Below are 898,960 nucleotides of genomic sequence, written 5' to 3'. Positions count from 1 at the left end.
AGGGACTGGCGGAGGCGGATGCCCGCGTCGAGTTCTGCGCCCGCCTCGGTTTCGGCCATGCGGATGTCGTCGTCGCCGTGCCGGAAATCTGGCTCGACGTCGATACCATGGCCGATCTCGGCGACGTCGCCGCCGATTTCCGCGCCCGCCACGGTCGCCGCCTCACCATTGCAACGAAGTACTGGCGGCTGACCCAGCAGTTCTTCTCCGGCAATCACGGCATCCAGCTCTACCGCATCGTCGAAAGCCTCGGCGCCACGGAAGGCGCGCCGGCTTCGGGTTCTGCCGATATCATCGTTGACATCACCTCGACGGGATCGACGCTCACCGCCAACCACCTGAAGATCCTCTCCGACGGCGTCATTCTGAAGTCCGAGGCGTGCCTCGTGCGCGCCCGCAAGCCGGAGCATGAGGGTAATTCCGTCGCGGCCGAGATCATCGAACGGGTGCGCAAGGCGCTCTGAGATGGACGAGGCCGACCGCGTTTCCGGGCTTTACGAGCGACACGCCGCCACGTTCGATCGTATCCGCGGCCGCGGCCTCCTTGAGAAAACCTGGCTTGCCCGGTTCACGGCGCCGCTGGCTGCCGGTGCTGCCATTCTCGATCTCGGCTGTGGTTCGGGCGAGCCCATGGCCGCCAGTCTCATCGAGGGCGGTTTTGCCGTCACGGGCGTCGATAGTTCCGAAACCCTGATTGGCCTTTGCCGGACGCGTCATCCGAAAGCGGATTGGCATGTCGCCGACATGCGCCTTTTCGCCACCGAAAAGACCTTTGCCGGCGTGCTCGCCTGGCACAGCTTCTTCCATCTGACGCCTGCGGATCAGCGGGCGATGTTTCCGCGTTTTGCGGCAATGACCGAGCGGGGCGGGATGCTGATGTTCACGTCCGGCACTGCGCATGGCGTCGCCATCGGAAATTTCGTGGGCGAGCCGCTCTATCATGCGAGCCTCGATGCGGGGGAGTACCGGGCCCTTCTCGCGGAAAACGGCTTTGTCGTGCTGGCGCATCTCGCCGAGGATCCGGACTGCGGCGGCGCGACGGTCTGGCTTGCCCAAAAAGCCTGATGACGGTCGGTTGTCGGTGCCGGGTTCGGCTCCTATATGCCAGTCCTGCCACAGAAGGAGCCCGCCTTGTCCGATCTTTCCGCCTTCCCCATCACGAAGAAATGGCCCGCCCGAAATCCCGACATCATCCAGCTCTACTCGCTGCCGACGCCGAATGGCGTGAAGGTGTCGATCGCGCTGGAAGAACTCGGCCTTGCCTACGAGGCGCATCGCATCGAATTCGGGCCTGATGGCGTGAAGTCGCCGGATTTCATCTCGCTCAACCCGAACGGCCGCATTCCGGCGATCATCGACCCCGATGGTCCCGACGGCAAGCCGATCGGTCTCTTCGAATCGGGCGCGATCCTCGTCTATCTCGCGGAAAAGACCGGCAGGCTGATTCCCGCCGATGCCGCCGGGCGCTATGAGACGCTGGCCTGGGTGATGTTCCAGATGAGCGGCGTCGGCCCGATGTTTGGCCAGTTCGGCCATTTCCACAAATTCGCGGCCGACAAGGTCGCCAACAATTCCTATCCCGTCGAGCGCTACCGCGATGAATCGAAGCGCCTGCTCTCGATCCTCGAGGACCGCCTGAAGGATCGTCGGTTTATCATGGGCGACGAATATAGCATCGCCGATATCACGACCTTCCCGTGGATTCGCGGCGCCGACGTCTTCTACGGCGGTCGAGAAGCGCTGGGTTATGCCGGTTTCCCCGCCGTGATGGCATGGCTGGAGCGCTGCCTTGCCCGCCCGGCCGTCCAGAAGGGTCTCGAAATTCCGGCCAAGGCCTGACGCAAACGAAAAATCCGGCGGCGCGGCGATGAGTTGACGCCGCCGGTCCCGGCGCGCTACCTCTCGTTAAAATGAAAGACGGGATGGAAATATCGTGACGGGAAGACTGGTTGTTGTGGGCGGCGGTCAGGCCGCGTTCGCCCTCGTTGCCAAACTGCGTGCGCTGAAGGATGAGCGGCCGATCACCATCATCGCCTCTGAAGCGAGCCACCCGTATCAACGGCCGCCGCTCTCGAAGAAATACCTGCTCGGCGAGGCGGATCTCTCCCGCCTGATGTTCCGTCCGGAAAGCTGGTATCCCGACAACAATGTCGATATCCGCCTCTCCACCGAGGTGACGGCGATCGACCGCGACGCCAGGACCGTGACGCTCAGCGACGGCTCGACGCTGCACTATCAATTCCTGGCGCTGGCAACGGGTGCGACGCCGCGCCGCCTGCCGGCGGAGGTCGGTGGCGATCTCGACGGCGTCTTCACCGTGCGCGACTATCGCGACGCTGATCGCCTCGGTCTCGAAATGCAGGAAGGTCGCCGGGCGTTGGTCATCGGCGGCGGCTATATCGGGCTGGAAGCGGCGGCCGTCGCGCGGGGCAGGGGGCTCCATGTCACGGTCATCGAAATGGCCGACCGCATTCTCGCCCGCGTCGCCTCGCCGGCAACCGCCACCATCCTCAAGGCCATCCACAATGCCCGCGGCGTCGATGTGCGCGAAAAGACCGGCCTCGTGCGCCTTCTCGGCGAAAACGGACGCGTCACCGGCGCGGAGCTGACCGATGGTTTCGTGCTGCCCGTCGACGTCGTCATCGCCGGCATCGGTGTGACGGCCAACGACCAGCTTGCCCGCGATGCCGGCCTCGAGGTTGCGAACGGCATCGTCGTCGACGCCCATGCCCGTACCTCCGACCCTGCGATCTTCGCCATGGGCGACTGCGCGGTCCTGCCCTTCGAGGGCAATCGCGTGCGGCTCGAATCCGTGCAGAACGCCGTCGATCAGGGTGAGGCTGCAGCCGCCGTCATCGCCGGCGGCGATGCGCCCTATCAGCCGAAGCCGTGGTTCTGGTCGGATCAGTATGACGTCAAGCTGCAGATCGCCGGCTTCTGCATGGGCTTCGACGATACGTTCGTGCGCCCCGGCCAGCGCGAGGGCGCCGTTTCCGTCTGGTATTTTCGCGATGGTAAACTCATCGCGGTCGATGCGGTCAATGACGCCAAGGCCTATGTCGTCGGCAAGAAGCTGATCGAGATGGGACGCACGCCGGACCGGGCGGCGCTGGAGGACCCGGCGACGGATCTCAAAGCCTTGACGCTGTGAGGTTTCGTCGCTCAGGTTGCGCGCGGGAACTGTTACACAGCAAAACAGTTGCATCGTTTTGACATTCGTTAAGTATGATAAAAGGCGGTGGCGCTGCGCGCGCCCGGATACTTTCGGAATTCACTCATTTTTTAATCTTCTCCGGCTGAGTGGGGCCAGATAGCAGCTCCCACCCGGTGAACCCTTCATGCTCCGTATCCTGACCTGCCTGACCGTCGAGCACGATCTTCGTCTCGTGCTGCTCGCAGCGCTGATCTGCTTCCTCTCCTGCTATGTCGCGGTGACGCTGACGCAGCGCGCGCTTGTCGGCAAGGGAACGGCGCGCAATCTGTGGCTCGGGGCGGCCGGCACGTCGAGCGGCTTCGGCATCTGGGCGACACATTTCATCGCGATGCTGGCCTATGATCCCGGTATGGCCATGGGTTTCGACATGGAGCCGACGCTGATCTCGCTCGGCGTCGCCATCGTCGTCACGACGATCGGCCTAGCGGTAGCGACCTATGTCAGTGGCCGCAGCGCGGTGGTGGCCGGCGGATTGCTGCTCGGCGCCGGCGTTACCTCGATGCATTACATCGGCATGTCGGCGTTGGAGCTGCCGGGCGTGCTCACCTGGGATTGGCCCTATGTTTTTGCCTCGGTGATCTGCGCAGGGCTTTTCGGTGCGCTTTCGCTGACATTCTGCGTGCGTCCGCAGCATCGTGTGGGTGACCGGGTGGTGGCGACCGGCCTGATGGCGCTCGCTGTCGTCTCGCTGCATTTCATTGCCATGGCTGCCGTGCGTATCGAGCCCGGCCTGATGCCGGTGAGCGACGATACGCTGATCTCGACGAGCCTCATGGTGCCGCTGATTGCCGTCGTCGCCTTCTCGTTGCTCTTCACCGGATTGACCGCGGCGGTCTTTGCGCGTCAGGCGGAGCTTGTGGCGAATGAAAGCACGCGCCAGTTCGCCATGCTCGTGCAGGGCGTCAAGGACTATGCCATCTACATGCTCGATCCGCAGGGCCGCGTTGCCAACTGGAACGAGGGCGCCGAGCGCAACAAGGGCTACAAGGCACACGAGATCGTCGGCCGGCATTTCTCTCAGTTCTACAGCGAAGATGACCGCGCGGCCGGCCTGCCGCAGCGGGCGCTGGAAATCGCCCGCGAGGAGGGCAAGTACGAGAACGAGGGCTGGCGTTATCGCAAGGACGGCTCGCGTTTCTGGGCCCATGTCGTGCTCGACCCGATCTGCGATGCCGGCGGCACCCTCGTGGGCTATGCCAAGATCACCAAGGACGTGACGAAGGAAAAGGCCGCTGCCGACCGGCTGGCCGAAGTGACCAAGAACCTCGACCTGGCGCTCGAAAACATGTCGCAGGGTCTTTGCCTGTTCGACAAGGACGAGCGCCTGCTCATCGCCAACAAGCGCTACAGCGAAATCTTCGGTTTCCCGGAAGGCCATGTCCGGCAGGGCATGACGCTGCGCGAGATCGTCGATCAGGGCGTTGCCGCCTTGTTTACCGATCCCGATGTCCGGCAGGCCAAGGCGCGTGACGTCTATGCGCGCCGCCGCGCCGCCGTCCAGGCCAATGATGGCGGTGCCATGGTCGAAAAGCTGCCGAACGGCAGGTCGGTGCAGCTACGCTACCGCACGCTGCCGGATGGCGCATGGGTTGCGACCTACGAAGACGTGTCCGACCGCCTGCGCTCCGAAGAACAGATTTCCTTCCTCGCCCGCCATGACAGCCTGACGGGTCTTCCGAACCGCGCAAACTTCAACAACCGTCTTGAGGCGGACCTCGAGTCGGCGCCGCGCTCCGGTGGCAAGGTCGCGGTGATCGGCATCGATCTCGACAAATTCAAGGAAATCAACGACACACGCGGCCATGCGGCGGGCGACGAAGTGCTGATCACGCTGTCGAAGCGCATGGAGGCCTGCCTTGAGGCGGACGAAACGATCGCCCGTTTCGGCGGTGACGAATTCGCTGCCGCCAAGCGCTTCGGGGATATGTCCGAGCTGACGGACTTCATCCAGCGCCTCGAAACCTGCCTGAACGCAGAAATCCGCATCGATGGCTACGACATCAAGCCGGGTGCGAGCCTCGGCGTAGCGATCTATCCGCAGGACGCCGACAGTGTCGAAGCACTGCTCAACAATGCCGACCTTGCCATGTACCGCGCCAAGGATGCGCTGACCCAGACGGTGTGTTTCTACGAGGTCTCCATGGACGAGGCCGCCCGCAGCCGTCGCCTGATCGCCAATGACCTCTGGCAGGCCGTGGAGCGCAAGGAGTTGCAACTGCACTACCAGGTGCAGAAGGCGGTCAATACCGGCGAGACGCTCGGCTACGAAGTGCTGCTGCGCTGGCACCATCCGGTACGCGGCACGATCCCGCCGTCGGACTTCATACCGATTGCCGAAGAATGCGGCGCCATCCTGCCGATCGGCGAGTGGGTTTTGCGCGAAGCCTGCCGCGAGGCCGCGACCTGGGACAACGACTACAAGATCGCCGTCAACCTGTCGCCGGTCCAGCTCGGCAATGCCGATGTGGCCGACCTGGTGCAGCGCGTGCTGCTGGAGACCGGCCTCAGCCCGCGCCGGCTGGAGCTTGAAATCACGGAATCGACGATCATCGGCGACAAGGAGCGCGCGCTCAACACGCTGCGCCGCATCAAGGCCTTCGGCGTCACCATCGCCATCGACGATTTCGGCACCGGCTATTCGTCGCTCGAAACGCTGCGCGCCTTCCCCTTCGACAAGATCAAGCTCGACCGCAGCTTCATGAGCGAGGTGGAGGCAAGCCCGGAGGCGAAAGCCATCATCCGCGCCATCCTGGCGCTCGGCCAGTCGCTGCGCGTGCCGGTTCTTGCGGAAGGCGTGGAAACGCGCAGCCAGCTCGACATCCTTCTCGACGAAGGCTGCGACGAGGCGCAGGGCTATTTCCTCGGCCGTCCGGTGCCGGTGGAACGCATCCGCGTCGGTACGGAGAAGAGCGAAGCGGCGTGAAGCCGCTTACTGCCGCTTGAACCTGCGTCCGACGAGGTCGATCTGGAAGCGCGGGAAGATGAAGACGCCGATGATCGAGCCGGCGTACTTTTCCTCGAGGCCTGTCGATTCCCCGACGCAGAACACCGGCTGGCGCGGTGCGCCGTCGAGATGGATCGTCGTGGAGAAGCAGAAGGACGAGGAAGAGGCGGCGGCCTGCTCGAAGAGTTCCAGCACGCGCGTCCGGTCGAGTGGCTCGTAGCACCGGATCAGGTTCAGCAGCCCACAGGTGCGCTGCGTCAGGCCATGCGCCAGCGTTGCCTTCTCGCCGAGCGTGAAAAGGCCGTTGGACAGGTCGCCGTTCCAGCGCTCCGTCACGCAGTACTGCGTCAACAGTTCGTTGTCCGTTTCGTCGAACTCCATCGAGCCCGGTAGAAAGGGCGACGACAGATCAGTCTTGATTATCTTGAACACCTACGACCTCAGGCAGTTGCTCGAATTTGACCGACACGTCACGCCCCCATGGGCACGCAACGAGCTAAAAAGCAGTGCCGGCTGACTTCCCCGAAGTCTGCCGCTCCCACCTTCTCATGAACTGAACTGCATCCGGCTCCGTCTGTGCAGTGCGGGTCGGACGTACGCGAGAAAACCGCCGCTGCCTTTCCGTCAGGTCGTCAGCGGTTTCTATCAAAATCGTTCGGGATGTCGGGCTGCACGATAAGCGGCAAGAATGATGCCGTTCCCCAGCGCCTGAACCCCTTGTGAATCTTTAAAGTTCACTTGGCGCGACTTTATAGTTGGTTTTTTGATGCCAGCAACGGCTTTTTGATAATTATTGTACAAATGATCAAAATCTTTTCCGGAAACGATACAGGCCCTGCTGCGTCCGGCAAACAAAAAGGGCGGCCCGAAGACCGCCCTTTCCGTAACTGAACCGGATGGCCCAGATGTAGGACCCGAAGGTCTTACATCATGTCCATGCCGCCCATGCCGCCCATGCCGCCCGGCATGCCGCCAGCGGCATCCTTCTTCGGCAGTTCGGCGATCATGGCTTCCGTCGTGATCAGCAGCGAAGCAACCGAAGCAGCGTTCTGCAGAGCCGTGCGGACAACCTTGACCGGGTCGACGATGCCAAGCGCGATCAGGTCGCCGTATTCGCCGGTCTGGGCGTTGTAGCCGTAGTTGTCTTCGTTCTTGTCGAGGATCTTGCCGACAACGATCGAAGCTTCGTCGCCAGCGTTCTCGGCGATCTGGCGAACCAGCGACTGGAGCGCCTTGCGAACGATGTTGATGCCAGCTTCCTGGTCGTCGTTTTCACCCTTGACGGTGATCTTCGTGGAAGAACGCAGCAGGGCAACGCCGCCGCCCGGTACGATGCCTTCCTGAACAGCCGCGCGCGTCGCGTTGAGGGCGTCGTCGATGCGGTCCTTCTTTTCCTTCACTTCGACTTCCGTCGAGCCGCCGACGCGGATCACGGCAACGCCGCCAGCGAGCTTGGCAAGACGTTCCTGCAGCTTCTCGCGGTCGTAGTCGGAGGTGGTTTCTTCGATCTGAGCCTTGATCTGCGCGACGCGGCCTTCGATTTCAGCCTTCTGGCCGGCACCGTCGACGATCGTCGTGTTTTCCTTGGAGATCGAAACCTTCTTCGAACGGCCGAGCATGTCGAGCGTTACGTTTTCGAGCTTGATGCCGAGGTCTTCGGAGATGACAGTGCCGCCCGTCAGGATGGCGATGTCTTCCAGCATGGCCTTGCGGCGGTCGCCGAAGCCAGGAGCCTTGACGGCAGCGATCTTGAGGCCGCCACGCAGCTTGTTGACGACGAGCGTTGCGAGGGCTTCGCCTTCGACGTCTTCAGCGATGATGACCAGCGGCTTGCCGGTCTGGACGACGGCTTCGAGAACCGGCAGCATTGCCTGAAGGTTCGAGAGCTTCTTCTCGTGCAGGAGAATGAACGCGTCTTCGAGGTCGGCGATCATCTTTTCCGGGTTGGTCACGAAGTAGGGCGACAGGTAGCCGCGGTCGAACTGCATGCCTTCGACGACTTCGAGTTCGGTTTCGGCGGTCTTGGCTTCTTCAACCGTGATGACGCCTTCGTTGCCAACCTTCTGCATGGCTTCAGCAATGTCGAGACCGACCTGCTTGTCGCCGTTTGCGGAGATCGTGCCGACCTGGGCAACTTCTTCCGACGTGTTGATCTTCTTGGCCTTGGCCTGGAGATCCTTGACGACTTCAGCAACGGCGAGATCGATGCCGCGCTTCAGGTCCATCGGGTTCATGCCGGCGGCAACAGCCTTGTGGCCTTCGCGAACGATAGCCTGGGCAAGAACGGTTGCGGTCGTCGTGCCGTCGCCGGCGATGTCGTTGGTCTTGGAAGCGACTTCGCGAACGAGCTGGGCGCCCATGTTCTCGAACTTGTCTTCCAGTTCGATTTCCTTGGCGACGGAAACGCCGTCCTTGGTGATGCGCGGTGCGCCGAAGGACTTGTCGATAACGACGTTACGACCCTTCGGGCCGAGCGTTACCTTGACTGCGTCTGCGAGAACGTCGACGCCACGCAGCATCTTTTCGCGCGCGGTGCGGCCGAATTTGACTTCTTTGGCTGCCATTGTGTGAACTCCTGAAAGAGGTATCAGCGAATTTTGGGAAGGGATGACCGGCTAAATCAGCCGATGACGCCCATGATGTCGGCTTCCTTCATGATCAGAAGGTCTTCGCCGTCGAGCTTGACTTCGGTGCCCGACCACTTGCCGAACAGAACGCGGTCGCCGACCTTGACGTCGAGAGCGACGATTGCGCCCTTGTCGTCACGGGTGCCGGTGCCGACGGCGACGATTTCGCCTTCCTGCGGCTTTTCCTTGGCGGTATCGGGAATGATGATGCCGCCCTTGGTCTTGGCTTCGGACTCAACGCGACGAACGACGACGCGGTCGTGAAGCGGGCGGAAGGTGGTGCTTGCCATTGTCTAATCCCTCGATCGAATGACATTGCGGATCCCGAAATGGATCCGATGGATTGGTGTTAGCACTCTCTGCTTAGGAGTGCTAGCGGCCTTGAAGTAGGCGTCGGCGTCTTACGAGTCAAGAACGGCGTTCTCAAATTATTTCCGCCGGAATGGTTACCGCCGCCGCCAGATGGGGACGCTGTCGCATGCCATCAAGTCAACGTCGTGAATTTTCGGCTCTTTCCCTGTGCAAGCGGCAAATTTGCGGGAAGAGGCTTGTTTTCTTTGTCTCGCTTTGCAATGTCAGCCGGGTTTCGACTTCGACACGGGAATTCCTGATGGCTGAACGCATCCAATCCTTCCGCGACATCGCCTCGCACTACGACGTGGTGCTCTGCGACGTCTGGGGCGTCCTGCACAATGGCGTGGAGGCTTTCTCCTACGCCACCGAAGCGCTCGCCGAGGCGCGCAAGGCCGGGCTTACGGTCGTGCTCATTACCAATTCCCCGCGCCCGCATCCGGGCGTGAAGGTGCAGATCCGCGGCCTCGGCGTCACCGATGACGCCTATGACCGCATCGTCACTTCCGGCGACGTCACACGCGCGCTGATCGCCGAAGGACCGAAGAAGGTCTATTTCATCGGCGCGGAAAAGGATTTGCCGCTGCTCGACGGCCTTGGCGTCGAGCCTGTCGGCCTCGATGAAGCCGGTATCGTCATCTGTGCGGGCCTGCGCGAGGACGAGAAGGAGACGGTTGAGGATTACCGCGAGGAATTGACCGCGCTTGCGGAGCGAAAACTGCCCTTCATCTGCGCCAATCCTGACCTTGTCGTCGAGCGGGGCCACAAGCTCATTGCCTGCGCCGGCGCATTGGCGAAGTTCTACGAAGACCTTGGCTGCACGACACAGATCGCCGGCAAGCCGCATCGCCCGATCTATGAGAAATCGCTCTCCGAGGCGCGCGACGTGCGCGGCGCCTTCGACCTCAGCCGGGTCATCGCCGTCGGCGACGGCATGCCGACCGACGTGCGCGGGGCGGAGGCCTATGGCCTCGACGTGCTCTATATTTCGGGCGGCATTCACGCCCAGCATTATGTGGAAGCCGGCCGCACCGACGAGGCCAAGCTCGCCGCCTTCCTCGTCCAGGAAAACACCCACCCGAAATGGTGGATGCCCCGGCTTCAGTGACGGAGACGGTCGTCATGACGGTATTTCACAGGAACGAGACGAGAGAGCCGCTGCCCGAGCATCTGCGCGGCGGCGTCATCGCCATCGGCAATTTCGACGGCGTGCACCGCGGCCACCAGGCCGTGTTGCAGCGGGCGCTGGAAATCGCGACCGAGCGCGGCATTCCGGCGCTGGTGCTGACCTTCGAGCCGCATCCGCGCACCGTCTTCCGCCCGGATACGCCCGTCTTCCGGTTGACGCCCGCGCCGCTGAAGGCGCGTATCCTCGAAGGCATGGGCTTTTCGGCCGTCATCGAATATCCTTTCGATCGCTCCTTCTCCGAAATTTCCGCGCATGATTTCATCCGCACCGTCCTGATGGACTGGCTGCACGCGTCCGAAGTCGTCACGGGTTTCGATTTCCATTTCGGCAAGGGCAGGGAAGGCGGCCCGGCCTTCCTGATGGCCGCCGGCCAGGACAACGGTTTTGGCGTCACCCTCGTGGATGCTTTCCGCGACGAAAACGCCTCGGTCATCTCCTCCAGCTTCGTCCGCAGGCTGCTCGGCGAGGGCGCCGTCGTCGAAGCATCCGGCCAGCTCGGTTACCACTACACGGTCGAGGCCGAGGTGATCGGCGGCAAGCAGCTCGGCCGCACATTGGGCTATCCGACCGCCAACATGCAGCTTCCGCCGGAAGTGGAATTGCGCAACGGCATCTATGCCGTGCGGTTCCGTCGCCCGGGTGGCAGCCTGCACGACGGCGTCGCCAGCTATGGCCGCCGCCCGACGGTCACCTCGAATGGCGCGCCGCTGCTCGAAACCTTCCTCTTCGATTTCTCGGGCGACCTCTACGGCGAAGTCTCCGCCGTCTCCTTCTTCGGGCACCTGCGCGACGAGCTGAAATTCGACGGCCTCGATGCCCTTGTTGTGCAGATGAAGCGTGACGAGGAGGAGGCGCGGGCGCTGCTTTCCGGCGTCAAGCCGCTCGGGGCGATCGACCAGCGCCTCTGTTTCTGAAGGGAACGACGGCTTTCCGGTGTGCCCCGTCTTTTCAAAGCTGCGAAAAGGCCGTAATACCGCGCGCATGATGCTCAACCGGCTGACCATCGATCTGCGAATTAGTGGCCCGGCTTTCCGCGCGCTCTGAGCGAGAGCCGGAAGGTCCGGGATTTTGGGCGTTTCCAGAACGTCCCCGCCGTCAGAACAAGCATTTCCAGGAAAAGTGCCAGGCGGTTTTCCGTCCGGAAATGCGAAGTAAAATGACAATATCCCCGCATGCGCAAAATGCGCGCGAAAAAGACGATAGCCATATCCATGACCGATACGCCCGAAAAAGTCGATTATTCCGCCACTCTCTACCTGCCGCAGACGGATTTCCCGATGCGCGCCGGCCTGCCGACGAAGGAGCCGGAAACGGTGGCCCGCTGGCAGCAGATGGGTCTCTACAAGAAGCTGCGCGCCTCCGCCGCCGGCCGTGAAAAGTTCGTGCTGCACGACGGCCCGCCCTATGCCAACGGCAACATCCATATCGGCCACGCGCTGAACAAGATCTTGAAGGACGTCATCACCCGCTCGTTCCAGATGCGCGGCTATGACTCCAACTACGTGCCCGGCTGGGACTGCCACGGCCTTCCGATCGAATGGAAGATCGAGGAAAAGTACCGCGAGAAGGGCAAGAACAAGGACGAGGTTCCGGTCAACGAGTTCCGCCAGGAATGCCGCGACTTCGCCGCTGGCTGGATCAAGATCCAGTCCGACGAGTTCAAGCGCCTCGGCATCGAGGGCGACTTCGACAATCCCTACACGACGATGAACTTCCACGCGGAATCGCGCATCGCCGGCGAACTTTTGAAGATCGCCAAGAGCGGCCAGCTCTATCGTGGCTCGAAGCCGGTCATGTGGTCGGTTGTCGAGCGCACGGCGCTGGCGGAAGCCGAAGTCGAATATGCCGATGTCGAGAGCGACATGATCTGGGTGAAGTTCCCGGTGACCGAAGGTCCGGCCGATCTTCTCGGCAATTTCGTCGTCATCTGGACAACGACCCCCTGGACGATCCCCGGCAACCGCGCCATCGCCTTCTCGTCGCGTTATCCCTACGGCCTGTTCGAGGTCGAAAGTGCGCAGAACGATTTCGGCCCGCAGCCCGGCGAAAAACTGATCTTCGGGACACGCCTTGCCGATGAGGCAGCCGCCAAGGCGAAGCTCACGTTCAAGTTCGTCCGCGATATCGCGCCGGAAGAACTGGCGGCGGTCGTCTGCGCCCACCCGTTGAAGGATCTCGGCTACGACTTCAAGGTCCCGGTTCTTGACGGTGATCACGTCACCGACGACGCCGGCACGGGCTTCGTGCACACCGCGCCGAGCCACGGCCGCGAAGACTTTGACGCCTGGACGTCGAAGGCTCGCGAACTGGAAGCGCGCGGCATCTCCTCGAAGATCCCGTTCCCGGTCGACGACGCCGGCTTCTACACCGCCGACGCCCCCGGTTTCGACGGCGCGCGCGTCATGGACGACAACGGCAAGAAGGGCGACGCCAACGAGCGCGTCATCAAGGCGCTGATCGCCTCGAACACGTTGTTCGCCCGCGGTCGCCTGAAGCACTCGTATCCGCACTCCTGGCGCTCCAAGAAGCCGGTCATCTTCCGCAACACGCCGCAGTGGTTCGTCTACATGGACAAGGAACTCGGCGACGGCACGACGCTGCGCTCGCGTTCGCTGAAGGCGATCGACGACACGCGCTTCGTGCCTGCTGCCGGCCAGAACCGCCTGCGCGCCATGATCGAAGGCCGTCCGGACTGGGTGCTGTCGCGCCAGCGCGCCTGGGGCGTCCCGATCGCCGTCTTCGCCGACGAGAATGGCAACGTGCTGGTCGATGAGGCAGTCAATGCCCGCATCCTCGAAGCCTTCGAGCAGGAAGGTGCGGACGCTTGGTTCGCCGAGGGCGCCAAGGTACGTTTCCTTGGCCCCGATCACGACCAGTCCAAGTGGACGCAGGTCATGGACATCCTCGACGTCTGGTTCGACTCGGGCTCGACGCACACCTTCACGCTGGAAGACCGCCCCGACCTGAAATGGCCGGCTGACGTCTATCTGGAAGGCTCCGACCAGCACCGCGGCTGGTTCCACTCGTCGCTGCTCGAAAGCTGCGCGACGCGTGGCCGCGCGCCCTACAATGCTGTCGTCACCCATGGCTTCACCATGGACGAGAAGGGCGAGAAGCAGTCGAAGTCCAAGGGCAACGTCGTCTCACCGCAGGACGTGATGAAGGAATCGGGCGCCGATATCCTGCGCCTCTGGGTGATGACCACCGACTACTGGGAAGACCAGCGCCTCGGCAAGACGATCATCCAGACCAACATCGACGCCTATCGCAAGCTGCGCAACACGGTGCGCTGGATGCTGGGCACGCTGGCGCACGATACGGGCGAGGAGATCGCCTATGCCGACATGCCGGAGCTGGAAAAGCTGATGCTGCACCGGCTGTCGGAACTCGATGCGCTCGTGCGCGAAGGCTACGACGCCTTCGACTTCAAGAAGATCACCCGCGCGCTCATCGATTTTTCAAACGTCGAGCTCTCGGCCTTCTACTTCGACGTCCGCAAGGATGCGCTCTACTGCGACGCCCCGTCCTCGCTGAAGCGCCGCGCCTCGCTCTCGGTCATTCGCAAGCTGTTCGACTGCCTCGTCACCTGGCTGGCACCCATGCTGCCCTTCACGATGGAAGAGGCCTGGCTGTCGCGCAAGCCCGATGCCGTCTCTGTCCATCTCGAGCAGTTCCCGGACGTGCCGGCCGAATGGCGCAACGATGCGCTGGAAGCCAAGTGGGAAAAGATCCGCAGCGTGCGTTCGGTCGTGACCGGCGCGCTGGAGATCGAGCGCCGCGAGAAGCGCATCGGCGCGTCTCTTGAAGCGGCTCCGGTTGTCCACATCGCCGACGCGGACCTTCTGAAGGCGCTCGAGGGTCAGGATTTTGCGGAAATCTGCATCACCTCGGCCATCACGCTGGTTGCCGGCGACGGCCCGGCCGACGCCTTCCGGCTTGCCGAAGTCGCCAAGGTTTCCGTCGAGCCGAAGCTTGCCGAAGGCCGCAAATGTGCCCGCTCCTGGCGCATCACGACGGATGTCGGCTCGGATGCGGACTATCCCGACGTCTCGGCGCGCGATGCCGCGGCACTGCGCGAAATCGGTTTCCGCCGCGCGGCGTAAACCTTGTCGCCCTGTTGACGGCCGGTGATTCCGGCCGCCAACACCAGCGTGTGAATTGCGCTTGCGGACGTCATCCGCTATTGCTGCCTGAAAATGGTCGGATTGTTCCGCCATGGCACGGAAATCTGTTGCCTTGCTTGGGTTTCGGCGTACCGGCTCTGCTGGAAGGGTTTGATGGGAATGATGCGACATATTCGGGTGCATGCCGGACTTCTCGGCCTCATTGGCGGAAGCCTTCTCCTCACCGGTTGCATGGGCCCGACCTACGGCACGAGCAAGTCCTCTGGCGAGCAGCTGCTGGACGATATCGGCAACGCCGTGATGATCCAGACGCCCGATGCCGAACAGGCCAAGAAAATCCGTTACCAGCCGCGCGGTGCCCTCGTCGTTCCCGGCAACAAGGAAGCGCTCGTCACGCCGCAGCAGTCCGTTGCGAGCAAGGACAATGCGGAGTGGATCGAAAGCCCGGAGGACATGCGCGATCGCCTCCGCACCGAGGCGGACGAGAACAAGGACAACAGCCACTATCGTTCGCCGCTCGCCTCGCAGTCGACCACCAACCACAACCTGACGACCGCCCAGCAGGCCGCCGCCTATCGTGAGGGCCGCCGCATCCAGCAGGGCGCCTATTCCGACAAGCGCCGCTATCTGAGCGACCCGCCACTCGATTATCGCCGTATGCCCGAGCAGGCGCAGGCCGACCTCGGCGAACCGGAAACGACGAAGGAACGCCGTCGCAAGAAGGAGGCGAAAGCCGCCAAGCAGACGGGTTCGAAGTGGTGGCCCTTCTAAGGCCATGACCTCCTACCGCATTCGTCCTGCGGTCGCGGCCGACGCCGCGATCATCCTGCGTTTCATCCGCGAACTCGCCGATTACGAAAACGCGCTCGCCGAAGTGGCCGCGACGGAGGAGAGCGTGGCTTCCTCGCTCTTCGGCGAAGGCTCGGTCAGCCGTGCCGCGATCTGCGAAACCGTCGATGGCGATCCGGCGGGGTCCGCCATCTGGTTCAAGACCTATTCCACCTGGCAGTCGAAGAACGGCCTCTATCTCGAAGACCTCTATGTCACGCCGGCCCATCGCGGCGCCGGTGTCGGCAAAATGCTGCTGCGCCATCTCGCGCGCACGGCGCTCGAGGAAGGGTGCGGCCGTTTCGAGTGGAGCGTGCTGGACTGGAATGAGCCGGCGATCCGCGTTTATGACGCGATCGGCGCCGAACCGCATCCGGAATGGCTGCGCTATCGTCTTTGGGGCGACAAGCTGAAAGCCTTTGCCGAAGGCTGATCAATGCCGTCAGGCGTTATTAGCGCCGCCCGGCGAAGAAATCCTTGAGAATCTCAGCCGCTTCGAGGCCGCTCAGGCCGGAATAGACATCGGGCGCATGGTGGCAGGTCGGTTGAGCGAAGAAGCGCACGCCGCTTTCCACCGCGCCGCCCTTCGGATCATTGGCGCCGTAGTAGAGCCGGCGGATGCGGGCGAAGGAAATGGCGGCGGCGCAGAGCGTGCAGGGCTCCAGCGTCACGTAGAGATCGGCGCCTGTCAGCCGCTCCTGGCCGAGCTTTTTCGAGGCTTCGCGGATGACGGCGACCTCGGCATGGGCGGTCACGTCGTTCTCCGCGCGGGTGCGGTTTCCGGACTGCGCGACGATCTCGCCACCCATCACCAGCACCGCGCCGACGGGCACCTCACCGCGCTCGCCAGCGGCACGCGCTTCGGCTAAAGCAGCCTCCATGAAGCGATTTGTCATCAACGGCACGAATTCCTCTTAACCCCGGACGCCTGACCTGATAGGACACGGCAAAACGCAGGCAGCACAAATGACATTCAAAGACAAGCCGAAACGGCCGGGCGACAAGCCCGCGGGCCGTGATTCCAAGCCGCGTGGCGCCGCATCGGCGGCCGCGGGCAAGAAACCCTTTGCAGCCGGCAAGAAGCCGGGGGCGAAGCCCTATGCCGAGAAATCCGCTCCGCGCGACGCCAAACCGGCCCGCGCCGCCAAGCCCGCGCCGCAGGTTTCGGCGAGCGCCGAGCTTGCGCCCGAGCGCATTTCCAAGCTGCTGGCGCGCGCAGGCGTCGCCTCGCGCCGCGATATCGAGCGCATGATCATGGAAGGCCGCGTCAGCGTGAACGGCACGGTGCTGGATACGCCCGTCGTCAACGTGACCTTCGCCGACCGCATCGAAGTGGACGGCATGCCGATCCGCGGCATCGAGCGCACGCGCCTCTGGCTCTATCACAAGCCGGCCGGCCTGGTGACGACCAATGCCGACCCGGAGGGCCGTCCGACCGTCTTCGACAACCTGCCTGAAGACCTGCCGCGCGTCATGTCGATCGGCCGCCTCGACATCAACACCGAAGGCCTGCTGCTGCTCACCAATGACGGCGGCCTTGCCCGCATGCTGGAACTGCCGACGACCGGCTGGCTGCGCCGCTACCGCGTGCGCGCCCATGGCAAGATCGAGCAGGCCGATCTCGACAAGCTGAAGGAAGGCATCGCCGTCGACGGCGTGCTCTACGGTGCGATCGAGGCGACGCTCGACAAGGCGCAGGGCTCCAACGTCTGGATCACCATGGGCCTGCGCGAAGGCAAGAACCGCGAGATCAAGAACGTGCTCGGCGCGCTCGGCCTCGACGTGAACCGCCTGATCCGCATTTCCTACGGTCCGTTCCAGCTCGGCGAACTGCCCGAGGGACATGCGCAGGAAGTGCGCGGCCGCACGCTGCGCGACCAGCTCGGCCCCCGCCTCATCGAGGAAGCCAAGGCGAATTTCGACGCCCCGCTCTTCGACCACAAGGGTGGTGAAGAGGAAGAAGCGCCGGCCAGGAAGACCCGTGAGACGGCTGCACGCCCGGCCCGCGACGAAAAGCCGGCAGACCGCCGCGAGCAGGCCCGCGCGCGTCTCGACACCAAGCGGGACGACCGTTTCGGCGACAAGCCGCGCGGCGGCCGCGACCGGGATCACGGCGACAAGCCGCGCGGGGACCGGGATCGTGCCCCTCGCGATCGCGACGACAACGCGCGTTTCGACGCCAAGCCGAAGCATGAGCCGGCGGCCCGTGCCCGCAAGTCCAATGTCTGGATGGCGCCCGGCGCCCGTCCTGTCTCTGAAAAGAAGGCGGAAACCGCCGAGGGTGTGAAGCGCGAGACGCGCGAACGTCCCGAAGGCGCGCCGAAGACCAAGCGCTACGGCCGCACGGCCGAGGGCGCGCCGACCCGCTCGTCCAAGAAGTTCGACCCCGACCGCAAGGGTCCGGCCCGCGGCCGCCCCGGTGGTGACAAGGTCGAGAAGCCGCGTATCCTGAAGACACGCGACGAGGACGGCGAGTGGATCCGCGCCAGCGAAACGGAAGGCCGTGACGAAGGTCGCGGCGGCTTCGGTCGCCAGCGCTCCGGTGCGGGCGACGACCGCGCCCCCCGTGGTTTCGGCGACCGCCCGCCGCGTGGCGACCGTCCTTTCGGCGACCGCAAACCGCGTGGTGACGGTGAGCGCTCCTTCGGCGACCGCAAGCCTCGCTCTGAGGGCGACCGGTCGTTTGGCGATCGCAAGCCCCGTGCCGAGGGCGAACGCTCCTTTGGGGACCGCAAGCCGCGTGCGGAAGGCGAACGTTCTTTCGGGGATCGCAAGCCTCGTGCAGAGGGTGAACGCTCCTTCTCGGATCGCCCGCCGCGTCGCGATGGCGGCAAGCCGTTTGGTGCAAAACCGGGCGGTGGCAAACCCGGCGGCGGAAAGTCCTTTGGCGGCAAGCCGGGTGGACGCCCCTCCGGCGGCAAGCCCGCTGGCGGCCGTCCGCGCGGCAAGGGGAAGTAAGCAGCGGTGCGGATCGTCGGCGGAGAGTTTCGCGGTCGTTCGCTCGCGACGCCGAAATCGGATGACATTCGTCCGACGACGGACCGCACGCGCGAGAGCCTGTTCAACATCCTCTCCCACGCCCATCCCGAGGCGCTCGACGGTACGCGCGTGCTCGATCTTTTCGCGGGCACCGGGGCCGTCGGCCTCGAGGCGCTGTCGCGCGGCGCACGCGCCGTGCTCTTCGTCGAACAGAGCGTCGAGGGCAGGGGACTGCTGCATTCCAACATCGAGGCGCTGGGCGTGATCGGCCGCGCCAAGATTTTCCGGCGCGACGCCACGGCACTCGGCGGCGTCGGCACGGTGGAACCGTTCGATTTCCTCTTCGCCGATCCGCCCTATGCCAAGGGGCTGGGTGAAAAGGCGCTGGATGCGGCGGCCCGCGGCGGCTGGCTCGTCGATGGCGCCCTTGCGCTGCTGGAAGAGCGCGCCGATATTCAGCCTGCCGCTATCGATGGTTTCGATCACCTGGAAACCCGCACCTTCGGCGATACGCGCATACATTTCTACCGCTACCGATCCGGCTGATCTTATCTTTTGGGGAGACTTGAACGATGACCGATGCGCTCGTTTCCGTCCCTGCTCCCCGCAAAACCGGTCCAACCGTCGCCCTGGCGCTTGGCGGCGGCGGCGCGCGTGGCCTTGCCCATATCCATGTGATCGAAGTCCTCGACGAACTCGGCATTCGGCCGGTGCTTATATCGGGCGCCTCCATCGGCGCTATCATGGGCGCGGCGATGGCGGCGGGCATGACGGGCCGGGAAATCCGCGAGCATACGCTGACCGCCATTGGCCGGCCGAGCCAGATCATGAACCGGCTGTGGAGCCTGCGTCCCACCGGCCTGTCCGAAATGGTGGCCGGCGGCTTCCGTGTCGGGCAGTTCAATCTGGAGCGCGTGCTGAAGGCCTTCCTGCCGGATCGCCTGCCTGAAACGTTCGAAGAACTTGATATTCCTCTGAAAGTCGTCGCGGCGGACTACTACGCCCAATGCGAATGCGTCCTGGACAGCGGCCCACTGTTGCCGGCGGTGGCCGCCTCCGCCGCGTTGCCGGCCATCTTCCGCCCCGTCGTGCTTGGTGGGCGCGTCATGATCGACGGTGGGCTATGGAACCCCGTGCCCTTCGATCATCTCGCCGGCAAGGCGGATATCACTATTGGCGTCGACGTCGTCGGCCAGCCGCCGGCCGGCACGGCGGAGGTGCCCAACAGCATCGACAGCCTGTACGGCGCTACCCAGCTCACCATGCGCTCCATCGTCACGCTGAAGCTGGAAAAGGGCGCTCCCGACATCTTCCTGCGCCCCGATGTCGGCCGGTTCCGCGTGATGGATTTCGTCAAGGCGGAGGAAGTGCTGGCGGCGTCGGCCGGCATCCGTGACGAGCTGAAACGGGCGCTGGACGAGAGGTTTGCTGCCCTTCGCTAAGCGCTCTCCTCTTCGTCGGCCTCGGCCTGCGTTTTCTTCTTCGGCTTGACCAGCGGCTCCGGCTTCACCGGCTTGGAGTGCAGCATGTGCCGCCCCGCCGAAATGCCCTCGGCGGCCTGCAATTCCAGCCGCGCCACGTCGCGGCGGCGGATGTCGTCGCTGATGGCGAGCGCGTCGTCCGGTTCCACGCCCAGTTCCTCCAGCGTTTCCCGGCCGAAGACGAGGGCGGATTCGAAGGTTTCGCGCACGTCGTGCTGTACCCCGCGGGCGCGCAGCGAGAGTGTATGGACGCGGTCGTAGGAGCGGGTGAAGATCGTCGCGTTGGGATATTCCGATTGCACGAGATCGACGATGCGATCCGTCGTCGCCTTGCCCTGCGTGCAGATGGCGACGATCTTGGCGCGCTCGATGCCGGCGGCGCGCAGCACGTCCTTGCGCGTGCCGTCGCCAAAATAGATGCGGAAACCGAAATTCGCGGCCTGGCGCACACGGTCCGTCGAATGATCGATGACCGTCACGTCGCGTCCGCCGGCCAGAAGAATCTGCGCGGCGATCTGGCCGAAGCGCGAAAAGCCGATCATCAGCACGTCCGCGCCGGCCCCCTCGAAATCCTCCTCCATCTCCTCCTCGATATCCTCGACGAGCAGGAAGCGCGACAGAGCGGCGGCGATCGGGGTCAGTGCCATGGAGATCGTGACGACGGCGATCAGCAGCGAGGCGAGGTCGCCGGAGAAAATGCCGGCGGCGGAGGCGGCGGTGAACAGCACGAAGCCGAATTCGCCGCCCTGGGGCAGCACGAGTGCGATGCGCACCGCATCGTTGTGCGGGGATCCGGTGAAGCGGCACAGGCCGTAGATGACGAGGCTTTTCACCAGCATCAGCGCCGGCGTCGCGACGACGACGAGCAGCCAGCGGTCGAAGATGACGTCGAGATGCAGCGACAGGCCGACCGCCATGAAAAACAAGCCGAGCAGGATACCGCGGAAGGGTTCGACATCCGCCTGCAGCTCATGGCGGTAGGACGAATCGGCCAGCAGCACGCCGGCAAGGAAGGCGCCCATGGCCATGGAGAGCCCGGCCATTTGCAAGAGCATGGCGGCGGCGAGTACGACGAAGAGGGCGGCTGCGATCATCGCCTCGCGCGCGCCGGTGCGCGAAATCACCTGGAAGAGCGGGTTCAGGAGATAGCGGCCGGCGACGAGCAGGGCGGCGATCGCCGAGAGCGCGACGAGGAAGTCCTCGAAGGCGCTCGTCGTGTCCTCCGGCGCCTGTTCGGCCAAGAGCGGGATCAGCGCCAGCAGCGGCACGATGGCCAGATCCTGCAAGAGCAGCATGGAAAAGGCCCGCTGGCCATAGCGCGTGTTGGTGTCGCCGCGCTCGTCGAGGATCTGCATGGTGAAGGCGGTGGAGGAAAGCGCGAGGCCGAAACCGATGATCAGCGCCCCGTCCCACCGTTCGAGGCCAGCCATCAGCGTCAACCCCGCCAGAACAAGGCCGGTGACGATGACCTGCGCGGTGCCGAGCCCGAAAATATCGTGCCGCATCGCCCAGAGGCGCGAGGGCTTCAGTTCAAGCCCGATGAGGAAGAGCAGGAAGACGACACCGAGCTCGGCGACACCGAGCAATTCCTCGCCGTCTCGGATCTGATGCAGGATCGGGCCGATGACCACCCCGGCGGCGAGATAACCGAGGATCGTGCCGAGTCCCAGTCGCTTGAAGATCGGTGCTGCCAGCAGCGCGCCCCCGAGCATCAGGAGGACCTCGTTGTAGGGGCTGTGGGTATAGGCCATGCGGCAGGGCTTTCTCAGGACGGGACCGGCTCTTCAGGCAAAAAAGAACGCTCGCCCTTGATGCCTGTGCCGGCGCACAATAAATGGGGCATCAAAGAAAGGCCAAGTCATGTCAGAGACGATCGATTCCGCAAGCCTTCTCGCACGCGCCGGCGAACTTATCGACCGCGCCATTCAGGCGGGAGCCGACGCGGCCGATGCCGTGGTCGTCCGGGGACGGTCCTCGTCAGTCAGCGTCCGGCTCGGCAAGGTCGAGGGCACCGAGGCCTCCGAGAGCGACGACTTCTCGCTGCGCGTCTTCGTCGGCAAGCGCGTGGCCAGCGTCTCGGCCAATCCGGGCTTCGACCTGAAGGTGCTCGCCGAACGCGCCGTCGCCATGGCCAAGGCATCGCCGGAAGACCCCTATGCGACGCTTGCCGCCGAGGCGGACCTCGCAAGGGACTGGCCGGACCTTGAGCTTTACGACCCGACCGAAGTCTCCGCCGAACAGCTGAGCGAAGCGGCCCTTGCCGCGGAAGCCGCAGCGCTCGCCGTCTCCGGCATCACCAATTCCGGTGGGGCCGGGGCCTCGGCAGGCATGGGCGGCCTGGTGCTCGCCACGTCGCATGGTTTCTCCGGTGCCTACAGCGCCAGCCGCTTCGGCCGCTCCGTCAGTGTCATCGCTGGCGAAGGCACGAAGATGGAGCGCGACTACGACTTCGATTCGAGCCTCTACTTCGCCGACCTGCGCGATGCGGAAGAGATCGGCCGCGAAGCCGCCGCCCGCGCCGTGCGCCGCGTCAATCCACGTCAGGTCCCGACGGCCAGGAACGTCACCGTCGTCTACGATCCGCGCGTGTCGCGCGGTATTGCCGGCCATATCGCCGGTGCGATCAACGGCGCCTCCGTTGCCCGCAAGACCAGCTTCCTGCGCGACCGCATGGGCCAGCAGGTCCTGAAGGCGGGCCTTTCCGTCACCGACGATCCGCTGATCGTGCGCGGCTCCTCCTCGCGTCCCTTCGACGGCGAGGGCATCACGGGACAACGCCTCGCCATGATCGAGGACGGCGTGCTGCAGCACTGGTTCCTCTCCACCTCCACCGCCAACGAGCTCGGCCTCAGGACGAATGGCCGTGGCGTGCGCGGCGGCACCTCGGTCAATCCCGCATCGACCAACCTCGCGCTGGAGCCGGGCGACATTTCTCCTGAAGATCTCATTCGCTCCATCGGCAATGGTTTCTACATCACCGAGCTGATCGGCCAGGGCGTCAACATGGTGACGGGCGAATACAGCCGTGGCGCGTCCGGCTACTGGATCGAGAATGGCGAACTGACCTTCGCCGTTTCCGAGGTCACCATCGCCTCGAACCTCACCGACATGTTCCTGCGCATCACGCCGGCCAACGACATCGACCGTTCGTTCGGTGTCGCGGCGCCCACGCTCGCCATCGAAGGCATGACGCTGGCCGGGACGTGAGACCATGGCCGAACCCTCCCCATGGACTGCCGATCTCGACCTTCTCGTCGGTGCCGCGCGTCTTGCCGGTGCGCGCGCCCTCGATTTCTTCCGCAAGGGGCCGGATGTCTGGTGGAAGAACGGCGGCCACTCGCCGGTGAGTGCGGCCGATTTCGCGGCCAATGACATCCTCAAGACGGAACTGCTGTCGGCCCGGCCGAACTATGGTTGGCTCTCGGAGGAAACCGACGACGATGCCGGCCGGCTCGATTGCGAGACCGTCTTCGTCATCGACCCGATCGACGGTACGCGCGCTTTCATCGCGGGCAAGGACATCTGGTGCGTCAGCGCCGCAGTGGTGCACAACGGCCGGCCCGTCGCGGGCGTGCTCTTCGCGCCCTCGCTCGATGAGGTCTTCACGGCGGCCGAGGGCGGTCCGGCGCTGAAGAACGGCCAGCCGATTGCCGCGACGCAGCCCGATACCGGGCGCCCGATGCGCGTCGCCGCGCCGGAGGACATGGCAAACGATATCCAGCGCCGGCTGGAAGGCGGCGTACACCGCATCTCGCATGTGCCGTCGCTTGCCTATCGCCTCGCCATGGTGGCGGACGGGCGGATCGATGCGACGCTGGTCAAGCGCAACGCGCACGACTGGGATCTGGCGGCCGCCGATCTCATCCTGTCGCGCGCCGGCGGCTCGCTCGTCACGCTCGATGGGCGGCTGTTGTCCTACAACCGCCCGAGTGTCAGCCACGAGACGCTGGCTGCGGCCGGTTTGTCCCGGCTTTCCGGGCTTGTCGAGGCCTCCCGGCACCTTGCCGGCCATTGACCTTTGGCTTGGAATACCGCAAACCGTCTGCCGAAATCGGATCAAAAAAAGAGAGAAACATGACCGAGTCGAATGAACCCAAACAGCTTCTTCATCTCGTGTTTGGCGGCGAGCTGACGACCCTCACCGACATGCAGTTCCGCGATCTCGACAAGCTCGACATCGTCGGCATCTATCCGGATTATGCCAGCGCGCTGGCCGCCTGGAAGTCCAAGGCGCAGCAGACCGTCGACAATGCGCATATGCGTTATTTCATCGTGCATATGCACCGCCTGCTGGACCCGCAGCAGGGCTGAGACGCGTTTTCGCCACCGTTCCGCGCGATGTGAAGGTCGCGCCGAACCCAGGAGCAGACCTCCCATGATGCCGAACACCCCCAAAGCCGCAACGAAGGTGCCCTGCCCATGAGCAGACGGCTCGCCCGTTTAGCACTTTCGCTGTATCGCTGGGGCGGTGTCGCGCTCTATCCGATCGTCGGCCCCTACCTTGCCTACCGCATTGCCAAGGGCAAGGAAGAGCGGTCGCGCCGCCGTGAACGCTATGGCTTCGGCGGTGTTCCGCGCCCGGCGGGTCCCCTCGTCTGGTTCCATGCGGCAAGTGTGGGTGAAACGCTCGCCATCGTGCCGCTCGTCAAGGAAGTGCGCCGCCGCGGCATCGCCGTGCTTTTGACCACGGGCACGATCACCTCGGCGAAGGTCGTCAAGGAACGGCTGGGCGCCGATGTCATCCACCAGTATGTGCCGCTCGACATGAAGCCGGCGATCAGCCGTTTCCTCGAATATTGGCACCCGGACCTCGCGATCATGGCGGAGTCCGAGATCTGGCCGATGACCATTCTGGAACTCGGCAAGCGTCATATCCCGCAGGTGCTGGTCAACGGCCGTATTTCGGACCGCTCTTTCCCGCGTTGGAAGCGGCGCATGGCGATCGCCGATGCGATCTTCGAGAATTTCGCGCTCGTCATCGCCCAGTCGGAAACCGATGCGGACAGGTTTCGCACGCTCGGCGCGCTGCCGGTCATGGTGTCCGGCAATCTCAAGGTGGATACGGATGCGCCGCCGGTCGACCGCGCCGTGCTGAAATCCTATCTCGACCAGATCAGGGGCAGGCCCACCTGGGCGGCGATCTCCACCTTCGAGGGGGAAGAGGCGGCGGCCGGCAATGTGCATCGCGTCCTCAAGGAGCGCACGCCCGGCCTTCTCACCATCATCGTGCCGCGCCATCCCGAGCGCTGCGACGCCATCGACGACATGCTGACTGCCCGCGGCATCAAGGTCGCCCGCCGCACCCGCGGCGACGCGCTGACCCCGGAAACGGATGTCTTCCTCGGCGATACGATCGGCGAGATGGGGCTTTATCTGCGTCTGACCGAGATCGCCTTCGTCGGACGCTCGCTGTTTGCCGAGGGCGGGCAGAACCCGCTGGAGCCGGCCATGCTCGGCTGCGCGGTCCTTTCGGGCGGCAATGTGCAGAATTTTCGCGAGGCCTATCAGCAGCTCGCCCGCAACGGCAGCGCCAAGATGGTGCGCGACGTGGAAATGCTGGCCAAGGGCGTGCATTATCTGCTGACGAACGAGGCGATGCGCAAGCAGATGATCGAGGCGGGACAGGAGACCGTGCAGGAAATGCGCGGCGCGCTGAAGGCCACGATCAAGGGCCTCGAACCCTACATCAATCCCCTCACCGTGAAGGCGCGGCTGCATCCGCGCCAGACGTCCTGAAAGGACTAGGGCAGCATGACCAAGGCGGCGACGATCTCAGGCATTCTCTTCGACAAGGACGGCACGCTGCTGGACTATGCCAAGAGCTGGATACCGGTGAACTACGAACTCGCCCGCATCGCCGCCGCCGGTGACGAGGCTCTGGCTCGCAGGCTCTTGATGGCGGGCGGCATGGATCCGGATACCGGCTACGTCACGCCCGACAGCCTGCTTGCCGCCGGCAATACGGTGGAGATCGCCGAAGGCTTCGTCGCCGCGGGCGCCCCGTTCACCATCGAAGCGCTCACCGAGCTTTTCGATGGTCTCTTCGCCAATTCCGCCCAGCTTGCGGTCGCCGTCACGGACCTCGCCGATTTCTTCGCCACCCTGCATGCCCGCGGCTACTGGTTGGGCGTCGCCTCCAGCGACAACGAAGCGTCGATCCGCGCGACGGCAAAACGTTTCGGTTTCGATGGCTACCTGCACTATGTCGCCGGCTATGACAGCGGCTACGGCGTCAAACCGGAACCGGGCATGGTGCTTGGCTTCTGCGCGGCGACCGGTCTCGAACCGCACCAGATCGCCATGGTCGGCGACAACAACCACGACCTTCACATGGGTCGTAGCGCCGGCACCGGCCTCACCATTGCGGTGCTGACCGGCACGGGGTCTCGCGAAACGCTGTCGGCCGCGTCGGACTACTGCCTCAACGACATCACCGAACTCGTGCCACTCTTCCCGGAAGCCGCCGTCGCGCGCCCGGCGGCGTGAATGGTCTTTCTGCCAGCTTGATACCTTCATACGCTCTCCGGCAGTTGATTTTCGCCGTCGTCTCGCGTTTTCTGGCGCGACGACCGGGTCGGGATGCCCGCGGGGAACTGCAATGGTAAGTGAAGCGCCGCCGTTCTGGTGGACGAAGCCGGACTGGCGCGCCTATGCGCTGTGGCCCGTCTCGTGCCTTTATGGGCTGATCGCCGGGCGGCGCATGCGCAAGGGCCGCCGTGCCGACGTGCCGGTGCCCGTCATCTGCGTCGGCAACTTCACCGTCGGCGGGGCTGGCAAGACGCCGACGGCCATCGCGCTCGCCCGCGCCGCCAAGGCGCGCGGCCTGAAACCCGGTTTCCTGTCGCGCGGCTATGGCGGCTCGCTCGATGTGACGACCGTGGTCGATCCGCATCACCACCGCGCCCGCGCTGTCGGCGACGAACCTCTGCTGCTCGCCCGCGAGGCGCTGACCGTCATTTCCCGCAAGCGCATCAAGGGTGCCATGAAGCTGGTGGAGGAGGGCGCCGACCTCATCATCATGGACGACGGCTTCCAGAGCGCGCAGCTGACCTTCGACTATGCGCTGGTCGTCATCGACACGCGCCGCGGCATCGGCAACGGCTATCTCGTGCCGAGCGGGCCGGTGCGCGCGCCGCTATCGGAGCAGATGCGCCAGGCGAACGCCCTGCTGGCCATCGGCAATGGCGATGCCGCCGACCGGCTGATCCGCCAGGCCGCACGCGCCGGCAAGGCGATCCATTCGGCGAGCCTCGTCACCGTCGGCGCGGAAGACCTGAACGAAAAGGTCGTCATGGCCTGGTCGGGCATCGCCGACAATGAAAAATTCTTCCGCACGGTCAACGAGACGGGCGCGCATCTCTATGTCTCGCGCAGCTTCCCGGATCACCACCATCTCAGCGACGACGAAGTCGAGGAAATCCTCGACCATGCGGTCGCGCATGACTATCAGCTCGTCACCACGTCCAAGGACAGCGTGCGTCTTGCCGGCGGTCATGGCCGCTCGGAAGAGCTGAAGGAGAAGAGCCGGGTGATCGAGGTGGAAATCCGCTTCGACGATCCGAAAGGGCCGGACGCGATCATCGACGCGGCGATTGCCGGCGCGAGGCGGCGCAAGCTGCACCGGCTGGCGGAGAAATAAGGCTTAGCGCTTCTGGTTCGGCAGGGCGCCGGCGCGCTTTTCCGCATCCAGCGAGGCGGCGCAGCTGGCATAGGCCTCCTGCCGGGCCACGCTCCAGTAGCGCAGTTCATCGACCGGAATGGTCTCGCCGGTCATGGCGCAGGTGACATGCGTGCCCGGCATCAGGATCTGGAAATCGCCGTCGAGATAGCGGATCTTCGCTTCCCGGCTGCCGGCGCGGCCTTCAAAACGGTTCATCATCGATTTCAGCATCCATCTCATATGGAGCAACTCCAGCGAAAGCGCACAGCGGTTTGCGTCCGAAATTGCGTCAAAAAACTGTCATTCTGCCATATCGCGGCGGAAGCCAAAATTCCAGCGGTTTTGGCCGTCAGCTCCGGCCGAACAGCCGTTCGATGTCGGAAAGCTTGAGCTCGATATAGGTCGGCCGGCCATGGTTGCACTGGCCGGAACCCGGCGTCGCCTCCATCTGGCGCAAGAGCGCATTCATTTCCTCCGGCCGCATGCGACGGCCGGACCGCACCGAACCGTGGCAGGCCATGGTGGCGGCGAGATAGTCCAGCTTGGCTTTCAGTCCGCTTGCCGTGTCCCATTCCGCAAGCTCGTCGGCCAGCTGGCGGATGAGGCCGGCGGCGTCCATCTCACCGAGCATGGCCGGGGTTTCGCGCACGGCGATGGCGCCCGGGCCGAAACGTTCGATGCCGAGGCCGAGCTTGGCGAATTCCTCGGCATGGGCGACGAGCCGGTCGCAATCGTCCTCGGGCAGATCAACGATCTCCGGGATCAGCAGGGCCTGCGCCGGCACCGCGCGGGAATGCAGCGCATTGCGCATCGCTTCGAAGACGAGGCGTTCATGGGCGGCATGCTGATCGACGATGACCAGTCCGTTCTCGGTTTGCGCAATGATGTAGTTCTCGTGCAGTTGCGCACGCGCCGCGCCAAGCGGATGGCTCTGCGGCGGCTCTTCCTCGCGGGTGGCGATGGAGGGCGTGAACGCCGGCTCGCTGCGTGCCGAGGGGCTGGCGAACTCGGCAAAGCCCGTCTGCTTTTCGCGGAAGGAGGTCGCCGGAGCCGCGGCGGTGTCGAAAGGCCGATAGGGCGAGGCTGCGGGCGTCCAGGGCGCGGCCGGCCGGGGCACTTCCGGGCGGAAGGCGCGCATCAGGCCGCTCGCCCCCGTGGTGGAGGCTCGGTCGCCTTCGCGGGCCAGCGCCTCGCGGATCGCACCGATGATGAGACCGCGCACCAGGCCGGGATCGCGGAAGCGCACGTCAGACTTCGCCGGATGCACGTTGACGTCGACCAGCGCCGGATCGATGTCGATGGCAAGCACCGCGACCGGGTAGCGCCCGTGCGGGATCGTCTCGGCATAGGCGGCGCGCAATGCCGACCAGATCAGCTTGTCCTGCACCGGCCGTCCGTTGACGAAGGCGAACTGGTTGAGGCTGTTGCCGCGATTGAAGGTCGGCACGCCGGCAAAGCCGGTCAGCCGCACGCCTTCTCTTTCTGCCTCGATCTCGATGGCATTGTCGCGGAAATCGCGGCCGAGCACCTGGGCGATGCGGGCGAGCCGGTCCGTTCCGGTCGCCGGGAACTCCAGCGTCGTGCGGTCGGAGCCGGAGAGAACGAAGCGCACGTGCGGGAAGGCGATCGCCATGCGCCGCACCACGTCCGAGATCGCCGAGGCCTCGGCCCTCTCGCTCTTCAGGAATTTGAGACGCGCGGGTGTGGCGAAAAACAGGTCGCGCACTTCCACCACTGTGCCGCGGTTGGCGGCGGCCGGGCGCACCGGCTCCACCTTGCCGCCCGTCACGCTGATCTCCGCGCCTTCGCCGGCTTCCGCCGTGCGGCTGAGCAGCGAGAGTTTCGCCACGGAACCGATCGACGGCAGCGCCTCGCCGCGGAAGCCCAGCGTTCGGATATCGAGAAGGTCCTTGTCCAGCTTGGAGGTGCAGTGGCGGCGGATCGCCAGCTCGAGATCGGCAGGGGCCATGCCGCCGCCATTGTCGGTGACGCGCAAAAGCGTCTTTCCGCCACCCGCCGTCGCGATCTCGATGCGCGTCGCGCCCGCGTCGAGTGCGTTCTCGATCAGCTCCTTGGCGGCACTTGCCGGCCGTTCGATCACTTCGCCTGCGGCGATCTGGTTGATGAGGGTCTCGGAAAGCTGCCTGATGCTCATGCCGCCATTTTCGCGGATTCGCCGCCGTCCCGCCAGTGGCTTCCGCCGCTTATCCCGGTTCCTTCATGACGGCGGCATGAAATCGTTTAATCAGGCTTTAATAAAATGCTGCGAACGTGCTCCTGCGCTTGTATGACCGCAAGCCAGCCGGGTTTTCCGGTGGACGATTGCAGCGTCGCTGGCCGCTGTCATTCCCGATGTCCCAAGGCGTTTGCGCGCCGTTCAGCATGTTCATCGGAATGCCAGACAGGCGAGGACTGCCACAATGAATGATGTAGCGTCGCTTGACGCGAGCATCCGGTTGGGAATGTTCGAGGCTGCGTGCGATATCCTCGCCGCCGCCGTGATCGTCTACGACAAGAACGATTGCCTCGTCTTCGCCAGTCGCCAAGTCCTGCGCTATTTTCCCATTCCCGCCGATACGCTCAAACCCGGCACACGCCTGCGCGACGTGCTCGGCGCGATCTTCGACACCGGCGTGCGCTACGGCATTCTGCCCGAACAGCGCCACAAGGTCGTCAACCGCGAGGAATGGGTCTCCGCGCAGATTTCCGTGCACTGGCGCGAACAATACGATGCCGTCGAACGCCTGAGCCGCGACCGCTGGCTGCATTTCCGCAAGCGCCGCCTGCCGAACGGCTACAACGTCACCACGCTGGTCGATATTTCCGAGCAGAAGAAGCAGGAAGAGCAATGGCGCTCAGACCTCGATCGCATCGCGCTGACCGAGGAAATCCTTCAGACGGTGCCCTCGCCGGTGATCGTCAAGGACCGCAACCTCGCCTATATCGCCGCCAACAAGGCCTTCTGCGCCATCTATAACGCGACGCCCGACGGCATTCTCGGCCGCACGGTCTGGGACCTTGCAGACGCGGAAAATGCCGAGCGCATCGAGCGTAGCGACCGCATGGTTCTGGAAACCGGCGAGCCGTTCGTGCTGCCCGAGCATGTCATACGCGCCGACGGCTCGGACCTCTATGTCATCACCCGCAAACACCGAATCGGCGCGCCGGGCCATCATGTCGTCGTCACGGTCATGGACGACGTGACGGCGCTTGTTGCGCGCACGACACCGGTGTCGGACGAGGGCGACACGTTGCTGCGCGTGCCGGGCGGCTTCGTCGAGGGGCAGAACTGCTTCGATCCGGTGCGTGACGCCGAACGCCGGCTTCTCCTGGAACAGCTCGGCGCGGAAGACCTGCGCGCCGTTCCCGGCAAGCGCGTGCTGGTCGCCACCCCCAACACGCGCATCGAGGAGATCCTCGTCGGCGAGTTCAAGGCGCGCGGCGGCGACTGCTGCGCGGTGCGCAGCCGCAACGAGTTCGACGGCTTCCTGACGCTCGCCGAACGCCAGGGGCTTACGATCGATCTCATCATCCTGGATGACAACATGCCCGATCACGAGGCGATGCTCGGCCGTGGCCATGGCATCGCCACGCGGCGGATCACGCCCGATGGCATCGGCCCGGATTTCATGCGCGTGCTCGTCGAGGAACACGAGCTGCTCTCGGAAAACGATTCACCGCTCGGCGATATCCTCACGCCCGTCTCCTTCTCCGACGACTGGTACATCGCGACCGACATCACCGCCATGCTGCCCGCCGCCGTCGGGGACGTGGAGGTGCTGGTGGCGGAGGACAACCAGATCAACCAGTTCGTCTTCTCGCAGATCCTCGAAGGTCTCGGCATCTCGCACCGCATCGCCGAAAACGGCGAGGAAGCGGTCATGCTCTGGCGCAAACATCAGCCGCGTCTCGTGCTGATGGACATCTCCATGCCCGTGATGAACGGCATCGATGCGGCGAAGGAAATCCGGCGGGCGGAGGAGCTGACCGGAACTCATACGCCCATCGTCGCCGTCACGGCCCAGGCGCTCAATGTCGACATGCAGAACTGCATGGATGCCGGCATGGACGACTACATCACCAAGCCGGTCAGCCCTGACATGATTGAAGCCATTTATCGGCGCTATGCCGCCGGGAAGCTGGAGAGATCCGTCGCGTAGGCAAGTTCCGCAAAAGGGAGAAGCCTTAGGTTGAGGCGTGCAGGTCAACTCCCCAGATTTGGGGAGGGCGGTGGGCAGGACTGACGATCGCTTGCTATGCTTTTGTTAACGGTCGTGGCGCATCGTGGATCGGTCTTCGGAGGTAAGGTGCAAGTACGGGAAATCATTGATGAAGTCTGCTGATCATGCGGCGCTGGATGTTTCCCAGAATGACCTCCATGCCATGGCCTACACCGACCCGTTGACCGGGCTCGGCAATCTCTACCGCCTGCGAGACAAGGTTCGCCAGATCGCCAAGGAGCGTGAGGAGGACCCGGCTCCCTTCGCCATCGGCATCGCCAATCTCGACGGCTTCAAGCCGATCAACGACCTTTTCGGGCCGCGTGCCGGGGATGAAATCCTCTGCCAGGTGGCGCACCGACTGAAGGCCTGCATTCCCGATGGCGCCACCGTCACCCGCCATGGCGGCGACGAATTCGCCTTCGTGCTGCCGCTCGTCTTCGAGCGCAAGGGCGCGGAGAAGATCGGCCAGATGCTGCGCGAGGTGCTGTCCGCCCCCTTCGATCTCGGCGATCGCAACGTGCGCCTCTCGGCCTCCTTCGGCTTTGCCATCTATCCCTTCGCCGGCGAGGATTTCACGGAACTCTTGAAGAGCGCCGATACCGCGCTCTACCGTTCCAAGCGTCGCGGCCGCGGCCAGATTACCGTCTATTCGCAGGAAATCGCCCAGGAGATGAAACGGGCGACGCAGCTCGAACAGGCGCTGCGCAATGCCATCATCGCCAATGAGGTGGACGTGCATTTCCAGCCGATCGTCAGCCTGCGCGACGACACGGTCGTCGGCTTTGAGGCGCTCGCCCGCTGGTGCGATGCCGATCTCGGCTATGTCTCGCCTGCCGCCTTCGTGCCGCTCGCCGAAGAGCGCGGCTTCATCGATGCGCTGTCGGATACGCTGCTGCGCAAGGCGGCAGAGGCAGCACTCTCCTGGCCGAAGGAACTCTTTCTCTCCTTCAATCTTTCCTCCGCTCAGCTGATGGATCCGAAGACGGCGTTCAACACGCTGGCGATTCTCAACCGCGTCGGGCTCGATCCGCGCCGGCTGGAACTGGAGATCACCGAAACCGCCGTCATGACGGATGCCGACACCGCCCAGAAGATCGTTGGCGAACTGCGCGCTGCGGGCGTGCGCATCTCGCTCGACGATTTCGGCACTGGCCAATCGAGCCTCGGGCGGCTGCGCGATTTCACCTTCGACAAGGTCAAGATCGACCGCGCCTTCGTCTCGCGCATCTCCAACGACAAGGCGTCGGAGCATATCATCAAGGCGATTGTCGCCATGTGCGAAGGCCTGAATCTCGCCGTCGTCGCCGAAGGTATCGAGGATTTCTCCGAGGCGCTGAAGCTCAAGGCGCTCGGCTGCGGCATGGGGCAGGGCTATTTCTACGGAAAGCCGGCCGACGCCGTCGCCACCATGCGCTACCTTGCCGACCGCTACGTGACGGTCGAGGGCCGCGCCGCCTCCGCCTGAAGCGTCCGGCGTCCCCAAATATGTCACTTCCTTAAAATTGTACCGTCCGGTTTAGCGGGGCGGCAAATACTCCTGACTATGCTCCCAGCAGAAAGAACAATTGGGGGTTAACAGGGATGGCGACCATCAAGGACATGCCCGTCAGGGGCAACGATCGTTCCAGGGTTCGCATTTTTGCCGAGGTCCGCGTCATGCACCAGACGTCGCGGGCGCGCGTCGTCGATCTCTCATCGACCGGCATGGCCCTCGACCTGGAAAAGCCGCTCCAGGCCATGCCCGGCCAGATGGTGACAATCGAGAGCGAGGAGCTTGGCCGCCTGAGCGGAACGGTGCGCTGGTATTCGAACGGCCGCCTGGGCATCCAGTACAAGCTGTCGAGCAATGCGCTGGCGCAGATCAATTCCTATTTCCGCTTCTTCCACGAAGAGGTGAAGCCGGTGCTGCGGCGCTAGCCGTCAGACCTCCCGGCTGAGCCGCCCTTCCTCCACCAGCCAGTCGCGCACGCGGCGCGCCGGGCCGTTGAGTTCGCGCGAGCGCGGCCAGACGACGTAGAAGCCTTCGTCGAGTTCCAGCGAATGGCCGCCGACAGGAACGAGTGCGCCCGAGCGCACCTGTCCCTCGATGAGGTGGCGCCAGCCGAGCGCGACACCTTCTCCCGCCAGCACCGCCTGAATGACGAGCACATAGTCGTTGATGGCGAGCCGCCGCGCCTGCGCGGGATAGCGCACGCCGGCGCTGGCAAACCATTCCGGCCAGTCGCAGGCCGCGCGCACCGGCTCTTCCAGATGGATGAGCGGCAGTTTCAGAAGCTCTTCCGGCGTCTTCGGATGCCCGCGGCTTTCCACGAAGGCGGGGCTTGCGACGGCGGTGACGACCTCCGGTGCGAGCAATGCCGCATGGTAGCGCGGCCACTTCGCCGGGTCGCCGCCGCGGATGCCGAGCGGGATCGTCTCTTCGTCGAGATCGAGATCGCGCACGCTGGTCTGGATGCGCAGGTCGATATCCGGCAGGTCGGCGCGAAGCTTGGCGAGCCGCGGCAGCATCCACATCGAGGCGAAGGCGGTGGAGGCCGACAGTGTGACATTCGCCTCGCGGCCCTTGGCCCGGATATCCTCCGCCGATTTCTGGATGCGCGACAGGCCGAGCGTCACATCCGCATGGAAGCGTTCGCCCGCATCGGTCAGTTCCACGGCGCGATGGATGCGGTGGAAGAGCGCCACACCGAGCTGTTCCTCCAGATTGCGCACCGAATAGGAGACGGCCGCCTGCGTCATGCCAAGCTCCTGGGCGGCGCGGGTGAAATTCTGGTGCCGCCCGGCAGCCTCGAAGATGATGAGGCTGGAGGCGGAAGGGAGTAGGCGGCGCAGGGTTTCCATAAATTGAGATTATAGTGTCGAATAAATTTTTCCAGCGTTACAGCGGGCTTTTTCACGCCTAGCCTCATCTCCAATTATGGAGGTGAGCATGGGTGTAGCAGCAACGATCGAAGCGCCGGCACGGCGGGGCAGGGGCACGCGGCGTGACAATGCCGCAAAGCCGCTTGGCGTGCCCTATATCGTGCGCGGCATCCCGACCTATGACGTGCTGTCGGAGGAAAACCTCCAGAAAGTCGAGCGTGCGGCCGACCGCATCCTGGCGGAAGTCGGTATCGAGTTCCGCGACGATCCCGCAGTACTCGATCACTGGAAGCGCGCGGGCGCCAAGGTGGAAGGCCTGCTGGTGCGCTTCGAACCCGGCATGCTGCGCGAGATCGTCTCCTCCGCGCCGGCCGAGTTCACGCAACATGCCCGCAACCCCGCCAATAACGTGCAGATAGGCGGCAGGAACGTCGTCTTCTCGCCGGCCTATGGCTCGCCTTTCGTGATGGATCTGGACAAGGGGCGGCGCTATGGCTCGCTCGAGGATTTCAGGAATTTCATCAAGCTCGCCCAGTCGAGCCCCTGGCTGCACCATTCCGGCGGCACGATCTGCGAGCCGGTCGACATCCCCGTCAACAAGCGCCACCTCGATATGGTCTACAGCCATATGAAATATTCCGACCGCGCCTTCATGGGCTCGATCACGGCGGAAGATCGCGCGGAGGATTCCATCGACATGGCGCGCATCCTGTTCGGCGCCGATTTCGTCGACAAGAACTGCGTCATCCTCGGTAATGTCAACGTCAACTCGCCGCTCGTCTGGGACGGCACGATGACCAAGTCGCTGCGTGCCTATGCCCGCGCCAACCAGGCCGCCGTCATCGTGCCCTTCATTCTCGGCGGCGCGATGGGGCCGGTGACGAATGCCGGCGCCATTGCCCAGTCCTTCGCCGAAACGCTGGCCGGTTGCGCGCTGACGCAGCTGGAGCGCAAGGGCGCGCCGGTCATTTTCGGCAACTTCCTGTCCTCCATGTCGCTGCGCTCGGGCTCGCCGACTTTCGGCACGCCGGAACCGGCCATCGGTTCCATGGTCGTCGGTCAGCTGGCGCGGCGCCTGAAGCTTCCGTTGCGCTGCGCGGGAAATTTCTCGAATTCGAAGCTGCCGGACGGGCAGGCGATGCAGGAAGGGCTGATGTCCATGCTGTCGGCCGTGCATTGCGGGGCGAACTTCATCCTGCATTCCGCCGGTTTTCTCGACGGCCTGCTTGCCATGTCCTACGAGAAATTCGTCATGGACGCGGATCTCTGCGGCGCGCTGCACTCCTATCTCGCGGGCGTGGTTGTCGATGACAACACCCTCGCCATGGACGCCTTCCTGCAGGTCGGTCCGGGCAGCCATTTCCTCGGCTGCGATCATACGATGCGCAACTACCAGACGGCCTTCTGGGATTCGACGCTGTCGGATAACGAGCCCTTCGAGAAATGGAGCCAGGAGGGCGGCTCGACGGATATCGCGACGCGCGCCAACCGCCAATGGAAGAAGACGCTCGCCGAGTATGAGGCACCGCCGCTCGACATCGCCGTCGACGAGGCGCTGTGCGACTACATGGAGCGCAAGAAGGCCACCATGGCCGACGCCTGGTACTGACCGCATGAAAAACCCGGTGGCGCAGGGAGCGCCACCGGGCTGGAGGTCAGTCAGAAGACCTGTCGGCTTATTCGGCCGGCTGGGTCGTGGCCGGGGCCGTGCCCGTATCGGTCGTCGATGCGGTCGTCGACGTATCGACCGGGGTATTGGCCTGGCGTTCGGCGACCTGCTGCGACTTGGTCTTGAATTCCGGCGCAGCCTGCAGGCTTTCGGCGGTTTCCGAGGTCGTCAGCTTGACATCGTCGGAGTCGGGAACCTGCGTGATCGAGATTTTCTCGAACGGAACGGCGACCCACTTTTCACCGATGCCGAGGAAGCCGCCGACACCGATCACGGCAGCGTCGACACCGCCGCTCTTCGCCATGATCAGATCGGAGATCTTGCCGATGCTTTCATCGCCGCTGTTGTAGACAGCCTGGCCGATATAGGTGTTGGCGCTGATCTGTTCATCCGACTGCGCCGTCAGATAGTCGCCACCTGCGGCCGGAGCCTGGGCGGTGTCTTCCATGGGTGTTGCCGGGGTCTGAGCCGTATCCTCGGTAGCCGTGCCGGTGGCCGGCGTCTGGGCCGTGTCTTCGGTCGGCGTCGTGCCGGGATTGGCGGCGGTGTCGCCGGGTGTCGTGCCCGTGGCGCCTTCGGTGGCCATGCCCGGCTGCTGATCCATCGTCTGGGTCTGGTCGGTCGCGGGCTGGGTGGTGTCCTGCGCATAGGCCGCGGGAGCAAGCGCAGCGCCGAGGAAAATTGCACTGGCGGCAACGGAAGTAAGAAGCTTGTTGGTCATTTGGAACCTGCCTTTTCGTCTCTCGTTGGCATCAAGGCGCGGCGGTGATTGAAAGGCCGTCCGCACCCGCTGATGGTTAGAGAACGGCGCCCCCCTTGTTTGGTTCCGATAAAAATTGCCTTCTTTTTGATCGCCCAGATACTTAAGCTATGCATAAAAAACGGCCCCGGATCGGTGAATCCGGAGCCGCATGCGCGCGTTCAGTGAAAAAGACGGTGTCTCAGATCGAGAATTTCGGTTCGAACCGGCCTTTGACGGCAATGCCGAGCTCGAAGGTCCGGCCGGCATGCGGATCGGCAAGGCGGGCGGCATCGTCCATATCCTGCCAGGCGGAGGTCACCAGCAGCCGGTCGGCGTTCTTGCCGATGAAGGCCGGGCAGCTCGACTGCGAGGCAGGCACCAGATAGCGCGCGACCTTGGTGCCGTCAGGCTTGTAGACATCGACGGCGTTGGAACCCCAGCGCGCATTCCAGATCAGCCCATCCGCATCGCAGACCGAGCCATCGACGCCGCCCGAGGTCCCGCTCTCGTCGCTCAATAGCTCCGGCTCGCCGACGGGGAGGCCCGTTTTCGGATCGAGCGCCACACGCATCAGGTGGTTGATATCCGTATCGGTGAAATAGCCGGTGCCGCCATCGGGCGAAAAGCAGATGCTGTTCGGGATGGTGATGTTGGAGAAGAGTTTTGTCACCGTCGTGCCGGCGACGTGGTAGATCGCGCCGGAATGCTTTTCCGCCCGCCGGCCCATCGTGCTCGCCCAGAGCGCGCCGGAAGGGTGCACGCGTCCGTCGTTCGAGCGGTTGACCGGATTGTCTTCCAGCCTGGCAAAGGGCGCCAACGTGCCATCCGCGACGCTGTGGATGAAAAGGCCCTGATCGGAGACGATGAGCTGGCGCTCGGCATCCACGACGGCGAGAACGCTGCCGAGGAAGGGCAGGTCGTGCACGGCCTTGCTCATGGTGGGGAGATGCAGTTCGTGCAGTTTCCGGCCTTTGATGTCGAACCAGAACGCCTTGTCGGTCGCCGGATCGTAGGTCGGGCCTTCGCCGAGCTGGCAATCGACCTCATCGAGGATGCGGCCGGTGAAGGAATGGGTCTCGGTCATCGGCTGGCTCCATAGACGGCGTCATAGGCTTCGATCGTTGCCTTGGCGCGGGCGCGAACCTCTTCGGCGCCCATGCCGACCTTGTAGAGGCTGGAGCCGAGGCCGAAGCTGCGGATGCCGATGGCGGCATAGTCGCCAAAATTCTTTTCCGACACGCCGCCGACGGCCGCGATCTCCAGTTCCGCAGGCAGGATGGCACGGATCGCCTGGATGCCGGACGGGCCGAGCACGCTCGCCGGGAAGAATTTCAGGCCCGTGGCACCGGCGCGGGCAGCGGCAAGCGCCTCGGTCGGCGTGAACACGCCGGGCATCGTCACCATGCCCCTGGCCGCGGCCGTCGAAATGACGTCGGGTTCGACATTCGGGCTCACCATCAGCTTTCCGCCGACCGAGTCGAGCCTGACCACGTCGCCCACCGTCAGGACGGTGCCGGCGCCGATCAGGCAGCCCTCGGGCGCCATCTTCACGGCGGTCTCGATGGACTGGAAGGGCTCGGGCGAGTTCAGCGGGATTTCGATCGCCGTAAAGCCGGTCTCGATCAGTGCGCCAACCACGGCTTCCGTCTCGGCAGGCTTCAGGCCGCGCAGGATGGCGATCAGCGGATATTTCATCGGGGGAAAGGGAATGCGGCTCATCATGTGTGCTTTCGTGGGGAGGAACTAGAGGGACCAGAGCGCCTTGGCGCCTGCGGCAAGGCCGTTTCTTACGGCCGTGTCGGCGTCGATCACGACAGGCGACAGGCCGGCGGCGGCGAGGGCCTCACCATAGAGCGCGCCGAGCCCGCCGGAAACGACCAGCGCCACCGGCGTGCCTTCGGCGACGAGCGACAATGCGCCGGCAATCTCCAGCCCGATCAGCGTGCCCGAGAGACGCGCTTTCGCGTCGTCAGGTACAAGGCCCGCGATCAGCGCGCCGGCGCGCACGGAAAACAGTTGGCTCGTTGCCAGCGCCGGGTTTTTCACCATCCGGCCGACGGCGGCACGGAAGGCGGCGTTGTTGCCGGAGACCGGGCCGGCCTCGGCAATCGAATGGCTGAGGATGGTATTTTTGGCGATGGCATCGAACAGCTCGCCCGTCATGAAGGTCGAAAAACCTTCGACCCTGCCGCCGGAGAGGCGCACCCACTTGCTGTGCGTGCCGGGCATGCAGACGAGGTGGTCGCCGTCGCCGAGTTCGCCAGCCGCGCCGAGCAGCTGCGTTTCCTCGCCGCGGATGACGTCGGGTGCCGTCGCGTCGCGCTGGGCCAGGCCGGGCAGGATGCGGATATCGGCCTCGACGCCGGGAATGCGCACGGCTGCAGCGGGAATGTCGAGAAGGGCGGCGGGCGTATCGAGATAGCCGGCCTCGACCCAGCCCTGCTTGGCGCCGGCCATGCCGCAGATCAGGACGGGCAGGTTTTCCGGCGCACCGATGGCCCGGAGATGGGTATCGAGAACCGCCTCGAAGCCGGTGCGGGCGGCGGTCGTCATGCCTTCGTCGCTGCGGCGCTCGGCGAGCACGCTGCCATCCTTGCCGATGAGCCAGAGGCGGAAGCTGGAGGTTCCCCAGTCAACCGCGACATATGCAGGTTCAGTCATCAGAGCATGCCTCCATCGACGATGAGCGTTTGTGCGGTGATGGCGGCGGAAGCGTCCGACGCCAGGAAAAGGCAGGGGCCGATCATGTCATCGGCGATGAGCGAGCGCTTCAGGCATTGCCGCGCGATGCCGCCGGCAATATCGGCCTCGTCGATCCACAGGCGTTTCTGCCGCTCGGTCAGCACCATGCCGGGCAGGATGGCGTTGACGCGGATATTGTCCGGTCCGAGCTTGCCGGCAAGCGACTTGGTGAGGCCGACGATGCCCGCCTTCGCCGCGGCATAACCGGGCAGTTCCCCCATATTGAGCAGGTAGGCGATGGAGGAGAAGTTGACGATGGACCCGCCGCCGCCCGCCCGCATATAGGGTGCGACCGCCTGTGCGGCGAAGAAGTGAGGGCGCAGGTTGACCGCCTGGTTCTCGTCCCAGTCGTCGGGCTCGACGCTCTCCAGCGCGTGCCGGTCGTCGCGCGCCGCATTGTTGACGAGCACGCGCAGGCTCCCGAGCACGTCCGCCGCTTCGGCAATGGCCGCACGCAAGGCTGCGATGTCGCGCAGGTCCACCCTTATATAGTGGGGAAGATGGGCGACCTTGCCTTCGAGTTCGGAAACGAGCGTGCGGCTTGCCACCTCGGCGATGTCGAGAAAGGCGACGCGCGCGCCCGCCGCTGCAAAACCGGCGACCAGGGCAGCGCCAATGCCCGAGCCGCCCCCGGTGACGAGCACGCCTTGTCCTGCAAGGTCGGGATAGCCGACTGCCATCGTTTCCTCCAAAGCGTTCCGATATTTGGAACTGAGTTTGATTATTTGGAATTATTCCGCTAGCTTTAGCTTCAAGTCAAGACGGACGAGAGGCAAGGCGATGGAATCGGACGCGGACGGCGAGGGAAGCACGGGCACGCTCGGCAAGGCCATCGGCATTCTTGAAACCGTGGCGCTCGCCGACCGGCCCATGCGCTTCACCGATGTGCTCACCGTCAGCGGCCAGCCGCGCGGCACGTTGCACCGCCAGCTTTCCCATCTCGTGCAGGAGGGGCTTTTGGAGCTTCGGCCCGACCACGCCTATGTGCCGGGCCTGCGCCTGCTCAAGCTCGCCTCGGCGAGCTGGGCACGCAATGAATTCCGCGCGGTTGCCGCCCCCTTCCTGGAGGCGCTGCACCGGGAGACGGGGGAGACCGTGCATCTCGGCGTGCTGCGCGGTCGGGAGATCATCTATCTCGACAAGGTGGAAAGCCGGCAGGCCGTGCGCATGAACTCGCAGATCGGCAATGCCTCGCCCGCCTTCTGCACGGGGGTCGGCAAAGCTGCGCTTTCGACGCTCGACGGCGCGGCGCTCGAAAAAATTCTCGCCGAAACGGAGTTTCGTCGTTTCACGCCGCATACGATCCCCGACCGGTCGTCGCTGATGGCCGAACTCGACCGCATCAGGCAAAGCGGCATCGCCTTTGATCGGGAGGAGCACGAGCCGGGCATCCGCTGCGTCGCCGCACCTGTCTTCGATGCCGGCCGTTCGCTCGTCGCGGGCATTTCGGTGACGGGACCGGCCTATCGCGTCAGCGAGGCGCAACTCGGCGCGTGGGCGCCGCTGGTCCAAGACACGGCCCGCGGCATCATGGCGGAACTGTCGGCACGGCTTGGTCCGCAACGGTAGGTCGTGACGATTGGTCCGTGAATGGTCGCATGGTTGTCTTGTAGGCCCATTTTACGGTAAATTAGAAAATCGCGCTGGACGTGACTGGGGGCCGCCATTAGCTTCCGTGATGACCAGCTTCGAAGTTGCGTCGCCTGCCGCGGACTTGAGCGCGGTTCATCGAACATACTTGCATTGGGATACGGGGGTTCCTGAAGCAAGCAGTGCATTGTGTGGCATGTTTTGCCGCGCGGTTGCGTGCGTGCTGAAGGAAGGTTGGACATGGTGGATCGATTCCATACGACATCTGCGCAATCCCAGACACGCTGGGGCCGTGGCCTATCGGCGATGGGCTCGCAGGACGACATTACCGAGACGCTTGACGGCCTCGCCAAGCGGTATGGCCTGCGCGGCTATCTGCTGATCAACGTACCCTCGGAAACCTCGACGGACTTCTCTTCGAGCGTGCTTTTGACCTCGTGGCCGGACGAGATGCTGAAGACCTATGACCATGCCGGTCTGATCTTCGGGAGCCCCGTCATCGAGCGGCTGCGCCAGAGCACCAATCCCTTCGCCTATGATGCCGATGGCACCAACCGCCGCCGCCTGGATGGCAAGGCGGCGATTGCCACGTCTCTCTTCGAAAGGCATGGCATGACGCGCGGCGCCTATTTCCCGGCGCACAATTCCGCAGGCCTGCGCGGCGCGCTGGCCTTCGGCGGCACGCGCGAGGCCCTCGATCCGCGGGAAATGGCCGAACTCAACGCCGTTGCCAATCACATCTTCACCGAAATGGTCGAGATCAAGGCCGGGGTGGGACAGCACGCGCCCCTGTCGCGGCGCGAGATCGAATGCCTGTCCTGGGCCTCGGCCGGCAAGACGAGCGTCGAAATGTCGGAAATCCTCGGCCTCTCCGAATATACGGTCAATCATTATCTGAACCGGGCGACGCGCAAGCTCGATGCGGTCAACCGGGTACAGGCGGTCGCCAAGGCGATCCGCGCCGGACTTTTGAACTGATGCATAAAATAACCTTGAGATTGTCTGGAATGCGTACGGTCCCGCTCCAAATGCCCAAGGCGATAAAAAGAAATGCGGGGAACAATGACAACTGACGAAACAAGCGGCGGTGAAAACCAGCTGCAGGACGACGGCGCCGAGATCGCCGCCCTTGAGACCCAGTTCGACATCGTGCGCTACATGCGGCGCAAGTGCGAACAGTATGGCCTGAAGTTTTTTATTGTCTTCACGTTGCCGGGCTTCGAGGCGGAGAAGCTCTCGGCCTATTCCATCGTCAGCAACTGGCCGCAGGAAATTCTCGCCAAGTACGATGCGCTGCGCATGGTTCGTCACAGCGCCGGTATCCGCAAGCTGCGCCTGACGACGGTGCCCTTTTCCTACGATATGCGCGAATGGATCGGCGACTCCTCCGAGGCGACGGATTTTTCCGAACTGCTCGACTTGATGAACAATCACGGCATGCTGGTCGGCCACTTCTTTCCGGTGCACGATGCGCTCGGCAATCGCGGCGCGGTCGTCTGGGGCGGTGACGGTGCCGTGCTCAGCCGCGATGACCGGCTGATGCTACAGATGATCTCCGTCCATCTCTTCAACCGGCTGGCTGAAATCGGCGCGGCGTGGAAGTCGGGGCAGGTGGTGCTCACCGAGCGCGAGATCCAGTGCCTCAGCTGGACGGCGGCGGGCAAGACGAGCCTGGAGATCGCCGAAATCCTCGGCCTCTCCGAACACACGGTCAACCACTACCTCAACCAGGTCACCCGCAAGCTGGAAGCGGTCAACCGCACCCAGGCGGTGGTGAAGGCGATCCGCCGCGGGCTGATCGCCTAGCTCTGTGATCTCCGGCAAAGTTGCCGCTATCCCTTGCAGGTAAATTTGTTTGGCGGCGGCCTTCCTGTGCACTATCTACGGGAGGGCAGCGGGCCGATCCCGTGACAGGTTGATGAGGGTTTCATGACTGACGTGAGCAAGGAACAGGTGCTGGAACGGTTGCGCACGGTGCGCGGCCCGGACATGGACGGCAACATCGTCGATCTCGGCATGGTTTCCGACGTCTTCATTTCCGATGGCAAGGCTTATTTTTCGATCACCGTTCCCGCCGAGCGCGCCCGCGAGCTCGATCCCATGCGAGCCGCCGCCGAGCGGGTCGTCAAGGAAATTCCCGGCATCAAGGCCGCCATGGTGGCGCTGACGGCGGACAAGCGCGCCGCGTCCGGTCCGGCAACGTCGCGCGCGCCTGCGCCGCCATCGCCCGGCCGAGGCGCGGCGGATCACGGCCATGCCGGCCACAATCACGCGGGGCACAATCATGCCGGCCACGCCCATGCCGCACCCGCCCAGCCGCAGCAGCGCGCCAAATCCGGCATTCCCGGCGTCGGCGCCATCATCGCGGTCGCCTCCGGCAAGGGCGGCGTCGGCAAGTCGACGACCTCGGTCAACCTGGCGCTCGCGCTGAAGGCGAACGGCCTGCGCGTCGGCATTCTCGACGCCGACATCTACGGCCCTTCGATGCCCAGGCTCCTGAAGATTTCCGGCCGGCCGCAACAGATCGAGGGCCGCATCATCAAGCCGATGGAGAACTACGGCATCAAGGTCATGTCGATGGGCTTCCTCGTCGACGAGGAGGTTGCGATGATCTGGCGCGGGCCGATGATCCAGTCGGCGCTGATGCAGATGCTGCGCGAAGTCGCCTGGGGCGATCTCGACGTGCTCGTCGTCGATATGCCGCCCGGCACGGGCGATGCCCAGCTCACCATGGCCCAGCAGGTGCCGCTTGCCGGCGCCGTCATCGTCTCGACCCCGCAGGACCTTGCCCTCATCGATGCCCGCAAGGGCCTCAACATGTTCTCGAAGGTCGAGGTGCCGGTGCTCGGCATCGTCGAGAACATGAGCTATTTCATCGCGCCGGATACCGGCAACCGCTACGACATCTTCGGCCATGGCGGTGCGCGCAAGGAGGCCGAGCGTATCGGCGTTCCCTTCCTCGGCGAGGTGCCGCTGACCATGGACATCCGCGAGACGTCCGATGCCGGCACGCCCGTTGTCGTCTCCAATCCGGAAGGTGCTTCGGCCAAGGCCTACCGCGCCATCGCGGCGCGTGTCTGGCAGGAGCTGGAAACCGTGCAGGGCAAGGGTACGCGCAACGCGCCCGCCATCGTCTTCGAATAACAGGCTCTTTCGCCGCCCGGGACGCTCCGGGCGGTGGCCTTGATTTTTATGTTGCGCCGCGCAATATGCGCGGCCGACCGCTGATGGGCGGCGTCCAGTCACGTGCAGGATATGCGCGAGGGAGTGTGAGCGATGGGCCGCTTCGGAGCCACTCGCCGGTGATCACGGTTTTCCGTCCCAACGGCGAGGCGCAAGCCCTGCCCACCGAGGCCGATTCTGCCGCCGCCGATGCTCTCGCCGGTGCCGTGTGGGTCGATCTGCACGAGCCAACCCGCGAGGAGGAACTGCTGATCGAGCGCGTGCTCGGCCTGGAAGTCCCGACCCGCGATGAACTCAAGGACATCGAGCCGTCGAGCCGCCTCTATACCGACGGCGCCTCCACCTACATGACCGCTTCGCTGATCGTGAAGGCGGAGGGCGATCTGCCGCACCTCACGGATGTCGGCTTCATCCTGACCGCCGGCAAGCTGCTGACGGTGCGCTATGCCGAACCGCGCTCCTTTCCGCTTTTCAAGAGCGCGATGCACCGCATTCCGGGCGGCTGTTCCTCGTCGACCGTCATGATCACGCGGCTGCTCGAGACCATCGCGGACCGAACCGCCGAAATCCTCGAAATCGCCGTCGCGCGCGCCGATCAGCTGTCGCTGGAAGTGTTCGGCGAAAACCGGCACCTTTCCCGCAGGCCGCCGCGTTATCTCGAAGACCGCGTCGTGCAGGTCTCGGCACTTCACCGGCTGCTCGCCAAGGCGCGCGACAGCCTCATGTCGCTCTCCCGCATGCTGACCTTCCTGCACGCGCTGCCGGCGCTGCAATCCGACCGGGTGAGCCTCGAACTCTGCCGCACGGTGCAGCGCGACGTGCAGTCGCTGCTGGAACACGCCAATTTCGTCGCCGGCAACATCACCTTCCTGCTCGACGCGTCGCTCGGCCTTATCAGCCTCGAGCAGAACGCCATCATCAAGATTTTCTCGATCGCCTCCGTCGTCCTTCTGCCGCCGACGCTGATCGCCTCCATCTACGGCATGAACTTCGAATTCATGCCGGAACTGCGCGTTGCCTATGCCTATCCGCTGACGGTCGGCGCGATGGTGCTTTCGGCAATCCTCCCGTTCTTCTTCTTCCGCTGGAAAGGCTGGCTTTAGGCCTGATCGTCCCATGCAACCACATGCCGGTAGCGCACCGCACACCCACAGCCGGGCGCGCACGCTGTTTCTTCTGTCGCTCGGTTCCGTCGGCGTCGTCTATGGCGATATCGGCACGAGCCCGCTCTACGCCTTCCGCGAGGCGCTGCGCCCCGTCGCGCGTGATGGCCTGGAACGCCTGGAGGTCATCGGCCTCATCTCGCTGATGATCTGGACGCTGACGGTCATCGTCACGCTCAAATACGTGCTCTTCCTGTTGCGCGCCGACAACCACGGCGAGGGCGGCACGCTGTCGCTGCTGGCGCTCCTCTCGAAGACGGCGGGCAACCATAGCCGTATCCTCTTCTTCCTGGGCGCCATCGGTGCGGCGCTCTTCATCGGCGATGCCATGATCACGCCGGCGCTTTCGGTTCTGTCGGCCGTGGAGGGCCTGGAACTGGTGACGCCCGCCCTTGGCGACTATGTCGTGCCCATCTCGGTGGTCATCCTTGTCCTGCTGTTTGCCGTGCAGTCCTGGGGCACGGCCGCCGTCTCGAAGTTCTTCGGGCCGATCACCGCGGTCTGGTTCATCGTCATGGGCGTTGCCGGTCTCAACCACATCAGCGACGATCTGGGCATTCTCGCGGCGTTCAATCCCTACTACGCCGTTCTGTTCATGCTCAACGAAGGTTATGTCGGCCTCGTCGTGCTGGGCGCCGTCTTCCTCACGGTCACGGGGGCGGAAGCGCTCTATGCCGACCTCGGCCATTTCGGCCGCCGGCCCATCCAGTGGGCCTGGTTCTGTCTGGTGTTTCCGGCCCTCACGCTCAATTATCTCGGCCAGGGCGCGCTGGTCCTCGCCCATCCCGAGACGATCGCCAACCCGTTCTTCCTGATGTTCCCGAAATGGGCGCTGCTGCCGGTGGTGATCCTCGCCACCTTCGCCACCGTCATCGCCAGCCAGGCGGTGATAACAGGCGCCTTCTCGTTGACGCGCCAGGCGATCCATCTCGGCTTCCTGCCGCGCATGGAAATCTACCACACGTCGGAAACCCAGACCGGGCAGATCTACCTGCCGGGCGTCAACACCGTGCTGCTCTTCGGCGTGATGATGCTCGTCTTCATCTTCGGCTCGTCCGAAGCGCTGGCGACGGCCTATGGCATCTCCGTCACCGGGGCCATGGTGGTGACGACGGTGCTTGCCTTCGAATTCCTGCGCAAGCGCTGGCGCTGGAAGCCGCTCGCCGCCGCTGCGGTCCTGACGCCGCTCTTCCTGCTCGAACTGACCTTCCTCGGCGCGAACCTCCTCAAGGTGCATGACGGCGGCTATGTGCCGGTCGCGATCGCTGCCGCGGTCGTGGTTCTGATGTGGACCTGGACGCGCGGGACGCGCATCCTGCGCGACAAGACGCGGCGGATCGAGGTTCCTCTGCCGGCTTTCGTCAAGTCGGTGGAAAAGCAGAGCGCCCATGCCCCCGTGCAGGTCACGGGTACGGCGATCTTCCTGACGAGCGACCCCGATTTCGCCCCGGCCGCGCTCCTGCACAACCTCAAGCACAATCACGTGTTGCACGACCAGAACTTCATTCTGACGGTCAAGACCGCCAACACACCGCGCGTCGCGCGTGCCGAGCGCTTCAAGGTCGAAAAGATCTCCGAGCGCTTCTCGCGCATCGAATTGCGTTTCGGCTTCATGGAGACGCAGAACGTCTCCAGCGCACTCGGCCTGATGCGCAAGTCGGGGCACAAGTTCGACATCATGTCGACCTCGTTCTATCTCGGCCGGCGCAAACTGGTGCCCGATGCCCAGTCCGGCATGCCGATGTGGCAGGACCGGCTGTTCATCGGTCTCGCCAACCTCGCGACCGACCCGTCCGACTATTTCCGCCTGCCGACCAACCGCGTCGTCGAACTCGGCTCGCACGTCGTCATCTGAGCAATTCCAGCAAAAGTGTGCAGCGGTTTTGCGTCCGCAATCGCGCCGGTCACTGACGCAAATGTGAAGGGGAGGTGATCGGCCTCCCCTGAAGCCGTTTATCAGCATTAACCAAGCATCAAGGTTAATGCTTCATTTTACCCTGACAACGAGCCGTCAAGAGGCCCGTGCTTCGGCGCGGAAAGGCTCCCATACGAACATTCCGGGCAGGAGGTCACGCCGGTGAAAGCTGGCGGTGGGGCCTGCGCGCGCATCAGGGTTGCGGAGTAATCAGTTGCGTAAGCGTAGCATTCGTCATGCAGGTGCAGGCCGCTTCCTCGCGTATCTGAAGCGGGAATGGAAAATCCCCCTGGCGCTAGGCCTCGGCCTCGCCGCCGTGATGCCGACCCAGTCGGCCCATACCGACCTTGCCACCTATCTCGCCGGTCTCAACCGCAAGGGCGGCAACCAGACCATGGTGCTCACCCGTTCGCCCGCCGGCTCCGTGCACGAGGTGGAGATCGAATTCGCCGACGCCATGATCACCGGCGGCATCGAGAGCGGGGCAGGGGTGGAACTGCCCGGCGGAATGACGGCCGCCCTGCGCAGCGAGAACAAGGGCAAAGGCGGAATTCCCGACGAGGACCGTGTCAACCGCCGCGACAAGAAGGGCCGCATCGTCGCCGTGATGCCGGTCCTGCCGCCGAAGGATTTTACCGCGGGGTCGATTCTCGAACGTACCAGCTCGCTTCTCTCTCCGGTTTTCGACACCGGCCAGCGCATGGCCTTCGCCAGGGCCGAGATCAAGGGCAAGGAAATCGAGATCGCCACCGCGTTCTACAAGAAGACGCCCGTCCGCAAGGATATCGGCATGTCCTCGGTCATTGCCGGCCTCGTGACGAACGACAAGGCGGATGTCCTCGCCACGGCCTATGCGCGCGTCGAGCCGGACTATGCCCGGGAATCACCCTTCGATTCGATTCTGAAACCGAAGACCGAGCTCGGCCGTTTCATCCCCGAAATATCGCCGGAGGATCACGCCTGGGCGGCAACCGCGCTGCCGGCGGAGGTTTTTTCCGCCAAGGAGCAGAAGTGCCTTGCCGAGGGCATCTACTTCGAGGCGCGCGGCGAAGAGGTCAAGGGCCAGGCCGCCGTCGCGCAGGTCATCCTCAATCGTGTGCGCAACCCGTCCTATCCGAAAACCATCTGCGGGGTCGTCTACCAGAACGAAAACTGGCGCAACCGCTGCCAGTTCTCCTTTGCCTGCGACCGCATTCCCGACCTGATCCTCTCGCCCTGGCACTGGAAAACCGCCAAGGAGATCGCCATGGCCGTGACGGCCGGCAAGATCTGGTTCGACGACGTTGGCTCATCCACGCACTACCACGCCACCTATGTGAACCCGCCCTGGGGCCGCACGATGAAGCGCGTCGCCAAGATCGGCAAACACATCTTCTACCGCACCTATGGCGGTGGCTGGAGCTGAGGCTTCGTCCTTCAGGCTGCGGTGAGTCCGCGCGATCGTGTAAACGATTCCCGGGACGAGAAGTCGCGCATGGCGCGTCGATCCGCACAAATCATTGATTTATCTCAATATATTTGGCCTTGCACAAAGCTTCGCCATGCCTTGACTATGCGGGCACCTAAAACTATGTTGCGGCCGACTTCGAAAGGGGTCGGTATGGCTTGAATCCTAGCCTTCAATATGTCCGCAATGGGGCGAAAGCGCCGCGGAAAGAGAAACGGGAAGCGCCATGGCCGACGATCAAAAGACAAGTCTGGAAGACCGGCTGAAACGCCTTGACGCGGAACTCGCGGAAAGGCGCAAGGATGACGGGGCGGAAGCAGCCGCCGAGGCGCGGGCATCGGAAAGCCGTAAAGGCTATGCGGTTGCCATGAAGCTCTCGAGCGAGTTCGTCGCAGCCGTCATCGTCGGGGCGCTTCTGGGCTATCTTTTGGACCATTTTGCGGGTACAGGGCCCTGGGGGATGATCGTTCTTCTTCTCCTCGGCTTTTGTGCCGGCGTTCTGAACGTCATGCGCGCGGCAGGCATGGTGGCATCGCCCCATCCGGTCGACAGGCTGGCGGGGCGAGAGCTCCAAAAGCCGGCGAGCGGGCAGGACGAGACCGACACGAGGGATGACGCCTGACGGCGATATCCCACATTGGGTGACTTCCGCCGCAAGGCGGGCAAGCGAGAGAGATAAACGGTGTCCAACGATCCGACCCACCAGTTCCTGGTCAACAAGATTGTTCCGATCGAAATCGGCGGTATCGATTTCTCGTTCACCAATGCATCGCTCTTCATGGTCGCCACCGTCGCGGTCGCCACGGGCTTCCTCTATTTCACGACCGGCCAGCGCGGTCTGGTTCCGAGCCGCATGCAGTCGGTCTCGGAAATGTCCTACGAATTCATCGCCTCCATGCTCCGGGAAGGGGCGGGTAGTCACGGGATGAAGTTCTTCCCGTTCGTCTTCTCGCTGTTCATGTTCGTGTTGACCGCGAACCTGCTCGGCATGATGCCCTACTTCTTCACCATCACCAGCCAGATCATCGTCACCTTCGCGCTTGCCATGCTCGTCATCGGCACGGTCGTGGTCTACGGTTTCTACAAGCACGGTTTCGGCTTCCTCAAGCTCTTCGTGCCGGCGGGTGTTCCCGGTGCGCTTCTGCCGCTGGTTGTCTCGATCGAGGTCATCTCGTTCCTCTCGCGTCCGATCAGCCTCTCGATCCGTCTCTTCGCCAACATGCTGGCGGGTCATATCACGCTCAAGGTCTTCGCCGGCTTCGTCACCTCGCTCAGCGCCCTTGGCGCCGTCGGTGTCGCCGGTGCGATCCTGCCCCTTTTCATGACCGTCGCCCTGACCGGTCTCGAATTCCTCGTGTCGTTCCTGCAGGCCTATGTCTTCGCAGTTCTGACATGCATGTACCTGAACGATGCCGTGCATCCGGGCGGTCACTAAGGAAAAAGTCGCCGGCGCCCTCGGGCGTCGCTCATAAGCCGCAACAACCCATTCAAGGAGTTCAACATGGAAGCGGAAGCAGCAAAGTACATCGGCGCAGGTCTTGCCACGTTCGGTCTCGCCGGCACGGCTCTCGGCCTCGGCAACATCTTCGGCAACTACCTGGCCGGCGCTCTTCGCAATCCGTCTGCTGCTGACAGCCAGTTCGGCCGTCTCGTATTCGGCTTCGCCGTTACGGAAGCTCTGGGCATCTTCTCGCTGCTCATCGCTCTCCTTCTCCTCTTCGCCGTCTAATACCGGCTGAGGACTGGACCATGGCCCTCTAAGGGCCGTGGTCCATCGTACGTTTCGTACATGATCTGAGAGTGCCCCCTGGAGGTCAGCATGTCTGTGACCTTGGCATCGGCCGAGTCCACCCCTTTCGAAATCGCCCAGGCGGAAACTCCTGCGGATGCGCATGAGACCCCTGCGGATGCGCATGCGGCTCAGCCGGCAGGCGAAGTGCACACCGAAACCGGTGTTGCCCATGGTGAGGAAGCCGGTTCCGGCGTTTTCCCGCCTTTCGACCAGACCACGTTCGCATCGCAGCTCCTGTGGCTTGCGATCACCTTCGGTCTTTTCTACCTTCTCATGTCGAAGGTCGTCATTCCGCGCATCGGCGGCATCCTCGAGACGCGTCATGATCGCATCGCGCAGGATCTCGACGAAGCATCCCGCCTGAAGGCGGAAGCCGACGCCGCGATTGCTGCCTACGAGCAGGACCTCGCGTCCGCCCGCACCAAGGGCAATGCGATCGCTTCGGCCGCCCGCGACGAAGCCAAGGCCAAGGCCGACGCGGAACGCGCCAAGATCGAAGCCTCGCTGCAGGACAAGATCGCCGGTGCCGAAACCCGCATCGCCGAAATCAAGGCCAAGGCGCTTGCCGATGTCGGCACGATCGCCGAGGAAACGACGACTGCTCTCGTCGAGCAGCTCATCGGCTCCAAGGCTACCAAGGCCGAGATCGCTTCCGCCGTGAAGTCGGTCGCAGGCAAGTAAGGGAGGTTTCGATGCATTTCGACGCAACATTCTACGCCTTTGTCGGCCTCCTGCTGTTCCTCGCCCTCATCGCCTACCTCAAAGTTCCTGGCATGATGGCAAAGGGTCTCGACGCCCGCGCGGAAAAGATCCAGAACGAACTGGCGGAAGCCAAGCGTCTTCGCGAGGAAGCCCAGCACCTGCTCGCCGAATACCAGCGCAAGCGCAAGGATGCCGAAGCGGAAGCCGCCAGCATCGTCGCTGCCGCTGAACGCGAAGCAAGCGCGCTGACCGCCGACGCCAAGCAGAAGACCGAAGAATACGTTACCCGCCGTACGGCGCTCTCCGAGCAGAAGATCAAGCAGGCGGAAGTCGACGCGATCAACGCCGTCCGCGCCGCCGCCGTCGACCTCGCTGTCGCGGCTGCCGAAAAGGTGATCGCTTCCAAGTCCGACGCCGCCACCGGCAAGGCTCTCTTCGACAACGCCATCGGCGAAGTGAAGACCCGCCTGAACTGAGCGGTTTTCAGGGAATGATTTGAAAAGGCCGGCGGAAACGCCGGCCTTTTTGCTTTGCCGCACAGGGCGGTGAAGAAGCTGGTCGCCGCGCGCTGCACGCCCGCACGGCAAAGACCCGGATGCAGGGGAACATCCGGGTCTTCAGGGAGGTCAGTGACAGGATCGTTTAGCGGCAGACCTTGATGCGCTTGATGACGATGTTGCCGTAGTAATCGTAGGACTTGATCTTCTTGATAAAGCAGTAAGGCTGGTAGTCATAGCTGTAATAGCCAGCCTGGGAAGGCGCCGCGAAGGAGACGGCGGCGACGAGGGCGACAGTGGCGGAAACGATGATCTTGCGCATGGGGTCTCTCCTGATCGGTTTAGGATGAGCCTCTCTCATCCGGTGATCAGACTTTCCCACAACGCTGGGCTAGCCGCTGTTCCTGATGGAACAGGGTGTTGACGGCGAGGGCCGGCGACCTAGCTAGAAGGCTTTCCTCTTCAAGGGAGAGCAGGCATGGAAACGCAGGAACTCCATCGCGGCCGTCTCATCGACCACATCCAGCTGGTCGTGCGCGATCTCGCGGCGAGCCGCCGCTTCTACGAGGCCATTTTCGACGCGCTAAAAATCCCGATCGGCGGCACCGGCGCCGACTATTTCTGGGTGGACGAGCTGTTCATCTCGAGCGTCGACAGCCAGGCGGCCGCGGGAAAACTGACCGGGCGCCATCACCTCGCCTTTCAGGCGGCGGACCGCGCCATGGTGACGGCGTTCCACGAGGCGGGCCTTACTGCCGGCGGCAAGGACAATGGCGGGCCTGGCGAACGGCCGTATCATCCCGGCTATTTCGCCGCCTTCCTGATCGATCCCGATGGCAACAACATCGAGGCGGTCTATCACGGCGAGGCGAAACGCAGCGCGCCTTCAGTGAAGATCGCGTTCTAGGTGAGGCGTGGCCCCAAGCGGATTGCGGGACGATGAAAGGGCGAGGCCGCTGGCGCGCCACCGCGAGATCGGTCTTGAAGCGCATAGCCGCACGACTGGAAAAGTCCGTCCTCGTGATGTTGTCACAACCGCGCTGCGTCAAGCCGCGGATTTACACAGCATCTGGATAGTCGGCCTCGATCCCATCGTCCCGAACGCGGGTCGCGCGGAGGAGCGTCCGGGTGTGCGCCTCACATTCCCGGGCACGATGGGGTGCGGCGCGCGCATTGCCCGGCACCAGGGCGAGCCTTCAAGCCGGGCGTCAATCGTCCCGTCGCAATGGTCGAAAACTCATGCGATGGAGGCGGCAGGGGCCAAGGCTCTGGATGGCGTCGCGATGCACTTGCGTGGCGTAGCCGGCGTGGACGGCAAAGCCGTAGCCTGGAAAGGTGCCTTCCGCACGGGCCATCATCCGGTCGCGCGTCACCTTGGCGACGATGGAGGCGGCGGCGATGGAGACCGAGAGCGCGTCGCCCTTGACGACGGCGCGACCCTCGCAGGCGAGACCCGGCGGCACGTCACGACCATCCGTCAGCACGAGCTTCGGTGCGATCTCCAGTCCGGCGACGGCGCGGCGCATGGCGTCGAGGCTCGCCTTGCGGATATCGGTGTCATCGATGCGGCGCGAACCGCTGGAAGCGATGGAAACGAAGGCGGATTGCAGGATGAGCGTGAAGAGCGCCTCGCGTTTCGCCGCGCTCAGCTGCTTGGAATCGTTCAGCCCCTCGGGAATGTTCTCCGGATCGAGGATCACCGCGGCGGCCACGACGGGGCCGGCAAGCGGCCCGCGCCCGGCCTCGTCGGTGCCGGCCACCGGCCAGAGGCCGCGCTTGCGGGCAGCAATCTCCATCGCAAAATCCGGCCCTTTGGGCAGGTCGAAAAGAAGGCGGGAATCGGAGGATGCGCTTTTGGCCATGGCGGCGACCTTGCACATCCGTCCGATTCCCTGCAAGTCCTCCGACGCTTGCGGCGGGTCGGAGGAACACCCGGCGCGCCCAGGGGCTGACGCTGCCGGAAGAGGTCTTGCGAGACCCGCCGGAACCGGTTCGGGTCACGCTTGTTTCAACTCATCATCACGCCGCCCGTCTCGATAGGGCAGCGGGTGCCGTGAGGGGTGTTTAGGCCGTCCCTCGGTTTGCGATCACAGCAGCGAAAGCTGCACGCCGCTGCCGGACGGCGGTATGAACTGGTCGCTGGCGAGGCTGCGGCGGGTGCGGGTCAGCCCCAGCCGTTTGGATGCCATTTCGAAGCGACGGGCGATCTGCCAGGCATAGGGTCCCGCACCCTTCATGCGCTTGCCGAATTCCGCGTCGTAATCCTTGCCGTCGCGCATCGAGCGCACCAGCGACATGACGTGACGGTAGCGGTCCGGATAGTTGCGCAGCAGCCAGTCGCGGAAGAGGGGGCTGACCTCCAGCGGCAGGCGCAGCAGCACGTAGCTCGCTTCCAATGCGCCGGCCGCCTTGCCCGAATCGAGCACCCGCTCGATCTCGTGATCGTTGAGGCCGGGAATGATCGGCGCCATCATGATGGCGGTCGGGATGCCGGCCTCGGAAAGCGCGCGGATCGCCTCCAGCCGGCGCGGCGGCGTTGCGGCGCGCGGTTCCATGGTGCGCGCCAGCTTGCGGTCGAGCGTCGTGACGGACAGGCCGACCCAGGCAAGGCCACGCGTGGCCATGCGCGAGAGAATGTCGATGTCGCGCATGACAAGCGCCGATTTGGTGACGATGGAGACCGGATGGTTGGCCTTGTCCAGCACCTCGAGGATCTGGCGCATGATCCGCCATTCCTTTTCGATCGGCTGGTAGGGATCGGTATTGGTGCCGATGGCGATGACGCGTGGCTTGTAGCCGGGCTTGGAAAGTTCGCGCTCCAGAAGTTTTGGCGCATCGGGCTTGGCAAACAGCTTCGCTTCGAAATCGAGGCCGGCGGAAAGCCCCATGAAAGCGTGTGTCGGCCGGGCGAAGCAGTAGATGCAACCATGCTCGCAGCCGCGATAGGGATTGATCGAGCGATCGAAGGGGATGTCGGGCGATTCGTTGCGGGTGATGATCGTGCGTGGCTTCTCGACCTGTACTTCCGTGCGGAAAGGCGGCAACTCTTCCAGCGTCTGCCAGCCGTCGTCGAAACCTTCCCGCGTCAGCGGTTCGAAGCGGCCGGTAAAATTCAGCCCGGCCCCGCGACCACGCCGGCGATCTCCATCGATACGCATGCCCGTTTCAGCCAGCAGCGCGTCGGCAACGTCTTTCGTGTGGCCGGGCGCAAGCGCGCCCTGCCTGAGGCTCACAAGATCGTTCATGGCTGTCTCCGGGAGCTGTGGGGCTCCGATTCAATGACTATATTCCTATCGCCGGAATGAGAACATTGCAAGAACAAAATTCCACTCCGCTGCTAACCACACCTGATATCGGCGGGGAGTGAACGATGGAAATCCATGCTGCAATGCGGTACTGAAGGAGAATGCTGACAATTATCATGGAATGCCGGGACAACGAGGCAGAGCTGGCGCAGACCCTTTCGGCGCTGGTGGCCGGCGCCGTCGAGGGGGTGGTGCGCGATGTGATCGTGCTCGACCATGGCTCCCGCGATGGGTCGCCCAGAGTGGCGGATGCTGCCGGCTGCCGTTTCCTGACGAGCTGGGACATGACGGATGTGGTGCGCTCGGCGCGCGGCGACTGGCTGCTGCTTTTGGAGCCTGGCGCCAGACCGCTTGCCGGCTGGGTGGATGCGGTCGTCGATCATGTGGCGATCAACGGCAATCCCGCGCGGTTTCTCGGCTCCCGCAGTCATCGCCGGCCGTTCCTCCAGCGGCTCGGCCGTCGCAAGGCGCCGCTGGAGCTCGGTTATCTCGTCAGCAAGCGCCAAGCCTCCGCGGTGGTGCGTTCGGGCATGGCGCTTGCGGATATGGCAAAGGGGGCCGGCGTACGTGCGCTCGTTGCCGAGATCGTGCCGGCCTGGGCGGTGAAGGCCCTGCGGGCCGAGATGGCCCGCTAGGGTTCAGAGCAGGAAGTCGCCCTTCAGCAGGCTGTCCACGCCGCGTATTTCGATTTCCAGGTCGGCACGGCCGTCCCCGTTGGTGTCGCCGGAGACGATGCCGTTCTTGAAGCGCAGTTCGCCGGCCTTTTCGGAAAAGGCGTTTGCGCCGATGAAGCTGAAGGCCTGGTTGCCGGTTTGCCCGGATATGGCGTCGATGTCGCGCAGGTCGATTCTGTCGCGTTCGCCGTGGTTGAAGTCGAGGATCACGTCGCGGCCGTCGCCGCGGACGCTTTCCAAGCGGGAGTTGAAGTCGAAACGGTCGGCGCCGGCATCTCCCTGCAGCAGGTCCGTGCCGCGCCCGCCGACGAGCACGTCATTGCCGGCGCGGCCGGCGAGCGCGTCGTCACCGCCAAGACCTTTCAGCACATTGGCGACACGCGAGCCGAAGATGACGTCGTCGGCATTGGTGCCTTCCGCCCTCTCGATGCTGATCAGCTGCTCGAAGCGGTTGGCGCCGGTCTGGGCGATCCCTTGCTGAAGGTCGATGCCGACGCCGGAGCCGCCGACGACGTTGTCGTCATCGCGGGGCAGATAGCTGATCGAATCGACGCCCTTGCCGCCGTTGAAGGTGTTTTGCTGGCCGACGGAGAAGAAGCGGTCATTGCCGCTCTCGCCCAGATAGGTGCTCTTGAAGGTGCTGACGACGATCTTGTCATTGCCGGCGCCGGCTTTGATGAGGTCTGCGCGCTCGTTGGAAAACGAGGCGAAACCCGTGCCGACATAGGTATCCTTGCCGCTGCCGAGCAGAATGAGGTTGCCGTCTTCCTTGACATTGACAACACTGTCATTGCCTGAGCTCGCATTGACGAAGTTGCGGCCGCCGAAATCGTCGGAACGGTTGAGGATGATGGTGTCGTTGCCGCCAAGCGCGCGGATCGTCAGCTCGGTGTTGTTGATGTTGCCGCCCTGGACGATGCGGTCGGCGCCTGCGGTTCCGGTGATCGTGCGTGCCATGGTCTCTCTCCTTCACTCTCCGTGTTGGAGAATTCATAGAGCAGGCTCGCAGAACGCGCAGTTTCCTATGGAACAGAGGTCAGACAGCCGAACGCTTCAGGTGTTCGTCGAGGCGCGGCATGATTTCCACGAAGTTGCACGGCATGTGGCGATAATCGAGCTGCGCCTTCAGGATGCCGTCCCAGGCATCCTTGCAGGCGCCCGGCGAGCCGGGAAGCACGAAGATGAAGGTGGAGTTGGTAACGCCGCCCGTCGCGCGGGACTGGATCGTCGAGGTGCCGATCTTGTCGTAGGAAATGCGGTGGAACACTTCGGAGAAGCCATCCATGCGCTTTTCGAAGATCGGTTCCAGCGCTTCCGGTGTCACGTCGCGACCTGTGAAGCCTGTGCCGCCGGTCGTGATGACGACGTCGATGGCGTCGTCGCGCGTCCAGGTTTCCACCTGCGCGCGGATCTCGGCTACGTCGTCCTTGACGATGGCGCGGGCGGCAAGCCGATGGCCGGCCTCCGTGATGCGGGCGGCAAGCATGTCGCCGGAGCGGTCGTCGGCAAGGCTGCGCGTGTCGGAAACGGTGAGCACGGCAATGCCGACCGGAAGGAAGGGCCGTGTTTCGTCAAGCTTCGCCATCTGCGTCTCCCAGCGTCGTCGTGGCGGCGAAGAACCAGCGCGGATGTTTTCGCGAGAGCGCTGCCGCCGCCGCTTCCGCCGCCTCTGGCGAAAGATATAGCGCGAAGCAGGTCGCTCCGGAACCGGACATGCGCACGACGCGCGCATCGGTCGCGGCAAGACCTTCGGCGATGATTGCTATTTCCGGGCAGAGCTGGCGCGCTGGAGGTTCCAGATCGTTGCGCAGGCGCGCGATGGCGCTCAGCCAGTCCGCAGGATGTGTTTCCAGATCCAGCGGCGGGTTGTTTCGGGAGGCGAGTGCCTTGAAAACGGCGGGCGTCGAGACGCCGACCAGCGGGTTGGCGAGCACGACGGACATCGCCGGCAGGGCGACGGGCGTGATGTCCTCGCCGATACCGCGGGCGATGAGCGGGCGGCCGGCAAGACACATCGGCACGTCGGCGCCGAGGCCGACGGCGATGGCGTCGAGTGCGCCTTGCGGCAAACCGCCCTGCCAGAGGGTGAGGAGACCGCGCAGCGCCGCCGCCGCATCCGCCGAGCCGCCGCCGATGCCCGATGCGATCGGCAGGTTCTTTTCGAGATGGATGCGAGCGGGCGGGGCGTCTTGCCCCTGTTCGGCAAGGGCAGCGCGCAGCCGGTCGCGGGCACGGGTCACGAGGTTGTCGCCGTCGGCATCAAGGGCTGCGCCGAAGCGGCCGGAGATGGTGAAGCGGTCTTCCGGAGCGGGAGAAAAGCCGAGACGATCACCGAAGGCGGTGAAGGTGACGAGACTGTCGAGCAGATGATAGCCATCCTCGCGCCGCCCGACGACGGAAAGCGCGAGGTTTATCTTTGCCGGCGCCTGTTCGACGACGGCAAAGCCTGAAAGGCTGTCTGCGGCCTGCATGCGGTCAGGACTTGCGATCGACCGCCGTGCCCTCGGGCGAGGGGTTCTGCAACGGCTTTTCGTCCTTGGCTTCGGCCGAGGCCGGCTCGGTCTTCTTCAGCTCCGGCAGACCGTTCTCGACCTTCAGCTTGATCTTCGGGATTTCCGCCTCTTCCGGCTTTAGGCCGAGCGCGCGGTTCCACTGGAAGGTCGCTTCCAGCTTGCGGCCGACACGCCAGTAGGCGTCCCCAAGATGGTCGTTGATGGTCGGATCGCCGGCCTTCAGTTCGGCGGCGCGCTCGAGTTCGGCTACCGCGTCGTCGAAACGGCCAAGGCGGAAATAGGCCCAGCCGAGCGAATCGACGATGTAGCCATCATCCGGCTTCAGGCTCACCGCCTTGCGGATCATGTCCAGACCCTCATCGAGGTTCTTGTTCATGTCGACCCAGGAATAGCCGAGATAGTTCAGCACCTGCGGCTGGTCGGGATTGAGCTCCAGCGCCTTGCGGAAGTTCGGCTCTGCCTTGTCCCACTCCTTCAGCCGCTCATGCGCGATGGCGCGCTGGAAGAAGATGCTCCAATGGTTGCGCTGCGGCACGGCGCCGATGACATCGGCCGCCTTGTCGTAGAGCGCGGCCATCGCCTTGTAGTCCTTGGCGTCGGAATACACGCTGCCGAGCGCCAGATAGCTGCGCAGGTCGGACGGATCGGCGTCGATCAGCTCCTGCAGGTGCTTCTTGGCCTCGGCAACCTTGCCGGTATCGGCGAGGTTCAGGCCGAGTTGCAGCTCGGAAATGCGGCGCATCGGCGATTTCTCGGGCACGGCGCGGTAATATTCGATCGCGCGTTCCGGCTTTTTCTGGTTCTCGGCAAGGCCGCCGAGCAGAACCAGCATGTCGTCGCTGTCGGGGTCGAGCGCCCGCGCCGTCTGCAGGTAGAGCGAGACGATGTCTTCCGCGCCGTCGCGGTTGAGTGCGCCGCCGATGGAGAAGAGTACGGCGGCGGCACCCTGCGCGGCCGTGCGGACCTGCTGTTCCTGCTTTTCGCCCGATTCGATGCTCTGGCGCAGCGCCTTGAGCGGCGCATAGCTGGTGATGAAGTTGTCGCCGACGGCGACCGCGTCGAGCGCCTTCTGCTTGTTGCCATCGCGGGCTTCAAGACGCGCCAGCGCCATCACGGCGCGCAGGAATGTGTCGGGCGCGGCACTAGCGCCATTGCGATCGAGGATCGCTTCGTTCAACCGCGCACGGGCTGTCGATTTATCACCGGCGGCGGCGGCGAGCGCGCCGGCATGATAGTTCTTGAAGATGGCGAGCCATTCCGGCCCTTCCATTCCGCTGATCAGCTTGAGCGCGTCCTTCGGCTTGCCGTCGCCGAATTTGGCCCAGGCAAGGAGAAGGTCGTTCATCATCTTGTCGAGATCGTTCGGGCCCTTGTAGACGAGGATCTTTTCGGCGGACTTGTACTCGCGCTTGCGGATCGCTTCCATGCCGCGAACGACAGCGGTGATGCGCTCGACGGCCGGGTCGTTCTTGAGGGCGTCTGCGAGCTTCACGCCTTCCTCGAAGTCGCCGTTCATCAGCTGCGTCACCATCAGGCGCTGCTTGACGTCGGCATTGGTGGCGTCGAACTGCAGCGCGATCTTGTAGAGCGCGACGGCGGTCTCATAGTCCTTGTCGAAATCCGCCGTGCGGGCGGCGAGGAAGGCGCCGGAGAAGGTGTTGACGCTCAAGGGGTCGAACGGCGTTTCTTCGGCGGCCGCCACGGCAGGCTTATCCTCCGCGTGAGCCGCGAGAGGGCCGGCCAAGGAACCGGCAAGCGCGATGCTGGCCGCGAGCGCGACGCCGGAAAGGAGCCGAAGGAGGAAGGAATGCCGCATCAAAATGCCTTTCGCCAGCAGGTATGAAAGAAGCCCCGGAAACCACGCATGACAATTCATGCCACGATGGCGCCCAAATCATGCATGGACTCATGACGGCAGAGAATGGCTTTTTTGGCGCGGTGCGGCAAGAAAATCCTGCCGCACTCTTTTGGGTCCGTGGGATCAGCTGACGCGCGAGATGCAGAAGTCGATGACTTCGAGCAGCGCATCCTTCCAGGGCGACGCCGGAAGCGGCGCCAGCGCATCTCGGGCGATCATGCCGTAGTGCTGCGCGCGGGCAATGGTATCGCTGAGGCCGTTGTAGCGCGAGATGAGGCCGAAGGCGCGCTCGAGGTTGGCATCGTCGCTCTTGCCGCCCTCGATGGCTTCCCGCCAGAAGGCGCGGTCTTCCGCCGTGCCGCGCCGCCAGGCGAGGATGACCGGCAGCGTGATCTTGCCCTCGCGGAAATCGTCGCCGGTGTTCTTGCCGAGGTCGGCCGCCTTGCCGCCATAGTCCAGCGCATCGTCGACGAGCTGGAAGGCGAGGCCGAGATTCATGCCGTAGGATTTCAGCGCGTTGCGCTCGGCCTTGCTCGTGTTGGAGACGATCGGTCCGACTTCGGCGGCAGCGGCGAAGAGCGCGGCCGTCTTGGCGCGGATGACCTGAAGATAGTCGTCTTCGGTCGTTTCCATGTTCTTGGCGACGGAGAGCTGGAGCACTTCGCCTTCCGCGATCACGGTGGCGGCCGTCGAGAGCACGTCGAGGGCTTCCAGAGAGCCGACCTCGACCATCATCTTGAAGGCCTGGCCGAGCAGGAAATCGCCGACGAGCACGCTTGCCTGGTTGCCCCAGATCATGCGGGCGGTGGATTTGCCGCGGCGAAGGTCGCTTTCATCCACCACGTCGTCATGCAGAAGCGTCGCCGTGTGCATGAACTCGACGCTGGTCGCGAGCTTGATGTGATGGTCGCCGTCATAGCCGAACATCGAGGCGGATGCGAGCGTCAGCATGGGGCGCAGGCGCTTGCCGCCCGAGGAGATCAGGTGGTTGGCGACCTCCGGGATCATCTGCACGTCGGAACCGGCTTTCGACAGGATCAGCTGGTTCACCCGCTCCATGTCGGCCTTGGTCAGGTCCACCAGCGGCTTCACCGATGCCTGTTTGTTTTTGCCTTCTTCAAGCGGTATCACGACGCCCAAATGCCCGGACTCCTGTTCATTTTTGTTGAAAGACAATAGAAAGCGGGGCTCCATGCGGCAAGAGGCGAATTGTCCCGCCTCCCCAATTATGGCTGGAAAACGACCGGAATGATCGAACTGATCCGCACCAACGACGCCGTCCTGCTCTCCTTCGCGGAAAGCCTGATGAAAGAAGCAGGCATCCATTGCCTGATAGCCGACCAGGGCATGAGTATCCTCGAAGGCTCGCTCGGCATGCTGCCGCGCCGCTTCCTGGTCGAAATCGACCGGGAAGACGAGGCCCGCCGGATCCTCAAGGATGCGGGGTTGGAAGCGGAGCTGCGCGCGTGAGCGAAACGGCGCAAAAGCCTGTCACCGAAACCGTGGACGCCTTCCATTACGGCCGCTTCCATCTGGTGCAGCCGAAGGGTATCGGGCATCGGTCGGGCATGGATGCCATGCTGCTTGCCGCCCTCGTCGCCGGTGAGGGCCCGATGCGCGTCGCCGATCTCGGCGCGGGCGCGGGTGCTGCCGGCCTTGCCATCGCCGCACGCCTCGAAAAGGCCGAGGTGCTGCTTGTCGAGCGCTCGCCGCTGATGGCCGGTTTCGCCCGCAAGACACTGGCGCTTGCCGTCAACGCCGCTTTCGCCCCGCGTGTTTGCGTGCTGGAAGCGGATGTCGGCCTCTCCGGCAAGGCGCGCATCGAAGCAGGTCTTGCGGATGGTGCCTACGATCACGTCATCATGAACCCGCCCTTCAACGACCGCGTCGACAGCCGTACGCCCGATGCCCTGAAGGCCGAGGCCCATGCCATGGAGAACGATCTTTTCGAGCGCTGGATCAAGACGGCGGGCGCCATCATGAAACCGGGCGGCCAGCTCTCGCTGATCGCCCGCCCGCAATCGATCGCCGAAATCATCGCCGCCTGCGGCCGGCGCTTCGGCGGCATCGAGATCACCGCTTTGCACGCCCGTAACGGCGAGCCGGCGCTGCGCATCCTCGTCACTGCCGTCAAGGGCTCGCGCACCAGGCTGGCGCTACGCATGCCGCTCGTCATGCACGAACCCGGCCAGCACGACTTCACCCCCTTCGTCGACGCCCTCAACAACGGCCTCGCCACCTATCCGCGCTTGCCCAGAGCCTGATTTTTCAGCAACGCCATTGTGTTTTCTCCGCTCGTGCATACATCAGCCGAGCAATGAAACTGGAGATAGAGCGCGCGATGGCCGGATTTTTGAGAACGCTGGTGCCGAAGAGGTTTCGCAAGCAGGGCGTGGCGATCCCGGTCGTCAGGCTGCATGGCGCGATCATGACCGGCGGCAGCCAGTTCCGGCCGGCGTTGAATATTGCAACTGCTTCCGCAGCACTCGAGAAGGCGTTTTCCTACAAGGATGCGCCGGCCGTCGCCATTTCCATCAATTCGCCCGGCGGCTCGCCGGTGCAGTCGCGCCTGATTTTCCAGCGTATCCGTGACCTGGCGGAAGAGAAGAAGAAGCGCGTGCTCGTCTTCGTCGAGGATGTCGCGGCCTCGGGCGGCTACATGATCGCGCTGGCCGGCGACGAGATTTTTGCCGACCCGACCTCCATCGTCGGCTCGATCGGCGTCGTCTCCGGCGGCTTCGGCTTCCCGGAAATGTTGAAGAAGATCGGTGTCGAGCGCCGCGTCTACACGGCCGGCACCAACAAGGCGATCCTCGATCCGTTCCAGCCGGAGAAGGAAAACGAGATCGATTATCTCAAGACGCTGCAACTCGAAATCCACCAGGTCTTCATCGACATGGTCAAGACGCGCCGGGCGGGCAAGCTTGCCGACGATCCGGATATTTTCTCCGGCCTGTTCTGGACCGGTGGCCGCGGCCTGTCGCTCGGCCTCATCGACGGTCTCGGCGATATGCGTTCCGAATTGAAGAAACGCTATGGCGAAAAGACCCGCCTCGAACTTGTCTCCGCGCCAAAAGGGCTGTTTGGTCGCAAGTCGCCGGGCATCGGGGGGCTTTCCGACGACATGGCCGGGCGTATAGGTTCGGCTGGCGTCGCGGCGGTGGCCGATCTCGCGGAAGAAAAAGCGCTGTGGGGCCGTTTCGGTCTTTCCTGACAAGGCGCATGGAACAAACCTGGGGGAGGGGCGATGGCCCAGATCATCTTTCTGCTTCTGGTCGTCGGCCTTGCCTGGTTCGGCTACCGCAAGTTCGTGGCTGACGCCGAGCGACTCAGCCGGTTGCGCAAGCGTGCCGAAGAGGAACGCCAGACCGGCGCGACGGGTACGCTGGTGAAGGATCCGGAAACCGGCGAGTACCGCCTGCGCCGTGACGACGAGTAGTTTTCCGGTACGATCCGTACCGTTCCGGGAGCCGGCAAAAGCCGGTTTCGTATCGGCTTGGTACATTAACCAAACCCCGTAAGGTTAATGCCGGATTTACACTGGTGCATCCCAGGGTTTTGCTTGCTCCCGCGCGCAGGAAGGCCGATTTAACGGCAAAGGTCGCATGATGCGGCCCGCCTATGCGTGCAGTGAACGGAGTAAACCCATGGCCTCGCTCGACCTCAACCGGATCCGCACCATCGTCGTGACCGGTGGCGCAGGCTTCCTCGGCTCGCATATCGTCGACGACTTGCTTCACCACTGCCCGAATGCCCGCATCCGCGTGCTCGACAGCTTCACCTATGCCGCCGACATGGCGCATCTCGATGCCGCCTTCCGCTCCGGCCGCGTGACGCTGCAGGAAGGCGATGTCGGCAATCTCGATCTCGTCACCGAGGTCTTGAAGGATGTCGACCTCGTCGTGCATGCGGCCGGCGAAAGCCATGTCGAGCGCGCCTTTTCCGTGCCGGAACGTTTTACGCTCGCCAATGCGCTGGGCACGCAGGTTCTGGTGGAGGCGATGGGCCGCCGCCGCGTGCCGCTGATGATTCATATCAGCTCGGCGGAAGTCTACGGCGCCGGCACCGGCGGCAATGGCGCGCCGGTCGGCGAGCTTGCGCCACTCCTGCCCGATAATCCGCATGGCGCCTCCAAGGCTGCCGCCGAAATGCTGATCGCGGGCCTCACCCGCTCCTTCGGCCTCGATATCCGCGTGCTGCGGCCGGTCAATGTCATCGGCACGCGCCAGAACGTGGAAAAGCTGCTGCCGCGCTTCCTGGAACTCGCCACCGTCGGCCGGCCCCTGCCGGTGCATGGCGACGGCGCCCAGATGCGCGCCTTCGTCACTATGGCGGATTTTTGCTCGGCGCTGCGCTCGGTGGTGACCGGCGGGACGGAGAACGCCACATACAACGTCGCCGGTGATGACTTCTTCGATATCCTGACGGTCGCCCGCATGGTGCTCGATGCCGTGCAGGAGCCGGTATCCGGCGTGAATTTCGTGGGCGGCCGCCCCGACAATGCCAACCGTCCGAAGCTCGATACGCAGGCGCTGAAGGCGCTCGGCTGGCAGGCGAAGGGCTCGCTTCGCCGTGAACTGCCCGCCCTTGCCGCCTGGTATGGCGCGCGCGTTCCCGCCGGCCTGCGCCGCCAGATCCGCAACGTGCCGGACCTGGCGCCGCAGCGTGTGCAGGCCGTCACGCAGGCTGCCGGTTCCGGTCTCTTCCGCTCGCTCGAGCGGCACTGACGGGTTGCGGGCCGGCGCCCGAAACCCTTGACCCCCAGGGCACATCGTGGCACCAGTCCGCCAGCTTTTCAAAGAATGCCCGGATAGACGCCGATGACCTCTGCCGCCCTGCCTGACCACATGAATCCGACGCGCTCCTTCCAGGGGCTGATCCTGACGCTGCACAATTACTGGGCGGACAAGGGCTGCGCGGTTCTCCAGCCCTATGACATGGAAGTCGGCGCCGGCACGTTCCACCCGGCAACCACCTTGCGTGCGCTCGGCCCCCGCCCGTGGCGCGCGGCCTATGTGCAGCCCTCGCGCCGCCCGTCCGACGGTCGCTATGGCGAAAACCCGAACCGTCTTCAGCACTATTACCAGTATCAGGTCATCCTGAAGCCGAACCCGTCGAACCTGCAGGAGCTTTATCTCGGTTCGCTCGCCGCCATCGGCCTCGACCCGTTGCTGCATGACGTGCGCTTCGTGGAAGACGACTGGGAAAGCCCAACGCTCGGCGCCTGGGGTCTCGGCTGGGAGTGCTGGTGCGACGGTATGGAGGTCTCGCAGTTCACCTATTTCCAGCAGGTCTGCGGCATCGAATGCTCGCCGGTTGCCGGCGAACTGACCTACGGTCTCGAACGCCTCGCCATGTATGTGCAGGGCGTCGACAATGTCTATGACCTCAATTTCAACGGCCGCGAGGGCGACGAGAAGATCACCTATGGCGACGTCTTCCTGCAGGCCGAGCAGGAATATTCCCGCCACAATTTCGAATTCGCCGATACCGCGATGCTGCACCGCCATTTCATCGACGCGGAGAAGGAGTGCCTGGCGCTGCTCGCCGCCGGTGCGCCTGGTGATGCCGATAACCAGCGCCTGCACAAATGCGTGCTGCCGGCCTATGACCAGTGCATCAAGGCGTCCCACGTCTTCAACCTGCTCGATGCACGCGGCGTGATCTCCGTCACCGAGCGCCAGAGTTATATTCTGCGCGTGCGCACGCTGGCCAAGGCCTGCGGCGAGGCCTTCCTTTTGACGGATGCCGGCGGCGTGAACTGGACCAAGGACGCGGCCTGATCCGCTTCCGCAAGTCTCTCAATGCAAAAGTCATCCGGACCTGCCGGATGGCTTTTTTGTTTGCGGGGAGAAAACCTCAAGCCTGCGAGGAGACCTTCACGCCGAGTTCCCAGACGGGCTTCAGGGTGGGGAAGGCGCCGGTGGGAAGCTGGCCGGCATAGGTCTGGAGAGCCCGGCGTACACCCGTCGGACGGTCGACCGAAGCGCCCATCGTGTAGGCGAAGAACAGGGCGGTGAAACCGAGGACGTTGAGGGTGAAGATGAGGGCTTTCATGGCGGTGGCTTCAAGGTTCGTGTTGGCGATGAAGCGACTATCGGCCAAAGCGCGTCCGCGCGCGGTTCCCCCGGTGACAGGCCGGGAGAGTGTTGATGCTATTGGTGGAATGGCCACAGGCATTGGCCCGGAAAGGGCTTTCCTGCCGCGCGGCGAGTGCTAAGTTCGCAGGCAACGAAGAGAAGGAGCGGAGAACCCCATGATCGGTCTGGCAATTGCGGCGGTGGTCGTCATCTACGCCATCATCATCTACAACGGCCTGGTGCGCGCACGGCAGGTCAAGGAAGAAGCCTGGTCGGGCATCGACGTGCAGCTGAAGCGTCGCGCCGACCTCATCCCGAACCTTCTTGAGACGGTGAAAGGTTACGCCGCGCACGAAAAGGAGACGCTGGAAAAGGTCGTGGAACTGCGCAACCGCGCGCAGGCGGTGCCGGCGGGCGATATTGCCGGGCGCGCGCAGGCCGAAGGTTTGCTGAGCCAGGCGCTTGGCCGCATCTTCGCCCTGGCCGAAGCCTATCCCGATCTCAAGGCCAACCAGAATTTTTCGGAACTGCAGCAATCGCTGGAGACGATCGAGGAAGAAATCCAGATGTCGCGGCGCTACTACAACGGTGCTGCGCGCGATCTCAACGTCAAGGTCGAGAGCTTTCCCTCGAACCTCGTGGCGAGCGTCTTCAAATTCATCAAGGCGCCCTATTTCGAGATCGACAACCCGGCCGACCGTGCCGTGCCGACTGTAAAATTCTGATCCCGGAGTATTTCATGTCTCGGATTGCCGCGCTGCTGACGCTCTGGTTCTTCGTCCTCGTGGGCGGAGCGGCGCAGGCCGAAGAGTATTTCGACCGCTACAATTCCGATATCGCCGTGGCGAAGAACGGCACGCTGACGGTGACGGAGACGATCCGCGTCCATGCCGAGGGCAACCAGATCCGTCGCGGCATCTACCGCGATTTCCCCCTGACCTTCGTCGATGCGAACGGGAAAGAGCTGGAGGTCGGCTTCAAGATCCTCGGCGTCGAGCGGGACGGCAAGCCGGAGCCCTATCGCACGGAAAGCATCCGCCGGGGCGTGCGCATCTATTTCGGCTCGGCCGATGTGCTGCTCGATCCTGGTTTCCATCAATACCGCCTGACCTACGAGACGACGCGGCAGATCCGCTTCTTCGACACGCATGACGAGCTGTTCTGGAACGTGACGGGCACGGAATGGGCCTTCCCGATCCGCAGCGCCACCGCCACCGTCACCCTGCCCGAGGGCGTGAAGGCGGAGGAACTGATCTATTTCACCGGCCCGCTCGGCGCGACGGACAGGAATGCGCGCGCGCAAAATCGCGGCAATCAGGCCACGTTCGAGACGACCCGTGCGCTTGGCCCGCAGGAGGGTCTGACGATCGGCGTGAAAATGCCGGCCGGCAGCATCGCAAAACCGACGGCGGCGGAGGAGCGCGCGCTGTTCCTGCGAGACAACCGCAACCTCTTCCTCGCCTTCGGCGGTCTCATCCTCGTCGTCGGCTATTATCTCTGGGCCTGGGTCTCTGTCGGCCGCGATCCGCCCGCCGGTGTCGTCGTGCCGCGCTGGGATGCGCCGGAGGGCCTGTCGCCCGCCCTCGTCAACTATATCGAGGAGAAGGGGTTTGGCGGGCGGGGGTGGACGGCGGTGTCGGCCTCGTTCCTCAATCTGGCGGTCAAGGGGCTGGTCAACCTTGAGGATCTCAAGACCTCCATCGTCGTCACCCGCACGGACAAGGCGGTGGCAGGCGACCCGCCGACCGGTGAGAAGACGCTGCTCGCTTCGCTTGGCGCTGCCGGTTCGAGCCTCGTCATCGACAAGTCGAACGGCAAGCGCGTGCAGACGCTGGGCAACAATTTTCGCGATGCGATGGAAAAGGAACACCGGCGCAAATACTACCTCGCCAACTGGCCGCAGATCATCGGCGGCGTCCTCCTCTCGATCGCCTGCCTTGCCGCCCTCATCCTCTTCGGCTCGTTGCCGGAGGAGGGTATCGTGCTGGTCATCCTGCCGGTTTTCGCCTCCGTCTTCGTGTCGATCTTCGCGCTGGCGCTCGGCCAGAATTTGCGGCGGGCGAAATCGCTCGGCGCGCGCATCGTGGCGGTCGCCATCATCGCCTTTGCCGGCTTCGTCTTCTTCACGATGTTCGGCGGCATCGCGCTCGCGCTCTTCGCGACGGGGGCGGCCAACGGCCACCTGCCGCTGTTTTCCGCCATCGGCGGCATCGTCGTCGCCAATCTCGTCTTCTTTTTCCTGATGGGCGCGCCGACACCGCTCGGCCGCAGGATGATGGATGGCATTGCGGGCCTGCGCCAATATCTGACGCTCGCCGAAAAGGACCGCATGAACATGGCCGGCGCGCCCGAAATGTCGCCGCGCCATTTCGAGACCCTGCTGCCCTACGCCGTGGCGCTCGGCGTGGAAAAGCCCTGGTCGCAGACCTTCGATCGCTGGTTGCTGACTGCCGCCGCGGCCGGAGCCGCCGCTGCCTACCAGCCTGCCTGGTATCACGGCGACAGTTTTTCCTCCGGCAGCTTCTCCGATCGCATGGGCGGCTTTGCCGGCTCCATGGCCGATACCATGACCTCCTCGCTGCCCGACCCGCCGAAAAGCTCGTCCTCCGGCTTCTCCTCGGGCGGCGGCTCCTCCGGTGGGGGCGGTGGCGGCGGCGGTGGTGGCGGCTGGTAGACTTTTCGGCATTGAGCGGATGACAAGTGCGCTAGGGCTTGCTAAGTCCCCGACCAGTTGAAAATCCAGATGTTTGTTGAAGCCCATGCCCGATCTTCTGCTTGAACTCCGCTCCGAGGAAATTCCCGCCCGCATGCAGCGCAAGGCGGCCGGCGACCTGAAGAAGCTCCTGACCGATGCGCTGGTGGAAGCGGGCCTGACCTATGAGGGTGCGCGCGAATACTGGACGCCGCGCCGCCTGACGCTCGATATCCGTGGCCTCAATGCCCGCTCGAGCGACGTGCGCGAGGATATCAAGGGACCGGCGGTGTCGGCGCCCGAACAGGCGATCCAGGGTTTCCTGCGCAAGGCGGGGCTCGCCTCGATCTCCGAAGCCCATGTCCACAGCGATCCCAAGAAGGGCGATTTCTACGTCGCCCATGTCGTCAAGCCCGGCCGCCCGGCAGACGAGATCATTGCCGAAGTCATGCCCGGCATCATCCGGAACTTCCCCTGGCCGAAATCCATGCGATCGGGCGCGGCATCCGCGAAGCCCGGTGCGCTGCGCTGGGTGCGTCCGCTGCAATCGATCGTCTGCACCTTCGGCTCGGAAACCGAGGAAACCCGCGTCGTGCCCTTCGAGGTCGACGGGCTCGTTGCCGGCAATGTCACCTACGGCCACCGCTTCCATGCGCCGGAAGCCATCACCGTGCGCCGCTTCGACGACTACGTGGCGAACCTCGAAAAGGCCAAGGTCATGCTCGATGCCGAGCGCCGCAAGCAGATCATCGCGACGGATGCCAACACCGTCGCCTTCGCCAATGGTCTCGAAGTCGTCGAGGACGAGGGCCTGCTGGAGGAAGTCTCCGGCCTCGTCGAATGGCCGCAGGTGCTGATGGGCACGTTCGAGGAAGAGTTCCTTGCCATCCCCTCGGAAATCATCCGCCTCACCATCAAGACGAACCAGAAGTGCTTCGTGACCCGCAAGCCGGGCGCCGAGATGCTCTCCAACCACTTCATCCTCATCTCCAACATCGAGGCGAAGGATGGCGGCAAGGAGATCGTGCACGGCAACGGCAAGGTCGTGCGGGCCCGCCTGTCGGACGCAAAACACTTCTGGCTGCGCGACCAGGGCAATCTGCCCGACCTCGAAACGCTCGTAGCCTCGGCCGACAAATTCGACCTCGACCTCGCAAAGCCGCTCGACCAGCGCATGGCCAAGCTCGACGCGCTGAATGTCACCTTCCATGCCAAGCTCGGCACGCAGGGCGAACGCGTCTCGCGCATCCGCACGCTCGCCGCCGAACTCGCGCCTGTCATCGGTGCCGATGCCGCGCTCGTCGACCGCGCGGTGGTGCTCGCGAAAGCGGACCTGCGTACCGAAGCCGTCGGCGAATTCCCGGAACTGCAGGGCATCATGGGCCGCAAATACGCGGTGCTGCAGGGCGAGGATGCCGCCGTCGCGGAAGCCATCGAAGACCATTACAAGCCGCAGGGTCCGTCCGACCGTGTGCCGGCCGGCAAGGTCGGCCTGACCGTCGCGCTGGCCGACAAGCTCGACACGCTGATCGGCTTCTGGGCGATCGACGAAAAGCCGACCGGCTCGAAGGACCCCTATGCGCTGCGCCGTGCCGCTCTCGGCGTCATCCGCATGCTGCTCGAAAAGAATGTCCGCCTGCCGCTCGGCTCGGTCGCCAGGGATATGGATCTCGTCGCCTTCTTCCACGACCGCCTGAAGGTCTACCTGCGCGACATGGGCGCGCGCCACGACCTGATCGACGCCGTGCTGACGCCCGAGGCCGACGATCTCCTGATGGTCGCCCGCCGCGTCGAGGCGTTGACGGCCTTCATCACCTCGGAAGAGGGGCTGAACCTGCTCGCCGGCACCAAGCGCGCCACGCAGCTTCTCGCCGCAGAGGAGAAGAAGGGCACCGTCGTCGATGGCGCGGTTTCGCCTGATCTCCTGCTGCTCGATGCGGAAAAGGCGTTGTACGCCGCCGTGGAAAGCGCCTCGAAGGATGCCGCGGCCGCTGTCGCCAAGGAAGACTTCCGCTCTGCCATGGAAGCGCTGTCCACGCTGCGTGCCCCGGTCGACCAGTTCTTCACCGACGTGCTCGTCAATGACGAGGACCCGGCGATTCGCGCCAACCGTCTTGCATTGTTGGCCGCCATCCGTTCGGCGACGGGTACGGTTGCCGACTTCTCCAAGATCACGGGGTAAGGAACGGGCGCTGATGGCCGGGAAAATCCTCATCAGCGCCTGTCTGGCCGGTCTGCCGGTGCGTTACAACGGATCGGCCAAGCCGCTTCTGCATGACGCCGTTGAACGCTGGAAGGCGGAAGGGCGGCTTGTAACACTCTGCCCGGAACTAGCGGGCGGCTTCCAGGTGCCGCGCCCGCCGGCGGAAATCGAAAACGGTCTTGATGGCGCCGATGTGCTCGACGGGCGCGCACGGGTTCTCGAGGTCTCGGGTGGGGATGTCTCCGCCGCCTATATCGACGGCGCGCGCATCGCGCTCGATGTGGCCCGTCAGAACGATTGCCGCCACGCGCTGTTGATCGACGGTAGCCCGTCCTGCGGCTCCGGTTTCGTCTATGACGGCTCGTTTTCCGGCAAAAGGCATGCGGGGCAGGGGGTGACGGCGGCGTTTCTGCGCCGGAACGGCATTGCCGTTTATTCGGACCGCGAAATCGACCAGCTTGTCGACGATATCGACCGACACGATTACGCCCCTGCTTGAGGTCAGGGGCGCAACGTCCGCTTGCGCGGAGTCCTGTCAGTCTGGAGGGACCGAGAGGCAGGGTCCCCACAATATGGGGTCAGTTGACCCGCAATTCAAACCCAGCCGGATCAAACTCCCGTGAAGAGGCCATCGAAGCCGTTTGGGCGTCATGCGCCGCATCGCCATCGAGCGCGCTCGTCTTGGCGGTGGCATCGACGGCGACGGTGGTGTCTCCTTCCGGTGGCGCAGCATCTGCGGCCTGCACGGCCTCGGCCGGCGCCTTGCTGACGAAGAGCACGGGCGAGCCGCCCATCCAGGCCTCGGTGCGGAAAATCTTGCGCTCGCCATCGGCTTCGCGGATCTCGACCTTCTGCGTGCCGGGTTCGATCGTATCGACGTGGTAGCTGTTCGTCTCACGTTTCGGCTTCAGCGCCGGGCAACCGGTGCAGTTTACGGTCGCGATGCTTCCGGCCGATACGGTTCCGGCCACGGGTTCGAACGAACCGGCAAAGGCGGGGGCGGCGGCGAGCACCAAAACAAGGGTCGGCAGCAGGGTACGCATCAAAGGTTCTCCCTCATGGTTGCAGGGAGAATAGCGCCAGTCGGTTACGGTCCCGTCAGGGGAAATGGTAAACTTTGAACTACCGGGCGTTTTGCCCGCCCGGTTCAGGCCTGCTCGCGGGCGACGGCGCGCCAGCCGATATCGCGGCGGCAGAAGCCGTTGTCCCATTCCACCTTGTCGAGCGCCTGATAGGCCGCAGCCTGCGCTTCGGCGACCGTCCGTGCCACGGCGGTGACGTTCAGCACGCGCCCGCCGGTCGCGACCAGCTGGCCGTCCTTCAGGGCTGTGCCGGCATGAAACACCTTGGTCGCGGCATCGTCGGCGGGGATGGACAGGATCGGCGTGTTCTTCTCGTAGGAGGCCGGATAGCCCCTGGCGGCCATGACGACGGTCAGCGCAGGCGCGTCGCGCCATTCGGCCGAGACCTTGTCGAGCCGGCCGATGGCGGCCGCATGCAGGATGGGCAGCAGGTCGCTGTCGAGCCGCATCATCAGCACCTGGCATTCCGGATCGCCGAAACGCACATTGTATTCGATGAGTTCGGGGCCTTTGGCCGTGATCATCAGGCCGGCGAAGAGCACGCCCTGGAAGGGATGCCCATCGGCCGCCATGCCGCGGATCGTCGGCTCGATGATTTCCTTCATCGTGCGCTCGACCATGTCGGGCGTCATCACGGGCGCGGGCGAATAGGCGCCCATGCCGCCGGTGTTGGGGCCGGTATCGCCGTCGCCGACACGCTTGTGATCCTGCGCGGAGGCGAGCGGCAGCGCGTTCACGCCGTCGCACAGGCAGAAGAAGCTCGCCTCCTCGCCGTCGAGGAAGGCTTCGACCACGACTTCCGCGCCGGCTGCGCCAAAAGCCCCATCGAAGCAGTCATCGACCGCAGCCAGCGCCTCGTCGAGTGCCATCGCGACGGTCACGCCCTTGCCGGCGGCAAGCCCGTCGGCCTTGATGACGATCGGCGCGCCCTGGGCCTGAATATAGGCCTTGGCGGCAGCGGCGTCCGTGAAGCGCTGGTAGGCGCCGGTCGGGATGTCGTACTTCGCGCAAAGATCCTTGGTGAAACCCTTGGATCCCTCGAGCTGCGCGGCGGCGGCGGACGGTCCGAACACGGCGATGCCTTCGGTGCGCAGCACATCGGCGATGCCGGTGACCAGCGGCGCTTCCGGGCCGACGACGACGAAGCCCACGCCGTTTTCCTTGCAGAAGGCAACGACGTCGGCATGATTGTCGATGTCGAGGGAAATCAGCGTCGCGCATTCGGCAATGCCGGGATTGCCGGGTGCCGCATACAGCGTATCGAGGAGAGGGGACTGCGCCAGTTTCCAGGCAAGGGCGTGCTCGCGTCCGCCCGATCCGATCAACAGAACCTTCATGCCCGTACCCTCGATCCGTCCTTGGTTATCTGGGCGGGTTAAGGGGATGGGGCCGAAAGGTCAAGGGTCGCCGGGCGTCAGAGCGTCGCCGCACCCTTTTCCTCCACGGTGCGGCCGAGGTTTTCCAGTTCGGTGTCGATCAGGTGCACGTCCTCGTACCAGCCGTCGTCCTCCACCATGGCGCTTTCGGTGGCGGCGCGCTGGAGGGCGCGGGCCTCGTTGCGCAGCCTTTCGACCTTGGCGATCTTTTCCGCGCGGGAAAGGCCGGTGTCGTCGCGGATCGCGTTGAGTTTCAGTTCCATCGTGCTGACGGTCATCGGGATACTCCTTGTCGTTCCCTGCAAAACGCTTCCGCATGCGAATCGTTCCGGATGCCGCTGCCGGCGGATGGTTAGCGAAACGGTAATGAAACAGGGCTAAACCTAGCGAAATTGAAGGTTTCGGCGGCCCGCGGCGGGTTGCCGGCAAAGCGAGGATTGTGTTTTGCGTATCCGTATCCCGACCGCAATGACTGCGGTCGCCCTCATTCTTGCGCCCGTTTCCGCCTTTGCCGGCGACGGCGAGCATTTCTGGTCCGGCGACTGGTATCTGAAGGTCGGCGCCGCCGGCTTTGCCGCGCCGCGCTATCAAGGTGCCAAGAAATATCTGTTCCAGGTCACGCCGATGATCTCGCTGGGCAAGGCGGGCAGCACGGTGCGCTTCTCCTCGCGCAACGACAATCCGGCCTTCGCGCTCATCGACAATGGCGCTTTTCGCGCCGGCGCCACCGGCAAGCTGGTCATGCCGCGCGACGAGGACGATTCCGAGGATCTCAAGGGCCTGACGCCGGTCAAGCTCGGCGGCGAACTCGGCGCCTTCGCCGAGGCCTACCCGACCGACTGGCTGCGCGTGCGCGGCGAGGTGCGTCACGGCATCCGCAGCCATCACGGCGTCGTCGCCGATATTTCGGCCGATGCCTTCGTGGATGTCCGCCCGGACGTGCGGATTTCCGCCGGCCCGCGCATGACGCTGGCCTCGAAGGACTATATGAACGCCTATTATGGCGTGAAGCCGAGCCAGACCGCCAAGTCCGGTCTTGCCGCCTACAATCCGGACGGCGGTGTCGAATCTGTTGGCGTGGGCGCCGCGATCACCTGGCAGGTCAACGAGAAGATCGAGACCAGCGCGTTTGCCGAATACAAGCGCCTCGTCGGCCCGGCGGCGGATTCGAGCCTCGTCAAACAGCGTGGCGACCGCGACCAGTTCCTCATCGGTCTTTCGGCGACCTACCGCTTCGATTTCTCGCTGCGGTAAGACGCTGCGGCCTCGTGGCGGCTTGACCCCGGTCAAGCCGCTTGCGATCTAGGCTGCATGATGAGCCAGACACCCGATTCCGGCCGTGTTGCCGATGCCCCCTCGCAAAACTTTGTCTATCGCGTCCTGCCGCGCGGTCTCTGGCCCTACGCCCAGCTCGCCCGCTGGGACCGGCCGATCGGCTGGCAGCTGCTGATGTTGCCCTGTTTCTGGTCGGCGGCGCTTGCCGCCAATGTCGCGGCATCGGCCGGCACGTTCAGCGCCTCACGCCTTGTCTGGCATCTCTTCCTGTTCTTCGTCGGCTCCGTCGCCATGCGTGGCGCCGGCTGCACCTACAATGATCTCGTCGACCACGAGATCGACCAGGCGGTGGCGCGCACCCGCTCGCGTCCGCTGCCATCGGGCCGCGTCACGCGCAAGCAGGCAAAAATCTTCATGCTGCTGCAGGCGCTCGCCGGCCTTCTCGTGCTGCTGCAATTCAATCTCTTCTCGATGGTGCTCGGCGTCGCATCGCTCGCCATCGTGGCGATCTACCCCTTCGCCAAGCGCTTTACCGACTGGCCGCAGTTCTTCCTCGGCATGGCCTTTTCCTGGGGCGCGCTGATGGGCTGGGCGACGGAGTTCGGTACGCTTTCGGCGGCGCCCGTCGCGCTCTACATCGCCGCCATCGCCTGGACTATCGGCTATGACACGATCTACGCCCATCAGGACAAGGAAGACGATGCACTGATCGGCGTGCGCTCCACCGCCCGCCTGTTCGGCGAGAAGACCGCGCAATGGCTCATGGGTCTCTATGGCCTGACGGTCGCCATGATCGCTGTCGCCTTCTGGCTGGCCGGCGTCGGCCTCGTGGCTTGGCTTGGCTTGGCTATCGTCGCGCTGTTGCTCGCGCGGCAGATCGGCTCGCTCGAAATCGACGACCCCGAACAGTGCCTGGCACTGTTCAAGTTCAACGGGGTCGTCGGTCTGATCCTGTTTGTCGGGCTCATCGGCGCGCTGCCATTCGCCTGAGGCATTTCCAGCCGAAGCGGGATCGCTTCGGCGTCGGACAATGCGGTAGACAGGATCAGGCGGACTTCAGCACATTTGCCGGCGCGTCGGCGTCGATCCGGCGTGCCCCGCCATACTCCGTCGTGCGGTCGAAACCGATGCCGGAGGCGCCGGAGCGACGGCTGGTGGCCACCACCTGGAACGCATTGAGCGCGCCACGGTGGAAGGACAGGGCGCAGAGCGACAGATAAAGCAGCCAGATGCGGGTCTGCGGCATGCCGACGAGCGCAGCACCCTCTTGCCTGCGGTCGTAGAGGCGGCGCACCCAGTGTTCCGTCGTATAGCCGAAATGCTCGCGCACGGCCTCGACTTCGTGCACTTCGAAGCCGGCCTGCTCGAGCGCGCCCGTGGTCATGCCGATATGATCCAGCTCGCCACCGGGGAAGATGTACTTGATGATGAACTGCATGTAGGGGGTCAGCCGCGGAAAATCTTCCGGGCGCGCCGTGTTGCGGCGGAAGCTGGCCTGGCCGAAATAGACGCCGCGCGGGCGCATGTGCTTGCGCAGATACTTGTAGAAATCCTGGTGGTTGGCGATGCCGACATGCTCGATCATCTCGACCTGGGCGATCTTGTCGAAGATCTGGTCGTCGGCAAGGCTGCGGCAGTCGCGCAGTTCCACCTTCACCCGGTCGCCGAGGCCCATATTGGCGACCTTGGTCTTCACATGGGCGAACTGCTCTTCCGACAGGGTCGTGCCGTAGGCTTCCACGCCATAATGCTGGGCGGCATAGCACAACAGGCCACCCCAGCCGCAGCCGGGATCGAACAGCTTGTCGCCGGGCGCCAGGCGCAGCTTGCGGCAGATGAGGTCGAGCTTGTTGATCTGGGCTTCGTCCAGCGAACTGTCCGGCGTCGGGAAATAGGCCGAGGAATAGACCATCTCCTTGTCGAGGAAGAGTTCGTAGAACTCGTTGGAAAGGTCGTAGTGGAAGCCGATCATCTCCTTGTCGTCGCGCCCGCTGGTCGGCGTAACGCCGGCCTTCTTGGAAAAGCGCTTGACGAAGGAGGAGACGGAATAGCTTTTCAGAAGGATGGGCAGGGCCACCTTCAGCATGCGCACCTTGTTGATCTTGCGCGGCAGCGCAAGGAACTGCAGGTGATCGACATTGCGCATCGCATCGACCGGATTGGCGCCGACGATGTCGAGGTCGCCAGTCGCATAGAGTTCGGCGACGCTGATCAGCGAGGGCTGGCGCAGCAGGCGGCGCAGCACGTTGGCAGACGCGATGACGAAGCGGATCTCTTCCTGTGCGCCGGTGCCGAGCGGGATGATCGTGCCGTCCCAAAGCTCCAGGCAGATATTGACGTCGAGATGCTTCGCCAATTCTCCGATGACGGCCTTGGTTGCTTGCAATTCACGATCAGTACCAAGTTCACGCGACATAGAGAGATTTTCCCGACGTTTAAAACCGGAGTGCAATGTGCTGTTTCACTACCTGTTGTCAACCGCCGGGGGGAAATGAGGGGCAAAGGCCGAAGCTCGAAGGCCTGTTCTACCGGTAGCGCGGCGAGCGTGCGCCGGTGGCCGGCCGCTCTTCGGCACGCCGGAGCGTGGCGGGGTGCATCGCCAGTTCGAAACCGCGGCGCGGCGGGCGACCGCGCTCGATCAGCGCCGCGTCGGCCTTGCGGATCTGGACAAGGAGGGTGGTGAAGAGCTTTGCCATTGTCGTCGTGTCCCTTGCGTTCGCTGCGGCTTCGGCCGCTCGTGTTGAACGCTCTTTCCCACGCCGGGCGCGGCGAAAGTGTTCCGGAGGGAACAGGGCACGAAAAAAGCCGGCCGCAGGGGACGGCCGGCTTTGGGGCAGTTCCTGAAGCGCGAGGCGGTCGCGCACGGAACGGCCAAGGGGACAGGGCATCGGCGCGACTGGAGGAAAGCGCGGACGCCCTACGGGCTCATGTCGTCATCGCATGTTCAACGCCTGGCGATGATCTCCCGGCCGTCGATCTTCATCTGCACGCCGAGCTTGCCTGTCGTGCGGCGCACGAGGAAGCGCGGGCGGCGATCTGCAAAATAGGAGTGGCGGCGGCGCGGCTTGGCGGGCCGGTTCGTGCCGCTCAGGTGGTCGTCGAGCGGGCGGGCGACGCCATCGGCTTCCACCATCAGCATGGGAATGCGGTAGGCTTCCGCCCAGCTGCGCCAGTCCGCGGCGATGTCGCAGAGATCATGCGCCACGAGCAACGGGATGCAGAGGCCCGGGTCGTCATGGTGCAGTTCCAGCGTCACGGTCACGTCGCCGTTGCCATGATCGATGGCGCGGGCAGCGACACCCTTGAAGGCACGGGCCGGCAGCGCGATGGAGAGCGGCAGGCCGCTCGACGGCAGGACCTTGCGCAGGACCGCGCCGCGCTCGTCGAGGGTGATGGTGGCATCGGTTCCCTCGCTGCGCAGCTCGAAAGTCACCGCCTGCGGGAAGCGCTTGGGATCGAGCCGGAGCGTGGTGCCGGCCCATGCCGGCTTGGAAACGGTATTCAGCATGTCTTTCGCCCTTGTTTTCCTTGAGAGCCGCTGTGCGGTCTTCTCATCGGGACTTTTCGTCCTCTGAGGGCGAGAATAGGTGCTGCCCCTTCCTCGCCGCTTAAAAATTGCGGTTAAGAAAACTTTGCAGTTCCTGATGGTTAGCAAAACCGCACGGGCTAGGGTTTAGGAGAGGTGAACATCGCTCGAAGCATTTGACGTGTCGGCCGGACAGGCCGGGACAAGCCTCGCGCGCGAAAATGGCTTCCAATCGGCCTACGTGTGACCCGAAGGAAGAGTGCCTCCGATGCTGTCGACCTATACGAGCTACAACCTCATCGCGAACGACATGCTGAAGTCGTTGAACCGGACGGCGACCGAGACGGTCAACGCCCGCGATGCGGCTTACTACAAGGAAAACATCGGCAAGGTTGCCTCGGTCGATGAGTTCCTCGACGACTACAGGCTCTATTCCTATGCCGTGAAGGCCTTCGGTCTCGAAGAGATGACCTACGCCAAGGCCTTCATGAAGAAGGTGCTGGACAGCGACCTGACGGACAGCGCGAGCTTCGCCAACAGCCTGACGGACGAGCGCTACCGCAATTTCGCCGCCGCCTTCAGCTTCGCCGCATCGACCGCTTCCGCCCAGACCGAAGTGCAGCTTGACGAGACGATCGGTCTCTACACCGCCACCGCCAACAATGCCGGCGACGGCATCAAGGAAGAGACGCGCTACTACAATATCGTCATCGACAGCACGACCAATGTCGATCAGTTCATCAACAACGAGCGCATGCGCAACTACATGTTCACGTCCTATGGCATCGACCCGGGCACCTATTCGCGCGCGACGATCCGGGGGGTTCTGACGAGTGATCTCAACGACCCCGCGAGCTATTTCAACACGCAGTTCGAAGCCAAGAAGACCGTGGCCGTGGCGGCGATCCAGACAGCGGCGGACGAGCTTTCCACGCTGACGAACAATGCCACCAATGCCGCCCGCATCGCGCAGCTCAAGGCGGAGATCACCAAGCAGAACGCCGTCATCACCGGTGTCGAGAAGTACCGCATTCTCGCTGAAGCCTACAACTTCAACACGGATGGCACCGCGACGGCCGGCACCGTGCAGAGCGCCAGCCAGAAGGCCGGGACGAACCAACTCTACACGCTCTCCAATCCGCGTGTGACATCGGCGGCGGCACTCCTCAACCAGGCCTATTTCGAGGAGAAGATCGGTTCCATCTCCACGGTGAGCGAGCTTGTCAGCGACGCGCGCGTGGTGAGCTACCTCAAGACGGCCTTTGGGCTCGACAAGCTCTCGGTCGTGAGCTCGACCATCACCAATATCCTGACGAGCAGCGCGGATCCGAGCGACACGACGAGCTACATCAACGTGTTTGGCGCCGAGGACAAGGCGGCGTATTTTGCGCTGCGTAATGTCTTCAACTTCCAGGAGGACGGCACGCTGGCCGCCGGTGATGCCGCCCAGACGGCCGCGCAGACCGCGACCACCGGGCGCGCCTACATGAACACCTACAACGACAAGGACGAGGAAGCCGACGCCACCGCCATCAAGCGCTTCAAGAGCCAGATCAGCGCGGTCAAGACGGTGACGGATTTCGTCAACGAGGCGACGATCTACGACTTCGCGTTGAAGGCCTTCGGCATCGATCCGACGAAGGTTTCCGTGCTGACGATCAAGAACGTGCTGAAAAGCGACCTCAACGATCCCAAGAGCTATGTGTACCAGCTGAAGGACGAGCGCTATGTCGAGCTCGCCAAGGCGTTCAATTTCGATGCGAAGGGCAACATCTCCGCGCCGAAGCTGGCGCAGTCCGAGGCCGAGATCATTGTAACGTCCCGTGCCTATGTGACGGAAAAGTCCCGTTTCGGAACGGAGGACGACAAGACGGCGGCCCAGGAGGAAGCGAAATATTACTCCGTCCAGATGCAGAAGATCGAATCCGTCGATGAACTGCTGTCCGACAAGCGCCTCGTCAATTTCGTGCTCGAAGCGAATGACATCAAGCCGGAGAGCGTCGACAGCGAATTCCTGAAGAAGATCTTCGCTTCCGATCTCGACGATCCCAAAAGCTTCGCGAACCAGCAGGCGGACCGCTCCTACCGCAAGATCGTCGCCTCGTTCAATTTCAACGCCGAGGGCAAGGTCGAGGAGCCTGACGACGCGCAGATCCAGTCGCGGCGCGGCATCTACGAGACGATCGACAGCTATCTGCGCCAGATGCTGGAAGAGGAAGCGGGCAACGACAATGCCGGCGTGCGCCTCGCGCTCTACTTCGAACGCAAGGCCGACACGGTCTCCAGCGCCTATGACATCCTGGCCGACGACGCGCTCTTCGAGGTGTTCAAGGTACTCTTCCAGCTGCCGGACGAAGTGGGCAGCGCCGACATCGACGCGCAGGCCGACATGGTCAATCGATACCTCGAACTGGAAGACCTGCAGGACCCGGAAAAGGTCGCCAAGATGATCGTGAAGTTCTCGGTGCTTTACGATCTCGACAACCAGTCGACCCCGAACCCGGCCCTGTCGGTGCTGACCAGTTCCGGTTCGTCCGGTATCAGCGCCGAAACCATGATGTCGCTGGCGCAATTGCGCACCGGCGGCTAAGCCTCAGATCGCGACGACCTTGCCGGGGTTCATGATGCCGGCCGGGTCGAAGGCGCGTTTGACCCGATACATCAGGTCCATCTCGATCGGCGTGCGCACGGCCGCCAGTTCGTCGCGCTTCAGCTGGCCGATGCCGTGCTCGGCCGAAATCGAGCCGTTGTAGTTCAGCACGATGCCATGCACGAGGTGGTTGATCTCCCGCCAGCGGTCGAGGAAGGCCTGCTTGTCAGCGCCGACCGGCTGCGAGATATTGTAGTGGATATTGCCGTCGCCCATATGGCCGAACGAGCAGATGCGCGCGCCGGGGATCGCCGCCATGACGGCCGCATCGGCTTCCGCCATGAAATCGGGAATGGACGAGACCGGCACGGAAACGTCGTGCTTGATCGAGCCGCCTTCCGGCTTCTGTGCCGGCGACATGCTTTCGCGCATATGCCACAGCGCCTTGCGCTGATCCTCGTTCGACGCGATGACGGCGTTTTCCACGAGCCCGGCCTCGATGCTTTCGGAGAGCAGCGCTTCCATCATCCGGCCGGCCGTATCGGCGGCATCCGATGTCGAGATATCGATCAGCACGTACCAGTCATGGCGCGTCGCCAGCGGATCGCGCACGCCGGGAATGTGCCGGGTGGTGAAATCGACACCGAGGCGCGGCATCAGTTCGAAGCCGGTGAGCGCCGGGCCGCAGCGGCTGGCAGCGCGCTCGAAGAGGGTCAGCGCATCCTTTACGGATCTGAGGCCCGCAAAGGCGACCTCGTGGCCGAGCGGGCGGGGGAAAAGCTTTAGCACCGCCCCGGTGATGACGCCGAGCGAGCCTTCCGCACCGATGAAGAGATCGCGCAGATCATAACCCGTATTGTCCTTCCTGAGGCGACGCAGGCCGTTCCACACTTCGCCCGTCGGCAGCACGACTTCAAGGCCGAGGCAGAGCTGGCGCATGTTGCCATAGGCGAGCACCGCGGTGCCGCCGGCATTGGTGGAGAGGTTGCCGCCGATCTGGCAGGAGCCTTCCGAGCCGAGCGACAGGGGGAAAAGCCGGTCGACATCCTCCGCCGCCTTCTGGATGTCCGCCAGCACCGTGCCGCCATCGGCGACGATGACATTGCCGACCGGATCGACGTCGCGGATGCGGTTGAGGCGGGACAGCGAGAGCACGACATCCGCCGCTCCCTCGCGCGGCACGCTGCCGCCGACATGGCCGGTATTGCCGCCCTGCGGCACGATGGCGGTGCGCCTTTCCGTCGCCAGCGCCAGAATGGCCGAGACCTCCGCGACGGAGCCCGGACGCAGCACCAGCGGCGAGGTGCCGTGGTAAAGCCCGCGGCTCTCGACGAGATAGGGCGCGATGTCCTTGTCCTCGACGAGCGCATGGGCCGGACCCGTGATCGCGGCGAAGCGCGCGATGAGCTCGGAGGAAAGCGGTGCCGCAACCATGGTCGTCTCCAATGTTATCCGCGCGGGGCGGCCGCGCGCTGCAAGCGGTCGTTGATCGCCTCGCCGAGACCGGTGGCGGGGATTGGGGAAAAGGCGATGGACGCCGCGCCTGTGGCATCGGCCTGCTTCATGAAGCCGAAGAGATTGGCGGCGGCTTCCGCGAGATCGCCGGTGGGGCTGAGATCGAGCACCAGCGCGGCCTGCGCCTCGCCGGGAAGCTCGGCAGCGCCGAACCGGATCAACACTTCGCCCGGCTGCACAGTGCTGGCGTTCAGCCGCACCGGCGCATCGGGCGCATAGTGCGAGGCGAGCATGCCGGGGGCTTCGATCGTCGCGCCGGCGCTCTCGCTGCGAAGAACGGGCAGGCCCGTGACGCGCTCGATTTCGGCGGCATCGAGCCCGCCGGGCCGCAGAAGGCGGATTGTCCCGTCCTCGACCTTGATGATCGTGGATTCCAGCCCCACGACCGCCGGCCCGCCATCGAGAACCAGTTCCAGCTTCGCGCCAAAATCGTCTGCGACATGCCGGGCGGTGGTCGGGCTGATGCGGCCGGACGTGTTGGCGCTGGGGGCGGCGAGGGGGCGGCCGAAAGCGGCAAGCAGCCGGCTTGCAAATCCCTTGGGTACGCGGATGCCGACCGTATCGAGCCCGGCGCGCGCCAAAGGATGGATGGTGCTTTCCGGCCGGATCGGCAGGACCAGCGTCAACGGTCCCGGCCAGAAGGCTTCCGCGATTTTTCGCGACAGCGGGTCGAAAACCGCGTGTCTTTCCGCCATCGCGAGATCCGCCATATGGCAGATCAGCGGATTGAAGCGAGGCCGGCCCTTCATTTCATAAATGCGGGTGATGGCGAGTGGATTGGTGGCATCGGCGGCAAGGCCGTAGACCGTCTCGGTGGGAATGGCGACCGGAACGCCACGGCCGAGGGTCTCCGAGGCCCGCGCCAGCGCCGCCTGCGCATCGCTCAGCGTATCAACGATATCAGCCATTTTGCCCTTCCGTCTTTGCCGCTTCCTTTACAGGGCTTTGCCGGAAAATGCCAAGAGTTCGGCGGTTGTCTAAAATCTGAACGACCGGATTAGAGGGGCCGAAAGACCGGCCTGTTATCGATAGGCTGACACATCCCGCACGCAGGTCCCACATATCCATGGCTACAAAGAAATCCTCGACCACCGACGTCGCCCTGCGTGTTGCAACGGCCATGAAGCAGATGGGCATCGACGGCCTGCCGCGCAATTACGAACTGGTCTACGAGGCCTATGCCGGCAGCAATCCGGATCTCGTGCGCGACTTCATCGCGCTCGGCAAATACAAGACCCAGGCCGCGCTCGACGAACTCGGCCGCAAATACCTGCCGCACCAGCATGAGGCGAGCGTGCTGCAGCGCTCGGCCGGCGCGATCAGCAACGAAATGAGCAACTTCATGGACCTGTTGAGCCAGGAACGCTCGTCCCTCAACGATTACGGCCGCCTGATCGGAGAGGCCTCGCAGGTGATCGGCAGCGTCGGCGGCGCGCTTGGAAGCTCGCTTGAAGCGTTGCAGCGCGCCACGGAGCAGCGCGTCACGCACACGGCGGAAATGGCGGAGAAGGTTGCCGCGCAATCGGCCGCCATGGACGGCATCCAGAAGGAGATGGCGGAATTCGAGGCGATGAAGTTCGTCGATCCGCCGACCAGGCTCGGCAACCGCCGCGCCTTCAACAAGGCGCTCGCCCGCGTCTATTCCAACCCCAGCTTGCCGATGCTCTGCGGTGTCGTCGTGGCGGAGGTGGATGCGGAGCGCCGCTTCTCGGCCGCGCAGATCGAGGCTTTGTCCGACCATCTCGTGACCTTCTATGGCGGCCTTATCCGCCAGGCCTTCCCGGGCAACGATCTTGCCGTGCGCTTCGACGGCCTGCGCTTCGGCTTCCTGTTCCACACCTCCGATGAAGGGGAGGTGGAGCGGCTGGTCGATCTCCTGCGGGCCGCTTTCCAGACGGTTGCGCTGCGCGACCCGCGCACCGGCCGCAATCTCGGCCATCTCACGCTCTCGGCCGGCGTGTGCATGTCGGATCGTGCCGATAGCGCGCTCGATCTCTCCTCGGCCTGCGAGCGGGCGCTGATGGAGGCGAAGGCATCGGGTGGCGACCAGATCGTCATCTACGGCCGCGGCGACGAGGTCCCGGCGGGCAAGGAATGGATGCTGTATCGAGCGTGAGGCTGTCCTCGAGTATTTCCAGCCGAAGCGAGTTCGCTTTGGCGTCGGACAATGCTCTAAAGCGCGCTGATGATCTTGCGCAGCGCCTCGTTGCGGGCGCCGAGCATCAGCACGTTCTTCATGGCGAGTTTCGGATCGTCCGTGCGGAAGATCACGCCGTTGCCGCGCACCGTGCGGTCGATCGTGAGGCGGCCTTCGTGGTCCGTCGGCGTGATGGCGACGGCGAAATACATGCGGCCCCGCTTTTTTGAAATGCTGGCGAAGAACTGCTCTTCCTCGCCGATCTCGGCGAAGAAATTGGCCATGTAGAAGGCCCATTGCACGTTCTGGAAATCCGCAAAACTCGAATTGGCCACCGTGATGTGGCAATAGCCGAGATGCGGCGTTTCGGCGAGCGTGCGATGGAAGATCAGCTTCGGAAACTGGATCGAGCGGTGAAAGCCGTTGATACGATCGTGCGTGACGGTGCCGGCGCGTTCCAGCTTGCGGCCCGTGCGTTCGGCCACTTCCCCGTAGGACAGGTAGCGCTTCTCGCTCGGGCTCCAGTTTTCGACGGTGCGGTCGATGCGGCCGGTTCGCAGGAACTCCGTATGCATGGCGGATTTCGGCGGGTTCGCGCGCTTGTAGGCGACGGCGTCGTAATAGCGAAACTTCGTCTGCTGCTGCTGCACGCCGGTACCCCATGCTCGCGCGGCGCTATGCGCTCGCGCCCTGATCGCAGAAGTTTATGGAAACGCCGTTAAGCATTCCTTTCCGTTCAGGCCCCCATTCCTCGCAGTGTGATTTTCATGGTCGCAATATGACAACTTGCCTGTTTGCTGGCCGCGTTGCCTCCTGTTGCGCCATCGTGCTCGATTTCGAGGCGCAGTATATTGATATGTCGTGATAAATTCAGAATCTCGGCGCCTCGATCTCATTTTTGGATTGTCGCCAAATCATGAAGTCATGTCGTTTTCCGGCATGTCGAGCAGCGATTCTTGCGTTTAGATAAAGACACTCGAGGTGCCGCCTTCAAGGGAGGGCGGAGAATTGGGAAGCCGGTTTAAATCCGGCGCTGCCCCCGCAACGGTGTTGGAGATAACGCGGCACAAAGCCACTGGACGGATTGTCTGGGAAGGCGCCGCATAGGTCGCAGGGCTTGTCCTGCAAAGACCACTCCTCAGCCCGGAAACCAGCCTGGAGAGAAGATCGTGACTGGCTGCGGCGGGCGGCCGGGAAGCGTGCACGCCGTGCGGTCTGCCGCCCGGATGCCGTCTCCTCCGTGCGCCTCATCCCAAAACTGGACCTATGAGGATTGCCATGGATATCCGCAGCGACGTGCTCCGCAAGCTCAAGAACCGGCGTGAAGGCCACAGCCTCGAACAGGCCTTCTACATCGACCCCGACCATTACAAGCTCGACATGGAGACGATCTGGTATCGCGACTGGCTGTTCATCGGCCATGATTGCGAAATCCCGAGGGCCGGCAACTATTTCACGGTGCAGGTCGGCGATTATCCCGTCGTCATCACCCGCGACCGCACCGGCACCGTTCGTGCGCTGCACAATTCCTGCCGTCACCGCGGATCGCGCGTCTGCACCCAGCACAAGGGCACGTCGGCCAAGCTCGTCTGTCCCTATCACCAGTGGACCTACGAACTTGATGGATCGCTGCTCTTCGCCCGCCACATGGCCGAGGATTTCGACAAGACGCAGCATAGCCTGAAGCCGATCCACTGCGAGACGGTGGGCGGCTATATCTTTATCTGCCTGGCCGACCAGGCACCGGATTTTTCCACCTTCCGCGCCACCGCCGAACCCTATCTCGCCCGCCACCGCCTCGGCGAGACGAAGATCGCCTTCGAAAGCACGATCATCGAGAAGGGCAACTGGAAGCTCGTCTGGGAAAACAACCGCGAGTGCTACCACTGCGCCGCCAATCACCCCGAGCTCTGCCGCACCTATCCGGAAGCGCCAAGCGCCACCGGCGTGCAGGGCGCCAAGGACGATCCGGTCATTGCCGCGCACTGGGCGAAGTGCGAGGCAGCGGGCCTGCCGAGCGAATTCAGGATCTCGCCGACCGGTCAGTTTCGCGCCGCCCGCATGCCGCTCATCCAGGATGCCGAGAGCTACACCATGTCCGGCGCGCGCGCCGTCGCACGCCCGCTGTCGAACGACGTGCTGGAAAGCCATATCGGCACGCTGCTGCTCTTCCACTACCCGACGACGTGGAACCATGTGCTGGCCGACCACGCGATCACCTTCCGCGTGCTGCCGCTCGGGCCGGAACTGACGCAGGTCACGACCAAGTGGCTGGTCAACAAGGATGCCGTCGAGGGTGTCGATTACCGGCTTGACGAGCTCACCCATGTCTGGACCGAGACCAACGACCAGGATCGCCAGATCGTCGAGGAAAACGCCTTCGGCATTCGCTCGCCGGCCTACCAGCCCGGCCCCTATTCGCCGGAGGACGAGGGTGGCGTCATGCAGTTCGTCGAATGGTATTCGAATTTCATGATCGACCGGCTCGATGGCGCCAAGGCGCCGCTGTCGCGGGTGGCCTGACATGACCATTTCGAGCCATTTCCATCATTTCGACGAACTTCATCCGTGGCACGACCGGCACAACCTGCTCGAATGCATCGCCGTCACCGTGGAAACCGCTGACGTGATGACCTTCACCTTCAGCTCCGATCAGAAAAACTGGTTCCGGTATCTGCCGGGCCAGTTCGTCACGCTGGAACTGCCGGTGTCGGAAGACGAGCCTGTCATGCGCACCTACACGCTGTCCTCGACGCCCTCGCGGCCGTTCTCTGTTGCGGTGACGGTGAAGGCGCAGAAGAATTCGATCGGCACGCGCTGGATGTTCGACAACCTGCGCCCCGGCATGAAACTGAAGGCCTTCGGCCCGCTCGGTGATTTCTCCTTCGTTCGCTATCCCGCGGAGAAATACCTGTTCATCTCGGCGGGTTCCGGCGTCACGCCGATGATGTCGATGACGCGCTGGATGGCCGATTGCGCGCCGCAATCCAACGTCGCCTTCGTCTCCTGCGCCCGCAAGCCCGAGGATCTGCTGTTCAAGCCGGAACTCGAATGTCTCGCCGCCCAGATGCCGAACCTCGCGCTCGGCTTCGTCGTGGAGGGACACAATCCGCGCGACGGCTGGCACGGTTTGCGCGGCCGCATCGATGCCGCCCGCCTCTCGCTGCTCGCGCCGGATTTCCGGGACCGGACCGTCTTCTGCTGCGGTCCCGAACCCTTCATGCGCGGCGTCAGAGACATGCTGAAGGTCTGCGGCTTCAATATGGACCGCTACCATGAGGAGAGCTTCCAGCCGGCCGCTGCGCCCGCGCCGGAGGAGATCGCCATCCGGGCCGGCGCCGGCGAGCAGGAGATCGATGCCAACGCCGTTTCGACCGTGACCTTCACCATGGCCGGCAAGGATGGCCAATGCCCGCCCGGCCAGACGATCCTGCAGACGGCCCGCGCCGCCGGGGTGCGCATCGGTGCGGCCTGCGAAGGCGGTCTCTGCGGCACGTGCCGGGTCATGAAGGTCTCGGGCGAAGTGGAGATGCATCACAACGGCGGCATTCTCGATGACGAGATCGCAGAGGGCTACATCCTTGCCTGCTGCTCGCGGCCGGTCGGGGACGTGCAGATCGAGGCCTGACGGCAGGGTGATGGGGGGGCTTCCGCCGGTGCGCTTCTGCTGCCCCGGCGGTGCCGTGCCTTAGAAATCCTGATAATTCAACGGCGTCACTTCGACCATCCGCCGACCCACCGTCGTGCTTGCCGTGCCGTTTGCCATGATTCCGGCCCGCACTTCGGCCGTCACGGCAATCGGAAACGATGCCGTCGTGCCGGAGGCGAGCGTGATCGCGCCGGCCGTCTGCGCGCCGGTGCCGGCGGCGGCTTCGGCCTTGGCCGTAGCCTTGACCGCGCCGCCCGTGGGGATCGAGGCGGTGAGCATTCTGTCGACGGGTTCGAGCGGCTTCTCCGGCAGCAGGCTGCCGAAAGCCCAGGTCTTGGCGAGGGCCGCCTTGGTCATCGGCGCGACATTGACGTCGATATCGTTTTCCGCACCCTTCACGCGGTAGGGGCAACGGCGCTTGGAGCAGTTGACGCCTGCGGAGAACTGCCAGAGCGCGTAGTTATCCCAGTTACCCATCGGGAATGCGCCCTCGATGCCCGGCCTGTAGCGGGCATACCAGAGCGGCAGGCGGGAGAGGATGCGGTATTTGTCGCGGTTGAGCGCGATGGTGCGGGCCGTGGAGTGGTTCGTGTAGAGCACCGGATAGCGCCCGGTGCGCGTCTTGATATGCCCGGCGAAGACCTGCGCATCTTCGAGCGACATGTAATTGTCGGCATCGATGCCCTCGATGTCGAGCACCATCATCTCGTCGTCCTGCGGATTGGCATAGTCGAGAAAATGATTGGCCTGGTCGATCGGATTGCCGGGACGGGCGAGGTGATAGGCGCCCCAGAGCAGTCCCTTGGAGCGGGCAAGCAGCCGGCGTGTCTCGTAGAGTTCACGGCTGACCGCGTATTTGCGCCACATGGTCTTGCAATGCGCGACCGTGTCGCCACTGTGTTCACCCTTGCAGCTGTAGCTTTCCGGCAGGCCGTCCGATGCCTTGGAGATGAACCCGGCGATGCGCTTGTCGGATAGCATTTCCGACCAGTCGATCTCGTTCAGCTCATAGGCGTCGATGACGATGGCATTGTCCGGTTTTTTCCATGGCGTGACATTGGCCGCACCGGCGGAAAAGGGCAGGGCGACAGAGAAAAGAAGGGCGGCAAGGCCGGCCAGCTGCTTCGGGTTCATGGGCGCTCCTGTTCGATTCCCGGTCCTGCGCGAACGATCATGGTGCGGTAGTCGTGGTTAATGCTTTGCTAACGGCACTTTTTGCGGCCGGCGGAACAAACGGCCGGGCGATGCATTGTCTTGCCAAACGCCGAGCCTCGTTTCAGAGTGTCGGTATTTTCGGGAGAACAGTCATGAGATTTTCAGGAAAATGTTTTGCCATGGCGATGTCCGTGCTTTTTGCCTTTACGCCGGTCGTGCCGGCCGGGGCAATGCCTTTGGTTTCGGCCAATACACAGTCGGCAGGCGGGCAGGGTGATGTCAAGCTCGTTCGCAACAACGATTGGAAAAGCGGGCAGCGATACTGGCGTGAACGGCGTGGTGATCGCCATTGGCGTGCCGATCGCGGCAATCGTCACTGGCGCGGCGACCGGGGCTATCGTCACGGCTGGCATCGGGGGCACCGCGGCTACCGCCATGCCCGTCGCGGCTATCGCCACCACAATGGCTACTGGTTCCCGCTTGCCGCCTTTGGCGCTGGTGCCATCATCGGCGGTGCCATTGCCAATGATCGCGGCTATGTCGGCGGTGGCTCGCATGTGAACTGGTGCGCCAACCGCTATCGCTCGTATCGCGCCTACGACAACACTTTTCAGCCCTATGGCGGCCCGCGCCGGCAGTGCGTCTCGCCCTATCGCTGATATCGGATAACGGTGCCGGAAGAACTCCGGCGCTGGAAAAGAGGCCATCCGGTTCGCCAACCGGGTGGCCTCTTTTCGTTTGCAGGATTTTCCAAAGATTGACGTTTACGTAAAAATCAATAATCTTCGCATCGAACACAGTGCCGTCGGGCACGAGTCCTGAAGGACGGTCGGGAGGAGAATAGTGATGTACAAGGCGCCGGTCGAGGAGATTGCGTTCACGCTGAAACATGTCGCGGGGCTTTCGCCTGCGCTGGAGGGCGGCCATCTCGGCGACCTCACGGACGACCTCGTCGATGCCATTCTGTCCGAAGCCGGCCGTTTCGCGACCGAAGAGGTCGCTCCGCTTGCCGAAATCGGCGACAGGCAGGGTGCGCGCCTTGTCGACGGCGCGGTGAAGATGCCGGACGGCTGGCCAGCACTTTACAAGGCCTGGGCGGAAGGCGGCTGGAACTCGCTGACCGCCGCGCCGGATTTCGGCGGCCAGGGGCTTCCGCATATGCTGCATGTCGCTGCACTGGAAATGTGGAACAGCGGCTCGATGGCCTTCGCCATCGGCCCGACGCTGACCATCGGTGCCATCGAGGCCTTGACGACGCACGGCTCCGGTCACCTGAAGACCACCTACCTGCCGAAGATGGTGTCGGGCGAATGGATGGGTTCGATGAACCTCACCGAACCGCATGCCGGCTCCGATCTCGGTGTCATGAAAACGCGCGCCGAGCGCCGCGACGACGGCACCTACCGCCTCTTCGGCCAGAAGATTTTCATCACCTACGGCGAACACGATTTTACCGACAATATCGTGCATCTCGTGCTCGCCCGTCTGCCGGATGCGCCGGCCGGAACGCGCGGCATCTCGCTGTTCCTCGTTCCGAAATTCCTTGTCGCGGCAGACGGCTCGCTTGGCCCCCGCAACGACGCCCATTGCCATTCCATCGAGCACAAACTCGGTATCCACGGCTCGCCGACCTGCACCATGATCTATGGCGACGGCCGCTTCGGCGACGAGCCGGGCGCCATCGGCTGGCTGGTGGGTGAGGAAAACCGCGGCCTCGCCTGCATGTTCACCATGATGAACAATGCCCGCCTTGCCGTCGGCATGCAGGGTGTGGCCATTGCCGAAGCCGCGACCCAGAAGGCGATTGCCTATGCCAGGGAGCGCACGCAGGGCAAGGCGCCCGGCTGGCAGGGCTCCGGCATGAGCCCCATCATCGAGCATCCGGATGTCGTGCGCATGCTGTTGACGATGAAGGTGCTGACCCAGGGCGCGCGCGCCATCACCTATGCCTGCGCCCATGCGGTCGATATGGCGCATGGCGAGGCGGCCAAACACTGGGCCGAACGCGCCAGCCTGCTCACGCCCATCGCAAAGAGCTTTGCCACGGATGCCGGCGTCGATGTCGCCTCGCTTGGCGTGCAGGTGCATGGTGGCATGGGTTTCATCGAGGAGACCGGCGCCGCCCGCCTGTACCGCGATGCCCGCATCGCGCCGATCTACGAGGGTACGAACGGCATCCAGGCCATCGACCTCGTGATGCGCAAACTGCCCTTGTCCGATGGCGGCCACGTGCGCGGCTTCATCGCCGAACTGCGCGGCATCGCCGCCAGGGCCCGCGCCGCCAATGCCCCGGAACTCGGCGAAACCGGTGATCGCCTCGAGGCCAGCATCGCAGACCTCGAAACCGCCACCGAATGGCTGCTCGCCACGCTTGCCGAAGGCAGGCAGGCCGAGGCGCTCGCCGGAGCGACACCCTATCAGCGCCTCTTCGGCCTCGTTCTGACCGGCGCCTATCTCGCCAAGGGCGCGCTCGCCGATGGCGGCGACGGGCGCAACGGCGAACGCGCGGCGCTCTGCCGGTTCGCGGCGGAAAACATCATCGGGGAAACGGCGGCCCTGCGCGATCGCGTCACCAGCGGTGCCGCAAGCCTTGCGGCTGCCCGCACGGTTCTCGGCTGAGGGGAAAGAGCATGACCGACCACATCCTGATCGAGCGCCCGGAAAGCGCACCCGGCGTCCAGGTGATCCGCCTCAACCGCGCGGACAAGAAGAACGCCATCACGCGGGCCATGTACCAGGCGATGACGGATACGCTGAAGGCGGGCGATGCGGACGAGGCCGTGCGTGCCACCGTCTTCCTCGGTTCGGAGGGCTGCTTTTCGGCCGGCAACGACCTCAACGATTTCATGGCCTTCGCCATGGGCGGCACGATGGGCCGGGAGGTGATCGACTTTCTGCATGCGCTTGCCGCGCACACGAAGCCGCTGGTCTCCGGCGTCGATGGCCTTGCCATCGGCATCGGCACGACGATCCATCTGCATTGCGACCTGACCTATGCGTCGATCCGCACGGAGTTCAAGACGCCCTTCGTGGATCTGGCGCTCGTGCCGGAAGCGGCCTCCAGCCTGCTTGCGCCACGCCTGATGGGCCACCAGCGCGCCTTCGCGCTTCTCGCCGCCGGTGACGGTTTTTCCGCGACGGCCGCTCGCGACGCCGGCTTGGTCTACGCCGTGGTGGAGTCCGGCGCGGTGGAGGAGCAGACGCTTGCGGCCGCCAGGCGCCTGGCTGCAAAACCGCCGAAGGCGCTGTCCATTGCCCGCAACCTCATCCGTGGCGACCGGGCGGATGTCGCGTCGCGCATCGACGAGGAGGCTGGCCATTTCGCGGCCCAGCTGAAAAGCCCGGAAGCGCGCGCCGCGTTCGAGGCCTTCATGGCGCGCAAGTGACCCGACTTGTAATTTGTGGTCTATCAATTTTAACAGGACCTTAAACACGTTTTCCTACGGTGCGGCCATTCTCCGGCGTTCTTGCCGGCGGCCGCATGATGCGCCCGTTCTTCGCCCTTCCGGCATGCCGTTCAGCATCACGCTTCCGCCCTTCGCCGGCGGGCGCCTCCTAGGGAACATCGCGCCCCATGTCCAAGCGCTCCAATCTGATGACGCGCATTCTCGTTGTCGCGTCGCTCGTCGTCATCGCCGCCTTCACCGGTTTCTCCCTCTATATCGACAGCCTGCAGCGCAGCGTTCTGACGAACTCCGTCGAGGAGAGCATCGACAGCTCCGGCAAGCAGGCCGCGCAGAGCATCGCCAACTGGCTGAATGCGCGTGTGATGCTGACCGAGACGGCCGCAAACGCCTCCGGCAAGGCCGCCGATCCGGCGGGCATCACGGCGGTTCTGCAGAACGACGTGCTGGCTGGCCAGTTCATGACCACCTATGTCGGCGACGAAGCCGGCACCTTCACCATGTGGCCGCAGTCCGCCATGCCCGAGGGCTACGATCCGCGCCAGCGCCCTTGGTACCAGGATGCGGTCAAGGCGAACGGCAGCGTGCTGACCGAGCCCTATGTCGACGCCTCCACCAACGAACTGATCATCAGCGCCGCCACGCCCGTCAAGCAGGACGGCAAGGTGCTCGGCGTGGCCGGCAGCGACTTCTCGCTGAAGTCGCTGGTCGACATGGTCAACTCGGTCGATCTCGGCGGCACGGGCTTCGCGTTCCTCGTCAACAAGAACGGCCAGATCCTCGTGCATCAGGACAAGGCGCTCGTCACCAAGACGCTGGCCAACGCCTTCCCCGAAGCCACACCGGCCATCGGCGGCGGCGTGATGCACACGACCTATGCCGGCAAGCCGGTGCTCGTCTCCTTCGTGCCGGTCACCGGCCTGCCGTCGGTGGAGTGGTATCTCGGTTTCACCATCGACAGTGGCATGGCCTTTGCCGCCATCGACCAGTTCCGCATCGCCGCGACAATCGCCACCATCCTCGCCGTCGTCGTCATGATGGGCTTCCTCGCCACCGTGCTGTCGCGTCTCGTCGTGCGCCCGGTCAAGGACATGACCTCGGCCATGCAGAAGCTCGCTTCCGGTGATGTGCGCACGGAAATTCCGGGCCAGGACCGCACCGACGAGATCGGCCAGATGGCCGCTGCGGTCGCCGTGTTCCGCGACAATGCCATCGAGCGCGCGCGCCTGGAAAACGCCGCCGAGGAGGGCCGCGTGCTCTCTGAAAGCGAACGCCGCGAGCGCGAGGCTCTGAAGGCGCGCGACGCCGCCGAAATCCAGCACGCCGTCGAGGCGCTGGCCGACGGCCTCGGCCGCCTCGCCGAGGGCGATCTCGCCCACCGCATCGAAAAGCCCTTCGCCGGCCATCTCGACCGCCTGCGTGACGACTTCAACCATTCCGTCACCAAGCTGCATACGGCCATGACGACGGTCGGCCAGAATGCGCGGGCCATCGATGCCGGCGCGACGGAAATCCGCTCGGCCGCCGACGATCTCGCCCGCCGCACGGAGCAGCAGGCCGCTTCCGTGGAAGAGACCGCCGCCGCGCTCGAGGAGATCACCACCACCGTGAAGGACTCGACCCGCCGTGCCGAGGAGGTCGGTTCGCTCGTTTCGCGCACCCGCACAGGTGCGGAAAAGTCGGGCGAGGTGGTGCGCCGCGCCGTCTCGGCCATGCAGGGCATCGAAAAGTCCTCGCACGAGATTTCCAACATCATCGGCGTCATCGACGACATCGCCTTCCAGACGAACCTGCTCGCGCTGAATGCCGGCGTCGAGGCTGCCCGTGCCGGTGAAGCCGGCAAGGGCTTTGCCGTCGTCGCGCAGGAAGTGCGTGAGCTTGCCCAGCGTTCGGCCAATGCCGCCAAGGAGATCAAGGCGCTGATCACCACATCCGGTGAGCAGGTGCGTTCCGGCGTGTCGCTGGTCGACGAGACGGGTGCAGCGCTGGAAGCCATCGTGCGCGAAGTCCAGGAGATCAACGGTCACGTGAACGCCATCGTTCTCTCCGCCCGCGAACAGTCGACCGGCCTTCAGGAGATCAATACTGCCGTCAACACGATGGACCAGGGCACCCAGCAGAACGCCGCCATGGTGGAAGAACAGACCGCCGCCAGCCACGGCCTCGCCTCGGAGGCCGCCGCCCTCAACACGCTGCTGGCGCAGTTCCGACTCGGACAGGGTGGGGTAACCTACGCCGCCAGCCCGGCACGGCGCGCGGCCTGATTGGCAGCTTCACCTGAAGAAAAGGCCCGGGCTCGTTCCCGGGCTTTTTTGTTTTGGCATTCTCGGTTGCTGCCTTAGCGGATATAGGCTGGTTGCGCGTTGCAGAGACAAGGATGTGAAGAATGGTTGAATTGGACGGGCGAACGGTCGTCATCACGGGCGCTGGCCGTGGGTTAGGCGCGGCGCTTGCCACGTCCTTGGCCGAGACTGGGTGCAATATCGTCCTTTGCGGCCGCACCCTGGCGGCGCTTGAAAAAGTGGCGGACGGGATTGCGGAAGCCACGGGTCGCCGCCCCGCCTGCATCGCCGTCGATCTGGCCGAGAGCGCGAGCGTGCGCCGGGCGGTCGAGGCGATCGTCGGCGCACACGAGCATATCGACCTGCTTATCAACAACGGCGCGATGTGGCTGGAGGCGCGCGACGAGCCGCATACGGCCGAGGAGGTCCTCGGTGTCATAAACTCCGCCGTCACCGGCACATTCCTGCTCAGCCAGGGTCTTCTGCCGCTTCTCCGGCGCTCCGCCAACCCGGATATCGTGACCATCGGCTCGGTAAGCGGCCTGCCGAACGGGTTGCTCGATGGCGTTTCCGTTCCCTTCTACGCCGCCAAGCGGGGCCAGACGGCGATTGCGGAAGGACTGCGGCAAATGCTGGCGGGAACGCCGGTCCGCTCGATCATCCTGCACCCGCCCGATCTGGACGACATCCAGCCGGGCGAACCGGCATGGGTCGAGGCGCCCGGTCGGGTCAAGAGCGCGCGCGCCACCAACCGGGATGTGGTGGAGGCGGTCCTGTTCGCCATCACGCGCCCGCGCAACATCTCGCTCTCCATCGTGCTGGATGCGGATGATGGCGGGGTGTTTCCCGCGCAGATACCCTGAGCCGGATTGCGTTCACCTACCTATCCAGCACCGCTACCGCCTCGACATGCGCCGACCATAAAAACTGGTCGATGGGCGTCACAAGGCGGATGCGGTAGCCCGCAGCGGTGAGGATCGAAAGGTCGCGGGCAAGGCTGATCGGGTTGCACGAGACGGCGACGATGGTCTTGACGCCGGACCGGGCGAGCTCCTTGCACTGGTCCTCCGCTCCCGCGCGCGGCGGGTCGAAGACCACCGCGTCGTAGACCTTCAGTTCGGAGGTCATCAGCGGGCGGCGGAAGAGGTCGCGCCGCTCCACCGTCACGGGCTTGAGGCCCTGCGTGTTGCGCGCGGCGTGGTCCAGCGCCTTCAGCGCCTTCTCGTCGCCTTCGACGGCATGCACCTTCGCCTGGCGGGCGATCCGCAGCGCAAAGGTACCGGAGCCGGCAAAGAGATCGGCGACGCGCTTGGCCTTGCCCAGTGCCGACAGCACCAGCTCGGACATCGCCGCCTCGGCGGGCTTCGTCGCCTGCGTGAAGCCGCCGGCAGGGGGCGAGACGCGCACGCCGGAAAAGTCGATTTCCGGCTTCTGCGGCTCGATGAGGATTTCGCCGTCGTTGGAGACGCGGTTGATGCCGGCGCGGAGCGCAAGCACGGTCTCGGTGACGGCGTGCCGTTCCTTGTCGCCGATCTTCTTGACGCCTTCGAAGGCGAGGTCGAGCCCGGCAACGGTTTCCAGCACCGTCACGCGGAAGGGTTCCGCCGAGGTCGCGATCGCGGCGGCGACGCGGCGGATCACCTCGAGCCGGGAGAGGATGCCGTCGCTCGAGATCGGACAGTGATCGATGGAGACGATGTGGTGGCTGCCGGCCTGGTTGAAGCCGACGAGCATTTCCTTTTCCGTCCTGCGCGCGGTGAAGACGACGCGGCGGCGCTCGCCCGGCCGGGCGATGACGAGGGGCGCGACTTCGGGCGTCAGGCCTTTCGATTTCAGCGCCTGCACGACGAGATTGCGCTTGAAGTCATGGTAGAGCGCATCGCTGGCATGTTGCAGCGTACAGCCGCCGCAGGTGCCGTTCTTGCCGTGGGGACCGAAATGCACGCAGGGCGGTTCCACCCGCTCGGGCGAGGCCGACGACATGGAGATCACGGTGCCATGGCTCTTCACCCGCGCGACGGCGACCGTTTCGCCGGGGAGCGTGAAGGGCACGTAGACCGGGCCGTCAGCCGTTTCCGCGATGCCATCGCCGCCGCTGCCGAGACGGGCGATGGTGAGGGTTTCCGCCGTCATGGCTTGCGGCCTCCCAGCAGGTATTCGACATTGCCGTCGCCGCCGGTAATGGGCGAGGGGATGAGGCCGAGGCTCGTCCAGCCGATGTCTTCCACAAGCCAGCGCTCCAGCTCGGCGGCAACCGCCGGCGCACTTTCCGGGTCCTTCAGGAGCCCCGCCTTGCTGATCGCCTCGCGTCCGGCCTCGAACTGCGGTTTGACGAGCAGCACGCAGAAGGCGCCGGGCTGCGCCAGGGTCAGGGCAGGCGGCAGCGCCAGCTTCAGCGAAATGAACGAGACGTCGGAGACGACGGCGCCGATCTCCCGGTCTTCGAGATGGTCCTCGTCGAGCACGCGGGCATTCAGGCCCTCGTAATTGGTGATGCGCTCGTCTTCCCGCAGCCGGGGATGAAGCTGGTCGTGGCCGACATCGACGGCGATGACGTGGTTTGCGCCGCGCTCCAGCAGGATATCCGTGAAGCCGCCGGTCGAGGCGCCGATATCGAGGCAGTCGAGGCCGGCGGGATCGAGGCCGAATGCGTCGAGCGCCGCCTTCAGCTTCAGCGCCGCGCGCGACACATAGGCCTGGGCCGGATCGTCGATCTCGATCTTGGCATCGGCGGGGAAGGTGGAGCTCGGCTTGGTGACCGTGCGGCCGTTGACGCGCACGGTGCCGCGCGAAATGGCGTCGCGCGCGCGTGAGCGGCTGGCGACGAGGCCGGCATTCAGCAGGAGCTGGTCGAGGCGAATGGTTTCGATAGGTCGGGACATTGCCTCTCATGACGCCTCGCGCGACGGGTGGCAAGCCCTCTCGCGGTCAATCCTGCCCATATGGTTCATGCCGAAGAGGCGGGAAACCCAAAGAAACAGGGTGTCATATTCATCAATCCTTAAATTATGACAGTCACATTTCATTAAGGATAGCCGGGATGTGTCCGGCGTTTGGCTCCATGTTTCATAGGGGCTTTTTCCAACGTTTTCAGCGGAATGGCGGCCCGTCGCGCGCGGGCGCAAGGAGCATCCATGACCCTACGTCTGTCCCACCGGATCGGCCTGATGGCGCCGATTGCCGTCGCGGGCATTCTTCTCATCGTCGGCATTTTCCAGGTGGAGCAGCGCACGGCCGCAGAATACGGTGCGAGGGTCGAGCGCCACCGCAGCGCCGATGACGCGCTGCGCGGGCTGGAAATCGAGTTTCTGCAGAACCGGCGGGCTGAAAAGGACTTCCTGCTGCGGCGGGACGAGAAATACGTCGCCGCCCACAAGGAGATCTCGGCGAAGGCGGAAAAAACGCTGGAGACGCTGGGCGCCCTTGTCGACAATCCCGCAACCCGCGCCGATCTCCAGACGATCTCGGATGGTTATGCCACCTACCAGAAGAGCTTCGCGACGCTTGCCGAAGCCAGCATCGCGCTCGGCCTCGACCCGTCCTCCGGCCGGGAAGGCGCCATGCGTACGGCGGTACACGCCATCGAGGAATTGCTGAAGACAGTCGACGACAAGGGTCTTCAGGTCAGCATGTTGACGATGCGCCGCCACGAGAAGGACTTCATCATGCGCCGCGACGCGAAATACGTCGCCAAGCATGCGCAGGAGCGCGCCGCCTTCGCCAAGACGCCGGCTGAAAAATTCGGCGGCGCGGCAAACCAGGCGACGATCCTCGAGGCGCTCGCTGCTTACGGCAAGGCTTTTGACGACTATGCCGCGATCGCCGCGACCGAAGCCGCTGCCCGTCAGGGTGTGTCCGATGCCTTCGCCGCCGTCGAACCGGTCTTCGACACGATGTCGGCCGGTATCGCCGCCGACAAGGTCAAGGCCGAGACGGAAAGCGCAAGTGCCTTGCAGGCTGCGCATACGGTCGCCATCGCCGCCATTCTTGCCGCCATTGCCACCATTGCCGCGACGGTTCTTCTGATCGGCCGGTCGGTTTCGCGCCCCATCGTCGCCACGACGAGGGCGATGACGGTGCTGGCCGGCGGTGACACGGTTTCGGCCATTCCCTATGCCGGCCGTCGTGACGAGATCGGCGAGATGGCCGGCGCGGTGGAGGTCTTCCGCCAGGCAGCCATCGCCAACCGTCGCCTTGAAGCGGAAGCGGCTGAGAACCGTGCCCGTGCCGAGGCCGAGCGCGTTCAGCTGCAGGAAGAGGCGGAAGCCGCCGCCCAGGCGCGCCTCCAGCAGGCGACCTCTGGCCTGGCTGGCGGACTTCGTCGCCTCGCCTCGGGCGATCTGAGCTTCCAGCTGACCGAACCCTTCGCTGCGGATTTCGAACAGCTGCGCCACGATCTCAACTCCGCGGTCGCCCAGCTCGGCGAAACGCTGGGTGCCGTCGCGCAGTCGAGCGGTTCCATCGACGACGGGTCGCGCGAGATCAGCGTCAGTGCCGACGACCTTTCCAAGCGCACGGAACAGCAGGCCGCCTCGCTCGAGGAGACCGCCGCCGCACTTGACCAGATCACCGCCAATGTCGCCAATTCCACCAAGCGGGCCGACGAGGCGCGTAGCGTGGCGGGCGAGGCCAACCGCAGCGCGCAGAAATCCGGCGAGATCGTCGCCGGCGCCATCGAGGCCATGAAGCGCATCGAAAATTCCTCCGGCCAGATTTCCAACATCATCGGCGTGATCGACGAGATCGCCTTCCAGACCAATCTTCTGGCGCTGAATGCCGGCGTGGAAGCGGCGCGTGCCGGGGAGGCGGGCAAGGGCTTTGCGGTCGTCGCGCAGGAAGTGCGGGAGCTGGCGCAGCGTTCCGCCCAGGCGGCGCGCGAGATCAAGGACCTCATCCGCAACTCGACGACCGAGGTCGAGGGCGGCGTGCGTCTGGTGCAGGATACCGGAGCCTCGCTGCAGGCGATCGGCCTGCATGTCGCGACCATCAACCAGCATATGGACGCGATCGCCATCTCGGCCCGCGAACAGTCTGTCGGCCTTTCGGAAGTCAATACGGCCGTCAACCAGATGGACCAGGTGACGCAGCGCAACGCCGCCATGGTGGAAGAGACCAATGCCGCAAGCGCGTCGCTCGCCAACGAGGCGGTGCGGCTGCGCGAGCAGATCTCCCGCTTCGTGCTGCCAACGGTTTCCGGCGGCATGCGTGATCTGAAGGCCGTCCACCGCAGGATGGAGACGGCGGCGCGCACGAGCTACCGGCCTGTGTCCGCCTCGCAGGGCAACGCCGCGCTCAAGCAGGAATGGACGGAATTCTGAGAGAAGGCCGTTCAAGACCGAAAACGCCCCGGTTCATGCCGGGGCGTTTTCGTTTTGCATGAAGGCGGATCACAGCCAGATGATGCGGCCGTGGAAGTTTTCCGCCGAATCGAGATCGATCAGCGCGGATATGCCCTGCGGTTTTTGGTCTTCCCGGCCGGCGCGCACGATGACGGGATCCTGGCGGATATCGTGCGACTTGCGGATTTCAGGCAGCTTCTTCTGCAGGATGGCGATGGCGGCGGCCTCGATGGCCGGATCGTGCTCCGGCCGCTGTTCGGCGGCTGCGATGGAGGCATGGCAAAGCGTGGCGGCAAGAGCCGCAAGCAGTGCGTATCGCATGGTGAAAATCCCTGTCCGGTCTTTCTTTTCGTTGGAAAGACCCTAGCAGCCGGAGGTTTCGGAACGGCCAAGGGATGTGGTTACGCGGTTGCAAAACGGGATGGTTGAAAAAGGGTGCATCCGATGTTCCGGACCTCGCCACGGCGAATTTTCGCAGCATCGTCGCGTTCGCCGTGGTCGATTCCCAAGGGCGCGTCATGGCCCCATGAGGAGGGCGGTGAGCCGGATTATTTCGGGCCGTCCTGTATGGTCTGCACCTTCACGTCGAAATTCTTGCAGGCGTCGTCCTTGCAGATGCCGTTGATCCAGACCTGGCCGTCGCCGAACATGATGCCCTGGTAGTTGACGAAAAGATCTTCGTATTTCTGGTCGTTGACCGCCTTGGTAATTTCAGGGGTCATGATGGCGCTGTAATGCTTCTCGAACGCCGCGGCGGATTTGATGTTGGTCTCCTTCCCGTTGACCTTGACGCCGATCGGATAGCTGACGAGTGCGGCAACGCCCTTGGCGTCCTTCGCCGCGACAGCCTTTTGCAGGGCGATGATGACAGTCTGGTACTTCGTGTGGTCGCCCAACTGCTGATCTATCGTTTGATTGACGCTGCTTTCATCCGCAAATGCGGGCATAACGGCTGCGATGACCAAGGGAGCGGCAAGGAGCGCCTGACGAACTGGATTCATGGCAATGTCCTCGATTGATTTTGACTTCGGTTGGTTGGGAAGGCAGTTGAGACCCGGTGGACCTTCGCATCATAGACAATGTCGCCCACGCGGAGCGGCTCTTTGTCGTTCATCATTATCAACTCGTTCGAGGAGATGCGCAATCGTAGCGTGTTGGGTCGGCGGATTGCCGGAAATCCTGAAACAGCGCGTCGCGCCGCTTGCAGCAGCCGGCGAATTCGGATGGTATCGCACCCTTGATGTATCGAGGACGACAATGAAAAACGCTTTCCGCCACTTGCCGCTTCTCCTCGCGCTGCTCGCCGCGCCGGCTCTTGCCAACGACACGATGGCGGAGCTGAAGACCGGCGGGCTCACCTTCGTGCGCACGCCGGAGGTTGAGATGACCAAGGAGGCGCTGTTCATTTCGCCCACGGAAATCCGCGTCGATTACGTTTTTACCAACACCTCGGACAAGGACGTGTCCGGCCTCGTCGCTTTTCCGATGCCAGACATCGGCGGCGATCCCTATGCCAATATCGCGATCGACGATTTCGAGACGGACAACTATCTCGGCTTCACCGCCGCGCAGGATGGCAAGGCGGTGACCGTCACGCTCCAGCAGCGGGCCTATTCCTCCGACATCGACGTGACGGAGGACCTGAAGGGGCAGGGCATTCCGCTTCTTCCGATGTCCAAGGCCGCGCAGGAAGCGCTGAAGAAGCTGCCAGACGATGTTGCCGCCGACTGGATCGCCCGCGGCCTGATGTTCATCGATACCTATGACAACGATGGCAACGGCATGAAGGACTACCGCACGCCGCTCTGGTCGCTGAAATCCGTCTACTGGTGGCGCACGACCTTCCCGGCAGGCAGAGAGGTGACGGTGCAGCACCGCTACAAGCCGAGTGTCGGCGGCACGGTGGGCATCTCCTTCCTGGAGGATGGCCAGCCCAAGGGCGAGCGCTATCAGGACTACGTCAAGCGCTACTGCATCGAAGACGCGATCGTGCGCCGCGCCCAGCAGGCGGAAAAGGACATGCAGGCCGGAAAGCCCTATCTCTTCGAGAACTGGATTTCCTACATCCTGTCGACCGGCGCCAACTGGGGCGGCCCGATCAAGGAATTTTCGCTCACCATCGACAAGGGCGCGCCGGAAAACCTCGTCAGCTTCTGCGGCAAGGGCGTCAAGAAGATCGGTCCAACGACCTTCGAGATGAAGGCGACCGATTTTACGCCGACCAACGAGATCGACATTCTGCTGCTGAAGCCGAGCGGCGCGCAGCAGTAAGCGGGCTTCTTCGCTTCCGTCCATGGGCCGTCAACAAAGGTTGACAGATGATGTGTCGTCAACTAACGTTGACGCATGGTCGATCTGAACACGCTGCCTGGTCCCGATGACCCCGAAAACGCTTTCGCGGCGGTGATCGCCCTTCGCCGTCTGGCGGACGGGCTGGAGCGGCGCGCGGTGCGCTCGGCCCTGAAGCAGGGCTGGTCCTGGGCACGCATCGCGCAGGCCCTCGGCGTCACCAAGCAGGCCGCCCACAAGCGCCTCTCGGACGTCGCGACCGGCGACGAAACCCCATAGGAGGCTTTTCCATGTTCGGCAGCATCAAGGCACGTTTCGGAAGCATGGGCACGATCAGGGCGCTCTGCGAACGGGCAGAACATCACGCCCGCCAGGAAGGTCAAAAGGAGCCCGGTGCCGAGCATTTCCTGCTCGCCGCCCTCGACCTGCCGGATGGCACGGCACAACGCACGTTCGAGGCCGTCGGCGCCGATCCTGCGAACCTGCACCAGGCCATCGAACGGCAATATGCGGACGGCTTGAAATTGGTGGGCCTTGATCCAGCGCTCGCGGGTGAATTTGCCGTGCCGGCGACGCCGACGCAGAAGCTCTACGAGGCTGCCCCTTCCGGAAAGGAGGTCATGCAGAAACTGGCAGAGGGCAGGGCGGCGCACCGCCCGCTTCTCGGCGCCCATGTCGTGGCCATTGTCGCCGGCATGCCGCATGGTGTCGCGGCGCGGGCGCTGCGGGTCATGGGCATCGACGCCGAGGCGCTTCGGGCGGCGGCGAACCGTATTGCCAGCGAAAAGCAGGCAAGCTGAGACGGGCGTTCAGCCCGCCGCGCCGACCCCGACGGCCTTCTGGCCGAGCGCGTTGAACACGGTGGAGACGATGCCGGCGCGGTCGAGACCGGCCTTGGCATACATCGCCTCGGGCTTGGCCTGCTCCATCCAGATATCCGGCAGCACGAGCGGACGTACCTTCAGCCCGTGGTCGAGCAGGCCTTCCATGGCGAGGAACTGCAGCACATGGCTGCCGAAGCCGCCGACCGCGCCTTCCTCGATGGTGATCAGCACCTCGTGGTGGCGGGCGAGCTGGCGGATGAGGTCGTGGTCGAGCGGTTTTGCGAAGCGCGCATCGGCGACCGTCGTGGAAAGACCTGCCGCGTCGAGGTCTTCGGCGGCGAGCAAACAGTCGGCAAGGCGTGTGCCGAAGGATAGCAGCGCCACCTTCGAACCCTGCTTGACGACGCGGCCCTTGCCGATTTCCAGGATTTCGCCGCGAACGGGCATGTCCACGCCGACGCCCTCGCCACGCGGATAGCGGAAGGAAATCGGGCCGTCGTCATAGGCGGCGGCGGTGCGCACCATGTGCTTGAGTTCGGCCTCGTCGGCGGCGGCCATCACCACGAAGCCGGGCAGGGTGGCGAGGTAGGTCGTGTCGAAGGAGCCGGCATGGGTCGGCCCGTCGGCACCGACGAAACCAGCGCGGTCGATGGGGAAGCGCACGGGCAGACCCTGGATGGCAACGTCGTGCACCACCTGGTCGTAGCCGCGCTGCAGGAAGGTGGAATAGAGCGCGCAGAACGGCTTGTAGCCCTCGGCGGCAAGGCCGGCGGCGAAGGTCACGGCATGCTGCTCGGCAATGCCCACGTCGAAGGTGCGCATGGGATACGCGGCGGCGAGCTTGTCGATACCGGTGCCGTTGGGCATCGCGGCGGTGACGCCGACGATCTTCTCGTCGAAACCGGCTTCCTGCACCAGGGCTTCGCCGAAGACCGAGGTATAGCTGGGGGCATTCGGCTTGGCCTTGGCCTGCGTGCCGGTGATGACGTCGAAGGTGTTGACGCCGTGATACTTGTCGGCAGCGGCTTCGGCCGGCGGATAGCCCTTGCCCTTCTGCGTCACGACATGGATCAGCACCGGCCCCTTGGAATTGTCGCGCACATTGCGCAGCACGGGCAGCAGGTGGTCGAAGGAATGGCCGTCGATCGGTCCGATATGATAGAAACCCATCTCCTCGAACAGCGTGCCGCCGGTCACATAGCCGCGCGCATGCTCGACGGCGCGGGTAATCGCCCGGTCGACCTTCTTGCCGAGATAGGCCGTCAGTTTCTTGCCGAACTCGCGGAAGCCCATATAGGTGCGGCCGGAGGCGAGGCGCGCCAGATAGGCGCTCATCGCGCCCGTCGGCGGGGCGATCGACATGTCGTTGTCGTTGAGGATAACGATCAGGCGCGCGTCGAGCGCGCCGGCATTGTTCAGCGCCTCATAGGCCATGCCGGCCGACATCGCGCCGTCGCCGATGATGGCGATGACATTGCGGTTCTCGCCCGAGAGATCGGCCGCGACGGCCATGCCGAGGCCGGCGGAAATCGAGGTCGAGGAATGGGCCGCACCGAAGGGGTCGTATTCGCTCTCGGCGCGGCGGGTGAAGCCGGAAAGGCCGTCTTCCTGGCGCAGCGTCCGGATGCGGTCGCGCCGGCCGGTCAGGATCTTGTGCGGATAGCACTGATGGCCGACGTCGAAGATCAGACGGTCGTCGGGTGTGTTGAAAACCTTGTGGATGGCGATGGTGAGCTCCACCACGCCGAGGCCGGCGCCGAGATGGCCGCCCGTGCGCGAGACGGCGTCGATCATTTCCGCGCGCAGCTCGCTGGCGAGCTGCGGCAGGTCGCGATCGTCCACGGCCTTCAGGTCTGCGGGAATGCGGACCTTGTCGAGCAGGGGGGTGGCTGGCGTCTGTGTCACTCTCTTGCCTCGTCTTCTCGCCCGTTTGCCATGGCTCCCTCGCGGAGCCCGGTCCGGACCTTACGGTTTTACGCTGTCACATGCAGAATGCGGCGCGCGATTTCAACCGTTTCGGCAAGTCTAGAGCGTATTTCGCCGGATTGATACCACGCAAACCGACGCAGCCCCGCCTTCTCCGAGACAATTCAGGCATTTTGCGGACGCCGCCGGCGGCAACGCCGGGGGCGATTACTTCTTCTTCTTGGCGCGGTCAGCCTGATTCAGGTCGATCGCGGCGCGGATCAACGCCTTCAGCGCCTCAGCATCGATTGCTTCGCCCTCGTGAAAATCGATCGCCCGGCGGGTGTTTCCCTCGAGGCTGGAATTGAAAAGACCGGCGGGGTCGTCCAGCGACGCGCCCTTGGCAAAGGTCATCTTCACCACGGCCTTGTAGGTCTCGCCGGTGCAGATGATGCCGTCATGCTCCCAGACGGGAACGCCGCGCCATTTCCATTCCTCCGTGACGTCGGGGTCGGCTTCCTTCACCAGGGCGCGCAGCCGCGCCAGCATTTCGCCGCGCCAGTCCGCCAATTCGGCAATGCGCTTGTCGATCAGCATCGATGGGGATTCGGTTTCGCTCGTGAACATGGTTCCACCCTTGGTTAGAGGCGCTCGCCCGGAAGCGCGGCCGCCTGGCGGATCCAGCGTGCAAGCAGCGCTTCGTCGAGGTCTTCGCCTTCGTGAACATGAAAATAGCGTGTTTCCGCGGTCTTGGACGCGACCGGCGGGACCGGATCGAGCGAGGTGCCGCGAAAGAAGGTCAGCTTTATGTATTTGGCAAAGCAGTGGTAGCTGACAAACCAGCCGCCATCCTCCACGCCATAAAAGGGCGAGTTCCATTTCACCGCCTTGGCCACGCCGGGAACGGTCTTTTCGATCAGCGCATCAAGCCTGCGGCCGATATCGCTCTTCCAGCCCGGCATGGCTGCGATATAGGCCTGGACCGGCCCGTCGCCATAGCCTTTCGGGATTTGCGGATTGCCGCCGGACAGCAGCACCGGTTTGTCGTTCATGGTTCGCCTCCTAGCCGCGCCGTGCCCGCCCGATATAGGGCAGGGCGAAGAGATAGAGGCCGCTCATGAGCAGCAGGATTAGTGGAAAGAGCGCCAGCAGGCCGACCCAGATCGGCGGCTGCCCCCGCGTCATCGCTGCGATGTTGACGAGGACGGCGAGCGTGAAGAGGATCGAAATCCAGCGGTGGCCCTGACGGATCAGGAGGTTCCAGTTCATCGCGGCTTCTCCCTATTCCAGTCCCGCCAGAACCCGCTCGAGGTTCGTGAAATGTGCCTCCCAGCCGTGGCGTGCGCCGCCGAAGGCCTGCTTCTGCTCCGGCCGGAAGCCGGTCTGCTCCATGCGCAGGCGCGTGCCTGTCGCCGTCGGTGTCAGCGTGAAGCTGACCACGCTGCGGAGATTGAAGGCCGGGTCTTCATGCGGATGATCCCAGCGATAGGTCAGCGCCTTGCCGGGCTCGACCGCCAGAACCTCGCAATCGACGCCGCCCCAGTCGCCGCTGAGCCGGAAGGCATGGCCGGCGACGGGTTGGAAATCCTCGTTGCGCATCAGCCATTCCGAGATCAGGTGCGGCTGTGTCAGGGCGCGCCAGAGCTTTTCCGGCGGGTGGGCGATGTCGCGCTCGACGACGACGGAGCGTGTCTCGGATGCGGTGCTCATTGATCCATTCTCCTCAGCAAATTTTCGAGATCGTCGAATCGCTGCTCCCAGAACCGCGCCATCTGGCTGGTCCAGTCGACCAGCGGGGTGAGCGCGCCAAGCTGCGCGCTGTAGTGCGTCTGGCGCCCCTCGTGGCGATCGCGCACGAGGCCGGCCTGTTTGAGCAGGCCAAGATGTTTGGAAACGACCGGCTGCGAAACGCCGGCCTGCGCCGTCAGCGCCCCCACCGTCTTCTCCCCCTCGCGGCACAGGCGCTCGAAAAGCGCCCGGCGGGTCGGATCCGCAAGCGTGCGGAACAGCATGTCATGGGCTTCAGCCATTAGATCCATACCTCGTTGGCTATGGGTTTTTATATAGCTGAATGGCTATGAATAAGTCAACATGAAAAAAAGGAGGCACCTCGCCGGCGCCTCCCTCTCGAATTTTCCATTCCGTCGCGGCTATATATCAACCGGCCGGAAGCGGTACGAATTCTTCCTCGTCGCCGGGCACGATGTCGAAACGGCCGGTGCGCCATTCCTCCTTGGCCTGCTCGATGCGCTCCTTGGAGGACGAGACGAAGTTCCACCAGATGTAGCGTTTGGAACCGAGCGCCGCGCCGCCGAAGACCATGATGTGACAGCCCTCCGGTCCGGCTTTCAGCGTGATCGCGTCGCCGGCGCGGAAGACGAGCAGCTGGTCGGCGGCAAAGACATCGCCGGCGACATCCAGCGTGCCTGACAGTACATAGACCGCGCGCTCTTCCCAATCCGCGGCGAGCGGCGCGGCGGCGCCGGGCGCCAGCATCAGGTCGGTATAGAGCGTGTCCGTGGGAACGCTGACTGGTGAGGCATGGCCCTCGTATTTGCCGATGATCGTGCGCCCCGTGATGCCGTCGGCGGAAAAGGCTGGAAGCTCGGCTTTGGTCGTGTGCGAAAAGACCGGGGCCATTTCCTCATGGCTGTCGGGTAGCGCAAGCCAGGTCTGCAGCCCGGAAATGGATTGCGGCTTGCCGCGAAGGTTTTCCGGCGAGCGCTCCGAATGCACGATGCCGCGTCCTGCCGTCATCAGGTTGATGTCGCCGGGCGCGATGACCATTTCGGTGCCGAGGCTGTCGCGGTGCTTGATCTCGCCGTCGAAGAGATAGGTGACGGTGGAAAGCCCGATATGCGGATGGGGCTTGACGTCGATCGCCTCGCCGGCCCGGAGCAGCGCCGGCCCCATGCGGTCGAAGAAGATGAACGGACCGACCAGCCGGCGCTTGGCCGTCGGCAGCGCGCGCCGTACCTCCAGCCCACCGATATCGCTGGTGCGCGGAATGATCAGGTGCTCGAGCGCATCACACGCCGCCGCATCACCGGCCTCGGGGTCCTTTCCGGGAAAGAAGCTCATGATACCCTCCTGTCGTTGGTTCGTGAGGGCATGCTAGCGGGCGGGGCAGGGTGTGGATAGGGCGGTTGACGTTGACGGTGTGGTCAATCTTTCCCGCCTCTGGCCTTTACCGCGCAACGCGCCATATTGGCCGAAAGCAGGGAACCACAACATGACAAGCGAAGACCTGGCAGCACTCTACCGCGGCTATATTGGCTGCCTCAACAGGCAGGATTGGGACAATCTCGACAGCTTCGTCCACGAGGACGCGCATTACAACGGCAAGCGCATCGGCCTTTCAGGCTATCGCACCATGCTGGAAAGCGACTTCCTCGCCATCCCGGACCTGCATTTCGCCATCGATTTCCTGGTGATCGAACCGCCGCGTGTCGCCAGTCGCCTGCTGTTTAGCTGCACGCCCGTCGGCGAACTCTTCGGCTTGCCGGTCAACGGCCGGAAGGTGTCGTTCACCGAAAACGTCTTCTACGAATTCGAGGATGCGCGCATCCGCAATGTCTGGTCGGTTATCGACAAGGCCGCGATTGCCGCGCAGCTCTGACGCTCACGCCCCGTCGAGCGGCTCTGTGCCCTGCGGCTTGCCGGCGCGGTCGAGGCGGATCTTCTCGATGCGGTTTTCGGCGGCGGAAAGCAGGGTTTCGCAATGCTTCTTCAGGGCTTCGCCGCGCTCGTAGATCTCGATGGAGCGGTCGAGCGGAACGTCGCCGCGTTCCAGCGCCGCGACAATCTTTTCCAGTTCCTCGACGGCCTGTTCGAAGGACAGGGCGGAAACGTCAGGCCCGGGAGCAGCAGCAGGATTGGTCATGGTCAGCCTCTCATCAGGCGGTAGATATGGGTGGCGGCGGATTCGGCAAGGCCCTGCAGGTCGTAGCCGCCTTCCAGCAGGCTGACCACCCGGTTCTCCGCCGATTTTTCGGAAAGTTCCATCAGCTTGGCCGTCGCCCAGTCGAAATCGTCGGCGACGAGATTGATCTGCGCCAGCGGATCGCGGTGATGGGCATCGAAGCCGGCGGAGATGATGATCACGTCGGGCCTGAAATCTGCGACCCGCGGGAGCACGCGCGAACGGAAGGCCTCGCGAAAATGGTCGCTGCCGTCATTCATCGAGAGCGGCGCGTTGACGATGTTGCCCGCCCCCGTCTCGTTCTTCGCGCCGGAGCCCGGATAGAGCGGCATCTGATGCGTCGAACAGAACAGCACGGACGGGTCGTCGTAAAAGATATCCTGCGTGCCGTTGCCGTGATGCACATCCCAGTCGACGATGGCGACACGCTCGGCGCCGTGGGTCTTCTGCGCATGGCGGGCGGCGATGGCGGCGTTGTTGAAGAAGCAGAAGCCCATCGCCTTGTCGCGCTCGGCATGGTGGCCGGGCGGACGGGCCAGCACGAAGGCATTGTCGGCCTTGCCGGTGAAAACCGCATCGACGGCCGCAAGAGCCCCGCCGATACCCGTCAGCGCCGCCTGCAGGCTGGCGGGACTGGCATAGGTATCCGATTCCACCTGCTCGATTCCCTCTTCGGGGATCGCGGACATCACGGCGCGCAGATGGCTTTCCGGATGGGCGAGCAGCACGAAATCCTCGTTCGCCTGCGGCGCCTTCTCGCGCTTGAGCGGCGAAAAGCGCTCGTGTTCCAGCGCAAGGTTGATCGCGCGGATGCGGTCGGAGCGCTCCGGGTGGCCCTCCGGCGTGTGATGTTCGAGGAAGATCGGGTTCTCTAGGAGACACGTCGTCATGGCCGGAAGCTATCCATTGCGGGTGGCGAGGTCCACGGGAAATGGGCCAGGCGGCGCGCCTTTTCAACAGTCATGGTGCGATGAGGAGTTTTCCGGTACGCGAGGGATCGTCCTGCCGGGCGAGGGCGGCGGGCAGTTCCGACAGGGCAAAAACCGTATCGATCGCGGATGCAAGATACCCGGCGCGAATGCCGGTGAAGCTGCGGTCGAATTCGGCTGCGATGGTCGCGCGGGGGGCGGAATGCACCCAGTTGCGCAGCCAGAGGAAGGAGAAGGCGACCTCTTCCCGGCGGGCGGTGACGAGCGCGGGATCGAGCTGCGCGCCGGACAACGCGCCATACTGGATGAAGGCGCCACCGGGGCGGATGTTGCGGAAGAGGGCATTGCCCGCCTCGCCGCCGACGGCATCGAGAACCGCGTCGAGTGCAGGCGTGCTCGCGGTGACGATCTCGCCGGAAAAGCTTTCGGCCAGCCGTGTGGCCGTCGCCGCGCTGCGCACCAGTGCGACCGGTTGGAAGCCGGCCTCGGCGAGCAGCACCAGCAGCATCTTGCCGATGGCCGATGCCGCCGCCGTCACGCCGATGCGCCGGCCCGTCGTCCCGCGAAAATGGGTGCTGACGGCATCGACCAGCCGGAAGGCGGTCAAGGGGTTCACATAGGCCATGGCGGCCTGATCGTCGGCGAGATCGTCAGGCACGGCAAAACACCATTCGGCCGGGCGGATGAGGTGGCCCTGCCAGAGCCCGCTGGCGCCGATCGGCAATACGCGCTGGCCGATGGCAAGTCCGCTCACGCCAGCGCCAAGCCGTACGATCTCTCCCACACCCTCGAAGCCGGGCACGAAGGGCAGCGCGGTGCGGCTGCGATAGGCGCCGGTAACGGGGATGAGGTCGGACGGGTTGACGGCGGCGCGGCGGATGCGGATTTCCACCTCGCCGGAGCCGGGTGTTCCACGTTCCGTCTCCTCCAGACCGATCACTTGCCGGGGATCGCCGAAGGCTCTAACAACGGCACGAAGCATGATCTTACCCCGGGATACGACGTGGAACAGGCGGCAGACATCACGGTCAGCGAAGTCAGGATACCGTTTCGCGATATAGACATGCACGGCCATATGCACAATGCCGCCTACTATGCGCAGGCGGAGGCGGCTGTTGCCGGCCTGTGGCGTCACCGGCCGACGGGATCGGGCGATCCGGTCTATTTCGTGCGCAAATCCGGATGCACCTTCCACAGGGGCCTGCGTCTGGACGACATTGCCCGTCTCCAGGTCTCGGTGACGCGCATCGGCGCGACCTCGCTGAGCTTCGCCGTCGCAATATCATGCGAAGGCGCGGCGGTTGCGGACGTGGAAATCGTCTGGGTCGCCGTCGATCCGGCGACCCGCCAGCCCGTCAACGTGCCGCAGCCCGTGCGCGACTGGCTGAAGTCATTCCTCGCCTGAGGCGGTCTCGACGCTGAGCCAGCCCGGCCGGCAGTCCTCGAACGAATGGTATTGCGGCGCGAATGCCGGGTCGGTGGGGTCGTCGAAGCCGCCGATCAGGAGCGCCACGACCGGCTCGTCGTCGATTGCGCCGATGGAGCTGCCGCAAGCCGGGCAGAAGGCGCGGCTGGAGTAATCCGAAGAGCGCCAGGTCGAAGGCTTCTCGCCCGCGCCCGTCCATTTCAGGCGTTCGGCGGGAAACTCCACCCAGGCGGCGGTCGGTGCGCCGGTATGCCGCTGGCAGAAGCGGCAGGAGCAGGTGTGCGGCTTTTCCGCTGGCCCCGTCGCCTCGAAACGAATGGCGCCGCAGAGGCACCCACCGGTATAGATCTTGTCGTTCATGCTCTCTCCTCACACTTTCCGAAACAGGGAAACGATGCCCATGCCGCCGCCCACCCCCATCATGGCGAGCGCCTGCGTTCCTGTCGCCGCATCCCGCATCTGCGCGAAAAGTCGCGTGGCGAGAATCGCGCCGGACGCACCATAGGGATGGCCGAGCGCCAGAGCCCCACCATCGCGGTTGACGGCTGCAGGGTCGATGCCGAGCGCGTCGAGGCTCGCCAGCACCTGCGCGGCAAAAGCCTCGTTGAATTCGATGAAGGCAACATCCGCCACCCGGAGGTGAGGATTGCGCGTGACGAGTTTTTCCAGGGCCGGCACCGGGCCGAGGCCGAGCAGGTTCGGATCGATGCCGGCAACGGCACAGTCGACCACCTCCAGCATGGCCGTCAGGCCAAGCCGCCGGGCCTGCGCAAGCGAGGTCACCAGCACGACGCAGGCGCCGTCATTGACCGGGCAGGCATTGCCTGCCGTCACGGTGCCATCCGGCCGGAAGACCGGTTTCAGTGCCGTCAGCTTTTCCAGCGAGGTATTTTCGCGCGGGCATTCGTCCCGCAAGATGCGGCCCGCAGGCGTTTCGACGGGGACGATCTCCCTTTCGAAGCGACCGGCCTTTTGCGCGGCCACGGCGCGCCTGTGGCTTTCGAGGGCAAACGCATCCTGCCGCGCCCGGCCGATGCCGGCATGGACGGCGACTTTTTCGGCGGCGATGCCCATGTCCGGATCGCCGATCGCATCGGGCGCCATGCGCGCGCGCGGCACGGGCTCCGGTGTGCCGCCTGACGTGGCGGTGGGGCGGAAGCGCAGGTGGGCGCGGCTGCTGCTCTCGGTGCCGCCGGCCAGGTAGATACGCCCGGCGCCGGCAGCGACCAGCCGCGCGGCAAGCGTTATCGCCTCCAGCCCCGAGCCGCATTGCCGGTCGATCGTCATGCCGGGCACGGAGACGGGCAGCCCGGCCTCCAGGCCGGCAAGCCGGGCGAGGTTGCCCGCGCTGTTGGCCGCATTGCCGAGGATGACGTCATCGATGTCATCGGGGGCAAGAGCGGTTTCTTCGAGGATACGGCGGATGAGGGGCACTGCAAGGCTTGCCGGCTCGATGGCGCAGAGCGTGCCGCTGACCCGGCCGATCGGCGTGCGGAATGCGGCGGCGATCACGGGAATGCGCTCGGGATCAGGTAAGCCGTTCAAGGGCATCGCTCTCCTCCGCCACCCATTGCCGCACGGTTTTTGCCTCCACCTTGCCCGAAGGCGTCACCGGCATTTTCCGGCACAGCCAGAGCCGGCGCGGCTGCTTGTAGCGCGGCAGGACCTCCGCCAGCGCGGTCTTGAGCGCTTGCAATGTCAGGCCCGGCCCGGCAGGTTCGATCACCGCCACCAGCTCGCCGCCGAGATCAGCGTGCTCAAGGCCGAAGACATGGGCGGCGTGCACGAGAGGCAGGCTTTGCAGCGCCGCCTCCACCTCGGAAGGGTAGATGTTGTTGCCGCCTGACAGCACCATGCCGCCGGAGCGGCCGAGCAGGTGCAACGTGCCGTCCGCCCCCAGGAAACCGAGATCGCCGACGGAGGCCAGCGCCCCGACGCGCGCCAATCCCGCGCCGTCGCCCGCACCGAGATAGCCGGTGGCAATGAGCGGGCTTTCGACGAAGACGGTGCCGGTCTCGCCGGCCGGCACCGTCTTGCCGGCCTCGTCCAGAACCGAGATTGCGACACCCGGAAAAGCCTTGCCCACGACGGTGGAGGAAGCGGCATCATCCGGCGACGTGACGGAGATGAAACCGAGTTCCGAGGCGCCATAATATTCCCGCAGCGCTGCCTTTGGAAAATGCTGCCGGCAAAGCGCATGATCGGTCGCTGTCAGCTTTGCCCCCGCCACGGTGATGGCTTCGATGTTCTCGAACGGCGCGCCTTCGCAGAGCCTGCGCAACATGGTCGGCACCAGAACGAGGCGGCGCACGGTTGCGTGACGGATCGTCTCCCGGGCTGCGTCCGCTTCGAAATGCCGGGCGGAATGGAAGGCGGCGCCCGCCAGCAGGCACTCGGTCATCGCGTAGAGTGCAAGTCCATGGGCTAGGGGCCCGGGCGCGCAGGTGCTTGTGGTGGCATCGATGCCGAAGAAGGGCGCGCCCGCGGCAAGGCTGGTCCGCCAGGACCGGCGGTCGCGGATGATGGGTTTCGGATCGGCGGTGGTGCCGGAGGTGAAGACGATGAGGAAGGGTGCGTCTGCGTGGCCTTCCGGCAATGCCCGATCGATGGCCTCCATCTGCTCGCAGACGGTTTCGGCAGACCCGCTCCGCGGATTGCTGACCAGCAGGTCGCACCCGTCGGCGGTCACGACGAGATCGGGGTCGAGCCTGTCGAGCAGCCGCTGCCGGGTCGCGGCAGGCAGGTGCGGATCGATCAGTGCGGCACAGGCGTTTCCGGCCGTCGCGGCAACGAAGGCTGCGGGAAAGAGGGGGTGGTTGCCGGTAACGAGCGCGATCAGTCTGTTGTCCGGGCCAATCGCGCTCCGGCCTTCCGGCGCAAGGGCGGAGATGATTGCGTACAGGCGCCGGGCGGTGGCGCGGAGCGCGCCGTAGGAAAGAACCCGGTCTTCCAGATGAAAGGCCGGGCTCTTGGGGCTTCGGGCGGCGTGCCGTTCGAGGGCGCCGGACAGCGGCATGGGCTCAGGCGCGCTGGGGCAGCAGCGGATAGCCGGCCAGCACCGCACGGCCGGCAAGCATCGCGACGAAGGCCTTGATGAGGTCGCCGGGCAGGAAGACGAGCGAGGCGGCAGCCGTTTGGAGGAAGGCCTTGCCGCTCATATAGGCGAGCCAGGGCATGCCGAAGAGATAGACGACGGCGATGCCGCCGATAACGGACGCGGCAAGGAAGGAGAGGAACTGCGAAAGCTCCGGCTGTTCTTCCCGCACGAGGCGTTCGGCGATCAGACCGCAGACGAAGGCGCCGAAAACCCAGCCGACGAGATAGCCGCCCGTCGGGCCGGCGAAGACGGCAAGGCCGCCGCGGCCGCCGGAGAGCACCGGCAGGCCGATGGCGACGAGCAGCAGCACCAGCAGAACGGCGGCAGCACCACGCTTGGCCCCGAGGATGCAGCCGGCGAGCATGACGCCGAGCGACTGCGCGGTGATCGGCACCGGGATGAAGCCGAGCGTGATCGGCGGCAGCAGGCCCAGCACCACGATGATCGCGGCGAAGAGGGCGATGAGGACGATGTCTCTGGTGTTCATGTCTGGTTCCCCGATGGACAAAATTGGGCTGAATGCTTAGTGCCGCCGAAAGCCGCGGGCGTCAATCGCCATGGCGATCGTATCCGCATCCTTCAGCGTCAGAATGATGAGAGGTGTAAGCGTGGTCAGCGGGCGCACTGGCAGGCCGCGCGCCTTGTGCGCGGCCACGATCTCGCCGTAGCGCGCAAAAATCTCCGGCACGAAGCGGATGACGAGCCCGACCGCAAGGCTGACATCCGCCGCCCGCACGAAGCCGAATCGCTCGAGCGGCGTCAGCAGCCGGGTGATCTCGTCCATGAAGGCGGAAATGCCTGTTGTCGCCGTCACGGCGGCAGCCAGCAGCACCAGCGTCGAGAGCCGGCAGAAGACGACGGCACCCTCGTGCGGCGACTGGAAAAAATAGTTTGCAGCCGCAACCAGCAGCACCGTGAAGAGTACGAAGCGCGTGCGCCGCATCGCTTCCGCAACGCCGATCCCGGTCGAAAGGTAAAGTGCGGCCGAAAGCGCGAGCGCGGGGGCGAGAAGCCGCAGATCCGAGAGAAGGAAGAGCACGATGGCCGCGACGAAGAGCAGGATCAGCTTGCCCCGCACCGGCAGGCGGTGCAGCGGCGAATTGCCCTCGATGTCGAGCCCGTTCAGCATGCCGCGATCTCCCGATAGGTACGGATCGCCTCCGCCGGACGCTCATCCGCCGCCAGCCGCCCCTCATGGAACACCAGCACGCGATCGAAACCTTCGATCAGGGCGAGGTCGTGGGTGATCACGAGCACCTGTTCCGGCAGGCCGGCAATGGTGCGCTCGATCAGGGCGCGGTTTTTCAAGTCGAGCTGGTTGGTCGGCTCGTCGAGGATCAGAAGATCCGGGCCGGTGACGAGCACGCTCGCGATCGCGCCCAGTTGCGTCTCACCGCCCGAGAGCTCGTGCACGCGGCGGCGTGCGAGATGCGCGATGCCGAAACGCGCCAGCACGGCCTCGGTCCGCTCGGCGATTTCGGCCTTGCCGAGACCGCGATTCTTGAGGCCGAAGGCGATGTCTTCGGCAAGGATCGGCAGGATCATCTGGTGTTGCGGGTTCTGGAAGATGAAGCCGGTCTTTCCGCGCGCGGCCTGTTCGTCCTCGACCGTATCGAGCCCGCCGACCGTCACGGTGCCGGCTGTCGGCCTGACGAGCCCGTTGATCAGCCGCGCCATCGTCGTCTTGCCGGAACCGTTCAGGCCGACGACGCCGATGCGCTGTTCGCAAAGCCGCAAATCCAGCGGCTGGAGCGCAACGCGTCCCGTGTAACTCACCGTGGCGGCGGAGAAAACGATGTCCAAGCGCGGGGTCCCGGTTCGCAGATGGGTGCTGGACCTATAAGCAATTCCACGGAAAGTGCGAAGCGCTTTTGTGCCGGCCTCCGCAATAATGTTGAACAATCCATGGAAAATGTTGAAGCCGTCTGGCCGGGTCATTGCAGGTCGACGGAAAACGAGTGGAACAAACCAAGAATATATGTCTATCATCCGTCATGACGATTCTCCTGTCGAACACCGAAGCCCGCCGCATCTTCCTCGCCCGCCAGGGGCTCAGCGGGCCTCCCGGCCGTCTGCTCGGCAAGGACGGGCTGCTTCAGCTCATCCATGATATCGGCTTCGTGCAGGTGGACAGCATCGCCATCGTCGAGCGGGCGCATCACCAGATCCTCTTCTCGCGCAACCAGACCTACAGGCGCGAGCACCTCACCGAGCTGCTGGAGGAGGACGGCGACCTTTTCGAGCACTGGACGCATGACGCCTCCATCATCCCGAGCGCCTTCTTCCGCTACTGGAAGCATCGCTTCCACCGCAAGGAAGCATCGATCCTCGAACGCTGGAGCAAGTGGCAGGGGGAGGGGTTCGACAAGACCTTCGACGAGACCTATGCGCGCATCGCCTCCGGTGGACCGGTTCTTTCGCGCGATCTGAAGGTTGACGATCACAAGTCGGGCGGCTGGTGGAACTGGCATCCGAACAAGACGGCGCTGGAATTCCTCTGGCACACCGGGAAACTCGGTATCGCCCGGCGCGAGAACTTTCAGAAGGTCTACGACCTCACCGAACGCGTGCTGCCGCCGCACCACCACGAACCCGCCGTCGAGCACGACGCCTTCGTCGACTGGGCCTGCCGCAGCGCGCTGGCGCGGCTCGGCTTCGCCACCCATGGCGAGATCGCTGCCTTCTGGGCGCTCATTTCGCCGGAGGAGGCGAAGCTCTGGGTGGAGGAACACCGCGACGAGCTTCGCCCGGTCTCGATCGAAACCGCCGACGGCGGCAAGCCGCGCATCTCCTACGCCTTCGAGGGTTTTGCCGACACGCTCGGCGATATTCCCGAGCCGCCCGCGCGCCTGCGCGTCCTCTCGCCCTTCGATCCGCTGATCCGCGACCGAAACCGCACGGAACGGCTCTTCGGCTATTTCTACCGCATCGAAGTCTTCGTGCCGGAGCCCAAGCGCCAATACGGCTACTATGTCTTCCCGCTGCTCGAGGGCGACCGTCTTGTCGGCCGCATCGACATGAAGGCCGACCGCAAGGCAGGCACCCTCGACGTCAAGCGCCTGTGGTGGGAGCCGAAGGTCCGCGCCTCGGCGGGGCGAATGGCGAAGCTGGAGGCGGAACTGGAGCGTCTCGCGAAATTCACCGGCGTGGAAAGCGTGCGCTATCTCGACGGCTGGAGAGGCGGGGAGGGGTAAGTTCTACCGCCTACGCTGCTGCCGGCCGGCCGCCAAAGGCGCCCTTGGCCTGCTCCGTCAGTGCCCGGAACTTCTCCGAAGCGCCCGTGAGCTTGGCATCCCAGTCCGGGTCCGGCACCTGGCCGCGGATCGTGTCGAAATAGACGGCCATCAGCGCGGCGATGGCGAACGGTTCGAGCACGGCCGCCTTGAAGGCCCAGGCGAAGACGATGGCGACGACGAAGCTGAAGGCGGCGAGATCGCCGGGGAAGAGGTAGACGATCGCGGCAGCCGGGGCCAATGCAAACAGGAAGACGACGATGGAAAGGACCCAGAGGAAGATCGAGAGCCAGACGGCGTTCTTCACCATCTTCATGCCGTTCTGTGCATAGAGCACGAGGCCGTGGCGTGAGCTTTCCCAGGCATTGTCGCTGCCGGTGCGGATGTTGTAGCCGAGAATGATCTCGTCGACATAGGTCAGCGACAGGCGGATGACGGTGTTGGCGAATCGCACGATACCGTCGAGGCCGGGAATGGGCAGGAACGCCGCGATGCCGCCGAGAAGGCCGGTGATGGCGGCAATCACGCCCTTGATGAGCTGGTCGAGCGCAAAGAGCACGTTCGCCTCGCCGAAGCGGGCGGTGACGACCTCGCGGCCATAGGCGACCTGGCCCTTGCCGTCCGGCAGCGGTTCGCCGTCGATCAGCTTGACCATGACGGCGATATGGGCGGCCTTGACCATGTAGAGCAGCCATTCGCGCGCCCAGTAGACGGCGGTACCGACAAGCCCCATGCCGAAGATGCCACCCCATACCGCGAAAGATTCCGGGCTGTCCGAGAGCGAGCCGACACCGTAGCCGATGCCGGCCCCGGTGCCCGTCGCCAAAATGAAGGCGAGCGTGATGACGAAGTAGATCACCATCCGGGTGATGATGAAGGGCATGGTCTTCAGCAGAATGCCGATGGTCTTGCCGATGCTGAAATCCCACATGCCGCGATGTCCCCAAAGAAAATCCCGCGATCCGAACCGTCGCGCCAAGGGCAAACGTTTCGGGATCGCGGGATATTCGAAGGCGGCTCGAGACGGAGAGCCTGTCGGGTTCATTCTGAACCGGACAGACTCTATATTCTTTTGTTTTCGTTTGTCTTTTCGGGAAAACCGGTTTCCACTTCTCCCTGAAAAACTCTAGCAGAGATCGGTGGCGCTGATCTGGATGCCGAACCCTTCGAGGCCGACATAGTGGCGCTCGCGCGAGGCCATCAGTCGGATCGAGGTGATGCCGAGATCCTTCAGGATCTGCGCGCCGAGGCCGATTTCCAGCCATTCGCTTTCGCGGGCCTGCGCCTCGTCATGGCCTTCGCGGTCATGTTTGCCCTTGCGGGCGGTCGAGGACTGGCCGACGCCGACGGACCCTTCACGCAGATAGACGATCACGCCGCGGCCCTGTTCGGCGATGCGCTTCATGATGCCGTCGATCTGCCGGCCCGCGCCGAAAACGTCGTCGCCGACATTTTCGAGATGCAGGCGCACGGGGATATCGACGCCGTCACGGATGTCGCCGAAGACGACGGCGAGGTGTTGCATCGGATCCCAGGGCAGCGTGTAGGTCAGGGCCTTGGCCTTGCCGTAGGGCGTCTCGATGTCGAAGCCGCCGACCTGCTCGATCAGGGTTTCCTTGCGCTGGCGATAGGCGATGAGATCGGCGACGGAGACCTGCTTGAGACCGTGTGTTTCGGCAAAGCTCGCCACCTGCGGGCCGCGCATCACGGTGCCGTCGTCGTTGACGAGCTCGCTGATCACGCCGATCGGCGGCAGGCTTGCCAGCTTGCACAGATCGACGGCCGCTTCCGTATGGCCGGAGCGCATCAGGACGCCGCCTTCGCGCGATACCAGCGGGAAGATATGGCCGGGGCGCACGAAGTCCGCCGCGCCGACATTCGGATTGGCGAGGTTGCGCACCGTCAGCGTGCGGTCGTCGGCGGAAATACCCGTTGTCGTGCCGTGCTTGAAATCGACGGAGACGGTGAAGGCGGTGGTGTGGGCCGAATCGTTTTCCGCCACCATGGCGTTGAGGTTGAGGCGCTTGGCCTCCTCGCGCGGCATCGGCGTGCAGACGATGCCGGAGGTGTGGCGCACGATGAAGGCCATCTTTTCCGGGGTACAGTGAACGGCGGCGACGATGAGGTCGCCCTCGTTCTCGCGGCCGTCGTCATCCATCACGACGACGATTTCGCCGGCCTCGAAGGCGCGGATGGCATCGACGACACGCTTCTGATCGTAGCTCATGGCAAAAGTCCTATTTCAAGCGGCCGGTCTGGCCGCGGTCGCGGAGATAATGGTCGGCAACGGCGCAGGCGACCATGGCCTCGCCGATCGGCACGGCGCGGATGCCCACGCAGGGATCGTGCCGGCCCTTGGTGCGCACATCGACATTGTTGCCGTCGGCGTCGATCGAGCGGCGCTCGGTGAGGATCGAGGAGGTCGGCTTGATGGCAAAGCGCGCGACGACAGGCTGGCCGGTGGAAATTCCGCCCAGAATGCCGCCCGCATGGTTGGACAGGAAGATCGGATTGCCGTCATTGCCCATGCGCATTTCGTCGGCGTTTTCCTCGCCGGTGAGTTCCGCGGACGCAAAGCCTTCGCCGATCTCCACGCCCTTCACGGCATTGATCGACATGAGCAGCGAGGCGATGTCCTGGTCGAGCTTGCCGTAGATCGGCGCGCCGATGCCGGCAGGAACCCCCTCGGCGACGACCTCGATGACGGCGCCGATGGAGGAGCCGGCCTTGCGGATGCCGTCGAGATACTCTTCCCAGACGGGCACGATGGCAGGGTCCGGGGCGAAGAACGGGTTGTTGTTGACCTCGTTCCAGTCCCAGTTGCGGCGGTCGATCTTGTGCTTGCCGATCTGCACGAGGGCTGCGCGAACGGAAAGGCCCGGCACGACCTTGCGGGCAAGGCCACCGGCGGCGACGCGCGCGGCGGTCTCGCGGGCGGAGGAACGGCCGCCGCCGCGATAGTCGCGGATGCCGTATTTGACGTCATAGGTGTAGTCGGCATGTCCCGGGCGGTAGCGCTTGGCGATCTCGCCGTAGTCCTTGGAGCGCTGGTCGGTGTTTTCGATCAGCATGGAGACCGGCGTGCCGGTCGTGATCATCGTCTCGCCGTCCTCGTCCAGCATCACGCCGGAGAGCACCTTCACCAGATCGTCCTCGCGGCGCTGCGTCACGAAACGCGACTGGCCGGGCTTGCGCTTGTCGAGCCAGGCCTGGATTTCGGCAAGCGTGAAGCGGATGCCGGGCGGGCAGCCATCCACCACGCAGCCGAGTGCGACCCCATGGCTTTCGCCCCAGGTGGTGACGCGGAAAAGATGACCGAAACTGTTGTGCGACATGAGCGGACCCGGACCCGTAAGAAAGTGCGCCCTCTCTTAGTGGAAAAGACAGGGGAGGGACAAGGGTTTCGCGTCAACTCCGATCAGGAAGCCAGCTTCCAGCGCATTTCGCGGCCAAACGCCAGAAAGTCGTCGCGCGAGAGCGGCTTGGCGAAGGCGTAGCCCTGCAGGAGGTCGCAACCGAGCAGGCCGAGCATTTCGGCATGGTCCATGGTCTCGACGCCTTCGGCCACGATCTCGATGTTGAGCGAGCGGCCGATCTCGATGATCGAGCGCACCAGCGCCTGCTCGTTGTGCGACTTGAGGATGGGGGCGACGAGCTGGCGGTCGATCTTCAGGCGCTTGGGCTTCAACTTCAGCAGGCTGACGATGGAGGTATGGCCGGTTCCGAAATCGTCGATCTCGATGTCGATGCCGAGCGCCTTGATGCGCTCCAGGTTGGAAAGCACCACGTCGTCGCTCTCGTCGAGGAAGATCGATTCCACCAGTTCGAAGGAAATCTGGCCGGGCTGGATGGAGAGGCCCGTGAGGCTGTCGATCAGGCCTTCGTCGCGCAGGCGTCGCGCCGACACGTTGACCGAAATCTTCGGCATGACCAGGCCCCGCGCGGCCCAGCGCGCGCAGTCGAGCAGCGCCTTTTCCAGCACGATGCGGTCGAGCGTCGCCATGACGTTGAGGTCTTCGGCGATCTTGAGGAAGCGGTCAGGCGTCAGCAGCCCGTCGCGGGGGTGGTTCCAGCGGATCAAGGCTTCGGCACCGGCGAGTTTCAGCGTTCCGGCCTCGATCTGCGGCTGGTAGTAGGGCACGAATTCGTCGTTTTCGATGCCGGCCAGGATATCGTCGGCGATGCGCTTGTTCGAGATGATCTCCGCCTGCAGCACCTCGGTGAAGAACTCGTGGCGATTGCGGCCCATCGCCTTGGCGCGGTAGAGCGCGATGTCGGCATTGACCAGCAGCTTGGCCGTATTGATCGAATGCCCTTCGGCAAGTGCCACGCCGATGCTGACGCCGAAACGGCACAGATGCCCCTCATATTCGACCGGCTGCTGCATCAGCGTGATGATGCGCCGCGCCAGCGTGCTGAGATAGGAAGGGTCGATGGTGTCGGTCACGACCACCACGAATTCGTCGCCGCCGATACGCGCCACGAGATCGCCCTTGCGGGTCGAGGCACGCAGCACTTCGGAGGCATGCACGAGCAGTGCGTCGCCGGCGGCGTGGCCGAGCGTATCGTTGATCTGCTTGAAACGGTCGAGGTCGATATGGAGGATCGCGATGCGCACGTCCGTCGTTTGGCTGAGTTCGGCGATGCCGGTCAGCTCGTCGTCGAGCATGCGGCGGTTGCCAAGCCCCGTCAGCGGGTCGTGCAGCGCATTGTGCTCGATGCGGTCCTTCGCCTGTTCCAGCTCGATATTCTTGGCGTCCGCCTGTTCCTTCGCCGCCTTGAGCCTTTCCTTGAGGATCACGTCCTCGGTCACGTCGAAGGCGAGGCCGACCAGCTTGCGCGCGCCGCCATGGCCATGATGGATCTTGCCGACGGAGCGTACATGGCGGATTTCGCCGTCCGCCAGCATCACGCGGGCCTCGTGCACATAGGGCAGGCCCTGCTGGATGCAGCGGCCGACATTCTCGACGATCGCGTCGCGGTCATCGGGGTGAATGGCTGAAAGCCAGTTCTCGCGCGTCACCAGGCCGTTCGTGAAGGTCAGCCCGTAGAGCTGATGCATGCGCGGGTCCCAGAAGGTCCGGTCGCGGTCGAGATCGGCTTCCCAGAGGCCACACTGGTAGGAATCGAGCGCAAGGTCGAGGCGGCGGGTCGTCTGTTCGAGTTCGGAATTCTGCAGATCGGAACGTTCCTTCGCCTCCTTGAGGCGCGCCGTGATCAGCACGTCCTCGGTGACGTCGAAGGCGAGGCCGACGAGCTTGCGCCGGCCGTCCTGCTCGACATGCAGCTTGCCGACCGACTGGACGTGACGGACCGCGCCGTCGGGGTGGACGACGCGGGACGTGCGCATGTAGGGTACGCCTTCCTCGATGGTTACATCGGCCTTGCGCTGGGCTTCTTCGCGGTCGTCTGGGTGGATGGCGTTGCGCCAGGTCTCGTGGTTGATGCGCTTGCCGGTGTTCTTCACGCCGTAGAGCTGGTGCATGCGCTCATCCCACAGCGTCAGCCCGTCCTCGAGGTCGGCCTCCCAAAGGCCGCATTGATAGGCGTCGAGCGCCAGATCGAGACGGCGGGTGAGTTTGGCAAGCTCGGCGTTCTGGACTTCCGCATGCTCCTTTGCGGTCTTCAGCGCCTCGTTGAGCAGCACGTCCTCGGTGACGTCCCAGCTGATGCCGGTGAGCTTTTCCTCGCCGTTCGGGCCGATGAGGCGCGAGCCGACATTGCGGATGTAGCGCCATCCGCCATCAGGCATGCGGATGCGGTATTGCGACTTGTAATCGTTGCCGCCGGCACGGATGAGGTCCATCTCGGCTTTGGCGGTCGGAACGTCATCGGGATGGAGGGCGTCCCGCCATTCGGCATCGTGCGGGGTCTGGTTTTCCGGGAAACCGTGCAGCCTGTGCATCTGTGCATCCCAGTTGCGCGCGCCGGTTGCAAGTTCCACCTCCCAGATGCCGATCTTCGAGGCGTCGAGCGCGATATCGAGGCGCTGCGAGAGCGACTGGACCTGCCGTTCGCGCGCTCTCAGACGCGCGATGTTGCGCTGGCGCTCGCTGACGAGGCTGCCCGTCAGGAGGATGGGCACGATGACGACAAGGGCCGCGGCGAGCATGAACATCCGGATCTGCGTCAGGTTTTCCGGCGGATGATGCCAGCCCTTCTTCGGAACCGCCGCAAGCTCCCAGCGCCCTCCGGGAAAATCAAGAACCTGCACGACCGGATCGTTCTCGAAGATTTCGGCATCGCCGAAGAACGGGTCGACGACATTGTCGGGCACGCTGACGTCGCGGATGGCGAGATCGATGTCCGCCTCGTGCTGGCGCATGTCCCCGCGGGCATGCATGTCGGGGCCGATGAGGCCGGCATCGCTGAAGAGCTTGCGCGCATCGACCACTCCGTCGATGTAGCCCCAGAAATGGTGCCGTGCGTCGATAGTGGTGAAAACGGGCATGAAGAGGTGGAAGCCAGGACCACCCTTGGCGAATTCGACCGGGCCGAACATCAGCGGGCGTCCGCGCGAGCGGTCCGTCTGGGCGGCCCGGCGGAAGGAAGGGAAGCGGTGGAAGTCAGTGCCGAGGTAACGCTGATTGCCGTCGAGCGGGAACGCCAGCGAGACGACGCCGTTCGGGGCTACGCCGACACGACGGAAATGACTGTTCTGCAGGATCAGTTTGCGGGCGAAGACATTGAACTGAAGCGACGCCTGCTGTGGGGCGACGGCGAACATGTTGGCTACGCTGCGCAGCGCCGACACATTGCTGTTGACCTCGCTCTGCAACCGCGCGCCGACCAGCGCCAGGTCACCCGAAACATGGGCCTGGAGTTCGTTGTGGTAGATGCGCTCGTTCTGCCGCTCGTAGAAGATGCCCGCCGCGAGGATGACGACACCTGCGATCGCTGCCGGTACGAGCGAAGGCCGCGCCCATTCTGCGATGGACGCCAGATGTTGGCGAAGAGCGGCATGCAAAGGCAAGAAAACATTCCCCGATGATCCCAAAACGGTACGGGTGGGTCCTTAAAATTGCATTTATAAGCAACTGAAATACTTGTACTTATGCCGGTTTACCGCTGCGTTTTCCCACTTTGGAACAGGGGCGCAGGACGTCATTTGTCCGACAATTCCGGGGATGACGCGGCAGCCCGCCTTGATTCATATGGTCTTTCCCGCCATCCATTTTGGCATTGCGCGCGGCGGGGCGAATTTCGCCATATTTGGGGGGCATCTGACGTGACCAGCAAAAAGACTGATTCATTTCCAGGGGTTCGTACGATGCGGTTGTTGATCGCAGCATTGATGGCTATGGCCGTCTTCCTTTCGCCACTCGTCGCATCGGCCGAAAGCGCCGACGTGGAAGCCACGATCACCGGCGTGGACACGGGGAACCTCTCCCTGTCGCTCGACGACGGCAAGAAGTACCAGGCGCCGGAAGAGTTCAACTTCGAAGGCCTTGAGCCGGGTGTGAAGGTGCTGGTGTTCTACACCGAAATCGATGGCAAGCGCGTCATCAACGATCTCGAGATCATCCAGTAACACGCGGCAGCGGCGGATTTATCCGCGGAGCCAGTGCATGCCCGTTCCATCCAGCCGCAGCACACGGTCCTGGAAAACGGGTGTGTTGGCCGCTTCCTCCTCGGCCATGCCGTTGAGGCGGAACGCCGCGCGGAAAACGCCGCCATGGCTGACGCAGACGGTCGGCCGGCTGATCTCGGCGAGAAACGAGCCGATGCGCCAGCAGAGGATTTCATAGCTTTCGGCCGTTTCGCCCGGCGGGATGAAATTCCATTTCGAGCGCCGGCGCTCGTCAACCCGATCCGGCGTCATCGCCGCCAGTTCCTCGAGCGTATGACCTTCCCAGTCGCCGAAGGAGACTTCGACGAGGCGCTTGTCGGTGCGGTAGGCGAGGGGAGGAAGGCCGATGGCGCGGCGCAGGATCTCCATCGTCTCGCGCGTTCGCCCCAGCGGGCTCGCCACGAAATCGAAATCGGACACAGCCTCGCCTAGAAGCGCCTTGAGGGCATGGCCGTTTCCGGCCGCCTGTGCGCGGCCGGTATCGTTGAGCGGGATATCCTTCTGGCCCTGCAGTCTGCCCTCTGCATTCCACGCGGTCTGGCCGTGGCGGATCATGTAGATAAGCAAGATGCGGGGCTCCGGAAGAAGCGTCAGTCCTTGATGACGGAGATGTCGGGCGCGTCGACGGCCTTCATGCCGACGACGTGGTAGCCGCTGTCGGCGTGATGCGTCTCGCCGGTCACCGAGCGCGACAGGTCCGACAGCATGTAGAGGCCGACATCGCCCACTTCCTCGATGGTGACCGTCCGGCGCAGCGGCGCGTTGTACTCGTTCCACTTGAGAATGTAGCGGAAGTCGCCGATGCCGGAGGCGGCCAGCGTCTTGATCGGGCCGGCCGAGATGGCGTTGACGCGAATGTTCTTCGGGCCCAGATCGACGGCGAGGTATTTTACGCTCGCTTCGAGGGCGGCCTTGGCCACGCCCATGACGTTGTAGTTCGGCATGACCTTTTCCGCGCCGTAATAGGTCAGCGTCAGCATGGAGCCGCCGTCGGTCATCAGCTTTTCCGCACGACGGGCGACCGAGGTGAAGGAATAGACCGAGATCTGCATCGTCTTGGCGAAGTTGCCCGGCGTCGTGTCGACGTAGCGGCCGGTCAGTTCGTCCTTGTCGGAAAAGCCGATGGCGTGCACGAGGAAGTCGATCTTGCCCCAGGTCTTCTCGATATTGTCGAAGACGGCATCGATCGATGCCTCGTCGGAAACGTCGCAGTCGCCGGCCAGCACCGCGCCGATTTCGGCCGCCAGCGGCTCGACGCGCTTCTTCAGCGCATCGCCCTGATAGGTGAGGGCGATCTCGCCGCCCTGTGCGTGGATAGCCTTGGCGATGCCCCAGGCGATGGAACGGTTGTTGGCGACGCCCATGATGACGCCGCGCTTGCCCTTCATCAGACCAGATGCCTGAACCATGGTTTGCCCCTCTGAAATCTAGAGCAACCCCCGCAAAGACGCGAAAAGGCCTTGCGTGCTTCGAGTTGCTTGAAATAAGTCGAAGTTGCCTATGGCATAGGCGGCAATGCGGTTCAAGCGCGCGCCAGTTCAGGAACTGTTAGCATCCGTAACAATGGGTGCATCTTTCACTGAAAGTTCATAAATCGATTAAAGGTAGAGGCCTTCGCGCAACGACCGCATGAGGTCGATCATCTTGGCATCCGGCTTTTCCCAAAGGAGCAGACGGATTTCGGCGATGAGGTCGCCACGCTCGCCGTTGTCCTTGATGAGGCCCTCGTCCGGGATCCGGATCGTCTGGTCGGATCCGGACCACGCCGGAACCGTGACGGAGAGGGGACCGCTCGGCCCCTCGATGGTCGTCTCGCAGCCGAGGACAGCATTCTCGATCGTGATGGGCAGATCGACCTTCAGATCGAAGCCATCGACGCGGAAGCGGCCGGGCGCCACACGCACGGTGACGACGGCATCGCCGCGCCGCAGGTTTTCGATGCGATGGCCGGCCTCCTTGAGACGGATCACCTGGCCATCGGTCGTGCCCGCACCGACGGGCACGCGGATGGTTTGTCCCTCCGGCGTCTCGATGGTCGGGCGCACGCGATTGAGGATGTCCTCCACGCTGACGGTAACGTCGGCGACGAGATCCGGCGCCTTCTCGACCGTGGCGCGTGTGCCGCGGATGCGGCGGATGATGGCGGAGATGATGGCGGTAGCCGGAGCCGCGGCGCGGGTGGGCGGCGCCTCTTCGGCGGCCGGTTCGGCCGCAACCTTGCGGGTATCCGGGGCGGGAGCGGCGGCGGATGCCTGTGTTTGAGCCTGAGCCTGGGTACGGGCCTGCGGCTTCGCCTCGGCCTGCTGGCCACGCGAATCGACGCCGAAGATGCGGGCGATCATGTCTTCCGCGCCCTCGCCGGATACGCGCGGACCCTCCGATTGACGGGGGCTTTCGGTTCTCGCTTTGCGCTCGGCCTGCTGCTGGCGCATCTGTTCCATGCGGCGAAGCTCCGCCTCGCGCTGCTGGCGGTCGTAGCGGCTGCGCTTGTCGGGATCGCGCAAAAGATCGTAAGCGCGGCCGGCTTCGGTGAAGCGCACGGTCGCGTTCGGGTCGTCATGGTTCTGGTCGGGATGCACGGCTTTCGCCACCGAACGCCACGCCGCCTTGATTTCGTCCTGGCCGGCATTCCGCTTCACGCCGAGAACCGAATAGGGATCACGCATAACTACCACCCGTTTCGTTTTACCGCTCATGGTAGCGGGCGAGTTTCTAACCGCCGGTTACGCGTTAGGGTTTACAGATTGCTAAGATGAGGATGGTCGGGCTCAACCTTGAAGGTCGAAGGCCAGGAGCAGCCATTCGCCGGAATTGCCAAGGCACGTGCGGCCGGAATAGTTGGCGATGCCCTGGTAGGAGTGTTTCGTCGTCACGAAATCCCGGCAAGTGCGGCCGGCACCGTCACGGTTTTCGGCAATCGTACTGATGACGCCGGCACTTCCCGAGGCGGAATTCGCCCAGGGAATGGGTTGGCCGGCGGACTGTACGAGATCGGCGGAGGAGACGGCATTGCGCACGGTTGTTTCGTCGGAAAGACGCTCGCCATTGGCAACGGTGCTGGTGCGGATGGTGCTGTCGACCTTGCTGTCTTCGAAAAGATCGAGACCGCTCATGCAGCTCGACAGGAGTGCAGCCGAAGTCGTTACCGCGACGACTGCGATGCAGCGCGCCCAGTATGGCTTTGTCTCCGGTCGCGACTTTGCTATGACGTTCACTCCACCTGCCTCATGCAGTCAAAAAGATCGGCCAAAAGAAGATCGGCATTGAATCGAATATGAGCGAAAATGCGTTAACAAGCGGTGACTTCACCGAGGAAAACGAACCCTATGCCCTGTTCGGAAGCTGGCTTTCGGACGCTGGCAAGAGCGAGCCGAACGATGCCAACGCGCTGGCGCTCGCCACCGTCGACGAGACGGGCCTGCCCAACGTTCGCATGGTTCTGTTGAAGGGTTTCGACGAGCGCGGCTTCGTGTTCTACACGAATTTCGAAAGCCGCAAGGGCCAGGAAGTCCTCTCCGCCGGCAAGGCCGCCATGTGCTTCCACTGGAAGTCGCTTCGCCGCCAGATCCGCATCCGAGGCGAGGTCGAGGTCGTCAGCGACGCCGAGGCCGACGAATATTACGCCTCGCGCCCGCGCGGCAGCCGCATCGGCGCCTGGGCCTCCAAGCAATCCCGACCGCTCGAAAGCCGCTTCGCGCTGGAAAAGGCCGTCGCCGAATACACCGCCCGCTACGCGATCGGCGAAATCCCCCGCCCGCCCCACTGGTCCGGCTTCCGCCTGAAGCCAGTCTCGATCGAATTCTGGCACGACCGTCCCTTCCGCCTGCACGACCGCGTGGAATTCCGCCGCGTGGAGGATGGCAAGGGCTGGACGAAGGTCAGGATGTATCCGTGAGCGGGTCGGCCTAGCTCCGCATCAGCCGGAAGGGGATGCCCGAGGCGAGCGCGCCGACATATTTCGGCTTTTGATACAGCCCGTTCAGCGAGATGCGGGGGAGCGCCGTCGGCGCGTCGAAGGAGCGCGACGAAAGCGTGCCGGGCTCCGTCCTGACGGCGACGCGGAAGCCGAGGTCCCTGGCGAACTGGTGCTCGCGCGACGAGACGGCGGCGCGGTCACCATAGGGATAGGCGAACGTATCCGGCCGGCGCCCGGTAATCGCGGCGATGCGCTCGGCCGATTCATCCATCTCGCGCCGTGCTTCCTCGTCGGAAAGGCGTGCCAGAGCGCGGTGGCTCACCGTGTGCGCGCCGATTGTCGCGAGGGGATTGAGCACGAGGCTCTTCAGTTCCGGCTCGCGCATGACCAGCCGTTCGGTGATCATCAACGGATCGATGTTGTGGGCGCGGGCAACCGCATCGAGCCTTTCAATGGCCGCGGTCTCCTCGGCGTGCAAACGAATGAAAGAGGCGAAACGCTCATAGGCCGCCTGTTTCTGGAAGGGCGTCGCGAGCGGCATAGTGACGGTGCCGGAGCCGAAATCGAAATCGAGATGGGGGGCTGCGCGCAAAAGCTCGGTCAGCGTTTCCCACCAGATACCGTGCGTCTTGCAGGCGAAGCCGGGTGCCACGAACACGGTGAACGGCACCTTGTGGCGCGTGAACACCGGTTGCGCATGCACGGCGTTGTTGCGGTAGCCGTCGTCGAGCGTGAAGGCGGCAAACCGCTCCCCGGGCCGCGCGATGGCGAGGCGTGCCGGCATGTCGGCAAGCGACACGAACTGATAGCCTTCTTCCGTCAGGTGCCCGATTGCGGCATCGAGGAATTCCGGCGTGATCTCAAGGTGGGCATTCGGATCGAAGACCTGTGGCGTCTTCGGCCGCACATGGTGCAGGGTGAAGATCGCCCCCATGCCGCGCGCAGACGCCATCAGGCCGGCGCGCTCCGCCAGATGCGCGACTTCGAGCCCGCCGGTGATGACGGCGCGCTTCAGCCCCTGTCGCATGACGCTACGGATCGGCATTCCCGCCTCCTGATGGTTGAACCAGCCGCCTTTATGGGGCTTGCGTGGTATCCGAGGCGTTAACGTCGCCGGCTACCCCCATCTTTTGCTGGTGAACCACACCGGAACCGAAGCGGTTTCACCCGCTCGCCAGGAGCTTTTCAAAGCTCGGCTGAGGGCCGGGCCCGGAACAAGGTCTATCCTGCGGATCGGCGCGCCGCTCCCTTGTCGATGCGGCAAGGGGCACCGGTTGCCTGACGGCAGGCGCGCCACAGGGCGTCTCCGCCGGCGCAAGGTCAGCCTCGGCGCAAGGGCGCCGGAACCGCTCATTTTTCGCGGCCGGCGGCTGGAAGGTCATGAGGCGGACGACGTCGGTGAAGACGGTGATGATCGGGATGAACATGTCATCTCCTCCATGCATATGATAACTGCACGGATTATCCGCCCGCTTGCCTCGTCGGCTCAAACGAGTTTATCGTCGATTTCAGATGACTTGAGGTTATGCGATGAAACGCGGTCGACTGCCTTTGACGGCATTGAGGAGTTTCGAGGCGGCGGGGCGGCTTGGCAGCTTCACGCTGGCGGCCGATGAGCTTGCGGTCTCGCAGGCCGCCGTCAGCCGGCAGGTGAAGGAGCTGGAGGCCGAGCTCGGCAAGCCGCTTTTCGAGCGCCGCCACCGCGCCGTACGCCTCACGCCGTCTGGCCACGCGCTGCTCGGCGTGCTCTCGCGCGCCTTCGATACGATGGATGCGAGCCTGTCTGACATTCGCGGCCGGCGCGGCGGCGGTCTCCTGGAAATCAGCGTGGAGCCGTCCTTTGCCGCCTGCTGGCTGGTCTCGCATCTCGATGATTTCCGCACCGGCCATCCCGACGTCGATGTGACGGTCGATTCCGACATGCGGCTCATCGAGTTTCGTACGCACGAAGCCGAAATCGCCATCCGCCACGGCATGGACGCCAAGGCCTGGCCGCGCACGGATGTGGATCATCTGACGGATGTGGACATGGTGGCGGTCATCGCGCCGGGCCTGCTGGCGAATGGTCCGGCACTTTCCACGCCTGCCGACCTCTTCGCCCATACATTGCTGCACGAGGAAAACCGCAGCGTCTGGGAGCGCTGGTTTGCCGCCGCCGGCCTGCCGGACGCTCCGCTCGGCCGGGCGCAAATCTTCGCGGAGGGGAATCTGGTGCTGCAGGCGGTGCTGCGCGGCCATGGCGTGGCGCTGGTCGACCGTTTCCTCGCGGCCGAGGATATCGCCGCCGGCCGCCTTATCCAGCCCTTCGACCTTTCGATCCGCCACGGCGCCTACTGGCTGGTGGCGCGCAGCTTCAAGCGCCTCTCGCCGGAAGCGCAGGCGTTCCGGTCATGGCTGTTGCAGCGTCTCGGCGTGCGGGGAGAGGACGGCTCTTAGGTCTTTGTCCCGCCAACCGTGATCTGGTCCATCCGAAGGTGCGGCTGGCCGACGCCCACGGGCACCCATTGGCCGGCCTTGCCGCAATTGCCGATGCCGGTGTCGAGCTTGGTGTCGTTGCCGATCATCGAGACGCGGCGCATGGCGTCCGGACCGTTGCCGATCAGCATGGCGCCCTTGACCGGCGCCGTCACCTTGCCGTTCTCGATGAGATAGGCCTCGGTGCAGCCGAAGACGAATTTGCCGGAGGTGATATCGACCTGTCCGCCGCCGAAGGAGACGGCGTAGATGCCGTTCTTCACCGAAGCGATGATCTCTTCCGGCGTCTTGTCGCCAGAGAGCATGTAGGTGTTCGTCATGCGCGGCATGGGGCGATAGGCATAACCCTGCCGGCGGCCGTTACCGGTCGCCTTCATGCCCATCAGCCGGGCATTCTGCCGGTCCTGCATGTAGCCGACCAGCTTGCCGTCCTCGATCAGCACATTGTAGGCCGAGGGCGTGCCCTCGTCGTCGACGGTGATCGAGCCGCGGCGGTTGTCGATCGTGCCGTCATCGACGACGGTGACGCCCTTGGCCGCCACCTGCTCGCCCATCAGTCCGGCAAAGGCGGACGTTTTCTTGCGGTTGAAATCGCCTTCCAGCCCGTGGCCGACCGCCTCGTGCAGCATGACGCCAGGCCAGCCGTTGGAGAGCACGACATCCATCGTGCCCGCCGGGGCTTCGACGGCCTCGAGATTGACCAGAGCCTGGCGCAGCGCCTCATTGGCGCCGGCATGCCAGCTTTCCTCGGTCAGGAACGCATCGAAGGTCGTGCGCCCGCCGATGCCGTAGCTGCCCGTCTCCTGCCGGTCGCCTTCACCGACGACAACGGAAATGTTGATGCGGGTCATCGGCCTGACATCGGTGACGCGGTGGCCGTCGGCGCGCAGGATGTTGACGACCTGCCAGCTCGCGGCGACGGAAGCGGTGACCTGCCGGACCTTGGGGTCCTTGGCGCGCAGATAGGCGTCGATCTCGGTAAGCAGGGCCACCTTCTGCTCGAAGGTCGGCGAGCCGATCGGGTTGTCGGGGCTGTAGAGCTGGCGGTTGGTGCCCTGAGGCGCGGTCGTGTAGTCACCGGAATAGCCGCGCGTGACGGCGCCGGCCGCATCGGCCGCGCGCTTCAGCGCCGAAAGCGTCATCTCGCCGGAATGCGCATACCCCACGGCTTCGCCGGCAACCGCGCGCAGGCCAAAACCCTGGTCGGTATTGAAGCTGCCGCCCTTGAGGCGGCCGTTGTCGAAGGACAGCGATTCTGCCTGCGCATGTTCGAGAAACAGCTCGCCGTCGTCGGCGTTCTTCAACGTTTCCCTGAGCACCGCCTGCACGGATGCCTCGTCGGCATCGAAAAGGGAGAGGAGGTCGGTGTTCATGGCAGGCTCCGCGAGCATTGAAGGACCGGGCTCATGTAAGTCTCCCGGCGGCGGGCGACAAGCCCGCCGGGACAAGGCTTACGGCAGCGCGTCATAGCCTTCGCCGAAACCCTTGAGGTCGACGGGGATGCCGATGCCTTCCTCCGGGGACTGGAAGACGATGAAGGTGGCCGTCGCGCCGGAGCGGAAGGTCTTCAGCAATTCGTCCTCGAGCACGACTTCGGCATAGCAGCCATCGGCAAAGCAGCGCACGAAATAGGCGCGGCCGATATCCTTGCCGTCGACATTGAGGCCGAGCCCGTTCGGCAGCAGCACGCCCAGCGGCGCCAGTACCCGAAGGATCTTGGCCTTCCGGTCGGCGGTCTTGAGCACCACGACGGAGAGGCCCAGTTCAGGGCGGTCTTCGGCCAGCACGTTCTGCATCAGCGCGCATTGTTCGCCGGAGGCGCCAGCCGGCTGGTCGCAGACGATGGACCAGGCGCCATGGTTCGATTTCACGGTGCCGGGCTGCTGGGCCGCTGCGAGCGACGGAAGCGCCATGGCGCCGAGCGAGAAGACGGCAAGGCCGAATGCCGCCCGGGACAGCCGGGAAAGGGAAGCAAAACCCATGAAAACCTCGGAATCTCGAATCAGTCGGGGTATCTTTGAAGGGACGGCAGCGAAATGAAAAGCCCCGAGCGCTCCTTTCCGATTGATTGAAGGCGGAAATTGGACGCTCGGGGCTGCTCTTTATAATAGGGCGTCAACCGGCTGCCTCAGGTCGCGGGGCGATAGAGCCGGACCGGGCTGCCCGGCGCGCGGCGAACAATACCCTTGGCTTCGAGGTCGAGCTGAACGGCCTTCAGCCACCAACCGGCCTTGTCGCCGCCGGGAAACAGCTCTTCCGACAGATGCGGCAGGAGCGCGTCGCGGGCATCGGATACGGTAAGCCCCGGCGCCGTGTCCGGCAGGATGGTCAGGAGCGCCTCGCGCATCGCCTCGTACTTGGCGCGGTCGGCGCGATAGGTCTTGCCGGGCTGCAGTACGTTCTCGATGGAAATCTTCTCGCTAGGCATCGATTACTCCCGTCACATTGATCTTGGGATTGCGAAAACCCATCGCGATCCAGGCTGCCAGCAGCTTGGCGTAGAATTTCAGATGATGGGTCTTCAGGTTGAGGATGTCGGCCGGCAGGCCGGAGGCATCCTGGAGATCGCCGACCATGGTGCGCAGTTCCGGCTTTGGCCGCGTCTCCGCCGGCCAGAGATGCAGATAGACGCTCAGCCAGTGTGCGCCCTTCATCTCCAGGAAGACCGGCGTGTTGCAGCAGGTCGCGACGATCCGGCGCGAGCCGGCATCGGCCGTCAGGCGAAATTCCCTGAGGTTTTCCGCGCCCGAAAGGATCTTTATGCGGTCCTTGCGGTATTCCGCACTCGGCGTCGCCTGGTAGCTCGTGAGCATCGATTGCGCGCCGGGCAGGCGTTCAAGGCGCGCGGCCGCCGCACGGCAACTGTTGCACAGGCACTCCGAAACGAGGAACGGCTCGCCCTCCACTTCGAAATGCGTCTTGCCGCAGGTGCATCCGATGATTCTGGTTTTCGTCATGCTGCATCCTCCTCCGCTGGATGAAACAAATGTCTGATGTATCGGTCGAGATGGTCGAGGCTTTCCCGGGCGAGCGCCGGGTCGCTGGCGGCCTTGGCGAGAACGAAGGCGCCCTGGATGACGGTCTGCGTGTGGCGGGCAAGGCTCGCCGCGGTCCAGTCGGCCGTGATGCCGCGCGACTGCCGGGCCGCCTCGATATCGGTTTCCAGCGTTGCCGTGTGGCCGAAGATGCTGCGGGCACAGGCGTCGCGAATATCCGGCGCGCTGGCATAGGTCTCCTGCGCAAGTGTGCCGACGAGGCAGGTAAACTCCGCGATCTCGCCTTGGATGATCGCCTTGCGGAAGGCGACATAGGCAAGCAACCGGGCGAGCGGATCCGTCGGGCCGTGATAGGGTGCCGCCTCGAAGAAGGCGCTCGTCGTTTCCGCCCAGAAATCCGCTGCCGCGACGCCCAGCGCCTCCTTGCTGGCAAAGTGGTGGAAGAAGGCGCCCTTCGTCACATCCGCCGCCTTGCAGAGGTCGTCGACGCTGGTGGCGGCGAATCCTTTGGCGCGGATGATGTCACGGGCGGCTTCGAGGAGCCGGATGCGTGCATTGCCCCGTTCGGGCGCATGTTTGGTCGGTCTGGGCATGAAAATAACATACCATACGGTCGGTATGCGTCAAGGCGCGCCGGATTCTAGCCGCGAGTTGCCGATCATTTGCAGCGGATCCTTGAACTTGCGGGGTTCGTGGTAAAGGCGGGGGAGGGCGCCGGAAATTCCGGGGGCACGCCTCGCCGGTTTGGCGTCCCTCCAGTGAGTCGCGACCCTTGTGGGAGGCGTCGCCGGCAGAGGGTCGCGGCGGCCAAACCTTTCATGCTATAGGGAATTGTGTGGAAACTGTGGGGATAGGCGTAAGGCTTTTGCTTTTGCGCAAAAATGCCGCACGGGCGCAGGCCCATGGCTGTTGCGGCGAGCATGAAACTGTGGTTTTAAGCAGTCAGTATAGCAGGGATTCTGCGCGTCTGTTTGATCCCAATCAAACGCCTTGGGGAGATACGTTGTGAAAAACAAAGCTTTTGCAGTTCTGGCCGCCATCGGCTGTCTGCTCTTTGCTTCGACCGCTTTCGCTGATCAGCCGTTTCCGTGGCAGAAGGGCCTTCAGCCCGCCGCCACCTCGATCATGGAAGAAATTCGCTGGTTCGAGCAGTACACACTCTGGTTCATCGTCCCGGTCACGCTGTTCGTTCTCGTCCTGCTCATCATCATCGTCGTGAAGTTCCGCGAAAGCGCGAACCCGGTCCCCTCCAAGACCAGTCACAACACGGCGATCGAAATCGTCTGGACGCTTGGTCCGGTCATCGTTCTCCTGCTTCTCGCTATCCCGTCGTTCCAGCTCCTCAACAAGCAGCTCGCACCGACGGAAGAGCCGGAACTGACGATCAAGGCCACCGGTTTCCAGTGGTACTGGGGTTACGAATACCAGGTCGCCGACAAGCCGGTTTCCTTCGACAGCCTTCTGCTCGCCGATGGCGACCGCGCCGCGGCCGGCAAGGAAGACAAGTCGGTTTATCCGCGCCTCCTGACCGTCGACAACGAAGTCATCATCCCCGTTGGCAAGCATGTCCGTCTCCTCGTCACCGCTGCCGACGTGATCCACGCCTTTGCGATGCCCTCCTTCGGCGTGAAGATCGACGCCGTTCCGGGCCGCCTCAACGAAACCTGGTTCAAGGCCGACCGTGAAGGTCTGTTCTACGGCCAGTGTTCCGAGCTCTGCGGCAAGGACCACGCGTTCATGCCGATCGCCATCCGCGTTGTTTCGCAGGAGAAGTTCGATACCTGGCTTGCTGCCGCCGCGACGAATGTCGGCGAGGCAAACAAGGCCCTGATGGCGTCTGTCGACGGTGCGGCTCAGTCCGTAGACGTCGCCCAGAACGCCGCGCAGTAATATCTAGGGAGTCTGATCCATGGCCGGAACATCCGCTGCCCACGGCGATCACCACGATCACCACGAACACAAGCCGCTCACCTTCTTCCAGCGTTGGTTCCTTTCGACCAACCACAAGGATATCGGCACCCTCTACCTGATCTTCGCGATCTGTGCGGGCATCATCGGCGGCACGCTGTCGGTGGTGATGCGCATGGAACTGCAGGAGCCGGGCATCCAGATCTTCCACGGCCTGGCCTCGATGGTCTACGGCTTCGAGGGTGACGCTGCCATCGACGGCGGCAAGCACATGTTCAACGTCTTCACGACGGCGCATGCGCTCATCATGATCTTCTTCATGGTCATGCCGGCCCTCATCGGCGGCTTCGCCAACTGGATGGTGCCGATCATGATCGGTGCGCCGGACATGGCGTTCCCGCGCATGAACAACATCTCGTTCTGGCTGATCATCCCGGCCTTCCTGCTCGTGCTGCTCTCGATGTTCGTCGAAGGTCCGGCGGGCGGTTATGGCGCAGGCGGCGGCTGGACGATCTATCCGCCATTCTCCACTGCGGGCCAGCCTGGCCCTGCCATGGACTTCGTGATCCTCGGCCTGCACATTGCCGGCGCGTCCTCGATCCTCGGTGCGATCAACTTCATCACCACGATCCTGAACATGCGCGCTCCGGGCATGACGCTGCACAAGATGCCGCTCTTCGCCTGGTCGGTTCTGATCACCGCTTTCCTGCTTCTGCTCTCGCTGCCGGTTCTGGCAGGCGGCATCACCATGCTGCTGACGGACCGCAACTTCGGCACGGCCTTCTTCGCGCCGGAAAACGGCGGTGACCCGATCCTCTTCCAGCACCTGTTCTGGTTCTTCGGTCACCCGGAAGTGTACATCCTGATCCTGCCCGGTTTCGGCATTGTCAGCCACATCGTGTCGACCTTCTCGAAGAAGCCGATCTTCGGCTATCTCGGCATGGCCTACGCCATGGTCGCCATCGGCGCCGTCGGCTTCATCGTGTGGGCGCACCACATGTACACGGTCGGCATGTCGCTCAACACGCAGCGCTACTTCGTCTTCGCCACGATGGTCATCGCGGTTCCGACAGGTATCAAGATCTTCTCGTGGATCGCGACGATGTGGGGTGGTTCGATCCGCTTCACGACGCCGATGGTCTGGGCGATCGGCTTCATCTTCCTGTTCACCGTCGGCGGCGTCACGGGCGTTCAGCTCGCAAATGCCGGCCTCGACCGTGCCCTGCACGACACCTACTACGTGGTTGCCCACTTCCACTACGTTCTGTCGCTCGGCGCCGTCTTCGCCATCTTCGCGGCCTGGTACTACTGGTTCCCGAAGATGACCGGCTACATGTATTCGGAGTTCCTCGGCAAGCTGCACTTCTGGGTGATGTTCGTCGGCGTGAACCTCGTGTTCTTCCCGCAGCACTTCCTCGGCCTTGCCGGCATGCCGCGCCGCTACATCGACTATCCGGATGCCTTCGCCGGCTGGAACGCGGTGTCGTCCTACGGTTCGTACATCTCGGCCTTCGGCGTCCTGATCTTCCTCTTCTGCGTCTTCGAAGCCTTCGCCAAGAAGCGTGTCGCTGGTGACAATCCGTGGGGTGAAGGTGCGAATACGCTGGAATGGCAGCTGTCTTCGCCGCCGCCGTTCCACCAGTGGGAACAGCTCCCGAGGATCAAGTAAGATCTCTCTGAATGCGAGGCCGCCGGTCACGGCGGCCTCATCGATCAAAGACCGGATGAACCGGTCGAACGCGACGGAATGAACATGGCGGTCATTGAACATCACGAAACGGGTCCGGGCGGCGGCGAGGTCTACCTCTCCGAAGCGTCGCCGCGTGATTTCTTCGAGCTCCTGAAGCCGCGCGTCATGTCGCTCGTCGTCTTCACGGCCTTTGCCGGCCTCGTCCTGGCGCCCGGCACGATCAACCCGTTCATCGGCGCCATCGCGATCCTCTGTATCGCCGTGGGTGCCGGTGCGTCCGGTGCCCTGAACATGTGGTACGACGCCGATATCGATGCGGTCATGACCCGCACCGCCAAGCGTCCCATCCCGTCGGGCCGCATCCGGCCGGAAGAAGCGCTCGCCTTCGGCCTGACGCTCTCGGCCTTCTCGGTCTGCATCCTCGGCCTTGTGGTCAACTGGCTGTCGGCCGGCCTGCTCGCCTTCACCATCTTCTTCTACGCCGTCATCTACACGATGTGGCTCAAGCGCTCGACGCCGCAGAACATCGTCATCGGTGGTGCGGCCGGCGCCTTCCCGCCGATGATCGGCTGGGCCTGCGTGACCGGCGGCGTCTCCATCGAGAGCGTCGTGCTCTTCCTCATCACCTTCCTGTGGACACCCGCACATTTCTGGGCGCTGGCTCTCTTCAAGATGCGCGACTACGAGGCCGTCGGCGTGCCGATGCTGCCGAACGTCTCGGGCGAAGCCACCACGAAGGTGCAGATCCTCGTTTACGCGGTGCTGACCGCCCTCATCGCCGTCGTGCCGACCTGGCTCGGTTTTGCGAGCTTCGGATATGGTCTCTTTGCCGCAGCGCTCGGCCTCGGCTTCGTGTGGTACTCCATCGGCGTGTTGCGCATGCCGGAAGGTGACGTTGCGATGGTGCCGGCCAAGAAGCTCTTCGCCTTCTCCATCGTCTATCTGTTCGCGATCTTCTCCGGTCTCATGTTCGACCACCTGATCACTTCCTTCGGATGGGTGCTCTAATGGAAACCGTCAATCTCACTGAACGCCAGAAGAAGGCCCGCCGCGGCCGCAACATCGCGCTGGGCGCGGTGCTTCTGGGTCTCGTCGTCCTGTTCTACATCGTTACGCTGATCAAGTTCGGCGGCGGAATGGTGGGCTGACGATGAGCGAACCCCGCAAGACCGAAAAGAGCAGCATGGGCAACGGCGCAGTCGTCGCCATGTGCTGTTCCTTCGTCATCGGCATGGGCGCGATGGCCTATGCCGCCGTGCCGCTCTACGAAATGTTCTGCAAGGTCACCGGCTACGGCGGCACGACGCAGCGCGTCGAGCAGGCCTCGGACGTCATTCTCGACAAGACGATCAAGGTGCGCTTCGACGCCAATGTCGGCCCGGGCCTGCCCTGGACCTTCGAGCCGGTTGAGCGCGAGGTCGAGCTGAAGATCGGCGAGACCGTCCAGATCCTGTACAAGGCCCGCAACATGGCCTCCAAGGCGACGACCGGCCAGGCGACGTTCAACGTCACGCCGCAGGCCGCCGGCGCCTACTTCAACAAGGTCCAGTGCTTCTGCTTCACGGAAACGACGCTGAAGCCCGGAGAGGAACTGGAAATGCCCGTCGTCTTCTTCGTCGATCCGGAGATCGTCAAGCCGGTCGAGACGAAGGGCATCCACACGATCACGCTGTCCTATACCTTCTTTCCGCATGAGGCGTCGAAGCCGGTGGCTTCGGCTGCGGACGGGAAGACGGACGACGCGAACAAGCTTTGAAATTTATGCGTTACCGGCTATGCCGGGAACGGAACGCGATACATTGGGGATACGTCACATGGCCGATGCGCACCAGAAGAAACACGACTACCACATCATCGACCCCAGCCCGTGGCCGCTGCTCGCCTCCATCGGTGCTTTCGTGCTCGCCTTCGGCGGCATCGGCTACATGCGCTATCTCTCGGGCGGCGCCTTCCACCTGTTCGGTGTGAACCTCGCCAACCCCTGGATCTTCTTCATCGGCCTCGTGATCACGCTCTACACCATGTACGCCTGGTGGGCGGACACGGTGAAGGAAGCCCATGAAGGGCACCACACGCGCGTCGTGTCGCTGCATCTGCGCTACGGCATGATCATGTTCATCGCTTCCGAAGTGATGTTCTTCGTCGCCTGGTTCTGGGCGTTCTTCGATGCCAGCCTCTTCCCCGGCGAAGCCATTCAGGCCGCCCGTGTCGAGCACACCGGTGGCGTCTGGCCGCCGAAGGGCATCGAGGTTCTCGACCCCTGGCACCTGCCGCTCTACAACACCGTCATCCTACTGCTTTCGGGCACCTGCGTGACCTGGGCGCACCACGCGCTGCTGCACAATGACCGCAAGGGCCTCATCAACGGCCTGACGCTGACCGTGCTGCTCGGCATCCTGTTCTCCTTCGTTCAGGGTTACGAATACGCGCACGCGCCGTTCGCCTTCAAGGACTCGATCTACGGCGCGACCTTCTTCATGGCGACCGGCTTCCACGGCTTCCACGTCCTGGTCGGCACGATCTTCCTGATCGTCTGCCTGGTGCGGGCGCTGCGTGGCGACTTCACCCCCAAGCAGCACTTCGGCTTCGAAGCCGCCGCCTGGTACTGGCACTTCGTCGACGTCGTCTGGCTGTTCCTGTTCTTCTCCATCTACATCTGGGGTGGCTGGGGCGCGCCGATCGCGCATATGTAAGCGAGCCCGGCTCGACTGTCTTGAACGGCCGCAGCGATGCGGCCGTTTGCTTTTGCGGCTTCACCCGGCCGCTTTGTCGCAGCTTTTGCATTGGACGCGGCGACAGGGCAGCGTTACATCGAGAACAGGCCGCGTGGCCGAAGACCTGCTGAACTGGACATTGCGCATGGACGAGGACAAGGCACTCTATCCCCCCGTCGATCCCATCGGTGCCGGCCTGCGCGGCCGCTGCCCGCGCTGCGGCCAGGGCAAGCTGTTCGACGGTCTCCTGAAGGTGAAGCCCGCCTGCGCCAATTGCGGCCTCGACTATTCTTTCGCCGATTCGGGCGATGGTCCCGTCGTCTTCGTGCTGCTGATCGTCGGCTTCATCGTGGTCGGCTCGGCGCTGTGGATGGAGGTCAACTACGGCCTGCCGCTCTGGGCGCATTTCCTGTTGTGGCTCCCGCTCACCATCGGCCTCGGCCTGTGGTTGACGCGCGTCCTCAAGGGCCTGCTGATTACGCTGCAATACCGCAACAATGCCCGTCCCGGCGAGATCGACCGTGGCTGAGGTCCCGGCAAGCCATCGCCCGCGCGGCGGCAGGGGCAAGCCGATCCTCGCCGGGATCGCTTTCTTCGTTGCGCTCGCCATCCTGCTGTCGCTCGGCACCTGGCAGGTCCAGCGCCTGCACTGGAAGGACCGGCTTCTCGCCGAGATGGCCGAACGCCGCGCCGCGCCTCCCGCATCGCTTGCGGATATCGAGGCGCTGGCCGCCAGGGGCGAGGATATCGAATACCGCCCCGTCACCGTCTCGGGCGTCTTCGCCAACAACCGGGAGCGCCACTTCTTCGCCACCTGGCGCGGCCAGACCGGCTACTACGTCTATACGCCGCTCCAGCTTGCCGATGGCCGGTTCCTGTTCGTCAACCGCGGTTTCGTGCCCTTCGAGGCGAAGGAACCGGAAATGCGCAAGCAGGGCCAGCTCACCGGCGAGCAGAGCGTGACGGGTCTTGCCCGCGCCCGCCTTGCGGAAAAACCGTCCTCGATCGTGCCCGACAACGATGTCGCCAAGAACATCTTCTACTGGAAGGACCTCGACGTGATGGCCTCCAGCACCGGTATCCCCGCCGACAAGCTGGTGCCCTTCTTCGTGGATGCCGGCGATGCCTTGAACCCCAAGGGCCTGCCGATCGGCGCCGTCACGCAGTTCGACCTGCCGAACAACCACCTGCAATATGCGGTGACCTGGTATGGCCTTGCTGCCGCACTCGTCGGTGTCGCCCTCTACGCCCTCTTCCGGCGAAAAGGTGATCGCCCGACGGCCTGAAATGCCGTAGGAAAGGCGAGGGCAAACGGGAGAGGAACATGCAGGCGCTTGCAACCATTGTCGTCGCGATCATCGCACTCGAACATGTCTATATCCTCATTCTCGAAATGGTTCTCTGGGCGACCCCGAGGGGCCTGAAGGCCTTCGGCATGACGCAGGCCGAGGCGGAGGCGACGAAGGTGCTTGCCGCCAACCAGGGGCTCTACAACGGCTTCCTGGCCGCCGGCCTCTTCTGGTCGCTTATCCATCCCGATCCGGCCTTCGCCTACCAGATCAAATTGTTTTTCCTTGGCTGTGTGCTGGTCGCCGGCCTATATGGGGGCGCTACGGCCGCGCGAAAAATTTTCGTCATCCAGGCGCTTCCCGCGGCCATCGCCCTTGTTGCCGTCCTCATTGCCGGATAACCGAGACGCATGATTGAGAACCGACCGGATTTGACCATCAGGCTGTGCGGCCCGCGCGGCTTTTGCGCAGGCGTCGACCGCGCCATCCAGATCGTCGTGCTCGCGCTGAAGGCCTATGGCGCGCCGGTCTATGTGCGCCACGAGATCGTGCACAACCGCTATGTCGTGGAAGGTCTGGAGGCCAAGGGTGCGATCTTCGTCGAGGAACTCGACGAGATTCCGGAAGAGCATCGCAAGCAGCCCGTCGTCTTCTCCGCCCATGGCGTGCCGAAGTCGGTTCCGGCCGATGCCGAAAGCCGCAACCTGTTCTATCTCGACGCGACCTGCCCGCTCGTCTCCAAGGTGCACAAGCAGGCGATGCGCCACCAGCGCCTTGGCCGCCATGTCGTGCTGATCGGCCATGCCGGCCATCCCGAGGTCATCGGCACGATGGGCCAGCTGCCGGACGGTTCCGTCGACCTGATCGAGACGGTCGAGGACGCCGACAGATACGTGCCGCCGGATCCGGACAATCTCGGCTTCGTCACGCAGACGACGCTTTCGGTGGACGACACGGCCGGCGTCATCAAGCGCCTGCACGAGCGTTTTCCCAACCTCACCGCACCCGCCGCCGATTCCATCTGCTATGCCACGACCAACCGGCAGGAGGCCGTCAAGCAGGCCGCGCCGGGCTGCGATCTCTTCCTCATCGTCGGCGCGCCGAATTCGTCGAACTCCAAGCGGCTTGTCGAAGTGGCGCTGAGGGCAGGGGCGAGAAAGTCCGTGCTCGTGCAGCGCGCCTCCGAGATCGACTGGGAGACGATCGGCGATATCCGCACGGTCGGCCTTTCGGCTGGCGCATCTGCGCCCGAAGTCATCGTCAACGAGATCATCGAGGCCTTTCGCATGCGCTACAATGCGGTCGTGGAGCTGGCCGATACGGTCGAGGAAAACGAGCACTTCCTCGTCAATCGCGAGCTGCGCGCCATCGAACTCACCTCCGCCGACATGGCCTTCGTCAATGGAGAGTAAGGCCATCAAGCAGGCCCTCTCTCCCTTACTCACCCTGCAAGCCTGAGACCCGCCGTGGCCGTCTATACCGATATCACCGAAGACGATCTCTCCCGCTTCCTCACCGCCTACGACGCGGGCACGCTCTTGTCCTACAAGGGTATCGCCGAGGGCGTGGAGAACACCAACTTCCTGCTGCACACCACGAAGGGCGCCTTCATCCTGACGCTCTACGAAAAGCGCGTCGATCGGAGCGATCTGCCGTTCTTCCTCGGCCTGATGCATCACCTCGCGGAAAACGGACTGTCCTGCCCGCTGCCGCTGCCGCGCAACGACGGCGCGCTGCTCGGCGAACTCTCCGGCCGCCCCGCCGCCATGATCTCCTTTCTCGAAGGCATGTGGTTGCGCAAGCCGGCTGCAAAGCATTGCCGCGAGGTCGGCCGGGCTCTGGCGAAAATGCACGTGGCCGGGGAAGGTTTTGAAATCACCCGCGAGAACGCACTCTCCGTCGACGGCTGGCGGCCGCTGTGGGAGAAGTCGGTGGATCGCGTCGACGAGGTCGAGAAAGGCTTGCAGGGCGAAATCGCGGACGAGCTAGCCCTTCTTGAAACGAACTGGCCGAAGGACCTGCCGTCGGGCGTCATTCACGCCGATCTTTTCCCCGACAACGTCTTCTTCCTCGGCGATGACCTTTCGGGCGTCATCGATTTCTACTTCGCCTGCAACGACCTGCTCGTCTATGACGTCGCCATCTGCCTCAATGCCTGGTGCTTCGAGAAGGACGGCGCGTTCAATCTCACCAAGGGCATGGCGCTTCTGGAGGGCTATGAGAGCGTGCGTCCGCTTTCCGACGCGGAGGCTGCCGCCTTGCCGCTCCTGGCGCGCGGCTCGGCGCTACGCTTCTTCCTCACGCGCCTCTACGACTGGCTGACGACCCCGCCCGGCGCGCTGGTCGTCAAGAAGGACCCGCTGGAATATCTGCGCAAGCTGCGCTTCCACCGGCAGGTTCAAAACCCCGCGGAATACGGACTTTCCCGATGAAACATATCGATATCTTTACCGACGGCGCCTGCTCGGGCAATCCCGGTCCGGGCGGCTGGGGCGCGGTGTTGCGTTACGGCGACGTCGAGAAGGAACTCTCCGGCGGCGAGGCCGACACCACCAACAACCGCATGGAGCTGACCGCCGCGATGAGCGCGCTGACGGCGCTGAAGACGCCCTGCGAGGTCGATCTCTACACGGACTCGAAATACGTCATGGACGGCATTTCGAAATGGATTTTCGGCTGGAAGAAAAACGGCTGGAAGACCGCCGACAAGAAGCCCGTGAAGAACGGGGACCTCTGGCAGGCGCTGGACGCGGCGCGCATGCTGCACAAGGTCGAGTGGCATTGGGTGAAAGGTCACGCCGGCCACCCCGAAAACGAACGCGCCGACGAACTCGCCCGCAAGGGCATGGCGCCGTTCAAGAAGGGGTGACGGAGGACAGGCTGCCCTCCGTCGGATTGTCAGATCAAAGCTGCTCGATCATCGCGGCGGCGCCGGAGACGGTCGCCTGGCCGGGGCTCTCCTCGACGTTCAGCGTCTTCACCACGCCGTCCTCGACGAGCATGGAATAGCGCTTGGATCGGACGCCGAGCGTGCCGGCCGACAGATCGACATCCATGCCCAGCGCCTTGGTGAACGCGGCGTCCCAGTCGGCCAGGAAGCGCAGCTTGCCGGCACCGCCGGTGGAGTTGGCCCAGGCGCCCATGACGTGATGGTCGTTGACGGCGACGACTGCGATATCGTCGACGCCTTTGCCGAGGATCGCGTCGCGGTTTTCCAGGTAGCCCGGCAGGTGGTTCAGCGAGCAGGTCGGGGTGAAAGCACCGGGCACGGCGAAGAGCACGACGCGCTTGCCTTTGAACAGGTCCTCCGTCGAAACCTCGGCGGGACCATCCGGCGTGCGCTCCTTCAGCTTGAGGTCGGGCAGCTTGTCTCCAACGGCAATGGTCACGGCGTCTCTCCTGTCAGATGAATGGTCTTTGGCGGGCGGCCATGAAGGGCCGGGGAGGGGACTATAGGCGACGGTCACTCGATGGCAAGCGGGCTTTCCATGGTCCTGTCGCCCGCCCGCACCGTTAGCTGGATCGTGGTCGTGGCGAGATCGAAAACCTTCGGTTTGTGCAGCACCGGCACCTCGGCCACATATGTCTCGCCCTCGCGCCGAACGGGACCGGCCGCACCGAATTCGAAGGTCGATGTGCCCGAAAGGAAAACGTCCGGCAGCGCACCACCCATCGGCGCCTCGAAGCGCACGGAGATGCTCTTGCCATCGGCGGACCATGCCCCGGACAGCGGCTTGAAGCCATCGCCCGCGCCATGCGGCAGCGTCGCGTCGGCGTCCGAGATCGCCATCTCCTCCAGCGGATTGGCGAAGTTTTCCGCGCTCGCATCCGTCGTCAGTTCGGCCTGCACGGGAATGCAGATGTCCTTGCAGACACCGAGAAAGACCGTGGCGGTGATCGGACCGCCCTCTGGCCTGGCGAGCGTCAGCGGCAGGCGCACGGATGCGTCGTAGCCGATATAATGGCTCGTCTCGTCGCCAAGGCGTTTTGGCGCGGGAAAGCCGATCGACTTCAACTCCGCGCCTTTGACGGCAATCGACGGCGGAATGCCGCTGCCGCCGGGATCGCGCCAGTAGGTTTTCCAGCCGTCGTGCAGGCGGATGTCGAGCATGGCGCGCACCGTACCGTCGGAAGCCGCCGGCAGCGCGACGAGACGCACATCGCCGCCCGGCGTCTCGACCCAGGACGAGGTCGCCGCAATGGCGGGGGAACAGGCGAAAAGCAGCGCGAAGGCGGCGGTTTCCAAGCGTTTCATACCCAAACATCTAGCGCCGCGCGGGGCCGCTTTCCAGTGACAAACGCCTGGGCGGTCATCATAAATGCTTGATCGGGCGTGAACGATCCATAGCGTGTCTGTGAGGGCTGGCATGCCGCGCCGGCCAAAAGAAAGCTTTTCATTTGGCGGCGAATTGGTAGGCTACCCGCATCATGGCTATCTCGGTTCTGAAAAACAAACGAGAACGTGGCTTCCTTGACGGTCAGTTCCTGATCGCCATGCCGGGGATGGCCGATGCCAATTTCGCCCGAACGGTCGTCTATATCTGTGCCCATTCCGCTGACGGCGCGATGGGGTTCGTGATCAACCGGCCGCAGCAATTGAGCTTTTCAGAAGTGCTGCTGCATCTCGATCTTGTCGGCGAGGACGAGGTGATCCGCCTGCCGGGCTCCACGTTAGACTTTCCCATCCGCTGCGGCGGCCCCGTGGAAAGCGGTCGCGGTTTCGTCTTGCATTCGGACGACTATCTGTCGGAATCCTCCATCCCCGTCAGCGACGACATCTGCATGACCGCGACGCTCGACATCGTGCGCGCCATTTCACGCGGGCGCGGGCCGCAGCGCGGCCTGATGATGCTCGGTTATGCCGGCTGGGGCGCCGGGCAGGTCGAAAACGAGATCGGCAACAATGGCTGGCTGAGTTGCCCCGCGCAGGAAGAGCTGATTTTCGACACCAATCTCGACAGCAAGTACGAGCGTGCGCTCGGGCTCATGGGCATCACACCCGCCATGCTGTCCACCGAAGCCGGCCACGCCTGACGTCGACAGGTTTCCATTTCTTCGGAACTTGTACGGTTCTGCGCCGTTGTGTCGCCGCGTGAAGAGCACGCGAGGACACAACAGGAGTACGATGGTGGGTAGCACGAGCGACAAGATCAAGGGCACCGCGAACGAACTCGCCGGCAAGGCCAAGCAGGCCGCCGGCAAAGCGACGGACAATCCCAAGCTGCGCGCCGAAGGCGCTGGCCAGGAAGCCAAGGGCAAGACCCAGAAGGCTGTCGGTAAGGCCAAGGATGCCGTCAAGGGCGCGATCGACCGTCTTTGACGGCTGACGGCGGGCCTCGCCCGCGCCGCCTGCGACAGCGATTGAACAATACCCGTATCGTCTTCGGACGGTGCGGGTATTTTGCACGGGTGATCCTGCCCGAATGGGGACGCCATGAAACTGTTCACCTGCAACACCTGCGGACAGACCATCCATTTCGACAACAGCCTGTGCATGCGCTGCGGCTCCTCGCTCGGTTTCCTCGCAGAGGACGTGACGCTGCACGCGCTGGTGCCGGAAGGCGAGGGGTTTTGGAAAATCGCACCGAATGAAGGCCTCTACCGGTATTGCGACAATGCGGCGCTGGACGTCTGCAATTGGCTGCTGCCCGCAGACAGCCCGCACGCCTTCTGCCCCGCCTGCCGGCACAACCGCATCGTGCCGACGACGGATCCACATGGGCTGGAGCGTTGGCGGCGCATCGGGCTGGCGCAGCGCCATCTGTTCTACTCCATCCTGCGCTGGCGCCTACCGCATCCTACCCGCGAGGAGGACCCCGATGGCGGTCTCGTCTTCGATTTCCTGGCGGACGAACTGGATGCCAACGGCAATGTCGTCAATGCCGCGATGACCGGCCACGAAGCAGGCCTTATCAGCCTGCGCGCCGCCGAAGCCGACGACGAGGTACGCGAGAGCGTGCGCGTCTCGATGGGGGAACCCTACCGCTCGCTGCTTGGCCACTTCCGTCATGAGATCGGCCATTTCTACTGGTCGCAACTGGTTCGCGACGACGCGACGCTCGAGGAGGCGCGCCGCCTCTTCGGCGACGAGCGCGCGGACTATGCCACCGCCCTCCAGCGCAACTATGAGCAAGGCCCGCCCGCCGACTGGTCGTTGAATTTCATCAGCACCTATGCGAGCGCCCATCCGGCGGAGGATTTCGCCGAGTGCTGGGCGCATTTCTTCCATATCGCCGATACCCTTGAAACCGCCCGCGCCTTCGGCCTCAACACGGATCCGAAGGGTCACGAGGAGCTGGAAGCCGAAGTGACCTTCGATCCCTATCGCGCGCCCGATGCCGGCCGCCTCGTCGAAGCCTGGATTCCGCTCTCCGTCGCGCTGAATGCCATCCAGCGCTCCATGGGCCAGCCCGACAGCTACCCGTTCGTGCTGCCGCCTGCGGTGGTGGAGAAGCTCAGTTTCATCAATCGGTTGATTCATCTTTGAGCGCGTCGCGCACTGCTGTATAATGGGGCGTGGCGTTCTTCGCCCGCATCTCGCCCGCGAGCGCCATGACATGCCGGATACCGGCAGAAGGCCAGCGGAAGGCATCTCTTCTGCCGGGTTTACCCGGCGAAAGGTGGTGCGTCATGTTACGCTGTGTGACTCTTAGCCTTGTGACTGCCGTCATGTTGGCGGCAGCGATGACGGCCTATCCCGAAACGGTTCTCGCTCAAACGCAGCACAATTGCGCCAGTCGCGATGCCGTCACGCGTTTCCTGAATACCCTGCACGCCGAGCATCTCTCGGCCGTCGGTCTCGTCAACCCGCAGACCGTGGCCGAAATCTACGTCTCGGAACAGGGCACCTGGACTATCGTGGTGACGAACGTGGCAGGCGTCAGCTGTCTCGTGCTATCGGGCCAGGACTGGCAGAACGTTGCGAAGCCGGAAGCCAAGGCAGACAATATCTCGCGTTAACGCCGCTCCCCGTTGGTGAGAGGCGTTACGCCCGTTTCATCAGCGGAAACCGCTCCTTCAAGAGCCGCTGTACCGAATCGTAGCCGATCGGCGGGCCGAAGAGGTAGCTCTGGCCGAACTCGCAACCCATGTTGCCGAGTTCGATTGCATCTTCCTCGGACTCGATGCCCTCGGCCACCACCTGCATCTCCAGTTCCCGCGCCATGGAAATGACCGAGCGGAGCAGCACCGTGCGCTTGTCCGAACCGTCGCGCACCAGCGCCTTGTCGATCTTGATCGTATCGAAGGGGAAGCGGGTGAGATAGGCGAGTGAGGAGTGGCCCGTGCCGAAATCGTCGAGCGCGAGGCCGAGCCCGATATCCTTCAGTTTGGCGAGGATGAGGCGGGCCTGTTCGGGGTTCTCCATGACGATGGATTCGGTGAGTTCCAGCTTCAGCTTCTCAGGCGCGCACCGCGTCTTGGCGAGGGCGGCGCGCACATCGTTGTAAAGCTCGTTGTTGAGCAGCTGGGCGCTCGAAAGATTGACCGAGACGAAGATCGGCAGGTCGCCGGTTTGCAGCTGCCAATCCATCAGGTCGCTCGCCGCCTTGTCGAAGGCGAAGAGGCCGAGCTGGTTGATGAGATCGGAGGCTTCGGCGATCGGAATGAACTCGGCGGGGGAAATGTTGCCGCGCTTGGGATGATCCCAGCGCATCAGCGCCTCGAAGCCGGCGATCTCAGCATCCTTGAGACGCACGATCGGCTGATAGACGAGTGACAGTTCCTTGCGTTCGATGGCGCGGCGCAGGTCCGTCTCGATCTGCAGGCGATCGGCGCCGAAGGTGCGGAAGGCGGGACGGAACGGTTCGACGCGGTTGCCGCCGGCCTTTTTCGCCCGGTACATGGCCAGTTCCGCGTCGTTCAACAGGCCCGGAGCGTCCTCCTGCTGATCGACCCAGGAAACCAGGCCGATGGAGGCGGTGAGAATGATCTCGCGACCGCCGAAATTGATCGGCACCATGATCGCCTTGCTGACGGCATCGGCAAAATCGGCGACCTTGGCCGGGTCGCGCTCGGACATCAGGATCAGGCCGAACTGGTCGCCGGAGAGACGCGCCAAGGTGTCCTGCGGCTTCAGCAGGCGGCGCAGGCGGCGGGTGAGCGCGATCAGGATATTGTCGCCGGCGGCGATGCCGAGCGCATCGTTGACCTGCTTGTAGCGGTCGATATCGATGGTCAGCACCGTCGGGCGCACATTGTCGGAACTGCCTGTCAGCGACAGGATCGACTGGAGCCGGTCGAGGAAGACCTGGCGGTTCGGCAGGCCGGTGAGGTTGTCGTGCAGGGCATCCTGCAGCAGCCGGTCGACGGAATTGCGCTGCTCGGTGATGTCGATGATCGTGCCGACGCAGCGGATGATTTCGCCGTTGGCGCCCAGCACGGGGCGGGCGCGGATGGAGAGCCAATGATAGTGGCCATCCTCGGCGCGCACGCGGAACTGATGGTTGAGCCGGCCCTTGCGGTGTTCGAGCAGCACGTCGAGCGTGGCGCGGAACCGATCGCGATCATCGGGATGCAGGCGCGGCAGCCAGTTGCGCGCCGGCCCGTGCATGACGCCGGGCGCGAGGCCGAGCTGGATGGAAATGTCGGGAATGGTGACGACCCGGTCGCGCGCCACGTCCCAGTCCCAGACAGTATCGCCCGAGCCTGTCAGGGCCAGCGACTGGCGTTCGAGATCGGAGAACAGGCCCTGGCTGTAGGCGCCGCCGGCAAAGGCGTGCTGCATCACCGTGAAGCCGATGAGCAGCACGATCAGCACGAGGCCGCCGCCAAGGGCGGGCTGGATGATATCGTTGTTGAGCTGACCCGTCACCGTCAGCCAGGCGCCGAATAGCCAGACGAGGGTCAGCGCCCAGGCGGGCACGAGAAGGATGGCGCGGTCGTAGCGGTTGAAGCCGAGATAGGCGATGAGCACGATGCCGACCGTGCCGGTCAGGGCAAAGGACAGGCGGGCAATGCCGGCGGCGATCGGCGGATCGTAGATCGCCACGCCGAAAAGCAGGCCGAGGCCCAGAATCCAGGCGAGCGTCGCATAGGAAAGATGCGCGTGCCAGCGATTGAGGTTGAGATAGGTGAAGAGGAAGACCACGAGGCCCGCCGCCAGGAACACCTCCGTCCCGGCGCGCCATATTCGTTCATCCCCGGCCGTGATGCTGATGAGTTTCGACAGGAAGCCGAAATCCACGCAGATATAGCCGAGTACGGCCCAGGCGAGCGCCGCCGTCGCCGGCAGCATGGAGGTGCCCTTCACCACGAAAAGGATGGTGAGAAACACCGCGAGCAGGCCCGCAATGCCGAGCACGATGCCACGGTAGAGCGTGAAGGCGTTGACCGTATCCTTGTAGGCGTCGGGCTCCCAGAGATAGATCTGCGGCAGGTCGGGGGTGGCGAGTTCCGCAACGAAGGTGACGACCGTGCCGGGGTTGAGCGTGATGCGGAAGACGTCCGCCTCCTCGCTCTGCTGACGGTCGAGCGCAAAACCTTCGCTCGGCGTGATCGAGATGATGCGCTTGGCGCCGAGGTCCGGCCAGAACAGTTTCGACTGCACGAGGCGGAAGTGGGGTGCGACGATCAGGCGGTCGATCTGCTCTTCCGAGACATTGGCGAGCGCGAAGACGGCCCAGTCGCCCTGGTGGTCCTCCGAGGTGGCGCGCACCTCGATGCGGCGCACGATACCGTCCGTGCCGGGCGCGGTGGACACCTGGAAGGCCTCGCCGCGGCCCGTATAGATCTCGGTGGTGGCCGTGAGGTCCAGCGCCGTGTCGTCACGGGAAATCTTGACGGGCTCGACGGCCAGCGCGCGGCCCGTCAGCATGCCGACAAGGAGCATCGTTGTCAGGAGGATGAGGGCGAGCAACCGGCTGGCACGCAGCGTTTGCGGCACGAATGAAGACGTCATTGAAAGCGCATTGTCCTTAGGTACTGCCCAGTCCTGTCGCGCCCGGATGTTCCAGCTGTCGTCTCGGTGTTTCGCTGGATTTGCTCACGACGGCCTGTCGGCTGCCAGAAGCGAAAACATCACGTGGTCGCGCCACTCCCCGTTTATCTTCAGATACTCCCGAAGGTAGCCTTCCTGCCGAAAGCCGGCCTTTTCAAGGAGACGGATGCTTCTTGTGTTGTCTGGAATACAGGCTGCCTCGATACGGTGCAACTGAAGGCTCGAAAAGATATAGGGTATGGCCAGTTTCAGGGCGCCGAACATGTGCCCGTGGCCGGCATGACGTTCGCCCATCCAGTAGCCGATCATGCAGCATTGCGCCGCGCCGCGCCTGATATAGCCGACGGTGAGACCGCCGAGCAGCGTCTTTTCGGCCCGTTCGAAGACGAGCAGCGGCACGGCCTGGCCGGATGAAAATTCCTGTTCATTTCTGAGAACGCGCGCCCGGAAGGAACTTTCCGTCAACTCGTCGCTGCGCCAGGTCGGCTCCCAGGGTTCGAGGAACCGCCGGCTTTCGGAGCGGAGCTGATACCATTGCCTGTAGTCGTGGAAGCGCGGAAGGCGAAGCAGATGCCGGTCGCTGACGAGTTCCACAGTGTCGGGCTGCCGGGACAGAAACCGAAAAACCGACCGTGTCATCCATTCCTCCGCCCGGTTCGCCCAAAAGCGCATCTTTGCATGAGAGTATTCCGAGAGGCGCGATGGCGTCAAATGGGATGGTGGAGGCGGACGGGTCGTTGCTTTGCGCCAGATGCGGTCATGCCTGCGGATACCGCCGCATTTCGGTCGGCGGCCTGAGATTGGGGTGACGGTGGCCTGACGGGGAAGTATCCTGTAAAAATCTTCGCTGTGTCGGCGGTAGAAGCACGAGAGAATTTGTATGGAAGCTGGTCGGATCATCCTGCTGAATGGCACATCCAGTTCAGGGAAATCGACATTGGCAAAGGCGCTGCGGACGGCGCTGCCCGAGCCGTTCTGCTATTATGCGTCCGACCAGCTGGCCGATGCGGGATTTCGCACGATCAAGCGTGATGCACGTCGGCATGGTTTTGAGCGTGCCCGGTTTTTCGATGGATTTCACCGCTCCATCTTATCTTTTGCCGAAGCTGGCAATGACCTGCTCGTCGAACATATCGTGGAGGAAGAGAGCTGGGCTGAAAGCCTGCACCGCTTGCTGGCACCGCTGGATGTGTTCTGGGTAGGGGTGCATGCGCCGGTCGCGGAACTGGAGCGGAGAGAACTGCAACGCAGCGATCGAAGGGTCGGCGAGGCGGTCTTTCACCTGAAGACCCATGACTATTGCACCTACGACCTGACGGTGGATACCAGCGAGCCGGAAGATGTCACTGTCGAAAGGATTGTGACGGCGTGGCGCAATCGAACCCGCCGGCCGCTTGAAGCGTGACACGCCAGACGTCGGTCGCCTCGACCGCAAAGTGGGAGGGCCGCCGCTGCATCGCCATCCCTATGATGGGTCTCTATTGTCCGGCAGGGTGAGCGCCATTCATCGTGGGTGACACAGGCTGGTGGCCGTGGCGGCCGGTTGTGTCCGGACCGGCCAATGCCGCACAAATTCGTCAATCTCGGTCCGGGACGGCTGGAGACGACGGATATCCACGTCACCGACGTCTTCGTGCAGGACGACCTGGAATAGTCTGGCAGGCAGCCACTATCGCGCGAAAATGGTCTGGTTTTGGTGCTATGCAAAAGCCGCATGCCTGCGGTGTAAGCATATGCATTTTCTTTGAGCAAGGGGTCGACTATCTATTGATCAACGCAAGAGAAACACACCAAGCAAATCCAAAGGACCTGACCCATGAACATCTTCGCAAAGCTCAAGAAGAATGCCGCTGAACGCCGCGCCGTCCGTGAACTCGGCGCCCTCGATGACCGCGCCCTGCAGGACCTCGGCATCTCCCGCTCGAACATCCAGGCTGCCGTCAAGGGCATGGTCGTTTTCGGCTGATACGGCTCCGGGGCAAGCGCCCCGCGCTACGAGGGATGACATCGGCGCGCCCGATGCGGCAGCGCCAGCCCGGTCATCCCTGATACCCGTCGGGATCCTCCTCCCAGATCCCGACCAAGCAACCCGCCGCAAGGCGGGTTTTGTTTTTTGAGTGGAACATGTGCGTCTTTGTCGACGCACTCTCGTCCCGCTGCTATCACGCACGCTTGGATTTCGGAAAAGCGCTATCGTGAAAAACGTTCTCTTCATATGCAGCCAGAACAGGCTCCGCAGCCCGACCGCCGAACAGGTTTTCGCCGATTGGCCGGGGATCGAGACGTCGTCGGCCGGCACGAACAATGACGCGGAAAACCCGCTGTCGTCGGAAGAGATCGAATGGGCTGATATCGTGTTTGTGATGGAGAAAGCCCATCGCAGCAAGATACAGGCCGGATACCGCTCGTCCCTCAAGGGCAAGCGGCTGATCTGTCTGGATATTCCCGATGACTACGCTTTCATGGACCCGGCACTCGTCGAACTGCTGAAGGTGAAGGTGCCTCCGCATCTTTGAACCGGCCTGCCGGAGAACCGGGATTTCCCGCCTGACGGCCGAAGGTCGGCCGCCAGGGCGATGGGCAGCTCAGCTCGCCGCGCGATCGATGGTGCCGCGCGACAGCGAGCGTGCAATGTCGCCGGTGGAAACGAGGTGTTCCAGCGGACCGATGGCGGAGATCGTCGGCACCGTGTCGAAGAACAGGCGACCGGCGAGGTCGGTCAGGCGCTCGATGGTGATGCCCTGCAGGCGCTCCATCAGCTCCTCGTTGGGGATCGGGCGGCCGTAGAGCATCATCTGGCGGGCGATCTGGCCGGCACGGGCGGCAGGGCTTTCCTGGCCCATCAGAAGCTGCGCGCGGATTTGCGCGCGGGCGCGCTCGATTTCCTGCTGGTGGATGGTTTCCGACGACTTCTTCAGTTCATCGAAGATGACAGGCATCAGTTCCGGCAGGTTCTCGCCGCCGGTTGCGGCATGGATGCCGAAAATGCCGGTATCGGAAAAGCCCCAGTGGAAAGCGTAGATCGAGTAGCACAGGCCGCGATGCTCGCGCACTTCCTGGAAGAGGCGCGAGGACATGCCGCCGCCGAGGATGTTGGCGAGGATCTGCGAACAGTAGAAATCGCGCGCGTGATAGGCCTTGCCCTCGAAGCCGAGCAGAACCTGCGCATCCATCAGGTCGCGCGTCTCGCGAATGTCGCCGCCGGTGTAGCGGGCGGGCTCGAACACGGGCGAGATTTTCGGCGCGGTCGGCAATGTCGAAAAGCGGTCCTCGACCTGGCGGACGAATTCGTCGTGGTTCACGGCGCCGGCCGCCACGACGAACATGCGGTCCGTCGTGTAGTTGCGATCGAGATAGCTGCGGATTTCGCCGGGCGAGAAGGACAGCACCGAATCCGGCGTGCCGAGGATGGCGCGGCCGATGATCTGCTCGCGATAGGCGACTTCGGAGAACTTGTCGAAGACCACGTCGTCGGGCGTGTCGTTTGCAGCGCCGATCTCCTGCAGGATGACGTGCTTTTCGCGCCTAAGCTCTTCGTCGTCGAAGACGGATTCCGTCAGGATGTCGGCGAGGATGTCGACGGCGAGCGGGACATGGTCCTTCAGCACGCGGGCGTAGTAGGAGGTGGTTTCCGTCGAGGTGGCGGCGTTGACTTCGCCGCCGACATTTTCGATTTCCTCGGCGATCTGGCGGGCGGAGCGGCGCTCGGTGCCCTTGAAGGCCATGTGTTCGAGAAGGTGGGCGATGCCGTGCTCGTCCGCGGTTTCGTTTCGCGACCCCGACTTGATCCATACGCCGAGAGCGACGCTCTCGAGATGGGGCATGTTTTCGGTCACCACGGTCAACCCGGACGGAAGCCGGGTGCACTCAACTTTCATCATGCGCACTTTCTGCGTTTTCAGCCTTTCCGTCGCCCGCGGGAAACCGGAAAGGCCCTCCCTGTAAACACGCAATGCCGGGCGCGAACCGCTCCCGGCGTCGCCCTAGACCCGGATTCGCGAGTGGTCGCCGATGAAGGCTTCCACGACGTCGAGCTCAGCGCTCAGGACGTCAAACCGCTCCTCCCTTTGCATGAGGTCAGCAAGCCACGGCGGAAGCGCCGGGTCAATACCGCACGCCGATTTTACTGCGGCGGGGAATTTTGCCGGATGCGCGGTGGCGAGCGTCACCATCGGAGCGCCTGGCTTCTCGTGCTTTGCGGCAACGAAGACGCCGATCGCCGAATGCGGATCGAGCAGGTAGCCCGTGTCGGCAAGCGTCGTCTTGATGGTCTTGGCGACCTCTTTTTCCGTGGCGCGGCCGGCCCGGAATTTTTTCCGGATCGCTTTCAGCGCCTTGTCCTCGATCTCGAAGGCGCCCGATTGCTTGAGGCTTTCCATCGCGCGGCGCACCGCACCCGCATCGCGGTCATAGGCTTCGAACAGCAGGCGCTCGAAGTTCGAGGAGATCTGGATGTCCATCGAGGGCGAGGTGGTGGCCTTCACGCCCTTCATCTCGTAACGGCCGGTCTTCATCGTGCGGGCGAGGATGTCGTTCTCGTTGGTGGCGATGACCAGCTTGTCGATCGGCAGGCCCATGCGCTTGGCGGCGTAGCCGGCGAAGATATCGCCGAAATTGCCCGTCGGCACGGTGAAGGAGATTTTCCGGTCGGGGCCGCCCAGCGCCACCGCCGTCGTGAAGTAATAGACGATCTGGGCCATGATGCGCGCCCAGTTGATCGAGTTGACGCCCGAAAGCTTCATGCCGTCGCGGAACTTCGTGTCGTTGAACATCGCCTTCACGAGGTTCTGGCAGTCGTCGAAATTGCCCTTGATGGCGAGCGCGTGGACGTTCTTTTCCCTGGAGGTCGTCATCTGGCGCTGCTGCACCGGCGAGACCTTGCCCTCGGGGAAGAGGATGAAGATATCGGTGCGCTCGCGACCGGCAAAGGCGTCGATGGCGGCACCGCCCGTATCGCCCGAGGTGGCGCCGACGATGGTGGCGCGTTCGCCGCGTACGGCCAGCGCATGGTCCATCAGGCGGGCGAGCAACTGCATCGCGACGTCCTTGAAGGCGAGCGTCGTGCCGTGGAACAGCTCCACGACGAACGAATTCGGGCCGATCTGCACGAGCGGCGCGATCGCCGGATGACGGAACGTGGCATAGGCCTCGTCGATCATCGCGCGGAACTTGTCGGCCGGAATGTCACCCTCGACGAAGGGCGAGAGAACGGTGAAGGCGATCTCCTCGTAGGATTTTCCGCGCAACGCCCGGATGTCCTTCTTCGAGAAGGTCGGCCATTCGCGCGGCACATAGAGGCCGCCATCGCGGGCAAGCCCCGCCAGAAGCGCATCGGAGAAGCCGAGGGAAGGGGCCTCGCCCCGCGTCGAAACATAATCCACGTTCACAGGTCCTTGGAATGGTTGGGGGCTGTGGAGAAAATCCTCCACCGGTCGTTCGGTCGCTGTGCTGCCATCGTCCTTCCGACCTTACCCGAAAGGCCACGCTTGCCGCAGGTCTCTTTGCGGCAGATCGTGGCAATGCCTTTGCGTACTGCCCGTTCGAAAACGAGCCTTTCCGAAATTCTGCGGGCGGGTTCATTCGACAATCGATTTTTCGCCGCGTCGCTGCTATAGACCATCGCCTAGGGTCGTGAAAAGGCCCGTAAAACGAGTTCCGAAAGGCTTGGCGCCGGGGGCGGGGCCTGATCGCAGGGGTAAAAGTAACGTGTTTGCAATGACGATCCGCCGCTTTCTCGGCATCTCCCTTCTCGCCATCGTTGCCGGCTGCAACCAGACGGACAAGCCCGCCGATCTCGGCGTCTCCAGCGATACATCGGGCACCGGCACGCAGCCGGCCGTCCAGCAGACGCAGGGCGCCGTCGTGCAGGGCGCGTGCCCGCAGGTCTATCTGCGCGACGGCACGGCCGTGCTGCGCCGCTTTGCCAAGGGCGCCAAGGACGACCCGTCGAAACTGCTCTATCAGGTGACGCTTGCCGAAACGACGCGCCGTTGCGTGATCAACGAAAGCCAGCTCGTCATGACGGTGATGGTGCAGGGCCGCATCGTCGTCGGCCCGGCCGGCACTGCCGGCGGCACGGTCAATGTGCCGATCCGCGTCGCCGCCGCCGATGGCAACAACACGCTCTTTTCCGATCTCGTGCAGTTCCCGGTCAACATTCCGGCCGAGGGTACGGCGCAGTTCGTCTTCACCAAGGACAATGTCGCCATTCCCGGCGGCTCGGGTGGCTTCGTGCGCGCTTTTGTCGGTTTCGACGAGGGCCCGTACAACACGAAGTAACCGGCTTCACCCATTCAGCGAAAAGGCCGCGGAAGATAGCTTCCGCGGCCTTTTCGTTTTGCGTGCATGAAAATTCAGATCGCTTCCTGCCATTCCGCAAGCGCTGCGATGACCTCGGGCAGTTCGCTCATGCGCGAGATCACGGTCTCGGCGCCGGCTTCCGTCAACCGGTCGGCATGGGAGGGATAGGTGTGCGAGGCGCCGGTGAAGCCGACGACGCGCATGCCGGCGGCCCGGGCACCGGCAATGCCATGCACCGAATCCTCGATGACCAGCGTGCGGGCGGGATCGGCCTTGAACTGCTTTGCGCCGTGCAGGAAGATATCCGGCTTCGGCTTGACGCGGTCCGGGCCGAGATCCTTGGCGGAATAGATATGCGGGGCGAAGACCTGCTTGAGGCCGACCTTCGAGAGCATCATGTCGAGGCGGTGCGACGCCGAGTTGGAGCAGATGCAGTAGGGCTTGCGGATGCGCGACAGCATCGACTTGACGCCGTCGATGATCTTCACCTCGGCGGCGAGGCGCGCATCGAGCAGCTTTTCCGACTTGTCGAGCAGCGAGGCCGAGAGCGGAATGGAGGCTTCCCGCTCGATCGTCAGCAGGATGTTCTGCCAGGTCATGCCGGCGAAGCGCTCGCCCATCTCCTCGACGCCGATCGGATAGCCGGCCTCCGTCAGAAGGCGGGATTCCACCTCCGCCGCGATGATTTCCGAATCGACCAGAACGCCGTCGCAGTCGAAAATGATGAGGTCGAAACCGTCCATGTCGTCGTCTTTCCTTTGGGGGGCAGCGATACGCCCGGCAAGCGGGGCTTCCCTACACGAAAGGGCCGGAGGCGACAATTGCCAGATTGGCAGGGCTGGCGTGCTGCGACCCTGTGTTGAGGGAATGCGCAAGGTCGCGTTGCATTTTGCCGCCACGCGCTGTTACCTGAGGAACAGGGGCGTCGTCGCGTGGCCCTATAGTGCAGGGGATTGGTGCAACGGTTCCGTCAGGAGATCGAAATGGCAAGAGATCCGAATGGCAATATCACGGGCACGAGCGGCAATGACATGCTGTGGGGCACGGCGCGCGTCCTGGGTGACGGAACCTACGACAATCATGTGGATTCCGACAGCGCGTTCCAAGAGGGCGCGATCCGCGGCTACGGCGGCAACGACACCATTTTCGGCGACATCTACCAGGACCCGACGGAAACCACGGAAGGCGATGTCGCCTATGGCGGCGATGGCGATGACCGTATCTTCGGCGATACGGGCACCGACGAACCGAACTGGCAGTACAACTCGCACGGCGGCTCCGATACGCTCTATGGCGGAAACGGCGCCGACAAGATCTACGGGCAGGGTGGTCATGACCAGCTCTATGGCGATGCCGGCAACGACCTACTGGTTGGCGGTATCGGTGGCGACAGCCTCCATGGCGGTTCCGGAAACGATATCCTCTGGGCGGATATCAAGGACAAGACATACGCCGCGCAGTCGATGAACCATCTCTACGGCGGCACGGGCGATGACCGCCTCCATGGCGGGGAGGGTATCGACGAACTCTATGGCGAGGCCGGCTCGGATACCTTGCGCGGCGGCGGCGGGGACGACGACATGGCCGGCGGTGATGGCTCCGATATCCTCTTTGGCGGTGCCGGCGACGACATCCTTGACGGGGCCGATCTCGGCGCGCAGGCCGACGGCAAGGATTACCTCTACGGCGGGGCCGGCGATGACCGCATGACCGGTGGCGCGGGCAACGACTATCTTTCCGGCGGCGCGGGAAACGACAGCATGGAGGGCGGTGTCGGCAACGACACCCTGAATGGCGGCACGGGTGCCGACACATTCGACTGCGGCGCCGGCAACGATACCTACGTCATCGACAACAGGAACGATGCTTTCCGCTTCGACTATGCCGATTCCGGCACGGACAGGGTGGAGGCCTCCGTCAGCTGGCGCCTTGGTGATTCCCAGGAGAACCTCACGCTGACCGGCAGCGGTTCGATCAGTGGCACGGGCAATGCCGGCGGCAACGTCATGCGCGGCAACGGAGTGGCGAACGTGCTGAGCGGCAAGGACGGAAACGACACCATTTCCGGTGGCGGTGGCCAGGACACGATCAATGGCGGCCGTGGCGCCGACGATCTCTTTGGCGGTGCTGCCAGGGACACCTTCGTCTTCAGGTCGATCAAGGACTCGACCGTGGCATCGAGCGGCCGGGATACGATCCACGACTTCACCAGCGCCGATCGCATCGACCTCTCCGTCATCGACGCCAACACCAAGGTCGCCGGCAACCAGGCCTTCACCTTCGTCGCCGCCGAGGGCGATTTTACCGGCAAGGCCGGGCAGTTGATCTACGACAGGCGAGCCTCGGATACTTATGTCTCCGGCGACGTGAACGGCGACGGGAAGGCGGATTTCACCATCCATCTCGACGATGCCTTCACCATGCAGAAAGGCTATTTCCTCCTGTAGCCCGATATCGTGTTGCGGAAAATCCAGGGCGGCTCTCGGGCCGCCCCTTGTCGTGCTTTACGGAAACAACGCCATGAAACGACGCTCGCCCTCGGGCGTGAAGCGGATGGCGCGGCTGTCGGGCTCACGCTTGGCCCAGCCATCGGCGATGAAGCGGGTCAGCAGCGCCTCGCCGAGAGAGCCCGCAAGATGCGAGCGCCGTTCGCTCCAGTCGAGGCAGGTGCGGCAGACCGGCCGGCGCTGGGCCTTGAGGGCCGACACGTCGATGTCGAGGGCGGCAATGCGGGCCTCGCCGCGCTCCGTCAGGTCGGCCTCCTCGCCATCGAGCGTCACGTCGCCGTCGGCCACCAGCCGGTCCAGCATGCGCACGCCGAAATCGCCGGCCAGGTGGTTGTAGCAGACACGCGCCTTGCGCAAGGCCGGGTCCTTCGGGCCGGGACGGGTGCGCATGAGGCCGCGATTGGCGGCAAAGCCCATGATGTTTTCGAGGAGCAGGCCGACCTCGTCGTCGGCGAGCGCAAAATAGCGGTGCCGTCCCTGTTTGCGCTGGACCAGCAGGCCACCGGTCTCGAGTTTCGACAGGTGGGAGCTGGCCGTCTGCAACGTGATGCCGGCCGCGCCGGCAAGTTCGGTCGCCGTCAACGCCTGGCCGCCCATCAAGGCGGTCAACATGTTGGCGCGGGCGGGATCGCCGATCAGCGCGCCGATCTGGGAAATATCCGGTCCTTCTTTCATAGTTCGATGGTAGCCGAAGCATTCGCGCATGGCAATGTGGGAGAAGGGGGCATCGTGAAAACAAGGAGACGACGATGATCACCTGCTTCATCCGCTACGAAATCGACCCCTTCCGCAGGGATGCCTTCGCCACCTATGCGCAGAACTGGGGCCAGGCAATCCCGCGCTGCGGCGCCGATCTCATCGGCTATTTCGGCCCGCACGAAGGCTCGTCCACCACGGCCTACGGCGTCTACAACATCGAAAGCCTTGCCGCCTACGAGGCCTATCGCGCCCGGCTCGCCATCGATCCGCTCGGGCGGGAGAACTACGACTTCGCGCGCAAGGAGCGCTTCATCCTGAAGGAGGACCGCATCTTCCTGAAGAACGTTTCCCTGCCGCATGCGCCGGGGATTGCACCATGATCGCCGTCATCTTCGAAGTGGTGCCGGCACCCGGCCGCATGGACCTCTATCTCGACACCGCAAGGGACCTGCGCCCGCTTCTCGACGATATCGACGGCTTCCGTTCCATCGAGCGCTTCCGCAGCCTCACCGATCCGACGCGCCTGCTCTCGCTCTCCTTCTGGCGCGACGAGACGGCGGTGAAGGCATGGCGGACGACGGAAGAGCACCGCGCCGCCCAGGCGCTCGGCCGCGGCGGCGTGTTCGACGCCTATCGGCTGCGCATCGCGAATGTCGTGAGGGATTATGGGTTGAATGACCGCGACGAGGCGCCGGAAGACAGCCGGAGTTTTCACGCGGCGTGAGGAAACGGCCCGCCTGTAGCGCGGGCCGTTCCAGCGGGTTTTACTGCACCGTGATTTCCGAACGCTCCCCGGCCTTGACCGTCGCCTTGCCTTCCTTCGGTGCCGTGTCGCCCTCGTATTTGACGCGCACCACATAGTCACCGGGCGGCAGCGTGTCCTGCCATTCGACGCCGAAGTTGTTGGACATGGATTTCTGGTTGCCCTGGATGTCCTTCGTGGCGCTGAGGATTTCGATGAAGTTTGCGCCGGGCGCGCTGATAGCCAGTACGCCGGCATTGAGGTTGACGACGACCTCCTTCATTTCGCCGGCCTTGAGGCTGATTGGAACCTCGCCGGTTGCCGAGCCGAGCTTCGCCGTCAGCACGAGATCGCCGGTCGGCACGTCGAGCTTCGTGCCGGTGCCGTAGCTATAGGTGACGCTCTTGCGTGTGCCGTCGATGCTCTTCTTGGCCTCGACGACTTCGAAGAACACATTGCCGGAATCAACCTCTGGCCCGCCTTCCGCATAGACGGCCTTGTTGAGCACGATGCCGGAGCCGATGACGAGATCGCGCTCGACCGTTTCACCAGCCTTCACCGAAAACGTCTCGGACGTCTTGGAGGGGCCGATGGCACCGTTCACCTTCACCTCGCCGGCGGAGGCATAGAATTTCGCTAAGCCGTAGTAGGTCGTGGAGTAATCGCCGAAAGCGATTTCGACAGATGCGTTGCCATCGGCTTCGGCATCCTGCGGCGTGCGCTTCGGTGTGACGACGACCAGGCCGGCATCGAAGTTGACGAAGGGTTTTGCGACCTCGCCCTCTTTGACCTCGAAGGGGATTTCGCGCTTGATCGAACTCTGCAGCGTGGCCACGGCAACATACTTGCCCGCCGGGTAGTTGCCGGAATATTTGCCCTTGTACTGGGTCTCCACGGTGTCGCCGGCCGGTGCGCCATTCGCATCCGCCCTGTAGATCTGCCAGAAGACGTTGTCGTTGTCGCCAAGCGAAGGGCCCCCCTCGGAGAGCACGCTGTCCAGCTCTGTGTTGAACTCGATCGCCGGCGTGGGTTCCGGTTCGGCCACCGCCACCTCTTCCTGCTTGGGCTTGGCCATCGGCGCTTCCGCTACTGTCTCCGTCAGCGCAGCGACGAGTTGCGCGGCGTCGGTGGCCTGGAAATATTTGCCGCCGGTATTTTCGGCAAGGCAGGCGACCTGCTTGCCTTCCTCTTCCGTCAGGCCGAAGCCGACGACGTGGGTGGTGAAGTCGACCCCCTTGCTCTCCAGCGCCGAGGCCAGTGCGCAAGGGTCCGCCTCGCAGGTTTCGAGACCGTCGGTGACGAGAACGACCGTCGCCTTGTCCTCGGTGTATTTCAGGATATCCGCCGCCTGCTGGACGGACTGGGTGATCGGCGTCTTGCCCTTCGGGTTGAGACTGTTGACGAAGGCGGTGATCGCGTTTTCCGTACCGGCGCCGGGCGGCACGGCAAGCTCGATATCGCTGCACGACCCCTTCTCGCGGTGGCCGTAGACCATCAGGCCGAGTTCGGTGCCCACCGGCACGGATTTCAGCACGGTGCCCAGCGTCTCGCGGGCGATGTCGATCTTGGCGCGCCCGTCTATCTGTCCCCACATGGAACCGGAGGCATCGAGCACGATCATCGTCTTGTCGGCGGCAATCGTCTGTGTGGCGGCAAGAAGCCCCGCCAGAAGCAGGAAGGCGGCTTTCAGTCGCAAGGCTTTTCCTCCTCGGTTTCGCGGAAAACCCGGCCGTTCCCGTCGGCAAGGCCAAAACAGTCTCCATCGGGAAACGTGCGGGAGAGGGCGGATATTCGCGGCCGCGAAGTTTGCCTGGAAGGGCCGCACCGCTGCAGCCCGGCCATCAAGGCCCGTGCCGGTCAGACGATCTGGAACTGGGTGTGCTCAGGCACGAAGCTCCACGGCTTTTCCTCTTCTTCCAGATAGGTGGTGACCGTTGCGAAATGCACGATGGTCCCGCCCGCCTTGCTGCCGTTGCTGTCATAGGTCAGCCAGCCGTTCATGTAGTTGTAGATGATCCGGTCGCTGGCGGAGGTGGCTTCGCTGATCGAGTTGATCGACAGCGCCTCTTCCGACAGGGTGCCGACGGGGCCGAGCTTCGTGAAGATGTCGTGATCGAGCAGGATGATGTCCTTGGCGACTTCATCTTCACCGTCCACGTAGAAGAATCTCATGTCCGTCAGCGTGTCTGTTCCGGCGGAGGAAAAGCGCGTGTTGAACAGGAATTCGTCGATCCCGTTATTGCCGGACAGGATGTCGTTGCCTTCGCCGCCGATGACGCGATCATTGCCGTAGCCGCCGATCAGCGTATCGTAACCTTTGCCGCCGGAAAGGGTGTTGTCGGCGTCGTCGCCTTTCAGGGTGTCGCCGAACTTCGACCCGGTGATGTTCTCGATCGACCTGTAGCTGTCCCCATAGGCATCGCCGCTATTGTACTGCGGCGATCCCAGCTGGGCCGTCACCCCTCTGCCGGCGGTCTCATAGGAAGCCGTATCTTTTCCCGCCCCGCCGTCCAGCCTGTCGACACCGGCGGCGCCGATCAGCGTATCGTTGCCGTCGCCACCCTTGAGGGTGTCGTCGCCGTTCTCGCCATCGAGCCGGTCGTTGCCACCACCACCGGAAATGCTGTCGTTTCCATCGCCGCCCCGCAGGTCGTTCCCCGCGCTGCTGCCGATCAGCTTGTCGTTGAAGCTCGATCCCCTGATCGTTTCGATCGAGATATAGGTGTCGCCCTTGGCGTCGCCGGTATTCTTGGTGAGCGCGCCGAGATTGACGGTGAGAGCCTTCGCCGCCGTCGAATAGGATGCGATGTCTTGTCCATCGCCGCCATTCAGCCTGTCGGCGCCGGCGCCGCCGGTCAGGACGTTGTCGCCTTTATCGCCGGTCAGGGTGTCGGCGAAGGCCGAGCCCGTCAGGTTCTCGATCGAATGGTAGCTGTCGCCCTTGGCGTCGCCCGTGTTCTTGGACGGCGAGGTGAGGTTTGCAATCACGGCCTTGGCGGCATTCTCATAGGATGCCGTGTCGGATCCCGCCCCACCGTCGAGCCTGTCCGCACCACGACCGCCGACAAGGATGTTGCCGCGGGATGTCCCGATCAACGTGTCGTTGAAGCGGCTGCCGACAGCGTTTTCGATCGAGGAATAGGTGTCGCCCTTGGCGACGCCGGTGTTTTTGGAGGCTGCGACAAGATTGACCAGAACGGCCGCCGTCGCGGTGCCATAGGCAACCGTGTCATTGCCTGCGCCTCCGATAAGGCGGTCGTCGCCCGCACCGCCGTCGAACCAGTCGTCGCCGCCGCCGCCGTCAAGGACATTGGCGCCGTTGTTACCGGTCAGTCTGTCGGCAAAATCCGAGCCGACGAGATTTTCGATTGCGGTATAGCTGTCTCCTTTCGCGTCGCCGCGGTTTCCGGAGGGTGCCATCAGGCTGGCCGTCACGCCGGAAAGGGCGTTGAAATAGGACGCTGTGTCGTTTCCGTTGCCGCCGTCGAGCTTGTCGCTGCCCGCGCCGCCCGTCAGGACGTTGTTCTTGCCGTCACCGATCAACACGTCCGCAAACCGGCTACCGGTCAGGTTCTCGATCGAGATGTACTTGTCTCCCTTCGCATCCCCGGTGTTCTTGGAAGGGGAAGCGAGGCTGGCGGTCACCTTTGTGCTTGCCAGGGTGTAGGCGGCCGTATCGGAGCTTTCGCCCCAGACAGGCTTGCCCCCGAGAAGCACATCCCCGATCAGCGTGTCCGCTCCGGCTCCGCCTTCGAGCGTGTTTGCGCTGTTGTAGCCGACGAGCCTGTCGTTGAAGCGCGACCCGATCAGGCCCTCGACGGAGATGTGAAGATCGCCGGTGGCCTCGCCCGTGTTGTAGTCGAAATTGGTGAGATCAACCGTCACCGCCTTGGTCGCGTTGCGGTAGGATGCGAAGTCGTAACCGTCTTCGCCATCCATGGTATCGGCTCCGGTGCCGCCTTCGAGGATGTCGCCGCCGTCATACCCGCTCAGTTTATCGTCGCCGCTGCCGCCGATCAGGGTGTCGTTGCCATTGCCGCCCTGGAGCTCGTCCTTGCCGCTACCGCCGTCCAGAATGTCGTTGCCGCCGTCGCCGCCGCTGTTGATGAAGTCATCGCCTGCGCCGCCCCTCAGGACGTCGTTATTGTTGGGTGCGATGCCCTCGCTGTAGCCTTCCGTCAGATCGTCCCAGATCGTCTCGACAAAGGCGCCCTCGATATGGTCGTTGCCGTCGCCGCCATCGATGGTGTCGCTGCCGCTGCCACCGGCGAGATAGTCGTTGCCGGCACCGCCGGTGATCGTGTCATTGCCGAATTCGCCGGCGATGCGATCATCGCCGTCTCCACCGTCGAGGATATCGTCGAGGCCTTTGACGTGAGGCGCGAGGCCAAGCTGGGTGTTGAGAAAGCCCTCGTCCCCTATGATCAGGTCGTCGCCGTCTCCGCCCTTGATCGTGTCCTGGCCCGAACCGCCCTTGATTTTGTCGGTTCCGCTTCCGCCGAAGATGGTGTCTTGTCCCGTGTCGCCGTAGAGATTGTCGTCACCGGTGCCCCCATCGATCGTGTCGCTGCCGTTACCGCCTGCAACATAATCGTCGTCGCCGCCGCCTTTCAGGATGTCGTTGCCGCTTCCGCCGAAGAGCTGGTCGCTATGGTCGCCGCCATCGATCGTGTCGTCGCCGGAGCCGCCGAGGAGAGTGTCCCTCCATATCCCGCCAAAAATCCTGTCATTGCCGGCACCGCCATCGATCCTGTCGTCGCCGCCGAGTCCATAGAGGTCATCATCGCCGCCCCAACCGTAAATGAAGTCGTTGGCATCGGTGCCTTCGATGATGTCGCGAATGGATTTGCCTTCGAAGGTGGCCATGCCGGTTTCCTATGGTCAGGAGAGTGCTGTGAGACGATGTCCGTCAGGGAACTTGATATCCTGTTCTGCACAGAGCCACAGCCCTCCAATTGGGGGTGATGGCTGCGTTTTTTGTCGGGACGATGGGATGCGGCGCGACCTTGTACGGAATGTAACATTCGCAAAAATAAGACGAATTTCGCTCGCTCTTCAGTCTTTGGTAACCATCTTCGGTAACCATAAGCACCATCAAGTTCCGTTCCGAGTCAGCGTATCAGCGAGTATCACATGCCATCTGTTCTTTCGCTTGCAGACGTCTCCCGTTCGCCCCGCAAGAGCGGTTGGCTCGATACGATCATCAAGGGCGATTGCGTTGCCGCGCTCGAAGCGCTTCCCGACCAGTCCGTCGATGTCATCTTCGCCGATCCGCCGTACAATCTCCAGCTCGGCGGCGCGCTGCACCGTCCCGATCAGTCGCTGGTCGATGCCTGCGACGACGAGTGGGACCAGTTCGCCTCCTTCGAAGCCTACGATGCCTTTACCCGCGCCTGGCTGCTCGCCTGCCGCCGCGTGCTGAAGCCGTCGGGCACGATCTGGGTCATCGGCTCCTACCACAACATCTTTCGCGTCGGCGCGACCTTGCAGGATCTCAATTTCTGGATCCTCAACGACATCGTCTGGCGCAAGACCAACCCGATGCCGAACTTCAAGGGCCGCCGCTTCCAGAACGCGCATGAGACGATGATCTGGGCGACGCGTGACCCGAAGGCCAAGGGCTATACGTTCAACTACGATGCCATGAAGGCGGCCAATGACGACGTGCAGATGCGCTCGGACTGGCTGTTCCCGATCTGCAGCGGCGGTGAGCGCCTGAAGGGCGAGGACGGCAAGAAGGTCCATCCGACGCAGAAGCCGGAAGCGTTGCTCGCCCGTATCCTGATGGCGTCCTCCAAGCCCGGCGACGTGGTGCTCGATCCGTTCTTCGGCTCCGGCACGACCGGTGCTGTGGCCAAGCGCCTCGGCCGCCATTTTGTCGGCATCGAGCGCGAGCAGGCCTATATCGATGCCGCCCGCGAGCGCATCGATGCGGTCGAACCGCTCGGCAGCGGAACGCTTTCCGTGATGACCGGCAAGAAGGCCGAACCGCGCGTCGCCTTCAACACGCTGATCGAGAGCGGCCTGATCGCACCCGGCACGGTGCTGACGGACGCGCGCCGCCGCCACAGCGCCATCGTGCGCGCCGACGGCACGCTCGCCTCGGGCAACGACGCCGGCTCAATCCACCGCGTCGGCGCCAAGGTGCAGGGGCTCGATGCCTGCAACGGCTGGACCTTCTGGCACTATGCCGAAGGCGCCGCGCTGAAGCCGATCGACGATCTGCGCGCCGTCGTGCGCGCCGGAATGGCCGGTATCGAATAGGCCGGCGACGCCCACATACCCGTTCCTCCAGCTGCGGCCTCCGGTGTTCCCTGCACCGGGGGCTGTGGCTGTTTTGGAAGGGGCGGACGCCCATGCCTTTCGACACGCGGCTCCCAAACTTCCACGCATCCGATTCAGGTGATGTTAACCATCAGGCGCTTACTGTGATCCAGCAAATACATCAGGCCAAGCAACGGAAATCGTTGTGAAAAGCCATGGCCGATCAACCGGCCCGGCAGGCAGGATATCGCTTTTCCGGTTTTTGTACCTTCAGTCCCGGAAATGCGAAAACGCCCGGAGCCCCCAAAGGCTCCGGGCGTTTCGGTTTATCGGTTGCGCCTCCAGGTCAGAGCGCGATGCCGTGCGCTGCCAGATCGCTCTTCAGTTTTTCCGGATCGGTGAACAGGACGGCATTCCAGCCGGCCAGCCGCGCACCCTCGACATTCGCCGGTGCATCGTCGATGAACAGCGTGTGGGCGGGCGAGAGGCCGAAATCGCTTCTGTGTTTTTCGTAGATCGCAAGGTCCGGCTTGATCAGGCCTATTTCGCCCGACACCGTCACGCCGCGCGGCATGTCGAGGAAGGGGAAGAGTTTGCGCGCTTCCTTGAAGGTGTCTGCCGCGAAGTTCGTCAGCATCGTCACGTCGCGGCCTTCCTTGATCAGCGTCTCCATGATCGCGACGCTCTCGACATAGGCATGCGAGACCATTTCGGGCCAGTGTTTGCGGAAGGCGCGGATATGCTCGACCCGGTCGGGATGCGTCTCGATCAGCAACGCCTCGGCATCTTCCCACGTGCGGCCACGGTCCTGCTCCAGGTTCCAGTCGTGCGTGCAGACATTGGTGAAGAACCAGTTGCGCTCGGCATCGTCGGGGATCAGGCGGGCGAAGGGAATATGCGGATCGTAATGGATCAGCACCCGGCCGATGTCGAAAACGATGTGTCGGATTTCGATGCTGGTCATGCTTTCCTCGTCTTTTCGAATGCGTCGGGTATGGCCTGTTTAATTGCCTTCTTCATGACGGTCGGCAGCGCCTCGCCGTCGAGGGTCGCCTTCGGCTGCCACCAGCCGCCGCACGTTTCCATGCCGCGCGGCACCATGGAACGGTAGACGGAGAGGCGCAACTCGAAATGCGTGAAGACATGGGTGACGGTGCCGGAGGGCTGCCAGTCGGCCGGGAAGGGGGCGGCGATCGTTCCCGTCTCGCCGTCCACGCGCGCCGTCCAGGGACTGCCCGGCACCTCCGTCATGCCGCCGAGAAGGCCGCTTTCGATACGCTTGCGCAAGAATACCGCGCCGTCCTCGTCCTCGGCCACGAAGGCGGCGCCCAGGCGCACCGGCTTTTCCTTCTTCGCGGCCTTGCGCGGGAAAAGTTCGGGATCGTCGCGGCCGAGCACGCGACAGTCCGCATTGAGCGGACAGAGCGCGCAGGCCGGCCGGCGCGGCGTGCATATCGTGGCGCCGAGATCCATCATCGCCTGAGCGAAGTCGCCCGGCCGGTCTTCCGGCGTCATCGCCGCCACCAAAGCGCGCATTTCGGGTTTCGCCGCCGGAAGCGGCGTTTCGATGGCATGGAGGCGCGAGATGACGCGCTCGACATTGCCGTCGAGCACGGCGCTCCTGCGGTTGAAGGCGATGGCCGCTATGGCTGCGGCGGTATAGTCGCCGATGCCCGGCAGGGCCTTCAGCCCGTCTTCCGTATCGGGAAAGATGCCGCCATGCTCGAAAGCGACCGCTTCGGCGCATTTCTTGAGATTGCGCGCGCGGGCATAGTAGCCGAGCCCCGCCCAGGATTTCATCACATCCTCGTTGTCGGCCCTTGCGAGGTCCGTGACAGTTGGCCAGCGGGAGGTGAAGAGCGCGAAATAGGATTTCACCGCCTGCACGGTCGTCTGCTGCAGCATGACTTCCGACAGCCAGATGCGATAGGGATCGGGTCTGACCCCGGCCGCCGCCATCGGCGGGCTCACGCGCCAGGGCAGGTCGCGGTGGTGCTTGTCGTACCAGGCGAGGATAAGGTCGGCGGGCGCCATGGTCCGGTGGGCTTGGGTCATGATTTGCCTGAACGGGATCGAAGGGCCTATAACTGGCGGAGTGATCCGCGATCTTCAAGTGCTTCGCGGACAAAACAGGAATATTTTCCCGCCAGGGGTAAAACGTGAACAACAAGGCCCAGAAAAAGCCGTGGCGCGGCATCGTCCAGATCAGCGAAGTGGCAAACGGCCTCATCGATCCGGTGCTGGCCAAGCGCGCCGGCATCAACACGATGCTGCTCGGTTCGTGGGACGAAATCGCCGGTGCGGAATTCGCCGAATGCACCCGGCCGGAGCGCATCGCCTGGCCGCGCCGCGCCTCCGAAATGGCCGGCGAGGGTGGCGGCTACCAGCCGGGCGTGCTGACGATCGCCTGCGAGGGCGCCCGCGCGCTCTTCCTCAGCCATCAGCAGGGCGAGATCATTCAGCGCATCAATGGCTTCTTCGGTTTCCCCGCAGTCAGCCAGATCAAGATCGTGCAGAAGCCCGTGAGCGTCCAGAGCAACCGGCGGCCGAAGCCGCGTCCGCTGACCGGAGCCGCCGCGCAGCATCTCGATCATCTCGTCGAAGGCATCGAGGGCGATGCCCTGAAGGCGGCGCTGAAGCGGCTCGGCACGGCGGTGCTCGGCCGGCGCAAATGAAGGGCAAACGCCTGCCCTCACAACCATCGAACGGTCACAATTCTTTGAAGTTACTAGCCTTAACTCCGCTTGTTCCCGCCCCAAAGCAGGTATAACGGGTGAGCCGAGAGCAAATCCGGACGTGTGTCAGCGGTTTTCGCCCGGAATTGCGCCAAGAGATTTCGATTCCCATTCCTTCCCACAGGAGAGACCATGTCCCTTTCCGAAATGAGCCTGATGAAGCGCCTCTTCTCCGGCGTCGCCGTTGCGGCCCTTGCCGTGACGCTGGCCGCCTGCAGCGACGAGAAGAAGGAGACCGCAAAGGCTCCCGAGACCAGCCAGACGACGACCGAAAGCGCAAGCTCGACCCCGGCCACCTCCACGGGCACGACGACCGAGACCGCCACGACGCCGACGACGACCACCACGGAATCGAGCACGGCGACCGGTACGGCTGCGACCACCACCACGACGACCGAAACCGCCCAGACGCCTGCCGTTGAGGCCAAGGCCGCCGAAGTGCCCACGTCTGAAGGCGATGTCGACATGGCGGAGGTGCTGAAGCCCGGCGCGCTGCCGGACATGGTGCTCGGCGAGGCGAATGCGCCGGTCACGATCGTCGAATATATGTCGACGACCTGCCCGCATTGCGCGGCGTTCCACAACAACACCTTCGATGCGATCAAGGCGAAATATGTCGATAGCGGCAAGGCTCGCTTCATCGTCCGCGAATTCCCCTTCGACCCGCGTGCTGCCGCCGCCTTCATGCTGGCGCGCTGCAACCCGCAGGACCCGACGAAGCTCACCGAAGCCGCGCAGTATTACCCGATGATTTCCATGCTGATGAAGCAGCAGGAAACCTGGGCCGCCGCACAGGATGGCCGTGAAGCGCTGTTGCAGATGTCCAAACTTGCCGGTTTTACACAGGAGAGCTTCCAGGCCTGCTTGACGAACCAGAAGCTTCTGGATGATGTGAACGCGGTACGCGAGCGCGGTGCCAAGGACTTCGGCGTCGCGGCGACCCCGACCTTCCTGATCAACGGCAAGCGCTATTCGGGAGACATGTCGGTTGACTCCATGTCGGCCCTCATCGACAGCCTTCTCTGATCTTTCGACCAGCTGTGAAGCGGGCGACGGCGGGAGCCGTGCGCCCGCTTTTTGCGTTGCGGGGCAGGTGAACGCATGAAGTTCACCAAGCTGCGGCTGCTCGGCTTCAAGTCCTTCGTAGAGCCCTCGGAATTCGTCATCGAACGGGGCCTGACCGGCGTCGTCGGGCCGAATGGCTGCGGCAAGTCGAACCTCGTCGAGGCGTTGCGCTGGGTGATGGGGGAGAATTCGTACAAGAACATGCGCGCGTCCGGCATGGACGACGTGATCTTCTCCGGCTCCGGCAATCGCCCCGCGAGAAACACCGCCGAAGTCGGCCTCTATCTCGACAATGCCGATCGCACCGCGCCGGCCGCCTTCAACGATCAGGACGAGATCCAGGTCACGCGCCGCATCGAGCGCGAGAACGGTTCGGTGTACCGCATCAACGGCAAGGAGGCGCGCGCCAAGGACGTGCAGCTGCTGTTCGCAGACGCTTCGACCGGCGCGCGCTCGCCCTCCATGGTGGGGCAGGGCCGCATCGGCGAACTTATCCAGGCCAAGCCGCAGGCGCGCCGCCAGCTGCTCGAAGAGGCGGCCGGCATTTCCGGCCTGCATTCCCGCCGTCACGAGGCGGAGTTGCGCCTGCGCGCGGCCGAAACCAATCTCGAGCGGCTCGAGGACGTCACCTCGCAGCTCGAAAGCCAGATCGAGAGCCTGAAGCGCCAGTCGCGCCAGGCGAACCGCTTCAAGATGCTCTCTGCCGACATCCGCCGCCACGAGGCGATGCTGCTGCATATCCGCTGGGTACAGGCCAAGGAGGCCGAAGGCGAGGCGGAAAGCCAGCTCAATCAGGCGACGTCGATCGTCGCGGAGCGCGCGAATGCGCAGATGCAGGCCGCCAAGGACCAGGCCGTCGCCAGCCTGAAACTGCCGGAACTGCGCGAGAACGAGGCGAAGCTCGCCGCCGTGCTGCAGCGTTTGCAGATCGCCCGCGCGCAGCTCGAAGAGGATTCCGCCCGTCTGCTGCGCCGCCGCGACGAACTGGCCCGCCGTCTCGCGCAGCTTGCCGAGGATATCGTTCGCGAGGAGCGCATGGTGGCCGACAACGCCGCGGTGCTGGATCGATTGACGGCGGAGGAGGAGGAGATCGGCGAAATTCTCGCCGAGGCTGACGAGCGCGCCGAAACCGCCCGCGAAACGATGGACGAGGCCGCAGCGAAGCTTTCCGAAAGCGAAGCGGCACTTGCCACCGTCACGGCCGAACGCGCGGAAGCCTCGGCCGCTCGCAACCAGCTCGAAAAGGCGATCCGCGACCTCTCGGAGCGCTATCTTCGTCTCGGTCAGCAGCTTGATGCACAGGCGCGCGAACTGGACGAGATGGATGCGCGCATCAACGCGCTGCCCGATCCGGAAGAGCGCCGCGCCAATGTTCAGTCGGCCGAAGAGGCTTTGGAAGCGGCTGGCGAGATGCTCGTCGCCGTCGAGGAGGCGCTGGAGGAGGCGCGCTTCGCCGAATCAGCCCTGCGCGGCCCTGTCGATACCGCGCGCGCGCGCCTTGCCGGCATCGAGACGGAAGCGCGCACCATCCGTCGCATGCTCGAGGCCGGTGCCGCCGGCGGCTCGTTTGCGCCTGTCGTCGAGGATGTCGATGTCGACCGTGGTTATGAGACCGCACTTGGCGCGGCGCTTGGCGATGATCTCGATTCCTCTGAAGACAGCGATGCCCCCGTGCATTGGCGGCTTTCCGGCGACGGCTCCGGCGACCCGACCCCCCCGAGTGGCGTGCCCGCCCTGATCAGCCATGTTCGTGCGCCAAAAGTTCTGCACCGCCGTCTCGCCCAGATCGGCATCGCCGGTAGTGTCGATGAGGCGCTGATCCTGCTGCCACAGCTGAAGCCCGGTCAGCGGCTCGTCACGCGCGACGGCGCGGTCTTCCGTTGGGATGGCCACGTCACCGGCGCCGATGCGCCGAGTGCCGCGGCGCTTCGGCTCGAACAGAAAAATCGCCTCGCCGAACTCGAAACCGGACTGGAAGACGCCCGTGCAGGGCTCGCCGACGCCGAAGCCGATCTTGCCCGGGCCGGCGAGACGATCCGCGCGCAAACACAGCGCCAGCAGGCCGCCCGCGAAACGCAGCGAACCGCCGCCCGCACGCTTGCTGAAGCCCGCGAGGCGCTGGAAGCCGCCGAACGCGCCGCCGGCGACCTCATTCGCCGCCGCGCCGTATTGTCGGAAACGCGCGCGCAGGTCGAGGCCCAGGTCGAGGAAGCGTCGCAATCCCTCGAAGACGCCCGTGGTGCGTTGGAAGATGCCCCCGATCTCGCCGATCTGGATTTGCGCCTGCGCACCCATACGATGGATGTCGCGACGGATCGCGCGACGCTCGCCGAAGCGCGCGCCGCCCATGACGGCCTTGCCCGCGAAATGGCCGACCGCCGCCGCCGGCTGATGGCGATTTCCGCCGAGCGCGAGACCTGGAAGACCCGCGCCGCCAGTGCCGAAAACCATATTGCGACGCTGCGCGAGCGCGAGGCGGAAGCTCGTGAGGAGATGGAAGAGCTCGCGGAAGCGCCCGACGAGATCGAGGAAAAGCGCCGCGAGCTGCTGACCGGTCTCACCAATGCCGAAGCCGCCCGTCGCGAAGCCGCCGACGCGCTTCAGGACGCGGAAAACCGCCAGCGCGAGGCCGACCGCAGCGCTGCCACCGCTCTTTCGCAGCTCGCCGAATCCCGTGAGATCAGGGGCCGCGCGGAAGAGCGCCTCGTCTCCGCCCGCGAACGCCGTGTCGAGGGCGAGACGCGCATCCGCGAAGCGCTGTCCTGCGCGCCGCACGAGGCGTTGCGTCTCACCGGCCACCCTGTCGATGCCCCGCTGCCCGATCCGCGTGAGCGTGAACGCGAACTCGACCGCCTGAAGATCGAGCGCGAGCGTCTGGGCGCGGTAAACCTGCGCGCCGAGGAGGAGCAGAAGGAACTGACCGACAAGCTCGATGCCCTCGTCGCCGAGCGTGAGGATATCATCGAGGCGATCCGCAAGCTGCGTTCGGCCATCCAGAGCCTCAACCGCGAAGGCCGCGAACGGTTGCTCGCGGCCTTCGACGTGGTCAACGTGCAGTTCCAGCGCCTCTTCACCCACCTCTTCGGCGGCGGCACGGCGGAGCTTCAGCTGATCGAGAGCGACGACCCGCTGGACGCCGGCCTCGAAATCCTCGCCCGGCCGCCCGGCAAGAAGCCGCAGACGATGACGCTGCTGTCCGGCGGCGAGCAGGCGCTGACGGCCATGGCGCTCATCTTCGCCGTCTTCCTCACCAATCCGGCGCCGATCTGCGTGCTGGACGAGGTGGATGCGCCGCTCGACGACCACAATGTCGAGCGCTACTGCAACCTGATGGACGAGATGGCGGCCTCCACCGAGACCCGCTTCATCATCATCACCCACAATCCCATCACCATGGCGCGCATGAACCGTCTCTTCGGCGTCACCATGGCCGAGCAAGGTGTGTCGCAGCTCGTCTCCGTCGACCTGCAGACGGCCGAGCAATTGCGCGAAGCCTCCTGACGGGAACAAAACCCGCTCTGACGCATTGACCGGCGCCTGCGCGTTTTCGCGGGCGAGACATGCAATCGGGGATCAATCAGTGAGCAGAGACGCACTTTACATGGTCATCGGCGCCCTCATCGTCGTGGTGGTCGGATTTTCCTACTATGCCTACCAGCAGGAGAAGAAGCCTGACGGTGTCGAGATCAGGGTGGATGAACAGGGGCTTTCCATCGAAGGAAACTGAGGTCGCGACGAACCTTGATCAGGCCGTTGCCCCGCAAGGGGCGCGGCCCTATATTTTTCTTTGATAATGTTGCGTCGCCGTCGCAATTTTGACGCAGTGCAGCAAAATTCCTATCGTGCCGCGTTTTCAAAGGGATGCAGTTCCTGTAGATTGAGAAAACGCATTTGGGGAGGCGTCGATGGAAAAGTGGGTCTATACCTTTGGGGACGGCCGTGCGGAGGGTAGCGCGAGCGACCGCAACCTGCTCGGCGGCAAGGGCGCGAACCTTGCGGAAATGTGCAATCTCGGCCTGCCGGTGCCGCCCGGCCTCACCATCGTTACCGCCGCCTGCAACCATTATTACGACAGCGACCGCACCCTGCCGGCGACGCTGAAGGATCAGGTCCGCGACGCGCTTCGCCAAATGGAGGCGGTCACCGGCCGCACCTTCGGCGATACGACGAAGCCGCTCCTGCTTTCCGTACGGTCCGGCGCACGCGCCTCCATGCCGGGCATGATGGACACGGTGCTGAACCTCGGTCTCAACGACCGCACGGTCGAAGCGCTCGGCCATGACGCGGGTGATGCGCGCTTCGCCTGGGACAGCTACCGCCGCTTCATCCAGATGTATGGCGATGTCGTCATGGGTCTCGACCACGAGGCCTTCGAGGAAATCCTCGAGGATGAGAAGGGCAGGCTCGGCCACGAGCAGGATACCGAACTCTCCGCCGTCGAATGGCAGCATGTCGTCGCGCGCTACAAGGAGATCATCCGCGAGGAACTGGGCGAGGCGTTTCCGCAGGATCCGGAAGTCCAGCTCTGGGGCGCGATCGGCGCGGTGTTTGCGAGCTGGATGAATGCGCGCGCCGTCACCTATCGCATGCTGCACAACATTCCGGCGATCTGGGGCACCGCCGTCAACGTCCAGGCCATGGTCTTCGGCAATCTCGGCAATTCCTCGGCGACCGGCGTCGCCTTCACACGCAATCCCTCGACCGGCGAGAACAAGCTCTACGGCGAGTTCCTCGTCAATGCGCAGGGCGAGGACGTCGTCGCCGGCATCCGTACGCCGCAGAACATCACCGAGGAGGCGCGCATTGCGTCCGGTTCCGACCGTCCCTCCCTGGAAAAGCTGATGCCGGAGGCCTTCGCGGAGTTCCGTGGCATCTGCGACCGGCTGGAGCGGCATTACCGCGACATGCAGGACCTCGAATTCACCATCGAGCGCGGCAAACTCTGGATGTTGCAGACCCGCTCCGGCAAACGCACCGCCAAGGCCGCGCTGCGGATCGCCGTCGATATGGCGACGGAAGGACTGATCAGCGAGGGCGAGGCTGTCGCGCGCATCGATCCTGCCTCGCTCGACCAGCTCCTGCATCCGACCATCGATCCGCGCGCGCGGCGCGACGTCATCGGCTCGGGCCTGCCGGCCTCGCCGGGTGCGGCGACCGGCGCCATCGTCTTCACTTCGGAAGATGCGGTGCAGGCTGAGGAGGAGGGCCGCAAGGTCATCCTCGTGCGTGTCGAGACGAGCCCGGAAGACATCCACGGCATGCATGCCGCCGAAGGCATTTTGACCACGCGCGGCGGCATGACCAGCCATGCGGCGGTCGTGGCGCGCGGCATGGGAACGCCTTGCGTTTCTGGCGCCGGGACGCTGCGCGTCGATCTGCGCAACGAGCTGCTGGTCGCGCACGGCGTCACGCTGAAGAAGGGCGACGTCATCACCATCGACGGTTCCTCCGGCCAGGTGCTGAAGGGCGAGATTCCCATGCTCCAGCCGGAACTGTCGGGCGATTTCGGCCGCATCATGGAATGGGCCGACCGTACGCGCCGCATGAAGGTGCGCACCAATGCCGAGACCCCGGCGGATGCTCGTGCCGCGCGCTCCTTCGGTGCCGAAGGCATCGGCCTGTGCCGCACCGAGCACATGTTCTTCGAGGGCAACCGCATCAACGTGATGCGCGAAATGATCCTCGCCGAGGACGAGGCCGGCCGCCGCGCCTCGCTGGCAAAGCTCTTGCCCATGCAGCGCTCGGACTTCGTCGAACTCTTCGAGATCATGCACGGCCTGCCCGTGACGATCCGCCTTCTCGATCCGCCGCTGCACGAGTTCCTGCCGAAGAGCGACGAGGAGATCGCCGAAGTGGCGAACGCCCTTTCCATTGACGAGGCCGTGCTGCGCCGCCGGGTGGATACGCTGCACGAATTCAACCCGATGCTCGGCCATCGCGGCTGCCGTCTCGCGATCTCCTATCCCGAGATCGCCGAAATGCAGGCCCGCGCCATCTTCGAGGCGGCCGCGGAAGCCGCGAAGACCACAGGCGCCGCCGTCGAGCCGGAGATCATGGTGCCGCTCGTCGGTCTCAAGGCGGAGCTGGATTATGTGAAGGCGCGCATCGACGGCGTCGCCAAGGCGGTCATCGCCGAAAGCGGCGTGGCGATCGACTACCTCGTCGGCACGATGATCGAGCTGCCGCGTGCGGCCCTTCGCGCACATGTCATTGCCGAATCGGCCGAATTCTTCTCCTTCGGCACCAACGACCTGACGCAGACGACCTTCGGCATTTCACGCGATGACGCTTCGGCGTTCCTGTCGACCTATATCCAGAAGGGTATCGTCGAGCAGGACCCGTTCGTGCAGCTCGATTTCGATGGCGTTGGCGAACTCATCCGCATCGCCGCCGAGCGCGGCCGGCGCACCCGCAACGATCTCAAGCTCGGCATCTGCGGCGAGCATGGCGGCGACCCGGCCTCGATCCACTTCTGCGAAGAGGTGGGGCTGGACTACGTGTCGTGCTCGCCCTTCCGCGTGCCGATCGCCCGGCTCGCGGCGGCGCAGGCCGCCTTCAACGGCAAGGCCTGATATGTCAGGGGATCAGTGTCGGCGGGGACGCGCGTAGATCACCACCGGCTGGTTCCACATGAACGGCTCCATGCGCGTGGCGCGGAAAGCGGCCCGGCGGTCGAGATCGATACGCTGGAGGCATTCGGCGAAGGCATCGGTGTTCGGGCGGAAGCCATAGGCGCGGCACTTGCCTTCGTCGTTGGCGCGCACCTCCGCGGCCGTCTGGCAGCCGGCGAGGAAAAGCGCGGTCGCGGCAAGGGCGGCCAGGCGAATCAGCATCTTCGACATGGGGGAGCTCCGAAAAACTGTTATGCGACAGAACTAACTCAAGTCGCTCGACAGTGTACAGCGCATTTGCGTTCACCACTGACGTGATCGCCCATTCTGGATTGCGCCGTCCGGAGGAGGGGCCTCATATGCGTTGCAGCACATCGACGAAGGCGTCGGCGAAGCGCTTCAGGTCCTGGGTTTTCTCATCCGGATTCTCCACGCGGATGCCCGATCCCTCGGTGTTAAGCAGCGCGAAGACCACGCTCAAGGTGCCCTCGTCGCCCTTCGGCACGCGCAGCGCGGCAATGCGCAGGCAATCTTCCGCGAGGCCGGAAGCCGGCAGATCGAAGAGATAGTCCCCGCCAAGCTGGCTTGCGGCGGTGCGCACGGCCTCGGCAAAGCCGGCCTCGTTTCCCGAGAAACCGTCGAGCGACAATTCGAGTTCGAGAAGCTCCAGAGGAAGGGCGGGCTCGCCAGTCGTGATGGCGACAGGTGTGTCGGCGGCAGTCTGCGTCGGCAACATCGTCTTGCTCCTCAAGCTGTTCCGGCGACGTGCGATGCTGTCCAACGTTCGCACGCGCGGCAAAGATCCATTACCCCCGTTCATGAAAACTCGTTAACGAGCGTGGCAAATTTACGGCACGCAAGGTCTTTCATGTCGTCGAACCGGAAAGCCGCCGATATTGCCGGGCACGACGCCGATGGAAAAAGCCGCCTTCCTGCTTTAGGAAAGGGGAGCGGCAGCGACGTCGCAGAGATATCGGATGAAGCCATGGCGATCACGATCCAGTACGAACGGCCCGTTTCCCATGCGGCGCACTGGGCGCGGCGGCTTGCGCTGTTTTCCTGCGTCCTATTCCTTGCCGCCGTGCTGTCGCATCGCTTCGGCCCGCTGACCACGCCGCATTTCTTGGTGCTTGCCGGTATTGCCGCGACCATGGCCGCCCTTGCCGTTCTGCTCGCGGCGATCGGCCTTGCCCGGCTCTGGCAGGCTGGCGCGCGGGGCGGCAAGGCGGCGCTGACGGCGCTGCTTTTCTCGCTGCTGCCGCTCGGCATTTCGGGTGCTGCGGCCTACGCCTATTTCTACCGGCCGCCGCTCTACGATGTGACGACGGATACGCTCGCTCCGCCGCCCTGGCTTGTCGAACCCGCTGCCCGGCAGGACTGGCTACCCCGCGTCAGCGTGGTGACGGCGCATGATCGCGAGGTACAGCTCGAAGCCTATCCGGCCCTTTCCGGCCGGCGTTACGAGGGCGCGCTCGACCGCGTCTACGAAGGTGCACGCAAGGTCGCCACCGCCTATGGCATCACCATTACCGGCGAAGCCGGCCTCGACAATATCCTGGCGGATCTCGAGGACCTCGTCGTCGATCCCAGCAAGGTGGCCAAAAGCCAGGAAGACCTTGGCGACGTGCCGATCCCCGAGACCCGTCCCGGAGCCATGCCGACCTTGCCGCATATCGGTGGTCCGGGCGACGTGCTGTTGCAGGGCGAATGGCGCTCGCCCATTTTCGGCTTTCGCTTCGATGTGGTCATTCGCCTGCGCGAAGAGGCCGAGACGACGCTGGTCGACATGCGGGCCGCCTCGCGCTACGGGCCGCACGACCTTGGCATCGGTGCCGGCCTGGTCGAGGGCTACCTGAAGGCGCTCGACGCCGAACTGCTCGGCATTGCCGGAGATTAAGCGCCCGGCGCCGGGAAATAGAGCCCGTTCAGCGAGGGCGGCCCTTCGGTCACCACCTCGCCGCGTGCCAATAGATCCTCCAGATGCGCCAGAACCGAGAGCGCCGCCGCGCCGTGCAGGCGCGGGTCGGTCTCGCGGTAGATGACCTTCACCATGTCTGCGATCAGCCGGTCGCCTGCGCGGATGCGTTCGCGTACCGCCCGTTCGCGCATGCGTCGGTGGGTCCGAAGCCCGCGCAGGAACGAGGCCGGCTCGAGGACCGGGCCGCCGTGGCCGGGAAAATAAATGCGGTCGTCGCGCTCAAGCAGTCGTTCCAGCGAGGCCATGTAGTCCGCCATGGCGCCATCCGGCGGTGCGACGATGGTCGTCGCCCAGGCCATGACATGGTCGGCCGAAAAGACAATGCCGTCCTCTCCGTCAAGCGCGAAAGCGGCGTGGTTGGCGGTGTGGCCGGGCGTCAGAAGCGCGGTCAGCGACCAGCCGTCGCCCGCCACGCGCTCGCCATGGCCAAGCGCGATATCGGGCGCGAAGTCCATGTCCGAGCTTTCGGCGAAAGGGTTGCTTTCGCCTTCGTGCAACGGCCGCGCCGCACGGTGCGGGCCTTCTGCGACGATGATGGCGCCCGTTTCCGCCTTCAGTCGGCGGGCGAGGGGAGAATGGTCGCGATGCGTGTGGCTGACGGCGATATGCGTCACTTCGCGCCCGGCAAGCGCGCGCATCAGCGCCGCGAAATGCGCCTCGTCCTCGGGGCCGGGGTCGATGACGGCCACCGACCTGTCGCCGACGATGTAGCTGTTGGTGCCGTGAAAGGTGAAGGGGCTCGGATTGTTGACCGTGATGCGCTGGACACGCGGCGCGACGGGCACCGCCTCGCCATAGGATGGCTTGAATTCGAGATCGAAGCGCGGAGCTTCGTTTTGCGGTGCACTGGACACGATCGTCACTTGTATTCGATTTCGATAAAGCTCATCGGCTTGTCGCCGCCATTGACGACATTGTGCGCCACGCCCGCCTCGCGCCGATAGACGGCGCCCGTCTTGCTGTGCACGCGCCGCTCGCCCGTCTCCTCCTCGATCAGGAAGTCGCAATCGGTCATCGGCACGACGACATAACCGAGCCCATGCACATGATGGCCGGTATCGGCGCCCGGCTCGAAATCCCAGCGCGTGACCCGCACGACGGCATCGTCGAGCAGAACGGTGGGCACGGCCGGCGGACGGGCGTGAAACTTGGACATCATGGCTCCTTGTGAGAACGGCGGGTCCGCCGGCCTGTCAAACAGGCCGCAGGCCACCCAAAGACGGTGATAGAGCGACCCTATCCGCCACCGTTCCGCCTGCCAAGCACCAAGCAGCCTTGCCCACCAAATCCGCGAGGCGGCGAGAATTTAGTTGCAGAAGGCAGAATAACCATTGTCCACCCCCGCGCCCTTTGCTAATCAGGCTCCCGCCATGTTGGGGCGTCGCCAAGCGGTAAGGCACCGGTTTTTGGTACCGGCATTCCCAGGTTCGAATCCTGGCGCCCCAGCCAAGTTTCTCTTTTCAAGCCATAATCACGGTTTCTCAGCACGTCCGAGTTAGCTGGGAATCGAATTCGAGGCACTGTCGTACCGGACTGTCTTACACGACTGTCGTACACAGCTGTCTCACGGGAAGGCGACCCAGGTCCTGCTCACCCTCTTAGGAAAGGGTTTAGCATGGCAACGATTCAACACGTCTACAAGCGCGGTTCGGTCTACTGGTGGCGACGGCGTTTACCACTTGGAACAGGTGTCCATGCTTGGGTGAGGCTCGAAATCAGCCTGCACACCAAGGAACTGGAACGGGCGCGGGTCGTCGCTCCGGAGGTGACGCTTGCAAGCCATCGTCTCCTGCCCAGCCTGAGACAAAAGATGATATCGCCGGAAGACGCAAAGAAAATCCTCATACATGCCGCCAAGCAGCACAGCTTCCATCTGGATGCGATGATGGCGGCCGGTTCCAGAACAGGCGTCGACGCAGCAAGTAAGCGGTTAACGGAAATTCAGAGCGGCTGGGCGTTGCGCCTGTTCGCCGCCCAAGGGATTAATGCAAGGGTTGGTCCCGACGAAGAGCGCCAAATGCGCGCTGCCGGACTTGATGACGAGATGATCCACGGCGTTCGTGAGACAATGGGGTTCCTCAGTTCCAATGGATTTGGCCAAATCGGTCGCCGGCAGTTGGAGGCTATCCTCAAGGACCACAACATCGCGCCGGTGGAAACGCACATCCTCCAAGCAGAGCAGCTTTGCTTGCGTGGTATGTCGGCAGCGTTGCTCAATACCGAACGGCGATGGTCCGGCGTCCGACCTGATGATATTGCCCTCCTGAATGCGGCGCTTGTCGGCGATGCCGCAGCGACGGCTGTATCGCACGTTGCTTCGTCTCAATCCATATCGCAGCGAACGTCGGTAGCGCCGTTTGGAAGTCGAACGGTACCGTCGTTTTCGCAACCTAACACACCTCTTGATAAGGTGCCTGCATCGGTTCGTACGATCGCGGTTGCCGCCCCTCCGGTTGAAACCGAGGATGAATTCGATCTCGACGATGAGGATGAAGCGGAACTGGAACTGCAGGATTCGGACAAGGGACTTGTCGAAATCGTCCAACTGGCAGCGGAGGAACGGGTCGCAACCAAAGAATGGCGACACAAGATGATTAAGCAACACGTGAGTATTGCCAAGTTGTTGGTTCGATTCGTCGGACACGACCAGCCGGCACGATTGAGGCAGCGAAACATCTCGGAATTCCGAAGCATGCTATTCAAGATGCCGAAAAATCACGGAAAGTCGCCGAACGACCATGTCATGCCCCTGAGCGAACTTCTGGCTCGTGCCACGACGTTGCCGCCCGAGGAGGTTGGCTTGTCGCCCGCGACGATAAATCGCTACATGACCCAAATGGGCAACATCGTGGACATCTGCAAACACGCCGGATTTCCATTCGGGAATTTCGAGGGCGTTTCCGGCCTGCGAACCAAAAGGAAGGGCGACGTCAGAAACGAGCGTGGACGTTTCTCAACCGAGGAACTGCAGACCATTTTCTCGCTGCCAGTGTGGGAGGGGTCGAGTAACTTCGACGAGCGCTTCGGCGGCGGAGACGAAATCTTCCATGACGCGGCCTATTGGGTTCCGTTGCTGGCGATCTACGTCGGAACTCGTCGTGAAGAGATGTGTGGCTTGCTCCTCGATGAGGTCGAGACCCATTTTGAGCTTCCGTGCATCCGCATTGAGGAAAACTCCGTCCGCAAGCTGAAAAACGCTCAATCGAAGCGGCGCGTGCCCATCCACCCAGAGCTGCTTCGCCTCGGGTTCCTTGAATACGTCGATGAGCTTCGCAATCGCGGTCACGTCCTGTTGTTCCCCGAACTGAAGGCTGCATCCCCTACGACGCCGATGGGGGACGTGTTTGATGACAGCTGGCAAAAAATACGATCGACAGCGCTGCCCAAGGCCAAGGATGATGGGAAGGTCCTGCATTCGCTGCGCCATTGGTGCAACAATGAAATGAAGCAGGCCGGCATTCGGGAGGAGTACCGAAAGGACATCCTGGGGCACACCAACGAGGGTGTGAATGAGGGACGTTACACCGATCCGGCGCGGCTGCGTGTCATGGCCGATGCACTGTCAACATTGCCTTTACCGACCGCGCATTTGAAAGCTCATCCGATCCGACCGATCGAGTCAGTCCTGACGCATTCTTCCCGACCGGCACGAACCAAGAAAACTGCGACGTGAGAGATTTGAATCAATCAAAAATTGAATTAGTAATCACGCAATTAAAATGCGAACTAAAAAATTTCGCCGCGTTGAATTCATTGAGGAATCCAGCGCGGCAAATGGCGGAAAACTCTTATATATAGAGAAAAATCTTTAAATTACAGAATGTTAGTAATCTCGGTTGTAACGCGTTTTTGAAATTCGTGTCACCATTATCTCACGGTCGCTGATGAAGACCGGATGAAAACGGAGACAAGAAACGAATGGCAAAATACACCCATAAGAAGAGGGAGGCTGTTGCCCAGACCAAGCCGGGGCCGACCATCACCCCTGCCCAGGAGGACGAACTGAAGTGGCTACGGGACGCGTTCCAGTCGCTCGGACGCCGGACGACAGCGCAGGCCTTCGAGATCGGCGGCTACCTCGTGCGCGCAAAGTCCATTCTCCCGGACAAGGCGCTGGGCGCATGGATAAAGGCGGTGTGCAAGTTCACGCCGAAGACCGGCCGCAACTACATGGCAGTCCAGGCGAACCTGGCGGACTATAAAGAGCGGCTCGAGGCAGCGGCGGTTGCTCCGACGGTCCTGTTCGTGCTGGCCTACGCCGAACAGCCGGAGGTCGAACGGGTCATCTCGGCGATCGAGGCTGGCGAACAACTGACTGTGGCTCAGGTCAAGGCGACGGTGGGCGTCGAGGCAAAGCGAAAGGTCGCTACCACCAACGATGCTCTCAATGTTGGCGGCCTCGCCGGCTTGCGTAAGGCTGCCGAGTTGAAGATCACGCAGGACGTTACTGAGTTCCACGGGCTAATGTCCGCAGTCCTCAAGCGAGTTGAGAAGGCCATGGAGCCGATCGCCAGAGGCAGGGCGGTGAAGAAGGGGCTGCTCCAGGATGCGATTGTGTACGATTGCCGTCACGCCCACGATCTTCTCAACAGCATCGCCGCGCCGATGAAGGTGGAAATGGTTTCACATGTGAACTGGCGGCCTGCGCGTCTGCCCGAAGGCAGCGCATGGCGCACGGTACAGGCATTGCTTCACCGTATGGGCGGCGCTGACGACTGGCCGGATCGGACCGAGTTTGTCAGCTGGCTTCAGGACGAAGTCATTCCGGCGTTACGCTTCGTGGTCCATGGGGAGGCGCTTACCTCGACGGAGGAGGAAATAGAGAGCGCCGATGCGGGTGATGACCTTGCGTCACAGGAACCGGCAGAGGCCAGCGACCGGGTGCAAAGGGGAGAAGAGGCGACGCTGGCTCGCATCAACAGCGTGTTCAATGGGATGATCGCGCAGGCGTCATCGGTCGGAAAATCCCGGGAGCGCCGTTCCGTACCCTCGGCGGTCGCGGCGTAACGATCCCGGCAAAGACGACACCCATGGCCCCGCTCGCGCGGGGCTATTTTTTGTCCGCTGGTCGCCGCGTGTCCCGTTAACCATACCGGAGCTCTGTCGTTCCGGAAGTGTTCTTGCCGGCTTGCCGGACACAATTCTCCGGGCTAAGTCGACAGGGTCAGCAGAAAACGAATATCTGCAGACACTTAGCGGCCCCCGCCGGTGGTGGAACACCGAACGAGGGCCTGACCCGCAACCTTGTGTTCTAAGGAATTGGGCTATGTCGACCCATATCTGCTTCGCCTCCGAACGGGAAGCTTTCTCGTCTCCTGATCCTGTTGACGATCGTGCGTCGCCGCGGCGCCGGTTGGCGTGCTTCGCGATCCCGTGCGCCTTCGGACTGGCACTCGACAGATTCTAACGGTTGATCATCCCTGACTTCGGACACGGCTTCGTTTGAAGCCAGCCGGCCACCGGACGGGGAAATCATTTCCGCATCGGACGCCGTGCGCCTGAAGTTTGCCGGCCGGTCGCCTCCGTCAACAGGAGCAATATCATGACGACCATTCTTTCCGGTGCGCCTGGCGCGCCAGCCTATCCGCATGCCGTCGATCTCGACACCCTTCAGTCCCGTTTCGACGTCCTCATCGACGAACTTTCGTCGCAGCCCTTCTCCGCCGTCGCTCTTTCCAAGGCGCTTGCCGGCGGTGTCTCTGAAGCCGCGGCAATCCTGCGCGCCATTCCCATCCAGGAAGGGAGGCTGCTCGAGCGCGGCATCGGTATCATCGCCGACCTGAACCCGGACCTCGTGGTGCTGACGCAAAATCTGCGGCTGCCGGTCACGAAGACCGCGCTCGAGCTGGTCGAGAAAAACGATCCGAAACACTTTCGATCGCTGACGCTTGACGCCGACACCGGCGGGCGCAAAACGTATACGCCGGACCTGATCGTCGTGAACCGGAATACCAAGCTCGCCCACGTTATCGACGTCAAGCGCAGCCTCGGCTCATACGAAGTGTCGCGGATCAACGAGCTGAAGAGCCGCATGCTGGCGGCGGCGCTCGTCGTTCCCGATCTCCTCTACCGCGACCATCATCGGCTGGTGGCCGAAGAAGTCCGCGTCGTCATCCTTAACGCGGAAAACCAGCGCGCCGACGTTGCTGGCGGCGTCTGGCCGCTGAGCGATCTTGATCATCTCGTAGAGGTCGGCGGTGCGGGGAAGGCGATCGGCATGCTGCGCGAACGCTTCCATGGCCGGATCGACGAGAACTGGAAACTGGCTCGGAATTCCATTGCCGGGCCTAAGGAGCCGGGTCGCTGGGGTGCCTCGGCGGACATCGCAGACGCCAACGGAAGCGAGACTTGCGACGCCGGCTCGATCACAGAGGTCCATCAGCCCGCCGGTCGTGGCCAAGTCCGTGTCGGCTTTGCCCGTATTCCACGGACCGGCACGGGCTGACCGGCCCGCGACGCTCCTTTCCGCATTCTGTTCCATTCGTTCGCGCCGAACCCTCCTGTTCGGCGACAGGAGACGTCTGTCATGAGCCGACACCCTTCCAACGTGATCCCTTTCCCCAACAACCCTGCGCACAAGATGCCTTCGACGCCGAAGCCATCCAGCCGGCTGAAGCGACTGGCGAAGTTGCAAGAGGCGACGAGCTGCGCGGTGACTTCCATGTCACAAGCCATTCCTCAGGCCATGGCCATGTGCGCGGCAACGCCCGCTGCCTTGCCCGATCCGGCAATCGTCACCCAGGTCGTGATCGGCTTTGTCAGGCGCAAGGGTATCGCCATGACCAGCGTCCCGAAAATCTTCCGTGAGCAACTCCTCACTCTGTGTGCGGCCCGCGATCCGACGGCGCTGATGTTACGCGACTGGCTCGAGGGCAATCGCAAGCTGTTGGCCGTCGATGGGATGCCGACACCTCGCGGTATTCATGGAACGGAGGAAGGCGTGTGATGGAAACCCTGACTGATCGTATCACGCGCTACCTGCTTGCGCGCATCCGCCGGCTGGCCATCCTCGATCTTTACGAGCGCGCCTCAGTCGTCGGATTGTTGGAGGCGGACTTCATCGTCGCTGGGGATGAGACGACGGGCACGGTCTGGCGGGTTCCGCAGCAATCCTTGCGATTGCTCGACGTCGATCCGGTCAAGGCGCGCGCGGAAATCATGCGACGTCTCGGGAAAGCGCCATACAGGACGACGACAATCGACGTGCTGATCCATGACCTTCCTGGAGAACCGCCCCATGGAACCGTTCGTTCCGCCGCGAAAGGCAGGAACGATCGGGAAGACCGTGCCGCAGGCCGCCGCTCGAAATCGGGACCCGTCGCTGCATCGAGCGCTTCTGATGCACCATCGGCGTCCAGCGAATTCCTGGCGCTGCTTCGCGAGCAGCTTGCTCCGCCGAGCGTCGCCCATGTCGCTGTTGCTCTGCTGGTTGCCCGTGCGGTTGGTTCAAGCGTTCCCGACCTGTCGGCGCTGTCAGCCGTCCTTCTAACCCCTGGAGCCTTCGTGCTGATCAAAGCGCCGGTTGGCCGTTTCGAACGCCGCTTCGGTCTCATGCTCGAGGACGGCCTGATCATTCCTTACTGGACCAAGCTTGAAGACGTCCATCGCAGCAGCCCGCTCTCGGACGGCTACGGTGATCGTCGCCGACGAAAGACCCGCAAGACGATCAAGACACTGGCCGGATCAGATGTGCCGAAGGCAGTCGAGCGGTCGTTGAGCCGGTTCCTCGTGGATGTTCTGCTGGAGCAGTCAGCGCCCGTAGTTCTTGCCGATGAGACAAAGACCGCGCTTCCGCCCTTTGTGTCCATGACGGCCGATCTCGTGCTCGAGAGCGGTGGTCTCGATCATGAGCTGATGGCTGAACTCCTGCAGACATGTTGCGGTATCGCACCGAAGCAGTCGCTGCGGCAAATGGAGAGGATGGCGCTTGATCTTGAGGGTCTCTCGATCGATGCGCTAGCACTGGCCGTTCGCCCTGGACGTGGTCTCGAACACATCCTGTCGATCCTCGAAGTCCTCGGCGAACGGGCACGCTCCTCCGACAAGTCGGGCGATGACGATGACGACGGCCGCGGCTCCGGGCGTGGCAGCGATCGGTCGGGGCGGCCGAAGGTCAAGAGCCGTTTCTTGATCAAGGACGGTGATGACCCACCCAAATCCGTGGATGGGATCGATGTCGTTCAGCCGGAAAAGGCGACGGAGGCATCTGGGAAGGAGGACGGAGGCATATCCGTTGATCCTGTCAATCCGGAACACAGCCAGCTGCGTCAGCTACGGGTCGAGACACTCTCGGGTTATGACGAGGCACAGGATTGGGCGCTCGACCTCAAGGCAGACCTTCAGCTCTGGCGCGACGGTGGGCTGGACTGGAGCGAGATGAGTACGAAACTGATCCTATCGGGACCGCCCGGCACCGGCAAGACGACCTATGCGCGCGCACTCTGCAATAGTTTGCAGGTTCCGCTGCTGGTGACGTCCGTGGCGTCCTGGCTTGAGCCCGGTTATCTCGGTGACGTCCTCAAGCGCATGTCCAAGGCCTTCGAGATGGCCCGGGAAAATGCTCCGGTCATCCTATTCATCGATGAAATCGATAACATCGGAAGCCGATCAGCAAGTCGACGCGAGCAGCATGATGACTACTGGTGCTCGCTGATCAACCGGCTGCTTGAGCTTCTCGATGGAGCCTCGAAGACCGATGGCGTGATCGTCGTTGCGGCGACAAACCTCCCCGAAAAGATCGATCCGGCCCTGTTGCGATCCGGGCGTCTTGAAAAGCATGTCGCCATCCCCCTGCCGGATACGGAGGCGCTGGCCGGCATCCTCGCCCACCATCTCGGTGACGATCTGGCTGGTGTGTTGGCGTCTACGCCGTCTGGTAGCCCCAAAACGATCGAAGCGACACGGCAGCGCCAAGTCTTTGTCGGACATGATGCCAATGTCATCGACCAATCCAACAGAGGAGCTCCCCACAATGTCTGAGCCGATCCGCACGATCGCAACAGCACAGTCCCCTGATCTTCGACGGCTGGCCTTGCTGGCAACCGGCAGCACCGGAGCCGACATCGAACGACTTGTTCGTGACGTTCGTCGGAAAACCAGACGACAACAGCGGTCGCTGACCTGGGGCGATCTTGAGCATGCCTTGCTGGCCGGCCAGGTGAAACTCTCCGACGATGTGCGCTGGCGTACTGCCATTCATGAAGCCGGTCATGCCATCGCGTTCTGTAACACCGAAATCGCCGAGGTCGTCACCGCAAGCATCGGGATCGGAGGAATGGGGCGGGTGGTCAGCCGGCAGAATAACCAGTCGCAGCAGACGCAGGACTGGTTGATGAGAACCATCGCCTGCATGCTGGCCGGGCGGACGGCGGAGTTGTTGATCTTTGGCGAGGCGGTGGCCGGGGCAGGTGGATACGATGACAGCGATCTGGCCAAGGCAACGGCACATGCGGTTGCCGCCGAGACTCGGCTCGGCTTCTCCGATCATCAGCCGTTGCTCTATAGGTCCGTGGCGGGAAGCATCAACGAGCTCAGTCTCGACCGGCAGCTCGCGGATCGGGTCAACAGTCGCCTGATGGAAGCCGAAGCGATGGCCCGAAATCTGCTGGAGAACCGGCGAGACGCGCTGATCGCGATCGCTACGCGGTTGAAGGATGTCGGGGTCATGACGGGCGAGGAGATCACGCGCCTGCTCAAGGCGTCCTCTGGTCCACCGACCTGACGAAAACCAACGGGGCGGCTCCGAAACCGCGATTCCGACCGGCGCCACTCCGATTCCTAGTTCCCGAATGCCGATTCCAACATCGCGGAAATCGATTGCGATCTGCGGCCGTTCGATTTCCGCCCCGGTACCGGCACCGTTGGGACGAGTTCGGGTGACCCGCAATCGGCAGCCGTCGAAGGTGGCGTCGGCTGCAAGAGGACGATGACGAGGCGCATGGAGTGAACCCTCGATGCCTCACCACAATCTAGCCAAAGAGTTGGCTGGACAGGCCTCAGGGTACGTTGTCGAAAGTTGTGATGCTTTCCACCCCCGAAGCCAGCATCTCAACGTGGCGACAAAGCGCGTCAAGCCGGATCAAATCGTCTGTAAATCAACTCCCGTCAGATCAAAGTACCATGCCTTGGTCTACGTTCCGGGCAACTCGAAACACATCATCTCAATTTACCCTTCCGCGATTCCTGTTCCAGTTCTCTCGTTGCCAAAGTCCCAATCGGTGATTCCGGCAAACCGCGTTTGCAGGCCGAAGCCGTCTGGCTGACGATTGGAGACGAGCCAGCCCTCCCTGTCCGAAATGTCAACATAGGCAGACGACGCTTGTCCCTTGCATGGCCGGCACCGAGGCTGAGGCTCCAAAACAAGGAGACAGGCAATGCCCCGGAAATCGAAGAAACAACGCAATGCAGAACAGGTCGCCCGGCAGCAGCGAGTGAGGGATGCGGCCAAGGTCCGACGTCGGCCGTCTCGCGACGATTTCGCGAGGGTGCTGCTCTGGCAGATGATCACGGCCGCTCAGGGACGAGAAGATGCGCGGCTCGCCCTCGATAAGCTCAGCGAAGCCATCGTCGGCGAGCTGGAACGCCAGGGCTTCGATGTCCGCGAAAGCGAGGATGTCTTCGAGGAGCTGGCCGATCGGTACTCGGATGGCCTGTTTCCGTTCCGGCCTAAATGGCATCTCAAGTCTCAGCCTACGGTCTGCCAGCCATGACGTTGATGGCGCGGTGCCGCGATGTCAGTTCGCTTCCCCTGAAGGCTTGCAGCATCCTCCCGCAAACGGCGTTCCTTTATTGCCCAACGTCTTCCCCCCATTACTCCCGATCACGGCGTTTGCAGAGGAATCGCGGGCGGAGACAATCCGATCAAACGTGAAGCAAGTCCTCCAGGAACTCTGAACCGGGCCCAACCGCGGAGACGAAGAGATGGTCCCGGGCGCGGGTTGCGGCGACGTAGAGCAATTGTCGCTCTGTCGCCACGACTTCGTCCAACTCGAACTCGTCGGAGACGTCGTTGATCCGCGCCGCCAGCGGCAGGACCCCTTCATCGCAGGCGACGATCAAGACAGCACGGAATTCCAAACCTTTTGCTAGATGCATCGTACCGATGAGCACTGCCTCTTCGGGGCCTCGCCCGGCGAGCGATGAAACTGTGCCGACGGCTGCCAGTTCGGCGACCTTCGATGCACGAGCGATCTGGTCGTTCGATCGGCAGAAGATGCCGATCTCGTTGGGACTTATTCCCTGTTCCAAAAGGTTGCGGAGGAATTGCGAGGCCGCCGCAGCTTCCTCCTCGATTGTCGGTGCGACGACGATAACAGGATCAACGCCATCGAAGACTGATACCGTACCCTTGCGCTGATCCTCCTCACCGTCGACGTCCCGGATGCTTTCGGGAAGCAGCCTGTCCGCCATCCTTCTAATCTGATGCGAGGTGCGATAGTTGATCTTGAGCGTGAACGACCGCCCACGCACGTCAGTACCCAGCCCCTTCCAGGAAAATGGCTGCTGGAAGATGCGCTGGCCGATGTCCCCGGCGAAGAAAAGCGAGTCCGGTCGGTTGGGCACAATGGCGTTCAGGAACCGCAGTTCGGCGACGCCGAGGTCCTGGGCTTCATCGACGACTACATGCGTATAGGGCCTGTCTGCGCGGTCCCGGAAGTGGTCGGTAACCACAGTGAACAGGTCGGCAGCGGTCAACAGCGCCTTTTCGCGCAATTGCCTGCGAACATCCGCGAACACTGTCCAGAGTTCATCGCGCTGTTTCGCACCAAGTCGATTCTTACGCCCCATCCGCGGCACAGTTGCATAGGTTTCGGCGCTATCGATTTGCCAGGCGTCGATGACGTGCTCCCACTCGGAATTCAGGAACTGCGGCGTGTATTTCGTCATGCTGCCAGCATTCGCCGCGTCGGTGATAAGTGCCCTCAGTTTCTCCCGACTGACCAGATAGGCCTTCCGACCCGTCATGAGCGCGAACAGGTCAGCTGCCGCTTGTTCGAAGGACGATATGGTCACCCTGTCGGCGAGAGAGGGGGTGTCGGCAAGGAGCACGCCAAGCTTGCGCTTCAGCGCGGCGGCAAGCGGCTCCGAGAAGGTCGTCAAGAGCAGCTTCGCCTGAGGCTCGTTGCGGAGAATGCGAGCGGCGCGGTGCAAGGCGACCACGGTCTTTCCGGTGCCGGCCGAGCCGACCACGCGCACCGGTCCGGAGAAGTCTCGATCCACCAACGCCTTCTGCGATGGATGAAGGAAGACTGCCCATTTCTCGAATGGCTGGTCGAGCGCCGCCGCCAGCTCCTCATGCCCTTCCAGAATACGAAACCGCCGTTGAGCATCGGGATGGCTATAAGGATCGGAGGTAGCCGGCGGAGTCGGCTTACTGAGGACACCCGTTGCCGCATATTCCAGCAAAGCCTCGGCTGCTTCCTGGGGTAGATGATTAGCAAGCGTGAAGAATTTGTCTTCGCTTGCACCGAGGACATCCTTGATCCAGTCCTCGGGGACCCCGATCGACAATGCGTCGTCGGTTGACAGTCTTGAAAACAGCGGCAAAGCAGAAGCCGATGGCGTTGCCTGAACGAGGAACGGCAACTCTGGCTGTCGCGCCGGCGCCGGCTGGATCACGATCTCTTCGACCCGTTCACGCACTTCGACGATCTGAAGTGCACCTGTGCGCGGATGGGTCTCGATTCTCCGTCGTTCTGCCCACTTGTAGGCGTCGTCGTGGTGGTCGACGTAGGCAAGCATGACGCTGTCGCCGGTCTTGTGGATGATGATCCGGAGATCGCGATTGACCCGCACCGACCAGAAGTTCGGGTCCTTGGACGCATCGATCCTGTGGAACTGCAGGCCTGGCCGATTCGGATCGGTCTGCAGATCGAACGCCGTCAGCTTCACCTGCTTCTGTTCGTCATTGCTCAGCTTGGCCAAGGATGCGGTAAAGCTGTCGGCGAGTATGGTGGTCATTTCAACTCTCTCACCGCCATCGCTGCCGATGGCACCATTGTCAATTCGAATTCGCGTCCGGGAGGAGTCCAGCCTTCGGCCAGGACGCTCATCCAGAAAGGCGATTTATCCTCGCGCAAGTCGGGTTCCCAATCGAGAAGCGACGTCAACCTTCTCGCAAGTCCGCCATAAGCGCTGTTAGCTGCCTGATAGCTATCGCTTGCCAGTCCTTCACGGGCAAGGGTTCGCATTGTTGCCGTGCGGCGCGGCGATGCAGCATGAATGCGAAGCAACGTGATTTCGCGATCGGAGAGATCGACAGCCTTGAAAGCTCCCAGGAACGCGTCGCGATCCGGTCTGGGACGCAACGGGCGTGGTCGAGCCCAGGGTGCTACGAGAGATTCCGGATCGAGAGTCAGATTCTGCCACCAGTGTGGCCCGGGCTCTTTCGGCCGAATGCGGGAGAATACAATAGGAGCACCGGATGCAACCCGTTCGCACAGTGCTCGCCGCTCGGCAAGATCATGGAGATTTACGAACTCCGCGCCATAGCCACCAGCTTCGAGATGGTGGCAGAAGAGTTGCCATTCACCACGTGGGGCTTTGAAGCGCTTGTGGAGCCGCGTGTGGCAGGGTTTGCAAAGCGGGAATGATTGCGGCGGCTGGAAGCTGAAAGGTTCGGAATAGTCCTCCGAATGCCATTCTCCTGGCGGTCGGTTCGGATCGCTACACATGGCGCAGGCCTCACCTTCGAACGGCGCATGCTTTCCCGTTAGCTTGCGATAGGCGGGAATGATGCGTGCTCGCTGCTGCCAGGAATATCCGTTGTAGGGAGCATTGCTCATCGCTGTTCCGACCATGACATGTTGGATTTTCCAGCGATGCCCATCATCAAAATCCATGTTGCCGGCGATGCCGGTCGAGATAGGTCCGCATCTTAGGGCTTGGAGACCTCGGCAGTTTCAAGCCTGGCGACACGAGGTCAGGGTATTCCTTCAAGCTAGAGCTGCAAAGTAGCCGCCCGTCGTCGGAGAACGAGATCAAGCCGGCATCAAACAACGCGTCAAGCGTTGCAATCAGCGGCAAGCCATTCTCCGGGTCCAGCCTTTCGGCATTGTCTGCATCCCGCCACGGAAGGATGTGCGAAGCTCTGAGAACGACGGAGAGTTCGCAAGATGTTACCGCACATCGGTCTTGCCAAGATGCCAGCACTTGCTTTCGGAAGTTGCCTTGGCCAAGTCGAGCATCTATCAGCTGTTTGCGTTCCGTCACGCTTAGACTGCCGTCTTTCTCCAATTGCTCGATATCAGTCGCTGCCGGGTTGGTCGTGCCATATTGTGCGACAAGCGCTGGTTTCGGGGTGGCTGCAACGATGTATCCGCCCAACTCCACGAACTCGGCGATGTCCTGGCCATCAGGCCCGACAAACTTCAGGCAGCCGCCATCCATGGAGCGATTGCGTCCGAGATGATCCGTGAAACGATAGGGGACCGGACGACCGATCTTCTCGAAAATCGCCACCAGATGTTGCTTGAAATAATCCGTGCGGAGACCGACGCCTTCGCCATCGCTTTTCAGAGTTTCGCGGCGAAAAAACGTATGGCTGGATTTTGAGAATGGTTGGGAGGCGACAGAGCCATCCTCTTTCACGTAGTCGGGAAGCTCTATCCGCAGGTCTTCAAACGGCAGCATAGGTTCGGCCATACCTAAACCCCAAACACCTTCAACACCTCGTCGCCGAAGTGGTTGATCACCTTCACCGCGATCCTCCCCGTGCTCGGCCGAGCGAACGGCCGCGACGTGTCGGCATAAAGCGTCTCCCACGCATCTGGATCGATTTCCGCCTTCAGCGCGGTCTTCAGCGACTTGTAGGGATCGTTCGCGCCGAGGAAGTAGGCGTGGCGGATGAAGAAGCTCTCCTCGTCGTAATCGGTGTCGATGAACCAGGCGGCGATGCCCTTGACGTCGTCGGAGCGGATTTCGCCGGTGGAGGGGTCGAAGACATCGACGCCGTGGACCTTCACCCTGATCTCGCCGCTGGGCGCATTGAGGATTTCGACGTCCGGCTCACCGAAGACGACGAAGAGGTTGCCCTTTCCGGTGTTCTTCAGGTCCTCGGCCATGTGCAGGTCGGGGTTCATGCGTGCCTTCAGGATGGCGAGTGGGCCGAGCCGGTTGAGGTCAGTCGCCTGGGCGTCGAAATTGAAGGCGCAGGCGATCAGCACGTCGAAGCGGGCGTCGGAGGCCTCGCGGGCGGACGCGGTGATCTGGCTGCGGGTCAGCGTGCCGAATTCCGGGCCGATCAGGATCGCCGCGCGCTTTTCCACCGCGCCGCCATCGGCATAGCGGCCCTCGGCGGCGATATAGTTCCCCGGCCACGGCTCGATGGAGCTGAAGTGGATCGTGTCGCGCTTCTCCTGCTGGTGAACGCCGGCGCTGCGCAGATGCGCGAGCACCATCTCGCCGAAATCGGCTTCCGGCATGTTGCCGGGGGTCGAGGCGCGCGACGTGATCGCGCCGGATGCGGATAGCTCCGCGCCCAGCGTGTCCTCGCGAGCGGCGACGACGCGATGCGGCGACAGGCTCTCGACCGTGAAGGGCCCGGCGACGCGTACCTTGGTCTTGTCCTCATAAGGGCGGTCATAGAGCAGTGCGACATCGGCGGCCCGGGCGATCGAGGCGTCGATCTCCTTCTGCCGGGCGATCCGGCCTTCCCACCAACCGACGTGCAGCTTGCGCACCTTTTCGGTCACGAGATGCGCCTTGGCTTGGCCGTCCTTGCCATCCAGCCAAGCGTCGAGATCGCGAGGGATATCCCATTCCTCGAAGTCAGTGGAAAGTGCATCGTTGAGCTGACGGCGCAGCGGTTCCAGCACCTCCTGCCACTTTTCCCAGATTACATCGATCTCGGCATTGTTAGCGATGCTTTTGAGCGTAATCTGCGGTGCGCGCTCGTACACGAAACCTTGCCGAACATCACTTATTATTGGCGTGTCAGCCAATATCTTGCCAGATACGGCCTGTTCTTTAGCTCGACCTCCTTGGGAATCCAAGAGTAGGTAATAAGGGTAAGTTGCGGCCATGAGACGTGTACGAGCCAACGCTAGCGCTACACGGGAAGTATCCGTAGTGATCCACCTTCGCCCCCACTGCTCCGAAACATATGCAGACGTGCCAGAGCCGCAGGTAGGGTCGAATACGATGTCACCAGGGTCGGTGGTCATCAAAATGCATCGCTCAACAATTTGGGTGTTAGTTTGAACGACATATACCGGAGCATTTTGACCGATGAATCCAGCCCAGAGATTGCCGTGGGCCGTTAACCCAGATTCTTCTAAGAGCCTCAAGTGGCGAAGCGAGTTTCCAATCCGGATAATTCGTCCTGATCTTATAGCCCGCGCCAACTGCGCCTTAGGTGTTCCCCACCACCGGGCACCAGAGTTGAACATCTTTCCTTCAAATTCAATCTCATACTTTGCTCCTGGGCCTGGCTTTGTGAGAGAAACGTCTTGCGCGAACTTTGAATTTCTTAGCTCGACTTCGCTGGCTTGAGATCGACGCACCAATTGCCCATTATGCAGAAGTACCCAATTGAAGTTCGGGTCCTCCTGAGCATCTTTCAGGTCATAGAGTTGACGATATTTGGGCTGACCGCTTTTGCTGAACCATAGTAAGTAATCCAACCTGGCAGCTAGCCGCCCGGTAGCACCCAACCCGACTGCCCCTTTGGTGAAGGCTATCTGACTAACAAAGTTCGTTTCTCCAAATACCTCATCCATCAACGCACGGACGCGATGAACATTCTCGTCGCCGATCTGAACGAAGATGGAACCGCTTTCGGTGAGAAGCTCCCGCGCGACCATCAACCTTTCGCGCAAATAGGTGAGGTAGGAGTGGATGCCGTCCTTCCATGTGTCGCGGAAGGCCTTCACCTGTTCCGGCTCGCGGCTGACGTCCTCCTTCTTCCCGTCCTTCACGTCCCGACTCATGGTCGAGACCTGCCAGTTCGAATTGAACTTGATGCCATAAGGCGGGTCAAAGAAGATGCACTGCACCTTGCCGCGCATCTCCTCCCGCTCGGCGAGGCTCGCCATCACCTGTAGCGAGTCGCCGAGGATCATGCGGTTCTGCCAATGTTTGGTGTGCTGGTAGAATTCTGCGCGCGCCTCTGGATCGGCAATGCCGTTAAAATCGGCGAAGAGGTCAGGCGCGTCCGACTTCTCCTCGCGGGCCTTGTTGGTGCGGCGCTTGAGATCGTCGATGATCGCCTTGGGATGCACCTTTTCCTGGATATAGAGCGGCGGCGCGTTGACAACGAGATCGGACCAATCCTGCCGGTCCTTGCCGCGCCAGACGAGCTGGGCGTCGCCGATCTCGATCTCGCCGGTCTCGGCCAGCTTCTTCATCTGCGCATGCGTGATCTTGATCTTCACGCCATTCCAGATGACCTGCGGATCGCGGTCCATGTCCCGATCCCGCTCCTCGCCATGCGCCAGCGGCCGGTCACGCGGAATCCGCATCTCGCGTCCGCCATCGCCCAGCATTTCCACCTGCTGCTCGTAGAGCGACGCCATCTCAGCCGTCGGGTTGTTCAGCCGCACCGCCTGGCCGTGGGTGAGGGTGGAGACGTCTTTTTCGCGCGGGGTCTTGGCCATTATTGTTTCTTCTCCTTTGAGGCGCGACGCTTGCTGCCCATCGTGACCCATCCAATACCTGCGCTCCGTAGCGCGGCACAGAGGGCCTTTTCCATTTCCTTGGCTTCGGCAGGTTTCATTGGGTTGAGATGCTGATAGAGTTCCGGGAGAAGACGAACATGGAATTTCTGTACGTCTGCGAACCCTTCACCTTTCCTGTGCTCGGCATATCGCTCGAACGGCCTGTGATGGGTATGCCCCACGTAGACACCAAACGGGTCCTCGTGATTGGGGTCATGCTGCAGGATGGCATAGATACTCCGCGTCGTTTTTCGCCCGTTTGTTGATTTCAGCCATTCCTTGGCATCCCACCGCGTTTGGGCCTTCAAGGTGCGCGCTGCGTCGACAGCCGCTCTAGTCCACTCTGCCGGCGGCTCAGGTCGCATAAGGTTCGCCTCCGTTTTCAGAGAACGGATTTTCGCCGAGCAAATTCGCTAGAGCAGACGCAAGCGCTTGAAGGTCTTCCGCGTGTTTGGACGGCAAGCCCTGGAGGTAGGCTTCACAAATGGCCTTGGCTTTTTCTCGAGTTTGTTGCGTGCACCCGGCCAGCCACAAGTACTTGTCGATCACACGTTCGGCGTAGAGCTCGGGAATTCCTGAAGCCCGAATTACCGCATTGCCCGCCTCTGATTTCTGAGCAAAACCTTGCTTCTCTAGTGCCGCGTAGAAAAGACGGGCGCGATCTGAGCTCTTTCCTCGCGCGATACCGAGCGCGTTGGCAGCAAAGCTATCAAACATCGTCCATCCTGCGGGCTTGAGAAACCACATGAGCTTCGTTGTCCCGGAAACGAACTTCGGGGTTGCGGATTCGGCCCCCCGAATCCCGGGCGGCAGTTGCCGCAATATGTTGACGCAAACCGAAAAGCGCTGGGGAAGTGTGCCGGAGAATTGTTGTGCAGCGTTGCCTAAAGCATCAGCGATTGCAGTTGCTGCAGGATCGCTTGGGCCAGTATCCGTCGCACGGGGAATACCGCGATTGACCCCGTACGCTTTGGCAATCAATCGAACTATCCATGGGGAAAGCTGCCCCTCCTTTGCAAGCAGGTTCAGATACACTTGATCATGGCAGAGCCACCAGCGGTGATGCTCGATGGTTGCCCAGTAGATCAGCGATTTATCCCGCATTTCAGCCACTAATCTCCACCGGCTTGTCTTATTCCGCTGCCATCGTAAATTCCGCTTCCGCCTCGTCCTCATCGAGTTCGTCGGAATATTCCTGATCCACTGCTGCGCTCGGCATTTCCACCTGCTTGCCCATTGCCTGCGCAATCAGGCTAAGTAGCGCTTGCTGACGAGCCTCCATGAAGGCCGTGAATTCGTTTGTGCGAAGGAGCGTCGGATCGATCAGGTGCGAGGCCAAGAAACCATTCAGACGAACAGGATCGACGGGTGTCGCCTCGGCGCTGCCATTCTCGAGTTTTGCCAGATACGCGGAGGGCGCAACGCCGCCAATGATGCGGTTCGTGCGATAGGAAAGTGGCGTCTTGTTGATAATGGAATCGTAGACGTCCGGTTTGATCTTGTTGTCTTCGCACCACTTCTTCGGAAAGATGTGATGGATGTCGACATTCTCGCCGAAGAAGACAGTGTGATCGAATTCCTGACCTGAGCGGAAGTCCTGAGCGCGCCCCTTCATCAGGAGCGCGTTCACGCCTTTGTAGGCCGCGGAGAGCCGCATGCGCATCGTCTTTAGCCGATCTGGGCGGAAGGAGGCTTCCGAGACTGTCGCAGGGGCCTTGCCCCCGGTTAGCCAAGCGGGCACTTCCTGGAAATCGCGTGCAATCCGGGTTTCGACGGCCGACCCATAGAGTTCGCCCAAAACGCCGCACCAGTACCACTGCTGGATTTTCTCGCGGTTGCCTTCGAGCTCCCAGGCGTCGCCGATGTCCGCGAGGATCGCTGCAAGCGGAATGATCTGCGTTTGGTAGGGCAGATCGAACAAGCGGTAGACGCGCTGTGTGAAGAGGAACTTCGCGGCCTTGAGAAAACCCTGCTCAGCCAATTTCTCGTATTTCTTGTAGGCGCTGAGCGGAAGATTCAGCAGGGCTCCTCTCTTGCCCGTAATTTGAGGAAGGTCCTTGCCTTCCTTGGTGGCAGCCACCGCAGCGCGCCGAAGATCGCGTGTGTGGAACAGTGAGATCACGTGCAAAAAGTCGGTGTTGGCCACATTGGCCAGGATACCCTTTTCGGCATCCGCCAGCCTCTGAGCACTGACGAAAATTCCGTGTCGGCCCTTGTTGTCTCTACCTTCGCCGTACCAGTCCTTGCGAAGTTCATGTCCATCAGCGGCATAGATGGCTGTAACAAGCTCGAACGCATCGAGTGGCTTGCCACCCGTGTTGACCTTCTCGAAGACCGTGCACACAGCTTCCTTGGTTGTCGTCTTGTCGAGTGCGATGACAGGAACATGGTAACCGGTGAAGTTCGCCAGGATTTCCGTATAGAACTGCTGGACGGTTGGCCAAAGCTCCTGCATGCGGCCGTTGGCGTTGGCCCAGGTCACGAACTCCATCTGCCACGCCATTCCGTCGAAGGCGCGGGAGAGAGGGAAAACGAGGTTCTCGAATTCACGCTCGGTGGTGGAATAATCATGATCGATCGTTCGGTTGAAGTCGGAACGTACGATTTTGTCCGCAGGAACCGAGATGATCGCTTCTTCCCGATCGACCGAAGGGTCTAGCGATTTTTTGATATCGATGAAGAACCACCGCTCTACGGGTTGTTTCTTCGGCGTGATAGTCTTCACGACTTGGCCGCGCAACGTGACCTGATAGAGCGACGTCATTCGTTGCTGGCCGTCGAGGAGCAACTCTGCGGGTTCGACTCGCCTCGCCGTCTCGGGCGCGCCTTCGATAGGCCGCGGCTTGAAGTTAACACCGCCTCCGGTCTCGAGGGTCATAAGTGCACCAACCGGAAAGGCCCGCGAAATGGATGCGATCAGGCTCTTGATCCGATCCTCATCCCACACCCAACTGCGCTGGAAGTCCGGTAGCTGAAGCTTCCCATCGTCACACTTCTTCAGCAATTCTTGCAGCGCGACCGGATTTGTCTTGAACGTTGACCCCGACATCTATGCATTCTCCCCGACGCGTGCTGCAAACGATTTGACCAACTTTCCGTAATCCTCCTCCATCGCAAAGGCGTTTCGAAATTCGGCAAACGCCCAGCGGCCGTAGGCCTTGAGATTGTTGACGCCGGGAACCCAGAGGTTCGTCATGGTCTCGGCCTTGATTTGTTCATCGAGGCCTCGGAAGCCCTTGACCTCGATGATCAGGTTCAACAGATCATCCAGTCCGCGACCGTCATCGACCTGTATGATGAAGTCCGGCAGATACCGGCGCAGAACGCTGCCTGAGCGATAGGGTACTTCGAAACCGAGCGCCTGGTTCTTCACGTAGGAGATCGTAGCTGGGTGCGCTTCCACGACGCGGGCAAATTCCGCTTCCCAATCGCTATCGCAGACGACGTAATTCACGTGGGAAAGGCGGGTCTCCCAAAGCGTCTGCTTGGTCGTGATGAAAGACACGTGGTCGGTGTAGCCGTGCGGATTGTACGGATCGAGCATGGCCTTTACGATACTCGCCCCATCTTCACCGGCGCTGCGGACGATGGCTTGGTAGATGAGTTCGGATGCTTTCTCTGCCAGCTCGGCATAGGTCAGCATGCCCGCCCTGGTGCCACCAGTGAGATTCAGGCAAGTGGCAATCCAGCGCCGGGTAATGGGCTGGAGCTGGTTATAGAGGTAGTAGGGAACGTCCTGATCCGGCTCACGGAAATACATCTCGATGAGCTTCTTGGTGAGATGCGTCGCGACGGTGTTCGGCCGCATGTCATCGAGCGCATCCGGAGAAATGTCATGGCCTTCGCCGACCAGCCCTTCGAGACGGACCGTACAGGGGCCGACCAATTCTGGCGTCAGGTCGAGGACTGAGTCCGCCGAGAAATTGGCCGAAAAGCTCTCGGAGGGGAGCTCGGCGCGATAGCCGGCAACGCGCGGAAAGCGGATGGAAAGGTCGTTGCGCTCCTTGAGCGCATGGACACGCGTCGTCGGTTTTGGCGGCGTGCGCGTCACCTCTTGGGGCTCGGTAGCGAAGTCGAAGGGAATGCCGAGAATGTCAGCGTATTCGGTATTGAACAGCCCATTGTCATTCAGCTCATAGGACTGGCGGCGCAGGCCGCGGCCGATCACCTGCTCGCAGAGCAATTGCGTACCGAAAGCGCGAACGCCAAGAATATGGGTGACCGTGTTGGCATCCCAGCCTTCCGTCAACATCGACACGGAGACGACGCACCGCACCTGCTCGCCGAGCCGGCCCTTCTGCCCGACGGTGTTCATCACTTCACGCAAGAGTTCTGAGTCCGAGAGCTTGTCGGCCGCCGCGGCACCCTCGCGTTCCTTGATCTCCCTACGGAACTGCTCGATTTCCGCCTCGGCCATATCGCGGAATTTGGAATCCAGCGCCTCGCCGGATTCGAGTTGCTGGGAATCGATTAGCAGTGTGTTCATGCGCGGCAGCCGATTGCCGTTGCGGTCATCGTAGTTCCGGAAGAGTTCCAGATGCCCGTAGTGCTTTGTCTGGCGCTCACCTTCAACTTCCCGTTCCCAGCCGGAAATCCATTCGAATATGAGCTTCGAACTGGCAGTGTTGTTGCAGACGACGATGAACACCGGCGGGACGCCGATGCCGACCTTTTGCCAGGCCTCGAACTCCTTCTCGTAGTGGGAGTAGAGCGAGTAGAGCGCGGTCTGCAGTTCGGCAGGTATGCTCAACGGATCAAGATCGCCGGATTTGCCCGCCCCCTTCTTCGGCATCTTCTTGCCGATGTGATCCCAAAGATTGCGGAACACGGGGGTGGCGGCATTGACGGCATTGTCCGACACCGGCACGCGGGGCAGCTTGACGATGCCGCACTCGATAGCATCGACGAGCGAAAAGTCGGAAACCACCCAGGGGAAGAGTGTACCTTCCTCGTATCCCGATCCACGCAAGAAGAACGGTGTCGCCGAGAGATCATAGACCGCGCGAACGCCGACTTTCCGCTTCAAAGCCTCGATGCCGGAAATCCAAAGCCGTGCAGCTTCATTGTTTTCCTTGGCTTCGTCCTTTTCCTCGCCCTTCAGTTCATCTTCTTCGTGGCTTCCCGGACGTTCGCGATAGCAATGGTGCGCCTCGTCGTTGATGACCACGACGTTCTTCATCTGCAGGAGATCGCCGCAGGCCCGCTGAAGCATCTGTCCCTCGGTCTCGAGTTCCTCGATTGCTTCTCCTTTCCAGCCCTTCATCAGGCGGAGACCTACTGCGTTCAGCTCGTGAGCCTTGCGCCGCTGAAAGACGTGATAGTTGACGATTTCGATCTTCGCCTTGTTCAGGTCGGGCATCATGTCCTGTGGGACAAGTTCCCGAGAGCGATAGTAGCTATTGCCGTCAGAAGGTTTCAGTACGCGCAGTCGGTCCTTGATGGTGATGCCGGGCGCAACGATGAGGAAACCTCTCGAGAACAAACTGGAGTTCGGCTGCCGAGCGGCATTGATTGCTTGCCAGGCAATGAGCATGGCCATGACGGTTGTCTTGCCGGCGCCGGTGGCCAATTTCAGCGCAAGACGAAAGATTTCTGGGTTAGCATCTCGGTTTGCTTCTTCGAGATGGCGGAAGATGTGAGCGTACTGCTTGTTCTTGCGCGCCACCTCGGCAAGCCAGATCGCAGTTTCTACGGCCTCCACCTGGCAATAGAAGGGGCGGGGGCCGGAGAAGTTGTCGCTTCGCCAATATTGGATCAATCGCTGGGTAACGGGCGTGACGCCCCAGTCGTTGGGATTGGGAATTGAGCGCCATGACGCGATGTGGCCGCGAATTTCGTTGATGATCGGCGTAGGGTTGTAGTGGCTGCTGCCGTCCTTGGTCTGGTCGAGATCAAGCGTAGCCTGCTTTTTGGCATCTGCTTTGATCTTGCGGCTCTTCGGAACGGGTGCCACGTATTTCGACCGGCGCCGGCCTTCAATGGGCGGTTGATTGAGCGGCTCGCCACTTTCGGACAGCGCATGATGGCGCGTGGGAACTTCGTATGGCGAATTAAGAATTGGCTCGGCGTAAAATGGCTTGGTCATGCAATCTGTCCCAGAATCGGCATCGCCATTCAATCGCCCCCGCGAGGGTGATGCAACTCCTACGATGCGGATTGCTGTGTTTGGCAAAGAATTGCACACGGAAATTATTTCCGCATTGTAGCCCGATAACCGTCTGTTGGATGCGTCTTTGTCGTTGTTATTTGGGCACCAGGATAAGATTGTCCGTACTTAACAACTGCTCTCCATTCCACCGATACGCGCAGGGCCTTTCTATGTAGTCGAGGCAGAGGGCATTGTGTGCAGCAAGTTCAGGCTGACTGAGCATTTTGTAGTGCCCGAAGAACACAGGTTTTTCCTCCGCGCCATAAAAGTTGATCCCGCCACTTTCGATCACAGGCGTATCCGGAAGGTCGTCTGAACGAGGCACGGACAGCGCAGAGCTTCGCCACGTGCGAACGCCTGCCTGCCACCATTTCAGCCGGATCGCGGTGCGGGTATGTCCTTTTATGTCCGTGAAAGAATGGCCGTGCGGCAGCTCGGCCTCTGGCCCCTTTAGACTGGATAGGACCGCGTCCGCGAATGGACTGGCATCCGTCTCGAACGCCAACTCCTGCAAATCATCTCGCTTCAAACGCGCATCGCCGGTTCGGCGTCGAATAGTGTCGATGTGACGATCGTCCCAGTATGCGTGGACCAGTCTGATCCCGGGCAGGTCGATAAACAGTGGCAGCGTCATGAACCAATCGAGCACTTCTTGCGTCTGAGGTGCGCCTATTGGAAATTCTTTCAGAAACGTTTCGTGCTGTGCGGTATTCTTTAGGGTGTGAGCCCGCATGAACCCGTCGCTAGTGCGCTCCGAATTTTCGCCCTGCTCATGATAGAGTAGCGCGTTGAGTTCGTGATTGCCCATGATCGCTATCGCGTGACCGTGCAGTTGCATTGCGCGCACGAGAGAGATCACCACGGAGTTTTGGTCCCCTCCATCAATGAAGTCCCCGAGAAAGGCGACAATTCGGCCCTCAGGATGTGCCCAGCATGAAGCTGATTCCCGATAGCCGAGGTAAGTGAGAGTTTTTGTTAGGCGATCCAGATCAGCGTGAATGTCGGGAATGACGTCGATATGTGAATGGTTTTGTAGCAAACGAACACCCTCGCTAGCTAGGTATTACGCCTTGGCATCATCTATGCAGTTCATCGGCGTAAATAGCTTGGTCATGCAATTGGTCCCAGAATCGGTATCGCCGATTCAATCGGCCCAACGAGGGCAATGCAACTCCTGTGATGCTCATTGCTGTGTTTCGCGAAGAACTGCACACGGAAATCATTTCCGTATTGCAACAGTATGCAGGACGCCGAAGATTTGCTGCGCGAGCGTCCCGGATGGGCATCTCCGGCCTCACACACTTCCGAACGGAGATTCGCCACTCTTTCGCAAGTTGTGGAAAATAAATCACATCGCAGTTCAATTTTGTGGAGTTTCGGCCAAACCGCCTGGGTGTGCTTGATTGCACGGCCGTGCCTCTAATAGTTTCCAATCCGTTACCGCTCATGGGTAGTGGTTGGGGATGGGATTAAGTGGTTCAGGAAATTGGAAGTTTCGTCGTTGCCTCGATTCTTGGCGCGGCGAATTATCTTGTAAAGGACGCGGCTGCTCCGGGTATCGTCGCTCTGGGAATTGTCGTTCTTCTGGTGATTTTTACTGCCGCTTTCTTTCGGGAAGTCTTTCAGCGCCGGAAAGCAGTTCAATGGCTCAAGCGCGAAATTCAGAACAGTCCTACGGGGGCTGACTTCAGCCGTGACATTGACGTTCTGTCCGCCTCAATCAAGGAAAGCAGCACAAACAAATACCGCCGGCAACTGGCGGCGGCGTGGGACAAGTACAAGGAGACGCTTGTACCTCACGAAGAAGACGGCAAGGTCGTGCTTCGCAATGCCGTCCGACCGTCCATGTTTCTCAATCCAGAGGACTTGGGTTTTGGGGTTGGCTTCTGGCGCATTGTACCCGGCCTCTTTGTTTCGGTTGGCCTTTTTCTGACGTTCCTGGGGTTGATCGCCGCTCTCTCTACGATGGCGCAAGGAGCAGAGATCGATAGCGGTGTCATGCGACAGCTGCTTTCTGTGGCCTCGGCGAAGTTTATTATGTCGTTGACGGGGCTTTTCTGCTCAATCGTCTTCACGATTCTTCTTAGAAGCATCTACGGGCGACTGGAGCAGTCGATCCATGAACTATGTGCCGCCATTGAGCAGCGTCTCACCTACATCAGTCTGGAGGCCCTTGCCACAGAACAGCTGAAGGCAACCCGGGAACAGCGGGAGCATTTCCGATTGATTGGGATGGAGTTGGTCGCGGAGATTGGCCGTCCCTTGAGAGAGGAGCTCCCGGCGGCAATCCAGAGTTCGATCGCCGGTGCAATGGCACCGATCGTAGAGCGAGTGGGCAAACTCGGCGCAGAGGGCGTGGGAGATATGGTGTCCGGAATTTCGGACAAGCTTACGGATTCAATCGGTATTGCGCTAACCGAGGCTAGCCAGAAAATCTCGGATGCAGGTGAAAGGCTTGGGTTGCTTGCTGACCGTCTCGATCAAAGCTCGGGGCGGATAGGCTCGGAGATGGAAGGCGTTACGGAGCGTGTCGCCCAAGCTGTGGAAGACCTCCGTGCGGCTATCACTAATACGGCCGAGGTAACCGGGGGGACGTTTAACGAAGGTGCCGAGAAGCTCCTTGCGGTCATGAACCGTACGCTTGAGGGCATTCGCGATAATACGGGCGAAGGTGCGCGCGCCATGTCGGCAGCGGCTGAGGACATGCGCCAGGCGGCCGAATCCTTCAAGCAGGAGATCGAGTCCGCAGCGCGAACAGGAACAGAAGCCGCGCAGGAACGCATGAAACTTGCAGGTCAGCAGGTGAGCTCGGCTATCGGCGATGCCGGCAAGGACGTTGCAGACGTGTTCAGCCGCACCAGCGCGGAGATTGCTCGGGTCGCGGAAGAGGTTTCCGAGAAAGCCGGCGCAGGCTTGCTCGCTCCTCTGGCTGAAATAGGCAACAGGTTCGAAGGTCTGGTCAAGCAGCTCAATGACGGCACGTCAGACATGCGGCGCATGGCCGACGGAGTGAAGGCTGGTGCCGATGCTTCGGAAAAGGCTGCGGGTACCTTTAATGGGGCGGCAAGCTCACTCGTGGCTGCTGTCACCCCCGTGAAGGCCGTCGTGGATCGCATGGAAGGTTCGATCCGGCAACTTACTGACAGCACGCAACACGCGGCGAGCACCGTATCGAGGTCTGCGGAGGCGACCGCCGGGTCCGCTGCCTCTGCTCTTGCTGCTGCGAAGGAAATCCTCCAGGCGGAAGCGAAATCCATCGAGAACGCGCTGGGCGGTGTCTCTGTGATGCTGGAACGTCTGAAGGGGCAGGGCGACCGCCTCGATGAAATGGATGGAAAGCTCGGCCAGGCTTTCGATCTCTACACGGAAAATGTGGAGAAGTCCGTCCAGGGCATGTTCGGTCACGTGCGCGATCTGCAGGAAAGGCTAAATCCTGCGCTCGACACCATGCGTGAAATCGTTGAACAGGCCGAGCAATTCGCTCCGCAGTCCCGGAGAGCCTGATGCGCGGCGGTTTCCGGACGCGTTACAAAGAGGAAGAGGAGGAGAGCGCATTTGTGTCCATGACGGACATGACTGTCAGCTTCCTCTTCATCATCATCCTTTTGCTGGCTTACTTCGCCCAGCAATATAGCGAAAAGGACACGGTACCCAGGCCTATACATGAGGATGTCATTAAAGAAAGGAATGTCGGGCAAGAGGAGATAGTCCGACTGCAGACAATCATCGCTGTTCATGAGAAGATGATCGCTAACCTCAAGGAGGAGATTAACAGGAAGCAGGTGGAGATCGAGCGGTTACAGGCTGAGATCGCGAAGCTGCAGGCCGAGATCAAAGAGCTAAGAGAGGCGCTTGAAAAGCTTCGGAAAGTTGACCCACTGGAAGCCTACCTAGCCACGTCGGCGATCGAGAGACGACGAATTCTCGAAACTCTACGCGATCAGCTGAAGATTGATTTTCCTGATCTCGAGGTGGTTATCAGTGAAGAGACCGACGCTTTGCGCTTTCAGGGCGACGGCCTATTTGCAACCGGATCATCCACGTTGCGCCCCGACCGGAGGGCAATCGTGGAAACTGTCGCAACGAGGCTATCGCAGATTTTGCCCTGCTATACGATTGGCCCGCGTTCGAAGTGGACGGCCGAATGTAATCCAGGCAATGCGATTATTGAAGCTTTGCAGATTGAAGGACATACCGACTCAACCGGGGATTTTACGGCCAACCTGGCCCTGTCCACTAATCGCGCAAACAGCACTTTTTCTACAATTCTCGGCAAATCCGGTGAGCTAGTCGATTTTCTGAACTTCCGAAATCAACCAGTTTTGTCCGTCGCCGGATACGGCCAAATGCGTCCGGTTAAGGACAACTCGACGAAGGAGGGACGAGATACGAACCGCCGCGTCGACCTGCGAATCATCATGTACACGCCTAGCCAGTCGGCGGAAATCGACCGCATTCGTCAGGCGTTGAGTCAAGACAACTCCCGGGGTATCGCGAATTGACCCTCAGCAAGAGCCTCTCCCAGAACCGTCAGTTCGTCAGGCCCGCCTTGCCGGCTTTGAACTCACTTGCATCTAGGACAGAGCGAATTCTATCCCGTTGGCCGGACGTCGTCGCCAATCCACCCGAGAAAGACCGTGAAAAACTCGTGGCCATTGTTCGGGACAAACTGGAGAATAATAGCTGGGAGGACACGAAGCTCTCGCTGATTACAAGCGCTGGCAGGGCGTTGTTCGACGAGGATCGTCGCACTAGACCTGATTTGGCGGAGATGCGAGATTTTTATTACAGCGAGACCCGCGCCTCGACACGGGCGGGGTTTCTCGGCGGAATGTTCTCCATCTACATGGACAGCTTTGATGCCAAGGCGGAACATACGTGGCAATTGGCCGGTGCATTGTCGGCAGCGGCAGGGCGTCTCGGAGCTCGCTGGCGTATGATGCTCGATGCCATCCCCGAGATGCTCTCGCCCGATGCAGTGGCCGATGCCGTCGCGCGACAGATGGTGCTGATGGACGATCTCTGGATCGGCCTACAGAAGCTTGGTATTCGCAGCCCTCATGCACCTGGTCTGATGAATGCCGTCCACCTAGCCTATGTGAAGCAGATCGAGCCGCATCTCGATCAGCGAGTGGAGATGGAGCGGCTGATCGAGTGGCTGAAGCCGGAGGGCAGGGAGGCGAAGACGACCGGCGCCGGCGAAGCGATCTCGGCTCTGCTTGGACACTGGGTCAAGCATTCTCCGAAGCCCGATGACCTACGCTACCTGACAGAGAACATCATCGGCATTTACGGTGATCCTCGTGTCCAGCGTGGCGGCGTTTGGTCAGCAGTACCGGAAGACAGGATGGCGGTTATCCTGCGCTGGCTGACGGGCGAGAACATCCGGTTCTTCCTTGATGTCGTCTCTGAGGTGGAAGACAGCCACATGTGGGAGCCTCGCAGGAGATTTTGGCTCGGCCTGCATGATCGTGGCCGTATCGATGCAGCCTGGGTTGCTTTCAGCGATTCCGCCGCGAAAGAGGCAAGGCGACGCGGGGCGGGAGGTAAGGGGACGTTGAGATTTGGCGTTCAAACGGCAGGCTACGGTCGCGCGAATACATCACTGCTCATACTGAAGATCGGCAGGAAGATCGTCGTTGAGGGCTCTCACAGCTATAAGGTCCACATTTTCGACGAGTCCAACCAGCGTGCGCCTGCGCTCTACCAGTGGCGATATGACTGTGAAGCAATCAGGTTCATTCCCGGCTCCAATGCGAAATCGCACAACGGCGATTGGCAGAGTTGGGTCTTGGAACACATCTAGGTGAAAAAATGAACTTGGAAGCTTCTTTCTCTCCAGATGCAATCACTCTGTCCGCAAAGAACGAGCGCGCGGGTCTACTGCACCGGTTGGTGCGCCGTAGTGTTAAATCTGATCTTCAGAACCTGAGTCCCGACGAACGTTCACTGGCCTATGCTATTGCCGATCTACGGGCGGCAGCGGACACGCTCGGCGAACAGCTTTCGATCGATTCTGATCGCATCGTCATGTCCCATCGCATCGCTGCGTCCGTCAGCGGTGAAACGGGCGCAGTACTCGGTCTGCCGCCTTTGGTAGAGATGACGCTGAAGACCGATGCGGAGGGAATTGTCGGTTCGTCAGGTTTCCGTCTTAGGTACGAATGGTCGCGCAATGGCCAACGGCAAATGCCACGTCGAACTGGAGCCATTCTGGAAACCGCAAACGGTTTGCGACGAATTCCTATGTGGATGATGGACGCCATCGCCATCGCCGACGCCTACCGGCCGGATGGAAACGACGCCGCCGATTGGGAGGCGCTAGGACGTTTCCGCAAGGCGCTTGATCCTGGTGCCGTCAGCGGAGCCTCGGACGAGGCGTCGCGTATCTCGATGACAGATTTTCTGAGCGGTCTGGAGGTGCGTCTCGTCGACCGCTTCTCACTCTCGCCAAAAGGGGAGGCGGACTTCGACGTGGTGCCGTTCTCTGGTGATACCTTGGAGGTGCATGGTAGCGCTTCTGAAGCCGCCGAGGTTTCCGAGTCCATGAGCGAGGTACAGGGACTAGACCTGCAGCGATTTCAGACATTGGTGAGGGGAAGGGGGGCCCTGCCCGCCTATCGATTATCTCCTGGTCGTTACGTGGTGGTAGAACAGTCAGCGTCACCGGCCCTTGCCGTGATGGCTGAAATGCAGAAGGCAGCACCCGAGGAGCGGCGCGCCTTCATCCGTAATCCCTTGCCACGAGTAACGGAAGCAATGGAGGCGCAGCTCCGTTCTTCCGGGCAATTGGATGGTTTGTCGCCCCAGGCCGAGCAGGAAGCCATAGAGGCAGCGGTTGGTCCCGTACTTGTTGAAACCCGGGAATTTTCCGAACGGGTTACTGGCGTCGTCAAGTATGAAAAGCCGGGTCTCGGCGAGTTCGAGGATAGCGGGACAAGCTGGCTGCCGGAAGATTTCAGCGCGCGCCTAATCGATATCCTCGACAGGCAGGGCACTGCCGAGCTGCAGACCCTGCGCGAGCGCGTCCAGGAAGCAATTGAGGCTGGAAGGCCGACCGTCGACTTCGAGGATTTGGAGGTCCCCGCTCGACCGGAAATGTTGCAGCTAATCGACGAGCGGATGGTGTCGGGAGACGCTGACGACGGTGGCGAGGATGAGGCAAAACCAGAAAAGGTGGGCCCATTCGTTCTCGATACCGAAGTGAACTACGACGATCTCAAATGGCTCGCTAAGCTCAGGCCGCGCATGTCTGAGTTGCCGGAAACTCTACCCGAGGGCATTCGAACGCCGTTGAAAGGGCATCAGAAGGAGAGTTTCAGCTGGCAGGTTGGCGCGTGGCGGGTCGGATTGCCGGGCGTCCTCAATGCCGACGAACAGGGCCTCGGCAAAACTCTCCAAACCATCTCTTTCCTGGCCTGGCTCAAGGAAGTGATCGCTCGTCCTCAAGCCCAGAGCCGAGGGCCTGTTCTCGTTGTTGCGCCAACATCCCTTCTCGAAAATTGGGAGCAGGAAGTCGCCCGACACATGCACGAGCCTGGGCTGGGTCATCTGATCCGCCTCTATGGGTCGAGTATCGGTGGACGCAAGCTGACGGGAGCGAAGGGAAAGGACACGGACGATGGGGAGGCCAAGCTTGACTTGGGCGCGCTGCATGAAGCCGTGGCAGAGGGGCGGGCGCATCGCTACTGGCTTCTCACCACCTATACGACGCTGACGAACTATCAGCATTCGCTGGCTCGCATACCCTTTTCCGCCGTTGTCTTTGACGAAATCCAGGCCTTGAAAAACCCTGTTAGCCTCCGCGCAGTTGCTGCCCGTTCGATCAATGCTGATTTTCGAATTGGCCTCACCGGTACACCTATCGAGAATGCCACTGTTGACCTCTGGGCAATCATGGACCAGCTGGCACCGGGATCGCTCGACAGCCTCAAAGATTTCCGTCAACGCTATGCGAAGCCAGAGGAAGACAACATGGCCGAGCTGCACGGCAGGGTTTTTCTGCCCCGTGGCGGCACGCCGCCTCTTGCAGTCCGCCGCTTGAAGGAAACGGTCGCAACCGATCTGCCCGCCAAATCCCGTCGTATTCATCCCCGCCTGATGCCGGTTGTTCAGGCCTTGGCATATGACGATGCCCGACTGAAGCTTGCGCGAGGAGGCATGGGCGCGCAACTCAAAATGCTTCATCACATTCGCAGCGTTTCCGTCCACCCGGCGCTGGAGATCAAGGCAAGTAACGATGAGTTCGTCGTATCGTCTGCGCGGCTACAGGCTGCCATGGATATCCTGAAGCGCATCAAAGCGAATAATGAGCGCGCCCTTGTCTTTATCGAGCACAGGCAGATGCAGTATCGCTTCATTGAATTGGTTCGCAGTGAATTAGGTCTGCCGCGAGTCGACCTCATCAACGGCGACACTCCTATTCCTCAGCGTCAGGCAATTGTGAACCGGTTCCAGCGCCATCTGGATGACGACCAGGGGTTCGACCTTCTAGTTCTCGGTCCGAAGGCAGCAGGCACCGGGCTGACGCTAACGGCGGCGACCCACGTCATCCACTTATCTCGATGGTGGAATCCGGCAGTTGAGGAACAGTGCAACGATCGCGTACACCGGATTGGCCAGACGCGACCTGTCACAGTGCATTTGCCTATGGCCATTCATGAAGGCTATCAGGAGCAGTCTTTCGACTGCCTCCTCCAAAGCTTGATGATGCGCAAACGGCGGCTCGCCAGTTCGGCACTTTGGCCCATGGGTGACGTCGATGATGACGTTGCTGGCCTTCAGAAGGGCATGGCGACCGAGCGGCTAGGCATGGAGGCCGACCCCCTCGGCAAGACTATGGAAGCCATGTTCGCTCGCGACGAGCTGGAATTGCCGCCCCAAGAAGCTGACGGCTCTTACCCCATCCATTGATACAGAATGGCAGATTTTCATGAACGATATTTGGGTGAACAAAGGGCTGGTCATCGATGCGCCTTGGATCAGTTTGATCTTGAGCGGCCAGAAGGACTGGGAGATGCGCTCCACCGGAACCAGCCACCGCGGGTGGTTTGGCTTGATCTGGAAAGGGATGGGGAGTGTCTACGGTATTGCACGATTGGCCGGCGCCGGCGGTCCTATGAGCCCGCAGGAGATGATCGAGGCTTTTGAACACCATCGTATTCCAGAAGAGATGATTCGCTCGGGTGCTGTTGGTAAGTGGAACAGGCCCTGGTTTCTGGCTGACGTCATAAGGCTTCCCTCACCAGTGCGTTACAAGCATCCGAACGGTGCCGTGACCTGGGTCGAGTTAAGCGAAAGCGTAAGCTTGGCGATTAGGGATCAGATTGCAGCGCTAGCTGAACCCCTCCCGGAGCCGGCGCCGGTGATGAACCTGGAAGCAAATGGCACGCACCCGGACTCTGTGTGGCGTCAAATCGGCGAAAGCGTTCTTACCCAAGGCAACATCGATCACAATCACATTTATCTACGTGAGTTTTTTGATCGATTTCCAAAGGGTGCCGTGGGTGGTTCGAACAAATCAGAGAGTGCCTCTCGTGAGATATCGATCGTGTGGGATGGCGGTCCGTTGGTTGTCACCGATCTGGATGGATCGAAGAAGTTTTTCCGAGCGAGGGGCTGGATAGGATCGTTCTTCCGCCATAACGCTGCTGGGCCCGGGGATCGTGTACTGGTCGAAGAAGGCGCACCCTATCAGTACAGGGTTCACATCCGAAGGTGAATCAGCCGAAGGCTGTATTTGATTATGGTAATGGTCTCGTCGTTCACTCGGCGGATTCGCTTCTCACAACCCTTCCAATGCGGGAAAGACGGCTCGCGATTTCATCTACAGACATCTCTCCGGACGCTGCCATCGGAGTGGCGTCTGGCCTCGGTTTCGCAGGTTGCCGGGTCTTGCCATGCGGTTCGTTGTCTGTGGGTGCTGTCGGCTTGTCATTGAACATTAAGCCCAACAAGAAATAGACGAGACGGGGCGTCCAATTTGAGCCTGACGCTGTTCTGTAGCCTTGTGCGTTGAGGCGGACGGCCACATCTCTCGGCTTTCTCGTTCCTTCTCTGGCGTACGTCCTTACGACTGACTCCAGCTTGCCGAATAAATCAGCAAGTTTGACCTTCTTGTTATTGAAATGCACCATCTCCGCCTTGGTCATGTCATACTTCGAACCGTTAGCGCTATTTGGCTTTTGCTTCTTCCGGATCAGTTGCGGTTGGTTCGACCTACTAGCTGGCTGGGAGACTGGGCGCGGTATGGTCGCGGGCCGCTCTACCGTTGACCGTGCCGGCGCAGGAGTAACCCATGTGTCCGCGGTGAACACCACAGGCAGCAACGTCTCTCGCTCTACAAACGAGATTCGATCGCCATTGACACTGATAAACTCGCCGACCTCGAACAGCGGCATTTCCGAGTGGCAGGTGAACCTGAATGCTTCATTCGTCTCGGAGTCCAGGAACTCGCCCTCAACTTTATTTTCGTGGCCCCGTCGGTCGACCGCTAGGACGACAACAAGTGTCCACTCGCCTTCGTACCGCCGGCCGAACGTCCGGAACTTGGAGAGGCCCGCGGTGCTGGACGCGCTGAGTAATTCCTTTACTTCTCCTTTGTTGCGCCGCGTTAGCCGGTTTACTGGCCCGGTGGCCACCGAGACCGACGCGCGGGAGGTATCCGTGCACGGGTGTTTTGGCCAAGGGGGGCCGAGATCATCGAAATAGACGCGGCTCCCCGCAGCGTTCGCGTAGAAGAAAACGGGCTCGCCGCAGCGAGGGCAACGTGCGTTGGGGTTGACGTAGCATCCCGATAACGAATTTGCTCCGTGCTGCTTTAGAAGAAGCCGAGCATCACGCTCGCGAAAGCTCTGCGTGTAGTCCGCAAGCGCCGCTCTTGACCGGCCGTAATTCACGCACCAGCCGCAGGTGCAGTCGCTATAGTGATTGTGGCCCGTCACGCTCGCCTTTCCACCTTTCCGTTAGATGATCGATTTGAATGTAACCAAAGATGGCGCACAGGTAGGCAGCGTGTCCAGATAGGACGCGGCATGCGGAAATTATTTCCCCAAAACAGGGGTTGCGTTTTTCATCGAGGCAAGTGGTGTCGGAATCCAGATTGCCGAGGTGTCGTCTCCAAATGGGATCGCGCGTCCCTGAAGTGCGCAGATGGCAACCCAACAGCAGACGATTGCATCCAGCATGTCTTCAAAGGCCTTTAGCTCCACCGCACTCGCCTTCGGCTCGATCGGCGGCAACATTCGCCCAACGCCGGAGAAGTTGGCTTCGAGCAGACTAACAATTTCGTGCCATTGAAAGAGAAGATTTTCTCGCCGTTGTTGGGCATTGATGCTCGGCCAATATTTCCGAGCCTTCTGCGCCTTGTAGGGCAACCGCTCTACCGCACAAGCGAGCTCAACCAAGGCGGGGTGAGGGTAAACCTCAATCAGAGCTCGTGGAAAAATTGCCTCGGTGGCCAAGGCGTAGCCCTCACCTTCGGCCTGCGCGCGCAATGTGTCGCTGATGATGCCCGGGCGAATGTCACTCGGTGAGTGCGTGCTGCATTTCCGACTGCCATAGGCTCGTGATACCGCATCATCCGACCGGCGCCGGCCGACAATCGGAGAATTTGACAGGGGCATGTCTACGGCGACGATGTCGATCGGCGCTGCAGCCAATTTCCTCCCAGCTTGGAGAAGTGCACTGACATCCGGAGCTCTTCCGAGAGGCTTGGGTTCGCAAACAAGACTTTCGTCAGCCAAAGCCTGAAAGCGTTGATACGACGGAGCTACTGCTCGAAGCTGCCATTCATCGCCAATTAGGACGGCGAGCGCGACGCCACTCGGTTGTGTCAAAGTCCACGCAGCGTCTATGCCGATGACAGCTGCACGAGTGCCGCCGGTCGCCGCATCCCATTCTTGGTTCATCATTCCTCTCATGGGGCTTGGGTCTCGGACACAAACTCTTGGAGCAAAGACTAAGCGGGAACCGCGGCGTCGAGGTCTACGAGTTTCCCGGTGTTGGACGTTCCATCTACCTAAGTGCTTTCTTGGCTTGATCAACGGCGAGTACGCTAGCCCATCCTTGCATCCGACAATAGCCATGTTTCTGACATGCGGGCGATCCCCCTTTCGGCCCGAACTCACCTGAAATGGATGCAGTGGCGGCAGGATTACATCCGTTGTGCGGCGAGGATCGCGGCGGTCGCGCGGATTGGTATGCGCGCGGTATCGCACCTAACTGAGATTAGCCATAGAGCGAGGACAGCACCCCTTGCGAGACCTTGCGGCGCGCGTGACGTGGTTCCTGCTCGCGCGGTAGCAATCACTGTGTGGGCAAATCAGCCATTTCTTCAGTTGGAGCAAACAGCGAGTCGGAGCCTTGCGTCGCCCGTCGAGATGAGGCCGGCGATGAAGTTGAGTCCGCGGTGTTTGTTCTTATCCCCGACTCAAAGCCGGCAGAACAAGCTTTGGTCGTTTCGTGTCCGCGGGGACCAGCATAGCCTCTCCATTTATGACAAGTGAAAAATAGCCATAAAATGGCTATTGACATAGCCAAGATTTCATATAAATTAAGGCCAGGATTTGCAAAAGGAAATCAACATGCTGACAAAACATGCTGACAAAACATGCTGACAAAACATGCTGAAGATCGAATGCGTCAACGTGGCCTTTCCAAGGATGTCGTTGGAACGATTCTCGAGCTGGGGGAATGGAATGGCAGGGGGAACCGCTTGGAGCTTCCCCAAAAGGTTCTTGGGTCGTTGCTCCAGCAGAAGCGTAACGAACTGAAACTTCTGGAGCGGCTGGCAAGGCGAGGGGGGGCATCGGTTGTCATGGAGGGCGAGACCCTGATCACTGTCTACCCGAATACGAGGAGGATGCGGTCGTGACCGAGCAGCGTTCGAGAACTTTTCCTGTCCGCCAGGGCACGGTTCTGGATGGAGAGTTTACCATCCGCATAAAGCCGGAATCCCTTTCAGAACTTGTGGATAAGACACCTCCCAAGAAGATCAAGAGCGACCGAAAGTTCAACATTCGGATCAGGCAGCATGACATCCTCTTGCTAGATGCGCTTGCCGATCAGCAGGACGTGACCAGGTCAACGCTGATCAATGTGCTTTTGCATGACTTCTTGCGGGACGAATTGATGAGCGTTCAGGACGATGATGCCCGGGCACTTCTGGCCCTGACCGCGGATGAGCAAGCCAGTTACGACGCCTTGGCGCAGCCTTGGGTCTACGATGCGATCGGTTCAGATTGCCGCCATCTGCTACGCAGCATCTTGGAATTCAATTCTCCGCACGAACGCATGCCGGAGCCTGACGCCCCGGAAAACGCATTCAACAGCGAGACGTTCATTGGCCTCAAAAGCAAGCTGAAAGGATTGAAGAAATGAGCAGGGGTATCCTTTCAAAGGTGATCGAGGACATCGGAGAGGCACAGGCCGAAATTCGCGCGGAAGACTACACCATGGTCAATGTGCGTCCGGGCGAGAAGGTAGCAGTGATGCTCGAACTTATTGCGGTTCTCTCCGGCAAGACAGCCTCAGCGGTGGTTGCTGAGGAGCTGTCGTCGAGGTTGGCAGCCTATGCAGCCTCTTCCGTCGCACATGTTGATGCGATCATGGATGCAACAGAGAGGGCTCTGAAGCAGAGCCAGATGCTGCAGCCTGGGTCGGCATTGGCAATCTTGCAGAAAGGTGGGGTGCTTGAGGTAGAGGATGGCTTCCACGAGAAGCTTCGTAACAAGATGTTTTCTCAAGAAGAATAAATCTCAATGCGCTACTAGGTTTATTGGGGAAAGAGGACTGATGAGAAGGATTGAGCCACCCCGGCACGAGCACGGCCATCTGCGTCAGCCCTTGACGGCAGGCGAGAAAATTGCCCTGGACTTTTTCGATAAGCTTTTGCCGCCCGAGTGGGAAATCTACACCCAGCCGCATTTCAACGGTCTGCGCCCGGATTTCGTGCTCCTCAACCCGGACATTGGGATCGGCATCTACGAGGTCAAGGACTGGAACCTCGACGCGATGCGCTACGAGGTCAGGGAATACCACAAGGGCTACAAGGAACTATGGGCGACGCCGCGCGATGGCCGAAGTTTCAAAGTCGAAAACCCCTTCGACAAGATACGTCGCTACAAGGAGGCAATTTTTAACGTCTACTGCCCGCGCCTAGAACAAAAGGCAGGCTTTGGCGCGATCAACGCTGGGCTGATTTTCCCCATGGCCGATTCCGACCTGGTACGGGAACTCCAGGCCCACTTCTTGAAGGACAATGAGAAGGAACGGCGGGCGGAGTTCTGGCCCATCGTCGGGCGTGAAGAACTGGCGCGCGAGATGGTGAATACGGCAGCGCCCTTGCTCGAACGCAAAGGCAAGGGATACATGCGGCCCGAGCTGGCCGACGACTTGAGAGGGTGGCTGGTTGAGCCCGACTTCGCAAGGGAGCAGCGTCGACCGCTACAGTTGGACGCGGCACAACGCAATCTTGCCGAGACACGCACCAGTAGCGGGTACCGACGGATTCGCGGCCCTGCAGGATCGGGGAAGTCGCTCGTCTTGGCCGCCCGCGCCGCCAGGCTTATCGACGAGGGCAAGGATGTCCTGATCGTCACTTACAACATGACACTTTGGCACTACCTTCGTGACCTTGTCGTCCGAGAACGAAAAAGGGGAAAGACTCCCGGGCGGCTGACATTCACCCATTTCCACGAATGGTGCGGCAATGTCTGTTGGAACTCAGGCTTCGCCAACGAGTATGTGGAAATCATGCGTCCGATCACCAAGATCAAGAACCAGAATCTTCAGCCACGGGAAGAGGCGCGACGGCTGCGCCCTATTCTGCCGCCGATCCTGAATCAAAAGGTACCGGAACTCGCGTTGCGGGCGGCTGCGGGTGCCCCGGAAGACCAAAAGTACGATGCGATCCTTGTAGACGAGGGGCAAGACTATTTGCCTTTGTGGTGGAACGCGCTCAGACGGGCGCTGCGCGAGGGCGGAGAAATGGTTCTCGTAGCGGATACGTCGCAGGACCTATACGGCACGGCCAAAAGCTGGACAGAGGCGGCAATGACACGCGCGGGCTTTTCGGGCGCTTGGGCCAAGCTCGATGTAAGTTACCGCCTGCCTACGGAACTCCTGTCGCTCAGCCAAAATTTCGCGGAGCTGTTTCTGCCACCTGATACCCGTATCATTCCGCAGCCCGAACAGCGGGAGTTGGGAATATCCCCCTGCGCACTGAAATGGATTCAATGTGATGATCAAGAGGTCGTCAACGCCTGTTTGAATGCGGTCTTGAGCATAATGAAGCTCACGGGACCTAATCATGGACTGTCGAACACTGATATAACCTTCTTATGCAGCTCACACGAGATCGGCAGGCAGGTCGTGGACAGGCTTAATGGGGAACCTTGGGGCATTTCCAGCGCCCACACCTTCGCGGAAAGCAAAGGAGAACAAAATCGTCGCAAGATGGCATTCTTTCTTGGGCGGCCCCGCGTAAAGGCTACGACTCTGCACAGCTTTAAAGGTTGGGAAGCCAGAGTGCTGGTGCTGCATCTCGGCCACGCGATGAGCCCGGAGGACATGGCCGCGGCCTATGCCGCCATTACACGACTCAAACGAGATGAAGACGGTAAAGGCAGCTTTCTAACCGTCGTATGCTCGGCACCACAACTGTCCGACTATGGCAGGGCTTGGCCGGTGTTTGAGGACAGGCGAACTTTCTTTTCTTGATGCAACTAACCGGAAAGATTGGTCCAATCAGTCACTGAAGGGTCGAGCTATCCAACTCTATCCTGCCCTTCCAAGCCGCCTTCCTCTGATTTCATCTGCAGTCCGCAATTGGACCCAAAGCGGAAATAATTTCCGTGTGTGAAGATTCCTCCGGACTGCCGCTCCGGAATGTCGTACAAGAGTGTCGTACAAGCATTTTAGGTGATCAGGATTTGTTAACCTTCTCAATGGCTTGAAAAAGGGCGAAATCCCTAGCTGGGAATCCTGGCGCCCCAGCCACGGTTTTATTTCTCAATAAGATCAATTTCTCAGAAGTAGCTGGAAAAGCTTGGTATTGCCGTCGCGTGAATGCCCGACATGGGCTTTTCCGCACTGCATCAAAGTGCACCATCTCTCATCACGGCAGGACTGCGGGAACGATCTGGACCTCTACATTAACGGCCCGCAGCGCTATCTGGTCCGCCGTTGGTGTCAAACCGAAATAGTGCCTAGGCCAATCTAGTTATTCGGATTCGTCCTTTGACGGGCTCCAAAATTTCTCGATCAGGCCTGTCCCGATCAGAGCGAATACAATCGCTCCGATTAGGGACGCAGGAAGAAGCCAGACGAGATCGCCAAAACCGCCGTCCCCGATGCCAAACGCCGCGCTGCCCTCGAACACCAGCCAGACCGCCAAGGGTAGCCCTATTGTGAAACTGACTGCGAATGCGGCCATGGCACGGAATGTATCCATCAAACAAACCATCCATGGTGGAATTTCATCGAAATGAAGACCAGCTAAGAAAAGAAGGCAAGGGCATGCCGGCGAATCGTCCGGCTGGCGAGGTGGCGAGTGAGATGCCTCTTGCAATGTGCGGTCGGCCCAACCACGGTTTGCGCGTCAGTAATTCCGCACATAAAGAATCTCATGAAACACAACGGCTGGTGCTCGCCGTCGCTGGGCGGGCGCTGTCGGGTTGTCAGACCCAAACCGCGACGGCCTCGCCGCCCCCTACTCGGTCAGGGATGCGGAAATCTCTTGCATGCAGTTCAACACGCGCAGCCGGACCGTGGCGCGGAAGGGTGAACGGGGCGTGTTCAAGACGCCCCGCCGCCCCGCTCTTCTAAGCGATGCGCCCGAGCGGAATAAGCTCCTTCGCCCCCTCGTGCCACGCATTCCCCTCCCAGTCGCCAAGCCAGCGGTCCACCTTCAGGCCTGCCTCGCCGATCAACGTCTCCAGTTCGGCCTTGTCCGGAAACGCGATGCGCGATGCTGCCGAGAGGCGTTTTCCGGTGGCCTGAATTTCGTAGTGGGTGCCGTAGGTCACGATGCCGGTGGCGGGGTCGTGGGCGATGTCGTTCCAGGCGGAGACGGTGCCGAGGCGCGGATGTTCGACGAGACGGAGGGATTCTTCAGGCCCCCACTCCTCCCATTCGCGGCAGGCTGGGTTGCGGCTATCGAAGATGAAGCGGCCGGAGGGAGCAAGGTGGGCGGCGATGGTGGCGAGCGCCGCGCGGCGGTCTTCCGGCGTCAGAAAGACCTGGAAGGCATGGCCGGTGAGCAGCACGAGGTCGAAACGGCGGTCGAGCCGCAGCGTACGGGCGTCGCCCTCGATGAACTCCGCCGCGCCGGGTTTTGCCCGGGCGATGTCCAGCATGGCGGGCGCCGGATCGACGCCGACGACCATGCGGCCCTCCGCCAGCGCCGCGGCCAGCTCGCCGGTGCCGCAGCCAAGGTCGAGCACGCTTTTCGCATCCCTGGCGAGAGCCTGGCAGTAATCGAAGTCGGGCGCCCGCGCCCAGCCGTTTTCCAGATCGTAGAAATCGGCGAGATCGGGGTCGTGGTAAAGGCGGTCGTCTTCCATCTCAGTCCTCCAAATGAAAAGGCCGCGCGTCTCCGCACGGCCATCAAAGGATCGATCGATGCGCCGTGTTCACTTGGCGGCGTCGAGAACCTTTTCGCAGTGCGAGGGGCCGCCCTTCGGATCGGGACGATCGGCGACGGCGCGGATGTTGATGATCTTGTAGCTCTCGCTCACGGTGAGCTCGACCGTGCAGGACTTGCCCTTGGCAAAGCCGCCACGCCACTTGTAGAGCGTCGAACCACCCGAGCCCGCGGTATCGGACTGCGGCGGGCCATAGGCCGCAAAGAAGCTGCCAGCGGTCTTGCCGTTCCAGCGGGCCTGCAGCGGGTTGGACGCGATGGTAGCGGTGGTGCATCCGGCGAGAGCAAGCGCGACGCCTGCCAGAATTGCAATGCGGGAGTTCATGTGTGCCATATCCTTGGACTTCGGTGCGGCCGTGTGGAGGGCGACTCGAAAGCGAGCCTCGATTCGCCATAGCGCAGCCCGCGTCAAAGGGGAATCACTCGCGAAGAACTTTGTGATTGTCCCCGTCGAAGCGCCGAAAACCTTGCGGATTTGCAACAGTATCGGTGGGGAGGGAAAAGTCGGGCGCGCCGCCACCAAGGTGACGAATGTAGGTCCTGAAAATGGCGCGTAAGTCTCGGAACCCTCCAAATCCGAAAGCACGACCCGTTCTCGCCACCGTCGCCATCGAGACCGAACACGCATGGGCGACGGAGGCCACGGTTCCAAAGGCAATGAGAGCGGGATCCTCAAGTGCGACCCCGAGGAGACGTTGTGAATCCTCGGAGAGCGCCAGCTGTCCGTAGACGATTCGCTCCTTCAACTCCGAGAGGTTCTCCGGCGGTGCCTTTTGTCTCGGGCGCACCTTTTGCGGAGCCGCGGTTTTCGACGGCATGACCGTCAAATCGCCTGCAGTTTGAAATCGCTTGCCGCGACCGGCATGACCGTCTTCAGGAGTGCGACCGACTTTTCCAGTCCCTCGAGGCTGTTGAGCAGCACGTCCTCGTGCTCAATCGAAAGCCAGCCGTCATAGCCTGCCATCGTCAAACGATAGCAGAACTGCCGCCACCAGGCTTCGCCATGGCCGAAACCGAGCGTCACATAGGACCAGCTTCGGCCGGGAATGTTCATCAGCGAGCCGTTTTCCAGAAGCGAGGTCGTCGCCTGGACCGGGGCATTCAGCATCGTGTCCTTGGCGTGCACATGAAAGATGGCCTCGCCGAGCGCCTCGGCGGCGACCAATGGATCGGCCCCCATCCAGAACAGATGGGAAGGGTCGAGATTGGCGCCAATGACAGGGCCGATGACAGAACGCAGCCTCAGGAGCGAAGGGACATTGTAGACGCATTGATTGCCGTGCAGCTCAAGCGCGATGCGCTCCACGCCGCATTCTTTTGCGAGAGCGGCGATCTCCGTCCAGAACGGAAGGAGCTTTTCCTCCCACTGGTAGCGCAGGATTTCCTGCGTCTCCGGCGGCCAGGACGAGACGACCCAGTTCGGCATGAGGTCGCCCGCGCTGCCAGCCGGCAGGCCGGACATGGTGCAGACGGTCTTGATGCCGAGGTCTCCGGCGAGGCGGATCGTATCCTTCAGGCATTCAGCCTGCTCTGGCTGGGTCGGGTGTAGCGGATTGCCATTGGCGTTGAGCGCGATGATCTCAAGGCCGCGGTCCTGGAAGGCTCCGGTGAAGTGCCGGCGCGCATCCGCGCTGTGCTTCATCGCTTCGAGATCGAAATGTGGGGCCGTGGACCAGCCGCCCGTGTTCACCTCGACGCCTGAAACGCCAAGCCGCGCGGCATTGTCGAGGAGGGCATCGAAAGACAGGCCGCCAAGGCTGTCGGAAACGAAACCGAGTTTCATTGGGGAAGTTCCTTATCGAGCGTTGTAGAGGGAGGGCCTGACCATCGTGTCGAGGCTGACGCGCTTGCCCGTTCGCAACGCCTCGACGCCGGCTTCGGCGACGAGGGTGGCGCAGTAGCCGTCCCAGCTGTCGGAAGCGATCGCGGGGAACGCGCCGGTTCGTACGAAATTCAGAAAGGCCTTGTTCTGCAGGCGGTAGGCTTCCGCAAAGCGTGGGCGCCAGTCAGGCGGATAGTGTTCGAACGCCATGAGATGGCCGTTGCGGCGCGTGTGGACCGGGGCACTGAGCTGGATCGACCCCTGCTCACCCACCAATTCGCCACGTACGTCGTAGCCATAGGCGGCGTTGTTGTTGACCTCGATGTTGACGAGTTGGCCCCGGTCGGTTTCGAGAACCATGAAGACGGGAGCGCCGGTTTTCGAGGCGTCGACGCCTGTCGGCTGAAAGACGGATATCGCGGTATAGTCGGCATCGAGCATGAAGCGGGCGACATCGAATTCATGCGGGGCCGAGTTGGTAATCGCCATCTGCCCGGTAAAGTTCGCCGGCGCTTCGACATTCCTGTGCGTGTTGTGCATCATGATCGCCCGACCGAGCGAGCCGTCTGCAAGGGCTGCCTTCATGTCGCGATAGGACGGGTCGAAGCGGCGCATGAAGCCGAGCTGAACGAAGCGACGACCGCGCGCCACTTCCGCGTCGATAACCGCAAGGCATTCGCGGGAGTTCTGCGATAGAGGCTTTTCGCACAGCACCGGCTTTCCCACCTCGATCGCGGCAAGCGAGAGGGGCGCATGGGTGTCGTCCGGACTGGCGATGATCACTGCGTCGATGTCGTCGCGCCGGATTGTCCGGAGCGGGTCGGTGGAGATATCGGCTGCACCGCAATCTTCCGCGATTGCACGGGCGCGCGCTTCGGAGGCATCGCAGACGACCTGCAGCACGGCTCCGGGCAAATCCTCCGAGACGATCCGTGCGTGGTCGGCACCCATGATACCTGCGCCGATGATTGCAATTCTGACGGACATTCCAAGTTCCTTGTTTTCGAAGCGTGTAAGCGCAGCGGCGGGGGACGCCATGGGCGCGTTTCCGCCAGACGGTGCACGTTGAGAGCCTTGCTGATTGGGCCCGGACTTGAGCAGCCCACGCGTCGCTGAGAAGCCATGCCGGCGTCGAACGTGAAGAGCTTTCTGCAGCTGACCGGTTGGATTATCTGGATTGAAATGCCATCATTCAACGGCAGTGACGGGCGGAATTCGATGTTTTTTGCATCAAATATTTCGCAGCGCACAAATCCATGGCAAGGTCTTAATACGCTGGGCGTCGAGCATGCGTCCATTCGATTCACTGATTTGAATTGCATCAGACCGTGAGGGGAAAATGCCAAAACCCGTGAAGCCTGGAACATGGAAGGGGCCGTCGGTTCATGCGATCGCCAAGATCGCTGCTGTGGGCTCCGCGACGGTCGACCGGGTGCTCAACAACCGCAGTGGTGTGCGGGAGAAGACCCGGGCACGGGTTCTCGCGGCGCTTGAAAAACTTCGCCATGAGAGCGCCGACAGCGACGTCCCCGTCCTCATCCGATTGTTCTGTGAGTCCGGCGAGACATTCAACGCGGCCATGGCGGCGGCCGTGTCGGAGGTAAATCGCACGCAGGCCGGCATCGACATACAAGGGGTGTATGTGACGACAAGCGATGCCGAACCGCTCGCCTTTGCGCGGCGGATCGAGCAGGAGGGCGGGGAGGCGGATGGCGTCGTCGTCATCGGCCGGGAGCATCCGGCAACCAACCGGGCCATTCGAAAGCTCCGGACCATCGGCCGGCCGGTGGTCTGCCTGACGACGGACCTGCCGAGTTCGCGACGAAGCACCTATGTCGGCAACGACCAGTACGCCGCCGGAAGCGTTGCGGCCCTGTTGATCGGCAATGCCCTGCCGAAGGAAAACAGCAGCATCCTGCTTGTCATGAGCGTGCCGTTTCGCTGCCAGCAGGAGCGCGAGATGGGCTTTCGGCGGGTTCTGCGGTCCGATTTCCCGTATCTGAAGATCGAGGAGCGCATGATCTCGGATGAAAGACCGGAGAGCACATGCGAACAGTTGACGCGATATTTCGAGGCGAATGGGCATCCTGCAGCAATCTACAATGTGGCCGGCGCCAATCGCGGGATCGCCAAGGCGCTGGAAAATGCCGGCAAGGCGGGTGAAACGGTGTTTGTCGGCCATGAACTGTCCGTCCATTCCCGCGCGCTGCTGGAGTCCGGGGTGATGGACTATGTCATTTCGCATGATTTCGCCGCCGAACTCACCGCGGCGGCCCGTTGGATCAAGAGCAATCTGAATGGCGTGACCAGCGAGCCGGGCTATTCCCAGGTTCTCGTTCACACGCGATACAATTGCGGCCTGTAGGGGCGCTCGGAGCGCATGCCTTTGGTGTCGACCGAAATGACATAGCTGTCCACCGGCGATGGTCGCCATATCCGGCCATTTCGCCTGGGATGCGGCATTCGCACTTCAAAAGCCGCAAATTTGCGATGCAATTTACATCATTCTTGCTTCGTCTTTCGAATAGATAAAATTATTTCAGTGACTTGGCTAGCTGCCATCCGATGCTCTCATTTGATGGAGAAGAAATCGGAATTCGCCCCATGAAAACCTTGTGAACCATCATCCTCATCAATGAAAATACGTCCCAGCGGCCTCGTGATCAGGTCGCTCGAGAGAGTCACAAACGCTGACAGCAGTGTCGATCTCGTTCCCGTTCTGGAATAAATGTTGACCATCTTAAATTAATGCAATAAATGTTGCATCGAGGAGTTCGGCAGGCAGCGTGGAGGTTGCCTGTGATGCCGTCTGAAAACGACTGAGCAATCCGCTCGCATCGAAAACTCCGTTTGTTTCCAGTCAAGGAGGAGGAACCTTATGAACATTGGAAAAAGCATCCTGTATTCCGCGCTTTTGGCGTCTGCCGCACTTGGGGTCGCCCATGCGCAGGATGCCGAAAAGCAGTATCGTTTCGTCATGGTGTCGCATATCGGCTCCAACGACCCGAACATGAACTGGCTGACGACGTCCCTGAAGGAGTTCGAAGCAAAATATCCGGACGTGAAGACCGAATATATTTCCACGAACAACTACTCCGTTCAGGAGCATGTACGCCTGCTCGAACAGGCGATCGCGACGCAGCCGGACGGCATTGCCGTACCGATCGTCAGTTCCGACGCCTTCGAAGGCCCGCTGCGCAAGGCAATCGAGGCGGGCATCCCGGTCGTCGCCTTCAACATCCCGGACGGCCGTCCGGATGGCGAGCGCATTCCCTATCTCACCTATGTCGGCGGCGACGAGTTCCTGACGGGCAAGAAGCTCGGGGAATATGCGCTGACGAAGGTCGAGGCCGGCGAAATCCCGAAGCCGACACATGTGGTCTGCGCAAGCCATGACTCGGCGCATCAGGGCCTCAAGGCCCGCTGCGCCGGCATGAAAGAAGTGATGGAGAAGGCGGGCGCCAAGTTCGACGAACTCTTCATCGGCGCGGAGCCGGCAACGGCGCGCAACACGCTGCAGTCGTTCCTGCAGGCCAATCCGGACACCAACTATATCTTCACGGTCGCCGGCTGGTCGTCCCCTTGGGCCTGGGGTGTGGCGAACGAGATGAAGCTCGATCCCGACGTCGACGACAAGGGCGTCACCGTCCTGACCGTCGATGAAGGCCCGGTATCGATCGAAGGCGTGCGCGCGGGGCATATTCTCGCGACGAACAGCCAGGGTTTCTGGCTGCAGGGCTACGCGCCCATGGAGTGGCTGTATTGGAACAAGAAGTTCGGATACGCGCCCCAGCAGAGCATCCTCACGGGCCCGCTCGTGATCAACAAGGATAATGCGGATCAGTGGGCCACGCAGGTCCGCGGCGTGTTCGGCGACAAGGCCTACGACGAACAGAACACCTGGTAACCGGTACCCTCCCGGGCGAGGGCGGCTGGCCTTTCGACAGGCTGGCTGCCCTCCTTTGCGCATCCCGCGGCGCATATCAACGAGCAGGACCAAGAACCATGCAATACCTTGTCCGCAGCCAGGGTTTTGGCGCGACCGTCGGCGTCATCGCCATGCTGGCCGTTTTCACCGTAATCGATTTTTCCGGATGGTGGACGGTACAGACCCTGTCCAACGTCACGCAGTTCACAGCCATCCTCGCCCTGGTGGCGTTGGGTCAGGCCCTCGTGATTATGACGAAGGAGATCGATCTGTCCGTCGGGTCGATCTACGGGCTGACCGGCGTGGCCTTCATAACGCTGGAGCCCTCTCTCGGCGTGCCCGGCTCTCTGGTCGTGGCTCTGCTCATCGCGGCGGCGGCCGGCTTTATCCAGGGAACCGCCGTCGTGAAAGGCGAGCTTCCATCGATGATCGTCACGCTTGGCGGCCTGTTTGCGGCGCGCGGCATCATCTACGTCTGGACGGGTGGATCCGTTCATAATTTCTCCCCGGATGCCCGCACCCACGCCCTGACCCGCGTCCTGGGCGGCGAGCTTTTCGGAATTTCCGCGGCCATCTATTGGGTCGGTATCATTTCCGTCCTGCTGGCAATCATGCTCTGGGGCACCCGTTTCGGAAACCGTCTTTTGGCGACCGGCGGCAGTCGGGAAAGCGCTGAATCGCGTGGCGTTCGCACCGACCGCGTCAAGACGGCGGCCTTCGTCCTCTGCTCTTTGCTCGCAGGCTTCGCCGGCATCCTGACGCTGTGCAACCAGCCGCAGACCCATGTGACGCTCGGCGAGAACATGGAGCTTGAAGCCATCTCGGCGGCGGTGATCGGCGGGTGCCTGCTGACCGGCGGGCGAGGGTCGATCCTCGGGGTCATCCTCGGCGCCTTGGTCGTCGTCAGCTTCCGCTACGAGCTGATCGCGCTCGGCGCACCATCGTCCTGGTACATCACATTCGTCGGCGCCGTTCTCATCGTGGCGGTTATTTTCAATCAGAAGCTTGCCCGCTTTCTCGGGCACAGCGTTTGACGCGGGAGGACGCTCAAATGACCCAACAACCCCTGATCCAGGTGAAAAACCTCGACCTCTATTTCGGTGCCTTTCACGCTCTGAAGAACGTTTCGGTCGATTTCAATGCTGGCGAACTGATCGGTCTGGTCGGCGACAATGGTGCCGGCAAGACCACGCTGATCCGTGTTCTGTGCGGCATCCACGCCCCGTCGAAAGGCGAGGTCTTCTTCGACGGCAAGAAGGTCGAGAAGTTTCACCCGAAGCTCGCCATCGACCAGGGCATCGAGACCATCCAGCAGTCCGTCGGCCTGTGCGACAACCTGTCGATCGCACGCAACTTTTATCTCGGCCGGGAGCCGGTCAAACGCATCTTCGGTATACCGTTTCTCGATTTCGCCAAGATGCGTGAGAAATCCAGCCGTGTCATCCGCCAGTTCGGTCTTCGCGAGAACGTCTCGGCCGATGACGAGGTGGAGCGGCTGTCGGGCGGTGAGCGCCAATCGGTCAAGATCGGCCGGGCCGTTGAGTTCAAGAACCGCGTCGTCATCATGGATGAGCCGACCAACCACCTGTCGGTGCGCGAACGCGAGCATGTCAACGAACTGGCGGTGCAGCTGAAGGAGCAGGGCCTGCTCGTCATCTACATCACGCATGACATCTTCCAGGTACACAAGCTCGCCGATCGCATCGTCATCATGGAAAACGGTGAGAAGGTTGCCGATGCGTCGACGGACAGCATGTCGGCGGAAGCGCTTGAAGACGTCATCCGCCAGGGCGGTCGGGTCGTCGAGAAGGAGGCGGTCTGATGGCGCTCTCCGCAGCAAAGCCCCTCATTCGCCGCCACACGGAAATCGGCATCTTCCTGATCGGCGCCATCCTGATCGTCATTTTCGCATCGACCTCGGACGGGCGTTGGGCCAACCTCTATAATATCGGCACGATCATGCAGGTCACGGCAACACTCGGGCTGATGAGTCTGGGTGTCGCCATCGTGATCGGGACCGGTGAGATCGACATTTCGGTCGGCTCGACCTTCGGCATGGGTGCGCTCGCCCATCTCTGGCTTGCCGCCCGTATCGATCCCGTATTTGCCGCTTTGGCTGCCATCGCCGTTGGCGCGGCTATCGGTTATGTGAACGGCTGGCTCATCACCAGGACGAAGACACCCTCGCTGATCATCACCCTTGGCACATTGATGATCTTTCGTGGCATAGCGATCGCGTTGACGGACGGCTTTTCGTTTTCCATTCCCTATGCCGAGCGCAATGGTTGGACGTACTCCCTTCTCGGTGGCGGTGATTTTCTCGGCTTCAACACCGCCCTGTTCTGGTTGATCGCGGTCTTTGCGGTTCTCATCGTTGTTCTGAAGGCGATGCCATTCGGCAACCGGCTGCTGGCCGTCGGTGGCTCGGCGGACAGCGCGCATTCGCGCGGTGTGCGTGTCGATCGCATCAAGCTATCCGCATTCGTCATCTGCGGCATGCTCGCCGCCTTTGCCGGCGCGCTGGAGGCTGGAAAGCTCGGATTTGCCGATGGATCCATGGGGCGACTGATGGAGTTGCAGGCCATTGCCTCCTGTGTTCTGGGTGGTTGCCTGCTGGCTGGCGGGCGGATCTCGCTGATCGGAGCCCTGATGGGCGCCTTCGTCCTGTCCTCCATCCAGTCCTACCTGGTCGTCACCGGCGTTCAGCCGCAATGGTTCATCCTCATTCTCGGCCTCATCGTCGTCGGGGCGGCCTATGGTGACAAATCGCTCCGGAATTGGGCGATCCGCAAGTAGCGGCACCTTCTCTCACCCTGTCTGACCGCATCGGCGCCGCACACCGGCGCCGATTTTTTTTGGTCTTTCCGAAGGGTTGTTTCTCTCTCCTGCGCCATAGGCGCGAAGTGTGTTGACATTCCAACATCTGCAATTAATGTTGCTCATCGAGGATAAATGCAATTACTTAATCCCGGCAATGACTTGCAACGCGCAAACGGCGTTGTTGCGAGAGCGTCGAGTGCTGTCTTGTGCGGGATTCAATACAGATCGGGAGGAGGATTTCATGAGTGACATTGCAGCGGTGATCGATCTTGCGCAGTTCCGGCGCGAGGTCGAAACCGAAACCACGAAGGCGATGTGCCCGACGGCCATTGCCATCGAGAAGAACATCCCGATCTATGACGGCGCGTCCGTCAACGATGCCATCGGCCCGGAATGGGCCTCGGTCATCGGCGAGGGGCCGGGTGTTTTCGTGGTGAAGCGCGCTTTCACCGATCCTGGCGCCATCGATGCGGCCAGTGACGTGTTTCGCCAGATCATCGCCGACGAGCGCGCGGCAGGCACGGCCGCGGGTGATCACTTTGCCAAGGCCGGTGCCAATGACCGTATCTGGAACAGCCTGCAGAAGCTGTGCCTGCGCAATCCCGCCGTCTACGCCCGCTACATGGCCAATCCGGTGATCGACATTGCCTGCCGCGCCTGGCTCGGCCCGGGTTACCAGATCGCCACGCAGGTCAATCAGGTGCGCCCCGGCGGCAAGGCGCAGGCGCCACATCGCGATTACCACCTCGGCTTCATGAAGCCGGAGCAGATGGCGGAATATCCGACGCACATCCACGCCACCGGCCCGACCCTCATCCTGCAGGGCGGCGTCGCCCATTGCGACATGCCCGTCGAGAGCGGAACGACGAAGCTGCTGCCGCATTCGCAGCGCTACCTGCCGGGTTATGTCGCCGCCACGCGGCCGGAATTCCAGGCCTATTTCGAAGAACATTGCGTCCAGCTTCCCCTGGAAAAGGGCGATGCCATCTTCTTCAGCCCGGCGCTGTTCCATGCCGCCGGTGAGAACCGGACGGCGGATGTCGTGCGCATGGTCAATCTTATCCAGACGGCATCCGCCTTCGCCCGCCACATGGAAAATCTCGACCGCACGGCCATGGCCCGCGCCGTCTATCCACATCTGGCGGCACTGTCGCCTGAAGGACGGCGGGCGGTGATTGCCGCGACCGCGGACGGTTATCCGTTTCCGACCAATCTCGACACCGACCCGCCGCTTGGCGGTCTCGCACCGGAAAGCCAGCAGGAGCTGCTTGCCCGGGCCGTCGTGGAAGGTTGGGATGAGGCGCAGCTCGACGCAGCGCTTTCCGCACAGGGTGCCAAGCGCGCCGCTTAAAAATTACCCGCAATGGCTTCGGGCGGGGAGGAAACAGGAAGCCAATTTCGGGAGGAAATCGTTCATGAAGAAAATTCTGCAATCGCTCGCCCTCGGCGCGCTGCTTGCCACGACGGCGTTTGCCGGTATCGCCAATGCGGACGGCGAGAAATTCGTCTGGATCAGCCATGGCCCGGATAGCGACAGCTGGTTCAACGTCATCAAGAACGCGATCAAGGTCACGAACGAGCAGATGGGCGTTACGACCGAATATCGTAACCCGCCGAGCGGCGACCTTGCCGACATGGCGCGCCTCGTGCAGCAGAGCTCGGCGGCCGGCGTCGACGGCATCATCGTCACGATCGCCGATTTCAACGTGCTGGAAGGACCGATAAAGGATGCCGTTGCCAAGGGCATTCCGGTGGTCACCGTCAATTCCGGCACGGTGGAAGAAAGCCAGAAGCTCGGCGCACTGATGCATGTCGGCCAGCCGGAATATGAAGCGGGTCTCGGTGCCGGCAAGCGCGCGAAGGAGGCGGGCATCAAGAGCTTCCTCTGCGTCAACCACTACATCACCAACCCTGCTTCCGTTGAACGGTGCCGCGGCTTTGCCGAAGGCATCGGCGTGGAACTCGGCAACCAGATGGTCGATTCCGGTATCGATCCGTCGGAAGTGCAGAACAAGGTGAAGGCCTATCTCACCGCCAATCCCGATACCGGTGCGATCCTGACGCTCGGCCCTAACTCGGCCGAACCGTCGATCCGGGCGGTCAAGGAGATGGGCCTCGATGGCGACCTGTATTTCGGCACCTTCGACCTCTCCGCAGAAATCTCCGCGGCCATCAAGGACGGCACGATCAACTTCGCGATCGACCAGCAGCCGTTCCTGCAGGGCTCGATCCCGATCCAGGTGCTGACGAACTTCGTCCGCTACGGTGTGACGCCGTCGAACTCCATCTTCACCGGCCCGGGCTTCGTGACGAAGGACAACATCGCGCTCGTCGAGTCTCTGGCAGGCCAGTACCGCTGATCTGACGAACTTTTGGCGCGCACCGGCTCGTTGCCCGTGCGCGCCAAAAAATGCTTCTGAGGGAGGAAATGCATTCATGACGGACGTCATTCCGGACGCGCTGAAGGACGAGCGCATCAAACCCGTCTCGCCGCTCAGGCGCGCGCTGATCCGGCCCGAGCTCGGCGGCATCTGCGGCACCATCCTGGTCTTCCTGCTGTTTGCGGTAATTGCCGGCGACAGCGGCATGTTCGCCGCCGAGGGCGTGATGAACTGGACGGTGGTTTCGGCCCAGTTCATGGTCATCGCGGCGGGCGCCTGTCTTCTGATGATTGCCGGCGAGTTCGATCTTTCCACCGGCTCGATGATCGGCTTTTCCGGTGTCATGATGGCCATTCTGTCGGTCCATCTCGGGGTGCCGCTCTGGCTCGCCATCATCGCGACCTTCGTCTTCTGCGTCCTGCTTGGCGGCGTGAACGGCTGGCTGGTCATCCGCACCGGCCTGCCGTCCTTCATCGTGACACTCGCCTTCCTCTATATCCTGCGCGGCCTGACCATCTGGGGCTCGATCTATTTTACCCGTCAGACGATCATCGGCGGCGTTGCCGAAAAAGCGGCAACCGACTGGCTCGCGCCGGTCTTCGGCGGCAAGGTTTTAGGCTGGCTCTTCACCTGGATGGGGGAGGCGGGCTGGATCGCCACCTTCACCCGCGGTAATCGCGCCGGGCAGCCGGTCATCGACGGCATTCCCATGCTCGTCGTCTGGGCGATCGTGCTTGTCGTCTTCGGCCATTGGCTGCTGACCCGCACCAAGTTCGGCAACTGGATTTTTGCAGCGGGCGGTGATGCGCTTGCCGCGCGCTACGTCGGCGTGCCGGTCAATCGCGTAAAAATCCTGATGTTCATGTTCTCCGCCTTCTGCGCCGTCGTCTTCGCCACCTGCCAGGTGATGGAGTTCGGCTCGGCGGCGGCCGACCGTGGCCTGCTCAAGGAGTTCGAGGCGATCATCTGCGTGGTCATCGGCGGCGCGCTGCTCACCGGCGGCTATGGCTCCGTCATTGGGGCGGCACTTGGCGCCATCATCTTCGGCGTGGTGCAGCAGGGCCTGTTCTTTGCCAATGCGGAAAGCTCGCTCTTCCGGGTGTTCCTCGGCGTGATCCTGCTGACGGCCGTCATCATGAACACCTACATCCGCCGCATCATCACGGGAGAACGCTGATGTCCGCCATCGTGGAGATGAGAAACATCACGAAGCATTTCGGCCATGTCATCGCGCTGGCCGGTGTCTCCTTCGACGTCAAGGCCGGCGAATGCCACTGCCTGCTCGGCGACAACGGTGCGGGAAAATCCACCTTCATCAAGATCATGTCCGGCGTCTACAAGCCGAGTGGCGGGGAGGTGCTGGTGGAAGGCACGGCGACCCTGTTCCAGAGCCCGCGCGACGCCATGACGGCGGGCATTGCCACGGTCTATCAGGACCTTGCGATGATCCCGTTGATGAGCGTCAGCCGCAATTTCTGGATGGGGCGGGAGCCGGAGCGTGGCGTCTGGCCGTTCAAGACGTTCGATACGGACAAGGCCGATGACATCACCGTCAAGGAAATGCGCAAGATGGGCATCAGCCTGCGTGGTCCGGACCAGGCGGTCGGCACGCTCTCCGGCGGCGAGCGCCAGACGGTGGCGATTGCGCGAGCGGTCTATTTCGGCGCCAAGGTGCTGATCCTCGACGAACCGACCTCCGCGCTCGGCGTGCGCCAGACGGCGAACGTGCTGAGCACGATCGATCGGGTGCGCAAACAGGGCATCGGCGTCGTCTTCATCACCCACAACGTCCGTCACGCTCTCGCTGTCGGTGATCGCTTCACGGTGCTGAACCGCGGCCAGACGCTCGGTACCGCCGAACGCGGCACGGTGGATGCGGCAGCCTTGCAGGACATGATGGCCGGCGGGCAGGAACTGGCGCTGCTGGAATCCTCGCTCGGCGGGACGATCTGAAACGGACGTGCCGGCTCAAGCCGGCACGTCCCGTCGCTCTATCAACGAACCACCTCGTAACCGGCGGCGGCCATGACGCGGAGGAGTTCCTTATGGCCGATCTTTGCCATGTCGAGCGGCGGATTGTGGGTGGGATCCTGCTCCGCCTCGACGACGAACCAGCCCTCGTAGCCGTGGGAGGCGAGGCGCTTGACGATGGCCTCGAAATCGAGGCTGCCGTCGCCGGGCACTGTGAAGGCGCCCTTGATGACGGCGTCGAGGAAGCTCTCCTTCGTGCGGTCGAGCGCGTCGATCACCGGCAGGCGGACGTCCTTGGTGTGCACATGGGTGATGCGGCTGTGATGTTTGTCGATGACGTGCAGGACGTCGCCGCCGGCAAAGGCCATGTGGCCGGCATCGAAGAGCAGCGGCAAGCCTTCGCCGGAATGTTTCATCAGGAGATCGAGTTCTTCCTCGGTCTCGATCGGCGCCGCCATGTGATGGTGATAGGAGATCGGCATGCCCTGGTCGGAACACCATTCGCCGAAGGCCGTCATCTTGCGACCGTAGGCCTTGATCTCGTCCTCGGAGAGCTTGCGCTTGGTGGCAAGCGGCGCGGTGCGGTCGCCCTGGATGGTGCCGGCCGTCTCGCCGTAGACGATGCAGGGAGCATCGACCGCCTTGAACAGCGCCATCTGCTCGGCGATCCGGTCCTTCTCCGCCTCGATGTCGCCATCGAGCAGAAGGCCGGAGAACCAGCCGCCGCAAACCTGGATGCCGTGCTTGTCGAGAATGGGGCGCAGGATCTTCGCGTCCATCGGGAACCGGCGGCCGGTCTCCATGCCGGTAAAGCCGGCTTGCGCGGCCTCGGCAAGGCATCCTTCCAGCGAAATGTCGCTGCTGATTTCCGGCAGGTCGTCGTTCCACCAGGCGATGGGGGCAATGCCGAGTTTGGCTTTCATGGTCGGGCTCCGGGTAAGGGGTTTCGGGTGTCTGAAAAACAAATATTGACACTTGAATATTTTTGCAATGATAATTGCATTAAACAAAATGCGCATCATCCAGGGAACAGAGAAAATGAAAAAGAAGCTCCGTCTTGGCCTCATCGGGTCGGGTTTCATGGGCAAGACGCATGTCTTCGGCTTCGCCGCCGCCGAACGGGTGTTCGACCTGCCCTATGACGTGGAACTTGCCACGATCGCCGATGTGACCATGGCGCAAGCGGAAGCCGCGCGCGGGGCCTTTGGCTTCGAGCGTGCCACGGATGACTGGCGCAGCCTGGTGGCGGATCCCGATATCGATGTCATCGACATCACGGCACCGAATGCGCTGCACAAGGAGATGGCGCTATCGGCCATCGCCGCCGGCAAACACGTCTACTGCGAAAAACCGCTTGCCCCGCTTGCGCGCGACGCGCGCGAGATGGCCGAAGCGGCGGAGAAGGCCGGCATCAAGACGCAGGTCGGCTTTAACTACCTTTGCAACCCGATGCTCAGCCTCGCCCGGGAGATGATCGCCGGCGGGGAACTTGGCGACATCCGCGGTTACCGTGGCCTCCATGCGGAGGACTATATGGCCGATGCAAGCGGCCCGTTCACCTTCCGGCACGATCCTGCCGGTGGCGGTGCCTTGGCCGATATCGGCAGCCACGCGCTGGCAACGGCGGAGTTCCTGATGGGACCGATCACGAAGGTCATGGGCGACTGCGTCACGATGATCGCGAGCCGCCCCGATGGCAGGGGCGGTGTGCGGCCGGTCGAGACGGACGATGTCGGCCGCGCCTTCCTGCGCTTTGCCAATGGCGCGACCGGCTCCATCGAGGGCAACTGGATCGCAACCGGCCGCAAGATGCAGCACGATTTCGAAGTCTACGGCACGAAGGGCGCGCTTGCCTTTTCGCAGGAGCGCTTTAACGAGCTTCATTTCTATTCGACGGCCGATGCGAAGGGGCGGCAGGGTTTTCGGCGTATCGAAGCCGGTCCCGACCACGCGCCCTATGGCCGTTTCTGCGTCGCCCCCGGCCACCAGCTTGGCTTCAACGATCTGAAGACCATCGAGGTCGCCGGCTATCTGGAGGCGATTGCCGGCTTGCGTCCGGAGCCGTTCAATTTCCGCGCTGGCCTGCGCATCCAGACGCTGGTGGAGACGATCCAGCAATCGTCGCGCGCCGGCGCATGGCTTGATGTGAATGGTGATTGACCGCAGGACGATGGTGGCGCAATAATAATTGCACATGGAGTTTTTCCGGCAATTCGCGCCGCGCTCGCCGGCACCGCGTCCGACGCTCCATTCACCCCCAACAAGCTGTCCATCGTGCCGATTACGCTTGACGTGCAATTAAAATTGCGTCTTTGTAATAATGAAAATGAATGTTGCTGATCGGGTCTCCATCAGCAATCCGAGGAGGAAACATGTACGCGTCCCACGGCTTGTTCATCGATGGTGCCTGGTCAGGTCCCGCGACTGGCGCATCGACTGAAATCACGGATCCGGGCAATGGCGACGTCTTGGGCGTCGTTCCCGTGGCGAGCGTCGATGACACCAACAGGGCGATCAGCGTTGCGGACAAGGCTTTCCACGCGTGGAAGAGAATGCCGGCCTGGACACGCGCGGACCACTTGCACAAGGCGGCCGATGTGATGGCGGCGCGCACGGCCGAGGCTGCACGCCAGATCACGCTCGAAACCGGAAAGCCGCTGGTGCAGGCGGGTCGCGAATGGGCGCTCGCCGTCGACCAGTTCCGCTGGTACGCGGAGGAAGCCCGCCGCATCTACGGCCGCATCGTCGAAAGCCGTGTGCCGGGCGGCCGCCTGGAGGTCACGCACGAGCCCGTCGGTGTCGTCGCGGCCTTCACCGCGTGGAATTTTCCAGCGGCGTTGATTGCCCGCAAGGTCGCGCCCGCACTTGCCGCCGGCTGCGCCGTCATCGTCCGTCCTTCCGTCGAGGTGCCGGGCGTGGCAATGGTCCTTTTCGATTGCCTGCGCGAAGCCGGCCTTCCGGCGGGTGTCGCCAATCTCCTGATCGGCCCGACCGGCAACACCTACAAGCCGATCATGACATCGCCGGTCGTGCGAAAGGTTTCGCTGACGGGATCGACGCGCGTCGGCCAGCAGATGATCCGCGACAGCGCCGAGACGGTGAAGCGCATCAGCATGGAACTCGGCGGCAATGCGCCGATGATCGTCTTCGACGACGCCGATCTCGACAAGGCGCTCGATCTCGCGGTGCCGACCAAATACGCCAATGCCGGTCAGGTCTGCGTCACGCCGGACCGCTTCTACGTACACGAAGCGCTGCATGATCGCTTCGCCGAAGGCTTTGCTGCCCGCGCCCGCGCGCTAAAACTCGGCCATGGCCTCGACGAGGCGACGCAGATGGGGCCGCTGATCAACGAGCGGCGCATCGCTGCAATCGAAGAGATCGTTGCCGATGCCAGCGACCGCGGCGGCAAGATTCTTACGGGCGGGCGGCGCCCGGCGGATATGAACGCCGGGTTCTTCTTCGAGCCGACCGTCATCACCGGCCTGCCGGACGATGCCAAGGCAATCGCCGAGGAGAACTTCGGCCCGATCGCCGCCATCACGCCGTTCTCCAGCACAGATGAGGTTTTCGAGCGGGCGAATGCCTCCGAAATGGGCCTCTCCGCTTACGTCTTCACCCGTGATGCCGGCCGGGCACGCGAGGCGGCGGCGCGGCTGGAGGCGGGCATGGTCGGGGTCAACAGTTTTGCGCTCGCCGCCGCCGAGGCGCCGTTCGGCGGCATCAAGGCGAGTGGCATGGGTCGCGAAGGCGGCACCGAGGGCATCCTCGACTATTCCAACGTCAAGCTCGCGCAAATGCTGGTCTGAGGAGGCAGCCATGATCAAGAACGGTGTCAAACAGCGCTGGGCCGAAGGCAAGCCCGTCCTCAATGGCTGGCTCTCCATCGCCAATTCCTTCAGTGCGGAAATCATGGCGGCGCAGGGCTACGATTCGCTCACCATCGACATGCAGCACGGCATTGTCGGTTACGACGGGGCGGTGCCGATGCTGCAGGCCATGCGAGCAAGCGGGGTGACGCCGCTGGTGCGCGTGCCGTGGCTCGATCCCGCCGACATCATGAAGGCGCTGGACGCCGGCGCCTATGGCGTCATCTGCCCGATGATCAATACGCGCGCCGAGGCCGAGCGGCTCGTCTCCTATGTGCGCTATCCGCCCAACGGCGTCCGCAGCTTCGGTCCCAGCCGCGCACTGTTTTCAGCCGGTGCCGGATATGCCGCGGAAGCCGACGACGAAATGATCTGCCTTGCCATGATCGAGACCGCGCAGGCCTACGAGAACCTCGAAGATATCCTCGCGACCCCCGGCCTCGATGGCGTCTATATCGGCCCCGCCGACCTGACGCTGGGGCTCCAGGGCAAGCGCTACGCGCCCGGCTTCGACCGCCGCGAGCCGGAGATGATCGAGGCGATCAAGTCGATCCTCCATGCGGCCCACAGGGCCGGCAAGCGGGCGGCACTGCACAACGGCACGCCCGACTACGCGGCGGAAGCGGTGGGCTGGGGCTTCGATTTCGTGACGGTCACCAACGATGTCCGCCTTCTTGCAGGTGCTGCCGAGGCGAGCGTGCGGAAATTCCGTGATCTCGTGCAGGAGTTTTCTCCCGCCAACACGATCGACACGGGAGGATATTGAATGCCCAGGATCCTGGTGGCAGGCAAGATCCACGCGGACGGCCTAGCCGTTCTTAACTCCGCGCCCGGCGTGACGATCGACTATGTCGAGGAGGTCTCCGCGGCAAGCTATGCGCCGTTCCTCGCGACCGCCGATGCGCTGCTCATCCGCACCCAGCCGCTGTCGGCGGCGTTCATTGCCGATGCGCCCAATCTCAAGATCGTTTCGCGCCACGGCGTCGGCTACGATTCGGTTGACGTTGCAGCCCTGAACGGCCGCGGCATCCCGCTTGCCGTCGTGGGGGATGTGAATTCCCGCGCCGTGGCCGAGCACGCCGTCATGCTGATGCTCTCGGCCGCGCGCCGCACCGTCCTCTTTGATCGCAAGATGCGGCAAGGCGACTGGAATTACCGGAACAGTCTCGATGCCGACGAGCTCGATGGGGGCACGCTGCTGGTGGTCGGCTTCGGCCGCATCGGCAGGCGGCTGGCGCAGATCGCGACGGCGCTCGGCATGACGGTGCTTGCCTACGACAAGTTCCAGGCCGCGGACCAGATCGCGGCGGCTGGCGCAACGCCTGTGGATGACTTGCTCGATGGCCTTTCGCGCGCCGACGTCGTGTCGCTGCATGTGCCCAAATCCGGCGCCGAGCCTTTGATCGGTGCTGCGGAGCTGGCCGTGATGAAACGTTCGGCCATTCTCGTCAACACGGCGCGCGGCGGCCTGATCGATGAAGGGGCGTTGCTGGCGGCGCTCAATGAGGGGCGGCTTGCCGCGGCCGGCCTCGACGTGCTCGATGCCGAACCGCCGGCACATGACGACCCCATGCTCGCCTGCGACCGGGTGGTGCTTTCCCCGCACAATGCCGGGCTCACCGAAGCCTGCGCGCGGCGCATGGCCATCTCGGCGGCGGCAAACATCCTCGATTTCTTCAGTGGCACGCTCGACCCGGCACTCGTCGTCAACCGCGCCGAGATTGCTCCGCGTCTTTCTCCGGTCGGCGGCTGATCATGGCGCTCCTGGTATTTCGCGACATCGCCAAATCCTATGGCATCGTGCCGGTGCTGAAGGGCATCGATCTCGTGGTGAAACCGGGCGAGGTGCTGGCGCTCGTTGGTGAAAACGGCGCGGGCAAATCGACCCTCATGCGCATTGCCGCCGGGCTGGCACCGCCGTCTTCGGGCACGATGCTGCTGGACGGCGCGCCGGCGCCGGCAACGCTGCATGCCGCCGAACGCGCGGGCATCGTCATGGTACACCAGGAATTCTGCCTGGCGCCCCATTTGACGGTGGCGGAAAACGTCTTTCTCGGCCGGGAAATCACACGCGGCCTCTTCACCGATCGCAAGGCGATGGAGGCACGCGCACGAGACCTGCTGGCCGAACTCGGGTCAATCGCTCCCGTCCGGACGCGGCTGCGCGACTTGCCCGTCTCCGACTGGCAGATGATCGAGCTCGCCAAGGCTTTCGCCCGGCAACCGAAGCTCATCCTGATGGACGAGCCGACCGCAGTGCTGTCGGCGACGGAGGCGGGCAACCTGTTTGCCCGTATCCGCGCGTTCCGCGAGGCGGGCGGTTCGGTGATCTTCACGTCGCATCGCCTTGAGGAGGTGAAGGATATCGCCGATCGCGTCGCGGTCCTGCGCGACGGCCAGATCGTGCGCGTCGAGAACACCAGCGATATTTCCGAGGATGCGATGGCCGAGGCGATGGTCGGGCGGCCTCTGTCGGAAATCTATCCACCCCGGCGCGGTGCGGCGGACCGTAAGGCATTGCTCAGCGTCGCCGGCCTGACGTCGCCGGGCGCCGTCGAGGAGGCGACACTCGATATTCGTGAAGGCGAAGTGCTCGGCATTTCCGGGCTCGTCGGCTCCGGCCGCACGGAACTTTTCGAAGCGCTCTTCGGGCTGCGGCCGGCGCGATGCGGGTCCTTCGTGCTGCGTGGTGAGGCGCGCAAGCTGCCGGCGGCGCGTGAGGCCTGGGGGCTGAAACTCGCCTACCTGACGGAGGACCGCAAGGGCAAGGGCCTGCTGCTCGGCAAGTCGCTCGACCAGAACGTGGCGCTCACCAAGGGCGCGATCAACGGCGCGAGGTGGATCGACCGGCGGGCGGAGCGGCGTGATCTCGAAGCCGCCGTCGGACGCTACGACATCCGCGCCGGCCGCCTCGACGTCACGGCCGGCGCGCTCAGCGGCGGCAACCAGCAGAAGGTGCTGATCGCCAAGACACTTGCCGTCGAGCCCGACCTGATCGTCTTCGACGAGCCGACGCGCGGCGTCGATATCGGCGCCAAGCAGCAGATCTACGAGATCATCGCCACGCTCGCCGCAGAGGGCAAGGCGATCGTCGTCATCTCGTCCGAGATGCAGGAGATCGTCGGGCTGTCCGATCGCGTGTTGGTCATGCGGCGCGGCCGCATTGCCGGCGAGCTTTCCGGCGACGCGATCAGCGAGACCGACATCATTCGATTTGCCATGGGCCTGGAAGACAAGGCCCCGCAGGAGGAGGCAAGCCATTGACCGACATTACCGCGACATCCGCCGGCAACGCCACAGCGTCGCCGGGCCGCACCCTTGCGGGCATTTTCGAGGCTGCCGGCCCGCTGATTGCTCTCATCCTGCTGATGCTCATCGGTTCCCTGATGAGCGACAGCTTTCTCGGCGCGGAAAACCTCTCGAACGTTTTCACGCGTAGCGCCATCATCGGCATCATCGCGGTCGGCGCGACCTTCGTCATCACGGCGGGCGGGCTTGACCTTTCCGTCGGCTCGCTCTCGGCGCTGGTCGCAGGTGTGACGATCATGTTCATGAATTCGGCCGCCGAGGTGCTCGGGCCGGGTTGGCAACTCGTCGCCGCCGGCATCGTCTGCTCTCTTGTCGTCGGTGCCGCGGCCGGCCTCCTCAACGGTGTCATGATCGTCAAGGGGCGGGTGGAAGCCTTCATCGTAACGCTCGGCGCCATGGGCATCTTCCGCTCGGTCATCACCTGGCTTGCGGATGGCGGCTCGATCTCGCTCGATTTCTCGCTGCGCGATGCCGCGCGCCCGATCTACTACGGCCAGGTCCTCGGTATCGCCGTGCCGATCCTCGTGCTCGGCGTCATCGCCATTGTCGGTGAACTGGTGCTGCGGCGCATGCGCTTCGGCCGGCATGTGGCGGCCATCGGCTCGAATCGGCACGTCGCCTTCTATTCGGCGATCCCGGTCAACCGCGTGCGCATCCTGACCTACGTCATCCAGGGCCTCTGTGTCGCCGTCGCGACGGTGATTTACGTGCCGCGCCTTGGTGCAGCGACCCCTTCGACCGGGCTGATGTGGGAACTGGAGGCGATTGCCGCCGTTATCATCGGCGGCACGGCGCTCAGCGGCGGTTTCGGGCGCATCTGGGGCACCATCGTCGGCGTGCTGATCCTCGGCTTCATCAGCAACATCCTCAACCTCACCGGCTTCATCAGCCCCTATCTCAACGGCGCATTCCAGGGGGCGATCATCATCATCGCCGTCCTCCTGCAACGCGACCGCTCGCAGGGCTGACCCTTCTTTTCACTTCAACAGGGAGACAAGTGAATGATCCACAAACTGAAATCCATCCTTGCCGCAGGCGCGGTCCTCGTTGCGGCGCTGGCAACGCCGGCGCTCGCCGCCGACGCCGTCATCGGCGTCTCGATCCCGGCCGCCACGCACGGCTGGACGGGCGGCCTCAACTACCATACCAAGCGCACCATCGACCGGATGAAGGAAGCCTTCCCGAACATCGACTTCGTGCTGGCGACCTCGTCGAGCGCCACACAGCAGGTCAACGATATCGAGGACCTGATGGCGCGCAACATCAATGCGCTCGTCGTCCTGCCCTTCGAATCCGACCCGCTGACCGAGCCGGTCAAGGCCGCCAAGGCGAAGGGTGTGTTCATCGCGACCGTCGACCGGGGTCTTGCCGAGGAAGGCATCGAAGACCTCTATGTCGGCGGCGACAACCCGCAATACGGCAAGGCGGCCGCCGAATACTTCAAGAAGAAGTTTCCCGATGGCGGCAAGATCGTCGTGATGCGCGGCATCCCGACGGCGATCGACAACATCCGCATCGACGCCTTCAACGCGGCGCTGAAGGATACCAAGATCGAAGTGCTCGACATGCAGTACGCCAACTGGAACCCGGACAAGGGTTTCGAGGTGATGCAGGACTATCTCCAGCGGTTCCCTGAGATCGACGGTGTGTGGGCTGGCGACGACGATGCCGCACTCGGCGCCATCGAGGCGATCAAGCAGGCGGAGCGCAAGAACGTGACGGTGCTGGGCGGTTCCGGCATGAACAAGGTGATCAAGCTGGTGATGGACGGCCACGACATGGTCGATGCCGACATCTTCTACCCGCCGACGCTGATCATCCCCGCGATCGAACTCGTCACCATGAAGTTCGCCACGCAGGCGCCGATCAACGGTCGCTACGTGCTTGGCAGCCCGCTGATCACCAAGGACAATGCGGCGGAATACTACTTCCCCGACGCCCCCTATTGAGGAATGACAGGGTGCGCTCGTCAGGGCGCACCCCGTATAGTCGTCCCTGGAAGGGCGGCCGGACAGGTCCGCCGCGACAAGCGTTGCGGATTGTCTATTTTTGCAATACTGCACTGATCAGGCGATTGGACCGCGCGCAAGACAAGCATGGAATGCCGCGGCCTCTTGCACATCACGCTTCAGGAGTTGCGCTGCATGCCACGGGTAAAACAGTCCGATCAGCCGCCACCGCGCACAGCCAACTACGAAACATTCGTCAATCTCGTTACGGAAGCCTATCCGGACTTGAGCGACCGTTTCCAGCAGGTTGCCCGCTTCATCACGCAGAACCCGAACGTTGTCGCGATGAAATCGATCAACGCGATTGCCGAGGAATGCGGCGCCCATCCCTCCATCCTCGTGCGCTTCGCCCAGAATTTCGGGTTTTCCGGTTTCAAGCAGCTCCAGGCCGTTTTCCAGACCCGGCTCTCGACGGCGGCCCCAGGCTATCGCGAGCGGATCAGCGCGCTGGACGTCGATCTGGAGAAGAACAAGCGGAAGGGCAACCTTGGCTTCCTGCACGATCTGGTCGTTCGCGATATTGCAACGCTGCAGGAACTGCTGAGCTCGACGCCTGAGGAAAGCCTGTCCAAGGCGGCCAAGGTCATAAAGAGCGCGAATACGATCTTTATCGCCGGGCAGCTGCGCTCCGAGCCGATCGCGAAATTCCTCCGCTACGTGCTCTCCATGCTTCAGCTTCGGGTCATTCTGCTCGACCCGGCGGGCGGACTTGCGCCTGAAATGGCGCAGGTCATGGGCAAGAAAGACGTGCTGGTCGCAATCGCCTTCCGTCACTATGCCAAGGAAGTCGTGACGATCGCCGACGTTGCGGCACACAATGGCACGCCGATGGTTGCCATCACGGACAGCCAGCTGTCACCGCTTGCGAAGAATGCCAGCGTTCTGTTCACGATCCCGGAGGATGAATATTCGTTCTCGCGCTCGCTTGCGGCACCCATGTGCCTGACCCAGGCGATCGCGGTCGCCGTTGCAGCGCTGCTCCAGGAGGACAAGAAGGACTCGCCGCAAATTCCGACGGTGACGGGAAACCAGCGCCGCAAACCCTGAGAAGGAATGCCCGCCACACCCGTCTGGGCACGGCGGGCAGGGGTCTCAGCCGACGATTTCGCGGATGTTGACGAACCGCCGCTCGGCGCGCGAGAGATTTGCGGCTTCGGCGAGCGCCAGGGACTTTTCGCCGTCTTCAAAGGTGGCATCCGGCGTGGCGTTGGTTTCGACGCAGTCGATGAACGATTCCAGCCCCAGCGCATAGGCTTCCGCATAGCGCTCGATGAAGAAATTGAGGAAGGGCTCGCCGGCGCCCGTCGCGGTCGGTCCGAACCGTTCGAGACCATGCGCGCGGCGGTTTCCGGAAATGAGCATGCCGTTCGAACCCAGGATCTCGACGCGCTGGTCATGGCCGTAGATGGCGGCGCGGGAGTTGTTGATGTGGCAGAGCTTGCCGCTTTCCGTGCGCAGAACGACCATGGTGGAGTCGATATCGTTCAGCTCGGCCAGCGTCGGGTCGATGAGCGCGCTGCCGGTGGCGAAGACTTCGACGGGCTCTTCGCCCAGCATGAAGCGGGCGAGGTCGAAATCGTGGATGGTCATGTCCTTGAAGATGCCGCCGGATGCCTTGAGGTATTCGCGCGAGGCGAGGCCGGGGTCGCGCGACGTGATGATCACCTGGCGGATCTCGCCGATCTCGCCGGAACGGGCGGCATCGCGCGCGGCCCGGTGGCCCGGATCGTAACGGCGGTTGAAGCCGATCTGGATCGGCCTGTCGAAGCCCAGTAGTGCCGCGCGGCAGGCCTTGACCCGGGCAAGCGACAGGTCGATGGGCTTTTCGCAGAAGATCGCCTTGCCGGCTTTTGCGGATGCCTCGATGAGGTCCGCATGCGTCGGCGTGGACGTCGCGATCAGCACTGCATCGGCCTGTGCGATCGCCTCTTCGGCACTGCCGGCAACCAGGCATCCGAACTGGCGACCGACTTCGTCGGCGGCTGCGGAAACCGGATCGTACACGGCTGCGAGTTCAGCTTTGCTTGAACGCACAATCGTGGCAGCATGCATCTTCCCGATGCGCCCGCAGCCGAGCAACGCAATCCTGATCATCAACTTCCTCCTGATGGTGATGCAAAAAAAGTTGCGCATTTGATATTCCGTCAATATTAATTCTGCAAGCCTGTTTTCGGGCAAGCGTGGATTTTGAGGGAGGGGATCATGCCAGAGGTTTCAGGCAGCCAAGAATTTCCGCTGGCCGAGCGTCGTTTGCGGCTCGGCATCGTCGGCGGAGGGCAGGGCAGTTTTATCGGCAAGGTGCACGCGCGCGGTGCCCGCCTCTCCAATCGCTGGGATCTCGTTGCGGGCGCACTGTCGTCCCGGCCGCAGGTGGCGCTGGAATCCGGGCGTGCCTGGCTGCTCGCCGAGGACCGCATCTACACGGATTACCGGGTGATGGCCGAGCGCGAGGCAGCGCGGCCGGATGGCATCGATGCCGTGGCGATCACCACGCCGAACAATTCCCACCATGCCATCGCCTGCGCCTTCATGGAAAAGGGCATCGACGTCATCAGCGACAAGCCGCTGACGACGACGCTTGCCGATGCGCTCGATCTCGTGCGCCGGCAGAAGGAGACGGGCCTCGTCTTCGGCGTGACCTATGCCTATGCCGCCTCCGCCATGGTGCGGCAAGCCCGGGCGATGATCCGCGAGGGCGTGCTTGGAAAGCTGCAGCAGGTGCATGTCGAGTATTTTCAGGAATGGGCGCTGACGCCCCTGAGCGATGCCGGTGCCGGCGCGCAATGGCGTGTCGATCCGTCGATCGTCGGTCCCACCTTCACCACTGGCGACATCGGCACCCATTGCCACCATCTCGGCGCCTTCGTCTGCGGTCGCCCCGTCACGGCGGTTCGGGCAGAGTTCCACACACTAGGCCCGCCGAAGGCGCTGGAGGACACGGCCTTCATGCATGTGCGCTACGAAGGCGACATTCCCGGCACCATCATGATCTCGCAGGTCGCGCCCGGCGCCCATTGCGGGCTGCGCATCCGGGTCTTCGGTGACAAGGCAAGCCTGGAATGGAACCAGGAAGAGCCGGAACTCCTGCATTTTCGTCGCTTCAACGAACCGGCCCGCGTGCTGACGCGCGGCGAAGGCGCTGGCATCGGCGTGCATGCGGCGCGCTTCGTGCACATGCCGCGTGGCCACCCGGAGGCGCTGAGCGATGCCTGGGGCAATCTCTATGAGGAATTTGCGATTGCCGTCGAGGCACGCCGTCTTGGCAGGACCTTGCCCGCAGGGCTGCTGGAATATCCGACGGTGGTGGACGGTGCGCTTGGTGTGAAGTTCATCGAGGCGGCGCTCGCATCGAGCCAGTCGGGCGGGCAATGGACGGATTGCACGCTGTCGATGTGATTTGCAATAAGTATTGCAATATCAAAATTTATGAAATAATAAGTTCTACGAAGAGGGCTGGCGCGGCAATGCCGGCTCAGGGAGGTTTTTAAATGGGTACCGTTCGTCTCACCATGGCGCAGGCCCTGGTCCGCTATCTCTGCAACCAGTTTACTGAAATCGACGGCCGACGCGAGCCGCTTTTCCCGGGCGTCTTCGCTATTTTCGGTCATGGCAACGTCACCTGCCTGTCGGAGGCGCTGGAGGCGGTCCAGGATACGCTGCCGACCTGGCGTGGCCAGAACGAGCAGTCTATGGCGCTTGCCGCGATCGGTTTTGCCAAGGCGACGCGCCGACGCCAGATCATGGTGGCGTGCAGCTCGATCGGTCCGGGTGCGCTCAACATGGTGACGGCTGCGGGCGTGGCGCACACCAATCGCCTTCCCATCCTGCTTCTCGCCGGTGACAGCTTCGTCAACCGCCGCCCCGATCCGGTGATGCAGCAGGTCGAGCATTTCGGCAATCCGACGATCACCGTCAACGACGCCTTCAAGTCCGTGACGCGCTACTGGGATCGCATCACCCATCCCGAACAGATCCTCTCCTCGCTGCCGCAGGCCGTCGCCGTCTTGCTGGACCCAGCCGATTGCGGCCCGGCGTTCCTCGGCTTGCCGCAGGATGTACAGGAGATCGCCTGGGACTATCCGGAAAGCTTCTTCACGCCGACCGTGCACAAGGTGCCGCGCCCGCGGCCCGATCGCGACAGCCTCGCGGAAGCGATCCGCGTGCTGAAGGCAGCCAAGCGCCCGCTGATCATCTCCGGCGGGGGCGTGCGCTATTCCGGTGCGGAAACGGCGCTGGCCGATTTTGCGGAAAAGCACGGCATCCCGCTTTGCGAGACCATTGCCGGCAAGGGCACCGTCACCCACGACCATCCGGCCCATGTCGGCCCGATCGGCATTGTCGGCTCCACCTCGGCCAATGCGCTTGCCGGCGAGGCTGATGTGATTCTGGCGGTCGGCACACGCCTCATGGACTTCACGACGGGCTCCTGGACGGCCTTCTCGCCCGACGCCCGGTTCGTCTCGATCAATGCGGCGCGCTGGGATGCCAACAAGCATCGCGCCGTCGCCGTGGTGGGCGATGCGTTGGAAACGGTCGGTGAGGTTGAGGCCGCCATCGGCGACTACAAGGCCGACGCCGGCTGGACGGAAAAGGGCAGGCTGGAATTCGCCAAGTGGAACGATGCGCTCGACGGCTATCAGAAGCCGACGAACGCGCCTGTTCCGACCTATGCGCAGGTGGTCGGCATCGTCAATTCCAAGGCGAAGGACCGTGACCTGATCATCACCGCCGCCGGCGGCCTGCCGGGCGAGGTGATGAAGAACTGGCGCGTCAAGGCGCCGAACACCTTCGACTGCGAATTCGGCTTCTCCTGCATGGGCTACGAAATCGCCGCCGGCTGGGGTGCTGCCATGGCCGATCCCACCCGCACGCCGATCGTCATGATCGGCGACGGCACCTACATGATGATGAATTCGGACATCTATTCGACGGTTCTCTCCGGCCACAAGATGATCCTCATCGTCTGCGACAACGGCGGCTACGCCGTCATCAACCGCCTGCAGAATGCCAAGGGTGGCGCCTCGTTCAACAATCTCATCAAGGATTGCCGCGTCAAGGAGCCCTTCGCGGTCGACTTCGGCAAACATGCCGAGTCGATGGGTGCGCTTACCCGCCATGTCGAAAGCCTTGCCGATCTCGGCGATGCGGTCGAATGGGCGCAGACGACGGACCGCACGACCGTGCTCACCATCGTCTCCGACGCCTTCACCTGGACGCCCGGCGATGCCTGGTGGGATGTTGGCGTGCCGCAGGTCAGCGAGCGGGCGGAAGTCAATGCCGCGGCGAAAGACCAGCAGGAAGGCCGCAAGAACCAGCGCGTCGGCGTCTGATCGCGCCACGACCTCGGCACCATACTCATCTGAAGGACGACAAGCATGAGAACCATCAAGGGTCCCGGCGTGTTTCTCGCGCAATTTGCCGGCGATGATGCCCCGTTCAACTCGCTGAAGGGACTGGCCGGCTGGGCCGCCGACAAGGGGTTCAAGGGTGTTCAGATTCCCACGTGGGACAGCCGCGTGATCGATCTCGAACGCGCGGCGGACAGCCAGGATTATGTCGACGAGATCAAGGGGACGCTGGGCGAGCATGGCCTCGTCGTGACGGATCTCGCCAGCCATCTGCAGGGGCAGCTCGTCGCTCTCCACCCGTCCTTCAACCTGCCGGCCGATTCCTTCGCGCCGGCCAAGGTCCACCGTGATCCAGCGGCCCGGCAGGAATGGGCTGTCAACCAGTTGCTCTGCGCAGCCAAGGCCTCGCGCCGCTTTGGTCTCGATCGCCACACGACCTTCAGCGGGACGCTTCTGTGGCCCTATTTCTACCCCTATCCGCAATGGCCGGACGGGCTGATTTCCGACGGTTTCGATGAACTGGCGCGCCGCTGGCGCCCGATCCTCGATGCTTTCGACCACGAGGGCGTCGACGTCTGCTACGAAATTCACCCGACCGAAGACCTGCATGACGGCCTGACCTTCGAGATGTTCCTGGAGCGCGTCGACAACCATGCGCGCTGCAACATCATGTACGACCCGAGCCATCTGGTGCTTCAGTCGATCGACTACCTCGCCTACATCGATCATTACCACCAGCGCATCAAAACCTTCCACGTCAAGGACGCGGAGTTCCGGCCAACGGGCAAGACCGGCGCTTATGGCGGGTATCAGCCGTGGGTCAGCCGTGCCGGCCGCTTCCGTTCGCCCGGCGACGGGCAGGTCGATTTCGGTGCCATCTTCTCGAAACTCACGGGCTACGGTTTTGACGGATGGGCCGTTCTCGAATGGGAATGCTGCCTAAAGAATTCGGAAGATGGCGCGGCCGAGGGTGCGCGCTTCATCCGCGACCACATCATCAAGGTCTCGGATCGCGCTTTCGATGACTTCGTGAAGTCCGGTGCGGACCGATCCGTCAACAATGAAATCCTCGGGATCTAAGGACCTTGGCCGTGTCGAACACAAACCTGTCCAACCGTCGTCTTCGCCTCGGCATGGTCGGTGGCGGCGAGGGCGCCTATATCGGCGGCATCCACCGCTTCGCTGCCCGTCTCGACAACCACTATGACCTTGTGGCAGGCGCTTTCGATGTCGATGCCGAACGGGGCCACAGCTTCGCCGCCAAGAATTTCATCGATCGCGATCGCTCCTATGGCGACTATCTCGCCATGGTGGCGGGAGAGCGCGCACGCGACAACCGGATCGATGTGGTGGCGATCTGCACGCCCAACCACACGCATTTTCCCATCGCCAAGGCGTTTCTCGAAGCGGGGTTCGACGTCATTTGCGAAAAGCCCATGACCACGACCGTCGAGGATGCGATTGCGCTCCATGACCTCGCGCAGGCGACGGGACGTTTCCTTGGCGTGACCTACACCTACAGCGGCTATCCGATGGTTCATGAAGCGCGGGCCATGGTTGCGCGCGGAGACCTCGGCAAGATCCGTGTGGTGCAGGTCGAGTATCCATTGGAGTGGATGGCCACGGGGATCGAACTGCAAGGCAATCAGCAGGCAGCCTGGCGCACCGATCCGAAAAAGAACGGGCGCGGCGGCTCCATCGGCGACATCGGCACGCATGCCTATCATCTCGCGGGCTTCGTAACCGGATTGAAGGCTGAAGCCGTCGCCGCCGATCTCGCGACATTCGTCGAGGGCCGTGCGCTGGATGATAATGCCCATGTGATGATCCGCTACAAAGGCAGCGCGCGTGGCCTTCTATGGTCCTCCCAGGTCGCGATTGGCCAGTCGAACGGCTTGCGGCTACGGGTCTTCGGTGAAAAGGGCAGTCTCGCCTGGCATCAGGAACAACCGAATGAACTGATCTTCACGGGGCTCTTCGGCGCCCCGGAAACGATCAAGCGCGGCCGCGACGATCTTAGCGATGGTGCGCGCGTTCGAACCCGCACACCGCCCGGCCATCCCGAAGGCTATATCGAAGCCTTCACGAACCTCTATTCCGGCTTCGCCGCCGTCATCCGGGCGAAGGAAAGCGGAGCCTCGGCCGGGCCGTTCGGGGAGGGGATTCCGTCCTCCTATGACGGGCTCAAAGGCGTGGCCTTCGTCGACGCCGTGGTCGACAGCCATGAGAAGCACAATGGCGGATGGCTGTCGTTGCAGTTCGCTTAGGGCGCACGGGACGAATCGGACTGCAAGAACAACGCGCAGACGCACGAGAGGAAATCCAAATGGCACAGTTCGAAAACAAGATCGTCGTCGTGACCGGCGGCACGCAGGGCCTTGGTGCTGCAACCGCAAAGCTTCTTGCCGAACGCGGCGCGAAGGGGCTGGTCATTTGCGGGCGATCTGAAGAAAAGGGCGCGGCGCAGGCGGCCCAACTTGAAGCCCTGGGCGCGAAAACCGTCTTCATCAAAGCCGATCTGTCTGATGTGGACGACTGCAAGTCCGTCATCGCCGCCGCCGACAGGACATTCGGCCGGCTCGACAGCCTGGTCAATGCGGCCGGCATGACGAACCGCGGCACGATCCTCAACACAAGCCCAGAGCTCTTCGACCAGCTGTTCGCGGTCAACACCCGGGCGCCGTTCTTCCTCATGCAAGGCGCGATCGAGCTTTTCAAGCGCGACGGCGTTGCCGGAACGATCGTCAACATCTCGACCATGTCCTCGATGGGCGGACAGCCGTTCCTGGCCGCCTACAGCGCCTCCAAGGGTGCGCTGGATACGCTGACTCGTAACACCGCCTACGCCGCTCTGCGGAACCGTATCCGTGTCAACAGCCTCAATATCGGCTGGATGGCGTCGGAAGGCGAGGACAGGACGCAGCGCGAACTGGATGGCCAGCCGGCCGACTGGCTCGCCAAGGCCGTCGTCGCACAACCCAATGGCCGCCTGATCGATCCCGATGAAGTTGCCCGGGCAATCGCATTCCTTGCATCAGACGAATCCGGCCTGATGACCGGCGCGATCATCAATTTCGACCAGGCGATCTGGGGCGCCTATGACAGCCTGCCTCAAGCTGCGGCAGCTCTATAAATGCCCTTCGCCGGCCGGGCGAAACGCTGCTTCAAGGTATGAACTTGGACAACGACGGTTAGCGCCGCCCGGATTCCCGGCCACGGGAAGCACTGCGATGCATCGAGCGGCATCGCCGGAAACCACGTCACGCTCCGCTTCGTCTCGCCCCTTCCGGGCGAGGCGATCCGTAGAGCCGCACAAGGCATTGCGCACAATCAGGGCGGAAGCTCACCGGGCGGCATCGTCGCTTGGTTTGTGTTTGAAGAATCCGAACGCACATGCGCCCATGCAAGCCCTGATTTTCGGCAGGCAGCGGCAAGCGCATTTTCAAACGGCCCGCAATCGGTCCGTTTTCTTTGATCTTGGTTTTCGAGAGTTTTCGGGAAGGTGGCAAAGCCTTAAAAACTGAGGCTTTTCCGCTGGTCGGAGTGGAGTGATTCGAACACTCGACCCCCACGTCCCGAACGTGGTGCGCTACCAGACTGCGCTACACTCCGTGACCAGCGGCGCTTCCTATAGACCAGGGTTTTGGGTTCGACAAGCGCAAAATATCAAAAAAATCCACGATCTTGGGCAAAGTGCCGGTGCGCCGGGAAATTTTTCTTTTCGGCCGGAACCGCTTTGCCGCTTTGCCGTTTGGCAGCCCATGGAACAGATCGTCGCCGACCTCTTCGCGAAGACCGAAATTCCCTATCCTGTCATGCTTGCGCGCATGACGGGCGCCATCGTCCTCGGCGCCGTGATCGGCGCGGAACGGGAGTATCGAGACCAGGCGGCGGGCCTGCGCACGCATGTTCTCGTCGCGCTCGCGGCCTGCGTCTTCGCGCTGCTCTCCATCGAGAGCGTTCATATGGAAGGCTTTGCCGACGAACAGGTGCGCATCGATCCGCTGCGCGTCATCGAAGCGGTCACGTCGGGCGTGGCGTTTCTCGCCGCCGGCATGATCGTTTTCTCGCGCGGCGAAGTGAAGGGATTGACGACGGGAGCCGGCATGTGGCTTGCGGGGGCCGTCGGGCTCTCGGTGGGGCTCGGTTACTGGTTCGTTGCGGTTTTTGCCACGCTCGCCTGCTTCATCGTGTTGTTCATTCTCGGTAAAATCAGGTTTTCGAAAGCTGATCGCGAGCAAACCGGGATAGATGAACATGATTAGGCCCATCATGTTTGCACGACGGGAAATCGAATTTATATTGCTTTACGAATAAATCGCGCCCTATACCGTCTCTCATCAAAGCCGCGCGCTAGACGTGCGCGCGGCTCCGCACCCGCCCGATGACGGCGGAGCGGTCGGGGGGCCCTTCGCCGCTCGGACGACGGCCCGCCCGGTCGAACCTCCGGCGTCGATCTTTAAAGAGACAGTGCCATGCGATCATCGGGCCAGTCCGGTGTGGACGAACTCAGAGCCGTGCTGAAGGCCAGCGCCGCGGGCTTCCTTGCCATCGGCCTTTTCAGCTTCTTCGTGAACCTGCTCGTTCTGACCGGGCCGCTCTTCATGCTGCAGATCTACGATCGGGTGCTCGCCTCCCGTTCGGAGGCGACGCTGGTGGCGCTGACCGGCCTCATCGTCGGGCTCTACCTCATCATGGGTGTGCTCGATCACCTGCGCAGCCGTATCGCCGCGCGTATCGGCGCCCGCTTCCAGGCCCGTTTCGACAAACGCGTCTTCAACGCCGTGCTCGACCGCACGGCCCTGCACGCGCAGGGTGTTTCCACCGTCACCGGCATGCGCGATCTTGACGCCATCCAGAAGGTGCTGTCCTCGCCCGCCGTCTTCACGGTGTTCGACATTCCGTGGACGCCGCTCTTCATCTTCGTCATCTTCACCTTCCATCCCTGGATGGGCCTGCTCGGCGTCGTCGGCGGCCTCATTCTCGTGGCGCTCACCTGGCTCAACCAGAATGGCACGAAGGAAGACCAGGAGCGGGCGATGATCGCCGGGCGCCAGTCCGACGAGATGACGCAGACGCTGCAGAAGGAAAGCGACACAGTTCGCGCGCTCGGCATGCGCCGTGCCGTCGCCAGCCGCTGGCAGCTCCTGCGCGACAAGGCGCTGGAAGCCAATATCCACTATTCCGACAGCAACGGCTTCTATTCGATTACGTCGAAAACCTTCCGCGTCTTCCTGCAGTCGGCGATCCTGGCGCTTGGTGCCTATCTGGTGCTGCAGAACGAGATCACCGCCGGCGCGATGATCGCAAGCTCCATCATCATCGGCCGTGCGCTTGCGCCCATCGAGGGCGCCATCGGCCATTGGGCGCTGATCCAGCGCGCCATGCAGGGCTGGCGCCAGCTTTCCGAGCTGCTGTCCCGCGTGCCGGAAGAAGACCCGCGCACGGCGCTGCCGAAGCCGCGTGCCATCCTCGACGTCGAGCAGGTCACGGTCGTGCCGCCCGGCGAAAAGGTCGCGACGGTGCGCATGCTGAGCCTCGAGCTCCGTCCCGGCCAGGCGCTCGGCGTCATCGGCCAGAGCGCGTCCGGCAAGTCGACGCTGGCGCGCGTGCTGACCGGCATCTGGCCGCCCGCCGGCGGCAAGGTGCGCCTCGATGGCGCGGCGCTGGAGCAGTACGGCACGGACGGCCTGGCCGACCATGTCGGCTATCTGCCGCAGGATGTGGTGCTCTTCGAGGGCACGATTGCCGAAAACATCGCCCGCATGACGCTCGATCCCGATCCGGTGAAGGTGGTGGAAGCGGCCAGGAAGGCCGGCGCGCACGACATGATCCTGCGCCTGCCCGACGGCTACGACACGAAGCTGCCGGCCATGGGCGGCCGTCTCTCGGGCGGCCAGAAGCAGCGTGTCGGCCTTGCCCGCGCGCTCTATGGCGATCCGGTGCTGCTGGTGCTCGACGAGCCGAACTCCAATCTCGACGCAGAAGGCTCCATGGCGCTCAACCTCGCCATCCGCAACATGAAGGCCGATGGCAAGTCCATCGTCATCATGGCGCACCGCCCGGCCGCCATCGAGGAATGCGAGCTCATCCTCATCATGGAAAACGGCCAGCGCCTCGCCTTCGGCCCGCGTGACGACGTTTTGCGTGCGCATCTGCGCAACCATACGCAGGTCGTAGGCGGCACCGGCACCGGCGGCAGCAACAAGTAAGGACAAGGCCATGGTTCGGGAAACGAGTTCCAGGGACAGGAAGTGGAGCGGTCGTCGCTACGCGATCGCCGGTTATACGACGGTTTTCGTGCTGCTCGGCGGCATGGGCGCCTGGGCGGCGCTGACGCGTATCAACGGCGCGGTCGTCGCAGCCGGCGTCATCGAGGTCGCCAGCAACCGCCAGGTCGTGCAGCACCTGACCGGCGGCGTGGTGGGGGAAATCCGCGTCAAGGAAGGCGATACCGTCAAGGCCGGCGATGTCTTGATGCGCCTCGACGATACGTTCGACCGCTCGGAGCTCACCGTCATCGAAGGGCAGCTGTTCAGCCTGCTCGGCACGGCCGCCAGGCTTAAGGCCGAACAGGACGACAAGACCGAGATCACCTTCGATCCCGATCTTCTGAAGGCGGCCGCCACCGATCCGGAGGCCGCCGAAATCGTCACCGGCCAGAAGCGGCTGATGGCGGCGCGGGCGGAAACCCGCGACAAGCAGGCCGCGCAGTTGCAGGAAAAGAAGGCGCAGATCGCCAAGCAGAACGAAGGCCTCGAGAGCCGCATCCAGGCGCTGCAAACGCAGATGAGCCTGATCGGCAAGGAGCTGGAGGCGCAAAACAAGCTGCTTGCCCAGTCGCTGACCAATGCCAGCCGCGTGCTGGCGCTCCAGCGCGAAGAGGCGGAAATCCGCGGCACGATCAGCCAGGCGCGCTCCAACATCGCAGAAAACACCGGTCGCGTCGCCGAAATCGAGATCGCCATCCTCAACATCCATTCCACGGTGCGCGAGGAGGCGACGACGTCGCTGCGCGAGATCGAGGCGAAGATCGCCGAGCTGAAGGAGCGGCGCAACGCCAAGCACGAGACGCTGAGCCGCATGGACATCACCGCGCCGATGTCCGGCGTTGTGCTCGGCATGCAGGTCCATGCGCTGCGTTCGGTCATCCGACCGGCCGATCCGCTGCTCTACATCATCCCGCAGGAACAGAACCTCGTCATTTCCACGCAGATTTCGCCGACCCAGATCGACCAGATCCATGTCGGCCAGATGGCCCATATCCGCTTCGGCGCCTTCGACCATCGCTCGACGCCGGAAATCTTCGGCCATGTGACGAAGGTCGCCGCCGACGTGTTGTCCGACCAGCGCACGGGTGCCACGTTCTACAAGGCCGAAATCACGCCGGATGCCGGCGAGATGGCAAAGCTCAGCGACAAGCACGTGATGCCCGGCATGCCGGTGGAAACCTTCATCCAGACCGCGGAACGTTCGCCGCTCGAATATCTGGTCAAGCCGCTCGCCGACTACTTTTCCAAGGCTTTCCGCGAGCGGTAAACCTTCCGGCAAGACACGCTGTCAACGATCAAAGGGCGCTGCGGCGCCCTTTATCATAACGTCCTCATGGAACAAATTCGCCCTTCAGCCATTCCTTTTCCGACAGATAAACGGAAAGGAAACTTCAATGGCTCGGGCTTTGATTCTCTGGTTGATGGGCGTTCCGCTCTTCGTCGTTCTGCTGCTCTGGTATTTCTTCTTCTGAGCCGGATGCAGCAAATAAAAAGGGGCCCTTCGGCCCCTTTTTCTGTTTTTGCTGGCGGACTTACTCGTCGAGATCCGCGAGGATTTCCGCAGCCCGTCCGACGCTGGTATGGCGCACGTCCACATCCTGGCGGCGATTGGCGAAGAGTTCGGTCGCCATGATCTTCTCGGCGAGGTCGGCCGGCAGCGACAGCAGCACGCGCTGGTCGTCCTTGTGGATGCCGCCGATTTCCGAGCGGCGGCCCGAGATCATGCCACCGGCCACCGTGTTGTTGGTGTCGGGATCGATCAGGATGAAGGCGCCGGTCGTGCGGTTCTGCTCGTAGGTGTCGAAGATCGCCTGCTCGTCGAAGGTGAGGCGCACCTTTCCGATACCGTTCATGTCCAGCCGTTCGGCCGCATTCCACTTCGAGGTCTTGAGATCCAGCTGGCTGATCGGCTCGATGCTGACGCGCTGGCGGCGCGAGCCGCTCTTCAGCCAGTAGCGCTTGCCGGGCTCGATGCCTTCGGGCTGGAGCGCCACGAGCTGGGCGTCGAAGCCGCGGCCGGTCATCGGCTGGCTGTCGATGGCGACGATCATGTCGCCGCGCGATACATCCACCTGGCGGTCGAGCACGAGCGTGATCGCATCACCGGCGACGGCCGCGTTGCGCACGAGGTCGAAGGTGACGATCTTGGTGACATTGGCGACCATGCCGGAGGGCAGGATGACGACCGAATCGCCCGGCTTCACCGAACCGCCGGCAACCGTGCCCTGATAGCCGCGAAAACTTTCGCCGGGGCGGGAGACGCGCTGCACCGGCAGGCGGAAGCCGACCGTCTGGTTGGAACGGGTGGTCGCCTTTTCCAGCGTTTCGACCAGCGTCGGGCCGTCATACCAGGGCATGGCGGCGCGGCCGTCATAGACGACGTTTTCGCCCTTCAGCGCCGACATCGGGATGGCGGTGATCTGCTTGACGCCGAGCGTCAGCGCGAATTCCTTGAAGTCGTGCGTGATCTGCTCGAAGCCGGCGCGGTCGTAGTTCGTCAGGTCGATCTTGTTGATGGCCAGCACGAACTGGCGGATGCCCATCAGCGCGGCGATGGTGGCGTGGCGGCGGGTCTGTTCGAGAATGCCGGCGCGGGCATCGATCAGGAGCACGGCGAGATCGGCCGTGGAGGCGCCGGTCGCCATGTTGCGGGTATATTGTTCGTGGCCGGGCGTATCGGCGACGATGAACGAACGGCGGTCCGTCGCGAAGTAGCGATAGGCGACGTCAATGGTGATGCCCTGTTCGCGTTCGGCCTGCAGGCCGTCGAGCAGCAGGGCGAAGTCGGGCAGGCCCAGATCGTTCTGCTTGCCGGAACTGTCGCGCTGGAGCGTCGCGGCCTGGTCTTCCTTGACGGCCTTGGTGTCCCAGAGCAGGCGGCCGATCAGCGTCGACTTGCCGTCGTCGACCGAGCCGCAGGTGATGAGGCGAAGCGGGCGGGAGTCACGGATTGCCTTAGCCGTTTCGAGGGCCGGTTCTTCCACGGTGAAAACCTCGGCGGTTGCGGTGGCGGAAACGGTCATCTCAGAAATACCCTTCGCGTTTCTTCTTTTCCATGGAGCCGGACTGGTCGCGGTCGATCGCGCGGCCCTGGCGTTCCGAGACGGTGGCCGTCTCCAGCTCGGCGATGACATCGTCGAGCGTCGTGGCGGTGGAGCGGATGGCGCCGGTCAGCGGGAAGCAGCCGAGCGTGCGGAAACGGATGACGCCTTCCTGCTTCACTTCACCGGGCAGCAGTTCGAGGCGCGGGTCCTCGGCAAGGATCATCATGCCGTCGCGCTCCACATAGGGACGCTTTTCCGCGAAGTAGAGCGGCACGATCGGAATGTCTTCCGCCTGGATGTAGCGCCAGATATCGACCTCAGTCCAGTTGGAGAGCGGGAAGGCGCGCACGCTTTCGCCCTGCTGGATCATGCCGTTATAGACGTTCCAAAGTTCCGGGCGCTGGTTGCGCGGATCCCAGCGGTGGTCCGGCGTGCGGAAGGAGTAGATGCGCTCCTTCGCGCGCGAAGCCTCTTCGTCGCGCCGCGCGCCGCCGAAGGCCGCGTCATACTTGCCGGCGTCGAGCGCCTGGCGCAGCGCCTCGGTCTTCATGATGTCGGTGTAGCGCGAGGAGCCATGGGTGAACGGCGTGACGTTCTCGGCCGCACCGCGCGGATTGACGTGCTCGATCAGGTCGAGATCGTAGTCCGCGACGATCTTGTCGCGGAAGGCGATCATTTCGCGGAACTTCCAGCCCGTGTTGACATGCAGCAGCGGGAAGGGGACGCGGCCCGGATAGAAGGCCTTGCGTGCGAGGTGCAGCAGGACGGAACTATCCTTGCCGACGGAATAGAGCATGACGGGACGTTCGAACTCGGCGGCCACTTCACGGAAAATGTGGATCGCTTCGTTTTCCAGCGCCTTCAGATGCGGATCGAGCGGCGGCTTGTGCGGTGCGTTCTGCTTCGCTTCCGCTTCGTGACGGGTATCGGACATGTAAACTGTTACTCCGGATGGATCGCCTTGGGAGGGCTTGTTCTGGTCAGGCCGCGCTCGGGGCCGGGATGGGGGTGGCTTCGGCAACGTGCAGGCCGCATTCGCGTTTTTCGTCGTTCTCCCACCACCAGCGGCCGGCCCGTTCGGGCTCGCCCGGCTTGATGGCGCGCGTACAGGGCTCGCAGCCGATCGAGGGATAGCCGCGCGCATGCATCGGGTTCACCGGGACCGCGTTGTCGGCCACATAAGCCTTGATCCGGTCGATGTCCCAATCCGCCAGCGGATTGATCTTGATCAGGTTGCGGTCGGCGTCGAACTCCGCGAACGGCGTGTCGGCACGGTTGCCGGACTGGCCGCGGCGCAGGCCGGTGATCCAGAAGGATGCCCCTTCGAGTGCGCGCGCAAGCGGCTTCAGCTTGCGCACGCCGCAACAGGCGTGGCGCGCTTCCACGCTGTCGTAGAAGCCGTTGAGGCCATACTGCGCGGCATAGATGTCGATGTCGTCCTGGGCTGGCACATAACGGGCGATGGTGATGCCGTACTGGCTTTCGGTCTCGTCGATGAGATCGACGGTTTCCTGGAAGAGGCGGCCGGTCTCCAGCGTCACGACGTCGATCGCGATGCGCTCGGTGCCGATGGCGGCCGTGATGACCTGGTCCTCGATGCCGAGGCTGGTGGTGAACACAGAACGCCCGCCAAGCTCGGCCACGAGCGAAAGACGGGTCGCGAGGTCGAGATTAGCAAGCTTGTCATTGAGGGCCTGCGCGGTCCCGTTTCCGGTGAGAGCAGTCATTCTATTCCATGCCTTTGCGAGAAGTTGCCGGATTATCGCAGCCCCGTCTGCCGGAAGACAGCAAAACGGATTTCCAAAGTTTCAGCGCAGGAGCAAATATCTCTCCATCCGGCGCTTGCCGCAGAAATCCTGTCGCCTCGGCTGCTCCCGAAAACTTCCCGAAAAAGTGGACGAAAAAACTTGACAGAAAAATTCAGATTTAATAGCTGAGTTTCGTATTCAAGTTTATAGCGGGCGTGGGGCCCGCAGGGAAGGACTGGGCACCATGGCTATCACCATTACTGTCAACGACGCCAACAAGGACGGCAAGGGTATCGACTTTTCCGGCTATCTGTCGAACTTCAGCAAGACCTTCGTAGCGGCAGGCCGCGGCGGCTTCAACGGCACGGATCCCTCGGGGATGAGCGGCACGCAGTACGGCACCGCCGATGCCACGAAGTACGGCGTGGTGTTGAGCGCCGGCAAGACAGCTTTGACCTACAACATGCAGAAGCACACGATCGGCGGTTCGCTGAACACGGTCGAGTTCGGCAATTCGGTTACCCTCAACGAGGCGGCCAAGACCTACAATCTAGTGTCCGACGTGAAGATCACCGGTCTCGGCATCACGGACGCGACTGAAAGCACCGAGCTCGTCATGGCCATTATCGGTGGCAAGTCGACGACGGAGGGTGCGACCGCAGGCCTCCTGAAGGTCCTGAACGCCAATTCGATCGTCTTCAAAGGCAGCACCGGCTCGGACGTCTTCTCGGGTTATGCCAAGGGCGATTCGCTTTCGGGCGGCAACGGTAATGACAAGCTCTACGGCAATGGCGGCGACGACACGCTGCGCGGCGGCAACGGCAACGACACGCTGTACGGCGACGCCGGCAAGGACAAGCTCTACGGCGACGCCGGCAACGACAAGCTCTATGGCGGCGCCGGTGACGACACGCTCTCGGGCGGCGAGGGCAACGACACGCTGAACGGCGGCGCTGGTGCAGATACGCTGAACGGTGGCAACGGCGATGACTTCCTCTTCGGCTATGCCGGCAACGACAAGCTGCTCGGCAATGCCGGCAACGACCGGCTTGAAGGTGGCCTGGGCAATGACTCGCTCGACGGCGGCACGGGCAACGACATCCTGTCCGGCGGCGCCGGCGCCGACACTTTCTACATCAAGTCGGGTCAGGGCAATGACCGCATCACCGACTTCGAAGCTGGCAACTCCGGCCTCGACGTGATCCGCCTCGACAAGGCCGTCCTGAAGAACTTTGCCGATGTGCTCAGCCACGCTTCGGAAACGCGCGAAGGCGATCTGGTCATCAAGTACGGTGCCAACACCATCACGCTTGATGGTGTCGCGAAGGCCGACCTTCACACGAGCGATTTCCTCTTCGCATAAGGCGCCCAGACCTCCGGGTGCTTCAGAGAGCCGGGCGCAAGCCCGGCTTTTTTGTTGTCATTGACCGGTGCGATCGGGGTGAGGAATGAGTTTTCCCCAGCGTCTGTGCCAGAACTGTCGTCATCGATGATGACGAGGGCGCGCGGATGGACGGCAGACGCGACCATCTGTTCAGCAGCGGCAAATGCCTTCGCGACTGGTATGGGCGGCGTGCCGTGCGTCTGGGCGGGGTCTGTGATGAAGGCGCAGGGACGCGCGACGCTGTCGATCAGCGTGAGCGCGATCCGTGTCCTTGCGGATGCTGCTCTGCGAGATCATGTGGTAGGTGGCCATGGGCTTCCTCCGGCAATGCCGAGCTAAACCCACGCCATCCTCAATCGTTCCAAATCTTTAGCGGTCGCTCACGGCGGCGCGCGGGTTGACCCACGGCTCCTGGTTGGAGCGGGCGAGCGGCTGCCTGCCCAGGATGTGATCGGCCGCCTTTTCACCCGTCATGATCGAGGGGGCGTTGAGGTTGCCATAGGTCACATGCGGGAAGATCGAGCTGTCCGCCACGCGCAGACCGTCGACGCCGATGACGCGGGTTTGCGGATCGACCACCGCCATCGGATCGGTCGCAGCCCCCATGCGGCAGGTGCCGGAGGGATGATAGGCGCTTTCCAGATGCTCGCGCAGGAACGCGTCGATCTGGTCGTCGCTCTCGACGTTCGCACCCGGCTGGATTTCCGGCCCGCGGAATTCGTCGAAGGCCTTCTGGCCGAAGATTTCGCGGGTGAGGCGCACGCAGTGGCGGAATTTGATCCAGTCTTCCTCGTGGCTCATATAGTTGAACTTGATGACCGGGTCGGCTATCGGATCGGAAGAACGCAGCGTGACGTTGCCGCGCGACTTCGACAGATTGTAGCCGACATGCACCTGGAAGCCATGGCTCCTGGCCGCGGCCTTGCCGTCATAGGAAATGGCGACCGGCAGGAAGTGATACTGAATGTCCGGCTGCTTCAACCCCGGCGCCGAACGCAGGAAGGCGCAGGCTTCGAACTGGTTGGAGGCGCCAAGCCCGCCCTTGGAGAGCAGCCACTGCGCGCCCGCCACCCCCTGCCAGAACCACGGCAACCAGGAGTAAAGCGAGACCGGCTTGGTGGAGACCTGCTGGAAATAGAACTCCATATGGTCCTGAAGATTGGCGCCGACACCCGGCCGGTCCACCTTCACCTCGATCCCCATGTCCTTCAGATGCTGCGCCGGGCCGATGCCCGAAAGCATCAGGAGCTTCGGCGAGTTGAAGGAGGAGGCCGAGACCACAACCTCACGGTTGGCCCTCACCACCTCGATCTTGCCGTTGCGCTCGATCTCGACGCCGACGGCACGGCCGTTCTCGATGACGATTTTCCGTGCAAAGCAGCGCACCAGCGACACGTTCGGCCGCTTCATGGCGGGGCGGAGATAGGCGTTCGCCGCCGACCAGCGGCGGCCGTTGTAGATCGTCTGCTCCATCAGGCCGAAACCTTCCTGCTTGGAGCCGTTATAGTCGTCCGTCAGTTCGAAACCGGCCTGCTGGCCTGCCTGGATGAAGGCGTGGAACAGCGGGTTCGTGACCGGGCCACGCCGCACGTGCAGAGGCCCGTTGGTGCCACGCCAGCCGGTCTCGCCGCCAAGAGACGTTTCGAGGCGCTTGTAGTAGGGCAGCACATCCGCATAGGCCCAGCCTTGCGCGCCAAGCGCCTCCCAGCGGTTGAAGTCCTCCGCGTGCCCGCGCACGTAGACGAGGCCGTTGATCGAGGATGACCCGCCGATAACCTTGCCGCGTGGTGCGGTGATGCGCCGGTTGTTGAGGTTCGGCTCGGGCTCGGAAAGATAGCCCCAGTTATAGCGCTTCATGCTCATCGGCCAGGCAAGGGCCGCCGGCATCTGGATGAACGGCCCGATATCCGAGCCGCCATATTCCAGCACCATGACCGTATGTTTGCCGTCCTCCGAGAGGCGATAGGCAATGGCCGAGCCGGCCGAGCCGGAGCCGATGATGATGTAGTCTGCGTTCTGCATGGCGGTCCCCAGCCAATCTTCCTTCAAGCGCCCGACAGGGGCGAAACCTCAATAGGGCGCGTCCACCTTGCCCATCGACACGTACACCGTCTTCAGCTCCGAATAGTGCTCCAGCGCTGCCAGCGAATTTTCGCGGCCGAAGCCGGATTGCTTGGAGCCGCCAAAGGGGATTTCCACGGGGCAGAGGTTGTAGGTGTTGATCCAGAGCGTGCCGGCCTCGAGCTGGTCGACGACGCGGTGGGCGCGGGTGATGTCGGCGGTGAAGACGCCGCCGGAAAGGCCGAATTCGGTCGCGTTGCCGCGTTCGATGACCTCTTCTTCGCTGTCGAAATCGAGCACGCACATGACCGGCCCGAAGATCTCTTCGCGGGCGATCGTCATGTCGTCGGTGACGTCGGCAAAGACGGTCGGCTGGATATAGGTGCCTTCACCCGATACGTCGTTCGGAATGCCGCCGCCGGTCAGGAGCGTCGCACCTTCGGCCTTGCCCTTCTCGATATAGTCCAGAACCTTGTCACGCTGTGCCTTCGAGACCATCGGACCGAGTTGCGTCGCCTCTTCCATCGGGTCGCCGATGACGATCTTCTCGGTCCGCTCCTTCAGGCGCGACAGGAACCTGTCCTTGATGCCCTTCTGGACGAAGACGCGGGTGCCGTTGGAGCAGACCTGCCCGGTCGAATAGAAATTGCCGAGCATCGCGCCGCCGATGGCGCTTTCGAGGTCCGCGTCGTCGAAGACGATGAGCGGCGACTTGCCACCGAGTTCCATCGTCACATGCTTGAGGTCGGAGGCCGCTGCCCCCGCCACCTTCTTGCCCGTCGGTACGGAGCCGGTCAGCGAGACCTTGGCGACGTCCTTGTGGTTGACGAGGAGCGGCCCTGTCGAGCGGTCGCCCTGGATGACGTTGTAGAGGCCCTTCGGCAGGCCGGCCTCGATCAGGATTTCCGCGATCTTCAATGCGCCGAGCGGTGTGTTTTCCGAGGGCTTGAAGACCATGGCATTGCCGCAGACGAGGGCAGGCGCGCCCTTCCAGCAGGCGATCTGCTGCGGATAGTTCCAGGCGCCGATGCCGACGCAGACACCGAGCGGCACGCGCTTTGTGAAGGCGAAATCCTGCCCCAGCGGAATGTAGCTTCCGTTCAACCCTGCCGCAGCGACGCCGCCGAAGAACTCGAAGGCGTCGGCGCCTGAGGTCGGGTCGGCGACGATGGTTTCCTGGATCGGCTTGCCGGTGTCGAGCGTTTCCAGTTCCGAAAGCTCGCGGTTGCGCTCGCGCATGATCTCGGCCGCGCGCTTCAGGATGCGGCCACGCGCGGTCGGGCTCATCGCCGCCCACTCCTTTTGCGCGCGCTTGGCCGATGCGATGGCCTTCTCGACGATGGCGGGCGTTGCGGCATGCAGCCTGGCGATCACCTCGCCGGTGGCGGGGTAGATGCTTTCGAAGGGCGTGCCGGCGACGTCCTCGACATATTCGCCATCGATGAAATGGGAGGCTTTCGGTTGGGCTCTCATCTTATTCTCCCCGCGGGTAACGTTTGGATTCCTCGAGATTGTCGAGGTTCATGTGGTTGCGCATGTAGCGTTCGGACGCCTTTTGCAGCGGCTGGTGGTCCCACGGATAGTAGGCGCCGTTCCTCAGCGCCTCATAGACCACCCAGCGTCGCGCCTGGCTTTCGCGCACGGCGCTGTCGAACTGAGCCATGTCCCAGCGCGCCTCGCGCATCTGCCGGAAGGCTTCCAGCGTCGCCTGAACGACCGGATTGTCCGAGGTCGCGAGATTGGTAAGCTCCTGCGGATCGGCCTCGAGGTCGAAAAGCTGTTCCGGGTCCAGTTCGCAGTGGATGTATTTCCACTTGCCCTCGCGGATGCCGACGATCGGCGCATAGGAGGCCTCCGCCGCATATTCCATCAGCACGGGCGAGACGCGGTCGGCGCCGTTGATGATCGGCAGCAGGCTTTCGCCGTCCGTCCACGGCATCACCTCGTCCATGGAAATGCCCGCGAGATCGCAGAGCGTCGGCGTCACGTCGAGATTGGAAGAGGGGGCAAGATGCAGGCCGGCGGCAACGCCGGGCCCGGATATCATCAGCGGCACGCGGGCAGACCCTTCGAAGAAGTTCATCTTGAACCACAGACCGCGCTCGCCGAGCATGTCGCCATGGTCGGAACAGAAGAAGATCAGCGTCTCGTCCAGCATGCGGGTACGCGTCAGCGTATCCAGGAGTTCGCCGACCTTCTCGTCGAGATAGGAGATGTTGGCGAAATAGGCCTGGCGGGAGCGACGCACGTCCTCGCCGCTGATGGCGAATTTGGCGTAGTCGCAGGCGTGCAGGATGCGGGCCGAATGCGGATCCTGCTCTTCGAGCATACCGACTTCGGGCAGCAGATGCTCGCAATCCTCATAGAGGTCCCAGAATTTCCTGCGGGCCACATAGGGATCATGCGGGTGGGTGAAGGAGACGGTCACGCACCAGGGGCGGCGATACTCATCGTCGTTCTCGCGGGAGAGCTGGTAGAGTTTTTGATTGGCGAGGAAGGCGACCTCGTCGTCATATTCCATCTGGTTGGTGATCTCGGCGACACCCGCGCCCGTCACCGAGCCCATATTGTGATACCACCAGTCGATGCGCTCGCCGGGCTTTCGATAATCCGGCGTCCAGCCGAAATCGGCCGGGTAGATATCGGTCGTCAGCCGCTCCTCGAAACCGTGCAGCTGGTCCGGCCCGACGAAGTGCATTTTTCCCGACAACGCGGTGTAGTAGCCGGCGCGCCGCAGGTGATGCGCGAAGGTCGGGACGGAGGAAACATATTCCGCCGCGTTGTCGTAGACCTGCGTGCGGCTCGGCAGCTGGCCGGCCATGAAGGAGGCGCGGGCGGGCGCGCAGAGCGGCGAGGACGTGTAGTTGTTGCGGAAGCGCGCGGAGCGCGCCGCAAGCGCCTTCATATGCGGCGCATGCAGCCAGTCCGCCGGCCCATCCGGAAAGAAGGTCCCGTTGAGTTGGTCGACCATGATGATCAGGATGTTCGGCTTGCTGGCGGTCACGGACAGATCCTTGAAAGATAGACAATCGAATTTAGCGGTTCTCTGTGACGGGCACTCGCCGGCCCGCGGCGGTGGAAGCGTCGCGCGCGACAGCGGCGAGCTGCGCATCCACATAGCTCTCGGTCAGGGCGATGGAGGTGGCGATGCTGACCGGCGCGGAGCGCAGCCCCTGCCGCAGATAGAGCCCGTCGATCATCGCCGCCGCGCCATCGGCAATGTCGGCGGCCTTCCCGGCCGGGCAGAGCAGCTTGAGGCTGGACAGGAGGTTGGAATTCAGCCGCCGCGCATAGACGACGAGCAGACGCCGCACGGCTTCGGACCGTTGCGCCTCGGAATAGAAGGCAAGCCAGGCGGCAACCGTCTCCGGGGCGAACTGGTGCGCCTGGAAATTGACGCGGATGACAGCCGAAAGCTTCTCACGCGGCGTCGCGGCATCCTTGAGCGCCGCCACGGCATCGGCACGCAACTGGCGCAGCAGGCTGCGGATCGTCTCGATGACCAGCTGTTCCTTGGAGCCGAAATAATGGTGTGCAAGGGCGGGCGACACGCCGGCATGGCGGGCGATTTCCGACATGGTCACGGTCAGCGAGCCATGGTCGCCGACCGCCCTCAGCGTCGCGTCCACCAGCGCCTTGCGGCGCACCGGCTCCATTCCAACCTTCGGCATGCGGTTCCCCTGATTTTCGTCAAGCGTATTTTTAATTGATCGATCAATCAATAAAAATCTTTCCCGTTGGAATGGTTCAATCGGATGTCGCAATGGCGTTCTGTTTCGTGTTAGCCTGACTTTGTTTTCATTCAATTTTCGAGGTGCATCATGGTCCTCTCCCCCGGAATGAATCCGCTTTCCGATGTTCGCGCCAAATGGGGCTGGTTCGTCGCGCTTGGCGTCGTCCTGCTGGTCTTTGGCGGCATTGCCGCGGCAAATCTGTTCATCGCCACCGTTGCGTCGGTCTATTATGTCGGCATGCTGATGATCGTCGGCGGGGCGGTGCATCTCGCCCATGCCTTCCAGGTGAAGGCCTGGCGGGAGACGATCGCCTGGGCACTGAGCGCGTTGCTCTATCTGGCGGCCGGCATTCTTGCCTTCGTCAATCCGGTGCTTACCTCCGCCGTCCTGACCCTGCTGATGGCTGCAGCCCTGCTTGTTGCGGGTGTCTTCCGCATCTTTGCCGCCTGGCGCGTGCGGCCGGACAAGGGGTGGGGCTGGCTGATGGCGGGCGGTGTCGTGACCGTGCTGGCGGGCCTCGTCTTCCTGCTCGGCTGGCCGGTCAACAGCCTGTGGCTGCTGGGCCTCTTCCTCGCCTTCGATCTTGCCATGCAGGGCTGGGCGCTCATCGGCTTCGGCCTCGCGCTGCGCAAGTAGACGGCCCTCTTTACCTCCCGCCGCCACGGGCCCATCATGCCGGCGGGAGGATTGTTCATGGACGTTTCCATCATCGGCTGGGCGCATACGCGGTTCGGCAAGCTCGAAGGCGAGACGGTCGAGAGCCTCATCGTCACCGTCGCGCGCGAGGCGATCGCCCATGCGGGGCTTGTCGCCGGGGATATCGACGAGATCGTGCTCGGCCATTTCAACGCCGGCTTCTCGCCGCAGGATTTTACCGCAAGCCTTGTGCTGCAGGCCGATGACGCGCTGCGCTTCAAGCCGGCCACGCGGGTGGAAAATGCCTGCGCAACGGGCTCGGCGGCAGTCCATCAGGGCGTTCGCGCCATCAGGGCCGGTGCCGCCCGCCATGTGCTGGTCGTGGGTGTCGAGCAGATGACGAAGACGCCCGCCGCCGAGATCGGCGCGAATCTCTTGAAAGCCTCCTACCTGCCGGAGGATGGCGATACGCCGGCCGGCTTTGCCGGCGTCTTCGGCCGCATCGCGTCCGCCTATTTCCAGCGCCACGGCGATCAGTCCGATGCGCTCGCCGCCATCGCCGCCAAGAACCACAGGAACGGCGTGGCCAATCCCTATGCCCAGATGCAGAAGGACCTCGGCTTCGATTTCTGCCGCACCGAAAGCGAGAGGAACCCCTTCGTCGCGGGTCCGCTGAAGCGTACGGATTGCTCGCTGGTGTCAGACGGTGCTGCCGCGCTGGTGCTGGCCTCTGCCGATGCCGCCGCCAGTGCCCCACGTGCCATCGCCTTCCGCGCCGCCGCCCATGTGCAGGATTTCCTGCCGATGTCGAAGCGCGATATCCTGAAATTCGAAGGCTGCACCGAGGCCTGGCGACAGGCGCTGGCGCAGGCCGGTGCGACGCTTGTGGACCTCTCCTTCGTCGAAACGCACGACTGTTTCACCATCGCCGAGCTGATCGAATACGAGGCGATGGGCCTCGCGAAGCCCGGTGAGGGTGGCCGGTTGGCGCTGTCGGGCGAGACGTCAAAAGACGGGCGCCTGCCCGTCAACCCCTCCGGCGGCCTCAAATCCAAGGGTCACCCGATCGGCGCCACCGGCGTCTCCATGCATGTGCTGACCGCCATGCAGCTCGCGGGAGAGGCCGGCGGCATCCAGGTCGCAGGTGCGACGCTCGGCGGCCTCTTCAACATGGGTGGCGCTGCCGTCGCGAACTATGTTTCCATCCTCGAACGGCGGCAGTGAGACGTTTGACAGCACCCGCAACAGGGCCTAGAAATTCCCTTGTGGGATGGGGATGGAGCTCCCCGACAACCGCCGTTTACCGGCTGATAGCTCCTGCCAGACCGGCCAGCAATGGCCGCCGATGGCGGGAGCATGTTCTGCGACCGCCCGTGGGCGGTTTTTTGTTGTCCGGATGTCGCAACAACGGACTGTGAGGCAACGGCATGACCTATCTGATCGTCTTTCTCGGCGCGGGCATCGGCGGTGCCGGCCGGCATGGGGTGAATGTGCTGGCGGCGCGGCTGTTCGGGACGCATTTTCCCGTGGGCACGCTGGTCATCAATGTGCTCGGCTGCCTGCTGATGGGGCTGATCGCCGGGGCCTTCGCCTTTCGGGTGAACCTGCCGCAGGAGGCCCGGCTGTTCCTGACCACGGGCATCCTTGGCGGGTTCACCACTTTTTCGGCCTTTTCGCTCGATGCGGCGATGCTGTGGGAGCGGGGCGAGATGGGTTTGGCAGCACTTTATGTCGGCGCGTCGGTTTTTGTTTCGCTGCTTGCCGTCGCGGCAGGACTGGCATTGACGCGGGTGATGCTCGCAGGAGGTGTAGTGTGAAGGCTTTGCTGACCTCCTGGCAGGTCTGGGCGCTCGGCTCGGCGGTCTTTGCGGCGCTGACGGCGATCTTCGCCAAGATCGGCATCAGCGAGGTCAATTCCGACTTCGCCACCTTCATACGCACCGTGGTTATCCTTCTCGCCATCGCCTTCATGCTGACCCTCGCCGGCAATTGGCAGGCGCCCGGAACGGTGCCGGCAAAGAGCTGGATTTTCCTCGTTCTCTCGGGTCTGGCGACCGGCGCGTCCTGGCTCTGCTACTTCCGCGCGCTCCAGATCGGCAAGGCGGCGCAGGTCGCGCCCGTCGACAAGCTCTCCGTCGTGCTCGTCGCCATCTTCGCCGTTCTCTTCCTCGGCGAGCAGCTTTCCACCACGCACTGGGTCGCTGTCGCGATGATCGGCGGGGGCGCGCTGCTGCTTGCTTTGCCCATATGAGGTGTTTCTTTTTCAACTCCTTGTAGTCGTTGAAGTTTCATCGAATTGTCACACTTCGGAAACGGATTTTTCAGGGATCGGAAGAGAGACTTCGCAGCATCGTAAAAGCTCCGGAGCCCCTCATGTCCGCCGCCGAACTGCTAGCCCTTCGTCGCTTCGGCGATGGCGAGATCGTTACGCTCGCCAAGCTGGTCATCGAAACGGCCTTCCAGCCGATCGTGGAGGCTGCGACCGGTGCTGTCTTCGGCTACGAGTCGCTGATGCGCGGTTTCGACCGGCTCGGTTTCCGCTCGCCGCTCGATCTCATCGACCGGGCACACGAGGCGGGTCAGCTTCTGGCGCTGGAGCACATGGTCAACAGCCGGGCGATCGCGGCCTTTTCCGCGCTGCCGGATTTCCGCTCGCGCACGCTGTTCATCAACCTCGATTCCCGTCTGGTGGCCGATGGCGCCGATCTCGTCGAGCGCCTTGCCGGGCATCTCGGCCGCGCCGGCATTCCGGCCTCCTCGATCTGCTTCGAGATTTCCGAGCGCTTCAACAATGACCAGTTGCCGGACTTCGCCGTACTGGTGCGCAAACTGCGGTTGGCCGGCTTCAAGCTCGCCATCGACGATTTCGGCGTCGGGCACAACGGCCTGAAGCTGCTTTGCGACCATCCGGTGGACTATCTCAAGATCGACCGCCATTTCATCTCCGGCATGGAGGCGGATGCGCGCAAACGCCATCTCGTGCGCAACACCGTCAACGCCGCCCACGTGCTCGGCATCCGGGTCATCGCCGAGGGCGTCGAGACGGAGGCGGAGTTCATCGCCTGCCGCGAAGCGGGCTGCGATCTCGTGCAGGGCTGGTTCGTCTCGCGCCCCGTCACGGATTTTTCGGCGCTGAGTCCCGTCTATGCCCAGGTGGCGCGGGCCGGCGGCACGCGCCGCTCCTCGCGTACGCTCGACAGCATCCTGATCCGCCGCGAGATCGAGCAGGTTGCGGTGCTACGCGAAAACGAGAGCCTGGAATCGGTCTTCGAATTCTTTCGCCGTGACCCGAAACGCACCTTCTTCCCGGTGCTCAACGCCAATGACGAGCCGCGCGGCATCCTGCACGAATACCATGTGAAGGAGCTGAGCTATCATCCCTTCGGTCGCGATCTCCTGAAGAACAAGCTCTACCAGAAAAGCCTGTCGCACTTCGTGACGATGGCGCCGATCGCCGATCTCGATACCCCGGCCGAGCAATTGCTTGACGTGTTTACCGGCATGGGCGGCAATGAATGTGTGATCCTGACGGAGAACCTGCGTTATGCCGGCATCCTCTCGGCCTCGTCGCTGCTCAAGATCATCAACGAGAAGCGCCTGAAGACGGCGGAGGACCAGAACCCGCTGACCGGCCTTCCCGGCAACCGCTCGATCCGCGACTACCTGCAGGACAAGGCGCTCGACGGCGACCAGCTGCGCTGCCTGTGCTATTTCGACTTCGACAATTTCAAGCCGTTCAACGACCATTACGGCTTCCACAAGGGTGATCTTGCGCTGTCGCTCTTCGCCTCGCTGATGCGTCGCGAATTCGTTGGAGAGGACGTCTTTGTCGGTCATGTCGGCGGGGATGATTTTTTTGCCGGTGTTTCCGGCCGCTCTGTCGAGACGGTACAGGCCATTCTCGAACGGCTGCTTGCCGATTTCGTCCGCGAGGTGCGTTCGCTCTATTCGCCGGAAGATCAGCTGGCCGGCGAGATCCGCGGTCGTGACCGGTCGGGCAACCAGATGAGTTTCCCCCTGATGCGCTGCTCGGCGGTCGTGCTGGTCGTGCCGGAAGGGGAGGTCATCGGGGAGGCGGGGCAGATCAGCAGCCGCATCGCGGCCCTGAAGGCGGATGCCAAGGCGAGCGACGGGGGGCTCGTGCTCTCCTCGGCACCCGGCGAGAGGCAGCCTGCGTCGGCCGCCCTTCGGTATTCATAGGGCGGGTCCGTTGGGAACCCGCCCCGCGCCACGTCAGCGAAGGATCTTTACGGTCTTCGCTTCGTGGTTCTTGCCGGACATGTCGAAGGAGATGGCCACCTTCTCGCCAGCCTTCAGTCCGGGATCATGAAATCCCTTGGGAAGGCTGTAGACGGTGCCATCGGCGAGCGTCAGCGACATCGACGCCTTGTCGTATTCCTTGACCGTACCGGTCGCCGACTTGGCGGCGAGGGCAAGACCGGGGGTGGCGAGAATGGAAACGATGGCGAGGTTGGAAAGAAGAACACGCATATGTGTCGTCCTGATAGGCCCCTGATGGGGCTGAGAAGCCGTCCGAGAGGCGTCGCGTCGCAGCCTTTAAGGGAAGGGCTGCCGGCGCTCCCCGGCTTCGCAACAAAAGCTAGGCCCGGAAAAATCCGTTTTCAAATTAACAAGATTTAATTTTCGCCATCGCGAAACCGCCGGAATCACAAGGGTTTGCGGCTGAAACTTGGCGGTTCTCAAGGGATAGGTGATATCGCAGCAATCCCGCTCAAACGATTCAAAAGATTCGCGCTTTGGGCTAGAATCACCAAAGACGATGCGCATCGAGAAAGCGCGGGGAGGGTCTGTCCATGTCGGTTCCATCAACCATGTCCTATATCGGCCTCAGCGAACATGGCGGCCCTGATGTGCTTGCCGTGATGGAAGGCCGCACGCCCTTGCCGCGCAGCGGCGAGCTTCTGGTTCGAACCGAGGCGGCGGGCATCAACCGGCCGGACGTACTGCAGCGCAAGGGCGACTATCCGCCGCCGCCGGATGCAAGCCCGATCCTCGGACTGGAGATTGCCGGCGAGGTGGTGGCGATCGGCGAGGATGTCACCGGCTACGCCATCGGCGACAAGGTCTGCGCGCTGGCGAATGGCGGCGGCTATGCGCAATATTGCGTCGTGCCGGCAACCCAGGCGCTGCCCTTCCCGAAAGACTACGATGCGGTAAAGGCTGCGGCCCTGCCGGAGACCTTCTTCACCGTCTGGGCAAACCTCTTCATGATGGCGGAGCTGAAACCCGGCGAAAGCGTGCTCATCCATGGCGGATCGAGCGGTATCGGCACGACGGCGATCCAGCTCGCCGCCGCCCTCGGCTCGCGCGTCTTCACCACCGCCGGGACGGCGGACAAATGCGAGGCGTGCCTCGATCTCGGCGCCAGTCGCGCCATCAACTATCGCAGTGAGGATTTCTGCACCGTCATCGCGGAGGAGACGGGCAAGGCCGGCGTCGACGTCATCCTGGACATGATCGGTGCGGCCTATTTCGAGCGGAACCTGAAGTCGCTCGCCCGCGACGGCCGCCTGTCGATCATCGCCTTCCTCGGCGGCACCTTTGCCGAAAAGGTCAGCCTCGCGCCCATCCTGCAAAAGCGTCTGCGCCTGATGGGGTCTGCCATGCGCCCGCGCACGGCGGCGGAAAAGCAGGAGATCCGCGATGCGCTGCTGGAGCGGGTCTGGCCGCTTCTGGAGGAGGGGCGCATCGCCCCGGTCATCCACGCCGTCATGCCCTACGGCGACGCCGCCGCCGGCCATCGCATGATGGAGCATGGCGACCATATCGGCAAAATCGTGCTGACCTTCGAGTAGATAGGTTTACTCCGCGCAGACGATGCGGTCGCGGCCGAGATGTTTTGCGCGGTAGAGCGCACGGTCGGCGCGTTCGAAGAGGTCTTCGGCGGCCGTGCCGCGGAATTCCGCAATACCGGCCGACATTGTGTAGGCGCAGCAGATATCGGCGCAATTCTCCGCTCGCGCCATATGGCCGCGCAGCCGCTCGATGGCATCGGTCGCCTGTCGCATGTCGGTGGCTGGCATCAGCACGAGGAATTCCTCCCCACCGATGCGCGCGAAAATATCGACGCCGCGCAGTTCCTGCCGGCCGGCGGCGGCAAAATGCTTCAGCACCCGGTCGCCGTTGGCATGGCCGAAGCGATCGTTGATCGACTTGAAATTGTCGAGGTCGATCAGGACGAGCGCGAGCGGGATGCCGTCGCTCTGGGCCGCCTGCATCGCTGCTTCCAGTCGCTCCGTGGACGCACGGCGGTTGAAGAGGCCCGTCAGCGGGTCCATGTCAGCGGCGCGCTGGGCGGCGTCGCGGGCAAGCTGCAGCACGCGCTCGTTGGATTTGAGCATGGTGATGTCGGTGAAGACATGCCACAGCCAGCCGCCGGGCAACAATGTCTCGTTGGCAAGGAACCATCGGCCGTCGCTGATGTCGATTTCGAAGGTGCGCTGCGGGCTGCTGCGCCGCTTCCTGCAGGCCATGTCGATAAACGCCTCGACCGGCGTGCCGATCTTCGGGCCGACACACTTGTCATGGCAGTTGTGCATGATGTCGGTAAAAGTCAGCGCGCCGGGCTGCACGTCGAAAAGCAGGCGGAAGGCGCTGGAGCCGTAGGTGAGCTCGTCCTCCGGCGAAAACAGCGCGAAGGCGACACCGGAGGCATCGAGGCCCGACAGGATGAGGTCGGTCGTCGCACGGTCGCGGAGAAGGGCGAGCGGCAGGATCGTATCGATCTGCGCCATGCCGCTTTCGTCCAGCCAGCCATGTCCTTCGCTCCGCCGCAACCGCTCTTCCTTCCTGGGACAGAATCATCGGGCGTCGCGCCGACGATAGGTGCCCTTTGTGGCAGAAGGCGGCGGTGTCGCAATCGCGACCGCCTGACGACGTTAACAAATCCTCAACCGGCCCGGTCGGTGCGCTCGTGCGGAAGGCCGATGGCAAGGAAGATCGAGAGCGCCGCCGGAAGCGCCAGGAGGGCATAGAGCCAACGCGCCGCCGTCACCGCACCCTCGACGCCACCCGGTTGCAACAGCCCGGTGGAGTTGACGATGATGCCGGCAAGGGCTGCCCCGAAGGCGGCGCCCAGCGCCTGCATCGTGGTGATCGCCGCCGACGCCTTGTCCGTCTCGCCGGAGGGTGCAAGACGCATGACATGGGTGACGAGATGCGCCCAGCCCATGCCGATGCCGAAGCCCATGAGAAAGGTGAAGACCGTCGAGAGCGCAAGCAGGAGAAGGCCGCTCTCGGGATTGTGCCGGGCGAGCGTGAAGACGAGCGCCGCCGTCGCCAGTGCTTCCAGCACCGCACCGATGAGAATGACCCGGTTGGCGCGCCGGCCGCTGAGGCTTGCGGTGAGAAAGGCCGCCGCCGTCCAGCCGAGCGCCAGGAGCGCCACGAGATAGCCTGAGACAAGCGGCGTCACGCCATGCAGCACCTGCAGGAAATAGGGAATGTAGACGTCCGAGCAGATCGTCACCAGCAGCATCAGCATGATGAGATAGACGCGGGCGAGTGACGAGGAAAGACGGATCGTGCCGGCCGGCAGAAGCCGCGCCTGCGCGTGGCGCTCGACGGTGATGGCCGCGACGACGCCAAGAACCGCCGCGCCGGCAAGAATGCCCCGCAGCGCCGGCGCGTCCACCGAGCTTGCGAAGGACAGGAGCAGGACGGCAGTCACCAGAAGCACGATCTGCACGAAGGGCGTCTTCGTCGTCACCCGCTCGCCTTCGCCCGAAGGCAGCAGTTTTGGCGCGGTGAAGGCCATGATCACCGAAAGCGGCACGAGCAGTGCAAAGGCCTCGCGCCACGCGCTGCCGGCCGCGAAGATGCCGCCGATCGTCGGCCCCAGGAAGGTCGCGATGCCCCAGACGGCGGCATAGAGCGTGGACGCCGTGCTCCACAGCGGTTCAGGATAGACATGGCGGATGAAGGCATAGCCGAGCGCGACGAGAAAACCCGCGCCAAGCCCCTGAACCGCGCGTCCTGCCAGCACGATCTCCATGGTCGGCGCGATGGTGCAGACGAGGCTGCCGATGCCGAACAGCACCGCCCCGAAGACGTAGCAGCGGTTGAGTGTCACGCTTTGCGGCCGGACGGCGACGAAGGTCGAGCCGAGCACGGAGGCCGCGACATAGATCGTCGTTGCCCAGGCAAAGAGTTCCAGGCCGCCGATATCGCGCACGATCGAGGGCATCAGCGTCGCGGTGATATAGGTCTCCACCGCATGCAGCATGATGCCGCCGCCGAGCATGAGCGTCCCGAACAGATAGTCGCGACAAAACAGGCTGGAAAGCCGCGGGGCGGCCTCTTTGGAGGGGATGACGCTTTCGGACATGGATGGGGCCTTGCGAATTCGAGGCCGAAGACCTCGCATGGTGCACGCGGCAGTTCAAGCCGTGACTTTTGATTGTGAAGGGGTGGTCGAATGACGGGCATGGCCGATGCCCGCGATAAGCCGCCCGCGAGAGCGCAAGCAGAGCTTCGCGCCTTACATCAGATGCCCGGTCCACCAGCCACGATCGCTGGACACCCTGATCAACACCATGATCGCGGTTGCGACGATCCCGCCGATGAACAGTGCCGTGGCGTGCCGGACAAGGGCAGGAGATTCCGCCGTGGCTGTCGGCACCATCGGCTTTATGATGAAAAGCGCGACCATCATCAGAATGTCGGAGATGACGGAGACGAGAGGCCATGGCGGCAGGGCGTATTCCGTGCCCGGGGTAAACACGCGCCAGAGGCAGCGGAAGATCAAGAAGCCGGAAACGACCGCAAGAGTGATTGCTGCTCTGGACTGAGAACCCTGCTCGGCCATGCGGTGCCCGCCTTCGAAAGAGTTCCGGATATGAAAGCACGGCGTTGCGGAAACGGCAATCGCAGCGGCGGCGTGCACCGGCCCCTTCTCCGGCAGGGAAGGGACCGTCAGGCGGGTGAGGGAGGGCTTACGGGTTCCACTCGCCGGCAACCTGCCGCGTCGCCACGTTGAACCGGTTCCACACATTGATCGCCGCGATCTCCACGACGAGCGCGGCAAGCGTCTTTTCGTCGAAGTGGCGGGCGGCCTCGTTCCAGATCGTGTCCGGAACCGGCTCCTCGCGGTCGGCGATGCGGGTCAGGGCCTCGGTCAGCGCCAGCGCCGCGCGCTCGTCATCCGTATAGAACGGCGCCTCGCGCCAGGCGGCGACGGAGAGGATGCGCCGGTCGCTCTCGCCGGCCTTCTTCATCATGCGCGGGTGCAGATCGACGCAGAAGCCGCAGCCATTGATCTGGCTGGCGCGCAGATGCACGAGGTGGGCGGTCTTTTCCGGCAGGCCGGTTTTTTGTGCGGCGCCCTGAAGCGCCTGCATGGCCTTCATGACGTCCGGGAGGACGGTAACGATATTGGTCATACGGGATTGCATTTCTGATCTCCTTGCAGTGATTTCGCGTCGACGGCTGCGAGCCCTGTCACACCGGTGCGGCTTCGTTCGTCATGGCCTTGACGCCACGGAGCGAAGGAGTGTGACCGATGAGCGAAAAAAAGTTTTGGGCCGACCGTTTCGAGGCCGAGCGGGGCCGTTTGTGCAGTGTCGCCTTGCGCATGCTGGGTTCTCACGCGGAGGCTGAGGACGCGGTGCAGGAGGCGTGGTTCAGGCTGGAGCGCGCGGAGGGCGGCATCGAAAACCCGGCAGGCTGGCTGACGACCGTCGTCGGCCGCATCTGCCTCGACATGTTGCGTGCACGCTCGCGGCGCCGCGAGGACCCGATCGATGGCGGGAAAGGTGAGGTCCAGCACGCCGATCCGTCAGCAAGCGCCGACGAGCAGGCAGCGCTTGCCGATTCCGTCGGCCTCGCGCTGCTCGTCGTTCTCGAGCGCCTCGCGCCTGCCGAACGCCTCGCCTTCGTTCTTCACGACATGTTCGACGTGCCCTTCGAGGAGATCGGCCGCATCGTCGATCGCTCGCCGGTCGCAGCGCGCCAGCTCGCCAGCCGCGCCCGCCGCCGCGTGCAGGGGCTGCCGGAAACGCCAGCGGCCGACTACGACCGCCGCAAGAACGTCGTCGCCGCCTTCCTCGCCGCCTCGCGCGACGGCGACTTTTCGGGTCTGCTCGCCGTGCTCGACCCGGATGTCGTCTTCCACGCGGATGCCGACGCGGTGCGGCTCGGCTCGCTCGCCGAAATGCACGGCGCGCAGGCCGTTGCGACCAACTTCAAGGGTAAGGCGACGGCGGCAAAGCTCGCCCTCATCGACGGTCAGCTCGGCCTTGCCGTCATTCTCGGCGGCCAGCTCAAGGTGGTTGTGCTCATCGAGGTGGAGGGGGAGCGGATCGTCGCCATCGATTCCATCGCCGATCCCGCCCTGCTTACCGCCGTGGAGGTGGCGTATCTCTGATGCTGCGGGAGGCCCCCGGCGTCAGGTCGCCGGCTCGAACCGGAGGATACCGGCGACCTGGGGGCCTGCGCCGGAATCGGCGGGATGGGAAACGCCGTCCATGACCTCCACCGTCGCGAAATCGAAGGGGCTGACGCCCTCTATGCAGGCGATATTGATGCCGAACTGGTTCGGATTGGAACGGCGCTGGTGGTGGGTATAGATGCCGCAGGTCTTGCAGAAATAGTGCTTCGCCGTGCCCGTGTTGAATTGATAGAGCGTCAGATTGTCTTCGCCCTCCATGAAGTCGATATCCGAAAGTTCTGCGGAGGCGGCAATGGCCCCGCGCATGCGGCAATAGGAGCAGGTGCAGCGGCGGATCGTGTTGAATCCGTCCGTTAGCCGCACGCGGAACCGGACGGTGCCGCAGTGACAGGTCGCCGTGTGCTGTTTTCTATCGTCGCTCATGACCGCTCTCCGCTTCTGGTAACAGCAAGTCGGGTTTCGTTGATCCCGCTTTGCCAAATCTCAATTTCGTTGCGGCTCACGATCCGTCGATGACGCCGGGATGTCCAGCGGCCCGTCTCACGACGTTTTCACCGCTAGATCCCGATCCGTCCGATCGCCGGTATCTTGATCGCAGGCCGCGCGATGTCGACGCCGGCGACGAGGCCCATGATGTGCAGTTCCAGCCCGCTGCGCATGCCCGCGGAAATGCCGAGCAGGCCATAGAGCGTCGCGTGCACGTCCCTGCCGTCGGCATCCACGGCGAAGAGTTTCCCATCCGGCAGGTAGTCGCGCCCTACGGCATCCGGCGGAAGGACGACGCCGAGTTCCGGCACGGAACGCAGCACATGGGCGACGAAGGTGTTGGAATTCGGCCCCGGCCAGAGACGATAGGCGCCGGGCTTGGCATAGGGATAGGCGGCGATGGCCTTCTCTATTTTCGGGATCAGCCGCGCCGCCTCCTCGCCGCTGACGGAGACGACGGTGCGCGGTGTGTTGGAGTACCAGAAGGCATCGGGCGCGTAGGCGTTCTTGCGCACCGGCGCGCCCCAGCCGACCTTGTCGTAGCGGTTGTAGCCTGCGGCATTCGCCTCCTTGGTGACGATCCAGGCATGGCTCGCGACCGCGCCCTTCATGCCGCCCGTCGCGGCGGAGAAGATGTGGATCGTCGCCTGCGGCGTCTTCGTCGCTTCGGGCAGGATGCCGGCGGAGGTCCAGTTCGCCTCGCGCCAGTTGGCCGGGCGGTCCTTGATGTACCAGTAGCCGGCGGCGCCAAGGGCGGGCACGAGGTAGATCACGAGAAAGAGGACAAGGACATTCCTCAGCAATTTCATGCGGGCGCTCCAAAACCGAGTGGGCAGGTTTGTGAATTTCGGATAATACCGCAGCGGAAATCGGATATTTGAGGGCACGATCATGGCAAACCCGGTACTTGTCGAAGTCACGCGCGGCAATCTCGTCGAAAGCCGCCATCGCGGCATGGTCGTGGTGGTCGATGGCGACGGCAAGGTGGTGTTCTCGCAGGGCGATATCGAAGGCGGCGTCTTTCCGCGCTCGGCCTGCAAGGCCATGCAGGCGCTGCCGCTCATCGAAAGCGGCGCGGCCGATGCCCATGCCTTCGGCAACCAGGAATTGGCGCTTGCCTGTTCCTCGCACAGCGGCGAGGCGGCGCATGCCCGGCTTGCCGGCACCATGCTTGCTGCTGCCGGCGTCGATGAGAGCGTGCTGGAATGCGGCGCCCACTGGTCCTTCGAGCAGCCCGTTCTGATCGGCCAGGCACGCCTGCTCGACCGCCCGACGGCGCTCCACAACAATTGCTCCGGCAAACATGCCGGCTTCGTCTGCGCCGCCTGCCACACCGGCAAGGATTTGAAGGGCTACGTGCGTTACGAGCACCCCGTGCAGGCCGAAATCCGCGGCATCATGGAAAGCCTGACGGGGGCGGCGCTTGCCGTCGACAATTGCGGCGTCGATGGCTGCTCGATCCCGACCTATGCCGTGCCGATGAAGGGTCTCGCCCACGGTTTCGCGAAGATGGCGACCGGCGTCGGCCTCGGTGCAGAACGGGCCAAGGCCTCACGCCGCCTGATGGAGGCATGCATGGCCGAACCCTTCTTCGTCGCCGGCACGGGCCGCGCCTGCACGCGCCTGATGGAAACCGCCCCTGGCCGCATTTTTGCGAAAACCGGCGCTGAGGGCGTGTTCTGCGCCGCGATCCCGGAAAAGGGCATCGCCATCGCGTTGAAATGCGAAGACGGCACCACCCGCGCCGCCGAAAGCATGGTCGCCGCGACGCTCGCCCGTTTCTTCACGGAAGAGCCGGATATCCACATTGCCCTGATGGCCCAGGCCAACCGCTCCATGAAGAACTGGAACGGCATCCATGTCGGCGACATCAGGGTGACCGAGGCATTCGCGGCCTGAATTGACGCCTTATGACGTCATGCGTTATGGTGGAGCATGATCAAGAGCTTCGCCGACCGGGAGACAGAATTGATCTGGTCCGGCCGGAAAAGCCGGCGGCTTCCGGCCGATATGCAGGCGATTGCCCTGCGCAAACTGCGTATGCTGCACGCCGCGCAGACGGTTACAGACCTGCGCGTGCCGCCTGGCAATCGGCTGGAGCTTTTGAAGGGAAATCTGGCCGGGCTTTATTCGATCCGGATCAATGACCAGTGGCGGCTGTGCTTCGGCTGGTCGCAAGGAGATGCCGTTCATGTCCGCATCATCGACTACCATGATTGACGATAACTTGCTGCCCAATCCGCATCCCGGCGATATCCTGCTTGAGGAGTTTCTCGAGCCGATGGAGATCAGCCAGAATGCACTGGCCCGCGCGGTGCATGTTCCGCCCCGCCGCATCAACGAGATCGTGCTCGGCAAGCGACAGGTGACGGCCGATACCGATCTGCGGCTCACACGCTATTTCGGTCTCTCGGAAGGCTACTTCCTGCGCCTGCAGGCCGAATTCGACCTGATGCAGAAGCGCCGCGAAATCGGCCGGGACCTCGACCGCATCGTGCCGCGTGACGCCGCCTGATCAGGCCTCAACAATCTCCACATCCAGCTCCCGATAGGGCGAGAGCGTCTCCGGCGCCAGCCCGCCCGGTACGATGAGGCCGGTGGCGGAAGCTGTCGGCATGATCTTCCAGGGGGAGGCGCGGCCGAGTTTTTCGGCGGTCAGCAGCACCCAGGTGGCGGCGGCGTTGTCAGTGATGATGCGCTTCGTGGCGGCTTCCTCCATGTCTCCGGTGGTGAGGCCGTGCGTCGGGTGGGCGGCGGTCACACCCATGAAATAGAGGTCGGCCTTCAGGCCGCGGATCGCCTCCAGCGCGGATGCGCCCATCGCCACCATCGAATGTTTGTAGAGCCGCCCGCCGATCAGCACGATCTCGGCGGTCGGGTGGCGTTCGAGTTCGCAGGCGATGGTCGGGCTGTGCGTGACGACCGTGAAGGCGAAGTCGCGTGGCAGCGCGCGGGCAAGCGCTGCCGTCGTCGTGCCGCCGTCGAGAAAGACCACCTGACCCGGCTCGATCATCGCCGCCGCGCGGGCGCCGAGGGCTGCCTTCTCGTCCGGCGCGAGTGTCTGGCGCACCGCCAGACCCGGCAGCGGCGGGACAAGCGGCAGCGCGCCGCCATGCACCCGCTTCAGCAGTCCCTCCGCCGCCATTTCCCGAAGGTCCCGGCGGATCGTGTCTTCCGAAAGATTGAGCTCCGCCGCGAGCGTCTTGGCGACGATCTCGCCGTCGCGGGTGAGGCGTCGGGTAATGAGCGCCTTTCTCTGGCTGGTCAGCATGCGTGCGCACTCCATCTTGACTCTGCACGAAATTACACGAATAATCATGAAATATCCAGAATAATCCGGATATTTCATGTAATTGTGTGGAGTAAGACATGTTGATCCTGATCGCCGGCCCCTACCGCTCGGGCACCGGGGACGACCCGCAGAAGATGGCGGAGAATTTGAAGCGGCTGGAAGCGCCGTCCTATGCGCTGTTCAAGGCCGGCCACTTGCCTGTCATCGGCGAATGGGTGGCGCTGCCCGTCTGGCATGCGGCCGGCGGCGAGGTGATCGGCGACGCCCTGCACGAGGAGATTTTTTACCCGACGGCGCATCGTCTGCTCGAACTCTGCGAAGGCGTGCTGCGACTGCCGGGCGACAGCAAGGGGGCCGACAACGATGTGCGCATCGCCCGCGAACGCGGCATTCCGGTCTGGCACCGGCTGGAAGATGTGCCGGGTTGCGCGGCGGCGTAATTTTTTCGAAGACCTTGTCGGGAAGGGGCCGCGTGTTACGTCCTTGTGGCATGACGGGAGAACACACCCCGCATCGCCAACAACAAGGAGGACTTCCATGCGCATGATCTTCGTCAACCTGCCCATCAAGGATTTGCCGGCGACCCGCCGCTTCTTCACGGCCCTCGGCTTTTCCTTCAACGAGCAGTTCTCCGACGACACCGCCGCCTGCATGGTGGTGGACGAAAACATCTTCGTCATGCACCTGACCGAGGAGAAATTCGCGCAGTTCGTCACCGGCAAGGTCGGCGATCCCGAACAGCAGACCCAGGCACTCACCTGCTTTTCCGCCACCAGCCGCCAGGAGGTCGACGACTTCAAGGCCAAGGCGCTCGCCGCCGGCGGGCGCGAATGGAAGCCCAACATCGAGTTCGGCCCCATGTATGGCTGCTCTTTCCAGGACATCAACGGCAATGTCTGGGAGTTCATGCATATGGATCAGTCGGGCGGCCAGGGCTGACCGATCCCGCTTGAAAAAGGGCTGCGCCTGATGGCGCAGCCCTTTTTGCTCAGTCGTCGTGGCTATGCGCTTCCGCAACGAAGCTCAGCGTCGCCGTATAGCCGACAAGGTCCGCCTTGGGGTCGTTCTCCAGCGGCACGGTGTGATCCACAGCAAGCACGTTGAGCCCATCGTTGCGGATCGCCACGATCACCTCGCCGTCGGCATCCGTCGGCTCGCTCTTCAGCGACGCCTGGTTGACGTAGTCGAGCGTCACCACGGCGCCGGCGAGCGGCTTGCCGTCGTGGAGAACGCGCAGCCGGATCGGGTCGCCGGCCTTGCGGCCGATCGGGTTGTCCAGCGGCAGGATCTGCAGGTCCTGTTTGGGGAAGGCAGGGAGCGCGCCGTGGGCGTGGAGGAGCGAGAGGCTGTTCTTGATGTAGTGGCCGGCCGCCTTGGCATCCACCACCTTGTCCTTGGCCTCGTTCACCCATTTGCCATCCGTCTTCTCCGTCCAATAGCCGTTGTCGAAGGTCATGAGAATGGCGGCAGGTTCCCCTTCCGGCTTCAGGATCGCGTGTTTTTCGCGCTTGTCGACCTCGACCGGCGTCGTGGCGCCATCCTCGGCAATGGCGAGCGCCTGCGTGATGCGCGCGGGATCATAGGGGTCGTCGCCTGCGCCATGACCGTAGACGACGCCGAGATTGCCCCAGCGCTCAGCCACCCAGGCGCCGTGCGCTCCGGCCGCAAGCGGAAGAGAAAGGACGAGCGCGAGCGCGCCCGAAACAGCGAGAATCTGCTTCAGCATTCTGGTCTCCAGATTGGTAATGTTATTACGTTACTGAGTTGGTCTAACCTTCATTCACACGGCCTGTCAAGCGGGTGAGGCGGGAGGTCAGTCGCGCTGCTTGCGCAGTTTCGCCGAAGCCTTGAAGCGCCAGGATTCGGTGAGGCGGTGCAGGAGTTCCGTGTCGTCGACAAGGGCGGCGCGGACCAGGAGTGCGGGCCAGCCGCGATAGTGATCGGTCTCGTAGTAGAGTTCGGGCGCCATTTCGATGAGGCGTTCCTTGTCGTCGAGCGGAACCATCAGCACCAGCGTATCGGCATCCTTGATCCGCATGAAGAGCTTGCCCGCCACCTTCAGCGCAGGCGTGCCGTAGGACGTTCCGGTCTCGACGCCGGGCAGGTCTTGGGCAAGGCGTTGGAGCCGCGCCAGAAGCGGATCATCGGACATGCGAAATCCTCCCCGCCCAGGTTACACCGGAGCGGGGAGGACCGCGAGGGGGAGGATCAGTTGCGGCAAGCCGTTTCGCTGGCGCGGGACTGTGTCCGGAAAAGGCCGAAGGGCAGGTCGCCGAGTGCACGTGCATCCATCGCCTCGATCGCGGGATGGGCCAGCGGGTCGCGCATCCAGACAGGGGCATTCGCAGGCTCGACCTCGGCCTGCAACGCCTGCTTGATCGTGGAGAAAATCTTGAACATTGCCTTCTCCTTGCGGTTTGCTACCATTGACGATGCCTGATAGTCGCGCCGAAAGGCCTTTTGCGCAATCGAGCACTTCATGACAGGGATATAGAAAAACTATATGCGGAACCTCAGCCTCGTGCATCTGAACGGCCTTCGTGCGCTGGAGGCGGTGGGGCGGCTCGGCTCGTTGCAGGCGGCGGCCGAGGAACTGGGCGTCACCATCGGTGCCGTCAGCCAGCAGGTCATTCGCGCCGAGCAGCAATTGGGTCGGGCGATCTTCGACCGGACCAATCGCGGCCTTCAGCATACGGCGTTCGGTGTGCCCTTCCTCGCGCGCCTTTCGGCGGGTTTCGGGCAGATTTCCGAGGCCGTCGCGACAACGCAGCGCCGCGACGATGCTATCCTGACGATCTCGGTCGCGCCGATCTTCGCCTCGCGCTGGCTCATCCATCGCATCGACCGCTTCGCGCAGGCCCACCCCGATATAAGCCTGCGCATCGAGGCGACGACGACGCTGGTAGATCTCGCCCGCTCGGATGTCGATCTCGGCATCCGCGTCGGGCCGGGCAGCTGGCCGGATGTGACGGCGGAATTTCTGATCCCGCAGATCATGTTCCCCGTCTGCGCGCCGGCGCTGGCGGAACGGATAAAGACGCCCGAGGACCTTGCCACGCAACCGGCCGTCATCGATGGCAACGATGCCTTCACCTGGGAGCTCTGGCTGAAGGCCGCCGGTCTCGACATCGCAGCGCCGAAGGCACGCCACGTCTTCTCCGACGCGTCGCTCTGCCTCGATGCTGCCCTGGCGGGGCAGGGGGTGCTGCTCGCCTGGCCGGTGCTGGCCTCCTGGGCGCTGAAGGAAGGGCGGCTTGTCGCGCCGTTCCCCATAAGGGTGCAGACAGGAAACGGCTATTATTTCGTGACGGCGCCCGGTGTTCCCGAGCCTCGAAAAGTCTCGCTGTTCAAGCGGTGGCTGCGGGCCGCCCTCGCCGAGGACGAGGACGGTTTTGCCGGCGCGATCATTCCAGCTCTTTCGAACGCGTCTCCATCATCGCTTTGAAGGCGGCGCGGGACTGGCAGCGTTCCAGCCATGCCTTGACGTTGGGCGCGCCGTCGAAAAGCTGCGGCTGGCTCATCGCATAGCGGAAGACCTCCGCGACATTGAGGTCGGCCACCGTGAACCTGTCGCCCACGACATGGCCGGTTGCGGCGAGATGCTCATCCAGCCGCTGGAAGCATTTCTTCAGCGCCTTGGCCGCGCCACGGATGACAAGGCGCCCGGCTTCGCTTTCGGCCGCATTGGTATCCAGCGTCAGGATGATTTTCACCGCATGCGGCTCCACCTCGGTCGCCGCCCACATCGTCCATTGCAGCATCTCCGCCTCTTCCGTCACCGTCTGGCCGGAGAGCGGGCCGCCGTGTTTGCGGGCAAGGTAGAGGTTGATCGCCAGCGACTCGGTCATCACGAAGCCGCCGTCGTCGATGCAGGGAATGAGGCCGGTCGGGTTGACGGCGAGGAAATCCGGCGACTGCGTGTTGAGCGGCGCATCGGCCGCCTGGGGATCGTCGACCCGGCGCGCCTGGACGACCGGCACGGACACGAAGGGCAGGCCGAGTTCACCGGCGAGCCAGTAGTTGCGTGAGGCGCGCGAGCGGTAGACGCCGTAGATGCTGAGCATGGATCCTCCAGGGGCAGGCGGGGTTTTCCCGCCGGGCTTGCGATAGAACAATGTGACGCGGAGCCTTCAGCCCTAGAAAGGACGAAGCGCACGCAACCATCAGGCACAATAGGAGGCCGGCTGGTCGCGCGGTAGGCCGATCGCCTGATCGATCGATGAATTGTCGTGATGGCGGAAGGCCACCTTTGCCGCATTGACCTCTCGCCGGCATGGGGCTATGGGCGAAAGGGTTCGCGATTTCGCGCACGGGGATACGGGATGAACCGAGGGATGACACATTGGGGGCTTTGCCTGCGCATGCTTTGCGCGGTCGCCCTGCTGTTTGTCGGTTTCGCCCATCGCCCCGCCATGGCCGCGATGCCGGCCGGGCTCGAGATGGCGCAATATGTCCTGCCGGACGGTTCCATTGCCGATCTCTGCCTGAACGACATGGTCGATGGCAAGACGAAGCAGGCCGTGCCCGGCAAGTGCGACGCCTGCCGCATCGGCGGCGCCATGCTGACGCCGGAGCCTGCCACGTTCGCGGTGACGGTTCTCACCTTCCGCCGTATCGCGGCGCTGCCGCTCGTCGAAGAGGCGCTTCGTTCCAAACGCGATCGGCCCGGCGCGCCGCCGCGCGCGCCTCCCTTCCTGTCCGTCTGATTTTTGCAGTCTGCGCGGCGAAAAACCGTCGCGCGTCCGAAATCCAGTCTGACAGGACCGTTTTCATGTCCGTAATCTCCGATGCGCCGGCCGCCGCCGCTGCCGAACCCTCCGCGCTTTCGCAGCGCCTCTACCGCGCGATCTGGCGCTGGCACTTCTTCGCCGGCCTTCTCGCCGTGCCCTTCATGATCAGCCTCGCCATCACCGGCGGGCTCTACCTCTTCAACGACGAGATCGACGCCAGCCTTTTCCGCTACCGCAACTATGTCGCTGTCGGCGATGCGGCGCTGCCGCCGTCGAAGATCGTCGAAACGGCGATCGGGGCCGTGCCCGGCGGCGCCCTCGCGTCCTACCGTACCCCGGCCGGTGCCGATCGCTCCGCCCGCGTGACGCTGTCGACCGACGCCGGCCGCCAGCTGGTTTTCGTCGATCCCTACAATGGCGCCGTGCTCGACACGGTGGGCGCGACGGAAGAGTTCAACCAGGTGGTGGAGGACCTGCACAGCCTCGATTACTTCGGCACCTCGTGGGAGCGCATCATCGAGGTGGTCGCGGGCTTTGCCATCGTGCTCACCCTGACGGGCATCTATCTCTGGTGGCCGCGCAACCAGACGGGCGGTGTTCTCAGCGTGCGCGGCACGCCGAAAAAGCGCGTCTTCTGGCGCGACCTGCATGCCGTCACCGGCATCTTCGCCAGCGTCGTCATCCTGTTTCTTGCCTTCAGCGGCCTGCTCTGGTCGGGTTTCTGGGGTTCGAAGGTCAATGCCACCCTGACCGCCAACGGCATGGGGTATCCGGTGCAGCTCTGGGACAATGTTCCCCATTCCATGCTGATCACCACCGACGTGCAGCCCAAGGCCTCCTGGCTGATGGAAAATGCCCCGGTGCCTGAATCGAGCCTGCCCGCCGGCGGCCAGACGGCGCTGCCGTCGATCGGCCTCGACAATGCGGTGACGATCGCCGATGCCGCCGGCATGCTGCCGGGCTACGAGATGTCGCCGCCGTCAGGCGAGACCGGCGTCTATACCGCCGCGATCTACCCTGCCGATCTGCAATACGAGCGCACCATCCATATCGATCAATATTCCGGCGAACGCCTCGTCGATATCGCCTTCGGTGACTATCCGGCGACGGGCAAAGCCATCGAATGGAGCATCAATCTGCACAAGGGGCAGGAATGGGGCCTGTTCAACCAGCTCCTCATGCTCTCCACCTGTTTCATCGTCATCGCGATGAGCGTGTCGGCGGTCGTCATGTGGTGGAAGCGCCGCCCCGCCGGCCGCATCGGCGTGCCGCCGGCGCCGCGTGAAAAGCGCATCTATCTCGGCCTGTGGGCGATTGCCGGCGTCTTTGGCGTGCTGTTCCCGCTGACGGGCATCACGATTGTCGCCATGATCCTCTTCGACCAGATCGTCATCCGCTCCGTGCCGCCGCTGCGGCGCATCTTCTCCTGATCCCGCACACCGAAAGGACATTTCCATGAAACGCATCCTTGCAACCTTCGCCGCGCTGGCACTCTCGGCCTCGGCGGTTCTCGCCCATGACTTCACGACGGGCAATCTCGAAATCCACCACCCGGCCTCGAAGGCGACGCTGCCCGGCCAGCCTGTCGGCGGCGGTTTCATGACCATCACCAACAAGGGCACGGACCCCGACCGGCTCGTCTCGATCACCGCGCCGGATGTGTCGGACGACGTGCAGATCCATGAGATGGCCATCGAGAACGACGTGATGAAGATGCGCCAGCTGCCGGACGGTGTGGAAATCCCGGCCGGCGCCAAGGTCGAACTGAAGTCCGGCGGGCTGCATGTCATGTTCATGAAGATCAAGCATCCCTTCAAGGAAGGCGACAGCTTCAAGGCGACGCTCAACTTCGAGAAGGCTGGCGCCGTGGACGTCAATTTCAAGATCGAAGCCGCCAAGCCGGGCAATGCCGGGGGCGGTGAGGGCGCGGCCAACCATGAAGGCCACGGTGGCTGAAGAAAGCGGATGAGGGGGCAGCCTGGATACCGCCCCCTCATCCACCATGGCGTCTCTCCGTTCGGGCAAGAAGAAGAGACGCATCGGGGGACGGGCGCTCAGCCCGTCCGGTTCCGTTCGATCGTCAGATGCGCGTAGCCGGACGGTTCGCTGGCGAGGTCGCCGGTGGTGCGCTCGTTCCAGCGATAGCCCGCGATCGCGCCATTGGGCGTGTCCTCGAAGATGTTGCCGGAGATGAGCGCGGAGCCCGCCTCCTCGACGACAGTGACGGCGCAGCCGACCGGGCTCTGGCGCACGAGATTGCCGGAGACGACGAGGCCCCGCATATAGGGCCCCCAGCCGAGCATCAGGCCCCATTTCGGCGCGTTTTCCACCGTGTTGCCGGAAACGACCGTATCGGCCTCCACCGCGATGCCGAAGCCGAAGCCCGCGCCGTCGTGGACATAGGGTCCGTCGAGCCTGAGGTTGCGCACGACGTTTCCGGTGACGGTGGCAAGCCTGCCGCCCTCGTTGAAATTGACGATCAGGATGCCGTTCGCCGCACCGTCGACGAGGTTGCCGTTGACGATGGCGCCCTCGAAGCCAAATTCCGAATAGATCGCCGTCTCGCCGCTATCGAGGCAGGTATTGCCCGAAATCTGGATGTTAGAGCCGGCATTGGCGCGGATGGCCGAAAAGGCCGAGCCGGAGACATGATTGTTCGTCACCATCACGCCGTCGGCGCGAAAGATGTTGATGCCGTTGCCATATTCGCCGGTGCCGCCGCGCGTGGCGGAGATGCGGGAGATGCGGTTGCCGGAGATGATCGAGCCGTCGCGGCCCTTCTGCCAGCGGTGGACAAGGATGCCGCCATTGCCGCAGTCGAAGACCTGGTTGCCGGTGACCGACAAGTCGTGGCTCTCGACGGCGTAGAGCGCATAGTCCGCCGCGCCCGAAAGCCGGTTGCGCTCGATGCGCCCGCCGGAGCGCTCCAGGCTGACGGCGGTCTTCGAGGAGCCCTGGATCTCGCAGTTCTCGATCACGACATTGGCGACGTTGCTGAGATGCACGAGGCCTTCGACCGTATCGCCGAGCCAGCGGTTCGCGCCGTCGATGACGAGATCGGCAAGCTCGATCCGGCCGACGCCATCGGCGGCAAAGAGATGGCCGCCGCCGCCATAGATGATGCGCGTGGCGCCCGCAACGCCTGTCAGCCGCGTATTGTCGGGCAGCATGATGTTGGAAATCGCATAGTCGCCGGGCGGCAGGAAGACCGGCATGTTCTTGGCGGCGGCTTCCTTCAGCAGCTTTTCGAAGACCTTGCTCTTGCGGTCGTCCGCGCCGGGGCGGATGCCGTGCGCCGACGCATCGATGCTGCCGCGCAGATCGACGTCGACGATCGGCAGGTGCGTACCGCCGGCCGCCGCCGGGGTTGCGAGACCGGCTGCTGCGCCAAGACCGAGACCTGAAAGAAATAACCGTCTGGTAACCATGGAAGCTCCTTGCCGGAAAGCAGAGCAGGAACCGTGCCAAGTGGTTCTGTGTCGAAACGGAACAAATCGGATGTTGCTCGCCGAGGTTGTCGAAAACGTACCGAGAAAGGCCGGATTGGCGGCATTTCGCGGGTTTCCTTTAGGTTTGGATAACGACTCTAGGTGTAGCGTTGGCTGTCCGGGAAGAGGCGGCGGCAGGCTGCGTTCTTCCTCGCGTTTGGGCTTTGCAGGGATTCATGTCGACGAAACTGTCCCACCTTGGCAATGAAGACGCCGACGCGACCGCGCGCCTGATGTCCGCCAGTCAGCGCCTCATCACGGAGGCGGCGCGGCTTTTTCCGCTCGCCTCCGCGCAGAACGAGCGCACGATGTGGCTGGAGGCCATGATCGACGAGGTGCCGGACTACCTCTATTTCAAGGACCGCAACAGCCGGTTCGTCGTCGCCAACCGCGCCATCGTGAACGACAACTGGCGCGAGGGGCTGGAGAGCCTCGAAGGTTTTTCCGATTTCGACATCCACCCCGACCATGTCGCCCGCGGGTTCTTCGAGACCGAGCAGGAGATCATCCGCACCGGCCGGCCGATGCTCGACATGGAGGAGCTGATCCGCGATTCCAATGGCAAGCTCAAATGGCTGCTCACCTCCAAGCTGCCGGTGCGCGACCATGGCGGCGAGGTGATCGGCATCGTCGGCATCGCCCGCGACATCACCGAGCGCAAGCGCTCCGAAAGCCTGCATGTCGGCCAGGCGCATCTTCTGAAGATGATCGCCCTCGGTTCGCCGCTCGTCGATGTCTTCTCCTCGCTCATCCTGCTGATCGAAGCGCATGTGGCCGATGTCACCGGCTCGATCCTGATGCTGGCGCCGGATGGCAAGCACATCATCAATGGCGCCGCGCCGAACCTCGATCCCGCCTATTGCCGGCTGATCGAGGGCGTCGAGATCGGCCCGGCCGTGGGCTCCTGCGGCACGGCCATGTGGCGGGCAGAACAGGTCATCGTCTCCGATATAGAAACCGACCCGCTTTGGGCGGGCTACAAGGCGCTCGTCGCGCCCTATGGTTTCCGCGCCTGCTGGTCCGCGCCGATCCGCTCCTACCAGGGCAAGGTGCTCGGCACCTTCGCGCTCTATTCGCGCACGCCCGGTGAGCCGTCCGCAGAATGCATGAAGCTCGTCGGCATGGCGACGCATATTGCCGGCATCGCCATCGAGCGCAAGGAGGCCGAAGACAGCATTCAGTTCATGGCGCATCACGACACGCTGACGGGCCTGCCGAACCGCAGCATGCTCGACGAGCGCGTGGCCTCGGCCATCGAGGCGGCGGACGACCGCGGCGGCACCATGACGCTCGCCTTCATCGACCTCGACAATTTCAAACTGGTGAACGACAGCCTCGGCCACCATGCCGGCGACGAACTCCTGAAGATCGTCGCCACCCGCATGCTGCGCTGCGTGCGCGCCAGCGACAGCATCGTGCGCCTTGGCGGCGACGAGTTCGTCATTCTCATCAGTCGCGCCATGCGGCGCGGCGAAAGCGTGGAAGACCGGCTGCGTGCCGTGCGCGAGGCGATCGCCGAGCCCGTGGTGATCGAGGGGCGCTCCTTCCAGGTCACCTGTTCGATGGGCGTCGCCGCCTATCCGGAGCATGGCCGCAACGTCACCGAACTGCTCGCCCGCGCCGATGCCGCCATGTACCGCGCCAAGGAAATCGGCCGTGATGCCATGCAGGTCTTCACCGCCGAGCTGGCCAACCGGGCGCATGAAAAGCTGCAGCGGCAGGAGGAACTGCGCCGCGCGCTGGCGCAGGGCGAACTGTTCTTGCAGTACCAGCCGCAGATGGACCTTTCGACCGGCCGCATCTTCGCCGTCGAGGCGCTGATCCGCTGGCGCCATCCCGAACGTGGTCTTGTCGGCCCGGGCGATTTCATTCCGCTGGCCGAGGAAACCGGCCTCATCGGCCCGATCGGAGACTGGACGCTGCGCGCGGCCTGCCGGCAGAACAAGGCCTGGCAGATTTCCGGCCTGCCGCCCATTGTGGTCAGCGTCAACGTCTCGGCCCGCCAGTTCCAGGAGAAGGACTGGGTGGAGCGCGTGGCGGCGGCGCTGGAGGAAAGCGGGCTGGAGGCGCGCTATCTCGAGCTGGAGCTTACCGAAAGCCTGATCATGCAGGATGTGCAGCAGGCGGTGGAAACCATGCACCGGCTGGAAAAGCTCGGTGTGCATCTCGCGATCGATGATTTCGGCACGGGCTATTCCAGCCTGGCTTCGCTGAAACGTTTCCCCGTCGGTCGCCTCAAGATCGACCGCTCTTTCGTGCAGGACCTGCCCGAGGATGGCGACGACGCGGCGATCGCCCGCGCCGTCATCTCGCTTGCCCATACGCTGCAGCTGCGCGTCATCGCCGAGGGTGTGGAAACCAAAGATCAGGTCGATTTTCTGCGCGAGGCGGGCTGCGACGAGATCCAGGGTTTTTATCTGAGCCGCCCCATCGACGCCCGCGCCCTCCAGGCGATCCTCTGCATCCCGAACCTCTGACAAGGCAGGCCGTGCAGGCTTTTCGCTCTTGACATTGTTATGTTGATATCAACAGTAAGGATCATGTCCAACGACGTGCTGATTCCTTACGAAACGACGCTTTTCGTGCGTGACCACTGCCTGTGCCTGCATGCGCAGCGCGCGGCCCGCGCGCTCGCCCGCCGTTTCGACGATGCGTTGCGCCCGCTCGCGCTGACCAACGGCCAGTTCTCCCTGCTGATGGCGCTGAACCGCCCCGAGCCGCCGCCGATGGGGCCGGTCGCCGCCGTGCTCGCCATGGATCGCACGACGCTGACGGCCGCGTTGAAGCCACTCGAACGCCGCGGTCTCGTGCGCGTCGAAGCCGATCCGCGCGACCGCCGCGGCCGGCTGCTGCGGCTGACGCCGGACGGTCGGCGCCTGCTGACGGATGCCTTTCCGATCTGGAAGGAAACCCACGAAAAGATCGATCGCCAGCTTTCCGCCGTCGACATGGCGACGCTGCGCGCCGGCATGGTGGCAATCGCCTGAGCGCCACTGGAAGAGCGCGCCAAAGCCGCTATCTTTGCTTCCATGAAGCCCGATCAACTCCTCAGGCCGGCGCCCGCCGGCCTTTATTGCCCTGCCGGCGATTTCTACATCGACCCCGTCCGCCCCGTGGCGCGGGCGCTCATCACGCATGGCCATTCCGATCACGCGCGCGCCGGCCATGGCGCGGTGCTGGCGACGCGCGAGACGCTGGATATCATGGCGATCCGCTACGGCGAGGATTTTTGCGGCACGATGCAGGCGGCTGCCCTCGGTGAGCGAATCGATCTCGGTGGCGTCACCGTCTCCTTCCATCCCGCCGGCCATGTGCTCGGTTCCGCGCAGATCGCCGTCGAGCAGGCAGGCCTGCGCATCGTCGCCTCGGGCGATTACAAGCGCGGCGCCGACCCCACCTGCACGCCCTACGAGCCGGTGCCCTGCGACGTCTTCATCACTGAAGCGACCTTCGGCCTGCCGGTCTTCCACCACCCCGATCCGAAGGCCGAGACGGGCAAGCTTCTCACTTCGCTTCGCCAGTTCCCCGAGCGCAGCCATCTCGTCGGCGCCTATTCGCTCGGCAAGGCGCAGCGCGTGCTGCGGCTCCTGCGCGATTGCGGTTACGATGCGCCGATCTACATCCACGGCTCGCTCGCCCGCCTTTGCGACTATTATGTCAGCCGCGGCATCGCGCTTGGCGACCTGCGTCCGGCCACGCTGGAAAAGGGCGACCCGACCGACTTTCGTGGCGCGGTCATCGTCGGTCCACCATCGGCCTTCGCCGACCGCTGGGCACGGCGCTTCAACGAACCGCTGATCGCGTTCGCCTCCGGCTGGATGATGATACGCCAGCGCGCCAAGCAGGGCGGTGTCGAACTGCCGCTCGTCATCTCCGACCATTGCGACTGGCCGGAACTGACCGAGACGATCCGCGAACTTGCACCGCGCGAGGTCTGGGTCACGCACGGCCGCGAGGAAGCGCTCGTGCGCTGGTGCGAACTATCAGGCCTGCCGGCCCGCCCGCTGCATCTCGTCGGCTATGAAGACGAGGGGGATTGATGCGCGCCTTCGCCACCCTGCTCGACCGCCTCGTCCTCACGCCCTCGCGCAACGGCAAGCTGAAGCTGCTCGCCGACTACTTCCGTGACACGCCCGATCCCGACCGGGGCTATGGCCTTGCCGCCCTTGCAGGCACGCTGGACCTCAAGAGCGTCAAGCCGGCGCTCTTGCGTGAACTCGTGCTGGAACGCATGGACGAGGTGCTGTTTCGCTACTCCTACGACTATGTCGGAGACCTCGCCGAAACCATCGCGCTCGTCTGGGACCAGGAGCGCAAGGAGCGCATGCCGGGCGAGGCCGAGCCACGGCTCGGCGCCGTCGTGACACGCATGAATGCGCTTGGCCGCACGGACGTGCGCGGCGCGGTACGCGATCTGCTCGACCGGCTCGATCCCTCGGCCCGCTTCGCCTTCCTCAAGCTGGCGACCGGGGGGCTGCGCATCGGTGTTTCCGCAAGGCTTGCCAAGCAGGCGCTTGCCGAGTTTTCCGGCATGGACGTCACGGAAATCGAAACGCTGTGGCACGGGCTGCAGCCGCCTTACGAATCCCTCTTCGCCTGGCTGGAAGGACAGGCCGACCGGCCGGTTCTGGCGACGCCGGCGATCTTCCATTCCGTCATGCTCGCCAATCCCGTGGGCGAGGGCGATCTTGATAATCTGGATCCCGCCGATTTCGCCGCCGAATGGAAATGGGACGGCATTCGCGTGCAGATGTCGTCATCCGGCTCGACGCGCAGGCTCTATTCCCGTTCCGGCGACGATATTTCCGCGGCCTTTCCCGATGTGCTCGACGCCATCAATTTCGAGGGCGTTGTGGACGGCGAATTGCTGGTCGGCGGCACGGCGCGCACGAACAGCCCGACGCGCACCTTCTCCGATCTCCAGCAGCGCCTTAACCGCAAGACGGTCACGAGCAAGATGCTCGAGGCGTTTCCGGCCTTCGTGCGCGCCTATGACGTGCTGTTCGAGGGCGAGGCGGATATACGCCCCGCTCCCCTCGCCGAGCGCCGCGAGCGGCTTGCCGACCTCATCGAAAAGGCGCCGCACGACCGTTTCGACCTCTCGCCGCTGGTACCCTTCACGAGCTGGCAGGAACTTGAAACGATCCGTCGCGACCCGCCCGATCCGGTGATCGAGGGCGTGATGATCAAGCGGCTCGACAGCGCCTACCAGGCCGGCCGCATGAAGGGGCCGTGGTTCAAGTGGAAGCGCGATCCGTTCAATGTGGATGCGGTGATGATGTATGCCCAGCGCGGCCACGGCAAACGCTCGAGCTACTATTCCGACTTCACCTTCGGCGTCTGGACCGAAGGGCCCGATGGCGATGTGCTGGTGCCGGTCGGAAAAGCCTATTTCGGTTTCACCGATGCGGAACTGGAGGTGCTCGACCGCTATGTGCGCGACAATACGACCGAGCGCTTCGGCCCTGTTCGGGCCGTCCGCGCCGAACCCGCCCACGGTTTCGTGCTGGAGGTCGCCTTCGAGGGGATCAACCGGTCCACCCGCCACAAATCCGGCGTCGCCATGCGCTTTCCCCGCATCGCGCGGCTGAGGCAGGACAAGCTGCCGGCCGACGCCGATCGGCTGGAAACGCTGATGGCGATGGTCGAGGCCAAGGAGAGCTAGCCTTGCGCGGCAGCGCTGGTTCCGTAGCCGAAGAGCATCGAAACCCAGAAGAAGAAAGTGCAGGCCAGCACGACGCCGCCGGCGAAGATGCCGGCCGAGAGATTGTATTTCCGCCCGAAGAGGGCTGCGACGGCAACCGGGCCCACGATGATCATCAGCAGGTGCCAGGCGTGGAAGTAGATCGGAAGACGCGGCGAGCCGAAATTGTAGTGGTTCACCGTGGCGCAAAAGACCCAGCCTGCGACGATCGCGGATAGAAGCGGCCAGATCGCAGCGGCAACGAGAAGCCCGTAACGGCGGTACAACCGTCGTGCCTCGGCAAAGGTGAGCACAAAGCCGAGCGCCAGCCCTAGCCACGCGATCAGCGGCATGTCAGAGCCCCAAAACCGAAAGGTCCGGCCCGAGCGGCACGATGCGGTTCGGGTTGAGCGCCTTGATCGAATAGTAGCCGTGCTTGATGTGGTCGATATTGACCGTTTCGCGCACGCCCGGAAGGTCGAGCACCCGCTTCGTGTAGGCCGAGAGCGCCGTATAGTCGGCCAGGCGCTGGCGGTTGCATTTGAAGAGGCCGAAATAGGCGGCGTCGAAGCGGATGAGCGTGACGAAGAGGCGGATATCGGCCTCGGTGAAGGTGCTGCCCGTCAGGAACGCGCGACCATCGGCAAGACGGTTTTCCAGTTCGTCCAGCATGGCGAAGACGCCCTGATAGGCTTCTTCGTAGGCGGCCTGCGTGGTGGCGAAGCCGGCGCGGTAGACGCCGTTGTTCAGCGCGGGATAAATGCGTTCGTTGAGGGCGTCGATTTCGGCGCGCAGCGCCTCCGGATAAAGATCGACGCTCTCGTCCGCCAGCGCGCCGAAACCGCTGTTGAGCATGCGCACGATATCGGCGGACTCGTTGTTGACGATGGTCTTCTTTTCCTTGTCCCAGAGCACGGGCACGGTGGCGCGGCCGGTGAAGGTCGATGCGGCACGCGTGTAAAGTTCGTGCATGTAGGTCGCGCCGTTGAGCGCGTCGCGGTTGGAACCCGGAAAATCACCGAACTGCCAGCCCTGGTCGGACAGCGCCGGCTCGACGATCGAGATGGAAATCGCATCGTCCAGCTTCTTCAGCTTGCGGGCGATCAGCGTGCGCGAGGCCCAGGGGCAGATCAGCGCGACATAGAGCTGATAGCGGCCCTTGGCGGCGGCAAAGCCGCCTTCGCCGGTCGGGCCGGCGCTGCCATCAGGCGTCACCCAGTTGCGGAAGCTCGAAACCTGCCGCACGAAGCCGCCCTTGGCGTCCGTCGCCTGCACCGGCTGCCAGTCTTCCGTCCATTTGCCATTGACCAGCATTGCGTCACCTCACGTCGTTTGATCGTGCATCCGGAGTAACGCCCGCGCGCGAAAACGGCAATTCCGCCGCCGATTGACACAGCGTTCACTTCTTAGGTCATCAGCCGGTCGATGAGCGCCGAAGCGGCATCCGCGATGACGGTGCCGGGCGGGAAGATCGCATCTGCGCCGGCCTTTTCCAGCGCGGGAAAATCCTGCGGGGGAATGACGCCGCCGACCGCGATCAGCATGTCGCGCGCCCCGCGCTTGACGAGGGCGGCCTTCAGCTCCGGCACCAGCGCCAGGTGGCCGGCGGCAAGCGAGGAGGCGCCGACAATATGCGCGCCCTCGCGGATGGCGAGATCAGCCACTTCCTCCGGCGTCTGGAACATGGCGCCGACGATGACGTTGAAGCCGAGGTCGGCGAAGGCAGTCGCGATCACCTTCTGACCACGGTCATGGCCGTCCTGTCCCATCTTGGCGACGAGGATCGCGGGCTTTTCACGCTTCAGCTTTTCGAAGGCGGCGACCTTGTCGACGGCCGTGTTGAAGGCGCGGTCGTTGGCGCCCATTTCTTTGCGATAGACCCCGGAGATGGTGCGGATTTCCGCGACATGGCGGCCGAAGGCCTTTTCCAGCGCCAGCGCGATCTCGCCCACCGTCGCGCGGGCACGCGCGGCCGTCACGGCGAATTCCAGGAGGTTGCCGTCGCCGCTTTTCGCCACGTCGGTCAGCCTGTCGAGCGCGCTTTCGGCGGCGGCCGTGTCGCGCGTGCCCTTGAGCTGCTGGAGTTTTGCCAGCTGGCGGGCCCGCACCTCGGAATTGTCGACCTTCAGCACATCCACCTCGATGTCGCGCTCGGGCCGCGAGAAATTGACGCCGACGACGGTCTGCTGGCCCGAATCGATACGTGCCTGCGTGCGGGCGGCGGCTTCCTCGATCCTGAGCTTGGGAATGCCCTTTTCGATGGCCTTCGCCATGCCGCCGAGCGCTTCGACTTCCTCGATATGGGAGAGGGCGCGCGCCGCGAGATCATGCGTCAGCCGCTCGACATAGGCCGAGCCACCCCAGGGATCGATGATGCGCGTCGTGCCGCTTTCCTTCTGCAGCAGGATCTGCGTGTTGCGGGCGATACGGGCGGAGTGGTCGGTCGGCAGCGCCAGCGCCTCGTCGAAGGAGTTGGTGTGCAGCGATTGCGTATGGCCCTGCGTGGCCGCCATCGCCTCCACCATGGTGCGCATGACGTTGTTCATCGGGTCCTGCGCCGTCAGCGACCAGCCGGAGGTCTGGCAATGGGTGCGCAGCGCGAGCGACCGGGCATCCTTGGGCGCAAAATTCCTCTTCATCAGTGCCGCCCAGATCAGGCGGGCGGCCCGCATCTTCGCGACTTCCATGAAGAAGTTCATGCCGATCGCCCAGAAGAACGAAAGCCTGGGGGCAAAAGTGTCGATGTCGAGCCCGGCGGCAACGCCGGCGCGGGCATAGTCGATGCCGTCGGCGATAGTGTAGGCAAGCTCCAGGTCCGCCGTCGCACCCGCCTCCTGCATGTGGTAGCCGGAGATCGAGATGGAATTGAACTTCGGCATGCGCCGGCTTGTATAGCTGAAGATGTCGGAGATGATCCGCATCGAGGGCTGTGGCGGATAGATATAGGTGTTGCGGACCATGAACTCCTTCAGAATGTCGTTCTGGATGGTCCCGGACAGCTTGCCCTCGGAAACGCCCTGTTCCTCGGCGGCGACGATGAACAGCGCCATGATCGGCAGCACCGCGCCGTTCATGGTCATCGACACGCTCATCTCGTCGAGCGGGATGCCGTCGAAGAGCTGGCGCATGTCGAGGATGGAATCGATCGCCACGCCCGCCATGCCGACATCGCCGGCCACGCGCGGATGGTCGCTGTCATAGCCGCGATGGGTGGCAAGGTCGAAGGCGACGGAGAGGCCCTTCTGCCCGGCCGCGAGGTTGCGGCGGTAGAAGGCGTTGGACTCCTCCGCCGTCGAGAACCCGGCATATTGCCGGATCGTCCAGGGCTGCTGGACGTACATGGTCGGGTAGGGGCCGCGCAGATAGGGGGCCGCACCCGGCCAGGTGTCGAGATAGGACAGGCCTGCGAGGTCCGCGGCGCCATAGGCGCCACGGACGGCGATGCCTTCCGGTGTGAGCCAGGAAGCTTCACCGGTCTTGGCGCCGGGGGCAGCGGCTTTCGACCAGGCGACCGTCGAAAAATCGGGAATCCGGCTCATGCTGCGGCTCCTGCATCGAGATCGGCAAGCAGTACGGGCTTGAGCCCCGTGGTTGCGGCGGCTTCCGCCAGCGGCCCGAGCACGGTGAACGGCCGTTCCTGCTTCAGCGGAAACAGCGTGGTCCCGACGATGGGCTTTGCCTTGCGGCCCGCACGCGCCGTCTCCACCAATGCCTTGATCCTGCCTGAGGCGATGGCGGCGGAGAGGCCGCCGTCCCTTTCGATCCCGGCAAACAGCGCCCATGCCTTTTCCGCCAGCGCATCCGTCAGTGCCTCGATACCACCGGCACCGGCTGCGGGATCGGCGACATGCGCGAGATTGCTTTCGGTGATCAGCACGACCTGCGTGTTGCGCGCGATGCGACGGGCAAGCGGATCGGGCACGCCGAGCGCCAGCGTGTGCGGCAGCACGGTGATCTCGTCCGCTCCGCCCGTGCCGGCGGAGAAGACGGCGATGGTGTTGCGCAGGATGTTGGTTTCCGGATCGAGCCGCGTCAGCATGCGCCAGCTCGTCTCGGCATGGAGATGGGCGGGCTGCGGTTCGGAGATGCCGCAGGCAGCCTGCATGCGGGCGTGAATCCGCCGCGCGGCGCGCAGCTTGGCCGTGGTCAGGAACTGGTCCTGATCGGCGGCGAGCGACAGGCCCGTCAGGGCGAAGGCGGCTTCGGGCGCAACGCCCGATGCGTCGAGGAGGCGCAGGATTTCGGCGAGGGCCGCAGCGGCGACGGCAAGCTCCAGCGCTTCTCCGGCGCCTGCATTGTGCGCCAGCCGCCCGTCAGCATTGAGCACGGTGCCGGAAAAGCCGAAGCCGGCCAGTTCCTTGACCAGGACTGCGAGGTCCGTCGTGCCGGATGCGGTGCCGGCAAGGGCTGCACTGAAGGGATCGAGGCCGAAATGCACCGGCGCTTTCCGCGCGCCGGCCGAATCGAGCGCGCGGGCGAGCGTGCCGGCAAGCACCCGCTCGGCATACGGGGCTTCGAGGCGCAGCGAAAAGGGGGCGGCGGCGCGCGACGCGGCGGTCTTGCGGAAGGCGGTTTCGTCGCCGGCCGTCAGCCCCGCGCCATGGGCGCTCACGCTGCCGGCAAAGACCAGCGTTATGCCGGTCGCGCCGTTTTCGAGGTCGTCGGCCATCTGGGCGCGGGCGCGGGCAAGGTTCGCGTCGTCACGGCGCTGGTTGACGGTCCAGGCGTCGCCCGCATGCGGCGTGCCGGCATGGTTGTGGGCGAGGGGCTGCGCATCGTCGCAGCGGGTGTAGATCGGGCGGATCGGCAGGCCGTCGTCGCTTTGCGAGACCAGCGTCGCGTCGAAATCGGCGCCTTTGAGGGCTTTTTCCGCCAGGGTGCGCCAGCCGGCCTCATCGATGAGCTGAAAGCCCGCCTCGGTCAAAATGCTCGCGTCCATCCCGTCGCGGTCTCCGTTTCCCGGCATTCATATCCATTCGGGATACAGGGTAAAGAACCACTTTGGTAGAGTACATGCGTTGCCACAGTCCGGGGAAAAGCTCACGCGCAAGCCTCGATCCAGCCGCAAATGCCACAATTAGGGCAGGGTTGTGGACCTAGTTTGCGCTTCGTTAGTTAGTGATTCAGCCTCCTCGTTCATCCTGCCTTTCCGTCAAACGGATACCGATCCCTTCCATGACCGACACCGCGCTCTCCCGTCGCCGCTTCCTCCAGTTTTCCGGGCTCGCCATGGCGACCGGCCTTGCAGGCTGCACCTCGTCGATGAATACGGACCGTTTCCGCGAGGAAACGCGGCCCTATTTCCGCAATCCCGCTCTGGAAGGCCGGCCGGAAATCCTCGCCGACCGTCGCGGCCCCATCAGCATTTACGGCCAGACGCCGCCCTCCGGCCTCTTGCCTGATTCGTCGCATTTCGCGGCGATGTACGGCCCGGTGAACGATGGCGGCTTCCAGGTGCCGGCAATCCCCTACCAGCAGATCGATGCGCGCTTCTATCGCCATGAGGTGGATAGCCCCTTTGCCGAACAGCCGGGCACGATCATCGTCGATACCGGCAACCGCTTCCTCTATCTGATCCTTCCGAACGGCCGCGCCATGCGCTACGGCGTCGGCATCGGCCGGCAGGGTTTTGCCTGGTCGGGCCGCGGCGTCATCCAGTGGAAGCAGGCCTGGCCGAAATGGACGCCACCGGACGAAATGGTCAAGCGTCAGCCGGAGCTCGTCAAATATTCCGGCGCGAATGGCGGCATGGTCGGCGGCCTCAACAACCCGCTCGGCGCGCGCGCCCTCTATATCTTCAAGGACGGGCAGGACACGCTCTACCGCCTGCATGGTTCGCCGGAGTGGAAATCCATCGGCAAGGCCGTATCGTCCGGTTGTGTGCGCATGCTGAACCAGGACGTCATGGATCTCTATGATCGCGTGCGCGGCAAGGCGCCGATCCTCGTCATCTGACGGTCCGTCGATAGATGCAAAAGGCCTGGATCGCATCCGGGCCTTTTCTGTTTTGCAGGCCTGGAAACGCCGCTTGTGCAGCGCCTGGGTGAGTATGGCGAGCTTTATTCAACCATTAATAAGATATTTCTAATTTTAATTAATACTTAAATAAAGCCTGCCACGTTGAGGCATTCAAAGTCCCGAACGGCAAGGCATTCCCATGCAGATATCGACGAAACTCGGTGCGGTGACGCTCTTCCTGACGCTCCTGCTCGCCGGCGCCATTCTTTCCACCTATCTCGTTCTCAACGTCATGTCGGCCAAGATGGGCACCATCGTCGTCGACCGGCTGGTTCCCGCCGCCAGCCTCAAGAAGGTCGGCGATCTCTATGCCGTCAACATCGTCGATACCGCGCACAAGGTGCGCAGCGGCGCGCTGCCCTGGGAGGAAGGGCACCGGCTGAATACGCAGGCCCTCGCCGAGATCCAGACGATCTGGGATGCCTATGCCGCGACGTATCTGACCGACGAGGAACGCGGCCTGGCCGGACAGATGACCTTGGAAATGCAGAAGCAGGCCGGCAGCATCAACGACCTGCTCGCCATCATGCAGTCGAAGGATCAGGCGGCGCTCGATACCTATGTCGAAACGCGCCTCTATCCGACGATCGATCCGATCGGCACCTATGTCGCTGCACTGATCGACCTGCAGATCCGGGTCGGGCAGGAAGAATATGCCGCGGCGGAGGCGCACGAGCACGACTATCGCATGCTTCTCGCGCTGTTCGGCGCCGTCGCGGTCGCCGTTGCCGGCCTGTCCTTCTGGATCATCGTCGCCGGCGTGTCGCGTCCGCTGCGAACCATCACCAAGGTGATGCAGACGCTGGCGCAGGGCGTCACGGATTTCGAGGTGCCGTTCCGCAATCGCAAGGACGAGATCGGCCATATAGCCGGCGCCGTGGAAGTGTTCCGCCAGTCCGAGATCGCCAAGGTCAGGCTGCAGCACGAGGCGGAGGCTGCGCGTCTTCAGGCCGAGCAGGACCGCGTGCGCCTGCAGGAGGAAGCCGAGGCTGCCGCCCAGAAACGCCTCCAGCAGGCGACGTCCGGCCTTGCCGCCGGCCTGCGTCGTCTGGCGGGCGGCGACCTGAGCTTCCAACTCGACGAACCCTTCGCGCCTGACTTCGAACAGTTGCGCAGCGACCTCAACTCCGCCGTGGCCGAACTTGGCGAGACGCTGCGCGCGGTCTCGCAAGCCATCGACGAGATGGACACCGGCACCCGGGAAATCAGCACCGGCGCCGACTCGCTCTCCAAGCGCACGGAACAGCAGGCCGCCTCGCTGGAGGAGACCGCCGCCGCCCTCGACGAGATCACCGCCAATGTCGCCAACTCGACGCGTCGCGCCGAGGAGGCCCGCTCCGTCGCGGTCGAGGCGAACGGCAGTGCGGCCCATTCCGGCACCGTGGTTGCCAATGCCGTCAACGCCATGCAGCGTATCGAGCAGTCGTCAAGCCAGATTTCCTCGATCATCGGCGTGATCGACGAGATCGCCTTCCAGACCAACCTTCTGGCGCTGAATGCCGGCGTCGAGGCGGCGCGGGCGGGCGAAGCGGGCAAGGGGTTCGCGGTTGTAGCGCAGGAAGTGCGCGAGCTTGCCCAGCGTTCGGCGCAGGCCGCCCGCGAGATCAAGGAACTCATCCGCAATTCGGAAGCCGAGGTGCGCAGCGGCGTCAAGCTCGTCAGCGAGACCGGAGAAGCCCTGCAGGCGATCGGCGGCCATGTCGCGACGATCAACCAGCACATGGAGGCCATCGCCGTGTCGGCCCGCGAACAGTCGGTCGGTCTCTCGGAAATCAACACCGCCGTCAACCAGATGGATCAGACGACGCAGCAGAACGCCGCGATGGTGGAGGAAACCAACGCCGCTTCCGCGACCCTGGTCACCCAGGCGGACCGCCTGCGCACCCTGATCGACCGGTTTTCACTTGGTCAGCGGGCGCGCGCGCCGCAGGCCCGCGCCATTCCGCAGCGTCTGGTGCAGTCTCGCCCGCGCGTTTCCGGCAATACGGCGCTGAAGGCCGAGAACTGGGAAGAGTTCTGAGCATCGTTTCATGCAAACGAAAAAAGCCGCCCGGAGCGATCCGGGCGGCTTTTTCAATGGGGAACGGGTCAGGCGACCGTCGTCTTGACGTCCAGGTTGCCGCGCGTGGCGTGGCTGTAGGGGCAGACGACGTGGGCCTTTTTGACGAGGTCTTCGACCACGGCCTTGTCGACGCCGGGTACGGAGACTTCAAGCGCCGCTTCGATGCCGAAACCGCCGCCGTCTTCACGCGGGCCGATGCCGACCGTTGCCGTGACCTTGGCCTCATCCGGAATCTTGACCTTTTCCTGGCCGGCGACGAACTTCAGCGCGCCGAGGAAGCAGGCGGAATAGCCGATGGCGAAGAGCTTTTCCGGGTTGGCGCCGGCAGCGCCGTCGCCGCCGAGTTCCTTCGGCAGCGTCAGCGTCACGTCGACGGTGCCGTCTTCGGTCGCGCCGTGGCCGGCGCGGCCGCCCGTTGCGAAAGCCTTGGTCCTGTAGAGAATGGGCATGGGTGTCTCCTTCCTTGCTGTCGTTGATGATGGGCATTGAATAGCGTAAAATTAAATTGCGCGCAATATGATTTTGCAAATTGCAATTTTGGCTATTTATGCGACAATGAAGCATGGTCGACAAACGTGACGAAGCTGAGACAGACATCATTCCCCCGGGCATGCTGGCGCTCGACCAGCAGCTTTGTTTTGCCGTCTATTCCGCTGCCCATGCGCTCAACCGCACCTACAAGCCGCTGCTCGATCCCTATGGCCTGACCTATCCGCAATATATCGCGCTGATGACGCTTTGGGAGGGGGACGGCCGCACGGTCAAGGCGCTGGGCGCCAAGCTTGGGCTGGATTCCGGCACGCTCTCGCCGCTGCTGAAGCGTCTGGAGGCCGCCGGTTACATCATGCGTGCCCGCGACAAGGCCGACGAGCGGCAGGTTCTCGTCACGCTCACCGACAAGGGCAGGGCCATGCAGCGCGACGCCGTCGCCATCCGCATGGAGATTGGCAAGGCGACCGGCTGTACGCTGGAGGCCCTGCAGGCGCTGACCGGCGACCTGCAGGCAATGACCGAACGGCTCGAAGCCGGTGCGGCGCGCGACGACGCCGCCTGAAAAGGTCGATTTTACCGTAAAGCCTGCGCTGCGGGTCCTGTTCGCGATTCAACCTTCGCGCTAGGGTGCGCGCGGCGGACAAGGAGCCGCCGAAGGGGGCACGGTTGAACTTCAAATGGTCCTGGGAGAAGGCGACCGGCGCGGCGAGCCTGTGGTGCATCGCCGTGGGCGTCCTCATGATGGCGCTGTGGCTGGCGGAACCCGCCGGCCTTGCGGCCGCGCATCCCGGCCTGTTCGGCATGAAGTTCAATGCCGCACTTGCCTTCGTCGTGCTCGGCGCGGGGCTTCTCCTTGCCGCGCGCGGCCGGATGCGCCTGGCCGCGCTGATGATGGTGCCGATTTTCATCTATGGTGCGATCGCGCTTTCCCAGCACGTCTTCGGCGTCGATACCGGCATCGACACGCTGCTCAACACGCCTTTCGTCGATATCGGCACGAGCCGGCCGGGGCGCATCGCGCCCAATACCGCGCTCTGTTTCATGCTGATGAGCATCGCCATCGGCCGCCGTGCCCTCCACCAGAAGAACGACATCGTGCAGGTGGCGCTCGGCTTTATCACCTTCATCGTCGCCGCAGCGGCTCTCGTCGGCTATGCGATCTCGCTCGACTTCGCGCATGACTGGATCCGTTTCACGCGCATGTCGTTCCAGACCGCCAGTTGCTTCGTGGCGCTCAGCATCGCCGTCGTCTTCGTGGGCACCGAGAAAACCGGCTACAACCGCCTGACCATCGCCGCCGTGCTCGGTCTCCTGACCTATCTCATTCTGCTGGCGATGACCTATTACGAGCTGGCACGCTACGAATCTGCCTTCGGCATCAGCTTTTCCTCCAGTGGCAACAATGCGCGCGGAACACTCTCCTCGCTCGTGCTGATCTCGGGCGCGCTCTACGGCGCGCTCGTCATGCATTTGTATTTCTCCTCTCGCCGTGCCCGCGCCATGGCGGCCGATCTCGCCGAAAACCGCGCGCGCCTTGCCGCCATCATCGAAAACGCCGTGGACGGCATCATCACCATCGACGAACGCGGCATCATCCTCTCGACCAACCCCGCCTGCACGCGCATCTTCGGTTACGAGGCGACGGAGATGATCGGCCGCAACGTCAAGATGTTGATGCCCGAGCCCTATCACAGCGCCCATGACGGCTATATCGCCAACTACCAGCGCACCGGGGAGGCGAAGATCATCGGCCTCGGCCGCGAGGTGGAGGCGAAGGGCCGCCGGAAGGACGATCTCATCATTCCGCTCGACCTTTCCGTGTCGAAGCTCGATCTCGACGGCACGACCATCTACAGCGGCATCGTGCGCGATATTTCCGAGCGCAGGGCGAGCGAGCAGGCGCTGATCGACGCGAATGCCGAGCTGGAGGAGTTCGCCTACCGCACTTCGCACGACCTGCGCTCGCCGATCGCCTCGTCGCTCGGGCTGCTCGGCATTTCCCGGGATATGCTGGCGGAAGGGGATATTCCCGCGCTCGGCCAGATGCTGCAGCGCATGGAGGTGAATTTCCGTCGGCTCGACCATCTCATCCAGAACATCCTCACGGTTACGCGCACCCGGTTGATGGAGGAGGACGAAAGGCCGATCGCGCTGCGCCCGCTCGTCGCCGAGGCGATCGACGCGCTCTCGCATCTCGACGATTTCAAGCGAATCCGCATCGAAAATCATGTGCCTGCGGAATTGACAATCGTCAGCAAGCCGTCGAAATTCCAGGTCATCGTCGGCAACATGCTGTCCAACGCGGTCAAATATCATGATCCGAAGGAGGCCGAGCCGACGATCGATGTCCGCGCTTTCCGCTATGGCGGCCGGCTGCGGCTGTCGGTGGAGGACAACGGTCTGGGTGTTCCGCCCGCAAGCCGTCATTTGTTGTTCAAGATGTTCAAACGGCTGCACCCCAACCGATCCTTCGGCAGCGGGCTCGGCCTCTACATATTGAGAAAGAGCGCGGAAGCCCTCGGTGGCGCGGCGCTTTATGAAGCAAGGGATAAGGGCAGCCGCTTTATGATCGAGCTGCCCGACGGGGAATAAGATGAAGATCCATTCGATCCTGGTCGTCGACGACGACGAGAACGACCAGTTCATTTGTGAGTACACGATCCGCAAATACGATCCGTCGATCCGCGTCCTGAAGGCGTTCGACGGCATGGAGGCGCTCGACATGCTGCGCCAGGAGCAGACGCCGGACGCCATCATCCTCGATATCAACATGCCCGTGATGAACGGTTTCGAGTTTCTCGACCGCTATGCGGAGGAGTTCGAGCAGCACGCTCCCGTCGTCGCCATGCTCACCAGCTCCCATCTCGGCAAGGACCGCGAGCGGGCGATGCAATACAGCTTCGTGAAGAGCTATTTCGAAAAGCCGCTGCAGGCCGATCACCTGCGCGTCATGGCCGACCTTCTGGGCGCTTGAGCAAGGTTTCCTTGTCATCTGAAAAATAATTGCTATATTCTTTCCATGGAAAGGATGAAGGCCATGCAGCGCAAGCCCATACAGCAGATCAATGCGGAAGGTGTCGTGCTCACCAAGGCGGCCGTCAATGCGGCGGACCGGTTGGGGCTGACGGCGCGCATCCTCTCGGCGGTCATCGGCGTGTCGGAGGCGACGGTCTCGCGGCTGAAGCGGCAGGACGTGCTGCTCGAGCGCGGCACGAAGCCTTTCGAGCTTGCCGTGCTGCTCGTGCGGCTGTTCCGATCGCTCGATGCCATCGTGGGCGGCGACGAAACCGTCGCCCGCAGCTGGATGACGGCTGAGAACACCGTGCTTGGTGCGCGTCCCGTCGATCGTATCGTCTCCATTTCCGGTCTTGTCGATGTCCTTGCCTATCTGGACGCCCGCCGCGCTCTCGTCTGAGGCGCGGCCCTTCCGGGGCGGCGTCTGGCGGTTCGTGGAGGCGCAGCACCGCGTCTCGACGCTCAAACTCGTCGATACCTTGGACGAGCAGGCGCTGCTGGAGGATCTCCTCGAGGAGAGCAAGCCGGTGCTGCCGCCCGAATGCGCCGGCCTCGACTACCTGCTTGCGACACCCTTCCGCTACGGCGCCATCTATCCGCACGGCTCGCGGTTCCGCCGGGCGGGGCGTACGCTGGGCGTCTACTATGCGGCATTGACGGTGGAGACGGCGCTCGCCGAGATGGCGTTCTACCGGCTGCTGTTCTTTTCGGAATCGCCGGCAACGCCGCTGCCGGCCAACGCCGCCGACTATACGGCCTTTTCCGCCGCCGTCGCGACCGAGCAGGCCATCGACCTCACGCTTCCGCCGCTCGACCGCGACGCGCCGCACTGGGCGCATCCGACCGACTACGCCGCCTGCCAGGCGCTGGCCGACGACGCGCGGGGAGGCGGACTTGCCGCCATCCTCTATCGCTCGGTGCGCGATCCCGCCGCGGGAAACAACCTTGCGCTTCTCACGGCAGAAGCCTTCGCCGCGCCAAGGCCGATGGAGAGGCAGACCTGGCGCATCCGGCTCTCGGCGCTCGGCGTGCAGGCGCTGTGCGACCACCCGCCAAGGCGCATCGGCTTCTCCCGCGAGGATTTTTCCGCCGACCCGCGTATCGCCTCACACGGATAGGGCAGCCTCCGCGAAGAAGTCCTCCGGCCCGTCCACCTCGACCAGCCGCCGCTTCTCGATCAGCCAGAAGCGGTTCGCCACCGCCCGCACGAAGGCGCGATCATGCGAGACGAAGAGGCAGCTGGCCTGCTGGGCGGTCAACTCGGTTTCCAGTGCTTCCTGACCCTCGATATCGAGATGGTTGGTCGGCTCGTCGAGCAGGGTGAAGTTCGGATTGGTGAGGCGCAGCACCAGCATGCCGAGCCGCGCCTTCTGCCCGCCGGAGAGCAGCCCGACCGGCCGCCCCTGCATCTCCACGGAAAAGCCGGCGCCGGCCAAGAGGCTGCGCGCCCGCTGGTCGCCGACGTCGAAGCGGTGGATGATGGTGCCATGCGGCGTTTCCGCATCGGAGAGATCCGAAAGCGTCTGGTCGCCATAGCCGAGCACCAGGGATGGCGTCGGCTTGATGCCTTGCTGCGCCGCACCCTCGATCGCCTGCCGCAGCCGCAGCACCAGCCGCGTCTTGCCGGTGCCGTTGAGGCCGAGCAGCACGATGCGATCACCCTGGCAGATGAATTTCTGGCCGGTCCGAAAGAGCAGGGTGCCATCGGGTGTCTCGACGGGGCAATCCTCCAGCGTCACCAGCACCTTGGCGTGGGTGCCGCGATTGGCGAGCCGGATGGCGCCCGCGGAATTCTCCTGGTGGGCGGGGCGCGCCGCGTCCTCGATCCGCTCGGCACGGGCCTTCAGCTGTTTGGTTTTCACCACCAGCAGGTCGCTGCCGGAATTGATGCCGATATTGTTGAGCTTCGCCGCCTGCTGACGCAGCTGCGCCGCCGCCTTCATGTCCTTCTCGAAGCGTCGCTCCTCGGCCGCATCCGCCTCGTCCAGGGCGGCGCGGGCCCGGGAATAGGGCAGGGCGAAGAACTGCGACCGCTCCGGACGCAGGAAGAGCGTGCGGTTTGTCGTCGCGTCGAGGAAGGCGCGGTCGTGGCTGGAGATGAGGACCGGCATGTCACGCGGCAAGGTGCCGAGCCAGCTTTCCAGCCGTGCGATCTTTTCGAGATCCAGATGGTTGGTCGGCTCGTCGAGCAGAAGCACGTCCGGTTCGCTGACGCGCACGCGGGCAATGAGCGCAATGCGCTGCCAGCCGCCGCTCAGCGCGGAAAGCGGGCGCTCCCGCAGGGCTTCGGGCACCTCGAGCTCCTCGAGCGTCACATCCGCCCGCCAGCTTTCGCTTTCCTGCTGTTCGGCTGAAAGCGCATCCAGCACCGCGTCGCGGAAGGTGAGCTTTTCGAGGCCGGGGGCAAGGTTCTGCTCCATATGCCCGACGGTGAGGCCGCGGGCGCGGGTGATCTCGCCCGTCGTCGGCTCGAAGTCGCCGGTGATGCATTTCAGAAGCGTCGTCTTGCCCCGCCCGTTGGCGGCAACGAGGCCGATGCGGTCGCCGCCCGCGATGGCGAGGTTGAGATTGGCAAAGAGGGGGGTGGACAGCGTGACGCCGAGCGCACGGATATGGATGAGCGACATGAAAATCTCTGGTCTTCAAGGCCCTCGCGGCGCGGCATCAGCCGTCAGTCACGCGAAAAGGCACAGGGGAATTGGATGCGGGCAGGCCGCATCGCCGGACAGGCGGACCAGAAGAGACGTGTTCGTTCCGATCAGCCCTGCAAACGCATCTGCAGGGCAAGATTGGGACCATGCGTGCGGTGTGGCAGAAATTCGTGTTTCACGCGCAGTCCTCTCTTACGTGTTGCGAACGGGCGAGAAATATCATCGGCGGGCGGAGTTGGCAACCGGGCGACAGGGCGCGCGTTCAGATCGTCTCCACCATGAAATCGATGAAGGCGCGGATGCGTGCCGCCAGATGCTCGTGCCCGGCGAAGACGGCGTGCACCACCTCGATATCGCCGGGATTGAAGGTTTCCAGAACCGGCACGAGTGTTCCGGCGGCGATGTCGGGTTCGACATGGAAGCGGCCGATGCGGCCGATGCCGAGGCCGTCGAGGCAGAGCTGGCGCAGGATCGCGCCGCTGGAGACCAGCATATTGCCGGAAATGTCGTAGGCTTCCACGGTGCCGCCATCGTCCAGCAGGAAAGGCCAGTCGTCCATGGCGCGGCGGAAATTGAAGCGCAGGCAATTGTGCGCCTGGAGCTCGGCGGGATGTTTGGGCAGGCCGTGCCGTTCGAGATAGGCGGGGGAGGCGATGACGACCTTGCGGCTTTCCAGCAGTTTTCGCGCCTTCAGCGAAGAGTCCCGCAGGGGACCGGAGCGGATGGCGACGTCGGTGCGTTCGCCGATCACGTCGATGACCCCGTCGGACAACGTCAGGTCGAGTTCGATCTCCGGATAGAGTGCCAGAAAGGCGGGCACCAGCGGCAGGATATGGCGTTCGCCGAAGCCGACCGACGCATTCACCCTGAGCGGTCCGCGCGGCACGAGCTTTGCCCCCTCCGCCACGATGCGCTCCGTCTCGGCGATGTCGGAGAGGATCTGCCGCGCCCGGCCGAGATAGACCTCGCCCTCCGGCGTCAGTTCCAGCCGGCGTGTGGTGCGCACCAGCAGCCGCGCGCCGAGCCGGTCTTCGATGCGGGTCACGAGCTTGCTGACCGCCGAAGGCGACAGGCGCAGCTTTCGGCCGGCAGCGGAAAAGCTTTTCAGCTCCGCCGCCAGTACGAAGACCTCCATTTCGCCGGCCCGGTTGTCCATGTCTCACCTGTGAATTCGTTTCACATATATTTATCGATATATCCGGATTAACGCGCAAGTGGCTTGGCGCCATATTCCGTCCCGAACCAGCAATCAACCCAACAGGACGTCCGGCCCCGCGCCGGACGCAGGGATCCGCCATGCCTCTCGCCCTCTTTGCCCTGACCGTCGCGGCCTACGCGATCGGCACCACCGAATTCGTGATCGTCGGCCTGCTGCCGACCGTTGCCTCCGATCTCCACATCACCCTGCCGCTCGCCGGCCTCATCGTCTCCGTCTACGCGCTCGGCGTCACGTTCGGTGCACCGGTGCTCACCGCCCTGACCGGCAGGCTCGGCCGCAAGCCGCTGTTGCTCGGCCTGATGGCTCTCTTCATCGCCGGCAATGCGCTCGCGGCCCTTTCGCCGAGCTACGGCATGCTGCTTGTCGGCCGCGTGCTTTCGGCCTTCGCGCATGGCGTCTTCTTCTCGGTCGGCGCCACCATCGCCGCCGATCTGGTGGCGCCCGATCGTCGCGCATCCGCCATCGCCATGATGTTCATGGGGCTGACCGTCGCCATCGTCACCGGCGTGCCGCTCGGCACCTTCATCGGCCAGACCTTTGGCTGGCGCGCCACCTTCTGGGCCGTGGCCGCTCTCGGCCTCGTCGCTTTCGCGGCCATCGCCCTCCTGCTGCCGTCCAATCTCAAGCGCGAAAAGCCGGCCGGCCTCATGGAGCAGGTGCGCGTGCTTGGCTCCAGCCGCCTGCTCCTCGTCTTCGCCATGACGGCGCTTGGCTATGGCGGCACCTTCGTGACCTTCACCTTCCTTTCGCCGCTGCTGCAGGAGATCACCGGCTTTTCCGCCAACACGGTCAGCCTCGTGCTGGTGCTCTATGGCGCGGCCATCGCCTTCGGCAACATCATCGGCGGCAAGGTCGCGGACAAGGACCCCGTGAAAGCGCTCGTCGTGCTCTTCGCCCTTCAGGCGGCGGTTCTCGTCTTGCTGACTTTCACCGCGCCGTCGCCGATCTTCGTCCTCATCACGCTTGCCGCGCTCGGTTTCCTGTCCTTCGCCACCGTGCCTGGCCTGCAGCTCTATGTGGTCGATATCGCAAAGCGCCATCGCCCGGCGGCAATCGACGTCGCCTCGGCGCTCAACATCGCCGCCTTCAACCTCGGCATCGCCGCCGGCGCCTGGATCGGCGGGCTCGTCGTCGCTTCGCCGCTCGGTCTGGGCGCAACGCCCTGGGTCGGCGCCATCCTCGTCGCCGGGGCACTTGGCCTCACCTTGTTCAGCGTCGCGCTTGACCGGCGCGAGCGCAGCCACCCGGACGCCGCCTGCCAGCCGGCCTGAAGCCTTCACCCCGCCGGCTCGACGCCGGCGGTCCGCCAGCCTCACAAGGAGACTTTCCATGAAAACCGTCAACGCCAATGGCGCCCACATTCCCCAACTCGGCTTCGGAACCTTCCGCATGCCGGAAACAGACGTCCTCTCGATCCTGCCGAAGGCGCTCCGGACCGGTTTCACCCATGTCGATACCGCCCAGATCTACGAGAACGAGGCAGCCGTGGGCGAGGCCATCCGGCAATCCGGTATCGCCCGCCAAAACATCTTTCTCACCACCAAGGTCTGGGTGGCGAACTATGGCAAGGATGCCTTCGCCGCCTCCGTCGAGGAGAGCCTGCACAAGCTGAAGACCGACCATGTCGATCTCCTCCTGCTGCACTGGCCGAACGAGGCGGTGCCGCTGGAGGTGCAGATCGCCGAACTCAACGCCGTGCGTGAACGCGGTCTTGCCAGGCATATCGGCGTCAGCAATTTCAACACCGCACTGGTGGCCGAAGCCGTTCGCCTCAGCGCAGCACCGCTTGCCACCAATCAGGTCGAGTATCATCCTTTCCTCGACCAGACGAAGGTGCGGGAAGCAACCGAAAGCCACGGCATGGCGCTGACCGCCTATTTCGCCATGGCCGATGGCAAGGTGCCGAACGATCCGGTGCTGAAGGAGATCGGTTTGGCGCATGGCAAATCCGCCGCCCAGGTTGCGCTGCGCTGGCTGATCCAGCAGCCGGAGGTGGTGGCGCTCACCAAGACGTCGACGCAGGCGAGGCTTGCCGAAAACCTCGACATCTTCGACTTCGCGCTGACGGCCGAGGAGGTGGCGCGCATCCACAAACTCGCCCGCCCCGACGGCCGCATCGTCAGCCCGGATGGCCTTGCGCCTGTGTGGGACCACGCGGCCTGACAGGCTTAGGCGGGGCGCATCGTGCCCCGCCGACCACGCCGAAAGGCGAGGCCGTCTTTCCAAAATGCCGCCGGGCATGTATGGGTGTCGCGCCGCCACGCTTGCGGCAGGGAGCCCCTCATGCAGTCCTCGTCTTCAACCGTCCTCGCGCCGGACTGGTCGGCCATTATCGCCGTCGTGCTTGGCGCGACCGCGTTTTCCGTGGCGCAGGGGCTCACCTATCCGCTTGTCTCGCTGACGCTGGAGGCGCGCGGCTACTCGTCGTCGATGATCGGCGTCAACGCCATCGCCTATGCCGGCGGCATGGGCGCTTCGACGCTGCTCGTCGGCAGTCTCACAGCGCGCTGGCGGCCCGACCGGCTGATCATCTTCAGCCTCGTTATCTGCTCGCTTTGCCTTGCCACCTTCGCGGCCACGTCGTCCTTTGCCGTCTGGGGCATTGCCCGCTTCCTGCTCGGCTTCTTCGCCAGCATCATCTTCATGCTCGGCGAAGCCTGGCTGAATGCCGCCTGCCCGGATCGTCTGCGCGGTCGCGTCTCCGGCCTCTACGGCATGGGCATCTGCGGCGGGTTCGCCGCCGGTCCGCTCGCCATTCCGCTGTTCGGCAGCGCCGGGGGGCTCGGCTTTGCGCTGACGGCCGTCTATCTTGCCATCGTAGCCTTCGCCACCGCCATGCTGATGTTCTCGACCAGGACGGTACCGGAACCGTCCTCGACGGCCGATGTCTTCCGCTTCTTCAAGGCGGCGCCCATCCTGGTCGGCATGGTCTATGTCTTCGGTTTCGCCGATATCGCGGCGATTTCCGCCATGCCAGTCTATTTCGTCAAGATGGGCTATAGCGAAGCCTTCGCCGCCATCACCGTGACGGTGATGGCGCTGCCCACCGCGCTTGCCCAGCCCTTCATCGGCGTGCTGCTCGACAAGCTGCCGCGGGAACGGGTGGCGCTCGCGACTGTCGTCGTTGCCGCTACGAGCTATCTCATCCTACCGCTGATGACGTCGGAAATCGCGATCCTGGCTCTTCTGGCGGTGATGGGAACGGCCATCTTCTCGCTCTATACCTGCGCGCTCACCATGCTCGGCGAACGCTACAGCGGCTCCATGCTGGTGGCGGGTTCGGCCGCCTTCGCGCTCGTCTATGCCGCGGGCAGCGCCACTGGCTCTGGCCTGACCGGCGCGATCATGGAAGCCGGCGGGCCGAAGGCCGGGCCGCTCTCGGTCGGCCTCGGCCTTGCCGCGTTTACGGCATTGCTGGTTCTGACGCGCAAGCGCTAAAGCCGCCATGGCCGTTCCGCAGACCAAGGACGAACTGCTCGCCGCCATCGCGCTGGAATTCGGCAAGCTCCGGAAGACGCTCGACGATGTCGAGCCGGATCTCGTCCATGCACGCACGATGGACGGACACGCAAAGGGCACGCTGATGAGCCCGTCGGATCTCGTGGCCTACCTTACCGGTTGGAACGAACTCGTACTGAAATGGCTGGATCGGGATGCGGCGGGCCAGCCGGTCGACTTTCCGGAAACGGGCTTCAAATGGAACGAGCTTGGAAAGCTCGCGGGGAAATTCTACCGCGATTACGCGGATATCCCCTATCCCGAACTTGTCGCGCGTCTTGAGACGGCGAAGGGGCAGATCGTCGAGGCCATTGGCCGGCAGGACGATGCGGTGCTTTACGGCCGTCCCTGGTATGAGCAATGGACGATGGGCCGGATGATCCAGTTCAATACGTCGTCACCCTATGCCAATGCGCGCGGACGATTGCGCAAATGGTTGAAATCCCAAGGCAGCGCGTGAAAGGCCATCCCGCGCGGACGCGGGATGGCAGGGGTGAGAATCAGACGAACTGGCTGAGGCCCGGCACGGAGGCGACGACTTCGTCGACCACGTCGGCGCCGGCATGTTCGCGGGCTACAGCGAGCGTTTCCTTGGCGAGGCCGGAGATTTCGCCCATGCCGAGGCCCTGGCTCATCAGCTGCTGGCCGAGACCCATGATGCCACCGCCGCCGATGGCGCTCATCAGGCCGCCGAGCAGGCCGCCGCCGCCGGTGCCTTCGCCATTGTACTGGGCCACCAGTTCGGAAGCGCCGGGAATGGATTCGATCATCTTGGCAACCGGGCCGTCGGCGGCTTCGCGCTGCAGGAAGCCGAGCATCATGCCGATGGCCTTTTCAGCAAGGGCCGCATCGATGCCAACGGCATTGGCAACGCGGGTAACGAGATCGTTCATGGAAAGTCCTCCGAAAAATTGACGTTAACGTCAAGGTAAATGAACTTCCCGGCAAATTCAAGCCGGTTTGGCACATGTCGGGGCAAGGGCACGAAGGCCTTGAAATCGTGTTGTTCCCGTGCCGGACTATCCTTATAACTTGGCTGAGACGATTCAATGAAAACCGTTTTGACGCGGCAGTCCGCTTCTGACGGGAACCCGGCAGTCAGGGAGTTTTCAACGTGGCGGATTCCATTCTTCAGGACGGCAAGCTCTATATCGGCACCAGCCGCAAGCCTGATGACACCAACAACAAGCCGGAATATCTGGAATTGAAGTTCGGCAACCGCCACGGCCTCGTGACGGGCGCGACCGGCACCGGCAAGACGGTGACGCTGCAGATCCTCGCCGAGGGTTTTTCCAATGCCGGCGTGCCGGTGTTCTGCGCCGACGTGAAGGGCGACCTTTCGGGCATCGGCGCGATGGGCGAGCCGAAGGACTTTCTCCAGAAGCGCGCCGACCAGATCGGGCTCACCCCCTACGATTTCCAGGAATTCCCCGTCATCTTCTGGGATCTCTATGGCGAGAAGGGCCACCGCGTCCGCACCACCATGTCCGAGATGGGGCCGCTTTTGCTGTCGCGCCTGATGAATGCGACGGACGCGCAGGAAGGCGTCATCAACATTGCCTTCAAGATCGCCGACCAGGGCGGCCTGCCGCTGCTCGACCTCAAGGATTTCCAGGCGCTGCTCAACTATATGGGCGAAAACGCCACGACGCTGTCCAACCAGTTCGGCTTCATCTCCAAGGCATCCGTCGGCTCGATCCAGCGCGAACTGCTGATCCTCGAACAGCAGGGCGCCGAACACTTTTTCGGCGAGCCGGCGCTGAAGATCTCCGACATCATGCGCACCACCAATGACGGCCGTGGCGCGATCTCGGTGCTCGCCGCCGACAAGCTGATGATGAACCCGCGCCTCTACGGCACCTTCCTGCTGTGGATGCTCTCCGAGCTCTTCGAAGTGCTGCCGGAAGTGGGCGACCCGGAAAGGCCCAAGCTGGTGTTCTTCTTCGACGAGGCCCACCTTCTCTTCAACGATGCGCCAAAAGTGCTGACCGAGCGTGTCGAGCAGGTCGTGCGCCTCATCCGCTCCAAGGGCGTCGGCGTCTATTTCGTCACGCAGAACCCGCTCGACGTGCCGGAAACCGTGCTCGCCCAGCTCGGCAACCGCGTGCAGCACGCGCTGCGCGCCTATACGCCGCGCGAGCAGAAGGCGGTGAAGACGGCGGCCGATACGTTCCGACCCAATCCGGAATTCGACTGCGCCACCGTCATCACCAATCTCGGCACCGGCGAGGCACTGGTCTCGACGCTGGAGGGCAAGGGCGCCCCCTCGATGGTGGAACGCACGTTGATCCGCCCGCCGGCCTCGCGCCTCGGGCCCGTCACGGATGCCGAGCGCAAGCAGATCATGAGCGTCAGCCCGGTCGCCGGCCTCTACGACGAGGATTTCGACCGCGAATCCGCCTACGAGATCCTCATGGCGCGCGCCAAGAAGGCCGCCGATTCGGTGGCGGCCCAGGAGCAGGCGCAGGCCGAGCAGCCCGCCGAGCAACCCTCCGGCGGCAGCCGCTGGACCTTGCCCGGCTTCGGCGACGACGAGCCGGCCGCCCCCTCCGCGCCCAAGCAGGCAAAGCCCCGCGCCGGCTATCAGCGCGAGACGGTCGCGGAAGCGGCGATGAAATCCGTGGCGCGAACCGTCGCGTCCTCGCTTGGCCGTGCGCTGGTGCGCGGCATTCTCGGCAGCCTGCGGCGCTAGGCGTCGCGGGCAAGTCTTTTCGATCGGAAACTATGGAGGCGGGGGACGTCGTTCCCTCGCCTTCGTCCTTCAGCCTTTCACAGCCACGATGAACAGCCGCGGAAAGCGCAGCAACCGCCGGCCATCCGCCATCGGCGCATAGGCCCTGGCGATGCGGCTCTCGTAGTCCGCGAGGAAACCGTCGCGCTGCTCGGCCGGAATGCGGTCAAGATAGGGCCTGAGCCCCGTGCCTTTCACCCACTCCACGATCGCGGCGGCATCGGCCATAGGATGATTGTAGGCCGTGTGCCAGACGTCCACGCGCGCGGCCTTCGGACCGAGTGCATCCATATAGGCGGCAGGCGCGGGGAGCGGCTTGCGGCGCGGTGTCCCCGTCTCGAAGGCGCTTTTCCAGGGGCCGGCCAGCGCGCTTTCCTCCATCAGCAGGTGGGAGGGCTCGCATAGGTTGTCTGGCATCTGCACGGCCAGCACGCCGCCGGGGCGCAGGCCGTCCATCAGCTCGGCCAGAAGCGTGATGTGATCCGGCAGCCACTGGAAGACGGCGTTGGCGTAGAGCAGGGCGGAAGGCATCGGCGGGCGCCATGTCGCCAGGTCGCATTCGACGAAATCGATACCCGGCAGGCGCTGGCGGGCGGCCCTCAGCATGTCCGCCGCATTGTCGACGCCCTTGACGCCGCGGCCGGGAAAGCGCGCGGCCAGCAGTTCCGTGGAGTTGCCGGGGCCGCAGCCGAGGTCGAAGACCAGGCCGGCGACGAGATCGGCGGGCACCTGGGCGAGCAGATCGCGGGCCGGGCGCGTGCGCTCGTCTTCGAATTTCAGATATTGGGCGGCAGACCACGCCATGTCAGAGGCTTTCGAGCGAGGGCAGGATCAGCGACGGGCCGAGGTCGAAATATTCGTCCGGCATGTTGGCGCGGTTGATCCAGACGGTGCGGAAGCCGAATTTCGTGGCGCCGGCAATGTCCCAGCGGTTGGAGGACTGGAAGGAGACGACGTTGGGATAGAGCCGGTAGTTCGTCGTGACGAGATCGTAGACGCTGGGCGCGGTCTTGTAGGTCTTCAGCGCATCGACGGAGAAGATGTCGTCGATGACGGTATCGAGGGCGGCATTCCTCACCGCCGAGGCGAGCATGGACGGCGAGCCGTTCGACAGGATGGCGATATGCGCGCCGCGGCTCTTCAGCGCCTTGAGGACGGCAGGCACTTCCGGATAGCAGTCGAGCTTCCAATAGGCATCGAGCAGTTTCTGCCGCAGCGTCGGATCGACCCCGCCGACGCGCTTGAACGTATAGTCGAGCGCCTGTTCTGTCAGCTGCCAGAAATCGGCATAGGCCCCCATCAAGGCCCGCGTCCAGGAATATTCCAGCTGCTTGGCGCGCCACATTTCCGAAAAAGCCTGGTAGTTCGGCCCCACATCCCCGGCATGGCGCCGCACCGCCGCATGCACATCGAACAGCGTGCCATAGGCATCGAAGACATAGGCGGCATGGGACATGGACTGCGATTCCTCCAGCATTTACCGGCGATTGGCCGTTATCGGCGAGGGAATGTCAATTGCGGAGTTGGAGGTATGCGCTCCTCGGCGCCGTCTGCGATGCGCACCGAAGACGGGTTATGTGATGTATACCTCGCGGCCCTTGAACGCCGCCTTCCAATGAAGGAACAGATGGGCAAAAACTGCCATAATATCGGCTTTCAGTCCTGAGGAGACATTCATCGCTCCCCTTTGAACACCGGCGCGACGAGATCGCTTCACGACTTGCGAGCTTCCAGCCGCCGCTTGTCGTGCTCCACATGTTTGAAGCCCATTTCTGTCAGACGGAATTGGCGTTTCTGAAATTCCCCTCGAATAAGGATGAAGCCTTGCTCTTCGGCTTCGCTCAAGGTTTTCAGGCTTGTGCCTTTGGGGGGAGACTGCCAATCGACGCCATTGGCGCTGTGCAGCAACACCATTATCTTGATAATCTCGTTTCTCCACGACTGATGCATTCAGCAAGAACACATATCTCTGTGCTTGAGCCGCCGCAACGCCTGCTTACGGCCGATAGCGGACGACATATTCACTGGAAAGCGGCTATAGTCTAGCTGCATTCACAGCATGATCTTGAGCAGGAGAGCAGATGTCGGACCTTCCAGAAAGCATGAAATCGGACCTAATGGAGTGGAACAACGGTGGAGGCATAAGCCTCGCGGACTGGACAGCAAATACCGGGAACTTTTCACTCGCTGTCGGGTACTCTGAATTGTTCTGGCCTCGTTTTGTAGAGTTTGAGAAGTATGTTTTTCTGGAAGATTTTGGACTTGATGGCCTGCGTTCGTTCGAACAAGCGCCCGGAGCGACACGCCGCTCGATCGAACAGGTAATGAACCATCTACATGTGGCCGACATCCAACATTCAGCATGCACCGATGTCACGTCAGACAAACTTGTCATCTTAGGATGCCGCCTACGTGAAATTTATGCCGTTAAGTTGGCGTATGAATTTCCCGATCGAAAATTTTCCGTTGAGTTCTTTCAGCCAGATGATCCAGAAGAATTGGAAGGCTATCAGGTCACATTTTCGCAGACTTGAATGGACCACTGTCGACGCGCTGCCTCCAGCGTCTTCGAAGGTGCTGAATATTCAGAACCTTGAATTGGCTACTGTGCGGACGTATTCTGCCTAGTATGAGCGTTCATACACGAGAAGAGATGCGACGCATCTCGCGCCGGGCCAAGCGCGAATTTTCTGTTGCTTTGATGTCGGATACCAAGTGGCGCAAAGTGTTCAGGGCATGGGCAAATGTGTCCGCGACGGAAACGCAGATGATTGTAAAGTTTCTGGATGTTCCAGAGCCTCGGGTGATGCGTCTTCCGGGAGAATCTGCGCTTTCGTGTCCAAAACCTTACATCGACAGTTTGGAATACGGGCCGTGGGAACTATGTGCACTGGAATGGCTAGAAATCCCGGTTGTCGCGTCTTGGCCGCGGCAGGACGACGTGCCCCCACCAAAAATTGCCCAGGAAATTGGCGCCCTTCGCGCGGCAATAGACTTTCTGGGACAGTTGCCTCTCACTGAAACCGAGCAGGGACTAAGACTTGAAGGCTATCGACGGTAGCTGTTCTACGATCACGGGGATACGCTGAATACAACTTGTGCCCTCAGAACCGCGTAATCACGCTGATACCCAGATCCGTCGCCTTGTCCATCGCCATCAGCGCCGGCACGGCCTCCTCGAGGCTGATATGGCGGCCGATCAGTTTTTGCGGCGCAAGCTTGCCGCTTGTTATCATCGCCAGCATCGCGTCGTAGCGCCAGGCCTGCATGCCGTGGCTGCCGTAGATTTCCAGTTCGTGGCCGATGACCTGGGCCATGGGGATCTGCGGCGTCGCATGGTCGGCGAGCATCAGGCCGACCTGCACGTGCCGGCCGCGGCGGCGCAGGTTCTTGATGGAGTTGAAGCAGGTGACGGGCGAGCCGAGCGCGTCGACGGAGGCATGCGCCCCGCCGCCGGTCAGGTCCCGCACCGCCTCGGCGACATCGGCGACTTCGCGGGCGTTGATGGTGGCGACCGCGCCCATCTTGCGGGCGAAATCCAGCTTTTCGGCGGAAATGTCGATGGCGATGGGATTGGCGCCAAGGGCGGCGGCGATCATGATGGCCGAGAGGCCGACACCGCCGCAGCCATGCACCGCCACCCACTCTCCGCCTGTCACCCGCGCCTGATCCACCACCGCGCGGAAGGACGTGGCGAAGCGGCAGCCGAGGCTGGCGGCGGTGGCGTAATCGACGGCTTCCGGCAGGTGCACGAGATTTTGGTCGGCATAATCGATCGCGACATATTCGGCAAACGAGCCCCAATGGGTGAAGCCCGGCTGGAACTGTTCCTCGCAAACCTGCTGGTTGCCCGAGCGGCATTCGCCGCAATGGCCGCATCCGGACACGAAGGGTACCGTCACGCGCTGTCCCTCGCGGAAACGGCGCACGCCCGGACCTACGGCGACCACCGTGCCGGCCAGTTCATGGCCGGGCACATGCGGCAGCTTGATGTCGGCGTCGTGGCCCATCCAGCCATGCCAGTCGCTGCGGCAAAGCCCCGTCGCCTCCACCTTGATCACCACGCCGCCCTCGGCTGGCGTCGGGTCGGGCAGGGTGCGGATTTCAGGCGTGGTCTCGAAGGCCTCGTAATACATCGCGCGCATGGCTGTTCTCCCTTTGCCTTCTCTATCGCACGCACCCCGAAGGGCCTCAATCGCGCCATCCATGATAAGACCTGATACACCCATTCAACATCTTGAATGGACAAGCGGCGCGCGCTGTCGGAAGGCAATTGCAGCTTGACCGGCCCTGCCGGCCGGGCGTTTGATGGGCGAAAAGGAGTAGAACAATGCCAGTCGATACATCACCACGCTCGACGACCTGGACCTTCGTGGACGGCGAATGGATTTCGGGCAACCCGCCGCTGATCGGCCCCACCTCGCATGCCATGTGGCTCGGCTCGACCGTGTTCGACGGCGGCCGCTGGTTCGACGGCATCGCGCCCGACCTCGACCTGCACTGCCAGCGTGTCAACCGCTCGGCCGAGGCGCTCGGCATGAAGGCGACGGTCGCTGCCGAGGAGATCGAGACGCTCGCCTGGGAAGGCGTGAAGAAGTTCGACGGCAAGACGGCGATCTACATCAAGCCGATGTACTGGGCCGAACACGGCTCGCCGACCAGCGTCGTGGCGCCCGATCCGGACTCGACGCGTTTCGCGCTGTGCCTCTTCGAAGCCTCGATGGGCGATCCGAAGGCAGCGTCGTCGCTCACCCTCTCGCCCTTCCGTCGCCCGACGGTGGAATGCATGCCGACCGATGCCAAGGCGGGTTGCCTCTATCCCAACAATGCCCGCATGCTGGTGGAAGCCCGCCGCCGCGGCTTCGACAATGCGCTGGTGCGCGACATGCTCGGCAATGTCGCCGAAACCGCGTCGTCCAACATCTTCATGGTCAAGGACGGCGTCGTCTTCACGCCCGCCGCCAACCGCACCTTCCTCGCCGGCATCACGCGCACCCGCGTCATCGGCCTGCTGAAGGAGGCGGGTTTCGAGGTGGTCGAGACCACGTTGACGGTTGCCGATTTCGAGACGGCCGACGAGATCTTCACGTCGGGCAACTATTCCAAGGTGGTGCCGGTGACGCGTCTCGACGGGCGCGACCTGCAGCCCGGCCCGATCACCGCCAAGGCACGCGATCTTTATTTCGACTGGGCGCATTCCAACGGGGACGCCTGAACGACAAGAGCCGGTCGAAAGACCGGCTCTTCCGCTTTCAAGGGCGCGTGCGCCTATTCCTGCCCTGCGGCATCCTCGGTCTTGTTGTCGCCGGTCGCGGCCTTCTGCTCCGCCGCTGCCGCGCGCTCGCTTTCGCGCACCACATGCAGGAACTCGGCGGCAATCGGCGGCGAGACTTCCACCGTCTTCTTCTGCTTGTCGTAGATGCAGACATAGGTGATCTGGCTCTTGGCCTCCGGCGAAAGCCCCTCCACGGCGGCGATGCCGAAGGTTTCCGTGCCGGTCGGCTCGACGAAGACAGTTGGCGTTCCCAGCGCCTCGGGCAAGCTCGCAAGGCAGCTCTTCTCCACGTCGGCGCGGAACTCCTCCCAGGCATCGGAGGAGGAGGCGTGGGCAAGCGGGGCAGCAAGCGACATGCTAAGGACGGCGAGGGGGATGGCGCGCATGAAAAACTCCGGGTTGGCGGGGACGAACAAAATGTTTCGAATCGCGATTGGTTCCGCTTCGTCCTTGATCTGACACGCAAAACGGCAAGGATTTTGTCGAAGGTCAGGAAAATTTGGAATGCGGGCGGTTGCCTCTTCCGGTTGCCGCTCCTATGTTCCGGTCACGGATTTCCTTGAAAAATTCCGTCGCCAAGAGGAGACACCATAATGGCTTTCGAACTTCCGCCGCTTCCCTATGATTACGATGCACTCGCGCCCTTCATGTCGCGCGAAACGCTCGAATATCACCACGACAAGCACCACAAGGCCTATGTCGACAACGGCAACAAGCTGGCGGAAGAAGCCGGTCTCGCCAACCTCTCGCTCGAAGAGATCGTCAAGAAGTCCTACGGCACCAACCAGGGCCTCTTCAACAATGCCGGCCAGCACTACAACCACGTCCATTTCTGGAAGTGGCTGAAGAAGGACGGCGGCGGCAAGAGCCTGCCGGGCGCGCTCCAGAAGGCCGTCGACAGCGATCTCGGCGGCTACGACAAGTTCAAGGCCGATTTCATCGCGGCCGGCACCACGCAGTTCGGCTCGGGTTGGGCCTGGCTCTCCGTCAAGGACGGCAAGCTCGCCATCTCCAAGACCCCGAACGGCGAAAACCCGCTGGTCCACGGCGCAGAGCCGATCCTCGGCGTCGACGTCTGGGAACACTCCTACTACATCGACTACCGCAACGCCCGCCCGAAGTACCTCGAAGCCTTCGTCGACAGCCTGATCAACTGGGACTACGTCCTGGAGCGCTACGAAGCCGCCACGAAGTAATTCGCATCGCTGCGAGTTTCACGAAACCCCGGCCGGAAACGGCCGGGGTTTTTGTTTGTCCTGCCGCCATTCATTCGGCACGCGGCCGGATCAAGGGGAAGCCTGCCGGTTCTCCGCCCAGCCGGATATCCACAGCTGGCGCAAGCCATCCCCTTCGCCGCGGAAATGCGCACCCGTCCTCTCGCAGGCCTCCACCCGATCGGCGCGAAAGTTGCGGATGGCCTCGCGCAGGTCGCACCAGGCGACGATGTTGGCCGTTTCCGAATAGTAGATCAGCGCGATGGGGCGGATGGTGCGCTCGGTGGCGCGGGCATATTCGTCACGGTAATCGATGACGAGTTTTTCCTCGTCGCGGATGGCGCGGCGTACGGTGGCGAGATCGATGCCGTCGGGCTGGCGGGGCACGCTGCCCCAGGCATGCAGCGCTCGTGCGGAAAGGGTCTGGCGCAACGGCGGCGGCACGGCACCGGCAATCTTGTCGGCGACGCGGCCGGCGGCGGCTTTCAGCTCCGTGTCGCCCGTGCGTTCCAGAAGCGCCAGCGCCAGAACGATCGCCTCCGTCTCCTCGATGGAAAACATCAGCGGCGGCAGGTCGAAGCCGGGGCGCAGGATATAGCCTATCCCCCGCTCGCCCTCGACGGGCACGCGCATCGCCTGAAGGGCGGCGATGTCACGATAGATCGAGCGCACCGTCACCTCCAGCCGAGCCGCGATCTCCGCACCGGTCACGGGATGGCGGGCCAGCCGCAATATCTGGATGATCTCGAACAGCCGCGAAGCCTTGCGCATTGGTTTCCCCATCACAACTGACACAGCCCTGTCAGTTGGCTTCCTCTATAACATATCATCAAGCGCTTGAAAGAAAAGGCAGCATGGGGTTGCCGCGCTGAAACTGGCAACGGACAACTGACATGACTTACGCCGAAAACCTCTGGCTCTTCTTCCTGCTCCTCTCCGGCATCATCATCGTGCCTGGCATGGACATGGTCTTCGTTCTGGCAAGCGCCCTTTCGGGCGGGCGCAAGGCCGGGCTTTCGGCGACCTTCGGCATCATGGCGGGCGGGCTGGTGCACACGCTCTATGCCGCACTCGGCGTCGGCGTGCTCCTGCATTTCGCACCGCAGCTGTTCAACGTGCTCCTGGTCGCCGGTGCGCTCTATGTCGCCTGGATCGGCTGGCAGCTCTTTCGAAGCTCGATCGTCATCGACGCCATCGACAGCCTCGACCGACGGGGACTGATCACGCGTTTTCGCCAGGGCGCGCTGACGAGCCTGATGAATCCGAAGGCCTATCTCTTCATGCTCGCCGTCTTCCCGCAGTTCCTGCGCCCGGAATTCGGTCCCGTCTGGCGGCAGGCGACAATCATGCTACTGATGATCTGGCTAACGCAGCTTGCGATCTATGGCGGGCTGGTGCTCGCCGCAGCCCGCAGCCGCGATGCGCTGATCGGCAGCCCCGGAATCACCCGCTTCATCGGCCGTGCGGCGGGCGTCCTGCTGGTTGTCATTGCGGCGGTGACGCTGTGGCGCGGTTGGGGCGGCGCCTGATTTCGCAGCATTCCGGTTGTCAAAAAGATTTTACTTTCATCGAGTTCCTAAAATGCAATCATGCCCTTGCATCGTCAAACCGGCGGCGCGGAGACAACCGCCCGCCAGAATCGGGAGCAATCGATGAAGTTCAGAACTTTGGCGGCCGCCGCCGCGCTTGCCGTCATCGGCGCAGGCGCCGTCGTGGCGGCGGACGAGCCACAGGTCGTCCGCCAGGAGATGATGAAGAAGGTCGGCGGCGCCATGGGTGCGCTTTCCGGCATCGCCAAAGGCGAAAAGCCCTATGACGCGGAGGTCGTCAAGGCATCGCTCACGACGATGAGCGAAGTGGCCAAGGCCTTCCCGGAGCAGTTCCCGGTCGGTTCCGAAGCGGGCCACGAGACGGAAGCGAGCCCGAAGATCTGGGAGCAGATGGACGACTTCAAGGCGAAGTCCGCCAAGCTGGGCACGGATGCCGAAGCCGTGCTGGCGAGCCTGCCGGCGGATCAGGCGGCTGTGGGGGCGGCCCTCGGGGCGATCGGCCCCAATTGCGCAGCCTGTCATGAGGTCTACCGCATCAAGAAGTAAGCGGTAGACCGACCATCCCCGAAAAGACGCAGCACTGTCCCGGCGCCGGCCGCCGGGGCGGTGTCTTTATGTGATCCTGCGGTCAGCGAGAGGAAACGGCGCATGGCTCTCAAGAAATTCATCGGCGGCATCGTCGTTCTGGGCGCGATCGGCGCGGGCGCGTTCCTGTTCGTCACCGCGCCGCAGCGCCTGCCCGCCGAAACCTGGGCCGCGGCCGGCGAGCCGGATCTGGCCAATGGCGAGCGCATCTTCCATGTCGGGGGCTGCGTCAGCTGTCATGCGGCGCCCGGCGCGCCTGACGACCAGAAGCTCGTGCTGGCCGGAGGGCTGGGGCTCAAAAGCCCGTTCGGCACCTTCCACGCGCCGAACATCTCGCCGGACGAGACGGCCGGCATCGGCGCCTGGACGCTCGCCGAATTCGGTGATGCGATGCGGCGTGGTACGGGCCGCGACGGCGAACACCTCTATCCATCCTTCCCCTACGCCTCCTATGCGCGCATGACGGTGAAGGACGTGAACGACCTCTACGGTTATCTGAAAACGCTGCCCAAGAGTGCCAATGTCGCGCCCGGACACGACCTGCCGTTCCCCTTCAACATCCGCCTGGCGCTCGGCGGCTGGAAGTTCCTCTATCTCAACGAGGAGCCGCGCGTGACGCTCGCCGATGCCGACGAGACGGTGAAGCGCGGGCAGTATCTCGTCGAGGGCCCCGGCCATTGCGGCGAATGCCACACCCCACGCGACCTGCTCGGTGGGCTGAAGGTGGGGCAATGGCTCGCCGGGGGCCCTAATCCGGAAGGTGAGGGGCGCATCCCCAACATCACGCCGGCCGAAGGCGGCTTCGGCAGCTGGAGTGCGGGCGATATCGCCAGCTACCTCGAAACCGGCTTCACCCCGGATTTCGACAGCGTCGGCGGCTCGATGGTGTCTGTGCAGAAGAACATGGCCCAACTGCCGAAGGAGGACCGCGAGGCGATCGCAGCCTATCTGAAGGCGGTGCCGGCACATTGAGGTGATTGCGGTGCTCTGCGGATCATTGCAACCCTATCCGCCGCTCATACCACGCGAGCGGCGGATGATGCCGAGTGTCGTGACCTGCCTTTACGACCGCCGAATCCGATTTGGACTTGAAGACGAACGTGTCGATATTGTTGTTTCCGGACAGGATATCCGCGCCCGCGCCGCCATAGACCTTGTCGACACCGGAGCCGCCGTTGACGGCGTCGTTCCCGGCGCCGACCTTCAAAGTGTCGTTCCCGAGGCCGCCAAATATCCAGCGCGGATAGATCGAACCCTTTGGTTCCGATATTCTTCAATGTGATGACTGCCATGTGAATCCCCTTCAGGACAGTACAGGCGTCGGAAGAATGATCGGCAGCTCGCGTGACAGTGTCCTGTTTTGTCCGTGAACAGCACGGCATAGCCAGTACCTGGCTCGTCGCGGAAGACAGGGGTGGGTTGGCGGGGTATCAGACGCGGTGACGGACCTCAGCTGCCCACCTTGCGATGTTCATCCCCATACATGCCGAGATAGTCAAGCAGCTCGGGCGAGCCGAGGCCGATGGCATTGAGGATCTCTCGCGCAAACGAAACTGGTGCGGCGCCAGACGCGGTGATGACGCCGCTGTCGCGCACGGCCTGGGGCTGGTCGCGGTAGAGGGCGCCGCCGCGATAGGCGGGCACGACGTCCTTGAGCTGGCTGGAATAGTTGCCGGTATGGGCGCGCGCGTCGAGCAGGCCCAGGCGGCCGAGCGCCAGGGTCGCGTCGCAGATGCCGGCGACCGGCTTTCCGGCGTCGATGAAACGCCCGACCGGAGCCGAAAGGTCGGGCACGTCATCGCTCTGCCAGATCGTGCCGCCGCAAAGCACGAGCACATCGAAATCGGCCGGATCGGCATCTTCCGCCACGCCCGCGGATTGGACGGAGACGCCGCCGAGCGAGGTGACGTTCCCGCCGCCGGGCGTCAGGATGACCGTCTTTGCCCCGCATTCGTGGCGCGCGGTCGCCATCAGCAGGCCGCACTCCCAGTCGGCGTAACCCTCGGTCAGCACGATAGCCAGTCGCTTTGCCATGTCGGTGTCCTCCTGCTGTTGCGCCTCAGCCCAGAGCCTGTACGTAGCGCATGCCCGTGACGGGACCAGCGCGGAAATTCATTTGCTCGTAGAAGCGGTGCGCGCCGAAATTGCCGGTGGCGGCGCTGACGGAGAGGTAGCCGCAGCCGGCGATGCGGGCGTGCTCGCGGGCGCGCGAAACGAGGTGGCGGCCGATGCCGTGGCCACGATGGTCCTTGCGCACGAAGATCTGGTGCAGTTCCATGCCGCGCATGCCTTCGGCGGCACGGTACATCGGCACGAGAAGCGCGTAGCCGATCAGCCGGCCGCCCGCTTCGGCGACGAGCGCAGTGATCCACGGATTGGCGCCGAACAGGTCGCGGTCGAGATCGACGGCGGAGATTTTTGCGGTGTCGCCGTGGCATTCGGCGTGCAGTGCGATCATGTCGAGGATCTGCTGCAGGTCGCCCTGGCGCGCGGAGCGGATGGTCAGCATCGGCGGGCGTTCGAGGGCGGCAGGGTCTAGCTTGATGACGGTATTGTGCATTTCGGGCTCCTTGGTTCTTGTGCCATCAGGTGCCCTTTAAAACAACAAAGCCGCCTGATGGCGGCTTGTTGACATGATCAAACAGCCGCTCCTATCGGAACAGCCAAAAATACGTCGCGGCGATGTGCGTGCTCTTGATCATGTCGGCGATATTCTCGAAATCGCGGCTGTTGTCAATCGGCTTTTTCGCGCGGCCGGAAGACAGGGGAAATGAAGCGGAGGCTGGTCAGGCCTCCGCTTCCTCCGTACCGGCGGTGGATTGCCCGTCCGTGGCGCCGGCATGTTGGGTTTCGTCGATGCCGAGCTGTTCCTTGATGGCGCGGCGGATGTCTTCCTCGATCGCCTCGCGCTGCTCGTCGGGCAGGGCGGCGAGGCTCGCCTCGTCAAGGCCCATGCGGTCGAGGATTTCCTTCCGGAGGCGCTCGGCCGGCGTCATCTTGGAAAGCTCCATGAATTCGGCAACCAGGCTGTCGCTCTCTTCCTGCGCCTTCTCGACCTTGGCATTGGTGAGCCACAGCGCATTGGCAAGGCCCGAGGGCATCGTGCCTGCCGCGCTGACGGTCGGGATGTTGCGGGAGGAGGACGAGCCGGCATCGGCGCCGGTATAGGGGCTGCTGTCGCTTGTCGTACGCTGACGGTTGGTCGCGTAGGCCGAAATGAGGCTGCCGTCGATCTTCATGGAAAAGGTCTCCCTGAAAAATGTTCAGGGAGACCCATAGCGGTTGCAGCTTTTGCGAGACTTGTCGTTTCTACGGCAGCGTGTAGGCGATGACGTAGTCGCCCGGCTTGGTGCCGACCGAGCCATGGCCGCCCGCGACGATCAGCACATACTGCTTGTCGCCGACGGTATAGGTCATGGGTGTCGCCTGTCCGCCGGCGGGAAGGCGGCCTTCCCAGAGCTGCCGCCCGGTGGTGACGTCATAGGCGCGGATGTAATTGTCGACCGCAGCACCCAGGAAGGCGACGCCGCCCTTGGTGATGATGGGGCCGCCGATGCCGGGCACGCCGAGCTTGAAGGCCAGCGGCAGCGGCGTCATGTCCCGGACCGTGCCGTTCTTGTGCTTGTAGGCAATGTGACCGGTCGCAAGGTCCGCTCCCGCGACATAGCCCCATGGCGGCGCCTGGCAGGGAATGCCGAGCGGGCCGAGGAACGGTCCCATGAAGACGCCGTAGGGTGCGCCGTCATTGCGGTTGAGGCCCTGTTCGGAACCCTTTTCGCTCTGTCCCTTCGGCGGGATCTGGTCGCGCGGCACGAGGCGGGAGGTGAAGGCGAGATAGGTCGGCATGCCGAACATGATCTGCCGTTCGGGGTCCACCGCGACCGAGCCCCAGTTGAACGTACCGAAATTGCCGGGATAGACGATGGTGCCTTGCAGCGACGGCGGCGTGTAGCGGCCCTCGTATTTCATCGACAGGAAGTCGATGCGGCAGGCGAGCTGATCGAACATGGTGACGCCCCACATGTTCTTTTCCGTCAGCGGCGGCGGCGAGAAGGTGAGATCGGATATGGGCTGTGTCGGGGCGGTAAAATCTTCCGGGATTGCCCCGGTCGGCGCCGGGATCTCCTTGATGGGGATGATCGGCTCGCCGGTGCGCCGGTCGAGCACGTAGATGTCGCCCTGTTTGGTCGGACCGACGAGGGCGGGCGTGGTCGCACCGTCCCTGGTGATGTCGATCAGAACCGGCTGGGCGGGCACGTCCATGTCCCAGAGGTCATGGTGGACCGTCTGGCGTACCCAGCGCATGGCACCGGTCTTGATGTCGAGCGCCACGATGGAGGACGAGTACTTCTCGACATGTTCGCTGCGGCCCATGCCGAGCTGGTCCGGCACCTGGTTGCCGAGAGGCACATAGACGAGGCCAAGGGCTTCGTCATAGCTGAAGACCGACCAGGAATTCGGCGAGTTGACCGTGTAGACCTGACCTTCCGGCAGCGGGGTGGTGATATCCGGATTGCCGGAATCCCAGTTCCAGATCAGCGCGCCGGAATTCACGTCGAAGGCGCGGATGACGCCGGACTGTTCCTGCGTCGAATAGTTGTCGTTGACCGCGCCTCCGATGATGATCTTGCCATCGGTGATGGCCGGCGGCGAGGTGGAGTAGTAGTAGCCGGCCGGGTTGTACGGCATGCCCTTTTCAAGGTGCAGCACGCCGTTTTCGGCAAAGCTCGTGCAGACGTCGCCGGTGGCGGCATCGAGCGCGATCAGGCGGGCATCCGACGTCGGCAAATAGACGCGGGCGGCGCAGGCCGTGCCGGCGGTGGCTGCCGGATCGGCATAGTAGGTCACCCCGCGGCAGGTCTGGTGCTGGCGATCCGGGTTCATGCCGGAGTTGGAATCGAATTTCCATTTCTCCTTGCCGGTGGCGGCATCGAGCGCGATCGCCCAGTTATGCGGCGTGCACATATAGAGCGTGTCGCCCACTTTCAGCGGCGTCACCTGGTAGGTGGTCTCGCCGACATCGTCGGGCTTCTTCACGTCGCCGGTCTGGTATTGCCAGGCGACCGCGAGTTTCGAGACGTTCTCCGTGTTGATCTGGTCGAGCGGCGAATAGCGCTGGCCGTATTGCGTGCGGCCATACTGGTGCCACTCGCCCGCGGGTACGTTGCCACCGAGCGCGGGTGTCGCATTGACGACGTCGGTCGGCAGCGCGCCGGACAGATCGTGCGGATCCTGCGTCATCGAATAGCCGGCGACGGCGATCGCGACGACGACGGCGACGCCGAGCGGCAGGGCGGAGGCGGGGTAGGGCGTGCCGGTCGGGCTCGCAAAGCCGAGCGGGCGGCGGATCGCCGGCAGCATCAGCCACAGGCCGAGAAGCACGATGACGCCGCCGCGCGGGCCGAGCTGCCACCAGTCGAAGCCGACTTCCCAGACCGCCCAGCCGAGCGAACCGAGGATGATGAGGGCATAAAGCCAGAGCGCCGCGCTGGAGCGGCGGAAAAGCAGGATGGCCGTGACGAGGAAGGTAAGGCCGGTGACGAGATAATAGGGGCTGCCGCCGAGCGACAGCAGCCAACCGCCGCCGCCCGTCAGCACCAGACCGATGAGGGCGACGAGCGTAGCAGTGAGAGAAAGCAACATGATAGTCTCCGTGGCAATGTCGGCGGGGAGGGGCCGACATGACGTCCGGCTCAAGGAGGGACGCAGGAGAAATTAGGGCGGAAACGTGACGCTTCAATGTGTGCGATCACGCGATTTTGCATGGCTGCGATGTTCCTCCCGCGTTTCAGGTGCCGCAGAACGTCGCCGTGATTTCCTCGCCGGGCTTCGGCGGCTCGGCATAGGGGGCAAAGGCCGGCTGGTCCGTATAAGGCTTTGAAAGAACGTCGTTCAGCGCCTCGAACAGCGAAAAATCGCCGTGGTCGACGGCCGCCGTCAAGGCCTCGTCCACCTTGTGGTTGCGCGGGATGAAGGCGGGATTGGCCTTGCGCATCGCTTGCGCACGCGCCGAAGGCGTCGTCGCATCCTGCGAAAGCCGTTCGCGCCAGACGGAAAGCCACGGGGTGAGGGCGGCCGGGTCTTCCAGCAGCGCGCCGAGCGCGGCATCCGCGCGCGCATCCTCCGCGGCATCGGCAAGGCGCCGGAACGTCAGGGTATAATCGGCCTTCTGCTCGTAGAGCGTGACGAGCAGGTCGCGAATGAGGCCCTGATCGCCGTCCCGTTCGTCCTCGCCGAGGCTGAGCTTGGCGCGGATGACGATTTTCCAATGGGCCTGGAAACGGTCCATGAAGCGGGCGACGGCTTCGTTCGCCGCTTCCACCGCCTTGTCCTCGTTTTCGTCGAGGATCGGCAGCAGGGCCTCGGCAAGGCGCGCGATGTTCCACTGTCCAATGCCAGGCTGGTTGCCGAAGGCGTAGCGCCCGTGCTGGTCGATGGAGGAATAGACGGTGCGCGGATCGTATCGGTCCATGAAGGCGCAGGGGCCGAAGTCGATGGTCTCGCCCGAGATCGTCATGTTGTCGGTGTTCATCACGCCGTGGATGAAGCCGACGCCGAGCCATTTTGCGATCAGCGCGGCCTGCCGCTCCGCTACCGCGTCGAGCAGTGCCAGATAGGGTTTTTCGACGTCTTTCAGCTCCGGGTAGTGCCGCTCGATGACGTGGTCGGCGAGGATGCGGATGTTGTCCGTCTCGCCGCGCGCGGCAAAGAACTGGAAAGTGCCGACACGGATGTGGCTGGCCGCGACGCGCGTGAAGACGGCGCCGGGCAGCACCCGGTCGCGATAGACCGGCTGGCCGGTGGTGACGGCCGCCAGCGCGCGCGTCGTCGGAATTCCGAGCGCATGCATGGCCTCGCTGATGATGTATTCGCGCAGCACGGGCCCGAGCGCCGCGCGCCCGTCGCCACGGCGCGAATAGGGTGTCTGGCCGGCGCCCTTGAGCTGGATGTCGCGCCGTTTTCCCGCGCGGTCGATCACCTCGCCGATCAGGATCGCCCGCCCGTCGCCAAGCCGCGGCACGAACTGGCCGAACTGGTGGCCGGCATAGGCCATGGCGAGCGGCAACGAGCCGGGCAGCGGCGTGTTGCCGGAGAAATAGGCCGCACCGTGGCGCTCCAGCGCATCGGCGTCGAGGCCGAGTTCTGCGGCGAGCGCCCTGTTGAACGCAATCAGTCGCGGCGCTTCCACCGGGGTCGGATCGACCGGCGCGAAAAAGGCGTCCGGCAGGCGCGCATAACTGTTGTCGAAATGTATCGTCGCTGCGCCGCTCATGATCATCCATCCCTGCTGTTTGCCCTAGAGATAGGGACTTAAGGCCGGGAACGAAAGGTTTGTCAGGCGATCAGGAGGAAAAGGCCGAAACTCTGGCTGACCCGGGCGAGACGGCGCAGCCGGTAAGGCAGGCCATAATAGAGGCGCTTGAGGCCGGGGCGCAGGCGTGCGGTCCAGAGATGCGCATAGGCGCGGCCGGCGAGGCTGGCGGGCAGGGCATAGGACTGCAGCTCCACCGCACTGTTGCTCCAGCTGTCCTTGTAGTCGGCGGGATTGCCGAGCAGGTCATAGGTCTTCACGCCGCGCTCGATCAGCCAGCAGACCGTCATGTCCATCTGCACCTTGCCGGGCGAGGCCTCGCGCAGCGCCCAGTCGAAGGCGCCGAGATAGGCGTGGTAGTGGCCATGATGCAGAAAGCCGATCTCGCCCGCGATGAGCCGGTCGCCGGCCTTCAGGACGGAAAGACAGGCGCCGGACAACGCCGCCTCGTCCCCCGAAAGCGAAGCGAGAAAACGGTCGAATCCCTCGAAGGCGAGCCCCGTGCCGCGCCGGGCGGTCTCGCGCAGCCATTGGCGCTTGAAGGCGACGCAGGTCGCCACGCCTTCGGCAAAGCCGGCATCGCCGGGGAAGAGCACGGCAAAGGAGAGTTCGCCCTCGCGCGCCAGCGCATTGCGCCGTCGGTTGCGGTTGCGGCGCTGCGTCTTGCTGAGCGTCTCCGCATAGGCCTGCGGCGTCGCGAAGGCGGAAAGGTCCAGCATCGCCGCACTGTTGGCAAGCGACGCTAGCGGCGGCGTTTCGCCAAGCAGGCCGGCCAGCGCCGAGCCATCGGGCACGCCGTCGAGAACCATCAGGTCGTGGCCCGCAAGGCCGGTCAGCAGCCGGGCTGTCACCCCGCCATAGGCCGGGTCGGTCAGCAGATTGGCATATTGGCTATGCGGCCAGCCGAGGGGCTCCAGCCGCTTCAGCACGCCGCCCGACAACATCAGTGGCCAGACGGCAATCAGCCGCCCATCCCGCCAGAGCGTATGCACCTGCGGCCGGCATTTCGGGCTGGCAAAGGTCTCGATCCATTTGAGGCACCAGTCGGCGCTCTGGAAATAGGTGAAGGGGTTGCCGGCGCAGGCATCGAGATCGCGCCAGGCCGCAGCCATATCGGCCATGGCCGCGCGGTCGCGGAGCACGCGGTGCTCCACGCCGGCCTCGTCGGGCTGTGGGCGCGTCAGAAGGGTCATGCGCTTCCATTCGTCTCTGCGCGTGACGCTAGCAGCGGCATCTCAACAAAACCTTTCGCTCCCGCTTTTGTCCTTGCCACAGGTCTTGCTGCATCGGGGAGGATGGAATTTCATCGTCCTCTCCATAAGCAACCTGAATAAGCGGGCGGGTCGGCACGTCCCTTTCTCAGCAAACATGCGTGCATCCGGTCGGCAGGGCCGCGCACCATGTCGTTTCCCGGAGGGAGGATAACGTGCAGCGCAATGTCCAGTGCATGATCGGGCGGATGCTCGGGGCGCTCGCCGCCTGTCTTGTTCTCCTTACGGCCCCCGCCGCCTTTGCCGCCGAGCGTTATGCGCTCCTCATCGGCAATGCCGAGTACGAGGATGCCGAGCCGCTGGAAAACCCGCTGAACGACATCGATCTTGTGGGCGAGGCGCTGGAGCGGGCGGATTTCGACGTGACCCGCGTGACCGACGCCGACAACCTCGCCATGCTCTCGGCGCTGAACACTTTCACGCGTCGTGCGGAGAAGGCGCAGGACCCGGTGATCTTCGTCTATTTCTCCGGCTATGCCGTGCAGCTCGACGGCGACAATTTCCTGCTGCCGACCGATGCCTCCGGCCGCACGATGACAGGCCTCCGGAACCGCTCGCTGCCCGTCTCGCAGGTCAGCGATACGTTGCGCGGGATCGGCAAGGGCCTCAAGGTCGTGCTGTTCGATGCCGCTCATGAAAACCCGTTCCCGACGTTGCGCGATATCCCCGATGGCCTGGCCGAACCGAAGAACGCCACGGGCATCCACTACGCCTATGCCGCCGCGCCCGGCACCGCCTATGACTATGAGGGTACGCCGATCAGCCCCTTCGCCTCGGCCTTCGTCGATGCGATCAGCATCCCCGGCCTTGCGCTGGAAGACGCCTTCCGCAAGGTCGGCGACATCGTCAAGGAGCGCAGCAAGGGCAGACAGGAGATCTGGCAGAGCGACGCCGACTACGGCAAGTTCGCGCTGAACCCTGATGACGACAAGGTCGACGCGGCCGAAATCGCCTTCTACGAATTCGCTTCGCTTTCCGACAACCGCGAGGCCTATGACCGGTATCTCAGCCGCTACCCGAAAGGCATCTTCGCCACCATCGCGCAGCGTAAGATCGACCTTCTCGGCAAGCGCTTCGAGCGCGAGCACGAGGATACCGGCAACCTGCCATACCTGACCTTCTCCAACGACCAGCACGATCCCTGCGGCCGCTTCTCCTTCAACAACAGCGACCGCCGGCTTGGCGATCTCTACAAGGACGGCCAGCTGGCGCTTGTCGATTTTCGCTTCTGGGCTCCGCCGGAAAGCTGCGAGGACATCTCCTATTTCACGACCGTCTATTCGCACGAACGGCTGCGCAACATCATCACCTCGGCAGGCATTCCCGAGCGCCGCATCCGTGTGGCGACGCAGGATGACCTGAGCCCGAGCGAAGAGCGCGCGATCTACGACTATTTCGATGAGGATCGCCGTGGTTACGCGCAATCGCTGATGTTCCGCGCGATCAACGACGAACGCCGCCACGGCTTCGGCGTCGCGGTGAAGACGCCCGACGACAATGCACGCGAATATGTCGACGAAATCGATTGCGGTGACGGCTGCCTGCGTTTGCGCGGTCTCGTGCGCTTGCGCGACAACAGCGTGCGCTCGCTGGAAGACTACGAGCTGGAATTCGTCGATGTGCGCCGCCTCGGCTACTTCGACCGCTACCGCGACCTGCTGCGCGATTTCCCGGCCGACGCGCACGCTTCGAACGACCATTCAAGCCATGAAATGAAGCCGGAGACCAAGACGGACGCCTATGCGGACAACGGCAAGGCCGCCGCCGATGGCTACGGCTCGGACGCCGATCCCTACCGCGTGGCGCGCTCGGTCGCCGGCTGGGACATCGTGGCCGATCTGGGGAGCGACCGCCGCTTCCTGAACTGCCGCGCCACCCGCCGAGGCGACGGCGACCGTTCCGCCGCCTTCCGCTTGTACGGGGATGGCCATGTGACCTTCGGCTTCCAGGACGCGTCCTACGACTATGCCGACAGCCATGCGAGCGACGCGAAATACTGGATCGATGACGACAAGGGCTACGATGTCAGCGGCAAGGCCTATGGCCGCCAGGAGATCGCCTACGACCTCGGCAGCGATCGCTCCGTCATCGAGGCCCTGAAGCGCGGCAATCACATCCGCATCGGCGATATCAGCACCAGCCTCAAGGGTTCCACCGCGATGCTGAACGACTTGCAGGCCTGTGTAGGGGCCTTTCACTGATCCCGGTCAGGACGACCCTCTGACCGGAAACTTGATGACCGGTGCCCTTATGGCACCGGTCTTTCTTTTGGCAGGCTCACATCTTCCCCGCGACCTTGATCGCGAAGGCGTATTCGAAGGCGATCTCCTCCAGCCGCTGGAACCGACCCGAGGCGCCGCCATGGCCGGCGCCCATATTGGTCTTGAGGAGGATCGGTTCCGAGCCCGTCGTCTTCTCGCGCAGCTTCGCCACCCATTTGGTCGGTTCCCAATAGGTGACGCGCGGATCCGTCAGGCCTGATAGCGCGAGGATGGCGGGATAGGGCTTCGCCTCGACATTGTCGTAGGGCGAGTAGCTCGCCATCAGCTGGTAGAAGTTCTTGCTGTCGATCGGGTTGCCCCATTCGGGCCATTCCGGCGGGGTGAGCGGCAGCGTGTCGTCGAGCATGGTGTTCAGCACATCGACGAAGGGCACGGCGGCGATGATGCCGCCGAATTTTTCCGGCGCCATGTTGGCGATCGCGCCCATCAGCATGCCGCCCGCCGAGCCGCCCTCGGCGACGATGTTTGCGTAGGACGTGAACTTCTCTTGATTCAGATAGTCGGCCGCCGCGATGAAGTCCTTGAACGTATTGGTCTTCCTGTCCATCTTGCCATTTTCGTACCAGGCAAAACCCTTGTCCTTGCCGCCCCGGATATGGGCGATGGCGTAGACGAAGCCGCGATCGACGAGTGACAGGCAGTTGGTGTTGAAGGACGCCGGGATGGTGATGCCGTAGGCGCCGTAGCCGTAGAGCAGGCAGGGTGCCGAGCCGTCGAGCGGCGTATCCTTGCGGTAAAGCAGGGTGACGGGCACCGTCTCGCCGTCGAAGGCCGGTGCGAAGACACGGCGCGTGACGTAGTCGTCCGGATTGTGACCGGAGGGGACTTCCTGCGTCTTCAGGAGCGTGCGCTCGCGCGTCGCCATGTTGTAGTCGAAGAGCTGCGAGGGCGTCGTCATCGAGGAATAGGAGAAGCGGATGACGTCGGTGTCGTATTCCGCGGCCCCCGACAGGCCGAGCGAATAGGCTTCCTCGGCAAAGGCGATGGCGTGTTCCTCGCCGCTCTCGCGATCGCGCACGACGATACGCGGCAGGCCCTCGTGGCGCTCCAGCCAGACGAGGTGGCGGGCAAAGGCCATGTGGTTGAGGATGAGCGTGCCGGCGCGGTGCGGCACGACCTCCACCCAGTTCTCGCGGCCGGGCGCTGTCACCGGCGCCTGCATGATCTTGAAGTCCTTGGCGCCGTCGGCATTGGTCAGGATGTAGAAGACGTCGCCGCCCTCCGTCATCGAATATTCGAGGCCCGTCTGGCGCGGCGCGACGATGACGGGATTGGCGAGCAGGTCATTGGTGGAGAGCAGGCGGTATTCGCTCGTCTCGTGGTCGTGGATGTCGATATAGATGACGTCGTCGAGAAGGGAGCCGCCGACCGACATGAAGAAGCCCGCATCCTTCTCCTCGTAGACCAGCCGGTCGTTCTCCTGGCGTTCGCCGAGGATGTGGTGGAAGATTTTCGACGGGCGATGGTTCTCGTCGAGCGCGGTGTAGAAGAAGCTCTTCGCATCGGGTGCCCAGACGCCGTCGCCGCCGGAATTGACGATCTCGTCCGCCCGGTCCTCGCCGGTTGCGAGGTCGCGCACCTTCAGCGTGAAGTATTCCGAACCCTTGTCGTCATAACCCCAGATGCCGATGGAGTGATCGGTCGCATGGTCGATGCCGGAAAGGCGGAAATAGTCCTTGCCGGCGGCCTCCTTGTCGCCATCGAGCAGGATCACCCGTTCGCCGCCGTCGCGCGGCTCGCGGAAAAAGCGCGGTTGTTCGCCGCCGGTGACATAGGCGGTGCCATAGGCATAGGGGCCGTCCTTCACCGGAACCGAGCTGTCGTCCTCCTTGATGCGGCCGCGCATCTCGGCGAACAGCACCTTCTGCAGCGCTTCGGTGTCGGCCATCGCCGCGTTCATATAGGCGTTTTCGGCTTCCAGATGGGTGCGGATGTCGGGCTGGAGGATCGAGGGATCCTTGAACATCGCCTGCCAGTTCTCGTCGCGGAACCAGGCATAGTCGTCGCGACGGGTGATGCCGTGACGGGTGTCCTCCTGCGGCTTCTTGGCAGCGACGGGGGCGGCGGGCAGATTCTTGAAGACAGGCAAGATGTCACTCCGGGAAATCGGTCGGCGGGGGCGGCAATCGCGAAAAAAGCGTAAAGGCTTTCTGTTCGCAACTGTGTCGGGACAAGAGAGATAGAGAGCTGGATGCTTCGCATCAAGCCGGAAGGTTGCCTTCGCCTCGCGGACGGCGAACGAAAAGGCGGTCGTGCAGGATCATGCCGGCCAGCATGAAGAACACGAAGACGAGCGGCTCGACGAGGCCGAGCGAGAGAACGGCCACTGCCGGGCCGGGGCAGAAGCCGCCGATGCCCCAGCCGATGCCGAAAAGCGCGGAGCCGAGCACCAGCCGCCGATCGATCGCGCGGTTTTCCGGCAGATGGAACCGGACGTCGAAGGCGGGGCGTTTGAGACGGCCGATCAGCCGCAGGCCGAGGAACATGACGGTGACGGCGCCGCCGAGCACGAAGGCGAGGCTCGGATCCCACGCGCCTGTCACGTCGAGAAAGCCCTGCACGCGGGCGGGATCGAGCATGCCGGACAGGGCAAGGCCGAGGCCGAAGATTGCGCTGGAGACGAGGGCTGCGAGCATTTGCAGGATGGGGCGGGTCACAGGCCGAAACCTCGCAAGATCGTAACGGCGAGGACGCCGGCAAGGAGGAAACTCGCGACGGCGGCGAAGGCGCGGGGTGACAGCCGGGCGAGGCCGACGACGCCATGGCCGCTGGTGCAGCCGGAGCCCATCCGCGTGCCGAAGCCGACGAGCAGTCCGGCGATGGCGATGAGAGGCAGCGGCGTCGTGACCGTCACGGCCGGCCAGCCGCCGGCAAACATATGATAAAGCACGGGCCCAGAGAGCAGGCCGGCGACGAAGCCGGCATTGACGGCGACGTTCACGCCCTGCGCCAGCCGGCCGACGATACCGCTCACGCCGGCGACGCGGCCGTTGAGGGCAAGCAGCAGGAGGGCGGATAGGCCGATCAGCATGCCGCCGAAGAGGGAGGGAAGGTAGGCTGTCATTGGCGCGCATGCTCCTCGCAAAAAATGCCGTGCAGGGCTTCGACGAGCCGCGCGGCCTTTTCCCCGGTCAGGCGATAGAATATCTGCTTGCCCTCCCGCCGCGTCTCGACGATGCCGGCCTCGCGCAGCACGTTCAACTGCTGCGACAGGTTCGGCTGGTGGAGGCCAAGCGCCTCTTCCAGCGCGCTGACGGCGTATTCGCGGTCGACAAGGCTGCAGACCAGCATCAGCCGGGCGGGATGGGCAAGCGTCTTCAGAAGGCCCGCGACCTCCGTCGCCTGCGACGCCATCGCATCCGCGGTTGTGGATTGACGAAAGGTCAAGCGCGGCTCCTGACGAGAACAATATACATTTTCATATAATGTATATTGTTCTCGCGCAAGTCCGGGTCAGCCCGGCAGGGTGCGACGGGCCTTGCGTTTTGCGGGGCGCAGTTCGTCGGCGATGGTCATGCCGATGATGGAGAGGGGAAGTGCCAGCATGGCGCCGGCGGCCCCCCACATCCAGGTCCAGAAGATGATGGCGGTGAAGATGATGAAGGCGTTGACCTCCAGCCGTTTTCCCATCACCGCCGGCATGACGAGATTTTCCATGGCGAGATGCACGATGAAGAAGGCGAGTGCCGGCAGCAGGCCCATCGTGACCGTGTCATGCGTGAGAAGGCCTGCGGTGGCGAGCGCGATCGTCATCAGCGTGACGCCGAGGAAGGGCACGAAGCTGGAGATGAAGGCAAAGAGCCCCCAGAGCGCCGGCATGGCAAGCCCGCCGCCCCAGGTGATGAGCGTGGTGACGATGCCGAGCCCGCCATAGACGAGTGCCGCGGTGGCAAAGTAGTAGCCGAGCGCGCTGTCGATGGCGTTCATGATGCGGATGGTGGTGAGGCGCTGGCCGCGACGGGGAAAGGCCATGATGATCATCTGGCGCAGCTTCAGCCGGGCCGACAGGAAGAGCACGAGCGCGGCGAAGAAGATCATGCCCTGCAGCAGGGCAGGCGTCAGGTTGGAGGAGAGGATGCCAAGGATGCTGCCGGTATTTTCCAGCACCTTTTCCATCGACATCTGCCCGGACTGGAAGGTTTCCGGATGGATGCTGAGCCAGCCGAGGCGCGAAAACATCGGCGTGATCCGGTCATAGGCGCCCCGCACCAGATCCGGCGCATTGGCGGCAAGCTGGGCGATGGGGTCGGCAAGCAGGCCGGCGACGAGGAAGAGGCCGAAGCCGAAGGCACCCGCAAGCAGCAGGGCCGTCGGCAAAGGCGGGATGCCGAATTCGTTCAGTTTCTCCGCCGCCACCCCGAAGATCAGGCCGGTGACGACCGCGAGCGACAGCGGAATGAGGATCGGCGCCATCAGGTAGACCACACCCATCGCCATGATGAAGAAGATGCCGATTGCCGCCCAGTCGCCGGCCATGCCGAGCCCCGGACGGCGGGGTGCGTCTTCCGCAAGATCTTTTTCGATGTCGAGAGTGCCTCTCATGAGGCGCCGTTCGGCCGGCTTTGCTGCCGTGTCGTGCATGGTGTTTTCCCCAGTTCGCGCGATGAACGCACCGCAGAGAGGGAAGTTCCATAAGCATCCGCAGTTGAAACCGGAGGTGGGTTGCCGGCTGTCGTCAAATCGACATATTGCGCGCTGACCCCGAATTAAGACGTCGGAAATGACGCCACGAAGAGGAGTGACACCTTTGAAACGGCAGGCAACCGGGCTTCTCGCCGCCCTCTGCACCCTGACGCTGGCATCGCCGGCCTTGTCCATCGATGCCCGCATCCGCGGTCAGCTGGAGAAGCTGACGCCGGAAGAGCGGCTGGAACAGCGCTGCGACATGGAGGCGATGGATCAGATCGGCGACGCCAAGGACGGTTTTCGTCCCGACAAGGTGATCGCCTACGCCTTCGGCGATCCCAAGCTCGACGGCACGACCTTCAAGACGAAGGGCGCGGTCTTCCGCAGCAAGGGCGAATGGTATCGCCTGTCCTACAAATGCGAGGCCAGCGCCGACCGGCTGGACGTCAACGCGTTCAAGTACAAGATCGGCGATCAGGTGCCGCACGAGGAGTGGGCGGCGCATTATCTGTATGATTGAAAAGGCCGGCGCGTTCTGAACGCGCCGGCTGTCATGCTCAGGCCGAAAGCTTCAGCCCGATGCCCCAGGGATCGACGAGCGAGACGGTGTCGCCGGAGCGGGTGGTCGCAAGCGAGAGTTCATCCAGCTTGGCGACGGCCGCATCGAGCTTGGCCTTGTCGTTGAAGCGGATCGTGTAGTCGGCAAGGCCGGTCATGCCGTTCTGGCGCTTCGGCTGCCCCCGCGAATTCCAGACATTGGCCGCCACATGGTGGTGGTATTTGCCCGTCGCGAAGAAGCTTGCGCCCGGATAGGTCGTCATGATGTCGAGACCGAGCACGCCGTTGAAGAAGGCGTTGGCTTCCGGAATATCGGAAACCTGCAGGTGGATATGGCCGATGACCGTGCCGTTTTCCTGTCCTGTCCAGCCGTCCTTCGGCGCTTCGTCATAAAGCGCCTGCAGGTCGAGCCGGTTCGTCGCCATCTTCACCGTGCCGTCGGGCACATAGGTCCATTCGGACCGGTCGCGGTCGCGATAGATCTCGATGCCGTTGCCCTCGGGGTCGTCGAGATAGATCGCCTCGCTGACGAGATGATCCGACGCGCCGGTGAGCTGGACATTGTTGTGCGCGGCATGCGCCAGCCAGCGGCCCAGCTCCTTGCGATCAGGCACGAGGAAGGCGGTGTGGAAGAGGCCGGGCGCATTGCGCGGCGCGCGCGCCGCATTGCTGCCGGTCGAAAGCGTGAGCAGCGGCCGGCCGGCAACGCCGAGCGTCTCGCCGGATGCGGCACTATCCAGCACCGTCAGGCCCATGACCTGTTGATAGAAGGCCGAGGTCATCGGCAGGTCGACCACCGTCAGGTGCGAGTGGTCGACGAAGGCTGGCATGTCTACGGCGTGGGTGCTGGTATCGGTCGTTGCATCGGTCATGGGGGCGGTCTCCGCGTGCGTGGGGCCGGCCTTGGCGACGGCGATGCCGGCGGCGGCAGCGCCGAGGAACGTTCGTCTGTCGAGGTCCGTCATGATTGTCATCCCTTTGTCGGTTTCCCTCGGAAACCGTTGTGTCGAGGAGGAATATGGCGGAACAGCAGCGTTCACGAAAGATGGCGTTTCAACGATTTACTGTCAACGCCACGTTGACGACGTGGTGTGGGAACTTGATTCTGATCAATGCCGGTTTACAATGAGGATGCCATTTTTCCCCGGATGCATTTCAACGAAGGGAGACCGCAATCGTGACGGATCTGGCGCAGTACAAGGACATTCTTCTCACCCGCAAGCGCGAGCTTTACAGCCGGCTGAACAGGATCGAGACGGATCTCGACACGCTGAAGAGCGGCGACAGCGCCGACCGCGCCATCGAGCGCGAGAACGACGAGGTGCTGGAGGAGTTCGGTGCGACCGGTCTCAAGGAGCTGAAGGCGATAGACGCCGCGCTCGACCGTGTCGCGGCCGGCACTTTCGGCACCTGCGCCAAGTGCGGCAATGCCATTGCGCCCGCGCGTCTTGCCGCCGTGCCGCATGCCGCGCTTTGCGAGGCGTGCATCGCGCAGACGTAAAGAACGGCAACCTTTCGTGATCCGCGCGCGCCGCCGAAGGTCTTGTTTCAGTACGCCAAACACGCCACGATGACCTAGCGGACAAAACAGGGCGGGCCATCGTGGAAATCAAGGGCGTCAAGTGGAACTATGACCGGTCGGAGGTGATCGCCGACGGCATCGTGCATGGTGTCGGCGTGGTTTTCGCGCTGGTCGGCGTCACGGCGCTGATCTTCTACGCCACGGTGTGGGCGACGAGCGGCCAGCTCGCGGCAGCCTGGGTCTACGGCGTCGGCCTCGTCGTGGCGCTCGCTACCTCTTTCGCCTATAATCTGTGGCCGGTATCGAAGGTGAAATGGCACCTGCGCCGCTTCGACCATTCGGCGATCTTCGTTTTGATCGCCGCCACTTACACACCCTTCCTGCAGCGCGGCATGGACGATCCGTTGCTCGCCGGCATGCTGGTCTTCATCTGGCTGATGGCGGCGGCGGGCGTGGCGCTGAAATTCCTGTTTCCGGGCCGCTACGACCGACTGGCCATCCTCATCTATCTCGCCATGGGCTGGAGCGGCGTCTTCGCCGCCGGTCCCCTGACGACACACCTTCCCATCGCGACATTCGTCCTGATCGTCGTCGGCGGCCTGCTCTATTCCGTCGGCGTGATCTTCCACGTCTGGGAAAAGCTGCGATTCCAGAACGCCATTTGGCACGGCTTTGTCGTTGCCGCCGCCGCCGTACACTACTCCGCCGTCGTCACCAGCGTGGTGATGGGCCCGCCCGGCCTCTGAGCGATCATTGCGCGGCGGGGGCAGCACCCTGCGCCGCCGTGCAGCCTTCCGCCGGATGCAGCGATTTCACCAGCTTGCCGACAAAGGGCGAGATCTCCGCCTTCATCGACAGCGGATATTCCAGTACGAAGGATGCGACGGCATCGTCGCAGAGCCGGATGACGCGGTGATAGAGGATGCGGTCGCCGCGTGTGCCCGAAAGGCTCGCCCAGCCGGCTTTCTGCCGGTCGTAACTCAGGTCCCAGCCCTCCTGTTCATAGGTCGCACGCCGGTCGGCGACCTCTTCCCCGAAGGGGCCGGTGGTGAGGTAGTGGCCCCAGATCGCAAGTGTCGCGCCGCCGTTGGCGTAGGTCCGCCCGTCGCCGTTGTCGGCCTCGTTGGACAGCGTGAAACCGGGCGGGATCTCCGCCGCATAGCCGAAGCGGCCGTTGACATAGGGCTCCCACCCGGCCGCGAGGGCGAAGATGGGCGTGAGAAGGAAGGAGAGAGCAAAAAGCAGGCGTTGCACGGAAAAACCCTCAAAATGTATGGGCTTTCATGGCGGCCAGCGCCGGGGTTTCATCGACCATGAAAACACATGACTGGACAGGTTTCCCGCTCCTCCTGTAAGCGAAAGCAAACAAGTGGGGGGAACCACCATGGACATAACGATACGCGACGCCGTGGAAGCGGATCTCCCCGGCATCCTCGACATCTACAACGATGCCGTCGCCAACACCACGGCGATCTGGAACGAGGCGGTGGTCGATCTCGACAACCGCAAGGCCTGGTTCACGGCCCGCCGCGAGCGCGGCTTTCCCATCCTCGTCGCCGTGCGCGGCAAACAGGTGATCGGCTATGCGTCCTATGGCGACTGGCGCGCCTTCGACGGGTTTCGCCACACCGTGGAGCACTCCGTCTATGTGCGCGGCGATGTGCGCCGCACCGGCAGCGGGCGCAGGCTGATGAAGGCGCTCATCGAGCGCGCCAGCTTCAACGGCATCCATGTCATGGTCGGCTGTATCGAGGCGGAGAACGCCGCCTCGATAAAACTGCACGAGCAGCTTGGTTTCCAAATGGTCGGCCGCTTCAGCGAGGTCGGCATCAAGTTCGGCCGCTGGCTGGACCTGACCTGCATGGAGCTGAAGCTCTCCAAGCGCTGATCCCGACGCTCAGTCGGGATCGAAGCTCAGCGCCACGCCGTTCATGCAATAGCGCAGGCCCGTCGGCGGCGGGCCGTCCGGAAAGACGTGGCCGAGATGGGCGTCGCAGTCCGTGCAGCGGATTTCCGTGCGTGTCATGCCGTAGGAATAATCCGAATGGTCCGTCACCGCACCGGGCTCGATCGGCTGGTAGAAGCTCGGCCAGCCGGTGCCGGAGTTGAACTTCGCTTCCGACCTGTAGAGTGGCGCGTTGCAGCAGATGCAGCGATAGGTGCCCTTCTTGGAAAGGTCGAAATCCGGGCTGGAAAAGGCGCGCTCCGTGCCGTGTTCGCGCGTGATGCGGAACTGTTCCGGCGTCAGAATGGCCCGCCACTCTTCCTTCGTCTTGTTCACCTTCAACGTCGTCGTGTCGCTCATGGCGTCCTCCTGTTGGGAGCATAGATAGGATGCGGGGCGGGGGAAGACAATCGCTCGGGATACTTGAAAACTGCGGTGTTTCCTCCTATCCTCCATTCAGATAGAGTAGGAGGAATAGATGCCTTTGAACATCAAGGACGATGAGGCGCACATGCTTGCCCGCAAGCTCGCTGCGGCGACGGGCGAGAGCCTGACCCAAGCCGTAAAAGTCTCCCTCGAAGAACGGTTGGCGCGCGTTCAGATTGCCAACAGATCCCACCTTGCCGACCTCTTGGACCGGATTGCGCTCGACTGCGCGGAGTTGCCGGTTCTCGACCCGCGTTCGCCTGAAGAGATCATCGGTTACGACGAAAATGGGATGTCGCGATGATCGTGCTGGACACTTCGGTGCTTGTTGCGATCCTCACGAACGAACCGGAACGGCGGGCATTCAATGAGGCCATCGAGGCGGCTGGCGAGCGCATGATGAGCGCGGCGACCCTTCTTGAGACGAAGATGGTGCTGTTTGCCCGGTATGGCAGCGGCGGGGTAAACGCGCTCGACGCTTTTCTGCTGCGGGCGGAGGTCAAAATCGAGGCAGTGACGGCCGCGCAGGCCGAAATCGCATTCGACGCTTTCCGACGTTTCGGTCGCGGCACCGGCCATGCGGCCCATCTCAACTATGGCGACTGCTTTTCCTATGCATTGGCGCGTGAAAACGCCGCGCCCCTGCTGTTCAAGGGTGGTGATTTCGGTTTGACCGACGTAGAAAAGGCGCTCTGAGTTCTTTTGATACCAACGACGGGCGAAGCCCGCGCATGAGGGGAGGGGTATGACGGCGGACACGATGGGGCTGACCTTCCTCGCCTTCTGCCTGCCGTTTCTCGGCGCGCTGATCGCGCCAGCGCTGACACGGCTTCTCGGTCATCATGCCGCCTGGCCGCTTGCGCTCGTGCCGCTTGCCGTCTTCTTTCATTTCCTGGGGTTCAATGCGGAAATCGCCCGCGGCGAGATCGTCACCGGCGGTTATGCCTGGGTGCCATCCTACAATGTCAGCTTCTCCTGGCTGATCGATGGGCTCTCGCTCGCGTTCCTGCTTTTGATTTCCGGCATCGGCGCGCTGATCGTGCTCTATTCCGGCGGCTATCTGAAGGGGCATCCGCATCAGGGGCGGTTCTTCTCCTTCATCCTGATGTTCATGGGCTCGATGCTCGGCGTCGTCGCGTCGGACAGTTTCCTGATGCTCTTCGTCTTCTGGGAATTGACCTCGATCACCTCCTTCCTGTTGATCGGCTTCGACCATGCGCGCGAGGCCTCGCGCCGGGCGGCGCTACAGGCGCTGATCGTGACGGGCGGCGGCGGGCTCTTCCTGCTCGCCGGCCTGCTGCTCATTTGGGACGTCACCGGCGTCACCCAGTTCTCGCTCCTGATGTCGTTCGGTCCGGAATTGCGCACCAGTCCGTTCTATCTCGCCATCCTCTTCCTTGTGCTTGGCGGCGCCTTCACCAAGTCGGCGCAGTTCCCGTTCCATTTCTGGCTGCCGAACGCCATGGAGGCGCCCACACCGGTGTCGGCCTATCTGCATTCGGCGACCATGGTGAAGGCCGGCGTCTATCTCCTGATGCGGCTGAACCCTGTCATGGGCGCGACGCCCGCCTGGGAAACCATCCTGCCGGCCATTGGCGGGCTGACGCTGCTGGTCGGCGCGGTCCTCGCCATCCGCCAGACCGATCTCAAGCTGATGCTCGCCTATACGACGGTCGCCTCGCTCGGCATGCTCGTCATGCTGACCGGCTTCGGCTCTGAGCACGCGATTGCGGCGGCCGCGCTCTATCTCGTCGCTCATTCGCTCTTCAAGGGGGCGCTCTTCATGGTCGCCGGCCTGATCGACCATGAAACGGGCACGCGCGACATCACGAGACTCGGCGGCCTCCGCCGCGCCATGCCTGTCACCTTCCTGGCGGCGCTTCTTGCGGCGCTGTCGATGGGCGGCCTGCCGCCGTTCTTCGGCTTTCTCGCCAAGGAGGAGATCTATGCCGCGCTTGCCGGTGGCAGCCTGCGTCAGGTCGCGTTCACGGCCGCCGCCGTCATCGGCAACGGCCTGATGTTTGCCGTCGCCTTCGCGGTGGCGTTGAAGCCATTCCTCGGCGCGCCCACGCAGACGCCGAAACACGCCCATGAAGGCCCGGCACTGCTGTGGATCGGCCCCATGCTGCTTGCGGTGACGGGCCTCGTCATCGGCCTTTTTTCCGCCGTCGCCCATGTCCTGCTGACGATGCCGCTCGCCTCCGCCATCTCGGGCGCGCCGCAGACGATCACCATTTCCGCGATGCCGCATCTCAGCCTCGCTTTCGGCCTCTCGCTCTTGACGGTGGCCTTCGGCGTCGGTGTCTTCCTGATGCTGGACCGCGCGCGGGCCGCGGCGAACCGGCTGGTCGAGGATATCGGCTGGGGGCCGGACCGGGGCTTCGACCAGGGGATGACCGGCCTCGTACGCGCCGCGTCCGCCATCAGCCGGCTCGTCCAGCCGGGGCGTATGGAAACCTACATGACCGCCACCTTCACGGTGATCGCGCTGGCGCTCATCGTGCCGCCGGCCCTCTATGGCGAATGGCCACGCCTGCCGGTCTGGCCGGCCGGAATGCCGTTCCATGAACTTGCCGTCATGGTGCTCGCCGCTGTCGGCATCGCTGCGGTTCTGATGGCAAACAACCGCCTGACGGCCATCGTCGCGCTCGGCATCCAGGGCTTTTGCGTCGCTCTGCTCTTCCTGCTCTTCGGTGCGCCGGATCTCGCCTTCACCCAGTTCATGATCGAGACGCTTTCGGTCGTCATCCTCGCGCTGGTCATGACGCGCCTGAAGCTCACGCCGCGCGACCCCCGGCCGCTGCGCGAAAAAATCCCCGATGGCGCGATCGCGGTTGCCTGCGGTCTCGGCTTCGCGCTCTATCTCCTGAAGGTCACGCAGGGCCGCTTCGACACTGCCCTGAGCGACTTCTTCAACCTCTATTCCAAGACCATCGCGCATGGCGCCAATGTGGTGAACGTCATCATCGTCGATTTCCGTGGCACCGACACGCTCGGCGAAATCGCCGTCGTCATGGTCACTGGACTGGCGATCCTCTCGATCATCCGTATTCGCAAGGGGAGGGTCAGCCCATGAACACGCTGATCTTCCGCACCGTCGCGCCCTTCCTCACGGCGCTCATGGCGCTCTTCTCGATCTTCGTTTTGCTGCGTGGCCACAACGAGCCGGGTGGCGGGTTCATCGGTGGCCTGATTGCCGTTTCGGCGCTGGCGATCTTCGGCATTGCCAACGGTATCTCCGCCGTGCGCCGTGCATTGTGGTTTCATCCGATGGCGATTTCGGCTTTCGGGCTCTTCATCGCCTGCCTTGCCGGCCTCATGTCGGCGGCCTTCGGCGTTCCGTTCATGACGGGGCTCTGGGTCTATCCCGTCGTGCTCGGTGTCGAGATCCCGCTCTCCTCGGTGATGCTGTTCGACATCGGCGTCTATCTCGTCGTGGTGGGCGCGATCACGTCGATTGCGCTGGCGCTGGAAGCGGGGGACGACACCTGATGGAGTTTCCCTTCGTCCTGCTGATCGGCCTGTTCTTCGCCGCCGCCGTCTATCTGATGCTGTCGAAGTTTCTGGTGCGCGTGCTGCTCGGCGTGGTGTTGCTCGGCAACGGGGTGAACCTGCTGCTCTTCACCAATGGCCGGATCCTTCGCGACGTGCCGCCCATCATTCCCGATGGCCACGACGTGCCGGCGACGCTCACCGCCAATCCGTTGCCGCAGGCGCTGATCCTGACGGCCATCGTCATTTCCTTTTCCTTCTTCGCTTTCCTGCTGGTGCTCGTCTACCGCGCCTACCAGGATCTCGGCACCGACAACGGCAACGAGATGCGCCTGGCGGAGCCGGAAGACGATCCCCTTCCGCCGACCGGCTACTGACAGGACCCGCCCCGCCAATGGCCGCTTCTCCCACCGATCTCTCCGCTGCCTTCGTCATGACGCCGGTTCCTGCCGCCGACTGGCTGGTCGTGCTGCCGCCTGCCTGGTGTCTTCTGGCGGGCGCGGTGCTGCTGATGCTGCGCAAGTCGCTGCGCCTGCAGGCGCTCATCGCGCTTCCCGCACTCGCCGTGCTTGTCGTGATCGACGGGTTGCTGCTCGCTCACGTCGCCGTCAACGGGCCGGTGACGATGGTGATGGGGCGCTGGCTGCCGCCCTTCGGCATCGCGTTTACGGCCGATCTCACCGGCGTGCTCTTCGCGCTGGCCGGCGCGGTGGTGGCTTTCGCCGGAGGGATGCATGCGCTTGCCGATATCGATGCGAGCGGCCGGCGTTATGGCTTCTACCCGTTCCTGCTCCTGCTGATGGCCGGCGTTTCCGGCGCGTTCCTGACGGGCGACGTCTTCAACCTCTATGTCTGGTTCGAAGTGCTGCTGATTTCGTCTTTCGGCCTCATCACGCTGGGGTCCGAGCCGCGCCAGATCGACGGGGCGATCAAATACGCCTTCCTCAACCTCGTCGCGACGACGCTCTTCCTCGTCACGACGGGCTATCTCTACGGCATTTTCGGCACGCTCAACATGGCCGACATCGCGAGCAAGGCGGCGGCCGGGCGCGCCGAGCTGCCGCTGATGACGCTCGCGACACTGTACCTCCTCGCCTTCGGCATGAAGGCGGCGGCCTTTCCGGTGAATTTCTGGCTGCCGGCCTCCTATCACACGCCGAACATCGTCGTGTCGGCTCTCTTCGCGGGACTGCTCACCAAGGTCGGCATCTATGCGCTCCTGCGCACGCTGGTCATGCTGTTTCCCGTCGAGCGGGAGGAGCTGAGCTTTCTTATCGCGCTTGCCGGTGTCGCCACCATGATCCTTGGCGCGCTTGGTGCGCTCGGCCAGAGCGATATCCGCAGGCTGCTCGGTTACGTCGTCATTTCCGGCATCGGCGTGATGCTGGCGGGCCTGTCGCTCGGCAGCCCCGGCGGTATCGGTGGCGCCATCTTCTATGCGCTGCATTCCATGGTGGTGATGACGGCGCTCTACATGGCGGCGGGACTGGCCGGGCGGCTGGCCGGTTCCTTCGACCTCAACCGGCTGGGCGGCCTCTATACCCGCTCGGCGCTGTTTTCTGCCCTCTCGCTGGTGCTGTTCTTCGCCGCCTCCGGTCTGCCGCCGTTTTCCGGTTTCTGGCCGAAGGTGATGGTGGCGAAGGCGGCGATCGATATCGGCGCCTGGTGGCTGACGGCGGCGGTGTTCCTCACAGGCTTTCTCACCACCATCGCGCTCGGCCGGGTCTTCGCGCTCGCCTACTGGCGTCCGGCGACGCAGTCGCTGCCGGCGCAAACCATCTCTGCATCCGCGCTGCTGCCGCTCGCCGGCCTCACGGTGCTGACGGTCGTCTTCGGCCTCTTCCCGGAGGCGCTGCTGTCGTTCGTCCAGCACGCCGAACAGGGGCTTTCCAATCCGGATGCCTATATCGGCTCCGTCTTTCCGGGGGGGAAGTGACATGCGGCCCGCCGTTATCATCGCCGTCTTCACGCTGGTCTGGCTCGCCGTCTCCGGCAGCTTCACCATTCCCAATCTCCTGCTCGGCGTGGTCGCTTCGGCGCTGTCGCTTCTTCTCATCCGTGGCCACATCCAGCCGGATGGCCGGCGGTTGCGCCCGCTGAAGGCGCTGTCGCTGCTCGCTCTCTTCCTCAAGGAACTGGCACTCTCCGCCTGGAAGGTGGCGCTGCTGGTGGCGAGCCCGAAGATGGACCTGAAACCCGGCATCCTCGCCTTTCCGCTGACCGTCGACCGGGACTTCGAGATCACGCTGCTCGCCAATCTCATCACGCTGACGCCGGGCACGTTGTCGGTCGATGTCTCCGGGGACAGGAAGGTGCTTTACGTGCATGCGCTCGATTGCTCCGACCCGGCCGGCACGCGGCGCGATATCGCCAACGGTTTCGAGAAGAAAATCCTGGAGGCCTTCCGATGACGGGCGCTCAAACGATCGTTTCCGTGGCGTGCGCCATCGCGCTGTTCCTGATGTGCGCGGCCTTCTTCCTCGCCGCCTGGCGCGTCGTCAAGGGGCCGACCTTGCCGGATCGCATCGTCGCGCTCGACATGCTCACCGCCATCGCTATCGGCTTCATCGCCGTTGTCGCCATCAGAACGGGTTTCAACCTCTATATCGACATTGCCATCGCGCTCGGCCTCGTCGGTTTCCTCGCCACCGTTGCCTTCGCCCGGTTCGTGCTGAGCCACGGCATGCAGCCGGGGGACGCGGATACGCCCGAGGAAACGACGGCCAGCACCAAAGCGCGACGGGGCGGTGGCCATGCCAGGAGGCTGCACTGATGCTGGATCTCGTTCTCGCGCTCGTCGTCGCCATCATGCTCGTCGCGGGCGGTGTCTTCACCTTTCTCGCCGCGCTTGGCATCCTGCGTCTGCCCGATGTCTATACGCGCATGCATGCGGCCTCGAAGGCCGGCACGGTCGGCTCGGGCCTCATGTTGCTGGCGGCCGGCATCCATTCGCTCGACGTCGCGATTTTTACCCGCGCGCTCGCCGGCTTCGTCTTCTTCGTATTGACGGCGCCGGTTGCCGCGCATCTTGTCGCGAAGGCCGCGCATGCGGCCGGCTACCGCCTGTCAAGGCTTACCGTGATGGACGATATGCGCGAGCAGGCCGCCAAGAAGCGTTGAAAAACCGTTGAGATGCCGACCCCCAGAATTTGTAGTATCCTGCACTTTCCAGTGGATTTTTTTCCTTGGTGGAAGCTATCGTGTTTCTTTTCCAAAATAACTCTGGACTTTGATTTGCGGAATGATATTCCAAGCAAAGTAAAGCATTCGGGTTGATTTAGCTTGATTGCGGATTTCCTGTTTAAGTTGAGTTGGTGGCGTATTCACGCTCGTTCGGTATGTGGACCGGATCCTTCTTAACTGGTGCCGTGCCGCAATAGTCGAAAGTTATATTGACGTAAAATGTCCGTATTTCGGGGCGAAACATGTCCTTGGACATTGATCTGACGCCTGATCTCCCGGATTGGTTGCTTTACGCGAAATTCAGTATCCCGGCTGGTGGGGAGAGCCATCGGCTTCCGTTCGTCCGACAGGAGAAAGACATGACTGAAACAACCCTTGGCACCAGCTCCAATCTGCTTGTGGAGCTGACAGCCGATATCGTCGCCGCCTATGTCGGCAACCATGTCGTTCCTGTCGCCGAACTGCCGGGCCTGATCGCCGACGTGCATGCCGCGTTGAACAACACGACGCAGCCCTCGGCCGTCGTGGAAGCGCCCGTCGTCGCCGAAAAGCCGAAGCCGCCGGTCCCGGTCAAGAAGTCGGTTCAGAACGACTACATCATTTGCCTTGAAGACGGCCAGAAGTTCAAGTCGCTGAAGCGCCACCTGATGACCCACTACGGCATGACGCCGGAACAGTACCGCGAGAAGTGGGACCTGCCGTCCGATTACCCGATGGTCGCTCCGGCCTATGCCGAAGCCCGCTCGCGCCTGGCCAAGGAAATGGGCCTGGGCCAGCGCCGCAAAGGCAAGTAAGCCTCTTCATTGCATGATTTGAAGGCCGGAGCGGCAACGCTCCGGCCTTTTCTGTTGAGGATCCTGTTCGGTGGTGACGGAACAGGATTCGACGCGCTCCGGCCTTTATGCAGTCCATCGTAATTCTGGATTGAGGAATATAAGCCTACATGGGGATGGCTGTCACGATTTTATTAACAAATTCAATGCATGGTTGTGGTGTTGTGCTTCATTCGTCCCCGTTTGTCCTCTAGGGTGTATGAATAAATTCCTATCAACGGAGTGGCCCTGTCATGCACCAGTTCATCGTATCCCCGAGGCGGTCGTCCCGAAACCCTGAACGCCCGACGCTGGAAACCAAGGGCATGGAGGCCGTGGAGGGAGCGCCGCATGCCCGCCGGGCGGTGGATGGACCGGACGCGCCTGCGGTGCCGCCGGGTGTCGCCTGCCGCGTCGTGCGCCAGCTCGTGCTGGAAATGACGGCGATGGCGAGCGAGCGGCCGCTCTGGCGCCGAGACAGCCGCCGTTCCACCTGCCATGTGCGCCAGATCGCCATGTATGTCTGCCATGTCGTGTTGCGGCTTTCGCTGTCGGATATCGGTGCCGCCTTCGGGCGGGACCGCACGACGGTCGGCCATGCCTGCAACGTGGTGGAGGACCGGCGCGACGATGCATCCTTCGACGCCTTCGTCTCGGCGATCGAGCGTGTCGTGCTCTCGGTCTTCGGCCCCGCCGGGATCGGCAGCCATGGTTGAGGCGATGAACCGCGAGAAGAGTGCCGCTCTGGCAAGGTTCCTGCGCTTTCTGCTGGCCGCGGGCGAGGTGTCGTTCGACGGGGAGGGGCTTTCCGCCCCGGACGGCCGAAAAGCAGCCGTTTCGCGCGACACCCTCGAACACGCCGTGCGCCTTGGCCTCGTCGCCCGTGCCGGCTGCCGGCTGACGGCCAATCCGGAGGCGCGCGCCCATCTCAAGCGTCGGCTGTGCGAGGCCGAAACGCCCTTCGCGGCTCAGCATCGCGATTTGGCGCCTGTCGTGGTGATGCGTGATGGGATACGGGGGACGGCTGTCGCCAACCGGCTGGAATCGCCCCTTGCGGCGCTCGCCCGACTGAAGGAGAAGACGGGGGAGGCCTGGCTGCCGGAAGGTGCCATCGCCGCCGGCGAGCGACTGCATGCGGACTTCACGCGCGGCGGCCTGCAGCCGAAGATGACCATGTCCTGGGAGCCGCGCATCGCGACCCGCCAGAAGGGCGAGGCGGGTGCGGCGCGCGACCTTACCGACACGGCGCTTGCCGCCCGCGCGCGGGTGGCGAAGGCCGTCGAGGCGATCGGGCCGGAACTGTCGGGCGTCGCGCTCGACGTCTGCTGCTTCATGAAGGGGCTGGAGACCGTGGAGCGCGAGCGCCAGTGGCCCGCCCGTTCGGCAAAGCTCATGCTGCGTGCTGCCCTGATGGCGCTTTCCCGCCACTACGCTCCACCCAAAGCGTCCGGGCGCCGGCCCCATGCCTGGGGCGCGCAAGGCTTTCGCCCGGCATTGCCACGGTGACGGTTCGCAAACCTGGCGAGGCCCCGAACGGGGCCTCCGCATCCCGTGTCCTCGAAAACGCAGGGTATAAATCCTGCTATCCCCGGTTTAAAAACCGCTTGCACTTTTCCCCGGAAACGCTGTTAACTTCGCGCTAACCATCCCGCTTTTCTCCAGCAGTGCAGGCCCTTCATGACATTCCGGCGCAGCGCTCCCGTTGCTCTCATCCTGGCTGTCGTCATCGTCGTGGCCGGGGCCGCGCTGATGACGAGCAGGCTCTTTTCCGGCATGACCGATGCCGTGGAAAGCGACCAATTCCGCACCATGCAGGCAATCGTCGAAACGGCGATCCGGGACGCGGAAAACAAGGCGCTGGCGCGCGCCGAACTGGTTGCTGAACTGCCGACCGTGCGCCGGCTCTTTGCCACCGGCGACAGGGCGGGGCTGAATGCCGAACTGTCGGCCATGTTTGCCGGCCAAAAGGCCCGTCACGGCGTCGACCAGGCGCAATTCCACACCGCCGACGCCATCTCGTTCCTGCGTCTGCACGATCCCGCGACCTTCGGCGACGACCTGACGCGTTCCCGTCCGCTTGTCGTTGCCGCCAACAAGGAGCGGGTGCCGATGAAGGGCGCGGCCGTCGCACGCAACGGGCCCGGCATTTTCGGCGTGGCGCCGGTGCTGGATCCGGCGGGAAAACACATCGGCACTTTCGAATTCGGTATCGACTACGGCAGCGTGCTGGCCAATCTGAAAACCGCCTACGGGCTCGATCTCGCGCTGTTCATCGACGAGAGTATCCTCAAGGACTACGGGCAGGGCGTCGAGCCCGAGCGCATGGGCGATCAGAACCGGGTCGGCAAATATATCCGTATCGAGGCGACCAATGCGCAGCTGATGGCGGAACTCGCCGGAGCCGGCGACGTTGCCGTCGTCAACGAGCCGCTGCGCTATGTGCGCGATGCCCAGGGCCTTGCCCGCGGCGTCGTGCTTCTGCCGGTAACGAGTGGTTCCGGCGCGCCGCTCGGCGTGATTGCTGCTTCCCAGGATTTCAGCGCCTCGCGCGCCGCCGTCAGCCGGTTGCTGATCTGGCAAGGTGTCGTCACCCTCGTCGCCATCGTGCTGCTCGCCGCCTTCATCCTCGTCGTGCTGCGCGGTTTCCTGCTGCGCCCGCTTGCCGTGCTCGCCGAGCGGTTCGAGGCGGTGGGCCATGGCGGGCCGCTGAGCCCGATCGAGGGGTCGCAAAGCTTCCCGGCGGAAATGCAGCCGATGGTCCAGCTCTACGGCGCATCCGCAACCGCCGCGCCGAGCCGGAAAAGGCGCCGTAAGATGCCGGCGCTCCGTTTCCTCTCCGCCGGCCTCGCGGCGCTGGTCGTTCTCCTTGCCGCCTTCTGCGCTCCCGCGCTGGCCGATCCTACCCTGCCGCGCGACAAGGGCCTGCCGATCGCGGTTCAGGCGGCGGCGACAGTGCTGTCGATCGAGAGTTTCGACGAGAATGCGGGGAAATTCCGCGCCACGGTCGACCTGCGCCTGCGCTGGAGCGACTCGCGCCTGGCGAGCGGGGCTGACGGCGACGGTACGCCGCAGACGCTGCGCCACGGGGCCGCCGAGGCGCGCATGAAGGAGATCTGGACCCCGCCGGTGCGCATCGCCAACCAGGCGGGTGAGGCGGAATTGTCGGAATACGGCCTTAAGATCTATCCGACGGGTCGGGTGGAACTGCTGCACCGGGTGACGGCCGACTTCACCGTGGACGTCAATGTCGAGCGGTTCCCGTTCGACCGTCAAAAACTCGCCATCGAGATCGCCGCCGACGGCCTGACCACGGCGGAGATGATCCTGCGCTTCGACCAGTCCGACATCGATTTCAGCCGCCCTTCGGCCAATGCCGAACTCGGCGGCTGGACCATCGGCCTCATCGACCTCAAGAGCGCGCCGCAGCCGGGCTGGTACAACGGCACCCATGCGCGCGTCATCGCATCACTGGATATCGAACGTCAGCTCGGCCTCGTCGTCGCCTCGATCTTCATTCCGCTGCTCGCCTCGCTGTTGATCCCGCAGCTCGCCATCTGGCTCAACACCATGGAGGACGGCGTCTTCCAGGTGGATACCTACGAGATGGTCAACATCATCATCGGCGGTCTCTTCGCCATCATCGCGCTGAATTTCACCGTTTACAGCAGCTACACGGTGCTCTCCATCGGCGACAACACGGTCAACCGGCTGTTTGCGCTGAACTATATCGGGCTCGCCTCGGCGCTTGCCGTCAACGTCGTCTTCTCGCGCTTCAACGTGGTGGCGCGGCTCTTCGGCCCCTATGTGCAGGAGCAGGCCTATTTCGCGATCATGTGGGCGATCCCGACGCTCATGTTCGTCGTGGCGATGTCGTTCCTGTTCGCCGCCTATGTCTGACGATCAGGCGGCGACGCGTACGGCGGCTTCTTCGCGGATGCGCCTGATCATCGAGCGCAGGCCGTTGGCGCGCTGGGAGGAGAGGTGCTCGACGAGGCCGATCGTGTTGAAAGCGTCGATCGCGTCGAGCGCGGCGATTTCCGAAGCGCGCTTGCCGGAATAGATGGCGAGCACGATGGCAACGAGGCCGCGCACGATATGCGCATCCGAATCGCCCTCGAAGGTCATGACCGGGTCCGCGCCTTCACCGGTATGGCTGACGAGCCAGACCTGGCTGGCGCAGCCCTGCACCTTGTTGGCCGCCGTGCGCTTGTCCTCGGCCAAGTCGGGCAGCGCCTTGCCGAGCTCGATGACGAAACGGTAGCGGTCTTCCCATTCCTCGAGGAAGGCGAAGTCGTCGATGATCTCTTGCAGCGTGGCCATGGCGGGTCTCTCGAAGTTTGCCCTGATATAGGTGAGGCGCGCACAAAAAGAAACGCCGTAGGGACGGGGTCCATACGGCGGTTGCAGGGCAACGAGTCAGGCAGGCAGAAAACTGGGCAGGCAAAAACTTGAAAGTCGGATCCGCGGCTCAGCCCTTGTGGGCGGGGCGGCGGGTCGGGATGGCGATGGTGCCGGTGATCACCTCGGCGTCCGCATCGACGGAGGCAGCCATCTTCGGCAGCGGCTGGTCGAGCGCTTCGCTGACAGCCGGATCGGCCTTGGCGACGGCGGTGCCTTCTTCGGCAAACTGGGTATCGAGGAACTGATAGGCGATGCGGGCGCCTTCGCGGGCCCGGTGTCCGAGAGCGACGAAGGTCTCCGCACCCTTCTCGCAGACGTCAGGCTTTTCCAGGCACATCGCGGTGACATAGTTGAGCGCTTCGGTGGCGGCGCTGAACGTATCGCCGATTTCGACGGCCGGCCCCTTTTCCAGCTTCGCGGAGGATTCCGCGTCCAGGAAGGGTAGCAGCACCAGCACCATCGAGAACCAGAACGTTCCCTTGATCAGAAACCACATCGCTTGCCATCCTCATTATACGCCTCGGCTCTTTGCGGCCTTCGGCTTGATTGGTCCTTGGCGAACCGTTGATGCGAGAATAGGGGCCGGAAGGAAATTCCCCTTTGCAGGAATCAGTCAGGTTTTGCCCAGTTTTGATTAAAATTCGAACGATCGCGAGCATTACCGGCATTTGAGGCAGATTTTAGCGATCCCCGTTAAGGATGAAGGCACCCCCTCGCACCCCGAGGCGCCGGAATGCCGGGAGGCGGCTTTCCCGCCCCTTGCCCCATAAGTTAATACGAACAGAAAAATGCCGCAAAATGAGGCGCTTACGCCCCGTTAACCACGCCGGACGAATGCCCGTTGGATTGACCCGAAATGGGACTTTTGGGGCTTTTTGGCCCCCTTTCCGGCTCTCCCTGTTTATCCTTTCCTAAGTCGCCGGTGCGATTTTGGGCTCACAGAAAAGAACATGAACGACAGGGTTTCGCGTTGCGCCAATTGACCATCATCGCTGACAGAATGGCGGCCCGCCTGGGCACCGTTGCTGGCGTTGCTGGCGTGGGCGCCGACGCGCGCCCGTCCGCTTCCCTACGCGCGACGACGCTTGCGCTCATCGCTGCCGTTCCCGGCCTGCCGCTCGTCCTTTCCACCATCATGCCCGCATCCGCCGCGCTTCCGGCCGGTGTCGCGCTTGCCGGCGCCGGTGCGCTTCTGGCCGCCGCCGCATCCTCCGTGCGGGAGCCGACGCTTGCGCCGGTCAAAAGCTTTGCCGACGAGCTGGCCGCCGCCGCGCCGCCCGCGATCTCTCCTTACGATCTCTTCGCCGGCCTCGTGACGCTGCATGATGCGCGCGGTTTCGTGACCGCCGTGCACGGCCGCGACCGCGCCGACATGCTGACCTGGATGCGCGATCCCATGGCGCGCGGCTATATCGACCAGATCCATGTGTCCGACCGCATCGGCTTCGTCGCGGCAATCGATCGCCTGCGTCAGGGCGGCGCGCGCGAGACGGTGGACATCCGCATCGACCGGCCTCGCATTGAGGCGAATGCCGAACAGTTCATGCATATGCGCGTGGAAATGACGGCGATGACCGCGGCCGACGGCTCGCTCGTCGCCGTGATCGCCCAGTCGCGCGACATGTCCGAAGAGGCGTTGCTGCGCAGCGAAACCGTCCGCAAGGCGGCCGAGGCCGAATCGGCAAACGATGCCAAGACCCGCTTTCTGGCAGCCGTCAGCCACGAGCTGCGCACGCCGCTCAACGCCATCCTCGGCTTCTCCGACATTCTCACGGGCGAATATTTCGGCAAGCTGGAAAACGACCGCCAGCGCGAATATGTGGCGCTGATCCATCAGTCGGGTTCGCACCTGCTGTCGGTGGTCAACACCATGCTCGACGTCTCGAAGATCGAGGCTGGCCGCTACGAGCTCCTGACCGAGCCCTTCGCGGTGGCCGACAGTGTGCGCACCTGCGAGCAGATGCTCGGTCTCCAGGCCCGCGACAAGGGCATCAAGCTGACGAGCCGCGTGCCGCGCGCCATTGGCGAAGTCGTCGCGGACCAGCGGGCGATCCAGCAGATCCTCATCAATCTCGTCGGCAACGCCATCAAGTTCACCGACCGTGGCGGCATCGTCACCATCGATGCGACGCGCGACGGCCGCGACCTGCTGCTCACGGTCAGCGACACCGGCATCGGCATTCCCGCCGACAAGCTGGCGCTGATCGGCCAGCCCTTCATGCAGGTGCAGAACGAATATACCCGCAAGTATGAAGGCACCGGCCTTGGCCTGTCGCTGGTCAAGGGTCTCGTGGCGCTGCATGGCGGCACGTTCGTGATCCAGAGCAAGCCGGGCGAGGGCACCGTCATCACCATCCGCGTACCGGCGGACGGCGCAGGCATCGCACGCGAAAACGACCTTGCCGCCGCCGGCGCATCCACCGTCGATTTCCCGCCGCGCCTTGCGGTGGACATGGAGACCGTTTACCAGCCGTCGCTCGATGGCAAGGACAAGAACGATGAACGCGCACGTCAGAAAACAGCCTGAGCGGCGGCCGCAGGGCCAGGCCCGCAAGGGCCGTTCCGGCGCACGTGCGCCCCAGATGCCGCAGCGTCGGGCAAATATCGTGCTGACCGGGCTTGCCGCCATCGGCGGGCTTGCCGCGCGCAACCCGACCGCCGTGGGCGGCACCTGCGCCTTCCTCGTCGTGTTCTCCTTCGTGGCGGCCAATGCGCTGTGGTATCAGCCGGGCGGGCATCCGGCCCCCTTCCTGAAGACCCGCTCCGCCGACAATTCCCTCGGTTTCACCGCCACCAGGCCCGATCCGCACGACGTGACGACCTTCGTCATCGAGCGTGAGGAAGAGGGGCAGGAACTGCCTGAAGTCACCGACGTGACGCCGGGCGAGCGTCCGTTCGACGAGGTGGCGAAGGTCGTCGAGGCGAAGCCGGCAACGACGGCCAAGGCCGTTGCCGAAGAGGAAACCGATCCGGTCGCCGCCGCGATCATGCGGGCCGAGGCCGACCCCGGTGTTACCTCCGCCGTTGCCAAGCCCGTGCCGAGCGAGATCGTCATGAAGATCCAGAAGGGCCTCAGCAACATCGCCTATACGGATATCGCGGTCGACGGTCTGATCGGCGAGAAGACGCGCCTGGCGATCCGCCATTTCGAAAAGCACTATCGCCTGCCGGTGACGGGCGAGCCCAACGAGCAGGTTCTCGCCAAGCTCAAGGATATCGGCGCGCTCTAAGAAAAGCGCTGGTATTGCGACCAAAGTCGTAGGTCAAACGCAAGGTCTCACCATCTTCCCTAAGGGAAGCATTAACCATGTGCGCCGGATGATCTTCCGATGACCGGGAGGAACGCCGAGCCATGTCCATCGCTGCCTTGCGTGAGACTGCGCATACCCTTGAAGAAGCAACACCTGACCTTGCAAACGATGTCCAGGCGCTGCGCCGGGTCGTGGGCTCGCTTGCTGCCGAGGCGTCCGACCTCGGCCTGCATCTCGTTGATATTGCCGGGTCCATACAGGATACCGCCGCGCAATCGCGCGAGCACGCGACGCTGTTCATGCGGCTCACGCAATCGGCGACCGCGATTGCCGGCGCCAATGGCGACATTGCCCGCGCGCTCGGCGAGACCGACAAGCTGGCGGCCAGTGCACGCACGGTGCTGGGCGAGCAGGCGGCGCAGCTCGATGGCTCGATAGCGGCAATCGACCATATGGTGACGGCCTCCAACGAGATCGGCACGGAAATCGCCGCCTTCTCCGGCGCGCTCGCCGATGTCGGGCGTCTCGCCGATGGCATCGGCACCATCGCGCGGCAGACGAACCTGCTGGCGCTGAATGCCGCCATCGAGGCGGCGCGGGCGGGGGAGGCCGGCAAGGGCTTTGCCGTCGTTGCCGCGGAGGTGCGGGCGCTGTCGCTGGAAACCTCCCGGACGACTGCCGCGATCCAGACGACCCTACAGGAACTGCGTGCCCGCATCGACCGGCTGGAAGCGGCGGGCGAGGGCGCACGTATCTCGGCCGAGGGGGTGAAGTCGACGGCATCGGCCGTGCAGGGTTCCTTTGCCGGCGTCGAGGAGGTCATGTCGAAAATCCTCGACAGTGCGTCGTCACTGGCGGCGACGACGGGCGCGGTGGACAAGGAATGCAGCGACTTCGCACGTTCGATCGGCGCGGCCTCGGCGGAAATCATCCGTTCCAACGACATCCTGCAAGGGGCATCGGCCAAGGTGGGCGAGGTCGTGGCCATCTCAGAACGTATCATCCAGGCGACGGCCAGCGCCGGTATAGAGACACAAGACAGTCCCTATATCCGCCTTGTGCAAGGCCTTGCGGACGAGGTGTCTGCCCGCTTTGCGGCGGCGGTGAAGAGCGGCGAGATCGGCATGGAGGCGTTGTTCGACCGGCAGTATCGGCCGATACCGGGCTCCGACCCGGTGCAGATGACGACGCGCTTTACCGATTTCACCGACCGGGTGTTGCCTGATATCCAGGAACCGGCAGCTGCGCGCGACAGCCGCATCGCTTTCTGCGCGGCGATCGACGAGAACGGCTACCTGCCGACGCACAACCGGAAATTCTCCGAGCCGCAGCGGCCGGGCGATCCCGCCTGGAACACGGCGAACTGCCGCAACCGGCGCATCTTCAACGACCGCGTCGGCCTTGCCGCCGGGCGCAACAAGGATCCTTTCCTGCTTCAGACGTATCGGCGCGACATGGGCGGCGGGCAATTCGTGCTGATGAAGGACATTTCCGCCCCCATCACGGTCAATGGCCGTCATTGGGGTGGGCTCAGGCTGGCGATCCGGGTCTAGGGCGGGCTTCAAAGGACGTAAAGCTCGCGATTGCCCCGAGGTCTCGCGCGGTGTAGGACGCCGCCATGCGTCTTCGTACCGATATCTTCGTGTCCGCCCTGATGCGCCGCGTTTTTGCCCGCGGCGATTTCGCGGCTGTCGAGGCGAAGGGGGCGGAGGAGGCGGGCGCAGTCTTCGTGCGGCAACTCTTCCGCGACGGCGCGGAGAGCCTCTATGCACCGGCGCCGCAGAGTTTTTTCGACGAAGGCGAGAGCAACAGGGCGCGGCTGTTCGAGGCGCGGCTCGAGCGCGTCGAGGCGGCGGCGGTGACCGAGGCGATTGCGCGGGAACGGCGGTTCGACAGCGACCTCTGGGTCGTGTCGATCGAGGCAGACGATCTGGGCGACCTCATCGATCTTGCCGGCGCGGCGCCCGAAGACGACGGGTTCTTTCGTCGTTAACCCTCGCTGAAAGCTTTGGCGGTGCGGCCGCAATTGAAACGGATTTTTTGCCGATAAGGCGCTAGGACGTAACCACGTCAATGATGGACGCCCGATAGAATGACCAAATACCAGATCACGGTCGACATGACGTCGACGCTTGTCGCCAGCAAGGCCAACAGCCAGTGGATCCTCGATCCCGGCGTCAGGATCACCACCAAGGGAACCGCCGTGGATGCGGGAGGCGCCTATACCGGCCGCTCGCTCTCTTTCGACGGCCGGGTGACATCGACCGCCGGCAACGGCGTGGTTTTCGGTGACGCCGCGATCACGGCCAATCCGGGCTATGTTACGGTCAAGGCCGACGGTGTCGTTTCCGCCAAGCTGGTCGGGCTGGCGGCATCCGGGACCGGCCTCGTCCTCAACATTCAAGGCTCCCTCAAGGGCGGCACGGCGGCGGGAATCTTCGCCGGCGACAGTATCAATTTCACCAATAACGGCTCGACCCTCTCCACCTCCGGCCGGGGCATCAAGGCGACGGGCGACGATGCGCTCGTCACCAACCATGGCACGATCAGGAGCGGCGGCGACGCCGTCGCGGTCTCCGGCGTCGCGGCGATCATCACCAATTACGGCATGATCAAATCCACTGCCGACGACGGCATCCGCAGCGCCGGCAGCAAGGCGACCGTCACTAACAGCGGCACGGTCGACAGCAAGCTGGACGCGATCGTCGTGACGGGCAAGGGTGCCATCATCACCAACAACGGCAAGGTGCTTTCACGCGGGGACGAGGGCCTTGTCGTGACGGGCGCAAGCGCGGTGATCTCCAACAACGGCACGATCAAGGCCGCGCAGGATGCGGTGCGGCTGGATGGCGGCTCGGTCAATTTCGCCAACCACAAGACGCTCGTCTCCACGTCCGGCCTGGGCATCGACGCCAGCGGCGCGAAGGCGGAGATCACCAACAACGGCGTGATCAAAGGTGCGGCCGGCATTCTCATCGACGGTGCCTATGCAACGCTGACGAACAACAACGCGGTGACGGCCACGAACGGCATCGCGGTGGCACTGCTCGGCAGCGGCAAAAACATCTTCTCCAACAACGGCACGATCACTGCCACGAGCATCGCCCTGAAAGGCGGAAACGGTATCGAGATCGTCACCAACAACGGCACGATCGACGGCAAGGTCGTTCTCGGCGCCGGCAACGACAGTTTTGACACGCGCGGGGGCAAGGTCTTTGGGACGGTGGCCGGTGGCAAGGGTAACGACACCTATCTCGTCGCCGATGCATCGCTGAAGCTCATCGAGAAGGCGGGCGAAGGCACCGATACGGTCCAGTCTTCGGTGAGCTACACGCTCGGCGCCAATATCGAAAAGCTGGTGCTGCTCGGCACGGCCGGCATGAGCGGCACGGGCAACAACCTTGCCAATGTGCTGATCGGCAACAGCGGCGGCAACACGCTGTCGGGTCTCGGCGGCGACGATATTCTCGACGGGCGCGCCGGCAACGACACGTTGAAGGGCGGCGCCGGGGCCGATGTCTTCATCTTCTCCAAGGGCTCGGGCAAGGACATGGTGACGGATTTCGCGCCGGGCACCGACCGGATCGATTTTTCCGATCTCCCCGCCATCACCAGCTTTGCCGATCTTATGAAGAACCATGCGGTGGAGAGCGGCAACGATGTGCTGATCCGCGCCGGCAGCGATGTGCTGACGCTGAAGCATGTCGATCTCTCGGATCTGTCGAAGGGCGATTTCCTGTTCTGAGCCCTGTTCCGGCGGGAACAGCGGCCAGGGCGGCATCATGGGAAAAGGGAGGCATAGGCAACGGCCTGTGAAGCCCTGGAGAAACGCCCATGTTTATCGTGCTGCCTGCCCTTGCACTGCTGATTTCGGGAATGTTCGTCGTGACCATGCTGGCCGCGCTCTCCGCCGAGCGCACAGACGGCGCGGCGGTTCGCCTGCCGGCCAAGCGCCCGATCTTCTAGGAACCGTTTCCGGAATCAGCCGGCTCCGCATTGCCGAGCCGTGAGAAAGCCGATCAGCCGGCGGCCTGGTGCCGCCCGTCCCTGGAGGACCTGTCGTGGTGATCCTGCCCGTTCGCATCCGCGCTTTCACTGTTGGCCGCCTTCGGCAAGCCATCGCCATTCGTATAGCTGTCCGCCCGTTGCCAGCTTTCGACCCTGAGGGTCGCTTCGGTCGGGTCTAGCGATGCGATGAGCGTTTCGGCGCCACCCCCGGCCAGGTGCGGGTAGATCTTCGCCAGCACGAACAGGCTGTCTCCCAAGGGCACGGCGAGCGCCACGAGCGTCTCTGCCAGTTGCCGGCCGGAGACGTCGAGCAGGATACGCTCCGACAACCATTGGCTGGAGGCGAGCGCATCGGCGAGCGTGACGGCGATCATGCCGATCTCGCCGGCGCGGGCAAAACGCACGAACAGCGCCTGATGAACCTCCGTTGCAGGCTCAAGTCGCACCGGCGCTTCGGTGACGGGCGTGGCGGCACGCACGAGCGCGCGCAGTTCCGCGCGGATATCCTCTTCCCGTTCCAGACGGGCGGCTTCCGCAAGCATCGTCGCGCGGTCTTCGCCTGAGCGGCGGCTTGCATGGTCCTGATGGCTGCCGACCAGCGCCTCGATGACGGCGGGGGAGAGATCGTCGCGCTTGCCGATGGCGCGGGCCTGCTCCGGGCCGGTCGTGCGCAGGATGCGCATCAACAGGACGTCCGGGATCGCCCGGGAACCCATCAGGAAGATGGCGGCGATGCCGATCGGCTGGCTGGCGATGAAGAGGGCGGTTTCATCCGGAATCTGCGGGCAGCGCGAGAGGGCGGCGACAGCCTGGCGGCGGGCTTCCTCGGTGGAGGCGCCGTAGAGCGGCTCGAACAGTTCGCCGAACTGGCGCAGATCCGACCTGGAGGGAAAGCGCAGGCTCTCGAAGCTCGACACCGTGGCCATCAGGACGATGTCCTTCGGCCGCCCTGCCAGCGGTCTCTCCAGTTCGCGAAACCTGTCCGCCACGAAACACCCTATCCCCGAAGCGACAGCCCCTTGCCACTTCCATCTGTCCTCGGCGAAACCGAGAGAACCGCCGACGGATCGATGCGTGTTGCTATCTCTCCGGGATCAAACGGTTTTCTGATCTTAGCGCCCGTCGCGCGGGGGCGACCGTAAACACAATCCTAACGGCGGTATGATTAACAGCCGGTAAAGGCGCGCGGCGCGCGTGTGCCATTAGAAGATGAAATGGTCGGCGGTGAGATCGATCTTGCCGGAAAGGCGGATCATCATGTCGACCTTGCCGTCGCCGTTCATGTCGCCGAAGATGTGGGTCTCCGAGCCGACTTTTTTGTAGTTCAGTTCGCCGATGGTCTTGGAGAACGTCTTCGTTCCGATGAACTTGAAATCCTGTATGCCGACCTGCTTGGAATTGCCGTCGTAGCGGCTCAAATCGATGACGTCGAACTCGGCGGGTTTGAAGTCCTTGATGAGGTCGGCCGTGGTTTTGGTGCTGCCGGTGTCTCCGGTCGAGAAGATGAAGTGGTCGGCACCCTTGCCGCCGGTCATCGTGTCGGCGCCCCGCTTACCGAAGAAGAAGTCGTCGTGTTTCGTGCCGACGAGTTTTTTATCGCTACCGTTTGTGCCGTCGACGGGGTTGTATTTGAACTTCACCGTAATGAGGACATAGGTGGACGGCGTGAAGGAAGTGCCACGCCAGTCGACCCGCAGTTCGTTTTCCCAGACGGTGATGTCGCTCTTCGTCAGTCCGTGCATGTTGGTCTTCAGGGTGAAGCCGATCATCGGGTTCAGCGTGTCGTCGTGGTCGATAAAGGCCGGACCGTTGCGCGAGTAGTTCGAGAAGGCGCCGATATCGTTGAATTTGATGGAAATCTCCTTGTCGGCCAGGTCGATCGCATAGATGCCGCTGGTGTCCCCGAAGTCGATTTCTGTTCCCTTGCCGATGGTTACGAGGCCCCAGTTCCAGATGTGTTTTGGGTCAAAAGCACGGAAATCATATCGGGTATCGATGGTTTTGCCCCAAAAGCTCATGACCTATTCCTTACGTATAAATAAACCCGTGCAGTTTACGCCATCTATGCTTGTGTAGACGTTAACAGAGGGTTCCCCGCGCGATGCGGTGTCTCGGCCCTGTGCCGCGGGGAACAGCGCAAAGCGCGCGACCACGCTAGGATTAACAACATGTTAACCCATTGGTCGTTAGTTTTAGGGGTACGGATCGGCTCGTCTATTGAGTGAGACGTGGTATGATTCGAACATGGGAACGGTGGCCTCCGAAGCGGCTGCCGATCCGAATGGGAAAGGTGCGATGTTCCGGATACCGGGCGGTCACCAGACACATTCCCGTGAATGGGAAACTTCTGGACCCGTTTCGCCGTTTTCCACCCGTATGCGACTGGGATGACAATGCGTGTCGCTACCGGGTGACGGAACCGGATGCACCGGCCCGTGATGGGCAGGGTGAGATTTGTAGGAGTGATTCATCCGTCTCGATTCTTCTTTAGGAGGCGAGAATGGCAGATGTTGTAAGATTGAAAGAATGGCTCGCGCGAACCCCGAGACGCGCTCCCGTTCCGCATGCGGCTCCGGCCCAGGTTCTACTCTTTACGGGTGTGCGCTACGAGCGCCTGACCCCCGCCATGCTCGCGGCCCGCGGCAAGGCGGCGAAGACGAGCGCCCAGGACACCGCCCGCCGGCCCTGAGCCGGTCGAGAATTCAAGGTTTTGAGCGCCATGCGTGGCTGTTGTCGCGCGCCGTTGCTCCACGGTCGTCCTTGAAGACCGCGTAGAGTTGTTCATCGCTGACAACCGATGACGGTGCCGTTGAGTTCGATGACCGCGGTGTCCAGGTCTCGGCCTTCAAGGTCATCGCCCTTTCGTTCCGATCTTTCCCCAAAATCGAAAACAGGTTCGCAACTCCGGTTTTTCCGGAGTTTTTTCGTTTTTAGCGTCGGTGGAACGGGCTCGCTTGTCTCCATGGAAGAGCGTTCACAGGCCTTTCAGGCGCTCCGGGAGTGCGAATTTGGGTAATTGTTTCGCGATTGTTTCAGCTGTGTTTCAAGTATATTTCAGTATTTCTTCGAAGTAATTTCGTTTGAAATAAAAAAGGTGCGTTTATTTTCGGATTGCCAGAATAAATCTTCAAGTAGTTTCGTACTGACAACATTCAATGCGGGACGGTTTGCGGAGAGGCATCGTCGGAAAAGCAGGAGTTGAAGCGAATGCTCCCCAAAGGGGCCTTCGGCGTGAAGACTCGTGCCTGATTTCGGCGCCCGGGCAGGGCGATCTTTCAGCGCAACGCATCAGACATTGTTTTCCCTGAGGCAGGCGGTGGTCGCCGGCGCGGGGCGCAGCAAATGAGAGAGGCAGAAAATGGTACTCAAGGTCATCAATACGGATTCGGTCGGCACCGCTGTACGGGCAGAACTGGCATTTGCCGACATGCTCTTCGTCGGTGAAGGCGTGACGGTCGCACGGACGGATGCGGTGTCGGCCGACGACGCGGTCATCCGTGCGCTGGCGGGGTCGAACACGCTGGATATTCGCGGCACGGTTCTGGGAGGTAAAACCGCCGTCCTGCTGGGCGACAGTGGCAGCGCGGACCACAGCTACAAGGTCAACCTTTCCTCCACGGCGCTGGTCAAGAGCTTCGGCGAGACCGCCATTCGCCTGAACGCCCATGCAAGCGAACTCACGAACGATGGGCAGATCGAGGGCGTGGTCGGCATCGGCTTCCATGGTGCGAACGGCGCGACGAGCAGCACGATCACCAACACCGGCACCATCACGGGCACGAATATCGGAATTTTTCGCGGGTCCGCTGCGACGGAAGCCCTGTCGATGATCAATAGCGGGACGATCTCCGGCAAATACCAATCCTTCTACTCCCCTGACAGCTTGAGCGCCGCGGACACGGTGATCAACAAGGGAATGATGTCGGGGGAAGTCAGGCTCGGCGGCGGCGCGGACGAGTATGACGGGCGGCTGGGCAAACTGGACGGCCCGGTCTCCGGCGGCGACGGCGAGGACACGATCCTGGGCGGTGCGGGCGCCGATACCCTCTACGGCGACAATGATACGGACTATCTCGAAGGCGGCGCGGGCAACGACTTGCTATATGGCGGCGCGGGAGGCGACGGCATCCAAGGCGGCAGCGGCAACGACATTCTGGACGGCGGTACGGGAGTCGAGGAAATGTACGGCGGCACCGGCAACGACACCTACATCGTCGACGATAGCGGCGACCTGGCGCTGGAAGCTGCCAGCCAAGGTCTCGATACGGTGAAATCGACAGCCGCCTTCACGTTGCGTGCAAACCTCGAAGACCTCACGCTGACCGGTGCTTCCGATATCGCCGGCACGGGCAACGCCGCGGCCAACGTTCTGACCGGCAATGACGGCAAGAACGTTCTGAAGGGAATGGCCGGCAACGATGTGCTTTATGGCGGCCTCGGTGTCGATCGGCTCGAAGGCGGGGCGGGCAATGATACCTATGTCATCGACGATGCGGTCGATGTGGTCGTGGAGCTCCCGGGCGCCGGCACGGATTTCGTCAAGGCATATGTAAACCATACGCTGTCCTCGAATGTCGAGCGGATGACCTTGATGGACAGCGCCGACATCAACGGCACGGGCAACGATCTCGCCAACATACTGACGGGCAATGCCGGCAAGAATATCCTGAAGGGCATGGCCGGCAATGACCTGCTCGACGGCGGTGCCGGCGCCGATCGGCTGGAAGGCGGCGCGGGCAACGACACGTTCATCGTCGGCAGCAGCGGCGACGTGGTGGTGGAGCTTGCCGGTGCCGGCACCGACACGGTCAAGGCGTCGCTCAGCCATACGCTTTCGGCCAATGTCGAGAAGCTGATCCTCACGGGCAGCACAAACCTCAACGGCACCGGCAACGCGGATGCCAACACGCTGACGGGCAATGCCGGCAGCAACGTGCTGAAGGGCATGGCCGGCAATGACGTGATCAACGGCGGTGCAGGTCTCGACCAGCTGTTCGGCGGCGCGGGAAAGGATATGTTCGTCTTCGCCTCGGCCGCGGATTCGACTTCGCTGGCTCAGGACAAGATTTTCGACTTCTCGAAGGCCGATGGCGACCGGATCGACCTGAAGGGTGTGGATGCGAATTCCCTCGCGGCCGGCGACCAGGTGTTCAGCTTCATCGCGGGCAGCGCCTTCCACAAGACGGCGGGGGAGCTGCGCTTCGAGGTGAAGTCCGGCGACACGATCGTTCAGGGCGATGCCAATGGCGACGGCAAGGCGGATTTCAGCTTCGTGCTGGATACGGTCGTCGACCTCAAGGCCAGCGACTTCCTGCTCTGATCGAACAGGCGCATCCCGAAAGGGCGGTGCATCGCCCTTTCGGGGTCAGTTGGCAGCGAACATCTCGCAGCTCGCATCCGCGAGGAAGGCGGTGGCGGCCGGTTGGCGGCTTTGCGTGGGGACGAAGGTGCGCAGCACGGCGTAACCTTCGTTCCCGCGCATTTCGACGAGGATCGATTGCTCCAGTTCCGCCGGCACGGCCTTGCGGATGCCGATGAGCTGGATGGGGGTGGCGATCAGCGTGTCGAGGGCGCCGGACACGGAGGTGCGGTCGTTCATGCTGAAGACCTCGTTGGAGGCGTCGTCATAGACGGCCAGCGACCAGAAGGGCACGTCGCCATCGGCAAACAGGCGGATCGGGCCGTTTTCGACGGAAAAGGTACAGACGGCGGTCTTCATCGCCGGATCGTCGTTGAGCGGGGCGGGCGTATCGCCGGCGCTGGCGAGCGGGAAGAAGCGGTTCGGCTCGCCAAAGGTCTGTACGCGCGTGTAGGCGTCGCGGCCGGTGAAGCTCGGCAGCGAGAGGATGATGACGATGTGCAGCAGCGCCGCGCCTACGAGGCCGATGGCGATGGCATAGAGAAAATTACGCATCGGCGCAGTCCAGCTTGACGATGCCGGGCATGGCAAGGTCGATCACGCCGGAACTGCCGGCGGTCGGCGTGTCGAGCAGCGTCATGACGAGCAGGAAGGGCGCCTTGCCCTCGGGCACGGCAAGCCAGTTGCCCGACGTCGCGGTCGAGGCGATGCGGATGGAAAAACTGCCGTCGGCGCCGCGCAGCACGGACCAGGCATTGAGGCCATCGGGCAGGCCCGGGCGCACGCCTTGCAGCGGATTGCCGTTGCGATCCGCCACATGCAGCGTCCACAGGCGTGCAGGCGGCGTGATGCCTTTGATCTCGTAGCGGCAGTTTTCCGAAAGCGTACGGTTGTCGCTATCGGTGGCGGCGGTGAAGGCAAGGCCTTCGGCGCCGCCGAGCAGCAGTTTGCCGTCGCGGGCGCGGTGGGCCTTGGCATAGGGGTCGGCATCGATCGTCTGTGCAGCTGGAAAGGCCGTCCACGGGCCGAGCGCGATGGCGCCGAAGCCGACGGTCGCCCTGAGCGCATAGATCGCGCTCAGAATACCGAGGCCGAAGGCGACGGCGAGCGCTGTGGCGATGACGAGGGGGGTGCGGAACAAGGCTATCGACCGTTGGAATCAGCGTTTCGTTACTCTGTGCGGTTCGCCGGACCAACGTCAAGCTTGCTATCAAGCGCCGCGAACCGGCCACCGGCCTTCAGCGGCCTGGCCTCGTTCAACTGGCGGGCGACATCCTTCAGGAGCCTGGTGACATCGGTGGACAGCGAACGGGGGCGCACGAGCGCGGGCAGGGGATTGTTTTCGTCCGTCGTTGCCGCCGCGACCTCGCTCGCCTTCGTGCCATCCGGCAGCGGGTTCTCGATGCCGGGGATCGGGCGCAGCTCGATGCCTTGATGGGCGTAGTCCATCAGGCGCTTGAAGGTCATGGCGGGCAACGAGCCGCCGGTCATGTTGTTCGTCGAGGTGTAGTCGTCGTTGCCGAACCAGACGGCGGTCGTATAATTGCCGGTGAAGCCGACATACCACGCGTCGCGATAGGCCTGGGTGGTGCCCGTCTTGCCGCCGGAAACGATGCCGCGGTCGAGCGCGCCGCGCCGCGCCGTGCCGCTGACCGGAATGGTGACGAAGATGCGGTTCATCGAGGAATCCGCCTGTTCGGACAGGATGCGCTTCGCCGGCTGCTCGTCGCGGCCGAAATCGTAGAGGATATCGCCGTCGTAGTTCAGGATCTGGCTGACGCCATGGCGGCGCGCCTGAACGCCGCCGGCCGGGAAGACGGCATAGGCCGTCGCCTGGTCGAGCACGGTGACTTCCGAGGTGCCGAGCGGCATGGTCTTGTCGGTGCGGATCGGTGTCTCGACGCCCATGTCCTTGGCCATCTGCGCGATGCGCTTGGTGCCGAGCTTTTCCTTGGCGAGACGGACCGGAACGGAGTTGATGGATTTCGCCATCGCCGTCATCAGCGTCATGCGGCCGGCGAAGCTGCGGCCGTAGTTCTGCGGCGACCAGCCGCCCCAACTGATCGGGGCATCGACGATGGTCGTTTCGGGCGTCATGCCGGATTCCATCGCCGCCGCATAGGTATAGGCCTTGAAGGAGGAGCCCGGCTGGCGCAGCGCCCTCGTGGCGCGGTTGAACTGGCTCTCGCCGTAGTCGCGCCCGCCGACCATGGCGCGCACCGCGCCGCCGTTCTCGACCATGACAAGCGCGCCCTGCTTGACGCGGTAGCTCTCGCCATACTGGCGAAGGCCGCTTTCCACCGACTCCTCGGCGGCGGCCTGCAGGCCCATATCGATGGTGGTGCGCACGACGAGCGAATGCTGGGCGAAGGGTTTTGCGATGCGCTGGACCTCCTCGAAGGCCCAGTCGAGGAAGAAGTCCGGTGCGGTCTTCTCGTTGCGATCGATGATGCTGGCGGGGTTGCGCCTTGCCGCGATCACCTGGCCCTCGGTCATCAGCCCGCCCTGCACGAGGTTGGTCAGGACCTCGTTGGCGCGGGCGCGGGCAGCGGGCAGGTTGACGTGCGGCGCGTAGCGCGCCGGGGCCTTGAAGAGGCCGGCGAGCATGGCGGATTCGGCCAGATTCACATCCGTGACGTTCTTGCCGAAATAGAACTGCGCGGCTGCGGCCGCGCCGAACGTGCCGCCGCCCATATAGGCGCGGTCGAGATAGAGCCGCAGGATTTCCTTCTTGGAGAGATTGGCCTCCAGCCACAAGGCGAGGAAGGCTTCCTTGACCTTGCGCTCCAGCGTGCGCTCATTGGAGAGGAAGAGGTTTTTCGCCAGCTGCTGGGTCAGCGTCGAGCCGCCCTGCACGACGCCGCCGGCGCGGGCGTTCTCGTTCATGGCGCGGGCGAGGCCCAGGAAATCGATGCCGAAATGGCTGAAGAAGCGACGGTCCTCCGTGGCGAGAACGGCCTTGATCAGATGATCGGGCAACTCGTCGATCGGTGCGGAGTCTTCATGGATGATGCCGCGATGGCCGATCTCGTTGCCGTAGCGGTCGAGGAAGGTGACGGCGAAATCGCTTTGCGCGCGCCAGTCGCCCTTGGTTTCCTCGAAGGCTGGAAGGGCGAGCGCGAGCAGCAGGACGAAGCCGGCGGTGCCGAGGTTCATGCCTTCGCCGGCGATCTCGAAGACGGCCTTCTTCCAGCCCTTGACCTGGAAACGGCGGAAGAAGATGGTGATCTCCTCCCAGATCTCGGCCGCGCGAAAACCAGCGTTCCAGACCGTGGAATCGATCCAGGAATCCAGGCGCAGGAAGATGTGCCGCTTGCGGCGGCGCGGTTTTTGCGGGTTTGCGCTTTCGTCTTCCACGATCGCTGGCCTTCTTTCGGTACCGGCCGCAGCCTGCCTGTGTCCGGTTAACGTCTTCTGACCATTTCCTATTCGGCGACGATATCAGTCTTTTGAAGGCAGCAGAACGGAATTTGCGGGGAAGGGTTACCGGCCGGCCAGACTTGACCTTTGAGCCCGAGAGGTTCAGGGGTCAGGCATGATGACAAGCGATAAGCAGGAGCCGGGCGAGCTTGCCTTCTGGAAGACGAAGACGCTCGCCGAAATGACCGACAGAGAATGGGAAAGCCTGTGCGACGGCTGCGGGCTCTGTTGTCTCAACAAGCTGGAGGACTGGGACACCGGCGAAATCGCCTGGACGTCGATCCGCTGCGTGCTGCTCGATGGCGAGAGCTGTCGCTGCAAGGACTATGACAACCGGCAGGCGACGGTGCCCGACTGCATCCGCCTGACGGTGGAGAGCGTCGAAAAGATCTCCTGGCTGCCGCCGACCTGCGGCTACCGCCTCATCCGCGACGGGCACGACCTCTACTGGTGGCATCCGCTGGTTTCCGGCGACCCGGATACGGTGCACCAGGCCGGCATTTCCGCTCGCGGGCGCACCGTCAGCGAAGAGGGCATCGATATCGAGGATTACGAGGACTATCTCGTGACCTGGCCAATGGAAGTGGGCGAGGAAAAATAGCTCAGTTCAGGCTCACCGCGACCAGCGCCTTCGGCGCGACGTTGCGCCAGGCGGTGCCGATGAGATCGTGTACCCGCTCGTCATCCGCGCTATCGAAATAGAGCGATGTCCAGCCCTTGGCACCCCAGCCACCCGGCACGGGCGCGCACAGTCCCGGATCGGTTTCCACCACCATCGCCTGCTGGCCGGGCGTCAGCTTCAGCACCGCACGGCCGGCCTGTGGCAGGGACATGAAGATCTTCTCGCCCACCCGGAAGTCGCGCTTCCCGAAATGAGCACTTTCCCGCGCCCCGGGCAGGCCGAGCGCGATCGCGATGAGATCGTTCGAGGTCATGGCAAAGAGTAGCATTTTTCGGGGCTTCGCAAAAGTTTTCGCTAAATAGGAAAATAGTCCTTGACTGCGTGACGGCCATTTGATAGGGTTATGGCATAGTCGAAAAGGTGCGGGCGGCGATCTCCTGGTTCTCAGGAGATTCAACGGAATGGCTGGTTTCTGCCGGCGGCGGCTTTGTGGGAATATATTGACAGGCGCTTGGTTCAGTCGAACCGGGCGCCTTTTTATTTGGGGTATGCGATGGACGCGGCGATCGATCTTCAATTGTTCGGCGTTTCGCCGGAGCCGGCGGTTTATGACGGGCTTGGCGGGCGGCGGGTGGAGGTCGAGAGCGGCGTGGCACTGCTCCTCGACACCAAGGCGGATGCGCCGCTCGATCCCTTCCTCGATATGCAGGCGATGCTTCTGGAAATGACAAAGGAGCTGCGCGAGCGGTTTCAGCGGTTTCAGAGCCAGAAGATCCTGGCCGAGCGGGACGCGGATGGCGCCGAGGACGAGGCTTCCCGAAAGCTGGCGCAGACCGACGCCAAGGCGGCGATCGAGGCGGTTTCGCTGATCGTGCGCACGCTGGAAAAGATCGACAGCCTGCAGCGTACGCTGATTGGCGAGCGTGCGGAGGCAGAGGCCGCGCGCGGCGAGCCGGAGGACGAGGCGGTGCTGGCGGCGGAATTCGACCGGCTTGTGGAGCGGCGGGTGAAGGAACGGTTGGATGCGGCAAAGGAAGACTGGACGCGCGAAGCCAGGCCTGGCGGCGATGCTGCCGCACGGGCTGAAAGCGGGCCGTAGGGCGCGGCGGGGCGTCGCGGCGGTCGGCAAGACATTTGACAAGCAGATGCACAGGATGGCCGCAGGTTTCAGGATGATCGAGGAGAATTTGGCGGCGGGAAAGCTGCTCGATGGGATCGATGCGTTGGAGGCCGGTTTGCGGCGGGACAATAGTCGCTCTGGTGAAAAACCGGAGGCGCTGCCAACACCGTCGATCCTCCCCCTTGTAGGGGAGATCGGCAAGGGGCGTGGGCTTTCTGCCCCTGATCTGGAAGGCGACCGCGCTTCAGCGGATGAGAGACCTCGCAACCGCCGGCAGTTGAGCCGCTGGCATTTCACCTGCCGGCTCGCGCAGATGCCGCCGCCGGGAGACTGGCGGGTGTGGCTGCTGATGGGCGGGCGTGGTTCGGGCAAGACGCGGGCGGGGGCGGAATGGGTGCATGCTCTGGCGCTGTCCGCGCCGGACCTGCGCATCGCGCTGGTGGCGGAAACCCTTGGCGACGCGCGCGAGGTGATGATCGACGGGGTCTCGGGAATCTGTCGGATTGCCGGGCGTGCGCGTCCGGAATTCGAGGCGTCGCGCCGCCGGCTGGTGTGGCCGAACGGGTCGATCGGGCAGATCTTCTCGTCCGAAGATCCGGAGAGTTTGCGCGGGCCGCAGTTCCATCTGGCCTGGTGTGACGAGCTCGGGAAGTGGAAACATGCGCAGGAGACCTGGGACATGCTGCAATTCGGCCTGCGTCTCGGCGCCGATCCACGGGTGCTGGTGACGACGACGCCGCGGCCGGTGCCGCTGCTCCGGGCGCTTGCGGCCGATGTGAAGACGGCGGTGCGGCGCATTCGCACGGATGACAACGCGGAAAACCTCTCGCCCGGCTTCATCGCGGCCATGGCCGACCGCTATGGCGGCACGCGGCTGGGGCGGCAGGAGCTGGATGGCGAGCTGATTGCCGACCGAGAGGATGCGCTGTGGAGCCGGGCGCGGCTGGAGGCCATCCGGCTGCGCCATGCCGGGCCGCTGTCGCGCATCGTCGTGGCGGTCGATCCGCCGGCAACGGCGTCCGCAGCCTCGGTCTGCGGCATCGTCGTGGCGGGGCTGGACGGCAGCGGACGCGCGGTGGTGCTGGCGGACTGTTCGGTGACGGGCGCGAGCCCGGCCGGATGGGCAGGCGCAGTGGTGCGGGCTTTCCGGCGGTTCGATGCGGACCGGGTGGTGGCGGAAATCAACCAGGGCGGCGACATGGTGACGGCCATGCTGAAGAGCGTGGAGGCGGATCTTCCGGTCACGACGGTACGGGCGACGCGCGGGAAATTTTTGCGCGCGGAGCCTGTGGCGGCACTCTACGAGCAGGGGCGGGTGGCCCATGCCGGCGCTTTTGCCGACCTGGAGGACCAGATGTGCGATTTCGGCCCCGACGGGCTTTCGGCCGGACGCTCGCCGGATCGTCTCGATGCGCTCGTCTGGGCGCTGACGGCGCTGGTGCTCGACCGGCAGGGCGAACCGCGGGTGCGAGGGGTTTAACGATGGCGATCGATCACAAGGCTTTTTTCGATGGCGTGCGCGGCTCGCTTTACGGCGGGCGGCTGGCCGGGTCGCAAGTGGCCGGCCTGACGGCGTTGCTCGACCGGTTCGAAACCGGCGGCGAGACGCGGGACCGGCGTTTTCTCGCCTATATGCTGGCGACCGCGCATCACGAGACCGGCGGGCGCATGCAGCCGGTGCGCGAAACCTTTGCCGCCACGGACGAGACGGCGATCGCCCGGCTCGACCGCGCCTTCGCGGCCGGAAAGCTGCCGCAGGTTTCCGAACCCTATTGGCGGCGGGATGCGGCGGGGCATAGCTGGCTCGGGCGCGGGCTGGTGCAGATCACGCATCGGCGGAACTACGAGCGGCTTTCGACGCTGACGGGCATCGATTTCCTGACGCGGCCGGAACGGGCGATGGAGATGGCACCTTCGGTGGAAATCCTCTTCATCGGCATGTTGCGCGGGGCTTTCACCGGGCGGCGGCTCGCGGATCACTTTTCGACAGGCCGCGCCGACTGGGTCGGGGCTCGGCGCATCATCAACGGGCTGGACCGGGCCGAGCGGGTGGCGGGGTACGGACGGACGTTTTTTGCAGCACTCGGCGGGTAGCGGGCGTCTTGCCCGATGACTGCGCGCCTATCCCGTCGGATCCGACAACAATCGAGGACATCATGAAGTTTCCTTCCTTCCTCTCGCGGCGGCGCCAGGTGCCGGCGGAAACCAAGGCGTCGGGCTTTTTTGCGCTGACCGCCGAGGGCCGGGCGCACTGGTCGAGCCGGTCCTATGCCTCGCTGTCTCGCGAGGGGTTCATGAAAAACCCGGTGGCGCACCGGGCGGTGCGCATGATCGCGGAGGCCGCGGCATCCGTACCCTGGCTTGCCTATGACGGAGAGGTGGAGCGGCCGGAAGAGCCGGCGCTCGCGCTGCTTCGGCGGCCGAACGGGCGCATGGCCGGGACGGATTTCTTCGAGATGCTGTACGGGCACCTGCTCCTGTCCGGCAACGCTTTCGTCGAGGGCGTGCGGGTGGCGGAGGACCTGCGGGAACTGCATCTTCTCAGGCCCGACCGGGTGCGCATCGTCGAGGGGCGGGACGGCTGGCCGGACGCCTATGAGTATCGGACAGGCAACCATGTCCGCCGGCATGCGGCAGGCGAGGGGCAGGCTATCCTGCATCTGAGGCTTTTCCACCCGCTCGACGACCAGCTCGGTTTCGCACCGCTGGAAGCGGCCTCCATGGCGCTCGATCTCTCCAATGCGGCGGCGATCTGGAACAAGGCGCTGCTCGACAATTCGGCGCGGCCTTCCGGCGCGCTCGTCTATCAGCCGAAGGAGGGCGGGAACCTGACAGCCGACCAGTACGACCGGCTGAAAAGCGAGCTGGAGGAGGGCTATTCCGGCCCGGCGCGGGCGGGGCGGCCGATGCTGCTGGAAGGCGGGCTCGACTGGAAAGCGATGGGACTTTCGCCGCGCGAGATGGATTTCGTCGAGGCGAAGAACGGCGCGGCGCGCGACATCGCGCTCGCCTTCGGCGTGCCGCCCATGCTGATCGGCATTCCCGGCGACGCCACCTATGCCAACTACCAGGAGGCCAACCGCGCTTTCTGGCGCCTGACCGTGCTGCCGCTGGTGAGCCGCACGGCGGCTGCTTTTGCCGGGTGGTTTTCCGAGGATGAGGGCGCTGCGCTGCGGCTGGTGCCCGATCTCGACCAGGTGAGCGGGCTTGCGGCGGAGCGTTCCGAACTTTGGGCGCGGGTGGGGACGGCAACTTTCCTCAGCGACGAGGAAAAACGCAGGGCGGTCGGGTACTGACCGCATCAGGCGCAGTCCGAGCCTAGACGACAACGGACTGCTGGCCGTCATCATGACGGTTGCGGAAACTATTTTTGCTACCGTCGTCGCGTCAATTGCAAGTTTTAAGGGTAGGCGTGCGCAATGCACCATCAATCGGGATGGGCGCACGGACTTTGCATCGAAAGATCAAAATAAAACAAAGGCTTGGCTGCGCGGCTTAAATCGCTTCCGCGCCGCGCGGAATCTCTGTGTGAAGCCGTTGAATCGGTTTTCGAATACTTGGCCGCAAGCGATTCAAAAGACTCAGGGATTGGCGTTGCCCGACTCGGCGTGAGGCGGCGCATCTGTGGCCGCGTATGGCGGATCAACCTTGATTTCACAATAAACTGAAAGGCTTAACAATGGCTGACTTCGGAAACGACGGCGGGCTTTGGACGGCCCGGCTGGTCGGTGCGTCCGCGGGCGCCGCCGTCTCGCTCATCTATCTCCTGCCGAAAAGCCGCCGCGAGGCCGGGTGCCGCTTCTTCACCGGGCTCGCCTGCGGCCTCGTCTTCGGCGGACCGGCGGGGCTGTGGATCGCGGTCCGGCTCGGCATCGCGGGTTATCTCGGGCCGGCGGAGGTGCTGCTGACCGGTTCGGCAGCGGCGAGCCTTTCGGCCTGGTGGGGGCTCGGCGTGCTGGCGCGCATGGCGGAGCGGATGCGGGGCGATACCCCACGCTGACATCGACGCGATTTTCGTCGCGGCGGCGGCGCGAACCATGCCGGAAGAGACGGCGGGACCCTTCGGCCGGCCGTCAGACCTTCCGCAATCCAACATCGGAGAAACCAATGACAACCACCGACCTGCCGGTCTGGCGGACGAAGAAATATGCCGACCTGACGCTTGCAGGCGTCTCGGGCGACGGGGTGTTTTCCGGCTATGCCAGCCTCTTCGGCGAAGTGGATCTCGGCAAGGACGCGATCGCTCCCGGCGCCTTCGTGCGCTCGCTGGAAAAACGGGGGTCTTCCGGCGTGCGCATGCTGTTCCAGCACGATCCGGCCGAACCCATCGGACGCTGGCGCACCATCCGCGAGGATACGCGCGGGCTCTATGTCGAGGGCGTGCTTGCGCCCGGCGTGGCGCGGGCCCGCGAGGTGCTGAACCTCATGAAGTCAGGCGCGCTCGACGGGCTCTCCATCGGTTTCCAGACGGTGCGCTCGAAGACGGAGCGGGCAACCGGCGTGCGCCGGATCCTCGAAGCCGACCTTTGGGAAATCTCGATCGTCACCTTCCCCATGCTGCCTTCGGCGCGGGTGTCGAACGTGAAGAATGCGCGGTGGTTCCGCGACCGGGAGACGGAGCTCGTGCGCACCATGCGCCGGGCGGCCCGGATGATGATGAAACGCTAACGGAGACGACACATATGACGGAGACCATGAAGACCGCGCCGGAAATCAAGGCCGTGCCGGAAACGATGACCGCCGCTTTCGAAGACTTCATGCAGGCCTTCGAGGCCTTCAAGGAGACCAACGAAATCAGGCTCGGCGAGATCGAGCAGAAGCAGACCGCCGATGTGGTGACCCGCGAAAAGCTCGACCGCATCAACCGCGCGGTGGATGACCACAAGCGCGTCATCGACCAGCTGGCCCTGAAGAAGGCACGCCCGGCGCTCGGCGGCAGCGGCGCGGCGAGCCTGGAGGCGGCCGAGCACAAGGCGGCCTTCTCGGCCTATATGCGTCGCGGCGACGAAAGCGCGCTGCGCTCGCTGGAGGAGAAGGCGATGTCCGTCGGCTCCGCATCGGACGGCGGCTATCTCGTGCCGCCGGAGACGGACACCGACATCGGCCGCCGGCTTTCGGCTGCTTCGCCGATCCGGGCGCTTGCAACGGTGCGGCAGGTCTCGGGCATGGTGCTGAAGAAGCCGTTCGCGACCTCGGGCATGGCGGCTGGCTGGGTGGCGGAAACCGCATCGCGCCCACAGACGGGCAATGCGCAGCTTGCCGAGCTCTCCTTCCCGACCATGGAACTCTACGCCATGCCGGCGGCGACCTCTGCCCTGCTCGACGATGCGGCCGTCGATGTCGAAAGCTGGATCGCCTCGGAAGTCGATATCGTCTTCGCCGAGCAGGAGGGCACGGCCTTCGTTTCGGGCGATGGCACGAACAAGCCGAAGGGCTTCCTCAGCTATACCAATGTCGCCGATACCAGCTGGAGCTGGGGCAATATCGGGTACATCGCGACCGGTGCTGCCGGCGCCTTCAAGGCGAGCGGGCCATCCGATGCGCTGATCGACACGATCTATGCGCTGAAGGCCGGCCACCGGCAGAATGCCAACTTCGTCATGAACCGCAAGACGCAGGCCGCGATCCGCAAGTTCAAGGACGCCGACGGCAATTACCTCTGGCGCCCGCCGGCAACCCCCGGCCAGTCCGCCTCGCTGATGGGCTTTGCCATCACCGAGGCAGAGGACATGCCTGATATCGCCGCCGACAGTTTCTCGATTGCCTTCGGCGACTTCCGTGCCGGCTACCTCGTCGTCGACCGCACGGGTGTGCGCGTGCTGCGCGATCCCTACTCCGCCAAGCCCTATGTGCTGTTCTACACGACCAAACGCGTCGGCGGCGGGGTGCAGAACTTCGAGGCGATCAAGCTGGTCAAGTTCGCGGCGAGCTGAGGCTGCGGCGCATCGTCCTTCACAATGTTTCTCTCGCACCGGTGGCGGTTCCCTGACGCCGGTGCAGCGGGCGCGGTTTTCCTCCCGGCCGCGCCCGCATCCCTTTTCCCATCGGACAGGATTGCCATGACCATCGCCGAACTTTTGCCGCCGGCCGCCGAGCCGATCACGCTTGCGGAGGTGAAGGCGCATCTGCGCCTGGAGACGAACGACGAGGATACGCTGCTGACGGCACTGATCCGCACGGCGCGCCTCCATCTCGAAAGCCAGACGGGGCTTTGCCTGATCTCCCGGCCGCTGCGCCTCTATCTCGACGACTGGCCGGAGGGGCGGGTGATTCAGATTGCCAGGGGGCCGGTGCAAACCATTGAGATCGTGACGGTTTACGATGCCGGTGGCACACCGGTCGAAATCGATACGTCCGGCTATGTGCTGGACGGTGCGGCACGGCCGGCGCGGCTGGTGTTGCCCGGGCGGCGCGCGACGGAGCGGGCGTTGAACGGTATCGAGATCGATTTTACGGCCGGTTTCGGCGAAAGCGGCGCGGACGTGCCCGATACGCTGAAGCGGGCGATGCTGCTGCATGTCGCCGCCATGTTCGAGCTGCGCGGCGTGCTCGCGCTCGACGAGCAGCCGGGCGCGGTGCCGCAGGGTTATGAGCGCCTGATCGCCCCCCATTGCCGGCGGAGGCTCTGATGGCGCGCGACAGCATCATCGATCCCGGTGCGCTCTCGGTGCGGCTCGTGCTCGAGCGGCCGGTCGAGACGCCGGATGGCCAGGGTGGTGTCGCGCGGAGTTTTTCGGCGTTGGCGACACTCTGGGGGCGTATCGACCCGATTGTCGCCCGTGCGGAGGAAGCCGCGGGTACGTTGCCGGTGACGGTGACGCACCGGATCTGGCTGCGTCGGCGGCCCGATCTTTCGGGTGGCATGCGGTTGCGCAGCGGCGCGCGGCTCTTTGCGCTGCGCGCTTTCCGCGATCCCGATGAAACCGGGCGCTACACCCTCTGCGACTGTGAGGAGATCAAGCCATGAGCGCGGCATCGGCCCTGCAGAAGGCGATCTACGAGAGGCTGTCGGGCGATACGGCGCTGACGGCGCTGATCGGCGGCAATGGCGTGACCGACCGGCGCCTCGCCGCGCCGACCGCGCCTCTCGTCGTGATCGCCGGCATCGACAGCACCGACCATTCGACGGCGACGGAACCGGGCGAAGAACACATCATCACGTTGGACATCTGGTCCGATGCGGCCGGGCACCGGCAGGTGCAGGTCATCGCCGCTGCCGTGCGCGCGGTGCTGCATGACGCGGCGCTTACGCTTTCCGGCCACCGCCTCGTGCTCCTCTTCCATCGCCAGACGCGGCTCTCCCGCGACGGCAAATCACGCTTCCACCGCGCGGAAACGGAGTTTCGGGCGGTGACGGAGCCGGCAACCTGAACAACCTAAAGGAAAGGACCTAGTCATGGTGGCACAGAAGGGGCGGGATCTGCTGCTCAAGATCGAGAACGGCGCGGGTTTTGCGACCGTCGGGGGGCTGCGCTCGAAGCGGCTGTCGTTCAACGCGCAACTCGTCGACGTGACGGATGCGGATTCGGCGGGGCGCTGGCGCGAACTGCTCGGCGGCGCGGGCGTGCAGCGCGCGGCCGTCAGCGGCAGCGGCATTTTCAAGGACCAGGCGTCCGACGCGCTGGTGCGCTCGGTGTTCTTTGCCGGCACGATTGCCGATTGGCAGATCGCCATTCCGGATTTCGGCACGATTTCGGGGCTGTTCCAGGTGGCGGCACTCGAATATTCCGGCGCGCATGACGGAGAAATCCTGTTCGAGATCGCGCTGGAATCGGCGGGTGCCCTGACCTTCGAGGCGCCCTGATGGGCGCGCGGGCGAACCGGCGGCGCGGCGAGATCGAAGCCTTCCTCGACGGCGAGCGGCGGGTGCTGTGCCTGACGCTCGGCGCGCTTGCCGAACTGGAGACGGCCTTTGCGGTCGACAGTCTGACGGGGCTGGCCGAGCGCTTCTCCTCCGGGCGTTTGAAGGCGGACGATCTGATCCGCATCATCGGCGCGGGGTTGCGGGGCGGCGGCAACCTGTTCAGCGACGAGGACGTGGCCGGCATGGCGGTCGCGGATGCGCTCGAGGGTTTTGCGCGCATCACCGCCGAACTGCTGCGGGCGACATTCGAGGCGGAGGGGCAGACGCAAAACCCTCCGGTGCCGCATTCAGTCTGATCGGTGAGGCCGCCGCCTTTCCCTGGGCGGCAGCGCTTCATGCCGGGCTCTGCCGAATGCGGCTTTCTGCAAAGGAATTCTGGGCGATGACACCGCGCGAACTGGCCTTCGCGCTTGGCGTGTTCAAGCCCGGTCCATCAGCCCCGGGGCGCGAGGCGCTCACGGCGCTGATGGCGGCTTTTCCCGACGACAAGGAGTGAACCATGGTGGACGACACGTCGCTGAACGGCACCAAGCAGACCGCCGAGCAGCTTTCCACGGTCTTCGACGATCTGGAGGCGCGTTCCCGCTCCTTCGGCTCGGCGTTGACGGCTGCGCTGAGAGGGGCGGTGGTGGACGGCAAGGGGCTGGAAGGCGTGCTCACCGGGCTTGCGCGACGGATGAGCGACATAGCGCTTTCCGTGGGATTGAAGCCGCTGGAGGGGATGTTTTCCTCCGGCGTTTCCAACCTGCTTGGCGGCGTGACACCCTTCGCCAAGGGCGGTGTGGTGGCGGCGCCCACCTATTTCGGCGGCAACGGCGGTAGCGGCGGCCTTGGCCTGATGGGCGAGGCGGGGGCGGAGGCGATCCTGCCTCTGAAGCGAGGGCCGGACGGCGCGCTGGGCGTGGCGACCGAGGGCGGTGGCGGCGCGCGTATCGTCTTCAACGTGACGGCGCAGGATGCGGCGAGCTTCCGCAAATCCGAGGGGCAGATCGCGGCCATGCTGACACGCGCCGTCGGGCGCGGGCAGCGCAGTTTGTGAGGGCGGACCTCGAAACCGGAGACAGACATGGCAGGATTTCACGAGGTGCGGTTTCCGCTGCGCGTCGCGCTCGGCACGAGCGGCGGGCCGGTCCGGCGCACGGACATCGTCAGCCTTTCCAACGGGCGGGAAAACCGCAACCGGCGCTGGCAGGATGCGCGGCGGCGCTACGATGCGGGATCGGGCGTGCGCTCGATCGACGATCTCTACGCGGTGCTCGCCTTCTTCGAGGCGCGGGCGGGGCAATTTTACGGCTTCCGTTTTCACGATCCTGTCGACCACAGGTCCGGCGCGCCGGCGGCATCGCCTGCGGCAGGGGACCAGGAAATCGGCACGGGCGACGGCACGACGGCGGCCTTCCAGCTCGTCAAGCGCTATGTCGACGCCGGAGGCGGGACGGTGCGGGTGATCGAAAAGCCCGTGACGGGAACGGTGATCGTCTCGGTGGCGGGCAGTCTTGTGCCGGCGGGTGATTATACGGTGGATTCTACGACCGGCGTCGTGACTTTCAAGCCGGGCAAGATTCCGGCTTCCGGCGTCATCCGCGCGGGGTTCGAATTCGACGTGCCCGTGCGTTTCGATACCGACCGCATCGACATCGATCTGGCGCAGTTCAATGCCGGGCGCATTCCCTCCATTCCGCTCGTGGAGATCAAGCCATGAGGACGATCCCGGCGGGACTTCAGGCCCATCTCGATGGTGGTGCGACGACGCTCTGCCATGCCTGGCGCGTGACGCGGCGCGACGGGGTGGTGATGGGATTTACCGATCACGACCGCGATCTCGCCTTCGGCGGCACGGACTACATGGCAGCAGCCGGGTTCGAGGCGAGCGAGGCGGAGGACGGCAACGGGCTTGCCGCCGAAAGCGGGGAGGTTTCGGGCGGCTTTTCCGCCGAGGCGATCCGGGCGGACGACCTTGCAGCGGGGCGTTACGACGGGGCGAAGGTCGAGGTTTTCACGGTCAACTGGCAGGACCCGTCCGAACGGCTGCTGTTGCGCACGGCGGAGCTGGGCGAGGTGCGCCGCGAGGGCGGGCTTTTTCGCGCGGAACTGCGACGGCTGACGCATCGGCTCGACCAGGTGCGCGGGCGCATCTACGGGCACCGCTGCGACGCCGTCCTGGGCGACGGGCGCTGCGGCGTCGATGCCGCGGCACCGGCCTATCGGGCGACGGCGACGGTGCTGGCGGTGCCGGATGAGATGCGGGTGCGGGTGGCGGGGCTCTCGGGATTTGCCGAGCGGTTCTTTCGCTACGGCATGCTGACGGTGACCAGCGGCGCCGCGACGGGGCTTGCGGCCGACATCGAGGATCATCGCAAGGCGGAGGACTTGGACGAACTGGTGCTTTGGCTGCCGGGGCCTGCGGAACTTGCCGTCGGCGATACGCTCGCGGTGACGGCGGGTTGCGACAAACGCTTTTCCACCTGCAAGGCAAAGTTCGCCAACCAACTGAATTTCCGCGGATTCCCGCACATGCCGGGCAGCGATTTTATCTATGGTTACGCGGATGGCGACACCGTGCATGACGGGAAGCCGCTCTATGAATGAGGGAGCGACCGGCGACCGGGTCGTCGCCGTGGCGCGCGGCTTCATCGGCACGCCCTACCGGCATCAGGGCTCGCTGAAGGGCGTTGGCTGCGATTGCCTGGGGCTGATCCGCGGTGTCTGGCGCGAGCTCTACGGCGCCGAACCGGAGGCGCCGGCACCCTATGCGCCCGACTGGGCGGAGCGGGCGGGCGAGGAGCGGCTGCTTGCGGCCGCCGCGCGGCATTGCGGGACGGCACTGCCCGTTTCGACGCTGCGCCCGGGGGATCTCCTCATCTTTCGCTGGCGGACGGGGGTGGCGGCCAAACATGCCGGCATCGCGGCGCCCGACGGCCGGTTCATCCATGCCTATGAGCAGGGGGCGGTGATCGAATCGCCGCTCGTACCCTGCTGGCGCCGGCGCATTGCCGGCGTTTTCCGTTTTCCGGAGATTTTCTGATCCATGGCAACGCTTCTCTTCCAGGCGGCCGGTGCGGCACTCGGCAGCGTGTTCGGTCCGTTCGGCGCCATTCTCGGCCGGGCGGCGGGTGCGCTCGCGGGCTCGGTGGTCGATCGCTCGCTCATCAACGGCATGACGAAGGTTTCCGGCGCGCGGCTTGGCGATGCGCGCATTCCCGGCGCAGACGAGGGTACCGCGATCAGCCGCGTCTACGGCACCGCGCGCATCGGCGGCACGCTGATCTGGGCGACGCGGTTTGCGGAGGAGGTGTCCGTCGAGCGCACGGGCGGCAAGGCGAGCGGGCCGCGCGTCGAGACGTTCCGTTATTTCGCGAATTGCGCGGTGGGCATCTGCGAAGGGCCGATCGCCGGCATCCGGCGCGTCTGGGCGGATGGGCGCGAACTCGACCTGACCGGTATTGCGATGCGGCTCTACCGGGGCACGGCGGAGCAGGCGCCCGATCCGCTGATCGAGGCGAAGCAGGGCGCGGGCAACACGCCGGCCTATCGCGGACTTGCCTATGTCGTCTTCGAGCACCTGCCGCTCGACACCTTCGGCAACCGCATTCCCGTGCTGCAGTTCGAAGTCCTGAAGCCGATCGGTTCGCTGGAGGAGAAGGTTCGCGCCGTGACGATCATTCCGGGTTCCAGCGAACACGGCTACGACCCGCGGCTGGTGACGGAGAAGCTGGGAGCCGGCAGGGGGCGCAACATCAACCGCAACACGCTTGTCGCGACGACGGATTGGGAAGCCTCGATCGATGAACTGATGGCGCTTTGCCCGAATCTCGAACGTGTCGGCCTGGTCGTCGCCTGGTTCGGGACGGATTTGCGGGCAGGGCATTGCCGCATCGTGCCGGGCGTCGAGGTTTCAGCCCGAACGGATGAAAGCCGGCCGTGGCGTGTCTGCGGCATCGGGCGGGCGCCGGCCTATGTGGTCAGCCAGAGCGGCGGTGGACCGGCCTATGGCGGCACGCCCTCCGATGCCAGCGTTGTGGCGGCCATCAAGGACCTGAAGGCGCGCGGGATCGAGGTCTATCTCTATCCGTTCGTTTTGATGGACGTGCCGGCGGACAACAGCCTGCCTGACCCCTATGGCGGCGCGCGGCAGGCGTCCTATCCCTGGCGCGGGCGCATCACCTGCCACCCGCAATCGGCCGACGGCACGGCGGCGGCAGGTAGTCAGGTGGCCGCTTTCGTGGGCGATGCGGAGGCGGGGGACTTTTCGGTTTCAGGCGAGGTGGTTTCGGGGCCTGCCGGCGACGAGGGGTTTCGCCGACTGATCCTGCATTATGCGCTTCTGGCGGAGGCGGCTGGCGGGGTCGACGGGTTCCTGATCGGCTCGGAGATGCGCGGGCTGACATGGCTTCGCGACGAGGCGGGCGGCTTCCCCTTCGTGTCGGCGCTCTGCGACCTGGCCGTTGATGTGCGAACGGTACTGCGGCCGGCGACAAAGATCACTTATGCGGCCGACTGGAGCGAATATTTCGGCTTTCAGCCTGCCGATGGCAGCGGGGAGGTGCGCTATCACCTCGATCCGCTCTGGGCGTCCCCGGCGATCGATGCCGTCGGCATCGACAACTACATGCCGCTGGCCGACTGGCGCGACGGCGACGTCCTGGCCGGCAATCCGGATGGATTTCAGCACGGCGAAGACCTGGATGCGATGCGGGGCCTGATCGCGGCGGGCGAGGGATTCGACTGGTACTATGCCAATGACAGTGCGCGCGCGGCGCGCCTGCGCTCGCCGATCACCGATGGAGCGGCGGGCAAGCCCTGGGTGTTCCGCTACAAGGACATCGAGAGCTGGTGGACCAATTTTCATCATGAACGCGGGTCCGGCGGATCGGAGCTTACGGGGCATACCGCCTGGGTGCCGCGGTCGAAACCGGTCTGGTTCACCGAACTGGGCTGTCCGGCGGCCGACAAGGGGCCGAACCAGCCGAATGTATTCGTCGATCCGAAAAGTGCCGAAAACGCCCTGCCGTATTTTTCCGGCGGTGCGCGTGGCGACGCCGTGCAGCGCCGGTTTCTCGATGCGCATCATGGCTGGTGGCAGGGAAGCGGACCGGAGGCGGGCATGGTCGATCCCGGCCATGTCTTTCTCTGGACGTGGGATGCGCGGCCGTATCCGGCCTTTCCGGAGAACACGGCGCTGTGGTCGGACGGCGGCAACTGGCAGCGCGGGCACTGGCTGAACGGCCGGCTCGGCGCGGGGACGCTGGCGGATGTCATCGCCGCGATCCTGTCCGATCACGGGTTTTCCACCTTCGACGTTTCTGGCGTCGCCGGGGACCTGCCGGGCTTCGTGCAGGCGGAGCAATCGTCTGCGCGCGCCTTGCTCGAACCGCTGATGGAGGCGTTTCAGATCGATGCACTGGAAGCGGACGGCAAGCTGGTTTTCCGCTCGCGGCAGAAATCGGCATTGCCGCCGCTCGAGATCGGCGTTCTGGCCGAACGGCCGGACGAGGCAGCTTTTGAGGAAAGCCGGGGCCATGCCGGCGATTTCTCCGGCGAGGCCATTCTCGATCATTTCGACGCGGCAGCCGCCTATGGGCGCGTGACGGCGCGCTCCCGCCGCATGGCTGACGGCAGCGACCGCGTCCTGCGGCTTGCTCTGCCGGCCGTGCTGCATGACGGGGCGGCGGCATCGGCTGTCGAGGCGGCCCTGCGCGACCAGCGGGCGGGGCAACGCCGCGTCACTTTTCGCCTGCCACCGACGATGCTCGGTGTGACGCCCGGCGATGTCGTGCGGCTTGCGGATGGGCCGGAGGGACGTTTCCTCGTGACCGGCCTGACGGACGGGCTGGTGCGGGAGGTTGAGGCGCGCGCCATTGCCGCGGGCGACAACCCGGCATTCGCCCCGGCGCAGGACGGACGGTCGCCCACGGGTGGGGCGGGACCGGCGGATGCTTTTGCGCCCGAGGTCGTCTTTCTCGATCTGCCGATCCACGGGCCCGGAGAGGCGGAGGATTTCGCGCGCGTCGCGGCCTATGCGAAGCCGTGGCGGGCGATGGTCGTGTCGAGTTCGGATGGCAGCGAGGGGTTTCGCGCCCGCACGCGGCTGGAACGGCCGGCACGGATGGGATGGCTTGCGGCGCCGCTTGTTCCCGGCGTCCTCGGGCGGTTCGATCCCGGGCGGGAGATCGTGCTCGACCTGGCGTCCGGTGGCCTCTCCTCGGTCGATGGGGTGACGATGCTGAACGGTGCGAACCGGCTGGCGGTGCGCGCGCAAAATGGCGGCTGGGAGATCATCGGCTTTGCCGGAGCAAGCGAGATCGCGCCGGGGCGCTGGCGGCTGACCACGCTGTTGCGCGGCCTGCATGGAACCGAGGATGCAATGGCGGCCGGACACCTTTCCGGAACGCTGGCGGTGGTGCTCGACGAGGCTGTGCGGCCGGTGGGGCTCGATACCGAGGAGGTGGGACGGCTTTCCAACTGGCTGGTCGAGGCCGTGGGAGCGACCGAGGGCCAGGCTGGTCCCTTTGTCTTTGCCGGAGGCGAGCGGGCGCTGAAGCCGCTTGCGCCGGGGCATCTTCGTGGGCGGCGCGGCGCGGATGGCGTTGTGCGCTTTTCCTGGATGCGGCGCGGACGCGTGGATGCGGACACATGGCTTTCCGCAGACATCCCGCTCGACGAGCCGACGGAGGCGTATCGCTTCGAAATTCTCTCGGGCAGCACGGTGGTGCGGCGCGTCGAAACCGTGAACCCCGCCTTCACCTATGCCGCTGCGGCCGAGCTTGCCGATTTCGGCATGGCGCAAACGGCGATCCGCATTCGCGTGCGCCAGATGGGCCGGGCGGTGCCGTTGGGCGTGCCGGCGGAAGCCGTTGCTACTCTCTGAACGAAAGGATGACCGATGAACGACGAAATGAAACCCTGGTACAAATCGCGCACCGTCTGGGGCGCCCTGATCGCTATCGCCGCCTCGCTGGCCAACGCTGCGGGCGTCGAGGTGACGACCGGCGACGAGGGGGAGCTGACTGATCTTCTGGTTGCTGCGGCAGGCACGATCGGCGGCGTTATTGCCATCTACGGGCGGATTTCAGCGCGCCGTCCGGTGCGCTGAAATCCCCTTCGAAGTTCCGCACCCCATTCATTTGCCATTCAGCGAGGATCGGTTATTGCTTGCATCATAGTGATCCGCACCTGAAAGTATGTTCATGGCCTCGCCACTTCTCATCACCGCCCTTGCGGCCAGCCTGACCCTGCCGGGTCCCGTCCTGACGGGTTCCGGGAGCGATGTCGTGCAGGCCGCAGGCGACTGCAGCGCCGCCGCGGAGCAGGTGGTGTCCGAGACGGGCGGCGAGCTTCTCTCGGCGCAGCCGAAGGGCGATACCTGCGTGGTGACCGTGCTGGTGCCCGGCAAGGGTAATGCCCGGCCGCGCAAGGTGACGGTGCGCGTACCAATGTGAGGCCGCCGGGCATTCGGCCCGGCGATGGAAATCAGAAAATAGGAAGAGGGCGAATGCGCATCCTGGTGGTCGAGGACGACGTCAACCTGAGCCGGCAGCTCAGCGAAGCCCTGAAGGACGCCGGCTACGTGGTGGACCAGGCCTTCGATGGCGAGGAGGGGCACTATCTCGGCGATACCGAGCCCTATGACGCCATCATCCTCGATATCGGCCTGCCGGAAATGGACGGCATCACCGTTCTGGAAAAATGGCGCGCCGACGGCAAGGGCATGCCCGTTCTCCTGCTGACCGCCCGCGACCGCTGGAGCGACAAGGTGGCCGGCATCGACGCCGGTGCGGACGACTATGTGGCAAAACCGTTCCATGTCGAGGAAGTGCTCGCCCGCATCCGCGCGCTCATCCGCCGCGCGGCGGGCCATGCGAGCGCCGATATCGTATGCGGTCCCGTGCGGCTCGATACCAAGGGCTCCAAGGCGTCCGTCAATGGCGAGGCGCTGAAACTGACCTCGCACGAGTACCGCCTTCTCTCTTACCTCATGCACCATATGGGTGAGGTGGTTTCGCGCACGGAGCTGGTCGAGCACATGTACGATCAGGATTTCGACCGCGATTCCAACACGATCGAGGTCTTCGTCGGGCGTCTGCGCAAGAAGATCGGCGTCGACCTGATCGAGACCGTGCGCGGCCTCGGCTACCGGATGCAAGCCCCCGCCAATGGCAAGTAACGCCAGGCGCTCCCGCTCGCTTACCTTCCGCGTTCTTTTCCTCGCCTCGCTGTGGGCGGCGCTGGCGCTGATCGTCATCGCCGTCGTCATCTCGACGCTGTATCGCCAGAGCGCGGAGAGGAGTTTCCGCGATCTTCTGCGCGCGCAACTCTACAACGTCATCAACTCCGTTTCGACCGACGAGCAGACGCGGCTCTCCGGCACGCCGCAGCTTGGGGATCTCCGCTTCTTCCAGCCGCAATCGGGCTGGTACTGGATCGTCGAACCGATCGGCGGGGCGCTGGCAAGCGAGGCCCTGACCTCTGCATCCCTCGGCACGGGCAGCATTCCGATCCCCGATACGGACAGCATTCCCTTCGATACACGCTACGAGCGTTTCTATACGACCATCGATTCCTTCGGCAACGACGTGGAGGTGGGCGAGACGGAAGTGGTGCTCGACGACGAGGGACGCACGGCGCGCTTTCGGGTGGTCGGGAACCGTGACGTGCTGGAAAAGGATATCGACGATTTCTCCGGTAGCCTCTACCTCGCCTTGGCGGGTTTCGGCGTCGGGAGCCTGATGCTCAATGCGGCGGCGATCCTCATCGGTCTCAGACCGCTCGACCGGGCACGCAAGGCGCTGGAAAAGATCCGGGCGGGGGAGAGCGAGCAGCTCGATGGGGATTTCCCAAGGGAAATCCTGCCCTTGGCAAGCGAGGTGAACGCGCTGATCGATAGCAACAGGCGCATCGTCGAGCGCGCGCGCATGCAGGTGGGCAATCTCGCGCATTCGCTGAAGACGCCGATCGCGGTTCTGCTGAACGAGTCGCGCCTCATCTCAGCGCCACAGGGCGAGCTTGTGAAGACACAGGCCGAGGCCATGCAGAGCCAGGTGCAGTCCTATCTCAACCGCGCCCGCATTGCCGCCCAGCGCGAATCCGTTCTGGCCCGCACCGAGGTGCAGCCGGTGCTGGAGCGGCTGGTGCGCGTGATGCGGCGGCTCAATGCCGACAAGCTGTTTCCGCTCGCCGTCGATCCCCCGGGCCTGGTGCTCGCCATGGAACAGCAGGATGTGGAGGAAACGGTCGGCAACCTGCTGGAAAACGCGGCGCGTTATGCCCGGGCGGTGGTTGATCTGCGCGTTTCCGTGGCACCGGCGGATGTGCGCGGCAACGATGACGGACGCAAGAGCTGGATCGTCATCGAGGTGGAAGACGATGGGCCCGGGCTCGAACCGGACCAGATCCGCGAGGCGATGAAACGCGGCAAGCGGCTCGACGAGAGCAAGCCGGGCACCGGGCTTGGCCTTTCGATCGTCAGCGAGATCACATCGGAATACCAGGGCACCTTCGGGCTTTCGCGTGGCGCGGGCGGCGGGTTGCGCGCGCGGCTCGTGCTGCCGGCCGTCACAAAGGATGTTGCCTGAGGCGACGGACAATGCAACAAGGGAAGTACTCGCGACAATGAGGGTCGCGGGGAGGAAGAATTGCCGGGACATTTCCGGCCCTTGCAGGAAGAGAGACGGTCGAGCGGATGAAGACGGGTTTGCGCGGCGCCTTTTTCCCACTCCTTCTGGCAGTATTGACGGCCTCGGGATGCACGACCACATCGGGCGGCAAGACCTCGGCCGATGGCGCGACGGTGGCGACTGGCCCCGGCGTGTATATCAGCGCGCTTCAGGGTGGCCTCGTGAGCCGCAACAGCGCGGCACAGCTTTCCAAGGCGGATATGCAGAGGGCGCTCGAAGCGGAGTACCGCGCGCTGGAAGCCGCACCTGGCGGCCAGCCGGTCGTCTGGCAGGGGCAGGGCGTCAGCGGCGCGGTGGTCGCGGCGGCCCCCTATCAGGTCGGCTCGCAGAACTGCCGGCAGTACAGCCACACGCTGACCGTCAACGGCCGTGATACCGCGACGCGCGGTGCGGCCTGCCGCAACGCGGACGGGGCCTGGACGCCGCTTTCCTGATAGCGTCGCGTCGGCGCGTTTCGCCGGCTGTTTGACCCTTGCGGCGAAACGCCTCAATTTTGCGTCATTGTTCCCAGGGGAATTGGAAACGCCGCGGCGTTCCAGTAATTGAACGGTCATGCTTTTCTGGATTCTCGTCGCCATCCTGACGGCAGCCGTGGCTGCTGCCCTTCTCCTCCCCCTGCTGCGGCGCCCTTCGGCGTCCGCTGACGGTTCCGGCCATGACGTCGAGGTCTATCGCGACCAGCTCGAAGAGTTGAAGCGCGACGAGGCGACGGGCCTTATCGGTGCCGGCGAGGCCGAGCTTGCCCGCGCGGAAGTCGCGCGCCGGCTGATTGCCGCCAGCAAGGCCGAAGCCAGGGAAAAGGCGCGCACGAGCGGGCGCAACCGTCTGGCGCAGGCCTTTGTCATCGTGCTGCTGCCCGCCATCGGGCTCTGTCTTTATTTGGCGACCGGCCGGCCGGATCTTCCGGCCCAGCCGCTCGCAGAGCGTCTCGCCAACCCCGGTAACGATATCAACATCCTGATCGCGCGGGCGGAAAGCCATCTTGCGCGCAATCCGGACGATGGTGCCGGCTGGGACCTGCTGGCGCCGATCTACTATCGCAGCAGCCGGATGGAGGATTCGGCGAACGCCTATGCGCAGGCGATCCGCCTGCTCGGGGCGAACCCGGAGCGGCTGGACGGCTATGCCGAGGCGCTGATCGCTCTCGCCGACGGCGTGATTACGGCGGATGCGCGCCGGCAGCTTGAAGAATCGCTGAAGCTCAAGCCGGACAATCCGCGTGCGCGCTACTATCTCGCGCTGGCGCTGGAACAGGAAGGTAAGAAGCCGGAAGCGCGCGCCGCCTTCGAGGCGCTGGCAAAGGAAACGCCGGCCGATGCGCCCTGGCTGCCGCTCGTCAACAGGCATATCGCTGCGCTGGGCGAAGGCGGTGCGTCGGGACAACTCGGCAATCCGACGGCGGGCGATGTCGCGGCGGCCGAGGACATGTCGACGGGCGACCGGCAGCAGATGATCGCAGGCATGGTCGAGAATCTTGCGGCAAAACTGCAGGAAGATCCCGCCAATTTCGAAGGATGGATGCGCATCATCCGTTCCTATGTTGTGCTGGATCAAAGGCCGAAGGCTGAAGCGGCGTTACAGACGGCGCTGAAAACCTTCCCGGCGGACAGCGAGAACGGCAAACAGCTTCTGGCGCTTGCACGGGACCTATCGATCTCGGTTGAGGGCAACACACAATGACGCGCAAACAGAAACGTCTGGCAGTCATCGGCGGCGGCGTCGCCTTTCTCGTGGCGGCGGTGCTGCTCGTCATGTTCGCCTTCAGCCAGTCCATCGCCTATTTCTATGTACCGGGTGACATCGCCAAGGCGAACCTTTCGCCCGGCACCCGCATCCGGCTTGGCGGTCTCGTCGAAAATGGTACGGTGAAGCGCGGCGAGGGCTCGACCATCACCTTCACGGTGACGGACACGCTGGCGACGGTGCCGGTGACCTATACGGGCATCCTGCCGGACCTTTTTCGCGAGGGGCAGGGCGTGGTGGCGGAAGGCGCTTTCGGCATGGACGGTCTGTTCGTCGCCGATACCGTCCTTGCCAAGCATGACGAGACCTATATGCCAAAGGACGTGGCGGATCGCCTGAAGGCGCAGGGTGTGGAACTCTCCGGCAAGGAAACGATCAAATGATCATCGAGCTTGGACATTATGCGCTCGTTCTGGCGCTGGCGACGGTCATCATTCAATCCGTGCTGCCGCTGGTCGGCACCATCAGGAATGACCGCTCGCTGATGGCCGTGGCCCCCGCCGCGGCCCTTGCCGGCTTCCTGCTCGTGCTGTTCTCCTTCTCGGTGCTGACCTTCGCTTATGTCGTCTCCGATTTTTCAGTCGCAAATGTCTGGGAGAATTCACACTCCCTGAAACCGATGATCTACAAGATCTCGGGCGTATGGGGGAACCATGAGGGCTCGATGCTGCTCTGGCTCCTCATCCTCGTCTTCTTCAGCGCGCTGGTCTCCACATTCGGATCGAACCTGCCGGAGCGACTGCGCGCCAATGTGCTGGCCATTCAGGGGCTGATCTCGACGGCGTTCGCGCTGTTCATCCTTTTGACGTCCAATCCGTTCATCCGCCTTTCGCCCGCGCCGGCCGAGGGCCAGGACCTCAACCCGGTGCTGCAGGATATCGGCCTCGCGATCCATCCGCCGCTGCTCTATCTCGGCTATGTCGGCTTCTCCATCTGTTTTTCCTTCGCCATCGCCGCTCTGATCGAGGGGCGGATCGATGCGGCCTGGGCGCGCTGGGTGCGTCCGTGGACGCTCGCCGCCTGGAGCTTTCTCACCGCCGGCATCGCCATGGGCTCCTATTGGGCCTATTACGAACTCGGCTGGGGCGGCTGGTGGTTCTGGGATCCGGTGGAAAACGCCTCGTTCATTCCCTGGCTTGCCGGCACGGCGCTCCTGCATTCCGCACTTGTCATGGAAAAACGCGAGGCGCTGAAGATCTGGACCGTTCTTCTGGCGATCCTCACCTTCTCGATGTCGCTTCTCGGCACCTTCCTCGTGCGCTCGGGCGTACTGACCTCGGTGCACGCGTTTGCGACCGATCCGACGCGTGGCGTCTTCATCCTCGCCATCCTCGTCTTCTTCATCGGCGGCGCGCTGTCGCTCTTCGCTTTCCGTGCCGCGACGCTGAAGGCCGGCGGGCTCTTTGCGCCGATCTCGCGCGAAGGCGCACTCGTTCTCAACAACCTGATCCTGACGACGGCGGCGGCCACGGTGCTGACCGGCACGCTCTATCCGCTGGTGCTGGAAGCGCTGACGGGTGAAAAGATCTCCGTCGGCCCGCCCTTCTTCAACCTCACCTTCGGTCTGCTGATGCTGCCGCTGCTGCTGGCCGTGCCCTTCGGGCCGCTGCTCGCCTGGAAGCGCGGCGACATCTTCGCGGCCGGACAGCGCCTCTTCGCGGCGGTCGCTGTTGGTCTCGTCGTTTCGGCAGGCGTCGTATACATGCATGGCGGGGGACCGGTTCTCGCCTATTTCGGCATTGCCATCGGCTTCTACATGATCGCCGGGTCGGTCACCGACCTCGCGTTGCGCGCCGGTATCGGCAAGGTGAAGCCCAATGTCGCCTTCCGCCGTCTGGTCGGCCTGCCGGGCTCGGCCTTCGGCACGGCGCTTGCCCATACCGGCGTCGGCGTGATGGTTGTCGGTGTCATCGCGGTGACGGCCTTCGAGACCGAACATGTCGTGGAAATGAAACCCGGCATGCAGGTGGAGGCTGGCGGCTATACGCTGACCTTCGACGGCATGCGCCGCGGGCAGGGACCGAACTATACCGAAGAATCAGGCCACTTCACCGTGGCGCGGGGCGGCGTGACGGTCACGGACATCTGGTCCTCCAAGCGCCTCTACACGGCGCGCCGCATGCCGACGACGGAAGCGGGTATCCGGACCTTCGGCCTGAGCCAGCTCTACGTGTCGCTCGGCGATGCCATGGCCGACGGCGGCATTGTCGTGCGCGTCTGGTGGAAACCGATGATTCTTTGCATCTGGATCGGTGCGCTGATCATGATGGCGGGCGGTGTCGTTTCGCTTTGCGACCGGCGCCTGCGCGTCGGCGCGCCGCAGAAGGCGCGCAAGTTGAAGCCCGCGCTGGAGGCGGCCGAATGATGCGCCGCCTGCTGCTCGCCCTCGCTTTCCTGCTGACCGCTGTCCCGGCCTTCGCCGTCAATCCGGACGAAGTGCTCACCGATCCGGCTCTGGAAGCGCGGGCGCGGGCGTTGTCGTCGCAATTGCGCTGCATGGTCTGCCAGAACCAGTCGATCGACGATTCCAACGCGGAGCTTGCCCGGGATCTGCGCCTTCTCGTGCGCGAGCGGTTGAAAAACGGCGATAGCGACGAGGCGGTCATCGACTACGTCGTTTCGCGCTACGGCGAATTCGTGTTGCTGAACCCGCGTTTGCGCGGCGAAACGCTGCTGCTCTGGGGTGCGCCGATCGTGCTCTTTCTCGCAGGCGCGACGGCCATGATCCTCTTCGTGCGCAGGCGCGGCGGAAAATCGACAGGAACACCGCTTTCCGATGTCGAAAAGGCCGAGCTGGAGCGTGCGCTCAAGCGCGACTAGCGGATTTTTCCAACATTACCAAAATTTCATGCTGCGGATAGTGTGCTGTAATGTGCGCCGTCCTATCTCTTCTTTCATGAGCCGCTGAACGCGGCCACGAAAGCAGAGAAAAGGTGCAAAGAATGTCCAAGATTTCAGCATTCCGTCCAGGTCTCAAGACCGTCCTGAAGACGACCACCGTCGCCGGGCTTGCGGCCGTTATGCTTGCAACCGGCATTCCCGCCAGTGTGACCCAGAGTTTTGCGGAAGCCGTATCGGTCGAAGGCCCGCAGGTTGCGAGCTTTGCCGACGTCGTTTCGGCCGTCTCCCCGGCCGTCGTTTCCGTTCGCGTCCAGTCCGACATCAAGCCGGCCAACGACGAGAGCAATTTCTCGTTCAACTTCGGTGGTCGCGGTCTTGACGAACTTCCCGACGACCATCCGCTGAAGCGTTTCTTCCGTGAGTTCGGAGGCCAGGACCAGTTCCACGGCGATCGCGGCCCGGGTCGTCAATTCGGTGATCGCGGCGACCGCCGCGACCGCAAGCCGCATCTGCGCCCGACCTCGCAGGGCTCCGGCTTCTTCATCTCGGAAGATGGCTACATCGTCACCAACAACCACGTCGTGAGCGACGGCTCGGCCTTTACGGTCGTCATGAACGACGGCACGGAGCTCGATGCCAAGCTGGTCGGCAAGGACAGCCGCACGGACCTCGCCGTCCTCAAGGTCGAGGAAAAGGACAAGCGCAAGTTCACCTATGTAAGCTTTGCCGATGACAGCCAGATCCGCGTCGGCGACTGGGTCGTCGCCGTCGGCAACCCGTTCGGTCTCGGCGGTACGGTGACGGCCGGCATCATCTCGGCCCGCGGCCGCGACATCGGCTCCGGCCCCTATGACGACTACCTGCAGGTGGACGCCGCCGTGAACCGTGGCAATTCGGGCGGCCCAACCTTCAACCTCTCGGGTCAGGTCGTCGGCATCAATACCGCGATCTTTTCGCCGTCGGGCGGCAATGTCGGTATCGCCTTCGCTATTCCCGCGTCCGTCGCCAAGGGCGTCGTCGCCGACCTGATGAAGGACGGCAAGGTCGATCGCGGCTGGCTTGGCGTGCAGATCCAGCCTGTCAGCCGTGACATCGCCGACTCGCTTGGTCTGGCGGATGCCGCCGGTGCCCTCGTCGTGGAGCCGCAGGCCGACTCCCCCGGTGCCAAGGCCGGCATCAAGAAGGGTGACGTGATCACCGCGCTTGATGGCGAACCGATCAAGGACCCGCGTGACCTTGCCCGCCGGGTCGCGCAGATCGCGCCCGGCAAGAAGGTCGACCTTTCGGTCTGGCGTGATGGCAAGTCGCAGAACGTCTCGGTCGAGATCGGCACGCTTGCCGGCGAGCAGATCCAGGCGGCGACCGGCACCGACGAAGCCGAACCGGAAGCTCCGGCCAGCGAGCAGGCGCTCGCCGACCTCGGCATCACGGTTACCCCCGGCGATGACGGCCTGACGGTTTCCGCCGTCGATCCGGACTCGGATGCCGGCGACCGTGGCCTCAAGGAAGGCGATCGCATCACCTCGGTCAACAACCAGGTGGTCAAGTCTGCCGACGACGTCGTGAAGGTTCTCGACGGCGCCCGCAAGGACGGCCGCTCCAAGGCACTGTTCCAGATCGAGACCAAGGATGGCAGTCGCTTCCTGGCGCTGCCGATCGATCAGGGCTGAACGGCTCCATAGCCCTCTCGAATGGCGCCGCGAAATCGCTCGGTTTCGCGGCGTCGCCGTATCCAAGGCCCGCCGAACATGCTGTAAGGTCTCTAAGATGAAGATATTGATTGTAGAAGACGATCTGGAGGCGGCCGCCTATCTCTCGAAGGCCTTTCGCGAGGCAGGCATTGTGCTCGACCATGCGAGTGACGGCGAAAGCGGCCTCTTCCTGGCGACTGAAAACAGCTATGACGTGCTGGTCATCGACCGCATGTTGCCGCGCCGCGATGGCCTGTCGCTGATCTCGGAACTGCGGCGTCGCAATATCCATACCCCCGTCCTGATCCTCTCCGCCCTCGGTCAGGTCGACGACCGCGTGACGGGCCTTCGCGCCGGTGGCGACGATTATCTGCCCAAACCCTATGCCTTCAGCGAGCTTCTAGCCCGTGTCGAAGTGCTCGGCCGTCGCAAGGGCACGCCGGAGCAGGACATGGTCTATCGCGTCGGCGATCTCGAACTCGACCGTCTCTCCCACACCGTGAAGCGCGCCGGCAGGGAAATCCTCCTCCAGCCGCGCGAATTCCGCCTGCTCGAATATCTGATGAAGAATGCCGGCCAGGTGGTGACACGCACCATGCTGCTCGAGAATGTCTGGGACTACCACTTCGATCCGCAGACCAATGTCATCGACGTCCACGTCTCGCGCCTGCGCTCGAAGATCGAAAAGGACTTCGACCAGCCGCTGCTGCGCACGGTGCGCGGCGCGGGATACATGATGAAGGACGAGGCGGCAGGCTGACCCCATGAATGGACCGCTTGGCCGCCTGACCCTGCTCTACCGCACCACGGCGGTGCGCCTTTCGGCGGTCTATCTCCTGCTGTTTGCCATTTGCGCGGCATTCCTCGTCTTCTATGTCTCCACCATGTCGGAGGGGCTTCTGCGGCAGCAGATGCGCGATGCGGTGGCGCAGGAAACCCAGCAGATCGAAGCTGTTTTTGAGAAGAGCGGCATGAATGGCCTGCTGCGCACGCTGGAGCGGCGCGCCCGCCAGCCGGGGGCCAATCTCTACATCATCGCAAGCCCGACGGGCGAAGTGTTGGCGGGCAATGTTGCTTCGCTGCAGCCCGGTGTGCTGGACACCGAGGGCTGGACGGAGGCACCCTTCCTCTACCAGCGTTATCAGGAGGAGGCACGCGGTGGAAACCGCCCGATGGCCTATGCGCAGGTCATCGTCCTGTCCAATGGACTGAGGGTGCTTGTCGGCCGTGACCTCGGCGAGCCGGAGAATTTCCGCAAGCTTGTGCGCCAGGCGTTGATGGTGGCGCTTGGCGTGATGGGTATCGGCGCGCTCGCCATCTGGTATCTCATCGGCCGCAATGCGCTGAAACGCATGGATCGCATGTCCGGAGCCAGCCAGCGCATCATGGCCGGCGACCTCTCCCAGCGCCTGCCGACCAGCGGTTCCGGCGACGAGTTCGACCGCCTTTCCGAATCGCTGAACACCATGCTGGGGCGTATCGAAAAGCTCAACGAAGGCCTCAAACAGGTCTCGGACAATATCGCGCATGATCTGAAGACGCCGCTGACCCGCCTGCGAAACAAGGCGGAGGCCGCCCTTGCCGGCGATGACAAGGCGGATTACCGCACCGCGCTGGAGGAGATGATCGGCGAGTCCGACCAGCTTATCCGCACCTTCAATGCGCTTCTGATGATTTCACGCGTGGAGGCAGGGCAGGCGCCCGCGGAGATGAGCGCGATCGACATAAGCGGCATCGCCCGCGACGGGGCGGAACTCTACGAGCCGGTCGCCGAAGACAGCGGGCTCCGTCTCGTCACTCACATCGCCGAGGCTATCGAGATCAAGGGCAACCGGGAGCTCGTGGGTCAGGCGCTCGGTAATCTCATCGACAATGCCATCAAATATGCGGAAGGCGGCCAGAGCGAGCCAGAAATCCGCGTCTCGTTGGCGCGCCGCGATGGGGATGTCGTTTTGTCGGTCGCCGACAATGGCCCCGGCGTACCCGATGACAAACACGACGATGTGGTGAAGCGCTTTGTCCGTCTCGACGCCAGCCGCTCCAAGCCGGGCACGGGTCTCGGCCTGTCGCTCGTCGGCGCCGTCATGGAGATGCATCACGGACGACTGGAGCTTGCTGCAACCCATCCCGAACGGCAAAACAATCGGGGGCTGACGGTCAGGATGGTTTTCCCGATCCTTCCGGACTGATACACCTCGTCAAAAAGGCGAGGAGACATCATGAACGTGACGGAAACGACGCGGTTTTCCGATCTTTCGACCTCTCCGATCCGGCCGTTGAGCCAGACGGAGGTCAAGTCCGTACTGTCCGATCTCAAGGATTGGGCGAAAGACCACGCCGCCATCGCAAGGCTGCTTGGCGAGGAAGGTCCGCTCAAGGACTTTGTCGTCGCCGCCTTCACGCTTTCGCCCTATCTGCGCGACACGGCCCGCATCGATCCGCGTTTGCTGGCCCGCGCGCTGGAGGAGCCGATCGTACCGGCGATCGACGCTGCCATCGTCCGTGCCCGCACGGCCTGGGAACCGACGGACGGCGAGGTGACGGAAGCCTTGCTGATGACGCGACTGCGCATCGCCAAACGCGAGGTCGCCTTCCTCACCGCGCTCGCGGACCTTGCCCGCATTTTCGACGCGCGCCGCACCACCGCTTTTCTGACCGGGCTGGCTGAAGCGGCAACGTCTGCCGCTATCGATCATCTTCTTCTCTCCGCCCATCATAGCGGCAAGCTGAAGTTGCCCGATCCCGCGCATCCGAGCGAAAAGTCCGGGCTGATCGTGCTCGGCATGGGCAAGCTCGGTGCCGCGGAGCTCAACTACTCCTCCGATATCGACCTCGTCGTGTTTTACGATCCGATGGCCGAGGTCGCCGTCGATGCCAGCGAGGCGGTGGAAACCTTCTCCCGCCTCGTGCGCCGTCTCATCCGTATCATGCAGGAGCGCACGGCGGACGGATATGTCTTCCGCACAGACCTGCGCCTGCGCCCGGACCCCGGTGCGACACCGCTCGCCATCTCCTTCGATTCCGCCATGCTGTATTATGAAAGCCGCGGGCAAAACTGGGAGCGTGCGGCCTTCATCAAGGCCAAGCCCGTTGCCGGTGACATCAGAGCCGGTGAAGCCTTCCTCAAGGGCTTGACGCCCTTCGTTTTCCGCAAATACCTCGACTATGCGGCGATTGCCGACATCCACTCCATCAAGCGGCAGATCCATGTGCACAAGGGCCATGGCGAGATCGCGGTGAAGGGGCACAATGTCAAGCTCGGCCGCGGCGGTATTCGCGAAATCGAGTTCTTCGTGCAGACCCAGCAGCTGATCGCCGGCGGACGTGTGCCGGCGCTTCGGCTCCGTGCCACCGAACCCATGCTCGGGGAGCTGGCCAGGGCGAACTGGATTGACGAGGCGACGGCCGAAGAACTGACGGAGGCCTACTGGTTCCTGCGCGATGTCGAGCACCGTATCCAGATGGTGCGCGACGAACAGACCCATCTTTTGCCGGAAACCGAGGCGGAGTTGAAGCGCATCGCCTTCATGATGGGTTTTGCCGACACGGCCAGCTTCTCGGCAAAACTCGTCGAGGTTCTGAAGACCGTCGAACGACGCTATGCGGCCCTGTTCGAGCAGGAGGCGAAGCTTTCCTCCGAGACCGGCAATCTCGTCTTCACGGGCCAGAAGGATGATCCGGATACGCTGGAAACGCTGAAGCGTCTCGGCTTCGAGCGCCCCGCCGACATTTCCCGTACTATCCGCACCTGGCACTATGGCCGCTACCGCGCCACGCAATCCGTCGAGGCGCGCGAGCGGCTGACGGAACTGACGCCGCGGCTGTTGCGCGTCTTCGGCGAGAACAAGCGCGCGGACGAGGCGCTTTTGCGCTTCGACAGCTTCATCTCCGGCCTGCCGGCGGGCATCCAGCTCTTCTCGCTGCTCGGCAACAATCCGGCGCTGCTTTCCCTCATCGTCAACATCATGTCGTCTGCCCCCCGCCTTGCGGAGGTCATCGCGGCCAAGCCTCATGTCTTCGATGGCATGCTGGACCCGGGCCTCCTGGCCGAACTTCCGACGCGCGCCTATCTCGCCGAACGCATCGAAGGTTTCGTCTCCGGTGCACGGCACTACGAGGAAATCCTCGACCGGCTGCGCATCATCGCCGCCGAACAACGCTTCCTCATCGGTATCCGGCTGCTGACCGGCGCGATTACGGGAAAACAGGCTGGCCGCGCCTTCACCCACGTCGCCGATCTCATCGTCGCCGCGGCGCTGAAGGCGGTGCTGGACGAGGTGGAGGCCGCGCATGGCAAATTCCCGGGTGGACGCGTGGCGCTGGTCGGCATGGGCAAGCTCGGCAGCTTCGAGCTGACCGCCGGCTCCGACATCGACCTGATCCTGCTCTACGACCACGACAGCGACGCCTTTGAGTCGGATGGCGCAAAGCCCCTCGACAACATGAAGTATTTCACCCGCATCACCCAGCGGCTGATCGCGGCACTCTCCGCCCCGATGGCGGAGGGCGTGCTGTACGAAGTGGACATGCGCCTTCGCCCCTCCGGCAACAAGGGGCCGGTGGCGACCCGCATCAACGCCTTCGCCAAGTATCAGGCCGAGGAGGCCTGGACCTGGGAGCATATGGCGCTGACACGCGCCCGCGTGCTTTGCGGTGACGAGAGCCTCATGAAGGAAGCGGAAGAGATTTTCCGCACGGTGCTTTCGCGCAAGCGCGAGACGGTGAAGGTCGCCAAGGACGTCACCGAGATGCGCGACCTCATCGACCGGGAGAAACCGCCGAAGGACATCTGGGACCTCAAGCTCATCGCCGGCGGGTTGATCGATATTGAATTCATCGCCCAGTTCCTCGCGCTGGTGGCGCCCGCGCGCGGCGCGTCGCAGCCGGATAAGGTTCTGCCGACAAGCGGGGCGCTGGCCGTGCTCGGCAAGGCGATGATGGACCCCAACGATCTCGAAACGGTCGAGAGGGCGCTGTCGTTCTACACGGAGATTTCGCAGATCGTTCGCCTCTGCGTCGATGGCGGGTTCGATCCGAAGGAAGCGCCGGCAGGACTTGTCGATCTCGTCTGCCGTGCAGGGGACTGCCCGGATCTGCGCACGCTGGAGGCGGAAATCCGCAGGATTTCGAAGGCGGTGCGCAAGATCCTGCAGGCGACGGTGAGGGCCTAGCCGGTGAGGCCCTCTCCGCCTGCCGGGCGGAGAGGAGATTCTACGCTGCCGCCAGATGCAGCGCCGCGAGCCGCTCCCGGTCCGGGATGCGCACGGAGATGATCGTGCCCCGGCCCTCCGTGGATCGGATCCGCATCGCGCCGCCATGAAGGTGCGCCAGGGACCGCGAGATGGCGAGGCCGAGGCCCGAGCCACCCTTGCTCTTGGCATACTGGCTTTGCACCTGCTCGAAGGGCTGGCCGATCTTCTGCAACGCGGATTTCGGGATGCCGATGCCGGTATCGGCGATCGTCAGCGTTATGGCGCCGTCCACCCTGCGCGCGCGCACCATCACCTTGCCGCCGTCGTTGGTGAACTTCATCGCGTTGGACAGGAGGTTCAGCAGGATCTGTTTCATCGCGCGGCGGTCCGCAACGGTCAGAAGACGGGCGGGGCAGGTTTGCTGCACCTCGATATGCTTCTTTTCCGCCTGCAGCATGGTGAGGCGCATGGTCTCCTCGATCAGCGGCGCGAGATCGATCGTTTCGCAGCTGATGCGCATATGGCCGGCTTCGATCTTCGACATATCGAGAATGTCGCTGATGACGTTCAGCAGGTGCTTTCCGCTCTCGTGGATGTCGCGGGAATATTCGCGGTACTTGTCCGAACCGATCGGACCGAACATCTGGTTCTGCAGGATTTCGGAGAAGCCGAGGATGGCGTTGAGCGGCGTGCGCAGCTCATGCGACATGTTGGCGAGGAATTCCGACTTGGCGCGGTTGGCCGCCTCGGCACGGTCTTTTTCCGCCTGGTAGTTTGCGATGGCGACCGACAGTTCCGATTTCTGCCGCTCCAGCTTGGCGCGCGAGGCCGAGAGATCGCCGATGGTGGCCATGAGGCGGCGCTCGGATTCGCGCAGACGCACCTGATGGCGCTTCATCATGGTGATATCGGTGCCGACGGAGACAAGGCCGCCGTCGCGGGTACGGCGCTCGTTGATCTGCAGCCAGCGTTCGTCGGCAAGCTGCACTTCGCTGGTCTGCGAAGCGCCGGTGCCGTCCGCATCCGCGATACGGCGCTCGATGACCGGGCGGGCCGCCGCCGCATTGACTGCGGTGCGCTCGGTGCCGGGCACCAGCACGTCATCGGGAAGCCCATAGGCCTGCTGGTAGTGCGCATTGCACATGACGAGCCGGTCGCTCTTGTCCCATAGCACGAAGGCCTCGGAGGTGCATTCGATGGCATCCGCAAGGCGCTGGTCGGCTTCCTGGTAGCGCTGGGCGAGCCGGTGTTGCTCCGTCACGTCCATGGCGATGCCGATCATGTGCATACGGCCGGAGGCCATGCGGATGAGTTGGGCGCGGGCCCGCAGCCAGACATAGTGCCCCTCGGCGTGGCGCATACGGAAAACCTGATCGACCTGCTTGGCCTCGCCGCGCGCAACCGCGCGGGCAACCTGATAGATGCCGTCGTCGTCGGGATGCATCAGACGCGCGGCGTCGCCGAAGGAGAGCACGCTGTCACGCGGCGGCATGCCGAGCATTTCATACATGGAGCGCGACCAGAACAGGCGCCGGCTCGACAGGTCGAAATCCCATAAGCCGCAGCGGCCGCGTGCGAGCGCGGTTTCGACGCGCAGGTTGGATTCCGCGAAGATCGAATCGGCATCGCGCGCGCGTTTCGCCTGGATGTAATAGGCGTAGAGGACGACGAGCAGGATCGCCGAAATTCCGGCGAAGAGCGTAACGTTCAGCGCCACCTCGTCGCGCCAGAACAGGGCGATCTGGCTCAGCGGATTGGCGACGATGACGAAGCCGCCCTTTCGCGGCATCTGCACGAGCGAGGCATAGTAATCCTGCCCGCCGATGCGGGTGCGGAAGACGCCGGCCGGATCGCCAAAATACTGGGTGGCGGCAAGCTCGGGCGAGAAGCGCGCGAGCGACTGTCCGACATAGCGCGCCGCCGCAAGCGAGGCACCGAAGATCTGCCCTTTTTCCTCGACGAAGAGCACGAGCCCGCCGGGCTGCATACGGTCCTGCGGCAGGTTGAGCGACAGCGCCGCCTCGACGACCATGCGGTCGGATTTCGCAAGACTATCGGCCATGGGGCCGGAAAAGACTGCGCCGACAGCCAACGCCGTCAGCGAGGTCGTGTCCTTCACGCTCGTATCCATCCGGTCGTGCTCGACCATGATGCCGACCATGCGCGAAATGGCCACCACGAACAGGAAGGCGATGATCAGGATCGGTATCGACCGTTTCAGCACGGGCTCGGCCCGTGTCAAATGCCGTCCGGCAGGTCCGGCGAAAATCTTCGCCTGTCCCGTCAGCTCATTTTCCCAGGCCGCCATTCCTGGAAATTTGAGACGAGTCCACCCACCGGATGCGCGTCCTCGTTGCGCGTCCGCCATAGTCTTCAAACCTCGTAACCCTCTCGTGATTCGGCGCGCCGCTCGCCCGAATCTGCCCTAATGAATCAATTGTGATTCGGCTTGTCCAGAGGAAAAGGTAAAAGTTTGTTAACCATATTTTGCCGGTGCAAACTTGTATGGCGAAACGAAAACGGGCGCCGAAGCGCCCGAAATCATTGGGTTTTCAGAATTTCAACCTTTAAGCATCCGCTCGACGATATCAGAAACGTCCGACGACAGCTTTTCGCCTGCCGCAATCGTTCGCAACGCATTGCGCGCGTGATCCGAGCGACCTTCCTCAAGTGCACGCCAGGAGCGCATCGAGGTGAGGATGCGGGCGGCAAGCTGCGGGTTCTTCGGGTCGATCTCGAGGATCTGATCGGCAAGGAACCGGTAGCCGGCACCGTCCGCCCGGTTGAAGCCGGTCGGGTTGGAGAAGGCGAAGGTGCCGACCAGCGCCCGTACGCGGTTGGGGTTTGCCTTGTTGAAATGCGGGCTCGTCATCAGGGCCTTGACGCGCTCCAGCGCGCCATCGCCCGGAATGGTCGACTGGATGGAGAACCACTTGTCGATGACGAGTGCGTTTTCAGCAAAGCGGGCGCGGAAGGTTTCCAGCGCGTCGGCCGTCTCAGGCGCATCGGGGAAACGGTGGGCAAGCACGGTGAGTGCGGCGCTCAGGTCCGTCATGTTGTCCGCACTCTTGAACGCGGCGGCAGCACGGGCCGGCGTTCCATCGGAGACGGCGAGATAGGCCAGCGCCGCGTTGCGCAGCGCGCGCTGTCCGGCGCTCGCCGCATCCGGCGTGAAGGCACCCTTGGTGCCATGGCTTTCAAATAGCGCGGCGAAGACGGCGGGGTTACGGTTGGCGATGAAAGCCAGCACGGCTTCCCGGCCGGCACGGATGGCGTCCGGATCGTTGTTGCTACCGAGTTCGCGGGCGATATCGGACTCGGAGGGCAAGGCCAGCGCCTGTGCCCGGAACGCCGGCTCCAGCGCCTCATCGCCGGCAATGGCGATCAGCGTGTCGGCGAGAACCGCGTCCGGTTCGATCGCCTCACCGGCACGGGCCTTGCGCGCCGCGTCCACGAGGTTCGGCAGAGCGAGATCGTTCAGCGCCTGCCAGCGGGAGAAGAGGTCGCTGTCATGGGCGGCAATATGGGCGAGATCGCCCGGCGCCTGCTCGAAATGCAGGTTGATCGGGGCGGAGAAACTGCGGTTCAGCGAAACGACCGGCCGCGAAGCGATACCGAAGAACGTCACCGTCTGGCGGCGTTCCCTGAGATGCAGCACATCGCCGTCGACATCGGCGCCGCTGACCGCAGAAGGCGTTGCCTCGGAGCCATCGGCGAGGATGAGGCCGAAGCGCAGCGGAATGTGCATCGGCTCCTTGGTGCTCTGGCCGGGCGTCGGCGGGATCATCTGTTCGAGCGACAGCGTGAATTCACCCTTCGCCTGGTCGTAGCTCGAGGAAACGCTGACGAGCGGCGTACCGGCCTGATGATACCAGAGCGAGAACTGGCCGAGATCGACGCCGTTTGCCTCTTCGAAGCATTTCACGAAATCCTCGATCGTCGCGGCATCGCCGTCATGACGCTCGAAATAGAGGTCCATGCCCTTCTTGAAGCCGTCCTTGCCGACGATGGTCGCGATCATGCGCGTCACCTCGGAGCCTTTTTCGTAGACGGTCGTCGTGTAGAAATTGTTGATTTCGCGGTATTTCGTCGGGCGCACCGGATGGGCGAGGGGGCCTGCATCCTCCGGGAACTGCTCCGACTTCAGATGCCGCACCTCGGCGATGCGCTTGACGGCGCGTGAGCGCTGGTCGGCGGAGAACTCATGGTCGCGATAGACCGTCAGGCCTTCCTTGAGGCAGAGCTGGAACCAGTCGCGGCAGGTGACGCGGTTGCCGGTCCAGTTGTGGAAATATTCGTGGGCGATGATCGCCTCGATATTCGCATAGTCCTGGTCGGTCGCGGTTTCCGGGTCGGCCAGCACGTATTTGTCGTTGAAGACGTTGAGCCCCTTGTTCTCCATGGCGCCCATGTTGAAGTCGGAGACGGCGACGATCATGAAGATGTCGAGATCGTATTCGCGGCCGAACACCTCTTCGTCCCACTTCATGGAACGCTTCAGCGCGTCCATCGCATAGGCCGCGCGGGCTTCCTTGCCGTGCTCGACATAGATTTTCAGCGTGACCTCGCGTTCGGACATCGTCGTGAATGTGTCTTCGACAATGCCGAGGTCGCCGGCAACCAGTGCGAAAAGATAGGACGGCTTCGGATGCGGGTCGAACCAGGCGGCGAAATGTTTGCCTTCGCCGTAGCCGGCACCGCCGAGGAAGTTGCCGTTGGAGAGCAGCAGCGGGCAGCTCGCCTTGTCGGCGATGATGTTGACCGTGTAGACGGCGAGCACGTCCGGCCGGTCGGGGAAATACGTGATGCGGCGGAAGCCCTCGGCCTCGCACTGCGTGCAGTAGATGCCGTTCGAACGGTAGAGGCCCATCAGCTGCGTGTTGGCCTCGGGATTGATCATCGTGGTGATCGTGACTTCGAAGGGCTCGCTGGCGGGCAGGTCGCGGATCGTCAGGCTGTCGGGCGTCGCGTCATAGCGCGCCGTGTCCATTTCCAGCTGGTCGAAGAGCAGGCTGGTCATGACGAGCTCGTCGCCATCAAGCACCAGCGGGGCGTTCGCATCGACGCCGTCGCGGCGATGGAAGATCAGCCGGGCCTCGACCTTGGTCTCCGTCGGGTCCAGTTCGAAGGTCAGGTCGACACGCTCGAGAACAAAGTCAGTCTGGCGATAGTCCGCCAGGTGGATGATCTGGCCGTTCTCTGTCCGCATGGATATGTCCTGCTCGTTGCCGCCGCTGGTCGTCCCGTTTTCATACAACGCGACGCCCCCGAAAGGCGGTCTGCCCCCAAATTCCGCGAAAAGATATGCTTATTCGCTTAACATCTCATTTCCATGGAACCCCCATTCACAATTTTGTGCCGGCTGCGTTCCGATCAAAAGAATGTTTGGTGCATCACGAGAATTGATCCCATCCGACCGGCAATCCCGCTAGACTTGTGAAGGTCTGAATCGGTTTTCCGATCTTCTTCAACGCCTGATGCCACGGCCTTCCGGCCGTGACGAGTTCCCCATGGATACGCAGTCTTCCGATCCCATGAAGGGGATTTTTCTCAAGGTCGCCTCGGTCGTGGTCTTCCTGTGCATGTCGACGCTCATAAAGGCGGCAGGCAAGGACCTGCCGGCGGGGCAGATCACGTTCCTGCGCTCCGCCTTCGCCATGGTGCCGATCCTGGTTTTTCTCGGCGCGCATGGCCAGTTGCGGGATGCCTTCCGGACGGACGACATCTTCGGCCACTTCAAGCGTGGTTTCGTCGGCATTCTTTCCATGGGCTTTGGTTTTTACGGCCTTATCCACCTGCCGCTGCCGGAATCGATCGCGCTCGGCTACGCTCTGCCGCTTGTCACCGTCGTCATCGCCGCCGTCTTTCTCAAGGAGAAGGTCGGCGTCTATCGCTGGACGGCGGTTCTCGTCGGCCTCACAGGCGTCGCCATCATCAGCTGGCCGCGCCTGACGCTGTTTCGCGACGGCGGTTTCGGCTCGTCGGAGGCGATGGGGGCGCTTGCCATGATGGCGTTCGCGGTGCTGGGCTCCGTCGCCATGGTGCTGGTGCGCAAGCTGGTACAGACAGAGCGCACGCCGACCATCGTGCTCTACTTCTCGCTCTTCGCGTCGATTTTCTCGCTGGCGACGCTACCTTTCGGCTGGATTGCGCTCAGTTGGCCGTCCCTGGGCCTGATGGCGCTGGCCGGCTTCTGCGGGGGCATCGCCCAGCTGCTGCTGACCTCGAGCTACCGCTATGCCGACGTCTCCACCATCGCGCCGTTCGAATATACCTCGATCGTGCTCGGCCTCATCATCGGCTATTTTCTGTTCGGCGACGTGCCGACCGGCGCCATGTTGATCGGCACCGCCATCGTCGTCACCGCCGGCATCTTCGTCATCTTCCGCGAGCACCGGCTGGATTTGAAACGTCGCGCCGAGTTGCGTCACAAATTGCCTCAGGGCTGACGCCATTCCGGTGTCGTCGTGTCCTCGACGGGCTCTGCCGTCGTGGCATCGGGTTGCAGTGCTGCAGCCGCAGCGTCGGCTCCCAGCGGTTGCGCGGCCATGGCTTGAAAGTCCGTCTTGGTGACGAGCCCGTCATTGGCCTCGCGCCGGCTGATACGCCATGCGGCATAGGCCGCGTAGAGCGCGAAATAGACGGCGAGCACGACGAAGAGAGAACCGGGGCCGAAGCGATCCATGATCGGGCCGACGACGATGGGACCGGAAATGGTGCCGACGCCATAGACGATCATCATGCCCGAGGAGACCTCGACATATTCATCCGGCTGGGCCCGATCGTTGGCATGCGCGACGTTCAGCGCATAGATCGGGAAGATCACCGAGCCGACGCAAGCGGCGGCGATATAGAGTACGATCGGCGATCCGTTGGCGACGAGGGCCATGGCGATACACGAGATCGTGCCGATGATGCCGCAGGCGACCATGACGAGGCGGCGGTCCATACGATCGGAGGCGCGGCCGATCGGGATCTGCGCGACGGCGCTGCCGATGAGCACGGAGGCAAGCAGTGTCGCGCCCTCGGCGGTGGAGAGGCCGATGCGTTGCGTGAAAACACCGCCGAGATTGAGCCAAGCGCCGGAAAGCGCGCCCGCGAGGAAGGCGCCGATCACGGCCACGGGCGAGCGCCGATAGAGTGCAGGAACGTTGAAGCGCGCCTGCGTCGGCGGCGCCGGAAGCGGTGAAGAGGTCAGCGCCGTCGGCATCAGAGCGATGGAGAAGATGATGCCGCAAACGATGAAGAGCGAGGTGTTGGAAGGGTCGCCAAGCGGCACGAGATATTGCCCGCCGATTGTGCCGACCATCGTCGTGATGAGGTAGATGGAGAAGACCGAGCCGCGGTTTTCGTTCGTCACGCGCTCGTTCAGCCAGCTCTCGATGATAAGATAGCTGCCCGAAATGGCGAAGCCAGAGATCGCGCGAAACAGCATCCACGCCCGCCAGTCGACCACGATGGCGCAGAGCAGGATGCCGATGGAGAGCAAGGTGATCAGTGCCACGAAGACGCGCACATGGCCGACAAGCAGCACGAATTTCGGCGTCACGATACAGGAGAGTGTGAAGCCGATCGTATAGCCCGTCGCGATCATCGAGATTGTCTGCGTCGACCACCCCTCGGCCACGGCGCGCACCGGCACGACGTAACTCTGCAGCCCGAAGGCCACCATCATCAGCAGGGTGGACAGCATGAGGCTGAGAATGGAGGCAAGGCTCGCCAGCATGGGGGCTCCGCGGAAGGGCATTCGATTTACGAATGTCGCTCTATTGCGGCGGCCACGCGCTGTCTACAGCGACAGCGGCTGGCGTAATCCAGGAAGATTTTTGTTAAATCTGATCGCCACCGGAGGAAAGGCGACTCACCTCCTCACGATGAAGATCGTACCGCCGCGCGAACAGCGGTCAAAGCCTTGCTCAGTTGGGCAGGAAAGCCTTGAGCGGGTCGCGGCGCTGGGCGGCATCGCGCGGCAGCGAGGCCAGCACGGAATATTCGCGGGCGGCGTTCACGGCGGCGCGAATGTCGGCAATGTCTGAGATCAGCTTGCGAAAAGCGGCCATGGTTTGCTCCTGGGTTGGTCGTGTCGCGAGGGCGACTGCGCCCTCGATCCGCTCAGCGCTGGATGAAGTCCGAGAAGAGCTGGACGGGGCGGGTGATGCGGGCAAAGCCGATGGCCGTGAGCTGCTCATTGGCCGGAGCGGCGATGCCGCTGAAGCCGTGGCCGGCGCGCCGGCCGGTGTGGCGGAGCGTCTCGAAGCTCGAATGGATGGGCCGAAAGCGGGCGGTCATGGGTCGTTTCCTTAAATCCTGTCCTCCCGTGTTGATATATTGCGCCGCAACATGGATTTTGCAATGCGACATTCTGCCCGGCAGATATGTGCAATTCGCATGGCTGTTGAAACAATTTGTTCATGCTGAAGGCAAATTTGCGGCGAATCCGGACGGGCATTGATGCACAAAAATCGTAAGCGATTGAATTTATTCAATCTGGCTCGCGAGACTAGCCACGAAGCCCTGCACGGAAAGCGAGCAGATCCTGCCAGGCCAGCCGCTTGCTGATCGGGGCCGTGGCCAGATCTTGCGGATGAAGCGTCGCGAAAGCCGGAACCGGGCGGCCGGAAACCGCGACTTCCCGCCATTCTCCGCGCAAATGATGGATCGTATCGTTGGATCGGAACAGGAAGCGGGCAGCGAAATTGCCGAGAATCAGCAGGTGATTCGGCTCTGCAAGCGCGATCTGACGCTCGATGAACGGGCGGCAGATATCCGCCTCGCGTTGCGACGGCGGACGGTTGCCCGGCGGTCGCCATGGCACGACATTGGTCAGCAGCAGATCGGCACGGGCAAGCCCGATACCGGCAAGCATGCGGTCCAGCACCGCGCCCTGCCGGCCGGAGAAGGGTTGGCCGTCGCGGTCGTCGTCGGCATTCGGCATGGCGCCGATCACCATGACGGATGGTTTGGCCTTGCCCTCCGCAAAGACAAGGCAGCGGGCGCTGGTTTTCAGATTGCAGCCGTTGAAGGTCTCCATTGCCGTGCGCAATTCGTCGAGCGAGCGCGCACTGCTTGCGGCGAATTCTGCTTCGGCGACCGCCTGGCTGTCCGGTATCGCGACATTCGCCATCGCGGCAATGGGGGCCGGGCGCTGTTGTTCCTGCCGCGCTGGCGCCTGTCTTGCCGGCTGCTCGACCGCAGCGACTTCCCGCTGCGCAGGCGCTTGGGGCGCGCCGCGTGATGCGCGCATCGCCTCGAATTCGGCGATGCGATCGACCGCTTCTTCCTCCAGCAGCCATTCCACACCCGCATCCGCATAGAAATGCAGAAGCGAACGAAGCTGCTCGGGATGAAGGTCATGGGCTGCGGTCATGCTGCATACCTTAGCGAAGCCGGCTCCCGGAGGAAAGCGCCGCCGTCACGCCGCCCATTGCGCCACGTCGTCGCTTTCGCCGATCAGCGCCAGACCGTGGGCGATGGAGAGCAGTTCGCCGCCGGTCTCGATCTTCCCGGCATCGAAGCGGCGCGTGAAGATGCCGCGCACCGCCGGCACGAAGGAGGTGCCGCCGGTGAGGAACACCTTGTCGACGTCGCCGGGCGCCGTGTTCGTCTTCTCCAGCACGTCGTCCAGAGCGCCCTCGATGCGTGCGAGATCCGGTGCGATCCAGGTTTCGAAATCCGAGCGCTTCACCATCTTGCGGCCAGCGGCGCCGAGCGGGGCGAAATTGAACTCGGCTTCCTCCGCGTCCGAAAGGGCCATCTTGGTCGCCGAGATCGATTGGTAGAGCGGATACCCCTCGTCGTGTTCGACGAGGTCGATGAAGAGTTCCAGTTTTTCCGGCTCCAACGCGGAGCGGACAAGCGACTTGAGGTCGGCGAACTCCCGCGTCGTCTTGAAGATCGATAGCTGGTTCCAGCGCGCGAAGTTGGCGTAGTAGCCGGAGGGCACCTCCAGCACCTTGTCGAAGCTCTTGAAATGCGAGCCCTTGCCGATTTCCGGCGCCACGAGATGTGCGATCATACGCGAGTCGAAATGGTCGCCCGCAATGCCGACACCCGAATGGCCGATCGGCTTTGCGGTCAGCCGGCCGGCCTGTCGCTCGAAGCGGATCAGCGAATAGTCGGTCGTGCCGCCGCCGAAGTCGGCGACCAACACCGTGGCGTCGCTCTTCAGCGTCTGCGCGAAGTAGTAGGCGGCCGCGACCGGCTCATAGACGTAGTGGATTTCCGGAAAGCCAAGCCGCGTCAGCGCCGCGTTGTAGCGCTCGAGCGCGAGGTTCGGGTCGGGGCTTGCGCCGGCGAACTGCACCGGGCGGCCGGCGACGAGCCGGGATACCGTGCCCGGCCATTCCTCGCCCGCATAGGCCTTCAGCCGGCGCAGGAACACCTCCATCAGGTCGTCGAAGGAATGCCGCCGGGCAAAGATCAGCGTGCCCTGGAAGATCGCGCTTGCCGCAAAGGTCTTGATCGACTGGAGGAAACGGCAATCGCCGGGATTGTCGATGAACTGGCGGATCGCCGCCTGTCCGGCCTCCACCTTCAACGCCTGCGCGCCCACCTGCGGATCCTTCATGAAGGAGAGCGCGGTGCGCATCGTATCGGTTTCGCCAACGCTGCTGGTGAAATGCATCGATTGTGTTTCGCTGCCGCCGGAAGCGAGCGCGAGAACCGTGTTCGTCGTGCCGAAATCAAGCCCGAGTGCCCGTGCCATCGCCGTGCCCCTGTCATCTATCGAAATGTGTTGAAGCGGCGCAAGTGGCGCCGCGCGAAAGGGCGCATCAGATGCGCTCTGGAATGAAGAGGGCGCGAGATGCCACAGGCGGCGGGGAATGGCAAGGGCAGAGGCCTGTTTGCCTCCGCAAAAGCGGCGGGCCGGGAGGCGGCCCGCCTGAGCGATGCTTAGACCGAATGCGCCGCGCCGCCGTCGCAGCGCACCAGGCTGCCGGTGACGTAGCTCGCCGGGCTGCTGCACAGGAAGGCTGCGGTGGCGGCGAATTCCTCGACGGTGCCGTAGCGACGGGCGGGGATCGCCCTTTCCGAGGCGGCCTTCACATCGTCCACGTTCTTGCCGCTGCGCTCGGCCGCGGCGGCGTCGAGGCTCTTCAGCCGGTCGGTGAAGATGCTGCCGGGCAGCAGCATGTTGCTGGTGATGCCGTATTGGGCGACTTCCGTCGCCAGCGTCTTCGACCAGCCGGCCAGCGCCGGACGCAGCGTGTTGGAAAGGGCAAGACCGGAGATCGGCTCGATCACGCCGGACGAGGCGACGGTGAGGATGCGACCCCAGCGCTGCTCTTTCATAGCAGGCAGCAGCCGGTTGGTGAGCGTGATGATGCGCAGCACCATGGACTGGAAGTAGGCCAGGAGCTTCTCCTCTCTCATGTCCTCGGTGGAGCCCGGCGTGGGGCCGCCGGAATTGTTGACGAGGATGTCGATACCGCCGAGCTTCTCGCCGACAGCCGCGACGACGGTCTCCACAAAGGTCTCGTCGCCAAGATCCGCCTGAACCCAGTCGGCGCGGCCGGGACCTTCGGCGTTGATCGCCGCGCAGTTGGCCGCGAGCGTGTCAGCGCTGCGGCCGCAGAGCAGCACATGGGCGCCCTCGCGGGCGAGCGCCACGGCAATGCCCTTGCCGAGGCCGCGAGAGGAGGCGAGAACGAGGGCGCGCTTGCCAGCGATGCCGAGATCCATGGCGATATCCTTAAATGTTCGGGGTTAGTCGGCGCCGTAGGGCACCTTGCCCGGATTGAAGAGGTTTTTCGGGTCGAGGGCAGCCTTGATCGCCTGCGCGACGGCACGGCGGGCAGGGTTGCCGAAGGTGAGATAGGCGCGGCGTTTCTCCGTTCCCACCCCATGCTCCGCGGAAAAGCTGCCGCCGGCCTCCGCGACGCCGGTATAAACCGCGTCCTCGATCGGCTCCTTGACGCCGGCGGTCGTCACGCCGTCGCCGATGACGGAAATATGCAGGTTGCCATCGGCGATATGGCCGTAGACATAGGCGTCGAAGTTTGAATCGACCGCTTTCAGACGCGCCTTGAGGCCGGCGACATAGGCATCGAGGGCGCCAGGCGGCACGGAGACGTCGAAGGAGGGCGCGCCCGGCTGGACGCGATAGATGAAGTCGCTTTCCTCGCGCAGCGCCCAGAAGCGCCGCGCCTGATCGAGCGAGGCGGCGACGATGCCGCTGGTCAGGCCGTGTTCCTCCCACAGGGCTGCAAGGCCATCTTCCAACGCGCTGTGGGCTTCCTCCTCGCTGGCTGCGGAAACCTCCATCAGCAAAACCGCCGGTGTCTCGCCGTCCAGCCAGTCGATGTCGAAGCGGCGTTCCCGCGCGCTATCGACGAAGAAATTCCGCCACATCAGTTCGGCGCCTTCCAGCTGCAAGGCCGGCTGCGCCCGGAAGTGACTGATCAGGGCAAGAGCGGATGTGGCATCCTGGACGCCGACAAGGGCGGTCGCCCGCATGGGGTTGAAGCTTTCGAGCTTCACGACCGCGCGGGTGACGAAGCCATAGGCGCCTTCCGAGCCGATGAGGAGCTGTTTGATGTCTGGGCCGGCGCTCACCTTCAGCACGCGCGTCAAATCGCTGAGGAGGCTGCCGTCCGGCATCACGGCCTCGATGCCGAGCACCTGGTGACGCATCACGCCGTTGCGGAAGGCAAGAATACCGCCGGCATTGGTAGCGATCATGCCGCCGATCGTGGCGCTGCCGCGCGCGGCAAGGTCGATGCCGGGCGTCAGGCCGAATTCCGCAGCCGCCTCCTGCAAGGCCTGCAGCGTCACGCCGGCACCGACGGTCGCGGTGCGGGCGAGGGGATCGATCGCCTCGATGCGGTCGAGCTTTGCGGTGGAGAGGATCACGTCGCCCGGCCGGCTGATGCCGCCGCCAACCAATCCGGTGCGGCCACCCTGCGGCACGACCGCGACATCGTGTTGCGCGCACCAGCGCACGATTGCCGCCGCCGCCGCCGGCGTTGCCGGCTGCGCCATGACGCCTGCGCCGAAATTCTCGGGATGTTCGCCCGGGTGTCGCCCGCCCAGCGTCTCGCTTCCGATAAGGTGAAGATCCGCGCCGAATTCGTTCAAATCCTGCTGGAGCGATCGGATAGTCTCGGACATAGATGCAATGCTCCCGCTGGCTGGCTATCGAATGCCTAGTCCCGCGTGGCGCCGGAATCAAGCGAGTGCGTGGCGAACGCCCGACAATCGATTGACGTTTACGTCCAGGTTAATAAACTCTGGGACCGTGTCATGAGGTCATGCGCAAAAGCCGGAAACTCTGTCGCAGAACGGCTCGACAAGATTTCTGGTATTTGTCATGACAGGATCGACCTTAAGGGATTTTCCGCGGCTTTGAGGGGGCGCGGGTGGAGAGAACAATGAGCGAAGAAATGGAACTTCCCGAACGCGAAAGCATGGAGTTCGACGTTGTGATCGTCGGCGCTGGGCCTGCGGGGCTTTCGGCCGCGATCCGACTGAAGCAGGTCAATCCTGACCTCACCGTCGTCGTGCTGGAAAAGGGCTCGGAAGTCGGTGCTCATATCCTGTCCGGCGCCGTCGTCGATCCGATCGGTATCGATCGCCTGCTGCCCGACTGGCGCGAGGATGCGGACCACCCGTTCAAGACCGCAGTGACGGACGATCATTTCCTGCTGCTCGGCCCCGCCGGTTCGGTGCGCCTGCCGAACTTCGCCATGCCGCCGCTGATGAACAACCACGGCAACTACATCGTCTCGCTCGGCAATGTCTGTCGCTGGCTGGCGACGAAGGCGGAAGAACTCGGCGTCGAGATCTATCCGGGCTTTGCCGCCACCGAAGTGCTCTACAATGATGAGGGTGCGGTCATCGGCGTCGCCACCGGCGACATGGGTATCGAGCGCAATGGCGAGCCCGGCCCGAATTTCACCCGCGGCATGGCGCTGCTCGGCAAATATACGCTGATCGGCGAAGGCGTGCGCGGCTCGCTCGCCAAGCAGCTGATTTCCAAGTTCGACCTCCAGAAGGATCGCGAGCCCCAGAAATTCGGCATCGGCCTCAAGGAACTCTGGCAGGTGAAGCCGGAAAACCACCGTCCCGGCCTGGTGCAGCACTCCTTCGGCTGGCCGCTCGGCATGAAGACCGGCGGCGGTTCGTTCCTGTATCATCTGGAAGACAATCTCGTTGCCGTCGGCTTCGTGGTGCACCTGAACTACAAGAACCCGTACCTCTTTCCGTTCGAAGAGTTCCAGCGCTTCAAGACGCATCCGACGATCCGTGGCACGTTCGAAGGCGGCAAGCGCCTGTCCTATGGCGCGCGCGCCATCACCGAAGGCGGCTACCAGTCCGTGCCGAAACTGTCCTTCCCCGGCGGCGCGCTGATCGGCTGCTCGGCCGGTTTCGTCAACGTGCCGCGTATCAAGGGCAGCCACAATGCCGTGCTGTCAGGCATCCTCGCCGCCGAAAAGCTGGCGGATGCCATTGCCCACGGCCGCGCCAATGACGAGCCGATCGAGATCGAACAGGGCTGGCGCGACAGCGCCATCGGCTCGGACCTGCGCAAGGTGCGTAACGTCAAGCCGCTGTGGTCAAAGCTCGGCACGGCGCTCGGCGTGGCACTTGGCGGTCTCGACATGTGGACGAACACGCTGCTCGGCTTCTCCTTCTTCGGCACGCTGAAGCACGGCAAGACGGACGCCCAGTCGCTCGAGCCGGCCGCAAAGCACCAGCGGATCGATTATCCGAAGCCGGATGGCGTGCTCACCTTCGACCGGCTCTCCTCGGTGTTCCTGTCGAACACCAATCACGAAGAAGACCAGCCGATCCACCTTCAGGTGAAGAACCCAGAGCTGCAGAAGACCTCGGAGCTCGACATCTATGCCGGCCCGTCCACCCGCTACTGTCCTGCCGGCGTCTATGAATGGGTGGAGAAGGACGGCAAGGACGTGTTCGTGATCAACGCGCAGAACTGCGTGCACTGCAAGACCTGCGACATCAAGGATCCCAACCAGAACATCAACTGGGTGCCGCCGCAGGGCGGTGAGGGGCCGGTCTATCCGAACATGTAGTGTTCGGAGAGGCGGGGCCGCACGGACTCCCGCCGGAAAGAGCGGCGAAGGGCCGGTCTATCCGAACATGTGATGCGGATCGTATCGAGACAAGCACAAAGGCCGCCGGTTGAGGCGGCCTTTTTCTTGCCACGTACCTTAATATGCCCTGCAACCACAGCGCGCTCTTTAACCCTCGATTAACCATAACCGCATAATTCTCAGCCCCGAGGATAGATTTTTAAGGGGCTTTAACCATGTCGATTTCCCGCCGCGGATTCCTGCTCGGCGCATCTGCATTGCTTGCGGGCTGCGCGACGAACGGCACCAGCGACCGCGCCAATTACGGCGATCGGCTGGACGAAAAACATCCGCTGAAGGCGATGCCGCTCGACAAGATCAAGCCGGAACTGCGTCGCCAGGAAGTCGCCTACAGCACGGATCATGCCGCCGGCACCATCGTCGTGGATACGCCGGCGCGCCGGCTTTACTATGTGCTCGGTGATGGTCGCGCGATGCGCTATGGCATCGGTGTCGGCCGGCAGGGCTATTCGTTGGCCGGCAGCGCCTATATCGGCCGCAAGGCGGAATGGCCGACATGGACGCCGACGCCGAACATGATTCGCCGCGACCCGAAGAAGAACCTGAAATATGCCGGCGGCCTCGAAGGTGGCCCCAACAATCCGCTCGGTGCGCGCGCCATCTATCTCTACCAGAACGGCAACGACACGATGTTCCGTATTCACGGCACCAACCAGCCGTGGTCGATCGGACAGGCCATGTCGAGCGGCTGCGTGCGCATGCTGAACCACGACGTGATCGACCTCTATGAGCGCGTGAAGGTCGGCGGTCGCGTGCATGTCATCCAGGGCCGCCGCGAGGCCTGATTTCCCGGAAACCCCGAGAAGGGCTTGATTGCGAATTTTTGCGACGGCTTGTCGGTTCCGGCCTATGCTGATCGTCTTTATCCCGAGCGGCCGGAAGAGCCTGTCCGCCTCATCGAGGAGAAAGCAGATGAAATTCGTTGCCTATCTCAGCTTCGACGGCTGCTGCCGGGAAGCCTTCGAGTTCTACGCCAAAGTGCTCGGCGGCAAGATCGCGGCCATGCTCAGCCATGGCGAGACGCCGGCCGGCGAGCATGTGTCCAGCGACTGGCAGGACAAGATCATCAATGCGCATCTGATCGCTGGCGACCAGGAACTGATGGGAGCGGACTCGCCGCCAGAAATGGGTGGCGGTGCGAAAGAAGGTTTCAGCATCTCGATCCAGATCGACGAAGAGAAGGATGCCGAGCGCATCTTCAATGCCTTTGCCGACGGCGGTACGGTGACGATGCCGTTCGAGCCGACCTTCTGGGCGAAGAAGTTCGGCATGGTCACGGACAAATACGGGACGCCGTGGATGATCAATTGCGGGGTGGCGGGTTAAGTCGCCGGGCCCCACGTTTCGCGACAGAAGTTTGCAAAAGAAAGCATTCCACATTTCAGCAACGGGCCGGGCTTTTGCCGGGCCTTTTGTTTTGCGGGTTGAAAAAGCTGAATTGTATCATACCATTGCCGGCGTGCCCGCGACCCCGGACAAGTCGGGGTGGTCTTGCAAAATTGATGGCTCCATGACGCATTGGGGTCAATCGCGGACGCATTTGTACCGGCATTCGACCCCGCACCTGCAAAAGTCGAGGGTGCGGTATCGCGGGACCCCTTGGCCTTTCAGGCCGGTTCGAGAGCGATCTGCTAAGGATCACGGGCCCGGCGGCGACGGTGCAGCAGGGCCTGACTGGGCACAATGACACCGTCGACATGAGGGAACGATATGAAACATCTTCTTGCTTCCACCTGCCTCGTCGCTGGCCTTCTGGCCATGACGGGTGCTGCGCGCGCCGAATGCGGCGACGTGACCATCGCCAGCATGAACTGGCAGAGTGCGGAGGTTCTCGCAGCACTCGACAAGTTCATCCTGACCGAGGGCTATGGCTGCAACGCTGAAGTCATCGTCGGCGATACGGTTCCGACCATCACCTCGATGATCGAAAAGGGCGAGCCGGACCTGGCGCCGGAAGGTTGGGTCGATCTGCTGCCCGACGTCGTCAATCGCGGCATCGAGGAAGGCAAGCTGATCGGCGCTGCCGTTGCGCTTTCGGACGCCGCCGTCCAGGGCTGGTGGATCCCGAAATACATCGCCGACGCCAATCCGGATATCAAGACGATCGATGACGCGCTCAAGCACCCGGAACTGTTCCCGGATCCGGAGGATGCCAGCAAGGGCGCCGTGCACAACGGCCCGCAGGGTTGGGGCGGCACGGTCGTGACCAGCCAGCTCTACAAGGCTTATGGCGGCGAAGCCGCGAACTTCACGCTGGTCGACACCGGCTCGGCCGCCGGCCTGGATGGTTCGATCGCCAAGGCCTACGAGCGCAAGCAGGGCTGGGTCGGCTACTACTGGGCTCCGACGGCGCTTCTCGGCAAATACGAGATGGTGAAGCTCGAGCATGGCGTTCCCTACGATGCCGCCGAGTGGAAGCGCTGCAACACGGTTGCCGATTGCGCGGACCCGAAGAAGAACGACTGGCCGAAGGACAAGGTCCAGACGCTCGTCACGAAGCCTTTCTCCGAGCGCGCCGGCGAAGACGTCATGGGCTACCTCAACAAGCGCGCCTGGTCGAACGATACGGTCAACAAGCTGATGGCCTGGATGACGGACAACCAGGCAAGCGGCGACGACGGTGCCAAGCACTTCCTCGAAGAGAACGAAGCGCTCTGGAAGGACTGGGTCTCGCCGGAAGCCGCCGAAAAAATCAAGGCAGCTCTCTGATCGCCTGATCGATGACATGGGCGGCGCGTCCCGGGCGCGCCGCCCTTTGCCTTCGTTTTAGCGCATGCCTTTGGCGCAAATCGCAGCGCCCATTCCCTCGGCATGCTTCAGGGTTGGCTCGGACAAGCCGGCGCAAGACCGGACGGAGCCGGAAGGGGATCGACATGGACTGGTTTACGAAATTTCCCACAATGAATGCAGACAGCCTGCGCGACCTCAAGAAGGGGATCGACGAGGCGTTCCGCGGTTTCACCCGCGCCTATGGTGACGGCATCGAAACGCTCTTCGTGCCGCTTCAGCACTTTCTGATCTGGTCCGAGCGCTTCATGACGAAGACGCCCTGGCCGATCATCATCCTCCTGATCGCCGTTATCGCCTGGTTCGCCAGCCGCAACTGGAAGATCGTCGCCGGTACGGTGGTGACGCTGCTCCTCATCGGCTACTTCGATATGTGGGACGACACGATGAAGACGGTCTCGATGATCTTCGTCTGCACCGTGCTGTCGATTGCCGTCGGCATTCCGATCGGCATCCTCATGTCGCGCTCGGATCGCGTGCAGAACGTCATCAATCCGATCCTCGACGTCATGCAGACCATGCCGAGCTTCGTCTACCTGATCCCGGTCGTCATGCTGCTCGGCATCGGCAAGGTGCCCGGCCTGATCGCGGTGGTCATTTACGCTATCCCGCCGATGATCCGCCTCACCAATCTCGGCATTCGCCTCGTCGACAAGGACGTGCTCGAGGCCGCCGATGCCTTCGGCTCGTCGAGCTGGCAGAAGCTGAAGAACGTGCAGATGCCGCTGGCGCTTCCCACCATCATGGCCGGCATAAACCAGACGATCATGATGGCGCTCGCCATGGTGGTCATTGCCTCCATGATCGGCGTGCAGGGTCTCGGCCAGCCGGTGCTGAAGGCGATCTCCAACCAGTACTTCACGCTCGGCATCTTCAACGGCCTCGCCATCGTCGGCATCGCGATCATCTTCGACCGCGTCAGTCAGGCTTTCGGCAAGCGTCTCCAGAAGCACCGCGAGATCGTGCACGGTTGATGTGAGGCGTAGACATCAAAAGGGCGCCCCGGTGAGAGCCGCGGGCGCCCTTTTCTCGTTTTGGCCTCAGCGCCTGAAAGAAAAGACGCCCGTCGAGAGCGCCACGCCGCCGCCGACCACCAGTGCCGCCGTCATTTCCGCGGCCCCAAAACGTTCGCCGAGGAAGATTGCTCCGCCAAGCGTGGCCAGCACCGGCGTGAGGGCGGTGAAGGCTGCGGCCTGGCTGCCGCCGAGCGCGCGGATGGCGGTGCCGTAGGCGAAGGTGGCGACCAGGCCGGACAGGATGCCCTGGCTGGTGATTTGCAGCGCAAGGTCGGGCAGGGTGGCAGCAGCAAGGTGCGTGCCGAAGATCGCAGCAAGCGCCAGATGGATCAGGAACGACCAGACCGCGATGATGGCAGCCCCCTCCAGCGCGGAAAGGCCGGAGCGGCGGAAGGCATGGGTGAACCCGGCCCACAGCACCGCGCCGATCGGCAGAAGGATGAACCCGGTCGCCGTCATGCCGCTTTTCAGCATGCTCGATGCGAGCAGGATCACGACGCCGGCCACGATGGCGGCAAGGCCGGCGAGGCGCATGCGGTCCGGCCGTTCGCCGAAGAGCGCCATGCCGATGAGCGCGGTTGCGAGCGGCAGGGAGCCGCCGAGCAGGATACCGCCGGGTGCGGCGGGCGTCACATGCAGTGCCGCTGCGGTGATCTGGAAGAAGAGGGCGCCGGCACCCGCCACCATCACGACGATCAGCGTCAGCGGGACGGTCTTCGGCAGGAGCCCGGTTCTCAGCCAGATCGGCGCCAGCAATATCGCCGGTACGCCGTAGCGGATGAGGCCGATATCGATCGTGCCGAGCGGCGTTGCGGCGGTATGGCGCGTCGCCAGCACCCAGAGCGCCCAGATCAGGACCGTCACCACCCCGCCCGCATAACCGGCAACAAGCGGGTTGGTTTTGTTTTCCGGGGAAAGCGAGATCATGGCCATCGTGGTGCCCTTTGTGTGCTGGCTCATTCGTTGATGAAAATCTAGCTCTGAAGGGCGAGGCATGTCCTTGCGAGTCATGCCTTCCGAAAGATAGGATGCGCAAGATCCTGCCAATTTTCCTCTTGAAGATGTTCGAATATGCCAAATCTCGATAAATTCGATATCGCCATTCTGAAGGTGCTGCAGGAGGATGCGCGGGCGACGAATGTGGAAATTGCCGAGCGGGTGAATCTCTCGCCGTCGCCGTGTCTCCGGCGTATCCGCAATCTGGAAAAATCCGGCGTGCTGCGCGGCTACCGCGCGGACATCGATCGCAAGGAGGTGGGGCTTGGCCTCACCGTCTTCGTCGAAATCAAGGTGGGGCATCATACCCGGGAAAATGCCATGGCGCAGCAGGAGGCGCTGCTGGCGGTGCCGGAGGTCGTCTCGTGTTTCCTGATCTCGGGCAATGCGGATTTTCTGGCGGAAGTGGTGGTGGAGGATCTTTCCGCCTATGAGCGGCTCCTGACCGAGACGCTGCTCACCATGCCTGGCGTCACCGACATCCGCTCCAATTTCGCGATCCGCAGCATCAAGACCGGTGGGCCGCTGAAGCTGCCGTCGCTCTGACAAACGCAAACCGCCCCGGCGAGAGCGCCGGGGCGGGGGACGGCCGGGAGAGGCAGGGCCGTCCTCGAGGATGCCGCCACTGGAGAGAGCCGGCGGCATCCGGTCCTGCCGTCAACGGGCAGGGACGGCAGAAGCGGTTGCAGACTTCCAGGCGACCACCATCAGGCCGCCGATGACGGTGATGTGCTCGGCGACGAAGTGGAATTCGATGGTGCGCATCGGTTCCTGCATGGCCCAGAAATTATGGGCGATCGGGATGGTCAGCGCCGTGAAGACGGCGAGCATGCCGGCACCGAGCCAGGTCAGGCGATTGGAAATGATGAGCGCCGAGCCGATGAGCTGGGTCAGTGCGGTGGCGACGTTGAAGAAGGCCGCGGGCTCCAGGCCGAAATGGGTCATCTCCAGCAGGCCGCCGTCGAAATCGGCGAGCTTGGCGATGCCGGACAGCCAGAACATGGATGTGAAGACCGTGCGGGCGATGAAGCCGAAAGCGCGGCTTTCGGTAATGGTGTCAATCAAGGCGGACATGCATAAGCTCCAATAGATTTCATAGGCTTGCGGAGGCGACCCTTGTCCTCTTCCCCGCTTGCAACCCGCCGTTCGTTTCTTCGTGCGGCGTGCTGCGATGGCCTATGTCTAGCAGAGTTCCCGGGCGTCCCTGTCACCTTGGTAACACCCCTCCACCGCGCCTGAAGAGCGCGGCGGAGGCGATTGTCGGCTTAGAAGCCTTCGAGCACGAGCTTGCCGCGGGTGCGTCCGCTCTCCACCATCGCATGGGCTTTCCGGAGGTTCTCCGCATTGATGGTGCCGACCGTTTCGGCGAGCGTCGTGCGGATGGTTCCGGCGTCCACGAGGCGCGAGACCTCGTTCAGGAGCTTGTGCTGCTCGATCATGTCGGCTGTCTGGAAGAGCGAACGGGCGAACATCAGTTCCCAATGGGTCGAGACGGCTTTCCGTTTGAAGGGCATGACGTCGAGGGTTTTGGGATCGTCGATCAGCCCGAAGCGCCCCTGCGGCGCGATGGCTTCGACGATCGCAGCGAGGTGATCCTCCGTGTTGGTCGTGGAAAACACGAAAGCCGGTTCGCCGATGCCGAGCGCCGCGATCTGGGCGGCGAGCGGCTTGCTGTGATCCACCACATGATGTGCGCCGAGGCTTTTCACCCATTCCGCGGTTTCCGGCCGCGAGGCGGTGGCAATCACCGTGAGGTCCGTCAGGTGGCGGGCAAGCTGCACGGCGATGGAGCCGACGCCGCCGGCACCGCCGATGATGAGGATGGCATTGGCGGCACCCGGCACGCCGTCGCGCACCTTCAGCCGGTCGAACAGCATTTCCCAGGCAGTGATCGCCGTCAGCGGCAGCGCAGCCGCTGCGGCAAAATCGAGCGAAGCGGGTTTGCTGCCGACGATGCGCTCGTCGACGAGATGAAACTCGGAATTCGTGCCCGGCCGGTCGATGGCGCCGGCATAGAAGACGGCGTCGCCGACCTTGAACAGCGTTGCCTCGGGCCCGACCGCCTTGACGATGCCGGCGGCATCAAAGCCGAGCACGCGCCAGCCGCCATCGGCGGGTGCCGCATTGCGGCGCAGTTTCGTGTCGACGGGATTGACGGAAACGGCCTTGATCTCGACCAGCAGATCGCGACCTCCCGGTTCGGGCACCGGCAGCTCGATATCGACGAGAGCGGTTTGGGCGGTGATGGCCTGCGGGGTCTGGTAGGCGATGGCGCGCATGGGGATCTCCTTTCGCGTTGAATGGAGACTAGATGAAGAGTAACGTCAATTGATGCAAGAATGCACATTTTGTGCACATAGTGTCGAAAAGGATACCGTGAAATGTCCCGCCCGCGCGCCAAGCTCACAAAGAATTTTCCCGGCTGCCCGGTCGAATCGACGCTTTCCTTCCTCGATGGCAAGTGGAAGGGCGTGATCCTGTATCATCTGATGATGGAGGGAACGTTGCGCTTCAACGAGCTGCGCCGCAGGCTGCCGAGCGTTACGCAGCGTATGCTGACCAAGCAGCTGCGGGAGCTGGAGAATGCGGGCATCCTCTCGCGCACGGTGTTTCCCGTCGTGCCACCACGCGTCGATTATGCGCTGACGCCGGCCGGACAAAGCCTCGAGCAGATCATCCGGGCGCTCGCCGCCTGGGGCGCCAAGAATGTTATCTGCGAGGACGGCGAGAACGTCATTCGCCTTGCCGCACAAACGGAAACGGCGTCCCCCGGAAGGGACGCCGCCTGATCGTCAAGCCTTTGAAGGCCGTCTATTCGGCCGGGCAGACCGGCGTTTCCTCGTTGTCGATCTTGTCGAGCGTCATCGAGACTAGGTAGATGCCGAAGCCGACGATGGTGGCTGCTGCACCCACGAAGCCCATCGAGCCATAACCGTAGCCCGCGCTGATCGCCATGCCGCCGAAGAGCGCGCCCAACGCATTGGCGACGTTGAAGGCGGAGTGGTTGAGGGCTGCTGCCAGCGTCTGCGCATCGCCGGCAACGTCCATCAGGCGCGTCTGCAGGGCGGGGCCGACGACGAAGCTGCAGCCGATGAGAAAGCAGCAGATGCCGAGCAGGATTGGGTTCTCCGCCGTCAGCGACAGGCTGATCAGGACGAAGAAATACAGCACCAGCGACCAGCCGATGGTGCGCATCAGCGAGATGTCGGCAAGCTTGGCACCAAAGATGTTGCCGACGATCATGCCGCAGCCGAAGATTGCCATGATGACGGGCACCATGCTGACATTGAGGCCCGCGACTTCGGTGACGATCGGCGAGATATAGCTGAACACCGCGAACATGCCGCAGAAGCCGGTGGCCGCGACGCCGAGCGTCAGCCAGACCTGCTTGCGCTTCAGCGCGCCCAGTTCCGTCAGCGCGTTGATGCCCTTCGGCACCTTGTCGCGCGGCAGGAAGGTCGCGATCAATGCGACCGTCAGCAGCCCCGTGATGCCGACGGCGATGAACATGAACTGCCAGTCGAAGAGCTGGCCGAAGAACGTGGCCAGCGGCGTGCCGATCAGCGTCGCGACGGTAAGCCCCAGCATCACCTTGCCGACGGCCTGCGTGCGCTTGTTGACGGGCACCATCGAGGCGGCGACGAGGGCGGCGACGCCGAAATAGGCGCCGTGCGGCAGGCCGGACAGGAAGCGGAAGAGGATGAAGCTCTCGAAGGTCGGGGCGACGGCGCTGGCCAGATTGCCGGCGGCGAACAGGCCCATCAGAACCAGCAGAAGGTCGCGCCGGCGGAAGCGTGCGCCGATGACGGCGATGACGGGCGCACCGACCACGACGCCGAATGCATAGGCGCTGATGACATAGCCGGCCTCGGCGGTCGTCACGCCGAAAGTCGTGCCCACATCGGGAAGCAGACCCATGATGGCGAATTCGCCGGTGCCGATGCCAAAACTGCCGACGGCGAGCGCGAGGATGATGAGGGTGACGGTGAGTGCCGGAAGCGGCGGCTGCCCGGAGGAGAGGGCAGCATTGGGCAGAGGGTGTTCAGTCACGGGGCGGCTCCGCAGATATCATGTGGCGCACGCAGCTGTCCGCGACGGTCCCTCACAAGGGCGGCCACTCCTCCTGGCTGCTGATGTGTTTGGTCCGGCCGGATCGGCCACGATAAGGAAGGTAAGTTCAGGCCGGCGGGCGCACTCCCGACGCACGCGACCGGCTTGCACTATATCAAACTAAGGGAAACTTCCTATCCTGATTTTTCACCCTCCTGCATTTGGCCAACGCCGGGTCTTTTCACGATTTATTGCGTTGTATTTCGGCCATGCCTGTTAATCGCCGCTTTCTCGACTATCTAATGGATCGACTTCACCCCTTCAGGCGTTCTCGGCCGACAAGCGGAGTACACGAATGAGAGTACAGGCAATTTTCAACAGGGGCGGGGGGACGTTCCGCACCACCGACATGGAGGCCTATGCGCGCCATGCGGAGAAGGTTTTTGCTGAGGCAGGACACCATCTCGACTGCGATATCGTCGAAGGGGCCGATATCGAAATGGCGCTGCGGCGCTGTTCGGACCGCACGGATCTCGATGCGATGCTGGCTGGCGGCGGCGATGGCACGGTCTCGGCCGCGGCCGGCTTCGCCTGGCAAAACAAGATGCCGCTCGGCATCATCCCGGCCGGAACGATGAACCTTTTTGCGCGTTCGCTGAAAATCCCGCTCGATATCTGGCAGGCGATCGACGCGTTGGCCGACGGAGATATCGCGGCCGCCGATATCGGCACGGCGGACGACCGCGCCTTTGTGCACCAGTTTTCCGCCGGCCTGCATGCCCGCATGGTGCGGATGCGTAACGCGATGACCTATCGCTCGCGAGTCGGCAAGATCGCCGCCAACACCCGCGCTGCCGTCGGCGTCATCTTCAATCCGCCGGAATTCGAGGTGGAGTTCGATTTGGATGGCGTTGAGGAGCACCGGAGGGTGTCGGCTGTCAACGTCTCGAACAACCGGTTCGGGGAAAACGGCCTGCTCTATGCGGAGGACCTGACCGGCGGCCATCTCGGATTCTACACGACGAATCCGCTGAAGCCGGCCGGCGTGGCAAAACTCGCCTTCGATATCCTGCGCGGCAAGTTCAAGGAAAATACCGATGTCACGGAGATGACCGGTACGGCCGTCGATCTGCATTTCCCGAAAGTCGACAGGGCGATCAACTGCGTCATCGACGGCGAATTGCTGCCGATGGACCGCGACGTTTCGATCCGCCTGCATCCGGGCGAGTTGAAGGTCATCGTGCCCAAGGCCGAAGCCAAGAGTGTGCCGGCAACTGAAACGGCAGCCGCCTGATGGCGAAAGCGCCGGTGACGTGCGAGGTTCGCTATCGTCTCGATCCTGGCAGGATTGCGGATTTTCAAGATTACGCGCGGATATGGACCACGCTCATCGAACGCTACGGCGGAGCGCATCACGGCTATTTCCTCCCGCGTGCAAAACCCGACGGTGCCGGCATGAGTTTTCCGGGCGCCGGGGACGAGGGCGCCGGCGACATCGCCGTGGCGCTCTTCACCTTTCCCGATGAGGCGGCCTATCTCCTCTATCGCAGCAAGGTGGCCGAGGATGCGGACGGCATCGCGGCAAATGCCCGGTTTGCTGAAAATCCGCCCTTCAAGAGCTATGAGCGGACCTTCCTCCAACCGCTTCCATGAAGCGATAGGGGCACCCGCGCGAGGATCGCGCGGGCGCGTACTCGGCGTTAGATACGCGGCAAATAGGTCTGGTAGTCGAAATCCGAGACCGTACGCAGATAGGTGATCGCTTCCTTGCGCTTCGTATCGCCGTAAAGCTTCTGATATTCCGCGCCAAAAGCGTCCTTGATGAAGGGCGAGGCGGAGAATTCCTCCACGGCGGTCAGGAAGTCGTGCGTCAGCCGCTTGGCATCCGGCGCGTCCTTGCCCGGTTCCGTCGCCGGACCCGGATCGAGCTCGTTGTCGAGACCGAGCAGGATACCGCCGAGAATGGCCGTCAGCAGCAGGTAGGGGTTGACGTCCGCACCCGCGACACGGTGCTCGACGCGCGCTGCCGGACCGTCCTTGTCCGGGATACGGATGGCGGTGCCGCGATGACCAAAACCCCAGGTGAGGTCGACCGGCGCGAAGGAACCCGGCTGAAAGCGGCGATAGGAGTTGGCGAAGGGCGCGAAGACGAGTTGCGCATCGCGCATCGTCTGCAACATGCCGGCGCAGACCGACTTCAACTTTGCCGGATCGCCGCCCTTGGCGTCGAGAATGTTCTTGCCGTCCTTGTCGATGACGCTGCAATGGACATGCAGGCCCGAACCCGCATGCTCGGCATAGGGCTTTGCCATGCAGGTGGATTTCAGTCCGAAGCGGGGCGCGGCCAGCTCGGCGATGCGCTTGAGATAGATGCAATCGTCGGCAGCAGCGAGCGCGTCCGGCCGGTGCAGCAGGTTGATCTCGAACTGGCCGGGGCCGAATTCGGCCGTCGTCGCGTCGGCCGGCAGGTCCATGGCCTTCGCCCAGGCGCGCACCGTCTGCAGGTAGTCGTCGAGCGCATCGGTGGCGCGCATGTCGTAAAGCTGGAAACCGTTCGGCTCACCGCGATACATCAGCGCTGCAGGCGGGCGCGGCTTGCCCGTCTCGCGCCAATCGTCTTCCACCACGTAGAATTCGAGTTCCGTTGCGACGACAGGCGTCAAACCCCTGTCTTCGAAACGCTTCAGCATGCGTGCGAGAATGGCGCGCGGATCCATGAAGGACGCGGTGCCGTCGAATTCGTGCATGGTGGCGAGCACCTGCCGGGAGCCTTCCGGCGCCCAGGGCAGGACCGTCAGCGAGCGGCGGTCGGGGATGCACACGCCATCGGGATCGCCGACGGAAATCGACAGGCCCGTAATGTCGTCGTTGTCGTCGCCCCAGATGTCGAGCGACTGGGTGGACGAGGGCAGGCGCACCGAGCCGTCCCAGATTTTCTTCTCGCCTTCGAGCGGAACCTGCTTGCCGCGCAGGTCGCCGTTCATGCCGACGAGGAGGATTTCGATACGGGCCGGGGCATTGGCGGGCGGAGAACCGGCTACCTTCTTGTTGTTTGTCATGGTGCCTGCTTTGGTTTGGCGGGAAGCACAGCCAAGAAATTTTGCTTTCACTCGATCTCTTGCCAAATGCCTGTTGTATGGGCATTTTCCTAACCCATTCTGTCCCGGCGTTCAATAAGGCGGGACCTACCCCCAAGGATGTAGTCAAATGTCGAAGACCAGCGCAGCAGCCGTTTCAAACCTCGGTGCCCTCGATGCCGCCCATCATCTTCATCCCTTCTCGGATATGAAGAAGCTGAACGCGGCCGGCACCCGGATCATCGAGCGCGGCGAGGGCTGCCACATCTTCGACAATCACGGAAAGCGCTATCTCGACGGCTTCGCCGGTCTCTGGTGCGTCAATATCGGCTATGGCCGCAAGGAAATCACCGACGCCGTCGTGCGCCAGATGAACGAGCTGCCCTACTACAACACGTTCTTCGGCACGACGACGCCGCCGGCGGTGCTGCTCGCCCAGAAAATCACCTCGCATGCCGGCCCCAACATCAACCGCGTGTTCTTCACCGGCTCCGGCTCGGAGGCGAACGACACCTGGTTCCGCATGGCTCGCGTCTATTGGGGCGCCATGGGCAAGCCGACCAAGAAGGCGGTCATCGCCCGCAAGAACGGTTATCACGGCTCTACGGTCGCCGGTGCCTCGCTCGGCGGCATGAAGTGGATGCACGAGCAGGGCGATCTGCCGATCGCCGGCATCCACCACATCGACCAGCCCTTCTGGTATGCCGAGGGCGGCGACCTGACGTCGGACGAATTCGGCCTGAAGATGGCCCGCCAGCTGGAAGAGAAGATCGACGAACTGGGCGAGGACAATGTCGCCGCCTTCATCGCCGAGCCGATCCAGGGTGCGGGCGGCGTCATCGTGCCGCCGGCCACCTACTGGCCGGAAATCGCCCGCATCTGCAAGGCGCGCAACATCCTGCTCGTCTGCGATGAAGTCATCTGCGGCTTCGGCCGCACGGGCCACTGGTTCGGCCACCAGCATTTCGGCGTCGAGCCGGATCTGGCGCCGATCGCCAAGGGCCTGTCGTCGGGGTATCTGCCGATCGGCGGCGTCATGGTTTCCGACCGCGTCGGTAACGTGCTTGTGGAGGACGTCGGCGACTTCAACCACGGCTTCACCTATTCCGGCCACCCGGTCTGCGCCGCCGCGGCACTGGAAAACCTGCGTATCATCGAGGATGAAAAGCTCGTCGAGCGCGTGCACGACGACATCGGCCCCTATCTCGCCGCCGGGCTGAAGTCGCTGGAAGACCTGCCGATCGTCGGCGAAGTCCAGCAGGTCGGCCTGATGGCGGCCGTTCAGCTCGCCGAGGACAAGGCGACGCGCAAGCGCTTCGAAGACAAGGAGAAGGTCGGCGTCACCGTGCGCAACCATTGCCTGGAAAACGGCCTGGTGCTGCGCGCCACCGGCGACCGCATGCTCTTTTCCCCGCCGCTCGTCATCAGCCATGCCGAAGTCGACGAGATGATCGATATCACCCGCAAGGGGCTGGAACATGCCTGGAAGGTTATGACGGCCTGATCGGAAGCAAAAGGGGCGGGTTACCGCCCCTTTTTCTGGTCCCGATCTACTGGAACGCCGTTTCGAAGAAGCTCCGGAGCTTGCGCGAATGCAGCTTCTCCGGCGGCATGCCCGCCAGTTTTTCGAGTGCCCGGATGCCGATGCGCAGATGCTGGTTCACCTGCGTGCGATAGAAGGCCGTCGCCATGCCGGGCAGCTTCAGCTCACCATGCAGCGGCTTGTCGGAAACGCAGAGCAGGGTGCCGTAGGGCACGCGGAAGCGGAAACCGTTGGCCGCGATCGTCGCGGATTCCATGTCGAGGGCGATGGCGCGGGACTGGGAGAGGCGTTTTACGGGGCCGCGCTGGTCGCGCAGTTCCCAGTTTCTGTTGTCGATGGTGGCGACGGTGCCGGTCCGCATGATGCGCTTGAGGTCGTAGCCCTCCAGGCCCGTCACTTCTTCCACGGCACTTTCCAGCGCCACCTGCACTTCGGCAAGTGCGGGGATCGGCACCCAGACGGGCAGGTCGTCGTCAAGAACATGGTCTTCGCGCACATAGGCGTGGGCCAGCACGTAGTCGCCGAGCGTCTGGCTGTTGCGCAGGCCGGCGCAATGGCCGAGCATCAGCCAGGCATGCGGGCGCAGCACGGCGATATGGTCGGTGATCGTCTTGGCATTGGAGGGGCCGACACCGATATTGACCAGCGTGATGCCGCCATGGCCTTTCTTCTTGATGTGATAGGCCGGCATCTGCGGCAGGCGGCCGGGCGTGATGTTGGGTTCAGGCTTGTCGGCGCCCGCCACAGTGATGAGGTTGCCGGGTTCTACGAAGGCCGTATAGCCGTTACCGCCTTCCGCCATCTGTTGGCGCGCCCATTCGCAGAACTCGTCCACATAGAACTGGTAGTTCGTAAAGAGCACGAAATTCTGGAAATGCTCGGCGCGGGTCGCCGTGTAGTGGCTGAGACGGGCCAGCGAATAGTCGATGCGTTGTGCCGTGAACGGACCGAGCGGCGAAGGCTCGCCGGGGCCGGGCTCGTAGGCGCCGTTGGCGATCTCGTCGTCGGTGGTCGTCAGATCCGGCGCGTCGAAGAGGTCACGCAATGGCAGTTCGATGCCTTCGGCGATCTCCGCCTCCACATAGGCGCCTTCCCCGAAGGCGAAATGCAGCGGGATCGGGGTTGTCGATTCCGAGACGATGACGGGCGTGCCGTGGTTGCGTATCAGAAGGCCAAGCTGCTCCTTCAGGTAGTGGCGGAACAGTTTCGGGCGGGTGACGGTCGTCGTGTAGATACCGGGGGCCGCGACATAGCCGTAGGAGAGGCGGGAATCGACATGGCCGAAGCTTGTCGTCTCGATCGAGACCTGCGGGTAGCAGGCACGGAAGCGCGTTCCCGGTGTTCCGGTCTTGCCGAGCGCCACGAAGGCATCGGTCAGGAATGTCGTATTGCGATCGTAAAGCGCCTGAAGAGCGTCGACCGCGGCCACCGGGTCCTCGAAGGAGCGGGCCTCGTAAGGCTCTGGCGTAGCGAAGGAAAGGGGCTTTTGGGAAAAGATTCGTTTGCTCATGAGCCACTATAGGTGTTGCTTTTTAACAAGCAAACGACAAGTCGGGCGTGCCCACAAGTCCTATCTTGGCGCAGCCAGGATGATGCCCGCGCCGACCAGTGCCAGCGCAGCACCGGCCATATCGAAGCGATCAGGGCGCATGCCCTCTGCAAGCCACAGCCAGAGGAGCGAGGCGGCGATATAGACCCCGCCATAAGCCGCATAGGCGCGGCCGGCAAAGGCACTGTCGACCTGCGTCAGCAGCCAGCCGAACAAAGCGAGCGAAACCATGCCGGGGAAAAGCCAGAGGATGGATTTGTCGAGACGCCACCAGGCCCAGAAGGCAAAGCAGCCGGCGATTTCGGCAAGGGCGGCGGCGGAAAAAACGAGAAGGGATTTCATCCGGGCTCCGGGGCGTGGCGGAAGGCCTGCCCGGTTTAACACGGAAAAAAATGATGGGAAGGGATCAGCTCATCGACTGGCGCTGGAGGGTGATGAAAAGCATGAGACCTGCCCCCTGCTTTTCGATGCCGAGACCGCCGGCATTGCTCCAGGCAAGGACGCCGACCGGGGCGATCATCATCGCCGAAAGGGCGAGGATACGCAGCGCGGTGGCGGAGGTGTGGAGGAGGGCGGCGGTCATCTGTCGTTTCTTCCGGGGCTGGTCTTGAGTTGACTCAGAGCGAGGCGCTGCAGGTGTACGGTGTCGAGCAGGCGATCAGCTTGCCCGTGGTGTTGTGCGTGCTGCGGCGGTAGTCGGTCTCGACGGCGGCGGCCAACATGATGGCGAAGATGGCCATCAACAGGGTGATGATCGTCAGGCGGCGTGCGAGGATGTCCATGGGTGTTCGTCCCTGAATGCGTTTTCAATATAGCTCTTGTCGCATTGCGGGACTGAACGCTCCCTGAGAGGGCAATTCATCTCCCGTTCAGAAACGGTGTGATTCGGATTTCGGCCTTCGCCCGCGCCAGGTTTCCAAATAAAAAGGCCGGCGCGAGCGCCGGCCTTTGTCCTGAGAGCGATTTCGTTCAGAGCCGGGACCAGGTCTGCGACTTGCAGAGCACCGCGAGTACGCAGCCCTTCAGGCGCAGCGAATCGCCTTTTACCGCGCCGGATCCGCTATAGGTCTTGTCGGTCTCGGGGTCGGTGATCGAGCCGGAATAGTCCGCGCCCGAGCCATCGAGCTTGCCGATGCGCTTGCCGGTGAATTTTCCCGATTTCAGCGTGATGCAGAAGCTGCCGCCGCATTTCGCGATGACGGCCGTCGAGCCGCTTGCCGTCTTCCAGTTGCCCTCGATCGGTTCGGCGGCGAGCGCCATGCCGGGTGCCACGAGAAGAGCAGCGGCAATCCATGTCCTCAGTTTCATTCTCTTCCTCCTCCAGAATGAGACGGTGAGAATATCTTACGCAAACGTAAAGGTAAATATGCGGGGAAGCTGGATTCGGCGGTGTTTTTCGACGCTCGAAATGCCGAAAATGAGGATGTCAAAAAACCGGACCGTTTTGCGTGGTTAGCGAAAGGTTGAAATCGCCGGTTGAACAATTCGTAAATTTTGAAGCAAATCCCACCGTTTCCAGCGGGTGCGATGTTTAACGAAAACCCAATTTTACCAAGCGTTTGGATTTTGTTTGTCTCCAATTAATCATGCATTTTAAGCGCATTTTGAAAGCCCCACGGCATAGTGGAGCCATAAGACGAGCCGAAACAACCGGCCGGCAAAACTCTGAAGGAAGACCAAGGCCGCATAAGACGGCAGGCGCCGGAAGAGGCCCGAAAGGGCAGGTAAAACAGGGTACTAACGCAGTAAACCAGTCAGACAGGGACGAACGAAAATGGCACGCTTTGACTTTCAGAACACCGAAACGGCCGCCATGACGGGCGGCGAAAACCGCGCTGAAATCTTCTGCGACATGGGCCTCATGTATGCGACCGGTCGCGGCTGTGACGTGGACGTGGTGCAGGCCCACAAATGGCTCAACATCGCCGCCATCAAGGGTTGTGATCGCGCCGCCGAATTGCGCGCCGATCTCGCCGCGACGATGACGAAAACCGACATTGCTCTGGCGCTGCGCGCCGCTCGCGAGTGGATGACGGTTCACTGAGAAAAGCCGGCTGGCGCCGGCGGCAAGAAACGCATCACGGCGAACGGGCGATAAACGGCGCTAGAACCGGATCCGCCCGCTGCCTCAAGATGCTCTGCCGCTCACGCCAGTCGCTTCAAGACCAAGGGCAACGCTTCCTCCAGCAACGCCATATCGTTTTCCGGCCCGACGCTGATGCGGATGCATCGGTTGAGGGGGGCAACGCCCGGCATGCGAATGAAGACGCCATGTTCCATCAAACCATCGACAATGGCCTTGGCGTGGGTGCCGTCCCGGCCGCAATCGATGGTGACGAAATTGGTGGCGGAGGCGAGGGGAAGCAGACCGTTGGACTGTGCGATCCGCGAGATACGCTCGCGGGATGCGCCGATACGGGCGATGACGTCCCGAAGATAGGTCTGGTCTTTCAGCGCGGCGAGTGCGGCGTGAACGGAAACACGGGCCATTCCGAAATGATTTCGGATCTTGTCGAAAGCCTGCGCATTGCCGAGCGTGCCGATCGCATAGCCGATCCGCGCGCCGGCAAGGCCGTAGGCCTTCGAGAAGGTGCGCATGCGCAGGACGTTCGGCTGGCCGATCAGCGCCCCGATGGGCGGAATCGTGCCTGATGGCGCGGTTTCGCCATAGGCCTCGTCGAGGATCAGCAGCGTCGTCTCGGGCAGCGCGCGGGCGAAGGCCACGACACTCTCCGCATCCCACCAGCTTCCCATCGGATTGTCCGGATTTGCGAAATAGACAAGCGGCGCATTTTCCCTGCGCACGGCTTCAAGCAGGCCATCCAGGTGCTCCCTGTCGCCTGCATAGGGCACGGTGACGAGCCGGCCGCCAAAACCATTGACATGATAGTTGAAGGTCGGGTAGCCGCCGAGCGAGGTGACGACCGGCGTGCCGGGCTCGATGACGAGCCGCACGATCTCGCCGAGCAGCCCGTCGATCCCGCCGCCTATCGCGATGTTTTCCCGCGAAATGCCGTGGTGGATCGCCAGCGCCTCGCGCAGTTCGAAATTCTCCGGATCGCTGTACATCCAGGTCGTGTCGGCCGCCGCGCGCATGGCCTCCAGCACGGAGGGCGCGGGGCCGAAGCCGCTTTCGTTCGCGCCGATGCGGGCTTTGACCGCAAGGCCCCGATTGCGCTCGATGGCCTCGGGGCCGACGAAGGGCACGGTGGCGGGCAGGGTCTGGGAGAGGGCTGTGAAGCGGGAGAATACGGACATGGGGCGCCTGACGATCGATGAACGGAGGAAAACCTGCCGACGCGCAGAAAAATGCCCGCCGGAATCGGTTTCCGGCGGGCACCCTAGCCAATAAATTGCGGTGTTGAAACGCTCAGGTGAACGCCGAGCGGATACCGGTCTTTTCTACACCCACCATGTAGCGCCGCTCGTCCTTCTTGGGCTTGGGCGGGGTGGCGCCTGTGAAATAATCGGCACGCACGATGGTGTGCAGCATCTCCTCGTCGATTTCCTTGATGAATTGCACGCCGATGCGATTGTCGTTGCGGTAGACTTCCGCACAGCCGATGCGCGAGGTGACGCCAACGATCGAGAGGTAATAGTGTAGCGGCAGGCCGATGGTCGTGGTGACATTGAAGCTCGCGCCACCCTGCGAGATATCGACCAGCTTGCAGCTGCGCATCTTAGGCGCGGCCAGGTCGAAACCGACGGTCATGAGCATGCCCTGCCGGTTGACGGTAAAGCGCTCCCACTTGCGTTCGTAAAGTCCTGCGGCGGACCGCGGGTCGGCACCGATGCTCATTGCCACACTCCCAATGGGGGGACGTCATGTCCGAACGATATTGCAGGGAGTTTCGCAGGCGAGTATTTTGTTTCGTTAAAACAAATATTTAAAAGTTTAGCGGCCTGCTCTTTTGCGGGAACGGCGCTTCAGGCGTCGTGCGTTTCGCCCTGGCGGCCGAGTACGATGTTGAGGAAATCGACGTCGAGAAACATGTTGAAGCGCACCACCAGTTCCTCGCCTTCGCGCTTGAATTCCGTGCAGGGGATCTCGTCACGGATGCCGTGGATCTCCAGGTAGAAGTTTTCCGGCAAAGTCAGCGCCTTGTTGATGGAAAGCACCGCGCCCGCGCTCGAAATGCTGCGGATCAGGCAGGTGTAGCGCATCGCCGTGCTGAGGTGGTGGCCGATCGGTGTGATGAAACCGGGCTTGTCGAGGCGATACTGGACGAAGCTGCGCTTGGGATGACGCAGGTGAAGCTGCTCGTGCATGTGGTCGAGGGGCATGGCGCCCTCCGCTGCTGTTTCCGGACTGGGACTGTACCGAAACGGGATGGATAAAACGTGAAAACGGCCGCTCGTCTTTTAACGAGCGGCCGTTCAAAATTGCGCAATGGCAATCGTGGCTTACTGGAAAGCCTGAAGACCGGTCTGCGCGCGGCCGAGGATCAGTGCATGGATGTCATGCGTGCCCTCGTAGGTGTTGACCGCTTCGAGGTTCATGACGTGGCGGATGACGCCATATTCGTCGGAAACGCCGTTGCCGCCGTGCATGTCGCGCGCCACACGGGCAATGTCGAGCGCCTTGCCGCAGTTGTTGCGCTTCATCAGCGAGATCAGTTCGGCGGGCGCGCGATGTTCGTCGAACAGGCGGCCGAGGCGCAGCGCGCCCTGAAGGCCGAGCGAAATCTCGGTCTCCATGTCGGCAAGCTTCTTCTGGATGAGCTGGGTGGCGGCAAGCGGCTTGCCGAACTGCTTGCGGTCGAGCGTGTACTGGCGGGCGGCGTGCCAGCAGAATTCGGCAGCCCCCATGGCGCCCCAGGCGATGCCGTAGCGGGCGCGGTTGAGGCAGCCGAACGGACCGGCAAGGCCGGCCACTTCCGGCAGCAGGTTCTCATCGGGAACGAAGACGTCCTGCATCATGATCATGCCGGTGGCGGAGGCGCGCAGCGAGAACTTGCCCTCGATCTTCGGCGTTTCGAAGCCCTTCATGCCGCGTTCGAGAACAAAACCCTTGATCTTGTTGTCATGCGCATCGGATTTCGCCCAGACGACCGCGACATCGGCGATCGGCGAATTGGTGATCCAGTTCTTGGCGCCCGAGATGAGATAGCCGCCATCGACCTTCTTGGCGCGGGTGATCATGGAGGAGGGGTCCGAGCCATGGTCCGGCTCGGTCAGGCCGAAGCAGCCGACCCACTCGCCGGAAGCGAGCTTGGGCAGGTACTTCTTGCGGGTCTCTTCCGTACCGAAGGCGAAGATCGGGTGCATGACGAGCGAGGACTGCACGGACATCGCAGAGCGGTAGCCCGAATCGACGCGCTCGACTTCACGGGCAACGAGGCCGTAGGACACGTAGTTGGCGCCGACGCCACCATATTCTTCCGGCACGGTCGGGCCGAGCAGGCCGAGTTCGCCCATCTCGCTCATGATCTCGCGGTGGAAGATTTCGTGGCGGTTCGCTTCGGTGACGCGCGAGGCGAGCTTGTCCTGGCAATAGGCGCGCGCCGTATCGCGGATCATGCGCTCTTCTTCGGTCAGCTGGTCTTCCAACAGGAAGGGATCGGCCCAGTCGAAAGGCGCCATCTTGGCGCGCGCCTGTTCCGGGGTGGCGCTGTGGTGCTCGCTCATGGATTCCCTCCTGTCGCGTTTTGTCGTTGCAGAAGTGCTACATCAGCCGCTCCATCTTCGAAAGGGCTGGAACGAAAAGGGCAGACCGACGCTTTGACTATTTATGAATGCCCTCATGAGCCTGGAGAATGAGCTTTTGGCCGATTTCCGCGTTTTTTGCCTTGATCCTGCCGCTCCGTGTGAGCAAGTAACCTGACAATGAGCAATTCCCCCACAAGGAGGCCAAGCATGCGTGACCGTTTCAAGCGATCGGTCGAGCGGCTTCTGCCGACCGAAAGCCCGCTGGGCGACCTCTTCTGGCCGTTTTCCCGTGATCCCGAGCGCAAGGCGCCCGCCGTGCGGCGCCGGCCGGCGGGCTCTTCGCCTCTCACCGAAGTCACCGGATTCGGCAGCAATCCCGGCGGCCTGCGCATGTTCGAGCATGTTCCGGAAGGCCTGCCTGCCGGTCGCCCACTGGTGCTGGTGCTGCATGGCTGCCAGCAGGATGCCGAAAGCTACGACCGTGCCGCAGGCTGGGCCTCGCTCGCGCAAGAGCGCGGCTTCGCCGTCGTCTATGCGCAGCAGCGCGAGACCAACAATCCGCTGCTCTGTTTCACCTGGTTTCGCCCAAGCGAGGTGACGCGCGACCGCGGCGAGCTGATGTCGATCCGCCAGATGGTGGCGCATACGGCCGAAAGGGCGGCAAGCGATCCGCAACGCCTCTTCATCACCGGCCTTTCCGCCGGTGGGGCGATGACGGCCGCCATGCTCGCCAATTATCCGGATGTCTTCGCCGGTGGCGCGGTCATAGCAGGCCTGCCGTTTGGTGCCGCGCGCGATGCAAGCCGCGCCTTCGATGCCATGGCGGCAGCGCCGGAGCGAACCGCCGACGAGTGGAGCGATCTCGTCCGCGCCGTCTCCCCGCGCATTGCCCGCAAACCCGCAATCTCGATCTGGCACGGCACGGCGGACGAAACCGTTTCGCTATCGAACGGCGTCGCCCTCGCCGAGCAATGGCGCGACCTCTATCGGCTGCCAAAAGAGGCGTTCGTGGAAAAGCGCATGAAGGGCCGGCGCACGCGCATATGGCCGGACAAGGAGGGCAGGGCGCTCGTCATCCTGCACGAGATCGATGGCATGGGCCACGGCACGCCGGTTCTGCGCGGCGAAGGCGGCGGCTATGCCGCCTCCAACGAGCCGTTCATGCTGGAGGCGGGCTTTTCCTCGACGCTGGAAATCGCCAAGGAATGGGGACTGACACGGAAGTGGAAGCGGTAGCGGCCGATCAGGCCAGCAGCCACTCATGCTCCTTGGCGTTGTGGAACTTCCACACCCGCTTCGGTCCCGCCATGACGTTGAGATAATAGAGATCATAGCCGTGAATGGTGGCGCAGGGGTGATAGCCCTTCGGCACCAGCGTCACGTCGCGGTCCTCCACCGCCATGGCCTCGTCGAGCGAGCGGTCGTCCGTATAGACGCGCTGGAAGGCAAAACCCTGCGGTGGGTTAAGGCGATGGTAGTAGGTTTCTTCGAGAAAGCTCTCGTTCGGCAGATCGTCCTGGTCGTGTTTGTGCGACGGGTAGGACGAGGTGTTGCCGCTCGGCGTGATGACCTCCACGACAAGCAGCGAATGGGCCGAATTGTCGTTTTCCGGCATGATATTGTAGACATGGCGGACGTTCGAACCCTTGCCGCGGCTGAGCTTGGGGTGCGTGCCGGGGGGAATTTCCTTGGCTTGGTAGCTGCCGCCGCCCGGTGCCGAGCAGACGGCGAGTTCCAGATCGGTCTCCGCCGTTACCGACCAGTTGGAATCGGCCGGAATATAAAGCGCATGCGGCGCACCCTCGAATGGGCTCATGCGTTCCCCCAGCACGCCGAAATCCTGGCCCGCGCCCGTTGCCTTGCCCTTGCCGGAAATCCAGACGAGGCAGACCTCGCGGATCCCCGTTTCCGCGGCGAGAATTTCGCCGGGCTTCATACGGTGCACGTCGAACCCTACATAGGTCCAGCCGGCGCTTTCCGGCGTGACGTGGCTGACGCGGCCGTGCGCGCCGTCCGGCTTTACGAGAAGTTTCGGCATAGGCTTGGTCCTTTCATTCGGCATACGGTTGAGGCTTATCCTTTCGGAAAACCTTCCGTCTCCACGGTATAACCCGCGGCGGTCATGACGCGCATCAGTTCCGCATAACCGACTTCGGCCATTTTCTGCGGGGGCGCTTCACGCGGGTCCTGTTCGGCCTCGACGACGAACCAGCCTTCATAACCATAATCCGCGAAGCGCTTCACGATGGCGCCGAAATCGAGCGAGCCGTCGCCCGGCACGGTGAAGGCGCCAAGCGCCACCGCGTCGAGGAAGGACTGCCGGCTGCGATCGAGCCCATCGACCACCGACTGGCGGATATCCTTGACGTGGACGTGGTTGATGCGGGCGTGATGGTTGTCGATGGCGCGCAGGACATCACCGCCGGCAAAGGCGAGGTGCCCGGCATCGAGCAAGAGCGGAATGCCTTCGCCGGAATTGCGCATGAAGGCGTCGAGTTCCGGCTCGGTCTCGACGACGGCGGCCATGTGGTGGTGATAGGACAGCGGCATGCCCTGCTCGGCGCACCATTCGCCGAACTGCGTGAGGCGCCGGCCATAGGCCTTCATCTCATCGTCCGACAGGCGCGGCTTGGTAGCGAGCGGCTTGGAGCGGTCGCCCTGGATGGAGCGGCCGACTTCGCCATAGACGATGCAGGGCGCGTTGACCGCCTTGAACAGCGCGATCATCGGCGCGATGCGGTCCTTGTTGGCGGCGAGTTCCTCGTCGACCAGCGTGCCGGAAAACCAGCCGCCGCACAGCGTGACGTCGGCGGCGCGCAGGATGGGCAGCATCACCGCGGGATCTTCCGGGAAGCGACGGCCCTTTTCCATGCCGGTAAAACCGGCGCCGCGCGACTGGCGCAGGCATTCCTCGAGGGATACGTCGTCGCTGAGTTCCGGAAGATCGTCGTTCCACCAGGCGATGGGCGACATGCCGAGTTTGGCTTTCATTATCGTCTCCTTGGCGGGAGGCTACGGCCTCCCTTGCATTATCATTGTCTCTTCCCACCCTCCGCGTCATCCTCGGGTCAAGCCCGAGGATGACGCGGAGGGTGGGGTGTCTGTCTTAACCGATAGTCTGCGCGGCGCGGGCCTTCACATAGGCTTCGCGCGCCTTGTTGACCTCTTCACGCGGGCTCACTTCCGGCACTGCCACATCCCACCAATGGCCACCCTCCTTGGTGGTGATCAGCGGGTCGGTATCGATGACGATCACCGACGTGCGATCATTGCCCTTGCTGTTCTGAATGGCCGTTTCGAGATCGGCAATCGAAGAGACCTTCACGGCGACCGCGCCCATGCTTTCGGCGTGCGCCCGGAAGTCGATATCCGGCATCATCTCGATCATCGAGTCCTTGAGCAGGTTGTTGAAGTTCGCGCCGCCGGTGCCCATCTGCAGGCGGTTGATGCAACCGTAGCCGCGGTTGTCCAGCACGACGATCGTCAGCTTCTGGCCGAGCATGATCGAGGTGGAAAGCTCGGAATTCATCATCATGTAGGAGCCGTCGCCGACCATGACGACGACATCCGCCTCCGGCCGCGCCAGCTTCACGCCGAGGCCGCCGGCAATCTCGTAGCCCATGCAGGAAAAGCCGTATTCCATATGGTAGCCGCCCGGCTTGTGGGCCTGCCACAGCTTGTGCAGCTCACCCGGCAGACCGCCGGCGGCGCAGACCATCACCGAATTCTCGCCGCCGATCGTGCGCTGCACCGCGCCGATGACCTGCGCATCGGAGGGCAGGTCCGCATTGGTCGGAGCGGTTGCACGGTTGGCGGCAGCCATCCAGGCTTCCTTGCGGGGCTTTGCAGATTCCGTAAACGAAGCGGGCGCCTTCCAGCCGCCGAGCGCCTCGGACAGCAGCGTCAGCCCCTCGCGCGCATCGGCGACGAGCGGCTGGCTGTCGCGCTTCGCGGCGTCGAAGGCAACGGTGTTGAGGCCGATCATCTTGACGCCATCATTTTTGAACAGCGCCCAGGAGCCAGTGGTGAAATCCTGCATGCGGGTGCCGACGGCGAGGATGACATCCGCCTCCTCGGCAAAGGCATTGGCCGCGGAGGTGCCGGTGACGCCGACCGAGCCCATGCAGAGCGGGTGATCATCCGGCAGCGCCGACTTGCCGGCCTGGGTGACGGCGACCGGAATGCCATGCATGCCGGCAAAGGCCTTGAGTTCCGCCGTCGCCTGCGAATAAAGCACGCCGCCGCCGGCGATGATCAGCGGCTTTTGCGCCTTGCGCAAGGTCGCGATGGCCGCCGCAAGCTCGTCCGTGTCGGGCCGCGGACGGCGATGCGTCCAGACCTTCTCGTCGAACAGGCTTGCCGGGTAGTCGTAGGCTTCGGCCTGCACGTCCTGGCAGAGCGACAGTGTCACAGGGCCGCAATCGACCGGATCGGTCAGTACCTGCATGGTGCGCTTCAGGGCGGGGATGATCTGTTCTGGCCGGGTGATGCGATCGAAATAGCGCGACACGCAGCGGAAGGCGTCGTTGACCGAAACGGTGCCATCGCCAAAGTTTTCGATCTGCTGGAGGACCGGATCGGGAATGCGATTGGCAAAGACGTCGCCGGGCAGGAAGAGGACAGGCAGGCGGTTGACATGCGCAACGCCGGCAGCGGTGATCATGTTCAGCGCGCCGGGGCCGATCGAGGTTGTGCAGGCCATGAAGCGCTGGCGAAAGCTCGCCTTGGCGAAGGCGACGGCGGCATGCGCCATGCCCTGTTCGTTATGGGCGCGCAGCGTCGGCAGGTCATTGCGCACCTGGTAAAGCGCTTCCCCCATGCCCGCGACGTTGCCGTGGCCGAAAATGCCCCAGACGCCGGCGAAGATCGGCTGTTTCTTGCCGTCGACGACCGTCATCTGTGCCTTCAGGAAATGCGTGACGGCCTGCGCCATCGTCAGCCGGATCGTCTTGCCCATGGTATTCCTCCCAAATTCTCTTCATTTGCCGCAATCCCGGGCGGAAAACCGCCCACTCGTTTCCTGGGATTGCTTTAAAGACCGCGCGTGCGCAGCCAGGCGTCGGTCAGTTCGCGGAAGCGGCCGGCCATGTCCGATATCGCTGCCTCGTCGTCCATCTTGCCGGCCATCCAGGCGCGGGCGGCGTCAACAAAGATCGTGCGGCCGACGGCAAAGCCTTTGACGGCCGGCGCCACCTTGGTTGCCTCGAACGCCTTGACCAGTTCCTCCGTCGGCGCCTCCAGGCCGAGCAGCACGATACCACGGCAATAGGCGTCATTTTTGGCGATCACCGCCTCGATGTTTTCCCATGCCCCGCTCGATGCCTGCGGCTCCAGCTTCCACCAGTCCGGCTTGATGCCGAGATCGTAGAGTTCCTGAAGCGCCGTCGAGACCGTATCATCCTTGAGCGGCCCGTTCTTGCCGGCGATGATCTCGACCAGCAGCTCGCGGCCGACCCGGCGTGCCGCCTCAAACAGGGTGCGCAGCTTTTCCTGCTGCTCCTTCTTGAGCGCTGCCGGATCGTCCGGATGATAGAAGCACAGGCACTTGATGCAATGGTCGAGCGGCCATTCCACGAGCTGCGAGCCGATGTCCTGACTGAACTCGAAGCGCAGCGGCTTGGAGCCCGGCAGTTCGACCGGGCGGCCGAGCCAGGAGAAATTCTGCTCGGCGGCATCGAAAAAGGCGTCGCGGCCGAAACGCTCGTCGATCAGCATGCCGTAACCCGGCCGGCCATCGGCGACACGGGCGGCGGCCTTCACGGTCAGGCGCTTGAACTCGGAAATCTTTTCGTGCGGTACCTTCAGTTCGTCGGCGACGTCGACGAGCTGCATACGGTGGTCGCAGGCGAGCGCCATCAGAAGCGGAATGTCGGCCTGCTTGCGGTTGGTTGCCCAATGGATGTGGTTGATAGCCTCGTCCTTGCGCAGCGCTCGGTGTTTGCTGCCGTTCTTCAGGAAGAAGGAGAGTTCGTCCCAGCTTGGATATTCCGGCGAGCAGAGCAGACGGGAGACGGCGAAGGCGCCGCAGGCATTGGCCCAGGTGGCCGAGGTCGCATGGTCCTCGCCCCGCAGCCAGCCTCTCAGGAGGCCCGACATGAACGCATCGCCGGCACCCAGCACATTATAGACCTCGATCGGGAAGCCCTGGCCGATAATGCCGTCTTCCAGATTGTCGGAGATCGGGCCGTCATAGACGATGCAGCCCATGGCGCCGCGCTTCAGCACGATGGTGGCGGAGGAGAGGGCGCGGATCGCCTTCAGCGAGGAAAGCACGTCATCGGCGCCGGACGCGATCATGATCTCCTCTTCGGTGCCGACGATGAGATCGCAATCCGGCAGGACGGATTTCATGATGGCGGAGACGCGGTCAGACTTCACATAACGCTCGAAGCCCTCGGCATGGCCGGCGAGGCCCCAGAGGTTCGGGCGGTAGTCGATGTCGAAGATGACCTTGCCGCCGTTTTCCTTGGCGATGCGGATGGCCTTGCGCTGCGCGGCCTCGGTGTTGGGTCGCGAAAAATGCGTGCCGGAAACGAGCACGGCGCGGGAAGACCTCACGAAGGCCTCGTCCACGTCGCCCTCGTCGAGCGCCATGTCGGCACAGTCGGTGCGCACGAAGATCATCGGCGAGACGCCTTCGGATTCGATGGCGAGCAGCACAAGCGCCGTCAGGCGATCCTTGTCGGTCTTGATGCCCTCGACATTGACGCCTTCGCGGGCGGATTGCTCGCGGATGAAACGGCCCATCTGCTCGTCGCCGACGCGGGTGATGAGCGCCGACTTCAGGCCGAGGCGGGCGGTGCCGATCGCGATATTGGCCGGGCAGCCGCCGACGGATTTGGCGAAGGAAGCGGTGTCTTCAAGCCGCGTGCCGAGCTGCTGGCCGTAGAGGTCGACGGACGAGCGGCCGATCGTGATGACGTCGAGCGTCCTGTCTTGTTCCGTGTGCGGCATGTCTTCCTCCCGGTCTTGCGACGCCACCGTCTCACTGCGGCGGTACGTTGGGAAAATGAAACATGAATTCCATTATTCTGTCAATTCGGAATATTCATTCCGTTTCTATTCCACAGCATTTCGTTTCGGCGCGCGCCGCAGGCTGCGCCGCTTTTCGGCAATCGCAACGGGCAGCGCCATGGCAAGCGCCATGGAGGCGGAGAGCGAGCGAAAGCCGGCATAGTCGGCTTCCGAGACTTCGAACCAGTATGTGGCGGAGGCGGCAAGCGGCGAGAAAACCGAGTCGGTGATCGCAACGATCGGCACGCCGCGCCCCGCCAGTTCCTGCGCCTGCGTCAGGCTTTCGGCGGCGTAGGGCGCAAAGCTCGCGGCGATGACCGCATCCTTGTTCGTCGCAAACTGCGTCATTTCGGGATCGATACCGTTCGGCGAGGCGATGATCTGGTGGCGGATGGCAAGCTTGCCAAAGGCATAGGCGATATGGGCGGTCAGCGGATAGGAACGGCGCTTGGCGACGAGATAGATTGTTTCCGCGCGGGCCAGCAGATCGACGGATTTCGAGAAGGTCTCGCCGTCGATGGTGCTGGCGAGCCGCGCGACCGACTGGCTTGCCGCCGTCAGGAAGCCGGAGAGCAGTTCCGTATCGCTGTTGACTGCGGGACCTGCTTCCAGCGTGAGAAGGCGCTCTTCGTAAGACAATGTGCGGTCGCGCAGCCGGGCGCGAAAAACGTTCTGGAGGTCCGAAAAACCTTCGTAGCCGAGGTGATGGGCCAGACGCACCAGGGTGGAAGGCTGCACATCCGCTGCCGTTGCGATGCTCGCCGCGGTACCGAAGGCCATCTCGTCCGGGTTGGAGAGCGCGTAGGCCGCCACCTGCGCCAATCGTTTCGGCATGGTTGCCTTGCGCTCGATGATCACGCTGCGCAGGCTGTCGAAATCGCGCGGTACCCGCGCCAGGGCCGCCTCGGTGTCGTTCATGGATCCAGTCCTCCTCGTGCGGCCATTCTGCTACGAATGAAATAAATATTCCATATCTCGAGAAAAGATAGTTTTCGTTCCAAATCTTTCCCGCTATGCATGACGCTTGGAGCGCCCTTGTGGCGAGATATAGCAATTCCAGCAAAACTGCGTAGCGGTTTTGCGTCTGGAACTGCGCGGAGACACAGCGGAGGAAATGTCATGAAGGCCTTGGGAATCGGATTGATCGGCACGGGCTACATGGGCAAGTGCCATGCGCTCGCCTGGAACAATGTCAGCACGGTCTTCGGCGATGTCGACCGCCCGCGCCTCGTGCATCTCGCCGAAGCCAATGCGGATCTCGCGGCGAGCCGTGCCCGCGAATTCGGTTTCGCCAAGGCGACCGCCAATTGGCGCGACCTGCTTGCTGATCCGGATGTCGATGTGATTTCCGTCACCACGCCGAACCAGTTCCATGCCGAGATGGCCATCGCCGCCCTTGATGCCGGAAAACATGTCTGGTGCGAAAAGCCGATGGCGCCGGCCTTTGCCGATGCCGAGCGCATGCTTGCCGCCCAGCGGTCGTCCGGCAAGATCGCGGTCATGGGCTATAATTACATCCAGAACCCCGTGATGCGGCACATCCGTTCGCTGCTGGATGAAGGCGCCATCGGCACGGTCAATCACGTCCGCATCGAGATGGACGAGGATTTCATGGCCGATCCGGAGGCGCTGTTCTACTGGAAGAGCGAAGCGACCTCCGGTTACGGCGCACTCGATGATTTTGCCGTGCATCCGCTCTCGCTGCTGTGGAGCCTGTTCGGCCATGTCGAGGCGGTCATCGCATCGCTCGCCAAACCCTATGCCGACCGCCCGCTGAAGGATGGTGGCCGCCGCGACGTCGAAAACCACGATATTGCCAGCGTCCTGATGCGCCTTCCCGGCGGCATTTCCGGCGTGCTGATGGCCAACCGCTCGGCCTGGGGCCGTAAGGGTCGCATCGCGCTGCAGATTTATGGTTCGAAGGGCTCGATCCTCTACGATCAGGAGCGCATGAACGAGTTCCAGCTCTATACGACGGATGGCCGCGCCACCGAGCAGGGCTTTTCCACAATCCTGACGGCACCGCACCACAAGCCCTATGACCGTTTCATTCCGGCGCCCGGCCACGGCCTCGGCTTCAACGATCTCAAGGTCATAGAATGCCGCGAGCTGATCGCCGCCATCGCCGGCATGGCGTCGCATTCCATCGACTTCAACCATGGCCTGCGCATCGAGCAGTCCGTGCACGCCATGGCCGAATCTTCCCGGCAAGGTCGCTGGGTGGAAATCGCCCCCGCGTGATTTTTTCGGCGATCCGGCCAAAAAAATCCGCCGGCTTAGTCATTGAAACCGCTAGGCCCATACGTAATACTGGCGGCAATAATGCCGGAGGGAAGGGCATGTTCAAGCGAATACAAAAACGCTGGGCGCCGGTGTTCTTCGTGTCGATCGCCGTCGTCGTGTTCAATGCGGGCGCCGCTGAGGCGAAACGCGTTGCGCTGTTGATAGGCAATCAGAAATACGAAGAGACCGCTCAGCTGAACAACCCCGCCAACGACGTCGAGCTGATGCGCGCGTCGTTCGAGGCGGCTGGTTTCGATTCCGTGAAGACCGTGCTCGATCTCGACCGCTCCGCCATGGTGAAGGCGTTGCGCGAGTTCGAGGACGAGTCCGCTGACGCGGACATGGCGGTGGTCTATTATTCCGGCCACGCGATGGAGATGAACGGGGTCAATTACCTCATTCCCGTCGATGCGGCGCTGAAGAGCGACCGCGACGTCGAGGACGAGAGTGTGGCCATCGATCGCGTTCAGCGGTCGCTGGAAGGCGCCAAGAAGCTGAAGCTTTTCATTCTCGATGCCTGCCGCAACAATCCGTTTTCGCAATCCATGACGCGTTCGGTCGGCACCCGTGCCGTGACGCGCGGTCTTGCCCGTGTGGAGCCCGAATCGGCCGACACGCTGATCGCCTTCGCTTCGAAGGCCGGCACGGTGGCGCTTGACGGCGAAGGCAAGAACAGCCCGTTCGCAACCGCGCTTTCCAAATACCTGACCGAGCCCGGCCTCGACGTGCGCATTGCGCTCGGCAAGGTGCGCGACGAGGTGGTGGAAGCCACCAACCGCGAGCAGGAACCCTTCGTCTATGGTTCGCTCGGCGGTGCGCAGATCTTCCTGAACATCAAGGAAGTGAACATCAACGTCACCAACAGCGGCAACACGGAAGTCTCGCCGAACGGTCAGTCCGAAGCGGCTGCCGACTGGCAGAACATCCGTGACCTCGCCGATGAAGATCTGATCAACGCGTTCATCGCCAAGCACGGCAAGGACCCGGTCTACAAGATGCTGGCGGAGAAGAAGCTCGCCAGCCTCAAGGAAGCCACCCAGAACGACGGGCAGGATGCCGATGGCATCGCTTGGGACGCGCTGAAGGAATCGACCGACGCGGCCGCTCTCCAGCGTTTCCTTGAGCGCTATCCGGACAGCAAGCATCGCAGCGACGCCGAACATCTCATCGCAGCGCTCGAGCCGAAAAAGGGCCTCAGCGTCGATGTCGCCTCCAAGGAAACGGCCGCCTCGCGGGATTGCTTCCTGCTTGCCGGCGAACCGCAGTCGCTGCCCGGCTTCCTGGGCGTCAACTTCCTGAAGATCGATGCCAAGCGGGCGCTTTCCGCCTGCGCGCAGGCCGTCAACGAAAACCCGTCCGACGGCATGCTGGTCAACCTGCTCGGCCGTGCGCAGGACGCCGACCGCAATTATGTCGAGGCCCGTCGCAACTACGAAAAGGCGATCGAGCTCGGCAACATGTATGCGCTGACCAACCTTGCCTGGTTCTCGATCTACGGCACGGATGGCCCGGTCGATGTGCCGAAGGGCCTTTCGATGCTCGAGAGGGCTTCGACCGCCGGTAATTCCTACGGCCAGGCCTCGCTCGGCTGGCTCTACCGCGAAGGTTATGGCGGCACGCGCCAGGACTATGCCGAAGCGGTAAAATGGTATCAGCAGTCGGCCAACCAGGGCTATGCCAATGCCATGGCGACGATGGGCTGGTTCTACCGCGAAGGCCTCGGCGTTTCGCAGGATTACGTCCAGTCGCTCACCTGGTACCGCAAGGCTGCGGATGCCGGCGACGCCAACGCCATGTCCTCGCTCGGCTGGGCCTACCAGAACGGCCTCGGCACGGCGCAGGATTATGCGGAAGCCAAGGTCTGGTACGAGAAGGCCGCCAATATCGGCGATTCCTACTCGATGGCCTCGCTTGCCTGGCTCTATGACGTCGGCAACGGCGTCAAGCAGGACTATGTCGAAGCCCGCTACTGGTACGAAAAGGCCGCCAATTCCGGTAGCGCTTATGCCATGGGCAACCTGTCTCGTCTCTACGACCAGGGCCTCGGCACGCCGGCAGACGCCAAGGAGGCTGTCCGCTGGGCTGCCGCCGCCGTCGAAAGCGGCGATCCTGCCAAGCTGAAGGAACTGAAGGAAACCTCCGGCAACTTCACCGTTGCCTTCCGCAAGGAGTTGCAGAGCCTTCTGATCGAGCGCGGCTACTACAGCGGCTCGGCCGATGGCGAATTCGGCGCGGCAACGCTCGCCGCCATCGACAAGCTCGCCGCCGGCCGCAACGACAGCACGTCGCTGTCGAGCAGCGGCACCTCGACCGTCACGACGACTGACCAGTCGACGTCGACGCTCACGAGCGGATCGGATATCGACCAGTGCTACGAACTGGCCGGTGAACCGAACCTGCGTCCGGGCTTCCTCGGCAAGCTCTTCGCCAACATCGATTACGGTCGCGCGATCTCCGTCTGCGAAGCGGCACTCAATGCCAACCCGACGGACAACTCGGTTCGCAACATGCTGGGCCGCGCCCACGATGCCGCGAAGAACTTTGCAAAGGCACGCGAGCATTACCAGAAGGCTGCGGATGAGGGGAATCTCTACGCCCTGACCAACCTTGCCTGGTATTCGATCTACGGCACGGACGGCCCGGTCGACATGGCCAAGGGCACACGTATGTTCGAGCAGGCCTCGAACGGTGGAAACCCCTATGGGCAGGCCTCGCTGGGCTGGCTCTATCGCGAAGGCTACAACGGCACGCGCAAGGACTATGAGGAAGCCTTCAGATGGTACAGCAAGGCGGCCCAGCAGGGCTATGCCAACGCGCAGGCCACGATGGGCTGGTTCTACCGCGAGGGTCTCGGCACCCAGCGCGACTACAATGTCTCGCTTGACTGGTACAAGAAGGGCGCGGAAGGCGGCGATGTGAACGCCATGTCCTCCGTCGGTTATGCCTATCAGTCCGGTCTGGGCGTTGCGGTCGATTATGCCGAAGCGCGCAACTGGTACGAAAAGGCCGCTGCCCAGAACGACTACTATTCGATGGCCTCGCTGGGCTGGCTCTACGACGTCGGCAACGGCGTGAAGCAGGATTATGCCCAGGCGATCGACTGGTACGAAAAGGCGGCCAATGGCGGCAACACCTACGCCATGGGCAACCTGTCGCGGCTTTACGACCAGGGTCTCGGCACGCGCTCCAACGCCAAGGAGGCAGCCCGCTGGGCCGCCGCCAGCGTCGAAGGCGGCGATCAGGGCAAGCTGCAGGAACTCAAGGGGTCTCCGGCGAACTTCACGCCGCAGTTCCGCAAGGAGTTCCAGCAAATCCTGAAGGATCGCGGCTATTACAGCGGCCCGATCGATGGCGATTTCGGCACCTCGACGCAGAACGCGATCGACCGCCTGGCCGCCCGCACCTGATCCGACGGAAAAGCCTGAAATAAAGAACCGCTGGAAACGATCCGTTTCCAGCGGTTTTTCTTTGGATTGGAGGCCTCAGCCGGCCAGTTTCAGCAGCCAGGCATCATGCTGCGCGAGGAAGGTTTTCAGCCGCTCGGCATAGTCTTCGGCAACGGCACCCCGGACGCTCGGCCGTGCTGCAAGCGCCGCCCGCCAGCGGGTGACCTTGGGCAAGCCGTCGAAAACCTCCGTTGGCACCAGCGTGTCGAAGGTATCGAAATAGCGGAAGACCGGCGCGAAGACCGCATCGACGAGACTGAAGGTCTCGCCGGCGAAGAAGGGGCCGTCGCCAAGCGCCTCCTCGACGCGCGTGAACTTTTCGATCAGCGCCCTGCGTTTCGTCTCGTAGGTCCCGGCATCCTTCGCCGTTTCGAAACCCCAGAGATCTCCGAGGATGGAGGAGCCGAACTCTATCCAGCCACGGTGCCGGGCGCGTTGCAGCGGATCGGCGGGGTGGAGCGGTGTTTCGGTCTCGGTGTCCTCGAGATATTCGCAGATGACGGCGCTTTCGAAGAGCACCACCTCGCTGCCGTCAGGCTGGCGCACCAGCAGCAGCGGCACCTTGCCGAGCGGCGAAAGCGCGAGGAACCAGTCGGGCTTGGCCGCAAGGTCGATGGTGCGGCGCTCGAAGGGCACGCCCTTTTCGGCAAGCGCGATGGCCGCGCGCTGCACATAGGGGCAGAGATGGTGGCTGACGAGAATCAATCGGGCTGCTGTCATAGGAAAACTCCTTGGCATTGTTCAACGCGAGGGGTTGAGTGCATGGCCGGTCAGATCGCTTCGGGTTTGGGCATGGACTGTCTTCGGCTCGAACTGAATGCAATTGCATATATAAAACCTTGCCAATGCCGTCAAGATGTATGTAATTGCATCTATGATCACCTCCTCGACCGAGACTACTCCAGAACCGTCCGAAGCCGTCACACGGCTGTGGATCCACCTCATGCGGACCCAGCGCCTCATCCTTGCCGCCATCGAGCAGGATCTGAAGGCCGCCGGCATGCCGCCGCTCGCCTGGTACGATGTGCTGTGGGAGCTGGTGCGTACGGAAGACGGGCGGCTTCGCCCCTTCGAGATCGAGGAGCGCACGCTGCTGGCCCAGCACAATCTCTCCCGCCTGCTCGACCGCATGGAGGAGGCGGGCCTCGTGCGTCGCGAGATTCTACCGGAGGATGGACGCGGCCGCTGGGTGCTCGTGACCGGGGAGGGGCGCGCGATGCGGGCCCGGCTCTGGACCGTCTACGCGGCTGCGATAGAGCGCCATCTCGGCGCGAAGGTGGAGGATGCAGTCGCCGCCACGCTCGCCGACGGACTGGAGCGGCTGGTGCGCGGCACCTGAGCCGCGCATGTGAAACGCCGGGGCAGGGCCCCGGCGTTCGATTGTCCAAAAGCGCATCCGCTCAGAGCAGGAAGTCGCTCGCATAGTACTTGTCCAGGCCGGCATCGATCTGGAAATCGGCAATGCCGTCACCGTCGACATCGCCCGAAATGACCGTGCCGGAGTAGCGCAGTTCGCCGGCCGTGCCGGAGAAGCTGTCCTTGCCGATGAACACGAACCTGTTGTTGGCGGACGTGTTGATGTTGGCGTCGAGCACGCTGAGATTGATCCTGTCGCCATCGCTGTCGGGATTGAAGTCGTCGATGACGTCGCGCTGCGAGCCGACCTTGCTGTCGGAGAGACGGGTGAAGCCGAATGTATCGGCGCCCGAGCCGCCGACCAGGAAGTCCTTGCCCGACCCGCCGTAGAGACGGTCATTGCCCGAGTTGCCATAAAGGCGGTCATTGCCGGCATCGCCATAGAGCACGTCGACGCCGTTGCCGCCATAGAGCTTGTCGTTGCCGGCGAGGCCTTCGAGCTGGTCCCTGCCGCTGCCGCCCTTGAGAATGTTGGCGCCGCTCGTGCCGACCAGCGTGTCGTCATAGCCGGTGCCGGTTGCATTCTCTATGCGCGACAGGGTTTCGATCCGGCCCGAAATGGCCCAGGCTTGGCCCTTGCTGAGGTTGACATGGATGCCGAGCCCTTTCTCGCTGCTGGAATCCTGCAGGGAGTAATTGATCGTGTCGCTGTCATTGCCGCCGTTGAAGCTGTTTTCAAAGCCCACGGAGTAGAAGGTGTCCTTGCCGCTGTCGCCGTTGTAGACGCTCTGGTAGCTCTTCACCTTGAAGGTGTCGTTGCCGCTGCCGCCATAAACCTTGTCGAAATAGTCCGGATCGCTGGCCGCGCCGCTGTGTATATAGAGATCGTTGCCCGAGCCGAGGTAGATGAGATTGTCGCCCTCGAAGCTGTTGATCACGAGGTCGTTTCCGCTGCCGGCATCGACCCAGTTGGAGCCGCCGAACTTGTCGACGCGGTTCAGTCTGATCTCGTCATCCCCCTCAAAGGTGCGAACCTCCAGCGCGATCCTGTAGTTCTGGATGATGAGGTCGTCCTCTTCCGAGCCGTCAATAATGACTGTCATGTTCGCATTCCTTTCCGCATCAAGGGCTTGTTGCACGATATCTAGCGCCGGCAAGCTGAACCGCCGTTGAACAGGACGGGAGTGGCGCGGCGATTTCGAGGCGAATGTTCGGAATTTTGCAGGCAGGCGGCGATGGAGCCCGCAGACACGCGCCGGAGGTGGCCTTTGCCATCGCCTTCATCCGCGCATCGTGCCCGAATGGCCGCCCCTCAAGATGGCGCTCGAGAATCACGGAGCGATTCCCGCCTTTTCAATCCCTTCCGACACGCAGAGGTGCCACGCTTGCCGACGTTTGCACCGGCGGTCATGCGGAAAAATCCGGAAAATCGCCAAAGAGGGTTTCATTTCGCCTCGGCCGGCAAAAAAGCCTTGCAATCGCAAGCTCTGCCGCATAGTGAAGCCGCGAGCGGAGAGGTGGCCGAGTGGTCGAAGGCGCTCCCCTGCTAAGGGAGTATACCGGGAACGGTATCGAGGGTTCGAATCCCTTCTTCTCCGCCAGTTTTCCCCTTCCGAAGATCGTCATGATCGAAGATGCGAAGCGGAAAATTTCAATTTCCCTCTTGGATCACTCCAGCGATCCTGTGCGCCGTCCATGCGGCGCGTGAACCGGTATCGGGTCGAATGAAGGCTCGTGGGCGTTATCGTTAAACTTGTCGCTGTTAGCGTTAATTCCGGCTTCTGCTTTCTCGTGGCGTCGTGCCAGCCTACTGTGCGGGCATCACTTCAGCCCACGGAGCGGCAAATGGCCTTGGTTAAGGGTACGAAATTCGCGGACAAGCTTTCCGGCACGTGGGGCAATGATTCTCTTTATGGCGGTGCCGGTAACGATGTCTTCTATGCCAGTGGGGGAGATGACCGGATCGACGGCGGTGCCGGCTGGGATCGGGTTGACTTCAGCAGCTATGCCGGCCGTCTTTCGATCGTTCTGAACGGCTCCGGAAAAAGCGACGTTTATGCCAACGGCCGGCTGCATGACACGCTGGTTTCCATCGAGGAGATCACGGGCGGCAGCGGCGACGACTATTTTGTCGGCAACGCCTATGACAACATCTTTTCCGGCGGCAAGGGACATGACTATTTCGTGGCCAGCGCCGGCAACGATGCCTACCGCGGCGGTGCCGGCTATGACATGCTGGATTTCTCCGCGATCAAAGCGGGTCTGCGCTTCGAGATCAATGCTGCAAACGGCGTGACGAGCGTGCGCTATGCCGGTGGCGGCCTCAATACGATGACAAGCGTCGAAAACATCATCGGCACGAAGTTTGGCGATGTGATCAAGGGTGACGGCGCCAACAACTACTTCCGCGGCGAGGCCGGCAACGACACGCTGTCGGGAGGTGCGGGCGGCGATGTGCTGAACGGCGGCGCCGGCGTAGACAAGCTCACGGGCGGCGGCGATGCCGATATCTTCGAATTCGTGAGCGGTTTCGGCCGCGACACCATCACCGATTTCGACGCGAAGGGCAGCGATCACGACATCATCGATCTCAGCGGCGTCGCGACGATCGCCAATTACCAGCAGCTCTTCTATGGCCACCGCATCTACCAGAGCGGCAGCGACGTTCTCATCGATGCGGCGAAGGGCGACGTGATCGTCTTGAAAAGCGTCGATATCTCCGATCTCACGGCCAGCGACTTTCTCTTCTAGGACGAAACCGGCTGTAAAACGGTTTGACCGCGCGCCAGCCTATTAAAGAAGCGGAGCCCGGGATCGATCGTCCCGGGCTTTCGTTTGTCTTGGCCGGAGCGAGCCGACATACGGGGCATGGGAATACGGCGCATTCTGCCAAGGGGGCAGGTCTCTGTAGCGCTTGCGAGCTGCCGGCCTATGGCACTGGCTGCCCACCCGTATGTCTTCCAAAACCGCTCCGACGCGCAGAATCGCGACGAATCGACCCCTTTGGAATGACATGCGATTCCCGCTTTCGATGTGACGAGCGCCCGTGCATCGGAGCGGAGCAGGGGTGCCAAAAGACGCCGCCGCCATGTTTATGAAGGCGTTTTGCCTTCATTTCGCCCATTCCGCGGCAAGGGCGACGCCTCGTCACAATGTGCTAAGTGCCCGCTTCATAAGGTGTTTTGTTAATAATCCATAAACTTTTAGCGATCCCCTCCGCCATTTTGTGTCCTTTCCGCAACAGCGTTGGGCGAAGGCAGTCACAAAGTCCGCCTCGTTTCAGTTTGGAGATTGCTTACGGAACCGCGTCGAGTATTTTCACTCTCGGAAGCAGGGGCGGTTGATCGTCCACTTCTTGAACTTGGGGATGGGGCAGGGAACGCTGTCCTTCAGCAAAAAACCCAGACCCGTTTGAAACTTTTTGACTGGAGGTCAGAAATGAACATCAAGAGCCTTCTTCTCGGCTCCGCTGCAGCTCTCGCAGCAGTATCCGGCGCTCAGGCTGCCGACGCTATCGTTGCTGCCGAGCCCGAGCCCATGGAATACGTTCGCGTTTGCGACGCATTCGGCACCGGCTTCTTCTACATCCCGGGCACCGAAACCTGCCTCAAGATCGGCGGCTACGTTCGTTTCGACGTTAAGGGCGGTGAACTGCTCGGCCTCGACGCAAACGGCGCAAACGGTCGTGGCACGCACGGCGGCGACGAGTGGAACACCTACGGTCGTTTCACGCTGAACCTCGAAACGGCTTCGGACACCGAATACGGCGCCCTGAAGACCTTCGTTGAAGCCCGCTTCCACGCTCAGTCCGGTGAAGCTGGCGGTTCCTCGCTGAACTTCGCTTACATCGACCTCGCTGGCTTCCGCGTCGGTAAGTCGGAAACCGCGTTCTACACCTTCGTAGGCTACGCCGGCAACGTGATCCAGGACGACCTGATCTCGGGCGGCATCTACGACGCCAACGTCATCCAGTACAACTACGACAACGGCTCGGGCCTCACGGCTGTAGTCTCGCTCGAAGATACCGATGACGGCAACCAGGGCGGCCGCGACTACGTTCCGAACATCGTTGGCGGTATCGGTTACTCGACCGGCGCCTTCGGCATCCGCGCTGTCGGCGGTTACGACGCAGCAATCGAAGAAGGCGCATTCAAGCTCCGCGCTGACGGCACCTTCGGTGGCGTATCGGTCTTCGCAATGGCTGGCTGGAACACAGACGGCGCTGTTAAGAACGCCTACGCTACCTGGGGTGGCGACTGGGCTGTCTGGCTCGGCGCATCTGCTGCCGTTACCGAACGCGTAACCCTCAACGCACAGGTTTCGTTCGACGACAACGACGCTCTCGCTGCTGTCGCCAACGCTAACTTCACCGTTGTACCGGGCTTCGTTGTAACGCCGGAAGTTGCTTACTACGACGACGGCACCGACGACTCCTGGGGTGGTATGATCCGCTTCCAGCGTTCGTTCTAATCTGACCTAGGTCGGATAGAGACCCGCAGCTCTGAGAAGAGCTGCGGGTTTTCGCGTTTAGGGGCTGTGTTCTGCCCAACTGCCGGCAACTCTCCACTTGAAGGGCTATCGATGTGGTGGGGCTCATATCGATCTGCCCGTTTTGACTTACGGTAACGTAAGCATTAGGAGGCCCCTGACGCATAGCCTTCTATATCGGCCCCGAGTGACACGGGGCAGGGCACGTAGCGGCCCGCAGGCGGCTCAGAATCTTGAGAGAAATGCAAACAGGGGCTGGAAGACGTCCTGACGGTGCAGGAGGGGGGCGTGGCCTTGACCCTCAGCCGTTTGTGCCGTGACGTTCGCCCGGTTTTCCGCCATGGCTTGCAGCGTCTGGGCGGAGAAGAGGTTTGAATGCTCGCCGCGGACGATCAGTATCGGTTTCTCGGCAAGGCTTTCGAATTGCGGCCAAAGCGTCGGCAGGGGCTTGCTGAAATCGATGGTGCCAAGCTGGTCGTTCAGGGCAGGATCGTAGTCGGCGACGACAGACCCGTCGCGCTCGGTGTAGAGCGCGTGAGCCATGTCCAGCCAATCGGCAGGATCGAGGGTTGGAAAGGTCGCACCGTGTATCGCCGTCAGCGCCTCTGCGGCCTCCTCGAAGGATGAGAAGGTCGAGCGGCGTCCGAGGTAATCCCTAATCTCCATGAGACCTTGCACTTCGATTTCCGGCCCGATGTCGTTCAGGATCGTTGCTGCGATGAGATCGGGTCGAAGCGCCGTCATGATATGCAGGATCAATCCGCCGCGCGAGGTGCCGATGAAGAGACACTGCTTAACGCCGAGCGTATCGCAGAGCGCGATCACATCCTTGCATTCCATCATCACATTGTAGTTGGCGGGGTTCGGATCGTATTGCGAAAGCCCGCGGCCACGATACTCCACGGCGATGACCCGGCGAGGGGCCGTTGGAGAATGAGCAAGCATCAGGGCAAGCTGGTGGAAGTCGCGTGCGTTGCGGCTGAGGCCGGGCAGGCAGATGACCGGTAGCCGCGCCTCGACACCTGACGTAGCGGCCGGATAGTCGCGGGCGTGCAGTCTGAGGCCGTCCTCGCTCGTAAAAAAGATATCGCGGAATGCCTGCGCGCCCGAAGCTGTCATGCCGATGCCTTGCTTGTTAAAAACAAGGCATCATCGCCGATTCCAGCGTCAAGTCATCCCCAAAATATGGCGTTACCGGCCAACGCTGAGGTCGTGCACGATATCGGCGGTCTGGCCGAGGCGGGTCTTGTAGACCTGATAGTTCTCCATCACGCGCTGTACGTAGCCTCGCGTTTCGGAGAAGGGAATGCGCTCGACCCAGTCGACCACCTCGTCGATCGGCTTGCCGCGCGGGTCGCCATAGCGGGCGATCCACTGCGGCACGCGGCGCGGACCGGCATTGTAAGCGATGAAGGTCAGGACGTAGGAGCCGCCGAAATCGTTGATCTGCTCGCCGAGATAATGTGCGCCGAGCGTCGCGTTATAGGCCGCATCCGTCGTCAGCCGCTCCTTTGAATAGGCAAGGCCGTAGCGCTTGGCGACGCCCTGCGCCGTGCCGGGCATCAGTTGCAGGAGGCCTTGTGCATTGGCCGGTGAAATGGCGGCCGGATTGAAAGCGCTCTCCTGCCGCGCGATGGCATAGGCCAGTGCCTTGCCAGAGCCGGAAATGTTGGCTCCGTCGGGGATCACGCCGATGGGGAAGGCCAGCGCCGCGACATCGATACCGCGCCCGAAGGCGATCTTGCCGATCTGCAGCGATAGCTGATGATTGCTGCCCTTTTCGGCCTGCGCCGCGAGCAGGGCTAGTTCGCCGGGGCTCATCAGTTCGCCGGCAAGCGCCCGATACAGGCTGTCTGCGCGCCAGCCATGGCCGGCAGCCTGAAGGCGGGTGATGGCCTGCACGGCCTCGCGCTGCTGGAAGCTGGTGCGTTCTTCGGGCGTCGGCGTGGGATAGGCGACGTTCAGTGTCTTGCGGCCGAGTCGCGCGCCGGCAAGCTGGCCGTAGAAGGTGCCGGGAAAGTTCGCGGCCTTGGCAAAATAGTCCTTGGCGTCGCCGGGGGCGCCTTTTTCCGCCGCCCGGCCGAGCCAGTACCAGGCCCGGGACACAGAAAGGGGCCGGTCGGAGGTTTGCAGGATGCGCTGGAAGTGGCGTGCCGCCGTCTTCGCATCGCCAAGATCGCGCAGCGCATACCAGCCGGCATGGAATTCCGCCTCGACGATATCGGTCGGATCGTCCGCGCCATGGTGGGCGGCGACGCGATAGGCATCGCGATAGTCGCCGAGATCGGCAAGGCCGCGGCTAACGATGCGTTGTTCGTTCCACCAGGCACCCGGATTGACCAGGCGGGCAGGATCGTCGGGCATGGCGGCAAAGAGTTTTCCGGCCGCGCGATACGCCTCCTTGCTGCGCAGATAGCGAATACGCAGGAACGTATAGGCCGGGTCCTTCTGCCAGCCGGCATCCACGGCCTTGATCAGGTCGCCCGCCGTCTTGTTCTTGCGGATGACGGCTGCCCAGGCGCGATAAAGCGATTGCGCCTTGCCGAGATCGCCAAAACGCTGCGCCTGCTCCGCGCGATCGCGGTAGAGCAGCATTTCCATGCGCATCTTGTGATCCGCGGCGCCAAGCAGCGTGCCGAATTCGGCAAGGATCCTGTCCTCAAGGTCGGTGGAAAGCGCTTCCTTCTGCCAGAAGGAGCGCAGGATGTCCGTAGCGCGCGGTGTTTCGCTGGTCGCGACGAGCGCTCGCGACAGCACGATGGCGCCTTCTGCGGTCTCCGGCCGGGTGGTGCCGAAAGCGGCGAGCACGTCCGCGGCCGGCGGGTTCTCGCGGGCCATCGCCCGTTCGGAGTTGGCGCGCAGAACCGTCAGGCCGGGCCAGCCCTTCAGCTCGCGCTGGGCGCCGGCGATCTCCCAGGAGGGCACGCCGCGCTGGCCGGAAACGGCAATCGCCCAGGTCAGGATATGGCGGTCGAGGCTGGTCGAAGGCAGGCGGTCGCGCATGGCGATCGCCGAAGCGGCATCGCGGTTGGAGAGCGCATCGAGACCCTCGCGCAGCTCGGCGCTGACTGTCGGCACGCTGTCGGTGCGCGGAATGGCGCTGGTGATGACATCCTTCGACGGCATCTCGGCGGCAAAGCCGAGCGGCTTTATCTCGGCGGTGCTGTCTGCCTCCACCGGCGACGAGCGCAACGCAAGTCCGGCTATGCCGGCAAGCAGCAAGGCGCAAAGGGCGAAACTGTTTGTCGAGATCATACTACGTCCCGGATGCCGTGGCAGGCGACGCATCGGCGCGTGAATTTTCGCCTGTTTCTGAACACTCATTAACCCTTTGTTGCCTTAACGAAACCTTAACCGCTGTTCTCACGAAGCCGTGAAGGTCGCTTCATCCCAGGCGACGGATCAGGCGGAGCGAATATTCGTGCGTCAGAGCCAATTCCGCCTTGTTTGTGCATGAAAAACGCCGGTCTCGGCGCTTGCCGCACGACCGTCACCCGACTATTGTGCCAGCGTTTTTAACCACGGAATACGGCCAAAGCATGTAAGCCCACGGGCGGCTCTGGCCTCAGGAGTTCTGGATGTTCAAGGGATCCCTTCCCGCTCTCGTCACCCCTTTTACCGATACCGGCGCCGTCGATGAAGACGCCTTCGCCGCGCATGTCGAATGGCAGATCGGTGAGGGCAGCCACGGCCTCGTCCCGGTGGGCACCACCGGCGAGTCGCCGACGCTGTCGCATGACGAGCACAAACGGGTGGTGGAACTCTGCATCAAGGTGGCGAAGGGCCGTGTCCCCGTTATCGCCGGTGCGGGCTCGAACAATACGAAAGAAGCGATCGATCTTGCCCAGCACGCCGAAAAAGCCGGTGCGGACGCGGTCCTCGTCGTAACGCCCTATTACAACAAGCCCACGCAGAAGGGCCTGTTCGCGCATTATGCCGCGATTGCCGGCGCCTTGAAGCTGCCGATCGTCATCTACAACATTCCCGGCCGCTCGGTGGTCGACATGACGCCGGAGACGATGGGCGCGCTTCACAAGGCGCACCCCTCGATCATGGGCGTCAAGGATGCGACGGGCAAGATCGAGCGTGTTTCCGAGCAACGCATCACCTGTGGCAAGGATTTCGTCCAGCTTTCGGGCGAGGATGCGACCGCGCTCGGCTTCAACGCCCATGGCGGCGTCGGCTGCATCTCGGTGACGGCCAATGTCGCGCCGCGCCTGTGCGCCGAATTCCAGGAGGCAACGCTTGCCGGGGACTACGCCAAGGCGCTCGAATACCAGGACAAGCTCATGCCGCTGCACAAGGCGATCTTCCTGGAACCGGGTCTTTGCGGCGCGAAATACGCGCTGAACCGCACCCGCGACATGAATCGCTTCGTCCGCTCGCCGCTCATTCCCACGCTGGAGCCGGCCACGGAGGCGGCGATCGACGCCGCACTTCGCCATGCCGGCCTGCTGAACTGATATGGTAACGAAGGCACGTCCAGCGACGGTCAAGAAGATTGTAGCGGAGAACCGCAAGGCCCGCTTCAACTACGAGATCATCGACACCTACGAGGCCGGTCTGGTTCTGACCGGCACGGAGGTCAAATCGCTGCGTGAAGGCAGGGCGAATATCGCGGAATCCTACGCTTCGGACGAGGGTGGCGAAATCTGGCTGATCAACTCCTATCTGCCGGAGTACCTGCAGGCCAACCGGTTCAACCACGAGACCCGACGTCGGCGCAAGCTGCTGCTCTCCAAGCGCGAGATCCATCGCCTGCGCATCGCGATCAACCGCGAGGGCATGACGCTAGTGCCGTTGAAAGTCTATTTCAACGATGTCGGCCGTGCCAAGATTGAGATTGCGCTTGCCAAGGGCAAGAAGCTGCACGACAAGCGCGAGACTGAAAAAGAGCGCGACTGGAACCGCCAGAAGGGCCGCCTGCTGCGCGATCGCGGCTGACATGGCGCCCCGGCGCCGGCCGTGAGGCCGGCGCGAATCCCGATTTCCAAATTGAGTTTAGAACTGCGCGTAAAGCTGCGCGATGACCGACTGCTGGGCGGCGCGGGCAAGCTGCGCGCCGTTCGTTTCGGCCGGCACATCCGGGGAGGGCGCCGGGTTGGCGCTTGGGGTGCGCGGGGCAAGGAAGGACGATAGCAGGTTGTTGAGGTCGGTGCTCTCGATGGCAAGGCGCGCCGTCGGGTTGCGCTCGGCCGAAATGCGGGCTTCGCCTGTCGCCTGGGTGGATGGCACGGCATAGGCGGGAACGGTGGAAATGCCCGGCTGGCCGTTCGGCGCATAGAGGAAGCTGAGGTCGCCGATGTCCTCGGCAATCTCGGATGGTGTCGCGACCTGCGTGACCGGCTGCGGCACGGTGAGCGCGGCGAGGGCGGATGCGGCGGGGCGGGTTTCTACGGCAGGCGTTGCCGAGCGCACTTCAAGCGCGTTCGATGCTGCCCGGTAGCTGTTGCCCGAAAGCGAGACTGCGTCCACCATGTTGCGAGATGTCCCAATGCGAAATGACTGTACGGCAATGGGATATCAGGAGAGTCTTGCGGAACATTAATGGCCGGCAGGCGCATTTGATTCAATGTTTAACGAAGCATTGAAGATGCCGGAATTCCGGGCTTTCCCGTTGCGGAATGTCGGGAAAAAGCGGCGTGCGTGGCCATAAACGCATCAACGTCCCGGAGCGGGACGTTGATGAAAAGACGACGGAGAATGACTTACTCGGTGACGTTGTCGACCGGTTCCACCGTGCGCTGCGGGCGTTCGGAGGGATCGCGGCCGATTTCGGCCTTCAGCGAACCGAGGTCGATGAAATAGTCGGCCTGGCGGCGCAGATCGTCGGCGATCATCGGCGGCTGCGTCTGCATGGTGGAGACCACGGAGACCTTGCGGCCCCGGCGCTGCAGCGCCTCGACGAGGGTGGTGAAATCGCCGTCGCCGGAGAAGATGACGAGGTGATCGACGGTCTCGGACTGCTCCATCGCGTCGATGGCGAGCTCGATGTCCATGTTGCCCTTGATCTTGCGGCGGCCGAGCGAGTCGGTGAATTCCTTGGCCGGCTTGGTGACGACCTTGTAGCCGTTATAGTCGAGCCAGTCGATAAGCGGGCGGATCGAGGAATATTCCTGGTCTTCGATGAGGGCGGTATAGTAATAAGCGCGCAGCAGGTAGCCGCGTTTCTGAAAAGCCTTCAGAAGCTTCCTGTAATCGATATCGAAGCCGAGTGTCCTGGAAGCCGCATAGAGATTTGCACCGTCGATGAACAGGGCGATTTTCTCGCGGGGGTCGAACATATCGGAAAATCCTTTTAAGTAGAAGTTGAGCTAAACGGTTCGGTTTGAACATGTTCCGGGATTTCCGGATGCACTGGCCGGTTGAATTAACTCTTTTTCATATAATCTTCATTTAGGGCAGCCGAACACGCTTTCCAAGCAAACCTAGGTTGCGGATACGATTTTTGTCACCGGCATCGTTTCAGCAAATTCAAAGGTTTCGGAATTGGAGAACAGTTCCCGCACGTTACCCTATTTGTCAGATATTTGATCTTTCGGCCTACCGTTACGTTAGGGCTCAACCATAAATTACATGGGCAGCCTTATGACACGTGACCGCGGGGGATAGGGAAGGAAAAACTTGAATTTTGCTTCCTTTGCCTGTATCGGGCATGCAAACTCCTGAAATTCTCGATCACAAAGGACAGGCAATGGCCCGTGTCACCGTTGAAGATTGCATTGACAAGGTAGACAACCGCTTCGAGCTGGTTCTTCTTGCAAGCCATCGCGCCCGCCTCATCTCGCAGGGTGCCGCCATCACCATCGACCGCGACAACGACAAGAACCCCGTCGTTGCCCTGCGCGAAATCGCCGACGAAACCCTTTCGCCCGACGACCTCAAGGAAGACCTGATCCACTCGCTGCAGAAGCATGTGGAAGTGGACGAGCCCGAGCCCGATCCGGCAAGCCTTGCTGCCGACACCGGTTCTGCGACGGCTGCCGTCGACGAGGACGAGGACCAGCCGGAAACGATCACCTTCGACCGCATGTCGGAAGAAGAACTGCTGGCCGGTATCGAAGGTCTCGTGCCGCCGGAAAAGAGCGACGATTACTGATTTCGGTACGTTACCGAAGCCTTTGATATTGCGAATGCCGGTGCGCCCCTCTTATGGTCGGGGCGCACTTTTTTTTGCCCCGCCGCGCCGGGGAGGGGAGCCAAGCGAGAATGATGCGTCAATATGAACTCGTCGAACGGGTTCAGAAATACAAGCCCGACGTCAACGAGGCCCTGCTGAACAGGGCCTATGTCTATGCCATGCAGAAGCATGGGCAGCAGAAGCGGGCGAGCGGCGATCCCTATATCTCGCATCCCCTCGAAGTCGCCGCCATCCTGACCGACATGCGCCTCGACGAATCGACTATCGCAGTCGCTCTGCTGCACGATACGATCGAGGATACCAGCGCGACGCGCGCGGAAATCGACGAACTGTTCGGTGAGGATATCGGCGCGCTGGTCGAAGGCCTCACCAAGATCAAGAAGCTCGATCTCGTCTCCAAGAAGGCCAAGCAGGCGGAAAACCTGCGCAAGCTCCTGCTCGCCATTTCCGACGATGTGCGCGTGCTGCTCGTCAAACTCGCCGACCGGCTGCACAACATGCGCACGCTGGACCATATGACGCCGGAAAAGCGCGCCCGCATCTCCGAGGAGACGATGGACATCTATGCGCCGCTCGCCGGCCGCATGGGCATGCAGGACATGCGCGAGGAGCTGGAAAACCTCTCCTTCCGCCACATCAATCCGGAAGCCTTCGAGACCGTCACGAACAAGCTCGAGGAACTCTCCCGCCGCAACGAGGGCCTCATCCGCAAGATCGAGGACGAGCTGCGCGAGCTGCTGGTCGTCAACGGCCTCGAAGATGCGCTCGTCAAGGGACGCCAGAAGACGCCCTATTCGGTGTTCCGCAAGATGCAGTCGAAGTCGCTCTCCTTCGAGCAGCTTTCCGACGTCTACGCCTTCCGCATTCTCGTCGACGATATCCCGGGTTGCTATGCCGCGCTCGGCATCGTGCATACGCGCTGGCGCGTCGTGCCGGGCCGGTTCAAGGACTATATTTCGACACCGAAGCAGAACGACTACCAGTCGATCCACACCACCATCGTCGGTCCGTCGCGCCAGCGCATCGAACTGCAGATCCGCACCAAGCGCATGCACGAGATCGCTGAATACGGCATCGCGGCGCATTCGCTCTACAAGGACAAGGAAGTGGTGATCGGCGAGGAGCGCACGACATCGCCGCGCTCCAATGCCTATGCCATGCTGCGCCGGACGATCGAATCGCTCGCCGAAGGCGACAATCCGGAGGAGTTCCTCGAGCATACCAAGCTCGAACTCTTCCAGGACCAGGTGTTCACCTTCACGCCCAAGGGCCAGCTGATCACGCTGCCGCGTGGCGCGACACCGATCGACTTTGCCTATGCGGTTCACACCAATGTCGGCGATACCTGCGTCGGCGCCAAGATCAACGGCCGTATCATGCCGCTCGTCACGCGGCTGAGCAACGGCGACGAAGTCGAGATCATCCGCTCCGGCATCCAGGTGCCGCCGCCGGCCTGGGAAGAGATCGTTGTGACGGGCAAGGCGCGCGCGGCGATCCGCAGGGCAACCCGCGCTGCCGTGCGAAAACAATATGCCGGCCTCGGCTACCGCATTCTGGAGCGCACCTTCGACCGCGCCGGAAAGTCTTTTTCGCGCGATGGCCTGAAGCCCGTGCTGCATCGCCTCGGCCAGAAGGAGGTCGAGGACGCCATCGCCTCGGTCGGCCGCGGCGAGCTGTCCTCGCTCGATGTGCTGCGCGCCGTCTTCCCGGATTATCAGGACGAGCGCGTGACTGTGAAGCCCAACACGGAGGAGGGCTGGTTCAACATGCGCAGCGCCGCCGGCATGGTCTTCAAACTACCCGGCAAGGCCAAGTCCGCGCTCGAAAGCGCGGAAACGGAGGCTGGTCCCGAGGCCCTGCCGATCCGGGGCCTCTCCGGCAATGCCGAAGTGCATTTCTCCGCCGGCGGCGCCGTTCCCGGCGATCGCATCATCGGCATCATGGAGAAGGACAAGGGTATTACGATTTACCCGATCCAGTCGCCGGCGCTGCAGAAGTTCGACGACGAGCCGGAGCGCTGGATCGACGTGCGCTGGGACCTCGACGAGGCGAACAACACCCGTTTCATGGCGCGCATCGTGATCAACGCGCTGAACGAGCCGGGCACGCTCGCCGAAGTCACCCAGACGATCGCGACCAGCGACGTCAATATCCGGTCCATGTCGATGACGCGGGTGGCGACGGATTTCACGGAGGTCCATATCGATCTCGAGGTCTGGGATCTTCGCCAGCTGAACCAGCTGATGGGCCAACTCAAGGAACTTCAGTGCGTCTCGACCATCAGCCGCGTGTTTACATGACAGTCACCATGCAAAAATATGGCAACCTGCCCTGAATAAGGCAGGTTTGCCCAAGATTTGACCAGTCGCTATGCGCATTGTGCATGGCTGTATTGGAATAGTGTCGCTGGTGCCTAAAGGGCTCTCACCCTATCTTCTGTCTCGGGAGGTAACCGAAAGAGGTTTACCATGTTGAAGCAGATCAAGAACTTCGCCCGCGCCCTGCGTGTACCGAACTCCGAAGAGCGCGAAATCGCCTATCTCAACGGCGCCATCGACCGGATCGACCTGGAATATCGCCAGCGTCAGATCGACCGCGGCCTTTTCCGCAGGTCCTTCTAAGACGTCGAGACCATGTGGCGCACGGCGTGCGCCACGGCCGCCCGTGGCGCCATGACGGCGTCCGCAGAGGCGCCATTGAAATGCCACTAACGGATCGGCTATGTCTTGGACATGTTGTTCAGACGCCGAAAAAAGGCCTCGATGGCCGACCGGTTGCGCGAATTCTTCTGGCCGCGCAAGGGGTTGACGCGTCCGGCGCGCTACCTCGCCAAGCGAATCCTGCGCCTTTCCGCGTCGCCGCACGCGGTGGCCGCAGGGGTTGCCGCCGGCATCTTCTCGGCCTTCACGCCGCTTCTCGGCTTCCACATCCTTCTGGCAATGGCGCTCGCCTATCTGATGGCCGGCAACCTGCTGGCGGCGGCGCTCGCGACCGCGATCGCCAATCCGCTCACCATTCCGTTGATTGCGCTCGCGACGTTCCGCGTCGGCGAAGCCCTGCTCGGCATCTCGTCCACCGAGGCGGTAACGGCGGGTGAACTCTTCCACCGGCTGGAGCATCTCGAACTGTCCGAACTCTGGCAGCCGGTCCTGAAGCCCATGCTTGCCGGCGCCGGTCTTCTCGGTGTTCTCACGGCGGTCATCGCCTATGGTGCGACACGCTTTGCCGTGCGCTCCTTCAAGGCCCGGCGTCATGCGCGCCTGCTGGAGCGCGCCGGCCTTTCCTCGCACCACACCCCCGCACTTTCCCCCGGAGACACGACCCTATGATCATCGGCATCGGCAGCGACCTCATCGACATCCGCCGGGTGGAGAAGTCGCTGGAGCGCTTTGGCACGCGGTTCACGGAGCGCTGCTTCACCGAGATCGAGCGGGCGAAATCCGACGGGCGCAAGAACCGCGCCGCGTCCTATGCCAAGCGCTTCGCCGCCAAGGAGGCCTGCTCCAAGGCGCTCGGCACGGGGTTGGCGCAGGGCGTGTTCTGGAAGGACATGGGCGTCGTCAACCTGCCGGGCGGCAAGCCGACCATGAAGCTGACGGGCGGCGCGCTCGAACGGCTGAGGCAGATGCTCCCCGAAGGGCACGAACCCCGCATCCACATCACCATCACCGACGATTTTCCGCTGGCGCAAGCTTTCGTGATCATCGAGGCGCTGCCGGCCGCAACGCCCGGATAACCGGGCTTGCGTCTTTTTGATCGATGCGATTTCCAACAGACAACCTTTCCTCTATAGAGGGCCCCATGTTCGCAAATAAGGAAAAGTCCGGCGTGGCAGAGAAGACAGAAAAGGCCGAAGGCGGCCTGTGGGAAAACGTCAAGGTCATCATCCAGGCGCTGCTGCTTGCCGTGGTGATCCGCACGGTGCTCTTCCAGCCCTTCACGATCCCCTCCGGCTCCATGATGCCGACGCTGCTCGTCGGCGACTACCTCTTCGTCAACAAGTTTTCCTACGGCTATTCGAAATATTCGCTGCCGTTCTCGCCGAACCTGTTTTCCGGCCGCATCTTCGCAAGTGAGCCGAAGCGCGGCGACATCGTCGTGTTCCGCTTCCCTCCGAACCCCGATATCGATTACATCAAGCGCCTCGTCGGCCTGCCGGGCGATCGTGTCCAGGTCAGGGACAGCGAACTCTTCATCAACGGCGTCGCCGTCCCGCGCGAGCATAACGGCTTCTTCCGCGCCGACGACCAGTACGATACCGGCGAAGACGTTCCGGTGTTCCGCGAGACGCTCGACAACGGCGTGGCCTTCGACACACTGGACACGCGTCCGGGCACGGTCGGGGATAACACCCGCGAATTCATCGTGCCGGAAGGCCACTATTTCATGATGGGCGACAACCGCGACAACTCGGCCGACAGCCGTTTCGATGTCGGTTTCGTTCCGGCGGAGAACCTGATCGGTCGCGCCAGCCTGATCTTCTTCTCGCTCGGCCATGACACCGCCTTCAGCGAAATCTGGAAATGGCCGACAAACCTTCGTTGGGACCGCCTGTTCAAGGTCGTTGAATGAAGGGCGCCATTCCGCTGAACGACGTGAACCGCAAGGCCCTCGAGGACCTGATCGGCTACGCCTTCACCGACAAGGAGCGCCTCGACAGGGCGATCACGCATGCGAGCGCGCGGCCTGGAAAAGGCAGCAATTACGAACGGCTGGAGTTTCTCGGCGACCGCGTGCTGGGGCTCTGCGTCGCCGAGATGCTGTTCCGCACCTTTCGCGAGGCGAAGGAGGGCGAGCTTTCCGTTCGCCTGAATCAACTCGTCAGCGCCGAAAGCTGCGCAGCGGTCTCCGATGACCTCGCCCTGCACCGGTTCATCCGCACCGGCGCGGATGTGAAGAAGCTCACCGGAAAAGCCATGCTGAATGTGCGCGCCGATGTGGTAGAGTCGCTCATCGCCGCGATCTATCTCGACGGCGGGCTGGAGGCGGCGCGCGGCTTCATCCTGCGCAACTGGGAGGGCAGGGCTGCCCGCGCTGAAGGCGCGCGGCGCGACGCCAAGACCGAATTGCAGGAATGGGCGCATGCCCGGTTCGGCCTGACACCGAGCTACAAGGTGGACGAGCGTTCGGGACCGGATCATGATCCCAGCTTCACGGTGACGGTGGAGATCAAGGGCGTGAAGCCGGCGACGGGTGTCGACCGCTCGAAACGGGCCGCAGAACAGGCGGCCGCAACGAAAATTCTGGAACGCGAAGGCGTCTGGCCCAAGGGCAGCGGCTGAAGCAATTCCAGCAAAACTGCTTGAGCGGTTTTGCGTTTGGAATTGCGAACAAACAAAGATTAAACGGACATCATGACCGAAGAAAACCAAAATCCCGCTGAAACGGGCTCAACCGTTGAAGGCCCGACCCATTCGGGTTTCGTGGCGATGATCGGTGCGACCAATGCCGGCAAGTCGACGCTGGTCAATCGGCTCGTCGGCGCCAAGGTATCGATCGTCAGCCACAAGGTGCAGACGACGCGCGCCATCGTGCGCGGCATCGCCATCCACAATAACGCCCAGATCGTTTTCATGGACACGCCCGGCATCTTCAAGCCGCGCCGCCGGCTCGACCGCGCCATGGTCACGACCGCCTGGGGCGGCGCCAAGGATGCCGACTTCATCATGTTCTTGATCGACAGCGAGCGTGGCCTGAGGGGCGATGCCGAGACGATCCTGGAAGGCCTCAAGGAAGTCCACCAGCCGAAGATTCTCATCCTGAACAAGGTCGACCGCGTCAAGCCGGAGGACCTCTTGAAGCTGGCGGCCGCCGTCAACGAGGTCGTCAAGTTCGAGCGCACCTTCATGATCTCGGCGCTGAACGGCTCAGGCTGCGAAGACGTGATGGACTACCTCTCCGCCGCTTTGCCCGAAGGCCCCTGGTATTATCCGGAAGACCAGATTTCCGACCTGCCGATGCGTCAGCTCGCAGCCGAAATCACCCGCGAAAAGCTCTTCCTGCGCCTCCATCAGGAGCTTCCCTATTCCTCACATGTCGAGACGGAAAAGTGGGAAGAGCGCAAGGATGGTTCCGTGCGCATCGAACAGGTCATCTATGTCGAGCGCGACAGTCAGAAGAAGATCGCGCTCGGCAAGAACGGCGACGCCATCAAGGCGATCTCCACCGCCTCCCGCAAGGAACTGTCTGATATCCTCGAGCAGACCGTGCACCTCTTCCTCTTCGTGAAGGTGCGCGAGAACTGGGGCGACGATCCGGCCCGCTTCCGTGAAATGGGCCTCGATTTCCCGACGTCTTGAGTTTAGCCAAACGGACTAGGCGGTGGCACGACGCTCCGGCGTCTTTGCCACTTCCCGGGCCTTTTCCACCAGCCGCTGCATCGCCCAGATGCCAAGCTCCTCAAGCGGCTGCGGCCGGCAGATGAGGTAGCCCTGGTAGAAGTCGCAGCCGGCGGCGGCGAGCAGGCCCATCTTTTCCGTCGTATCGACGCCCTCGGCGATCACCGACATGTCCTGCGCATGGCAGAGCGCCACGAGCGCGCGCAACGTCGGAAGGGCGGCCGAGCGGGTGAGGCTTTCGACCAGTTCGCGGTCGAGCTTGATCGTCTCGGCCGGGTATTCGATGATCTGTTGCACCGACGTGTAGCCGGCGCCGAAATCGTCGATGGAGATGCGAAAGCCGCGGCTGCGCAGGATCTCGATGTTGCGGCGGGACTGTTCGCCGAGCTTCACGGCAAAGGTTTCCGTCAGCTCGATCTCGATGAAGCGCGCGTCGATGCCATGGCGGTCCGCGCAGTCGCAGAAATGCTCGCTGATCGACTTCGTATAGAGTTCGGCCGAGGAGATGTTGATGCAGAGGATCGTCTCGGCGCCGAAGAGCTTCTTGATCTGGCCATATTCTCCCATCGCCCGGTCGATCACCCACCAGTCGATCTTGCTGAACAGGCCCGTCGTCTCGGCGATCGGGATGAATTCGTCCGGCGTCACGCGGCCGAGCACCGGGGAATTCCAGCGCAGAAGCGCCTCGCAGCCCATCACCTTGCCGTGGCCGTCGACGATGGGCATGTAGACGAGGTGGAATTCGCGGTCCGGATCGAGAACGCGCAGTTCCTCCTCGATGCGGCGCTGGCGGTTGCGCTTTTCGTGCAGCGAGCGGGAGTAGCGGGCCGAGCCGTTCTTGCCCTGGGATTTCGCCTGGTACATCGCCGCGTCGGCATTGGCGACGAGTTCCGGCAGGGTGCGGGCATCCTCGGGATAGACGGCGATGCCGATGCTGGCCGTGACCGGATAGGCCTTGTCCAACACCTCGAAACCTTCGCCGAACAGCGCGAGAATGCGGTTCGAGGTTTCCGTGATCGTGCCGCTGCCCGGCTGGCAGCGCAGCATGATGGCGAACTCGTCGCCGGATAGGCGGGCAAACAGTCCGTCCGGCAGGCCGCGCTCGGAAACGGCACGCGAAACGATGGCGGAGATGCGGGCAGCGAGCGTCTTCAGCAGTTCGTCGCCGATCTTGTGCCCGTGTTTGTCGTTGACGAACTTGAAGTTGTCCACGTCGATGAAGAGCAGGGTGCAACCGATATCCTCGGCTTCGGCCTCTTCCAGGATCTGCGTCGAGCGGATGTTGAAATATTCGCGGTTGGAAATGCCCGTCAGCGTGTCCGTCCAGGAGGCATGCTGCACGAGGTCGAAGGACTGTTTCGAATGGTCGTGCAGGCGTTTGACATTGGCGGAGAGGCGGCCGATTTCGCCGGCTTCGTTCATCTCGGGCAAAGCGCTGCGGCTGCCGGTCATCACATCGGTGAGCTGGCGGTCGAGGCTGGCGATGGGATTGGTGATGTAGCGGCGCACCAGGCCGAGCACCAGCGCGATGGTGCAGAGGCTGAGCGCGATTGCGCCGAGCGCCAGTAGCGATTTCAGCGTCCACAGCCGTTCTTCAAGGAAGGCCGTATCGGGCGTCAGACGCGCGAAAAGCGAGGGGCTGAGCGTTGCGGTCGCCGAAAGTGCGCCTTTGGCAAGAAACTGGTGCTGGCCGATTTCGATCTCCGCACCGTACTCCTTTTCCAGCGCTCGCTTCATGTCGAGGAACAGTTTTGGCCGCACCGCCGTCTGCACCAGGATCGCACCGGTCTTCGCGCTCGCCACCGGACGGTTGAAGGTAAGCGGATCGATGAACTCCGAATGCACGATCAGCGGCTCGATGCCCTCCACGTTGAGATAGCTCCAGGAGGAGAGCCGCGGGCTTGCGATCACCTGGCGGGCATGTTCGATCTGCTGGGGCGTGATCTCGGCGAAGGGATCGTCGCTGTTTTCATAATAGTAATCGACCGTCAGCGGCGGGCGGATGATGGCGACCGAGATGAATTTCTTGCCGTCGTCGGAGAGCGAGGTGATGCTCTGCTGCAGGCGCACGCCGAGCGCGTTGCTGCGATAGGCGGCATCCGGCTCGTTGACGAAGAGGCGTACCGCTCCGCCCTCCACGAGGGAATAGACGAGGCTGCGGTTCTGCGTCACCTCGTTCTGGAATACGGCGGTCAGGAGGCCAATCTGCTGCCAGATCCGCGCCCGCTCCAGCCCGATGACCGAGGCGCTTTGCACGTAATAGATCAGCGACGCGGCGAGCACGTAGCCTGCGAGAACGACCGGGAAGATGAGGGAAAGGGCGCGTTTACCGAGCGTCACTGATTTGGGCCAGACTGCTGATGATGCGGCGACGGGCCTGGACCGATTGCACGGTCAGCTCCTCCTGAAACTGGCTTTTGGCCAGGATTTCCGGTGCGGCATAGATTTCGGGATTGGATCGCATGTCCTCCGGCAGCAGCGCCAGAGCGGCGGTGCTGGCTGTGGGCATGTTGAGCTTGACGGCATTGCGGGCGCCGTTCTTCGCACTGCTGAGATAGTCGACCAGCTTCAGCGCCAGGTCCTTGTTTTCGGAGAGCGCGCTGACGGAAACACAGTCGAGCCAGGAGAGCGTGCCTTCCTTCGGCACGACATAGCGCCAGAGGCCCGGCGAGGAGACCTTGTCGTTCAGCGTATATTGATCGCCGCTATAGCCGAGCGCCATCCAGATATTGGGGCCCTTGTCGGCGCTCTGGATGGAGGTGATGACATAATCGTAGGTGAGCACATAGGGCACCTGCGCCTTCATCAGCTCGTAGGCCGCCTTCAGCGTCTCGTTGTCATTGGCGTTGACGGATTTGCCGAGCAGGGCGAGGGGGGCGACGAAGGCTTCGGCATGGTCGTCATACATGGCGATGTGGCCGCGCAGGCTCTCGGCCGGCTTCATCATGTCCGTCCAGGATGTGGGCGGCGAGGTGATCTTGTCGGAGCGGTAGAGGATACCCATCGTGCCCCAGAGATAGGGCACGCCGAAGCCGCCGCAGCGCGTCGTCCAGGTCTGCGCATAGTCCTTCAGCGACGGCACATTCGCCGCATCCAGCGCCATGATGACGCCGCGGTTGCCATAGAGCCGTGCGCCATTCTCGTTCGTCACGACGACGTCGATATTGCTGTTGGGGTCGGCGAGGATTTCGTCGCGCACGTCGCCGCTGTCGTAGAAAGTCTGGCGGACCTCGACGCCGGTTTCGGCCGCAAAATCCTTGAGGATCTGCTCGTCGATATAGGATTCCCAGATGAGCAGGTTGAGCGTGGCCGCGCCCGCGGGGGCGGCCGTGGCAACGGCCGTCAATGAGACTGCTGCAAAGAATGCGCCGCGCATGCCGAAGGCCCCGTTTCCCCTATGTCGGACAAGATAGGCGGCAAGACTTTATGAAGCGTTACAACCGCTAAGCTCCTTTTTTTGTCCATTCAACCGTGAAGCAGTTCTGCGGCGCCGGACAGCCCGTGATATGTTGTGGACGTGGCGACAGCCCGCCAGCCATGCGATTGGCCTGCTCCCGGCCGCGCACTATGGTCGCCGCCCGCCCGTTGCCCAGAGGAGACCGACATGGCCCCGACACCGCAGAAGATCGCGAACCTGATCGCGACCGAGATCAAGGCCACCGCCACGCAGGTTTCCGCCGCCGTCGGGCTGCTCGACGAGGGCGCGACGGTGCCCTTCATCGCGCGCTACCGCAAGGAAGTGACGGGTGGTCTCGACGATACGCAGCTGCGCACGCTCTCCGAGCGGTTGACCTATTTGCGCGAGCTGGAAGCCCGCCGGGCCTCGATCCTCGACAGCATTGCGGGACAGGGCAAGCTGACGGACGAGCTGGCCGGCAAGATCGCGGCGGTCACGACGAAGGCCGAGCTCGAGGACATCTATCTGCCCTACAAGCCGAAGCGCCGCACCAAGGCGGAAATCGCCCGCGAGCGCGGTCTCGGCCCGCTGGCGGAGCAGATTCTTGCCGACCGCGCGCTTGTGCCGGCGGAGCTGGCGGCAACGTTCCTGTCGGCCGAGGTGCCGGACGTGAAGACCGCACTGGAAGGCGCGCGCGACATCGTCGCCGAGCAACTGACGGAAAATGCCGATCTCCTGAAGCGCCTGCGCGAATACATGAAGGCGAATGCTTTCCTGCGCTCCCGCGTTGTCGAGGGTAAGCAGGAGGCGGGTGCAAAGTTCTCCGACTATTTCGATCACACCGAGCGCTGGGCGAACGTGCCCGGCCACCGGGCGTTGGCCATGCTACGCGGCTGGAACGAAGAATTCCTGTCGGTCGATATCGTCGTCGATCAGGACAGCACCGAGCCGGTCAAGCCGGTCGAGCGTATCATCGCTTCCTTCTACGCTATCGGCACCAGGCCGGGCGACAAGTGGCTGGCCGAAGTCATCGGCTGGACCTGGCGCGTGAAACTTTCCATGTCGCTGTCGCTCGATCTGATGCGCGAGATGCGTGAGCGCTCGGAGGAGGAGGCGATCCGCGTTTTCGCCCGCAATCTCAAGGACCTGCTGCTTGCGGCACCCGCCGGCACGCGCGCCACGATGGGCCTCGATCCGGGCATCCGAACAGGGGTGAAGGTTGCCGTGGTCGACAACACGGGCAAGGTGGTCGAGACGACGACCGTCTACCCCTTCCCGCCGAGGAATGATATACGCGGCACGCAGGCGGAGCTTGCTTCGCTCATCCGCAAGCACAAGGTGGAGCTGATCTCGATCGGCAACGGCACGGGCAGCCGCGAGACGGAAAGGCTGGTCGCCGACATGCTCGACCAGCTTCCGGCGCCCAAGCCCACCAAGGTCATCGTGTCCGAAGCCGGCGCTTCGGTCTATTCCGCTTCCGAAACGGCGGCCGCCGAATTCCCGAACCTCGACGTTTCCCTGCGCGGCGCGGTCTCCATCGCGCGGCGCCTGCAGGATCCGCTGGCCGAACTGGTGAAGATCGAGCCGAAATCGATCGGCGTCGGCCAGTATCAGCACGATGTCGACCAGGGCAAACTCTCTCGCTCGCTCGATGCCGTGGTGGAAGACGCGGTGAATGCCGTGGGCGTCGACCTCAACACGGCCTCCGCTCCGCTGCTGTCTCGGGTTTCCGGCCTCGGCAAGTCTTCGGCCGAAGCGATCGTCGCGCATCGCGATACCAACGGCCCGTTTGAAAGCCGCAAGGAGCTGATGAAGGTTGCCCGCCTCGGCGCGCGGACCTTCGAACAATGTGCCGGCTTCCTGCGCATCCCGAACGGGAAGGAGCCGCTGGACGCCTCCTCGGTGCATCCTGAAGCCTATGGCGTCGCCAAAAAGATCGTCGCGGCCTGCGGTCGTGACGTGCGCACGCTGATGGGCGATAGCGCCGCGTTGAAGCAGCTCGATCCCAAGGTCTTCGTCGATGAGCGCTTCGGCCTGCCGACCGTCAAGGACATCCTCGCCGAACTTGAAAAACCCGGCCGCGACCCGCGCCCGGAGTTCAAGACCGCGACCTTTGCCGATGGTATCGACGACATCAAGGACCTGAAGCCCGGCATGTTGCTCGAGGGCACCGTGACGAACGTCGCGGCCTTTGGCGCCTTCGTCGATATCGGCGTGCATCAGGACGGCCTTGTCCACGTCTCGCAGCTTGCCGACCGTTTCATCAAGGATCCGCACGAGGTGGTGAAGGCCGGCGACGTGGTGAAGGTGCGCGTGACCGAAGTGGACGTGCCGCGCAAGCGCATCGGCCTCACCATGCGAAAGGACGGCGGAGAGCCGGCTGCCCGCGACAACGCCCCGCGCAACGACAGACAAGCGCAGATGAAGCCGAAGTTCAGCCAGGCCGCTCCAAAGCAGCCGGCACCCTCGCAGGGCGCTTTCGGCGCGGCGTTGGCCGAGGCGATGAAGCGGAAGTAATCCCTAGTTTTCCTAATGGCTGCCGGCAGAAATCGTCGTTTGTTTTGACCCGCCCCTTTGCGCATAGTCGCGATATGGGCGGGCTCAAACGGGCTGGGCGCTATACGTTCCAGTACCCGGCAGACAGGAAATAAACCTATGACGATGACAATTTCACGCCGGCAGGCGATTGCTGGCGCTCTTCTTGCCATTCCCGCGGTTTCGGCCGTGGCCGGCGTCGCCGGTGCGGCATCGGGCGGCACGCTGCAGGAACGGCTTGCCGCATTGGAAGCGCGCCACGAAGGCCGCATCGGCGTTGCCATACATAACCTCGCAACGGATGCCCGGCTCCGGCACCGCGCAGAGGAACGCTTCCTGATGTGCAGCACCTTCAAGGCGCTGCTGGCTGCGCACATCCTCGCCCGCGTCGATCGCAAGGAGGAGGCGCTGGACCGGCGTATCGTCGTCAAGAAATCGGATCTCGTCGACTGGTCGCCGGTCGTGGAAAAACGCATCGGCGGCAAGGGCGTTTCGATTGCCGAACTCTGCGAAGCGACGGTCACGCTCAGCGACAACGCCGCCGCCAACCTGTTGCTGGCCGCTTCGGGTGGTCCCAAGGCGGTCACGGCATTCCTGCGCGGATTGGGCGATGACGTAACACGCCTCGACCGCACCGAGCCGGCGCTGAACTACCACGAGACGCCTGACGATGAGCGCGACACGACGACGCCGGTCGCCATGGCGGAGACATGGCGCAAGCTCGTCTTCACGGACGTGCTGTCTGCACCCTCAAGAGCGCAGCTTGCAGCCTGGTTCGTCATGAACAAGACCGGGGATACGCGGCTGCGTGCGGGCTTTCCAGCAGACTGGATGACCGGTGACAAGACCGGAACGAATGGCAACAAGATAGGCAACGCCAATGACATCGCCATCGCCTGGTCGCCAAACCGCGGTGCGATCGTCGTCACGGCCTTTGTCGAAATCCCCGGCATTTCCGGCGATGAGCGCAATGCCGTCATCGCCGAGATCGGCCGCATCGCCACCGAGGTCTGATTTTTGCGGGGCGCTGCCGAAAAGGCGGCGCCTCAGCCTTCCGTCTCGCCCTTCAGCGCCGAGAGCACACTCATCGCATGCCCGGCATATTGGCTGATCCAGCGATCATGAATCGCCTGGATGGGTAGGGCATTGAGGTGGTTCCAGCGCTCGCGCCCCTCCTTGCGAGGGATGACGAGGTCGGCTTCTTCCAGCACTTTCAGGTGCTGCATAACCGTGCAGCGGTCCATCTCCGGAAATTTTTCGCACAAGGCCCCCGTTGTCAGTGGCGCGTGCTTGATCGCATCGAGCATCTGCCGCCGCTTTCCATTGGCGAGCGCCTTAAAGACGGCGTTCTCTATCGATTCGCTTGACATGTTATCTTTTTATAACATATTTTGAGCTGGTACAAGACGAAGGAGGGCGATACGCCCCAAGGAGGACGGCATGACGCTGGAATTTCGCGTGAATGGGCGGATCGGAAAGCCGGTCGCCGAGGTTTTCGATGCGGTGGTCAATCCGAAAAAGCTGAGCGGTTACTTCACGACGATCGGCGGGGCGAGCGCGCCGCTCGTCGAGGGCACCACGGTCACCTGGTGGGACATGGCGCCCGTCATCGTCGACAAGGTCGAGGAGAACGCGCTCATCGTCCTGCGCTGGGACGCGATGGTCGACGAGGGGGAGGAGGCCTACAAGACCCGCGTCGAGATGCGCTTCAAGCCACTGGAGGACGGCGGCACGATGGTGACCATCGCCGAGACCGGCTGGCGGGAAAACGAGCGCGGCCAGAAATCCTCCTACATGAACTGCGAGGGCTGGTCGCAGATGCTCGCCTGCATGAAGGCCTATGTGGAATACGGCATCAACCTGCGCGAAGGCTACTATCCGAGCGAGCTGAAAGGCGTCGTCGCCGCCGAGCAGCAGGATTTTACGTGAGGAGGCGACAATGAGCACGCAGATCAAAGGCGGCATCAACATCGCCATGAAGGTGCCATCCCACCAGTACGAGGCGACTGTCGCCTTCTACAGGGACGTCGTGGGCCTGACGCCCTTCGAGGCGAAGGCGCCGGCCATCGGTTTCGAACTTGGCCCGAACCGGTTGTGGATCGACGAGGCGCCGAACTACAGCCAGGCCGAAGTCTGGCTGGAGCTTTTCACGCCGGACCACACGGCAGCACTTGGCCATCTGGAAAAGAACGGCGTCGTACGCTGCGATGCCGTCGAAGATCTCGGTGCGGCCTTTCGAGGCGGCTGGATCATGAACCCGGCCAACATCGTGCACATGGTGCGCGAGCCTGACGCCTGGTGACGAAGCAATTCCAGGGAGAATGTGAAGCGGTTTTCTGTCCGGAATTGCGCACGCACTAGATGGCGGCCGGCGGCATGAGACCGTCGGCGGCTGCCATCGGCATTGCCTCGCTTGCCGGCGCCTGATGCTGCAGCACGACGACGCGGCTTCCCGTCGGGACGCGGCTGTAGAGGTCGATGATATCCTGGTTGAACAGGCGCACGCAGCCGCTCGATACGGCCTTGCCGATCGACCATGGCTCCGACGTGCCGTGGATGCGGAACAGCGTGTCCTTGCCGTCCTTGTGCAGATAGAGCGCGCGCGGCCCGAGCGGGTTGGTCAGGCCCGGCTCCATGCCGCCCGCCCATTTCAGGTTCCGCTCCGGTTCACGCGCGATCATGTTCTGCGTCGGCGTCCAGCGCGGCCACTCCGCCTTGCGGCCGACATGTGCTGCGCCCTCGAATTCCAGCCCCGCCTTGCCGACACCGATGCCGTAGCGCATCGCCATGCCTTCGCCCTGCACGAGATAGAGGAAGCGGTTTTGCGTATCGATGACGATCGTACCCGCCGGCTCCACCGTCTGGTAGGCCACCTGCTGGCGGAAATATTGTGGATCGACCCGGCTGATATCCATCGCCGGCAGCGGGAAGCGCTCCTCCGGATGCGGCCCGTACATCGCGACATGCATCGGATCCGGCCCCTTCTTCTTCACCTCCATCGTGGTGGTGGCGCAGCCGGCAAGCGTCGCGGCAAGGGCAAGAAGGGCAAGCGGACGGAACACACACATCAAGACGGCACCTGTCATTTCAAAGTTCAAATCTGGCCTTTGCGGCCTTTGTCCGGGTCTTCGGGGGCAAAGTCGGCGCGGGAAGGGCAAGAAAAAAGCGAAACTGTGGCAAGGGCTTAGGTGTGGCTATTCAGCCACGCGGCGTTCGGACGCAGGGGGCAGGGCGCACCCGCTTGCGGCAAACCCGCGGACGGCGTAAGGCTTTGCTCCATGCAATGGAGTGACGAGGCCATCGTTCTGGGCGTGCGGCGTCACGGCGAAACATCCGTGATCGTCGAGGTGATGACGCGCGAGCACGGACGCCATCTCGGCATGGTGCGCGGCGGCCGTTCGCGCAGCATGCAGCCGGTGCTTCAGCCGGGCAATTCCGTCGATATCACCTGGCGTGCGCGGCTCGACGAACATCTCGGCGAGTTCCGCGTCGAGCCCCTGGAACTGCGCGCCGGCCGGCTGATGGAGACGGCGACCGCCGTCTATGGGGTACAGGCCATGGCGGCCCTGCTGCGCTTCCTGCCGGAGCGCGATCCGCATCCGCATCTCCATGAAGCGCTTTCCGTCATCCTCGATCATCTGCACGAACCGGCCGATGCCGGCGAACTGTTCATCCGCTTCGAGCTTGCCGTCCTGAACGACCTCGGCTTCGGCCTCGATCTCCTGGAATGCGTCGCGACGGGGGCGAAGGACGATCTCTGCTATGTCTCGCCGAAATCCGGCCGCGCCGTCTCGCGGTTGGCAGGCGCTCCCTGGGCGGACAAGATGCTGGCGTTGCCGGCTTTCCTGGGCGACGAAAGCCGGCATGCGGCGGATGCCGCCGCGCTTGCCGATGGTTTTCGCCTGACGGCCTTCTTTCTCAACCGGCACGTCTGCGAACCGCGCGGGCTGGAGCTGGCCAGCGCCCGCGACGGTTTCGTGCAGGCGGCGCTGAAGGCGCTCGGCAAGCCGAAAAACGATCAACCCGAAGAGGCGCATGCATGACGGTGGAAATCTATCCGGGGCTGGCGGTCGGCGGTATCGGCACGCTGCCGCTCGACGTGGTCAAGCGCGACGGCGGCCTGAAAGTGCTGCAGGCGATGTTATCAGGCGCGCTGCCGGCGCCGCCGATGGCCAGGACGCTCGCCTTCTCGATGACGGAAGTGGAAGACGGCCGCGTCGTCTTTTCCGGCCTGCCGTCGGCCGATCACCTCAACCCGCTTGGCACCGTGCATGGCGGCTGGACGGCGACGGTGATGGATTCGGCGCTCGGCTGCGCGGTCTTCTCCGTCATCAAGCCGGGCGAAGCTTACACCACCATCGAATTCAAGCTGAACCTTGTGCGCCCGGTGCTGCCCGGCATGGGCGAGGTGTTCTGCGAGGGGAAAATCGTCCATCGCGGCCGCACCATCGCGACGTCGGAAGCCTGGCTGCGCGATAAGAACGGCAAGCTTCTGGCACACGGTACGGAAACCTGCGCCATCTTCCCCATCGAAAACCTCATGCGCTGAGCGTGAAGAGATTGCCTCGCTGAAACGTAACCCCGTTTGGCGTTTGGATAAAACCGGGTAGTCTCGCCGCCCGGACTGTGCCGTGCTGGAGTCGCAATGCTCGAAATCCTTTCCCTGGTCGCGATAGGCCTCGCGCTCTACACCCTCAACGCTTCGCGCAACAGCGCGCGAAAACTCGGCGAAGAGGTGATGCGACTGAAGGGCGAGGTCGAGGCACTGAAGGCCGGTGACCTTGCGCTGCCGACGCAAAAGGCCGTTGCCGAAACCGCCGGACCGGCGCATGCGGAAGCCGACGAACAGCCGGACGAGGCCGACTTCTCCAGCCCCTGGGCGGCGAAGACCGATGAGGCGGATGCCGGTCGAGCGATCTTCGGCGGTGCTCCCGCTTCGCCGGCCGACGCCGTTGCCGCAAGCGAGACGGCCGAGGAAGAGGCCGTTTCCGCCCCGGCCACCGCGCCGGCAACGCCCAGGGAAAGCTTCGAAAGCCGCATCGGGGCGCGCTGGGCCGTGTGGGTCGGTGGCATCGCACTGGCGCTCGGCGGCATCTTCATGGTGAAGTATTCCATCGAGGCCGGCCTGCTCAGCCCTGCTGTGCGCCTTTCGCTGGCCGCGGCCTTCGGTCTCGTGCTGATGGCATCGGGCGAGTTCGTGCGCCGCCGCACCCAGCCGCTGATCGCCAACGCCTTCCAGAATGCCATGATCCCCGGCGTGCTGACGGCCGCCGGCGCCATCACGCTCTTCGCCGTCACCTATGTTTCCTATGAATTCTACGGCTATGTCGGTCCGGCCACGGCCTTCGTGCTGCTCGCCGCCGTCTCCTTCCTGACGATCGGCCTGTCGCTGCTGCATGGGCAGGCGCTCGCCGGGCTTGGCCTGCTTGCCTCCATGCTCACGCCCGCGCTCGTCGCGACCGAAGAACCGAGCGCCTGGGGCCTCTTCGGCTTCCTCACCGTCGCCTGGCTTGCCACTTTCGCCGCCGCGCGCATCCGCCGCTGGCAGGTCGTGCCGGCACTTGCCAATGCCGGCATTGCGTTGTGGACCGTGCTCTACCTGTCGCAGGCAAGCAATGTCGACGTGATCCCCGCGCTGGTCGCCCTGCTGGTGCTCGCCGCCGGCCACGGCCTGATCTGGCCGGGCAGCCTCACGGCGGACGACATGCCGCCGCCGGCAACCGCCACGCCTGCCGATGCGCTGGACCGGCTGTTTGCCCCGCCGGCGGTCGCCGTGTCGCTCACGGGCGCTCTCGCCGTGACGTTTCCTGCTCTGGTGCTTGCCGGCAACGTTCCGGCGCTTGCTTATGCGGACTACGCCTTCGTCCTCGTCGTTCTCGCGCTTGCCGTTCTCGGTGCGCTGCGCGTCTGGGCGATCTATCCGGCGATCTTTTCCGCGGTCGGCGCCATTGTCGGCGTGGTCACGATGATTGGCCTGCCGAAGCACGGGCTGATCGACGGCTTCGGCAGCCTCGCACTGCCGGCGCTGGACGGTGTTATCCCCGCGCCGCCTATGGCGGATGGTGCCATATCCGTGCCGGTTCTCGGTCAGGTGCCGATCAATCTGCTGCTGGTACTCGCGGTCGCCTATGCCGCCGTCGGTCTTGCGGGGATACGCCTGCGCATGGCGGGTTCGAGCGCTTTTGCGGCACTCTGGAGCCTGCTTGCACCGGCCGTGCCGTTCGCGATCCTTGCCGCCAGCTTCCTGAATTTCGGCAATCTTTCCTTCGATCCGAAGCATGGACTGCTGGCCGTGCTGCTCGGTTTGGTCTTTTTCGCCGCAGCGGAGGCCTTTTCCCGCGAGCGCACGGAGGAGAACGACCTGTTCATCCCGCAATGGGCGCTTGCCGGCGGCGGCTTCGCGTTCCTCGTGCTGGCGCTGCACGCCCTGACGGATGGCCTCGTCACGACGCTCGGCCTCGCTTTGCTCGGCACTGCGGCCGTCTTCGCAACCCGCCTTCGTCGCTGGCCGGTGCTGCCCTGGCTGATGGCAGGTGCCGCGGCCGTTGTCGCCGGTCGCCTCGGCTGGGAACCGACCGTCGTCGGCGCGGCGAACCTGTCGAAGACACCCGTCTTCAACCAGCTTCTTGCCGGTTACGGTATTCCCGCAGCGCTTCTGGCGCTCTGCGCCTTCGAGCTGCGCCGCTGGCCGGGAGAGCGGATCCGTAATCTCCTGCAGGCGCTCGCCAGCCTCTTCCTGCTTTTGACGGCCGCGATCCTGGTGCGTCACGGCATGAACGGCGGCGTGCTCGACAGTTCCGTGCCGACGCTCGGCGAACAGGCGACCTATACGCTGCTCGTCATCGGCGCCTCGGCCATCATGATGTCGCTCGACCTGAAATCGCCGAGCCCCATCTTCCGCTACGGCTCCATGGTCGTCGGCGGCCTCTCGGTTCTCTCGGTGCTGAGCGCCCATTTCATCGGCCTCAATCCCTATTTCACCGGCGAATTGCTCGGCAAATGGCCGGTGCTCGACCTGCTTCTCGTCGGCTACCTTCTGCCCGGCATCGCCTATGGCGGCCTTGCCCTGTATGCACGCGGCCGCCGGCCGATGCCCTATGTCATCATGCTGGCTCTTTCCAGTGTGGCGCTTGTCTTCGCCTGGGTCACGCTCTGCGTGCGCCGCTACTGGCACGGCGAAGGCATCGCGGACTGGAAGGGCTTCCTTCAGCCGGAAACCTACACCTATTCCGTTGTCTGGCTGCTGCTGGGCGTGCTGTTGCTTGTGGTCGGCTCGAAATTCGACTCCAAGAGTATCCGCCTTGCTTCCGCCGGCCTGGTGCTGATCGCGGTGGTGAAGGTCTTCCTGATCGACATGGCCAATCTCGAGGGCATCCTGCGCGCGCTGTCCTTCATCGGGCTTGGCGCGGTGCTCATCGGAATCGGGCTTTTCTACCAGAAGATCCTTTCGGGAAAGTCCGGGACGGGTGAAAAGCCGGAATTGAACGCGGGGGCATGACAGGCTAGGTGTTTGGCGATCAACTTCGGATTGCTCATGTCCTTCGCCTGCCTCGCCGCCGCCTTCTCGCCCCTGGGGCCGCTCGCCGAGCGCCTGCTGCCGCAGGCCTTCGCCGCCGATGACGGCTCGCACGATGCCGCCCATCTCATCCGCGTGTGGAAGAACGCCCGCCGCATCCAGGTGGAGGAGGGCGGCGATGCGCGCCTCCTCGCCGCCGCCGTGCTGCTGCACGATTGCGTCGCCGTCGAGAAGAACTCGCCCTTGCGCACCGAAGCCTCGCGGCTTGCCGCGGAGAAAGCATCCGTGTTGCTCGCGGCCGAAGGCTGGAGCGAGATGGATGTGGCGGCAGTGGCCCACGCCATCCTGACCCACAGCTTCTCCGCCAATATCGCGCCCGAGACGCTGGAGGCGAAGATCGTGCAGGATGCCGACCGGCTCGATGCCATCGGCATGGTCGGAGCCGCGCGCTGCTTCTACATCGCCGGGCGCATGGGCAGCGGCCTCTACGACCCGGTGGATCCGCTTGCCGAAAACCGCCCGCTCGACGACAAGGCCTTCGCCATCGATCATTTCGAAGTGAAGCTCTTCAAGCTGGCGGACGGTTTCCAGACGGCGGCAGGCGGCCGCATGGCGCTGGAACGCACCGAGCGTCTGCGCGCGATCCGCGACATGCTGCTGGATGAAATCTGAGGAATACCATGCGTTTGTGCTGCCGGTTTGAATCTGTTCGGCAGAGCGTTGAATCAAAGTTTCAAGGAAGGAACGTGCGATGAAGGTCGAAGGCCTCAACATTCACCCGCTGAAGAGCGGCCGGGCCATTCCCGTCGAAAGTGCGACGGTGCGCCTCGATGGCCTTGCCGGCGACCGGCGTTTCATGATCGTCGAGCCCGATGGCCGCTTCATCACCCAGCGCGAGCTTCAGGCGCTGGCCCGTGTCGAAGCGACCGCCGTCGGCGAAAGCCTGCATCTCGAAATGGACGGTCGCCAGATTTTCGCGAGCTTCGAGCCGGAAGACCGTCTCGAGGTCACCATCTGGGACAGCCCCGTCAACGCCGCAGTCGCCGACGAGGCGGTGAACGATGCGCTTTCGGATTGGCTGGAGCGCCCGGTCAAGCTCGTCCACATGGATGCGCAGGCGCATCGCGCCGAGGGCGAGGACTGGGCCGGCACTCCGGCACCCGTCGGCTTCGCCGATGGTTTCCCGATCCTCGTCACGACGACCGGCTCGCTTGCCGATCTTAACAGGACGCTTGTCGCCAAGGGCCAGGAGCCCGTCGGCATGGACCGCTTCCGCACCAACATCCTCGTGTCCTGCGACGATCCCTGGGAAGAGGATTTTTGGGGGTCGATCGAGATCAACGGCATCGTCTTCGATTTCGTCAAACCCTGCGCCCGCTGCATCATGACCACGCAGGACCAGATGACCGGCGAACGCATCGGCGGCAACCCCATCCAGGGCTTGGCCGAAAAGCGCATGTCCGCCGACCGCCGGGTGCCCGGCGTGCTCTTCGGCTGGAACGCCGTGCCGCGCGGCGAGGGTGAAATCCACCTGGGTGATGCGGTGCGCGTGACGAAGACGCGCACCGAGCGATGGCCGATGAAGGTGCGGGCCTAAACCCAGCCGCGCCGCTTGAAATAGAGGAACGGCATCAGCGCGGAGATGATCATCAGACCCACCGCGTAGGGATAACCGAAGCGCCATTGCAGCTCCGGCATCAGCTCGAAGTTCATGCCATAGGCCGACGCGACCAGCGTCGGCGGCAGGAAGACCACCGAGGCGACGGTGAAGATCTTGATGATCTGGTTCTGCTCGAGGTTGATCAGGCCGAGCGTCGCGTCGAGCAGGAAGTTGATCTTGCCCGACAGGAAGGCGGCATGGTCGCCGAGCGAGGCGGCGTCGCGCTGCACGAGTTTCACCAGCTGGCGGATTTCCTTCGAGGGCCTGCGCGTCGGGGTCTCCAGCGCCGCATGGTAGGCGACGAGGCGGGAGATGCTGACGAGGCTTTCGCGTACGCCGCTCAGGAAATCGCCCTTGCGGCCGAGCTGTTCGATCAGCGCTTCCAGGTCGCGCGTCTTCTTGCGCGAGGGGGCCTTCTTGCTGCGGAAGACCTCGCGTGAAACGCCGTCGATCTCGTTGCCGAGCCGTTCCAGCACATCCGCCATACGGTCGATCACCGTCTCGATCACACCGAGCATGACGTCCTCGCCGTTCTCGTAAGTGTGGCCGTTGCCGCGTAGCGCCCGGGCGCAGAAGGTGGCGAAGGGCTTTGCATCCGCATGGCGCACCGTCACCAGCGTGGGACCGCGCAGGATGAAGGTGATCGGCGTCTTGATCGGCTCGTCGCTGTCGAGATTGGTTAGCGCCGTCATGGTCATGAAGGCCGCGCCATCCTCCTGGTAGAGGCGGGCGGACAGCTCGATGTCTTCCATCTCCTCGCGTGTGGGCATGGAAATGTGCAGCGCCGCCTCGACGTCCCTTGCTTCCTCCGGTGTCGGGTTCAGAAGGTCGTACCAAAGCGCGGGGGCGATGGCCTGCTCGATGGCGGGATTGGAAATTTCGCGCAGGCAAAAACGGTCAGCCTTGCGGGCATAAATCTGCAGCATGCTTTGCTCCTTGGAGGGCGCTCTCGCCATCCGGAGCAAGCTTGAAGGCTGCTACCGGACAGGTCGCTCGATCGCTCTCGATAGTCGACTGTCGGGGTCCATTGATCTTATCCGGGTTCAATTGGCGTCCTGTGACACCTGAAGCGGAAATGCGCCCAAAATCGTTCCGCGTCAAGCACCTCCGCCGGTCGCTTGAATCGAAATATTTCATCAATCCGGCTGATCGCTTGGTCAATTAAATTCGCTTTTGTTAATTGATGCCGCGACGTAGGTTTCGGCACATTGTTTGGAGATGCCCATGTCTGCCCCATCCGCCCTTTCAGCACCTGCCGCGAGCCGGCCCATGCCCTGGCTTATCATCGTCGCCGGCTCGCTGATTGCCGTACTCACCTTCGGCCCGCGCTCGGCAATGGGCTTCTTCCAGTTGCCGATGCTGCAGGATACCGGCTGGGATCGCACGACGTTCGGCCTCGCCATGGCCTTCCAGAACCTCGCCTGGGGTGTCAGCCAGCCGTTCTTCGGCGCCATTGCCGACAAGTTCGGCACCTGGCGCGTGCTGCTGATGTCCGGGGTCCTCTATGCGATCGGTCTCTTCCTGATGTCGTTCGGCACCTCGCCGCTCTGGCTGCATATCGGCGGCGGCGTGCTGGTTGGTCTCGGCGTCGGCTCCGGCTCGTTCGGCATCCTCTTGTCGTCCTTTGCACGAAACGTCACGCCGGATCAGCGCTCCATGGCTTTCGGCATCTGCACGGCGGCGGGTTCGGCGGGCATGTTCCTCTTCGCCCCCCTCTCGCAGGGGCTCATCAGCGCCTATGGCTGGTCGGACAGCCTGATCTATCTCAGCGTGCTGATGCTGCTCGTGCCCTTGATCGCCATTCCCTTGCGCGGCAATTCCTCGTCCGGCATCACATCCGCAACCGAATACAAGCAGACGATCGGCGAGGCGTTGCGCGAAGCGCTCGGCCACCGCAGCTACTTGCTGCTCGTGTCCGGCTTCTTCGTCTGCGGCTACCAGGTCGCCTTCATCACCGCGCATTTCCCGGCCTATCTCGGCGACCTCGGTATCGATGCGCGTTATGCCGTGATCGCGCTGGCGCTGATCGGTTTCTTCAACATCATCGGTTCGCTGGCCGCCGGGGTCATCGGCCAGCGCTACTCGAAGCCGTATTTCCTGGCCTATATCTACATCGCCCGCTCCGTTGCCGTTTCGGCCTTCATCCTGCTGCCGAAATCACCGGTCTCCGTCATCATCTTCGCCATCGTCATGGGGCTGCTCTGGCTCTCCACGGTGCCGCCGACCAACGGCCTCGTCGCCATCATGTTCGGCACGAAGCATCTCGGCCTGCTCGGTGGTATCGTCTTCCTGTCGCATCAGGTCGGCTCGTTCCTCGGCGTGTGGATGGGCGGCTATCTCTACGACCAATTCGGCACCTATGATCCGGTGTGGTGGCTTGGCGTGGTGCTCGGTATCTTCGCGGCCATCGTGCACTGGCCCATTCAGGAAAAGAGCGTTCCGCGCCCGGCCATGGCCTGACGGAAATGATGCCGCCGCCCGAAGGAATTCGGGCGGCGGTTCTTGCAAAGCGTCACAAAAGTTTCTAAATCTGAACCACCGGCCAATGCCGGTTTTGTTTTACGGCTATTATGCTCAGATTGAGCAAAATAGCGAGGCCGCCGAAACCAGGCGGCGCAAGAGGAGGGTTCCATGACCGTTCTGGCTCCGCATGCGGCAGAAGCCGAGGCCGCGCGTCCGTTGACCGCCGCCGAGCGTTTTGGCGTTCTGGAGAAACCCGACCTCACCTTCACACCCGAAATCGCCCGCGAGACGGAACACTTGTACGAAAAGGTGAAGCAGTTCATTCCCGCCTTCGAATGGCCGGTTTATGCGCCCTACGTCGCCGCCATCAACCGGCTGAAGCGGGAGCGTGGGGCGGTGATCCTCGCGCACAATTACCAGACACCGGAAATCTTCCACTGCGTTGCCGATATCGTCGGCGATTCGCTGCAGCTTGCCCGCGACGCCACCAAGGTCGATGCCGAGATCATCATCCAGTGCGGCGTGCATTTCATGGCCGAGACCTCCAAGCTGCTGAACCCGGAGAAGACCGTGCTGATCCCGGATTCGCGCGCCGGCTGCTCGCTGTCGGAATCGATCACCGGTGAAGACGTGCGCCTGCTGAAGCAGCGCTACCCCGGCGTGCCCGTAGTGACCTACGTCAACACGTCGGCGGACGTGAAGGCGGAGACGGACATCTGCTGCACCTCGTCCAACGTGCTTGCCGTGATCGAGAGCCTGGAGAGCGACACGGTCCTGTGCATTCCCGACGAATATCTCGCGATGAACGTCGCCAAGCAGACGAACAAGAAGATCCTGACCTGGAAGGGCCATTGCGAGGTGCACGAGCGCTTCACGGCGGCCGAACTTCTGTCCTACAAGGAAGCTCATCCCGGCATCGAGATCATCGGCCATCCGGAATGCCATCCTGATGTCATCGCCGTCTGCGATTTCGCCGGTTCGACCTCGGGCATGATCAACTATGTGAAGGACAACCGCCCTTCGCGCGTGCTGCTCGTCACGGAATGCTCGATGGCGTCGAACATCCAGGCGGAACTCCCCGGTGTCGATTTCATTAAACCCTGCAATCTCTGTCCGCACATGAAGCGCATCACGCTGCCGAAGATCCTCGACAGCCTGGTGACCATGACGGAGGAGGTTCTGGTCGATCCGGCGATTGCCGATCGCGCCCGCCTCGCCGTGGAGCGGATGGTGAACCTGAAGCAGTAGACCCTCCTGCAGGGAGGGGAAGGGGCAGGAGTGCCCCGCAGCTCGCCTTCCGGGCAGGAGGGTCGAGCGGCGTGTCGGAGGAAAGAGCATGCCCATTGATAGTTTCCGCCCGCAATCCTGGAACGGCATCGATGATATCGTCATCGTCGGTGGCGGCCTTGCCGGCCTTTTCTGCGCGCTGAAACTCGCGCCGCGTCCCGTCACAATCCTCGCCGCCGCGCCGATCGGTCAGGGCGCGTCCTCCGCCTGGGCACAGGGTGGCATCGCGGCGGCCATGAGCCCCGGCGACACCTTCGACAAACACGTCGCCGATACGCTGGAAGCCGGAGCGGGCATCGTCGACGAGAAGATGGCGCGCTTCATGGTCTCCGAGGGGCCGGCGCGCATTCATGACCTTCTCGAATACGGCGTGCCCTTCGATCGTGACCTCGAAGGGCAGTTGTTGCTCTCGCGCGAGGCCGCCCATTCCGAGCGCCGCATCGTGCGCGTGAAAGGCGATATGGCCGGCAAGGCCATCATGGAAGCGCTCATCGCCGCCGTGCGCAACACGCCGTCGATCCGCGTTCTCGAAGGCTATGTGGTCGAGGAGCTGGTGCGCGAAGGCCGCTTCGTATCGGGCGTGGTGGCCCGGCCGGATGCCGGCCAGGCGAAGAACCGCGTGCATTTCCCGGCGCGCGCCGTGGTGCTGTGCTCGGGTGGCGTCGGCCATCTCTTCGCCGTCACGACGAACCCCTGGGAAGCCTGCGGCCAGGGCGTCGGCATGGCCGCACGCGCCGGTGCGATCATCGCCGATCCGGAATTCGTGCAGTTCCACCCGACCGCCATCAACATCGGCCGCGATCCCGCGCCGCTCGCCACCGAGGCGTTGCGTGGCGATGGCGCGCATCTCGTCAATTCCGCCGGCCACCGCTTCATGCTCGATATTCACGCGGATGCGGAACTCGCCCCGCGCGACATCGTTTCCCGCGGTGTCTTTGCCGAGGTACAGGCCGGTCGTGGCGCCTTCCTCGATTGCACCAAGGCGGTGGGCGCGCATTTCCCCGACATGTTCCCGACGGTCTACGCCTCCTGCATCGCCGCCGGCATCGATCCCGTCACTCAGCCGATTCCCGTCGTCCCCGCCGTTCACTATCACATGGGCGGCGTGCTGACGGATGCCGAGGGGCGAACCTCGATCGACGGTCTCTGGGCGGCCGGCGAGGTCACTTCCACAGGCGTGCATGGTGCAAACCGCCTTGCCTCCAACTCGTTGCTCGAAGCCGTGGTCTTTGCCGCGCGCATCGCGGAGAACATCAAGGGCATGTTGCCGGAGCCGAAGCTCAACGACTGGGGCAAGAATGCCGGCGAGAGCGACGATCTCGTGACGATCGAGGACAGCGCCGCGTTGAAGCGCCTGCGCCGGATCATGAGCGACCATGTGGGCGTCATCAGGACCCGCGACGGCCTGAAGGCCGCGATCCGCGAGATTGTGACGCTGGAGCGTGAAAACAGCCGCATGCGCTTCCACAACATCGTTACGACCGCCAAGCTCATCGCGACCGCGGGTTATTTGCGCGAAGAAAGCCGTGGCGGCCATTTCCGCTCGGATTTCCCCGAACAGAAGGCCAACTGGAAACACCGCACCTTCATCACACTGGCGGAAGCCGAGAAGGTGGCGGCGGAACTCTCGGAAACGGCGGCGGCTTGAAACCGACGCCGTCCCATCGAAACTGAAGCAGGACACGCCCATGACCACCTCCTATCTCCCCGTCCTTTCTCCGTTGCTGGTGGAGGAACAGGTGCGCGCGGCGCTTGTCGAAGATCTGGGCCGGGCGGGCGACATAACCAGCCAGGCGACGATCGGGCCGGATATGAGGGCGACGGCGGAGTTGAACGCGCGCGAACACGGCGTCGTGGCCGGGCTCGACCTGGCGCGCGAAGCCTTCCGGCTGATGGACCCGTCGATCCGTTTCGACGCCTTCGTGAAGGACGGCGACCGGCTCGATCCCGGCACGGTCATCGCAAAAGTCTCGGGACCGGCGCGGGCGGTGCTTTCGGCCGAGCGGGTGGCACTGAATTTCCTCATGCATCTCTGCGGCGTGGCGACCCACACCGCGCGCTTCGCCGAGGAGATCGCGCATACATCCGCGAAGGTCTGCTGCACGCGCAAGACCATTCCGGGGCTGCGGGCGCTGGAAAAATACGCGGTGCGCATGGGCGGCGGTTCCTCGCATCGCTATGGCCTCGACGATGCGATCCTGATCAAGGACAACCACATCGCGGTGGCTGCCGGCGTCGAAGGAGCGATCCGCTCAGCCCGTGCCTTTGCCGGCCATCTCGTCAAGGTCGAGGTGGAGGTGACGACACTGGAGGAGCTGGAGGAGGCGCTGGAAGCGCAGCCGGACGTCATCCTGCTCGACAATATGGGACCGGAGCTTTTGCGCCGCGCCGTCGAGATCAACCGCGATTGCGCCGGCCTGACGGACGAAGCCTATGTCACCGACGCGCGCCGTGTGAAGCTGGAAGCATCGGGCAACGTCAATCTCCAGACGATCCGGGCGATTGCCGAGACCGGCGTCGATTATATCTCGACCTCGAAGATAACCATGGCTGCGCCCACGCTCGACATCGGCCTAGACGTCGTGGTGCGCTGACGGGGAACACCCTGGAGAAAGATGCGTTCCGGTTCCATGGCCAATCATGGAAAGGACGCATCATGTGGAAGATTTTGACGCTCGCGACGATGGCGGGCACGCTCGCGGCGCTGGGCGCGCCGGCTCTTGCCCAACAGACGAAGAATACGGCGGAAGCGAATTTCACCGACGTCAAGGGCAAGGAAACCGGTCGTGCGCATCTGAGCGCCGGCAATGACGGCGTCCTCTTCGAGGTCGAGATATCAGGGCTCGAGCCGCGCAAATGGATGGCGCTGCATATCCATGAAACCGGCAATTGCGATGACCATGCCGAAGGCCACAAGGCGGCCGGCGGGCATTTCAATCCCGACAAGAGGGCGCACGGTTTCGTCGCCGCCACTGGTCCGCATGCGGGTGACCTGCCGAACCAGTATGTGGCGGAAGATGGTGTGATGCGCGCGCAAATCTATTCGACGATGGTGCGCCTCGACGATGCCGAGCGCGGCATTCGCGGGCGGGCGCTGATCGTGCATGCGGGCTCGGACGATTACCGCACCGACCCGGCCGGCGGCGCGGGCGACCGGATCGCCTGCGCCGTGATCGAGTAAGTCCTATTCGGCCAGGTTCTGGCTGAAGGCGATGCGCACGCGCCTGTTCATCTCGGCTCGTCCTGAGTTCGGTGGCAAAACAGGCGAAAGGGGACGTTCCGGCAAAGCAGGTCCAGCGAAGTGCGAAGCGGTCTTGCCTGCGCGACTGCGCTGGAAGGTTATCGCGTCCCAACCTTGAGGCCGGGCGCCGGGCGCTCCTCCAGAATGCGTCTGCGGAAACGGAACAGGGCGGCGGGCCGGCCGCCGGTTGCGGAAGTCGAACCACCGGTCGGCTCGACGAGTTCGGCCCCCTCGACCAGCCGGCGAAAATTCTGCTTGTGCAGGTGCCGGCCGGAGATTGCCTCCACGGTCGCCTGCAATTCGGTGAGCGTGAATTCCGGCGCCATCAGTTCGAAGATGACCGGGCGGTATTTGAGCTTGCCGCGCAGGCGCGCCATGGCGGTCGCGACGATCCGGCGGTGATCGTGGCGCATGGCGATGCCTGGCGAGGACGTGCAGGGGCGGGTGCGCCCGTCCGTGACCGCCTCTTCGGCAAGGCCGGCTTCATAAAGCAGTTCGTAACGCTCCAGCACGCGCTCCTCGTCCCAGGGAAAGTCGTCGAGGCCGAAGGCGAGCCGGATGCGGGTCAGCGGCAGAGGCGTCGTGTTGAGGCGCTCCTCGCGCATCACATCGCCTGCCCATCGCTTCAAAGCGGGTATGATGAGCTGGTCGATCACCGCAGGTCGGCCCTGCCGCCAGTCTTCCCAGGGCAGATAGGTGTACCAGTCGCGCCATGCCGCACCGGCTTCCGCAAGCTGTTCATTGGCCTCGGTGTCCGTGCGCGTCAGGGCCAGATAGCCGACGGAAACCATGTGCGTGCCCGCTTCGTCCGGTAATTTCTGCCGGCCGCGGTCGCCGAAGGTATAGAGCTGCTCGATATAGCCGAGTTTCAGCGCGGTCTGCGCCTCCACGCTGGCGCGCAGGCTGGTTTCGAACGTGCGATGCAGCTGCGGATCGAAAGGTCCGAAGGGCAGGGCGTCGCGTTCTCCGCCATGGCCGCCGATGGCGAGGATGCAGGGGCTGCGGCCCGAAATCGCGACCACCGCCGCATTGAGGCCGATTTCGACCGGGGGGCGGGTGCGCGGGTCCGTCATGGCTCCACCGGACTTGCGGAAAAGACGAAGGGACTGTCGCCGACATAGTCCGCCCCACGGCCGATGGCCTTGACGGCGGTGACGAGCCGGCCATTGCGCCCCAGCACATGATCGCCGATCTCGATGAGCCGTACATTCGGTGTCGCCTGTACGGAGGCATGGCGCAGGCGTTGCGCCAGGTCTTGTTCGTCCTGATCGGGTTCGATGGCGAGCGCGCTGATCAGCGCGGCGGCGGGCGAGCGGGACACGCCCATCATGCAATGCACGAGGAGTGGCGCCCCCCGGTCCCAGCCACGCGCAAAATTGACGATGGCGGCCACATGGTCCTCACCGGGCGCGACGAGATTGCCCGTGCCGGCAAAGGCGATGTCGTTGACGCCGACGATGAGATGGCGCCCTGCATCGATAACGGCAGGGCGATGGAAGTTCTGCTTCGGTGCGACGAGGCTCAGCATCTCGCGACAGCGGTGCCGGATGGCGAGTTCCGCGATCTTTCCAAGCGGTGCGACGACGATCGTGCCCATGGTCACATCGCTTTCGCCAAAAGGCCGCGCTCGCGCTCCAGCGTCTCGAAACGTTCGGTAAAGCGGCGCTGCGCCTCGGCTGTAGGCACGGGGGTGATCTCGATCATGTCGAGCGTGATGCCGCGCGGCGCGCCGAAGAATTTGACGGCTTCGGCATGGGAAAAGCCGGCCAGCTCCGTCGCTTCGAAGAAGGCGGCGACCTGGTCGGCCTTCTTGATCTTCGCTTTCAGTGTGGCGGGCGTTGCGGACGGCAGGCCGAAGCGCAGGTGCACGGCGGTTTCGAGGCGCTTTTCCACCGTCTTGTAACCGCCGCCGACCACCGCCTTGAAGGGCGAGATCATGTCGCCGATCACATATTCCGGCGCGTCGTGCAGCAGGGCGACCAGGCATTCATCGGCATTGCAGCGGTTCTGCCGGCGGAAGATCGCTTCGACGATCAGCGAATGCTGCGCCACCGAAAAGGCATGCTCGCCATTCGTCTGGCCGTTCCAGCGGGCGACGCGGGCAAGGCCATGGGCGATATCGGAGAGTTCGATGTCGAGCGGCGAGGGATTGAGAAGGTCGAGACGTCGGCCGGACAGCATGCGCTGCCAGGCGCGGGGTTCTGCCTTGGCACGGGCCGCATCGCTCATTGCGCGGGCACCTCGGAGGCTTCTTCAGGGAAAGCGAGGCCGGTCCAGGCGGGCAGGGCAAGGGTCACGACAACACCGTCGGCGGTGATCGGCGTGCCGCTGTTCATGGCATCCGCCGCACGGTCGATTCGCACGATGGCGAGGCCGCGCGTTCCGGAAACGCTGCCGAGCGTGCCGACCGGCTTGCCGCCCGCCATCAGGTCCGTGCCGCTGGCGGGCAGGGCGCTTTCACCCGTGACGAGGGCCGGGCGACGCCGGGCGGTGCCGCGGTGCTGCATGCGGGAAACGACCTCCTGCCCGACATAGCAGCCCTTACGGAAGGAAAGTCCGCCGTTCAGATCCAGCAGCACATCATGCGGGAAGGCATCGGAGAGCGGATAATCGCGGCCGGCCTCCGGCAGGACTGTGTCGATGCGCAGGGCGTCGTAGAGCGCCGGATCGTCGCTGCCGCCGGCGCCGGGGCGGCGCGAGACCTCGAGCCCGGCCCTGGCAAAGCGGGCGTCGCGGGCGATATCCGGCTCCGCGCCGTCCCAGGAAACGGTCGCCTCGTCGCCTTCGACGACGGCAAGATCGACGGCGGCGCGCAGCTTGTACATGGTCAGCCGCTTTGCGAGCGCATCGCGCTGCTCGGCGGTCGTTTCAAGAAGGAAGGCATCCGGGCCGTCGCGGCGGATGAGAAAATCGAAGAAGATCTTGCCTTGCGGCGTCAGGAGCGCGCCCGGCCGGATCTCGCCCTCGGGCAGGGAAGGCAGGTCCGTGGTGATGAGCGCTTGCAGAAAAGTCTCTGCATCCTTGCCGGAAAGTCGGAGAAAGGCGCGGCCGGAGAGCGTGACGGAAGGCATGGTTCGATCCAGATTTTTCATGCGCCGGCGGTCTGTGCCGGCACCTTGGCGCATCAGTGCGCCGTCGAAACAGAAGTAGAATGGCCGCAGCGCTTTCGCAAGGTCGGGGCGGCTTGTCTCGCGATCCGGATTGGATATGAAGAGCGCAATCGATGACGAGGCGATGGATGACCCCGGCGGCACTTCCCCACGATGCATGGTGCGCCTGGCACCCGCAGGAACTCGCCCGCAGGCTCTGCGGCATCGCGCGCCCGTGGTGCGTCGTCGGCGGCTGGGCGCTCGATCTCTGGCACGGGGTGGAGACACGGCCGCATGAGGACCTCGAATTCACTATCCTGCGCGATGATTTCGGCGTCTTTCGCGCCGCGCTGCCGGAGATGCGTTTCCATGCCGTCGGAGACGGGCAGGTCGAACTGCTCGGCGAGCATGAGGCACCGGCCGCCGGCATTGCCCAGGTGTGGTGCGAGGACATCGCCGCGCGTTGCTGGCGTGTGGACATGATGCTGGAGGAGGGCGGCAACCCGGAAACGTGGGTCTACAAGCGCGATCCATCGGTCCGCCGGCCACGTGGCGAGATGGTGCATGTGACAGCCGCCGGCATTCCCTATCTCGCGCCGGAGGCGATTTTGCTCTTCAAGGCAAAATACCGGCGCGACAAGGACGAACTCGATTTCGAGAACGCCCTGCCGAAGCTCGATGGTGCACAACGGCGATGGCTGCAGGCCCGCATTGCCGAGGCCTATCCCGAACACGGCTGGCTTCAGGCGCTCCAGGCTCAATCGCCCGTGACGAAGAACTTCCACTGACCATCCGGCGTGATGCCGACACGGTAGAAATTGTAGCTGCCGAACTCCTGCATGTCGGAGAAGTCGCCAGCGGTCACGATGCGCAGCAGCTCCACCCTTTCCGGCGGCGTGAGGCCGGCCAGCGGCTTTTCGGCGAAATAGGGCCAGACATACATGTCGTCAGGTGTACCCTCGCCGACATGGACGAAGCCGGTCGCCAGGACGTCGAGCAGGATCGCCAACACCTCGATGCCGTCGCTGTCACCGGACTGGCCCTTCAGCGTTTCGACCGGGCCTTCCTCGGTCTCGACGAGGGAGACCTGGGTTTCCGTGACACCCTTGCCGAGCAGCGGGCGCAGGCGCTCGATATCGCCGGAGGCGGCGGCCTCGACGATGAGCTGGCGCATGCGGCGCACGGCTTCCGGCGCCTTGTTGATGTCGTAGAGCACCTCGACCGGCTTTTGCGGCTCGTCGGGCTTGTCGTCGGTGACGACAGGCTCCTTCTCGGCGGGCTCGGTCACCGTCTCGTTCTTGCGAATCAGCGGGTCCGGCAGCGGCAGTTCGAGTGGGGAGGCATCTTGCTGCTTTTCCTCGACGGGGGCTGCCTTGTCGGCCTCTTCCGCCGGCTTCTGCGGCACCTCACCCGGCTGATGCTTCAGTTCGCTGAGCGCGAAAGCGGGGCGCATAGGGGCCACGAGCGCCGTCGTCGCCGAAAGCACCGACAACACGATGAGGCTGTTGCGAAACAGCTTTTTGCCGTCAGCCGACATCTGCATGACCTGTCTTTCCAGCCTGGAGCATTTAATTCGAGCAATTCAGACGCAAAACCGCTCCCGCACTTTTGCCGTAGAGCTCTATTGCAGGATGCGCTCGGGGGAGAATTCTCCAGCCAGCATACGCTCGCGCAGCGATTCGAGCATCGCCTCCGCGCCACTTTCACCGTGGATGCGAATCGTTTCGCGCATGGCGAGCGCGATTGCGGCATCGGCGATGATTTCAGGCTCGATGCCGTCCGCCATGCCGTCTGCCCAGGCTTCGTTCTGGTATTCCAGAGCGGCCTGCATCTTCTCGTGCACGATCATCTCGTCGATATCGTTGAGAGTAGGTTCCATCAATCGGTCCATGCGCGGCATTCAGTTCTTACTGCACTGTTAACGACCTTAGCAGCCTTTTCCCAAAACGGCACTGGGTCATGAGAAAAGAGGTTAATTAACCGCTAATTTCCAAACCTTGCGGTAATTTCTGTGGCAAGTGTTGCACCTTCGTTACGATATCTCTCTTCTGCGACAACAGCCGAGTCGGTGCAAGCGGTATAGATGGCCGCAAAGGAACGATATCCCCGGTTGAACGCCGCCGTCAGCTTCTCCTGCCGCTTCGGTTCGTTGCCCGCTTCCAGCGCGATCAGCCGCTGCATGGAGGCGCGCCAGTTGTCTTCGGCCTTGTCCGTGCAAAGGTTGCGCAGGTAGTGCACCGCGCCCAGAATCTCCGAAAGGCGCTCCAGCCGCTCGTCATAGGGGGCAGGCTTTTCCTCGACGGCCGGGGTGGCGGGCGTTTCCTTCGCGGTGTCGCCGGAAGCCTTTTGGGCAAGCGTCGGGCCGGCAAGGACGAGGCCAAGGAGCAGGGCAAGGCGAATCACTTTCATGCGGAAAGCCTCGACCGCTCGGCTTCCAGCCGCGCGATGCATTCGCGCACGCTTTCGGGCGCCGGCATGTTCGCGATCTCGCCCGCCGTGTACCAGCCGACGCTCGCCGCGTCGTCCGCAGCGATGGCGACGGCCGAGGCGTCCGCTCTCACCTTGAAGACGGAGAGGAAAAAGGAGGGGCTACCGGGGCCGTCCTCGCGGCCGGGCAGATCATAGGTCGCGAAAAGCATCGGCTTTTCGGCCTTGATGCCGGTTTCCTCGAAGAGTTCGCGCAGCGCCGTCTCGGCCGGTGTCTCGCCCTCCTCGCCGCGCCCGCCGGGAAAGGCGTACATCGCATCCGATGGCGGCTTCGTGCGCAGCACGAGCAGGTAGCGCCCGTCGCGCTCGATGATGGCGGAGGAGGCGGGCTGGGGCTTCTTCGACTTCTTCATCGGGGTCCGGTCTTCTGGCGCTTCATTGACCCCTTATAGGCAAAGTGCGATGACGGCGCCATGTGTGGACGTTATGCATTGCTCGCCAAGACGGACCTCGCCGAGGCGTTTTTCGATCTTGCTGAACTGGATGACCTGCCGGCGCGCTACAATATCGCGCCGACGCAGCCGATCCTGATCGTCGTCGCGGGCGAAAAGCAGCAACCCGGCAGCAACCTGCCGGAGCGCAGGGCCATGCTGGTGCGCTGGGGCTTCATGCCGGGCTGGGTGAAGGACCCGCGCGATTTTCCGCTGCTCATCAATGCGCGCTCGGAGACAGCCATCGGCAAGGCCTCGTTCCGCGCCGCCATGCGCCACCGTCGCATCTTGGTGCCGGCTTCCGGCTTCTTCGAGTGGCGGCGGCCGGAAGACAAGAGCGAGAAGGCGCAGGCCTATTTCATCCGTCCGAAGAAAGGCGAGATCGTCGCCTTTGCCGGCCTCATGGAGACCTGGTCCTCGGCCGACGGTTCGGAGGTCGATACCGGTGCGATTCTCACGGCCAAAGCCAACAACGACATTTCCCGCATCCATGACCGCATGCCCGTCGTCATCCGCCAGGAGGATTTTTCCCGTTGGCTGGACTGCAAGACGCAGGAGCCGCGTGACATCCTGGATCTCATGAAGCCGATCGACGACGGATTCTTCGAGGCTATCCCGGTATCGGACAAGGTCAACAAGGTCGCCAATATGCGGCCTGACATCCTCGAGCCTGTCGAGGAGCGGGCCGATCCGGCGCCGCTCAAGAAAAAGGGCACCGATGCGCCCCCGTCCTCCGGCCAGCTCTCGCTGTTCTAGATCTCAGTCGAACAGCGGCTGGAGTACGGCCGGAATGTCGCGCTCGCGGCGCGGCTTCTCGGTTTTCACGCCCGGCTTGCACTGCGTAGCGGCGACCACGGCGCGCAGGCCGATCGGCTTGTAGCGCGCCTGCAGGTTTTCGCGGGCCTGCGTCGTCTCAGCCGGTTTCTTGGGTTCGTTCTGCATTCTCGTTCTCCTGAAGTTTTTCTCATCAGGCAGCGCCCCGATCCCCCGGTTGCGACCCCCAATGAGCTATGCGTTTAAGTGGCCCTTTCGGCTAAATTCTGCTCAAACTTTGATCGCTCTGCGGCAGAAGGCCAAATCGGTGGATTTTCACGGTCAAGAATTGTGACCGTCGTAACATTCATTTAGGCGGCGTCTGCCGGACCCTGGTTTGCAGGAACGCGGCGATGATGGCCCTGAGGCTGAACGGATTGCCGCCACCGGCGGTTTCCTGTTGCGGGCGGTTCTCTTGCTCTTCGCATTCCTCGCGTTTGGTGCTTTTCATCGTGGTTCGCCTTGGTTTTCCGGCGGTTTGTCCCGCTTCGATGCCCTCTTTTTCTCATGCGGAAGCGACCCGTCGTGTCACCCTGGTAACAGGCGGAGAGGTCAAGGATTTTCATTAGGAAAGGCGTTCGCCCGCTTGACCGGACGCTTGCGGGGCGCGATAAAGCACGCATGAAAACGGTACTCTGCATTCGCCGGAGCATTATTCGCTAGCGCACGCGCTGGCCCGGCCGTTTTCGTCTCCCAAAAACTCCGGATGACAAACGACCCGGCCAGCCGGGTTTCTGCATTTCTGGGAGATTTCCATGGCCGAAAAGCCGGTCCTGTCGCTGTACAACACGCTCACGCGCTCGAAGGGGGCTTTTGCGCCCATCGATCCCGACAATGTGCGCATGTATGTCTGCGGTCCGACGGTCTATGACTTCGCCCATATCGGCAATGCGCGGCCCGTCATCGTCTTCGACGTGCTGTTCAGGCTGCTGCGCCATGTCTTTGGCGAAAACCACGTCACCTATGCGCGCAACATCACCGACGTCGATGACAAGATCAACGCGCGGGCGCTGCGCGATTTCGGCGCCGAGATCGCCGACGGCACTGTCTCGTTGAACGAGGCGATCCGCCGCGTGACGGAGAAGACGGCGAACCAGTTCCATGCAGACATCGTGGCGCTCGGCGCCATGCAGCCGACGCACGAGCCGCGCGCCACCGAGTTCGTCCAGCCGCGCGACGATGGCAAGGTCGACATGATCACGCTGATCGAGCGCCTCATCGAACGCGGCCACGCCTATCAGGCGGGCGGCGAGGTGCTGTTCGACACGCAGTCGATGGCCGATTACGGCGATCTCTCCAAACGCCCCCTCGACGAGCAGCAGGCCGGCGCCCGCATCGCCGTCGATGCGCACAAGAAGAACCCCGGCGACTTCGTGTTGTGGAAGCTTTCCTCGCCGGAAGAGCCTGGCTGGGATAGTCCCTGGGGCCGCGGCCGTCCGGGCTGGCATATCGAGTGCTCGGCCATGTCGGCCGCCTATCTCGGCGAGACCTTCGACATCCATGGCGGCGGGCTCGACCTGATCTTCCCGCACCATGAAAACGAGATCGCCCAGTCGCGCTGCGCCCACGGCACCAAGGTCATGTCGAATGTCTGGATGCACAACGGCTTCCTGCAAGTCGAAGGCCGCAAGATGTCGAAGTCGGAAGGCAATTTCTTCACGATCGCCGAACTCCTGCACGAAGAGAAATTTGGCGGCCGCAAATGGCCCGGCGAGGTGCTGCGCCTTGCCATGCTGATGACGCATTATCGCGAGCCGATCGACTTCTCGGTCAAGCGTCTGGAGGAGGCCGAGCGCCTTCTCGCCAAGTGGCCGGCCGGCGGCAACCCGGCGGAAGGTCGCGTGGACGAAAGCGTTCTCGCGCCGCTCTATGACGACCTGAACACGGTCGGCGCGGTTCAGGCGCTGCACGCGCTTGCCCAATGCGCCAACAGCGACCCGCTGATGCTGCCGGTTTTCGCCGCCAGCGCCGAGCTGCTCGGCGTGGCTCCGAAAAAGATCGAGGTTTCGAAGGCGCTGGAAGACAGCGTCGAAAGCCTCATCCAGCTCCGCCTCGAAATGCTGAAGGCGAAGAATTTCACCGAGGCCGACAAACTGCGCGACGACCTCGCTGCCAAGGGCATCCAGCTCAAGGACGGCAAGGACCCTGCAACGGGCGAGCGCGTCACGACGTGGGAGGTGAAAAGGTGAGCACACCTTTCTACACCGGCGGATGCCAGTGCGGTTCCGTGCGCTTTCATGTCGAGGGCGCGTTGGGCGATGCATCGGTCTGTCATTGCCGCATGTGCCAGAAGGCGAGCGGCAATTTCTATCTGCCGCTCGTCTCGTTGCGCGCTGCAAAGCTCACCTGGACACGCGGGGAGCCCAAGCGCTTCCAGTCGTCCAATCACGGTTATCGCGGCTTCTGCGCCGATTGCGGCACGCCGCTGACCTACGAGGCGCCGGACGGCGTGGCGCTGACGATCGCCGCCTTCGACGACCCCGCCGAGATCGCGCCGCGCATCCAGTGGGGCATCGAGGCGAAGCTGCCCTATGTGGATACGATCCACGACCTGCCGGGCGAGGACACCATGGCCGATCAGGATGCGGCCTCGTTCCTGGCGGACCTCGTTTCCTACCAACATCCCGATCACGACACCGACACCTGGCCGCCGGAGCGCAAGCGATGAGCATTTCGCGCATCTATACGGGCGGTTGCCAGTGCGGCGCGGTGCGTTACCGCGTCGAGGGCACGCTCGGCGATCCGCATCTGTGCCATTGCCGCATGTGCCAGAAGGCAGCCGGCAACTATTTCCTGCCGCTCGCCAATGCATTGCGCGAAAAATTTTCCGTCACGCGGGGTGAACCCGGCTGGTTCCAGTCGTCCGGGATCGTGCGCCGTGGTTTCTGCCAAGCCTGCGGCACGCCGCTGTTCTACGACGGGCTCGGCGCCGACCACATCAATGTCACGCTCGGCTCGCTCGATGACCCCGATGACGTGCGCCCCATCGCGCAGTCCGGCGTCGAATCGCGGGTCGTCTTTTTCCAGCATCTGCCGAAGCTGCCCGAAAGCGAAAGCAATGAAGGCGAGGGCGGCGAGGAGCGGCATGTGACGATCCGCGCCTCGAACCGCCAGCATCCCGATTACGACACCGACCATTGGCCGCCAGAAGATTGAGAGATGGGGATTGAAAATGACTGAGACCGTTCGAACCGGAGGCTGCCAGTGCGGCGCCGTGCGTTTTCGCATCAGGGGTAAGCTCGGCCGCCCGTCGATCTGCCATTGCCGCATGTGCCAGAAACAGTTCGGCGGCTTCTTCGGCCCGCTCGTCACGGCCGAGGGCGAGGTGGAATGGCCGCGTGACGAGCCGACCTATTTCCAGTCTTCCATCAACATCGCCCGCGGCTTCTGCAAGCAGTGCGGCACGCCTCTGGCCTACAAGCATCCGGGCGGCCTCGAAATCGCTATCGGCGCCTTCGACGACCGCAGCGATCTCGCCCCGCAGATCCAGGTCAATTACGGCTCGCGCCTGCCATGGGTGGAGGAAATCTTCGCGGCACCCGTCCATGACGACCCCAACTATTACAGCCAGCAGGAGCACATCATCTCCTTCCAGCATCCCGACCACGACACCGAAAACTGGCCTGCCCACGGAATGAAACTATGACTGCCGCCTTGCGTACCCTCTACCCCGAGATCGAACCCTACGCTTCCGGCCAGCTGGATGTCGGCGACGGGCATGTCGTCTACTGGGAGCGCGTCGGCACGCCGGGCGCAAAGCCCGCCGTGTTCCTGCACGGCGGTCCCGGCGGTACGATCTCGCCGAGCCATCGGCGCCTGTTCGATCCCGCGCTCTACGACGTGACGCTGTTCGATCAGCGCGGCTGCGGAAAATCCACGCCGCATGCGGAACTCGACGCCAACACGACGTGGCATCTCGTTGACGACATCGAGCGTTTGCGCGACATGGCCGGCGCCGACAAATGGCTGGTCTTCGGCGGCTCGTGGGGGTCGACGCTGGCGCTCGCCTACGCGGAAAAATACCCGGAGCGCGTCTCCGAACTTGTCGTGCGCGGCATCTACATGCTCACCAGGGGCGAGCTTGACTGGTACTATCAGTTCGGCGTCTCGGAAATGTTCCCGGACAAATGGGAGCGCTTCATCGCGCCCATTCCACCCGAAGAACGCCACGAGATGATGCAGGCCTACCATCGCCGCCTGACAAGCGACGACAAGGCGACGCGCATCGAAGCCGCCCGCGCCTGGAGCCTCTGGGAGGGCGAGACGATCACGCTGCTGCCCGAGCCCTCGACTAGCGGCAAGTTCGGCGAGGACGAATTCGCCCACGCCTTTGCCCGCATCGAGAACCATTTCTTCGTCAATGCCGGCTGGATGGACGAGGGGCAGCTGTTGCGCGAGGCGCACAGGCTCGCCGGCATTCCCGGCGTCATCGTGCAAGGCCGCTACGACATGCCGTGCCCGGCAAAATATGCCTGGCAGTTGCACAAGGCCTGGCCGGACGCGGAATTCCACCTCATCGAAGGGGCGGGCCATGCCTATTCGGAGCCGGGCATCCTCGACCGCCTGATTTACGCGACCGACAAATTCGCCGGCAAGCCGTAAGACAAGACGTTCCCAGGGAGCGAACATATGCAAAAAGACCGTATCCATCTTTTCGACACCACGCTCCGCGACGGGCAGCAGACGCCCGGCATCGACTTTTCCGTCGAGGACAAGATTGCGATTGCCGGCATGCTGGACGAATTCGGCCTCGACTATGTCGAGGGCGGCTATCCGGGCGCCAACCCGACGGATACGGCCTTCTTCGCCAAGAAACGCACCGGCCGCGCGAAATTCGTCGCCTTCGGCATGACGAAGCGCGCCGGTATCTCCGCCTCCAACGATCCGGGCCTTGCAGCTCTGCTCGATTCGCGTAGCGACGCGATCTGTCTCGTGGCGAAAAGCTGGGACTATCATGTGCGCGTGGCGCTCGGCTGTTCCAACGAGGAGAACCTCGAAAGTATCGACGGATCGGTCAAGGCCGTCGTGGCCTCGGGGCGCGAATCCCTGGTCGACTGCGAGCACTTCTTCGATGGCTACAAGGCCAATCCCGGCTATGCGCTCGCCTGTGCGAAGACGGCATTTGCCGCCGGTGCGCGCTGGGTGGTGCTCTGCGATACCAACGGCGGTACGCAGCCGGCGGAAGTGCAGGCCATCGTCAAGGCGGTGATCGCCGCCGGCGTACCGGGCGACAACCTCGGCATTCACGCCCACAACGACACCGGGCAGGCGGTCGCCAATTCACTTGCCGCGGTCGAGGCCGGCGTGCGGCAGATCCAGGGCACGCTGAACGGTATCGGCGAGCGCTGCGGTAACGCCAATCTCGTCACGCTCATCCCGACGCTTGCGCTGAAGGAGACCTACAACAGCCGCTTCGAGATCGGCATCGACACGGAAAAGCTCGCCGGCCTCACCAAGCTCGCGCACACCTTCGACGAGCTGCTCAACCGCTCGCCGGATCATCAGGCCCCCTATGTCGGCGCCTCCGCCTTCGCCACCAAGGCCGGCATCCACGCCTCGGCGCTGCTCAAGGATCCGCGCACCTACGAGCATGTCACGCCGGAAAGCGTCGGCAACCTGCGCAAGGTGATGGTGTCGGACCAGGGCGGCAAGGCGAACTTCATCAATGCGCTGAAGCTGCGCGGCATCACGGTGCGCAAGGACGATCCGAAGCTCGACCGGCTCATCCAGATCGTCAAGGAGCGCGAGGCGACCGGCTACGCCTACGAAGGCGCGGATGCGAGCTTCGCGCTGCTGGCCTACCGCACGCTCGGCACGGTGCCGGATTTCTTCCATGTCGAAAGCTTTCGCGTGATGGTGGAGCGCCGTTACGATGCGAACGGCCAGTTGAAGACCGTTTCGGAAGCCGTGGTGCGGGTGGTCGTCGATGGCGAGACCATGATGTCCGTCGCCGAGGGTCACGGTCCGGTCAATGCGCTCGATCTGGCGCTTCGAAAGGATCTCGGCAAGTACCAGGCCGAGATCGTCGACCTGGAACTGGCGGACTACAAGGTCCGTATCCTCAATGGCGGCACGGAGGCCATCACCCGCGTCCTGATCGAATCGACCGATGCTTCGGGCGCCCGCTGGTGGACGGTCGGCGTTTCCGACAACATCATCGACGCTTCCTTCCAGGCGCTGATGGATTCGATCGTCTACAAGCTGCTGAAGAACCGTGGCGAAGCGGGCAGGGTGGCGGCGGAGTAACGGCGATGGTTCAGCGCCGCTCAACCATCGCTTCACCCGAATGAATTGGTATATTCACGATCCTTGGAGTATCCCGTCGGAAAATCCATAAATCGACGGGAAATGACACCATGGCCGACGCAAGCTCCACCAGCGGCCCACAATCCGGCGATTCGCCGCGCGGTTTCGCTTTCGCGCTGACGGCCTATGTGATCTGGGGCTTCCTGCCCTTCTTCATGAAGGCGGTCGCCCATATCCCGGCCTCGGAAGTGGTGGCGCACCGCATCATCTGGTCGGTGCCGCTCGCCGGCCTGGTGCTCGTCTGGCTCGGCCGCACGTCGGAAATCAGGACGGCGCTCCGCTCGCCGCGCATGATCGCCATGGCGACGCTGACGGCGGTGCTGATCACCATCAACTGGGGTATCTATGTCTGGGCCATCGGTGCGGGCCGGGCCATCGAGACGGCGCTCGGCTACTACATCAATCCGCTCTTCTCCATCTTCCTCGGCGCCGTTCTCCTCAAAGAGAAACTGGACCGGGCGCAGATCGTGGCTATTGCGCTCGCCGCCGTCGCCGTCGCCATTCTCGCCTTCGATGCGGGCGGCCTGCCGTGGGTGTCGCTGAGCCTGTGCATGTCCTGGGGTTTCTACGCCTTCTGCCGCAAGGCGCTTCCCATCGGACCGAACCAGGGTTTCTTCCTCGAAGTGCTGATCCTCAGCGTACCGGCGATCGGCTATGTGATCTGGCTCGAATCGACCGGCAACGGCCATTTCGGCGATACGGGCATGACGGATGTGCTCTGGCTGCTGTCCTGCGGCGTCGTCACGGCGATCCCGCTGATGATCTATGCGAACGGTGCCAAGCTCTTGCGTCTCTCGACAATTGGCATCATGCAGTACATCGCGCCCACGATGATCTTCATCATCGCCGTCTTCGCCTTCGGCGAGCCCTTCGGTACGACCAAGCTCATCGCCTTCGTCTTCATCTGGGCGGCACTCTTCATTTATTCAGGCTCCATGCTGCGCAGCGTGCGTGCGCGGCGCATGGCCGCCGCTGAGCTGAAGCCCGCGGAATAGGCGCAGCTCAGCGATCTCAGGATCGCGCAGACGCAGGCGCTGGTGACGATTGCCGGAAGCGCGTCTCGCGCCACGCCCGGCAATCGCTTGCAAAAAAAAAGCGGAGCAACGGAACGGCGATCCGCTTGTGATGTGCCTGTTTTCGGGAAGCCTCGTCCTAGAGACGGGCGATAATCTCGGCTTCGCCGTCGCGGTCCACGTCACCGGCCCAATGATCCACGAGCGCGGCGACGATCTCTTCGGGATCGTCGATCACGAGCGGCTGGACGAGGTGGGCGGTGTGGATGAAACCTTCGTCGGCCATGTGGCGGATCAGTTTCAGCATCGGATCCCAGAAACCGCCGATATTGGCGAAGACCATCGGCTTGCGGTGGCGGCCGAGCTGCGCCCAGGTCATCACCTCGACGATTTCCTCCAGCGTGCCGATGCCGCCGGGCAGCGCAACGAAGGCGTCGGCACGATCGAACATCTTGTGTTTGCGCTCGTGCATGTCGGGCGTGATGATCAGCTCGCTCAGCTGTCCCAGCGAATGCCGGGTGGCCTCCATATCCACGAGGAATTGCGGTATAATGCCGGTGACGCGGCCGCCATGCGAGAGCACGCCGCTGGCGACGGCGCCCATGATGCCCTTGGTGCCGCCGCCATAGACGAGGCGCAGGTGGTTTTCCGCCATCGCCTTGCCGAGGCGGCGCCCGGCATTGATGTAGGAAGCGTCACGGCCGGGCTGGGAGCCGCAATAAACGCAGACGGATCGAATCGGAAGGTTTTGTTCTGTCATGGCGGGATTCAGCCACCCGGCCGGATGTCCGTCAAGGATAATGACGGAAAAAGCATGAGCCAGGGCATGTCGCGCAAAACCGTGCCGTGGTTTTGTGCCGCCGATATGCGAAAAACAAAGGTCTGAGAGCCCGGAACGTCCCCGGAACCTTGTGCAAGGCATTGGGAATCGGTAGCAATTTCCACAGGGGACTCCCGGGAAACCGGGTCAGAGAGAGATTAGATGATGAAGAACAAGACCGGCCTTGTGGCCTTGACCGTGCTGGCAGTGGCGACACTGCTGATGGTTTTCTTCGTGCTGCCCAATATGAACAAGGACAAGCCGGCCGAAACGTCGGTCGCCAAGCTGGCCGAAACGTCCGCCGGTGGCGGTGAAACGACGACCGCCGACGGCAAACAGGCGCGCAGCACGACCGAGGCCGGCGACACGGCCGCAGCGACGGGCGAACAGCCCGCTGCCGGCACGACCGGCGCGGAAGCGACCGCGACGCAGGAGACCGCCTCGGCCGAGGCGGCGCCGGCGGACGCGACCGCCGGCTGGGTTACGCCTGCCTTCGATCTCCTGCGTGTCGAGCCCGATGGCTCCACCGTGATCGCCGGCCGTGGCCAGCCGAACACAAAACTGGAAATCAAGAACGGCCAGACGGTCGTCGCGACGGCCGATATCGGGCCATCCGGCGATTTCGCCGCCGTCTTCGACCAGCCGCTCGCGGCCGGCGACTATCAGCTGACCCTCAACGTCAAGGACGACAAGGGCGGATCCAAGACCTCCGAGGAGGTCGCGACCGTGTCCGTGCCGAAGGATGCCGGCGGTGAACTGCTCGCCATGGTCTCCAAGCCGGGCGAGGCGAGCCGCCTGATCACCGTTCCGGAAGCTGCCGAGAAGGCCGGCGACGCTGCCGCCACGACGACGACGGCGGAGAAGACGGTCGAGCAACCGGCTGCGGAGACCGCTGCGGCAACCGAAACCGCCAAGACGACCGACGCCGGTACGGCAATCACGGGCGAACAGCCCGCCGCAACCGAGACGGCGCAGGCGACCACCGACGGCTCTGCCGCATCGGGTGAGGTCGCAACGACGGCTGTGGTAGGGGGATCCACAAATGAGGGCGGTGGCGACAAGCCGCCGCGCGTTTCGGCCGTCGAGCTGGAAGGCGAACGCATGTTCATCGCCGGTACGGCCAAGCCCGGAGCGCTGGTGCGCCTCTATGCCAATGACAAGTTGGTCGGTGAAGCGAAGGCCGATGAGGAAGGCCGTTACGTGGCGGACGGCAAGATGGACCTGACGGTCGGCCGCCACACGATCCGCGCCGACGTGATGAGCGCGGATGGCGCCAAGGTCGAGTTTCGCGCCTCGGTTCCGTTCGACCGGCCGGAGGGCGAGCAGATCGCCGTCGTGGCGCAGGACACCGGCACCGGTGGGGCCGGCCCGGCGCTCGGTCTCATCGGCGGCGGCGCCTTCGACAAGCTGCGCGGTGACGCCGACAAGGCGATCGCAATCCTCAAGGGCCTCTATGCGAACGGCCGGATGCCGACGGCCGAAGAACTCGCCGCTGCGCGTTCGGCGACGGAAATCGCGCTGAAATCGCTTGCCGAGTTCAAGCCCGGCGCGGAAGAAGGCGAAGCGGCCCGCGCCATGGCGGAGAAGGCGTCCAAGGCCGCCGCCTCCGCGCTTTCCACCCTTCAGGCCCTTCCGTCCGATGCGACGGCTGTCGGCGCCGCGCTCGGCTCCGTCGAGACGGCTGTCGCCGACGCGCTGGCCCCGGCCATCGAGAGGGCCACAACTGTCGTCGAGACGGCGACGGCCGCCGCCGATACCTCCATCGAGGCGCTTGCCGGTCAGGCGACCGTCCTGCAGCAGCAGTTCGTCGCGCTGTTCTCCGATGGCCGCAATGCGACCACAGCGGAAATCCAGACGGCGCGCACGGGGCTGGAAGGTGTGCTGAAGGCCATGACCGGCGTCACCGCGCCTGCCGGCGCGACTGCGGATGTTCAGGCCGCCATCGACAAGCTGAAGGGCTGGGCGTCGGCAGCTCTCGAACGCTTCGCCGCCGTTCCGGCCGGTGCCGGCAAGGAGGCCTACCAGCAGGCGCTGGCCGCACTGGAAGGCATGCCTTCGCTGCAGGCTCCCGCAACGGTGGAAACGGCCAACGAAGGTGCCGCAGGCTCCGGTCAGTCTGTTGCCGGCACCGATACCGGCGGAGGCAACCCGGTCGCCGCGTCGAGCGAAGGTCAGACGGTTGCCGGTACGGACACGGCCGGTGGCAAGGCCGAGAGCGGCAATATCCCGGTAGCGAACGGCGGCGAAGCTGCTGCTGAAGAGCCCGAGACCGTCGAGCAGGCGCCGCTGCAGGCGAGCAAGACCTCGGTGATCATCCGTCGCGGCGATACGCTGTGGCAGATCTCGCGCCGCATCTACGGCAAGGGTGTGCGCTACACGACGATCTACCTCGCCAACGAGGACCAGATCACCGACCCGGATCGCATCATCCCCGGCCAGGTGTTCGGCGTGCCGGACAAGACGGCCGAGACGGACGCCGAGGCCGAAGAGCTCCACCGCAAGCACGTTCGCGGCAATTGATGATCTTCAATTCCGCCTTGCCGGTTGCGAAGCGGCCGGCAAGGACCTATCTCAAGCATACGGCGCCCTCCCGGGCGCCGTATTTTCATTCAGGCACGGCGGCAGGATGAGAACGGTTCATCGTTCGCGCCCGCCGGCAACATTTGTGAAGTCCGGGGCGTGACGGGTCCCGGCGGAGGCCAGCGTGGCGACGACGAAGAAAACGGTTTCGGCCGATAGCAGCAATCCCTTTTCGACGCTGGTGAACCTCTGGCCCTATATGTGGCCCTCGGACCGGCCGGACCTGAAGATGCGCGTCGTCTGGGCGACGGTCTTCCTGCTGATCTCCAAGATCGTGCTGCTGCTGGTGCCCTATTTCTTCAAATGGGCGACCGATGCGTTGAACGGCAAGGCCGATGCCGTCAGCCTGCTGCCGGCCTTCCTGACCGGTGCCGCCATGCTGGTGCTCGCCTATAACGGTGCGCGCATCCTCCAGGCCGGCCTCAACCAGCTGCGTGACGCGCTCTTTGCCAGTGTCGGGCAATATGCGGTGCGCCAGCTCGCCTACCGCACCTTCGTGCACCTTCACCGCCTGTCGCTGCGCTTCCATCTGGAGCGGCGCACCGGCGGCCTGTCGCGCGTCATCGAGCGCGGCACCAAGGGCATCGAGACGATCGTGCGCTTCACGATCCTCAACAGCGTGCCGACCTTTATCGAGTTCTTGCTCACCGCCGCCGTGTTCTGGATGGGCTACGGCTTCCAGTACCTGCTCGTCACGGCCGTCACGGTCTGTCTCTACATCTGGTTCACCGTGCGGGCGTCCGACTGGCGCATCTCCATCCGCCGCTCGATGAACGACAGCGACACCGAGGCCAACACCAAGGCGATCGACTCGCTCCTGAATTTCGAGACCGTCAAATATTTCGGCAACGAGGAGATGGAGGCCCGCCGCTTCGACCAGTCCATGGAGCGCTACGAGAAGGCGGCGACCCAGGTGTGGACGTCGCTCGGCTGGCTGAACTTCGGCCAGGCGCTGATCTTCGGCCTTGGCATGGCGGTCATGATGGTCATGTCCGGCCTTGCCGTGCAGGCGGGCACGCAGACAATCGGCGACTTCGTCTTCATCAATGCGATGCTGATCCAGCTCGCCATCCCCTTGAACTTCATCGGTTTCGTCTACCGTGAAATCCGCCAGGGCCTGACCGATATCGAGCAGATGTTCGATCTTCTCGAAGTCGAGGAAGAGGTGCAGGACAAGCCCGGCGCGATCGATCTCGTCGTCGCCGACGGTGCGATCTCCTTCAAGGACGTGCATTTTTCCTATGATCCGAAGCGGCCGATCCTCAAGGGCATCTCCTTCGACGTGCCGGCCGGCAAGACCGTCGCCGTCGTCGGCCCTTCGGGAGCGGGCAAGTCCACGCTGTCGCGGCTTCTCTATCGCTTCTACGACGTGCAGGAGGGCGCCATCACGATCGACGGGCAGGACGTGCGCGACGTGACGCAGAAAAGCCTGCGCAAGGTCATCGGCATGGTGCCGCAGGATACCGTGCTCTTCAACGACACGATCGCCTACAACATCCGCTATGGCCGCCCCGGCGCGAGCGACGAGGAAGTCTCCGCCGCCGCCGAGGCTGCGCAGATCGGTCCCTTCATCCGCCATCTTCCCGATGGGTTCAAGGCGACGGTCGGCGAGCGCGGCCTGAAGCTTTCGGGCGGCGAGAAGCAGCGCGTCGCCATCGCCCGCACCATCCTGAAAAGCCCGCCGATCCTCATCCTCGACGAGGCGACCTCCGCGCTCGATACGCGGACGGAGCAGGAAATCCAGGCCGCGCTCGACGTCGTCTCGCAGAACCGCACGACGCTCGTCATCGCCCACCGCCTGTCGACCGTCATCTCGGCCGACGAGATTATCGTCTTGAAGGACGGCGTGATCGCCGAACGCGGCACGCATGGCGAACTGATGCAGCGCGACGACGGCCTCTACGCCTCCATGTGGAACCGCCAGCGCGAGGCCGTACAGGCCGAAGAGCGTTTGAAGCAGGTGCGCGAAAACGACGATCTCGGCATTATCGTTCGTGGTGCTCCGGCGGCGGAGTGATCACTCTGCCGGTGAGGCGAACAGGATCAGGTTGGCATCCGGATCGAGCACGATGAAATTGCGCGCCCCCCAGGGCTGCGTTCTCAGCGTCAGATGGAAAGACAGGCCGGCCGCCTGATAATCAAGAAAGAGCTGCTGGATCGCGGCTGCATTTTCGAGCGTGATCGCGGCCGACAGCAGCTCCTCCCGCTGCCGGACATTGCCTGCGAAGACCGGCCCTGCCACCTTGCGCAGGCAAAGCCGCGCCGCATCACGCGCGACCACTCCAAAGAAGGGTGGTTCGCCATAGGTGAAATCGACGGCAAAGCCGAGCTTTTCCACGTAAAAGGCGAGGGCAGCGGAAAAATCGGTGACGTAGATCACCGGCTCCGCACCGCCAAGAACAGGTGTTTCGGGCCTGGTTGCGGCCGTATTGCTCATGCCGGGAAATCCTCTCCTGAGCGCCGGCCAATCCTCAAGCCCGTTCTGGCGCGCCCTGCAGTAACCCAAAAAATCTCCCCCGTTGATCAAACCTTGTCAATACGGTGGTAAAAAGGGGGAGGCGCGAAAGCCTGTGAGGCAGCTTTTGCGGTGCCGAAATCTTCACAGCCGCTACCGGATTGCGCCGCGGGAAAAGGTGCCGGCTGGGGGCTATTCGCCACGCCGCATTGCTCCCGCCGGGTTTTCACGCTAGGTCGATGGCGTGAAATCATCAGGAGATGTCGGAAGATGAGTTTGGTCGATACGATACGCAGCACCCTGGTGCCGATCCATCGGGAGGGCTGGAAGTTCGTGGCCGGCTTCTTCGTCGTCTCGCTGCTGTTGGGGGCCGCGTGGGAGCCGCTGATGTGGATCGGCTTCATCCTGACCGCCTGGTGCGCCTATTTCTTCCGCGATCCCGAGCGGCTGACACCGCAGGATGACGATCTTGTGATCAGCCCGGCAGACGGCCGCGTCTCGGCCATCGCCATGGTCACGCCCCCCGCCGAGCTGGAACTCGGCGACCAGCCGATGCTGCGCATCTCGGTTTTCATGAACGTCTTCAATTGCCACGTGAACCGCGCTCCGATGCGCGGCCGCGTCTCGCGCGTCGCCTACCGCGCGGGAAAATTCCTCAATGCCGATCTCGACAAGGCGAGCCAGGAAAACGAGCGCAACGGCCTCGTCATCGAAAGCGCCCATGGCCCGATCGGCGTCGTGCAGATCGCCGGCCTCGTTGCCCGCCGCATCCTGTGCTGGACCGTCATGAACGACAGCCTGGAAGCCGGTGAGCGTTTCGGCCTGATCCGCTTCGGCTCGCGCCTTGATGTGTTTTTGCCGGAGGGCGTGCAGCCGCGCGTCAGCCTCGGCCAGACGGCAATTGCCGGTGAGACGGTGCTGGCGGAGTTCGGCTCCGCCAAGGGACCGGTCGTCAGCCGTCGCGGCTGAGTGATTGACCATTGGACGCGGCGTCTTGTCTCCTTCAGGGAAGGCGCCGCACATGAGAAAGAACGAAGCGAAAAGCGATGGACACACCGTTTCCGCCCTATGAGCCGAATGGCCCGAACGACGAGGCCCGCGGGCCCCGCCTGCGCGAAATCCCGCTGCGCGTCATCATTCCCAACGTCATCACGGTTCTGGCCATCTGCGCCGGCCTCACGGGTATCCGGCTTGCCTTCGAGAACCGTTATGAGCTGGCCGTCGGCATGGTGCTGCTTGCTGCCTTCCTCGATGGGATTGACGGCCGCATCGCGCGCCTCCTGAAAGCGACGTCGAAATTCGGCGGCCAGATGGACTCGCTTGCCGACATCGTCAATTTCGGCGTGGCGCCGGCCCTCGTGCTCTATGTCTTCATTCTCGATCAGGCGCGCTCCTTCGGCTGGATCGCCGCGTTGATCTACACCATTGCCGCCGGCCTGCGCCTTGCGCGGTTCAACGTGATGGCCGAGCGCGAGACGAAGGCGAAATGGCAGTCGGAGTATTTCGTCGGCGTGCCGGCGCCGGCGGGCGCCATGCTGGTGCTGCTGCCGGTCTATGTCGGTTTCCTCGGTCTCGCCCCGACGCCACTCTTTGCCTATCTGGCTTCCGGCTACACGGTGCTGATCGGCTTCCTGCTGGTGAGCCGCCTGCCGGTCTGGTCGGGCAAGTCGGAGGGCAGCCGTGTGCGCCGTGATCTGGTGCTGCCGCTCATCCTGCTCGTGGTGCTCTACGTCGCCACCTTGATGAGCTTCACCTGGGAAACGATGGTGGTGACCGTTATCGGCTATCTCGCCACGCTCCCCTTCGGCGCGCGTTCCTGGCAGCGCAAATATGGCGGCTGGACCGCGCCGACGACGAACGGCGCCAGCGAATTCCCGGAAGAGCACGACGCCCGATAGACGTCCCGCCATCACATCCGCGTGAGCCTACCGAAAGCCCTGTCCACACTTTGTGGACAGGGCTTGATTTTTTGGTGCGGGTCGACTAACTAGCAAGCAAATAGATAGTAAGCTAATAATATTTGGACTATCAAGATGACTGCTAACGATCCCCGTGAACGCCTGCTCGACGACCTCTCCCGCGTGCAGCGCAAGATGCGTGCTCTTTTCGACGCGCGCGTGAAGGAGAGGGGCCTGACATTGCCGCGCGCCCGCGCGCTTCTCATCCTCGGCCGTGGCGCACAGCTCAACCAGCGGGAGCTTGCCGAGGAACTCGACATCGAGACGCCGACGCTCGTGCGCTTGCTCGACGGCATGGAGAAGCAGGGGTTCATCGAGCGCCAGTCGGTCGAGGGCGATCGCCGGGCCAAGCAGATCGCCATGACGCCGCACGGCGCCAAGGTTGCCGAGGAGGTGCTGGACCTCGCCCGCTCGCTGCGCGCCGACGTGCTGAACAGCATCACGACGGCCGACATGCAGACCACCGTGAAGGTTTTTTCGGCCATGGCGGACAATATCGCCAGAAGCTGTCGGGAGAGCGTGGAAGCATGAGCACCGTTCCCGCCACGGATATGCGCGGGACGGAGGACGAGGCAAAAGAGCCGGCCGGGCAGGCACCCGCCGCCGCCCCGCCGACACCGCCTCCCATGGCGCCATCCCGCGCTGCCGCCTATATGGCCGCTTCCACCCTGCTTGCCATGACGCAGGGCTTCGGCATGAACCTCGTCGCCGCCAACATTCCGCAGTTGCAAGGCCCGTTCGGTGCGACGAGTGCGGAGGCCGTCTGGCTGATGGCCGCCTACATGGCGCCGAATGCCTCGCTGTCGATCGCGCTCATAAAGATCCGCAACCAGTATGGCCTGCGCCACTTCGCCGAACTCGGCATCGCCGTGTTCCTCGTCGTGACGGTGCTGCATATGTTCATCACCGACCTGCATTCGGCGATCGTGCTGCGGTTCTTCGCGGGCATTGCCGCCGCCCCGCTGTCCTCGCTGGGCTTTCTCTACATGCTGGAAGCCTTCACGCCGGCGCGCAAGCTGACGATCGGCATCTCGCTGGCGCTCACCAATATCGGCCTTGCCGCGCCGCTGACGCGCATCATCTCGCCGCCGCTCATCGAACTCGGCAACGTGCGGGGCCTGCTCATCCTCGAGGTCGCGCTCTCCATGCTCTCCTTCGCGGCGATCTACCTCCTACCGCTGACCCCTCTGCCGCGCGCGAAGGTCATCGAGAAGCTCGATATCGTCAGCTATTTCTTCATTGCCATCGGCTTCGGCTCGGGTGCCGTCATCCTCGTGACGGGGCGGACCTATTGGTGGATGGAGGCGCAGTGGATCGGTGAACTCTCGGTCGTCATGATCGTGGCGCTGACCATCGCCGCCGTGCTGGAGCTCAACCGTGAAAAGCCGCTCATCGATCTGCGTTGGCTCGTCAGCCGCGAGATGTTGCACTTCGCGGCGGTGCTGATCCTTTTCCGCCTGATGCTTGCCGAGCAGACCGCCGTCGCCGGCAACTTCTTCCAGATCATGGGGTTGCAGAACGACCAGCTGATCGGCCTCTACAGCGTCGTGGCTCTGGCCACGGCCGCGGGTGGCCTTCTCTGCGCGGCGATCATAAAGCCCGGCCGGGAGCCCGGCATCCACATGGTCGCGCTGTTGCTGATCGGGGTCGGTGCATTTCTCGACAGCCAGGCGACGAACCTGACCCGGCCCGAGCAGATGTATCTCAGCCAGGCGATGATCGCGGCCGGCGGCAGCCTGTTCCTGCCACCGGCCATCGCCTCCGGCTTCACCATGGCGCTGCGCAAGGGTCCGCAATACATCCTGAGCTTCATCGTCGTCTTCCTGGTGACGCAGAGCCTCGGCGGCCTTGCCGGCTCGGCGATCTTCGGCTCCTTCATCACGCTGCGCGAAAAATTCCATTCGAACGTGCTCGCCCAGGCGATGACGCTGACCGATCCGCTGGTCGCCGCCCGCGTCTCGCAGCTGTCGGCCGCCTATAGCCACACGATCACCGATGCCGCGATCCTGAAGGCCGAGGGCGTCGCGTTGCTCGGTCAGCAGGTGACGCGCGAGGCGAACGTGCTGGCCCACAACGACGCATTCTTCGTCATCGCGCTGCTGGCCGTCGCCTCGGCCGCCGCACTCGCCATCCACAGGATTTACGTCCATATCAGAGAGGCCAGCACCCGCGCAGGCGGCGAAGCGGCCGTTGAAGGTTGATGCCATGAAACAGTATATCCGCAACACCGCGACGGCACTCGCCGTCATCCTCGGCCTCGCCGGTGTCGGCGTCGTCGCCTATGCCTGGCAGCTTCCGCCGTTTTCAAGCGACGTGCAGACGACCGACAACGCCTATGTTCGCGGCTACGTCACGCTGATCAGCCCGCAGCTCGCCGGCTATGTCACGGATGTCGAGGTGAAGGACTACGAGCCTGTGAAGGCCGGTGCCGTGCTCGCCCGCCTCGACGATCGTATCTATCGCCAGAAGGTCGAGCAGGCGAAGGCCACGCTGGCCAGCCAGCAGGCGGCGCTTGCCAATTCCGCCCAGCAGGAGAATGCCGCCAAGGCCCGCATCGGCGCCAGCGAGGCGGCGCTTGCCAGCGCCACCTACGCCAAGCGCCGGGCGGAGGAGAACTGGAACCGCGTCGAAGAGCTGTCAAACAAGGGCATCGCCACCCAGGCCGACCGCGAGCAGAGCCGCACCACGCTCGATCAGGCCGAAGCCTCCGTCTCGCAGGCGCAGGCCAATCTCGAAGTCTCCCGGCAGGACCTCCAGACGATCATCGTCAGCCGCGATTCTTTGCGCGCGGCCGTCGCGGGCGCGGAAGCCTCGGTGGAACTCGCAAAAATCGATCTCTCGAACACGGTCATCACCGCGCCGCGCGATGGCGTGGTGGGCGAGGTGGGCGTCAAGCTCGGCCAGTATGTCGCCGCAGGAACCCAGCTCATGGCCATCGTTCCGCACGACACCTGGGTTATCGCCAATTTCAAGGAAACGCAGCTCGCCTACATCAAACCGGGGCAGGCCGTGGAGGTGCGTGTCGATGCGTTCAAGCATGCGACGCTGAAGGGCCATGTCGAACGCTTTTCGCCGGCGGCAGGCTCGGAATTCAGCGTGATCAAGCCCGACAATGCCACCGGCAATTTTACCAAGGTGGCCCAGCGCATCCCGGTACGTATCGCCATCGACGAGGGGCAGGACCTCTCGAAATATCTCGCACCGGGGCTTTCGGTCGTCGTGACGACGGTGGTGGACAAGTAGGTTGGGATGCCGTCCGTTCGACAGACCTCGAGCGGCTGTCGCGGGCAAAAGAAAACGGCGCGGTGTGCCGCGCCGTTTAACGGGTAATCAGACCTTCGCGCTCTACTCCGGCAGACGGTAGTCCACCAGACGGCCCTGGCGCATGTCGAAGAGCTTGCCCGTCTCGGCATAATCAGGCGCGACCAGCGGGAGAATAGCCTTCGCGACGTCCGAAGGATGCTGCACGGTCGAGGGATCCTCGCCGGGGATCGCCTGCGCGCGCATTGCGGTGCGCGTGGCACCGGGATCGACGGAGGTGATGCGCAGAGGCGTACGCTGCGTCTCGCCGGCCCAGGTGCGCGCCAAGGCTTCGACAGCCGCCTTGGAAGCGGAGTAGGGGCCCCAGAAGGGTTTGCACTTGTGCGCGGCGCTGGAGGAGAGGATGACGGCGCGACCGGCATCCGATTTCAGAAGCAGCGGGGCGACCGAACGGATCAGGCGCCACGTCGCCGTGACGTTGATGTTCATGACCTTCTCGAAGACCTTCGCCTCGACATGATCGATCGGCGAGATCGTGCCCAGCACGCCGGCATTGGCGACGAGGATATCGAGTTTGCCCCAGCGTTCGAAGATCGAGCCGCCCAGCTTGTCGATGGCGCCCATGTCGGCGAGATCGAAGGGCACCAGCGTCGCAGAGCCGCCAGCGGCCTTGATCGCATCGTCCAGTTCTTCCAACCCGCCGACGGTGCGGGCGCAGGCGACGACATGCGCGCCGGCCTTGGCCAATTCGAGGGCAGTGAAATAGCCGATCCCGCGCGATGCGCCGGTGACCAGCGCGATGCGGTCTTTCAGGTCGATGCTCATGCTGCTGTCAATTATCCGTTGCTTGCCATTACCGAAATCTTCCGTCCCATCGTCTCGCCTTCTTTGTCAAGGAGGCGCGTCGGATAGTCGCCGGTGAAGTAGTGGTCGGTAAACTGCGGGCGGGCGTTGTTGCGGTCTTCGCCGCCGACGGCGCGGTAGAGGCCGTCGATCGAGATGAACTCCAGCGAGTCGGCGCCGATGTGCTTGGCCATCGCCTTGACGTCGTTGTACTGGTTGGCAAGCAGCTTGTCCCGATCGGGCGTGTCGATGCCGTAGAAGTCGGGGTAGAAGATCATCGGGCTTGCGACGCGGATATGCACTTCCTTGGCGCCGGCATCGCGGATCATCTGCACGATCTTCAGCGACGTCGTGCCGCGCACGATGGAGTCGTCGACGAGGATGACGCGCTTGCCTTCGATCATCGCCCGGTTGGCCGAATGTTTCAGCTTCACGCCGAAGGCGCGGATCTGCTGCGTCGGTTCGATGAAGGTGCGGCCGACATAGTGGTTGCGGATGATGCCGTATTCGAACGGAATACCGCTCTGCTGGGCATAGCCGAGTGCTGCCGGCGTGCCGCCATCGGGAACCGGTACGACGACGTCGCCTTCGACCGGGTGCTCCTTGGCGAGGTTGATGCCCATGTTCTTGCGCGCGACATAGACGCTGCGGCCGCCGACGACCGAGTCGGGACGGGCGAAATAGACATATTCGAACAGGCAGAGGCGCTCCGGCTGCGGATTGCCTGACTTCTTGGCCTCGATGGTGATCGAACCGTCCTGCTGGATCTCGCAGACGATGATCTCGCCGTTCTCGACGTCCCGGATAAACTTCGCGCCGATGATGTCGAGCGCGCAGGTTTCAGACGCGAAGATCGGCTTGCCGTCGAGTTCGCCCATGACGAGCGGGCGGATGCCCGTGGGGTCGCGGGCGGCGATCAGCTTGGTGCGGGTGATGCCGAGCATCGAATAGCCGCCTTCCATCTGGCGGATCGCGTCGATGAAGCGGTCCGTCGTATTGGTGTAGCGCGAGCGGGCGATGAGATGGAGCACGACTTCGGTGTCGGAAGTCGACTGACAGATGGCACCACCGGCAATCAGCTGGCGACGCAGCGTCAGACCGTTGGTGAAGTTGCCGTTATGGGCGACGGCGATACCGCCCACTTCGAGTTCGGCAAAGAGCGGCTGGACATTGCGCAGCGCCACTTCGCCGGTCGTGGAGTAGCGCGTATGGCCGATCGCCATGTTGCCGGGCAGTTTCGCGAGCGTCGCGGGGTTGGTGTAGTGGTCGCCGACGAGGCCCATATGCTTTTCGGTATGGAACTGCTTGCCGTCGAAGCAGACGATACCGGCGGCCTCCTGGCCGCGATGCTGGAGCGCGTGCAGGCCGAGCGCCGTCAGCGTTGCGGCGTCCGGATGGCCGAGAATGCCGAAGACGCCGCACTCTTCGTGAAGCGTATCGCCGTCGAGATCGTCGTCGTGGCGGCCGGGGAACAGGAAATCGCTCATTGCTGCAAGCCTTTGCTCGGGACCATAGGAGGTTGCACGGGTCTTCGTCGGGTGCCGGCCATGCCCATATGGGTATGGCCTAAAGCATTTGCCACCGAGGCCCGGAAGCGTCAGTGGCGATTGTCTATCCTACCAAAAAAACGGGGAGCCTGCCTTCGTCAAATTTAGCGAGTGGCGGCTCCCCTGATCACTTATCCGTTCGTGGCGGGCGTTTCTTCGGCTGGCGCCTGGTCGGCGCCCCCTGTGCCCGTTGCGGCGTCCGGGTCTTCCGTCGTGCCGCCTTCGCCGGTCGCCGGCGCACCGTCGGTGGGCTTGCCGCGCAGGCGGTCGATGATCGTGGCATCGGCGTCCTCGGGCAGCAGCGCAATGAGGCGCGAGCCGAGATTGTCGAGCAGCGGCTTCGATTTCGCCGTCGTGACCCATGGCGGCTGCTGCTGCGGTGCGACCAGCCAGTTGAAGAACAGCATGGCGACGACGACGAGCAGAATGCCGCGGGCGGCACCGAACAGGAAGCCCAGCGTGCGGTCGAGCGCGCCGATGCGGCTGTCGATGATGAAATCGGCGATCCGCATGGTGATGAAGGAGATCACGATGAGCGCGACGAGGAAGACGGCGCCGGCGGAGCCGACCATCGCGACGGTGTCGCTCGTCGTGTAATCCTTCGCGTAAGGCAGAAGCACCGGATAGAGGAAGTAGGCGGCTGCCGCGGCACCCACCCAGCTTGCTACGGACAGTACCTCGCGCGAAAAGCCGCGCACCATCGCCAGCACGGCGGAAAACAGCGCGACGCCGATGACGATACCGTCGAGAATTGTGATGGGCATGTTCGTCCTACTCCAAACCCGAAATGTCGCCAGACCCCACGTCCCGTGCGGAGCGCACATTAGCGGAAGGCGTCTTTGCCGTCCCGGTTCGGCACGGGTTTCCCACAGGGGTTTCCGTTGCCGAAGGCCGTCAGACGTCTTCGTCTTGCCGCTTGAGGGCGCTTTTCGATCCGGCAATGCGCGCCACCAGATCCGGCAGGCTGTCGATCTCGCTCCAGCGGCCGCCAGCGCCCTTGGGCAGATCGGCGGAACCGGCGGGCAGGACGGCCTGCGAAAAACCCAGTTTCTCCGCCTCCTTGAGGCGCTGGGCGGTGTGCGCTACCGGGCGAATGGCGCCCGACAGGCTGACTTCGCCGAAATAGACGCAATCGGCGGGAAGGGCAAGACCGGCAAGCGAGGAAACGAGCGCTGAGGCGACCGCAAGGTCCGCTGCCGGCTCCGAAATGCGATAACCGCCCGCCACATTGAGGTAAACATCGTGTTGCCCGAGCCGCACGCCGCAATGGGCTTCCAGCACCGCAAGGATCATTGAAAGCCGTGCCGAATCCCAGCCGACGATCGCGCGTCGGGGCGTGCCGAGCGAGGTGGGCGCGACCAGCGCCTGCACCTCGACGAGCACGGGCCGCGTGCCCTCCATGCCGGCGAAGACTGCGGCGCCCGGCGATTTCGCATTGCGCTCGCCGAGAAAGAGTTCGGAAGGGTTGGAGACTTCGCGCAGTCCCTTGTCGGACATTTCGAAGACGCCGATCTCGTCCGTCGGCCCAAAACGGTTCTTGACGGTGCGCAGGATGCGGTAGTGATGGCCGCGGTCGCCCTCGAAATAGAGCACGGCGTCGACCATGTGCTCGACGACGCGCGGGCCGGCGATCTGGCCGTCCTTCGTGACATGGCCGACGAGCACCATGGCGGCACCCGTCTGCTTGGCGAAGCGGATCATCGCCTGCACGCCGGTGCGCACCTGCGTCACCGTGCCGGGTGCTGCCTCCGCCGTGTCGCTCCACAGCGTCTGGATCGAATCGATGATGATGAGATCCGGCCGCTTGCCTTCCCCGACTGTCGCAAGAATGTCCTCGACATTGGTTTCGGCGGCGAGCAGCACGTCCGTCTCGGCGGCCTGCAGGCGCTGGGCACGCAGACGCACCTGCGCGACAGCCTCTTCGCCCGAGACATAGATGATGCGGTGGCCGCGGCGGGAGAGGGCGGCGGCGGCCTGCATGAGCAGGGTCGACTTGCCGATGCCCGGATCGCCGCCGATCAGCACCGCCGAGCCGCGCACGAAGCCGCCGCCGGTCGCGCGGTCGAGTTCGCCGATGCCGGTGTGGATGCGCGGCGCTTCCTCGATTTCGCCCGAGAGCGCCGTCAGCGCGACGGGACGGCCCTTCTTCGGCACCCTGCCGGGCCCGGAGCCGATGCCGCCCATCGGGTCTTCCTCGACGACGGTGTTCCACTCGCCGCAGCCCTCGCATTTCCCGACCCAGCGGGAATGCGCGGTGCCGCAGTTCTGGCAGATGAATTGGGTGCGGGCTTTCGCCATCAGGTATCGCTCTCCGGAATCAATCGGAGAGCCATTAGCACAAAACAGGAACGCATCCTATTTTTTCACATGCTCGTATCGCCGTTCGTAGCGGCGGCCGAGGCCGGTGAGGAGTTCGTAGTCGATCGTGCCGCCGGCACGCGCGACATCCTCGATCGGCATGTTCCTGCCGAAGACTTCGATGAAGTCGCCGGCGCGCACGCTGCCTGCGGGCAGGTCGGTGACGTCGAAATGGGTGAGGTCCATGGTGACGCGGCCGATCAGGGGAACGGTTCGGCCATGCAGAACGCCGCTGGCACCGGGAATGTTCGCCTTGCGCAGCGGCACGCCGGAGCCGGAGAGGCTGCGCATATAGCCGTCCGCGTAGCCGAGGGCGGCGACGGCGATGCGCGTGTCGCGCGTGAAAACCGTCGAGGCGCCGTAGCTGACGCTCTCACCGGCTTTCGCCTCGCGCACCTGCAGGATGCGCGCCTCGGCGGTGACGACGGGCTTCATCGGATTCGGGACATCGTTGACGGCGGCGCCGCCATAGAGCGCGATACCGGGGCGGGTGAGGGTGAAGTGGTAGTCCTCGCCGAGGAAGATGCCGGCGGAGTTGGCAAGCGTCGCATCGATATCGTCGAAGGCCTCGACGACGCTGCGGAAGCGCTGGAGCTGCTGGCGGTTGAGCTGATGGCCCGGATCGTCGGCGCAGGCGAGGTGGCTGAGCAGCATGATGGGCGCGAAGCTCGCGGGGCGGGAGCTGTCATCGGCAAGCGCCAGCGCATCCTCGACACGCAGGCCGAGCCGGCTCATGCCGGTATCGACATGCAGCACGCAGGGCAGATCGCCGCCATCGGCAATCGCCGCCATGAAGACGACGAGCTGTTCTTCCGAGACGATCACGGGCACGAGGTCGAATTCGAAGAAAAGCCGCTCGGAGCCAGCCCACATGCCCGAAAGCACGTAGATGCGCACATCCGGTAGCACGCCGCGCAGAGCCGCGCCTTCGGCCGGTGTTGCCACGAAAAAGTCCCGCGCACCGGCCTGGTGAAAGGTTTTCGCAGCCGGTTCGAGGCCGATGCCATAGGCGTCGGCCTTCAGCACGGCGGCGGTACGGGCCGCACCCGAGCGCCGTGCCATGGCGCGCCAGTTGTCGGCGAGCGCCGAAAGATCGATCGTCAGGCGGGCGTGATCCTCTCCGGCGACGGGAAGGGTGGGGCGGGTGGTGATGTGGTGCGTGCTCATGGGCTTGAAATACAGCCTGTGGACTGTGGCGGCAATACGCTCGTCGGTCGCATTGCCGCCGGCGAAGGCCGTCTCTATGGTGCCCGCCAAAAAGGAAAAGACGATGCGACGGGGCATAACAGGAATATTGGCAGGCTTGGCCCTGATGGTCGCATGCCAGGCATCGGCGCAAGCGCATGATACGCCGACGGATGCCGAGATGCGCGATGCGCATGCCGTGTTGCTCGGCCTCTCGCAGGACGGCGCGGCACCGGACCGCAACGAAAACAACGATATTTACTATTCGATCGTCGACAATCCCAAGGCGCCGCGGCTGGTGACGAGGCTGGAAGTCTCCGGCGCGCCTTGCCGGGCACGCACGACGTCCGCGCTGCAATTTCCCGAGAAATGGGCGACCTTGACGATGGCACTCGTCGATCTCACCCGCGTCACCGCCGTCACGGCCTATGCTTCCGTCGATGACATGATCGCGGAAACGAACCCGATTCCGTTCGATTCGCCGGACGCTGAACAGATCGTGCTGACCGGGGCCGGTCTCTATTGTTCGAGCCGCATGTCCCTTTCAGGTGAAAGCGGCGCCTCGGACGGCATGTGCTCCGACCGGCTGGACATCACGATGGCCGATGCGGACGAGAAAGAACGCGGCCGCAAGGCGCTCGCTATCGTCGCTGATGTCTGCAAGGCGCCGGCCTTCGTGAAGAAGTAGACGCTTTCGCAGAAATGCAACGGCCGGGCAGAGCCCGGCCATTCCTAAGAAGACGCCTTCGCCCTCAATGCTCGTACTGGGTGAAGGAAGGGTCGGCGAGGTCGGTGAAGCGGGTGAATTCCGACTGGAAGGCGAGTTTTACCGTGCCGGTCGGTCCGTGACGCTGCTTGGCGATGATGACGTCGGCCGTGCCCTTCACGGCCTCGAACTTCATCTTCCATTCCTCGTATTTCGGGTCGAACTCGTCGCGGGGCTCCATGTTCTTCACATAATATTCCTCGCGGAACACGAAGAGCACCACGTCGGCGTCCTGCTCGATCGAACCCGATTCGCGAAGGTCGGAGAGCTGCGGGCGCTTGTCTTCGCGGCTCTCAACCTGACGGGAGAGCTGGGACAGTGCGATGATGGGTACGTTCAGTTCCTTGCCGAGCGCCTTGAGGCCCGTGGTGATCTGGGTGATTTCCTGCACGCGGTTGTCGCTGGATTTGCCAGAGCCGGTCATGAGCTGGATATAGTCCACCACGAGGCAATCGAGGCCGCGCTGACGCTTGAGGCGACGTGCGCGGGCGGAAAGCTGGGCAATCGAGATACCACCGGTCTGGTCGATATAGAGCGGCACCTTCTGCATCATTTGGCTGCAGGCGACGAGCTTTTCGAAATCGGCCTCGGAAATGTCGCCGCGGCGGATTTTCGACGACGAGACTTCGGTCTGCTCGGAGATGATACGGGTGGCGAGCTGTTCGGAGGACATTTCGAGCGAGTAGAAACCGACGACGCCGCCGTTCTTCGCCTTGTACGAGCCGTCCGCCTGGATTTCGGGCTCGTAGGAGGCCGCGATATTGTAGGCGATGTTGGTGGCAAGCGAGGTCTTGCCCATGCCGGGACGTCCGGCGAGCACGATCAAGTCGGAACGCTGCAGGCCGCCCATGCGACCATCCAGCGAATGGATGCCGGTGGAGATGCCCGACAGCGAGCCGTCGCGCTCGAAGGCCTGCCCGGCCATGTCGATGGCGAGCGCCACCGCATCGTTGAACGACTGGAAGCCACCGTCGTAGCGGCCGGTCTCGGCCAGTTCGAACAGGCGGCGCTCGGCATCTTCGATCTGGGTCTGCGGCGGCATGTCGAGCGGCGCGTCATAGGCGATGTTGACCATGTCCTCGCCGATATTGATCAGCGAGCGGCGCAGCGCGAGATCGTAGATGGCGCGGCCATAGTCTTCCGCGTTGATGATCGTCACGGCTTCGGCGGCAAGGCGCGCAAGATATTGCGGGATCGTGAGGTCGCCGACCTTGCTGTCCGACGGCAGGTGCGTCTTCAGCGTGATGGTCGTGGCGATCTTGCCCATGCGGATGGTATCGCCGGCAAGCTCGTAGATCTTGCGATGCAGCGGCTCCTGGAAATGCAGAGGCTTCAAAAAATCCGAGACGCGGTAATAGGCGTCGTTGTTGACGAGGATGGCGCCGAGCAGCGCCTGCTCGGCTTCGACGTTGTTCGGTGCCTCGCGGTGGTGCAGCTCCGCATTCTCGCGACCGGCCTGGTTGAGCTTGCGCACGGCATCGTTCATCGTCCCGAATCTCCCCGTCTCTGTTTTTCGAAGGTCGCTGGTTTGGTTGCTTTGGCCCCGAGGGTCAAGCGCTTCCGGCCCGTCTCCTCCGTTAGGCCCGATGTTAGACTTATCCACAGGCGGCGCGAAGACGGCAAACCCGGATTCATCAGGGCCTGCCGGCTTTCGGTTGACTCAAGCCCCGAATCTCAAAGCGAAGCCTCCTGGGGGAACTGGCGTGCCCCCTGCCTGTCGCCCTTCGGATTGCCCTCGTGCGCTTTCAGGCAATCCTCGCCGCGGCCGATATAGCCGCGCGTCAGCGGCACGGCCTCCTGATCGTGAGCCAGCTGGAGCTGGAAGACGACGAGGTTCTGCCAGCGGAAGGCGCTTTCGGAGGCGGCGAGATAAAACTCCCAGACGCGGCAGAATTTCTCGTCGTAGAGCGCCTTCGCCTCGTCCCGCTTCGCCATGAAGCGCTCCCGCCAGTGGCGCAATGTCTCGGCATAATGGAGGCGGAGGATTTCCACATCCGTCACCACAAGCCCGCTCTTTTCCACAGCCTGCATCACTTCCGAAAGGGCAGGCATGTAGCCGCCCGGAAAAATGTACTTCTCGATGAAGGGATTGTTGGCGGAGGGGCGATCCGTGCGGCCGATCGTATGCAGCAGCATCACACCGTCGCGCTGAAGAAGCGAGGCGCTTTTGCGGAAGAAGGTGAGATAGTTCGGCCGGCCGACATGTTCGAACATGCCGACGGACACGATGCGGTCGAAGGGCCCCTCGGTGTTTCGGTAATCCTGCAGGAGGAATTTCACCTCGTCCGTCAGTCCGGCCTCCCGTGCCCGGCTTTCGGAAACGGAATGCTGCTCGTCCGAAAGGGTGACGCCCGTCACCTTCGCGCCGAGCTGGCGGGCAAGGTAGAGCGCCATGCCGCCCCAGCCGCTGCCGATATCGAGCACGCTCTGGCCTGGCCTGTTGATGTTGAGCTTGGCGGCGATATGGCGCTTCTTGGCAAGCTGGGCATCATCGAGCGTCTGGTCGGGGTGCTCGAAATAGGCGCAGGAATATTGCCGGTCCCGGTCGAGGAAGAGGTCGTAGAGCGCGCCCGTGAGGTCATAGTGGTGCTGCACGTTGCGGCGCGAGCGCACCACGCTGTTCTTCTCCCGCACCCAGCGGAAGACGTAGCGAACCCGCTCGAGCAGGTGGTTCCAGCGAGTGTCGTAATATCTGAAATCGGGGTTGCCGGTGAAGACGGTCTTTAACAGGCCGTACATGTCGCCTTCGACGACATCGATATCGCCGGTGCCATAGTGATGGCCGAGATAGTAGGCCGGATCGAGTGCGATGCCCCACACGGCCTTGCGGGTGTTGAGGCGCATATGGATGGGGTTGCCGGTGCCGTCGCCAAATGTCTGGCTGGTTCCGTCAGGATAGGTGATCTTCAGGTTGCCGGTCTCGACGAGGCGGGAAACCAGTGTCTGCACAATGAATTTCATGCGCTAAACTCCGTCACGCTTAAAAATCTGGCGGAAACGGGTCTGGTCGGAAACCGGCCTGAATGCGGCCCAACCGCCACTCCAGTCTAACGACATATAAATATTGATGCGAAAATCGGGATTTCAACCCGTGCTTTCTAGCCCCCAAACGAAAACGGGCCGGCAAAAGCCGACCCGTCCCGTAACAATCCGACAAAATCGGATATTATGCGTCGTCTTCTTCGACGCCTTCAGCTTCCGGGTCGAAGAAATCGGCAGCCGTCAGCGCGTCTTCGTCAACGCCGTAGATGGCGTCGGCCGACGTCAGGCTTTCGCCCTTCGACTGGCGCTCGGCTTCTTCAGCCGAACGGGCAACGTTGACTTCGACCGAGATTTCGACTTCGGCGTGCAGGTGCAGCACGACCTTGTGCAGGCCGATTGCCTTGATCGGGGTGTTCAGCTCGACCTGGTTGCGGCCGACGTTGAAGCCTTCGGTAGCAAGCGCTTCGATGACGTCGCGGGCAGCGACCGAGCCGTACAGCTGGCCGGTTTCACCAGCCGAGCGTACGATGACGAACGTCTTGCCGTCCAGCTTTTCGGCAATGGCCTGTGCCTCGGACTTGCGCTCGAGGTTGCGGGCTTCGAGCGTCGAACGCTCGGATTCGAAGCGCTTCTTGTTGGCTTCGTTGGCGCGCAGCGCCTTGCCGAGCGGCAGCAGGTAGTTACGGGCAAAGCCGTCGCGAACCTTGACGGTTTCGCCCATCTGGCCGAGCTTGGCGATGCGTTCGAGAAGAATGACGTCCATTTTAGAGTTCCTTTCGTTAAGTCTCAGGTGTTCTGGTTTTTCTTGTCCGCCGGGCCTGAGGGTGTCAGCGCGATGGCGCGCCGCGTGTCCATCAGACCCATGAGGAGGATGACGAAGACCGGTATCGTGAAGAGCAATACCGAGATGTAGGCGAACCACAGGGCAATCAGCCGCCACGGCTTGCCGCGCGTCCTGAAATGCAGGCTCGCGAAGCCGGCGAGCACGAAACCGGCCCCGAAGGTGCCGCAGACGAGCGCGCCGATGATCGCCGCAACGCCGCCCATGAAGGTGAGGACGAGGCCGGCGAGAAAGAAGAAGATCGCGTTGCGGTGCATGCGCAGCGTCGACGGCATGTCTTCACGCGGGCGAAGACCCTTGCCGGAGACGCGCACGATGAAGGTCGCGATGTAATAGGCCGCAAACAGCAGGAAGACCCAGAGCGCGCCCTGCACCAGCGGCAGGGCCAGCGAGAAGACGGTCTTCAACTGCGCGATGGCGGCGGCATCGGGATTGTAGAGCGGTTCCTGCGCCTTCAGCGTCTCGATGACGATATCGACGAGCGCGCCCGCCATTTCGTCGCTGTAGCCGACGATCGCCCCGACCGCGATCATGCCGAGTGTCACCATGATGGCGAGATGGGCAAGGATGTTCGAGAGCGGATACCAGGCGAGCGCGTTTTCCGGACCGCCGAGCTCGGAAGCCGGGCGGGCGAGGTTCGCGAGGTTGGAAAGCCAGCCGGCCGGGATCAGCGTGATGAGCACGATCAGCGCGGCGAAATTCGAGGAGACGAGGGCGGAAGCGGTGATGCCCCCGGCGACGACGGCGATGAAGGCGCTAGCATTGCCCCAGCCGAGGCCGGCAATCAGGATGGGAAGCGCGGACGCGGCGTAAAGCACGATCGCGAACGACGACTGCGCATTCGCGCTCAGCGATAGCAGAGCGGCGGTCACACCGGCAACGAGGCCGGTCGCAATCGAGGTTGGCGTCAAGGTCTTCACGGTTCGCTGTCCTGTCTGTTCAGACAGTTAGAGGAGGTTCCTGAGACATTGATTCAGGACTGTCTCCCCAACATGGGGTTTTGGTTTCGCCCGAGATCGGGAAAAGACCGGCGACTCCGATCCGCGCCCAACGCGGAAGGGAAATGGGGAAGGCGGCAAGCCGTCTTCCCCTTGAGTCAAGGCTCGCAGTCTGACGTCGAGTCAGGCCGCAGAGTCAGATCATTACGCTACGACGTAGGGCAGCAGGCCGAGGAAGCGGGCGCGCTTGATCGCCTTGGCGAGTTCGCGCTGCTTCTTCTGGGAAACGGCCGTGATGCGGGACGGAACGATCTTGCCGCGCTCGGAAATGTAGCGCGACAGAAGACGGACGTCCTTGTAGTCGATCTTCGGTGCGTTTGCGCCCGAGAAGGGGCAGGTCTTGCGGCGGCGGTGGAACGGACGGCGTGCCGGAGCGGAAGAAACATCAGCCATATCTATAATCTCCTTCTGCTTCTATTACGCGCGGTCTTCGCGGGCCGGGCGGTCGCCACGCGGCGGGCGGTCGCCGAAGTCGCGGCGCGGACGGTCGCCGAAGTCGCGGCGCGGGCCACGATCGTCGCCTTCGCGGCGCGGACGGTCGTCGCGGTCACGCTTCTGCATCATGGCCGACGGGCCTTCTTCGTGCGCTTCAACAGCGATGGTCATGTAACGAAGGATGTCTTCGTTGATGCGCATCTGGCGCTCGATTTCGTGGATAGCGGCCGCCGGAGCGTCGATGTCCATCAGCGCATAGTGAGCCTTGCGGTTCTTCTTGATGCGGTAGGTGAGGGACTTGAGGCCCCAGTTCTCGACACGGCCAACCTTGCCGCCGAACGATTCGATAACGCCCTTGTACTGTTCGACGAGAGCGTCGACCTGCTGGGCGGACACATCCTGGCGAGCCAGGAATACGTGTTCATAAAGAGCCATGTGGCTTTGCCTTTCTTGCGTTTACACCCGAAACCGGCGCCAAGCCTCAACGACAGTTCTCAAGGGCGCAGGGCCCGAAGCAAGAAAAGCGTTAATCCAGACGGTCGAGAGCGGAGACACGGGAGGCTGGAACCCTTGGCTCCAAACGGCCATCCTCTTCGGATCGCCGGCCCTCCGTTCAGCCACCAGCCGATTGACCGGGTGTGTTGAACAGCGCGCTTATACGGATTTTCCGCGAGAAGGCAAGGCCCGAAGCCAGAAAGCCGTGTTTCGTTTCGGGAACGGGGCTGGAACAAAATCCGGGATGCCGCGTTTTCCCGTCGATCCAACCAGATGGAGTGACCGACATGCAGGACCCAAACCTCGTCAATCGTCCCCCGGAAGATCGTTATACGCCTCCGGTGGATGATCGCGGCCCGACCGTCGTCAACGCCAGCAATGGCGGTAGTGGCACGGGCGGCTGGGCCGTCGCCGTAATCCTCGCCGTGCTCGTCGCGGTGGGCATCTTCTACTTCGTCGGCAGCGGAACGCCGGGTGACGGCGTCGATCCGAACGCCAATACCTCGGCCATCGGCACGCAGGACACGGCTCCGGCCGGCGGCACTGCCACCGAAGGCCAGACGGGCGGTGCAACAGGCGGCACGCAGACGCTGGATACCCAGCCGAGCGGTGGCCAGCAGCCCGCCGAAGGTGGTGGCGCTACCACCACGACGCCGTAACGTCACCCAGCATGGGGCACGACTGGAAACCCGCCGGAAACGGCGGGTTTCTTTCGGTTCCTGCACTATTTTTCAAACACGATGTCGGCTTGCCGCGGGATCGCACGTCTTCCAGGTATCGGCCGTCACCGACGGCCTGCGATCAAAGATAGGAGGATGCCCAATGCCGAAGAACACGATCTGCCTGTGGTTCGACAAGGATGCCGAAGCGGCAGCCCGTTTCTATGCCGCGACGTTTCCCGATAGCGCTGTGGGAGAGACTACCCGTGCGCCCGGCGACTACCCCGATGGAAAGCAGGGAGAGGTCCTTGTCGTGGGCTTCACGGTCGCCGGCGTACCGTGCATCGGCCTGAACGGTGGTCCGACCTTCAAGCACAACGAAGCCTTTTCCTTCCAGATTTCTACCGAAGATCAGGAAGAGACCGACCGCTACTGGAATGCGATCGTCGGCAATGGCGGCCAGGAAAGTGAATGCGGCTGGTGCAAGGACAAATGGGGCATCTCCTGGCAGATCACGCCGCGCGTTCTCATGGAGGCTCTGGTTGCCGGTGGCGGCGAGGCGAAGCGCGCGTTCGACGCGATGATGACGATGAAGAAGATCGACGTCGCCGCAATCGAGGCGGCCCGGCGCGGCTGAGGCATTGAAAGTCTCACGACGGAAGTCCATCGATGCGATACGGGCGGCCCATAACCGGGCCGCCCGTTTTGCTTTACATCGGCGCCGGATAGAGCCGGTGGATACGGCGGATGCCGTTCATCACGTCGGCCGAAAGTGTCAGGTCCTTCGATCCGATATTGGTCTTCAGCTGCTCCATCGACGTCGCGCCGATGATGACCGAGGCCATGAAGGGCCGCGTCAGGCAGAAGGCCAGCGCCATCTGCGCGGGGTCTATGCCGTTTTCCTTCGCAATCTCCACATAGGCCCTGACCGCCGGCTCTTGCAGCGGCTGGTAGCGTCCGCCGAGATCGCCGTTCTTCGTGAGACGCGAGCCCTCCGGGCGCGCGCCGTCGAGATATTTGCCGGTCAGGAGGCCGGCGGCGAGGGGCGAATAGGCGAGCAGGCCGATGTCCTCGTGATGCGACAGTTCTGCAAGGTCGAGGTCGTAGGTCCGGTAGAGCAGGTTGTACTCGTTCTGGATGGACGCGACGCGCGGCAGGCCCTTTTCTTCCGCGCGGGCCAGCATGCGCATCGTGCCCCAGGCGGTGTCGTTGGACAGGCCGAGTGCACGAACCTTGCCGGCTTTGACGATCTCGCCGATGGTATCGAGGATTTCCTCGATCTCGGCGGCGACCTTTTCGCGGTCCTGCTTGGCCGGCTCGTAGCTCCAGGCGTTGCGGAAGTGATAATGCCCGCGGTTCGGCCAGTGCAGCTGGTAGAGATCGACATAGTCGGTCTTCAGGCGCTGGAGGCTGTCGTCGATCGCCTCCAGGATGCCCTTGCGGCTCATCGGTGCGCCACCGCGAATGTAGGGCCGGCCGGGGCCGGCGACCTTGGTGGCGAGGATAACCTTGTCGCGGTTGCCGCGCGCTTTCATCCAGTTGCCGATGAAGCGTTCCGTATCGCCGTAGGTTTCCGGCGAAAGCGGCGTGGTGGGATAAAGTTCTGCTGTGTCGATGAAGTTGACGCCTTCAGAGAACGCGTAGTCGAGCTGGTCTTGGGCTTCCTGCTCGCTGTTCTGCGATCCCCAGGTCATGGTGCCGAGGCAGATCTCCGACACGCTCATGCCGGTCCTGCCGAGCGGATTGTATTTCATGGGAGGGAAAATCCTTTTGTGGGAACCGCGCGAATGTAGGCGGCCTGCCGTGAAGTGCAAGACGGGGAGGGCGATTCCCTGTGCAAGGCCTTGGAAAGGACGGGCCGGGAAGGGTGCTTCAGGGCGCAATGCCTTGACTTGACGGGCTGGAATGTGAATGGAAAAGGAAACAGAAGACGGGAGAAACCCCTATGAGCGTAGCATTCACCTTCCCCGGCCAGGGCAGCCAGGCTGTCGGCATGGGCAAGGAACTCGCCGAAGCCTTCCCGGAAGCGCGCGCCGTTTTCGCCGAAGTCGACGATGCGCTGGCCCAGAAATTGTCCGCCATCATGTTCGAAGGCCCCGAGGACATCCTGACGCTGACGGCGAACGCCCAGCCGGCGCTGATGGCCGTTTCCATCGCCGTCATGCGCGTACTTGAAGCGCGCGGCCTGTCGCTGAAGGACAAGGTCTCCTACGTCGCCGGCCATTCGCTCGGCGAATATTCCGCGCTCTGCGCCGCCGGCACCTTCTCGCTTGCCGACACCGCGCGACTGCTGCGCATTCGCGGCAATGCCATGCAATCGGCCGTTCCGGTCGGCGAGGGCGCCATGGCCGCGATCATCGGCCTGGAGCAGGCGGATGTCGAAGCGATCTGTCAGGAAGCCTCCAAGGGTGGCTCGTGCCAGATCGCCAATGACAATGGCGGCGGCCAGCTCGTCATCTCCGGTTCCAAGCCGGCCGTCGAGGTCGCAGCCCGGCTTGCGACGGAGAAGGGCGCCAAGCGCGCGCTGATGCTCTCCGTCTCCGCCCCCTTCCATTCGGCCCTGATGGCGCCGGCCGCCGATGCCATGCGCGAAGCGCTGGCTGCCGTCGAGGCCAAGGCGCCGGTGGTGCCCGTCATCGCCAACGTCCGTGCAGCACCCGTCAGCGATCCGCAGGAGATCGTGCGCCTTCTCGTCGAGCAGGTCACCGGCCAGGTTCGCTGGCGCGAGACGGTCGAATGGTTCGGCAAGAATGACGTGACGACGCTTTATGAAGTCGGTTCCGGCAAGGTGCTGACAGGTCTGGCGCGCCGCATCGACAAGTCCGCCACCGGCATCGCCATCAACACCCCCGCAGACATCGACAGCGCGCTTGCCGCGCTCCTCGGCTGATCTCTTTCCATAAGGAACGCAACCATGTTTGATCTTTCCGGCCGCAAGGCACTTGTTACCGGCGCATCCGGCGGCATCGGCGAGGAGATCGCCCGCATCCTGCACGCGCAGGGCGCGATCGTCGGTCTTCACGGCACCCGCGTGGAAAAACTCGAAACGCTCGCCAACGAATTCGGCGAACGCGTCCAGATCTTCCCGGCCAACCTTTCCGACCGCGCCGAAGTCAAGGCGCTCGGCGAAAAGGCCGAAGCCGAACTCGGCGGCGTCGATATTCTCGTCAACAATGCCGGGATCACCAAGGATGGCCTGTTCGTGCGCATGAGCGATGACGACTGGGATGCCGTTCTCGAGGTCAACCTGACGGCGGTCTTCCGCCTGACGCGCGAACTCACCCACCCGATGATGCGCCGCCGCTACGGCCGTATCATCAATATCACCTCGGTCGTCGGCGTCACCGGCAATCCGGGCCAGGCCAACTACTGCGCCTCCAAGGCCGGCATGATCGGCTTCACCAAGTCGCTGGCCCAGGAAATCGCGACCCGCAACGTCACCGTCAACTGCGTCGCCCCCGGTTTCATCGAAAGTGCGATGACCGGCAAGCTGAACGACAAGCAGAAGGAAGCGATCATGGGGGCCATTCCCATGAAGCGCATGGGCACCGGCACGGAGGTCGCATCCGCCGTCGCTTACCTCGCCTCGTCGGAAGCGTCCTACATGACGGGCCAGACCCTGCATGTAAACGGTGGCATGGCGATGATCTAAGGTGGATGGAGCGCCAGTCTCGACGGCATGAATTGCATGTTGACCGCTGGCGCACCGGCCATTTTCACACTTTGCGACAGACTTAAACCGTGTTAATCGGGCCATGACTGTCAGCAGTCGATGGGCAAATGCCTGAGCAATCGCGCGGTATGGAACAGTATCGCCGATGCCGCATTGCCGGTTGAAGAGATTGCCGGATATGTTCTTGAGGCATATCGGGCGTGTTGAGTGCCCGGCGCTGTGAAACGCGCCGATCAAAAAAACAAAGGTCGAGGAATCCGACATGAGCGACGTAGCAGAACGCGTAAAGAAAATTGTCATTGATCATCTGGGCGTTGACGCCGAAAAGGTCAGCGAAGGCGCAAGCTTCATCGATGATCTTGGCGCGGACTCGCTCGACACCGTCGAACTGGTCATGGCGTTCGAAGAAGAGTTCGGCGTCGAGATCCCGGACGACGCCGCTGACTCGATCCTGACGGTCGGCGACGCCGTCAAGTTCATCGAAAAGGCCCAGGCCTGATCATTTGATGCCGGCGGGCCGCTTTGAAGCGGCCCGTCCCGGTCTCCTCCCGGAGGCCATACCTCCTCTTGGGGCAGAGACATAGAATTCGATAGGGTGGATCACGGACGATGAGGCGTGTCGTTATCACGGGTACCGGCATGGTATCCCCGCTTGGCTGTGGCACCGAAATAACCTGGAGCCGCCTTCTCGAAGGCCGCAGCGGCGCTGCCAGGGTGACGACCTTCGAGGTCGACGATCTCCCCGCAAAGATTGCCTGCTCGATCCCGCTCGGCGACGGCACTGACGGCACCTACAATGCCGACCAGTGGATGGAGCCGAAGGAACAGCGCAAGGTCGATCCCTTCATCACCTACGCCGTCGCCGCCGCCGATATGGCGCTCATCGACGCCGGCTGGCATCCCAAGACAGACGAAGACCAGATCGCGACCGGCGTGCTCATCGGCTCCGGCATCGGCGGCCTCGATGGCATCGTCGAAGCCGGCTACACGCTGCGTGACAAGGGTCCCCGCCGCGTCTCGCCCTTCTTCATTCCCGGCCGCTTGATCAACCTCGCCTCCGGCCAGGTGTCGATCAAACACAAGCTGCGCGGCCCCAATCACTCCGTCGTCACCGCCTGTTCGACCGGCGCGCACGCCATCGGCGATGCCAGCCGCCTGATCGCGCTGGGTGATGCCGACGTCATGGTCGCCGGCGGCGCCGAATCCCCGATCTGCCGCATCGCGCTCGCCGGCTTCGCCGCCTGCAAGGCGCTGTCGACCGAGCGCAACGACGACCCGACCGCAGCCTCGCGCCCCTATGACCGCGACCGCGACGGTTTCGTCATGGGGGAGGGCGCCGGCATCGTCGTTCTCGAGGAGCTGGAACACGCCAAGGCACGCGGCGCGAAGATCTATGCTGAAGTCGTCGGCTACGGCCTGTCGGGCGATGCCTACCACATCACCGCGCCCTCGGAAGACGGCGACGGCGCCTATCGCTGCATGCAGATGGCGCTGAAGCGCGCCGGCATTCCGGCGAGCGAAGTCGATTACATCAACTCGCACGGCACATCGACGATGGCCGACACGATCGAGCTTGGTGCTGTCGAGCGTCTGGTCGGCGATGCGGCGTCCCGCCTCTCGATGTCATCCACCAAGTCCGCCATCGGCCACCTGCTCGGTGCCGCCGGCGCGGTCGAAGCCATCTTCTCGGCGCTGGCGATCCGTGACAATATCGCCCCGCCGACGCTCAACCTCGACAATCCCGCCGTCGAGACGGCGATCGACCTTGTGCCGCACAAGGCCCGCAAGCGTGAGATCAACGTGGCGCTGTCAAACTCGTTCGGCTTCGGTGGAACGAACGCATCGCTCGTTCTGAAGCGTTACGCCTGACCACGGTCCGGGGCTTTCGCCCCGCCGCGCCGCACACCCGCCCGGCTTGGGGCCTCGGTCCCGCCGCGCTGCACAGCCGAATGTGAAGAGCGGGTTCATCCTGCTTTTGCCGTATTGCTCTGCTGAACACGTCGAGCAATGCCAGAACTTATGAGGACAGTCCGTGAGCGACACGAACGAACCCGGCGAGACCCAGTTTGGCCGCGGCGAGGCATCCGGCCAGCCGCGCATCATTCCGAAGTCCGCCAGCGAGGCCCTGCGCCCCGAACAGGTGCCTGAGCCCCCGAGCCGCCGCCGCTCGCGCAAGGCCCGCAGCCAGATCGTCATCTTCCTGAATTTCGTCATGACCGTGATCGTCTTCGCGACGCTCGTCGGTGTCGGCATCTTCTATTATGGCGTGAAGAGCTATGAGGAGGCCGGTCCTTCGACGGCCAACACGAACTTCATCGTGCGCGCCGGCGCCGGCACGAACGAGATCGCCGCCAATCTCGAGCGCAACAACATCATCACCGACAGCCGTGTCTTCCGTGTGCTGTCGCGCATCTATCTCGACGGCGACACGCTGAAGGCCGGCGAATATGAGATCAAATCCGGCGCGACCATGCGCGAGATCGTCGAGCTTCTGAAGTCCGGCAAATCGATCCTCTACAGCGTCTCGGTGCCCGAGGGCCTGACGGTCAAGCAGGTGTTCAAGCGTCTGCAGGACGATCCGGTGCTGGAAGGCGACCTGCCGCAGGAACTGCCGGTCGAAGGCACGCTGATGCCCGATACCTACAAGTTCTCGCGCGGCACCAAGCGCGCCGATATCCTGCACCAGATGCGGGATGCGCAGAAAACCATGATCGACCAGATCTGGGACAAGCGCGACGACAACCTGCCGGTCGCCACGCGCGAGGAATTCGTGACGCTCGCCTCCATCGTGGAGAAGGAAACCGGCCGCGCCGACGAGCGCCCGCGCGTCGCCTCGGTCTTCCTCAACCGTCTCGACAAGGGCATGCGCCTGCAATCCGACCCGACGATCATCTACGGGATCTTCGGCGGCGAGGGTAAGCCTGCCGACCGGCCGATCTTCCAGTCGGACCTCGAAAAGCAGACGCCCTACAACACCTATATCATCAAGGGCCTGCCGCCGACGCCGATCGCAAATCCCGGTCGCGCGGCGCTGGAAGCCGTCGCCAACCCCTCGCGCACCAGCGACCTCTATTTTGTCGCCGACGGCACGGGCGGCCACGTGTTCGCCGAGACGCTGGACGAGCACAACCAGAATGTCCGCCGCTGGCGCAAGCTGGAAGCGGAAAAGGCGGCGCAAACCGCCAAGGAAACGGAAGCCACCACGTCCCAGTAGTCGGCATACCTCTCCTGAACGGCCCCGGCGCTTCCGCCCGGGGCCGTTTTGTTTAGGGTGGCGTCACCTTTGATGTGGATCGCGCGGGGTTCCGCACCCTTGCCGGTTTCCAACCCCGTGAAACTGCTTCACTTTGAGAAATTGATCGCGCGCGGGATGCGCGCATCCGGCTGCCTCCCTTTTCGGTGCGGCGCCACTGGAGGCTGACATGACATTGCAATCGATGACCGGCTTTTCGCGGGTCGAGGGAACCAGCGGGCGCACGCGCTGGGCGTGGGAACTGCGCTCGGTGAACGGCAAGGGGCTGGATCTGAGGCTCCGCTTGCCGCCCGGCCTCGAAGCGCTGGAGGCGGATGTCCGCCGCCTGGCCGGCGATGCCTTCTCGCGCGGCAACCTCCAGATCGGGCTTGCGAGCAGCGTCAGCGAGGCTCAGGTCGAGGCTGTGGTGAACCAGGGCGCGCTCGCCGCCGTTCTGGCACTGCGCGACCAGCTTGCCGGCACCATCGATCCCGCGCCGCTGAAGCTGGACACGCTGTTGTCCATGCGCGGTATCGTCGATTTCCGCGAGGCGGAGGAGAGCGAAGCCGAACGCACGGCGCGCGACGCCGGCATCCGCGCCGGCTTTGCCGAAGCGATCCGCTGTCTCGCCGACATGCGGCGCAAGGAGGGAGCAGCCCTTGCCGAAGTGCTGCTCGGGCAGGTCGCCCGTATCGAGGCGCTGACGGCGATTGTCGAGGCCGATCCTTCGCGCAGCGTTTCGGCGATTGCCGAGCGGCTTTCGGCACAGGTCGCCATGCTGATGCAGGGCACGACGGCGCTCGATCGCGACCGGCTGCATCAGGAAGCAGCGCTGATTGCCACCAAGGCCGATCTGCGCGAAGAGATCGACCGGCTGAAGGCGCATGTCCGTGCGGCGCGCGACCTGATCGCCGAAGGCGGGCCGATCGGCCGCAAGCTCGATTTTCTCGCACAGGAATTTAACCGGGAATCGAATACGATCTGTTCCAAGTCGAACGCCGCTGCTGTAACGGCTGCAGGTATCGAACTGAAGGTCGTCATCGACCAGTTCCGCGAACAGGTCCAGAATCTGGAGTAGGCCATGGCCGAGCCGTCGAAGCATATTCAAATCGAACGCCGCGGGCTCATGCTCGTCATCTCCTCGCCGTCGGGTGCGGGCAAGTCGACCATCGCCCGCAACCTGCTGGAGGCCGATCCGGGTCTCAGCCTGTCGGTCAGCGTCACCACGCGCCAGCGCCGGGCCAGCGAGATCGCCGGCCGGCACTACCACTTCATCAATCACAAGGAATTCGAACGCCTGCGCGACGGTGACGCGCTGCTCGAATGGGCCGAGGTGCACGGCAATTTCTACGGCACGCCGCGCGAGCCGGTGGAGGAAGCCATGTCCGGCGGCCGCGACATGCTGTTCGACATCGACTGGCAGGGTGCCCAGCAGCTCCAGGAGAAGATGCCGGCCGACGTGGTCTCCATCTTCATCCTGCCGCCGTCGATGACCGAGCTGCAATCGCGCCTGCACCGCCGCGCCGAGGACACCGAAGAGGTCATCCAGACCCGCCTTGCCAATTCCCGCGCCGAAATCGAGCACTGGCGGGAATATGACTATGTCATCCTCAACGACGATCTCTCGGTCGCCTTCGACGCTGTGCAGAGCATTGTCAAGGCCGAGCGCCTGCGCCGCGACAGGCGCCATGGCCTGTTCGAATTCGTGACCAGGCTGGTGACGGAGAAACCGGTTCTGTAATCGGAAAGGAAGCGGGCGCCCGTTTTAAAGGGCGTTCGCCAGCCGCACGAATTCTTCCACGCTCAAAGTCTCGGCGCGCCGCTGCGGATCGATCTCCGCGCGTGCCAGCAGGGCTTCCCCACCAAGCGATTTCACGCTCTGGCGCAGCATCTTGCGACGCTGGCCGAAAGCGGCGTGGGTGACGCGCTCCAGGGCGGCCACATCGCAGGGCAGGGGATTGGCGATGGGTTCGAGGTGTACGACAGAGGACGTCACCTTCGGCGGCGGCGTGAAGGCCTGTGGTGGCACGTCGAAAGCCATGTGGGCATCGGTGCGCCAGCCGCAGAGCACGCCGAGGCGGCCATAGTGGTCGTCGTTCTCGTCCGCCACGATCCGCAGGCCCACTTCGCGCTGGAACATCAGCGTCAGCGATTCCCAGAAGGGTGGCCAGGACTTCGGCAGCAGCCAGTTGACCAGCAACTGCGTGCCGACATTGTACGGCAGGTTGGCGATGATGCGGACGGGTTCGCCCGGCGCCAACGCCTCGAAATCCGTCTTCAGGGCATCGCCGTCAATGACCGTCAGGCGACCCGGATAATGGTCCGAGATTTCCGCAAGCGCCGGCAGGCAGCGGGAATCGCGCTCGATGGCGATCACACGCCTGGCACCGAGGGCGAGGATGGCGCGCGTCAGGCCACCAGGTCCGGGGCCCACCTCTATGACGGTGTGGTTTTCGATGGGGCCAGCGGTGCGGGCGATTTTTTGCGTGAGGTTCAGGTCGAGCAGAAAATTCTGGCCGAGCGCCTTCTTGGCGTCGAGCCCGTGGCGCTGGATCACGTCGCGCAGCGGTGGAAGTCCGTCGAGGGCAGCCATCAGCGGGTCTCCTCTGCGTCGCGCGCATGTGCCGCGAGTTCCTGCGCGAGGCGCAAGGCTGCCAGCAGGCTGTCGGGTCGGGCGATGCCCTTACCGGCGATGGCGAAGGCGGTGCCGTGGTCGGGCGAGGTGCGGATGAAGGGCAGGCCGAGCGTCGCGTTGACGGAATCGTCGAAGCCGAGCGCCTTGGCGGGGATCAGCGCCTGATCGTGATACATGCAGAGCGCCACGTCATAGGTGGCGCGGGCGGCGTCATGGAACATCGTATCGGCGGGCAGGGGGCCGACAGCGGCAATGCCGGCTGCCTTCAGGCGTTCGACGGCCGGCCGCACGATCGCATCGTCCTCCAGCCCGAGCGCGCCGCCTTCGCCCGCATGGGGATTGAGGCCGGCGATGGCAAGGCGTGGCTTGGCGATGCCGAAGCGTTGGCGCAGATCGCGTTCGGTGATGACGGCTGTTTCGACGATGAGGTCTTCCGTCAGTGCCGCCGGCACGTCCTTCAGCGGGATATGGATCGTCACGGGAACGGCGCGCAATTTCGGTCCGGCAAGCAACATGACGGGCAGCGCGTCGCGGCCGGTTGCTCTTGCGGCGAGATCGGCGAGGAATTCCGTATGACCGGGAAAGCCGAAGCCGGCATCGTAGAGCACGGCCTTGGCGATGGGATTGGTCACGACAGCGGCGGTTTTCCCCGCCATTGTGAGTGCCACCGCCGTCTCGATCGCGCCGAGAATGGCGGCAGCGTTTTTGGAATCCGGTTCGCCGGCTAGAGCGGGAATGGCGCAATCGCAGGCGAGGACGGGCAGGGCATCGGGAAAAATATCTGCCGCGGTTTCCGGCGTGGCGGATGTCACGGCGACGTCGAGGCCCAAGGCGATGGCGCGCGCGCGCAAAACCGCGGCGTCGCCGATGAAGAGGAAGGGCGGCAGCGAGAGAGACCGGCGGGCAGACCACAGGGCCAGCGTGATATCCGGCCCGATCCCCGCCGGGTCGCCCATGGTGAGCGCCAGCGGAGGAAGTTGCGTCATTGTCATGGGATGCCTGCCAAAAGCGTTTTGCGGGAAGCGCGCCGCGCATGGCGGAGCGCCTGAGCCGATTGCAAGTCCGGCAAAAGCGCCTGAGCGGTTTACCGAAACGGGAGATCAGCGCTCGGTGATCGTCGCCTTCTTGCGCAGCTCGGCGATGTACTTCTTGCTGTTCTCGTCGCCTTCGTTGCCCTTGGATTTGGCGAGATCCTCGGCGCGGAAGACCATTTCCGCGGCCACGTCGTCGTTGACTTCGCGCTTCTTGCAGATCGCGAGATATTCGACGCCGCGTTCGGTGACGCGCGTACCGGTCGTCTGGCCGTTCGACTTCTCGATCAGCGGCTTCCAGTCCTCGGGCAATTGCGGCGCAAGCACGCGGCCCAGGTCGCGGATCGACACGTCGTGCATGGTCGCGGCGAAAACCTTGGCCTGGTCGCAGCCGGGGAATTTCGAGCGCGAGGCTTCCGCCTCCGATTTGCGCTTGCCGAGAATGGCGTTGCGGCGCTTTTCCGGCACGACGAAGATGACCTGCTTGAGGAAGTACTCGGTGGTCACCGGCTTCTTGCCGCCGTTTTCCTGCATGCGTTCCACCAGCGACTTGCCGTTGGTTCCGCTGTTTGCGTAGCGTGCATTGACGACACGCGGCCAGCTCATCTGCAGGGCGATGTACTGCTTGAAATGTTCCGAGCCGACGCCGGCGCGATCAAGGACCTGGCCGAGCTGCTGCAGGGTCATCTTGTTCGTCGCAGCGAAGCGGGCATAGGACGCATCGACCTCCGCCGCGCTGACAGATGCCCGCACCCGAAGGATTTCCGCACGCTTCAGGGCGTCGTCGATCATCTGCTCGCGGGCCAGCGCACGCACATTGCCCTTGGCGCGCTGCAGGCGCAGAAATGCGGCGCGTCGCTCGACTTCACCGGAGGTGATCGGCGAATTGTTGACAACCGCCACCACCGTGCTTCCCGCGGCCTGGACAGCGCCGACAGGGGCCACGATCGTCACGGCCGCAGCGAGTGCAACGCCCATCATCATGGAACGCACCAGAGATTGCCTGCCCATCATGCCAGTCCCTTTCCCAAACCCATTGCGCGCCCGCTTCAGCGCGCCATACGGCGCGCACGGCCCATCGGCGGCGGACGCTTCTCCCGGATGTGCATAATACATGCGGCCAAACAATGACAAGAGCGGCCGGGCGCCTACTCGAAGCCCGTCAGCGTCGTGTCGCCCACACGCACGTCGCCGAGCGTGCGGAACATGAGCCGTGCGCCGATCGACCAGTCGTTCGCCGTCGAGTTCGATTTGTCGCGCGTCTGTTCGTAGACGATGGAGAAAACCGTGTCCCGGTCGTCGTAGGAGAAGCCGACGCCGTTGCGCGACAGGCTGTGGCTGCGCAGATCATAGGTCAGCGAACCGAATACCGACCAGTAGTCCTGGAACTTGAAGGCTGCGGCGGTCTGGATTTCGCTGGCGTTCTTTGCAAGGCCGTAGTCGGGTTGCGCGGCGATGCGCGTATAGGTGATCTCGGTCTCGAACCGCGCGCCATCGAAGCGCAGCGACGTATCGGACCGGCGCACGGACAGGTCATCCTTGTCGAGCCGGGCGCTGGAGGCCAGCGAAAGCCCGTTCGGCAGATCTATGCCGGCCATGCTGACAAAATCGGAGGCATCGGTCTCGAGGCCGGAATTCGCGCCGGCATTGACCAGATCGTCGCTCGCAAAGGAGTTCACGCCGCCGAGATGGAACGACTGGCCGACGATGCTGCGCAGGCGAAGGCCATTGTCGAAGGTGCCGGTGTAGCGCATGCCGACATTGGCGCGCGAGCCGCCCTCGATCCGGTCGAAGCCAGAGAACTTGTCCCGTTCGAAAAGGTTCGTCGCGTCGAACACGAAGCTCTGGGAATCCTCGTTCGGCAGGCCGCCGGCATAGTCCTCGTCCGGGCGGGCATAGAGCTGTGCGATCGGCTCGAAGAGATGCGTGCTGTTGGCGGTTGTCGCGAGGATCGGATAGCGCGCCTCGAGACCTGCGGTCAGCATGGTGCGTGTCGCGCTGTCGTCCGTGTTGTAAGTGCCGTCATAGCCGATAGGCGCCGTCATATCGAGGCGGTGCATGTCGCCGCGCGCGGCCAGCATCGGGGTCAGCACGAGGCCGCCCGGCACGATGAACTGGCGCTTCCACTCCAGCTCGCTGGTCAGGCGCGTCGTGCCGCCTTCAAGCCCGCGGAAACGATCGCTGGCGCCGAGCGAATAGAAATCGGCAAGGTCGCGCTGGATATTGGTGATGTTCGTGGTGATGCTGAGTTCGCCACCAAGCACCGGTTGGGGCACGATGTATTCGTGATCCAGCGTCTGGGCTATGGCCTGCTGGCGTTCCAGCTTGCTGTCCGGATCGGCATCCTGCACGTCGAAATAGAAGGCGCGCAGGTCGAAGCTGTTGCGGCGGCCAAGACCCGTCAGGTAGCCCTGGTTCGTGTGGATGCGATCCTTGAGCCCATCGAGCTCATAGGTGCGCGAAAAGTTGTTGTCGCTTTGCAGCATCACGTCCCAGCCGAACGTCCAGCGGGGATTGATCTTGAACTGGCCTTCGGAAGCGACCATGCCACGGAAACCGTCGCGCTGGTCGCTCGTATTGTCATCGAAGGACGAAGGGTTCCATTGGCTTATGCCGGCGGCCCTGAGCGTCACGAGGCCGTTGTGGAAGCGTTTGCGGAATTCCACTTCGGCCAGGAAGCCCTGGCGGGTCAGGATGGTCGGCGAGACCGTCGCGTCCATGTCCGGCGCGAGGGCGAAATAGTAGGGCGTCGTGATGCCGAGGCCGAGCTTTTGCGCGTAGTTGAACTGCGGGAAGAGGAAACCGGTCTTCCGCTTCACTGTATAGTCCGGCATTTCAAGCACGGGGATATAGGCGATCGGCTTGCCGAACATCTCGAAGCGCGCTTTTTCGAGGCGGATCGTGTGCGTGCGTCCGTTCTGAACGACGCGCTCGGCCTTGATTTCCCAGAGCGAACGGTGAGTCGGATTGGTGGCGCAGGGCGTGCAGGCGGTATAGACGGCGTGATTGAGGATCAGTTCCTCGCCGTTGACGCGCTCGCCGCTGGTCGCCGCCAGCTTGGTAAGGTCGGTCGTCTCGATGCGCAGCGCATTGATGAAGCCGTTCGCGAAATCGTCCGACAGGTCCATCTCGTCGCCATAGACGCGGTTGCCGGTCGGCTCGATCAACTCGATATTGCCGATGGCCTTCAGTCGGCCGGTCTTCTGGTCGTATTCCACCTGGCGCGCGACGAGCTTGTAGCCGCCGTAGTTGATCTGCACCGCGCCGCGGGCGATCACCTTGTCGCTGTCGTTGTTATAGACGAGTTCGTTGGCCGCCAGCAGCAGCTTGGCGTCATCGGGAAGGTTGGGTTCCATCGCACCGATATTCGGTGCCTGGGCCTGCGCGGGGAGGGCCGAACCGGACACAATGGCGCACATGGCCGCACCTGCAAGCAGGGCGGCTTTCAACCACCGATTCGTTTTGCGGTCACCTGCCGCCACTAGCCGTCCTCCTGATGCAGAAGAATCGTCGCACCCAACGACATTGCGACGACCACTGGGAGCCAGGCCGCAACGAACGTAGGAACAACACCGCTGCTTCCGAATGCCTTCACAAGCACGGTGACGACATAAAGCATGAAGCCGGAAAGGATGCCACCCAGAATCACCGCACGTGATTGATTAAACCGGCTAAATTTTAATGATACACAGGCTGCGATCAGCGTCATTGCTACCAGAAGCAGCGGCAGCGACAGCATGGAATGGAACTGCGTTTCCATGGCATCCGTGGGGAAACCGAACGACTTTGCCACCTCTATCTTCCGGCCAAGCCTGAAAAACGGAATGGATTCAGGCTTTTCAAGGCTCTCCGATACGAATTCCTGTTTCAGGTTGGTACGAAGCTGCACCTCGTCGAGACGAACCGGGAGTTCACCGTTGCGTGTCTCGTGTACGTTCTTAAGCAGCCAGTAACCATCTTCCAAAGTCGCCGAATCGGCATCCTGGCGAAGCCCGATGCGGTTCTCGTCATCGAAGTGGATGACGGTGACGTTGAGCAGGCGCGTTCCATTGTCGAGAACGGCCTTTGCTCCGATGATCGCCTGGTCGCCCTCGTAGATCTGACGCAGCCAGGGAACGGCGTTTTCGGGGCGCGAGGCGTTGGTGGCGCCCCAGCCGGCTTCCAGCTCCAGGGCCTTCTTGGATCCCCAGGCCGCAATCGGATTGATCGCGAGGACCGCCAGAACGCCGAAAAGGAAGGCGCCAATGACGAAGGGGCGGAGGAACTGCCAGACCGAAATGCCCGCGGCACGCGTGACGACCAGTTCATAGCGACGGTTGAGCGAGATGAGCGCCGCCATGCCGGCAAACAGCGCGACGAATGGCACCGTCTGCATCAGGATCGTCGGAATACGCAGCGCCGTCACGACGAGGCCACTGGAAACCGAATAGCCCGGCAGCCCGCCGACACGGTTCGACATTTCGCTGAAATCGATGATGAAGATCAGCGAGAAGATGCCGAGCAGGAACCAGAAGGTGGTGATGGCGTAGCGGCGGAAAAAGTAGAAACCGAGGGTGGGGATCATGGTTGGCCACTCTTGCCGGAGGAGGCGTGACCGGCTTTGCCAAGGCGCGCCAGCAGGCGATCGCGCAGGTCCGTCAGCCGCTCCCCGAAGCTGACGGGGAGTTCAAGGGTCTTGTTGCGACCGAGGTGGTGGATAGCAAGGGCCGCAGTGGCGATGGGGACGAGATACATGATGATGATGAAGGTGACGGAGCCTTCCGCATTGTTCGCCGCATAGAAACTGACCCATCGCACGAAGAGCGCCGTCAGCAGCGCGGTGATCATGGGATGCACGCGCGCCTCGCGATGCGAGCGCGCGTCCGCGCTCACGACGAGGGCGATGAGGCCGAAGACAGCCGGGAAAAGCCATTCCGTGAAGCGGCGGTGCAGTTCCGCCGTGAACGAGCCGGGCTCCTTCTTGTAGTGGGGATCTTCCGGGTCGGGGTTGAGCAGATAGAGCAAATCCCGATCCTTGGCGCGGATATTCGAGGCACCGGCGCTCTGGGTCAGGTCCGCGAGGTCGAAGGCGTAGGAATCGAACTTGATGATCGAGACATTGCCATCCGGCAGCTTCCGGTGAACCTCACCGTCCTTCATGACCAGCGCCGAGCTGTTTTCGTCCACCGCGCCCTCGCGGGCATAATAGACCATCTCGAAGCGCGGATCGCGCGTATCGGCAACGAAGAGGCCGTGCAGCACGCCGCCGTTGCGGCGCTGCGCCACCTGCACATAGAGGCCGTCGGTGATCTTGCGGAAGGTGTTTTCCTGCACCACGGCGGACAGCATGTCGGCGTGGGCCGTGGCGATCATCTTGCGCACGGCCATCCGTGAATAAGGCTCGACGAAGTTGTCGACGGCGAAGGACACGAAGCTCATCGCCACGGCAAGCATCATCACCGGGCGGATGATGGTCATGCGAGAGCTGCCTGCGGAGTTCAAAACAGTGAGCTCCGAATCGGAATTCATGACGGTCAATGTCTGCGCGACGCCGATGACCAGCGCGAAGGGCAGGATGATCGGCACGACCGAGGGCAGGATGAGCGTTGCGAGCTTGAGGAAGGCGAAGGTCGACTGGCCGCTGTCCGTGACGAGGTTGATGTTGGTCAGCGCCTGCGTCACCCAGACGATGCCGAGCAGGGGCACGAGCGTGGCGACGAACATGAGCGACGCCCGCCGCAGGATATAGCGCTCGATCAATTTCATCGTTTAGTCCGCGTTTCCGACAAGCGGCTCCGGTTCATGACGCCCGTCGCAACTGGATGGGCATATAAGCGTTCTTGAGGCTGATGCCATAGCGCAGAGTCTCCGCCGACAAGGAAAATTTATGGCGAACAAGCATGCCTAACCATCTGTAAACAAGGTCTCGCATCTTGCCAAGCGCCGCAAAAGCGACAAGGAATTGATGCGATTTGCGGTCTTTCGGGGTGATCCCAAAGCGCTCACAGGCCGAACGGCCCCCATGCGGAGTAAATTCATGGCTTCCACCTTCGATATCGGTTTTGCAAAGACGGCGCGCATTTCCGGAGGGCTTGCGATTCTCCTGCAGGTTGCCGGAGAGGCAGCGGCAGGCACCGGCGATGTCGATCCGGACGGTGCCGTCGAACGCGCCGCCGGTATTGCGAAATTCACCGGCAAGGCCTTGAAGACACTCGACGTTCTCGCGCCGCACGGCGCCTCTGCCGACCGCATCGTCGTGATCGGCCTTGGCGAGGCGGACAAGCTGACGGCCCATGACTGGCTGAAGGCCGGCGGCGCTGCCGCCACGAAAATCCGCGGCACGGACAAGGCCACCGTCTATCTCGACGCCCCGGGTGTAACCCTGACGGCCACGAACGCCGCCGACTTTGCTCTTGGCATGCAGCTCGGCGCCTACAGCTTCGATACCTACAAGACGAAGAAGACCGACGACGAAGAGGCGAAAAGCGGCAAGGCCGTGAAGGTTACGCTCGTCACCGCCGGTGCAAGTGCTGCCAAGAAGGCGAACGAGGTTTCCGAAGCCGTCGCCGAGGGCGTGATTCTCGCCCGTAACCTCGTCAACGAGCCGGCCAACGTGCTCGGCCCGGTGGAGTTCGCCGACAAGGCCAAGGCGCTGGAAAAGCTGGGCGTCGAGGTGGATATCCTCACTGAGCGCGAGATGAAGAAGCTCGGCATGGCGGCGCTGCTCGGCGTCGCCCAGGGCTCCGTGCGTCCGCCGCGCCTTGCCGTCATGCACTGGAAAGGCGGTAAGGAGAAGGATCGCCCGATCGCCTTTATCGGCAAGGGTGTCGTCTTCGATTCGGGCGGCATCTCGATCAAGCAGGCCGCCGGCATGGAGGACATGAAGGGCGACATGGGCGGCGCGGCCGCCGTCATCGGCCTCATGCACACGCTCGCTGCCCGCAAGGCCAAGGCCAATGTCGTGGGTATCCTCGGCCTTGTGGAAAACATGCCCGACGGCAACGCCCAGCGCCCCGGCGATATCGTCAAGTCGATGTCCGGCCAGACGATCGAGGTGATCAACACCGATGCCGAAGGCCGACTCGTGCTGTGCGATGCGCTCTGGTACTGCAACGAGACCTTCAAGCCGCAGTTCATGGTGAACCTCGCGACGCTGACCGGTGCGGTCATGGTCGCGCTCGGCAGCCACCATGCCGGCCTGTTCTCCAACGACGACACGCTTTCCGGTCGCCTCACCGCCGCCGGTCTTGCGACGAACGAACGCCTGTGGCGCCTGCCGCTCGGCCGCGAATACGACAAGATGATCGACAGCAAGTTCGCCGACATGAAGAACACCGGCGGCCGCTATGCCGGCGCGATCACCGCCGCGCAGTTCCTGCAGCGTTTCGTCAAGGATACGCCCTGGGCGCATCTCGACATCGCCGGCACCGCTCTGGGTTCGCCGACCGACGAGATCAACCAGTCCTGGAGTTCCGGCTTCGGCGTGCGCCTGCTCGACGAGATGGTGCGCGCGAATTACGAAGGGTGAGGAGAGGGTGAGCGAAGTCCTCTTCTATCATCTGACCGAATCGAAGCTCGAAGACGCGCTGCCGCCGCTCCTGGACAAGAGCCTCGAGCGCGGCTGGCGCGTCGTCGTGCAGACGGGCGATGCGGAGCGGCGCGATGCGCTCGATACGCATCTGTGGACCTTTCGCGAGGACAGTTTCCTGCCGCACGGCACTGACGAGCAGGCTTTCGCGGCAGACCAGCCTGTGCTTCTGACGACGACGCCCGACAATGCCAATGCCGCGACCGTGCGCTTTCTGGTCGCCGGTGCGGCACCGCCGCCGCTCGATGCCTACGAGCGCGTGATCTTCATGTTCGACGGTTACGACCAGGCGGAAGTCGAGACGGCGCGCGCGCACTGGAAACGGCTGAAGGGCGAGGGGCACCAGCTCACCTACTGGCAGCAGAACAGCGACGGGCGCTGGATGAAGAAGGCCTGAGCCCCGGCGTCCTGCACCGACCCCGTTTGCCGCTCCGCCTAGTGGACAGTGGCCATTGCCGGCCCTTTCCGCGACGGCAGCCATGTCTCCTGTCTTGCAGAAGCGCGTTCGTGGGTATATACCCGAAAAATGAGCAAGGATATCTGCCACTGCATCGTGCTGCGCAAGGCGTCGCGAAGGGTTTCGTCCTACTATGACGAAGCGCTGGCGCCGCTTGGCGTGAATATCGCCCAGTTCAGCCTTCTCAGGAACATCGACCGCATGGCGCCGGTCTCCCTGACGGACCTCGGCGCACGCGTCGAACTCGACCGCTCGACGGTCGGCCGCAATGCAAAGGTGCTGGAGCGCATGGGGCTGGTGGATATCCGTCCCGGCAAGGACCAGCGCGAGGCGACGCTGACGGTGAGCGACGCAGGCCGGGTGATCCTGAAGGCGGGAGGGCCACTCTGGGATTCCGTGCAGGAGGATATCGAAGCGCGGCTCGGACCCGATGGTATCGACCGGTTGCGGGAACTCCTCGCGGTGCTCTGATTTTTTTACGCATAAAAGGGTATATGCCCGCAAAATCCGCCGCCCGCCGGCGCTCAGCAAAGGAACTTCACTCATGGTGTCCACACGCGTTGCCAGATGGATGGCGGATCGGAACCTGCATTATGGCTGGGTGGTGGCGGCCACCACCTTCCTCACCATGCTGGCGACTGCCGGCGCAATGGGCTCGGCCGGGGTGATGATCCAGCCGCTGCATGAGGAATTCGGCTGGGATATCGCCGACATTTCCTCGGCCATGGCGGTGCGGCTGGTGCTCTTCGGTCTGCTTGGCCCCTTCGCTGCGGCCTTCATGAACCATTTCGGAATCCGTCAAGTGGTGGGAACGGCGCTGGCGCTCATCATGGGCGGCATCGTCGTCTCGTTCTTCATGACGGAAGTCTGGCAGCTTCTGGTTCTCTGGGGCGTCGTGATCGGCGTCGGCACCGGCATGACGGCGCTGGTTCTGGGCGCGACCGTTGCCGCCCGCTGGTTCTCCAAGCGTCGTGGCCTGGTCGTCGGCCTGATGACGGCAAGCAACGCCACCGGCCAGCTCGTCTTCCTGCCGCTGCTTGCCGCGCTGACCGAGACCTATGGCTGGCGCACGGCGCTGACGCTTTCCGTCGCGGTCATCGCTGCCGCCATGGTGCTCGTCCTGCTCCTGATGCGCGATCACCCGTCCGATGTAGGGCTGCCGGCCTATGGCGAGACGGCCATCGTCACGCCGCCGAGGCAGGATCACAGCCTGCGCGCCACGCTGCTGGCCCCGCTCGTCACGCTGAAGAGTGTTTCCGGCAATGCCGTCTTCTGGGTTCTGTTCGGCACGTTTTTCGTCTGCGGCCTTTCCACCAACGGCCTGATCCAGACCCACTGGATCTCGATTTGCGGCGATTTCGGTATGGCGGCGGTTACGGCGGCCGGCACGCTCGCCGTCATCGGCATCTTCGATTTCTTCGGCACGGTCTTCGCGGGCTGGCTCTCCGACCGCTATGACAACCGTGTCCTGCTGTTCTGGTTCTACGGGCTGCGTGGCCTGTCGCTGCTTTACCTGTCCTTCTCGGGCTTCGGCTTCGTCGAGCTTTCGGTTTTCGCCGTCTTCTATGGCCTCGACTGGGTCGCGACGGTGCCGCCGACGGTCAAGCTCGCTGCGGAGAATTTCGGCCGCGAAAAAGCGGGCCTCGTCTTCGGCTGGATTTTCGCCGGCCACCAGCTGGGTGCGGCGACCGCCGCCTTCGGCGCGGGCTACCTGAAGAGCGACTTCAACACCTACATGCCCGCGTTGCAGATCGCCGGCCTGATGTGCATCCTCGCGGCGCTCTCGGTGATGCTGCTCAAGCGGCCGCAACCGGCTCCGCTTGCCGCGCAGGCGTGAGGATGCCGAATAGAAAAGGCCCGCTCGAAGCGGGCCTTTTCTCAATCGTGGAAGGCGTCGACGAACTTGCGCCGTCCCAGCATGAAGGCGTCGGCAACATGACGCAGCGGCGCGAGGTCGACGTCGGATTTGCCGGCCTTCACGATTTCGGCGAAGCGCTTATAGAGCATGGGATATTCCTGCTCCGGCTCGTCGTGCACCAGCTTACCGTCGATGGAGAGTTTTGCGCCGCCCTCGGACAGCACCATCTCGCCCGCTTCGGTCTGGGCGACGATGTCCCAGCTCTGCTTGCCCGTCTGGCGCCAGTCGAAATCCGCCTTGAGGTCGAGGCCCTTGGCGTCGCTGAAGGTCATCGAGGCGGCAATCGGCGCATCACGGTTTTCCGGGAATTCCAGCGTGGCGGCGGTTATGAAGGCCGGGCGCGGCAGGATGTGGGTGACGATCGACAGCGCGTTGATGCCCGGATCGAACACGCCGAGACCGCCAGCCTGCCAGATCCATTCCTGGTTCGGGTGCCAGTGGCGCACGTCTTCCTTCCAGATCACCTGCATGGCGCGGATCGTCGTGCCGGCAAGGAAGGTTTTGGCGGCTTCCACAGCCGGCGCGTAGCGCGAATGCCAGCTTGCGAAGAGCGAGAGCCCCTTGGAAGCCGCAAGCGCTTCGAGATCGGCGACTTCGGAGAGGGTCGCGCCGGGCGGCTTTTCGAGGAAAACATGTTTTCCGGCGGAAAGCGCCTTCTCGGCGGCTTCATAACGATACTGCGGCGGCATGCAGAGCGATACGGCCTCGATATCAGGCACCGCTGCGAGCATCTCGTCGATCGACTTGAAATTGTCGATGCCATCCACCGTGCCATGGCGGCTTGCCGCGGCGATCAGCCTGTAGTCGCTGTTCTTTGCGACGGCCGGAAGATGCTGGTCGCGCACGATCTTGCCGACGCCGACGATTGCGAGATTGATCGGGGACATGGCTCCACCCTCATTTGTATGATGATTTACTCCTCTAGCACAAACGGCGCCGCTGGCAAGCGGCGCCGTTTGTTTGGGGCGCGGGGTGAGGGGCGTTACTGTCCGAACTGCGGTGGCGAATCGAGGCCGAAGCTCGGGGCGCTGTCGAGCCCGCTGCCACCTTCCGTGCCCGGCACCAGGATCTGGATGCTGTCGAGATCCTGCACCACGTCCTTGTCGAGGAAGTAGGTCACCATTTCCGGGAAGGCGATCAGCAGGCCGACGAGGATGAGCTGCAGGATCAACCAGGGGATCGCCCCCATATAGATATCCCGCGTCTTCACCGTCTTCGGCGCGATGCCTCGTAGGTAGAACAAGGCAAAGCCGAAGGGCGGGTGCATGAAGCTCGTCTGCATGTTGGCGCAGATCATCACGCCGAGCCAGATCAGGTCGATGCCGAGTGCCTGCGCGGCGGGCGCAATCAGCGGCACGATGATGAAGGCGATCTCGAAGAAATCGAGGAAGAAGGCGATGATGAAGATGAAGATGTTGACGAAGATCAGGAAGCCGACCACCCCGCCCGGCAGCGAGGTCAGCATTTCCTCGATCCAGTGGCTGCCGCCGACACCCTGGAAGACGAGCGAGAAGACGCGCGCGCCGAGCAGGATGAAGACCACCATGGCGGTGAGCCGCATCGTCATGTCCATGCCCTGGTAGATGAGCTTCCAGGTCAGGCGGCCGTTCATCCAGGCGAGCAGGATGGCGCCCACGACGCCCATGGCGCCCGCTTCCGTCGGTGTGGCGAGGCCCATGAAGATGGTGCCGAGCACGATGAAGATCAGCGCCAGCGACGGCACCATGCCGCGGATGCACTTCCAGTAGAGCGGCCAGCCGCGCAGCGTGCGGGCTTCCGGCGGAAGGGCCGGAACATAGTGCGGCCGGAAGATGCTGAGGATGAACACCCAGCCCATGAACAGCAGCACTTGCACGATGCTGGCGCCGGTGGCGCCGATATACATGTCGCCGGGTGATTTCTGGAGCTGGTCGGCCAGCACGATCAGCACCAGCGACGGCGGAATGAGCTGGGTGATGGTACCAGACGCGGCGATGACGCCGGTGGCGTGGCGGATGTTGTAGCCGTAGCGCGTCATCACCGGCAGCGAGATGAGGCCCATGGCGATGACCGAGGCGGCGACGGTGCCGGTGATCGCGCCGAGCACGGCACCGACGAGGATGACGGCATAGGAAAGGCCGCCGCGCACGCCGCCGAAGAGCTGGCCGAAGCCGTCAAGCAGATCTTCCGCCAGTCCGCACCGTTCCAGGATCACGCCCATGAAGGTGAAGAAGGGGATGGCCAGCAGCAGGTCGTTGGAAAGCACCGAGAAGAGCTGGTAGGTGAGGTTGCCGAGGAAATCCGGTGCGATCACCCCGAGTTCGATCGCGACGAAGCCGAAGAACAGGCCGACCGCCGCGAGCGAGAAGGCCGCCGGATACCCGATGACCATGAAGAAGATCAGGCCCACGAACATCATGGGCGCCATGTAGTGGATGATGAACTGGATCATTGCAGCGGCTTCTCGTAGGCGAATTCGCGGACGTAGCCGTGCGTGAACACGAGAACGCATTTGATGATTTCAGCGAGTCCTTGCAGGCCGACGAGGCCGAAGCCGAGCGGGATCATCAGCTTGGCCGGCCAGCGCGGCAGGCCGCCGGCATTGTTGGAGCCCTCGTTGGTGACCCACGAATCGACGAACCACGGCCAGGTGAAATAAATCATCAGCACGCATATCGGCAGAAGGAAGAAGATGCCGCCAAGCAGGTCGATCCAGGTGCGCGTGCGCTCGCTGACCGAGCCGTAGACCAGATCGACGCGCACATGCTCGTTGACCTTCAGCGTCCAGGCGCCGCCGAGCATGACCATGCCGGCGAACATGTACCACTGCGCTTCGGAGAGCGTGTTGGAGTTGTCGCGGTAGAGGTTGAGCATGAATTCGAAAATGCCGACGCCGCCGACATTGCGCTCCATCCAGAGGATGCCGTCGGTGGAGTAGCGGAAGATCGCGTTGAAGGCGGCGGTCAGTGACGAAAACAGCACGAGCCAGATCGCGATGATCGAAACCCGCCGGCTCAGTTCGTCGATGAGGCCGGTGATACGTAAAGCGAGAGCCAAGTTCCCCTCCCTCCGTTTTTAATGAACGGATTGTCCGGTGCCGGAGCCGCAACGCTGCGCGTCATTGATGCGCGACAGTCGCTGCAGAAAGATGCAGTTGCCTCCGGATGAAACGAAGACGGCGGGATCATGGACCCCGCCGTCTGTATGCAAACTCAGAGTTTGCCGGCGCGCTGTAGCTGCATCATGAAGGTGTCGTTGGTGTACTCCGCCACCTGCTGCCACAGGAAGGTTTCCTTGCGGAAGGCCTTGATGGAGTCCCAGATCTTCTTGAAGTTGGCGTTGCTGCTTTCCATCTCCGCATAGGTCTTTTCCGACTGCTCGAAGCAGGCGGCCAGGATTTCCGGGCTGAAGGGGCGCAGTTGCGCACCGGCGGCCACGAGTTTCTTGATCGCCGTCGGGTTCAGGTAGTCGTACTTCTGCAGCATGTTGGCGTCGGTAGCCTGGGCCGCTGTGCGCATCAGCGACTGGTAGTGCTTCGGCAGCTCTTCGTATTTTGCCTTGTTGAACATCAGGTGCACGGTCGGGCCGCCTTCCCAGAAGCCCGGATAGTAGTAGTAGGGCGCGACCTTCTGGAAGCCGAGCTTCTCGTCGTCATAGGGACCGACCCATTCGGCGGCGTCGATCGTGCCCTTTTCCAGCGCCTGGTAGATTTCGCCGCCTGCGATCTGCTGCGGGATGACGCCGAGCTTGGCGACGATGGCGCCGGCAAAGCCCCCGATGCGCATCTTGAGGCCCTTGAGGTCCTCGACGGTCTTGATTTCCTTGCGGAACCAGCCGCCCATCTGCACGCCGGTATTGCCGCCGGGCAGGGCGTAGATGTTCTGCGTGGCGAAGAATTCGTTGCAGAGGTCGATGCCGCCGCCATGGTAGTGCCAGGCGTTCATGCCGCGCGCGTTGAGCGCGAAGGGAACGGCGGCCGCGAGCGCCCAGGTGGGGTCCTTGCCCCAATAATAGTAGGCGACGGTGTGGCAGGCCTCGACCGTGCCGGCTGAGACGGCGTCGGCGGCCTGAAGGCCGGGCACCAGTTCACCGGCCGCAAAGGGCTGGATCTCGAAATTGCCGTCGGTCGCTTCGGAAAGGTATTTTGCGAAGGTCACCGCGCCACCATAGATCGTGTCGAGCCCCTTGGGGAACGACGAGGTCAGGCGCCAGGTGATCTTCGGATTGGTCTGCGCAATTGCCGGCGCTGCGAGCATGGTCGCGGCTGCACCGCCCACGCCGGCGACACCGGCCTTCTTGATGAATGAACGACGATCCATAGATTTCCTCCCAATGGCGAGCAGGGCTCCTCTTCCCTGCTCTCGTGTCATCACGCGGGAGTGAACCATGTCGGGATTGGCGTTTCAAGCCAAGGAAGGGAAGAACGGGAAAGCGACCCTCTAGACTTTCGTCTTAGGGGAAATTTCAAGCTATCTGCCTGTTTTTTGAGCGTTTCTTGAGAGAGTGCTAGGCCGGATCAACCGGCCATCGCCTCCTCGTACTCCGCCGAAAGCTCCAGCCACTGTTCCTCGGCCTCGTTCAGCTTGTCGACCGCCAAGGAGCGGAGCTTGGCCTTCTCCGCCGCCTTGGCCGGGCTCTTCTCGTAGAGCACCGGGTCCGCAAGCTCCGCATCAAGAAGCTGAATCTGCTTGTGCAGTTTCGCCGTCAGCGATTCGATTTCGTTGATCTTTTTCTTGAGCGGCGCGAACTGGGCGCGCCGGTCCGCATTGGCCTTGCGCTGGTCCGCCTTGTTGGCTGTATCGCCGTTGGAGGCAGGCTTGTCCTTGTCGTCCTTCTTACCGGACTGGACGATGATGCTGCGATATTCCTCCATGTCGCCGTCGAAGGCCTTCACCGTGCCGTTGTTGACCAGCCACAGCCGGTCGACGGTCGCCTCGATCAGGTGGCGGTCATGCGAAATCAGGATGACGGCGCCTTCGTAGTCGTTCAGCGCCTCGATCAGCGCGCGGCGGCTGTCGATGTCGAGATGGTTCGTCGGTTCGTCGAGGATCAACAGGTTCGGCGCGTCGAAGGCGGCAAGGCCCATCAGCAGGCGGGCCTTTTCGCCGCCTGAAAGGTCCTTGGCGGGCGTGGACATCTTTTCCGTGGCAAGACCCATCTGGGCCACGCGGGCGCGCACCTTGGCTTCCGGCGCCTCCGGCATCAGCCGGCGCACATGTTCGACGGGCGACTGCTCGGGAATGAGGTCGTCGAGCTGGTGCTGCGCGAAAAAGCCGATCTTGAGGCTAGGTGCACGCTTCACGGTGCCGGATTCAGCCTCCAGCCGGCCGGAGATGAATTTTGCGAAGGTCGACTTGCCGTTGCCGTTCGAGCCGAGCAGCGCGATGCGGTCGTCATTGTCGATGCGCAGGTTGATCTGCTTGAGGATCGGCTCGCCTGGCGTATAGCCGACGGCGCCGCCTTCGATGGCGATGATCGGCGAAGCGGGCTGCTTTTCCGGCTCCGGAAAGGTGATCGGCTGCACATGCGTCTCGATGACCGCCGCGACCGTGCCCATGCGCTCCAGCGCCTTGACGCGGCTCTGCGCCTGCTTGGCCTTGGTGGCCTTGGCCTTGAAGCGATCGATGAAGCTTTGCAGATGTTTGCGCGCGGCGTCGTTTTTCGCCTTTGCCTTCATCTGCAACTCGTCGTTCTCGGCCTTCTGCCGCTCAAACTGGTCATAGGAGCCGCGATAGAAGGTCAGCTTCTGCTGGTCGAGATGCACGATGGCGTTGACAGCGGTGTTCAGCAGGTCGCGGTCATGGCTGATGATGATGACGGTGTGCGGATAGCGCCGCACATAGTCTTCCAGCCACAGCGTGCCTTCGAGGTCGAGATAGTTGGTCGGTTCGTCGAGGAGGAGCAGGTCCGGCTCGGAAAACAGCACGGCCGCCAGCGCCACGCGCATGCGCCAGCCGCCCGAAAAGCTCTTGGCCGCCCGCTGCTGCGCATCATGGTCGAAACCGAGGCCGGCAAGGATGCTTGCGGCCCGCGATTCGGCCGAGTGGGCGCCGATATCGGTGAGCCGCGTCTGGATTTCGGCGATGCGGTGCGGGTCGGTCGCGGTTTCCGCTTCCTTCAGCAGAGCGGCGCGCTCCTTGTCGGCGGCCAGCACGATCTCGATCAGCGAATCGTCCGTGCCTGGTGCTTCCTGTGCCACCTGGCCGATACGCGCGTTCTTCGGCATCGTGACGGTGCCGGCCTCGGACGCGAGCTGCCCGGTGATGATGCGAAACAGCGTGGATTTGCCGGTGCCGTTTCGCCCGACAAGCCCGACCTTCACGCCGCTCGGCAGCGAAAGGGACGCGTTTTCGATAAGGAGGCGCCCGGCAATGCGGGCGGTGAGGCCGGAAATCGTGATCATGCCGGGACCTATAGGGCGGGGCGGCGGCCTAAGGCAAGAGGCGGTTCAGGCCGCCGAACCCGTGCGATAGCCGCGCCCGGCCCGATCCGCCACCTCGGCGGAATAGATGCGCAGCGCAATGCCGGTCTCTGCGGCATAGGCGAGCGCCTGATCGGCCTGATCGTAGAGCATGGTCGGGGTCTTCGCCGAATCGGTCATCGAGACGCCGGCCGTCAGCGTCAGGAAGCCGGCGGGAAGTTCGCGATCCATGAAGGGAAACGGCTTTTCGGCGACACGGCCGGCAATGCGCCGCGCGATCGTGACGGCGATCTCGCGGCTGACATCGGGCAGCAGCAGGCAGAAAAGATCGGGCCCCGTGCGGGCAACGAAATCGTCCTTCTTGACCGAGCGGCGGAAAATGGCGGCAAGCCGCTTCAGTGTTTTCTCCGCCGCACCTGCCGGATGCGTCTCGGCGAATTCCTTGAGTTGCTCGACGCGGAAGAGCAGCAGCGCCGCCGTGCCGCTCTCCGCTTCCGTCTGGAAGAAGGCCTTCAGCCGGCCGAGCAGGGCGGCATGGTTGGCAAGGCCGGTCACGGGATCGTGGGTCAGCGCTTCGCGACTGACGGACAGGCCGGACCGCAAACCCTCGAGATGGGACTGCAGGTCGTCGATCCGCGCGGCGGAGGTGCGATCATTGCCGAGAATGTCGCGCACGATGGAGAGCAGGCGCACCGTATCCGTGGCGAAATCCGAAATGCCGAGCACGGGATCCTTGCGCATGCGCAGAGAGATTTCCTCGAGTTCCTGCATCGCGGCGGCACGCTGGCGACGGTTCGCCTCGGCGGTATCCGCGATTTCCGCGAGCACGCGAACCGCTTCGCCCGCCGCCTGGCCGGCGGCAAGCACATTGTGGCTGGGAAGCGAATGGCGCAGCGCAATCGAATCGAGCGCCGCCTGATCCGGCGTCTTGCCGAGGGCGGCGATCTCGCGCGCCACGCTCGCGTTGCCGTTCAGCGCCTCGAACAGCAGCTCGTAGTTCCGCGGCAGCCCGGCAATGCCGAGATTGGCCATGACATGGGCGATGCGCGCCATGATCGGTGGAACGGTGGACGGAGTGTCCTTGGGGGCGGGGGCGGCCTTGCTACTCATGATACGCCATCAGCTGGGGCGCAGCGGAATGCCTCTGCACCTGGATCGGATTTGTTGGCGTAACTATCGGATTGTGCGGTTAATTTTGCGTTTGCTGAAAGAGAATTCGCGCGGAATTGACAATGCGCAGTTGCGCCGGCTTCCAAGGGCGGCGGGGTGCCGCCCTTGGAAGCCGGTGTTGTCAGGCCAGGCGCCGGGTGAGCGCGAAGGACCGCATGACGTGACTGACGAGCGAAGGGCGCTGCGCATTGGCGGCGCTGCGGGTCGTGCGGGCCTGCTGCAATTCGCGCATCGCCGCGGCGTAACCTTCGGCGCGCGCCTCCTTCAGCGCCACCTCGAAGGTCTTTTCGATCACCGGATAGCATTCCTCCGGCAGATAGGCGTTCGGGGCGTCGGTGCCATAGACGCGCGCCATCTTGCAAAGCGTGCTGCCCAGCAGGGCGGCCCATTCCTCGTTGCTTCTTGCCATCTTTCTTCCCTCTCTCAGGTGAGGCGCGCCGTTTCGGCATCACCTCCAATGGCAGCGACTATCTCACCGCCGATCACCGCTGCCTGTCACCTGGGTGACAGGACCGGACAATCCCCTCAATCGATGTCCTGCGGTCGAATAGCGCAGGACTATTTCACCACTATTGCAGGAGACGGGCGTCATACTCAACTTCTGGCCCGCAAAAATGCCGAACCGTCCGTGCGGGCGAAATAGATGAGGTCGAGCGACAGGCTCGGCCCGCCGACCGCCGTCAGCATCCCATGGCACTGACCCCGATGGTGGGTCTGGTGGTTGAAGACGTGGGTGAGCGCGGGGCCGAGGGGATGGGTGATGGGGGTGGGGTTCGTCAAAGGCGTATAGGTGATGTCGCGGGCGATCTGCGCCTCGTCGAGCGAATCGACATAGGCGGCAATGCGCGCATCCTCGGCTTGGCGAGCGGCCCAGAGGCCGGCAAAATCCCCGCAGAGCACAGCATCGAGGCTGGTCGGGGCTTCACCGGTGCCCGTGAAGCGCTTCAGCCAGATCCGGTCGGCGCAGAGCAGGTGGTTCAAGGTTCCGTGCAGGGAGCCGAAGAAGGCGCCGAGGTCCTTGCGGTAGGCGGCCTCGTCAAGCTTGCCCACGGCCTCGTAGAGTATGCGGTTGGCCCAGGCGTTGTAGCCGGCGTACATGCGGTAGTGGTCGAGCATAAAAGTCTCCGTGCTTTGGCGCGACTATAGCGGATGCGTGCATCGGCGGCGTGAATGCCATCCATGAAATTATCTGATTTGCGCAGCCAGCCGCCCTGCGCTCCAATGCCTGCAAATCGATGACGAGGATTTCATGACCCGATTGCTCTACGCGCTCGCCGGCGCCGACAAGGCCCGCCAGTTTTCACCCCATGTGTGGAAGACCGTGATGTCGCTCGCCCACAAGGGGCTGGACTACCAGACGGTGCCCGTCGGTTTCACCGAAATCCCCGGTATAGAGAACGGCGGCACGGCGACGGTGCCGCTGCTGCGGGACGGCGACAGGCTGGTGCGCGACAGCTTTGGCATCGCGCTCTATCTCGACGAGGCCTATCCCGAACGGCCCTCGCTGTTTGGCGGAGAGGGCGGCCAGGCAATGGCGCGCTTCATCGAAAGCTGGTCGCAATCGATCCTGCACATGGCCATCACCCGCATCGCCATCCTCGATATTCACGACATGCTCGGCGAGGCCGACCGCGCCTATTTCCGCCGCAGCCGCGAGGAGCGTCTTGGCGCGCCGCTGGAGGAGATCGCCGCGGCCGGCAGGGCGGAGGTCGAGGCTTTTGCCAAGAAGCTGCAGCCGTTGCGCAACATGCTGAAGATCCAGCCCTTCATCGGCGGTGAAAGCCCGCTCTTTCCCGACTATATCGTCTTCGGCGCGCTGCAATGGCTGCGCACCACGGCTGGTACGAAGGTGCTGGAGGACGACGATCCGGTTGCGCTCTGGTTTGCCCGTTGCCTCGATCTGCATGGCGGCATCGGCCGGCGTGTGACGGCCGCATGAAAGTTTGAGGCTGACATCGCCAAAAGCCGTCACCCCCTTGTTTTGCGGGGCGTTGGCGGCTATTGAACCGCCACTTTCACCGGAAAACCAAAGGGAAACGGGAAAATGGCGATTGAACGCACCTTTTCGATGATCAAGCCGGACGCGACGAAGCGCAACCTGACCGGCGCGATCACCAAGATGCTCGAAGACGCGGGCCTGCGCGTCGTTGCTTCCAAGCGCGTCTGGATGAGCACGCGCGAAGCCGAAGGCTTTTACGCCGTTCACAAGGAACGCCCCTTCTTCGGCGAACTCGTTGAAGGCATGACGTCGGGCCCGACGATCGTCCAGGTTCTCGAAGGTGAGAACGCGATCCTCAAGAACCGTGAAATCATGGGCGCGACCAACCCGGCAAACGCCGACGAAGGCACGATCCGCAAGACGCACGCCCTGTCGATCGGTGAAAACTCGGTCCACGGCTCCGACGCTCCGGAAACCGCTGCCCAGGAAATCAAGTACTGGTTCTCCGACACCGAAATCGTCGGCTGAATCGGATTGTCCGGCTGAGGCCGGAAGCCTTTGAGATGATTCTGGAACCGGGGCCGAAAGGCCCCGGTTTCATTTTGCCGGATCGAACCTGAAGATCGGCTGGCCAGAGAGCATCAGTGCTTCGGCGGGGTGATGCAGAAAGCTTTCGCATGTACGATCAAGCCGCATGGCGAAATCCGTCGCGATCGCAAGCTTCGTCTCCGCCGGCTCCACCGCCAGCACGAAATCGGCAAGACGGGCGTGATCCTCCGCCGCAAACAGCAGCTCCGCCACGATGGGCGCCTTTACCGCGTCCTTTGCTAAGGGTGTCAGCGGTGTGGACTTCAGGGACGTGGCAAGCTCCGCCCACAGCGGCCACTCCGCCTGGAACTTCACACTGATGTCGGTCGGCATGGCCGGCACACCGGCGGCCTTGCCCATGAGATAGGGTGTCAGCGCATCGACCGCGATGATCCGGTCGATCACGTCCTGTATCGAGGCATTGCCGGCTGGGTGGACGGTACGGCGCGTATAGAAGGAAATCATTTCAAGGGTTCCGGTGGCCACGGCCGGATCGGGCGCGGCGGAGCGCAGAGCCCTGTAGGCTGTCAGCCATGCCGGATCGAAGAGGCCGTCCGGCTTGACCCGTCCCGCCTCGATTTCGGCCTGCACCGCTTGCGCTGCCTTTTCCACGGATACGATATCCCCCGTCTGGTTCACATAGGTCATCAGGAAGTCGCGCTCCGGCTCCCGCAGCGCCGCGATCCATATAATGTGAAGCCTCTTGCGCATCGCCTGGACCTTGGCATCCGGCACCGGGAGCGTTGGCAGGGCGGGGTTGCCCGTAAGCGCCGGCGCCCAGTTCCAGATCCGGGCGAGGTCCTGAAGCTTGGATTGTTCGGGAAAACCGGCCACGAAGACAGGCCAGGCATTCGGGTCTCGCTGGCTCGCGGCAAGGCCGGCCTGGAGGAAAAACAGCTTGAGACGACCGGCCGACGCCGCGAGTTTCGCCTTCTCTTCGTCGGGCCAGTCCACGATGGCGGGCACGATGCGCTCCACGAGCGGGGTTTGCCGTTCGGGCGGCAGGCTGGCGACGGCGGCAAGCAGTTTATCGCCATCCCCATGCAGCAGGACTGCCCGCAGGGTCGAGATCAGCCCGTTGAGCTGCACCGGATCGGTGACGTTCAGCGCATCGAGCCCGCCGCGTGTCGCATCGATCGCTCCGGCAAGGTCGACTGCCTCGCGCACGCCGGCCTCGCGCAGCCCGTGGGCAAGTTCGGCCGCTTCGTCCATCGAAAGCTTGCCATAGCGGATTTTCAGGTAAGCCGCCTCCGCGCCAAAACCACGCGCCTTCAGTCGCGGCAGTTTCTCCCGGTCTGCCAGTACCGCATCGGAAAAGGCGAGGATTGCGCTCTCGGCGGGGCAGGTCGCCGCTTCCTCGGCATGAACCGCCGTGGAGACCATCGAAAAGCCGAGCGCCAGGACAGGCAGGAACCGCATGCGAACATCCTCCCGATGAAACCGTTTTCAGGCGGAACGCATCAGCATCGTCAAAAATTCGTCAGTCGGCTGGGCACTTCGCCGTTTCGAAATGCGCGGGCGCCTTGCCGTCCTTGAAAACCTCCGGGTTCTTGTCATAGGCGGGACCGACCACCAGCGCCTTTTCCGGCAGGATGCTCTGGTCGAGATTGGATGTGACCTGGGTTTCCAGTGTCTGCAACGTGTCTCCACCGGGCCCGAGAAGCGAGATCGTGACTTTATAGGGCTGGTTCTTCTTCACACAGCTCACATCGGGGCTTTCCAGCACCACGCGCGCCAGATTGGGAAAAATCTTGCGTTCCAGCACCAGCGGCGCGCCACCCGCCGGGTTCTCGAATTCGGCCTTCACGAGGGCGCCCTCGGGCAGAGGCTCGGTCTGCTCAAGCGTCACCATGTAGGTCGCATAGGCGAGACGGTAGTTGAAGACGAACATCTTGCCCGTCAGCTTCAGCGGATCGGGACCGGCCTCGCGCTGGCAGGCGGCCAGCAGAAGCGCGAGCGGGACGGCGATGAGAAGGGACCTTTTCATAGGCGGGGCTCCTCGCGATTGCGGCGATAGTGGCGGTTGGCCTTCACCCGGTTGCCGCAGACGGCCATGTCGCACCAGGCGCGCGAGCGGTTGCGGCTGCGGTCGAGAAAGAGCCAATTGCAGTTCGGGCAGATTTTCAGCCGATCCGGCTCCGGCCGCGACAGCAGCATCAGCGCCGAGCGGGCGGTGGCGGTATCGAGCGCCAGCGGCCGCTCGCCCGAAATTCGGAACGTCGCGGAAATCGCATCGAGGAGGTCAGCCAACAGCGCCGGTTTGCCGTGCCCGAGCGCTTCCGCGCGAAAATGCCGGTCGATGGCCTCGCGCAGGCGTACCAGTCCTTCGCGCGCCGGTTCGTTCACCGGCTCCAGCGGGCCGAACAGATTCCGCTCCGCCCCGTGCCGGTTGGCGCCCGATGGAAAGGCATCCATCGCGGCGGGATCGGCGAAACGGTCGATGCGGCGCTCCGGATCTGCGCGCAGCACGACGGAGTTCGCGACATCGAGCGCAAGCGCCCCACCGGAAAAACGATGCGGGGTCCAGGAAAAGGTCATTGCATATTCTAACTGGTAAAAGCCATTTTGCCAGTTATAATTTGTAGACGCAGAGACCTGGAGCCGCCATGGCCTATTTCCTCCAGCAGATCGCCAATGCCGTGCCGGTCGCCGCACTCTACGCGGCGCTCGCCTTCGGCTATTCCATCGCCTTCGCCGTGACGCGAAGGGCGGATATCGGCTATGGCGCGCTCTTTGCGTTTTCGGCGCAGATGTTCGTGCTGTTTTCCGGCTACGGCTGGCGCCATCTCTGGCTCGTTCTGCCGGCGGCCCTCGGCTTCGGTGCCGTGATGGCGCTGCTCTACAGTGTCGGCGCGGGCCTTGTCGTGGGCCGGCACGTCATGCGGCCGCTCGCCTTTTCCTCAGACAACACGGTCGTGGTCGCAGCGCTCGGCGTGGTGCTGGTGCTGATGGAGACGGCGCGGCTTGCCTCGGATACGCGCAGTCTCTGGCTGCCGCCCTTCCTCAATGCGCGCGTCGTCTTTTGGGATGATCCTGCCTTTCCCGTCGTGCTGACGGTGATCCAGCTTGCCAACACCGCCGCGATGCTTGCCATCGTCGCCATCGGCCATGCGGTGCTCGCCCGTTCCGCCTGGGGCCGGCGCTGGCGGGCGGTGTCGGAGGATCGGCAAGCGGCGGAACTCTGCGGCGTGGATGCGGCCGGCGTCTATCTCTCGGCCTATGCCGCCGCGGCGCTCATCGCCAGTCTGACGGGCATCCTCGCCGTCTCCTACTATGGCAATATGGATTTTGGCGCGGGGCTCGTCTTCGGCGTGAAGGTGCTGTTCATCGCCGCGATCGGCGGAGCAGGGGCACCCCTGCTTTCAGCCCTCGGCGGCGCGGCCATGGGGGTCGCCGAGACGCTGTGGAGCGCCTATGGCGACTTTCTCTGGCGGGATCTGGTGATCTTTTCGGCGCTCGTGCTGCTGCTGGTGATTTTCAGACGAGAGAAGCCGGTTCCCTAGGCCCACTTGTCCCGTGCCCGGTCGTCGCTCTCCTTGGCATCGACCCAGCCGCCATCGCGACCGTCGGCAAAGTGTTCTTTCTTCCAGAAAGGGGCTGACGTCTTCAGGTAGTCCATGACGAAGGATGCGCCGTCGAAGGCGGCGTGGCGGTGCGGCGCAACCGCGATGACGAGCACGATGTTGGCGCCGGGCGCGATTTTCCCGACGCGGTGGATGGCGGTGACGCCGAGCAGCGAGAAGCGCTCGACCGCCAGCCGGCAGATGCGGCTGATCTCGGCTTCCGCCATGCCGGGATAGTGTTCCAGTTCCAGCGCGGAGAGACGGCCGCCCTCATCGCGGCAGAGACCGACGAAGCTGACGATGGCGCCGGCATCCGCCCGATCGCCGGTGAGACTGAAGGCCTCGGCCACGGGATCGAAATCATCCTTCTGGACGCGGACGGTAACCGGAGCCGAGGCGACGCCGGCCACGGGTCAGCCCCCCGTCATCGGCGGGAAGAGCGCGATTTCGCGGGCGCCGAGAATAGGCTCGTCGTGCTCGACATGCTCCTGGTTGATCGCGATGCGGATCACGTTCTCATGCTCCAGCGCATGGGCGTATTCGTCGCCAAGCGACTTGAGATGCCGCAGCAGGTCGGCGCCGGTCTTCACGGTGGCGGGCAGGTCGATGTCTTCCTCGCCCTTGCCGATCCGTTCGCGCACCCAGGCGAAATAGACGAGTTTCGTCATCTCAATCGTCCACGATGTGCTTCAGGCCGGCGCGGAAATAGTCGTAGCCCGTATACATGGTGATGATCGCCGCGGCCCAGAGCAGGGTGATGCCGATCTCGGTCGTGTAGGGCAGGACCTTTTCACCGGCGGGGCCGGCGAGCAGGAAGCCGATGGCCAGCATCTGGATCGTCGTCTTCCACTTGGCGATGCGTGTTACGGGCACGCTGACCTTGAGGTCGGCCAGATATTCACGCAGACCCGAGACGAGCATTTCGCGGCACAGAATGATGATGGCGGCCCAGATCGTCCACCCGGCGATGGTGCCGTCGGCGGCCATCAGCAGCAGCACGGAAGCCACCAGCAGCTTGTCGGCGATCGGGTCCAGCATGCGGCCGATATTCGACGTCTGGTTCCAGATGCGGGCGAGATAGCCGTCGAGATAATCGGTGATCGAGGCTGCGGCGAACAGCCAGAAGGCCGTCCATCGCGCGAAATCCGACGACTCAAGCCGCCCCTCCACGAAAAAGCAGAGCACGATCAGCGGAACGGCCACGATGCGGGCGTAGGTGAGCAGGTTCGGAATGTTGTATGCGCGGGAAGCCATGGAATCTTCAGTCTCGATCGTTTGAGCTAGATGAGGTCTTTGTGACAGCGCCGTCAACCTTTGTTTCCGGCAATTCTTGGCGAATTTACGGTGCGCGGCTGAATATGGGGGCGAAGCGCATACTATTGAAGACGGCGGTGATGATTGGCCAGGCATTCGTGGTGCCGCATGCGCCGCTGGCTGCCATGCCTGAAACCTGCCTTGGGAAAATATTCCTTTTTTTGGTGTGGGTTGTCCGCCGAAGATAGCCAGCGGTTAAACCTCGTACTTTGTTGCCGATAGAAAATTCGTCGCCGGCAGAGATCTCCGGCAGTCGTTGCAAGCCCTTGTTGCTTGAGGATTATTTCAGGTTCGTACTTGCTCATTCGGTGCACGCTGTAATATTGAATTTATCCATCATTACTCGACGAAGGGTTGCGTTTTCGACATGACGGTTTTTACGATTTCGCCCGGTGAGTTCCACGCCGACATTCCTGCGGGCAGCTATGGCGAGATCACCGTCGTGGCCAATGGGAAAGGAGCCAACGAATTGTGGCTTCTCGGCGATGTCAGAGTCTCTCAACTCATGCTGACGCCGGCTGCGAAATCGATTTCGCTGATCATGGGCAATCATCATCTGCGCGGCACAACCGGGAACGACACGTTCGATTTGACTGGTGTCGGATACTGCGAGAGCGCGTATGCGATGGAACTTGATGGAGGCAACGATCTGTTTCGCGCTGGGCTTGGCGGCGTGTGGGTAGATGGTGGCAGCGGCAATGACGTAATTTATGGCGGAGTGAGTGCGGATAGATTGCTTGGCGGTGCGGGTGGTGATTCCATCTATGGCGGCGGTGGCTATGACAAATTGTCCGGTGGCGCCGGTGCCGATGTCTTTGTCGCTGCCCTGCGCCGCAGGGGCGTGGATAACGATAGCCAGAATACAATCTCCGACTTCGCTCCAGGCGTGGACAGGATCGATATCTCTTCCTATGGCGTGTCCAGCTTTCGTCAGCTTCAGTTCATTCTCGAATCGAAATCAGGTGGTGACACCTATTTCGAGGCGAAATTCGGCGAAGCGTGGAACAGCTTCACGATCAAGGGGGTGACTAAAGCAAAGCTGAGCGCTGGCGACTTCATTTTCCATACCGGGAGTGCGCGCGACGTTTTGGGGACAGATTTTTCCGATCGTCTGTTTGCGGCCTCCGGTGGCTCGACGCTCAAAGGGGGGCTCGGCAACAACGATCTCTTCGGCGGGACTGGTGCAGACGTTTTCGTCGCTCCCACACGCAAGGAAATTGCGAATGACGGCGACACAAACACGATCTTTGATTTCGATTTGGGGACTGACAGGATTGACGTGTCGGCCTACGGTATTTCCAGCTTTGGGCAGCTTCAGCATATCCTGGAGACAAGATCCAAAACCGATGCATATTTTGAGGTAACCTTCCGTTCATTCACGAGCGGATTTGTTCTCAAGGGTATAGCTGAGGATCAGCTCAGCGCCCGTGATTTCATCTTCTACGCTGGAAGCGTCAAGCAAGTCGTCGGCAACTATTACAACGATCAGTTGTTTGCCGGCTCTCGCGGTTCGATCTTGAAGGGACTGGGCGGGAGCGACACACTGTTCGGCGGTGCTGGAAACGACAGACTGGATGGAGGCAGCGGCGTCGACACTCTCTACGGTGGAAAAGGAGACGACGTCTATGTCGTCGATGATTTCGGCGATGTGACCATCGAAAAGGCACGTGAGGGCACTGACCTCGTTATATCCTATTCAAGCAATATAAAGCTGGCTGACAATATCGAAAATCTCGTCTTGAGGGGCGACGACGAGTTCAGTGATGGTGAAGGCAACGATCTCGCGAATGTCATTACCGGCAATATCAAGGGTAACTCGCTCAGGGGGCATGGCGGTAACGATACCTTGAACGGCGGCGCGGGGCGTGACACGCTCGAGGGTGGTGCCGGCAACGATACGCTGAATGGCGGTTCCGGGATCGACGAGATGGAGGGTGGCGACGGCGATGATGTCTATATCGTCGATGAGAAATATGACTCGATATATGAAGACTGGGAGGCTGGTATCGACCTCGTTAAGGCTTCGTTTAGCTACACGCTGGGTTGGAGCGCCGTCGAAAATCTGATTTTGACGGGGACCGGCAATATCGATGGCACTGGCAACGACTACGCCAACACCATCAAGGGAAACTCCGGAAACAACCTACTCAAGGGGAATGGTGGCCACGACATCCTGTTCGGCGGTGCGGGCAACGATATGCTTGACGGCGGTTCCCTCGATGACGGTATTGGCATCGATCGAATGTATGGCGGCACGGGAGACGACAGCTATCTCGTTGGCGAGGCCGGCGACAGGGTGATCGAGAGAAAGGGAGAGGGGATCGACAGCGTGGAAGCCTGGATCAGCTACACGCTGCCAGCCAATGTCGAGAACCTGACCTTGAAAAATGCAGGCGACGCAGACGGCACCGGCAACCAGCTGGCCAACATAATCGTCGGTGGCCGGCGCGAAAACGTGCTGAAGGGCATGGCGGGCGACGACACGCTTGTGGGCGGCCGCGGTGCAGACGACCTCTACGGCGGCACCGGCAAGGATACCTTTGTCTTCACCTCGGCAAAGGATTCGACGACGTTTACGTCGGGTCGCGATACGATCTCAGACTTTTCCCACAAACAGGGTGACCGTATCGACCTCTCAGGTATCGACGCGAGGTCTTCGACCGCGAGAAACGACGCCTTCGCCTTTGTCGGGGCCAAGGAATTCTCGAAGAAGGCCGGCGAGTTGCGCTTCGAGAAGAAGGTGGGCGAAACCTACATCCATGGCGACGTGGACGGTGACGGGAAAGCCGACTTCTCCATCAAGCTCGATTCTGCCCTAGCGCTGGTGAAGGGCGACTTCATTCTCTAGGTGAGGGCCACGACGCACTGCGATGTTCATAGGAAGCGAGGCACTGGAGAAATTCGGTGCCCCGTTGCGTTCGGGCTCGGCGTTCATCCCGCCGCATCGTCGTGGAAATGGTTGTAAACCAGCCGCGCGACGCTCTCGGAAATGCCGGAAACGGCCATGAGGTCGGCCATGGCGGCGCGGGAGACGGCTTTGGCGGTGCCGAAATGCTGGAGCAGGGCGCGCTTGCGCGTCGGGCCGATGCCGCCGATCTCGTCCAGCGGGTTTTTGACCATTTCCTTCTTGCGCCGGGCGCGGTGCGAGCCGATGGCGAAGCGGTGGGCCTCGTCGCGCAGGCGCTGTACGAAATAGAGCACGGGGTCGCGCGGCGGCAGGGAGAAATCGGGGATGCCGCGCATGAAAAAGCGCTCGCGGCCGGCCTCGCGGTCGGCGCCCTTGGCGACGCCGATGGCGACGACCTGGTCGGTGATGCCGAGCTCCTCGAGAATGGCGCGCACCGCCGTCATCTGGCCCTGGCCGCCGTCGATCAGGATGACGTCGGGCCAGGCGGGGAAGGGCAGGTCGGTGGCATCGGCGCTCTGGTCCGCATTGCGATCCGGCAGGCCCTCTTCCTTCATCAGGCGGGAGAAGCGCCGGGTCATCACTTCCTTCATCATGCCGAAGTCGTCACCCGGGGTGATATCGGTCGATTTGATGTTGAACTTGCGATACTGCCCCTTCACGAAACCTTCGGGCCCCGCCACCACCATGCCGCCCACGGCATTGGTGCCCATAATGTGCGAGTTGTCGTAGATTTCGACGCGGCGCGGCACGGTGGGCAGCTTGAAGGTTGCGGCAAAGCCTTCGAGCAGGCGCGACTGCGACGCCGTTTCCGCCAGTTTCCGACCGTGCGCCTCGCGGGCATTGGCCACGACATGATCGACGAGATCCTTCTTTTCGCCGCGCTGCGGCACCGAAATGGTCACCTTGTAGTTCGAGCGCTCAGAAAGCGCCTCCGAGAGAAGGTCGATCTCCTCCACCGGTTCGGACAGCAGGATCTGTCGCGGACAGGGCTTGTCGTCGTAGAACTGGGCGAGGAACGCATTGAGCACTTCCGAGCCGGAAAGCTGCGGGTCGGCCTTGGGGAAATAGGCGCGGTTGCCCCAGTTCTGCCCGGTGCGGAAGAAGAAGACCTGGATGCAGGAAATGCCGCCCTCGTGGTGAATGGCGAAGACGTCGGCCTCCTCCACGCCCGCCGGGTTGATGCCCTGGTGGCTCTGGACGTGGCTGAGGGCCGCCAGCCGGTCGCGATAGACGGCGGCGCGCTCGAAATCGAGGTCCTGCGAGGCGGCGTTCATAGCCTCGGCGATGTGCGCCTTCACGTTCTGGCTTTTGCCCGAGAGAAAGTCCTTCGCCTCCTGCACCAGTTCGGCGTAGTCGGCATCGCGGATCTCGTTCGTGCAGGGGCCGGAACAGCGCTTGATCTGATAGAGCAGGCAGGGCCGCGTGCGACTTTCGAAGACGCTGTCGGTGCAGGTGCGCAGCAGGAAGGCGCGTTGCAGCGAGTTGATGGTGCGGCCGACGGCGCCGGCGGAGGCGAAGGGGCCGAAATAGTCGCCTTTGCGGCTGCGTGCGCCACGATGCTTGAAGATTGCCGGCGCCCGGCTGTCGCCGGTCAGCAGGATATAGGGAAACGACTTGTCGTCGCGCAGGAGCACGTTGAAGCGCGGGCGCAGGCGCTTGATGAGGTTGGCTTCCAGCAGCAGCGCCTCGGTCTCGGTGCGCGTGGTGACGAACTCCATGTTCGCCGTCTGGCGCACCATCTGCGTGAGGCGGTTGGAATGCACGCGGCCCTGCGCATAGTTCGACACGCGCTTCTTCAGGCTGCGCGCCTTTCCGACATAGAGCACGTCGCCATCGGCATTGAACATGCGGTAGACGCCGGGGCTGTTCGGCAGGCGCTTGACGAAATGCTGGATCAGGTCGGCTCCGATGACGCCTTCCGGCACATCGCCGCCCTCGTTCCAGTCGATGCCGGGCGTGGCGACGAGGCGCGCACCGGCGCTCGCCGCCGGGCTCTCCTGAAGCTCCTCGTCGTCGTCCGGTTCGTTTTCGTCATAGAGGATGCCGCCATCCTCCACCTTCCGGCCGTTCATTCGGCGTTCTCCGCGACATCGGGTGTTTCCCAGGCGAGATGCTGTCCGCCATCGAGCGCTATCATTTGCCCCGTTATGGACGGTGTGTCGAACAAAAAGCGAACTGTACGGCCGAATTCGCCCAGATCCGGTCCACGACGCAGGATCAGGCCCTCGACCTGCGCCTGGAAGGCGGCATCGTCCTGCCGCTCGTTCGGCAGCGATGGCCCGGGGCCGATGGCATTGACGCGCACGTCGGGCGCAAAGCTCTGCGCCATGGTGCGCGTCGCCATCCACAGGGCGGATTTGGAGAGCGTATAGGAATAATAACGCGGCGTCGGGTTCCAGACGCGCTGATCTATGATGTTGACGATCGAGCCGGCGGAGCCCGACGGCAATTGGCGAACGAAATCGCGGGCGAGAATCGACGGCGCCTTCACATGCACGGAAAAATGCCGGTCCCACAGCGCATCGTCGAACTCGCCCACCGTGTCCGGCTGGAAGAGGGAGGCGTTGTTGACGAGAAGGTCGAGCGGCCCGACCGCCGCACGCGCGGCATCGACAAGCCGCGCCGTCGCCGCGCCATCGGAAAGATCGCACTGCACCACGGCCGCCTGCTGGCCGCGCGCCAGAATTGTAGCGGCGAGCGTTTCCGCTTCTTCGGCAGACGCATTTGCATGGATGGCGACGGCAAAGCCGTGCGCCGCGAGATCCTCCACGATGGCCTTGCCGATGCGTTTCGCGCCGCCCGTCACGAGGGCCGTCTTCAAGGGTTTCTTCAACAAAAGTCCGTCCTGCCGATTCATTTGATTAACCGGCCCAAGATATAGACATCCCAGCGCAGGCTTAAACTCCCCATGACAATTGGTTGCGGAAAAATTAACCGCAAAAGGCATTTCAAAGTAATTTGAAGTATATTTTACCGTTTTCCTTGGATTTGGAAATCATGGTTAACGATTCGCCTGGTGCTCAAAAGTCACATCCAAATTGTGCCACTGCTCTGCCACAATCATTTCACATTTTGGCTCTTTCAATTCCTCAATCTTTATTCAATTTCACCTCAACCGGGCGGGACTGAATTGGAAATGACGACGCCCGACAGCCTCCCAAGAGAGGGCGTCGTTTAGTAAAGGAGAATATCATGCGTACACTCATCGCCACCCTCATCGCTTCGACCGTTTCGATCGTCGCTTTCCAGGCCGCACACGCTGCCGATGCCATCGAAGACGTTCCGCAGGCTCCGGCCGCTGAATATGTCGAGCCGGTTGCATCGGGCAACTGGGCCGGCGCTTACGCCGGTGGTACTGCCAGCTGGCAGCGCGGTGACTTCCAGCGCCAGGGCGACGCCAAGGCCAATGGCATGGGCGGCGGCATCTACGGCGGCTACAACATGCAGAGCGGCCAACTGGTTTACGGCGGCGAAGCCGACCTGAACTACTCGGGCGTCGACTCCAAGGGCAATGGCCTCTCGGCCAAGCAGGGCGTCAACGGCTCGCTGCGCGGCCGCGTCGGCGTCGACCTGAACCCGGTTCTCGTCTACGGCACCGCCGGTGTTGCTGCTACCAACACCGAAATGAGCAACGCTGCCGGCAAGGACAAGAACACGTCGGTCGGCTGGACGGCCGGTGCCGGTGTCGAAGCCTTCGTGACCAACAACGTCACGGCGCGCGTCGAATACCGCTACAGCGACTACCAGGGCAAGAACTACAACCTCGGCGGCACGAACGTGAAGTCGGACTTCCAGGACCACGCCGTTCGCGTCGGTCTCGGCGTCAAGTTCTAAGCCTTAACGGTATCGGAATACGGAAAGGCCGGGCGAAAGCCCGGCCTTTTTGTTTGCCGTCTGAAAGAGGCAAAAACCGCTCAATCCTTGAACTTCGCATAATCGGGGAAAACGGCCTCGAAGCGCGTCAGGAAACGCTTCAGCTTCGGCCGTCCGCGCTGCCATTTGCCGGCAAAGCGCAGTTCGATGTAGCGCAGCATGGCGGCGAGCGCGAAATGGCCGGCATTCGGCTTCTTGGCGAGACGCGGCATGTTGGCCTCGAGATGATCGAGCGCCCGCCCGGCCTTTTCCCACTGCCGGTCGATCCAGGGCTGGTGCACCTTCTCCTCCGGCCGCGAGCGGCGCTCGTAGACGATGGCGAGCAGGCAATCGCAGATGCCATCGGCGGTCGCCTCGAGCACGTCGACTTCCGTGCGCTTGGCGGCATTGCGCGGATAGAGCGAGCCGCGCGTCTGGCGGTCGATATAGTTCATGATCGCCCGGCTGTCGAAGACCGCGACGCCGTCGTCGGTCACCAGCGCGGGGATTTTTCCCAGCGGATTGGCGGCAAGCAATTCGGCCGGGTCGGCATTCGTATCGGTGGAAATCGCTTCGGCGGGAAGTCCGGCATAATGCGCGGCCATGCGTACCTTGGTGGAGTAGGGCGAGGTGGTGGAGTAGAAGATCTTCATGGGCAGGTCCTGTGCTCTCTGGATTGAAGCATGCCCCTCAACCGAAGCCGATTTGAGGAGCATGTCAGCGGATGGGCGGCTGTTCGATGGATTTGGCGCGGCATGCGGCACGGTCGACTTCGGGGCAGGGGCGGAAGGAAAGGTCCGGCGTCATGCAGATGCGAACCTCCTCCAGTTGCCCGCCGGCGCAGGTGACGGCGATACCCTTTCGGTCGAGGCCGGGATTGGCGGAGACGAGCGCCTGTTCGATTTCGTCGGGCGACAGGCGTGTGCCGTTGCGTTCGGGCTCCAGACCTTCGGGAATGCGGACACGCTCCCGGGCTGCGCGCGTCACGGCAAAATAGTCCTTCTGGCTGAGGCCGGAACAGCTGCCGTGTTTGCGCCACTGGTGGCCGACGAGGCCCATGGAGGGAATGATGTCGAGCACGGTGCGGCCAAGGGTTTCCGGCACCCGGTCGGATTCGCGCGTCCGGCAGAACTCCGGATAGCCCCGGTCGTTCTGCGGCCAGAGCCCATGCACGATGAAGCCGTTTTCGTTGCCCCTGCGGCACTGCTGCGTCCGGCCGCCGGCATCGTTCTCCGCGCACCAACTCGGCGACCAGGAGAGCGAGAGGACGTAGAAGTCGAAACCCTTGCCGACGGGAACCTGTGCCCGGGTTTGCGGCACCTTTCGGCTTTCCGCCGTGCGCGGTTTTTCGGCCGGTTTTTCCTCGCTGCAGCCGGCAAGGGTAAACAGGCCGGCAAGGGCCAGCCAGGCGGATCGGGTGAGGAGGGAGGGCAACCGTCTCATCGTTCGGCGGGTGCAGGCAAAGGCGTCATTGATGTCTCCCGGTTCGGCGCGCGATTGTTGCCGCCGAACGGCAAAGGTCAAGAGGCCATCGTCTCGCCCGTAATCCAGAACGACCGCGCGGAGGCGAAACGGTCCTGTGCCAGGCGCTCCTTGAGGAAGGGCAGGAGCACGTCGAGCTCCTGCTTCAGCGTATAGGGCGGATTGACGACGATGAGGCCGGAACCCGTCAGGCCCGTCGTTTCCCGGTCGCTTTTCACCGAAAGCTCCGCGCAAAGCATTTTGGCAATGCCCGTCTCCTTCAGCGCCTTGTGGAAGGCGGCGACGGGGGCGTTCTTCTTGAGTGGATACCACAGGCAATAGACACCGCCGGCAAAGCGCCGCACGGCCTTTTCCAACCCGTCGACAAGCCGCTCGTATTCACCTTCGATCTCGAAGGGCGGGTCGACCAGCACGATGCCGCGCTTCTCCTTCGGCGGCAGATGCGCGCCGAGCGACAGCCAGCCGTCGAGATGGGTGATGCGGCTCTGGAAATCGTTGTCGAACAGCCGGTGCAGGGTTTCAAAATCGTCCGGATGCAACTCCATCGCCGAGAGGCGATCCTGCGGGCGAAAGAGCATGCGGGCGAGTTTTGGCGAGCCGGGATAATGGGTTAGCCCACCATGCGGATTCAGTTCATGAATCACCTTGAGATAGGGTTCAAGGATCTCCGTCACGGGCGCAGGCATGTCTTCGGCAAGCAGCCGGCCGATACCGTCGAGCCATTCGCCCGTCTTCTGCGCCTCCTGGCTGGAGAGGTCGTAGAGGCCGCTTCCGGCATGGGTGTCGAGCACGCGAAACGCCTTGTCCTTGGCCTGCATGTAGACGACGAGGCGGGCGAGCACGGCGTGCTTCAGAACGTCGGCAAAATTGCCGGCATGATAGATATGACGGTAGTTCATGCGATCCCCGCGACGCGGTCAGCGATCATCCGCAATGATGCGACGATGAATTGTTGCGATGGTAGAATGATTTGCCTTTTGGCACCTTGCGCTCTGCAATATAGAAAAGCCATGAACGTTGCGACCCCCCATCTCGGAAAACCGCGTATCGGCCATTCGGCCTGTCCGCATGACTGTCCCTCCACCTGCGCCCTCGATGTCGAGATCGGCGCCGATGGCCGCATGGGGCGTGTCAAGGGCAGCGCCGACAACAGCTACACGGCCGGTGTCATCTGCGCCAAGGTCGCGCGCTACGCCGAGCGGCTCTACCATCCCGACCGCCTGATGAAGCCTCTGGTGCGCAAGGGCGCCAAGGGCAGCGGCGAATGGGCCGACATTTCCTGGGACGCCGCGCTCGACGCCATCGCGGAAAATTTCGTCAAGGCCGAGCAGGCCCATGGCGTGGAGGCCGTCTGGCCCTACTACTACGCCGGCACGATGGGCCTCGTGCAACGCGATTCCATCGAGCGCCTGCGCCACGCCAAGCGTTATTCCGGCTTCTTCGACAGCATCTGCACCAACCCGGCCTGGACCGGCTTCACGATGGGGGCGGGCACCTTGCGCGGCCCAGATCCGCGCGAAATGGCGAAGTCCGATTGCGTCGTGATCTGGGGCACCAATGCGGTCTCCACGCAGGTCAACGTGATGACCCACGCGATCAAGGCCCGCAAGGAACGTGGCGCCAAGATCGTCGTCATCGACATCTACGACAACCCGACGATGAAGCAGGCGGATATCGCGCTGAAACTGCGCCCCGGCACGGATGCGGCGCTCGCCTGCGCCGTCATGCATGTCGCCTTCCGCGACGGCTATGCCGACCGCGCCTATATGGAGAAATTCGCCGACGATCCCGCCGGTCTCGAAGCGCATCTCGTCACCCGCACGCCGCAATGGGCGGCCGCGATTACCGGCCTTTCCGTCGAGGAGATCGAAGCCTTCGCGGCCCTCGTCGGGCGCACGAAAAAAAGCTTCTTCCGCCTCGGCTACGGCTTTACCCGCAGCCGCAACGGCGCGGTCTCCATGCATGCGGCGCTCTCCATCGCCACGGTGCTCGGCTCCTGGCAGTATGAAGGCGGCGGCGCATTCCACAGCAACTCGGCCATCTTCCACCTGCGCAAGGCGGAACTGATGGGCATGAAGTTCGTCGATCCCGATATCCGCACGCTCGACCAGTCGCAGATCGGCCGCATCCTGACCGGCGATGCCGTGGCTCTGCGCGACCGCGGCCCCGTCACCGCCATGCTGACCCAGAACACCAACCCGGTGAACGTCGCGCCCGAGCAGCGCCTCGTCAAACAGGGCTTTTTGCGCGACGATCTCTTCGTGGCCGTGCACGAGCAGTTCATGACGGATACGGCGAAACTCGCCGATATCGTGCTGCCCGCGACGATGTTCGTCGAACATGACGACATCTATCGCGGCGGCGGCCACCAGCACATCATCCTCGGCCCGAAGCTCGTAGAGCCGCCGGCGACGGTGCGCACCAATCTCTTCGTCATCGAGGAACTGGCAAAGCGCCTCGGCGTCAGCGACATGGCCGGTTTCGGCCTTTCGGAGCAGGAGCACATCACCCGGATGCTGCCCTACTACGAAACGGACTTCGACGGACTGAAGGAAGACAAGTGGATCGATTGCCAGCCGGATTTCGAGGCTGCGCATTTCGCCAAGGGGTTTGGCTTTCCCGACGGAAAATTCCGCTTCCGCCCGGACTGGACGAACACGCCGGCCCCCAACAAGCCGCCGAAAGTGCTCGGCGCCTTCGGCCCGCACGAGGCGCTGCCGATCTTCCCCGACTATGTCACGGTCATCGAAGTCGCGGACGAGACGCACCCGTTCCGCCTCGGCACCTCGCCGGCGCGCACCTTCCTCAATTCCACCTTCACGGAGACGAAGGGCTCGCGCGAGCGTGAGGGGCGGCCGGAGGTGATGATCCATCCCGACGACGCCGCCGCTGGCGCGATTGCGGACGGCGATATCGTCCAGCTCGGCAATGTCAGAGGCGATATCCGCCTGCACGCCAAGGTCACGGAGAGCGTGAAGCCGGGCGTGCTGATCGCCGAGGGCATCTGGCCGAATTCCGCCCATCTCGACGGCGAGGGCATCAACGTCCTGACCGGTGCCGATCCCGTTGCCCCCTATGGCGGCGCCGCCTTCCACGACAACCGTGTCTGGCTGCGCAAGACGGTCTGATGTTTCAAGACAGGGATTTTTCATGACGGCCAATGCTTCGTCCGCCATTCGCATCGTCGACCAGCAGACGGTGTGGAAGCGCTTCATCCATCTCCAGACGCTCGTGCTCGAACAGACCCGCGCCGACGGCCGCGTCGAGTTCCTCGACCGCGAGGTGCACGACCACGGTGCTGCCGCCACCGTGCTGCTCGTCGATCCCGTCAGGCAGTCGGTGGTCTTCGTGCGTCAGTTCCGCCCCGGCGCGTTCTACGGCGGCCATCCCGATGGTTTCCTGCTCGAAACGCCGGCCGGCCTGCTCGATGATGACGCTCCCGAGGAGGCCGCAAGCCGCGAGGCTCTGGAGGAGACGGGCTATGCGGTGCGCGGCATCCGCCATCTCTACGACATGTATTCCAGCGCCGGCACGCTCACCGAGCGCGTCAGCTGCTTTGCCGCCCATATCGACGCGTCGAAGCGCGACGGCAAGGGCGGCGGCGTCGAGGAAGAAGGGGAGGATATCGAAGTCGTCGAAATGCCGATCGACGAAGCCTATGGCCTGATCGCCTCCGGTGTCATCATCGATGCGAAAACCATCATGCTGCTGCAATGGCTGATGCTGAACCGGAGCGAATTCGCTCCGGCCTAGGCAAGATTACCCCAGCGAAAGCACAGCTTGTGCCGGATCGGTGCCGCCGGGCAATGTGCCGGCGGCAAAACCGGCGAGAGCCCGGCGATAGAGCGCGTGCTCCTGCACGAGAACCCGTGCGGCAAGGCTGTCCGCGCTGTCGCCGCCAAGGATAGGCACGACCGCCTGCGCGAGGATCGGACCTTCATCCATGCCCGCATCGACGAGATGCACCGTGCAGCCGGACACCCGCATGCCAGCATTGATGGCACGCTGATGGGTGTGCAGGCCCGGAAAGAGCGGCAGCAGGGACGGGTGGATGTTGAGGATGCGGCCTTCGTAGGGGCGGATGAAATCCGCGCTCAGGAGGCGCATGTAGCCGGCGAGGCAGAGAATGTCCGGTCGATAGTCCGCAAGTGCCGCAAGGATTGCCGCCTCATGCGCGTCCTTGCCGGCAAAGTCCCTGCGCAGGAAGCTGCGGGTGGGGATGCCCAAGGCCTCGGCCTTGGCGAGCCCGCCGGCATCGGCCTTGTCGGAGAAGACGGCGACGATCTCCGCCGGAAAGTCCGGCGCCTCGGCCGCCTTCGCCAGAGCCAGCATGTTGGAGCCGCCGCCGGAGATGAAGGCGACGACGCGCTTGCGGGCCGGGCTCGTCATAGGGCGAGGGTGCCCTTGTAGATCGTGCCGGCGGCACCCTCTTCACGCGCGACCATGCGGCCGAGGCGGAAGACGCTTTCGCCTTCGCCGGTCAGGACCGCAGCCACGTCGTCAACCTTGTCGGCCGGCACGACGGCGATCATGCCGACGCCGCAGTTGAAGGTGCGCAGCATTTCCTTGGCTTCCACGCCGCCGGTCCTGGCGAGCCAGGAGAACACGGCCGGCGCCTTGACGGCGTCGAGGTCGATCTCGGCGGCAAGGTGCTTGGGCAGCACGCGCGGAATGTTTTCCGGGAAGCCACCGCCGGTGATGTGCGCCAGCGCCTTGATGGAGCCCGTCTCGCGGATCGCCTTCAGAAGCTGCTTCACATAGATCTTCGTCGGCGTCAGCAGGGCTTCGCCGAGCGTCTTGCCATCCGCGAACGGTGCCGGCGCATCCCAGGCAAGACCCGAGAGCGTGACGATCTTGCGCACCAGCGAATAGCCGTTGGAATGCACGCCCGAGGAGGCAAGGCCGAGGATGACGTCGCCTTCGGCGATATCGCCCGATGGCAGCAGCTGGCCGCGCTCGGCGGCACCCACGGCAAAGCCGGCGAGGTCGTAATCGCCATGCGAATACATACCGGGCATTTCGGCCGTCTCGCCGCCGATCAGCGCACAGCCGGCCTGGCGGCAGCCTTCGGCAATGCCCTCGACGATCGCCGCGCCCTGATCCGGGTCGAGCTTGCCGGTGGCGAAGTAGTCGAGGAAGAAGAGGGGTTCGGCGCCCTGTACCACGAGGTCGTTGACGCACATGGCGACGAGGTCGATGCCGACGGTGTCGTGGCGATCCGCATCGATGGCGATCTTCAGCTTGGTGCCGACGCCGTCATTGGCGGCGACGAGCACAGGATCCTTGAAGCCGGCGGCCTTCAGGTCGAACAGGCCGCCGAAGCCGCCGATCTCGCCATCCGCGCCGGGGCGGCGCGTCGAGCGCACGGCCGGCTTGATCTTTTCGACCATCAGGTTGCCCGCGTCGATATCGACACCTGCATCGCTATAGGTCAGACCGTTCTTTTCCGACTGGCTCATGCTCTCGTCTCCGGCTTGCGCGCTGTTCGCGCCCGATTGGCATGGCGGGACTGCAAGTGCAAGACGAATGCCGGGAAGTCAGGGCTTTTTTCACCGATTTACCCGTGACGGTGGCCCATTCACCCTCCGAGCCTTGACCGCAATCCGCCCCGCATCCTATCTCCATCCCGTAGCGGCGACGATAAAAATATGAGGAAGAGCGCGATGGCAGCCCATATCAGCGGTGCGGGTTTGAAACGGCAGGTGATCTTCTGGCTCATCGCCTTTGTTTTCTTCGTGCTGTTCCTGCTCGTCTTCAGCGATATCCTGCTGCCCTTCATCGCCGGCATGGCGCTCGCCTATTTCCTCGATCCGGTCGCCGACCGGCTGGAGCGCATGGGCTTGAGCCGCATGATGGCGACGGTGGTCATCCTCGTCGCCTTCGTCATTCTGTTTGCTCTGTCGCTGATGATCGTCATCCCGCTGCTCGCCACGCAGGCTGCGGAATTCCTGGAGAAACTGCCCGGTTACGTCACGCAGCTCCAGGAACTGGTGGCCAATTTCAATCCCAATCTGCTGCCCACCTGGATCAGCAGCCAGATGGGCACGATCAAGCAAAGCTTCTCCGCCATCCTCGCGGAAGGCGCGGGTTTCCTCGGCACGGTGTTCAAGCAGGTCTGGAACTCCGGCATGGCGCTGGTCAACATCGTCTCGCTGTTCGTCATCACGCCTGTCGTCGCCTTCTACCTGCTGCTCGACTGGGACCGCATGATCGCCAAGGTTGACAGCTGGGTGCCGCGCGACTATGTCGGCAATGTCCGCCAGATCGCGACCGAGATGGATGCGGCAATCGCCGGCTTCGTGCGCGGGCAGGGCTCGATCTGCATCATCCTCGGCCTGTTTTACGGCATCGGCCTGTCTTTCGCGGGCCTCAATTTCGGCCTGCTGATCGGCCTTTTCGCCGGCCTCATCAGCTTCATTCCCTATGTCGGCTCGCTGGTCGGCCTGGTACTCGCGATCGGCGTGGCCATCGTGCAGTTCTGGCCGGAGTACTGGATGGTCGTGCTGATCGCCGCCATCTTCTTCTTCGGCCAGTTCATCGAGGGCAATATCCTCCAGCCGAAGCTCGTCGGCTCGCGCGTCGGGCTGCATCCGGTCTGGCTGATGTTCGCACTCGTCGCCTTCGGCGCGCTGTTCGGCTTCGTCGGCCTGATGATCGCCGTGCCGGCCGCCGCCGCGGTGGGCGTGCTTGTCCGCTTCGGCCTGTCGCGCTACCTTGACAGCGATCTCTACTACGGTCGCAGCAAGCCCGTTCTCCTCGAAGAGAGCACTCTGGAAGATTGAACGGTTGCAGACGAGTACCCGAGTAAAGCCATGACTTCGCACAAGACCGCCGAGCAGCTGCCGCTCGCCTTCGGACACGACCCCGCAACGGGTCGCGACGACCTCCTGATCGCCGAGCCCGTCGATGCGGCGGTCGCGATGATCGACGCCTGGCCGCACTGGCCGGCGCCCGTCGTCATCATCGCCGGCCCCGTGGGCTCGGGAAAGTCCCATCTCGCCGCCATCTGGCGCGAAAAGGCCGGTGCCGTTTTGATCGAGGCAAAGGCCGGGACGGGTGCGGAAGAGGCGGCCGAACACGGCCCCGTGCTGATCGAGGATGCCGACCGCGCTGGCTTCGACGACCGCACGCTCTTCCACATCATCAACAATGTGCGCCAGCACGGCCACACGCTGCTCATCACCTCCAGGCTCTGGCCGATGTCCTGGCCGGTCGAGCTGCCGGATCTGCGCTCGCGCCTCAAGGCGGCGACCGTCGTCGAAATCGGCGAGCCCGACGACGAATTGCTGTCACAGGTCATCGTTAAGCTCTTCGCCGACCGGCAGCTCTTCGTCGAAGACAAGCTGGTCGTCTACATGGTCGCGCGCATGGAGCGTTCGCTGGAGGCGGCGCAGACGCTGGTGGAGCGGCTCGACCGTCTGGCGCTTGCCCGCGGCAGCCGCATCACGCGAACGCTGGCGCAGGAAGTGCTCGGCGAGATGGTCGGCGGCGGCGATTTCGCCGAGTAAACGGGGCGGCCCGGATTGACTGTCACAGTTCTGTCGTCAAACTGGGCTAAGCGCTTCGTAAAAAAGTAGAAATCGTTCCCGTCCTGTATGACGGCAACCTGGGCGGACTTCTCATGGAAACAGCGAACCCCGACCATTCCCACGAAAATTCCGTCGAAGACGCGAAGCCGGAAGTGCCCGGTATCGATGTCAAAGCCCTGATGGCGAGCCCCGAGCGCTTCATCAACCGCGAATTCTCCTGGCTGCAGTTCAACCGCCGCGTTCTCGAGGAGACGCTGAACACCGCCCATCCGCTGCTCGAGCGCGTGCGCTTCCTGTCGATCTCGGCGGCCAACCTCGACGAATTCTTCATGGTGCGCGTCGCCGGCCTGGAAGGCCAGGTGCGCCAGGGCATCGCCATGCGCAGCCCGGATGGAAAGACGTCCGCCGAACAGCTCGACGATATCCTGAAGGAGATCGACAATCTCCAGATGGAGCAGCAGGCCTCGCTTGCCGTGCTCCAGCAATATCTCGCCAAGGAAGACATCCTGATCGTCCGCCCGACGGCGCTTTCGAGCGACGACAAGGTGTGGCTGCAGCAGGAATTCACCCAGTCGATCTTCCCGGTGTTAACGCCGCTCTCCATCGATCCGGCGCACCCGTTCCCCTTCATCCCGAATCTCGGCTTCTCGATCGGCCTTCAGCTCGACAGCACCATGGGCAAGGAGCCGATGACGGCGCTCCTGCGCCTGCCGGTCGCGCTCGACCGCTTCGTCCGCCTGCCGGATTCCAAGGGCGCGATCCGCTACATCACGCTCGAAGACGCCGTCGGTCTGTTCATCGGCAAACTTTTCCCCGGCTATATCGTGCGCGGCTCCGGCACGTTCCGCATCATCAGAGACAGCGATATCGAAGTGGAGGAAGAGGCCGAAGATCTCGTGCGCTTCTTCGAGACCGCGCTGAAGCGCCGCCGCCGCGGCTCGGTCATCCGCATCGAGACGGATTCGGAGATGCCGGAATCGCTGCGCCGCTTCGTGGTCGGCGAACTCGGCGTGCCGGACAATCGCGTCGCCGTCCTGCCGGGCCTGCTTGCCCTCAACACGCTGTCGGAAATCACCAAGGCTCCGCGCAACGATCTTCGGTTCGAGCCCTACAATGCCCGATTTCCCGAACGCGTCCGTGAACACGCCGGAGACTGCTTCGCCGCTATCAGAGAAAAGGACATGGTCGTCCACCACCCTTACGAAAGCTTCGACGTGGTGGTCCAGTTTCTTCTCCAGGCTGCGCGCGATCCTGACGTTCTGGCGATAAAGCAGACACTCTACCGCACCTCCAACGACAGCCCCATCGTGCGTGCGCTGATCGACGCGGCCGAGGCCGGCAAGTCGGTGACGGCGCTGGTCGAACTCAAGGCCCGCTTCGACGAAGAGGCGAACATCCGCTGGGCGCGCGACCTCGAGCGTGCCGGCGTGCAGGTCGTCTTCGGCTTCATCGAACTCAAGACCCACGCCAAGATGTCGATGGTCGTGCGCCGGGAAGAGGGCAAGCTGCGCACCTACTGCCACCTCGGAACCGGCAACTATCATCCGGTCACGGCGAAGATCTACACCGACCTGTCCTTCTTCACCTGCAACCCGACCATCGCCAGCGACATGGCGAACATCTTCAATTTCATCACCGGCTACGGCGAACCCGAAGCCGGCATGAAGCTCGCCTTCTCGCCCTATACGCTGCGCCCGCGCATCCTGCGTCATATCGAGGAAGAGATCGCGCATGCGAAGAACGGCGCGCCGGCGGCGATCTGGATGAAGATGAATTCTCTTGTGGATCCCGAGACGATCGACGCGCTCTACCGGGCGAGCCAGGCCGGCGTGGACGTCGATCTGGTGGTGCGCGGTATCTGCTGCCTGCGGCCGCAAGTGCCGGGCCTGTCGGATAATATCCGCGTCAAATCGATCGTCGGCCGCTTCCTCGAACACTCCCGCATCTTCTGTTTCGGCAATGGCCACGGGCTTCCCTCCGACAAGGCGCTGGTCTATATAGGCTCCGCGGACATGATGCCGCGAAACCTGGACCGGCGGGTCGAGACACTCGTGCCTCTGATCAACCGGACGGTGCATGAGCAGGTTCTCTCGCAGATCATGTTGGGCAATCTCATCGATAACCAGCAGAGCTACGAGATTCTTGCGGACGGAACGTCCCGGCGCATGGAAGTGCAGCCCGGTGCCGAGCCGTTCAATGCTCAGCACTACTTCATGACCAATCCCAGCCTGTCGGGCCGGGGGGAAGCCCTGAAGTCCTCCGCACCGAAGGCGATCGCGGGCTGGCAAGGCCGCCGGAAGAAATAACGGATATGCATGGTCGAGTCTGAAGCCCAGGGGCGTTTGCCTGGAATTGCCCCGGTGTCGGTCGTGGATATCGGTTCCAACTCGATTCGCCTCGTCATCTACGAGGGCATGAGCCGTTCGCCGGCCATGCTGTTCAACGAGAAGGTCATGTGCGGCCTCGGCAAGGGACTTGCCCGGACCGGCCGTATGGACCAGGCGAGCGTCGAGCGTGCGCTGATCGCGCTGCACCGTTTCAAGGCCCTCTCCAGGCAGGCCCGTGCCTCCACCATGTTCGCGCTCGCGACCGCGGCGGCGCGCGAGGCGGAAAACGGTCCCGATTTCATTCATCAGGCCGAGATGATCCTCGGCCAAAAGGTGCGCGTACTGACCGGCGAGGAAGAGGCCTATTTCTCCGCGCTAGGTATCGTCAGCGGTTTCCATGATACGGACGGTATCGTCGGCGACCTCGGCGGCGGTTCGCTGGAGCTGATCGACGTCGCTGGTGGCATGATCGGCAGGGGCATCACGCTGCCGCTCGGCGGCATCCGTCTGTCGGAAGCCTCCAGCGGTTCGGCCGCGACGGCCCGCATCGTCGCGCGCAAATACCTGCGCAATGCCGATCTCCTGAAGAAGGGCGCCGGCCGCGCCTTCTATGCCGTCGGCGGCACCTGGCGCGCCATCGGCACGCTGCATATGGAGATGCAGAACTATCCGCTGCACATGATCCAGGGTTACGAACTCGGCTTCTCCGACGCCATGGATTTCCTGACGGATATCGTCACCGCCAAGGACCAGAAGGATCAGGCCTACGGCGCGATCTCCAAGAGCCGCCGCAACCTCCTGCCATTCGGCGCGGTCGCCATGCAGGAGACGATTGCCATCATGAAGCCGTCGCGGGTCTTCTTCTCCGCCCAGGGCGTGCGCGAAGGCTATCTCTATTCGCTGCTCGCCGACCGGGAAAAGGCGCGCGATCCGCTGTTGTCGGCCGCAAGCGAACTCGCCATCCTGCGCGCCCGCTCGCCGGAGCACGCCCGCGAGCTTGCCGCATGGACCGGCCGCATGATGCCGCTCTTCGGCATTACAGAAACGGAGGAGGAGCATCGCTACCGCGAGGCGGCTTGCCTGCTTGCCGATATCAGCTGGCGCGCGCACCCGGACTACCGCGGCCTGCAGGCGCTGAACCTCATCGCGCACGGCACCTTCATCGGCATCACGCATCCGGGCCGCGCCTTCATCGCGCTCGCCAATTACTACCGCTTCGAGGGGCTCAATGACGATGCGGTCAGCAGCGCGCTGGCCGGAGTCGCGACACCACGCCTGCGCGAATTGGCAAAGCTCGTCGGCGGCTTGCTGCGCATCGTCTATCTCTTCTCGGCGTCGATGCCGGGTGTGGTGCCAAATCTTGCCTTCCGCAAGTCGAGCAACCCGGATATCGACCTCGAACTCGTCGTGCCCTCTGACTATTCCGAGCTTGCCGGCGAACGCCTCGATGGCCGTTTGCAGCAGCTTGCCAAGCTGACCGGCAAGAGGCTTGCCTTCAAGTTCCTGTAAGGACGGCCATGCGAAACCCATTCGGACTGATCTTCGCTGCCAGCCTGTTTCTTGCCGGAAGCGCGATGGCGCAGGACTGGCAGGCGACCGAGCGCGTCGAGCCCTATACCGTGCAGGGAACGACGGGTCTCGAAATCTACCAGTCGATCGGTGAACGCGGCCCGAAGCTGGGTGTTGCCCGCGTCATCGCCCATACCGGCTTCAAGCTCACCTGGACGCGCAAATACGAGCGCCAGGGCAATGCCTGTGTCATCACGGTCAACAAGCCGAAGCTCATCATCACATACACGCTGCCCAAGCTGAAATCGAAGCTGTCGGAGCCGCTGAAGGGCCGTTGGGATACCTTCATGGCGGGCGTCACCGCGCATGAAAAAATCCACGGCGATTTCATCAGGGACATGGTCAAGCAGATCGAGGCGATGAGTGTCGGTTTGACGGTCGAGAACGACCCGAACTGCCAGAAGATCCGCCCGCAGCTTCAGGCCCGTCTGGGTGAACTCTCCGACGCCCAGCGCGCCCGCAGCCGCGATTTCGACACGGTCGAACTGAGCGACGGCGGCAATGTGCACCAACTGATCTTGCAGCTGGTCGACCCAAGATAGTCTGGTCTGCCGGATTTACTGCAGAGCAATCTTGCTTTTTCTTTCGTTTGGCATTTCAATTCAAGGTGGTGATTAGGTCGTTCGGAGAGGGAGAAGGAGGAGCACATGGCCATCGTCAAGACGCTGCCGTTTGGCGGGAAGGGTGCTGAAATCTGGGGGCTCCAAAGCAGGCTGTTCGTTTCGCATGATTACACCTCGACATCGGGGTCGATCATAAAGTTCCATGACGATTCCCTGAATTACGCGCTGTTCACGGGAACGAGCTTCACGGTCGTCAAGAGCGGTATGGAGATCAAGGACGTCACGAGCGGAACGGTCACAAAGTTCGACTTGGTACTCGACGGCGTCAAGATGTGGTCGTTCAGCGGGCTCGACATGTCGGCAGCCAAGTTGCTCGACTACTACATCGCCGGCAATTCCTGGCAAGTGCGGGAACTTCTGTTCGCCGGCAATGACACAATCACCGGAACTGCCTATTCTGACGAACTCTTTGGAGAAAAGGGTTCCGACAAGATCTACGGCGGTGGCGGCAACGATATCCTGTATGGAGGAGACGGTAACGACACAGTGAAAGGCGAGGCGGGCGATGATGCCCTCTACGGTAACCTTGGTAGGGATAGGCTTGAGGGCGGCAGCGGCAACGATATGCTCTATGCTCGAGGCGGCGGCGAAACGCTGATCGGTGGAGACGGTGTCGATACGGTTTCTTATATCTATGAATGGGGGGGCGTAAAGATCAGTCTCGCGTCATCTGCCGACAATGCGGGCGGCGCGCAGGGCGATACATATTCGTCCATCGAAAACCTGAGGGGCGGCGCCGGTAATGACGTGTTGATCGGCAACAGCGGCAAGAACAAGATCGACGGCGGCTCCAGCAGCAACATGCTGACGGGAGGCAAGGGGGCGGACCTCTTCGTCTTCGCCAAGAATCACTACGGAGATACGATCACCGACTTCACGGACGATGTCGACCGTATCGATCTGCGGTCCTACGATTTCGCTTCCGCCAGTTCGGTCCTCGACAAGGCCGTGCAGGTTCACGGCGATGTTGAAATCCGCATGAGCAGACTTAGTGTCCTCACCCTGAAAGATTTCAGCAAGGCGAACCTCGACGCAGGCGACTTCCTTCTCTGATTGTTCAAGCTTGTAAAGCCGGCCGATCTGTCTTGGGGGGAACGGCATTGCCCATTCGCGCGGCCTCACGGTCGAATTGGGCGACGGTGGCAATGTTCACCGATTGATCTTGCAATTGGTTGATCCTGGATAGCCTCTTTCTCCGGATTTACTGCGCGGCAATCTTGCTTTTCTTTTCGTTTGGCTCTTCAGTTCCGGATAGCGACTGGGATCGTCAGGAGAGGGGAAAACATATGGCCACCATCAAGGCGTTACCGATTAACAAGAACGGCGTGAGCACCGGGAATCTCGATATCACGCAGCTCGGCCTGTACGATTTTGCAACGACATCCGGAACGAGTGTAAGATTCTATGACGATCGTCTGGATTATTCGCTGTTCACAGGGACTGGCTTCAAGTTCGTTAAGAGCGGAATGCAAATCAGGGATGTCACGGGTGGAACGATCACGAAATTCGAGCTGTCGATCAATGGCGTGAAGATGTGGTCGTTCAGCGGGCTGGACATTTCGGCAGTCAAACTGTTCGACTATTATGCCGCAGGCAATGCCCAGGGAGCATGGGACTACCTCTTCGCCGGCAACGATACGATTACAGGAACAGCCTACAACGACACGCTGGGCGGAGGAAAGGGTTCCGACACGATCTCGGGCGGTGGCGGTAGCGACTTTCTGGACGGCATGGGGGCAAACGATACGTTGAAAGGCGAGGCCGGCGATGACGTGCTGCACGGCGGCACCGGGACCGACAAGCTCGACGGCGGTACCGGTACCGACATGGCCTCATACTACTACGCGGCGAAAGGATTGACCGCGAGCCTCTCTAAGCCTTCCGGCAACAGCGGCGATGCGAAGGGTGACACCTATTCGTCCATCGAAAATCTCGCAGGGAGCCAGTTCAACGATGCGCTAACAGGAAACTCGGGCGCCAACCTCCTTGCGGGCAATAACGGCGATGACCGGCTCAAGGGCGGCAGCGGCAACGATACGCTTGTCGGCGGCAGCGGCGGCGACACGCTGGCCGGTGGAGACGGGATCGACACGGCCTCTTATGCTTTCGCGCCAAAGGGTGTGAGGGCAAACCTTGCATCCCCCGCCGACAACACGGGCGACGCGCAGGGTGACACATACTCGTCCATAGAGAACCTGATCGGTAGCAGTTATTCCGACAAGCTGACCGGCAACAGCGGCGTGAACAAGATCGACGGCGCCAAGGGCAGCGACACGCTGACCGGTGGCAGCGGCGCGGATGTCTTCGTCTTTGCCAAGGGGTACGGGCGGGATACAGTCGCCGACTTCAAGAACAAGGTCGATCATATCGATTTGCGGTCCTACGATTTCACCTCCGCCAGCTCGGTCCTCAGCAAGGCCGTGCAGGTTCATTCGGATGTCGAAATCTGGCTGAGCAGCACGGATATCATCGTGCTGAAGGATTTCAGCAAGGCGAGCCTCGATGCGAGTGATTTCCTTCTCTGATCGTTCTGGCTCGTAGAGTCGGCCGATCTGTTCGCAGCACGTGGCAGCGTCGATAGACGCCGCCACGTGGCCAGCCTGCGTTTACTCGGCCTTCAGCAGTTCGCCGGCTTCCAGCAGCACGAACTCGTTGTCATCGGCCTTGTCCAGCGCGCGCCCGGCGGAGAAGGGCAGGTTGTTGTCGTTGCCGACGATGATGTGCGTTTCGTCGACGCGATCGACATTCTCGATCGTCAGGAACGGCATGTCGTAGAAGCCGTCGCCGCCGCCCTGGCGCTTCTTGTTGTCGGGGTCGGCGATCTTGAGGAGATCGATGTAGCCGATCTTGCGCACGGCCTTGCCGACGTTGTCGTCGGTCATGGCGATCTTGTAGATGCGCTTGACCTTGGAAGCGGTCGCAAAGCAGTCCGGCTTCGGGTCCTTCGGATCGGCGCAGGCCTTGTCGGTCGTGCCCACACCGTTGTCACGCTCGATCACCAGGGCCGTGGTGGCGTCCAGCATGTTGAAGTCGCCGATCGCCTCGCCGCCTTCGGCGAGCGGGTAAAGCCAGCTACGGCCGGTCCATGCCTTGGAGGCGACATCGAGCTCGATGATGCGCAGCGCCGGGCGGCCGTCCGCCTGCTCGACGCTCTCGCTGTCGACCCAGATCGGGCCTTCCAGCAGGCCGTAGAGCTTCGCGCCGTCCTTCGACATGGCAAGACCCTCATAGCCACCGGAGCGCTTGAGGTTGAAGACCGGCATCTTCTTCGACGGATCGGCCTGCACGGCGAGCGTCGCGTTGTCCGGCGAGGTCACCGGCTTGCCATCCACTTGCGTCGCGATGACGTCGGTCAGCTTGCCGTCCAGGTCGAACTTCAGGATGTAGGGGCCGAATTCCTCGCCAACCCAGAAACCGTCGGCAATTGGCTGGATGGATTCGACGTCGAAGTCGCCGCCGGTGAGGTAACGCTTCTCGGCACCTTCCATGACGATCGGGAAGGGCGCCTTCCTGTCCGGGTCGGAAAGGAACACGGTCTTGACCGGTTCCATCGTACCCTTATCCCAGTCGAAGCGCACGTTGTGGATCATCAGCATGGCGTCGGTGGAGTTCAGCTTGTTGCCGAAGCCGTTGTCGGAGAGCGTCCAGAACGAACCGTCCTCCATGGCCTTGATGCCGGAGAAGCCCTGCATCGGCTGGCCGTCGAAGGGCAGCGAAAGACCGGTTTCGCGCACGCCGTCCTTGCCCATAACGGTACCCAGCGCATCGACGCGCTTGCGGTCGGCCGTAGAAAATTTGCCCGACGTCTTGAGATAGTCGGCAGCATCGGCGGGGGCGGCAAGGATCGTGTTGGCCGGAAGGATGGCATGGGCCTTCAGCGTGGCCGGAAATTCCTTCTCCGCGGCGAGTGCGGCGGTCGTCATCAGAAGCGAAAGAGCAGCGGTGGTGAAAAGATGTTTGGTCATAATCGTCCTCATGGTTCGCAAAGCGACGCCGCTAGATAGGCGCCGCGCATGACCGCTGCTTGACAGTTCCTTGTCGCTTTCGTGACGGGTCATCCCGTGAGATCCCGGGTGGCAGACGATGTTCACGTCGCGGTGCTGGTTTCGGCAGAATGGTTAATTCACTCTTGATTTTTCAGGTAAAGCTTGTTCAATTCTTGGTGGAATTCTGGAGCGTCATGATAAGCTCCATGACACGGCGCTTTGCATTCTGTGGGCGCGACCGGTGCCCGGCGTAGGTTTATGCAGGAAACCGGATTGACCGGATCGCGCCTGCGGATGAGCCTTCCGCACCGCCGCGGCGGGACCGGCCTCAGGAAGAAACGGCACTGCTTTCAGGCAGCCACAAACAACGCAACGGGAGAGAACGCAGATGAGCACCATCACATCGGATGTCAGCGCGACCCTCAACGGGACGACAAGCTTCAAGGTGGGCGACGATCTCTATCAGTGGGACAACCGCTGGATAACCATGGTCGATGTGTGGGCAGACACCAATGGCCCGATGCACGAGGCCGACTTCACGCTAAGCGGCAACAAGTGGGGAAGCTATCTGCTGAAGTTCAGCGGCAATACAGACACCACGATCGTCGACAAGACGACAGGGAAGACTGACGACAATCGCGTCTATATCGATTTCATTTCCTTCGACAGCAGGGGCACAAACAAGCTGACGCTGGTCAATGCCGAGGCCGGCGTGATAAATGGTTACCGAGGGAGCGAAACGGTCAAGGTGGGCTTTTACGCCAATGCCGTGACCCTTGGCCGGGGCGACGATACGCTGACGCTGACCGACATCGGTGAAGTCGGGACCGCCATTCTCGGTCGGGGCGACGACAGGCTGATAACCACCAAGGGCCTTATCAATACGGCCGACATGGGACGCGGCAACGACTCGGTTTCCCTGGGCGTTGGTGGCGCCGATTATATCCAACTCGGGCGGGACGCCGACACGATCAAGTTCAAGGCGCTCGCCGACCCGTTCCAGAATGTCATCGTTGACGGCGGCGAGGGCATCTCCGAGGACCTGCCCGGCGCGAAGGATTCCGACACCGTCAACTTTTCTGCCTTCTCCGGACGACTGCGGATCGATCTGAACGGACGCTCCGACGTGGATACGTCCGACGGTTTCTTCACCATCCGAAATTTTGAGAACGCGATCGGTGGCAAGGGGAAGGACATTCTCATCGCCAATGACGATGCGAACCTTTTGAGGGGTGGGGCCGGTGCCGATACGTTCGTCTTTGGATCGCGGGCCGCCATCAAAGGTGACCATGTCGCCGATTTCGATCAGGGCGAAAAGGACCGTATCGATTTCTCGGATATCGATGCGAATACCGGCACCAATGGGAACCAGGCTTTCAGCTTCATCGCCAAGGCGGGGTTCAGCGATAAGGCGGGTGAATTGCGTTACATGGTGAAATCCGGCGATACCCTTGTGCAGGGCGACGCCAACGGCGATGGAAAGGCGGATTTCACGCTCACCATCGACGGGAGCTTCAGTCTCAAGGCTGGCGATTTCATTCTCTGAGAGCCTGGCAAAATTGATCTGGTTCCTGCGAAGAAAAGGCCCGTGAAGGGCCTTTTCATTGCCCGCTGGCGCCGGTAGGCGCGATGTTGAACATGCCGTTTGTTAATTCACGGCTTGATTTTTCAGGGTGGCCTTGTTCAATTGGGGGTAGATGCGGGGAAATCGTCCGGCAACGTGCCGACAGGAGCTTCTTGCGACGCGTGTCGCGCTACGGGGCAGGGGCGGTTTACCCTACAACACAAAGCCGTCTGTCATGCGGCGGCAAAGGCTACTGTTGCTGTCCGATCCGCGAGCCAACCGGATGCGCACGAAGTCCGTGATCGAGCCCTGTTTCCGATTTGCCGCGCGACTTTCTGAAATTATGCTCAAGCATATACGGGCTCGGAGGAGCAACACATGAGCGAGATCACGTCGAATATCAGCCTGACCCTCGATGGTTCCACGTCGCTTACGGTCGGCGGCGATCCGCATCAATGGTTCGATCGCGGGCTGGGCTTTCTGAATGTTTCTGCGTCCGGTGCCGTCCGAACCATAACGCTGACATTCAGCAACGAGGGCTGGAAGGCGGGCGTGTTGCGCTTCGACGGAGACACCAGGCTGGTTCTCAACGACACCTCGACCGGAACGAGCGATGACGATCGGGTTTTCATCTCGTATATCGGTGTCGCCAGCATGGGGACGCATTCCATCACCCTGAAAAATGCGGACGTGGATCTCGTCCATGGCGGCAGCGGCAGCGAGAATGTCTCGATCGGATATTGGGTGGGCCACCTCAATCTCAATCGCGGTGACGACAAGGTTACGCTGACGGGAACCGGCGAGGCGGGCGACATCAGCTTCGGGCGCGGCGACGATATCCTGAAGACCGGCAGCAATGGCTGGGTGGGCACCGTCAATGCAGCGCACGGCGAGGACACCGTCTATCTCGGAAAACGCGGCGCCGAATATATCAACCTGGGCAAAGACGCCGACACGATCGTCCTCAAGCCGCTTTCCGACCCGTTCCAGCCGGTGAGCCTGAACGGCGGCGAGGGTGTCACCGACGCTGCGGAAGACGATTCCGACACCGTCAGTTTCGCGGCCTTCTCAGCAGGACTGACGATCGATCTTAACGGCCAATACGTCGTGAGGACCGGAAGCGGTAACTTCTCCCTCAACAATTTCGAGAACGCGACGGGCGGCAAGGGCAGGGACACGCTCATTGCCAATGACGAAGCGAACCTTTTGAAGGGCGGCCGCGGGGCCGATACCTTCGTGTTTGAATCGCGGGCGGCCATCAAGGGCGACACGATTCTGGATTTCAGCCAGGATGCGAAAGACCGGATCGACCTGTCCGACATCGACGCCAGCACGAAGGCCGGCGGCAATCAGGCCTTTTCGTTCATCGGCACCGCGGGCTTCCACGATCAGGCCGGTGAACTGCGCTATCTGGTGAAATCAGGCGATACGCGCATCCAGGGCGACGTCAACGGTGACGGAAAAGCGGATTTCACCCTTGTTCTCGAAGGACGCGTCGATCTCGAGGCGGGCGATTTCATCCTCTGAACGATTCCGGGTGACGGAAAACACGAAGGGCGGCCAAGGGCCGCCCTTTTTGCCTCTTCAGGGCGACGCGTCGGAGGCTGCCTGGATCTCCACCGCTTCGATCTTCTTGTCAACGAAGCGCAGCGCCACCTTGCCGCCGATGAGGTTGAGAGCGGTTTCGCCGAAGAGGTCGCGGCGCCAGCCATGGAGCGCGGCAACCTCGGCAGCCTCGCCTTCGATGGCGATCTTTTCCAGGTCGTCGGAATTGGCGATGATCTTGGCGGCGACGCCTTCCTTTTCCGAGACGATCTTCAAGAGCACCTTCAGCATTTCGCTGGCGGACGCGGCACCTTCCGGAACGTGGTTCTGGCGGGGCAGGCGCGGCAGGTCGGTCTTGGGGATCGCGAGTGCCTCGGCGATGGCTTCAAGCAGGGCAGCACCGGACTGCGAGCGTTCCCACCCCTTGGGGATGGTGCGCAGGCGCGCCAGCGCCTCGGCGTCGGCGGGCTGCTGTTGGGCGATTTCGTAGATCGTGTCGTCCTTCAGGATGCGCGAGCGCGGCACGTTGCGGCTGCGCGCTTCCCGTTCACGCCATGCGGCGACCTTTTGCAGAACGGCAAGTTCGATCGGCTTCTTGACGCGCATCTTGAGCCGCTTCCAGGCGTCGTCCGGATGCAGGTCGTAGGTTTCGCGCGATTCCAGAACCGCCATTTCCTCGGTCAGCCACAGCGAGCGGCCGGCCTCGTCTAGCTTTTCCTTGAGCGCCAGATAGACGTCGCGCAGGTGCGTCACGTCGGCCAGCGCATATTCGAGCTGCTTGTCCGTCAGGGGACGACGGCTCCAGTCGGTGAAGCGCGACGACTTGTCGATATGTTCGCCTTTGATCTTCTGCACCAGCTGGTCGTAGGAGACGCTGTCACCGAAACCGCAGACCATGGCGGCGACCTGCGTGTCGAAGATCGGGTGAGGGATGAGATTACCGCGGTTGAAGATGATTTCGATGTCCTGTCGGGCGGCATGGAACACCTTCAGCACGGCGGTGTTGGCCATCAGCTCGAAGAACGGGGCAAGGTCGAGGCCCTTGGCGAGCGGATCGACGATGACCTCGATTTCGGGGCCGGCGAGCTGGACGAGGCAGAGTTCCGGCCAGAACGTCGTCTCCCGCAGGAACTCCGTGTCGATCGTAAGATACTCGGAACGGGCGAGCGTCTCACAGGCGTCGCGAAGGGCTGCGGTTGTCTCGATGATCTGCATGACGGGCTCGGGCGGCTTTCTTGGTTTTTTTGATCGGGCAGCTTTAGACGGTCCACGGTTTTGCCACAATCGAAAACTTGCCCGCCGCCACTCTGCTGTCATCCTCGGGTTCGACCGAAGATCCTCATCCACGGCGCCGTGCCGCTGGATGATGGCCGGGACACGCCCGGCGATGACGGAGGAAGGGTCAGGTCACGCGCACATAGCTCGTCATGCCGGTCTTCTGGTGCTCGATGATGTGGCAATGGAACACCCAGTCGCCTGGATTGTCGGCGACGAGTGCCAATTGCACTTTCTCGTCGGGCAGGATGAGGTAGGTGTCCGAAAAATGCGGGCGGATCGCCTGCTTGTTCGAGTTCATCGGCCGGAAGGCGAGGCCGTGCAGGTGCAGCGGATGCACCTGCGGCGTCGGGTTCTCGACATTGAAGATATAGGTTCTGCCCGCCTTCATCTCGGCAAGCGGCGCGGTCGGGTCTCCGGTGTCGTCGGCCCACGGCACCTTGTTGATGGCCCAGAAATTATAGCCGAGCGACCCGCAGATACCGTCCTTGGGGCGTTCTTCGGCCGAGGCGCTGAGGATGAAGGGCAGCTCGGTGGCCGCGGACAGGTCGGGCTTCGAAAGCGGATTGTCGGCAAGCGCCGGCAGGTCCCGGATATCGCGCTTCAGCGTAGTACCGACGGCGCGGAAGGTTGCGAGTGTTGCGGGCTTGGTGCCGCGCAGGTCCATGAGGGCGGCGACCGCGCCCTCCGCATCCGGCATCCGCAGCACGAGGTCCAGCCGCTGGCCAGGGCCGATCAACAGGTGATCGAGCGCAAACCGTTCGGCGGCCGGGTTGCCGTCGAAGGCGATCACCTGGGCCTCCGCACCCTCTACGTTAAGCGCGAGGATACGCGTGACGTCGGTGGCGGCGAGACGAAGGCGCACGAGGCCGCCGGCGGGCGCATCATATTGTGGCGATTGCCGCCAGTTGGCGGTGCGCACGGTGCCGAAGGTGCCGGCGCGGGCCGCGTCACGCGGCTTGAACTGGGCGATGAACTGCCCGTCGCCACCAAGCCGCCAGTCCCGCAGGTTCAGCACGATTTCGGCGTCGAAGACGGGGTCGGCCGGATCCTCCACGACGATGAGGCCGGTGAGGCCACGGCCGATCTGCTCCAGGGTGTTGCAATGGGGATGATACCAGAAGGTGCCCGCATCGGGCGGCGTGAAAGCATAGTCGAACCCGTCGCCGCCATAGACATAGGGCTGCGTCAGGAAGGGCACGCCGTCCATTCTGTTGTCGATGCGCAGGCCATGCCAATGGATTGTCGTCGGTTCGTCGAGCCTGTTGTTGAGCCGCAGCGCAAAAGGCTTTCCGCGCTGCATGCGCAGTACCGGGGGGATTTCGCTCTCGCCATAGGTCATGATGCCCTTCGTCGGGCCCTTGTCGGTGATGAGGGCCTCGGAATGGCGCGCCACGAGCGTCGTCTTCGCCTCGGCCTTCGCCGAAAAACCGCCGAAGCGTTCCGCAAGGCTGACGCCACCCGCATAGGCTCCGGCGACGAGTGCGCCCTTCATCAGCGTGCGGCGTGTCAGCATGGCAGTCCCTCCGGTGCGTCACCCGCTTCTAAACCTGAGGGCAGGGCTCAGCAATAAGTGGCGCTCGACCAGATTGCCGCAGGCTCAGGAGTGACCGTTGCGATCTTTCTCGGAGGCGGCGAGCTTGTTGAAGAAGAAGGATGTGCGCAGGAGATTACGGAAGCGGCTGCGCCGTTCGCCTGTGGGCACCGCCGGTCGCGCGGTCATGCGCAGCGCCGTGTAGAACATGAAGGCGACGAGGATGACGGCGGTATAAAGGAAGAGCGCCTGCGGCCCGAAAAACTGCAGCAGCACTGAAGCGAAGAGCGGGCCGATAATGGCGCCACAGGACCAGAAGAACAGCATGCCGGCCGAAACCAGCGCATGTTCGCCTTCGCCCGCATGGTCGTTGGCATGCGCCGAACACAGCGAATAGAGCGGCATCGCGAAGGCGCCGAAGATGAAGATGCCGACGAGGTTACGCCACTCGTCGCCCCCCGCGAAGAAGGCGAGATAGAGTGCGGCGCAAGCCGAACCGAGTGTTGCGAGGAGAATGATTAGGCGCCGGTCGAGCCGGTCGGAATAGATGCCGAGCGGGTATTGCAGCACCACGCCGCCGACGATGCCGGCACTCATGAAGCTCGCGATGGCCGTCACCGAAAGCCCGATATCATGGGCATAGATCGGCCCGAGATTGCGGAAGGCCGCATTGGTGAGGCCGACGACGATGCAGCCGACGGTGGCGAGCGGCGAGATGTTCCAAAGCTTCTTCACATCGAACCGGATCGCCTCCGGCACGGTCGGGCTGGAGCGGTCGGCAAGCGAAATGGGTACGAGCGACAGCGACAGCGCCATGGCGACGATGGCGAAAAGCTCGAAGCCGCCGATGCCGATGCCGGGAATGAGGTATTGCGCTGCCGTGACGGAGCCGAGATCGACGACGCGGTAAACCGAAAGCGTGCGCGCCCGGTTGGCATTGGTGACGGAGGCGTTCAGCCAGCTTTCGACGGTCGCAAAAAGGCTCGCGAAACAGATGCCCGCGATGATGCGCATGACGAACCAGAACAGCGGATCGATCACCAGCACCATGGCGATGGCCGAAGCCGAAGCGATGGCGGCCATGGCCGAAAACGTCCTGATATGCCCGATCGCCCGCAGCACGCGCGTTACATAGATGCAGCCGATGGCAAAGCCGATGCTGTAGCCCGCGCCGACGAAGCCGATGACCGACGTCGAAAATCCCTCCTGCGAGGCGCGCAGCGCAATGAACGTCCCCTGAAGGCCATTGCCTCCGATGAGAATGCCGGCGGTGACGAGAAGGGGAATCAGGGGGCGAATCGTGGACATGCGGGCACTATGGCGGAGGTTTTGGCGAATGGGAGGGGAGGAGCCACGGATACTGCTCAGATTTCATGCGCTTTTGGGATGATGCAATGGGGACCAGAGATAGCCGTGGCCTTCCCTGTAGGGAACCGCCGCCGAAATGGTTCGGCGGCAATGTCCGAAGCGGAACGTCGAAGCCTGCTACCTTTTAAGCGGCTGCCAGTGGCTTTGCCATTTCGGTGTGCAGCTCCGTGATGAACTCGCTCACGCTGACGTCGTCACGGTGTTCTTTTTTGGTTTCGGAATTGCAGATGGGGCGCAGGGTCTTGATGAGGTGGTGTTCGCGCGACCTGAGCCAATGTTTCTTTACCCAATTGTAGCCCTCCGGGGTTCCGGCGAGCGTTTTGAGCAAAGGAGCGGTTTGCGGGAGGAAGCGGGCATAAACGAAGCTGACCTCGGACATCATGGCGGCTTCTCTGCCGGGCGCGAACACGTCCCAGTTCTGCGTGGCGAACTTTGCCTTGTTGTAGGTGCAGCTCGTCCCGCCGGTGAGGAACGGCACCTGGATTTTCTTCAGGCCCACGGATTCCCAATCGGCTCCGACCAACTCCGCAAAAACTCTTTTCGGTTCCCCGTCCGGCAATTCCTTAAGAACGCGCTGCATGTTTCGCGGAGAGAAACTGATTTTCGGAGAGCGGAGCGAGAAGTATGTGAGGTGCTTGAACCATCGGTCTATGGCCGAGCCGACAAAGGTCTGGCGCTTGTTTCCGGTATAGACGCCGACATAGGCCAGCGTGCCCTTGCAGAAAACGCCATAGATGCCCGGGCCGCGCAGCGCTTCGGGGCTGCCTTTCCAGGCGTCCTTCAAATCCGCATGTAGGTTCGCGAATGAAGGTTGGTCTTGCTTGGTGTCTTCACGAAGACGAAAGAGTTCATCTGCCGAGTAAGGGCCGTTTATTTCGAAGTTCATATCCCGCCTCCATCATGTGATGGGGAAGCAATCAGAATTTTGTAAACAATGAGTTTCGTGTTTTGATTCATTGTTTTTTTGATTTAATTCTTGTTTCTCTAATTTTGGAGATTGAGATGTTGGTGTAATCCGAGAGGCGTGCAGCAAATCGGGCCAGCCATTTTCCTCAAAGGAATTGTCACGGATTGTCGGAAGGCTTCCGCCGTTACCGGCCCGAAAGGCCTCCAAGCCTTGACAAACGGGCCTCGCCATGCGCTTTTCCGCCCGATTTTCCTGGGTAAGCGCGCCGGATTCTTCCCGCGCGGTCCCTCTCGTATTTCAGGATACCACGATGCACCGTTACCGCAGCCACACCTGCGCCGCCCTCCGCAAGGCCGATGTCGGCCAGACCGTTCGCCTTTCGGGCTGGGTCCACCGCGTCCGCGACCATGGCGGCGTGCTCTTCATCGACTTGCGCGACCATTACGGCATCACCCAGGTCGTCGCCGATCCGGACAGCCCGGCCTTCAAGAAGGCCGAGACCGTGCGTGGCGAGTGGGTGATCCGCATCGACGGCCTCGTCAAGGCGCGTACCGAAGACACCGTCAACAAGGGCATGCCGACCGGCGAGATCGAACTTTATGCGCAGGAGATCGAAGTGCTCTCCGCCGCCAAGGAACTGCCGCTGCCGGTGTTCGGCGAGCCGGACTATCCGGAAGACGTGCGCCTGAAGTACCGCTTCATCGACCTGCGCCGCGAGACGCTGCACAAGAACATCGTTCGTCGCACGCAGATCATCTCCTCCATGCGCAAGGGCATGGGCGAGGCCGGTTTTGCCGAATACACGACGCCGATCCTGACGGCCTCCTCTCCGGAAGGCGCGCGCGACTTCCTCGTGCCGTCGCGCATTCACGAAGGTCAGTTCTTCGCGCTGCCGCAGGCCCCGCAGCAGTACAAGCAGCTTCTGATGGTCGCCGGTTTCGACCGCTACTTCCAGATCGCGCCGTGCTTCCGCGACGAAGACCCGCGCGCCGACCGTCTGCCGGGCGAATTCTACCAGCTCGACGTCGAGATGAGCTTCGTCACCCAGGAAGACGTCTGGGAGACAATGGAACCGATGATGACTGATGTCTTCGAGCAATTCGCCGAAGGCAAGCCGGTCACCAAGCAGTGGCCGCGCATTCCTTATGACGAAGCGATCCGCAAATACGGCTCCGACAAGCCGGACCTGCGCAACCCGATCGTCATGCAGGCCGTGACCGACCATTTTGCCGGCTCCGGCTTCAAGGTCTTCGCGAACATGATCGCGTCGAACCCGAAGGTTCAGGTCTGGGCGATCCCGGCCAAGACCGGCGGCAGCCGCGCGTTCTGCGACCGCATGAATGCCTGGGCGCAGTCGACCGGCCAGCCGGGCCTCGGCTACATCTTCTGGCGCAAGGAAGGCGACAAGCTCGAAGGCGCCGGCCCGCTTGCCAAGAACATTGGCGAAGAGCGCACGGAAGCTGTGCGCGTCCAGCTCGGCCTTGAAGACGGTGACGCCTGCTTCTTCGTCGCCGGCGACCCGGCCAAGTTCTACAAGTTCGCAGGCGAAGCCCGCACCCGCGCCGGCGAGGAGCTGAACCTCGTTGATCGCGATCGCTTCGAAATGTGCTGGATCGTCGACTTCCCGTTCTACGAATATAACGAGGAAGAGAAGAAGATCGATTTCGCTCACAACCCGTTCTCCATGCCGCAGGGCGGTCTGGAAGCCTTCGACAGCAAGGATCCGCTGGAGCTGAAGGCCTACCAGTACGACGCGGTCTGCAACGGCTTCGAAATCGCCTCCGGCTCGATCCGTAACCAGTCGCCGGAACTGATGGTCAAGGCCTTCGAGAAGGTCGGTCTCAGCCAGGCCGACGTGGAAGAGCGTTTTGGCGGCCTCTACCGTGCGTTCCAGTACGGCGCGCCCCCGCACGGCGGCTGCGCCTTCGGTGTCGACCGTGTCGTCATGCTGCTCGTCGGTGCGAAGAACCTGCGCGAAATCTCGCTGTTCCCGATGAACCAGCAGGCGCAGGACCTCCTGATGAACGCTCCCTCGCCGGCAACGCCGACGCAGCTTCGGGAGCTGGCGCTGCGCGTCGTTCCGTCCAAGAAGGACTAAGACTTCGGGAGGCGAGGGCCGTGCCACGGCTCTCGCCTTCGGAACCCTAGGCCGGCAGGCCCGTTCTTCCCGCGTCGAACAGAGGAGAACGACAATGCGCAAGACACTCATTCCGGCCGCAGCCGTGGCCCTCATCGCGCTGACCGGCTCGGTCTACGCTCAGGACACCGTCATCATCCAGGATCCGGTCACCACCCAGTCCACCGTCGTGGTGCCGGGCGAAGTCCGCACCTATGTGCTGGAACAGCAGGTGCCGTCGGTCGCCTATGAAGGCGATGTCCTGATCGGTGCCGTCGTGCCGGATACGGTCGAAATCCATGCCGTCGACGGCTATGGCGACTATGCCTATACGGTCGTCAACGACCAGCGGGTGATCATCAACCCGCAGACCCGCACCATCGTGCAGGTCGTCGAGTAGAGCGGCCGAAGACCGAAGAACCCGGCGTTTCAGCCGGGTTTTTCAGGCCCTTGGCCGAAAGGCGTCACAATGCCGTGAATTCGCCGCCGGTCGATCCCAATTCCGCGCACAATCGGTCGAAATCTTCCCCTAGCGTGAACTCACCTTAAAATGGCGTTTCAAAGACTGGAGGGACTTTCAATGACCGTAGATACATCGGACGATCCCGTCCCCACGACACCATCCCGATCCTCTCCCTATCCCGAGCTGCGCGGCAACCTCGCCACGTTCCTGCGCTCGCCCGGCGTCAAATTCATCATGATCGGCGTCATCTCCGTGGCGCTGCTGGTGCCGCTGCTGCTCGTCTGGGGCCTGACGGAAGAGCGGGCGCAGCGCGCGGCGGATGTCTCGCGGCGCATCGCCAACGGCTGGGGCGGCGATCAGTCGATCAACGGGCCCTATCTCGCCGTCCCCTTCGAGGTGCAGCGCAGCCGCGAGGTGGATGGCCGCACGGTGGTCGAGCGCGTGATGGAATGGGCGCTCGTCATGCCCGAAACGCTGGATGTGACGGCGGATCTCAAGGCCGAAGAACGAAAACTCTCGATCTACACCTTGCCGGTCTATAACGGTGCGCTGACCCTGAAGGGCCGTTTCGGCAGCAACATCCTGCAGGACCTGACGCAGTTTTCCGGCACCCCGCAGCTCGACCGCGCCATCCTCGTGCTCAACATCAACGACATCACCGGCATTCGCTCCGATGCCGGCGTGAAAATCGACAACGGCGCGGTACGGCCCTTCGATCCAGGCATGCGGCAGATTTCCGCGATGAGCGTGGCGGGTGCGGATGGCTATGCGACGCCGCAATCGAGCGCCGGTGTTCACCGGCCAATCGAACGTCCGCTGATCGAGAGCGGCTTTGCCTTCGAGATCGCGTTGTCACTCAACGGCTCACGCAGCTTCGCTGTCGCACCGGCCGGCCAGACGACGAGTTTTGCTGCCAAAGCCAATTGGCCGCATCCTGGTTTCGAAGGCCTCTTCCTGCCGGAGGAGAAGAGCATCACGGCCACGGATTTTTCCGCCAAATGGACGATCCCCTATCTCGCTCGCGGTATCGACCGCGTCGCGTCAGGCCCGACCTTGCCGCTGTCAGGCAGCATGATGAGCATCAACCTCGTGGAGCCCGTGCAATTCTATCAAGTGGTCTCGCGTACGCTAAAATACTCGATCGGCTTCATCTCGCTCGTCTTCCTCGCCGTCTTCGTTGTGGAGCTGAAGGGGGGACGCATGGTGCACTGGATCCAGTATGTGTTGACGGGGCTGGCGCTCATCGTCTTCTACGTGCTGCTGCTGGCGCTCGCCGAACACACCGGCTTCACCATCGCCTATGTCGTGGCGGCGCTGGCAACGACCCTGCTCATTGCGGCCTATCTCGGCAGTGCCACCGGCAGCAGAAAGAACGGCCTCTCGCTCGGCGCCGTGCTGCTCTCGGCCTATGGCGTCATGTATCTGGTGCTACGTGAGGATGAATATGCGCTGCTCGCCGGCGCGCTGATCTCCTTCGTCACCATCGCCGCCACCATGTATGCGACCCGTCGCGTGGAATGGTCGGCGTCGCAGGCCATTCCGGCCCGATGAGACGATCTCGTCAAAAGCAGAAAGCCCGGAGCGATGCTCCGGGCTTTCTTTGTTCCGCGATGGCTCGAATGGCCGATTACATCTCGTCGTTGGCCGTGACGGTGACGCCGAGGACCTGCGGGATGGTCTGCGGTGCGCCCATGGCGGCGCCCATGATCATCGGGAACGGCACCGGCTCCTTCGGCTGGGCGCTGATCGTCAGGCTCCTCGGGTCGTCGAGGAAGGTGTTGGCGGCGGCCGAGATCTGGTTCTGCAGGTCAGGCATGTTGAGCTGCGCGATCATGACCGGAATCAGGCCCTTCAGCGACTGTGCCATCTGGTCACCCGTCACGCCCTGTTCGCTGCCGGCAAAGTCGAGCAGCCTCTTGGTGATCGAGGCGTCCTCGAAGGTGATCGAGGCGCTGTTGAAGGTCAGCTGCTGCACGAGGCCCATCATGGACATGCCCAGCGCCGCGTTGGCCTCTTCCTTGTTCGGGTTGGATTCGGATGCCTTCATGGCTTCCTGGATGCCCTTCAGGAAGTCGAGCGTGTAGCCGGAGAACTCCAGCGCGAGGTTGAGGCGGCCGACATCCTTGAAGTCGAAGGAATATTCGTCGACGGCGAGCTTGCCGCTTGCCAGTTCCCAGCTGCCGGACATGGCGACCTTGCCCTCGAGCGAGGTCATGCCGAGCTTGGCGAGCGTATCCTTGGCCTTCGGGTCCTCGACGGCCGTCAGGTCAGCCTTGAGGTCAGACAGGGTGGCGTCGAATTCGAGGCCGGTGTCGCCATCCATGCGCGTGATGTTGGCTTCCATGCCGGACATGGAAAACACTTCCTTGCCCTTGGCCGACACATTGATCGGGCCGGTCGAGGCCGATTCGTACATCACCAGCGAATCGAGCGTGCCGGGCGTCACGGTGCCGGGAATGGAAACGCCGCTGATCGCGATCTCCTTGGCCGTAACGGTCGATTCGGCTTCGGTGACGTTGACGTCCTGGAAACCGACGGTCTCGACCGTGTAGCCGCCGTCGCCGTCTTCCTCGACGCCTTCCATGGTGACGGTGCCGAGCTTGACCGGTGCTTCTGCGCCAGCGGTCTTCAGTTCCGTGCCTTCAAGGGTTACGGTCGAGCCGTCGACGGCGATGTTCGAAGAGCTGATCGTGACGCCGGACGTGGCATAGGTGGCGTTGAGCTTTGCCAGCAGGTCCGCGCCGTCGAGCGCGAAGGCGGGGCTTGCCAGGGAGGCGAGCGCGGCGCCGGCGAGGAGGGTGCGGAAATGGGAGGTGCGCATCATGGATTTGGCTCTCTTTCTGGATTTTTGGACGGCTGCCTTGCCGTTACCGCACATAGACGGGCGGCGCGGCGACTATATTCGGGACGGCGCAACTTTCTACCGAATTCTAAGGTTGCGGCCGCATATTCGCGACAGGCTTTACAAACTGCTATCCACAGCTGGATCGCCCGGATTCCTTGCCGCGAATCGGCTGGCGGGCTAGTCAAGAGCCATGGGACAAAACACATTGCCGCCGGATGGCGGAGACGACAATATCGTGCCGGTCGACCTCAAGGCGGCGCTGGAAGAGCGTTACCTCGCCTATGCGCTGTCGACCATCACCCAGCGCGCGCTGCCGGATGTCCGCGACGGCCTGAAGCCGGTTCACCGTCGCATCATCCATGCGATGAGCGAGATGGGCATCCGGGCCAATTCCTCCTTCAAGAAATGCGCGCGTATCGTCGGCGACGTCATCGGTAAATTCCACCCGCATGGCGACCAGTCGGTCTACGATGCGCTGGTGCGTCTCGCGCAGGATTTCTCGCAGCGCTATCCGATCGTCGACGGGCAGGGGAACTTCGGCAATATCGACGGCGACAATGCCGCCGCCTATCGATACACCGAAGCGCGCATGACCGATGTCGCGACGCTGCTGCTTGAAGGCATCGACCAGGACGCCGTCGATTTCCGCCCGACCTATAACGAAGAAGACGAAGAGCCGATCGTCCTGCCCGGCGCCTTCCCGAACCTGCTGGCGAATGGGTCGTCGGGCATCGCGGTCGGCATGGCGACGTCCATTCCCTCGCACAATGTGCACGAACTGTGCGATGCCGCGCTGCATCTCATCCGCAACCCGGAAGCGGATGTCGAAAAGCTTGTCGAATTCGTGCAGGGCCCGGACCTGCCGACCGGTGGCATCATCATCGACAGCCGCGAAAGCATCATCGAGGCCTACAAGACGGGCCGCGGTGGTTTCCGCGTGCGCTCGAAATGGCAGACGGAAGATCTGGGGCGCGGCGGTTATCAGATCGTCATCACGGAAATCCCCTATCAGGTCCAGAAATCGCGCCTGATCGAGAAGATCGCCGAACTGTTGATCGCCAGAAAGCTGCCGCTTCTGGAAGACATTCGCGACGAGTCGGCTGAAGACGTGCGTATTGTTCTGGTGCCGAAGAGCCGCACGGTCGACCCGACGATCCTGATGGAATCGCTCTTCAAGCTCTCCGAGTTGGAAAACCGCATTCCGCTCAACATGAACGTGCTCTCGATGGGGCGCGTGCCGAAGGTCATGGGCCTCAAGGATGTGCTGGTCGAATGGCTTGCTCACCGCCGCGACGTCCTGCAGCGCCGCTCGCGCCATCGCCTCGCCGCCATCGAGCGCCGCCTTGAAATCCTCGGCGGCTATCTCGTCGCCTTCCTCAATCTCGACGAGGTGATCCGCATCATCCGCGAGGAGGACGAGCCGAAGGTCTCCCTGATGGAAACCTTCTCGCTGACGGACGTGCAGGCCGAAGCGATCCTCAACATGCGCCTGCGCTCGCTGCGCAAGCTCGAGGAATTCGAAATCCGCACCGAGTTCGACACTCTGTCGAAGGAAAAGGCCGAGATCGAATCGCTGCTCGCTTCCGACGAGAAGCAGTGGCAGACCGTCGCCTGGGAAATCGGTGAGGTCCGCAAGAAATTCGCCAAGGCGACGGAGCTTGGCCGCCGCCGCACCCAGTTCGCCAGCGCCCCGGACGCCGATGTCGAGGCGATCCAGCAGGCCATGATCGAGAAGGAGCCGGTCACGGTGGTCATCTCGGAAAAGGGCTGGATCCGCGCGCTGAAGGGCCACATCGCGGATACGTCCGGCCTCCAGTTCAAGGAGGGCGACGCGCTGAAAGTGGCCTTCCCGGCGCAGACGACGGACAAGGTGCTGATCGTGACGACGGGCGGCAAGGTCTATACGCTCGGCGCCGACAAGCTGCCGGGTGGCCGTGGCCATGGAGAGCCGCTGCGCATCATGGTCGACATGGAGAACGACCAGGACGTGCTGACGGCCTTCGTGCACGACGCCCACCGCAAGGTCATCGTCGCCTCGCAGGCCGGCAACGGTTTTGTCGTCGCCGAAACCGAGATGGTGGCCAATACCCGCAAGGGCAAGCAGGTGATGAATGTCGGCATGCCTGACGAGGCCAAGCTCGTCGTGCCCGTGCGCGGCGACCACGTCGCCGTTGTCGGCGAGAATCGCAAGATGCTTGTCTTCCCGCTGGCGCAGCTGCCGGAGATGTCGCGCGGCAAGGGCGTGCGCCTGCAGCGCTACAAGGACGGCGGCATTTCCGACATCCGCTGCTTCGCCATCGCCGACGGCCTCACCTGGGACGACAGTGCTGGCCGCAACTTCGTGCGCACCAGGGAAGAACTCGCGGAATGGCTCGCCGACCGCGCGACTGCAGGCCGCACGGTGCCGAAGGGTTTCCCGCGTAGCGGCAAGTTCAGCGGGTAAACCTCACCCCGTGAAGGGAAACTCCGCAGCCGCGTCGCCTTGCCTGGCGGCGCGGGCTTTTGACCGCATCTGCCAGAGCGAGTGGGCCAGCAGGGCGAGGATGAGGATGGAGCCGCCGATGAGGGTTTGGGTGGTGGGCGTTTCGGCGAAGACGATCCACACCCAGATCGGGGCGAGTACCGTTTCTAGCAGATAGAACATGCCGACCTCCGGCGCCGACAGATAGCGCGGACCCGTTGCCAAGCACCAGAAGGCGAGCGGGATCATGATGAGCCCGTTGAACAGGATGAAGCCGGGAGCGGCGATCTGGAAGCCCGTGTCGGGCAGCAGGATCAGCGCGGCTATGCCGGGGAAGATCGCAGTGACCAAAGGTACGAAACCCAGGTCGAGGCCGCTGCGACGGCTGAGCGTAATCGCCGACGCGAGCAGGAATGCCGATGAGGCCGCCATGGCGTCACCGAAGAAGTTTCCGCTTTCCAATCCATCATGCACGATCAGCATGACCCCCGCGACCATCGCCCCCATGGTCAGCAGCGTCGCGTTCGACGGGCGCTCGCCGAGGAAGATCCACGAGAGGATCGCCGCGAACATCGAGGTGAAGGCGAGGATGAAGACGACGTTTGCCGTCGACGTGTTGAACACCGCCAGCATGAAGGTCAGCGAGTTGATGCCGTAAAGCACGCCGATCAGCAGGCCCATCGGCCCGGGCACCAGCGCCATGCGCTTGCCGAGCGCGAAGCGCACGACCGACCACACAAGGATCGCCACAACGAAAGTCGCGATGCTGCGCGTTGCCAGCACCGACCAGACTTCGCCATGGGCCGAGCGGATCAGTGGGATATCGAAGGAGAGGGCAAGACCGCCGATGGCGGTGATGAAAAGACCCTTGCGGTGAAGGGCGGGATCGCTTGGCTGGGACACGATGGGACCGAATCGATGCTAAGAGGCAGTATCCTGCTCATCATAGCGTTCCCAGCCGCGCGGCATCAGGTGTTCCTGCGGCAAAAACTTTGTTTTGTAGTCCATTTTGCGCGACCCTTTGACCCAATAGCCGAGATAGACATGCGGCAGGCCGAGCGCCTTGGCGCGCCTGACGTGGTCGAGGATCATGAACGTGCCGAAGGACCGCTCGGCAAGCTCCGGATTGTAGAAGGAGTAGACCATCGAGAGGCCGTCGCCCATGCGATCGGTCAGCGCCACAGCGAGCAGTTCGCCCTGCGGCCGCTCTTGCAGCCCCGAGCCTTCCTCGCGCTTGCGATACTCGATGACCCTGGTGTTGACATGCGTGTCCTCCACCATCATCGCGTAGTCGAGCACGGACATGTCCGACATGCCGCCTTTCTGGTGGCGGGCGTCGAGATAGTGCCGGAAGAGGGAATACTGCTCGCTCGATGGCTCGGCGGGATATTCGTGCGCGACGATATCGGCATTCGTCGCCAGCACACGGCGCATCGAGCGGCGCGGTGTAAACTCGTTGACGAGGATACGCACCGAAATGCAGGCGCGGCAGCTTTCGCAAGCGGGGCGATAGGCAATGTTCTGCGAGCGGCGAAAACCGCCCTGGGTCAGCAGATCGTTCAGTTCCGGCGCCCGTTCACCCACCAGATGGGTAAACACCTTCCGCTCCATCTCCTGCGGCAGGTAGGGACAGGCCGCAGGCGCGGTCAGGTAAAACTGCGGAGAAGGTGTAGCCTGCGTATTCATCGGCCGTGAGGCGACTCCATCGCTTTGTGACATGTCTATGCCAATACCATGGCCTAGTTCAAAAAAAGGTCAACTGGAGGATTTCGCCAGCATATCCTGATCAATAGCGGTCGCGGCGCACCATGACCGTGCCGAGCAGCAGATCGTGCAGCAGGCGGCCGCGGTCGGTGAAGAGGCCGACGAGCACGATGAACGGCGTCAGCACGGCATTACCGATCCAGAACAGCACGAGATGCACGATCGCCGTGAGGAAATCGACCGGCCGGCCATCGACGCGGGCGAGAGCGAGACCCATGACATTCATGCCGGCGCTCGCCTGGGAAGGACCGCCCATCGTCAGGCCGAAATAGAGCATCGCGACGATGGCGAAGAGGGCAGGATAGAGGAAGAAACCGAGCCCGAGCGTCAGGACGCCGAGGAAGAAGACGATGACGGCTGCCGGAACCCAGAGCAGGGCGACGATCGCATAGTCGATCAGAAACGCAAAAATCCGCCGCGACAGCACGCCGCGATAGGCCTGCCAGTCCGTCGTCGGAACCCGCGTTTCGTTGAAATCAGCGCTCATCTGCCTGTCTCCCTGATGGAACATGCGATGACATATGGGGATGGTTTGCCGGAAAACAACGGGCACCGGCAGACAGGTGATGGCCGCAAGGCGACAGTCTCCCGCTCAGCCCTTCTTCGCCAGGTGCCGCGCGACGTCCATTGCGAAATAGGTCAGGATTCCGTCGCACCCCGCACGCTTGAAGGCCAGCAGGGTTTCCAGCATCACGCGCTCGCCGTCGATCCAGCCGTTCAGGGCCGCAGCCTTGATCTGGCTGTATTCGCCGGAAACCTGATAGGCGAAGACCGGAAGGCCAAAGGCTTCCTTCATGCGCCAGCAGATATCGAGATAGGGCAGGCCCGGCTTGACCATCAGCATGTCGGCGCCTTCGTCCACGTCGAGGGCGGCGTCGCGGATCGCCTCGGTGCCGTTGGCGGGGTCGATATAATAAGTCTTCTTGTCGCCCTTCAAAAGACCGCCGGTGCCGATGGCGTCGCGATAGGGGCCGTAGAAGGCGGAGGCGAATTTGGTGGCATAGGACATGATGCCGACATTCTGGTGTCCGACGGCGTCAAGCGCATGGCGGATCGCGCCGATGCGCCCGTCCATCATTTCCGAGGGGGCGATGATGTCGGAGCCGGCATCCGCCTGGAGGACGGCGGCCTTTGCCACCAGATCTACCGTCTCGTCATTGACGATGACGTCGCCGCGCAGCACGCCGTCATGGCCGTGGCTGGTGAAAGGATCGAGCGCGACATCGGTGATGACGCCGATGTTGGGTACCGCCGCCTTGATGGCGCGGGTCGCTTCATTGATGAGGTTGTTGGAGACAAGACAGTGCGAACCCGTTTCGTCGCGCAGGCTCATCTCTATATTGGGGAAGGTGGCGATGGCTGGAATGCCGAGATCGGCGGCTTCCTTCGCGGCTTCCACCAGCTTGTCGATGCTCATGCGGTTGACACCGGGCATGGCGGCGACGGGATCGACGACATTGCTGCCGGGCACGACGAAGACCGGCCAGATAAGATCGTCCACCGTCAGGCGGTTTTCCTGCACGAGGCGGCGTGTCCAGTCGGCTTTCCGGTTGCGCCGCATGCGGCGGCCGCCGGTGATGTCGTCGACAATGTGCCTGCTGCCGGTCATGATGTCACTTTCCTCGCGCGATCCGATCTGCGCCTCATATCACGCCGAAACCGGCAATCAAATCGCGAGCGGTGAGGGGGGCTGCGGCATATGGCCGTGCATGATCGACTTTGCGGGCTTTATGCGGCCTCGCCTTGCCCTTACTGTCCGCCGCATGGTTGCTGATTCTGCCAAAGGCCCCAGGCCGAGCCTGACCGAAACGCTGTTTACGCTGTTCCTGCGGCTGGTGGCGGTGGCCTCGCTGTGGTTTGCATTGCAGTACTGGGCGATGCTGACGGGCTTCTCCTTTAACGGGCAGGGTCGTTTCGATCTGCTGCCGCCGGCCTGGAAGGCGGCCTATACCGCGCTTGCCGTGCTCTTTCCCGTGGCGGGTGTGGGCTTGTGGCTTCTCGTGTCCTGGGGGCCGGTCATCTGGCTCGTCGCGGCCGCCACGGAAATCGTCATGCACGAGGCCTATCCGTCGGTTTTCGGCATCGACCGGACGCTCGTTTTCATGCATGTGGCGATCGCCGTCGTCTTCGTTCTTTTCCGCATTGCGCTCTTCATCCAGCGCCGCCGGCAGGCCCGTACGGTAAGAACTGATTCACCCTGAGACAGGGTCGCCCTCCGGTAAGGCGCTGTTAAGCCTGCGGTTTAAGTAGAATTTTAGATGCATTCGTTAGGTTCTCACTCAAGGCGGGAAAACAAACCACACCGCCAAACAAAACAGTGAGGCAGAAACCATGAACACGAAGATGAAGCCCCAGCAGGCCCCGGTCGTCGATACGCAGGAAGATGCGATCCGCAACCTCTATCTGGAATCCCTCCACCTCGTCGAGCGTCTGCACCGCCGCCTGCTCGACGTCATCAAGGACGAGTTCGACCGCGCCGGTCGCTCCGATGTCAACGCCGTCCAGGCGCTGCTCCTCTTCAACATCGGCAACTCGGAACTGACCGCCGGTGAACTGCGCTCGCGCGGTTACTATCTCGGTTCGAACGTGTCCTACAACGTCAAGAAGCTCGTCGATCTCGGCTTCATCAACCACCAGCGCTCGCGCATCGACCGTCGCTCGGTCCGCATCAGCCTGACGGAAAGCGGACAGGAGATCGCCGAAACCGTCGCCAAGCTCTACGAGCGCCATATCGGCTCGATCCAGAAGGTCGGCGGCATCGGCGAAGGCGAATTCAACCAGATGAACAAGCTGCTCCAGCGCCTCGATCGCTTCTGGAACGACTCGATCCTCTACCGCCTGTAATTCGATCCGACATTTCGACCTCCTCCACAAAAGCCGGCCGCGTTCCCTGCGCGTCCGGCTTTGCCGTTTTTGCCGCTACCCTCTTTCGAGGCTCACCGTCCGCAGGATGAGAAACGAACATAGGGTGGCAGGAAGATGCCTTGCTCGTTTTCCAGTTGGGTAAAGCGCTGCTTGTCGAGAACCTGCAGGTCGATGACCTTCCGGCAGGCAAGTGAAAACTGTGAAAGGCCGCCAAAGGCGATATAGACGATCTCGTCGCTGTTCGGGTCCTCGTGTATTTCGGTGACGGGAACCGTAAATTTCGAGCAGATTTCGGTCTCGGCATTTGCGCTTTTTTTAGCGTCGGCAGGTGTGTCCAGGCGGAGGGTGCAGAGCCCGAAGATGTCATCGCAGTAGATTTCGCCTTCAACGGACCAGACGGGCTTGTTCTCTCTATGAGCTGCGAACTTGACCCGTTTCTTCCAGTTGCTCCCGATTTCGGCGTTCTCCTGCGTGTAGACCATTCGGGTCTTGTCGAATTCAAGCGCGTAAATTGCCCGGTCCGATGGGCAAGGCGCCGCGTTTGCTGGCGCTGCCGCCAGCGCCAGCGCCGTTGCAAGCGGTATCGTCGCCTTCAAAATCCTGCCAGACGTCATATGTCCCCCGTACCCCAATTCCGTTTTCGGCCGATGACACGCTGCCTTCGCGATAGCAAAGCAAGGCGTGCGTGGCGGACACGGTGATAACACGGTGAAGGGGCTTTTCCGACTGATGTCGGACGTATTTGCGAAAGCTGGCTTGTTGACGAAGCCGTGCATTTTTGCCGCGCCGTCTGGTCTGGCAATCCGGCGGCAAGGCCCCGAGACACGAATTGGCCATATTGCTATGAGACCCGGACGCTGGGCTTAAGGTATGCGCGGGCGGCAGGGCCGGTTTGCGTTTGTTAACCCTATTCGTGATAGCTGCATCGGGTATGGACCCTCGGGTCACGTGCCCAAGGCGCACCCGCCGCTTTGAACGGCGTCTCAGGAGATGGTAGGATTGATGTCTCGCAAAACCGGAATTGATGTGTTCTCGCGCCGCGCATTCCTGCGCTCCGCCGCGACCTTCGGCGCGGCTGCCGTGGCCGGCCCGACGCTGGCCCAGACGGCCCTCGACGACATTCTCAATGCTCCGCGCCGCGGCAACTGGGACGACCAGTTCGATGCCCAGGCTTCCCGCGCGTCCGCCGCCGTCGAATCCAACAATCCTGTCCTCGGCCCGGGCTCGATCCCGAACATCCAGCAGGCGATTTCCGACTATCAGCAGATCGTGTCCGCCGGCGGCTGGCCGCAGGTTGGCTCCAGCCAGAAGCTTCAGATCGGCGTGGTCGACCCCTCCGTGCAGGCCCTGCGCCAGCGGCTGACCATTTCCGGCGACCTGCCGCGCGCCGCCGGCATGTCCAATTCCTTCGATTCCTATGTGGACGGTGCGGTGAAGCGCTTCCAGGCGCGCCACGGCCTGCCGCAGGACGGCGTGCTCGGCGAATATACGCTGAAGGCGATGAACGTGCCTGCCACGACGCGCCTGAGCCAGCTGAACACCAATATGGTGCGTCTCCAGACCATGTCGGGCGATCTCGGCCAGCGCTATGTCATGGTGAACATTCCCGCCGCCTATATCGAGGCGGTCGAGGGTGGTCGCGTGGCGCTCCGTCACGTCGCCGTTGTCGGCCGTATGAGCCGTCCGACGCACATCCTCAACTCCAAGATCTACGAGGTCATCCTCAACCCGTACTGGACCGCGCCGCGTTCGATCATCGAGAAGGACATCGTTCCGCTGATGCGCAAGGATCCGACCTATCTTGCGCGCAACAACATCCGCCTGATCGATGGCAAGGGCCAGGAAGTCGCGCCGGAAACGGTCGACTGGAACGCCGAGAAGGCACCGAACCTGATGTTCCGCCAGGACCCCGGCAAGATCAACGCGATGTCCTCGACGAAGATCAACTTCCACAATCCGAACAACGAATATATGCACGACACGCCCCAGCAGGGCCTGTTCAACAAGCTGATGCGCTTCGAATCCTCGGGCTGCGTGCGCGTACAGAATGTACGCGACCTGACAAGCTGGCTGCTGCGCGATACGCCCGGCTGGTCGCGCGAGCAGATCGAAAGCGTCATCAACACGCGCGTCAGCTCGCCGATCAAGCTCGCTGTCGAGGTTCCGGTCTATTTCGTTTACATCTCGGCCTGGTCGGCGCGCGACCGCGTCGTGCAGTTCCGCGACGACATCTACCAGATGGATGGCGCAACGGAGCTGGCGCTCCAGAGCGGCATCGGCACGGAAAAGGCGGTCGGTTCTCCCGACGAAGATCTGCTGCCGCAATAAGGCGATTTGTCTGACTTTTGCCAAGGCCCCGCTTTCTCCGGAAGGCGGGGCCTTTGTCGTTTTTGTTGCAGAAGACGCGCGGAAATGGCGCAAACCGTGGAGCGGATATTGCCCTTGCCATGCGAGGACGATAAACACCGTGCCACCCACCCTTAAGGAGCCTCGAGGATGAGCCAGTCTTCCGCCACCGACGTTTTCTTCACGCGTTCCCTTGCCGATACCGACCCGGACATTTTCGGCTCGATCCAGAAGGAACTCGGTCGCCAGCGCCATGAAATCGAGCTGATCGCGTCCGAAAACATCGTTTCGCGCGCCGTGCTCGAAGCCCAGGGCTCGATCATGACGAACAAGTATGCCGAAGGCTATCCGGGCAAGCGCTACTACGGCGGCTGCCAGTTCGTCGACATCGCCGAGGAGCTCGCCATCGAGCGTGCGAAAAAGCTGTTCGGCGTCGACTTCGCCAACGTCCAGCCGAATTCCGGTTCGCAGATGAACCAGGCCGTCTTCCTCGCGCTGCTGCAGCCGGGCGACACCTTCATGGGCCTCGACCTGAACTCGGGTGGCCACCTGACGCACGGTTCGCCGGTCAACATGTCCGGCAAGTGGTTCAACGTCGTGTCCTACGGCGTGCGTGAAGGCGACCACCTGCTCGACATGGACGACGTTGCCGAGAAGGCGCGCAAGAACAAGCCCAAGCTCATCATCGCCGGCGGCACCGCTTACTCCCGCATCTGGGACTGGAAGCGTTTTCGCGAGATCGCCGATGAAGTCGGCGCGTACCTGATGGTCGACATGGCCCACATTGCCGGCCTCGTGGCCGGTGGCCAGCATCCGTCGCCGTTCCCGCATTGCCATGTTGCAACGACCACCACGCACAAGTCGCTGCGCGGCCCGCGCGGCGGCGTCGTGCTGACGAACGACGCGGACATCGCCAAGAAGATCAACTCGGCCGTCTTCCCGGGTCTCCAGGGTGGCCCGCTGATGCACATCATCGCCGCCAAGGCCGTTGCCTTCGGTGAAGCGCTGCAGCCGGAATTCCAGGACTACGCCGCACAGGTCGTCAAGAACGCCAAGACGCTTGCCGAGACGCTGAAGGCCGGCGGCCTCGACATCGTTTCCGGCGGCACCGACAATCACCTGATGCTCGTCGACCTGCGCAAGAAGAACGCGACCGGCAAGCGCGCGGAAGCCGCTCTCGGCCGCGCCTATGTCACCTGCAACAAGAACGGTATCCCGTTCGACCCCGAAAAGCCGTTCGTCACCTCGGGCGTGCGTCTCGGCACGCCGGCCGGCACGACCCGCGGCTTCAAGGAAGCCGAGTTCCAGGAAATCGGCAACCTGATCGTCGAGGTCCTCGACGGCCTCAAGGTCGCCAATTCCGACGAGGGCAATGCAGCGGTCGAAGCGGCCGTGCGGGAGAAGGTCGTCAAGCTGACGGATCGTTTCCCGATGTACTCCTACATGTAAGGAAATGGCATGCGCTGCCCCTATTGCAGTTCGGAAGATTCGCAGGTGAAGGATTCCCGTCCCGCAGAGGACGGGGCCGCCATTCGCCGTCGGCGCATCTGCCCGGATTGCGGCGGTCGGTTCACGACCTTCGAACGGGTGCAGCTGCGTGAGCTGATGGTCGCCAAGAAGACGGGCCGCAAGGCCCCCTTCGACCGCGACAAGCTGCTCAAATCCTTCGAGATCGCGCTTCGCAAACGGCCCGTCGACCGGGACCGCATCGAACGCGCGGTCTCGGGCATCGTGCGCCGGCTCGAAAGCTCCGGCGAGACGGAAATTTCGTCTGAAGAGATCGGTCTCCAGGTGCTGGAGGCCTTGAAGGCGCTCGATGACGTGGCCTTCGTGCGTTACGCCTCCGTCTACCGCGACTTCTCCCATGTCGACGACTTCGAGAAAATCCTTTCCGAAGTCGCGGCCAAGATCGCCCGGGATCCGGGCGCTGACGGCTAGATGCCGGGCCCGGTCGCAGACGACGAACGCTTCATGGCAGCGGCGATCCGCCTCTGCCGCCGCAATCTCGGCCTGACTTCCACCAATCCCTCCGTTGCCTGCATCATCGTCAAGGACGGCGTGATCGTCGGTTCCGCCGTAACGGCGCCCGGAGGTCGGCCGCATGCGGAAACGCAGGCATTGGCCATGGCCGGCGAAGCCGCGCGCGGCGCAACGGCCTATGTGACGCTCGAACCCTGCTCGCACCATGGCAAGACGCCGCCCTGCGCCGATGCGCTGATCGCCTCGGGCGTTGCCCGCGTCGTGGTCGCGGTGACCGACCCGGACGGGCGCGTGGCGGGCAGGGGGCTCTCCATGTTGCGGGACGCCGGTATCGTGGTCGAAACCGGCCTGCTGGAGGCGCAAGGCAAGGCAGCGCTGGCCGCCTACCTCTCCCGGCAGACGAAGAAGCGGCCCTATGTGACTCTGAAACTTGCCGTTTCCACCGATGGCATGCTTGGCCATCTCGGCGCGGGGCAGGTGGCCATCACTGGCCCGATCTCGCGCGGCCAGGTGCATGTATTGCGGGCGGAAACGGACGCGATCCTCGTCGGTATCGGCACCGCGATGGCCGATGATCCGGAACTCACCTGCCGGTTGCCGGGTCTTGAAACGCGCTCGCCGGTGCGGATCGTGCTCGATCCGCGGCTGGAGCTGTCGCCCGGATCGAAACTCGTGCGAACGGCGCTGCTGGTGCCGGTGATCGTGGTGACGGCGAAGGACGGCAAGGACGATCCGGCTTTTGCCGCCCGCAAGGACGCACTGGAAGTCATGGGCGTCGAGGTGCTGATCTGTGATCCGCGCCGGCTCGATGCACTGCTGGCGGCGCTTGCGACACGCGGCATTTCCTCGTTGCTCGTCGAGGGCGGCGCGCGGACCGCACAGTCTTTCCTTGATGCCGGACTCGTCGATCGCATCCTGCTGTTCAATGGCGCTGCTGCCCTTGGCAAAGAGGGGATCGCGTCCCCATGTGTGTCCGGAAAGGTGCCGGCGGGCTTTTCGCTTGGCGGCACGGCGCGCTATGGCGCGGATAGTCTTGAAGAATACGAAAGAGACGAGTGATGTTTACCGGTATTGTCACTGACATCGGAACGGTCGAGAAGGTCGAGCCCATGAATGCGGGGGTCCGCCTGCGCGTGCGCACCAACTACGACCCTGCCACCATCGATATGGGCGCCTCGATTGCCCATTCCGGTACCTGCCTGACCGTCACGGCGCTGCCGGAAGAGGGCACGAATGCCCGCTGGTTCGAGGTCGAGGCCTGGGAAGAGGCGTTGCGGCTGACGACGATTGCCGGCTGGACGGCCGGTACCAGGATCAATCTCGAACGCTCGCTGAAGATCGGCGACGAACTCGGCGGCCACATCGTCTCCGGCCATGTCGATGGCAAGGCGGAAATCCTCTCCGTCGAAGCCGAGGGTGACGCGACGCGCTACCGCATCCGCGCACCCGAGGGGCTGGAGCGATTCGTCGCGCCCAAGGGTTCGGTCGCGCTGGACGGCACCTCGCTCACCGTGAACGCGGTCGATGGTGCGGTTTTCGACGTGCTGCTCATCCGTCACACGCTCGAGGTGACCACGTGGGGCGAGCGCAAGGCCGGCGACTTCGTGAACTTCGAAGTCGATACGATGGCGCGCTACGCGGCACGGCTCGCGGAGTTCCCCGCACCCAAGGCGTGACGAGTGCGTGACTCCAACGCGCTGTGTCTCGTATCGACACAGCGCGGCCTGACGTTCCCTTCGTCACGGTAACGATATCGATACCTCTAGGCCTCTAGTGTCCGGCCATTCGGACGCAGGAGGCCGTTGCGGCATGGCACCCGACTATAACACATTGTTGCTTGCGATCGGCCTTGCCGGCTTCTGCCTGTCGGCAACGCTGTTTGCCACCTGGCTCTCCGCAAAGGTCGAACGTTTCCTGCTCTGCTGGTCCATCGGTATCGGCTGCATCGTGCCAGCGGTCATCGTCTACGGCCTCTACATCGAGCGCCCGACCGTTGCCGTCGGTTGCCTTGCATTCCTGCTGCAATTCCTAGGCTTTGCCTTCATCTACGGCGCGGCCTACCGCTTTCGCACCGGCCTGAACGGGCGGCGGCGCATTGTCGGCGTGTTTGCCGCATGTACAATCCTTTCCGTTCCGTGGCTCGTTGCCGGCTATGACGGCCTTGCCTTCATCGCGCTCAATGTCCTGATCGCCGCCTGCCTCGTGGCAACTGCGCGTGAATACTGGTGGGGCCGCGACGAGGCGCCGTTGCCGCTGACCGGGATCGTCATTCTGTATCTGCTGACGGCGCTGTCCTTCGTGTTCTGCGCCGGCGTGCTCATCCACGAGGGCAAGTGGGTGATGGGGCATGCGCCGGACAACTGGGCGGAAAACCTCAACCTCATCGTGGCGATCCTGGGGATCACCGGCATCGGCGCCATGTCGCTGGCGCTCAACCAGTGGCGCGTCGCCGGCAGCCATCACCGCGCCGCCATGACCGACGCATTGACCGGGCTCCTCAATCGCCGCGCGCTCTTCGACCGCTATGAGGGCGAACCCGTGACCGGCCACATGGCCGCCATCGCCTTCGACCTCGACAATTTCAAGTCCGTCAACGACCGGCATGGCCACGCCGCTGGCGATATGGTGCTGAAGGTATTTGCCGGCGTGCTGCGCGATGTCTGCGATGCATCCGCCTGCATGGCCCGCCTCGGCGGCGAGGAGTTCGTGGTGGTGCTCGACCGCACCCTGCCGGACCGGGCGCAGCGTATCGCCGAGCGTATCCGCATGGATTTTGCGGCAAAGCTCATACCCATCGGCAGGCGCTCCATCACCTGCACGGTGAGCGCCGGCATCGCTTTTGGCAGCGACGACGGCACCAGTTTCGATTCCCTGCTGAGCAATGCCGACAAGGCGCTCTACATGTCGAAGCGCGGCGGCCGTAACCGCGTGTCCCTCGCCGCCTGACGCCTCAGGCGCCGGGCTCGCCTTCCCAATAGTCCACGTCCTTGCCCGTATGGCCGATGGTGCGGAATTCCGTTCGCCCGCCGAGCGCACGGCGCGTCTTGGCGAGGAATTTCCCGGAATCCGGATATTCGCAGATCTCCGTCGATGCCATCGATGAGATGGAGAGATACTTTAGCGGCACCGTGCCCGTATTGATGATCTGGTGTGCCGTCTCCGGCCCGCCGGCCGGCGCACCAAGCACGTCGCCGGGGCCGACCAGATACCGTTCCCCGCCATACCGATAGGTGCCATGGCCCTCGAGAATGACGAAGAGCTCGTCCTCGACATGGTGGCTGTGGAAGGGACAGCCGGATTTTCCCGGCGGCACCTCGCCATAGCCGATGCCCAGATCCTTGAGGCCGAGCGCGGCACCGAAGGCGGTGTCTCTGCTTTCGTAGAGGCTGCCCTGCGTCCAATGTTCGAGTTGCAGCTTGGCAAGCGTGACGACGGGCGGTGTTTGTGCGCTCATGGGACATCTCCTCGTAACGGCATCCCATCGTTCCCATTACGTTCCGGTATGTCAATGCCACGATGCCCGGCGGCCGGGGCGGGGAGGGTTGAAATCGCCGTATCCGGTGGAAAACTCTTGCCAAGCATCGCCCGTCGTGGTTTGACCGCCGCCTCTGCCCGCATTTGCGTGGCCTGCCTCCAATTTTCAGGTGATACATGGCCAACACCGATAATCCCCATCTTCTCATCGTCGAGGCGCGCTTCTACGACGACATGGCCGATGCGATGCTCGACGGCGCAAAAAATGCGCTCGATACCGCCGGCGCCACCTATGATATCGTGACTGTCATGGGCGCGCTCGAAATCCCTGCTGCCATCGCCATGGCGCTCGACGGCATGGACAACGGCGGTACCCCGTATGACGGGTTTGTCGCGCTCGGCATGGTCATCCGTGGCGAGACCTACCATTTCGACATCGTCGCCAACGAATCGAGCCGTGCCCTCATGGACCTCGCCGTCAGCGAGAGCCTGCCGATCGGCAACGGCATTCTGACCGTCGAGAACGACGAGCAGGGCTGGGCGCGTGCTCGCCGTTCGGAAGGCGACAAGGGCGGCTTTGCGGCCCGCGCGGCACTGACGATGATCGAACTGAAGAAGAAACTGGGCGGCGAACAGTGACGACGGACAAGGACCAGCAGCCGGTAAAGCCGGCCAACCAGCGTGGTGCGGCGCGCCTTGCCGCGGTGCAGGCGCTCTACCAGATGGATATCGGCGGCTCGGGCGTGCTCGAAATCGTCGCCGAGTACGAGACGCATCGTCTCGGCCAGGAACTCGACGGCGACACCTATCTCAAGGCCGATGCGTCGTGGTTCCGCTCGATCGTTGCGGGCGTCGTGCGCGACCAGCGCCTGCTCGACCCTTTGATCGGCACCGCGCTTCAGGACGACTGGGCGCTTTCCCGGCTCGATTCCACCGTGCGCGCCATCCTGCGCGCGGGCACCTTCGAGCTGAAGGAACGCAAGGACGTGCCGATCGCCGTGATCGTCACCGAGTATGTCGAGATCGCCAAGGCGTTCTTCGAGGATGAAGAACCCAAGCTGGTGAATGCGGTACTCGACAGGATCGCCAAGCAGCTTCGGCCAGACGCACGCAAGTAACGGTAGGCAGCATGAGCACGGGGTCGGTCGAAGGTCTTGAACGGGAGCTTTCGGCCGCACGCCGCAATGTCTTCCTTTTGATGTTTGCGCAGGCGCTGCTCGCTTCGGCCGGACCGATCGCCTTTTCCATCGGCGGCCTCGCGGGGTATAACCTGCTCGGCGAGGACAAGTCGCTCGCAACCGCTCCACTGACCGGCTTCAATATCGGCGTCGCGCTTGGCGCTGTCTTCGTGGCGATTGCCGCCCGCATGCTCGGCCGCGCCTATGGTTTCATCGTCGGCGCCTTGATCGGCGCTGCCGGCGGCCTTATGGCCGCCATTGCGCTCTTCCGCAGCGATTTCTGGCTTTTTGCAGCCGGTTTCGTGCTCATCGGCATTTCCGGTGGCTTCGCCCAGAAAATCCGTTTTGCCGCGGCGGATGCCTCGCCCTCCTTCTACAAGCCGCGCGCCATTTCCTGGATCCTGGCCGGCGGTGTCATTTCGGCCATCCTCGGCCCGCAGGTGGTGATCCTCACCAAGGATATGTTCGAGCCGGTGCTGTTTGCCGGCGCCTTCGTGGCGCTCGCGCCGCTCTGCCTCTCGGCGATCGTGCTTTTCCTGTTCCTGCGCCTGCCCGACCACAAGGCGGCGGGAATCGCGAGCGGCGAGGCGGCGCGGCCGCTTCGCGAAATCGTGCTGACCCAGCGTTTCCTCACCGGCATGATCTGCGGCATCTCCACCTATGCGCTGATGACCTTCATGATGACCGGCGCCCCGCTCGCCATGGTTATCGGCTGCGGTTTTTCGCCCGAGATGGCGACGCTCGGCATCCAGTGGCACGTGCTCGCCATGTTCGCGCCGAGCTTCTTCACCGGCATGATCATCCAGCGTTTTGGCGCGGAGAAGGTGGTGGCTGCTGGCCTAGTCATTCTCATGGCCTGCGCGGCGGTCGCCCATGCCGGGATCGAACTCTGGAATTTCTGGGGCGCGCTAGTGCTGCTCGGGGTGGGCTGGAATTTCGGCTTCATCGGCGCTACCGCCATCGTCGCCTCCAGCTATCGCCCGCACGAGGCCGACAAGGTGCAGGGCTTCCACGATATCATCCTGTTCGGTGCCGTGGCGCTCGCATCCTTCTCTTCGGGCAAGGTGTTCAACGCCTATGGCTGGCAGACGATCAACCTGCTGTTCTGGCCGATCACCGGTATCAGCCTCCTGCTCGTCCTGCTTTTGCTTTTGCGCAATCGCCGCGCCGCCGTCTAATCGGTTCATATCGACCGACGCCGAAAAATCCGTTTGGCAGAAGCGGTTGCCGCAGTGCGGCGGCTTGACGCAGCCGATTCGCAAACGCACTCTGGCCGCGCGCCGGCCCCCGTCTTGTGAGGAGGCAAACGGGAGCGGGCGCATATCGGCTGCGGGGAGAGGACCCCGTGGTTTCCTAGGAGGACAGAGCGAAATGACCATATTGTTTGGCGTTATCGCATGCGGGTTGCTCTCGGTGGTTTATGCCATCTGGGCGACACGGTCGGTGCTTGCCGCTGACCAGGGGAATGCCCGCATGCAGGAAATTGCAGGCTATATCCGGGAAGGGGCGCAGGCCTATCTCACCCGGCAGTACAAGACCATTGCCATTGTCGGTGTTGTCGTCTTCGTCGGCACCTGGCTGCTTCTTTCTGCTACGGCTGCCATCGGGTTCCTGATCGGCGCCGTCCTGTCCGGCGCTGCCGGTTTCATCGGCATGCATGTTTCCGTCCGCGCAAATGTGCGCACGGCGCAGGCAGCGTCCGTCAGCCTGTCCTCCGGCCTCGACATCGCCTTCAAGTCGGGTGCGATCACCGGCATGCTGGTAGCCGGCCTCGCGCTTCTCGGCGTGTCCATCTACTACTGGTTTCTCACCGGCGTTCTCGGCCAGGAGCCGGCCTCCCGCGAGGTCATCGATGCGCTCGTCGCACTCGGCTTCGGCGCTTCGCTGATCTCCATCTTCGCCCGTCTCGGCGGCGGTATCTTCACCAAGGGTGCAGACGTCGGCGGCGATCTCGTCGGCAAGGTGGAAGCCGGTATTCCCGAAGACGATCCGCGCAACCCGGCCACCATCGCCGACAACGTGGGTGACAATGTCGGCGACTGCGCCGGCATGGCGGCCGACCTTTTCGAGACCTATGCGGTGACGGTCGTCGCCACCATGGTTCTCGCGGCCATCTTCTTTGCCGGCACGCCGGTCCTGGCCTCCGCCATGGTCTACCCGCTGGCCATCTGCGGCGCCTGCATCATCACCTCGATTATCGGTTCCTTCTTCGTCAAGCTCGGCTCTAACGGCTCGATCATGGGCGCCCTCTACAAGGGGCTCATCGTCACCGGCCTGCTTTCGGTCCTGGGCCTGGGCGCGGCGACCTCGCTGACGGTCGGCTGGGGGCCGATCGGCACGGTGGCCGGCAAAGAGATCACCGGCACCAATCTCTTCATCTGCGGCCTCCTCGGCCTCGTCGTGACGGCGCTCATCGTCGTCATTACCGAGTACTACACCGGCACCAACAAGCGCCCGGTGAATTCCATCGCCCAGGCTTCGGTGACCGGTCACGGCACCAACGTGATCCAGGGCCTTGCCGTCTCGTTGGAATCGACGGCTCTGCCGGCGATCGTCATCGTCGGCGGCATCATCGCCACCTACCAGCTGGCCGGCCTCTTCGGTACTGGCATCGCGGTGACGGGCATGCTCGGCATTGCCGGCATGATCGTGGCGCTCGATGCCTTCGGCCCGGTCACGGACAATGCCGGCGGCATCGCCGAAATGTCCCACCTGCCGCCGGAAGTGCGCAAATCGACCGACGCGCTCGATGCCGTCGGCAACACGACCAAGGCCGTCACCAAGGGCTATGCGATCGGTTCGGCGGGCCTCGGCGCGCTCGTGCTGTTTGCCGCCTATTCGAACGACCTGGCCTACTTCGCGGCGAATGGCGACAAGTATCCCTACTTCGCGGATATGGGGCCGATCTCCTTCGATCTCTCCAACCCCTATGTCGTCGCGGGTCTCATCTTCGGCGGCCTCATCCCGTATCTCTTCGGCGGCATCGCGATGACGGCCGTTGGCCGTGCCGCGGGTTCGATCGTCGAGGAAGTCCGCCGGCAGTTCCGCGAGAAGCCGGGCATCATGGCCGGGACCGAGCGACCGGATTACGGCCGCGCTGTGGACCTGCTCACCAAGGCCGCTATCCGCGAGATGATCATCCCTTCGCTGTTGCCGGTGCTCGCGCCGCTCGTCGTCTATTTCGGCGTGCTGCTCATTTCCGGCTCGAAGGCCTCGGCCTTCGCGGCGCTTGGCGCATCGCTTCTTGGTGTGATCGTCAACGGCCTCTTCGTGGCGATCTCCATGACGTCGGGTGGCGGCGCCTGGGACAATGCCAAGAAGAGCTTTGAAGACGGGTTCGTCGACAAGGACGGCACGCGTCACATGAAGGGTTCGGAAGCCCACAAGGCCTCCGTCACCGGCGACACCGTCGGCGATCCCTACAAGGACACCGCCGGCCCCGCCGTGAACCCGGCGATCAAGATCACCAATATCGTGGCCTTGCTGCTGCTCGCCGTTCTCGCCTGACCGGCACGGCGCTCAAAAGAAAACCGCGGGGAGCGATCCCCGCGGTTTTTGATTCCGTTGGCCGGAGAGGCGTGGACTTATTTCTGTGCGCCCAGCGCGTTCTGGATCATGCTGGCCGGGTTTGCGCCACCCTTCAGCAGCTGGCCGAGGAAGGTCGTTTCCGCACCGCCCGTCGGCGTAACGCGGGCGATCATATCGAAGACCTTGCCGTCCTGCAGCGTATAGTGCGCTAGGCGCTCTACATTGCCGTCCTTGTTGAAATAAACGGCGAGGATGCTCTGCTCGACGAGCTTCGGCTTCATGAACGCGGCCGGCCGGGTGCGCTTCTGCGAGACGTAATAGAAGACTTCATTGTCGAAGGTCGCGGTCGAGGACGGCGAGCCGAGCGACAGCAGAACCTGCTCGCGCGAAGAGCCGACGGGCGCCAGTGCCAGCGTTTCCTGATCGACGACGTAACCCTGATGCAGAACTTCACCGGCACCCTGGCAGCCCGCGAGGATCGATGCGGAGAGGGTGGCGGCAATGGCGGCGTTACGCAACAGCTTCATCTTCACAGAATCTCTCTTCACAACATCCCAGGGACTATGATGGCCGCGCAGCCATTGCAATTCATGCCTGCTTCGGTAAACCAGCTTCGAGCCTCATGCAACATGACATGCAATGGCTCCATGGTTTGAATCGGGCAAAACTAGGCTTTATGATGATTTTCGGCCTGTTCGGCAAAAAAAACGGCAATCGGCGCATCGTTGAAAAGCAGTATGCGACGCTTACAACAGCTGCGCGGCATACCTATCTCTATGAAGTGCTTGAGGTTCCCGACACGGTCATGGGTCGCTTCGAGATGCTTTCGGCGATGCTGATCCTCTATTTTCGCCGGACCCGCGCAAGCGGAACCTCCGGCCAGGAAATCGCCCAGGAGATCGTCGATGCATTCTTCGAGGACGTCGATCACTCGATTCGCGAACTCGGCGTCGGTGATGTCGGCGTGCCCAAGCGCATGAAGAAGTTCGCCGGCATGTTCTATGGCCGGCTGGAGTCCTATGCGGCAGCGCTCGATGGCGGCGACCGCGCGGGGCTTGCGGCCGCACTCCGGCGCAACATCTACCCCGAGGCCGGCGAGGGCGCGCCAGCCATGGCGGGGCTTGCGGACTATCTCTTCGCTGCGGAAGCGGCGATGGCCGACGTCAGCGATGATGACATACAGACCGGCGCGCTCGCGGTTGTTGAGCCCGGCCGCGACGACACGCCGCCTGAGGGCGGCCGGAAGGCGAAGTGATGCATACAGACGACGAAACGCCGTTCTCCTACCCCGTCAAGGTGGCCCATATCTCGGCCAACGCCGTCGAGGTGAAATTGAGCGCCAACGATCGGGAACGCGCCGGCCTGGCCGACCTCTGGTCCGTGCTCGAGGTCAAGGCGCTCGACGCGACCTTTACCGTTCAGCGCTGGAAGCGGGACGGCGTGCGGCTGAAAGGCCGCGTCACCGCCGATATCGTACAGGCCTGCGTGGTCACGCTCGATCCCGTCGAATCCCATATCGACGAGCCGGTCGAAGTCGTCTTCGTGCCTGAGGGCTCCAAGCTCGCGCGGATGCCGGTCGCGATCGAGACAGGCGAGGTGCTGCTCGATCCCAACGGACCGGACGCACCGGAAATCTTCACCGGCGATACGATCGATGCCGGCGCGGTGGCCGCCGAACATGCCGCACTCGCCATCGACCCCTATCCGCGCAGGGCCGATGTCGCCTTCTCCGAACATATCGAAGGCACCGACGAGGACGACAAAAAACCGTCGCCTTTTGCCGTTCTGAAGGACTGGAAAAAAGACTGAACGGCTCTAAACGCGCCGGATAATTCAGTTGTCACCCCCGCGAAAAGCGGTATTTTGGCCGAATTCCGCCATGGCAGTTCGGCTGCCGGCGGGAAATGAATCAAAAAAGGCAAAGCACGCGTGGTCAGAATTTCTGTCGATGTCATGGGTGGCGATTTCGGCCCGAAGGTCGCAATCCCTGGCGCAGCCAAGGCTCTTGAGCGCCATCCCGACATCCGCTTCGTGCTCTTTGGCAACGCCGCCGAATGCGAACCGCTGCTGGCGCAGCATCCCAAGCTGAAGGCTGCAAGCGTCTTCCATCATTGCGATGTCGCTGTTGCCATGGACGAGAAGCCGAGCCAGGCCCTGCGCCGGGGTCGGGGAAAGTCCTCCATGTGGCAGGCGATCGATGCGGTCGCCAAGAACGAGGCCGATGTCGCGGTCTCCGCCGGCAATACTGGCGCGCTGATGGCCATGTCGAAATTCTGCCTGCGCATGATGGCGAATATCGAGCGCCCGGCGATCGCCGGCATCTGGCCGACGCTGAAGGGCGAAAGCATCGTGCTCGATATCGGCGCGACGATCGGCGCAGACGCCAACCAGCTCTTCGACTTCGCCCTGATGGGCGGCGCCATGGCGCGTGCCCTTTTCGAGATCGACAGGCCGACGCTCGGCCTGCTCAATGTGGGCGTCGAGGAGATCAAGGGCCAGGAAGAGGTCAAGGCCGCCGGCCAACTCATCCGCGAGGCTAATTTCGACACGATTGACTACTATGGCTTCGTGGAAGGTGACGATATCGGTCGCGGCACCGTGGACGTGGTGGTCACGGAAGGTTTTGCCGGCAACATCGCGTTGAAGGCTGCGGAAGGCACGGCGCGGCAGATCGCGGAATATCTGCGCGCCGCCATGTCGCGCACCTGGCTTGCCAAGCTGGGCTACATTCTGGCCAAGAGCGCGTTCGACCGCGTGCGCGAGAAGATGGATCCGCGCAAGGTGAACGGCGGCGTCTTCCTCGGCCTCAACGGCATCGTCATCAAGAGCCATGGCGGCACCGATGCCGAGGGCTTTGCCGCGGCTGTCGACGTCGGCTATGACATGGCCCGCAACGGCCTGAAACAAAAGATCGAAAACGATTTGCAGAAGTATCATGCCGGCCGCCCCGTCGAGGGCGCCGCCCAGGCCATGAACGACGAGGAATAGAGAATGATCCGTTCAGTGGTCCGCGGTTTCGGGACAGCGCTTCCGAAGCGGGTGCTTACCAATGCAGAGCTGGAAAGCATGGTCGACACGTCCGACGAATGGATCGTGCAGCGCACCGGCATCCGCCAGCGTTACATCGCCGGTGAGGGCGAGACGACGGCCTCGCTCGGCGAGGCCGCCGCGCGCGCGGCTCTCGACAAGGCCGGCCTGACGGCCGCCGACATCGATCTCATCATCGTCGCGACCTCGACGCCGGACAACACCTTCCCGGCGACGGCCGTCAATATCCAGAACCGTCTCGGCATGCATCACGGCTTTGCCTTCGACGTGCAGGCGGTATGCTCCGGTTTCGTCTACGCTGTCACCACCGCTGACGCCTATATCCGCGGCGGCCTTGCCAGACGCGTGCTCGTCATCGGCGCGGAAACCTTTTCACGCATCCTCGACTGGACGGACCGCACGACCTGCGTCCTGTTCGGCGACGGCGCCGGCGCCATCGTGCTGGAAGCCCGGGAAGGGGCGGGGACCATTGCCGACCGCGGCATCCTGACGACACAGCTGCGCTCCGATGGCGCGCACCGCGAAAAACTCTATGTCGATGGCGGTCCGTCGACGACCGGCACCGTCGGCCACCTGCGCATGGAAGGCCGCGAGGTCTTCAAGCACGCGGTGGGCATGATCACCGACGTCGTCGTGTCGTCCTTTGACGCAACGGGGCTTACTGCCGACGATATCGACTGGCTGGTGCCGCATCAGGCCAACAAGCGCATCATCGACGGCTCGGCCAAGAAACTCGGCATTCCCCTCGAGAAGGTCGTCATTACCGTCGATCAGCACGGGAACACATCCGCTGCGTCGATCCCGCTGGCGCTTGCCGCGGCGGCGGGCGACGGGCGAATCAAAGAGGGCGATATCGTGCTTCTGGAGGCCATGGGCGGTGGCTTTACCTGGGGTGCGGTGCTGCTTCGCTGGTAGTCGAAGGGCGTGGGCGCCGCGCCGCTTGACCGCAAGGGGCAAGGACAATACTCTTCCGCCACTAACCATACGCTTTCAATAGGAAATCGGTGAGGAACGATGAGCGGCAAGACGGTGACACGTGCAGATTTGGCCGAATCGGTTTTCCGAAAGGTCGGCCTTTCCAGAACCGAATCGGCGGAGCTTGTCGAAACCGTGATCGACGAGATCTGCAACGCCATCGTTCGGGGCGAGAGTGTAAAACTCTCCTCCTTCGCGACGTTCCAGGTGCGCGACAAGAACGAGCGCATCGGCCGCAATCCGAAGACCGGCGAGGAAGTGCCGATCTCGCCGCGCCGCGTCATGACCTTCAAGGCTTCGAACGTGTTGAAGCAGCGGGTGCTGAAGCAGCATCTTTCCCGCAAGGCGAAGCAGAAGCCGGCTTCTCCCGCCTCCTGAGGTTAAGGGCGTCCGCTACCGTCGCGTCTGTGTCCGCGGCGGCAACCGCGTCGCGAAAGCGGGCAGGCCGCTAGCCGTTTCCGCTAGGATTCGGCGATTTTTGCGTCGATTGGCGCTCGGCAAGCAATTTGAAACTTGAATATCGCCCGGCAAGCCGCTGAAATGAATGCGATTCGGCTCTGCGCCTCTCGCGACATCGCCGTAAGCTTGATCGAGGACAGAATGGACAAGAGTCCGGACGCTTTCCGCACTATCAGCGAGGTCGCCGACGACCTCGATCTGCCGCAGCACGTTCTGCGCTTCTGGGAAACGCGGTTCACGCAGATCAAGCCGATGAAGCGCGGCGGTGGCCGCCGCTACTATCGTCCAGAGGATGTGGACCTTCTGAAAGGCATCCGCCATCTTCTCTACGACCATGGTTACACGATCAAGGGCGTGCAGAAGCTCCTGAAGCTCAATGGCAACAAGTTCGTGGCGGCCATCGCCAGCGGCGATCTGGCAACTGTCGAGGCGCTGGCTGCGGCCAGCCACGAGGAGCCGGCGCCACCGAAGGCCGGAAGCGACGAAGACCAGATCGTCGGCCGCGCCAAGGCTCCGACCAGCCGCCGCTTCTTCTCCTTCGTCGGCGGTGGTGACGAAGCACCGGAAATCTCGCTCGGCAAGACCAGCGTCGGCAAGGAGGATCGCGCGCTGCTACAGGAGGCGCTCTACGATCTCCTGGAGTGCAAGCGGCTGCTCGACCAGGTACGCTAGACGACCTGGGTCACGTTAAAGCAAGGGCCGCGGAATGCGGAACCTTGTGGCTGTGCATCGGTTCTTCCTTGTGAAAGGAGACCGATATGCCCGACGAAAACAGCAGGGACGACGCTATCGAAACGCCCCGTGGCCCGCAGGGGAGCGGCGGCATTCCCGATCGCAAGCAGGAAGAAGGCGTTACTCCGCCTCTTGTCGCGCCGGACGATCAAAAGAACCCGAACGATCCTCCGCTACCTTTCGTCCCGCTGCCAGGTGCCACCGGCGGTTTCTAATGCCCGCCATCCTGCGGTGGATGTGGCAGGCGGTCAGGGTCAGGAACCCAACCTCTCGAGTAGCCGTACCCCATCATGCGCGAGGCCAGCGCGAGTTGTCCGCGCAAATGCCCGCAATCGGCAAGCAAGGCGGCAATAGCGGCATGAGCATTGCCGTGATGTTCCTCCAGTGCACGCCGGACGGCATTGTCGTCGGAGCTATTCTCCAGCGAGGACGTGATCTCGTGCTGAGCGATTGATTGCATCTCGGTCTCTCGTTGAAAGGGCGGCCAGCCCTGCAAGAATGTTCCTATTATGTTCTGATTTATCGGTCAGTCAAGCAGCGCTGATGCGGGGTGAGTACGCAGCGGTCGATCACCGCCGAGTCCGGTTCCCGTTTGTCTGAATTTGTCATGAAAAATTCTACCGTAGCGCGCGATTACGCTTGTTATAATATTGAAATAACTTCATAAAATTCACAAAGGCCTGACACAAAACTGTCGCATACGCGAAATGCGTGTCTTTCCGGCAACGCTTCATCTGTCCTCAATCGTCACACTTCCGTCACAATTCGCTTTGGCGATTGAGGCCATTCTCCGTCTGGGTAATTTCCCGCCAGCCGGCTGTGGGATTGCACTCCCACTTGCCCGGTGGCCGGGGCATCCGCGGGACAGATCGTGCTGCGGAGAGGGGTCCGGCCCAATGAATCTAACGGAGATTAAAAATGAACATCAAGGGCCTCCTCATCGGCTCGGCCGCCGCCCTCGTCACGGTTTCGGGCGCTCATGCCGCAGACGCGATCGTCGCTGCTGAGCCTGAGCCGATGGAATATGTTCGCGTTTGCGACGCGTTCGGCAAGGGTTACTTCTACATTCCGGGTACGGAAACCTGCCTCAAGATCGGCGGCTACGTTCGCATGGACGTCCGCGGCGGCGAGCTTCTCGGCCTCAACGCCAACCAGGCAAACGGTTCGCTCGGCGACGAGTGGGACACGCGTTCGCGCTTCGACCTTCGCGTCTCGACGGCTTCGGACACCGAGTACGGCGCGCTGAAGACCTACAGCGAACTCCGCTTCAACTGGCGTCAGGGCAACACCACCATCGACGTCCGTCACGCCTATATCGACCTTGCAGGTTTCCGCGTCGGTAAGACGGAATCGGCCTTCATCACCTACACGGGCAATGCCGGTTCGGTTCTGATCGACGACCTCATCGACTTCGGTCCGGATGAAGCCAACGTCATCCAGTACAACTACAAGTCTGACAACGGCATCACCGCCATCCTCAGCCTTGAAGACTTCCCCGACGCAGGCAACGACTACGTTCCGAACATCGTCGCTGGTGTCGGCTATGAAGGTGAAACCTTCAAGGCGCGCGTGCTCGGCGGCTACGATTCGAGCCTCGAAGAAGGTGCGATCAAGGCCCGCCTCGACGGTACGTTCGGCGGCATCTCGGCCTTCGTCATGGCCGGCTGGAACACGGAAGGCGCCTTCCGCAACGATTATGCTACGTGGGACGGCGATTGGGCTGTCTGGGGCGGCGTTTCTGCACCGGTCACCGAGCGTGTAACGCTCAACACGCAGCTTTCCTATGACGACAGCGAAACCTTCGTCGCTGCTGCCAACGTCGCCTTCACGGTCGTTCCGGGCTTCGTCGTCACGCCGGAAGTCGTCTACCGCGACCGCGAATCGGACGGCAATGCTTGGGGCGGTATCGTCCGCTTCCAGCGTTCGTTCTAAGTTGGCCTGATCCTCCAGTCGGCTGACCGCCCGGCCTCCCGCAAAACGCGAGGCCGGGCACAGTTTTTGGAGGCGTCAGCCCTTCAATGCGCTTAGCGCCGTATGGCGCGGGCTATCGCGATCAGGATGCAGGCGCCGATGAAACCTGCGATGAGGTAGCCGATCCAGCCTCCGAGAGACACGCCGATCAGGCCGAGCAGCAGGTTTGCGACCGCCGCACCAATGATGCCGAGCACGATGTTCATCAGCAAGCCCATGTTGCTCTTCATGAACATCTCGGCGAGCCAGCCGGCGATACCGCCGATAATGATGGCTGCGATCCAGCCGATCCCTGCGTCTTCCATTCCTGTCTCCTCAAACCCTGAATGCCATCCATGCGAATAGCCGAGGAATGAACGCGCGAGGTGTTGCTAAGTTCCACAAGGCATTGCGAATACGGGCGAGCAGGAGGACGAGAGAATCGCAATTTACGATTTTCCGGTATGCGGACAATGTGTCGATCAAAGCGCGCGCCAGGAGAAGCGTAAGCGGTCGCCCTACCGAATTATGGGATGTTCACAATTTTGGGTCGCATTTTCCTTCCGGAATCGCCTAGTCTGCCTCGGTCAACTTAAAATGGAGGCAGGGCATGCGTATATTGTGGGCGGGCTTGATTTCTCTTGGCATGTGCACCGCCGCATATGCCGGTGGTATGTCGGCGTCATTCGATTGGGGACCGACGAAGAAGTGCTTCGACGGTAAGTCCCCGCCGTTCAAACTGTCCGGCGTGCCCGACGGAACGGTCAAGCTCGACATCCGCATGGTGGATCTCAACGCTCCCGGCTTTTCCCATGGGGGCGGGAAGGTGGCCTATAGCGGTCAAAAGACACTCGCTTACGGTGCCTTCCGATACAAAGGTCCGTGCCCGCCCACCGGCCGGCACAAGTACCGTTTCACGGTCAAGGCGCTGGACGCCAAGGGTAAAAAAATCGGCGAGGCCACGGCCACGAAATCGTTCCCGTAGAACCGGACGCGCATATACCACTTACGCATGCAAGATGCGAGGAGCCGGACTTTAGGTCCGGCTCCGGGTATTCCGCTTGGAGTCTGCTGCTTTCACTCGGACCGGAACGCCAAGCCGGTTGGCGAAAGCTAGCCGCAGCCAATGGCATGTTCGTGCCGGGCGATAAAGCCGGCAGGGTCTACTTGGTCGGTTTCACCAGTGAAATCACACGCGGTTTGGATGGTGCGTCCAGCCAGTCGATCCACTTGTCCCGCTCTTCGATGGTATCGAAGAACCGCCACAGCTTGTATTCCTCATCGGTGGTCTCGATCATCTCGCCGATCGATACGAGTTCAAGCGGAAGCGTCACTTCAGTCCCGTCATAGCGAATGAAATAAATACCCTCGGCTGCGAGGCGGATAACCTGGCCGGTTCCATAGCTCCCATCGGGAGCGTCGACCGTGAAGTACATGCCGGTCAGGGTGTCGAAGATTTTGTCGGTCATAGGTTTCCAATGCCAGTCTTGAAAAATGCGCAGCATTGGAAATTCGCGCAACCGAGCACCAAAGGCAATAGCCAGCCGCGACAGCAGGGGCGACAGGCGCCCGCGCCGAAGCCGTCGCCATCTATCTTTCTGGCGCAACGGGATCGACGGCCATTGTCGCAACGGAAATCAATGCGACATTCGCTGTGAATTTCCATGGTAACTATTATGTCGAAGTGACAAATTAGGCCGATTGTTAAGCCCAGCATCGAGGAGCCGGCGATCTAGGAAATGCGCCGTCCCTGCTCGCTCGATATTGTTCGGTGCTGCCCGCGCCTCATCGGCGTTTGCCGGACGCCGAACGGAAGGTCTCGCACAATCCGCTGGGACCGTGGTGAGACCGTTGGTGCTGGCGCTCTCATTTTTCACACCTTTTGTTCCTTTTTCGTGCTGACCGCGATTTTCCCCCTTGCATCCAAAACACTGAGACTATAGGGGTTCGGTCGGTCCGGAATGTAGCGCAGCCCGGTAGCGCACTTGACTGGGGGTCAAGGGGTCGTGGGTTCGAATCCCGCCATTCCGACCATCGAACACCTTGAAATTCATTGTGTTCACGCGAAGTACCGAGCTTCGCCGGCTCCCTTGCAATGGGGTGAACTGGATTCAGGATTACGTACTTCTTTCCCGAATTTTCGAGAAGTTTTTGTACCGAAATCTCCGTTTCGACTTAGTGCCGCTTGCATCTCTGCATTGCTTCAGGTGCTCTGCCGGTTTGCTTGGATAGATCGTGAATGCGGTCTGTGAAGCGCACGCCCGCCGCCCCCCAAATCCTGGAACGGAGCCGGGCGGATACCTTCCAGTTCAAATCGATCGCCAACTCCACACTGATCTCGCGGGATACGATCTACGACTTCATGAGGGCGCAGGGCGACAATATCGATTTCTTGGTCAAAGTCGACGTGCTCTTCAACTTTGCGAAGGGTGACTTCATCCTCTAGCGGCGTTGGCAATGGCGGCCCTTCGAACAGCAGGTTCCCCCACGTCTTTCATGCCCCGCGTGAGTGCGGGCATTTTGTCTGGCTTGGCTGAGAACAAAGCAAGCCTGAAAACAGCGATGGGCAGTGCAGTACCGAAAACCGTGTCCGCTGTCAGCTCAACCAATTCGGGAGTGAGGCGTCTTCGGTAGCATGACGTCGAGGGGGAAGCCGTTGCCTTCAGCGGCGGCGCGGCTTTGCGTCGTCCTGATGAAGGGACGCGCTTTCGACGCTCCGACGTGGTGGAGTTGATGCTGCTTCCAGTTTCATCTCGTTACGCAAACGCATGATGTGCTGCTCGGTGCCATTGCAAGTTGGCAATCGTCGTCTCGATTTCTGAACGACCGCCTTGGGGTTCGGTAAGTCGCTGTCTACAGAACGACCAGAATTCGCGCACTGCGGCCGCGACGATCCCCGCTGCGTTCAGGCTACGAGCGCCCGGTAGATCGCCTCCGTCTCGCTGATCATGCGGTCCAGGCCGTAGTCGTGTCGGCGGGCGAGGGCGGCCTGCGTGTGGCGGGCGAGGGTATCGGCATCGCTGAGGCGGAGCATCGCGGCGGCGAGACGTTCGGGGTCGTCGTCATTTTCCACCAGAATGCCGTTTTCGCCATCCCTCAGCACAGTGGAGGCGCCGCCCACCTCGGTGAGGACCATCGGCTTGCCGGCGGCGGCTGCTTCCAGCATCACATAGGACATCGCTTCGTAGCGGCTCGGCATCGCCAGCGCGTCGATGGCGGCCATGGCCTGCGGGCCTGTGAAGTGGGCGGTCAGAGAGATGCGGTCGGCACAACCGCTGGCCTCGATCCGCTGGCGGACCGCGTCTTCCATTTCACCGGTCCCCACCATCAGGAGGTGCGCGTTCGGCACGCGTTCGGCGAGGAGCTTGAAAGCGGCGACCAGGCGTTCAGGGGCCTTTTGGTGGGAAAGGCGACCGACGAAGCCGAAGACGAGGGCGTCTGCGGGGATGGCCAGCGCATTGCGCACGGCCTCGCGCAGATCCGTCGGTGGCGTCTTCACGCCGTTGACGACGATCGACAGCTTCTCACGGGGCATGCCCAGAGCACGGGCGTGGGCGTATTCGTCGGCGGAGACGCAGATCAGGCGGTCGGTGAAGGAGCGGGCAAGAAGCTTTTCGATCGAGCCGTAGACCTTTCGGCCAAGATTGCCGAGGCCGGGATCCATGGTGCGGAAGGCATGCGGCGTGTAGACCCGCGCAACGTGGCGGCCGGGCAGGCGCAGGCGCGAGAGCGCGCCGGCCTTCGACGAGTGTCCGTGGATGATATCGAACGGCCCAGCCCGGCGCATGACGGCGCTGAGCGACCGCCAGGCTGCCAGATCCGAAGGACCGGGCGAGCGGGCCATGGAGACGGAATGCACGCCGGCGAGGTCGAGCGCCTGCAGCTCCTCGACGAAGCGTTCCTCGGCACGGACAGGCGAATAGACCGCATGCACGATGTGGCCGCGTGCCTGCATGCCGCGGCACAGGTCGATGAAATGCCGGCCGGAGCCGCCGCCGCTTGGCTCCAGCACCTCCATGAGACGCATTTGCCGCGGGTTCCCGTTCTGTAAGGTTGTCATGATGCGATCAGCCCGATCCGGTCTGCCTGTTGTGACGTTTTTCGAGCGCGATACATCCCCACAACACGCCGAGTTGCAGATAGAAATGGCGCCAGTGGTCCGTATCGATAACGAAGCCGATGGCCGTGTGTCCGACCACCGTGATGAAGGAAATCATGAGGAAAGGCTGCCAGGGCCGGTTGCGCAGGAGCGACTTGAAGCCGGCCGACAGGGTCCAGACGATGAGGGCGAAGTAGCAGGCGAAGCCGAGCCAGCCGTATGATGTCAGCGACTTCAGCCAGATGTTGTGCTCGTCTTCCGGAAAAATCTTGCTGAACACCATGGGGCCGATGCCGAGCGGCTTTTCCATGGCCATCAGGAAGCCGATGCGGTGACGGTCGAACCGTCCGAGATGACCGCCGTCATATTCCTGCACGAGCTGGGTGCGGCTGGAGAACAGGTCGGACACTTTGTCGAACTGCAGGGCGACGAGCAGCGCAAGGATCATCATGCCGGCGGCCGTGAGGCTGAGGATCAGGATTTTCAGGCGGAAGGCGCCGGTGCGCTCCTTGAGCAGCATGATGAAGACGAGGGCGACCACCGAAAAGAGGTAGAGCGCCCAGGCCGCGCGGGAAAACGACAGGAACAGGCCGAGGGCGAGGATGAGCAGGCCGACAATCTTCAGCGGCGCGCCGAGGATCCGGCCGACAAGCAGCCCGTGCACGAGGTAGAGCGAGGGAGCGACGAGGAAGGGGCCGAAGACGTTCGGGTCCTGGAAGGCGCCCTTGGCGCGATCGTAGAGCGTAAACGCCTCGCTGCCGGGAAAGGCGTGGAAATAGCCGAGAATGCCGAGCAGCGAGGTGATGATGGCGCTTGCCACCCAGGCGCGGAAGATCAAATCCAGCCGCTCGTGCCTGGCCTCGATGATGGAGGCGAAGAAGATGCTGGAAAGCGCCAGGAACAGCGAGACGGCGATATACATCGGACCGACCGAGAGGTCGTCCAGCATCGTCAGCGACAGCATGCCGCCGACGTTGAAGAGCAGGATGAGCACCACGAGTGGCGCGATATAGCGCGAGATGCGCAGGCCGACGATTGCCCAAAGGCCGATGAGAGCGGCCATGAAGACTTCATAGGGCGCCGGCTCGCTGATGACGAAGCCGGAGAGAAAGACGCCCACCGCCACCAGCATCGATCCCACAACGCCAAGGGCCGCAAGCTGCGGCCGGAAAGGCGGGGCATAGGGGAGGGCCGCGTCGCTCAATAGGCATTTTCCGTGTTGAGCAGACGGAAGGGCGTCAGCACCAGGATCTTCAGGTCCAGCCAGAGCGACCAGTTCTCGATGTAGTAGAGATCGAATTCGGTCCGGAAGCGGATCTTGTCGTCATGGTCGATCTCGCCGCGCCAGCCGTTGATCTGCGCCCAGCCGGTGACGCCCGGCTTGACGCGGTGGCGGGCGAAGTAGCCTTCGACGACATCGACATATTTGCGGTCGTGCGACTGGGCCTGGATGGCATGCGGACGCGGACCGACGAGGGAGAGCTCACCCTTCAGCACATTGAATATCTGCGGCAGCTCGTCGATCGACGACTTGCGGATGAAGCGGCCGACGGCGGTCACGCGCGGATCGCCCTTCGTCACCGCGGCGCGGGCCGTCGGATCGGAAAGGTGCGTATACATGGAGCGGAACTTGTAGACCTCGATGATCTCGTTGTTGAAGCCGTGGCGCTTCTGCTTGAAGAGGATCGGGCCGGGCGAGGAAAGCTTCACGGCGAGTGCCGCACCAAGGAAGACCGGCCAGAGCAGCAGCAGCGCCACGACCGAAAAGAAGATGTCGAAGATGCGCTTGGCGACATTGTCCCAGTCGGCGATCGGCTTGTCGAAGATGTCGAGCATCGGCAAGTTGCCGACCTGCGAATAGCTGCGGGGGCGGAAGCGCAGACCCTTGGCATGTGCGGCAAGACGGATATCGACGGGGAGGACCCAGAGCTTCTTTAACAGTGAAAGGATGCGAGCTTCGGCCGAGAGCGGCAGGGAGATGATCAGCATGTCGATGCGCGCAAGCCGGGCGAATTCGACGAGTTCGGCGACGTTGCCCAGCTTGGGATAGCCGGCGATGATCGAGGGCGAGCGGCGCTCGTCGCGGTCGTCGAAGATGCCGCAGATGCGGATATCGTTTTCCGGCTGATGTTCCAGCGTGCGGATGAGCTCCTTGGCGGGTTCGCCGCCGCCGACAATCACGGCGCGGCGCTCCATGGTGCCGTTGCGGGCCCAGCGGCGGATCGAATAGGCGATGATCTGGCGCTCGATGAGCAGATAGACCGCCCCGGCGGCGAACCATGAGGCGAACCAGACGCGGGAATATTCCTCGCCCGATTTGAAGAAGAAGACGACGAGCGCCATTGCGCCAAAGGCGGCAGCCCATGCGGCGAGGATGCGCGGGGTCATGCGCCAGGGCGAACGCAGAGCCGGCACCTGGTAGGCATCGGCCAGTTGCAGCAGGAGCACGCCGACGGCCGATCCGCCGAACAGCACCGACAGATAGAAGACCGTCATGCTCATGCCGGGCGCGCTGACATAGGCGAGGTGGATGCCGTAACCGACCGTCAGCAGCGCGATGAACTCGAGCAGGCGCAGCAGACCGATGATCATGCTCGGCGAATAGGTGTCCGCACGAAACTGCAGCGCGATTTTCTGGGCGAGCGGGTTCAGCTCGACCGTCCTGCCGCCGTCATAGTCCGACGAAGGGCTGTTGGCCGCGATCGTCCGGATTTCGGAAACTTTCCGTCTCAGTTCTTCGGGATCGAAGGAGTCGGGTTTGTCGACATGGTTCATGGCACGCACCTGTGGAGGCTTTGTACCGGAGATAGCACGAAGCCCCTAAGAAACGTTTACGTAGCGCAAGGCAGGTCGCTCAGGAGCCGTATCGTTTTCCGCCAGTCTGACCCGCGAGGATGTCGCGGTAGAGGTCGAGAAGCGAGGAGGACATCTTCGACGCCGAGAACGTATTCTTGAAGGTCTGGGGTTCCGGCATGACCTTATGGAACCAGTCCGGGTCACTGACGGCCTCCGCCATCACTTTGGCGAGTGTATCCGCGTCGCCGGGCTCGGCAAGCGCGATGCTGTTTTGGCCAAGCACTTCCGGAATGCCGCCGACGCGGCTCGCGATGACGGGTTTGCGGGCGGCAAGCGCCTCGAGCACGATATAGGGCATGGCCTCGGCGCGGGAGGGTACGACGACGTTGCGGGTCAGGGCAAAGGCATCGCGGGCGCGCATGGCGGGCATCATGCCGATGCGCCGGCCAAGGCCCAGGCGCAGCATCATGTGCTGGTATTTCTCCCTGTCCGGTCCATCACCGATCATCAGCGCCGAGAGCGGCCGGCCGACGAGGCGTTCGGTGCGGGCGAAGGCATCGACGAAGACGTCGGGCCCCTTCAGGTCGCGCAGCATGCCGATATAGAGGAAGTCGACCGAATCTTCGCGCGGGTGCACGATCTCGAAGTCCCGGTCGTGAATGCCGTTGTAGATGCGCTCGGCGCGCTTGCGGGGCTTTCCAACCTTGCTTGTGTAGGCGTCGCGCTCGAAATCGCAGACGAAGACGAGGCTGTCGCCAAGCCGTTCGAGCAGCTGCTCCGCCGTCAGGATCGAAAAACCCGTGGCGGTGCGGCGGTCGTAGTGCAGGCTGCCGCCATGGGGCGAATAGAGGCGGGCTACGCGATACCTGTTGACCCGCAGGGCTGAGCCGATGAGCCGGGCAATGGCGCCGCCTTTGGCGCCGTGACCGTGCAATACATCCGGCTGCAAACTTTTGATTTCACGATAACTATGCCTGAACGCCCCGATATCGCGCAGGCTGACGGCGCGGCTGATCGGCAGGCGGACGAGGCCGAGCGAAAGATAGGGACGAATCTCGTCGAACAGCGCATCCTCGAATGAGCCGCCCGTCAGGCTGTCGCAGACGATGCCGACCTCGTGGCCGGCCTTGGTGTGGAATTCGGCGAGGTCGCGCACATGGCGAAAGATCCCGCCGATGGGCGACCGGAAACAATGAATGATGCGCAGAGGCCCATCGTCCGCCATGATGCTCAGAACAGCCGTTCGCGGACGTAGATCGTATCGCCTGCGAGCACCGGATCGGAGATGGACACGCGGCCCGTGATGATCTTGCCGTTGATCTTGCGCGTGACGTCCACATCAACCTGGTTGGCGCGCGGAGAAAAGCCCCCGGCGACTGCGATGGCGTTCTGGATCGTCATGCCGGCGACGTAGCTGTACTGCCCGGCCTGCCCGACTTCCCCCATGATGAAGATGGCGCGGTAGCGGTCGACCTCGATGGAGATGTCGGGATCGCGCAGATAGCCCTGGCGCAGCTTCGCCGCGATAACGCCTTCCAGTTCCTGGTTCGTCTTGCCGCGCGCCGGCACCGGACCGATCAGCGGGAAGGCGACGTAACCGGCCTGGTCGACGGAATATGTATTGGAAAGACCGGGTTGCTCGAACACGGTAATGCGCAGCCGGTCGCCGCTGTCGAGGCGGTAGGGCTGAATGGTGGCCTCACGGAAGGCCTTTGGGGCAGGGCGGTAGCCGGTGCAGCCCGAAACGGCTGGCACGATAAGCGCCAGCGCGAGCAGCATGCCCTTGTTGATCGTTGCGAACGTCATTCGCTTTCCCAATCCGGAAATCAGAAGTCTGGGGTCCGTTATCGATCCGTTAGGGTTAACGGCCGGTAAATGGCGGAGCACGAGCGGCGCCCAAAAGCATGATTTTTCACGAAAGAGGCGTGGAGAAGGGTGGCGGCAACCGTCGGTAATTAACCCTTGCGTTACCATGTTTGTTTACCGTGCGGGCAAATCGTCGTGTTTGGAGCAGGGATATGTCAGGCGTTCACGAGAGCCAGCAGGATGTCGATATCGACCTTGGCAGCCTTTTCGGCGCGATCTGGCGCAACCGCATGCGCGTGCTGCTGGCGACCGTTGCCGGCGCGGGCATCGCCTTCGTCGGTGCAAGCCTCATCACCCCCAAATACAAGAGCGAATCCCGTCTTCTCATCGAAACGCGCGAGCCGGCCTTCACGACGGGCACGGACCGTGCGCAGGGCCGCGAACAGCCGGCCTTCGACGAACTCGGCATTGCCAGCCAGGTGCAGCTCCTCAAGTCCGCCGATCTCGTCAAGCAGGTCGCGCGCAACATGAAATTGCATGAGCTGGAGGAGTTCGACGCGGCCGCCAAGCCTTCTGCGGTTTCCGACCTTCTCGTGCTGCTTGGCGTGAAGAAGAGTCCGCTCGATCTTGCGCCGGAAGACCGCGTGCTGAAGGAGTTCAACGAGAAACTTGCCGTCTACCAGGTGGAGAAGTCGCGCGTCATCGCCATCGAGTTCACGTCGAAGGACCCGATGCTGGCCGCCGCCATCCCGAACGAGATGGCCAAGGTCTATCTTTCGCTGCAGAGCGGCGCCAAGCTCGACACCAATTCCGAGGCGACGCGCTGGCTGGAGCCCGAAATCGCCAACCTGCGTGAAAAGGTGCGCGAGGCCGAGCAGAAGGTCGCCGAATACCGTTCGCAATCCGACCTGCTGCCGACAGGTGAGAATTCCACTTTCGCCGTGCGCCAGCTGAACGACATTTCCACGGAACTGACACGGGTGCGTGGTGAACGCGCGACGGCCGAAGCGCGCGCGGAGGGCGTGCGCGCGGTGCTGAAGTCCGGCGGCGCGCCCGATACGCTGAGCGAGGTCGTGGGTTCGCAGATGATCCAGCGCCTGAAGGAAACCGAGGCGCAGATCCAGGGCCAGATTTCCGACCTTTCCACATCGATGCTCGAAGGCCATCCGCGCCTCAAGGGCCTGCGCTCGCAGCTGACAGGCATTCGCGCGCAGATCAAGTCGGAAACGCAGAAGATCTTGTCGAGCCTCGAAAACGAGGCGAAGACCGCGCGGCTTCGCGAAACGCAGCTGACGCAGCAGCTCAATACGGTGAAGGCCGAGACGGCGCGCGCGGGCGAGGACGAGGTGGGGCTGAAGGCGCTGGAGCGCGAGGCGACGGCCCAGCGCCAGCTTCTTGAAACCTATCTGGCGCGCTACCGCGAGGCGACCTCGCGCACCGACAACAATTCGACGCCGGCCGACGCCCGTATCATCTCCGCCGCTGTCGCGCCGACGGAAGTCGATTTCCCGAAGATCATCCCGATCACCATCGTCGGCGGTGTCGCCGGCTTTGCGTTGAGCTCCATCGTCATCCTGCTTGCCGAACTCTTCAGCGGCCGCGCCCTGAAGCCGGTCGGCGGCGTTGCCGCCACGCCGCGCCGGCGTAAGGAGGAGGCAGAGGTCGAACCCGTCGAGACCGAGGCGGTGGCACAGGAACCGGCCGCCCGCAAGATACCGGTCAACCGTCTGGAGCCCGGTGCGGTCAAGGACATCCACGCGCCCGCAAAATCCCTGCTGTCCGGCATCGAACCGGATCCGGAGGAGGATGAGGACGACGAGGATACGCAGCCGTCGCTGGTCGATGCGGCCGCCTTCGAGGAGGAAAGCGATTTCTCCGTGGCCGCCGTCGCGCGCCACATCATCGAGAACAACATTTCCGTGGCGGTTTCCGTATCGCCCTCCGGCGACAGCGGTTCGACCGCGACCGTCATGCTGGCCCGCCGCATCGCGGAAGAGCATCGCAAGACCTTGATCATCGATCTCACCGGCTCGGCCTGCCCGACGCGCCTGATGGCGCAGTCAACCCATGTGCCGGGGATCACCGACCTGCTGGTGGGCGACGCGGCCTTCAGCGAGATCATCCATGGCGACCGCCTGTCGAGCGCCCATATCATTCCGCGCGGCAATGCCAACATCAAGCGCGCCATGCGCGGCATCGATCGCCTCTCGATGGTGATCGATTCGCTGTCGGACGCCTATGACACCGTCATCGTGGAATGCGGCCCGGCCGAGGTCGAAGGCGTCCGGCGGCTGACGCGCGACCAGGAAACGGATATCATTCTCTCCATTCCGGATGCGGATGAAGACGAGATCGTCAATCTGATCGGCGCTTTCGGCGAGGCCGGCTATACCGAGATCGTGCTGATGACCGGCGAGGAGGGTGAACCTCCGCGCTATCCGGGCCGCAGGGCTGCCGCATAAAGCACTTTTGCTAGTCGGCGTCTTCCGTGCGCACGAACTCCGTCTTGCCGGAGCGGATGCGCTGCAGGAACGAATAGACCTGCGGATTCTGCTTGATGATGCGCTTGGCACCGGCTTTCGCCCGGTGCACGGCCGCAACTGCGGTGCCGGCCACCGTCGTCGGCCAGAGCAGGTCGTGCTGCGGCGTCTCGATCGTGCACCAGGAGCGCTTGTAGGGCTGGTCGCCGATGCCGAAATCGAACAGGCGCACACCCTCGCCGCACAGCTTGCGGATCGCCAGATAGAACAGGAATTCACCCGGGCTCGCATCGGCGGCGATCGTGTCGTCGATCGAGCCGAACTGGCAGACCACGTGATCGCCCTTGCGCGACAGGCCGGCGATCGCGACGATGCGGCCTTCGTTTTCGCCCTTGAGGCGCACGGCATGGAGCTGGAGCGGATAGTTGCCGTCGACGGAGGGTACCGCGACCAGCGTGCGGAAGAAGTTGCGTGTCTCCTCGTTGCGGAAGACATCCGGCAGGCCCATCGTGTCGAAGCGGGCGGCCTTCTGGCGGAAGAAGACTTCGAGCAGCGCGCGGCTGTCCTCGGCGGTCTCCGCCACGACATGCTCGTAGCCGCCGAGCGTTTCCAGCCGGCGTTCGGACGTGCGGAACTTCTTGCGGCGGCGCTTGGCGTTGACCTGAGCCAGCGTGCGCTCGAAATCCTCGAAGAGTTCGAGCTGGAAGGCGGCGTTCTGGTTCAGCGTCGAGGGAAGATCGGCAAAGGAATTCGTCTCGCCGCGCCAGTCGAGCGGCACCTTTTCCAGCATGAAGAGATCGAAATAGCGTGAAAACTGGCTGCGCGCCTGCTCAAGCGCCTGGCGAAGGCGCGGCGGGGCGGCGAGGAACCGGAATTCCTCGGTGTAAAGGCCGGTATTGATGTTGCTGAAGGTCGTGCCGAGAAAACGCGCGGTGCGCACAGGGCCGTGGCGCATGATTTCGAGCGGGAGGATCAGATGGGTCTTGCCGCCGGAAAACCCTTCGACGATCAAAAGCTTGCAGGCGTGGGTCTCGGCCCAGGCATGGCACCAGTCGTAGCTCTGGTGAAGCGACAGGTTGTTGTCGGCTTCCAGCGCGCGCCATTCGGCTTCCAGCGGCTCCATGCGGTCGTGCAGGCGGATGGAAAGGGGAACGACCGAGGGCATGCGCTCCTCGCCGGCAAGGATTCCCATGTACCGGGTCGCGAGCTCCCGCTCGGACGGCATGATCTGGAAATTGAGTTGCATCGCTCCCATGGATCGACCCTTGCATTCTGGCCAGCGGCCGCATCGCCGCGCTGTAACCATAGGCACTAGGCTTGGGAAAAGAGTTTAAATCCAGTGGCGTCGCCGGAAGGCCCAGGCGAAATTGGCAAGAGCGGTTAGCGATTTCATAACGGAAACTGGAAAAGCCGAGGCGTTCGCCGAAACGCGGGCGCGTCAGCGCAGCCAGCCGGTGGAAAGGGCGCTCGCCCAGGCGTGCTGATCGCGGCTTTCCGCGAGCCGGGCCATGGCCATATGATCATAGGCCACAAGCTGAAACGCGGCCTCCCAAAGTCCGTCCCTGTTTTCCAGGATCGCATAGCGTGCATGCGGTGAACCGGTCTCCACCTTGTGCTCGAAGGGCGTATCGTCGTCATAGGCCGGGGAGCCGACGCTGCCCGGATTGACGATCAGTCGCCCGTCGGGCAGGCGAACCGCGCGGGCAATATGCGTGTGGCCGCACAGGAGCACGGGGTGTCCGAAACCTTCCGCAAGGCTTTCGATGCGCGCGAGGGAGGAGAGCCGCATGGCGCCGTCTCTGGCGGCTTCGTCGAGCCAGTAGGTGGTGTCCGACGCCGGCGTGCCATGGCAGAGAAAGATGTCGTCCTGCACGGTTCTGCTCGCGGGCAGTTGCGCCAGCCAGTTCAGGTGTTGCGGCGAAAGCAGCTCATGGGCGATCCGGTCCCAATCGCCCATGTCCGAGCGCGGCTTGTCGAGAAGCCAGCGGTCGTGGTTGCCGGCAATAGCCAGAATATCCGGGCGCGCCATCAGGATATCGGCCGTGCGCGCCGCGTTGAGCGCACCGCTCAGGTGATCGCCGAGATTGACGATCCGGCTGATGCCGCGCCGCTCGATATCGGCCAGCACCGCCTCGAGCGCAAGATCGTTGCCATGGATGTCGGCGATGACCGCGATGCGTGTTCCGCTCATTCGTCGCGCACCTTCGCCGGCTTTTCCATCCACTTGATGATGACCATCGCCGGCAGGATCCAGAGCAGGCCCGTCACCGCGAAGTAGAGAAGGTGGATGTACCACGGCGATGCCCCGAGCGTCGCGGCGGCGATCGTGGTGGCGACCAGCGCATAGACCAGCACGAGGATGATGATCAGCACCGTTCCGATCAGTTTTCTGAGGCGAGGGGGCATTTTCGGTCTTTCGATCTCTGGGGCGGCAAATGGCGGCAAAGTGGCGCGACGGCATGCCGCAAAGCTTCGGGCCTTGTTTTGCACGGCCCGGTCAGGCAAATCAACGCCAGAGCAAGACCTGTGAAAGCGTGCAATGCGGTTTTACAGGCATGACTACCGAGACCAGCGACCTGAACCGGCCTGACATCGCCGTTTCAGGAAAGGAGCCGAGACGATGAGCGCGACCACCGCGACCGCATACCGCAGCGACAATGACAGGGACCGGACGGATCGCAACCGTCGCCAGGTGCGCCGGTGGCTGGGCTTCGTGCTGTTCGCGCTCTTCGTGCTGGTGCTTGTCGGCGGCGCGACGCGTCTTACGGAATCCGGCCTTTCTATCACCGAATGGAAGCCCGTCCACGGTGTCATCCCGCCGATTACCGCTCAGGAATGGCAGGAGGAATTCGACCTCTACAAGCGTATTCCGCAATATGAGCAGGTCAACAAGGGCATGACGATCGAGGAGTTCAAGACGATCTTCTGGTGGGAATGGGCGCATCGGCTGATCGCCCGCTCGATCGGCTTCGTCTTCGCCGTGCCGCTGGCCTTCTTCTGGCTGACCGGCCGTATCGAAAGGAAACTTCGCTGGCCGCTGGTCGGCCTTCTGGCGCTGGGTGGGTTCCAGGGCTTCATCGGCTGGTGGATGGTGTCGTCGGGCCTCGCCGACCGTGTTTCCGTCAGCCAGTACCGTCTCGCCACACATCTCACCATCGCCTGTCTGATCTTCGCCTGGACCATGTGGCTGATGCGGGCGCTGTCGCCGCACAGCGACGATGCGCCGCCAACGGAAGGGTCCCGCCGCATGGCCGGCATCATCGCCTGCATGGCGATCTTCCAGATCTATCTCGGCGCGCTGGTTGCCGGCCTCGATGCCGGCCTTTCCTACAACACCTGGCCGCTGATGGACGGCACGATCGTGCCCGGCGGTCTCTTCCTGCAGCAGCCCTGGTGGATCAACCTCTTCGAGAACCCGAAGACCGTGCAGTTCGTGCATCGCATCGGCGCCTACGTGCTCTTCGCGCTCGTCGTGCTCCACCTGATCTCGTCGCTGCGCGCCGCCCCTGAAACGACCCACAGCCGCCGTGCCCTCGTGCTCTTCGCCCTCGTCTGTCTCCAGGCGACCATCGGCATCCTGACGCTGATCTGGCAGGTGCCGCTCGGCTGGGCATTGGCGCATCAGGGCGGGGCGCTTGTCGTGCTCGGCTTTGCGGTCGCGCACTGGCGCGGCTTTGTCGGGGAGTATCCGCGGGAAACGGCGGAGGACTGATCCGCTCAGGCCTGCCTGAGGACGTTGCGGATCGCTGCGGCAACGGCAAGCTCGTCGTCGCGATCCCCGTCGTTGCCGTCCTCGTCATGCCACGCCGCCGACAGGCAGCCATAGGCGAAGGCATAGCGCAGGATGGTGCGGACATCGCGCCGCAATGTTTCGGCGAAGATATCCGCCATCCCCGCGATTCGCTGCTCGTCGCGGGTGAGGTCGAAACGGTCGAGCGGGTTGGAGAACATGTTGGCGACATCGAGGGCCGCGTCGCCGATCAGTCCCGCCGGATCGATGATGAGCCAGCCGCGCGGGCCGGACACGATGTTTTCGTGATGCAGGTCGCCATGCAGCGGCTTGATGTCCCGCTGCTCGGCCAGGAGTGCGTCGGCGATGGTCGCCGCCTCCGCATAGGGACCGGTGAGACCGTCCTTGCGATCCCGCTTGGCCTTTTCGAACAGGCTTGAGAAGTAGCGCGGCAGCGGTTGCAGGCTTGCCGGCGGCGGGGTCTGGGAAGGGCGGTGATAGTCGAGGAGCACCTCGGCGGCGATGCGGGTCGCATCAGCGTCGCCGTGGGAGAGCAGGCGGTCCCGCAGCGTCGTCTTGCCGGCGTGTTCCATCAGCAGCATGGTTTCCGAGCGAGCAAGCAGCTTCACGCAGCCGATGCCGCCGCGCCACGTCAGAAAATCCGCGCCGCGCAGGCTGTCCTCCAGAACCTTCGGCTTCAGGTCCTTGACGATCGCGCTCGCGCCATCGGATAGCATCACCTCATAGACGGTGCCGGCAACGGTATCCGCTACAAGACTGGCGTCTTCTATGTGCCACTCGGCAGGGAAGGACGGATGTCCGTGCCTCATGCCTTCAGCATCAGGTCCATATTCTGGACAGCCGCACCCGAAGCGCCCTTGCCGAGATTATCGAGCAGGGCGACGAGGTTGACATGGGGCGCGCCGGCCGTGCCGAAGACGTAGAGTTTCATGCGGTCGGTATCGGCAAGCTCCACGGCGTTGACGCGGGCGAGATTGGCGCTCTCCTTGAGATCGACGACCTCGACGATGTCCTGGCCTGCATAGTGATCGGCCAGCGCCTCATGGATCGAGCCCAGCGAGGCGTGATCATTGAGGTCGGCGAGATAGAGCGGCACCTGCACGATCATGCCCTGAGCGAATTTTCCGACGGAGGGCGAAAAGATGGGCGCGCGGTCGAGAAGACCGTGCACCTGCATTTCCGGGACATGCTTGTGCTTGAGCGTCAGGCCATAGAGGAAGTGCGGCGCATCGATATGTTCAGGATGGCTCGCATCCTCCATCTGCGCGATCATCTGCTTGCCGCCGCCGGTATAGCCGGAGACCGCGTTGACGGTGACCGGATAATCCTGCGGCAGGATGCCGGCGCGGCGGAGCGGGCGCAGCAGGCCGATAGCGCCTGTCGGGTAGCAGCCGGGATTGGCGACATAGCGTGCATCCGCGATCTTCTTCGGCTGTTCCTTGTCCATCTCGGCAAAGCCATAGGCCCATTCCGGATGGACGCGGTGCGCCGTCGAGGTGTCGATGATGCGCACGGAATTGTTGCCGGAGACCATCGCGACGGCTTCCTTGGCCGCATCATCAGGCAGGCAGAGGATGGCGACATCGGCGCTGTTCAGGAGGTCTTCGCGAAGCTGCGCGTTGCGACGTTCGGCTTCCGGGATGGACAAGAGCTCGACATCATCGCGGCCGGCCATGCGGGTGCGGATCTGCAGACCCGTCGTGCCGTGTTCGCCATCGATGAAGATCTTCGGTTTCATCTGCTGTCCAATCCTATTTTGCGTTCGCGGCCGATATAGCCCCTCGGTCTGTCGCATTCAATGCCGCGTCTTCAACGTCGCTCCGCCAGCGCTTCGGCGTGAAGGCCGAGCATGTACATGGCGATATTGGAGGCGGCGATGGCGGTGATATCCGCATGGTCGTAGGCCGGAGCGACTTCGACGACATCCGAACCGACGATGTTCAGCGCACCGAGCTTGCGCAAGACCGAAAGGATGCGCGCGCTTGTGGGGCCGCCGGAGACCGGCGTGCCGGTGCCGGGTGCAAAGGCCGGGTCGAGGCAGTCGATATCGAAGGTGAGATAGGTCGGCTTGTCGCCGACATGGTGGATGATCGCGTCGGCGAGTTCGCCGGCGCTCATCTCCTCCACATCGTAGCCGTAGAGGATGCGGATGCCACAATCCTCGGGCGCGTGGGTGCGGATGCCGATCTGGAACGACGTCTCGGGATCGATCAGGCCCTCGCGTACCGCCGTGCCGACGAAGGAGCCGTGGTCGATGCGGCCCTTCTCGTCGGCCCAGGTATCCTGGTGCGCGTCGAACTGGACAAGCGAGAGGGGACCGTATTTTTCCGCATGGGCGCGCAGGAGCGGCAGCGTTATGAAATGGTCGCCGCCGAGTGTGAGCATGTAGGCGCCGGATTTCAGGATCTTTTTCGCTTCGCGCTCGATCGTTCCGGGCGTCTTCTGGTGATTGCCATAGTCGAGCAAGCAGTCGCCGTAGTCGATGACGGCCATGTCTTCGAAGAGGTCGCGTTCGAAGGGATATTGCGGGTCGTTATCCATGATAGCAGAGGCGCGGCGGATCGCCTGCGGCCCGAAGCGCGTGCCGGGGCGGTTGGAGGTCGCGGCATCGAAGGGAATGCCCCAGACGACGGCATCGACATCCTTCAGGACCTTGGTGTAGCGGCGGCGCATGAAGGAGAGGATACCTGCATGGGTCGGGTCCGAGGCGGCGCTCTTCAGCGATTTGCCGGTGATGGCGTGGTCGATCGACTTGTTGGCCATGAAAGTCCCTCCAGAGCATTTCCAGCAAAAGTGTGCAGCGGTTTTGCCGGAAATGCGCAAAACAAAATGTGGCGGGACGTTCGCCAATCGGCGCGCGCAAGGCAAGGGATTTTTGCGCGGGCAAAACGAAAAAGGCCGGGGCGAACCCCGGCCTTTCCTGAACCAAAATGTCCGAGCGATTAACGCTTGGAGAACTGGAACGAACGACGGGCCTTGGCCTTGCCGTACTTCTTGCGTTCGACGACGCGCGAGTCGCGGGTCAGGAAGCCACCCTTCTTCAGGACCGGACGCAGGCCGGGCTCGAAGTAGGTCAGCGCCTTGGAGACGCCGTGACGAACGGCACCGGCCTGGCCGGAAAGACCGCCGCCGGCGACGGTGGCGACGATGTCGAACTGGCCATCACGGGCAGCCGCGATGATCGGCTGCTGCAGGATCATCTGCAGAACCGGACGGGCGAAGTAGGTCTCGAAAGACTTGCCGTTGACGGTGATCTTGCCGGAGCCCGGCTTGACCCATACGCGGGCGACAGCGTTCTTGCGCTTGCCGGTAGCGTATGCGCGACCCAGGGCGTCAACCTTCTTGACGTGAACCGGGGCGGAGGCAGCGGGAGCTGCGGCAGCGACGCCGAGGTCCTTGAGCGAGGAGAGGTCGGCCATGATCAGGCGCTCCTTGTGTTCTTGCTGTTCAGCTTGGCGACGTCGAGGGTGACGGGCTGCTGGGCTTCATGCGGATGGTTCGAGCCGGCGTAGACGCGCAGGTTCTTCATCTGGCGACGGCCGAGCGGGCCGCGCGGAACCATGCGTTCGACAGCCTTCTCGAGAACGCGCTCCGGGAAGCGGCCTTCGATGATCTGGCGAGCCGTACGCTCCTTGATGCCGCCCGGGTAACCGGTGTGCCAGTAGTACGTCTTGTCGGAGTACTTCTTGCCGGTGAACACGACCTTGTCGGCATTGATGACGATGATGTTGTCACCGTCGTCGACGTGGGGCGTGAAGGTGGCCTTGTGCTTGCCGCGCAGGCGGTTTGCAATGAGGGTAGCGAGACGACCAACAACGAGGCCTTCGGCGTCGATGAGGATCCACTTCTTCTCTACCTCGGCGGGCTTCTGTACGAAAGTACCCATGGGAGTAGCTCTTTCTTTAGGGTCCCGAAGCCTTGCGGCCCTGGGCGCTTCTTGTTGCTTGGTTTGGCCCCTTGCGGATGCCAAAAATCGAACGCGGCCCCTGAGGACCGCGATCTGGGGTGGCTTATAAGTGAGACCTGCCGGAGCGTCAAGGGTCGTTATCCCGGCGACGTCAAGAATAATGCAGCAAAAACAATGTGTTGTGCGTGCGGTATTTTAATACCACAAATTATCGCGGCGGAATCGAGTAGGTGGCCGTCGCATGCGCCACCAGATCTGTGCGGTCCTCACCGGAAATGGAGGCTTCCACCACGGCGAGCCGTTTGCCGAGCTTGAGGATCCTGCAGTCGCAGAAGAGCGGGCCGGGCTCGGGTTTGCGCAGGAAATTGATGTTGAGATTGGTGGTGACGGCAAGCGCCACCGGGCCGATGTGGGCAAGCACCGCACACCACGCGCCGACATCGGCGAGCGCGAAGAGGGTGGGGCCGGAAATCGTGCCGCCGGGGCGCAGGTGCCGCTCATTGGGTTCCAGCCGCATCGTGATCGCGCCGGCCCTGACGGCTATCACGTCGAACACCTTCCCGTCCGTGTGAAGCTGCGGAAAGTCGGCTTCGAGGAAGCGGTTCAGTGCCTCCGGGTCCATGATCGGCGTCAGTTTCATCGCATGCATCTCCTGTCGCCCGTTTACAGACCGATTTTCCCGAAGCCGCAAGCCCTCTGAAAGTCTATGCCGGCACGCTTGAAACGATCTGCCGGCAGGCGTAGGACCGCAGGCGAAACAAGGATGGAGGCGGTCATGGCTGACGTGGTGGAGTTCCGAAAAGAAGGAGCGGGCGGTCTGGTGCGGGTAGAGAGATTCGAACCTGTCCTGCGGATCACGTTGAGCAATCCGCCGGCCAATGCGCTTTCCATCGCCACCATGGAAGCGTTGGGCGATGCGCTCGACGCCGTTGCTGTTGATGACGCCATCCGTATCGTCGTGCTTTCCTCCACCGGGAAAGTTTTTTCCGCCGGCCACGACCTCAAGGAAATGACGGCACATCGTGGGGATGCCGATGGCGGCCGCGCTTTCTTCGAGAAGACGATGCGCATGGCGGCGGATATCATGCTGAAGATCCAAGCCCTGCCGCAGCCCGTCGTCGCCGAGATCGACGGTCTTGCCACGGCCGCCGGCTGCCAGCTCGTCGCAAGCTGCGACCTCGCCATCTGCACCGATACCTCGACTTTCTGCACGCCGGGCGTCAATATCGGCCTGTTCTGCTCCACGCCGATGGTCGCCGTCGTCAGGGCCGCGCATCCCAAGCAGGCGATGGAAATGCTGCTGACCGGAGAAACCATCGACGCCTCCACCGCCAAGGATTTCGGCCTCATCAACCGCATCGTACCGCAGCAATATCTGCGCCAGGTCGTCGACAAATACGCCGCGGTCATCGCTGCGAAGTCACCGCAGGCCCTGCGCATCGGCAAGGCCGCCATCCGCGCCCAGGCCGGCCTGCCGATAGCGAATGCCTACGACGTCGCTATCACGACGATGGTGGAGAACATGCTGATGGATGATGCGAAGGAAGGCATAGGTGCGTTTTTGAGCAAACGCATGCCGGAGTGGGATCGCAAATAGCTTACGCCAGCTTCAGCACCAGCACGCCACAGGCAATGACCGCCCCCGCGATATAGCGCCAGATGCTTGCCTTTTCTTTCAGGATGAAAACCGAGATGAGCAGCGCGAACAGGATGGCGGTTTCGCGCAAGGCGGCGACGGTTGCGACCGGGGCCTTGGTCATCGCCCAGAGCGCGAGGCCGTAGGAGGTGATGGAGCCGGCGCCGCCAAAGAGGCCGCGCGCCCAGTTGCGGCGCACGTGGGTCCAGACCGTGGTGGTCCCACGACGATAGATTGCCCAGGCAAACAACAGCACAGGCGGCAGCAACGCCATCCAGAGCGTGTAGGAGACCGCGTTGCCGGAGGCGCGCGCCCCCGCACCGTCCACAAAGGTGTAGGTCGCAATCACGATGGCGTTCGCCAGAGCCAGCAGGATGGCGTGCCGGCCGCCATGGCGCGACTCGAAGGCGAGCGTCAGCACGCCGGCCGATATGACGAGCACGCCCGCCATCGCCGTCATCGTCAGGTGTTCGCCGAGCACCACGCCGCTCGTCATCGCGACGAGGAGGGGGGCGACGCCACGCATCAGGGGGTAGACGAGCCCGATGTCGCCCGCTCGATAGGCACCGGCGACCAGCTGGAAATAGGCAAATTGCAGGAAGGCCGATACGAAGATGAACGGCCACGCCTCCGGCTTGGGAAGTGGCACGAAGGGCAGGAAGAACAGGCCGACGGCACCGGCGCCCAACGCCACCATCGCCGCATCGAGCGACTTGTCCGTGCCGGCCTTGACGATGGCATTCCAGGTCGCATGCAGAGCCGCGCCGAAAAGCACGAGAAAGAGAACGTCTAAAGGCAATCTGGGACCTCGGAGGGGCAGGCAGGCGGGACGGGGAGCAACGCCTTCATCTGCCCAAAAACGCCGATTTGCAATCGGCATTTTCAGTGAACGTCGCCGTGGAGGATGGCGAAAGCGTGAAAGATGACCCGTACTGGTACAATTCACGGTCCGCAGCGGCCAAAAGCGCCATCGTCTTGTTTAAGGTTCTGCCGGTAGACTGCGCAGCTGGAAGAGAAGTGAGAGACGGTCGCAAATGCCGCAGGAGGCTGTGATGAACCACGATCGCTATCCCGACAGCTACATCCGCACGATCCTGTCGTCCGTGCACACGATCGCCGTGCTTGGCGCCTCGCCGAACGACGGGCGGCCGAGCCATGGCGTGATGGGATTCCTGCTCGGCAAGGGCTACCGCGTCATCCCGGTCAATCCGGGCCATGCCGGCAAGACCATCCTCGGCCAGACCGTTTATGCGCATCTCGCCGATATCCCTGTCGCCATCGATATGGTCGATGTTTTCCGGGCGGCGAACCAGTTCGCATCCGTCGTCGACGAGGTTCTGGCGATGAGGCCGATGCCGAAGGTTCTCTGGGGGCAGTTTTCCGTGCGCGACGATGCGGCGGCTGCCCGGGCGGAAGCGGCCGGTATCCAGGTCGTCATGGATCGCTGCCCGGTGACGGAGTATCCGGTGCTGATGCTGAAAGCTTCCTGACGACTGTCAAATATTGACTTAACGCGACGTTACCCCAATTCTCCGCTGAGAAACGGGACAACGTCATGAATCACGATTCCTACCCGGACTATTATATTGCCGATATCCTGCGATCGACGAAGATCATCGCGCTCGTGGGTGCGTCGCCGAACCCGGAGCGACCCAGCCACCGGGTCATGGCCTTCCTGTTGCGCAAGGGGTATCGCGTCATCCCGGTCAATCCGGGCCAGGCCGGGAAGGAAATCCTCGGCCAGCCCGTCGTCGCGCGGCTTGCCGATATTGTCGAGCCGATCGACATGATCGATGTTTTCCGCGCGGCCGATGCGCTGCCGGATCTGGTGGACGAAGTTTTGGCGCTTTCTCCGCTGCCGAAGGCGATCTGGGGCCAGCTTTCCGTGCGTCACGACGAGGCGGCTGCGAAGGCGGAGGCATCAGGCATCAAGGTGGTGATGGATCGCTGCCCCGCCATCGAATATCCGCGCCTGGTCGCCTGAACATTTTCGGGTGCGCAAAGCGCTTTGTCGCACCCGTCCCTTCAAGGAAAATCTTTCTTTGACCGGCCCATAACTCTCTGAAATAGTGCCCGAACTTCAGACAGGGAGGGCATTTCATGACGAAGAACAAACCAGGATTTTCCACGCTCGCCATTCACGCCGGCGCCCAGCCGGACCCGACGACCGGCGCGCGCACGACGCCGATCTACCAGACGACCAGCTTCGTCTTCAACGATACGGACCATGCCGCCTCGCTGTTCGGCCTGCAGGCCTTCGGCAATATCTACACCCGCATCATGAACCCGACTCAGGCCGTGCTCGAAGAGCGCGTGGCAGCTCTGGAAGGTGGTACGGCGGCGCTCGCCGTCGCGTCGGGCCATGCCGCCCAGTTGCTTGTCTTCCACACGATCATGCGTCCGGGCGACAATTTCATCGCCGCGCGCCGGCTCTATGGCGGCTCGATCAACCAGTTCGGCCATGCCTTCAAGAGCTTCGACTGGCATGTGCGCTGGGCCGACACCGGCGACCTCGCGACCTTCGAAAGCCAGATCGACGACAAGACCAAGGCGATCTTCATCGAGAGCCTGGCGAACCCCGGCGGCACCTTCGTCGATATCGCCGGCATCGCGGAGGTGGCACACCGCCACGGCCTGCCGCTTATCGTCGACAACACGATGGCCACACCCTATCTCCTGCGCCCGCTGGAACACGGCGCCGACATCGTCATTCACTCGCTCACGAAATTCATGGGCGGCCATGGCAATTCCATGGGCGGCGTCATCGTCGACGGTGGCACCTTCGACTGGACGGCATCCGGCAAGTATCCGGCACTCTCGGAACCGCGCCCGGAATATGCCGGCATGGTGCTGCATGCGACCTTCGGCAACTTCGCCTTCGCGATTGCCTGCCGGGTCCTGGGTCTGCGTGATTTCGGCCCCGCCATCTCGCCGTTCAACGCCTTCCAGATCCTCACCGGCATCGAGACGCTGCCGCTCAGGATGCAGCGTCACTGCGACAATGCGCTCGCCGTCGCCAAGTGGCTGAAGACCAACGACAAGATCGCCTGGGTCAACTATGCCGGCCTCGAAGACGATCCGAACTATGCCTTGCAGCAGCGCTATTCCCCGAAGGGCGCCGGCGCCGTCTTCACCTTCGGCCTGAAGGGGGGCTACGAGTCCGGAAAACGCTTCGTTGAAGGGCTGGAAATGCTCTCGCACCTCGCCAATATCGGCGACACGCGCTCGCTGGTCATCCATCCGGCCTCCACCACGCATCGCCAGCTCTCCGAGGAGCAGCAGATCGCCGCCGGTGCGGGGCCCGATGTCGTGCGCCTGTCGATCGGCATCGAGGATGTCGCCGATATCATCGCCGATATCGAGCAGGCGCTCGCCAAGGCCTGATGCCATACGGGCGGCCTGCAGGCCGCCCGTTTCATTTTCAGCAAGTGGATAGACACATGAGCAATATCCAAGCCTTCGACATATCGGGCGTCACGCCTGAAGAGGGCCGTCCGGCCGAAGACAGGCTGATCGCCGGCGACCCGGTCTTCACCACCTGGAATATCGAGGAAGCCGACGGCGGCATCTATGCCGGCATCTGGCAGTCGACGCCGGGCAAGTGGCGTATCCAGTACGATGAGTGGGAGTATTTCCACATCCTCGAGGGCCACTCGATCGTCGTTTCGGAAGATGGCGAGACCACCCACCTGAAAGCCGGCGACCGCCTGATCCTGAGACCCGGCTTCAAGGGAACCTGGGAAGTCGTTGAAACGACTCGTAAGGATTACGTCATCCGCGTCTAGGGTTTCGCGCGGCAGGTCTTTGTCACACGTCTGGCAGCGCGTGAGGCGCCCAGACATGTGGAGGCGTCATGATGCTGCTCGCAATGGGAAAAAATTGGCCAAGACCGTTGCGCCGCCGAGCGTCGCGGCGAGCGAGAAGCATAGGACGCCGTAGGTGTCGAAAGGCCGCGTCAGTCGCAATCTGCTGCGCCCCGAATGCGCTTGATAGAGCAGGAAGCCGGTCAAGGAAACCAGGACGATGGTGACGCCGACGTGTGGCTGATAGGTGAAGAAGCCAAAACGACCGAGCACGGTCAGGGGCACGGGAACGCCGATGGCGAAGCCCAGCAGCATGGTGCCGACACGGGATGGCTCTGTGCCGGACGACGGCAAGAAAAAGCGCAACGCGCCGCCGATCAATGACGTCAGAACAACCAGGCAAAGGTATTGCAAAGGAAGGCCCTGTGCCAAACTGCCTTCGCCCATGGATGTCGTGAACAAAATCCAAAGCGCGACGCTGGCGGCCACGAGCGCCGGGAAGGTCCATTCATCGCCACGCGACCTCAGAAACCCGGAGGCGAGCGTGGCGATGGGGACGAACAGATAGACTGCGACGAAGACGGCACCGATGATAATGATATTGTCGCCGTGTGCCATTCAGCGTCTCACCATTCGAGTTCCAGCGCCTCCAACCCATGGAAGTGATAGACATCCTTCACCACGGGCTTTTTCGCGATCCTGAGACCCGGCAGGCGCTGGAAGAGGATCGGCAGCGCGATGTTGAGTTCCAGCCGCGCCAGCGGTGCGCCGATGCAGAAATGGATGCCGGCGCCGAAGGAGAGATTGGCGCCCTCGTTGCGGTCGGGCTTGAAGGTCAGCGGATCGGCGAATTTCTTCGGGTCGAGATTGGCGGCGGCGAGGATCATCGCCACCTTGTCGCCGCGGCGGAACTGGATGCCGTCGAGTTCGACGTCTTCCAGAGCGAAACGGTCGAAGATGTGAACCGGAGCGGAGATGCGCAGGCACTCCTCCACGGTGCGCTCCGTCGCCTTCTCGTCGGCAAAGAGCACGGTCGGGTCGGCGTTGTTTTCCAGGATGGTGCGTACGGCGTTGCCGATCTGGTGCACCGTCGCCTCGTGTCCGGCATTGAGCAGCACGATGGTCGTTGAGATCAGCTCGTCCTCGGTCAGGAGCTGGCCGCGATGTTCCGTGTGCACCATGTGGGAGAGCAAATCGTCGCGCGGCTCTGCCCGGCGCTCGGCGATGACGCCGCGCACGTAATCGGAAAATTCCTGCGCGGCCTTGTCGGCATTCCGTTCGTCCTGCTCGGTGCGGCCGAACATGTACATGCGCACATAGGAATGCGACCATTTCAGCAGTTGCGGTCCCATCTCGTCCGGGATGCCGATCATGCGGGCGATCATCGTCACCGGCAGGATGTCGGCGAAGGCGGCGAGCAGCTCGACCTTGCCATCCTTTTCGAAACGGTCGATCGCCTCATGGCAGAGCGTGGCGATTTCCGGCGTCAGCTTCTCGATGATGCGCGAGACGAAGGCGCGATTGACGAGGGTGCGCAGTCGCGTGTGCTCCGGCGGTTCCAGTTCCAGCAGCGACCAGGCCTCGGCGGCATCGAAGTGTTTCAGGTGCGCCTGCGGCTCGGGCATGCCGAGCTCTTCGCGCGTCGCGACATGCAGGATCTGCCGGCCGAAGCGGCGGTCGCGCAGGAGGCCGTTCACATGGTCGTAGCCGGTGAAATACCACATCTTCTGCTCTTCCCACCAGAAGGTGGGACAGTGCGCATGCAGCGCCGCGTAGACCGGGTTCGGATCGCGGTAGAAATCGGGATTGCGGCCGTCGAGCGAAACACGGCGGCTGGCGGGATCGATGGAGAGGAAGGGGAGATGTGTCGTCGTCATGATGTCCATGACCTAGCGGATTTCGCAGCGCCTTGAAAGCGCGACGATACCTTGGTCAACAGCCCTCTCACTTGCCGAGCGCCACACCTTCCCGTCGGGGATCGGCGGCGCCCTTGAGGCCGTCCGCGTTGAGTTCGATGGCATGAAGGCCAGAATTCATGTCGCTGGACTTCACCTCGTAGCCGAGCGCCTTCAGCGGTTCGGCAAGCTTTTCCGCATCGGTGCCGGCTTCGAGGTCGTAGGTGCCGAAGCGGTTGATGAGGTGGGGCATGGCGACCATCTCGCCGACATCCATGCCCCAGTCGACATAGGCGATGAGGGCCTGCGCGACATAGCCGATGATCTGGCTGCCGCCGGGTGAGCCGATGGCGAGAAGCGGCTTGCCGTCCTTCATCACGATGGTCGGCGACATGGAGGAGCGGGGGCGCTTTCCGGGCTCGACGCGGTTGGCGACGGGCATGCCCTCGTCGTGGGTCTTGAAGGAGAAGTCGGTCAGCTCGTTGTTGAGCAGGAAGCCGTTGGTCATCAGCCGCGAGCCGAAACCGTTCTCGATGGTCGTCGTCATGGAGACGACGTTGCCGGATTTGTCGACGATGACGAAATGGCTGGTGGAGGGGAGTTCGAGCGCGGCGTCGCGGCCGAAATTGAAAGCGTGGTCCCATTCCGGCTTGCCCGCGCTCACGGCATCGTCGCCGAGCGCCTTGTCGCCGTCGAGCAGCTTTGCGCGCTCACCCAGATAGGTCTTGTCGAGGAGGCCCTTGATCGGGGCGGGCACGAAGTCCGTGTCGGCGAGATAGCGTTCACGGTCGGCGAAGGCGAGGCGCTGGGCGTCGCCGATCAGCCGCCAGCTCTCGGGATTGTCCTTGCCGAGCGCCTTCAAGTCGAAATTTTCCAGGAGGCCGAGCATCTGGCCGACGGCGACGGCGCCGGAGGAGGGCGGTCCCATGCCGCAGACATCGAGTGCGCGATAGCTGACGCAGACGGGCCGCCGTTCCTTCACCTGATAGTTGGCGAGGTCGGCAAGCGACAGCACGCCGGAATTCTTGCCCGACATGCGCACCGTATCGACGATCGCTTCGGCGATGGGGCCGCTATAGAAGGCGGAGGCACCGTCCCTGGCGATGGCTGCAAGCGTTTCGGCATAGGCCGGGTTCTTGAGGATGCTGCCGGCCGTCAGCGGGGCGCCGTCCGCGCCGAAGAAATAGGACGCCGTCGCCTCGAAGCTCTTGAGCTTGTCGCCCTCCGCTGCAATCAGCTTGGCAAGGCGCGGGGAAACGGCGAACCCGTCCTGCGCCAGTTTTTCAGCGGGTGAAAAAAGGTCCTTCCAGTCTTTGCGGCCCCAGCGCTTGTGCGCCTCCTGCATCAGCATGACGGTGCCGGGCGTGCCCACCGAGCGGCCCCCGACGACGGCGTCGAAGAACTGCATCGGTTCGCCCTTGTCGTCGAGAAAGAGTTTTGGCGTGGCGTCGTCCGGCGCCGTCTCGCGGCCGTCGAGCGTGAAGAGACGCTTCGCTTCGGCGTCGTAGTAGACGAGGAAGGCGCCACCGCCGAGGCCGGAGGATTGCGGCTCGACGAGGCCGAGGACCGTCTGCACTGTTATCATCGCATCGATCGCGCTGCCGCCGTCGGCCAGAACCTTCTCGCCGGCCTCGGCCGCCAGCGGATGCGCGGCGGCGACCATATGCTCCCTGGCGGCCGCGATCTTCGCCGCGGCAAGGCCGGTCGCGCGTTCCGGCGACACGGTGTCGGAGGCTTGCTGGGCAGGGGCCGCCGTCGATATGAGAAAGAGAAGCCCGAGGGCGACGAGGGATCGTTTCATGGTGATTGCCTCCGCTGGGAGGCATATAGTGCGGGCAATCGCGAAGGGGAGGCAAGACGGGCCGCGGAATTCATGCTTTCTTCACCCTGAAAGCGCTTGCCTTGTGGAAATCGTCGCCCGACGTTGCGTGAGTTAACCGCATTCACGCATACAGCGCCGCAAAACATGGCGCCGTCTTGAAGTCCGATACCCAGACACTCTATGTAGGGAGGACGAAACTTGCTGATTCCCAACGCTTGGCGAGGGTTTCAGGGCACTTGAGATGAAGGATCGATATGAGAAATCCCGTAGATACCGCCATGGCTCTGGTGCCGATGGTCGTCGAGCAGACCAACCGCGGCGAGCGTTCCTACGACATCTATTCGCGTCTCCTCAAGGAGCGCATCATCTTCCTCACCGGTCCGGTGGAAGATCACATCGCAACGCTCGTCTGCGCGCAGCTTCTCTTCCTCGAGGCCGAAAACCCGAAGAAGGAAATCGCGCTTTACATCAATTCGCCGGGTGGCGTCGTGACCTCCGGCATGGCGATCTATGACACGATGCAGTTCATCAAGCCTGCCGTGTCGACGCTCTGCATCGGCCAGGCCGCCTCGATGGGCTCGCTGCTGCTGGCCGCCGGCCACAAGGACATGCGCTTCGCCACGCCGAACGCCCGCATCATGGTTCATCAGCCTTCGGGCGGTTTCCAGGGCCAGGCGTCCGATATCGAGCGTCACGCCAGGGACATCCTCAAGATGAAGCGCAAGCTGAACGAGGTCTATGTCAAGCATTGCGGCCGCACCTATGAGGAAGTCGAGCAGACGCTCGACCGCGACCATTTCATGAGCGCCGACGAGGCGAAGGACTGGGGTCTGATCGACCGCGTCATCACCAGCCGCGAGGCGCTTGAAGGACCGGACGCGGCGTAACCCGCGTTCGACGCTACGGGGCCGGATGACGCTCGACGAGTACAACGCCTTTTGCGCTTCGCTCCCGGCCACGACCCATGTCGTGCAATGGGGCGGGGCGCATGTCTGGAAGGTCGGCGACAAGGTTTTCGCCATCGCCGGCTGGAGCGAGGCGGATGGGCTCGGGGTCACGTTCAAGGTGTCGGAGCTCGCCTACGACATTCTGCGCGAGCAGCCCGGATGCCGCCCGGCGCCCTATCTCGCTTCGCGCGGGATGAAGTGGATCCAGCGGCAAACGGGCGAATCAGTTGATGATGCGGCCTTGTGTGACTATCTAAGAGAAAGCCACGGTCTGGTGGCGGCGAAGTTGACGCGCAAGGCCCGTGCCGATCTTGGCCTAAGGGACGGATGAAGGCAATCGCGCGATTTGTAATGATCGCGGGGCTTTATCCCGGCCATAAAGCCGGTAATATTGGCCGTTAATGCTATGTTGATTTGTGACGGCTTAGCATTCGGTGTTTAAACGGGGAATGCGTTGCAACCGGTTCAAGGGCGTCGCCCGGGCCGGTCAGTACCCCTGGAGCCTTTGAAAGATGCCGAGCGCGTCCGACAAGGGTGGTTTGAGTGGTCCGGCCATCTTCTCCGAGAGATGAACGGCGTGCTGGAAGGAAAGTGATATGAGCAAGGTCAGCGGCAGCAACGGCGGCGACTCCAAGAATACCCTTTACTGCTCCTTCTGCGGCAAGAGCCAGCACGAGGTCCGCAAGCTGATTGCCGGACCGACCGTGTTCATCTGCGATGAATGCGTCGAATTGTGCATGGACATCATCCGCGAGGAGAACAAGACCTCGATGGTGAAATCCCGTGACGGCGTTCCGACGCCCCAGGATATCATCAAGGTCCTCGACGAATATGTCATCGGCCAGCAGCAGGCCAAGCGCATCCTGTCGGTCGCGGTGCACAACCACTACAAACGCCTGGCGCATGCCGCCAAGGGTTCGGATGTGGAACTGGCGAAGTCGAACATCATGCTGGTCGGCCCGACGGGCTGCGGCAAGACCTATCTCGCCCAGACACTCGCCCGCATCATCGACGTGCCCTTCACGATGGCTGACGCGACGACGCTCACCGAAGCCGGTTACGTCGGTGAAGACGTCGAGAACATCATCCTGAAGCTTCTTCAGGCCGCCGACTACAATGTCGAGCGCGCGCAGCGCGGCATCGTCTATATCGACGAAGTCGACAAGATCTCGCGCAAGTCCGACAATCCGTCCATCACCCGCGACGTGTCGGGCGAGGGCGTGCAGCAGGCGCTTCTGAAGATCATGGAAGGCACGGTCGCTTCGGTTCCGCCGCAGGGTGGCCGCAAGCATCCGCAGCAGGAATTTCTGCAGGTCGATACGACGAACATCCTGTTCATCTGCGGCGGCGCCTTTGCCGGTCTCGACAAGATCATCTCCGCTCGCGGCGAAAAGACCTCGATCGGTTTCGGCGCGCAGGTTCGCTCGCCGGAAGATCGCCGCGTCGGCGAAGTCCTGCGCGAACTGGAGCCGGAAGACCTGGTCAAGTTCGGTCTCATCCCGGAATTCATCGGCCGTCTGCCTGTTCTGGCGACGCTGGAAGACCTCGACGAGGATGCGCTGATCCAGATCCTGTCGGAGCCGAAAAACGCGCTGATCAAGCAGTACCAGCGCCTGTTCGAGATGGAAGACGTGGAGCTGACCTTCCACGAGGACGCGCTGCGCGAGATCGCCAAGCGTGCGATCATCCGCAAGACCGGCGCACGCGGCCTGCGCTCGATCATGGAGAAGATCCTGCTCGACACGATGTTCGAGCTGCCGACGCTGGAAGGCGTTCGCGAGGTCGTCATCTCCGACGAGGTGGTCCGGGGTTCGGCCCGTCCGCTTTACATCTACTCGGAGCGCTCCGAGGAGAAGGCCAACGTTTCGGCCTGATCGTCCCAAACCGTTCAGGAAGGACCCGCCGCTGGCGGGTCTTTTCGTTTGAGGCGTCTGGAGCTTGTCAGGGAAAAGTGGGAACCGGTTTTCCCGAAAAGACAAACGAAAACAAAAGAAGCTCGAATATGTCCGGTTCGATCTGGACCGGACATATTCTCGTGACATTTCGTGACTGGTCGCCTTGGCTTGGAAAAGTCATGATGATGAACCTTCCACTGCTTCGACAAGGCGTTGCGAAACGTTATCAGTCAGGCGAAGATGGAAGACTTCGATTCTGTGTCTCGCGTATGCTTCGGCTCTCTTGCCGGAGGAAGGCCGCAAGTTCCGCGACAGCGCGGAAGACTAGACTTCCTGTCGTTGGTTCGTCTTGTTCGCAGTGGAGTGGGGCACTCCGCAACCGGGCTTGAAAATGTGTCAACCGCACGCCACTTGTGGATGGAAAAGATCGCCGGCCCGGTGTCCCCAAACGCCGACAGGACCGGTTCCCGGAAACGGGACGTTTGAAAGGAAATGACATGACGAAGAAGACGTCTGCGCCGCACGATTCCACGGCCTTCCCGGTCCTGCCCCTGCGCGACATCGTGGTGTTCCCGCACATGATCGTACCGCTGTTCGTCGGTCGCGAAAAGTCGATCCGCGCGCTGGAAGAGGTTATGGGCACCGACAAGCAGATCATGCTTGCCACCCAGATCAACGCTTCCGACGACGATCCGGAGACCGACGCCATCTACCGCATCGGCACTGTCGCCAACGTTCTTCAGCTGCTGAAGCTGCCCGACGGCACCGTGAAGGTTCTGGTCGAGGGTCGCGCCCGTGCCGAGATCGACGGTTACACCGATCGCGAAGAATTCTACGAGGCGATGGCTCATGTGCTGGCCGAGCCGGAGGAAGACCCGGTCGAGATCGAAGCGCTGTCGCGTTCGGTCGTCTCCGAGTTCGAGAATTACGTAAAGCTCAACAAGAAGATTTCGCCCGAAGTCGTCGGTGCCGCAAGCCAGATCGAGGACTACTCGAAGCTTGCCGACACGGTCGCCTCGCACCTCTCCATCAAGATTGTCGAAAAGCAGGAAATGCTTGAGACGACCAGCGTCAAGCTGCGCCTGGAAAAGGCGCTCGGCTTCATGGAAGGCGAGATCTCGGTTCTGCAGGTCGAAAAGCGTATCCGCTCGCGTGTGAAGCGCCAGATGGAGAAGACCCAGCGCGAATACTACCTCAATGAGCAGATGAAGGCGATCCAGAAGGAACTCGGCGACGGCGAGGACGGCCGTGACGAGATGGCCGAACTGGAAGACAAGATCGCCAAGGTCAAGCTTTCGAAGGAAGCCCGCGAAAAGGCGGATGCGGAACTGAAGAAGTTGCGCCAGATGAGCCCGATGTCGGCGGAAGCCACCGTCGTGCGCAACTATCTCGACTGGCTGACGGGTATCCCGTGGAGCAAGAAGTCGAAGATCAAGACCGATCTCAACGCCGCGGAAAAGGTTCTCGACGAGGACCATTTCGGCCTCGACAAGGTCAAGGAGCGCATCGTCGAATATCTTGCCGTGCAGGCCCGCTCGACCAAGATTAAGGGCCCGATCCTGTGCCTCGTCGGCCCTCCGGGCGTCGGCAAGACCTCGCTCGCCAAGTCGATCGCCAAGGCGACCGGCCGCGAATATATCCGCATGGCGCTCGGCGGCGTTCGTGACGAAGCCGAAATCCGCGGTCACCGCCGCACCTATATCGGCTCGATGCCCGGCAAGGTCATCCAGTCGATGAAGAAGGCGAAGAAGTCCAACCCGCTCTTCCTGCTCGACGAGATCGACAAGATGGGCATGGATTTCCGTGGCGACCCGTCTTCGGCCCTGCTCGAGGTGCTGGATCCGGAACAGAACTCGACCTTCATGGATCACTACCTGGAAGTCGAATACGACCTGTCCAACGTCATGTTCGTGACGACGGCGAACACGCTAAACATTCCGGCGCCCCTGATGGACCGCATGGAAGTGATCCGCATCGCCGGCTACACGGAAGAAGAGAAGCTGGAAATCGCCAAGCGGCACCTGCTGCCCAAGGCGATCCGCGATCACGCGCTGCAGCCGAAGGAGTTCTCGGTCACCGATGGCGCGCTGATGGCGGTCATCCAGCAGTACACCCGCGAGGCGGGCGTGCGTAACTTCGAGCGTGAACTGATGAAGCTCGGCCGCAAGGCGGTTACCGAGATCATCAAGGGCAAGTCGACGAAGGTCGAGGTCACGGCGGACAACATCCACGACTTCCTCGGCGTTCCGCGCTTCCGCCACGGCGAAGCCGAACGCGAGGATCAGGTCGGCGTCGTCACCGGTCTTGCCTGGACGGAAGTCGGCGGCGAACTGCTGACCATCGAGGGCGTGAACCTGCCGGGTGGTAAGGGCCGCATGACGGTCACGGGCAACCTGAAGGACGTGATGAAGGAATCGATTTCGGCAGCGGCGTCCTACGTCCGCTCGCGCGCCGTCGATTTCGGCATCGAGCCGCCGCGCTTTGACAAGACCGACATCCACGTGCACGTGCCGGAAGGCGCGACGCCGAAGGATGGCCCGTCGGCCGGTATCGCCATGGCGACCGCCATCGTCTCCATCATGACCGGTATACCGGTTTCGAAGGATATTGCGATGACGGGCGAAGTGACGCTGCGCGGCCGGGTCCTGCCGATCGGCGGTCTCAAGGAAAAGTTGCTTGCAGCGCTTCGCGGCGGCATCAAGAAGGTGCTGATCCCTGAAGAGAACGCCAAGGACCTGGCGGACATTCCTGACAACGTGAAGAACAGCATGGAGATCGTGCCGGTCTCGCGCATGGGCGAGGTCATCGAGCATGCGCTGCTGCGCAAGCCCGAACCGATCGAATGGGACAGTGCTGCGGCCGAAGCGGCCCGGGTTCCGGCCGTCGAATCGACCGATGACGGCACCGGCGCCATCGCGCACTGAGCCTTAACGCCGGGTGAAATGCCCGGCGTTTTGCCACGAAACAGGAAAAGACCGGCCTAGCGGCCGGTCTTTTTCGTTGAAAATCGTGTGTAAACCCCGGATTCTCAGGGGATTGCGGCGAAATATTCTTGCGAGACGAGGGGCGATGCGTATTCTGCCCCCCGACTTGTATGAGTCGTTTCAAACCGTATGAAAGGGGTGGAAACATGAACAAGAATGAACTCGTATCCGCGGTCGCCGAGAAGTCTGGCCTCTCCAAGACGGACGCAGCATCGGCTGTCGACGCCGTTTTCGAGACGATCCAGGGCGAACTCAAGAACGGTGGCGACGTTCGTCTCGTCGGTTTCGGCAATTTCTCCGTGTCGCGTCGTGAAGCTTCGAAGGGCCGCAACCTTTCGACGGGCGCCGAGATCGAGATCCCGGCTCGCAACGTGCCGAAGTTCTCGGCTGGCAAGGGCCTGAAAGACGCCGTCAACAGCTGATCCCAAGCCAATGCGTGAGCCCCAGGCATTTGAGCCCGGGGTTTGCATTGTGTCGCAGATCTGAAGTTCGGCAGCGTCCCGGACGCGTTTTCGCGACGCGTGGCGCTGCAGGGCAGAGCGGTTACCCACTCCGCCGCAATCCTGAATTTCAGGCTCGGGGTCCGGTTCATCCGGGCCCCTTTTTGTTTGTCGGAGAGCGACGCGGAAGCGTCACCGGGCTGTCATGCCCCTGTAACACGAAAGCCTCAGAACCGCCGGGTTCGTTCATCCCGGATCCCGGAGGATTTCATGAAAACCCGTTCGCTCACCGCTGCGCTGGCAGCGGTTCTCGCCGCATCGGTGGCTTCTGCCGCCAGCGCCGAGCCCGTATTCAATCGTATTGCATCCTTTGCCGTTGCCGATAACCTGCCTGAAGGCAAGGACAAGGCGACGCCGACCTCGGCGGAAATCATCGCCGCTTCCGAAGACGGCAACACGCTCGTCTATTCCGACAGCCCGAACAAGGCGATCGGCATCATCAACATCACCGACGCCAAAGCCCCGAAGGCCGGCGGCTCCGTCGCCTTCGAAGGCGAGCCGACATCGGTCGCCGTTGCCGCCGGCAAGGCGCTCGTCGCCGTCAACACCCGCGAAAGCTTCGTCAAGCCGTCGGGTGTTCTCGCCCAGGTCGATCTTGCATCCAGGAAGATTGACGCGACGTGCGATCTCGGCGGTCAGCCGGACTCGATTGCGCTGAACAAGGACAAGACGATCGCCGCCATCGCCATCGAAAACGAGCGCGATGAAGACGTCAATGACGGCGACCTGCCGCAGATGCCGGCCGGTGACCTCGTCCTGGTGTCGCTCAAGGATGGCGTCGTCGATTGCGGTTCGCTGAAGCGCGTCACGCTCACCGGCCTTGCCGATGTAGCCGGTGACGATCCGGAGCCGGAATTCGTGTCGTTCAACAGCCTCGACGAAGTCGCGCTGACGCTGCAGGAAAACAACTACATCGTCATCATCGACGGCAAGACCGGTGCGGTGAAAAGCCACTTCTCCGCCGGCAAGGTCAGCCTCGAAGGCGTCGATACCAAGAAGGATGGCGCGCTGAAGTTCACCGGCGAGGTCAAGGACGTCGCCCGCGAGCCGGATGCCGTGAAATGGCTGGACGACGATCGTCTCGTCGTCGCCAATGAAGGCGACTGGAAGGGTGGTGCTCGCGGTTTCACCATCTTCGGCAAGGACGGCAAGGTTCTTTATGAGAATGGTGCGGCCTTCGAGCGCGAGATCGCCAGGATCGGTCACTATCCGGACAAGCGCAACAAGAAGGGCGTCGAGCCGGAAGGCCTGGAAGCGGCCAAGTTCGGCGACGACAACCTGTTCTTCGTGCTCGCCGAACGCGCGTCCATCGTGGGCGTCTACAAGGATACGGGCGCTGAGCCGGAGCTGCTTCAGCTTCTGCCGTCGGGTGTCAGCCCGGAGGGTGCCGTTGCCATCCCGAGCCGTAACCTTCTCGTTACCGCCAACGAAGTGGATCTGGTCGAAGACGGCGGCGCGCGTTCGCATGTCATGCTCTATGAGCGTGCCGAAGGCGAAGCTGCCTATCCGCAGATCGTTTCCACCGAGAAGGATGGCGAGCTGATCGGTTTTGGCGCGCTTTCGGGTCTTGCTCCGGTCAAGGACAAGCCCGGCATGCTGGTTGCCGTCAACGACAGCTTCTACGCCTCGCAGCCGACGATCTTCACGATCGACGCCACCGCGAAGCCGGCGAAGATCGTCGATGCGCTGCGCATCACCCGCACCGGTGCGGCCGCCCAGAAGCTCGACAGCGAAGGCCTGACGCCGGATGGCGAAGGCGGTTACTGGCTTGCCAATGAAGGCGATGCGGACAAGCTTTACGCACACGCCATCATCCATGTGACCGAGAAGGGCGAGATCGACAAGGAAATCGCCATTCCGGCCGAACTGCGCGCCCACGAAAAGCGTTTCGGCTTCGAAGGCATCACCAGTGTCGGCGAAGGCGACGACCTGACGCTGTGGATGGCCGTTCAGCGCGAATGGGGCGATGACGAGAAGGGTTTTGTGAAGCTCGTCTCCTACAAGCCGTCCTCCAAGGAATGGGGCGCGGTGCGTTACCCGCTCGAAAAGACCGAGAGCGGCTGGGTTGGCCTGTCGGAAATCATCGCCAGTGGCGACTACGCCTACATCATCGAGCGTGACAACCTGATCGGCCAGGCGGCCAAGCTCAAGAAGCTCTTCCGCGTGGCGCTCGCCGACCTGAAGCCCGCCAAGCTCGGCGGCGACCTGCCTGTCGTGAAGAAGGAAGAGGTTCGCGACCTTATTCCCGACCTGAAGGCCACCAACGGCTACGTCGTGGACAAGGTCGAAGGCTTCACCATCGACGCCGCCGGCAACGGCTTCGTCGTCACCGACAATGACGGCGTCGACGATTCCTCCGGCGAAACGCTGTTCTTCGGCATCGGCCCGATCAACGCCATGTAAGCATCGACGATCCGGCGCCTTTCCCGCGAGGGGAGGCGCCGGACGGTTTCTTGAAAGCACAAAGAAAAAGGCCGGGATCCTGCGATCCCGGCCTTTTCGATTGTCGTAGTGTTCAAACTAGCCGACGGCTTGCAATGAACGTGCCGTTGCCGGCTCGTCCTTGTCTCGTTCCCGTTGCAGCTCGTCGGTCTTCTCGCTGAGACAGCGGATGATTTCCTTCATATGCTGCTTCTGATCTTCGGTCAGAACGTTGAAGATCGCCTCGATCGTCTTGTGCTGCGGCTGCTGGGCGGCCGAAATGACGGTCCGACCCATATCCGTAATCGAGACGATCTTGGCACGGCGGTCTTTGGGATCGGGATCGCGCTTGACCAGTTTGTCACGCTCGAGGCCATCGATCGCCTCCGTCACCGTACGGGGTGCGAAACCAAGGGCGCAGGCAATATCCGTCGACCGCTGGGGACCCTGGCATTCGAGAAGAAGCAGGAACTTGCTGCGGGCGAGCGACACACCTTCGTCCATCATGCACTCGTTCACCAGGCGGCTAACCTGATGGTAGAGTTTGAACATGCCTTGGGAGATTTCTATCGTGCTACTCATGAGGTGGAATATAGGTATTATGAGGGACCATGTCAAATGATCACGAAGTTTTTCGAATAATTTGATCATATATATTGAACGATCACTGTAAATGCGAACGGTCATCCTGCCCGCAATATTCATGCCTTTTCGTCGCCCTTTTCGGGGTGGGCCGATTTCCCCCTGCATAACGGCGCCCCAGGGCTCGCAAGCATTGACCGGGAGAAGGGGGGAGGCGATTGTCCGGCCATGCCTTTCCGTTTCATTCACACCGCCGACCTGCATCTCGATTCGCCGCTTTCCTCGCTGGCGCTCCGCAATGCCGAGCTTGGCGATCTCGTGCGCGGTGCGACGCGCCAGGCCCTGTCACGTATCGTCGATCTGGCGATCGGGGAGGCGGTCGATGCCGTGTTGATCGCCGGCGATCTCTATGATGGCGCGCAGACCTCCATGGCGACCGCACTCTTCCTGATGGGCGAAATGCGGCGGCTGGAGACGGCGGGCATCCGCGTTTTCCTCATTCGCGGCAATCACGATGCGCAGTCGCAGATCACCCGCGAACTGACCTTTCCGCCGAACGTGCATCTCTTCGACGGGCGCGGAAAGCCCGTCAAAGCCGGCGTGCTGGAAAACGGCCGGGAAATCCACGTGCATGGCGTCAGCTTCGCCCAACCGCATGCGCCGGCCTCGCTGCTGCCGACCTTTCGCGCGCCTGTCGCCGATGCTGTCAATATCGGCATGCTGCACACCAGCCTCGCCGGCGCGAGCCGCCACGATCCCTATGCGCCGACGAGCGTCGCGGACCTTGTCGCCCACGGCTTCGACTACTGGGCACTCGGCCATATCCACCAGCGGCGTGTGCATCAGGAACGCCCCTGGATCGTCATGCCCGGTAATCCGCAGGGCCGCGATATCAATGAAGGCGGGGCCAAGGGCGTCACGCTCGCCACGGTCGGCGAGGATGGCGTGGTCACCTGCGAGGAGCGCCACGTCGCCGTCGCTGTCTTCGAGCGTCTCTCGGTCGATCTCTCTGATGTGGACGACTGGCATGGCATGCTCGATCGCACGGAGGCGGTGCTTTCCCAAGCCCGGGAAAATGCGGGCGGCGCCCATCTCGTCGCGCGGCTCACCATGGTCGGTGCGACCCCGCTCGCCTGGCATTTGCGCCGCGATGAGGACCTGTTGATCGCCGAGGTACAGAACCTTGCCACCTCGCTCGGCGAATGCTGGATCGAAGCCGTGGAACTCGCCGTTTCCGCTCCGCTCGCAGGCGCCGACGACCATGCGCGGCCGATCACCGAATTGGCCCGGCTGATGCGCGAGGACGTCGTCTCAACCCACGCCTATCGCGCGGAGCTGCGCGAGACGCTGGCCGATGTGCTGCGTCAATTGCCCAGGGAGGCGCGCAGCCTGCTGGCGGCCGACGAGGCTGCAGAGGAGGGGTTGCTTTCCGATCTCGCGCTTGAGGGTTCCGATGCCGTGCTGGCACGCCTCGTTGGCGAAGGCGAGAGGGCCTGATGCGTCTCGACCGCCTCGATCTCGTCCGCTACGGAAAATTCACCGAACGCAGCCTCGATTTTGGCGTGGCGCGGCCCGGAAAGCCGGATTTCCATCTCGTCTACGGCCCCAACGAAGCGGGAAAGTCGACGCTCTTTTCCGCCTATCTCGACGTGCTCTTCGGCATCGAACGCACCAGCGCCTACGGCTTCCTGCATCCCTATCCGCTGATGCGCGTGGGCGGACGGTTCTCTGTCGGCACGGAACACCACGAAGCCTATCGCCTGAAGCGCAACCAGGCCTCGCTCGTCACCGCCGACGATCGGCCCTTGCCCGATACGCTTTTCGCTTCCGTGCTGGGCGGCATGGACCGCAACGCCTACCGCACTATGTTTTCGCTTGACGACGAGAGCATCGAGAAGGGCGGGGAAGACATTCTGAAGAGCGAAGGCGAACTCGGCGCGATGCTGTTTTCCGCCAGCTCCGGTCTTTCCGACATGGCCACGAGCCTTGCGGCGCTGAAAGCCCAGGCCGACGAATTCTATCGCCCCGCCGGCAGGCGGCACGGTCTCTCCACCTTGAAAGCCGAGATCGAGGCGCTGGCGGCCGAGCGCAAGGCACTGGACGTTGCAGCACGCGACTACGGCATTCTGGTGCGCGAGCGTGACGCCGCCGCCGAACGTCACGATATGGCGGCCGCCGCACGCGCCGCCGCGCGCGCCGCCCTCCAGCAGGCCGACCGGTGCCTGAGCGCTTTGCCCTCTCTAGCGCGGCTCAGGGCGCTGCGCGCGGAGCTTGGCGCTTTCGATCTTGGCGAGACACCACCCGCAACCTGGCGCGGACTGACGGGCGATCTCGCACGTGAGGAGGCCGAGATTGCAGCCCGTGCGGCGCGTGTGTTTGCGGAACGGGAGCGATGCGCAGCGGAACGGGCGGGGCTTGCGCAAGACGATGCGGTCCTGGCGATGGAAGCGGACCTCGCGGCACTCTCGGGCTCGGCACTGGAGGCGCGCTTCCGCACCGCCGCCCTGGATCTTGCCTCCCGTATTGCCGATCGTGACAGGCTTGTCGTGACGATTGCTGCAAGCATCCTTGCCTTGGGCCTGCCGGCGCGGACCGATCCCGCCGAGATCGTGCTGCCCGCTGGCCTCGCGGATCGACTGACAAGCCTTCTGGCTCACCGCGCGGCACTTGCCGAACGCATGGCGGCGGCGCACCGCGAACTGTCCGATGCGCAGGAGGCGCAGGAGACCGCGGTCGAGAAGGCAGGGGCCTTTTCCGATGAGGGGGCGGCCAGCGACGGCGATCTGCAATCGGCACTTTCCGCTGCCCTGCGCGCCGCCCGTGCCGGCGATCTTCCGGCACGTCGGCGGGAAACCCGGCGCCTCCTCGCCCTCGCGCGACAGGAGGCAGAGGTGGCAAAGGCGCGTCTGGCGCCTTGGTCCGGCACGACGGATGCGCTGGAAGGGATGAACGTTCCGGCTGCATCGGCGTTGGAGGACCTGCGCAAGCGGCACGAGGCGGCGGCGGAAGCGCTTCGCCGGCATCGCGAGCAGGTTTTGGCTGCCGATCGGGAGGTCGCGTCCGCAAGGACCATGCTGGCAGCACTCGAGAGGACCACCGGCGCGGCGGGTGAGGAGCATGCCGGGCATCTCCGGCAACTGCGTGATGCAGCCTGGCAGACCCACCTCGCCAATCTCGACCGCGAGACGGCTGCGGCCTTCGAGGCGCGGATGCACGACGACGACCGCGCCCGCGACGCGCAACTGCGCAATGCCGACCGCCTTTCCGAAATACGGCTGCTGGAGCGCTCTGTTGCCGAGGGGGCCGCGCGGCTTGGGATTTTGGCAGACGAGACGGTGCGGCTGGAACAGGACATGGCGGGTGCCGAGGCTGAGGTTGCCATGCTTGCCAGAGGCTGCGGCCTTCCGGACGAAACCCTGGTGCAAGACCTGACCGCGTGGTTGGACCGGCGTGTCGTGGCACTGGAGAAGGCCGGTGCGCTTGCTCGCCAGGAAATCGAAGCGGAGCTTGTCGGGAACGAGGCGCGCGACGTGTCCGCGCGGCTTGCCCGGTTCCTGGACGATGGATTGGCGGGCGACGCGAGCTTCGAGGAAACGCTGTTCCTTGCCGAAGACAGGCAGGAGGCCTTGAAGGCGGAGCGTTCGCGGCGGCTGGCGGCTGTCGAGCAGCTTGCCCGCGCAAAGGCCGATGTCGAGGCACGGCGCAGGGGCGCCGAGGAGGCCCGTGCCGCCGAGTCGGCCTGGCTGGAAACCTGGCGACAGGCGATTGCCGGGACGTGGCTGGCGACCGACACGGCTCCGACGGAGCCGGAGCGCGTCGCCGCTCTGCTGCCCGCATTGCAGGCATTGGCGCAGAATGTCGAGCGCCGTGGCGAATTCGATCATCGTATTGTCGCGATGCAGCGGGATCGGCAGGACTACGGCGACCACGCACGCCGGCTGGCCGACACACTCGCGGAACCCTTCGATGCGGACGATCCGCTCGTAACCGTCGCCGCCATCGGTCGGCGGCTTGCCGAGGCGAAGGCGGTGCGCGAAAGGGCGAAAGCCATCGGCGACATGCTGGCAAGGCTCGACGAAGAGGAGAGGGCGCTCGACGAGCGCCGCGCCGTGCTGAACGTGCGCCTGGGCGAAATCTTCGCTTTCCTCGGCTGCGATAGTCTTGCGGAAGCCGAAATCCTGCTCGAAGCCCATCGCCGGCGCGATGACCTGCGTGACCGTATCATCGAGGTCGGACGGGATCTCGTCCAGCAGATGCGCGCAGGCACGGTCGATGAGGCGGAGGCGCTGCTGGCGGCTGTCGACGAGGCTGAGCTTGTGGCCGAGAAGATCGATCTTGCCGCGCGGCTCGATCAACTCGACAAGGATGTCGAGGAGCAACACGTCGCGCGGGCGCGGGCCGAAGAGGCGTTGGCAAAGGTGGCTGGCAGCGATGCGGCGGCGGTGCTGGAGGAGCGGCGGCGCACCGCGCTCGTCGATCTGGCGGAGAAATCGCGGCGCTACCTGGCGACGCGGGCGGGCATTCTGGCAGCAGAACAGGCGCTCCGGCTCTATCGGGAGCGCCATCGCAGCGCCATGATGGAGCGCGCGTCGAAAACGTTTCGCGACATTACCGGCGGCGAATATGCCGGTCTCTCGACGATGCTGGAAAAGGACGGCGAGTTCCTCGTCGCCAATGCAGCCTCGGGCGCCTCGAAGCTTGCAAAAGACCTTTCCAAGGGAACGCGCTTTCAGCTCTATCTCGCGCTGCGCGTCGCGGGTTATCACGAGATCGCCGCAAGCCGCGAGATCGTGCCCTTCATCGCCGACGACATCATGGAGACCTTCGACGACGGACGTGCGCTGAATGCGCTGCGCGTGATGGGCGCCATGGCGACGGGCGGACAGGTGATCTACCTGACCCACCACCAGCACCTGCGCGATCTGGCGCGGGACGCCTGCCCGGATGTCACGATCCATGATCTCTGAGGGCTGAAACGTTTGATGCTACAAGGAACCGCCGCCGCCCGGAACTTGACTTGGCAGGGCGTAAATGGTTCTTGGCGCACCATCGACACTGCTGTGAACTTTGCTTCGCACCGTGCGCCGCCTTGAAGAGACAGACAGGAATGACTGAGAGAACCGGCAAAGAGGCGAGGATGTGGGAGCGAGGGCTTGCGCCTGTAAGCTTCCTCGTGCTGCTCTTCACCCTGTTCCTGTCTCAGCTTTCCCTGCCGGAAGGCGCACGGACAGCGGGCCACCCGCAGCGCGCGGCCACCGAAGGTGGCGTGGCGCCCGCGCCGCTCTCGACAGCCGGCGATGAATTGCGATTCCCGGCCAGTGGTCATGCCGAACGGCGGATCGCCAAGGCGAAGACAGGTCTGCCGGAAGGGGATGGAGCCGGCAAGGCGATCGTTCCCGGCGCTGGCATTCTCCTCTATCCCTTCGAAATCGCATCGACTGCGGCCACGGCCTCTGTCGATGATGCCGCACCGGCGAACGCCCGTCCGGCTGCTTTCCGCAGCCGCGCGCCTCCGGGCCTGGCTGCCTGAGGCCTTGTGGCGCAGAAGCGCCGCGCCATTTGATTGAAATTCCGATCCCACGGAGGGCGCCGGCTTCCGGTCGCGCCTTTCCCGCAGTTGAAATGGAACAACCCCATGAAAACCTCCAAATGGGCATTGTTTGTCTCCGCCGTCATCATCCTCTTCGGGATGCTCGCGGCCGTGCCGAACGTGCTGACGCCCGAGCAGCAGGCAAAATACGGGCGCTATCTGCCCGCCAATCCCGTCACCCTCGGTCTCGACCTGAAGGGCGGCTCGCATCTCGTGCTCGAGGTGGATTCCGCAGCGTTGCGCAAGGCGCGCATGGACGCGCTTTTGAACGACACGCGCGCCATCCTGCGCACGGCCGGTGAACGTGCCTCTGCCGCCCGCCTCAATGGCACGACGCTGACGATCACGCTGCCCGACCAGGCCGCGGTCGACAAGGTCCTGCCGGAAGTGCGCAAGCTGGCAGCCCCCACCTCCACGCTCGGTTTCGGCGGCGGTTCCTCCGATATCGATGTCGCCAATACCGATCTCGTGATCAACGTCACGCTGACGGAGGCCGGCATCAACGAACGCATGTCGGCTGCCGTCGAGCAGAGCCTTGAAATCATCCGCCGCCGCGTCGACCAGGTCGGTGTTGCCGAACCTCTCATCCAGCGTGTCGGCGGCGACCGTATCCTCGTCCAGCTGCCCGGCCTCCAGGACCCGACGCGCCTGCGCCAGCTGCTTGGCTCGACCGCGCAGATGAGCTTCCACATGGTCGACCAGACCGTGGATCCGAACAGCGTTGCGCCGCGTGGCGTGCTGATCCTGCCCGGTGCCAACGACAACAACAAATATGCCGTCGAAGAACGCGTCGCCATCTCGGGCGACCGTCTGGCAGACGCCAAGGCCGGCTTCGACCAGCGCACGAGCGAACCGATCGTTTCGTTCAGCTTCGATTCCACCGGTGCGCGCCAGTTCGCGGAAATCACACAGGCCAATGTCGGAAAACCCTTCGCCATCGTTCTCGACGGCAAGGTGCTGACGGCACCGGTCATCCGCGAGCCGATCATCGGCGGCCAGGGCCAGATTTCCGGCAATTTCAACCCGCAGGAAGCGACCGTGCTTTCGGCGCTGCTGCGCTCCGGCGCGCTGCCCGCACCGCTCACCATCATCGAGGAGCGCACCGTCGGCCCGAACCTCGGCTCCGACTCGATCCGCATGGGCCTCTATACCGGTCTCGCCGGCCTTGCCGCCGTCGTGGTGCTGATGCAGGTGCTCTACGGTTCCTGGGGCCTCATCGCCAATCTCGGCCTCGTGCTGCACACGATCCTGACGATCGGCCTGCTCGGCATCCTGGGCTCGACGCTCACGCTGCCGGGTATTGCCGGTATCATCCTCGGCATCGGCATGGCGGTGGACGCCAACATCCTTATCAACGCGCGTATCCGTGAAGAGACGGCGGCCGGGGCGGGGGCCATCAAGGCGCTCGATGTCGGCTTCAACAAGGCCTATGCCACCATCGTCGACGGCAACATGACGACCATGGTCGGCATGATCTTGCTCTTCATGTTCGGCTCGGGCCCGGTTCGTGGCTTCGCCATCACCATGATCATCGGTCTGGCGATCTCGATGTTCACCTCCATCACCTTCGTGCGCTTCCTGATGCGCGAGGTGGTTCTCCGCCGCAAGATGAAGAAGATCGACATCCATTCGATGTTCGGCCAGGTCTGGAGCATCCCGACCTTCTCCTTCATGCGCGGTCGCTATATCGCAATCGCCATGTCTGCCTTCATTTCGATAAGCTCGATCATTCTGTTCTTCACGCCGGGCCTCAACTACGGCATCGACTTCGTCGGCGGCATCCAGGTCGAGGCGACGTCCAAGACGCCGATCGATCTCGCGCCGCTGCGCGAGAAGATGGAAGGCCTGAACCTCGGCGAAGTGGCGCTGCAGGAATTCGGCCAGGGCACGTCGGTTCTCGTTCGCGTCCAGCGTCAGCCGGGCGGCGAAGAGGTGCAGACCGCAGCCCTCCAGAAGGTTCGCGACGGTGTTGCCGAAGTGATCCCGGATGCGAGCATCGAGCGCACGGAGGTGGTCGGCCCGACGGTCAGCACGGAGCTTGCCCGTTCCGGCTTCCTGGCCGTCGGCCTCGGCATGCTGGCGATCCTGATCTACATCTGGTGGCGTTTCGAATGGCACTTCGCCGTGGGCGCCATCGCGACGCTGATCCTCGATATCACCAAGATGATCGGCTTCTTCTCGCTGATGCAGATCGACTTCAACCTGACGGCCATCGCCGCCGTACTGACGCTGATCGGCTACTCGGTCAACGACAAGGTGGTGGTGTACGACCGCATGCGCGAGAACATGCGCAAGTACAAGTCGATGCCGTTCTCCGATCTGATCGACCTGTCGATCAACCAGGTGGTCATGCGATGCATCTTCACCTCGGTGGCTGTTGCGGTGTCGCTGCTGCCGATGGCGATCTGGGGTGGCGATACGGTAAAACCCTTCGCCTGGCCGATGCTGTTCGGCGTTATCGTCGCAACGACCTCGTCGATCTATATCGGCGGTCCGATCCTGCTCTTCCTCAACCGTTTTTGGAAGGATCGCGCCGCCGTCACGCCGGGCGCGCCGGCAGCGGAAGCTTGAAAACAGAACGGGCGCCCTTGAGGCGCCCGTTTCATTTCAGGAGAAGCGTTCGGGACTGAACGTGTCGGCCCCGATACCCTCGCGGGTGAGCGCCTCCGGTACGGGACTGCCCGTGATAAGGGCTGCGGCAAGGCTGCCCAGCGCGGGCGAGGTGAGGATGCCGTAGCCGCCCTGGCCGGCGAGCCAGAAGAAATTCTCCGCGTCCTTCGCCGGACCGATGACCGGCAGGCGGTCGGCGGAGAAGCTGCGCATGCCAGCCCAGCTCTTGAAGATACGGCGTACGCTGAGCGTCGTCGCTTCCTCGACATAGTGGGCGGCATAGGCGACGTCGAGTTCTTCCGGCTGCACGTCCGCCGGTTCGCAGGGGGTGGCGTCGGCAGGCGAAGCGAGCAGGCGGCCGCCCTCCGGCTTGAAGTAGAAGATTTCCTCCACCTCATTGATTTCCGGCAGGCGGCCGGCGTCGATGCCTTCGGGCAGATCGACGGTGATTGCGGTGCGCCGGTGCGGCACGATGCCCATGGGCGCGATGCCGCACAGCGATGCCACCGTATCCGCCCAGCCCCCGGCGGCATTCACCACCATGCCGGCTGAAATCGTCTCCTCGTTCGTTTCGACGAGCCACGTGTCGGCCGCGCGCCGCGCGCCGGCCAACCGCCGGTTTTCCAGAATCTCGGCGCCGTGGCGGCGGGCATGCCGGGCATAGGCCTGGAGGAGGGCGTCGACCTCGATGTCCCAGTAGTCCGGGTCGAAATAGGCGGCTGCGGCATAGGTTGGGTTCAGCATGGGGGCACGGGCAAGCATGGCCGTTTCATCCAGCCATTCGACCGCAACGCCGAGCTCCCGGGCCTGCTCATAGCGAGCACGCACGAGTGCTGCCTTGTCCTCCGTGCCGAGAATGATGCTGCCGCGCTCGATGAGAAGAGGCACGGTCGCAAACCCCTCGGGCGGCGTCGTCAGGAAGCCGTGGCTGGCGCGGGCAAGCGCGTTCACGAGGGGCGCATTGTCGCGCAGCGTGAACTCCGCCGCCGAGCGGCCGGTGCTGTGATAGCCGAGCGCGTCTTCCCGCTCCAGCACCACGACCGAGCGGTGAGGGCTCAAGAAATAGGCAAGCGAGATGCCGGCGATGCCGCCGCCGATGATCGCGATGTCGAAAGTCCGCATGACCCCTCCAGTGATTTGAAGGCTCAGGCGTAAGCAAGCCCTCTGCATTTTTCAAATTTATAGAGGTGACGATCGATATCAGTTGGATTGATGGGGCTCACCCCACCGCCAGGGCGTTACATGGGCGATATGCGTCAGGAAGGCGCGCTCGGCCGGATTGAGCGCCGAGTGTGGATTGGTGATGCGAAATGTTTCCGTCACCGGCAGGTTGTCATAGGGCGGCAACTGCCAGAGATCGCCGGCGGCAAGTGCGGCGTCGGTAAGATGCGCCGGCAGCATGCCGATCCCGGCATTGGCGACGACCAGCCGCAGCACTTCCTCCACGTTGAAGGCAAGCGCGCGCACCTGCTGGCCGAAGGAGCCGACAGCGCGCACCGCCGTCACCGGTCCCATATGCGGTCCGCCGAGCACGTCCGCGAGGAAACTCACATAGGGCTCGCCGCGCAGGTCCTCGAGCGTGGCATCCGGCGCGCCGAACAGCCGGTGCCCGCGGCCGCAGTAGAGCGCATAGCGCTCGTAGCAGAAGGGCACCTTCTCCAGCCCCTCGGGAATGATGCCGTCGGAAAGACCGAGTGTCGCGACTCCACGCTCCACCGAGCGGATGACATCCGTCGTCGTTTCGATCGTCACGCCCACGGTGACACGCGGATGCAGCCGGAAGAATTCGGCGATTGCCTTGTCCCAGACGGGGTTCATGGCGTGGCTGACGGCGTGGATGGTGATATGGCCGGATACATCCTCACCGGAGGATTCCATGGCCTCGGGCAGGCGCACGATGGCGGAAAAGATATCGTGGCACAGCGCATGCAGCCGTTCGCCGGCTTCCGTCAGTTCGAAGCGGCCGGGGCTTCGGTCGATCAGCCTGTGGCCGACGGATTGCTCGAGCCGCTTCAGCGCCATGCTGACCGCGGGCTGCTGCAGAAGCAGCCTGTTTGCCGCGCGCGTGATCGAGCCTTCCTCCACCACGACGACGAAGGTACGCAGCAGGTTCCAGTCGAGATTGTGGGCAAAACGTTCGAGGCGGTTGGTCGGCATGCGTGTAGTTAGGATGGCAGCTCAAGCAGAGGCAAGGGCTGGCTGGTTCAAGCGGTCAAGAATGTGATCGAGTGGCGTATTTTTTCGCGGAACCAAGTTCCTTTCCAGCGCATTGGGCTCTCCGAAAGAAGGGGAAACGCCATATGTGGGAACGGTTTAGCACCAGCGGGCTCGCGGGAGCCTATGTCGATGAGCTGTTGGCGGCGGGCATTGAAGCCCATATGGAGTTTCGGCCGCGGCGGTCGCTTGACCCGTTTCCGTTTCTCGTCAGCCCGGTGGAGGATGACGCGAGAGATACATTTCTCTCCACGACCTATTGCATCTCCGAAAATATCGGCGACGCGCCGTGCGGCTCCTGATACTCAAAGCTAAAAGGGCGGCCGAAGCCGCCCCCAAAGACCGTTACTTCATCGTATAGATATCGATCGAGAAGTATTTGTCGTTGATCTTCTTGTAGGTGCCGTCTTCGCGGATTTCCTTCAGCGCGGCATTGAGCTTCTCGCGCAGGTCGTTGTCTTCCTGGCGCACCGCGATGCCGACGCCGTCGCCGACGAACTTCTTGTCGGTGACCGGCTCGCCGATCAACTCGCAGCAGGCCTTGCCGTCCTCGTTCTTGGTGACCCAGTCCAGCAGCGGGATCATGTCGCCGACCTGCAGGTCGAGGCGGCCATTCGCCATGTCGAGGTTCACTTCGTCCTGCGTCGGATAGAGCTTGAGCTCCGCATCCGGATAGACGGCGGCGGCGAAATCGGCCTGCGTCGTGCCGGACTGGGCGCCGATCGTCTTGCCCTTCATGCCCTCATTGGTGAAATCCGTGATGCCGGAATTCTTCGGAGCGGCATGCGTCATGGCGGCGAGATAATAGGGGTCGGTGAAGTTGACCTGCTTCTTGCGCTCTTCCGTGATGAACATCGAGGCAATGATCAGGTCATATTTCTTGGCGAGAAGGCCGGGAATGATGCCATCCCAGTCCTGACCGACGACTTCGCATTCCACCTTCATCTTTTCGCAGAGCGCAAGGCCGATCTCCACGTCGAAGCCGCCGAGCTTGCCGGCGGAATCCTGGAAATTGAAGGGCGGATAAGCGCCTTCCGTGCCGATCTTCAGCGTCCCGGCGGAGGCCTGGGCGGAAAGAAGCGTGGAGCCTGCGAGCGCCAGTGCCAGAAGCAGTTTTTTCATGGTCGTTCCCCTGTTGTGATTGTGACCTATGGTAGACGGTAACGTGGGCGTGCGCATAAACGAAATAGATAGGCATGATGTTCGCTATCATTTCAGCTTATGTTGAAAATGGGTCTCACGCTGTCATGAAACGGGAAACACCGCGCATCACGCCGCGCAGCTCGGCAAGTCCCTTCAGCCGGCCGATCAGAGAGTAACCGGGATTGATGCGTGCCTTGCCGATATCGTCAGCCAGCAGGTGGCCGTGGTCCGGCCGCATCGGAATGCGCCAGTCGGCGCGCCCTTCGGCTTTGCGCCGGTTCTGCTCCTCCAGAAGGGCGACGACGACCTCGACCATGTCGGTCGAGCCGTCGAGATGGTCGGCCTCGTGGAAGGAACCGTCGGGCTCGCGGGTGACATTGCGCAGGTGGCTGAAATGGATCTGCGGGCCGAATTCTCGCACCATGGCCGGCAGGTCGTTGTCAGCACGCACGCCATAGGAGCCGGTGCAGAAGGTGAGGCCGTTCGCCGGGCTCGGGGCCGCCGCCATCAGGGCGCGTGCGTCCTCGGCGCAGGAGACCACACGTGGCAGGCCGAAGAGGGAGAAAGGCGGATCGTCCGGGTGGATGCAGAGCCGCGCGCCGACCTCTTCCGCAACGGGCACGATCTCGCGCAGGAAGGTGAAGAGGTTTTCGCGCAGCGTTTCGGCATCGATGTCCTGATATTCATCGAGCGCACGTCGAAAACTGTCGCGGTCGTAACTGCGCTCGGTGGCGGGCAGACCGGCGATCAGGTTGCGCTCGATCGTCGCCAGCTGTTCTTCAGAGAGAGAGGCCAGGCGTTGCTCGGCCGCACGGACGGCACTGGCGGAATAGTCCTTTTCCGCGTCCCGGCGTTTCAAGACGAGGAGATCATAGGCGGCAAAATCGACGGCATCGAAGCGCAGCGCAAAGCCGGTCGAGGGCATGCGATACATCAGGTCGGTACGCGTCCAGTCGCAGACAGGCATGAAATTGTAGCAGATCGTCGTGACGCCGGCCTTGGCGAGGGCGCGGATCGTATCCTTGTAGGCGCCGATGTATCCGGACCGCTCGGGAGCGGCGATCTTGATGGAATTGTGAACGGGAATGCTTTCGACCACCGACCAGGTGAGGCCGGACGCCTCAATGCGCGCCTTGTAGGAAAGGACGTCATCAAGCGGCCAGGCGGAGCCGTCGTAGATATGGTGGAGAGCGGAGACGATGCCTGTCGCTCCGGCCTGCTTGATGTGATCCAGCGTCACCGGATCCTTCGGCCCGTACCACCGAAAGCATTCTTCCATCATCGTCCGCTCCTCCAGATGTCATAAGGTTTGGATCACAGATTGAGAGATGACTCAATGTGTGCGCAAAGGCTTCCAGCCGGCTGAAACGACTCTGGTTTTCCCCCGGCATTGACATCGGTGAGGCCCGTCACTCAACCTTCGCCGGAAACGGCGATGGAGGAAAAGATGGCGCGGGATTTCGAAGGAAAGGTGGCGCTGGTCACAGGCACGAGTGGCATCGGCCGGGCCTCGGCGCTCCGATTGGCGGAAGGGGGCGCTGCCGTTTTTTCGCTTGGCATAGACGAGAAGGCGAATGCCGAACTGAACGCCATTGCCGAAGACCGCACCCTCACGATCCTCGTTCGGCGCGTGGATGTTTCGCTTGCCGATGCAGTTGGCGCGGCGGTGGCGGAGCTGGAAAGCCTGCACGGTGGGCTCGACATCATCGTCAATTCCGCAGCCGTGCATCCCTATGGCACGGTGGTGACGACGGATGCGGAAACGTTTGCTCGATGCATGGCCGTCAATGTCGGCTCGATCCACCTGACCGCCCATTTCGGCGTACCCTTGATGATGAAACGCGGAGGCGGGGCGATCGTCAACATTTCCTCCGTGCAGGGGCATGCCTGCCAGAAGGGTGTCGCCGCCTATGTGGCGAGCAAGGGTGCGATCCATGCGCTGACGCGGGCGATGGCGCTCGATCACGCGGCCGATGGCATTCGGGTGAATTCGGTGAGCCCCGGCTCGGTTCGCACGCCGATCCTCGAACTCGCCGCCCGCACCTTCGACGGGGCGGAGGCGGATATCGAGGCGGTCTTCAAGCGCTTTGGCGCGTCGCACCCGCTCGGCCGCATCGGCGAGCCGGAGGAGGTGGCTGACATGGTCGCCTATCTCGCTTCCAGCCGCGCCGGCTTCGTCACCGGCGCGGATTTTATCATCGACGGCGGGCTCACCGCCGGCATTGGGGTCGCCTAGAGAATTATCCGACACCGAAGCGGTATCGCTTCGGTGTCGGAGAATGCGGTAAAAACAATATCCTAAGCAATTCCGGTAAGCGGAGTTGCTTTGGTAGCGATCTACCAGCGCTGGTGAACGTGGGGCGCAACGAGGCGGTAATAGACCTCGCGCGTGGCTTCCATCACATCTTCGGGGATCACCGGCAGGCCGGCGGCCTTGGCGTTCGCCTGGGCCTGTTCGGCATTGCGTGCGCCGGGAATGACGACGCTGACGGCGTCCGCCATCAGGATCCAGCGCAGCGCGAAGGCCGCCATGGTGGCGCCTGTCGGCACGAGCGCGCGGATTTCTTCCACGGCTTGCAGTCCGGTCTCGAAGGGCACGCCGGCAAAGGTCTCGCCGACGTCGAAGGATTCGCCGTGGCGATTGAAGTTGCGGTGGTCATCGGCTGCGAAGGCGGTGTCGCGGCTGATCTTGCCGGAAAGCAGGCCGCTGGCCAGCGGTACGCGGGCGATGACCGCGACATGCCGACGGGCGGCCTCCTTGAAGAACAGCTGCGCCGGGCGCTGGCGAAAAATGTTGTAGATGATCTGGACGCTGACGACGCCCGGGTACTCGATGGCCTTCAGCGCTTCCTCGACCTTCTCGACGCTGACGCCGTAATTCGCGATCTTGCCGGCGGCCTTGATCTCTTCCAGCGCATGGAAGACCTCGGGACGGTAGTAAACCTCCACCGGCGGGCAATGCAGTTGCACGAGGTCGAGGCGTTCGACGCCGAGGTTCTTCAGGCTGCGGTCGATGAAGCCTTCGAGATTTTCCTTGTTGTAGCCATCGGCGACATGTGGCGAGAGTCGGCGGCCGGCCTTGGTTGCCACCATCGGGCGCTGGCCGCCACGATCCTTGAGAACATCGGCGATGATCTTTTCCGAACGGCCGTCGCCATAAACGTCGGCGGTGTCGATGAAGGTCATGCCGGCATCAAGTGCGGCATTGAGCGCGGCGCGGCCATCCGCCTCGGTGACGTCGCCCCAGGCGCCGCCGATCTGCCAGGCGCCGAAGCCGATATCGGTGGTGGTGAAACCCGTGCGGCCGAATTTGCGATGTCTCATGAAAATGTCTCCCGGCAAATTGATGTGCCGGGAGGTAGCACTCCGCTCAAGCGCGGACAAGGAAATCGCTTCCGCCAATGGCTCAGGCGGGAGTGATTTCTACCAGATAGAAGGTGGCACTTTCACCGACAGACAAAACCTCAGCCTTCTCCGAGCCGTCGAGCACGAGCGCATCGAGCGGCTGGAGGCCGACGAGGCCTTCAGCGGTGGAAACGCCGAGCGGTGCCAGCGCCAGCAGGAGCCGTTCGCCAGCGGAATCGCGAAGCGCCTTGGACCCTTCCGCGATGTGGTGCGTGAGCGAATGCCGGAAAGCACCCCGCCGCGTCATCACGTTGAGGTCGGTGATCGGCCCGCCCGTCAGCCGGGCGGTCGTCGGTGCATCGGCCGGAAAGGCGAGGGGCGCGCAGACCGGCGTCAGCAGCTTGTCGCCAAGCCCTTCGATGGAGAGCGCCATGCCATCGCCCGACAGGACCGCCAGCGTGCGGTCGATGCCGGGGAAGACGGAGAACGGTCCATCGCTCGCCACCGTCGCCATGCTGACGCGCCAGCCGAAATCCGAAAGGCTTGCGCCTTCCGGAGTGACGATTACCTCGACCGTCTCGCCGCCGCCGTTCTTCCACGGCATGCGGCGATGGTCGCTGTTGCGAAGAAGCCGCATCCTCAGTTGCCGAGGATGCCGGGAAGGCGCAGGCCTTTTTCCTTGGCGCAATCGATAGCGATGTCGTAGCCGGCATCGGCATGGCGCATGACGCCCGTCGCCGGATCGTTCCACAGCACGCGGCTAAGGCGCTCGGCCGCTTCATCCGTGCCGTCGGCGCAGATGACGACGCCCGAATGCTGCGAGAAGCCCATGCCGACGCCGCCACCGTGATGGAGCGACACCCAGGTCGCACCCGAAGCGGTGTTGAGAAGGGCGTTCAGCAGCGGCCAGTCGGACACGGCGTCCGAGCCGTCCTTCATCGATTCCGTCTCGCGGTTCGGCGAGGCGACGGAGCCCGAATCGAGGTGGTCGCGACCGATGACGATCGGCGCGCTCAGTTCGCCGTTCTTGACCATCTCATTGAAGGCGAGGCCGAGGCGATGACGATCACCCAGACCGACCCAGCAAATGCGCGCCGGCAGGCCCTGGAAGGCGATACGCTCGGCGGCCATGTCGAGCCAGTTGTGCAGGTGCTTGTTGTCCGGCAGCAGTTCCTTGACCTTGGCGTCGGTCTTGCGGATGTCCTCCGGATCACCGGAAAGGGCCGCCCAGCGGAACGGGCCGATGCCGCGGCAGAACAGCGGGCGGATGTAGGCCGGTACGAAGCCCGGGAAGGCGAAGGCGTTTTCGAGGCCTTCTTCCTTGGCGACCTGGCGGATGTTGTTGCCGTAGTCGAAGGTTGGGATGCCCATGTCCTGGAAGGCGATCATCGCTTCGACATGCTCGCGCATCGAGGCGCGGGCGGCCTTTTCGACGGCCTTCGGGTCGCTTTCGCGCTTTTCCTTCCACTGGGCCATCGTCCAGCCCTTCGGCAGGTAGCCGTTGATCGGGTCGTGGGCAGACGTCTGGTCGGTGACCATGTCCGGGCGGATGCCGCGACGAACCATTTCCGGCAGGATTTCGGCGGCGTTGCCGAGCAGGCCGACGGACTTGGCCTCACCGGCCTTCGTCCAGCGGTCGATCATCGCGAGCGCCTCGTCGAGCGTCTCCGCCTTTTCGTCGATATAGCGGGTGCGCAGGCGGAAATCGATCGAGTCGGGGTTGCACTCGACGGCAAGGCACGAGGCACCGGCCATGACGGCGGCGAGCGGCTGGGCGCCGCCCATGCCGCCGAGGCCGCCGGTCAGAACCCACTTGCCCTTGAGGTCGCCATTATAGTGCTGGCGGCCGGCTTCCACGAAGGTCTCGTAGGTGCCCTGAACGATGCCCTGGCTGCCGATATAAATCCACGAGCCGGCCGTCATCTGGCCGTACATGGCGAGGCCCTTCTTATCCAGCTCGTTGAAATGGTCCCACGTCGCCCAATGCGGCACGAGGTTGGAATTGGCGATCAGCACGCGCGGCGCATCCTTGTGCGTGCGGAAAATGCCGACCGGCTTGCCGGATTGCACGATCAGCGTCTCGTTTTCTTCGAGATCGCGCAGCGACGCGACGATCTTGTCGAAATCGGCCCAGGTGCGCGCCGCACGGCCGATGCCGCCATAGACGACCAGTTCATGCGGGTTTTCCGCGACGTCAGGGTCGAGATTGTTCATCAGCATGCGCAGCGGCGCTTCCGTCATCCAGCTCTTGGCGGTGAGTTCGGTGCCGCGGGCAGCACGGATTTCGCGGATGTTGTGGCGGGGATTGGTGGTCATTGGCTGGTTCTCCCGGATCAGCGTGGAAGGGTGGAGGCAAGCGCCTCGAGACGGTTCAGGATGTCTTTCAGGGGTATGCGGAGCCGTGCGGCCTTCTCCTCGTCGAGATCGAAGGGCGGGACTTCCGTGGTGAGATGGCTGACTTGCGCCAGTTCCATCTGGATGGCGTGCACGCCGGTTTCCGGCTTGCCGTAGTGGCGTGTCGTCCAGCCGCCCTTGAAGCGGCCGTTGAGGATGCTGGTATAGCCCTCAGCCGCGGCGCAGGCCTCGAACGTGGCCGCTTCGATGGCCTTGTCGCAGGTGCGCCCCATGTCGGTGCCGACGTTGAAATCCGGCAGCCGGCCTTCGAACAGGAAGGGGATCAGCGAGCGGATCGAGTGGCAATCATAGAGGATCGCCACGCCATGGATCGCCTTCACACGCTCGATTTCGGCGGCAAGGGCCGCGTGATAGGGCGCGTGGAAATTGGCCAGCCGATAGGCGATGTCCGCCTCGGTCGGTGTCGCGCCGTCCTTCCAGATCGCCTTGCCGTCGAAATCCGTCTCCGGAACGAGGCCCGTCGTGTTCTGGCCGGGATAGAGGCTGACGCCATCAGGATCGCGGTTGGCGTCGATGACATAGCGGTGGAACGTGGCGCGCACCGTCGTTACATCAGGCAGAAGACCGTCATAGAGACGCTCGATGTGCCAGTCCGTATCGGCGAGGATGCGACCGTTGTCGTTGAGGCGCTCCCAGATATCGGCAGGGACATCCGTGCCGGTATGCGGGAAGGCGAGGATGACGGGCGAGGTGCCCTGGTGGAGTTCGAACAGCGCCATCTTACGCCTCCAGCACCGGCAGGATGCCCTTCGTTACGGAAGCGGCGAGCGCGCCCGAGGAGACGAAGGTGCTGGCGGCGGCAAGATCCGGCGCCATGTAGCGGTCTTCCTCCAGCGTCGCCACGACGGTGCGCAGCGCGGCCACGACCTTCTGCAGCTCCGGGCTGGTGGTGAGCGGGGCACGGAAATCGATGCCTTGCGCGGCCGTCAACGCCTCGATGCCGATGATGGCGAACAGGTTTTCCGTCATGCGCAGCAGGCGGCGCGCACCATGGCAGGCCATGGAGACGTGGTCTTCCTGGTTGGCGGAGGTCGGCGTCGAGTCGACCGAAGCCGGATGCGCCATCTGCTTGTTTTCGCTCATCAGCGCGGCCGAGGTGACTTCCGCGATCATCAGGCCGGAGTTGAGGCCGGGCTTCTTGGCAAGGAAGGCCGGCAGGCCAAAGGACAGGGCGGGATCGACGAGCAGCGCGATGCGCCGCTGGGAAATCGCACCGATCTCGCAAACCGCAATGGCGATCTGGTCGGCGGCGAAGGCGACGGGCTCGGCGTGGAAGTTGCCACCGGAAACGACGCTGTTGTCCGACAGGACGAGCGGGTTGTCGGTCACGGCATTGGCTTCGATTTCAAGCGTGCGGGCGGCGGTGCGCAGGACATCGAGGCAGGCGCCGTCGACCTGCGGCTGGCAGCGGATGCAATAGGGATCCTGCACGCGCTCGTCGCCGGTGATGTGGCTTTCGCGGATGACGGAACCGGCAAGCAGGGCGCGCAGCGAGGCCGCCGCATCGATCTGGCCCTTGTGGCCGCGCAGCGTATGGATATCCGGATGGAAGGGCGCAGACGAGCCCATGGCCGCATCGGTGGAAAGTGCGCCAGTGGCGAGTGCTGCCTGGGCCGCACGGTGGGCGCGGAAGAGGCCGGCGAGCGCAAGGGCAGTCGAAACCTGCGTGCCATTGATGAGGGCAAGGCCTTCCTTGGCGGCGAGCACGACGGGCGCAAGACCCGCCTTGGCGAGCGCGTCACCGCCGCGCAGCCGTTCGCCGGCATAGAAGGCTTCGCCTTCACCCAGCATCACCGCCGTCATATGGGCGAGCGGCGCGAGGTCGCCGGAGGCGCCAACGGAACCTTGTTCCGGAATGACCGGGATGACGCCCTTTGCCTGCATGGCCTCGAGAAGCCGCACGATCTCGATGCGCACGCCGGAAGCGCCGCGGCCGAGCGAGATCAGCTTCAGAGCGATGATCAGACGCACGATGTTTTCGGCAAGCGGTTTGCCGACGCCGCAGCAATGCGACAGGATCAGGTTGCGCTGGAGCGTCGCCACGTCGGCGGAAGCGATCTTGATCGAGGCGAGTTTACCGAAGCCGGTATTGATGCCGTAGACCGGTTCGTCGCCGGCGGCGATTTCCGCGATGCGGGCGGCAGCCTTCTGGATGCCGGCATCGAAGGACGCGTCGAGCTTGGTCGCCTCTCCGGTCCAGTAGATGGTTTCAAGGGTCTTGAGAGGTACGGAGCCCGGGTGAAGGGTGATCGTCATGATTGATTTCCCGATGCAGCACGCGGCTGCGCAAAGATCGAATTCGAGCACATCCGGCAAAGCGCGTCGTGGCTTTGCGGCGGGACGTGTTCAGTGTCCGCTGCGGATACGGGCAAACATGGGGTTGAAGCCCATGCGATAGACCAGTTCCGCCGGCCGGCCGATGTCCCAGAGGACGAAATCGGCCCATTTTCCGGCTTCGAGCGTCCCCACTTCATCGACCAGGCCCAGCGCGCGCGCAGCCTCGCGCGTCGTGCCCGCAATGCATTCCTCGACGGTCATGCCGAAGAGGGTTGCAGCCATGTTCATGGTCAGAAGCAGAGAGGTGAGCGGCGAGGTGCCGGGATTGCTATCCGTAGCAACGGCCATTTTCACGCCGTGCTTGCGGAAGAGTTCGACCGGCGGCTTTTTCGTCTCGCGGATGAAATAGAAGGCGCCTGGCAGGATGACGGCGACGGTGCCGGCCTTGGCCATGGCGGCCGCGCCTGCATCGTCGGTATATTCGAGGTGGTCGGCCGACAGTGCGCCATAAGAGGCGGCAAGTGCTGCGCCGTGCAGATTGGAAAGCTGGTCGGCATGAAGCTTCACTGGCAGGCCATGCGCCTTGGCGGCGTCAAAGACCCTTGCCATCTCGTCGGTAGAAAAGGCGATGCCCTCGCAGAACCCGTCGACGGCATCGGCAAGCCCCTCGGCCGCGATGGCCGGCAGCATCTCGTTCACAACTTTTTCGATGTAGGCGGTCTTGTCGCCGTTCATTTCCGGCGGCAGCGCATGGGCGCCGAGGAAGGTGGTGCGCACGGTGACGTCACGCTCTTCGCCGACGCGGCGGGCGGCGCGCAGCGACTTCATCTCGTTTTCGGTGTCGAGGCCGTAGCCGGATTTCAGCTCCACGGTCGTCACGCCCTCGGCGATCAGCGCATCGAGGCGGGGCAGGGTCTGGCGCACGAGGTCGTCTTCGCTTGCCGCACGCAGCGCCTTGACGGACGAAACAATACCGCCGCCAGCCCGCGCGATCTCTTCATAGGAGGCGCCGGCAAGGCGAAGCTCGAATTCGTGGGCGCGATCGCCGGCGTGCACGAGATGGGTGTGGCAATCGACCAGACCGGGCGTGATCCAGCGGCCTTCGCAATCTATGCTTTCGGCAGCGGAAAATTCAGACGGCAGATCGGCTTCAGGGCCGGCATAGGCAATGCGGCCATCAACGACGGCAATGGCGCCATCTTCAACGATACCGAGGCCGGGCAGGCTCTCCTTGAGCGTCGCGAGCCGTGCATTGCGCCAGACGCGGGCTGTGTCCTTTTCCGTTGCCGTCATGGTGATTGCCTCTTCCCTGTGATGGATATAATGTATATACATAATCGCAACGGACGCAAGCGCCAATTTGCCGGGCCGGCGTCGGCAGGTACAAACGGGATGGGAGAAACGGGCAATGACCGTCATTCATGCAAGACAGGCGCTGCTTACCGATGGCTGGGCGCAGGACGTGCGAATCGGTGTCGAGGGCGGCCGCGTCACGTCGCTGGAATCCGGTGCCGCCGCAGCGGCGGGCGATGAGCGCCATGACACGATCGTCGCCGGCATGCCCAATCTGCATAGCCACGCCTTCCAGCGCGGCATGGCGGGTCTTGCGGAGATGCGCGGGCCGGGCAGCGACTCGTTCTGGAGCTGGCGCAACGTCATGTACCGCTTCGCGCTCTCCATGACGCCGGACGATGTGGAAGCCGTTGCCGGCCAGCTCTATGTGGAGATGCTGGAGGCCGGCTTCACCCGCGTCGGCGAGTTCCACTATCTGCACCACGACAAGGATGGCGGCCACTACGCCGATATCGCCGAGATGGCCACCCGCATCGCGTCCGCTGCGTCGGCGACCGGCATCGCGCTGACGCTGCTGCCCGTCTTCTACGCCCATGCCGGCTTCGGCGGCACCGCGCCGGGCGAGGGGCAGCGACGCTTCATCAACGACCGTGATTCCTATGCCCGCCTGCTGGAACGTTGCCGTGCGCTGACCGATGCGCTGCCGGCAGGCATCACCGGCGTTGCCCCGCATAGCCTGCGCGCCGTGACACCGGACGAGCTTTCCGCCGTCGTGGCGATGGCCGGGGACAAGCCGATCCACATCCACATTTCCGAGCAGGTGAAGGAAGTGGAAGACAGCATCGCCTGGTCCGGGCGCCGCCCGGTGGAATGGCTGCTCGACAACCAGAAGGTCGATGGCCGCTGGTGCTTCATCCACGCGACGCACATGACGGAAGCCGAAACGCGCGGCATGGCGGAAACCGGCGCCATTGCCGGCCTCTGCCCGATCACCGAAGCCAATCTCGGCGACGGCACGTTCCCCGCGCCGGAATTCTTCGCCGCCGGCGGCCGTTACGGCGTCGGCTCGGATTCCAACGTGTTGATCGGCCTGCCGGATGAGTTGCGCCAGCTCGAATATTCGCAGCGCCTGCTTCACCGCGCCCGCAACGTGCTGGCCGCGCCCGGTGGCTCGACGGGCCGCGCGCTCTTCGATGGCGCGCTTGTCGGTGGTGCGGTGGCACTTGGCACGGTGGCGGGCATCACGGCCGGCAATGCGGCCGACTTCGTCAGCGTCAAAACCCGCCACGGCCTCGATCTTTCCGGGGATATGCTGCTCGACGGCTGGATCTTTGCGAATGGTGCGCAGGTCGATTGTGTTTGGGTGAGCGGCCGCAAGCAGGTCGAAGGCGGCCGGCATGTGGCGCGTGAGGCGATCGGCCGGCGCTTCACCGAAACGATGCGGGCGCTTGCCGAGGCTTGAGCCTCCCTCGAAAGACGGTATGACTTTTCCACCGGGCGATTCCGCGCCCGGCAAGCCGGAGGCGAGCATTTCCACCGAAGAGGACAAAAACGCGGTCGAGGCCAAAGAGCCCTCGCTGCACCGCCGCATCCTGGAGGACGTGGAGGGCAGGATCCTTTCGGGCGAATGGCCGCCGGGCCACCGCATTCCCTTCGAGCACGAACTGACAGAGCAGTATCAATGTTCGCGCATGACGGTGAACAAGGCCATCACCGAGCTCGTCAAGCGCGGCCTCATCGAGCGCCGTCGCAAATCCGGCAGCTACGTGACACATCCGCACGCCCAGTCCGCCGTGCTGGAAATTCATGACATCCGTCTCGAAGTCGAATCGCTCGGGCTGCGCTATCGCTATGAACGGCGCACGCGTCTCGACCGTGCGGCGAAGGCGGCGGACCGGCGCCTGATGGAACTCGCCGATTCGGCGCGGCTGACGGACATTTCGGTTCTTCATTTCGCAGGCGCCCAGCCGTTCTGCCTGGAGGAGCGTCTGATCAATCTCGCGGCGGTGCCGGAAGCCGTGGACGAATCATTCGACGATCTTTCCCCCGGCGCATGGCTGATGAGCCGCGTGCCCTGGAGTGCCGCCGAGCACCGCATCCGCGCGGTCGGTGCCGATGCCCGAACCGCTGAATTTCTGGCGATCGCGCCTGGCACGCCCTGCCTCGTCGTCGAACGCCGCACCTGGAGCGGCGGCGTCTACATCACCCATGTGCGGCTGACCTATCCCGGCGAGAAACACGAACTCGTTGCCGAGTTCGCCCCGAACCATCCCAAGCAGTCTGCCTGACGTCACGCGCCGCCGGCAAACTGTTCAGCCCTGATCGTTTCGTAGTATGGGGCAAGCGTCGGGCTGGCCTGGGACAAGGTCTCGAAAGCCGGGTCATCCGCCGTCAGGTGGCCGGCATATTTATCCTCGATGAAACGGGCATGCGTGGTTTTCGCCGCCTCGGGCAGGCTGCGGATAGCCGTAAAGACCGGCGCCGCGCTGGCGCGTCCCTTCACGGTGATCCGGTCGAGTTCGAGAACGGCAAAGTGCGGTGCCGCGAGGCTTGCCGTGCGTTCGCCGATAAGGAGTGGCACACCATAGGCTTTCGACGCGCCTTCAAGGCGCGAGGCGAGGTTCACCGCGTCCCCGAGCACGGAATAGTCGAAGCGCTGCGACGAGCCCATGTTGCCGACCACGCAATCACCCGTGTTGATGCCGATGCCGATGCGCAGCGCATGATAAGGCGCACCGCCGGCCACCGCTTCCGCGCGAAGCTCGGCGTTGAGTGCCGTCATCGCCTCCAGCATGTCGAGCGCTGCCGCGACGGCGTGCTGGGCGTGCTCACCATCGTCGAGCGGTGCGTTCCAGAAGGCCATCAGGCAGTCGCCGATATATTTGTCGATCGTCCCGCCATGTTTCAGCACGATGTCGGACAGCGGTGTCAGCAGCCGGTTGATCAGCGTCGTCAGCTGCTCCGGATCGTCCTTCAGGGCTTCGGCGATGGTGGTGAAGCCACGCACATCGCAAAAAAGAATGGAGAGTGTGCGCCGCTCGCCACCGAGCTTCAGCTGCGAGGGATCGCGCGCCAGCCGCTCGACGAGGGCCGGCGAAAGATATTGCGAGAAGGCGCGCACGATTTCGCGCCGCCGCCGGCGCTCCTCCGCATAGTCGAAGGCTGTCTGGCCCACGGCGACGAAGAGCAGTGCGAGCGTGGGGCCGACAGGTGAAACGAAAAGATTGGCTTCCCGGATCAGCACGAAGCTGAGAAAGCCGATGAGCAGCGTGGCAAAGAGGCTGAGTGCGGCCGTTTCCCAGCGCGTCGCGCGGCGCACGAAGACGGCCGACAACAGGGCGGCGAGCGCGATGGCGCCAAGGGCGAGAGGCGCGCCGGCCTGCCGGATGGCGGCACCCGCCGTCAGGTTGTCGAAGATCGTTGCCTGAATTTCCGCCCCCGGCACCAGCCGGCCGGTATGCACGGTATAGGAGGTCGCGAAGGCATCCGCGCCCCCCGAATTGATGACGGGTGCGTTTTGCAGGCTGAGGCCGACGATCACCACCCGACCTTTGAACATATCCTTCGGCAGCATGTTGTCCGGATCGAGCGCCTGGTAATAGGAGACGGTCGGATAGCTGCGCGCAGGGCCGAAGGATTGTAGCAGTTTGCCATCCGGAGAAATGGTCTTGCGACCGGCAACGCGGGCAAGCGACATCGCAAAGCCGTCCTCGTAGCGCGGCAATTCGCGGAAAACCCCATCGCCGCCGAGCGAGATCGAGGCAATGCCCGTCACGGCGCCCGCTGCGGTGAAGGCGGGAAGCGGCGTGGTGCGCAGCAGCTGGTCGGCCTGCGGCGTGACGATCATGCTCTCGTCTCCCGCCAGCACGACATCCGGGCCGAGTGCCTTGGCCAGGGCCGCGTCGGAAGCGGGGTTGGAGGGTTCGGCGAAGATGATGTCGAGGCCGATGGCGGTGGCGCCGGCCGCGCGCAGGTTTTCGATCAGCCGGGCATGCAGCTCGCGCGGCCAGGGCCACTGCGCGTTGATCTCGGCAAGGGACGGCTCGTCGATTGCCACAATGATCGGGCTGTCCTGCGGCGGGCTTGGTGCATCGAGCGTCGAGAGATAGTCGAAGGCGCGCAGATCCGCGAGCGACCAGCCGGGAAGCCGCGCCAGCGCCGCGACGAGCGCTATGACCGCGAAGGTGAGCATTGCCAGCCGCCGCGAGCGCCGCGACCAGCAGCCGGGATGGCGAGCGGCAAGGTTCATGCGGAGCTCCCGGCCGGGAGGGGCAGGGCGGCGGCTCGTGGCCGGTCGGGCGGGGGCGGGAGGTTGTACATGCCGCCAGCACTCGCCATCCCCCCGGAAAAGTCAAGCACCCCGCATTTGCGGCGTTGTTTTCCGGGATGCATCGTTGTCACGGTGTGCATGGGGCGAAGGACAGGGACATGGCAAAACCCGATGAACGCGCGGCAATCCTGAAACCGGCGCTCGACGGTGCCGAGGGTATCGCGCTCGAGCATTTCGCTCACATCCGCCGCGTCAAGGATGTCTTCTATGACCAGGTGAAACTTTCAGACCAGAAGGCCGCCTCTATCTTCACCTTCACGCTGGCGCTGCTGGTGACCTCCACGGAAAGCCGCGCCGTCTTCACCTGGTCGCGCTATGTCGAGGGGGATTGGACATCACGTTCAGCGAGGCGCCTAAGCGCATAGGGATGGTGCTGATCGGGAAGGGGTGAGGATGTGGATGATCCTACATCGAATCGAGGAAATCCGGCAGTCTGTCGCCCTGGACGTGAAACACGTCGTCGAAATGGGCGCGCTGCTGGCAGAAGATGCCATCATGCTTGCCCAGAAGGAAATCGCAACGGCCGCGCAGGGAGGGGAAACCTGACCTTCGATGAAGTTCATACCGTCAATAGGGACCTGCACGCGCTTCTCACATGCGTCTATGAGGTTTCGACCGATATCCAAGTAGGTCCGGCCGATTGGAAGCAGGGACGCCTATGCTGACCGCCTCAATCAACCGGGAAACGCCGAATTCGTTTCCCACATCGCCGGAATGGGCGTACCTTTGAGCATCGTCAGCTATCCCATGGCACGCTGAGACAGAGAGTACTCCGCGCTCCCGCCCAAAGGAGTGCAGGCTATGCCTAGATATTTCTTCCACGTACTCGATGGGCGCGCAGCAATCGACGTTAACGGTCTTTTCCTCGCTAATGAAAATCAAGCTCGGGTTGAAGCGCTTCGCGGCGCAGGGGAAATGCTTGCCGACGATGACATGAACGTTTGGCTTGGCAACGAGTGGATGATGGCTGTCACCGACGCGACGGGGAGCATTCTGTTCAAATTGAGGTTTGCAGTGGAGTTCCCAAGGCCACCCACGGCAACAGTTTCGCAAGGCCACCTCGCTTGAGAGTTCACCATCAGCCCGAGGCGTAAAGTCGGGGTGTGTTCGACGACTGTCTGCTCGCTTGCACACATCGTCTGAGATCAGCGACAGATAGGATAGCAGAATGCGTACCTACATGATTTGCTACGATAATCAGAACGACGAAACCGACGCATTCGGCGAGCAAATGCGCCAATGGAAGTGTGTGCAGCCCTCCGCGTCACTTTGGTTTGGCAGTTTGACCAACAATGCCCTGGCTGTTCGCGAAATTCTCAGGTCCCTAGTTCGCGCCAATGAGGCGCTCTTCATTTGCGAGATCAAGCCGTCCAGCGATTGGGCAACCTTGCAAATGCATTCCACCTTGTCCGAATGGGTGCGCGCGAACATCGGGCCTTGAGGACAAGTTGCGGGTATTGCAATCTTGCCAATGGAGAACTGGCGGGCATCGTTTTTCGCCTTCCGCCGTAGAAGGCCATCGAGATCATAAATCGCGGTTCCCTCGATCCGCGCACGCCGGATGTTTTAAGAAGCTGCATCCAATGCCAAAGCCCGATAAATCTCTTCGTGCGAAACAGGAAGATACTGTTGCTTGACGGCGACAACCGAAATCGCGGGGATTTCAAGGTGGGTGGCGACCCGTCTGTAGGCGGGAATGCTAAGGCCCTCGATCAGCTCATGGTCGCTGACCAAGCGATAAGACCCCGCTTCCAGTGGCTCGGCCAAAGACTCCAGCTTAAAGGAATGGGCAAAATTCAGCGTCGTTTCTGTAGTCCTGGTTTTCATGACGGTAAGCCTTGAATGGCGAACCGGGGGAGGATTGGCACGAACAGTTCCAATTCCCTGTCTGGGCGCCCATAGCTGTTGGAAAGGTGCCGTTCCAATGCGGCAGGTGAACTCTCCCCAGCACGCACTTTCTCGACAAGCATCGCGGTTGCGGTATCCGCCCGAAACTCTCCGTTGACGGGAGAGCCGGAGCCATAGCCTGCGCGAAACAGGACTGAGCGGATCGTCGTCATATCACTGATGGAAATTGCAGGTTGGGAATCGGAAGACATGCAGTCCTCCTCTCATTTGGGGCTAGGGTAACCAACCCTCAAACAGCAGCGCCCGTACAGATGGCTGCCGAAGGAATCAGCTTGCGCGCCCATCACCGCATTAGCAAGGATTCAAATAAGGTCATTTGAAGCCCGCCCGAGATCGATGCCGCCGTGCATCAGCGGCTCGGCGCGCTTGATGCAAAGATGGACCGCGTTCCGGCCGATCAGGATCAGGCGCGGGCCGATCGCAAGCGGTAGTACTCCAAGCTGGAGAACCTGGAGCGCCTGCTTGATGATGTTGACAGGAAGTCGGAAGACTTGAAAAGCCAGCTCGCCCAGGTGAAGACGACGACCGCTGAAATCGACCGGTGGAAGGAGCGCTTCCTTGATATGCGGATACTGATCGTATTCGTGGCTTCGGCTTTCGGCGTGTCGGCGGCGAGCGTTGGAAAATGGATAGCCATCGAGCTTGGATGGGGTTGATCACCACGACCCCATCTACGTGCCGAAGTAGATGACGGCGCCGACCGGAGGGCTGATGAAGCTTGCTTGGTGGCCTAACCGGTCCAAGCTGCACCCCGGCGCCTAAAAAGGTGAGGGGAGCGAGTTCTTCAATGAAATCAATGGGCGCCACGAGGGGGGAGGTGAAGGGTTTAGAAACCCCAGAAAAGCAAAAAGCCCTGCGAAAACAGGGCTTTGCAAGAAAAAGCTTGGTGGGCGATGACGGACTCGAACCGCCGACATCCTCGGTGTAAACGAGGCGCTCTACCAACTGAGCTAATCGCCCGCCGCGTTGGTGGCTGTGATCTATGCGGAACCGGATCGAACCGCAAGAGGCAATTGCGAAGTTTTTTGCATTTTTTTGAACGACCCCATGGAGATGCGGAAGGGTGTGGAAACATTTTGCACCGCGTCATTCTTTTGTCTTGAAACCTGCTTGACACCCAAACACGAACCCCGTAGTTAGCCGCTCATCGAACGGCTCAGGCCGCTCGGGACGGGTGGTTTCCATCCGGTCGCTTTCGAGGATGCGGGTGTAGCTCAGTTGGTTAGAGTGCCGGCCTGTCACGCCGGAGGTCGCGGGTTCGAGCCCCGTCACTCGCGCCACTCGAAAGGCCGGACGATCATTCGGGACCGCAAGGTCAACAAGATGCGCGGGTGTAGCTCAGTCGGTTAGAGTGCCGGCCTGTCACGCCGGAGGTCGCGGGTTCGAGCCCCGTCACTCGCGCCATTCTTTCTTCTCCTCCAAGCGATTACTGGTTTTTCCTCATGTAACGCTTCATGCGCGGATTTTCGCGCTTCCCGCCGAATGTTTAAGGCCCTTCCTCCGTCTTCGTATTGCTTGCCTGGCCGAAGAGGGAATTCGCATGCGTTACGTCACCATCGCTCTATCCTGTTTTGCCGCGCTCATCGCGCTCAGTATTCTCTTTGGTTCGTGGTTCACCATCGATCAGGGCGAGCGCGGCGTGATTCTGCGCTATGGCGCCGTCGCGGGCACGGCGGATCCAGGATTGGGCTTCAAGCTGCCGCTGATTGATTCGGTCGTGCGAATCTCCGTTCAGTCCAAAGCCGTCGTCTATGAAAAGATGGAGGCCTATAGCCGTGACCAGCAGCCGGCCGATATCCGTCTTTCCGTGAACTATCGAATCCCCGCCGATCGGGTCGAGACCGTCTATGCCAATTACGGCGGCGAGGACGGCCTGATGTCGCGCCTCATAGAGCGCAAGGTCTTCGAGGAGACGAAGACGGTGTTCGGCCGGTTCAATGCGGTGACGGCGATCCAGGAGCGCGGGCGCCTGAATTCGGAGGTCGCGGCGGCGATCCAGGAGGGTATTTCCGGCCCGGTGCTGATCGACAGCGTGCAGATCGAGAATATCGACTTTTCCGAAGCCTATGAGGCGAGCATCGAGCAGCGCATGCTGGCCGAAGTCGAGGTGCAGCGGCTGCGCCAGAATGCCGAGCGTGAAAAGGTGCAGGCGGAAATCACGGTGACGCAGGCGCGCGCCCAGGCCGACGCCCGACGGGCGGAAGCCCAGGCGCAGGCCGATGCGGTACGCCTTGCGGCGCAGGCTGAGTCGGAGGCGATCAAGCTTCGGGGCGAGGCGGAAGCCGAGGCGATCAAGGCGCGCGGCGATGCGTTGAAGGACAATCCCGGTCTCGTCTCGCTCACCCAGGCTGAAAAATGGGATGGACAGCTGCCGCGCACCATGCTGCCCGGCGGCTCCGTTCCGATGCTCAATCTCAACGCAAACTAGCCCGGCATGCCGCTCGTACGGGGCTTTTCGTTCGCACCTGCGGCGAAACGTCCCGTATGCGGGCCCTTATAGGGGCCCTTGTGAAATCGTAACGATTTAAATGGCCTCGCCGCCAGCCATTCGAGGCGGCCGGGAAAAGAACACAATGATTGCGGCGAAAGCCGGACAAAGCCTTGCGCAGACACGCTCGCTGCGCTAACGACATGGCGTTGCAACATACTTTCTCGGCTTGCAGGTCTTCGACCAACAGGCGTCTCTCCGGCGCCACCAGCAGGCAGGATGGACGCCAATGACTGAACTTCTCGGTTCCTATATTCCGATCGCCATCTTCATCGGTATCGCGCTTGTAATCGGCATTGCCCTGCTGGTTGCGCCGTTTGCCGTCGCGCACAAAGCTCCCGATTCGGAAAAGCTTTCCGCTTACGAGTGCGGCTTCAACGCTTTTGACGATGCGCGCATGAAATTCGACATCCGCTTTTATCTGGTGTCGATCCTTTTCATCATCTTCGACCTCGAAGTGGCCTTCCTCTTCCCGTGGGCGGTGTCCTTCGGTGAGTTGGGCTGGTTTGGCTTCTGGTCTATGATGGTCTTCCTCGGTGTCCTGACCATCGGCTTTATCTACGAATGGAAGAAGGGGGCGCTCGAATGGGAGTAGCTCATACAAGCGACACGCTCGTTGCCCAGCAGCCGAAGGGGATCATCGATCCCAATACCGGCAAGCCTATCGGCAGCAACGACGCCTATTTCGGTGAGATCAACAACGAGCTCGCCGACAAGGGTTTTCTGGTCACGTCGACGGACGAACTCATCACCTGGGCCCGTACCGGCTCGCTGATGTGGATGACCTTCGGTCTCGCCTGCTGCGCCGTCGAGATGATGCAGCTTTCGATGCCGCGCTACGACGTCGAGCGCTTCGGCTTTGCGCCGCGCGCCTCGCCGCGCCAGTCCGACGTGATGATCGTCGCCGGCACGCTGACCAACAAGATGGCCCCCGCACTCCGCAAGGTCTACGACCAGATGCCGGAACCGCGCTACGTCATCTCGATGGGCTCCTGCGCCAATGGCGGCGGCTACTATCACTATTCCTACTCGGTGGTGCGCGGCTGTGACCGCGTGGTGCCGGTCGACATCTATGTACCAGGCTGTCCTCCCACGGCGGAAGCGCTCCTCTATGGTGTGCTCCTGCTGCAGAAGAAGATCCGCCGGACCGGTACGATCGAACGTTAAGGGCAGGGGACTTTACACATGAGCGAAGCCCTCCAGGAGCTCTCCTCCTATATCGGCGAAGCGGCAGGTCATCTCGTCGCTTCCGCCGACATCGCCTATGGCGAACTTACCCTGAAGACGGATGCTGCACGCATCCTCGATCTTCTGACGTTCCTGCGCGATGACGTGCAGTGCGGCTTCATCAATTTCATCGACATCTGCGGTGTCGACTGGCCGGCTCGCGCCGAGCGCTTCGACGTGGTCTACCACCTCCTGTCGCCGCGCCAGAACCAGCGCATCCGCATCAAGGTCGCGACCGGCGAGGATGCCCCTGTTCCCTCGGCTTTCTCGGTCTATCCCGGGGCCGACTGGTTCGAGCGCGAAGCCTACGACATGTACGGCATCCTCTTCACCGGCCATCCGGACCTGCGCCGCATCCTCACCGACTACGGTTTCGAGGGGCATCCGCTGCGCAAGGATTTTCCGACGACCGGCTTCGTGGAAGTGCGCTATGACGACGAGGTCAAGCGCGTCGTGTATGAGCCCGTCGAACTGAAGCAGGAATTCCGCAACTTCGACTTCCTCTCTCCCTGGGAAGGCACCGACTATGTGCTGCCGGGCGACGAGAAGGCGAAGACGAACTGATTTTGGGTCGGGCGACCCGCTAGGGCGCCGGCCTCTGGAGCAAGCGGCATGAACGAGCACAACGTTCGAAATTTCAATATCAACTTCGGCCCGCAGCACCCTGCGGCGCACGGGGTTCTCCGTCTGGTGCTGGAACTGGATGGTGAAATCGTCGAGCGTGTCGACCCGCATATCGGCCTGCTGCATCGCGGCACCGAGAAGCTGATCGAGACGAAGACCTATCTTCAGGCCGTGCCCTATTTCGACCGCCTCGACTACGTGGCGCCGATGAATCAGGAACATGCCTTCGCGCTCGCCGTCGAAAAGCTGACGGGCACGGAAGTGCCGATCCGCGGCCAGCTGATCCGCGTGCTCTATTCCGAAATCGGCCGCATCCTGTCGCATCTCCTCAACGTCACGACCCAGGCCATGGACGTCGGCGCGCTGACGCCGCCGCTCTGGGGCTTCGAGGAGCGTGAAAAGCTGATGGTGTTCTATGAGCGGGCCTGCGGCGCGCGCATGCACTCGGCCTATATCCGTCCGGGCGGCGTCCACCAGGACCTGCCGCACGAGCTGGTGGAAGACATCGGCAAGTGGATCGACCCGTTCCTGAAGACCGTCGACGATATCGACGAGCTGCTCACCGGCAACCGCATCTTCAAGCAGCGCAACGTCGATATCGGCGTGGTGAAGCTGGAAGACTGCTGGGCCTGGGGTTTTTCGGGTGTCATGGTGCGCGGTTCGGGCGCTGCCTGGGACCTGCGCCGCTCGCAGCCCTATGAGTGCTATTCCGACCTCGACTTCGATATCCCGATCGGCAAGAACGGCGACTGCTACGACCGTTACGTCATCCGCATGATCGAGATGCGCGAATCGGCCAAGATCATGCGCCAGTGCGTCAACCGCCTGCTCGGCGACGCCAAGGTCGGTCCGGTCTCCTCGATCGACGGCAAGATGGTTCCGCCGAAGCGTGGCCAGATGAAGCGGTCGATGGAAGCGCTCATCCATCATTTCAAGCTCTACACGGAAGGCTACCACGTGCCGGCCGGCGAAGTGTACGCGGCTGTCGAAGCGCCGAAGGGCGAGTTCGGCGTGTATGTCGTCGCCGACGGCACCAACAAGCCCTATCGCTGCAAGATCCGCGCGCCGGGTTATGCCCACCTGCAGGCCATGGATTTCATCTGTCGCGGTCATCAGCTCGCCGACGTCTCGGCGATCCTCGGTTCCCTCGACATCGTGTTCGGCGAGGTTGACCGCTGATGCCGAAAGCCGCCTTCGCCGCCATCGTTCTTCTCGCTGCCACCGCTGCCCACGCGCAGGAAGTGGACGTGAGCAGTGCTGCCAAGACGATGGGCCAGCTCGTGAGCGAAGGCTACGAAATCAAGGCGGCGGCGCCGAATGGCAGCCGTTATGTCGTATTCATGCAGAATGACCAGTCGGCCTATGCCTGCGAGTTCGTCAACACGACGACGACGCAGTGCAGGTCGATCAACTGAGACAAGGCGTTACAGAATGTCCGTTCGTCGACTAGCCGATGACAATGTCCAGCCCGCCAGCTTCGCCTTTTCCAAGGAGAACGCAGCCTGGGCGAAGGCAACCATCAACAAGTATCCGAAGGGTCGTCAGCAGTCGGCCGTGATCCCGCTTCTGATGCGGGCTCAGGAGCAGGACGGCTGGGTCACCAAGGCTGCCATCGAATCCGTCGCCGACATGCTGGATATGGCCTATATCCGCGTGCTCGAGGTCGCGACCTTCTACACGCAGTTTCAGCTCCTGCCGATCGGTACGCGCGCGCATATCCAGGTCTGCGGCACCACGCCCTGCATGCTGCGCGGCGCGGAAGACCTGATCAACGTCTGCAAGAAGCGCATCCATGCCGAGCCCTTCCATCGCAACGAGAGCGGTACGCTCTCGTGGGAAGAGGTCGAGTGTCAGGGCGCCTGCGTGAACGCTCCGATGATCATGATCTTCAAGGACAGCTTCGAAGACCTGACGCCGACGCAGCTTGAGCACATCATCGACCGCTTCGATGCCGGCAAAGGCGCGACCGTCGAGCCCGGTCCGCAGATCGACCGTATCACCTCCGCGCCGGCCGGTGGCCTCACCAGCCTCAACGAGCCGGAACCGGCTGCCAAGAAGGCGCCGACCCGCGCCAAGACGGTGGACGGGGACAGCGTCATCGTTCCCCCGTCGAACGCCGCCAAGCCGACGACCGACGCCGTGGAAACCGATCCCAAGCTGAAGACGCCGGCAAATGCCAAGGCGGAGGCGGCCGCGAACACCAAGGTCAAGGGCGACGCGCGCGCCGAAGGCGGCGATGAGGCTGCGAAGCAGCCGGCTGCACTCGTCGGCAAGCCGTCGCTGGAAGACAAGAACCGTCCAGCCGGCATCGCGCGGCCCGAAACACCGGACGACCTGGAGCTCATCTCCGGCGTCGGCCCGAAGATCGGTGGTATCCTGCACGAACTCGGCATCTTCACCTTCGCGCAAGTCGCCGGGTGGAAGAAGGCCGAGCGCGAATGGGTCGACGGCTACCTGAACTTCAAGGGCCGCATCGAGCGCGACGACTGGGTCAAGCAGGCCAAGGCGCTCGCCAAGGGTGGCGAAGCGGAATACATCCGCGTCTTCGGCAAGAAGCCGCGATAAGGCAGGAAAACGATGGCGACATTCGGCAAGAAGGGCACGGAGACCGGTGTTGGGGGTAAAACCCCGACGGCGTCCGTACGCTTGTCGAACGCTGACGGTCCCCACAAGGTTTCGGGCGACCGGAGCCGGGTCATGGTGCGTGCCGATGAGCCGCGCGAGGCCAACCCGACGGTCGTCCTGATCGAGAAGCACTGGCCGAAGGCGGTGGGCGTCGGGATGGCGCTGTTCGCCGCCTATTTCAACGTGGTGATGAGCGGCAGGACGGATCCGTTCTCCGTCGTCTTCGCCTCGTTGCTGGCCGGCCTTTTCTTCTACTGGGTGGCCAACAAGTTTCGCAAATCGCTGGACGACCTTCATGCCGTCCGCACCAATCCGTTGAAGTCGCCGGCCTATCTCGCAGGCGCGCTTGTCGGGTTCGGTTACTTTGTCTATTCGACGTTCCTGGCGCCTTCCGAGGTCCTGGGAGTGGAAGTCGGTGAGCAGACCGCGTTCAAGGACGGGCTGCAGACGACCGACATGGGCGCCGTCGCGCTGCTGCTGCTGAAGGCGGCGGGCAGCGCTGTTGCCGGCGGCGTAGCATTTCAATTCATTGCGAAGCGCTTTTTCGGCGCTGGCAATGCCACGGAAAATGGCGGGTAAGAACCATGCTTAAGGACCAGGATCGTATCTTCACCAATATCTACGGCACCAAGGACAAGTCGCTGAAAGGCGCCATGGCCCGGGGGCATTGGGATGGCACGAAGCAGCTGCTCGAAAAGGGCCGCGACTGGATCGTCAACGAGGTCAAGGCGTCGGGCCTGCGCGGCCGCGGCGGTGCCGGCTTCCCGACGGGTCTCAAGTGGTCCTTCATGCCGAAGGAATCCGACGGCCGTCCGCACTATCTCGTCGTCAATGCCGACGAATCCGAACCCGGCACCTGCAAGGACCGCGACATTCTGCGCCACGATCCGCATACGCTGATCGAAGGCTGCGTCATCGCCTCCTTCGCCATGGGCGCCCATGCGGCCTATATCTATGTGCGCGGCGAGTTCATCCGCGAGCGCGAGGCACTGCAGGCGGCGATCGACGAGTGCTATGACGCCGGCCTGCTCGGCAAGAACAACAAGCTCGGCTACGACATCGACATCTATGTCCACCACGGCGCCGGCGCCTATATCTGCGGTGAAGAAACCGCGCTGCTCGAGAGCCTTGAGGGCAAGAAGGGCCAGCCGCGCCTGAAGCCGCCGTTCCCGGCGAACATGGGTCTCTATGGCTGCCCGACGACCGTCAACAACGTCGAATCGATCGCCGTGACGCCGACGATCCTGCGCCGTGGCGCCGGCTGGTTCTCCTCGTTCGGCCGCCCGAACAATGTCGGCACCAAGCTGTTCATGATGTCCGGCCACGTCAACACGCCCTGCACGATCGAAGAGAGCATGAGCATCTCCTTCAAGGAGATGGTCGAAAAGCACGGCGGCGGCATTCGCGGCGGCTGGGACAACCTGCTCGCCGTCATCCCCGGCGGCGCATCCTGCCCGGTCGTCAAGGCCGAGGACATGATGAACGTCACGCTCGATTTCGACGGCCTGCGCGAGGTCAAGTCCTCGTTCGGCACCGGCGGCATGATCATCATGGATCGCTCAACCGACATCATCAAGGCAATCTGGCGCATCTCGGCTTTCTTCAAGCATGAGAGCTGCGGCCAGTGCACGCCGTGCCGCGAAGGCACCGGCTGGATGATGCGCGTCATGCAGCGCATGGTCACGGGCAATGCGCAGAAGCGTGAAATCGACATGCTGTTCGACGTCACCAAGCAGATCGAGGGACACACGATCTGCGCCCTCGGTGATGCGGCCGCCTGGCCGATCCAGGGCCTCATTCGCAACTTCCGCCCCGAAATCGAGGCGCGTATCGACCAGTACACCGCCAACGCCATGGATCATGGCGCGGTGCTGGAAGCAGCGGAGTAAGACGATGACGAAGCCGGCAGGACAGGATGCGAATGCGACCAACGTCCCGCCGGCTGAAGCCTCCGGCGCAGACCCGTTCGGGTTCTCGCCGTGGCTGAAGCAAATGCCAGATGTGTCGCGGCATCCGCTGATGGCAAATCCGGTGACGGCGATCGCGGCGACGACCGCGCTCGGTTTCAGCATTGCGGGCCAGATGGCAACGATGATGCTGGGCGTGATGCAGAGCGCGGCCGAGCAAACCCGGGCGGCGCTGGACGAAGCGGCTGAACAGGCTGCAAAGGCGCAAGCCGAAGAGGCAAAGGTCGAGACCGTCAAGGCGAAGCCGGAGCTTAGGGTGGTTCCGAATGAGCCGGTGGCCAAGGCTGAAACGCCGGTTGCCGAGCAGAGGGTGAAGGTGGCGCGGGATAAAAACGCGACGCCGAAGACCGCGGATGCCAAGCCAGTGCGCAAGGCGCCGGCGAAGGCCGCAAAAACCGACGACCTGAAAGTGATTTCAGGCATCGGGCCGAAGCTGGAGCAGGTGCTGAACGGCATGGGCTTCAAGCGCTACGCCGACATCGCGGCCCTCGCGGCTTCGGATGTGGCAAGGATCGAAGCCGAACTCGGGTTCAGCGGGCGCATAGCCCGCGATGGCTGGGTAGAGCAGGCAAAGACGCTGGTGAAGGGCAGGGGCTAGGTCCCACCGAAACCGGCAGTAGGAACTAAGGCGGATGGGAAGGGCGCGAGCCCTGAGCGGACGCCGGAGAAAAGGCGCTGGCGAGACACGGTCTTCGTGTCAAAGCGGGAATTGAGATATGGCAAAGCTGAAAGTCGACGGAAAAGAAATCGAAGTCCCGGATCACTTCACGCTGCTTCAGGCGTGCGAGGAGGCGGGCGCCGAGGTTCCGCGCTTCTGTTTCCACGAGCGGCTGTCGGTTGCCGGCAACTGCCGCATGTGCCTCGTCGAGGTGAAGGGTGGCCCGCCGAAGCCGGCGGCCTCCTGCGCCATGGGCGTGCGCGACTTGCGCCCCGGCCCGAATGGCGAAGCGCCGGAAGTCTTCACGACCACGCCGATGGTCAAGAAGGCGCGCGAAGGCGTGATGGAATTCCTGCTCATCAACCACCCGCTGGATTGCCCGATCTGCGACCAGGGCGGCGAATGCGACCTGCAGGACCAGGCGATGGCCTTCGGCATCGACAGTTCGCGCTACTCCGAGAACAAGCGTGCGGTCGAGGACAAGTATATCGGCCCGCTCGTCAAGACGATCATGAACCGCTGCATCCACTGCACGCGCTGCGTTCGTTTCACGACGGAAGTGGCAGGGATCACCGAGCTTGGCCTGATCGGCCGCGGTGAGGATGCCGAGATCACCACCTATCTCGAACAGGCGATGACCTCGGAGCTTCAGGGCAACGTGGTCGACCTCTGCCCGGTCGGCGCACTGACCTCCAAGCCCTTCGCCTTCACGGCCCGTCCGTGGGAACTGAGCAAAACAGAATCGATCGACGTCATGGACGCCGTCGGCTCGGCCATCCGCGTCGATACGCGCGGCCGCGAAGTCATGCGCATCCTGCCGCGCATCAACGAAGAGATCAACGAAGAGTGGATCTCCGACAAGACCCGCTTCATCTGGGATGGCCTGAAGACCCAGCGCCTCGACCGCCCCTATGTCCGCAAGGACGGCCGCCTGCAGCCTGCCTCGTGGGCTGACGCCTTCGGCGCCATCAAGGCCGCCGTTGCCGGCACGTCGGGCGACCGCATCGGCGCGATTGCCGGCGACCTCGCTTCCGTCGAAGAAATGTTCGCGCTGCGCGAACTGATGGCTTCGCTCGGTTCGAAGAACATCGACTGCCGCCAGGATGGCTCGGCTCTCGACCCGTCCTTCGGCCGCGCCAGCTACCTGTTCAACCCGACCATCGAAGGCATCGAGCAGGCGGACGCGCTGCTCATCGTCGGCGCCAACCCGCGCCTCGAGGCCGCCGTGCTCAATGCCCGCATCCGCAAGCGCTGGCGCATGGACAACTTCCCGATCGGTGTGATCGGCGAGCAGGCCGAGCTGCGCTACGGCTACGACTATCTCGGCGCCGGTACGGACACGCTTTCCGGCCTCCTCGACGGTTCGGTCAAGTTCGCCGCCAAGCTGAAGAAGGCCGAACGTCCGATGATCATCGTCGGTCAGGGCGCGCTGTCGCGTGCTGACGGTCTGGCGGTTCTCGCGGCTGTCACGGCGCTCGCAGAAAAAGTCGGTGCGGTGAAGGCGGACTGGAACGGCCTTGCCGTTCTGCACACCGCGGCGTCCCGCGTCGGCGGTCTCGACCTCGGCTTTGTGCCGGGCGAGGGTGGCAAGAACGCCGCCGAGATGCTCTCGGGCACGGACGTTCTGTTCCTGCTCGGCGCCGACGAGATGGATTTCGCCAAGAAATCCGCCTTCACGGTCTATATCGGCTCGCATGGCGACAACGCGGCGCATGTCGCCGACGTCATCCTGCCGGGTGCGACCTACACCGAAAAGTCGGGCACCTGGGTCAACACCGAAGGCCGCGTCCAGATGGGCAACCGCGCCGGCTTCGCGCCGGGTGACGCCCGCGAGGACTGGGCGATCCTGCGCGCACTCTCCGACGTGCTCGGAAGCAAGCTGCCGTTCGATTCGCTTCTCCAGCTGCGCGCAAAACTCTATGCCGCACACCCGCATTTCGCCCGGATCGACGAGATCGCGGCCGGCGAAATCGCTGATCTTTCCGCACTTGCGAAAAAAGGCGGGACGATGGCGAATTCCGGGTTTGCGTCTCCGATCAAAGACTTCTATTTGACGAACCCGATAGCGCGCGCCTCCGCGGTCATGGCCGAGTGCTCGGCGCTTGCCCGCAACAATTTCAAAGCCGCGGCGGAATGAGCGCGAAGGAATAAGACGTTATGGACGCTTTCATTTCGACCTACGTTTGGCCCGGCCTGATCATGGTGGCGCAGTCGCTGCTGCTCCTGGTCGCGCTTCTGGTCTTCATCGCCTACGTGCTCCTCGCCGACCGCAAGATCTGGGCGGCCGTTCAGCTGCGTCGTGGCCCGAACGTCGTCGGCCCCTGGGGTCTGTTCCAGTCCTTCGCCGACCTTTTGAAGTTCGTCTTCAAGGAACCGGTCATCCCGGCGACCGCCAACAAGGTGATCTTCCTTCTGGCCCCGCTCGTCTCCGTGACGCTGGCGCTCGCCACCTGGGCGGTCGTGCCGCTCAACAATGGCTGGGTCATCGCCAACATTAATGTCGGCATCCTCTATATCTTCGCGATCTCCTCGCTCGAAGTCTATGGCATCATCATGGGCGGCTGGGCTTCGAACTCGAAGTATCCGTTCCTCGGCGCGCTGCGTTCGGCCGCGCAGATGGTCTCCTATGAAGTGTCGATCGGCTTCGTCATCGTCACGGTTCTGCTTTGCGTCGGCTCGCTGAACCTGACCGATATCGTGATGTCGCAGAGCGACGGCCTCGGCACGCGCATCGGCCTGCCGCCATCCTTCCTCGACTGGCATTGGCTGTCTCTGTTCCCGATGTTCGTCATCTTCTTCATCTCGGCGCTGGCCGAGACGAACCGCCCGCCCTTCGATCTTCCGGAAGCCGAATCCGAACTGGTGGCCGGCTTCATGGTCGAGTACGGCTCCACCCCGTACATGATGTTCATGCTCGGCGAATATGCCGCCATCTGCCTGATGTGCGCGCTGACGACGATTCTCTTCCTCGGCGGCTGGCTGCCTCCGGTCGACGTCTGGTTCCTCAACTGGGTTCCCGGCATCATCTGGTTCGTGCTCAAGGCCTCCTTCGTCTTCTTCATGTTCGCGATGGTGAAGGCTTTCGTGCCGCGCTACCGCTACGACCAGCTCATGCGTCTTGGCTGGAAGGTTTTCCTTCCGATCTCGCTCGCCATGGTGGTCATCGTTGCATTCGTGCTGAAGCTCACGGGCTGGTCCGCATGAGGACCATCCTGACCCTCAGCAGCATTGGAGCTTGAAATGGCTGGTCTCTCACAAGCCGTAAACTCGCTGTTCCTCAAGGAATTCGTTGGCGCATTCTTCCTGTCGATGCGCTACTTCTTCCGCCCCAAGGCGACGGTGAACTATCCCTTCGAAAAGGGCCCGGTCTCTCCGCGCTTCCGCGGCGAGCATGCGCTGCGCCGTTACCCGAACGGTGAAGAGCGCTGCATCGCCTGCAAGCTGTGCGAAGCGATCTGTCCTGCCCAGGCCATCACCATCGAAGCCGGCCCGCGCCGCAACGACGGCACACGCCGCACGGTGCGTTACGATATCGACATGGTGAAGTGCATCTATTGCGGCTTCTGCCAGGAAGCGTGCCCGGTCGACGCCATCGTCGAGGGGCCGAATTTCGAATTCTCGACCGAGACGCGCGAAGAGCTCTACTACGACAAGCAGAAGCTTCTCGAAAACGGCGATCGCTGGGAACGGGAAATCGCCCGCAACATCGCTATGGACTCGCCTTACCGCTGATCGCAGCGAAAAGGCATAATGAACGTGAAGTGCCTGACGAGACGGTTCGTCAGGCTTCGACGGGGAAGGGGGACCTTCTCCGGGGAAGACGAAAAGGCACCAAAATGGGTCTGCAGGCTCTATTCTTCTATCTGTTCGCCTTCGTGGCGGTGGCGTCCGCCTTCATGGTGATCGCGTCGAGGAACCCGGTTTATTCCGTGCTGTTCCTTATCCTCACCTTCTTCAACGCGGCGGGCCTGTTCCTTTTGACGGGCGCCGAGTTCCTGGCGATGATCCTGCTGGTCGTCTATGTCGGCGCGGTTGCGGTTCTCTTCCTCTTCGTCGTCATGATGCTCGACATCGACTTCGCCGAATTGCGGTCCGGTGCGCTCGAATACGCCCCGGTCGGCGCGCTGATCGGCATCATCCTGGCGATCGAGCTGGTCGTCGTCGTCGGTGGCTCGACGCTCTCGCCGGAGATCGCCGCCAATGCCTCGATGCCGATCCCGCCGATCGCGGAGCGCCAGAACACCGCCGCCCTCGGCGACGTGCTCTATACGCACTACGTCTATTACTTCCAGATTGCCGGCCTCGTGCTGCTCGTCGCCATGATCGGCGCGATCGTGCTGACGCTGCGTCACAAGCCACATATCAAGCGCCAGAACATCCCGCAGCAGGTTGCCCGTACGCCGGAAACCGCCGTCGAGGTGGTCAAGGTGAAGCCCGGCCAGGGCATCTGAGGCAGCGCGGGACCAAGGATAAAGAAAAATGGAAATCGGTATTTCCCACTATCTCACCGTCAGCGCCATCCTGTTCACCCTCGGCGTTTTCGGTATCTTCCTGAACCGGAAGAACGTCATCGTCATCCTGATGTCGATCGAGCTGATCCTCTTGTCGGTCAACATCAACATGGTCGCGTTCTCGCACTTCCTGAACGACATCGTCGGCCAGGTCTTCGCGCTGTTCATTCTGACCGTCGCGGCTGCGGAAGCGGCCATCGGTCTTGCAATTCTCGTCGTCTTCTACCGCAACCGCGGTTCGATCGCCGTCGAAGACGTCAATATGATGAAGGGTTGATCGGGTCATGGATACCATCATCAAGGCAATCGTCTTCCTCCCGCTCACCGGCTTCCTGATCGCCGGCATCGGCGGCAACACGATCGGCGCCAAGGCGTCGGAATATGTCACGTCCGGCTTCATGATCCTGGCGGCAGTCCTGTCGTGGATCGTCTTCTTCGACGTCGCCATGGGCGAGACGGAGATGGTCAAGGTCAGCGTGCTGCGCTGGATCCAGTCCGGCGGCTTCGATGTCGAATGGGCGTTCCGCGTCGATACGCTGACGGCCGTCATGCTCGTCGTCGTGAACTCGGTCTCGACGCTCGTGCACGTCTATTCGATCGGCTATATGCATCACGATCCGCATCGGCCGCGCTTCTTCGCCTATCTCTCGCTCTTCACCTTCGCCATGCTCATGCTGGTGACGTCGGACAACCTTCTCCAGATGTTCTTCGGCTGGGAAGGCGTGGGTCTGGCATCCTATCTGCTGATCGGTTTCTGGTACAAGAAGCCGTCGGCCTGCGCTGCCGCTATGAAGGCCTTCATCGTCAACCGAGTCGGCGACTTCGGTTTCATTCTGGGCATTTCCAGCGTGTTCGTGCTGTTCGGCTCGATCAACCTTGAGACGATCTTCGCCACCGCGGCGACCTACCTGCCGGCCGAAGGTGCAGCGGATGCAGCTGCACCCGTCATCAACCTCTTCGGCATGACGCTGGACAAGTCGCATGCGCTGACCGCCACCTGCCTGCTGCTCTTCATGGGCGCGATGGGCAAGTCGGCGCAGTTCCTGCTGCACACCTGGCTGCCGGACGCCATGGAAGGCCCGACCCCGGTGTCGGCCCTCATCCATGCCGCGACCATGGTCACCGCCGGCGTCTTCCTCGTCGCCCGCATGTCGCCGCTGTTCGAACTGTCGCACACCGCCCTGATGGTCGTGACGCTCGTCGGCGCCATCACCGCCTTCTTTGCGGCGACGGTCGGCCTCGTGCAGAACGACATCAAGCGCGTCATCGCCTACTCGACCTGCTCGCAGCTCGGCTACATGTTCGTGGCACTCGGCATCGGTGCTTACGGCGCGGCGATCTTCCACCTCTTCACGCACGCCTTCTTCAAGGCCCTGCTGTTCCTAGGCGCCGGCTCGGTCATCCACGCCGTCGATGGCGAGCAGGACATGCGCTACATGGGTGGCCTGCGCAAGCACATCCCCGTGACCTTCTGGATGATGACGATCGGCACGCTCGCGCTGACCGGCGTCGGTATCCCGGGTACCGTCATCGGATTCGCCGGCTTCTTCTCGAAGGACGCGATCATCGAATCGACCTTCGCGTCGCATAGCCCGGTCGCCGGCTTCGCCTTCGTGATGCTGGTCATCGCGGCGCTCTTCACGAGCTTCTACTCCTGGCGCCTGGCCTTCATGACCTTCTTCGGCAAGCCGCGCGCTTCCGCCGACGTCATGCACCATGTGCACGAATCGCCTGCCGTCATGTTGATCCCGCTCTATCTGCTGGCCGCCGGTGCGGTTGTGGCGGGCGTGATCTTCGTCGAATATTTCTTCGGGCATCACTATGCCGAATTCTGGCAGGGTGCCCTGTTCACGCTGCCGGAAAACGAGCTAGTCAACGAGTATCACCACGTCCCGCTCTGGGTGAAGTGGAGCCCGTTCGCAGCCATGGCCATCGGTTTCGTCACCGCCTGGTACATGTACATCCGCTCGCCGGAAACGCCGAAGGCGCTTGCCGAGCAGCACCGTGGTCTCTACCAGTTCCTGCTCAACAAGTGGTACTTCGACGAACTCTACGACTTCCTCTTCGTCCGCCCCGCCATGTGGCTCGGCAAGACGCTGTGGAAGAAGGGTGACGGCGCCGTCATCGACGGTCTCGGTCCGAACGGTATCGCGGCCCGCGTCGTCGACGTCACCGATCGCGTCGTGCGCCTGCAGACCGGTTACCTCTATCACTACGCATTCGCGATGCTGCTGGGTATTGCAGCACTCGTTACCTGGATGATGCTCGGGAGCTCCCTCTGATGACCGATTGGCCCATTCTTTCAGCGGTCACCTTTCTCCCGCTCGTCGGCGTGGCGCTTCTGCTGCTGACCCGTGAGGACAGTCCGTATGGCCGCCGCAACATCCTGAACGTCGCGATGCTGACGACGGTCTTCACCTTCGTGCTCTCGCTGTTCATCTGGATCGGGTTCGACTATTCGAACCCCGGCTTCCAGATGCTCGAAAAGCATGAATGGCTCGGCACCGGCATTTCCTATCATCTCGGCGTCGACGGCATTTCCATGCTGTTCGTCATCCTCTCGACCTTCCTGATGCCGTTCTGCGTGCTCGCAAGCTGGAATTCGGTCGAGAAGCGCCTGAAGGAATACATGATCGCCTTCCTGCTTCTGGAAGTGTTCATGGTCGGCGTCTTCGTTTCGCTCGATATCGTTCTCTTCTACGTCTTCTTCGAAGCGGGCCTCATTCCGATGTTCATCATCATCGGCGTGTGGGGCGGCAAGGATCGCGTCTACGCATCCTACAAGTTCTTCCTCTACACGCTGCTCGGCTCGGTGCTGATGCTGCTCGCCATCATGGCGATGTACTGGCAGGCCGGCACGACCGACATCACGGAACTGCTCGCCTACAACTTCCCGGCCCATATGCAGACCTGGCTGTGGCTCGCCTTCTTCGCGTCCTTCGCGGTGAAGATGCCGATGTGGCCGGTGCACACCTGGCTTCCCGACGCGCACGTCCAGGCGCCGACGGCGGGCTCGGTCATCCTGGCCGGCGTGCTGCTGAAGCTTGGCGGCTACGGTTTCATCCGTTTTTCGCTCGCCATGTTCCCGCTCGCATCGGACTATTTCGCGCCCTTCGTCTTCGCGCTGTCGGTCATCGCCATCATCTATACCTCGCTGGTGGCGCTGATGCAGGACGATATCAAGAAGCTGATCGCCTATTCGTCGGTCGCCCATATGGGCTACGTCACCATGGGCATCTTCGCGGCGAATGAGCAGGGTCTGCAGGGCGCCATCTTCCAGATGCTCTCGCACGGCATCGTCTCTGGCGCGCTCTTCCTCTGCGTCGGCGTTGTCTATGACCGGCTGCATACCCGCGAGATCTCGGCCTATGGCGGCCTCGTCAACAACATGCCGAAATATGCCGTCGCCTTCATGATTTTCACGATGGCAAATGTCGGCCTTCCCGGCACGTCGGGTTTCGTCGGCGAATTCATGACGCTGATCGGCATCTTCCGCGCCAATACCTGGGTGGCGCTCTTTGCCACCACCGGCGTCATCCTCTCGGCCTCCTATGCGCTCTGGCTCTACCGTCGGGTGATCTTCGGTGCGCTCGAGAAGGAAAGCCTGAAATCGCTGCTCGACCTAACGGGCCGTGAAAAGGCGTTGCTCTATCCGCTGGTGATCCTGACGATCTTCTTCGGTGTCTATCCGGCGCCGGTCTTCGATGTGACGGCGGCTTCGGTCGACGCGCTTCTCAATCAATACTCCGCGGCTCTGCAAGCGGCGCAATCCGTTGCGCTCACGGCGAACTGAGGACGGGACCAGACAATGACCGCTGATACAATCCTTGCCAGCCTTCAGCTCTCGACGCCCGAGATCATTCTCGCCGTCGGCGGCCTGGTCCTCCTGATGATCGGTGTGTTCTCGGGCGAGCGCTCGGGTACCACCGTCACCGGCCTTGCCGTTGCCGTTCTCATCATCGCCGGCCTCTGGCTGGTGCTCGCGACCGGCGAAGGTGAGGCCTATGGCGGCGCCTTCGTCTCGGACGCGTTTGCCAAGTTCATGAAGGTACTGGCGCTCATCGGCTCGATCACCGCCATGGTGATGACCGTCGGCCACGCCCGTTCCGAACAGCTCGACCGTTTCGAGTTTCCGGTGCTCATCGTGCTGTCGACACTCGGCATGCTGCTGATGATCTCGGCCAACAGCCTGCTGTCGCTCTATCTCGCGCTGGAACTCCAGTCGCTGGCGCTCTACGTGGTCGCCGCGATCAATCGCGACAGCCTGCGCTCGACGGAAGCCGGCCTGAAGTATTTCGTGCTGGGCGCGCTGTCGTCGGGCATGCTGCTCTACGGCATGTCGCTGGTCTACGGCTTCACCGGCCATATCGGCTTCCAGGACATCGCGGCAGCGCTGACGGCCGAAGGTCGTTCGCTGGGCCTCGTCTTTGGCCTGGTGTTCATCCTTGCCGGTCTCGCCTTCAAGATTTCGGCAGTGCCGTTCCACATGTGGACGCCTGATGTTTACGAGGGCGCGCCGACCCCGGTCACGGCGTTTTTCGCCGCGGCCCCGAAGGTCGCCGCCATGGCCATGCTGGTGCGCATCGTCATCGAGGCCTTCCAGCCCGTCGTCGCCGACTGGCAGCAGGTCATCGTCTTCATCTCGATCGCCTCCATGCTGCTCGGTTCGTTTGCGGCCATCGGCCAGAAGAACATCAAGCGCCTGATGGCCTACTCGTCGATCGGCCATATGGGCTATGCGCTGGTCGGCCTGGCCGCCGGCTCCATGGCCGGCGTGCGTGGCGTTGCGCTCTACATGCTCATCTACATGGTCATGACGCTCGGCACCTTCGCGATCATCCTCGCCATGCGCCGCAAGGAAGGCGAGAATGTCGAGAATATCGATGACCTCGCCGGTCTCTCCTCGACCAACCCATTCATGGCGACCGTGCTGACGATCCTGATGTTCTCGCTCGCCGGCATCCCGCCGATGGCAGGCTTCTTCGCCAAGTACTTCGTCTTCATGGCGGCCATCGAGGCGCAGCTCTATGCGCTGGCCATCATCGGCGTTCTCTCCTCGGTCGTCGGCGCTTACTACTATCTGCGCGTCATCAAGGTGATGTGGTTCGATGAGGCAACCGGCGAATTCGCCCGTACGGCGGGTGAGCTGAAGCTGGTCTTCGGCATCTCCGGTCTCTTTGTGCTGGGGTATGTGCTGATCGGTGGCCCGATCGGCAACGCGGCGGAAGCCGCTGCGCGGACCTTCTTTTGAGCCGGTTTGACAGCGCCGGCCGGTTGTCGCTCGACGACTTCAGGCACGAGGCGCTCGCCGAAGTCGGCTCGACCAATACGGAATGCCTGGAGCGCGCCCGAAAGGGCGCGCTTTCCGGTCTCTGGATTACCGCCGATCGCCAGATGGACGGACGCGGCCGGCGTGGGCGCGCATGGTTCTCCGAGCCGGGCAATCTCTATGCTTCGCTTCTGCTGATCGATGCCGCCCCGATGGAACGGCTGGGTTCCCTGCCGCTCGCCGTCGCCGTCGCCGTGCAGGATGCCGTCAGCCGTGTCATGCCGCTCAACGCACCTGAAGTGTTGATCAAATGGCCGAACGACATCCTCATCGAGCGCCGCAAGATCTGCGGTATTCTGATCGAGGGTGAGACGCTGCCGGATGGCCGGCATGGCCTTGTCGTCGGCATCGGCATCAACGTGTCCGTGGCGCCGGATGCCGGGCTCTATCCCGTGGCGACACTACGCGATTTCGGAGTTTCAGCTTCTCCCGACGAGCTTTTCGCCCATCTCTTCCAGTCGATGGCCGAAGCGCTGTCTTTGTGGAACCGCGGACGCGGCATTGCGGCCATCATGGAACGCTGGAAACAGGTGGCCGGCGGCATCGGGGAAAACATAACGGTCAACCTTCCCGACTGTTCTATTTCCGGGCGCTTTTCCGGAATTGATGATACAGGTCTCCTCAAGCTGGAGACGGATGACGGCGGCACGCGGTTGATCGCGGCCGGCGACGTGTTTTTTGGATAGGATTTTTTGAAGCCGATGGCAAAAGAAGACGAACTGGTATTCCTGCCGCTTGGCGGCGTCGGCGAAATCGGCATGAACCTGGCACTCTACGGCTATGGCCCGAAGACCAACCGCCAGTGGATCATGGTCGATTGCGGCGTCACCTTCCCGGGACCGGACCTGCCGGGCGTCGATCTCGTGCTGCCCGACATCCGCTTCCTTGCGAAGGAGCGCGAAAAGCTCAAGGGCATCATCATCACGCATGCGCATGAAGATCACTACGGTGCGCTGAACGACCTCTGGCCCGGCCTCAACGTGCCGGTCTATGCCTCGCCCTTCACGGCCGGCATGCTGGAGGCCAAGCGCGACTACGAGCGCAGCCGTGTCGAAATTCCTGTGACGATCTTCAAGCAGGGCGACCGTATCAATGTCGGCCCCTTCGAAATCGAGGCGATCGGCGTCAACCACTCCATTCCCGAGCCGATGTCGCTTGCGATCAAGACGCCGCTCGGCACCGTCATTCATACTGGCGACTGGAAGATCGATCTCGATCCGTCGCTCGGTCCCCTGACGGACGAAACCCGGTTCCGCAAGCTCGGTGACGAGGGTGTTCTGGCGCTGATCTGCGACAGCACCAACGCGCTGCGCGATGGCGTTTCGCCGTCGGAGCGCGAGGTTTCGGAAAGCCTGACGAAGATCATCGAAGCAGCCGAGGGCAGGGTGGGCATCACCACCTTCTCGTCGAATGTCGGCCGCATCCGTTCCATCGCGCAGGCAGCGGAAGCTGCCGGCCGCGAGGTGCTGTTGCTCGGCAGTTCCATGAAGCGCGTGACGAATGTTGCGCGCGACATCGGCCTGATGGAAGGCCTCAAGCCGTTCATCGAGGAAGACGAATTCGGCTACATCCCGCGCGACAAGGTCGTGGTCATCCTGACGGGCAGCCAGGGCGAGCCGCGTGCGGCGCTCGCCAAGATCGCCCGCGACGAGATGCGCAACGTCGCCTTCACGGACGGCGATACGATCATCTTCTCCTCCCGCGCCATTCCCGGCAATGAGAAGGCGATCAACGACATCAAGAACGGCCTGGTCGAACAGGGTATCAACGTCATCACCGACAGCGAGGCGCTGGTGCACGTTTCCGGCCACCCGCGCCGGAACGAACTGCAACAGATGTACAGCTGGACGCGCCCGAAGATAGTCGTGCCTGTGCACGGCGAGGCCGCGCACCTGACGGCACACGCCGAGCTTGCTGGACAATCCGGCATTGCCGAAGTGCCGCGCGTGCGCAACGGCGACGTGCTGAAGCTTGCGCCCGGTGCGCCCGAAGTGGTCGATCACGCGCCCTTCGGCCGCATCTTCAAGGACGGCAACCTCATCGGCGACTACGAGGAAATGGGTATCGGCGACCGCCGCAAGCTTGCCTTCGTCGGCCATGTCGCTGTCAGCATCCTGCTCGATAGCCGTTTCGACTTCCAGGGCGATCCGGAAGTCGAGCCCTTCGGCCTGCCGCAGTTCGACGACGAGGGCGAGGACATGGGCGACACGCTCTACGACGCCGTGCTCGGCGCCGTTGAAAGCATTCCGCGCGCCCGTCGCAAGGATCTCGAGATGGTGCGGGAGGCTGTGCGCCGCGCCGTGCGCTCCACGGCAAACGAGATCTGGGGCAAGAAGCCCGTCGTCACGGTGTTCCTGACGAAAGTCTGATTCCTTGCCGCCGCGCCGGGTGCTACCGGTGCGGCAACGAGGAGAGGGGATTTCATGCTGGGTCGGGTCAACCACATCGCCATCGCCGTGCCGGATCTTGCCGCTGCCGTCGCAACCTATCGCGATACGCTGGGCGCGACGGTTTCCAAGCCGCAGGCCCTGCCGGACCATGGCGTGACGGTGGTTTTCGTCGAGCTGGCGAACACCAAGGTGGAGTTGCTGGAGCCGTTGGGCGATGGTTCGCCCATCGCGGCCTTCCTCGAAAAGGCGCCGGCCGGCGGGATGCACCATATCTGCTACGAGGTGGACGATATCCTAGCCGCCCGCGATCGGCTGGTGGCGAGCGGTGCGCGTGTACTGGGCGATGGCAGCCCCAAGACCGGCGCGCACGGCAAGCCGGTGCTCTTCCTTCACCCGAAGGATTTTATGGGCACGCTTGTCGAACTCGAACAGGTGTGACAGCAAGCCGCCATCCGGCCGTTTGAACTTCGCGAGCAAGCGGCGTAAAAGACCCGCTGTCGCACGAGGGGTCTTCCATGCAGGTGTTTTCTTATTTCGCCGTCTATTTCATCGTCTGGTGGATGACGCTCTTTGCCGTGCTGCCCTTCGGGCTGAAGACGCAGGGCGAAGCGAACGACGTGGTGCTCGGCACGGTGGAAAGCGCACCGGCACGGTTCCGAGGCGGCCGTATCCTATTGGTGACGACGCTGGTCTCGGCGGTGATTTATGGCGCCTGGTACGTGCTTTCGGTGCGCCTCGGCTACGGCCTCGATTCCCTTCCGCAATTCTACCCGGATTACGAGTAATCGCAGCCGCAGAGGTTAATGACCTTCACAGGCGCCTGGGTAAGGTATTTCCGTCTTCCGGGTTTTTGCGAAAAATCTGCCTTTTGCGCTTTGTCATAAAGCTTGTTGAACAATCCCGTTTGCCTTGTCCGGCAAGCTGAAATCCACGTCTTTTCGTTGAGTCAGCCTCGCGTAGCGTGAGGCGGAGTGTCGCAGGGATCTTGCGCGCGCATTTTTGGCGAGCCGATGCAGTCGGGAAACCTGACGGCGAGAAAGTGCGGTTGGGAAAAGGCAAAAAAAAACAAGGCTAAAAGCCTTGTTTTGCAGGTATCGCGTGATCTTTATCCGTTGTGCGGTGGCAGCGTCTACGCGCGCCTAAGATCTGATCCTCCCAAGACTTGACCGCGAAAATGGCTGGAATTTGCACTTCCTGCCTGTTTTGTGGCCTGAAACTAGCCCAAACGTTAGGCGTTGTCATCCGCTTTTTTTGCATTTTTGCTACAGTGGAATAAAATTTTTCGATTGACAACTTATGCGCAATTTCCGTTATAGGCGCCCCCATTTTTCTGCCACATTCAGCAGGTCCGCCGCGTGTGGTGGACGGCGCTTCGAGTCGGAATGCCGGCCAAATCCAGCCGGGTTTCCTTCCGATGGCGAAGCGTTTATGAACGCGTGAAAATCAACGTCATTTTGCCCGATTCCCGGAATAGGGCGGATCAGTCACACCGGAAACCGATATGCGCCTTTCCCGCTTCTTCCTGCCCATCCTCAAGGAAAACCCCAAGGAGGCCGAAATCGTCTCCCACCGGCTCATGCTGCGTGCGGGTATGGTCAAGCAACAGTCCCAGGGCATCTACACCTGGCTGCCGCTGGGAAAGCGCGTTCTCGACAAGGTGAATGCCATCATTCGCGAGGAGCAGAACCGCTCCGGCGCCGTCGAGTTGCTGATGCCGACGCTGCAGTCCGCCGAGCTCTGGCAGGAAAGCGGTCGCTATGACGCCTATGGCAAGGAAATGCTGCGCATCAAGGATCGTCAGGAGCGTCCGATGCTCTATGGTCCGACCAATGAGGAAATGATCACGGACGTCTTCCGTTCGTTCGTGAAGTCCTACAAGGACCTGCCGCTCAACCTCTATCATATCCAGCTCAAGTTCCGCGATGAAATCCGCCCGCGCTTCGGCACCATGCGCTCGCGCGAATTCCTGATGAAGGACGCCTATTCCTTCGACCTGAACCGCGAAGGCGCCGTTCATGCCTATAATCGCATGTTCGCGGCCTATCTGCGCACCTTCTCGCGCATGGGCCTGCGCGCCATTCCGATGCGCGCCGATACCGGCCCGATCGGCGGCGATCTCAGCCATGAATTCATCATCCTGGCCGAGACGGGCGAGTCGGAAGTCTTCTGCCACAAGGACTTCCTGAACTTCGACGTTCCCGGCCTGGACACCAACTTCGAGGACGTCGCCGGCCTGAAGGGCATCTTCGACAAGTGGACCTCGCGCTATGCGGCCACCTCCGAGATGCACGACGCTCCCGCCTTCGAGGCGATCCCGGAGGGCGAACGCCTGTCGGCACGCGGCATCGAGGTCGGCCATATCTTCTATTTCGGCACGAAATACTCCGAAGCCATGGGCGCCAAGGTTCAGGGCCCCGACGGCAAGGAGCATACGGTGCATATGGGGTCCTACGGCATCGGTCCGACGCGCCTCGTGCCCGCCATCATCGAAGCCTCGCATGACGAGAACGGCATCATCTGGCCGAAGGCCGTTGCGCCCTTCGAAGCGATCGTCATCAACATGAAATCGGGCGATGCCGCCTGCGACGCGGCCTGCGAGACGATCTATGGCGCGCTGCTCAATGCCGGCGTCGATGTGCTCTATGACGACAAGGACGAGCGCGCCGGTGCGAAGTTCGCGACCGCCGACCTCATCGGCGCCCCGGTGCAGGTCATCGCCGGTCCGCGCGGCGTCGCCAATGGCGAAGTCGAGATCAAGGATCGCAAGACCGGCGAACGCGAGACGCTGACCATCGAGGCGGCGATCAACCGCCTGACGTCTGGTAATTGATGCCGGCAGGCGCCGGGGGATTGGGGAGAAAGCATGGCTGACGCAGCGAGCGGGGCGACAGAGGCCCAGGCCTTCAAGAAGAGCCGCCCGTTCTCCGCTTTCGAGCGGATGGTCGCCTGGCGTTATCTGCGCTCCCGGCGCAAGGAAGCCTTCATCTCGGTCATTGCCGGCTTCTCCTTCATCGGCATCATGCTGGGCGTCGCGACACTCATCATCGTCATGGCGGTGATGAACGGGTTCCGCACCGAACTGATCTCGCGCATTCTCGGCATCAACGGGCACATGATCATCCAGCCGATCGACAGCCCGCTGAACGACTATGCCAAGCTCTCCGAGCGCCTTGCCGCCGTTCCCGGCGTCACCATGGCCATCCCGCTCGTGGAAGGCCAGACGTTGGCGCAGGGGACGGCCGGCGGCGGAACAGGTGCCCTGGTGCGCGGCATCCGCGCCGATGACCTTGCGAAGATGAAGTCCGTCTCCGACCATATCAAGGAAGGCGACCTTGTCGGCTTCGCCTCGGGTGCCGGCGTCGCTATCGGTTCGCGCATGGCCGAACAGCTCGGCCTCAGTGCCGGCGGTCAGATCACGCTCGTGGCGCCGGAAGGCGACGTGACGCCGCTTGGTGTCAATCCGCGTGTGAAAACCTATACGGTCTCGGCGATCTTCGAGATCGGCATGTCGGAATACGACTCCTCGATCATCTACATGCCCCTGGAAGAAGCGCAGCTCTACTTCAACTCCGAAGGGGTCGTGCAGTCGATAGAGCTTTTCGTCTCCAATCCTGACGATATCGACAATCTGCGCCAGCCCATCGAGGCGGCGGCCGAACGGCAGATTTTCATCACCGACTGGCGCCAGCGCAACCAGACCTTCTTTTCGGCCCTTCAGGTCGAGCGCAACGTCATGTTCATGATCCTGACGCTGATCGTGCTCGTCGCGGCGCTCAACATCATCTCCGGCCTCATCATGCTGGTGAAGGACAAGGGCAGCGACATCGCCATCCTGCGCACCATGGGCGCGACCTCGGGCTCCATCATGCGCATCTTCTTCATGACGGGGGCGGCCATCGGCACGGTCGGCACCTTTGCCGGCGTGCTGCTCGGCGTCATCGTTTGCCTGAATGTCGAGTCGATCCGCCAGTTCTTCTCCTGGATATCAGGCACGACGCTGTTCAACCCGGAACTCTATTTCCTCAGCCAGCTTCCGGCCGACATGAATGCCGGCGAGACGGTCTCGGTCATTCTGATGGCGCTGGCGCTCTCCTTCCTCGCGACGATTTTCCCCGCCTGGCGTGCCTCCAAGCTCGATCCGGTTCAGGCCCTCAGGTACGAATAGGAACAAACGCATGACCGCGCGCGTCGCTTTGGAACTCAAGGGCATCGAACGGCACTACGGCCAGGGCGAGACCGTGCTGTCGATCCTCAAGGGAGCGGATTTCACGCTGAAAAGCGGCGAGACGGTCGCGCTCGTGGCGCCCTCGGGCACCGGCAAGTCGACGCTGCTGCATGTCGCCGGCCTGCTCGAAAAGCCCGATGCCGGCGATGTCTTCATCAACGGCCATTCCTGCGCCGGCCTTCCGGACGACCAGCGCACGGCGATCCGTCGCGGCGAGATCGGCTTCGTCTACCAGTTCCATCATCTGCTGCCGGAATTCACGGCGCTCGAAAACATCATGATGCCGCAGCTGATCGGCGGCCTCTCCAAGGCCGAGGCGCGTGAACGCGCCGCCCAGTTGCTCGACTATATGCGCATCGGCCACCGCGCCGATCACCGGCCGTCGGAACTGTCCGGCGGCGAACAGCAGCGCGTCGCCATCGCCCGCGCGGTAGCCAATGCGCCGCTCGTGCTCTTCGCCGATGAGCCCACCGGCAATCTCGACCCGGAGACGGCAGGCTATGTCTTTGAAGCACTGGAGGCGCTCGCCCGCCAGTCCGGCCTTGCCGCACTCATCGCGACCCACAACCACGAGCTTGCCGGCCTGATGGATCGGCGCGTGACGATCGAGGACGGGCTCGTCAAGGAGTTGGCGTAACAGCGTCCGCTCAGGCCGCGCGCGCGATGTGCCCGGCCTTGCGCTCCACGAGCGCCCAGATATGGCCGAACGGATCGAAAATCGAGGCCACGCGTCGGCCGAGGACATCCATCTGCACCGCATCGCGGATCACGGCGCCGGCCTGCGAGGCTTGCCGCACGGCATGTTCGATATCGGCAATATTCAGCGTGAAAATAGCGCTGACCGATCCCGCAGCCTTGGGGAAGAACGGCCCGCCATAGGACGGGTTCTGCTCCCGCCGCGGATTTGAACCCGCGACCGCCACCGGCACAGTGCCGAATCGCATGGCGAAGCCCATCAGCACGCCATCGAGGCGGTATGGCTCGATCACCTCGGCGCCGAAAGCGGCGACGTAAAAGTCTGCCGCCTCCTGTTCTCGCCCGTGTTGGACGAACAGAGACATTTCGATGCTGATCTCACCGGTCATCGCAAACCTCCTTGTGCATGGGTGTCTCCAGAGCGGCTGAGATCAGTTGTCCAGTCCGCAGATCGAGCGGGCGATCTCGTCCTGCCAGTCCTTGAGCAGCACGAACTGTGCCTGTCCGGCAACGGGCCGGCCGCTGCTCTTGCCCTTGCCCGTCAGCACGTTGAGGTCGCATTCGCCGCCGCCGTCGGGATTGAGCGTATCATAGGCCGAGTAGGTGTAGCCGGCGACGATGAAGTCGAAATTGCGGTAGGCGACGGTGAGCGACTGGCGCCAGCGGTCGCGGCCAACCGAATCGTTCTTTGTCGTCAGCGTGAATGAACCATTGGCCAGCGCGGCAACCTCCGGCTCCTGGCCATACATGGTGAGATTGCCCCAAACGGAATTCGGGAGCGACAGGGCAAGCGTCAACCGGTTTTCCTCGGGCTTGGCAAGATAGACGTAGAGCCCGTTATCGTCGCCGCTGTCGTCGCCGGGTGTCGCGATCACGGCCAGATCCGCCATGCCGTCCTTGTTCCAGTCGCCACTTGCCATGGCGACGATCCGGTCTGCCGGAAAGTCGGCGGCCATCGCGGCGGCGGGCAGGGCAATCGAAAACACAAGGGCAGCGGCAAGCGACTTCATCTCATTTCCTCCATGGCGTTGTGGCGACCTTATTGCGCGCGGCAGCGTCGGTCCAGAGGGGCTGTGGAAAGCGGTTGACATGAGAACAATAATGGAACAAAGTAAAAACATAATAGGAAAGGAAGCCACAATGACCGATTTTCTTCGTGACTTTGCAGCATTCACCTCCATGGCGCTGTTCGTCGCCAGCTTCTCCGTCCTGCTCTTTGGAATCTGACGGTTTTCATCTCTTCTTTGAACATTGTTGCCCGCCGCGCGCCGCTGGCGCGTGGAAAGCGGGTGCAAAACCAAGAACCTTCTGGACGAGACGGGTCCGAATCCGCTTAAGCTCTTTCTTCTGATCGGAAGGAAGTTTGACATGGCGGAAGCGGCTCAAGTGACGGTTGGCGGGACGATCGCTGAGACGCCAGAATTCGTGCATCTGCGGGTGCATTCGGCCTTTTCATTGCTCGAAGGTGCCTTGCCGATCAAGAAGATCATCGGCAAGGCGACGTCCGACCAGCAGCCGGCGATCGCCATCACCGATACGAACAATCTGTTCGCCGCGCTCGAATTTTCGCAGAAGGCTATCGGCGACGGCATCCAGCCGTTGATCGGTTGCCAGCTTTCGATCGACATGGAAGACGAAGGCGAGGGCGAGCGGCGCGGTGGACAGACCCAGCTTCAGAAGCTGCCGTCCATCGTCGTCCTGGCCGCGAGCGATGCGGGCTATGCGCGTCTCGTCGAGCTGGTCAGCCGCGCCTATCTCGGCGGCGAAAGCGGACAGGCGGTTCGCATTGCCTATAGTTGGCTGGAAGAGGGGGCGGACGGGCTGATCGCGCTGACGGGCGCACGCGGCGGTCCCATCGATATGGCCTACCTTGCCGGGCAGCCGGTCGTCGCGAAGGCACGGCTTCATGCGCTGAAGCAGGTTTTTGGCGATCGGCTCTATATCGAATTGCAGCGGCACGGGCGCTACGACAAGCAGCATGAACGGCGCATGGTCGAGCTTGCCTATGCGGAGGATGTGCCGCTGGTCGCGACCAACGAACCGTTTTTCCCGTCGCCGGACGACTACGACGCCCACGATGCGCTGATGGCGGTGGCGCACAATGCGATGGTGTCGGACGACAACCGCTTTCGTCTGACGCCGGACCATTATCTCAAGAGCCGCAAGGATATGGCAAAGCTCTTTGCCGATCTGCCGGAAGCCCTGGAAAACACGATCGAGATCGCTCGGCGCTGCTCCTTCGTGCTGAAGACGCGCGGCCCCATCCTGCCGCGTTTCACCGGTGCCACGGACGATCCGGAGGAGGCGGAGCGCGCCGAATCGTCTGAGCTTCGGCGACAGTCCGTGGAGGGTCTCGAGAGCCGCATGGCGCTGCTCGGTCTGTCGCCGGGCTATACGGAAGCGGATTATCGCGAGCGGCTGGATTTCGAACTCGGCGTTATCGAACGCATGAAGTTCCCGGGCTACTTCCTGATCGTTGCCGACTTCATCAAGTGGGCCAAGCAGCACAACATTCCCGTCGGGCCGGGTCGCGGTTCGGGCGCAGGTTCGCTCGTCGCCTATGCCCTCACCATCACCGACGTCGATCCACTGCGCTTCTCGTTGCTTTTCGAACGCTTCCTCAATCCGGAACGCGTCTCGATGCCCGACTTCGACATCGACTTCTGCCAGGACCGCCGTGAAGAGGTGATCCGCTACGTGCAGCAGAAATACGGCCGCGAGCAGGTGGCGCAGATCATCACCTTCGGTTCGCTACAGGCACGCGCGGCCTTGCGCGATGTTGGTCGCGTGCTGGAAATGCCCTATGGCCAGGTCGACAAGATCTGCAAGCTCGTGCCGAACAATCCGGCCAATCCCACGCCGCTCTCCAAGGCGATCGAGGAAGAGCCGAAGCTGCAGGAGGAGGCGGAGAAGGAGCCGGTCGTCGCCCGCCTGCTCGATATCGCCCAGAAGATCGAAGGCCTCTACCGCCACGCCTCCACGCACGCCGCCGGCATCGTGATCGGCGACCGGCCACTGTCGCAGCTCGTGCCGATGTACCGCGATCCGCGCTCCGACATGCCCGTCACCCAGTTCAACATGAAATGGGTGGAACAGGCCGGCCTCGTCAAGTTCGACTTTCTCGGCCTGAAGACGTTGACGGTGCTGAAGACGGCCGTCGACTTCATCCGCAAGCGCGGCATCGAGGTGAAGCTCGAAAGCCTGCCGCTGGACGATCAGCTCACCTACGAGATGCTGTCGCGCGGCGAGACGGTCGGCGTGTTCCAGGTTGAAAGTGCCGGCATGCGCAAGGCGCTGATCGGCATGCGGCCGGACTGCATCGAGGACATCATCGCGCTTGTGGCGCTCTATCGTCCGGGCCCGATGGAAAACATCCCGGTCTACAATGCCCGCAAACATGGCGAGGAGGAGATCGAATCGATCCATCCGACGATCGACCATCTGCTCAAGGAGACCCAGGGCGTTATCGTCTACCAGGAGCAGGTGATGCAGATCGCCCAGGTGCTGTCGGGCTACTCGCTCGGCGAGGCCGACCTGCTGCGCCGCGCCATGGGCAAGAAGATCAAGGAGGAGATGGACAAGCAGCGCGCCCGCTTCGTCGACGGCGCCGTCAGGAACGGCGTGTCGAAGCCGCAGTCCGACCTGATCTTCGACCTCCTGGCAAAATTCGCGAACTACGGCTTCAACAAGTCGCACGCCGCCGCCTACGCCATCGTCTCTTACCAGACGGCCTATCTGAAGGCCCATTACCCGGTCGAGTTTCTGGCCGCGTCGATGACCTACGATATGTCCAACACCGACAAGCTGAACGATTTCCGGCAGGATGCCGGGCGTCTCGGCATCGCCGTCATCCCGCCTTCGGTACAGACGTCGTTTGCGCATTTCGAAACCGGCGACAGCCGCATCTATTATGCGCTCGCCGCCATCAAGGGCGTCGGTGAGGCGGCGGTGCAGCATATCGTTGAGGTGCGCGGTACCACGCCGTTCAAGAGCCTCGAGGATTTTTGCACGCGCATCGATCCCAAATTCGTCAACCGCCGGGTCTTCGAAAGCCTCACCGTCGCCGGCGCCTTCGATTGTTTCGGCCATGACCGCGCCGCCATGATCGCCGGCCTGGACCGGCTGCTGGGCGCTGCCCAGCGCGCGCAGGAGAACAAGACGAGCGGGCAGGGCGACATTTTCGGCATGGGGGCTGCGACCGGCCCGGAGGTCATCACGCTGCCCTCCTACACGCCCTGGCTCGCGTCGGAAAAGCTGCACCGCGAGTTCCTGGTGCTCGGCTTCTACCTCTCGGCCCACCCGCTCGATACCTATGCGCCGCTTCTGGCGAAGATGCGGGTGCAGACGTTTGGCGATTTCGCCGCCGCCGTGAAGCGCGGCGCGACGGCCGGTCGCCTTGCCGGCACGGTCACCTCCAAGCAGGAGCGCAAGACCCGCACCGGCAACAAGATGGGCATCGTCGCCTTCTCGGATTCGTCCGGCCAGTTCGAGGCCGTGCTGTTTTCCGAAATGCTCAACCAGTACCGCGACCTCTTGGAGCCCGGCAAATCGCTGGTCATGACCGTCCAGGCGGAAGAACGCCCCGAGGGTATCGGACTGCGTATCCAGACATTGCGCTCGCTGGAAGAAGAGGCGCTTCAGACGCAAAAGGCGTTGCGCGTCTACGTCCGCGATTCAGGCCCGCTGCGCTCCATCGCCGCCCATCTCAACACGAAGGGCGACGGTCTGGTCTCCTTCATCGTCATCAAGGACAACGGACAGCGCGAGATCGAGGTGGAACTGAACGAACGCTTCCGCATCTCCCCCGAAATCGCCGCCGCCCTTCGTTCGGCGCCGGGCGTGCTGGATGTGGAACTGGTATAGGCGCGGGAGTTTGCCACAAGACCCAGGGGGGCTGCGGCGACCTCGTCAGGTGGCGGCCGGAATGCGGGCGATCACCTTGATTTCGAAATCGAAGCCGGCAAGCCAGTTCACGCCGATGGCCGTCCAGTTGGGGTAGGGCTGCGTGCTGAACACCTCCTGCTTGACGGCCATGATCGCGCCGAACTGGTTTTCGGGATCCGTATGGAAGGTCGTCACATCGACGATGTCGTCGAAGGTGCAGCCGGCAGCGGCGAGGGTCGCCTGAAGGTTTTGGAAGGCGAGGCGTACCTGGTTTTCGAAATCCGGTTCCGGCGTGCCATCGCTGCGGCTTCCGACTTGCCCGGAGACGAACAGGAGATCGCCGGAGCGGATGGCTGCCGAATAGCCGTGGTCCTCATAGAGGGCGTGCCTGTTTGCTGGAAAAATCGCTTGGCGCTGGGGCATGGGGGCTCTCTTCTCTGTTGAGCGGCGCGGAGCTTCACGATAGCCGCAATTTCATATACGTTGCGTATATTAAATTGGTCGCCGAAGGTCTCGATGTCAAGTTCATATACGATACGTATATGAAAAATGGAGTTTTGCGAGTGAACAAGCGTATCGCGCTGATGGAGGAAAACCGCGCAAAACTGATCGGTGCGGCGCGCAAGGCCTTCGCCGAAAAGGGCTATGCCGCGGCCTCCATGGATGACCTGACGGCTGCGGTCGGCCTGACGCGCGGCGCGCTCTATCACAATTTCGGCGACAAGCGCGGACTTCTCGCCGCCGTCGTCCATCAGATCGATACGGAAATGGCATGCCGTGCCAAGGATATCGGTGAACGTGCGGCGGGCGACTGGAACGCCCTTCTGGCCGAAGGCATCGCCTATATCGAAATGGCGCTCGACCCGGAGGTGCAGCGGATCGTCCTGCTCGATGGGCCTGCCGTGCTGGGTGATCCCTCGCAATGGCCGAGCCAGAGCCATTGCCTGCAGGTGACGCGGACAAAGGTGGAGCGGCTGATCGTGACGGGTGTCATGAAGCCGGTCGATGCCGAAGCGGCCGCTAGGTTGCTCAGCGGTACCGCGCTGAACGCGGCACTTTGGATTGCTGCGAGCGATCGTCCAGAGGATGTGTTGCCGAAGGCCATCGAAGCGTTCCGGGCCTTTGCGGGCGGCCTGCTGGCGAAGCCCGCCTGACGGGCGCACCTATTGCGCAAAGGGGTGATCTTGTTCGCGGGCGTCGTCAAATCCGGGCGATGGTGGTCGCGTTATGGCTCGCTCTTCGATCCTGCCCTGGAGGACGTATCGAAGCGCTGATGGTTCTGACCGAGGGGAATGATCCTCCTGCCGCGTGCCGGCCTGTGGATCGTTATCTTTGCGCGGACCTGCAGGAGGCCTATGCGCCACAACGCAAACCATGCCCTTTCCAACCGAGCAATGTAGCCGAGCGACCGCCCTTGCCGATGCCTATGCGGGCCGCAGCGACGATCAAACGTCTGCGCGCAGCGGGACAAGAATCCCTGATGGCAATGACCGATGAGGATTCTGACGAGCGGCTGCGGTGCATCGGCGAGTGGTGAAATGAAAAGGCCACCCTGCCGGATGGCGGGTGGCCGTGATGACGGATCGCGAAGCCGATCAGTTGATGACCGTAACGGAGGACTTCTTCTTTTTCTTGGATTTCTTGCCACCCTCGGCAGGACCAGCGTCCGCCTTCTGCACCTTTCGGGTCACGGTGATGAAGTCCGTACCGTCGCCGGTTTCCGGGCCAAGTCCGGTGTCGGAGATCGAGAGCGAGGCGCCTTCGCCCATCAGTTCGGAAATACGAAGGCGGGTGTCGGCGGGAATGTCCAGCCGGTCGAGCGTCTTCGTCAGCGCGTCCGGTTGCGTTGCGTCCGCCTCCACGGTGATGCCGAGGCGCTTCATGGTCGCGGTGGAAAGCTGGTTGTCGACACTGACGCCGAACCAGTCCGCCTTGCCCTTGTCGCTGTCCACGTCGCGGGCGAGCAGGAAATGCGTGCCGAGCGCCACTTCCGGGTTGCGGATGGTGATGGCAGCCTCGACCAGCGGCTTGAACTTCTGCCGAACGAGGATCTGGCCGTTCGGCGGCGCGCCCTTGCCGGCCTTGGCATAGATGGCGGCCACGAGTTCCGGCGTCACCATGCCATCTTCCTTGAGCCCTTCGGCGAGCTGGAAGGCGCGGATGGCGATCACGGTCTGCTTGCCATGCAGGCCGTCCGGCAGGCCGGCGTCATAGCCGAGCGACGTCAGCAACGATTGCAGGTCGATCATCATCTCGCGGTCGCCCCGACGGGTGACGAGGATGCGGATCGGGTCCTGCTCGGTCTTCTGCACCGCCGGCGTGAGGATTTCCGGCTTCGGATCGGTCATCGCGACCTCGACGGCCTTGTCGCCGGCCTCGATCAGGCCGGGCCGCAGCCCCGCCTGGGAGAGAAGCGGCGTATCCGGCACAACGACGACGGGCTTGAACAGCGCCGCATGCACGATTGCCTGTGGCACGATCTCGCGGTCGGTGATCAGCACATGGCCGCCGCGCCGCGTCACGCTGAACAGCGTCTTGGCAAAATCGTTCGGCAGGCGCACGCAGCCATGCGAGGCGGGATAAGACGGCACGCTGTTGGAGGCATGCAGCGCGATACCCGACCAGGTGAGGCGCTGCATGAACGGCATCGGCGCGTTGTCATAGATGTTGGAGAAATGCGTACGCTTCTTCTCGATGATCGAGAAGATGCCGCTCGGTGTCGAATGGCCGGCCTTGCCGGTGGAAACGTGCGAGGTCGCGACGACCACGCCGCCATCGTAGATCTTCAGTTCCTGCAGATCCTTCGACACGATGATCTGCAATGGCCCTTCGAGCGTGCCCGCAAGCGCGGTGCCGCAGCTCAACAGCAGGCCAAGTATGCTCATGCCAGTTGCCAGGCGAAACTTCATGTTACCCATCCGTACGCAATACAAACCGCCGACAAGCGTAGTGCATCCGATTTAAGGAAGGCTTGATGCACCTGGCCGATCCCCCGATCTGTGCCAACCCGATGCAGTGAAGAACGCCGGTTCGGCGGGATTTATTCGGTGGGGTCGTCGATTTTTCCGGCAGTCTTGAAAGTCAACTTTCCGTGAGAACGGTCGGGGCCGGATTTGCCGAATGTGTAGCCGGTCTCGACGCTCGCCTTGCCGAATTTATCGCGTAGCGTGTTCATCGCGGCTTCCGCGGCAGCGCGGCGGCTGGCGGCGGGATCGACGAGATCGGGCGGATCGGCCCGGCCGGGGTCGGTAAGATCGCTGACGCCGATGCCGATCAGGCGGTATTTCGTGCCGTCCGTCTCCTTGCGCAGCAGTTCGATGCCGGTGCGGAAGATGCGATCGGCGAGCATGGTCGGGTCTTCGAGCTTGCGATTGCGCGTGCGGCTCTTGAAGTCGGCAGTCTTGAGCTTGAGCACGACGGTGTGGCCGGCGATGCCGGATTTGCGCAGGCGCGCAGCAACCTTTTCGCTGAGGCGGCGCAGATGCGCGACGAGCTCGTCATAGCTGGAAAGGTCGTCGAAGAAGGTGGTTTCAGACGAGACGCTCTTTGCCGCATCGTTCAGGTGGACCTCACGGTCGTCCTGGCCGCGTGAGAGATGGAAGAGCCGCTTGCCCATCACGCCATAGCGGCGCATCAGGTCGGTTTCCTCCATGGTCTGGAGCTGCCCGACGCTGCGGATGCCGTCGCGCTCCAGGGTCTCGGCAAAGGCCTTTCCGACCCCCCAGATGAGCCGCACGGGCTTGTCCTTGAGGAAATCCAGCGCTTCCGCCTGGCCTATGACGGAAAAGCCGCGCGGCTTGTTGAGCTCCGAGGCGACCTTGGCGAGGAATTTGCAATAGGAAAGGCCGACGGAAATGGTGATGCCGACCTCCTTTTCCACGCGCTGGACGAAGCGGGCGAGAACACGGGCCGGGGGATCGTGGTGCAGTAGCTCGGTGCCCTTCAGTTCGAGAAAGGCCTCGTCGATGGAGAGCGGTTGCACCAGCGGCGTGAGTTCCTGCATCATGGTGCGCACCTCACGGCCGACCTTCACATATTTTTCCATGTCGGGCGGGATGACGACGGCGTTGGGGCAGGCTTCCAGCGCCTTGAACATCGGCATGGCCGAGCGCACGCCGTGGATGCGCGCGACATAGCAGGCGGTGGAGACGACGCCGCGTTTTCCGCCACCGATGATGACGGGCTTGTCGGCAAGCTCGGGATTGTCGCGTTTCTCCACGGCCGCATAGAAGGCATCGCAGTCGATATGCGCCAGCGTCAGGTCGTAGAGTTCGTCATGATAGAGGAGGCGCGGGCTGCCGCAGGCGCGGCATCGGCGCAGGCTCGCAGGCTGCCCGGTCAGGCAGTCGCGACAGAAGCCCGGAAAGCGCATGGCGGCGGTGCTCATCATCCAGAACAAATATTGAACATCGCGACATTAGTGCCTAAATTCACGAGTCTCAATAGTCGCCGAGGCTGAATGCATGATCGTACACAGACAGCCGCTAAAGGGTCGCTACAGGCCGCCGGATCACCATTCGGTAGGGCCGGACAGCACCGCATGGGCGTGCACGACCGCTTCAGGCTTGATGCCGGTCGCTTCGCAGAAGGCCATCAGCGTCGGCTCGTGGCTCATGAGGAAATCGACGATGCCGGCAAGAAAGCCGGGATCGTTGACGGCGTTGCGGACTTCGGACGGCGTGACGCCCGTTAGCGCGAGGAAACGCGACAGAAGCTCCGGCTCGCCGGCCAGCCAGCCGAGCACGGCGACGGCGGTTGCCTCCGCGGCCTCGGTCGCAGGTGTATCTTTTTGGCTTTTCATCGTTTTTCCTCGGGAAATTTACCTTTTAATCAACCAAGTGACGCTAACGTGGCTGCGGTCAGGCTGGGTGATTTCGGCTTTGCCGCAATCTATCCATCTCCCGATGGGTTGCAAGGCCGGTCAGAGGAACAGGGACGCACGATGCCCAAGCAGGTCATGATTGTCGAGGACAATGAGCTCAATATGAAGCTCTTCCGGGACCTCATCGAGGCATCCGGCTACACGACCATCCAGACCAGGAATGGTATGGAAGCCCTTGATCTCGCGCGGAAATACCGCCCTGACCTTATCCTGATGGACATTCAGCTTCCGGAGGTTTCCGGCCTCGAAGTCACCAAATGGCTGAAAGAGGACGACGAGCTTCACGTCATTCCCGTCATCGCGGTTACGGCCTTTGCGATGAAGGGAGACGAGGAGCGTATCCGGCAGGGCGGCTGCGAGGCCTATGTCTCCAAGCCCATTTCCGTGCCGAAGTTCATCGAGACGATCAAGACCTATCTCGGCGACGCGTGAGGCAGGGGCGAGACCATGACAGCACGCATCCTCGTCGTCGATGATATCCCCGCCAATGTGAAGCTGCTCGAAGCGCGGCTGCTGGCGGAATATTTCGACGTCTTGACGGCCGACAACGGCTATGAGGCGCTGTCGATTTGCGAGCGCACCCAGGTCGATCTCATCCTGCTCGACATCATGATGCCCGGCATCGACGGCTTTGAAGTCTGCGAGCGGCTGAAGGCCAATCCGCGCACCGCCCATATTCCCGTCGTCATGGTGACGGCGCTCGACCAGCCGTCCGACCGGGTGCGTGGCCTTAAGGCCGGTGCCGACGATTTCCTGACGAAGCCCGTCAATGACCTGCAGCTCATGTCGCGGGTAAAAAGCCTCGTGCGCCTCAAGACGCTGACCGACGAACTGCGTATGCGCGCGACCACCGCGCGCGCCATCTCCATGGAGGAGGGGCTCGACAGCGATCTCGGTAACGAGCCGGGCGAGGTTCTGCTCGTCGATGGCCGCGCAAGCTCCCAGGAGCGCATTGCGCGTGCTCTGAAGCCAATTGCCGACGTCACCAGCATTTCCGATCCGCAAGCGGCTCTCTTTCAGGCGGCCGAGAGCAATTACGAGCTTGTCATCGTCAACGCCAATTTCACCGATTACGATCCGCTGCGTCTTTGCTCGCAACTGCGTTCGCTGGAGCGCACGCGCTTCCTGCCGATCCTGCTGATCGCGGAGCAGGGCGACGACGGGATGATCGTGCGCGCCCTCGATCTCGGCGTGACGGACTATCTGATCCGGCCGATCGACCCGAACGAGCTGATTGCCCGCAGCCTGACGCAGATCCGCCGCAAGCGCTGCAACGATCGTCTGCGCGCAAGTGTGCGCCAGACGATCGAACTTGCCGTGACGGATGGCCTGACGGGCCTGCACAACCGTCGCTACCTCGACAACCACATGAAGCTGCTGATCGACCGCGCGACGGCGCGTGGCCGGCCGCTTTCGGTCTGCATGACGGATATCGACCGCTTCAAGTTGGTCAACGATACCTATGGCCACGATGCCGGCGACGCGGTGCTGCGCGAATTCGCCAACCGCGTCCGCTCCGCCGTGCGCGGCGCCGACCTCGCCTGCCGCTATGGCGGGGAGGAGTTCGTGCTCGTCATGCCGGATACGCCGGCCGATATGGCGGCAGGGGTTGCGGAGCGTCTGCGAACCATCGTCGAGCGGGAACCGTTTCGTATTCCCGGCACCGATGCCCTGTTGCAGATCACGGCTTCGATGGGGACGGCTTCCGTCCTGCCGACAGGTGACAGTCCGGATGGTTTGCTGAAGCGCGCCGATACCGCGCTCTACGAGGCCAAGCGCTCGGGTCGCAACCGCGTCGTGGCGGCAGCTGCCTGAACCACGCCGAATCGGCGCCTTGCTCACCCTTTGTCCACAGGTGTTACGCTTTCTAAGCAGGTGCCTGATTTCCAGGGTATTTACCCATGCGGCAGCTTTCCGCTGTGGTGGGGCCACCCAGTCTGACGCGCCATGCACATGTGGTGAAATTTAGCTATAAATCGTGCCAATTACTTTTGGTGATAGATATCAAAGGGTTGTATTCGCTGCAATCTTACCGTGCGAAGTTGCGTTGATTTGCGTTGGTTGCATTCGGTACACGCAATGATTGCTTTCCATGGTCTGGCTTACTGTTGTCTTCTATAACGTAAATGACGCTTGCTGGAACAATCGGGCGTTTGCCGGTTAACTATGAGACAAGGAGTCTTGGCGGAAACGTTAAGAATTCGTTGATTTTTTTTCTTTTTGGCGCAATGCTCAACTCATGGGCGGCAAACAAGCCCGCACAACCGGTTACCCCATGATGCTAGGTCCGCCGCATCTCCTGGGTCGTGGGGTCGGTCGGTCGGTTATGACAAATACGGAATCCTCGTGCCGTCGTCGTATCTGACCGACCCCCGTTCAACGCCGCTCCCGTCGAGGGAGCGGCGTTTTTGATTCCATCGCCCGACGGGGTGCATTTCAGGCACCAAAAAGAAAAGGCGCCGGACGTTTCCGTCCAGCGCCTTTGCGAACCTAAGAAGGCTCCCAAGATTACTTGATCTTGGTTTCCTTGAATTCGACGTGCTTCTTTGCGACCGGGTCGTACTTCGTCTTGGTCATCTTGTCGGTCATCGTGCGGCTGTTCTTCGTCGTTACGTAGAAGAAACCGGTGTCGGCCGTCGACAGCAGCTTGATCTTGATGGTGGTAGCCTTGGCCATGGTCGTCCTGCCTTTATCAAAAACGAAGCCGCGGACAGCCAGTCTGCTCTACGGCTTAAATCTGGGCGGAAACTACAAATCGCGCCCGAAAAGTCAACCCCGTTTCGGCCGGAAAACCATCCGGCCCAGAGAAAGTACGAGGTAAAAGCCGAAGAACGCGACGATTGCCCAGGCAAAACCGTCATTCCCGGAGACATCCATCGCCGCACCGATCGCCTGCGGACCGATGACTGTGCCGACGGCATAACAGAAAATGAAGGCCGCATTGGCCGCCGCAAGGTCTGCGCCAACGAGTCGCGAACCGAGATGGCTGAGGCCGACCGTATAGAGGCCCGCCACGCAGCCGCCCCAAAGCAGCAGCACGATCGCCATCAGCAGCCAGTTCTGTGACACCCAGGGCAGCGAAAGCGCCCCCACGAGGCCGATGACGGCCATGGCCGTGAGAAGGCGCCTGCGGTCCTTCATGCGGTCGGAGAGCATGCCAAGCGGGATCTGGAAGGCCATGTTGCCGATGCCCATGACGGTCAGCAGAAGGGCTGCCTGCGGCTCTGTGAAGCCTGCCCGCGTGGCATAGATCGGAAAGAGCGACAGACCGCCCACTTCCACCGCGCCGAAAATGAAGACGGCCGCCGTCGCCGTCGGCACGAGAAGGATGTAGCGCATGAAATGCAGCCCCGGCTTCTCGTCGATGACGGGGCTTTCACCGCGCGCGATATAGATCGGAATGGCGGCGAAAAGGATGATCACCGCGCCGACCGCGAATGGCAGAACGCCGTTGCTGCCGAGGATGGAGAAGAGCAGGGGGCCGGTGGCGAAGCCGAGCGACAGCACCGTCGCATAGATGCCGAGCACCAGGCCGCGGCGGCGTGGCGGCGCGGCGGCGTTGATCCAGAATTCCGACAGAATGAAGAGCGTGGTGATCGCCCCGTGGAAGACCAGGCGCAACGGAAACCACAGCCAGAAATTCTCGATGTAATAGAAGCCAAGACCGCTGACGGCCGATAGCAGGATTGCCAAAAGCATCGTCGTCGACGTGCCCCAGGCATGCGCCAGGCGCGTGGTGAACGGGGCTGCCGCCATGGCGGCAACGCCAGCCATGGCGGAGTTGATGCCGATCATCGTGGGTGAGATGCCGCGCTTCTCCATGATGATGGAGAGCAGCGGAAGGCCGAGGCCGATAGCGATGCCGACAGCGGAAATGGCGGCGACGGCTGCGATGAGGGATCGCCAGTGGATATGCTCCACCGGGCCGGAGGTGCCGGATTGCGGCTGCGTCATATGCGGTTGACCCTTAAAGCAGATCCCGAAGGAAGTGTCCGCGCTTGTTGCGATAGAGCGGCGCCGGTCTTCCGAAGGGCAGAGACTTGTCTTCCTGAATGCTTTTTTGAAGCTCTTCAAGGATCAATACGGTTATGTCGGGCATCTCGATGCCCTTATGATCAAAAATATCCACCCAGCGGACATCCTCGAGTTCATGGCTGGCCGCGGCCCCCGCCGGGTCTATGCCGGCTTCGTCGGCAAAGAGCGCGAAGAACCGCGTATCGAAGCGCCGTACCATGCCGGTCGGTGTGATGGCACGGGCAAGAAATCGCAACTTCGAGAGATCGGGACGGAAGGGCAATCCGCCTTCGGGCGCCGCGGTGATCGGCGCACCAACGCTGAGTCCCGCTTCTTCGTAAAGCTCGCGCAGCGCAGCGACGGCAAGCGCCCGCAGCCGCGAATCCGAACAGCGCGGCACGCGCACGGCCATGCGCGCGAGCGCCAGCGGGTTGAGGGGACCTGCAACGGAGACAAGGCGGTCGCCTGCATCGCGCCGACCGCCGGGAAAGACATAGACGTCGGGCATGAACACGTGTCTGCTGCTGCGCTTGCCGACGAGCACGCGGACAGCCCCGCCTGACCGGTCGAGAAGCAGGATCGAAGCGGCGTCGACGGGCCGGACAGGCGTCATGCGGTGCGGTCGCCATAGGCGGGCGTTGCGTCCTCATCGGCATCGGGCTTTGCGCCGAAGCCATGCATCTTCAGCGCCCACTGCAGGCCGATGGCACCGCCCTTGATGGGCTGCAACAGGATGAGCGATAGAAGGATCGTGATGGGCGTCCAGATGGCAAGGTGCTGCCAGGTGGTGAGCGGCCAGACGAGATCTGTCGCCATGTAGCCGCCGACGACGATATGGCCAACGATGGTGATGACGAGATAGGGCGGAAGGTCGTCGGCGCGCTGGTGCGTGTAATCCTCGCCGCAGGCCGCACAGTTTTCGACGGGCTTGACGAAGGACTTGAACAGGCGGCCGGTGCCGCAGGCCGGGCATCGGCTCAACATGCCGCGCTTGATGGACCGGCCGAGCGGGCGCTCCGCCGGGCTGGCCGTGACGGTGTCACCGAAATGCTGTGTACCGCCGCTGGTCTCGTTCGCCTGCATGTTATGTCCTTCCTGCCGACAACGGGGCCGGTCTAGCGCTTGCCGCGCGGCGGGCGCGTGCCCGGCTGGCGCCGCGTTTCGCCGCCCTTGCGCCGGCCCGACTTGTGGAAGGAACGCACCGCCGTCGGCATCTTGCGTCCTGCACTGATCATGTCGAACCGGAGCGAACCGGCCAGCGGCACCGCTTCCGCGAGTTTTACGCGCACGATATCCCCGAGGCGGTAGCCGAGCCCGGTCTTTTCACCTGATAGAGCCTGATGCGCCTCGTCGTAGATATAATAGTCGCGTCCAAGCATAGATATAGGCACGAACCCGTCGGCACCATATTCCGGCAGGGTGACAAAAAGTCCCGCCTTGGTGACGCCGGAGACGCGGCCGTCGAATTCCTCGCCGACACGCTCGGCAAGATGGTGCGCGATCAACCGGTCCACCGTGTCGCGCTCGGCCGCCATCGCGCGGCGCTCGAAGGTCGAGATCTCCGCTGCGATGTCGTCGAGGACAGCTTCCTCGTCCGGCGTGATGCCACCTTCGCCAAGCCCGAGCGAGCCCACCAGCGCCCGGTGCACGATCAGGTCCGCATAGCGGCGGATCGGCGAGGTGAAGTGGGCGTATTTCATGAGGTTGAGGCCGAAATGGCCGATGTTCTCAGGGCTGTAGATCGCCTGGCTCTGCGAGCGCAGCACCATCTGGTTGACCATCTCCTGGAACGGCTTGTCCACCACCTTGGCAAGGATACCGTTGAAATGGTTCGACCGCATGTTGCCGCCCTTGACGAGCGAGATGTCGAGCGTCTGCAGGAATTCGCGCAGCACTTCCTGCTTGGCGAGCGAGGGCGCATCGTGCACGCGGTAGATCAGGACCTGCTTCTTCTTCTCCAGCGTCTCGGCGGCCGAGACGTTGGCCTGGATCATCATTTCCTCGATGAGCTTGTGTGCATCCAGCCGTGGCGGCACGAAGACCCGGTCGACGGTGCCGTCGGGCTTCAGCAGGATCTTCCGCTCGGGCATGTCGAGTTCGAGCGGCTGGCGACGGTTCCGGCCGACCGTCATGATCTTGTAGGCCTGCCAGAGCGGCTTCAGGATCGTCTCGAGGATCGGGCCTGTCTTGTCGTCGGGCGCGCCGTCGATCGCCGCCTGCGCCTGCTGGTAGGAGAGCTTGGCCGCGCTCTTCATCATGATGCGGTGGAAGGTGTGGCTGGCCTTGCGGCCCTCATGCGAAAAGACCATGCGCACGGCAAGTGCGGGGCGGTCGACGCCTTCCTTCAGCGAGCAGAGGTCGTTGGATATGCGCTCCGGCAGCATGGGCACGACGCGGTCGGGGAAATAGACGGAGTTGCCGCGCTTCTGCGCCTCGCGGTCGAGCGCCGACTTCGGGCGGACGTAATAGCTGACATCGGCGATCGCGACCGTGACGATCACGCCGCCCGGATTGTCGGGGGACGTGTCCGGTTCGGCATAAACCGCGTCGTCGTGGTCCTTGGCATCGGCCGGGTCGATGGTGATGAGGGGAAGGCTGCGCCAATCCTCGCGGTGCGACATGGTGGCCGCACCAGCGGCTTCCGCTTCGCGGATGACGGCATCCGGGAAGACATGGGGAATGCCGTGGGAATAGATGGCGATCATCGAGATCGCCTTTTCCGAAGCGACCGAGCCGACGACGCCCTTGACCTGTGCACGCGCCAAGCCATAGCGGCCCATGCGCACGACGTCGATCTCCACGAGGTCGCCATCCTTGGCGCCTGCCGTGAACTCCGCGTCGACTTCCATCTCCTCGCCGCGCCGGTCAATCGGCATGATGCGGCCGCCGCCGCCCGCCATGGTGCGGAACACGCCCATGCCGGAGTTCTTCTTCTTGTCGAGAACTTTGACGATCCGCGCCGTGTAGGCCGGGCCGCCGCGTTCCTTGGCGGGGAAGATTTTCGCCAGAACCCGGTCGCCGAGGCCGGCAACAGGCGCCTTGTCCTTGCGTGCGCCGCTCGACTGGCGGATGAGCACGGCCGGCGCCACGCCGGCATCGTCCAGCCATTCCGCCGGGCGGCCGATCAGCTCGCCATCGACGTCGCGGGTGGTGATGTCGAGGACCGTGACGGGGGGAAGGGCGCCGGGACGCACCAGCGACTTGCGGCGCTTTTCGAGAAGGCCGTCTTCCTCGAAGGATTTCAGGAGTGCCTTCAGTTCCACGCGCGTTTCGCCCTTCAGGCCGAAAGCCTTGGAGATCTCGCGCTTGGACGCCTGTTCCGGGTGATCCGCGATGAAGCGCAACAGCACGTCGCGCGGCGGGATGGCGCCGTGGATGAGCGGCGTGTCGTCCGCAGGCGCCACGTCACGGCCCACGCGGCCGGGCCGTCTCGTTTGTCCTGCCCGGCTGCGTGTTTCTCTAGTCATGGTCTCAGGCCTTCTTTGCCTTTGGTGCGGCCTTGGGCTTGGCCGCAGCCTTTGCCTTCGGCTTCGTGGCCTTGGTCTCGTCGGACTTGGCCGCCTTCGTGGTCTTTGCGGCCTTTGCCTTGGCCGGCGCTTTGCCGCCCTTGGCGGGCATCTTGCCGGCCTTTTCGGCGATCAGAACGAGCGCTTCTTCCATCGTCACGCTATCGGCGGCCTTGCCCTTCGGCAGGGTCGCATTGACCTTGCCCCAGTTGACATAGGGACCATATTTTCCGTCGCGCACGGTGATCGGGCCGCCATCCGGATGGTCGCCGAGCGTCTTCAGCGCCGCCGGCGTGCCGCGCGAACGCCCGCCTGGACCCTTCGACGCCTTGTCGGCAATCACGGTCACGGCGCGGTTGAGGCCGATCGAGAACACGTCCTCGACGGTTTCAAGATTGGCATAGCCGCCGTCATGCAGCAGGAACGGTCCATAGCGGCCCAGACCGGCGGAGATCATCTTGCCCGATTCCGGATGCTGGCCGATATCGCGCGGCAGCGAGAGCAGCGCGAGCGCCTTCTCATGGTCGATACTGGCCGGCGTCCAGCCCTTCGGCAGGCTCGAGCGCTTCGCCTCCTTGCCGTCGCCGCGCTGGACATAGGGCCCAAAGCGGCCGGAGCGCAGGGTGATCTCTTCGCCCGTATGCGGATCCTTGCCGAGGTTCTGCGGTTCGTTGGAGGCGGCTGCCTCCGCATCCGAACCGTTGTCGGCCGAAAGCTGGCGGGTGAAATTGCATTCCGGATAGTTCGAGCAGCCGACGAACGCGCCGAACTTGCCGAGTTTCAACGAAAGCTTGCCCGTACCGCACACCTGGCAGATGCGCGGATCACTACCGTCCTCGCGCTTGGGGAAGACGAGCGGCGCCAGTTCCTCGTTCAGCGCATCGAGCACGTTGGTGACGCGCAGTTCCTTGGTGTCCTCGATCTGGGCGAAGAAGTCCTTCCAGAAATCGCGGAGAACTTGCTTCCAGTCGAGCTCGCCTGCAGAAATCTTGTCGAGCTTTTCCTCGAGATCGGCGGTGAAATCGTATTCGACATAGCGGGTGAAGAAGCTTTCGAGGAAGGCCGTGACGAGGCGGCCCTTGGCTTCCGGGATCAGCTTGCGCTTGTCGATGACGATATATTCGCGGTCGCGCAGCGTCGCGAGCGTCGCGGCATAGGTCGACGGGCGGCCGATGCCGAGCTCTTCCATCTTCTTGATGAGCGAGGCTTCGGAATAGCGCGGCGGCGGTTCGGTGAAGTGCTGGGTCGCATTCACCTTCTGCTTGGCGAGCTTTTCCTGGGCGTTGATTTCGGGCAGACGGCCGTCGTCGTCACCGTCGTCGGACTGTTCGCCGTCTTCCTTCTGGTCGGTATAGGCGGCGATGAAGCCGTCGAAGCGGATGACGGAACCGGTGGCGCGCAGGCCGGCCTTGCGGCCGCCATTGTCCGCCTCGATCTCGACCGTCGTGCGCTCGATCTCGGCGGATGCCATCTGGCTCGCGATGCCGCGCTTCCAGACGAGATCGTAGAGGCGCAACTGGTCCGGGTCGAGGTAACGCTTCACCTGGTCGGGCGTGCGGTCGAAGGACGTCGGGCGGATCGCCTCGTGGGCTTCCTGCGCGTTCTTCGCCTTGGTGGAGTAGACGCGAGCCTTTTCCGGCACATAGCGTGCGCCGAACTGCTCGGCGACAGCCTGACGCGCGGCATCGATCGCCTCGGGGGCCATCTGCACGCCGTCAGTACGCATATAGGTGATAAGACCGACCGTCTCACCGCCGATGTCGATGCCTTCATAGAGCTTCTGCGCCACCTGCATGGTGCGCGAGGCGGAGAAGCCGAGCTTGGAGGAGGCGGCCTGCTGCAGCGTGGAGGTGGTGAAGGGCGGTGACGGATTGCGCCGGGTGGGCTTGGCCTCGACGCTTTCGACGCGGTAGGTCGCGCCTTCGAGCAGCGTGCGCAGGTTGTTTGCCTCTTCGCCATTGCCGACGGCTCTCGGCGGAAGGCGCTTGCCTTCGGCCGAAACGAGGCGGGCCTCGAACTCGTCGCCGCGCGGCGTCTTCACCAGGGCCGAGATGTTCCAGTATTCTTCCGAGACGAAGCGCTCGATCTCGGATTCGCGGTCGCAGACGAGGCGCAGCGCCACCGATTGCACGCGGCCGGCCGAGCGGGCGCCCGGCAGCTTGCGCCACAGCACCGGCGACAGGTTGAAGCCGACGAGATAATCAAGCGCGCGGCGGGCGAGATAGGCATCGACCAGCGGCGTGTCGATATCGCGCGGGTTTTTCATTGCCTCGAGCACGGCCGACTTGGTGATGGCGTTGAAGACGACGCGCTGGACCGGCTTGTCGCCGAGCACGCGCTTCTTCTTCAGCACGTCGAGCACATGCCACGAGATCGCTTCACCCTCGCGATCCGGGTCGGTTGCGAGGATCAGGCCGTCGGAATCCTTCACCGCGTCGGCGATGTCCTTCATGCGTTTGGCCGACGCGCTGTCGACTTCCCACAGCATTTCGAAGTCCTGGTCCGGGAGCACCGAACCATCCTTGGCCGGCAGGTCGCGCACGTGGCCGAAGGAGGCAAGCACCTTGTAGCCCGGCCCAAGATACTTGTTGATCGTCTTGGCCTTCGCAGGCGATTCCACAACTACAACATTCATCGTCATTTTCTCTGATACCGAGCGCCGCGGCTTGTCTGCGCGGAGAAAGGGCGCATCTCGCGCCGGAAGTCGTGTTTCGACATGAACAGGGAAAGCGTTCGGGTCAAGAGGTGGGGGTGAAATTAGTGAGATACAACGCAATGCAACCAAGGCGAGCTTAATCGGTAGTTGCAATTATAAATATTCGTTGTATCGTTTCCTAGACATAGGAATTGCAACCTATCGGTGATTCCAAATTTCGGGCACAACGGATATGTCATGAATTCGAAACCAGCCAAGCCCATGCTCCCGCCGCACACGGCAGAAGAGAACATCGCCTACATCAGACAGATGCTCGGCGAAATGCGCACAGTCGCTGCAAATGAGGGGGCCGATATGCTGCGCTATCTGATCGAGATGGCCTATGTGGAGGCCGGCGACATCCAGTCCGGCCTGCGCCCGTTTTCAATCCGGCGTGATCGAGACGCCGCCGCCGGCATGCCGCTGAAGGCGGCCGGCAAGGTCAAGTTCTAGGAGAACGAGATAGACGCTTGCCGCGTCGATGCCGGTATGGCGAATGATCTCGTCGATCTCGGCCGGCACCTGGCTCAGGGCCTCGGCGATCCTCTCCCGGTCGTCATCGCTCGGTGGCAGCCGCAGGGCAGGCGGCGTATCTTCACCGGGTTCCCGCGCATCGGGGCGAGGGGAGAAGAGGTCGGGCTCGGCAAGCGGGCGCAGTCCTTCCAGCACGTCCTCCGGCGTCGTCGTGATCGTCGCGCCGTCCTTCAGCAGGCCATTGGTACCTTCGCACCGCTGGTCAAGTGGCGAGCCGGGCACGGCAAAGACCAACCGACCGAAATCCGCCGCATTGCGCGCGGTGATCAGGGACCCGGATCGCACGGCGGCTTCCACCACGACGAGCCCAAGCGACATGCCGGCGATCAATCGGTTGCGGCGGGGGAAATCGCGCGCGCGCGGCTCCCAGCCGAAGGGCATTTCGCTGACGGCGAGGCCTTCGCTCCCGGTCAGCTCTTCGAGCAGGCCGATATTTTCGGGTGGGTACGGTTTGTCGAGGCCTCCGGCCATCGCGGCGATCGTCCCGGTATCGAGGCTGGCGCGGTGGGCGGCGGTATCGATGCCGCGTGCAAGGCCCGAAACGATGGAATAGCCCGCACGGCCGATATCGCGCGCCAGGAGCCCCGCGAATTTCATGCCCGATATCGAGGCATTGCGCGCACCGACGATGCCGACGGCCGGTGCCGATGTCACCTTGCGGTTGCCCTTGACAGCAAGAAGCGGCGGGGCGCCGTCGATCTGGCGCAGGAGTGGAGGATAGTCCGGTTCGCCGATGCCGATGAACGTGGCGCCGTGCCGTTCGGCGATCTCCAGTTCCCGTTCCGCATCCGCTTTGGAGGCGACGCGGATACTGCGCGCAGCACCGCCCCGGCGGGACAATTCCGGCAGCATCTCCAGTGCCGTCTCGGCACTGCCGAAGTGGTTGATCAAGTCTCGAAACGTGACCGGGCCGACATTGTCGCTGCGGATCAGCCGCAGCCAGGCAACCTTCTGTCTTTCCGTCAGCGCAATTCCCCGTGCCCCTGCGCTGCGTTCGTCCATGGCTATCCCTTGCTGCCGATCTTGCTTTCCGTACCGCTCAGGAGGCGGCTGATATTGGCACTGTGCTTCCACCAGGTGATGACGGTGAGAACGAGAAAGAGCAACGCCACCTTCTCGTGACCGAGAAACCATAATACAACCGGAGATGCCGCCGTTGCAACTAGTGCTGACAGCGAAGAGTAGCGGGTCAGGTAGGCAAGGCCGATCCAGATGGCCGCGAAGACGGCGAGCATGATGGGCACGAGGCCGAGCAGCAGGCCGACATAAGTCGCGACGCCCTTGCCGCCCTTGAAGCCGAGCCAGACCGGGAAGAGATGGCCAAGGAAAGCCGCAAAGCCGGCGGCTATGCCCGCATCGAGCCCGCAGCGGGAGGCGATGGCGGCCGCAGCCGTGCCCTTCAGCGCATCGAGGAGAAGCGTCGCGGCGGCAAGTTTCTTGTTGCCGGTGCGCAGCACATTGGTCGCGCCGATATTGCCCGAGCCGATCTGGCGAACGTCGCCGAGCCCTGCCATGCGGGTCAGGATCAGGCCGAAGGGAATGGAGCCGAGAAGGTAGCCAAAGGCGAGGGCAGCAAGTGTCGGCAGCGCGCCGAGCTGCCAGGTGAAGATGTCGGACACGTGGTTCTCCCCCGAGATTTCATTGCGGCGGATGCCGGCAGGGCCGATGAGGGGCGGCGTCCCTTCCGCCCCAAAATGCTTCAGCCCAGCGAATGCACCCGTTCGCCGGCAACATAGGTGCTAACCGCGCGTCCCGTAAAGCGGGCATCTTCGAAAGGCGTATTCTTCGAACGCGAGACGAAGCGGTCCTTGACGGCCAGCCATGGTTCGTCCGGATCGATCAGCACGATATCGGCCTTCGCACCCGGTGCGAGCGTACCGGCATCGAGGCCGAAGATCTTTGCGGGGCGCGTCGAGAGCGCATCGATGAGGCGCATCAACGGGACTTCGCCGCTATGGTGCAGCCGAAGCGCGGCCGCCAGCATGGTTTCGAGGCCGATGGCGCCATCCGCCGCATCGGCGAAGGGCAGGCGCTTGGTGTCGACGTCCTGCGGATCGTGCGAGGACACGATGATGTCGATCTCACCCCTGGCCAGCGCATCGACCATCGCCTTGCGATCGTCCTCACCGCGCAGCGGCGGAGAGAGCTTGAAGAAGGTGCGGTATTCGCCGATGTCGTTCTCGTTCAGCGTCAGATGATTGATCGAGGCGGCGCAGGTGACGTTCGCGCCGCGATCGCGGGCGATCTTCACGGCTTCCGCCGATTCCGGCACCGAGATCTGCGCGGCGTGATACTTGCCGCGGGTCAGGCCGGCGATACGCAGGTCGCGCTCGAGCGGGATCAGTTCCGCTTCGCGCGGGGATCCGGAAAGGCCGAGCCAGCTTGCCAGCAAGCCCTCGTTCATCACGCCGCCGGCACCGAGATGCTTGTCGCGGGTTTCGAGCGCGATGACGCTGCCGAATTCGCGTGCATAGGTCATGGCGCGGCGCAGCACCTGCGCGTTGTGGATCGGATTGCGGCCATTCGTGAAGGCGACCGCGCCGGCCGCCTGGAGCAGGCCGAACTCGGTCATCTCCTCGCCGGCAAGGTGCTTGGTCAGCGCCGCTGCCGGGTGGATATTGACGATCGCCTTGTCGCGGGCATTTTTCAGCACGAATTCGACCAGCGCGATATCGTCGATGACGGGGTCGGTGTCCGGCATCATGATGAAAGTCGTGACGCCGCCGGCCGCCGCCGCGCGCGAGGCGGATTCGATCGTCTCGCGGTGTTCCGCGCCGGGTTCGCCAACGAAGACGCGGGCGTCGACGAGGCCGGGTGCGGCGATCATGCCGCGCCCGTCGACGATCTCTGCGCCCTCGGGCGCACCCTGGTTCTGCGCGCCGCTGCCGATGGCGGCAATCCGGCCGTTCTCGATGACGATGGAACCCTTTTCATCGAGATTGCGCGAGGGGTCGAGGATGCGGAGGTTTTTCAGGACGGTCGTGCGGGTCATGCGCTGACACCATGGTTCTGCGAGACGAGAAGTGTTTCCATCACGGCCATGCGAACGGCGACGCCCATCTCGACCTGTTGTTCGATCACGCTCTGCGGGCCGTCGGCGATCTCCGAGGCGATCTCGACGCCACGGTTCATTGGGCCGGGATGCATGACGAGCGCATCTTCCTTGGCAGCTTTCAGCTTCACAGCATCAAGGCCGTAGTAGTGGAAATATTCGCGCACGGACGGCACGAAAGCGCCCGACATGCGCTCGCGCTGGAGGCGCAGCATCATGACGACATCGGCGTCCTTCAGGCCTTCCTTCATGGAGTGATAGACCTCGGCGCCCATCTCGGCGATGCCGGAGGGGAGGAGCGTCGCCGGTGCGACCACACGCACCCGTGCGCCCATGGCGTTCAAGAGCAGGATGTTCGAGCGCGCGACACGCGAATGCAGCACGTCGCCGCAGATGGCCACGATGATGCGAGACAGCTTGCCCTTGGCGCGGCGGATGGTCAGCGCGTCGAGCAAAGCCTGGGTCGGATGCTCATGCTGGCCGTCACCGGCATTCACCACGGAGCAGGAGACTTTTTGCGCGAGAAGGGCGGCGGCACCGGCAGACGAGTGACGCACGACCAATACATCCGGATGCATGGCGTTCAGCGTCATCGCCGTGTCGATCAGCGTTTCGCCCTTCTTCACCGAGGAATTGCCGACCGACATGTTCATCACGTCGGCGCCCAGCCGCTTGCCGGCCAGCTCGAAGGAGGACTGCGTGCGGGTGGAGGCTTCGAAGAAGAGATTGATCTGCGTCAGGCCGCGAAGCGTCGACGTCTTCTTCTCCCGCTGGCGGGAGATTTTGACCGCCTCGTCGGCGCGGTCGAGCAGCAGGGTGATTTCCTGCTCGGTCAGACCCTTGATGCCGAGAAGGTGGCGATGCGGAAAGAAGTCCATAAAACTCCGCCTCAACTGTCGTTGGATACGCGCGGTCTATAGAATGTCGGTTCCCCCGCGGCAAGGCGAAGCGGCCGGCCATTCGCGCATTCCCACGCTTTTGTGTTCGCAACCGCGCCACGCGGCCGAACGCCCCGTTTCGCCCGCCCGCGACTTGGGCTAGAACCCGCTCATGACTCGCGACACCGAACAGAAACTCGCCGATCTCAACCAGCCGCCGCTCTGGTCGGGCATCAACGCCTATCGCTCCGATCCGCTCCTTGTGGACGCCACCGATGCGATGCCCAAGGGCCTGCGCGACGAGTTCGATGCGATCGGTCGTTATGTGACGTCGCCGGAGGCGCAGGAGCTGGCGCGCATGGCGAACGGGAGCGTGCCGCAGCTGCGCACGCACGGGCCGCGCGGCGAGCGTCTTGACGTCGTCGACTATCATCCGGCCTGGCACGCGCTGATGCGCCGCTCGATGGCGACGGGGCTGCATTCCTCGCTGTGGGAAAACGTGGCCGACGAGCAGGGGCGGGCGCACAAGGCGCGCGCCGTGCGCTTCTACCTGACGGCGCAGCTCGAATGCGGCCATCTCTGCCCGCTGACGATGACGAGCGCCTCGGTTGCGGCCCTTTCCGCCTCGCCGCAGGTGCAGCGCGAATGGGGTCGCAAGATCCTGTCGCGCAAATACGACAGCACCAACAAACCCGCCATGCAGAAGAGTGCCATCACCATCGGCATGGGCATGACGGAAAAGCAGGGCGGCACGGATGTGCGCGCCAACACATCTTCCGCCGAACGCGTCGGCGAGGGCATCTACCGGCTGACCGGCCACAAATGGTTCATGTCCGCGCCGATGAGCGACGGCTTCGTCATGCTGGCGCAGACGCGCGAGGGCATCGGCTGCTTCCTCGTGCCGCGCCTGCTCGAGGACGGTGCCGGCAACGGCCTGCGTTTCCAGCGCCTCAAGGACAAGATCGGCAACCGTTCCAACGCGTCCTCCGAAGTGGAGTTCTCCGATACGTTCGGCTTCCTGCTCGGCGCGCCCGATGCCGGCATCCGCACGATCCTCGACATGGTGACGCTGACGCGCCTCGATTGCGCGCTCGCCTCATCCGGCATCATGCGCGCCTCGCTCGCCGAGGCCGTGCATCATGCCCGCGGTCGCAATGTCTTCGGCAAGCCGCTGGTGGCGCAACCGATCATGACGCGCGTTCTCGCCGATATGGCGCTCGACGTTGCCGGCGCCACGGCGCTCTCCCTTCGCCTTGCCGAAGCCTTCGACAAGGCGCGCGACAGCGCGGAGGATGCCGCCTACGCCCGCATCATGACGCCGGTCGTGAAATACTGGTGCTGCAAGATTGCGCCCGCGCTGATTTATGAGGCGATGGAGTGCATCGGCGGCAGCGGTTATGTCGAGGAGCGGCCGATCGCCCGGCACTACCGCGAGGCGCCGGTCAATGCGATCTGGGAGGGTTCCGGCAATGTCATGGCGCTCGACCTGATGCGCGTCATCGGCCGGGGCAGGGACCTGTTCGAAATGCTGTTTGCCGGGCTTGCCCGCGATCTCGGCGCCGCCGGCAAGAAGACGGTGGATGTGTTGCGGGCCTGCCTGTCGCTCTGCGAGCGGGACGAGGGGGCTGCCCGCATGCTGGTCGAGCAGCTGGCGCTCGCGGCCGCCGCTGCCGAACTCTACCGCGCCGGTGCCGGCCGCGTTGCCGATGCCTTCCTGGAAACACGCCTCGCCTCAGGCTGGCGCTCGACCTATGGCATGCTCGATTCGCGGTTCGATTCGGCCTATATCGTCGATCTGCTTTATCCGCCGGCCAGATAGGCGGTCGTCGCCAGCACTATCGGAATGGTGAAGAAGGAGGCGATCGTCTGTAACGTCGCGGCTGCGGCGTAGAACGGCGCATCGCCGCCCATCTGCTTGGCCAGCACATAGCCGTTTAGCGCCGTCGGCACGCTGGCGCCCATCGCAATCGTCAGAAGCTGTTCGCCGCGCATGCCGAGCGCATAGGCGGCACCCGTCATGACCAGCGGCATGAAGACGAGCTTCAACAAAACCGGCAGCAGCGTCAGCGGGCGCGGTTTCAGCGCATCGGCAAGCTTCAGCCCGGCACCGACCATGATGAGGCCGAGGCTGAGCGAGGTGTCCGCCACCAGTTCCACCGCCTGCATCAGCGGCTGGTAGATCTGGATGCCGAGCAGGTTGACGACGACGCCGAGCACCGAGCCGATGATCATCGGGTTGGTGACGATTTTTTGCGCGAAGGTTTTGAGGCTGCGCGTACCCCCGCCGAACCAGACGAGAACGGCGATGTTGTAGAAATTCAAAGGAATGATGATCAGCGTCGCCACGAGCGCGACGAGGGCGAGGCTTTGCGGGCCGTAAAGCTTTTCGCCAATCGCCAAGGCGATGAAGGCGTTCCAGCGCGTCGAGGTCTGGAAGACGGAGGTGAAGGTCGGCGCCGAAACACCGGCTGCGCGGAAAAGCGGCCAGCAAAGCGCAAGGATCGCCGCGATTGCCGTCACCGAGCCGATGGAGCCGAGTGCGATCGTGCCGGCGGCCATGCCGGAGAATTCCGCATTGGCCAGCGTCGTGAAAAGCAGCGACGGAAACAGCACGAAGAATCCGAGCTGTTCGAGCCCGTTCCACATGTCGCGGTCGATCAGCCGCCAGCGTTTGAGGAAGGCTCCCAGCACGACGAGCAGGAAGACGGGCAGGATGCTTTCGAAGATGGGGAGCATGGAACCGGATCAGGCAAGGCGGAGATGCCAGCTCATTCCATGCCGCGAACGCCGTGGCAAGAGGCTGGCCTGCGGGCGCCCATGTGGAAATTAACCTTAATGATTGGTTTACGTTGCGTGCGGTGGGTTAACGGGCGAATGTGCCGTTCACTTGGTATTAACCATGCGAGTGAGTGCAAGCCATGGCCAGTACGGCCCGGATTTCGGTCATGACGACCCTGTTTTCCTGCGTCACGGTGGATATCGTGGTGCCGCTCGTCGTGCTTGCGGCGGGCATTGCTGCCAGCGAAGTCCTCTTCGCGGCAGCCGATCTCCTCGCGGTGAAGAGGAGGACGGCATGAAGTGGTTCCTGATCCTGTGGGCAGGCCCCATCGCGTTTCTGGGAAGCTGGTACGGGCTTTCCTACTACGACATGAGTTTCGGCTTCTTCATGCTGACGCGCGAGACGCATGATCTGGTTTTCCAGATCTATGGTCAGATCCTCGGCATCGCGCCGGAAGACCTGCCGCCGCTGGTGCTGCGCGCCATCGTCGTCGATAGTTTCTTCGTGCTTGCCATTCTCGCCTTCCGCCGTCGCAAGCAGATCACGGCCTGGTGGCAGGCCCGCCGTCAGTCTTCGCCGGCTGTTCTTGCCAGAGACGACAGCCTGTCGAGCGCGCCCTGAAGAATGAAGGAGGCGGCGGCCGAGTCGATGCGCTCGGCCCGCTTCTTGCGCGACACATCCATCTCGATCAGCGTGCGTTCCGCCGCCACCGTCGATAGCCGCTCGTCCCAGAAGACGAAGGGGATATCGGTCTTGTCAGCCATGGAACGCACGAAGGCGCGCGTCGCCTGAACGCGCGGGCCCGCGCTGCCGTCCATGTTGACAGGCAGGCCGATGACGAAGGCGACGACCTTTTCCTTTGCGGCGAAGGCCAGCAGCAGTTCGGCGTCCTGCGTGAATTTCACCCGCTTCAGCACCGGTCGCGGCGTCGCCAGCCGCCGGCCGAGATCGGAAACCGAGAGCCCGATCGTCTTCGTGCCGAGATCGAGGCCGGCGATCGGCTGGCCGGGCAGGAGGCTTTGCGCCAGGTCTTCCAGTGTCAGCGTTGCCATGGCGAAACTTTCTCAGCGCTTGCGGACGAATTCGGTGCGCAGCACCAGTCCCCGGATCGTCTCGTGCCGGCAGTCGATCTCTTCCGGATTGTCGGTAAGGCGGATCGTCTTGATCACGGTGCCCTGCTTCAGCGTCTGGCCCGCGCCCTTCACCTTCAGGTCCTTGATGAGCACGACCGAATCTCCGTCGGCAAGCACATTGCCGCTGGCATCGAGAACGGCGCTCTTCGCTGCCTTTTCCGCCGCGATCTCGGAGGCCGGCCGCCATTCGCCGGTCGCTTCGTCATAGATGTAGTCGTCGTCGCTCATGGCGGTTCCTTCACTATATTGAGTGCCACGCTTATAACGATCCCGCGGCGGATGGAAACGGCCTACGACGCGACTATATTGCGTCGCGAATCCTTACCGGAGAACAGACATGAAAATCACCTGGCTCGGCCATTCCGCCTTCCGCATCGAAACGGCGAAGGCGAAAATCCTGATCGACCCGTTCTTTACCGGCAATCCCGCCTTCGACGAGTCCACCCGCAAGGATGCGGTTTCCGGCCTCACCCATGTCCTGCTCACCCACGGCCATGGCGACCATGTCGGCGATACGATCCAGATCGCCAGGGAAACCGGCGCGACGGTTCTGGCCAATGCCGACCTCGCCGCCTGGCTTGGCGCCAAGGGCGTCGAAAAGATCGACATGGGCAATACCGGCGGCACCGTGCATTTCGACGGCTTTTCGACCACTTTCGTGAACGCGCTGCATTCCTCCGCGCAGATCACCGAGGACGGTGTTTCCCATTCTCTCGGCAATGCCAACGGCCTCGTGCTGCATTTCGAGGACGAGCCGACGCTCTACCATATGGGCGATACCGACATCTTCTCCGACATGGCGCTGATCCAGGAACTGCACCAGCCGGAAATCGGCCTCGTTCCGATCGGCGACCGCTTCACCATGGGCGGTGCCGTCGCGGCACTCGCCTGCCAGCGTTTCTTCAAGTTCGATACCGTCATTCCCTGCCACTATGGCTCCTTCGGCATCATCGACCAGACGGCGGACCTTTTCGTGCAGGCGATGGAAGGCGCATCCTCCAGGATCGAGGTGCCCAAGGCCGGTGGTCTCGTCTCGCGCTAAGCGGCGGAAAACAGGCGAGGGGGCGTGGAACGGGCCATTCCCCCGTTGCGCCCCTTGGGCTTGGTCAGTATAGCGAGTAGGAAATTTGCCATCGGAGACCATCCATGTCCGTAGATCTAGCCACCGTGAAGCGCGTCGCGCGCCTTGCCCGCATCGCTGTCAGCGAGGAAGAGGCAAGCCGCATGACCGGCGAACTGAACGGTATCCTCGGCTTCGTCGAGCAGCTTTCCGAAGTGAATGTCGAGGGCGTCGAGCCGATGACCTCGGTCACGCCCATGCAGATGCGCAAGCGCGAAGACGTCGTCAATGACGGCAACAAGGCTGACGCCATCGTCGCCAATGCGCCGGCCACCGACCGCAACTTCTTCCAGGTGCCGAAGGTCGTCGAGTAATTCCGCCTTCGCCGCCCGCGCTGTCCGCTTCCGAAAGTAGCCCTTCATGACCGACCTGACCCGCCTCACCATTGCCGAAGCCCGCGAAAAGCTTTCCGCCAAGGAAATTACGGCAGTTGAACTGACGACCGCCTATATCGACGCGATCGAAGCGGCGAACCCGTCGATCAATGCCTATGTGACGACCACGCCGGAGAAGGCTACGGCCATGGCGGTCAAGTCGGATTTCCGTATCGCGAATGGCGAGGCCGGTGCGCTGGAAGGCATTCCGCTCGGCATCAAGGACCTGTTTGCCACCGAAGGCGTGCACACGCAGGCCTGCAGCCACATCCTCGACGGCTTCAAGCCGAAATATGAATCGACCGTCACCCAGAACCTCTGGGACGCCGGTGCCGTCATGCTCGGCAAGCTGAACATGGACGAGTTCGCCATGGGCTCCTCCAACGAATCGTCCTACTACGGCGCCGTCAAGAACCCCTGGCGCGCCGAGGGCTCGAACGCCGATCTCGTGCCCGGCGGTTCCTCCGGCGGTTCGGCCGCGGCCGTCGCCGCCTTCCTCTGCGCCGGTGCGACGGCGACCGATACCGGCGGCTCGATCCGCCAGCCCGCCGCCTTCACCGGCACGGTCGGCATCAAGCCGACGTACGGCCGCTGCTCGCGCTGGGGCATCGTCGCCTTCGCCTCCTCGCTCGATCAGGCCGGCCCGATTGCCCGCGACGTGCGCGATGCCGCGATCCTGCTGAAGTCGATGGCGAGCGTCGATGCCAAGGACACGACCTCGGTCGATCTCCCTGTGCCGGATTACGAAGCCTCGCTCGGTCAGTCGCTGAAGGGCATGCGCATCGGCATTCCGCGCGAATACCGCGTCGATGGCATGCCGGAAGAGATCGAAGCGCTCTGGCAGCAGGGCATTGCCTGGCTGAAGGACGCCGGTGCCGAGATTGTCGACATCTCCCTGCCGCACACGAAATACGCGCTTCCCGCCTATTACATCGTGGCGCCTGCCGAAGCCTCGTCGAACCTCGCCCGTTACGACGGCGTGCGCTACGGCCTGCGCGTCGACGGCAAGGACATCGTCGACATGTACGAGAAGACCCGCGCCGCCGGCTTCGGCAAGGAAGTGAAGCGCCGCATCATGATCGGCACTTATGTGCTGTCGGCCGGCTATTACGACGCCTATTACCTGCAGGCCCAGAAGGTCCGCACGCTGATCAAGCGCGACTTCGAACTCGCTTTCAATGCCGGGGTCGATGCGATCCTGACCCCTGCCACCCCGTCGTCGGCCTTCGGCATCGCCGACGAGGATCTGGCATCCGATCCGGTCAAGATGTACCTGCAGGATATTTTCACCGTGACGGTGAACATGGCGGGCCTGCCGGGCCTGTCCGTTCCCGCCGGCCTCGACCACAAGGGTCTGCCGCTCAGCCTCCAGCTCATCGGTAAGCCCTTCGACGAAGAAAGCCTTTTCAAGACGGCCCACGTCATCGAACAGGCCGCCGGACGTTTCACGCCGGCTAAGTGGTGGTAAGGGCGCCTTCGCCCCCTCTCTGCAAAGTTGTGTCGTAACGGCAACACTTGCCGTTACGTAAACTTGCGTGTGCCGTTTTCGGCTTGAACCATTTCCGTTCCGAGAATAAATGCGCCCTCCCGGTCGTTCAGCCGGTGTGGATGTCAACGGATGGAGTTTTTCCGCTCCTCCCGCGCGAGGCGGCCCTGCCGTCGTCGTGTACGGATGCCGCACCAAGAAGACTGGTTTGCGGACCTAGCTCAGCGGTAGAGCACCGGACATTTTCTCCGGAGGTCGCGGGTTCGATTCCCGTTGTCTGCTCCATTGGATAGCTCAGTGGTAGAGCATCAGACTTGTAATCTGACTGTGGAAGGTTCGAATCCTTCTCCAAACAGCCTTCCAAGCTGTCTCGATATCCGGTCCGGGGACCGGACTGCGGACGGCGGACCGGGGAAGCCCGGAAAGCCTAACGCCGGACGTTTGCGGTCCGGTTCGCGGTGACGGCCAAGCTGCCTTCAGGCCAGCGACGGAGCCCATGGTTCCCGAGCCCGTCGAAAGGCCGCGCGGTCCCCTCCCGAAAACCCATCGCCGATGGCCGTCATCCGGTTCTCGGATCACTATTCGCATCCCCCGCCCGCAGGTTCCCGGGCGATCAGGGTGTCTAAGGGAACTGGCATGAGATGCGGAATCAGGTCTGGTCCCGCCGATCCTGCCGATGCCAACCGAAACCGCAAACGAAAGGAAGATCGGTTCGTGACGTAGCGTATGATCCGAAGGAGCAAGAACAATGACGATGTTTCTCGATATGATTTTGGGGCGCAAGCGCGTCCTCGTGAAGGCAAACGAGCGGGTGCTCGCCCTCTACAAGGGAGAGGTCCTTGGCATTTTCGGACCGGGCGAACATGCCCTGCCGAACCGCCGCGGCATGCTTGAGCTGGAGCGTCACGATATGAACCGGCCGGTTTTCGCGTCGGCCTACGAGAAGCCGTTGTTCAATGGTCTGCCGGAGGCCGCACGTCGTGAACTGACGGTCATCCGCACCACGGCCCGGGAAGTCGCGGTCGTCGAGCGGGACGGCGAGCTCTACACGGTGCTGTCGCCGAACCAGAAGCTCGTGGTCTGGAATGCCGCTGGTCCGTGGACCGAGACGCGCGTCGATCTGACGGAACGGCTCGACATCGACCCGGAGCTGATGCGCCTGATGACCCGCGCCCGCCGCACGGAGCTGACGACCGCCTTCCTCGTCAATGACGGTCAGGTCGGTCTGCTCTTCGTCGATGGGACGCATCAGCGCATGCTGCAGCCCGGCATGCACGCCTTCTGGAATGTCGGCAAGACGATCCAGGTGCGTGTGGTGGACCTGAAGCGCCAGTCGCTCGACGTGACCGGTCAGGAACTGCTCACCCGTGACAAGGTCACGATCCGCGTGAACATTTCCGCCGAATACCGCGTCGTCGACCCGCTGAAGGCGGTGTCCGAGGTGAAGGATTTTGCCGATGCCCTGTACCGGGCATTGCAGTTCGCCTTCCGCCAGACGCTCGGCACGCTGACGCTCGACCAGATCCTTGAACGCAAGGTGACGGTCAACGCGGAAGCCGCCGAGAAGGTGCGCGCCGACATGGCGGCGATCGGGGTCGAGGTTTCGGCCATCGAGCTCAAGGACGTGATCCTGCCGGGTGAGATGCGCGATATCCTCAACCAGGTCGTTGCTGCCGAAAAGCAGGCCGAAGCCAACGTCATCCGCCGCCGCGAGGAAACGAACGCCACCCGTTCGCTGCTCAACACGGCAAAGGTGATGGCCGAAAACCCGGTCATGCTGCGGCTTAAGGAGCTTGAGGCTCTCGAAGCCATCGCCGGCAAGGTCGAGCGCCTGACGATCCACAACGGGACGGCGGGTCTGATGAACGACATCGTGCAACTGCGCGACAAGTAAGGGATCGCCCGGCCAAGTGCCGGGCGGTTTCGTTTGGAACCATCATTGCCGTGGATAGCCTTTCGTCTCCCTCGCCAAGCGCCCCGCGTGGTGCTTTCATGGCATCGGAAGGGGCCGATGCATGATCACTGTTCGCAATGCCCGTGAAGGCGACGTTTCGGAACTCATCGAAATCGGGGTCAGGGCCTGGGGGCAGGCCGTTGTCGGTGTCGCCGATCTTCAGGTTCGAAGCGAACATGCCCGCAATGCCTTTCAGCAGTTCCTCGCCGAGAAATGGCTGCGCGTGAGTGTCGTGGAGAACGAGGGCGTGCTTGCCGGCTGGGCTTCCCGCGAGGCGCTGGACGACGAGATCAGCGACCTCTGGATCGATCCGCCGCAACAGAAGAAGGGGCTCGGCGCAGCCCTGCTCGCAACCATGGAAGACGAAATCGTCTCGGCCGGCTTCGAAGCGGCGCGGCTTCAGACCCATGCACGCAATACGGCTGCCGTCGGTTTCTTCCAGAAGCACGGCTATTCGGTGAACTGGCTGTCCGTCGACTATTCGGAACGACTCGACCGGGACGTGGAATCGGTCGGCCTGCGCCGGCAGCTCGTTGCCGACGAACCGGTGGGCTACGGGCCGGGCGGATTTTAGAAGAGAGCCGTAAAGGAAGGGAGGCGGGTTTTCTCCGCGCCTCCCTCCTTCTCACTGGTTGTCCAGTTGCGATCGCACCAGAACGAGGCCCTGCTGCGTAATGCGGTAGGGCCTGCCGCCGGAAGAAGCGATGCAGCGCCGGCGTTTCAGCTTGCGAAAGAGCGCGAGGTCGAGCCCGCTGGCCCGCCAGCCGTCCCGCGTGATGCAGGTCACGGTTACGATCTTCCGGTTGTCGTCTTTTTCGATATCGATCCTGCCACCCTGGGCGAGCAGGTGGAGTATGCGCTGTTCGGCGCGCGAAATGTCCATTGTCTTGAGAATCCGTCAGGCGTTCGATTGAACGCAAAAAAACGTTCCGCCACCGGATGGGTGGCAGGGTTCAGCGTTTTTTCGACCCTGCGCGCAAGATTTATGCGGGCAGGGCCCTCAGCAGGTCTCAGACGAGTTGGACATCAAAACTCCATTTGCGGATGTCCCGGAATAACCGGGACATCCGGCAAGGTCAATGCGAAGGCCAGATCAGCGAGTGATGCAGGAAAACGGCGGTCTTCACGCCATTGGCCGAGGCGAGCGAGATGTTGGCGGCACCGAGCGCGATATCGCCGGCGGCGTAGAGACCGGGCAGGGAGGTCTGACCCGTCTCGTCGGTGTGGAGAATGTTGCCGATAGGCGTCTCCTTCAACTTCAAACCGCGATCGCCGGGGATCGTGCTGCGCACCCGTGCTTCCGGGGCAATGAAGAGCGCTTTCACGAGCGTGGGAATGCCGGGGCCGGTCTCGACGGAAAGCATGCGGTCGGGGCCATCGGTGACTGCGGTGACGCGGCCGGGACGGAGTTTTACGTTGCGCGCTTCAAGCACGGCCAGATCCTTCTCGTCCGGTTCCCGCACTTCATTGGTGAAAAGGGTGACGTTGCCCCAGTCGGCCACGACAGCCGCAAAGCGTGCGGCCTCGGACGTGCGCGCCAGCACACCGACAGACCCGCCGCCGACCTCGTAGCCGTGGCAGTAGGGGCAATGCAGCACGGTCTTGCCCCATCGCTCCGCCAGTCCGGGAATGTCCGGCAGTTGGTCTTCAAAGCCGGTGGCCAGCAGCACACGCCGCGCGTCTATCCGTTTGCCGTCGCCGGTAATCACTGAAAACCCATCTCGCTCCCCCTCCAGCGTTTCAGCCGGCGCATCGCGGAAGCTGACGGTCTCGTAGGCGGCAAGCTGGCGACGGGCGTCCGCGAGGATATCGCGCCCCGGCCGGCCATCCTGCGCGAGGAAGCCGTGAGAATGGGCGGAGAAGCGATTGCGCGGCTCGCCGGTGTCCAGAATCGTGATGCGACGACGGGCGCGGGCGAGCTGCATGGCGGCGGAGAGGCCGGCAAAGCCCCCGCCGATGATGATGGCATCTTCGGTCATGGTCGGTCCTTTCTATGGAGCGTGCGGCATCGTTCGCCCGGCGAGTACCGGTCGTGCGATGCAGGTCTTGGGATTTGGACGCCGTTTAACCGGTATCGGCCCGGCAGTGTTTTGCCGCCACCCGAAAATCCTCGGCGAGGTCGGCCAGCGTCGTGCCGGAAAAACGCGCCATCAGGATGGCTTCCGCATCCTTCAGCGCATCGCCGATCACCCGGTTGACGGATTGCTCGACCACGCAGCCCGGCATTTCCGTCGCCGGGCCGATCTGGAAGACGATCGGCTCGCCGAGCGCGTTGTAGATGTCGAGCAGCGAGATGTCGGCTAGCGGTCTGGCGAAATGCCAGCCACCGCCGTGGCCGCGGCCGGATTGCACGATGCCGGCGTCGCGAAGTCCGGCCATGGTGCGCCGGACGACGACGGCGTTGGTATCGAGGCAAAGCGCGAGATCGTCCGAGGTCATCGGCGCGTCTCGCTCGGCCATATGCATGAGTGCGTGAAGCACGGCGGAAAGGCGGCTGTTTCTTTTCATGTAACAATAATAGTTACGAACCGTGGTGAGTGTCAACCCGGACCGGGGAGCGGGTGTCAGCCGGCTTGCAGCATCCGATACAGGGTAGGGCCGAAGATCAGCGTCGTGGGGGCCAGAACCGCGTGCAGAATCAGGATTGCCAGCAACTGCGTGCGGAACGGTTCCTTGCGTGTCTTGTGCCGTAACAGGCGTTGTCCGGCGAAGGCGCCGAGGCTGCCGCCGATGAAGGCGAATTGCAGCAGTCGCGCTTCGGAAACGCGCCAACCGCCATCGCGCGCGGCTTCCTTGTCCCACCAGAAGAGGCAGAGCGTCACGGCGTTGAAGAGGAGAAAAATGATCAGAAGCGCTGTTGGCGTGCTCATTGCATGCTTTTAGCCGATCATCCTTGCGACTTGGCTAATGACGGCGGGCTGCACCCGCCGAAAACCTTGCACCGCCTGCCCATATGTTCTACCGAGACAGCACTGAAGACACCCGAGCCAAGAGCCTGCCATGACCCTCGTCGACGTCCGCACTCCCGATCCGAAACGCTTCATCCCCGGCGCCACTGGCGACTGGGAGGTGATCATCGGCCTGGAGGTGCATGCGCAGGTTCTTTCGAATTCCAAGCTCTTCTCCGGCGCCTCCACCGAGTTCGGCAAGGCGCCGAACGCCAACGTTTCGCTTGTCGATGCGGCCATGCCCGGCATGCTGCCTGTTATCAACGAGGAATGCGTGCGCCAAGCCGTGCGCACCGGTCTCGGCCTGAAGGCGCAGATCAACCACCGCTCGATCTTCGACCGCAAGAACTACTTCTATCCGGACCTGCCGCAGGGCTACCAGATTTCGCAGTTCAAGGATCCGATCGTCGGTGAAGGCAAGATCGTCATCTCGCTCGGCCCCGACCGCCAGGGCAACTTTGAAGATATCGAAATCGGCATCGAGCGCCTGCATCTCGAGCAGGACGCCGGCAAGTCGATGCACGACCAGCACCCGACCATGTCCTATGTCGACCTCAACCGTTCGGGCGTCGCGCTGATGGAGATCGTCTCCAAGCCGGACATGCGCTCGTCGGACGAGGCGAAGGCCTATATGACGAAGCTGCGCTCGATCGTACGCTACCTAGGCACCTGCGACGGTAACATGGACGAAGGCTCGATGCGCGCCGACGTTAACGTCTCCGTGCGCCGCCCGGGCGAAGGCTTCGGCACGCGCTGCGAGATCAAGAACGTCAACTCCATCCGCTTCATGGGCCAGGCGATCGAATACGAAGCCCGCCGCCAGATCGGTATTCTGGAAGATGGTGGTTCGATCGACCAGGAAACCCGTCTCTTCGACCCGGGCAAGGGCGAGACGCGCTCTATGCGCTCGAAGGAAGACGCGCACGATTACCGCTATTTCCCTGATCCGGACCTGTTGCCGCTGGAATTCGACAACGAATTCGTCGGCAAGCTTCTGGCCGACCTGCCGGAACTGCCGGATGACAAGAAAATCCGCTTCGTCAAGGATCTCGGCCTTTCGGTCTACGATGCCTCGGTGCTCGTCTCCGAAAAGGCGATCGCCGACTACTACGAGGCCGTGGCCGCCGGCCGCGACGGCAAGATCGCCGCTAACTGGGTCATCAACGACTTGCTTGGTGCCTTGAACAAGGACGGCAAAGCCATTGAAGAGACTCCGGTTTCGCCCGATCAGCTCGGCGGCATCATCGATCTCATCAAGGACGGCACCATCTCCGGCAAGATCGCCAAGGACCTGTTCGAGATCGTCTGGACCGAGGGCGGCAACCCGGCGGAACTCGTCGAAACGCGCGGTATGAAGCAGGTGACCGATACCGGCGCCATCGAGAAGGCCGTCGATGAGATCATCGCTGCCAATCCCGATCAGGTGGCCAAGGTTCTGGCCAAGCCGACGCTGGCCGGCTGGTTCGTCGGCCAGGTGATGAAGGCGACGGGCGGCAAGGCCAACCCGCAGGCCGTTCAGGCGCTGGTCAAGGCCAAGCTCGGTATCGAAGACTGAAGCAATTCCAGGAAAAATGTGAAGCGGTTTTCCGTCCGGAATTGCTTCGAAACAAAGGAAACTTCCATGTTCTTCGTCCGCACGGCTTCCGCGAGCGATCTGGCGAAGGTCAGCGCGCTTCTGGCCGAGACGTGGCACGCCACCTATGACGCGCTCTATGGCGTGGACAAGGTGAACGAAATCACCGCGCGCTGGCATTCCGTGCCGGCGCTGAAGGCCAAGCTGGAGCGCAAGGACAGCGAGTTCGTCGTTGCAGATAACGGTAGGGAACTGGCCGGCATGGGCTATGTCGCCATGTCGAAGGACCGGCCGAAGGTAGCCTTCCTGCATCAACTCTATGTGCTGCCCCGCTACCAGCGGCAGGGCATCGGCCGCGACATGTTCGCGGAACTCGAAACCTGCTTCCCGGATGCGAACGCCATGTTGCTGGAGGTCGATCCGCGCAACGACGCGGCCGTCGCCTTCTACTATGCACACGGATTTGCCAAGATCGGCGAGGCGCAGCACACGGCGGATAACATCTCATGCGTCCCGCTGGATGTCTACGAGAAGCCGCTGGGCGGCTGATCTGCGGCGAAAAGCGGTGGGCGAAGGCGTGGGAATCGCTGGACATTCGGCCCCCGCCACGCCATAAGCGGAAGAAATATCAGTCTCGGGCCGCACCCCAAGCGTGGCCCTGCCAAGGACGCCAGCTCATGAGCCTTCTCAAGCAGATTTTCACCTGGTGGAACGGTCAGACGATCGGCACCCGTTTTCACACCTGGCGCTTCGGCACCAAGGTAGGCCAGGACGAACTCGGCAATGTCTACTATCAGGGCGGTTCCAAGGATTCCGAAGGCCGCACGCGCCGCTGGGTGATCTACAACGGCTACGCCGACGCCTCCGCCATCCCGCCCGGCTGGCATGGCTGGATGCACCACCGCACGGATGTATCGCCGGCCGACGAAAAGTATCAGGCGCATGAGTGGCAGAAGCCGCACCGCCCGAACGGCACGGGTTCGGCGCAGGCCTACCGTCCGCCGGGTTCGATCGCGGTACCCGGCGAGCGTCCGCGCGTGACGGGCGATTATGACGCCTGGACGCCGGGCAACTGATACCGATTTGGCCACATTTCGCCGGTAGCTCCAAGCGACCGGTGACGCCGGTTCAGATCGCAGGAGACGGCTTCATGACATCAGGGTTTTCACGGGTGAACGCCGGACGGCGGTTCCTAACGGTGGTCCTCGCGGCCTCGGCCGTCGGTATCGCCATGGCGCCCGTTGCCTCCGAAGCCGCCCGCATCGAAAACCCGGTCGCCGCTTTCTCCGGCATCGACAAGATCACCGGCCGCATCACCAATTTCGACGTCTATATCGGCGAGACCGTCCAGTTCGGTGCGCTGCAGGTGACGCCGAAGGTCTGCTACAGCCGAGACGATACCGAGGCGCAGAAGGTGACCTCCTTCGTCGAGGTCGACGAGATCACGCTCGACCGGAAAATCCGCCGCATCTTCACCGGCTGGATGTTTGCCGACAGCCCCGGCCTCAACGCCGTCGAGCACCCCGTCTATGACGTCTGGCTCGTCGAGTGCAAGGCAAAGTCCGAAGTGCCGCCGCCGGAAGACGGCGAGACGAAGAGCCAGTAAGGTTCCATCCGTTCAAAACGGCAGATTTGGTGACGCCAGCGCGTTTGCCAGCATGTCTTCGTAATCGATCTTCGGCACGTCGATTGCCCCGAACGTCTTCAGATGCTCGGTGGTGAACTGCGTGTCGAGCAGACGAAAGCCGCGCGCCTTCAGCCGTTCCACGAGTTGAACGAGGCAGATCTTCGAGGCATCCGTGCGACGGGAAAACATGCTTTCGCCGAAGAAGGCAGCGCCTAGCGAAACCCCGTAGAGGCCACCCACGAGCTGGTCGCCGTCCCAGGCTTCGACGGAATGGGCGTGGCCCATGCGGTGCAGGGTGCCGTAGAGCGATCGGATCTTTGCATTGATCCATGTCGACGGCCGGTCGGGTGCGGCTTGCGCGCAGGCGGCAAGCACTTCATCGAAGGCGGTGTCGAAACGGATATCGAAAGGGTTTTTGCGGATGGTTTTCGCAAGGCTGCGCGAAACGTGAAAATCGTCGAGCGGGATGACGCCGCGCATATCCGGCTCGACCCAGAACAACTCCGGGTCATCAGCCGAATCGGCCATCGGGAAGAGCCCGATGGAATAGGCGCGCAGAAGCAGTTCCGGGGTTATTTCCGGGTGCCGGCTGCGACGCCCTGCCATGACCGACGCCGCCTCAGGCGTCGGTCTTATTGGCCAGGTAATTCTCCAGCCAATGGATGTCGTAATCGCCGTTGGCGATGTCCTGGTTGCCGATCAGGTCCTGGAAGAGCGGCAGCGTCGTCTTGATGCCGTCAATGACGAACTCGTCCAGCACGCGGCGCAGGCGCATCATGCATTCGACACGGGTGCGACCGTGCACGATGAGCTTGCCGATCAGGCTGTCGTAGTAGGGTGGGATCTTGTAACCCTGATAGGCGCCTGAATCCACGCGAACGCCCAGACCGCCCGGCGCATGGAAATGCGTGATCGTGCCCGGCGAGGGGACGAAGGTGCGCGGGTCCTCGGCGTTGATGCGGCACTCGATGGCGTGGCCGGAGAAGACGATGTCGTCCTGCTCGACCGACAGGCCGCCACCGGAGGCGACCCGGATCTGCTCATGGACGAGGTCGATGCCGGTGATCGCTTCAGTGATCGTGTGCTCCACCTGAAGACGGGTGTTCATTTCGATGAAATAGAACTCGCCGTTCTCATAGAGGAACTCGACCGTGCCGGCGCCGCGGTACTTCAGCTTCTTCATGGCGTCGGCGCAGATCTGGCCGATCTTCATGCGCTGCTCGACATTGAGGGCAGGCGAGTTGGCTTCTTCCCAGACCTTCTGGTGGCGGCGCTGCAGCGAGCAGTCGCGTTCGCCCATATGCACCGCATTGCCTGTGCCGTCGCCCATGACCTGGATTTCGATGTGGCGCGGCTTGCCGAGGTACTTTTCCATATAGACGGCGTCGTTGCCGAAGGCGGCCAGCGCCTCGGAACGGGCGGTCGAGACCGCTTCCTCGAGTTCGTCCTCGGTCTTGGCGACCTTCATGCCGCGACCCCCGCCGCCGGCAGTGGCCTTGATGAGCACGGGAAAGCCGATCTGGCGCGCGATTTCCAGCGCATTCTCCGGCTTCACTTCGCCATCCGAACCCGGGACGACCGGGATACCGAGCGCCTGCGCCGTCTGCTTGGCGGTGATCTTGTCGCCCATGATGCGGATGTGTTCCGCCGTCGGGCCGATGAAGGTGATGCCGTGGGCATCGAGGATTTCTGCGAACTTGGCGTTCTCAGACAGAAAGCCGTAGCCCGGATGCACGGCGTCGGCGCCGGTGATCTCGCAGGCGGCGACGATCTGGTGGATGTTCAGGTAGCTTTCACGCGACGGTGGCGGGCCGATGCACACGCTCTCGTCGGCAAGGCGGACATGCATGGCGTCGGCATCCGCCGTCGAATGCACGGCGACCGTGGCGATACCCAGCTCCTTGCAGGCCCGAAGGACCCGGAGGGCGATCTCGCCGCGGTTGGCAATGAGGACTTTGGAGATCATGGGGGCCGCCTTACTCAATGATGACAAGCGGTTCGCCGTACTCGACCGGGCTCGAATCCTGCACGAGGATTTCGGTGACCTTGCCCGAGCGCGGCGCCGGGATCTGGTTCATCGTCTTCATGGCTTCGATGATGAGGATGGTCTGGCCTTCCTTGACCGTTGCACCGACTTCGATAAAGGGGCGCGAGCCCGGCGCGGGCGACAGGTAGGCGGTGCCGACCATGGGGGCCATGACGGCGTTCTTGTTGCTGCGGGCGTCGGCAGGTGCCGCTGCGACGGAAGCGGTAGCGGCGACCGCCGGTGCGGCGAAGGCGGGTGCCGCGATCGGCGCCTGGACGTATTGCGGCGTGCCGGCGCGCGAGACGCGGATGCGCATGTCGTCCTGCTCGACCTCGATCTCGGTCAGGTCGGTCTCGTTGAGGATATTGGCGAGATCGCGGATCAGAGCCTGATCGATGCCGTGTTTCTTGTCAGCCATGGGATTGAGCCTCTGGTTCTTCTTATGTCGTGATGGATGAAAGCGCATGGAGCGCGAGGATATAGCTCTGCGCGCCAAAACCGCAGATGACGCCCTTTACGGCGGGCGCGATCATCGATTTGTGGCGGAATTCCTCGCGGGCATGCACGTTGGAAAGGTGCAGTTCGACCACCGGGATCTTGATGGCGCGGATGGCGTCATGCAGCGCGATCGAGGTGTGGGTGTAGGCACCGGCGTTGATGGCGATGCCGGCGGCGACATCGCCAGCCTCGTGGATCCAGTCGACCAGATCGCCTTCATGATTGGATTGGCGGAAATCGACGGCAAAACCCAGCTTCTCGCCCTCGGCCTTGCACAACGCTTCGATATCGGCGAGCGTCTGGCCGCCATAGATACCGGGCTCGCGCTTGCCGAGTGCGTTCAGGTTGGGGCCGTTGAGCACGAAAAGGGGTAAAGCCATTCGCAATTCCGCATGCTGGATAGAGGACTACCTATAGACCGGTGGTTTCCGTGAGGAAAGCCCCAAGGCGCGGGGCTTTTCCGGTCAAGCAGGCATGTCCACAAGCAGCAAGGCCTGATCAGGCCAGCGTGGCAAGAAGATGGCGGTTACGAGCAGGTCGCCTTGCCGCAGGCACGCACATTGGCGATCTTGGCGCGAAGGTCGTCCACGCCGACCGCGCCGAACACCATCTCGTTGCCGAGAACGTAGGAGGGGGTGCCCGTGATGCCGAGGTCGTTCGCCAGCGAATAGGCTTCGCGCACGGCGTCGTCATGCGGCTTTTCGGTCATGGTCTTGCGGATATCGGCTTCTGAAACACCCATGGTGGAGGCAAGCGCGATGGCGCTTTCTTCCGTCGCGCGGCCTTCTGTTCCAAGCAGCGCCCGGTGGAATTCGCCGTATTTTTCCGGTGCGAGATCGCGGAAGGCGGCGCTCACCTTGTGGGCAGCAAGCGAATCGGGACCGAGGATCGGCAGTTCCTTGAGGACGAAGCGAACGTTCTTGTCCTCTTTCAGGATCTCGTCCATGTCGGACAGCGCGCGCTTGCAGTAGCCGCAGTTGTAGTCGAAGAACTCGACGATGGTGACGTCGCCCTCGGGATTGCCGAGCGCAATGTCATAGGGCGAGTTGTAGATGCTCTTCTCGTTGTCCGATATCGCGGACTTGGCCTTTGCCTGTTGCTGGTCCTCCTGCTTCTTCTGCAGGGCTTCCTGCACGTCGAGCAGGATTTCCGGGTTCTCGACAAGGTATTCCTTGATGAACTCGCCGATCTCCTTCTTCTGCGCATCGTCGAGGGCGAGAGCGGGAAGGGGCGCTGCGGCCGCAAGAATAAGAGCCACGGTGGCCGCAAGCTTCGTCTTGAATGTCATGTCTGTGCTGTCCTCGTCGTGATGCGCCGGAGAAGTGCCATTGCCGGCGCCACCCAGTCAATGCGGAGTGGGCGCTTTCAACGACCTTATGAGCGCCGGCGCGCAAACGATAGGGAAAAAGCGGCGGATTTTCGGCTCTCGCGGGATTGTGAAGGCATCCATCTTGCGGCAGGAAGTCTTCGACCCATGAACCGGAAGAAAACCTTATGAAACTCTCCCGCCGCGGCGCCGTCGAACCCTTTCACGCCATGGATGTTCTCGCCGAGGCGACGAAGCAGCGCGCCGCCGGCCGGCCGGTGATCTCCATGGCCGTCGGCCAACCCGTGCATCCGGCGCCGGAGGCAGCCCGCGCTGCGGCGCGCCAGGCGCTGGAGATCGGCCGCATCGGCTATACGGATGCGCTCGGCCTCATCTCGCTGCGCCGCGCGATTTCCGACTTCTACAGAAGCCATCACGGCGTTTCCGTCGATCCCGGCCGCATCGCCATCACCACAGGCTCTTCCGCCGGTTTCAATCTCGCCTTCCTTGCGCTGTTCGATGCCGGCGACCGCGTTGCCATCGCGCGCCCCGGCTATCCGGCCTATCGCAACATCCTCGCCGCACTCGGCATCGAGACTGTCGAAATCGGAGTGAATGCCGAAAACGAATTCACGTTGACGCCGCAGGCGCTCGAAGCGGCCGGGCGGATCGATGGCGTGTTGCTCGCCAGCCCTGCCAATCCGACCGGCACCGTCACGGGCCGGGCCAATCTGGCGGCGTTGTCCGCCTATTGCCGTGAGAACGGCATCGCCTTCATCTCGGACGAAATCTATCACGGCCTCACCTTCGTCGGGGAAGAGGTCACGGCGCTGGAATTTGGTGACGAGGCCGTCATCATCAACTCGTTTTCGAAATATTATTGCATGACCGGTTGGCGCATCGGCTGGATGGTGCTGCCGGAAAAACTGGTGCGTTCCGTCGAGCGCATCGCCCAGAGCCTCTACATCTCCGCGCCGGAACTTTCGCAGATCGCGGCGGAGGCGGCGCTCGGCGCCGAGGCGGAGCTGAATGTCTACCGCGACGCCTATCGGGTGAACCGCGACTTCCTCGTCAAGCGCCTGCCGGAAATCGGCTTCTCCATCGCCTCGCCGATGGACGGCGCCTTCTACGCCTATGTGGATGTTCGCCGCTTTACCAATGACAGCATGGCCTTTGCCCGCCGCATGCTGGCCGAGACGGATGTGGCGGCAACGCCGGGCATCGATTTCGATCCCAGGGATGGCCACCACACGATGCGCTTCTCCTATGCCGGATCCTTCGAGGAAATGCGCGAGGCAGTCGACCGCCTCGCGCGCTGGCTGGCCTGACAGCTGAAAACGATTCCGTTTCAGCGCCTTGCGGCGGAAGACGGAATCGATCTGTCAGGCACCTGACTCGTTTTCTCAAACGCGGTTGATCGAGACGCCGCCATCGACCAGCATCGCCGTACCGGTCGTGAAGCTTGAGGCATCCGAGCAGAGGAAGAGCGCGGCTTCCGCGATTTCCTCGGGGGCTGCGATGCGCTTGAAGGCGTTGAGCCCGGCCACGAATTGCCGCTCTTCCGGTGTGTTCGCGACCTGCCGGCCCATCGGAGTATCCGTCGCGCCGGGCAGCAGCGCATTCACGCGAATGCCCTTCGGGCCATATTCCGACGCAAGCACCTGCACGAGGCCGACCAAACCGGATTTCGATGCCGCGTAGGCGGCAAGTCCCGGAAAGCCTGCAGTGTAGCCGACGAAGGTCGAGGTGAAGACGAGGCTGCCCCCGCCGCGTGCTTCCATGGCCGGCAACTGGTATTTTGCGGCGAGGAACCCGCTTGTCAGGTTGACGGCGAGCACGCTCTGCCATTCGCTCTGTGAAAGCGCCGGTAGCGGGCCGATCGGGCCTGTCGTGCCGGCGTTGTTGAAGGCGATATCGACACCGCCGAATTCCACCGTGGCAGCCTCGACCAGCGCCTGATGATGCGCCTCCTCGCCGACATCGCCTGGAACGGCCATCACGTCACCGCCTTCAGTCCGGATTTCCCGGGCCACGTCTTCAAGCCGTTCAGATCCGCGGGCGGACAGAACGAGCTTTGCACCCTGGCGGGCAAAGAGCAGTGCAGCGGCCCGGCCGATGCCGGAGCTTGCGCCGGTAATGATGGCAACCTTGTTGGTAAGACGGGTCATGTGTTTCTCCCTTTCTGATTTCTGACGACCGCCGATGTCGCAGAAGGTCAGCGAGGCAACCACCCGTTTCCCGCACAAACGAAAAAGGCCCGGGGAAACCCGGGCCTTTCGAATTCTCTGACGCAAACCGTTTCTTAGAAGAAACCGCGGCGTTGCCACCAGCCGCCCTTCTTGGGCTTGTCGGCGTCGTCTTCCGCAGCCGCTTCCTTCGTGGTGGACGACTTTACCACCGGTTCGGAGGCGATCTTGTCGATGTCGCGGTTGCCACGGGCGGGCTTGGCTTCTTCCAGAGCGGCGACGGCTTCTTCGACGGCAGGCTCCACCGGTGTCGTTTCTTCAACGACGGGAGCGGGCTGGGCCTCGATTTCGACGCGGGCAGCTTCGTCGGTCGCAACCTCTTCGACAGCGGCCTTGGCGCGGCTCTTGCGGGCACGCTTCGGCTTGGCTGGCGCCTCTTCGGCAACGGCTTCGACCGGCGTTTCCTCGACGACGACAGCGACTTCGGCAACCTCGGCTTCGACGACGACAACCTCAGCGGCCTCGCCTTCGTCACCTTCGTCCTCGCTTTCGCCGGCTTCGTCGACGGCGCCGTCTTCCGGACGGTTGCGACGGCCACCGCGCTTGCCACGGCGGCGGCGCTTGCGGCGATCGCCAGCATCATCCGAAGCCTCGGCGGACTTCGGCGCCTCTGCGCCGTCATCGCCCTCTGCTTCGGCGTCGTCGTCATCGATCTCTTCGTCGTCGCCGGCCTGTTCGCCACCGAAGGAGGCGGTATCGGCGCCTTCACCATCGCGGCCACGGCCACGACGGCGGCGGCGACGCTTGCGCTTGTTGTTGCGGCCGTTCTCATCCGAAGAGGCGGATGCCTGGGCAGCCGGTGCTGCGGCGGCCGGACGTGCGGCTGCTGCTTCGTCCTCTTCCTCGTCGATCTCGTCCTCGATCACGACGTCTTCTTCTTCCGGCTCGGGCTCGAAATGCAGGATCTGCTCGATCGTGACCGGGTTCTCGACGGCTTCGCCGCGATCGATCGCAAAGTGCTGCGCGCCGACATGAGCATCGGCTTCGATGATGATCTGAACGCCGAAGCGGGTTTCGTAGTCGATGATCGTGCCGCGCTTGTGGTTGAGCACATAGAGCGCGATGTCAGGCGTCGTGCGCACGACGATATTGTGCGTCGTGTTCTTGAGGAGGTATTCCTCGATGCCGCGCAGGACATGCAGTGCGACGGACGACTGCGAGCGGATATGGCCCGTGCCGTTGCAGTGCGGGCAGGTCTGCATGGTCGATTCGAGAACGGACGCGCGAATGCGCTGGCGCGACATTTCGAGCAGGCCGAAATGCGAGATGCGGCCGACCTGGATGCGCGCGCGATCGTTCTTGAGATGATCCTTGAGGCGCTTCTCGACGGAGCGGTTGTTGCGCTTCTCCTCCATGTCGATGAAGTCGATGACGACAAGGCCGGCAAGGTCGCGCAGGCGCAGCTGGCGCGCCACTTCTTCCGCCGCTTCCAGGTTCGTCTGCAGCGCGGTCTCTTCGATCGAGTGTTCGCGCGTCGAACGGCCGGAGTTGACGTCGATCGAGACGAGCGCCTCGGTCTGGTTGATGATGATGTAGCCGCCGGACTTCAGCGTCACCTGCGGCTGCAACATGCGGTCGAGCTGGGCTTCGATGCCCGAGCGCGAAAAGATCGGATGCACGTCGCGATAGGGCTGTACGACCTTGGCGTGGCTCGGCATCAGCATCTTCATGAAGGCCTTCGCCTCCTTGTAGCCTTCCTCGCCGGCAACGACGATCTCGCCGATGTCCTTGTTGTAGAGATCGCGGATCGAGCGCTTGATGAGCGAACCTTCCTCATAGACGAGGCAGGGCGCGGTGGAGGCGAGCGTCAGCGTGCGGACGTTTTCCCAAAGGCGCATCAGGTATTCGAAGTCGCGCTTGACCTCGACGCGGGTGCGGTTGGCACCGGCGGTGCGCAGGATGACGCCCATGCCCTGCGGGACTTCGAGGTCGCGTGCGATTTCCTTCAGGCGCTTGCGGTCCTGCAGGTTGGTGATCTTGCGGGAGATACCGCCGCCGCGCGCCGTGTTCGGCATCAGGACGGAGTAACGGCCGGCGAGCGACAGGTAGGTGGTGAGAGCCGCACCCTTGTTGCCGCGCTCTTCCTTGGCGACCTGCACGAGCAGGATCTGACGGCGCTTGATGACTTCCTGGATGCGGTACTGCTTGCGCGGCTTGCGCTGGACGCGATCCGGAACCTCTTCCATGGCGTCTTCGGCGCCGACGGATTCGATGATTTCCTTCTCTTCGCCGTTATGATCGTCATCATCGTCGTCGTCATCGCGACGGCGGCGACGCTTGCGGTCGGACGGTTCGGAGATTTCGTCGGTGTCGACCGCCATGGCCATCGCGCCACCGGGCGTCTCGTCGTCGCTGCCTTCGGAAGCGGCAGCGTCTTCGGCGGCCGGAGCATCCTCGGTCTTCGCCTTGGCCTTGCGGGTGCGGCGCGGCTTCTTGGGCTTTTCAGCCGGCGTTTCTTCCGCGGCGAGGTCGGCGGAGGCTTCGACGGCGTCCGGTTCGGCGGCGGCTTCCGCCGGTGCCTCTTCGACGGCTGCGACGACTTCGACTTCGACGTCCGTTTCAGCAGATGATTCGCTGTTGTCGGAACGGTCGTTTGCCGTTTCGACATGTTCGATATCGTCGTCGCGGCGATGCTCTTCGGCTTCGGCTCTCAGGAGCGCCTGACGGTCGGCGAGCGGGATCTGGTAATAATCCGGGTGGATTTCGGCGAAAGCCAGGAAGCCGTGGCGGTTACCGCCGTAATCGACGAAGGCCGCCTGCAGCGACGGTTCGACGCGCGTGACCTTGGCAAGGTAGATATTGCCGCGGATCTGCTTCTTGTGTTCGGATTCGAAGTCGAATTCTTCTATGCGGTTTCCGCGTACGACAACGACGCGCGTCTCCTCGGAGTGAGACGCGTCGATAAGCATTTTCTCTGCCATGTAGATTGAACTCCTCGGCGCAGCCGCAGTCCTGGCGGCAAGCTGTACCCTGAAACGGGTGAGCCGGGGGAGGAGGGGGATGCGCCGGATAGGTAAGTTCTCGTCAGGCCCGGGTGAGGGGTAAGCAGACGGAGGAAGGCCGGAGCGCGAGCGTCCCGGTGCCTGTTACCCTCTGAAAGTGTCCGCTGCGTCAACATCAACGTCCAACGAGAATGCCAGTGCCATAGACCCTGAAGGTCCGATGAAATTGCCCTTTGGTAAGGGCGTTTGGTGGAGATCCACCTTGACTGTTCCGGCCACCGCCGGTTTACGCGATCTGTTCGGCCGGGAAAAAGGGTGTATGACGGCGGATGAGGCCCCGGTTCGGCGCCAAGCCCCGAAGGAGTGGCTGCCTGCCCAGGACGATTCTATCCCGTCTGGTCTTTTTCCCTGACTTTGCTTTTATGGCGGATATGTCACAATGGCAAGGGAAAAGCCAAAAGCGTCATAATCTTGATGGATTTGCAATGATGTCTCGGCCGACGTGGAGGCGGGTCTGTCGGCAAGCTTTGGTTAACCATATCGGGGCATCAATGAGGCTTGTCCTCAACCGCGCCGCGCGGTTTCCACGCGTTTGAACGGACTGCCAGTGGTGATGCTACGCCTTATCCCGGAAAAATCGATTGGCCTTTTGACGGGCGCGCTTGCCCTCGTACTGTCATTGGTCGTGGCCGCGCCGGCTATTGCCGTTTCGGCCACGGCGGCGCCGCTGCTTGCCTTTTCCGCCCGCATCGCGGGAGATGACGCTCGCACCCGGCTCATTATCGATTTCGACCGTAAGCCGGACTTCAAGGTGCATTATGTCGCCAATCCGTACCGCGTGCTGATCGATCTGCCGGAAACCGATTTCGGCATCAAGGCGGAAGACCTGGAAGCGCGCGGCATCTTCTCCGAAATCCGCTACGGCACGATGGCCGAAGGCCGCTCGCGCATCGTGCTGACGGCGTCCCGCCCGATCGGCGTCGTGCTGGCAGAAGTGCAGGAAGAGCAGGGGGCTTCGAGTTACCGTCTCGTCATAGACACGGCGATCGTCACCGGTGAGGCTTTTCAGGCGCAGATGGAAAAGCAGAGCTGGCAGGAGGCGGCCGCACCGGCAAATGTCGAGCAGAAGCCGGTCATGCTGCCGGGCGGCAGCGCCGAAGGTCCCTTTGTCATAGCCGTCGACGCGGGGCATGGCGGCATCGACAACGGCGCGCGCGGCGGCGTCACCAAGACCGAGGAAAAACACGTCACGCTGGCTTTCGCCAAGGCGCTGGCCGACGCGCTCAACACGCTGCCGGACACGAAGGCCGTTCTGACCCGCGACAAGGATGAATTTCTGTCGCTCTCCCAGCGCGTGCAGCTTGCCCGCAACGAGGGCGCGAACCTTCTTATCTCAATCCATGCCGACACGCTGAAGCAGAAGGATACGCGCGGCGCGACGGTCTATACGATCTCCGATAAGGCGTCCGACAGCCTCGCCGCCAGCCTCGCCGAACGGGAAAATCTGTCCGACCAGATCGCCGGCGTCGCCTTCGTTGACGAGCCGGCCGAGGTCGCCGACATCCTGCTCGACCTGACGCGGCGCGAGACGCAGGCCTTCTCGATCAATCTGGCGCAGAGCGTCGTCAGCACCTTCAAGAACGAGGTCCTGCTGATCAACAACCCGCACCGCCATGCCGGCTTCCGCGTGCTCACCGCGCCGGATGTCCCTTCGATCCTGCTTGAGCTCGGCTTCATGTCGAACAAGGACGATGAGAAACTGCTGGTCGATCCCGCCTGGCAGAAGAAGGTCGCCGGTCTCGTCGCCAAGGCGGTGGGCGAGTATCGCGCGACCGTCGCCTCGAACGGCGGTTAAGCCTCACCAGCGATTGGGTGGGCGAGACCCGACAGGACATGCTAATGTTGCGCCTGTGCCGGAAAAGTGACAGCGGCGGCCATTGTGCGGTGGCGAAGCCGGGATGCATGCTGTAAGCCCTATTTTCCTCACATTCCGATCGCTAGACGGGTGCGGGAAATGTGGGAAGACTCGTCTTCGGCAGGGTAAGTGCAACGGTCGTTCCTGGCCGCGGCGACGCAAGTCCGGGCAGCAGGTCTGCCTGATGAAATTAAAAGACATAAGGCATCGGTAACTGGCTCATGATCAGACTGATTGGATATTTCTTCGGGATCGGCGCCGTGGCGTTCCTCGGCGTGGCGGCAGCGGTCGCCCTCTATCTCGGAAGTGTCACCAAGGATCTTCCCGATTATGAAGTCCTCAACAGCTATGCGCCGCCGGTAACGACGCGCATGCACGCCGGCAACGGCGCGCTGATGGCCGAATATGCCCGCGAACGTCGCCTTTATCTGCCGATCCAGGCGATCCCGGATCGCGTGAAGGCCGCCTTCCTGTCGGCCGAAGACAAGAACTTCTACCAGCATCCCGGCGTCGACGTGACTGGCCTTTTTCGCGCCATCGTTGTCAACCTGCAGAATTTCGGTTCGGGCCGCCGTCCGGTCGGCGCATCGACGATCACGCAGCAGGTCGCGAAGAACTTCCTGCTCTCGTCGGACCAGACCATCGACCGCAAGGTCAAGGAAGCGATCCTCTCCTTCCGCATCGAGCAGGCCTATTCGAAGGACCGCATTCTCGAACTCTATCTCAACGAGATCTTCTTCGGCCTGAATTCCTATGGCATTGCCGGCGCGGCTCTGACTTATTTCGACAAGTCCGTCACCGAACTGACGATCGCCGAGACCGCCTATCTCGCGGCGTTGCCGAAGGGGCCGTCGAACTACCATCCTTTCCGTCGCACGGAAGCGGCCCTTGAACGCCGCAACTGGGTGGTCGACCGCATGGTCGAGAACGGTTACGTCACCAAGGCTGATGGCGACGAGGCAAAGACCCAGCCGCTCGGCGTGACGCCGCGCCATCGCGGCTCCTATCTCTTCGCATCGGACTATTTCTCCGAGGAAGTGCGGCGCCAGATCATCGAACGTTATGGCGACAACGCCCTCTATGAGGGTGGCCTTTCGGTGCGCACGTCGCTTGACCCGCGCATCCAGATCGCGGCGCGCAAGGCGCTGCAACATGGCCTGCTGACCTATGACGAACGCCGTGGTTTCCACGGTCCCGTCAAGACCATCGAGATCGGTGGCGACTGGGGTGTGGAACTCGCCAAGGTCGAGCCGCTGGCCGACGTGCCGGAATGGAAGCTCGCTGTCGTGCTCGCCGTCGATGACGGTGGCGCTGATATCGGCCTGCAGCCGAGCAAGGAAGCCTCCGGCAAGGTCGTCGAGCAGCGCGTGACCGGCCGCATCGAGGCGAAAGCCATGACCTGGGCCTACCGTTCGGCCAAGGGTGACCGCAAGACGGCGAAATCGCCGGCCGGCGTCTTCACTGTCGGTGACGTCGTCTATGTCGAGCCGACCGAAGACAGCAATGTCTATCGCCTGCGCCAGCCGCCGAAGGTCCAGGGCGGCCTCGTCGCCATGGATCCGCATACCGGCCGCGTGCTCGCCATGGTCGGCGGCTTCTCCTACGGTCAGTCCGAATTCAACCGCGCGACACAGGCGATGCGCCAGCCGGGTTCGTCCTTCAAGCCCTTCGTCTACGCAGCCGCCCTCGACAACGGCTATACGCCGGCCTCGGTCATCATGGACGCGCCGATCGAGATCGTTGCCGGTGGCCAGGTCTGGCGCCCGCAGAACTACGGCGGCGGCTCGGCCGGTCCGTCGACACTGCGCCTTGGCATCGAACGCTCGCGCAACCTGATGACGGTTCGCCTCGCAAACGACATGGGCATGAACCTCGTCGCGGAATATGCCGAGCGCTTCGGCATCTACGACAAGATGTATCCGGTGCTCTCCATGTCGCTCGGTTCGGGTGAGACGACGGTGCTGCGCATGGTTTCGGCCTATGCGGTGCTGGCCAATGGCGGCAAGCAGATCAAGCCCTCGCTGATCGACCGTATCCAGGATCGCTACGGCAAGACGATCTTCCGCCACGAAGAGCGCACCTGCGAGAACTGCAACGCCAACGATTGGGAAAACCAGGACGAGCCCGTTCTCACCGACAACCGTGAGCAGGTCCTCGACCCGATGACCGCCTACCAGATCACCTCGATGATGGAAGGTGTGGTCACGCGCGGCACCGCGGCCGGCAAGATCAAGCTCGACCGTCCGACGGCCGGCAAGACCGGCACGACCAACGATGAAAAGGACGCCTGGTTCGTCGGCTATACGCCGGATCTCGTCGCCGGCCTCTATATCGGCTTCGACAATCCGGCGCCGCTCGGCCGTGGTGCGACCGGCGGCTCGCTCTCGGCGCCGATCTTCAACGAGTTCATGACCGCGGCGCTCGACGGCACGCGCCCGACGAAGTTCATCGTGCCCGAGGGCATGCAGTTCATCGCCGTCAACCGCAAGACCGGCATGCAGGCGAACGAAGGCGATCCGGATACGATCATGGAAGCCTTCAAGCCCGGCACCGGCCCGGCAGATGTCTTCTCGGTCATCGGCGGCGAGGAATATGCGAGCCCCGAGGAAATCCTGAAAAGCTCGCCGCAGGCCAACCAGGCGGTCACGGGTGGCAGCGGCGGCCTGTTCTGATCCATCCTATCTGTCTTTGCCTTGAAGGGCGGGCGCGGGGCTTTACATCCGCGCCCGCCCTCTCTATTTCGAGGCCACCGAAACTAGAGCATTGAAGAAAGCGGATATGCGCGCGGAAATCGAGAACATTGTCGACGAAATCAAGCAGGCCATAAGCCTGCTGAGGAGGCATCTTTGACTGGGATCAGGCGGTAAGACGACTGGACTGGTTGAACAACAAGGCAGAGGATCCAAACCTCTGGAACGATGCCCAGGAAGCCCAGAAGCTGATGCGCGAGCGCCAGCAGCTGGACGAAAGCATCAATGCCGTGCGCGCCATCGAGCAGCAGCTCAAGGACAATATCGAACTCATTGAACTCGGTGAGGAAGAGGGCGATGCCGACATCGTCAAGGATGCCGAAGACGCCCTGAAGGCGGTTCGCACCGAGGCGTCGCGCAAGCAGGTTGAGGCCATGCTGTCCGGCGAGGCCGATGGCAACGACACCTATCTCGAAGTGCATTCCGGCGCCGGCGGCACGGAAAGCCAGGATTGGGCGAACATGCTGCTGCGCATGTACACCCGCTGGGCCGAGCGCTCGGGCTACAAGGTGGAACTCCTGGAAGTCCATGACGGCGAAGAAGCGGGCATCAAGTCCGCGACGCTGCTCGTCAAGGGCCACAATGCCTATGGCTGGCTGAAGACCGAATCGGGCGTGCACCGCCTGGTCCGCATCTCGCCCTATGACAGCAATGCGCGGCGCCACACCTCGTTCTCATCGATCTGGGTCTATCCTGTTATCGACGACTCGATCAACATCGAGATCAACGAGAGCGACTGCCGCATCGACACCTATCGCTCGTCGGGCGCCGGCGGCCAGCACGTCAACACGACCGACTCGGCCGTGCGCATCACGCACATCCCGACCGGCATCGTCGTTGCCTGCCAGCAGGAGCGCTCGCAGCACAAGAACCGCGCCAAGGCATGGGACATGCTGCGTGCCCGCATGTACGAAGCCGAACTGAAGAAGCGCGAAGAAGCTGCAAATGCCGAAGCCGCCTCCAAGTCGGATATCGGCTGGGGTCACCAGATCCGCTCCTACGTCCTGCAGCCCTACCAGCTGGTCAAGGACATGCGCACCGGCGTGGAAAGCACGGCACCGTCGGATGTTCTCGACGGCGAACTCAACGAGTTCATGGAAGCGGCCTTGGCTCATCGTGTGAACGGTGGCGCGGACGCGGTCGTGGACGACCTCAACTGAGGTCGGCGCACAAGAATCCAAACGGGCGCCAAGGCGCCCGTTTTCGTTTCCAGTCAAACCGAGCCGTCAGTTCGTCGCGCGCTCGACCCTTATCTCGCCGAGATCGTCGATCAGCACGGTCCAGCTCTCAGGCTCGGCCGCCTTCGGGTCCGTTTTCAGATAGACCGTGGCGAAAAGGCCGGGCTGTGCGGTGACGCCCGAGGAATTTTCCGGCCGAATATCCGTCACATAGGGTTTGAGCGCGGAAAACTCTTCGAGCACGGTCGAGGAGGCGATCTTCGGTCCTCCTGCCGTCGCTTCGATCTGCTGGAGGTGGATCTGCGCCGTACCGTCCGGCTGGCGCACCGCGATGAGCTTGTAGTAGCCGCGGCGAAGGGCTGCGGATTTCACGGTCTCGGCGGTTTCCGGCTTGGCGGCGGACGTGTCGTCGTCATTTTCTGCCGGCTCTTCCCAGAAACCGGTGCTCACCACAAAGGTGATCGCCTCGGAGACGGGCGATTGTCCCTCGCCGAAGGCGGGCGAGCCCGCGAGCAGAAGGACGGCGAGGGCGGCGCATAGATGCCGTTTCATGGCAAAACTCCTGTCCCGAAAGGAAAGAAGGTGTCAGTAATCGAACTGTTCGGCAAGAATCCGGTCTGACCAGGAGTGATCCGGATCCGAGAGGATGCGTGCCGACAATCCGGCCGATTCGGCGATCTGCACCGAGGTGACGGACTTGACCTCGGTATTGTCCGCTACGGCGTTGACCGGCCGTTTTTCAGCCTCCAGCACGTCGATCTTGACCGTCACCTTGTTCGGCAGCAGGGCGCCGCGCCAGCGCCGGGGGCGAAAGGCGCTGACCGGCGTCAAAGCCAGCAGCGGCGCCTCCAGCGGCAGGATGGGGCCATGGGCGGAGAGATTGTAGGCGGTGGAGCCGGCCGGCGTGGCGAGCAGCAGGCCGTCACAGATCAACTCCTCCAGCCGCACGCGGCCATCGACGGTAACGCGCAGTTTCGCCGCCTGATAGGACTGGCGAAAAAGATAGACCTCGTTGATGGCAAGCGCCCGGCGCTCCTGGCCGCTCGCATCGCTCGTGATCATTTCCAGCGGTCGGAAGACGTTTTCCACCGCCCCGTCGATACGCTCCAGAAGGCCTTGCGCGTCATAGCGGTTCATGAGGAAGCCGATCGACCCGCGGTTCATTCCGTAGACCCGCTTGCCGGTGTTCATGGTGGTGTGCAGCGTCTGCAGCATGAAGCCGTCGCCACCGAGGGCAACGATGACATCGGCCTCTTCCGGATCGGCATTGCCATAGATGGCGATCAGCTCGTTGCGCGCGTCCTGCGCTTCGGGCGCCTGGGAGGCGACGAAGGAAAGGGTGTTCAATTCACGCGCCATGCCGCCGATCCGCGTCCTCAATGCAAAGCTTCACGCCCGCGCGGTACGCGCAAGGCCGGTCTTTGTCGCATGCCTTTACGGCATGCGCATCTGAAAAATGTGACAATGACTGCTGGTGGCGACGGCGAAAATGCTGCTGCCGACGATCAGGCCTTGGGCGCCCCGACGCGCCCTTCGAGCGCTTTCAGTGCCGCTTCTCCGGCCGCGGCGGCCTCGAAAGGGTTGGGAAACGGTCCGACCAACGGCCGGGTGACGCCGCGGAAGGTCAGAGCGTAGAAGAACTTGCCGTCGGAGCGCTTCTCGATTTTCACCTTCGATATCGCTTCGTTGCCTGCTGTCACCTTTAAAATCCCTTGCCAAAACGCTTCCGCGCGAATACCGGCCGACCGGCATTTCCATCGCGAAGCGGAGAAGACGATACCCGAGATGCATCCGCCTGAATTGCCGAAGTAATTCACCGCGTGCCGCCTGATGTCAAGCACATGGAATAGTCCTGTTTTGTTCCAGATTGTTCCGTTCTCGCGCGCCATGATGCCCAAAGACGACCGGCGAGGGGATGGCATCCATCCGGTCGGTCCCTATATCGCCGATGACGAATCGGTGGGCGTACTACAGCGGCCTTCGTTGCTGCATCAGGGAATCAGGAGGCCTCTGGCGGCCGCTTCGGGTTGCCGATGGGCTGCAGCGAAGCATGGACCCAGAGCATTCCTGCTTATACCGTGAACTTGAAGCGCACGGGATGCGGGTGCTCAGGCGCTGCGGTGCGCATGACGCGCGTCGCTTCGATGAAATCCTCGGACAGGACGCGTACATAGTGGCCCCCAAGAATATCCACGCGAATGTAGACATCGGCTACGCTCTTGGCAGCCTGCATAAGGGCCTTCAGCGGTTGCCACTCCAGTTGGCTATCCTCGTGGTTTGGGTCACTCATGTCTCAATTCCCGGAAGTCTTTGATAAATCTCATAGAGGCGTGCATTCGGAGGACGCGATATCTGGCGGCTCCGGATGGCATAACGGCGCCTATCACGCCGCCCTCCATATCACAACAGCGGTTAGATCCGAACGGACGTGGCGAAGACAACGCCGACGGTTTTGAGAAACCAGCACTCTTGAGGAAAAGTTGGTGCCCCCACCAGGACTCGAACCCGGGACCCCCTGATTACAAATCAGGTGCTCTACCAACTGAGCTATAAGGGCACGCAATGCGAGGGAGTTAGCATATTTTCCGGCGGAGTAAAGCAAAAAGGGCGGATCAGATCGACCAGTTGCTGTCATCGGCCGGTTTAGGCACGATTTCCTGGCAGCGGTGCATCGAGCGGGGGAGGTTTTCCGCGAGGTGGTCGATGAGTGCGCGCACCGCCGGCAGCATGCCGTGACGGGAGGTGAAGACGGCGTGCACCGTCGCCTCCGCAGAAGACCAGTCGGGCAGTACGGGTGTCAGCAGACCGTTGCGGAAGCCGCGCTCGACGATGATGTCAGGCAGCAGGCCGAGGCCGATGCCCTCGATCGTTGCGCGTTCCAGCACGGAAAAATCCGAACAGGCGAGCACCGGCGAGAGGGAGACGTCGTGCACCTCACCGCTCGAATGGAAAAGCGTCCAGATCGCGCGGGGATTGTTCTCCTGCATGGAGAGCGTGGGAATGCGGCCGATCGTGTCGAGGTCGACGGGACCGTAGCGTTCCAGAAAGCGCGGGCTTGCGGCAAGGTGGCGGCGCGTAGCGCCAAAGCGGCGCACGATCAGCGACTGGTCCGTGTCGTAGCTGTCGCGCACCCGCAATGCGACGTCGATTCGCTCCTCGATGAGATCGACCGGCCGCCCCGTGGTGAGAATCGAAAGGCGCACGAGCGGATAACGCTTCAGGAAGCCTGGCAACACCTCGGCCATCATGGGGGCGAAGCCTGGCGGCATCGACAGACGGACCGTGCCAGCCGGCTCGGCCTTGGCGACCGCGACGACGGCCTCCGCAGCCTCCACCCCCGATAGCACCGCTTCGCAACGCTCGTAGAAGGACTGGCCGATATCGGTAATGGAGAGTTTTCGCGTGGAGCGCTCGATGAGACGCACGCCGAGCTGCTCTTCGAGTGCGGCGACACGTTTGCTGATCTTGGATTTGGGCACCGACAACGCATTCGCTGCCGCGGTAAACCCCTTGTGACGCACGACGGCGGCGTAGAGCGCGAGATCGTTCAGGTCCTGCATGAGATTTCTCCGATTATGCCTGATTATTGTTTCCCATGTGAAACAGTCAATTGGTTTTTTGCCGTCTAATCGCGCGATTGTTTTCGGATCATATGTTTAGCACACAAACCAAACAGAGGTGCTGACCCATGAACGTCCTCCATATCGACTCCGGCATTCTCGGAGATCATTCCGTTTCCCGCCGCCTGACGGCTGCCGTCGCTGCCCAGATCAAGGCCGAACAGCCCGGTGCGACCGTGACCTACCGCGACCTCGTCGCCAACGCGCTGCCGCATCTTTCCGGTGCGCATCTGATGGCCGCCAATGCCGAGCCGGACCAGGTCGATGCGCAGATCGCCGCCGACAATGCCGAAAGCAAGATCGTGCTCGACGAATTCCTCGCCGCCGATACGGTCATCCTCGGCGTGCCCATGTATAATTTCTCCCTGCCGAGCCAGCTCAAGGCCTGGATCGACCGTGTCGCCGTCGCGGGAAAAACGTTCCGCTATACCGCTGAAGGCCCGGAAGGCCTTGCAAAGGGCAAGAAGATCATCGTCGTTTCCACCCGCGGCGGCCATTACAGCGCCGGCCCGGCGGCCGTGATGGATCATCAGGAAAGCTACCTGCGCGCCGTGCTCGGCTTCCTCGGCATCACCGATATCGAGATCGTCCGCGCCGAAGGCCTCAACCTCTCCGCTGATTCGAAGGTCCAGGCGATCTCCGAAGCCGAGCGCACGATCACCGATCGCAATGGCCTGAAGCTCGCCTCCTGAGTGTCAGGCGTCTCAAACACGAAGGCCCGCCGGCATCCCCCGGCGGGCCTTCGTGTTTCGTACTGGTGGTTGTTCAGCCGAGGAGGTGGCGTTGCGTGGCGTAGAGCGCGATCGCCGCGGCATTCGACACGTTGAGCGACTTGATCGCGCCGGGCATGTCGAGACGGGCCAGCGCCTTGCAGGTGGTGCGCGTCTTCTGGCGCAGGCCCTTGCCCTCGGAGCCCATGACGAGCGCGATGCGCTGGCCGGAGAGCGTGCCTTCGAGCGGAGCAGGGCCTTCCGAATCGAGGCCGACCGTCAGGAAGCCGAGCTTGTGCAGCTCCTCCAGTGCATCCGAGAGATTTGTGACCTGGATATAGGGAATGAGTTCCAGTGCGCCGGAGGCCGTCTTGGCGAGCACGCCCGATTCCGTTGGCGAGTGGCGCTGGGTGGTAATGACGGCGCCGGCATTGAAGGCGACCGCCGAGCGCATGATGGCTCCGACATTGTGCGGGTCGGTTACCTGGTCGAGCACGAGCAGCAGGGGGCTGTCTTTCAACGCTTCCAGCCGGCGGACGGGCAGGGGGCGGGTTTCGAGCATCACGCCCTGATGGATCGCCTCCGGCCCGAGGACCTTGTCGAGGTCGGAGGGCAGCACCGTTTCGACCGGATAGGGCAGGGTCGAGAAGTCCGGCAGCTCCAGTCGCTGGGCGGCGTTCAGGCTCACCGAGAGCTTGATGATCTTTCGTTCGGGATTGTCGAGTGCCGCGCGCACCGTGTGCAGGCCGTAGAGATAGACCTGGTCGGGGGTAAGCGCCGGTGCTTTCCAGCCTTCGGCCGGCTTGCGGCGGCGGTCGTCCTTCGGCGTCGGGATGTCGCCGCGTTCGCGTTTCTGGTCGCGATGCGCTCGGCGGAGTTTTGCGTAGTGGGTGTCTTTCGCGGACTTGCCGCCGGTATCGTCTTTGCTCATGGCGCCTTATAGAGCATGTCGCGCAAAAGTGTGCAGCGGTTTTGCATCGATGGCATGCGAAAAATTTAATCCGTGCGTGGCGCGCGGAATTGGCGGCCATCCACAGGCCGGCACGATCGATGACATTTTTCGTAATTTTTTCCGTGACGTCGTGTTGACAGGATGAATTGTGCCCGTCATATACGCCGCCAGATCGAAGGCGCCGCCGACAAGGCAATGCCCGCCGGTCGACACTGGTCGCTTGATCCCGACAGAATAATGGAGGGATGCCCGAGTGGTTAAAGGGGACGGACTGTAAATCCGTTGGCTCAGCCTACGTTGGTTCAAATCCAACTCCCTCCACCATTCTGTTGCACGGATCAAGACCCCCGCGGGTATAGCTCAATGGTAGAGCAGCAGCCTTCCAAGCTGAATACGCGGGTTCGATTCCCGCTACCCGCTCCAAGTATCCCATATTCTCCTGCTGTCGTTTCCGGGCGTGCCACTCACGCCTTTTTCGGAAAGGCTTTTGTGCGTTCGAGGATGGCCTCTGCCGATTCGGCGGGGGACGCCAGGTCGAACGCATCGAGCTCTGCAGGATCGAGAAGCCACCATCTGCTGGCAAGCAGGGAACCGATCGTTTCTTCGGGAAAGCGATACCGGATGATCCTCGCGGGCACGCCGCCAACGATCGCGTAAGGCGGCACGTCCTTTGTGACGACCGTATTTGCGCCGATGATCGCGCCCGTGCCGATGCGTACGCCCCGCAACACCGTTGCCTTGGTGCCGATCCAGACGTCATGCTCGAGGATGGTCGGCGGGCGTTTGTGGATCCTTATCGGCTTCCACAGCTCTCCGATGTAACCGGGAACGCCGATGAAGCGGTTGCGATGGGTCAGAAACTCGTGGCTGCTGATGAGGTTGTAGTCATGATGGGGTGGGCCGATTTCGGCATCTCTTGCAATCGCGCAGTATCGGCCGATCTTCGTCCCGTAGCCGATGTACGTATGCGCCTGAATATAAGTCCAAGCGCCGACCTTGCTCTTCTTGCCCAGAAACACGCCGCGGCCGACAGAATATTTGCCGCCGCCCTGCGCGTCGCGGAGCCGAAGGCCATGCTTTATTCTGTTGAGAAGGCGGGATAACGCTGTTTTGAAAGTCATTGTTGCTCGGCAGCCGGTATTGTCGCCCAGAGAAATTACGGCTCTCTTATCACGGTGTCGTTGCGCAAGGCTAGCGGCGGCAACTTCTGGATCGAAAAACCGGGGACCTGCTGTTGCGAAAACGTCAGGCATACCTATCTATGAGCACGGTGAAAGCAATTAAACGATTGTGTTGCTTTGACAATAAGGCCCCGACAGGTAGGCCGGTCCCGGTTGTCGGGACCGATGCCTGCTGCTGCATTTAAGGCTTGCGCATTCGTTGTGAAAGTCTTAAATGCCCGCCAAACCGGACGGGCCGGTTAGCCCAACTTTCGTTCAGTAGGAAATAAAGAGATGGCAAAGAGCAAGTTTGAGCGCAACAAGCCTCACGTAAACATCGGCACGATCGGCCACGTCGACCATGGCAAGACGTCGCTGACGGCAGCGATCACGAAGTATTTCGGCGAGTTCAAGGCGTACGACCAGATCGACGCTGCCCCGGAAGAAAAGGCGCGCGGCATCACCATCTCGACGGCGCACGTCGAATACGAGACGCCGAACCGTCACTACGCGCACGTCGACTGCCCCGGCCACGCCGACTACGTCAAGAACATGATCACCGGTGCTGCCCAGATGGACGGCGCGATCCTGGTCTGCTCGGCAGCTGACGGCCCGATGCCGCAGACGCGCGAGCACATCCTGCTCGCCCGCCAGGTTGGCGTTCCCGCCATCGTGGTGTTCCTGAACAAGGTCGACCAGGTTGACGACGCCGAGCTTCTCGAGCTCGTCGAGCTGGAAGTGCGCGAACTTCTGTCGTCCTACGACTTCCCGGGCGACGACATTCCGATCGTCAAGGGTTCGGCTCTGGCCGCTCTGGAAGATTCGGACAAGAAGATCGGTGAAGACGCGATCCGCGAGCTGATGGCTGCTGTCGACGCCTACATCCCGACGCCTGAGCGTCCGATCGACCAGCCGTTCCTGCTGCCGATCGAAGACGTGTTCTCGATCTCGGGTCGTGGTACGGTCGTGACCGGCCGCGTCGAGCGTGGCATCGTCAAGGTTGGTGAAGAAGTCGAAATCGTCGGCATCCGCCCGACGACCAAGACGACGGTTACCGGCGTTGAAATGTTCCGCAAGCTGCTCGACCAGGGCCAGGCCGGCGACAATGTCGGCGCGCTGATCCGTGGCGTTCAGCGTGACGGCGTCGAGCGTGGCCAGATCCTGTGCAAGCCGGGTTCGGTCAAGCCGCACAAGAAGTTCATGGCAGAAGCCTACATCCTGACGAAGGAAGAAGGCGGCCGTCATACGCCGTTCTTCACGAACTACCGTCCGCAGTTCTACTTCCGCACGACGGACGTAACGGGCATCGTTTCGCTTCCGGAAGGCACGGAAATGGTCATGCCGGGCGACAACGTCACGGTTGCCGTCGAGCTGATCGTTCCGATCGCGATGGAAGAGAAGCTGCGCTTCGCGATCCGTGAAGGCGGTCGTACCGTCGGCGCCGGCATCGTCGCTTCGATCGTCGAGTAATTTCAGGTCTTTGACTTGACAAGGAGCCCCGCGGGAAACCGCGGGGCTTTTTTGCTTTCAGGCTTATTTGAAAACTCTCGCTTTTTTTTAGCGCAGGGGCATGATTTGCCTGTTTTGAGGATAGAGTTGGGCGTCGCTTCGCGCGGCGCGGCACGTGGATAGAGCCAGTGAGCCCGGCGCCTGCGGGTCATAGTTGATCCGGTGCTTTGCGAGGGCGCCCTTTCGATGATTCTCGCGTCTCTACCGCCTGACCGTGCCGAGGCGAGCGATTCTCGCCCATCTGGTCGCCGGCGAAGCTTTGGATCGATACCTATTGCCCGCACACGGGTGTGAAGGCTGCGACAGGTAAGCCTGTGCGTGCCGGGGTGGATGTTTCCGCTACCACGCCCTCGACCGGACATATTCGGCGTGCGCGGGACAATGCGCGCCTTTGGGCGGAAATGCGCGGGCAGGGGCGATCAGGGGCGGAGCGACGCGTGTTCGCCGGCTGCAACCCGTTGGTCGACCCCGTTGGAGCGGAACGCGGCGTCAAGCAGCGTGTCTTCGATTGCCCGATCTCGCTGCCTCCGTATGACAGGAAGACGCGTCCCAGATCGGTAGCGCCAAGGCGCGGCTTCGCTTCGATTGGCAATTCGGGGACGGAGAGGGTAAAGTGCTGCAAAGCTGTGAAAAAATCTCGTCTTCGGGCTTGCAAAGTCGTCCTGCGCGCCGTAAAGACGCCATGCCTTGCCGGCACGAGGCGTTTCGCCCGGACACGGTAGGCACCTAGGGGTATAGCTCAGTTGGTAGAGCGGCGGTCTCCAAAACCGCAGGTCGTCGGTTCAAGCCCGGCTGCCCCTGCCACTTCATCGAGACAGCGCGGACCACTTGCAGCGTCTGTGATGGTGGCATGACGGTTGACCGTCTAGATTCGTTAAAAGTTTGGTTGCCTCTTGTGAAAAAGGGAATCGGGCTTTATGTAGGGCAAAACAGACACGCGGTGCGTGGGGCTGATAGTTCAGCTTTACGTGCCGTAATGGCGTGGACATTCAATGGCATCGAAAACGAATCCGATTGCGTTTCTGCAGCAGGTACGCTCCGAAACGAAGAAAGTGACTTGGCCCTCGCGGCGCGAGACGATGATCTCGACGATCATGGTCTTCGTCATGGTCTTCCTGGCTGCGGTGTTCTTCTTTGCTGCGGATCAGTTGATGGGCTGGCTGATTGGCCTCGTCCTCGGCGCTGCCGCTTGATCGGTTGGAGATGAACATGGCTTCCCGTTGGTACATCGTCCACGCCTATTCGAATTTCGAGAAGAAGGTCGCTGAGGACATCGAGAACAAGGCTCGCCAGAAGGGTCTTGATCATCTGTTCGAGAAGATTCTTGTTCCGACCGAAAAGGTTGTCGAGGTGCGTCGCGGCCGCAAGGTCGATTCGGAGCGCAAGTTCTTCCCCGGCTACGTGCTGGTGCGGGCGAACCTGACGGACGAGGTGTACCATCTGATCAAGAATACGCCGAAGGTCACGGGCTTCCTCGGTTCCGACAACAAGCCGGTCCCGATCCCGGACAGCGAGGCGGAGCGCATTCTGTCGCAGGTCCAGGACGGTGTCGATCGTCCGAAGCCTTCGGTCTCCTTCGAGATCGGCGAGCAGGTTCGCGTCTCCGACGGTCCGTTCGCGTCGTTCAACGGCACCGTTCAGGATGTCGACGAGGAGCGTTCGCGCCTCAAGGTGGAAGTGTCGATCTTCGGTCGCGCCACCCCTGTCGAGCTGGAATACGCCCAGGTCGAGAAAATCTGATTTCGGCGGCGTCTTCGGGCGCTGCCCACAGAAAATCCAATCCTCTCCGGAGGGTTGGTAGCGGAGGTTTCCGCCAATCGCGTGGAAGGAGAGGCGGCTGTAGCCGGGCGCCAAAAATCCGCACCACGCAACCGCAGCCGCCGGTCTTCGGACCGGCATCATGGGTCGGGAAACCGGCCGCATTCTGAAAGGCAGAGAAAATGGCTAAGAAAGTTGCAGGCCAGCTCAAGCTTCAGGTCAAGGCAGGATCGGCAAACCCGTCCCCGCCGATTGGCCCTGCGCTTGGTCAGCGTGGCATTAACATCATGGAATTCTGCAAGTCGTTCAACGCGGCTACGCAGGAAATGGAAAAAGGTATGCCGATTCCGGTCGTCATCACCTATTACCAGGACAAGTCCTTCACTTTTGTGATGAAGCAGCCGCCGGTCACCTACTTCCTCAAGAAGGAAGCCAAGGTCACGTCCGGCTCGAAGACCCCGGGCAAGGGCGCCGCAATCGGCCAGCTCACCAAGGCTCAGATCAAGTCGATCGCCGAAGCCAAGATGAAGGATCTCAACGCCGCCGACATCGAAGGCGCGATGGCAATGGTCGAGGGCTCCGCCCGCGCCATGGGCCTGGAAGTGGTAGGTTAATCATGGCCAAGATTGCAAAGCGTCTCCAGAAGATCCGTGAAGGCATCGACCCGACCAAGCTGGTCGCCCTTTCGGACGCCATCGCTCTCGTGAAAGAGCGTGCGATTGCCAAGTTCGACGAAACCGTCGAAGTTGCCATGAACCTCGGCGTTGACCCGCGTCACGCAGACCAGATGGTCCGCGGCGTCGTCAACCTGCCGAACGGCACCGGCCGTGACGTTCGCGTCGCCGTCTTCGCACGTGGCGCCAAGGCTGATGAAGCCAAGGCTGCGGGTGCAGACATCGTCGGCGCCGAAGACCTCGTCGAAATCGTCCAGGGCGGCAAGATCGATTTCGATCGCTGCATCGCGACCCCGGACATGATGCCGCTCGTCGGCCGTCTCGGTAAGGTTCTCGGCCCGCGCGGCATGATGCCGAACCCGAAGGTCGGCACCGTCACCATGGACGTTGCAGGCGCCGTCAAGGCATCCAAGGGCGGCGCTGTCGAGTTCCGCGTCGAGAAGGCTGGTATCATCCACGCCGGCATCGGCAAGGCTTCCTTCGACGCCAAGGCCCTGGAAGAGAACATCAAGGCATTTGCCGACGCCGTCATCAAGGCGAAGCCGGCTGGCGCCAAGGGCAACTACGTCAAGCGCGTAGCCATCTCTTCGACGATGGGCCCGGGCGTCAAGATCGACCCGTCGACGGTTGCCTGATTTAGGCACTTAAGTTTTCGGTCCGGCTCCGGCCGCACCGCAACAGAATTCCCGGCCTTGTCTGGCCGGGAATTTCCGGGCCAAAAGCCCGGAACTCCTGTCCGAGATTGCGGGTGGTTAGACCTTAATCACGTTGCCTGCATGAGACGGGGTGAGACCTGGATTTCTTCAGCGTCGGATGACGCCGAAATTCGGTTCGAACCTACCTTACCTTGTGTCGCGGCCATCTGGTCGAGCGCGGGGGGACAGGATCCTCGAGCGTCGCTCGGGATCCCTTTTGAAGCGGATCCCTGGCGGCAAAGGTAAACCCGGCAGGTCCCGTGAGTAGTCACGGTCCTGTCAACTGGAGATAGGCACAGTGGAAAGAGCGGAAAAACGCGAATTCGTCACGGAGCTGAACGAAGTCTTCAAGGCTTCCGGTTCGGTTGTCGTGGCCCGCTACGCCGGTATCACCGTTGCGCAGATGAACGATCTTCGTTCGAAGATGCGTGCTGCGGGCGGTACCGTCAAGGTCGCGAAGAACCGCCTGGCCAAAATTGCCCTTCAGGGTACGGAGTCGGAAGGGATGTCTGATCTCTTCCAGGGTCAGACGCTCATTGCTTACGCAAATGATCCGATGATTGCTCCCAAGGTAGCCATGGATTTCGCCAAGACCAACGACAAGCTCGTTGTTCTCGGTGGCACCATGGGTGCGACCACACTCGACGCAGAAGCAGTCAAGTCGCTTGCGACCCTGCCTTCGCTCGACGAGCTTCGCGGAAAGCTTCTGGGTCTGCTTGCAGCCCCGGCTACGCGCGTCGCTACGGTCGTTGCAGCACCGGCAAGCCAGCTTGCCCGCGTGTTCGCAGCCTACGCCAAGAAGGACGAAGCCGCTTGAGGCGGTTTTTCGCTGTAATCAAACAATACCAGTTCGAACCGAATATAAGGAACTATCACAATGGCTGATCTCGCAAAGATCGTTGAAGACCTCTCCGCTCTGACCGTTCTGGAAGCTGCTGAGCTTTCCAAGCTGCTGGAAGAGAAGTGGGGCGTTTCGGCTGCTGCTCCCGTAGCAGTTGCTGCTGCTGGCGGCGCTGCTGCTGCAGTTGTTGAAGAAGAAAAGACCGAGTTCGACGTTATCCTGGCTGACGCCGGCGCTAACAAGATCAACGTCATCAAGGAAGTCCGCGCTATCACGGGCCTCGGCCTCAAGGAAGCCAAGGACCTCGTTGAAGCCGCTCCGAAGGCTGTCAAGGAAGCTGTTTCCAAGGCAGAAGCCGCTGACCTCAAGAAGAAGCTTGAGGACGCCGGCGCCAAGGTCGACGTTAAGTAATATCGGAATGCGGTGGGAGAGGGTTTCGACCCTCTCCCATTGATGATTCCTCCGAACTGATTACCCAAAAGCCGCGAAAACCGGCTTTTGGGTAATGGGTTCTTCAAGAGGATGGTCTTCTACCGAGCAATTGGGCAATCCGGCCCGTGGTTCGGCGGCAAGACGAGTTTGAACCAACCCATGATAGACGGGATCGACTGGCCAGCGAACCCCGTCCGTTGCAGGCCCGGATGCAAATTTTGAAGGAGCGACGATGGCTCAGACCCTTTCGTTTAACGGTCGTAGGCGCGTACGCAAGTTTTTTGGTAAAATCCCTGAAGTCGCAGAAATGCCGAATCTCATCGAGGTTCAGAAGGCATCCTACGACCAGTTCCTGATGGTTGAAGAGCCCGCCGGCGGTCGTCCGGATGAGGGCCTTCAGTCCGTTTTCAAATCGGTCTTCCCGATCACGGACTTCTCCGGCGCTTCCATGCTCGAATTCGTCTCCTACGAATTCGAACAGCCGAAGTTCGACGTCGAGGAGTGCCGCCAGCGTGACCTGACCTATGCGGCACCGCTGAAGGTGACGCTGCGTCTCATCGTGTTCGATATCGACGAGGATACCGGCGCGAAGTCCATCAAGGACATCAAGGAACAGAACGTCTACATGGGCGACATGCCGCTCATGACCGACAACGGCACGTTCATCGTCAACGGCACAGAGCGCGTCATCGTTTCCCAGATGCACCGTTCGCCGGGCGTGTTCTTCGACCACGACAAGGGCAAGAGCCACTCTTCCGGCAAGCTGCTGTTTGCTGCCCGCGTCATCCCGTATCGCGGTTCCTGGCTCGACATCGAGTTCGACGCCAAGGACATCGTCCATGCGCGTATCGACCGCCGCCGCAAGATCCCCGCCACGTCGCTTCTCATGGCGCTTGGCATGGACGGCGAAGAAATCCTGTCGACCTTCTACACGAAGTCGTTCTACCAGCGCGACGGCAAGGGCTGGCGCGTTCCGTTCAATCCCGACGCGCTGAAGGGCCAGAAGGCCGTCGCGGATATGATCGACGCCGACACCGGTGAAGTGGTTGTCGAAATCGGCAAGAAGCTGACGCCGCGCCTCCTGAAGACGCTTTCCGAAAAGGGCCTCAAGGCTCTCAAGGCGAGCGACGAGGACCTCTACGGCAACTACCTCGCCGAAGACGTCGTCAACTACTCGACGGGCGAGATCTATCTCGAAGCCGGCGACGAAATCGACGAGAAGACCCTGCCCGTCATCATGTCGGCCGGTTTCGACGAAATCCCGATTCTCGACATCGACCATATCAATGTCGGCGCCTACATCCGTTCGACACTCGCCGCAGACAAGAACGAGAACCGTCAGGACGCTCTGTTCGACATCTACCGCGTCATGCGCCCGGGTGAACCGCCGACCATGGATTCGGCCGAAGCCATGTTCAACACGCTGTTCTTCGATGCGGAGCGTTACGACCTCTCCGCCGTTGGCCGCGTGAAGATGAACATGCGCCTCGACCTCGATGTTGCCGATACGGTCCGCACGCTGCGCAAGGACGATATCCTTGCCGTCGTGAAGATGCTGGTCGAGCTGCGCGACGGCAAGGGCGAGATCGACGACATCGACAACCTCGGCAACCGCCGTGTCCGTTCGGTCGGCGAATTGATGGAGAACCAGTACCGTCTCGGCCTGCTCCGCATGGAGCGCGCGATCAAGGAACGCATGTCCTCGATCGAAATCGACACGGTGATGCCGCAGGACCTGATCAACGCGAAGCCGGCTGCCGCCGCAGTTCGTGAATTCTTCGGTTCCTCGCAGCTCTCCCAGTTCATGGACCAGGTGAACCCGCTTTCGGAAATCACCCACAAGCGCCGTCTTTCGGCTCTTGGCCCGGGTGGTCTGACCCGCGAGCGCGCAGGCTTCGAAGTCCGCGACGTTCACCCGACCCACTATGGCCGTATCTGCCCGATCGAGACGCCGGAAGGCCCGAACATCGGTCTGATCAACTCGCTCGCCACCTTCGCCCGCGTCAACAAGTACGGCTTCATCGAAAGCCCGTACCGCAAGATCGTGGACGGCAAGGTGACGACGGACGTGGTTTACCTCTCCGCCATGGAAGAGGCCAAGTATCACGTTGCCCAGGCCAACTCGGTCCTCGGCTCGGACGGCTCCTTCTCGGAAGAGTTCGTCGTCTGCCGTCATGCCGGCGAAGTCATGCTCGCCCCGCGCGACCAGATCAACCTGATGGACGTTTCGCCGAAGCAGCTCGTTTCGGTGGCCGCGGCGCTCATTCCGTTCCTTGAGAACGACGACGCCAACCGCGCGCTCATGGGCTCGAACATGCAGCGTCAGGCCGTGCCGCTCCTGCGTGCGGAAGCTCCGTTCGTCGGCACCGGCATGGAACCGATCGTTGCCCGTGACTCCGGCGCTGCCATCGCGGCTCGCCGCGGCGGCGTCGTTGACCAGGTCGACGCGACGCGTATCGTTATCCGCGCCACCGAAGACCTCGATGCGTCGAAGTCGGGCGTCGATATCTACCGCCTGCAGAAGTTCCAGCGCTCCAACCAGAACACCTGCGTCAACCAGCGTCCGCTGGTCACCGTCGGTGACATTCTGAACAAGGGCGACATCATCGCGGACGGTCCGTCGACCGACCTCGGCGACCTGGCCCTCGGCCGCAACGCGCTCGTCGCGTTCATGCCGTGGAACGGCTACAACTACGAAGACTCGATCCTGATGTCCGAACGCATCGTCTCCGACGACGTGTTCACCTCGATTCATATCGAGGAATTCGAAGTCATGGCCCGCGATACGAAGCTCGGTCCGGAAGAAATCACGCGCGACATTCCGAACGTTTCGGAAGAAGCGCTGAAGAACCTCGACGAAGCCGGTATCGTTTACATCGGTGCTGAGGTTCAGCCGGGCGACATCCTGGTCGGCAAGATCACCCCGAAGGGTGAAAGCCCGATGACGCCGGAAGAAAAGCTTCTGCGCGCCATCTTCGGTGAAAAGGCGTCCGACGTTCGCGACACCTCCATGCGCATGCCGCCCGGTACCTTCGGTACGGTCGTCGAAGTTCGCGTCTTCAACCGCCATGGCGTGGAGAAGGACGAACGTGCGATGGCGATCGAGCGTGAAGAGATCGAGCGTCTGGCCAAGGACCGTGACGACGAGCAGGCGATCCTCGACCGTAACGTCTACGGCCGCCTGATCGACATGCTGCGTGGCCACGTCGCCACGAGTGGTCCGAAGAGCTTCAAGAAGGGCACCGAGCTTTCGAACGCCGTCGTTTCCGAATTTCCCCGCTCGCAGTGGTGGATGTTCGCACTCGAGGACGAGAAGGCTCAGGGCGAAATCGAAGCGCTCCGTGGCCAGTACGACGAATCCAAGTCGCGCCTTGAACAGCGCTTCATGGACAAGGTCGAAAAGGTCCAGCGCGGCGACGAAATGCCCCCGGGCGTCATGAAGATGGTCAAGGTCTTCGTCGCTGTGAAGCGCAAGATCCAGCCGGGCGACAAGATGGCCGGCCGTCACGGCAACAAGGGCGTCGTCTCGCGCATCCTGCCGATCGAGGACATGCCGTTCCTCGAAGACGGTACGCATGTCGACATCTGCTTGAACCCGCTGGGCGTGCCTTCGCGCATGAACGTCGGCCAGATCCTCGAAACCCACCTTGCCTGGGCTTGCGCCGGCATGGGCAAGAAGATCGGCGACCTGCTCGACGAGTATCGCAAGACCATGGACATCTCGGACCTGAAGCGCGAGCTGACGGAAGTCTACGAGAGCGAAGCCAAGGACGAAGTCGCCCATTTCGATGACGACGCCCTGGTCAAGCTTGCCGAGCAGTCCCGCAAGGGTGTCTCGATCGCAACGCCGGTCTTCGACGGTGCGCATGAACCCGACGTCGCCAGCATGCTGGAGCGTGCAGGTCTCGCTTCCTCCGGCCAGTCGGTTCTCTACGATGGTCGTACGGGTGAGGCTTTCGACCGTATGGTCACTGTCGGCTACATGTACATGATCAAGCTGAACCACCTTGTGGACGACAAGATCCACGCCCGTTCGATTGGTCCTTACTCGCTCGTGACCCAGCAGCCGCTGGGTGGCAAGGCGCAGTTCGGCGGCCAGCGCTTCGGGGAAATGGAGGTCTGGGCACTCGAAGCCTACGGCGCCGCCTACACGCTGCAGGAAATGCTGACCGTGAAGTCGGACGACGTGGCGGGCCGCACCAAGGTGTACGAGGCGATCGTGCGCGGCGACGACACGTTCGAGGCGGGCATTCCGGAGAGCTTCAACGTTCTCGTCAAGGAAATGCGCTCGCTCGGCCTGTCGGTCGAACTCGAGAACTCCAAGATCGATCCGAACGCGGAAGCCGGCCAGCTTCCCGACGCGGCAGAGTGATCTGATCAGGTGCGCGCCGACGAGGCGCGCACCGTTTCCGCCTCCCGCCTGTACGGCAGGGGGCGGCTCATCCGTTTCAAGCAGCCTTGCGGCACCCGGGTATCGCCGCAATTGGCTGCTAAGCAGAGGGCCATTGGCCCACGAAGGAGATAGGCATGAACCAAGAGGTCATGAACCTTTTCAACCCGCAGGTGCCTGCGCAGACGTTCGACTCCATCCGCATCTCGATCGCGTCTCCGGAAAAGATTCTTTCCTGGTCGTACGGTGAGATCAAGAAGCCGGAAACCATCAACTACCGTACGTTCAAGCCGGAACGCGACGGTCTGTTCTGCGCGCGCATCTTCGGGCCGATCAAGGACTACGAGTGCCTGTGCGGCAAGTACAAGCGCATGAAGTACAAGGGCATCATCTGCGAAAAGTGCGGCGTCGAAGTCACGCTGTCGCGCGTTCGCCGTGAGCGCATGGGCCATATCGAGCTCGCCGCTCCGGTTGCCCACATCTGGTTCCTGAAGTCGCTTCCCTCGCGTATCTCGACGCTGCTCGACATGACGCTGAAGGATGTCGAGCGCGTTCTCTATTTCGAGAACTACATCGTGACCGAGCCGGGCCTGACCGCGCTCAAGGAAAACCAGCTTCTTTCCGAAGAAGAATACATGATCGCCGTCGATGAATATGGTGAAGACCAGTTCACGGCGATGATCGGCGCCGAGGCCATCTTCGAGATGCTCGCCTCGATGAACCTCGAGCGGATCGCTGGCGACCTGCGTTCGGACCTGGCGGAAACCACGTCGGATCTGAAGCAGAAGAAGCTGATGAAGCGCCTGAAGATCGTCGAGAACTTCATGGACTCCGGCAACCGTCCGGAATGGATGATCATGAAGGTCGTTCCTGTGATCCCGCCGGACCTGCGTCCGCTGGTTCCGCTGGACGGCGGCCGTTTCGCGACGTCGGATTTGAACGACCTCTATCGCCGCGTCATCAACCGCAACAACCGTCTGAAGCGCCTGATCGAACTGCGCGCACCGGGCATTATCATCCGCAACGAGAAGCGCATGCTTCAGGAATCGGTTGACGCCCTGTTCGACAACGGTCGCCGCGGCCGCGTCATCACCGGTGCCAACAAGCGTCCGCTGAAGTCGCTGTCCGACATGCTCAAGGGCAAGCAGGGCCGCTTCCGCCAGAACCTTCTCGGCAAGCGCGTCGACTATTCCGGCCGTTCGGTCATCGTGACCGGTCCGGAACTGAAGCTGCACCAGTGCGGCCTGCCGAAGAAGATGGCGCTCGAACTGTTCAAGCCGTTCATCTACGCCCGCCTCGACGCCAAGGGTTTCTCCTCGACCGTCAAGCAGGCCAAGAAGCTCGTCGAAAAGGAAAAGCCCGAAGTCTGGGATATCCTCGACGAGGTCATCCGCGAACATCCGGTTCTCCTGAACCGCGCACCGACGCTGCACCGCCTGGGCATCCAGGCCTTCGAACCGATCCTGGTCGAAGGCAAGGCCATCCAGCTGCATCCGCTCGTCTGCACGGCCTTCAACGCCGACTTCGACGGTGACCAGATGGCTGTTCACGTGCCCCTCTCGCTGGAAGCCCAGCTTGAAGCGCGCGTGCTCATGATGTCGACGAACAACATCCTGCACCCGGCAAACGGCGCGCCGATCATCGTTCCCTCGCAGGACATGGTTCTCGGCCTGTACTATCTGGCGATCATGAACCAGAACGAGCCGGGCGAAGGCATGGCCTTCTCCGACATGGGCGAACTGCACCATGCGCTCGAAAACAAGGTCGTGACCCTGCACGCCAAGATCCGTGGCCGCTTCAAGACCATGGGTGCGGACGGCAAGCTGGTGTCGAAGATTTATGAAACGACGCCTGGCCGCATGATCATCGGCGAACTTCTGCCGAAGAACGTCAACGTGCCGTTCGAGACCTGCAACCAGGAAATGACCAAGAAGAACATCTCCAAGATGATCGACACGGTCTACCGTCACTGCGGCCAGAAAGACACGGTCATCTTCTGCGACCGCATCATGCAGCTCGGCTTCAGCCATGCCTGCCGCGCCGGCATTTCGTTCGGCAAGGACGACATGATCATCCCGGAAACCAAGGCGAAGATCGTCGGCGATACCGAAAGCCTGGTCAAGGAATACGAGCAGCAGTACAATGACGGCCTGATCACCCAGGGCGAAAAGTACAACAAGGTCGTCGATGCCTGGGGCAAGGCCACCGAAAAGGTTGCCGAAGACATGATGGCCCGCATTAAGGCCGTCGAGTTCGACCCGGAAACCGGTCGTCAGAAGCCGATGAACGCCATCTACATGATGTCCCACTCGGGCGCCCGTGGTTCTCCGAACCAGATGCGTCAGCTGGGCGGCATGCGCGGCCTCATGGCAAAGCCGTCGGGCGAGATCATCGAAACGCCGATCATCTCGAACTTCAAGGAAGGCCTGACCGTGAACGAGTACTTCAACTCGACGCACGGCGCCCGTAAGGGTCTCGCAGACACCGCCTTGAAGACCGCGAACTCCGGTTACCTGACGCGTCGTCTCGTCGACGTTGCGCAGGATTGCATCGTCACGCATGTCGATTGCGGCACCGAAAACGGCCTTACCATGACCGCCATCGTCGATGCCGGTCAGGTCGTGGCTTCGATCGGCACCCGTGTGCTCGGCCGTACCGCACTTGATGACATCGATCACCCCGTCACGGGTGTTCGCATCGTCGATGCGGGCCGGATGATCCTCGAGCCCGACGTCGTCGAGATCGAAAAGGCTGGCATCCAGTCGATCCGTATCCGCTCGGCGCTGACCTGCGAAATCCAGACCGGCGTCTGCGGCGTCTGCTATGGTCGCGACCTTGCACGTGGCACGCCCGTCAACATGGGTGAAGCCGTCGGCGTCATCGCGGCACAGTCGATCGGTGAACCGGGCACCCAGCTCACCATGCGTACCTTCCACCTTGGCGGCACGGCGACCGTGGTCGACCAGTCGTTCCTGGAAGCATCGTATGAAGGCACGGTGCAGATGAAGAACCGCAACATGCTGCGCAATTCCGATGGCGCACTCGTCGCGATGGGCCGCAACATGGCGGTCACCATCCTGGACGAGCGCGGCGTGGAACGGTCCTCGCAGCGCGTTGCCTACGGTTCGAAGATCTTCGTCGATGACGGCGACAAGGTGAAGCGCGGCCAGCGTCTCGCCGAGTGGGACCCCTACACCCGTCCGATGATGACGGAAGTGGAAGGCACCGTTCACTTCGAAGACGTCGTCGACGGTATCTCGGTTCTCGAACTGACGGACGAGTCCACCGGTATCACCAAGCGTTCGGTCATCGACTGGCGCTCGACGCCGCGCGGTACGGACCTGAAGCCGGCCATCGTCATCAAGGACAAGAATGGCGTCGTCGCCAAGCTGTCGCGCGGTGGCGAAGCCCGCTTCCTGCTCTCGGTCGACGCGATCCTTTCGGTCGAGCCCGGTCAGAAGGTCTCGCAGGGTGACGTTCTTGCCCGCTCGCCGCTGGAAAGCGCCAAGACCAAGGACATCACCGGCGGTCTGCCGCGCGTTGCCGAACTGTTCGAAGCCCGTCGTCCGAAGGACCACGCCGTGATCGCTGAGATCGACGGTACCGTCCGCTTCGGCCGCGACTACAAGAACAAGCGTCGCGTGATGATCGAACCGTCGGAAGACGGTGTCGAGCCGGTCGAGTACCTGATCCCGAAGGGCAAGCCCTTCCACCTTCAGGACGGCGACTACATCGAAAAGGGTGATTACATCCTCGACGGCAATCCTGCGCCGCACGACATCCTGGCGATCAAGGGCGTGGAAGCACTCGCTTCCTACCTCGTGAACGAAATCCAGGAAGTCTACCGACTGCAGGGCGTTGTGATCAACGACAAGCACATCGAGGTGATCGTTCGCCAGATGCTGCAGAAGGTCGAGATCACCGATGCTGGCGACTCGACGTACATCGTCGGCGACAACATCGACCGTATCGAGCTGGAAGACGTCAACGATGGCCTGATCGAGGAAGGCAAGAAGCCGGCTTACGGCGATCCGGTCCTCCTCGGCATCACCAAGGCGTCGCTGCAGACCCCGTCGTTCATCTCGGCCGCATCCTTCCAGGAGACCACCAAGGTCCTCACGGAAGCTGCGATCGCCGGCAAGACCGACGGCCTGCAGGGCCTCAAGGAAAACGTCATCGTCGGCCGCCTCATCCCGGCCGGTACCGGTGGCACGATGACCCAGATCCGCCGCATCGCGACGGCCCGCGACGAGATGATCCTCGACGAGCGCCGCAAGTCGACGGGTGCAGGCGTTGCAACCCCGATGCTGGCGGACCTCGCTGGCGGCGAGGGCGCGGCTGCCGAGTAAGCGGGTTAAGGGCAGGGGCTTCAAAAGCCCCGCCTGTCAACGCACACAAAAACGCCCGGAGTGATCCGGGCGTTTTTGCGTTTCAGATGAGGTTTTCCAGGTTCTCGGCTCTATTGTTGCGGTGTCGCGATGCACTCCCGCTTGCGGGGGATGTCTGCGCCATTGCCGCCTGTGATCTGTTTGATCTGACCCGACGGACAGGAACCGTCATCCACCAGAACCTGCTTGCCGAAAGGCAACTGGCCTTTGCCCGGTTCGCTTTTCAGCACTGTCTGGCACCCGGCGAGAAAACCCAGGCACATCAATGCGACCAACGTCTTTTTCATGTTTCGCTCCATCCATCCGCACAACGCGTGCACGACAATGAATAGGCCAATTCCGTGAGCGGTCTTCACCCGTTTGGGGGATCTTGCGGTGACGATGACAGCGTATATCTGGCCACGACCGACAAACGGCGAACGAGGTCGCTTTGTCCGGAGCTGCCGGTCTTGGCGTAGATGGCTTTGGCCACGCTGCGCGCCGTTTCGTAGGAAATGCCTAGTCGCCTGGCGATTTCCGGCAAGGCCATGCCGCTTTGTATCTCGATGGCGATGCGCGCTTCGCTGCGGGTCAGGTCATAAAGCCCTTTCAAGATGCGCAGATCGTTCGCCTGCGCTGCCGCCGGCTGGGCAATCAGAACAATGGCGGTGCCCCGTGGCGAAAAATCAAGAGCGTTCCCGCACAGCGGTATGACGTGCACGATGCAGGCCTGCTCCTCCTCGGTCGCCGGCAGCGGGATCGATTTGATCTGGTCACTGGCAATGCTCGCCAGTGCGTCATGGAGCAATCGATTGGCGCTTTCATCGTGAAGGAAAATCCGGTCGCGGGCGCGGATCGAGACGCGGCGTAGCGCTGTCGTAAAGAGCGGATTTGCCGACAATACACACCCATTGTCCTGCACGATGGCAGCGGGTGCGCCGATCGCACTCAGGCCGGTGGTCAAAAGGTCGGCTTTCTGCTGGTCCAGCTCCGTTGCCAGAACGAGGCTTCTGGCGATATGCGGCCGCAGGCTGTTTAGGATACGGATCGCTTCGTCGCCGATATTGCCTTTAATGAGCGTCTGCTCGAAGATGAGGCTCATACCGGTGTTTTCGGGACCGGCTATCAGTGTAGACGTGGCGCATCCCAAGCCGCGCGGCGTGAAAAAATCTCGATAGATCGGCATGGTGCGCCGCTCTTCCGCGGTGAAGAGGTCCGCCTCTCGTACAAAGGAGAACTGGCCCGCGCGATTGGTCCTCTCCAGCCGGGTGTTTTTTGCCGCCCAGCCTTCGGCCACGAACTCGCCCAGCACTTCGAGAAGGTTGGGCGTTACCATCCATCTGCGTTCGCCGCCGACCTCCCAGGTGAGTGCGCCGCCCCATAAATCGCAATAGCGGCCTATCGCAGCGACAACCTCGGGCCAGCGGTCCTTGAATATTGCTGCTTCATAGATCTTGCCGATCAGTTCGGACTGTATTGCTTCCATAAGCGTTCCAGCATTGCTTCACCGGCGGTCCCCAACTCCCGCCTATGCGCCATCGTGGAGCACTTCGCAAAAAAAACAAACGACTATTGGGATGCCAGATACGCGGTGGATGGTGTTTCCCTTGCGCTAATGCGGCCGAACGGCTCCGTTTCGGTTTGGCTCGCTGTCATGGCGGCGATTCAGGCAATGGTCTCCACGTGTATTCCCGCTGAAATACCCTCCAATTGGGGGGCGATTGTTTGAGCCCTGGTGATATGTCGATCAAGAAATACCGTTTTGCAGCAGGGGGACACCATGGCTACCTACACTATGAAGATGCCTTACGGGCAGTTTCCCGGGCAGTACCTGCCCAACCACTGGGCCACGGATTACAATCCGGCTCTGGGTGAACTGCTGGTCTCCGGAAAATACATCAAGAGCACATCGACCAGCGCCGTCTATCGTATGGACAACGGCGTCGATCTCGTGATCACAGGCGCCAATCTCAAATATATTTCAAAGGGCGGCACACTCAATGGCGGCACGATCACCTCGCTCAAGCTCGTCGAGAGTGGGGGCGGTGAGGTTATGCAAACCCTTACCGGCCTGAAATGGGCGGGCAGCGACTTCTACAAGACGGTTAATCAGGGTGACTCCTGGTATACCGCGAGCATCGTGCTGAAAGGCGCGGATGTGCTCAAGGGGAGCGCCGGGGGCGATGAGCTTTGGGGGTTTGGCGGCAAAGACACGCTGATTGGCGGCGGGGGTGGCGACAACCTCGCCGGGGGGCGCGGCGCCGATACCTATGATGGTGGCACGAGCACTGGGAGCATAGATCAGCTCACTTTCGATGACGCCTATAATGACCCGACCGGTGCCAAGGGTGTCGTCGTCGACATGGCCAAGGGAACGGCGACCGACCCCTGGGGTTTTGCGGAAACGTTCAAGAACATCGAGCGCATCAAGGGAACGCAGTTCGTCGACAAGATCTCCGGTTCCGCAGGGGCGGATGAGTTCCGTCCGCTAGGTGGCAATGACGTCGTTGATGGCCGAGGCGGGATCGACACGATCCGGTATGACCGCGACTACCAACACGGTGGCAACAAGGGCGTCGAGGTTGATTTGGCGTCCGGCAAGGCGACCGATGGTTACGGCGGAACCGACACGCTCGCCAATATCGAGAACGCTGTTGGCACGGATGGCAATGACAGCATCAAGGGAAGCAGCGTTGCCAACGAACTGAGTGGCAGAGTCGGGAATGACAAACTTTATGGGGGCCTTGGAAAGGACCTCCTAAAGGGCGGCGACGGCAAGGATGTGTTCGTTTTCGACACCAAGCCCAGAGCTGCCAACATCGACACGATCGCTGACTTCAACGTCAAGGATGACACGATCTGGCTCGATGACGACGTGTTCACCAAGGCCGGAAAGGTCGGCGACCTAGCAACCGCGGCATTTCATGCCGGCGCCAAGGCGCACGATGCCAGCGACCGTATCATCTATGATAAGGTGAGCGGAGAACTGTTCTACGATCTGGACGGGGATGGCAGCGCTGCGGCGGTGCAAATCGCGTTTCTCGGCAAGGGACTTACATTAACGGCGTCGGATTTCGACATCATCGCATAGGGCCGTCGGTTTGGCATGCGCTCGGCATGGGGGCGAGCCTGCCTTCCGATCGGAGACGGTCCGACAGGAGAGGCTTTATCTACCAGCGCATCGGCCCAGGCATTGCCCAATGCCTGGGCCGCATTCCTTATGCAAAACGGATAATCGCCACTTCGCCCTCGAGCGCGCCCTTGTAGGCCGAGGCGTGTGGCTCGTCCTCCGGCTGGCCGTTCAGCGTGCCGATCTGATCGAGGTCAGCCTCGAGAAACCCTTCCTCCGAAAGCGCATTGAGTGCCTCGCGCACCGCGCTGTCGTCGTCAGGCGCGCGCAGCATGACGTGGATGTCAATGCCCTCGGTGCCCTCGCGTTCATAGGCCTTGCCGATGATGATGAAGACCATGGGCTCGTCGGGCGTGTTGCTGTCGTTGTCGTTGTCGGCGCTAGACGCCATGGCGGGCTCCTTTCGGGTCAATGATATGAGTTCTATAAAGGGTAGGGCGACAAGACCCAATGACAAAATGACGGCCTGGCCGACTCGGTGAACGGGAATCAGTGGATGCATCCGCCGCCGGGCGACTCTTTCCGGTTGATTCCATCTTCATGCATTCTTAATATTGTCAGGCTCCGACTGGAGATGCCGAAAGTGCCGCCAAACGGGGCGGCGAGGGGGCCGAAAGCCCTGCTTCTCAGGCAGGCCAGCCATTCCAGGCCGGGATTCTTTCTCCTCGCCCCTTGACCTTTTGCCCTTAACTCAGTAGACCGCACGCCATCAGAGCCTATGTGAGGCTGGCTGGTTCGGAACGACTCGTTCTGAAGTTCGCCTCAAACAGGGCTCGACGCACGTTGAGAACATGAATGCTGCACGCATGACGCGGTTAAATCGCGTCCTCTGCCTATCAAAGGTCATCCGCTCAAGCGGGTCGGCCTTTTATTGCGCATGAACACGCGTGTGGCCACCTATCGCCCGCAAGGGTAATGAGACACGATAAGGGATGGGTCTATGCCTACCGTAAACCAGTTGATCCGCAAGCCGCGCCAGGCGTCGGTTAAGCGCAACAAGGTTCCTGCTCTGCAGGAAAACCCCCAGAAGCGCGGCGTTTGCACCCGCGTCTACACGACGACCCCGAAGAAGCCGAACTCGGCTCTGCGTAAGGTCGCCAAGATCCGCCTGACCAATGGCTTCGAAGTCATCGGCTATATCCCGGGCGAAGGTCACAACCTGCAGGAGCACTCTGTCGTCATGATCCGTGGCGGCCGCGTAAAGGACTTGCCGGGCGTGCGTTACCACATCATCCGCGGCGTTCTCGACACCCAGGGCGTCAAGAACCGCAAGCAGCGCCGCTCCAAGTACGGTGCGAAGCGTCCGAAGTAATACAGTAACCAGCGCCATTTCGCTGGCCAGATCATTCCAAGTTTGAGAGACAAAAAGTATGTCCCGTCGCCATAGAGCAGAAAAGCGCGAGATCAATCCGGACCCGAAGTTCGGCGATCTCGTAGTCACCAAGTTCATGAACGCCATCATGCTGGACGGCAAGAAGTCCGTCGCCGAAACGATCGTTTACGGCGCCTTCGATGTTGTTCAGGGCAAGGCCAAGCAGGACCCGGTCACGGTGTTCCATTCGGCTCTCGATAACGTTGCGCCGCACGTCGAAGTACGTTCGCGCCGCGTTGGTGGTGCGACGTACCAGGTTCCGGTCGATGTCCGTCCGGAGCGCCGTCAGGCTCTCGCAATCCGTTGGCTGATCGCAGCTGCCCGCAAGCGTAACGAAACGACCATGGTCGAGCGCCTTTCCGGCGAACTCATGGACGCAGCGAACAATCGCGGCAGCGCAGTGAAGAAGCGCGAAGACACGCACAAGATGGCTGACGCCAACCGTGCATTCTCGCACTACCGCTGGTAACCGAAACTAACGTCTCGAAAGGAGTCCGAAATGGCTCGCGAATACAAAATCGAAGACTACCGTAATTTCGGTATCATGGCGCATATCGACGCCGGCAAGACGACGACGACCGAACGTATCCTCTACTACACCGGCAAGTCCCACAAGATCGGCGAAGTCCATGACGGCGCCGCGACGATGGACTGGATGGAGCAGGAGCAGGAACGCGGCATCACGATCACGTCCGCTGCCACCACGACCTACTGGAAGGGCCGTGACGGCAAGACCCGCCGCTTCAACATCATCGACACCCCCGGCCACGTTGACTTCACCATTGAAGTCGAGCGTTCGCTGCGCGTTCTCGACGGTGCGATTGCCCTTCTCGATGCCAACGCCGGTGTAGAGCCGCAGACGGAAACCGTCTGGCGTCAGGCTGAGAAGTACAACGTTCCGCGCATGATCTTCTGCAACAAGATGGACAAGACCGGCGCGGACTTCTACCGCTCGGTGTCCATGATCAAGTCGCGTCTCGGTGCGATCCCGGTCGTCATGCAGCTGCCGATCGGCGCTGAGACCGAGTTCAAGGGCGTTATCGACCTGGTCGAGATGAATGCTCTCGTCTGGCGCGATGAATCGCTCGGCGCCCAGTGGGACGTCGTCGAAATCCCGGAAGACATGAAGGCCCAGGCCGAAGAATACCGCGAGAAGCTCATCGAGACCGTCGTCGAAATCGACGAAGCCGCGATGGAAGCCTATCTCGAAGGTAACTACCCGGACAACGACCAGATTCGTGCGCTCGTTCGCCGCGGCACCATCGACGTGAAGTTCCACCCGATGTTCTGCGGTACCGCGTTCAAGAACAAGGGCGTTCAGCCGCTGCTCGACGCCGTCGTCGATTACCTGCCGTCCCCGGCAGACATCCCGGCGATCAAGGGTATCGACGTCAAGACGGAAGCCGACATCGAGCGTCACGCCGATGACAACGAGCCGCTGTCCATGCTCGCGTTCAAGATCATGAACGACCCCTTCGTCGGTTCGCTCACCTTCGCCCGCATCTATTCCGGCAAGCTCGAAAAGGGCACGTCGGTCATGAACACGGTCAAGGAAAAGCGCGAGCGCGTCGGCCGCATGCTGCAGATGCATTCGAACTCGCGTGAAGACATCGAAGAAGCCTTCGCAGGCGACATCGTTGCTCTCGCCGGTCTCAAGGACACGACGACGGGCGATACGCTCTGCGATCCGCTGAAGCCGGTTATCCTCGAGCGCATGGAATTCCCGGAACCGGTTATCCAGATCGCGATCGAGCCGAAGACGAAGAACGACCAGGAAAAGATGGGCCTCGCGCTCAACCGCCTGGCCGCTGAAGATCCGTCCTTCCGCGTCAAGACCGACGAAGAATCCGGCCAGACGATCATCGCAGGCATGGGTGAACTTCACCTGGACATCATCGTCGACCGTATGCGTCGCGAGTTCAAGGTCGAAGCCAATGTCGGCGCTCCGCAGGTTGCTTACCGTGAGACGATCACGCGTAAGACCGAAAAGGACTACACGCACAAGAAGCAGACCGGTGGTACCGGCCAGTTCGCCCGCGTGAAGCTCGTGTTCGAACCGAACCCGGAAGGCGAAGATTTCCTCTTCGAATCCAAGATCGTCGGTGGTTCTGTTCCGAAGGAATACATTCCGGGCGTTCAGAAGGGTATCGAAAGCGTTCTGTCCTCGGGTCCGCTCGCAGGCTTCCCGATGCTCGGCGTCAAGGCGACGCTCATCGACGGCGCCTACCACGATGTCGACTCCTCGGTCCTCGCCTTCGAAATCGCATCGCGTGCCTGCTTCCGTGAAGCGTCCCGTGAAGCCGGCGCCCAGCTGCTCGAGCCGATGATGAAGGTCGAAGTCGTAACGCCGGAAGACTATGTCGGCGACGTTATCGGCGACCTGAACTCCCGTCGTGGCCAGATCCAGGGCCAGGAATCGCGCGGCGTAGCCGTCGTGATTGCCGCCAACGTGCCGCTGGCCAACATGTTCAAGTACGTGGACAACCTGCGCTCCATGTCGCAGGGCCGCGCCCAGTACTCGATGGTCTTCGATCACTATGCGCCGGTTCCGTCGAACGTCGCGCAGGAAATCCAGGCAAAGTATTCCGGTCAGAAGTGACCGGGGTGCGCCCCCAAAAGCAATTTGTATGAATTTCCCCTAGCGGGATTACGAACGGAGAGCCGGAAATGGCAAAGAGCAAGTTTGAGCGCAACAAGCCTCACGTAAACATCGGCACGATCGGCCACGTCGACCATGGCAAGACGTCGCTGACGGCAGCGATCACGAAGTATTTCGGCGAGTTCAAGGCGTACGACCAGATCGACGCTGCCCCGGAAGAAAAGGCGCGCGGCATCACCATCTCGACGGCGCACGTCGAATACGAGACGCCGAACCGTCACTACGCGCACGTCGACTGCCCCGGCCACGCCGACTACGTCAAGAACATGATCACCGGTGCTGCCCAGATGGACGGCGCGATCCTGGTCTGCTCGGCAGCTGACGGCCCGATGCCGCAGACGCGCGAGCACATCCTGCTCGCCCGCCAGGTTGGCGTTCCCGCCATCGTGGTGTTCCTGAACAAGGTCGACCAGGTTGACGACGCCGAGCTTCTCGAGCTCGTCGAGCTGGAAGTGCGCGAACTTCTGTCGTCCTACGACTTCCCGGGCGACGACATTCCGATCGTCAAGGGTTCGGCTCTGGCCGCTCTGGAAGATTCGGACAAGAAGATCGGTGAAGACGCGATCCGCGAGCTGATGGCTGCTGTCGACGCCTACATCCCGACGCCTGAGCGTCCGATCGACCAGCCGTTCCTGCTGCCGATCGAAGACGTGTTCTCGATCTCGGGTCGTGGTACGGTCGTGACCGGCCGCGTCGAGCGTGGCATCGTCAAGGTTGGTGAAGAAGTCGAAATCGTCGGCATCCGCCCGACGACCAAGACGACGGTTACCGGCGTTGAAATGTTCCGCAAGCTGCTCGACCAGGGCCAGGCCGGCGACAATGTCGGCGCGCTGATCCGTGGCGTTCAGCGTGACGGCGTCGAGCGTGGCCAGATCCTGTGCAAGCCGGGTTCGGTCAAGCCGCACAAGAAGTTCATGGCAGAAGCCTACATCCTGACGAAGGAAGAAGGCGGCCGTCATACGCCGTTCTTCACGAACTACCGTCCGCAGTTCTACTTCCGCACGACGGACGTAACGGGCATCGTTTCGCTTCCGGAAGGCACGGAAATGGTCATGCCGGGCGACAACGTCACGGTTGCCGTCGAGCTGATCGTTCCGATCGCGATGGAAGAGAAGCTGCGCTTCGCGATCCGTGAAGGCGGTCGTACCGTCGGCGCCGGCATCGTCGCTTCGATCGTCGAGTAAGTCTTAAGGCTTCAAGCCGCTGAAATGGGAAGGGCAGGGTGTTATCCTGCCCCTCCGGTCTTTGATAATTTAGCGGACTGGCCTTTCGGCATTGTGTTTTCGTGCGCGTTCCTTTATGGGAACCGCAGAATCAAAAAACGCGCATTCCCCAAGCGAATCGCGAATAACGAACTAAGGAAAAAGTCGTATGAACGGCCAGAACATCCGCATCCGCCTCAAGGCGTTTGACCATCGGATCCTTGATGCCTCCACGCGCGAAATCGTGTCGACGGCAAAGCGCACCGGCGCAAGCGTCCGCGGTCCCGTTCCTCTCCCGACCCGTATTGAAAAGTTCACCGTCAACCGTTCGCCCCACGTGGACAAGAAGAGCCGTGAACAGTTCGAGATGCGCACCCATAAGCGCCTGCTCGACATCGTAGATCCGACGCCGCAGACGGTCGATGCTCTTATGAAGCTCGACCTTGCGGCCGGTGTAGACGTAGAGATCAAACTCTAAGTCCGGCGTTAAGCCGAATAACAAGGAAGGTACGTGGCGAAAGCCGACGTCTTCTAAAAACGGGAAACCCGACGGTCCTTGAGGCCGAAGTGGAATCCTTAAACCAAGAGGCATGACGGGACTTCACGCTCCCGCCAGGACTTCTAAGAGGATTGAACCATGCGTTCAGGTGTGATTGCACAGAAAGTAGGGATGACTCGCGTCTATAATGACGCAGGTGAGCACATCCCTGTAACAGTACTGCGACTGGACAACGTCCAGGTCGTTGCTCAGCGTACGCAGGACAAGAACGGCTACACGGCCGTTCAGCTCGGCGCCGGCTCTTCCAAGGTGAAGAACACGGCAAAGGCGTTGCGCGGCCAGTTCGCCGCCGCAAGCGTCGAGCCGAAGGCCAAGCTCGTCGAGTTTCGCGTTTCGGAAGACAACCTCATCGATATCGGTGCGGAACTGACCGCAAGCCATTTCGTCGCCGGCCAGCTCGTCGATGTTACCGGCACCACGATCGGTAAGGGTTTTGCCGGTGCCATGAAGCGCCACAACTTCGGTGGTCTTCGTGCAACGCACGGCGTTTCCGTTTCGCACCGTTCGCACGGTTCGACGGGTAACAACCAGGACCCGGGCAAGGTCTGGAAGGGCAAGCGCATGGCTGGTCACATGGGCCAGACGCGCGTCACCACCCAGAACCTCGAAGTCGTCTCCACCGACGAAGAGCGCGGTCTCATTCTCGTCAAGGGCGCTGTCCCGGGCTCCAAGGGTGCCTGGATCGTGGTCCGCGACGCCGTCAAGTCCGGCACCCCGTCCGACGCTCCGCGTCCGGCCGCCGTGCGCGCCGCAGCTAAGTAAGGGAGCCTGATCATGGATCTCAAAGTCACGACCCTCGCAGGGAAAGACGCCGGCAAGGTTTCCGTCTCCGACGCGATCTTCGGCCTCGAGCCGCGCGAAGACATCATTGCCCGCGTCATCCGCTGGCAGCTCGCCAAGAAGCAGCAGGGCACGCACCAGTCGCTGACGCGCGCTGAAGTGTCGCGCACCGGCGCCAAGATGTACAAGCAGAAGGGTACGGGCCGCGCTCGTCACCATTCGGCTCGCGCTCCGCAGTTCCGCGGCGGTGCCAAGGCTCACGGCCCGGTTTCCCGCAGCCACGCCCACGATCTGCCCAAGCAGGTTCGCGCGCTCGGCCTGCGTCATGCCCTCTCGGCCAAGATCAAGGCTGACGACGTCATCATCATCGACGACCTCGTTGCCTCGGAAGCCAAGACGAAGGCTCTGGCCGGCGTATTCGCTTCGCTCGGCCTCACCAATGCGCTCTTCATCGGCGGCGCTGAACTTGACGGCAACTTCAAGCTCGCAGCACGCAACATCCCGAACGTGGATGTTCTGCCGATCCAGGGCATCAATGTTTACGATATCCTGCGCCGCGGCAAGCTCGTGCTCTCCAAGGCTGCTGTAGAAGCCCTCGAGGAGCGGTTCAAATGACGGATCTTCGCCACTACGATGTGATCGTATCTCCTTCGATCACCGAAAAGTCGACGCTGGTCTCCGAAAACAACCAGATCGTCTTCAACGTTGCCAAGCGCGCCTCCAAGCCTGAAATCAAGGCTGCTGTGGAAGCACTCTTCGGCGTCAAGGTCACGGCTGTGAACACGCTCGTCCGCAAGGGCAAGGTTAAGCGTTTCCGCGGCTTCGCCGGCCGGCAGGGAGATGTCAAGAAGGCTATCGTCACACTTGCTGACGGTCAGTCCATCGACGTCTCCACCGGGCTCTAATCGAGCAGTCGGCTAAAGAGGAAACAAGAAAATGGCATTGAAAAGCTACAACCCGACCACTCCGAGCCAGCGCCAGCTGGTCATCGTCGATCGGTCTGGCCTTCACAAAGGCAAGCCCGTCAAGGCTCTGACCGAAGGTCTCTCCAAGAGCGGTGGTCGTAACAACCTCGGTCGCATCACTGCCCGCTTTATCGGCGGCGGTCACAAGCGCACCTACCGTCTCGTCGACTTCAAGCGTCGCAAGTTCGACGTCGAAGGCACGATCGCCCGCCTGGAATACGACCCGAACCGCACCGCGTTCATCGCTCTGGTGGATTATGCCGACGGCGAACAGGCCTACATCCTGGCCCCGCAGCGCCTGGCAGCCGGCGACAAGGTCATCGCCTCCAACAAGGCGGTTGACGTCAAGCCCGGCAACACCATGCCGCTGCAGTACATCCCGGTTGGTTCGATCGTTCACAACGTCGAAATGAAGCCCGGCAAGGGTGGTCAGATCGCCCGTTCGGCCGGCACCTTCGTACAGCTGGTTGGCCGCGACCAGGGCATGGCGATCCTTCGCCTGAACTCTGGCGAGCAGCGTCTGGTTCACGCCACCTGCCTCGCAACGGTCGGCGCCGTATCCAACCCGGATCACGGCAACATCAACGACGGTAAGGCCGGTCGCACGCGCTGGCGCGGCAAGACCCCGCATAACCGCGGTGTCGTCATGAACCCCGTCGACCACCCGCACGGTGGTGGCGAAGGCCGCACCTCCGGTGGTCGTCACCCGGTTTCCCCGTGGGGCAAGCCCACCAAGGGCAAGCGTACCCGCTCGAACAAGTCGACCGACAAGTTCATCATGCGCTCGCGCCACTTGAAGAAGAAGTAAGAGAGGTAGTCAGGAATGGCTCGTTCAGTATGGAAAGGCCCGTTTGTTGACGGCTATCTTCTCAAGAAGGCTGAGAAGGTTCGTGAAGGCGGTCGCAGCGAAGTAATCAAGATCTGGAGCCGTCGCTCCACGATCCTGCCGCAGTTCGTTGGACTGACCTTCGGCGTCTACAATGGCAGCAAGCACATCCCGGTTGCTGTCAACGAAGACATGGTCGGCCACAAGTTTGGTGAATTCGCTCCGACCCGGACCTATTACGGTCACGGTGCGGACAAGAAGGCGAAGAGGAAGTAACGATGGGTAAGGCTAAAGCCGAACGTCGGCTGAAGGATAATGAGGCGCAGGCCATCGCGCGCACGATCCGCGTCAGCCCCCAGAAGCTCAACCTGCTTGCTGCGCTCATCCGCGGCAAGAAGGTGGACAAGGCTCTTGCTGAGCTTGAATTCTCGCGCAAGCGTAGCGCTGAGACCGTCAAGAAGACGCTTGAATCTGCTATCGCCAACGCAGAAAACAACCACGACCTCGACGTCGACAGCCTGATCGTCGCGGAAGCGTATGTCGGCAAGTCGATTGTCATGAAGCGTTTCCACGCCCGTGGCCGCGGCCGCGCATCGCGGATCGAGAAGCCTTTCTCGCATCTCACGATCGTCGTCCGTGAAGTTGAAGCCAAAGGGGAGGCCGCATAATGGGCCAGAAGATTAATCCAATCGGTTTCCGCCTCGGCATCAACCGTACCTGGGACAGCCGTTGGTTCGCCGACAATGCTGAATACAGCCAGCTGCTCCACGAAGACCTGAAGATCCGCGCTTTCGTCATGGAAGAGCTGAAGCAGGCCGGTATCGCCAAGGTCGTCATCGAGCGTCCGCACAAGAAGTGCCGCGTCACGATCCACTCGGCTCGTCCGGGTCTGATCATCGGCAAGAAGGGTGCAGACATCGAGAAGCTCCGCAAGAAGCTTGCCGAGATGACGAATTCCGAAACGCACCTCAACATCGTTGAAGTGCGCAAGCCGGAAGTCGACGCGACCCTCGTCGCCCAGTCGATCGCCCAGCAGCTCGAACGCCGCGTGGCTTTCCGCCGTGCGATGAAGCGCGCTGTTCAGTCCGCAATGCGTCTTGGCGCCGAAGGCATCAAGATCACCTGCGGCGGCCGTCTCGGCGGCGCGGAAATCGCCCGTACGGAATGGTACCGCGAAGGTCGCGTTCCGCTTCACACGCTGCGTGCAGACATCGACTACGGTACGGCGGAAGCCAAGACCGCATTCGGCATCTGCGGCATCAAGGTCTGGATCTTCAAGGGCGAAATCCTTGAGCATGACCCGATGGCCTCTGAGCGTCGCGCAAGCGAAAGTGACAGCCAGGGTCCCGCAAGCCGTGAACGCGGCGATCGCGGCGACCGTCGTCGTGAAAACGCGTAACAGTCGCGTTTGGCAGCCAATATCGGAGAAGTAAAAAAATGTTGCAGCCAAAGCGTACCAAGTACCGCAAGCAGTTCAAGGGCCGCATCAAGGGTGTCGCCAAGGGCGGCTCCGACCTCGCTTTCGGCGAGTTCGGCTTGAAGGCTCAGGAACCGAATCGCGTGAACGCTCGCGAGATCGAAGCGGCCCGCCGCGCGATCACCCGTTACATGAAGCGTGCCGGCCGTGTGTGGATCCGCGTGTTCCCCGACGTCCCGGTCACCGCGAAGCCCACGGAAGTCCGCATGGGTAAGGGTAAGGGTTCGGTCGAATACTGGGCAGCCAAGGTCAAGCCTGGTCGTATGATGTTCGAGATCGACGGTGTCTCCGAGGAGATCGCCCGTGAGGCGCTTCGTCTCGGCTCGGCCAAGCTCTCGGTCAAGACGCGCTTCGTACAGCGCATTGCAGAGTAAGGAGCGAGCGTCATGAAAGCCGCAGACGTCAAGGCGCTGAGCGCCGACCAGCTGAACGACGAACTGGCCAAGCTGAAGAAAGAGCAGTTCAACCTGCGCTTCCAGAAGGCGACAGGCCAGCTCGAAAAGACCTCGCGCATCAACGAAGTCCGCAAGGACATCGCGCGCGTCAAGACCATTGCCCGCCAGAAGGCGGCAGAAGCCAAGGCCTAAGGACCAAAAAATATGCCGAAACGCATTCTGCAGGGCACTGTTGTCAGCGACAAGAACGACAAGACCGTTGTCGTCCGCGTCGAACGCCGTTTTGCCCATCCCCTGCTTCAGAAGACCGTTCGTCGGTCCAAGAAGTACAAGGCGCATGACGAAGCCAACCAGTTCAAGGTCGGCGACGTCGTTTCCATTCAGGAATGCGCCCCGATTTCCAAGGACAAGCGCTGGACCGTTCTCGCGGCCCAGGCTTAAAATCTGCAGATTTCGCGCCTGGCCCTTGCGTCTGGCGCGAAACACTGTATGAAGCAGCGCAAGGACGCTCGGAATCACGAGCGTTCTTTTGCTTTGAGCGCACGGAAGGTCCGTCGGTTCGCCGAAGGGAAACCACCCTGGCAACACACCTTCCCGCGCGAAGACATGAATTTCCATATGCTGGAACAGGGGGCCTTTCCTTGATCGGGATTGGCCCAACCGGTCTGGTAAAACAAGAAGGCGACCTGACATGATTCAGATGCAGACTAACCTCGACGTGGCGGATAATTCCGGCGCACGTCGTGTCATGTGCATCAAGGTGCTGGGCGGCTCCAAGCGCAAGTACGCTTCGGTCGGCGACGTTATCGTCGTCTCGATCAAGGAAGCTATCCCGCGCGGCCGCGTGAAGAAGGGTGATGTGATGAAGGCGGTTGTTGTTCGCACCGCCAAGGACATCCGTCGCCCCGATGGCAGCGTCATCCGTTTTGACAGCAACGCCGCTGTCCTGATCGACAACAAGAAAGAGCCCATCGGCACCCGTATCTTCGGACCGGTTCCGCGCGAACTTCGCGCCAAGAACCACATGAAGATCATCTCGCTGGCTCCCGAAGTACTCTAAGGAGCGATGGCTATGCAGAAGATCCGTAAAGGCGACAAGGTCGTCGTACTCACCGGCAAGGACAAGGGCCGCACCGGTGAAGTCGTACAGGTAATGCCGAAGGAAGACCGTGCGGTCGTCAAGGGTATCAACCTGGTGAAGCGTCACCAGCGCCAGACCCAGACCCAGGAAGCCGGCATCATCACCAAGGAAGCTTCGATCCACCTGTCGAACATCGCGATCGCCGACCCCAAGGACGGCAAGCCGACCCGCGTCGGTTTCAAGGTCGAGGGCGACAAGAAGGTTCGTGTAGCAAAGCGTTCGGGAGTGTCGATCGATGGCTGACACCAAGTATGAGCCCCGGCTCAAGAAGGAATATGTCGAGCGTATTCGCGCGGCACTGCGGGAGCAGTTCTCCTACGCCAATGAAATGCAGATCCCGAAGCTCGACAAGATCGTGATCAACATGGGCGTGGGCGAATCCACGGCGGATTCGAAGAAGCCGACCGTTGCAGCCGCCGACCTCGCAGCGATCGCCGGCCAGAAGCCGGTCATCACGCGCGCTCGTAACTCCATCGCGGGCTTCAAGCTCCGCGAAGGCATGCCGATCGGCGCGAAGGTCACCCTGCGCGGCGCCCGCATGTATGAATTTCTGGATCGCCTCGTGAACATCGCGCTGCCCCGCGTACGCGACTTCCGTGGTCTGAACCCGAAGTCCTTCGATGGCCGTGGCAACTTCGCCATGGGTATCAAGGAGCACATTGTGTTCCCTGAGATCAACTACGACAAGGTTGATCAGATGTGGGGCATGGACATCATCGTTTGCACGACGGCACCGACGGACGACGAAGCACGCGCTCTTCTGAAAGAGTTCAGCTTCCCGTTCCGCGCCTGACCGTAACGACAAGCGTAAAGAAGGATTACTGTTATGGCTAAAACCAGCGCAGTCGAGAAGAATAACCGCCGTCGCAAGCTGGTCGCCAGCCAGGCTGCAAAGCGTGCTGCCCTCAAGGCGATCATCCAGAACCAGTCTCTTCCGATCGAAGAGCGCTTCAAGGCTACCCTGAAGCTTGCCGAAATGCCGCGCAATGGTTCCAAGACCCGCATCCGTAACCGTTGCGAAGTAACGGGCCGTCCGCGCGCCTTTTATCGCAAACTCGGAATGTCGCGTATTGCGCTTCGTGAACTGGGCAATTCCGGCAAGGTGCCGGGCATTGTCAAGTCGAGCTGGTAAGGAGACGGGTACATGGCAATGACTGATCCCCTGGGCGATATGCTCACCCGTATCCGCAACGGCGCCGCACGCCGCAAGTCCAGCGTTTCGACGCCGGCTTCCACGCTGCGCGCCCGCGTTCTGGATGTCCTTCAGGCTGAAGGCTACATCCGCGGATATTCGGAAGTCGAATTCGGCAACGGCAAGGCCGAGCTGAACATCGAACTCAAGTACTACGAAGGCGCGTCCGTGATCCGCAAGATCGACCGCGTCTCCAAGCCGGGCCGCCGGGTCTATGTCTCGGTCAAGTCCATTCCGCAGGTCGCGAACGGCCTCGGCATCACCATCCTTTCGACCCCGAAGGGCGTGATGGCCGATCACCAGGCACGCGAACAGAACGTTGGTGGCGAGATTCTTTGCTCGGTCTTCTAAGACTGGGCAAGGATCTCCATAACGAACAGACAGGATACAACTATGTCTCGTATCGGTAAGAAGCCCGTTCAGGTTCCCGCTGGTGTCACCGCGACCGTTGACGGTCAGAAGGTCACCGCAAAGGGCCCGAAGGGCGAACTGTTCTTCGTCGCGAACGACGAAGTTTCGGTAAAGCTCGAAGACAACGCCGTTGTCGTCCAGCCGACCAGCCAGTCGAAGGACGCTCGTTCCAAGTGGGGCATGTCCCGCACGATGGTCGAGAACATCTTCAAGGGTGTGAAGGACGGCTACGAGCGTAAGCTCGAAATCAACGGCGTCGGTTACCGCGCGTCGCTGCAGGGCAAGAACCTGCAGCTGGCACTCGGCTTCAGCCATGACGTCGTCTACCAGACGCCTGAAGGCATCACGATCGTTGTCCCGAAGCCGACGGAAATCATCATCTCCGGCATCAACAAGCAGCAGGTCGGCCAGGTCGCTGCGGAAATCCGCGAATACCGTGGCCCCGAGCCCTACAAGGGCAAGGGCGTCAAGTACGCGGAAGAACGCATCGTCCGCAAGGAAGGCAAGAAGAAGTAAGGATCACGCGAAATGGCTAGCACAAAAGAAGCTCTCGTGCGCCGCGCCAACCGCGTGCGCCGTACTCTCAAAGCGGTGGCCAACGGCCGTCCGCGCCTGTCGGTTCATCGCTCGTCGAAGAACATCTACGTACAGGTTATCGACGACGTTGACGGCAAGACCCTTGCGGCTGCCTCCACGCTCGACACCGATCTGCGTTCGTCGTTGAAGACGGGCGCCGACACGGCAGCAGCTGCTGCCGTCGGCAAGCTCATTGCCGAGCGCGCAGTCAAGGCCGGCGTCAAGGACGTCGTCTTCGACCGTGGCGCTTTCCTCTATCACGGTCGCGTCAAGGCTCTCGCCGAAGCCGCTCGTGAAGGTGGTCTGAACTTCTGATCAATCGGCCGGGCACCTCGGTGCCCGCCGACCAGCTCAGGGTATTTGTCGCTTCCATTTTCAACGAGATGGGGGCGGCTTTCGTCAATCTGCCGATTGCACCCGGAAAATAAAAAGGAAAAGGACAATGGCACAGGAAAAGCGCGGTCGCGATGACCGCCAGAACCGCGAAGAGCGCGACAGCGAGTTTGTCGATAAGCTCGTCGCGATCAACCGCGTCGCAAAGGTCGTCAAGGGCGGCCGTCGTTTCGGTTTCGCAGCTCTCGTCGTCGTCGGCGACCAGAAGGGCCGCGTCGGCTTCGGCCATGGCAAGGCTCGTGAAGTTCCGGAAGCCATCCGGAAGGCCACCGAAGCCGCCAAGCGCGACCTCATCTTCGTACCGCTGCGCTCGGGCCGCACGCTGCACCACGACGTGCACGGTCGTCACGGCGCCGGCAAGGTGCTGCTGCGTTCGGCCAAGGCCGGTACCGGTATCATCGCCGGTGGTCCGATGCGCGCCGTCTTCGAAACGCTCGGCGTTCATGACGTCGTCGCCAAGTCGACCGGTTCGTCGAACCCGTACAACATGATTCGTGCGACGTTCGATGCCCTCAAGAGCCAGATGCACCCGAAGGACATCGCAGCTCAGCGCGGCATGAAGTACGCCACGCTGCAGGCTCGCCGTACGTCTGCCGGCGTCTCTGCCGAAGAATAAGGAGCACTGATCATGGCTAAGAAAGAAACCGCCTCGAAGACGGTGACTGTCGAGCAGATCGGCAGCCCCATCCGCCGTCCGGCCATCCAGCGCGCAACGCTCGTTGGTCTGGGCCTCAACAAGATGCACCGGGTTCGCACGCTGGAAGACACTCCGTCTGTCCGCGGCATGATCCGTGCCGTCCAGCACCTCGTTCGCGTTGTCGAAGAGAAGTGAGGGGATAGATCATGAAACTCAATGAAATCAAGGACAACGAAGGCTCTTCGAAGAACCGCAAGCGCGTAGGTCGCGGTATCGGTTCGGGTTCGGGCAAGACCGGTGGTCGCGGCGTCAAGGGTCAGAAGGCTCGTTCGGGCGTCGCCATCAACGGCTTCGAAGGCGGTCAGATGCCCATCTACCGTCGCCTGCCGAAGCGCGGCTTCACCAACATCTTCTCGTCCGACTTCGCCATCGTGTCGCTCGGTCGCGTTCAGCAGGCTATCGACGCCGGCAAGCTCGACGGCAAGGCAACGGTTGATGCGGCAGCTCTCAAGGCTGCTGGCGTTATCCGTCGCGTCAAGGACGGCGTTCGCCTCCTCGCCGACGGCGAACTGAAGGCCAAGGTGACGTTCGAAGTCGCCGGCGCCTCCAAGCCGGCCCTGGAGAAGATCGAAAAGGCCGGTGGCTCGATCAAGCTTCTCCTGGCCGCTGCAGAAGCCGCCGAATAATTCGACGAAATTTATCGCCCGGTGTGCTTCACACCGGGCGATTTTGCTCCCATATGTGAGCCTCACGACGACCGGATGGATTTTTGTCCCCGTCGTTATCCGGAAGAAAAACCAGAGTGAGGCCGGGATTGCTTGACAATCCGCGTTTCAACCGGTTTAGGCTCCATCCGCCCGATTTGCTGCAACGGCAGACGGGCATGACCAATTTCAGCATTGGCGTCGTCGGTCCGGGGAGGGCCGGGCGCAGGTGCCAAACGGATCAGCCATTCCGGACCTGGCCGGGCTTCACCGCCGCCGGATCGGCTACGCGGAGAAATGCATGGCTTCGGCAGCGGAACAACTTGCCTCTAATCTCAACTTCTCGACTTTCGCCAAGGCGGAAGACCTGAAGAAGCGTCTCTGGTTTACGCTGGGCGCGCTGCTTGTCTATCGTCTCGGCACCTATATCCCGTTGCCGGGCCTCAATCCCGAAGCCTTTGCCCAGGCCTTCCGCGGCCAGGCGGGCGGCATTCTCGGCCTGTTCAACATGTTCTCCGGCGGCGCCGTCGAGCGCATGGCGATCTTCGCGCTCGGCATCATGCCGTACATCTCTGCGTCGATCATCGTGCAGCTGATGACGTCGGTCGTGCCTTCGCTGGAACAGCTGAAGAAGGAAGGCGAACAGGGCCGCAAGATCATCAACCAGTACACGCGCTACGGCACGGTGCTGCTCGGCACACTCCAGGCCTACGGCATTGCGGTCGGTCTCGAGAGCGGGGCAGGGCTCGTCAACGATCCGGGTTGGTTCTTCCGCATTTCCACGGTCATCTCGCTGCTTGGCGGCACGATGTTCCTGATGTGGCTCGGTGAGCAGATCACCTCGCGCGGCATCGGCAACGGTATTTCGCTGATCATCTTCGCCGGTATCGTCGCCGCCCTGCCGGGTGCGCTGGCCGGCACGCTCGAACTTGGCCGCACGGGCGCCCTGTCGTTCGGCGTGATTCTCGCCGTCGTTCTCATGGCCGTCGTGGTCATCGCGCTCATCGTCTTCGTGGAACGTGCCCAGCGCCGCCTTCTGATCCAGTATCCGAAGCGCCAGGTCGGCAACCGCATGTTCCAGGGCGATACCTCGCACCTGCCGTTGAAGCTCAACACCGCGGGCGTCATCCCGGCGATCTTCGCGTCTTCGCTGCTGCTCCTGCCGGCCACGCTGGCAGGCTTCTCGAACACGGCGGAGCTTCCGTCCTGGGCGACGGCCGTCATCGCGTCGCTCGGCCATGGCAAGCCGCTCTACATGGTGCTCTATGCCGCCATGATCGCCTTCTTCGCCTTCTTCTACACGGCCATCGTCTTCAATCCGAAGGACACGGCCGACAACCTGAAGAAGCATGGCGGCTTCATTCCGGGCATCCGTCCGGGCGAGCGCACCGCCGAATATATCGACTACGTGCTGACCCGCATCACGGTCATCGGCGCGGCCTACCTGATGTTCGTCTGTATCCTTCCCGAAATCCTCATCGCGCAGACCGGGGTGCCATTCTACCTTGGTGGTACGTCGCTTTTGATTGTTGTCAGCGTGACCCTGGATACTGTAGCACAGATACAGGGTCACCTGATTGCTCAGCAGTATGAGGGGCTGATCAAGAAGTCGAAGCTGCGTGGAGGAAAGAGGGGACGATGAGACTGATTTTTTTGGGGCCGCCGGGTGCTGGCAAGGGAACGCAAGCCAAGCTTCTGACGGAAAAATACGGCATTCCGCAGCTTTCCACCGGTGACATGCTGCGGGCGGCCGTTGCCGCCGGCACGGATGTCGGCAAGCGTGCCAAGGCCGTCATGGATGCTGGCCAGCTCGTCTCCGACGCGATCGTCAACGAAATCGTTTCCGACCGCGTCGATTCGGCCGACTGTGCCAAGGGCTTCATCCTCGATGGTTACCCGCGCACGGTTCCGCAGGCGGAAGCTCTCGACCAGATCCTCGCCGGCAAGGGCATTGCTCTCGACGCGGTTATCGAGCTGAAGGTGGATGAGGATGCGCTGGTCAAGCGCATGGAGAATCGTGTAGCCGAAACCATCGCCGCCGGCGGTACGGTTCGCTCCGACGACAATCCGGAAGCCTTCAAGCGCCGTCTCACGGAATACCGCGAGAAGACCGCGCCGCTGTCGAACTATTACGCGTCGACCGGCAAGCTTCAGACGGTCGACGGCATGGCCAATGTCGACAAGGTGACTGCCGAGATCGGTGGAATCCTGGAGAACGCCTGATTTCGGGCAAAAAGGACCGGCCAGGGAGTTGACTTTTTGGCCGATTCCCCCTTAAGACAGCGCCAACTCGCGACATATCATTGCGATCGGCGCGGATTTCCAAGAACGAAGTCCGGGCACGATCGTTTTCGACATGTCCCGAACATCAATTGAGTCGCGGTCTTCCCGGCCGTATCGAATGAAGAAAACCACTTGCCGGATGGCAACTGGAAGCAAGGAGAACAGGCGTGGCACGTATCGCTGGCGTCAACATCCCGACCGCGAAGCGCGTAGTCATCGCGCTGACCTATATCCACGGGATCGGCCCGAAATTCGCACAGGAAATCGTCGAGAAGGTCGGTATTCCGGCTGATCGCCGCGTGCACCAGCTCACGGACGCAGAAGTTCTGCAGATCCGCGAAGCCATCGACCGCGACTACCAGGTCGAAGGCGACCTGCGTCGCGAGAACTCGATGAACATCAAGCGCCTCATGGACCTCGGTTGCTACCGTGGTCTGCGTCACCGTCGTGGCCTTCCGGTCCGCGGTCAGCGCACGCACACCAACGCCCGTACCCGCAAGGGCCCGGCGAAGGCCATCGCAGGCAAGAAGAAGTAATTTCCCGGAAACGGGGAACAGGAGGCTGGCGCTTCGCGCCGGCCTCTTTTGAGTTTCGAGCGGGGCCTTGTGCTTTATCAAAGGTCCCGGTCGGTGGAGCTGCTGGCACTACGGCAGTGACGATATCGCCGCACGCATCACCCCAGGGGTCGCGCGTGCATTTGTTATTCAGGGCAGGGACGTCAGTCTCTTCCCGGTGGAGCCGCTGGTACTACGGCGGTGTCGAGATCAACGAAAGGACTACCCATGGCCAAGGAAGCCGCACGCGTCCGCCGTCGCGAACGCAAGAACATCACCTCGGGTGTTGCTCACGTCAATTCTTCGTTCAACAACACGATGATCACCATCACCGATGCACAGGGCAACGCCATTGCCTGGTCGTCGGCTGGTGCCAAGGGCTTCAAGGGCTCGCGTAAGTCGACCCCGTTCGCTGCCCAGATCGCTGCTGAAGACTGCGCCAAGAAGGCCCAGGAACACGGCATGAAGTCGCTGGAAGTCGAAGTCTGCGGCCCGGGTTCCGGCCGTGAATCGGCTCTGCGCGCCCTCCAAGCTGCCGGCTTCATGATCACGTCGATCCGCGACGTGACCCCGATCCCGCACAACGGTTGCCGTCCGCGCAAGAAGCGTCGCGTCTGATCATCGCATTCGAACAGTCATGGAAGCCGGTCGGCTTCCATGCATCTTCAGGGCTCGGCCGTCACGATTGAATGGTGGCGGCGAACGGAAGGCAAAACATATGATCCAGAAAAACTGGCAGGAACTGATCAAGCCGAACAAGGTGGAGTTCTCCTCCTCCGGCCGCACCAAGGCAAGCCTTGTTGCCGAGCCGCTGGAGCGTGGCTTCGGCCTGACGCTCGGCAACGCGCTGCGTCGCGTTCTCCTGTCGTCGCTGCGCGGTGCGGCTGTTACCGCCGTGCAGATCGACGGCGTCCTGCACGAGTTCTCGTCGATCCCGGGTGTCCGCGAAGACGTGACCGATATCGTGCTCAACATCAAGGAAATCGCCATCAAGATGGATGGCGACGATTCCAAGCGTATGGTCGTGCGCAAGCAGGGTCCGGGCGTTGTTACGGCTGGTGACATCCAGACGGTCGGCGACATCGAGATCCTGAACCCCAACCATGTCATCTGCACCCTCGACGAGGGCGCCGAAATCCGCATGGAGTTCACGGTCAACAACGGCAAGGGCTATGTCCCGGCCGACCGCAACCGTTCCGAAGACGCGCCGATCGGCCTTATCCCGGTCGACAGCCTCTACTCGCCGGTCAAGAAAGTGTCCTACAAGGTGGAAAACACCCGTGAAGGCCAGGTTCTCGACTATGACAAGCTGACCATGTCCATCGAGACTGACGGCTCCGTCACCGGCGAAGATGCGATCGCGTTCGCGGCCCGCATTCTTCAGGACCAGCTCTCGGTCTTCGTCAACTTCGACGAACCGCAGAAGGAAGCCGAAGAAGAGTCGGTCACCGAGCTCGCCTTCAACCCGGCGCTCCTCAAGAAGGTCGACGAACTGGAACTTTCGGTCCGTTCGGCGAACTGCCTGAAGAACGACAACATCGTCTACATTGGCGATCTCATTCAGAAGACCGAAGCCGAAATGCTTCGCACTCCGAATTTTGGTCGCAAGTCGCTGAACGAAATCAAGGAAGTTCTCGCTTCCATGGGCCTGCACCTCGGCATGGAAGTGCCGGCATGGCCGCCCGAGAACATCGAAGATCTCGCCAAGCGCTACGAAGACCAATACTAACCATCAAACGGCAGGCAACAGCCTGCATGTGAAGGAGACCAGAGATGCGCCACCAGAATTCCGGTCGCAAACTCAACCGTACTGCCAGCCACCGCAAGGCGATGTTCGCCAACATGGCTGCTTCGCTCATCCTGCATGAGCAGATCGTAACGACGCTGCCGAAGGCGAAGGAAATTCGCCCGATCGTCGAAAAGCTCGTCACGCTCGGCAAGCGCGGCGACCTGCACGCTCGCCGCCAGGCGATCTCGCAGATCCGCGACGTTGCCGTCGTTTCGAAGCTGTTCGATGCGATCGCAACCCGCTACGCCAGCCGCAACGGTGGCTACCTGCGTATCATGAAGGCCGGCTACCGCTACGGCGACAACGCCCCGCTCGCCGTCATCGAGTTCGTGGAACGCGACGTCGACGCCAAGGGCGCAGCCGACAAGGTTCGCGTTGCTGCTGAAGCAGAAGCTGCCGAAGCTGCTTGATCCCTTCGGGACACGCAACAGATTGAAAAGGCCGGGAGCGTGATCTCCCGGCCTTTTCGTTTTCGGTATCCAGGGTGACGGCAGGGGCTCGTTCTGGCTGTTTCCCTCAGACGCTGTTCGTTGAACAAACCGTGCTTTTTTCTCCAGTTCCGAATACCGGCGATGACTTTTTCTCTATTTTCCGCCGAGTCCGGCAAAACGCCGGAAGGTATCGCGCAGCCAGTCTGGTGGCGACGGTGTAGCGTTGCCCGGGCGACATCGGCCCCGCCGCAGAGACCGAGAATGAAATTCTGACCAATCGCCCCCCGATCCTCCGGAGAGATTTTGCCGTTTTGCTGTCGAGTAACGGACAGCCGGCCCGGAGAACGTTTCGAGGCCTCCAGGTCCACGTTGGCGTTTCGCATGAATGAGTGGGGTCGATACTCCAGGGCTTTTGCCCGTATCGCGATACTTGACGCACCGTAGAATTCGAAGTCGAGCGGCTCGAGGCCGGCGCTTGCATTTGACTGTCGTGCCGACGCTATGATCGCAATGCCGTCGGTAAATGTGAGCACGAGCCTATGGCGAATGGGGTCTAACCGCAACAGGGCCTGACGGTACACTACGCTTTGCCTTCCGCGGCAGAAGCCGGCGAAACAATCTGTAGATGAGCAGCACCGCCACCAGCACGATGTAGGTCAAGGGCTCCAACCCCACGACCTTCACCGACATGGCGAAGTGCAACGCACCGGCGGCGGCGATGATATAGACCAGCTTGTGCAGCTTCACCCAGCGTGGGCCGAGCCGGCGGATCGACCAGTTGTTAGAGGTCAGCGCCAGCGGGATGAGCATCACGAAGGCCGCCATGCCGATGGTGATGAAGGGCCGCTTGGCGATATCGACGAGGATGGCGGTGAAATTCAGATACTGGTCGAGCACCATATAGGTCGAAAAATGCATCAGCACGTACCAGAAGGCGAGCAGCCCGAGCGCGCGTCGATAGCGGATCCAGGTGATGCCGAAGAGATCGCGCAGCGGCGTGATCGCCAGCGTCGCGACGAGGAAGCGTAACGCCCATAGGCCGAGCAGGTGCTCGAACTCCTTGACCGGATTGCCGGGCAGGCGTCCCGTTGCGCCGAGCCAGAAGCCGTAGGCCGCGGGCGCGAGGCCCACGGCATAGAGCAGCCAGATCGATGCGGCGTGGTATTTGCGGGGCAGGGCGGGCAGCATCAGTAGTTCGCCCGAAGATCCATGCCGCCATAGAGGCTGGCGACCTCGTCGGCATAGCCGTTGAAGGGCAGCGTCGGCCGGCGGTTGGCGCCGAAGAAGCCACCTTCACCGATACGGTTCTCGCTCGCCTGGCTCCAGCGCGGGTGATCCACCTCCGGATTGACGTTGGCATAGAAGCCGTATTCGCTCGGCGCGGAGATGTTCCAGGTGGAGGGCGGCTGCTTGTCGGTCAGCGTGATCTTCACGATCGATTTGATGCCCTTGAAACCGTATTTCCAGGGAACGACGAGGCGGATCGGCGCCCCGTTCTGGTTCGGGAGTGTCTTGCCGTAGACGCCGACGGCGAGGATCGCCAGCGGGTGGCGGGCCTCGTCGAGCCGCAAGCCTTCGACATAGGGCCACGGCAGGGACTGGAAGTAGCCCGCTTGCCCCGGCATTTCCTCCGGCCGCACGACCGTCTCGAAGGCGACGTATTTGGCGTCACCCAGCGGCTCCACCTTGTCGAGAAGGGCGGAAAGCGGAAAACCGACCCAGGGGATCACCATCGACCAGGCCTCCACGCAGCGCATGCGGTAGACCCGGTCCTCGAGCGGCAAGGCAAGCAGCTCCTCGAGACCGAATTCCTTCGGCTTGCCGACGAGCCCGTCCACCTTCACCGTCCAGGGCGTCGGCTTGAACTTCTCCGAGTTTGCCGCCGGATCGCCTTTGCCCAGGCCGAATTCATAAAAATTATTGTAGGTCGTCACGTCTTTTTCGGGCGTCAGCGTCTCATCGACCATATAGGCGCTCTTGGCGGCCTTCAGCGCCTCGGCCAGCGCCGGCGTGCCTATCGCGGCGAGCGCACCGCCGGCAGCGGCCGCCAGAAAGCCGCGCCGGTTGAAAAAACAGCGCTCGGGCGTGATTTCGTAGGAGGCAATACGGGGGAAGCGGTAAAGCGACATGGCGGTGCTCGATTGGTTGGTTGTTTTCCCTGACTTCTACGTAAACGCGGAGCGTGTTGTTTCAACGGCAGGGAAAGATTTCCGCCGACCACTTTTTCGTGCGCGCCGCGTGAGGTGTCGCAAGCGGTGAAGACGGCGCAGTTTGCCTTTTTTCCCGCGAAATCCTATCTGATCGTGGCGCGGAAACGAAGGAGACTCAATCGATGACGCATATCCGCATTCTGCTTGCCGCCCCGCTTGCCGTGGCGCTGGCGCTGATGACGCCCGCCATGGCCGAGGAGCGCACCGTGCCGCAATCGCGCACGGAGATGCAGCTCTCCTTCGCGCCCCTCGTCAAGCAGGTCGAGAACGCCGTCGTCAACGTCTATGCGGAGCGCGTCGTCGAGCGCCGCTCGCTCTTCGACGGCGACCCCTTCTTCGAGGAATTCTTCGGCCAGCAGATGCCGAACCGCAGCCAGAAGCAATCCTCGCTCGGTTCCGGCGTTATCGTCGGCGCCAAGGGCATCGTTGTCACGAACAACCACGTCATCGAGGGGGCGAGCGACATCAAGGTGGCGCTGGCGGATGGCCGCGAATATGAGAGCACGGTTGTTCTGAAGGACGAGCGTGTCGATCTCGCCGTCCTGAAGATCAAGATGGAGGGCGATTTCACGACGCTGCCGCTCGGCGACAGCGATGCGGTGGAGGTGGGCGATCTCGTGCTTGCCATCGGCAATCCTTTCGGCGTAGGTCAAACCGTGACGAGCGGCATCGTCTCCGCACTTGCCCGCAACCAGGTGCGATCAGGCGATTTCGGCTTCTTCATCCAGACGGATGCCGCCATCAATCCCGGCAATTCCGGCGGCGCGCTCATCAACATGAACGGCGAGCTGATCGGTATCAACACCGCGATCTTTTCGCGCGGCGGCGGTTCCAATGGCGTCGGCTTCGCCATTCCCGCCAATCTCGTGAAAACCTTCATCGCCAGTGCCGAGCATGGCAGCGCCACGTTCGATCGTCCCTTCGTTGGCGCGACCTTCGAGGCGGTGACGTCTGAGGTGGCAGAAGCGCTCGGCCTCGACCGCGCGCGCGGCGCGCTGATCTCAAAGGTCCAGCCCGGCAGCCCCGCAGAAAAGGCCGGCATGAAGCCGGGACAGATCGTGACGGCCGTCAATGGCATTCCGGTCGAACATCCCGATGCGCTCGGCTATCGCCTCACCACCGTCGGCATAGGCGGCACGGCGCGCATCACTGTCATCAGCAGCGGCAAGGAGCAGGCGCTGACGCTCTCCCTCGACCGTGCGCCGGAAACGACGCCGCGCGACGAGCGCCTGATCGAGGGCCGCAATCCCTTCTCCGGCGCGGTCGTCGCCAATCTCTCGCCGCGTGTTTCCGAAGAGTTGCGCATGCCGGTCGGGCAGGGCACGACCAATGGTGTCGTCGTGACGGAGGTCAACCGCGGTTCGCCGGCGGCGCGCATCGGGCTTCAGCCGCGCGACATCATCATCGAGCTCAACGGCACCGCCGTGACATCCACCGAAACGCTCGCCTCGCTTGTCGGCGAAGACCCGTCGATCTGGCGCGTCGAGATCGAGCGTGACGGTCAGCGCATCCGACAGTTCTTCCGATGAGCGACCTCTTCGCCCCGCAAGAACCGGAGGATATGAAGGCGAAACGCCCGCTGGCCGATCGCCTTCGTCCGCGTACGCTGGGCGAAGTGTCCGGTCAGGAACACCTAACCGGGCCAGACGGCGTTCTCTCGCGCATGATCGAGGCCGGCTCGCTCGGCTCGATGATCTTCTGGGGCCCGCCCGGTACGGGAAAGACGACCGTGGCACGGTTGCTCTCCGGCGAGACGGGTCTTGCCTTCGAGCAGATTTCCGCGATCTTCTCCGGCGTCGCCGATCTCAAGAAGATGTTCGACGCCGCCCGCGCACGCCGCATGGGCGGCCGGCAGACGCTGCTTTTCGTCGACGAGATCCATCGTTTCAATCGCGCTCAGCAGGACAGCTTTCTGCCCGTCATGGAGGACGGTACGATCGTGCTTGTGGGCGCGACGACGGAAAACCCGTCCTTCGAACTCAACGCCGCTCTGCTTTCCCGCGCGCGCGTGCTCACCTTCAAGCCGCATGACGAGACGAGTCTGGAAGAGCTTTTGAAGCGTGCCGAGGCCGTCGAGGAAAAGCCGTTGCCGCTGGACGACGAGGCGCGCGCCTCGCTGCTGCGCATGGCAGACGGCGATGGCCGCGCCGTGCTGACGCTGGCGGAAGAGGTGTGGCGCGCCGCGCGCGCGGGCGAGATTTTTGGGCAGGACGATCTCTTCCGCATCGTGCAGCGCCGCGCACCCGTCTATGACAAGTCGCAGGATGGCCACTACAATCTCATCTCGGCCCTGCACAAGGCCGTGCGCGGCTCCGATCCCGATGCCTCGCTCTACTATCTCACGCGCATGCTGGATGCCGGTGAGGATCCGCTCTTCCTCTGTCGCCGCATGGTGCGCATGGCGGTCGAGGATATCGGCCTTGCCGATCCGCAGGCGCTTGTCGTGTGCAATGCCGTGAAGGACGCCTACGATTTTCTCGGCTCGCCGGAGGGGGATCTGGCGCTGGCACAGGCCTGCGTCTATCTCGCCACCGCGCCGAAATCGAACGCCATCTACACCGCCTACAAATCGGCAATGCGTGCGGCAAAGGAGCATGGCTCGCTGCTGCCGCCGAAACACATCCTCAACGCACCGACCAAGCTGATGAAGGGCGAGGGCTACGGCGACGGTTATCGCTACGATCACGACCAGCCTGACGCCTTTTCAGGGCAGGACTATTTCCCGGAAAAAATGGGTCGCCGGACCTTCTACGATCCACCGGAGCGCGGCTTCGAACGGGAGCTGCGCAAGCGGCTCGACTGGTGGGCGAAGCTGCGCAAGGAACGCGGCGAGGGGTAGTTACGCCGCGCTGAAGCGCTGCGCTGGCTTCTGCGGGGCGAGTGGTACGATCTTGATCGACGACTGCGCCTTGCCCGGATGTCCTTCCATATCGACAATCACATGCCAGTGGCCGCTCTTCGGAACCTTCAACCGGATCGGAGACTGCTTGGCCACGCCGCCGAGGAACTTGTGCTGGCGGGCGTTCTTGAACAGGTCGAAATTGGCGTGGCTCATGAGGCGGACATTGGCAACGGCCGACAGCGTGATTTCGACGACCGTACCGCTCCGCTGCAGGTCGAGATCATAGTGGGTGTAAGAGAAACTGTGCGTCATGGTCCGCCCGGATGCATCTGGTGTTCCGCTAATATGCACGTGCATCCGTTAAAGTTTTCTTCCTCTCCGCACGCCGTTTCCTGACACCGTCCTTCTTATATTTCAATGATATAGGCCGAAATCCTGAATCGATTCCGCAGCGGCTTGATTCAGTTTGCGAAGCGCGCCCACGAAAATTTTCCCCGCCCTGTCGGTCTGCGGTGATCATCGGCGTCCTTGGTGCAGAGAGCCGGCAGGGTGCCGGTTGGAGACCGAGGAGACAGACATGCCGAAGATGACCATCATCACGCTTCTGACCGCAGCCCTTGCCACCTTCGCGCCCGCAGCGGTTCAGGCGGAGGCGGTCAAGGAAAATCCGTTGCAGGCCGTAGTTGGCAAGCCCGACAAGGCAGGCCACCTGCCGATCAACGGTATCGAATACTACTACGAGATCCGCGGTGAGGGCGAGCCGCTGCTCCTGCTGCATGGCGGCCTTGGCCAGATCGAGATGTTCGGCGAAAACTTGAAGACCTTGCAGGAGACGCGGCAGGTCATCGGCGTCGATCTCCAGGGTCATGGCCGCACGCCCCTCGGTGACCGGCCGATCGACATTCCGGCCATCGGCGCCGATATGGCCGAACTCGTCACCAAGCTCGGCTACGATAAGATCGACGTGCTCGGCTATTCCTTCGGAGGCGGCGTTGCGCTGCACATGGCAGCAAGCGCGCCGGGCAAGGTGCGTCGCCTCGTCATCGCCTCCGCCCCCTTTGCCAGGAACGGCTTCTTCCCGGAAATGCTGCCGCAGCAGGCGGCGGTGTCCGGCGCGATGGCGGATATGATGAAGGAGACGCCGATGTACAAATCCTATGCGGCCGTCGCGCCTGACGTCTCGCAGTTCCCGAAACTGCTCGATGCCATGGGGGCTGCGATGCGTGTGGACTACGACGCCTCCGATGCCGTCGCGAAGCTTTCCATGCCCGTCATGCTGATCTTCGGCGACAGTGACATGATCCGTCCCGAGCATATGGTCGAGTTCTATCAGAAGCTCGGCGGCGGGCTGAGGGATGCCGGCTGGATGCGGGAAAACATGGTCAAGAACCGTCTCGCCATCCTGCCCGGCCTCACACATTACGAAACCTTTGCTGCGCCCGCTCTCGTCAGCACGGCTCTACCGTTCCTCGATGGCCAAACCGGCGCACAGAGCTGGGCCGGACAGGTCAGCGGCAACTGAGGTCTTGTCCAAAAATCCGAAGCCCGGATGCGATGGTCGCATCCGGGCTTCGTTCCGTCCGTGAGGCCGTCTTGCCGGCGGGAGCCGCGCATCGAACAGCCCTGTCGAGGGGGCTCCGCTCAGCGGCAGACGCGGACGTGTCTGATGATCAGGTTACCGTAATAGTCGTAGGACTTCACTTTCTTGACGAAGCAGTGCGGCTGGTAGCCGTAGCTGTAGGAACCGGCCTGCGAGGGGGTGGTGAACGAGGCGACCGAGGCGAGGGCAACGGCGGCGATGAGGAGGATGTTGCGCATGATCTGGTCCCTTCGGGTCGGTTGCGGATGGCTCGTTGCATCCAGTGACCGGACCTTCGCATAAGGGGATCGTGTGTGCTGTTCCGCGCGGAACAGGGGGATCTTAGCGCAGCGTCGCCGTCCATGTCTTTACGGTGCTTGCCATGGCGGCGAGATGATCGGCGGCGGTAAAGCCGGAAATGCTCTTGCGCGGCTTCAGGTCATGGTCGCCGTCTTCCAGCCAGAGGATCTGGATGCGCTTTGGCAGGCCGTAACCCGGAACCTCGTCTTTCGTGCCGAAAGGATCGCGCGTGCCCTGGCAGATCAGCGCTGGCGTCTTCAGGTCCATCAGATGCTTGGTGCGCAACTGCGTCGGTTTTTCCGGCGGGTGAAACGGATAACCGAGGCAGAGCAGGCCGGCGATCTTTCCGTCTCCATGCAGCGCATCCGCCACCATGCTGGCGACACGCCCGCCCATCGACTTGCCGCCGATCACCAGCGGCCCCTTTGCGCCAAGTGCTGCGACAGCGGCACAAAACTCCGGGTTCAGCGTCTCCGCCTTCGGCGGCGGCTTGCGACTGCCATCGATGCGGCGCGCGGCCATGTAGGAGAATTCGAAACGGGCGACCCGCAGGCCTTCTGTCGCGAGAGCTGCGGTCGCCGCATTCATTGCCGGCGAATCCATCGGTGCGCCGCTGCCATGGGCAAGCAACACGGTCACGGGTGCATCGTCCGGGCCATCGAACAGGAAAGGCGGGCTCATTGCGTCGTCATATCCATGGGGCCGGCGACCTCCTCACTTGGCATGGTCCTTCACGTCGCCCGGTGCGATCGGATCACTGGCAGGGAACGTCTCTTCCAGCGCTTCTTCCAGGTAATCGTCCTGTTCCGCCTTTGCTGCCTTGCGTTGCTGCTTGGCGCGCTCCTTTTCGAGCGAGGCTTTTGGGCTGTCCTTTTCCGTAGGCATCGTCTTCTCCCTCGTTGCTTCCCCTGAAAGATAGGGTGTTTTTCCGCAACGGCGAGGGGTCAGGTTTCCGGCATGGCAAGTTCGGCGATGACCGGCAGGTGGTTGGAACCGAACGCCGGGCCGACGCGATGGCCGCGCACGGAAATGTCGGGCGAAACGGCGACATGGTCGATCGTCGCGCCGATATAGGCGAGCCAATCGAGCTTGAGGCTGAAACGTGTCACCGGCTGCAGCCAGCCGCCGGCGGTGGAGGCAAGGCCGGCCTGGCGCAGGAAGCCGCGATAGAACGGCGACCAGGTGGGCGTGTTCCAGTCGCCGGCAACGATGACGGGCGCGCGCTGGAGGTCGCCCTTCACGGCATCGGCTGCGGCCGAAAGATAGGCGTTGCGGTCGCGCCATTGCCACAGGCGGCGCGGCGTCTCGGGATGGAAGGCATAGAGGAAGAGCGGCTTGCCGCGCATGTCGAGTTCGAGCCGAAGCGGCTGCTTGTAGGCCTTCGGCTCGGTGAAGGCGCGCTTCAGTTCGGTTTCCGCGCGGATCGGCAGGGTGGAGAAGACCTTGAGGCTGTCGCGCGTCAACGCCTCCGCGCTGCTTTCATGGGGAAAAAGGCCCGCGGCGGAGAGCGACTGCACCCAGCGTGGCGTCGCCTCCTGCAGCACGACGATATCGGGCTTTTCCCGGCGCAGCAGGTCGATGAAGACCGCCGGATCCTCGGCGTTCTGGACATAGAGATTGGCGGTCAGCACCTTGAGCCCGCTTGCGGCCGTGGAGGGGCGGGCGGTCGGCACGTCGAAGGCGGGAATGAGAGCGATCGCCAGGCCGGCAAACGCAATGACGATCGCCTTCAGCCGCCGCGTGATGACGGCCACGACACAAAGCAGCGCACCGGCGGCCACCACATAGGGCCAGGCGAAGGTAAGCAGATCGACCAGCCAGAAACGATCGGCGGCAAGCACGACGATGCTGACGGCAAAGAGATAGGCAATGACACCCGGCAGGACGAGGACACGGTAGGCCAAGGCAATCGGCCCCCGGCGCGGCGCTGTCAGCATCGACTGTTCCTTCTGCATCACGGAATTCGGTTCAGCTCGATTCCCGTAACGGGAGGCTAGCATGTAGCCTGTGCATCCATGCGCTGCAATGACGTGCTGGCCCGCTGTGCCGCAATTGAGGAAAGTTATGCCAGAAGCCTGACTTACATAGTCCGGGTGCTACGAAGACAGGAGACGGTGCGAAAGATCGTTCCAATTGGGATTTAGCGACTCTACAAGCTCGATCTTCTTATGCCGTGGCATGTTCTTTATGGCCTTTTGCCGTTCAACGGCATCGATCAATTGATCGTATATCTGAAACCAAACGAGTGTTTCCACCCCTTGATAGACTGTTACGCCAGGCATTCGCGTCGTTCGGTGCTCGAAAAGCCGCCGAGGAAGATCGCTGGTTACCTTGACGAACAAAATGCCGTTGCGCGCGGATGTAACAATATAGACGAAGCCTCTTCGCCTTAGATCGACATTCCCTATTTCAGGGTGATAAGCAGAACTGTAACCTTCGTGAAATCCAGTGGAAAAAGCGTGTTCTTTCCCGGCATGCGAAGCCTCGATCAATCTGATGTCGGATCGGAGCGCTTCTTCGTCTAGCGGGCGGGCGTCCAATGCATATTCGGTCTCGTCTCGATCGGGATATTGTGACATCCGATGACGTATCGCATTGTCGACGCATGACTGCCGGGTGATGAAAAAGTCGATCGACTTGCCAATTACGTTTCCATCGGGATCGACAAGCCACCAAAACCAACCCGATGCCGTATCACGGATTACCCATTTGGCTTTATTCGACTTCTCATCCTTGTCGCTCATGACCCGCCCCTTTTGATCACTCGCTCAAGGGTAGCATCAGCTTTCTTTGCTGCATACGTGATGAATTCAATCAAAAGGTGTTTTTTGGCTCATTTCTGACTTTTTTGGCAATGAAATGGCTCTCTTTGTCAGCGAATTTCTCTGCGTAGCCCATTGATGTACGCTTTTTGGTTGTGGATGATTGTGCTCAATTTGAGAAAATATTATTGGAAAGTAAAAAAATACCCCGGCTTTTGCCGGGGTATTTTCTACGTCACCAGATGACTTGAACTGTCTCAGCTGCACCCGCTCGTGGCACCGCAGGTGTCGCACTTCTCGCAGGTGCCGTTGCGGACCATCGTGAAGTTCTGGCACTCCGAGCACATGTTGCCCGTGTAGCCCTGTGCGATGGAGCGCATGCGGCGTTCGTTTTCCAGCTTCTTGGCGTCGGCCTTGGCGCTTGCGGCTTCGGCGGCGGCCTTGTCGGAGAAGAGGGCGGTGATGCCCTGTTCTTCGGCTTCGTCGGCAACGTCGTCGGCCATTGCCTCGGCGAGTTCGGCAGCGCGTTCCTCGTAATCGCGCTTGAAGGCGACGATTTCGTGGGTGGAAACGGCGACGGTCGGTTCCAGCTTGCGGGCGGCGTTGCCGGCAAAGGCCGTTACGTTACCCGTCGAGGCGGCCTTGGCGGGGGCTGCGGTGGCAGAACCCTTGGGTTCGGAGAGCTGACGCTCGGTCTGGCCGCCCTGGATGAGCGTCGGCTTGTGGCCACGCGTCCAGCCGGTCGAGAACGGGTTGGTCTTGCCTTCCTGGATGCCCTTGCCAAGCGCGGTGTTGGAGAAGTCCGACTGGTCGACATGCGCGAGGTCATGACGGCCGAGATAGGAGACGGCGAGTTCGCGGAAGACGTAGTCGAGGATCGACGTGGCGTTCTTGATCGCGTCGTTGCCCTGGACCATGCCGGCCGGCTCGAACTTGGTGAAGGTGAAGGCCTCCACAAATTCCTCGAGCGGCACGCCGTACTGCAGGCCAAGCGAGATGGAGATGGCAAAGTTGTTCATCATCGCACGGAAGGCAGCACCTTCCTTGTGCATGTCGATGAAGATCTCGCCGAGGCGGCCATCGCCGAATTCGCCGGTGCGCAGATAGACCTTGTGCCCGCCGACGACAGCCTTCTGGGTGTAGCCCTGGCGGCGGTTCGGGAGTTTCTCACGGTCGCGCGAGACCCGTTCGATGATGCGCTCGATGATCTTCTCCGTGACCGTGACGGCCTGGGCGGCGGCGGGGGCTGCGACCAGCGCCTCGATTGCATCGTCCTCGTCGTCCTCATCCTCGATCAGCGAGGCGTTGAGTGGCTGGGAGAGCTTGGAACCATCGCGGTAAAGCGCGTTGGCCTTCAGCGCGAGCTTCCACGAGAGCATATAGGCGTTCTTGCAATCCTCGACGGTCGCCTCGTTCGGCATGTTGATCGTCTTGGAGATGGCACCCGAGATGAACGGCTGGGCGGCCGCCATCATGCGGATGTGGCTTTCGACCGACAGGTAGCGCTTGCCGATCTTGCCGCACGGATTGGCGCAATCGAACACGGCGAGGTGCTCGGCCTTGAGGAAGGGCGCGCCTTCCAGCGTCATCGCACCGCAGACGTGGATGTTGGCGGCTTCGATATCCTTCTTCGAGAAGCCGATATGCTCCAGGAGGTTGAAGGACATGTCGGAGAGCTGCGCATCGGAAACCTTCAGCACATCCTTCAGGAAGTCGGCGCCGAGCGTCCACTGGTTGAAGGCGAACTTGATGTCGAAAGCGGCCTTGAGACCGGCATTGACGGCTTCGATCTTGTCGTCCGGGAAACCCTTGGCCTTCAGCGAGCCGGGGTTGACGGCCGGTGCCTGGTTGAAGTTGCCGTGGCCGACCGCATAGGCCTCGATCTCGGCGAGCTGGCTTTCGGAATAGCCGAGCGTACGCAGTGCTTCGGGAACGGCGCGGTTGATGATCTTGAAGTAACCGCCGCCGGCGAGCTTCTTGAACTTCACCAGCGCGAAGTCGGGCTCGATGCCGGTCGTGTCGCAGTCCATGACGAGGCCGATCGTGCCGGTCGGCGCGATGACGGTCGTCTGGGCGTTGCGGTAGCCGTGTTTTTCGCCGAGTGCCACGGCCTTGTCCCAGGCGGCCTTGGCGTGGACGATCAGGGTCTGGTCCGGGCACTCGTCATGAATGAGCGCGACGGGGTTGACCGAGAGCTGCTCGTAGCCGGTCGTTTCGCCATAGGCTGCACGGCGATGGTTGCGCATGACGCGCAGCATGTTGTCGCGGTTCGGTGCAAAGCCCGGGAACGGGCCGAGTTCGCCTGCCATTTCGGCCGAGGTGGCATAGGAGACGCCGGTCATGATGGCGGTCAGCGCGCCGGCAATGGCGCGGCCTTCCGTCGAATCGTAGGGGATGCCCGAGGACATCAGCAGGCCGCCGATGTTGGCGTAACCGAGGCCGAGCGTGCGGTACTCGTAGGAGCGCTCGGCGATCTGGCGCGACGGGAACTGCGCCATCATGACCGAGACTTCGAGCACGATGGTCCACAGGCGGACGGCGTGTTCGTAGTCGGCAATGTTGATGTTCTTGGTGGCGGCATCCTTGAACTGAAGCAGGTTCAGCGAAGCGAGGTTGCAGGCCGTGTCGTCGAGGAACATGTATTCCGAGCACGGGTTCGAGGCGCGGATCGGGCCCGCGGCCGGCGAGGTGTGCCAGTCGTTCATCGTCGTGTTGAAGTGCAGGCCCGGATCGGCCGATGCCCAGGCGGCGTAGGAGATCTGCTCCCACAGGTCGCGGGCCTTCAGCGTCTTCATGACCTTGCCGTCCTTGCGGGCGGTCAGGTTCCAGTCGCCGTCGTTCTCCACAGCGCGCAGGAAGTCGTCCTTCAGCGAGACGGAGTTGTTGGAGTTCTGGCCGGAGACGGTGAGGTAGGCTTCCGAATCCCAGTCCGTGTCGTAGGTCTTGAACTCGAGGTCCTTGTAGCCCTGCTTGGCGAACTGGATGACGCGCTTGATGTAGTTTTCCGGAACCTGGCTCTTCTTGGCAGCGCGGATTTCGCGCTTGAGCGCCGGGTTTTCAGCCGCGTCGTAGCACTTGTCGCCGTCGGCCGAGCAATTGACGCAGGCCTTCATGATGGCCTTGAGGTGGTTGGCGACGATCTTCGAGCCGGTGACGAGGGCCGCCACCTTCTGCTCTTCCTTGACCTTCCAGTTGATGTAGGCCTCGATATCCGGGTGGTCGATGTCGACCACGACCATCTTGGCCGCGCGGCGCGTCGTACCGCCCGACTTGATGGCGCCAGCGGCGCGGTCGCCGATCTTCAGGAAGCTCATCAGGCCGGAGGAACGGCCGCCGCCCGAAAGCTTTTCGCCTTCGCCGCGCAGATAGGAGAAGTTGGAGCCGGTGCCGGAGCCATACTTGAAGAGGCGGGCTTCACGCACCCACAGGTCCATGATGCCGTTCTCGTTGACGAGATCGTCTTCCACGGACTGGATGAAGCAGGCATGCGGCTGCGGGTGCTCGTAGGAGGACTTCGACTTGGTCAGCTTGCCGGTGAAGGGGTCGACATAGAAATGGCCCTGGCCGGGACCATCGATGCCATAGGCCCAGTGCAGGCCGGTGTTGAACCACTGCGGCGAGTTCGGGGCAACGCGCTGGGTGGCGAGCATATAGGCAAGCTCGTCCTTGAAGGCGGCAGCGTCTTCCTCGGAGGCGAAATACTTGCCCTTCCAGCCCCAGTAGGTCCAGGTGCCGGCGAGACGGTCAAAAACCTGGCGCGCATCGGTTTCCGAGCAGAAGCGCTCATCCTCGGGGAGCGCCTTCAAGGCTTCGGTATCCGGCACGGAGCGCCACAGGAAGGAGGGAACGTCGTTCTCTTCGACCTTCTTCAGGCGCGCGGGCACGCCGGCCTTGCGGAAATACTTCTGGGCGAGGATATCCGCGGCGACCTGGGAGAACTGCGCGGGCACGTCGATATCGGCGAGGCGGAAGACGATGGAACCGTCCGGGTTCTTGATCTCGCTCGTGGCCTTGCGGAATTCGATTTCCGCATAGGCCGACTGGCCGGGTTTGGTGAAACGACGTTCTATGCGCATGTCCGTTGTCCTCTGTGCCGCAGCCTGCCTTCAAAACAGGGCGCAATTATCCCCGTCCGGCCGCAATGCCTTGCAGCCAGCTCAAATCTTCAGTCCGTGCGGGAAACCCGATTGATTTCGGGATCCTGTATCTTGTGCTGAGTTTAGCTGCAAACACTAAATATAGTATCAACAGCTTCTTTTTTCCAGTCCCATTGACCGCGATGACGTGTCAGGAAATCGTGCGCAAATACCCTCGTGCAGCGAGCGGATCATCCACCCGGCCACATGCGCATAGGTACGCGATTTCGTGATGAGAACCGACCTCGTAACAATACGGTCCAGCCGCCGCCGCAACTTGGATTTCATTAACCTCATCCGGGCGATTCCCGTCAAGGGCTGGTTTGTGAACGAAGTTTGAACCCTATATCTTGTGCCTGCCGCCTGTGGAAAATGGGGACATCCCGGGATGCCTGAAAAATCAGCGGCTTCGCGCCGAAAGGTAAGGTGGCGGGACACGCCGCTGTGGAAAAACGAAAAAAATCACTGGTAAAAAAGCGGGTTTTTTTAGCGTCACGACTTCAAGCAATAGCCATCCGGGACGACATGTGATCCGTGGATAAAGTGATTCCCTCACGCGGCGTCAAAGCGCGTCCAGATTGACACCCACTGTGATGGCGCCGATGACCGCACCGCTGCGGGGATCGCGGATGGGAAGACTCGCCTGCGACTGCATCAGTTGCGTTGACTCGTCCCGCTCAGCTTCCTCTACTACCAGCATGCCGGCGCCGAAACTCTTCAGCCATTTGGCTTCGTCGCCCTGCCAGTAGTCGGAGGTGATGTCGCTCTGGCCGACATTGAGCCCGCGATTGTCCATGACGAAGATTTCGGTGATCAGCCCCTCGGCCGCTCGCTGCCGGCCTTTCAGGTAGAGCGACAGCGGGTTGGACAGTGTCGCATCGATAAGCGGTCGCTTTCCGCTCAGAAGCTCGACACGCCAGCGCGCATCGAGATCCTGGATTTCGGCCTGGTTCAGGCGGGAATGCACGGCGTTCTGCGCGATGACCGCATTGACGATGGCAGGTTCGGCAAGCCAGGGGCGAACATTGGCTTCGACATAGTCGGCGATGGCGGTGACCCGGACATCCTGTTGTGCGCCGGTCGGTCCCGCAAACAGGAGGCCAACCACAAGCACCGCCGCCAATGCCGGCCGTCTCCAGGACATGATGATCCGCGCCTCCCATCACCGCCTCCGAGCGGTGAACATAAGGACTATCTTTTGCAGGGATTTCGGAAAGATTAAGCCGGCGAAAGGGCGCATGCCTTCCGCCGGCTTTTTATCACGATTCGTCAATCAAAGCCGTGTGGCGCAACCTATGATCGGCGCGCTGCAACTCCTCGGCACGTCAGTCGCGCGCCGCCTTGGCGATCGGCTCCTGGTAGGTGAAGCCCATGTCCCAGGGGAAGTAGATCCAGGTGTCCTGGCTGACTTCGGTGACGAACGTATCGACCAGCGGACGACCTTTCGGCTTGGCATAGACGGCGGCGAAATGCGCCTTCGGCAGCATGGCACGCACCTGGGCAGCGGTTTTGCCGGTATCGGTGAGGTCGTCAACGATAAGGATGCCTTCACCGCCGTTCTGGGCCAGCTCCGGTGCGATGCCCTTCAGGACATGCATGTCACCCTGCGAGACATAGTCATGATAGGAGGCGACGCAGACTGTCTCGATCAGACGGATGTTGAGTTCGCGTGAGATGACGGCGGCCGGCACGAGGCCGCCACGGGTGATGCAGACGATCGCCTTCCATTCGCGGTCGCCATCCGCCAGGCGCCAGGCGAGCGCGCGCGCATCGCGGTGGAACTGGTCCCAGGATACGGGGAAGGCTTTGTCGGGCAGCGACATGACGGGACTCCTGATAGGCGGAAAAAAAGAAGATTCCTTCTCTCTAATGCACTTCGCCCGTCAAGAAAATGATCACCCGGCAATGGAAACCGGGCGATCCACAGGCAAGTCGGTCTATCGCGACATCAGCACCGGAACGCGGGCGCCGCGCATCATGGCGCTGGTGACACCGCCGAACAGGCGCTGGCGTAGCCGCGAATGGCTGTAGGCGCCCATGACGATGAGGCCTGCATCGATATCCGTGGCACGGCGGTTCAGCGTTTCGGCGACCGAGTGGTGGGCCGAAGAGCCGGATGCGACAGAAATCTTCACGCCGTGGCGGGCGAGGGTGGCGGCCAGTTCCGCGCCGCAGAAATCGGCCGATTGCATGTTGTTGTCGGGCGGATCGATGGTGAAGATCTCGACCTCTTTCGCCGCTGTCAGGAAAGGCAGGGCGTCGAAGGCAGCGCGCGTCGCCTCGCGCGAGCCGTTCCAGGCCAGCAGCACGCGGTCGACAGGCTCGGGGCCGGCAGGCGCGTTGGAGACGAGATAGACCGGGCGGCCGCTTTCATAGAGCAGATCCTCGATGTCCTCGCGGGCCGGGCCGTCCAGATCGGGATCGAACTGGCCGGCAAGGACGATGTCGCCAGCGCGGGCACTGTCGATGATACCGGCCGACGCATAGCCGGCAGTGCCCGTGAAAAGCCGCCATTCATAAGAGATATCATCACGTTCGCAGCGTGAACGAAACGCTTGCTCGACCGCCCGGGATTGTTCGCGCGCGCGTTCCTGGAGCTGGAGCACGGCGTTCGGGTCGGGATACTCCATCGGCGCGATGAGCGTCACGATGACGGGCGCCTCCGCATGGATCCCGATGACATGAGCGTTGGCAGGGCCGCCCATGCGGCGCGCCAGCGCCAGCGCATGATCCGTGACTTTTCCGGCGTCCTCGGCAGCACTCAGCACCGCCACGATGGTCTTGTAGGTCATTTCGGCCTCCTGTCTGGTTCTGCGCAAGCATCCCCTCGCCGAGGCCGGAAAACCTTGATCCGGATCAAGACGCGGCCTTGGCCGCGGCGATTTCGGCGATCATCGCCATGATATCACGTTCGGCCGCTTCCGCGGGCGCTTCCGTCCGGCTGCGGATGACGATTTCCGTCGAAAACCGGTTTTCCGAAAAGCGTGGATAGGAGCCGATGCTGGTTTCCGGATGATTCTTCTGGATCGCCGCCAGCGCGCTGCCGATATCGCCCTCGCCGAAGGGCGAGGCGACGGAGCGCGACAGCATCGGTTTGCCGCCTTCAAGCTGCGGCACGACATTGCCAAGCATGGCGGTAAAGACCTGCGGCACGCCGGCCATCACATAGACATTGCCGATGTGGAAGCCCGGTGCCGTGGAAACGGCATTTTCGATATGCACCGCACCCTGGGGCATGCGCGCCATGCGTTGGCGGGCCTCGTTGAACTCCACGCCGCGCTTCTCGTACATCGCGCCGAGCAGCTGCATGGCGAGCGGATCGTGCAGGCAGGGCACGCCGAAGGCCTTGGAGATCGCGTCCGCCGTGATGTCGTCATGCGTCGGGCCGATACCGCCTGAAGTGAAGACGTAGGTGTAGCGGGCGCGCAGCGCGTTCAGCGCCGAGACGATATCGTCCTCCTCGTCGCCGACGATGCGCACCTCCTTGAGATCGATGCCGGCGAGGAGGAGCATATCGGCGAGCTGGCCGATATTCTTGTCCTTGGTGCGCCCGGAAAGAAGTTCGTCGCCGATGGCAAGCATGGCGGCGGTGGCGATCTGCGTGGAATTCATGGGCGTTTCCTGTATTTCGTACGGAAATGCCGACCGGTTGGGCGGACATTGTCAATGGCGGGTGAACAGTCTGTCGACCGGGCAGCTTCTGACGCCGCCTGTCCAACGTGCTACATCCAAGCCGACGCCGCGATCAAGCGGAAAGCCTTTTCGAACAGGAGACGACGATGGCGAAAGTACTGGTTCTCTACTACTCGGCCTATGGCCATATCGAAGCGATGGCCTATGCCGTGGCGGAAGGCGCAAAGTCTGAAGGTGCCGACGTGACCGTCAAGCGCGTTCGCGAACTGGTTCCCGACGACGTTGCCAAGGCTTCCTACTACAAGATGGACCAGAAGGCCGAGATCGCCACGACCGACGAGCTCGCCGAATACGACGCCATCATCGTCGGTGCCGGCACGCGCTTCGGCACGGTCGCCTCGCAGATGCGCAATTTCTGGGATCAGACGGGTGGCCTGTGGGCCGCCGGCAAGCTGGTCGGCAAGGTCGGCTCTGTCTTCACGTCGTCGGCCACCCAGCATGGCGGCCAGGAATCGACCATTCTCGGCTTCATCCCGACCCTGCTGCACCATGGCCTCGTCGTCGCCGGCCTGCCCTATGCCTTCCAGGGCCAGATGGGCGTGGATGAAATCAAGGGCGGCTCGCCCTACGGCGCTTCCACGATCACCGACGGCGACGGCTCGCGCCAGCCTTCGCAGGTCGAACTGGACGCCGCCCGCTTCCAGGGCGCCCATGTCGCCAAGATCGCGGCAAAACTTTCAGCCTGACGTTCTCCTGAAACGTCGCTGAAAAAGAGGGTGCGGCCTGCGTCAGGGCCGCGCCCTTTTTATTGTCCGGAGTTTGCTTGGACTTTGGTGCGGGCGGCGGGGATCGAACCCGCACAGCCAAGGCCGAGAGATTTTAAGTCTCTTGCGTCTACCAGTTTCGCCACGCCCGCCTAGCTTGCTTTTCAATCGCTTGGACGGGAACGTCAAGGATTGTTTTGCAGCATTTCTTGCCGATTTCGAAAAACCGCGCCCTCCCTCCCGCAGTAGTCTTTCAGTCTGGACGGCAAGAAGAGTTTGGGTGTTCTTGCGCGCGCTGCTCAATCTTCTTGACTGCTAAATAAGCACGTGTTTGCCTTCCCTGCAGAGCGGCTAGGGGAGAGAAGGACATGTCATATACCAATTTCACGATCGGAGAGCTTACGGGCTACATCGGCATGGTCCGTGCGTTCGATTTCAGCACGGTCGACTGGGGAGAGGTCATTTCCTTTCTCGAGAGTTCCGGCCTCTACACGCCCGAAGTGGCTGCTGTCATCGACGAGTTCGCGAGCGGCAATTTCAATACGCTTTTCCGCGGCCTCGAGATGCTGGACACCATCGCCGCGGAATATCCGAGCAGCATGCTTTTTTCCGAGGCGCTGGAGGACTATTTCTCTTCGGAAACAGTCGATTATGCGGAGATCCTGCCGGACGACGTTTCGAGACCGTCGGATCTCGAGTGGGGCGACACCTGGAGTGGCATCAAGGACCAGCTCGAATCCTATGGTATCGACTATAACGAGCTGAAGGACATCTGGGAAAACGACCTTGGCCTGCCGTCGGAGTGGAGCAGCGATGCCATCAAGGAGTTCCTTGTCGCGAAAACCTACGATTCGTTGTTCGACAGCGCGCAGGACTATGTCCGCTCGCTGCTGGAATCGAATGGCTTGGGGCGCTTCTACCAGCAGGTAGAGGATTCCCTGGAGCTTCGCGATAAGCTGACGAATTTCCATACGAACCTCTTTTCCATCATCGAGGATGGCGTTTCCGGCAAGGTCGATGATGCGGAAGTGGTGTTTGAGCGCATGGATGACGTGACCCGTGACGGGATCGGGGACATTCTCGACATCAAGGGTAGCGTCAAGAGCGTTCTGGAAAGAATCGGATCCGGCATTTTTGGCGATGACGATTCTGGTGACGCGAACGGCGTTCACCGCGCCGCTGGTGCCGACACCGACGGTTTCTCGTTGACGATTTCGCCGGTCAAGGGGACTTTCAAGGGCGGCGCCGGAGACGATGCGCTCGTCGGAGGACGGGCCTCCGACAAGATCGTCCTGGGACGAGGTGACGATCTTGCCTTCGGCTCGGCCGGAAACGACAGTCTCTTCGGCGAGAGCGGGAAGGATCAGCTCGGCGGCGGAGCGGGAAGGGACAGGCTGATCGGCGGAACAGGCGCCGACGTCCTGTGGGGCGGTACCAGCGCGGATCTCTTCATCTTCAGGTCCATCAAGGACTCTACGACGAAAACCAGCGGTCGCGACACGATCCTGGATTTTTCACGCAAGGAGGGCGACCATATCGATCTCAAGCTGATCGACGCCGACAGCACCGTAAAGCACAATCAGAAATTCGAATTCATCGGCACCCACAAGTTCAACAAGGATGCCGGCGAGCTGCGCTATCAGAAAAAGAACGGCGACACGTTCATCTATGGCGATACCAACGGGGACGGCAGAGCCGACTTTTCCATCGAAATCGACCATTCGCTGAAGCTCAAGGCGGGTGATTTCATCCTGTAGCCGGTACCGGGCAAGATGGCACGACAGGGCGGAAGCGTCGTCGCTTCCGCCCTGTCGTTTCAGGCGGATATCAGCCCGAAAACGCGTTGAACACGAGGTAGAACAGCGCCGAAATCGCCGCTGCCGAGGGCAGGGTGATGATCCAGGCCCAGACGATGTTGCCGGCAAGCCCCCAGCGGACGGCGGAGACGCGGCGGGCGGCCCCCACGCCAATGATGGCGCCGGTAATCGTGTGGGTGGTGGAGACCGGGATGCCGAGCCAGGTGGCGGCAAACAGCGTGATGGCGCCGCCGGTTTCGGCGCAGAACCCCTGCATCGGGTTGAGTCGCGTGATCTTCGAGCCCATCGTGTGCACGATGCGCCAGCCGCCCATCAGCGTGCCGAGCGCCATCGCCGACTGGCAGGTGATGACCACCCAGAACGGCACGTAGAACTCACCACCGAGATAGCCCTGCGAATAAAGCAGCACGGCGATGATGCCCATGGTCTTCTGCGCATCGTTGCCGCCGTGGCCAAGCGAATAGAGCGAGGCCGAGATGAACTGCATGACGCGGAACGTCCGGTCGACGGCGAAGGGCGTCTGGCGCACGAAGAGCCAGGAGACGACAAGTACGAGGACCAATGCCAGGAAGAAGCCGATTGCCGGAGACAGGAAGATGGCGCTTGCCGTCTTGATGAGGCCGCTCCAGACGACGGCGTCGAAGCCGGTCTTGGCAAGGCCGGCGCCGACCAGGCCGCCGATAAGGGCGTGCGAGGAACTCGACGGGATGCCGAAAATCCAGGTGACGACATTCCAGATGATCGCGCCCATCAGCGCCGCGAAAATGACGAGCGGGCTGACGATGGAGGGATCGATAATGCCCCTGCCGATCGTTTCGGCGACATGCAGGCCGAAGAACAGGAAGGCGATGAAATTGAAGAACGCCGCCCACATGACCGCATATTGCGGGCGCAGCACGCGCGTCGAGACGATCGTGGCGATGGAGTTGGCCGCATCGTGCAGGCCGTTCAGGAAGTCGAACAGCAGTGCGATGCCGACGAGCGCGATCAGCAGCGGAAAGGCGAGTGTCGCGTCCATCAGACGTTCTCGATCACGATACCGCTGATTTCATCCGCCACGTCCTCGAAGCGGTCGACGACCTTTTCGAGTTCGCCATAGATCTCGCTGCCGATGATATAGGCCATCGGGTCGGTCTTGCCGAATTCCTTGAACAGGGCCTTGACGCCCTGGTCGTGAAGTTCGTCGGAGCGGCCTTCGACGCGGGTGACTTCCTGGGCGATGGCGCTGAGGCGGTCGGCATGCACGCCGACTTTATCCAACAGCGGAATGGCTTCGGCGATGAGATGCGCGGCCTTGACGACGGTGACGCCCATTTCCTGCATGCCGGGCTGGAAGCTCGTCTGCTCGTAGAGGCGGATCGTCTTGACCATCTTGTGCATCATGTCGATGGCGTCGTCCATCGACTGGATCAGGTCCTTGATGTCGCCGCGGTCGAAGGGCGTGATGAAGCTGCGGCGCACGGCGAGCAGGACCTCGGCCGTGATGGCGTCGGCCTCGTTTTCAAGCGCGACGATACGGTTGCAATGTTTTTCCATGTCCGGCCCGCCGGCGAGAAGCGCCTGCAGGGCTTCGGCGGCGCCGACGACGGTGCGGGAATGCTGCTCGAAGAGATCGAAGAAGCGGTCTTCACGCGGCATGAGTTTACGAAACAGCGAGAGCATGTGTGCCCCTTACGTGGCTGGGGTTGTCATGCGGCTGTCATAATTGAGGGAGGACGCGCTGGAAAGCGCTGATTCTGCGCTTGTCACAATTCTCTTGGCGCTCGGTAAATACGTCGGTGGGCGCTACTGGACGATCTTGAACGGCTGCTCGCTGATGGCGACGGCGCCGCTGGCGGCGTCGCGGAAGCGGTATCGAAGCACATAGTCGCCGGCGGGTGGACCGCTGAGATTCAGCGTCAGCTTGGCGAAGATTTCCTGATTGCGCACGGTTCCCTTGAAGTCGAAGGAGCCGAAGGCTTTCTGCTCGGCGAGAACAGTGCCCTTGGGATCAAGGAGTTCGAGATCGACGGTGAAATGCGATTCCAGTGCGCCCCCGTTTCCCGGTCGCCAGGTGAGGCCGACGGGCTCGACGTAGGAGATCAGGGCTTCCCCCGCCTTGAAATTCGATTCCGGCCGTGTGGTGAACATGCCGTAGCCTTCCGGCGGTGCCGACACGAAGACGGCTTTGCCGATGGAGAAGGGCAGCGTCGCGGCAAAAGCGCCGAAAGCGTCGCGGATGGTGTTGTGCGCGCCGACCGTGTCGCCCTTGGCGGCCTGTTCCTCCGCCTTCTTCGCCGCATCGGCAAGCGGGCCGGCAAAGGCGGGCGCCGGCAGGAGCGCGGCGATAAAGAGCATTCGCAACAGGGACTTCGACACGACCATACACTCAACCTCCAGCCCGATGGGCGCAGGATGCGAAGAAGCGTGACAACAGTCAACTCTTCCAGAAGAGTGGAGTTAATATGACAAGGACCGTGAGGATTTCCAGGCGCCCGAGCAGCATGAGGAAGGAGAGGAGATAGAGGGCCGCATCGTGGAAGCCGGCGAAGGTGCCGGCGGGACCGATCGCCTGCGTGACACCGGGGCCGACATTGGAAAGCGACGTCGCCGCAGCCGAAATCGCCGTCAGCACGTCGTAGCCCATCAACCCGAGCAGGATCGCACCAAAGGCCGAGAGCGCCACATAGGTGATGAAGAACAGGAAGACGCTGCGCTGGAGGTCCATATCGACGGTCATCGTCCCGTAGCGCACGGCATGGATGCCGTCGGGGTAGATGAGGCGATAGAGGCCGGTGCGGATGAAGTTGAACAGGATGATGAGGCGATAGGCCTTGAGACCGCCGGCCGTCGAGCCGGAACAGCCGCCCATGAACGTCGCGACGAAGGCGAGCGCCACGATGAAGTGACCCCATTGGGTATAGTCGTCGCTGGCAAAACCCGTCGTCGAGAGGATCGAGGACACGGTGAAGAAGGAATGCGCCAGCGCCTCATGGAAATCGACGCCGTTCTGCAGGCGCTGGAAGACGCTTGCCGCCACGGCAAACAGCACGAGGTAGCCGAGGAAGACGCGGATCTGCGGATCGCGCCAGGCATCGATGCGGCCGCGTACGACGAAAAGAATCAGAACCGAGAAGGGCAGGCTCGACAGCGTCATGAAGAAGGTGGCGGCCCAGAGCAGCGGCAGGCTCTTGAAATAGCCGAAGGAGGCGTCGTGGGTGGAAAGTCCGCCCGTCGCGACGGTCGACATGGCGTGGTTCAGCGCATCGAAACGGCTCATGCCGAGCGCGGCATAGACGATGGCGCAGATCAGCGTGATCGCCACATAGATGGCGAGGAAGGCGCGCGTATAGCTCGCGATGCGAGCGAAGGGCTTGTCGGCGGTGTCGGAGGATTCGAGCTTGAAGAAGGACATGCCGCCGACCCGGAGATAGGGCATGATGAAGAGGCCGAGCGCGAGAATGCCGACGCCGCCGAGCCAGTGCAGCAGCGAGCGCCACATCAGGACGCCGGGCGGCGCATGGTCGAGGCCGACGATGACGGTAGAGCCCGTCGTGCTGATCGCCGAGACCGATTCGAAGAAGGCCTGCGCGAAGGTGAGATCGAGAGACGAAAGCCACAGCGGGATGGCGCCGATGATGCTGCCCGAGAGCCAGAGCATGTTGACGACGAGAAAGCCCATGCGCTTGTTGAAAGGCGGCGGTCCGGCCCGTGTCGCCGCCGCCGTTGCAAGCGAGAGCGCGCCCGTGAAAAAGGCCGAGAGGAAAAAGACTTCCGAGTCTGGGTTGCCATAGTACACGTCGACCAGCGCCGGCAGAAGCATCGCGACGGAAAGGTAGATGCCGCTGATGGCGGCAATGTTGATGGCGGACCGGAAAATGGTGGCGTTCAACGGAAGTGTCCTGCGTGCCGGCTGGGCTCAAGTTGGTCTCGAAAGGCCGCGCGGCCGGGACGGGTGGTGTCCGTCGCTGCGATATGCAATAGCGTTTGCATCGCCCAAACTCAAGGATAGGCTCCAATGCGGTCCTGAGCGTGCTGGAAAGGTTTGAGGAATGATCGGTTTGCCTTGCCTCTGTCCTTCTATTTGAAGGCGCGACACGCAGCTTTTTGAACCCTATCCCTATCGAACACGGACCAGAGCATGAAACCCGACGTCGATGCAGCCATGGAGGCCCTGCGCGGTCTCTTTCCGGAAACGCCGCTGCAACTGAACGAACACCTCTCCGCCCGCTATGGCGCGGAGATCTACCTGAAGCGCGAAGACCTTTCGCCCGTGCGTTCCTACAAGATCCGCGGTGCCTTCAACTTCTTCCGCAAGGTGCTGGCGAAGGAAAACGGCGCGCGCAGCTTCGTCTGCGCCTCGGCCGGTAACCATGCACAGGGCTTTGCCTTCGTCTGCCGCCATTTCGGCGTGCCGGGTGTGGTTTTCATGCCGGTGACGACGCCGCAGCAGAAGATCGACAAGACGCGCATGTTCGGCGGCGAGTTCGTCACCATCAAGCTCGTCGGCGACTTCTTCGACCAGTGCTACAAGGCGGCCCGCGACCATGCCGAGGCGACCGGCGCGCTGATGGTGCCGCCTTTCGACCATGAGGATATCATCGAGGGGCAGGCGACCGTTGCGGCCGAAATCGTCGCACAGCTCGGCGAGGGCAAGCTGCCGGATCTCGTGGTGCTGCCGGTTGGCGGCGGTGGCCTCGCTTCCGGCGTCACTGGCTATTTCGACGGAACGATTGCTCCCTCCAGCTTCCTGTTCTGCGAGCCGGCGGGCGCGCCGAGCCTCAAGCGCAGCCTTGAAAGCGGCGCGGTGGTGACGTTGGAAACGGTCGACAATTTCGTCGACGGCGCTGCTGTCGGCCAGATCGGCGCCCTGAATTTTGCGGCGCTCAGCCGCTTTTCCGCCGATCAGGTCATGCTGCTTTCGGAAAACGCGATCTGCGTGACGATGGTGGATATGCTCAATGTAGAAGGGGTGGTGCTGGAACCGGCGGGCGCGCTGTCGCTGGCGGCATTGGAAGCGCTCGGCCGCGAGGCGCTGGAAGGCAAGACGGTCGTCGCCGTCGTCTCCGGCGGCAATTTCGACTTCGAGCGCCTGCCCGACGTCAAGGAGCGCGCGATGCGCCACAAGGGGCTGAAGAAGTACTTTATCCTGCGCCTCGCCCAGCGTCCCGGCGCGTTGCGCGATTTCCTCAACCTGCTCGGCCCGGACGACGACATCGCCCGCTTCGAGTACCTGAAAAAATCCGCACGCAACTTCGGCTCGATCCTCATCGGCCTCGAAACGAAGGCGCCTGAAAATTTCGTCGCGCTCAAGAAGGCTTTCGACGGCGCGGGCATGGGTTACCAGGACATCACCGAGAACGAAATTCTCGCAAATCTCATCATCTAGGGGCAGACGTGGCCCGGTGCGCTCGCCTCTTGGAGGGCGTGCCGGCCTGTGCTAGCAATCGTCCATGGCATCGTTCTTATCAAAACTCTTCGGTCGCGGCGGCGATTCGGCAACTCCGGCGAAAGTCGCAGAGGAAACCGAGGCTTATAACGACCTTCTCCTCGTTGCAGCCCCCATTCCGGAGGGCGGCCAGTACCGTCTCGCCGGGCGGATCGAAAAGCGGGATGGCGACCGGGTGCTGATCCGCACCTTCATCCGCGCCGATCTCTTCTCCTCGCGGGACGACACGGTCGCGTCGACCTTCCGCAAGGCCAGACAGATCGCCGACCAGCACGGCGCATCGCTGTTCGGCGACGGCGTGGATAGCCGGCAGGTCTGATCCGGTTGCGATAAAACCGCTTTGGCCTCCTGAAAAGTCATACAAACAGCATCAAGGCGCTGGAGTACCGGCGCGAATGCCTGTATGCGCAGCAAAAGTGACTTGTTGCGACCCTGCCGGTGTTGTTAGCTATCGGCAGTCGAGGGATTCTGCGGACCGATCATGGGTGCTGAAAATCTGATCCTGCTTCTTGTCGAGGCCGGGTTCTATTTCGTTTTCATGGTGAGCCTGCTGCACCTGCGCCATCAACTCGGCATCGGTGTTTTTGTCGCCGCACTCGGCGTCATGCATTTCCTCGAGACCTATCTCGCCGCCGTCTTCTATGTGGAGCTGCCCTTCGGCGTGATTTCGCCGGGGTCCTCGGTGCTTTTCTCCGGCAAGCTGATGATGATCCTCCTTCTTTATGTGAAGGAGGATGCGGCTGTCGTGCGCGCGCCGATCTACGGCCTGCTCGCCGGCAATTTCCTGACGGTCGGGCTCAGTCTGTTCCTGCGTCACCACCAGACGGTCAGCGCGGTGCCGGGCCGCGTGGCCGATCTTGCCTTCATCGACGAGATGGGCTGGCTGATGCTTTGGGGCACGATGCTGCTCTATATCGATGCGATCGCCATCATCCTGCTTTACGAGCGGCTCGGGCGGGTCTTCAAGAAAAGCACCGCGATGCGCTTCTTCGTTTCCGGCGTCGCGGTGCTGACCTTCGACCAGATCGGCTTTTTCGCGGCCCTGCATTTCCTGAACGGTGCGCCGGTCGCGGTCTTCTGGGGTGGCTGGATTGCAAAAATGCTTGCCGCCTGTGCCTACGCGGTGCTGATCACCATCTACCTGCACTATTCGCGTATTTCGGCCATTCCCGTCTCGCCCCGGCCGATCTCCGATATTTTCGCCGATCTGACGTTCCGCGAGCGCTACGAGGACCTGCTCGACCGGTCCGGCCGCGATGCGCTGACCGGTGTCTTCGACCGCAGCCGGCTGGAGTTCGAGGCGCCGCGCGTGCTTTCCGCCATGCTGGCGCAGGGCAAGCCGATGACGCTGATGATCATCGACGCCGACCGCTTCAAGGACGTCAACGACCAGTTCGGGCATCTTGCGGGCGACGGGGTATTGAAGGCGGTGGCCGGTTGTCTGCAACGGTCCCTGCGCAGCAGTGACCGTCTCTTTCGCTTCGGCGGGGAGGAGTTCGTCATCATCTGCGAGGACCTGCCGCCGCTGGCGGGAGCCGAGCGCGCCGAGACCCTGCGCGAGACCGTCGAGGCCGAGATTCGGCGGCCGGATGGCCTGCCGATCACGGTCAGCATCGGTGTTGCCAACAGCTATGTCGATGGCACGACGCTGAATGCGTTGCTCTCGACTGCCGATTCCCGGCTCTACGCCGCCAAGAATGCCGGCCGTAACCGCGTGATAGCGGCATAGGCAGCGGCGACGCCGGACACCGCCGGCTCCCGGCACGTGAACAATCGACCGTCACAAAAGGTTCATATACGCTTCCTATACGGGCAGGGTAGCCTCTCCCATGGACGGATATCGATCATGTTCGAAGACCACCATCTGAACCGCATCAAGGCCGAAATCGCCGACAGCTTCGATGAAGAGCTGGAAATGCAGATCGAAGAGGAACGTCTGGACGAACTCGTCGCGGAGGGCATGTCCGAAGTGCCGGCGCAGACGCTGGAGCGCCGGGTCTATTTCCGCGAACTGTTCCGCCTGCAGCACGAACTGGTAAAGCTTCAGGACTGGGTGCAACACCAGAAGCTCAAGGTCGTCGTGCTGTTCGAAGGTCGCGATTCCGCCGGCAAGGGCGGCGCCATCAAGCGCGTGACGCAACGCCTCAATCCGCGCGTCTGCCGCGTCGTGGCCCTGCCGGCGCCGACCGAGCGCGAGCGCAATCAATGGTACTTCCAGCGTTACACCGCGCACCTGCCTTCGGCCGGTGAAATGGTGCTGTTCGACCGCTCCTGGTACAACCGCGCCGGCGTCGAGCGCGTCATGGGCTTCTGTTCGCCGGACGAGCTGGAAGAGTTTTTCCGATCGGTGCCGGAGTTCGAGCGCATGCTCGTTCGCTCGGGCATCATCCTCATCAAGTACTGGTTCTCGATCACCGACGAGGAGCAGGAATTCCGGTTCCGCATGCGCATCCACGATCCGTTGAAGCAGTGGAAGCTTTCGCCCATGGACCTCGAAAGCCGTGTTCACTGGGAAGACTACACCAAGGCCAAGGAAGAGATGCTCTCGCGCACCCACATTTCCGAAGCGCCGTGGTGGATCGTCGAGGCGGTCGACAAGAAGAGGGCGCGCCTCAACTGCATCGCCCATCTTCTGGCCCAGGTGCCCTATGAAGACGTACCGAAGCCCTCGATCGACCTGCCGGAGCGCGTGCGCCACGACGACTATATCCGTCATGAGCCGCCGGATGAAATGTACGTGCCGGATGTCTACTGATCCCGGCATCGGCACTTGAACCTTCTCGACCAGACGGAGCGGGGCCTGACGCCGGGCCTCGTCGGCGCCTACCGGGCCGTGCCCGGCGGGCCGGTCGTGCCCGTCGCGCCGCAGGATATCGATGCGGCGCTTGCGGCCGGCGATGGCTGGGTCTGGCTGCATGTCGATCTCGTCGACCAGCGGACGCAAAACTGGCTGCCGGGTCGTTGTGCCTTGCCGGCGGCGGCGCGCGCCGTCCTCGAAGGGCATGACGAGAGCCTTGTCCTTGGACATGACGCCGGGATGACCCATGGGGTCATTGCCGATCTCCAGCAGCAGGAGACGGAACGGGCCTCCACATCGGTCGGCCGGCTGCATTTCGCACTGACGGAGCGTTTGCTCGTCACAGGACGGCGCCACCCCGTGGAGGCCGTGAACCGTGTCCGCCGCTCCTTCGCCGACGGCTTTTGCCCGGCGACGGCCTATGAACTCTTCGAGGCGATCGTTGCGGCCTTCTGCAAGAACACCGCGATCAAGCTGAAGGAAGCCGCCGAGATGCTCGATGCGGTCGAGGACCGGCTTGTCACCGAGCGGTTGAGCGACGAGCGCCGAAGCCTCAAAGAGGTGCGTCGCCTCGCGGTATCGCTTCACCGGCCCATCGCCGGCATGGTGGCGCTGTTCGAGGAGGAGGACCGGGACGACTGGACGCTCTCCGGGAACGCCCATGCGGTTCTCCGGCGCCTCTCGATGCGGCTCGAACGGCTCGACCGGGAAATCGTCATGGTCAATGACCGCGCACGCCTGCTCCAGGAAGAAATGGCGGCGGAACTGGCGGACGAATCAAACCGCAGCCTGAAGGCGATGGCCGTGATGAGCGCGCTTCTGTTGCCGGGTACGCTGGTCGTCGGCGTTTTCGGCATGAACACGGCAGGCCTGCCGTTCAGTGTCGGCGAAACCGGCTTCGTCTGGGCGATGATGCTCGGCATCGGCGCGACCGCGCTATTTTACTGGCTGCTGCGCCGCGCGGGCATCAATCTCAGATTCTAGATTCCGACATTGGGCCGGTCGATGATTTCGCGCAACGCGAAGCTCGAATTGATCTTCACCACATGGGGCAGCGCCGAAAGCCAGTCGCGGTGGATGCGCTCGTAGTCTTCGAGGTCCTTGGCGGCGACGCGCAGGATATAGTCGTATTCCCCGGACATCAGGTAGCAGACGAGCACGTTGGGGCAGAGCTTTACCGCCGATTCGAATTCGGCGAGCGTCTTGGCGAACTGGCCCGAAAGCGAGATGTGCACGATGGCGATCATCTTGTAGTCGAGTGCTTTCGGCGAGACCCGTGCGTAATAGCCGTTGATGACGCCGGATTTTTCCAGGATGTCGAGGCGGCGCGAGCAGGCGGACGGCGACAGGCCGACGCGCTCGGACAGTTCCGCATTGGAAATCCGCCCGTTCTGTTGAATCACCTTCAGGATAGCGGTATCGATTGCATCCAGCTGCGACATTCGAATTTCCTGCGAAAAATCTTCTTATATTCGAAGAATATTCGATAAGGAGGCCTTTCGCAAACCCGCTTTGCAAGGACATTGCTCTCATCCTCTGGTTCCATTGTGATCCCCGCCAAGAGCGGCGGCAATAAACGGGAACACGACTGGGAAAGGAACGCGCATGCGTATCGGTTGTCCGAAGGAAATCAAGAATCACGAGTACCGGGTGGGTTTGACGCCGGGCGCCGTTCGCGAATATGTGGCGCATGGCCATGAGGTCATCATCGAGACCAAGGCCGGCGCCGGCATCGGCGCAGACGACGATACCTACCGCGCCGCTGGCGCGAAGATTGTTCCCACCGCCGCGGATATCTTCCAGAAGTCCGACATGGTGGTGAAGGTCAAGGAACCGCAGCCCGCCGAATGGGCGCAGCTCCGCGACGGGCAGATTCTCTATACCTACCTGCATCTTGCGCCCGATCCGGAGCAGACCAAGGGTCTGCTCGCCTCCGGCGTCACGGCGATCGCCTATGAGACGGTGACGGACGACAGGGGTGGTCTGCCGCTCCTGGCGCCGATGTCCGAGGTGGCCGGTCGTCTCTCCATCCAGGCGGGCGCGACGGCGCTCCAGAAGGCCAATGGCGGCCGCGGTATCCTGCTTGGCGGCGTGCCCGGCGTGCTGCCGGCCAAGGTCGCGATCATCGGCGGCGGCGTCGTCGGTCTGCATGCAGCGAAGATGGCGGCCGGCCTTGGTGCCGACGTTTCGATTCTCGATCGCTCGATCCCGCGCCTTCGTCAGCTCGACGATCTCTTCGGCGGCCGCATCCATACGCGTTATTCGACGATCGATGCGCTGGAAGAGGAAGTCTTCTCCGCGGATCTCGTCATCGGTGCTGTGCTCATCCCTGGCGCGGCTGCGCCGAAGCTGGTCACGCGCGAAATGCTTTCGGGCATGAAGAAGGGCGCCGTCATTGTCGACGTTGCCATCGACCAGGGCGGCTGCTTCGAGACGTCGCATGCCACGACACATTCCGAGCCGACCTACGAAGTCGACGGCGTGGTGCATTATTGCGTTGCCAACATGCCGGGTGCTGTACCGGTCACCTCGGCCCACGCGCTCAACAACGCGACGCTGCACTACGGACTGCAACTGGCGGACAAGGGCCTGAAAGCCATCGCCGAGGACCGACACCTTCGCGCTGGTCTCAATGTGCACAAGGGCCGCGTCACGAACGCCCCGGTGGCAGAAGCCCTCGGCTACGACGCCTTCGCGCCGGAAGCGGTCCTGAACGTCGCCTGATTTTGTGACGTGAAGAAGAGAAGGCCCGGATCGCTCCGGGCCTTTTTTCATGCCCGCTCGACGCGGCACTGGAAGCAGTTGTTGCGGGCGGAGCGGATGTGCAGGTAGGCGACGTCCTCGCGGGCTAGAAGGTCCTGCGCGTAGGCAGGGATGCCGGCATTGGGTACCACGGCGCCAGTACCGTAGAGAATGCGGTCTTCCGTGGAATAGCCACGCACGATGTAGTCCCGGCTTGTCAGCATGGGCGGCATCGTCCCTGATGGCTCGTGCGCCGTGCAGGGCTCGGCGTGCAGGAAGATCGGGCCGGTCTCGGCATAGGGCTGGAGCGTCGGAAAGGGGCGATGGGCAAGGATGAGGTAGGGTTCGCCCGCGCCGACGAGACGCAGGCAGTGACGGCAGGGCACGCCGTCGCCATCGGACACCTGCCGTTCCGGTTTCAGGCCATAGGCATCATTGCCACCGTTCCAATAAGCGGCAGCGGTTTCGGTGGGCATGGGCAGAAAGCGGATGGACATGTGCGGCTCCGATCATTGGATATGGAGCCATTTTCGTTACTCCCGCATCCGGCGACACCCGATACTTGCCGCGGAAAGCAAAACCGCCGGCGCGATGCCGGCGGCTGGAGATAATATCAGCGCACGAATTCGTCGATACGGCGCAGCGTGACGCGGCGGTTGCGCCATTCCTCATACTGGGTCTGAACCAGCAGGTATTCCTCGCCATAACCAACCGTTTCAAGCGCGCGGGCGGGAAGGAGGAATTCCTGCACCAGCACGCGCTTCAGCGATTCGGCGCGGCGTTCGGACAGGATCTGGTTCGCTTCGAAAGAGCCGACGGCGTCCGTGTGGCCTTCGATCAGGAAAACGGCGTTGCGGCGGCGGCGCAGCAACTGCTCCATGGCGCGCGCGATCTGGCGCACCTTGCGGTACTCCGAATGCGGGATTTCCGCCGAGCCAAAGGCGAAATTGATCGACTGGATGTTGATCGACGGGGCGGCGCCCCGCAGATCCGGCCGGCGCTTGAACTCGCGCACCGTCACGCGCTCCTCGTTGCGCAGGCGGCGCGAAGGGGCGGCATCGAGGCGCCGCAGGATGATTTCTGCCGAGGGGGTTTCCTGCGCCATCGCAAGGTTCGAGAAAACGGGAGCGGCGAGGGCGGCGGAAAGCGCGGTCAGAAAAGCGCGGCGTTGCATGGGGCGGTCTCCTTGGGTCTTTGATCGTCTGTTGGCGCCAAAGTGCCATTTGCGATCTGAAGGAGACCTGAACCCTGCCTTTAGCTCCCGTTCAGATTGATTAACGGGGTTCGGCCGGCATCAGACAGTCCCGTTTCGCAAGCGCCAGCAGCTCGGCGTCGGAGAGCGGCACCAGTTCGGCGTCGCTTGTACCCACCGGCGAGAAGCCGAACATCTGGTAAAGCTGGAGCGCGCGCGGATGGTCGAGATTGTTCGTCGTGACCGTCACGCGCTTGGGGCCGAGCGCCCAGGCGGCATAGAGCGTCTGGAGCAGGAACCATTTGCCGATGCCGAGGCCGAGCGCGCGCTCGAGCAGGCCGAAATGCGACAGCTCGATTGTGTCGTCATCAACCTGCAAAAGCTCGAAGAAGCCGGCGGGTGCGCCATTGACGTAAAGCACGGTGACGGAGTTGCGCTTGTTGTTGAGCGTCGCGGCGAGCGTCTCGTCATCCATGCGCAGACGTTCGACCCAATGCCAGCGGCTGCCGACCTGCCGGTAGAGAAAACGGTAGAAGGCCAGCGGGATTTCCGGCGCGCTGAGAATGGCCGTGTGCACGTTGACCGGCACCGGCAGGCTCTGTTTCGGCGGCGCGGTCATTTCGAGCGCGGTGATATGGACCGCGATGGGGGCGGACTGGACTTTCCTTGCCATGCTCAGTCCTTTCCGGTCACCACGGGGGTATCCTGCCGGCTCCCCCATTCCGACCAGGAACCGTCATAGAGCGTATTGTCCTCATGGTCGAGGGAGGCGAGCGCAAGCGAGATGATGCCCGCCGTGACGCCGGAACCGCAACTGGTGACGACGGGCCTGGTGAGGTCGATGCCGGAATCCTCGAAGTGCTTGCGCAGGCTGGAGAGGTCCTTGAACCTGCCATCGACGGAGAAGGTGCCCGATGGCATGCTTTTCGCGCCCGGCATATGCCCGGAGCGCATGCCGGCGCGCGGCTCGGCTTCCTCGCCGGTGAAGCGTCCGGCGCCGCGGGCGTCGGCGATCTGCTTCGAACCCGTCGTCACGATGCCGCGCATTTCCTCGAAAGACGTGACGGCATAGGGATTGAAGTTGGTGTGGAAGACGGCGGGCGCCGGTTCCGGCAGGTCTGTGGAAAGCGGTCGTCCCTCCTTCTTCCAGCCATCGATGCCGCCATCCATGACGAAGACGTTTTTAGCCCCCATCGTGCGGAACAGCCACCAGACACGCGGCGCGGTGAAGATGCCGGGACCATCATGCACGACGATCGTATCCGTGTCGGAAATCCCGAGCTTGCCGACTTCTGCGGCGAAGAATTCGGGCGAGGGGATAGTGTGCGGCAGGCCGCTCGTGTGATCGTTGATCACGTCCTGATCGAAAAAGACGGCACCGGGGATGTGCCCGGAGGCATATTCCACAGCGCCGTTGCGGTTCTGCGCGGGCAGATACCAGGAGGCGTCGACGACGCGGAATTCCGGCGCGCCAAGCTGCTTTTGCACCCAATCCGCCGAGACGACGAACCTGCTCTTGTCGTTGGACATGGTCTTCTCCTGTCAGGCCTCGGAACCCGGCGCACCGAAACGGATGCGGAACCGGCGGTTCTCCTTGCCCTTCTTGTCTATCTTGGCGATGTGGATGGCGCCGACTTCCTGCGTTTCCGACACATGCGTGCCGCCGCAGGGCTGGCTGTCGATGGAAGAATTCTCGCCGATGCAGACGAGGCTGACGCGGCCAAGACCCACTGGCGGCCGTACGTTCTTGGATTTCACAAGACCGGGATTGGCGGCCAGCTCTTCGTCGCTGATCCACTGGACGAAGATCGGATGGTTTTCCGCAACGAGCTTCATCAGCTTCGCCGTCACCTCGTCCTTGTCGATCGTGTCTGTCATGTCGAAATCGACGCGGCTGTCATCCTCGCCGACCGCGGCACCCGTGATCGGGTAGGGGCAGACGACGGAAAGCAGGTGGCAGGCCGTGTGCATGCGCATCAGCTTGTAGCGGCGCGCCCAGTCGATATGGGCGACGACCGTCTCGCCGACGATCGGTGTCGTCTCGCCCTCCAGCGGGCGGTGAATAATGATGTCCTTTGTCGCGCCCGTGACGGCCGGCCCGAGCGCGATGCGGCTGCCATCTGAGCGTTCGAGGAAGCCGGTATCGCCCGGCTGTCCGCCTGACGTGGCATAGAAGCAGGTCTGATCGAGCTCGATGCCGCCGTCTTCGTGCACCACCGTCACCACGGCCTCATGTGTCGAGAGATAGAAATCGTCACGGAAGAGGGCAGTGGTGGGAAGGGACATGAGACCTATTCGACTGGCTGATAGGGGACCTTGATCGCCGATTTCGCCTTCAGCCATGCCGGAACGGGCAGGCCCTTCGAATCGAGGAAGTCCGGATTGAAGAGTTTGGACTGATAGCGGTTAGCATAGTCGCAGAGGATCGTCACGATCGTGTGGCCGGGGCCGAGATCCCTGGCAAGACGGATCGCGCCCGCAATGTTGATGGCCGACGAGCCGCCGACGGCGATTCCCTCGTTCTCGATGAGATCGAAGACCAGCGGAACGGCCTCGGTGTCCGGGATGTTGTAGGAATAGTCAGGCGTAAAGCCTTCGAGGTTCGCCGTGATGCGGCCCTGGCCGATGCCTTCCGTGATCGAGCTGCCCGACGACTTCAATTCCCCATTGGAGTAGTAGCTGTAGAGTGCCGCGCCATCCGGATCCGCAAGCGCGATCTTGATCGCAGGGTTTTTCGCGCGAAGGCCGGCAGCAACACCCGCCAGCGTGCCGCCCGAGCCGACAGCCGAGACAAAACCGTCCACCTTGCCGTTCGTATCGCGCCAGATTTCAGGTGCCGTGGTTTCGATATGGGCATCGCGGTTGGCGACGTTGTCGAACTGGTTGGCCCAGATGGCACCGTTCGGTTCCGTCCTCGCGAGCTGCTCGGCAAGGCGACCGGAAAGCTTCACGTAGTTGTTCGGGTTCTTGTAGGGAACGGCCGGCACCTCGACGAGTTCGGCGCCGAGGCCGCGGATGGCATCCTTCTTTTCCTGGCTCTGGGTTTCCGGGATCACGATGATAGCGCGATAGCCGAGCGCCTTGGCGACGAGCGCAAGACCGATGCCCGTATTGCCGGCCGTGCCCTCGACGATGACGCCGCCCGGCCGCAGTTGCCCGGCCGCTTCCGCCTTGCGGATGATCGACAGCGCCGCACGGTCCTTCACCGACTGGCCGGGGTTCAGGAACTCCGCCTTGCCGAGGATTTCGCAGCCCGTCGCCGCCGAGGCGCCCTTGAGGCGGATCAGCGGCGTGTTGCCGATTGCATCCAGAACGGACGGAAGAATGGACATGGGAGACGAGCCTCGCGTTATGTGCCTAGATTTGGAACCGTCTTTTCGGCCGGCGAGCAGCACTTTGCAAGAAATCGTGTTCCCCGCAGAAAGGCTTCAAGAGGGATTTTTTCCATCGCTGCGGGTGTTAGCCGGCGGGTCGCGTGTAAACGACCTGGCGCACGTCGATATTGCGCGCCCGAAAGCCCGCCTCGCAATAATAGAAATAGAACTCCCAGAGCTTTCGGAAGCGCTCGTCGAAGCCGAGCGGCACGATGCGCTCCCAGGCCGCCCAGAAGCGATGGCGCCATTCCGCGAGCGTGCGGGCATAGTCCGGCCCAAACCCCATGTCCGAGGCCATGGAGAGGCCAAACTGGCGGCCGAGCGCGGCAAGATGCTCGCGGGTCGGCAGCATGCCGCCGGGAAAGACGTATTTCTGGATGAAATCCGGGTTCGCCCGGTAGTCCTCGAAGGCCTCCTGTAGAATGGTGATGATCTGCAGGCCCGCCCGTCCGCCGGGCTTCAGGCATTCGTTGAGCTTGGAAAAATAATCCGGCCAGTATTTTTCACCGACCGCCTCGAACATTTCTATGGAGACAATGCGGTCATAGGTGCCGGTCTCGTCGCGGTAGTCCTGGAATTTCAGTTCCACCCGGTCGGCAAGCCCGGCCTTCGAAATGCGCTCGCGGGCGAAGGCGAGTTGCTCGCGGCTGATCGTGAGGCCCGTGACCTTGCAGCCGATCTCGCTTGCCGCAAACTCCGCAAAACCGCCCCAGCCGCAGCCGATCTCCAGCACATGGTCGTGCGGGCCGATGCCTGTCGCCTCCGCGAGCGCCCGGTACTTTGCAAGCTGGGCGGAGGTGAGGTCGTTCGCGCCGTTGGAATAGAGCGCGGAGGAATAGGTCATCGTCGGGTCCAGCCATTGCGAATAGAAGGCGTTGCCGAGGTCGTAATGGGCGGAGATATTGCGCTGCGATCCACGCCGCGTGTTGGCGTTCAGCCAGTGGCGAAATTTCTCCACCAGCAGGAAGAGACCGCGCGGGCCGTTCGAATAGTGGCGCACCACATCGGTGTTGACGAGGATGAGCTCCATGAAGGCGCCGGCATCCGGGCTTTCCCAGTCGCCGTCCATGTAGCTTTCCGCAACGCCGATCGCGCCGCCCCCGATCGCGCGGTGCACGAGTTTCCAGTTGTGAAGCGTGACGGTCGCATGCGGACCGGGCACTTTGCCGGATATCACGAATGTCCGCCCGCCGGGGATCGTCATGGCCAGCGTGCCGGCTTCGAGCTTGATCAGACCACGCAGAACAAGCTGCGCCTTGAAGGGCAAGCCCCGGGTCCGCTCCGCAATATTGTCCGGCGTCAGATGCACGCCTTCGGAAAATGCCTTTTCTGAAATCAATTCAATCGTCATCGATTGTCCCTTTGCCAACCCGACGTGAGGGTAGGCTAACGCCATTGCTCCTCAACGCCAAGACGTGAATCTTTGGAAGTCGGATCACAAGGATGCAGTCGCGCGGTCGAAAAATGACGGGGCTTTAACGAGTTGTTAGCAAGCATGGTTAATTTTGCGTCTATCCGGCGGGGAATGGGAACGGAATTCCCTGTCTGTCCGTTTGGGCGCAAACTGGAGATACCAAGATGTTTTTCGGATTGTTTCAGACGAAGTCGACCGAAAATGAAGACGATGTCGCAACCGGCACCTTTGCCGACGGGATGATCGGCACGCCGCTGTCCGACCCTTCCGCGCGCCCGCGCGAGCGCAGCAAGACCTTCCGGCGCAATGCGTATGACCGCGACTACGGTGCCGTCCGCATGGCCGGCCAGATGGGCGCGGGGCTTGTTCCCTGAAAAGTCCATGCGCCGGGGGAACAAGGTTTCGTCCGGCGCATTTCTTCTCTGTTCTTACGGAGGAGATCCATGACCCACCATATCGACAATCGCCATTTCATTCCCCGCCAGATCCGTCCCATTCACGATGTGGTGGAACATTGCCGCAAGAACGGGCTCGACAAGGCGCAGGAGCGCAAGCTGCTCCTCCTCTTCGGCCGCTTCGCCACTCGTCACGAACTGCAGATGAACACAAAGCTTCCGCCGCGGCACGGGGCGTGAGCCGTTCGGGCAATGAAGATTTTCATCGGTAGCCCTTCGGGGCGCCTTTGTTGCGATAGTCTGTGCCTCTCGCGTTGATAGAAACGTGCGCGGCAATCCGGTCGGGGGCTTTGGTCGCCTCCCGCTTGAATTCGTCGGTGCGCGTCGATACGGCGACTGAACCGTCGCCTCGCCATTTCAGACCTCAGTAGCTTATGGGGCCTGTTTCCCCGCCCACACAGGCTACGACAGCTACGGCAGTTCACGCCGCGTCCAAGCTCATGAGAAACCCCGCAAGGCAAGCCGCGCCTCAGAGCCGGCCGGATCGTCTAGCGCGCCTTGCAAACGACATCCTTCACGGTGTCGATCTCTCTCGTTCCGAGCACATTCCGGTCTTCCTCCCTGTCACCGAGGTCACACCTCCTGCGCGGTGAGGACGTGTAGCTGACGGTCATCGCAGGATCGGAACGATGGAGGACGGTGCCACATGCCGCCACGACCACAGATAATTTTCGACGTGCCCACCAGAACGGTCGCCATCATGTTCGATGGAGACGTCATCATGCTGATGGGACCGTTTGCGTCGCGCACCAAAGCCATGAGTGCGGCGATGGACGAATGCGCGAGGCGCGGTTGGCTCGACAGTCCATGCTGAGGGACATGAAGCAGCCAGGGCTGAGAGCCTGGCTTGCCCGGCGAGGTGGCGACCGTCGAACCTGCTTGCCGAGAAAATCCAGTGAGAGAGTTATGTATCTGAAGCGAACCGGGCTTGTTCTTGCAGCCTGTCTTTTGGGACCATCATACGCCTTCGCAGGCTCGGTCAGCGGCATCGTCGTGGACGATCAAGGCAAGCCGCTCGGTGGCGTGCATGTCGAGGTCGTGTATCAGACGTTTAACGCCGACCAACTCATGGGCCATGGTGAAAGCATCAAGGTCGAAACGGTGACGGGTGGCGATGGTCGTTATCTTATCGACACCGCTCATTTGCCGCCGGGCGAATATTCCGCCCATGCCTACCAGCGTGTTGTGAATGGTGGCCGGGAAACAAACATCGATGCCGTCGCTCGTGATCCCTCTACCTTTGCGGGGATCAGCGACACGGTCCGAAACTTTACGACGGGCATCGTCGAAAGCTCTGACGACATGCCCTACGGGAATGCCGGGATCTTCGTCGTGAACAACGCTATCATGGACTACACGGATCTCAGCGCGACCGAGGTGACGCTTGTGAACACCGAGACGGGCGCCGTCTATGTGAAGACCGTGCGTTCGACAGGCGAGGGCCTCGCCATTACCGGAATCCCCTTTGGCACGTACCGCGCCTCCGCTCGTCTTTTCGGCCAGCCCCTACAGATCGCGCTATGGGGACCGGGAGAAAGTGATGTCTTCGCGTCAAGCGTCGAGCACGACTTTACGATGGGCTATTCCGGCAATCAAATACAGGTCGTGGTCAAACCCTGATTTGCCTCAGCTGCAAGACAGCCCCTGGCTGATGGGGCTGGCTGAATCGTCAAATGTGAATCTACGCTCTGCGAATGGCACCGTTGCCCTTCAACTAAGGCTTCCAGCCTCTGGAAGAGCCGCGGCCCATTGCGATCACCGCGATACGCAAGCGCTCTTCCACAGCGTCACGCTCGGCGAGGAGTGTGCGGATCGCCTCCAGCGCGTCCCAATCATGAAGGGCGAGCACCTCAAAGGCTTCGGTGTCCGCCTTGTTTTGCAGTTGCGGTTTCATTGAAGGTGCAGCTGCAGCTGCTTTTTGCTCTTGAGTATGTAGAGAGGTCGGCTGGAGGCCTGGACCTTTTCAAGGAGCTTCGCACGCTGCTCTGCCCGCTTTTCGCGCCAGGCACGGCTGGCGGCGACCTCAGCGAGGGCCTTCGCGACGGGATCGTTCTGCATCTGTAACCTCCGTGTACGTTCCCTATATGTTCTCATTGGCGCATTTTGTCAAGGCGCCATCACGGTCTCATGCTCTGTCCGCCACATCACGTTGGTAAAGAAAAGCCGGCCAGAGACCGGCCGGCTTGTCGTTCGGATCACTTCGCAGGAGCTAGGCCGCTTTCTTCGCGGCCGATACCTTGTTGACCGACGTCACAGCAAGGTTCGTCAGCTTGTTGTTGGTGGCCTTCTCCTGGTCGAGGATCTCGCTGAGAAGCTTGTGTGCCTCGTCATGACCAAGATCCTTGGCCCACTCGCGGAGCGAGCCGTACCGTGCGATCTCGTAGTGTTCTATGGCCTGGCAGGCGGCGAGCAGGCCGGCGTCGAGCGCCGTGCCTTCGGCCTCTTTCATGAGGCCACCAGCTTCCTTGATCAGGCCCTCGATGGCATCGCACTTTTCGCCCGATGCCTTCTTGCCGATCGACTTGAAGACCTGCTCGAGTTTTTTTATCTGCTCTTTCGTTTCCGCGAGGTGCTCCTCTGCGGCCTTCTTCAGCTCAGCACTTCTGGCTGCTTGGGCAACCTTCGGCAACGCCTTGGTGATGGCGTTTTCAGCGTAGTAGATGTCCTGAAGCGTATGCTCGAAAATATCGGATAGCGTTTTCATTGGGATCTCCTCATTGCCAAATGGCGGAAGGGCAATGAGGCAGCGCCGCATTTGTTCCGGTGCCACGGAGAGGGAGGAGGCCTAGCCGGGTGTTTCCGGATGGTTCTTGCAACTCCAGACGGGCTCCGGTGAGAGCAGCCTTCTATTGGAACACACCGCAAGTCGGCGCCGCGCCATCCGCTGCGGAGCGCCGGCAAACCGCTCGCCCTGACAGGCGAGCGGCGATCTTCAATGAGCGAGGGCTTTGCGTGTCAGTCGAGCAGTTCGGCAGGTACCTTGCCGCCGTTCTCGGCCAGGGCCTTCAACAGCGCCTTGTGCAGCCAAATATTCATGGTGGCGGAATCGCTTTTGTCGCCAGTGTAGCCCAGCTCGTCAGCGAGTTCCTTGCGCTCTGCAAGGCTTGCGTCGAGACCAAGCGCCTTGAGCAGATCGACGATAGAGCGGCGCCAGTCGAGTTTCTGGCCGTTCTTCTTGACTGCTTCATCGAGAATGGCCGCAACGTCGACGGGAGCGGTCTGGCGTACCTGTTCCGCGTTGGCCCCTGCCGGTGTTGCGCCGACCTCCTTGTCCAGGCTCGGCGTTGCCGCCACGTCTGCGGTCGCTGGCTTCACATCGCTGGCCACGATGGTCCTCGTCGATGCAGTTTCAACCGCGGCCGGTTCTGCCGCCTTGCCTAATAGCTTTTCTTTGATGGAGCTGAAGATTCCCATTGCCAATCCTTTTGTCGCTGGCCTCCTGTCGAGGCTCGATGCAGTAAATATGGCGCGGTTCGATCTTGGCAAGTGAGTTCTTGCTGGCTTTACCGATGCTTCGTGCCGTCGAGCCGCCGGACGTTTGTGGCTGCCGGCCTGGAGGCAGGCTCTTCGGTGCAGCAATGCCGGCTTCTCGGCGAGCCACCACAGCAACAGGCAGAGCCTGTCGCCATAGGCGACTTGGCGAAACCGCATCGAGGGTCGGCTCCGGCATCGGACGAAGCGGATTTCACAAGCGGGAGGAAGTGTGGAAAGGAAAACGCCTGTTACCGGATTTCTCGACGGCAACAGGCGCTTAGCTTGGAATTTGGCTCCCCGGGCCGGATGTAAGTTGCTGAAACTCCTGTCTTTTCTCGTCACCCACTTGGGCTTTGCTCCTAATTTCATTATATATACGAGTGATCGGCGTCTACCCGCATACATATGTAGCGCACCCGGCATATTAGGAGTGAGGTTAGGATTAGAGTGGCGAGGAATCTGCTGACGGTGGCTGAGATTAAGGCCGCTGCGAAGCCTAAGCTCCGCGACGGCGATGGGCTATGGCTCCACACATCCAAAAGTGGAAACCGTAACTGGGTTTTCATCTTCGTGCGGCACGGCCGACGGCGAGAGATGGGACTCGGACCGTTCGGTAGCGGGACCGGGCAGGTGTCTCTCGCTGCTGCCCGGCAGAAGGCCGACGAGATAAGGACGATCCTTGGGCGGGGCGGTGACCCGTTTGCCGAGATGGAAGAGCGGCAGAGGAACGTGAAACCGGTCCTGTTCGGAGCGCTGGCCGACGAATACATCAAGACAATGTCGCCTAAGTGGCGTGGAAAGCAGACCTTGCCGGCGTGGGAGCGATTTGCGGCGACATACGCTAAAGGGCTGAGAAAGATCCCTGTAGCCGACGTCGACACTGACGCGGTTGTTCGAGTGCTGACGCCCCTATGGGGATCAAAACCCGAGACTGCGACTAAAACCCGCGAGCGGATTAAATTGGTGCTCGACCACGCGAAGGCGAGGGGTCTCCGAAGCGGAGACAATCCGGCGGCATGGGCTGGCCATTTAGATCAGATACTTCCTAGGCCCAAAAAACTGATACGGGGGCACCATGCCGCAATTCCGTACTCCGAGCTTCCTGCCTTCATGAAGAAGCTCCGCGCGGTTCCTGGTGTTGTCGCGCGAGCACTGGAATTCACTATTTTGACTGCCGCAAGGAGCGGGGAGACGCGCGGAGCGCCGATCGCTGAATTCGACATTGGGAAAGCGGTGTGGACCGTGCCGAAGGAACGAATGAAGGAGCCGCGCGAGCATCGCGTCCCTCTTTGCGCGCGTGCCCTGCAGATTGTGGAAGAGATGCGGGAGAACGCGATAAACGATTTGGTTTTTCCAGGTAAAAAGCTGAAGAGGCCGCTGTCCGACGTAGCGCTGGCGAACGTTCTCGACGACGTGGGTGCGTCGGCTTTTACCGTGCATGGTTTTCGAAGCGCATTCCGTGATTGGGCCGCCGAAGAAACCGGGCATCAAAGGGAGGTGGCCGAGGCTGCGCTGGCGCATTCCGTTGGCGATTCGGTAGAGCGTGCGTATCGCCGCGGAGACGCGCTGGCAAAGCGCCGGAAATTGATGGACGATTGGGCCGCTTTCTTGGAGGGCAAACATGGCACGGCTACCTGACGGCTTTAGCTTGCAAGCGCTGCCGATCGAGGCGGCATTGTCGGAAGGGCGGACCGAGGACGCCAAGACGGCAATATGCGCGCTACTTAATGCCGGCAAGGCGGACGCAATTGTCCAAAGGTTGGCGGCTTCTCTAATCAAACCACCGAAGCGGAAGAGGGGAAGGCGAGCCGCACATACTCGGCATTGGTTTGAGATTGGCGAGGGATTCCACTCTATGCGCTCCGTCGGGGAAACGTACGAGGATACCCTCGTCGCTCTGGCAAAGAAATTTGGATACTCGGAAACGCACATTCGTAAGGCCGTGACTGAGTACAACGACGCGAAAGCAGCGGCGGACGAAGCCAACCGCGATTAAATTAGATTTAATCGCATTACGAGAGTGCCGGCATATTACTACATTATAGTCATCCGAAACAATGGAGGACGATAATGGAGCACGCCAATCAGAACCTTCCTCGTTTAATCACCATGGCGGAGGTCTGCGAGATCACCTCCCTGAGCCGAGCCATGGTCAACAAACTGCGCGCGGGCGGGAGGTTTCCCCTTGCTGTACCCTTAACCGAGGGCCGCATCGTTTTCGTGCGAGCGGAGGTCGACAAATTCCTTGATGAACGAATCGCGGCGAGGGTGGCGCGGGCTGCCGCTTAATCTCCTTGACGATTTTCTGGGCAATGCAGTTAATGAACTGAGCGTCGCTTAGCGCACACCAACAATCACCAGCACAATCAAATTGAACCGGCATCATCGCTGGGAGGAGGAGTTTTGCTCAAATCTCAGAATCTAAATGGCCCGTCACTCGTCGACGCGCTCGCTTTCTGCATCATTGAACCGGCGGCAGACGTCGCCCGTTTGGAGCGCGCCGCGTCCGCTCGTATGGCGAAGGTCCGCGGTTGGGTGGGCTGGCGCATTGCGGCCGTCCGCTTCAAGGAAGAAACGGACGATATGGTTCGCTTCACCGTGCAAGCCGTTCCAGTCGGCGCCGGCTATCGTGAGGAGTGCTCGTTCCACTTTATCATGGGCTCCGTCGATCGACCGTCGGTACGCTTCCAGGCTCTACTCAAAGCGTGCGGCATTCGTGACCGTATTGACGATGACCGCGAGCTCGTCGGTCGATATTTTTCGACCCGAGATGGCGGGGAGACGGCGCGGGACTTCGGCCCCCTCACACACGCGTTGGCCGCCTGATGCCTGAACCGGTCATCCAGTCACTGACGGCGGTCGAAAGGCCGCCGTCAGTGAGCGGCGCTCGGACGATTGCGCACTTCGTCGTGGATGTCGACGGTATCCGCCTATTCGGTCTTTTCCTGCGCGAACTTCCCGACGGGAGCAGGCGAACAGTCGCACCGAACCTTGGCGGCCAGCATGTAGCTACCTTCCGACGCGACATGGCCGAGAAAATCACAGCAGCAGCGTCCGAAGCATTTGATGGGGGCCACTTTGCCGCAGAACAGCACCGCCGATCAGCCTGAACTTACGCCCACTGAAATTCGCCTACGTCTCCTCGCCAATGGCTATCAACCGATTCCCGTCGACGGCAAGCGGCCTCGGATTTCCGGTTGGTCGACCCTCCATCCGACTCCCGCGGCCATCGACGCGTGGGAGCGGGGTCATGCTGACCATCAAAATACCGGCGTGTTAACCGGCCATGTGGTGGCGGTCGACATTGACGCGCTCGACCCCGCTACCTGCGATAAACTGGTCGACCGGCTGCTGGAGCTTCCGGACGCTGGCCTTGCTCCGTGCCGAACAGGTATGGCGCCGAAAACGCTGTTCGTCTTTAGGAGCGAGACACCCCGACAGAAGAGGAAGACGGGCGAATACCTCGTGGATGGGCAAAAATGCCAGGTGGAGGTGCTGGGCGCGGGACAACAGTTTGTCGCATTCGGCATCCATCCCGACATCCAACAGACGTACGTATGGTCCGGCGGTGACCTTCTTTCCATCCGCTTTGCTGACCTCCCAGAAATCGGTGCCGCTGATCTGGACGCTTTTTTGTTGGATGCCGAAGATATCCTCGCCGCGGCCGGCACTCCGACCCGCGCGCCAGCCCTGAGGGCACAAGCGACCATAGCCCGAGAAACGTTCTGGCGGCGCGTCAATTCCGCCGCGCTTGCCGAGCCCGATCACTGGGTTGGCGACGTCTTCCCGAGCGCGAAGCAGGAGCCCGGCACAGGCGCGTGGCGGGTGTCCTCTGCGGACCTTGGTCGCGGACTTCAGGAAGACATCTCGATCCACGCAGATGGCGTCCGCGACTTCGGAACGGAGGAAACGGAAACCCCGATCAGTATTGTCCGGAAGTGGGGCGGCGCAAGCAGCCCAAGAGATGCGGCGTTTTGGCTCTGCGAACGCCTTGGCCGCGATCCCTCCGACTTCGGCTGGCAGCGGCAGGATCTCGGCATTCGGATGACCCTGGGCTCGCTACGTGGAGCGCCGGTTGCCGCTAACGATGATGAAGAGTTGGACCTTGCGACCACACCCGCACCCTCCGACGGCGGTCTGCCCGAGGCTCTTTGCTACCCGCCGGGCGCAGTCGGAGACTTCGCCCGCTTCATCGCGGGGTGCTCGCGATTTCCATCGGCCCACCTCTCGCTGGTAGCCTCCCTCGCGTTCACCGCGGGCCTTGTTGGCCGCCGCTACAAGGGGCCAACCGGGCTTCGGAGCAATCTGTACGTGGTCGGCCTAGCGGAATCTGGCTTCGGCAAAGACATCACGATTCGGGCCACAGCGGCTCTCGCCGACAGCACCTCGTGGGGCGCCAAGGTCAGCGAGATGCTATTCGCGGATCAGATCCGAAGCCTGCCGGGCCTTGCTGGCAAGCTCCGAAAGTCGCCGTCCGCTGTCGTGATCCAGGACGAGTTCGGCCGCTGGTTGGCGGAACACACTGGCCGGAACGTTGCCTCCCACCGCGCGGAGATCACAGCCGCACTCATGGAATTAACGGGCGCACCTGCTGGCTTTTGGGGCGGCATGGAGAAGGCGGGCGGAAATATTCCGCGCATCGTTTCACCATGCCTTACGATCCACGGCGTCTCCACGCCTTCAACATTTTGGAATGCCCTATCCTCTGGGAACATTAGCGAGGGCCTCCTCGGTCGCCTCGTGCTCGTCGATGTGGGCGATACGGAACCCGTGAAGGTGCGGCGCCCGCCGAACTCGGTGGAGGACATCCCATCCGCTCTGTCGGATCAGGTGGCAACGTTGCTCGGACTATCAGCGGGGAAATACACCGGCTCCTTTTGCGCTCTAACCGCTAAGTCCGATGAGAAGCCGTATCCCATCATGACGGTTGAGTGGGCGCCCGGAGTTGATGATCTCTTCGAAGAATTCGACGATCGCATTCGTGGCATGAAGCGCAGCGTCAATCCCGAGTACCGGCCAATCTTGAACCGCGTGGGCGAGAACGCCGCGCGGCTTGCAATGATCGTCGCCGTTGGCGTCGATCCCAAGGAGCCGGTCATCACCCAGGATGTCCAGGAATGGGCAAACATGGTGGCCGAGCATTCGCTGCACGTCATTCTCCGCGGCGCCGAGCAACATATCGCAGACAACGAGAAGGCCGCGGAGTATCTGCGCGTCCGGCAGGTCATCGCTCGGAAGCAGGGGGAGGGGATAACTCTGAAGGGCATCCTCAAGGCGCTTCGCGGCTCCCTGGACGGTCGCCGCCTCGACGATATCCTCGCGATGCTGCGGCAGTCTGGCAGCGTCCACTTCGCGAAACTGCTCTCCCCTAGCGGTCAGACGAAAATGCGGTTCTGGGATTGGGAAAGCCTGCCTGCAGGCGCCGAGGTCATACCGCTCGAGTGAGGGGGCGAAAGGGGGTGCCAAAGCCGGGGCTAAAGCCGGGGTGCAGATCTCGGATTTTGCAAGAGGATATGAATTTTTGCACCCCCTCTTGGACCGGCCTTTACCCCCCTCTTTACCCCCCCCTCTTAAACGTAAGAAAATATAGTTATTACATATAGATAGTGAAAGGAGGGGTGCAGCATACAGTGGGGTATACCCCCGAGATCGATTCCAGCATGTCTTTGAGGGGTGTCTATTCGCGTGCGCGAGATTTCACCCCGTCTTTCACCGGATTGAGGAGGGCCAACATGAACCAACCTAGCTACCACCCAGAACTCCAGTGCACCGTTCATGGCCTCGCATATGACTTCGCGTCCCGAACCGGCACGCTTGCCATGGGTGAAATGAACTGCTGCGACATGGCCGGCACGATCGCATTCTTCTCTCGCATCGATCCCTTGGTAAAAACCATCGCGACCATTGCCGGCGGACGGGACGATACGACCTACCAACGTCGGGGCACCGAGTGGGTGGCTGCGTCGCCGGTAAACTGAGGAGGAATAGATGGCCGTCGAGAACTTCGAGCACCATCTTTGGAACATCCCTCACATCGAAAACGAGACAGACACCGCCCGCTATCTCCGCGCCTTCGATCAAATGCTGGCAACGGGTCCGGAACTGGATCCTGACGTGTCGATCGCGGAAGCTGCACGCGACGCACTCCGGTTTGTCGCAGATGACGCCTTTCGCCGCGGCTTCGAGGCGTGTCACGACAACCTCTTGGTTCCTCTTCGGCAGAGCAGCATCACGACGGAAGACGCGGAGAAAGCGCTCCAAGCGTACGGCGAGCGCGTCCGGAATGGTATCGCCGCTCTCTTCGAAGACGGGCCGGGTGTGCCTACGCAAACTAGCGTCGAAATCGACGAAATGCCGTTACCTCCGTTGAAGGGTCTGCTGCAATGAAATGGCCAGCGAAGGAACTACGACTAACCCGCGTCCAGGCGGAGTATTTGCGGCGGCACGATGCCTCGGTGCATCAAGGAATTAACGACAGGACGGAATTAATTCTGTCCGCTCGTCGGATGTTTATGTGGAGGCACGGCGGTGACGGGGAGTTTTTCTTAGTTCCATCGCCGAAGGGCGACGCCGCGCTGGCAAAATTCTACGCGAGGAGAATACGATGACCGCACGCACTACCGAAGAACACCGCGCAGAAGTTGAAGCTTGGCGGGCAACGGCACCAAAAAACGACAGCGACATTTTCGGGCGAAAGCTGAAGGCCGAGAAGCCGAGACATCGCGATCTCTCTGAGCTTTCAGCGCTGCTCGCCATGCGAAACCGTCCAGCCGGGATCGCGGAGGAGGGACAGGCCCAGCCTCTGCCCGTCGTGTCAACCAATTGGCGACTGGCACCCGCCAATGACAACCAACCGCCCGAGGACGGCTTCGGCACAGAGGTAGCGGTCGAATATGTGCCGTCAATCGACGCGATCGAAGCTGCAATGGCCAAGGTCAGGATGGTGTATCGCGCGGCGCCGATGATGTTCGCAGGTGGCCGACATGAGGGGCGCCGAGCCAGCAGGGAAATAGAAGCGATACCCGCCGACGGGGAGGTTGAGTTCGGCACCCACATCGATGACGAAGGCAAGCCCCACCGCGTGATCGTTCGTATCGGGAAGTTGCGCTTCAGCGATGGGACGCAGACAGAACGCGGCCACAAGCTCTCCATGGACAAGGTCATCGAAACCGACATCGAGATGCCGGTCGGCGCTCTGCTCGGTTGCAGAGAGAAGGCTACCCGCGACAAGGGGGCGGAGGCAGAGGTCTCATCAACCAACGCGCACTATCGATGGATGGTCCCCGGCAGGGTTGCTACAACCCCAAAGCTGCGGCCCAAGAAAGGTGAACGTCTCGTTTTCTCAAACGAAGAATCGAAGAGAATGCTGGCGGAAGCCTTCGCCAACACCCCGGTCCTGCCAGAGATCAAGCGATATCCTGACGGCTTCCCGGCCAGCCCAGCCAACCTCCGCCAGCTTTTCATCGGGGGGAGAAAAGGAAAAAATGGCGAGAGCCGATCACAAGCGTGGCAGGACATTTACACCGCGAAGGAAAACCGCGACCAATTCCAGCGTGGGCTCGATGCGATGGCGGATGAGCACGTGCGAGTACTCACCGAAGCGATGACGGCGAAGAGTCTCGGTGAACTTGGCGCTGCGCGTGGTTTCAAGGGGCGACACGCGATAGACGCAGGTCGCCGCTTACTTGTTGCCGCGAACGACAATTTCGAGGCAGCGATGGGACTTGCTAAATACGCCGCAGAAGGTTGAGGGAAGTTTTTCGCACCTCACCACCCCTAAGAGGTGAAGGGCTGTCGCAACTACGTTGCGCGCCCCACACCTTTCCGGGCGCGCCTATGTTTGCGACGGAGGCTCGGCCAGAGATGAGTCGGGCCTAACTACAAGCGGTGCTGGCGTTGTAAACCAGCCATCGCCAACGAAGATGCCGCGGACCAGTGATGGTTGCCGCTATGGGCTATCAGCCGCAGTGCAAGCGCGGACGCCGCTATCGATGCACGTTGACTTGCGCGTGTGTCCATCTTCGTTCCTCATGAGCATCCTGGTCCTCTGTGGCTGGTTTCGCACCGGGTTTCGTACCGTGGCACTCTTGGTCATATGCCCAACGTCCTGAAGTAACAGGAGGGCGCTGCAGACGTGCAGTGGCTGGATGCACCTCATTGGCAGTTCTAGGGCCTGGCCCGCTACATCGCCTCGTTGACCGGTCTTGGTCCTGCGGTGGCTGCCAATTTCCCATTGCCCTTGCGCGCCTCCTCTCGCTGCATGGGTGATCGTGCGCCTGCTCCCCGGCCATGCTGGGTCGAGCAGGCGCTTTTGTTTCTTATGATTGGCGGTTGGCGCCAGCTGCCCAGGTTATGACGCTGGGATTAGAAGTCGAAGGAAAGTTGTCGAGGCCACGACCTCATATGCGCACAGACGTATTCCAGACGACCGAACCGCATACGAACGTAAGCTCGAACATTCACCAACTTTGACGCAAACGCTTTCATGATTGCTTCTCCTATCTTAGGTGGATGGATTCCACCGCTCTAGGGCGAAATGCCCTTTCCCCATACGAGTTCAGATAGGTCCTGCCAGCGCCAACCGCTGGTAGAATAAATCAAGATTGCTCAAGTTTTCAAGGGTATTGCCAATGTGGGGTATCGCTTTCAGCATCTGGCCAGCAGAGTGGCGCCTGGGTGCTTGTGACGCCGTCGAGGATGATGGCCGCATCATCGGGCGTTGGTATTGCCTTGGCCCAGTTGCGATCACATGCGACTACGACTAGGCGGCCTCCCTACGGGTTGAGGTCGCCGCTTTTGTTTTCAATGCGCGGAGAAACACGATGTCCTACCAAGAGCTTTCCGTCCGCAGGACCCATCGGAAGAGGAAGGGCGTGACGCCAGAACCGCCCGTAAACTCTCAACCGCCCAAGCACTCAGTCGCAGACGAAGGCAAGGTCGGCGCCAAAGCTTAGGCCGGGAGCCTCGGGCGACGAACCTTTTGCCTTTACGCTGTCGCCTTGGATCTGCCCAACGATGTTGATCGTAACCTGGTCCTTTCCAAAAACAGAGACTATGTTGCCGAGATTGGTATGGCGCCCTGTTGTGACGGTGGCTTTCAGCGTGTCTCCTGCGACGCTATAGGTGCCCCTGTAATAAATGCCGGCGTCGCCACCCCACATCTCGCCATCGACGGCATGGACCACACCCGCACCCATTCCGAGCGGCGTTGTGAAGTGAACGCGATAGAGACCATTTCTCATTTTTGATCCTCCCTAATGTGAGTTGACACGGTATCACGCAATCTAATCGCGTAAAGTACCATCTGTCGTTGCGGTTGGTTTTCCAACTGGCGCCCATCTACGCCGACATAGCTCATCAGGTAGAGCGCCTGCCTTGTAGGCAGGATGTGGCTGGTAAAAGTCCGGCTGTCGGCTCCATCACCAGTGTGTAGCGCAGCCTGGTAGCGCACGTGACTTGGGCTCACGGGGTCGCAGGTTCGAGCCCTGCCACACTGACCATATCGAGGTGTCATGGCCAACAAGAGCGAATGGCACCACCTGTACCAGCGCGCCGCATGGAGACGCCTACGAGCGCACCAGTTGGCCGTCCAACCGCTATGCGAGTTCTGCCTGATCTCTGAAGAGGTGACGGCAGCCGAGGTTGTTGACCATCGGAAGCCTCACAAGGGCGATCTGGAGCTGTTCTATGACCCATCCAACCTGCAATCGCTATGCGCTCCATGCCACAATGGGCACAAACAGCGCATTGAGCGCGGCAGCAAGGCTGTTGTGATCGGGGTTGATGGGTATCCGATCGAGATTGGGTAATATCAATGGTCTATTGGAATTTGCTCATGAAACAGGCAAAGAAAAGTCGAAATGTCATTGAAAAAAAACGATATTATTTTGCATTTTGTGCTTGACTGACGGATTCGGTTGTGATATAATGGTTGGTTGCCCCGGAGGGGGTGGGTCGATGTCTGGACCCGTCCGAATGGGTACCGGCGTCGGGGTTCAGCGTTAGTGCTAATACAGAAATTTCTATGAGGTGAAGCCATGGCGAAGCGGAAGGCGCGTATCGATAGCGCTGCCGAAGCTGTCCGCGTGATGGCCAAAGCGGTTGCGGAAATCAAGCAGCCGGCCAATGTGCCGCTCGATCAAGAAGACATCCCATTTTTCCGAAATGTCATAGCGGAATACGCGCGCTCGGAGTGGTCTTCGCACCAGCTGGAGCTCGCGGCGATGCTGGCCAGGACGATGGCAGACCTGACGCGCGAGCAGAAATTGCTGCGCGATGAGGGCGGCGTGGCGCGCACTGAAAAAGGGACGCCGGTCGCCAACCCGCGCAAATCAATCGTGCAGATGCACGCCAGTTCCATCTTGTCTTTCCGTCGATCGTTGTCGCTTCACGCGCGTGCGCAAGCGGGCGAGGCGAGGGACGTTGCGAAGCGTCGAGACGCGGCCAAGGGCATCGAGGGCGACAATCCGCTGGATGACGATTTGCTGGCGCGACCCGGTTAGGGAATTGCATGGCAAAGAAGCCGATGACCCGCGGCGAGCGCGTTATCGCGTTCATCGAGCGGTACTGTCTGGTCCCAGAAGGGACGCTGCTCGGCAAGCCGGTAAAACTGCTGGAATTCCAGCGCAAGTTCATTCTGGCTGTATATGACAATCCGGCGGGGACATCGCGTGCCTACCTGTCTATCGCTCGTAAGAACGGCAAGACCGGCCTTATAGCCTGTCTGCTGCTGGCGCACATTGTCGGTCCAGAGGCATATCAGAACGGGCGCATCATTTCCGGCGCTCGCTCCCGCAAACAGGCTGCCGAGGTGTTCAACTACGCCTCGAAAATGATCTACATGTCGCCAGAGCTCAAAAAGCTGGCGCATGTTACGCCGTCCAGCAAGACGATCTTGGGATACGCCAAGAATGTCGAGTACCAGGCAAGCTCCGCTGAAGCGAAGAGCGCACACGGCGGCTCGCCGATTCTGGCTATCCTTGATGAAGTAGGTCAGATCAAGGGTCCGACGGATGACTTCGTCGAGGCGATCGAGACATCGCAGGGCGCCTATGAAGGGCGCGCGATGCTCTTCGCGATCTCGACGCAGGCTGCGACAGACAACGATCTTTTTTCCCGATGGATAGACGATGCGGAAACCTCAAAGGATCCGCGCATTGTCAGCCACATTTATACGGCACCAAAGGACTGCGAACTCGACGACCGAACTGGATGGGCTGCAGCAAATCCGGCGCTTGGTCTTTTCCGATCGATCAAAGACGTCGAGGACTTTTCGCTGCTTGCGCAGCGCATGCCGACGAAGGAAGCCAGTTTCCGCTGGCTTTTCCTGAATCAGCGCATAGATGCGTCCGCGCCATTCGTCTCGCCTGCTGTTTGGAGGGCTTGCGACGGCCCTGTTGATGATTTCAAAGGGCTTCCCGTCTTCGGCGGCCTCGACCTTTCGGAAGTGTCCGACCTCACTGCCTTGGTGCTCATGGCACCGAGGGAAGCAGACACGGGAACCATCTGGCATGTGAAGCCGACGTTCTGGCTGCCTGGCGACAATCTTCGCGAGAAGGCCAAGGCCGACCGCGTGCCTTATGATGTCTGGCATACCCCGAACGAGGATGGTGTCCGGTTCCTTGAGGCACCTGACGGTCCTACCGTCGACTATGAGTTCGTCGCGCATCACCTTCGCGAACTGTTCGATACGCTGGATATCAGGAAAATCGCCTTCGACCGCTGGAACTGGCGGCACTTCAAGCCGTGGCTGCAGAAGGTTGGCTTCACCGAGGAGCAGCTTGACGGCGATGATGCAGTGTTCGAGCCGATGGGGCAGGGTTTTCAATCCATGTCGCCGGCTCTTCGCGATCTCGAAAGCCTGATCCTAAACCGGAAGATCGTCCATGGCGCTCATCCTGTCCTGACCATGTGCATGATGAATGCCACGGTGAAGCCGGACCCGTCCGGCAACCGCAAGCTCGATAAGCAGAAGTCACGCGGCCGTATCGACGGCGCGGTGGCGCTTGCGATGGCGACTTCGGTTGCCGGCACTTATGAGGGCTCGGCAGACACGGCATCCCCTTGGGATGACCCGGAATTCCAACTCAGTAAGGCGGCATAATGGACTGGAAGTTTGGCCTAGGCCGCCCAAAAGCCAAAGAACCGGCGGAAACGCGCACAACTATCGAAAATCCCACGGTTCCAGTGAGCGCCGAGAACTTCTTGGCATTCTTCGGCGTGCAGTCGGCGAACCTTCCGGCGGTGACGATCGATAACGCACTCACGGTGCCCGCGGTGTGGGCGGCCGTGAACTTTCTGTCGCGCACGCTGGCGGCTCTGCCGCTGCACGCCTATCGCAAGACCAAGACGGGCTCGGAGCGTATCAGTGGCATGCTGGCAACGGTGGTGCATGATGCGCCTAATCCAGCGCAGGACCGATTCAAGTTCTGGCACTGGTTTTGGTCTCAAGTATTCACGGGCGGACGCGGTCTAGCATGGATTGAGCGCACGCCGCAGGGCGTTGATGCTATCTGGCCGCTGGATCCGGGCAAGACTACGATCTCGCGACGCGCCGGTAAGGTGTTCTACACCTGCGATGGCATCGAATATTCTGCTGCGGACGTTATCGACGTCCCGTTCATGTTGAAGGCGGATGGACTGAAGCATTACGGGCCGATCGCGCAGGCCTCGAAAGCCATCCAGCTTGCGCTGGCCATGAACGACTACGGATCAAACTTCTTTGCTGGCGGGGGCGTTCCTCCGCTGGTGCTGGAAGGCCCACTGCCGGCAAACGGCGACGCGATGAACCGCGCCAAGGCCGATATCAAGCGTGCGATCGACGGCGCCAAGGGCGCCGGCGAGTCCGTCTTTCCGATTCCGCCTGGCTACAAGTTGAATCCGGTGGGGCTGGACCCAGCCAAGGGTCAGATGGTCGAGGCGCGACGCTTTCAAGTGGAAGAGATCGCGCGGGCTTGGCAGATGCCCCCGGTGTTTCTGCAGGACTTGTCGAAGGCGACATTCAGCAATGCAGAGCAGCAGGATCTGCACCTTGTGAAGCACCTCATCGGCCAGTGGGCTGAGGCTCTTGAGGGTGAGATGAACCTGAAGCTATTCGGTCGTACCGCACGCAGCAGGTATGTCGAACACAATCTGGATGGCCTGCTTCGCGGTGACTACAAGACCCGCATGGAGGGCAACGCCCGCGCGATCATGACCGCGCAGCTGACCCCGAATGAGGCTCGCGAGCTCGACAACCGACCGCCGCTTCCGGGTGGCGAGAAGTTGCTCATCCAGCAGGCGACGGTTCCTGTTGATATGGCCGGCGAAGTGCCGGCCTCTGCCAATGACAATACGCCGGTAGACGGCAACGAGGGTGAGGCGGAAGCCGCATGATCAAAGACATTGAGAAACGCGGCGGTACGCTTGGCGTCGAAGTTCGTGCTGACAGCGACAAACGTACCCTGACGGGGTATGCGGTCGTTTGGAACAGCGACACGACGATCGGCGACTATTTCGTTGAGCGTATTGCGCCGGGAGCCTTTACCAAGGCGATCCGCGGAGACGTTTTGGCGCTCGTCAATCACGACTCAGGCCGCGTACTCGGACGGACTAAGAGCAAAACTCTTCGTCTGGTAGAGGACGAGCGCGGCCTGAAGGTCGAAATCGATGTGCCAAACACGACTGACGGGAATGACCTGTGGGAACTCGTCGACCGCGGCGACATCAGCGGCATGTCTTTCGGGTTCCGCGCCACAAAGCAGGAATGGGACGATACCGGTGACATGCCGCAACGCACCGTTCTAGAGGCTGAACTCTACGAAGTCACAGCTACGCCTATCCCGGCCTACGAGGACACCACTCTGGGCAAGCGGTCGCTCGATGCATTTCGGGCGGAGGCAGAAGAAGAAAAAACAGCCGAACAGCGGCGAGTTGAAAACAGAAATGCCGCTGAACGTCGCATCGCAGAGAAGCGCGCGACTATGGAGCAAAAATTTCGAGGCATCCAGTCGCTAGGCGACAGGCAGGACGCCTCGTAGTCACCCGGCACTGCCGGAGGGCCGGACCAGACGTCCTGCCATTTCCCCCTAAAATCGAAGACTGGAGACCAGTATGTCCGTTACGGAACTGCAGGAGAAGCGCGGCCGCCTTATGACGCAGGCTCGCGAGGCTCTCGACGAAATCAAGAAGAACACCGACGAGGCCCGCTCGGCCGAACTCGAGGCCCGCCACGACACGATCATGGCCGACTTTGACAAGCTCGAGCGCACGATCGAGCGTGAGCAGAAGATGGCCGAAGTCGAGGCGCGTTTCGCTGTCCGGCAGGAAGAAGAGCGGGCCAAGAAGCGCCCGAAGGGCGAAGACATCGAAACGCGCGGCCAGGAAGAAGCGGCCAAGCTTGAATACCGCGAGGTATTCTACAAGTTCATTGCCAGTGGCGCTGATCTTGGTGAGCTTGAGCCGGAAGAGCGCAAGATTCTTCGCGCCGGCCATGTCGAGGCCGACAAGGAAAAGCGCATGCAGACGGTCGGTACCACGACCGCGGGCGGCTTCACCGTCCCGACCGAGCTCTCGAATCAGATCATCAAGTCCATGAAGGCTTGGGGTCCGATGTATGACGAGGACATCTGCACCACGCTCAACACTGCCAGCGGCAACCCGATCAAGGTTCCGACGGTTGATGACACAGCTGTTACCGCCGAGAAGCACACCGAAGGCACTGCTCTTACGGACGACGGCGGCAAGGACGTCACGTTCGGTCAGAAGTCGCTGGATTCCTACGGCTATGACACCGAGTTCGTGAAGTTCTCGCTGGAGCTTGCACGCGACTCCATCTTCAACATGGAATCGCTGCTTGGTCAGCTTCTCGGCGAGCGCCTTGGCCGCATTGCCAACCAGGAGCTGACGGTAGGCGACGGCACTGGCGATCCGAACGGTGTCGTGACCGCATCTTCGCTCGGCAAGACCGCGGTGGCGACTGGCGCCATCACCTATGACGAAATCATCGACCTGATCCATTCCGTCGACCCGGCCTATCGCCAGTCGCCGAAGGTTCGCTTCATGTTCAACGACCTGACGCTGGCGGCTATCCGCAAGCTCAAGGATGGTGAGGGCCGCTACATCTGGACGATGGGTAGCGTTCAGACCGGTGTGCCGAATGTTCTCCTAGGCTACAACTACAGCATCAACCAGGCCATGGCGAACATCACCACGGGCAACAAGACGATGCTGTTCGGCGACTTCGGCAAGTATTTTGTCCGCAAGGTTGGCTCGCCGCTCATCGGCGTCCTGCGCGAGCGCTTCTGGCCCGACCTCGGCGTCGCCGGCTTGATCTACTTCGACGGCGAGCTCGGCGACACCGCGGCTGTCAAGCACCTCATCCAGGCCTAACAACAATTGGCGGGCTCCGGCCCGCCTTTCACTTTGGAGGTGGCGATGAGCTACACGACGAAAGTTTACACCGAACAGGGCGGCAACCGCCAGACGATCGCGCCCGGCGGCTCCCTGAAGGTTGGCAACGCCATTTTCACGGTAGACGCCAACAGCCGCGTGATTGTTACTGGTCTTCCGACCGCGAACCCGAACGTTGCTGGCGCGCTCTGGAGCAACAGTGGCGTACTGACGCTGAGCGCCGGCTGATGCTGATCAAGATGTTGGTGGGTATCTCGGGCCCATTTTACACACTCGACCCCGGTGATGAGTTTCATTTCCCCGATGACGAAGCCGGGCGTTTGATTGACGCCGGCTTTGCCATTCCCGTTGTCGAGCAGCCGATTGAGCGCGCGGTCAAAGCGTCAGCGCCAGAGAGGCGCGGAAAGCGGGGCAGGGATGTGGTACCCACCGAAGGTGACAACGCCGGGGAATGACCCGGTTTCAGTCGCCGAAGCAAAGCGCCAGTGCAACGTTCTACACGATGACGATGACGCGCTGCTGTTGGGGTTCATTTCCGCAGCGCGCGACTATGTCGAGCGCTGTTGCGGCACGCCTCTGGCGCAGCAGGCCGTTGAAGTCAAATGCGACAGTTTTTGCGACATGGCGCGGCTTCCCATTGCTCCGGTGAGCGACGTGGATATCGAGTATGTTGCGACGGACGGTACTGACCAGACTGTGCCAGATGCGGCGTATGACTTGCGAGCCGATGGGCTCGAGGCGTCTGTCGTTCCTGCGTACGGTCAGAGTTGGCCAGCGACACGCCCAGGTTCACGCATTACCGTGACAGCGATAGCCGGATACGAAACTCTGCCAGCGTCCATACGACATGCTATGCTGCTCTGGATCGCTGAAGCCTACCTAAATCGCGAGAACGCGGAAACGCCAGAATGGACGGCGTTCGACGCTCTTTTGACAAATTACCGGCGATAGGCCGCAGGAGACCCCATGGCAGACCTGACAATCACCGCGGCCAGTGTGGTCGCGGGCACGAATTCCACGCGCGATCACGGCACGTCAGGCGAGACGATCGCGGCTGGTAAGGCTGTGTTCCTCGACGCGACCACGAACAAGTGGATGCTCTCGGACAACAACGGCACGGGCACGCGCACGGTGCACGGCATTGCGTTGAATGGCGCCAGCCTCAACCAGCCGGTTGCGCTCCACAAGAGCGGCGACATCACAATCGGCGCGACGATCACTGCGGGCACGGCCTACTATCTGTCCGGAACGGCCGGCGGCATTTGTCCGGTTGCTGACCTGGCGAGCGGCATGGACCCGATTTTGATCGGCATCGCCAAGTCGGCGAGTGTGTTGGCCGTTGATATCCAGGATCCGGGCGTGACGCTGTAGCTATGTGGGTGAAATTTACCGCCGACTACTACTGGGTGCAGCCGGCTTTCACCATCGCGTATAAGGCCGGCATGCACCTGAACGTCACGCGCACCTGCGCTGATGAGGCGGTTGCGGCCGGCAAAGCGGTACGGACAAAGAAGGTGGCGGATGGCAAAGAAGCCGAATAGCGGCGCCTTGCGCGTCAAGCTGCACTTTCAGGTTCGGCCGCTGGTCGATGATGGACGCGGTAACGAACAGTCCGGAGACTGGGAGACCAAGTTCACCGACTTTGCCGAGCTCATCCCGCTCAGGGGCGGAGAGCCCGTGCTGGCGGCCCGTCTGACGGGCGTGCAGCCGTATATCGTTCGCGTTCGCAGTCACACAGCAAGTCGGGAGGTGACGCCTTCCTGGAGGGCCATAGACGCCCGCAATTCGAGGCGCGAGCTCAACATCCGATCAGTCTCCGATCCAGACCAGACGAACGCCTGGCTCGATATGATGGTCGACGATGGCGTGGCGACATAACGCGGGGTAGGACATGGCGCTGAAAGCCACGACAATCGGCAAGGACGCGCTGTTTCGCCGCCTGACAGAAGTGGCTCCCAACGTGGCGAAGTACGCCACCGAAGCGAAACGGAAGGCCGGGGATGAACTGGCTGAGGCGATCCGCCACCGCGCTCCTACGGGGGCGACGCTGGAATACATGGAGAGCATCGAGGCCGACGAGCTCGCCAACCGCCCGCAGCAGGAGCGTGTGAGCAAGGCTGCGGCCAAAGATCCGACCGCAGTCGGGCTGTTCGCTGAATACATTTGGCGTTTCTTGGAATTTGGCACCGCGCCGCACAACACCGCCAAGGGCGGAGGCACGGTCTTGGGGCAAGCGACCCACCGCGAAGGCGGCGGAACGCAGCACCCCGGCACCGCGGCACAGCCACACATCTTCTCCACCTATAGGGCGATGCGTCCAAAGATCATGAAGCGCATCCGCGCGGCGGTGAATAAAGGTGTTCGGGAGGCCATGAAGAAATGAGTCCCGAACTGGAACTGCAGGACGCCATTGTGCCGCGTCTGAAGGCCGACACGGAGCTGATGAACCTCGTCAACGGGGTCTATGACCAGCCTCCTGATGGTCGGTGGGACAAACCAAAGCTTGGCTATGTCACGCTCGGTGAGACGCAATTCATCCGCGACGATGCGACGTGCATCGAGGGTGGCGACGTCTACCTGACAATGCATGCGTGGTCGCGCAAAGTCGGCTTTCCGGCAGTGAAGGAGATCGCGTCTGCGGTCTCTGGATCGCTGCATATGGCGCCGTTGGTGCTGGCGTCGTGGCACCTCGTATTCATCATGCACCAAGGGACGCGGAGTTTCCGCGACCCCGACGGGCTGACCAGCCACGCCGTCATTGAACTGCGTGCGAAAGTACACAAGCCGCTGTCCTAGGACCGGGCATTCCTCAAAATCGAACTGAAGAACGTCCGGCTCGTCCGGCGAAGGAGAGACTATGGCAGACGGCGAACAGCTCGGTAGGCTTTTGCTCATCAAACTCGGCGACGGAGCGACGCCGGAAGTATTTACCAATCTCTGCGGCCTGAAGGATCGTAGCTTCGACCTTTCGGCCAACACGGTCGACACCACGAAGCCTAGTTGCACCAACCCCGGCGGCCCGGTGCAAAAAACTGGCCGTCCCGGCATTTCAAGCCGCACCTTCTCCGGTTCCGGTACGTTCGTGTCCAGCGCCGCTATGAAGGCGTTCATGGGCAAGGTCATCAATACGACCGTGTTCAACGCGCAGGTGGTCGTTCCCGGTCTCGGTACGTTCGAGGGCCCGTATTTCGCTACGAATTTCACGTTCGATGGCGGCATGGAAGACGACCTGCAGTTCAACGGCACCTTTGAGGCAGCTGGCGAGCTCTCCTTCACGGCGGAGGCATAACCGATGGCTAAAGAGGAGAAAAAGCCCGTGGCTGAAACTGCAACACCCAAGGCAGAAAAACCCTTCCCGCTTGCCGCCAATGGCGCACGCGGGGAGATCCCCCTATGGATCGGCGACGTTCCGCTGGTCATTGCCGCCACAATGGGTGGGCTGTCCGCGGTATCGACGCGGCTGGAGTGCAAAAGCTTCCAGGATCTGTTCGTGCGCCTGTCCGGCGTCGAGGCGGCCGCAACGCTGGCCGGCATCGAGCTTATGACAGTGGCCGGCGATCGTCTCGCGGCTATCGACCGTTTGAGATTGAAGCACTTCCCAGCGTGCGCAGCGGCGTTTTCAGCGGCTCTGGCCCATCATTTCGATGATGGTGACGAGGGAAACGTGGAAGCCGTCGTCCAGGCGGCATAAAGCGCAAAGAAGACCCGTTTCCGTGGCGCGATTGGATGCGTCTAGGACTTGGCGGCCTGCAGTGGCGTCATCAGGATTTCTGGGACGCCACGCTCACTGAGTTCTTTCAGGCTATCCACGGTCGAAACGAGGCGAACGGGGCGGAAGAAAAGCCGAAGGCGCCCACTAAGGGCGAAATGGCTACGTTGTTGGCGAAGTATGGTTAGCGATGGCGAGCAGTAGCGGCGTCTAGATCGCTGTCAACGACAGCTCCCGCCATGAGGCAACGTCGCAAATCTTCCCGCTTGTCGGAATCCACGCGGTTTGTCGCAATATCGTCGATGTGGCGCAGCCAGTTCCCGCGGTTGATCGTCATTTCTCGTCTTTGGCCACTGAGACTCTCGCGACCAGCAAGGCTGCCGCGGCAAATATAGACGCCATCCTCTTCATACCACATTCCCTTGAAGCCCGCCTTGCGCGGGCCTCTCCATTTTAGGATGAATCTGCCTTGGCTGACAACTCCAACGACGACATGATTATCGCCATTGGCGTTGACATCGCCACGATCCGGCGGGGCATGAAGAAGCTCGAGCAGGAGATCGGTTCCTCCACCAGCAAGGTGCAGAAACAGTTCGACAGCCTAGGCCGAGGCATCGACAATGCCATGACTACGGCGATGCAAAACCGCATCAATGCCATGGTTGGCGTCGGCACGAAGGGCGCCAAGGAATGGACCGGAGCGCTCGCCGACCAGGGCAAGGAGCTCGAGCGCCTTCGCACCAAGTACAGCCCGCTGTTTGCGACGATCAATAACTACAAGACCGCGGTGGCGGACATTCGGCGCGCACATGCTATCGGCGCAATCTCAGCCGACGAGATGACGAGTGCCATCCAGCGCGAAAGGCAGGCAGCCCTCGCGAGTACTGCAGCGATCAAGGGGCGAAACGCTGCGCTGAAAGATACCCTTGGGGGAAGGAATTCAGGCGGTGCGTTTAACGCGTCTAACCTTGCCGCTCAGGGGTTTGATACGATCACCACGGCCCCATTTATGCCGTGGTATACGGTGGCTCTTCAACAGGGCCCGCAAGTTGCGGCTGTTTTCAACGACATCAAAGCAAGTGGACAATCTGTCGGCCCAGCGGTTGCCGGAGCTTTTGCTCAAATCATAAACCCGATGTCGCTCGTTACGATCGGGTCGATTGCAGCGAGCGCAGCGCTAATTCAGTATTTTAGTGCTCTAGAATGGGGTGGGGCCAAATCAGAGGAAACTCTGAAGAGGGAAGCCGAACTCGTTGCTGGTGTGGTGGCTAAGTGGGGGGATGCACTCCCCGCCCTCAAAGCATACAACGACGAACGTCAGAAGATAGCCGGAGACAGGGAGCTTGCGGAAGCACTCCAAGTTGGGAAAAGCGCCCAATGGGATGATCTGCGGAAACAAATGGCGGACGTGAATGTTGAGTTCACGGCGCTGAAGACTGACATCCAGCAGAGTAGCGACAATGTCGATGGAATCGTTGCACTCCAGAAGGCGTTCAACGATCTTCAGTCAAGGATCGACAAGGGAACCGCCACAGCCGCTGACGCCAAACGCGTGCAGGATGCGCTCGCCGGGTTCATCTCGGAAACCGGCATTCCGACGATCGCGGACTTCGCGAAGCAGTTTGATATATTGGCCGCAGCCATCGCCAATGCGTCGGGGAAGGCGAAGACGTTTGATCGTGACGCCGCTATAGCGTTGACTTCCCGGCACCCCAGTCGCGGAACATATGGCGGTATGGAGCGTACTGCCGATGGCACAATGGGTGGCATCGGGGCTGTCTTGCCTTTCAATGGACCCACCCCGGAACGCCGTCCGCTGATTGAGCTAGATGGCTTGCCTGGCGCAGACAACGCCGGCAAGAAGCAGGAAACAGCCGCACAGAAAGCGGCCAACGCTTACCGCGATCTGATCAAGTCTGCCAACGACCGCATCGGCCAATTGCAGCTCGAAATGGAGCTCACTGGTCAGTACGGTGTGGCGACGGATGCGGCGCGATTCCGTCTCGAATTGCTTCAGCAGGCAGAAGACAAGGGCAAGTCGCTTAGTCCGACACAGCGTGCGGAAATCGAGCAGAAGGTCGCGCTGTACGAGAAATACTCGCAGGCGCTGTCCGAAACCAAACTACAGCAAGACCTGCTCAACGCTGCGCGCTTCAACTCCCTGTCGCAGACGGACCAGAAGGTCATCACGACAAAAAGGCAGTATGGGCTTTCCGACGATCTCACCGATAGCAACGCGCAGGCGATCCGGCAGTCGTTGCAGCAGGAGGAGATCGCCGACGGCTTCAAGTCGTTTGCGATGCAGTTCTCTACTGGACTCATATCGGAAGGGAAGAGCTTAGGCGAGGCGTTCGGGGATGCGGTGAAGAGTGCCGCCGCCAGCGCGATGCAAAAGTCACTGGAAAGTCTGTTCTCGCAGATCGATAGCGCGCTAGCATCTGCCCTGATGCCGAAACTCGGCGGGGGAGCCAGCGGCGCGTCGTTTTCGGCGACGACTACGCTGGGTGAACTGCTTGGCGCTGCTGCTGCCCCTGTGGGCGCTGTTTCCCGTTCGGCGTTGCCGGCTGCTCTGCCTACTGGCGACATTGCCTCCTATATCACGCAGGCGGCTATTAAGCGCGGCATCGACCCGGCTATTGCCCTCAAGGTTGCCAAATCTGAGGGCGGCCTGGATAGCTGGAATCTCCAGTCGAACTTCGTCAAGAATGGCGTACGCGAGCCGTCGTTTGGCCCTTTCCAACTCTACAAGGGCGGCGGACTCGGCAACGCCATGATGAAGCAGACCGGGCTTGATCCGGCTCTTGCGGCTAACGGCCCTGCTGGCGTTGATTTTGCACTCGACAATGCAAAGAAGAGCGGATGGGGTGCGTGGTACGGCGCTGCAAAGGTCGGTGTCGGCAATTGGGACGGTATCGGGAAGGGCGCCGACACCGCTGCCGCTGCGCTCGAAAAGATGGCCTCGGCTTCTACCGAAACCACCAAAGGCCTTAGTTCACTCGCGACCAACCTGACATCTGGCATTGGGGGTGCGTCTGGAGGAATAGACCTCTCTGGCCTGTTCTCCTCCTCGTTCAAGCCGAACACGACGCTGGGGAACTTCCTCAAAGGGATGCCTGGCTTCGACGGCGGCGGCAACACAGGCATGGGCGCCAGATCGGGCGGCCTAGATGGAAAGGGCGGCTTTCTGGCGCTCATGCATCCACGCGAAACAGTCACAGACCACACCAAGATCAACGCCCCACGCGCACCCCGCCTCACCCCGTCAGGTGGGCCGCGCACCATTCGAAACGAGTCCGCTCTAACCGTTCAGATTCAAGGCGCCAACGGTGACGACCATGTCCGCATGCTTGTGCGGCAGGGTGTCAATGAAGCGCTTGCTGGTCAGAATGACCAGATGCGGCGCGGTGGATTTGGCTCTGTGCAGGCGAGTTACCAAACAGACAAGGGTTAGCTATGGCATTCATCGGCTTGCCGACTGTCGACATTGACTTCCTTGCGCCTGAAAGGGTGCCAGTCGACGTTAGAGGTGCCGCGCTTGAGGGGGGCCGACCAATAGCCGGCGAGCCCGCCGCTTCGGAATTGTCCGGCGGCGGGCTCATCTCCGCATCCTATGAGAGCTGCAGGATCACCACAGAGGAGCAGCACGAATATGTCAATATGCTCAGTGCGCGCCTGAATGGTAGCTTCCGGCTCATCAACGTGCCAATCCCCACAGACTGGTGGGGCCCCTTTCCTAAGATTGGCGGACTAAGCGCGCCGTACTTGACTGGTATTCCTCACTCAGATGGCGGGCTTTTCAGTGATGGAGCCGGCTATAGCCAGGCCACCGTATGGGGCGAAGTATCGACCGATGCATCGCTGAATGCCGGCGTTCTGTCGCTGACGACCACAGGTCTATCCCGCCGACTTCGGCACAGTGATTGGTTCTCGATTTACCACCCGACAAAAGGATGGCGAGCCTATCGATACTGGGAGGTCATCTCCGCTCCGTCGAGCACCAACGGTACGTATACGCTGGCGATCAACCCACCTTTGCGGGAAGCGGTGACTGCTGAGACACGTGTCGAGTTCGCCCGCCCTCGTTTCGTCGGGCGTTTCCCGGCCGACTTTACTCTTCCGTCCGTGACCGAGGCATTCTTCTCGATTAAGCAGGACATGCGCTTCGTGGAGGCTTGATGAGCGATTGGGTTCCATCCAACGTCACCGACGCGCTGGCCGAAAGCCACCAGCTTGGAATTTTTCTTCACATATCCACGTCGCCGCCGCTACGGGTTTGGCTCGGCGTCAACGACATTCCGATACAGATCGAAAGCGTTGACGAAAGCGGCGCGGTCTACCTTGGTGGCGGACGCCTCATTGGCGTCCCGACACTTGAGACGCTGGTGAACGGTACTGCGGATAGCGTCGAGTTCGCGATTTCAGGTGTCGACCCGACAAGTGGTGCGCGGGTTTTGGCGAGCATCCCGCCAGTGCGAGGAGCCGACGTGTTTGTCGGCATCACGACGCTCGATAACTATTACCAGCCGATGAGCCAAATCGTGCCGCTATGGCGCGGCACGGCCAGCCACCCGACAGAGTCCAGTCCGACCGTGATGGGCGTGGAGAACCGAACCCTGACGCTTGGACTGGTAATCGCGGCTGGCAGCGAAACGCGAAGTCGCCCAGCGCGCTCGATCTGGTCTGCTGCTCAGCAAAAGGCAATCTCGCTGACAGACCTCTTTTGCGACAACACTTCCCGCATGGCTCGCGGCGTGTCGCCGGTTTGGCCGAACTACTAATTTCGCGAGAACTCATGGACATCAAGAGCTTTCTAAGCTTGCCGCATCGGTTTCGATGGGGCGGGGCAGTCGGCGACGACTGCATGACGTTTTGCGCCACCTGGATAGCCGAGCGGTCAGGGATCGACCCGGCGTCGGATCTTCGCGGCTCCTACAGTACACGTGCGGGCGCCAACGCAATCATGACCATTGCGGGCGGTGCGGTGGCGTTCATGGACGGCCGCCTGCTGCCGATTGGCGCCACGCGCACGGACGCTCCGGAAGATGGAGACGTCGGCCTCGTCCGCATGTTGGCCGGCGATGACGCGGGCGAAGTCGTCGTGACGGATGTTGGGGCAATAAGATTTGGCCCGCTTTGGGCGTCGATCTCTCCTGCAGGAGTTATCGCCCGCCGCGCCGAAATGGTCGCGGCATGGAGGGTTCCACTTGAGTTTTCACAGCCGAATGATGCTTCAGCGCTACGGCCTGGGGCACACGACATCTCTCTATAGCCAAGTCGTATTCGACCCGATCTTCACGCCGATTTTTGCGGGAACGGTGCTCGGCAATATAACTATAGCTGGTATTTCTGCCGCAACAATCGCCTCAGCCATCGCGACGACCGCGCTGTCCATCGGTCTGCAATATCTCCTTGCACCGAAGCCTCCGAAGCCGGATGACGGCAAGCAGCCTGTAACGCAGGCCATCCCGTATCGGCAGTGGGTAGTCGGTCGCCGTCGCGTCGCTGGTGCATTTATGCTTTGGGAGGCGAAGGGCTCGAAGCTCTATGCGGTTCAAGCAATCGCTGGCCACCGCATTAACGCCATTACAAAGCGTTGGCTGCATGACGACGTTGTGACGATCGACGGTGGCGGCAACGTTCAGCCTCTGGCGGACGGTCGCTATGGATACGATCTCATAGCACTTGACCACCGCATCGGGTTGCCCACCGAAACGGCTTACGCTCCGATTGTAGCCGACCTGTCGGCGGACGCCGTGTGGACGAGTAATCATCGAGGCGACGGACAAGCCTCTCTGTCGCTCATCGCAAAGACACCCAAAGCGAAGGAATTCACCACTAAGTTTCCATACGGCGCGCCGCGGTATTCCGTTGAGGTCGAAGGCGCAAAAGTCTGGGATCCGCGCGATCCAGCCCAGAGTCCGAGTTCTCCGTCGACATGGACCTATTCCCGCAACGCAGCACTCATCATGCTTTGGCATCAGTGCTTCTCGGAATTTGGCCACCGTCGAGACTACACGCGAGCGATCTTGCCTGTCATCGACATGTGGAAGGAAGAAGCCGACGTTTGCGATGAAGATGTGGCGCTCAACGGGGGCGGAACAGAAAAGCGCTACCTGTGCGACGGTTTCGCTACGGCGGAAAATGACCCTAAAGTCGGCACAAACGCTATTCTCGCCACCTGCGATGGCTGGCTTTGCGAGCGCGGGGATGGCGCGCTTCTTTTTGTCGTCGGGAAGTTCCGCGAGAAATATTGCGGGGTCCTGAAAGACCGTGACATCACGGGTTATCAACTTCAGCATGATGTTTTGTTCAAGGATGAATGCAACCGCCTCATCCCCAAGATTACCCATCCCCTGACCGACTACACAACCACTGATACTGACTTCTTTGAAGATACAGCTGCGCAATTGGTTGCTGGTCGAATCCTGGCGCAGGAGGCCGACTACGGGTGGTGCACACAGTGGAGGCAGGGAAGACGCCTTGGCATTCGCGATTGGCGTAGGTTCAAGGAGAAAAAGAAGGGGGCTTTAGACGTAAGGCTGTCAGGCATCAATGCGGTCTACAAGCGCTGGAACAGGATGGAAACTCCGATGGGGTTGCCGTCTCTGGACGGCGCGGTCGTTGAAAACCGTCGGTCTGTTCTCGCCCTGACGAAGGGCGGCTTTACGATGGATTTTGTGAAGCATCCCGTTGATATAGATGCGTGGAATCCGGCAACCGACGAAGGCTCCGCGCCCCCTGTCCCGCCAAAGCCGGCAATAGCGAACATCCCAACGCCAGATATCGATTCAATCGTGGCTAAAGCCAAAAGCGGTGGTGTTTATCTGGCGCTGTCAATCGTGGACCCTGATCACAATGACCTGTCGCTCTCTGTCAGGTATCGGATCAAAGATACAGGCGCAGGATCTCCGGGAGAATGGGTCGAGCAGATATTTAATGACGCTTCCCCTTCTGCGGGGTTCATAAAGGTGAACTCTGCTCCCGTTCCACCGGATTATCTGCTTGAGGTTGAGTCGGCATACATCACCTCAAAGGGGAAGTATGGCAATTGGTCGCCAGTTTCCGAGATTTTTTCGACCGCCGACCCCGTGGCACCGCAGGCGCTGGATACGTTCACCCAGACCGCTTCCGCGCCTCATCTCGGCAACGCGGTGTTTTCGTTCAAAACGAAGAACGATCCGCGTGTAAAGACTGTCGATATCTACCGGGTCGCAACGGGTGCGAGCTTCAATCCTGCTCTCCTGACGCCTGTCTTCACGCAAGTCGCCGTTGCCTCCACCACGTACGGCTGGACGGACGGCGACACGACGCGTGTGAATGCGCTCGCCAATGGTAACTTTGCTGCGGATACGGATTGGTCAAAGGGGCCTGGCTGGTCTATTGCAGCCCACAAGGCAACGCATGCCACCGGAAACGCAGGCACCTTGTCACAATCGCTAAGCCCGGCGCCCGGTGACGATGTCGGTTCATTCTGGCGGTGGTCTGTGACTATCTCCGGCATGACGGCAAACATCCTCGTCCCGCGCTTGACCGGCGGGACAACCGTCGGCGGGCCGTCGCTGTCGACGAATGGGACGTTTCGCGGCTCGCTCACGTCGGTCAGTGGCAACAACGCATTCGCGCTGGCCGCCGGAGCGCCGTGGGACGGGTCTGTTGACGACGCAGTCCTCTACAAATCGTCCGTCACCTGCGCGCCCCAAGGCGTGTGGGATTATTACGCCGTGCCGCGCAACGGTTCTGGTGTTCCTGGCCCAACCAGTGGCCCGATCACCGTAACCATCATCTGACGACCCAAAAATCCGAGAACTCTGCCCTGCCATTGGCGGGGCGCTTCCGCATGGAGAAACGCCGTGGGCGCACTTTTCGATTCTGCCAAGGTCACCTATTCGGCCGGCCCATCGGCAAATCCGGACAAGCCGAAGAAGGCCGAGATTATCGCACTGTTTTCGCTTATCGAAAACATTGTTGGCACGACGCTTTCGGGCTTGATTATCGGGAATGCCGCGCTCTATGCGACGCGTTCGGCGATGTATGCGGCTGCGGCCCGTCCGTCCGGCTCTATCGGTATTGTCTACAACGACAGCACCGCCGCCTATAACGGCGCATATGTCACCAATGGCGGGACGGGATCGGGGGCATGGACGCTCACCAATCTCATGTTGCCATCGACGTTCGCCGCAGAGCTTGCCGCAGCCTTGGCCGCTATCGCTGGCTTCGAAGCCGACATTGAGGGGAAGCTCGACAGCACGCTGGCTGCGCTCTCTACGCTTCTTGGAACCGCCACCACGCTTGGCTCTCCGGCTGACGCAGACACCCTGCCGATCCGCGACAGCGAGTCCAGCAATGTGCTCAAACGCGTGACCTGGTTGTCCATCAAGACGGCTCTTAAGGCTTACTTTGACGGGCTGTACCCCAGCGTGGGTGTGTCGACGAAGGCAACCCCCGTAGACGCCGACCGGGTGGGATACTTCGACAGCGAGGCGGCGAACGCCCCCAAGCGCCTGACTTGGGGAAACGTCAAGACGGCTCTTAAGGCTTACTTTGACGGGCTGTACCTGAATTATAATGTGTCAACGAAGGACACACCCGTAGACGCTGACCGCATCGGGTATTTCGACAGCCAGGATGCGAATGCCCCTAAGCGCATGACCATCGCGAACCTGATGGCGGCGGTCAAGGTCGTCACGGATGGACTTTATCCGAGCAAGACCATTGCCACTGACCGGCTCCTCGGGCGTGATACCGCGGGCACGGGCAACCTTGAGGCTATTGCACTCCACAATAGCCTGGCCTTCTCGGGCTCGGGGCAGATCGGCCTTGCTGATATGGCGCAGGCCACGATCAAGGGGCGTGTCGCAGGCGGTGGAACTGGCACGCCGACGGACCTGACGCCCGCGCAGGTCCGCACGATGATCAACGTCGAGGACGGCGCAAACAACTACATCCACCCGTCGGGCGATGGCAATTCCCACGTTCCGGCCACAGGCACGGTCAACAACCGCAAGTTCCTGATGGCCGGAATGACTGCCGGGTCGCAGGCGTGGCAGGCTGCCAACAAGAGCGATGTCGGTCTTGGCAACGTCGACAACATATCACTTCGGGAAGTCGTCCTCATGGATCAGGCCTGGGACAACACAATCACCCCGTTGTCCATGTTCAAGAATTCTGCCGGTCGGTGGGTGATGCCGACATACCTCAAGGGTGGCCTTTTCGGCGCCACTGGTCTCACTTCTGACTTTTTGTCTTACATCTGGGATCAATTCGAGCCTCTCGTGCCGGTCGGCGACGTCGATGTGCTGACCAGCGAATTCCTGCCGCTATGGGTTTTCAAAAATGGTAGCGGCGTCGAAGTCATGCCGGTCTATCTCAGAAACGGCCTCTTGGGCGCGACGGGTCTCGACCCGGATCTGATGGCTTACATCGCCGAAAACATCGGCGGCCAATATACGGACGGCACAAAGCTGCGCCGGGTCTACAATGCCTTGGCGGCAAAGGTCTCTCCGGTCGTCATTCTTGGGAATGGCGAGAGTTGGGAAGACTCTCTGGCCATCCCGCAGGCGCAAGCCGATATCCTCTACGCGCGATTCGGCAAGAGCGCGCAGGGGCATATGACCGCGCGTGGCACGACAGGGATCAACGGAGTAACGCAAGCCCTCTCCGGTGGCTGGACGCTGACGGACATAGATTTGGCGGCCCCCACGCGCAGACTTGGGGTCGATGGTTATGCGATGCACACCAGCCTCGACACGGACACATGGGTCTATGGCACCATGGATTTCGACGAGGTGTTTGTCTTCTATGACAACTCCGGATCCGGCACGTTCCGCACCAAGATCGGCGGCACGGTGGTTTCGACAGTTGTCGGCAACGGCACGGCTACCAGCGGCGTTGCCCATATCACCAGCGCATCAGGTGGCGCATCACGGGTGTTCGCTCTCGACACCGTCGGCAACACGGGCGAGGTCTCCATCACGGACGTGTTTTTCTTCAGCTCGACGCTTGGCGTCGCCTATTGCAAGGCGGGCAACAGCGGGACTAACGCGCAGCAATGGGCTTGGATTAGCGCCAACTTTGCTGACATCGCTGCCTCGATCGTGCCGGATCTGCTGCAACTCCGTCTCGGGATCAACGACGTCAACCAGAACACGCCGATTGCCAATTTCAAGACGCACCTGACCACCTACGTCACCAATGCCCGCGCTGCGTGGCCGGGGGTCGAAATCCTGCTGTGCATGTGCCCGGAGAGCGGCGGGGCCGGCGCGGCATCTCGAGGCGTTTATGCGGAAGCGATGCTCGAGGTCGCGAAGGCCAACAACTGCGCATTCTTCGACAGCGCCATCATCGGTCCCTACTCGGAGACATCGGCCGATGGCCTCTGGCTGGACGTCAACCATCTCAACGACGGCGGCGCGCGCAGCCTCGCCTTCCACCAGCACCGTCACCTTTTCTGAGGAGGCCACACCATGGTCAACGTCATCCGGAACAACCTGATTATCCCGGGCAGTGGGCACCTCCCGCTTTCGGTCGCACAGCCTTTCCCGTTCGACATGACAGCATTCCCGCCCAGTCTGCTTCGTCTTTTCGTTCCGCAGCGCTCCAACGAGGCGGCGCTGCGGAACTACGTCAATGTCGCCGTCCCCGGCGTGGTGGTGGGCGACCCTGTATACTACGACGCCGATCTCGGCGCCTTGCTCGGGGCGGGCTCGTATATCAACGCAGGCGTGGATTCACCCTCGGCCTTTACCTACTTCGGCGTCGTTCAGAAGAAGACGGGCGTGGTTGCCAACAATACCAAGATGTCCCTTCTCGGCAACTACAACAACGTTGACACGGGCTCGAACGGCATCGGGGACCTTGTCCTCTTTGATAATGCGGACGTTCTCAAGGTGCTTGCGTCGCTCGGCGCTGGGACCGGGACGATCACGTCATCCATTGCCGTCAACGATATCGCGGAAAGTGCCTGGATGTTTTGGGCGGCGACCGGGTCTGTGGCGGCCGGCGTTACGATCTATCGGGGCTACGGGGGGTCTGTTACCAGTCCAGCGCCTTCGGCGATTGCCAGCCGCCCGAACTCCAACACCGGAACGAACCTGCGTGTCGGCTATCACAAGCACGCGAGCAGCTATACCGGAAAAGCGGTCTCCGGCCTGCTCGGCATCGCGCCCGTCGTGCTCGACGAGGCGGGCGTGACCGCCATCTACAACTATCTCCGCGGTGACTTTGCCGACTACTACGGCATCACCTTCTAAGGCTGCAATCCAAGGGGCGTCACCATGGCAAACCGCAAGCGCACCGCGGTTGGGGTCGTGCACGTCACTGCCACGCCTCCGGGCAGGGACAGAGTGCACGGCAACTCGATCCGGCAGGGTCTGGAAAACCGGATCGAGGCGCACCGAGAATGTTTGGGGAATTTCACGGTGGCAATATAGTGCGCAACTTTATCGGGATTGTCAAAGCCCCGACAATCTCATTCCGCGAACATCATTAACGGAGATGGGAAACCTCCATGACCACGACCCTGCAGGTGCAGGAGCGCTTGATTGCGCTCGGCTACAAACCGGGACTGGCCGACGGTATCGACGGGCCGAAGACGCGGGAAGCTTTGAAGGCATTCCAGCGTGACAAAGGCGTGACAGCGGACGGAATCGTCGGCCCCCGTACGATTGCTCTGCTTTTCCCACTCACCTCGTCCAACCCCATCGCCTCATCGATCGCCTCGACTGTGATCCTGAAGCAGCCCGAGGCAACGCGGAAGATCACGGAGATCATCGTTCATTGCACCGCGACGCCAGAGGGGCGGGAGGTCTCCGTCGACACGATACGCTCATGGCACCTCGCCAATGGGTGGAAGGACATCGGATACCACTATGTCGTTGCCCTCGACGGAACGGTGCGGCCCGGCCGGGCAGAAGCGCAGATTGGTTCGCATGTCGCCGGCCACAATAGCGGAACCATCGGTATCGTCTACGTAGGCGGCGTCGCAGCGGATGGCAAGACGCCGAAGGATACCCGCACGGCAGCCCAGAAGTCGGCGCTGCTCGACCTCGCAAAGGCGCTGATCGCCAAATACCCGGCAATCAAGGAAGTCGCCGGCCACAACCAATATGCCGCCAAGGCCTGCCCGTCGTTCGATGTGCGCAAGGATGCGCTTGGCTCGCTCGTCTGATCCCAACTCAAGAGAGGAAATGACCATGGATAAGATTTCGAAAGCGATCGCCGCGGCTGCAGGCGGCGCGATCGGTGGCGGCGTATCTGGCGCGGTTTTTCTCCCAGAAGGCTCGCCCTGGTACGCCTATGTGCTGATGGCCGCCATTACCACGGCGTTACCTACACTGCTCACCTATTTTGCGCCCAAGAACGCCGGGTGACGTACATGAAAGAGCAAGCGGAACCGGTAAGCGCCATGGCTGAACTCCCGAAGGAAACGCGGGAGTTTCTTGCCCGTCTTCGCCCGGATGATCTCGAAACCCTCGAGGATGGCGTTCGCCTGATTAATGCGGTGAAGACCGTCGGCACCTTCTTCAAATGGCTGATTGTAGGACTTCTCGGCTTCGTCGTCGGAGCAGTCATGCTCTACGAGAGCATTGTCAAAATAGTCGGGTGGCACCGGGGAATCTGATGCCCCTAATCGAGACACATTTCCGCCATTCATTATTGATTCACTTTCTTTGTCGGCGCATATGCCGCCCTCGTGTGAGCGAGGAATGCCAACGGTCCAATTTGGGAGAAGGTACGCATGGCTAAGTACATTGTTTCTGCGCTTTTCGCGCTTGCTGTCGTTTCGACGGGTTCCTCGGCGTTCGCCGGTGCCAATCATTGCGGCGGTGGAAACCCCGCGCATTGCTCTGGCGGCAAGCCGGTCTAGGCGGACCAAGCCAAATCAGCGTTGGCGGCCCCCGGGGATCAACCCCGGGGGCCTTTTTGTTCGGGTTTTCGATCGGATTGCACCCGCTTTTCTTCAGCGAGTTGAGGGGGGGGCAGATTGGAGGCATTGAGCGCGGGTAGCTGCTTCAACACCATATAGTGGACAGAAATAGGCTCATGCTACAATTGGGCCATCGTCTGGTGTCGACGCCTTTGAATGTAATGCGATACTTTCGCTGCCCAGCCGCGCGCTACGCAGTCGGGCATTTTTCTTCTCCCGCGCAACTCGCTCTTCCTCTGCTTGGTGTTTCGCAAATCGCGCGCTCTCGTCGAGGTCCCCCCAGAGCGAACCGTGAGGAGCACGCGTTTTGTCATAACTCATGGCTGGTCTCCCGCAACCTCTACGCCGTCAACCTCGGTGCGGTTTCCAGCCCGTGTGTCGGCATTTTCGATCAGCGCCATTCGCAAGAGAAAAACAAGCAAATGACGATCTTCCTTAGCTGCCAACGAAGCAGCTATTTCAACAAGCCTCGCGATATCCGCCTTATGCACTCCAGCCTCCAGCTACAACGTGTTGGATCGACCTGGAGCGAAACGTGGCGGTATCCAGGACCCACTTTAAATTGTTCATAAAGTTACAACCAGCATCGCGCTCGGATGTTCCCGCCACATGCTATTCGGCCCGGTCACATCGCCAGGAGGCCTCGCGACACACAGTCTGCCCACGGCATCGAACGCGGCAGAGATGTGCGGCCTGCGCTACTATTGAACGACATCGTCGCGTCTTTTTGCTTAATCGCCTTCGGCAATGCCATAGAACATACGCGCGGACGCCTCAGCGACAGCACGATGCTTCGCGGGGTCGTATGCCGAACCAGGAAAGGTTTCGAGAAGGTACTTGGCGAAGCTCTCCAGCGTCGCTGGATCCTTTGCAAACCATGGTTGGCTGGTAATGTCGTCGAAGATCTGTTTCAGCGAAGAAAGGTCTTCGGGTGCAAACGAGCCAGTAGCGGTGGAGTGCCATATCATAGCTTGCCCCTTTCCAATTGGGGCGAAAGCTCCTTAGCAATCCAAGACGGCGCCCTCATCAACTGCCGTCCATTTGGAATTCATATCCCGTCTCCCGACGATGTCGAACCCTTCGACGCCTCATCGAAGAACCGTACGTTTTCGTACAGGGCTCATGCCCAAATCCACGCGG

The 898,960-nt window shown here is 62.8% G+C and carries 884 protein-coding genes, 15 tRNA genes, 1 pseudogene and 2 riboswitches (1 of these 902 cut by a window edge); of the genes and pseudogenes, 525 read left to right on the top strand and 375 right to left on the bottom strand.

The genetic code is table 11. The features are described from left to right. From hisG to MUO32_RS09580, 5 genes are all read left to right on the top strand, one after another. Positions 1 to 464, top strand: partial view of an ATP phosphoribosyltransferase gene (hisG, locus tag MUO32_RS09600; RefSeq protein WP_257947985.1) — the 3' portion only. 232 nt of this gene lie to the left of the window's left edge; the window shows 464 of its 696 coding nt (coding positions 233–696); its start codon lies off the left edge, out of view; it ends in the stop codon at positions 462 to 464. A 1-nt stretch (position 465) separates the two neighbouring features. Continuing rightward, positions 466 to 1,065, top strand: coding sequence for a class I SAM-dependent methyltransferase (locus tag MUO32_RS09595; protein ID WP_257947984.1), 600 nt, complete (start codon positions 466 to 468; stop codon positions 1,063 to 1,065). Positions 1,066 to 1,131: 66 nt separating this feature from the next. Then, the gene (locus tag MUO32_RS09590; protein WP_257947982.1) at positions 1,132 to 1,839 is read left to right on the top strand and encodes a glutathione S-transferase C-terminal domain-containing protein; all 708 of its coding nucleotides are present in this window, start codon (positions 1,132 to 1,134) and stop codon (positions 1,837 to 1,839) included. Positions 1,840 to 1,933: 94 nt separating this feature from the next. Next, the gene (locus tag MUO32_RS09585; RefSeq protein WP_257947981.1) at positions 1,934 to 3,151 is read left to right on the top strand and encodes an NAD(P)/FAD-dependent oxidoreductase; all 1,218 of its coding nucleotides are present in this window, start codon (positions 1,934 to 1,936) and stop codon (positions 3,149 to 3,151) included. Positions 3,152 to 3,338: 187 nt separating this feature from the next. After that, on the top strand, positions 3,339 to 6,137 hold the full coding sequence (locus tag MUO32_RS09580) for an EAL domain-containing protein (RefSeq protein WP_257947980.1): 2,799 nt from the start codon (positions 3,339 to 3,341) through the stop codon (positions 6,135 to 6,137). A gap of 6 nt (positions 6,138 to 6,143) precedes the next feature. Here the strand turns inward: MUO32_RS09580 and MUO32_RS09575 are convergent, their stop codons facing one another. The 4 genes from MUO32_RS09575 to groES form a co-directional block, all read right to left on the bottom strand. After that, entirely contained in the window at positions 6,144 to 6,590 is a 447-nt protein-coding gene (locus MUO32_RS09575; protein ID WP_257947979.1) for a hypothetical protein, read from the bottom strand. A gap of 213 nt (positions 6,591 to 6,803) precedes the next feature. After that, positions 6,804 to 7,013 (bottom strand): hypothetical protein, encoded by a 210-nt coding sequence (locus MUO32_RS09570; protein WP_257947978.1) that lies wholly within the window; start codon positions 7,011 to 7,013, stop codon positions 6,804 to 6,806. Positions 7,014 to 7,081: 68 nt separating this feature from the next. Further along, positions 7,082 to 8,722: a chaperonin GroEL gene (gene groL / locus MUO32_RS09565; RefSeq protein ID WP_257947977.1), complete on the bottom strand. Its 1,641-nt coding sequence runs from the start codon at positions 8,720 to 8,722 to the stop codon at positions 7,082 to 7,084. Between the two features lie 56 nt (positions 8,723 to 8,778). After that, the gene (gene groES / locus MUO32_RS09560; RefSeq protein ID WP_117368581.1) at positions 8,779 to 9,075 is read right to left on the bottom strand and encodes a co-chaperone GroES; all 297 of its coding nucleotides are present in this window, start codon (positions 9,073 to 9,075) and stop codon (positions 8,779 to 8,781) included. Positions 9,076 to 9,395: 320 nt separating this feature from the next. Here groES and MUO32_RS09555 point away from each other — a divergent pair, with 320 nt between their 5' ends. The 5 genes from MUO32_RS09555 (at position 9,396) to MUO32_RS09535 (ending at position 15,710) form a co-directional block, all read left to right on the top strand. Then, on the top strand, positions 9,396 to 10,244 hold the full coding sequence (locus MUO32_RS09555; protein ID WP_257947976.1) for a TIGR01459 family HAD-type hydrolase: 849 nt from the start codon (positions 9,396 to 9,398) through the stop codon (positions 10,242 to 10,244). A 14-nt stretch (positions 10,245 to 10,258) separates the two neighbouring features. After that, the gene (locus MUO32_RS09550; protein WP_257947975.1) at positions 10,259 to 11,239 is read left to right on the top strand and encodes a bifunctional riboflavin kinase/FAD synthetase; all 981 of its coding nucleotides are present in this window, start codon (positions 10,259 to 10,261) and stop codon (positions 11,237 to 11,239) included. A 297-nt stretch (positions 11,240 to 11,536) separates the two neighbouring features. Further along, positions 11,537 to 14,428, top strand: a complete 2,892-nt coding sequence (ileS, locus tag MUO32_RS09545; RefSeq protein WP_257947974.1) for an isoleucine--tRNA ligase — start codon at positions 11,537 to 11,539, stop codon at positions 14,426 to 14,428. Positions 14,429 to 14,602: 174 nt separating this feature from the next. Continuing rightward, positions 14,603 to 15,220, top strand: coding sequence for a hypothetical protein (locus MUO32_RS09540; protein ID WP_257947973.1), 618 nt, complete (start codon positions 14,603 to 14,605; stop codon positions 15,218 to 15,220). Between the two features lie 4 nt (positions 15,221 to 15,224). Continuing rightward, positions 15,225 to 15,710 carry a GNAT family N-acetyltransferase gene (locus MUO32_RS09535; RefSeq protein ID WP_257947972.1) on the top strand — a complete coding sequence of 162 codons (486 nt, stop codon included), beginning with the start codon at positions 15,225 to 15,227 and terminating at the stop codon, positions 15,708 to 15,710. Positions 15,711 to 15,729: 19 nt separating this feature from the next. On the opposite strand, the gene MUO32_RS09530 is transcribed toward MUO32_RS09535, so the two are convergent. Beyond that, the gene (locus tag MUO32_RS09530; RefSeq protein ID WP_257948246.1) at positions 15,730 to 16,173 is read right to left on the bottom strand and encodes a nucleoside deaminase; all 444 of its coding nucleotides are present in this window, start codon (positions 16,171 to 16,173) and stop codon (positions 15,730 to 15,732) included. A 70-nt stretch (positions 16,174 to 16,243) separates the two neighbouring features. On the opposite strand from MUO32_RS09530, the gene MUO32_RS09525 reads away from it, so the two are divergent. Genes MUO32_RS09525 through MUO32_RS09515 form a run of 3 tightly spaced genes read left to right on the top strand, consistent with a single transcriptional unit; the run spans position 16,244 to position 19,698 of the window. Next, complete coding sequence (locus MUO32_RS09525) at positions 16,244 to 18,235, top strand: pseudouridine synthase (RefSeq protein WP_257947971.1); 1,992 nt, start codon at positions 16,244 to 16,246, stop codon at positions 18,233 to 18,235. Positions 18,236 to 18,241: 6 nt separating this feature from the next. Beyond that, positions 18,242 to 18,802: a 16S rRNA (guanine(966)-N(2))-methyltransferase RsmD gene (gene rsmD, locus MUO32_RS09520; RefSeq protein ID WP_257947970.1), complete on the top strand. Its 561-nt coding sequence runs from the start codon at positions 18,242 to 18,244 to the stop codon at positions 18,800 to 18,802. Between the two features lie 26 nt (positions 18,803 to 18,828). Further along, positions 18,829 to 19,698 carry a patatin-like phospholipase family protein gene (locus tag MUO32_RS09515; RefSeq protein ID WP_257947969.1) on the top strand — a complete coding sequence of 290 codons (870 nt, stop codon included), beginning with the start codon at positions 18,829 to 18,831 and terminating at the stop codon, positions 19,696 to 19,698. Here the strand turns inward: MUO32_RS09515 and MUO32_RS09510 are convergent. Beyond that, positions 19,695 to 21,488: a monovalent cation:proton antiporter-2 (CPA2) family protein gene (locus MUO32_RS09510; protein WP_257947968.1), complete on the bottom strand. Its 1,794-nt coding sequence runs from the start codon at positions 21,486 to 21,488 to the stop codon at positions 19,695 to 19,697. The genes MUO32_RS09515 and MUO32_RS09510 overlap by 4 nt on opposite strands. Positions 21,489 to 21,597: 109 nt before the next feature. On the opposite strand from MUO32_RS09510, the gene MUO32_RS09505 reads away from it, so the two are divergent. The 6 genes from MUO32_RS09505 (at position 21,598) to lpxK (ending at position 27,376) form a co-directional block, all read left to right on the top strand. Then, a complete protein-coding gene (locus tag MUO32_RS09505) occupies positions 21,598 to 22,944 on the top strand; it encodes a TldD/PmbA family protein (RefSeq protein ID WP_257947967.1) in 1,347 nt (448 codons plus the stop codon). Positions 22,945 to 22,948: 4 nt separating this feature from the next. Continuing rightward, positions 22,949 to 23,752, top strand: coding sequence for a 3'(2'),5'-bisphosphate nucleotidase CysQ (locus MUO32_RS09500; protein ID WP_257947966.1), 804 nt, complete (start codon positions 22,949 to 22,951; stop codon positions 23,750 to 23,752). A gap of 59 nt (positions 23,753 to 23,811) precedes the next feature. Beyond that, positions 23,812 to 24,048 carry a DUF4170 domain-containing protein gene (locus MUO32_RS09495; RefSeq protein WP_257947965.1) on the top strand — a complete coding sequence of 79 codons (237 nt, stop codon included), beginning with the start codon at positions 23,812 to 23,814 and terminating at the stop codon, positions 24,046 to 24,048. A gap of 108 nt (positions 24,049 to 24,156) precedes the next feature. Continuing rightward, positions 24,157 to 25,473, top strand: coding sequence for a lipid IV(A) 3-deoxy-D-manno-octulosonic acid transferase (gene waaA, locus MUO32_RS09490; protein WP_257947964.1), 1,317 nt, complete (start codon positions 24,157 to 24,159; stop codon positions 25,471 to 25,473). Between the two features lie 15 nt (positions 25,474 to 25,488). Next, a complete protein-coding gene (locus MUO32_RS09485) occupies positions 25,489 to 26,223 on the top strand; it encodes an HAD family hydrolase (protein ID WP_257947963.1) in 735 nt (244 codons plus the stop codon). A gap of 112 nt (positions 26,224 to 26,335) precedes the next feature. Continuing rightward, positions 26,336 to 27,376 (top strand): tetraacyldisaccharide 4'-kinase, encoded by a 1,041-nt coding sequence (lpxK, locus tag MUO32_RS09480; protein ID WP_257947962.1) that lies wholly within the window; start codon positions 26,336 to 26,338, stop codon positions 27,374 to 27,376. A gap of 3 nt (positions 27,377 to 27,379) precedes the next feature. On the opposite strand, the gene MUO32_RS09475 is transcribed toward lpxK, so the two are convergent. Further along, complete coding sequence (locus MUO32_RS09475; RefSeq protein ID WP_257948245.1) at positions 27,380 to 27,613, bottom strand: DUF2093 domain-containing protein; 234 nt, start codon at positions 27,611 to 27,613, stop codon at positions 27,380 to 27,382. A gap of 133 nt (positions 27,614 to 27,746) precedes the next feature. Further along, complete coding sequence (gene mutL / locus MUO32_RS09470; RefSeq protein ID WP_257947961.1) at positions 27,747 to 29,552, bottom strand: DNA mismatch repair endonuclease MutL; 1,806 nt, start codon at positions 29,550 to 29,552, stop codon at positions 27,747 to 27,749. A 265-nt stretch (positions 29,553 to 29,817) separates the two neighbouring features. On the opposite strand from mutL, the gene MUO32_RS09465 reads away from it, so the two are divergent. From MUO32_RS09465 to MUO32_RS09455, 3 genes are all read left to right on the top strand, one after another. Further along, a complete protein-coding gene (locus MUO32_RS09465) occupies positions 29,818 to 31,557 on the top strand; it encodes a response regulator (RefSeq protein WP_257947960.1) in 1,740 nt (579 codons plus the stop codon). Positions 31,558 to 31,726: 169 nt separating this feature from the next. After that, positions 31,727 to 33,085 carry a bifunctional diguanylate cyclase/phosphodiesterase gene (locus MUO32_RS09460; RefSeq protein ID WP_257947959.1) on the top strand — a complete coding sequence of 453 codons (1,359 nt, stop codon included), beginning with the start codon at positions 31,727 to 31,729 and terminating at the stop codon, positions 33,083 to 33,085. 116 nt (positions 33,086 to 33,201) lie between these two features. Then, a complete protein-coding gene (locus MUO32_RS09455) occupies positions 33,202 to 33,537 on the top strand; it encodes a PilZ domain-containing protein (RefSeq protein WP_257947958.1) in 336 nt (111 codons plus the stop codon). A gap of 3 nt (positions 33,538 to 33,540) precedes the next feature. On the opposite strand, the gene MUO32_RS09450 is transcribed toward MUO32_RS09455, so the two are convergent. Then, positions 33,541 to 34,461 (bottom strand): LysR substrate-binding domain-containing protein, encoded by a 921-nt coding sequence (locus MUO32_RS09450; RefSeq protein WP_257947957.1) that lies wholly within the window; start codon positions 34,459 to 34,461, stop codon positions 33,541 to 33,543. 88 nt (positions 34,462 to 34,549) lie between these two features. Between MUO32_RS09450 and MUO32_RS09445 the strand changes: the two genes are divergently transcribed. After that, positions 34,550 to 36,091 carry a trimethylamine methyltransferase family protein gene (locus MUO32_RS09445; RefSeq protein WP_374708621.1) on the top strand — a complete coding sequence of 514 codons (1,542 nt, stop codon included), beginning with the start codon at positions 34,550 to 34,552 and terminating at the stop codon, positions 36,089 to 36,091. Positions 36,092 to 36,158: 67 nt separating this feature from the next. Here the strand turns inward: MUO32_RS09445 and MUO32_RS09440 are convergent, their stop codons facing one another. The 5 genes from MUO32_RS09440 to MUO32_RS09420 all read right to left on the bottom strand — a co-directional run bounded on the left by MUO32_RS09440 (position 36,159) and on the right by MUO32_RS09420 (position 40,315). Continuing rightward, entirely contained in the window at positions 36,159 to 36,872 is a 714-nt protein-coding gene (locus tag MUO32_RS09440; RefSeq protein ID WP_257947955.1) for a PRC-barrel domain-containing protein, read from the bottom strand. 220 nt (positions 36,873 to 37,092) lie between these two features. Beyond that, positions 37,093 to 37,977 carry an SMP-30/gluconolactonase/LRE family protein gene (locus MUO32_RS09435; RefSeq protein ID WP_257947954.1) on the bottom strand — a complete coding sequence of 295 codons (885 nt, stop codon included), beginning with the start codon at positions 37,975 to 37,977 and terminating at the stop codon, positions 37,093 to 37,095. Next, entirely contained in the window at positions 37,974 to 38,612 is a 639-nt protein-coding gene (locus MUO32_RS09430; protein WP_257948244.1) for a 2-dehydro-3-deoxy-6-phosphogalactonate aldolase, read from the bottom strand. Before MUO32_RS09430 ends, MUO32_RS09435 begins: the two co-directional genes overlap by 4 nt. 24 nt (positions 38,613 to 38,636) lie before the next feature. Continuing rightward, entirely contained in the window at positions 38,637 to 39,554 is a 918-nt protein-coding gene (locus tag MUO32_RS09425; protein ID WP_257947953.1) for a 2-dehydro-3-deoxygalactonokinase, read from the bottom strand. Continuing rightward, positions 39,554 to 40,315 carry an SDR family NAD(P)-dependent oxidoreductase gene (locus MUO32_RS09420; RefSeq protein ID WP_257947952.1) on the bottom strand — a complete coding sequence of 254 codons (762 nt, stop codon included), beginning with the start codon at positions 40,313 to 40,315 and terminating at the stop codon, positions 39,554 to 39,556. The genes MUO32_RS09425 and MUO32_RS09420 overlap by 1 nt, the downstream gene beginning before the upstream one ends. 100 nt (positions 40,316 to 40,415) lie before the next feature. Between MUO32_RS09420 and MUO32_RS09415 the strand changes: the two genes are divergently transcribed. The 12 genes from MUO32_RS09415 to MUO32_RS09360 all read left to right on the top strand — a co-directional run bounded on the left by MUO32_RS09415 (position 40,416) and on the right by MUO32_RS09360 (position 51,903). Continuing rightward, the gene (locus tag MUO32_RS09415; protein ID WP_257947951.1) at positions 40,416 to 41,204 is read left to right on the top strand and encodes an IclR family transcriptional regulator; all 789 of its coding nucleotides are present in this window, start codon (positions 40,416 to 40,418) and stop codon (positions 41,202 to 41,204) included. A gap of 261 nt (positions 41,205 to 41,465) precedes the next feature. Beyond that, positions 41,466 to 42,203 carry a LuxR family transcriptional regulator gene (locus MUO32_RS09410; protein WP_257947950.1) on the top strand — a complete coding sequence of 246 codons (738 nt, stop codon included), beginning with the start codon at positions 41,466 to 41,468 and terminating at the stop codon, positions 42,201 to 42,203. Positions 42,204 to 42,287: 84 nt separating this feature from the next. Then, positions 42,288 to 43,031: a LuxR family transcriptional regulator gene (locus tag MUO32_RS09405; RefSeq protein WP_257947949.1), complete on the top strand. Its 744-nt coding sequence runs from the start codon at positions 42,288 to 42,290 to the stop codon at positions 43,029 to 43,031. Positions 43,032 to 43,154: 123 nt separating this feature from the next. Next, on the top strand, positions 43,155 to 44,369 hold the full coding sequence (gene apbC / locus MUO32_RS09400) for an iron-sulfur cluster carrier protein ApbC (protein ID WP_257947947.1): 1,215 nt from the start codon (positions 43,155 to 43,157) through the stop codon (positions 44,367 to 44,369). Positions 44,370 to 44,527: 158 nt separating this feature from the next. Then, positions 44,528 to 45,511, top strand: a complete 984-nt coding sequence (locus MUO32_RS09395; protein ID WP_308311275.1) for a magnesium transporter CorA family protein — start codon at positions 44,528 to 44,530, stop codon at positions 45,509 to 45,511. Between the two features lie 13 nt (positions 45,512 to 45,524). Then, the gene (locus MUO32_RS09390; protein WP_257947946.1) at positions 45,525 to 47,426 is read left to right on the top strand and encodes a potassium transporter Kup; all 1,902 of its coding nucleotides are present in this window, start codon (positions 45,525 to 45,527) and stop codon (positions 47,424 to 47,426) included. 379 nt (positions 47,427 to 47,805) lie between these two features. After that, positions 47,806 to 48,891 carry a cell wall hydrolase gene (locus MUO32_RS09385; RefSeq protein WP_257948242.1) on the top strand — a complete coding sequence of 362 codons (1,086 nt, stop codon included), beginning with the start codon at positions 47,806 to 47,808 and terminating at the stop codon, positions 48,889 to 48,891. A 268-nt stretch (positions 48,892 to 49,159) separates the two neighbouring features. Then, complete coding sequence (locus tag MUO32_RS09380) at positions 49,160 to 49,555, top strand: AtpZ/AtpI family protein (protein WP_257947945.1); 396 nt, start codon at positions 49,160 to 49,162, stop codon at positions 49,553 to 49,555. A 60-nt stretch (positions 49,556 to 49,615) separates the two neighbouring features. After that, positions 49,616 to 50,368 carry a F0F1 ATP synthase subunit A gene (locus tag MUO32_RS09375; RefSeq protein WP_257947944.1) on the top strand — a complete coding sequence of 251 codons (753 nt, stop codon included), beginning with the start codon at positions 49,616 to 49,618 and terminating at the stop codon, positions 50,366 to 50,368. 66 nt (positions 50,369 to 50,434) lie between these two features. After that, positions 50,435 to 50,662 (top strand): F0F1 ATP synthase subunit C, encoded by a 228-nt coding sequence (locus tag MUO32_RS09370; protein ID WP_117368645.1) that lies wholly within the window; start codon positions 50,435 to 50,437, stop codon positions 50,660 to 50,662. A gap of 90 nt (positions 50,663 to 50,752) precedes the next feature. Beyond that, the gene (locus MUO32_RS09365; protein ID WP_257947943.1) at positions 50,753 to 51,406 is read left to right on the top strand and encodes a F0F1 ATP synthase subunit B; all 654 of its coding nucleotides are present in this window, start codon (positions 50,753 to 50,755) and stop codon (positions 51,404 to 51,406) included. A gap of 11 nt (positions 51,407 to 51,417) precedes the next feature. Further along, positions 51,418 to 51,903, top strand: coding sequence for a F0F1 ATP synthase subunit B (locus tag MUO32_RS09360; protein WP_257947942.1), 486 nt, complete (start codon positions 51,418 to 51,420; stop codon positions 51,901 to 51,903). Between the two features lie 166 nt (positions 51,904 to 52,069). Here the strand turns inward: MUO32_RS09360 and MUO32_RS09355 are convergent, their stop codons facing one another. Next, positions 52,070 to 52,246, bottom strand: a complete 177-nt coding sequence (locus tag MUO32_RS09355) for a hypothetical protein (RefSeq protein ID WP_257947941.1) — start codon at positions 52,244 to 52,246, stop codon at positions 52,070 to 52,072. A gap of 156 nt (positions 52,247 to 52,402) precedes the next feature. Between MUO32_RS09355 and MUO32_RS09350 the strand changes: the two genes are divergently transcribed. After that, positions 52,403 to 52,831: a VOC family protein gene (locus MUO32_RS09350; protein WP_257947940.1), complete on the top strand. Its 429-nt coding sequence runs from the start codon at positions 52,403 to 52,405 to the stop codon at positions 52,829 to 52,831. Between the two features lie 301 nt (positions 52,832 to 53,132). On the opposite strand, the gene MUO32_RS09345 is transcribed toward MUO32_RS09350, so the two are convergent. Then, the gene (locus MUO32_RS09345) at positions 53,133 to 53,786 is read right to left on the bottom strand and encodes a ribonuclease HII (RefSeq protein WP_257947939.1); all 654 of its coding nucleotides are present in this window, start codon (positions 53,784 to 53,786) and stop codon (positions 53,133 to 53,135) included. Positions 53,787 to 54,011: 225 nt separating this feature from the next. Beyond that, entirely contained in the window at positions 54,012 to 55,169 is a 1,158-nt protein-coding gene (locus MUO32_RS09340) for a PA0069 family radical SAM protein (protein WP_257947938.1), read from the bottom strand. 161 nt (positions 55,170 to 55,330) lie between these two features. Here MUO32_RS09340 and MUO32_RS09335 point away from each other — a divergent pair, with 161 nt between their 5' ends. Beyond that, the gene (locus MUO32_RS09335) at positions 55,331 to 55,864 is read left to right on the top strand and encodes a glycosyl transferase (RefSeq protein ID WP_257947937.1); all 534 of its coding nucleotides are present in this window, start codon (positions 55,331 to 55,333) and stop codon (positions 55,862 to 55,864) included. Positions 55,865 to 55,867: 3 nt separating this feature from the next. Here the strand turns inward: MUO32_RS09335 and MUO32_RS09330 are convergent, their stop codons facing one another. From MUO32_RS09330 to MUO32_RS09310, 5 genes are all read right to left on the bottom strand, one after another. Next, positions 55,868 to 56,860 carry a calcium-binding protein gene (locus tag MUO32_RS09330; protein ID WP_257947936.1) on the bottom strand — a complete coding sequence of 331 codons (993 nt, stop codon included), beginning with the start codon at positions 56,858 to 56,860 and terminating at the stop codon, positions 55,868 to 55,870. 79 nt (positions 56,861 to 56,939) lie between these two features. Next, positions 56,940 to 57,488, bottom strand: coding sequence for a molybdenum cofactor biosynthesis protein B (gene moaB, locus MUO32_RS09325; protein WP_257947935.1), 549 nt, complete (start codon positions 57,486 to 57,488; stop codon positions 56,940 to 56,942). Next, positions 57,475 to 58,374: a 4-(cytidine 5'-diphospho)-2-C-methyl-D-erythritol kinase gene (locus tag MUO32_RS09320; RefSeq protein ID WP_257947934.1), complete on the bottom strand. Its 900-nt coding sequence runs from the start codon at positions 58,372 to 58,374 to the stop codon at positions 57,475 to 57,477. The genes moaB and MUO32_RS09320 overlap by 14 nt, the downstream gene beginning before the upstream one ends. A gap of 4 nt (positions 58,375 to 58,378) precedes the next feature. Further along, positions 58,379 to 60,232 (bottom strand): tetratricopeptide repeat protein, encoded by a 1,854-nt coding sequence (locus tag MUO32_RS09315; RefSeq protein ID WP_257947933.1) that lies wholly within the window; start codon positions 60,230 to 60,232, stop codon positions 58,379 to 58,381. Between the two features lie 165 nt (positions 60,233 to 60,397). Beyond that, positions 60,398 to 61,414, bottom strand: a complete 1,017-nt coding sequence (locus tag MUO32_RS09310; protein WP_257947931.1) for a polyprenyl synthetase family protein — start codon at positions 61,412 to 61,414, stop codon at positions 60,398 to 60,400. A gap of 108 nt (positions 61,415 to 61,522) precedes the next feature. Here MUO32_RS09310 and MUO32_RS09305 point away from each other — a divergent pair, with 108 nt between their 5' ends. From MUO32_RS09305 to MUO32_RS09280, 6 genes are all read left to right on the top strand, one after another. Further along, positions 61,523 to 61,744, top strand: coding sequence for a DUF2007 domain-containing protein (locus tag MUO32_RS09305; RefSeq protein WP_257947929.1), 222 nt, complete (start codon positions 61,523 to 61,525; stop codon positions 61,742 to 61,744). Then, complete coding sequence (locus MUO32_RS09300; protein ID WP_257947928.1) at positions 61,741 to 62,538, top strand: tRNA1(Val) (adenine(37)-N6)-methyltransferase; 798 nt, start codon at positions 61,741 to 61,743, stop codon at positions 62,536 to 62,538. The genes MUO32_RS09305 and MUO32_RS09300 overlap by 4 nt, the downstream gene beginning before the upstream one ends. Positions 62,539 to 62,615: 77 nt before the next feature. Further along, on the top strand, positions 62,616 to 63,488 hold the full coding sequence (locus MUO32_RS09295) for a S49 family peptidase (protein ID WP_257947927.1): 873 nt from the start codon (positions 62,616 to 62,618) through the stop codon (positions 63,486 to 63,488). A gap of 33 nt (positions 63,489 to 63,521) precedes the next feature. Next, positions 63,522 to 63,713, top strand: a complete 192-nt coding sequence (locus MUO32_RS09290) for a hypothetical protein (protein ID WP_257947926.1) — start codon at positions 63,522 to 63,524, stop codon at positions 63,711 to 63,713. Between the two features lie 208 nt (positions 63,714 to 63,921). Beyond that, positions 63,922 to 65,001 (top strand): dTDP-glucose 4,6-dehydratase, encoded by a 1,080-nt coding sequence (locus tag MUO32_RS09285; RefSeq protein ID WP_257947925.1) that lies wholly within the window; start codon positions 63,922 to 63,924, stop codon positions 64,999 to 65,001. Positions 65,002 to 65,094: 93 nt separating this feature from the next. Further along, positions 65,095 to 66,057: a glycine--tRNA ligase subunit alpha gene (locus MUO32_RS09280; RefSeq protein WP_257947924.1), complete on the top strand. Its 963-nt coding sequence runs from the start codon at positions 65,095 to 65,097 to the stop codon at positions 66,055 to 66,057. Between the two features lie 76 nt (positions 66,058 to 66,133). On the opposite strand, the gene MUO32_RS09275 is transcribed toward MUO32_RS09280, so the two are convergent. Beyond that, complete coding sequence (locus MUO32_RS09275; protein ID WP_257947923.1) at positions 66,134 to 66,379, bottom strand: hypothetical protein; 246 nt, start codon at positions 66,377 to 66,379, stop codon at positions 66,134 to 66,136. Positions 66,380 to 66,530: 151 nt separating this feature from the next. Between MUO32_RS09275 and MUO32_RS09270 the strand changes: the two genes are divergently transcribed. The 4 genes from MUO32_RS09270 to MUO32_RS09255 all read left to right on the top strand — a co-directional run bounded on the left by MUO32_RS09270 (position 66,531) and on the right by MUO32_RS09255 (position 71,748). After that, positions 66,531 to 67,079 (top strand): LemA family protein, encoded by a 549-nt coding sequence (locus MUO32_RS09270; RefSeq protein WP_257947922.1) that lies wholly within the window; start codon positions 66,531 to 66,533, stop codon positions 67,077 to 67,079. A 14-nt stretch (positions 67,080 to 67,093) separates the two neighbouring features. Continuing rightward, the gene (locus tag MUO32_RS09265; protein WP_257947921.1) at positions 67,094 to 69,028 is read left to right on the top strand and encodes a DUF2207 domain-containing protein; all 1,935 of its coding nucleotides are present in this window, start codon (positions 67,094 to 67,096) and stop codon (positions 69,026 to 69,028) included. A gap of 85 nt (positions 69,029 to 69,113) precedes the next feature. Beyond that, positions 69,114 to 71,228, top strand: coding sequence for a glycine--tRNA ligase subunit beta (gene glyS, locus MUO32_RS09260; protein WP_257947920.1), 2,115 nt, complete (start codon positions 69,114 to 69,116; stop codon positions 71,226 to 71,228). Positions 71,229 to 71,241: 13 nt separating this feature from the next. Then, positions 71,242 to 71,748 (top strand): DUF523 domain-containing protein, encoded by a 507-nt coding sequence (locus MUO32_RS09255; RefSeq protein WP_257947919.1) that lies wholly within the window; start codon positions 71,242 to 71,244, stop codon positions 71,746 to 71,748. 79 nt (positions 71,749 to 71,827) lie between these two features. Here the strand turns inward: MUO32_RS09255 and MUO32_RS09250 are convergent, their stop codons facing one another. The 3 genes from MUO32_RS09250 to MUO32_RS09240 form a co-directional block, all read right to left on the bottom strand. Then, positions 71,828 to 72,292 (bottom strand): plant virulence effector HPE1-like domain-containing protein, encoded by a 465-nt coding sequence (locus tag MUO32_RS09250; protein ID WP_257947918.1) that lies wholly within the window; start codon positions 72,290 to 72,292, stop codon positions 71,828 to 71,830. A gap of 104 nt (positions 72,293 to 72,396) precedes the next feature. Continuing rightward, the gene (gene purD / locus MUO32_RS09245; RefSeq protein WP_257947917.1) at positions 72,397 to 73,668 is read right to left on the bottom strand and encodes a phosphoribosylamine--glycine ligase; all 1,272 of its coding nucleotides are present in this window, start codon (positions 73,666 to 73,668) and stop codon (positions 72,397 to 72,399) included. Between the two features lie 77 nt (positions 73,669 to 73,745). Next, positions 73,746 to 73,985 (bottom strand): hypothetical protein, encoded by a 240-nt coding sequence (locus MUO32_RS09240; protein WP_257947916.1) that lies wholly within the window; start codon positions 73,983 to 73,985, stop codon positions 73,746 to 73,748. Between the two features lie 190 nt (positions 73,986 to 74,175). Between MUO32_RS09240 and MUO32_RS09235 the strand changes: the two genes are divergently transcribed. Then, on the top strand, positions 74,176 to 74,961 hold the full coding sequence (locus tag MUO32_RS09235; protein ID WP_374708632.1) for a MipA/OmpV family protein: 786 nt from the start codon (positions 74,176 to 74,178) through the stop codon (positions 74,959 to 74,961). Positions 74,962 to 75,021: 60 nt separating this feature from the next. After that, positions 75,022 to 75,972: a 4-hydroxybenzoate octaprenyltransferase gene (ubiA, locus tag MUO32_RS09230; RefSeq protein WP_257947914.1), complete on the top strand. Its 951-nt coding sequence runs from the start codon at positions 75,022 to 75,024 to the stop codon at positions 75,970 to 75,972. Positions 75,973 to 76,027: 55 nt separating this feature from the next. Here the strand turns inward: ubiA and MUO32_RS09225 are convergent, their stop codons facing one another. From MUO32_RS09225 to MUO32_RS09215, 3 genes are all read right to left on the bottom strand, one after another. After that, the gene (locus MUO32_RS09225; RefSeq protein WP_257947913.1) at positions 76,028 to 77,398 is read right to left on the bottom strand and encodes a cyclopropane-fatty-acyl-phospholipid synthase family protein; all 1,371 of its coding nucleotides are present in this window, start codon (positions 77,396 to 77,398) and stop codon (positions 76,028 to 76,030) included. A gap of 109 nt (positions 77,399 to 77,507) precedes the next feature. Continuing rightward, on the bottom strand, positions 77,508 to 77,678 hold the full coding sequence (locus MUO32_RS09220; protein ID WP_257947912.1) for a hypothetical protein: 171 nt from the start codon (positions 77,676 to 77,678) through the stop codon (positions 77,508 to 77,510). Between the two features lie 248 nt (positions 77,679 to 77,926). After that, entirely contained in the window at positions 77,927 to 78,490 is a 564-nt protein-coding gene (locus MUO32_RS09215; RefSeq protein ID WP_257947911.1) for a DUF6101 family protein, read from the bottom strand. A 286-nt stretch (positions 78,491 to 78,776) separates the two neighbouring features. Here MUO32_RS09215 and MUO32_RS09210 point away from each other — a divergent pair, with 286 nt between their 5' ends. Further along, complete coding sequence (locus MUO32_RS09210; protein WP_257947910.1) at positions 78,777 to 81,098, top strand: DUF1217 domain-containing protein; 2,322 nt, start codon at positions 78,777 to 78,779, stop codon at positions 81,096 to 81,098. 3 nt (positions 81,099 to 81,101) lie between these two features. Here MUO32_RS09210 and MUO32_RS09205 read toward each other — a convergent pair whose 3' ends face one another. Continuing rightward, positions 81,102 to 82,532, bottom strand: a complete 1,431-nt coding sequence (locus MUO32_RS09205; RefSeq protein ID WP_257947909.1) for an FAD-binding oxidoreductase — start codon at positions 82,530 to 82,532, stop codon at positions 81,102 to 81,104. A gap of 14 nt (positions 82,533 to 82,546) precedes the next feature. After that, positions 82,547 to 83,521, bottom strand: a complete 975-nt coding sequence (locus MUO32_RS09200; protein WP_257947908.1) for an L-threonylcarbamoyladenylate synthase — start codon at positions 83,519 to 83,521, stop codon at positions 82,547 to 82,549. A 158-nt stretch (positions 83,522 to 83,679) separates the two neighbouring features. Here MUO32_RS09200 and MUO32_RS09195 point away from each other — a divergent pair, with 158 nt between their 5' ends. Continuing rightward, the gene (locus MUO32_RS09195; protein ID WP_257947907.1) at positions 83,680 to 84,729 is read left to right on the top strand and encodes a diguanylate cyclase domain-containing protein; all 1,050 of its coding nucleotides are present in this window, start codon (positions 83,680 to 83,682) and stop codon (positions 84,727 to 84,729) included. Positions 84,730 to 84,785: 56 nt separating this feature from the next. Here the strand turns inward: MUO32_RS09195 and MUO32_RS09190 are convergent, their stop codons facing one another. Continuing rightward, on the bottom strand, positions 84,786 to 85,400 hold the full coding sequence (locus MUO32_RS09190; protein WP_257947906.1) for a DUF6656 family protein: 615 nt from the start codon (positions 85,398 to 85,400) through the stop codon (positions 84,786 to 84,788). 312 nt (positions 85,401 to 85,712) lie between these two features. Beyond that, positions 85,713 to 85,924, top strand: a riboswitch (cobalamin riboswitch). Positions 85,925 to 86,028: 104 nt separating this feature from the next. On the opposite strand from MUO32_RS09190, the gene MUO32_RS09185 reads away from it, so the two are divergent. Continuing rightward, positions 86,029 to 87,273 carry an aromatic ring-hydroxylating dioxygenase subunit alpha gene (locus MUO32_RS09185; RefSeq protein ID WP_257947905.1) on the top strand — a complete coding sequence of 415 codons (1,245 nt, stop codon included), beginning with the start codon at positions 86,029 to 86,031 and terminating at the stop codon, positions 87,271 to 87,273. 1 nt (position 87,274) lies between these two features. Next, positions 87,275 to 88,378 (top strand): hybrid-cluster NAD(P)-dependent oxidoreductase, encoded by a 1,104-nt coding sequence (locus tag MUO32_RS09180; protein ID WP_257947904.1) that lies wholly within the window; start codon positions 87,275 to 87,277, stop codon positions 88,376 to 88,378. Positions 88,379 to 88,438: 60 nt separating this feature from the next. Here MUO32_RS09180 and MUO32_RS09175 read toward each other — a convergent pair whose 3' ends face one another. Then, positions 88,439 to 89,533, bottom strand: coding sequence for a glycoside hydrolase family 25 protein (locus tag MUO32_RS09175; protein WP_257947903.1), 1,095 nt, complete (start codon positions 89,531 to 89,533; stop codon positions 88,439 to 88,441). Between the two features lie 173 nt (positions 89,534 to 89,706). Between MUO32_RS09175 and MUO32_RS09170 the strand changes: the two genes are divergently transcribed. From MUO32_RS09170 to MUO32_RS09150, 5 genes are all read left to right on the top strand, one after another. Then, entirely contained in the window at positions 89,707 to 90,213 is a 507-nt protein-coding gene (locus tag MUO32_RS09170) for a BA14K family protein (protein WP_257947902.1), read from the top strand. Between the two features lie 187 nt (positions 90,214 to 90,400). After that, positions 90,401 to 92,173 carry an acyl-CoA dehydrogenase gene (locus tag MUO32_RS09165; RefSeq protein ID WP_257947901.1) on the top strand — a complete coding sequence of 591 codons (1,773 nt, stop codon included), beginning with the start codon at positions 90,401 to 90,403 and terminating at the stop codon, positions 92,171 to 92,173. Positions 92,174 to 92,184: 11 nt separating this feature from the next. Next, entirely contained in the window at positions 92,185 to 92,940 is a 756-nt protein-coding gene (locus tag MUO32_RS09160; RefSeq protein ID WP_257947900.1) for a crotonase/enoyl-CoA hydratase family protein, read from the top strand. Between the two features lie 188 nt (positions 92,941 to 93,128). Next, the gene (locus tag MUO32_RS09155) at positions 93,129 to 95,222 is read left to right on the top strand and encodes a methyl-accepting chemotaxis protein (protein ID WP_257947899.1); all 2,094 of its coding nucleotides are present in this window, start codon (positions 93,129 to 93,131) and stop codon (positions 95,220 to 95,222) included. Positions 95,223 to 95,344: 122 nt separating this feature from the next. Next, positions 95,345 to 96,103, top strand: a complete 759-nt coding sequence (locus MUO32_RS09150) for an SDR family oxidoreductase (protein ID WP_257947898.1) — start codon at positions 95,345 to 95,347, stop codon at positions 96,101 to 96,103. A gap of 16 nt (positions 96,104 to 96,119) precedes the next feature. Here MUO32_RS09150 and MUO32_RS09145 read toward each other — a convergent pair whose 3' ends face one another. Both MUO32_RS09145 and MUO32_RS09140 read right to left on the bottom strand, forming a co-directional pair. Then, positions 96,120 to 97,373 carry a class I SAM-dependent RNA methyltransferase gene (locus MUO32_RS09145; RefSeq protein WP_257947897.1) on the bottom strand — a complete coding sequence of 418 codons (1,254 nt, stop codon included), beginning with the start codon at positions 97,371 to 97,373 and terminating at the stop codon, positions 96,120 to 96,122. After that, positions 97,370 to 98,122, bottom strand: coding sequence for a TlyA family RNA methyltransferase (locus MUO32_RS09140; RefSeq protein WP_257947896.1), 753 nt, complete (start codon positions 98,120 to 98,122; stop codon positions 97,370 to 97,372). Before MUO32_RS09140 ends, MUO32_RS09145 begins: the two co-directional genes overlap by 4 nt. A 252-nt stretch (positions 98,123 to 98,374) precedes the next feature. Here MUO32_RS09140 and MUO32_RS09135 point away from each other — a divergent pair, with 252 nt between their 5' ends. Next, the gene (locus MUO32_RS09135; protein WP_257947894.1) at positions 98,375 to 100,558 is read left to right on the top strand and encodes a methyl-accepting chemotaxis protein; all 2,184 of its coding nucleotides are present in this window, start codon (positions 98,375 to 98,377) and stop codon (positions 100,556 to 100,558) included. A 69-nt stretch (positions 100,559 to 100,627) separates the two neighbouring features. Here the strand turns inward: MUO32_RS09135 and MUO32_RS09130 are convergent, their stop codons facing one another. Both MUO32_RS09130 and MUO32_RS09125 read right to left on the bottom strand, forming a co-directional pair. Further along, a complete protein-coding gene (locus MUO32_RS09130; protein WP_257947893.1) occupies positions 100,628 to 100,900 on the bottom strand; it encodes a hypothetical protein in 273 nt (90 codons plus the stop codon). 227 nt (positions 100,901 to 101,127) lie between these two features. Then, entirely contained in the window at positions 101,128 to 101,580 is a 453-nt protein-coding gene (locus MUO32_RS09125; RefSeq protein WP_257947892.1) for a hypothetical protein, read from the bottom strand. A 256-nt stretch (positions 101,581 to 101,836) separates the two neighbouring features. Here MUO32_RS09125 and MUO32_RS09120 point away from each other — a divergent pair, with 256 nt between their 5' ends. The 3 genes from MUO32_RS09120 to MUO32_RS09110 all read left to right on the top strand — a co-directional run bounded on the left by MUO32_RS09120 (position 101,837) and on the right by MUO32_RS09110 (position 103,668). Further along, on the top strand, positions 101,837 to 102,850 hold the full coding sequence (locus tag MUO32_RS09120; RefSeq protein ID WP_257947891.1) for a DUF4424 domain-containing protein: 1,014 nt from the start codon (positions 101,837 to 101,839) through the stop codon (positions 102,848 to 102,850). Positions 102,851 to 102,925: 75 nt separating this feature from the next. Next, positions 102,926 to 103,147, top strand: a complete 222-nt coding sequence (locus tag MUO32_RS09115) for a hypothetical protein (protein ID WP_257947890.1) — start codon at positions 102,926 to 102,928, stop codon at positions 103,145 to 103,147. An 11-nt stretch (positions 103,148 to 103,158) separates the two neighbouring features. Continuing rightward, complete coding sequence (locus MUO32_RS09110; RefSeq protein ID WP_257947889.1) at positions 103,159 to 103,668, top strand: Clp protease N-terminal domain-containing protein; 510 nt, start codon at positions 103,159 to 103,161, stop codon at positions 103,666 to 103,668. Between the two features lie 9 nt (positions 103,669 to 103,677). Here the strand turns inward: MUO32_RS09110 and dxs are convergent, their stop codons facing one another. From dxs to MUO32_RS09075, 7 genes are all read right to left on the bottom strand, one after another. Further along, a complete protein-coding gene (gene dxs / locus MUO32_RS09105; protein ID WP_257947888.1) occupies positions 103,678 to 105,597 on the bottom strand; it encodes a 1-deoxy-D-xylulose-5-phosphate synthase in 1,920 nt (639 codons plus the stop codon). Between the two features lie 228 nt (positions 105,598 to 105,825). After that, the gene (locus MUO32_RS09100) at positions 105,826 to 106,224 is read right to left on the bottom strand and encodes a DUF1801 domain-containing protein (RefSeq protein ID WP_257947887.1); all 399 of its coding nucleotides are present in this window, start codon (positions 106,222 to 106,224) and stop codon (positions 105,826 to 105,828) included. Positions 106,225 to 106,238: 14 nt separating this feature from the next. Further along, positions 106,239 to 106,649: a DUF1801 domain-containing protein gene (locus tag MUO32_RS09095; protein WP_257947886.1), complete on the bottom strand. Its 411-nt coding sequence runs from the start codon at positions 106,647 to 106,649 to the stop codon at positions 106,239 to 106,241. 10 nt (positions 106,650 to 106,659) lie between these two features. Then, positions 106,660 to 106,866, bottom strand: coding sequence for a hypothetical protein (locus MUO32_RS09090; RefSeq protein ID WP_257947885.1), 207 nt, complete (start codon positions 106,864 to 106,866; stop codon positions 106,660 to 106,662). 12 nt (positions 106,867 to 106,878) lie between these two features. Continuing rightward, positions 106,879 to 107,307, bottom strand: coding sequence for an SRPBCC domain-containing protein (locus MUO32_RS09085; RefSeq protein WP_257947884.1), 429 nt, complete (start codon positions 107,305 to 107,307; stop codon positions 106,879 to 106,881). Next, on the bottom strand, positions 107,304 to 107,627 hold the full coding sequence (locus tag MUO32_RS09080; RefSeq protein WP_117368742.1) for a helix-turn-helix transcriptional regulator: 324 nt from the start codon (positions 107,625 to 107,627) through the stop codon (positions 107,304 to 107,306). Before MUO32_RS09080 ends, MUO32_RS09085 begins: the two co-directional genes overlap by 4 nt. Before the next feature lie 127 nt (positions 107,628 to 107,754). After that, complete coding sequence (locus MUO32_RS09075) at positions 107,755 to 108,678, bottom strand: pirin family protein (protein ID WP_244760161.1); 924 nt, start codon at positions 108,676 to 108,678, stop codon at positions 107,755 to 107,757. A gap of 151 nt (positions 108,679 to 108,829) precedes the next feature. Here MUO32_RS09075 and MUO32_RS09070 point away from each other — a divergent pair, with 151 nt between their 5' ends. Continuing rightward, positions 108,830 to 109,216 (top strand): ester cyclase, encoded by a 387-nt coding sequence (locus tag MUO32_RS09070; RefSeq protein WP_257947883.1) that lies wholly within the window; start codon positions 108,830 to 108,832, stop codon positions 109,214 to 109,216. A 3-nt stretch (positions 109,217 to 109,219) separates the two neighbouring features. On the opposite strand, the gene MUO32_RS09065 is transcribed toward MUO32_RS09070, so the two are convergent. From MUO32_RS09065 to MUO32_RS09055, 3 genes are all read right to left on the bottom strand, one after another. Beyond that, a complete protein-coding gene (locus tag MUO32_RS09065; protein WP_257947882.1) occupies positions 109,220 to 109,480 on the bottom strand; it encodes an exodeoxyribonuclease VII small subunit in 261 nt (86 codons plus the stop codon). Between the two features lie 2 nt (positions 109,481 to 109,482). Next, a complete protein-coding gene (locus tag MUO32_RS09060; RefSeq protein WP_257947881.1) occupies positions 109,483 to 110,409 on the bottom strand; it encodes a histone deacetylase family protein in 927 nt (308 codons plus the stop codon). A gap of 70 nt (positions 110,410 to 110,479) precedes the next feature. Beyond that, the gene (locus tag MUO32_RS09055) at positions 110,480 to 111,430 is read right to left on the bottom strand and encodes a zinc-dependent alcohol dehydrogenase family protein (RefSeq protein WP_257947880.1); all 951 of its coding nucleotides are present in this window, start codon (positions 111,428 to 111,430) and stop codon (positions 110,480 to 110,482) included. Between the two features lie 21 nt (positions 111,431 to 111,451). Between MUO32_RS09055 and MUO32_RS09050 the strand changes: the two genes are divergently transcribed. Then, positions 111,452 to 111,853, top strand: coding sequence for a thioesterase family protein (locus tag MUO32_RS09050; RefSeq protein ID WP_257947879.1), 402 nt, complete (start codon positions 111,452 to 111,454; stop codon positions 111,851 to 111,853). On the opposite strand, the gene MUO32_RS09045 is transcribed toward MUO32_RS09050, so the two are convergent. Genes MUO32_RS09045 through MUO32_RS09020 form a run of 6 tightly spaced genes read right to left on the bottom strand, consistent with a single transcriptional unit; the run spans position 111,839 to position 116,774 of the window. Next, positions 111,839 to 112,234: a GFA family protein gene (locus MUO32_RS09045; RefSeq protein ID WP_257947878.1), complete on the bottom strand. Its 396-nt coding sequence runs from the start codon at positions 112,232 to 112,234 to the stop codon at positions 111,839 to 111,841. The two genes, MUO32_RS09050 and MUO32_RS09045, sit on opposite strands and share 15 nt — an antisense overlap. Positions 112,235 to 112,243: 9 nt before the next feature. Next, positions 112,244 to 113,419, bottom strand: a complete 1,176-nt coding sequence (locus MUO32_RS09040; RefSeq protein WP_257947877.1) for a thiolase family protein — start codon at positions 113,417 to 113,419, stop codon at positions 112,244 to 112,246. Then, positions 113,403 to 114,890, bottom strand: a complete 1,488-nt coding sequence (locus MUO32_RS09035) for a class I adenylate-forming enzyme family protein (protein ID WP_257947876.1) — start codon at positions 114,888 to 114,890, stop codon at positions 113,403 to 113,405. Before MUO32_RS09035 ends, MUO32_RS09040 begins: the two co-directional genes overlap by 17 nt. A gap of 4 nt (positions 114,891 to 114,894) precedes the next feature. After that, positions 114,895 to 115,458 carry a biotin transporter BioY gene (locus MUO32_RS09030; RefSeq protein WP_257947875.1) on the bottom strand — a complete coding sequence of 188 codons (564 nt, stop codon included), beginning with the start codon at positions 115,456 to 115,458 and terminating at the stop codon, positions 114,895 to 114,897. Positions 115,459 to 115,494: 36 nt separating this feature from the next. After that, positions 115,495 to 116,100: an energy-coupling factor transporter transmembrane protein EcfT gene (locus MUO32_RS09025; protein ID WP_257947874.1), complete on the bottom strand. Its 606-nt coding sequence runs from the start codon at positions 116,098 to 116,100 to the stop codon at positions 115,495 to 115,497. Further along, on the bottom strand, positions 116,094 to 116,774 hold the full coding sequence (locus MUO32_RS09020) for an energy-coupling factor ABC transporter ATP-binding protein (protein ID WP_257947873.1): 681 nt from the start codon (positions 116,772 to 116,774) through the stop codon (positions 116,094 to 116,096). The genes MUO32_RS09025 and MUO32_RS09020 overlap by 7 nt, the downstream gene beginning before the upstream one ends. Before the next feature lie 191 nt (positions 116,775 to 116,965). Between MUO32_RS09020 and MUO32_RS09015 the strand changes: the two genes are divergently transcribed. Then, the gene (locus MUO32_RS09015) at positions 116,966 to 118,165 is read left to right on the top strand and encodes a winged helix-turn-helix domain-containing protein (protein ID WP_257947872.1); all 1,200 of its coding nucleotides are present in this window, start codon (positions 116,966 to 116,968) and stop codon (positions 118,163 to 118,165) included. A 10-nt stretch (positions 118,166 to 118,175) separates the two neighbouring features. On the opposite strand, the gene MUO32_RS09010 is transcribed toward MUO32_RS09015, so the two are convergent. From MUO32_RS09010 to MUO32_RS08995, 4 genes are all read right to left on the bottom strand, one after another. After that, entirely contained in the window at positions 118,176 to 119,135 is a 960-nt protein-coding gene (locus MUO32_RS09010) for a hypothetical protein (RefSeq protein ID WP_257947871.1), read from the bottom strand. 195 nt (positions 119,136 to 119,330) lie between these two features. Beyond that, on the bottom strand, positions 119,331 to 120,431 hold the full coding sequence (ribB, locus tag MUO32_RS09005) for a 3,4-dihydroxy-2-butanone-4-phosphate synthase (protein WP_257947870.1): 1,101 nt from the start codon (positions 120,429 to 120,431) through the stop codon (positions 119,331 to 119,333). 10 nt (positions 120,432 to 120,441) lie between these two features. After that, a complete protein-coding gene (aroC, locus tag MUO32_RS09000) occupies positions 120,442 to 121,539 on the bottom strand; it encodes a chorismate synthase (protein ID WP_257947869.1) in 1,098 nt (365 codons plus the stop codon). A gap of 83 nt (positions 121,540 to 121,622) precedes the next feature. Then, a complete protein-coding gene (locus tag MUO32_RS08995; RefSeq protein WP_257947868.1) occupies positions 121,623 to 125,177 on the bottom strand; it encodes an EAL domain-containing protein in 3,555 nt (1,184 codons plus the stop codon). A gap of 297 nt (positions 125,178 to 125,474) precedes the next feature. Between MUO32_RS08995 and MUO32_RS08990 the strand changes: the two genes are divergently transcribed. Beyond that, positions 125,475 to 125,735: a DUF1344 domain-containing protein gene (locus MUO32_RS08990; protein ID WP_244760177.1), complete on the top strand. Its 261-nt coding sequence runs from the start codon at positions 125,475 to 125,477 to the stop codon at positions 125,733 to 125,735. 18 nt (positions 125,736 to 125,753) lie between these two features. Here MUO32_RS08990 and MUO32_RS08985 read toward each other — a convergent pair whose 3' ends face one another. The 4 genes from MUO32_RS08985 to MUO32_RS08970 all read right to left on the bottom strand — a co-directional run bounded on the left by MUO32_RS08985 (position 125,754) and on the right by MUO32_RS08970 (position 128,989). After that, complete coding sequence (locus tag MUO32_RS08985; RefSeq protein ID WP_257947867.1) at positions 125,754 to 126,341, bottom strand: histidine phosphatase family protein; 588 nt, start codon at positions 126,339 to 126,341, stop codon at positions 125,754 to 125,756. A 23-nt stretch (positions 126,342 to 126,364) separates the two neighbouring features. Further along, the gene (gene fabI / locus MUO32_RS08980; RefSeq protein WP_257947866.1) at positions 126,365 to 127,183 is read right to left on the bottom strand and encodes an enoyl-ACP reductase FabI; all 819 of its coding nucleotides are present in this window, start codon (positions 127,181 to 127,183) and stop codon (positions 126,365 to 126,367) included. A 189-nt stretch (positions 127,184 to 127,372) separates the two neighbouring features. After that, positions 127,373 to 128,440, bottom strand: coding sequence for a DnaJ C-terminal domain-containing protein (locus tag MUO32_RS08975; protein WP_257947865.1), 1,068 nt, complete (start codon positions 128,438 to 128,440; stop codon positions 127,373 to 127,375). Between the two features lie 102 nt (positions 128,441 to 128,542). Then, complete coding sequence (locus MUO32_RS08970) at positions 128,543 to 128,989, bottom strand: RT0821/Lpp0805 family surface protein (protein WP_257947864.1); 447 nt, start codon at positions 128,987 to 128,989, stop codon at positions 128,543 to 128,545. 59 nt (positions 128,990 to 129,048) lie between these two features. Between MUO32_RS08970 and pdxH the strand changes: the two genes are divergently transcribed. Further along, positions 129,049 to 129,669: a pyridoxamine 5'-phosphate oxidase gene (pdxH, locus tag MUO32_RS08965; RefSeq protein ID WP_257947863.1), complete on the top strand. Its 621-nt coding sequence runs from the start codon at positions 129,049 to 129,051 to the stop codon at positions 129,667 to 129,669. Between the two features lie 10 nt (positions 129,670 to 129,679). Here the strand turns inward: pdxH and MUO32_RS08960 are convergent, their stop codons facing one another. Together MUO32_RS08960 and MUO32_RS08955 are read right to left on the bottom strand one after the other, a co-directional pair. Further along, positions 129,680 to 130,735 (bottom strand): polysaccharide deacetylase family protein, encoded by a 1,056-nt coding sequence (locus MUO32_RS08960; protein ID WP_257947862.1) that lies wholly within the window; start codon positions 130,733 to 130,735, stop codon positions 129,680 to 129,682. 118 nt (positions 130,736 to 130,853) lie between these two features. After that, complete coding sequence (locus tag MUO32_RS08955) at positions 130,854 to 131,117, bottom strand: hypothetical protein (protein WP_257947861.1); 264 nt, start codon at positions 131,115 to 131,117, stop codon at positions 130,854 to 130,856. Positions 131,118 to 131,220: 103 nt separating this feature from the next. On the opposite strand from MUO32_RS08955, the gene MUO32_RS08950 reads away from it, so the two are divergent. Beyond that, positions 131,221 to 132,126: a LysR substrate-binding domain-containing protein gene (locus tag MUO32_RS08950; RefSeq protein WP_257947860.1), complete on the top strand. Its 906-nt coding sequence runs from the start codon at positions 131,221 to 131,223 to the stop codon at positions 132,124 to 132,126. Here the strand turns inward: MUO32_RS08950 and tldD are convergent. The 5 genes from tldD to MUO32_RS08925 form a co-directional block, all read right to left on the bottom strand. Then, entirely contained in the window at positions 132,123 to 133,538 is a 1,416-nt protein-coding gene (gene tldD / locus MUO32_RS08945; RefSeq protein WP_257947859.1) for a metalloprotease TldD, read from the bottom strand. The genes MUO32_RS08950 and tldD overlap by 4 nt on opposite strands. 78 nt (positions 133,539 to 133,616) lie before the next feature. Beyond that, a complete protein-coding gene (locus MUO32_RS08940; protein WP_257947858.1) occupies positions 133,617 to 134,147 on the bottom strand; it encodes an invasion associated locus B family protein in 531 nt (176 codons plus the stop codon). A 146-nt stretch (positions 134,148 to 134,293) separates the two neighbouring features. Then, the gene (locus MUO32_RS08935) at positions 134,294 to 134,593 is read right to left on the bottom strand and encodes a hypothetical protein (protein WP_257947857.1); all 300 of its coding nucleotides are present in this window, start codon (positions 134,591 to 134,593) and stop codon (positions 134,294 to 134,296) included. Beyond that, the gene (locus MUO32_RS08930; protein WP_257947856.1) at positions 134,586 to 135,122 is read right to left on the bottom strand and encodes a GFA family protein; all 537 of its coding nucleotides are present in this window, start codon (positions 135,120 to 135,122) and stop codon (positions 134,586 to 134,588) included. Before MUO32_RS08930 ends, MUO32_RS08935 begins: the two co-directional genes overlap by 8 nt. Then, positions 135,119 to 135,754: a TetR/AcrR family transcriptional regulator gene (locus MUO32_RS08925; RefSeq protein WP_257947855.1), complete on the bottom strand. Its 636-nt coding sequence runs from the start codon at positions 135,752 to 135,754 to the stop codon at positions 135,119 to 135,121. Before MUO32_RS08925 ends, MUO32_RS08930 begins: the two co-directional genes overlap by 4 nt. A 412-nt stretch (positions 135,755 to 136,166) precedes the next feature. On the opposite strand from MUO32_RS08925, the gene coxB reads away from it, so the two are divergent. The 12 genes from coxB to rnhA all read left to right on the top strand — a co-directional run bounded on the left by coxB (position 136,167) and on the right by rnhA (position 145,631). Further along, positions 136,167 to 137,051: a cytochrome c oxidase subunit II gene (gene coxB / locus MUO32_RS08920; protein ID WP_257947854.1), complete on the top strand. Its 885-nt coding sequence runs from the start codon at positions 136,167 to 136,169 to the stop codon at positions 137,049 to 137,051. A gap of 19 nt (positions 137,052 to 137,070) precedes the next feature. Continuing rightward, positions 137,071 to 138,738, top strand: a complete 1,668-nt coding sequence (ctaD, locus tag MUO32_RS08915; protein ID WP_257947853.1) for a cytochrome c oxidase subunit I — start codon at positions 137,071 to 137,073, stop codon at positions 138,736 to 138,738. Between the two features lie 84 nt (positions 138,739 to 138,822). Beyond that, positions 138,823 to 139,767, top strand: a complete 945-nt coding sequence (locus MUO32_RS08910; RefSeq protein WP_257947852.1) for a heme o synthase — start codon at positions 138,823 to 138,825, stop codon at positions 139,765 to 139,767. Beyond that, positions 139,767 to 139,907 (top strand): hypothetical protein, encoded by a 141-nt coding sequence (locus MUO32_RS08905; RefSeq protein WP_257947851.1) that lies wholly within the window; start codon positions 139,767 to 139,769, stop codon positions 139,905 to 139,907. Before MUO32_RS08910 ends, MUO32_RS08905 begins: the two co-directional genes overlap by 1 nt. A gap of 2 nt (positions 139,908 to 139,909) precedes the next feature. Next, positions 139,910 to 140,515, top strand: coding sequence for a cytochrome c oxidase assembly protein (locus MUO32_RS08900; RefSeq protein WP_257947850.1), 606 nt, complete (start codon positions 139,910 to 139,912; stop codon positions 140,513 to 140,515). Between the two features lie 58 nt (positions 140,516 to 140,573). Then, positions 140,574 to 141,452 carry a cytochrome c oxidase subunit 3 gene (locus MUO32_RS08895; protein WP_257947848.1) on the top strand — a complete coding sequence of 293 codons (879 nt, stop codon included), beginning with the start codon at positions 140,574 to 140,576 and terminating at the stop codon, positions 141,450 to 141,452. Between the two features lie 166 nt (positions 141,453 to 141,618). Continuing rightward, positions 141,619 to 142,002 (top strand): DUF983 domain-containing protein, encoded by a 384-nt coding sequence (locus tag MUO32_RS08890; protein WP_257948241.1) that lies wholly within the window; start codon positions 141,619 to 141,621, stop codon positions 142,000 to 142,002. Beyond that, positions 141,971 to 142,759 carry an SURF1 family protein gene (locus MUO32_RS08885; protein ID WP_257947847.1) on the top strand — a complete coding sequence of 263 codons (789 nt, stop codon included), beginning with the start codon at positions 141,971 to 141,973 and terminating at the stop codon, positions 142,757 to 142,759. The genes MUO32_RS08890 and MUO32_RS08885 overlap by 32 nt, the downstream gene beginning before the upstream one ends. 38 nt (positions 142,760 to 142,797) lie before the next feature. Beyond that, positions 142,798 to 143,163 carry a DUF1304 domain-containing protein gene (locus MUO32_RS08880; RefSeq protein ID WP_257947846.1) on the top strand — a complete coding sequence of 122 codons (366 nt, stop codon included), beginning with the start codon at positions 142,798 to 142,800 and terminating at the stop codon, positions 143,161 to 143,163. A gap of 9 nt (positions 143,164 to 143,172) precedes the next feature. Further along, positions 143,173 to 144,174, top strand: a complete 1,002-nt coding sequence (gene ispH, locus MUO32_RS08875) for a 4-hydroxy-3-methylbut-2-enyl diphosphate reductase (RefSeq protein WP_257947845.1) — start codon at positions 143,173 to 143,175, stop codon at positions 144,172 to 144,174. A 54-nt stretch (positions 144,175 to 144,228) separates the two neighbouring features. Then, entirely contained in the window at positions 144,229 to 145,194 is a 966-nt protein-coding gene (locus MUO32_RS08870; RefSeq protein WP_257947844.1) for a homoserine kinase, read from the top strand. Then, positions 145,191 to 145,631 carry a ribonuclease HI gene (gene rnhA / locus MUO32_RS08865; RefSeq protein WP_257947843.1) on the top strand — a complete coding sequence of 147 codons (441 nt, stop codon included), beginning with the start codon at positions 145,191 to 145,193 and terminating at the stop codon, positions 145,629 to 145,631. Before MUO32_RS08870 ends, rnhA begins: the two co-directional genes overlap by 4 nt. Before the next feature lie 34 nt (positions 145,632 to 145,665). On the opposite strand, the gene MUO32_RS08860 is transcribed toward rnhA, so the two are convergent. Both MUO32_RS08860 and MUO32_RS08855 read right to left on the bottom strand, forming a co-directional pair. Further along, positions 145,666 to 146,151, bottom strand: coding sequence for a peroxiredoxin (locus MUO32_RS08860; protein ID WP_257947842.1), 486 nt, complete (start codon positions 146,149 to 146,151; stop codon positions 145,666 to 145,668). A gap of 74 nt (positions 146,152 to 146,225) precedes the next feature. After that, a complete protein-coding gene (locus MUO32_RS08855) occupies positions 146,226 to 147,017 on the bottom strand; it encodes a protein-disulfide reductase DsbD domain-containing protein (protein ID WP_257947841.1) in 792 nt (263 codons plus the stop codon). Positions 147,018 to 147,190: 173 nt separating this feature from the next. Here MUO32_RS08855 and MUO32_RS08850 point away from each other — a divergent pair, with 173 nt between their 5' ends. The 4 genes from MUO32_RS08850 to MUO32_RS08835 all read left to right on the top strand — a co-directional run bounded on the left by MUO32_RS08850 (position 147,191) and on the right by MUO32_RS08835 (position 149,722). Next, positions 147,191 to 147,796, top strand: coding sequence for a YqgE/AlgH family protein (locus tag MUO32_RS08850; protein ID WP_257947840.1), 606 nt, complete (start codon positions 147,191 to 147,193; stop codon positions 147,794 to 147,796). A gap of 94 nt (positions 147,797 to 147,890) precedes the next feature. Further along, positions 147,891 to 148,082 (top strand): CsbD family protein, encoded by a 192-nt coding sequence (locus MUO32_RS08845; RefSeq protein ID WP_257947839.1) that lies wholly within the window; start codon positions 147,891 to 147,893, stop codon positions 148,080 to 148,082. A 114-nt stretch (positions 148,083 to 148,196) separates the two neighbouring features. Continuing rightward, entirely contained in the window at positions 148,197 to 149,249 is a 1,053-nt protein-coding gene (locus MUO32_RS08840; protein ID WP_257947838.1) for a putative zinc-binding metallopeptidase, read from the top strand. A 197-nt stretch (positions 149,250 to 149,446) separates the two neighbouring features. After that, positions 149,447 to 149,722 carry a hypothetical protein gene (locus tag MUO32_RS08835; protein WP_257947837.1) on the top strand — a complete coding sequence of 92 codons (276 nt, stop codon included), beginning with the start codon at positions 149,447 to 149,449 and terminating at the stop codon, positions 149,720 to 149,722. Between the two features lie 25 nt (positions 149,723 to 149,747). On the opposite strand, the gene MUO32_RS08830 is transcribed toward MUO32_RS08835, so the two are convergent. After that, positions 149,748 to 152,591, bottom strand: coding sequence for an EAL domain-containing protein (locus tag MUO32_RS08830; RefSeq protein ID WP_257948240.1), 2,844 nt, complete (start codon positions 152,589 to 152,591; stop codon positions 149,748 to 149,750). A 153-nt stretch (positions 152,592 to 152,744) separates the two neighbouring features. Beyond that, entirely contained in the window at positions 152,745 to 153,338 is a 594-nt protein-coding gene (locus tag MUO32_RS08825; protein WP_257947835.1) for a GNAT family N-acetyltransferase, read from the bottom strand. A 241-nt stretch (positions 153,339 to 153,579) separates the two neighbouring features. Between MUO32_RS08825 and MUO32_RS08820 the strand changes: the two genes are divergently transcribed. From MUO32_RS08820 to MUO32_RS08810, 3 genes are all read left to right on the top strand, one after another. Further along, entirely contained in the window at positions 153,580 to 154,104 is a 525-nt protein-coding gene (locus MUO32_RS08820; RefSeq protein ID WP_257947834.1) for a chloramphenicol phosphotransferase CPT family protein, read from the top strand. Between the two features lie 411 nt (positions 154,105 to 154,515). Further along, positions 154,516 to 154,665, top strand: a complete 150-nt coding sequence (locus MUO32_RS08815) for a DUF1127 domain-containing protein (protein WP_257947833.1) — start codon at positions 154,516 to 154,518, stop codon at positions 154,663 to 154,665. Between the two features lie 229 nt (positions 154,666 to 154,894). Next, positions 154,895 to 155,215, top strand: a complete 321-nt coding sequence (locus MUO32_RS08810; RefSeq protein ID WP_257947832.1) for a low molecular weight protein tyrosine phosphatase family protein — start codon at positions 154,895 to 154,897, stop codon at positions 155,213 to 155,215. 69 nt (positions 155,216 to 155,284) lie between these two features. On the opposite strand, the gene MUO32_RS08805 is transcribed toward MUO32_RS08810, so the two are convergent. Beyond that, positions 155,285 to 156,580 carry a pitrilysin family protein gene (locus tag MUO32_RS08805; protein ID WP_308311273.1) on the bottom strand — a complete coding sequence of 432 codons (1,296 nt, stop codon included), beginning with the start codon at positions 156,578 to 156,580 and terminating at the stop codon, positions 155,285 to 155,287. A gap of 102 nt (positions 156,581 to 156,682) precedes the next feature. Further along, positions 156,683 to 158,080 (bottom strand): threonine synthase, encoded by a 1,398-nt coding sequence (thrC, locus tag MUO32_RS08800; protein ID WP_257947831.1) that lies wholly within the window; start codon positions 158,078 to 158,080, stop codon positions 156,683 to 156,685. Between the two features lie 334 nt (positions 158,081 to 158,414). Between thrC and MUO32_RS08795 the strand changes: the two genes are divergently transcribed. Continuing rightward, positions 158,415 to 158,978 carry a hypothetical protein gene (locus MUO32_RS08795; protein ID WP_257947830.1) on the top strand — a complete coding sequence of 188 codons (564 nt, stop codon included), beginning with the start codon at positions 158,415 to 158,417 and terminating at the stop codon, positions 158,976 to 158,978. Positions 158,979 to 159,052: 74 nt separating this feature from the next. Here the strand turns inward: MUO32_RS08795 and MUO32_RS08790 are convergent, their stop codons facing one another. After that, entirely contained in the window at positions 159,053 to 159,742 is a 690-nt protein-coding gene (locus MUO32_RS08790) for an HAD family hydrolase (protein ID WP_257947829.1), read from the bottom strand. Between the two features lie 240 nt (positions 159,743 to 159,982). On the opposite strand from MUO32_RS08790, the gene MUO32_RS08785 reads away from it, so the two are divergent. Beyond that, positions 159,983 to 161,446: a calcium-binding protein gene (locus MUO32_RS08785; RefSeq protein WP_257947828.1), complete on the top strand. Its 1,464-nt coding sequence runs from the start codon at positions 159,983 to 159,985 to the stop codon at positions 161,444 to 161,446. 57 nt (positions 161,447 to 161,503) lie between these two features. On the opposite strand, the gene MUO32_RS08780 is transcribed toward MUO32_RS08785, so the two are convergent. Continuing rightward, entirely contained in the window at positions 161,504 to 162,181 is a 678-nt protein-coding gene (locus MUO32_RS08780; RefSeq protein ID WP_257947827.1) for a helix-turn-helix transcriptional regulator, read from the bottom strand. 74 nt (positions 162,182 to 162,255) lie between these two features. On the opposite strand from MUO32_RS08780, the gene MUO32_RS08775 reads away from it, so the two are divergent. Continuing rightward, positions 162,256 to 162,585 carry an NIPSNAP family protein gene (locus MUO32_RS08775; RefSeq protein ID WP_257947826.1) on the top strand — a complete coding sequence of 110 codons (330 nt, stop codon included), beginning with the start codon at positions 162,256 to 162,258 and terminating at the stop codon, positions 162,583 to 162,585. Then, positions 162,582 to 162,929 (top strand): antibiotic biosynthesis monooxygenase, encoded by a 348-nt coding sequence (locus MUO32_RS08770; RefSeq protein WP_257947825.1) that lies wholly within the window; start codon positions 162,582 to 162,584, stop codon positions 162,927 to 162,929. The genes MUO32_RS08775 and MUO32_RS08770 overlap by 4 nt, the downstream gene beginning before the upstream one ends. Positions 162,930 to 162,969: 40 nt before the next feature. On the opposite strand, the gene MUO32_RS08765 is transcribed toward MUO32_RS08770, so the two are convergent. Both MUO32_RS08765 and MUO32_RS08760 read right to left on the bottom strand, forming a co-directional pair. Then, positions 162,970 to 164,643: a VWA domain-containing protein gene (locus MUO32_RS08765; RefSeq protein WP_257947824.1), complete on the bottom strand. Its 1,674-nt coding sequence runs from the start codon at positions 164,641 to 164,643 to the stop codon at positions 162,970 to 162,972. A gap of 161 nt (positions 164,644 to 164,804) precedes the next feature. After that, on the bottom strand, positions 164,805 to 167,813 hold the full coding sequence (locus MUO32_RS08760; RefSeq protein WP_308311272.1) for a calcium-binding protein: 3,009 nt from the start codon (positions 167,811 to 167,813) through the stop codon (positions 164,805 to 164,807). 267 nt (positions 167,814 to 168,080) lie between these two features. Here MUO32_RS08760 and MUO32_RS08755 point away from each other — a divergent pair, with 267 nt between their 5' ends. Continuing rightward, on the top strand, positions 168,081 to 169,211 hold the full coding sequence (locus MUO32_RS08755; RefSeq protein ID WP_257947823.1) for a site-specific DNA-methyltransferase: 1,131 nt from the start codon (positions 168,081 to 168,083) through the stop codon (positions 169,209 to 169,211). A 346-nt stretch (positions 169,212 to 169,557) separates the two neighbouring features. Here MUO32_RS08755 and MUO32_RS08750 read toward each other — a convergent pair whose 3' ends face one another. Both MUO32_RS08750 and mutY read right to left on the bottom strand, forming a co-directional pair. After that, positions 169,558 to 170,175 (bottom strand): HAD family phosphatase, encoded by a 618-nt coding sequence (locus MUO32_RS08750; RefSeq protein WP_257947822.1) that lies wholly within the window; start codon positions 170,173 to 170,175, stop codon positions 169,558 to 169,560. Then, complete coding sequence (gene mutY, locus MUO32_RS08745) at positions 170,172 to 171,266, bottom strand: A/G-specific adenine glycosylase (RefSeq protein ID WP_257947821.1); 1,095 nt, start codon at positions 171,264 to 171,266, stop codon at positions 170,172 to 170,174. The genes MUO32_RS08750 and mutY overlap by 4 nt, the downstream gene beginning before the upstream one ends. A 104-nt stretch (positions 171,267 to 171,370) precedes the next feature. Between mutY and MUO32_RS08740 the strand changes: the two genes are divergently transcribed. The 5 genes from MUO32_RS08740 (at position 171,371) to ppdK (ending at position 179,583) form a co-directional block, all read left to right on the top strand. Further along, positions 171,371 to 171,886, top strand: coding sequence for a DUF721 domain-containing protein (locus tag MUO32_RS08740; RefSeq protein ID WP_257947820.1), 516 nt, complete (start codon positions 171,371 to 171,373; stop codon positions 171,884 to 171,886). A gap of 192 nt (positions 171,887 to 172,078) precedes the next feature. Further along, positions 172,079 to 172,972 carry a DsbA family protein gene (locus tag MUO32_RS08735; RefSeq protein ID WP_257947819.1) on the top strand — a complete coding sequence of 298 codons (894 nt, stop codon included), beginning with the start codon at positions 172,079 to 172,081 and terminating at the stop codon, positions 172,970 to 172,972. 75 nt (positions 172,973 to 173,047) lie between these two features. Continuing rightward, a complete protein-coding gene (locus tag MUO32_RS08730) occupies positions 173,048 to 176,512 on the top strand; it encodes a chromosome segregation SMC family protein (protein ID WP_257947818.1) in 3,465 nt (1,154 codons plus the stop codon). A gap of 79 nt (positions 176,513 to 176,591) precedes the next feature. Then, positions 176,592 to 176,738, top strand: a complete 147-nt coding sequence (locus MUO32_RS08725) for a hypothetical protein (RefSeq protein WP_257947817.1) — start codon at positions 176,592 to 176,594, stop codon at positions 176,736 to 176,738. 178 nt (positions 176,739 to 176,916) lie between these two features. After that, positions 176,917 to 179,583, top strand: a complete 2,667-nt coding sequence (gene ppdK / locus MUO32_RS08720; RefSeq protein ID WP_257947816.1) for a pyruvate, phosphate dikinase — start codon at positions 176,917 to 176,919, stop codon at positions 179,581 to 179,583. 12 nt (positions 179,584 to 179,595) lie between these two features. Here ppdK and MUO32_RS08715 read toward each other — a convergent pair whose 3' ends face one another. Together MUO32_RS08715 and MUO32_RS08710 are read right to left on the bottom strand one after the other, a co-directional pair. Continuing rightward, a complete protein-coding gene (locus MUO32_RS08715) occupies positions 179,596 to 179,853 on the bottom strand; it encodes a hypothetical protein (RefSeq protein WP_257947815.1) in 258 nt (85 codons plus the stop codon). 124 nt (positions 179,854 to 179,977) lie between these two features. Continuing rightward, the gene (locus MUO32_RS08710; RefSeq protein WP_257947814.1) at positions 179,978 to 180,358 is read right to left on the bottom strand and encodes a hypothetical protein; all 381 of its coding nucleotides are present in this window, start codon (positions 180,356 to 180,358) and stop codon (positions 179,978 to 179,980) included. Between the two features lie 255 nt (positions 180,359 to 180,613). On the opposite strand from MUO32_RS08710, the gene MUO32_RS08705 reads away from it, so the two are divergent. Beyond that, the gene (locus MUO32_RS08705) at positions 180,614 to 181,519 is read left to right on the top strand and encodes a DUF1499 domain-containing protein (protein WP_257948239.1); all 906 of its coding nucleotides are present in this window, start codon (positions 180,614 to 180,616) and stop codon (positions 181,517 to 181,519) included. On the opposite strand, the gene MUO32_RS08700 is transcribed toward MUO32_RS08705, so the two are convergent. Further along, positions 181,516 to 182,454, bottom strand: coding sequence for an MBL fold metallo-hydrolase (locus MUO32_RS08700; protein ID WP_257947813.1), 939 nt, complete (start codon positions 182,452 to 182,454; stop codon positions 181,516 to 181,518). The genes MUO32_RS08705 and MUO32_RS08700 overlap by 4 nt on opposite strands. Positions 182,455 to 182,459: 5 nt before the next feature. Further along, a complete protein-coding gene (locus MUO32_RS08695; protein WP_257947812.1) occupies positions 182,460 to 182,756 on the bottom strand; it encodes a cupin in 297 nt (98 codons plus the stop codon). A 218-nt stretch (positions 182,757 to 182,974) separates the two neighbouring features. Here MUO32_RS08695 and MUO32_RS08690 point away from each other — a divergent pair. The 8 genes from MUO32_RS08690 to MUO32_RS08655 all read left to right on the top strand — a co-directional run bounded on the left by MUO32_RS08690 (position 182,975) and on the right by MUO32_RS08655 (position 192,309). Beyond that, positions 182,975 to 183,049, top strand: a tRNA-Gln gene (locus MUO32_RS08690). Between the two features lie 166 nt (positions 183,050 to 183,215). Further along, positions 183,216 to 185,273, top strand: a complete 2,058-nt coding sequence (locus MUO32_RS08685) for a site-specific integrase (protein ID WP_257947811.1) — start codon at positions 183,216 to 183,218, stop codon at positions 185,271 to 185,273. Positions 185,274 to 185,518: 245 nt separating this feature from the next. Further along, a complete protein-coding gene (locus tag MUO32_RS08680; RefSeq protein WP_257947810.1) occupies positions 185,519 to 186,607 on the top strand; it encodes a hypothetical protein in 1,089 nt (362 codons plus the stop codon). Between the two features lie 535 nt (positions 186,608 to 187,142). Continuing rightward, the gene (locus MUO32_RS08675) at positions 187,143 to 188,045 is read left to right on the top strand and encodes a hypothetical protein (RefSeq protein WP_257947809.1); all 903 of its coding nucleotides are present in this window, start codon (positions 187,143 to 187,145) and stop codon (positions 188,043 to 188,045) included. An 81-nt stretch (positions 188,046 to 188,126) separates the two neighbouring features. Continuing rightward, a complete protein-coding gene (locus MUO32_RS08670; protein ID WP_257947808.1) occupies positions 188,127 to 188,546 on the top strand; it encodes a hypothetical protein in 420 nt (139 codons plus the stop codon). Continuing rightward, the gene (locus MUO32_RS08665; RefSeq protein ID WP_257947807.1) at positions 188,546 to 190,579 is read left to right on the top strand and encodes an ATP-binding protein; all 2,034 of its coding nucleotides are present in this window, start codon (positions 188,546 to 188,548) and stop codon (positions 190,577 to 190,579) included. Before MUO32_RS08670 ends, MUO32_RS08665 begins: the two co-directional genes overlap by 1 nt. Continuing rightward, a complete protein-coding gene (locus MUO32_RS08660; protein WP_257947806.1) occupies positions 190,572 to 191,321 on the top strand; it encodes a hypothetical protein in 750 nt (249 codons plus the stop codon). The genes MUO32_RS08665 and MUO32_RS08660 overlap by 8 nt, the downstream gene beginning before the upstream one ends. A gap of 652 nt (positions 191,322 to 191,973) precedes the next feature. Then, positions 191,974 to 192,309, top strand: a complete 336-nt coding sequence (locus tag MUO32_RS08655; RefSeq protein ID WP_257947805.1) for a hypothetical protein — start codon at positions 191,974 to 191,976, stop codon at positions 192,307 to 192,309. Positions 192,310 to 192,460: 151 nt separating this feature from the next. Here the strand turns inward: MUO32_RS08655 and MUO32_RS08650 are convergent, their stop codons facing one another. The 9 genes from MUO32_RS08650 to MUO32_RS08610 all read right to left on the bottom strand — a co-directional run bounded on the left by MUO32_RS08650 (position 192,461) and on the right by MUO32_RS08610 (position 206,441). After that, a complete protein-coding gene (locus MUO32_RS08650) occupies positions 192,461 to 194,560 on the bottom strand; it encodes a 3'-5' exonuclease (RefSeq protein ID WP_257947804.1) in 2,100 nt (699 codons plus the stop codon). After that, positions 194,557 to 195,441, bottom strand: coding sequence for a hypothetical protein (locus tag MUO32_RS08645; protein WP_257947803.1), 885 nt, complete (start codon positions 195,439 to 195,441; stop codon positions 194,557 to 194,559). The genes MUO32_RS08650 and MUO32_RS08645 overlap by 4 nt, the downstream gene beginning before the upstream one ends. Further along, on the bottom strand, positions 195,431 to 196,243 hold the full coding sequence (locus tag MUO32_RS08640) for an HNH endonuclease (RefSeq protein ID WP_257947802.1): 813 nt from the start codon (positions 196,241 to 196,243) through the stop codon (positions 195,431 to 195,433). Before MUO32_RS08640 ends, MUO32_RS08645 begins: the two co-directional genes overlap by 11 nt. Before the next feature lie 2 nt (positions 196,244 to 196,245). After that, entirely contained in the window at positions 196,246 to 199,194 is a 2,949-nt protein-coding gene (locus MUO32_RS08635) for a site-specific DNA-methyltransferase (protein WP_257947801.1), read from the bottom strand. Then, positions 199,194 to 199,619, bottom strand: a complete 426-nt coding sequence (locus tag MUO32_RS08630; protein ID WP_257947800.1) for a hypothetical protein — start codon at positions 199,617 to 199,619, stop codon at positions 199,194 to 199,196. Before MUO32_RS08630 ends, MUO32_RS08635 begins: the two co-directional genes overlap by 1 nt. After that, on the bottom strand, positions 199,609 to 200,367 hold the full coding sequence (locus tag MUO32_RS08625; RefSeq protein ID WP_257947799.1) for a hypothetical protein: 759 nt from the start codon (positions 200,365 to 200,367) through the stop codon (positions 199,609 to 199,611). The genes MUO32_RS08630 and MUO32_RS08625 overlap by 11 nt, the downstream gene beginning before the upstream one ends. A gap of 19 nt (positions 200,368 to 200,386) precedes the next feature. Next, a complete protein-coding gene (locus MUO32_RS08620) occupies positions 200,387 to 202,303 on the bottom strand; it encodes a DUF262 domain-containing protein (RefSeq protein WP_257947798.1) in 1,917 nt (638 codons plus the stop codon). Beyond that, a complete protein-coding gene (locus tag MUO32_RS08615; RefSeq protein ID WP_257947797.1) occupies positions 202,304 to 205,339 on the bottom strand; it encodes a BPTD_3080 family restriction endonuclease in 3,036 nt (1,011 codons plus the stop codon). Between the two features lie 157 nt (positions 205,340 to 205,496). Next, the gene (locus MUO32_RS08610) at positions 205,497 to 206,441 is read right to left on the bottom strand and encodes a metallophosphoesterase (RefSeq protein WP_257947796.1); all 945 of its coding nucleotides are present in this window, start codon (positions 206,439 to 206,441) and stop codon (positions 205,497 to 205,499) included. Positions 206,442 to 206,875: 434 nt separating this feature from the next. Between MUO32_RS08610 and zorA the strand changes: the two genes are divergently transcribed. From zorA to MUO32_RS08585, 5 genes are read left to right on the top strand one after another with little or no spacing between them, the layout of a single operon-like run. Then, positions 206,876 to 208,906, top strand: a complete 2,031-nt coding sequence (gene zorA / locus MUO32_RS08605) for an anti-phage ZorAB system protein ZorA (protein WP_257947795.1) — start codon at positions 206,876 to 206,878, stop codon at positions 208,904 to 208,906. Continuing rightward, positions 208,906 to 209,904, top strand: coding sequence for an OmpA family protein (locus MUO32_RS08600; protein ID WP_257947794.1), 999 nt, complete (start codon positions 208,906 to 208,908; stop codon positions 209,902 to 209,904). The genes zorA and MUO32_RS08600 overlap by 1 nt, the downstream gene beginning before the upstream one ends. After that, positions 209,901 to 211,208, top strand: a complete 1,308-nt coding sequence (locus MUO32_RS08595; protein ID WP_062371681.1) for an EH signature domain-containing protein — start codon at positions 209,901 to 209,903, stop codon at positions 211,206 to 211,208. The genes MUO32_RS08600 and MUO32_RS08595 overlap by 4 nt, the downstream gene beginning before the upstream one ends. Positions 211,209 to 211,216: 8 nt before the next feature. Beyond that, complete coding sequence (locus tag MUO32_RS08590) at positions 211,217 to 214,315, top strand: DEAD/DEAH box helicase (protein WP_257947793.1); 3,099 nt, start codon at positions 211,217 to 211,219, stop codon at positions 214,313 to 214,315. Between the two features lie 19 nt (positions 214,316 to 214,334). Next, positions 214,335 to 215,123: a hypothetical protein gene (locus MUO32_RS08585; protein ID WP_257947792.1), complete on the top strand. Its 789-nt coding sequence runs from the start codon at positions 214,335 to 214,337 to the stop codon at positions 215,121 to 215,123. Between the two features lie 43 nt (positions 215,124 to 215,166). On the opposite strand, the gene MUO32_RS08580 is transcribed toward MUO32_RS08585, so the two are convergent. Further along, entirely contained in the window at positions 215,167 to 216,345 is a 1,179-nt protein-coding gene (locus MUO32_RS08580) for a hypothetical protein (protein WP_257947791.1), read from the bottom strand. Between the two features lie 99 nt (positions 216,346 to 216,444). Then, complete coding sequence (locus MUO32_RS08575; protein WP_257947790.1) at positions 216,445 to 217,311, bottom strand: DUF429 domain-containing protein; 867 nt, start codon at positions 217,309 to 217,311, stop codon at positions 216,445 to 216,447. A gap of 961 nt (positions 217,312 to 218,272) precedes the next feature. On the opposite strand from MUO32_RS08575, the gene MUO32_RS08570 reads away from it, so the two are divergent. The 3 genes from MUO32_RS08570 to MUO32_RS08560 are packed head-to-tail and all read left to right on the top strand — an operon-like array spanning position 218,273 to position 221,122. Then, the gene (locus MUO32_RS08570) at positions 218,273 to 218,782 is read left to right on the top strand and encodes a hypothetical protein (RefSeq protein ID WP_257947789.1); all 510 of its coding nucleotides are present in this window, start codon (positions 218,273 to 218,275) and stop codon (positions 218,780 to 218,782) included. Further along, on the top strand, positions 218,779 to 219,156 hold the full coding sequence (locus MUO32_RS08565) for a hypothetical protein (RefSeq protein WP_257947788.1): 378 nt from the start codon (positions 218,779 to 218,781) through the stop codon (positions 219,154 to 219,156). Before MUO32_RS08570 ends, MUO32_RS08565 begins: the two co-directional genes overlap by 4 nt. A gap of 40 nt (positions 219,157 to 219,196) precedes the next feature. Then, positions 219,197 to 221,122: an NERD domain-containing protein gene (locus MUO32_RS08560; RefSeq protein WP_257947787.1), complete on the top strand. Its 1,926-nt coding sequence runs from the start codon at positions 219,197 to 219,199 to the stop codon at positions 221,120 to 221,122. 502 nt (positions 221,123 to 221,624) lie between these two features. On the opposite strand, the gene MUO32_RS08555 is transcribed toward MUO32_RS08560, so the two are convergent. From MUO32_RS08555 to MUO32_RS08530, 6 genes are all read right to left on the bottom strand, one after another. After that, positions 221,625 to 221,855: a hypothetical protein gene (locus MUO32_RS08555; RefSeq protein ID WP_257947786.1), complete on the bottom strand. Its 231-nt coding sequence runs from the start codon at positions 221,853 to 221,855 to the stop codon at positions 221,625 to 221,627. 370 nt (positions 221,856 to 222,225) lie between these two features. Then, positions 222,226 to 222,966, bottom strand: a complete 741-nt coding sequence (locus tag MUO32_RS08550; protein ID WP_257947785.1) for a trans-aconitate 2-methyltransferase — start codon at positions 222,964 to 222,966, stop codon at positions 222,226 to 222,228. Positions 222,967 to 223,035: 69 nt separating this feature from the next. After that, complete coding sequence (locus MUO32_RS08545) at positions 223,036 to 223,371, bottom strand: hypothetical protein (protein ID WP_244760235.1); 336 nt, start codon at positions 223,369 to 223,371, stop codon at positions 223,036 to 223,038. Positions 223,372 to 223,465: 94 nt separating this feature from the next. Beyond that, complete coding sequence (locus MUO32_RS08540; protein WP_257947784.1) at positions 223,466 to 223,864, bottom strand: transcriptional regulator; 399 nt, start codon at positions 223,862 to 223,864, stop codon at positions 223,466 to 223,468. Positions 223,865 to 223,869: 5 nt separating this feature from the next. Further along, a complete protein-coding gene (locus tag MUO32_RS08535) occupies positions 223,870 to 224,829 on the bottom strand; it encodes a sugar phosphate isomerase/epimerase (protein WP_257947783.1) in 960 nt (319 codons plus the stop codon). Between the two features lie 12 nt (positions 224,830 to 224,841). After that, the gene (locus MUO32_RS08530) at positions 224,842 to 225,855 is read right to left on the bottom strand and encodes a Gfo/Idh/MocA family oxidoreductase (protein ID WP_257947782.1); all 1,014 of its coding nucleotides are present in this window, start codon (positions 225,853 to 225,855) and stop codon (positions 224,842 to 224,844) included. A 352-nt stretch (positions 225,856 to 226,207) separates the two neighbouring features. Here MUO32_RS08530 and MUO32_RS08525 point away from each other — a divergent pair, with 352 nt between their 5' ends. The 9 genes from MUO32_RS08525 to MUO32_RS08485 all read left to right on the top strand — a co-directional run bounded on the left by MUO32_RS08525 (position 226,208) and on the right by MUO32_RS08485 (position 235,950). Continuing rightward, complete coding sequence (locus tag MUO32_RS08525; protein ID WP_257947781.1) at positions 226,208 to 227,233, top strand: LacI family DNA-binding transcriptional regulator; 1,026 nt, start codon at positions 226,208 to 226,210, stop codon at positions 227,231 to 227,233. A 513-nt stretch (positions 227,234 to 227,746) separates the two neighbouring features. After that, positions 227,747 to 228,775 (top strand): sugar ABC transporter substrate-binding protein, encoded by a 1,029-nt coding sequence (locus tag MUO32_RS08520; RefSeq protein ID WP_257947780.1) that lies wholly within the window; start codon positions 227,747 to 227,749, stop codon positions 228,773 to 228,775. Positions 228,776 to 228,873: 98 nt separating this feature from the next. Further along, positions 228,874 to 229,830, top strand: a complete 957-nt coding sequence (locus MUO32_RS08515; protein WP_257947779.1) for an ABC transporter permease — start codon at positions 228,874 to 228,876, stop codon at positions 229,828 to 229,830. A gap of 17 nt (positions 229,831 to 229,847) precedes the next feature. After that, positions 229,848 to 230,618, top strand: a complete 771-nt coding sequence (locus MUO32_RS08510; protein WP_257947778.1) for an ATP-binding cassette domain-containing protein — start codon at positions 229,848 to 229,850, stop codon at positions 230,616 to 230,618. Next, the gene (locus MUO32_RS08505) at positions 230,618 to 231,592 is read left to right on the top strand and encodes an ABC transporter permease (RefSeq protein ID WP_257947777.1); all 975 of its coding nucleotides are present in this window, start codon (positions 230,618 to 230,620) and stop codon (positions 231,590 to 231,592) included. The genes MUO32_RS08510 and MUO32_RS08505 overlap by 1 nt, the downstream gene beginning before the upstream one ends. Before the next feature lie 265 nt (positions 231,593 to 231,857). After that, a complete protein-coding gene (locus tag MUO32_RS08500) occupies positions 231,858 to 232,967 on the top strand; it encodes a phytanoyl-CoA dioxygenase family protein (protein ID WP_257947776.1) in 1,110 nt (369 codons plus the stop codon). 64 nt (positions 232,968 to 233,031) lie between these two features. Further along, a complete protein-coding gene (locus MUO32_RS08495) occupies positions 233,032 to 233,976 on the top strand; it encodes a sugar ABC transporter substrate-binding protein (protein ID WP_257947775.1) in 945 nt (314 codons plus the stop codon). Positions 233,977 to 234,052: 76 nt separating this feature from the next. Beyond that, positions 234,053 to 235,174 (top strand): ABC transporter permease, encoded by a 1,122-nt coding sequence (locus tag MUO32_RS08490; protein WP_257947774.1) that lies wholly within the window; start codon positions 234,053 to 234,055, stop codon positions 235,172 to 235,174. Then, complete coding sequence (locus MUO32_RS08485; RefSeq protein WP_374708618.1) at positions 235,174 to 235,950, top strand: ATP-binding cassette domain-containing protein; 777 nt, start codon at positions 235,174 to 235,176, stop codon at positions 235,948 to 235,950. Before MUO32_RS08490 ends, MUO32_RS08485 begins: the two co-directional genes overlap by 1 nt. A 41-nt stretch (positions 235,951 to 235,991) precedes the next feature. Here the strand turns inward: MUO32_RS08485 and iolE (MUO32_RS08480) are convergent, their stop codons facing one another. Further along, complete coding sequence (iolE, locus tag MUO32_RS08480; protein ID WP_257947773.1) at positions 235,992 to 236,891, bottom strand: myo-inosose-2 dehydratase; 900 nt, start codon at positions 236,889 to 236,891, stop codon at positions 235,992 to 235,994. 115 nt (positions 236,892 to 237,006) lie between these two features. Here iolE (MUO32_RS08480) and MUO32_RS08475 point away from each other — a divergent pair, with 115 nt between their 5' ends. From MUO32_RS08475 to MUO32_RS08440, 8 genes are all read left to right on the top strand, one after another. Further along, on the top strand, positions 237,007 to 238,128 hold the full coding sequence (locus tag MUO32_RS08475) for a Gfo/Idh/MocA family protein (protein ID WP_257947772.1): 1,122 nt from the start codon (positions 237,007 to 237,009) through the stop codon (positions 238,126 to 238,128). Positions 238,129 to 238,340: 212 nt separating this feature from the next. After that, entirely contained in the window at positions 238,341 to 239,777 is a 1,437-nt protein-coding gene (locus MUO32_RS08470) for an NAD-dependent succinate-semialdehyde dehydrogenase (RefSeq protein ID WP_257947771.1), read from the top strand. A 10-nt stretch (positions 239,778 to 239,787) separates the two neighbouring features. Next, positions 239,788 to 240,603, top strand: a complete 816-nt coding sequence (locus tag MUO32_RS08465; protein ID WP_257947770.1) for an HpcH/HpaI aldolase/citrate lyase family protein — start codon at positions 239,788 to 239,790, stop codon at positions 240,601 to 240,603. Further along, positions 240,604 to 241,590 carry a hydroxyacid dehydrogenase gene (locus MUO32_RS08460; protein WP_257947769.1) on the top strand — a complete coding sequence of 329 codons (987 nt, stop codon included), beginning with the start codon at positions 240,604 to 240,606 and terminating at the stop codon, positions 241,588 to 241,590. It abuts the gene before it with no gap. 2 nt (positions 241,591 to 241,592) lie between these two features. Continuing rightward, a complete protein-coding gene (locus MUO32_RS08455) occupies positions 241,593 to 243,101 on the top strand; it encodes a sugar ABC transporter ATP-binding protein (protein ID WP_257947768.1) in 1,509 nt (502 codons plus the stop codon). Between the two features lie 5 nt (positions 243,102 to 243,106). Continuing rightward, positions 243,107 to 244,114: an ABC transporter permease gene (locus MUO32_RS08450; RefSeq protein WP_374708631.1), complete on the top strand. Its 1,008-nt coding sequence runs from the start codon at positions 243,107 to 243,109 to the stop codon at positions 244,112 to 244,114. A 33-nt stretch (positions 244,115 to 244,147) separates the two neighbouring features. Further along, on the top strand, positions 244,148 to 245,095 hold the full coding sequence (locus MUO32_RS08445; RefSeq protein WP_257947767.1) for a substrate-binding domain-containing protein: 948 nt from the start codon (positions 244,148 to 244,150) through the stop codon (positions 245,093 to 245,095). Between the two features lie 195 nt (positions 245,096 to 245,290). Continuing rightward, entirely contained in the window at positions 245,291 to 246,202 is a 912-nt protein-coding gene (locus tag MUO32_RS08440) for a MurR/RpiR family transcriptional regulator (RefSeq protein WP_257947766.1), read from the top strand. 45 nt (positions 246,203 to 246,247) lie between these two features. Here the strand turns inward: MUO32_RS08440 and iolG are convergent, their stop codons facing one another. Beyond that, on the bottom strand, positions 246,248 to 247,252 hold the full coding sequence (gene iolG, locus MUO32_RS08435) for an inositol 2-dehydrogenase (protein ID WP_257947765.1): 1,005 nt from the start codon (positions 247,250 to 247,252) through the stop codon (positions 246,248 to 246,250). Between the two features lie 105 nt (positions 247,253 to 247,357). Between iolG and MUO32_RS08430 the strand changes: the two genes are divergently transcribed. The 5 genes from MUO32_RS08430 to MUO32_RS08410 all read left to right on the top strand — a co-directional run bounded on the left by MUO32_RS08430 (position 247,358) and on the right by MUO32_RS08410 (position 253,636). After that, on the top strand, positions 247,358 to 248,551 hold the full coding sequence (locus MUO32_RS08430; RefSeq protein ID WP_257947764.1) for a Gfo/Idh/MocA family protein: 1,194 nt from the start codon (positions 247,358 to 247,360) through the stop codon (positions 248,549 to 248,551). 92 nt (positions 248,552 to 248,643) lie between these two features. Further along, positions 248,644 to 250,485: a 3D-(3,5/4)-trihydroxycyclohexane-1,2-dione acylhydrolase (decyclizing) gene (gene iolD, locus MUO32_RS08425; protein WP_257947763.1), complete on the top strand. Its 1,842-nt coding sequence runs from the start codon at positions 248,644 to 248,646 to the stop codon at positions 250,483 to 250,485. A gap of 45 nt (positions 250,486 to 250,530) precedes the next feature. Beyond that, positions 250,531 to 251,583 carry a sugar phosphate isomerase/epimerase gene (locus MUO32_RS08420; RefSeq protein ID WP_257947762.1) on the top strand — a complete coding sequence of 351 codons (1,053 nt, stop codon included), beginning with the start codon at positions 250,531 to 250,533 and terminating at the stop codon, positions 251,581 to 251,583. A 53-nt stretch (positions 251,584 to 251,636) separates the two neighbouring features. After that, positions 251,637 to 252,770 (top strand): Gfo/Idh/MocA family protein, encoded by a 1,134-nt coding sequence (locus MUO32_RS08415; protein WP_257948236.1) that lies wholly within the window; start codon positions 251,637 to 251,639, stop codon positions 252,768 to 252,770. 59 nt (positions 252,771 to 252,829) lie between these two features. Beyond that, entirely contained in the window at positions 252,830 to 253,636 is an 807-nt protein-coding gene (locus tag MUO32_RS08410; RefSeq protein WP_257947761.1) for an SDR family oxidoreductase, read from the top strand. Positions 253,637 to 254,038: 402 nt separating this feature from the next. Here MUO32_RS08410 and MUO32_RS08405 read toward each other — a convergent pair. Then, a tRNA-Pro gene (locus tag MUO32_RS08405) sits at positions 254,039 to 254,115 on the bottom strand. 149 nt (positions 254,116 to 254,264) lie between these two features. On the opposite strand from MUO32_RS08405, the gene MUO32_RS08400 reads away from it, so the two are divergent. The 3 genes from MUO32_RS08400 (at position 254,265) to MUO32_RS08390 (ending at position 258,042) form a co-directional block, all read left to right on the top strand. After that, positions 254,265 to 254,768: an MgtC/SapB family protein gene (locus MUO32_RS08400; protein ID WP_257948235.1), complete on the top strand. Its 504-nt coding sequence runs from the start codon at positions 254,265 to 254,267 to the stop codon at positions 254,766 to 254,768. Positions 254,769 to 254,978: 210 nt separating this feature from the next. Beyond that, positions 254,979 to 256,715, top strand: a complete 1,737-nt coding sequence (locus MUO32_RS08395) for a type I secretion system permease/ATPase (RefSeq protein WP_257947760.1) — start codon at positions 254,979 to 254,981, stop codon at positions 256,713 to 256,715. Positions 256,716 to 256,725: 10 nt separating this feature from the next. Then, the gene (locus MUO32_RS08390) at positions 256,726 to 258,042 is read left to right on the top strand and encodes an HlyD family type I secretion periplasmic adaptor subunit (RefSeq protein WP_257947759.1); all 1,317 of its coding nucleotides are present in this window, start codon (positions 256,726 to 256,728) and stop codon (positions 258,040 to 258,042) included. A 265-nt stretch (positions 258,043 to 258,307) separates the two neighbouring features. Here the strand turns inward: MUO32_RS08390 and cysN are convergent, their stop codons facing one another. From cysN to MUO32_RS08375, 3 genes are read right to left on the bottom strand one after another with little or no spacing between them, the layout of a single operon-like run. Then, positions 258,308 to 259,798 (bottom strand): sulfate adenylyltransferase subunit CysN, encoded by a 1,491-nt coding sequence (gene cysN, locus MUO32_RS08385; RefSeq protein ID WP_257947758.1) that lies wholly within the window; start codon positions 259,796 to 259,798, stop codon positions 258,308 to 258,310. Position 259,799: 1 nt separating this feature from the next. Continuing rightward, entirely contained in the window at positions 259,800 to 260,753 is a 954-nt protein-coding gene (cysD, locus tag MUO32_RS08380; RefSeq protein WP_257947757.1) for a sulfate adenylyltransferase subunit CysD, read from the bottom strand. A gap of 46 nt (positions 260,754 to 260,799) precedes the next feature. Continuing rightward, the gene (locus tag MUO32_RS08375; protein WP_257947756.1) at positions 260,800 to 261,546 is read right to left on the bottom strand and encodes a phosphoadenylyl-sulfate reductase; all 747 of its coding nucleotides are present in this window, start codon (positions 261,544 to 261,546) and stop codon (positions 260,800 to 260,802) included. 265 nt (positions 261,547 to 261,811) lie between these two features. On the opposite strand from MUO32_RS08375, the gene MUO32_RS08370 reads away from it, so the two are divergent. Further along, on the top strand, positions 261,812 to 262,930 hold the full coding sequence (locus MUO32_RS08370; RefSeq protein WP_257947755.1) for a calcium-binding protein: 1,119 nt from the start codon (positions 261,812 to 261,814) through the stop codon (positions 262,928 to 262,930). A gap of 390 nt (positions 262,931 to 263,320) precedes the next feature. On the opposite strand, the gene betA is transcribed toward MUO32_RS08370, so the two are convergent. From betA to betI, 4 genes are read right to left on the bottom strand one after another with little or no spacing between them, the layout of a single operon-like run. Next, positions 263,321 to 264,973, bottom strand: a complete 1,653-nt coding sequence (gene betA / locus MUO32_RS08365) for a choline dehydrogenase (RefSeq protein WP_257947754.1) — start codon at positions 264,971 to 264,973, stop codon at positions 263,321 to 263,323. Between the two features lie 48 nt (positions 264,974 to 265,021). Next, positions 265,022 to 266,485, bottom strand: a complete 1,464-nt coding sequence (gene betB / locus MUO32_RS08360) for a betaine-aldehyde dehydrogenase (protein WP_257947753.1) — start codon at positions 266,483 to 266,485, stop codon at positions 265,022 to 265,024. A 1-nt stretch (position 266,486) separates the two neighbouring features. Further along, the gene (gene betC, locus MUO32_RS08355; protein WP_257947752.1) at positions 266,487 to 268,016 is read right to left on the bottom strand and encodes a choline-sulfatase; all 1,530 of its coding nucleotides are present in this window, start codon (positions 268,014 to 268,016) and stop codon (positions 266,487 to 266,489) included. Positions 268,017 to 268,047: 31 nt separating this feature from the next. Next, entirely contained in the window at positions 268,048 to 268,683 is a 636-nt protein-coding gene (gene betI / locus MUO32_RS08350; RefSeq protein WP_257947751.1) for a transcriptional regulator BetI, read from the bottom strand. A gap of 150 nt (positions 268,684 to 268,833) precedes the next feature. Between betI and MUO32_RS08345 the strand changes: the two genes are divergently transcribed. From MUO32_RS08345 to MUO32_RS08325, 5 genes are all read left to right on the top strand, one after another. Further along, positions 268,834 to 269,382: an HdeD family acid-resistance protein gene (locus MUO32_RS08345; protein ID WP_257947750.1), complete on the top strand. Its 549-nt coding sequence runs from the start codon at positions 268,834 to 268,836 to the stop codon at positions 269,380 to 269,382. A 57-nt stretch (positions 269,383 to 269,439) separates the two neighbouring features. Next, positions 269,440 to 270,606: an acetyl-CoA acetyltransferase gene (locus MUO32_RS08340; protein ID WP_257947749.1), complete on the top strand. Its 1,167-nt coding sequence runs from the start codon at positions 269,440 to 269,442 to the stop codon at positions 270,604 to 270,606. Between the two features lie 39 nt (positions 270,607 to 270,645). Then, positions 270,646 to 270,709, top strand: a riboswitch (Fluoride riboswitch). Between the two features lie 100 nt (positions 270,710 to 270,809). Continuing rightward, the gene (gene crcB, locus MUO32_RS08335; protein WP_257947748.1) at positions 270,810 to 271,199 is read left to right on the top strand and encodes a fluoride efflux transporter CrcB; all 390 of its coding nucleotides are present in this window, start codon (positions 270,810 to 270,812) and stop codon (positions 271,197 to 271,199) included. Continuing rightward, on the top strand, positions 271,196 to 271,633 hold the full coding sequence (locus tag MUO32_RS08330; protein WP_257947747.1) for an EamA family transporter: 438 nt from the start codon (positions 271,196 to 271,198) through the stop codon (positions 271,631 to 271,633). Before crcB ends, MUO32_RS08330 begins: the two co-directional genes overlap by 4 nt. A 122-nt stretch (positions 271,634 to 271,755) precedes the next feature. Further along, positions 271,756 to 273,582 (top strand): GGDEF domain-containing protein, encoded by a 1,827-nt coding sequence (locus MUO32_RS08325; protein WP_257947746.1) that lies wholly within the window; start codon positions 271,756 to 271,758, stop codon positions 273,580 to 273,582. Positions 273,583 to 273,615: 33 nt separating this feature from the next. Here MUO32_RS08325 and MUO32_RS08320 read toward each other — a convergent pair whose 3' ends face one another. Further along, positions 273,616 to 273,873 carry a DUF1344 domain-containing protein gene (locus tag MUO32_RS08320; RefSeq protein WP_257947745.1) on the bottom strand — a complete coding sequence of 86 codons (258 nt, stop codon included), beginning with the start codon at positions 273,871 to 273,873 and terminating at the stop codon, positions 273,616 to 273,618. A 323-nt stretch (positions 273,874 to 274,196) separates the two neighbouring features. Between MUO32_RS08320 and MUO32_RS08315 the strand changes: the two genes are divergently transcribed. Continuing rightward, positions 274,197 to 275,198 (top strand): NAD(P)H-quinone oxidoreductase, encoded by a 1,002-nt coding sequence (locus tag MUO32_RS08315; RefSeq protein ID WP_257947744.1) that lies wholly within the window; start codon positions 274,197 to 274,199, stop codon positions 275,196 to 275,198. Positions 275,199 to 275,204: 6 nt separating this feature from the next. Here the strand turns inward: MUO32_RS08315 and MUO32_RS08310 are convergent, their stop codons facing one another. The 4 genes from MUO32_RS08310 to MUO32_RS08295 form a co-directional block, all read right to left on the bottom strand. Continuing rightward, positions 275,205 to 276,179 (bottom strand): diguanylate cyclase, encoded by a 975-nt coding sequence (locus tag MUO32_RS08310; protein ID WP_257947743.1) that lies wholly within the window; start codon positions 276,177 to 276,179, stop codon positions 275,205 to 275,207. A gap of 113 nt (positions 276,180 to 276,292) precedes the next feature. Further along, positions 276,293 to 277,729, bottom strand: coding sequence for an MFS transporter (locus MUO32_RS08305; protein ID WP_257947742.1), 1,437 nt, complete (start codon positions 277,727 to 277,729; stop codon positions 276,293 to 276,295). Between the two features lie 153 nt (positions 277,730 to 277,882). Beyond that, positions 277,883 to 278,209, bottom strand: a complete 327-nt coding sequence (locus MUO32_RS08300) for a hypothetical protein (RefSeq protein WP_257947741.1) — start codon at positions 278,207 to 278,209, stop codon at positions 277,883 to 277,885. Positions 278,210 to 278,336: 127 nt separating this feature from the next. Then, complete coding sequence (locus MUO32_RS08295) at positions 278,337 to 278,795, bottom strand: carboxymuconolactone decarboxylase family protein (RefSeq protein WP_257947740.1); 459 nt, start codon at positions 278,793 to 278,795, stop codon at positions 278,337 to 278,339. A 107-nt stretch (positions 278,796 to 278,902) separates the two neighbouring features. Between MUO32_RS08295 and MUO32_RS08290 the strand changes: the two genes are divergently transcribed. Next, entirely contained in the window at positions 278,903 to 279,766 is an 864-nt protein-coding gene (locus tag MUO32_RS08290; RefSeq protein WP_257947739.1) for a sigma-70 family RNA polymerase sigma factor, read from the top strand. Between the two features lie 21 nt (positions 279,767 to 279,787). Here MUO32_RS08290 and MUO32_RS08285 read toward each other — a convergent pair whose 3' ends face one another. Next, positions 279,788 to 280,213, bottom strand: coding sequence for a GFA family protein (locus tag MUO32_RS08285; protein ID WP_257947738.1), 426 nt, complete (start codon positions 280,211 to 280,213; stop codon positions 279,788 to 279,790). A 134-nt stretch (positions 280,214 to 280,347) separates the two neighbouring features. After that, on the bottom strand, positions 280,348 to 281,085 hold the full coding sequence (locus MUO32_RS08280) for a DUF3750 domain-containing protein (RefSeq protein WP_257947737.1): 738 nt from the start codon (positions 281,083 to 281,085) through the stop codon (positions 280,348 to 280,350). Positions 281,086 to 281,167: 82 nt separating this feature from the next. Here MUO32_RS08280 and MUO32_RS08275 point away from each other — a divergent pair, with 82 nt between their 5' ends. From MUO32_RS08275 to MUO32_RS08265, 3 genes are read left to right on the top strand one after another with little or no spacing between them, the layout of a single operon-like run. Further along, a complete protein-coding gene (locus tag MUO32_RS08275; RefSeq protein ID WP_257947736.1) occupies positions 281,168 to 282,175 on the top strand; it encodes an asparaginase in 1,008 nt (335 codons plus the stop codon). Between the two features lie 36 nt (positions 282,176 to 282,211). Beyond that, positions 282,212 to 282,496, top strand: a complete 285-nt coding sequence (locus tag MUO32_RS08270) for a type II toxin-antitoxin system RelE/ParE family toxin (protein WP_257947735.1) — start codon at positions 282,212 to 282,214, stop codon at positions 282,494 to 282,496. Then, a complete protein-coding gene (locus MUO32_RS08265; protein WP_257947734.1) occupies positions 282,468 to 282,791 on the top strand; it encodes a HigA family addiction module antitoxin in 324 nt (107 codons plus the stop codon). The genes MUO32_RS08270 and MUO32_RS08265 overlap by 29 nt, the downstream gene beginning before the upstream one ends. Here MUO32_RS08265 and MUO32_RS08260 read toward each other — a convergent pair whose 3' ends face one another. Beyond that, entirely contained in the window at positions 282,792 to 283,547 is a 756-nt protein-coding gene (locus MUO32_RS08260) for a DeoR/GlpR family DNA-binding transcription regulator (protein WP_257947733.1), read from the bottom strand. It lies immediately after the preceding gene. A 98-nt stretch (positions 283,548 to 283,645) separates the two neighbouring features. On the opposite strand from MUO32_RS08260, the gene MUO32_RS08255 reads away from it, so the two are divergent. After that, on the top strand, positions 283,646 to 284,008 hold the full coding sequence (locus MUO32_RS08255) for a DUF4406 domain-containing protein (protein WP_257947732.1): 363 nt from the start codon (positions 283,646 to 283,648) through the stop codon (positions 284,006 to 284,008). A 97-nt stretch (positions 284,009 to 284,105) separates the two neighbouring features. Then, positions 284,106 to 284,507, top strand: a complete 402-nt coding sequence (locus MUO32_RS08250) for a VOC family protein (protein ID WP_257947731.1) — start codon at positions 284,106 to 284,108, stop codon at positions 284,505 to 284,507. A gap of 49 nt (positions 284,508 to 284,556) precedes the next feature. Here the strand turns inward: MUO32_RS08250 and MUO32_RS08245 are convergent, their stop codons facing one another. The 3 genes from MUO32_RS08245 to MUO32_RS08235 all read right to left on the bottom strand — a co-directional run bounded on the left by MUO32_RS08245 (position 284,557) and on the right by MUO32_RS08235 (position 285,968). Beyond that, the gene (locus MUO32_RS08245) at positions 284,557 to 285,294 is read right to left on the bottom strand and encodes a DUF4198 domain-containing protein (protein ID WP_257947730.1); all 738 of its coding nucleotides are present in this window, start codon (positions 285,292 to 285,294) and stop codon (positions 284,557 to 284,559) included. An 87-nt stretch (positions 285,295 to 285,381) separates the two neighbouring features. Then, positions 285,382 to 285,720, bottom strand: coding sequence for an MmcQ/YjbR family DNA-binding protein (locus MUO32_RS08240; protein ID WP_257947729.1), 339 nt, complete (start codon positions 285,718 to 285,720; stop codon positions 285,382 to 285,384). A gap of 56 nt (positions 285,721 to 285,776) precedes the next feature. Next, the gene (locus MUO32_RS08235) at positions 285,777 to 285,968 is read right to left on the bottom strand and encodes a hypothetical protein (RefSeq protein WP_257947728.1); all 192 of its coding nucleotides are present in this window, start codon (positions 285,966 to 285,968) and stop codon (positions 285,777 to 285,779) included. A gap of 103 nt (positions 285,969 to 286,071) precedes the next feature. Here MUO32_RS08235 and MUO32_RS08230 point away from each other — a divergent pair, with 103 nt between their 5' ends. Next, entirely contained in the window at positions 286,072 to 287,013 is a 942-nt protein-coding gene (locus MUO32_RS08230) for a LysR substrate-binding domain-containing protein (RefSeq protein ID WP_257947727.1), read from the top strand. Here MUO32_RS08230 and MUO32_RS08225 read toward each other — a convergent pair. After that, on the bottom strand, positions 286,973 to 287,632 hold the full coding sequence (locus tag MUO32_RS08225) for a glutathione S-transferase family protein (RefSeq protein ID WP_257947726.1): 660 nt from the start codon (positions 287,630 to 287,632) through the stop codon (positions 286,973 to 286,975). The genes MUO32_RS08230 and MUO32_RS08225 overlap by 41 nt on opposite strands. 258 nt (positions 287,633 to 287,890) lie before the next feature. Between MUO32_RS08225 and MUO32_RS08220 the strand changes: the two genes are divergently transcribed. From MUO32_RS08220 to MUO32_RS08210, 3 genes are all read left to right on the top strand, one after another. Continuing rightward, positions 287,891 to 288,274, top strand: coding sequence for a hypothetical protein (locus MUO32_RS08220; protein ID WP_257947725.1), 384 nt, complete (start codon positions 287,891 to 287,893; stop codon positions 288,272 to 288,274). Between the two features lie 74 nt (positions 288,275 to 288,348). Continuing rightward, positions 288,349 to 289,728, top strand: a complete 1,380-nt coding sequence (locus MUO32_RS08215) for a PepSY-associated TM helix domain-containing protein (protein WP_374708630.1) — start codon at positions 288,349 to 288,351, stop codon at positions 289,726 to 289,728. 25 nt (positions 289,729 to 289,753) lie between these two features. Continuing rightward, positions 289,754 to 290,254, top strand: a complete 501-nt coding sequence (locus MUO32_RS08210) for a copper chaperone PCu(A)C (RefSeq protein WP_257947723.1) — start codon at positions 289,754 to 289,756, stop codon at positions 290,252 to 290,254. Between the two features lie 98 nt (positions 290,255 to 290,352). Here MUO32_RS08210 and MUO32_RS08205 read toward each other — a convergent pair whose 3' ends face one another. Beyond that, complete coding sequence (locus MUO32_RS08205; protein ID WP_257947722.1) at positions 290,353 to 291,726, bottom strand: TIGR03808 family TAT-translocated repetitive protein; 1,374 nt, start codon at positions 291,724 to 291,726, stop codon at positions 290,353 to 290,355. A 236-nt stretch (positions 291,727 to 291,962) separates the two neighbouring features. Between MUO32_RS08205 and MUO32_RS08200 the strand changes: the two genes are divergently transcribed. From MUO32_RS08200 to MUO32_RS08185, 4 genes are all read left to right on the top strand, one after another. Beyond that, on the top strand, positions 291,963 to 294,263 hold the full coding sequence (locus MUO32_RS08200; protein WP_257947721.1) for an EAL domain-containing protein: 2,301 nt from the start codon (positions 291,963 to 291,965) through the stop codon (positions 294,261 to 294,263). Between the two features lie 63 nt (positions 294,264 to 294,326). Next, on the top strand, positions 294,327 to 294,773 hold the full coding sequence (locus MUO32_RS08195; protein WP_257947720.1) for a MarR family winged helix-turn-helix transcriptional regulator: 447 nt from the start codon (positions 294,327 to 294,329) through the stop codon (positions 294,771 to 294,773). A 42-nt stretch (positions 294,774 to 294,815) separates the two neighbouring features. Then, positions 294,816 to 295,826, top strand: a complete 1,011-nt coding sequence (locus MUO32_RS08190) for a ligase-associated DNA damage response exonuclease (RefSeq protein ID WP_257947719.1) — start codon at positions 294,816 to 294,818, stop codon at positions 295,824 to 295,826. Further along, positions 295,826 to 297,451 (top strand): cisplatin damage response ATP-dependent DNA ligase, encoded by a 1,626-nt coding sequence (locus MUO32_RS08185; protein ID WP_257947718.1) that lies wholly within the window; start codon positions 295,826 to 295,828, stop codon positions 297,449 to 297,451. Before MUO32_RS08190 ends, MUO32_RS08185 begins: the two co-directional genes overlap by 1 nt. On the opposite strand, the gene MUO32_RS08180 is transcribed toward MUO32_RS08185, so the two are convergent. From MUO32_RS08180 to MUO32_RS08165, 4 genes are all read right to left on the bottom strand, one after another. Continuing rightward, complete coding sequence (locus MUO32_RS08180) at positions 297,448 to 297,822, bottom strand: hypothetical protein (protein WP_257947717.1); 375 nt, start codon at positions 297,820 to 297,822, stop codon at positions 297,448 to 297,450. The genes MUO32_RS08185 and MUO32_RS08180 overlap by 4 nt on opposite strands. Position 297,823: 1 nt before the next feature. Next, a complete protein-coding gene (locus MUO32_RS08175) occupies positions 297,824 to 298,783 on the bottom strand; it encodes a glutathione S-transferase family protein (RefSeq protein ID WP_257947716.1) in 960 nt (319 codons plus the stop codon). Between the two features lie 92 nt (positions 298,784 to 298,875). Beyond that, positions 298,876 to 301,008 (bottom strand): methylmalonyl-CoA mutase, encoded by a 2,133-nt coding sequence (gene scpA / locus MUO32_RS08170; RefSeq protein WP_257947715.1) that lies wholly within the window; start codon positions 301,006 to 301,008, stop codon positions 298,876 to 298,878. Beyond that, positions 301,005 to 302,408 carry a methylmalonyl-CoA mutase family protein gene (locus MUO32_RS08165; RefSeq protein WP_257947714.1) on the bottom strand — a complete coding sequence of 468 codons (1,404 nt, stop codon included), beginning with the start codon at positions 302,406 to 302,408 and terminating at the stop codon, positions 301,005 to 301,007. Before MUO32_RS08165 ends, scpA begins: the two co-directional genes overlap by 4 nt. 236 nt (positions 302,409 to 302,644) lie before the next feature. Here MUO32_RS08165 and MUO32_RS08160 point away from each other — a divergent pair, with 236 nt between their 5' ends. Both MUO32_RS08160 and MUO32_RS08155 read left to right on the top strand, forming a co-directional pair. Beyond that, entirely contained in the window at positions 302,645 to 303,424 is a 780-nt protein-coding gene (locus MUO32_RS08160) for a L,D-transpeptidase (protein ID WP_257947713.1), read from the top strand. A gap of 202 nt (positions 303,425 to 303,626) precedes the next feature. Next, positions 303,627 to 305,507, top strand: a complete 1,881-nt coding sequence (locus MUO32_RS08155; RefSeq protein WP_257947712.1) for a methyl-accepting chemotaxis protein — start codon at positions 303,627 to 303,629, stop codon at positions 305,505 to 305,507. Between the two features lie 68 nt (positions 305,508 to 305,575). Here MUO32_RS08155 and MUO32_RS08150 read toward each other — a convergent pair whose 3' ends face one another. Continuing rightward, a complete protein-coding gene (locus MUO32_RS08150) occupies positions 305,576 to 305,998 on the bottom strand; it encodes an organic hydroperoxide resistance protein (RefSeq protein ID WP_257947711.1) in 423 nt (140 codons plus the stop codon). A gap of 113 nt (positions 305,999 to 306,111) precedes the next feature. Here MUO32_RS08150 and MUO32_RS08145 point away from each other — a divergent pair, with 113 nt between their 5' ends. The 5 genes from MUO32_RS08145 (at position 306,112) to MUO32_RS08125 (ending at position 310,174) form a co-directional block, all read left to right on the top strand. Next, complete coding sequence (locus MUO32_RS08145) at positions 306,112 to 306,603, top strand: MarR family winged helix-turn-helix transcriptional regulator (protein ID WP_257947710.1); 492 nt, start codon at positions 306,112 to 306,114, stop codon at positions 306,601 to 306,603. 104 nt (positions 306,604 to 306,707) lie between these two features. Continuing rightward, positions 306,708 to 308,633, top strand: a complete 1,926-nt coding sequence (locus MUO32_RS08140; protein WP_257947709.1) for a PAS domain-containing sensor histidine kinase — start codon at positions 306,708 to 306,710, stop codon at positions 308,631 to 308,633. A gap of 1 nt (position 308,634) precedes the next feature. Continuing rightward, on the top strand, positions 308,635 to 309,015 hold the full coding sequence (locus MUO32_RS08135) for a response regulator (RefSeq protein WP_257947708.1): 381 nt from the start codon (positions 308,635 to 308,637) through the stop codon (positions 309,013 to 309,015). 63 nt (positions 309,016 to 309,078) lie between these two features. Continuing rightward, on the top strand, positions 309,079 to 309,456 hold the full coding sequence (locus MUO32_RS08130) for an MbcA/ParS/Xre antitoxin family protein (RefSeq protein WP_257947707.1): 378 nt from the start codon (positions 309,079 to 309,081) through the stop codon (positions 309,454 to 309,456). Further along, entirely contained in the window at positions 309,416 to 310,174 is a 759-nt protein-coding gene (locus MUO32_RS08125) for an RES family NAD+ phosphorylase (protein ID WP_257947706.1), read from the top strand. Before MUO32_RS08130 ends, MUO32_RS08125 begins: the two co-directional genes overlap by 41 nt. Here the strand turns inward: MUO32_RS08125 and MUO32_RS08120 are convergent. Both MUO32_RS08120 and MUO32_RS08115 read right to left on the bottom strand, forming a co-directional pair. Beyond that, a complete protein-coding gene (locus tag MUO32_RS08120; protein ID WP_257947705.1) occupies positions 310,163 to 311,683 on the bottom strand; it encodes an ABC-F family ATP-binding cassette domain-containing protein in 1,521 nt (506 codons plus the stop codon). The genes MUO32_RS08125 and MUO32_RS08120 overlap by 12 nt on opposite strands. A gap of 286 nt (positions 311,684 to 311,969) precedes the next feature. After that, positions 311,970 to 312,863, bottom strand: a complete 894-nt coding sequence (locus MUO32_RS08115; RefSeq protein WP_257947704.1) for a LysR family transcriptional regulator — start codon at positions 312,861 to 312,863, stop codon at positions 311,970 to 311,972. 140 nt (positions 312,864 to 313,003) lie between these two features. Here MUO32_RS08115 and MUO32_RS08110 point away from each other — a divergent pair, with 140 nt between their 5' ends. The 4 genes from MUO32_RS08110 (at position 313,004) to MUO32_RS08095 (ending at position 316,884) form a co-directional block, all read left to right on the top strand. Further along, entirely contained in the window at positions 313,004 to 314,197 is a 1,194-nt protein-coding gene (locus tag MUO32_RS08110) for an MFS transporter (protein WP_257947703.1), read from the top strand. Positions 314,198 to 314,255: 58 nt separating this feature from the next. Beyond that, positions 314,256 to 315,089 (top strand): aldo/keto reductase, encoded by an 834-nt coding sequence (locus tag MUO32_RS08105; protein ID WP_257947702.1) that lies wholly within the window; start codon positions 314,256 to 314,258, stop codon positions 315,087 to 315,089. A 120-nt stretch (positions 315,090 to 315,209) separates the two neighbouring features. Then, positions 315,210 to 316,364: an MFS transporter gene (locus MUO32_RS08100; protein ID WP_257947701.1), complete on the top strand. Its 1,155-nt coding sequence runs from the start codon at positions 315,210 to 315,212 to the stop codon at positions 316,362 to 316,364. A gap of 7 nt (positions 316,365 to 316,371) precedes the next feature. After that, complete coding sequence (locus MUO32_RS08095) at positions 316,372 to 316,884, top strand: ClbS/DfsB family four-helix bundle protein (RefSeq protein ID WP_257947700.1); 513 nt, start codon at positions 316,372 to 316,374, stop codon at positions 316,882 to 316,884. A 40-nt stretch (positions 316,885 to 316,924) separates the two neighbouring features. On the opposite strand, the gene MUO32_RS08090 is transcribed toward MUO32_RS08095, so the two are convergent. Next, entirely contained in the window at positions 316,925 to 317,317 is a 393-nt protein-coding gene (locus tag MUO32_RS08090; RefSeq protein WP_257947699.1) for a hypothetical protein, read from the bottom strand. A 233-nt stretch (positions 317,318 to 317,550) separates the two neighbouring features. On the opposite strand from MUO32_RS08090, the gene MUO32_RS08085 reads away from it, so the two are divergent. Continuing rightward, positions 317,551 to 319,116 (top strand): helicase HerA-like C-terminal domain-containing protein, encoded by a 1,566-nt coding sequence (locus tag MUO32_RS08085; protein ID WP_257948234.1) that lies wholly within the window; start codon positions 317,551 to 317,553, stop codon positions 319,114 to 319,116. A gap of 69 nt (positions 319,117 to 319,185) precedes the next feature. On the opposite strand, the gene tam is transcribed toward MUO32_RS08085, so the two are convergent. The 3 genes from tam to MUO32_RS08070 form a co-directional block, all read right to left on the bottom strand. Next, positions 319,186 to 319,959, bottom strand: a complete 774-nt coding sequence (tam, locus tag MUO32_RS08080; protein ID WP_257947698.1) for a trans-aconitate 2-methyltransferase — start codon at positions 319,957 to 319,959, stop codon at positions 319,186 to 319,188. Position 319,960: 1 nt separating this feature from the next. Beyond that, positions 319,961 to 320,611, bottom strand: a complete 651-nt coding sequence (locus MUO32_RS08075) for a haloacid dehalogenase type II (RefSeq protein WP_257947697.1) — start codon at positions 320,609 to 320,611, stop codon at positions 319,961 to 319,963. Positions 320,612 to 320,868: 257 nt separating this feature from the next. Then, positions 320,869 to 321,069, bottom strand: coding sequence for a hypothetical protein (locus MUO32_RS08070; RefSeq protein WP_257947696.1), 201 nt, complete (start codon positions 321,067 to 321,069; stop codon positions 320,869 to 320,871). A gap of 167 nt (positions 321,070 to 321,236) precedes the next feature. Here MUO32_RS08070 and MUO32_RS08065 point away from each other — a divergent pair, with 167 nt between their 5' ends. Both MUO32_RS08065 and MUO32_RS08060 read left to right on the top strand, forming a co-directional pair. Beyond that, positions 321,237 to 321,689 carry a hypothetical protein gene (locus tag MUO32_RS08065; protein WP_257947695.1) on the top strand — a complete coding sequence of 151 codons (453 nt, stop codon included), beginning with the start codon at positions 321,237 to 321,239 and terminating at the stop codon, positions 321,687 to 321,689. A 119-nt stretch (positions 321,690 to 321,808) separates the two neighbouring features. Continuing rightward, a complete protein-coding gene (locus MUO32_RS08060) occupies positions 321,809 to 322,216 on the top strand; it encodes a hypothetical protein (protein ID WP_257947694.1) in 408 nt (135 codons plus the stop codon). A 43-nt stretch (positions 322,217 to 322,259) separates the two neighbouring features. Here MUO32_RS08060 and MUO32_RS08055 read toward each other — a convergent pair whose 3' ends face one another. After that, positions 322,260 to 323,300, bottom strand: coding sequence for a zinc-dependent alcohol dehydrogenase family protein (locus MUO32_RS08055; protein ID WP_257947693.1), 1,041 nt, complete (start codon positions 323,298 to 323,300; stop codon positions 322,260 to 322,262). 185 nt (positions 323,301 to 323,485) lie between these two features. Between MUO32_RS08055 and MUO32_RS08050 the strand changes: the two genes are divergently transcribed. Next, complete coding sequence (locus tag MUO32_RS08050) at positions 323,486 to 324,370, top strand: branched-chain amino acid aminotransferase (RefSeq protein ID WP_257947692.1); 885 nt, start codon at positions 323,486 to 323,488, stop codon at positions 324,368 to 324,370. A gap of 53 nt (positions 324,371 to 324,423) precedes the next feature. Here MUO32_RS08050 and MUO32_RS08045 read toward each other — a convergent pair whose 3' ends face one another. Next, positions 324,424 to 324,816, bottom strand: coding sequence for a hypothetical protein (locus tag MUO32_RS08045; protein ID WP_257947691.1), 393 nt, complete (start codon positions 324,814 to 324,816; stop codon positions 324,424 to 324,426). 207 nt (positions 324,817 to 325,023) lie between these two features. Between MUO32_RS08045 and MUO32_RS08040 the strand changes: the two genes are divergently transcribed. After that, complete coding sequence (locus tag MUO32_RS08040; protein WP_257947690.1) at positions 325,024 to 325,626, top strand: superoxide dismutase; 603 nt, start codon at positions 325,024 to 325,026, stop codon at positions 325,624 to 325,626. A 90-nt stretch (positions 325,627 to 325,716) separates the two neighbouring features. Here MUO32_RS08040 and MUO32_RS08035 read toward each other — a convergent pair whose 3' ends face one another. After that, the gene (locus MUO32_RS08035) at positions 325,717 to 326,415 is read right to left on the bottom strand and encodes a YafY family protein (RefSeq protein ID WP_257947689.1); all 699 of its coding nucleotides are present in this window, start codon (positions 326,413 to 326,415) and stop codon (positions 325,717 to 325,719) included. A 122-nt stretch (positions 326,416 to 326,537) separates the two neighbouring features. Between MUO32_RS08035 and MUO32_RS08030 the strand changes: the two genes are divergently transcribed. From MUO32_RS08030 to MUO32_RS08020, 3 genes are all read left to right on the top strand, one after another. After that, entirely contained in the window at positions 326,538 to 327,173 is a 636-nt protein-coding gene (locus MUO32_RS08030) for a LysE family translocator (RefSeq protein ID WP_257947688.1), read from the top strand. A gap of 123 nt (positions 327,174 to 327,296) precedes the next feature. Beyond that, positions 327,297 to 327,740: a cytochrome c gene (locus MUO32_RS08025; protein ID WP_257947687.1), complete on the top strand. Its 444-nt coding sequence runs from the start codon at positions 327,297 to 327,299 to the stop codon at positions 327,738 to 327,740. A gap of 102 nt (positions 327,741 to 327,842) precedes the next feature. Then, complete coding sequence (locus MUO32_RS08020) at positions 327,843 to 328,751, top strand: cytochrome c (RefSeq protein ID WP_257947686.1); 909 nt, start codon at positions 327,843 to 327,845, stop codon at positions 328,749 to 328,751. A 22-nt stretch (positions 328,752 to 328,773) separates the two neighbouring features. Here the strand turns inward: MUO32_RS08020 and MUO32_RS08015 are convergent, their stop codons facing one another. The 7 genes from MUO32_RS08015 to MUO32_RS07985 all read right to left on the bottom strand — a co-directional run bounded on the left by MUO32_RS08015 (position 328,774) and on the right by MUO32_RS07985 (position 336,284). Then, positions 328,774 to 329,013, bottom strand: coding sequence for a hypothetical protein (locus tag MUO32_RS08015; protein WP_257948233.1), 240 nt, complete (start codon positions 329,011 to 329,013; stop codon positions 328,774 to 328,776). Positions 329,014 to 329,228: 215 nt separating this feature from the next. Beyond that, positions 329,229 to 329,813 carry a DJ-1/PfpI family protein gene (locus tag MUO32_RS08010; RefSeq protein WP_257947685.1) on the bottom strand — a complete coding sequence of 195 codons (585 nt, stop codon included), beginning with the start codon at positions 329,811 to 329,813 and terminating at the stop codon, positions 329,229 to 329,231. A 25-nt stretch (positions 329,814 to 329,838) separates the two neighbouring features. Then, positions 329,839 to 330,339 (bottom strand): GNAT family N-acetyltransferase, encoded by a 501-nt coding sequence (locus MUO32_RS08005; RefSeq protein ID WP_257947684.1) that lies wholly within the window; start codon positions 330,337 to 330,339, stop codon positions 329,839 to 329,841. Positions 330,340 to 330,565: 226 nt separating this feature from the next. After that, positions 330,566 to 331,018, bottom strand: a complete 453-nt coding sequence (locus tag MUO32_RS08000) for a hypothetical protein (RefSeq protein ID WP_257947683.1) — start codon at positions 331,016 to 331,018, stop codon at positions 330,566 to 330,568. 70 nt (positions 331,019 to 331,088) lie between these two features. Then, on the bottom strand, positions 331,089 to 333,422 hold the full coding sequence (locus MUO32_RS07995; protein WP_257947682.1) for a glucose/quinate/shikimate family membrane-bound PQQ-dependent dehydrogenase: 2,334 nt from the start codon (positions 333,420 to 333,422) through the stop codon (positions 331,089 to 331,091). 145 nt (positions 333,423 to 333,567) lie between these two features. Then, a complete protein-coding gene (locus MUO32_RS07990; RefSeq protein WP_257947681.1) occupies positions 333,568 to 335,052 on the bottom strand; it encodes a YdiU family protein in 1,485 nt (494 codons plus the stop codon). 62 nt (positions 335,053 to 335,114) lie between these two features. Then, complete coding sequence (locus tag MUO32_RS07985; protein ID WP_257947680.1) at positions 335,115 to 336,284, bottom strand: GNAT family N-acetyltransferase; 1,170 nt, start codon at positions 336,282 to 336,284, stop codon at positions 335,115 to 335,117. 233 nt (positions 336,285 to 336,517) lie between these two features. Here MUO32_RS07985 and MUO32_RS07980 point away from each other — a divergent pair, with 233 nt between their 5' ends. Then, on the top strand, positions 336,518 to 338,563 hold the full coding sequence (locus MUO32_RS07980; protein ID WP_257947679.1) for a caspase family protein: 2,046 nt from the start codon (positions 336,518 to 336,520) through the stop codon (positions 338,561 to 338,563). A gap of 76 nt (positions 338,564 to 338,639) precedes the next feature. Here MUO32_RS07980 and MUO32_RS07975 read toward each other — a convergent pair whose 3' ends face one another. The 5 genes from MUO32_RS07975 to MUO32_RS07955 all read right to left on the bottom strand — a co-directional run bounded on the left by MUO32_RS07975 (position 338,640) and on the right by MUO32_RS07955 (position 343,225). Next, complete coding sequence (locus MUO32_RS07975; RefSeq protein ID WP_257947678.1) at positions 338,640 to 340,733, bottom strand: S9 family peptidase; 2,094 nt, start codon at positions 340,731 to 340,733, stop codon at positions 338,640 to 338,642. Between the two features lie 112 nt (positions 340,734 to 340,845). Beyond that, positions 340,846 to 341,301, bottom strand: coding sequence for a DUF6691 family protein (locus MUO32_RS07970; RefSeq protein WP_257947677.1), 456 nt, complete (start codon positions 341,299 to 341,301; stop codon positions 340,846 to 340,848). After that, a complete protein-coding gene (locus MUO32_RS07965) occupies positions 341,298 to 341,708 on the bottom strand; it encodes a YeeE/YedE family protein (RefSeq protein ID WP_257947676.1) in 411 nt (136 codons plus the stop codon). Before MUO32_RS07965 ends, MUO32_RS07970 begins: the two co-directional genes overlap by 4 nt. Next, entirely contained in the window at positions 341,705 to 341,998 is a 294-nt protein-coding gene (gene bigR / locus MUO32_RS07960) for a sulfite-sensing transcriptional repressor BigR (RefSeq protein ID WP_257948232.1), read from the bottom strand. Before bigR ends, MUO32_RS07965 begins: the two co-directional genes overlap by 4 nt. 99 nt (positions 341,999 to 342,097) lie before the next feature. Continuing rightward, positions 342,098 to 343,225: an AI-2E family transporter gene (locus MUO32_RS07955; RefSeq protein ID WP_257947675.1), complete on the bottom strand. Its 1,128-nt coding sequence runs from the start codon at positions 343,223 to 343,225 to the stop codon at positions 342,098 to 342,100. 166 nt (positions 343,226 to 343,391) lie between these two features. On the opposite strand from MUO32_RS07955, the gene MUO32_RS07950 reads away from it, so the two are divergent. Further along, positions 343,392 to 343,790, top strand: a complete 399-nt coding sequence (locus tag MUO32_RS07950) for a DUF930 domain-containing protein (protein ID WP_374708615.1) — start codon at positions 343,392 to 343,394, stop codon at positions 343,788 to 343,790. 37 nt (positions 343,791 to 343,827) lie between these two features. Here the strand turns inward: MUO32_RS07950 and MUO32_RS07945 are convergent, their stop codons facing one another. Continuing rightward, on the bottom strand, positions 343,828 to 344,700 hold the full coding sequence (locus MUO32_RS07945) for a VOC family protein (protein ID WP_257948230.1): 873 nt from the start codon (positions 344,698 to 344,700) through the stop codon (positions 343,828 to 343,830). Between the two features lie 305 nt (positions 344,701 to 345,005). Between MUO32_RS07945 and MUO32_RS07940 the strand changes: the two genes are divergently transcribed. Together MUO32_RS07940 and MUO32_RS07935 are read left to right on the top strand one after the other, a co-directional pair. Beyond that, on the top strand, positions 345,006 to 345,329 hold the full coding sequence (locus tag MUO32_RS07940; RefSeq protein WP_257947674.1) for a TraR/DksA C4-type zinc finger protein: 324 nt from the start codon (positions 345,006 to 345,008) through the stop codon (positions 345,327 to 345,329). Between the two features lie 98 nt (positions 345,330 to 345,427). Next, positions 345,428 to 346,096 (top strand): hemolysin III family protein, encoded by a 669-nt coding sequence (locus tag MUO32_RS07935; RefSeq protein ID WP_257948229.1) that lies wholly within the window; start codon positions 345,428 to 345,430, stop codon positions 346,094 to 346,096. 4 nt (positions 346,097 to 346,100) lie between these two features. Here the strand turns inward: MUO32_RS07935 and MUO32_RS07930 are convergent, their stop codons facing one another. Beyond that, entirely contained in the window at positions 346,101 to 346,604 is a 504-nt protein-coding gene (locus tag MUO32_RS07930) for a hypothetical protein (protein ID WP_257947673.1), read from the bottom strand. 130 nt (positions 346,605 to 346,734) lie between these two features. On the opposite strand from MUO32_RS07930, the gene MUO32_RS07925 reads away from it, so the two are divergent. Beyond that, the gene (locus MUO32_RS07925; RefSeq protein WP_257947672.1) at positions 346,735 to 347,238 is read left to right on the top strand and encodes a GNAT family N-acetyltransferase; all 504 of its coding nucleotides are present in this window, start codon (positions 346,735 to 346,737) and stop codon (positions 347,236 to 347,238) included. A gap of 9 nt (positions 347,239 to 347,247) precedes the next feature. On the opposite strand, the gene msrB is transcribed toward MUO32_RS07925, so the two are convergent. Beyond that, positions 347,248 to 347,655: a peptide-methionine (R)-S-oxide reductase MsrB gene (gene msrB, locus MUO32_RS07920; protein ID WP_257947671.1), complete on the bottom strand. Its 408-nt coding sequence runs from the start codon at positions 347,653 to 347,655 to the stop codon at positions 347,248 to 347,250. 124 nt (positions 347,656 to 347,779) lie between these two features. On the opposite strand from msrB, the gene MUO32_RS07915 reads away from it, so the two are divergent. The 13 genes from MUO32_RS07915 (at position 347,780) to MUO32_RS07855 (ending at position 359,105) form a co-directional block, all read left to right on the top strand. Continuing rightward, a complete protein-coding gene (locus tag MUO32_RS07915) occupies positions 347,780 to 348,025 on the top strand; it encodes a type II toxin-antitoxin system VapB family antitoxin (protein ID WP_374708614.1) in 246 nt (81 codons plus the stop codon). Beyond that, entirely contained in the window at positions 348,022 to 348,417 is a 396-nt protein-coding gene (locus MUO32_RS07910) for a type II toxin-antitoxin system VapC family toxin (RefSeq protein WP_308311270.1), read from the top strand. Before MUO32_RS07915 ends, MUO32_RS07910 begins: the two co-directional genes overlap by 4 nt. Before the next feature lie 49 nt (positions 348,418 to 348,466). Next, on the top strand, positions 348,467 to 350,797 hold the full coding sequence (locus MUO32_RS07905; RefSeq protein ID WP_257947669.1) for a putative monovalent cation/H+ antiporter subunit A: 2,331 nt from the start codon (positions 348,467 to 348,469) through the stop codon (positions 350,795 to 350,797). Further along, positions 350,794 to 351,213, top strand: a complete 420-nt coding sequence (locus MUO32_RS07900) for a Na(+)/H(+) antiporter subunit B (protein ID WP_257947668.1) — start codon at positions 350,794 to 350,796, stop codon at positions 351,211 to 351,213. Before MUO32_RS07905 ends, MUO32_RS07900 begins: the two co-directional genes overlap by 4 nt. Further along, positions 351,213 to 351,590, top strand: coding sequence for a Na+/H+ antiporter subunit C (locus MUO32_RS07895; RefSeq protein ID WP_257947667.1), 378 nt, complete (start codon positions 351,213 to 351,215; stop codon positions 351,588 to 351,590). Before MUO32_RS07900 ends, MUO32_RS07895 begins: the two co-directional genes overlap by 1 nt. A gap of 17 nt (positions 351,591 to 351,607) precedes the next feature. Then, positions 351,608 to 353,149: a Na+/H+ antiporter subunit D gene (locus MUO32_RS07890; protein ID WP_257947666.1), complete on the top strand. Its 1,542-nt coding sequence runs from the start codon at positions 351,608 to 351,610 to the stop codon at positions 353,147 to 353,149. A gap of 1 nt (position 353,150) precedes the next feature. Further along, positions 353,151 to 353,624, top strand: a complete 474-nt coding sequence (locus tag MUO32_RS07885; RefSeq protein WP_257947665.1) for a Na+/H+ antiporter subunit E — start codon at positions 353,151 to 353,153, stop codon at positions 353,622 to 353,624. Then, positions 353,621 to 353,986: a cation:proton antiporter gene (locus MUO32_RS07880; RefSeq protein ID WP_257947664.1), complete on the top strand. Its 366-nt coding sequence runs from the start codon at positions 353,621 to 353,623 to the stop codon at positions 353,984 to 353,986. Before MUO32_RS07885 ends, MUO32_RS07880 begins: the two co-directional genes overlap by 4 nt. Beyond that, complete coding sequence (gene mnhG, locus MUO32_RS07875) at positions 353,986 to 354,333, top strand: monovalent cation/H(+) antiporter subunit G (RefSeq protein WP_257947663.1); 348 nt, start codon at positions 353,986 to 353,988, stop codon at positions 354,331 to 354,333. Before MUO32_RS07880 ends, mnhG begins: the two co-directional genes overlap by 1 nt. Positions 354,334 to 354,755: 422 nt before the next feature. Then, positions 354,756 to 355,190, top strand: a complete 435-nt coding sequence (locus MUO32_RS07870) for a MucR family transcriptional regulator (protein ID WP_257947662.1) — start codon at positions 354,756 to 354,758, stop codon at positions 355,188 to 355,190. Between the two features lie 272 nt (positions 355,191 to 355,462). Continuing rightward, entirely contained in the window at positions 355,463 to 355,924 is a 462-nt protein-coding gene (locus MUO32_RS29295) for a helix-turn-helix domain-containing protein (protein WP_308311268.1), read from the top strand. Further along, positions 355,917 to 356,714, top strand: coding sequence for a DUF6456 domain-containing protein (locus tag MUO32_RS07860; RefSeq protein ID WP_257947661.1), 798 nt, complete (start codon positions 355,917 to 355,919; stop codon positions 356,712 to 356,714). The genes MUO32_RS29295 and MUO32_RS07860 overlap by 8 nt, the downstream gene beginning before the upstream one ends. Before the next feature lie 171 nt (positions 356,715 to 356,885). Continuing rightward, positions 356,886 to 359,105 (top strand): cache domain-containing protein, encoded by a 2,220-nt coding sequence (locus MUO32_RS07855; RefSeq protein WP_257947660.1) that lies wholly within the window; start codon positions 356,886 to 356,888, stop codon positions 359,103 to 359,105. Positions 359,106 to 359,108: 3 nt separating this feature from the next. Here the strand turns inward: MUO32_RS07855 and MUO32_RS07850 are convergent, their stop codons facing one another. Next, on the bottom strand, positions 359,109 to 359,528 hold the full coding sequence (locus MUO32_RS07850) for a SufE family protein (protein WP_257947659.1): 420 nt from the start codon (positions 359,526 to 359,528) through the stop codon (positions 359,109 to 359,111). Between the two features lie 148 nt (positions 359,529 to 359,676). Further along, positions 359,677 to 360,105: a DUF5330 domain-containing protein gene (locus MUO32_RS07845; RefSeq protein ID WP_257947658.1), complete on the bottom strand. Its 429-nt coding sequence runs from the start codon at positions 360,103 to 360,105 to the stop codon at positions 359,677 to 359,679. Between the two features lie 504 nt (positions 360,106 to 360,609). Between MUO32_RS07845 and MUO32_RS07840 the strand changes: the two genes are divergently transcribed. The 6 genes from MUO32_RS07840 (at position 360,610) to MUO32_RS07815 (ending at position 366,826) form a co-directional block, all read left to right on the top strand. Then, on the top strand, positions 360,610 to 362,136 hold the full coding sequence (locus MUO32_RS07840; RefSeq protein ID WP_257948226.1) for a HAMP domain-containing sensor histidine kinase: 1,527 nt from the start codon (positions 360,610 to 360,612) through the stop codon (positions 362,134 to 362,136). After that, on the top strand, positions 362,108 to 362,839 hold the full coding sequence (locus MUO32_RS07835) for a peptidoglycan-binding domain-containing protein (RefSeq protein ID WP_257947657.1): 732 nt from the start codon (positions 362,108 to 362,110) through the stop codon (positions 362,837 to 362,839). The genes MUO32_RS07840 and MUO32_RS07835 overlap by 29 nt, the downstream gene beginning before the upstream one ends. Positions 362,840 to 362,961: 122 nt before the next feature. Then, positions 362,962 to 364,413: a methyl-accepting chemotaxis protein gene (locus MUO32_RS07830; RefSeq protein ID WP_257947656.1), complete on the top strand. Its 1,452-nt coding sequence runs from the start codon at positions 362,962 to 362,964 to the stop codon at positions 364,411 to 364,413. A gap of 65 nt (positions 364,414 to 364,478) precedes the next feature. Beyond that, complete coding sequence (locus MUO32_RS07825) at positions 364,479 to 364,853, top strand: DUF1491 family protein (protein ID WP_257947655.1); 375 nt, start codon at positions 364,479 to 364,481, stop codon at positions 364,851 to 364,853. Positions 364,854 to 364,952: 99 nt separating this feature from the next. Beyond that, complete coding sequence (locus MUO32_RS07820) at positions 364,953 to 366,605, top strand: calcium-binding protein (RefSeq protein ID WP_257947654.1); 1,653 nt, start codon at positions 364,953 to 364,955, stop codon at positions 366,603 to 366,605. Positions 366,606 to 366,694: 89 nt separating this feature from the next. Further along, entirely contained in the window at positions 366,695 to 366,826 is a 132-nt protein-coding gene (locus MUO32_RS07815) for a hypothetical protein (protein ID WP_257947653.1), read from the top strand. A gap of 53 nt (positions 366,827 to 366,879) precedes the next feature. Here MUO32_RS07815 and MUO32_RS07810 read toward each other — a convergent pair whose 3' ends face one another. Together MUO32_RS07810 and MUO32_RS07805 are read right to left on the bottom strand one after the other, a co-directional pair. Beyond that, a complete protein-coding gene (locus MUO32_RS07810) occupies positions 366,880 to 367,857 on the bottom strand; it encodes a hypothetical protein (protein ID WP_257947652.1) in 978 nt (325 codons plus the stop codon). Positions 367,858 to 368,070: 213 nt separating this feature from the next. Beyond that, complete coding sequence (locus tag MUO32_RS07805; RefSeq protein ID WP_257947651.1) at positions 368,071 to 368,886, bottom strand: M10 family metallopeptidase C-terminal domain-containing protein; 816 nt, start codon at positions 368,884 to 368,886, stop codon at positions 368,071 to 368,073. Between the two features lie 482 nt (positions 368,887 to 369,368). On the opposite strand from MUO32_RS07805, the gene MUO32_RS07800 reads away from it, so the two are divergent. Both MUO32_RS07800 and MUO32_RS29290 read left to right on the top strand, forming a co-directional pair. Then, positions 369,369 to 369,557, top strand: coding sequence for a hypothetical protein (locus tag MUO32_RS07800; RefSeq protein ID WP_257947650.1), 189 nt, complete (start codon positions 369,369 to 369,371; stop codon positions 369,555 to 369,557). Positions 369,558 to 370,226: 669 nt separating this feature from the next. Beyond that, positions 370,227 to 372,188 (top strand): calcium-binding protein, encoded by a 1,962-nt coding sequence (locus MUO32_RS29290; RefSeq protein WP_308311267.1) that lies wholly within the window; start codon positions 370,227 to 370,229, stop codon positions 372,186 to 372,188. A 45-nt stretch (positions 372,189 to 372,233) separates the two neighbouring features. On the opposite strand, the gene MUO32_RS07780 is transcribed toward MUO32_RS29290, so the two are convergent. The 3 genes from MUO32_RS07780 to MUO32_RS07770 are packed head-to-tail and all read right to left on the bottom strand — an operon-like array spanning position 372,234 to position 375,584. After that, a complete protein-coding gene (locus MUO32_RS07780; RefSeq protein WP_257947649.1) occupies positions 372,234 to 372,782 on the bottom strand; it encodes a DUF1254 domain-containing protein in 549 nt (182 codons plus the stop codon). Next, complete coding sequence (locus tag MUO32_RS07775; protein WP_257947648.1) at positions 372,775 to 373,368, bottom strand: DUF1214 domain-containing protein; 594 nt, start codon at positions 373,366 to 373,368, stop codon at positions 372,775 to 372,777. Before MUO32_RS07775 ends, MUO32_RS07780 begins: the two co-directional genes overlap by 8 nt. Before the next feature lie 29 nt (positions 373,369 to 373,397). Further along, positions 373,398 to 375,584 carry a transglycosylase domain-containing protein gene (locus tag MUO32_RS07770; protein WP_257947647.1) on the bottom strand — a complete coding sequence of 729 codons (2,187 nt, stop codon included), beginning with the start codon at positions 375,582 to 375,584 and terminating at the stop codon, positions 373,398 to 373,400. Positions 375,585 to 375,765: 181 nt separating this feature from the next. On the opposite strand from MUO32_RS07770, the gene MUO32_RS07765 reads away from it, so the two are divergent. After that, positions 375,766 to 376,248 carry a YcgN family cysteine cluster protein gene (locus tag MUO32_RS07765; protein WP_257948223.1) on the top strand — a complete coding sequence of 161 codons (483 nt, stop codon included), beginning with the start codon at positions 375,766 to 375,768 and terminating at the stop codon, positions 376,246 to 376,248. A gap of 1 nt (position 376,249) precedes the next feature. Here the strand turns inward: MUO32_RS07765 and MUO32_RS07760 are convergent, their stop codons facing one another. Beyond that, positions 376,250 to 376,597 carry an MmcQ/YjbR family DNA-binding protein gene (locus tag MUO32_RS07760; RefSeq protein ID WP_374708613.1) on the bottom strand — a complete coding sequence of 116 codons (348 nt, stop codon included), beginning with the start codon at positions 376,595 to 376,597 and terminating at the stop codon, positions 376,250 to 376,252. 225 nt (positions 376,598 to 376,822) lie between these two features. On the opposite strand from MUO32_RS07760, the gene MUO32_RS07755 reads away from it, so the two are divergent. The 32 genes from MUO32_RS07755 to MUO32_RS07600 all read left to right on the top strand — a co-directional run bounded on the left by MUO32_RS07755 (position 376,823) and on the right by MUO32_RS07600 (position 406,373). Next, on the top strand, positions 376,823 to 377,368 hold the full coding sequence (locus MUO32_RS07755) for a hypothetical protein (protein ID WP_257947646.1): 546 nt from the start codon (positions 376,823 to 376,825) through the stop codon (positions 377,366 to 377,368). A gap of 55 nt (positions 377,369 to 377,423) precedes the next feature. After that, a complete protein-coding gene (locus MUO32_RS07750; RefSeq protein WP_308311266.1) occupies positions 377,424 to 378,869 on the top strand; it encodes a terminase large subunit domain-containing protein in 1,446 nt (481 codons plus the stop codon). 2 nt (positions 378,870 to 378,871) lie between these two features. After that, entirely contained in the window at positions 378,872 to 379,483 is a 612-nt protein-coding gene (locus MUO32_RS07745; protein ID WP_257947645.1) for a hypothetical protein, read from the top strand. A gap of 62 nt (positions 379,484 to 379,545) precedes the next feature. Next, positions 379,546 to 380,685, top strand: a complete 1,140-nt coding sequence (locus MUO32_RS07740; protein ID WP_257947644.1) for a phage portal protein — start codon at positions 379,546 to 379,548, stop codon at positions 380,683 to 380,685. 52 nt (positions 380,686 to 380,737) lie between these two features. After that, positions 380,738 to 381,001: a hypothetical protein gene (locus MUO32_RS07735; protein ID WP_257947643.1), complete on the top strand. Its 264-nt coding sequence runs from the start codon at positions 380,738 to 380,740 to the stop codon at positions 380,999 to 381,001. Between the two features lie 67 nt (positions 381,002 to 381,068). Beyond that, entirely contained in the window at positions 381,069 to 381,389 is a 321-nt protein-coding gene (locus MUO32_RS07730) for a DUF6107 family protein (protein WP_257947642.1), read from the top strand. Positions 381,390 to 381,496: 107 nt separating this feature from the next. Beyond that, positions 381,497 to 382,057: an HK97 family phage prohead protease gene (locus MUO32_RS07725; RefSeq protein WP_257947641.1), complete on the top strand. Its 561-nt coding sequence runs from the start codon at positions 381,497 to 381,499 to the stop codon at positions 382,055 to 382,057. 14 nt (positions 382,058 to 382,071) lie between these two features. Continuing rightward, entirely contained in the window at positions 382,072 to 383,322 is a 1,251-nt protein-coding gene (locus MUO32_RS07720) for a phage major capsid protein (protein WP_257947640.1), read from the top strand. 126 nt (positions 383,323 to 383,448) lie between these two features. Then, entirely contained in the window at positions 383,449 to 384,018 is a 570-nt protein-coding gene (locus tag MUO32_RS07715; protein ID WP_257947639.1) for a head-tail connector protein, read from the top strand. Continuing rightward, entirely contained in the window at positions 384,018 to 384,356 is a 339-nt protein-coding gene (locus MUO32_RS07710; protein ID WP_257947638.1) for a phage head closure protein, read from the top strand. The genes MUO32_RS07715 and MUO32_RS07710 overlap by 1 nt, the downstream gene beginning before the upstream one ends. Continuing rightward, the gene (locus MUO32_RS07705; protein WP_257947637.1) at positions 384,353 to 384,760 is read left to right on the top strand and encodes a DUF3168 domain-containing protein; all 408 of its coding nucleotides are present in this window, start codon (positions 384,353 to 384,355) and stop codon (positions 384,758 to 384,760) included. Before MUO32_RS07710 ends, MUO32_RS07705 begins: the two co-directional genes overlap by 4 nt. Positions 384,761 to 384,785: 25 nt before the next feature. Continuing rightward, positions 384,786 to 385,193 (top strand): phage major tail protein, TP901-1 family, encoded by a 408-nt coding sequence (locus MUO32_RS07700; protein ID WP_257947636.1) that lies wholly within the window; start codon positions 384,786 to 384,788, stop codon positions 385,191 to 385,193. Continuing rightward, the gene (locus MUO32_RS07695) at positions 385,193 to 385,549 is read left to right on the top strand and encodes a gene transfer agent family protein (protein ID WP_257947635.1); all 357 of its coding nucleotides are present in this window, start codon (positions 385,193 to 385,195) and stop codon (positions 385,547 to 385,549) included. The genes MUO32_RS07700 and MUO32_RS07695 overlap by 1 nt, the downstream gene beginning before the upstream one ends. Further along, entirely contained in the window at positions 385,498 to 385,749 is a 252-nt protein-coding gene (locus tag MUO32_RS07690) for a rcc01693 family protein (protein WP_257948220.1), read from the top strand. Before MUO32_RS07695 ends, MUO32_RS07690 begins: the two co-directional genes overlap by 52 nt. A 3-nt stretch (positions 385,750 to 385,752) precedes the next feature. Then, entirely contained in the window at positions 385,753 to 386,292 is a 540-nt protein-coding gene (locus MUO32_RS07685) for a phage tail tape measure protein (RefSeq protein WP_257947634.1), read from the top strand. Between the two features lie 27 nt (positions 386,293 to 386,319). Beyond that, complete coding sequence (locus tag MUO32_RS07680; protein WP_257947633.1) at positions 386,320 to 386,955, top strand: DUF2460 domain-containing protein; 636 nt, start codon at positions 386,320 to 386,322, stop codon at positions 386,953 to 386,955. Further along, the gene (locus MUO32_RS07675; RefSeq protein WP_257947632.1) at positions 386,952 to 387,842 is read left to right on the top strand and encodes a DUF2163 domain-containing protein; all 891 of its coding nucleotides are present in this window, start codon (positions 386,952 to 386,954) and stop codon (positions 387,840 to 387,842) included. Before MUO32_RS07680 ends, MUO32_RS07675 begins: the two co-directional genes overlap by 4 nt. Then, positions 387,835 to 388,278, top strand: a complete 444-nt coding sequence (locus tag MUO32_RS07670; protein ID WP_257947631.1) for an NlpC/P60 family protein — start codon at positions 387,835 to 387,837, stop codon at positions 388,276 to 388,278. The genes MUO32_RS07675 and MUO32_RS07670 overlap by 8 nt, the downstream gene beginning before the upstream one ends. A gap of 3 nt (positions 388,279 to 388,281) precedes the next feature. Continuing rightward, positions 388,282 to 392,121, top strand: coding sequence for a glycoside hydrolase/phage tail family protein (locus MUO32_RS07665; RefSeq protein WP_257947630.1), 3,840 nt, complete (start codon positions 388,282 to 388,284; stop codon positions 392,119 to 392,121). A 15-nt stretch (positions 392,122 to 392,136) separates the two neighbouring features. Then, positions 392,137 to 392,346 (top strand): hypothetical protein, encoded by a 210-nt coding sequence (locus MUO32_RS07660; protein ID WP_257947629.1) that lies wholly within the window; start codon positions 392,137 to 392,139, stop codon positions 392,344 to 392,346. Between the two features lie 94 nt (positions 392,347 to 392,440). Next, a complete protein-coding gene (locus MUO32_RS07655; RefSeq protein WP_257947628.1) occupies positions 392,441 to 392,692 on the top strand; it encodes a hypothetical protein in 252 nt (83 codons plus the stop codon). Between the two features lie 53 nt (positions 392,693 to 392,745). Next, complete coding sequence (locus MUO32_RS07650; protein WP_257947627.1) at positions 392,746 to 393,417, top strand: response regulator transcription factor; 672 nt, start codon at positions 392,746 to 392,748, stop codon at positions 393,415 to 393,417. Next, positions 393,407 to 394,825, top strand: a complete 1,419-nt coding sequence (locus MUO32_RS07645; protein ID WP_257947626.1) for a HAMP domain-containing sensor histidine kinase — start codon at positions 393,407 to 393,409, stop codon at positions 394,823 to 394,825. Before MUO32_RS07650 ends, MUO32_RS07645 begins: the two co-directional genes overlap by 11 nt. Positions 394,826 to 394,932: 107 nt before the next feature. Further along, on the top strand, positions 394,933 to 395,361 hold the full coding sequence (locus tag MUO32_RS07640) for a hypothetical protein (RefSeq protein WP_257947625.1): 429 nt from the start codon (positions 394,933 to 394,935) through the stop codon (positions 395,359 to 395,361). Between the two features lie 118 nt (positions 395,362 to 395,479). Further along, a complete protein-coding gene (gene ccmI, locus MUO32_RS07635; protein WP_257947624.1) occupies positions 395,480 to 396,607 on the top strand; it encodes a c-type cytochrome biogenesis protein CcmI in 1,128 nt (375 codons plus the stop codon). Continuing rightward, entirely contained in the window at positions 396,604 to 397,053 is a 450-nt protein-coding gene (gene ccmE, locus MUO32_RS07630) for a cytochrome c maturation protein CcmE (protein WP_257947623.1), read from the top strand. Before ccmI ends, ccmE begins: the two co-directional genes overlap by 4 nt. After that, complete coding sequence (locus MUO32_RS07625) at positions 397,050 to 399,035, top strand: heme lyase CcmF/NrfE family subunit (protein ID WP_257947622.1); 1,986 nt, start codon at positions 397,050 to 397,052, stop codon at positions 399,033 to 399,035. The genes ccmE and MUO32_RS07625 overlap by 4 nt, the downstream gene beginning before the upstream one ends. Further along, positions 399,032 to 399,490, top strand: a complete 459-nt coding sequence (locus MUO32_RS07620; RefSeq protein WP_257947621.1) for a cytochrome c-type biogenesis protein — start codon at positions 399,032 to 399,034, stop codon at positions 399,488 to 399,490. The genes MUO32_RS07625 and MUO32_RS07620 overlap by 4 nt, the downstream gene beginning before the upstream one ends. Before the next feature lie 122 nt (positions 399,491 to 399,612). After that, entirely contained in the window at positions 399,613 to 401,181 is a 1,569-nt protein-coding gene (locus tag MUO32_RS07615) for a Do family serine endopeptidase (RefSeq protein ID WP_257947620.1), read from the top strand. A 97-nt stretch (positions 401,182 to 401,278) separates the two neighbouring features. After that, a complete protein-coding gene (locus tag MUO32_RS07610; RefSeq protein ID WP_257947619.1) occupies positions 401,279 to 401,962 on the top strand; it encodes a response regulator transcription factor in 684 nt (227 codons plus the stop codon). Between the two features lie 4 nt (positions 401,963 to 401,966). After that, complete coding sequence (locus tag MUO32_RS07605; protein ID WP_257947618.1) at positions 401,967 to 403,391, top strand: HAMP domain-containing sensor histidine kinase; 1,425 nt, start codon at positions 401,967 to 401,969, stop codon at positions 403,389 to 403,391. Between the two features lie 30 nt (positions 403,392 to 403,421). After that, a complete protein-coding gene (locus MUO32_RS07600; protein ID WP_257947617.1) occupies positions 403,422 to 406,373 on the top strand; it encodes a bifunctional [glutamine synthetase] adenylyltransferase/[glutamine synthetase]-adenylyl-L-tyrosine phosphorylase in 2,952 nt (983 codons plus the stop codon). Between the two features lie 40 nt (positions 406,374 to 406,413). Here the strand turns inward: MUO32_RS07600 and MUO32_RS07595 are convergent, their stop codons facing one another. Together MUO32_RS07595 and pepN are read right to left on the bottom strand one after the other, a co-directional pair. After that, positions 406,414 to 408,762: a PAS domain-containing sensor histidine kinase gene (locus tag MUO32_RS07595; protein WP_374708611.1), complete on the bottom strand. Its 2,349-nt coding sequence runs from the start codon at positions 408,760 to 408,762 to the stop codon at positions 406,414 to 406,416. A gap of 192 nt (positions 408,763 to 408,954) precedes the next feature. Next, a complete protein-coding gene (gene pepN, locus MUO32_RS07590) occupies positions 408,955 to 411,603 on the bottom strand; it encodes an aminopeptidase N (RefSeq protein ID WP_257947615.1) in 2,649 nt (882 codons plus the stop codon). A gap of 301 nt (positions 411,604 to 411,904) precedes the next feature. Here pepN and MUO32_RS07585 point away from each other — a divergent pair, with 301 nt between their 5' ends. Next, positions 411,905 to 412,843 (top strand): DMT family transporter, encoded by a 939-nt coding sequence (locus MUO32_RS07585; protein WP_257947614.1) that lies wholly within the window; start codon positions 411,905 to 411,907, stop codon positions 412,841 to 412,843. Here the strand turns inward: MUO32_RS07585 and MUO32_RS07580 are convergent. From MUO32_RS07580 to MUO32_RS07550, 7 genes are all read right to left on the bottom strand, one after another. Next, positions 412,834 to 414,120, bottom strand: coding sequence for an MFS transporter (locus tag MUO32_RS07580; RefSeq protein WP_257947613.1), 1,287 nt, complete (start codon positions 414,118 to 414,120; stop codon positions 412,834 to 412,836). The two genes, MUO32_RS07585 and MUO32_RS07580, sit on opposite strands and share 10 nt — an antisense overlap. Positions 414,121 to 414,310: 190 nt before the next feature. Beyond that, complete coding sequence (locus MUO32_RS07575) at positions 414,311 to 414,454, bottom strand: hypothetical protein (protein WP_158565446.1); 144 nt, start codon at positions 414,452 to 414,454, stop codon at positions 414,311 to 414,313. Between the two features lie 52 nt (positions 414,455 to 414,506). Next, positions 414,507 to 414,683: a hypothetical protein gene (locus tag MUO32_RS07570; RefSeq protein WP_257947612.1), complete on the bottom strand. Its 177-nt coding sequence runs from the start codon at positions 414,681 to 414,683 to the stop codon at positions 414,507 to 414,509. Between the two features lie 211 nt (positions 414,684 to 414,894). Then, positions 414,895 to 415,761, bottom strand: coding sequence for a uracil-DNA glycosylase family protein (locus MUO32_RS07565; RefSeq protein ID WP_257947611.1), 867 nt, complete (start codon positions 415,759 to 415,761; stop codon positions 414,895 to 414,897). A 45-nt stretch (positions 415,762 to 415,806) separates the two neighbouring features. After that, on the bottom strand, positions 415,807 to 417,099 hold the full coding sequence (locus MUO32_RS07560; RefSeq protein ID WP_257947610.1) for an Hsp70 family protein: 1,293 nt from the start codon (positions 417,097 to 417,099) through the stop codon (positions 415,807 to 415,809). A 188-nt stretch (positions 417,100 to 417,287) separates the two neighbouring features. Then, entirely contained in the window at positions 417,288 to 418,076 is a 789-nt protein-coding gene (locus MUO32_RS07555) for an SDR family oxidoreductase (protein ID WP_257947609.1), read from the bottom strand. Between the two features lie 24 nt (positions 418,077 to 418,100). Further along, positions 418,101 to 419,504, bottom strand: a complete 1,404-nt coding sequence (locus tag MUO32_RS07550; protein WP_257947608.1) for an FAD-binding oxidoreductase — start codon at positions 419,502 to 419,504, stop codon at positions 418,101 to 418,103. A gap of 260 nt (positions 419,505 to 419,764) precedes the next feature. On the opposite strand from MUO32_RS07550, the gene MUO32_RS07545 reads away from it, so the two are divergent. The 5 genes from MUO32_RS07545 (at position 419,765) to MUO32_RS07525 (ending at position 425,271) form a co-directional block, all read left to right on the top strand. After that, positions 419,765 to 421,429, top strand: a complete 1,665-nt coding sequence (locus MUO32_RS07545; protein WP_257947607.1) for an electron transfer flavoprotein-ubiquinone oxidoreductase — start codon at positions 419,765 to 419,767, stop codon at positions 421,427 to 421,429. Positions 421,430 to 421,665: 236 nt separating this feature from the next. Continuing rightward, positions 421,666 to 422,295: a L,D-transpeptidase gene (locus tag MUO32_RS07540; protein ID WP_257947606.1), complete on the top strand. Its 630-nt coding sequence runs from the start codon at positions 421,666 to 421,668 to the stop codon at positions 422,293 to 422,295. Positions 422,296 to 422,422: 127 nt separating this feature from the next. After that, on the top strand, positions 422,423 to 422,836 hold the full coding sequence (locus MUO32_RS07535) for a VOC family protein (protein WP_257947605.1): 414 nt from the start codon (positions 422,423 to 422,425) through the stop codon (positions 422,834 to 422,836). A 384-nt stretch (positions 422,837 to 423,220) separates the two neighbouring features. Beyond that, positions 423,221 to 424,219: an ABC transporter substrate-binding protein gene (locus tag MUO32_RS07530; protein ID WP_257947604.1), complete on the top strand. Its 999-nt coding sequence runs from the start codon at positions 423,221 to 423,223 to the stop codon at positions 424,217 to 424,219. 164 nt (positions 424,220 to 424,383) lie between these two features. Next, positions 424,384 to 425,271, top strand: a complete 888-nt coding sequence (locus MUO32_RS07525) for a proline/glycine betaine ABC transporter permease (RefSeq protein ID WP_257947603.1) — start codon at positions 424,384 to 424,386, stop codon at positions 425,269 to 425,271. A 66-nt stretch (positions 425,272 to 425,337) separates the two neighbouring features. Here the strand turns inward: MUO32_RS07525 and MUO32_RS07520 are convergent, their stop codons facing one another. Continuing rightward, the gene (locus MUO32_RS07520; protein WP_257948219.1) at positions 425,338 to 426,240 is read right to left on the bottom strand and encodes a DMT family transporter; all 903 of its coding nucleotides are present in this window, start codon (positions 426,238 to 426,240) and stop codon (positions 425,338 to 425,340) included. Between the two features lie 144 nt (positions 426,241 to 426,384). Here MUO32_RS07520 and MUO32_RS07515 point away from each other — a divergent pair, with 144 nt between their 5' ends. After that, positions 426,385 to 426,855 carry an Lrp/AsnC family transcriptional regulator gene (locus tag MUO32_RS07515; protein ID WP_257947602.1) on the top strand — a complete coding sequence of 157 codons (471 nt, stop codon included), beginning with the start codon at positions 426,385 to 426,387 and terminating at the stop codon, positions 426,853 to 426,855. A 111-nt stretch (positions 426,856 to 426,966) separates the two neighbouring features. On the opposite strand, the gene MUO32_RS07510 is transcribed toward MUO32_RS07515, so the two are convergent. Both MUO32_RS07510 and MUO32_RS07505 read right to left on the bottom strand, forming a co-directional pair. Beyond that, positions 426,967 to 427,383, bottom strand: a complete 417-nt coding sequence (locus tag MUO32_RS07510) for a DoxX family protein (RefSeq protein ID WP_257947601.1) — start codon at positions 427,381 to 427,383, stop codon at positions 426,967 to 426,969. 191 nt (positions 427,384 to 427,574) lie between these two features. Continuing rightward, positions 427,575 to 428,588, bottom strand: a complete 1,014-nt coding sequence (locus tag MUO32_RS07505) for a zinc-binding alcohol dehydrogenase family protein (protein WP_257947600.1) — start codon at positions 428,586 to 428,588, stop codon at positions 427,575 to 427,577. 102 nt (positions 428,589 to 428,690) lie between these two features. Here MUO32_RS07505 and MUO32_RS07500 point away from each other — a divergent pair, with 102 nt between their 5' ends. Further along, the gene (locus MUO32_RS07500; RefSeq protein ID WP_257947599.1) at positions 428,691 to 429,098 is read left to right on the top strand and encodes a helix-turn-helix domain-containing protein; all 408 of its coding nucleotides are present in this window, start codon (positions 428,691 to 428,693) and stop codon (positions 429,096 to 429,098) included. Between the two features lie 22 nt (positions 429,099 to 429,120). Here MUO32_RS07500 and MUO32_RS07495 read toward each other — a convergent pair whose 3' ends face one another. Next, on the bottom strand, positions 429,121 to 430,359 hold the full coding sequence (locus MUO32_RS07495) for an MFS transporter (protein ID WP_257947598.1): 1,239 nt from the start codon (positions 430,357 to 430,359) through the stop codon (positions 429,121 to 429,123). A 355-nt stretch (positions 430,360 to 430,714) separates the two neighbouring features. Between MUO32_RS07495 and MUO32_RS07490 the strand changes: the two genes are divergently transcribed. After that, a complete protein-coding gene (locus MUO32_RS07490; protein ID WP_257947597.1) occupies positions 430,715 to 431,653 on the top strand; it encodes a diacylglycerol kinase family protein in 939 nt (312 codons plus the stop codon). Next, a complete protein-coding gene (locus tag MUO32_RS07485) occupies positions 431,653 to 432,012 on the top strand; it encodes an NIPSNAP family protein (protein ID WP_257947596.1) in 360 nt (119 codons plus the stop codon). The genes MUO32_RS07490 and MUO32_RS07485 overlap by 1 nt, the downstream gene beginning before the upstream one ends. A 47-nt stretch (positions 432,013 to 432,059) precedes the next feature. Here the strand turns inward: MUO32_RS07485 and MUO32_RS07480 are convergent, their stop codons facing one another. Continuing rightward, positions 432,060 to 433,418 (bottom strand): glutamine synthetase family protein, encoded by a 1,359-nt coding sequence (locus tag MUO32_RS07480; RefSeq protein WP_257947595.1) that lies wholly within the window; start codon positions 433,416 to 433,418, stop codon positions 432,060 to 432,062. Positions 433,419 to 433,566: 148 nt separating this feature from the next. On the opposite strand from MUO32_RS07480, the gene MUO32_RS07475 reads away from it, so the two are divergent. Next, a complete protein-coding gene (locus MUO32_RS07475) occupies positions 433,567 to 434,940 on the top strand; it encodes an aspartate aminotransferase family protein (protein ID WP_257947594.1) in 1,374 nt (457 codons plus the stop codon). Positions 434,941 to 434,986: 46 nt separating this feature from the next. Here MUO32_RS07475 and MUO32_RS07470 read toward each other — a convergent pair whose 3' ends face one another. From MUO32_RS07470 to MUO32_RS07450, 5 genes are all read right to left on the bottom strand, one after another. After that, entirely contained in the window at positions 434,987 to 436,489 is a 1,503-nt protein-coding gene (locus tag MUO32_RS07470; protein WP_257947593.1) for an AMP nucleosidase, read from the bottom strand. A 60-nt stretch (positions 436,490 to 436,549) separates the two neighbouring features. Continuing rightward, on the bottom strand, positions 436,550 to 436,870 hold the full coding sequence (locus MUO32_RS07465) for a YnfA family protein (protein ID WP_257947592.1): 321 nt from the start codon (positions 436,868 to 436,870) through the stop codon (positions 436,550 to 436,552). 64 nt (positions 436,871 to 436,934) lie between these two features. Next, entirely contained in the window at positions 436,935 to 437,111 is a 177-nt protein-coding gene (locus MUO32_RS07460; RefSeq protein WP_257947591.1) for a hypothetical protein, read from the bottom strand. A gap of 34 nt (positions 437,112 to 437,145) precedes the next feature. Continuing rightward, positions 437,146 to 437,310 (bottom strand): hypothetical protein, encoded by a 165-nt coding sequence (locus MUO32_RS07455; RefSeq protein ID WP_257947590.1) that lies wholly within the window; start codon positions 437,308 to 437,310, stop codon positions 437,146 to 437,148. Between the two features lie 187 nt (positions 437,311 to 437,497). After that, complete coding sequence (locus MUO32_RS07450; RefSeq protein WP_257947589.1) at positions 437,498 to 437,836, bottom strand: DUF2147 domain-containing protein; 339 nt, start codon at positions 437,834 to 437,836, stop codon at positions 437,498 to 437,500. A 466-nt stretch (positions 437,837 to 438,302) separates the two neighbouring features. Between MUO32_RS07450 and MUO32_RS07445 the strand changes: the two genes are divergently transcribed. Next, positions 438,303 to 438,572: a sel1 repeat family protein gene (locus MUO32_RS07445; RefSeq protein WP_257947588.1), complete on the top strand. Its 270-nt coding sequence runs from the start codon at positions 438,303 to 438,305 to the stop codon at positions 438,570 to 438,572. 101 nt (positions 438,573 to 438,673) lie between these two features. Here the strand turns inward: MUO32_RS07445 and MUO32_RS07440 are convergent, their stop codons facing one another. The 4 genes from MUO32_RS07440 to MUO32_RS07425 form a co-directional block, all read right to left on the bottom strand. Continuing rightward, the gene (locus MUO32_RS07440) at positions 438,674 to 439,786 is read right to left on the bottom strand and encodes a pyridoxal phosphate-dependent aminotransferase (protein WP_257947587.1); all 1,113 of its coding nucleotides are present in this window, start codon (positions 439,784 to 439,786) and stop codon (positions 438,674 to 438,676) included. 112 nt (positions 439,787 to 439,898) lie between these two features. After that, a complete protein-coding gene (locus MUO32_RS07435) occupies positions 439,899 to 440,327 on the bottom strand; it encodes a PilZ domain-containing protein (RefSeq protein WP_257947586.1) in 429 nt (142 codons plus the stop codon). A gap of 128 nt (positions 440,328 to 440,455) precedes the next feature. Then, complete coding sequence (locus tag MUO32_RS07430) at positions 440,456 to 440,812, bottom strand: hypothetical protein (RefSeq protein WP_257947585.1); 357 nt, start codon at positions 440,810 to 440,812, stop codon at positions 440,456 to 440,458. A 120-nt stretch (positions 440,813 to 440,932) separates the two neighbouring features. Next, complete coding sequence (locus MUO32_RS07425) at positions 440,933 to 442,156, bottom strand: acyl-CoA dehydrogenase (RefSeq protein ID WP_257947584.1); 1,224 nt, start codon at positions 442,154 to 442,156, stop codon at positions 440,933 to 440,935. 228 nt (positions 442,157 to 442,384) lie between these two features. Between MUO32_RS07425 and MUO32_RS07420 the strand changes: the two genes are divergently transcribed. Continuing rightward, positions 442,385 to 443,413 carry a PHB depolymerase family esterase gene (locus tag MUO32_RS07420; protein WP_257947583.1) on the top strand — a complete coding sequence of 343 codons (1,029 nt, stop codon included), beginning with the start codon at positions 442,385 to 442,387 and terminating at the stop codon, positions 443,411 to 443,413. Between the two features lie 7 nt (positions 443,414 to 443,420). On the opposite strand, the gene iolB is transcribed toward MUO32_RS07420, so the two are convergent. The 5 genes from iolB to MUO32_RS07395 all read right to left on the bottom strand — a co-directional run bounded on the left by iolB (position 443,421) and on the right by MUO32_RS07395 (position 450,109). Continuing rightward, on the bottom strand, positions 443,421 to 444,215 hold the full coding sequence (gene iolB / locus MUO32_RS07415) for a 5-deoxy-glucuronate isomerase (protein ID WP_257947582.1): 795 nt from the start codon (positions 444,213 to 444,215) through the stop codon (positions 443,421 to 443,423). 35 nt (positions 444,216 to 444,250) lie between these two features. After that, positions 444,251 to 445,168 carry a myo-inosose-2 dehydratase gene (gene iolE, locus MUO32_RS07410; protein ID WP_257947581.1) on the bottom strand — a complete coding sequence of 306 codons (918 nt, stop codon included), beginning with the start codon at positions 445,166 to 445,168 and terminating at the stop codon, positions 444,251 to 444,253. Between the two features lie 115 nt (positions 445,169 to 445,283). Then, a complete protein-coding gene (iolD, locus tag MUO32_RS07405) occupies positions 445,284 to 447,134 on the bottom strand; it encodes a 3D-(3,5/4)-trihydroxycyclohexane-1,2-dione acylhydrolase (decyclizing) (RefSeq protein WP_257947580.1) in 1,851 nt (616 codons plus the stop codon). A 74-nt stretch (positions 447,135 to 447,208) separates the two neighbouring features. Further along, on the bottom strand, positions 447,209 to 449,131 hold the full coding sequence (iolC, locus tag MUO32_RS07400; protein ID WP_257947579.1) for a 5-dehydro-2-deoxygluconokinase: 1,923 nt from the start codon (positions 449,129 to 449,131) through the stop codon (positions 447,209 to 447,211). A 105-nt stretch (positions 449,132 to 449,236) separates the two neighbouring features. Next, positions 449,237 to 450,109 (bottom strand): MurR/RpiR family transcriptional regulator, encoded by an 873-nt coding sequence (locus MUO32_RS07395; protein WP_257947578.1) that lies wholly within the window; start codon positions 450,107 to 450,109, stop codon positions 449,237 to 449,239. 201 nt (positions 450,110 to 450,310) lie between these two features. Here MUO32_RS07395 and MUO32_RS07390 point away from each other — a divergent pair, with 201 nt between their 5' ends. Then, positions 450,311 to 451,432: a Gfo/Idh/MocA family protein gene (locus MUO32_RS07390; protein WP_257947577.1), complete on the top strand. Its 1,122-nt coding sequence runs from the start codon at positions 450,311 to 450,313 to the stop codon at positions 451,430 to 451,432. A 98-nt stretch (positions 451,433 to 451,530) separates the two neighbouring features. Beyond that, a complete protein-coding gene (locus MUO32_RS07385) occupies positions 451,531 to 454,881 on the top strand; it encodes a caspase family protein (RefSeq protein WP_257947576.1) in 3,351 nt (1,116 codons plus the stop codon). A gap of 75 nt (positions 454,882 to 454,956) precedes the next feature. On the opposite strand, the gene MUO32_RS07380 is transcribed toward MUO32_RS07385, so the two are convergent. Continuing rightward, entirely contained in the window at positions 454,957 to 455,640 is a 684-nt protein-coding gene (locus tag MUO32_RS07380) for a glutathione S-transferase family protein (RefSeq protein ID WP_257947575.1), read from the bottom strand. A 154-nt stretch (positions 455,641 to 455,794) separates the two neighbouring features. Here MUO32_RS07380 and MUO32_RS07375 point away from each other — a divergent pair, with 154 nt between their 5' ends. Then, positions 455,795 to 456,259 carry a MarR family winged helix-turn-helix transcriptional regulator gene (locus tag MUO32_RS07375; RefSeq protein ID WP_257947574.1) on the top strand — a complete coding sequence of 155 codons (465 nt, stop codon included), beginning with the start codon at positions 455,795 to 455,797 and terminating at the stop codon, positions 456,257 to 456,259. A gap of 61 nt (positions 456,260 to 456,320) precedes the next feature. Here the strand turns inward: MUO32_RS07375 and MUO32_RS07370 are convergent, their stop codons facing one another. Continuing rightward, on the bottom strand, positions 456,321 to 457,379 hold the full coding sequence (locus tag MUO32_RS07370; RefSeq protein ID WP_257947573.1) for a calcium-binding protein: 1,059 nt from the start codon (positions 457,377 to 457,379) through the stop codon (positions 456,321 to 456,323). Between the two features lie 408 nt (positions 457,380 to 457,787). Here MUO32_RS07370 and MUO32_RS07365 point away from each other — a divergent pair. From MUO32_RS07365 to MUO32_RS07355, 3 genes are all read left to right on the top strand, one after another. Further along, positions 457,788 to 457,877: transfer RNA gene (locus tag MUO32_RS07365), tRNA-Ser, on the top strand. 244 nt (positions 457,878 to 458,121) lie between these two features. Then, a complete protein-coding gene (locus MUO32_RS07360) occupies positions 458,122 to 459,027 on the top strand; it encodes a M10 family metallopeptidase C-terminal domain-containing protein (protein ID WP_257947572.1) in 906 nt (301 codons plus the stop codon). 687 nt (positions 459,028 to 459,714) lie between these two features. Beyond that, the gene (locus MUO32_RS07355; protein ID WP_257947571.1) at positions 459,715 to 460,746 is read left to right on the top strand and encodes a porin; all 1,032 of its coding nucleotides are present in this window, start codon (positions 459,715 to 459,717) and stop codon (positions 460,744 to 460,746) included. A gap of 243 nt (positions 460,747 to 460,989) precedes the next feature. Here the strand turns inward: MUO32_RS07355 and MUO32_RS07350 are convergent, their stop codons facing one another. Together MUO32_RS07350 and MUO32_RS07345 are read right to left on the bottom strand one after the other, a co-directional pair. Beyond that, the gene (locus MUO32_RS07350) at positions 460,990 to 461,883 is read right to left on the bottom strand and encodes an alpha/beta fold hydrolase (RefSeq protein WP_257947570.1); all 894 of its coding nucleotides are present in this window, start codon (positions 461,881 to 461,883) and stop codon (positions 460,990 to 460,992) included. Positions 461,884 to 461,955: 72 nt separating this feature from the next. After that, positions 461,956 to 464,019 (bottom strand): lytic transglycosylase domain-containing protein, encoded by a 2,064-nt coding sequence (locus MUO32_RS07345; RefSeq protein WP_257947569.1) that lies wholly within the window; start codon positions 464,017 to 464,019, stop codon positions 461,956 to 461,958. A 323-nt stretch (positions 464,020 to 464,342) separates the two neighbouring features. Between MUO32_RS07345 and dapA the strand changes: the two genes are divergently transcribed. Both dapA and smpB read left to right on the top strand, forming a co-directional pair. Further along, the gene (gene dapA / locus MUO32_RS07340; protein WP_257947568.1) at positions 464,343 to 465,227 is read left to right on the top strand and encodes a 4-hydroxy-tetrahydrodipicolinate synthase; all 885 of its coding nucleotides are present in this window, start codon (positions 464,343 to 464,345) and stop codon (positions 465,225 to 465,227) included. Position 465,228: 1 nt separating this feature from the next. Next, a complete protein-coding gene (gene smpB, locus MUO32_RS07335; RefSeq protein ID WP_257947567.1) occupies positions 465,229 to 465,708 on the top strand; it encodes an SsrA-binding protein SmpB in 480 nt (159 codons plus the stop codon). A gap of 57 nt (positions 465,709 to 465,765) precedes the next feature. Here the strand turns inward: smpB and MUO32_RS07330 are convergent, their stop codons facing one another. Together MUO32_RS07330 and MUO32_RS07325 are read right to left on the bottom strand one after the other, a co-directional pair. Beyond that, a complete protein-coding gene (locus MUO32_RS07330; RefSeq protein WP_257947566.1) occupies positions 465,766 to 466,242 on the bottom strand; it encodes a hypothetical protein in 477 nt (158 codons plus the stop codon). A gap of 230 nt (positions 466,243 to 466,472) precedes the next feature. Next, the gene (locus MUO32_RS07325; RefSeq protein ID WP_257947565.1) at positions 466,473 to 467,048 is read right to left on the bottom strand and encodes an NYN domain-containing protein; all 576 of its coding nucleotides are present in this window, start codon (positions 467,046 to 467,048) and stop codon (positions 466,473 to 466,475) included. Between the two features lie 410 nt (positions 467,049 to 467,458). Between MUO32_RS07325 and rpoZ the strand changes: the two genes are divergently transcribed. The 8 genes from rpoZ (at position 467,459) to era (ending at position 474,204) form a co-directional block, all read left to right on the top strand. Next, complete coding sequence (gene rpoZ / locus MUO32_RS07320) at positions 467,459 to 467,863, top strand: DNA-directed RNA polymerase subunit omega (RefSeq protein WP_257947564.1); 405 nt, start codon at positions 467,459 to 467,461, stop codon at positions 467,861 to 467,863. Positions 467,864 to 467,973: 110 nt separating this feature from the next. Next, on the top strand, positions 467,974 to 470,205 hold the full coding sequence (locus tag MUO32_RS07315; protein ID WP_257947563.1) for a bifunctional (p)ppGpp synthetase/guanosine-3',5'-bis(diphosphate) 3'-pyrophosphohydrolase: 2,232 nt from the start codon (positions 467,974 to 467,976) through the stop codon (positions 470,203 to 470,205). A gap of 168 nt (positions 470,206 to 470,373) precedes the next feature. Further along, positions 470,374 to 470,526, top strand: a complete 153-nt coding sequence (locus MUO32_RS07310; RefSeq protein WP_257947562.1) for a DUF3563 domain-containing protein — start codon at positions 470,374 to 470,376, stop codon at positions 470,524 to 470,526. 111 nt (positions 470,527 to 470,637) lie between these two features. Then, positions 470,638 to 471,234 carry a DUF2062 domain-containing protein gene (locus MUO32_RS07305; RefSeq protein WP_257947561.1) on the top strand — a complete coding sequence of 199 codons (597 nt, stop codon included), beginning with the start codon at positions 470,638 to 470,640 and terminating at the stop codon, positions 471,232 to 471,234. Beyond that, on the top strand, positions 471,231 to 471,641 hold the full coding sequence (gene acpS / locus MUO32_RS07300) for a holo-ACP synthase (RefSeq protein WP_257947560.1): 411 nt from the start codon (positions 471,231 to 471,233) through the stop codon (positions 471,639 to 471,641). The genes MUO32_RS07305 and acpS overlap by 4 nt, the downstream gene beginning before the upstream one ends. Positions 471,642 to 471,706: 65 nt before the next feature. Then, the gene (gene lepB, locus MUO32_RS07295) at positions 471,707 to 472,477 is read left to right on the top strand and encodes a signal peptidase I (RefSeq protein WP_257947559.1); all 771 of its coding nucleotides are present in this window, start codon (positions 471,707 to 471,709) and stop codon (positions 472,475 to 472,477) included. Next, complete coding sequence (rnc, locus tag MUO32_RS07290) at positions 472,474 to 473,187, top strand: ribonuclease III (protein WP_257947558.1); 714 nt, start codon at positions 472,474 to 472,476, stop codon at positions 473,185 to 473,187. Before lepB ends, rnc begins: the two co-directional genes overlap by 4 nt. A 72-nt stretch (positions 473,188 to 473,259) precedes the next feature. Next, on the top strand, positions 473,260 to 474,204 hold the full coding sequence (era, locus tag MUO32_RS07285; RefSeq protein ID WP_257947557.1) for a GTPase Era: 945 nt from the start codon (positions 473,260 to 473,262) through the stop codon (positions 474,202 to 474,204). 15 nt (positions 474,205 to 474,219) lie between these two features. Here the strand turns inward: era and MUO32_RS07280 are convergent, their stop codons facing one another. Continuing rightward, positions 474,220 to 476,583 carry a bifunctional diguanylate cyclase/phosphodiesterase gene (locus MUO32_RS07280; protein WP_257947556.1) on the bottom strand — a complete coding sequence of 788 codons (2,364 nt, stop codon included), beginning with the start codon at positions 476,581 to 476,583 and terminating at the stop codon, positions 474,220 to 474,222. After that, a complete protein-coding gene (locus MUO32_RS07275) occupies positions 476,570 to 477,619 on the bottom strand; it encodes a spermidine/putrescine ABC transporter substrate-binding protein (RefSeq protein ID WP_257947555.1) in 1,050 nt (349 codons plus the stop codon). The genes MUO32_RS07280 and MUO32_RS07275 overlap by 14 nt, the downstream gene beginning before the upstream one ends. A 228-nt stretch (positions 477,620 to 477,847) precedes the next feature. Between MUO32_RS07275 and MUO32_RS07270 the strand changes: the two genes are divergently transcribed. After that, positions 477,848 to 480,157 (top strand): Tex family protein, encoded by a 2,310-nt coding sequence (locus MUO32_RS07270; protein WP_257947554.1) that lies wholly within the window; start codon positions 477,848 to 477,850, stop codon positions 480,155 to 480,157. A gap of 138 nt (positions 480,158 to 480,295) precedes the next feature. Continuing rightward, positions 480,296 to 481,189, top strand: coding sequence for a BKC/GPC family carbapenem-hydrolyzing class A beta-lactamase (gene bla, locus MUO32_RS07265; RefSeq protein ID WP_257947553.1), 894 nt, complete (start codon positions 480,296 to 480,298; stop codon positions 481,187 to 481,189). Between the two features lie 32 nt (positions 481,190 to 481,221). Here the strand turns inward: bla and MUO32_RS07260 are convergent, their stop codons facing one another. Continuing rightward, a complete protein-coding gene (locus MUO32_RS07260; RefSeq protein WP_257947552.1) occupies positions 481,222 to 481,545 on the bottom strand; it encodes a helix-turn-helix transcriptional regulator in 324 nt (107 codons plus the stop codon). Between the two features lie 70 nt (positions 481,546 to 481,615). On the opposite strand from MUO32_RS07260, the gene MUO32_RS07255 reads away from it, so the two are divergent. Then, positions 481,616 to 482,104 (top strand): SRPBCC domain-containing protein, encoded by a 489-nt coding sequence (locus tag MUO32_RS07255; protein ID WP_257947551.1) that lies wholly within the window; start codon positions 481,616 to 481,618, stop codon positions 482,102 to 482,104. Positions 482,105 to 482,114: 10 nt separating this feature from the next. After that, positions 482,115 to 482,477 (top strand): hypothetical protein, encoded by a 363-nt coding sequence (locus MUO32_RS07250; RefSeq protein ID WP_257947550.1) that lies wholly within the window; start codon positions 482,115 to 482,117, stop codon positions 482,475 to 482,477. 55 nt (positions 482,478 to 482,532) lie between these two features. Here the strand turns inward: MUO32_RS07250 and MUO32_RS07245 are convergent, their stop codons facing one another. Continuing rightward, positions 482,533 to 483,243: a L,D-transpeptidase gene (locus MUO32_RS07245; protein WP_257947549.1), complete on the bottom strand. Its 711-nt coding sequence runs from the start codon at positions 483,241 to 483,243 to the stop codon at positions 482,533 to 482,535. Positions 483,244 to 483,453: 210 nt separating this feature from the next. On the opposite strand from MUO32_RS07245, the gene recO reads away from it, so the two are divergent. The 5 genes from recO to MUO32_RS07220 all read left to right on the top strand — a co-directional run bounded on the left by recO (position 483,454) and on the right by MUO32_RS07220 (position 489,288). Further along, complete coding sequence (gene recO, locus MUO32_RS07240; protein WP_257947548.1) at positions 483,454 to 484,218, top strand: DNA repair protein RecO; 765 nt, start codon at positions 483,454 to 483,456, stop codon at positions 484,216 to 484,218. Beyond that, positions 484,215 to 484,724, top strand: a complete 510-nt coding sequence (locus MUO32_RS07235) for a PaaI family thioesterase (RefSeq protein ID WP_257947547.1) — start codon at positions 484,215 to 484,217, stop codon at positions 484,722 to 484,724. The genes recO and MUO32_RS07235 overlap by 4 nt, the downstream gene beginning before the upstream one ends. 96 nt (positions 484,725 to 484,820) lie before the next feature. After that, positions 484,821 to 487,673, top strand: coding sequence for a DUF2339 domain-containing protein (locus MUO32_RS07230; protein WP_257947546.1), 2,853 nt, complete (start codon positions 484,821 to 484,823; stop codon positions 487,671 to 487,673). Positions 487,674 to 487,709: 36 nt separating this feature from the next. After that, a complete protein-coding gene (locus MUO32_RS07225; RefSeq protein WP_257947545.1) occupies positions 487,710 to 488,363 on the top strand; it encodes an HD domain-containing protein in 654 nt (217 codons plus the stop codon). A 79-nt stretch (positions 488,364 to 488,442) separates the two neighbouring features. Beyond that, positions 488,443 to 489,288, top strand: a complete 846-nt coding sequence (locus MUO32_RS07220) for an MOSC domain-containing protein (RefSeq protein ID WP_257947544.1) — start codon at positions 488,443 to 488,445, stop codon at positions 489,286 to 489,288. Here the strand turns inward: MUO32_RS07220 and MUO32_RS07215 are convergent. Continuing rightward, the gene (locus MUO32_RS07215) at positions 489,285 to 490,277 is read right to left on the bottom strand and encodes a magnesium transporter CorA family protein (RefSeq protein ID WP_257947543.1); all 993 of its coding nucleotides are present in this window, start codon (positions 490,275 to 490,277) and stop codon (positions 489,285 to 489,287) included. The genes MUO32_RS07220 and MUO32_RS07215 overlap by 4 nt on opposite strands. A gap of 298 nt (positions 490,278 to 490,575) precedes the next feature. Here MUO32_RS07215 and MUO32_RS07210 point away from each other — a divergent pair, with 298 nt between their 5' ends. The 5 genes from MUO32_RS07210 to MUO32_RS07190 all read left to right on the top strand — a co-directional run bounded on the left by MUO32_RS07210 (position 490,576) and on the right by MUO32_RS07190 (position 496,282). After that, complete coding sequence (locus MUO32_RS07210) at positions 490,576 to 491,811, top strand: MFS transporter (RefSeq protein ID WP_257947542.1); 1,236 nt, start codon at positions 490,576 to 490,578, stop codon at positions 491,809 to 491,811. Positions 491,812 to 491,982: 171 nt separating this feature from the next. Continuing rightward, positions 491,983 to 493,062: a quinolinate synthase NadA gene (gene nadA, locus MUO32_RS07205; protein ID WP_257947541.1), complete on the top strand. Its 1,080-nt coding sequence runs from the start codon at positions 491,983 to 491,985 to the stop codon at positions 493,060 to 493,062. Positions 493,063 to 493,150: 88 nt separating this feature from the next. Beyond that, positions 493,151 to 494,749 carry an L-aspartate oxidase gene (locus MUO32_RS07200; protein ID WP_257947540.1) on the top strand — a complete coding sequence of 533 codons (1,599 nt, stop codon included), beginning with the start codon at positions 493,151 to 493,153 and terminating at the stop codon, positions 494,747 to 494,749. A gap of 40 nt (positions 494,750 to 494,789) precedes the next feature. Then, on the top strand, positions 494,790 to 495,695 hold the full coding sequence (gene nadC, locus MUO32_RS07195) for a carboxylating nicotinate-nucleotide diphosphorylase (RefSeq protein WP_257947539.1): 906 nt from the start codon (positions 494,790 to 494,792) through the stop codon (positions 495,693 to 495,695). Between the two features lie 62 nt (positions 495,696 to 495,757). Next, positions 495,758 to 496,282: a superoxide dismutase family protein gene (locus MUO32_RS07190; protein WP_257947538.1), complete on the top strand. Its 525-nt coding sequence runs from the start codon at positions 495,758 to 495,760 to the stop codon at positions 496,280 to 496,282. A gap of 158 nt (positions 496,283 to 496,440) precedes the next feature. On the opposite strand, the gene MUO32_RS07185 is transcribed toward MUO32_RS07190, so the two are convergent. Genes MUO32_RS07185 through MUO32_RS07170 form a run of 4 tightly spaced genes read right to left on the bottom strand, consistent with a single transcriptional unit; the run spans position 496,441 to position 499,413 of the window. Continuing rightward, positions 496,441 to 497,415 (bottom strand): NAD regulator, encoded by a 975-nt coding sequence (locus tag MUO32_RS07185; protein ID WP_257947537.1) that lies wholly within the window; start codon positions 497,413 to 497,415, stop codon positions 496,441 to 496,443. Then, positions 497,412 to 497,939, bottom strand: coding sequence for a tyrosine phosphatase family protein (locus MUO32_RS07180; RefSeq protein WP_257947536.1), 528 nt, complete (start codon positions 497,937 to 497,939; stop codon positions 497,412 to 497,414). Before MUO32_RS07180 ends, MUO32_RS07185 begins: the two co-directional genes overlap by 4 nt. Before the next feature lie 2 nt (positions 497,940 to 497,941). Beyond that, entirely contained in the window at positions 497,942 to 498,571 is a 630-nt protein-coding gene (locus MUO32_RS07175; RefSeq protein WP_257947535.1) for an HD family hydrolase, read from the bottom strand. Beyond that, positions 498,568 to 499,413, bottom strand: a complete 846-nt coding sequence (locus MUO32_RS07170) for a folate-binding protein YgfZ (RefSeq protein WP_257947534.1) — start codon at positions 499,411 to 499,413, stop codon at positions 498,568 to 498,570. The genes MUO32_RS07175 and MUO32_RS07170 overlap by 4 nt, the downstream gene beginning before the upstream one ends. A 167-nt stretch (positions 499,414 to 499,580) precedes the next feature. Here MUO32_RS07170 and MUO32_RS07165 point away from each other — a divergent pair, with 167 nt between their 5' ends. Then, entirely contained in the window at positions 499,581 to 500,219 is a 639-nt protein-coding gene (locus tag MUO32_RS07165) for a nucleotidyltransferase domain-containing protein (RefSeq protein WP_257947533.1), read from the top strand. On the opposite strand, the gene MUO32_RS07160 is transcribed toward MUO32_RS07165, so the two are convergent. The 4 genes from MUO32_RS07160 to MUO32_RS07145 form a co-directional block, all read right to left on the bottom strand. Next, on the bottom strand, positions 500,189 to 500,968 hold the full coding sequence (locus tag MUO32_RS07160; RefSeq protein ID WP_374708629.1) for a hypothetical protein: 780 nt from the start codon (positions 500,966 to 500,968) through the stop codon (positions 500,189 to 500,191). The two genes, MUO32_RS07165 and MUO32_RS07160, sit on opposite strands and share 31 nt — an antisense overlap. Before the next feature lie 84 nt (positions 500,969 to 501,052). Then, positions 501,053 to 501,322, bottom strand: a complete 270-nt coding sequence (locus MUO32_RS07155; RefSeq protein WP_257947532.1) for a hypothetical protein — start codon at positions 501,320 to 501,322, stop codon at positions 501,053 to 501,055. 92 nt (positions 501,323 to 501,414) lie between these two features. Next, the gene (locus tag MUO32_RS07150; RefSeq protein WP_257947531.1) at positions 501,415 to 501,840 is read right to left on the bottom strand and encodes a TIGR02301 family protein; all 426 of its coding nucleotides are present in this window, start codon (positions 501,838 to 501,840) and stop codon (positions 501,415 to 501,417) included. Beyond that, positions 501,837 to 502,271 (bottom strand): NUDIX hydrolase, encoded by a 435-nt coding sequence (locus MUO32_RS07145; protein ID WP_257947530.1) that lies wholly within the window; start codon positions 502,269 to 502,271, stop codon positions 501,837 to 501,839. The genes MUO32_RS07150 and MUO32_RS07145 overlap by 4 nt, the downstream gene beginning before the upstream one ends. A gap of 60 nt (positions 502,272 to 502,331) precedes the next feature. Between MUO32_RS07145 and MUO32_RS07140 the strand changes: the two genes are divergently transcribed. Then, positions 502,332 to 503,105 carry an SOS response-associated peptidase gene (locus tag MUO32_RS07140; RefSeq protein ID WP_257947529.1) on the top strand — a complete coding sequence of 258 codons (774 nt, stop codon included), beginning with the start codon at positions 502,332 to 502,334 and terminating at the stop codon, positions 503,103 to 503,105. 3 nt (positions 503,106 to 503,108) lie between these two features. Here the strand turns inward: MUO32_RS07140 and MUO32_RS07135 are convergent, their stop codons facing one another. Both MUO32_RS07135 and MUO32_RS07130 read right to left on the bottom strand, forming a co-directional pair. Continuing rightward, positions 503,109 to 503,291: a hypothetical protein gene (locus tag MUO32_RS07135; protein WP_257947528.1), complete on the bottom strand. Its 183-nt coding sequence runs from the start codon at positions 503,289 to 503,291 to the stop codon at positions 503,109 to 503,111. Positions 503,292 to 503,469: 178 nt separating this feature from the next. Beyond that, positions 503,470 to 503,613 carry a hypothetical protein gene (locus tag MUO32_RS07130; RefSeq protein WP_257947527.1) on the bottom strand — a complete coding sequence of 48 codons (144 nt, stop codon included), beginning with the start codon at positions 503,611 to 503,613 and terminating at the stop codon, positions 503,470 to 503,472. A 304-nt stretch (positions 503,614 to 503,917) separates the two neighbouring features. On the opposite strand from MUO32_RS07130, the gene cysS reads away from it, so the two are divergent. The 7 genes from cysS to rarD all read left to right on the top strand — a co-directional run bounded on the left by cysS (position 503,918) and on the right by rarD (position 510,463). Then, a complete protein-coding gene (gene cysS / locus MUO32_RS07125) occupies positions 503,918 to 505,351 on the top strand; it encodes a cysteine--tRNA ligase (RefSeq protein WP_257947526.1) in 1,434 nt (477 codons plus the stop codon). Next, positions 505,348 to 505,830: a GFA family protein gene (locus tag MUO32_RS07120; RefSeq protein WP_257947525.1), complete on the top strand. Its 483-nt coding sequence runs from the start codon at positions 505,348 to 505,350 to the stop codon at positions 505,828 to 505,830. The genes cysS and MUO32_RS07120 overlap by 4 nt, the downstream gene beginning before the upstream one ends. Then, positions 505,827 to 506,318 (top strand): GFA family protein, encoded by a 492-nt coding sequence (locus tag MUO32_RS07115; RefSeq protein ID WP_257947524.1) that lies wholly within the window; start codon positions 505,827 to 505,829, stop codon positions 506,316 to 506,318. Before MUO32_RS07120 ends, MUO32_RS07115 begins: the two co-directional genes overlap by 4 nt. Before the next feature lie 16 nt (positions 506,319 to 506,334). After that, entirely contained in the window at positions 506,335 to 506,808 is a 474-nt protein-coding gene (locus MUO32_RS07110) for a GFA family protein (protein ID WP_257947523.1), read from the top strand. Then, positions 506,805 to 507,764, top strand: coding sequence for a prolyl aminopeptidase (gene pip, locus MUO32_RS07105; RefSeq protein ID WP_257947522.1), 960 nt, complete (start codon positions 506,805 to 506,807; stop codon positions 507,762 to 507,764). The genes MUO32_RS07110 and pip overlap by 4 nt, the downstream gene beginning before the upstream one ends. 27 nt (positions 507,765 to 507,791) lie before the next feature. Next, a complete protein-coding gene (cimA, locus tag MUO32_RS07100) occupies positions 507,792 to 509,408 on the top strand; it encodes a citramalate synthase (RefSeq protein WP_257947521.1) in 1,617 nt (538 codons plus the stop codon). A gap of 110 nt (positions 509,409 to 509,518) precedes the next feature. Next, positions 509,519 to 510,463, top strand: coding sequence for an EamA family transporter RarD (gene rarD / locus MUO32_RS07095; protein WP_257947520.1), 945 nt, complete (start codon positions 509,519 to 509,521; stop codon positions 510,461 to 510,463). Positions 510,464 to 510,620: 157 nt separating this feature from the next. Here the strand turns inward: rarD and MUO32_RS07090 are convergent, their stop codons facing one another. Then, on the bottom strand, positions 510,621 to 511,241 hold the full coding sequence (locus MUO32_RS07090) for a TIGR00730 family Rossman fold protein (RefSeq protein ID WP_257947519.1): 621 nt from the start codon (positions 511,239 to 511,241) through the stop codon (positions 510,621 to 510,623). A 222-nt stretch (positions 511,242 to 511,463) separates the two neighbouring features. Between MUO32_RS07090 and MUO32_RS07085 the strand changes: the two genes are divergently transcribed. Both MUO32_RS07085 and MUO32_RS07080 read left to right on the top strand, forming a co-directional pair. Next, positions 511,464 to 513,821 carry a LysM peptidoglycan-binding domain-containing protein gene (locus MUO32_RS07085; RefSeq protein WP_257947518.1) on the top strand — a complete coding sequence of 786 codons (2,358 nt, stop codon included), beginning with the start codon at positions 511,464 to 511,466 and terminating at the stop codon, positions 513,819 to 513,821. 184 nt (positions 513,822 to 514,005) lie between these two features. Beyond that, on the top strand, positions 514,006 to 515,898 hold the full coding sequence (locus MUO32_RS07080) for an ABC transporter ATP-binding protein/permease (RefSeq protein WP_257947517.1): 1,893 nt from the start codon (positions 514,006 to 514,008) through the stop codon (positions 515,896 to 515,898). Here MUO32_RS07080 and MUO32_RS07075 read toward each other — a convergent pair whose 3' ends face one another. Then, complete coding sequence (locus tag MUO32_RS07075) at positions 515,899 to 516,318, bottom strand: VOC family protein (RefSeq protein WP_257947516.1); 420 nt, start codon at positions 516,316 to 516,318, stop codon at positions 515,899 to 515,901. It lies immediately after the preceding gene. Between the two features lie 288 nt (positions 516,319 to 516,606). On the opposite strand from MUO32_RS07075, the gene MUO32_RS07070 reads away from it, so the two are divergent. From MUO32_RS07070 to MUO32_RS07050, 5 genes are all read left to right on the top strand, one after another. Then, a complete protein-coding gene (locus tag MUO32_RS07070) occupies positions 516,607 to 517,305 on the top strand; it encodes a phosphatidylserine decarboxylase (RefSeq protein WP_257947515.1) in 699 nt (232 codons plus the stop codon). Between the two features lie 77 nt (positions 517,306 to 517,382). Then, entirely contained in the window at positions 517,383 to 518,234 is an 852-nt protein-coding gene (gene pssA / locus MUO32_RS07065) for a CDP-diacylglycerol--serine O-phosphatidyltransferase (RefSeq protein WP_257947514.1), read from the top strand. A gap of 135 nt (positions 518,235 to 518,369) precedes the next feature. Next, complete coding sequence (locus MUO32_RS07060) at positions 518,370 to 518,825, top strand: MarR family winged helix-turn-helix transcriptional regulator (RefSeq protein ID WP_257947513.1); 456 nt, start codon at positions 518,370 to 518,372, stop codon at positions 518,823 to 518,825. A gap of 20 nt (positions 518,826 to 518,845) precedes the next feature. Then, positions 518,846 to 520,495 (top strand): MFS transporter, encoded by a 1,650-nt coding sequence (locus MUO32_RS07055; RefSeq protein WP_374708628.1) that lies wholly within the window; start codon positions 518,846 to 518,848, stop codon positions 520,493 to 520,495. Positions 520,496 to 520,499: 4 nt separating this feature from the next. Next, the gene (locus tag MUO32_RS07050; protein ID WP_257947511.1) at positions 520,500 to 521,537 is read left to right on the top strand and encodes an HlyD family secretion protein; all 1,038 of its coding nucleotides are present in this window, start codon (positions 520,500 to 520,502) and stop codon (positions 521,535 to 521,537) included. 102 nt (positions 521,538 to 521,639) lie between these two features. Here MUO32_RS07050 and MUO32_RS07045 read toward each other — a convergent pair whose 3' ends face one another. From MUO32_RS07045 to alr, 5 genes are all read right to left on the bottom strand, one after another. Further along, the gene (locus MUO32_RS07045) at positions 521,640 to 522,380 is read right to left on the bottom strand and encodes an SDR family NAD(P)-dependent oxidoreductase (RefSeq protein ID WP_257947510.1); all 741 of its coding nucleotides are present in this window, start codon (positions 522,378 to 522,380) and stop codon (positions 521,640 to 521,642) included. Positions 522,381 to 522,391: 11 nt separating this feature from the next. After that, a complete protein-coding gene (gene purF, locus MUO32_RS07040; protein WP_257947509.1) occupies positions 522,392 to 523,885 on the bottom strand; it encodes an amidophosphoribosyltransferase in 1,494 nt (497 codons plus the stop codon). Positions 523,886 to 524,076: 191 nt separating this feature from the next. Next, on the bottom strand, positions 524,077 to 524,709 hold the full coding sequence (locus tag MUO32_RS07035; RefSeq protein ID WP_257947508.1) for a CvpA family protein: 633 nt from the start codon (positions 524,707 to 524,709) through the stop codon (positions 524,077 to 524,079). Between the two features lie 130 nt (positions 524,710 to 524,839). After that, complete coding sequence (gene radA / locus MUO32_RS07030) at positions 524,840 to 526,243, bottom strand: DNA repair protein RadA (protein WP_257947507.1); 1,404 nt, start codon at positions 526,241 to 526,243, stop codon at positions 524,840 to 524,842. Between the two features lie 57 nt (positions 526,244 to 526,300). Next, positions 526,301 to 527,470, bottom strand: a complete 1,170-nt coding sequence (gene alr / locus MUO32_RS07025) for an alanine racemase (protein WP_257948217.1) — start codon at positions 527,468 to 527,470, stop codon at positions 526,301 to 526,303. A gap of 136 nt (positions 527,471 to 527,606) precedes the next feature. Between alr and MUO32_RS07020 the strand changes: the two genes are divergently transcribed. Beyond that, positions 527,607 to 528,176: a hypothetical protein gene (locus MUO32_RS07020; protein WP_257947506.1), complete on the top strand. Its 570-nt coding sequence runs from the start codon at positions 527,607 to 527,609 to the stop codon at positions 528,174 to 528,176. Positions 528,177 to 528,240: 64 nt separating this feature from the next. Here MUO32_RS07020 and MUO32_RS07015 read toward each other — a convergent pair whose 3' ends face one another. The 6 genes from MUO32_RS07015 to rpsF form a co-directional block, all read right to left on the bottom strand. After that, the gene (locus MUO32_RS07015) at positions 528,241 to 529,740 is read right to left on the bottom strand and encodes a replicative DNA helicase (RefSeq protein ID WP_257947505.1); all 1,500 of its coding nucleotides are present in this window, start codon (positions 529,738 to 529,740) and stop codon (positions 528,241 to 528,243) included. 188 nt (positions 529,741 to 529,928) lie between these two features. After that, positions 529,929 to 531,215, bottom strand: coding sequence for a cyclopropane-fatty-acyl-phospholipid synthase family protein (locus MUO32_RS07010; RefSeq protein ID WP_257947504.1), 1,287 nt, complete (start codon positions 531,213 to 531,215; stop codon positions 529,929 to 529,931). A gap of 205 nt (positions 531,216 to 531,420) precedes the next feature. Beyond that, positions 531,421 to 531,999 (bottom strand): 50S ribosomal protein L9, encoded by a 579-nt coding sequence (rplI, locus tag MUO32_RS07005; RefSeq protein WP_257947503.1) that lies wholly within the window; start codon positions 531,997 to 531,999, stop codon positions 531,421 to 531,423. A gap of 23 nt (positions 532,000 to 532,022) precedes the next feature. Beyond that, the gene (locus MUO32_RS07000) at positions 532,023 to 532,997 is read right to left on the bottom strand and encodes a DUF2232 domain-containing protein (RefSeq protein WP_257947502.1); all 975 of its coding nucleotides are present in this window, start codon (positions 532,995 to 532,997) and stop codon (positions 532,023 to 532,025) included. A gap of 222 nt (positions 532,998 to 533,219) precedes the next feature. Continuing rightward, positions 533,220 to 533,468, bottom strand: a complete 249-nt coding sequence (rpsR, locus tag MUO32_RS06995) for a 30S ribosomal protein S18 (RefSeq protein WP_023515801.1) — start codon at positions 533,466 to 533,468, stop codon at positions 533,220 to 533,222. 24 nt (positions 533,469 to 533,492) lie between these two features. Next, positions 533,493 to 533,945: a 30S ribosomal protein S6 gene (gene rpsF / locus MUO32_RS06990; protein WP_257947501.1), complete on the bottom strand. Its 453-nt coding sequence runs from the start codon at positions 533,943 to 533,945 to the stop codon at positions 533,493 to 533,495. A 347-nt stretch (positions 533,946 to 534,292) separates the two neighbouring features. On the opposite strand from rpsF, the gene MUO32_RS06985 reads away from it, so the two are divergent. After that, on the top strand, positions 534,293 to 534,664 hold the full coding sequence (locus MUO32_RS06985; RefSeq protein WP_257947500.1) for a hypothetical protein: 372 nt from the start codon (positions 534,293 to 534,295) through the stop codon (positions 534,662 to 534,664). Between the two features lie 163 nt (positions 534,665 to 534,827). Beyond that, on the top strand, positions 534,828 to 535,301 hold the full coding sequence (locus tag MUO32_RS06980) for a VOC family protein (RefSeq protein WP_257947499.1): 474 nt from the start codon (positions 534,828 to 534,830) through the stop codon (positions 535,299 to 535,301). 73 nt (positions 535,302 to 535,374) lie between these two features. Here MUO32_RS06980 and MUO32_RS06975 read toward each other — a convergent pair whose 3' ends face one another. After that, positions 535,375 to 536,418 (bottom strand): aldo/keto reductase, encoded by a 1,044-nt coding sequence (locus tag MUO32_RS06975; protein WP_257947498.1) that lies wholly within the window; start codon positions 536,416 to 536,418, stop codon positions 535,375 to 535,377. Between the two features lie 191 nt (positions 536,419 to 536,609). Here MUO32_RS06975 and fabD point away from each other — a divergent pair, with 191 nt between their 5' ends. The 7 genes from fabD (at position 536,610) to gmk (ending at position 543,310) form a co-directional block, all read left to right on the top strand. Further along, positions 536,610 to 537,554, top strand: coding sequence for an ACP S-malonyltransferase (fabD, locus tag MUO32_RS06970; protein WP_257947497.1), 945 nt, complete (start codon positions 536,610 to 536,612; stop codon positions 537,552 to 537,554). Between the two features lie 24 nt (positions 537,555 to 537,578). Then, positions 537,579 to 538,316 carry a 3-oxoacyl-[acyl-carrier-protein] reductase gene (fabG, locus tag MUO32_RS06965; RefSeq protein WP_244760511.1) on the top strand — a complete coding sequence of 246 codons (738 nt, stop codon included), beginning with the start codon at positions 537,579 to 537,581 and terminating at the stop codon, positions 538,314 to 538,316. 283 nt (positions 538,317 to 538,599) lie between these two features. Beyond that, positions 538,600 to 538,836: an acyl carrier protein gene (locus MUO32_RS06960; protein ID WP_018327362.1), complete on the top strand. Its 237-nt coding sequence runs from the start codon at positions 538,600 to 538,602 to the stop codon at positions 538,834 to 538,836. A gap of 110 nt (positions 538,837 to 538,946) precedes the next feature. Beyond that, a complete protein-coding gene (gene fabF / locus MUO32_RS06955; protein WP_257947496.1) occupies positions 538,947 to 540,206 on the top strand; it encodes a beta-ketoacyl-ACP synthase II in 1,260 nt (419 codons plus the stop codon). Between the two features lie 163 nt (positions 540,207 to 540,369). After that, positions 540,370 to 541,551: an endolytic transglycosylase MltG gene (gene mltG / locus MUO32_RS06950; RefSeq protein ID WP_257947495.1), complete on the top strand. Its 1,182-nt coding sequence runs from the start codon at positions 540,370 to 540,372 to the stop codon at positions 541,549 to 541,551. Between the two features lie 208 nt (positions 541,552 to 541,759). After that, positions 541,760 to 542,647: a YicC/YloC family endoribonuclease gene (locus tag MUO32_RS06945; RefSeq protein ID WP_257947494.1), complete on the top strand. Its 888-nt coding sequence runs from the start codon at positions 541,760 to 541,762 to the stop codon at positions 542,645 to 542,647. A 3-nt stretch (positions 542,648 to 542,650) separates the two neighbouring features. Then, positions 542,651 to 543,310 carry a guanylate kinase gene (gmk, locus tag MUO32_RS06940; protein ID WP_257947493.1) on the top strand — a complete coding sequence of 220 codons (660 nt, stop codon included), beginning with the start codon at positions 542,651 to 542,653 and terminating at the stop codon, positions 543,308 to 543,310. 24 nt (positions 543,311 to 543,334) lie between these two features. Here the strand turns inward: gmk and rsmA are convergent, their stop codons facing one another. The 6 genes from rsmA to lptF all read right to left on the bottom strand — a co-directional run bounded on the left by rsmA (position 543,335) and on the right by lptF (position 550,980). Beyond that, positions 543,335 to 544,162, bottom strand: a complete 828-nt coding sequence (rsmA, locus tag MUO32_RS06935; protein WP_257947492.1) for a 16S rRNA (adenine(1518)-N(6)/adenine(1519)-N(6))-dimethyltransferase RsmA — start codon at positions 544,160 to 544,162, stop codon at positions 543,335 to 543,337. Next, a complete protein-coding gene (pdxA, locus tag MUO32_RS06930; RefSeq protein ID WP_257947491.1) occupies positions 544,162 to 545,196 on the bottom strand; it encodes a 4-hydroxythreonine-4-phosphate dehydrogenase PdxA in 1,035 nt (344 codons plus the stop codon). Before pdxA ends, rsmA begins: the two co-directional genes overlap by 1 nt. A 108-nt stretch (positions 545,197 to 545,304) precedes the next feature. Next, positions 545,305 to 546,249, bottom strand: coding sequence for a peptidylprolyl isomerase (locus tag MUO32_RS06925; protein ID WP_374708608.1), 945 nt, complete (start codon positions 546,247 to 546,249; stop codon positions 545,305 to 545,307). Between the two features lie 134 nt (positions 546,250 to 546,383). Beyond that, entirely contained in the window at positions 546,384 to 548,717 is a 2,334-nt protein-coding gene (locus MUO32_RS06920) for an LPS-assembly protein LptD (RefSeq protein ID WP_257947490.1), read from the bottom strand. After that, positions 548,717 to 549,799, bottom strand: coding sequence for an LPS export ABC transporter permease LptG (lptG, locus tag MUO32_RS06915; protein ID WP_257947489.1), 1,083 nt, complete (start codon positions 549,797 to 549,799; stop codon positions 548,717 to 548,719). Before lptG ends, MUO32_RS06920 begins: the two co-directional genes overlap by 1 nt. Then, positions 549,796 to 550,980, bottom strand: coding sequence for an LPS export ABC transporter permease LptF (gene lptF, locus MUO32_RS06910; protein ID WP_257947488.1), 1,185 nt, complete (start codon positions 550,978 to 550,980; stop codon positions 549,796 to 549,798). The genes lptG and lptF overlap by 4 nt, the downstream gene beginning before the upstream one ends. A 271-nt stretch (positions 550,981 to 551,251) precedes the next feature. On the opposite strand from lptF, the gene MUO32_RS06905 reads away from it, so the two are divergent. From MUO32_RS06905 to MUO32_RS06890, 4 genes are all read left to right on the top strand, one after another. Further along, positions 551,252 to 552,742: a leucyl aminopeptidase gene (locus tag MUO32_RS06905; RefSeq protein WP_257947487.1), complete on the top strand. Its 1,491-nt coding sequence runs from the start codon at positions 551,252 to 551,254 to the stop codon at positions 552,740 to 552,742. 7 nt (positions 552,743 to 552,749) lie between these two features. Further along, entirely contained in the window at positions 552,750 to 553,199 is a 450-nt protein-coding gene (locus MUO32_RS06900; RefSeq protein WP_257947486.1) for a DNA polymerase III subunit chi, read from the top strand. A 129-nt stretch (positions 553,200 to 553,328) separates the two neighbouring features. Next, positions 553,329 to 553,730, top strand: a complete 402-nt coding sequence (locus MUO32_RS06895; RefSeq protein WP_257947485.1) for a MarR family winged helix-turn-helix transcriptional regulator — start codon at positions 553,329 to 553,331, stop codon at positions 553,728 to 553,730. 73 nt (positions 553,731 to 553,803) lie between these two features. After that, positions 553,804 to 555,096 (top strand): MFS transporter, encoded by a 1,293-nt coding sequence (locus tag MUO32_RS06890; protein ID WP_257947484.1) that lies wholly within the window; start codon positions 553,804 to 553,806, stop codon positions 555,094 to 555,096. Positions 555,097 to 555,137: 41 nt separating this feature from the next. Here the strand turns inward: MUO32_RS06890 and MUO32_RS06885 are convergent, their stop codons facing one another. The 8 genes from MUO32_RS06885 to MUO32_RS06850 form a co-directional block, all read right to left on the bottom strand. Then, positions 555,138 to 556,064, bottom strand: a complete 927-nt coding sequence (locus MUO32_RS06885) for a Gfo/Idh/MocA family protein (RefSeq protein ID WP_257947483.1) — start codon at positions 556,062 to 556,064, stop codon at positions 555,138 to 555,140. A gap of 95 nt (positions 556,065 to 556,159) precedes the next feature. After that, positions 556,160 to 557,608, bottom strand: coding sequence for a TRAP transporter large permease subunit (locus tag MUO32_RS06880; RefSeq protein ID WP_257947482.1), 1,449 nt, complete (start codon positions 557,606 to 557,608; stop codon positions 556,160 to 556,162). Continuing rightward, positions 557,605 to 558,213 carry a TRAP transporter small permease subunit gene (locus MUO32_RS06875; RefSeq protein ID WP_257947481.1) on the bottom strand — a complete coding sequence of 203 codons (609 nt, stop codon included), beginning with the start codon at positions 558,211 to 558,213 and terminating at the stop codon, positions 557,605 to 557,607. Before MUO32_RS06875 ends, MUO32_RS06880 begins: the two co-directional genes overlap by 4 nt. Before the next feature lie 155 nt (positions 558,214 to 558,368). Then, positions 558,369 to 559,475, bottom strand: coding sequence for a TRAP transporter substrate-binding protein (locus tag MUO32_RS06870; protein ID WP_257947480.1), 1,107 nt, complete (start codon positions 559,473 to 559,475; stop codon positions 558,369 to 558,371). A 197-nt stretch (positions 559,476 to 559,672) separates the two neighbouring features. Next, entirely contained in the window at positions 559,673 to 561,559 is a 1,887-nt protein-coding gene (locus MUO32_RS06865) for an ABC-F family ATP-binding cassette domain-containing protein (protein ID WP_257947479.1), read from the bottom strand. Positions 561,560 to 561,604: 45 nt separating this feature from the next. Further along, positions 561,605 to 562,687, bottom strand: a complete 1,083-nt coding sequence (locus tag MUO32_RS06860) for a GGDEF domain-containing protein (protein WP_257947478.1) — start codon at positions 562,685 to 562,687, stop codon at positions 561,605 to 561,607. A 181-nt stretch (positions 562,688 to 562,868) separates the two neighbouring features. Beyond that, positions 562,869 to 563,156, bottom strand: a complete 288-nt coding sequence (locus tag MUO32_RS06855) for a hypothetical protein (RefSeq protein ID WP_257947477.1) — start codon at positions 563,154 to 563,156, stop codon at positions 562,869 to 562,871. 185 nt (positions 563,157 to 563,341) lie between these two features. Beyond that, positions 563,342 to 563,863: a DinB family protein gene (locus tag MUO32_RS06850; RefSeq protein WP_257947476.1), complete on the bottom strand. Its 522-nt coding sequence runs from the start codon at positions 563,861 to 563,863 to the stop codon at positions 563,342 to 563,344. 133 nt (positions 563,864 to 563,996) lie between these two features. Between MUO32_RS06850 and MUO32_RS06845 the strand changes: the two genes are divergently transcribed. Together MUO32_RS06845 and ndk are read left to right on the top strand one after the other, a co-directional pair. After that, a complete protein-coding gene (locus tag MUO32_RS06845) occupies positions 563,997 to 564,686 on the top strand; it encodes a glutathione S-transferase family protein (protein ID WP_257947475.1) in 690 nt (229 codons plus the stop codon). 105 nt (positions 564,687 to 564,791) lie between these two features. Next, positions 564,792 to 565,214, top strand: coding sequence for a nucleoside-diphosphate kinase (gene ndk, locus MUO32_RS06840; protein ID WP_069059233.1), 423 nt, complete (start codon positions 564,792 to 564,794; stop codon positions 565,212 to 565,214). Positions 565,215 to 565,283: 69 nt separating this feature from the next. Here ndk and MUO32_RS06835 read toward each other — a convergent pair whose 3' ends face one another. From MUO32_RS06835 to MUO32_RS06825, 3 genes are all read right to left on the bottom strand, one after another. After that, complete coding sequence (locus MUO32_RS06835) at positions 565,284 to 566,693, bottom strand: hypothetical protein (RefSeq protein WP_257947474.1); 1,410 nt, start codon at positions 566,691 to 566,693, stop codon at positions 565,284 to 565,286. A gap of 61 nt (positions 566,694 to 566,754) precedes the next feature. Beyond that, complete coding sequence (locus MUO32_RS06830; RefSeq protein WP_257947473.1) at positions 566,755 to 567,261, bottom strand: hypothetical protein; 507 nt, start codon at positions 567,259 to 567,261, stop codon at positions 566,755 to 566,757. Further along, positions 567,258 to 567,812: a CGNR zinc finger domain-containing protein gene (locus MUO32_RS06825; protein ID WP_257947472.1), complete on the bottom strand. Its 555-nt coding sequence runs from the start codon at positions 567,810 to 567,812 to the stop codon at positions 567,258 to 567,260. The genes MUO32_RS06830 and MUO32_RS06825 overlap by 4 nt, the downstream gene beginning before the upstream one ends. A 68-nt stretch (positions 567,813 to 567,880) precedes the next feature. Here MUO32_RS06825 and MUO32_RS06820 point away from each other — a divergent pair, with 68 nt between their 5' ends. Then, entirely contained in the window at positions 567,881 to 568,777 is an 897-nt protein-coding gene (locus MUO32_RS06820; protein WP_257947471.1) for a branched-chain amino acid ABC transporter permease, read from the top strand. Here the strand turns inward: MUO32_RS06820 and MUO32_RS06815 are convergent. The 3 genes from MUO32_RS06815 to pgsA are packed head-to-tail and all read right to left on the bottom strand — an operon-like array spanning position 568,774 to position 570,091. Then, positions 568,774 to 569,247, bottom strand: coding sequence for a molybdenum cofactor biosynthesis protein MoaE (locus MUO32_RS06815; RefSeq protein ID WP_257947470.1), 474 nt, complete (start codon positions 569,245 to 569,247; stop codon positions 568,774 to 568,776). The genes MUO32_RS06820 and MUO32_RS06815 overlap by 4 nt on opposite strands. Positions 569,248 to 569,250: 3 nt before the next feature. Next, positions 569,251 to 569,505: a molybdopterin converting factor subunit 1 gene (gene moaD / locus MUO32_RS06810; protein WP_257947469.1), complete on the bottom strand. Its 255-nt coding sequence runs from the start codon at positions 569,503 to 569,505 to the stop codon at positions 569,251 to 569,253. 1 nt (position 569,506) lies between these two features. Beyond that, entirely contained in the window at positions 569,507 to 570,091 is a 585-nt protein-coding gene (pgsA, locus tag MUO32_RS06805; protein WP_257947468.1) for a CDP-diacylglycerol--glycerol-3-phosphate 3-phosphatidyltransferase, read from the bottom strand. A 427-nt stretch (positions 570,092 to 570,518) separates the two neighbouring features. On the opposite strand from pgsA, the gene MUO32_RS06800 reads away from it, so the two are divergent. After that, positions 570,519 to 572,999: a calcium-binding protein gene (locus tag MUO32_RS06800; protein ID WP_257947467.1), complete on the top strand. Its 2,481-nt coding sequence runs from the start codon at positions 570,519 to 570,521 to the stop codon at positions 572,997 to 572,999. Between the two features lie 83 nt (positions 573,000 to 573,082). On the opposite strand, the gene uvrC is transcribed toward MUO32_RS06800, so the two are convergent. Together uvrC and MUO32_RS06790 are read right to left on the bottom strand one after the other, a co-directional pair. Then, a complete protein-coding gene (gene uvrC / locus MUO32_RS06795; RefSeq protein WP_257947466.1) occupies positions 573,083 to 575,131 on the bottom strand; it encodes an excinuclease ABC subunit UvrC in 2,049 nt (682 codons plus the stop codon). After that, on the bottom strand, positions 575,128 to 575,892 hold the full coding sequence (locus MUO32_RS06790; RefSeq protein WP_257947465.1) for an SDR family oxidoreductase: 765 nt from the start codon (positions 575,890 to 575,892) through the stop codon (positions 575,128 to 575,130). Before MUO32_RS06790 ends, uvrC begins: the two co-directional genes overlap by 4 nt. A gap of 359 nt (positions 575,893 to 576,251) precedes the next feature. Between MUO32_RS06790 and MUO32_RS06785 the strand changes: the two genes are divergently transcribed. Continuing rightward, positions 576,252 to 576,893, top strand: coding sequence for an outer membrane protein (locus MUO32_RS06785; RefSeq protein ID WP_257947464.1), 642 nt, complete (start codon positions 576,252 to 576,254; stop codon positions 576,891 to 576,893). Between the two features lie 80 nt (positions 576,894 to 576,973). Here the strand turns inward: MUO32_RS06785 and MUO32_RS06780 are convergent, their stop codons facing one another. The 3 genes from MUO32_RS06780 to MUO32_RS06770 all read right to left on the bottom strand — a co-directional run bounded on the left by MUO32_RS06780 (position 576,974) and on the right by MUO32_RS06770 (position 579,292). Further along, positions 576,974 to 577,564: a glutathione S-transferase gene (locus MUO32_RS06780; protein WP_257947463.1), complete on the bottom strand. Its 591-nt coding sequence runs from the start codon at positions 577,562 to 577,564 to the stop codon at positions 576,974 to 576,976. A 64-nt stretch (positions 577,565 to 577,628) separates the two neighbouring features. After that, positions 577,629 to 578,435 (bottom strand): ribonuclease, encoded by an 807-nt coding sequence (locus MUO32_RS06775; RefSeq protein WP_374708606.1) that lies wholly within the window; start codon positions 578,433 to 578,435, stop codon positions 577,629 to 577,631. Continuing rightward, a complete protein-coding gene (locus MUO32_RS06770) occupies positions 578,432 to 579,292 on the bottom strand; it encodes a 23S rRNA (adenine(2030)-N(6))-methyltransferase RlmJ (protein ID WP_257947462.1) in 861 nt (286 codons plus the stop codon). Before MUO32_RS06770 ends, MUO32_RS06775 begins: the two co-directional genes overlap by 4 nt. Positions 579,293 to 579,358: 66 nt before the next feature. Between MUO32_RS06770 and MUO32_RS06765 the strand changes: the two genes are divergently transcribed. Next, entirely contained in the window at positions 579,359 to 581,521 is a 2,163-nt protein-coding gene (locus tag MUO32_RS06765; RefSeq protein WP_374708604.1) for a molybdopterin-dependent oxidoreductase, read from the top strand. Positions 581,522 to 581,543: 22 nt separating this feature from the next. Then, on the top strand, positions 581,544 to 582,146 hold the full coding sequence (locus MUO32_RS06760) for an NUDIX domain-containing protein (RefSeq protein ID WP_257947461.1): 603 nt from the start codon (positions 581,544 to 581,546) through the stop codon (positions 582,144 to 582,146). 6 nt (positions 582,147 to 582,152) lie between these two features. Here the strand turns inward: MUO32_RS06760 and purN are convergent, their stop codons facing one another. Together purN and purM are read right to left on the bottom strand one after the other, a co-directional pair. Beyond that, entirely contained in the window at positions 582,153 to 582,782 is a 630-nt protein-coding gene (purN, locus tag MUO32_RS06755; protein WP_257947460.1) for a phosphoribosylglycinamide formyltransferase, read from the bottom strand. Beyond that, positions 582,779 to 583,852 carry a phosphoribosylformylglycinamidine cyclo-ligase gene (purM, locus tag MUO32_RS06750; protein ID WP_257947459.1) on the bottom strand — a complete coding sequence of 358 codons (1,074 nt, stop codon included), beginning with the start codon at positions 583,850 to 583,852 and terminating at the stop codon, positions 582,779 to 582,781. The genes purN and purM overlap by 4 nt, the downstream gene beginning before the upstream one ends. Positions 583,853 to 584,056: 204 nt before the next feature. Between purM and MUO32_RS06745 the strand changes: the two genes are divergently transcribed. The 7 genes from MUO32_RS06745 (at position 584,057) to MUO32_RS29285 (ending at position 592,966) form a co-directional block, all read left to right on the top strand. Then, positions 584,057 to 585,175 (top strand): AI-2E family transporter, encoded by a 1,119-nt coding sequence (locus tag MUO32_RS06745; protein ID WP_257947458.1) that lies wholly within the window; start codon positions 584,057 to 584,059, stop codon positions 585,173 to 585,175. Between the two features lie 30 nt (positions 585,176 to 585,205). Next, the gene (gene hdaA, locus MUO32_RS06740; protein ID WP_257947457.1) at positions 585,206 to 585,901 is read left to right on the top strand and encodes a DnaA regulatory inactivator HdaA; all 696 of its coding nucleotides are present in this window, start codon (positions 585,206 to 585,208) and stop codon (positions 585,899 to 585,901) included. Positions 585,902 to 586,014: 113 nt separating this feature from the next. Further along, positions 586,015 to 588,228 carry an RNA degradosome polyphosphate kinase gene (locus MUO32_RS06735; RefSeq protein ID WP_257947456.1) on the top strand — a complete coding sequence of 738 codons (2,214 nt, stop codon included), beginning with the start codon at positions 586,015 to 586,017 and terminating at the stop codon, positions 588,226 to 588,228. Positions 588,229 to 588,237: 9 nt separating this feature from the next. After that, positions 588,238 to 589,758, top strand: a complete 1,521-nt coding sequence (ppx, locus tag MUO32_RS06730) for an exopolyphosphatase (protein ID WP_257947455.1) — start codon at positions 588,238 to 588,240, stop codon at positions 589,756 to 589,758. An 8-nt stretch (positions 589,759 to 589,766) separates the two neighbouring features. Next, positions 589,767 to 590,360, top strand: coding sequence for a DUF922 domain-containing Zn-dependent protease (locus MUO32_RS06725; RefSeq protein ID WP_257947454.1), 594 nt, complete (start codon positions 589,767 to 589,769; stop codon positions 590,358 to 590,360). Positions 590,361 to 590,465: 105 nt separating this feature from the next. Beyond that, complete coding sequence (locus tag MUO32_RS06720; protein ID WP_257947453.1) at positions 590,466 to 591,494, top strand: calcium-binding protein; 1,029 nt, start codon at positions 590,466 to 590,468, stop codon at positions 591,492 to 591,494. 119 nt (positions 591,495 to 591,613) lie between these two features. After that, the gene (locus MUO32_RS29285) at positions 591,614 to 592,966 is read left to right on the top strand and encodes a calcium-binding protein (RefSeq protein WP_308311263.1); all 1,353 of its coding nucleotides are present in this window, start codon (positions 591,614 to 591,616) and stop codon (positions 592,964 to 592,966) included. An 81-nt stretch (positions 592,967 to 593,047) separates the two neighbouring features. Here MUO32_RS29285 and MUO32_RS06700 read toward each other — a convergent pair whose 3' ends face one another. Next, complete coding sequence (locus MUO32_RS06700; protein WP_257947452.1) at positions 593,048 to 594,406, bottom strand: esterase-like activity of phytase family protein; 1,359 nt, start codon at positions 594,404 to 594,406, stop codon at positions 593,048 to 593,050. 409 nt (positions 594,407 to 594,815) lie between these two features. Between MUO32_RS06700 and MUO32_RS06695 the strand changes: the two genes are divergently transcribed. After that, positions 594,816 to 595,973 carry a M10 family metallopeptidase C-terminal domain-containing protein gene (locus MUO32_RS06695; RefSeq protein WP_257947451.1) on the top strand — a complete coding sequence of 386 codons (1,158 nt, stop codon included), beginning with the start codon at positions 594,816 to 594,818 and terminating at the stop codon, positions 595,971 to 595,973. Between the two features lie 396 nt (positions 595,974 to 596,369). Next, on the top strand, positions 596,370 to 597,518 hold the full coding sequence (locus MUO32_RS06690) for a M10 family metallopeptidase C-terminal domain-containing protein (RefSeq protein ID WP_257947450.1): 1,149 nt from the start codon (positions 596,370 to 596,372) through the stop codon (positions 597,516 to 597,518). 57 nt (positions 597,519 to 597,575) lie between these two features. On the opposite strand, the gene rnd is transcribed toward MUO32_RS06690, so the two are convergent. From rnd to MUO32_RS06665, 5 genes are all read right to left on the bottom strand, one after another. Continuing rightward, positions 597,576 to 598,745, bottom strand: coding sequence for a ribonuclease D (gene rnd, locus MUO32_RS06685; protein ID WP_257948212.1), 1,170 nt, complete (start codon positions 598,743 to 598,745; stop codon positions 597,576 to 597,578). Positions 598,746 to 598,938: 193 nt separating this feature from the next. Continuing rightward, positions 598,939 to 600,327, bottom strand: a complete 1,389-nt coding sequence (locus tag MUO32_RS06680) for a multicopper oxidase family protein (RefSeq protein WP_257947449.1) — start codon at positions 600,325 to 600,327, stop codon at positions 598,939 to 598,941. 84 nt (positions 600,328 to 600,411) lie between these two features. Further along, entirely contained in the window at positions 600,412 to 601,653 is a 1,242-nt protein-coding gene (locus tag MUO32_RS06675) for an MFS transporter (protein WP_257947448.1), read from the bottom strand. Between the two features lie 184 nt (positions 601,654 to 601,837). Further along, positions 601,838 to 602,599, bottom strand: a complete 762-nt coding sequence (locus MUO32_RS06670) for a hypothetical protein (protein ID WP_257947447.1) — start codon at positions 602,597 to 602,599, stop codon at positions 601,838 to 601,840. Positions 602,600 to 602,611: 12 nt separating this feature from the next. Next, positions 602,612 to 602,851, bottom strand: coding sequence for a hypothetical protein (locus MUO32_RS06665; RefSeq protein WP_257947446.1), 240 nt, complete (start codon positions 602,849 to 602,851; stop codon positions 602,612 to 602,614). A gap of 79 nt (positions 602,852 to 602,930) precedes the next feature. Between MUO32_RS06665 and aspS the strand changes: the two genes are divergently transcribed. The 3 genes from aspS to creD all read left to right on the top strand — a co-directional run bounded on the left by aspS (position 602,931) and on the right by creD (position 606,750). Beyond that, positions 602,931 to 604,718 carry an aspartate--tRNA ligase gene (gene aspS, locus MUO32_RS06660; protein WP_257947445.1) on the top strand — a complete coding sequence of 596 codons (1,788 nt, stop codon included), beginning with the start codon at positions 602,931 to 602,933 and terminating at the stop codon, positions 604,716 to 604,718. Between the two features lie 94 nt (positions 604,719 to 604,812). Then, positions 604,813 to 605,136: a DUF1236 domain-containing protein gene (locus tag MUO32_RS06655; protein WP_257947444.1), complete on the top strand. Its 324-nt coding sequence runs from the start codon at positions 604,813 to 604,815 to the stop codon at positions 605,134 to 605,136. Between the two features lie 180 nt (positions 605,137 to 605,316). Then, positions 605,317 to 606,750, top strand: a complete 1,434-nt coding sequence (creD, locus tag MUO32_RS06650; RefSeq protein ID WP_257947443.1) for a cell envelope integrity protein CreD — start codon at positions 605,317 to 605,319, stop codon at positions 606,748 to 606,750. A 76-nt stretch (positions 606,751 to 606,826) separates the two neighbouring features. Here the strand turns inward: creD and MUO32_RS06645 are convergent, their stop codons facing one another. Further along, positions 606,827 to 608,023 (bottom strand): hypothetical protein, encoded by a 1,197-nt coding sequence (locus MUO32_RS06645; protein WP_257947442.1) that lies wholly within the window; start codon positions 608,021 to 608,023, stop codon positions 606,827 to 606,829. A gap of 211 nt (positions 608,024 to 608,234) precedes the next feature. On the opposite strand from MUO32_RS06645, the gene parC reads away from it, so the two are divergent. Then, the gene (gene parC, locus MUO32_RS06640) at positions 608,235 to 610,487 is read left to right on the top strand and encodes a DNA topoisomerase IV subunit A (RefSeq protein WP_257947441.1); all 2,253 of its coding nucleotides are present in this window, start codon (positions 608,235 to 608,237) and stop codon (positions 610,485 to 610,487) included. 3 nt (positions 610,488 to 610,490) lie between these two features. Here the strand turns inward: parC and MUO32_RS06635 are convergent, their stop codons facing one another. From MUO32_RS06635 to hemB, 4 genes are all read right to left on the bottom strand, one after another. Next, positions 610,491 to 611,408, bottom strand: coding sequence for a DMT family transporter (locus MUO32_RS06635; RefSeq protein ID WP_257947440.1), 918 nt, complete (start codon positions 611,406 to 611,408; stop codon positions 610,491 to 610,493). 18 nt (positions 611,409 to 611,426) lie between these two features. After that, positions 611,427 to 612,191 (bottom strand): arginyltransferase, encoded by a 765-nt coding sequence (locus MUO32_RS06630; RefSeq protein WP_257947439.1) that lies wholly within the window; start codon positions 612,189 to 612,191, stop codon positions 611,427 to 611,429. Positions 612,192 to 612,291: 100 nt separating this feature from the next. Next, a complete protein-coding gene (locus MUO32_RS06625; protein WP_257947438.1) occupies positions 612,292 to 612,756 on the bottom strand; it encodes an RDD family protein in 465 nt (154 codons plus the stop codon). A 105-nt stretch (positions 612,757 to 612,861) separates the two neighbouring features. After that, positions 612,862 to 613,878, bottom strand: coding sequence for a porphobilinogen synthase (gene hemB, locus MUO32_RS06620; protein ID WP_257947437.1), 1,017 nt, complete (start codon positions 613,876 to 613,878; stop codon positions 612,862 to 612,864). 121 nt (positions 613,879 to 613,999) lie between these two features. On the opposite strand from hemB, the gene MUO32_RS06615 reads away from it, so the two are divergent. Together MUO32_RS06615 and ldtR are read left to right on the top strand one after the other, a co-directional pair. Next, positions 614,000 to 614,470, top strand: a complete 471-nt coding sequence (locus MUO32_RS06615; RefSeq protein WP_308311278.1) for a DUF6163 family protein — start codon at positions 614,000 to 614,002, stop codon at positions 614,468 to 614,470. 130 nt (positions 614,471 to 614,600) lie between these two features. Beyond that, the gene (gene ldtR, locus MUO32_RS06610) at positions 614,601 to 615,113 is read left to right on the top strand and encodes a transcriptional regulator LdtR (protein WP_257947435.1); all 513 of its coding nucleotides are present in this window, start codon (positions 614,601 to 614,603) and stop codon (positions 615,111 to 615,113) included. A 92-nt stretch (positions 615,114 to 615,205) separates the two neighbouring features. Here ldtR and MUO32_RS06605 read toward each other — a convergent pair whose 3' ends face one another. Continuing rightward, positions 615,206 to 615,748: a hypothetical protein gene (locus MUO32_RS06605; protein ID WP_257947434.1), complete on the bottom strand. Its 543-nt coding sequence runs from the start codon at positions 615,746 to 615,748 to the stop codon at positions 615,206 to 615,208. A 388-nt stretch (positions 615,749 to 616,136) separates the two neighbouring features. Between MUO32_RS06605 and MUO32_RS06600 the strand changes: the two genes are divergently transcribed. The 6 genes from MUO32_RS06600 (at position 616,137) to MUO32_RS06575 (ending at position 622,406) form a co-directional block, all read left to right on the top strand. Then, the gene (locus MUO32_RS06600; protein WP_257947433.1) at positions 616,137 to 617,462 is read left to right on the top strand and encodes a murein L,D-transpeptidase; all 1,326 of its coding nucleotides are present in this window, start codon (positions 616,137 to 616,139) and stop codon (positions 617,460 to 617,462) included. 168 nt (positions 617,463 to 617,630) lie between these two features. Beyond that, the gene (gene glyA, locus MUO32_RS06595) at positions 617,631 to 618,929 is read left to right on the top strand and encodes a serine hydroxymethyltransferase (protein ID WP_257947432.1); all 1,299 of its coding nucleotides are present in this window, start codon (positions 617,631 to 617,633) and stop codon (positions 618,927 to 618,929) included. 9 nt (positions 618,930 to 618,938) lie between these two features. Next, positions 618,939 to 619,418 carry a transcriptional regulator NrdR gene (gene nrdR, locus MUO32_RS06590; RefSeq protein ID WP_257947431.1) on the top strand — a complete coding sequence of 160 codons (480 nt, stop codon included), beginning with the start codon at positions 618,939 to 618,941 and terminating at the stop codon, positions 619,416 to 619,418. Continuing rightward, positions 619,419 to 620,519 (top strand): bifunctional diaminohydroxyphosphoribosylaminopyrimidine deaminase/5-amino-6-(5-phosphoribosylamino)uracil reductase RibD, encoded by a 1,101-nt coding sequence (gene ribD / locus MUO32_RS06585; RefSeq protein WP_257947430.1) that lies wholly within the window; start codon positions 619,419 to 619,421, stop codon positions 620,517 to 620,519. Next, positions 620,519 to 621,136 (top strand): riboflavin synthase, encoded by a 618-nt coding sequence (locus MUO32_RS06580; RefSeq protein ID WP_257947429.1) that lies wholly within the window; start codon positions 620,519 to 620,521, stop codon positions 621,134 to 621,136. Before ribD ends, MUO32_RS06580 begins: the two co-directional genes overlap by 1 nt. Before the next feature lie 133 nt (positions 621,137 to 621,269). Continuing rightward, positions 621,270 to 622,406, top strand: coding sequence for a GGDEF domain-containing protein (locus tag MUO32_RS06575; RefSeq protein ID WP_257947428.1), 1,137 nt, complete (start codon positions 621,270 to 621,272; stop codon positions 622,404 to 622,406). Between the two features lie 4 nt (positions 622,407 to 622,410). On the opposite strand, the gene MUO32_RS06570 is transcribed toward MUO32_RS06575, so the two are convergent. Continuing rightward, the gene (locus tag MUO32_RS06570) at positions 622,411 to 622,914 is read right to left on the bottom strand and encodes a cupin domain-containing protein (RefSeq protein WP_257947427.1); all 504 of its coding nucleotides are present in this window, start codon (positions 622,912 to 622,914) and stop codon (positions 622,411 to 622,413) included. A 197-nt stretch (positions 622,915 to 623,111) separates the two neighbouring features. Between MUO32_RS06570 and ribH the strand changes: the two genes are divergently transcribed. The 4 genes from ribH (at position 623,112) to MUO32_RS06550 (ending at position 627,619) form a co-directional block, all read left to right on the top strand. Further along, positions 623,112 to 623,573: a 6,7-dimethyl-8-ribityllumazine synthase gene (gene ribH / locus MUO32_RS06565; RefSeq protein ID WP_257947426.1), complete on the top strand. Its 462-nt coding sequence runs from the start codon at positions 623,112 to 623,114 to the stop codon at positions 623,571 to 623,573. Continuing rightward, the gene (gene nusB, locus MUO32_RS06560) at positions 623,570 to 624,052 is read left to right on the top strand and encodes a transcription antitermination factor NusB (RefSeq protein ID WP_244760590.1); all 483 of its coding nucleotides are present in this window, start codon (positions 623,570 to 623,572) and stop codon (positions 624,050 to 624,052) included. The genes ribH and nusB overlap by 4 nt, the downstream gene beginning before the upstream one ends. Positions 624,053 to 624,063: 11 nt before the next feature. After that, positions 624,064 to 625,290 carry an MFS transporter gene (locus MUO32_RS06555; protein WP_257947425.1) on the top strand — a complete coding sequence of 409 codons (1,227 nt, stop codon included), beginning with the start codon at positions 624,064 to 624,066 and terminating at the stop codon, positions 625,288 to 625,290. Between the two features lie 193 nt (positions 625,291 to 625,483). Continuing rightward, complete coding sequence (locus MUO32_RS06550; protein ID WP_257947424.1) at positions 625,484 to 627,619, top strand: sodium-translocating pyrophosphatase; 2,136 nt, start codon at positions 625,484 to 625,486, stop codon at positions 627,617 to 627,619. A 77-nt stretch (positions 627,620 to 627,696) separates the two neighbouring features. Here the strand turns inward: MUO32_RS06550 and MUO32_RS06545 are convergent, their stop codons facing one another. After that, positions 627,697 to 628,167, bottom strand: coding sequence for an outer membrane protein assembly factor BamE (locus MUO32_RS06545; protein ID WP_257947423.1), 471 nt, complete (start codon positions 628,165 to 628,167; stop codon positions 627,697 to 627,699). Positions 628,168 to 628,319: 152 nt separating this feature from the next. Between MUO32_RS06545 and MUO32_RS06540 the strand changes: the two genes are divergently transcribed. From MUO32_RS06540 to MUO32_RS06510, 7 genes are all read left to right on the top strand, one after another. Then, positions 628,320 to 628,895, top strand: a complete 576-nt coding sequence (locus tag MUO32_RS06540; protein WP_257948211.1) for a ubiquinol-cytochrome C chaperone family protein — start codon at positions 628,320 to 628,322, stop codon at positions 628,893 to 628,895. Then, positions 628,895 to 629,449, top strand: coding sequence for a DUF177 domain-containing protein (locus MUO32_RS06535; RefSeq protein ID WP_257947422.1), 555 nt, complete (start codon positions 628,895 to 628,897; stop codon positions 629,447 to 629,449). Before MUO32_RS06540 ends, MUO32_RS06535 begins: the two co-directional genes overlap by 1 nt. Before the next feature lie 120 nt (positions 629,450 to 629,569). Next, positions 629,570 to 630,628, top strand: a complete 1,059-nt coding sequence (plsX, locus tag MUO32_RS06530) for a phosphate acyltransferase PlsX (RefSeq protein WP_257947421.1) — start codon at positions 629,570 to 629,572, stop codon at positions 630,626 to 630,628. Positions 630,629 to 630,631: 3 nt separating this feature from the next. Beyond that, on the top strand, positions 630,632 to 631,603 hold the full coding sequence (locus tag MUO32_RS06525) for a beta-ketoacyl-ACP synthase III (RefSeq protein WP_257947420.1): 972 nt from the start codon (positions 630,632 to 630,634) through the stop codon (positions 631,601 to 631,603). A 99-nt stretch (positions 631,604 to 631,702) separates the two neighbouring features. Next, positions 631,703 to 632,041 (top strand): integration host factor subunit alpha, encoded by a 339-nt coding sequence (locus MUO32_RS06520; protein WP_244760596.1) that lies wholly within the window; start codon positions 631,703 to 631,705, stop codon positions 632,039 to 632,041. Positions 632,042 to 632,263: 222 nt separating this feature from the next. Beyond that, positions 632,264 to 632,794 carry a MerR family transcriptional regulator gene (locus tag MUO32_RS06515; protein WP_257947419.1) on the top strand — a complete coding sequence of 177 codons (531 nt, stop codon included), beginning with the start codon at positions 632,264 to 632,266 and terminating at the stop codon, positions 632,792 to 632,794. Between the two features lie 86 nt (positions 632,795 to 632,880). Then, complete coding sequence (locus MUO32_RS06510) at positions 632,881 to 633,069, top strand: hypothetical protein (RefSeq protein ID WP_257947418.1); 189 nt, start codon at positions 632,881 to 632,883, stop codon at positions 633,067 to 633,069. Here the strand turns inward: MUO32_RS06510 and MUO32_RS06505 are convergent. Further along, complete coding sequence (locus tag MUO32_RS06505; protein ID WP_257947417.1) at positions 633,066 to 633,314, bottom strand: hypothetical protein; 249 nt, start codon at positions 633,312 to 633,314, stop codon at positions 633,066 to 633,068. The two genes, MUO32_RS06510 and MUO32_RS06505, sit on opposite strands and share 4 nt — an antisense overlap. Before the next feature lie 458 nt (positions 633,315 to 633,772). Between MUO32_RS06505 and MUO32_RS06500 the strand changes: the two genes are divergently transcribed. Continuing rightward, positions 633,773 to 634,786 (top strand): porin, encoded by a 1,014-nt coding sequence (locus tag MUO32_RS06500; RefSeq protein ID WP_257947416.1) that lies wholly within the window; start codon positions 633,773 to 633,775, stop codon positions 634,784 to 634,786. Between the two features lie 92 nt (positions 634,787 to 634,878). Here MUO32_RS06500 and MUO32_RS06495 read toward each other — a convergent pair whose 3' ends face one another. Further along, the gene (locus tag MUO32_RS06495; protein WP_257947415.1) at positions 634,879 to 635,130 is read right to left on the bottom strand and encodes a GlsB/YeaQ/YmgE family stress response membrane protein; all 252 of its coding nucleotides are present in this window, start codon (positions 635,128 to 635,130) and stop codon (positions 634,879 to 634,881) included. A gap of 284 nt (positions 635,131 to 635,414) precedes the next feature. On the opposite strand from MUO32_RS06495, the gene MUO32_RS06490 reads away from it, so the two are divergent. Then, positions 635,415 to 635,789 carry a YbhB/YbcL family Raf kinase inhibitor-like protein gene (locus MUO32_RS06490; protein WP_257947414.1) on the top strand — a complete coding sequence of 125 codons (375 nt, stop codon included), beginning with the start codon at positions 635,415 to 635,417 and terminating at the stop codon, positions 635,787 to 635,789. 178 nt (positions 635,790 to 635,967) lie between these two features. Here the strand turns inward: MUO32_RS06490 and MUO32_RS06485 are convergent, their stop codons facing one another. Next, a complete protein-coding gene (locus MUO32_RS06485) occupies positions 635,968 to 636,273 on the bottom strand; it encodes a hypothetical protein (RefSeq protein ID WP_257947413.1) in 306 nt (101 codons plus the stop codon). 488 nt (positions 636,274 to 636,761) lie between these two features. Between MUO32_RS06485 and MUO32_RS06480 the strand changes: the two genes are divergently transcribed. Next, positions 636,762 to 636,838 (top strand) — tRNA-Pro (locus MUO32_RS06480). Positions 636,839 to 637,043: 205 nt separating this feature from the next. Continuing rightward, the gene (locus MUO32_RS06475; RefSeq protein WP_257947412.1) at positions 637,044 to 637,250 is read left to right on the top strand and encodes a hypothetical protein; all 207 of its coding nucleotides are present in this window, start codon (positions 637,044 to 637,046) and stop codon (positions 637,248 to 637,250) included. Between the two features lie 459 nt (positions 637,251 to 637,709). Here MUO32_RS06475 and MUO32_RS06470 read toward each other — a convergent pair whose 3' ends face one another. The 5 genes from MUO32_RS06470 to MUO32_RS06450 form a co-directional block, all read right to left on the bottom strand. Then, complete coding sequence (locus tag MUO32_RS06470; RefSeq protein WP_257947411.1) at positions 637,710 to 638,831, bottom strand: glycosyltransferase; 1,122 nt, start codon at positions 638,829 to 638,831, stop codon at positions 637,710 to 637,712. 40 nt (positions 638,832 to 638,871) lie between these two features. Next, positions 638,872 to 640,107, bottom strand: coding sequence for an O-antigen ligase (locus tag MUO32_RS06465; RefSeq protein WP_257947410.1), 1,236 nt, complete (start codon positions 640,105 to 640,107; stop codon positions 638,872 to 638,874). After that, positions 640,104 to 641,678, bottom strand: coding sequence for an undecaprenyl-phosphate glucose phosphotransferase (locus MUO32_RS06460; protein WP_257947409.1), 1,575 nt, complete (start codon positions 641,676 to 641,678; stop codon positions 640,104 to 640,106). The genes MUO32_RS06465 and MUO32_RS06460 overlap by 4 nt, the downstream gene beginning before the upstream one ends. A 79-nt stretch (positions 641,679 to 641,757) precedes the next feature. After that, a complete protein-coding gene (locus MUO32_RS06455) occupies positions 641,758 to 642,924 on the bottom strand; it encodes a glycosyltransferase family 4 protein (RefSeq protein ID WP_257947408.1) in 1,167 nt (388 codons plus the stop codon). Between the two features lie 5 nt (positions 642,925 to 642,929). Further along, positions 642,930 to 643,505 (bottom strand): polysaccharide biosynthesis/export family protein, encoded by a 576-nt coding sequence (locus tag MUO32_RS06450; protein WP_257947407.1) that lies wholly within the window; start codon positions 643,503 to 643,505, stop codon positions 642,930 to 642,932. A gap of 212 nt (positions 643,506 to 643,717) precedes the next feature. On the opposite strand from MUO32_RS06450, the gene MUO32_RS06445 reads away from it, so the two are divergent. After that, positions 643,718 to 645,967 (top strand): exopolysaccharide transport family protein, encoded by a 2,250-nt coding sequence (locus MUO32_RS06445; protein WP_257947406.1) that lies wholly within the window; start codon positions 643,718 to 643,720, stop codon positions 645,965 to 645,967. Positions 645,968 to 645,977: 10 nt separating this feature from the next. Here MUO32_RS06445 and MUO32_RS06440 read toward each other — a convergent pair whose 3' ends face one another. The 3 genes from MUO32_RS06440 to MUO32_RS06430 all read right to left on the bottom strand — a co-directional run bounded on the left by MUO32_RS06440 (position 645,978) and on the right by MUO32_RS06430 (position 648,391). Further along, positions 645,978 to 647,240 carry a GNAT family N-acetyltransferase gene (locus tag MUO32_RS06440; protein WP_257947405.1) on the bottom strand — a complete coding sequence of 421 codons (1,263 nt, stop codon included), beginning with the start codon at positions 647,238 to 647,240 and terminating at the stop codon, positions 645,978 to 645,980. Positions 647,241 to 647,423: 183 nt separating this feature from the next. Beyond that, positions 647,424 to 648,176, bottom strand: coding sequence for a metallophosphoesterase (locus MUO32_RS06435; protein WP_257947403.1), 753 nt, complete (start codon positions 648,174 to 648,176; stop codon positions 647,424 to 647,426). Then, positions 648,173 to 648,391: a DUF2842 domain-containing protein gene (locus MUO32_RS06430; RefSeq protein ID WP_257947402.1), complete on the bottom strand. Its 219-nt coding sequence runs from the start codon at positions 648,389 to 648,391 to the stop codon at positions 648,173 to 648,175. The genes MUO32_RS06435 and MUO32_RS06430 overlap by 4 nt, the downstream gene beginning before the upstream one ends. Positions 648,392 to 648,605: 214 nt before the next feature. Between MUO32_RS06430 and MUO32_RS06425 the strand changes: the two genes are divergently transcribed. Continuing rightward, positions 648,606 to 649,697, top strand: a complete 1,092-nt coding sequence (locus MUO32_RS06425; protein WP_257947401.1) for a COX15/CtaA family protein — start codon at positions 648,606 to 648,608, stop codon at positions 649,695 to 649,697. A gap of 5 nt (positions 649,698 to 649,702) precedes the next feature. Here the strand turns inward: MUO32_RS06425 and MUO32_RS06420 are convergent, their stop codons facing one another. From MUO32_RS06420 to MUO32_RS06395, 6 genes are all read right to left on the bottom strand, one after another. After that, positions 649,703 to 650,545 (bottom strand): aminoglycoside phosphotransferase family protein, encoded by an 843-nt coding sequence (locus MUO32_RS06420; protein WP_257947400.1) that lies wholly within the window; start codon positions 650,543 to 650,545, stop codon positions 649,703 to 649,705. Continuing rightward, entirely contained in the window at positions 650,542 to 651,474 is a 933-nt protein-coding gene (gene argC, locus MUO32_RS06415) for an N-acetyl-gamma-glutamyl-phosphate reductase (RefSeq protein WP_257947399.1), read from the bottom strand. Before argC ends, MUO32_RS06420 begins: the two co-directional genes overlap by 4 nt. Positions 651,475 to 651,545: 71 nt before the next feature. Beyond that, positions 651,546 to 652,499 (bottom strand): agmatinase, encoded by a 954-nt coding sequence (gene speB, locus MUO32_RS06410; protein WP_257947398.1) that lies wholly within the window; start codon positions 652,497 to 652,499, stop codon positions 651,546 to 651,548. Between the two features lie 179 nt (positions 652,500 to 652,678). After that, on the bottom strand, positions 652,679 to 653,155 hold the full coding sequence (rpsI, locus tag MUO32_RS06405; protein ID WP_257947397.1) for a 30S ribosomal protein S9: 477 nt from the start codon (positions 653,153 to 653,155) through the stop codon (positions 652,679 to 652,681). 2 nt (positions 653,156 to 653,157) lie between these two features. Further along, positions 653,158 to 653,622 carry a 50S ribosomal protein L13 gene (rplM, locus tag MUO32_RS06400; RefSeq protein ID WP_069059156.1) on the bottom strand — a complete coding sequence of 155 codons (465 nt, stop codon included), beginning with the start codon at positions 653,620 to 653,622 and terminating at the stop codon, positions 653,158 to 653,160. Positions 653,623 to 653,851: 229 nt separating this feature from the next. Then, positions 653,852 to 654,283: a PaaI family thioesterase gene (locus MUO32_RS06395; RefSeq protein WP_257947396.1), complete on the bottom strand. Its 432-nt coding sequence runs from the start codon at positions 654,281 to 654,283 to the stop codon at positions 653,852 to 653,854. A gap of 135 nt (positions 654,284 to 654,418) precedes the next feature. Here MUO32_RS06395 and MUO32_RS06390 point away from each other — a divergent pair, with 135 nt between their 5' ends. Beyond that, a complete protein-coding gene (locus MUO32_RS06390) occupies positions 654,419 to 655,240 on the top strand; it encodes an enoyl-CoA hydratase (protein ID WP_257947395.1) in 822 nt (273 codons plus the stop codon). 1 nt (position 655,241) lies between these two features. On the opposite strand, the gene MUO32_RS06385 is transcribed toward MUO32_RS06390, so the two are convergent. Next, positions 655,242 to 656,078: a DMT family transporter gene (locus MUO32_RS06385; RefSeq protein WP_257947394.1), complete on the bottom strand. Its 837-nt coding sequence runs from the start codon at positions 656,076 to 656,078 to the stop codon at positions 655,242 to 655,244. A gap of 253 nt (positions 656,079 to 656,331) precedes the next feature. Here MUO32_RS06385 and MUO32_RS06380 point away from each other — a divergent pair, with 253 nt between their 5' ends. The 4 genes from MUO32_RS06380 to MUO32_RS06365 all read left to right on the top strand — a co-directional run bounded on the left by MUO32_RS06380 (position 656,332) and on the right by MUO32_RS06365 (position 659,064). Then, positions 656,332 to 656,769 carry a CoA-binding protein gene (locus MUO32_RS06380; RefSeq protein WP_257947393.1) on the top strand — a complete coding sequence of 146 codons (438 nt, stop codon included), beginning with the start codon at positions 656,332 to 656,334 and terminating at the stop codon, positions 656,767 to 656,769. 65 nt (positions 656,770 to 656,834) lie between these two features. Then, the gene (locus MUO32_RS06375; protein WP_257947392.1) at positions 656,835 to 657,263 is read left to right on the top strand and encodes a CoA-binding protein; all 429 of its coding nucleotides are present in this window, start codon (positions 656,835 to 656,837) and stop codon (positions 657,261 to 657,263) included. A 116-nt stretch (positions 657,264 to 657,379) separates the two neighbouring features. After that, positions 657,380 to 658,663 carry an O-acetylhomoserine aminocarboxypropyltransferase gene (locus tag MUO32_RS06370; RefSeq protein ID WP_257947391.1) on the top strand — a complete coding sequence of 428 codons (1,284 nt, stop codon included), beginning with the start codon at positions 657,380 to 657,382 and terminating at the stop codon, positions 658,661 to 658,663. Between the two features lie 56 nt (positions 658,664 to 658,719). Beyond that, positions 658,720 to 659,064, top strand: coding sequence for a cupin domain-containing protein (locus MUO32_RS06365; protein WP_257947390.1), 345 nt, complete (start codon positions 658,720 to 658,722; stop codon positions 659,062 to 659,064). A gap of 66 nt (positions 659,065 to 659,130) precedes the next feature. Here the strand turns inward: MUO32_RS06365 and MUO32_RS06360 are convergent, their stop codons facing one another. The 3 genes from MUO32_RS06360 to ggt all read right to left on the bottom strand — a co-directional run bounded on the left by MUO32_RS06360 (position 659,131) and on the right by ggt (position 662,778). Beyond that, positions 659,131 to 659,700, bottom strand: a complete 570-nt coding sequence (locus tag MUO32_RS06360) for a hypothetical protein (protein WP_257947389.1) — start codon at positions 659,698 to 659,700, stop codon at positions 659,131 to 659,133. Positions 659,701 to 659,708: 8 nt separating this feature from the next. Then, positions 659,709 to 660,959, bottom strand: coding sequence for a cytochrome P450 (locus MUO32_RS06355; protein ID WP_257947388.1), 1,251 nt, complete (start codon positions 660,957 to 660,959; stop codon positions 659,709 to 659,711). A 67-nt stretch (positions 660,960 to 661,026) separates the two neighbouring features. After that, complete coding sequence (ggt, locus tag MUO32_RS06350; protein WP_257947387.1) at positions 661,027 to 662,778, bottom strand: gamma-glutamyltransferase; 1,752 nt, start codon at positions 662,776 to 662,778, stop codon at positions 661,027 to 661,029. 275 nt (positions 662,779 to 663,053) lie between these two features. Here ggt and clpP point away from each other — a divergent pair, with 275 nt between their 5' ends. The 6 genes from clpP (at position 663,054) to MUO32_RS06320 (ending at position 671,528) form a co-directional block, all read left to right on the top strand. Further along, the gene (gene clpP, locus MUO32_RS06345; RefSeq protein WP_257947386.1) at positions 663,054 to 663,686 is read left to right on the top strand and encodes an ATP-dependent Clp endopeptidase proteolytic subunit ClpP; all 633 of its coding nucleotides are present in this window, start codon (positions 663,054 to 663,056) and stop codon (positions 663,684 to 663,686) included. A 25-nt stretch (positions 663,687 to 663,711) separates the two neighbouring features. Then, positions 663,712 to 664,077, top strand: a complete 366-nt coding sequence (locus tag MUO32_RS06340; protein WP_257947385.1) for an MmcQ/YjbR family DNA-binding protein — start codon at positions 663,712 to 663,714, stop codon at positions 664,075 to 664,077. Between the two features lie 265 nt (positions 664,078 to 664,342). Further along, entirely contained in the window at positions 664,343 to 665,620 is a 1,278-nt protein-coding gene (gene clpX, locus MUO32_RS06335) for an ATP-dependent Clp protease ATP-binding subunit ClpX (protein ID WP_257947384.1), read from the top strand. A gap of 518 nt (positions 665,621 to 666,138) precedes the next feature. Continuing rightward, complete coding sequence (gene lon, locus MUO32_RS06330; protein WP_257947383.1) at positions 666,139 to 668,565, top strand: endopeptidase La; 2,427 nt, start codon at positions 666,139 to 666,141, stop codon at positions 668,563 to 668,565. A gap of 206 nt (positions 668,566 to 668,771) precedes the next feature. Then, the gene (hupB, locus tag MUO32_RS06325) at positions 668,772 to 669,047 is read left to right on the top strand and encodes a DNA-binding protein HupB (RefSeq protein WP_257947382.1); all 276 of its coding nucleotides are present in this window, start codon (positions 668,772 to 668,774) and stop codon (positions 669,045 to 669,047) included. A 288-nt stretch (positions 669,048 to 669,335) separates the two neighbouring features. After that, complete coding sequence (locus MUO32_RS06320; protein ID WP_257947381.1) at positions 669,336 to 671,528, top strand: esterase-like activity of phytase family protein; 2,193 nt, start codon at positions 669,336 to 669,338, stop codon at positions 671,526 to 671,528. Positions 671,529 to 671,645: 117 nt separating this feature from the next. On the opposite strand, the gene MUO32_RS06315 is transcribed toward MUO32_RS06320, so the two are convergent. After that, positions 671,646 to 672,098 (bottom strand): MarR family winged helix-turn-helix transcriptional regulator, encoded by a 453-nt coding sequence (locus MUO32_RS06315; RefSeq protein WP_257947380.1) that lies wholly within the window; start codon positions 672,096 to 672,098, stop codon positions 671,646 to 671,648. A gap of 258 nt (positions 672,099 to 672,356) precedes the next feature. Here MUO32_RS06315 and MUO32_RS06310 point away from each other — a divergent pair, with 258 nt between their 5' ends. From MUO32_RS06310 to secD, 4 genes are all read left to right on the top strand, one after another. Further along, entirely contained in the window at positions 672,357 to 673,625 is a 1,269-nt protein-coding gene (locus MUO32_RS06310; RefSeq protein ID WP_257947379.1) for a DNA repair exonuclease, read from the top strand. Further along, positions 673,625 to 677,095 (top strand): AAA family ATPase, encoded by a 3,471-nt coding sequence (locus MUO32_RS06305; protein WP_257947378.1) that lies wholly within the window; start codon positions 673,625 to 673,627, stop codon positions 677,093 to 677,095. The genes MUO32_RS06310 and MUO32_RS06305 overlap by 1 nt, the downstream gene beginning before the upstream one ends. 140 nt (positions 677,096 to 677,235) lie before the next feature. Beyond that, positions 677,236 to 677,658 (top strand): hypothetical protein, encoded by a 423-nt coding sequence (locus tag MUO32_RS06300; RefSeq protein ID WP_257947377.1) that lies wholly within the window; start codon positions 677,236 to 677,238, stop codon positions 677,656 to 677,658. 105 nt (positions 677,659 to 677,763) lie between these two features. After that, positions 677,764 to 680,289, top strand: a complete 2,526-nt coding sequence (gene secD, locus MUO32_RS06295) for a protein translocase subunit SecD (protein ID WP_257947376.1) — start codon at positions 677,764 to 677,766, stop codon at positions 680,287 to 680,289. A 36-nt stretch (positions 680,290 to 680,325) separates the two neighbouring features. Here the strand turns inward: secD and MUO32_RS06290 are convergent, their stop codons facing one another. The 4 genes from MUO32_RS06290 to uxuA all read right to left on the bottom strand — a co-directional run bounded on the left by MUO32_RS06290 (position 680,326) and on the right by uxuA (position 684,964). After that, positions 680,326 to 681,450 carry an FAD-binding oxidoreductase gene (locus MUO32_RS06290; protein ID WP_257947375.1) on the bottom strand — a complete coding sequence of 375 codons (1,125 nt, stop codon included), beginning with the start codon at positions 681,448 to 681,450 and terminating at the stop codon, positions 680,326 to 680,328. A 78-nt stretch (positions 681,451 to 681,528) separates the two neighbouring features. Next, on the bottom strand, positions 681,529 to 682,485 hold the full coding sequence (locus tag MUO32_RS06285) for a LysR family transcriptional regulator (protein WP_257947374.1): 957 nt from the start codon (positions 682,483 to 682,485) through the stop codon (positions 681,529 to 681,531). 402 nt (positions 682,486 to 682,887) lie between these two features. Continuing rightward, complete coding sequence (locus MUO32_RS06280) at positions 682,888 to 683,664, bottom strand: ABC transporter substrate-binding protein (protein WP_257947373.1); 777 nt, start codon at positions 683,662 to 683,664, stop codon at positions 682,888 to 682,890. Between the two features lie 115 nt (positions 683,665 to 683,779). Continuing rightward, positions 683,780 to 684,964: a mannonate dehydratase gene (uxuA, locus tag MUO32_RS06275; RefSeq protein ID WP_257948210.1), complete on the bottom strand. Its 1,185-nt coding sequence runs from the start codon at positions 684,962 to 684,964 to the stop codon at positions 683,780 to 683,782. A gap of 156 nt (positions 684,965 to 685,120) precedes the next feature. On the opposite strand from uxuA, the gene MUO32_RS06270 reads away from it, so the two are divergent. Continuing rightward, positions 685,121 to 685,921 carry an SDR family NAD(P)-dependent oxidoreductase gene (locus tag MUO32_RS06270; RefSeq protein WP_257947372.1) on the top strand — a complete coding sequence of 267 codons (801 nt, stop codon included), beginning with the start codon at positions 685,121 to 685,123 and terminating at the stop codon, positions 685,919 to 685,921. 101 nt (positions 685,922 to 686,022) lie between these two features. On the opposite strand, the gene MUO32_RS06265 is transcribed toward MUO32_RS06270, so the two are convergent. The 6 genes from MUO32_RS06265 to hutI form a co-directional block, all read right to left on the bottom strand. Then, positions 686,023 to 687,009: an aldo/keto reductase gene (locus tag MUO32_RS06265; RefSeq protein WP_257947371.1), complete on the bottom strand. Its 987-nt coding sequence runs from the start codon at positions 687,007 to 687,009 to the stop codon at positions 686,023 to 686,025. Positions 687,010 to 687,091: 82 nt separating this feature from the next. Next, positions 687,092 to 687,667 carry a HutD family protein gene (locus tag MUO32_RS06260; protein WP_257947370.1) on the bottom strand — a complete coding sequence of 192 codons (576 nt, stop codon included), beginning with the start codon at positions 687,665 to 687,667 and terminating at the stop codon, positions 687,092 to 687,094. A gap of 2 nt (positions 687,668 to 687,669) precedes the next feature. Next, the gene (hutU, locus tag MUO32_RS06255) at positions 687,670 to 689,346 is read right to left on the bottom strand and encodes a urocanate hydratase (RefSeq protein ID WP_257947369.1); all 1,677 of its coding nucleotides are present in this window, start codon (positions 689,344 to 689,346) and stop codon (positions 687,670 to 687,672) included. Between the two features lie 17 nt (positions 689,347 to 689,363). Further along, entirely contained in the window at positions 689,364 to 690,164 is an 801-nt protein-coding gene (gene hutG / locus MUO32_RS06250; protein ID WP_257947368.1) for an N-formylglutamate deformylase, read from the bottom strand. Between the two features lies 1 nt (position 690,165). After that, entirely contained in the window at positions 690,166 to 691,701 is a 1,536-nt protein-coding gene (gene hutH / locus MUO32_RS06245) for a histidine ammonia-lyase (RefSeq protein ID WP_257947367.1), read from the bottom strand. 90 nt (positions 691,702 to 691,791) lie between these two features. Next, complete coding sequence (gene hutI / locus MUO32_RS06240) at positions 691,792 to 693,015, bottom strand: imidazolonepropionase (protein WP_257947366.1); 1,224 nt, start codon at positions 693,013 to 693,015, stop codon at positions 691,792 to 691,794. 115 nt (positions 693,016 to 693,130) lie between these two features. Between hutI and MUO32_RS06235 the strand changes: the two genes are divergently transcribed. Both MUO32_RS06235 and hutC read left to right on the top strand, forming a co-directional pair. After that, positions 693,131 to 694,477: a formimidoylglutamate deiminase gene (locus tag MUO32_RS06235; protein ID WP_257947365.1), complete on the top strand. Its 1,347-nt coding sequence runs from the start codon at positions 693,131 to 693,133 to the stop codon at positions 694,475 to 694,477. 19 nt (positions 694,478 to 694,496) lie between these two features. Then, positions 694,497 to 695,303 (top strand): histidine utilization repressor, encoded by an 807-nt coding sequence (gene hutC / locus MUO32_RS06230; protein WP_257947364.1) that lies wholly within the window; start codon positions 694,497 to 694,499, stop codon positions 695,301 to 695,303. Positions 695,304 to 695,305: 2 nt separating this feature from the next. Here hutC and MUO32_RS06225 read toward each other — a convergent pair whose 3' ends face one another. Then, the gene (locus MUO32_RS06225; protein WP_257947363.1) at positions 695,306 to 697,264 is read right to left on the bottom strand and encodes a CHASE2 domain-containing protein; all 1,959 of its coding nucleotides are present in this window, start codon (positions 697,262 to 697,264) and stop codon (positions 695,306 to 695,308) included. Positions 697,265 to 697,443: 179 nt separating this feature from the next. Between MUO32_RS06225 and MUO32_RS06220 the strand changes: the two are divergent. The 4 genes and pseudogenes from MUO32_RS06220 to MUO32_RS06205 all read left to right on the top strand — a co-directional run. Continuing rightward, positions 697,444 to 697,671 (top strand): annotated as a pseudogene (locus MUO32_RS06220) (hypothetical protein); the annotation flags it as partial. 73 nt (positions 697,672 to 697,744) lie between these two features. Next, positions 697,745 to 697,891, top strand: coding sequence for a hypothetical protein (locus MUO32_RS06215; protein ID WP_257947362.1), 147 nt, complete (start codon positions 697,745 to 697,747; stop codon positions 697,889 to 697,891). Between the two features lie 255 nt (positions 697,892 to 698,146). Continuing rightward, positions 698,147 to 698,413 (top strand): hypothetical protein, encoded by a 267-nt coding sequence (locus MUO32_RS06210; RefSeq protein WP_257947361.1) that lies wholly within the window; start codon positions 698,147 to 698,149, stop codon positions 698,411 to 698,413. A 100-nt stretch (positions 698,414 to 698,513) separates the two neighbouring features. Beyond that, positions 698,514 to 698,786 (top strand): hypothetical protein, encoded by a 273-nt coding sequence (locus MUO32_RS06205; RefSeq protein WP_257947360.1) that lies wholly within the window; start codon positions 698,514 to 698,516, stop codon positions 698,784 to 698,786. Between the two features lie 125 nt (positions 698,787 to 698,911). Here MUO32_RS06205 and MUO32_RS06200 read toward each other — a convergent pair whose 3' ends face one another. Both MUO32_RS06200 and MUO32_RS06195 read right to left on the bottom strand, forming a co-directional pair. Then, entirely contained in the window at positions 698,912 to 699,172 is a 261-nt protein-coding gene (locus MUO32_RS06200; protein WP_257947359.1) for a hypothetical protein, read from the bottom strand. Further along, complete coding sequence (locus MUO32_RS06195; protein WP_257947358.1) at positions 699,169 to 699,444, bottom strand: hypothetical protein; 276 nt, start codon at positions 699,442 to 699,444, stop codon at positions 699,169 to 699,171. The genes MUO32_RS06200 and MUO32_RS06195 overlap by 4 nt, the downstream gene beginning before the upstream one ends. Before the next feature lie 300 nt (positions 699,445 to 699,744). Between MUO32_RS06195 and MUO32_RS06190 the strand changes: the two genes are divergently transcribed. After that, a complete protein-coding gene (locus MUO32_RS06190; protein WP_257947357.1) occupies positions 699,745 to 699,909 on the top strand; it encodes a hypothetical protein in 165 nt (54 codons plus the stop codon). A gap of 228 nt (positions 699,910 to 700,137) precedes the next feature. On the opposite strand, the gene MUO32_RS06185 is transcribed toward MUO32_RS06190, so the two are convergent. After that, a tRNA-Val gene (locus tag MUO32_RS06185) sits at positions 700,138 to 700,213 on the bottom strand. A 243-nt stretch (positions 700,214 to 700,456) separates the two neighbouring features. On the opposite strand from MUO32_RS06185, the gene MUO32_RS06180 reads away from it, so the two are divergent. The 27 genes from MUO32_RS06180 to MUO32_RS06050 all read left to right on the top strand — a co-directional run bounded on the left by MUO32_RS06180 (position 700,457) and on the right by MUO32_RS06050 (position 725,934). Next, positions 700,457 to 700,533, top strand: a tRNA-Asp gene (locus MUO32_RS06180). Positions 700,534 to 700,580: 47 nt separating this feature from the next. Continuing rightward, positions 700,581 to 700,657, top strand: a tRNA-Asp gene (locus tag MUO32_RS06175). Between the two features lie 136 nt (positions 700,658 to 700,793). Beyond that, a complete protein-coding gene (locus MUO32_RS06170; protein WP_257947356.1) occupies positions 700,794 to 701,681 on the top strand; it encodes a prohibitin family protein in 888 nt (295 codons plus the stop codon). A 289-nt stretch (positions 701,682 to 701,970) separates the two neighbouring features. Further along, entirely contained in the window at positions 701,971 to 702,336 is a 366-nt protein-coding gene (locus MUO32_RS06165) for an NADH-quinone oxidoreductase subunit A (RefSeq protein ID WP_257947355.1), read from the top strand. Continuing rightward, a complete protein-coding gene (locus MUO32_RS06160) occupies positions 702,327 to 702,908 on the top strand; it encodes an NADH-quinone oxidoreductase subunit B family protein (RefSeq protein ID WP_257947354.1) in 582 nt (193 codons plus the stop codon). The genes MUO32_RS06165 and MUO32_RS06160 overlap by 10 nt, the downstream gene beginning before the upstream one ends. Positions 702,909 to 702,926: 18 nt before the next feature. Continuing rightward, positions 702,927 to 703,532: an NADH-quinone oxidoreductase subunit C gene (locus MUO32_RS06155; protein WP_257947353.1), complete on the top strand. Its 606-nt coding sequence runs from the start codon at positions 702,927 to 702,929 to the stop codon at positions 703,530 to 703,532. 48 nt (positions 703,533 to 703,580) lie between these two features. Further along, the gene (locus MUO32_RS06150; protein WP_257947352.1) at positions 703,581 to 704,771 is read left to right on the top strand and encodes an NADH-quinone oxidoreductase subunit D; all 1,191 of its coding nucleotides are present in this window, start codon (positions 703,581 to 703,583) and stop codon (positions 704,769 to 704,771) included. Beyond that, on the top strand, positions 704,771 to 705,007 hold the full coding sequence (locus tag MUO32_RS06145; protein WP_257947351.1) for a hypothetical protein: 237 nt from the start codon (positions 704,771 to 704,773) through the stop codon (positions 705,005 to 705,007). The genes MUO32_RS06150 and MUO32_RS06145 overlap by 1 nt, the downstream gene beginning before the upstream one ends. Before the next feature lie 16 nt (positions 705,008 to 705,023). Continuing rightward, positions 705,024 to 706,157 (top strand): NADH-quinone oxidoreductase subunit E, encoded by a 1,134-nt coding sequence (locus MUO32_RS06140; protein WP_257947350.1) that lies wholly within the window; start codon positions 705,024 to 705,026, stop codon positions 706,155 to 706,157. Positions 706,158 to 706,169: 12 nt separating this feature from the next. Then, positions 706,170 to 706,796, top strand: a complete 627-nt coding sequence (locus MUO32_RS06135; RefSeq protein WP_257947349.1) for a hypothetical protein — start codon at positions 706,170 to 706,172, stop codon at positions 706,794 to 706,796. A gap of 5 nt (positions 706,797 to 706,801) precedes the next feature. Then, positions 706,802 to 708,106, top strand: a complete 1,305-nt coding sequence (gene nuoF, locus MUO32_RS06130; protein WP_257947348.1) for an NADH-quinone oxidoreductase subunit NuoF — start codon at positions 706,802 to 706,804, stop codon at positions 708,104 to 708,106. A 4-nt stretch (positions 708,107 to 708,110) separates the two neighbouring features. After that, positions 708,111 to 708,782 (top strand): NADH:ubiquinone oxidoreductase, encoded by a 672-nt coding sequence (locus MUO32_RS06125; protein WP_257947347.1) that lies wholly within the window; start codon positions 708,111 to 708,113, stop codon positions 708,780 to 708,782. Between the two features lie 118 nt (positions 708,783 to 708,900). Next, complete coding sequence (nuoG, locus tag MUO32_RS06120; RefSeq protein ID WP_257947346.1) at positions 708,901 to 710,979, top strand: NADH-quinone oxidoreductase subunit NuoG; 2,079 nt, start codon at positions 708,901 to 708,903, stop codon at positions 710,977 to 710,979. Between the two features lie 20 nt (positions 710,980 to 710,999). After that, positions 711,000 to 712,046 carry an NADH-quinone oxidoreductase subunit NuoH gene (gene nuoH, locus MUO32_RS06115; protein WP_257947345.1) on the top strand — a complete coding sequence of 349 codons (1,047 nt, stop codon included), beginning with the start codon at positions 711,000 to 711,002 and terminating at the stop codon, positions 712,044 to 712,046. 36 nt (positions 712,047 to 712,082) lie between these two features. Continuing rightward, entirely contained in the window at positions 712,083 to 712,574 is a 492-nt protein-coding gene (gene nuoI, locus MUO32_RS06110) for an NADH-quinone oxidoreductase subunit NuoI (RefSeq protein ID WP_257947344.1), read from the top strand. A 104-nt stretch (positions 712,575 to 712,678) separates the two neighbouring features. Continuing rightward, the gene (locus tag MUO32_RS06105; RefSeq protein WP_257947343.1) at positions 712,679 to 713,293 is read left to right on the top strand and encodes an NADH-quinone oxidoreductase subunit J; all 615 of its coding nucleotides are present in this window, start codon (positions 712,679 to 712,681) and stop codon (positions 713,291 to 713,293) included. A 28-nt stretch (positions 713,294 to 713,321) separates the two neighbouring features. Beyond that, a complete protein-coding gene (gene nuoK, locus MUO32_RS06100; RefSeq protein WP_024270868.1) occupies positions 713,322 to 713,630 on the top strand; it encodes an NADH-quinone oxidoreductase subunit NuoK in 309 nt (102 codons plus the stop codon). Positions 713,631 to 713,637: 7 nt separating this feature from the next. Continuing rightward, a complete protein-coding gene (nuoL, locus tag MUO32_RS06095) occupies positions 713,638 to 715,635 on the top strand; it encodes an NADH-quinone oxidoreductase subunit L (RefSeq protein ID WP_257947342.1) in 1,998 nt (665 codons plus the stop codon). After that, the gene (locus tag MUO32_RS06090; protein ID WP_257947341.1) at positions 715,635 to 717,146 is read left to right on the top strand and encodes an NADH-quinone oxidoreductase subunit M; all 1,512 of its coding nucleotides are present in this window, start codon (positions 715,635 to 715,637) and stop codon (positions 717,144 to 717,146) included. Before nuoL ends, MUO32_RS06090 begins: the two co-directional genes overlap by 1 nt. A gap of 15 nt (positions 717,147 to 717,161) precedes the next feature. Next, positions 717,162 to 718,604, top strand: coding sequence for an NADH-quinone oxidoreductase subunit NuoN (nuoN, locus tag MUO32_RS06085; protein WP_257947340.1), 1,443 nt, complete (start codon positions 717,162 to 717,164; stop codon positions 718,602 to 718,604). Continuing rightward, positions 718,601 to 719,368 carry a biotin--[acetyl-CoA-carboxylase] ligase gene (locus tag MUO32_RS06080; RefSeq protein ID WP_257947339.1) on the top strand — a complete coding sequence of 256 codons (768 nt, stop codon included), beginning with the start codon at positions 718,601 to 718,603 and terminating at the stop codon, positions 719,366 to 719,368. Before nuoN ends, MUO32_RS06080 begins: the two co-directional genes overlap by 4 nt. A gap of 15 nt (positions 719,369 to 719,383) precedes the next feature. Then, a complete protein-coding gene (locus tag MUO32_RS06075; protein WP_257947338.1) occupies positions 719,384 to 721,051 on the top strand; it encodes a ribonuclease J in 1,668 nt (555 codons plus the stop codon). 54 nt (positions 721,052 to 721,105) lie between these two features. Further along, on the top strand, positions 721,106 to 721,510 hold the full coding sequence (mce, locus tag MUO32_RS06070; RefSeq protein ID WP_257947337.1) for a methylmalonyl-CoA epimerase: 405 nt from the start codon (positions 721,106 to 721,108) through the stop codon (positions 721,508 to 721,510). 77 nt (positions 721,511 to 721,587) lie between these two features. After that, positions 721,588 to 721,857 (top strand): DUF1467 family protein, encoded by a 270-nt coding sequence (locus MUO32_RS06065; RefSeq protein WP_257947336.1) that lies wholly within the window; start codon positions 721,588 to 721,590, stop codon positions 721,855 to 721,857. A 716-nt stretch (positions 721,858 to 722,573) separates the two neighbouring features. Continuing rightward, positions 722,574 to 723,902 carry a proline--tRNA ligase gene (gene proS / locus MUO32_RS06060; RefSeq protein ID WP_257947335.1) on the top strand — a complete coding sequence of 443 codons (1,329 nt, stop codon included), beginning with the start codon at positions 722,574 to 722,576 and terminating at the stop codon, positions 723,900 to 723,902. A gap of 33 nt (positions 723,903 to 723,935) precedes the next feature. After that, positions 723,936 to 725,237 carry a lipoprotein-releasing ABC transporter permease subunit gene (locus MUO32_RS06055; RefSeq protein ID WP_257947334.1) on the top strand — a complete coding sequence of 434 codons (1,302 nt, stop codon included), beginning with the start codon at positions 723,936 to 723,938 and terminating at the stop codon, positions 725,235 to 725,237. 10 nt (positions 725,238 to 725,247) lie between these two features. Then, on the top strand, positions 725,248 to 725,934 hold the full coding sequence (locus MUO32_RS06050) for an ABC transporter ATP-binding protein (RefSeq protein ID WP_257947333.1): 687 nt from the start codon (positions 725,248 to 725,250) through the stop codon (positions 725,932 to 725,934). A 10-nt stretch (positions 725,935 to 725,944) separates the two neighbouring features. Here MUO32_RS06050 and MUO32_RS06045 read toward each other — a convergent pair whose 3' ends face one another. After that, positions 725,945 to 726,382: a VOC family protein gene (locus MUO32_RS06045; RefSeq protein WP_257947332.1), complete on the bottom strand. Its 438-nt coding sequence runs from the start codon at positions 726,380 to 726,382 to the stop codon at positions 725,945 to 725,947. 42 nt (positions 726,383 to 726,424) lie between these two features. Continuing rightward, positions 726,425 to 727,003 carry a hypothetical protein gene (locus tag MUO32_RS06040; protein WP_257947331.1) on the bottom strand — a complete coding sequence of 193 codons (579 nt, stop codon included), beginning with the start codon at positions 727,001 to 727,003 and terminating at the stop codon, positions 726,425 to 726,427. Between the two features lie 358 nt (positions 727,004 to 727,361). Here MUO32_RS06040 and dnaE point away from each other — a divergent pair, with 358 nt between their 5' ends. Continuing rightward, the gene (dnaE, locus tag MUO32_RS06035; RefSeq protein ID WP_257947330.1) at positions 727,362 to 730,856 is read left to right on the top strand and encodes a DNA polymerase III subunit alpha; all 3,495 of its coding nucleotides are present in this window, start codon (positions 727,362 to 727,364) and stop codon (positions 730,854 to 730,856) included. A 45-nt stretch (positions 730,857 to 730,901) separates the two neighbouring features. On the opposite strand, the gene MUO32_RS06030 is transcribed toward dnaE, so the two are convergent. Further along, positions 730,902 to 731,300 (bottom strand): RidA family protein, encoded by a 399-nt coding sequence (locus MUO32_RS06030; protein WP_257947329.1) that lies wholly within the window; start codon positions 731,298 to 731,300, stop codon positions 730,902 to 730,904. 119 nt (positions 731,301 to 731,419) lie between these two features. Between MUO32_RS06030 and MUO32_RS06025 the strand changes: the two genes are divergently transcribed. Next, complete coding sequence (locus MUO32_RS06025) at positions 731,420 to 732,031, top strand: TetR/AcrR family transcriptional regulator (protein ID WP_374708603.1); 612 nt, start codon at positions 731,420 to 731,422, stop codon at positions 732,029 to 732,031. A gap of 441 nt (positions 732,032 to 732,472) precedes the next feature. On the opposite strand, the gene MUO32_RS06020 is transcribed toward MUO32_RS06025, so the two are convergent. The 3 genes from MUO32_RS06020 to MUO32_RS06010 form a co-directional block, all read right to left on the bottom strand. Further along, positions 732,473 to 733,786, bottom strand: a complete 1,314-nt coding sequence (locus MUO32_RS06020) for a L,D-transpeptidase family protein (protein ID WP_257947328.1) — start codon at positions 733,784 to 733,786, stop codon at positions 732,473 to 732,475. Positions 733,787 to 733,917: 131 nt separating this feature from the next. Then, positions 733,918 to 735,264, bottom strand: coding sequence for a DNA polymerase IV (locus tag MUO32_RS06015; protein WP_257947327.1), 1,347 nt, complete (start codon positions 735,262 to 735,264; stop codon positions 733,918 to 733,920). A 123-nt stretch (positions 735,265 to 735,387) separates the two neighbouring features. Then, positions 735,388 to 735,678, bottom strand: coding sequence for a DUF3572 domain-containing protein (locus MUO32_RS06010; protein WP_257947326.1), 291 nt, complete (start codon positions 735,676 to 735,678; stop codon positions 735,388 to 735,390). A gap of 141 nt (positions 735,679 to 735,819) precedes the next feature. On the opposite strand from MUO32_RS06010, the gene MUO32_RS06005 reads away from it, so the two are divergent. Beyond that, the gene (locus tag MUO32_RS06005) at positions 735,820 to 736,191 is read left to right on the top strand and encodes a response regulator (protein WP_010065708.1); all 372 of its coding nucleotides are present in this window, start codon (positions 735,820 to 735,822) and stop codon (positions 736,189 to 736,191) included. A gap of 15 nt (positions 736,192 to 736,206) precedes the next feature. After that, positions 736,207 to 737,574, top strand: coding sequence for a PleD family two-component system response regulator (locus MUO32_RS06000; RefSeq protein WP_257947325.1), 1,368 nt, complete (start codon positions 736,207 to 736,209; stop codon positions 737,572 to 737,574). 693 nt (positions 737,575 to 738,267) lie between these two features. Here the strand turns inward: MUO32_RS06000 and rpmG are convergent. From rpmG to topA, 6 genes are all read right to left on the bottom strand, one after another. Further along, positions 738,268 to 738,435 carry a 50S ribosomal protein L33 gene (gene rpmG, locus MUO32_RS05995; RefSeq protein WP_003547442.1) on the bottom strand — a complete coding sequence of 56 codons (168 nt, stop codon included), beginning with the start codon at positions 738,433 to 738,435 and terminating at the stop codon, positions 738,268 to 738,270. Positions 738,436 to 738,528: 93 nt separating this feature from the next. After that, on the bottom strand, positions 738,529 to 739,713 hold the full coding sequence (locus tag MUO32_RS05990; protein ID WP_257947324.1) for an MFS transporter: 1,185 nt from the start codon (positions 739,711 to 739,713) through the stop codon (positions 738,529 to 738,531). 13 nt (positions 739,714 to 739,726) lie between these two features. Beyond that, positions 739,727 to 740,317: an NUDIX domain-containing protein gene (locus MUO32_RS05985; protein WP_257947323.1), complete on the bottom strand. Its 591-nt coding sequence runs from the start codon at positions 740,315 to 740,317 to the stop codon at positions 739,727 to 739,729. Between the two features lie 65 nt (positions 740,318 to 740,382). Next, entirely contained in the window at positions 740,383 to 740,856 is a 474-nt protein-coding gene (locus MUO32_RS05980) for a DUF983 domain-containing protein (protein WP_257947322.1), read from the bottom strand. 32 nt (positions 740,857 to 740,888) lie between these two features. Further along, positions 740,889 to 743,240 carry a ribonuclease R gene (gene rnr / locus MUO32_RS05975; RefSeq protein ID WP_257947321.1) on the bottom strand — a complete coding sequence of 784 codons (2,352 nt, stop codon included), beginning with the start codon at positions 743,238 to 743,240 and terminating at the stop codon, positions 740,889 to 740,891. A gap of 4 nt (positions 743,241 to 743,244) precedes the next feature. Beyond that, positions 743,245 to 745,914, bottom strand: coding sequence for a type I DNA topoisomerase (topA, locus tag MUO32_RS05970; RefSeq protein WP_257947320.1), 2,670 nt, complete (start codon positions 745,912 to 745,914; stop codon positions 743,245 to 743,247). A gap of 258 nt (positions 745,915 to 746,172) precedes the next feature. Between topA and MUO32_RS05965 the strand changes: the two genes are divergently transcribed. Beyond that, positions 746,173 to 746,427: a hypothetical protein gene (locus MUO32_RS05965; RefSeq protein ID WP_257947319.1), complete on the top strand. Its 255-nt coding sequence runs from the start codon at positions 746,173 to 746,175 to the stop codon at positions 746,425 to 746,427. Here the strand turns inward: MUO32_RS05965 and dprA are convergent. The 4 genes from dprA to MUO32_RS05945 form a co-directional block, all read right to left on the bottom strand. Beyond that, the gene (gene dprA, locus MUO32_RS05960) at positions 746,359 to 747,510 is read right to left on the bottom strand and encodes a DNA-processing protein DprA (protein ID WP_257947318.1); all 1,152 of its coding nucleotides are present in this window, start codon (positions 747,508 to 747,510) and stop codon (positions 746,359 to 746,361) included. The two genes, MUO32_RS05965 and dprA, sit on opposite strands and share 69 nt — an antisense overlap. 2 nt (positions 747,511 to 747,512) lie before the next feature. Continuing rightward, positions 747,513 to 748,118 carry a glycerol-3-phosphate 1-O-acyltransferase PlsY gene (gene plsY, locus MUO32_RS05955; protein ID WP_257948207.1) on the bottom strand — a complete coding sequence of 202 codons (606 nt, stop codon included), beginning with the start codon at positions 748,116 to 748,118 and terminating at the stop codon, positions 747,513 to 747,515. Between the two features lie 89 nt (positions 748,119 to 748,207). Then, the gene (locus tag MUO32_RS05950) at positions 748,208 to 749,500 is read right to left on the bottom strand and encodes a dihydroorotase (RefSeq protein WP_257947317.1); all 1,293 of its coding nucleotides are present in this window, start codon (positions 749,498 to 749,500) and stop codon (positions 748,208 to 748,210) included. Further along, the gene (locus MUO32_RS05945) at positions 749,497 to 750,438 is read right to left on the bottom strand and encodes an aspartate carbamoyltransferase catalytic subunit (protein ID WP_257947316.1); all 942 of its coding nucleotides are present in this window, start codon (positions 750,436 to 750,438) and stop codon (positions 749,497 to 749,499) included. The genes MUO32_RS05950 and MUO32_RS05945 overlap by 4 nt, the downstream gene beginning before the upstream one ends. A gap of 172 nt (positions 750,439 to 750,610) precedes the next feature. Between MUO32_RS05945 and MUO32_RS05940 the strand changes: the two genes are divergently transcribed. Then, on the top strand, positions 750,611 to 752,257 hold the full coding sequence (locus MUO32_RS05940; RefSeq protein ID WP_257947315.1) for an acyl-CoA dehydrogenase family protein: 1,647 nt from the start codon (positions 750,611 to 750,613) through the stop codon (positions 752,255 to 752,257). On the opposite strand, the gene MUO32_RS05935 is transcribed toward MUO32_RS05940, so the two are convergent. Continuing rightward, positions 752,239 to 753,174, bottom strand: a complete 936-nt coding sequence (locus MUO32_RS05935) for an AEC family transporter (protein WP_257947314.1) — start codon at positions 753,172 to 753,174, stop codon at positions 752,239 to 752,241. The two genes, MUO32_RS05940 and MUO32_RS05935, sit on opposite strands and share 19 nt — an antisense overlap. A 182-nt stretch (positions 753,175 to 753,356) precedes the next feature. Between MUO32_RS05935 and MUO32_RS05930 the strand changes: the two genes are divergently transcribed. Both MUO32_RS05930 and MUO32_RS05925 read left to right on the top strand, forming a co-directional pair. Continuing rightward, positions 753,357 to 753,515, top strand: a complete 159-nt coding sequence (locus tag MUO32_RS05930) for a hypothetical protein (protein ID WP_257947313.1) — start codon at positions 753,357 to 753,359, stop codon at positions 753,513 to 753,515. Continuing rightward, positions 753,512 to 753,838: a DUF6105 family protein gene (locus MUO32_RS05925; RefSeq protein WP_257947312.1), complete on the top strand. Its 327-nt coding sequence runs from the start codon at positions 753,512 to 753,514 to the stop codon at positions 753,836 to 753,838. Before MUO32_RS05930 ends, MUO32_RS05925 begins: the two co-directional genes overlap by 4 nt. On the opposite strand, the gene ruvX is transcribed toward MUO32_RS05925, so the two are convergent. After that, positions 753,784 to 754,269, bottom strand: coding sequence for a Holliday junction resolvase RuvX (gene ruvX / locus MUO32_RS05920; protein WP_257947311.1), 486 nt, complete (start codon positions 754,267 to 754,269; stop codon positions 753,784 to 753,786). The two genes, MUO32_RS05925 and ruvX, sit on opposite strands and share 55 nt — an antisense overlap. 12 nt (positions 754,270 to 754,281) lie before the next feature. Continuing rightward, positions 754,282 to 754,578: an alkylphosphonate utilization protein gene (locus tag MUO32_RS05915; protein ID WP_257947310.1), complete on the bottom strand. Its 297-nt coding sequence runs from the start codon at positions 754,576 to 754,578 to the stop codon at positions 754,282 to 754,284. Positions 754,579 to 754,687: 109 nt separating this feature from the next. On the opposite strand from MUO32_RS05915, the gene MUO32_RS05910 reads away from it, so the two are divergent. From MUO32_RS05910 to MUO32_RS05885, 6 genes are all read left to right on the top strand, one after another. Then, positions 754,688 to 755,392, top strand: a complete 705-nt coding sequence (locus MUO32_RS05910) for a metal-dependent hydrolase (protein ID WP_257947309.1) — start codon at positions 754,688 to 754,690, stop codon at positions 755,390 to 755,392. 104 nt (positions 755,393 to 755,496) lie between these two features. Beyond that, positions 755,497 to 755,784, top strand: a complete 288-nt coding sequence (gene gatC / locus MUO32_RS05905; RefSeq protein ID WP_257947308.1) for an Asp-tRNA(Asn)/Glu-tRNA(Gln) amidotransferase subunit GatC — start codon at positions 755,497 to 755,499, stop codon at positions 755,782 to 755,784. A gap of 46 nt (positions 755,785 to 755,830) precedes the next feature. Next, complete coding sequence (gene gatA / locus MUO32_RS05900) at positions 755,831 to 757,312, top strand: Asp-tRNA(Asn)/Glu-tRNA(Gln) amidotransferase subunit GatA (protein WP_257947307.1); 1,482 nt, start codon at positions 755,831 to 755,833, stop codon at positions 757,310 to 757,312. Positions 757,313 to 757,540: 228 nt separating this feature from the next. Then, positions 757,541 to 757,615, top strand: a tRNA-Lys gene (locus MUO32_RS05895). A 463-nt stretch (positions 757,616 to 758,078) separates the two neighbouring features. Continuing rightward, positions 758,079 to 759,224 (top strand): slipin family protein, encoded by a 1,146-nt coding sequence (locus tag MUO32_RS05890; RefSeq protein ID WP_257947306.1) that lies wholly within the window; start codon positions 758,079 to 758,081, stop codon positions 759,222 to 759,224. Positions 759,225 to 759,345: 121 nt separating this feature from the next. Further along, complete coding sequence (locus MUO32_RS05885; protein WP_257947305.1) at positions 759,346 to 759,858, top strand: GNAT family N-acetyltransferase; 513 nt, start codon at positions 759,346 to 759,348, stop codon at positions 759,856 to 759,858. Between the two features lie 51 nt (positions 759,859 to 759,909). Here MUO32_RS05885 and MUO32_RS05880 read toward each other — a convergent pair whose 3' ends face one another. From MUO32_RS05880 to MUO32_RS05865, 4 genes are all read right to left on the bottom strand, one after another. After that, positions 759,910 to 760,167: a YjhX family toxin gene (locus MUO32_RS05880; RefSeq protein ID WP_257947304.1), complete on the bottom strand. Its 258-nt coding sequence runs from the start codon at positions 760,165 to 760,167 to the stop codon at positions 759,910 to 759,912. A gap of 193 nt (positions 760,168 to 760,360) precedes the next feature. Then, positions 760,361 to 761,263, bottom strand: coding sequence for an NAD(P)/FAD-dependent oxidoreductase (locus MUO32_RS05875; protein WP_257947303.1), 903 nt, complete (start codon positions 761,261 to 761,263; stop codon positions 760,361 to 760,363). Between the two features lie 85 nt (positions 761,264 to 761,348). After that, entirely contained in the window at positions 761,349 to 761,792 is a 444-nt protein-coding gene (locus MUO32_RS05870; protein WP_257947302.1) for an Rrf2 family transcriptional regulator, read from the bottom strand. 56 nt (positions 761,793 to 761,848) lie between these two features. Next, positions 761,849 to 762,154 (bottom strand): DUF1294 domain-containing protein, encoded by a 306-nt coding sequence (locus tag MUO32_RS05865; protein ID WP_257947301.1) that lies wholly within the window; start codon positions 762,152 to 762,154, stop codon positions 761,849 to 761,851. A gap of 130 nt (positions 762,155 to 762,284) precedes the next feature. Between MUO32_RS05865 and gatB the strand changes: the two genes are divergently transcribed. The 4 genes from gatB to MUO32_RS05845 all read left to right on the top strand — a co-directional run bounded on the left by gatB (position 762,285) and on the right by MUO32_RS05845 (position 765,411). Then, the gene (gene gatB / locus MUO32_RS05860) at positions 762,285 to 763,787 is read left to right on the top strand and encodes an Asp-tRNA(Asn)/Glu-tRNA(Gln) amidotransferase subunit GatB (RefSeq protein WP_069059069.1); all 1,503 of its coding nucleotides are present in this window, start codon (positions 762,285 to 762,287) and stop codon (positions 763,785 to 763,787) included. Positions 763,788 to 763,853: 66 nt separating this feature from the next. Next, a complete protein-coding gene (locus MUO32_RS05855) occupies positions 763,854 to 764,354 on the top strand; it encodes a GNAT family N-acetyltransferase (RefSeq protein ID WP_257947300.1) in 501 nt (166 codons plus the stop codon). 128 nt (positions 764,355 to 764,482) lie between these two features. After that, positions 764,483 to 764,881, top strand: a complete 399-nt coding sequence (locus MUO32_RS05850) for an NADH:ubiquinone oxidoreductase subunit NDUFA12 (RefSeq protein WP_257947299.1) — start codon at positions 764,483 to 764,485, stop codon at positions 764,879 to 764,881. A 74-nt stretch (positions 764,882 to 764,955) separates the two neighbouring features. Further along, the gene (locus MUO32_RS05845) at positions 764,956 to 765,411 is read left to right on the top strand and encodes a DUF2155 domain-containing protein (RefSeq protein WP_257947298.1); all 456 of its coding nucleotides are present in this window, start codon (positions 764,956 to 764,958) and stop codon (positions 765,409 to 765,411) included. Positions 765,412 to 765,423: 12 nt separating this feature from the next. On the opposite strand, the gene aat is transcribed toward MUO32_RS05845, so the two are convergent. From aat to MUO32_RS05820, 5 genes are all read right to left on the bottom strand, one after another. Further along, positions 765,424 to 766,038 (bottom strand): leucyl/phenylalanyl-tRNA--protein transferase, encoded by a 615-nt coding sequence (aat, locus tag MUO32_RS05840; RefSeq protein WP_257947297.1) that lies wholly within the window; start codon positions 766,036 to 766,038, stop codon positions 765,424 to 765,426. A gap of 13 nt (positions 766,039 to 766,051) precedes the next feature. Beyond that, positions 766,052 to 767,398, bottom strand: a complete 1,347-nt coding sequence (accC, locus tag MUO32_RS05835) for an acetyl-CoA carboxylase biotin carboxylase subunit (RefSeq protein ID WP_257947296.1) — start codon at positions 767,396 to 767,398, stop codon at positions 766,052 to 766,054. Positions 767,399 to 767,408: 10 nt separating this feature from the next. Next, the gene (gene accB, locus MUO32_RS05830) at positions 767,409 to 767,876 is read right to left on the bottom strand and encodes an acetyl-CoA carboxylase biotin carboxyl carrier protein (RefSeq protein ID WP_257947295.1); all 468 of its coding nucleotides are present in this window, start codon (positions 767,874 to 767,876) and stop codon (positions 767,409 to 767,411) included. Between the two features lie 22 nt (positions 767,877 to 767,898). After that, positions 767,899 to 768,336 (bottom strand): type II 3-dehydroquinate dehydratase, encoded by a 438-nt coding sequence (aroQ, locus tag MUO32_RS05825; protein WP_257947294.1) that lies wholly within the window; start codon positions 768,334 to 768,336, stop codon positions 767,899 to 767,901. Positions 768,337 to 768,482: 146 nt separating this feature from the next. Continuing rightward, on the bottom strand, positions 768,483 to 769,244 hold the full coding sequence (locus MUO32_RS05820) for a DsbA family protein (protein ID WP_257947293.1): 762 nt from the start codon (positions 769,242 to 769,244) through the stop codon (positions 768,483 to 768,485). Positions 769,245 to 769,450: 206 nt separating this feature from the next. On the opposite strand from MUO32_RS05820, the gene MUO32_RS05815 reads away from it, so the two are divergent. After that, positions 769,451 to 770,590: a pyridoxal phosphate-dependent aminotransferase gene (locus MUO32_RS05815; RefSeq protein ID WP_257947292.1), complete on the top strand. Its 1,140-nt coding sequence runs from the start codon at positions 769,451 to 769,453 to the stop codon at positions 770,588 to 770,590. Between the two features lie 75 nt (positions 770,591 to 770,665). On the opposite strand, the gene MUO32_RS05810 is transcribed toward MUO32_RS05815, so the two are convergent. Continuing rightward, positions 770,666 to 771,430, bottom strand: a complete 765-nt coding sequence (locus tag MUO32_RS05810) for an SDR family oxidoreductase (RefSeq protein WP_257947291.1) — start codon at positions 771,428 to 771,430, stop codon at positions 770,666 to 770,668. 134 nt (positions 771,431 to 771,564) lie between these two features. Then, positions 771,565 to 774,429 (bottom strand): ribonuclease E/G, encoded by a 2,865-nt coding sequence (locus MUO32_RS05805; protein WP_257947290.1) that lies wholly within the window; start codon positions 774,427 to 774,429, stop codon positions 771,565 to 771,567. Between the two features lie 634 nt (positions 774,430 to 775,063). Here MUO32_RS05805 and MUO32_RS05800 point away from each other — a divergent pair. The 3 genes from MUO32_RS05800 (at position 775,064) to prfB (ending at position 780,275) form a co-directional block, all read left to right on the top strand. Then, positions 775,064 to 776,305, top strand: a complete 1,242-nt coding sequence (locus MUO32_RS05800; RefSeq protein ID WP_257948206.1) for an N-acetylmuramoyl-L-alanine amidase — start codon at positions 775,064 to 775,066, stop codon at positions 776,303 to 776,305. A gap of 281 nt (positions 776,306 to 776,586) precedes the next feature. Next, a complete protein-coding gene (locus tag MUO32_RS05795) occupies positions 776,587 to 779,037 on the top strand; it encodes a penicillin-binding protein 1A (RefSeq protein WP_257947289.1) in 2,451 nt (816 codons plus the stop codon). Positions 779,038 to 779,143: 106 nt separating this feature from the next. Continuing rightward, a protein-coding gene (gene prfB, locus MUO32_RS05790) for a peptide chain release factor 2 (protein ID WP_150129898.1) occupies positions 779,144 to 780,275 on the top strand; the annotation gives its coding sequence in 2 pieces (ribosomal slippage) (positions 779,144 to 779,212 and positions 779,214 to 780,275; 1,131 coding nt in all). Between the two features lie 66 nt (positions 780,276 to 780,341). Here the strand turns inward: prfB and MUO32_RS05785 are convergent. From MUO32_RS05785 to MUO32_RS05760, 6 genes are all read right to left on the bottom strand, one after another. Then, a complete protein-coding gene (locus MUO32_RS05785) occupies positions 780,342 to 780,845 on the bottom strand; it encodes a hypothetical protein (protein WP_257947288.1) in 504 nt (167 codons plus the stop codon). 33 nt (positions 780,846 to 780,878) lie between these two features. Then, positions 780,879 to 781,652, bottom strand: a complete 774-nt coding sequence (locus tag MUO32_RS05780; RefSeq protein ID WP_257947287.1) for an NAD kinase — start codon at positions 781,650 to 781,652, stop codon at positions 780,879 to 780,881. A 146-nt stretch (positions 781,653 to 781,798) separates the two neighbouring features. Continuing rightward, on the bottom strand, positions 781,799 to 782,182 hold the full coding sequence (locus MUO32_RS05775; protein ID WP_257947286.1) for a hypothetical protein: 384 nt from the start codon (positions 782,180 to 782,182) through the stop codon (positions 781,799 to 781,801). Positions 782,183 to 782,364: 182 nt separating this feature from the next. Beyond that, positions 782,365 to 782,583 carry a hypothetical protein gene (locus MUO32_RS05770; protein ID WP_257947285.1) on the bottom strand — a complete coding sequence of 73 codons (219 nt, stop codon included), beginning with the start codon at positions 782,581 to 782,583 and terminating at the stop codon, positions 782,365 to 782,367. A 191-nt stretch (positions 782,584 to 782,774) separates the two neighbouring features. After that, positions 782,775 to 782,850: transfer RNA gene (locus MUO32_RS05765), tRNA-Thr, on the bottom strand. 55 nt (positions 782,851 to 782,905) lie between these two features. Beyond that, a complete protein-coding gene (locus tag MUO32_RS05760; protein ID WP_257947284.1) occupies positions 782,906 to 783,853 on the bottom strand; it encodes a LysR family transcriptional regulator in 948 nt (315 codons plus the stop codon). A 128-nt stretch (positions 783,854 to 783,981) separates the two neighbouring features. On the opposite strand from MUO32_RS05760, the gene MUO32_RS05755 reads away from it, so the two are divergent. Next, positions 783,982 to 784,605, top strand: a complete 624-nt coding sequence (locus MUO32_RS05755; protein WP_257947283.1) for an FMN-dependent NADH-azoreductase — start codon at positions 783,982 to 783,984, stop codon at positions 784,603 to 784,605. Positions 784,606 to 784,678: 73 nt separating this feature from the next. On the opposite strand, the gene rlmB is transcribed toward MUO32_RS05755, so the two are convergent. Continuing rightward, positions 784,679 to 785,554: a 23S rRNA (guanosine(2251)-2'-O)-methyltransferase RlmB gene (gene rlmB, locus MUO32_RS05750; RefSeq protein ID WP_257947282.1), complete on the bottom strand. Its 876-nt coding sequence runs from the start codon at positions 785,552 to 785,554 to the stop codon at positions 784,679 to 784,681. A 260-nt stretch (positions 785,555 to 785,814) separates the two neighbouring features. On the opposite strand from rlmB, the gene MUO32_RS05745 reads away from it, so the two are divergent. Next, positions 785,815 to 785,899 (top strand) — tRNA-Tyr (locus tag MUO32_RS05745). 25 nt (positions 785,900 to 785,924) lie between these two features. After that, a tRNA-Gly gene (locus MUO32_RS05740) sits at positions 785,925 to 785,998 on the top strand. 41 nt (positions 785,999 to 786,039) lie between these two features. On the opposite strand, the gene MUO32_RS05735 is transcribed toward MUO32_RS05740, so the two are convergent. After that, positions 786,040 to 786,696 carry a CatB-related O-acetyltransferase gene (locus tag MUO32_RS05735; RefSeq protein ID WP_257947281.1) on the bottom strand — a complete coding sequence of 219 codons (657 nt, stop codon included), beginning with the start codon at positions 786,694 to 786,696 and terminating at the stop codon, positions 786,040 to 786,042. A 333-nt stretch (positions 786,697 to 787,029) separates the two neighbouring features. On the opposite strand from MUO32_RS05735, the gene tuf (MUO32_RS05730) reads away from it, so the two are divergent. From tuf (MUO32_RS05730) to rpoC, 10 genes are all read left to right on the top strand, one after another. Further along, positions 787,030 to 788,205: an elongation factor Tu gene (gene tuf, locus MUO32_RS05730; protein WP_257947268.1), complete on the top strand. Its 1,176-nt coding sequence runs from the start codon at positions 787,030 to 787,032 to the stop codon at positions 788,203 to 788,205. Positions 788,206 to 788,972: 767 nt separating this feature from the next. Further along, positions 788,973 to 789,048, top strand: a tRNA-Trp gene (locus MUO32_RS05725). 188 nt (positions 789,049 to 789,236) lie between these two features. Then, positions 789,237 to 789,437, top strand: a complete 201-nt coding sequence (secE, locus tag MUO32_RS05720; RefSeq protein WP_257947280.1) for a preprotein translocase subunit SecE — start codon at positions 789,237 to 789,239, stop codon at positions 789,435 to 789,437. A 16-nt stretch (positions 789,438 to 789,453) separates the two neighbouring features. Beyond that, positions 789,454 to 789,984: a transcription termination/antitermination protein NusG gene (gene nusG / locus MUO32_RS05715; RefSeq protein WP_257947279.1), complete on the top strand. Its 531-nt coding sequence runs from the start codon at positions 789,454 to 789,456 to the stop codon at positions 789,982 to 789,984. Between the two features lie 200 nt (positions 789,985 to 790,184). Then, positions 790,185 to 790,616: a 50S ribosomal protein L11 gene (gene rplK, locus MUO32_RS05710; RefSeq protein ID WP_257947278.1), complete on the top strand. Its 432-nt coding sequence runs from the start codon at positions 790,185 to 790,187 to the stop codon at positions 790,614 to 790,616. Between the two features lie 2 nt (positions 790,617 to 790,618). Further along, a complete protein-coding gene (rplA, locus tag MUO32_RS05705; RefSeq protein WP_257947277.1) occupies positions 790,619 to 791,311 on the top strand; it encodes a 50S ribosomal protein L1 in 693 nt (230 codons plus the stop codon). 358 nt (positions 791,312 to 791,669) lie between these two features. Beyond that, entirely contained in the window at positions 791,670 to 792,188 is a 519-nt protein-coding gene (rplJ, locus tag MUO32_RS05700; RefSeq protein ID WP_257947276.1) for a 50S ribosomal protein L10, read from the top strand. Between the two features lie 60 nt (positions 792,189 to 792,248). Beyond that, the gene (gene rplL, locus MUO32_RS05695) at positions 792,249 to 792,623 is read left to right on the top strand and encodes a 50S ribosomal protein L7/L12 (protein ID WP_069059044.1); all 375 of its coding nucleotides are present in this window, start codon (positions 792,249 to 792,251) and stop codon (positions 792,621 to 792,623) included. 253 nt (positions 792,624 to 792,876) lie between these two features. After that, entirely contained in the window at positions 792,877 to 797,016 is a 4,140-nt protein-coding gene (gene rpoB, locus MUO32_RS05690) for a DNA-directed RNA polymerase subunit beta (RefSeq protein ID WP_257947275.1), read from the top strand. A 155-nt stretch (positions 797,017 to 797,171) separates the two neighbouring features. After that, on the top strand, positions 797,172 to 801,383 hold the full coding sequence (gene rpoC, locus MUO32_RS05685; RefSeq protein ID WP_257947274.1) for a DNA-directed RNA polymerase subunit beta': 4,212 nt from the start codon (positions 797,172 to 797,174) through the stop codon (positions 801,381 to 801,383). Between the two features lie 110 nt (positions 801,384 to 801,493). On the opposite strand, the gene MUO32_RS05680 is transcribed toward rpoC, so the two are convergent. Both MUO32_RS05680 and MUO32_RS05675 read right to left on the bottom strand, forming a co-directional pair. Beyond that, positions 801,494 to 801,709: a DUF6719 family protein gene (locus MUO32_RS05680; RefSeq protein ID WP_257947273.1), complete on the bottom strand. Its 216-nt coding sequence runs from the start codon at positions 801,707 to 801,709 to the stop codon at positions 801,494 to 801,496. Positions 801,710 to 801,774: 65 nt separating this feature from the next. After that, entirely contained in the window at positions 801,775 to 802,887 is a 1,113-nt protein-coding gene (locus MUO32_RS05675) for a LuxR family transcriptional regulator (protein ID WP_257947272.1), read from the bottom strand. A 294-nt stretch (positions 802,888 to 803,181) separates the two neighbouring features. Here MUO32_RS05675 and MUO32_RS05670 point away from each other — a divergent pair, with 294 nt between their 5' ends. Continuing rightward, positions 803,182 to 804,492 (top strand): calcium-binding protein, encoded by a 1,311-nt coding sequence (locus MUO32_RS05670; RefSeq protein WP_257947271.1) that lies wholly within the window; start codon positions 803,182 to 803,184, stop codon positions 804,490 to 804,492. Positions 804,493 to 804,619: 127 nt separating this feature from the next. Here the strand turns inward: MUO32_RS05670 and MUO32_RS05665 are convergent, their stop codons facing one another. Beyond that, positions 804,620 to 804,922, bottom strand: coding sequence for a transcriptional regulator (locus MUO32_RS05665; protein WP_257947270.1), 303 nt, complete (start codon positions 804,920 to 804,922; stop codon positions 804,620 to 804,622). 549 nt (positions 804,923 to 805,471) lie between these two features. Here MUO32_RS05665 and rpsL point away from each other — a divergent pair. The 31 genes from rpsL to rplQ all read left to right on the top strand — a co-directional run bounded on the left by rpsL (position 805,472) and on the right by rplQ (position 824,856). Next, positions 805,472 to 805,843, top strand: a complete 372-nt coding sequence (gene rpsL / locus MUO32_RS05660; protein ID WP_022719193.1) for a 30S ribosomal protein S12 — start codon at positions 805,472 to 805,474, stop codon at positions 805,841 to 805,843. Between the two features lie 58 nt (positions 805,844 to 805,901). Next, positions 805,902 to 806,372, top strand: coding sequence for a 30S ribosomal protein S7 (gene rpsG, locus MUO32_RS05655; protein ID WP_069059038.1), 471 nt, complete (start codon positions 805,902 to 805,904; stop codon positions 806,370 to 806,372). Between the two features lie 30 nt (positions 806,373 to 806,402). Beyond that, positions 806,403 to 808,502, top strand: coding sequence for an elongation factor G (gene fusA / locus MUO32_RS05650; protein ID WP_257947269.1), 2,100 nt, complete (start codon positions 806,403 to 806,405; stop codon positions 808,500 to 808,502). Between the two features lie 68 nt (positions 808,503 to 808,570). Continuing rightward, the gene (gene tuf, locus MUO32_RS05645; protein WP_257947268.1) at positions 808,571 to 809,746 is read left to right on the top strand and encodes an elongation factor Tu; all 1,176 of its coding nucleotides are present in this window, start codon (positions 808,571 to 808,573) and stop codon (positions 809,744 to 809,746) included. Positions 809,747 to 809,933: 187 nt separating this feature from the next. Next, on the top strand, positions 809,934 to 810,242 hold the full coding sequence (gene rpsJ / locus MUO32_RS05640) for a 30S ribosomal protein S10 (protein WP_003507767.1): 309 nt from the start codon (positions 809,934 to 809,936) through the stop codon (positions 810,240 to 810,242). 159 nt (positions 810,243 to 810,401) lie between these two features. Then, positions 810,402 to 811,085, top strand: a complete 684-nt coding sequence (gene rplC / locus MUO32_RS05635) for a 50S ribosomal protein L3 (RefSeq protein ID WP_257947267.1) — start codon at positions 810,402 to 810,404, stop codon at positions 811,083 to 811,085. A gap of 12 nt (positions 811,086 to 811,097) precedes the next feature. After that, positions 811,098 to 811,718, top strand: a complete 621-nt coding sequence (gene rplD, locus MUO32_RS05630) for a 50S ribosomal protein L4 (RefSeq protein ID WP_257947266.1) — start codon at positions 811,098 to 811,100, stop codon at positions 811,716 to 811,718. Further along, a complete protein-coding gene (locus tag MUO32_RS05625) occupies positions 811,715 to 812,008 on the top strand; it encodes a 50S ribosomal protein L23 (protein ID WP_117372286.1) in 294 nt (97 codons plus the stop codon). Before rplD ends, MUO32_RS05625 begins: the two co-directional genes overlap by 4 nt. Positions 812,009 to 812,039: 31 nt before the next feature. Continuing rightward, complete coding sequence (gene rplB / locus MUO32_RS05620; RefSeq protein WP_257947265.1) at positions 812,040 to 812,876, top strand: 50S ribosomal protein L2; 837 nt, start codon at positions 812,040 to 812,042, stop codon at positions 812,874 to 812,876. 15 nt (positions 812,877 to 812,891) lie between these two features. Next, complete coding sequence (gene rpsS, locus MUO32_RS05615) at positions 812,892 to 813,170, top strand: 30S ribosomal protein S19 (protein WP_023517272.1); 279 nt, start codon at positions 812,892 to 812,894, stop codon at positions 813,168 to 813,170. Positions 813,171 to 813,172: 2 nt separating this feature from the next. Beyond that, a complete protein-coding gene (gene rplV / locus MUO32_RS05610; RefSeq protein WP_069059031.1) occupies positions 813,173 to 813,562 on the top strand; it encodes a 50S ribosomal protein L22 in 390 nt (129 codons plus the stop codon). Continuing rightward, positions 813,562 to 814,293: a 30S ribosomal protein S3 gene (gene rpsC / locus MUO32_RS05605; RefSeq protein ID WP_257947264.1), complete on the top strand. Its 732-nt coding sequence runs from the start codon at positions 813,562 to 813,564 to the stop codon at positions 814,291 to 814,293. The genes rplV and rpsC overlap by 1 nt, the downstream gene beginning before the upstream one ends. A 38-nt stretch (positions 814,294 to 814,331) precedes the next feature. Continuing rightward, positions 814,332 to 814,745 (top strand): 50S ribosomal protein L16, encoded by a 414-nt coding sequence (gene rplP, locus MUO32_RS05600; RefSeq protein WP_117372290.1) that lies wholly within the window; start codon positions 814,332 to 814,334, stop codon positions 814,743 to 814,745. A gap of 12 nt (positions 814,746 to 814,757) precedes the next feature. After that, positions 814,758 to 814,958 carry a 50S ribosomal protein L29 gene (rpmC, locus tag MUO32_RS05595; RefSeq protein ID WP_117372291.1) on the top strand — a complete coding sequence of 67 codons (201 nt, stop codon included), beginning with the start codon at positions 814,758 to 814,760 and terminating at the stop codon, positions 814,956 to 814,958. 12 nt (positions 814,959 to 814,970) lie between these two features. After that, the gene (rpsQ, locus tag MUO32_RS05590) at positions 814,971 to 815,207 is read left to right on the top strand and encodes a 30S ribosomal protein S17 (RefSeq protein WP_257947263.1); all 237 of its coding nucleotides are present in this window, start codon (positions 814,971 to 814,973) and stop codon (positions 815,205 to 815,207) included. A 250-nt stretch (positions 815,208 to 815,457) separates the two neighbouring features. Next, a complete protein-coding gene (gene rplN, locus MUO32_RS05585) occupies positions 815,458 to 815,826 on the top strand; it encodes a 50S ribosomal protein L14 (protein ID WP_117372293.1) in 369 nt (122 codons plus the stop codon). 12 nt (positions 815,827 to 815,838) lie between these two features. Beyond that, positions 815,839 to 816,150, top strand: coding sequence for a 50S ribosomal protein L24 (gene rplX, locus MUO32_RS05580; RefSeq protein WP_024270443.1), 312 nt, complete (start codon positions 815,839 to 815,841; stop codon positions 816,148 to 816,150). Beyond that, positions 816,143 to 816,700, top strand: a complete 558-nt coding sequence (gene rplE, locus MUO32_RS05575) for a 50S ribosomal protein L5 (protein ID WP_257947262.1) — start codon at positions 816,143 to 816,145, stop codon at positions 816,698 to 816,700. The genes rplX and rplE overlap by 8 nt, the downstream gene beginning before the upstream one ends. A 33-nt stretch (positions 816,701 to 816,733) precedes the next feature. After that, complete coding sequence (rpsN, locus tag MUO32_RS05570) at positions 816,734 to 817,039, top strand: 30S ribosomal protein S14 (RefSeq protein WP_257947261.1); 306 nt, start codon at positions 816,734 to 816,736, stop codon at positions 817,037 to 817,039. Between the two features lie 12 nt (positions 817,040 to 817,051). After that, positions 817,052 to 817,450: a 30S ribosomal protein S8 gene (gene rpsH / locus MUO32_RS05565; RefSeq protein ID WP_257947260.1), complete on the top strand. Its 399-nt coding sequence runs from the start codon at positions 817,052 to 817,054 to the stop codon at positions 817,448 to 817,450. Between the two features lie 42 nt (positions 817,451 to 817,492). Next, entirely contained in the window at positions 817,493 to 818,026 is a 534-nt protein-coding gene (gene rplF / locus MUO32_RS05560) for a 50S ribosomal protein L6 (RefSeq protein ID WP_257947259.1), read from the top strand. Between the two features lie 12 nt (positions 818,027 to 818,038). Next, positions 818,039 to 818,401: a 50S ribosomal protein L18 gene (rplR, locus tag MUO32_RS05555; RefSeq protein WP_244760739.1), complete on the top strand. Its 363-nt coding sequence runs from the start codon at positions 818,039 to 818,041 to the stop codon at positions 818,399 to 818,401. A gap of 127 nt (positions 818,402 to 818,528) precedes the next feature. Continuing rightward, complete coding sequence (gene rpsE, locus MUO32_RS05550; RefSeq protein WP_244760740.1) at positions 818,529 to 819,095, top strand: 30S ribosomal protein S5; 567 nt, start codon at positions 818,529 to 818,531, stop codon at positions 819,093 to 819,095. Positions 819,096 to 819,107: 12 nt separating this feature from the next. After that, positions 819,108 to 819,311, top strand: coding sequence for a 50S ribosomal protein L30 (rpmD, locus tag MUO32_RS05545; protein WP_257947258.1), 204 nt, complete (start codon positions 819,108 to 819,110; stop codon positions 819,309 to 819,311). A gap of 11 nt (positions 819,312 to 819,322) precedes the next feature. Next, the gene (gene rplO, locus MUO32_RS05540) at positions 819,323 to 819,802 is read left to right on the top strand and encodes a 50S ribosomal protein L15 (protein ID WP_257947257.1); all 480 of its coding nucleotides are present in this window, start codon (positions 819,323 to 819,325) and stop codon (positions 819,800 to 819,802) included. 319 nt (positions 819,803 to 820,121) lie between these two features. Further along, a complete protein-coding gene (gene secY / locus MUO32_RS05535) occupies positions 820,122 to 821,462 on the top strand; it encodes a preprotein translocase subunit SecY (RefSeq protein ID WP_257947256.1) in 1,341 nt (446 codons plus the stop codon). Further along, positions 821,459 to 822,043, top strand: coding sequence for an adenylate kinase (locus MUO32_RS05530; RefSeq protein WP_257947255.1), 585 nt, complete (start codon positions 821,459 to 821,461; stop codon positions 822,041 to 822,043). Before secY ends, MUO32_RS05530 begins: the two co-directional genes overlap by 4 nt. A 227-nt stretch (positions 822,044 to 822,270) precedes the next feature. Beyond that, positions 822,271 to 822,639 (top strand): 30S ribosomal protein S13, encoded by a 369-nt coding sequence (rpsM, locus tag MUO32_RS05525; RefSeq protein WP_257947254.1) that lies wholly within the window; start codon positions 822,271 to 822,273, stop codon positions 822,637 to 822,639. Between the two features lie 246 nt (positions 822,640 to 822,885). After that, positions 822,886 to 823,275 (top strand): 30S ribosomal protein S11, encoded by a 390-nt coding sequence (rpsK, locus tag MUO32_RS05520; RefSeq protein ID WP_023513823.1) that lies wholly within the window; start codon positions 822,886 to 822,888, stop codon positions 823,273 to 823,275. A gap of 100 nt (positions 823,276 to 823,375) precedes the next feature. Further along, a complete protein-coding gene (locus MUO32_RS05515) occupies positions 823,376 to 824,386 on the top strand; it encodes a DNA-directed RNA polymerase subunit alpha (protein WP_256116145.1) in 1,011 nt (336 codons plus the stop codon). A gap of 44 nt (positions 824,387 to 824,430) precedes the next feature. Continuing rightward, positions 824,431 to 824,856 carry a 50S ribosomal protein L17 gene (rplQ, locus tag MUO32_RS05510; RefSeq protein ID WP_257947253.1) on the top strand — a complete coding sequence of 142 codons (426 nt, stop codon included), beginning with the start codon at positions 824,431 to 824,433 and terminating at the stop codon, positions 824,854 to 824,856. Positions 824,857 to 825,414: 558 nt separating this feature from the next. On the opposite strand, the gene msrQ is transcribed toward rplQ, so the two are convergent. Both msrQ and msrP read right to left on the bottom strand, forming a co-directional pair. Continuing rightward, positions 825,415 to 826,065 (bottom strand): protein-methionine-sulfoxide reductase heme-binding subunit MsrQ, encoded by a 651-nt coding sequence (gene msrQ, locus MUO32_RS05505; RefSeq protein ID WP_257947252.1) that lies wholly within the window; start codon positions 826,063 to 826,065, stop codon positions 825,415 to 825,417. Continuing rightward, entirely contained in the window at positions 826,065 to 827,006 is a 942-nt protein-coding gene (gene msrP, locus MUO32_RS05500; protein WP_257947251.1) for a protein-methionine-sulfoxide reductase catalytic subunit MsrP, read from the bottom strand. Before msrP ends, msrQ begins: the two co-directional genes overlap by 1 nt. Before the next feature lie 257 nt (positions 827,007 to 827,263). On the opposite strand from msrP, the gene MUO32_RS05495 reads away from it, so the two are divergent. Both MUO32_RS05495 and MUO32_RS05490 read left to right on the top strand, forming a co-directional pair. Beyond that, the gene (locus tag MUO32_RS05495; RefSeq protein WP_374708627.1) at positions 827,264 to 828,616 is read left to right on the top strand and encodes a DegQ family serine endoprotease; all 1,353 of its coding nucleotides are present in this window, start codon (positions 827,264 to 827,266) and stop codon (positions 828,614 to 828,616) included. Then, complete coding sequence (locus MUO32_RS05490; protein ID WP_257947249.1) at positions 828,613 to 829,926, top strand: replication-associated recombination protein A; 1,314 nt, start codon at positions 828,613 to 828,615, stop codon at positions 829,924 to 829,926. Before MUO32_RS05495 ends, MUO32_RS05490 begins: the two co-directional genes overlap by 4 nt. Here the strand turns inward: MUO32_RS05490 and MUO32_RS05485 are convergent, their stop codons facing one another. Continuing rightward, positions 829,927 to 830,241 carry a DUF1883 domain-containing protein gene (locus tag MUO32_RS05485; protein WP_257947248.1) on the bottom strand — a complete coding sequence of 105 codons (315 nt, stop codon included), beginning with the start codon at positions 830,239 to 830,241 and terminating at the stop codon, positions 829,927 to 829,929. Positions 830,242 to 830,506: 265 nt separating this feature from the next. Here MUO32_RS05485 and MUO32_RS05480 point away from each other — a divergent pair, with 265 nt between their 5' ends. After that, positions 830,507 to 831,451, top strand: a complete 945-nt coding sequence (locus MUO32_RS05480; protein ID WP_257947247.1) for an alpha/beta fold hydrolase — start codon at positions 830,507 to 830,509, stop codon at positions 831,449 to 831,451. A 119-nt stretch (positions 831,452 to 831,570) separates the two neighbouring features. On the opposite strand, the gene MUO32_RS05475 is transcribed toward MUO32_RS05480, so the two are convergent. The 10 genes from MUO32_RS05475 to MUO32_RS05430 form a co-directional block, all read right to left on the bottom strand. Continuing rightward, positions 831,571 to 831,747 (bottom strand): hypothetical protein, encoded by a 177-nt coding sequence (locus MUO32_RS05475; protein ID WP_257947246.1) that lies wholly within the window; start codon positions 831,745 to 831,747, stop codon positions 831,571 to 831,573. A gap of 103 nt (positions 831,748 to 831,850) precedes the next feature. Beyond that, positions 831,851 to 832,489: an alpha/beta family hydrolase gene (locus MUO32_RS05470; protein WP_257947245.1), complete on the bottom strand. Its 639-nt coding sequence runs from the start codon at positions 832,487 to 832,489 to the stop codon at positions 831,851 to 831,853. 33 nt (positions 832,490 to 832,522) lie between these two features. Then, positions 832,523 to 832,693, bottom strand: coding sequence for a hypothetical protein (locus MUO32_RS05465; RefSeq protein WP_257947244.1), 171 nt, complete (start codon positions 832,691 to 832,693; stop codon positions 832,523 to 832,525). A gap of 59 nt (positions 832,694 to 832,752) precedes the next feature. Next, positions 832,753 to 833,745: an endonuclease/exonuclease/phosphatase family protein gene (locus MUO32_RS05460; RefSeq protein WP_257947243.1), complete on the bottom strand. Its 993-nt coding sequence runs from the start codon at positions 833,743 to 833,745 to the stop codon at positions 832,753 to 832,755. Positions 833,746 to 833,904: 159 nt separating this feature from the next. After that, positions 833,905 to 834,552: a GIY-YIG nuclease family protein gene (locus MUO32_RS29280; RefSeq protein WP_308311256.1), complete on the bottom strand. Its 648-nt coding sequence runs from the start codon at positions 834,550 to 834,552 to the stop codon at positions 833,905 to 833,907. A 275-nt stretch (positions 834,553 to 834,827) separates the two neighbouring features. Next, on the bottom strand, positions 834,828 to 838,646 hold the full coding sequence (locus tag MUO32_RS05450; RefSeq protein WP_257947242.1) for a vitamin B12-dependent ribonucleotide reductase: 3,819 nt from the start codon (positions 838,644 to 838,646) through the stop codon (positions 834,828 to 834,830). A 622-nt stretch (positions 838,647 to 839,268) separates the two neighbouring features. Further along, entirely contained in the window at positions 839,269 to 839,850 is a 582-nt protein-coding gene (locus tag MUO32_RS05445) for a hypothetical protein (protein WP_257947241.1), read from the bottom strand. 181 nt (positions 839,851 to 840,031) lie between these two features. After that, positions 840,032 to 840,529 (bottom strand): xanthine phosphoribosyltransferase, encoded by a 498-nt coding sequence (gene gpt, locus MUO32_RS05440; RefSeq protein ID WP_257947240.1) that lies wholly within the window; start codon positions 840,527 to 840,529, stop codon positions 840,032 to 840,034. A 114-nt stretch (positions 840,530 to 840,643) separates the two neighbouring features. Further along, entirely contained in the window at positions 840,644 to 841,498 is an 855-nt protein-coding gene (locus tag MUO32_RS05435; protein WP_257947239.1) for a universal stress protein, read from the bottom strand. A gap of 64 nt (positions 841,499 to 841,562) precedes the next feature. Further along, positions 841,563 to 842,318: a competence/damage-inducible protein A gene (locus tag MUO32_RS05430; RefSeq protein ID WP_257947238.1), complete on the bottom strand. Its 756-nt coding sequence runs from the start codon at positions 842,316 to 842,318 to the stop codon at positions 841,563 to 841,565. Between the two features lie 167 nt (positions 842,319 to 842,485). Here MUO32_RS05430 and wrbA point away from each other — a divergent pair, with 167 nt between their 5' ends. Beyond that, complete coding sequence (gene wrbA / locus MUO32_RS05425) at positions 842,486 to 843,085, top strand: NAD(P)H:quinone oxidoreductase type IV (RefSeq protein ID WP_257947237.1); 600 nt, start codon at positions 842,486 to 842,488, stop codon at positions 843,083 to 843,085. 85 nt (positions 843,086 to 843,170) lie between these two features. Here the strand turns inward: wrbA and MUO32_RS05420 are convergent. Then, positions 843,171 to 843,255, bottom strand: a tRNA-Leu gene (locus MUO32_RS05420). Between the two features lie 216 nt (positions 843,256 to 843,471). Here MUO32_RS05420 and MUO32_RS05415 point away from each other — a divergent pair. Continuing rightward, positions 843,472 to 844,860, top strand: a complete 1,389-nt coding sequence (locus MUO32_RS05415) for a calcium-binding protein (protein WP_257947236.1) — start codon at positions 843,472 to 843,474, stop codon at positions 844,858 to 844,860. A gap of 70 nt (positions 844,861 to 844,930) precedes the next feature. On the opposite strand, the gene MUO32_RS05410 is transcribed toward MUO32_RS05415, so the two are convergent. From MUO32_RS05410 to MUO32_RS05395, 4 genes are all read right to left on the bottom strand, one after another. After that, complete coding sequence (locus MUO32_RS05410) at positions 844,931 to 845,938, bottom strand: inorganic phosphate transporter (protein WP_257947235.1); 1,008 nt, start codon at positions 845,936 to 845,938, stop codon at positions 844,931 to 844,933. After that, positions 845,938 to 846,582, bottom strand: a complete 645-nt coding sequence (locus MUO32_RS05405) for a DUF47 domain-containing protein (protein WP_257947234.1) — start codon at positions 846,580 to 846,582, stop codon at positions 845,938 to 845,940. The genes MUO32_RS05410 and MUO32_RS05405 overlap by 1 nt, the downstream gene beginning before the upstream one ends. A 123-nt stretch (positions 846,583 to 846,705) precedes the next feature. Next, positions 846,706 to 847,284: a hypothetical protein gene (locus MUO32_RS05400; RefSeq protein ID WP_257947233.1), complete on the bottom strand. Its 579-nt coding sequence runs from the start codon at positions 847,282 to 847,284 to the stop codon at positions 846,706 to 846,708. Between the two features lie 52 nt (positions 847,285 to 847,336). Further along, a complete protein-coding gene (locus MUO32_RS05395; protein WP_257947232.1) occupies positions 847,337 to 848,791 on the bottom strand; it encodes a TrkH family potassium uptake protein in 1,455 nt (484 codons plus the stop codon). A gap of 249 nt (positions 848,792 to 849,040) precedes the next feature. Between MUO32_RS05395 and ilvA the strand changes: the two genes are divergently transcribed. The 5 genes from ilvA (at position 849,041) to MUO32_RS05370 (ending at position 854,129) form a co-directional block, all read left to right on the top strand. Further along, positions 849,041 to 850,288 (top strand): threonine ammonia-lyase, encoded by a 1,248-nt coding sequence (gene ilvA, locus MUO32_RS05390; RefSeq protein WP_257947231.1) that lies wholly within the window; start codon positions 849,041 to 849,043, stop codon positions 850,286 to 850,288. A gap of 64 nt (positions 850,289 to 850,352) precedes the next feature. Further along, on the top strand, positions 850,353 to 850,667 hold the full coding sequence (locus tag MUO32_RS05385; protein WP_257947230.1) for an HlyU family transcriptional regulator: 315 nt from the start codon (positions 850,353 to 850,355) through the stop codon (positions 850,665 to 850,667). A gap of 159 nt (positions 850,668 to 850,826) precedes the next feature. Then, positions 850,827 to 852,077: a diguanylate cyclase gene (locus MUO32_RS05380; protein WP_257948204.1), complete on the top strand. Its 1,251-nt coding sequence runs from the start codon at positions 850,827 to 850,829 to the stop codon at positions 852,075 to 852,077. Positions 852,078 to 852,194: 117 nt separating this feature from the next. Continuing rightward, the gene (gene ppk2 / locus MUO32_RS05375) at positions 852,195 to 853,103 is read left to right on the top strand and encodes a polyphosphate kinase 2 (protein WP_257947229.1); all 909 of its coding nucleotides are present in this window, start codon (positions 852,195 to 852,197) and stop codon (positions 853,101 to 853,103) included. Positions 853,104 to 853,118: 15 nt separating this feature from the next. Then, positions 853,119 to 854,129: a CorA family divalent cation transporter gene (locus MUO32_RS05370; protein ID WP_257947228.1), complete on the top strand. Its 1,011-nt coding sequence runs from the start codon at positions 853,119 to 853,121 to the stop codon at positions 854,127 to 854,129. On the opposite strand, the gene MUO32_RS05365 is transcribed toward MUO32_RS05370, so the two are convergent. Then, positions 854,126 to 854,587: an Lrp/AsnC family transcriptional regulator gene (locus tag MUO32_RS05365; protein ID WP_257947227.1), complete on the bottom strand. Its 462-nt coding sequence runs from the start codon at positions 854,585 to 854,587 to the stop codon at positions 854,126 to 854,128. The two genes, MUO32_RS05370 and MUO32_RS05365, sit on opposite strands and share 4 nt — an antisense overlap. Positions 854,588 to 854,750: 163 nt before the next feature. Here MUO32_RS05365 and ald point away from each other — a divergent pair, with 163 nt between their 5' ends. Continuing rightward, positions 854,751 to 855,869 (top strand): alanine dehydrogenase, encoded by a 1,119-nt coding sequence (gene ald / locus MUO32_RS05360; protein WP_257947226.1) that lies wholly within the window; start codon positions 854,751 to 854,753, stop codon positions 855,867 to 855,869. Positions 855,870 to 855,916: 47 nt separating this feature from the next. Here ald and MUO32_RS05355 read toward each other — a convergent pair whose 3' ends face one another. From MUO32_RS05355 to MUO32_RS05325, 7 genes are all read right to left on the bottom strand, one after another. Then, positions 855,917 to 856,384 carry a DUF1203 domain-containing protein gene (locus tag MUO32_RS05355; RefSeq protein ID WP_257947225.1) on the bottom strand — a complete coding sequence of 156 codons (468 nt, stop codon included), beginning with the start codon at positions 856,382 to 856,384 and terminating at the stop codon, positions 855,917 to 855,919. Positions 856,385 to 856,500: 116 nt separating this feature from the next. Then, positions 856,501 to 857,061 carry an OmpA family protein gene (locus tag MUO32_RS05350; protein ID WP_257947224.1) on the bottom strand — a complete coding sequence of 187 codons (561 nt, stop codon included), beginning with the start codon at positions 857,059 to 857,061 and terminating at the stop codon, positions 856,501 to 856,503. A gap of 100 nt (positions 857,062 to 857,161) precedes the next feature. Next, on the bottom strand, positions 857,162 to 857,752 hold the full coding sequence (locus MUO32_RS05345) for a GNAT family N-acetyltransferase (protein WP_257947223.1): 591 nt from the start codon (positions 857,750 to 857,752) through the stop codon (positions 857,162 to 857,164). A gap of 2 nt (positions 857,753 to 857,754) precedes the next feature. After that, entirely contained in the window at positions 857,755 to 858,609 is an 855-nt protein-coding gene (gene sseA, locus MUO32_RS05340; protein WP_257947222.1) for a 3-mercaptopyruvate sulfurtransferase, read from the bottom strand. A 12-nt stretch (positions 858,610 to 858,621) separates the two neighbouring features. Next, on the bottom strand, positions 858,622 to 859,365 hold the full coding sequence (locus tag MUO32_RS05335; protein WP_257947221.1) for an alanyl-tRNA editing protein: 744 nt from the start codon (positions 859,363 to 859,365) through the stop codon (positions 858,622 to 858,624). A 5-nt stretch (positions 859,366 to 859,370) separates the two neighbouring features. Further along, complete coding sequence (locus MUO32_RS05330) at positions 859,371 to 860,411, bottom strand: cysteine synthase A (RefSeq protein WP_257947220.1); 1,041 nt, start codon at positions 860,409 to 860,411, stop codon at positions 859,371 to 859,373. 127 nt (positions 860,412 to 860,538) lie between these two features. Then, positions 860,539 to 861,804, bottom strand: a complete 1,266-nt coding sequence (locus MUO32_RS05325; protein ID WP_257947219.1) for a cyclopropane-fatty-acyl-phospholipid synthase family protein — start codon at positions 861,802 to 861,804, stop codon at positions 860,539 to 860,541. A 227-nt stretch (positions 861,805 to 862,031) separates the two neighbouring features. Between MUO32_RS05325 and MUO32_RS05320 the strand changes: the two genes are divergently transcribed. The 3 genes from MUO32_RS05320 (at position 862,032) to MUO32_RS05310 (ending at position 863,942) form a co-directional block, all read left to right on the top strand. Beyond that, positions 862,032 to 862,241, top strand: coding sequence for a hypothetical protein (locus MUO32_RS05320; RefSeq protein ID WP_257947218.1), 210 nt, complete (start codon positions 862,032 to 862,034; stop codon positions 862,239 to 862,241). Between the two features lie 69 nt (positions 862,242 to 862,310). Next, entirely contained in the window at positions 862,311 to 862,502 is a 192-nt protein-coding gene (locus MUO32_RS05315; RefSeq protein ID WP_257947217.1) for a hypothetical protein, read from the top strand. Positions 862,503 to 863,228: 726 nt separating this feature from the next. Beyond that, the gene (locus tag MUO32_RS05310) at positions 863,229 to 863,942 is read left to right on the top strand and encodes a carboxypeptidase-like regulatory domain-containing protein (protein WP_257947216.1); all 714 of its coding nucleotides are present in this window, start codon (positions 863,229 to 863,231) and stop codon (positions 863,940 to 863,942) included. A 94-nt stretch (positions 863,943 to 864,036) separates the two neighbouring features. Here the strand turns inward: MUO32_RS05310 and MUO32_RS05305 are convergent, their stop codons facing one another. From MUO32_RS05305 to MUO32_RS05290, 4 genes are all read right to left on the bottom strand, one after another. Continuing rightward, complete coding sequence (locus tag MUO32_RS05305) at positions 864,037 to 864,216, bottom strand: hypothetical protein (protein WP_257947215.1); 180 nt, start codon at positions 864,214 to 864,216, stop codon at positions 864,037 to 864,039. Next, positions 864,213 to 864,380 carry a hypothetical protein gene (locus MUO32_RS05300; protein WP_257947214.1) on the bottom strand — a complete coding sequence of 56 codons (168 nt, stop codon included), beginning with the start codon at positions 864,378 to 864,380 and terminating at the stop codon, positions 864,213 to 864,215. Before MUO32_RS05300 ends, MUO32_RS05305 begins: the two co-directional genes overlap by 4 nt. A 151-nt stretch (positions 864,381 to 864,531) precedes the next feature. Beyond that, complete coding sequence (locus MUO32_RS05295) at positions 864,532 to 865,026, bottom strand: ferritin-like domain-containing protein (RefSeq protein WP_257947213.1); 495 nt, start codon at positions 865,024 to 865,026, stop codon at positions 864,532 to 864,534. Positions 865,027 to 865,277: 251 nt separating this feature from the next. Beyond that, complete coding sequence (locus MUO32_RS05290) at positions 865,278 to 865,736, bottom strand: DUF3597 domain-containing protein (RefSeq protein ID WP_257947212.1); 459 nt, start codon at positions 865,734 to 865,736, stop codon at positions 865,278 to 865,280. 507 nt (positions 865,737 to 866,243) lie between these two features. On the opposite strand from MUO32_RS05290, the gene MUO32_RS05285 reads away from it, so the two are divergent. The 8 genes from MUO32_RS05285 to MUO32_RS05250 all read left to right on the top strand — a co-directional run bounded on the left by MUO32_RS05285 (position 866,244) and on the right by MUO32_RS05250 (position 873,546). Then, positions 866,244 to 867,434, top strand: coding sequence for a site-specific integrase (locus MUO32_RS05285; RefSeq protein WP_257947211.1), 1,191 nt, complete (start codon positions 866,244 to 866,246; stop codon positions 867,432 to 867,434). Continuing rightward, complete coding sequence (locus tag MUO32_RS05280) at positions 867,418 to 867,792, top strand: hypothetical protein (protein ID WP_257947210.1); 375 nt, start codon at positions 867,418 to 867,420, stop codon at positions 867,790 to 867,792. Before MUO32_RS05285 ends, MUO32_RS05280 begins: the two co-directional genes overlap by 17 nt. Positions 867,793 to 867,866: 74 nt before the next feature. Then, on the top strand, positions 867,867 to 868,085 hold the full coding sequence (locus MUO32_RS05275) for an AlpA family transcriptional regulator (RefSeq protein ID WP_257947209.1): 219 nt from the start codon (positions 867,867 to 867,869) through the stop codon (positions 868,083 to 868,085). A gap of 114 nt (positions 868,086 to 868,199) precedes the next feature. Beyond that, complete coding sequence (locus MUO32_RS05270; RefSeq protein WP_257947208.1) at positions 868,200 to 868,622, top strand: hypothetical protein; 423 nt, start codon at positions 868,200 to 868,202, stop codon at positions 868,620 to 868,622. A gap of 252 nt (positions 868,623 to 868,874) precedes the next feature. Continuing rightward, entirely contained in the window at positions 868,875 to 871,241 is a 2,367-nt protein-coding gene (locus tag MUO32_RS05265) for a bifunctional DNA primase/polymerase (RefSeq protein ID WP_257947207.1), read from the top strand. Between the two features lie 287 nt (positions 871,242 to 871,528). Further along, positions 871,529 to 871,774 carry a hypothetical protein gene (locus MUO32_RS05260; protein WP_257947206.1) on the top strand — a complete coding sequence of 82 codons (246 nt, stop codon included), beginning with the start codon at positions 871,529 to 871,531 and terminating at the stop codon, positions 871,772 to 871,774. A gap of 10 nt (positions 871,775 to 871,784) precedes the next feature. Then, positions 871,785 to 872,183, top strand: a complete 399-nt coding sequence (locus MUO32_RS05255) for a hypothetical protein (protein WP_257947205.1) — start codon at positions 871,785 to 871,787, stop codon at positions 872,181 to 872,183. Positions 872,184 to 872,400: 217 nt separating this feature from the next. Continuing rightward, positions 872,401 to 873,546 carry a hypothetical protein gene (locus MUO32_RS05250; RefSeq protein WP_257947204.1) on the top strand — a complete coding sequence of 382 codons (1,146 nt, stop codon included), beginning with the start codon at positions 872,401 to 872,403 and terminating at the stop codon, positions 873,544 to 873,546. A gap of 1,165 nt (positions 873,547 to 874,711) precedes the next feature. Here MUO32_RS05250 and MUO32_RS05245 read toward each other — a convergent pair. Beyond that, entirely contained in the window at positions 874,712 to 875,038 is a 327-nt protein-coding gene (locus MUO32_RS05245; RefSeq protein WP_257947203.1) for a GrlR family regulatory protein, read from the bottom strand. Positions 875,039 to 875,139: 101 nt separating this feature from the next. On the opposite strand from MUO32_RS05245, the gene MUO32_RS05240 reads away from it, so the two are divergent. The 30 genes from MUO32_RS05240 to MUO32_RS05090 all read left to right on the top strand — a co-directional run bounded on the left by MUO32_RS05240 (position 875,140) and on the right by MUO32_RS05090 (position 897,760). Continuing rightward, positions 875,140 to 875,215 (top strand) — tRNA-Thr (locus tag MUO32_RS05240). 4 nt (positions 875,216 to 875,219) lie between these two features. Next, positions 875,220 to 875,296: transfer RNA gene (locus MUO32_RS05235), tRNA-Pro, on the top strand. 12 nt (positions 875,297 to 875,308) lie between these two features. Continuing rightward, complete coding sequence (locus tag MUO32_RS05230; RefSeq protein WP_257947202.1) at positions 875,309 to 875,605, top strand: HNH endonuclease; 297 nt, start codon at positions 875,309 to 875,311, stop codon at positions 875,603 to 875,605. 228 nt (positions 875,606 to 875,833) lie between these two features. After that, positions 875,834 to 876,298: a terminase small subunit gene (locus tag MUO32_RS05225; protein ID WP_257947201.1), complete on the top strand. Its 465-nt coding sequence runs from the start codon at positions 875,834 to 875,836 to the stop codon at positions 876,296 to 876,298. Positions 876,299 to 876,306: 8 nt separating this feature from the next. Continuing rightward, complete coding sequence (locus MUO32_RS05220) at positions 876,307 to 877,899, top strand: terminase large subunit (RefSeq protein WP_257947200.1); 1,593 nt, start codon at positions 876,307 to 876,309, stop codon at positions 877,897 to 877,899. Next, the gene (locus MUO32_RS05215; RefSeq protein WP_257947199.1) at positions 877,899 to 879,170 is read left to right on the top strand and encodes a phage portal protein; all 1,272 of its coding nucleotides are present in this window, start codon (positions 877,899 to 877,901) and stop codon (positions 879,168 to 879,170) included. Before MUO32_RS05220 ends, MUO32_RS05215 begins: the two co-directional genes overlap by 1 nt. Continuing rightward, positions 879,167 to 879,814, top strand: a complete 648-nt coding sequence (locus MUO32_RS05210) for an HK97 family phage prohead protease (RefSeq protein WP_257947198.1) — start codon at positions 879,167 to 879,169, stop codon at positions 879,812 to 879,814. Before MUO32_RS05215 ends, MUO32_RS05210 begins: the two co-directional genes overlap by 4 nt. Positions 879,815 to 879,887: 73 nt before the next feature. Next, positions 879,888 to 881,165, top strand: a complete 1,278-nt coding sequence (locus MUO32_RS05205) for a phage major capsid protein (protein WP_257947197.1) — start codon at positions 879,888 to 879,890, stop codon at positions 881,163 to 881,165. A 45-nt stretch (positions 881,166 to 881,210) separates the two neighbouring features. After that, the gene (locus MUO32_RS05200) at positions 881,211 to 881,414 is read left to right on the top strand and encodes a hypothetical protein (RefSeq protein WP_257947196.1); all 204 of its coding nucleotides are present in this window, start codon (positions 881,211 to 881,213) and stop codon (positions 881,412 to 881,414) included. Then, on the top strand, positions 881,414 to 881,641 hold the full coding sequence (locus MUO32_RS05195) for a hypothetical protein (RefSeq protein ID WP_257947195.1): 228 nt from the start codon (positions 881,414 to 881,416) through the stop codon (positions 881,639 to 881,641). Before MUO32_RS05200 ends, MUO32_RS05195 begins: the two co-directional genes overlap by 1 nt. After that, entirely contained in the window at positions 881,604 to 882,137 is a 534-nt protein-coding gene (locus tag MUO32_RS05190; protein ID WP_257947194.1) for a head-tail connector protein, read from the top strand. Before MUO32_RS05195 ends, MUO32_RS05190 begins: the two co-directional genes overlap by 38 nt. A 15-nt stretch (positions 882,138 to 882,152) precedes the next feature. Continuing rightward, positions 882,153 to 882,557 (top strand): hypothetical protein, encoded by a 405-nt coding sequence (locus MUO32_RS05185; RefSeq protein WP_257947193.1) that lies wholly within the window; start codon positions 882,153 to 882,155, stop codon positions 882,555 to 882,557. Between the two features lie 8 nt (positions 882,558 to 882,565). After that, positions 882,566 to 882,727 carry a hypothetical protein gene (locus MUO32_RS05180; protein WP_257948253.1) on the top strand — a complete coding sequence of 54 codons (162 nt, stop codon included), beginning with the start codon at positions 882,566 to 882,568 and terminating at the stop codon, positions 882,725 to 882,727. After that, positions 882,708 to 883,064, top strand: coding sequence for a head-tail adaptor protein (locus MUO32_RS05175; RefSeq protein WP_257947192.1), 357 nt, complete (start codon positions 882,708 to 882,710; stop codon positions 883,062 to 883,064). Before MUO32_RS05180 ends, MUO32_RS05175 begins: the two co-directional genes overlap by 20 nt. Before the next feature lie 13 nt (positions 883,065 to 883,077). Then, on the top strand, positions 883,078 to 883,569 hold the full coding sequence (locus MUO32_RS05170; RefSeq protein ID WP_257947191.1) for an HK97 gp10 family phage protein: 492 nt from the start codon (positions 883,078 to 883,080) through the stop codon (positions 883,567 to 883,569). After that, positions 883,566 to 883,982 carry a DUF3168 domain-containing protein gene (locus tag MUO32_RS05165; RefSeq protein ID WP_257947190.1) on the top strand — a complete coding sequence of 139 codons (417 nt, stop codon included), beginning with the start codon at positions 883,566 to 883,568 and terminating at the stop codon, positions 883,980 to 883,982. The genes MUO32_RS05170 and MUO32_RS05165 overlap by 4 nt, the downstream gene beginning before the upstream one ends. Positions 883,983 to 884,043: 61 nt before the next feature. Beyond that, positions 884,044 to 884,475 (top strand): phage tail protein, encoded by a 432-nt coding sequence (locus MUO32_RS05160; protein ID WP_257947189.1) that lies wholly within the window; start codon positions 884,044 to 884,046, stop codon positions 884,473 to 884,475. 3 nt (positions 884,476 to 884,478) lie between these two features. After that, the gene (locus MUO32_RS05155) at positions 884,479 to 884,877 is read left to right on the top strand and encodes a hypothetical protein (RefSeq protein WP_257947188.1); all 399 of its coding nucleotides are present in this window, start codon (positions 884,479 to 884,481) and stop codon (positions 884,875 to 884,877) included. Next, positions 884,874 to 885,083 carry a phage tail assembly chaperone gene (locus MUO32_RS05150; protein WP_257948203.1) on the top strand — a complete coding sequence of 70 codons (210 nt, stop codon included), beginning with the start codon at positions 884,874 to 884,876 and terminating at the stop codon, positions 885,081 to 885,083. Before MUO32_RS05155 ends, MUO32_RS05150 begins: the two co-directional genes overlap by 4 nt. Positions 885,084 to 885,364: 281 nt before the next feature. Further along, positions 885,365 to 888,346 (top strand): tail length tape measure protein, encoded by a 2,982-nt coding sequence (locus MUO32_RS05145; protein WP_257947187.1) that lies wholly within the window; start codon positions 885,365 to 885,367, stop codon positions 888,344 to 888,346. Between the two features lie 2 nt (positions 888,347 to 888,348). Continuing rightward, a complete protein-coding gene (locus tag MUO32_RS05140; protein WP_257947186.1) occupies positions 888,349 to 889,071 on the top strand; it encodes a hypothetical protein in 723 nt (240 codons plus the stop codon). Next, on the top strand, positions 889,071 to 889,673 hold the full coding sequence (locus MUO32_RS05135; RefSeq protein ID WP_257947185.1) for a hypothetical protein: 603 nt from the start codon (positions 889,071 to 889,073) through the stop codon (positions 889,671 to 889,673). The genes MUO32_RS05140 and MUO32_RS05135 overlap by 1 nt, the downstream gene beginning before the upstream one ends. 14 nt (positions 889,674 to 889,687) lie before the next feature. Beyond that, on the top strand, positions 889,688 to 890,164 hold the full coding sequence (locus tag MUO32_RS05130; protein ID WP_257947184.1) for a hypothetical protein: 477 nt from the start codon (positions 889,688 to 889,690) through the stop codon (positions 890,162 to 890,164). Beyond that, a complete protein-coding gene (locus MUO32_RS05125) occupies positions 890,100 to 892,682 on the top strand; it encodes a hypothetical protein (RefSeq protein ID WP_257947183.1) in 2,583 nt (860 codons plus the stop codon). The genes MUO32_RS05130 and MUO32_RS05125 overlap by 65 nt, the downstream gene beginning before the upstream one ends. A 63-nt stretch (positions 892,683 to 892,745) precedes the next feature. Then, positions 892,746 to 895,346 (top strand): SGNH/GDSL hydrolase family protein, encoded by a 2,601-nt coding sequence (locus MUO32_RS05120; RefSeq protein ID WP_257947182.1) that lies wholly within the window; start codon positions 892,746 to 892,748, stop codon positions 895,344 to 895,346. 12 nt (positions 895,347 to 895,358) lie between these two features. Next, entirely contained in the window at positions 895,359 to 896,144 is a 786-nt protein-coding gene (locus MUO32_RS05115; protein ID WP_257947181.1) for a hypothetical protein, read from the top strand. Positions 896,145 to 896,401: 257 nt separating this feature from the next. Beyond that, complete coding sequence (locus MUO32_RS05105) at positions 896,402 to 897,061, top strand: peptidoglycan-binding protein (RefSeq protein WP_308311255.1); 660 nt, start codon at positions 896,402 to 896,404, stop codon at positions 897,059 to 897,061. A 25-nt stretch (positions 897,062 to 897,086) separates the two neighbouring features. Next, positions 897,087 to 897,263: a hypothetical protein gene (locus MUO32_RS05100; protein WP_257947180.1), complete on the top strand. Its 177-nt coding sequence runs from the start codon at positions 897,087 to 897,089 to the stop codon at positions 897,261 to 897,263. A 5-nt stretch (positions 897,264 to 897,268) separates the two neighbouring features. Continuing rightward, the gene (locus MUO32_RS05095; protein ID WP_257947179.1) at positions 897,269 to 897,514 is read left to right on the top strand and encodes a hypothetical protein; all 246 of its coding nucleotides are present in this window, start codon (positions 897,269 to 897,271) and stop codon (positions 897,512 to 897,514) included. Between the two features lie 117 nt (positions 897,515 to 897,631). Next, complete coding sequence (locus MUO32_RS05090; RefSeq protein WP_257947178.1) at positions 897,632 to 897,760, top strand: hypothetical protein; 129 nt, start codon at positions 897,632 to 897,634, stop codon at positions 897,758 to 897,760. Between the two features lie 377 nt (positions 897,761 to 898,137). On the opposite strand, the gene MUO32_RS05085 is transcribed toward MUO32_RS05090, so the two are convergent. Next, positions 898,138 to 898,311, bottom strand: coding sequence for a hypothetical protein (locus tag MUO32_RS05085; RefSeq protein WP_257947177.1), 174 nt, complete (start codon positions 898,309 to 898,311; stop codon positions 898,138 to 898,140). A 240-nt stretch (positions 898,312 to 898,551) separates the two neighbouring features. Beyond that, entirely contained in the window at positions 898,552 to 898,788 is a 237-nt protein-coding gene (locus tag MUO32_RS05080) for a hypothetical protein (protein WP_257947176.1), read from the bottom strand. Positions 898,789 to 898,960: the final 172 nt, after the last annotated feature.

Origin of the sequence: Shinella sp. CPCC 101442 (assembly GCF_024704725.1) — a bacterium.
Taxonomy (GTDB): domain Bacteria; phylum Pseudomonadota; class Alphaproteobacteria; order Rhizobiales; family Rhizobiaceae; genus Shinella.
The sequence above is the reverse complement of the archived record's forward strand: the minus strand, read 5'-3'. Positions and strand labels throughout refer to the sequence as shown.

Coding starts and splice junctions, on each gene's coding strand:
- MUO32_RS09595 (WP_257947984.1), top strand. CDS start 466: ATGGACGAGGCCGACCGCGTTTCCGGGCTTTACGAGCGACACGCCGCC.
- MUO32_RS09580 (WP_257947980.1), top strand. CDS start 3,339: ATGCTCCGTATCCTGACCTGCCTGACCGTCGAGCACGATCTTCGTCTC.
- groL (WP_257947977.1), bottom strand. CDS start 8,722: ATGGCAGCCAAAGAAGTCAAATTCGGCCGCACCGCGCGCGAAAAGATG.
- groES (WP_117368581.1), bottom strand. CDS start 9,075: ATGGCAAGCACCACCTTCCGCCCGCTTCACGACCGCGTCGTCGTTCGT.
- MUO32_RS09555 (WP_257947976.1), top strand. CDS start 9,396: ATGGCTGAACGCATCCAATCCTTCCGCGACATCGCCTCGCACTACGAC.
- MUO32_RS09550 (WP_257947975.1), top strand. CDS start 10,259: ATGACGGTATTTCACAGGAACGAGACGAGAGAGCCGCTGCCCGAGCAT.
- ileS (WP_257947974.1), top strand. CDS start 11,537: ATGACCGATACGCCCGAAAAAGTCGATTATTCCGCCACTCTCTACCTG.
- MUO32_RS09540 (WP_257947973.1), top strand. CDS start 14,603: ATGGGAATGATGCGACATATTCGGGTGCATGCCGGACTTCTCGGCCTC.
- MUO32_RS09535 (WP_257947972.1), top strand. CDS start 15,225: ATGACCTCCTACCGCATTCGTCCTGCGGTCGCGGCCGACGCCGCGATC.
- MUO32_RS09530 (WP_257948246.1), bottom strand. CDS start 16,173: ATGACAAATCGCTTCATGGAGGCTGCTTTAGCCGAAGCGCGTGCCGCT.
- MUO32_RS09525 (WP_257947971.1), top strand. CDS start 16,244: ATGACATTCAAAGACAAGCCGAAACGGCCGGGCGACAAGCCCGCGGGC.
- MUO32_RS09515 (WP_257947969.1), top strand. CDS start 18,829: ATGACCGATGCGCTCGTTTCCGTCCCTGCTCCCCGCAAAACCGGTCCA.
- MUO32_RS09510 (WP_257947968.1), bottom strand. CDS start 21,488: ATGGCCTATACCCACAGCCCCTACAACGAGGTCCTCCTGATGCTCGGG.
- MUO32_RS09505 (WP_257947967.1), top strand. CDS start 21,598: ATGTCAGAGACGATCGATTCCGCAAGCCTTCTCGCACGCGCCGGCGAA.
- MUO32_RS09500 (WP_257947966.1), top strand. CDS start 22,949: ATGGCCGAACCCTCCCCATGGACTGCCGATCTCGACCTTCTCGTCGGT.
- MUO32_RS09495 (WP_257947965.1), top strand. CDS start 23,812: ATGACCGAGTCGAATGAACCCAAACAGCTTCTTCATCTCGTGTTTGGC.
- waaA (WP_257947964.1), top strand. CDS start 24,157: ATGAGCAGACGGCTCGCCCGTTTAGCACTTTCGCTGTATCGCTGGGGC.
- MUO32_RS09485 (WP_257947963.1), top strand. CDS start 25,489: ATGACCAAGGCGGCGACGATCTCAGGCATTCTCTTCGACAAGGACGGC.
- lpxK (WP_257947962.1), top strand. CDS start 26,336: ATGGTAAGTGAAGCGCCGCCGTTCTGGTGGACGAAGCCGGACTGGCGC.
- MUO32_RS09475 (WP_257948245.1), bottom strand. CDS start 27,613: ATGAACCGTTTTGAAGGCCGCGCCGGCAGCCGGGAAGCGAAGATCCGC.
- mutL (WP_257947961.1), bottom strand. CDS start 29,552: ATGAGCATCAGGCAGCTTTCCGAGACCCTCATCAACCAGATCGCCGCA.
- MUO32_RS09465 (WP_257947960.1), top strand. CDS start 29,818: ATGAATGATGTAGCGTCGCTTGACGCGAGCATCCGGTTGGGAATGTTC.
- MUO32_RS09460 (WP_257947959.1), top strand. CDS start 31,727: ATGAAGTCTGCTGATCATGCGGCGCTGGATGTTTCCCAGAATGACCTC.
- MUO32_RS09455 (WP_257947958.1), top strand. CDS start 33,202: ATGGCGACCATCAAGGACATGCCCGTCAGGGGCAACGATCGTTCCAGG.
- MUO32_RS09450 (WP_257947957.1), bottom strand. CDS start 34,461: ATGGAAACCCTGCGCCGCCTACTCCCTTCCGCCTCCAGCCTCATCATC.
- MUO32_RS09445 (WP_374708621.1), top strand. CDS start 34,550: ATGGGTGTAGCAGCAACGATCGAAGCGCCGGCACGGCGGGGCAGGGGC.
- MUO32_RS09440 (WP_257947955.1), bottom strand. CDS start 36,872: ATGACCAACAAGCTTCTTACTTCCGTTGCCGCCAGTGCAATTTTCCTC.
- MUO32_RS09435 (WP_257947954.1), bottom strand. CDS start 37,977: ATGACCGAGACCCATTCCTTCACCGGCCGCATCCTCGATGAGGTCGAT.
- MUO32_RS09430 (WP_257948244.1), bottom strand. CDS start 38,612: ATGAGCCGCATTCCCTTTCCCCCGATGAAATATCCGCTGATCGCCATC.
- MUO32_RS09425 (WP_257947953.1), bottom strand. CDS start 39,554: ATGACTGAACCTGCATATGTCGCGGTTGACTGGGGAACCTCCAGCTTC.
- MUO32_RS09420 (WP_257947952.1), bottom strand. CDS start 40,315: ATGGCAGTCGGCTATCCCGACCTTGCAGGACAAGGCGTGCTCGTCACC.
- MUO32_RS09415 (WP_257947951.1), top strand. CDS start 40,416: ATGGAATCGGACGCGGACGGCGAGGGAAGCACGGGCACGCTCGGCAAG.
- MUO32_RS09410 (WP_257947950.1), top strand. CDS start 41,466: ATGGTGGATCGATTCCATACGACATCTGCGCAATCCCAGACACGCTGG.
- MUO32_RS09405 (WP_257947949.1), top strand. CDS start 42,288: ATGACAACTGACGAAACAAGCGGCGGTGAAAACCAGCTGCAGGACGAC.
- apbC (WP_257947947.1), top strand. CDS start 43,155: ATGACTGACGTGAGCAAGGAACAGGTGCTGGAACGGTTGCGCACGGTG.
- MUO32_RS09390 (WP_257947946.1), top strand. CDS start 45,525: ATGCAACCACATGCCGGTAGCGCACCGCACACCCACAGCCGGGCGCGC.
- MUO32_RS09385 (WP_257948242.1), top strand. CDS start 47,806: ATGCCGACCCAGTCGGCCCATACCGACCTTGCCACCTATCTCGCCGGT.
- MUO32_RS09380 (WP_257947945.1), top strand. CDS start 49,160: ATGGCCGACGATCAAAAGACAAGTCTGGAAGACCGGCTGAAACGCCTT.
- MUO32_RS09370 (WP_117368645.1), top strand. CDS start 50,435: ATGGAAGCGGAAGCAGCAAAGTACATCGGCGCAGGTCTTGCCACGTTC.
- MUO32_RS09365 (WP_257947943.1), top strand. CDS start 50,753: ATGTCTGTGACCTTGGCATCGGCCGAGTCCACCCCTTTCGAAATCGCC.
- MUO32_RS09360 (WP_257947942.1), top strand. CDS start 51,418: ATGCATTTCGACGCAACATTCTACGCCTTTGTCGGCCTCCTGCTGTTC.
- MUO32_RS09355 (WP_257947941.1), bottom strand. CDS start 52,246: ATGCGCAAGATCATCGTTTCCGCCACTGTCGCCCTCGTCGCCGCCGTC.
- MUO32_RS09350 (WP_257947940.1), top strand. CDS start 52,403: ATGGAAACGCAGGAACTCCATCGCGGCCGTCTCATCGACCACATCCAG.
- MUO32_RS09345 (WP_257947939.1), bottom strand. CDS start 53,786: ATGGCCAAAAGCGCATCCTCCGATTCCCGCCTTCTTTTCGACCTGCCC.
- MUO32_RS09340 (WP_257947938.1), bottom strand. CDS start 55,169: ATGAACGATCTTGTGAGCCTCAGGCAGGGCGCGCTTGCGCCCGGCCAC.
- MUO32_RS09335 (WP_257947937.1), top strand. CDS start 55,331: ATGCTGACAATTATCATGGAATGCCGGGACAACGAGGCAGAGCTGGCG.
- MUO32_RS09330 (WP_257947936.1), bottom strand. CDS start 56,860: ATGGCACGCACGATCACCGGAACCGCAGGCGCCGACCGCATCGTCCAG.
- moaB (WP_257947935.1), bottom strand. CDS start 57,488: ATGGCGAAGCTTGACGAAACACGGCCCTTCCTTCCGGTCGGCATTGCC.
- MUO32_RS09320 (WP_257947934.1), bottom strand. CDS start 58,374: ATGCAGGCCGCAGACAGCCTTTCAGGCTTTGCCGTCGTCGAACAGGCG.
- MUO32_RS09315 (WP_257947933.1), bottom strand. CDS start 60,232: ATGCGGCATTCCTTCCTCCTTCGGCTCCTTTCCGGCGTCGCGCTCGCG.
- MUO32_RS09305 (WP_257947929.1), top strand. CDS start 61,523: ATGATCGAACTGATCCGCACCAACGACGCCGTCCTGCTCTCCTTCGCG.
- MUO32_RS09295 (WP_257947927.1), top strand. CDS start 62,616: ATGGCCGGATTTTTGAGAACGCTGGTGCCGAAGAGGTTTCGCAAGCAG.
- MUO32_RS09290 (WP_257947926.1), top strand. CDS start 63,522: ATGGCCCAGATCATCTTTCTGCTTCTGGTCGTCGGCCTTGCCTGGTTC.
- MUO32_RS09285 (WP_257947925.1), top strand. CDS start 63,922: ATGGCCTCGCTCGACCTCAACCGGATCCGCACCATCGTCGTGACCGGT.
- MUO32_RS09280 (WP_257947924.1), top strand. CDS start 65,095: ATGACCTCTGCCGCCCTGCCTGACCACATGAATCCGACGCGCTCCTTC.
- MUO32_RS09270 (WP_257947922.1), top strand. CDS start 66,531: ATGATCGGTCTGGCAATTGCGGCGGTGGTCGTCATCTACGCCATCATC.
- MUO32_RS09265 (WP_257947921.1), top strand. CDS start 67,094: ATGTCTCGGATTGCCGCGCTGCTGACGCTCTGGTTCTTCGTCCTCGTG.
- glyS (WP_257947920.1), top strand. CDS start 69,114: ATGCCCGATCTTCTGCTTGAACTCCGCTCCGAGGAAATTCCCGCCCGC.
- MUO32_RS09255 (WP_257947919.1), top strand. CDS start 71,242: ATGGCCGGGAAAATCCTCATCAGCGCCTGTCTGGCCGGTCTGCCGGTG.
- MUO32_RS09250 (WP_257947918.1), bottom strand. CDS start 72,292: ATGCGTACCCTGCTGCCGACCCTTGTTTTGGTGCTCGCCGCCGCCCCC.
- purD (WP_257947917.1), bottom strand. CDS start 73,668: ATGAAGGTTCTGTTGATCGGATCGGGCGGACGCGAGCACGCCCTTGCC.
- MUO32_RS09240 (WP_257947916.1), bottom strand. CDS start 73,985: ATGACCGTCAGCACGATGGAACTGAAACTCAACGCGATCCGCGACGAC.
- MUO32_RS09235 (WP_374708632.1), top strand. CDS start 74,176: ATGACTGCGGTCGCCCTCATTCTTGCGCCCGTTTCCGCCTTTGCCGGC.
- ubiA (WP_257947914.1), top strand. CDS start 75,022: ATGAGCCAGACACCCGATTCCGGCCGTGTTGCCGATGCCCCCTCGCAA.
- MUO32_RS09225 (WP_257947913.1), bottom strand. CDS start 77,398: ATGTCGCGTGAACTTGGTACTGATCGTGAATTGCAAGCAACCAAGGCC.
- MUO32_RS09220 (WP_257947912.1), bottom strand. CDS start 77,678: ATGGCAAAGCTCTTCACCACCCTCCTTGTCCAGATCCGCAAGGCCGAC.
- MUO32_RS09215 (WP_257947911.1), bottom strand. CDS start 78,490: ATGCTGAATACCGTTTCCAAGCCGGCATGGGCCGGCACCACGCTCCGG.
- MUO32_RS09210 (WP_257947910.1), top strand. CDS start 78,777: ATGCTGTCGACCTATACGAGCTACAACCTCATCGCGAACGACATGCTG.
- MUO32_RS09205 (WP_257947909.1), bottom strand. CDS start 82,532: ATGGTTGCGGCACCGCTTTCCTCCGAGCTCATCGCGCGCTTCGCCGCG.
- MUO32_RS09200 (WP_257947908.1), bottom strand. CDS start 83,521: ATGGCTGATATCGTTGATACGCTGAGCGATGCGCAGGCGGCGCTGGCG.
- MUO32_RS09195 (WP_257947907.1), top strand. CDS start 83,680: ATGGCTACAAAGAAATCCTCGACCACCGACGTCGCCCTGCGTGTTGCA.
- MUO32_RS09185 (WP_257947905.1), top strand. CDS start 86,029: ATGGATATCCGCAGCGACGTGCTCCGCAAGCTCAAGAACCGGCGTGAA.
- MUO32_RS09180 (WP_257947904.1), top strand. CDS start 87,275: ATGACCATTTCGAGCCATTTCCATCATTTCGACGAACTTCATCCGTGG.
- MUO32_RS09175 (WP_257947903.1), bottom strand. CDS start 89,533: ATGAACCCGAAGCAGCTGGCCGGCCTTGCCGCCCTTCTTTTCTCTGTC.
- MUO32_RS09170 (WP_257947902.1), top strand. CDS start 89,707: ATGAGATTTTCAGGAAAATGTTTTGCCATGGCGATGTCCGTGCTTTTT.
- MUO32_RS09165 (WP_257947901.1), top strand. CDS start 90,401: ATGTACAAGGCGCCGGTCGAGGAGATTGCGTTCACGCTGAAACATGTC.
- MUO32_RS09160 (WP_257947900.1), top strand. CDS start 92,185: ATGACCGACCACATCCTGATCGAGCGCCCGGAAAGCGCACCCGGCGTC.
- MUO32_RS09155 (WP_257947899.1), top strand. CDS start 93,129: ATGTCCAAGCGCTCCAATCTGATGACGCGCATTCTCGTTGTCGCGTCG.
- MUO32_RS09150 (WP_257947898.1), top strand. CDS start 95,345: ATGGTTGAATTGGACGGGCGAACGGTCGTCATCACGGGCGCTGGCCGT.
- MUO32_RS09145 (WP_257947897.1), bottom strand. CDS start 97,373: ATGACGGCGGAAACCCTCACCATCGCCCGTCTCGGCAGCGGCGGCGAT.
- MUO32_RS09140 (WP_257947896.1), bottom strand. CDS start 98,122: ATGTCCCGACCTATCGAAACCATTCGCCTCGACCAGCTCCTGCTGAAT.
- MUO32_RS09135 (WP_257947894.1), top strand. CDS start 98,375: ATGACCCTACGTCTGTCCCACCGGATCGGCCTGATGGCGCCGATTGCC.
- MUO32_RS09130 (WP_257947893.1), bottom strand. CDS start 100,900: ATGCGATACGCACTGCTTGCGGCTCTTGCCGCCACGCTTTGCCATGCC.
- MUO32_RS09125 (WP_257947892.1), bottom strand. CDS start 101,580: ATGAATCCAGTTCGTCAGGCGCTCCTTGCCGCTCCCTTGGTCATCGCA.
- MUO32_RS09120 (WP_257947891.1), top strand. CDS start 101,837: ATGAAAAACGCTTTCCGCCACTTGCCGCTTCTCCTCGCGCTGCTCGCC.
- MUO32_RS09115 (WP_257947890.1), top strand. CDS start 102,926: ATGGTCGATCTGAACACGCTGCCTGGTCCCGATGACCCCGAAAACGCT.
- MUO32_RS09110 (WP_257947889.1), top strand. CDS start 103,159: ATGTTCGGCAGCATCAAGGCACGTTTCGGAAGCATGGGCACGATCAGG.
- MUO32_RS09100 (WP_257947887.1), bottom strand. CDS start 106,224: ATGTTCACGAGCGAAACCGAATCCCCATCGATGCTGATCGACAAGCGC.
- MUO32_RS09095 (WP_257947886.1), bottom strand. CDS start 106,649: ATGAACGACAAACCGGTGCTGCTGTCCGGCGGCAATCCGCAAATCCCG.
- MUO32_RS09090 (WP_257947885.1), bottom strand. CDS start 106,866: ATGAACTGGAACCTCCTGATCCGTCAGGGCCACCGCTGGATTTCGATC.
- MUO32_RS09085 (WP_257947884.1), bottom strand. CDS start 107,307: ATGAGCACCGCATCCGAGACACGCTCCGTCGTCGTCGAGCGCGACATC.
- MUO32_RS09080 (WP_117368742.1), bottom strand. CDS start 107,627: ATGGCTGAAGCCCATGACATGCTGTTCCGCACGCTTGCGGATCCGACC.
- MUO32_RS09075 (WP_244760161.1), bottom strand. CDS start 108,678: ATGAGCTTCTTTCCCGGAAAGGACCCCGAGGCCGGTGATGCGGCGGCG.
- MUO32_RS09070 (WP_257947883.1), top strand. CDS start 108,830: ATGACAAGCGAAGACCTGGCAGCACTCTACCGCGGCTATATTGGCTGC.
- MUO32_RS09065 (WP_257947882.1), bottom strand. CDS start 109,480: ATGACCAATCCTGCTGCTGCTCCCGGGCCTGACGTTTCCGCCCTGTCC.
- MUO32_RS09060 (WP_257947881.1), bottom strand. CDS start 110,409: ATGACGACGTGTCTCCTAGAGAACCCGATCTTCCTCGAACATCACACG.
- MUO32_RS09055 (WP_257947880.1), bottom strand. CDS start 111,430: ATGCTTCGTGCCGTTGTTAGAGCCTTCGGCGATCCCCGGCAAGTGATC.
- MUO32_RS09045 (WP_257947878.1), bottom strand. CDS start 112,234: ATGAACGACAAGATCTATACCGGTGGGTGCCTCTGCGGCGCCATTCGT.
- MUO32_RS09035 (WP_257947876.1), bottom strand. CDS start 114,890: ATGCCGCTGTCCGGCGCCCTCGAACGGCACGCCGCCCGAAGCCCCAAG.
- MUO32_RS09030 (WP_257947875.1), bottom strand. CDS start 115,458: ATGAACACCAGAGACATCGTCCTCATCGCCCTCTTCGCCGCGATCATC.
- MUO32_RS09025 (WP_257947874.1), bottom strand. CDS start 116,100: ATGCTGAACGGGCTCGACATCGAGGGCAATTCGCCGCTGCACCGCCTG.
- MUO32_RS09015 (WP_257947872.1), top strand. CDS start 116,966: ATGACGATTCTCCTGTCGAACACCGAAGCCCGCCGCATCTTCCTCGCC.
- MUO32_RS09010 (WP_257947871.1), bottom strand. CDS start 119,135: ATGTGGGATTTCAGCATCGGCAAGACCATCGGCATTCTGCTGAAGACC.
- ribB (WP_257947870.1), bottom strand. CDS start 120,431: ATGAGCTACGATCAGAAGCGTGTCGTCGATGCCATCCGCGCCTTCGAG.
- aroC (WP_257947869.1), bottom strand. CDS start 121,539: ATGTCGCACAACAGTTTCGGTCATCTTTTCCGCGTCACCACCTGGGGC.
- MUO32_RS08990 (WP_244760177.1), top strand. CDS start 125,475: ATGCGGTTGTTGATCGCAGCATTGATGGCTATGGCCGTCTTCCTTTCG.
- fabI (WP_257947866.1), bottom strand. CDS start 127,183: ATGGTTCAGGCATCTGGTCTGATGAAGGGCAAGCGCGGCGTCATCATG.
- MUO32_RS08975 (WP_257947865.1), bottom strand. CDS start 128,440: ATGCGTGATCCCTATTCGGTTCTCGGCGTGAAGCGGAATGCCGGCCAG.
- pdxH (WP_257947863.1), top strand. CDS start 129,049: ATGAGCGAAAATGCGTTAACAAGCGGTGACTTCACCGAGGAAAACGAA.
- MUO32_RS08960 (WP_257947862.1), bottom strand. CDS start 130,735: ATGCCGATCCGTAGCGTCATGCGACAGGGGCTGAAGCGCGCCGTCATC.
- MUO32_RS08955 (WP_257947861.1), bottom strand. CDS start 131,117: ATGTTCATCCCGATCATCACCGTCTTCACCGACGTCGTCCGCCTCATG.
- MUO32_RS08950 (WP_257947860.1), top strand. CDS start 131,221: ATGAAACGCGGTCGACTGCCTTTGACGGCATTGAGGAGTTTCGAGGCG.
- tldD (WP_257947859.1), bottom strand. CDS start 133,538: ATGAACACCGACCTCCTCTCCCTTTTCGATGCCGACGAGGCATCCGTG.
- MUO32_RS08940 (WP_257947858.1), bottom strand. CDS start 134,147: ATGGGTTTTGCTTCCCTTTCCCGGCTGTCCCGGGCGGCATTCGGCCTT.
- MUO32_RS08935 (WP_257947857.1), bottom strand. CDS start 134,593: ATGCCTAGCGAGAAGATTTCCATCGAGAACGTACTGCAGCCCGGCAAG.
- MUO32_RS08930 (WP_257947856.1), bottom strand. CDS start 135,122: ATGACGAAAACCAGAATCATCGGATGCACCTGCGGCAAGACGCATTTC.
- MUO32_RS08925 (WP_257947855.1), bottom strand. CDS start 135,754: ATGCCCAGACCGACCAAACATGCGCCCGAACGGGGCAATGCACGCATC.
- ctaD (WP_257947853.1), top strand. CDS start 137,071: ATGGCCGGAACATCCGCTGCCCACGGCGATCACCACGATCACCACGAA.
- MUO32_RS08910 (WP_257947852.1), top strand. CDS start 138,823: ATGGCGGTCATTGAACATCACGAAACGGGTCCGGGCGGCGGCGAGGTC.
- MUO32_RS08905 (WP_257947851.1), top strand. CDS start 139,767: ATGGAAACCGTCAATCTCACTGAACGCCAGAAGAAGGCCCGCCGCGGC.
- MUO32_RS08900 (WP_257947850.1), top strand. CDS start 139,910: ATGAGCGAACCCCGCAAGACCGAAAAGAGCAGCATGGGCAACGGCGCA.
- MUO32_RS08895 (WP_257947848.1), top strand. CDS start 140,574: ATGGCCGATGCGCACCAGAAGAAACACGACTACCACATCATCGACCCC.
- MUO32_RS08890 (WP_257948241.1), top strand. CDS start 141,619: ATGGACGAGGACAAGGCACTCTATCCCCCCGTCGATCCCATCGGTGCC.
- MUO32_RS08885 (WP_257947847.1), top strand. CDS start 141,971: ATGCCCGTCCCGGCGAGATCGACCGTGGCTGAGGTCCCGGCAAGCCAT.
- MUO32_RS08880 (WP_257947846.1), top strand. CDS start 142,798: ATGCAGGCGCTTGCAACCATTGTCGTCGCGATCATCGCACTCGAACAT.
- ispH (WP_257947845.1), top strand. CDS start 143,173: ATGATTGAGAACCGACCGGATTTGACCATCAGGCTGTGCGGCCCGCGC.
- rnhA (WP_257947843.1), top strand. CDS start 145,191: ATGAAACATATCGATATCTTTACCGACGGCGCCTGCTCGGGCAATCCC.
- MUO32_RS08855 (WP_257947841.1), bottom strand. CDS start 147,017: ATGAAACGCTTGGAAACCGCCGCCTTCGCGCTGCTTTTCGCCTGTTCC.
- MUO32_RS08850 (WP_257947840.1), top strand. CDS start 147,191: ATGGCTATCTCGGTTCTGAAAAACAAACGAGAACGTGGCTTCCTTGAC.
- MUO32_RS08840 (WP_257947838.1), top strand. CDS start 148,197: ATGAAACTGTTCACCTGCAACACCTGCGGACAGACCATCCATTTCGAC.
- MUO32_RS08835 (WP_257947837.1), top strand. CDS start 149,447: ATGACGGCCTATCCCGAAACGGTTCTCGCTCAAACGCAGCACAATTGC.
- MUO32_RS08830 (WP_257948240.1), bottom strand. CDS start 152,591: ATGCTCCTTGTCGGCATGCTGACGGGCCGCGCGCTGGCCGTCGAGCCC.
- MUO32_RS08825 (WP_257947835.1), bottom strand. CDS start 153,338: ATGACACGGTCGGTTTTTCGGTTTCTGTCCCGGCAGCCCGACACTGTG.
- MUO32_RS08820 (WP_257947834.1), top strand. CDS start 153,580: ATGGAAGCTGGTCGGATCATCCTGCTGAATGGCACATCCAGTTCAGGG.
- MUO32_RS08815 (WP_257947833.1), top strand. CDS start 154,516: ATGAACATCTTCGCAAAGCTCAAGAAGAATGCCGCTGAACGCCGCGCC.
- MUO32_RS08805 (WP_308311273.1), bottom strand. CDS start 156,580: ATGATGAAAGTTGAGTGCACCCGGCTTCCGTCCGGGTTGACCGTGGTG.
- MUO32_RS08795 (WP_257947830.1), top strand. CDS start 158,415: ATGACGATCCGCCGCTTTCTCGGCATCTCCCTTCTCGCCATCGTTGCC.
- MUO32_RS08790 (WP_257947829.1), bottom strand. CDS start 159,742: ATGGACGGTTTCGACCTCATCATTTTCGACTGCGACGGCGTTCTGGTC.
- MUO32_RS08785 (WP_257947828.1), top strand. CDS start 159,983: ATGGCAAGAGATCCGAATGGCAATATCACGGGCACGAGCGGCAATGAC.
- MUO32_RS08780 (WP_257947827.1), bottom strand. CDS start 162,181: ATGAAAGAAGGACCGGATATTTCCCAGATCGGCGCGCTGATCGGCGAT.
- MUO32_RS08775 (WP_257947826.1), top strand. CDS start 162,256: ATGATCACCTGCTTCATCCGCTACGAAATCGACCCCTTCCGCAGGGAT.
- MUO32_RS08770 (WP_257947825.1), top strand. CDS start 162,582: ATGATCGCCGTCATCTTCGAAGTGGTGCCGGCACCCGGCCGCATGGAC.
- MUO32_RS08760 (WP_308311272.1), bottom strand. CDS start 167,813: ATGGCCACCTTCGAAGGCAAATCCATTCGCGACATCATCGAAGGCACC.
- MUO32_RS08755 (WP_257947823.1), top strand. CDS start 168,081: ATGCCATCTGTTCTTTCGCTTGCAGACGTCTCCCGTTCGCCCCGCAAG.
- MUO32_RS08750 (WP_257947822.1), bottom strand. CDS start 170,175: ATGACCAGCATCGAAATCCGACACATCGTTTTCGACATCGGCCGGGTG.
- mutY (WP_257947821.1), bottom strand. CDS start 171,266: ATGACCCAAGCCCACCGGACCATGGCGCCCGCCGACCTTATCCTCGCC.
- MUO32_RS08735 (WP_257947819.1), top strand. CDS start 172,079: ATGTCCCTTTCCGAAATGAGCCTGATGAAGCGCCTCTTCTCCGGCGTC.
- MUO32_RS08730 (WP_257947818.1), top strand. CDS start 173,048: ATGAAGTTCACCAAGCTGCGGCTGCTCGGCTTCAAGTCCTTCGTAGAG.
- ppdK (WP_257947816.1), top strand. CDS start 176,917: ATGGAAAAGTGGGTCTATACCTTTGGGGACGGCCGTGCGGAGGGTAGC.
- MUO32_RS08715 (WP_257947815.1), bottom strand. CDS start 179,853: ATGTCGAAGATGCTGATTCGCCTGGCCGCCCTTGCCGCGACCGCGCTT.
- MUO32_RS08710 (WP_257947814.1), bottom strand. CDS start 180,358: ATGTTGCCGACGCAGACTGCCGCCGACACACCTGTCGCCATCACGACT.
- MUO32_RS08695 (WP_257947812.1), bottom strand. CDS start 182,756: ATGTCCAAGTTTCACGCCCGTCCGCCGGCCGTGCCCACCGTTCTGCTC.
- MUO32_RS08685 (WP_257947811.1), top strand. CDS start 183,216: ATGGCAACGATTCAACACGTCTACAAGCGCGGTTCGGTCTACTGGTGG.
- MUO32_RS08680 (WP_257947810.1), top strand. CDS start 185,519: ATGGCAAAATACACCCATAAGAAGAGGGAGGCTGTTGCCCAGACCAAG.
- MUO32_RS08675 (WP_257947809.1), top strand. CDS start 187,143: ATGACGACCATTCTTTCCGGTGCGCCTGGCGCGCCAGCCTATCCGCAT.
- MUO32_RS08670 (WP_257947808.1), top strand. CDS start 188,127: ATGAGCCGACACCCTTCCAACGTGATCCCTTTCCCCAACAACCCTGCG.
- MUO32_RS08665 (WP_257947807.1), top strand. CDS start 188,546: ATGGAAACCCTGACTGATCGTATCACGCGCTACCTGCTTGCGCGCATC.
- MUO32_RS08660 (WP_257947806.1), top strand. CDS start 190,572: ATGTCTGAGCCGATCCGCACGATCGCAACAGCACAGTCCCCTGATCTT.
- MUO32_RS08655 (WP_257947805.1), top strand. CDS start 191,974: ATGCCCCGGAAATCGAAGAAACAACGCAATGCAGAACAGGTCGCCCGG.
- MUO32_RS08650 (WP_257947804.1), bottom strand. CDS start 194,560: ATGACCACCATACTCGCCGACAGCTTTACCGCATCCTTGGCCAAGCTG.
- MUO32_RS08645 (WP_257947803.1), bottom strand. CDS start 195,441: ATGGATTTTGATGATGGGCATCGCTGGAAAATCCAACATGTCATGGTC.
- MUO32_RS08640 (WP_257947802.1), bottom strand. CDS start 196,243: ATGGCCGAACCTATGCTGCCGTTTGAAGACCTGCGGATAGAGCTTCCC.
- MUO32_RS08635 (WP_257947801.1), bottom strand. CDS start 199,194: ATGGCCAAGACCCCGCGCGAAAAAGACGTCTCCACCCTCACCCACGGC.
- MUO32_RS08630 (WP_257947800.1), bottom strand. CDS start 199,619: ATGCGACCTGAGCCGCCGGCAGAGTGGACTAGAGCGGCTGTCGACGCA.
- MUO32_RS08620 (WP_257947798.1), bottom strand. CDS start 202,303: ATGTCGGGGTCAACGTTCAAGACAAATCCGGTCGCGCTGCAAGAATTG.
- MUO32_RS08615 (WP_257947797.1), bottom strand. CDS start 205,339: ATGACCAAGCCATTTTACGCCGAGCCAATTCTTAATTCGCCATACGAA.
- MUO32_RS08600 (WP_257947794.1), top strand. CDS start 208,906: ATGCGCGGCGGTTTCCGGACGCGTTACAAAGAGGAAGAGGAGGAGAGC.
- MUO32_RS08590 (WP_257947793.1), top strand. CDS start 211,217: ATGAACTTGGAAGCTTCTTTCTCTCCAGATGCAATCACTCTGTCCGCA.
- MUO32_RS08585 (WP_257947792.1), top strand. CDS start 214,335: ATGAACGATATTTGGGTGAACAAAGGGCTGGTCATCGATGCGCCTTGG.
- MUO32_RS08575 (WP_257947790.1), bottom strand. CDS start 217,311: ATGAACCAAGAATGGGATGCGGCGACCGGCGGCACTCGTGCAGCTGTC.
- MUO32_RS08565 (WP_257947788.1), top strand. CDS start 218,779: ATGAGCAGGGGTATCCTTTCAAAGGTGATCGAGGACATCGGAGAGGCA.
- MUO32_RS08560 (WP_257947787.1), top strand. CDS start 219,197: ATGAGAAGGATTGAGCCACCCCGGCACGAGCACGGCCATCTGCGTCAG.
- MUO32_RS08555 (WP_257947786.1), bottom strand. CDS start 221,855: ATGGATACATTCCGTGCCATGGCCGCATTCGCAGTCAGTTTCACAATA.
- MUO32_RS08550 (WP_257947785.1), bottom strand. CDS start 222,966: ATGGAAGACGACCGCCTTTACCACGACCCCGATCTCGCCGATTTCTAC.
- MUO32_RS08545 (WP_244760235.1), bottom strand. CDS start 223,371: ATGAACTCCCGCATTGCAATTCTGGCAGGCGTCGCGCTTGCTCTCGCC.
- MUO32_RS08540 (WP_257947784.1), bottom strand. CDS start 223,864: ATGCCGTCGAAAACCGCGGCTCCGCAAAAGGTGCGCCCGAGACAAAAG.
- MUO32_RS08535 (WP_257947783.1), bottom strand. CDS start 224,829: ATGAAACTCGGTTTCGTTTCCGACAGCCTTGGCGGCCTGTCTTTCGAT.
- MUO32_RS08530 (WP_257947782.1), bottom strand. CDS start 225,855: ATGTCCGTCAGAATTGCAATCATCGGCGCAGGTATCATGGGTGCCGAC.
- MUO32_RS08525 (WP_257947781.1), top strand. CDS start 226,208: ATGCCAAAACCCGTGAAGCCTGGAACATGGAAGGGGCCGTCGGTTCAT.
- MUO32_RS08520 (WP_257947780.1), top strand. CDS start 227,747: ATGAACATTGGAAAAAGCATCCTGTATTCCGCGCTTTTGGCGTCTGCC.
- MUO32_RS08515 (WP_257947779.1), top strand. CDS start 228,874: ATGCAATACCTTGTCCGCAGCCAGGGTTTTGGCGCGACCGTCGGCGTC.
- MUO32_RS08510 (WP_257947778.1), top strand. CDS start 229,848: ATGACCCAACAACCCCTGATCCAGGTGAAAAACCTCGACCTCTATTTC.
- MUO32_RS08505 (WP_257947777.1), top strand. CDS start 230,618: ATGGCGCTCTCCGCAGCAAAGCCCCTCATTCGCCGCCACACGGAAATC.
- MUO32_RS08500 (WP_257947776.1), top strand. CDS start 231,858: ATGAGTGACATTGCAGCGGTGATCGATCTTGCGCAGTTCCGGCGCGAG.
- MUO32_RS08495 (WP_257947775.1), top strand. CDS start 233,032: ATGAAGAAAATTCTGCAATCGCTCGCCCTCGGCGCGCTGCTTGCCACG.
- MUO32_RS08490 (WP_257947774.1), top strand. CDS start 234,053: ATGACGGACGTCATTCCGGACGCGCTGAAGGACGAGCGCATCAAACCC.
- MUO32_RS08485 (WP_374708618.1), top strand. CDS start 235,174: ATGTCCGCCATCGTGGAGATGAGAAACATCACGAAGCATTTCGGCCAT.
- iolE (WP_257947773.1), bottom strand. CDS start 236,891: ATGAAAGCCAAACTCGGCATTGCCCCCATCGCCTGGTGGAACGACGAC.
- MUO32_RS08475 (WP_257947772.1), top strand. CDS start 237,007: ATGAAAAAGAAGCTCCGTCTTGGCCTCATCGGGTCGGGTTTCATGGGC.
- MUO32_RS08470 (WP_257947771.1), top strand. CDS start 238,341: ATGTACGCGTCCCACGGCTTGTTCATCGATGGTGCCTGGTCAGGTCCC.
- MUO32_RS08465 (WP_257947770.1), top strand. CDS start 239,788: ATGATCAAGAACGGTGTCAAACAGCGCTGGGCCGAAGGCAAGCCCGTC.
- MUO32_RS08460 (WP_257947769.1), top strand. CDS start 240,604: ATGCCCAGGATCCTGGTGGCAGGCAAGATCCACGCGGACGGCCTAGCC.
- MUO32_RS08455 (WP_257947768.1), top strand. CDS start 241,593: ATGGCGCTCCTGGTATTTCGCGACATCGCCAAATCCTATGGCATCGTG.
- MUO32_RS08445 (WP_257947767.1), top strand. CDS start 244,148: ATGATCCACAAACTGAAATCCATCCTTGCCGCAGGCGCGGTCCTCGTT.
- MUO32_RS08440 (WP_257947766.1), top strand. CDS start 245,291: ATGCCACGGGTAAAACAGTCCGATCAGCCGCCACCGCGCACAGCCAAC.
- MUO32_RS08430 (WP_257947764.1), top strand. CDS start 247,358: ATGCCAGAGGTTTCAGGCAGCCAAGAATTTCCGCTGGCCGAGCGTCGT.
- iolD (WP_257947763.1), top strand. CDS start 248,644: ATGGGTACCGTTCGTCTCACCATGGCGCAGGCCCTGGTCCGCTATCTC.
- MUO32_RS08420 (WP_257947762.1), top strand. CDS start 250,531: ATGAGAACCATCAAGGGTCCCGGCGTGTTTCTCGCGCAATTTGCCGGC.
- MUO32_RS08415 (WP_257948236.1), top strand. CDS start 251,637: ATGGTCGGTGGCGGCGAGGGCGCCTATATCGGCGGCATCCACCGCTTC.
- MUO32_RS08410 (WP_257947761.1), top strand. CDS start 252,830: ATGGCACAGTTCGAAAACAAGATCGTCGTCGTGACCGGCGGCACGCAG.
- MUO32_RS08400 (WP_257948235.1), top strand. CDS start 254,265: ATGGAACAGATCGTCGCCGACCTCTTCGCGAAGACCGAAATTCCCTAT.
- MUO32_RS08395 (WP_257947760.1), top strand. CDS start 254,979: ATGCGATCATCGGGCCAGTCCGGTGTGGACGAACTCAGAGCCGTGCTG.
- MUO32_RS08390 (WP_257947759.1), top strand. CDS start 256,726: ATGGTTCGGGAAACGAGTTCCAGGGACAGGAAGTGGAGCGGTCGTCGC.
- cysN (WP_257947758.1), bottom strand. CDS start 259,798: ATGACCGTTTCCGCCACCGCAACCGCCGAGGTTTTCACCGTGGAAGAA.
- cysD (WP_257947757.1), bottom strand. CDS start 260,753: ATGTCCGATACCCGTCACGAAGCGGAAGCGAAGCAGAACGCACCGCAC.
- MUO32_RS08375 (WP_257947756.1), bottom strand. CDS start 261,546: ATGACTGCTCTCACCGGAAACGGGACCGCGCAGGCCCTCAATGACAAG.
- MUO32_RS08370 (WP_257947755.1), top strand. CDS start 261,812: ATGGCTATCACCATTACTGTCAACGACGCCAACAAGGACGGCAAGGGT.
- betA (WP_257947754.1), bottom strand. CDS start 264,973: ATGCAGAACGCAGACTACATCATCATCGGCTCCGGCTCGGCCGGCTCG.
- betB (WP_257947753.1), bottom strand. CDS start 266,485: ATGAGAGCCCAACCGAAAGCCTCCCATTTCATCGATGGCGAATATGTC.
- betI (WP_257947751.1), bottom strand. CDS start 268,683: ATGCCGAAGGTTGGAATGGAGCCGGTGCGCCGCAAGGCGCTGGTGGAC.
- MUO32_RS08345 (WP_257947750.1), top strand. CDS start 268,834: ATGGTCCTCTCCCCCGGAATGAATCCGCTTTCCGATGTTCGCGCCAAA.
- MUO32_RS08340 (WP_257947749.1), top strand. CDS start 269,440: ATGGACGTTTCCATCATCGGCTGGGCGCATACGCGGTTCGGCAAGCTC.
- crcB (WP_257947748.1), top strand. CDS start 270,810: ATGACCTATCTGATCGTCTTTCTCGGCGCGGGCATCGGCGGTGCCGGC.
- MUO32_RS08325 (WP_257947746.1), top strand. CDS start 271,756: ATGTCCGCCGCCGAACTGCTAGCCCTTCGTCGCTTCGGCGATGGCGAG.
- MUO32_RS08320 (WP_257947745.1), bottom strand. CDS start 273,873: ATGCGTGTTCTTCTTTCCAACCTCGCCATCGTTTCCATTCTCGCCACC.
- MUO32_RS08315 (WP_257947744.1), top strand. CDS start 274,197: ATGTCGGTTCCATCAACCATGTCCTATATCGGCCTCAGCGAACATGGC.
- MUO32_RS08305 (WP_257947742.1), bottom strand. CDS start 277,729: ATGTCCGAAAGCGTCATCCCCTCCAAAGAGGCCGCCCCGCGGCTTTCC.
- MUO32_RS08300 (WP_257947741.1), bottom strand. CDS start 278,209: ATGGCCGAGCAGGGTTCTCAGTCCAGAGCAGCAATCACTCTTGCGGTC.
- MUO32_RS08295 (WP_257947740.1), bottom strand. CDS start 278,795: ATGCAATCCCGTATGACCAATATCGTTACCGTCCTCCCGGACGTCATG.
- MUO32_RS08290 (WP_257947739.1), top strand. CDS start 278,903: ATGAGCGAAAAAAAGTTTTGGGCCGACCGTTTCGAGGCCGAGCGGGGC.
- MUO32_RS08285 (WP_257947738.1), bottom strand. CDS start 280,213: ATGAGCGACGATAGAAAACAGCACACGGCGACCTGTCACTGCGGCACC.
- MUO32_RS08280 (WP_257947737.1), bottom strand. CDS start 281,085: ATGAAATTGCTGAGGAATGTCCTTGTCCTCTTTCTCGTGATCTACCTC.
- MUO32_RS08275 (WP_257947736.1), top strand. CDS start 281,168: ATGGCAAACCCGGTACTTGTCGAAGTCACGCGCGGCAATCTCGTCGAA.
- MUO32_RS08270 (WP_257947735.1), top strand. CDS start 282,212: ATGATCAAGAGCTTCGCCGACCGGGAGACAGAATTGATCTGGTCCGGC.
- MUO32_RS08265 (WP_257947734.1), top strand. CDS start 282,468: ATGTCCGCATCATCGACTACCATGATTGACGATAACTTGCTGCCCAAT.
- MUO32_RS08260 (WP_257947733.1), bottom strand. CDS start 283,547: ATGCTGACCAGCCAGAGAAAGGCGCTCATTACCCGACGCCTCACCCGC.
- MUO32_RS08255 (WP_257947732.1), top strand. CDS start 283,646: ATGTTGATCCTGATCGCCGGCCCCTACCGCTCGGGCACCGGGGACGAC.
- MUO32_RS08250 (WP_257947731.1), top strand. CDS start 284,106: ATGCGCATGATCTTCGTCAACCTGCCCATCAAGGATTTGCCGGCGACC.
- MUO32_RS08245 (WP_257947730.1), bottom strand. CDS start 285,294: ATGCTGAAGCAGATTCTCGCTGTTTCGGGCGCGCTCGCGCTCGTCCTT.
- MUO32_RS08240 (WP_257947729.1), bottom strand. CDS start 285,720: ATGTCCGATGATCCGCTTCTGGCGCGGCTCCAACGCCTTGCCCAAGAC.
- MUO32_RS08235 (WP_257947728.1), bottom strand. CDS start 285,968: ATGTTCAAGATTTTCTCCACGATCAAGCAGGCGTTGCAGGCCGAGGTC.
- MUO32_RS08230 (WP_257947727.1), top strand. CDS start 286,072: ATGCGGAACCTCAGCCTCGTGCATCTGAACGGCCTTCGTGCGCTGGAG.
- MUO32_RS08225 (WP_257947726.1), bottom strand. CDS start 287,632: ATGCTCAGCATCTACGGCGTCTACCGCTCGCGCGCCTCACGCAACTAC.
- MUO32_RS08220 (WP_257947725.1), top strand. CDS start 287,891: ATGAACCGAGGGATGACACATTGGGGGCTTTGCCTGCGCATGCTTTGC.
- MUO32_RS08210 (WP_257947723.1), top strand. CDS start 289,754: ATGAAACGCATCCTTGCAACCTTCGCCGCGCTGGCACTCTCGGCCTCG.
- MUO32_RS08205 (WP_257947722.1), bottom strand. CDS start 291,726: ATGGTTACCAGACGGTTATTTCTTTCAGGTCTCGGTCTTGGCGCAGCA.
- MUO32_RS08200 (WP_257947721.1), top strand. CDS start 291,963: ATGTCGACGAAACTGTCCCACCTTGGCAATGAAGACGCCGACGCGACC.
- MUO32_RS08195 (WP_257947720.1), top strand. CDS start 294,327: ATGTCCAACGACGTGCTGATTCCTTACGAAACGACGCTTTTCGTGCGT.
- MUO32_RS08190 (WP_257947719.1), top strand. CDS start 294,816: ATGAAGCCCGATCAACTCCTCAGGCCGGCGCCCGCCGGCCTTTATTGC.
- MUO32_RS08185 (WP_257947718.1), top strand. CDS start 295,826: ATGCGCGCCTTCGCCACCCTGCTCGACCGCCTCGTCCTCACGCCCTCG.
- MUO32_RS08180 (WP_257947717.1), bottom strand. CDS start 297,822: ATGCCGCTGATCGCGTGGCTAGGGCTGGCGCTCGGCTTTGTGCTCACC.
- MUO32_RS08175 (WP_257947716.1), bottom strand. CDS start 298,783: ATGCTGGTCAATGGCAAATGGACGGAAGACTGGCAGCCGGTGCAGGCG.
- scpA (WP_257947715.1), bottom strand. CDS start 301,008: ATGAGCCGGATTCCCGATTTTTCGACGGTCGCCTGGTCGAAAGCCGCT.
- MUO32_RS08165 (WP_257947714.1), bottom strand. CDS start 302,408: ATGGACGCGAGCATTTTGACCGAGGCGGGCTTTCAGCTCATCGATGAG.
- MUO32_RS08160 (WP_257947713.1), top strand. CDS start 302,645: ATGACCGACACCGCGCTCTCCCGTCGCCGCTTCCTCCAGTTTTCCGGG.
- MUO32_RS08155 (WP_257947712.1), top strand. CDS start 303,627: ATGCAGATATCGACGAAACTCGGTGCGGTGACGCTCTTCCTGACGCTC.
- MUO32_RS08150 (WP_257947711.1), bottom strand. CDS start 305,998: ATGCCCATTCTCTACAGGACCAAGGCTTTCGCAACGGGCGGCCGCGCC.
- MUO32_RS08145 (WP_257947710.1), top strand. CDS start 306,112: ATGGTCGACAAACGTGACGAAGCTGAGACAGACATCATTCCCCCGGGC.
- MUO32_RS08135 (WP_257947708.1), top strand. CDS start 308,635: ATGAAGATCCATTCGATCCTGGTCGTCGACGACGACGAGAACGACCAG.
- MUO32_RS08130 (WP_257947707.1), top strand. CDS start 309,079: ATGCAGCGCAAGCCCATACAGCAGATCAATGCGGAAGGTGTCGTGCTC.
- MUO32_RS08125 (WP_257947706.1), top strand. CDS start 309,416: ATGTCCTTGCCTATCTGGACGCCCGCCGCGCTCTCGTCTGAGGCGCGG.
- MUO32_RS08120 (WP_257947705.1), bottom strand. CDS start 311,683: ATGTCGCTCATCCATATCCGTGCGCTCGGCGTCACGCTGTCCACCCCC.
- MUO32_RS08115 (WP_257947704.1), bottom strand. CDS start 312,863: ATGGACAACCGGGCCGGCGAAATGGAGGTCTTCGTACTGGCGGCGGAG.
- MUO32_RS08110 (WP_257947703.1), top strand. CDS start 313,004: ATGCCTCTCGCCCTCTTTGCCCTGACCGTCGCGGCCTACGCGATCGGC.
- MUO32_RS08105 (WP_257947702.1), top strand. CDS start 314,256: ATGAAAACCGTCAACGCCAATGGCGCCCACATTCCCCAACTCGGCTTC.
- MUO32_RS08100 (WP_257947701.1), top strand. CDS start 315,210: ATGCAGTCCTCGTCTTCAACCGTCCTCGCGCCGGACTGGTCGGCCATT.
- MUO32_RS08095 (WP_257947700.1), top strand. CDS start 316,372: ATGGCCGTTCCGCAGACCAAGGACGAACTGCTCGCCGCCATCGCGCTG.
- MUO32_RS08090 (WP_257947699.1), bottom strand. CDS start 317,317: ATGAACGATCTCGTTACCCGCGTTGCCAATGCCGTTGGCATCGATGCG.
- tam (WP_257947698.1), bottom strand. CDS start 319,959: ATGGCGTGGTCTGCCGCCCAATATCTGAAATTCGAAGACGAGCGCACG.
- MUO32_RS08075 (WP_257947697.1), bottom strand. CDS start 320,611: ATGTCCCATGCCGCCTATGTCTTCGATGCCTATGGCACGCTGTTCGAT.
- MUO32_RS08070 (WP_257947696.1), bottom strand. CDS start 321,069: ATGGTGTTGCTGCACAGCGCCAATGGCGTCGATTGGCAGTCTCCCCCC.
- MUO32_RS08065 (WP_257947695.1), top strand. CDS start 321,237: ATGTCGGACCTTCCAGAAAGCATGAAATCGGACCTAATGGAGTGGAAC.
- MUO32_RS08060 (WP_257947694.1), top strand. CDS start 321,809: ATGCGACGCATCTCGCGCCGGGCCAAGCGCGAATTTTCTGTTGCTTTG.
- MUO32_RS08055 (WP_257947693.1), bottom strand. CDS start 323,300: ATGCGCGCGATGTATTACGAGGCCTTCGAGACCACGCCTGAAATCCGC.
- MUO32_RS08050 (WP_257947692.1), top strand. CDS start 323,486: ATGCCAGTCGATACATCACCACGCTCGACGACCTGGACCTTCGTGGAC.
- MUO32_RS08045 (WP_257947691.1), bottom strand. CDS start 324,816: ATGCGCGCCATCCCCCTCGCCGTCCTTAGCATGTCGCTTGCTGCCCCG.
- MUO32_RS08040 (WP_257947690.1), top strand. CDS start 325,024: ATGGCTTTCGAACTTCCGCCGCTTCCCTATGATTACGATGCACTCGCG.
- MUO32_RS08035 (WP_257947689.1), bottom strand. CDS start 326,415: ATGCGCAAGGCTTCGCGGCTGTTCGAGATCATCCAGATATTGCGGCTG.
- MUO32_RS08030 (WP_257947688.1), top strand. CDS start 326,538: ATGACTTACGCCGAAAACCTCTGGCTCTTCTTCCTGCTCCTCTCCGGC.
- MUO32_RS08025 (WP_257947687.1), top strand. CDS start 327,297: ATGAAGTTCAGAACTTTGGCGGCCGCCGCCGCGCTTGCCGTCATCGGC.
- MUO32_RS08020 (WP_257947686.1), top strand. CDS start 327,843: ATGGCTCTCAAGAAATTCATCGGCGGCATCGTCGTTCTGGGCGCGATC.
- MUO32_RS08010 (WP_257947685.1), bottom strand. CDS start 329,813: ATGGCAAAGCGACTGGCTATCGTGCTGACCGAGGGTTACGCCGACTGG.
- MUO32_RS08005 (WP_257947684.1), bottom strand. CDS start 330,339: ATGCACAATACCGTCATCAAGCTAGACCCTGCCGCCCTCGAACGCCCG.
- MUO32_RS08000 (WP_257947683.1), bottom strand. CDS start 331,018: ATGAAGATCGACGGCAGCCTCATTTCGGCCTACGCGACCAACCGTCAG.
- MUO32_RS07995 (WP_257947682.1), bottom strand. CDS start 333,422: ATGTTGCTTTCTCTCACTGCTACGCTCGTCGCCCTCATCGGTCTGGTG.
- MUO32_RS07990 (WP_257947681.1), bottom strand. CDS start 335,052: ATGAGCGGCGCAGCGACGATACATTTCGACAACAGTTATGCGCGCCTG.
- MUO32_RS07985 (WP_257947680.1), bottom strand. CDS start 336,284: ATGACCCTTCTGACGCGCCCACAGCCCGACGAGGCCGGCGTGGAGCAC.
- MUO32_RS07965 (WP_257947676.1), bottom strand. CDS start 341,708: ATGACAGCCTACCTTCCCTCCCTCTTCGGCGGCATGCTGATCGGCCTA.
- bigR (WP_257948232.1), bottom strand. CDS start 341,998: ATGGCGTCGCAGGCGACGGAGGTCGCGGGCCTTCTGAAGACGCTTGCC.
- MUO32_RS07955 (WP_257947675.1), bottom strand. CDS start 343,225: ATGCACGACACGGCAGCAAAGCCGGCCGAACGGCGCCTCATGAGAGGC.
- MUO32_RS07945 (WP_257948230.1), bottom strand. CDS start 344,700: ATGACCGATGCAACGACCGATACCAGCACCCACGCCGTAGACATGCCA.
- MUO32_RS07925 (WP_257947672.1), top strand. CDS start 346,735: ATGGACATAACGATACGCGACGCCGTGGAAGCGGATCTCCCCGGCATC.
- msrB (WP_257947671.1), bottom strand. CDS start 347,655: ATGAGCGACACGACGACGTTGAAGGTGAACAAGACGAAGGAAGAGTGG.
- MUO32_RS07910 (WP_308311270.1), top strand. CDS start 348,022: ATGATCGTGCTGGACACTTCGGTGCTTGTTGCGATCCTCACGAACGAA.
- MUO32_RS07905 (WP_257947669.1), top strand. CDS start 348,467: ATGACGGCGGACACGATGGGGCTGACCTTCCTCGCCTTCTGCCTGCCG.
- MUO32_RS07900 (WP_257947668.1), top strand. CDS start 350,794: ATGAACACGCTGATCTTCCGCACCGTCGCGCCCTTCCTCACGGCGCTC.
- MUO32_RS07895 (WP_257947667.1), top strand. CDS start 351,213: ATGGAGTTTCCCTTCGTCCTGCTGATCGGCCTGTTCTTCGCCGCCGCC.
- MUO32_RS07890 (WP_257947666.1), top strand. CDS start 351,608: ATGGCCGCTTCTCCCACCGATCTCTCCGCTGCCTTCGTCATGACGCCG.
- MUO32_RS07885 (WP_257947665.1), top strand. CDS start 353,151: ATGCGGCCCGCCGTTATCATCGCCGTCTTCACGCTGGTCTGGCTCGCC.
- MUO32_RS07880 (WP_257947664.1), top strand. CDS start 353,621: ATGACGGGCGCTCAAACGATCGTTTCCGTGGCGTGCGCCATCGCGCTG.
- mnhG (WP_257947663.1), top strand. CDS start 353,986: ATGCTGGATCTCGTTCTCGCGCTCGTCGTCGCCATCATGCTCGTCGCG.
- MUO32_RS07870 (WP_257947662.1), top strand. CDS start 354,756: ATGACTGAAACAACCCTTGGCACCAGCTCCAATCTGCTTGTGGAGCTG.
- MUO32_RS29295 (WP_308311268.1), top strand. CDS start 355,463: ATGCACCAGTTCATCGTATCCCCGAGGCGGTCGTCCCGAAACCCTGAA.
- MUO32_RS07860 (WP_257947661.1), top strand. CDS start 355,917: ATGGTTGAGGCGATGAACCGCGAGAAGAGTGCCGCTCTGGCAAGGTTC.
- MUO32_RS07855 (WP_257947660.1), top strand. CDS start 356,886: ATGACATTCCGGCGCAGCGCTCCCGTTGCTCTCATCCTGGCTGTCGTC.
- MUO32_RS07850 (WP_257947659.1), bottom strand. CDS start 359,528: ATGGCCACGCTGCAAGAGATCATCGACGACTTCGCCTTCCTCGAGGAA.
- MUO32_RS07845 (WP_257947658.1), bottom strand. CDS start 360,105: ATGTGGTTTCTGATCAAGGGAACGTTCTGGTTCTCGATGGTGCTGGTG.
- MUO32_RS07840 (WP_257948226.1), top strand. CDS start 360,610: ATGGCGGCCCGCCTGGGCACCGTTGCTGGCGTTGCTGGCGTGGGCGCC.
- MUO32_RS07835 (WP_257947657.1), top strand. CDS start 362,108: ATGAACGCGCACGTCAGAAAACAGCCTGAGCGGCGGCCGCAGGGCCAG.
- MUO32_RS07830 (WP_257947656.1), top strand. CDS start 362,962: ATGTCCATCGCTGCCTTGCGTGAGACTGCGCATACCCTTGAAGAAGCA.
- MUO32_RS07825 (WP_257947655.1), top strand. CDS start 364,479: ATGCGTCTTCGTACCGATATCTTCGTGTCCGCCCTGATGCGCCGCGTT.
- MUO32_RS07820 (WP_257947654.1), top strand. CDS start 364,953: ATGACCAAATACCAGATCACGGTCGACATGACGTCGACGCTTGTCGCC.
- MUO32_RS07815 (WP_257947653.1), top strand. CDS start 366,695: ATGTTTATCGTGCTGCCTGCCCTTGCACTGCTGATTTCGGGAATGTTC.
- MUO32_RS07805 (WP_257947651.1), bottom strand. CDS start 368,886: ATGAGCTTTTGGGGCAAAACCATCGATACCCGATATGATTTCCGTGCT.
- MUO32_RS07800 (WP_257947650.1), top strand. CDS start 369,369: ATGGCAGATGTTGTAAGATTGAAAGAATGGCTCGCGCGAACCCCGAGA.
- MUO32_RS29290 (WP_308311267.1), top strand. CDS start 370,227: ATGGTACTCAAGGTCATCAATACGGATTCGGTCGGCACCGCTGTACGG.
- MUO32_RS07780 (WP_257947649.1), bottom strand. CDS start 372,782: ATGCGTAATTTTCTCTATGCCATCGCCATCGGCCTCGTAGGCGCGGCG.
- MUO32_RS07765 (WP_257948223.1), top strand. CDS start 375,766: ATGACAAGCGATAAGCAGGAGCCGGGCGAGCTTGCCTTCTGGAAGACG.
- MUO32_RS07760 (WP_374708613.1), bottom strand. CDS start 376,597: ATGCTACTCTTTGCCATGACCTCGAACGATCTCATCGCGATCGCGCTC.
- MUO32_RS07755 (WP_257947646.1), top strand. CDS start 376,823: ATGGACGCGGCGATCGATCTTCAATTGTTCGGCGTTTCGCCGGAGCCG.
- MUO32_RS07750 (WP_308311266.1), top strand. CDS start 377,424: ATGGCCGCAGGTTTCAGGATGATCGAGGAGAATTTGGCGGCGGGAAAG.
- MUO32_RS07745 (WP_257947645.1), top strand. CDS start 378,872: ATGGCGATCGATCACAAGGCTTTTTTCGATGGCGTGCGCGGCTCGCTT.
- MUO32_RS07740 (WP_257947644.1), top strand. CDS start 379,546: ATGAAGTTTCCTTCCTTCCTCTCGCGGCGGCGCCAGGTGCCGGCGGAA.
- MUO32_RS07735 (WP_257947643.1), top strand. CDS start 380,738: ATGACGGTTGCGGAAACTATTTTTGCTACCGTCGTCGCGTCAATTGCA.
- MUO32_RS07730 (WP_257947642.1), top strand. CDS start 381,069: ATGGCTGACTTCGGAAACGACGGCGGGCTTTGGACGGCCCGGCTGGTC.
- MUO32_RS07725 (WP_257947641.1), top strand. CDS start 381,497: ATGACAACCACCGACCTGCCGGTCTGGCGGACGAAGAAATATGCCGAC.
- MUO32_RS07720 (WP_257947640.1), top strand. CDS start 382,072: ATGACGGAGACCATGAAGACCGCGCCGGAAATCAAGGCCGTGCCGGAA.
- MUO32_RS07715 (WP_257947639.1), top strand. CDS start 383,449: ATGACCATCGCCGAACTTTTGCCGCCGGCCGCCGAGCCGATCACGCTT.
- MUO32_RS07710 (WP_257947638.1), top strand. CDS start 384,018: ATGGCGCGCGACAGCATCATCGATCCCGGTGCGCTCTCGGTGCGGCTC.
- MUO32_RS07705 (WP_257947637.1), top strand. CDS start 384,353: ATGAGCGCGGCATCGGCCCTGCAGAAGGCGATCTACGAGAGGCTGTCG.
- MUO32_RS07700 (WP_257947636.1), top strand. CDS start 384,786: ATGGTGGCACAGAAGGGGCGGGATCTGCTGCTCAAGATCGAGAACGGC.
- MUO32_RS07695 (WP_257947635.1), top strand. CDS start 385,193: ATGGGCGCGCGGGCGAACCGGCGGCGCGGCGAGATCGAAGCCTTCCTC.
- MUO32_RS07685 (WP_257947634.1), top strand. CDS start 385,753: ATGGTGGACGACACGTCGCTGAACGGCACCAAGCAGACCGCCGAGCAG.
- MUO32_RS07680 (WP_257947633.1), top strand. CDS start 386,320: ATGGCAGGATTTCACGAGGTGCGGTTTCCGCTGCGCGTCGCGCTCGGC.
- MUO32_RS07675 (WP_257947632.1), top strand. CDS start 386,952: ATGAGGACGATCCCGGCGGGACTTCAGGCCCATCTCGATGGTGGTGCG.
- MUO32_RS07670 (WP_257947631.1), top strand. CDS start 387,835: ATGAATGAGGGAGCGACCGGCGACCGGGTCGTCGCCGTGGCGCGCGGC.
- MUO32_RS07665 (WP_257947630.1), top strand. CDS start 388,282: ATGGCAACGCTTCTCTTCCAGGCGGCCGGTGCGGCACTCGGCAGCGTG.
- MUO32_RS07660 (WP_257947629.1), top strand. CDS start 392,137: ATGAACGACGAAATGAAACCCTGGTACAAATCGCGCACCGTCTGGGGC.
- MUO32_RS07655 (WP_257947628.1), top strand. CDS start 392,441: ATGGCCTCGCCACTTCTCATCACCGCCCTTGCGGCCAGCCTGACCCTG.
- MUO32_RS07650 (WP_257947627.1), top strand. CDS start 392,746: ATGCGCATCCTGGTGGTCGAGGACGACGTCAACCTGAGCCGGCAGCTC.
- MUO32_RS07645 (WP_257947626.1), top strand. CDS start 393,407: ATGGCAAGTAACGCCAGGCGCTCCCGCTCGCTTACCTTCCGCGTTCTT.
- MUO32_RS07640 (WP_257947625.1), top strand. CDS start 394,933: ATGAAGACGGGTTTGCGCGGCGCCTTTTTCCCACTCCTTCTGGCAGTA.
- ccmI (WP_257947624.1), top strand. CDS start 395,480: ATGCTTTTCTGGATTCTCGTCGCCATCCTGACGGCAGCCGTGGCTGCT.
- ccmE (WP_257947623.1), top strand. CDS start 396,604: ATGACGCGCAAACAGAAACGTCTGGCAGTCATCGGCGGCGGCGTCGCC.
- MUO32_RS07625 (WP_257947622.1), top strand. CDS start 397,050: ATGATCATCGAGCTTGGACATTATGCGCTCGTTCTGGCGCTGGCGACG.
- MUO32_RS07620 (WP_257947621.1), top strand. CDS start 399,032: ATGATGCGCCGCCTGCTGCTCGCCCTCGCTTTCCTGCTGACCGCTGTC.
- MUO32_RS07615 (WP_257947620.1), top strand. CDS start 399,613: ATGTCCAAGATTTCAGCATTCCGTCCAGGTCTCAAGACCGTCCTGAAG.
- MUO32_RS07610 (WP_257947619.1), top strand. CDS start 401,279: ATGAAGATATTGATTGTAGAAGACGATCTGGAGGCGGCCGCCTATCTC.
- MUO32_RS07605 (WP_257947618.1), top strand. CDS start 401,967: ATGAATGGACCGCTTGGCCGCCTGACCCTGCTCTACCGCACCACGGCG.
- MUO32_RS07600 (WP_257947617.1), top strand. CDS start 403,422: ATGAACGTGACGGAAACGACGCGGTTTTCCGATCTTTCGACCTCTCCG.
- MUO32_RS07595 (WP_374708611.1), bottom strand. CDS start 408,762: ATGGCGGACGCGCAACGAGGACGCGCATCCGGTGGGTGGACTCGTCTC.
- pepN (WP_257947615.1), bottom strand. CDS start 411,603: ATGCGGACAGAGAACGGCCAGATCATCCACCTGGCGGACTATCGCCAG.
- MUO32_RS07585 (WP_257947614.1), top strand. CDS start 411,905: ATGGATACGCAGTCTTCCGATCCCATGAAGGGGATTTTTCTCAAGGTC.
- MUO32_RS07580 (WP_257947613.1), bottom strand. CDS start 414,120: ATGCTGGCGAGCCTTGCCTCCATTCTCAGCCTCATGCTGTCCACCCTG.
- MUO32_RS07575 (WP_158565446.1), bottom strand. CDS start 414,454: ATGGCCGCTTTTCGCAAGCTGATCTCAGACATTGCCGACATTCGCGCC.
- MUO32_RS07570 (WP_257947612.1), bottom strand. CDS start 414,683: ATGACCGCCCGCTTTCGGCCCATCCATTCGAGCTTCGAGACGCTCCGC.
- MUO32_RS07565 (WP_257947611.1), bottom strand. CDS start 415,761: ATGACCGCAGCCCATGACCTTCATCCCGAGCAGCTTCGTTCGCTTCTG.
- MUO32_RS07560 (WP_257947610.1), bottom strand. CDS start 417,099: ATGGCACGGGCACTCGGGCTTGATTTCGGCACGACGAACACGGTTCTC.
- MUO32_RS07555 (WP_257947609.1), bottom strand. CDS start 418,076: ATGGATCTCGGCATCGCTGGCAAGCGCGCCCTCGTTCTCGCCTCCTCT.
- MUO32_RS07550 (WP_257947608.1), bottom strand. CDS start 419,504: ATGTCCGAGACTATCCGATCGCTCCAGCAGGATTTGAACGAATTCGGC.
- MUO32_RS07545 (WP_257947607.1), top strand. CDS start 419,765: ATGAGCGAAGAAATGGAACTTCCCGAACGCGAAAGCATGGAGTTCGAC.
- MUO32_RS07540 (WP_257947606.1), top strand. CDS start 421,666: ATGTCGATTTCCCGCCGCGGATTCCTGCTCGGCGCATCTGCATTGCTT.
- MUO32_RS07535 (WP_257947605.1), top strand. CDS start 422,423: ATGAAATTCGTTGCCTATCTCAGCTTCGACGGCTGCTGCCGGGAAGCC.
- MUO32_RS07530 (WP_257947604.1), top strand. CDS start 423,221: ATGAAACATCTTCTTGCTTCCACCTGCCTCGTCGCTGGCCTTCTGGCC.
- MUO32_RS07525 (WP_257947603.1), top strand. CDS start 424,384: ATGGACTGGTTTACGAAATTTCCCACAATGAATGCAGACAGCCTGCGC.
- MUO32_RS07520 (WP_257948219.1), bottom strand. CDS start 426,240: ATGATCTCGCTTTCCCCGGAAAACAAAACCAACCCGCTTGTTGCCGGT.
- MUO32_RS07515 (WP_257947602.1), top strand. CDS start 426,385: ATGCCAAATCTCGATAAATTCGATATCGCCATTCTGAAGGTGCTGCAG.
- MUO32_RS07510 (WP_257947601.1), bottom strand. CDS start 427,383: ATGTCCGCCTTGATTGACACCATTACCGAAAGCCGCGCTTTCGGCTTC.
- MUO32_RS07505 (WP_257947600.1), bottom strand. CDS start 428,588: ATGCGCGCCATCGCCTACCAGACCCCGCAGGCCATCACCGCCCAAACC.
- MUO32_RS07500 (WP_257947599.1), top strand. CDS start 428,691: ATGTCCCGCCCGCGCGCCAAGCTCACAAAGAATTTTCCCGGCTGCCCG.
- MUO32_RS07490 (WP_257947597.1), top strand. CDS start 430,715: ATGAGAGTACAGGCAATTTTCAACAGGGGCGGGGGGACGTTCCGCACC.
- MUO32_RS07485 (WP_257947596.1), top strand. CDS start 431,653: ATGGCGAAAGCGCCGGTGACGTGCGAGGTTCGCTATCGTCTCGATCCT.
- MUO32_RS07480 (WP_257947595.1), bottom strand. CDS start 433,418: ATGACAAACAACAAGAAGGTAGCCGGTTCTCCGCCCGCCAATGCCCCG.
- MUO32_RS07475 (WP_257947594.1), top strand. CDS start 433,567: ATGTCGAAGACCAGCGCAGCAGCCGTTTCAAACCTCGGTGCCCTCGAT.
- MUO32_RS07470 (WP_257947593.1), bottom strand. CDS start 436,489: ATGAGCAAACGAATCTTTTCCCAAAAGCCCCTTTCCTTCGCTACGCCA.
- MUO32_RS07465 (WP_257947592.1), bottom strand. CDS start 436,870: ATGAAATCCCTTCTCGTTTTTTCCGCCGCCGCCCTTGCCGAAATCGCC.
- MUO32_RS07460 (WP_257947591.1), bottom strand. CDS start 437,111: ATGACCGCCGCCCTCCTCCACACCTCCGCCACCGCGCTGCGTATCCTC.
- MUO32_RS07455 (WP_257947590.1), bottom strand. CDS start 437,310: ATGGACATCCTCGCACGCCGCCTGACGATCATCACCCTGTTGATGGCC.
- MUO32_RS07450 (WP_257947589.1), bottom strand. CDS start 437,836: ATGAAACTGAGGACATGGATTGCCGCTGCTCTTCTCGTGGCACCCGGC.
- MUO32_RS07445 (WP_257947588.1), top strand. CDS start 438,303: ATGGCACGCTTTGACTTTCAGAACACCGAAACGGCCGCCATGACGGGC.
- MUO32_RS07440 (WP_257947587.1), bottom strand. CDS start 439,786: ATGTCCGTATTCTCCCGCTTCACAGCCCTCTCCCAGACCCTGCCCGCC.
- MUO32_RS07435 (WP_257947586.1), bottom strand. CDS start 440,327: ATGAGCATCGGTGCCGACCCGCGGTCCGCCGCAGGACTTTACGAACGC.
- MUO32_RS07430 (WP_257947585.1), bottom strand. CDS start 440,812: ATGCCCCTCGACCACATGCACGAGCAGCTTCACCTGCGTCATCCCAAG.
- MUO32_RS07425 (WP_257947584.1), bottom strand. CDS start 442,156: ATGAGCGAGCACCACAGCGCCACCCCGGAACAGGCGCGCGCCAAGATG.
- MUO32_RS07420 (WP_257947583.1), top strand. CDS start 442,385: ATGCGTGACCGTTTCAAGCGATCGGTCGAGCGGCTTCTGCCGACCGAA.
- iolB (WP_257947582.1), bottom strand. CDS start 444,215: ATGCCGAAACTTCTCGTAAAGCCGGACGGCGCGCACGGCCGCGTCAGC.
- iolE (WP_257947581.1), bottom strand. CDS start 445,168: ATGAAAGCCAAACTCGGCATGTCGCCCATCGCCTGGTGGAACGACGAT.
- iolD (WP_257947580.1), bottom strand. CDS start 447,134: ATGGGCAAGACGATCCGGCTGACGATGGCGCAGGCCGTCACGCATTTC.
- iolC (WP_257947579.1), bottom strand. CDS start 449,131: ATGCCGCACACGGAACAAGACAGGACGCTCGACGTCATCACGATCGGC.
- MUO32_RS07395 (WP_257947578.1), bottom strand. CDS start 450,109: ATGAACGACACCGAGGCGGCCCTGGCGCGGGTACCGCGCGATTTCGAC.
- MUO32_RS07390 (WP_257947577.1), top strand. CDS start 450,311: ATGAAGGCCTTGGGAATCGGATTGATCGGCACGGGCTACATGGGCAAG.
- MUO32_RS07385 (WP_257947576.1), top strand. CDS start 451,531: ATGTTCAAGCGAATACAAAAACGCTGGGCGCCGGTGTTCTTCGTGTCG.
- MUO32_RS07380 (WP_257947575.1), bottom strand. CDS start 455,640: ATGACAGCAGCCCGATTGATTCTCGTCAGCCACCATCTCTGCCCCTAT.
- MUO32_RS07375 (WP_257947574.1), top strand. CDS start 455,795: ATGATCACCTCCTCGACCGAGACTACTCCAGAACCGTCCGAAGCCGTC.
- MUO32_RS07370 (WP_257947573.1), bottom strand. CDS start 457,379: ATGACAGTCATTATTGACGGCTCGGAAGAGGACGACCTCATCATCCAG.
- MUO32_RS07360 (WP_257947572.1), top strand. CDS start 458,122: ATGGCCTTGGTTAAGGGTACGAAATTCGCGGACAAGCTTTCCGGCACG.
- MUO32_RS07355 (WP_257947571.1), top strand. CDS start 459,715: ATGAACATCAAGAGCCTTCTTCTCGGCTCCGCTGCAGCTCTCGCAGCA.
- MUO32_RS07350 (WP_257947570.1), bottom strand. CDS start 461,883: ATGACAGCTTCGGGCGCGCAGGCATTCCGCGATATCTTTTTTACGAGC.
- MUO32_RS07345 (WP_257947569.1), bottom strand. CDS start 464,019: ATGATCTCGACAAACAGTTTCGCCCTTTGCGCCTTGCTGCTTGCCGGC.
- dapA (WP_257947568.1), top strand. CDS start 464,343: ATGTTCAAGGGATCCCTTCCCGCTCTCGTCACCCCTTTTACCGATACC.
- smpB (WP_257947567.1), top strand. CDS start 465,229: ATGGTAACGAAGGCACGTCCAGCGACGGTCAAGAAGATTGTAGCGGAG.
- MUO32_RS07330 (WP_257947566.1), bottom strand. CDS start 466,242: ATGGTGGACGCAGTCTCGCTTTCGGGCAACAGCTACCGGGCAGCATCG.
- MUO32_RS07325 (WP_257947565.1), bottom strand. CDS start 467,048: ATGTTCGACCCCCGCGAGAAAATCGCCCTGTTCATCGACGGTGCAAAT.
- rpoZ (WP_257947564.1), top strand. CDS start 467,459: ATGGCCCGTGTCACCGTTGAAGATTGCATTGACAAGGTAGACAACCGC.
- MUO32_RS07315 (WP_257947563.1), top strand. CDS start 467,974: ATGATGCGTCAATATGAACTCGTCGAACGGGTTCAGAAATACAAGCCC.
- MUO32_RS07310 (WP_257947562.1), top strand. CDS start 470,374: ATGTTGAAGCAGATCAAGAACTTCGCCCGCGCCCTGCGTGTACCGAAC.
- MUO32_RS07305 (WP_257947561.1), top strand. CDS start 470,638: ATGTTGTTCAGACGCCGAAAAAAGGCCTCGATGGCCGACCGGTTGCGC.
- acpS (WP_257947560.1), top strand. CDS start 471,231: ATGATCATCGGCATCGGCAGCGACCTCATCGACATCCGCCGGGTGGAG.
- lepB (WP_257947559.1), top strand. CDS start 471,707: ATGTTCGCAAATAAGGAAAAGTCCGGCGTGGCAGAGAAGACAGAAAAG.
- rnc (WP_257947558.1), top strand. CDS start 472,474: ATGAAGGGCGCCATTCCGCTGAACGACGTGAACCGCAAGGCCCTCGAG.
- era (WP_257947557.1), top strand. CDS start 473,260: ATGACCGAAGAAAACCAAAATCCCGCTGAAACGGGCTCAACCGTTGAA.
- MUO32_RS07275 (WP_257947555.1), bottom strand. CDS start 477,619: ATGCGCGGCGCATTCTTTGCAGCAGTCTCATTGACGGCCGTTGCCACG.
- MUO32_RS07270 (WP_257947554.1), top strand. CDS start 477,848: ATGGCCCCGACACCGCAGAAGATCGCGAACCTGATCGCGACCGAGATC.
- bla (WP_257947553.1), top strand. CDS start 480,296: ATGACGATGACAATTTCACGCCGGCAGGCGATTGCTGGCGCTCTTCTT.
- MUO32_RS07260 (WP_257947552.1), bottom strand. CDS start 481,545: ATGTCAAGCGAATCGATAGAGAACGCCGTCTTTAAGGCGCTCGCCAAT.
- MUO32_RS07255 (WP_257947551.1), top strand. CDS start 481,616: ATGACGCTGGAATTTCGCGTGAATGGGCGGATCGGAAAGCCGGTCGCC.
- MUO32_RS07250 (WP_257947550.1), top strand. CDS start 482,115: ATGAGCACGCAGATCAAAGGCGGCATCAACATCGCCATGAAGGTGCCA.
- MUO32_RS07245 (WP_257947549.1), bottom strand. CDS start 483,243: ATGTGTGTGTTCCGTCCGCTTGCCCTTCTTGCCCTTGCCGCGACGCTT.
- recO (WP_257947548.1), top strand. CDS start 483,454: ATGCAATGGAGTGACGAGGCCATCGTTCTGGGCGTGCGGCGTCACGGC.
- MUO32_RS07235 (WP_257947547.1), top strand. CDS start 484,215: ATGACGGTGGAAATCTATCCGGGGCTGGCGGTCGGCGGTATCGGCACG.
- MUO32_RS07230 (WP_257947546.1), top strand. CDS start 484,821: ATGCTCGAAATCCTTTCCCTGGTCGCGATAGGCCTCGCGCTCTACACC.
- MUO32_RS07225 (WP_257947545.1), top strand. CDS start 487,710: ATGTCCTTCGCCTGCCTCGCCGCCGCCTTCTCGCCCCTGGGGCCGCTC.
- MUO32_RS07220 (WP_257947544.1), top strand. CDS start 488,443: ATGAAGGTCGAAGGCCTCAACATTCACCCGCTGAAGAGCGGCCGGGCC.
- MUO32_RS07215 (WP_257947543.1), bottom strand. CDS start 490,277: ATGCTGCAGATTTATGCCCGCAAGGCTGACCGTTTTTGCCTGCGCGAA.
- MUO32_RS07210 (WP_257947542.1), top strand. CDS start 490,576: ATGTCTGCCCCATCCGCCCTTTCAGCACCTGCCGCGAGCCGGCCCATG.
- nadA (WP_257947541.1), top strand. CDS start 491,983: ATGACCGTTCTGGCTCCGCATGCGGCAGAAGCCGAGGCCGCGCGTCCG.
- MUO32_RS07200 (WP_257947540.1), top strand. CDS start 493,151: ATGCCCATTGATAGTTTCCGCCCGCAATCCTGGAACGGCATCGATGAT.
- nadC (WP_257947539.1), top strand. CDS start 494,790: ATGACCACCTCCTATCTCCCCGTCCTTTCTCCGTTGCTGGTGGAGGAA.
- MUO32_RS07190 (WP_257947538.1), top strand. CDS start 495,758: ATGTGGAAGATTTTGACGCTCGCGACGATGGCGGGCACGCTCGCGGCG.
- MUO32_RS07185 (WP_257947537.1), bottom strand. CDS start 497,415: ATGACGGACCCGCGCACCCGCCCCCCGGTCGAAATCGGCCTCAATGCG.
- MUO32_RS07180 (WP_257947536.1), bottom strand. CDS start 497,939: ATGGGCACGATCGTCGTCGCACCGCTTGGAAAGATCGCGGAACTCGCC.
- MUO32_RS07175 (WP_257947535.1), bottom strand. CDS start 498,571: ATGAGCGATGCGGCCCGTGCCAAGGCAGAACCCCGCGCCTGGCAGCGC.
- MUO32_RS07170 (WP_257947534.1), bottom strand. CDS start 499,413: ATGCCTTCCGTCACGCTCTCCGGCCGCGCCTTTCTCCGACTTTCCGGC.
- MUO32_RS07165 (WP_257947533.1), top strand. CDS start 499,581: ATGACCCCGGCGGCACTTCCCCACGATGCATGGTGCGCCTGGCACCCG.
- MUO32_RS07160 (WP_374708629.1), bottom strand. CDS start 500,968: ATGTCGGCTGACGGCAAAAAGCTGTTTCGCAACAGCCTCATCGTGTTG.
- MUO32_RS07155 (WP_257947532.1), bottom strand. CDS start 501,322: ATGGACCGATTGATGGAACCTACTCTCAACGATATCGACGAGATGATC.
- MUO32_RS07150 (WP_257947531.1), bottom strand. CDS start 501,840: ATGAAAGTGATTCGCCTTGCCCTGCTCCTTGGCCTCGTCCTTGCCGGC.
- MUO32_RS07145 (WP_257947530.1), bottom strand. CDS start 502,271: ATGAAGAAGTCGAAGAAGCCCCAGCCCGCCTCCTCCGCCATCATCGAG.
- MUO32_RS07140 (WP_257947529.1), top strand. CDS start 502,332: ATGTGTGGACGTTATGCATTGCTCGCCAAGACGGACCTCGCCGAGGCG.
- MUO32_RS07135 (WP_257947528.1), bottom strand. CDS start 503,291: ATGCAGAACGAACCCAAGAAACCGGCTGAGACGACGCAGGCCCGCGAA.
- MUO32_RS07130 (WP_257947527.1), bottom strand. CDS start 503,613: ATGAAAAGCACCAAACGCGAGGAATGCGAAGAGCAAGAGAACCGCCCG.
- cysS (WP_257947526.1), top strand. CDS start 503,918: ATGGCCGAAAAGCCGGTCCTGTCGCTGTACAACACGCTCACGCGCTCG.
- MUO32_RS07115 (WP_257947524.1), top strand. CDS start 505,827: ATGAGCATTTCGCGCATCTATACGGGCGGTTGCCAGTGCGGCGCGGTG.
- MUO32_RS07110 (WP_257947523.1), top strand. CDS start 506,335: ATGACTGAGACCGTTCGAACCGGAGGCTGCCAGTGCGGCGCCGTGCGT.
- pip (WP_257947522.1), top strand. CDS start 506,805: ATGACTGCCGCCTTGCGTACCCTCTACCCCGAGATCGAACCCTACGCT.
- cimA (WP_257947521.1), top strand. CDS start 507,792: ATGCAAAAAGACCGTATCCATCTTTTCGACACCACGCTCCGCGACGGG.
- rarD (WP_257947520.1), top strand. CDS start 509,519: ATGGCCGACGCAAGCTCCACCAGCGGCCCACAATCCGGCGATTCGCCG.
- MUO32_RS07090 (WP_257947519.1), bottom strand. CDS start 511,241: ATGACAGAACAAAACCTTCCGATTCGATCCGTCTGCGTTTATTGCGGC.
- MUO32_RS07085 (WP_257947518.1), top strand. CDS start 511,464: ATGATGAAGAACAAGACCGGCCTTGTGGCCTTGACCGTGCTGGCAGTG.
- MUO32_RS07075 (WP_257947516.1), bottom strand. CDS start 516,318: ATGAGCAATACGGCCGCAACCAGGCCCGAAACACCTGTTCTTGGCGGT.
- MUO32_RS07070 (WP_257947515.1), top strand. CDS start 516,607: ATGAGTTTGGTCGATACGATACGCAGCACCCTGGTGCCGATCCATCGG.
- pssA (WP_257947514.1), top strand. CDS start 517,383: ATGGACACACCGTTTCCGCCCTATGAGCCGAATGGCCCGAACGACGAG.
- MUO32_RS07060 (WP_257947513.1), top strand. CDS start 518,370: ATGACTGCTAACGATCCCCGTGAACGCCTGCTCGACGACCTCTCCCGC.
- MUO32_RS07055 (WP_374708628.1), top strand. CDS start 518,846: ATGCGCGGGACGGAGGACGAGGCAAAAGAGCCGGCCGGGCAGGCACCC.
- MUO32_RS07050 (WP_257947511.1), top strand. CDS start 520,500: ATGAAACAGTATATCCGCAACACCGCGACGGCACTCGCCGTCATCCTC.
- MUO32_RS07045 (WP_257947510.1), bottom strand. CDS start 522,380: ATGAGCATCGACCTGAAAGACCGCATCGCGCTGGTCACCGGCGCATCG.
- purF (WP_257947509.1), bottom strand. CDS start 523,885: ATGAGCGATTTCCTGTTCCCCGGCCGCCACGACGACGATCTCGACGGC.
- MUO32_RS07035 (WP_257947508.1), bottom strand. CDS start 524,709: ATGCCCATCACAATTCTCGACGGTATCGTCATCGGCGTCGCGCTGTTT.
- radA (WP_257947507.1), bottom strand. CDS start 526,243: ATGGCGAAAGCCCGCACCCAATTCATCTGCCAGAACTGCGGCACCGCG.
- alr (WP_257948217.1), bottom strand. CDS start 527,470: ATGAGCACGCACCACATCACCACCCGCCCCACCCTTCCCGTCGCCGGA.
- MUO32_RS07015 (WP_257947505.1), bottom strand. CDS start 529,740: ATGAACGATGCCGTGCGCAAGCTCAACCAGGCCGGTCGCGAGAATGCG.
- MUO32_RS07010 (WP_257947504.1), bottom strand. CDS start 531,215: ATGAAATTCATTGTGCAGACACTGGTTTCCCGCCTCGTCGAGACCGGC.
- rplI (WP_257947503.1), bottom strand. CDS start 531,999: ATGGACGTCATTCTTCTCGAACGCATCGCCAAGCTCGGCCAGATGGGC.
- rpsR (WP_023515801.1), bottom strand. CDS start 533,468: ATGGCTGATGTTTCTTCCGCTCCGGCACGCCGTCCGTTCCACCGCCGC.
- rpsF (WP_257947501.1), bottom strand. CDS start 533,945: ATGGCTCTTTATGAACACGTATTCCTGGCTCGCCAGGATGTGTCCGCC.
- MUO32_RS06985 (WP_257947500.1), top strand. CDS start 534,293: ATGCAGGACCCAAACCTCGTCAATCGTCCCCCGGAAGATCGTTATACG.
- MUO32_RS06980 (WP_257947499.1), top strand. CDS start 534,828: ATGCCGAAGAACACGATCTGCCTGTGGTTCGACAAGGATGCCGAAGCG.
- MUO32_RS06975 (WP_257947498.1), bottom strand. CDS start 536,418: ATGAAATACAATCCGCTCGGCAGGACCGGCATGAGCGTGTCGGAGATC.
- fabD (WP_257947497.1), top strand. CDS start 536,610: ATGAGCGTAGCATTCACCTTCCCCGGCCAGGGCAGCCAGGCTGTCGGC.
- fabG (WP_244760511.1), top strand. CDS start 537,579: ATGTTTGATCTTTCCGGCCGCAAGGCACTTGTTACCGGCGCATCCGGC.
- MUO32_RS06960 (WP_018327362.1), top strand. CDS start 538,600: ATGAGCGACGTAGCAGAACGCGTAAAGAAAATTGTCATTGATCATCTG.
- fabF (WP_257947496.1), top strand. CDS start 538,947: ATGAGGCGTGTCGTTATCACGGGTACCGGCATGGTATCCCCGCTTGGC.
- MUO32_RS06945 (WP_257947494.1), top strand. CDS start 541,760: ATGACATTGCAATCGATGACCGGCTTTTCGCGGGTCGAGGGAACCAGC.
- gmk (WP_257947493.1), top strand. CDS start 542,651: ATGGCCGAGCCGTCGAAGCATATTCAAATCGAACGCCGCGGGCTCATG.
- rsmA (WP_257947492.1), bottom strand. CDS start 544,162: ATGGCTGCCCTCGACGGACTTCCACCGCTGCGCGACGTGATCCAGCGC.
- pdxA (WP_257947491.1), bottom strand. CDS start 545,196: ATGACAATGACGCAACTTCCTCCGCTGGCGCTCACCATGGGCGACCCG.
- MUO32_RS06925 (WP_374708608.1), bottom strand. CDS start 546,249: ATGATGGGCAGGCAATCTCTGGTGCGTTCCATGATGATGGGCGTTGCA.
- lptG (WP_257947489.1), bottom strand. CDS start 549,799: ATGATCCCCACCCTCGGTTTCTACTTTTTCCGCCGCTACGCCATCACC.
- lptF (WP_257947488.1), bottom strand. CDS start 550,980: ATGAAATTGATCGAGCGCTATATCCTGCGGCGGGCGTCGCTCATGTTC.
- MUO32_RS06905 (WP_257947487.1), top strand. CDS start 551,252: ATGGCTTCCACCTTCGATATCGGTTTTGCAAAGACGGCGCGCATTTCC.
- MUO32_RS06895 (WP_257947485.1), top strand. CDS start 553,329: ATGAGCAAGGATATCTGCCACTGCATCGTGCTGCGCAAGGCGTCGCGA.
- MUO32_RS06890 (WP_257947484.1), top strand. CDS start 553,804: ATGGTGTCCACACGCGTTGCCAGATGGATGGCGGATCGGAACCTGCAT.
- MUO32_RS06885 (WP_257947483.1), bottom strand. CDS start 556,064: ATGTCCCCGATCAATCTCGCAATCGTCGGCGTCGGCAAGATCGTGCGC.
- MUO32_RS06880 (WP_257947482.1), bottom strand. CDS start 557,608: ATGATCCAGTTCATCATCCACTACATGGCGCCCATGATGTTCGTGGGC.
- MUO32_RS06870 (WP_257947480.1), bottom strand. CDS start 559,475: ATGGATCGTCGTTCATTCATCAAGAAGGCCGGTGTCGCCGGCGTGGGC.
- MUO32_RS06865 (WP_257947479.1), bottom strand. CDS start 561,559: ATGATCACGATTTCCGGCCTCACCGCCCGCATTGCCGGGCGCCTCCTT.
- MUO32_RS06860 (WP_257947478.1), bottom strand. CDS start 562,687: ATGAGTAGCAAGGCCGCCCCCGCCCCCAAGGACACTCCGTCCACCGTT.
- MUO32_RS06855 (WP_257947477.1), bottom strand. CDS start 563,156: ATGGCAAGAAGCAACGAGGAATGGGCCGCCCTGCTGGGCAGCACGCTT.
- MUO32_RS06850 (WP_257947476.1), bottom strand. CDS start 563,863: ATGCTCGACCACTACCGCATGTACGCCGGCTACAACGCCTGGGCCAAC.
- MUO32_RS06845 (WP_257947475.1), top strand. CDS start 563,997: ATGACCCGATTGCTCTACGCGCTCGCCGGCGCCGACAAGGCCCGCCAG.
- ndk (WP_069059233.1), top strand. CDS start 564,792: ATGGCGATTGAACGCACCTTTTCGATGATCAAGCCGGACGCGACGAAG.
- MUO32_RS06835 (WP_257947474.1), bottom strand. CDS start 566,693: ATGCGGTTCCTGCCTGTCCTGGCGCTCGGCTTTTCGATGGTCTCCACG.
- MUO32_RS06830 (WP_257947473.1), bottom strand. CDS start 567,261: ATGAAAAGGTCCCTTCTCATCGCCGTCCCGCTCGCGCTTCTGCTGGCC.
- MUO32_RS06825 (WP_257947472.1), bottom strand. CDS start 567,812: ATGACCTTTTCCTGGACCCCGCATCGTTTTTCCGGTGGGGCGCTTGCG.
- MUO32_RS06820 (WP_257947471.1), top strand. CDS start 567,881: ATGGCCTATTTCCTCCAGCAGATCGCCAATGCCGTGCCGGTCGCCGCA.
- moaD (WP_257947469.1), bottom strand. CDS start 569,505: ATGACGAAACTCGTCTATTTCGCCTGGGTGCGCGAACGGATCGGCAAG.
- pgsA (WP_257947468.1), bottom strand. CDS start 570,091: ATGGCTTCCCGCGCATACAACATTCCGAACCTGCTCACCTACGCCCGC.
- MUO32_RS06800 (WP_257947467.1), top strand. CDS start 570,519: ATGACGGTTTTTACGATTTCGCCCGGTGAGTTCCACGCCGACATTCCT.
- uvrC (WP_257947466.1), bottom strand. CDS start 575,131: ATGAACGGCCGGAAGGTGGAGGATGGCGGCATCCTCTATGACGAAAAC.
- MUO32_RS06785 (WP_257947464.1), top strand. CDS start 576,252: ATGCGTACACTCATCGCCACCCTCATCGCTTCGACCGTTTCGATCGTC.
- MUO32_RS06780 (WP_257947463.1), bottom strand. CDS start 577,564: ATGAAGATCTTCTACTCCACCACCTCGCCCTACTCCACCAAGGTACGC.
- MUO32_RS06770 (WP_257947462.1), bottom strand. CDS start 579,292: ATGAACTACCGTCATATCTATCATGCCGGCAATTTTGCCGACGTTCTG.
- MUO32_RS06765 (WP_374708604.1), top strand. CDS start 579,359: ATGATTTGCCTTTTGGCACCTTGCGCTCTGCAATATAGAAAAGCCATG.
- MUO32_RS06760 (WP_257947461.1), top strand. CDS start 581,544: ATGACGGCCAATGCTTCGTCCGCCATTCGCATCGTCGACCAGCAGACG.
- purN (WP_257947460.1), bottom strand. CDS start 582,782: ATGACGAGCCCGGCCCGCAAGCGCGTCGTCGCCTTCATCTCCGGCGGC.
- purM (WP_257947459.1), bottom strand. CDS start 583,852: ATGAGCCAGTCGGAAAAGAACGGTCTGACCTATAGCGATGCAGGTGTC.
- MUO32_RS06745 (WP_257947458.1), top strand. CDS start 584,057: ATGGCAGCCCATATCAGCGGTGCGGGTTTGAAACGGCAGGTGATCTTC.
- hdaA (WP_257947457.1), top strand. CDS start 585,206: ATGACTTCGCACAAGACCGCCGAGCAGCTGCCGCTCGCCTTCGGACAC.
- MUO32_RS06735 (WP_257947456.1), top strand. CDS start 586,015: ATGGAAACAGCGAACCCCGACCATTCCCACGAAAATTCCGTCGAAGAC.
- ppx (WP_257947455.1), top strand. CDS start 588,238: ATGGTCGAGTCTGAAGCCCAGGGGCGTTTGCCTGGAATTGCCCCGGTG.
- MUO32_RS06725 (WP_257947454.1), top strand. CDS start 589,767: ATGCGAAACCCATTCGGACTGATCTTCGCTGCCAGCCTGTTTCTTGCC.
- MUO32_RS06720 (WP_257947453.1), top strand. CDS start 590,466: ATGGCCATCGTCAAGACGCTGCCGTTTGGCGGGAAGGGTGCTGAAATC.
- MUO32_RS06700 (WP_257947452.1), bottom strand. CDS start 594,406: ATGACCAAACATCTTTTCACCACCGCTGCTCTTTCGCTTCTGATGACG.
- MUO32_RS06695 (WP_257947451.1), top strand. CDS start 594,816: ATGAGCACCATCACATCGGATGTCAGCGCGACCCTCAACGGGACGACA.
- MUO32_RS06690 (WP_257947450.1), top strand. CDS start 596,370: ATGAGCGAGATCACGTCGAATATCAGCCTGACCCTCGATGGTTCCACG.
- MUO32_RS06680 (WP_257947449.1), bottom strand. CDS start 600,327: ATGCTGACACGCCGCACGCTGATGAAGGGCGCACTCGTCGCCGGAGCC.
- MUO32_RS06675 (WP_257947448.1), bottom strand. CDS start 601,653: ATGTCCACGATTCGCCCCCTGATTCCCCTTCTCGTCACCGCCGGCATT.
- MUO32_RS06670 (WP_257947447.1), bottom strand. CDS start 602,599: ATGAACTTCGAAATAAACGGCCCTTACTCGGCAGATGAACTCTTTCGT.
- MUO32_RS06665 (WP_257947446.1), bottom strand. CDS start 602,851: ATGGCGAGGCCCGTTTGTCAAGGCTTGGAGGCCTTTCGGGCCGGTAAC.
- aspS (WP_257947445.1), top strand. CDS start 602,931: ATGCACCGTTACCGCAGCCACACCTGCGCCGCCCTCCGCAAGGCCGAT.
- MUO32_RS06655 (WP_257947444.1), top strand. CDS start 604,813: ATGCGCAAGACACTCATTCCGGCCGCAGCCGTGGCCCTCATCGCGCTG.
- creD (WP_257947443.1), top strand. CDS start 605,317: ATGACCGTAGATACATCGGACGATCCCGTCCCCACGACACCATCCCGA.
- MUO32_RS06645 (WP_257947442.1), bottom strand. CDS start 608,023: ATGATGCGCACCTCCCATTTCCGCACCCTCCTCGCCGGCGCCGCGCTC.
- parC (WP_257947441.1), top strand. CDS start 608,235: ATGGGACAAAACACATTGCCGCCGGATGGCGGAGACGACAATATCGTG.
- MUO32_RS06630 (WP_257947439.1), bottom strand. CDS start 612,191: ATGAATACGCAGGCTACACCTTCTCCGCAGTTTTACCTGACCGCGCCT.
- MUO32_RS06625 (WP_257947438.1), bottom strand. CDS start 612,756: ATGAGCGCTGATTTCAACGAAACGCGGGTTCCGACGACGGACTGGCAG.
- hemB (WP_257947437.1), bottom strand. CDS start 613,878: ATGACCGGCAGCAGGCACATTGTCGACGACATCACCGGCGGCCGCCGC.
- MUO32_RS06615 (WP_308311278.1), top strand. CDS start 614,000: ATGCGGCCTCGCCTTGCCCTTACTGTCCGCCGCATGGTTGCTGATTCT.
- ldtR (WP_257947435.1), top strand. CDS start 614,601: ATGAACACGAAGATGAAGCCCCAGCAGGCCCCGGTCGTCGATACGCAG.
- MUO32_RS06605 (WP_257947434.1), bottom strand. CDS start 615,748: ATGACGTCTGGCAGGATTTTGAAGGCGACGATACCGCTTGCAACGGCG.
- MUO32_RS06600 (WP_257947433.1), top strand. CDS start 616,137: ATGTCTCGCAAAACCGGAATTGATGTGTTCTCGCGCCGCGCATTCCTG.
- glyA (WP_257947432.1), top strand. CDS start 617,631: ATGAGCCAGTCTTCCGCCACCGACGTTTTCTTCACGCGTTCCCTTGCC.
- nrdR (WP_257947431.1), top strand. CDS start 618,939: ATGCGCTGCCCCTATTGCAGTTCGGAAGATTCGCAGGTGAAGGATTCC.
- ribD (WP_257947430.1), top strand. CDS start 619,419: ATGCCGGGCCCGGTCGCAGACGACGAACGCTTCATGGCAGCGGCGATC.
- MUO32_RS06580 (WP_257947429.1), top strand. CDS start 620,519: ATGTTTACCGGTATTGTCACTGACATCGGAACGGTCGAGAAGGTCGAG.
- MUO32_RS06575 (WP_257947428.1), top strand. CDS start 621,270: ATGGCACCCGACTATAACACATTGTTGCTTGCGATCGGCCTTGCCGGC.
- MUO32_RS06570 (WP_257947427.1), bottom strand. CDS start 622,914: ATGAGCGCACAAACACCGCCCGTCGTCACGCTTGCCAAGCTGCAACTC.
- ribH (WP_257947426.1), top strand. CDS start 623,112: ATGGCCAACACCGATAATCCCCATCTTCTCATCGTCGAGGCGCGCTTC.
- MUO32_RS06555 (WP_257947425.1), top strand. CDS start 624,064: ATGAGCACGGGGTCGGTCGAAGGTCTTGAACGGGAGCTTTCGGCCGCA.
- MUO32_RS06550 (WP_257947424.1), top strand. CDS start 625,484: ATGACCATATTGTTTGGCGTTATCGCATGCGGGTTGCTCTCGGTGGTT.
- MUO32_RS06545 (WP_257947423.1), bottom strand. CDS start 628,167: ATGAAGCTGTTGCGTAACGCCGCCATTGCCGCCACCCTCTCCGCATCG.
- MUO32_RS06540 (WP_257948211.1), top strand. CDS start 628,320: ATGATTTTCGGCCTGTTCGGCAAAAAAAACGGCAATCGGCGCATCGTT.
- MUO32_RS06535 (WP_257947422.1), top strand. CDS start 628,895: ATGCATACAGACGACGAAACGCCGTTCTCCTACCCCGTCAAGGTGGCC.
- MUO32_RS06525 (WP_257947420.1), top strand. CDS start 630,632: ATGATCCGTTCAGTGGTCCGCGGTTTCGGGACAGCGCTTCCGAAGCGG.
- MUO32_RS06520 (WP_244760596.1), top strand. CDS start 631,703: ATGAGCGGCAAGACGGTGACACGTGCAGATTTGGCCGAATCGGTTTTC.
- MUO32_RS06515 (WP_257947419.1), top strand. CDS start 632,264: ATGGACAAGAGTCCGGACGCTTTCCGCACTATCAGCGAGGTCGCCGAC.
- MUO32_RS06510 (WP_257947418.1), top strand. CDS start 632,881: ATGCCCGACGAAAACAGCAGGGACGACGCTATCGAAACGCCCCGTGGC.
- MUO32_RS06505 (WP_257947417.1), bottom strand. CDS start 633,314: ATGCAATCAATCGCTCAGCACGAGATCACGTCCTCGCTGGAGAATAGC.
- MUO32_RS06500 (WP_257947416.1), top strand. CDS start 633,773: ATGAACATCAAGGGCCTCCTCATCGGCTCGGCCGCCGCCCTCGTCACG.
- MUO32_RS06495 (WP_257947415.1), bottom strand. CDS start 635,130: ATGGAAGACGCAGGGATCGGCTGGATCGCAGCCATCATTATCGGCGGT.
- MUO32_RS06490 (WP_257947414.1), top strand. CDS start 635,415: ATGCGTATATTGTGGGCGGGCTTGATTTCTCTTGGCATGTGCACCGCC.
- MUO32_RS06485 (WP_257947413.1), bottom strand. CDS start 636,273: ATGACCGACAAAATCTTCGACACCCTGACCGGCATGTACTTCACGGTC.
- MUO32_RS06475 (WP_257947412.1), top strand. CDS start 637,044: ATGCGGTCTGTGAAGCGCACGCCCGCCGCCCCCCAAATCCTGGAACGG.
- MUO32_RS06470 (WP_257947411.1), bottom strand. CDS start 638,831: ATGCGTCTCATGGAGGTGCTGGAGCCAAGCGGCGGCGGCTCCGGCCGG.
- MUO32_RS06460 (WP_257947409.1), bottom strand. CDS start 641,678: ATGAACCATGTCGACAAACCCGACTCCTTCGATCCCGAAGAACTGAGA.
- MUO32_RS06455 (WP_257947408.1), bottom strand. CDS start 642,924: ATGGCGGACGATGGGCCTCTGCGCATCATTCATTGTTTCCGGTCGCCC.
- MUO32_RS06450 (WP_257947407.1), bottom strand. CDS start 643,505: ATGACGTTCGCAACGATCAACAAGGGCATGCTGCTCGCGCTGGCGCTT.
- MUO32_RS06445 (WP_257947406.1), top strand. CDS start 643,718: ATGTCAGGCGTTCACGAGAGCCAGCAGGATGTCGATATCGACCTTGGC.
- MUO32_RS06440 (WP_257947405.1), bottom strand. CDS start 647,240: ATGGGAGCGATGCAACTCAATTTCCAGATCATGCCGTCCGAGCGGGAG.
- MUO32_RS06435 (WP_257947403.1), bottom strand. CDS start 648,176: ATGAGCGGAACACGCATCGCGGTCATCGCCGACATCCATGGCAACGAT.
- MUO32_RS06430 (WP_257947402.1), bottom strand. CDS start 648,391: ATGCCCCCTCGCCTCAGAAAACTGATCGGAACGGTGCTGATCATCATC.
- MUO32_RS06425 (WP_257947401.1), top strand. CDS start 648,606: ATGAGCGCGACCACCGCGACCGCATACCGCAGCGACAATGACAGGGAC.
- MUO32_RS06420 (WP_257947400.1), bottom strand. CDS start 650,545: ATGAGGCACGGACATCCGTCCTTCCCTGCCGAGTGGCACATAGAAGAC.
- argC (WP_257947399.1), bottom strand. CDS start 651,474: ATGAAACCGAAGATCTTCATCGATGGCGAACACGGCACGACGGGTCTG.
- speB (WP_257947398.1), bottom strand. CDS start 652,499: ATGGCCAACAAGTCGATCGACCACGCCATCACCGGCAAATCGCTGAAG.
- rpsI (WP_257947397.1), bottom strand. CDS start 653,155: ATGGCCGACCTCTCCTCGCTCAAGGACCTCGGCGTCGCTGCCGCAGCT.
- rplM (WP_069059156.1), bottom strand. CDS start 653,622: ATGGGTACTTTCGTACAGAAGCCCGCCGAGGTAGAGAAGAAGTGGATC.
- MUO32_RS06395 (WP_257947396.1), bottom strand. CDS start 654,283: ATGAAACTGACGCCGATCATGGACCCGGAGGCACTGAACCGCTTCCTC.
- MUO32_RS06390 (WP_257947395.1), top strand. CDS start 654,419: ATGGCTGACGTGGTGGAGTTCCGAAAAGAAGGAGCGGGCGGTCTGGTG.
- MUO32_RS06380 (WP_257947393.1), top strand. CDS start 656,332: ATGAACCACGATCGCTATCCCGACAGCTACATCCGCACGATCCTGTCG.
- MUO32_RS06375 (WP_257947392.1), top strand. CDS start 656,835: ATGAATCACGATTCCTACCCGGACTATTATATTGCCGATATCCTGCGA.
- MUO32_RS06370 (WP_257947391.1), top strand. CDS start 657,380: ATGACGAAGAACAAACCAGGATTTTCCACGCTCGCCATTCACGCCGGC.
- MUO32_RS06365 (WP_257947390.1), top strand. CDS start 658,720: ATGAGCAATATCCAAGCCTTCGACATATCGGGCGTCACGCCTGAAGAG.
- MUO32_RS06360 (WP_257947389.1), bottom strand. CDS start 659,700: ATGGCACACGGCGACAATATCATTATCATCGGTGCCGTCTTCGTCGCA.
- MUO32_RS06355 (WP_257947388.1), bottom strand. CDS start 660,959: ATGACGACGACACATCTCCCCTTCCTCTCCATCGATCCCGCCAGCCGC.
- ggt (WP_257947387.1), bottom strand. CDS start 662,778: ATGAAACGATCCCTCGTCGCCCTCGGGCTTCTCTTTCTCATATCGACG.
- clpP (WP_257947386.1), top strand. CDS start 663,054: ATGAGAAATCCCGTAGATACCGCCATGGCTCTGGTGCCGATGGTCGTC.
- MUO32_RS06340 (WP_257947385.1), top strand. CDS start 663,712: ATGACGCTCGACGAGTACAACGCCTTTTGCGCTTCGCTCCCGGCCACG.
- clpX (WP_257947384.1), top strand. CDS start 664,343: ATGAGCAAGGTCAGCGGCAGCAACGGCGGCGACTCCAAGAATACCCTT.
- lon (WP_257947383.1), top strand. CDS start 666,139: ATGACGAAGAAGACGTCTGCGCCGCACGATTCCACGGCCTTCCCGGTC.
- hupB (WP_257947382.1), top strand. CDS start 668,772: ATGAACAAGAATGAACTCGTATCCGCGGTCGCCGAGAAGTCTGGCCTC.
- MUO32_RS06320 (WP_257947381.1), top strand. CDS start 669,336: ATGAAAACCCGTTCGCTCACCGCTGCGCTGGCAGCGGTTCTCGCCGCA.
- MUO32_RS06315 (WP_257947380.1), bottom strand. CDS start 672,098: ATGTTCAAACTCTACCATCAGGTTAGCCGCCTGGTGAACGAGTGCATG.
- MUO32_RS06310 (WP_257947379.1), top strand. CDS start 672,357: ATGCCTTTCCGTTTCATTCACACCGCCGACCTGCATCTCGATTCGCCG.
- MUO32_RS06305 (WP_257947378.1), top strand. CDS start 673,625: ATGCGTCTCGACCGCCTCGATCTCGTCCGCTACGGAAAATTCACCGAA.
- MUO32_RS06300 (WP_257947377.1), top strand. CDS start 677,236: ATGACTGAGAGAACCGGCAAAGAGGCGAGGATGTGGGAGCGAGGGCTT.
- secD (WP_257947376.1), top strand. CDS start 677,764: ATGAAAACCTCCAAATGGGCATTGTTTGTCTCCGCCGTCATCATCCTC.
- MUO32_RS06290 (WP_257947375.1), bottom strand. CDS start 681,450: ATGCGGACTTTCGACATCGCGATCATCGGCGGCGGCATCGCCGGCATC.
- MUO32_RS06285 (WP_257947374.1), bottom strand. CDS start 682,485: ATGCCGACCAACCGCCTCGAACGTTTTGCCCACAATCTCGACTGGAAC.
- MUO32_RS06280 (WP_257947373.1), bottom strand. CDS start 683,664: ATGAAAAAACTGCTTCTGGCACTGGCGCTCGCAGGCTCCACGCTTCTT.
- uxuA (WP_257948210.1), bottom strand. CDS start 684,964: ATGGAAGAATGCTTTCGGTGGTACGGGCCGAAGGATCCGGTGACGCTG.
- MUO32_RS06270 (WP_257947372.1), top strand. CDS start 685,121: ATGGAGGAAAAGATGGCGCGGGATTTCGAAGGAAAGGTGGCGCTGGTC.
- MUO32_RS06265 (WP_257947371.1), bottom strand. CDS start 687,009: ATGAGACATCGCAAATTCGGCCGCACGGGTTTCACCACCACCGATATC.
- MUO32_RS06260 (WP_257947370.1), bottom strand. CDS start 687,667: ATGCGGCTTCTTCGCAACAGCGACCATCGCCGCATGCCGTGGAAGAAC.
- hutU (WP_257947369.1), bottom strand. CDS start 689,346: ATGACCACCAATCCCCGCCACAACATCCGCGAAATCCGTGCTGCCCGC.
- hutG (WP_257947368.1), bottom strand. CDS start 690,164: ATGGCGCTGTTCGAACTCCACCAGGGCACCTCGCCCGTCATCCTCGCC.
- hutH (WP_257947367.1), bottom strand. CDS start 691,701: ATGACGATCACCCTTCACCCGGGCTCCGTACCTCTCAAGACCCTTGAA.
- hutI (WP_257947366.1), bottom strand. CDS start 693,015: ATGACGGCAACGGAAAAGGACACAGCCCGCGTCTGGCGCAATGCACGG.
- MUO32_RS06235 (WP_257947365.1), top strand. CDS start 693,131: ATGACCGTCATTCATGCAAGACAGGCGCTGCTTACCGATGGCTGGGCG.
- hutC (WP_257947364.1), top strand. CDS start 694,497: ATGACTTTTCCACCGGGCGATTCCGCGCCCGGCAAGCCGGAGGCGAGC.
- MUO32_RS06225 (WP_257947363.1), bottom strand. CDS start 697,264: ATGAACCTTGCCGCTCGCCATCCCGGCTGCTGGTCGCGGCGCTCGCGG.
- MUO32_RS06215 (WP_257947362.1), top strand. CDS start 697,745: ATGATCCTACATCGAATCGAGGAAATCCGGCAGTCTGTCGCCCTGGAC.
- MUO32_RS06210 (WP_257947361.1), top strand. CDS start 698,147: ATGCCTAGATATTTCTTCCACGTACTCGATGGGCGCGCAGCAATCGAC.
- MUO32_RS06205 (WP_257947360.1), top strand. CDS start 698,514: ATGCGTACCTACATGATTTGCTACGATAATCAGAACGACGAAACCGAC.
- MUO32_RS06200 (WP_257947359.1), bottom strand. CDS start 699,172: ATGAAAACCAGGACTACAGAAACGACGCTGAATTTTGCCCATTCCTTT.
- MUO32_RS06195 (WP_257947358.1), bottom strand. CDS start 699,444: ATGTCTTCCGATTCCCAACCTGCAATTTCCATCAGTGATATGACGACG.
- MUO32_RS06170 (WP_257947356.1), top strand. CDS start 700,794: ATGCGTTACGTCACCATCGCTCTATCCTGTTTTGCCGCGCTCATCGCG.
- MUO32_RS06165 (WP_257947355.1), top strand. CDS start 701,971: ATGACTGAACTTCTCGGTTCCTATATTCCGATCGCCATCTTCATCGGT.
- MUO32_RS06160 (WP_257947354.1), top strand. CDS start 702,327: ATGGGAGTAGCTCATACAAGCGACACGCTCGTTGCCCAGCAGCCGAAG.
- MUO32_RS06155 (WP_257947353.1), top strand. CDS start 702,927: ATGAGCGAAGCCCTCCAGGAGCTCTCCTCCTATATCGGCGAAGCGGCA.
- MUO32_RS06150 (WP_257947352.1), top strand. CDS start 703,581: ATGAACGAGCACAACGTTCGAAATTTCAATATCAACTTCGGCCCGCAG.
- MUO32_RS06145 (WP_257947351.1), top strand. CDS start 704,771: ATGCCGAAAGCCGCCTTCGCCGCCATCGTTCTTCTCGCTGCCACCGCT.
- MUO32_RS06140 (WP_257947350.1), top strand. CDS start 705,024: ATGTCCGTTCGTCGACTAGCCGATGACAATGTCCAGCCCGCCAGCTTC.
- MUO32_RS06135 (WP_257947349.1), top strand. CDS start 706,170: ATGGCGACATTCGGCAAGAAGGGCACGGAGACCGGTGTTGGGGGTAAA.
- nuoF (WP_257947348.1), top strand. CDS start 706,802: ATGCTTAAGGACCAGGATCGTATCTTCACCAATATCTACGGCACCAAG.
- MUO32_RS06125 (WP_257947347.1), top strand. CDS start 708,111: ATGACGAAGCCGGCAGGACAGGATGCGAATGCGACCAACGTCCCGCCG.
- nuoG (WP_257947346.1), top strand. CDS start 708,901: ATGGCAAAGCTGAAAGTCGACGGAAAAGAAATCGAAGTCCCGGATCAC.
- nuoH (WP_257947345.1), top strand. CDS start 711,000: ATGGACGCTTTCATTTCGACCTACGTTTGGCCCGGCCTGATCATGGTG.
- nuoI (WP_257947344.1), top strand. CDS start 712,083: ATGGCTGGTCTCTCACAAGCCGTAAACTCGCTGTTCCTCAAGGAATTC.
- MUO32_RS06105 (WP_257947343.1), top strand. CDS start 712,679: ATGGGTCTGCAGGCTCTATTCTTCTATCTGTTCGCCTTCGTGGCGGTG.
- nuoK (WP_024270868.1), top strand. CDS start 713,322: ATGGAAATCGGTATTTCCCACTATCTCACCGTCAGCGCCATCCTGTTC.
- nuoL (WP_257947342.1), top strand. CDS start 713,638: ATGGATACCATCATCAAGGCAATCGTCTTCCTCCCGCTCACCGGCTTC.
- MUO32_RS06090 (WP_257947341.1), top strand. CDS start 715,635: ATGACCGATTGGCCCATTCTTTCAGCGGTCACCTTTCTCCCGCTCGTC.
- nuoN (WP_257947340.1), top strand. CDS start 717,162: ATGACCGCTGATACAATCCTTGCCAGCCTTCAGCTCTCGACGCCCGAG.
- MUO32_RS06075 (WP_257947338.1), top strand. CDS start 719,384: ATGGCAAAAGAAGACGAACTGGTATTCCTGCCGCTTGGCGGCGTCGGC.
- mce (WP_257947337.1), top strand. CDS start 721,106: ATGCTGGGTCGGGTCAACCACATCGCCATCGCCGTGCCGGATCTTGCC.
- MUO32_RS06065 (WP_257947336.1), top strand. CDS start 721,588: ATGCAGGTGTTTTCTTATTTCGCCGTCTATTTCATCGTCTGGTGGATG.
- proS (WP_257947335.1), top strand. CDS start 722,574: ATGCGCCTTTCCCGCTTCTTCCTGCCCATCCTCAAGGAAAACCCCAAG.
- MUO32_RS06055 (WP_257947334.1), top strand. CDS start 723,936: ATGGCTGACGCAGCGAGCGGGGCGACAGAGGCCCAGGCCTTCAAGAAG.
- MUO32_RS06050 (WP_257947333.1), top strand. CDS start 725,248: ATGACCGCGCGCGTCGCTTTGGAACTCAAGGGCATCGAACGGCACTAC.
- MUO32_RS06045 (WP_257947332.1), bottom strand. CDS start 726,382: ATGACCGGTGAGATCAGCATCGAAATGTCTCTGTTCGTCCAACACGGG.
- MUO32_RS06040 (WP_257947331.1), bottom strand. CDS start 727,003: ATGAAGTCGCTTGCCGCTGCCCTTGTGTTTTCGATTGCCCTGCCCGCC.
- dnaE (WP_257947330.1), top strand. CDS start 727,362: ATGGCGGAAGCGGCTCAAGTGACGGTTGGCGGGACGATCGCTGAGACG.
- MUO32_RS06030 (WP_257947329.1), bottom strand. CDS start 731,300: ATGCCCCAGCGCCAAGCGATTTTTCCAGCAAACAGGCACGCCCTCTAT.
- MUO32_RS06025 (WP_374708603.1), top strand. CDS start 731,420: ATGAAAAATGGAGTTTTGCGAGTGAACAAGCGTATCGCGCTGATGGAG.
- MUO32_RS06020 (WP_257947328.1), bottom strand. CDS start 733,786: ATGAAGTTTCGCCTGGCAACTGGCATGAGCATACTTGGCCTGCTGTTG.
- MUO32_RS06015 (WP_257947327.1), bottom strand. CDS start 735,264: ATGAGCACCGCCGCCATGCGCTTTCCGGGCTTCTGTCGCGACTGCCTG.
- MUO32_RS06010 (WP_257947326.1), bottom strand. CDS start 735,678: ATGAAAAGCCAAAAAGATACACCTGCGACCGAGGCCGCGGAGGCAACC.
- MUO32_RS06005 (WP_010065708.1), top strand. CDS start 735,820: ATGCCCAAGCAGGTCATGATTGTCGAGGACAATGAGCTCAATATGAAG.
- MUO32_RS06000 (WP_257947325.1), top strand. CDS start 736,207: ATGACAGCACGCATCCTCGTCGTCGATGATATCCCCGCCAATGTGAAG.
- rpmG (WP_003547442.1), bottom strand. CDS start 738,435: ATGGCCAAGGCTACCACCATCAAGATCAAGCTGCTGTCGACGGCCGAC.
- MUO32_RS05990 (WP_257947324.1), bottom strand. CDS start 739,713: ATGACGCAGCCGCAATCCGGCACCTCCGGCCCGGTGGAGCATATCCAC.
- MUO32_RS05980 (WP_257947322.1), bottom strand. CDS start 740,856: ATGCAGGCGAACGAGACCAGCGGCGGTACACAGCATTTCGGTGACACC.
- rnr (WP_257947321.1), bottom strand. CDS start 743,240: ATGACTAGAGAAACACGCAGCCGGGCAGGACAAACGAGACGGCCCGGC.
- topA (WP_257947320.1), bottom strand. CDS start 745,914: ATGAATGTTGTAGTTGTGGAATCGCCTGCGAAGGCCAAGACGATCAAC.
- MUO32_RS05965 (WP_257947319.1), top strand. CDS start 746,173: ATGAATTCGAAACCAGCCAAGCCCATGCTCCCGCCGCACACGGCAGAA.
- dprA (WP_257947318.1), bottom strand. CDS start 747,510: ATGGACGAACGCAGCGCAGGGGCACGGGGAATTGCGCTGACGGAAAGA.
- MUO32_RS05950 (WP_257947317.1), bottom strand. CDS start 749,500: ATGACCCGCACGACCGTCCTGAAAAACCTCCGCATCCTCGACCCCTCG.
- MUO32_RS05945 (WP_257947316.1), bottom strand. CDS start 750,438: ATGGACTTCTTTCCGCATCGCCACCTTCTCGGCATCAAGGGTCTGACC.
- MUO32_RS05940 (WP_257947315.1), top strand. CDS start 750,611: ATGACTCGCGACACCGAACAGAAACTCGCCGATCTCAACCAGCCGCCG.
- MUO32_RS05935 (WP_257947314.1), bottom strand. CDS start 753,174: ATGCTCCCCATCTTCGAAAGCATCCTGCCCGTCTTCCTGCTCGTCGTG.
- MUO32_RS05930 (WP_257947313.1), top strand. CDS start 753,357: ATGGCCAGTACGGCCCGGATTTCGGTCATGACGACCCTGTTTTCCTGC.
- MUO32_RS05925 (WP_257947312.1), top strand. CDS start 753,512: ATGAAGTGGTTCCTGATCCTGTGGGCAGGCCCCATCGCGTTTCTGGGA.
- ruvX (WP_257947311.1), bottom strand. CDS start 754,269: ATGGCAACGCTGACACTGGAAGACCTGGCGCAAAGCCTCCTGCCCGGC.
- MUO32_RS05915 (WP_257947310.1), bottom strand. CDS start 754,578: ATGAGCGACGACGACTACATCTATGACGAAGCGACCGGCGAATGGCGG.
- MUO32_RS05910 (WP_257947309.1), top strand. CDS start 754,688: ATGAAAATCACCTGGCTCGGCCATTCCGCCTTCCGCATCGAAACGGCG.
- gatC (WP_257947308.1), top strand. CDS start 755,497: ATGTCCGTAGATCTAGCCACCGTGAAGCGCGTCGCGCGCCTTGCCCGC.
- gatA (WP_257947307.1), top strand. CDS start 755,831: ATGACCGACCTGACCCGCCTCACCATTGCCGAAGCCCGCGAAAAGCTT.
- MUO32_RS05890 (WP_257947306.1), top strand. CDS start 758,079: ATGACGATGTTTCTCGATATGATTTTGGGGCGCAAGCGCGTCCTCGTG.
- MUO32_RS05885 (WP_257947305.1), top strand. CDS start 759,346: ATGATCACTGTTCGCAATGCCCGTGAAGGCGACGTTTCGGAACTCATC.
- MUO32_RS05880 (WP_257947304.1), bottom strand. CDS start 760,167: ATGGACATTTCGCGCGCCGAACAGCGCATACTCCACCTGCTCGCCCAG.
- MUO32_RS05875 (WP_257947303.1), bottom strand. CDS start 761,263: ATGACCGAAGATGCCATCATCATCGGCGGGGGCTTTGCCGGCCTCTCC.
- MUO32_RS05870 (WP_257947302.1), bottom strand. CDS start 761,792: ATGAAAAGAAACAGCCGCCTTTCCGCCGTGCTTCACGCACTCATGCAT.
- MUO32_RS05865 (WP_257947301.1), bottom strand. CDS start 762,154: ATGAGCACGCCAACAGCGCTTCTGATCATTTTTCTCCTCTTCAACGCC.
- gatB (WP_069059069.1), top strand. CDS start 762,285: ATGACCCTCGTCGACGTCCGCACTCCCGATCCGAAACGCTTCATCCCC.
- MUO32_RS05855 (WP_257947300.1), top strand. CDS start 763,854: ATGTTCTTCGTCCGCACGGCTTCCGCGAGCGATCTGGCGAAGGTCAGC.
- MUO32_RS05850 (WP_257947299.1), top strand. CDS start 764,483: ATGAGCCTTCTCAAGCAGATTTTCACCTGGTGGAACGGTCAGACGATC.
- MUO32_RS05845 (WP_257947298.1), top strand. CDS start 764,956: ATGACATCAGGGTTTTCACGGGTGAACGCCGGACGGCGGTTCCTAACG.
- aat (WP_257947297.1), bottom strand. CDS start 766,038: ATGGCAGGGCGTCGCAGCCGGCACCCGGAAATAACCCCGGAACTGCTT.
- accC (WP_257947296.1), bottom strand. CDS start 767,398: ATGATCTCCAAAGTCCTCATTGCCAACCGCGGCGAGATCGCCCTCCGG.
- accB (WP_257947295.1), bottom strand. CDS start 767,876: ATGGCTGACAAGAAACACGGCATCGATCAGGCTCTGATCCGCGATCTC.
- aroQ (WP_257947294.1), bottom strand. CDS start 768,336: ATGGCTTTACCCCTTTTCGTGCTCAACGGCCCCAACCTGAACGCACTC.
- MUO32_RS05820 (WP_257947293.1), bottom strand. CDS start 769,244: ATGACATTCAAGACGAAGCTTGCGGCCACCGTGGCTCTTATTCTTGCG.
- MUO32_RS05815 (WP_257947292.1), top strand. CDS start 769,451: ATGAAACTCTCCCGCCGCGGCGCCGTCGAACCCTTTCACGCCATGGAT.
- MUO32_RS05810 (WP_257947291.1), bottom strand. CDS start 771,430: ATGACCCGTCTTACCAACAAGGTTGCCATCATTACCGGCGCAAGCTCC.
- MUO32_RS05805 (WP_257947290.1), bottom strand. CDS start 774,429: ATGGCAGAGAAAATGCTTATCGACGCGTCTCACTCCGAGGAGACGCGC.
- MUO32_RS05800 (WP_257948206.1), top strand. CDS start 775,064: ATGCTACGCCTTATCCCGGAAAAATCGATTGGCCTTTTGACGGGCGCG.
- MUO32_RS05795 (WP_257947289.1), top strand. CDS start 776,587: ATGATCAGACTGATTGGATATTTCTTCGGGATCGGCGCCGTGGCGTTC.
- MUO32_RS05785 (WP_257947288.1), bottom strand. CDS start 780,845: ATGAAACGGCATCTATGCGCCGCCCTCGCCGTCCTTCTGCTCGCGGGC.
- MUO32_RS05780 (WP_257947287.1), bottom strand. CDS start 781,652: ATGGCGCGTGAATTGAACACCCTTTCCTTCGTCGCCTCCCAGGCGCCC.
- MUO32_RS05775 (WP_257947286.1), bottom strand. CDS start 782,182: ATGGCGCGCGAGAACGGAACAATCTGGAACAAAACAGGACTATTCCAT.
- MUO32_RS05770 (WP_257947285.1), bottom strand. CDS start 782,583: ATGAGTGACCCAAACCACGAGGATAGCCAACTGGAGTGGCAACCGCTG.
- MUO32_RS05760 (WP_257947284.1), bottom strand. CDS start 783,853: ATGCAGGACCTGAACGATCTCGCGCTCTACGCCGCCGTCGTGCGTCAC.
- MUO32_RS05755 (WP_257947283.1), top strand. CDS start 783,982: ATGAACGTCCTCCATATCGACTCCGGCATTCTCGGAGATCATTCCGTT.
- rlmB (WP_257947282.1), bottom strand. CDS start 785,554: ATGAGCAAAGACGATACCGGCGGCAAGTCCGCGAAAGACACCCACTAC.
- MUO32_RS05735 (WP_257947281.1), bottom strand. CDS start 786,696: ATGACTTTCAAAACAGCGTTATCCCGCCTTCTCAACAGAATAAAGCAT.
- tuf (WP_257947268.1), top strand. CDS start 787,030: ATGGCAAAGAGCAAGTTTGAGCGCAACAAGCCTCACGTAAACATCGGC.
- secE (WP_257947280.1), top strand. CDS start 789,237: ATGGCATCGAAAACGAATCCGATTGCGTTTCTGCAGCAGGTACGCTCC.
- nusG (WP_257947279.1), top strand. CDS start 789,454: ATGGCTTCCCGTTGGTACATCGTCCACGCCTATTCGAATTTCGAGAAG.
- rplK (WP_257947278.1), top strand. CDS start 790,185: ATGGCTAAGAAAGTTGCAGGCCAGCTCAAGCTTCAGGTCAAGGCAGGA.
- rplA (WP_257947277.1), top strand. CDS start 790,619: ATGGCCAAGATTGCAAAGCGTCTCCAGAAGATCCGTGAAGGCATCGAC.
- rplL (WP_069059044.1), top strand. CDS start 792,249: ATGGCTGATCTCGCAAAGATCGTTGAAGACCTCTCCGCTCTGACCGTT.
- rpoB (WP_257947275.1), top strand. CDS start 792,877: ATGGCTCAGACCCTTTCGTTTAACGGTCGTAGGCGCGTACGCAAGTTT.
- rpoC (WP_257947274.1), top strand. CDS start 797,172: ATGAACCAAGAGGTCATGAACCTTTTCAACCCGCAGGTGCCTGCGCAG.
- MUO32_RS05680 (WP_257947273.1), bottom strand. CDS start 801,709: ATGAAAAAGACGTTGGTCGCATTGATGTGCCTGGGTTTTCTCGCCGGG.
- MUO32_RS05675 (WP_257947272.1), bottom strand. CDS start 802,887: ATGGAAGCAATACAGTCCGAACTGATCGGCAAGATCTATGAAGCAGCA.
- MUO32_RS05670 (WP_257947271.1), top strand. CDS start 803,182: ATGGCTACCTACACTATGAAGATGCCTTACGGGCAGTTTCCCGGGCAG.
- MUO32_RS05665 (WP_257947270.1), bottom strand. CDS start 804,922: ATGGCGTCTAGCGCCGACAACGACAACGACAGCAACACGCCCGACGAG.
- rpsL (WP_022719193.1), top strand. CDS start 805,472: ATGCCTACCGTAAACCAGTTGATCCGCAAGCCGCGCCAGGCGTCGGTT.
- rpsG (WP_069059038.1), top strand. CDS start 805,902: ATGTCCCGTCGCCATAGAGCAGAAAAGCGCGAGATCAATCCGGACCCG.
- fusA (WP_257947269.1), top strand. CDS start 806,403: ATGGCTCGCGAATACAAAATCGAAGACTACCGTAATTTCGGTATCATG.
- tuf (WP_257947268.1), top strand. CDS start 808,571: ATGGCAAAGAGCAAGTTTGAGCGCAACAAGCCTCACGTAAACATCGGC.
- rpsJ (WP_003507767.1), top strand. CDS start 809,934: ATGAACGGCCAGAACATCCGCATCCGCCTCAAGGCGTTTGACCATCGG.
- rplC (WP_257947267.1), top strand. CDS start 810,402: ATGCGTTCAGGTGTGATTGCACAGAAAGTAGGGATGACTCGCGTCTAT.
- rplD (WP_257947266.1), top strand. CDS start 811,098: ATGGATCTCAAAGTCACGACCCTCGCAGGGAAAGACGCCGGCAAGGTT.
- MUO32_RS05625 (WP_117372286.1), top strand. CDS start 811,715: ATGACGGATCTTCGCCACTACGATGTGATCGTATCTCCTTCGATCACC.
- rplB (WP_257947265.1), top strand. CDS start 812,040: ATGGCATTGAAAAGCTACAACCCGACCACTCCGAGCCAGCGCCAGCTG.
- rpsS (WP_023517272.1), top strand. CDS start 812,892: ATGGCTCGTTCAGTATGGAAAGGCCCGTTTGTTGACGGCTATCTTCTC.
- rplV (WP_069059031.1), top strand. CDS start 813,173: ATGGGTAAGGCTAAAGCCGAACGTCGGCTGAAGGATAATGAGGCGCAG.
- rpsC (WP_257947264.1), top strand. CDS start 813,562: ATGGGCCAGAAGATTAATCCAATCGGTTTCCGCCTCGGCATCAACCGT.
- rplP (WP_117372290.1), top strand. CDS start 814,332: ATGTTGCAGCCAAAGCGTACCAAGTACCGCAAGCAGTTCAAGGGCCGC.
- rpmC (WP_117372291.1), top strand. CDS start 814,758: ATGAAAGCCGCAGACGTCAAGGCGCTGAGCGCCGACCAGCTGAACGAC.
- rpsQ (WP_257947263.1), top strand. CDS start 814,971: ATGCCGAAACGCATTCTGCAGGGCACTGTTGTCAGCGACAAGAACGAC.
- rplN (WP_117372293.1), top strand. CDS start 815,458: ATGATTCAGATGCAGACTAACCTCGACGTGGCGGATAATTCCGGCGCA.
- rplX (WP_024270443.1), top strand. CDS start 815,839: ATGCAGAAGATCCGTAAAGGCGACAAGGTCGTCGTACTCACCGGCAAG.
- rplE (WP_257947262.1), top strand. CDS start 816,143: ATGGCTGACACCAAGTATGAGCCCCGGCTCAAGAAGGAATATGTCGAG.
- rpsN (WP_257947261.1), top strand. CDS start 816,734: ATGGCTAAAACCAGCGCAGTCGAGAAGAATAACCGCCGTCGCAAGCTG.
- rpsH (WP_257947260.1), top strand. CDS start 817,052: ATGGCAATGACTGATCCCCTGGGCGATATGCTCACCCGTATCCGCAAC.
- rplF (WP_257947259.1), top strand. CDS start 817,493: ATGTCTCGTATCGGTAAGAAGCCCGTTCAGGTTCCCGCTGGTGTCACC.
- rplR (WP_244760739.1), top strand. CDS start 818,039: ATGGCTAGCACAAAAGAAGCTCTCGTGCGCCGCGCCAACCGCGTGCGC.
- rpsE (WP_244760740.1), top strand. CDS start 818,529: ATGGCACAGGAAAAGCGCGGTCGCGATGACCGCCAGAACCGCGAAGAG.
- rpmD (WP_257947258.1), top strand. CDS start 819,108: ATGGCTAAGAAAGAAACCGCCTCGAAGACGGTGACTGTCGAGCAGATC.
- rplO (WP_257947257.1), top strand. CDS start 819,323: ATGAAACTCAATGAAATCAAGGACAACGAAGGCTCTTCGAAGAACCGC.
- secY (WP_257947256.1), top strand. CDS start 820,122: ATGGCTTCGGCAGCGGAACAACTTGCCTCTAATCTCAACTTCTCGACT.
- MUO32_RS05530 (WP_257947255.1), top strand. CDS start 821,459: ATGAGACTGATTTTTTTGGGGCCGCCGGGTGCTGGCAAGGGAACGCAA.
- rpsK (WP_023513823.1), top strand. CDS start 822,886: ATGGCCAAGGAAGCCGCACGCGTCCGCCGTCGCGAACGCAAGAACATC.
- MUO32_RS05515 (WP_256116145.1), top strand. CDS start 823,376: ATGATCCAGAAAAACTGGCAGGAACTGATCAAGCCGAACAAGGTGGAG.
- rplQ (WP_257947253.1), top strand. CDS start 824,431: ATGCGCCACCAGAATTCCGGTCGCAAACTCAACCGTACTGCCAGCCAC.
- msrQ (WP_257947252.1), bottom strand. CDS start 826,065: ATGCTGCCCGCCCTGCCCCGCAAATACCACGCCGCATCGATCTGGCTG.
- msrP (WP_257947251.1), bottom strand. CDS start 827,006: ATGTCGCTTTACCGCTTCCCCCGTATTGCCTCCTACGAAATCACGCCC.
- MUO32_RS05495 (WP_374708627.1), top strand. CDS start 827,264: ATGACGCCCGCCATGGCCGAGGAGCGCACCGTGCCGCAATCGCGCACG.
- MUO32_RS05490 (WP_257947249.1), top strand. CDS start 828,613: ATGAGCGACCTCTTCGCCCCGCAAGAACCGGAGGATATGAAGGCGAAA.
- MUO32_RS05485 (WP_257947248.1), bottom strand. CDS start 830,241: ATGACGCACAGTTTCTCTTACACCCACTATGATCTCGACCTGCAGCGG.
- MUO32_RS05480 (WP_257947247.1), top strand. CDS start 830,507: ATGCCGAAGATGACCATCATCACGCTTCTGACCGCAGCCCTTGCCACC.
- MUO32_RS05475 (WP_257947246.1), bottom strand. CDS start 831,747: ATGCGCAACATCCTCCTCATCGCCGCCGTTGCCCTCGCCTCGGTCGCC.
- MUO32_RS05470 (WP_257947245.1), bottom strand. CDS start 832,489: ATGAGCCCGCCTTTCCTGTTCGATGGCCCGGACGATGCACCCGTGACC.
- MUO32_RS05465 (WP_257947244.1), bottom strand. CDS start 832,693: ATGCCTACGGAAAAGGACAGCCCAAAAGCCTCGCTCGAAAAGGAGCGC.
- MUO32_RS05460 (WP_257947243.1), bottom strand. CDS start 833,745: ATGCTGACAGCGCCGCGCCGGGGGCCGATTGCCTTGGCCTACCGTGTC.
- MUO32_RS29280 (WP_308311256.1), bottom strand. CDS start 834,552: ATGAGCGACAAGGATGAGAAGTCGAATAAAGCCAAATGGGTAATCCGT.
- MUO32_RS05450 (WP_257947242.1), bottom strand. CDS start 838,646: ATGCGCATAGAACGTCGTTTCACCAAACCCGGCCAGTCGGCCTATGCG.
- MUO32_RS05445 (WP_257947241.1), bottom strand. CDS start 839,850: ATGTCCTGGAGACGGCCGGCATTGGCGGCGGTGCTTGTGGTTGGCCTC.
- gpt (WP_257947240.1), bottom strand. CDS start 840,529: ATGTCGCTGCCCGACAAAGCCTTCCCCGTATCCTGGGACCAGTTCCAC.
- MUO32_RS05435 (WP_257947239.1), bottom strand. CDS start 841,498: ATGACCTACAAGACCATCGTGGCGGTGCTGAGTGCTGCCGAGGACGCC.
- MUO32_RS05430 (WP_257947238.1), bottom strand. CDS start 842,318: ATGAATTCCACGCAGATCGCCACCGCCGCCATGCTTGCCATCGGCGAC.
- wrbA (WP_257947237.1), top strand. CDS start 842,486: ATGGCGAAAGTACTGGTTCTCTACTACTCGGCCTATGGCCATATCGAA.
- MUO32_RS05415 (WP_257947236.1), top strand. CDS start 843,472: ATGTCATATACCAATTTCACGATCGGAGAGCTTACGGGCTACATCGGC.
- MUO32_RS05410 (WP_257947235.1), bottom strand. CDS start 845,938: ATGGACGCGACACTCGCCTTTCCGCTGCTGATCGCGCTCGTCGGCATC.
- MUO32_RS05405 (WP_257947234.1), bottom strand. CDS start 846,582: ATGCTCTCGCTGTTTCGTAAACTCATGCCGCGTGAAGACCGCTTCTTC.
- MUO32_RS05400 (WP_257947233.1), bottom strand. CDS start 847,284: ATGGTCGTGTCGAAGTCCCTGTTGCGAATGCTCTTTATCGCCGCGCTC.
- ilvA (WP_257947231.1), top strand. CDS start 849,041: ATGAAACCCGACGTCGATGCAGCCATGGAGGCCCTGCGCGGTCTCTTT.
- MUO32_RS05385 (WP_257947230.1), top strand. CDS start 850,353: ATGGCATCGTTCTTATCAAAACTCTTCGGTCGCGGCGGCGATTCGGCA.
- ppk2 (WP_257947229.1), top strand. CDS start 852,195: ATGTTCGAAGACCACCATCTGAACCGCATCAAGGCCGAAATCGCCGAC.
- MUO32_RS05365 (WP_257947227.1), bottom strand. CDS start 854,587: ATGTCGCAGCTGGATGCAATCGATACCGCTATCCTGAAGGTGATTCAA.
- ald (WP_257947226.1), top strand. CDS start 854,751: ATGCGTATCGGTTGTCCGAAGGAAATCAAGAATCACGAGTACCGGGTG.
- MUO32_RS05355 (WP_257947225.1), bottom strand. CDS start 856,384: ATGTCCATCCGCTTTCTGCCCATGCCCACCGAAACCGCTGCCGCTTAT.
- MUO32_RS05350 (WP_257947224.1), bottom strand. CDS start 857,061: ATGCAACGCCGCGCTTTTCTGACCGCGCTTTCCGCCGCCCTCGCCGCT.
- MUO32_RS05345 (WP_257947223.1), bottom strand. CDS start 857,752: ATGGCAAGGAAAGTCCAGTCCGCCCCCATCGCGGTCCATATCACCGCG.
- sseA (WP_257947222.1), bottom strand. CDS start 858,609: ATGTCCAACGACAAGAGCAGGTTCGTCGTCTCGGCGGATTGGGTGCAA.
- MUO32_RS05335 (WP_257947221.1), bottom strand. CDS start 859,365: ATGTCCCTTCCCACCACTGCCCTCTTCCGTGACGATTTCTATCTCTCG.
- MUO32_RS05330 (WP_257947220.1), bottom strand. CDS start 860,411: ATGTCCATTCTTCCGTCCGTTCTGGATGCAATCGGCAACACGCCGCTG.
- MUO32_RS05325 (WP_257947219.1), bottom strand. CDS start 861,804: ATGACGATTGAATTGATTTCAGAAAAGGCATTTTCCGAAGGCGTGCAT.
- MUO32_RS05320 (WP_257947218.1), top strand. CDS start 862,032: ATGTTTTTCGGATTGTTTCAGACGAAGTCGACCGAAAATGAAGACGAT.
- MUO32_RS05315 (WP_257947217.1), top strand. CDS start 862,311: ATGACCCACCATATCGACAATCGCCATTTCATTCCCCGCCAGATCCGT.
- MUO32_RS05310 (WP_257947216.1), top strand. CDS start 863,229: ATGTATCTGAAGCGAACCGGGCTTGTTCTTGCAGCCTGTCTTTTGGGA.
- MUO32_RS05305 (WP_257947215.1), bottom strand. CDS start 864,216: ATGAAACCGCAACTGCAAAACAAGGCGGACACCGAAGCCTTTGAGGTG.
- MUO32_RS05300 (WP_257947214.1), bottom strand. CDS start 864,380: ATGCAGAACGATCCCGTCGCGAAGGCCCTCGCTGAGGTCGCCGCCAGC.
- MUO32_RS05295 (WP_257947213.1), bottom strand. CDS start 865,026: ATGAAAACGCTATCCGATATTTTCGAGCATACGCTTCAGGACATCTAC.
- MUO32_RS05290 (WP_257947212.1), bottom strand. CDS start 865,736: ATGGGAATCTTCAGCTCCATCAAAGAAAAGCTATTAGGCAAGGCGGCA.
- MUO32_RS05280 (WP_257947210.1), top strand. CDS start 867,418: ATGGCACGGCTACCTGACGGCTTTAGCTTGCAAGCGCTGCCGATCGAG.
- MUO32_RS05275 (WP_257947209.1), top strand. CDS start 867,867: ATGGAGCACGCCAATCAGAACCTTCCTCGTTTAATCACCATGGCGGAG.
- MUO32_RS05260 (WP_257947206.1), top strand. CDS start 871,529: ATGAACCAACCTAGCTACCACCCAGAACTCCAGTGCACCGTTCATGGC.
- MUO32_RS05255 (WP_257947205.1), top strand. CDS start 871,785: ATGGCCGTCGAGAACTTCGAGCACCATCTTTGGAACATCCCTCACATC.
- MUO32_RS05250 (WP_257947204.1), top strand. CDS start 872,401: ATGACCGCACGCACTACCGAAGAACACCGCGCAGAAGTTGAAGCTTGG.
- MUO32_RS05245 (WP_257947203.1), bottom strand. CDS start 875,038: ATGAGAAATGGTCTCTATCGCGTTCACTTCACAACGCCGCTCGGAATG.
- MUO32_RS05230 (WP_257947202.1), top strand. CDS start 875,309: ATGGCCAACAAGAGCGAATGGCACCACCTGTACCAGCGCGCCGCATGG.
- MUO32_RS05225 (WP_257947201.1), top strand. CDS start 875,834: ATGGCGAAGCGGAAGGCGCGTATCGATAGCGCTGCCGAAGCTGTCCGC.
- MUO32_RS05220 (WP_257947200.1), top strand. CDS start 876,307: ATGGCAAAGAAGCCGATGACCCGCGGCGAGCGCGTTATCGCGTTCATC.
- MUO32_RS05215 (WP_257947199.1), top strand. CDS start 877,899: ATGGACTGGAAGTTTGGCCTAGGCCGCCCAAAAGCCAAAGAACCGGCG.
- MUO32_RS05210 (WP_257947198.1), top strand. CDS start 879,167: ATGATCAAAGACATTGAGAAACGCGGCGGTACGCTTGGCGTCGAAGTT.
- MUO32_RS05205 (WP_257947197.1), top strand. CDS start 879,888: ATGTCCGTTACGGAACTGCAGGAGAAGCGCGGCCGCCTTATGACGCAG.
- MUO32_RS05200 (WP_257947196.1), top strand. CDS start 881,211: ATGAGCTACACGACGAAAGTTTACACCGAACAGGGCGGCAACCGCCAG.
- MUO32_RS05195 (WP_257947195.1), top strand. CDS start 881,414: ATGCTGATCAAGATGTTGGTGGGTATCTCGGGCCCATTTTACACACTC.
- MUO32_RS05190 (WP_257947194.1), top strand. CDS start 881,604: ATGTGGTACCCACCGAAGGTGACAACGCCGGGGAATGACCCGGTTTCA.
- MUO32_RS05185 (WP_257947193.1), top strand. CDS start 882,153: ATGGCAGACCTGACAATCACCGCGGCCAGTGTGGTCGCGGGCACGAAT.
- MUO32_RS05175 (WP_257947192.1), top strand. CDS start 882,708: ATGGCAAAGAAGCCGAATAGCGGCGCCTTGCGCGTCAAGCTGCACTTT.
- MUO32_RS05170 (WP_257947191.1), top strand. CDS start 883,078: ATGGCGCTGAAAGCCACGACAATCGGCAAGGACGCGCTGTTTCGCCGC.
- MUO32_RS05165 (WP_257947190.1), top strand. CDS start 883,566: ATGAGTCCCGAACTGGAACTGCAGGACGCCATTGTGCCGCGTCTGAAG.
- MUO32_RS05160 (WP_257947189.1), top strand. CDS start 884,044: ATGGCAGACGGCGAACAGCTCGGTAGGCTTTTGCTCATCAAACTCGGC.
- MUO32_RS05155 (WP_257947188.1), top strand. CDS start 884,479: ATGGCTAAAGAGGAGAAAAAGCCCGTGGCTGAAACTGCAACACCCAAG.
- MUO32_RS05140 (WP_257947186.1), top strand. CDS start 888,349: ATGGCATTCATCGGCTTGCCGACTGTCGACATTGACTTCCTTGCGCCT.
- MUO32_RS05135 (WP_257947185.1), top strand. CDS start 889,071: ATGAGCGATTGGGTTCCATCCAACGTCACCGACGCGCTGGCCGAAAGC.
- MUO32_RS05130 (WP_257947184.1), top strand. CDS start 889,688: ATGGACATCAAGAGCTTTCTAAGCTTGCCGCATCGGTTTCGATGGGGC.
- MUO32_RS05115 (WP_257947181.1), top strand. CDS start 895,359: ATGGTCAACGTCATCCGGAACAACCTGATTATCCCGGGCAGTGGGCAC.
- MUO32_RS05105 (WP_308311255.1), top strand. CDS start 896,402: ATGACCACGACCCTGCAGGTGCAGGAGCGCTTGATTGCGCTCGGCTAC.
- MUO32_RS05100 (WP_257947180.1), top strand. CDS start 897,087: ATGGATAAGATTTCGAAAGCGATCGCCGCGGCTGCAGGCGGCGCGATC.
- MUO32_RS05095 (WP_257947179.1), top strand. CDS start 897,269: ATGAAAGAGCAAGCGGAACCGGTAAGCGCCATGGCTGAACTCCCGAAG.
- MUO32_RS05090 (WP_257947178.1), top strand. CDS start 897,632: ATGGCTAAGTACATTGTTTCTGCGCTTTTCGCGCTTGCTGTCGTTTCG.
- MUO32_RS05080 (WP_257947176.1), bottom strand. CDS start 898,788: ATGATATGGCACTCCACCGCTACTGGCTCGTTTGCACCCGAAGACCTT.